700 protein-coding genes, 7 tRNA genes and 2 pseudogenes are annotated in these 737,276 nt (G+C 64.8%); 334 read left to right on the forward strand and 375 right to left on the reverse strand.

Annotated features, from left to right (window positions below; all coding sequences use genetic code 11):
- On the reverse strand, nucleotides 1-1,035 hold a 1,035-nt coding region (locus JQ635_RS00005), incomplete at its 3' end, for a transposase (RefSeq protein ID WP_211407853.1).
- Between the two features lie 373 nt (nucleotides 1,036-1,408).
- On the opposite strand from JQ635_RS00005, the gene JQ635_RS00010 reads away from it, so the two are divergent.
- Complete coding sequence (locus JQ635_RS00010; RefSeq protein WP_211407854.1) at nucleotides 1,409-2,077, forward strand: hypothetical protein; 669 nt, start codon at nucleotides 1,409-1,411, stop codon at nucleotides 2,075-2,077.
- Nucleotides 2,078-2,116: 39 nt separating this feature from the next.
- Here JQ635_RS00010 and JQ635_RS00015 read toward each other — a convergent pair whose 3' ends face one another.
- The 8 genes from JQ635_RS00015 to JQ635_RS00050 all read right to left on the reverse strand — a co-directional run bounded on the left by JQ635_RS00015 (nucleotide 2,117) and on the right by JQ635_RS00050 (nucleotide 8,148).
- Nucleotides 2,117-2,359, reverse strand: coding sequence for a hypothetical protein (locus JQ635_RS00015; RefSeq protein WP_211407855.1), 243 nt, complete (start codon nucleotides 2,357-2,359; stop codon nucleotides 2,117-2,119).
- Nucleotides 2,360-2,881: 522 nt separating this feature from the next.
- The gene (locus JQ635_RS00020; RefSeq protein WP_211401906.1) at nucleotides 2,882-3,052 is read right to left on the reverse strand and encodes a hypothetical protein; all 171 of its coding nucleotides are present in this window, start codon (nucleotides 3,050-3,052) and stop codon (nucleotides 2,882-2,884) included.
- A gap of 184 nt (nucleotides 3,053-3,236) precedes the next feature.
- The gene (locus tag JQ635_RS00025) at nucleotides 3,237-3,395 is read right to left on the reverse strand and encodes a hypothetical protein (protein ID WP_211408487.1); all 159 of its coding nucleotides are present in this window, start codon (nucleotides 3,393-3,395) and stop codon (nucleotides 3,237-3,239) included.
- A gap of 97 nt (nucleotides 3,396-3,492) precedes the next feature.
- On the reverse strand, nucleotides 3,493-3,651 hold the full coding sequence (locus tag JQ635_RS00030) for a hypothetical protein (RefSeq protein ID WP_211401905.1): 159 nt from the start codon (nucleotides 3,649-3,651) through the stop codon (nucleotides 3,493-3,495).
- Between the two features lie 240 nt (nucleotides 3,652-3,891).
- Nucleotides 3,892-4,170, reverse strand: coding sequence for a hypothetical protein (locus tag JQ635_RS00035; protein WP_211407856.1), 279 nt, complete (start codon nucleotides 4,168-4,170; stop codon nucleotides 3,892-3,894).
- Between the two features lie 95 nt (nucleotides 4,171-4,265).
- Nucleotides 4,266-4,341 (reverse strand) — tRNA-Lys (locus JQ635_RS00040).
- A gap of 323 nt (nucleotides 4,342-4,664) precedes the next feature.
- The gene (locus tag JQ635_RS00045) at nucleotides 4,665-7,334 is read right to left on the reverse strand and encodes a glycosyltransferase (protein WP_211407857.1); all 2,670 of its coding nucleotides are present in this window, start codon (nucleotides 7,332-7,334) and stop codon (nucleotides 4,665-4,667) included.
- A 217-nt stretch (nucleotides 7,335-7,551) separates the two neighbouring features.
- Complete coding sequence (locus tag JQ635_RS00050; protein ID WP_211407858.1) at nucleotides 7,552-8,148, reverse strand: beta-1-3, beta-1-6-glucan biosynthesis protein; 597 nt, start codon at nucleotides 8,146-8,148, stop codon at nucleotides 7,552-7,554.
- Between the two features lie 221 nt (nucleotides 8,149-8,369).
- Between JQ635_RS00050 and JQ635_RS00055 the strand changes: the two genes are divergently transcribed.
- On the forward strand, nucleotides 8,370-10,034 hold the full coding sequence (locus tag JQ635_RS00055; protein WP_211408454.1) for a beta-(1-6) glucans synthase: 1,665 nt from the start codon (nucleotides 8,370-8,372) through the stop codon (nucleotides 10,032-10,034).
- Here the strand turns inward: JQ635_RS00055 and JQ635_RS00060 are convergent.
- A complete protein-coding gene (locus JQ635_RS00060; protein ID WP_211407859.1) occupies nucleotides 9,994-10,374 on the reverse strand; it encodes a hypothetical protein in 381 nt (126 codons plus the stop codon). The two genes, JQ635_RS00055 and JQ635_RS00060, sit on opposite strands and share 41 nt — an antisense overlap.
- A 151-nt stretch (nucleotides 10,375-10,525) precedes the next feature.
- Complete coding sequence (locus JQ635_RS00065) at nucleotides 10,526-11,884, reverse strand: hypothetical protein (RefSeq protein ID WP_211407860.1); 1,359 nt, start codon at nucleotides 11,882-11,884, stop codon at nucleotides 10,526-10,528.
- A gap of 165 nt (nucleotides 11,885-12,049) precedes the next feature.
- On the opposite strand from JQ635_RS00065, the gene glmU reads away from it, so the two are divergent.
- Both glmU and JQ635_RS00075 read left to right on the forward strand, forming a co-directional pair.
- A complete protein-coding gene (gene glmU, locus JQ635_RS00070; RefSeq protein WP_211407861.1) occupies nucleotides 12,050-13,405 on the forward strand; it encodes a bifunctional UDP-N-acetylglucosamine diphosphorylase/glucosamine-1-phosphate N-acetyltransferase GlmU in 1,356 nt (451 codons plus the stop codon).
- Nucleotides 13,406-13,450: 45 nt separating this feature from the next.
- Complete coding sequence (locus JQ635_RS00075) at nucleotides 13,451-13,636, forward strand: hypothetical protein (RefSeq protein WP_211407862.1); 186 nt, start codon at nucleotides 13,451-13,453, stop codon at nucleotides 13,634-13,636.
- A gap of 9 nt (nucleotides 13,637-13,645) precedes the next feature.
- Here the strand turns inward: JQ635_RS00075 and JQ635_RS00080 are convergent, their stop codons facing one another.
- On the reverse strand, nucleotides 13,646-13,864 hold the full coding sequence (locus tag JQ635_RS00080; RefSeq protein ID WP_063684828.1) for a hypothetical protein: 219 nt from the start codon (nucleotides 13,862-13,864) through the stop codon (nucleotides 13,646-13,648).
- Between the two features lie 220 nt (nucleotides 13,865-14,084).
- Between JQ635_RS00080 and glmS the strand changes: the two genes are divergently transcribed.
- The 4 genes from glmS to panE all read left to right on the forward strand — a co-directional run bounded on the left by glmS (nucleotide 14,085) and on the right by panE (nucleotide 18,847).
- Nucleotides 14,085-15,911 carry a glutamine--fructose-6-phosphate transaminase (isomerizing) gene (glmS, locus tag JQ635_RS00085; protein ID WP_211407863.1) on the forward strand — a complete coding sequence of 609 codons (1,827 nt, stop codon included), beginning with the start codon at nucleotides 14,085-14,087 and terminating at the stop codon, nucleotides 15,909-15,911.
- A 79-nt stretch (nucleotides 15,912-15,990) separates the two neighbouring features.
- Nucleotides 15,991-16,761, forward strand: coding sequence for a DUF502 domain-containing protein (locus tag JQ635_RS00090; RefSeq protein WP_211407864.1), 771 nt, complete (start codon nucleotides 15,991-15,993; stop codon nucleotides 16,759-16,761).
- A 105-nt stretch (nucleotides 16,762-16,866) separates the two neighbouring features.
- Entirely contained in the window at nucleotides 16,867-17,724 is an 858-nt protein-coding gene (locus JQ635_RS00095) for an NAD(P)-dependent oxidoreductase (protein ID WP_211407865.1), read from the forward strand.
- A 193-nt stretch (nucleotides 17,725-17,917) separates the two neighbouring features.
- On the forward strand, nucleotides 17,918-18,847 hold the full coding sequence (gene panE, locus JQ635_RS00100) for a 2-dehydropantoate 2-reductase (protein WP_211407866.1): 930 nt from the start codon (nucleotides 17,918-17,920) through the stop codon (nucleotides 18,845-18,847).
- Here the strand turns inward: panE and recG are convergent.
- Entirely contained in the window at nucleotides 18,844-20,952 is a 2,109-nt protein-coding gene (gene recG, locus JQ635_RS00105; protein WP_211407867.1) for an ATP-dependent DNA helicase RecG, read from the reverse strand. The genes panE and recG overlap by 4 nt on opposite strands.
- Before the next feature lie 183 nt (nucleotides 20,953-21,135).
- Between recG and JQ635_RS00110 the strand changes: the two genes are divergently transcribed.
- Both JQ635_RS00110 and mfd read left to right on the forward strand, forming a co-directional pair.
- Nucleotides 21,136-21,426: a succinate dehydrogenase assembly factor 2 gene (locus JQ635_RS00110; RefSeq protein WP_211407868.1), complete on the forward strand. Its 291-nt coding sequence runs from the start codon at nucleotides 21,136-21,138 to the stop codon at nucleotides 21,424-21,426.
- On the forward strand, nucleotides 21,423-24,941 hold the full coding sequence (gene mfd, locus JQ635_RS00115) for a transcription-repair coupling factor (protein ID WP_211407869.1): 3,519 nt from the start codon (nucleotides 21,423-21,425) through the stop codon (nucleotides 24,939-24,941). The genes JQ635_RS00110 and mfd overlap by 4 nt, the downstream gene beginning before the upstream one ends.
- 123 nt (nucleotides 24,942-25,064) lie before the next feature.
- Here the strand turns inward: mfd and JQ635_RS00120 are convergent, their stop codons facing one another.
- The 3 genes from JQ635_RS00120 to JQ635_RS00130 form a co-directional block, all read right to left on the reverse strand.
- Nucleotides 25,065-26,288 carry a GGDEF domain-containing protein gene (locus tag JQ635_RS00120; protein ID WP_211407870.1) on the reverse strand — a complete coding sequence of 408 codons (1,224 nt, stop codon included), beginning with the start codon at nucleotides 26,286-26,288 and terminating at the stop codon, nucleotides 25,065-25,067.
- An 85-nt stretch (nucleotides 26,289-26,373) separates the two neighbouring features.
- Nucleotides 26,374-27,876 carry an AMP-binding protein gene (locus JQ635_RS00125; RefSeq protein WP_211407871.1) on the reverse strand — a complete coding sequence of 501 codons (1,503 nt, stop codon included), beginning with the start codon at nucleotides 27,874-27,876 and terminating at the stop codon, nucleotides 26,374-26,376.
- A 4-nt stretch (nucleotides 27,877-27,880) separates the two neighbouring features.
- A complete protein-coding gene (locus JQ635_RS00130) occupies nucleotides 27,881-29,749 on the reverse strand; it encodes an extracellular solute-binding protein (RefSeq protein WP_211408455.1) in 1,869 nt (622 codons plus the stop codon).
- Nucleotides 29,750-30,010: 261 nt separating this feature from the next.
- Between JQ635_RS00130 and JQ635_RS00135 the strand changes: the two genes are divergently transcribed.
- Nucleotides 30,011-30,841, forward strand: coding sequence for an invasion associated locus B family protein (locus JQ635_RS00135; RefSeq protein ID WP_211407872.1), 831 nt, complete (start codon nucleotides 30,011-30,013; stop codon nucleotides 30,839-30,841).
- Nucleotides 30,842-30,920: 79 nt separating this feature from the next.
- Here JQ635_RS00135 and hspQ read toward each other — a convergent pair whose 3' ends face one another.
- Complete coding sequence (gene hspQ / locus JQ635_RS00140; RefSeq protein ID WP_018642057.1) at nucleotides 30,921-31,253, reverse strand: heat shock protein HspQ; 333 nt, start codon at nucleotides 31,251-31,253, stop codon at nucleotides 30,921-30,923.
- Between the two features lie 106 nt (nucleotides 31,254-31,359).
- On the opposite strand from hspQ, the gene JQ635_RS00145 reads away from it, so the two are divergent.
- Complete coding sequence (locus JQ635_RS00145) at nucleotides 31,360-32,313, forward strand: AEC family transporter (RefSeq protein WP_080138525.1); 954 nt, start codon at nucleotides 31,360-31,362, stop codon at nucleotides 32,311-32,313.
- Nucleotides 32,314-32,351: 38 nt separating this feature from the next.
- Here JQ635_RS00145 and JQ635_RS00150 read toward each other — a convergent pair whose 3' ends face one another.
- Nucleotides 32,352-33,242 carry a GntR family transcriptional regulator gene (locus tag JQ635_RS00150; protein WP_211407873.1) on the reverse strand — a complete coding sequence of 297 codons (891 nt, stop codon included), beginning with the start codon at nucleotides 33,240-33,242 and terminating at the stop codon, nucleotides 32,352-32,354.
- Between the two features lie 191 nt (nucleotides 33,243-33,433).
- Here JQ635_RS00150 and JQ635_RS00155 point away from each other — a divergent pair, with 191 nt between their 5' ends.
- From JQ635_RS00155 to JQ635_RS00180, 6 genes are read left to right on the forward strand one after another with little or no spacing between them, the layout of a single operon-like run.
- Complete coding sequence (locus JQ635_RS00155) at nucleotides 33,434-34,243, forward strand: ABC transporter substrate-binding protein (protein WP_211407874.1); 810 nt, start codon at nucleotides 33,434-33,436, stop codon at nucleotides 34,241-34,243.
- A 12-nt stretch (nucleotides 34,244-34,255) separates the two neighbouring features.
- The gene (locus tag JQ635_RS00160; RefSeq protein ID WP_211407875.1) at nucleotides 34,256-34,981 is read left to right on the forward strand and encodes an amino acid ABC transporter permease; all 726 of its coding nucleotides are present in this window, start codon (nucleotides 34,256-34,258) and stop codon (nucleotides 34,979-34,981) included.
- Between the two features lie 5 nt (nucleotides 34,982-34,986).
- Entirely contained in the window at nucleotides 34,987-35,721 is a 735-nt protein-coding gene (locus tag JQ635_RS00165) for an amino acid ABC transporter ATP-binding protein (RefSeq protein ID WP_211407876.1), read from the forward strand.
- 22 nt (nucleotides 35,722-35,743) lie between these two features.
- On the forward strand, nucleotides 35,744-36,901 hold the full coding sequence (locus JQ635_RS00170) for a M20 family metallopeptidase (RefSeq protein WP_211407877.1): 1,158 nt from the start codon (nucleotides 35,744-35,746) through the stop codon (nucleotides 36,899-36,901).
- Between the two features lie 12 nt (nucleotides 36,902-36,913).
- Nucleotides 36,914-38,014: a mandelate racemase/muconate lactonizing enzyme family protein gene (locus JQ635_RS00175; RefSeq protein WP_211407878.1), complete on the forward strand. Its 1,101-nt coding sequence runs from the start codon at nucleotides 36,914-36,916 to the stop codon at nucleotides 38,012-38,014.
- Nucleotides 38,007-39,179, forward strand: a complete 1,173-nt coding sequence (locus JQ635_RS00180; protein ID WP_211407879.1) for a M24 family metallopeptidase — start codon at nucleotides 38,007-38,009, stop codon at nucleotides 39,177-39,179. Before JQ635_RS00175 ends, JQ635_RS00180 begins: the two co-directional genes overlap by 8 nt.
- A gap of 107 nt (nucleotides 39,180-39,286) precedes the next feature.
- Here the strand turns inward: JQ635_RS00180 and JQ635_RS00185 are convergent, their stop codons facing one another.
- Nucleotides 39,287-40,471, reverse strand: coding sequence for a UbiH/UbiF family hydroxylase (locus JQ635_RS00185; protein WP_211407880.1), 1,185 nt, complete (start codon nucleotides 40,469-40,471; stop codon nucleotides 39,287-39,289).
- An 87-nt stretch (nucleotides 40,472-40,558) separates the two neighbouring features.
- Between JQ635_RS00185 and pcsA the strand changes: the two genes are divergently transcribed.
- The 3 genes from pcsA to JQ635_RS00200 all read left to right on the forward strand — a co-directional run bounded on the left by pcsA (nucleotide 40,559) and on the right by JQ635_RS00200 (nucleotide 43,108).
- On the forward strand, nucleotides 40,559-41,326 hold the full coding sequence (gene pcsA / locus JQ635_RS00190) for a phosphatidylcholine synthase (RefSeq protein WP_211407881.1): 768 nt from the start codon (nucleotides 40,559-40,561) through the stop codon (nucleotides 41,324-41,326).
- Nucleotides 41,323-42,057 carry a TerC family protein gene (locus JQ635_RS00195; RefSeq protein ID WP_211407882.1) on the forward strand — a complete coding sequence of 245 codons (735 nt, stop codon included), beginning with the start codon at nucleotides 41,323-41,325 and terminating at the stop codon, nucleotides 42,055-42,057. Before pcsA ends, JQ635_RS00195 begins: the two co-directional genes overlap by 4 nt.
- 76 nt (nucleotides 42,058-42,133) lie before the next feature.
- Nucleotides 42,134-43,108, forward strand: coding sequence for a quinone oxidoreductase family protein (locus JQ635_RS00200; protein WP_211407883.1), 975 nt, complete (start codon nucleotides 42,134-42,136; stop codon nucleotides 43,106-43,108).
- A 171-nt stretch (nucleotides 43,109-43,279) separates the two neighbouring features.
- On the opposite strand, the gene JQ635_RS00205 is transcribed toward JQ635_RS00200, so the two are convergent.
- The 3 genes from JQ635_RS00205 to JQ635_RS00215 form a co-directional block, all read right to left on the reverse strand.
- Nucleotides 43,280-44,476, reverse strand: coding sequence for an acetylornithine transaminase (locus JQ635_RS00205; protein WP_211407884.1), 1,197 nt, complete (start codon nucleotides 44,474-44,476; stop codon nucleotides 43,280-43,282).
- 267 nt (nucleotides 44,477-44,743) lie between these two features.
- Nucleotides 44,744-45,385, reverse strand: a complete 642-nt coding sequence (locus tag JQ635_RS00210) for a hypothetical protein (RefSeq protein WP_211407885.1) — start codon at nucleotides 45,383-45,385, stop codon at nucleotides 44,744-44,746.
- 113 nt (nucleotides 45,386-45,498) lie between these two features.
- Complete coding sequence (locus tag JQ635_RS00215) at nucleotides 45,499-46,647, reverse strand: tetratricopeptide repeat protein (RefSeq protein ID WP_246583216.1); 1,149 nt, start codon at nucleotides 46,645-46,647, stop codon at nucleotides 45,499-45,501.
- A gap of 124 nt (nucleotides 46,648-46,771) precedes the next feature.
- Between JQ635_RS00215 and JQ635_RS00220 the strand changes: the two genes are divergently transcribed.
- From JQ635_RS00220 to JQ635_RS00230, 3 genes are all read left to right on the forward strand, one after another.
- The gene (locus tag JQ635_RS00220; RefSeq protein WP_211407887.1) at nucleotides 46,772-47,719 is read left to right on the forward strand and encodes a hypothetical protein; all 948 of its coding nucleotides are present in this window, start codon (nucleotides 46,772-46,774) and stop codon (nucleotides 47,717-47,719) included.
- Nucleotides 47,720-47,876: 157 nt separating this feature from the next.
- Nucleotides 47,877-48,308 (forward strand): MerR family transcriptional regulator, encoded by a 432-nt coding sequence (locus JQ635_RS00225; protein WP_211407888.1) that lies wholly within the window; start codon nucleotides 47,877-47,879, stop codon nucleotides 48,306-48,308.
- On the forward strand, nucleotides 48,241-48,660 hold the full coding sequence (locus JQ635_RS00230) for a carboxymuconolactone decarboxylase family protein (RefSeq protein ID WP_211408456.1): 420 nt from the start codon (nucleotides 48,241-48,243) through the stop codon (nucleotides 48,658-48,660). The genes JQ635_RS00225 and JQ635_RS00230 overlap by 68 nt, the downstream gene beginning before the upstream one ends.
- A gap of 273 nt (nucleotides 48,661-48,933) precedes the next feature.
- Here JQ635_RS00230 and rimO read toward each other — a convergent pair whose 3' ends face one another.
- Nucleotides 48,934-50,253, reverse strand: coding sequence for a 30S ribosomal protein S12 methylthiotransferase RimO (rimO, locus tag JQ635_RS00235; protein WP_211407889.1), 1,320 nt, complete (start codon nucleotides 50,251-50,253; stop codon nucleotides 48,934-48,936).
- A gap of 191 nt (nucleotides 50,254-50,444) precedes the next feature.
- Here rimO and JQ635_RS00240 point away from each other — a divergent pair, with 191 nt between their 5' ends.
- The 6 genes from JQ635_RS00240 to JQ635_RS00265 all read left to right on the forward strand — a co-directional run bounded on the left by JQ635_RS00240 (nucleotide 50,445) and on the right by JQ635_RS00265 (nucleotide 57,222).
- The gene (locus tag JQ635_RS00240) at nucleotides 50,445-51,008 is read left to right on the forward strand and encodes a hypothetical protein (protein WP_211407890.1); all 564 of its coding nucleotides are present in this window, start codon (nucleotides 50,445-50,447) and stop codon (nucleotides 51,006-51,008) included.
- A gap of 233 nt (nucleotides 51,009-51,241) precedes the next feature.
- On the forward strand, nucleotides 51,242-51,832 hold the full coding sequence (locus JQ635_RS00245) for an ANTAR domain-containing response regulator (protein WP_008564898.1): 591 nt from the start codon (nucleotides 51,242-51,244) through the stop codon (nucleotides 51,830-51,832).
- A complete protein-coding gene (locus JQ635_RS00250; RefSeq protein WP_211407891.1) occupies nucleotides 51,829-52,992 on the forward strand; it encodes a CmpA/NrtA family ABC transporter substrate-binding protein in 1,164 nt (387 codons plus the stop codon). The genes JQ635_RS00245 and JQ635_RS00250 overlap by 4 nt, the downstream gene beginning before the upstream one ends.
- 336 nt (nucleotides 52,993-53,328) lie before the next feature.
- Nucleotides 53,329-55,110 (forward strand): NirA family protein, encoded by a 1,782-nt coding sequence (locus tag JQ635_RS00255; RefSeq protein WP_211407892.1) that lies wholly within the window; start codon nucleotides 53,329-53,331, stop codon nucleotides 55,108-55,110.
- A complete protein-coding gene (locus JQ635_RS00260) occupies nucleotides 55,107-56,714 on the forward strand; it encodes a sulfite reductase subunit alpha (RefSeq protein WP_211407893.1) in 1,608 nt (535 codons plus the stop codon). The genes JQ635_RS00255 and JQ635_RS00260 overlap by 4 nt, the downstream gene beginning before the upstream one ends.
- Before the next feature lie 355 nt (nucleotides 56,715-57,069).
- Nucleotides 57,070-57,222 (forward strand): hypothetical protein, encoded by a 153-nt coding sequence (locus tag JQ635_RS00265; protein WP_035666020.1) that lies wholly within the window; start codon nucleotides 57,070-57,072, stop codon nucleotides 57,220-57,222.
- Nucleotides 57,223-57,343: 121 nt separating this feature from the next.
- On the opposite strand, the gene JQ635_RS00270 is transcribed toward JQ635_RS00265, so the two are convergent.
- Genes JQ635_RS00270 through pxpB form a run of 3 tightly spaced genes read right to left on the reverse strand, consistent with a single transcriptional unit; the run spans nucleotide 57,344 to nucleotide 59,909 of the window.
- Complete coding sequence (locus JQ635_RS00270; protein WP_211407894.1) at nucleotides 57,344-58,111, reverse strand: LamB/YcsF family protein; 768 nt, start codon at nucleotides 58,109-58,111, stop codon at nucleotides 57,344-57,346.
- A 32-nt stretch (nucleotides 58,112-58,143) separates the two neighbouring features.
- Nucleotides 58,144-59,181 carry a biotin-dependent carboxyltransferase family protein gene (locus JQ635_RS00275; protein ID WP_211407895.1) on the reverse strand — a complete coding sequence of 346 codons (1,038 nt, stop codon included), beginning with the start codon at nucleotides 59,179-59,181 and terminating at the stop codon, nucleotides 58,144-58,146.
- Nucleotides 59,178-59,909, reverse strand: coding sequence for a 5-oxoprolinase subunit PxpB (gene pxpB / locus JQ635_RS00280; protein ID WP_211407896.1), 732 nt, complete (start codon nucleotides 59,907-59,909; stop codon nucleotides 59,178-59,180). The genes JQ635_RS00275 and pxpB overlap by 4 nt, the downstream gene beginning before the upstream one ends.
- A gap of 259 nt (nucleotides 59,910-60,168) precedes the next feature.
- On the opposite strand from pxpB, the gene JQ635_RS00285 reads away from it, so the two are divergent.
- Nucleotides 60,169-60,867, forward strand: a complete 699-nt coding sequence (locus JQ635_RS00285) for a ribonuclease activity regulator RraA (protein WP_211401871.1) — start codon at nucleotides 60,169-60,171, stop codon at nucleotides 60,865-60,867.
- Between the two features lie 17 nt (nucleotides 60,868-60,884).
- Nucleotides 60,885-61,289: a (R)-mandelonitrile lyase gene (locus JQ635_RS00290; protein WP_211407897.1), complete on the forward strand. Its 405-nt coding sequence runs from the start codon at nucleotides 60,885-60,887 to the stop codon at nucleotides 61,287-61,289.
- A 140-nt stretch (nucleotides 61,290-61,429) separates the two neighbouring features.
- On the opposite strand, the gene JQ635_RS00295 is transcribed toward JQ635_RS00290, so the two are convergent.
- The 3 genes from JQ635_RS00295 to JQ635_RS00305 form a co-directional block, all read right to left on the reverse strand.
- A complete protein-coding gene (locus JQ635_RS00295) occupies nucleotides 61,430-61,786 on the reverse strand; it encodes a hypothetical protein (protein WP_211407898.1) in 357 nt (118 codons plus the stop codon).
- Nucleotides 61,787-61,958: 172 nt separating this feature from the next.
- Entirely contained in the window at nucleotides 61,959-63,275 is a 1,317-nt protein-coding gene (locus tag JQ635_RS00300; protein ID WP_349631826.1) for a short-chain fatty acid transporter, read from the reverse strand.
- 181 nt (nucleotides 63,276-63,456) lie between these two features.
- A complete protein-coding gene (locus JQ635_RS00305; RefSeq protein ID WP_211407899.1) occupies nucleotides 63,457-66,843 on the reverse strand; it encodes a molybdopterin-dependent oxidoreductase in 3,387 nt (1,128 codons plus the stop codon).
- Nucleotides 66,844-66,995: 152 nt separating this feature from the next.
- Here JQ635_RS00305 and JQ635_RS00310 point away from each other — a divergent pair, with 152 nt between their 5' ends.
- A complete protein-coding gene (locus JQ635_RS00310) occupies nucleotides 66,996-67,661 on the forward strand; it encodes a GntR family transcriptional regulator (protein ID WP_349631827.1) in 666 nt (221 codons plus the stop codon).
- Between the two features lie 7 nt (nucleotides 67,662-67,668).
- Here the strand turns inward: JQ635_RS00310 and JQ635_RS00315 are convergent, their stop codons facing one another.
- Nucleotides 67,669-68,529, reverse strand: coding sequence for a DUF2147 domain-containing protein (locus tag JQ635_RS00315; protein WP_211407901.1), 861 nt, complete (start codon nucleotides 68,527-68,529; stop codon nucleotides 67,669-67,671).
- A 246-nt stretch (nucleotides 68,530-68,775) separates the two neighbouring features.
- The gene (locus tag JQ635_RS00320; RefSeq protein WP_211407902.1) at nucleotides 68,776-69,570 is read right to left on the reverse strand and encodes a transporter substrate-binding domain-containing protein; all 795 of its coding nucleotides are present in this window, start codon (nucleotides 69,568-69,570) and stop codon (nucleotides 68,776-68,778) included.
- Between the two features lie 114 nt (nucleotides 69,571-69,684).
- Between JQ635_RS00320 and JQ635_RS00325 the strand changes: the two genes are divergently transcribed.
- The gene (locus JQ635_RS00325; RefSeq protein WP_211407903.1) at nucleotides 69,685-70,182 is read left to right on the forward strand and encodes a DUF1993 domain-containing protein; all 498 of its coding nucleotides are present in this window, start codon (nucleotides 69,685-69,687) and stop codon (nucleotides 70,180-70,182) included.
- A 2-nt stretch (nucleotides 70,183-70,184) separates the two neighbouring features.
- Here the strand turns inward: JQ635_RS00325 and JQ635_RS00330 are convergent, their stop codons facing one another.
- The 6 genes from JQ635_RS00330 to JQ635_RS00355 form a co-directional block, all read right to left on the reverse strand.
- Nucleotides 70,185-70,673 carry a hypothetical protein gene (locus tag JQ635_RS00330; protein ID WP_211407904.1) on the reverse strand — a complete coding sequence of 163 codons (489 nt, stop codon included), beginning with the start codon at nucleotides 70,671-70,673 and terminating at the stop codon, nucleotides 70,185-70,187.
- Nucleotides 70,674-70,842: 169 nt separating this feature from the next.
- Nucleotides 70,843-71,832 (reverse strand): hydroxyacid dehydrogenase, encoded by a 990-nt coding sequence (locus JQ635_RS00335; RefSeq protein WP_211407905.1) that lies wholly within the window; start codon nucleotides 71,830-71,832, stop codon nucleotides 70,843-70,845.
- Nucleotides 71,833-71,868: 36 nt separating this feature from the next.
- Nucleotides 71,869-72,969 carry an ABC transporter ATP-binding protein gene (locus JQ635_RS00340; RefSeq protein WP_211407906.1) on the reverse strand — a complete coding sequence of 367 codons (1,101 nt, stop codon included), beginning with the start codon at nucleotides 72,967-72,969 and terminating at the stop codon, nucleotides 71,869-71,871.
- A gap of 6 nt (nucleotides 72,970-72,975) precedes the next feature.
- Nucleotides 72,976-73,887, reverse strand: coding sequence for a carbohydrate ABC transporter permease (locus JQ635_RS00345; RefSeq protein ID WP_211407907.1), 912 nt, complete (start codon nucleotides 73,885-73,887; stop codon nucleotides 72,976-72,978).
- Nucleotides 73,887-74,825, reverse strand: coding sequence for a carbohydrate ABC transporter permease (locus JQ635_RS00350; RefSeq protein ID WP_211407908.1), 939 nt, complete (start codon nucleotides 74,823-74,825; stop codon nucleotides 73,887-73,889). The genes JQ635_RS00345 and JQ635_RS00350 overlap by 1 nt, the downstream gene beginning before the upstream one ends.
- Nucleotides 74,826-74,954: 129 nt before the next feature.
- Nucleotides 74,955-76,295: an ABC transporter substrate-binding protein gene (locus JQ635_RS00355; RefSeq protein ID WP_211407909.1), complete on the reverse strand. Its 1,341-nt coding sequence runs from the start codon at nucleotides 76,293-76,295 to the stop codon at nucleotides 74,955-74,957.
- A gap of 505 nt (nucleotides 76,296-76,800) precedes the next feature.
- Between JQ635_RS00355 and JQ635_RS00360 the strand changes: the two genes are divergently transcribed.
- A complete protein-coding gene (locus JQ635_RS00360) occupies nucleotides 76,801-77,622 on the forward strand; it encodes a Spy/CpxP family protein refolding chaperone (RefSeq protein WP_211407910.1) in 822 nt (273 codons plus the stop codon).
- A gap of 112 nt (nucleotides 77,623-77,734) precedes the next feature.
- Complete coding sequence (locus JQ635_RS00365) at nucleotides 77,735-78,112, forward strand: response regulator (protein WP_211407911.1); 378 nt, start codon at nucleotides 77,735-77,737, stop codon at nucleotides 78,110-78,112.
- Nucleotides 78,113-78,243: 131 nt separating this feature from the next.
- On the opposite strand, the gene JQ635_RS00370 is transcribed toward JQ635_RS00365, so the two are convergent.
- The 3 genes from JQ635_RS00370 to glk form a co-directional block, all read right to left on the reverse strand.
- Entirely contained in the window at nucleotides 78,244-78,399 is a 156-nt protein-coding gene (locus JQ635_RS00370; protein WP_211407912.1) for a hypothetical protein, read from the reverse strand.
- 144 nt (nucleotides 78,400-78,543) lie between these two features.
- A complete protein-coding gene (locus tag JQ635_RS00375; RefSeq protein ID WP_211407913.1) occupies nucleotides 78,544-78,747 on the reverse strand; it encodes a hypothetical protein in 204 nt (67 codons plus the stop codon).
- A gap of 149 nt (nucleotides 78,748-78,896) precedes the next feature.
- Nucleotides 78,897-79,874 (reverse strand): glucokinase, encoded by a 978-nt coding sequence (gene glk / locus JQ635_RS00380; RefSeq protein ID WP_211407914.1) that lies wholly within the window; start codon nucleotides 79,872-79,874, stop codon nucleotides 78,897-78,899.
- 269 nt (nucleotides 79,875-80,143) lie between these two features.
- Between glk and pncA the strand changes: the two genes are divergently transcribed.
- From pncA to JQ635_RS00430, 10 genes are all read left to right on the forward strand, one after another.
- Nucleotides 80,144-80,770: a bifunctional nicotinamidase/pyrazinamidase gene (gene pncA / locus JQ635_RS00385; RefSeq protein ID WP_246583217.1), complete on the forward strand. Its 627-nt coding sequence runs from the start codon at nucleotides 80,144-80,146 to the stop codon at nucleotides 80,768-80,770.
- 16 nt (nucleotides 80,771-80,786) lie between these two features.
- The gene (locus JQ635_RS00390) at nucleotides 80,787-81,902 is read left to right on the forward strand and encodes an alpha/beta fold hydrolase (RefSeq protein ID WP_211407916.1); all 1,116 of its coding nucleotides are present in this window, start codon (nucleotides 80,787-80,789) and stop codon (nucleotides 81,900-81,902) included.
- A gap of 118 nt (nucleotides 81,903-82,020) precedes the next feature.
- Nucleotides 82,021-84,054: an NAD(+) synthase gene (locus JQ635_RS00395; RefSeq protein WP_211407917.1), complete on the forward strand. Its 2,034-nt coding sequence runs from the start codon at nucleotides 82,021-82,023 to the stop codon at nucleotides 84,052-84,054.
- 37 nt (nucleotides 84,055-84,091) lie between these two features.
- Nucleotides 84,092-84,475, forward strand: a complete 384-nt coding sequence (locus JQ635_RS00400) for a GrlR family regulatory protein (RefSeq protein WP_211407918.1) — start codon at nucleotides 84,092-84,094, stop codon at nucleotides 84,473-84,475.
- A 458-nt stretch (nucleotides 84,476-84,933) separates the two neighbouring features.
- A complete protein-coding gene (locus tag JQ635_RS00405; protein WP_211407919.1) occupies nucleotides 84,934-85,749 on the forward strand; it encodes a sugar phosphate isomerase/epimerase family protein in 816 nt (271 codons plus the stop codon).
- Nucleotides 85,750-85,778: 29 nt separating this feature from the next.
- On the forward strand, nucleotides 85,779-87,416 hold the full coding sequence (locus JQ635_RS00410; RefSeq protein ID WP_211407920.1) for an ABC transporter substrate-binding protein: 1,638 nt from the start codon (nucleotides 85,779-85,781) through the stop codon (nucleotides 87,414-87,416).
- 2 nt (nucleotides 87,417-87,418) lie between these two features.
- Nucleotides 87,419-88,402: an ABC transporter ATP-binding protein gene (locus tag JQ635_RS00415; protein ID WP_211407921.1), complete on the forward strand. Its 984-nt coding sequence runs from the start codon at nucleotides 87,419-87,421 to the stop codon at nucleotides 88,400-88,402.
- Complete coding sequence (locus tag JQ635_RS00420; protein ID WP_211407922.1) at nucleotides 88,399-89,385, forward strand: ABC transporter ATP-binding protein; 987 nt, start codon at nucleotides 88,399-88,401, stop codon at nucleotides 89,383-89,385. Before JQ635_RS00415 ends, JQ635_RS00420 begins: the two co-directional genes overlap by 4 nt.
- Nucleotides 89,385-90,314, forward strand: coding sequence for an ABC transporter permease (locus tag JQ635_RS00425; protein ID WP_211407923.1), 930 nt, complete (start codon nucleotides 89,385-89,387; stop codon nucleotides 90,312-90,314). Before JQ635_RS00420 ends, JQ635_RS00425 begins: the two co-directional genes overlap by 1 nt.
- Nucleotides 90,311-91,171 carry an ABC transporter permease gene (locus JQ635_RS00430; RefSeq protein ID WP_211407924.1) on the forward strand — a complete coding sequence of 287 codons (861 nt, stop codon included), beginning with the start codon at nucleotides 90,311-90,313 and terminating at the stop codon, nucleotides 91,169-91,171. The genes JQ635_RS00425 and JQ635_RS00430 overlap by 4 nt, the downstream gene beginning before the upstream one ends.
- Nucleotides 91,172-91,210: 39 nt before the next feature.
- Here the strand turns inward: JQ635_RS00430 and JQ635_RS00435 are convergent, their stop codons facing one another.
- Nucleotides 91,211-92,587, reverse strand: a complete 1,377-nt coding sequence (locus tag JQ635_RS00435; protein ID WP_211408458.1) for a SagB/ThcOx family dehydrogenase — start codon at nucleotides 92,585-92,587, stop codon at nucleotides 91,211-91,213.
- A 94-nt stretch (nucleotides 92,588-92,681) separates the two neighbouring features.
- Nucleotides 92,682-94,928 carry a TOMM precursor leader peptide-binding protein gene (locus tag JQ635_RS00440; RefSeq protein ID WP_211407925.1) on the reverse strand — a complete coding sequence of 749 codons (2,247 nt, stop codon included), beginning with the start codon at nucleotides 94,926-94,928 and terminating at the stop codon, nucleotides 92,682-92,684.
- A gap of 803 nt (nucleotides 94,929-95,731) precedes the next feature.
- Between JQ635_RS00440 and JQ635_RS00445 the strand changes: the two genes are divergently transcribed.
- From JQ635_RS00445 to JQ635_RS00460, 4 genes are all read left to right on the forward strand, one after another.
- Nucleotides 95,732-96,601 carry a VOC family protein gene (locus tag JQ635_RS00445; protein WP_349631828.1) on the forward strand — a complete coding sequence of 290 codons (870 nt, stop codon included), beginning with the start codon at nucleotides 95,732-95,734 and terminating at the stop codon, nucleotides 96,599-96,601.
- Between the two features lie 199 nt (nucleotides 96,602-96,800).
- Nucleotides 96,801-98,651 (forward strand): dihydroxy-acid dehydratase, encoded by a 1,851-nt coding sequence (ilvD, locus tag JQ635_RS00450; RefSeq protein ID WP_211407927.1) that lies wholly within the window; start codon nucleotides 96,801-96,803, stop codon nucleotides 98,649-98,651.
- 223 nt (nucleotides 98,652-98,874) lie between these two features.
- Complete coding sequence (locus JQ635_RS00455) at nucleotides 98,875-99,198, forward strand: hypothetical protein (protein WP_211407928.1); 324 nt, start codon at nucleotides 98,875-98,877, stop codon at nucleotides 99,196-99,198.
- A 1,089-nt stretch (nucleotides 99,199-100,287) separates the two neighbouring features.
- Nucleotides 100,288-101,061 carry a hypothetical protein gene (locus tag JQ635_RS00460; RefSeq protein WP_211407929.1) on the forward strand — a complete coding sequence of 258 codons (774 nt, stop codon included), beginning with the start codon at nucleotides 100,288-100,290 and terminating at the stop codon, nucleotides 101,059-101,061.
- Nucleotides 101,062-101,113: 52 nt separating this feature from the next.
- Here JQ635_RS00460 and JQ635_RS00465 read toward each other — a convergent pair.
- A tRNA-Ser gene (locus tag JQ635_RS00465) sits at nucleotides 101,114-101,203 on the reverse strand.
- 27 nt (nucleotides 101,204-101,230) lie between these two features.
- Between JQ635_RS00465 and JQ635_RS00470 the strand changes: the two genes are divergently transcribed.
- The 3 genes from JQ635_RS00470 to JQ635_RS00480 all read left to right on the forward strand — a co-directional run bounded on the left by JQ635_RS00470 (nucleotide 101,231) and on the right by JQ635_RS00480 (nucleotide 103,972).
- Nucleotides 101,231-101,584, forward strand: coding sequence for a hypothetical protein (locus JQ635_RS00470; RefSeq protein WP_211407930.1), 354 nt, complete (start codon nucleotides 101,231-101,233; stop codon nucleotides 101,582-101,584).
- 484 nt (nucleotides 101,585-102,068) lie between these two features.
- Nucleotides 102,069-102,506 (forward strand): hypothetical protein, encoded by a 438-nt coding sequence (locus JQ635_RS00475; protein WP_211407931.1) that lies wholly within the window; start codon nucleotides 102,069-102,071, stop codon nucleotides 102,504-102,506.
- Between the two features lie 1,274 nt (nucleotides 102,507-103,780).
- A complete protein-coding gene (locus JQ635_RS00480) occupies nucleotides 103,781-103,972 on the forward strand; it encodes a hypothetical protein (RefSeq protein ID WP_211401843.1) in 192 nt (63 codons plus the stop codon).
- A gap of 41 nt (nucleotides 103,973-104,013) precedes the next feature.
- On the opposite strand, the gene JQ635_RS00485 is transcribed toward JQ635_RS00480, so the two are convergent.
- Nucleotides 104,014-104,238: a hypothetical protein gene (locus JQ635_RS00485; protein ID WP_211407932.1), complete on the reverse strand. Its 225-nt coding sequence runs from the start codon at nucleotides 104,236-104,238 to the stop codon at nucleotides 104,014-104,016.
- Nucleotides 104,239-104,490: 252 nt separating this feature from the next.
- Between JQ635_RS00485 and JQ635_RS00490 the strand changes: the two genes are divergently transcribed.
- On the forward strand, nucleotides 104,491-104,808 hold the full coding sequence (locus JQ635_RS00490; RefSeq protein WP_211407933.1) for a DUF1476 domain-containing protein: 318 nt from the start codon (nucleotides 104,491-104,493) through the stop codon (nucleotides 104,806-104,808).
- A gap of 19 nt (nucleotides 104,809-104,827) precedes the next feature.
- On the opposite strand, the gene JQ635_RS00495 is transcribed toward JQ635_RS00490, so the two are convergent.
- Nucleotides 104,828-105,298, reverse strand: a complete 471-nt coding sequence (locus JQ635_RS00495; protein ID WP_211407934.1) for a GNAT family N-acetyltransferase — start codon at nucleotides 105,296-105,298, stop codon at nucleotides 104,828-104,830.
- 41 nt (nucleotides 105,299-105,339) lie between these two features.
- Nucleotides 105,340-105,918, reverse strand: a complete 579-nt coding sequence (locus JQ635_RS00500; protein ID WP_211407935.1) for a TIGR00645 family protein — start codon at nucleotides 105,916-105,918, stop codon at nucleotides 105,340-105,342.
- A 219-nt stretch (nucleotides 105,919-106,137) separates the two neighbouring features.
- Here JQ635_RS00500 and JQ635_RS00505 point away from each other — a divergent pair, with 219 nt between their 5' ends.
- Entirely contained in the window at nucleotides 106,138-106,368 is a 231-nt protein-coding gene (locus JQ635_RS00505; RefSeq protein ID WP_211402507.1) for a hypothetical protein, read from the forward strand.
- Nucleotides 106,369-106,396: 28 nt separating this feature from the next.
- Here the strand turns inward: JQ635_RS00505 and JQ635_RS39170 are convergent, their stop codons facing one another.
- On the reverse strand, nucleotides 106,397-106,525 hold the full coding sequence (locus JQ635_RS39170) for a hypothetical protein (RefSeq protein ID WP_283825838.1): 129 nt from the start codon (nucleotides 106,523-106,525) through the stop codon (nucleotides 106,397-106,399).
- A gap of 804 nt (nucleotides 106,526-107,329) precedes the next feature.
- Here JQ635_RS39170 and JQ635_RS00510 point away from each other — a divergent pair.
- The gene (locus tag JQ635_RS00510) at nucleotides 107,330-108,265 is read left to right on the forward strand and encodes a septal ring lytic transglycosylase RlpA family protein (RefSeq protein ID WP_211407936.1); all 936 of its coding nucleotides are present in this window, start codon (nucleotides 107,330-107,332) and stop codon (nucleotides 108,263-108,265) included.
- On the opposite strand, the gene JQ635_RS00515 is transcribed toward JQ635_RS00510, so the two are convergent.
- Entirely contained in the window at nucleotides 108,262-109,215 is a 954-nt protein-coding gene (locus JQ635_RS00515) for an alpha/beta fold hydrolase (RefSeq protein WP_211407937.1), read from the reverse strand. The two genes, JQ635_RS00510 and JQ635_RS00515, sit on opposite strands and share 4 nt — an antisense overlap.
- 203 nt (nucleotides 109,216-109,418) lie before the next feature.
- On the opposite strand from JQ635_RS00515, the gene JQ635_RS00520 reads away from it, so the two are divergent.
- The 6 genes from JQ635_RS00520 to JQ635_RS00545 all read left to right on the forward strand — a co-directional run bounded on the left by JQ635_RS00520 (nucleotide 109,419) and on the right by JQ635_RS00545 (nucleotide 116,059).
- Entirely contained in the window at nucleotides 109,419-110,630 is a 1,212-nt protein-coding gene (locus tag JQ635_RS00520) for a D-alanyl-D-alanine carboxypeptidase family protein (RefSeq protein WP_211408459.1), read from the forward strand.
- 2 nt (nucleotides 110,631-110,632) lie between these two features.
- A complete protein-coding gene (tmk, locus tag JQ635_RS00525; RefSeq protein WP_211407938.1) occupies nucleotides 110,633-111,319 on the forward strand; it encodes a dTMP kinase in 687 nt (228 codons plus the stop codon).
- Entirely contained in the window at nucleotides 111,316-112,362 is a 1,047-nt protein-coding gene (locus JQ635_RS00530) for a DNA polymerase III subunit delta' (protein ID WP_211407939.1), read from the forward strand. The genes tmk and JQ635_RS00530 overlap by 4 nt, the downstream gene beginning before the upstream one ends.
- Before the next feature lie 108 nt (nucleotides 112,363-112,470).
- Nucleotides 112,471-114,459 carry a methionine--tRNA ligase gene (metG, locus tag JQ635_RS00535; RefSeq protein WP_211407940.1) on the forward strand — a complete coding sequence of 663 codons (1,989 nt, stop codon included), beginning with the start codon at nucleotides 112,471-112,473 and terminating at the stop codon, nucleotides 114,457-114,459.
- 12 nt (nucleotides 114,460-114,471) lie between these two features.
- Nucleotides 114,472-115,248 carry a TatD family hydrolase gene (locus JQ635_RS00540; RefSeq protein WP_211407941.1) on the forward strand — a complete coding sequence of 259 codons (777 nt, stop codon included), beginning with the start codon at nucleotides 114,472-114,474 and terminating at the stop codon, nucleotides 115,246-115,248.
- Nucleotides 115,249-115,261: 13 nt separating this feature from the next.
- Nucleotides 115,262-116,059 carry an MBL fold metallo-hydrolase gene (locus tag JQ635_RS00545; protein WP_211407942.1) on the forward strand — a complete coding sequence of 266 codons (798 nt, stop codon included), beginning with the start codon at nucleotides 115,262-115,264 and terminating at the stop codon, nucleotides 116,057-116,059.
- 65 nt (nucleotides 116,060-116,124) lie between these two features.
- On the opposite strand, the gene JQ635_RS00550 is transcribed toward JQ635_RS00545, so the two are convergent.
- The 5 genes from JQ635_RS00550 to JQ635_RS00570 all read right to left on the reverse strand — a co-directional run bounded on the left by JQ635_RS00550 (nucleotide 116,125) and on the right by JQ635_RS00570 (nucleotide 123,545).
- Nucleotides 116,125-117,510 (reverse strand): autotransporter outer membrane beta-barrel domain-containing protein, encoded by a 1,386-nt coding sequence (locus JQ635_RS00550; protein ID WP_211407943.1) that lies wholly within the window; start codon nucleotides 117,508-117,510, stop codon nucleotides 116,125-116,127.
- A 241-nt stretch (nucleotides 117,511-117,751) separates the two neighbouring features.
- Nucleotides 117,752-119,401, reverse strand: coding sequence for an acyl-CoA synthetase (locus tag JQ635_RS00555; protein ID WP_211407944.1), 1,650 nt, complete (start codon nucleotides 119,399-119,401; stop codon nucleotides 117,752-117,754).
- Between the two features lie 21 nt (nucleotides 119,402-119,422).
- On the reverse strand, nucleotides 119,423-121,312 hold the full coding sequence (locus JQ635_RS00560) for a TRAP transporter large permease (protein ID WP_211407945.1): 1,890 nt from the start codon (nucleotides 121,310-121,312) through the stop codon (nucleotides 119,423-119,425).
- Between the two features lie 15 nt (nucleotides 121,313-121,327).
- Nucleotides 121,328-122,347, reverse strand: coding sequence for a TRAP transporter substrate-binding protein (locus JQ635_RS00565; RefSeq protein WP_211407946.1), 1,020 nt, complete (start codon nucleotides 122,345-122,347; stop codon nucleotides 121,328-121,330).
- Nucleotides 122,348-122,669: 322 nt separating this feature from the next.
- Entirely contained in the window at nucleotides 122,670-123,545 is an 876-nt protein-coding gene (locus tag JQ635_RS00570; RefSeq protein ID WP_211407947.1) for a ferritin-like domain-containing protein, read from the reverse strand.
- Between the two features lie 177 nt (nucleotides 123,546-123,722).
- On the opposite strand from JQ635_RS00570, the gene JQ635_RS00575 reads away from it, so the two are divergent.
- Genes JQ635_RS00575 through JQ635_RS00605 form a run of 7 tightly spaced genes read left to right on the forward strand, consistent with a single transcriptional unit; the run spans nucleotide 123,723 to nucleotide 132,670 of the window.
- Complete coding sequence (locus JQ635_RS00575; protein ID WP_211407948.1) at nucleotides 123,723-126,017, forward strand: NosR/NirI family protein; 2,295 nt, start codon at nucleotides 123,723-123,725, stop codon at nucleotides 126,015-126,017.
- Nucleotides 126,018-126,040: 23 nt separating this feature from the next.
- A complete protein-coding gene (gene nosZ / locus JQ635_RS00580) occupies nucleotides 126,041-127,990 on the forward strand; it encodes a TAT-dependent nitrous-oxide reductase (protein WP_211407949.1) in 1,950 nt (649 codons plus the stop codon).
- 13 nt (nucleotides 127,991-128,003) lie between these two features.
- Complete coding sequence (locus tag JQ635_RS00585; protein WP_349631829.1) at nucleotides 128,004-129,368, forward strand: nitrous oxide reductase family maturation protein NosD; 1,365 nt, start codon at nucleotides 128,004-128,006, stop codon at nucleotides 129,366-129,368.
- Nucleotides 129,365-130,282, forward strand: a complete 918-nt coding sequence (locus tag JQ635_RS00590) for an ABC transporter ATP-binding protein (RefSeq protein WP_211407950.1) — start codon at nucleotides 129,365-129,367, stop codon at nucleotides 130,280-130,282. Before JQ635_RS00585 ends, JQ635_RS00590 begins: the two co-directional genes overlap by 4 nt.
- Nucleotides 130,279-131,106, forward strand: coding sequence for an ABC transporter permease (locus tag JQ635_RS00595; RefSeq protein ID WP_211407951.1), 828 nt, complete (start codon nucleotides 130,279-130,281; stop codon nucleotides 131,104-131,106). Before JQ635_RS00590 ends, JQ635_RS00595 begins: the two co-directional genes overlap by 4 nt.
- Nucleotides 131,103-131,675, forward strand: a complete 573-nt coding sequence (locus tag JQ635_RS00600; protein ID WP_211407952.1) for a nitrous oxide reductase accessory protein NosL — start codon at nucleotides 131,103-131,105, stop codon at nucleotides 131,673-131,675. The genes JQ635_RS00595 and JQ635_RS00600 overlap by 4 nt, the downstream gene beginning before the upstream one ends.
- On the forward strand, nucleotides 131,672-132,670 hold the full coding sequence (locus tag JQ635_RS00605; RefSeq protein ID WP_211407953.1) for an FAD:protein FMN transferase: 999 nt from the start codon (nucleotides 131,672-131,674) through the stop codon (nucleotides 132,668-132,670). Before JQ635_RS00600 ends, JQ635_RS00605 begins: the two co-directional genes overlap by 4 nt.
- A gap of 88 nt (nucleotides 132,671-132,758) precedes the next feature.
- Here the strand turns inward: JQ635_RS00605 and JQ635_RS00610 are convergent, their stop codons facing one another.
- From JQ635_RS00610 to JQ635_RS00620, 3 genes are all read right to left on the reverse strand, one after another.
- Nucleotides 132,759-133,574: a hypothetical protein gene (locus JQ635_RS00610; RefSeq protein ID WP_211407954.1), complete on the reverse strand. Its 816-nt coding sequence runs from the start codon at nucleotides 133,572-133,574 to the stop codon at nucleotides 132,759-132,761.
- Between the two features lie 82 nt (nucleotides 133,575-133,656).
- The gene (gene fsrB / locus JQ635_RS00615; protein ID WP_211407955.1) at nucleotides 133,657-134,946 is read right to left on the reverse strand and encodes a siderophore utilization protein FsrB; all 1,290 of its coding nucleotides are present in this window, start codon (nucleotides 134,944-134,946) and stop codon (nucleotides 133,657-133,659) included.
- A 60-nt stretch (nucleotides 134,947-135,006) separates the two neighbouring features.
- The gene (locus JQ635_RS00620; RefSeq protein WP_211407956.1) at nucleotides 135,007-136,995 is read right to left on the reverse strand and encodes a TonB-dependent siderophore receptor; all 1,989 of its coding nucleotides are present in this window, start codon (nucleotides 136,993-136,995) and stop codon (nucleotides 135,007-135,009) included.
- Between the two features lie 686 nt (nucleotides 136,996-137,681).
- Between JQ635_RS00620 and JQ635_RS00625 the strand changes: the two genes are divergently transcribed.
- Both JQ635_RS00625 and JQ635_RS00630 read left to right on the forward strand, forming a co-directional pair.
- The gene (locus tag JQ635_RS00625; protein ID WP_211407957.1) at nucleotides 137,682-138,236 is read left to right on the forward strand and encodes a helix-turn-helix domain-containing protein; all 555 of its coding nucleotides are present in this window, start codon (nucleotides 137,682-137,684) and stop codon (nucleotides 138,234-138,236) included.
- 110 nt (nucleotides 138,237-138,346) lie between these two features.
- Nucleotides 138,347-138,739 carry a cupin domain-containing protein gene (locus JQ635_RS00630; protein ID WP_211407958.1) on the forward strand — a complete coding sequence of 131 codons (393 nt, stop codon included), beginning with the start codon at nucleotides 138,347-138,349 and terminating at the stop codon, nucleotides 138,737-138,739.
- On the opposite strand, the gene JQ635_RS00635 is transcribed toward JQ635_RS00630, so the two are convergent.
- Together JQ635_RS00635 and JQ635_RS00640 are read right to left on the reverse strand one after the other, a co-directional pair.
- Nucleotides 138,736-140,724: a primary-amine oxidase gene (locus JQ635_RS00635; RefSeq protein ID WP_211407959.1), complete on the reverse strand. Its 1,989-nt coding sequence runs from the start codon at nucleotides 140,722-140,724 to the stop codon at nucleotides 138,736-138,738. The genes JQ635_RS00630 and JQ635_RS00635 overlap by 4 nt on opposite strands.
- Nucleotides 140,725-140,738: 14 nt before the next feature.
- The gene (locus JQ635_RS00640) at nucleotides 140,739-141,929 is read right to left on the reverse strand and encodes a serine hydrolase domain-containing protein (protein WP_211407960.1); all 1,191 of its coding nucleotides are present in this window, start codon (nucleotides 141,927-141,929) and stop codon (nucleotides 140,739-140,741) included.
- Nucleotides 141,930-142,112: 183 nt separating this feature from the next.
- On the opposite strand from JQ635_RS00640, the gene JQ635_RS00645 reads away from it, so the two are divergent.
- The gene (locus JQ635_RS00645; RefSeq protein ID WP_211407961.1) at nucleotides 142,113-143,105 is read left to right on the forward strand and encodes a helix-turn-helix domain-containing protein; all 993 of its coding nucleotides are present in this window, start codon (nucleotides 142,113-142,115) and stop codon (nucleotides 143,103-143,105) included.
- Between the two features lie 18 nt (nucleotides 143,106-143,123).
- On the opposite strand, the gene JQ635_RS00650 is transcribed toward JQ635_RS00645, so the two are convergent.
- The 5 genes from JQ635_RS00650 to JQ635_RS00670 all read right to left on the reverse strand — a co-directional run bounded on the left by JQ635_RS00650 (nucleotide 143,124) and on the right by JQ635_RS00670 (nucleotide 148,332).
- Nucleotides 143,124-143,897 (reverse strand): MetQ/NlpA family ABC transporter substrate-binding protein, encoded by a 774-nt coding sequence (locus tag JQ635_RS00650; RefSeq protein ID WP_211407962.1) that lies wholly within the window; start codon nucleotides 143,895-143,897, stop codon nucleotides 143,124-143,126.
- Between the two features lie 29 nt (nucleotides 143,898-143,926).
- Entirely contained in the window at nucleotides 143,927-144,592 is a 666-nt protein-coding gene (locus JQ635_RS00655; protein WP_211401812.1) for a methionine ABC transporter permease, read from the reverse strand.
- Nucleotides 144,582-145,706 carry a methionine ABC transporter ATP-binding protein gene (locus JQ635_RS00660; RefSeq protein WP_211407963.1) on the reverse strand — a complete coding sequence of 375 codons (1,125 nt, stop codon included), beginning with the start codon at nucleotides 145,704-145,706 and terminating at the stop codon, nucleotides 144,582-144,584. Before JQ635_RS00660 ends, JQ635_RS00655 begins: the two co-directional genes overlap by 11 nt.
- A 251-nt stretch (nucleotides 145,707-145,957) precedes the next feature.
- On the reverse strand, nucleotides 145,958-147,430 hold the full coding sequence (locus tag JQ635_RS00665; protein WP_211407964.1) for a DASS family sodium-coupled anion symporter: 1,473 nt from the start codon (nucleotides 147,428-147,430) through the stop codon (nucleotides 145,958-145,960).
- 143 nt (nucleotides 147,431-147,573) lie between these two features.
- Entirely contained in the window at nucleotides 147,574-148,332 is a 759-nt protein-coding gene (locus JQ635_RS00670; RefSeq protein ID WP_211407965.1) for a hypothetical protein, read from the reverse strand.
- A gap of 62 nt (nucleotides 148,333-148,394) precedes the next feature.
- Here JQ635_RS00670 and nthA point away from each other — a divergent pair, with 62 nt between their 5' ends.
- From nthA to JQ635_RS00685, 3 genes are read left to right on the forward strand one after another with little or no spacing between them, the layout of a single operon-like run.
- Nucleotides 148,395-149,021: a nitrile hydratase subunit alpha gene (gene nthA, locus JQ635_RS00675; RefSeq protein ID WP_211407966.1), complete on the forward strand. Its 627-nt coding sequence runs from the start codon at nucleotides 148,395-148,397 to the stop codon at nucleotides 149,019-149,021.
- Complete coding sequence (nthB, locus tag JQ635_RS00680) at nucleotides 149,018-149,677, forward strand: nitrile hydratase subunit beta (protein WP_211407967.1); 660 nt, start codon at nucleotides 149,018-149,020, stop codon at nucleotides 149,675-149,677. Before nthA ends, nthB begins: the two co-directional genes overlap by 4 nt.
- Nucleotides 149,677-150,054: a nitrile hydratase accessory protein gene (locus tag JQ635_RS00685; protein ID WP_211407968.1), complete on the forward strand. Its 378-nt coding sequence runs from the start codon at nucleotides 149,677-149,679 to the stop codon at nucleotides 150,052-150,054. The genes nthB and JQ635_RS00685 overlap by 1 nt, the downstream gene beginning before the upstream one ends.
- Nucleotides 150,055-150,240: 186 nt before the next feature.
- Here the strand turns inward: JQ635_RS00685 and queC are convergent, their stop codons facing one another.
- Complete coding sequence (queC, locus tag JQ635_RS00690) at nucleotides 150,241-150,954, reverse strand: 7-cyano-7-deazaguanine synthase QueC (protein ID WP_211407969.1); 714 nt, start codon at nucleotides 150,952-150,954, stop codon at nucleotides 150,241-150,243.
- A 126-nt stretch (nucleotides 150,955-151,080) separates the two neighbouring features.
- Between queC and mazG the strand changes: the two genes are divergently transcribed.
- On the forward strand, nucleotides 151,081-151,899 hold the full coding sequence (mazG, locus tag JQ635_RS00695) for a nucleoside triphosphate pyrophosphohydrolase (protein WP_211407970.1): 819 nt from the start codon (nucleotides 151,081-151,083) through the stop codon (nucleotides 151,897-151,899).
- 14 nt (nucleotides 151,900-151,913) lie between these two features.
- Nucleotides 151,914-152,372 (forward strand): GNAT family N-acetyltransferase, encoded by a 459-nt coding sequence (locus JQ635_RS00700; protein ID WP_211407971.1) that lies wholly within the window; start codon nucleotides 151,914-151,916, stop codon nucleotides 152,370-152,372.
- 57 nt (nucleotides 152,373-152,429) lie between these two features.
- On the opposite strand, the gene hflX is transcribed toward JQ635_RS00700, so the two are convergent.
- The 11 genes from hflX to JQ635_RS00755 form a co-directional block, all read right to left on the reverse strand.
- Complete coding sequence (gene hflX / locus JQ635_RS00705; protein WP_211407972.1) at nucleotides 152,430-153,812, reverse strand: GTPase HflX; 1,383 nt, start codon at nucleotides 153,810-153,812, stop codon at nucleotides 152,430-152,432.
- Between the two features lie 11 nt (nucleotides 153,813-153,823).
- Nucleotides 153,824-154,072: an RNA chaperone Hfq gene (gene hfq / locus JQ635_RS00710; RefSeq protein ID WP_007591126.1), complete on the reverse strand. Its 249-nt coding sequence runs from the start codon at nucleotides 154,070-154,072 to the stop codon at nucleotides 153,824-153,826.
- 300 nt (nucleotides 154,073-154,372) lie between these two features.
- Complete coding sequence (locus JQ635_RS00715; protein ID WP_211407973.1) at nucleotides 154,373-155,743, reverse strand: sigma-54-dependent transcriptional regulator; 1,371 nt, start codon at nucleotides 155,741-155,743, stop codon at nucleotides 154,373-154,375.
- A 17-nt stretch (nucleotides 155,744-155,760) separates the two neighbouring features.
- Nucleotides 155,761-158,193 carry a sensor histidine kinase NtrY-like gene (locus JQ635_RS00720; RefSeq protein ID WP_211407974.1) on the reverse strand — a complete coding sequence of 811 codons (2,433 nt, stop codon included), beginning with the start codon at nucleotides 158,191-158,193 and terminating at the stop codon, nucleotides 155,761-155,763.
- Between the two features lie 206 nt (nucleotides 158,194-158,399).
- Nucleotides 158,400-158,864 carry a hypothetical protein gene (locus JQ635_RS00725; RefSeq protein WP_211407975.1) on the reverse strand — a complete coding sequence of 155 codons (465 nt, stop codon included), beginning with the start codon at nucleotides 158,862-158,864 and terminating at the stop codon, nucleotides 158,400-158,402.
- Entirely contained in the window at nucleotides 158,848-159,762 is a 915-nt protein-coding gene (locus JQ635_RS00730) for a DUF2950 domain-containing protein (RefSeq protein ID WP_211407976.1), read from the reverse strand. The genes JQ635_RS00725 and JQ635_RS00730 overlap by 17 nt, the downstream gene beginning before the upstream one ends.
- Nucleotides 159,759-161,411: a DUF3300 domain-containing protein gene (locus tag JQ635_RS00735; protein WP_211407977.1), complete on the reverse strand. Its 1,653-nt coding sequence runs from the start codon at nucleotides 161,409-161,411 to the stop codon at nucleotides 159,759-159,761. Before JQ635_RS00735 ends, JQ635_RS00730 begins: the two co-directional genes overlap by 4 nt.
- Nucleotides 161,412-161,536: 125 nt before the next feature.
- The gene (locus JQ635_RS00740; RefSeq protein ID WP_211407978.1) at nucleotides 161,537-163,414 is read right to left on the reverse strand and encodes a sensor histidine kinase; all 1,878 of its coding nucleotides are present in this window, start codon (nucleotides 163,412-163,414) and stop codon (nucleotides 161,537-161,539) included.
- A gap of 101 nt (nucleotides 163,415-163,515) precedes the next feature.
- Nucleotides 163,516-163,926, reverse strand: a complete 411-nt coding sequence (locus JQ635_RS00745) for a hypothetical protein (protein WP_211407979.1) — start codon at nucleotides 163,924-163,926, stop codon at nucleotides 163,516-163,518.
- A gap of 23 nt (nucleotides 163,927-163,949) precedes the next feature.
- A complete protein-coding gene (locus JQ635_RS00750; protein ID WP_211407980.1) occupies nucleotides 163,950-165,182 on the reverse strand; it encodes an HlyD family secretion protein in 1,233 nt (410 codons plus the stop codon).
- On the reverse strand, nucleotides 165,175-165,597 hold the full coding sequence (locus tag JQ635_RS00755; protein ID WP_211408461.1) for a hypothetical protein: 423 nt from the start codon (nucleotides 165,595-165,597) through the stop codon (nucleotides 165,175-165,177). Before JQ635_RS00755 ends, JQ635_RS00750 begins: the two co-directional genes overlap by 8 nt.
- 164 nt (nucleotides 165,598-165,761) lie before the next feature.
- Here JQ635_RS00755 and JQ635_RS00760 point away from each other — a divergent pair, with 164 nt between their 5' ends.
- Nucleotides 165,762-166,217, forward strand: coding sequence for a hypothetical protein (locus JQ635_RS00760; protein WP_211407981.1), 456 nt, complete (start codon nucleotides 165,762-165,764; stop codon nucleotides 166,215-166,217).
- A 26-nt stretch (nucleotides 166,218-166,243) separates the two neighbouring features.
- Nucleotides 166,244-167,044, forward strand: coding sequence for a polyphosphate kinase 2 (ppk2, locus tag JQ635_RS00765; protein WP_211407982.1), 801 nt, complete (start codon nucleotides 166,244-166,246; stop codon nucleotides 167,042-167,044).
- A gap of 54 nt (nucleotides 167,045-167,098) precedes the next feature.
- On the opposite strand, the gene JQ635_RS00770 is transcribed toward ppk2, so the two are convergent.
- The 5 genes from JQ635_RS00770 to JQ635_RS00790 form a co-directional block, all read right to left on the reverse strand.
- Entirely contained in the window at nucleotides 167,099-167,533 is a 435-nt protein-coding gene (locus JQ635_RS00770; protein ID WP_211407983.1) for a hypothetical protein, read from the reverse strand.
- Between the two features lie 14 nt (nucleotides 167,534-167,547).
- Nucleotides 167,548-169,248, reverse strand: coding sequence for an aspartate:alanine exchanger family transporter (locus tag JQ635_RS00775; RefSeq protein WP_211407984.1), 1,701 nt, complete (start codon nucleotides 169,246-169,248; stop codon nucleotides 167,548-167,550).
- A gap of 18 nt (nucleotides 169,249-169,266) precedes the next feature.
- A complete protein-coding gene (locus tag JQ635_RS00780; RefSeq protein WP_211407985.1) occupies nucleotides 169,267-172,020 on the reverse strand; it encodes a beta-eliminating lyase-related protein in 2,754 nt (917 codons plus the stop codon).
- Between the two features lie 151 nt (nucleotides 172,021-172,171).
- Complete coding sequence (locus JQ635_RS00785) at nucleotides 172,172-173,875, reverse strand: SulP family inorganic anion transporter (RefSeq protein WP_211407986.1); 1,704 nt, start codon at nucleotides 173,873-173,875, stop codon at nucleotides 172,172-172,174.
- A complete protein-coding gene (locus JQ635_RS00790; RefSeq protein ID WP_211407987.1) occupies nucleotides 173,872-174,552 on the reverse strand; it encodes a YoaK family protein in 681 nt (226 codons plus the stop codon). Before JQ635_RS00790 ends, JQ635_RS00785 begins: the two co-directional genes overlap by 4 nt.
- Nucleotides 174,553-174,689: 137 nt before the next feature.
- On the opposite strand from JQ635_RS00790, the gene JQ635_RS00795 reads away from it, so the two are divergent.
- The 3 genes from JQ635_RS00795 to JQ635_RS00805 are packed head-to-tail and all read left to right on the forward strand — an operon-like array spanning nucleotide 174,690 to nucleotide 177,883.
- Entirely contained in the window at nucleotides 174,690-176,378 is a 1,689-nt protein-coding gene (locus JQ635_RS00795; protein WP_211407988.1) for an aspartate:alanine exchanger family transporter, read from the forward strand.
- 10 nt (nucleotides 176,379-176,388) lie between these two features.
- The gene (locus JQ635_RS00800) at nucleotides 176,389-177,276 is read left to right on the forward strand and encodes an alpha/beta hydrolase family protein (RefSeq protein ID WP_211407989.1); all 888 of its coding nucleotides are present in this window, start codon (nucleotides 176,389-176,391) and stop codon (nucleotides 177,274-177,276) included.
- A 22-nt stretch (nucleotides 177,277-177,298) separates the two neighbouring features.
- A complete protein-coding gene (locus JQ635_RS00805; RefSeq protein ID WP_211407990.1) occupies nucleotides 177,299-177,883 on the forward strand; it encodes an invasion associated locus B family protein in 585 nt (194 codons plus the stop codon).
- A gap of 14 nt (nucleotides 177,884-177,897) precedes the next feature.
- Here JQ635_RS00805 and JQ635_RS00810 read toward each other — a convergent pair whose 3' ends face one another.
- Together JQ635_RS00810 and JQ635_RS00815 are read right to left on the reverse strand one after the other, a co-directional pair.
- Entirely contained in the window at nucleotides 177,898-178,260 is a 363-nt protein-coding gene (locus JQ635_RS00810) for a response regulator transcription factor (protein ID WP_349631830.1), read from the reverse strand.
- 157 nt (nucleotides 178,261-178,417) lie between these two features.
- Nucleotides 178,418-179,041: a response regulator transcription factor gene (locus JQ635_RS00815; RefSeq protein ID WP_211407992.1), complete on the reverse strand. Its 624-nt coding sequence runs from the start codon at nucleotides 179,039-179,041 to the stop codon at nucleotides 178,418-178,420.
- A gap of 305 nt (nucleotides 179,042-179,346) precedes the next feature.
- Between JQ635_RS00815 and JQ635_RS00820 the strand changes: the two genes are divergently transcribed.
- A complete protein-coding gene (locus tag JQ635_RS00820) occupies nucleotides 179,347-180,030 on the forward strand; it encodes a helix-turn-helix domain-containing protein (protein WP_211407993.1) in 684 nt (227 codons plus the stop codon).
- A 106-nt stretch (nucleotides 180,031-180,136) separates the two neighbouring features.
- On the opposite strand, the gene JQ635_RS00825 is transcribed toward JQ635_RS00820, so the two are convergent.
- Both JQ635_RS00825 and JQ635_RS00830 read right to left on the reverse strand, forming a co-directional pair.
- Entirely contained in the window at nucleotides 180,137-180,589 is a 453-nt protein-coding gene (locus JQ635_RS00825) for a potassium channel family protein (protein ID WP_211407994.1), read from the reverse strand.
- A gap of 25 nt (nucleotides 180,590-180,614) precedes the next feature.
- A complete protein-coding gene (locus tag JQ635_RS00830) occupies nucleotides 180,615-181,727 on the reverse strand; it encodes an AI-2E family transporter (protein ID WP_211407995.1) in 1,113 nt (370 codons plus the stop codon).
- A 303-nt stretch (nucleotides 181,728-182,030) separates the two neighbouring features.
- Between JQ635_RS00830 and JQ635_RS00835 the strand changes: the two genes are divergently transcribed.
- Nucleotides 182,031-182,177 (forward strand): hypothetical protein, encoded by a 147-nt coding sequence (locus tag JQ635_RS00835; RefSeq protein ID WP_211407996.1) that lies wholly within the window; start codon nucleotides 182,031-182,033, stop codon nucleotides 182,175-182,177.
- Between the two features lie 167 nt (nucleotides 182,178-182,344).
- On the opposite strand, the gene ntrC is transcribed toward JQ635_RS00835, so the two are convergent.
- The 3 genes from ntrC to dusB are packed head-to-tail and all read right to left on the reverse strand — an operon-like array spanning nucleotide 182,345 to nucleotide 185,970.
- On the reverse strand, nucleotides 182,345-183,787 hold the full coding sequence (ntrC, locus tag JQ635_RS00840) for a nitrogen regulation protein NR(I) (protein ID WP_211407997.1): 1,443 nt from the start codon (nucleotides 183,785-183,787) through the stop codon (nucleotides 182,345-182,347).
- A 9-nt stretch (nucleotides 183,788-183,796) separates the two neighbouring features.
- Nucleotides 183,797-184,972, reverse strand: coding sequence for a two-component system sensor histidine kinase NtrB (locus JQ635_RS00845; protein ID WP_211407998.1), 1,176 nt, complete (start codon nucleotides 184,970-184,972; stop codon nucleotides 183,797-183,799).
- Nucleotides 184,969-185,970 (reverse strand): tRNA dihydrouridine synthase DusB, encoded by a 1,002-nt coding sequence (gene dusB / locus JQ635_RS00850; protein WP_211408462.1) that lies wholly within the window; start codon nucleotides 185,968-185,970, stop codon nucleotides 184,969-184,971. The genes JQ635_RS00845 and dusB overlap by 4 nt, the downstream gene beginning before the upstream one ends.
- A 276-nt stretch (nucleotides 185,971-186,246) precedes the next feature.
- Between dusB and JQ635_RS00855 the strand changes: the two genes are divergently transcribed.
- Genes JQ635_RS00855 through JQ635_RS00865 form a run of 3 tightly spaced genes read left to right on the forward strand, consistent with a single transcriptional unit; the run spans nucleotide 186,247 to nucleotide 188,842 of the window.
- The gene (locus JQ635_RS00855; protein ID WP_211407999.1) at nucleotides 186,247-187,428 is read left to right on the forward strand and encodes a bifunctional 2-C-methyl-D-erythritol 4-phosphate cytidylyltransferase/2-C-methyl-D-erythritol 2,4-cyclodiphosphate synthase; all 1,182 of its coding nucleotides are present in this window, start codon (nucleotides 186,247-186,249) and stop codon (nucleotides 187,426-187,428) included.
- 3 nt (nucleotides 187,429-187,431) lie between these two features.
- Nucleotides 187,432-188,040, forward strand: coding sequence for a CinA family protein (locus JQ635_RS00860; protein ID WP_211408000.1), 609 nt, complete (start codon nucleotides 187,432-187,434; stop codon nucleotides 188,038-188,040).
- Between the two features lie 28 nt (nucleotides 188,041-188,068).
- On the forward strand, nucleotides 188,069-188,842 hold the full coding sequence (locus JQ635_RS00865) for an alpha/beta fold hydrolase (protein ID WP_211408001.1): 774 nt from the start codon (nucleotides 188,069-188,071) through the stop codon (nucleotides 188,840-188,842).
- 60 nt (nucleotides 188,843-188,902) lie between these two features.
- Here JQ635_RS00865 and JQ635_RS00870 read toward each other — a convergent pair whose 3' ends face one another.
- Nucleotides 188,903-189,112 carry a hypothetical protein gene (locus JQ635_RS00870; RefSeq protein WP_211408002.1) on the reverse strand — a complete coding sequence of 70 codons (210 nt, stop codon included), beginning with the start codon at nucleotides 189,110-189,112 and terminating at the stop codon, nucleotides 188,903-188,905.
- Nucleotides 189,113-190,101: 989 nt separating this feature from the next.
- Here JQ635_RS00870 and JQ635_RS00875 point away from each other — a divergent pair.
- From JQ635_RS00875 to JQ635_RS00900, 6 genes are read left to right on the forward strand one after another with little or no spacing between them, the layout of a single operon-like run.
- On the forward strand, nucleotides 190,102-190,809 hold the full coding sequence (locus tag JQ635_RS00875; RefSeq protein WP_211408003.1) for a c-type cytochrome: 708 nt from the start codon (nucleotides 190,102-190,104) through the stop codon (nucleotides 190,807-190,809).
- An 11-nt stretch (nucleotides 190,810-190,820) separates the two neighbouring features.
- Entirely contained in the window at nucleotides 190,821-192,071 is a 1,251-nt protein-coding gene (locus JQ635_RS00880) for a cytochrome c (protein ID WP_211408004.1), read from the forward strand.
- An 8-nt stretch (nucleotides 192,072-192,079) separates the two neighbouring features.
- Nucleotides 192,080-192,256 (forward strand): hypothetical protein, encoded by a 177-nt coding sequence (locus JQ635_RS00885; protein ID WP_198964245.1) that lies wholly within the window; start codon nucleotides 192,080-192,082, stop codon nucleotides 192,254-192,256.
- Nucleotides 192,253-192,828 (forward strand): cytochrome C oxidase subunit II, encoded by a 576-nt coding sequence (locus tag JQ635_RS00890; RefSeq protein ID WP_211408005.1) that lies wholly within the window; start codon nucleotides 192,253-192,255, stop codon nucleotides 192,826-192,828. The genes JQ635_RS00885 and JQ635_RS00890 overlap by 4 nt, the downstream gene beginning before the upstream one ends.
- A complete protein-coding gene (locus JQ635_RS00895) occupies nucleotides 192,815-194,437 on the forward strand; it encodes a b(o/a)3-type cytochrome-c oxidase subunit 1 (protein ID WP_211408006.1) in 1,623 nt (540 codons plus the stop codon). The genes JQ635_RS00890 and JQ635_RS00895 overlap by 14 nt, the downstream gene beginning before the upstream one ends.
- Complete coding sequence (locus tag JQ635_RS00900; protein WP_211408007.1) at nucleotides 194,437-195,252, forward strand: c-type cytochrome; 816 nt, start codon at nucleotides 194,437-194,439, stop codon at nucleotides 195,250-195,252. Before JQ635_RS00895 ends, JQ635_RS00900 begins: the two co-directional genes overlap by 1 nt.
- On the opposite strand, the gene JQ635_RS00905 is transcribed toward JQ635_RS00900, so the two are convergent.
- Together JQ635_RS00905 and lipA are read right to left on the reverse strand one after the other, a co-directional pair.
- A complete protein-coding gene (locus JQ635_RS00905) occupies nucleotides 195,253-195,735 on the reverse strand; it encodes a type II toxin-antitoxin system RatA family toxin (RefSeq protein WP_211408008.1) in 483 nt (160 codons plus the stop codon).
- Nucleotides 195,736-195,741: 6 nt separating this feature from the next.
- Complete coding sequence (gene lipA, locus JQ635_RS00910) at nucleotides 195,742-196,698, reverse strand: lipoyl synthase (RefSeq protein ID WP_211408009.1); 957 nt, start codon at nucleotides 196,696-196,698, stop codon at nucleotides 195,742-195,744.
- A gap of 130 nt (nucleotides 196,699-196,828) precedes the next feature.
- Here lipA and JQ635_RS00915 point away from each other — a divergent pair, with 130 nt between their 5' ends.
- Nucleotides 196,829-197,431: a DNA-3-methyladenine glycosylase gene (locus tag JQ635_RS00915; protein ID WP_211408010.1), complete on the forward strand. Its 603-nt coding sequence runs from the start codon at nucleotides 196,829-196,831 to the stop codon at nucleotides 197,429-197,431.
- Between the two features lie 2 nt (nucleotides 197,432-197,433).
- On the opposite strand, the gene JQ635_RS00920 is transcribed toward JQ635_RS00915, so the two are convergent.
- From JQ635_RS00920 to JQ635_RS00995, 16 genes are all read right to left on the reverse strand, one after another.
- A complete protein-coding gene (locus JQ635_RS00920) occupies nucleotides 197,434-200,310 on the reverse strand; it encodes a valine--tRNA ligase (RefSeq protein WP_211408011.1) in 2,877 nt (958 codons plus the stop codon).
- A gap of 141 nt (nucleotides 200,311-200,451) precedes the next feature.
- Nucleotides 200,452-201,231 (reverse strand): PopZ family protein, encoded by a 780-nt coding sequence (locus JQ635_RS00925; protein WP_211408012.1) that lies wholly within the window; start codon nucleotides 201,229-201,231, stop codon nucleotides 200,452-200,454.
- 306 nt (nucleotides 201,232-201,537) lie between these two features.
- Nucleotides 201,538-202,923 carry a TolC family outer membrane protein gene (locus tag JQ635_RS00930; RefSeq protein WP_211408013.1) on the reverse strand — a complete coding sequence of 462 codons (1,386 nt, stop codon included), beginning with the start codon at nucleotides 202,921-202,923 and terminating at the stop codon, nucleotides 201,538-201,540.
- 206 nt (nucleotides 202,924-203,129) lie between these two features.
- Entirely contained in the window at nucleotides 203,130-203,792 is a 663-nt protein-coding gene (locus tag JQ635_RS00935) for a protein-L-isoaspartate O-methyltransferase family protein (protein WP_211408014.1), read from the reverse strand.
- Nucleotides 203,793-203,932: 140 nt separating this feature from the next.
- On the reverse strand, nucleotides 203,933-204,112 hold the full coding sequence (locus JQ635_RS00940; RefSeq protein ID WP_211408015.1) for a hypothetical protein: 180 nt from the start codon (nucleotides 204,110-204,112) through the stop codon (nucleotides 203,933-203,935).
- A 213-nt stretch (nucleotides 204,113-204,325) separates the two neighbouring features.
- Nucleotides 204,326-204,400: transfer RNA gene (locus JQ635_RS00945), tRNA-Asn, on the reverse strand.
- A gap of 140 nt (nucleotides 204,401-204,540) precedes the next feature.
- Entirely contained in the window at nucleotides 204,541-204,909 is a 369-nt protein-coding gene (locus JQ635_RS00950; RefSeq protein WP_211408016.1) for a hypothetical protein, read from the reverse strand.
- A gap of 213 nt (nucleotides 204,910-205,122) precedes the next feature.
- On the reverse strand, nucleotides 205,123-206,817 hold the full coding sequence (locus JQ635_RS00955; RefSeq protein WP_211408017.1) for a flotillin family protein: 1,695 nt from the start codon (nucleotides 206,815-206,817) through the stop codon (nucleotides 205,123-205,125).
- Between the two features lie 20 nt (nucleotides 206,818-206,837).
- A complete protein-coding gene (locus tag JQ635_RS00960) occupies nucleotides 206,838-207,500 on the reverse strand; it encodes an OB-fold-containig protein (RefSeq protein ID WP_211408018.1) in 663 nt (220 codons plus the stop codon).
- 10 nt (nucleotides 207,501-207,510) lie between these two features.
- Nucleotides 207,511-208,674 carry a PspA/IM30 family protein gene (locus JQ635_RS00965; protein ID WP_211408019.1) on the reverse strand — a complete coding sequence of 388 codons (1,164 nt, stop codon included), beginning with the start codon at nucleotides 208,672-208,674 and terminating at the stop codon, nucleotides 207,511-207,513.
- Nucleotides 208,675-209,662: 988 nt separating this feature from the next.
- Nucleotides 209,663-210,046, reverse strand: a complete 384-nt coding sequence (locus JQ635_RS00970) for a RidA family protein (RefSeq protein ID WP_211408020.1) — start codon at nucleotides 210,044-210,046, stop codon at nucleotides 209,663-209,665.
- A 14-nt stretch (nucleotides 210,047-210,060) separates the two neighbouring features.
- Nucleotides 210,061-212,391 carry an acetamidase/formamidase family protein gene (locus tag JQ635_RS00975; RefSeq protein ID WP_211408463.1) on the reverse strand — a complete coding sequence of 777 codons (2,331 nt, stop codon included), beginning with the start codon at nucleotides 212,389-212,391 and terminating at the stop codon, nucleotides 210,061-210,063.
- 273 nt (nucleotides 212,392-212,664) lie between these two features.
- On the reverse strand, nucleotides 212,665-213,906 hold the full coding sequence (locus tag JQ635_RS00980; protein WP_211408021.1) for an acetamidase/formamidase family protein: 1,242 nt from the start codon (nucleotides 213,904-213,906) through the stop codon (nucleotides 212,665-212,667).
- A gap of 43 nt (nucleotides 213,907-213,949) precedes the next feature.
- Nucleotides 213,950-215,572 carry an amino acid ABC transporter permease/ATP-binding protein gene (locus JQ635_RS00985; RefSeq protein WP_211408022.1) on the reverse strand — a complete coding sequence of 541 codons (1,623 nt, stop codon included), beginning with the start codon at nucleotides 215,570-215,572 and terminating at the stop codon, nucleotides 213,950-213,952.
- Nucleotides 215,572-216,441, reverse strand: coding sequence for an ABC transporter substrate-binding protein (locus JQ635_RS00990; protein WP_433996547.1), 870 nt, complete (start codon nucleotides 216,439-216,441; stop codon nucleotides 215,572-215,574). Before JQ635_RS00990 ends, JQ635_RS00985 begins: the two co-directional genes overlap by 1 nt.
- A 495-nt stretch (nucleotides 216,442-216,936) precedes the next feature.
- The gene (locus JQ635_RS00995) at nucleotides 216,937-217,200 is read right to left on the reverse strand and encodes a hypothetical protein (protein WP_211408024.1); all 264 of its coding nucleotides are present in this window, start codon (nucleotides 217,198-217,200) and stop codon (nucleotides 216,937-216,939) included.
- A 263-nt stretch (nucleotides 217,201-217,463) separates the two neighbouring features.
- Between JQ635_RS00995 and JQ635_RS01000 the strand changes: the two genes are divergently transcribed.
- On the forward strand, nucleotides 217,464-217,658 hold the full coding sequence (locus JQ635_RS01000) for a hypothetical protein (protein WP_211408025.1): 195 nt from the start codon (nucleotides 217,464-217,466) through the stop codon (nucleotides 217,656-217,658).
- An 83-nt stretch (nucleotides 217,659-217,741) separates the two neighbouring features.
- Here the strand turns inward: JQ635_RS01000 and JQ635_RS01005 are convergent, their stop codons facing one another.
- From JQ635_RS01005 to JQ635_RS01035, 7 genes are all read right to left on the reverse strand, one after another.
- On the reverse strand, nucleotides 217,742-217,888 hold the full coding sequence (locus tag JQ635_RS01005; protein ID WP_167361661.1) for a hypothetical protein: 147 nt from the start codon (nucleotides 217,886-217,888) through the stop codon (nucleotides 217,742-217,744).
- Nucleotides 217,889-218,085: 197 nt separating this feature from the next.
- Nucleotides 218,086-218,159 (reverse strand) — tRNA-Cys (locus JQ635_RS01010).
- Between the two features lie 94 nt (nucleotides 218,160-218,253).
- Complete coding sequence (locus tag JQ635_RS01015; RefSeq protein ID WP_211408026.1) at nucleotides 218,254-218,994, reverse strand: tRNA-uridine aminocarboxypropyltransferase; 741 nt, start codon at nucleotides 218,992-218,994, stop codon at nucleotides 218,254-218,256.
- 37 nt (nucleotides 218,995-219,031) lie between these two features.
- Complete coding sequence (locus tag JQ635_RS01020) at nucleotides 219,032-222,139, reverse strand: efflux RND transporter permease subunit (protein WP_211408027.1); 3,108 nt, start codon at nucleotides 222,137-222,139, stop codon at nucleotides 219,032-219,034.
- A complete protein-coding gene (locus tag JQ635_RS01025) occupies nucleotides 222,139-225,288 on the reverse strand; it encodes an efflux RND transporter permease subunit (RefSeq protein WP_211408028.1) in 3,150 nt (1,049 codons plus the stop codon). The genes JQ635_RS01020 and JQ635_RS01025 overlap by 1 nt, the downstream gene beginning before the upstream one ends.
- 36 nt (nucleotides 225,289-225,324) lie before the next feature.
- Nucleotides 225,325-226,698 carry an efflux RND transporter periplasmic adaptor subunit gene (locus JQ635_RS01030; protein ID WP_211408029.1) on the reverse strand — a complete coding sequence of 458 codons (1,374 nt, stop codon included), beginning with the start codon at nucleotides 226,696-226,698 and terminating at the stop codon, nucleotides 225,325-225,327.
- Nucleotides 226,688-228,172 (reverse strand): efflux transporter outer membrane subunit, encoded by a 1,485-nt coding sequence (locus JQ635_RS01035; protein ID WP_211408030.1) that lies wholly within the window; start codon nucleotides 228,170-228,172, stop codon nucleotides 226,688-226,690. Before JQ635_RS01035 ends, JQ635_RS01030 begins: the two co-directional genes overlap by 11 nt.
- Nucleotides 228,173-228,920: 748 nt before the next feature.
- Here JQ635_RS01035 and JQ635_RS01040 point away from each other — a divergent pair.
- Nucleotides 228,921-229,955: a cysteine synthase A gene (locus tag JQ635_RS01040; protein WP_211408031.1), complete on the forward strand. Its 1,035-nt coding sequence runs from the start codon at nucleotides 228,921-228,923 to the stop codon at nucleotides 229,953-229,955.
- A gap of 61 nt (nucleotides 229,956-230,016) precedes the next feature.
- Here JQ635_RS01040 and JQ635_RS01045 read toward each other — a convergent pair whose 3' ends face one another.
- From JQ635_RS01045 to JQ635_RS01070, 6 genes are all read right to left on the reverse strand, one after another.
- Nucleotides 230,017-232,260 (reverse strand): tetratricopeptide repeat protein, encoded by a 2,244-nt coding sequence (locus JQ635_RS01045; RefSeq protein ID WP_211408032.1) that lies wholly within the window; start codon nucleotides 232,258-232,260, stop codon nucleotides 230,017-230,019.
- A 129-nt stretch (nucleotides 232,261-232,389) separates the two neighbouring features.
- On the reverse strand, nucleotides 232,390-234,630 hold the full coding sequence (locus tag JQ635_RS01050) for a tetratricopeptide repeat protein (RefSeq protein ID WP_211408033.1): 2,241 nt from the start codon (nucleotides 234,628-234,630) through the stop codon (nucleotides 232,390-232,392).
- Between the two features lie 100 nt (nucleotides 234,631-234,730).
- Nucleotides 234,731-235,468, reverse strand: a complete 738-nt coding sequence (locus JQ635_RS01055; RefSeq protein WP_246583221.1) for an amino acid ABC transporter ATP-binding protein — start codon at nucleotides 235,466-235,468, stop codon at nucleotides 234,731-234,733.
- Nucleotides 235,469-235,479: 11 nt separating this feature from the next.
- The gene (locus JQ635_RS01060; RefSeq protein WP_211408034.1) at nucleotides 235,480-237,000 is read right to left on the reverse strand and encodes an amino acid ABC transporter permease; all 1,521 of its coding nucleotides are present in this window, start codon (nucleotides 236,998-237,000) and stop codon (nucleotides 235,480-235,482) included.
- Nucleotides 236,997-238,202, reverse strand: a complete 1,206-nt coding sequence (locus tag JQ635_RS01065; protein WP_211408035.1) for an amino acid ABC transporter permease — start codon at nucleotides 238,200-238,202, stop codon at nucleotides 236,997-236,999. The genes JQ635_RS01060 and JQ635_RS01065 overlap by 4 nt, the downstream gene beginning before the upstream one ends.
- A 26-nt stretch (nucleotides 238,203-238,228) precedes the next feature.
- On the reverse strand, nucleotides 238,229-239,245 hold the full coding sequence (locus tag JQ635_RS01070) for an amino acid ABC transporter substrate-binding protein (RefSeq protein ID WP_211408036.1): 1,017 nt from the start codon (nucleotides 239,243-239,245) through the stop codon (nucleotides 238,229-238,231).
- 381 nt (nucleotides 239,246-239,626) lie between these two features.
- On the opposite strand from JQ635_RS01070, the gene metC reads away from it, so the two are divergent.
- Together metC and JQ635_RS01080 are read left to right on the forward strand one after the other, a co-directional pair.
- Nucleotides 239,627-240,811 carry a cystathionine beta-lyase gene (metC, locus tag JQ635_RS01075; RefSeq protein ID WP_211408037.1) on the forward strand — a complete coding sequence of 395 codons (1,185 nt, stop codon included), beginning with the start codon at nucleotides 239,627-239,629 and terminating at the stop codon, nucleotides 240,809-240,811.
- Nucleotides 240,812-240,944: 133 nt separating this feature from the next.
- Nucleotides 240,945-242,636: a Na/Pi cotransporter family protein gene (locus tag JQ635_RS01080; protein WP_211408038.1), complete on the forward strand. Its 1,692-nt coding sequence runs from the start codon at nucleotides 240,945-240,947 to the stop codon at nucleotides 242,634-242,636.
- Here JQ635_RS01080 and JQ635_RS01085 read toward each other — a convergent pair.
- Nucleotides 242,619-243,047, reverse strand: coding sequence for a DUF3592 domain-containing protein (locus tag JQ635_RS01085; protein WP_211408039.1), 429 nt, complete (start codon nucleotides 243,045-243,047; stop codon nucleotides 242,619-242,621). The genes JQ635_RS01080 and JQ635_RS01085 overlap by 18 nt on opposite strands.
- 17 nt (nucleotides 243,048-243,064) lie before the next feature.
- Between JQ635_RS01085 and JQ635_RS01090 the strand changes: the two genes are divergently transcribed.
- A complete protein-coding gene (locus tag JQ635_RS01090; protein ID WP_246583222.1) occupies nucleotides 243,065-244,075 on the forward strand; it encodes a LysR family transcriptional regulator in 1,011 nt (336 codons plus the stop codon).
- A 6-nt stretch (nucleotides 244,076-244,081) separates the two neighbouring features.
- Here the strand turns inward: JQ635_RS01090 and JQ635_RS01095 are convergent, their stop codons facing one another.
- A complete protein-coding gene (locus JQ635_RS01095; RefSeq protein ID WP_211408040.1) occupies nucleotides 244,082-245,332 on the reverse strand; it encodes a Zn-dependent hydrolase in 1,251 nt (416 codons plus the stop codon).
- Nucleotides 245,333-245,882: 550 nt separating this feature from the next.
- Between JQ635_RS01095 and JQ635_RS01100 the strand changes: the two genes are divergently transcribed.
- Together JQ635_RS01100 and JQ635_RS01105 are read left to right on the forward strand one after the other, a co-directional pair.
- The gene (locus JQ635_RS01100; protein ID WP_246583224.1) at nucleotides 245,883-247,193 is read left to right on the forward strand and encodes an MFS transporter; all 1,311 of its coding nucleotides are present in this window, start codon (nucleotides 245,883-245,885) and stop codon (nucleotides 247,191-247,193) included.
- A 17-nt stretch (nucleotides 247,194-247,210) separates the two neighbouring features.
- Nucleotides 247,211-247,846 (forward strand): RraA family protein, encoded by a 636-nt coding sequence (locus tag JQ635_RS01105; protein WP_211408042.1) that lies wholly within the window; start codon nucleotides 247,211-247,213, stop codon nucleotides 247,844-247,846.
- Nucleotides 247,847-247,860: 14 nt separating this feature from the next.
- On the opposite strand, the gene JQ635_RS01110 is transcribed toward JQ635_RS01105, so the two are convergent.
- From JQ635_RS01110 to JQ635_RS01140, 7 genes are all read right to left on the reverse strand, one after another.
- Nucleotides 247,861-248,214: a Rid family hydrolase gene (locus tag JQ635_RS01110; protein WP_349631835.1), complete on the reverse strand. Its 354-nt coding sequence runs from the start codon at nucleotides 248,212-248,214 to the stop codon at nucleotides 247,861-247,863.
- A gap of 90 nt (nucleotides 248,215-248,304) precedes the next feature.
- The gene (locus JQ635_RS01115) at nucleotides 248,305-248,643 is read right to left on the reverse strand and encodes a lipid-A-disaccharide synthase N-terminal domain-containing protein (RefSeq protein ID WP_211408043.1); all 339 of its coding nucleotides are present in this window, start codon (nucleotides 248,641-248,643) and stop codon (nucleotides 248,305-248,307) included.
- Nucleotides 248,640-249,377 carry a glycosyltransferase family 2 protein gene (locus tag JQ635_RS01120; protein WP_211408044.1) on the reverse strand — a complete coding sequence of 246 codons (738 nt, stop codon included), beginning with the start codon at nucleotides 249,375-249,377 and terminating at the stop codon, nucleotides 248,640-248,642. Before JQ635_RS01120 ends, JQ635_RS01115 begins: the two co-directional genes overlap by 4 nt.
- Before the next feature lie 65 nt (nucleotides 249,378-249,442).
- Nucleotides 249,443-250,288 (reverse strand): phosphatase PAP2 family protein, encoded by an 846-nt coding sequence (locus JQ635_RS01125; protein ID WP_211408045.1) that lies wholly within the window; start codon nucleotides 250,286-250,288, stop codon nucleotides 249,443-249,445.
- Between the two features lies 1 nt (nucleotide 250,289).
- Nucleotides 250,290-252,032, reverse strand: a complete 1,743-nt coding sequence (locus tag JQ635_RS01130; protein WP_211408046.1) for an ArnT family glycosyltransferase — start codon at nucleotides 252,030-252,032, stop codon at nucleotides 250,290-250,292.
- A gap of 50 nt (nucleotides 252,033-252,082) precedes the next feature.
- A complete protein-coding gene (pbpC, locus tag JQ635_RS01135; protein ID WP_211408047.1) occupies nucleotides 252,083-254,143 on the reverse strand; it encodes a penicillin-binding protein 1C in 2,061 nt (686 codons plus the stop codon).
- Nucleotides 254,144-254,301: 158 nt separating this feature from the next.
- On the reverse strand, nucleotides 254,302-259,506 hold the full coding sequence (locus JQ635_RS01140) for an alpha-2-macroglobulin family protein (protein ID WP_211408048.1): 5,205 nt from the start codon (nucleotides 259,504-259,506) through the stop codon (nucleotides 254,302-254,304).
- 404 nt (nucleotides 259,507-259,910) lie between these two features.
- Between JQ635_RS01140 and JQ635_RS01145 the strand changes: the two genes are divergently transcribed.
- Both JQ635_RS01145 and JQ635_RS01150 read left to right on the forward strand, forming a co-directional pair.
- Nucleotides 259,911-259,987: transfer RNA gene (locus JQ635_RS01145), tRNA-Arg, on the forward strand.
- Nucleotides 259,988-260,201: 214 nt separating this feature from the next.
- Nucleotides 260,202-260,438, forward strand: coding sequence for a hypothetical protein (locus JQ635_RS01150; RefSeq protein ID WP_246583225.1), 237 nt, complete (start codon nucleotides 260,202-260,204; stop codon nucleotides 260,436-260,438).
- Between the two features lie 160 nt (nucleotides 260,439-260,598).
- Here the strand turns inward: JQ635_RS01150 and JQ635_RS01155 are convergent, their stop codons facing one another.
- Nucleotides 260,599-260,751: a hypothetical protein gene (locus JQ635_RS01155; RefSeq protein WP_211408050.1), complete on the reverse strand. Its 153-nt coding sequence runs from the start codon at nucleotides 260,749-260,751 to the stop codon at nucleotides 260,599-260,601.
- A gap of 272 nt (nucleotides 260,752-261,023) precedes the next feature.
- Here JQ635_RS01155 and JQ635_RS01160 point away from each other — a divergent pair, with 272 nt between their 5' ends.
- The gene (locus JQ635_RS01160; protein WP_211408051.1) at nucleotides 261,024-261,185 is read left to right on the forward strand and encodes a hypothetical protein; all 162 of its coding nucleotides are present in this window, start codon (nucleotides 261,024-261,026) and stop codon (nucleotides 261,183-261,185) included.
- Nucleotides 261,186-261,287: 102 nt separating this feature from the next.
- On the opposite strand, the gene JQ635_RS01165 is transcribed toward JQ635_RS01160, so the two are convergent.
- The 3 genes from JQ635_RS01165 to JQ635_RS01175 all read right to left on the reverse strand — a co-directional run bounded on the left by JQ635_RS01165 (nucleotide 261,288) and on the right by JQ635_RS01175 (nucleotide 262,800).
- Nucleotides 261,288-262,067 carry a hypothetical protein gene (locus tag JQ635_RS01165; RefSeq protein ID WP_211408052.1) on the reverse strand — a complete coding sequence of 260 codons (780 nt, stop codon included), beginning with the start codon at nucleotides 262,065-262,067 and terminating at the stop codon, nucleotides 261,288-261,290.
- A gap of 195 nt (nucleotides 262,068-262,262) precedes the next feature.
- Nucleotides 262,263-262,487: a hypothetical protein gene (locus JQ635_RS01170; RefSeq protein WP_211408053.1), complete on the reverse strand. Its 225-nt coding sequence runs from the start codon at nucleotides 262,485-262,487 to the stop codon at nucleotides 262,263-262,265.
- A 76-nt stretch (nucleotides 262,488-262,563) separates the two neighbouring features.
- Nucleotides 262,564-262,800, reverse strand: coding sequence for a hypothetical protein (locus JQ635_RS01175; protein WP_211408054.1), 237 nt, complete (start codon nucleotides 262,798-262,800; stop codon nucleotides 262,564-262,566).
- A gap of 266 nt (nucleotides 262,801-263,066) precedes the next feature.
- Between JQ635_RS01175 and JQ635_RS01180 the strand changes: the two genes are divergently transcribed.
- Complete coding sequence (locus tag JQ635_RS01180) at nucleotides 263,067-263,414, forward strand: DUF6481 family protein (RefSeq protein ID WP_211408055.1); 348 nt, start codon at nucleotides 263,067-263,069, stop codon at nucleotides 263,412-263,414.
- A gap of 151 nt (nucleotides 263,415-263,565) precedes the next feature.
- Here JQ635_RS01180 and JQ635_RS01185 read toward each other — a convergent pair whose 3' ends face one another.
- The gene (locus JQ635_RS01185; RefSeq protein ID WP_130367076.1) at nucleotides 263,566-263,808 is read right to left on the reverse strand and encodes a pentapeptide MXKDX repeat protein; all 243 of its coding nucleotides are present in this window, start codon (nucleotides 263,806-263,808) and stop codon (nucleotides 263,566-263,568) included.
- A 335-nt stretch (nucleotides 263,809-264,143) separates the two neighbouring features.
- Between JQ635_RS01185 and dctP the strand changes: the two genes are divergently transcribed.
- Genes dctP through JQ635_RS01200 form a run of 3 tightly spaced genes read left to right on the forward strand, consistent with a single transcriptional unit; the run spans nucleotide 264,144 to nucleotide 267,072 of the window.
- Nucleotides 264,144-265,166 carry a TRAP transporter substrate-binding protein gene (gene dctP, locus JQ635_RS01190; RefSeq protein WP_211408056.1) on the forward strand — a complete coding sequence of 341 codons (1,023 nt, stop codon included), beginning with the start codon at nucleotides 264,144-264,146 and terminating at the stop codon, nucleotides 265,164-265,166.
- Complete coding sequence (locus JQ635_RS01195; protein ID WP_211408057.1) at nucleotides 265,163-265,717, forward strand: TRAP transporter small permease; 555 nt, start codon at nucleotides 265,163-265,165, stop codon at nucleotides 265,715-265,717. Before dctP ends, JQ635_RS01195 begins: the two co-directional genes overlap by 4 nt.
- Entirely contained in the window at nucleotides 265,714-267,072 is a 1,359-nt protein-coding gene (locus JQ635_RS01200) for a TRAP transporter large permease (protein WP_211408058.1), read from the forward strand. Before JQ635_RS01195 ends, JQ635_RS01200 begins: the two co-directional genes overlap by 4 nt.
- 152 nt (nucleotides 267,073-267,224) lie before the next feature.
- Here JQ635_RS01200 and JQ635_RS01205 read toward each other — a convergent pair whose 3' ends face one another.
- Nucleotides 267,225-267,908 carry a GntR family transcriptional regulator gene (locus JQ635_RS01205; RefSeq protein ID WP_211408059.1) on the reverse strand — a complete coding sequence of 228 codons (684 nt, stop codon included), beginning with the start codon at nucleotides 267,906-267,908 and terminating at the stop codon, nucleotides 267,225-267,227.
- 214 nt (nucleotides 267,909-268,122) lie between these two features.
- Here JQ635_RS01205 and JQ635_RS01210 point away from each other — a divergent pair, with 214 nt between their 5' ends.
- The 4 genes from JQ635_RS01210 to JQ635_RS01225 all read left to right on the forward strand — a co-directional run bounded on the left by JQ635_RS01210 (nucleotide 268,123) and on the right by JQ635_RS01225 (nucleotide 272,020).
- Entirely contained in the window at nucleotides 268,123-268,746 is a 624-nt protein-coding gene (locus JQ635_RS01210; protein ID WP_433996543.1) for a TRAP transporter small permease, read from the forward strand.
- A complete protein-coding gene (locus JQ635_RS01215) occupies nucleotides 268,746-270,011 on the forward strand; it encodes a TRAP transporter large permease (protein WP_211408060.1) in 1,266 nt (421 codons plus the stop codon). Before JQ635_RS01210 ends, JQ635_RS01215 begins: the two co-directional genes overlap by 1 nt.
- Nucleotides 270,012-270,035: 24 nt before the next feature.
- A complete protein-coding gene (locus JQ635_RS01220) occupies nucleotides 270,036-271,019 on the forward strand; it encodes a TRAP transporter substrate-binding protein (RefSeq protein WP_211408061.1) in 984 nt (327 codons plus the stop codon).
- A 74-nt stretch (nucleotides 271,020-271,093) separates the two neighbouring features.
- Entirely contained in the window at nucleotides 271,094-272,020 is a 927-nt protein-coding gene (locus tag JQ635_RS01225) for a dihydrodipicolinate synthase family protein (RefSeq protein ID WP_211408062.1), read from the forward strand.
- Nucleotides 272,021-272,181: 161 nt separating this feature from the next.
- Here the strand turns inward: JQ635_RS01225 and JQ635_RS01230 are convergent, their stop codons facing one another.
- From JQ635_RS01230 to JQ635_RS01245, 4 genes are read right to left on the reverse strand one after another with little or no spacing between them, the layout of a single operon-like run.
- Nucleotides 272,182-273,093 carry a hydroxymethylglutaryl-CoA lyase gene (locus JQ635_RS01230; RefSeq protein WP_211408063.1) on the reverse strand — a complete coding sequence of 304 codons (912 nt, stop codon included), beginning with the start codon at nucleotides 273,091-273,093 and terminating at the stop codon, nucleotides 272,182-272,184.
- 1 nt (nucleotide 273,094) lies between these two features.
- Complete coding sequence (locus JQ635_RS01235) at nucleotides 273,095-275,098, reverse strand: acetyl/propionyl/methylcrotonyl-CoA carboxylase subunit alpha (RefSeq protein WP_211408064.1); 2,004 nt, start codon at nucleotides 275,096-275,098, stop codon at nucleotides 273,095-273,097.
- A gap of 4 nt (nucleotides 275,099-275,102) precedes the next feature.
- Complete coding sequence (locus JQ635_RS01240; RefSeq protein WP_211408065.1) at nucleotides 275,103-276,707, reverse strand: carboxyl transferase domain-containing protein; 1,605 nt, start codon at nucleotides 276,705-276,707, stop codon at nucleotides 275,103-275,105.
- Nucleotides 276,708-276,731: 24 nt separating this feature from the next.
- On the reverse strand, nucleotides 276,732-277,859 hold the full coding sequence (locus JQ635_RS01245) for an isovaleryl-CoA dehydrogenase (protein WP_283826013.1): 1,128 nt from the start codon (nucleotides 277,857-277,859) through the stop codon (nucleotides 276,732-276,734).
- Between the two features lie 155 nt (nucleotides 277,860-278,014).
- Between JQ635_RS01245 and JQ635_RS01250 the strand changes: the two genes are divergently transcribed.
- Nucleotides 278,015-279,043, forward strand: a complete 1,029-nt coding sequence (locus JQ635_RS01250) for an AraC family transcriptional regulator (RefSeq protein ID WP_211408067.1) — start codon at nucleotides 278,015-278,017, stop codon at nucleotides 279,041-279,043.
- A 91-nt stretch (nucleotides 279,044-279,134) separates the two neighbouring features.
- Here JQ635_RS01250 and JQ635_RS01255 read toward each other — a convergent pair whose 3' ends face one another.
- The 3 genes from JQ635_RS01255 to JQ635_RS01265 form a co-directional block, all read right to left on the reverse strand.
- Nucleotides 279,135-279,422 carry a DUF3551 domain-containing protein gene (locus tag JQ635_RS01255; protein WP_211408068.1) on the reverse strand — a complete coding sequence of 96 codons (288 nt, stop codon included), beginning with the start codon at nucleotides 279,420-279,422 and terminating at the stop codon, nucleotides 279,135-279,137.
- A 215-nt stretch (nucleotides 279,423-279,637) separates the two neighbouring features.
- Complete coding sequence (locus JQ635_RS01260) at nucleotides 279,638-280,126, reverse strand: Lrp/AsnC family transcriptional regulator (protein ID WP_211408069.1); 489 nt, start codon at nucleotides 280,124-280,126, stop codon at nucleotides 279,638-279,640.
- A 168-nt stretch (nucleotides 280,127-280,294) separates the two neighbouring features.
- On the reverse strand, nucleotides 280,295-280,600 hold the full coding sequence (locus tag JQ635_RS01265) for an ETC complex I subunit (protein WP_014495449.1): 306 nt from the start codon (nucleotides 280,598-280,600) through the stop codon (nucleotides 280,295-280,297).
- Nucleotides 280,601-280,853: 253 nt separating this feature from the next.
- Between JQ635_RS01265 and JQ635_RS01270 the strand changes: the two genes are divergently transcribed.
- Nucleotides 280,854-282,026 (forward strand): OpgC domain-containing protein, encoded by a 1,173-nt coding sequence (locus tag JQ635_RS01270; RefSeq protein WP_211408070.1) that lies wholly within the window; start codon nucleotides 280,854-280,856, stop codon nucleotides 282,024-282,026.
- Nucleotides 282,027-282,038: 12 nt separating this feature from the next.
- Here the strand turns inward: JQ635_RS01270 and JQ635_RS01275 are convergent, their stop codons facing one another.
- A complete protein-coding gene (locus JQ635_RS01275) occupies nucleotides 282,039-282,233 on the reverse strand; it encodes a hypothetical protein (protein ID WP_211408071.1) in 195 nt (64 codons plus the stop codon).
- 226 nt (nucleotides 282,234-282,459) lie between these two features.
- Here JQ635_RS01275 and JQ635_RS01280 point away from each other — a divergent pair, with 226 nt between their 5' ends.
- From JQ635_RS01280 to JQ635_RS01290, 3 genes are all read left to right on the forward strand, one after another.
- Nucleotides 282,460-282,699 carry a hypothetical protein gene (locus JQ635_RS01280; protein WP_211408488.1) on the forward strand — a complete coding sequence of 80 codons (240 nt, stop codon included), beginning with the start codon at nucleotides 282,460-282,462 and terminating at the stop codon, nucleotides 282,697-282,699.
- Nucleotides 282,700-283,182: 483 nt separating this feature from the next.
- On the forward strand, nucleotides 283,183-283,452 hold the full coding sequence (locus JQ635_RS01285; protein WP_211408072.1) for a hypothetical protein: 270 nt from the start codon (nucleotides 283,183-283,185) through the stop codon (nucleotides 283,450-283,452).
- Nucleotides 283,453-283,680: 228 nt separating this feature from the next.
- Nucleotides 283,681-283,902 (forward strand): RNA-binding protein, encoded by a 222-nt coding sequence (locus tag JQ635_RS01290; protein WP_211408073.1) that lies wholly within the window; start codon nucleotides 283,681-283,683, stop codon nucleotides 283,900-283,902.
- A gap of 38 nt (nucleotides 283,903-283,940) precedes the next feature.
- Here JQ635_RS01290 and JQ635_RS01295 read toward each other — a convergent pair whose 3' ends face one another.
- The 5 genes from JQ635_RS01295 to JQ635_RS01315 all read right to left on the reverse strand — a co-directional run bounded on the left by JQ635_RS01295 (nucleotide 283,941) and on the right by JQ635_RS01315 (nucleotide 287,262).
- Entirely contained in the window at nucleotides 283,941-284,669 is a 729-nt protein-coding gene (locus JQ635_RS01295; protein ID WP_211408074.1) for an outer membrane protein, read from the reverse strand.
- A 174-nt stretch (nucleotides 284,670-284,843) separates the two neighbouring features.
- Nucleotides 284,844-284,920: transfer RNA gene (locus JQ635_RS01300), tRNA-Pro, on the reverse strand.
- A 96-nt stretch (nucleotides 284,921-285,016) separates the two neighbouring features.
- A complete protein-coding gene (locus tag JQ635_RS01305) occupies nucleotides 285,017-285,502 on the reverse strand; it encodes a DUF192 domain-containing protein (RefSeq protein WP_211408075.1) in 486 nt (161 codons plus the stop codon).
- Nucleotides 285,503-285,639: 137 nt separating this feature from the next.
- On the reverse strand, nucleotides 285,640-286,302 hold the full coding sequence (locus JQ635_RS01310; RefSeq protein ID WP_165425027.1) for a cold-shock protein: 663 nt from the start codon (nucleotides 286,300-286,302) through the stop codon (nucleotides 285,640-285,642).
- A gap of 198 nt (nucleotides 286,303-286,500) precedes the next feature.
- On the reverse strand, nucleotides 286,501-287,262 hold the full coding sequence (locus tag JQ635_RS01315; RefSeq protein WP_211408076.1) for an SIR2 family NAD-dependent protein deacylase: 762 nt from the start codon (nucleotides 287,260-287,262) through the stop codon (nucleotides 286,501-286,503).
- A gap of 397 nt (nucleotides 287,263-287,659) precedes the next feature.
- On the opposite strand from JQ635_RS01315, the gene JQ635_RS01320 reads away from it, so the two are divergent.
- Nucleotides 287,660-287,824 carry a hypothetical protein gene (locus JQ635_RS01320; protein ID WP_164933808.1) on the forward strand — a complete coding sequence of 55 codons (165 nt, stop codon included), beginning with the start codon at nucleotides 287,660-287,662 and terminating at the stop codon, nucleotides 287,822-287,824.
- Between the two features lie 69 nt (nucleotides 287,825-287,893).
- Here JQ635_RS01320 and JQ635_RS01325 read toward each other — a convergent pair whose 3' ends face one another.
- Nucleotides 287,894-288,181 carry a hypothetical protein gene (locus tag JQ635_RS01325; protein ID WP_211408077.1) on the reverse strand — a complete coding sequence of 96 codons (288 nt, stop codon included), beginning with the start codon at nucleotides 288,179-288,181 and terminating at the stop codon, nucleotides 287,894-287,896.
- Nucleotides 288,182-288,472: 291 nt separating this feature from the next.
- On the opposite strand from JQ635_RS01325, the gene JQ635_RS01330 reads away from it, so the two are divergent.
- Nucleotides 288,473-288,703 carry a hypothetical protein gene (locus JQ635_RS01330; protein ID WP_211408078.1) on the forward strand — a complete coding sequence of 77 codons (231 nt, stop codon included), beginning with the start codon at nucleotides 288,473-288,475 and terminating at the stop codon, nucleotides 288,701-288,703.
- A 76-nt stretch (nucleotides 288,704-288,779) separates the two neighbouring features.
- Complete coding sequence (locus JQ635_RS39175) at nucleotides 288,780-288,905, forward strand: hypothetical protein (RefSeq protein ID WP_283825878.1); 126 nt, start codon at nucleotides 288,780-288,782, stop codon at nucleotides 288,903-288,905.
- Here JQ635_RS39175 and JQ635_RS01335 read toward each other — a convergent pair.
- The 4 genes from JQ635_RS01335 to JQ635_RS01350 all read right to left on the reverse strand — a co-directional run bounded on the left by JQ635_RS01335 (nucleotide 288,902) and on the right by JQ635_RS01350 (nucleotide 291,640).
- Entirely contained in the window at nucleotides 288,902-289,111 is a 210-nt protein-coding gene (locus tag JQ635_RS01335; RefSeq protein WP_211408079.1) for a hypothetical protein, read from the reverse strand. The genes JQ635_RS39175 and JQ635_RS01335 overlap by 4 nt on opposite strands.
- A gap of 564 nt (nucleotides 289,112-289,675) precedes the next feature.
- Nucleotides 289,676-289,813: a hypothetical protein gene (locus tag JQ635_RS01340; protein ID WP_167336508.1), complete on the reverse strand. Its 138-nt coding sequence runs from the start codon at nucleotides 289,811-289,813 to the stop codon at nucleotides 289,676-289,678.
- 571 nt (nucleotides 289,814-290,384) lie between these two features.
- Entirely contained in the window at nucleotides 290,385-290,681 is a 297-nt protein-coding gene (locus JQ635_RS01345; protein WP_057754729.1) for an HU family DNA-binding protein, read from the reverse strand.
- 149 nt (nucleotides 290,682-290,830) lie between these two features.
- A complete protein-coding gene (locus tag JQ635_RS01350) occupies nucleotides 290,831-291,640 on the reverse strand; it encodes an AraC family transcriptional regulator (protein WP_211408080.1) in 810 nt (269 codons plus the stop codon).
- 95 nt (nucleotides 291,641-291,735) lie between these two features.
- On the opposite strand from JQ635_RS01350, the gene JQ635_RS01355 reads away from it, so the two are divergent.
- Together JQ635_RS01355 and JQ635_RS01360 are read left to right on the forward strand one after the other, a co-directional pair.
- Entirely contained in the window at nucleotides 291,736-293,283 is a 1,548-nt protein-coding gene (locus JQ635_RS01355; RefSeq protein ID WP_211408081.1) for a carboxylesterase/lipase family protein, read from the forward strand.
- A 223-nt stretch (nucleotides 293,284-293,506) separates the two neighbouring features.
- The gene (locus JQ635_RS01360; RefSeq protein WP_211408082.1) at nucleotides 293,507-293,809 is read left to right on the forward strand and encodes a hypothetical protein; all 303 of its coding nucleotides are present in this window, start codon (nucleotides 293,507-293,509) and stop codon (nucleotides 293,807-293,809) included.
- Between the two features lie 123 nt (nucleotides 293,810-293,932).
- Here the strand turns inward: JQ635_RS01360 and JQ635_RS01365 are convergent, their stop codons facing one another.
- Nucleotides 293,933-294,268: a GYD domain-containing protein gene (locus JQ635_RS01365; protein ID WP_211408083.1), complete on the reverse strand. Its 336-nt coding sequence runs from the start codon at nucleotides 294,266-294,268 to the stop codon at nucleotides 293,933-293,935.
- A 395-nt stretch (nucleotides 294,269-294,663) separates the two neighbouring features.
- Between JQ635_RS01365 and JQ635_RS01370 the strand changes: the two genes are divergently transcribed.
- Nucleotides 294,664-295,158, forward strand: a complete 495-nt coding sequence (locus JQ635_RS01370; RefSeq protein ID WP_211408467.1) for a hypothetical protein — start codon at nucleotides 294,664-294,666, stop codon at nucleotides 295,156-295,158.
- Nucleotides 295,159-295,423: 265 nt separating this feature from the next.
- Here JQ635_RS01370 and JQ635_RS01375 read toward each other — a convergent pair whose 3' ends face one another.
- Both JQ635_RS01375 and JQ635_RS01380 read right to left on the reverse strand, forming a co-directional pair.
- Nucleotides 295,424-295,687 (reverse strand): hypothetical protein, encoded by a 264-nt coding sequence (locus tag JQ635_RS01375; protein ID WP_211408084.1) that lies wholly within the window; start codon nucleotides 295,685-295,687, stop codon nucleotides 295,424-295,426.
- Nucleotides 295,687-295,887 carry a hypothetical protein gene (locus JQ635_RS01380; protein ID WP_211408085.1) on the reverse strand — a complete coding sequence of 67 codons (201 nt, stop codon included), beginning with the start codon at nucleotides 295,885-295,887 and terminating at the stop codon, nucleotides 295,687-295,689. Before JQ635_RS01380 ends, JQ635_RS01375 begins: the two co-directional genes overlap by 1 nt.
- Before the next feature lie 389 nt (nucleotides 295,888-296,276).
- Here JQ635_RS01380 and JQ635_RS01385 point away from each other — a divergent pair, with 389 nt between their 5' ends.
- Both JQ635_RS01385 and JQ635_RS01390 read left to right on the forward strand, forming a co-directional pair.
- A complete protein-coding gene (locus JQ635_RS01385) occupies nucleotides 296,277-297,209 on the forward strand; it encodes an AlbA family DNA-binding domain-containing protein (RefSeq protein ID WP_211408086.1) in 933 nt (310 codons plus the stop codon).
- Between the two features lie 258 nt (nucleotides 297,210-297,467).
- A complete protein-coding gene (locus JQ635_RS01390; RefSeq protein WP_211408087.1) occupies nucleotides 297,468-297,794 on the forward strand; it encodes a hypothetical protein in 327 nt (108 codons plus the stop codon).
- Between the two features lie 379 nt (nucleotides 297,795-298,173).
- Here the strand turns inward: JQ635_RS01390 and JQ635_RS01395 are convergent, their stop codons facing one another.
- The 3 genes from JQ635_RS01395 to JQ635_RS01405 all read right to left on the reverse strand — a co-directional run bounded on the left by JQ635_RS01395 (nucleotide 298,174) and on the right by JQ635_RS01405 (nucleotide 299,861).
- Nucleotides 298,174-298,434: a hypothetical protein gene (locus JQ635_RS01395; protein WP_211408088.1), complete on the reverse strand. Its 261-nt coding sequence runs from the start codon at nucleotides 298,432-298,434 to the stop codon at nucleotides 298,174-298,176.
- A 127-nt stretch (nucleotides 298,435-298,561) separates the two neighbouring features.
- A complete protein-coding gene (locus tag JQ635_RS01400) occupies nucleotides 298,562-299,089 on the reverse strand; it encodes a transcriptional regulator (protein WP_211408089.1) in 528 nt (175 codons plus the stop codon).
- A 190-nt stretch (nucleotides 299,090-299,279) separates the two neighbouring features.
- Nucleotides 299,280-299,861: a hypothetical protein gene (locus JQ635_RS01405; protein ID WP_211408090.1), complete on the reverse strand. Its 582-nt coding sequence runs from the start codon at nucleotides 299,859-299,861 to the stop codon at nucleotides 299,280-299,282.
- 215 nt (nucleotides 299,862-300,076) lie between these two features.
- Here JQ635_RS01405 and JQ635_RS01410 point away from each other — a divergent pair, with 215 nt between their 5' ends.
- Complete coding sequence (locus JQ635_RS01410) at nucleotides 300,077-300,529, forward strand: VOC family protein (protein WP_211408091.1); 453 nt, start codon at nucleotides 300,077-300,079, stop codon at nucleotides 300,527-300,529.
- A 292-nt stretch (nucleotides 300,530-300,821) separates the two neighbouring features.
- Nucleotides 300,822-301,460 (forward strand): glutathione S-transferase family protein, encoded by a 639-nt coding sequence (locus JQ635_RS01415; RefSeq protein ID WP_211408092.1) that lies wholly within the window; start codon nucleotides 300,822-300,824, stop codon nucleotides 301,458-301,460.
- Between the two features lie 135 nt (nucleotides 301,461-301,595).
- Here JQ635_RS01415 and JQ635_RS01420 read toward each other — a convergent pair whose 3' ends face one another.
- Genes JQ635_RS01420 through JQ635_RS01430 form a run of 3 tightly spaced genes read right to left on the reverse strand, consistent with a single transcriptional unit; the run spans nucleotide 301,596 to nucleotide 302,318 of the window.
- On the reverse strand, nucleotides 301,596-301,763 hold the full coding sequence (locus tag JQ635_RS01420; protein WP_211408093.1) for a hypothetical protein: 168 nt from the start codon (nucleotides 301,761-301,763) through the stop codon (nucleotides 301,596-301,598).
- A gap of 5 nt (nucleotides 301,764-301,768) precedes the next feature.
- Nucleotides 301,769-302,008, reverse strand: coding sequence for a hypothetical protein (locus tag JQ635_RS01425; RefSeq protein ID WP_211408094.1), 240 nt, complete (start codon nucleotides 302,006-302,008; stop codon nucleotides 301,769-301,771).
- 55 nt (nucleotides 302,009-302,063) lie between these two features.
- On the reverse strand, nucleotides 302,064-302,318 hold the full coding sequence (locus tag JQ635_RS01430) for a PilZ domain-containing protein (RefSeq protein WP_211408095.1): 255 nt from the start codon (nucleotides 302,316-302,318) through the stop codon (nucleotides 302,064-302,066).
- Nucleotides 302,319-302,544: 226 nt separating this feature from the next.
- Between JQ635_RS01430 and JQ635_RS01435 the strand changes: the two genes are divergently transcribed.
- The 8 genes from JQ635_RS01435 (at nucleotide 302,545) to JQ635_RS01470 (ending at nucleotide 309,064) form a co-directional block, all read left to right on the forward strand.
- Nucleotides 302,545-302,619 (forward strand) — tRNA-Glu (locus tag JQ635_RS01435).
- Between the two features lie 92 nt (nucleotides 302,620-302,711).
- Nucleotides 302,712-303,356, forward strand: a complete 645-nt coding sequence (locus JQ635_RS01440; RefSeq protein WP_211408096.1) for a hypothetical protein — start codon at nucleotides 302,712-302,714, stop codon at nucleotides 303,354-303,356.
- Nucleotides 303,357-303,535: 179 nt separating this feature from the next.
- Entirely contained in the window at nucleotides 303,536-304,162 is a 627-nt protein-coding gene (locus JQ635_RS01445) for a PilZ domain-containing protein (RefSeq protein ID WP_211408097.1), read from the forward strand.
- Nucleotides 304,163-304,284: 122 nt separating this feature from the next.
- Nucleotides 304,285-305,283, forward strand: a complete 999-nt coding sequence (locus JQ635_RS01450) for an acyl-CoA desaturase (protein WP_211408098.1) — start codon at nucleotides 304,285-304,287, stop codon at nucleotides 305,281-305,283.
- Between the two features lie 139 nt (nucleotides 305,284-305,422).
- Nucleotides 305,423-305,665 (forward strand): hypothetical protein, encoded by a 243-nt coding sequence (locus JQ635_RS01455; protein WP_211408099.1) that lies wholly within the window; start codon nucleotides 305,423-305,425, stop codon nucleotides 305,663-305,665.
- 394 nt (nucleotides 305,666-306,059) lie between these two features.
- Nucleotides 306,060-307,100, forward strand: a complete 1,041-nt coding sequence (locus tag JQ635_RS01460) for a PrsW family glutamic-type intramembrane protease (protein WP_211408100.1) — start codon at nucleotides 306,060-306,062, stop codon at nucleotides 307,098-307,100.
- 69 nt (nucleotides 307,101-307,169) lie between these two features.
- The gene (locus JQ635_RS01465) at nucleotides 307,170-307,748 is read left to right on the forward strand and encodes an HdeD family acid-resistance protein (RefSeq protein ID WP_211408101.1); all 579 of its coding nucleotides are present in this window, start codon (nucleotides 307,170-307,172) and stop codon (nucleotides 307,746-307,748) included.
- Between the two features lie 230 nt (nucleotides 307,749-307,978).
- Nucleotides 307,979-309,064, forward strand: coding sequence for a 3-deoxy-7-phosphoheptulonate synthase (locus tag JQ635_RS01470; RefSeq protein WP_211408102.1), 1,086 nt, complete (start codon nucleotides 307,979-307,981; stop codon nucleotides 309,062-309,064).
- Between the two features lie 109 nt (nucleotides 309,065-309,173).
- On the opposite strand, the gene JQ635_RS01475 is transcribed toward JQ635_RS01470, so the two are convergent.
- Genes JQ635_RS01475 through epmA form a run of 3 tightly spaced genes read right to left on the reverse strand, consistent with a single transcriptional unit; the run spans nucleotide 309,174 to nucleotide 311,627 of the window.
- Nucleotides 309,174-309,428: a hypothetical protein gene (locus JQ635_RS01475; protein WP_211406314.1), complete on the reverse strand. Its 255-nt coding sequence runs from the start codon at nucleotides 309,426-309,428 to the stop codon at nucleotides 309,174-309,176.
- 43 nt (nucleotides 309,429-309,471) lie between these two features.
- Entirely contained in the window at nucleotides 309,472-310,566 is a 1,095-nt protein-coding gene (locus JQ635_RS01480) for a lysine-2,3-aminomutase-like protein (protein WP_211408103.1), read from the reverse strand.
- Complete coding sequence (gene epmA / locus JQ635_RS01485; protein ID WP_211408104.1) at nucleotides 310,563-311,627, reverse strand: EF-P lysine aminoacylase EpmA; 1,065 nt, start codon at nucleotides 311,625-311,627, stop codon at nucleotides 310,563-310,565. The genes JQ635_RS01480 and epmA overlap by 4 nt, the downstream gene beginning before the upstream one ends.
- 162 nt (nucleotides 311,628-311,789) lie before the next feature.
- Here epmA and efp point away from each other — a divergent pair, with 162 nt between their 5' ends.
- From efp to JQ635_RS01500, 3 genes are all read left to right on the forward strand, one after another.
- On the forward strand, nucleotides 311,790-312,356 hold the full coding sequence (gene efp, locus JQ635_RS01490) for an elongation factor P (RefSeq protein WP_027557928.1): 567 nt from the start codon (nucleotides 311,790-311,792) through the stop codon (nucleotides 312,354-312,356).
- Between the two features lie 17 nt (nucleotides 312,357-312,373).
- Nucleotides 312,374-313,996, forward strand: coding sequence for a M23 family peptidase (locus JQ635_RS01495; RefSeq protein ID WP_211408105.1), 1,623 nt, complete (start codon nucleotides 312,374-312,376; stop codon nucleotides 313,994-313,996).
- Nucleotides 313,997-314,143: 147 nt separating this feature from the next.
- Nucleotides 314,144-315,052, forward strand: a complete 909-nt coding sequence (locus JQ635_RS01500) for an amino acid ABC transporter substrate-binding protein (protein WP_211408106.1) — start codon at nucleotides 314,144-314,146, stop codon at nucleotides 315,050-315,052.
- A gap of 94 nt (nucleotides 315,053-315,146) precedes the next feature.
- Here the strand turns inward: JQ635_RS01500 and JQ635_RS01505 are convergent, their stop codons facing one another.
- Entirely contained in the window at nucleotides 315,147-315,650 is a 504-nt protein-coding gene (locus JQ635_RS01505) for a cupin domain-containing protein (protein ID WP_211408107.1), read from the reverse strand.
- A gap of 20 nt (nucleotides 315,651-315,670) precedes the next feature.
- Nucleotides 315,671-316,150 (reverse strand): carboxymuconolactone decarboxylase family protein, encoded by a 480-nt coding sequence (locus JQ635_RS01510; protein WP_211408108.1) that lies wholly within the window; start codon nucleotides 316,148-316,150, stop codon nucleotides 315,671-315,673.
- Between the two features lie 54 nt (nucleotides 316,151-316,204).
- On the opposite strand from JQ635_RS01510, the gene JQ635_RS01515 reads away from it, so the two are divergent.
- Nucleotides 316,205-316,735: a MarR family winged helix-turn-helix transcriptional regulator gene (locus JQ635_RS01515; RefSeq protein ID WP_211408109.1), complete on the forward strand. Its 531-nt coding sequence runs from the start codon at nucleotides 316,205-316,207 to the stop codon at nucleotides 316,733-316,735.
- Between the two features lie 6 nt (nucleotides 316,736-316,741).
- Here JQ635_RS01515 and JQ635_RS01520 read toward each other — a convergent pair whose 3' ends face one another.
- Complete coding sequence (locus JQ635_RS01520; protein WP_211408110.1) at nucleotides 316,742-316,924, reverse strand: hypothetical protein; 183 nt, start codon at nucleotides 316,922-316,924, stop codon at nucleotides 316,742-316,744.
- Nucleotides 316,925-317,006: 82 nt separating this feature from the next.
- Nucleotides 317,007-317,258, reverse strand: coding sequence for a hypothetical protein (locus JQ635_RS01525; RefSeq protein WP_211408111.1), 252 nt, complete (start codon nucleotides 317,256-317,258; stop codon nucleotides 317,007-317,009).
- Between the two features lie 141 nt (nucleotides 317,259-317,399).
- Here JQ635_RS01525 and JQ635_RS01530 point away from each other — a divergent pair, with 141 nt between their 5' ends.
- Nucleotides 317,400-318,629: a lytic murein transglycosylase gene (locus JQ635_RS01530; RefSeq protein WP_211408112.1), complete on the forward strand. Its 1,230-nt coding sequence runs from the start codon at nucleotides 317,400-317,402 to the stop codon at nucleotides 318,627-318,629.
- A gap of 118 nt (nucleotides 318,630-318,747) precedes the next feature.
- On the opposite strand, the gene JQ635_RS01535 is transcribed toward JQ635_RS01530, so the two are convergent.
- The 3 genes from JQ635_RS01535 to recJ all read right to left on the reverse strand — a co-directional run bounded on the left by JQ635_RS01535 (nucleotide 318,748) and on the right by recJ (nucleotide 322,327).
- On the reverse strand, nucleotides 318,748-319,545 hold the full coding sequence (locus JQ635_RS01535) for an aldolase (protein WP_211408113.1): 798 nt from the start codon (nucleotides 319,543-319,545) through the stop codon (nucleotides 318,748-318,750).
- A gap of 97 nt (nucleotides 319,546-319,642) precedes the next feature.
- Entirely contained in the window at nucleotides 319,643-320,452 is an 810-nt protein-coding gene (locus tag JQ635_RS01540) for an SDR family NAD(P)-dependent oxidoreductase (protein WP_211408114.1), read from the reverse strand.
- A gap of 33 nt (nucleotides 320,453-320,485) precedes the next feature.
- Nucleotides 320,486-322,327, reverse strand: a complete 1,842-nt coding sequence (gene recJ, locus JQ635_RS01545) for a single-stranded-DNA-specific exonuclease RecJ (protein ID WP_211408115.1) — start codon at nucleotides 322,325-322,327, stop codon at nucleotides 320,486-320,488.
- 286 nt (nucleotides 322,328-322,613) lie between these two features.
- Here recJ and JQ635_RS01550 point away from each other — a divergent pair, with 286 nt between their 5' ends.
- Both JQ635_RS01550 and JQ635_RS01555 read left to right on the forward strand, forming a co-directional pair.
- Complete coding sequence (locus JQ635_RS01550; RefSeq protein WP_211408116.1) at nucleotides 322,614-323,690, forward strand: methyl-accepting chemotaxis protein; 1,077 nt, start codon at nucleotides 322,614-322,616, stop codon at nucleotides 323,688-323,690.
- Between the two features lie 219 nt (nucleotides 323,691-323,909).
- Complete coding sequence (locus JQ635_RS01555; RefSeq protein ID WP_211408117.1) at nucleotides 323,910-325,277, forward strand: TAXI family TRAP transporter solute-binding subunit; 1,368 nt, start codon at nucleotides 323,910-323,912, stop codon at nucleotides 325,275-325,277.
- A gap of 29 nt (nucleotides 325,278-325,306) precedes the next feature.
- Here JQ635_RS01555 and JQ635_RS01560 read toward each other — a convergent pair whose 3' ends face one another.
- The 7 genes from JQ635_RS01560 to JQ635_RS01590 all read right to left on the reverse strand — a co-directional run bounded on the left by JQ635_RS01560 (nucleotide 325,307) and on the right by JQ635_RS01590 (nucleotide 332,890).
- Nucleotides 325,307-326,311 carry a L,D-transpeptidase family protein gene (locus JQ635_RS01560; protein ID WP_211408468.1) on the reverse strand — a complete coding sequence of 335 codons (1,005 nt, stop codon included), beginning with the start codon at nucleotides 326,309-326,311 and terminating at the stop codon, nucleotides 325,307-325,309.
- Nucleotides 326,312-326,488: 177 nt separating this feature from the next.
- Entirely contained in the window at nucleotides 326,489-327,526 is a 1,038-nt protein-coding gene (locus JQ635_RS01565) for a 4-hydroxythreonine-4-phosphate dehydrogenase PdxA (RefSeq protein WP_211408118.1), read from the reverse strand.
- Entirely contained in the window at nucleotides 327,523-329,085 is a 1,563-nt protein-coding gene (locus JQ635_RS01570) for a tripartite tricarboxylate transporter permease (RefSeq protein WP_211408119.1), read from the reverse strand. The genes JQ635_RS01565 and JQ635_RS01570 overlap by 4 nt, the downstream gene beginning before the upstream one ends.
- Before the next feature lie 12 nt (nucleotides 329,086-329,097).
- On the reverse strand, nucleotides 329,098-329,580 hold the full coding sequence (locus JQ635_RS01575) for a tripartite tricarboxylate transporter TctB family protein (RefSeq protein ID WP_211408120.1): 483 nt from the start codon (nucleotides 329,578-329,580) through the stop codon (nucleotides 329,098-329,100).
- Nucleotides 329,581-329,788: 208 nt separating this feature from the next.
- Nucleotides 329,789-330,781 carry a Bug family tripartite tricarboxylate transporter substrate binding protein gene (locus tag JQ635_RS01580; protein ID WP_211408121.1) on the reverse strand — a complete coding sequence of 331 codons (993 nt, stop codon included), beginning with the start codon at nucleotides 330,779-330,781 and terminating at the stop codon, nucleotides 329,789-329,791.
- A 51-nt stretch (nucleotides 330,782-330,832) separates the two neighbouring features.
- Complete coding sequence (locus JQ635_RS01585) at nucleotides 330,833-332,086, reverse strand: CaiB/BaiF CoA transferase family protein (protein WP_211408122.1); 1,254 nt, start codon at nucleotides 332,084-332,086, stop codon at nucleotides 330,833-330,835.
- 9 nt (nucleotides 332,087-332,095) lie between these two features.
- Nucleotides 332,096-332,890, reverse strand: a complete 795-nt coding sequence (locus tag JQ635_RS01590) for an enoyl-CoA hydratase/isomerase family protein (protein WP_211408123.1) — start codon at nucleotides 332,888-332,890, stop codon at nucleotides 332,096-332,098.
- Between the two features lie 117 nt (nucleotides 332,891-333,007).
- On the opposite strand from JQ635_RS01590, the gene JQ635_RS01595 reads away from it, so the two are divergent.
- The 4 genes from JQ635_RS01595 to JQ635_RS01610 all read left to right on the forward strand — a co-directional run bounded on the left by JQ635_RS01595 (nucleotide 333,008) and on the right by JQ635_RS01610 (nucleotide 336,285).
- Nucleotides 333,008-333,673 (forward strand): GntR family transcriptional regulator, encoded by a 666-nt coding sequence (locus JQ635_RS01595; RefSeq protein ID WP_211408124.1) that lies wholly within the window; start codon nucleotides 333,008-333,010, stop codon nucleotides 333,671-333,673.
- A 190-nt stretch (nucleotides 333,674-333,863) separates the two neighbouring features.
- Entirely contained in the window at nucleotides 333,864-334,835 is a 972-nt protein-coding gene (locus tag JQ635_RS01600; RefSeq protein WP_211408125.1) for an MBL fold metallo-hydrolase, read from the forward strand.
- Nucleotides 334,836-335,086: 251 nt separating this feature from the next.
- Nucleotides 335,087-335,830, forward strand: a complete 744-nt coding sequence (locus tag JQ635_RS01605) for an SDR family oxidoreductase (protein ID WP_211408126.1) — start codon at nucleotides 335,087-335,089, stop codon at nucleotides 335,828-335,830.
- A 35-nt stretch (nucleotides 335,831-335,865) separates the two neighbouring features.
- Nucleotides 335,866-336,285, forward strand: coding sequence for a cupin domain-containing protein (locus JQ635_RS01610; RefSeq protein ID WP_211408127.1), 420 nt, complete (start codon nucleotides 335,866-335,868; stop codon nucleotides 336,283-336,285).
- A 6-nt stretch (nucleotides 336,286-336,291) separates the two neighbouring features.
- On the opposite strand, the gene JQ635_RS01615 is transcribed toward JQ635_RS01610, so the two are convergent.
- Both JQ635_RS01615 and JQ635_RS01620 read right to left on the reverse strand, forming a co-directional pair.
- Nucleotides 336,292-339,435: an efflux RND transporter permease subunit gene (locus tag JQ635_RS01615; RefSeq protein ID WP_211408128.1), complete on the reverse strand. Its 3,144-nt coding sequence runs from the start codon at nucleotides 339,433-339,435 to the stop codon at nucleotides 336,292-336,294.
- A gap of 5 nt (nucleotides 339,436-339,440) precedes the next feature.
- Complete coding sequence (locus JQ635_RS01620) at nucleotides 339,441-340,643, reverse strand: efflux RND transporter periplasmic adaptor subunit (RefSeq protein ID WP_211408129.1); 1,203 nt, start codon at nucleotides 340,641-340,643, stop codon at nucleotides 339,441-339,443.
- A 269-nt stretch (nucleotides 340,644-340,912) separates the two neighbouring features.
- On the opposite strand from JQ635_RS01620, the gene JQ635_RS01625 reads away from it, so the two are divergent.
- Nucleotides 340,913-341,530 carry a TetR/AcrR family transcriptional regulator gene (locus tag JQ635_RS01625; protein ID WP_211408130.1) on the forward strand — a complete coding sequence of 206 codons (618 nt, stop codon included), beginning with the start codon at nucleotides 340,913-340,915 and terminating at the stop codon, nucleotides 341,528-341,530.
- Here JQ635_RS01625 and JQ635_RS01630 read toward each other — a convergent pair.
- The 7 genes from JQ635_RS01630 to JQ635_RS01660 all read right to left on the reverse strand — a co-directional run bounded on the left by JQ635_RS01630 (nucleotide 341,507) and on the right by JQ635_RS01660 (nucleotide 347,285).
- Entirely contained in the window at nucleotides 341,507-341,656 is a 150-nt protein-coding gene (locus tag JQ635_RS01630; protein WP_433996544.1) for a hypothetical protein, read from the reverse strand. The two genes, JQ635_RS01625 and JQ635_RS01630, sit on opposite strands and share 24 nt — an antisense overlap.
- Nucleotides 341,641-342,183 carry a hypothetical protein gene (locus JQ635_RS01635; protein WP_246583226.1) on the reverse strand — a complete coding sequence of 181 codons (543 nt, stop codon included), beginning with the start codon at nucleotides 342,181-342,183 and terminating at the stop codon, nucleotides 341,641-341,643. Before JQ635_RS01635 ends, JQ635_RS01630 begins: the two co-directional genes overlap by 16 nt.
- Before the next feature lie 41 nt (nucleotides 342,184-342,224).
- Nucleotides 342,225-342,944, reverse strand: coding sequence for a haloacid dehalogenase type II (locus JQ635_RS01640; RefSeq protein WP_211408132.1), 720 nt, complete (start codon nucleotides 342,942-342,944; stop codon nucleotides 342,225-342,227).
- A 144-nt stretch (nucleotides 342,945-343,088) separates the two neighbouring features.
- Nucleotides 343,089-344,090 carry a class II fructose-bisphosphatase gene (gene glpX / locus JQ635_RS01645; RefSeq protein ID WP_018641734.1) on the reverse strand — a complete coding sequence of 334 codons (1,002 nt, stop codon included), beginning with the start codon at nucleotides 344,088-344,090 and terminating at the stop codon, nucleotides 343,089-343,091.
- A 138-nt stretch (nucleotides 344,091-344,228) separates the two neighbouring features.
- Nucleotides 344,229-345,545 (reverse strand): homoserine dehydrogenase, encoded by a 1,317-nt coding sequence (locus JQ635_RS01650; RefSeq protein WP_211408133.1) that lies wholly within the window; start codon nucleotides 345,543-345,545, stop codon nucleotides 344,229-344,231.
- Nucleotides 345,546-345,574: 29 nt separating this feature from the next.
- A complete protein-coding gene (locus tag JQ635_RS01655) occupies nucleotides 345,575-346,795 on the reverse strand; it encodes an LL-diaminopimelate aminotransferase (RefSeq protein WP_063683711.1) in 1,221 nt (406 codons plus the stop codon).
- Between the two features lie 214 nt (nucleotides 346,796-347,009).
- Nucleotides 347,010-347,285: a hypothetical protein gene (locus JQ635_RS01660; protein WP_211408469.1), complete on the reverse strand. Its 276-nt coding sequence runs from the start codon at nucleotides 347,283-347,285 to the stop codon at nucleotides 347,010-347,012.
- A gap of 256 nt (nucleotides 347,286-347,541) precedes the next feature.
- Here JQ635_RS01660 and JQ635_RS01665 point away from each other — a divergent pair, with 256 nt between their 5' ends.
- The 3 genes from JQ635_RS01665 (at nucleotide 347,542) to JQ635_RS01675 (ending at nucleotide 350,304) form a co-directional block, all read left to right on the forward strand.
- Entirely contained in the window at nucleotides 347,542-349,359 is a 1,818-nt protein-coding gene (locus JQ635_RS01665) for a PHA/PHB synthase family protein (protein ID WP_211408134.1), read from the forward strand.
- A 116-nt stretch (nucleotides 349,360-349,475) separates the two neighbouring features.
- Nucleotides 349,476-349,874 carry an MAPEG family protein gene (locus JQ635_RS01670; protein ID WP_211408135.1) on the forward strand — a complete coding sequence of 133 codons (399 nt, stop codon included), beginning with the start codon at nucleotides 349,476-349,478 and terminating at the stop codon, nucleotides 349,872-349,874.
- Between the two features lie 79 nt (nucleotides 349,875-349,953).
- Complete coding sequence (locus tag JQ635_RS01675; RefSeq protein ID WP_211408136.1) at nucleotides 349,954-350,304, forward strand: hypothetical protein; 351 nt, start codon at nucleotides 349,954-349,956, stop codon at nucleotides 350,302-350,304.
- 61 nt (nucleotides 350,305-350,365) lie between these two features.
- Here JQ635_RS01675 and argC read toward each other — a convergent pair whose 3' ends face one another.
- From argC to JQ635_RS01695, 4 genes are all read right to left on the reverse strand, one after another.
- On the reverse strand, nucleotides 350,366-351,349 hold the full coding sequence (gene argC, locus JQ635_RS01680; protein ID WP_211408137.1) for an N-acetyl-gamma-glutamyl-phosphate reductase: 984 nt from the start codon (nucleotides 351,347-351,349) through the stop codon (nucleotides 350,366-350,368).
- The gene (locus JQ635_RS01685) at nucleotides 351,346-352,014 is read right to left on the reverse strand and encodes an FMN-binding negative transcriptional regulator (RefSeq protein WP_211408138.1); all 669 of its coding nucleotides are present in this window, start codon (nucleotides 352,012-352,014) and stop codon (nucleotides 351,346-351,348) included. Before JQ635_RS01685 ends, argC begins: the two co-directional genes overlap by 4 nt.
- A 259-nt stretch (nucleotides 352,015-352,273) precedes the next feature.
- Nucleotides 352,274-354,934 carry a DUF3857 domain-containing protein gene (locus JQ635_RS01690; protein WP_211408139.1) on the reverse strand — a complete coding sequence of 887 codons (2,661 nt, stop codon included), beginning with the start codon at nucleotides 354,932-354,934 and terminating at the stop codon, nucleotides 352,274-352,276.
- Nucleotides 354,935-355,072: 138 nt separating this feature from the next.
- Nucleotides 355,073-355,603 carry a DedA family protein gene (locus tag JQ635_RS01695; RefSeq protein WP_211408140.1) on the reverse strand — a complete coding sequence of 177 codons (531 nt, stop codon included), beginning with the start codon at nucleotides 355,601-355,603 and terminating at the stop codon, nucleotides 355,073-355,075.
- Nucleotides 355,604-355,876: 273 nt separating this feature from the next.
- On the opposite strand from JQ635_RS01695, the gene parE reads away from it, so the two are divergent.
- A complete protein-coding gene (parE, locus tag JQ635_RS01700; RefSeq protein WP_211408141.1) occupies nucleotides 355,877-357,922 on the forward strand; it encodes a DNA topoisomerase IV subunit B in 2,046 nt (681 codons plus the stop codon).
- Nucleotides 357,923-358,330: 408 nt separating this feature from the next.
- Nucleotides 358,331-359,113 carry an outer membrane protein gene (locus JQ635_RS01705; RefSeq protein ID WP_211406273.1) on the forward strand — a complete coding sequence of 261 codons (783 nt, stop codon included), beginning with the start codon at nucleotides 358,331-358,333 and terminating at the stop codon, nucleotides 359,111-359,113.
- A gap of 79 nt (nucleotides 359,114-359,192) precedes the next feature.
- Here JQ635_RS01705 and JQ635_RS01710 read toward each other — a convergent pair whose 3' ends face one another.
- Nucleotides 359,193-359,378, reverse strand: a complete 186-nt coding sequence (locus JQ635_RS01710; protein ID WP_211408142.1) for a hypothetical protein — start codon at nucleotides 359,376-359,378, stop codon at nucleotides 359,193-359,195.
- Nucleotides 359,366-359,815, reverse strand: a complete 450-nt coding sequence (locus JQ635_RS01715; protein ID WP_211408143.1) for a hypothetical protein — start codon at nucleotides 359,813-359,815, stop codon at nucleotides 359,366-359,368. The genes JQ635_RS01710 and JQ635_RS01715 overlap by 13 nt, the downstream gene beginning before the upstream one ends.
- Before the next feature lie 146 nt (nucleotides 359,816-359,961).
- On the opposite strand from JQ635_RS01715, the gene JQ635_RS01720 reads away from it, so the two are divergent.
- Nucleotides 359,962-360,147, forward strand: a complete 186-nt coding sequence (locus JQ635_RS01720; RefSeq protein WP_211408144.1) for a hypothetical protein — start codon at nucleotides 359,962-359,964, stop codon at nucleotides 360,145-360,147.
- Nucleotides 360,148-360,167: 20 nt separating this feature from the next.
- Nucleotides 360,168-360,938 carry an SDR family NAD(P)-dependent oxidoreductase gene (locus JQ635_RS01725; RefSeq protein ID WP_211408145.1) on the forward strand — a complete coding sequence of 257 codons (771 nt, stop codon included), beginning with the start codon at nucleotides 360,168-360,170 and terminating at the stop codon, nucleotides 360,936-360,938.
- A gap of 101 nt (nucleotides 360,939-361,039) precedes the next feature.
- On the opposite strand, the gene JQ635_RS01730 is transcribed toward JQ635_RS01725, so the two are convergent.
- Both JQ635_RS01730 and JQ635_RS01735 read right to left on the reverse strand, forming a co-directional pair.
- Nucleotides 361,040-361,801 carry an outer membrane protein gene (locus JQ635_RS01730; protein ID WP_211408146.1) on the reverse strand — a complete coding sequence of 254 codons (762 nt, stop codon included), beginning with the start codon at nucleotides 361,799-361,801 and terminating at the stop codon, nucleotides 361,040-361,042.
- Between the two features lie 145 nt (nucleotides 361,802-361,946).
- Entirely contained in the window at nucleotides 361,947-363,215 is a 1,269-nt protein-coding gene (locus JQ635_RS01735; protein ID WP_211408147.1) for an FAD-dependent oxidoreductase, read from the reverse strand.
- 119 nt (nucleotides 363,216-363,334) lie between these two features.
- Between JQ635_RS01735 and JQ635_RS01740 the strand changes: the two genes are divergently transcribed.
- Complete coding sequence (locus JQ635_RS01740; RefSeq protein WP_211408148.1) at nucleotides 363,335-363,619, forward strand: hypothetical protein; 285 nt, start codon at nucleotides 363,335-363,337, stop codon at nucleotides 363,617-363,619.
- A 33-nt stretch (nucleotides 363,620-363,652) separates the two neighbouring features.
- On the opposite strand, the gene JQ635_RS01745 is transcribed toward JQ635_RS01740, so the two are convergent.
- Nucleotides 363,653-365,167, reverse strand: coding sequence for a caspase family protein (locus JQ635_RS01745; protein ID WP_211408149.1), 1,515 nt, complete (start codon nucleotides 365,165-365,167; stop codon nucleotides 363,653-363,655).
- Nucleotides 365,168-365,355: 188 nt separating this feature from the next.
- Here JQ635_RS01745 and JQ635_RS01750 point away from each other — a divergent pair, with 188 nt between their 5' ends.
- The 4 genes from JQ635_RS01750 (at nucleotide 365,356) to fabA (ending at nucleotide 370,006) form a co-directional block, all read left to right on the forward strand.
- On the forward strand, nucleotides 365,356-366,339 hold the full coding sequence (locus JQ635_RS01750) for a helix-turn-helix transcriptional regulator (RefSeq protein ID WP_211408150.1): 984 nt from the start codon (nucleotides 365,356-365,358) through the stop codon (nucleotides 366,337-366,339).
- A 301-nt stretch (nucleotides 366,340-366,640) separates the two neighbouring features.
- Nucleotides 366,641-368,167 (forward strand): DEAD/DEAH box helicase, encoded by a 1,527-nt coding sequence (locus JQ635_RS01755; protein WP_211408151.1) that lies wholly within the window; start codon nucleotides 366,641-366,643, stop codon nucleotides 368,165-368,167.
- A gap of 163 nt (nucleotides 368,168-368,330) precedes the next feature.
- Complete coding sequence (locus JQ635_RS01760; protein ID WP_211408152.1) at nucleotides 368,331-369,398, forward strand: GGDEF domain-containing protein; 1,068 nt, start codon at nucleotides 368,331-368,333, stop codon at nucleotides 369,396-369,398.
- A 77-nt stretch (nucleotides 369,399-369,475) separates the two neighbouring features.
- Entirely contained in the window at nucleotides 369,476-370,006 is a 531-nt protein-coding gene (gene fabA, locus JQ635_RS01765; protein WP_211408153.1) for a bifunctional 3-hydroxydecanoyl-ACP dehydratase/trans-2-decenoyl-ACP isomerase, read from the forward strand.
- A 98-nt stretch (nucleotides 370,007-370,104) separates the two neighbouring features.
- Here fabA and JQ635_RS01770 read toward each other — a convergent pair whose 3' ends face one another.
- The 8 genes from JQ635_RS01770 to JQ635_RS01805 form a co-directional block, all read right to left on the reverse strand.
- Nucleotides 370,105-370,542, reverse strand: coding sequence for a TfoX/Sxy family protein (locus tag JQ635_RS01770; protein WP_211408154.1), 438 nt, complete (start codon nucleotides 370,540-370,542; stop codon nucleotides 370,105-370,107).
- A 202-nt stretch (nucleotides 370,543-370,744) separates the two neighbouring features.
- Entirely contained in the window at nucleotides 370,745-371,143 is a 399-nt protein-coding gene (locus JQ635_RS01775) for a HesB/IscA family protein (protein WP_026311794.1), read from the reverse strand.
- Between the two features lie 64 nt (nucleotides 371,144-371,207).
- The gene (locus JQ635_RS01780) at nucleotides 371,208-371,579 is read right to left on the reverse strand and encodes an SUF system Fe-S cluster assembly protein (RefSeq protein ID WP_018641712.1); all 372 of its coding nucleotides are present in this window, start codon (nucleotides 371,577-371,579) and stop codon (nucleotides 371,208-371,210) included.
- Entirely contained in the window at nucleotides 371,576-372,823 is a 1,248-nt protein-coding gene (locus JQ635_RS01785; protein ID WP_211408155.1) for a cysteine desulfurase, read from the reverse strand. The genes JQ635_RS01780 and JQ635_RS01785 overlap by 4 nt, the downstream gene beginning before the upstream one ends.
- A complete protein-coding gene (gene sufD / locus JQ635_RS01790) occupies nucleotides 372,820-374,124 on the reverse strand; it encodes a Fe-S cluster assembly protein SufD (protein WP_211408156.1) in 1,305 nt (434 codons plus the stop codon). The genes JQ635_RS01785 and sufD overlap by 4 nt, the downstream gene beginning before the upstream one ends.
- An 11-nt stretch (nucleotides 374,125-374,135) precedes the next feature.
- Nucleotides 374,136-374,885, reverse strand: a complete 750-nt coding sequence (gene sufC / locus JQ635_RS01795) for a Fe-S cluster assembly ATPase SufC (RefSeq protein WP_183239391.1) — start codon at nucleotides 374,883-374,885, stop codon at nucleotides 374,136-374,138.
- Between the two features lie 61 nt (nucleotides 374,886-374,946).
- Nucleotides 374,947-376,443, reverse strand: a complete 1,497-nt coding sequence (gene sufB, locus JQ635_RS01800) for a Fe-S cluster assembly protein SufB (RefSeq protein ID WP_211408157.1) — start codon at nucleotides 376,441-376,443, stop codon at nucleotides 374,947-374,949.
- A gap of 113 nt (nucleotides 376,444-376,556) precedes the next feature.
- Nucleotides 376,557-377,696 carry a cysteine desulfurase family protein gene (locus JQ635_RS01805; protein ID WP_211408158.1) on the reverse strand — a complete coding sequence of 380 codons (1,140 nt, stop codon included), beginning with the start codon at nucleotides 377,694-377,696 and terminating at the stop codon, nucleotides 376,557-376,559.
- Nucleotides 377,697-378,037: 341 nt separating this feature from the next.
- Between JQ635_RS01805 and JQ635_RS01810 the strand changes: the two genes are divergently transcribed.
- Complete coding sequence (locus tag JQ635_RS01810; protein ID WP_018641706.1) at nucleotides 378,038-378,685, forward strand: alpha/beta hydrolase; 648 nt, start codon at nucleotides 378,038-378,040, stop codon at nucleotides 378,683-378,685.
- 10 nt (nucleotides 378,686-378,695) lie between these two features.
- On the opposite strand, the gene JQ635_RS01815 is transcribed toward JQ635_RS01810, so the two are convergent.
- From JQ635_RS01815 to JQ635_RS01825, 3 genes are all read right to left on the reverse strand, one after another.
- Complete coding sequence (locus tag JQ635_RS01815; RefSeq protein ID WP_211408159.1) at nucleotides 378,696-379,019, reverse strand: DMT family transporter; 324 nt, start codon at nucleotides 379,017-379,019, stop codon at nucleotides 378,696-378,698.
- Between the two features lie 10 nt (nucleotides 379,020-379,029).
- Nucleotides 379,030-379,707 carry a glutathione S-transferase family protein gene (locus JQ635_RS01820; protein WP_211408160.1) on the reverse strand — a complete coding sequence of 226 codons (678 nt, stop codon included), beginning with the start codon at nucleotides 379,705-379,707 and terminating at the stop codon, nucleotides 379,030-379,032.
- A gap of 90 nt (nucleotides 379,708-379,797) precedes the next feature.
- Nucleotides 379,798-380,901 carry an anhydro-N-acetylmuramic acid kinase gene (locus JQ635_RS01825; RefSeq protein ID WP_211408161.1) on the reverse strand — a complete coding sequence of 368 codons (1,104 nt, stop codon included), beginning with the start codon at nucleotides 380,899-380,901 and terminating at the stop codon, nucleotides 379,798-379,800.
- Between the two features lie 165 nt (nucleotides 380,902-381,066).
- Here JQ635_RS01825 and tyrS point away from each other — a divergent pair, with 165 nt between their 5' ends.
- The 5 genes from tyrS (at nucleotide 381,067) to JQ635_RS01850 (ending at nucleotide 388,314) form a co-directional block, all read left to right on the forward strand.
- Nucleotides 381,067-382,320, forward strand: coding sequence for a tyrosine--tRNA ligase (tyrS, locus tag JQ635_RS01830; protein WP_211408162.1), 1,254 nt, complete (start codon nucleotides 381,067-381,069; stop codon nucleotides 382,318-382,320).
- A 56-nt stretch (nucleotides 382,321-382,376) separates the two neighbouring features.
- Nucleotides 382,377-383,636, forward strand: a complete 1,260-nt coding sequence (locus JQ635_RS01835) for an MFS transporter (protein WP_211408163.1) — start codon at nucleotides 382,377-382,379, stop codon at nucleotides 383,634-383,636.
- A 219-nt stretch (nucleotides 383,637-383,855) separates the two neighbouring features.
- Complete coding sequence (locus JQ635_RS01840; protein ID WP_211408164.1) at nucleotides 383,856-384,299, forward strand: DoxX family protein; 444 nt, start codon at nucleotides 383,856-383,858, stop codon at nucleotides 384,297-384,299.
- Nucleotides 384,300-384,660: 361 nt separating this feature from the next.
- Nucleotides 384,661-386,355, forward strand: a complete 1,695-nt coding sequence (locus JQ635_RS01845) for a methyl-accepting chemotaxis protein (RefSeq protein WP_211408165.1) — start codon at nucleotides 384,661-384,663, stop codon at nucleotides 386,353-386,355.
- Between the two features lie 264 nt (nucleotides 386,356-386,619).
- Nucleotides 386,620-388,314, forward strand: coding sequence for a methyl-accepting chemotaxis protein (locus tag JQ635_RS01850; RefSeq protein ID WP_211408166.1), 1,695 nt, complete (start codon nucleotides 386,620-386,622; stop codon nucleotides 388,312-388,314).
- A gap of 58 nt (nucleotides 388,315-388,372) precedes the next feature.
- On the opposite strand, the gene JQ635_RS01855 is transcribed toward JQ635_RS01850, so the two are convergent.
- A complete protein-coding gene (locus tag JQ635_RS01855; RefSeq protein ID WP_211408167.1) occupies nucleotides 388,373-392,182 on the reverse strand; it encodes a YhdP family protein in 3,810 nt (1,269 codons plus the stop codon).
- 195 nt (nucleotides 392,183-392,377) lie between these two features.
- On the opposite strand from JQ635_RS01855, the gene JQ635_RS01860 reads away from it, so the two are divergent.
- Together JQ635_RS01860 and JQ635_RS01865 are read left to right on the forward strand one after the other, a co-directional pair.
- Nucleotides 392,378-393,061, forward strand: a complete 684-nt coding sequence (locus tag JQ635_RS01860) for a peroxiredoxin (protein WP_211408168.1) — start codon at nucleotides 392,378-392,380, stop codon at nucleotides 393,059-393,061.
- 112 nt (nucleotides 393,062-393,173) lie between these two features.
- Nucleotides 393,174-394,541 (forward strand): M23 family metallopeptidase, encoded by a 1,368-nt coding sequence (locus JQ635_RS01865; protein WP_211408169.1) that lies wholly within the window; start codon nucleotides 393,174-393,176, stop codon nucleotides 394,539-394,541.
- A gap of 27 nt (nucleotides 394,542-394,568) precedes the next feature.
- Here the strand turns inward: JQ635_RS01865 and JQ635_RS01870 are convergent, their stop codons facing one another.
- A complete protein-coding gene (locus tag JQ635_RS01870; protein ID WP_211408170.1) occupies nucleotides 394,569-395,207 on the reverse strand; it encodes a TetR/AcrR family transcriptional regulator in 639 nt (212 codons plus the stop codon).
- A 180-nt stretch (nucleotides 395,208-395,387) separates the two neighbouring features.
- On the opposite strand from JQ635_RS01870, the gene JQ635_RS01875 reads away from it, so the two are divergent.
- Genes JQ635_RS01875 through JQ635_RS01885 form a run of 3 tightly spaced genes read left to right on the forward strand, consistent with a single transcriptional unit; the run spans nucleotide 395,388 to nucleotide 401,214 of the window.
- Entirely contained in the window at nucleotides 395,388-396,950 is a 1,563-nt protein-coding gene (locus tag JQ635_RS01875) for an efflux transporter outer membrane subunit (protein ID WP_211408171.1), read from the forward strand.
- 17 nt (nucleotides 396,951-396,967) lie between these two features.
- Nucleotides 396,968-398,092, forward strand: coding sequence for an efflux RND transporter periplasmic adaptor subunit (locus JQ635_RS01880; RefSeq protein ID WP_211408172.1), 1,125 nt, complete (start codon nucleotides 396,968-396,970; stop codon nucleotides 398,090-398,092).
- Between the two features lie 11 nt (nucleotides 398,093-398,103).
- On the forward strand, nucleotides 398,104-401,214 hold the full coding sequence (locus tag JQ635_RS01885; RefSeq protein WP_211408173.1) for an efflux RND transporter permease subunit: 3,111 nt from the start codon (nucleotides 398,104-398,106) through the stop codon (nucleotides 401,212-401,214).
- Between the two features lie 55 nt (nucleotides 401,215-401,269).
- Here the strand turns inward: JQ635_RS01885 and JQ635_RS01890 are convergent, their stop codons facing one another.
- Both JQ635_RS01890 and JQ635_RS01895 read right to left on the reverse strand, forming a co-directional pair.
- Nucleotides 401,270-402,469 carry a DUF5666 domain-containing protein gene (locus tag JQ635_RS01890; RefSeq protein WP_211408174.1) on the reverse strand — a complete coding sequence of 400 codons (1,200 nt, stop codon included), beginning with the start codon at nucleotides 402,467-402,469 and terminating at the stop codon, nucleotides 401,270-401,272.
- Nucleotides 402,466-403,350 (reverse strand): DUF6502 family protein, encoded by an 885-nt coding sequence (locus tag JQ635_RS01895; protein WP_211408175.1) that lies wholly within the window; start codon nucleotides 403,348-403,350, stop codon nucleotides 402,466-402,468. The genes JQ635_RS01890 and JQ635_RS01895 overlap by 4 nt, the downstream gene beginning before the upstream one ends.
- 126 nt (nucleotides 403,351-403,476) lie before the next feature.
- Here JQ635_RS01895 and JQ635_RS01900 point away from each other — a divergent pair, with 126 nt between their 5' ends.
- Genes JQ635_RS01900 through JQ635_RS01920 form a run of 5 tightly spaced genes read left to right on the forward strand, consistent with a single transcriptional unit; the run spans nucleotide 403,477 to nucleotide 408,993 of the window.
- The gene (locus JQ635_RS01900) at nucleotides 403,477-403,638 is read left to right on the forward strand and encodes a hypothetical protein (RefSeq protein ID WP_211408176.1); all 162 of its coding nucleotides are present in this window, start codon (nucleotides 403,477-403,479) and stop codon (nucleotides 403,636-403,638) included.
- 8 nt (nucleotides 403,639-403,646) lie between these two features.
- Nucleotides 403,647-405,575, forward strand: a complete 1,929-nt coding sequence (locus JQ635_RS01905; RefSeq protein WP_211408177.1) for a glycosyltransferase — start codon at nucleotides 403,647-403,649, stop codon at nucleotides 405,573-405,575.
- A gap of 3 nt (nucleotides 405,576-405,578) precedes the next feature.
- Nucleotides 405,579-406,319 (forward strand): ABC transporter ATP-binding protein, encoded by a 741-nt coding sequence (locus tag JQ635_RS01910; RefSeq protein WP_211408178.1) that lies wholly within the window; start codon nucleotides 405,579-405,581, stop codon nucleotides 406,317-406,319.
- Entirely contained in the window at nucleotides 406,316-407,710 is a 1,395-nt protein-coding gene (locus JQ635_RS01915) for a glycosyltransferase family 4 protein (RefSeq protein ID WP_211408179.1), read from the forward strand. Before JQ635_RS01910 ends, JQ635_RS01915 begins: the two co-directional genes overlap by 4 nt.
- Nucleotides 407,707-408,993 carry an O-antigen ligase family protein gene (locus JQ635_RS01920; protein ID WP_211408180.1) on the forward strand — a complete coding sequence of 429 codons (1,287 nt, stop codon included), beginning with the start codon at nucleotides 407,707-407,709 and terminating at the stop codon, nucleotides 408,991-408,993. The genes JQ635_RS01915 and JQ635_RS01920 overlap by 4 nt, the downstream gene beginning before the upstream one ends.
- A gap of 6 nt (nucleotides 408,994-408,999) precedes the next feature.
- On the opposite strand, the gene JQ635_RS01925 is transcribed toward JQ635_RS01920, so the two are convergent.
- The 6 genes from JQ635_RS01925 to JQ635_RS01950 form a co-directional block, all read right to left on the reverse strand.
- Entirely contained in the window at nucleotides 409,000-410,235 is a 1,236-nt protein-coding gene (locus JQ635_RS01925) for an ABC transporter substrate-binding protein (RefSeq protein WP_211408181.1), read from the reverse strand.
- A gap of 108 nt (nucleotides 410,236-410,343) precedes the next feature.
- Nucleotides 410,344-411,255: a DMT family transporter gene (locus tag JQ635_RS01930; RefSeq protein WP_211408182.1), complete on the reverse strand. Its 912-nt coding sequence runs from the start codon at nucleotides 411,253-411,255 to the stop codon at nucleotides 410,344-410,346.
- A 138-nt stretch (nucleotides 411,256-411,393) separates the two neighbouring features.
- Entirely contained in the window at nucleotides 411,394-412,275 is an 882-nt protein-coding gene (locus JQ635_RS01935; protein WP_211408183.1) for an NAD(P)-dependent oxidoreductase, read from the reverse strand.
- A 2-nt stretch (nucleotides 412,276-412,277) separates the two neighbouring features.
- Nucleotides 412,278-413,409, reverse strand: a protein-coding gene (gene prfB, locus JQ635_RS01940) for a peptide chain release factor 2 (RefSeq protein ID WP_183239407.1) whose coding sequence is annotated in 2 segments (ribosomal slippage) — nucleotides 412,278-413,339 and nucleotides 413,341-413,409 — 1,131 coding nt in all. Because the reading frame shifts where the segments join, the coding sequence is not laid out codon by codon here.
- Nucleotides 413,410-413,519: 110 nt separating this feature from the next.
- Nucleotides 413,520-416,033: a penicillin-binding protein 1A gene (locus JQ635_RS01945; protein WP_211408184.1), complete on the reverse strand. Its 2,514-nt coding sequence runs from the start codon at nucleotides 416,031-416,033 to the stop codon at nucleotides 413,520-413,522.
- A gap of 271 nt (nucleotides 416,034-416,304) precedes the next feature.
- Entirely contained in the window at nucleotides 416,305-417,603 is a 1,299-nt protein-coding gene (locus JQ635_RS01950; RefSeq protein WP_211408185.1) for an N-acetylmuramoyl-L-alanine amidase, read from the reverse strand.
- A gap of 702 nt (nucleotides 417,604-418,305) precedes the next feature.
- On the opposite strand from JQ635_RS01950, the gene JQ635_RS01955 reads away from it, so the two are divergent.
- The gene (locus JQ635_RS01955; protein ID WP_211408186.1) at nucleotides 418,306-421,413 is read left to right on the forward strand and encodes an Rne/Rng family ribonuclease; all 3,108 of its coding nucleotides are present in this window, start codon (nucleotides 418,306-418,308) and stop codon (nucleotides 421,411-421,413) included.
- Between the two features lie 62 nt (nucleotides 421,414-421,475).
- On the opposite strand, the gene JQ635_RS01960 is transcribed toward JQ635_RS01955, so the two are convergent.
- Complete coding sequence (locus JQ635_RS01960) at nucleotides 421,476-422,156, reverse strand: helix-turn-helix domain-containing protein (RefSeq protein WP_211408187.1); 681 nt, start codon at nucleotides 422,154-422,156, stop codon at nucleotides 421,476-421,478.
- 210 nt (nucleotides 422,157-422,366) lie between these two features.
- Between JQ635_RS01960 and JQ635_RS01965 the strand changes: the two genes are divergently transcribed.
- Complete coding sequence (locus JQ635_RS01965) at nucleotides 422,367-423,863, forward strand: amidase (RefSeq protein ID WP_211408188.1); 1,497 nt, start codon at nucleotides 422,367-422,369, stop codon at nucleotides 423,861-423,863.
- A 27-nt stretch (nucleotides 423,864-423,890) separates the two neighbouring features.
- Nucleotides 423,891-425,123, forward strand: a complete 1,233-nt coding sequence (locus tag JQ635_RS01970; RefSeq protein WP_211408189.1) for an NAD(P)/FAD-dependent oxidoreductase — start codon at nucleotides 423,891-423,893, stop codon at nucleotides 425,121-425,123.
- Here the strand turns inward: JQ635_RS01970 and JQ635_RS01975 are convergent.
- Together JQ635_RS01975 and JQ635_RS01980 are read right to left on the reverse strand one after the other, a co-directional pair.
- On the reverse strand, nucleotides 425,120-427,189 hold the full coding sequence (locus JQ635_RS01975; RefSeq protein ID WP_349631831.1) for a tetratricopeptide repeat protein: 2,070 nt from the start codon (nucleotides 427,187-427,189) through the stop codon (nucleotides 425,120-425,122). The two genes, JQ635_RS01970 and JQ635_RS01975, sit on opposite strands and share 4 nt — an antisense overlap.
- A 72-nt stretch (nucleotides 427,190-427,261) precedes the next feature.
- Nucleotides 427,262-428,098, reverse strand: coding sequence for a helix-turn-helix transcriptional regulator (locus JQ635_RS01980; protein ID WP_211408191.1), 837 nt, complete (start codon nucleotides 428,096-428,098; stop codon nucleotides 427,262-427,264).
- A 104-nt stretch (nucleotides 428,099-428,202) separates the two neighbouring features.
- Here JQ635_RS01980 and JQ635_RS01985 point away from each other — a divergent pair, with 104 nt between their 5' ends.
- Entirely contained in the window at nucleotides 428,203-429,087 is an 885-nt protein-coding gene (locus JQ635_RS01985) for an SDR family oxidoreductase (RefSeq protein WP_211408192.1), read from the forward strand.
- Nucleotides 429,088-429,115: 28 nt separating this feature from the next.
- On the opposite strand, the gene JQ635_RS01990 is transcribed toward JQ635_RS01985, so the two are convergent.
- The 3 genes from JQ635_RS01990 to JQ635_RS02000 form a co-directional block, all read right to left on the reverse strand.
- On the reverse strand, nucleotides 429,116-430,450 hold the full coding sequence (locus tag JQ635_RS01990) for a dicarboxylate/amino acid:cation symporter (protein ID WP_211408193.1): 1,335 nt from the start codon (nucleotides 430,448-430,450) through the stop codon (nucleotides 429,116-429,118).
- Nucleotides 430,451-430,534: 84 nt separating this feature from the next.
- Nucleotides 430,535-431,092: a biotin transporter BioY gene (locus tag JQ635_RS01995; RefSeq protein ID WP_211408470.1), complete on the reverse strand. Its 558-nt coding sequence runs from the start codon at nucleotides 431,090-431,092 to the stop codon at nucleotides 430,535-430,537.
- An 88-nt stretch (nucleotides 431,093-431,180) separates the two neighbouring features.
- Nucleotides 431,181-432,368 carry a pyridoxal phosphate-dependent aminotransferase gene (locus JQ635_RS02000; protein WP_211408194.1) on the reverse strand — a complete coding sequence of 396 codons (1,188 nt, stop codon included), beginning with the start codon at nucleotides 432,366-432,368 and terminating at the stop codon, nucleotides 431,181-431,183.
- 206 nt (nucleotides 432,369-432,574) lie between these two features.
- On the opposite strand from JQ635_RS02000, the gene JQ635_RS02005 reads away from it, so the two are divergent.
- The 10 genes from JQ635_RS02005 (at nucleotide 432,575) to aat (ending at nucleotide 442,508) form a co-directional block, all read left to right on the forward strand.
- Nucleotides 432,575-433,975 carry a M48 family metalloprotease gene (locus JQ635_RS02005; protein WP_211408195.1) on the forward strand — a complete coding sequence of 467 codons (1,401 nt, stop codon included), beginning with the start codon at nucleotides 432,575-432,577 and terminating at the stop codon, nucleotides 433,973-433,975.
- Nucleotides 433,976-434,073: 98 nt separating this feature from the next.
- Nucleotides 434,074-434,841, forward strand: a complete 768-nt coding sequence (locus JQ635_RS02010; RefSeq protein ID WP_211408196.1) for a DsbA family protein — start codon at nucleotides 434,074-434,076, stop codon at nucleotides 434,839-434,841.
- Nucleotides 434,842-435,048: 207 nt separating this feature from the next.
- Nucleotides 435,049-435,924 carry a DUF1236 domain-containing protein gene (locus JQ635_RS02015; RefSeq protein WP_211408197.1) on the forward strand — a complete coding sequence of 292 codons (876 nt, stop codon included), beginning with the start codon at nucleotides 435,049-435,051 and terminating at the stop codon, nucleotides 435,922-435,924.
- A gap of 227 nt (nucleotides 435,925-436,151) precedes the next feature.
- Nucleotides 436,152-436,619 carry a type II 3-dehydroquinate dehydratase gene (gene aroQ / locus JQ635_RS02020; protein ID WP_018646964.1) on the forward strand — a complete coding sequence of 156 codons (468 nt, stop codon included), beginning with the start codon at nucleotides 436,152-436,154 and terminating at the stop codon, nucleotides 436,617-436,619.
- Nucleotides 436,620-436,654: 35 nt separating this feature from the next.
- On the forward strand, nucleotides 436,655-437,149 hold the full coding sequence (accB, locus tag JQ635_RS02025; protein ID WP_211408198.1) for an acetyl-CoA carboxylase biotin carboxyl carrier protein: 495 nt from the start codon (nucleotides 436,655-436,657) through the stop codon (nucleotides 437,147-437,149).
- 82 nt (nucleotides 437,150-437,231) lie between these two features.
- Nucleotides 437,232-438,590 (forward strand): acetyl-CoA carboxylase biotin carboxylase subunit, encoded by a 1,359-nt coding sequence (gene accC, locus JQ635_RS02030; RefSeq protein WP_211408199.1) that lies wholly within the window; start codon nucleotides 437,232-437,234, stop codon nucleotides 438,588-438,590.
- A 101-nt stretch (nucleotides 438,591-438,691) separates the two neighbouring features.
- The gene (locus JQ635_RS02035) at nucleotides 438,692-440,209 is read left to right on the forward strand and encodes a sensor histidine kinase (protein ID WP_211408471.1); all 1,518 of its coding nucleotides are present in this window, start codon (nucleotides 438,692-438,694) and stop codon (nucleotides 440,207-440,209) included.
- Entirely contained in the window at nucleotides 440,206-440,646 is a 441-nt protein-coding gene (locus JQ635_RS02040; RefSeq protein WP_211408200.1) for a response regulator, read from the forward strand. The genes JQ635_RS02035 and JQ635_RS02040 overlap by 4 nt, the downstream gene beginning before the upstream one ends.
- Complete coding sequence (locus JQ635_RS02045; RefSeq protein ID WP_211408201.1) at nucleotides 440,643-441,770, forward strand: sensor histidine kinase; 1,128 nt, start codon at nucleotides 440,643-440,645, stop codon at nucleotides 441,768-441,770. The genes JQ635_RS02040 and JQ635_RS02045 overlap by 4 nt, the downstream gene beginning before the upstream one ends.
- A 57-nt stretch (nucleotides 441,771-441,827) precedes the next feature.
- Nucleotides 441,828-442,508, forward strand: coding sequence for a leucyl/phenylalanyl-tRNA--protein transferase (aat, locus tag JQ635_RS02050; RefSeq protein WP_211408202.1), 681 nt, complete (start codon nucleotides 441,828-441,830; stop codon nucleotides 442,506-442,508).
- Nucleotides 442,509-442,546: 38 nt separating this feature from the next.
- Here the strand turns inward: aat and JQ635_RS02055 are convergent, their stop codons facing one another.
- Nucleotides 442,547-443,581: a DUF2155 domain-containing protein gene (locus tag JQ635_RS02055; RefSeq protein WP_211408203.1), complete on the reverse strand. Its 1,035-nt coding sequence runs from the start codon at nucleotides 443,579-443,581 to the stop codon at nucleotides 442,547-442,549.
- Nucleotides 443,582-443,793: 212 nt separating this feature from the next.
- Between JQ635_RS02055 and JQ635_RS02060 the strand changes: the two genes are divergently transcribed.
- The 3 genes from JQ635_RS02060 (at nucleotide 443,794) to JQ635_RS02070 (ending at nucleotide 449,172) form a co-directional block, all read left to right on the forward strand.
- Nucleotides 443,794-444,741, forward strand: a complete 948-nt coding sequence (locus tag JQ635_RS02060) for an alpha/beta hydrolase (RefSeq protein WP_211408204.1) — start codon at nucleotides 443,794-443,796, stop codon at nucleotides 444,739-444,741.
- Between the two features lie 114 nt (nucleotides 444,742-444,855).
- Entirely contained in the window at nucleotides 444,856-445,854 is a 999-nt protein-coding gene (locus tag JQ635_RS02065) for a Na+-dependent transporter (RefSeq protein ID WP_211408205.1), read from the forward strand.
- A 186-nt stretch (nucleotides 445,855-446,040) separates the two neighbouring features.
- Nucleotides 446,041-449,172, forward strand: coding sequence for an acetoacetate--CoA ligase (locus JQ635_RS02070; RefSeq protein WP_211408206.1), 3,132 nt, complete (start codon nucleotides 446,041-446,043; stop codon nucleotides 449,170-449,172).
- A gap of 23 nt (nucleotides 449,173-449,195) precedes the next feature.
- Here the strand turns inward: JQ635_RS02070 and JQ635_RS02075 are convergent, their stop codons facing one another.
- The gene (locus JQ635_RS02075; protein ID WP_246583229.1) at nucleotides 449,196-449,990 is read right to left on the reverse strand and encodes a methyltransferase domain-containing protein; all 795 of its coding nucleotides are present in this window, start codon (nucleotides 449,988-449,990) and stop codon (nucleotides 449,196-449,198) included.
- 35 nt (nucleotides 449,991-450,025) lie between these two features.
- Nucleotides 450,026-450,964 carry a GlxA family transcriptional regulator gene (locus tag JQ635_RS02080; protein WP_211408208.1) on the reverse strand — a complete coding sequence of 313 codons (939 nt, stop codon included), beginning with the start codon at nucleotides 450,962-450,964 and terminating at the stop codon, nucleotides 450,026-450,028.
- A 105-nt stretch (nucleotides 450,965-451,069) separates the two neighbouring features.
- Here JQ635_RS02080 and JQ635_RS02085 point away from each other — a divergent pair, with 105 nt between their 5' ends.
- A complete protein-coding gene (locus JQ635_RS02085) occupies nucleotides 451,070-451,756 on the forward strand; it encodes a DJ-1/PfpI family protein (protein ID WP_211408209.1) in 687 nt (228 codons plus the stop codon).
- Between the two features lie 476 nt (nucleotides 451,757-452,232).
- Here the strand turns inward: JQ635_RS02085 and JQ635_RS02090 are convergent, their stop codons facing one another.
- On the reverse strand, nucleotides 452,233-452,640 hold the full coding sequence (locus JQ635_RS02090; protein WP_211408210.1) for an NADH:ubiquinone oxidoreductase subunit NDUFA12: 408 nt from the start codon (nucleotides 452,638-452,640) through the stop codon (nucleotides 452,233-452,235).
- A gap of 244 nt (nucleotides 452,641-452,884) precedes the next feature.
- Between JQ635_RS02090 and JQ635_RS02095 the strand changes: the two genes are divergently transcribed.
- The 4 genes from JQ635_RS02095 (at nucleotide 452,885) to JQ635_RS02110 (ending at nucleotide 456,986) form a co-directional block, all read left to right on the forward strand.
- Nucleotides 452,885-453,502 (forward strand): BA14K family protein, encoded by a 618-nt coding sequence (locus JQ635_RS02095; protein ID WP_211408211.1) that lies wholly within the window; start codon nucleotides 452,885-452,887, stop codon nucleotides 453,500-453,502.
- 247 nt (nucleotides 453,503-453,749) lie between these two features.
- Nucleotides 453,750-454,163 (forward strand): response regulator, encoded by a 414-nt coding sequence (locus JQ635_RS02100; RefSeq protein ID WP_211408212.1) that lies wholly within the window; start codon nucleotides 453,750-453,752, stop codon nucleotides 454,161-454,163.
- The gene (locus tag JQ635_RS02105; protein WP_211408213.1) at nucleotides 454,160-456,439 is read left to right on the forward strand and encodes a CHASE3 domain-containing protein; all 2,280 of its coding nucleotides are present in this window, start codon (nucleotides 454,160-454,162) and stop codon (nucleotides 456,437-456,439) included. Before JQ635_RS02100 ends, JQ635_RS02105 begins: the two co-directional genes overlap by 4 nt.
- A 61-nt stretch (nucleotides 456,440-456,500) precedes the next feature.
- Nucleotides 456,501-456,986 (forward strand): DoxX family protein, encoded by a 486-nt coding sequence (locus tag JQ635_RS02110; RefSeq protein WP_211408214.1) that lies wholly within the window; start codon nucleotides 456,501-456,503, stop codon nucleotides 456,984-456,986.
- A gap of 5 nt (nucleotides 456,987-456,991) precedes the next feature.
- On the opposite strand, the gene JQ635_RS02115 is transcribed toward JQ635_RS02110, so the two are convergent.
- Nucleotides 456,992-457,888, reverse strand: coding sequence for a DMT family transporter (locus JQ635_RS02115; protein ID WP_211408215.1), 897 nt, complete (start codon nucleotides 457,886-457,888; stop codon nucleotides 456,992-456,994).
- A gap of 766 nt (nucleotides 457,889-458,654) precedes the next feature.
- Here JQ635_RS02115 and JQ635_RS02120 point away from each other — a divergent pair.
- The 4 genes from JQ635_RS02120 to JQ635_RS02135 all read left to right on the forward strand — a co-directional run bounded on the left by JQ635_RS02120 (nucleotide 458,655) and on the right by JQ635_RS02135 (nucleotide 466,138).
- Entirely contained in the window at nucleotides 458,655-462,425 is a 3,771-nt protein-coding gene (locus tag JQ635_RS02120; RefSeq protein ID WP_211408216.1) for a vitamin B12-dependent ribonucleotide reductase, read from the forward strand.
- Between the two features lie 212 nt (nucleotides 462,426-462,637).
- Nucleotides 462,638-463,813 carry an AAA family ATPase gene (locus JQ635_RS02125; protein WP_211408217.1) on the forward strand — a complete coding sequence of 392 codons (1,176 nt, stop codon included), beginning with the start codon at nucleotides 462,638-462,640 and terminating at the stop codon, nucleotides 463,811-463,813.
- Between the two features lie 713 nt (nucleotides 463,814-464,526).
- A complete protein-coding gene (locus tag JQ635_RS02130) occupies nucleotides 464,527-465,321 on the forward strand; it encodes a transglycosylase SLT domain-containing protein (RefSeq protein ID WP_211408218.1) in 795 nt (264 codons plus the stop codon).
- Between the two features lie 172 nt (nucleotides 465,322-465,493).
- Entirely contained in the window at nucleotides 465,494-466,138 is a 645-nt protein-coding gene (locus JQ635_RS02135; RefSeq protein WP_211408219.1) for a phasin family protein, read from the forward strand.
- Between the two features lie 138 nt (nucleotides 466,139-466,276).
- Here JQ635_RS02135 and JQ635_RS02140 read toward each other — a convergent pair whose 3' ends face one another.
- The 4 genes from JQ635_RS02140 to JQ635_RS02155 form a co-directional block, all read right to left on the reverse strand.
- Nucleotides 466,277-466,552, reverse strand: a complete 276-nt coding sequence (locus JQ635_RS02140) for a hypothetical protein (RefSeq protein WP_211408220.1) — start codon at nucleotides 466,550-466,552, stop codon at nucleotides 466,277-466,279.
- A gap of 312 nt (nucleotides 466,553-466,864) precedes the next feature.
- On the reverse strand, nucleotides 466,865-467,062 hold the full coding sequence (locus JQ635_RS02145) for a hypothetical protein (protein WP_211408221.1): 198 nt from the start codon (nucleotides 467,060-467,062) through the stop codon (nucleotides 466,865-466,867).
- 93 nt (nucleotides 467,063-467,155) lie between these two features.
- On the reverse strand, nucleotides 467,156-467,452 hold the full coding sequence (locus tag JQ635_RS02150; protein WP_100234502.1) for a cytosolic protein: 297 nt from the start codon (nucleotides 467,450-467,452) through the stop codon (nucleotides 467,156-467,158).
- A gap of 18 nt (nucleotides 467,453-467,470) precedes the next feature.
- Complete coding sequence (locus tag JQ635_RS02155; protein ID WP_211408222.1) at nucleotides 467,471-467,758, reverse strand: hypothetical protein; 288 nt, start codon at nucleotides 467,756-467,758, stop codon at nucleotides 467,471-467,473.
- Nucleotides 467,759-467,979: 221 nt separating this feature from the next.
- On the opposite strand from JQ635_RS02155, the gene JQ635_RS02160 reads away from it, so the two are divergent.
- Nucleotides 467,980-469,002 carry a hypothetical protein gene (locus JQ635_RS02160; RefSeq protein WP_211408472.1) on the forward strand — a complete coding sequence of 341 codons (1,023 nt, stop codon included), beginning with the start codon at nucleotides 467,980-467,982 and terminating at the stop codon, nucleotides 469,000-469,002.
- 103 nt (nucleotides 469,003-469,105) lie between these two features.
- Here the strand turns inward: JQ635_RS02160 and JQ635_RS02165 are convergent, their stop codons facing one another.
- The 8 genes from JQ635_RS02165 to JQ635_RS02200 all read right to left on the reverse strand — a co-directional run bounded on the left by JQ635_RS02165 (nucleotide 469,106) and on the right by JQ635_RS02200 (nucleotide 474,821).
- Nucleotides 469,106-469,612, reverse strand: a complete 507-nt coding sequence (locus tag JQ635_RS02165) for a hypothetical protein (RefSeq protein ID WP_211408223.1) — start codon at nucleotides 469,610-469,612, stop codon at nucleotides 469,106-469,108.
- Between the two features lie 466 nt (nucleotides 469,613-470,078).
- On the reverse strand, nucleotides 470,079-470,363 hold the full coding sequence (locus JQ635_RS02170) for a hypothetical protein (RefSeq protein WP_018644639.1): 285 nt from the start codon (nucleotides 470,361-470,363) through the stop codon (nucleotides 470,079-470,081).
- Nucleotides 470,364-470,770: 407 nt separating this feature from the next.
- Entirely contained in the window at nucleotides 470,771-471,613 is an 843-nt protein-coding gene (locus tag JQ635_RS02175) for an FkbM family methyltransferase (RefSeq protein ID WP_211408224.1), read from the reverse strand.
- A gap of 82 nt (nucleotides 471,614-471,695) precedes the next feature.
- Nucleotides 471,696-472,184 carry a hypothetical protein gene (locus JQ635_RS02180; protein ID WP_246583230.1) on the reverse strand — a complete coding sequence of 163 codons (489 nt, stop codon included), beginning with the start codon at nucleotides 472,182-472,184 and terminating at the stop codon, nucleotides 471,696-471,698.
- Nucleotides 472,181-472,804: a hypothetical protein gene (locus JQ635_RS02185; RefSeq protein WP_211408226.1), complete on the reverse strand. Its 624-nt coding sequence runs from the start codon at nucleotides 472,802-472,804 to the stop codon at nucleotides 472,181-472,183. The genes JQ635_RS02180 and JQ635_RS02185 overlap by 4 nt, the downstream gene beginning before the upstream one ends.
- Before the next feature lie 160 nt (nucleotides 472,805-472,964).
- Nucleotides 472,965-473,588 (reverse strand): cell envelope biogenesis protein TolA, encoded by a 624-nt coding sequence (locus JQ635_RS02190; RefSeq protein WP_211408227.1) that lies wholly within the window; start codon nucleotides 473,586-473,588, stop codon nucleotides 472,965-472,967.
- Between the two features lie 347 nt (nucleotides 473,589-473,935).
- The gene (locus JQ635_RS02195) at nucleotides 473,936-474,337 is read right to left on the reverse strand and encodes a VOC family protein (RefSeq protein ID WP_211408228.1); all 402 of its coding nucleotides are present in this window, start codon (nucleotides 474,335-474,337) and stop codon (nucleotides 473,936-473,938) included.
- A gap of 124 nt (nucleotides 474,338-474,461) precedes the next feature.
- Nucleotides 474,462-474,821, reverse strand: coding sequence for a c-type cytochrome (locus JQ635_RS02200; protein WP_211408229.1), 360 nt, complete (start codon nucleotides 474,819-474,821; stop codon nucleotides 474,462-474,464).
- A gap of 173 nt (nucleotides 474,822-474,994) precedes the next feature.
- Between JQ635_RS02200 and JQ635_RS02205 the strand changes: the two genes are divergently transcribed.
- Both JQ635_RS02205 and JQ635_RS02210 read left to right on the forward strand, forming a co-directional pair.
- Nucleotides 474,995-475,168 carry a hypothetical protein gene (locus JQ635_RS02205; RefSeq protein WP_018644642.1) on the forward strand — a complete coding sequence of 58 codons (174 nt, stop codon included), beginning with the start codon at nucleotides 474,995-474,997 and terminating at the stop codon, nucleotides 475,166-475,168.
- 108 nt (nucleotides 475,169-475,276) lie between these two features.
- On the forward strand, nucleotides 475,277-475,627 hold the full coding sequence (locus JQ635_RS02210; RefSeq protein ID WP_211408230.1) for a zinc ribbon domain-containing protein YjdM: 351 nt from the start codon (nucleotides 475,277-475,279) through the stop codon (nucleotides 475,625-475,627).
- A 235-nt stretch (nucleotides 475,628-475,862) separates the two neighbouring features.
- On the opposite strand, the gene JQ635_RS02215 is transcribed toward JQ635_RS02210, so the two are convergent.
- Nucleotides 475,863-476,744, reverse strand: coding sequence for a DMT family transporter (locus tag JQ635_RS02215; RefSeq protein WP_211408231.1), 882 nt, complete (start codon nucleotides 476,742-476,744; stop codon nucleotides 475,863-475,865).
- 354 nt (nucleotides 476,745-477,098) lie between these two features.
- On the opposite strand from JQ635_RS02215, the gene JQ635_RS02220 reads away from it, so the two are divergent.
- On the forward strand, nucleotides 477,099-477,662 hold the full coding sequence (locus JQ635_RS02220) for a bifunctional transcriptional activator/DNA repair enzyme AdaA (protein ID WP_211408232.1): 564 nt from the start codon (nucleotides 477,099-477,101) through the stop codon (nucleotides 477,660-477,662).
- A gap of 3 nt (nucleotides 477,663-477,665) precedes the next feature.
- On the opposite strand, the gene JQ635_RS02225 is transcribed toward JQ635_RS02220, so the two are convergent.
- The 3 genes from JQ635_RS02225 to JQ635_RS02235 all read right to left on the reverse strand — a co-directional run bounded on the left by JQ635_RS02225 (nucleotide 477,666) and on the right by JQ635_RS02235 (nucleotide 478,729).
- Complete coding sequence (locus tag JQ635_RS02225) at nucleotides 477,666-477,812, reverse strand: hypothetical protein (RefSeq protein WP_211408233.1); 147 nt, start codon at nucleotides 477,810-477,812, stop codon at nucleotides 477,666-477,668.
- Between the two features lie 314 nt (nucleotides 477,813-478,126).
- Nucleotides 478,127-478,375: a hypothetical protein gene (locus JQ635_RS02230; protein WP_211408234.1), complete on the reverse strand. Its 249-nt coding sequence runs from the start codon at nucleotides 478,373-478,375 to the stop codon at nucleotides 478,127-478,129.
- Nucleotides 478,376-478,525: 150 nt separating this feature from the next.
- Entirely contained in the window at nucleotides 478,526-478,729 is a 204-nt protein-coding gene (locus JQ635_RS02235; protein WP_211408235.1) for a hypothetical protein, read from the reverse strand.
- A gap of 253 nt (nucleotides 478,730-478,982) precedes the next feature.
- Here JQ635_RS02235 and JQ635_RS02240 point away from each other — a divergent pair, with 253 nt between their 5' ends.
- Nucleotides 478,983-480,281 carry a hypothetical protein gene (locus JQ635_RS02240; protein ID WP_211408236.1) on the forward strand — a complete coding sequence of 433 codons (1,299 nt, stop codon included), beginning with the start codon at nucleotides 478,983-478,985 and terminating at the stop codon, nucleotides 480,279-480,281.
- Nucleotides 480,282-480,285: 4 nt separating this feature from the next.
- On the opposite strand, the gene pdxY is transcribed toward JQ635_RS02240, so the two are convergent.
- The 3 genes from pdxY to JQ635_RS02255 all read right to left on the reverse strand — a co-directional run bounded on the left by pdxY (nucleotide 480,286) and on the right by JQ635_RS02255 (nucleotide 482,532).
- A complete protein-coding gene (gene pdxY / locus JQ635_RS02245) occupies nucleotides 480,286-481,104 on the reverse strand; it encodes a pyridoxal kinase (RefSeq protein ID WP_211408237.1) in 819 nt (272 codons plus the stop codon).
- Nucleotides 481,105-481,152: 48 nt separating this feature from the next.
- Nucleotides 481,153-481,794 carry an FMN-binding negative transcriptional regulator gene (locus JQ635_RS02250; RefSeq protein WP_211408473.1) on the reverse strand — a complete coding sequence of 214 codons (642 nt, stop codon included), beginning with the start codon at nucleotides 481,792-481,794 and terminating at the stop codon, nucleotides 481,153-481,155.
- A gap of 93 nt (nucleotides 481,795-481,887) precedes the next feature.
- Complete coding sequence (locus JQ635_RS02255) at nucleotides 481,888-482,532, reverse strand: TetR family transcriptional regulator (protein WP_211408474.1); 645 nt, start codon at nucleotides 482,530-482,532, stop codon at nucleotides 481,888-481,890.
- Nucleotides 482,533-482,629: 97 nt separating this feature from the next.
- Between JQ635_RS02255 and JQ635_RS02260 the strand changes: the two are divergent.
- From JQ635_RS02260 to JQ635_RS02270, 3 genes and pseudogenes are all read left to right on the forward strand, one after another.
- Nucleotides 482,630-483,291 (forward strand): annotated as a pseudogene (locus JQ635_RS02260) (O-methyltransferase).
- A 191-nt stretch (nucleotides 483,292-483,482) separates the two neighbouring features.
- Nucleotides 483,483-483,827: a DMT family transporter gene (locus JQ635_RS02265; RefSeq protein WP_211408238.1), complete on the forward strand. Its 345-nt coding sequence runs from the start codon at nucleotides 483,483-483,485 to the stop codon at nucleotides 483,825-483,827.
- Entirely contained in the window at nucleotides 483,827-484,396 is a 570-nt protein-coding gene (locus JQ635_RS02270) for a TetR family transcriptional regulator (protein ID WP_211408475.1), read from the forward strand. The genes JQ635_RS02265 and JQ635_RS02270 overlap by 1 nt, the downstream gene beginning before the upstream one ends.
- Before the next feature lie 109 nt (nucleotides 484,397-484,505).
- Here the strand turns inward: JQ635_RS02270 and JQ635_RS02275 are convergent, their stop codons facing one another.
- The 3 genes from JQ635_RS02275 to JQ635_RS02285 all read right to left on the reverse strand — a co-directional run bounded on the left by JQ635_RS02275 (nucleotide 484,506) and on the right by JQ635_RS02285 (nucleotide 486,982).
- Nucleotides 484,506-486,107: a hypothetical protein gene (locus tag JQ635_RS02275; protein WP_211408239.1), complete on the reverse strand. Its 1,602-nt coding sequence runs from the start codon at nucleotides 486,105-486,107 to the stop codon at nucleotides 484,506-484,508.
- 214 nt (nucleotides 486,108-486,321) lie between these two features.
- Nucleotides 486,322-486,642, reverse strand: a complete 321-nt coding sequence (locus JQ635_RS02280) for a hypothetical protein (protein WP_211408240.1) — start codon at nucleotides 486,640-486,642, stop codon at nucleotides 486,322-486,324.
- Between the two features lie 133 nt (nucleotides 486,643-486,775).
- Nucleotides 486,776-486,982 carry a hypothetical protein gene (locus JQ635_RS02285; protein ID WP_211408241.1) on the reverse strand — a complete coding sequence of 69 codons (207 nt, stop codon included), beginning with the start codon at nucleotides 486,980-486,982 and terminating at the stop codon, nucleotides 486,776-486,778.
- Between the two features lie 127 nt (nucleotides 486,983-487,109).
- Here JQ635_RS02285 and JQ635_RS02290 point away from each other — a divergent pair, with 127 nt between their 5' ends.
- Entirely contained in the window at nucleotides 487,110-487,355 is a 246-nt protein-coding gene (locus tag JQ635_RS02290; protein WP_433996545.1) for a DUF3551 domain-containing protein, read from the forward strand.
- A gap of 19 nt (nucleotides 487,356-487,374) precedes the next feature.
- On the opposite strand, the gene JQ635_RS02295 is transcribed toward JQ635_RS02290, so the two are convergent.
- The 3 genes from JQ635_RS02295 to JQ635_RS02305 all read right to left on the reverse strand — a co-directional run bounded on the left by JQ635_RS02295 (nucleotide 487,375) and on the right by JQ635_RS02305 (nucleotide 490,996).
- Nucleotides 487,375-487,653 carry a hypothetical protein gene (locus tag JQ635_RS02295; RefSeq protein ID WP_165425377.1) on the reverse strand — a complete coding sequence of 93 codons (279 nt, stop codon included), beginning with the start codon at nucleotides 487,651-487,653 and terminating at the stop codon, nucleotides 487,375-487,377.
- Between the two features lie 170 nt (nucleotides 487,654-487,823).
- Nucleotides 487,824-488,921 carry an SH3 domain-containing protein gene (locus JQ635_RS02300; protein ID WP_211408242.1) on the reverse strand — a complete coding sequence of 366 codons (1,098 nt, stop codon included), beginning with the start codon at nucleotides 488,919-488,921 and terminating at the stop codon, nucleotides 487,824-487,826.
- Nucleotides 488,922-489,073: 152 nt separating this feature from the next.
- Complete coding sequence (locus JQ635_RS02305) at nucleotides 489,074-490,996, reverse strand: FAD-binding monooxygenase (RefSeq protein ID WP_211408243.1); 1,923 nt, start codon at nucleotides 490,994-490,996, stop codon at nucleotides 489,074-489,076.
- 101 nt (nucleotides 490,997-491,097) lie between these two features.
- Between JQ635_RS02305 and JQ635_RS02310 the strand changes: the two genes are divergently transcribed.
- Together JQ635_RS02310 and JQ635_RS02315 are read left to right on the forward strand one after the other, a co-directional pair.
- On the forward strand, nucleotides 491,098-491,553 hold the full coding sequence (locus tag JQ635_RS02310; protein ID WP_211408244.1) for a MarR family winged helix-turn-helix transcriptional regulator: 456 nt from the start codon (nucleotides 491,098-491,100) through the stop codon (nucleotides 491,551-491,553).
- 117 nt (nucleotides 491,554-491,670) lie between these two features.
- Complete coding sequence (locus tag JQ635_RS02315; RefSeq protein WP_211408245.1) at nucleotides 491,671-492,105, forward strand: COG4315 family predicted lipoprotein; 435 nt, start codon at nucleotides 491,671-491,673, stop codon at nucleotides 492,103-492,105.
- On the opposite strand, the gene JQ635_RS02320 is transcribed toward JQ635_RS02315, so the two are convergent.
- Both JQ635_RS02320 and JQ635_RS02325 read right to left on the reverse strand, forming a co-directional pair.
- Nucleotides 492,102-492,317, reverse strand: coding sequence for a hypothetical protein (locus JQ635_RS02320; RefSeq protein ID WP_211408246.1), 216 nt, complete (start codon nucleotides 492,315-492,317; stop codon nucleotides 492,102-492,104). The genes JQ635_RS02315 and JQ635_RS02320 overlap by 4 nt on opposite strands.
- A gap of 143 nt (nucleotides 492,318-492,460) precedes the next feature.
- The gene (locus tag JQ635_RS02325; protein WP_211408476.1) at nucleotides 492,461-493,078 is read right to left on the reverse strand and encodes a L,D-transpeptidase; all 618 of its coding nucleotides are present in this window, start codon (nucleotides 493,076-493,078) and stop codon (nucleotides 492,461-492,463) included.
- A gap of 321 nt (nucleotides 493,079-493,399) precedes the next feature.
- Here JQ635_RS02325 and JQ635_RS02330 point away from each other — a divergent pair, with 321 nt between their 5' ends.
- Nucleotides 493,400-494,452 carry a hypothetical protein gene (locus JQ635_RS02330; protein WP_211408247.1) on the forward strand — a complete coding sequence of 351 codons (1,053 nt, stop codon included), beginning with the start codon at nucleotides 493,400-493,402 and terminating at the stop codon, nucleotides 494,450-494,452.
- A 381-nt stretch (nucleotides 494,453-494,833) separates the two neighbouring features.
- A complete protein-coding gene (locus JQ635_RS02335) occupies nucleotides 494,834-495,064 on the forward strand; it encodes a DUF6894 family protein (protein WP_200494243.1) in 231 nt (76 codons plus the stop codon).
- Here JQ635_RS02335 and JQ635_RS02340 read toward each other — a convergent pair whose 3' ends face one another.
- Nucleotides 495,065-495,850 carry an SDR family NAD(P)-dependent oxidoreductase gene (locus JQ635_RS02340; RefSeq protein WP_211408248.1) on the reverse strand — a complete coding sequence of 262 codons (786 nt, stop codon included), beginning with the start codon at nucleotides 495,848-495,850 and terminating at the stop codon, nucleotides 495,065-495,067.
- A gap of 128 nt (nucleotides 495,851-495,978) precedes the next feature.
- On the opposite strand from JQ635_RS02340, the gene JQ635_RS02345 reads away from it, so the two are divergent.
- Nucleotides 495,979-496,371 carry a hypothetical protein gene (locus tag JQ635_RS02345; protein ID WP_211408249.1) on the forward strand — a complete coding sequence of 131 codons (393 nt, stop codon included), beginning with the start codon at nucleotides 495,979-495,981 and terminating at the stop codon, nucleotides 496,369-496,371.
- 152 nt (nucleotides 496,372-496,523) lie between these two features.
- Nucleotides 496,524-496,775 carry a hypothetical protein gene (locus JQ635_RS02350; RefSeq protein ID WP_211408250.1) on the forward strand — a complete coding sequence of 84 codons (252 nt, stop codon included), beginning with the start codon at nucleotides 496,524-496,526 and terminating at the stop codon, nucleotides 496,773-496,775.
- A 19-nt stretch (nucleotides 496,776-496,794) separates the two neighbouring features.
- Here the strand turns inward: JQ635_RS02350 and JQ635_RS02355 are convergent, their stop codons facing one another.
- The 4 genes from JQ635_RS02355 to minC all read right to left on the reverse strand — a co-directional run bounded on the left by JQ635_RS02355 (nucleotide 496,795) and on the right by minC (nucleotide 498,968).
- Nucleotides 496,795-496,980 carry a hypothetical protein gene (locus JQ635_RS02355; protein ID WP_060735911.1) on the reverse strand — a complete coding sequence of 62 codons (186 nt, stop codon included), beginning with the start codon at nucleotides 496,978-496,980 and terminating at the stop codon, nucleotides 496,795-496,797.
- Nucleotides 496,981-497,156: 176 nt separating this feature from the next.
- Nucleotides 497,157-497,438: a cell division topological specificity factor MinE gene (gene minE, locus JQ635_RS02360; protein WP_028136732.1), complete on the reverse strand. Its 282-nt coding sequence runs from the start codon at nucleotides 497,436-497,438 to the stop codon at nucleotides 497,157-497,159.
- Nucleotides 497,435-498,250, reverse strand: a complete 816-nt coding sequence (minD, locus tag JQ635_RS02365; RefSeq protein ID WP_211408251.1) for a septum site-determining protein MinD — start codon at nucleotides 498,248-498,250, stop codon at nucleotides 497,435-497,437. The genes minE and minD overlap by 4 nt, the downstream gene beginning before the upstream one ends.
- Nucleotides 498,251-498,269: 19 nt before the next feature.
- Nucleotides 498,270-498,968 (reverse strand): septum site-determining protein MinC, encoded by a 699-nt coding sequence (minC, locus tag JQ635_RS02370; RefSeq protein WP_211408252.1) that lies wholly within the window; start codon nucleotides 498,966-498,968, stop codon nucleotides 498,270-498,272.
- Nucleotides 498,969-499,399: 431 nt separating this feature from the next.
- Here minC and panB point away from each other — a divergent pair, with 431 nt between their 5' ends.
- Together panB and JQ635_RS39310 are read left to right on the forward strand one after the other, a co-directional pair.
- Nucleotides 499,400-500,221, forward strand: a complete 822-nt coding sequence (gene panB / locus JQ635_RS02375; protein ID WP_211408253.1) for a 3-methyl-2-oxobutanoate hydroxymethyltransferase — start codon at nucleotides 499,400-499,402, stop codon at nucleotides 500,219-500,221.
- 24 nt (nucleotides 500,222-500,245) lie between these two features.
- Nucleotides 500,246-500,440: pseudogene (locus JQ635_RS39310) on the forward strand (hypothetical protein); the annotation flags it as partial.
- A 129-nt stretch (nucleotides 500,441-500,569) separates the two neighbouring features.
- Here the strand turns inward: JQ635_RS39310 and JQ635_RS02380 are convergent.
- Both JQ635_RS02380 and JQ635_RS02385 read right to left on the reverse strand, forming a co-directional pair.
- A complete protein-coding gene (locus tag JQ635_RS02380) occupies nucleotides 500,570-501,658 on the reverse strand; it encodes a TRAP transporter substrate-binding protein (RefSeq protein WP_211408254.1) in 1,089 nt (362 codons plus the stop codon).
- A 174-nt stretch (nucleotides 501,659-501,832) separates the two neighbouring features.
- Nucleotides 501,833-502,387 (reverse strand): MarR family winged helix-turn-helix transcriptional regulator, encoded by a 555-nt coding sequence (locus JQ635_RS02385; RefSeq protein WP_211408255.1) that lies wholly within the window; start codon nucleotides 502,385-502,387, stop codon nucleotides 501,833-501,835.
- 235 nt (nucleotides 502,388-502,622) lie between these two features.
- Here JQ635_RS02385 and JQ635_RS02390 point away from each other — a divergent pair, with 235 nt between their 5' ends.
- Together JQ635_RS02390 and JQ635_RS02395 are read left to right on the forward strand one after the other, a co-directional pair.
- Nucleotides 502,623-502,778, forward strand: a complete 156-nt coding sequence (locus JQ635_RS02390; protein ID WP_211408256.1) for a hypothetical protein — start codon at nucleotides 502,623-502,625, stop codon at nucleotides 502,776-502,778.
- A gap of 63 nt (nucleotides 502,779-502,841) precedes the next feature.
- Nucleotides 502,842-504,698 (forward strand): tannase/feruloyl esterase family alpha/beta hydrolase, encoded by a 1,857-nt coding sequence (locus JQ635_RS02395; RefSeq protein ID WP_211408257.1) that lies wholly within the window; start codon nucleotides 502,842-502,844, stop codon nucleotides 504,696-504,698.
- Between the two features lie 164 nt (nucleotides 504,699-504,862).
- Here JQ635_RS02395 and JQ635_RS02400 read toward each other — a convergent pair whose 3' ends face one another.
- The 3 genes from JQ635_RS02400 to JQ635_RS02410 all read right to left on the reverse strand — a co-directional run bounded on the left by JQ635_RS02400 (nucleotide 504,863) and on the right by JQ635_RS02410 (nucleotide 506,744).
- Nucleotides 504,863-505,366: an SMI1/KNR4 family protein gene (locus JQ635_RS02400; RefSeq protein ID WP_211408258.1), complete on the reverse strand. Its 504-nt coding sequence runs from the start codon at nucleotides 505,364-505,366 to the stop codon at nucleotides 504,863-504,865.
- A 90-nt stretch (nucleotides 505,367-505,456) separates the two neighbouring features.
- Nucleotides 505,457-505,714 carry a hypothetical protein gene (locus tag JQ635_RS02405; RefSeq protein WP_018644685.1) on the reverse strand — a complete coding sequence of 86 codons (258 nt, stop codon included), beginning with the start codon at nucleotides 505,712-505,714 and terminating at the stop codon, nucleotides 505,457-505,459.
- 79 nt (nucleotides 505,715-505,793) lie between these two features.
- Entirely contained in the window at nucleotides 505,794-506,744 is a 951-nt protein-coding gene (locus JQ635_RS02410) for a DUF2778 domain-containing protein (RefSeq protein WP_211408477.1), read from the reverse strand.
- A gap of 194 nt (nucleotides 506,745-506,938) precedes the next feature.
- On the opposite strand from JQ635_RS02410, the gene JQ635_RS02415 reads away from it, so the two are divergent.
- Nucleotides 506,939-507,379, forward strand: coding sequence for a DUF1810 domain-containing protein (locus JQ635_RS02415; RefSeq protein WP_211408259.1), 441 nt, complete (start codon nucleotides 506,939-506,941; stop codon nucleotides 507,377-507,379).
- Between the two features lie 5 nt (nucleotides 507,380-507,384).
- On the opposite strand, the gene JQ635_RS02420 is transcribed toward JQ635_RS02415, so the two are convergent.
- Both JQ635_RS02420 and JQ635_RS02425 read right to left on the reverse strand, forming a co-directional pair.
- On the reverse strand, nucleotides 507,385-508,161 hold the full coding sequence (locus JQ635_RS02420; RefSeq protein WP_211408260.1) for a crotonase/enoyl-CoA hydratase family protein: 777 nt from the start codon (nucleotides 508,159-508,161) through the stop codon (nucleotides 507,385-507,387).
- A gap of 35 nt (nucleotides 508,162-508,196) precedes the next feature.
- Complete coding sequence (locus tag JQ635_RS02425) at nucleotides 508,197-508,679, reverse strand: tautomerase family protein (RefSeq protein ID WP_211408261.1); 483 nt, start codon at nucleotides 508,677-508,679, stop codon at nucleotides 508,197-508,199.
- 103 nt (nucleotides 508,680-508,782) lie between these two features.
- Here JQ635_RS02425 and JQ635_RS02430 point away from each other — a divergent pair, with 103 nt between their 5' ends.
- From JQ635_RS02430 to JQ635_RS02440, 3 genes are all read left to right on the forward strand, one after another.
- Complete coding sequence (locus JQ635_RS02430) at nucleotides 508,783-509,406, forward strand: TetR/AcrR family transcriptional regulator (protein ID WP_211408262.1); 624 nt, start codon at nucleotides 508,783-508,785, stop codon at nucleotides 509,404-509,406.
- Nucleotides 509,407-509,409: 3 nt separating this feature from the next.
- On the forward strand, nucleotides 509,410-510,195 hold the full coding sequence (locus JQ635_RS02435; RefSeq protein WP_211408263.1) for a 2-keto-4-pentenoate hydratase: 786 nt from the start codon (nucleotides 509,410-509,412) through the stop codon (nucleotides 510,193-510,195).
- A 239-nt stretch (nucleotides 510,196-510,434) separates the two neighbouring features.
- On the forward strand, nucleotides 510,435-512,516 hold the full coding sequence (locus tag JQ635_RS02440; RefSeq protein ID WP_211408264.1) for a methyl-accepting chemotaxis protein: 2,082 nt from the start codon (nucleotides 510,435-510,437) through the stop codon (nucleotides 512,514-512,516).
- Nucleotides 512,517-512,538: 22 nt separating this feature from the next.
- Here the strand turns inward: JQ635_RS02440 and JQ635_RS02445 are convergent, their stop codons facing one another.
- The 5 genes from JQ635_RS02445 to JQ635_RS02465 all read right to left on the reverse strand — a co-directional run bounded on the left by JQ635_RS02445 (nucleotide 512,539) and on the right by JQ635_RS02465 (nucleotide 517,762).
- Nucleotides 512,539-513,129: an NADPH-dependent FMN reductase gene (locus JQ635_RS02445; protein WP_211408265.1), complete on the reverse strand. Its 591-nt coding sequence runs from the start codon at nucleotides 513,127-513,129 to the stop codon at nucleotides 512,539-512,541.
- Between the two features lie 50 nt (nucleotides 513,130-513,179).
- The gene (locus tag JQ635_RS02450; protein ID WP_211408266.1) at nucleotides 513,180-514,127 is read right to left on the reverse strand and encodes an AraC family transcriptional regulator; all 948 of its coding nucleotides are present in this window, start codon (nucleotides 514,125-514,127) and stop codon (nucleotides 513,180-513,182) included.
- Nucleotides 514,128-514,478: 351 nt separating this feature from the next.
- A complete protein-coding gene (locus tag JQ635_RS02455; protein WP_211408267.1) occupies nucleotides 514,479-514,682 on the reverse strand; it encodes a hypothetical protein in 204 nt (67 codons plus the stop codon).
- Nucleotides 514,683-514,806: 124 nt separating this feature from the next.
- On the reverse strand, nucleotides 514,807-516,822 hold the full coding sequence (locus tag JQ635_RS02460; RefSeq protein ID WP_211408268.1) for an FIST N-terminal domain-containing protein: 2,016 nt from the start codon (nucleotides 516,820-516,822) through the stop codon (nucleotides 514,807-514,809).
- Nucleotides 516,823-517,084: 262 nt separating this feature from the next.
- A complete protein-coding gene (locus tag JQ635_RS02465) occupies nucleotides 517,085-517,762 on the reverse strand; it encodes a nitroreductase (RefSeq protein WP_211408269.1) in 678 nt (225 codons plus the stop codon).
- A gap of 116 nt (nucleotides 517,763-517,878) precedes the next feature.
- Here JQ635_RS02465 and JQ635_RS02470 point away from each other — a divergent pair, with 116 nt between their 5' ends.
- The 3 genes from JQ635_RS02470 to JQ635_RS02480 all read left to right on the forward strand — a co-directional run bounded on the left by JQ635_RS02470 (nucleotide 517,879) and on the right by JQ635_RS02480 (nucleotide 520,084).
- Nucleotides 517,879-518,841 carry an alpha/beta hydrolase gene (locus JQ635_RS02470; RefSeq protein ID WP_211408270.1) on the forward strand — a complete coding sequence of 321 codons (963 nt, stop codon included), beginning with the start codon at nucleotides 517,879-517,881 and terminating at the stop codon, nucleotides 518,839-518,841.
- 25 nt (nucleotides 518,842-518,866) lie between these two features.
- The gene (locus JQ635_RS02475; RefSeq protein WP_246583234.1) at nucleotides 518,867-519,742 is read left to right on the forward strand and encodes a dienelactone hydrolase family protein; all 876 of its coding nucleotides are present in this window, start codon (nucleotides 518,867-518,869) and stop codon (nucleotides 519,740-519,742) included.
- A gap of 93 nt (nucleotides 519,743-519,835) precedes the next feature.
- Nucleotides 519,836-520,084 (forward strand): hypothetical protein, encoded by a 249-nt coding sequence (locus JQ635_RS02480; RefSeq protein WP_211406749.1) that lies wholly within the window; start codon nucleotides 519,836-519,838, stop codon nucleotides 520,082-520,084.
- 216 nt (nucleotides 520,085-520,300) lie between these two features.
- On the opposite strand, the gene JQ635_RS02485 is transcribed toward JQ635_RS02480, so the two are convergent.
- Both JQ635_RS02485 and JQ635_RS02490 read right to left on the reverse strand, forming a co-directional pair.
- Nucleotides 520,301-521,176, reverse strand: a complete 876-nt coding sequence (locus tag JQ635_RS02485) for an MBL fold metallo-hydrolase (RefSeq protein WP_211408272.1) — start codon at nucleotides 521,174-521,176, stop codon at nucleotides 520,301-520,303.
- Nucleotides 521,177-521,248: 72 nt separating this feature from the next.
- Complete coding sequence (locus tag JQ635_RS02490) at nucleotides 521,249-521,893, reverse strand: class I SAM-dependent methyltransferase (protein ID WP_349631832.1); 645 nt, start codon at nucleotides 521,891-521,893, stop codon at nucleotides 521,249-521,251.
- A gap of 378 nt (nucleotides 521,894-522,271) precedes the next feature.
- Here JQ635_RS02490 and JQ635_RS02495 point away from each other — a divergent pair, with 378 nt between their 5' ends.
- From JQ635_RS02495 to JQ635_RS02510, 4 genes are all read left to right on the forward strand, one after another.
- Nucleotides 522,272-524,485 carry an alkaline phosphatase family protein gene (locus tag JQ635_RS02495; protein WP_211408273.1) on the forward strand — a complete coding sequence of 738 codons (2,214 nt, stop codon included), beginning with the start codon at nucleotides 522,272-522,274 and terminating at the stop codon, nucleotides 524,483-524,485.
- Nucleotides 524,486-524,994: 509 nt separating this feature from the next.
- On the forward strand, nucleotides 524,995-526,854 hold the full coding sequence (locus tag JQ635_RS02500; protein WP_349631833.1) for an adenylate/guanylate cyclase domain-containing protein: 1,860 nt from the start codon (nucleotides 524,995-524,997) through the stop codon (nucleotides 526,852-526,854).
- Between the two features lie 41 nt (nucleotides 526,855-526,895).
- Nucleotides 526,896-527,741, forward strand: a complete 846-nt coding sequence (locus tag JQ635_RS02505) for a PA-phosphatase (protein WP_246583235.1) — start codon at nucleotides 526,896-526,898, stop codon at nucleotides 527,739-527,741.
- A gap of 37 nt (nucleotides 527,742-527,778) precedes the next feature.
- The gene (locus tag JQ635_RS02510; protein WP_211408274.1) at nucleotides 527,779-529,188 is read left to right on the forward strand and encodes a S8 family serine peptidase; all 1,410 of its coding nucleotides are present in this window, start codon (nucleotides 527,779-527,781) and stop codon (nucleotides 529,186-529,188) included.
- A 67-nt stretch (nucleotides 529,189-529,255) separates the two neighbouring features.
- Here JQ635_RS02510 and JQ635_RS02515 read toward each other — a convergent pair whose 3' ends face one another.
- The 4 genes from JQ635_RS02515 to JQ635_RS02530 form a co-directional block, all read right to left on the reverse strand.
- Entirely contained in the window at nucleotides 529,256-530,878 is a 1,623-nt protein-coding gene (locus JQ635_RS02515) for an ABC-F family ATP-binding cassette domain-containing protein (protein WP_211408275.1), read from the reverse strand.
- Nucleotides 530,879-531,122: 244 nt separating this feature from the next.
- Entirely contained in the window at nucleotides 531,123-531,869 is a 747-nt protein-coding gene (locus tag JQ635_RS02520; RefSeq protein WP_246583236.1) for an ABC transporter substrate-binding protein, read from the reverse strand.
- A 230-nt stretch (nucleotides 531,870-532,099) separates the two neighbouring features.
- Nucleotides 532,100-532,342, reverse strand: coding sequence for a hypothetical protein (locus tag JQ635_RS02525; protein WP_211408276.1), 243 nt, complete (start codon nucleotides 532,340-532,342; stop codon nucleotides 532,100-532,102).
- 254 nt (nucleotides 532,343-532,596) lie between these two features.
- Nucleotides 532,597-532,986, reverse strand: coding sequence for a hypothetical protein (locus JQ635_RS02530; protein WP_211408277.1), 390 nt, complete (start codon nucleotides 532,984-532,986; stop codon nucleotides 532,597-532,599).
- Nucleotides 532,987-533,400: 414 nt separating this feature from the next.
- Here JQ635_RS02530 and JQ635_RS02535 point away from each other — a divergent pair, with 414 nt between their 5' ends.
- The 4 genes from JQ635_RS02535 (at nucleotide 533,401) to JQ635_RS02550 (ending at nucleotide 539,052) form a co-directional block, all read left to right on the forward strand.
- On the forward strand, nucleotides 533,401-533,775 hold the full coding sequence (locus JQ635_RS02535; RefSeq protein ID WP_211406758.1) for a response regulator: 375 nt from the start codon (nucleotides 533,401-533,403) through the stop codon (nucleotides 533,773-533,775).
- A 42-nt stretch (nucleotides 533,776-533,817) separates the two neighbouring features.
- Nucleotides 533,818-534,957: an FIST signal transduction protein gene (locus JQ635_RS02540; RefSeq protein WP_211408278.1), complete on the forward strand. Its 1,140-nt coding sequence runs from the start codon at nucleotides 533,818-533,820 to the stop codon at nucleotides 534,955-534,957.
- A gap of 95 nt (nucleotides 534,958-535,052) precedes the next feature.
- Nucleotides 535,053-537,482, forward strand: coding sequence for a response regulator (locus JQ635_RS02545; RefSeq protein WP_211408279.1), 2,430 nt, complete (start codon nucleotides 535,053-535,055; stop codon nucleotides 537,480-537,482).
- Nucleotides 537,469-539,052 (forward strand): adenylate/guanylate cyclase domain-containing protein, encoded by a 1,584-nt coding sequence (locus JQ635_RS02550; protein ID WP_211408280.1) that lies wholly within the window; start codon nucleotides 537,469-537,471, stop codon nucleotides 539,050-539,052. The genes JQ635_RS02545 and JQ635_RS02550 overlap by 14 nt, the downstream gene beginning before the upstream one ends.
- Before the next feature lie 336 nt (nucleotides 539,053-539,388).
- Here JQ635_RS02550 and JQ635_RS02555 read toward each other — a convergent pair whose 3' ends face one another.
- Complete coding sequence (locus tag JQ635_RS02555; protein WP_211408281.1) at nucleotides 539,389-540,093, reverse strand: hypothetical protein; 705 nt, start codon at nucleotides 540,091-540,093, stop codon at nucleotides 539,389-539,391.
- Between the two features lie 268 nt (nucleotides 540,094-540,361).
- Nucleotides 540,362-540,511 (reverse strand): hypothetical protein, encoded by a 150-nt coding sequence (locus JQ635_RS02560; RefSeq protein WP_007591825.1) that lies wholly within the window; start codon nucleotides 540,509-540,511, stop codon nucleotides 540,362-540,364.
- 101 nt (nucleotides 540,512-540,612) lie between these two features.
- Between JQ635_RS02560 and JQ635_RS02565 the strand changes: the two genes are divergently transcribed.
- On the forward strand, nucleotides 540,613-541,071 hold the full coding sequence (locus JQ635_RS02565; RefSeq protein ID WP_211408282.1) for a hypothetical protein: 459 nt from the start codon (nucleotides 540,613-540,615) through the stop codon (nucleotides 541,069-541,071).
- 1 nt (nucleotide 541,072) lies between these two features.
- Here the strand turns inward: JQ635_RS02565 and JQ635_RS02570 are convergent, their stop codons facing one another.
- The 4 genes from JQ635_RS02570 to JQ635_RS02585 form a co-directional block, all read right to left on the reverse strand.
- Nucleotides 541,073-541,894, reverse strand: a complete 822-nt coding sequence (locus JQ635_RS02570; protein WP_211408283.1) for a tetratricopeptide repeat protein — start codon at nucleotides 541,892-541,894, stop codon at nucleotides 541,073-541,075.
- Between the two features lie 32 nt (nucleotides 541,895-541,926).
- Nucleotides 541,927-542,613 carry a substrate-binding domain-containing protein gene (locus JQ635_RS02575; protein ID WP_211408284.1) on the reverse strand — a complete coding sequence of 229 codons (687 nt, stop codon included), beginning with the start codon at nucleotides 542,611-542,613 and terminating at the stop codon, nucleotides 541,927-541,929.
- 19 nt (nucleotides 542,614-542,632) lie between these two features.
- On the reverse strand, nucleotides 542,633-543,334 hold the full coding sequence (locus tag JQ635_RS02580; protein ID WP_211408285.1) for a GrlR family regulatory protein: 702 nt from the start codon (nucleotides 543,332-543,334) through the stop codon (nucleotides 542,633-542,635).
- Between the two features lie 195 nt (nucleotides 543,335-543,529).
- The gene (locus JQ635_RS02585; protein ID WP_211408286.1) at nucleotides 543,530-544,564 is read right to left on the reverse strand and encodes a glutamine synthetase beta-grasp domain-containing protein; all 1,035 of its coding nucleotides are present in this window, start codon (nucleotides 544,562-544,564) and stop codon (nucleotides 543,530-543,532) included.
- 538 nt (nucleotides 544,565-545,102) lie between these two features.
- Here JQ635_RS02585 and JQ635_RS02590 point away from each other — a divergent pair.
- Nucleotides 545,103-545,306 (forward strand): DUF2735 domain-containing protein, encoded by a 204-nt coding sequence (locus JQ635_RS02590; RefSeq protein ID WP_211408287.1) that lies wholly within the window; start codon nucleotides 545,103-545,105, stop codon nucleotides 545,304-545,306.
- A gap of 100 nt (nucleotides 545,307-545,406) precedes the next feature.
- Here the strand turns inward: JQ635_RS02590 and JQ635_RS02595 are convergent, their stop codons facing one another.
- A complete protein-coding gene (locus JQ635_RS02595; RefSeq protein ID WP_211408288.1) occupies nucleotides 545,407-545,733 on the reverse strand; it encodes an MliC family protein in 327 nt (108 codons plus the stop codon).
- A 69-nt stretch (nucleotides 545,734-545,802) separates the two neighbouring features.
- On the opposite strand from JQ635_RS02595, the gene JQ635_RS02600 reads away from it, so the two are divergent.
- The 4 genes from JQ635_RS02600 to JQ635_RS02615 all read left to right on the forward strand — a co-directional run bounded on the left by JQ635_RS02600 (nucleotide 545,803) and on the right by JQ635_RS02615 (nucleotide 548,456).
- Complete coding sequence (locus JQ635_RS02600; protein ID WP_211408289.1) at nucleotides 545,803-546,561, forward strand: tyrosine-protein phosphatase; 759 nt, start codon at nucleotides 545,803-545,805, stop codon at nucleotides 546,559-546,561.
- 22 nt (nucleotides 546,562-546,583) lie between these two features.
- Nucleotides 546,584-547,264 carry an SDR family oxidoreductase gene (locus JQ635_RS02605; protein ID WP_211408290.1) on the forward strand — a complete coding sequence of 227 codons (681 nt, stop codon included), beginning with the start codon at nucleotides 546,584-546,586 and terminating at the stop codon, nucleotides 547,262-547,264.
- Between the two features lie 96 nt (nucleotides 547,265-547,360).
- Complete coding sequence (locus JQ635_RS02610) at nucleotides 547,361-548,047, forward strand: DUF2161 domain-containing phosphodiesterase (protein ID WP_211408291.1); 687 nt, start codon at nucleotides 547,361-547,363, stop codon at nucleotides 548,045-548,047.
- A 103-nt stretch (nucleotides 548,048-548,150) separates the two neighbouring features.
- Entirely contained in the window at nucleotides 548,151-548,456 is a 306-nt protein-coding gene (locus JQ635_RS02615) for a hypothetical protein (RefSeq protein WP_063683963.1), read from the forward strand.
- A 79-nt stretch (nucleotides 548,457-548,535) separates the two neighbouring features.
- Here JQ635_RS02615 and JQ635_RS02620 read toward each other — a convergent pair whose 3' ends face one another.
- Together JQ635_RS02620 and JQ635_RS02625 are read right to left on the reverse strand one after the other, a co-directional pair.
- Entirely contained in the window at nucleotides 548,536-549,141 is a 606-nt protein-coding gene (locus JQ635_RS02620) for a GNAT family N-acetyltransferase (protein ID WP_211408292.1), read from the reverse strand.
- 153 nt (nucleotides 549,142-549,294) lie between these two features.
- Nucleotides 549,295-549,693, reverse strand: a complete 399-nt coding sequence (locus JQ635_RS02625; RefSeq protein WP_211408293.1) for a PaaI family thioesterase — start codon at nucleotides 549,691-549,693, stop codon at nucleotides 549,295-549,297.
- Between the two features lie 118 nt (nucleotides 549,694-549,811).
- On the opposite strand from JQ635_RS02625, the gene JQ635_RS02630 reads away from it, so the two are divergent.
- The 3 genes from JQ635_RS02630 to JQ635_RS02640 all read left to right on the forward strand — a co-directional run bounded on the left by JQ635_RS02630 (nucleotide 549,812) and on the right by JQ635_RS02640 (nucleotide 552,986).
- The gene (locus tag JQ635_RS02630; RefSeq protein WP_211408294.1) at nucleotides 549,812-550,600 is read left to right on the forward strand and encodes a cobalamin-binding protein; all 789 of its coding nucleotides are present in this window, start codon (nucleotides 549,812-549,814) and stop codon (nucleotides 550,598-550,600) included.
- Between the two features lie 434 nt (nucleotides 550,601-551,034).
- Nucleotides 551,035-552,453, forward strand: a complete 1,419-nt coding sequence (locus tag JQ635_RS02635; RefSeq protein ID WP_211408295.1) for an NtaA/DmoA family FMN-dependent monooxygenase — start codon at nucleotides 551,035-551,037, stop codon at nucleotides 552,451-552,453.
- Nucleotides 552,454-552,467: 14 nt separating this feature from the next.
- A complete protein-coding gene (locus JQ635_RS02640; RefSeq protein ID WP_246583237.1) occupies nucleotides 552,468-552,986 on the forward strand; it encodes a flavin reductase family protein in 519 nt (172 codons plus the stop codon).
- A gap of 15 nt (nucleotides 552,987-553,001) precedes the next feature.
- On the opposite strand, the gene JQ635_RS02645 is transcribed toward JQ635_RS02640, so the two are convergent.
- Complete coding sequence (locus tag JQ635_RS02645; RefSeq protein ID WP_211408297.1) at nucleotides 553,002-553,952, reverse strand: helix-turn-helix domain-containing protein; 951 nt, start codon at nucleotides 553,950-553,952, stop codon at nucleotides 553,002-553,004.
- A 251-nt stretch (nucleotides 553,953-554,203) separates the two neighbouring features.
- Between JQ635_RS02645 and JQ635_RS02650 the strand changes: the two genes are divergently transcribed.
- Nucleotides 554,204-555,457 carry an acyl-CoA dehydrogenase family protein gene (locus tag JQ635_RS02650; protein WP_211408298.1) on the forward strand — a complete coding sequence of 418 codons (1,254 nt, stop codon included), beginning with the start codon at nucleotides 554,204-554,206 and terminating at the stop codon, nucleotides 555,455-555,457.
- Between the two features lie 21 nt (nucleotides 555,458-555,478).
- Here the strand turns inward: JQ635_RS02650 and kynU are convergent, their stop codons facing one another.
- From kynU to JQ635_RS02675, 5 genes are all read right to left on the reverse strand, one after another.
- Nucleotides 555,479-556,681, reverse strand: coding sequence for a kynureninase (gene kynU, locus JQ635_RS02655; RefSeq protein ID WP_211408299.1), 1,203 nt, complete (start codon nucleotides 556,679-556,681; stop codon nucleotides 555,479-555,481).
- Between the two features lie 19 nt (nucleotides 556,682-556,700).
- Nucleotides 556,701-557,540, reverse strand: a complete 840-nt coding sequence (gene kynA / locus JQ635_RS02660; protein WP_211408300.1) for a tryptophan 2,3-dioxygenase — start codon at nucleotides 557,538-557,540, stop codon at nucleotides 556,701-556,703.
- 33 nt (nucleotides 557,541-557,573) lie between these two features.
- A complete protein-coding gene (locus JQ635_RS02665; protein ID WP_211408301.1) occupies nucleotides 557,574-558,383 on the reverse strand; it encodes an alpha/beta hydrolase in 810 nt (269 codons plus the stop codon).
- Nucleotides 558,384-558,632: 249 nt separating this feature from the next.
- Nucleotides 558,633-559,910 carry an ArgE/DapE family deacylase gene (locus JQ635_RS02670; RefSeq protein ID WP_211408302.1) on the reverse strand — a complete coding sequence of 426 codons (1,278 nt, stop codon included), beginning with the start codon at nucleotides 559,908-559,910 and terminating at the stop codon, nucleotides 558,633-558,635.
- 54 nt (nucleotides 559,911-559,964) lie between these two features.
- Nucleotides 559,965-560,690 (reverse strand): pyridoxamine 5'-phosphate oxidase family protein, encoded by a 726-nt coding sequence (locus JQ635_RS02675; protein ID WP_211408303.1) that lies wholly within the window; start codon nucleotides 560,688-560,690, stop codon nucleotides 559,965-559,967.
- 75 nt (nucleotides 560,691-560,765) lie between these two features.
- On the opposite strand from JQ635_RS02675, the gene JQ635_RS02680 reads away from it, so the two are divergent.
- Both JQ635_RS02680 and JQ635_RS02685 read left to right on the forward strand, forming a co-directional pair.
- Entirely contained in the window at nucleotides 560,766-562,253 is a 1,488-nt protein-coding gene (locus JQ635_RS02680) for a PLP-dependent aminotransferase family protein (RefSeq protein ID WP_211408304.1), read from the forward strand.
- A gap of 67 nt (nucleotides 562,254-562,320) precedes the next feature.
- Nucleotides 562,321-562,566 carry a DUF6719 family protein gene (locus tag JQ635_RS02685; RefSeq protein ID WP_211408305.1) on the forward strand — a complete coding sequence of 82 codons (246 nt, stop codon included), beginning with the start codon at nucleotides 562,321-562,323 and terminating at the stop codon, nucleotides 562,564-562,566.
- A 12-nt stretch (nucleotides 562,567-562,578) separates the two neighbouring features.
- Here JQ635_RS02685 and JQ635_RS02690 read toward each other — a convergent pair whose 3' ends face one another.
- Both JQ635_RS02690 and JQ635_RS02695 read right to left on the reverse strand, forming a co-directional pair.
- Nucleotides 562,579-562,941 carry a hypothetical protein gene (locus tag JQ635_RS02690; protein ID WP_026312261.1) on the reverse strand — a complete coding sequence of 121 codons (363 nt, stop codon included), beginning with the start codon at nucleotides 562,939-562,941 and terminating at the stop codon, nucleotides 562,579-562,581.
- A gap of 33 nt (nucleotides 562,942-562,974) precedes the next feature.
- Entirely contained in the window at nucleotides 562,975-563,139 is a 165-nt protein-coding gene (locus tag JQ635_RS02695; RefSeq protein WP_211408306.1) for a hypothetical protein, read from the reverse strand.
- A 407-nt stretch (nucleotides 563,140-563,546) separates the two neighbouring features.
- On the opposite strand from JQ635_RS02695, the gene JQ635_RS02700 reads away from it, so the two are divergent.
- The gene (locus JQ635_RS02700) at nucleotides 563,547-563,765 is read left to right on the forward strand and encodes a hypothetical protein (protein ID WP_246583238.1); all 219 of its coding nucleotides are present in this window, start codon (nucleotides 563,547-563,549) and stop codon (nucleotides 563,763-563,765) included.
- A gap of 11 nt (nucleotides 563,766-563,776) precedes the next feature.
- Here JQ635_RS02700 and JQ635_RS02705 read toward each other — a convergent pair whose 3' ends face one another.
- The gene (locus tag JQ635_RS02705; protein WP_211408307.1) at nucleotides 563,777-564,325 is read right to left on the reverse strand and encodes a CreA family protein; all 549 of its coding nucleotides are present in this window, start codon (nucleotides 564,323-564,325) and stop codon (nucleotides 563,777-563,779) included.
- Between the two features lie 204 nt (nucleotides 564,326-564,529).
- Between JQ635_RS02705 and JQ635_RS02710 the strand changes: the two genes are divergently transcribed.
- From JQ635_RS02710 to JQ635_RS02725, 4 genes are all read left to right on the forward strand, one after another.
- Entirely contained in the window at nucleotides 564,530-566,137 is a 1,608-nt protein-coding gene (locus JQ635_RS02710) for a L,D-transpeptidase family protein (RefSeq protein WP_211408308.1), read from the forward strand.
- Between the two features lie 88 nt (nucleotides 566,138-566,225).
- On the forward strand, nucleotides 566,226-566,795 hold the full coding sequence (locus JQ635_RS02715) for a glutathione peroxidase (protein WP_211408309.1): 570 nt from the start codon (nucleotides 566,226-566,228) through the stop codon (nucleotides 566,793-566,795).
- A 165-nt stretch (nucleotides 566,796-566,960) separates the two neighbouring features.
- A complete protein-coding gene (locus JQ635_RS02720; protein ID WP_211408310.1) occupies nucleotides 566,961-567,974 on the forward strand; it encodes a polysaccharide deacetylase family protein in 1,014 nt (337 codons plus the stop codon).
- Nucleotides 567,975-567,981: 7 nt separating this feature from the next.
- Nucleotides 567,982-568,545, forward strand: a complete 564-nt coding sequence (locus JQ635_RS02725; protein ID WP_211408311.1) for a dihydrofolate reductase — start codon at nucleotides 567,982-567,984, stop codon at nucleotides 568,543-568,545.
- Between the two features lie 87 nt (nucleotides 568,546-568,632).
- On the opposite strand, the gene JQ635_RS02730 is transcribed toward JQ635_RS02725, so the two are convergent.
- The 3 genes from JQ635_RS02730 to JQ635_RS02740 form a co-directional block, all read right to left on the reverse strand.
- The gene (locus tag JQ635_RS02730; protein ID WP_211408312.1) at nucleotides 568,633-570,624 is read right to left on the reverse strand and encodes a tetratricopeptide repeat protein; all 1,992 of its coding nucleotides are present in this window, start codon (nucleotides 570,622-570,624) and stop codon (nucleotides 568,633-568,635) included.
- A gap of 246 nt (nucleotides 570,625-570,870) precedes the next feature.
- Nucleotides 570,871-571,323, reverse strand: a complete 453-nt coding sequence (locus tag JQ635_RS02735) for a DoxX family protein (RefSeq protein ID WP_211408313.1) — start codon at nucleotides 571,321-571,323, stop codon at nucleotides 570,871-570,873.
- 301 nt (nucleotides 571,324-571,624) lie between these two features.
- Nucleotides 571,625-573,934 carry an NADP-dependent malic enzyme gene (locus JQ635_RS02740; RefSeq protein ID WP_211408314.1) on the reverse strand — a complete coding sequence of 770 codons (2,310 nt, stop codon included), beginning with the start codon at nucleotides 573,932-573,934 and terminating at the stop codon, nucleotides 571,625-571,627.
- Nucleotides 573,935-574,180: 246 nt separating this feature from the next.
- Here JQ635_RS02740 and JQ635_RS02745 point away from each other — a divergent pair, with 246 nt between their 5' ends.
- Nucleotides 574,181-576,151 (forward strand): hypothetical protein, encoded by a 1,971-nt coding sequence (locus JQ635_RS02745; protein WP_211408315.1) that lies wholly within the window; start codon nucleotides 574,181-574,183, stop codon nucleotides 576,149-576,151.
- 120 nt (nucleotides 576,152-576,271) lie between these two features.
- Here JQ635_RS02745 and JQ635_RS02750 read toward each other — a convergent pair whose 3' ends face one another.
- Entirely contained in the window at nucleotides 576,272-576,874 is a 603-nt protein-coding gene (locus tag JQ635_RS02750) for a metallophosphoesterase family protein (protein ID WP_211408316.1), read from the reverse strand.
- Between the two features lie 95 nt (nucleotides 576,875-576,969).
- Nucleotides 576,970-577,842: a phosphonopyruvate hydrolase gene (locus JQ635_RS02755; RefSeq protein WP_211408317.1), complete on the reverse strand. Its 873-nt coding sequence runs from the start codon at nucleotides 577,840-577,842 to the stop codon at nucleotides 576,970-576,972.
- Between the two features lie 228 nt (nucleotides 577,843-578,070).
- On the opposite strand from JQ635_RS02755, the gene JQ635_RS02760 reads away from it, so the two are divergent.
- Nucleotides 578,071-578,985, forward strand: a complete 915-nt coding sequence (locus JQ635_RS02760) for a LysR substrate-binding domain-containing protein (protein WP_211408318.1) — start codon at nucleotides 578,071-578,073, stop codon at nucleotides 578,983-578,985.
- Between the two features lie 229 nt (nucleotides 578,986-579,214).
- Here JQ635_RS02760 and aspS read toward each other — a convergent pair whose 3' ends face one another.
- A complete protein-coding gene (gene aspS / locus JQ635_RS02765; protein ID WP_211408319.1) occupies nucleotides 579,215-580,987 on the reverse strand; it encodes an aspartate--tRNA ligase in 1,773 nt (590 codons plus the stop codon).
- A gap of 196 nt (nucleotides 580,988-581,183) precedes the next feature.
- Here aspS and JQ635_RS02770 point away from each other — a divergent pair, with 196 nt between their 5' ends.
- Nucleotides 581,184-582,656 (forward strand): protein adenylyltransferase SelO, encoded by a 1,473-nt coding sequence (locus tag JQ635_RS02770; RefSeq protein ID WP_211408320.1) that lies wholly within the window; start codon nucleotides 581,184-581,186, stop codon nucleotides 582,654-582,656.
- Between the two features lie 126 nt (nucleotides 582,657-582,782).
- On the opposite strand, the gene JQ635_RS02775 is transcribed toward JQ635_RS02770, so the two are convergent.
- Together JQ635_RS02775 and JQ635_RS02780 are read right to left on the reverse strand one after the other, a co-directional pair.
- Nucleotides 582,783-583,289 carry an REP-associated tyrosine transposase gene (locus JQ635_RS02775; RefSeq protein WP_211408321.1) on the reverse strand — a complete coding sequence of 169 codons (507 nt, stop codon included), beginning with the start codon at nucleotides 583,287-583,289 and terminating at the stop codon, nucleotides 582,783-582,785.
- 102 nt (nucleotides 583,290-583,391) lie between these two features.
- A complete protein-coding gene (locus tag JQ635_RS02780; protein WP_211408322.1) occupies nucleotides 583,392-584,402 on the reverse strand; it encodes a M23 family metallopeptidase in 1,011 nt (336 codons plus the stop codon).
- 267 nt (nucleotides 584,403-584,669) lie between these two features.
- Between JQ635_RS02780 and JQ635_RS02785 the strand changes: the two genes are divergently transcribed.
- The 5 genes from JQ635_RS02785 to rnd all read left to right on the forward strand — a co-directional run bounded on the left by JQ635_RS02785 (nucleotide 584,670) and on the right by rnd (nucleotide 590,319).
- Nucleotides 584,670-585,521 carry a phosphodiesterase gene (locus JQ635_RS02785; RefSeq protein WP_211408323.1) on the forward strand — a complete coding sequence of 284 codons (852 nt, stop codon included), beginning with the start codon at nucleotides 584,670-584,672 and terminating at the stop codon, nucleotides 585,519-585,521.
- Nucleotide 585,522: 1 nt separating this feature from the next.
- The gene (locus JQ635_RS02790; protein WP_211408324.1) at nucleotides 585,523-586,473 is read left to right on the forward strand and encodes a carbohydrate ABC transporter permease; all 951 of its coding nucleotides are present in this window, start codon (nucleotides 585,523-585,525) and stop codon (nucleotides 586,471-586,473) included.
- Nucleotides 586,470-587,339, forward strand: a complete 870-nt coding sequence (locus JQ635_RS02795; RefSeq protein ID WP_211408325.1) for a carbohydrate ABC transporter permease — start codon at nucleotides 586,470-586,472, stop codon at nucleotides 587,337-587,339. Before JQ635_RS02790 ends, JQ635_RS02795 begins: the two co-directional genes overlap by 4 nt.
- 11 nt (nucleotides 587,340-587,350) lie before the next feature.
- Nucleotides 587,351-588,682, forward strand: a complete 1,332-nt coding sequence (locus tag JQ635_RS02800; RefSeq protein WP_211408326.1) for an ABC transporter substrate-binding protein — start codon at nucleotides 587,351-587,353, stop codon at nucleotides 588,680-588,682.
- Nucleotides 588,683-589,170: 488 nt separating this feature from the next.
- A complete protein-coding gene (gene rnd, locus JQ635_RS02805) occupies nucleotides 589,171-590,319 on the forward strand; it encodes a ribonuclease D (RefSeq protein WP_211408327.1) in 1,149 nt (382 codons plus the stop codon).
- A gap of 194 nt (nucleotides 590,320-590,513) precedes the next feature.
- Here the strand turns inward: rnd and JQ635_RS02810 are convergent, their stop codons facing one another.
- The 5 genes from JQ635_RS02810 to JQ635_RS02830 all read right to left on the reverse strand — a co-directional run bounded on the left by JQ635_RS02810 (nucleotide 590,514) and on the right by JQ635_RS02830 (nucleotide 594,080).
- Nucleotides 590,514-591,896, reverse strand: coding sequence for an aspartate aminotransferase family protein (locus JQ635_RS02810; RefSeq protein ID WP_211408328.1), 1,383 nt, complete (start codon nucleotides 591,894-591,896; stop codon nucleotides 590,514-590,516).
- Nucleotides 591,897-592,068: 172 nt separating this feature from the next.
- A complete protein-coding gene (locus JQ635_RS02815) occupies nucleotides 592,069-592,242 on the reverse strand; it encodes a hypothetical protein (protein WP_211408329.1) in 174 nt (57 codons plus the stop codon).
- Between the two features lie 30 nt (nucleotides 592,243-592,272).
- On the reverse strand, nucleotides 592,273-592,836 hold the full coding sequence (locus JQ635_RS02820) for an isochorismatase family protein (RefSeq protein WP_211408330.1): 564 nt from the start codon (nucleotides 592,834-592,836) through the stop codon (nucleotides 592,273-592,275).
- A gap of 25 nt (nucleotides 592,837-592,861) precedes the next feature.
- A complete protein-coding gene (locus tag JQ635_RS02825; RefSeq protein WP_018645421.1) occupies nucleotides 592,862-593,482 on the reverse strand; it encodes a GNAT family N-acetyltransferase in 621 nt (206 codons plus the stop codon).
- Complete coding sequence (locus JQ635_RS02830) at nucleotides 593,469-594,080, reverse strand: hypothetical protein (RefSeq protein ID WP_211408331.1); 612 nt, start codon at nucleotides 594,078-594,080, stop codon at nucleotides 593,469-593,471. The genes JQ635_RS02825 and JQ635_RS02830 overlap by 14 nt, the downstream gene beginning before the upstream one ends.
- Nucleotides 594,081-594,154: 74 nt before the next feature.
- Here JQ635_RS02830 and JQ635_RS02835 point away from each other — a divergent pair, with 74 nt between their 5' ends.
- Nucleotides 594,155-595,195 (forward strand): LysR family transcriptional regulator, encoded by a 1,041-nt coding sequence (locus JQ635_RS02835; protein ID WP_211408332.1) that lies wholly within the window; start codon nucleotides 594,155-594,157, stop codon nucleotides 595,193-595,195.
- A gap of 18 nt (nucleotides 595,196-595,213) precedes the next feature.
- On the opposite strand, the gene JQ635_RS02840 is transcribed toward JQ635_RS02835, so the two are convergent.
- Complete coding sequence (locus JQ635_RS02840) at nucleotides 595,214-596,401, reverse strand: autotransporter outer membrane beta-barrel domain-containing protein (RefSeq protein WP_211408333.1); 1,188 nt, start codon at nucleotides 596,399-596,401, stop codon at nucleotides 595,214-595,216.
- 372 nt (nucleotides 596,402-596,773) lie between these two features.
- Between JQ635_RS02840 and JQ635_RS02845 the strand changes: the two genes are divergently transcribed.
- On the forward strand, nucleotides 596,774-596,980 hold the full coding sequence (locus JQ635_RS02845) for a cold-shock protein (RefSeq protein ID WP_008551638.1): 207 nt from the start codon (nucleotides 596,774-596,776) through the stop codon (nucleotides 596,978-596,980).
- Between the two features lie 26 nt (nucleotides 596,981-597,006).
- Nucleotides 597,007-597,396 (forward strand): DUF6678 family protein, encoded by a 390-nt coding sequence (locus tag JQ635_RS02850; RefSeq protein ID WP_211408334.1) that lies wholly within the window; start codon nucleotides 597,007-597,009, stop codon nucleotides 597,394-597,396.
- Nucleotides 597,397-597,412: 16 nt separating this feature from the next.
- On the opposite strand, the gene purN is transcribed toward JQ635_RS02850, so the two are convergent.
- Entirely contained in the window at nucleotides 597,413-598,066 is a 654-nt protein-coding gene (gene purN / locus JQ635_RS02855) for a phosphoribosylglycinamide formyltransferase (protein WP_211408335.1), read from the reverse strand.
- Nucleotides 598,066-599,139: a phosphoribosylformylglycinamidine cyclo-ligase gene (gene purM, locus JQ635_RS02860; RefSeq protein ID WP_211408336.1), complete on the reverse strand. Its 1,074-nt coding sequence runs from the start codon at nucleotides 599,137-599,139 to the stop codon at nucleotides 598,066-598,068. Before purM ends, purN begins: the two co-directional genes overlap by 1 nt.
- A gap of 153 nt (nucleotides 599,140-599,292) precedes the next feature.
- Between purM and JQ635_RS02865 the strand changes: the two genes are divergently transcribed.
- The 4 genes from JQ635_RS02865 to ppx all read left to right on the forward strand — a co-directional run bounded on the left by JQ635_RS02865 (nucleotide 599,293) and on the right by ppx (nucleotide 604,457).
- Nucleotides 599,293-599,835: a CDP-alcohol phosphatidyltransferase family protein gene (locus JQ635_RS02865; RefSeq protein WP_211408337.1), complete on the forward strand. Its 543-nt coding sequence runs from the start codon at nucleotides 599,293-599,295 to the stop codon at nucleotides 599,833-599,835.
- A gap of 91 nt (nucleotides 599,836-599,926) precedes the next feature.
- Complete coding sequence (locus tag JQ635_RS02870) at nucleotides 599,927-600,604, forward strand: DnaA ATPase domain-containing protein (protein WP_211408338.1); 678 nt, start codon at nucleotides 599,927-599,929, stop codon at nucleotides 600,602-600,604.
- Nucleotides 600,605-600,746: 142 nt separating this feature from the next.
- Entirely contained in the window at nucleotides 600,747-602,939 is a 2,193-nt protein-coding gene (locus JQ635_RS02875) for an RNA degradosome polyphosphate kinase (protein WP_211408481.1), read from the forward strand.
- 15 nt (nucleotides 602,940-602,954) lie between these two features.
- Nucleotides 602,955-604,457 carry an exopolyphosphatase gene (gene ppx / locus JQ635_RS02880; RefSeq protein ID WP_211408339.1) on the forward strand — a complete coding sequence of 501 codons (1,503 nt, stop codon included), beginning with the start codon at nucleotides 602,955-602,957 and terminating at the stop codon, nucleotides 604,455-604,457.
- Nucleotides 604,458-604,495: 38 nt separating this feature from the next.
- Here ppx and JQ635_RS02885 read toward each other — a convergent pair whose 3' ends face one another.
- The 3 genes from JQ635_RS02885 to JQ635_RS02895 are packed head-to-tail and all read right to left on the reverse strand — an operon-like array spanning nucleotide 604,496 to nucleotide 606,863.
- Complete coding sequence (locus JQ635_RS02885; RefSeq protein WP_211408340.1) at nucleotides 604,496-605,875, reverse strand: sensor histidine kinase; 1,380 nt, start codon at nucleotides 605,873-605,875, stop codon at nucleotides 604,496-604,498.
- On the reverse strand, nucleotides 605,872-606,537 hold the full coding sequence (locus tag JQ635_RS02890) for a response regulator transcription factor (protein ID WP_211408341.1): 666 nt from the start codon (nucleotides 606,535-606,537) through the stop codon (nucleotides 605,872-605,874). The genes JQ635_RS02885 and JQ635_RS02890 overlap by 4 nt, the downstream gene beginning before the upstream one ends.
- On the reverse strand, nucleotides 606,537-606,863 hold the full coding sequence (locus JQ635_RS02895) for a PepSY domain-containing protein (RefSeq protein ID WP_211408342.1): 327 nt from the start codon (nucleotides 606,861-606,863) through the stop codon (nucleotides 606,537-606,539). Before JQ635_RS02895 ends, JQ635_RS02890 begins: the two co-directional genes overlap by 1 nt.
- A 134-nt stretch (nucleotides 606,864-606,997) precedes the next feature.
- Between JQ635_RS02895 and JQ635_RS02900 the strand changes: the two genes are divergently transcribed.
- From JQ635_RS02900 to JQ635_RS02920, 5 genes are all read left to right on the forward strand, one after another.
- Nucleotides 606,998-607,273 carry a PepSY domain-containing protein gene (locus JQ635_RS02900; protein ID WP_211408343.1) on the forward strand — a complete coding sequence of 92 codons (276 nt, stop codon included), beginning with the start codon at nucleotides 606,998-607,000 and terminating at the stop codon, nucleotides 607,271-607,273.
- An 11-nt stretch (nucleotides 607,274-607,284) separates the two neighbouring features.
- Entirely contained in the window at nucleotides 607,285-607,848 is a 564-nt protein-coding gene (locus JQ635_RS02905; RefSeq protein WP_211408344.1) for a cytochrome b/b6 domain-containing protein, read from the forward strand.
- A 277-nt stretch (nucleotides 607,849-608,125) separates the two neighbouring features.
- Nucleotides 608,126-609,259, forward strand: coding sequence for an efflux RND transporter periplasmic adaptor subunit (locus JQ635_RS02910; protein WP_211408345.1), 1,134 nt, complete (start codon nucleotides 608,126-608,128; stop codon nucleotides 609,257-609,259).
- Complete coding sequence (locus JQ635_RS02915) at nucleotides 609,260-612,334, forward strand: efflux RND transporter permease subunit (RefSeq protein WP_211408346.1); 3,075 nt, start codon at nucleotides 609,260-609,262, stop codon at nucleotides 612,332-612,334. It begins immediately after the preceding gene.
- Nucleotides 612,331-612,642: a DUF3240 family protein gene (locus JQ635_RS02920; protein WP_211408347.1), complete on the forward strand. Its 312-nt coding sequence runs from the start codon at nucleotides 612,331-612,333 to the stop codon at nucleotides 612,640-612,642. Before JQ635_RS02915 ends, JQ635_RS02920 begins: the two co-directional genes overlap by 4 nt.
- A 6-nt stretch (nucleotides 612,643-612,648) precedes the next feature.
- Here JQ635_RS02920 and JQ635_RS02925 read toward each other — a convergent pair whose 3' ends face one another.
- Both JQ635_RS02925 and ndk read right to left on the reverse strand, forming a co-directional pair.
- Nucleotides 612,649-613,509, reverse strand: coding sequence for a TerC family protein (locus JQ635_RS02925; RefSeq protein ID WP_211408348.1), 861 nt, complete (start codon nucleotides 613,507-613,509; stop codon nucleotides 612,649-612,651).
- Between the two features lie 44 nt (nucleotides 613,510-613,553).
- On the reverse strand, nucleotides 613,554-613,976 hold the full coding sequence (ndk, locus tag JQ635_RS02930) for a nucleoside-diphosphate kinase (protein ID WP_211408349.1): 423 nt from the start codon (nucleotides 613,974-613,976) through the stop codon (nucleotides 613,554-613,556).
- A 313-nt stretch (nucleotides 613,977-614,289) separates the two neighbouring features.
- Between ndk and JQ635_RS02935 the strand changes: the two genes are divergently transcribed.
- The 3 genes from JQ635_RS02935 to JQ635_RS02945 all read left to right on the forward strand — a co-directional run bounded on the left by JQ635_RS02935 (nucleotide 614,290) and on the right by JQ635_RS02945 (nucleotide 616,848).
- On the forward strand, nucleotides 614,290-614,541 hold the full coding sequence (locus tag JQ635_RS02935) for a hypothetical protein (protein ID WP_027576269.1): 252 nt from the start codon (nucleotides 614,290-614,292) through the stop codon (nucleotides 614,539-614,541).
- Between the two features lie 224 nt (nucleotides 614,542-614,765).
- Complete coding sequence (locus JQ635_RS02940; RefSeq protein ID WP_211408350.1) at nucleotides 614,766-614,939, forward strand: hypothetical protein; 174 nt, start codon at nucleotides 614,766-614,768, stop codon at nucleotides 614,937-614,939.
- Nucleotides 614,940-614,985: 46 nt separating this feature from the next.
- Nucleotides 614,986-616,848, forward strand: a complete 1,863-nt coding sequence (locus JQ635_RS02945) for an ABC-F family ATP-binding cassette domain-containing protein (RefSeq protein WP_211408351.1) — start codon at nucleotides 614,986-614,988, stop codon at nucleotides 616,846-616,848.
- A gap of 23 nt (nucleotides 616,849-616,871) precedes the next feature.
- Here JQ635_RS02945 and JQ635_RS02950 read toward each other — a convergent pair whose 3' ends face one another.
- From JQ635_RS02950 to JQ635_RS02965, 4 genes are all read right to left on the reverse strand, one after another.
- Nucleotides 616,872-617,543: a 3'-5' exonuclease gene (locus JQ635_RS02950; RefSeq protein WP_211408352.1), complete on the reverse strand. Its 672-nt coding sequence runs from the start codon at nucleotides 617,541-617,543 to the stop codon at nucleotides 616,872-616,874.
- Between the two features lies 1 nt (nucleotide 617,544).
- Complete coding sequence (locus tag JQ635_RS02955; RefSeq protein ID WP_211408353.1) at nucleotides 617,545-619,347, reverse strand: putative nucleotidyltransferase substrate binding domain-containing protein; 1,803 nt, start codon at nucleotides 619,345-619,347, stop codon at nucleotides 617,545-617,547.
- A 114-nt stretch (nucleotides 619,348-619,461) separates the two neighbouring features.
- Nucleotides 619,462-621,153 carry a cation acetate symporter gene (locus JQ635_RS02960; protein ID WP_211408354.1) on the reverse strand — a complete coding sequence of 564 codons (1,692 nt, stop codon included), beginning with the start codon at nucleotides 621,151-621,153 and terminating at the stop codon, nucleotides 619,462-619,464.
- Nucleotides 621,150-621,452: a DUF485 domain-containing protein gene (locus JQ635_RS02965; RefSeq protein WP_211408355.1), complete on the reverse strand. Its 303-nt coding sequence runs from the start codon at nucleotides 621,450-621,452 to the stop codon at nucleotides 621,150-621,152. Before JQ635_RS02965 ends, JQ635_RS02960 begins: the two co-directional genes overlap by 4 nt.
- 251 nt (nucleotides 621,453-621,703) lie before the next feature.
- Here JQ635_RS02965 and JQ635_RS02970 point away from each other — a divergent pair, with 251 nt between their 5' ends.
- Nucleotides 621,704-622,591 carry a class I SAM-dependent methyltransferase gene (locus JQ635_RS02970; RefSeq protein ID WP_246583241.1) on the forward strand — a complete coding sequence of 296 codons (888 nt, stop codon included), beginning with the start codon at nucleotides 621,704-621,706 and terminating at the stop codon, nucleotides 622,589-622,591.
- A gap of 111 nt (nucleotides 622,592-622,702) precedes the next feature.
- Here the strand turns inward: JQ635_RS02970 and JQ635_RS02975 are convergent, their stop codons facing one another.
- The 3 genes from JQ635_RS02975 to JQ635_RS02985 all read right to left on the reverse strand — a co-directional run bounded on the left by JQ635_RS02975 (nucleotide 622,703) and on the right by JQ635_RS02985 (nucleotide 625,323).
- Nucleotides 622,703-623,200, reverse strand: coding sequence for a hypothetical protein (locus tag JQ635_RS02975; RefSeq protein WP_211408356.1), 498 nt, complete (start codon nucleotides 623,198-623,200; stop codon nucleotides 622,703-622,705).
- A 166-nt stretch (nucleotides 623,201-623,366) separates the two neighbouring features.
- Nucleotides 623,367-623,819, reverse strand: coding sequence for a DNA polymerase III subunit chi (locus JQ635_RS02980; RefSeq protein WP_211408357.1), 453 nt, complete (start codon nucleotides 623,817-623,819; stop codon nucleotides 623,367-623,369).
- Nucleotides 623,820-623,823: 4 nt separating this feature from the next.
- Nucleotides 623,824-625,323, reverse strand: a complete 1,500-nt coding sequence (locus JQ635_RS02985; RefSeq protein WP_211408358.1) for a leucyl aminopeptidase — start codon at nucleotides 625,321-625,323, stop codon at nucleotides 623,824-623,826.
- Between the two features lie 336 nt (nucleotides 625,324-625,659).
- Here JQ635_RS02985 and lptF point away from each other — a divergent pair, with 336 nt between their 5' ends.
- From lptF to JQ635_RS03055, 14 genes are all read left to right on the forward strand, one after another.
- Complete coding sequence (gene lptF, locus JQ635_RS02990) at nucleotides 625,660-626,829, forward strand: LPS export ABC transporter permease LptF (protein ID WP_211408359.1); 1,170 nt, start codon at nucleotides 625,660-625,662, stop codon at nucleotides 626,827-626,829.
- Complete coding sequence (lptG, locus tag JQ635_RS02995; protein ID WP_211408360.1) at nucleotides 626,826-627,923, forward strand: LPS export ABC transporter permease LptG; 1,098 nt, start codon at nucleotides 626,826-626,828, stop codon at nucleotides 627,921-627,923. Before lptF ends, lptG begins: the two co-directional genes overlap by 4 nt.
- A complete protein-coding gene (locus tag JQ635_RS03000) occupies nucleotides 627,923-630,412 on the forward strand; it encodes an LPS-assembly protein LptD (protein WP_211408361.1) in 2,490 nt (829 codons plus the stop codon). Before lptG ends, JQ635_RS03000 begins: the two co-directional genes overlap by 1 nt.
- A gap of 68 nt (nucleotides 630,413-630,480) precedes the next feature.
- Nucleotides 630,481-631,416 (forward strand): SurA N-terminal domain-containing protein, encoded by a 936-nt coding sequence (locus JQ635_RS03005; protein WP_211408362.1) that lies wholly within the window; start codon nucleotides 630,481-630,483, stop codon nucleotides 631,414-631,416.
- The gene (gene pdxA, locus JQ635_RS03010; RefSeq protein ID WP_211408363.1) at nucleotides 631,416-632,441 is read left to right on the forward strand and encodes a 4-hydroxythreonine-4-phosphate dehydrogenase PdxA; all 1,026 of its coding nucleotides are present in this window, start codon (nucleotides 631,416-631,418) and stop codon (nucleotides 632,439-632,441) included. Before JQ635_RS03005 ends, pdxA begins: the two co-directional genes overlap by 1 nt.
- On the forward strand, nucleotides 632,441-633,298 hold the full coding sequence (rsmA, locus tag JQ635_RS03015; protein ID WP_211408364.1) for a 16S rRNA (adenine(1518)-N(6)/adenine(1519)-N(6))-dimethyltransferase RsmA: 858 nt from the start codon (nucleotides 632,441-632,443) through the stop codon (nucleotides 633,296-633,298). Before pdxA ends, rsmA begins: the two co-directional genes overlap by 1 nt.
- Nucleotides 633,299-633,320: 22 nt before the next feature.
- On the forward strand, nucleotides 633,321-634,379 hold the full coding sequence (locus JQ635_RS03020; RefSeq protein ID WP_211408365.1) for an alcohol dehydrogenase: 1,059 nt from the start codon (nucleotides 633,321-633,323) through the stop codon (nucleotides 634,377-634,379).
- A gap of 85 nt (nucleotides 634,380-634,464) precedes the next feature.
- Nucleotides 634,465-634,692: a hypothetical protein gene (locus JQ635_RS03025; RefSeq protein ID WP_211408366.1), complete on the forward strand. Its 228-nt coding sequence runs from the start codon at nucleotides 634,465-634,467 to the stop codon at nucleotides 634,690-634,692.
- 195 nt (nucleotides 634,693-634,887) lie between these two features.
- The gene (locus JQ635_RS03030; RefSeq protein WP_211408367.1) at nucleotides 634,888-635,304 is read left to right on the forward strand and encodes a phosphonate metabolism protein PhnM; all 417 of its coding nucleotides are present in this window, start codon (nucleotides 634,888-634,890) and stop codon (nucleotides 635,302-635,304) included.
- Between the two features lie 442 nt (nucleotides 635,305-635,746).
- A complete protein-coding gene (locus tag JQ635_RS03035; protein WP_211408368.1) occupies nucleotides 635,747-635,968 on the forward strand; it encodes a hypothetical protein in 222 nt (73 codons plus the stop codon).
- Between the two features lie 109 nt (nucleotides 635,969-636,077).
- The gene (locus JQ635_RS03040) at nucleotides 636,078-637,295 is read left to right on the forward strand and encodes an MFS transporter (protein ID WP_211408369.1); all 1,218 of its coding nucleotides are present in this window, start codon (nucleotides 636,078-636,080) and stop codon (nucleotides 637,293-637,295) included.
- Between the two features lie 36 nt (nucleotides 637,296-637,331).
- Nucleotides 637,332-638,441, forward strand: coding sequence for an alpha/beta hydrolase (locus JQ635_RS03045; protein WP_211408370.1), 1,110 nt, complete (start codon nucleotides 637,332-637,334; stop codon nucleotides 638,439-638,441).
- Between the two features lie 353 nt (nucleotides 638,442-638,794).
- Nucleotides 638,795-642,046, forward strand: a complete 3,252-nt coding sequence (locus JQ635_RS03050; protein ID WP_211408371.1) for an autotransporter outer membrane beta-barrel domain-containing protein — start codon at nucleotides 638,795-638,797, stop codon at nucleotides 642,044-642,046.
- 214 nt (nucleotides 642,047-642,260) lie between these two features.
- Entirely contained in the window at nucleotides 642,261-643,409 is a 1,149-nt protein-coding gene (locus JQ635_RS03055) for a hypothetical protein (RefSeq protein ID WP_211408372.1), read from the forward strand.
- On the opposite strand, the gene gmk is transcribed toward JQ635_RS03055, so the two are convergent.
- The 9 genes from gmk to JQ635_RS03100 form a co-directional block, all read right to left on the reverse strand.
- Nucleotides 643,342-644,001 carry a guanylate kinase gene (gmk, locus tag JQ635_RS03060; RefSeq protein WP_211408373.1) on the reverse strand — a complete coding sequence of 220 codons (660 nt, stop codon included), beginning with the start codon at nucleotides 643,999-644,001 and terminating at the stop codon, nucleotides 643,342-643,344. The two genes, JQ635_RS03055 and gmk, sit on opposite strands and share 68 nt — an antisense overlap.
- Nucleotides 644,002-644,004: 3 nt before the next feature.
- Complete coding sequence (locus tag JQ635_RS03065) at nucleotides 644,005-644,892, reverse strand: YicC/YloC family endoribonuclease (RefSeq protein WP_211408374.1); 888 nt, start codon at nucleotides 644,890-644,892, stop codon at nucleotides 644,005-644,007.
- A gap of 214 nt (nucleotides 644,893-645,106) precedes the next feature.
- A complete protein-coding gene (gene mltG / locus JQ635_RS03070; RefSeq protein ID WP_211408375.1) occupies nucleotides 645,107-646,390 on the reverse strand; it encodes an endolytic transglycosylase MltG in 1,284 nt (427 codons plus the stop codon).
- 125 nt (nucleotides 646,391-646,515) lie between these two features.
- Nucleotides 646,516-647,781: a beta-ketoacyl-ACP synthase II gene (fabF, locus tag JQ635_RS03075; RefSeq protein ID WP_211408376.1), complete on the reverse strand. Its 1,266-nt coding sequence runs from the start codon at nucleotides 647,779-647,781 to the stop codon at nucleotides 646,516-646,518.
- A gap of 109 nt (nucleotides 647,782-647,890) precedes the next feature.
- Nucleotides 647,891-648,130: an acyl carrier protein gene (locus JQ635_RS03080; protein ID WP_008130699.1), complete on the reverse strand. Its 240-nt coding sequence runs from the start codon at nucleotides 648,128-648,130 to the stop codon at nucleotides 647,891-647,893.
- A 314-nt stretch (nucleotides 648,131-648,444) separates the two neighbouring features.
- Nucleotides 648,445-649,182 carry a 3-oxoacyl-[acyl-carrier-protein] reductase gene (fabG, locus tag JQ635_RS03085; RefSeq protein ID WP_211408377.1) on the reverse strand — a complete coding sequence of 246 codons (738 nt, stop codon included), beginning with the start codon at nucleotides 649,180-649,182 and terminating at the stop codon, nucleotides 648,445-648,447.
- Nucleotides 649,183-649,249: 67 nt separating this feature from the next.
- Nucleotides 649,250-650,209 carry an ACP S-malonyltransferase gene (gene fabD / locus JQ635_RS03090; protein ID WP_211408378.1) on the reverse strand — a complete coding sequence of 320 codons (960 nt, stop codon included), beginning with the start codon at nucleotides 650,207-650,209 and terminating at the stop codon, nucleotides 649,250-649,252.
- Between the two features lie 171 nt (nucleotides 650,210-650,380).
- The gene (locus JQ635_RS03095; RefSeq protein WP_211408379.1) at nucleotides 650,381-651,406 is read right to left on the reverse strand and encodes a fatty acid desaturase family protein; all 1,026 of its coding nucleotides are present in this window, start codon (nucleotides 651,404-651,406) and stop codon (nucleotides 650,381-650,383) included.
- A 3-nt stretch (nucleotides 651,407-651,409) separates the two neighbouring features.
- Entirely contained in the window at nucleotides 651,410-652,117 is a 708-nt protein-coding gene (locus JQ635_RS03100; RefSeq protein WP_211408380.1) for a TetR/AcrR family transcriptional regulator C-terminal domain-containing protein, read from the reverse strand.
- Between the two features lie 341 nt (nucleotides 652,118-652,458).
- On the opposite strand from JQ635_RS03100, the gene rpsF reads away from it, so the two are divergent.
- The 4 genes from rpsF to rplI all read left to right on the forward strand — a co-directional run bounded on the left by rpsF (nucleotide 652,459) and on the right by rplI (nucleotide 654,960).
- The gene (gene rpsF / locus JQ635_RS03105; RefSeq protein WP_028171082.1) at nucleotides 652,459-652,959 is read left to right on the forward strand and encodes a 30S ribosomal protein S6; all 501 of its coding nucleotides are present in this window, start codon (nucleotides 652,459-652,461) and stop codon (nucleotides 652,957-652,959) included.
- Nucleotides 652,960-652,964: 5 nt separating this feature from the next.
- Nucleotides 652,965-653,204: a 30S ribosomal protein S18 gene (rpsR, locus tag JQ635_RS03110; protein ID WP_007592020.1), complete on the forward strand. Its 240-nt coding sequence runs from the start codon at nucleotides 652,965-652,967 to the stop codon at nucleotides 653,202-653,204.
- A gap of 128 nt (nucleotides 653,205-653,332) precedes the next feature.
- Nucleotides 653,333-654,313: a DUF2232 domain-containing protein gene (locus JQ635_RS03115; protein ID WP_211408381.1), complete on the forward strand. Its 981-nt coding sequence runs from the start codon at nucleotides 653,333-653,335 to the stop codon at nucleotides 654,311-654,313.
- A 47-nt stretch (nucleotides 654,314-654,360) separates the two neighbouring features.
- Entirely contained in the window at nucleotides 654,361-654,960 is a 600-nt protein-coding gene (gene rplI, locus JQ635_RS03120; RefSeq protein ID WP_211408382.1) for a 50S ribosomal protein L9, read from the forward strand.
- 75 nt (nucleotides 654,961-655,035) lie between these two features.
- On the opposite strand, the gene JQ635_RS03125 is transcribed toward rplI, so the two are convergent.
- From JQ635_RS03125 to JQ635_RS03135, 3 genes are all read right to left on the reverse strand, one after another.
- Nucleotides 655,036-655,503 carry a PaaI family thioesterase gene (locus JQ635_RS03125; RefSeq protein ID WP_211408383.1) on the reverse strand — a complete coding sequence of 156 codons (468 nt, stop codon included), beginning with the start codon at nucleotides 655,501-655,503 and terminating at the stop codon, nucleotides 655,036-655,038.
- 11 nt (nucleotides 655,504-655,514) lie between these two features.
- On the reverse strand, nucleotides 655,515-656,111 hold the full coding sequence (locus tag JQ635_RS03130; protein WP_211408384.1) for a TetR/AcrR family transcriptional regulator: 597 nt from the start codon (nucleotides 656,109-656,111) through the stop codon (nucleotides 655,515-655,517).
- A 110-nt stretch (nucleotides 656,112-656,221) separates the two neighbouring features.
- Complete coding sequence (locus JQ635_RS03135; protein WP_211408385.1) at nucleotides 656,222-657,172, reverse strand: hypothetical protein; 951 nt, start codon at nucleotides 657,170-657,172, stop codon at nucleotides 656,222-656,224.
- 279 nt (nucleotides 657,173-657,451) lie between these two features.
- Here JQ635_RS03135 and JQ635_RS03140 point away from each other — a divergent pair, with 279 nt between their 5' ends.
- Nucleotides 657,452-658,702, forward strand: a complete 1,251-nt coding sequence (locus JQ635_RS03140) for an SAM-dependent methyltransferase (RefSeq protein ID WP_211408386.1) — start codon at nucleotides 657,452-657,454, stop codon at nucleotides 658,700-658,702.
- A 3-nt stretch (nucleotides 658,703-658,705) separates the two neighbouring features.
- Here JQ635_RS03140 and JQ635_RS03145 read toward each other — a convergent pair whose 3' ends face one another.
- On the reverse strand, nucleotides 658,706-658,912 hold the full coding sequence (locus JQ635_RS03145) for a transcriptional regulator (RefSeq protein ID WP_211408387.1): 207 nt from the start codon (nucleotides 658,910-658,912) through the stop codon (nucleotides 658,706-658,708).
- 546 nt (nucleotides 658,913-659,458) lie between these two features.
- On the opposite strand from JQ635_RS03145, the gene JQ635_RS03150 reads away from it, so the two are divergent.
- Nucleotides 659,459-660,970, forward strand: a complete 1,512-nt coding sequence (locus JQ635_RS03150; protein WP_211408388.1) for a replicative DNA helicase — start codon at nucleotides 659,459-659,461, stop codon at nucleotides 660,968-660,970.
- Between the two features lie 69 nt (nucleotides 660,971-661,039).
- Nucleotides 661,040-662,302, forward strand: coding sequence for an alanine racemase (gene alr / locus JQ635_RS03155; RefSeq protein ID WP_433996546.1), 1,263 nt, complete (start codon nucleotides 661,040-661,042; stop codon nucleotides 662,300-662,302).
- An 11-nt stretch (nucleotides 662,303-662,313) separates the two neighbouring features.
- On the opposite strand, the gene JQ635_RS03160 is transcribed toward alr, so the two are convergent.
- A complete protein-coding gene (locus JQ635_RS03160; protein WP_211408389.1) occupies nucleotides 662,314-662,532 on the reverse strand; it encodes a hypothetical protein in 219 nt (72 codons plus the stop codon).
- Between the two features lie 41 nt (nucleotides 662,533-662,573).
- Between JQ635_RS03160 and JQ635_RS03165 the strand changes: the two genes are divergently transcribed.
- A complete protein-coding gene (locus JQ635_RS03165; protein ID WP_211408390.1) occupies nucleotides 662,574-663,344 on the forward strand; it encodes an exodeoxyribonuclease III in 771 nt (256 codons plus the stop codon).
- A gap of 114 nt (nucleotides 663,345-663,458) precedes the next feature.
- Here the strand turns inward: JQ635_RS03165 and JQ635_RS03170 are convergent, their stop codons facing one another.
- The gene (locus tag JQ635_RS03170) at nucleotides 663,459-664,274 is read right to left on the reverse strand and encodes a DUF4886 domain-containing protein (RefSeq protein ID WP_211408391.1); all 816 of its coding nucleotides are present in this window, start codon (nucleotides 664,272-664,274) and stop codon (nucleotides 663,459-663,461) included.
- A gap of 98 nt (nucleotides 664,275-664,372) precedes the next feature.
- Nucleotides 664,373-664,741 carry a GFA family protein gene (locus tag JQ635_RS03175; protein ID WP_211408392.1) on the reverse strand — a complete coding sequence of 123 codons (369 nt, stop codon included), beginning with the start codon at nucleotides 664,739-664,741 and terminating at the stop codon, nucleotides 664,373-664,375.
- A gap of 289 nt (nucleotides 664,742-665,030) precedes the next feature.
- Between JQ635_RS03175 and JQ635_RS03180 the strand changes: the two genes are divergently transcribed.
- From JQ635_RS03180 to JQ635_RS03220, 9 genes are all read left to right on the forward strand, one after another.
- Nucleotides 665,031-665,771, forward strand: a complete 741-nt coding sequence (locus JQ635_RS03180; protein WP_018646062.1) for a FadR/GntR family transcriptional regulator — start codon at nucleotides 665,031-665,033, stop codon at nucleotides 665,769-665,771.
- Between the two features lie 43 nt (nucleotides 665,772-665,814).
- Complete coding sequence (locus tag JQ635_RS03185) at nucleotides 665,815-666,714, forward strand: NAD(P)-dependent oxidoreductase (RefSeq protein WP_211408393.1); 900 nt, start codon at nucleotides 665,815-665,817, stop codon at nucleotides 666,712-666,714.
- 10 nt (nucleotides 666,715-666,724) lie between these two features.
- Nucleotides 666,725-667,408 (forward strand): amino acid ABC transporter permease, encoded by a 684-nt coding sequence (locus JQ635_RS03190; protein WP_211408394.1) that lies wholly within the window; start codon nucleotides 666,725-666,727, stop codon nucleotides 667,406-667,408.
- A gap of 7 nt (nucleotides 667,409-667,415) precedes the next feature.
- Nucleotides 667,416-668,084: an amino acid ABC transporter permease gene (locus JQ635_RS03195; protein ID WP_211408395.1), complete on the forward strand. Its 669-nt coding sequence runs from the start codon at nucleotides 667,416-667,418 to the stop codon at nucleotides 668,082-668,084.
- A gap of 1 nt (nucleotide 668,085) precedes the next feature.
- Nucleotides 668,086-668,844: an amino acid ABC transporter ATP-binding protein gene (locus JQ635_RS03200; protein WP_211408396.1), complete on the forward strand. Its 759-nt coding sequence runs from the start codon at nucleotides 668,086-668,088 to the stop codon at nucleotides 668,842-668,844.
- A 17-nt stretch (nucleotides 668,845-668,861) separates the two neighbouring features.
- Nucleotides 668,862-669,656 carry a transporter substrate-binding domain-containing protein gene (locus tag JQ635_RS03205; RefSeq protein WP_211408397.1) on the forward strand — a complete coding sequence of 265 codons (795 nt, stop codon included), beginning with the start codon at nucleotides 668,862-668,864 and terminating at the stop codon, nucleotides 669,654-669,656.
- A 68-nt stretch (nucleotides 669,657-669,724) separates the two neighbouring features.
- Nucleotides 669,725-670,171, forward strand: a complete 447-nt coding sequence (rpiB, locus tag JQ635_RS03210; protein ID WP_200494393.1) for a ribose 5-phosphate isomerase B — start codon at nucleotides 669,725-669,727, stop codon at nucleotides 670,169-670,171.
- Between the two features lie 10 nt (nucleotides 670,172-670,181).
- Complete coding sequence (locus JQ635_RS03215; protein ID WP_211408398.1) at nucleotides 670,182-671,099, forward strand: ribokinase; 918 nt, start codon at nucleotides 670,182-670,184, stop codon at nucleotides 671,097-671,099.
- A 57-nt stretch (nucleotides 671,100-671,156) separates the two neighbouring features.
- On the forward strand, nucleotides 671,157-671,882 hold the full coding sequence (locus JQ635_RS03220) for a sulfite exporter TauE/SafE family protein (protein ID WP_211408399.1): 726 nt from the start codon (nucleotides 671,157-671,159) through the stop codon (nucleotides 671,880-671,882).
- A gap of 69 nt (nucleotides 671,883-671,951) precedes the next feature.
- Here the strand turns inward: JQ635_RS03220 and JQ635_RS03225 are convergent, their stop codons facing one another.
- From JQ635_RS03225 to JQ635_RS03235, 3 genes are all read right to left on the reverse strand, one after another.
- On the reverse strand, nucleotides 671,952-673,523 hold the full coding sequence (locus JQ635_RS03225) for a DUF1963 domain-containing protein (protein ID WP_211408400.1): 1,572 nt from the start codon (nucleotides 673,521-673,523) through the stop codon (nucleotides 671,952-671,954).
- A gap of 117 nt (nucleotides 673,524-673,640) precedes the next feature.
- Nucleotides 673,641-675,680 (reverse strand): putative bifunctional diguanylate cyclase/phosphodiesterase, encoded by a 2,040-nt coding sequence (locus JQ635_RS03230; protein ID WP_246583243.1) that lies wholly within the window; start codon nucleotides 675,678-675,680, stop codon nucleotides 673,641-673,643.
- A gap of 17 nt (nucleotides 675,681-675,697) precedes the next feature.
- Complete coding sequence (locus tag JQ635_RS03235) at nucleotides 675,698-676,855, reverse strand: ABC transporter substrate-binding protein (protein ID WP_246583244.1); 1,158 nt, start codon at nucleotides 676,853-676,855, stop codon at nucleotides 675,698-675,700.
- Between the two features lie 205 nt (nucleotides 676,856-677,060).
- Here JQ635_RS03235 and radA point away from each other — a divergent pair, with 205 nt between their 5' ends.
- From radA to JQ635_RS03265, 7 genes are all read left to right on the forward strand, one after another.
- Nucleotides 677,061-678,506, forward strand: coding sequence for a DNA repair protein RadA (radA, locus tag JQ635_RS03240; protein ID WP_211403075.1), 1,446 nt, complete (start codon nucleotides 677,061-677,063; stop codon nucleotides 678,504-678,506).
- A 166-nt stretch (nucleotides 678,507-678,672) separates the two neighbouring features.
- Nucleotides 678,673-679,302: a CvpA family protein gene (locus JQ635_RS03245; RefSeq protein WP_011086837.1), complete on the forward strand. Its 630-nt coding sequence runs from the start codon at nucleotides 678,673-678,675 to the stop codon at nucleotides 679,300-679,302.
- 28 nt (nucleotides 679,303-679,330) lie between these two features.
- Complete coding sequence (purF, locus tag JQ635_RS03250; RefSeq protein ID WP_211408403.1) at nucleotides 679,331-680,854, forward strand: amidophosphoribosyltransferase; 1,524 nt, start codon at nucleotides 679,331-679,333, stop codon at nucleotides 680,852-680,854.
- Between the two features lie 15 nt (nucleotides 680,855-680,869).
- Entirely contained in the window at nucleotides 680,870-681,001 is a 132-nt protein-coding gene (locus JQ635_RS39180; protein ID WP_283825975.1) for a hypothetical protein, read from the forward strand.
- A gap of 70 nt (nucleotides 681,002-681,071) precedes the next feature.
- Nucleotides 681,072-681,812, forward strand: a complete 741-nt coding sequence (locus JQ635_RS03255; RefSeq protein ID WP_211408404.1) for an SDR family NAD(P)-dependent oxidoreductase — start codon at nucleotides 681,072-681,074, stop codon at nucleotides 681,810-681,812.
- 80 nt (nucleotides 681,813-681,892) lie between these two features.
- Nucleotides 681,893-683,041: a hypothetical protein gene (locus JQ635_RS03260; RefSeq protein WP_211408405.1), complete on the forward strand. Its 1,149-nt coding sequence runs from the start codon at nucleotides 681,893-681,895 to the stop codon at nucleotides 683,039-683,041.
- A 199-nt stretch (nucleotides 683,042-683,240) separates the two neighbouring features.
- Complete coding sequence (locus JQ635_RS03265; protein ID WP_211408406.1) at nucleotides 683,241-684,464, forward strand: ABC transporter substrate-binding protein; 1,224 nt, start codon at nucleotides 683,241-683,243, stop codon at nucleotides 684,462-684,464.
- A 91-nt stretch (nucleotides 684,465-684,555) separates the two neighbouring features.
- On the opposite strand, the gene JQ635_RS03270 is transcribed toward JQ635_RS03265, so the two are convergent.
- The 9 genes from JQ635_RS03270 to JQ635_RS03310 form a co-directional block, all read right to left on the reverse strand.
- The gene (locus JQ635_RS03270) at nucleotides 684,556-687,639 is read right to left on the reverse strand and encodes an autotransporter outer membrane beta-barrel domain-containing protein (RefSeq protein ID WP_246583245.1); all 3,084 of its coding nucleotides are present in this window, start codon (nucleotides 687,637-687,639) and stop codon (nucleotides 684,556-684,558) included.
- Between the two features lie 365 nt (nucleotides 687,640-688,004).
- Complete coding sequence (locus JQ635_RS03275) at nucleotides 688,005-689,279, reverse strand: TCR/Tet family MFS transporter (RefSeq protein WP_211408407.1); 1,275 nt, start codon at nucleotides 689,277-689,279, stop codon at nucleotides 688,005-688,007.
- Nucleotides 689,276-690,658 (reverse strand): ribosome biogenesis GTPase Der, encoded by a 1,383-nt coding sequence (gene der / locus JQ635_RS03280; protein ID WP_211408408.1) that lies wholly within the window; start codon nucleotides 690,656-690,658, stop codon nucleotides 689,276-689,278. The genes JQ635_RS03275 and der overlap by 4 nt, the downstream gene beginning before the upstream one ends.
- Nucleotides 690,659-690,708: 50 nt before the next feature.
- Nucleotides 690,709-691,260 (reverse strand): hypothetical protein, encoded by a 552-nt coding sequence (locus JQ635_RS03285; protein ID WP_211408409.1) that lies wholly within the window; start codon nucleotides 691,258-691,260, stop codon nucleotides 690,709-690,711.
- Between the two features lie 30 nt (nucleotides 691,261-691,290).
- Complete coding sequence (locus JQ635_RS03290; protein ID WP_211408410.1) at nucleotides 691,291-691,944, reverse strand: tetratricopeptide repeat protein; 654 nt, start codon at nucleotides 691,942-691,944, stop codon at nucleotides 691,291-691,293.
- Between the two features lie 167 nt (nucleotides 691,945-692,111).
- Nucleotides 692,112-693,704, reverse strand: coding sequence for a class I adenylate-forming enzyme family protein (locus JQ635_RS03295; RefSeq protein WP_211408411.1), 1,593 nt, complete (start codon nucleotides 693,702-693,704; stop codon nucleotides 692,112-692,114).
- A gap of 71 nt (nucleotides 693,705-693,775) precedes the next feature.
- Entirely contained in the window at nucleotides 693,776-694,360 is a 585-nt protein-coding gene (locus JQ635_RS03300; protein ID WP_211408412.1) for an NnrU family protein, read from the reverse strand.
- A 69-nt stretch (nucleotides 694,361-694,429) separates the two neighbouring features.
- Complete coding sequence (locus JQ635_RS03305; RefSeq protein ID WP_211408413.1) at nucleotides 694,430-695,008, reverse strand: hypothetical protein; 579 nt, start codon at nucleotides 695,006-695,008, stop codon at nucleotides 694,430-694,432.
- A 98-nt stretch (nucleotides 695,009-695,106) separates the two neighbouring features.
- Nucleotides 695,107-696,729 carry a peptide chain release factor 3 gene (locus JQ635_RS03310; protein ID WP_211408414.1) on the reverse strand — a complete coding sequence of 541 codons (1,623 nt, stop codon included), beginning with the start codon at nucleotides 696,727-696,729 and terminating at the stop codon, nucleotides 695,107-695,109.
- Between the two features lie 160 nt (nucleotides 696,730-696,889).
- On the opposite strand from JQ635_RS03310, the gene sugE reads away from it, so the two are divergent.
- On the forward strand, nucleotides 696,890-697,204 hold the full coding sequence (sugE, locus tag JQ635_RS03315; protein WP_211408415.1) for a quaternary ammonium compound efflux SMR transporter SugE: 315 nt from the start codon (nucleotides 696,890-696,892) through the stop codon (nucleotides 697,202-697,204).
- Here the strand turns inward: sugE and JQ635_RS03320 are convergent.
- From JQ635_RS03320 to JQ635_RS03350, 7 genes are all read right to left on the reverse strand, one after another.
- On the reverse strand, nucleotides 697,197-698,204 hold the full coding sequence (locus tag JQ635_RS03320) for an inorganic phosphate transporter (protein WP_211408416.1): 1,008 nt from the start codon (nucleotides 698,202-698,204) through the stop codon (nucleotides 697,197-697,199). The two genes, sugE and JQ635_RS03320, sit on opposite strands and share 8 nt — an antisense overlap.
- Nucleotides 698,205-698,218: 14 nt before the next feature.
- A complete protein-coding gene (locus JQ635_RS03325) occupies nucleotides 698,219-698,863 on the reverse strand; it encodes a DUF47 domain-containing protein (RefSeq protein ID WP_211408417.1) in 645 nt (214 codons plus the stop codon).
- Between the two features lie 156 nt (nucleotides 698,864-699,019).
- Entirely contained in the window at nucleotides 699,020-699,988 is a 969-nt protein-coding gene (locus tag JQ635_RS03330) for a branched-chain amino acid ABC transporter permease (RefSeq protein ID WP_211408418.1), read from the reverse strand.
- A 1-nt stretch (nucleotide 699,989) separates the two neighbouring features.
- Nucleotides 699,990-700,853, reverse strand: coding sequence for a branched-chain amino acid ABC transporter permease (locus JQ635_RS03335; protein WP_211408419.1), 864 nt, complete (start codon nucleotides 700,851-700,853; stop codon nucleotides 699,990-699,992).
- 67 nt (nucleotides 700,854-700,920) lie between these two features.
- Complete coding sequence (locus tag JQ635_RS03340; RefSeq protein WP_211408420.1) at nucleotides 700,921-702,141, reverse strand: ABC transporter substrate-binding protein; 1,221 nt, start codon at nucleotides 702,139-702,141, stop codon at nucleotides 700,921-700,923.
- Between the two features lie 60 nt (nucleotides 702,142-702,201).
- Nucleotides 702,202-702,948, reverse strand: coding sequence for an ABC transporter ATP-binding protein (locus JQ635_RS03345; RefSeq protein WP_211408421.1), 747 nt, complete (start codon nucleotides 702,946-702,948; stop codon nucleotides 702,202-702,204).
- Nucleotides 702,941-703,696, reverse strand: coding sequence for an ABC transporter ATP-binding protein (locus tag JQ635_RS03350; protein ID WP_008551999.1), 756 nt, complete (start codon nucleotides 703,694-703,696; stop codon nucleotides 702,941-702,943). The genes JQ635_RS03345 and JQ635_RS03350 overlap by 8 nt, the downstream gene beginning before the upstream one ends.
- A 342-nt stretch (nucleotides 703,697-704,038) precedes the next feature.
- On the opposite strand from JQ635_RS03350, the gene JQ635_RS03355 reads away from it, so the two are divergent.
- Complete coding sequence (locus tag JQ635_RS03355) at nucleotides 704,039-704,680, forward strand: PAS domain-containing protein (RefSeq protein ID WP_211408422.1); 642 nt, start codon at nucleotides 704,039-704,041, stop codon at nucleotides 704,678-704,680.
- A 35-nt stretch (nucleotides 704,681-704,715) separates the two neighbouring features.
- Here JQ635_RS03355 and JQ635_RS03360 read toward each other — a convergent pair whose 3' ends face one another.
- A complete protein-coding gene (locus tag JQ635_RS03360) occupies nucleotides 704,716-705,069 on the reverse strand; it encodes an ArsC family reductase (RefSeq protein ID WP_211408423.1) in 354 nt (117 codons plus the stop codon).
- Nucleotides 705,070-705,174: 105 nt separating this feature from the next.
- Between JQ635_RS03360 and JQ635_RS03365 the strand changes: the two genes are divergently transcribed.
- From JQ635_RS03365 to JQ635_RS03375, 3 genes are all read left to right on the forward strand, one after another.
- Complete coding sequence (locus JQ635_RS03365; RefSeq protein ID WP_211408424.1) at nucleotides 705,175-705,546, forward strand: tRNA-binding protein; 372 nt, start codon at nucleotides 705,175-705,177, stop codon at nucleotides 705,544-705,546.
- 217 nt (nucleotides 705,547-705,763) lie between these two features.
- On the forward strand, nucleotides 705,764-706,396 hold the full coding sequence (locus JQ635_RS03370; protein WP_211408425.1) for a TetR/AcrR family transcriptional regulator: 633 nt from the start codon (nucleotides 705,764-705,766) through the stop codon (nucleotides 706,394-706,396).
- A gap of 3 nt (nucleotides 706,397-706,399) precedes the next feature.
- Entirely contained in the window at nucleotides 706,400-707,182 is a 783-nt protein-coding gene (locus JQ635_RS03375) for a sulfite exporter TauE/SafE family protein (protein ID WP_211408426.1), read from the forward strand.
- Nucleotides 707,183-707,184: 2 nt separating this feature from the next.
- Here the strand turns inward: JQ635_RS03375 and JQ635_RS03380 are convergent, their stop codons facing one another.
- Together JQ635_RS03380 and JQ635_RS03385 are read right to left on the reverse strand one after the other, a co-directional pair.
- Nucleotides 707,185-707,889, reverse strand: a complete 705-nt coding sequence (locus tag JQ635_RS03380) for a glutathione S-transferase family protein (protein WP_211408427.1) — start codon at nucleotides 707,887-707,889, stop codon at nucleotides 707,185-707,187.
- Nucleotides 707,890-707,953: 64 nt separating this feature from the next.
- Nucleotides 707,954-708,619: a DUF429 domain-containing protein gene (locus JQ635_RS03385; protein ID WP_211408485.1), complete on the reverse strand. Its 666-nt coding sequence runs from the start codon at nucleotides 708,617-708,619 to the stop codon at nucleotides 707,954-707,956.
- Between the two features lie 1,215 nt (nucleotides 708,620-709,834).
- On the opposite strand from JQ635_RS03385, the gene JQ635_RS03390 reads away from it, so the two are divergent.
- On the forward strand, nucleotides 709,835-711,160 hold the full coding sequence (locus JQ635_RS03390) for a TROVE domain-containing protein (protein ID WP_211408428.1): 1,326 nt from the start codon (nucleotides 709,835-709,837) through the stop codon (nucleotides 711,158-711,160).
- Between the two features lie 114 nt (nucleotides 711,161-711,274).
- A complete protein-coding gene (locus JQ635_RS03395; protein ID WP_211408429.1) occupies nucleotides 711,275-712,615 on the forward strand; it encodes an RtcB family protein in 1,341 nt (446 codons plus the stop codon).
- A 73-nt stretch (nucleotides 712,616-712,688) separates the two neighbouring features.
- Here the strand turns inward: JQ635_RS03395 and JQ635_RS03400 are convergent, their stop codons facing one another.
- The 7 genes from JQ635_RS03400 to JQ635_RS03430 form a co-directional block, all read right to left on the reverse strand.
- Nucleotides 712,689-713,210, reverse strand: a complete 522-nt coding sequence (locus tag JQ635_RS03400; protein ID WP_211408430.1) for an RNA polymerase sigma factor — start codon at nucleotides 713,208-713,210, stop codon at nucleotides 712,689-712,691.
- Nucleotides 713,207-713,416, reverse strand: a complete 210-nt coding sequence (locus tag JQ635_RS03405; protein WP_211408431.1) for a YgaP family membrane protein — start codon at nucleotides 713,414-713,416, stop codon at nucleotides 713,207-713,209. Before JQ635_RS03405 ends, JQ635_RS03400 begins: the two co-directional genes overlap by 4 nt.
- Before the next feature lie 95 nt (nucleotides 713,417-713,511).
- A complete protein-coding gene (locus tag JQ635_RS03410) occupies nucleotides 713,512-714,696 on the reverse strand; it encodes a serine hydrolase domain-containing protein (protein WP_211408432.1) in 1,185 nt (394 codons plus the stop codon).
- 73 nt (nucleotides 714,697-714,769) lie between these two features.
- The gene (locus tag JQ635_RS03415) at nucleotides 714,770-715,462 is read right to left on the reverse strand and encodes a GNAT family N-acetyltransferase (protein ID WP_211408433.1); all 693 of its coding nucleotides are present in this window, start codon (nucleotides 715,460-715,462) and stop codon (nucleotides 714,770-714,772) included.
- A 4-nt stretch (nucleotides 715,463-715,466) separates the two neighbouring features.
- Complete coding sequence (locus JQ635_RS03420; protein WP_018646107.1) at nucleotides 715,467-715,814, reverse strand: Lin0512 family protein; 348 nt, start codon at nucleotides 715,812-715,814, stop codon at nucleotides 715,467-715,469.
- 195 nt (nucleotides 715,815-716,009) lie between these two features.
- The gene (locus JQ635_RS03425; RefSeq protein ID WP_211408434.1) at nucleotides 716,010-717,674 is read right to left on the reverse strand and encodes an acetolactate synthase large subunit; all 1,665 of its coding nucleotides are present in this window, start codon (nucleotides 717,672-717,674) and stop codon (nucleotides 716,010-716,012) included.
- A 208-nt stretch (nucleotides 717,675-717,882) separates the two neighbouring features.
- Entirely contained in the window at nucleotides 717,883-718,776 is an 894-nt protein-coding gene (locus tag JQ635_RS03430; protein ID WP_211408435.1) for a LysR family transcriptional regulator, read from the reverse strand.
- A 104-nt stretch (nucleotides 718,777-718,880) separates the two neighbouring features.
- Between JQ635_RS03430 and JQ635_RS03435 the strand changes: the two genes are divergently transcribed.
- Together JQ635_RS03435 and JQ635_RS03440 are read left to right on the forward strand one after the other, a co-directional pair.
- Entirely contained in the window at nucleotides 718,881-719,621 is a 741-nt protein-coding gene (locus tag JQ635_RS03435) for an SDR family oxidoreductase (protein ID WP_211408436.1), read from the forward strand.
- A 28-nt stretch (nucleotides 719,622-719,649) separates the two neighbouring features.
- Nucleotides 719,650-719,883, forward strand: coding sequence for a tautomerase family protein (locus JQ635_RS03440; protein WP_211408437.1), 234 nt, complete (start codon nucleotides 719,650-719,652; stop codon nucleotides 719,881-719,883).
- On the opposite strand, the gene JQ635_RS03445 is transcribed toward JQ635_RS03440, so the two are convergent.
- Entirely contained in the window at nucleotides 719,864-720,508 is a 645-nt protein-coding gene (locus JQ635_RS03445) for an O-methyltransferase (RefSeq protein ID WP_211408438.1), read from the reverse strand. The genes JQ635_RS03440 and JQ635_RS03445 overlap by 20 nt on opposite strands.
- A gap of 22 nt (nucleotides 720,509-720,530) precedes the next feature.
- A complete protein-coding gene (locus JQ635_RS03450; protein ID WP_211408439.1) occupies nucleotides 720,531-721,166 on the reverse strand; it encodes a PadR family transcriptional regulator in 636 nt (211 codons plus the stop codon).
- A 153-nt stretch (nucleotides 721,167-721,319) separates the two neighbouring features.
- Here JQ635_RS03450 and JQ635_RS03455 point away from each other — a divergent pair, with 153 nt between their 5' ends.
- From JQ635_RS03455 to JQ635_RS03495, 9 genes are all read left to right on the forward strand, one after another.
- Nucleotides 721,320-722,003 carry a GntR family transcriptional regulator gene (locus tag JQ635_RS03455; RefSeq protein ID WP_246583249.1) on the forward strand — a complete coding sequence of 228 codons (684 nt, stop codon included), beginning with the start codon at nucleotides 721,320-721,322 and terminating at the stop codon, nucleotides 722,001-722,003.
- Nucleotides 722,000-723,250 carry a dicarboxylate/amino acid:cation symporter gene (locus JQ635_RS03460; protein WP_211408441.1) on the forward strand — a complete coding sequence of 417 codons (1,251 nt, stop codon included), beginning with the start codon at nucleotides 722,000-722,002 and terminating at the stop codon, nucleotides 723,248-723,250. The genes JQ635_RS03455 and JQ635_RS03460 overlap by 4 nt, the downstream gene beginning before the upstream one ends.
- The gene (locus JQ635_RS03465) at nucleotides 723,250-724,293 is read left to right on the forward strand and encodes a low specificity L-threonine aldolase (protein WP_211408442.1); all 1,044 of its coding nucleotides are present in this window, start codon (nucleotides 723,250-723,252) and stop codon (nucleotides 724,291-724,293) included. Before JQ635_RS03460 ends, JQ635_RS03465 begins: the two co-directional genes overlap by 1 nt.
- Nucleotides 724,294-724,337: 44 nt before the next feature.
- The gene (locus JQ635_RS03470) at nucleotides 724,338-724,700 is read left to right on the forward strand and encodes an MmcQ/YjbR family DNA-binding protein (RefSeq protein ID WP_211408443.1); all 363 of its coding nucleotides are present in this window, start codon (nucleotides 724,338-724,340) and stop codon (nucleotides 724,698-724,700) included.
- A 98-nt stretch (nucleotides 724,701-724,798) separates the two neighbouring features.
- A complete protein-coding gene (locus JQ635_RS03475) occupies nucleotides 724,799-726,187 on the forward strand; it encodes an SWIM zinc finger family protein (RefSeq protein ID WP_211408444.1) in 1,389 nt (462 codons plus the stop codon).
- The gene (locus JQ635_RS03480) at nucleotides 726,180-727,610 is read left to right on the forward strand and encodes a DUF5691 domain-containing protein (protein ID WP_211408445.1); all 1,431 of its coding nucleotides are present in this window, start codon (nucleotides 726,180-726,182) and stop codon (nucleotides 727,608-727,610) included. Before JQ635_RS03475 ends, JQ635_RS03480 begins: the two co-directional genes overlap by 8 nt.
- Complete coding sequence (locus JQ635_RS03485) at nucleotides 727,607-728,683, forward strand: ATP-binding protein (RefSeq protein WP_211408446.1); 1,077 nt, start codon at nucleotides 727,607-727,609, stop codon at nucleotides 728,681-728,683. Before JQ635_RS03480 ends, JQ635_RS03485 begins: the two co-directional genes overlap by 4 nt.
- Nucleotides 728,684-728,693: 10 nt before the next feature.
- Nucleotides 728,694-730,919, forward strand: coding sequence for a DUF5682 family protein (locus tag JQ635_RS03490; protein WP_211408447.1), 2,226 nt, complete (start codon nucleotides 728,694-728,696; stop codon nucleotides 730,917-730,919).
- A complete protein-coding gene (locus JQ635_RS03495; RefSeq protein WP_211408448.1) occupies nucleotides 730,916-732,097 on the forward strand; it encodes a VWA domain-containing protein in 1,182 nt (393 codons plus the stop codon). The genes JQ635_RS03490 and JQ635_RS03495 overlap by 4 nt, the downstream gene beginning before the upstream one ends.
- A 12-nt stretch (nucleotides 732,098-732,109) precedes the next feature.
- Here the strand turns inward: JQ635_RS03495 and JQ635_RS03500 are convergent, their stop codons facing one another.
- The gene (locus tag JQ635_RS03500) at nucleotides 732,110-732,853 is read right to left on the reverse strand and encodes a 2-keto-4-pentenoate hydratase (RefSeq protein WP_349631834.1); all 744 of its coding nucleotides are present in this window, start codon (nucleotides 732,851-732,853) and stop codon (nucleotides 732,110-732,112) included.
- 189 nt (nucleotides 732,854-733,042) lie between these two features.
- On the opposite strand from JQ635_RS03500, the gene JQ635_RS03505 reads away from it, so the two are divergent.
- The gene (locus tag JQ635_RS03505) at nucleotides 733,043-733,915 is read left to right on the forward strand and encodes a bifunctional helix-turn-helix transcriptional regulator/GNAT family N-acetyltransferase (RefSeq protein ID WP_211408449.1); all 873 of its coding nucleotides are present in this window, start codon (nucleotides 733,043-733,045) and stop codon (nucleotides 733,913-733,915) included.
- Here the strand turns inward: JQ635_RS03505 and JQ635_RS03510 are convergent.
- Entirely contained in the window at nucleotides 733,912-734,637 is a 726-nt protein-coding gene (locus JQ635_RS03510; protein WP_211408450.1) for an SDR family oxidoreductase, read from the reverse strand. The genes JQ635_RS03505 and JQ635_RS03510 overlap by 4 nt on opposite strands.
- 101 nt (nucleotides 734,638-734,738) lie before the next feature.
- Here JQ635_RS03510 and JQ635_RS03515 point away from each other — a divergent pair, with 101 nt between their 5' ends.
- Complete coding sequence (locus JQ635_RS03515; RefSeq protein ID WP_211408451.1) at nucleotides 734,739-735,629, forward strand: LysR family transcriptional regulator; 891 nt, start codon at nucleotides 734,739-734,741, stop codon at nucleotides 735,627-735,629.
- Nucleotides 735,630-735,632: 3 nt separating this feature from the next.
- Here the strand turns inward: JQ635_RS03515 and JQ635_RS03520 are convergent, their stop codons facing one another.
- Both JQ635_RS03520 and JQ635_RS03525 read right to left on the reverse strand, forming a co-directional pair.
- Nucleotides 735,633-736,853, reverse strand: a complete 1,221-nt coding sequence (locus tag JQ635_RS03520) for an MFS transporter (RefSeq protein ID WP_211408452.1) — start codon at nucleotides 736,851-736,853, stop codon at nucleotides 735,633-735,635.
- 235 nt (nucleotides 736,854-737,088) lie between these two features.
- A partial coding sequence (locus tag JQ635_RS03525) for a hypothetical protein (protein WP_211408453.1) occupies nucleotides 737,089-737,276 on the reverse strand: 188 nt, incomplete at its 5' end.

Below are 737,276 nucleotides of genomic sequence, written 5' to 3' on the forward strand. Positions count from 1 at the left end.
AAAGCGGCCTTGCTTCTCGAGCCGCGCGTTACCTTCGGGCAGCGGCACATAGGCAATGATGCCCTCGTCCTCGCACGTCTTCAGCTCGAAACTGCTGTAATAGCCCTCATCGGCCAGCGCCTGCAGTGTCTCGGCTCCAAGGGCCTCTTTGGCCGCCCTGGCCATCGCAGAGAGTTGTCGGACATCGCTGCTGTCATTGACCACCTCGCTTGCGACAATGAGCTTGTGCTTGTCATCAACCGCGGTCTGCACATTGTAGCCTGCAATGCCCTGACCGTTCTTGACCAGAAGCCGGGCGTCCGGATCGGTCAGCGACAGTTGTGTCTCGCCATTCTCTTCCAGCCGAGCGAGATCGGCCTCGGCACGCGAACGCTTCGCCATCAGTGCCGCGACCTTCGCACCGATATCGCCGCCATCTCCTCGGCCATCGCCGCCCGCGCGGTCCTTCCCCGGCTTCTTGGCTTCTGCCGCATCATTGTCTTCAAGAGACTTGCGGTAAGCCTCGATCTCCTGGTCCAGCCTTGCGATCTGCTCGCCGAGCCGCTTGCGGGTGAAGATGGAAGCCTTGCTGGCGTCGCCGTGGAACAGGGAGCCATCAATCGCAACGATCGTGCCGCCGACAAGCCCAAGCTCCCGAGCCAACAGCACGAAGCTCCGGTTCGCTGCCTTCAGGGCCTTCCAGTTCTCCTTGCGGAAGTTGGCGATCGTCCGATAGCCCGGCTTCAGTCCCTTCAGCAGCCAGATCAGCTCCAGATTGCGGCCAGCTTCCCGCTCCAGCCGGCGCGACGACCTGACCTGGTTGGTGTAGCCGTAAAGATAGAGCTTCAGCAGATCCGCAGGATCGTACGGCGGCTGCCCGACTTCTTCCGCGCCACGGTCCGCGTGGCGGAAGCCGAGCTTGGCAAGGTCGAGCGCACAAACGAAGCTCTCGATCGCCCGGACCGGATTGTCCGACCCGACATAGTCCTCAATCCGCGCAGGCAGCAGACTGGGTTGCTCCCGGCTCTCGCCGGTCTTGAACGTGCGATTCGCCATAAGACGAATCCTACATCAACTCCCAAAAAGCAACATTCTTGCCCAGCCTCGTCGGGCAAAACAGTGGCATTCTGTCAACTTCGGAAAATCCGCCGAGGAGAAGGCTGCTTACGTTTGGCGCTTCCATTGAGCGCCGTGCGGGGCCGGGAGTGCGGTGGACCGCAGCGACACGCATTGTCAGCTGTTTTGAACCATCCCGTCGCATGGACCCCGTAATCGGCCGGGGTGACTGGGCCCGTCAGCCGGCCAGGCCGCTAACCTGGAATTAATCCAAAAAGCTCACAATTTTAGACAGTTGTGTATGGGTGCTGCGTAAAGGAGGCGTCGCGACGACGTTCCGGCGACGGCTTCCTTTTGCTCGCTCATGAGGTCAATGCAGATGACCACGACGTCCGGAACGCAAGGCCTTGTCGAACAACTCGACCCTGCAGCCCTTGCAGCCGCCGCAGCCCCCGAACCCGAAGCCCTGGAAGCTTCTGTGCCGGCCAAGCGGTCCAGCCGGAAATCGGTCTTGGCCCTGTCGGTCTGTGCCCTGGCCATCAACGGTTCGGCGGCCGTCTACACATGGCCGTCCGATCTTCCATCGCTGGATGTCCGCAAGCTCGCCGAACTGTTTCCGCGCCCGGAATCATCCGCGCCAAAGCCGGATCCAGTGGTCGCCGCCTTGAAGGATATCCAGTCGGCCCAGCAGCAACACACGGCTTCGCTGCAGGAGAACAACGCCTTGGTGCAGCAAAATGCAGTTCTGCAGCAGCAGGATACATTGGTGCTCCTGTCCCTGCGACAGAGCATCACGGACGAGCGGGTCGATGTGAGGAAGATATCTTCGCAGCTCTCCACGCTGATCGCGAAGGTCGACTCGCTGCAGAACACGATGATGTCGGACGTCACGTCCTCCATTCGACGAGCGAATGCGCGCTATGGACTGTCCGCAGCGATGCGCAAACGGCTGCTGGTTCGGGAGTCGAAACCTGTCGGGCCCGTGTCGGTTGGAGGCGCGCCGCTGAGCACGCCGGCCGCGACGGCGGCTCCGGAGAGCTGAAGGCTCCCTGACTGAATAAGGTTGGCCGAGTGCAGCCCGTCACTTCGAGGCGTGGTCGATCTTGTGCCGCAAATGCCCGGTGTCGTGATCGCGGCGCAACTGGCTCAGCGACGTCTCGTTCAATTGAGGCAGCACCTCGCTGAGTTGGGTCGTATCGGCATAGCCGGCCGCAAAACCCTTTCCGTAGATCTTGCGCAACGTGCCGACCAGCGTGCTGCCGTGCTTCTTGCTGATCGCGCCATCCTTGTCGCGGTGGCGGCCATCCAGGCCAGATTCCTTCATGTGTCTCTCCCTGTACGGCGTCTTGAGCGCCTGGAGAGAGCGTGCTCCCAAACGAGTTGATTGGCAACGGCATGGCGCGCGGCAGTTGAGCGTTGGTCCGTGCCGCCGCAACAGTGTTGCCGTCACGTGTGCATCGCTGAGCTGTGATGCCGCGTTGGATTGCGGCGGGATCGTTGACGCATCACATCAACCCCGGGCGGCGTTCGATTGGAACTGGTACGATGCGCTCTGTTCTGGCCTTGGGTCTGTTGATTGTCCTGTGCACCGCTGCGAACGCTGCGACGGCGCATCGCTCCCGCACACATCATCCGCGCCATCCCGCGGTCGATCGTTTCGGCGCAGACGAAAATCCTCGGGCACGCTTCGCGGTCCCCGGCTGGAGCGATGAAGCAACGCAGCGCTGGCTGAACAGCGCCTCGTCCAATGTCGGCCGAGGCGGATAGTCACCGCGATCAAATGCGTTGTCGGCCCGCGCTGGCGAGCTGATGGGGGGCTGATTTCCGAATAGCGAAGGCGGAGTGGCTAGGCGGCCTGCTCCTCGAATGAGGTGTAGACCCGGCCGGTTGGATCAACGACCTGAACGTCCCAGCACCCGTCCTCAACAAGCTCTTTGGCTTTCTTGAGGGCGGCGGTGAGTGAAAGCCGCTTGAGGCTGACGACGCCCGCCGTGTCGAAACCGTTGATTTCAAACATGCCGCTCCTCCGGTTTTCTTGAATCCTACACATTTCCGGCGGGTTGTCTCCCGCCATTTTGACGGAGACGGCTCTTGGAACTGCAGGCAGATGCCAAGCAAGGGCGGTAAGCGAGATAGGTTGAGTGCACACTGTGACCGTAATCTCTTACGAGGACGGCGGCCCAATAGCGGCCGTGCGCAATTTACCGGGTCGGAGGTGCCTTCCATCCATAGGACTGGCGCGCGATCTGGCCAGTGACGTCGAGATCCTTCTCGTCAGAGAGGCGCCAGGCCGCCACGCCGAAGCAGACGGTCAGAACGACGGCGGACACTAGCAGCAGCATCGATAGAAACTGGCTCACGCCTAAACCCCTGAACGCGACGCATGAGCGGAGCGACCACGGAACGTCGATTCGGAAAATGCAGAGGCGCTGACCCATCCCCGATTTTCCCCAGCACTCACACCGGACCAAAGGCGCTCACGAGTCCGATCGTGATTGGGACCAGCGCCACGATGATCCATAGGACGGGTGAACCGGAGGAAAGGCCAGCGATGAGTATCCAGGCACCGAAGCCCACGAGGAGCGCCGAGATGGCATAGGCAAGAGCTTTTTCCATCGTTCGATCCACGAGCAACACACAGGATCAATTGCGACTGTAAGATTCCCCGCGCGTGGGAATGTTCCTAAAAGTCACGTGCTCTACCGGCTGAGCTACGCGCTCCCTTGGCGGCGGATGGCTTTGCAAGAGATCGCCATCGTCTTCGAAACTGCAATGACGGTGGCCGCGCACCGAATTGATCTCGCCTCCAGCAAACATCCTTCGGCGAGGGTGACTACACGCTAACGCTGGCGGGCCTTATTCCTTGCCGGTCAGCGCGTCGATATAGGACTGGTTCTTCTCGCGGATCTTCTTGAGCGCGGCGACGATCTTCGCCTTCTTTTCCGGGGGGAGGTCGGGTTGATCCGCGAACCGATAAAGGCTCTTTTCCGCTTTGAGCCAAAACTCCGGGCCGCCGGAGAAAGTCTCGGCAATCCATTGCAGCGACAAGGAGACGGTATAGAGCGTCGAGACGGTCAGGATCAAAGCGACGATCAAGACCTTGACCGTGAAGCTGCCGATCGATCCGTTCCGCATCACCATTCCCCTTCGCCGCCGCTCCGCTTGCCCGATCACGATCGGTGGGCTCGTGAGGCCGATCTCAGATAGCAAAATCTGTCTGGAGATCAATGTGGTGAGCGCGCTGGGGCTCGAACCCAGGACCCCGTGATTAAAAGTCACGTGCTCTACCGGCTGAGCTACGCGCTCCCATGGCCGCTGATGGCTTTGCAGAGAGATCGCCATCGTCTTCGGACATTCGAGAAACATGTCTTGCCGCCACGCTGAACTCGCGTTTCGGGGAAAACCGGCTGTTTCCGGATCATGCTTTCGGCTCGCGCTGTGTAGGGGGAGTGGCTGCCGAGGTCAATAGCGGGGGCGGCTGCCGAAACTCGCGGCAGGAGCGGGGATTTGCTTGCGGTGTCCGCAGTTTAGGCCTGGATTTTCGAGTCGATTGATGGGCCTTCATCCACGCCCAAAGACCCCATGACTTTTAATCGCGGGGTCTTGGACGCCCAGGTTTGGACGTCCGGTCAGTTCGCTTCCCGCCGGACCTCGTTCGGCACCGGCTGCGGCGTGCCGGCGGGGGTCGGCAGGGCGACCGGGCGCAGGCCGATCAGCTCGGCAGTCCGGATCGCGCTGTCACGCCAGAACTGGAACGAGTTGATGCGGCTGAGCTCGAGGATGGCGATGGCGACCGCGGCGAGGAACGGCAGGCTTTGCAGCACCAGCACGCCGGCGAAGATGTAGATCTCGGTGATCTGCCGGAAACTGTTGGAGGCCACCAGCACGCCGGCGCCGACCAGGAGCAGGATGCCGATCACGGCCTCCCAGAACGCCTGGAACTCGATCGACATCCTGCTAAGGCCGCCCTTGGAGGTGCGCGCGAAGGCGATGTGCTCGGTGATGAGCCCCTGCGCGACCGCGCGCGACACCGTCCATTGCACGCTCATCGCCGCGATCATGGCACCGAGCATCTGGCCCGGCTTGATGGCGACGCGGGCGCGGTACATCGACAGGAAGTGCACCAGCGAGACGATGAAGGCGCCGATGATCGGCAGCGTCAGGATCTTGTCGGGAATGGCGATGTCGGCAAAGGCGACGATCGGCACCCAGACGAGGTTGAGCAGCGCCACGACCACGCCGAGGCTTTCCGCGCCCAGCCAGTTCAGCCAGCCGAGACCGTATTCGCGCTTCTGGTCCGCCGTCAGCCGGCTTGCGCCCGGCAGGAAGCGGCGCCAGTGCTTCTTCACGATCTGCAGGCCGCCATAGGCCCAGCGATGGCGCTGCTTCTTGAACGCCTCGTAGGTGTCGGGGAGAAGGCCTGCGCCGTAGCGGGTGTTGGTGTAGTGCGTGACCCAGCCGAGCTCCTGGATCGCAAGGCCAAGATCGGAGTCCTCGCAGATCGTGTCGCTTGACCAGCCGCCGGCCATGTCCATGGCGGCGCGACGGATCAGGCACATCGTGCCGTGCACGATGACGGCGTTGAGCTCGTTGCGCTGGACCATGCCGATGTCGAAGAAGCCGGCATATTCGCCGTTCATGATGTAGTGCATGATCGACAGATCGCCGTCGCGATGCTCCTGCGGCGCCTGCACGAGGCCGACGCGCGGGTCGGCGAAAGCCGGCACGAGGTCCTTCAGCCAGTCGGGTTCGACGACATAGTCGGCATCGAGGATGCCGATGATCTCGGCATCGACGGCGGTGCGGTCCATCGCGATGCGCAGCGCGCCGGCCTTGAAGCCCTGCACCTTCTCGGCGTTGATGAACTTGAAGCGTTCACCGAGCGCGCGGCAATGGTCCTGGATCGGCTGCCAGAAGGCGGGATCGGGCGTGTTGTTGATGATGACGACGCATTCGTAGTTCGGATAGTTCAGCCGCGACAGCGCATCCAGCGTCTGCTTCAGCATGTCGACCGGCTCGAAGTAGGCGGGGATGTGGATCGAGACCTTCGGATAGTAGTTCTCCGGCACGTTCTCGACCGGCTTGCCCTTGGCGAGCAGCCGCTGCGGCGGCCGGCCGAAGGCGACGGCCGCGATCTCGTCGATGCGCGCCATCGCGATCAGGACGAGGGGAATAAGGAGGATCATGCCGAGCGTCAGCGCGAAGGCCGAGCCGAAGATGAAATAGTGCCCGTTCCAGAACGCGAACACGGTGGCGGCCCAGGCGCCGACACCGTTGGCGGTCGCCGAGAGCAGGAACGCCTGCTTCGCGGTCGGCTTTTCAAGCCGCAGGATCGGCAGCGACAGGAGGATGCCGACCAGGAGTGCGATCGTCATCAGCTTCCAATAGTCAGGGTTCTCCACCGGGCCGGTCCAGGCGAATTTCGGCTCGCGGCTGGCGTTGAGGATGCCCCAGTACGGACCGACGCCGCCCTCGAAGAATTTCCAGGGCTGATCGATGGCCTCGACGATGTTGTATTCCATGCCGATGGCTTCGGCGCGGCTGACGAAGTTGCGCAGGGTCAGCGCCTGCTGGAACGGACCGGGGTCGGCGTTGCGCAAATTGTAGCCCTGGCTCGGCCAGCCGAACTCGGCGATCACGATGCGCTTGCCGGGGAACAAATTGCGCAGCAGGTTGTAGCGGTCGACGGCCTGGTCGACCGCCTGATCCGAGCGGAAGTTTTCCCAATAGGGCAGCACGTGCGCGGCGATGAAATCGACGTTGGAGGCAAGGTCGGGATTGTCGCGCCAGATGTTCCAGATCTCGCCGGTCGTAACAGGCACGCGGACCGAGCCCTTCACCTTCTTGATCATGTCGATGAGGTCTTCGACCTTCTGCTCGCCGCGGTAGATCACCTCGTTGCCGACCACGACGCCGACGACGTTGCTGTTCTTGCGGGCAAGCTCGATGGCGGCCTTGATCTCGCGCTCGTTGCGGTCCTTGTCCTTGTCGATCCAGGCGCCGACGGTGACCTTGAGGCCGAACTCGGCGGCGATCGGCGGCACCAGTTCCACGCCACCCGTCGACGAGTAGAGGCGGATCGCGCGCGTCATCGTCGACAGCGTCTTCAGGTCGGCGCGGATTTTCTCGATGCTCGGGATGTTGTCGATGTCGGGATGGGCCGAACCTTCGAACGGCGCGTAGGAGACGCTGGGGAGCAGACCCCTGAAATCGGGAGCGGGTTCCTTGTCGCGCAAGACTCCCCACAGCCCGGCGTGAAGCGCGGACACGAGCAACAGAACGGCGGCGACAACGCGCATCGCGGCTAAACCAAAAGGGGCTGAGGGGGCAGGGAAGCGGATCCGACCCCGAGATCCGACCAAGTCCGCGGCAAATGGAGCATACCTCTGCCGCGCGGTTTCACAACTGTCATGGGCTCATGTCCTTATGAGGGCATGGGCTTTTCGAGCAACGCGTGGCAGTGCCAACCGCGTCTATGGCCGATCGTTCCTGAACGGAGGCTGAAGCGACCGGCGGCTATTTCTGGGGTGCCGGTGTCGGGCTTGCCGCAGGCGAGGGGCTCGCGGCCGGCTGCGGGGCCGGCACGTTGCCGGTGGTTGGCGCAGCCGGCTGGGAGGCCGTGGCCGCGGCCTGCTGCGGCTGGGAGGCCGGGTTGATCCAGCAGGCGTGCACACGGCTGTCCAGGGTCTCGGCGACCTTGGGATCGATCTGACCGCCGAAGCGGGTCAGGCAGCGGAACGCCGCCTGGATATGGCCGCCGGGGCAGCCGAAGCGGTCGTAGAGGTCGAGATGGCGGAACGCGGTATCGAGGTCATCCCGCCACATCAGCCGCACCACGCGCCGGCCGAGCCAGACGCATTCGGGGTTGCCGGCCGGGCCGTTGATGACCTGCGCAGCTTCGGCGAATTCGTCGGTGCGGCGCTGGTTCTGGGCGGCGTCCTTGGCAGCGGCGTCGGCGGGCTGGGCGGCGGCCTTGCCCTGGTCGGGGGCCGGCGTGCCGCTCTGGGCGGAGGCACTATTAAGGCCGGCCAGACCAAGAAGGGCGGAGACGGCCAAGGTGGCGGCGAACTGCCGCAGGACCGCATTTCGTGACTGACGCACCCGTTGCCGCATGAATTCCCCAACTTCTCCACTGACCGCCCGCGTCAGGATCCCGCGGACGCGTCGTGATGGCGTCCAAATGGGTCTCCAATGCGGCGGAAAATTCCCGCCGAGTCCCATGACCTGTATTTCGAATTTTGTCCAGCAAAGTCACGATCCTAGGTCTCTGTCGAACGGCCGCAGGTAAATTCCTTGGGGGCGCGAGGGATCCACCCGGAGTGCCCCCTTGGCAGATGGCGTGCGAGCAGGTAATCGACGGCACCTCGCGGAGGACGGAACCGATTTCTCTTCGTACGCCACTGGCGCTTCTGCTCGTTTCACTGGGTGCGATTGCTGCCGTGTGGTGGTGGCTGGCCACGCCAATCACGCTCGCGCGCGCTCCGATTGATCCTGCCGATAAGGTTCAATGCGTCTCCTATGCGCCGTTCCGCGGCGAGCAGTCGCCGCTGAACGCATGGACCCATATCGACGCCGACCAGATCGAGCAGGACCTGCGCCAGCTCAAGGAGATCACCGACTGCGTTCGCACCTATTCCATGGAGAACGGGCTCGACCAGGTTCCGGCGATCGCCGCCAAGGTCGGCGGTCTGAAGGTGTTGCAGGGCATCTGGCTCTCCAGCAACCGCACCAAGAATCTCGAGCAGGCCGCGCTCGCCGTCCGTCTCACCAAGGACTTCCCCAACGTCATCACCGCGGTCATCGTCGGCAACGAGGTGCTGCTGCGCGGCGAGATGACGACCGCCGATCTCGTCTCCATCATCCGCTCGGTGAAGGCGCAGGTCAGCGTGCCCGTCACCTATGCCGATGTCTGGGAGTTCTGGCTGAAGAACCGCGAGGTCTATGACGCCGTCGACTTCGTCACCATCCACATCCTGCCCTATTGGGAGGACTTTCCGGTCAAGGCGAAATTCGCCGCCTCCCATGTCGAGGCGATCCGCGAGCGCATGGCGGTGGCGTTCCCCGGCAAGGAGATCCTGATCGGCGAAACCGGCTGGCCGAGCGCGGGGCGCATGCGCGAGGGCGCGCTGCCGTCTCGCACCAACCAGGCGCGCGTGGTCTCGGAAATCCTCAGCCTTGCGAAGGCGAACAAGTTTCGCGTCAACCTGATCGAGTCCTACGACCAGCCGTGGAAGCGCAAGCTGGAGGGGACCGTTGGCGGCTATTGGGGACTCTATGACTCGGTGCGCCGGAACCTGAAATATCCGCCGGGTCAGCCGATCAGCAATTTCCCGTACTGGAAATGGTACATGGGCGCCGGCATGGGCCTGTGCGTGCTGGTGTTCGCGGTGGCGCTGATCACGCTGCGCCGGCGGCCATGGACGCCGCGCTTCTCGGCCTGGCTCGGTGTCGCCATCTCGGCAACGACGGCGGGGAGCCTGCTCGGGATCGGCGCCGACAAGATGTACTATGAGAGCCTCGGCCTCGGCGGCTGGGTGCATTGGGGCGCGCTGCTGCTCGCCGGCATCCTGTCGCCGATCTTCTGCGCGCAGGCGATGGTGATCGGCCGAAGCCTGCCGACCTTCCTCGATCTGCTCGGTCCGCGCGAGGGCCGGAAATGGTCGAAGCTCACCGCCGTGCTCGGCCTGACGCTGGCGGTGACCGCGGTGATCGCGGCCGAGACCGCGCTCGGCTTCGTGTTCGACCCCCGCTACCACGACTTCCCCTACGCCTCGCTGACGATGGCGGTGGTGCCGTTCGCGCTCTTGATGCTGAACCGGCCGCAGATCGGCCAGCGTCCGATCGCGGAAGCGGTGTTCGCCGGCGTGCTCGCGCTGTCGGCGATCTACGTGCTCATCAACGAGGGGCGCGACAACTGGCAGTCGCTGTGGACCTGCGCGATCTATCTCTTGTTTGCGCTCACGCTGTGGCGGGCGCGGGCCGAGCAAATCCAAGAATGAGCAGGCCGATCGCAAGGCCCGACAGCACGACATTGTAGAGCACGATGCCGAGGCCGGCGGCGATGATGCCGACGGTCAGAAGCACGATCGACGGCCGCATCAGGTTGAGCGTCGCCACCACCAGCGCGACGATGCCGAACACCGAATTCTTGAACAGCACGGTCGACACCGAGCGCGCCTTGCAGATCAGCGTCTGCAGGCCGGCGTCGCAGGCAAGGCCGACGGTCGAGAGCTCAATGCCGAGATAGCGCAAGTAAAGCGCATAGCCGACGGATGCGAAGCCGACGACGATCAGGAACTGCACCTGGTAGGGCGTGAGGCGGAAGGGCTTTTTTCTCATGGGTGCAATATGGTCGGGAAGGGGGGATGGGGCAACAGGGGAGGTGGAGGTTTTCAGCAAGTCTGCCTGACAAATCCGGAACGGGATTCACAGCGCGAATATGTCGCCGATCGCCCGCGCTTCGACTTTCTGCTCCCTAAGACGAAGCCCACTACCGCCTGAAGAACGACGTCAGCGTCGATCCCGCCGACGCCGTCTCCGGCTTTGCCTGCGCTGCGGGCTGCTGCGGCGCCGGCGCAGGCGCGGGCTCTTCGCGCTTCGAGGATCGCTTCGAGGAATAGCTGCGGCGGCGTTTGTCCGGCTTTGCATTTGGCGCGGGCGCTGGCGCAGTTTCGGCTTGCGGCGCCGCGTCCTGGGGCTTGTCGGTGCTCTTCTCCTGAACCCGGTCCTGGGACTTCTCTTGTCCCTTGTCTTGCGCCTTCTCCGAACCGCCACGCATCGACAGCCGCTGGCCGTCGAACACGGTGGTCTCGCAATGGCGGCTGCTCTCGGATAGTCCGGCGCAGAGCTTTGCGGCTGCGGCGGCATTGATCAGCGGGCCGGCCCCCAGGCGCAGCTGCATACCGTTGCCGCCTTCCTTGATCATGATGATCGGCCGCAGCGCCGCGACTTCCGGATTGGATTTGGTCACGCCGCGCCAGAGCGCGCGCAGGCCGTCGATCGAGTTGGCGCCGCCGAGATCAATCGCAAAGCGCGTCTGCTGGACCGCGATCGCCGGCGCCTCGCTCTCGGCCGTCTCCGGCGCCTTGGCTGGTGCGGCCGCGGCGACTTCGGTCGCGGGCTCCGGCTTCTTGTCCGCCTCGGGCTGAACCAGCTTGGATGCGGCGGCATCAGGCGGCGCCATGATCGACTTGGACGGCACCAGCGGGAGCATCGGCAGCGCCGAGGTCGTTGCCGGCGCCTGCGAAACCAGCGAGGCGGCAGCCGCGCTCTGCGGCGGCGGAGTTGCCGGATCCTTCGCTGCGTCCTTCACCGTGTCTTTTGCAGGCTCCTTCGCCTGGTCCTTGGCGGCCGCGCGCGACTTGTCGCCGGAGGGCGCCGGCACCGAGGCAACCGGCCCGACGCTGGGCGCAGCCGCCGCGGGCTGCGCGTCAGGGGCCGGCGCGTCCTGCGCCTTCGTGCTCTGCCTGGCGATCGCGCCGGTGACGGAATCGAGGCCTTGCTCCAGCACGGTGACGCGCGAGTAGAGCCGGTCGCGATCGGTGTTCAGTGTCTCGATGGCGGCGGCCAGGCGGCGGGCCTCGTTCTGGCTTTCCCTGGTCAGCAGCTGCAACCGGTCGGCCTGGCGCGCGAGATCGGCCGAGGCAACCTGGTCACGGCGCCAGCCGAGCTGGGCCTGGTTGGCCATCACGGCGACGACGACGGCACCGACGGCGGCCGCGCCCCACGAGCCCAGCCGCCACATCATGCGGCGGTCGAACGCGCTTTCCTCGGCCAAAAATCCGGAGAACAGCCCGCCGGTCTCCTTCGTGCCGAAGGCATCCGCCAGTGGGTCGGAATCCTTTGCCATGAACGTTAAATGCCCAGCCCTGTCCGGCTTCCCCGAATCAATCAGGGAACATTAACAGGAAAACTCGGTCGCACTTGAATTCCGGGCGTTTGCGGGGGTAGCAAGGCGGCAGCTCACGAGGGCGGCCTGCCGCCAATTGATTCGGCCGTATCTGACAGGATTGCGATGACCGCCCGTTCCAGCCTCACGATCGTGCTCGCCGCCGGTGAAGGCACGCGTATGCGATCGAGCCTGCCGAAGGTGCTGCATCCCGTCGCTCACCAGAGCCTGCTCGCCCATGTGCTCGCCGCCGCGCCGAAGGGAACCGGCACCTCGCTCGCCGTCGTGATCGGCCCCGATCATCAGGCGGTGGCGGAGGAGGCGAAGCGCATCCGCCCCGACGCGCTCACTTTCGTGCAAAGCGAACGGCTCGGCACCGCGCATGCGGTGCTGGCGGCGCGCGAGGCCATTGCGCGCGGCGCCGATGATCTCCTGATCGCGTTCGGCGACACGCCGCTGATCTCGGCCGAGACCTTTGCGCGGCTGCGTGCGCCGCTCGCGAAGGGGGCCGCGATCGCCGCGCTCGGTTTCCGCGCCGCCGATCCCACCGGCTATGGCCGCTTCATCGTCGAGGGCGAGCGCCTGGTCGCGATCCGCGAACAGGCCGATGCCAGCGAAGCCGAGCGCAAGATCGATCTGTGCAATGCCGGCGTGATGGCGATCGACGGACGCCGTGCGCTCGACATCCTCGAGAAGATCGGCAATGCCAATTCCAAGGGCGAATATTATCTGACGGACGCCGTCGAAATCGTCCGCAAGCAGGGATGGGAGTCCGTGGTGATCGAAACCAGCGAGGACGAGGTGCGCGGCATCAACACCAAGGCGCAGCTCGCCGAGGCCGAAGCCGTGATGCAGGCGCGCTTGCGCAAAGCGGCGATGGAGGCCGGCGTCACGCTGATCGCGCCGGAGACAGTTTATCTCTCCGCCGACACCGTGTTCGGCAAGGACGTCACCATCGAGCCGTTTGTGGTGATCGGCCCGGGCGTCTCGATTGCCGACGGCGCGGTGATTCATTCCTTCTCGCACATCGTCGAGACCACGCTCGGCAAGAAGGTCTCGATCGGTCCCTATGCGCGGCTTCGTCCCGGCACCTCGCTCGGCGACGGCGCGCGCATCGGCAATTTCGTGGAGACCAAGGCGGCGACGCTGGAGGCCGGCGTCAAGGTCAACCATCTCTCCTACATTGGGGACGCCACCGTCGGTGCCAATTCCAACATCGGCGCCGGCACCATCACCTGCAACTACGACGGCTTCAAGAAGCACAAGACGGTGATCGGGCAGGGCGCCTTCGTCGGCACCAACTCCTCCCTGGTCGCACCGGTGAAAATCGGCAGTGGTGCCTATATCGGTTCCGGCTCGGTGATCACCAAGGACGTGCCTGACGACGCCATGGCGCTGGAGCGCAACCAGCAGACCATCCGGGAAGGCGGCGCGGCGCGTTATCGCGAGATGAAGACGGGCGGCAAGAAGCCGGAGAAATGAGCGGCGGAGTGCCGGCCCCCGATCGGTATTGTTAGGGCTGCGCTCATGGACGACGACTTCATCGACGAGACGATCTCATTCCTCGTCGAGCGCGTCATCAAGCCGCCGGGACGATGGGTGCTGGAACAGGTCGGCGAGCCCCGCCCAACCGAGATCGCATCGCTGGTCACCGGGCTGGCGTTCTGGGCGTTCGTCGTCTTTCTCGTGTTTGCCCTGGTGCTGGGGTGGTGAGGCGCGCGGCTATTCGTCGTCGGCGAATTCGGAGAAGATGGCGCGGGTCAGGCGCCAGCCGCGCGGCTTGGCGCGCTTGGCCGGCTCGCCCTGCACATGCTTGACGAAGACGGGCTTGCTTTCCTTGCCGCGCTGGGGCGGCGGCCAATGGGCGAGGTGCGTGCCCGAGGTCTCACTGGCACGCAGATACAACGACGACAGACCTTTGCGGTCGGATGAGCCTTTCATGGCCTTGTTCTCCTACCCCGGAATCGTTGGTCAAACTTGTTGACAACAAGTTAACGTGCGGGGTTAAAGGCCAGCCACATCGACGCAGGCTTGCCGTGGTGCAGGCGAATGCTGTCTCAATCGGCAATAATTATTGAGTATATGGTTCCCTCGGAATTTCGCTAAAAACTGAGCGCGTCGTTTTGGCGATTTTTCGACGATTTGGGGGATATTGATCCGCATGTGCGGGATTGTCGGCATTCTCGGGCGCGAGCCGGTTGCAGAGCAATTGGTGGATTCGCTCAAACGTCTCGAATATCGCGGCTACGACTCCGCGGGTGTCGCCACGCTCGAAGGCAAGCATCTCGAGCGCCGCCGCGCCGAGGGCAAGCTGAAGAATCTGGAGAAGCGGCTGGAAGCCGAGCCGCTCAAGGGCACGACCGGTATCGGCCACACCCGCTGGGCCACCCACGGCAAGCCGACCGTCAACAACGCCCATCCGCATGCGACCGAGCGCGTCGCCGTGGTCCATAACGGCATCATCGAGAATTTCCGCGAGCTGCGCGAGGAGCTCGAAAAGAAGGGCACGGTGTTCCACACCGAGACCGACACCGAGATCGTGCTGCATCTCGTCGACGATCTGCTCACGCGCGGCAACAAGCCCGTGGAAGCGGTGAAGCTGGCGCTGGGGCGCCTGCGCGGCGCCTTTGCGCTCGGCTTCATCTTCGCCGGCGACCAGGATCTCATGATCGGCGCCCGCAACGGCCCGCCGCTCGCGATCGGTTACGGCGACGGCGAGATGTATCTCGGCTCCGACGCCATCGCGCTCGGCCCGTTCACCGACACGATCAGCTATCTCGAGGACGGCGACTGGGTCGTACTGACCCGCAAGAGCGCCACCATCTTCGACAAGGATGGCCACGCCGTCCAGCGCGAGAAGATCAGGCACGCCGCGTCGACCTCGCTGGTCGACAAAGCCAATTACCGCCACTTCATGGCCAAGGAGATCCACGAGCAGCCGGAAGTGGTCGGCCACACGCTAGCGCGCTATGTCGACATGGCCACCGAGCGCGTCGCGCTGCCGGTCAAGCTGCCGTTCGACTTCAAGACTATCCAGCGCATCAACATCACCGCCTGCGGCACCGCGAGCTATGCCGGCTTCGTCGCAAAATACTGGTTCGAGCGTTTTGCGCGCGTGCCGGTCGAGGTCGATGTCGCCTCCGAATTCCGCTACCGTGAGGCGCCCTTGCGCAAGGGCGATCTCGCCATCTTCATCTCGCAGTCAGGCGAGACCGCAGACACGCTGGCCGCGCTGCGCTACGCCAAGGCCGAGGGTGTGCACACGATCGCCGTCGTCAACGTGCCGACCTCGACCATCGCGCGCGAGAGCGAGACCGTGCTGCCAACGCTGGCCGGTCCCGAGATCGGCGTCGCCTCGACCAAGGCCTTCACCTGCCAGCTCATGGTGCTCGCCAATCTTGCGATCGCGGCCGGCAAGGCCAGAGGCGAATTGTCCGACGAGGACGAGACCAAGCTGGTCCATGGCCTGGTCGAGGTCCCGCGGCTGATGTCGGATGCGCTCACCACCGAGCTGCAGATCGAGAAGCTCTCGCGCGAGATCGCGAAGTCGCGCGACGTGCTTTATCTGGGCCGCGGCACCAGCTTCCCGCTTGCGCTCGAAGGCGCGCTGAAGCTGAAGGAAATCTCCTACATCCACGCCGAGGGCTATGCTGCCGGCGAGCTCAAGCACGGCCCGATCGCGCTGATCGACGAGACCATGCCGGTCGTCGTCATCGCGCCCTACGACCGGGTGTTCGAGAAGACCGTCTCGAACATGCAGGAGGTCGCCGCCCGCGGTGGCAGGATCATCCTGATGACCGACGCCAAGGGCGCGGAAGAGGCGACCGTCGATTCCCTCGTCACTATCGTCATGCCCGACATGGCGGCGGCGTTCACGCCGATGGTCTATGCCGTCCCGGTGCAGCTGCTCGCCTATCATACGGCTGTCATCATGGGCACCGACGTCGACCAGCCGCGCAATCTCGCGAAATCGGTGACCGTGGAATAGGCAGAAGGGACCGGGCTGCACTCTTCCAAAACCTGCTAGAAGACCCTAGCTTGAGTGCAGCGACTGACCTGGAACCCGAATGACCACCCGCGACGACGTCCCCGCGCCGCTTGATCCCGCTCCGGAACCGCATACCGGCCTGATGGGCCGCTTCCGCAATTATTTCCTGACCGGCCTCGTCGTGACGGGGCCGATCGCGATCACCCTCTATCTGGTCTGGTGGTTCGTCACCTGGGTCGACGGCGTGGTGCGGCCTTTCGTGCCGCTGGCCTATCGGCCCGAAACCTATCTGCCCTACGGCGTCCCCGGCTGGGGACTGATTGTCGCATTCTTCTCGCTGACCTTGGTCGGCTTCCTCGCCGCGAACCTGATCGGCCGCACGCTGGTCGATGTCGGCGAGACCTTCCTCGGCCGCATCCCGGCGGTGCGCGCCATCTATCGCGGCCTGAAGCAGGTGTTCGAGACGCTGTTCTCGGGCAAGGGCTCGAGCTTCCGCAAAGTGGGCCTCGTCGAGTTTCCTTCGCCCGGGATGTGGTCGATCGTGCTGATCTCGCAGTCGCCGAGCGAGGACATCGCCCGCAGCCTTCCGGGAGAGGAACATGTCTCGGTGTTCCTGCCGTGCTCGCCGAACCCGACCACCGGCTTCTTCTTTTACGTGCCCAAGAGCAAGATCATCGAGGTCGATCTCAGCGCCGAAGATGCCGCGACGCTGATCATGTCGGCCGGCGTGGTGCAGCCTGGCTCGGCGCCCGACCCGAAGAAGGTGGCCGCGCTCGCGGGCATGGCCAATGCCGCGCGCATCGCCAACGCCTCGACGACGTTGCAGCCCCAGCCTGCGAAGGTGGAGTAGGGCCATTCCCGTTTTGGATGGCCGCATTCACGCAAGCAGTTTCGTCCTCTGCTAGTGTTCCGGTTGAATTGAGCGCCTCGCTCGCAATTCGACCTGGAGTGCACGATGTCAAAGACCATTGCGATCCTCGCGCCCGGTGCCATGGGCAGCGCCGTGGCCCGCCGCCTCAGCGAAAACGGCGCGCGGGTGCTGACCTCGCTGAAGGGGCGGAGTGAGGCGACGCAGAAACGCGCGGCGGATGCCGGCATGATCGGCGCCGAGGACGACGCGATCGCAGACGCCGACATCATCCTCTCGATCGTGCCACCGGGCGAAGCCGTTGCACTCGCCGAACGCCTGGCCGCGCTGATCGTCCGGCGCGCGAAGAAGCCGGTCGTGGTCGACTGCAACGCGGTCAATGTCGACACCGTGCAAAGAATCGAGGAGATTATCGGCTCGGCGCAGGCGCCGTTCGTCGACGGCGGTATCATCGGATTCCCGCCGCAGCGAGGCGGCAAGAGCCCGGCCTTCTACATGTCCGGCGAGTACGCGAAGGACGTCGCGGTGCTCAGGGATCTCGGCCTCGACGTGCGGATCGTCGAGGGACCGGTCGGCGCGGCCTCCGCGCTGAAAATGTCCTACGCCGGCATCGTCAAGGGCCTCGCCGGCATCGGCTCGGCCATGGTGATCGCGGCGACGAAGGCGGGCGCGGCGGATGCTCTGCGCGACGAACTCGCGCTGAGCCAACCCGCGATTCTGGCGCGGCTCGAAGTAGCGCTGCCTGACATGATTCCGAAAGCCTATCGCTGGGTCGCAGAGATGCGGGAGATTTCCGGATTCCTCGGCACCGATCACCCGGCCAGTCAGATCTATGAGGGTTTTGCGCGCTGGTTCGAGTACCTCGCGGAGGATGCGAATGGCAAGGCTCTGGATGCGGAGCTGATGAGGGCATTCGCTGCGAGTATCGCGCAGAAGAAGTCCTAGTCATCTGGCCTAGTCAGCCTGATTGACGTGTGCAGAACTTCATCCGCATCGTCATTGCGAAGCGAAGCAATCCAGAATCTTTCCGCAGAGGGATTCTGGATCGCTTCGCTGCGCTCGCAATGACGAGGAGGAGACGTCGCGGGGGCCATCTGCTATTGTTCTGCGGACGCAGTCCCCTGCAACGGGAGTTCGAATGAGAGTGTTAGTGATCGGCGCGGGGGCGCTTGGCGGCTATTATGGAGCTTGCCTCGTCCGAGCGGGCCGCGACGTGACCTTTCTGGTGCGCGAGAAGCGGGCGGAGCAATTGCGGCGGAACGGACTGCAGGTCGTGAGCCCGCACGGCGACTTCGCCGTGCAGCCGAAGCTTCTTGTGGCAAGTGATCTCAAGGGGGCGTTCGACGTCGTGCTTGTCGGCGTAAAGTCCTATTCCCTCGACGATGCGATGAGTCAATTTGCTCCGGCCGTCGGTGCTAACACGATGATCCTGCCCATCCTGAACGGGCTGAAACATATCGACGCCCTGACCACAAGGTTCGGCGCCGCGCGCGTCCTCGGCGGGCTCGCGAACGTCAGTGCCGGGCTCGATGCGGAGGGGCGTGTCGTCCAGCTCATGGCCAGTCAGACGATTGTCTTCGGCGAGATCGAGGGGGCGCTGAGCGAGCGTGCGCTCGCACTGGAAGCGCTGCTCCAGGTCCCCGGTATCGACGTGCGCGCCAGCGAAGCGATAATGCAGGACATGTGGGAGAAATTCGTCCAGCTCAGCACACTTGCCGGCATCACCTGCCTGATGCGCGCGAGTATCGGCGACATCCTGGCCGTGCCGAACGGCGAGCAGTCCATTTTCCGCCTGTTCGCCGAATGCTGTGCCGTTGCGACGGCGTCGGGTTTCGAGCCGCGCGCGCCGTTCATCGAGTTCGACCGAAAACTCTTCACGACCCTGGACTCGCCGCTCAAGGCCTCGATGCTGCGCGATATCGAGCGCGGCTCGATCACCGAGGCGGAGCATATTTTGGGCGATATGGCCAATCGGGCCCGCGCGCTCGGCATCGACACGCCGCTGCTGGATCTGGCCCGCGCGCATGTGGCGGCCTACGAGGTCGGGCGGCGAAGGGCAGGGAGCTAGCCCGCCCCGATCAGCGGGATCGCCTCGTCCCGCTCATACAGATACAGCAGGCACCGCAGCGCCTCGCCGCGCTCGCCCTTCAGCTTGGGGTCGTCCTTGAGGATGCGCAGCGCCTCGTCTCTAGCCTGGGTGATGAGCTGGCCGTGGACCTCCGAGCGCGCGATGCGGTAGCCGGGCAGGCCGCTCTGGCGCACCCCTAACACGTCGCCTTCGCCGCGCAGCTTCAAATCCTCCTCGGCGATGCGGAAGCCGTCGGTGGTCTCGCGGATCACTTTCAGCCGTGCCTTCGACATCTCGCCGAGCGGCTCGCCGTAGAGCAGGATGCACGTCGAGGCCTCCGTGCCGCGCCCGATGCGGCCGCGCAGCTGGTGCAGCTGGGCAAGGCCAAAGCGCTCGGCGTTCTCGATCACCATGATGGTGGCGGCCGGCACGTCGACGCCGACCTCGACCACTGTGGTCGCGACAAGGAGCCCGATCTCGTGGGCCGCGAACTGGCCCATCACGCGGTCTTTCTCGGTGCCCTTCATCTGGCCGTGGACGAGGCCGACACGCTCGCCGAAACGTTTTTGCAGGCTCTCGAACCGCTTGGTCGCGTTGGTCAGGTGCTCGGTACCCTCGGCTTCGGATTCCTCGACCAAGGGGCAGATCCAGTAAACCAGCTTGCCGGATTCGAGCGCGCGGCCGACGCCGTCCATGACCTCGCTGATCCGGCTCATCGGTACCGCGCGGGTGTCGATCGGCTGACGGCCGGCGGGCTTTTCGCGCAGCTCGGAGATGTCCATGTCGCCGAAATAGGTCAGCACCAGCGTGCGCGGGATGGGGGTGGCGCTCAGCACCAGCACGTCGACGGCTTCGCCCTTGGACGTCAATGCGAGGCGCTCGCGCACGCCAAAGCGGTGCTGCTCGTCGACGACGGCGAGCGCGAGATCGTGGAACATCACATCGTCCTGGATCAGCGCATGGGTGCCGACGAGAAGGTCGATCTCGCCGGCTTCAAGTTGCGCCAACAGCTCGCGCCGCTCCTTGCCCTTCTCGCGGCCGGTGAGGATTGCGACCCTCATCCCCGCGCGTTCGGCGAGCGGGGCAATGGTCTTGATATGCTGGCGCGCCAGAATTTCGGTCGGTGCCATCAGCGCGGCCTGCTTGCCGACTTCGGCCACGGCGGCGGCCGCGAGCAGCGCCACCACGGTCTTGCCGGAGCCGACGTCACCCTGAAGCAGGCGCAGCATGCGCACCGGCTGCTTCAGATCCTCGGCGATGGCTGCCGCGGCGTTGCGCTGGGAAAGCGTCAGCGCATAGGGCAGGGCGTCGATGATCTTGTTGCGCAGGTGGCCGTCGCCGGCATTGCGGACGCCGGCGGGGCGGCGCAGCTGCGCGCGGATCAGCGCGAGGGCGAGCTGGCCGGCCAGGAGCTCGTCGAAGGCGAGGCGCGACCAGAACGGCTGGTCGGGCAGGATGTCCGTGAGTTCGACCGGCTGGTGCACGCGCGTGAGCGCTTCCGCGATTGGCGGGAAGTGGCAGCGGCGCATCACCTCCGGGCTGATCCATTCCGGCAAGGCGGGGAGCTTCTGCAGCGCCTGCGCGATCGCGCGGCGCAGCGAGCCGAGCGCGAGCCCCTCCGTCAGCGGATAGACCGGATCTATCCCCGAGAGCTTTGCAATCGCCTCCTCGTCGAGCACGCGGTCCGGATGCACGATCTGCGGAATGCCGTCATACATCTGCAGCGTGCCGGAGACGTAGCGCTTCTCCCCCATTGGCAGCAGTTTTTCGACATAGCCGGGCTTGGCGCGGAAGAAGGTGAGCACGACATCGCCGGTATCGTCGCTGGCATAGACCAGATACGGCGCACGCGCGTTACGCGGCGGGGGCGGGCGATGGCGATCGACGGTGACCTCCAGCGTCACCATGGTTCCAACGGCCGCGTCGCGGATTTTCGGCCGCGCCCGGCGGTCGATGACCTGGCTCGGCAGATGCAGCAGCAGGTCGACCAGCCGCGGCGTCTCGTTGCGGCTGAGCAGGTACTGCAGCAGCTTGTCCTGCTTCGGACCGACGCCGGGCAGGCTGGTCACGGGAGCAAACAGCGGATTGAGCAGGCTGGGGCGCATCAGGCGAATCTAGGATCGTTTTGGCCCGTCATGCCCGGCTTTGTGCCGGGCATCCACGACTTTTTTCGCGTCCCGATACGGTCGGCGGCCATGACAAATCGAGGGCTGACATGGGCACCCCGAGTGGCTATATCACCCCCGCCCGGCACGTCCGGGCTTTCTGCGTTTGACTGGATTTGAGACATGACGGGAACGACACGATCGAGCAGCGGGCTGGATGATCGCCGCAAGCGGCTTCTGTTCCGCTGCTGGCACCGCGGCACGCGCGAGATGGACCTGATCCTTGGCCGCTTTGCGGATGCCGAGATCGGCAACCTGTCCGACGCCGAGCTCGGCGAGCTCGAGCGCCTGCTCGAGGTCAACGATCCCGACCTCTATGCCGCCATCACCGGCGACAAGGTGCTGCCGGCCGACGTCACCGGCGCGCTGTTTGCCCGCATCAAGGCGTTTCCGATCGCGGACGGCAGCGCATGAAGCAGGGGATGAAATCGCCGGCCGAGCTGCTCACGGCCGGCCGCGCGCTGACGCTTGCCAATGTCGCGGAGGGCGCGGAAGGCCTCGTTGTCTCCGATCTCGCCCGCGCGATCGCGGCGCGGCCAAAGAAGCCGGCGGTCAGCCTTGCCGTGGTCTGCCGCGATGGCGCACGCATGCAGCAGCTCGAGCGCGCGCTGCGGTTCTTTGCGCCCGATCTGCCGGTGCTGACCTTTCCGGCCTGGGACTGCCAGCCCTATGACCGCGTCTCTCCGCATGGCGGCATTCTCGCCCAGCGCCTGACCACGCTGGCGCGGCTGGCCTCGCTCACCGGCAGCGACAAGCCGCTGATCGTGCTGACCACGGTGAATGCGGTGGTGCAGCGCGTGCCTGCGCGCGAGCTCGTCGCGGCGCAGGCGTTGTCGGTCGCGCCCGGCAATGTCGTGCCGATGGACACCGTCGTCGCCTGGCTCGAGCACAACGGCTACAACCGCTCGTCCACCGTGCGCGAGCCCGGCGAATATGCCGTGCGCGGTGGCATTCTCGACCTGTTTCCGGCCGGCCTCGAACAGCCGGTGCGTTTCGACTTCTTCGGCGACAGCCTGGAATCGATCCGCTCCTTCGACGCCGAGACCCAGCGCACGCTGCTCGACATGCGCTCGCTCGATCTCGTGCCGGTCTCCGAATTCCAGCTCGTCACCGACACCATCCGCCGTTTCCGCATGGGCTATGTCGCCGAGTTCGGCGCGCCCGAGCGCGACGATGCGCTGTACGAGGCCGTCAGCGAGGGCCGTCGCCATCCCGGCATGGAGCACTGGCTGCCGCTGTTCCAGGATCGGATGGACACGGTGTTTGACTATCTGCAGGGCGCGACTGTTGCGATCGAGCCGCAGGCCGAGGACGCCGTCCGCGAGCGCTTCAAGCAGATCCTCGACTACTACCAGGCCCGCCGCGAGGCGATGGAGCATCCCGGCGGCGGCGCCATCTACAAGCCGCTGCCACCCGACCGGCTGTATCTGACCGACGAGGAATGGGCCAAGCGCCTTGGCGAGATCCCGCTGGCGCGCCTGACGTCGTTCTCGGTGCCGACTGACGGAACGAGCGTCGTCGATGCCGGCGCGCGCAAGGGCCGCGACTTCGCGCCGGAGCGCAACGACACCACCGTCAATGTGTTCGAATCCGTCGTCAGCCACGTCATGGCGCTGCAGGCCCAGCGCAAGAAGGTCGTGATCGCGCTCTGGACCGAAGGCTCGCGCGACCGCATGAATTCGATGCTGCGCGACCACAAGCTCGCCCATACCACCAGCGTCAACAGCTGGCGCACGGTGCAGGCGACCCCGCGCAACGAGACCATGCTCGCCGTGCTCGGCCTCGAGAGCGGCTTCGAGACCGACGAGATCGCGCTCATCAGCGAGCAGGACATTCTTGGCGACCGCCTGGTGCGGCCGCGCAAGGCCAGCCGCAAGCTCGACAATTTCATTTCGGAGGTGACGAGCCTTGCCGCCGGCGACATCGTCGTTCACGTCGAGCATGGCATCGGCCGCTTCATCGGCCTGCAGACCCTCGACGTCGCCGGCGCGCCGCATGACTGCCTCGAGCTGCATTATGCCGCCGAGACAAAACTGTTCCTCCCGGTCGAGAACATCGAGCTGCTGTCGCGCTACGGCTCGGACCAGACCACGGTCGAGCTCGATCGCCTCGGCGGCTCCGGCTGGCAGACCCGCAAGGCGAAACTCAAGAACCGCATCCGCGAGATCGCCGGCGAGCTGATCAAGATCGCTGCCGCGCGCCACTTGCACGAGGCGCCGAAACTGCCGGTGCAGCAGGGCCTCTATGACGAGTTTTGCGCGCGCTTCCCCTATGATGAGACCGAGGACCAGCTAGGGGCGATCGAATCCACCCTGAAGGACCTCGAGCTTGGCCGTCCGATGGACCGTCTGATCTGCGGCGATGTCGGTTTTGGCAAGACCGAGGTGGCGCTGCGTGCGGCGTTCGCCGTTGCACTCGAAGGCAAGCAGGTCGCCGTCGTGGTGCCGACCACGCTGCTCGCGCGCCAGCACGCAAGAACCTTCACCGAGCGCTTCAAGGGCTTTCCAGTGAACGTGGCGCAGGCCTCGCGCCTGATCGCGACCAAGGAGCTGAACCAGGTCAAGAAGGGCATCGGCGACGGTTCGGTCGATATCGTCGTCGGCACCCATGCTCTGCTCGGCAAGGCCATAAAGTTCCGTGACCTCGGCCTCGTCATCGTCGACGAGGAGCAGCATTTCGGCGTCACCCACAAGGAGCGTCTCAAGGCGCTCCGCTCCGAGGTGCATGTGCTGACGCTGTCGGCAACGCCGATCCCGCGCACGCTGCAGTTGGCTCTCACCGGCGTCCGCGAGCTCTCGATCATCGCCTCGCCCCCGGTCGACCGCCTCGCGGTCCGCACCTTCGTCGCGCCGCACGATCCCTTGATGATCCGCGAAGCCCTGCTGCGCGAGCGCTATCGCGGCGGCCAGGCGTTCTACGTGGTGCCGCGCATCGACGATCTCGCCGAGGTCAAGGACTTCCTCGACAAGAACGTGCCGGAGATGAAGGTCGCGGTCGCGCACGGCCAGATGCCGCCCGCCGTGATCGAGGACATCATGACCGCGTTCTACGACGGCAAGTTCGACATTCTGCTGTCCACCACCATCGTGGAGTCCGGTCTCGACATCCCCAACGCCAACACGCTGATCGTGCACCGCGCCGACATGTTCGGCCTCGCCCAGCTCTATCAGCTCCGCGGCCGCGTCGGCCGTTCGAAGCTGCGCGCCTACGCGCTGTTCACGCTGCCGGCGCAGCAGAAGATCACGGCGCAGGCCGAGCGCCGGCTCACCGTGCTGCAATCGCTGGAGACGCTGGGCGCTGGCTTCCAGCTCGCTTCGCACGACCTCGACATCCGCGGCGCCGGCAATTTGCTCGGCGAGGAGCAGTCCGGGCACATCAAGGAGGTCGGCTTCGAGCTCTATCAATCGATGCTGGAGGAGGCGATCGTCAACCTCAAGGCCGGCGTCTCAGAGCCCGCCGCCGACCGCTGGTCGCCGTCGATCACCATCGGCATGCCCGTGCTCATTCCGGAGGATTACGTCAGCGACCTCTCGGTGCGGCTGTCGCTGTACCGGCGCCTCGCCGATCTCGACACCGAGGAGGAGATCGAGAATTTTGGCGCGGAGATGCGCGACCGCTTCGGCGTGCTGCCCGACGAGGTGCGCTACCTGTTCAAGGTCGCCGCGATCAAGGCGTTCTGCCGCAGGGCCAATGTCGAGAAGATCGACGCCGGCCCGAAGGGCGCCGTCATCGTCTTCCGCGACAATTCCTTCGCCTATCCCGATCGTCTGGTGACCTTCATCCGCAGCTACGGCCAGGCCGCCAAGGTGCGGCCCGACATGAAGGTGGTGTTCCTGCAGGATTGGGAGACACCGGAGGAGCGCCTCGTCGGGACAACGGAGATCATGCGCCAGCTGGCCCAGCTCGCGGAGAGCAAGAAGGCGGCGTAGCGGCGAAGCGAGATCTCGTAGGGTGGGCAAAGCGAAGCGTGCCCACCATTCGTTGTGATCAGAAAGAGATGGTGGGCACGGCGCAAGTGCACCTTTGCCCACCCTACGGCAGCGAGGTCGTGACTACGACGCCGCCCTTGACGCGTCGGCCGACAGCCGGGCCAGCAACGACCGCGCCGTATCCGACGGCGATAGCGAGTCGACGCTGATGACGGGATCGCTGCGCATCTCGTGCTTGCCGTTCGACGTATGCCGCATCACCGCCGACAGCCGGCGCGCGATCATGTGCGCGGTGCGGAAGTCGGTCTCGGCGAACACGACGATGACCGAACCGTCCTTCTGGGCCGCGCCAAAATCCATCTGCCGCATCAGGCGGCTGAGGATGCGTGCCGCATCGAGCTGGGCGCGGGGATTGTTGGGATCGAAGGCGAAACGTGCCACCGACAGGCCGCCGCCGCGGGCCTGCGTCTGCTCGACCGCCTTGGCAAAATCGCGGGCGAAGGCTTCCGTGGTGAGCAGGCCGCTGCGCGGATCGAGCCAGCCGCCGGCATCGATCGAGCGCAGCGTGCGGCTCAGCTGGGCCTCCATCGCATGCTGGCGGATCAGCGGCAGCGCGTTGGCGGCGATCCTCGCCGGCTCGCCCGCGATCAGCTCCAGATTGGGCAGGTCGTAGCTCTGCACGATCTGGTGCGCGGTGACGACTACGGGCAGGGTGCGGAAGCGGGTGTCCTCGGCGAGCACCGTGAGGAAGGCATCGGTCACGCGCGCGGTAAAGCCTTCGGCGAGCACGACGCCGTCGATGTCGCGGGTGTTGAGATGCTTCGCCGCGGCCTCGATCGAGAGCGCGCCGACCACGCCGACGCGCTCGCCGAGTGCGACGGAGAGTGCGGGATAAGCGGCGCCGCGGCCGATCAGCAGCACGGTGGCATCGCGCGAGGGGTCGCCCTCGGGCAGCGTGACCTTCGCCTCGGGCAGCCGGCGAAGCACGGTCGAATGCAGGGTGCGGACGCGGAGCGCAGCGCGTAGTCGCGCGCTCAGACGGTCGGGCTGGCCGCCGCGCGACGCGAAGGGCAGGGCGTTGTGCGGCAGCGTGCCCGCAGCATCCAGGGCCACGAAGGGAAGGTAGGGCGATTGGTCGGCGATCTTCCTGGCGAGCAGCGCCAGATGCGGCTCATGTCCGCTGTGCATCGCGGCGAGCACCGCGGCCGGCTGCACCTGCTCGACCGCGCGCGTCGCGCTGGCCCAGTCGGTATCGACCACGGGGAAGAGACGGGCCTCGTCCAGCGCCGCAACGAAGGCGGGGCGCTCGGCATTGGACACAAACAGGATCGGGCCCGCCTGGGACATCGAAAAGCTCTGATCACGCAACAGGTGCCGCGCAATCTAGATTGGCCGCCTTAATGCGGCGTCAACGGAGCCGGCGAAACTGTGCTCAAGCCGGCCCGGAGCGGTCGCGAAAAGCCTCGACCATCAGAGGGTTAAGCCCGAGCTCGCTGAGCGCCTCGCGGGCGCGGGCATTGTCCTGGGCCCGCCCTGCCAGCCGGTGACCGGAGAGGCGGTCGGGCAGTGCGGTGAGAAGGGCGCCCTGGCCGAGCCGGCGCGCCCATTCCTGGAGGTCGTTGGAGAGGAAACGGTAGCCGCCGACGGCCATGATGCCGGAGGGCGGCGCGGTGATGCAGATTGCACCGCTCGGCCGGTCGAGCCGCGCGGCATAGCCGGTGTCGACATAATCGCGCGGCGGCTGTGCGATCAGCGTCTCGCCGACCGGCTGCGGCGGGGCATAGGCCGCGATCGGCACCATCGCACCGCGCAGGCCAAGCGTGCCCCTCGGCGTCAGCAGGATCTCGCCGGCGATGGAGGAGCCTGCCTGTTCGCGCGGCGCGCCGTGCGGTCCCGGCATCACAGGCACCGGCATGCCGTCCTCGCCGCGGCGGGCGCCGAACAATCCGGCCTCGCCGAACAGATAGACGTCGGTGAGCGGCGCATGCGGCGCGATCCAGGCATCGCTCGCCGCCACCTGCTCCGGCGCGCGCCAAAGCCCGATGATGTTGCGCAATGTCGGCATCCGCGCCGCGAGGTCGGCATCGCCGAGCCGCAGCGCGAGCTGCGCCGGCGCGATCAGCACCTCGCATTCGTGCTCGTTGATCTGCTGCTCCAGCACGTCGTTCTCGAACGGATGATGCAGCGCCAGCGTGCCGCCCGACAGCAGCCACACCGCGAGCGAGGAGGCGAGGCCAGCAAACGACATCGGCGTGAACGCCGCCATCAATGTTGCGCCCTGCTTCACGTCGGCTTCGAGCGACATGGCAAGACCGCCGGCGATCAGGCTGAAATGCGGCCGCGGCACCGGGCGAAAGCCCTCCGCCGTGACGTCGAAGGAAATCATCGCCGCCTTGCGGCCGTCCTGGATCACGGCGCGCGTGGTGCCGGGCGGGCGGGCCAGGACGTCGTCGAGCGAGGCCATGCCTTCGGGCAGGTCGCCTCCGAAACCGAAGACATGACGGATCGAGAACGCCTCGGCGGCGGCGTGCATCGCGAGGTCGGCATAGCTGACGCCGTCGACCGTGCTCATGGTGACGATGGCGCGCGCCGCGGTGCGGTTGAGCGCCGCGGTCAGCTCCGCATGCCGCCACAGCAGCGGCAGCACGGCGACGACGAGACCGGCGCGATGCGCGGCGAGCACGGTCAGCACGAACTCGACCGTATTGGGCAATTGGATCGCGATGACGGAATTGGCCGGCAGGCCCGATTCGACGAAATGGGCCGACAGTGCCTCGATGGCGGTGTCGGCCTCTGCATAGCTCATCCGCCGCGGCTGATGCCCGGTCACGCGCGGCTTGTTGAGCGGATCGAGCAGAGCGGTCGCGTGCGGCTGCCGCATCAGCGTGCGCTGAAACAGCGTGTCGAGCGTCGGCGATACGGCTGGCTGGTTCACGGCGTCACTTCGTTTGCGTCGCTTGAGGCTCACCCTTCGACCACCAGGTCTCCGGAAGATAGCCGGACAGCGCGGTGGCCTTTGGCCGTTCTATCCGATTCCAGCGCGCGATCCATTGCTCGGATACGTTAAACAGCGGGATTGTGTAGCAGCCCGCAATCAGGGCCCGGTCGAGCGCGCGAACCGCCGAGACGAATTCCGTATGTTCACGGGCCTCCAGCAGAGCGCCGATCATGGCGTCGATGGCGGGATCCCTGGCGCCCATGTAGTTGCGGGTGCCCGGATTGTCGGCGGCAGCGCTGCCCCAATAGAAATACTGCTCGTTGCCGGGCGACAGCGACTGGTCCCAGCGGTTCTGGATCATGTCGAACTCGTAACCGAGCCGGCGCTGGTCGAATTGCACGGGATCGACCGCGCGCACGCTGGCTTCGATGCCGGCGCGCTTGAGGTCGCGCTGGAAGGCGAGCGCGATGCGCTCCTGGTCGCGGGTCGTGACCATGATCTCGAAGGTGAAGGGCGCTCTGGTCGCGCGACTGCGCAGCACGGTGCCGTCGAGATCGTAGCCGGCTTCCGACAACAGCTTCAGCGCGGCGCGCAGCGTGGTGCGGTCGCGGCCCGAACCGTCGGTCACGGGCAGGCGGTAGCTGCCGTCCATGATCTCGGGCGGGATCTGCGCGGCGAACGGCTTGAGCAGCTCGCGCTCGCGCGCATCCGCAGGCCTGCCATAGGCCGACAGCTCCGAGCCGGCGAAATAGCCGGCGACGCGCGAATAGAGGCCAAAGAAATAGTTGCGGTTGACCAGCTCGAAATCGAACAGCAGCGTCAGGGCCTTCCGCACCCGGATGTCGGCGAAGACCGGGCGGCGCGTGTTGAAGACCAGGAATTCGGAAGGCTGCGGCACGCCGGGCTTGACGGTGTCGCGGATCACCTCGCCGCTCCTGGCGGCCGGAAAATCGTAGCCGTCGTGCCAGCGCAAGGGCTCGTGCTCGACGCGGAAATCGTAGAGGCCGCGCTTGAAGGCCTCGAACTGGCCGTTGGCCTCGCGAAAATAGTCGAGCCTGATCTCGTCGAAATTGTTGAGCCCGCGATTGATGGCGAGGTCGCGGCCCCAATAGTCGGGATTGCGCGTCAGCGTCACGCTGGCGCCAGCTTTCACCGCCGTGACGCGGTAGGGGCCGGAGCCGACCGGCCCCGTCAGCGTCGTCTCCTCGAAGGTCGCGACATCGACCGCGTGCTTCGGCAGGATCGGCATCAGGCCGAGGATCAGCGGCAGTTCGCGGTCGTTGGCGCCAGTGAGGTCGAAGCGGACGGTGAGGGCGTCGGGCGCCTCGGCCTTCGCGACCTTGGCGTAATATTGCCGGTGGTTGGGACGGCCGTGGTCGCGCAGCAACTGCCAGGAGAACAGCACGTCCTCGGCCAGCACCGGCTTTCCGTCCGAGAAGCGGGCGCGGGGATCTAGGCGGAACGTGACGAAGGTCCGGTCGTCGTCGGTTTCGACGGTCTTGGCGAGCAGGCCGTAGAGCGTGAACGGCTCGTCCTGGCCGCGCGCGAGCAGGCTCTCGACGACGTAGCTGCGGATCGGCTGCACCGCCAATCCCTTCACGATGAAGGGATTGAGACTGTCGAAGGTTCCGAGAATGCCCCAGGTCAGCCGGCCGCCCTTGCGGGCCTCGGGATTGGCATAGGGCATGTGGGTGAAATCGGCGGGCATCGCCGGCTTGCCGTGCATGGCGATGGCATGGGCTTCCTCGGCCCGTGCAGCACCCGCCGACAGGCCCCAAGTGAGCGCACAAGTGAGCGCGCAAGCGAGCGCAAGGGCAAGCGCGCAGAGGCGGAGACCGGGGCCCTCGACGAGGCGCTGGAACATGAACATCGGCACACGTTGATTCGAGGACCGGTAAAGCCTGAATCCTATCACAGGGAATTTCACCGGATGCAGCTGCGGATGTGGCCAAACATGGTTGTCGGCATTGATCTTTTCGTCGGCCACGCTAAGAAGGCACCCGATCGCGCAAGAGCGTCGAGCCCGTCACTTATCCGCCTCAATTGACGGGGAGAGAGCCGCGCCCAAGGCGGCCAGGTTCGGCGCTTCGGAGCGGTTCGGGCACTTCCCGTTCAGAAAGGGTTTTCCGCAATGAATTTCTGTTACTTGGCCGCGTCCGTCCGGCCGCGCGGGCGACTTCTCGCCTTGTTGACGGCGACGGCGTTGGCCGTCCCGTTTGCCGCCGAAGCCCAGACCCCGGCGCCGGCCCCCGGCGCGCCCGCCGCGCCCAAGGCCGCTCCGGCCCCGAAGGCGGCGGCTCCGAAGGCTGCCCCCAAGGCTCCGGCGCCCGCCCAGGCGCAGCCGGCCCAGCAGGCTCCTGCGCAAGGCGCCCCGGCGCAGCAGGGCGCGGCCCAGCCCGCCGACCAGCAGATCCAGCTGATCTACGCCCCCTGGACCAAGTTCTGCCTCAAGGGCCAGGACGCCAACGCCAAGCAGGTCTGCTTCACCGGTAAGGACGGCCGCATCGAATCGGGCCAGCCGGTCATCGCCGCCGTCATCATCGAGCCGGAAGGCGAGCCCAAGAAGATCCTGCGCGTGACGCTGCCGCTCGGCATGCAGCTCGTGCACGGCACCCGCATCATCGTGGACAGCAACGCGCCGCTGCAGCAGCCCTATGTGATCTGCTTCCAGAACGGCTGCATGTCCGACTACGAGGCGACGCCCGAGCTCATCAACAGCATGAAGAAGGGCCAGAATCTCGTTGTCCAGGCGATCAACGCCAACGGCGCACCGCTGACCCTGCCGCTGCCGCTCGCCGGCGAATTCCAGAAGGCCTATGACGGTCCGCCGACCGATCCGAAGGTGTTCGAGGAAACCCAGAAGAAGCTCCAGGAAGAGCTTCAGAAGAAGGCCGACGAGCAGCGCAAGAAGCTTGAGCAGCAGGGCACGCCGCCCGGCGCACCGCCGGCGGGTCAGAAATAATTGGGACCAAATCCCGGACATGAAAAAAGGCGCTCATTCGAGCGCCTTTTTTAATGGCCGCATTGTCGGCGGCGAAACTTCAATTCAGCGACGGATTGCGCGGGCGGTAGCCGCCGGTCTTGTCCTTGATGAAGATCTCGGCGACCTGGGAATGCCGGACCGGCTCGCCGGAATCGTCCGGCAGCAGGTTCTGCTCGGAGACATAGGCGACGTACTCGGACTCCGCGTTCTCCGCGAGCAGGTGGTAGAACGGCTGGTCCTTGTGGGGCCGCACCTCCTCAGGGATAGACAGCCACCACTCCTCGGTGTTGTTGAATTCCGGATCGATGTCGAAGATCACGCCCCGGAACGAGAAGATCCGGTGGCGGACGACCTGTCCGATCTGGAATTTGGCGGTCCTCGCTTTAATCATCCCTCGTCGATAGACCAGGATTGTGGCCGATGCTAGTGGCCTTAGCGGGAATTAACCTTCGCGTAAGGGGCGGATAGCCCCCAAGTCTTCAGAAAACACTTCATCAATGGTCGATATCCTCAATCTGGCTCTACCTTATTTTGGCCTGATCTTCGTTGGTTTCGCCTGCGGCAAGGTCAAGGCCCTGCCGGAATCAGGCCTCGCCTGGATGAACTTCTTCCTGCTCTACGTGTCGCTGCCGGCACTGCTGTTCGCGATCATGTCGAAGACGCCGTTTGCGGAGCTGAACAACCCGCCGTTCCTGATCGCGACCACGCTGTCGACGGTGGCGGCATTCACCCTGGCGCTGGTCGTTGGCAAGGTGCTGGGACGGCTGAGCCTGCGCGAGGCGACGCTCGCTGGTCTCTCCGGCGGCTACGGCAATATCGGCTACATGGGGCCGGGGCTCGCGCTCGCAGTGCTCGGGACCAAGGCGGCGGCGCCGACGGCGCTGATCTTCTGCTGCGACAGCATCTTCCTGTTCACGATCGTGCCGCTCTTGATCGAGCTCTCCGACCGCGACCATCCCTCGATCGTGCATGCCTTCGGCGTCGTGCTGAAGCAGATTGTGCTCAACCCGCTGATCATGTCGGCGTGCTTTGGCGCCGCGGTGGCCGCGCTCCATATCGAGCTGCCGGTCGCGCTCGACCGCACCATCACCTTCCTCCAGAACGCAGCCGCGCCGACCGCGCTGTTCGTGCTCGGCGTGACGGTGGCGCTTCGTCCGTTCGACCGCGTGCCGTGGGAGGTGCCGGGCGTGATCGCGGTGAAGCTCCTGATCCATCCGCTCGCAGCGTTCGGCCTGATGCTGGCCTTCGGCCCGTTCGCGCAGCCCTGGGCCGCGACCGCCGTGCTGATGGCCTCGCTGCCGCCGGCATTGAACGTGTTCGTCATCGCGCGGCAGAACGATGCCTGGATCGAATCCGCCTCCGTCGCCGTGCTGCTCGGGACCTTCGCGTCGGTGGTCACGCTGACCAGCGTGATGTGGGCGATCCAGACGGGGCGGCTGGCGTTTCCGTGAACGAAAGGCCATTCAGGACCTGACGGGCGGCTCTTCCGTCACGACGCTGCGGTCCGCGCGACGAGAAATGCCTGTTCCAGATGCGCGCGCATGCGGGTCGAGGCCAGCGGAGCGTCGCCGTCGGCAATGGCCTCGATGATCGCGAGGTGCTCGCGACACCATTCGCGGACACGGCGGCTGTCGAAATAGCTGCCGAATTCGAGCAGGCGTCGAAGCCTGTTCTGGTACTGGACCGCCTGGGCGAAAAATGCGTTGCCGCAGAACTCGGCGCACATCTCGTGAAATGCGGCGTCCGTCTCGAACAATTGCGTGCTGGAGACCGATGCGATGTCGGGGTGCGAGACCAGGTAAAGGTGCTGCAGGCGCATCCGTTCGATGGCGGCGAGATCCGGCTTGAAAGTCGTGAGCAGAAAGGCCGAGGGCTCGATCGTCAGACGAAATTCGTAGCTGGCGCGCAGCGAGACGAGGGAGTCGAGCGTCGGCAGGAACGCCCAGCCATGCCCTTGCTTGCGTGCGATCAGTCCGTCTTCGGCAAGACGGGAGAGGGTGCGCGCCAGCGCGACGCGGTCCACGGCGTAGCGGCGGGCAATTTCGCTCTGGGTGATGGAATTGGGAATACGATGCTCGAGCCGATCGCGAACCAGCTTTGCGTAGAGCTTCTCCTCCGCCGTCGACGGGACCTCGATCTCGATGCGATGCAGTGAATCGAATGGCTTGCGCAGGAAGAAGCCATGGTTCTTCCGCGTCTCGACAATGCCGCGCTCGGCAAGCAGGTCCAGCGCCGACCTGATCGGGGTCCGCGAGACGCCGATCAGATCGGCGAGCTGCTGCTCGCGCAGATGGTGGCCGGGCTCCAGCTTGGCGTCCCTGATGACATCCAGAATCTGGTTGGCGAGGCGAAATCGGGTTTGCTGGGTGGACCGCGCCATGGCGGGAGGCTCTGGGATCCGTCCTGAAGTACGAGTTGTTGCTTACGATACAATGGCTTGAGCTGCGATCCCGGTCAAAACCGATATGACTAAAGCTTAGACAGGGATGCCCGCGGATCAGGCTTGACGCAAAAGGTGGCAAAGATTGTATATTAGCCAACAATAAAACAATCAAGCCACAGGGGTACCCCATGTCTCGTTTACGCCTTGCCTGCGGAATCCTGTCGCTTTGCCTGTCCGGATCGGTGATGGCGGCCGACCTCTCGTCGGCCACGCTGGTCGAAAAGGGCGCGCTGACCTACGGCGTTGCCGGCACCTTCGCGCCGTTCGAATTTCAGAAAGACGGCAAGCTCTCCGGCTTCGACATCGACATGATCGGCCTGTTGAGCAAGAAGCTCGGCGTCGAGGCCAAGCCGATGAACATGGAGTTCAAGGGGCTGATCGTCGCGCTGCAAGGCGGCCGCGCCGACATCATCAATTCGGCCATGTACATCAACGAGCAGCGTGCGGCTCAGGTGGACTTCGTCCCCTATTTGAAGATCGGCACGCTCGTCGTGGTGCAGGCGGGCAATCCCGCCAAGATCACCGGTCGCGACGATTCCCTCTGCGGCAAGACCATCGCCGTCACGCTTGGCGGCATCCAGGAAACCTACGCGCGCCAGGACGACAAGCGCTGCCGCGACAAGGGGCTCGCCGCCATCAACGTGATGACGCTGCCGACCGCGCAGGATTCGGCGCTGACGCTCCGGCAGGGGCGGGCCGATGTCCTGTTCAATTCCACGCCTGGTGTGGTCGAACTGATGGACAAGGTGCCCGGCGTCTACGCCGTGGCGGGCCCGGAGTTCGAGGCCAACACGCAGATCGGCATGGCCGTGCGCAAGGGCGACAGCGCGATGAAATCGGCGGTCGAGGCCGCGCTGAAGGAGATCGTTGCCGACGGCTCCTACAAGAAGCTGATTGAAACCTGGAAATTTCCTGCCTCGGTGTCGCTGTTCGACTAAGGGAGCCCTCAGGTGTCCATCGAACTCGTCCTGAAGTACCTCACATCGCCGAATTTCCTGCGCGGCGCGGAGATGACGCTGCTGCTGACGGTCGCCTCGCTGGTCTTCGGCGTCCTGATCGGCCTCGTGCTTGCGTTGATCCAGGAGAGCCAGACCCGGATCGGCACCGTCGTCACGCTGGCCTATCTCTGGCTGTTCCGCGGCACGCCCGTGCTGTTTCAGATCATCTTCATCTACAACGTGCTGCCGTCCTTCGGCATCAGGCTTTCGGCCTTCGTGTGCGCGGTGCTGGCATTGTCGCTGAACGAGGGCGCCTACATGGCGGAGATCCTGCGTTCGGGGCTTCAGGCCGTGAAGAAAGGCCAGCGTACCGCCGGCCTCGCGCTCGGCATGACCCGAACCGAGATGATGCGCTACGTCGTGATCCCCCAGGCCGCCCGGATCGTGCTGCCGCCGATCGGCAACCAGATGATCGGCATGCTGAAGCTCAGCGCGCTGGTCTCGGTGATTGCGGTGGAAGAGCTGCTGCTGGTCGCGAACCAGACGGCGAGCGCCGACTTCCGCTACTTCGAGGCGTTGACCGCCGCCGGCATCTATTATCTCGCGATGACCACGGCCTTCATGGGCCTGCAAATCCTGCTGGAGACCGTGCTCGACCCGAAGAAGCGGCAGCGGATGCGGCGGCTGACGCTGACCGAACGGATGCTCGGGACCTCGAAGGCGCTGGCTGTACGGTAGCGAGGATGCAGCATCTTCTCGAAATCGTCGGCATCAACAAGAGCTTTGGTGCGACGCAGGTCCTGAAGACCTGCACGCTGACGGTCGATCCGTCGGAGACGCTCGTCGTGATCGGACCATCAGGGTCCGGCAAGTCGACGCTCTTGCGCTGCGTCAACCTGCTGGAGACGGTCGACAGCGGCGACATCTTCTTCGAAGGCGAGAACATCACGCGCGCCCGCCGCACCGCGCATCTGCTGCGCCGGCAGATCGGCATGGTGTTCCAGAATTTCGAGCTGTTCGCTCATCTCTCGGCGGCCGAGAACGTCATGCTGGCGCCGGTGAAGATTTTGGGAATGAGCCGCGCCGATGCCCATGACATCGCGGTCGATCTCCTGCGCAAGGTGCAGATTCCCGAGAAGGCGGATGCCTTTCCGGACGAGCTGTCCGGCGGCCAGCAGCAGCGCGTCGCCATTGCCAGCGCGCTCGCGATGCGGCCGAAGCTGATGCTGTATGATGAGCCGACCTCCGCGCTCGATCCGGAAATGATCCGCGAGGTGCTCGATGTCATGACGACCCTCAGTGCCGAGGGCATGACGAGCATCGTCGTCACCCATGAGATGGGGTTTGCCAAGCGCGCCGCGGACAGGATCGTATTCATGGAAAGCGGCGAGATCATCGAGAGCGCGCCGAGCGACCAGTTCTTCGGCGGCACCGTCAACGACCGCGCGCGCCGCTTTCTCGATCAGATCCTTCACTGACCCCGATATCCGGAGCCCGTCGATGTCCACTTCTCCCGATGTCGCCCGCATGAAGCGCGAGCTCGCAAGGCTCATTGCGATCGACACGCAAAATCCTCCTGGTCACGAGGCGCCTGCGGCGGAGTATCTGCGTGATCTGCTGGTCGGCGGCGGCTTCGGTGTCACGGTTCAGGAGTACAAGCCGGGACGGGTCAACGTGGTCGCGCGGCTCGAGAATGGCGCCGGCCCCGTCTTCGCCTTCAACACCCATATGGATGTCGTGCCTGCCGGCGAGGGGTGGGCCTCGGATCCCTTTGGCCTGATCGAGAAGGATGGCCGGCTCTACGGCCGAGGCGCCTGCGACTGCAAGGGGCCTTTGGCCGCCATGCTGGAAGCCATGCGCATGCTGGCAGACGATCGTACGGCATGGTCGGGAACGCTGCTTGGCGTTTTTGTGGCCGACGAAGAGATCGCCAGCGAAGGCGCCAAATTTTATGCCGCGAACCATCCCAGGATCGACGCTGCCGTGATCGGCGAGCCGACGTCGAACGCCGTCTTCTCCGCGCACAAGGGCAGCTTGCGGCCAGTTGTGCGGGTGTACGGCGTCTCGGCGCATTCCGGAACGCCGCATCTCGGTGAGAACGCGATCTACCGAGCTGGCGAGTTGCTGGGCCTCGTCGCCGAGCATCACGACAAGGTCGTCCGTCACCGCAGCCATCCGCTGGTCGGAGCGGCCAGCCTCACGGTTACGAGGATCAATGGCGGCCACGCCGACAACGTGCTGCCCGGTGCCTGCGATCTGCTGCTCGATCGGCGGATGGTGCCGGGAGAGGACGAGGGCGCCGTGAAGCGCGAGATCGACGATCTTCTCGCGGTCGCGCGCGAGCGTTTCGGGCTGCGTGCCGAGGTCGTCGATTACAAGGCGACGACAGGCGGGGCGACGGAGACGGCGCAGGACAGCGTGATCGTGCAGGCGAGCCTTGCTGCCAGCCGTGCCCACGGTGTGACCAAGCCGGGTCCGTTCGGCTTCCAGGGCGCCTGCGACCTCGTGCATTTCGCTGGTGTTGGTGCGCAGGGGACCGTGATCGGTCCGGGCGATCTCGCCGTTGCTCACAAACCCGACGAGTTCGTTCCCGTCGATGAATTCATCACCGCCAGCCTGATCTATCGCGACGTGGCCAAAGCCATGCTGCGCAACTAGGACCCGAGCGTCTTGCGCGTCTCACTGCATTTGGCCGATCTGCACTATGGCGGCGGGCTCGTCCTGCACACCGCCTCGTCGGGCAGCATTCCCGCCCTGAAGGAGATCTACCTGCGGCTCGACGACGGCGAGACGGTGGGCGTCGGCGAGGTGAGAGCCAACATCGCCTACCTCAACGGCTATGATGAGAGGACCGTGGTGGAGTCGGTCGTCGCCGCAGTTCGCGACATCGACTGGCGGCGCGATCCGCTCGATCTGATCGCGATGATGACGCTCTGGGAGGTGCCATACATCGCGCCGGTCCGCACGCTGATCGATTGCGCGTTGCACGATCTGGTCGCGCGCCGCGAGCGCAAGACCCTGGCCGCCTGGCTTGGCGCGCCGAACGGGGATGTGACCTGCAAGACCAACCAGACTCTTTTCTGGTCCTCGCACGAAGACTTTCTTGCCAAGGCCCAGGCTTACGTCGATCGCGGCTATGCCGATCTCAAGGTACGCATCGCCGTCGGCGATTTTGCCGAGGATCTGCGACGTGTCGCGGCCCTGCGCCAGCGCTTCGGCGGACGGGTGAAGATTGCCGCGGACGCGAACGGACGCTGGACGGCCGATGAGGCGCTGGCCAAGCTGGAGGCGCTCGCCGCGTATGATCTCGCTTATGTCGAGCAGCCGGTGCCGGCCGGCGACTGGGCAAGCATCGATGAGCTCGCGCGGAAGAGCCCTGTTCCCGTGATGCTCGACGAGAGCATCGCCACGACCAGTGATATCGCAAATGTGTGCGCTTATCGCGGGCGGGTCTTTGCGCATCTCAAGCTCGTGAAGCTCGGCGGCATCGCGCCGACCGTTGCGGCCGCGCGGAAGCTCTGCGAGGCCGGCGTACCCTTCATGATCGGTCAGATGAACGAGGGCGCCGCTGCCACTGCGGCGGCGCTGCACGTCGCTTGCGCGACCAGGCCTGAATTCGCCGAGCTCTATGGCGCCGACGGGCTCGTCAATGATCCGGTTTCAGGCATCTCCTACACCGACGGGGCCATCCATGCGGAGCGCGCCCCTGGCCTCGGCGTCAAGTTCGACGCCGCCACCACCAAGCTCATCGGAGACTACAGCTATGACTAGCGACGCCGTCCAGCAGGGCTCTGAATCAGCGTTCCCGAAGCAGGAATATGATGGACGGGTCGCTCGTGCCCGCGCACTTCTTGCGAAGGCCGGCATCGACGTCGTGGTCGTCACCGGGCCCGAAAACATCTTCTACCTCACGGGTCAGCAGACGCCGGGCTACTACACATTTCAAGCGCTGGTCCTGCCGGTCGAGGGCGAGCCGGCCTTCGTCGTCCGGCAGCTCGAATATTTCAACTTCATCGCGAACACGTTCATCGCCAATGCGCAAGTCTACCAGGACGGCGATCAGCCGGTGAACTTCCTGGTCAATGTCATCAAGGACCGCGGCTGGGCATCGAAGCGCATCGCAATCGACAAGCGCGGCTGGTTCTTGCCTGTGGCGAATTATGAAGCGCTCCAGGACAAGCTTGGGATACTGCACGATGGCGCCGGCATCATCGAGCAGCTTCGCATCGTGAAGTCGGCGGCCGAGCTCGAGAAGATCGCCACCGCCGCATCCTATGTCGAGGCCGGCATGCGCGCCGGCCTCGGCGCGGTCAAGTGTGGGGCGAGCGAGAACGACCTCGTCTCTGCGATGGTGGGAACGTCGATCGCCGCGGGCTCCGAATATGTCGGCATGGAGCCACTGGTCTCCGTCGGCCGCCGCTCCGGCGTGCCCCACGGCACCTGGCGACGTGGACGGATCGGCGCGAACGATCCCGCGTTTCTGGAAATGGCCGCCAGCCATGATCGCTACCACGCGGCGCTGATGCGCAGCGCCTGGATTGGTGCCATGCCGCAGCGCGCGATCGACATGGAGAAGACCTGTCAGGATGGGCTTTCCGCAGCGCTCGAGGCGATCAAGCCGGGCGCGCCCTGCGAGGCGCCGCATCTGGCCTGTCAGCGGATCATCGATCGCGCCGGCTACACCGAGAACTTCAAGAAGCGTGTCGGTTACAGCATCGGCATCGCCTTTGCGCCCGATTGGGGCGAGGGGGGCGTGCTCAGCCTGTACACGGGCGTGACCACGGAATTGCGCCCTGGCATGACGTTCCACCTCCCGGTCGCAATGCGGGATTTCGGTCAGTTCACCGTCGGCGTCAGCGAGACCGTCATCGTCACGGAAACCGGCTGCCGGCCACTCAGCACCATCGATCGGTCCATCCTGCGTGTCGCAGGCTGACGCCAACTTGCCCCGAGGGCAGCAGCCGATCGGGGAGTATGCCGGAAAATAACGTTAAAACAGTAACTTAAGGTGAGGCGGTCACGCAGGATCGAGGCGCCGCCGGGCTAACGCCGCCAGGTCGGCGTCAGTCCCTCGCGCATCGCAAAACGCCGGAGCGGGCCGATGGCGCCGAGCAGATGCATGCCGACGGCGCGGACCGGCTGGAGCGGCAGGAAATCGTTGAGCAGCGAACGGTTGGCGATGTCGATCGCAAAGGTCCGGCTCAGGATGTCCGGGCGCCGGGCGCGGTCGTAGCCCTTGAGCACGTCGTCCGCGCCGGGATCCTGGTCCGCCGCGATCGCCTCGCCCGCGAGCCGCGCAATGTCCGCGGCATCGCGCAGGCCGAGATTGAGGCCCTGGGCGCCGATCGGCGGCACCACATGGGCGGCTTCCCCGACCAGCGCGATGCGGTCGCGGCCGAAGGATTTGGGACGCTCGATCGCCAGCGGAAACAGGTTGCGCCCGGGCTCGACCGTCATGCGTCCCAGGATCGAATGCGACTGCTTCTCGATCGCGGCGGACAGCTCCTCGTCGCTGAGGCCGCGCAGCCGCTCGGCGTCCGCGGGTGCCGAGACCCAGACAATGCTGGAGCGGTCGCCGGGCAGGGGCACGAATACGCAGGGCCCGTGCGGCGTGTGGAACTCGGTCGAGACGTTGCGATGCGGCCGCGTGTGGCCGACGTTGAAAGTCAGCGCGGTCTGCGACAGCTCGCGCCGCGCGACCTCGATGCCGGCAGCCTCCCGGCACAGCGAATGCCGGCCGTCGGCGCCGACCACCAGCCGGGCCGAGAGGAATTGCGCGGAGACGGTGCGGATCGCGACGTCGTTGGCTTCGATGACGACGCTTTCGGCTTCGTCGTCGAAACGGACGATCCCGGGCAGCTCTGCCGCGCGCTCTTCCAGCGCCAGCATCAAGGAGCGGTTGTCGATGTTGTAGCCGAAGGCGTCGAGCCCGATTTCGTGACAGGAGAAACGGACCTCCGGTGCACGGAACAGCCGGCCGGTGTCGTCGACGAGCCGCATGACCTCGAGCGCGGCCGCCTTGTCCCTGCAGCGCGCCCAGACGTCGAGGCCTTCCAGAAGATCGATGGAGGCGCCCAGCAGCGCGGTGGTGCGATTGTCGGCATAGGGCAGGCGCCGTGCCACCAGCGCGGTCCGTGCTCCGGCCTGGGCCAGTGCGATCGCCGCTGCGAGCCCGGCCGGTCCGCCGCCGATCACGGCTGCGTCAAAATGTGTCGATGCATCTGTCATGGAACGACATTTGACACGCTCGCCGGCAAATTCAAGCCCACCTATTTTTCCTAGGGTTTATGGCGAATTGTGCGACCGGGCGCCGCAATGGCTTATGTGCAAACCGGTCCCGTTCTGATAGCAGAAGCCATGGACAGCCGAGAGGATTCCCTGAAGCCGACACCCGCGATCCGCGCCGCGGCGTTCTCGGTGCATATCTTCACCGCGTTCGGCGCGGCGGTCGCGCTGCTCGCGATGCTGGAGGCCGTGCGCGAGCACTGGGCGGCGATGTTTCAGTGGCTGGGCGTCGCGCTGATCATCGATGCGATCGACGGTCCGATCGCGCGCCGGCTCGACGTCAAGAACGTGCAGCCGAACTGGTCGGGCGACGTGCTCGATCTCGTGGTCGACTTCGTCACCTATGTGTTCGTGCCGGCCTATGCGATCGTGGCGAGCGGGTTGTTGCTGCCGGTCGCAGCTCCCTTGCTCGGCGTCGCCATCATCGTCACCAGCGCGCTATATTTCGCCGATCTGCGCATGAAGGCCGACGACAATCACTTTCGCGGTTTTCCGGCGCTGTGGAATGCGGCGGCGTTCTATCTGTTCCTGCTGCACTGGTCGCCGCTGTGGTCCACGCTGCTGGTCGCGACCCTGGTGGTGCTGACCTTCGTGCCGTTCCACGTGCTGCATCCGGTCCGCGTCGTGCGGCTGCGCTGGCTGACGATGTCGCTGATCGCGATCTGGGCGCTGCTGTCCCTCTACACGCTGGAGATGGACTTTCACGTCGGCATCGGCGTGACCGCCGCGCTGTGTGCGATCGCGCTCTGGATCAGCTTCAGCGACGCCTTGATCCGCCTCGCAAGATCCTTCGCATGATGCATCTGATCACCAGCCCCGAGGCGTGGGCCGCGCTGCTGACCCTGACCTCGCTCGAGATCGTGCTCGGCATCGACAACGTGATCTTCCTGTCGGTGATCGTCTCGCGCATCCCGGAGCAGCAGGCGAACCGCGCCCGCCAGATCGGGCTGGCGCTGGCGCTGGTCTTCCGCATCATCCTGCTCAGCGTGCTGGTCTGGCTGATCGGCCTGACCGCGCCGGTGTTCTCGCTTGCGGGTTACGACTTCTCCTGGCGCGACCTGATCCTGATCGGCGGCGGCCTGTTCCTGATCGCGAAGGCGACCCACGAGATCCACGCCGAGGTCGAGGTCGATGACGACGAGGGCGATGAGAAATCCGGCGGCAGCGCCTTCTTCTGGGTGATCGTCCAGATCATCGTCATCGACATCGTGTTCTCGCTGGACTCGATCATCACCGCGATCGGCATGGCCCAGGACATCGAGATCATGATCGCGGCAGTCGTGATCGCCTGCCTGATCATGTACATTTCGTCCGGGCCGGTGTCGCGATTCGTCGCGGAGCATCCGACCACGAAAATGCTGGCGCTGGCCTTCCTGGTGCTGATCGGCGTCGCGCTGGTTGCTGACGGTTTCCAATTCCACATCCCGCGCGGCTACATCTATTTCGCAATTGCGTTCTCGGCGGCGGTGGAGTTCTTCAACGTGCTGGCCAAGCGTAATCGCAAGAAGGCGAGCAAGCCGTCGATTTAGGCGTTCCAGTCGCCGTCGAGTTGACAAGGCGGGCGCGATGTCTTTCGCTCAGCCTTGGAGAAGAGGAGGTCAGGTGATGACCAAAGCCGTCCGGGTGCACAAGGTCGGAGGTCCCGAAGCCCTGGTCTATGAGAGCGTCGAGGTGCCGGCGCCTGCTGCCGGAGAGGTGCGCATCCGCCAGCATGCGGTCGGCCTCAACTTCATCGACGTCTATTACCGCACCGGCCTCTACAAGGCGCCGGGGCTGCCCTTCATCGCCGGCAACGAGGCCTCGGGCGAGGTGGTTGCGGTCGGGCCGGGCGTCACCAATTTCCATCCCGGCGACCGTGTCGCCTATTATCACAACCTCGGCGCGTATACCAGCGAGCGCAACCTCCCCTGGGAGAAGCTGGTCAAGCTGCCCGACCACATTACGCATGAGCAGGGCGCCGTGCTGATGCTGAAGGGGCTGACGGTCTGGTACCTCCTGCACAAGACCTTCAAGGTCGAGCCGCATCATCGCGTGCTGATTCATGCGGCGGCCGGCGGTATCGGCCTGCTCGCCTGCCAATGGGCGAGTGCGCTTGGAGCCCATGTCATCGGCACCGTCGGCTCGCGCGAGAAGGCCGAGCTCGCGGAGGCCAACGGCTGCGACCACGTCATCCTCTACAACGAGGAAGACTTCGTCGCTCGCGTCAAGCAGATCAGCCGCAACGAGGGCTGCGACGTCGTCTATGACGGCGTCGGCAAGGCGACCTTCCCGGGCTCGCTGTCCTGCCTGAAGCCGCGCGGCATGTTCGTCTCCTTCGGCAATGCCTCAGGTCCGGTGCCGCCGTTCTCGATCGCCGAGCTCAACAATCACGGCTCGCTGTTTGCGACCCGGCCGAAGCTCAACGACTATATCGGCACGCGCAAGGAGCTGCTGGAAGGCGCCGACACGCTGTTCGCCGCCGTCATCAACGGCAAGCTGCACGTGCCGATCAATCATGCCTACGCGCTCAAAGACGCAGCGAAGGCGCATATCGATCTCGAAAGCCGGAAGACCACGGGCGCGTCGATTTTGAAGCCGTAGGTCTCAACGTCGTTCTCCGCTCTCGTGTCCCGGACGCGCTGCAGCGTTCTTACGCTGCTGCGCAGAGCCGGGACCCAGAAGGCGGTGCTGCATGCTGCGGAGAGATGGGCCCCGGCTCTGCAGCGCACCGCCGAAGAGGCGCTGCGCTGCGTCCGGGGCACGAGACCATCTCTACGCCACCCGCCGCGCCGCGCCGGCCTTGGTCAAGATGCCGTCGAGACAATCGATCATCTCGGCGATCTCTCCCTTGGTGACGTTCAGCGCCGGCATGAAGCGCAGCGTGTCGACCTGCGGGGCGTTCAGCAGCACGCCGGCCTCGAACGCCTGCGCGACGATCCCCGGTGCGATCGGCAGCTTGAGGTCGAGCGCCAGCAGCAGCCCGCGTCCGCGGACGCCGCCGAGGCCGTGCCGGGCCGAGACCTTCTGCAGCTCGCTTTCGAGCAACAGGCCGGTCTCCGCGACCGACTTCAGGAAGTCCGGCTTTTTGATCTCCTCCAGCACCGCAAGTCCCGCCGCGCACATGATCGGGTTGCCGTTGAACGTGCCGCCCTGGTCGCCATGCTCGAAGCAGGAGGCGCGTTCGCCCGCGAGCAGGGCTGCGAGCGGCACGCCGCCACCGATGCCCTTGCCGAGCGTCATGATGTCGGGTGCGATGCCGGCGTGCTCATAGTGGAAGAGCTTTCCGGTCCGGCCCATGCCGGTCTGGATCTCGTCGAAAATGAGCAGCAGGCCGTGTGCCTCGGTCAGCGCGCGCAGCTCCTGCAAGAACTTGTCGGTCGCCGGCCACACGCCCGATTCACCCTGGATCGGCTCGAGCATCACAGCGACCGTGTTGGCGTTGATCAGCTTCTCGACCGAGGCGATGTCGTTCAGCTTCGCCTTCTTGAAGCCTGACACCTTCGGCTCGAACAGCGGCTCGAACGCCTTCTTGCCCGAGGCCGACATGGTCGCCAGCGTCCGGCCGTGGAAGCCGCCTTCGAAGCTGATGATCTCGAACGCGCCGTTCCCGTGCAGGCTGCCATATTTGCGCGCGAGCTTGATCGCGCCCTCGTTGGCTTCCGCACCTGAATTGGCGAAGAACACCTGGTCGAACGCGCTGTTCTCGACCAGCGCCTGCGCCAGCTTCAGACTCGGCTCGTTGTAGAACGCCGGGCTCGGCGTGAGCAGCCGCTTGGCTTGCGCGGTGAGCGCATCTGCAACTGCGGGCGGGGAGTGGCCGAGGCAGTTCACGGCCCAGCCCTGCACGAAATCGAGATAACGCTTGCGGCCATCGTCCCAGAGGTAGGAGCCGGCGCCGCGGACGAACACGGCCTTGGGCCGTGCGGTGATGTCCATCAGCGCGCCATACGGATGGGTGGCGGTGGTCATGTCGAACTCCTCTGGAGGCGGGTGAAAAAGGGACGCAAAAAGCAAGAAGGCCGCACTTTGCGGGTGCGGCCTTCTCGAAAACTATGCTGAATTCAGGTGTTCAGCGGCGTCGTCGGACATGGCGCAACCCATCATCGTCGCGGGTGCGACGACGGAAAGCTGCGCGGCGGTTGGTCCGAGAGTTGATCATGGGGCGCGTCCGTACAGCCGAATGGCAGGACTTGTCAAGCGGCCGTTTTGCGAGACACCCGCCGAACGTGCACCGGGTCAGGTCAGGTGCGGCGCTTGCTCGGCGTCCTCGTCGCCCCAATCCGCATCCGCAATCGCGGTGTCGATGAGCTCACCGCGCATCAGCTTGAGCGGCGATTTCCAGTACAGCGCGATGTTGTGGAAGGGGTCGGTCAGTACCTTGAACGCCCACACCAGCCCCGTCGTGACGTCGCGTGTTGCGAACAGCTGCAGCATGCGGGCAAGAGCGCCCCCGATCCCGACCGCGAGCCAGAGCGCGCCGACATGGCGGACGAAGTCGAAGCGGTCGGTGGGAGGATCGAAAATCCCGAGCAGGGTGGGGAAGATGTACAGCGCGATCGGCGCGCTGCCCCAGACCAGGAGCAGGATGATCTTGCGCGTCTGGTTGTAGCCGACTTTCACCGCCTCCTTGTAGGCGTTGCTGACGTCGTTGACGGCGTCATAGCCGTTCGGCTCGAAGAAGAAATGCCCGGTCTGCCGCGTCAGCATCGCGAGCCAGCCGACGAGCCCGGCGAGGGCAGGGTCCTTGAACAGCAGCGCATAGCATCCGAGGAAGATCACGGCGCTGACGAGGTGCAGCGTCTGGTTGACGGTGCTCTGGTGGTAGAAGCGGTAATCGTCGAAGCGCTGCGTGCGCAGCATGTCTGACAGACGGCTCATCAAAAATCCTCGCGCGCGTTGAAAGGCGCGCGAGAATTAGGACGAGTCCGTGACCCCTGCATGAATGCACTATAGTGTCACATTGCATGCGCAGGCAGGGCGGCGCGAGAGGATCACTCGACACCGTAATGCGCGAACACATCGGCGATGCCGGCGTTGATCGCTTTCGCCGCTGCGATGTCGCGTTCGGCGCCCTCGTTGTCGCCCTTCTTTCGCTTCGCAAGCCCGCGGCCGTAGAGTGAGCTGTCGAACTGCGGCCTTGCGTTCAGTGCTGCGTCATAGTCGGCAATCGCCGCGTCGAGATTGCCGAGCTTGAGATAAGTGAAGGCGCGGCTGTCGAGCGTATCAGGATCGTTGGGCTGCATCCGCAGCGACTGCTCGCAATCGGCCAGCGCCTCCTGCAAACGCCCGAGGATCGCGCGTGTCATGCAGCGCGAATTGAACACGCCGGCATAACGCGGATTGGCCTTGATCGCGCGGTCGTAATCCTCCAGCGCCAGCGCATAATCATGCGTATCGAAATACATGCTCGCGCGCGCATAGTAATCGAGGTCGTTGTTCGGAGAGAGTTGAAACGCCTTGGCGAAATCGGCCAGCGCTCGGGCACGGTCGCCGCGGTCACGATAGATGCGAGCACGGTTGCCATAGGCCGGGCCGTAATTCGGGTCGAGCTTGATCGACAGGTCGAGATCGGCGAGCGCGCGATCGGCCTCGCCGTGCTCGCGATAGGTTGAGCCGCGGTTGTAATAGGCAAGCGCAAATTTCGGATCGAGCTTGATGGCCTGATCGTAATCGGCGATCGCATGCGCGTAATCGTTCTTGCCGATGTAGGAATTGCCGCGGTTGTTGTAATATTGGGGATCACCAGGCTCGAGCCGGATCGCTCTCGTATAGTCGGCGATGGCATGGTCGCGATCGCCGAGATCGTCATGGACAATGCCGCGATTGTACCAGGCGATGGCGTCCTTCGGATCGAGGTCGATGGCGCGGTTGAGATCGGCCAAAGCCCGCTCCGTATCCCCCTTGCGCCGGAAGATCTCGCCGCGATTGGCAAGCGCCCGCGCATGGGATGGGTTGGTTCTCAGCACCGCCGAGCAGCCGGCGAGGCGCTGCTCGTCGCTGACCTCGTCGGTGCCGAAGCACCATTGTCGCGCCTGCGCCGGCGATGGGGATTGGGCAGCGGCGGGAAGCGCAAGCAGGATCAATGCTGTGCCAATGGCGTACAGCCCGCTCCGGATACCAACCTTGTGATTGTATTTCATCGAATGTCGCGCAGAAACCATTGAGCCTCTAGCGCGTTTGTGATCAACGGACGCCAATTGGTTCGAACCGAACGTGACTCGGCTCAGACCAAGGGAGACGGGACCAACCAGACAGTTTTCAGCCTTGTCCGATACCCCTTACCCGATAGACCTCGACAGCATTCGCGGCGCGTTTCCGCCGGGAATCGAAGCGCCACCGCTGCTGGTCGACTTTGCCGCCTGGCTCAAGGGGCGCCCCTGGGGCAGCGTCGGCTGCTTCTCCCTGCAAGGCCAGTTCTCCGATTCCGCGCCGATCGTCGACGGCAGTCCGTTGCGCGACAGGTTCTCACTTTTCATGCGCTTGCCTGACGGTTCGGCTGTCGGCGGCTGGTATGGCGCCGGTCTCGACCGCGACAACCCGCCGATCGTCGGACTGGGATCGGAGGGCGACTACGAGCTGCTCGCACCGAGCCTCGACGGGCTGCTCGCCAAGCTGACGTCGCAGCAATTCGACAAGGCCTGGAGCGATCTCAAGCCGCATGAGGAGGTCGAGTGCCAGACGGTCGAGCTCGCGCAATGGCTTGCCGGACAGCCGGCGGGCGAGAACCTCGCCTGTGACGACGGCGCGCCGGAGTTGCCTGATTTCCGCGGCTTCATGGAAAAATGGAGCCGGGATCGCGAAGACTACTGGGCCAATCACCGTCTGATGGCCGAGCTCGGCTGGCGTCTCGCGGCCCATCTGCCCAAGGGCAAGAACTCGTGGGACAAGACGCATTTCGAGGTCGCGATCGTCGGCAAGCAATACCAGGCCCGCGTCCTTTCGCGAGGGCCGCAGCCGTTCGAGGAAGCCGCCTCGATCGAATCCCTGCTGCGCGATCTGCGCGAGGAAATGCGCCGCGCGCAGCCCGAGCTCGGGCTGTGGTACGCGATGAAATTCGGCCTCTATGCCGACGGCCGCGTCATGCCGAGCTTCGAGTATGACGTACGCCCGACCATCGACGGCGAGCCCGCGAAATTATCCGAGGCTCAGGCCGATCTCGCCCGCGCCCCGCGCCCCGAGCGCTGGGTGCCGAAATGGCTGGCGGCATCCTGAAGCTCGCAATCCTGCGATGCTGGCGCCCAGCCGGCGCGCGGAAATCTTCTGCTGTCGTGCCATGTTGACTTCGCGGGAACGGCACCTTCGATCCCCCTTGACTTAGAGTGCGCTCGAAGGGGTATCTGTACGTGCGTCAGTACGAGAACGGGCACACATGAAGATCGGCGACCTCGCAAAACGAACCGGCTTGTCGACTCACACGTTGCGTTATTACGAGCGCATCGGGCTGCTGCCATACGCAGACCGGGATCGTTCCGGCCAGCGTGACTTTGACGCATCGATCCTCACTTGGATCACATTCATCGGTCGGCTCAAGACCACGGGAATGCCGATCCGGGACATGTTGCGTTATGCGGCGCTTCGTGATGAAGGCGAAGCCACCGGGCCAGCCCGGCGGCAGATGCTGGAAATCCACCGGGAAAAGGTCCGCACGCAGATCGCCGAACTCCAGGAATGCCTGCTCGTCCTTGATACCAAGATCGCCGGCTATGCCGGCGACGAACAGAGGACGAAGGAAAATGACGCACGCCCAAACCCAAGCCGAAAGCCGCTTCGATCGCGGCCAGCGGGCCCTGTCACGCATTGACGGCAGAGCCGGCGAAAAGGTCGTCGCCTCACTCGCCGACATCGCTCCGGATTTCGCACGATACGTGATCGAGTTTCCCTTCGGCGACATTTACAGCCGCCCGGACCTCGGCCTGCGCGATCGCGAGATCGCGACGATCGCCGCGCTGACGGCGCTCGGAAATGCCGCGCCTCAGCTCAAAGTGCATATCGAGGCGGGTCTGAACGTCGGGCTGTCTCGCGACGAGATCGTGGAGATCATCATGCAGATGGCCGTCTATGCGGGCTTCCCGGCGGCGGTGAACGGGCTGTTCGCAGCCAAGGAGGTGTTTTCCGCGCATGACGGACGGCAGGCGTCGGGAGACGCGACATGACGAACTTGCTCCGGACGACGCGAAGCGCGCCGATCTCGCCCGCGCATCCAGGCCGGAGCGCTGGGTGCCGAAATGGCAGGCGTGACTGAATTCTAAATCCCGACGGCGATCCGCTCCCTCTCCCGCTTGCGGGAGAGGGCTGGGGAGAGGGTGCCTCCACAGAGAGACTCCCAATGAGGAGAAAGCCCTCACCCGCGCCTTCGGCGCGACCTCTCCCGCAAGCGGGAGAGGTTGCAGCGAGTTCGTGGCTGGACCGATCGTGACGGCGGAAGATCAGAACCCTGCGACGCTGCCGTGCAGATCATACGCGTCCGCGCGCTCGATCTTCGCGGTGACGATCTCGCCGACGCGCAACGGACGGCGGCTCGACAGATAGACCGCGCCGTCGATCTCGGGCGCATCGGCCTTGGAGCGGCCCTTGGCGACGGTTGGGCCGACCTCGTCGATGATGACCTGCTGGCGCGTGCCGACCTTGCGCTTCAGCCGGCGTGCCGAGATTTTCTGCTGGCGGGCCATCAGCGCGTTGTAGCGCTCCTGCTTGACCTCTTCCGGCACCGGGTTCTCGATCGCGTTCGACGTCGCGCCCGCAACCGGCTCGTATTTGAAGCAGCCGAGCCGATCGATCTCGGCTTCATCCAGCCAGTCGAGCAGATAGGTGAAGTCGGCATCGGTCTCGCCGGGGAAGCCGACGATGAAGGTCGAGCGTAGCGTCAGATCCGGACATTCTTCGCGCCAGCGCTTGATGCGCGCCAAGGTCTTGTCCTGCGCGGCCGGGCGCTTCATCGCCTTCAGCACCTCGGGGCTCGCGTGCTGGAACGGGATGTCGAGATAGGGCAGCACCTTGCCTTCATTCATCAATGCGATGACTTCGTCGACATGCGGGTAGGGGTAGACATATTGCAGCCGGACCCAGGCTCCGAGCTCGCCGAGCTCGCGGGCGAGATCGAGGAATTTGGCGCGGACCGGGCGGTCCTTCCACGGGCTCTCGGCATATTTCAGATCGACGCCATAGGCCGAGGTGTCCTGCGAGATCACCAGCAGCTCTTTCACGCCGGCGCCGACCAGCTGCTCGGCCTCGCGCAGCACGTCATTGGCCGAGCGCGAGACCAGGTCGCCGCGCAGCTTCGGGATGATGCAGAAGGTGCAGCGGTTGTTGCAGCCCTCGGAGATCTTCAGATAGGCGTAGTGGCGCGGCGTCAGCTTGATGCCCTGCGGCGGCACCAGGTCGAGATGTGGATTGTGCGCCGGCGGCAGCGCGCGGTGCACGGCGTCGAGCACGCTCTCATATTGCTGCGGGCCCGTGATGGAGAGCACGCCGGGATAGGCCTGCTCGATCGCTTCCGGTTCCGCACCCATGCAGCCGGTGACAATCACCTTGCCGTTCTCGGCCATGGCCTCGCCGATCGCCGACAGCGATTCCTGCTTGGCGCTGTCGAGGAAGCCGCAGGTGTTGACGATGACGATGTCGGCCCCGTCATGCTTGCGGGCGAGCTCGTACCCTTCCGCGCGCAGGCGCGTGATGATGCGCTCGGAATCCACCAATGCCTTGGGACACCCGAGTGACGTGAATGAAATGCGGGGCGCTCTGTCCATGGTATCGCCTGGAGCCTAGATCTGAATTGTCCGGATTTAGCGATCCAACTAATTGAACCGATGGCGAAATTCAATAACTAACCTATGGGCCGGTTCCGATCGTGTGCGTGGAGGAGCCGAGATGAATTGCTCCAGCGTGCACGTTCTTGTCGCTATTCTGTTTTTACGTAGTTCCACGGAGCTAAACTGCGATGCGCCGTTTCATCTTCGGCATGGTTTTCGCCGTCATTTCCTGGAGTGCGATGTTTCCGGCGCGGGCTGAAGTCGACAAGATCTTACGTGTTTGCGACGGGCAAAAAGGCCTGTGTCCGGAATTCAGGCCGCGTGTGAAGGCGCCCGACGGGTGGGCGAAGGACGAGGCCGCAAGCCTCAAATACGGCGCCTCCATGTTCGTGCCCAGGGGGAAGGGATTCGGTAACGCCGAAGCAATCATCTATGCCGAAGGCCGCTACAACAAGGATCGAACCGAACTGGTTCAATGGGTCGCAACGAGCGATCAGGATTGGGCGGCGACGTCCGGCAAGAATGCCAAGATCACCTCGCTTCAATCGGCCAGCCCCGGTGTCATCATCAACCGGTACGACAATCCGTCCCTGAAGGACCAACCGGTCGAAGTGATCGCGCATTACGTTGATGTCGACAAGGATGGCAACTCCTATGTCGTGCGGCTGGCGGTCTCCGGCAAGAACGAGAGGGCGGTGTTGGCCGCCGTGCCACTTCTCGACAAAATGATCGCTGGCGCGAGGATTCCGTGAGAGCGTAAGCCCAGATGGCAGCTGCCGTCGGGCGGGAGTGGGCGGCTTTGAAAGTTTACATTCGTTGTCTCAGGGGCACCCGAGCGACACGAAGCTGACCTTGGGCGCAGCCGTCTGATCCATATCTGATCTGCCTGATTGACCGGCCTGAGCTAGTCCCAATTGCCCATAATTACAACCCTTTGCATGGCCCGCGGGCGTGCTATGGATGAATCACCTGCCGTGAGTGAGCCATGAGCGCCGAACAGTCGCCCAAAATCGTGATTGTCGACGAGAGCCCGATCCGGGCTGCGATCCTCGAGGAGGGGTTGCGGGAGGCCGGATTCACCCAGGTCGTCCATATCCGCGAGATGCAGAGCCTCTTGGCCCGAATTTATGCGGTGGACCCCGACATCATCCTGATCGATCTGGAAAACCCCAGCCGCGACGTGCTGGAGGCGATGTTCCAGGTCAGCCGCGCCGTGAAGCGGCCAATCGCGATGTTCGTGGACCAGAGCGATTCAGCCTCGATCCAGGCCTCGGTGGAAGCCGGGGTATCGGCCTACATCGTCGATGGCCTCAAAAAGGAGCGCATCAAGCCGATCCTCGACCTCTGCGTGTCCCGTTTCAATGCCTTCGCAAAGCTCCAAGAGGAGCTCGAGCGCACCAAGTCGCAGCTCGAGGACCGCAAGATCATCGAGCGCGCCAAGGGCATCCTGATGAAGGTGAAGGGCCTCACCGAGGACGAGGCCTATGTGCTGCTGCGCTCGACTGCGATGCGCGAGAAGAAGAAAATCGGCGAGATCGCCCAGTCGATCATCACCGCATCGGAGATGCTGAAATGACTGGACCGCTCCGCATCGGGTTCATCCCGCTGGTCGATGCCGCAGCCCTGATCGTGGCCGTCGACAAGGGATTTACCGCCGCCGAAGGGCTCGACGTCGAGCTGGTGCGCGAGGTGTCCTGGTCCAACGTGCGCGACAAGCTCAATATCGGCCTGTTCGACGCGGCACATCTGCTCGCGCCCGTCGCGATCGCGTCCTCGCTCGGGCTCGGCCACGTCAAGGTGCCGATCGCCGCGCCCTTCAATCTCGGCATCAACGGCAACGCGATCACGGTGTCGCCGACACTGCATGCCGCGCTGATGGAGGAGATCGACGGCGACCGTTTCGATCCGCTTGTCACCGCGAAAGCGCTGGCGAAGGTGGTCGCCAAGCGCCGCCGGGCCGGGGCTGATCCGCTGACCTTCGGCATGACCTTCCCGTTCTCGACCCACAATTACCAGCTGCGGTTCTGGATGGCGGCGGCCGGCGTCGATCCCGATGAGGACGTGCGTCTCGTGGTGCTGCCGCCGCCCTACATGGTCGACAGCCTCAAGAGCGGCCACGTCGATGCATTCTGCGTCGGCGCGCCCTGGAATTCAGTCGCAGTCGATCTCGGTATCGGCCACATCCTGCATTTCGTTTCCGACATCCTGGTGCGCGCCGCGGAAAAGGTGCTGGCCGTCCGCCAGGTCTGGGCCGACAAGAATCCGGACGTGGTCGCTAGCCTGGTGCGTGCGGCCGTGAAGGGCGCCGAGTTCATCGAGCAGCCTGCGAACCTCGCTGAGGCAGCGCAGATCCTGGCCCAGCCGGAGCGGATCGGCGTCGATGCCGAGGTCATCCAGCGCACCCTCACGGGACGCCTGAAGATCTCGCCGGACGGCACCTTCCGGGAAAGCGGCCGCTACCTCCTCGTTGGGCGCGAAGGGGCAGGGCGCCCCGAGCCGGTCCAGGCCGCCTGGCTCTATGCCCAGATGGTGCGCTGGGGGCAGACGGCGCTGACGCCTGACGGCGTCAAGACGGCCATGGCCGTGTTCAGGCCGGATCTCTACGACGCAGCCGTGGGCCGCCAGCCGCCCACTGAGGCGCCCGCGGCCTTCGGTGCGTTCGCCGGACCCGCCTTCGATCCCGACAACATCCGGGGCCACCTCGAGGCCTTCGAGGTCGGCCGCTGGAAGGCCTGATTCGTCTCCTGCATCGTTTTTGGGCGATGGGCGGCAGCGGCTAAATTTTGGGCCGAGTGCTCGAATTTCGAGTGAGTTCCGGGACCCGTACTTTCCGGGGGTGCCCGTACTCCATTGAAAAATATAGATTTTCTCTTTCGTGAAAGCTGGCACGCAACTTGTATGTTGCACTGCGGCCAGCTTGTCATTGGTGCCTGCTGAGCCAAGTCCCACAGCAACGAAGCTGATTGGACCGTCGGGTTGCGAAGCAGGCTCTTGAGCCAGCTGAGTGTCCCGCGGGTCGCGCAATTATCCGTCGATCCCACTGAGGTGGCCGCAGGAGCTTCGTTACCGACCATGAAAATCGATACGCTCTCAGTCGACTTTACCGACGAGCAGAAACGCTATCTCGAAGGCTTCACGACCGGCCTGCAGATCAGCCGCGTCGGTCGCGGCCTTGGCGGTGGCGGCGGCAAGGCGAATGCCGAGCCGACCGGTCCCGACGCTGTGCATATCAAGGCGCAGGACAAGGTCATCGCAGCAGGCAAGAAGCTCGCCGACCAGGAGAAGTTCAAGCGCGACGAGCATCCCTTCGATGCCTATCCGCGCCTTCGCCAGCAGGCGCTCGACAACACCCCGCCGAGCCCGGCGGATAATTTCCGCTGGCGCTATTACGGCATCTTCTACGTCGCGCCGACGCAGGACTCCTACATGTGCCGCCTGCGCATTCCGAACGGCATCATGAAGCAGTGGCAGCTGTCGGGCCTTGCCGATCTCGCCGACGAGCTCTGCGGTCCCTACAGCCACGTCACCACCCGCGCCAATCTCCAGCTGCGCGAGATCCCGCCGAAGCACGCGATCAGGATGATCGAGGGCATCCAGGATCTCGGCCTGTGCTCGCGCGGCTCCGGCGCCGACAACATCCGCAACGTCACGGGAACGCCGACTGCCGGCATCGATCCGCAGGAAATTATCGACACGCGGCCTTATGCGCGCGAGTGGCACTACCACATCCTCAACGACCGCTCGCTCTACGGCCTGCCGCGCAAGTTCAACGTTGCCTTCGACGGCGCCGGCAAGATCGCGGTGCTGGAAGAGACCAACGACATCGCCTTCACGGCCTATGAGGTGAAGGACGGTTTCGGCGTGGAGCCCGGGGTCTGGTTCCGGCTCGGCCTCGGCGGCATCACCGGCCACAAGGATTTTGCGAAATATTCGGGCATCATCGTCAAGCCGGAGCAGGCGACCGCCGTCGCGGATGCCATCGTGCGGGTCTTCATCGACCACGGCGACCGCACCAACCGCAACAAGGCGCGGCTGAAATACGTGCTCGATGCCATGGGCCATGACGGCTTCCTCAAGCTGGTCGAGGAGCGGCTGAAGACGCCGTTCACGCGCGTGCCGGAAGAGGCGTTTCTCCCGCGGCCCGCCGCGGATCGCATGGCCCATATCGGCGTGCACAAGCAGAAGCAGGACGGCCTCAACTGGATCGGCGTGTCGCTGACGCTCGGCAAGCTCACCTGCGACCAGATGCGGGGCCTTGCCAAGGTTTCGCGCGACCTCGGCGACGGCGAGATCCGCCTGACCGTCTGGCAGAACCTCTTGATCTCCGGCGTGCGCGACGAGAATGTCGAGCTCGCCATTGCCGCGATCAAGCAGATCGGGCTCGCGGTCGAGGCCTCGCATATCCGCGCCGGCCTGATCGCCTGCACCGGCAACGCCGGCTGCCGTTTCGCGGCCTCCAACACCAAGCGCAACGCGGCCGAGATCGGCGACTGGTGCGAGCCGCGCGTCGCCATGGACAAGCCGGTCAACATTCATGTCACCGGCTGCCACCATTCCTGTGCGCAGCATTACATCAGCGACATCGGCCTGATCGGAGCGCGGGTGCCGGTCAATGAGGAGGATACGGTCGAGGGCTATCACCTCTTCACCGGCGGCGGGTTCGGCCCCGACGCCGATGTCGGGCAGGAGGTCTATCACGACCTCAAGGCCGAGGACGCGCCGAAGACGGTCGAGGCGCTGCTCAAGGCCTATCTCGCCCATCGCGCCTCGCCCGACGAAACCTTCCTCTCCTTTGCGCGCCGCCACGACGGCGAAACACTGCGCAAGCTTGCCGATGCACAGGTGTCCGCATGAACCAGATCACGCCTCCGCCGAAACTCGATATCATTCCTGCCAGCGCGCCGTTCTCCGACGCGCAGCGCTCCTGGCTGAACGGCTTCTTTGCCGGACTGCTGTCGCCTGACGTCGCAACGCCGTTGTCGGCGGAGCAGGGCGCGGCCGTCATGCAGGCCGGTGACGGCGACGACGGCGAAGCGCCATGGCACGACCAGACCATGCCGATCGCCGACCGCATGAAGCTCGCCGAGGGACGTCCCGTCCGCCGCAAGATGATGGCGGCGATGGCGCAGCAGGATTGCGGTCAGTGCGGCTACAATTGCCACGACTATTCGGAGGCGATCGCGAGCCGCAGCGAAGCGCGGCTCAATCTCTGCGTTCCCGGCGGCAAGGAAACCGCGCGGATGCTGAAGTCGCTCTACGAGGAACTCGACAAGGCGCCCGCCGCGAAAGCACCTGAGAAGACGGACGCGGTGGCCGCGCCCGCCGTGACTGTGACCATCGCAGAGCCCGGCCGCTCGCGCGACAATCCGACCGAGGCGACGTTCGTGTCGCGCCGTCTTCTCAACAAGGGGAAGTCGGAGAAGGAGACCTATCACATCGAGTTCGATCTCTCCGCGAGCAAGCTCGACTACGTGGTCGGTGACTCCTTTGGCGTGTTCGCGCGCAACGATGTCGGTCTCGTCGACCAGATCATCGCGCTGCTCGGCGCCTCCCACACCACCAAGGTCAACGGCAAGACGCTGCGCGAGGTGCTGATCGACGACGTCTCGCTGTCGCCGGCGCCGGACTCGCTGTTCGAGCTGATCTCCTTCATCACCGGCGGCGCGCAGCGCGAGAAGGCGCGGGCACTGGCGCAGGGCGAGGATCCCGATGGCGATGCCGCAACCCTCGACGTGATGGCGGCGCTGCAGAAGTTTTCCGGCACGCGGCCGCATCCCGAAGCGTTCGTCGAGGCGCTGGAGCCGCTGCAGCCGCGGCTTTACTCGATCTCGTCCTCGCACAATGCGACGCCGGGAAAACTGTCGCTGACGGTCGATTCCGTGCGCTACATGATCGGCAAGCGCAAGCGCATCGGCGTTGCCTCGACCTTCCTCGGCGAGCGCATCGCTGAAGGCGACAAGCTCAAGGTCTATGTGCAGAAGGCGCACAATTTCGGCCTGCCGCAGGATCCGAAGACGCCGATCATCATGGTCGGCCCCGGTACCGGCATCGCGCCGTTCCGCGCCTTCCTGCTCGATCGCAAGGCCACCGGTGCGCCCGGCAAGAACTGGCTGTTCTTCGGCCATCAGCGCAGCGATTGCGATTTCTTCTACCAGGAAGAGCTCAATGCGATGAAGACCTCGGGTCAATTGACCCGGTTGTCGCTGGCCTGGTCGCGCGACGGCGAGAAGAAGTTTTACGTGCAGGACCGCATGCGCGAGGTCGGTCGCGAATTGTGGACCTGGCTCGCCGAAGGCGCGCATCTCTACATCTGCGGCGATGCCAAGCGCATGGCCAAGGACGTCGAGCGTGCGCTGGTCGACATCGTCGCCCAGTTCGGCGCGCGTTCGACCGATGAGGCCGTCAGCTTCGTCGCCGAACTCAAGAAGACCGGCCGCTTCCAGGCTGACGTCTACTAAGCTGCGACGGGACCAGGGTGAGGAAACCCGTTGCCACTTTGCTCGGTGCTGTAGGGTGGGCAAAGGCGCGCCCTTCGCGCGCCGTGCCCACCATCCCTAAGTGGTGGGCACGCTTCGCTTTGCCCACCCTACGAGAGCTGAAGGCGTGAGCCCGACTGTCATCCCACCGTCATCCGCGGCGGTTCCAACTGGCTCGAATCCTAACGAATAAGATTCTCGGAACCCGGGGGCGGGGAGAATTTACGCCTGCGATGGGGCCTCGTAGGAGGACCTTCATCGCTATTTCCACCACCGTCTTGCCTCCCGCCAGGGTTGATCCTTCATACTCCCGCAAATGGGGCGTTGGAGATCGACCATGCGCGAACTATCGGCGGAAGCCAGACTGCACTTCTACGCGCGCTCGCTCTCGCGTCGCACCGGGGCGAGCGCCCATCATCTGGCGCTCTACAGCGCCTTTGCCGTCATTGCCGCGATCGTGTTCGGCACGCTCTCGGTGCACCCGTTCTGACGAGCTCTCGTAGGGCGGGCAAAGGCGCACCCTTCGCGCGCCGTGCCCACCATCTCTCAACAGACGAGATCGATGTGGTGGGCACGCTTCGCTTTGCCCACCCTACTGCACCGAGCGCGCCTCACCCGCGCTTGAACGGCGCCACCTCGATCCCCGCAGCCTTCAACGCCTGACGCAAGGTCCGCGCGATCTCGACCGCACCGTGCGTGTCGCCGTGGATGCAGACCGTGTCCGTGCGCATCTTGATGACCTTGCCGGTCACCGACACCACCGCGCCGTCCTGCACCATGCGCACCACGCGATCGGCGATCATCTTCGCATCGTGCAGCACGGCGCCGGGCTTCTTGCGCGAGACGAGGTTGCCGTCGTCCTCATAGGCGCGGTCCGCGAACACCTCGTGCACCAAAGGCAGGTTGGCGTCCTCGCCGGCCTTCACCAGCTTCGAATTGGCGAGCACGACGAAGATCAGGCTGGGATCGACCGCCTTGATGCCGGCGGCAATCGCCTTCGCCGTCATGTCGTCCTCGCAGGCGACGTTGGAGAGCGCGCCATGCGCCTTCACATGGGTGACCTTGTGGCCGGCCGCGGTCGCGATCGCCTGCAAAGCGCCGATCTGGTAGGCGACGAGGTTCTCGATCTCGGAGGCTTTCAGACCCGCGATCGGATGCCGGCCGAAGCCGTGCAAATCGCGATAGCCCGGATGCGCGCCGACCGAGACGCCGCGCGCCTTCGCCAGTTCGACCGTCCGGCGCATGATGTCGGGGTCGCCGGCGTGGAAGCCGCAGGCGACGTTGACCGAGCTTGCGAGCTCGATCATCGCGGCGTCGTTGCCCATCTCCCACGCGCCAAACCCTTCGCCGAGGTCGCAATTGAGATCGATTGTCTTCATGGGTTGCTCTCCGCTTCTGGTCTTGCTGCCGCTTACGGTTCCGCCGTGACCTGCCATGTTCCGGCGTCGACGGCGCTCACCGCGTAGCCGGCAACGTTAGCATCGCTGAGCGCCTCGATGTTGAGCTCGACGGTGTCGGAGGAGCGCAGGCGGTCAGGGAGGTTGCGGATCAACTGGGCGAACTTGCGTGCCTCGTCCTGCGCCTCCGCCATGCTGACCTGCTTGAAGCGGAACGCGGTTCCCGCCGAGGTCTGCGCAAGGCGGCCGACATCGGCCGTGATCACGGTCGCGATCTTCGGATAGCCGCCGGAGGTGCCGCGGTCCATCATCAGCGCGATCGGCGAGCCGTTGCCGGGCACCTGGATGCTGCCGTTGACCGTGCCGTCGGAGACGATGTTGTGGCCGTGCAGGTGCTTGATCGCCGGGCCCTCGAGCCGGTAGCCCATGCGATCTGATGTCGCCGAGATCTTCCACTCGCTCTCAAGGAACAACGCCTTGTTGGCATCGTCGAACTCGTCGTCCTGTGGCCCCAGCAGCACGCGGATCGGACCGCTCACTGGCTTGGGCAATTCGATGCGCAGTTCCGGCGCACCGCTCGCGGCATCGACGGTGAACTCGTCGCCGGCCTGAAGCGGGCGCGGGTAGGGGCTGCCGAGACCGGCGCGGGCATTCACCGCGAGGCTGCCGAACACCAGCTCACCTTTGATGCCGCCTTCGAGCGCGAGATAGGTGAAGGCGCCGCCGCGGGCAAAGCCCAGCGTCAGCGTCTCGCCATCCTTCAGCGTCACTGATGAGTCCATGGCCACCGGTTTCCCGGCGACATCAGCGTTGCGCGGAGCACCTGATATCGCGACGCGCACCGCGCCGTCACGGGCGGTGAAGGTAGCGCCGAACGGGCCGATCTCGACCGCGGCCGCGAGCGGCTCGTTGCCGACGAGCGTGTTCGCCGCCGCGAGCGACAGGCGATCCATGGCACCGCTGACCGTCAGGCCGTAGCGCTGTGCGCCGTGGCGCCCGCCGTCCTGGACCGAGCTTGCAGGGCCGATGCTGGCGACGACGAAGCGGCTCATGCGACCACCTGCTCGGCGACGATCTCGCCGGCCTCGGCGGCGCGGTCCATGTCCTCGAACGTCTTGTGGTCGATGGCGAAAAACGTCACGCGATCACCGGGCTCGGTGAGGAAGGTCGGATTGCGGTGGAGCTGATAGGTTCTGACAGGCGTGCGGCCGAGCAGGTGCCAGCCGCTCGGGGCGGCCAGGCACTGGATCCCGGCCTGGATGCCGCCGATCGAGATCGTGCCGGCCGGCGTCAGCAGCCGCGGCGACTGCCGCCGCGACATGTGCAGGGATTTGTCGAGGCCGCTGAGATAGGACCAGCCCGGCGTGAAGCCGATCATCGCGACCTTGTAGTCGCCGCCCGCATGGCGGGCGATGATGTCATCAGGCGTGGTGTTGAGCGCCTTGGCGACGTCCTCGAGATCGATGCCATGCTCGCCGCCATAGGCGACGGGAATGCGCCAGCGGCGCGCCTTGGTCGCGGGGGGCAGTGGCCGCGTGGCGATCGGTAGGATCTTCTCGCCAAGCGCGTCGAAGCCGATCTTGCCGGGGTCGTAGTGAACGAGCAGCGAGCGATAGGTCGGCACGGTCTCGGTGATGCCGTCGATAGGGCTCGCTGCGAGTGCCTTGTCGAGCGCGAGCACGCGCTGGTTGGCGTCGTCATCGATGGTGCGGCTGAACTCGACCGTGACGGCACTGTCGCCACTGGGCAGAAGGCGGGGCGGGGGAAGCGTCGCGGCCATGAGCTGTCAAAGCGCTGTCGAAATCGGGCTTCTCGGGAAACGCGGGCTCAGCGTTGAGTTCCGCGTGTCCCTGCTTCGCGTAAATGCGCCCGCAAGTCCAATAAATTAATGCTGGGGCAAGCGATAAGGCCTTGTTATCGCGTCGCATAACGGCGCTGCGGCCCTGCATTCTTATGGGTCTTTTGGCCCTTGACGGAAAGCGCCCGGCTCGCAAGATGCGCCCGTTCTTTTCCCGCCTATCCGGAGCTCGTTCTCGTCCATGTCGCTGTCCCCCGAAGCCCGCAAGACCCTCGCCGGCATCACCACTGCCACCATCACCACGGTCCTGCTGAAAAAGGGCCTGCGCAATGTCTGGATGCGCGGCGCGCGTCCGCTGCGCCCGGGCCTGCCGCGCCTGGTCGGACCTGCCTTCACGCTGCGCTTCGTGCCGGCGCGTGAGGATCTGGCGACGCCGGAATCCTGGTCGTCGCCGATCTCGACCCGCACCGCGATCGAGGCGATGCCGGACGGCTGCATCGCCGTGGTCGATGCCATGGGCATCACCGATGCCGGCATCTTCGGCGACATCCTCTGCGCGCGCATGGTCAAGCGCGGCGTCACCGCGCTCGTCACCGACGGCGTGGTGCGTGACGTCGAGGGCGTGCTCGGCACCAACTTGCCGGTGTGGTGCGACGGCTATGCCGCGCCGCCGTCGGTCGCGGGCCTGACCTTCGTCGGCTGGGGCGAGCCGATCGGCTGCGGCGGCGTTGCCGTTTTCCCGAACGACATCGTGGTCGCCGACCAGGACGGCTGCGTGCTGATCCCGCAGGCAATGCTCGACCACGTTCTCGCCGAGGGCGTCGAGCAGGAGCGCATGGAAGCCTGGATCGTCAACGAGGTGAACAACGGCGCGGTGCTGCCGGGCCTCTATCCCATGAACGCCGAGACCAAGGCGCGCTACGCCGCCAGCAAGAAATAACGGAAGAGAGGACCCCCATGGAGATCACCGTCGCAGGCACGCGGCCGACCCGCCGCGCGCCCAAGGAACACTTCACCGGCACCGTGTGGCAGGACCCCGTCATCATGGCGCCCGCGCCGGCACGGCTGAACTGCTCGCGCGTTGCGTTCGAGCCCGGCGCACGCACCAACTGGCACCACCATCCGCTCGGGCAGACGCTCTACGTCATCTCCGGCGTCGGCCGCGTCCAGTCTAAGGGCGGGCCGATCCGCGAGATCCGCCCCGGCGACACCGTGTGGATTCCGCCGGGTGAATTGCACTGGCACGGCGCCTCGCCGACCAACGGCATGTGCCACATCGCCATGCAGGAAGCGCTCGACGGCGTGTACTCGACCTGGCTGGAGCCGGTGACGGACGCGGAGTACGGCGCGGCGGTCGGCTAGTCTCGTGCCCCGGACAAGACGCATCGCCTATGGCGATGCGTCGCCGAGCCGGGGCCCAGAGTCTTGTGGTGACAAAGAGTGCTGGGTCCCGGCCCAGCGTCGCGTCATTTCATGCCGCGCCGCGTCCGGGACACGGAATCTTACATCCTCTCCGCCGTCCATGTGCCCGTGCACATGGCACCACGCCACGTGCCGGAGCCCGAGGTGCCGCTGAGGTGGCCGAAGCCGACCGCGCGCTTGATGCCGGTGCTCAAGGTGACGTTGATACTGCCGGCATCCGCCACGCGGCCGGAGGCGTTCACTGCGGCGCTGCTTGATGCAATCTGACCGTTGTTGATGCCGATCGCGACGGTTGCGCCGTTGCCGCAGGTCTCGCTCGATGACGAGATGCGGACATTCCATGTGCCGTCGAAAGTGCTTGTCGCAGCATCAGCCTGCGTCAGCGGGAAGGCGATGGCGACAAGGGTAGCGAAGAGAGCTCTGCGAATGCCGTTCATGGCACGCCTCGATGGTTGAACCTTGCGCATCGTGGCATGGGGCCGGGGCGGGCGATGTGAGAGGCGTCACGCCGTAACCCGGCTGTTCAGGGCTTGGGCCATTTCTTCTGTGCGCAAGAGCACAGATCGGCAGCGGGGCGACCCGCTGCCGATGGTCCGCTTGTCCGCAGCCTCAGGGCAGGACCGGCGGATGATACGTGAAGGTCGACATCAGGATCGCCGCCACGATCATCACGATCGGGAAGTGGATGAAGAACTGGACCGACGTGTAGCCGATCAGATCCTTCGACTTCAATCCGAGGATGCCGAGCAGCGGCAGCATCCAGAACGGATTGATGAAGTTCGGTAGCGTCTCGGCGATGTTGTAGACCATGACGGTCCAGCCCAGATGCGCGCCGACGGCATTCGCGGCCTTCATGATGTAGGGGGCTTCGATGATCCACTTGCCGCCAGCGGACGGAATGAAGAATCCGAGCACCGCGGAATAGATTCCGACCAGGAAGGAGAACACGGTCGAGCTGGCGGACGCATCGACGAACCAGTGCGCGATGGTGTCCGAGAGCGTCACGCCCTTGGCGTTGGGCACCTTGGTGAGCATCTGGGCAATGCCGGCATAGAAGGGAAACTGCAGCAGCACGCCCGAGACGCTCGGCATTGCCTTGGAGAACGCCTCGAGAAGGCTGCGCGGACGCCAGTGCAGCAGGATTCCGAGGATCAGGAAGACGAAATTGTAGGTGTTCAGGCCCGACAGCGTGATGAGCGGATTGCCGGACTGGAAGGTCTGCCACAGCCAGCCGAGGGCCAGGACGACGATCAGGATCGTCAGGATCGGGCTGAACTCGAGGAAATCGCCGGGGCGGGCCGGGGCCTTGGGCTTGATCGTGTCGTCTTCGAGCGACACGCCGAGATCCTCCGCGGTCTTGGTCTCGGCCGCGTTCGGCGCGGTCAGATAACAGATGACGGCCGAGAGGGCCGTGACGAGGACGGTCGTCAGCAGATTTTGCCAGGTCAGGATGGTCTCGGAAAACCCGATGACGCCGGTGATGGGCAGCAGCGAGCCCGGAATGCTGGCGGCATTGGCCTGAAGCTGTGCGGCCGACGAGGTGATGCCGAGCGTGAAGCCGCAGCCGAGGCCGAGATAGCCGGCAGCTCCAGCGGCGCGATAGTCGAGCTTGATATCCGTACGCCGCGCAATTTCGCGCACCAGCAGGCCGGAAAAGATGAGGCTCAGTCCCCAATTGACCAGCGAGAGCAGAATGCTCAGGACCCCGACGAACACCACCGCGCCGCGTCCGGTCGACGGCACGGCGGCCAGCCGCCGGAGCGCGGCCGCGATGGGCGGCGACATCGCCACCACGTAGCCGCCGATCGCGACCAGAGCCATCTGCATCGTGAACGGAATGAGATTCCAGAAGCCGTCTCCGAACGCGCGGCTGACGGCAAGCGGAGATCCGCCATGCACGATCGTGCCGATCGCAATCGCGATCACGGCGATGAGGACGAAGACGTAGGCGTCCGGAAACCAGCGCTCTCCACGAGACGCTGCGAGAATCTCGCCAGCAGGTTGGCCTCGCTCGGCACATTGTCGCTAAGAGAGTCTCCGGAAACAGTGGTCATGATCAGCCCCCAATTTGGCAGTGACGGTTGTGGTTGGACGTGTTGATGCGTGGTCAGAGCGCGAGCGTGAGCTCCGAGAGCGGCACGGCCTGACACGTCAGGCAGTGTTCGGCCGAACTGTCGCCACTGCCGAGCTGTGCGACCTGGCCGTCGACGATGCGCATGGCGCAGCTCTCGCACTGGCCGACGCGGCAGCCGCTGGGAAGCGGCACGCCCGCGGCATGCGCGGCATCGAGCAGCGTGCCCAGCTCGGGCGACCAGACAAAGCTCGTGTCGCTGCCGGCGAGGTGAACCGTCTGCGGCGCCAGCGTCGCCGGCACCTCGGGCGGCGACGCGAAGGCTTCGGCGAAGATGTCGAAGCGAGGAAGACCGCGTTCGACGAGGCGCTCGGTCATTGTGGCCGTGAAGTCCGGCGAACCGCAGAGATAGACGAGAGGACGCCTTGAGATCAGCGGATCGAGCACCGACAAATCCGGGCGACCGGCATGGTCGTAATCCCGGTGCAACCGATCGGTCGAACGAGGCGCCGTGAACGCCGTCACGAGCTTTAGTTGCGGCAGCTGTTCTGCGAGCTCCCGCAGCCGTGTGGCGAAAGGATGCTCATTTCCATTGCGGCACGTATAGAACAGCAGGACGTCGTTGACCCGCTCGGCCGGCGCCAGCGCCAGCAAAGCTTCGAGATGGTTCATGAACGGCGTGATGCCGATACCAGCGGCCAGAAAGATCAGAGGGCGATCTCCCTGCAAGGGCGGGGTGAAGATTCCGCCGGGGACTTCAAGGAAGACCTCGTCGCCAACCGTGAGGCGATGGACGTACTCAGAGAGCTGGATGCCGTCGCTCGACGGCTGCTTCTTGACGGCGACGGACAGCACGTTCTCGCCGCCACTTCCGGTCAGTGAGTAGGCACGGGCGACATCGACGCCCGGCAGGCTCAGGAGGACATGTTGCCCCGGCCGGTACGCGGGAAGCGCATCGCCATCCTTTGGAGCAAGGTCGATCGCGACGACGTCATCGGCCTCAAGGCGGACGCTCGCGACCGAGAAGGCGCGTCGTCCGGTCCAGCGGCCGCGATTGGCGGCCTGATCGCGTCGGATGTCGCAGAGCGTGGCACGCAGGGGCACCGAGCCGCTGACCGGATCGCGCCATCCGTCGCTCAACGCGTCGTTCATGTTCGAGGTCGCGGCACCGGCAGGCGGCGTGACGTTGCGTCCGAGCGGCGGACAATCTTCCCACCAGCCGAACTCGGCCAGCACAAGACGGTCGTCGAGCGCGTCGTTGAGGCGGACGCGGAGCCGGACCTGGCCGGACGCCGTCTCGACGATCGCCCAATCGCCGTCCTCAAGCCCCCGCTGCGTTGCGAGCGTCCTGCTGATCTCTACGGCGGGATCTGGCGATTTCTTACGGAGCGATGCCACATGCCGATGCGAGCTGTGGACGAACCAGCCGCTCTTGGCGGTCGTCAGCACCAGCGGAAACCGCTCGCCCGCGGTCAACGTCATCGGGCTCTCGGCCGGCTCGACATGGCCGGCGAGCGGCGCATAGCCATGATCGAGCATCAACTCGGAATAGATCTCCACGCGCCGCGTCGGTGTCGCGAAGCCCGCGATCGTTCCGTCGCTCCTCTTGTCGGCGTATTTTTCGTGGTGAAACGGCTGCGGAAAGCGCATGCCCTCTGGTCGCTTGCGCAACTCCCCTACGGTGATGCCGAGCGGCGCGAGTTGATAATTCCAGCCGGCGCGGATGTCGCCGCCGAAGAATTGCGCCGCCATGCCCATGCGCAGCGCCAGTTCGGCGACGATCTCGTAGTCTGGCTTACTCTCGCCGTGCCGGGGCAACATCTGCGGCCGGAACTGGATCGTCTCGACGGCCTCCTGCGTGATCTCGAAGCCGATCTTCAGCGCATCTCGTTCCCAGGGCATGCCGGCGGGCAGCACGATGTCGGCATTCTCGGCCGTGGGGTTCATGAACATGTCGACATGCACATGGAAGTCGAGCGCGCGCAGTGCCTCGCGATTGCGCGAGGAATGTCCCTGCGACACCACGAAGTTCGTGCCGAAGCTCATCAGCGCGTTGACGCGATAGGGCTCTGCCTTGAGGACCGCGCGGCTGAAATCGCGCGCTGTGATCCATCCGCGGCTGGGCGGGCCGAGCGGCAATTCGTCGAGCCCCAGTGCCTTTGCCTTCTGTCCTGGCGGCAGCAGGCCGATGTCGTTGACCGTGCGTGTCGGCGGCGGGACCGGCCAGACATTGCCTCCCGGCCGGTCGCACGCGCCGGTGAGGGCGTAGAGGGTCGCAATCGCACGCTCGGTTGCAGTCGCGTTGGTGTGCTGGCCGACGCCAGTCCACGAATGATAGGCGAGCTTCGGACTGTTTTCGAACAGCGCGCAGAACGCGGCGACTTTCGATTCATCCAGCCAGGTCGTCGCGGCGACATTGGACATCGTGTAGGGAGCGGCCTCAGTGGCGAGGCGTGAGAAAGCGGTTCTCGCGGCAATCACGCGGCCGTCCACGCCATCGAGCGTCGCTTCGGCATCGAGCGTGCAGGTCGCCGGATCAAGCGTCTCGGCGCGCGGATCGTGCGGCTGCGCCTTGCCGGATCGGTCCAGCACGGCGAACGCTTCCGGCGGCTGATCCGGCCACAGCTCGTTCGCGCGGACAAAACGTCCGGTCTGCGTGTCGACGAGAAACGGGCCGTTCGTCCAGCGCGTCACGAAAGCCGCATCGAACGTGCCGGTCGAGATGAGATGCCGGATCGCCGCCATCGCGAGAGCGCCGTCGGCCCCGGGACGGATGCGCAGCCAGAGATCGGCCTGCTGTCCCGATCCGTTCGGCTTGGGGTCGACGACGGCCACGCGCGCGCCGCGGCGGCGCGCGTCCGCGACGCGGGTCGCCTGCGCAAGCCAGGTCCGCGCCGGATTGTGTCCCCACAGCACGATGACGTCCGCTCTGTCGTAATCGGGGAAGCCGATCCCGCGACCGAACGTCAGCGCGTGCGCGAAATCCTTGTGCCAGCCGCAGACCTCGACGGCGTAGATCAGATTGGGGCTGCCGAAGCACCGGATGAACCGCTCGACCCATTCGAAGCTGTCGACCATGGGTGTGCCGCTCGGCGTCGTGACGGCGAAGGCGACGGATTCCGCGCCCGCGGTGCTGCGGATCCGACCGAGCTTCTCGGCGGTCTCGCCGAGGGCTTCGTCCCAGGAAATCTGCACCCAGCCCGGATCGGCGGCGTCGCGCGGCGCGGTGCGGCGGAGTGGGTGGGTCAGGCGGCGCGGGCTATGCACCATCTCGGGCGCGGCGCGGCCCTTCGAGCAAAGCGCGCCGCCGGTCGGGTGCCCTGGCGCATTCTCCACCGCGACCATGCGGCCGTTCTCGACGACGGTCGTGGAACCGCATCGCGAACGGCAGAGAGTGCAATAGCCGGGATAGCGTTCCGCCATGGACAGTCCAAGAGTAGCGCATTAGAGTAACGCGCTACATGCTTCGTCGAGGGCCCTGTCATGTCAAGTGCATTCTTTGAGCGGTGCTGATAGATCGGGCGGCAAGCGACTGGGGCGGAGGAGACATGGACCAGAATCTGCGCGAGCAGGTTGTGCAGCAGGTGCGCGCGGAGATTATTTCCGGTCAGAGCATGCCGGGCACGATGTATTCGGTGCCGACCCTGGCGGCGAGCCTTGGCGTATCGACGACCCCCGTGCGGGAGGCGCTCCTGGAGCTGTCTCGGAGCGGGTTGATCGAGCCCGTGCGCAACCGGGGCTTCAAGGTGGTCGAACCGACCCTGATGGAGCTTCGCAATCTGTTCGATCTGCGTGAGGTTCTCGAACTCCACGCTGCAACCCTGGTTGCGCGGAAGCCGGAGAAGGATCTGAGCGAACTCATTCCCTGGGCCGAGGACATCGCGCGCGCGGTCCGGACCGAGGACATGAAACTCTACATCGAGGCTGATCGAAGCTTTCACCAACTGCTGACGGCTGCCGCCGACAATCCGCGGCTGACCGAGATGGTGATGGGATTGCGCGATCAGATGCGCCTCTACGGCATCAATTCGCGCGCGGGCCTTGCCCGGCAGAATGACTCCGCAACGGAGCACTTCCAGATCATCGAACTGGCGAGCGCTGGAAAAGAGGAGGCGCTGACGAACCTTCTGCGCCACCACATCAGGGCCTGGGAGCCGATCTTCGTTGAAGCGCTCTCCCAGGTCGGCGCTGGGCGCGAGCCGATTGCTGCCGCACGCAAGCGGCAGCTCTCGACGACTTAGGCCGAGCTCAGTTCACCCGCGTCCAGGTCTGGCCGCCGCAGAACATGCCGCCGAAGGCGCAGCCCTGCACGCGCAGCCGGTCGGTGCCCTTCATCGCGATCGTGGAATCGTAGGTCGAGCCGGAGTTGGGATCGAGGATGCGGCCGGACCATTTCTGGTCCTTGCCGGGCTTCATGTTGATCAGAACCTGCTCGCCGTTCTGGTTCGACTTGCTGTCGACCGAATAGCCGCAGAGATTGCTGCCGCATTGCTCGATGCGGACCTTGCCTTCCTTCTCCTCGGTGAGCCAGACGCCGAGCGGTGAATTGAGATCACGCGTGGGCGCGGCTGCGGGAGCCGGGGGAGCGACGGCGGCTGACTGGACCGGCGCGGGCGCAGGTGGCGGAGCGGGGGGCGCCACGGTAACAGCGGCTGGCGGTGCGGCCGGTGCCGCGGGAGCTGCCTGCTGCTCCACAGGAGCTGGTGGCGGTGCGGGCGGAGGCGCGACAGCCGTAGCGGCCGGCGCAGCAGTGGCGGTTGCCGGCGGCGGCGGAGCCGGTGGCGCGGGAGGCGGTGCGGCCACGACGGGCGCGGGAGCCTGCACGGCTGCGGGAGGTGCTGCTGCGGCTGCCGGCGGAGGCGCCGGTGCGGCCGGCGTTTGCGGCTCGACCGTCGCTTGCTGCGGCACCTGCTGGCCCGGGCTTGTCTCGTTCTTCTTGGCCTTCTTGGCCTTGCCCTGGCCCGTGTTGTCGTACACGCCGGGAATCTGCACCGTGCCGCGGTCCGGATCGATGCGGATGGTGCGCCCGCCATATTCGAAGGTGTACTGCGCTTGCGCAGCGGTGCTCGCCAACAAAAGGAATGCGGCCGTGGCCAACAGCTTCCTCATTTCGCATCTCCTGAACAGATGGTCCCCGCACCAACGCTTACGCGCCGGCTCGATCGCAAAAAGTGATCTAGATCACTGTCGTCCGTATGAGTCGTGCTCCGGCAGGTTCCGGTTCAATGCGCCGGGAACCCGTCCACAATTTGGCCGACGCAAGCGACAGGAAGACGCGGCTGGGCCTCGTGCCGAGGAGATCGGAACGAGGCGCCAGAGTCCAGTATTGACGCGTTTTGAGCGAGCCGGAACGGCCTAGTCGAACCAGGCAGCGTAGATCTTCTTGTAGCTGCCGTCTTCCATGGAAATGTGCAGCCACTGGTCGACAAACGCCTTGAGCGCCGTGTCGCGCTGCAGCCAATAGGCCTTCTCGGAGAAGTCGAACGGCTTGTCCGGATGCACCGCGCAGAGCACGCCTTGATGCTGTTTCTGCTGGTAGCGTGTCTCGGAGGCGTCCGTCATCATCAGGTCGGCATTGCCCTTGGCGATCTCGTCGAAGATCACGGTGTTGTCGGGGAATACGGTGATCTCGGCGTCCTTGATGTTGGCGCGTGCGAAGCGTTCGTTGGTGCCGCCGGGATTGACGATGACGCGGGTGCCCTTCTTGTCGATATCGGGAAGCGTCTGGTACTTGCCGACATCGGCGCAGCGCGCGATGGGCGTCTTGCCCTCGCGCATGATCGGCGTCGTGAACAAGCCCTTCTTCTGCCGGTCGAGCGTCACCGATACCCCGCCCATGGCGATGTCGAACTGGTCGGCCTCGAAATCCTTCATCAGCTTCGGCCAGGCCGTCGGCACGAATTCGACCTTGACGCCGAGCGCCTTGCCGAGTGCCTCCGCCATGTCGACGTCGAAGCCAGAGAACTGCTGCGTGGCCTTGTCCAGATAGGTGAAGGGCTTGTAGTCGCCGGTCATGCCGACGCGCAGCGTGCCGCGCTTGATGATCTCGTCGAGGCGCGAGGGCGCCGCCTGCTGGGCGTGGGCCGAAAGGTTCATCAGCAGCGCCACGGCCAAAGCCGCCAAAACTCGAACGGATATTCGAACGGTCATCTCTTTTCCACCCATGCCCGAGCTGTCATTGTACAGCTCCTCCGACCTGGATTTAGACCAGATGCCCGTCGCTGGCGAGGCGGAATTGAAAGGAAGCTTGGGGTGACGATTTCGATGTACGAGGCCTCGGTCGGCCTCTTCGTGCCGTATCTGCGCAACCTGTCCGCGCTGCTGGACAAGGGCGTGGCCTATGCCGAAAGGCGCAAATTCGACCCGGCCGTTCTGCTCGGCATGCGGCTGGCGCCGAACATGTACGATCTCGCGCAGCAGGTGGGCGAGGCCTGCCGCCACGCCACGGTCACCTCGGCCTTGCTGGCAGGTCGCGAACCGGTCGCGTTGCCGGCGCTGGAGCACGACATGGCCGGCCTACAGGCGCGGATCGCGACGTCGCTTGAATTCATCGAGAGCCTGCCGCACGCCGAGATCGACGCGGCTGCGGAACGAAAGGTCGTCTGGAGGCTGAAGGACGGGACCGAGCTGCCCTTTACCGGGCGGACGCTGCTGCTCATCAACTGCATTCCGCAGTTCTTCTTTCACGTCACGACGGCCTACGACCTGTTACGGCACGCAGGCGTCGAGCTCGTGAAGAAGGATTTCCTCGGGAGGAAGTAATCCTAGGCTTCGCCCCTGCGCTCGTAATCGGCGAGCGAGCTGCGGCCGGCGATCTCGCTGCGCAGCTCTTCGAAGCGCCGATGTGCCTCGTGCTCGTGCGCGTCGACGAAATGCACCGCGGCTTCACCCGTCATCGGGCCGCTGATCACGGGCGCTGACTGCTCGCCGATGGTCTCGTGGACGTAGTACTGGCCGTCGTCGCCACGATGAACCGTCCATTTGAGACGGATCGCCACCATCGGCCCGGGGCCGACCTTGCTGTAGCCGTCGGCATCGGTGTGCTCCGGCACCAGCGGCTGTTCCTCCACCACGGGATGTTCGTGCTCGGCGACCACAGGATGCTCGTCAGCGGCCGCCGGATGTTCGTCGGCGACCGGCTCCTCGTCGGCAGCCGCCGTCTCGGTATCGCGGACGACGAGAACGGGCTCGGGGTGCTCCAGGATGCTGGCGATGGTCGCCAGCGCATGGTCGGTCGGGTCGATCTCTGACAAGGGTCCATCCTCCAGCTCGACGCGGCCGGCAAGTCTGTCCCACTGCCGCCGCGGTCGGGAACATTAGGCGCGTTTGATTAAGGCTGAGTTGGGGCTCGATCTGCACCAAAATGGGACGCTTTCTGGCGTCCCGAAGGCGGGCGGAGGGGGCCGCCCGCCGAAGATCGGCTCAGCTGAGCACGTCCTGATTGATGACGTTCTGCCGGATGGGATCGCCGTCCAGGACGCTCAGGATGTTGCGCGCGGTCTGCTCGCTCATGCGCTGGACCGCCTCGACCGTGACGCCGGCGACGTGCGGGGCCATGATGACGTTGGGCAGCGCGAACAGCGCGTTGCTGACCGGCGGCGGCTCCACCTCGAACACGTCGATGCCGGCGCCGGCGAGCTTGCCCGAGACCAGCGCGTCGTAGAGCGCCGCTTCCTTCACGATGCCGCCGCGCGCCGTGTTGATGAGGTAGGATTTCGGCTTCATGCGGCCGATCCGCGCCGCATCGAACAGGCCGACGGTCTCCGGCGTTTTCGGGCAGTGGATGGTGACGAAGTCGGCGTGAGGCAGCGCGGCGTCGAGGTTGGTGACCGGCTCGCATCCGGCCGCCTTGATATCGGCAGCTCCCTTGTAGGGGTCGTAGACCTGGACCTTCATTTCCAACGCCAGGCAGCGCTTGGCGGTGCGACTGCCGATGCGGCCGAAGCCGATGACGAGCAGGGTCTTGCCGTAGAGGTCGAACGGCAACATGCCGAGCCGGTCGGCCCATGTGCCGTCCTTGACGCAGGAATGCAGCTCCTGCGCGCGCTTGGCGAGCGTCAACATCATGAACAGCGCCGCTTCCGCGACCGAGGGCGAGTTGGCGCTGCCCGCCACCATCAGCGGCACCTTGCGGCGGGAAAGGGCGGGCACGTCGACGGCGTCATAGCCGACGCCGATGCGGGTCACCACCTTCATGTCCTTTGATGCCTCGAGCTCGGTCTCGCCGAAGGCGGTGGCACCGAGAGCGACGCCGTGGACCGGCGCATGGCTCTTCAGCAGGGCCTCGAAGTCCTTGGCGGAGATCAGGTTGGAAAACTCGACGAGCTCGATATCGTCCCGTTGGGTGAGGAGAGCGCGTGCCCCTTGCGACAAGGTTTGTGTAACGAAAATCTTCTTCTTGTTGGTCGCCATCGCTCCCCTGCCTGCCTCGCGTTTCTTGGACCGGCGTCACAAGACGATGCCGGTCTCTTCGTTTAGCAGGTGCATGTTGTTGAGGTCCATCGCCAAACGCATGGGAGCCCCGTCCGTGGCGCCGGCATTGGGATCGACGCGGCCGCAGACCGGCGTGCCGTCGAGCCCGAAATAGACCAGCGTCTCCATCCCCATCGGCTCGGTGACGTCGAGCACGGTGTCGAAGGTCTCGACCCCCGGACCCAGATGCGCGTGCGACTCCGTGAGATGCTCGGGACGGATGCCGAGCAGCAGCTTGTCGGTGCGCGGCAGCGCGTTGTAGCGCGCGGCGCGGGCCGGCGGCAGCGCAAACGCGATGCGGTCGGTGAGGCGGAGCTGAAGCGTGCCGCCGACATCCTCGAGCCGGCACGGGATGAAGTTCATCGCGGGCGAGCCGATGAAGCCTGCAACGAAGCGCGTCGCCGGCTTGTGGTAGAGCTCGTTCGGCGTGCCTATCTGCTCGATGCGACCCTTGTTCATCACCACGACGCGATCGGCGAGCGTCATCGCCTCGACCTGGTCGTGGGTGACGTAGACGGTGGTGGTGCGCACCTTCTGGTGCACCTTCTTGATCTCGATCCGCATCTGCACGCGCAATTTCGCGTCGAGATTGGACAGCGGCTCGTCGAACAAAAATACCTTGGGATTGCGTACGATGGCGCGTCCCATCGCGACGCGCTGGCGCTGGCCGCCGGAGAGCTGCTTCGGCTTGCGGTCGATCAGGTCGGTGATGTCGAGGAGGCGGGCGGCTTCCGTCACCCGGGCCTTGATCTCCGCCTTCGGGTAGTGCTTCAGGCGCAGCCCGAACGACATGTTCTCCGCAACCGTCATGTGCGGGTAGAGCGCGTAGTTCTGGAACACCATCGCGATGTCGCGATCCTTCGGCGGCACGTCGTTAACGACGTCGCCGCCGATCATGATGTCGCCGTCGCTGATGTCCTCGAGCCCGGCGATCATGCGCAGCGTCGTCGACTTGCCGCAGCCGGAGGGGCCGACCAGCACGATGAACTCATGATCGGCGATGTCGAGGTCGATGCCGCGCACGGCTTCGACGTCATCGTAACGCTTGACTACCTTCCGCAAAGCAACGTCAGCCATGAGTCATCAACCCTTTGTCGCACCGGCGGTCAGGCCGGCAATGTAGTAGTCCATCAGGAATGCGTAGATGATCAGCGGCGGCGCGGCGCCGAGCAGCGCGCCGGTCATGATCTGTCCCCAGTTGAACACGTCGCCCTTGATCAGGGTGGTAGTGATGCCGACCGGCAGCACGAGCTGGTCGACCGACGTCGTGAACACTAGGGGATAGAGGAACTGCGCCCAGGACACCGTGAACGCGAAGATGGTCGCGGCGATCAGCCCGGGCAGCGCGACCGGGATGAATATCCGGGTCAGGGTCTGGAGCCAGGAGGCGCCGTCGATGAGCGCGGCTTCATCGAGCTCCTTCGGGATCGAGGCAAAATAGCCGATCATGATCCAGGTGCAGAACGGCACAGTCAGCGTCGGATAGATGAACAGCAGCACGTACCATCGGTTCAGCAGCGTGATGCCGGTAAGCTCCTGGACCATTGCCAGCATCTTGAACAACGGGATGAACAACAGGCTGTCCGGAATGAGGTAGGTGAGGAAGACGCCCGTCGCCAGTGTCGCCGAGCCCCAGAACTTCATGCGCGCCAGTGCAAATGCCGCGGGAACGCTGATCAGCATGGTCACGAGGACGACCGCCAGCGACACGATCGACGAATTCCAGAAGAAGCGCAGGAACTGGTTCGAGGTCAGGAGTTCGACATAGTTCGACAGCGTCGGGTGGAACACCCACCACGGGTTAGTTGCCGCCGAGATTTCCGCGCTGCTCTTGAGCGAGGTGATCAGCATGTAGATCGGCGGCGTCAGGAAGAAGATCGCGAACAGCACCAGGAAGAAATAGGACCAGCGCAGCGCCCAGGCGCGGTCCCGGCTCATGCTGCCATACTTGACCTTGCGCGACGGTCCGGCCTTGTCGATTGCAAGCGTGCTCATCAGGCTTCGTTCCCGCGTTTTGAGACATCGCGCAGGATGAAGATCGCTGCGACGGCGAGGATCGGCACCATGAACAGCGAGACGCTGGCGCCGAGCGGAATGTCGCTGCCCTCGATGCCGACCTTGAAGGCCCATGTCGCGAAGATATGCGTCTGGTCCAGCGGGCCACCCGAGGTGAGGATGCGCACGATGTCGAAATTGGCGAACGTCACGATCAGCGAGAAAAGCGCCGTGATCGCGATAATGTTGCGCATCATCGGCAGCGTGACGTACCAGATCTTCTGCCACCAATTGGCGCCGTCGATCGCTGCGGCCTCGTAGAGCTGGTCCGGTACCGACTTCAGCGCGGCGAGATACATGATCATGAAGAACGGCGCACCGTACCAGATGTTGACGAGGATGACGGAAAAGCGGGCCCACACATTGTCGCCGAGCCAGTTGATGGGGCCGATGCCAAAGAATGAAAGCGTGTAGTTGAAGGCACTGTAGGACGGGTCGAACAGCCACAGCCAGGCCAGCGTGCTCATCGCGGGCGGGATGACCCAGGGCACCAGCAGCATGCCGCGCCACTTGCGCTGCCCTTTGGCCGGAATGTTGTGCACGAAATGGGCGACGATGAATCCGATCAGCGCCTTGAAGAACACGGCCGTGACGGCAAAGATGCAGGACTGCTTCACCACCATCCAGAACGTGTCGCGCTTGAACAGGAACAGGAAGTTGCCGAAGCCGACGAACTTCTGCATCGACTTGTTCAGCGTCGCGAGGTGGACGGAGTAGACGGCGGGATAGAGTACGAGCAGCGCTATCAGCAGGATCAGCGGCAGCGTCAGGAAGAACGCGACCGTGGATTTTCGTCCCAGGACATTGCGGAGGCTGGTCGGCTTGCGCGCGCGCGCCGCACGGACTGCTTGACCTTGCTCAACGACGACATCGGCCATGGCGTAGCTTTCTCGGAAATTGTCGATTGGCGAAGCCGGCCCGATCGGTCGGCTTCCTGCGATTGGCGGCGGCACGCGATGCGCGGCGGCTCACGCGTCGAGCGTGAACCGCCTGGCACACACCCGGCATCAACTCCGCATGAAGCCTTCGCACTCGCCCTCGGCCCAGGCGAGCGTGGCCTCCATCTTTTCGCCCTGCGCATGGCGCAGTGCCATCTTGGTCAACGTCGCCTGGAAGTAGATCTGCTGTGCGATCTTGGGCGGCGCCGGAGACGCTGCGATCGACAGCGTCTGATGGTTATACGGGTTCGGATAGTGATAGAGCGTGCCTTTCGGCGGCCCTTCTTCCTGCCAGGTCTTCAGCGTCGTCATGTTGGCATAGGCGGGCAGATCGTAACCGCCGCTTGCCGCGACAAACTTTTCGATCGACGACGGCTGTGACAGGTAGGTGAGGAGGCTCTTGGCGGCTTCCTTGTTCTTGCTGAAGCTCCAGAGACCCCAGAAGTAGGGAAGGTAGGGCGCGAAGCGGCCCTTCGGCCCGGCGGGGAAGCCGTGGGTCCAGCATTGCTCGGCGACCTGAGGTGCGTCGCGCTTGGCGACGGCCCAGGCGCTCGGCGGGTTCAGGATCATCGCGCCACGGCCCGAGATCAGCCATTTGTTGTTCGAGGCGTCATCCCAGGACGGCGCGTCCGGCGGCAGGAAGGCAATCAGCTTCTTGTAGTATTCGAGCGCTTGGCGAACCGCGTCGGTCTTCACCGTCACCTCGCCCTTGGCGTTGACGAGCTCCGCCCCGAACGACTGGAAGATTGCGCCCGCGGTGTCGACGCTGTCGGTCGTTTCGCCGAGGCCGATACCGAAGGGGAAGCCGCCCTTCTGGCAGGCCTCGGCCGCCTTCAGGAACGTGTCCAGGGTCCAGTTGTCGGCTTTTGGCGGCCCCCCGACCGGATACATTTCCTGGACGTCGATGCCGGCGAGCTTCTTCATCAGATCGATACGGGTGCAGGGCCCCTTGATCTGGCTGCCCGGCGTAGCGGGTACAGCGAGCCATTTGCCGCCCGACTGACCGAGATATTTGACGGTGCCGTTGACGTCGCCGTTCTGCTTGATGAGCGGCTCCATGACGTCATTGAGCGGCTCGAGATTTTCGGAATAGGCATGCGGCCACCAGGTCGGCATCTGCAGGATATCATGGCCGGATTTGGCCTGGGCCTCGGCCGCGACCGTGAGCTGGATCTTGTTGTTGTTGCTGGTGATGTAGTCGATCGAGACTTCGACCTTCTCCTTTTCGCCCCATGCTTTGACCATGGCGGTGGAGGCGTCGTTGGCATTCGGCACCCAGTGGTCCCAGAAGCCGATCGATATCTTGCCGGCAGCATAAGCGCCCCGGACATAGGGCGCCGTGATCAGCGCCGCGGAGGACATTGCAGTGGCAGCCACAAATTGACGTCGCGTCAGTGTCTTGCGTGACATCTCGTTTCCTCGCTTGGGTGTTTTATTGTTCTGGTGTTTCCTCTGAACTCTTCCGAGTTTTGCTTTTGATTTTCTTGTTGGCGTTTCTTGTTGGTCGTTGCTTGCGAGTGCCGTCAGCGTCGATCCAGCTCGTGCGCTGCGCGGCAAATTGGTAGCGCGATCAGATCATGATTGATCGCGTCTGTCGAGAAAGCCGAAGGCGCCTCGTCTAGAACTAACGTTGTGCCTGAATGCGCGGCAGTGCCTCTGCCATCGCGCGCCGCAGGTGAATCGCGCTCCCTCGTTTTTGCGACGCACACATCGCGTCGGCTGCTCGGGAACGATCCGTGCGCAATTACGCCGCAGTTCCGAATAAGCCTGCATAACCGCTTCGCGCGAAACACTTTTCGGGCGTGGACAGCAATCGGCTGCGTCTGGACCTCGAAGCGGCGAAAACGATACAGTTGCAACCAGCGGGGTGCTCCCACCCCGACAGAGGCCAATCAGTTCGACGATGGAGACGAGAATGATCCACCCGGCGCCGCCAGCGCGACATTACTTGCGACGATCGCTCGCGCTGGGGTCAGTGCTCGCGTTGCTGCTCGGTGTCGCCGCAGTCGCGAACGCACAAGGATTGGTCAAAGGCGTCCAGGAGGGGGCGGCTGCCGGGAACAAGGCGGCCGGCCCGGTCGGCGGCGTGCTTGGTGGCGCGATCGGCGGCGTGGTCGGGGTGTTCACCGGCGTGCTCGGCGTCGGCAACAATAACAACGCCGGTCAGGCGCCGGCCGCCAAGGATGCCAATAAGGATGCCAGCAAGGATGCGGGCAAGGACGCCAAGCAGCAGCAAGGCGCCGGCAAGGACAAGGATGCCAAGAATGCCAAGGCGGGCAAGGGCGCCAAGGCAAGCAAGGAAGCCAAGAACGCGCCGAGCGCGCCGCAGGACAACAAAGACAAGGACGTGACCGTCCTCACCCAGCCCGGCGCGCCGCAACAGACAGCCGAGCAGATCGTGGCCAACAGCGATTCCTATATCGAGCGGATCAAGACCGAGCTGAACCTCACGCCCGACCAGGAGAAGCACTGGTACGGCTTCTCGAGCGCCATGCACTACCTGGGGCACAATGGTGCGGAGCGGCTCAACCTACGGGTTGCACGCGCCAAGCGCGATCCGCCCGACGACATCATCGAGCAGATGCGCAACGAGGCGCAATTCCTGATCGACCGGGCCGCGGATCAACGCAACGTCGCCGACGCCGCCGAGCCGCTCTATTCGAGTCTCGACGACAAGCAGAAGCAGGTCTTCATCCAGGAGATGGTGCGCCTCAGCCACGAGCGCGGACTGGATTGATCAAGTTGAATCGGATCGCGGGCGCCTGAATTAACGGCGCTCGCCACGAATTCGTGAATCCTCTCCGCAATTCGGTTATGATTAGCTTCGCGAGGCTGACTGCGGGGTTGATATGGCGGACGGACTCTCCGTTTTCCTGGTCGAAGACGAGGCGTTGATCCGGATGATGATGGCCGACATGGTGGTTGAGCTCGGCCACCGCGTCGTCGCGGAAGCGGACAATGTCCGGGACGCGAGCGCCTTTGCGATGACTGCGCAATACGATTTCGCCATCCTCGACATCAATCTCAAGGGTCTCTACGTCGATCCCGTCGCCGATCTGATCGAGCGCCGCGGCAAGCCGTTCCTGTTCGCCACCGGCTACGGGCCGGAATTGCTGCCGTCCTTGCTTCGCCGCAGGCCTATCTTGCGCAAGCCGATTTCGATCGATCAGCTCAAGGGCATGATCGATTCGATGTTTCCGGAAGCTACAGCGGAGGCACCGCGCTGAGCGACGGCAAGTGCCGCGCCGGACGACGGCGAAGACGCCGCGCTGGCGACGGCGAAGGCGCCGCGCCGGGATTACCAACGAAAATGGCCGCCCGTGGGGGCGGCCATTTCGTGAAGGAATTCCTCGCGGTCTCAGATCAGACCGGCGCCGAGATCGATGCCGCGCGCCATCAGGCCGAACGAGGCAACCAGGCCCGTGCAGCAGAACAGCAAGATGGTCTTGAACGAAGAGTTGGCGAAACGCGTTTCGACGGCGGCCGGCATCGCGGCGAGCGAAATCATGCTCATGTTCATTCCCCCCTTTGTTGATCCTGAATTGCATCAGGTGAGGGAACTCTTAGAGCAAAAAGTTTGACGTGAGCTTGCGAGGGATCCTTAACGGAATCGCAACCGGCAGGTACCAGCGCGCGTGCCGTCCCGGGATCGCAAGTCTCAGCTGCGGCCGTTCCTCAACACGGTGGCGATGGTATGGGCGGTCATGGCGGCGCGATCCGAGGCGCGCTGGGCGGCCAGCCGGTCTCGTGCCTTCTCCTCGATCAGGATCTCGATCAGGGCGAGCCGCTTGTCCTCGTCGTCCGCCTCGGTCAGCAGGCGGTGATAGCGGTGATAGTCGAATCCAACGTCCTGCTTACGCATGTCACGCCCCCCGCAACTAACGCCACACACTTGGTGGATTGTTTCCCATGGGAAACAATCGGGCAAGCACGATCCTGCGTGGAACCCCGCTTTCGGTGCAATCAGCTGTGAATTAGTTAACGGACCGGACGGCCTCTGCCGGCTGTGCTTCAATCCGGATTGTGGTCGGCAAACATCTTCAAGCCGAGGAAGCTCGCATCGGGCCTGGTGACCAGCCGGGTCGGAATGTTGCGCAAGTAATCCTGGAAGCGTCCCTTGGCTTCGAAGCGGGCGCGGAAGGCCGAGGCGGCCAGGAACTCGGGAAAGCGCGGCACAATCCCGCCGGCGATATAGACGCCGCCACGGGCGCCGAAGGTCACCGCGAGATTGCCGGCGACCGAGCCGAGGGTGGCGCAAAACATCTCCAGGGTCCCGCGGCTGTGCGCGCAACTGCCGTCCAGGGCCGCCTTGGTGATGGCAGCGGCATCGCGTTGCGGCACCTGGGCGCCGTCGACTTCCGCCAGCGCTTCGTAGAGGCTTTGCAAGCCCGAGCCGGACAGCGCGCCGCGCTCGATCGAGACATGGCCGAGGCGTCGCCGCAAGCACGCGATCACGCGTTCCTCGCGCTCGTTCTCGGCCGGCAGCGTCGCATGGCCGGCTTCGGTGACGACGGCCAGGCGCGCTCCGTGGCGCTCGACCAGACAGGAGACGCCAAAGCCAGTTCCAGGCCCGACCACCAGCAGCGGTTCTCCGGGCAAGCCATCTTGTCCGCCGAGCGGAATCAGATCGGCCGGCTGCAAGGCGGGCAGGGACCAGGCCACAACCTCGAAATCGTTGAGCACGTGGACGCTGTCGAAACCGAGCACCGGCTGCAGCTCGTTGCCGTCGATGACCCAGGGGCTGTTGGTCATGACGCAGCGGTTGTTGGTGACGGGGCCTGCCACGGCCAGCACGGCGCGCCTAGGCGGGTCGCCGCCAGATCTGCGTGACAGCACATCGGCAATGGCTTCCCGGACGGTCGGGAAGTCGGCGACCTTCACGTAGTCGATCGGCCCGGTCTGATCGCCATAGCGCTGGCTCAGCGCAAAGCGCGCATTGGTGCCGCCGATATCGGCGAGAAGAATTTGTCCTGTCCTGCCGATACCCATGGCTCTGTGGCTGCCGCGGCCTTGCCGGCCCTCGGGAACCCCTGCCTCCGTTCCTGATCCGATCCGCAACTGCGCGGACGGCCCGAGAATCCTCGCTTGATTGTGCCTAGTCAACACGGACGGGGCCAAACCGTTGCATCCTTGAAGGCTCTTTGGCCACCAGCGCGGTACAGCCACACGCTGCCGGTGGTTGCGAAGCTGCGCGGGAAGATCGACACTGCATGGAGCGTTCGGCGCCTGGCGCCGGGCGGATCGAGTGGAGCCTTGCGATGAAGATTGCCGCCCGCGACGTGCTGCTGGTGATCGACGTCCAGAACGACTTCTGCACCGGCGGGGCGCTGGCCGTGCCCGGCGGCGAGAAAGTCGTGCCCGCCATCAATCGCATCGCCCAAAAATTCGCCAACGTGGTGCTGACCCAGGACTGGCATCCGGCTGATCATGTCTCCTTCGCGCCGAACCATGTGGGCAAGCAGCCGTTCCAGACCATCGAGCTGAACTATGGCTCCCAGGTGCTGTGGCCGCCGCATTGCGTGCAGGGCACGGCCGGCGCCGAATTCCACAAGGAGTTGGACGTCACAAGGGCGAACCTGGTGGTGCGCAAGGGCTTTCGCCGCGGCATCGATTCCTATTCGGCGCTGTTCGAGAACGACCACAGGACGCCGACGGGCCTGCTCGGCTATCTGCGCGAGCGCGAGCTGAAGACCGTCTTCGTTGCGGGATTAGCGCTGGACTTCTGTGTCCGCTTTTCGGCGGAGGATGCCCGCAAGGCGGGGTTCGAAGTCGCAGTCATCGAGGACGCCTGCCGCGGCATCGACCTCGACGGCTCCATGGCTGCGGCGCATCGAAGTTTTGGCGAGCTCGGCATTTCCGTCATCAGTTTCGAGGCGTTCCTGTGAGGAGTGCGAGATAGACGTGGCGCAGAAGACAGGCAAACAGCCGGGCGGACCGGATCACGTCCAAGAGGACCCGCTGCTGTGGCCGTTTGCGGCGGCGCGCCTCGCCATGGATGCCTGTTTCTGGTGGATGGAGCGCGGGCCGGCCGAGCCGGCCGACAGCAGCCTGCCATGGACGACGCCGAGCACGGTGGCGCTGGAGCTTGCAACCATGCGCCTGCGCGAATGCACGACGGACCGGTCCGGCCAGCCGGCGCTGGTCTGCGCGCCCTATGCATTGCATCGGGCACTGATCGCCGACTTCGCGCCCGGGCACAGCGTGGTGCAGTCGCTGCAAAGAGGCGGCATCGACCGGGTCTATCTCACCGACTGGCGGTCGGCGACATCAGATATGCGCTATCTCTCGATCGACAGCTACCTGTCCGATCTCAACGTCGCCATCGACGAGATCGGCGCGCCGGTCGACCTCGTCGGTCTGTGCCAGGGCGGCTGGCTGTCGCTGCTCTATGCGGCCCGCTTTCCCGCCAAGGTGCGGCGCCTGGTGCTGGCGGGCGCGCCGGTCGACCTGTCGATCGACTCGGCGATGTCGCGGCTCGCCCGCAACGCGCCCGGGATGGTCTACGACCAGCTCGTCGCGCGTGGCGGCGGCAATGTCAGCGGCGAGGAGATGCTGCGATTCTGGTCGAGGACGCCAAGTCGCGAGGATATCGCAGCCGCCTTGCAGAGGGAGCTCTCGGACAAGGAAGGCGCGGCACTGCTCGCGCGCTTCGACCAATGGAATGTGGAGCCCCTCGATCTGCCCGGCACCTATTATCTGGAGATCGTCAACTGGATTTTCCGGGAGAACCGGATTGCCGGCGGCGACTTCGTCGCGCTCGGCCGAAAGGTTCGTCTCAAGGACGTCAAGGCGCCGATCTTCCTGCTGGCCGGGCTCGATGACGAGGTGGTGCCGGCGACGCAGGCGCTCGCCACCGCCGGCCTCGTCGGCACGCCGCCCGCCTTCATTGCGGCGGCCTCCGAACCGAGCAATCATCTCGGCCTGTTCATGGGCGCGCGGACCCACGCGCACGCCTGGCCCCGGATCGCCGAGTGGCTGCAGGCCGATCTGCCGGGCGTCCTTGCCCGGCGTGCCTGACCGACGCGCAAATCCGTTATGCATGATGGCGGATGGCCTGCACGAGGCTGGATCGATGGGCTACATATGTCCTCAGCTGACGGCTGCGGCCGGCCGCGAAGAGATTTAAGGGTCCTGGATGACTTTCCACTCGATCTACAGCCACGGATTCGCGCGCGTGGCAGCCTGCGTGACCACCTCCCATGTGGCCGATCCCGCGGCCAACGCGAAGGCGATCCTGGCGGCGGCCAATGCCTGCCACGAGCAGTCGGTGGCGGTGGCCGTGTTTCCCGAGCTGTGCCTGTCCGGCTATGCGATCGAAGATCTGGTCAAGCAGGACCCGCTGCTCGATGCGGTCGAGCGCGGGCTCGCCACCATCGTCGAGGCCTCCGCCGCGCTGATGACCGTGCTGATCGTCGGCGCGCCGTTGCGCTTTGGTCATCGCATCTACAATTGCGCCGTCGTCATCCATCGCGGCAACGTCCTTGGCGTCGTGCCGAAATCTTACCTGCCGACCTACCGCGAGTTCTACGAGGGACGTCATTTCGCCTCCGGCGCCGGAATCGCCGGCGAGACCATTGCCTTTGGCGGTCTGCACGCGCCATTCGGCGTCGACCTGCTGTTCGCGGCCGAGGACGTCCCAGGCCTGACCATCGGCGTCGAGATCTGCGAGGACATGTGGATCCCGGTGACGCCGGCCTCGGAGCTCGCGCTGGCGGGGGCCAGCGTGCTGATCAATCTCTCGGGCAGCCCGATCACGATCGGCCGGGCGCGCGCGCGTGCGCTGCTGTGCCAGTCGACCTCCGCGCGCTGTCTTGCGGCCTACGTCTATTCCGCCGCCGGGGCAGGGGAATCGACCACGGATCTGGCCTGGGATGGCCAAACCTCGATCTACGAGAACGGCGTGCTGCTGGCCGAAGGCGAGCGGTTCCGCCAGGGCGGGCAGATCACAACGGCCGACGTCGACCTCGACCTGCTCAGGCAGGAACGTGCATTGATGGGCACGTTCGACGACAACCGCCGACAGCGCGAGGCGTTCTTCCGCAAGGTGACGTTTGCGTTGAAGCCGCCGGCAGCCGATATCGGCTTCCTGCGCAAGATCGAGCGCTTTCCGTTCGTGCCGAGCGATGAGAGCCTGCTCGAGCAGGATTGCTACGAGGCCTACAACATCCAGGTCGCCGGCCTCGTGCAGCGCATGCGCGCGACCGGCACCAAGCGCGTCGTGATCGGCGTGTCGGGCGGGCTTGATTCCACCCACGCGTTGATCGTCGCCGCCAAGGCGGTCGATCTGCTCGGTCTGCCGCGTGAGAACATCCTTGCCTACACCATGCCCGGCTTTGCCACCGGCAGCGAGAGCAAGACCAATGCGCTGGCGCTGATGAAGGCGTTGCAGACGACGGGTCAGGAGCTCGACATCCGCACCACGGCCACGCAGATGCTGAAGGACATCGGCCATCCCTTCGGCAAGGGCGAGAAGGTCTACGACGTCACCTTCGAGAACGTGCAGGCGGGCCTGCGCACAGATTATTTGTTCCGCCTCGCCAATCATCACGGCGGCATCGTCATCGGAACCGGCGATCTCTCCGAGCTCGCGCTCGGCTGGTGCACCTATGGCGTCGGCGACCAGATGGCGCATTACAACGTCAACGCCGGCGTGCCGAAGACGCTGATCCAGCATCTGATCCGCTGGGTGATCGCCTCGAAGCAGTTCAGCGGCGACGTGAACCGGACCTTGGGCTCGATCCTTGCCGCGGAAATCTCGCCTGAGCTGGTGCCCGTGCAGCCCGGCGAGAAGCCGCAGAGCACGGAAGCCTCGGTCGGCCCTTACGAGCTGCAGGATTTCAACCTGTTCTATACGCTCCGCTTCGGCATGCGGCCCTCTAAGATCGCCTTCATGGCACTGCAGGCGTGGAAGGATGTGGCCAAGGGCGAATGGCCGCCGGCGTTCCCGAGCGACAAGCGCAAGGCCTACGATCTGCCGGAGATCCGCCGCTGGCTCGAGGTGTTCCTGCGCCGCTTCTTCGCCTTCAGCCAGTTCAAGCGCTCGGCCATGCCGAACGGTCCGAAGGTGTCGGCCGGCGGCTCATTGTCGCCGCGCGGCGACTGGCGCGCGCCGTCGGATTCGAGCGCCGCGGCCTGGCTCGAGGATCTCGAGCGGAACGTGCCGACCTGATTGGCGCGGCGGATCGATATTGCGGGGAGACGATCTGATGTCGGCCGGGAAAGGCTCGGAAGCGGGTGAGCAGGCCAGCGTCGTCAACGGCCTCTACATCTTCGACATCGAAATGCGTGAGGGCAAGCGCGGACAGGCGAGAGGCGTGGTCGTGCTCTGCGATGGCCGCATCATGGGTGGCGACAGCTATTTCTACTACACCGGCAGCTACACGTTCCGGAACGGGAAGTGGCGCGGTGACATGATCGTCAACCAGCACACGGAAGCGGTCGGCCGGACGCTGGTGTTCGGGGGCAGGGAGGTCACCTGCGGCTTTTCCGGCGACTATTTCCCCGGCGGCGCCGAGGTCGAGGGAATGGCGCTGGTCGGCAAGATCAGCGTGACGTTCACGGCACGGCTGACGCTGAAGGATGCGATGTGAGCTGACGGCTCCATCAGGAGCCGCTGCGCGGCAAGTCAATGTGGTGACAACAGGCTGAATCGCCCGCGCTGATGGAAAGTTCCGAGGTCCGGAGTGCCTAGGAGTCCGGACCTCGTCACCTTGCCCCAGCCTTCGATCCCCCGCCCCATGTGGTCCCCCAACCCCTTGGTGCGCGATCAGAGGGTGATGCCCCTGGAAGTGGCCGCCGATCGATGTCGCGCGATGTACGCGAGATCGAAATAGGATTCCATTCCGGAGCACTACGGACACGATTCAGCTTGCTTCTGCGGCAAACTGCACGTGCCTGCATCGACGGCAGCGCTGCTGCACAAGATTGATGCTGGCGATGCGCAGGATGTCCACATCTGCCCGACGCTGCGCAACCTTGGTTTCACCGGCCTGTCATTGAACTGGTCTAGCGCTGCTCCCGTCATCGCAGACGATCAAAGGAGCTAGCCATGTCGAAGCCGGTGTTGGGCGCCGCATTGTCCATCAAATCGATCCCCGCGCATCGCGACTGGCTCCTCGAACGGCAGCGCGATCTCGAGATCCAGGATTTCTTCCGCGCCGATCTGCTCGACGGCGACTGGCGCAGCCTGGCCGGTGAGATCAAGCAGATGCTCGCGGGCCACACCGGCCGGCTCGGCATTCACGGGCCGTTCTGGGGCTTCAAGATCGACAGCCACGATCCGATGATCCGCCAGGCCGTGACCAAGCGCCTGCTGCAGGGGCTGGAGGCTGCCGAGTTCCTCGGCGCGACGCAGATGGTGATCCATTCACCGTTCACGACCTGGGACCACAACAATCTCGACCTCTATCCCGATAACCGCGGCAATATCGTCGAGCGCGTCAAGGCGACGCTCGCCGAAGTCATCGCGCGCGCCGAGACGATCGGCTGCGAGATCGTCATCGAGAACATCGAGGACAAGGATCCGCGCGACCGCGTGCGCCTCGCCAAGGCGCTCGAAAGCAGCAAGGTCCGCGTCTCCCTCGATACCGGTCACGCCAACTACGCCCACATCTCCACCGGCGCGCCGCCGGTCGACTATTACGTCGAGACCGCTGGCGACATGCTCGCGCATGTGCATCTCCAGGACACCGACGGTTTTGCCGACCGGCACTGGGCGCCGGGCGAAGGCAACATCCGCTGGGTCGCCGTGTTCCGCGCGCTGGGACGGCTGACCTCGAACCCGCGACTGATCCTCGAGCTCCGCAACCACGACGACGTCCGCAAGGGCGCAGCGCATCTAGCCGCGCTCGGTCTCGCCGAATAACCGACATCGCAGAGGGCAGGGCTTAAGCCATGAGCAAACTCACCCGTCGCACCATCCTGAAATCCGGCGGCGCTGCCGCGAGCACGCTTCTCCTGCCGCGCTTTGCGATCGGTCAGGCCGACAACCGTCCGTCGGTGACGATCGCCGTGCAGAAGGTCACCAATTCGAACGTGCTCGACGTGCTGCGCGAGCAGTCCAATGTCGGCGAGCGCGTGTTCTTCTCCTCGATCTGGGAAGGCCTGATCTCCAAGAACTGGCGCGGCAGCCTCGAGGCCGTGCCGGGGCTCGCCACCGAATGGCGCCGCATCGACGACCAGACCGTCGAGGTGAAGCTGCGCCAGGGCGTCAAATTCCACAATGGCGACGAACTGACGGCAGAGGACGTCGTCTTCACCTTCAGCCGCCAGCGCATGTTCGGCGAGACCGAGGCCAAGAGCCGCTCCACCATCCAGGCCTTCGAGAAGATCCCGACGCCGCGGCCGGGCAAGGAGCTGCCGCCGGACGTGCCCGCCGTCGCCCGCCGCATCTGGCCGGATCTCGTGCGCGTCGATGCCGTCGACAAGTACACCGTGCGCTTCTACAACGCGACGCCCGACGTCACCATCGAAGGCCGGCTGTCGCGCTACGGCTCCGACATCATGAACCGCCGCGCCTGGGAAGAATCCGCCAGCTATCTCGACTGGGCGCGCAAGCCTGTTACCACGGGTCCGTACAAGGTCGTCGAGCTCAAGCCCGACGTATCGCTGACCCTGGAAGCGCATGACGAATATTGGGGCGGCCGTCCGCCGCTCAAGCGCATCCGCTTCCTCGAAGTCCCTGAAGTTGCAAGCCGCATCAACGGCCTGCTCTCGGGCGAATACCAGTTCGCCTGCGACATCCCGCCGGACCAGATCGCCGGCATCGAGAAGAACGCGGCGTTCGAAGTCCAGGGCGGCACCATCCTCAATCACCGCTTGACCGTGTTCGACAAGAACCACGCTCAGCTCGCCAATCCGCTGGTGCGGCGCGCGTTCACCCACGCGATCGACCGCCAGGCCATCGTCGACAGCCTGTGGGCCGGCCGCACCCGCGTGCCGAAGGGCCTGCAGTGGGAGTTCTACGGCGATATGTTCAACGCCGACTGGAGCGTGCCGGCTTACGATCCGAAGCTCGCGCAGGATCTGCTCAAGCAGGCCAATTACAAGGGCGACCCGATTCCGTACCGCCTGCTCAACAACTACTACACCAACCAGGTCGCGACCGCGCAGATCCTGGTCGAGATGTGGAAGTCGGTCGGCCTCAACGTCCAGATCGAGACCAAGGAGAACTGGTCGCAGATCATGGAGCGCGCGCCCACGCGCGCCGTGCGCGACTGGTCGAACTCGGCCGCCTTCAACGACCCGGTCTCCTCGCTGGTCGCCCAGCACGGGCCGAACGGCCAGCAGCAGCAGATCGGCGAATGGACCAACGCCGAGCTGAACACGCTCTCGGAATTCCTGGAGACCTCGACCGACCGCGCCGCCCGCAAGAAGGCGTTCCGCCGCATGCTGGAGATCGCCGAGCGCGAGGACCCCGCCTATACGGTGCTGCACCAGAACGCGACCTTCACGGCCAAGCCGAAATCGATCAAGTGGAAGGCCTCGCCCGCCTTCGCGATGGATTTCCGCGCCGGCAATTTCGAGGCCTGAAGGTGTCGCCTCTGGTCAGCATCGCAGGCCTGAGCGTCGCCTTTGGCGGCGCGCCGGTCCTGCGCGGTGTCGACCTCGCTCTTGGCAAGGGCGAGGCCGTTGGCCTCGTCGGCGAGTCCGGCTCCGGCAAGTCGGTGACGTGGCTTGCCGCACTCGGCCTGCTGCCGCGGCATGCGAAGGTCTCGGGCTCGGTCCGGCTCGACGGGCGCGAACTCCTTGGCGCGCCGGCCGCCGAGCTCGACCGCGTCAGGGGCGGGCGGATCGCCATGATCTTCCAGGATCCCGCGAGCGCGCTCAACCCGGTGCTGACCATCCGCAGACAGCTCTGTGAAGCGCTGGCGCTGCATCGCGATCTCCAGGGCGAGGCGGTGAAGGCCGAAGCGAAGCGGCTGCTCGACCTCGTCGGCATTCCCGACGCAGGCCGGCGGCTCCAGGCCTATCCGCACGAATTCTCCGGCGGCCAGGTCCAGCGCATCATGATCGCGATGGCGCTCGCGGGAAATCCGGACCTCCTGATCGCGGACGAGCCGACCACCGCACTCGATGCCACCATTCAGGCGCAGATTTTGGAGTTGCTCTCCACCATCCGCCGCGAGATGAGCATGGCGATGGTGCTGATCAGCCACGATCTCGGCGTCGTTGCCGAGAACTGCGACCGCGTCGCGGTGATGTATGCCGGCCGCATCGTCGAGCAGGCGCCCAGCAACCAGCTCTTCGCCGATCCCGTCCACCCTTACGCGCAGGGGCTGATCGGTGCGCTGCCACCGCTCGACGGACCGCGCCGCCGTCTCACCGCCATTCCCGGTACCGTGCCTGATCCCGCGCACATGCCCGGCGGCTGCGCCTTCGCGCCGCGCTGCGCGCTGGCGGCCGAGCCGTGCGGCCTTGCCGCGCCGAGCCTGGCGCTCATCAGCGACGATCGCACGGTTGCCTGCATCCGCGCCGAGGCCTCGCGCCGCGCACTGCTCGGGATTGCCGCCGAATGAGCGCGCCGCTCGTCGAGGTCTCTACGATCTCCCGCAGCTACAGCATGCGCTCCGGAATGTTCGGCCGCGCTACGGCCGTGCACGCTGTCGACGGCGTATCGCTGACGATTGCCAAGGGCGAAACGCTGGGCCTCGTCGGCGAGTCCGGTTCGGGCAAGTCGACCACCGGCCGCATCGTGCTCGGCCTCGAGCCGCCCGACAGCGGCGCGGTGCGGTTCGACGCCAAGCCGATGGCCGCGCCGGGAACGGCCGCGTGGCGCGCGCAGCGGGCACGCATGCAGATGATCTTCCAGGACCCGCTGGGGGCGCTGGACCGGCGCCTGCCGGTCGCGACGCAGATCCGCGAGCCGCTCGACATTCACGGCCACGGCACGCCCGCCGAGCGCGAGGAGCGTGTCCGCGAGTTGCTACGCGCCGTCGAGCTGACGCCGGCCCATGGCGCGCGCTATCCGGGCGCGCTCTCGGGCGGACAGCGCCAACGCATCGTGCTGGCGCGGGCGCTGGCGACGAAGCCGGATTTCCTGGTCTGCGACGAGCCGGTTAGTGCGCTCGACGTCTCGATCCAGGCGCAGGTGGTGAACCTGCTTTGCGATCTCCAGGCGCAGCTTGGGCTGACGCTGCTGTTCATCAGCCACGATTTGCGCGTCGTCCGGCAGATCAGCAACGTCGTCGCCGTGATGTATCTCGGCCGCATCGTCGAGATCGGCAGCGCCGACGATCTGTTTGCGCGGCCGGAGCATCCGTATACGCAGGCGCTGGTCTCGGCATCCCCCGCGCCGGGTCGCCGCAGTGCAGGCCGCATCGTGCTGGCGGGCGATCCGCCGAACCCGGCCGCACGGCCGCAAGGCTGCGCCTTCCATCCGCGCTGCCCGCGGGCGACTGCGCGCTGTGCGAGCGAGGTGCCGGCGCTCTCGGCGGTCGGCGGCGACAGGCAGGTTGCCTGCCACCTCGTCACGGGCGCCCAAACGCGGGACGCGGCGTGATGGGACGCTATTTCGCCATCCGCATCGGACGCGCAGCGCTGACGATCGTCCTCGTCGTGACCTTCGCCTTCGTCGTGCTGCGTCTCTCCGGCGATCCCGCGCTGATGATCCTGGGACCTGAGGCGCCGCCGGAGGTGATCGCCGCCTTCCGCAAGGCCTGGGGGCTCGATGATCCCATCTGGTTTCAGTATCTCGACTACTTCAGCGCCATCGCCAAGGGCGAGCTCGGCCGCTCCATGCGCGACGGCCGGCCCGCGATCGAGCTGGTGCTGGAGCGCATCCCGGCCACGCTGGCGCTGACGCTGCCGGCGTTCTTCTTCAAGGTCGCGCTCGGCGTTCCCGCCGGCATCTACGCCGCTCTGCATCGCGGCTCGGCGATCGACCGCGCCGTGATGATGACGGCGGTCGCAGGCTTCACCGTCCCGAGCTTCGTGCTGGCGCTGATCCTGGTTCTCGTCTTCGCCGTGCAGCTCGGCTGGCTGCCCTCGGGCGGACAGGACAGCTGGCGCCACGCCATTCTGCCGATCACCACGCTCAGCCTCGGCGGCGCCGCGGTGCTGGCGCGCTTCACCCGCAGTGCGATGCTGGAGGTGCTGGGCCAGCCCTATATCCGCACCGCATCCGCCAAAGGCGTGCCGTGGCGCATGGTGGTGACCTCGCATGCGCTGCCGAATGCGGCGATCCCGACCGTCACCATTCTCGGCTTCATGGTGGGCACGCTGATCGCGGGCGCGGTCGTGGTCGAGAGCGTGTTTGCCTGGCCGGGAGTAGGGCGCCTCCTGGTGGTCGCCGTCGCCAACCGCGATCTCGCCGTCGTGCAATGCATCCTGCTGCTGGTGGCGATGACCATGGTGACGTCCAATTTGATCGTCGACTTCCTCTACGGCTTCCTCGATCCGCGGCTGCGCGCGAAAGGAGCCCACGCATGACCGACGCCACGTTGAAGGATACAGGCGTCCGCCGCCGCATCAGCCTGCCGGCGATCCCGGTCTCGGTCACGCTCGCGATCATTTGGATCGTCGCGATGCTCCTGATCGCAGCGTTTGCCGAGAAGGTCGCGCCTTACGGCTTCACCCAGCTCGACCTGCGCAACCGTCTCGCTGCGCCCGGCAATGTCGCGCACTGGCTCGGCACGGACGAGCTCGGCCGCGACGTGCTGTCGCGGCTGCTCGTCTCGATCCGCATCTCGCTGCTGATCGCTTTCGGTGCGACCGCGATCTCCGCCATCGTCGGCACCACGCTCGGCTTCCTCGCCGCGCATTTCCGCGGGGCCGTCGAGCAGCTCGTGCTGATGCTGACCGACTTCCAGGCCAGCATGCCGTTCCTGATCATGGCGCTGGCGGTGCTCGCCTTCTTCGGCAATTCGCTGCCGCTGCTGATCGGCCTGATGGGCCTGTTCGGCTGGGAGCGCTATGCCCGCATCGCCCGGGGCCTTGCCATCTCCGCCAATGCGCAAGGCTATGCCGCCGCGGTCCGCCAGTTGGGGGCAACGCCGTCGCGGATCTACCTCCGGCACATCCTGCCCAACATCGCCTCCACCCTGATCGTCTCGACCACGCTGGTGTTCCCGGAGGTGATCCTGATGGAATCTGGCCTGTCCTTCCTCGGCCTCGGCGTGCAGCCGCCGATGACCAGCCTCGGCAACATGGTCGGCTACGGCCGCGAATATTTGACCCGGGCGCCCTGGATCATGCTGGCGCCGGCGACCACCATCGTCGTGACCACGCTGGCGGTCTCGGTCATCGGCGACTGGCTGCGCGACCGGCTGGATCCGACGCTGCAATAGCGCGACGGGCTGGAGCCGTGAGCCGATTTGCCGCCGCTTCTAGCCTTGGACCTCCGGCGTCCTGCCGCGCCCGAGCGCGAATTGACCGACCGGGCCCTCGATATGGAATTCCAACTCCGTCATTTTCGCGAACAGATCGATGTTGGTGCTGCCAATGGCGCAGCCGCCGAGCCCCATATCGGTCGCCGCCAGGTAAAGCGTCTGAATCAGGCTGCCGACATCCTTCAGGATCAACGAATATGCGATTGAGCTGTATTTCCAGGAGACCCGCCCAAAACGGGCCGCGATCGTGATGAGGATTTGTGGCTGACCCGGCGCGTCCATGGCGAACTGGGCAGCCGCCAAATGCGCCTGGAGTTGTTGGGGGGAGGCGCTGATCGCGACTAGCGCGTGGCTCCCTGCATCGTAGTGGTAGAGTCCGCGCGCAAGCCCGTCGCAGTTCGCGACGGTAAGGTACAACTCCAGCTCGTACGCGCTGCCCGCCGACGGATAGGGCCTTGTGCTGTAGGTGACGTCGGAACCGCCCTCGAAATACGGCTCGCTCTTCCATTCGGACACGACGCGCGCGGCGGTGTCGAGAAACTGCGCGAGTTCGCCGAGCGTGACCGGATTCTTGTCGTCGAAATCCCGTGTTGAATGGCGTTCGCGCAACAGCTTCGGGAAGCGGGAGTTCGGCTCCGGGGAGGAGAATTTGCGCAGGTCAATCTTGCTGCCGGCCCAGGGCGGACGCACCGCCGGCGACGGCGGAACGACGCCGGCATAGGTGAAGGCGGCGCCGACCGGATTGGCTTGCCGACCCTCCGTGCTCCGCGTGTGAAACACCAGATCGTGGAAATCCCAGAGTACGAGGTTGCCGTCGCCTTCGTTCACCCGCAGGCCTTGTCCGTCCTTCGCATCGAGCTTGAGCAGGATCTGGCTGTCCAGCAACAGTTCGAGCAGATGGAGGGTGGAGGAAGCTATCTTCTGGTTGAGCTTGCCGATCTTCCGAGGCTGCGACAGCGCAGCAAGGGTGGCGGCGATGGCGGGATCGCCAATCCGGAACAGCGCGCCGGCGCGCGGCGATTCCAGCACCATCTCGTTGCCGCGCCGGCGCAGATAGGCAAAGCGCGACAACACAACGGTATCACGGCTGCCCAGCCGCGCGCGTCGCGGCCAGTAGTCGGGGACTTGAGGCTCGATGACCACGAGGTCCCGCTCGTCACGCGAGGAGGAGAGTCGGTATTCCAGAAGCCCCTGCCGGGCCAAGCGATGCACCAGTGCATCGATTTCCCTGGCGAGGATGCTCTTGCCTGCAAACGAAGCGAGCGGAAGACCGGCGCTCAGATGTCGCGCACGGTCCATCGCAGCCTCGCTGAATTGCCCGAGGTTGACGGAATAGTCGCCCAGGGAGGCGGCGATGTTTCCGTCCGGCTGCATCTGGAGGGAGAAGCGATGGCTCAATCGGGCAGCAATGTCCGGCGCGATCTTCCTGGTCGGCTTTTTCCGGGGAGCGCGCACGAAGAGCAGGCCTTCAGGTGTGTGGAAGGAATGAAGTCAGATCGCTTTCCAGTCGCGGCCGGTCCAACAATCCGAGCTTCACCGGCACATCGTAAAGGCGGCCCGGCGCGAAGCGGCGATAAAAATGACGCAAGCCGGGAACGAGCACTCTGACGACCGGAACCTCGACGTCGGGACGCGTCTGGTCGAGGACGAGGAGGTCGAAGCCCGCACGGGCGGCGATCTCGACGCAGGCGAGGGCCTGGTCACGCGTATTGTCGTGAAGCTCGAGGCTCGGCGCCGGGGGGACGATCGGGCGATCGCTCGGTGTCAGGAACGGGTAGTCTTCCAGGCGCAGCGGTGTAACACCGTCGAGGGTCGGCTTCTCGCCGCTCGCACCGCCCATCATGCTGACGGACATGAATTGGGTCAGCTCGGTGAGGGAGCGCAGCAGGGCTATGCGGCGGTCGAAATGCGCGCCGGAACCGAACTCGATATTCTCGTGTCCATCCTGCATCCAGTGCATGATCGCCACGTAAGTCGGAATGCCGAGATCGGCGGTGATATCGAGCACCCACAGCTTGCGACCGGCTTCTGCAAACTGAGTCCGGAGATCCCGGACATAGAAATCGTCGAACTGTTCGAGGTCGACCTCGGCGCGCTGCACCCGGTTGTACCACCAGATCGCATAGGCATCGCGTTCGATCAGTTCGAGGAAGCCCTGGACGATCGCTTCGTCGCGGGTGTTGCCGGCCGCGCAGCCGTTGGAATCCGTATGAAAGCCGCCATAGAAGAAGTACAGGAGGCCCGTCGGCAGATATTTGAAGCGTTTGTCGCGCAACGATGAGACCGGCGACCACTCGGTCCTCGTCGAGGGATCGAACGGCTCGGGAACCGGATGGGGATCGTCCGGTTGCTGGAGAAACCTGGTCTTGAACTGCGTTTCGCTGAAGAGCTGGATATCGTTGGGAAGAAGCGCGTCGCCAGGCGCGAAATCGGCAAATCGACGCGTCGTCCTGATCTCATCGCCCTGGAAAATGCCCGAATAGCGTTCGATCGATTCCATCAGCGCGCTGGCTTCGCCCTGCTCGGCGGTCGAGCCCTTGCCAAAACTGCCGCCGCTCAATCCGGACCTGAGCTGGTCGATGCTGTGGGCCGGCGCGGAGAAATTATGCTGGGCGAAGTAGTTGGTGTTCATCGGCAGATCGACGTCGATTCGTTCGAGCCTGGTCACCACCCCTGTCAGTGGGCTCACATGCTTGCGAAAGCGCGACACTGTCGAGCGCGACGTCACCGTGCGATATCCACCGCTGGTCATGACGAGCCTCTTGCCCTCGGCAATCTCGATCGGGGCCGGAGATCGGCGCGGGTTGTTCAGCTTCCTGCTGCCGCAGGTCGGACATTGTGGACGTCGCGTCACGTAGTGCTTGGCGATGGCGGCGCCGGTCAGGTCGAAGCTTGCGATGTGATCGCACAAATCGGTGCGAAAATCCGATGCAATTGCCTTGGCGATCTCGACGGCCGCAAAATGGATTCCTGCCTGGCCGACGCTTTCTCTGACCAGCGGCGATATGGCCACCGCACGCGCCGGTCCCCGGTCAAGAAACCCCTTGATCTCCCGGTTGCGGATCATGCGATCGAACAGGCAGGTCCAGCAGGCGCCATCGCCCGGTTTGAACACGGGCCCGACCAGCGGAAACGCGCCGGATGGCTGTACCAGCAACCAGGGCGTCTTGCCAGCCACGCGTTCCCGGTTCAGTTCGGCAAGTCGCCGGTCGAGATAGTCGTTCGCCAGCGTGATCGTGAACTTCGGCGCTCGCTTGGCGATTTGAACACCGAGCTTGCTCAACGCCGCGGTCAGCTCCTTGGCGCCTTTGACGTCAATCGTCTCAATCTGGACGGGGCAATTGCGAAGATTTTGTTCGGCGATCTCCAGGGGCATGCCGAGGCTCGCCAGGAAACCGCCGACGGCGTCGTCGAATGCTTTCGGGCTCCGCGCAACGACATATCGGCGATCGAGGAGCCGCCTGATCGCTTCCTCGATCTTGTCGGCCGGAAAGTGCTTCGAAAGCTGGCCAATGAGCTCCGGCCAAGTCTTGCCCTGTTTTCCGATCGCGGTGGCCAGGGCACAATAGAGCTCGCCATGCAGGAAGAACTTGCGGTCCTCAGAATAAAGGCAGACCGCATCGGGAGGCACTACGTACGCGGTGAAGTTCGGTGCAAATCGGAGAATGTCTTTGCGGGTCTGCCGCGCAGCGCGGGTCTTGCGAGTTGCAGTCATTGGGGCAGCACGCTGATCCTGTTGCCGATGCAGGCGTCGTAGCGAAATCAAGCAATTGGCCGGCCCCTCTCTTCAGGCCGGCCAATGACCTATCAACCCGTGAATTTGACATTCGGAACGCGCCGGGGCCTAGCACCAGCGGCAACGACCCCACGATGCGCAACAACCCGCGCATGATACGGCGCATCCCACCACACCAACCCCACAGCCGACGGCACAACCCGCACAGCGGCAACCGACGCCACATCGGCAACCACGGCAAGCCCGACAGCCTCTGCAGCCGCGGCAACCGCCGCATCCGCGCCATGCCAGCTGCACGCGGCTACCGGCGTTTTCCTTGTCGAAGAGATGGAAGGTGGCCAGGCTGACGTCAGCCATTTCCTCTTCGTCGAGCGTGATGGCCTGACCCGTTCCAAAGTGGGGCAATTGTTGTACGTCGGGCGTCGGCACTGCGGACGCCGATGCGCCTCCCGCCAGCGAGAACGTCAACCCTGCGGCTCCGAACGCCGGCACGGCGACCTTTGTTACGCGCTTCTTCCCATTGGAAGTCTTCTTCGCCTGCCGCATGGTCGAACCTCCGAGCATTGCAGGAAGCATCCCAGCCGCGGTAAGCCTACGCCCAGGATATAACGCGAGCAACAACTTCGCGCACAAAAGCGTGGCGCTGCACGTTCGGGATGTATTCATCTTCATGAACGGCATCGGCACTGCCAGTTGACACAACACATCAATGATCCACGCTGTGGTGCGTGCAGCTTGGTGCAGTGCCGCAAGCGTATCGAATCTCGAATGGAGAGATCGGCGTGGCAGATCGATCAGGGCGTTTCGCTTGGTATGAACTCCTGACCACGGATGTCGCGGCGGCGGGCGCTTTTTACCGCAAGGCCGTCGGCTGGGGCGTGAAGGATGAATCGACCCCTGAACTGCCTTATACGGTGGTTCGTAGCGGCGGCGCTCCGCTGGGCGGACTTATGGAGATCCCGGAAGAGGGGCGGAGATTGGGGGCGACGCCGCGGTGGATGGGATACGTCGCCGTCGACGACCTGGACGCGACCGCCGCGCAGATCAGGGGTCTTGGAGGTACGATCCTTGTGCCGCCGACCGACACCAATATTGGCCGCATAGCAGTCGTTACCGATCCGCAAGAGGCGACGTTCGGGCTGATCAAAGAACCGACCTATGGCCGACGGAAACCGGGCCGGCTGGACGAGCCGGGGCGTGTAGGCTGGCATGAGTTACTGGCTGCCGACCGGACCGTGGTCTTCGATTTCTACAGAGAACTATTCGGTTGGCAGAAGGCCGATGCTCAAAGCGAACCAGCGGCCTGGTATCAATTGTTTTCGGCGGGTGGGCAGACGGTCGGCGGCATGCTCACGAAACTTCCGAGCGTAGCGCAGCCGAGCTGGCTGCATTACTTCAATGTCGACGACATCGGTGCTGCCACGAAACATGTGAATGCTGGCGGAGGCCGGATCCTCCAGGGGCCGATCGAATTGCCTGATGGCTGCTGGATCGCACGATGTGTCGATCCCCAAGGCGCCTTGTTTGCACTGCAGGGTGCCCGAGGTCCGACAAGCATTGAGCCATCCTCGGCTTCGGAAATCGGCTGGTCCGCCAAATGGGGTGGCATTGCTTCCCAAGGGAGAATTATGCTGCCCAAGCCGAAGCGCTAGCTACAGCGTCTGTCCGGCGCTGTCGCGACCTTGCAATGGTCCGCGCCGGGAGCAGGGGAGGCCTGCGCGGGGGCCAATCGGGGGGTGTCAGGGGCAAGTTCCCGTTGCGCCTGATCGCCCCGTGCGGTATCCGGCCGGAAAGGCCTGAGGCGGCTCCACATTTTCCCGCCCGGCCCAAACCCCGAGGACGGAAACCGCCATGCCAGCCTATCGCTCCCGCACCACCACCCACGGCCGCAACATGGCGGGCGCCCGCGGCCTCTGGCGCGCGACCGGCATGAAGGACGGAGATTTCGGCAAGCCGATCATCGCGGTCGTCAACTCCTTCACCCAGTTCGTACCCGGCCACGTCCATCTCAAGGACCTCGGCCAGCTCGTCGCCCGCGAGATCGAGCAGGCCGGCGGCGTGGCGAAAGAGTTCAACACCATCGCGGTCGACGACGGCATCGCCATGGGCCATGACGGCATGCTCTATAGCCTGCCGTCGCGCGAATTGATCGCCGACAGCGTCGAGTACATGGCCAACGCGCATTGCGCCGACGGCCTCGTCTGCATCTCCAACTGCGACAAGATCACGCCCGGCATGCTGATGGCCGCGCTGCGGCTCAACATCCCCGCCGTGTTCGTCTCGGGCGGACCGATGGAGGCCGGCAAGGTCAAGCTGCAGGGCAAGACCAAAGCCGTCGACCTCATCGACGCCATGGTTGCTGCGGCCGATTCCAAGGTGAGCGACGACGACGTCAAGGTGATCGAGCGCTCGGCGTGCCCGACCTGCGGCTCCTGCTCGGGCATGTTCACGGCGAACTCCATGAACTGCCTGACCGAAGCGCTCGGCCTCTCGCTGCCCGGCAACGGCTCGGTGGTCGCGACCCATGCTGACCGCAAGCGCCTGTTCGTCGAGGCCGGCCACACCATCGTCGATCTCGTGCGCCGCTATTACGAGCAGGACGATGCTTCGGTCCTGCCGCGCAACATCGCCAACTTCAAGGCGTTCGAGAACGCGATGACGCTCGACATCGCCATGGGCGGCTCGACCAACACCGTGCTGCATCTGCTCGCCGCCGCCCATGAAGGGCAGGTCGAGTTCACCATGCGCGACATCGACCGCCTGTCTCGTCGTGTGCCCGTGCTCTGCAAGGTCGCGCCGTCAGTCGCCGACGTCCATGTCGAGGACGTGCATCGCGCGGGCGGCATCATGGGCATTCTGGGCGAGCTCGACCGCGCCGGCCTGATCGATACCTCTGTCTCCACCGTGCATGCGCCGACCATGAACGAGGCGCTGGAGCGTTGGGACATCAAGCGCTCCAAGAGCGAGGCGGTGCGCACCTTCTATCGCGCCTCGCCGGGCGGCATCCCCACGCAAGTCGCCTTCAGCCAGGAGCGCCGCTACGACGAGCTCGACGCCGATCGCGAGAAGGGCGTCGTGCGCGATCTCGCGCATGCCTTCAGCAAGGACGGCGGCCTCGCCGTGCTCTACGGCAACCTCGCGCAGGACGGCTGCATCGTGAAGACCGCAGGCGTTGACGCCTCGATCCTGAAATTCTCCGGCCCGGCACGCGTGTTCGAAAGCCAGGATGCGGCGGTCGAAGGCATCCTGGGCGGCAAGGTCGTGGCCGGCGAGGTCGTGGTCATCATCTACGAAGGCCCGCGTGGCGGCCCCGGCATGCAGGAGATGCTGTATCCGACCAGCTACCTGAAATCGATGGGCCTCGGCAAAGCCTGCGCGCTCGTCACCGACGGACGTTTCTCTGGCGGTTCGTCCGGTCTGTCGATCGGCCATCTGTCGCCGGAAGCTGCCGAAGGCGGCAACATCGGTCTTGTGCGCACCGGTGACGTCATCGCCATCGACATTCCGAACCGCAGCATCACGCTGGAAGTCTCCGACGAGGAGCTCGCCAAGCGTCGCGCCGCGGAAGAGGCGAAGGGCGATGCGGCCTGGCAGGCGACGGGTCGCAAGCGCAACGTCTCGACTGCGCTGCAGGCTTACGCTGCGCTCACGACCAGCGCCGCGCGCGGCGCGGTGCGCGAGGTGAAGCGCCGCTCGAAGTAAGCGCTGCATCGCGCGCGCCTCACGTGCATGGTCAACAAGTTCTGAACGGCCGGTGAAAGCCGGCCGTTCGCATTAAGGATGCCTCAACGAACTTCGGCAGCTCAGGATTTTAAGGCGTATACTGCCAGCGACCTTCGCAAATCCATTTCGGGCAACTGGGGCACCACGCACAATGTCTCGTACTCTTGCTGTCGTTTTCTCGACTGCTGTCGCCGCGATTTCCATGACGGGCGCAGCCTCTGCCGGCTGCTACAATTGCTATACGCCGCCGCCCTGCACGACCTGCTATCAACAGCAATACGTGCCGCCGCAATACCGCACCGTCGATGAGACCGTGATGGTGTCGCCGGGCTCCGTGGTCGCGCACCGCACGCCGGCGCAGTATCGCACCGTGATGGTCCCGCAGACCGTGATGGTCGCGCCGCCGGGCGTCCAGTACGAGCGCATTCCGCCGCAATACGCCACGCGCCAGCGCGTCGAAATGGTCTCGCCGGGCTATTCCTATTATGCCCCGGTGCAGATGGGTTGCGCCTCCTGCGGATACTGACACCCATACAGCAACGAACGAATTTCGCGCGGCGCTCCCTCGGGCGCCGCGTTTTCTTTGGCCTCAAGCAACAGGGCCCGGACTTGGAGCAGAAACTCCAGCCGGGCCCCGCAACCGGCAACGCCCTGGGCGGTGTCGACGGTCCCGCCAAGGCTAGGACACCTGGCTGACACTCGCCTGACGGAGCTGTCTCAATAGCCACAAGGCGGCCCCGGCTGTGGTGGGGGGGCTTTTGGGGTAGAGCCGGGGCCGCTGGAGGTGCTTGGACCCTTGGGGAAGGCCAAGCGATCGATAGCTTACCCTGCGCTCCCAGCGCTTCTGTTCGCTTCAGCACATTCCAGCCAGGAATTATTGCCAATTTTTCCCGATCCGATTCACGCAGATTAATGCAAGCAGACGAATGGCCGCCTTTCCTTGCTAGTCGAGCAACCGGGGCGTCACCAATGACTGACAGAGAGTCGATGCAGAGCAGGTTTTTCGTTCGAATGGGAGGCAAGGGTTGGATGGTCTACGATCGAGAACGCATGGGCCCAGCCCTGATCGGGACCGACATGGCGGCTAATTTGACAAAGGAGCGCGCCGAACAGGTGCTACGTTTCCTTAAGTCCTCGCGCGCGCGGAGCCGCTAAGCAGCGGGCGCAACAACTAGCGGACGGCCAAGCGGTGGAGCTGTGGCAGAAAGCAGGGACAATCGCGGGATGCCCGGCGCGCCAATCATTGCAGCGCTGTCTGCGTTTTGGGGAAACGGCCCCAACCCAGGGATAGGAGGAGTTGGGGCCAGAGTTGCCGGGCGAGCAAGGCTTACGCTTAGCCCGGACTCAACTTTTGGCATCGAACCCAGGTCGCTCGCGATTGGGCAACCGGCGTACCTCGGATTTGCAGTGCCCTGGATTCCCCCCTCTGTGGGTGCAACCGAAGGGTCCCGGTGGTGTCCGCTTGCTAGGTTCGGCGGAGCTGTTCTAACCCGTGGGCGGAACGAAGCCGCACGCCCTTTGATCTTCTCGGTTGCCGGTTCGCTCGCGTCGATCAGATATTGGCTCAGCAGCTTGGTCTTGCGACCCTGACCATTCACAGAGAGAGAATGACCCTTTGCTTCAGACTGAACGGCATCTCAATCTCGACCCGGACATATTTTGCAGTGACGACGCACTCGCCTACGAACGCAGCCGGACGCGTTTCGCTGCCGGTCAAGGCATGTTGCTCGACGATGCCTACCGTTTGGCGCATCTGCCTCTGGTCGCTCCTCACGATCCTCGGGTGATCGCAGCGAAGGAGGGCACCTCCTACGAGAGGGGACGCCACCCCACGGCTTACTCGGTGGTATTGCCCGTCTCGGCCGACGCACTCGAAGCTTCCCCGGCGTATCGGGCGCTCGATGCGGAGCTGCGGACGGCTCCGTTTGCGCACAAGGTGGCGTGGCACGTGCTGGACAGGCGGCGGGAGCGTCTGCACGCCACCAGCTGCGGTGGCCTCGGCTCCGAGCCGCCGGCGATCGAACCCGCCCGTCATTCGGCCTTGGCCGGGCTCGGGCCCATCAGGGCCGAGGTCCGGGGGCTGTTCTCGGGGAATGTGAATCGGGGACGGCTCTATCTTCGAGTCTGCCCCGAGCAGCGCGATGGCGCGAACCTCTTCCATGCGGTCCAGCGCGTGCTCGGCCGCCCGGCGACGGACCTCTACGTGGTCGGACTCTGGAATCTGATGGACGATCTCGATGCCGACGAGGCCGCAATTCTCGCGGCGATGATCGAGCGCTGGTGGTCACGGACCTTGCTGCGGGTCGAGGCGGACGAGCTTTGGTTGCTCGGCGCACGCGATGACCTTGTGCTGGATGCGGAGATCAGCGCGCGCTTAGCGCTGCGTTGAGGTGGCGTTCTATGTCCGCCAACAGCCGCTCGTCGGCCGAAGGGCTCGGGACTGGCGGAAGGGGTGGGATTCGAACCCACGGTACCCTTGCGGGCACGCCGGTTTTCAAGACCGGTGCCTTAAACCACTCGGCCACCCTTCCAACGCTGGAAGATCAGGCACTTAGCGAATGGCCGCCTTGGACGCAAGACGAACAAAGCTAGTTTTGGGCACATCTCGGGCAAATCTTGTGGTCGCGTTTGGGCTTCCCGTGAGCTGGTGCGCGCGCCTGCGGAATGCCATCACGATCATCCCCACAGACAAGGATGACGACGAGTCGATGCGCGTCTTTCAACGTGTGGTGATGGATGCCGTGGCAAATGCCGATGATGACTATGAGGGGAAGCCTCATCGGTTTACGCAACGGTCCATCCCCGGGTGCGTCGGGACGGTCTATGACTGGGCTGCCGTTGTGAAGGTCACCCGCAGAAATCTGCCCCGGACGGTGCGAAAGCGAACAGAGCTGATTGCCGAATTTTCCTAGGCTGCGGTTGCTGATCTTCCCCAAGGTCAGCCCCCAGCGGCCCCGGCCTTACCCCAAAAGCCCCCCACCACAGCCGGGGCCGCCTCCGCCCGGCGGCGCCGAGCCATCGCCAGTTGCGGGTGTGGAGGTCAGGCGCATCGCAGCGTTTTCCGGCAGCACGTCCGCTGTCAGCTCCCGCATCGCGGATACTCGCGGCCGCGACTGCCGTCACAGTGCTGCGACACCAAGGGGCGCTAATTGCGTCTTAGCGGGGCGAGAATTCGTACCTCTCCAATCGCTCGATGGCTGCTTGGCGTTCGTGCTGGCCAAGCCAGACCAGCGCCAAAAGCAGCGTGCCGCAAAGCGCCGCGAACCCGAAAACCAGACGCTTCATTGCCTGTGAATTCGAGTGCGCGGGTAAGGTTCCCGGCGATGCGGACGACGGTTGCGCTCGATGACCTCATGGGTCACGGCGCCTGTCCTTAGGAAGCGTAGAGCGCAGTTCTTGGTGGTGCAGTCGACCGGGAAAAAACGGCAACTTCCGGCCGGGAATCAGGTAAGCTTCACCGTGCGGCCGGTGTCCATTGGAAGCCCCTATCGGCCGCAATTCTGGGAATGCGCGGCCTTGCTTTCTCTGCCCGGAGAGAGCGGGGCCGCTTTTATGACGAAGACCGTTTGGGGACCGCGCAGGAAGTCAGTCCGGTTGCGACGCAGGTCGCCAATTCACAAAATCAAACTGGCCCTGCCATTCGTGGACAATCGTCTTGCAGCAGGCGAAGCAGGACTGGCGAGGCTCATGGTCGTCTCGGGAAATCTGATCGGTCATGAACGCTGCGGCACATTTCGGGCAAGCAAAAACAACTCGCGTCATCAGAATTGCTATCGCTTCCGTGAGCGCGGCAATTGGAAATGGTGCGACGGGCCGCCGGCGATATTGAGATGAAGAGCCGGCGGCCCGCTTCATATTGAAGCGATGTTCCTGTTTGCGGGAATTTGTCTCGTGTCTATCGTCGGTTCTTGTTTCTCTCGCAGAACAGAAGGCCGGTTACTTTTGATTTTGGCGCAGATGCTCCGCCTCCAGCGTCTGCGACGGTAAAGCTCGGACTTACTCCGTTTGCGCCAAGCTGGAACGTGTTGCCGACCCCTGCAACAAGGGCTCCGGCAGCGGGAGTGTACTCCTGCCATCCTTTCGGACAGCTGGGCAGATTGAAGGCCAGGACAGTGTGTTCTGGCAGGTCTTGTGCTTGGGCCGGAAAGTTGAACGCGCTCAGGAAAACGACTGATACTGCGGCAGCAATTCGCATGGCTTGCAATCCTCTCAGCTAAATGGTCACCGGCGCAGCATAGTTTGCGCCGTGTATTTCCGCGTGCCCAAACAGGAAGCTGTTGCACAAGATTGAGGCCTGCACGGCGCCCGCGCGACGACACCGCGCAAAATCCCGCGCGCTCAGACCGCGCACCAGTGAAGCTCGATTTGCTGAGTAACTTCGCCACGCGCGTCGATGATGACGCTTTTGCCAAGGCAGAACCCGGATCTGCGGCGGGGCGTGGCTCACATCGTGCCGGCGGGGGGCTATATGGCCGGCGATCCGAATGAGGTCCCCAGAAAACCCGCCGGCTCACACCAGCGGGTCTTTCTCGTCACGCAAAGAAGGCCACGATGGCGAGCGCGACGTCGGCGCCGAGGTCGCCTGAATACATCCAGACCGCAATTCCGGCACCGAGCGTCAGCGCAATCACCTTGAGAGCAATCATCTTTAGTCTCCCCTTGATATTTCGGGAAAAACTAGCAGCGTTATGTTTCCGGGATGCTTCGAGTGGGGAGGTAGTTTGTTTCCTTCACCGAACCGTTATCGGATCTCGTCCCGGGTCGTTGCCCTGCGAACCCGGGTTCTGACGTCGCTGGCGCTGGCGACGGATTTTCCGAAAATGGCAGGATGCCATCGTTTTGCCCGACGGGGTCAAACAGCCCTTTGCGGATGCGAAAAAAGTCGTTGTTCTAAAACGACTTAGCTACTGTGCATGGGGTTGTTTTGCGACATTTTGCTTGGGCGGCCTCGGGCCGGACGGACGGCACCGATTTCCGCTTCGGGGCGGCGGGCGGCCGATTGATATCTTCTGCCGGTAACACCCTGAAAAGGCGGGCATTTCGGTTTGCCTCGCCGCACGCGGGATGCGGCACGCGGAACCCATTCCTCATCCCCGCGTTGTCCCGTCATGACTGAAGACCTGTCCTTCCGACGTAAACCCCTGACCCCCGAACAGCGCCAGGCGCGCGATGCCGCTCGCCGGATCGAGGCCGAACAGGCCATGCGCGACCACGAAGCAGCGCAGAAGGCGTTTTACGCCAACAAGGAACGGCTGAAGGCCGAACGGCTCGCACGTGAAGCTGCGGCCGCGAAGGGCTGACGGCGCCCGATCGCAGCCCGCCAGGATCGACGGTCCGACCCCTAGTGCCGCTTGGACCTGCCCTTCGCGCTCAAGGCTAGCTTGAGCGCCTGGACGGCCTCCGCGAATGCCCCGCGGGGCGATTGCGCCTCGATGGCTTCGGCCGCGATGCGGCAATCGTTGGCGACCTTGAGCAACCCGCTTCGTGTAAGGTCCATGGTGGAGAGGGCGGCCTGCTCTAGGCAGAGGCGTTCAAGCCGTCGAAACTCGCGCAGATCTTTGTTCATGCGTCAGCTCTCGATGTCCCCCGGCCATGCGGCGCTGAGTCTGCTTAACAAACGGTAAATATCCTCTGGTAGCTGATTTGGCTGGCACGGAGCTGGCGGCTGCGGTGGACACCCGGGCCTGCCGTAAGCGGCAGACTTGACGGCGTTTGCCTTCCGCCGGAAGCTTCAAATGATCCTCAACTGACGCGAAATACGGAGACGTACGCTTCCGGCCAATCCGATCCCTTCAGTGACAACGCAATGGAGCTGACCATGACCACGTTCGACAAGCGCGAGCAGGGCTTCGAGGCCAAATTCGCCCACGACGAGGAACTCATGTTCAAGGTGACGGCCCGGTCCAACAAGCTGCTTGGACTCTGGGCCGCCAGCCAGCTCGGCCTCAGCGGCGATGCCGCGGCAGACTATGCGTCGGCGCTGGTGACGGACCACTTGGAGAGCCGGACGATCGGCGAGGTCCTGGACAGGGTGTCGGGCGATCTCCGCGACAAGGGGGTGGTGCGCGAGCAGGTCGCCGAGAAGCTCCAGGAATGCCTGCATCAGGCCATGCAGCAGCTCGAAGCAAAGAAGTGAACGCCGCGCTGCCCGGTGCTCACAGCTCCATATGGATGATCTCGATGGGCGCGCCGCCGAGGCCGTGAGAGAACTGTCCTCGACCCGTGCTTCTGAAGCCGTAACGGCGGTAGAAGGCTTCGGCGTTGATCGTGGCTTCAAGTCGGATCGGCCCGCTCTGTCCGAGCCGCGCCTGGGCCACGCCGATCTCGAGCAGCCGCTGCCCGACACCGGAGCCGGCCGCCCCGGGCAGCACGAACAATCGGGTGACCTCGCCAGGCTCGGCATCGACGAAGCCGATGACGATGTCGTTGCGAAGACAGACGGTCATCCGTCCCTTGGCAATGAGCTCTTCGTAGAACCGGGGCGTCCGTTCGCCCATCCAATTCTCGATCTGCGCCGGTGAATAGCATCCCCGCGAAAGACCCGCGATCGAGGCCTTGGTGATGTCAAATATCGTCTCCGCGTCGTCCGGGCACGCCGGCCTGAAGGAGATGTCGTCAGCGGGCATGGGGACTCCGGATCCGGACGGTGTATCGCAAATCGAACGCCTCACTCGGCGTGTCTGCGCATTCCGGAATCGCTGAGCCTGTCGACATAGGCAATTCCGAGCGCCGAGACGATGAAGGTGATGTGGATCAGCACCTGCCACATCACGCCAGTCTCGGTGAAGCCGGCGCGGTTTGAGCCGAGGTTGCCGGCCTCGATGAAGGTGCGCAGTAGCGCGATCGAGGAGATGCCGATGATGGCCATGGCGAGCTTGATCTTCAGCACGCTCGCATTGACGTGGCCGAGCCATTCCGGCTCGTCCGGGTGGCCCTGGAGGTCGAGCCGCGAGACGAATGTCTCGTAGCCGCCGACGATGACCATCACGAGCAGATTGGAGATCATCACGACGTCGATCAGCGCCAGCACGCTCATCATGATCTGCTGCTCGGTGAGATCGATCGCGTGCCAGGAGAGGTGCCAGAGCTCTTTCAGGAACAGCACGATGTAGACGCATTGCGCCACGATCAGCCCGAGATAGAGCGGCAGCTGCAGCCAGCGCGAGCCGAAGATGATCATCGGCAGCACGCCAAGGCGCGGCGAGGGCAGGCGGGGTTCGGTCGTTGGCTCAGGCTCAACCGACATTCAGGCAGCATCCTCGCGAGCAGAGACGATCTCGCTTTCATGTACCCCGACAAGATGGCCGGCGGAAGACGTGCGGTGCGCTTGGCGAGGCTTCCGGTGATCGCTCCGTTTCGTGCTAGCGTGGACGCGCGGCCGTCGCGCGACGGAGCCCGGATCAGGAGGAGTGAGGTGCGGAACGGCTTTGGCTGCGGGCTTGGGAGAGCCGCGTTTGTTGTGGCGATGATGCTCGGCGCCGGCGAGGCGTCGGCGACGCCGCTGACGCCGTTTCGCTACGAGGCGCAGGCGCAGCGCCATTGTCCGCATGACCAGGTGGTCTGGCTGGATTTCAGGAAGGGCGTCTACTACGCGAAGGGCCAGAAGAGGTACGGCCAAGGCTTTGACGGCAGCTTCGTCTGCCTCAGCGAAGCCCGCGAGAGCCTCTATCGCCGGTCGCTGCTCGGCCTGCGCTGAGCGCGTGACTGGCGCTCCAGGACGCCGGTTACTTCTGGCCCGGCAGCGTCACCGGCACGTGCGGGGCGGTGCTGATGATGCGGGGGCTTCCGTCGGGATAGGTGCGGTCGCCGCGGATCAGCGATTCCAGAACCAGAAAAAATTTCTCAGCAAGCATCTGCGTCACCTTCGTTGGTGATGGCCTCTTGAAATAAGTCGAGGCGCCGAATGCAGAAATTCAATCAACTAAAGGAGAGCAGGGCAATCCAGAACGGAGCGCATGACGCGTCGCGGTGTAGTTGTGGTTAGAGATGAGGAAAGGGCGTGGTGGTGCTCAGGCGAAGGCCAGCGCCACCAGGCTCGAGCACAACAGCACCAGACCGCCTGCGGTCAGTGCCAGGAAGCCATCGGATACGAGGTCATGGTTGCGCATGGGACACCTGCCGCTCTCGTCTTCGATGCCCGGTCGGAAATCAAAACTGTCCGAACGTGCCGCCTTGAAAGAGGTGATGCTTGCCGCCCGCGCGAGTGCCTTCAGGCCCTCGTCCGGTAACCTTCGAACGCATGGGCCAGGAAGATCCCCGCGCTAACCAGACCCATCAGTGCCGAAACCGTCTCGATCATCGTTAAATTCCAAATCCCGCCCTTGCATGCGACAGAACGCGTGCGGCCTTGCACAGTCAAAAGAATTCCAGTGAGCGGCGTGACAATGGGGGTGGAGTGAGGATTTGGCGCAACAGAATGTCCGGGAGTGGCACAGCGCGGGCGGCTGCGCCTCCGTAGATGAACGGGGAGAAACGAACGCCCCGTTTACCATCCCGGCGTGATCGCCGTGAGCTCCCCATTTCCGCCGTGTTCGGGTTGCGTTATCGTTACCACGTACGATGCGGTGGTGGGCCGCCTCGGTGCAAAGGTCCGGATAGCGCGCGCCCGTCACCAAGGCGGGCTGGGTACGCTTCCGGCGGAATGGTATTTGGGGCGAATGGGGATCCGACGGTCAGATTCGGTTTTGCGGGCCGCGCGTGGGGTTGCGGCGGCCGCGACCTGCCTCGCGCTCGCCAATTGCGCTTCGTCGGGCAAATTCGCCAGTCGCGTCGATCCGAAATACGGCGTGTCCTCGAGCCCCCGGGTCGTGGCCTGGGGCGATCCGGTCCCGAAGGGCGGCGGCACCTACCGCGTCGGCAAGCCCTATGTGGTGGCCGGCAAGACCTACGTGCCGGAGGAGGACGTCAACTACCGCGCCGAGGGCATGGCGTCCTGGTATGGCGATGACTTCCACGGCCGCCTGACCGCCAATGGCGAAGTGTTCGACATGGGCTCGCTGACCGCGGCGCATCCGACCCTGCCGATGCCGTCCTATGCGCGGGTGACCAATGTGTCGAACGGCAAGTCGCTGATCGTCCGCGTCAATGACCGCGGGCCCTATCACGGCAACCGCCTCATCGACGTCTCGAACAAAGCCGCCGAACTGCTTGAATTCAAAGGCAATGGTGTCGCCAAGGTCCGTGTCGAATATGTCGGCCGGGCGCCGCTCGAAGGCTCCGACGACCGCCAGCTGATGGCGACCCTGCGCACCGGGATTCCGGCGCCGTCGCCCTCGATGGTCCGGGTCGCTTCGGCCAAGCCCTTCGTGCCCGAGCTGCCGTCATCGACCCGCAGCGCCATTCGCGGCGAGGTTCCGATGCCGGAGGGACGGCCCTACAATCTCGGCAACAGCTCGGCCGACATGGCCTCGCTCAATGCGACCTCTGAAATGTCGGCCTCGAGCCGCAGCCGGGGCCGGGCGCTCCAGAACGCACGCGCCGTGTCCTATGACGAGGACGGCCGCTACGCGACCGAGAGCGCTCCGTCCGCCGCCTATGGCTCAGACGGCGCCGCCGAAGCCCGCAGCATCCTCAGCGGTCGCGGCCTGTACTAGGCCGCGCTCTCCTTCAAGAACGTCACCAGCGCCGCATTCACCTCTTCGGGCCGCTCCTGCTGCACCCAATGGCCGGCGCCCTCGATGATCAGCTTGCGCTTGAGATTGGGTAGCACGCGCTCGAGCTCGTTGACGCGCTTGGCCCCGATCAGCCCCGTGATGACGGCGTCTTTCGAGCCGGCAATGAAGAGGGAGGGCTGATGAATCCGGGCGTCCTGCCAGGGCGCCGTCAGCTCCCAATTGCGGTCGAGGTTGCGATACCAGTTCAGCCCGCCGCGGAAGCCTGACTTGTGGAAGGCCTCGGTGAAATAGGCGAGGTCGGCCTCGCCGAGCCAGGCGGGCAGCGGCTCTGCGGCAGTCGCGTGGCCGAGAAAGCCTTTGTCCTCCTGCACGAACATGGCGGCGGTGGGATCGGCAAGGCCGCGTCCACCGAGCACGATGCGCATGGTGCGGGCAACGTCTCGCTCGAGCTCGGCCTCGGCGATGCCCGGGGCCTGAAAATACTGCCAGTAGAAGTTGGTCACGCCGCCTTCGCGCAGCAGGTCGAGCGGCTTGCCGCGGCCGCGGAATGGCGGCGGCACGCTCAGGCCCGCCACCGCCGTGAAGATGTCGGGCCGAAACAGCGCCGCATGCCAGGCCACCGGCGCCCCCCAATCGTGGCCAACCACCATGGCCTTGGTTTCGCCGAGCGCCTGCACGAGGCCAACGACGTCACCGACAGTGTCGAAGATCGAGTAGGCGTTCACGTCGGCCGGCGCCGCGCTTTGGCCGTAGCCGCGCATGTCGGGGGCGACGACGCGAAACCCGGCGTCCGCCAGCGCCGGGATCTGGTGGCGCCAGGAGTAGGACAGTTCCGGCCAACCGTGGCAGAGCACGACCAGCGGACCCTGGCCGGCTTCGCGGATGTACAGGTCGATCCCGTTGGCCTTGATCGTGCGGGTGGAAGACATCGCTTTTCCGCCTTGTTTCAGGGGTTTGGTCGATAAATATAAGGTGTCACGATAGGGGGGTGACGAGAATCATGCAAACTCGGGCGCCGGCGCCAGCCTCGTGTTGTTCGCACCGGTTCCAACTGTTAGAACGCCGCTCTCAGGGCTTCGCCATGGCATTTCATTTTCTTTCGCTCCGTCGCGCCCGGGTCACCGCCGGCGCGATGGCGCGCGGGCTGATCGCTGCCGTTGTGGTGGCGGGGATCGGCTGGGGCGGGACGCTCTATGCGGCTAACCAGAGCGTCCAGGGCGCAAAGAAGACGGAAGACGCCGGTTTCGACGGCGATGCGCCCACTGCGATCCTGATCGAGGCGTCCAGCGGCAGCGTGCTGTTCGAGAAGAATGCCGACGAGCTGCGCGCGCCGTCCAGCATGATGAAGCTGATGACGGCGGAAGTCGTGTTCAACGCCATCAAGAAGGGTGACATCAAGCTCACCGACGAGTATCGGATCAGCGAGAACGCCTGGCGCAGGGGCGGCGCACCCTCCGGCGGCTCGACCATGTTCGCCGCCATCAACAGCAAGGTCTCGGTCGACGATCTCCTGCATGGCGCGATCATCCAGAGCGGCAACGACGCCTGCATTGCGCTCGCCGAAGCCATGGCCGGCAACGAGCGGATCTTCGCCGCCGACTTCATGACCAAGCGGGCCCGCGAGCTCGGCATGACCAAGTCGACCTTCGGCAACTCCAACGGTCTGCCCGACCCCGGCAACAAGATGACGGTGCGGGAGCTCGGCATCCTCGCCCGGCACATCATCCTGGACTTTCCGGAGTTCTACAAACTGTTCGGCGAGAAGGAGTACACCTGGAACAAGATCCGTCAGCCCAACCGCAATCCGCTGCTGAATTCGATGGAAGGCGCTGACGGCCTCAAGACCGGCTACACCAAGGAAGGCGGCTACGGCATGGTCGGCTCGGCGGTGCAGAACGGCACCCGGCTGATCGTCGTCGTCAACGGGCTGGAAGACCCCGAGGATCGCGCCACCGAAGCCAAGAAGATGCTGGAATGGGGCTTCCGTAACTTCGAGACCCGCACCCTGATCGCGGCCGACCAGCCGGTCGGCTACGCAAAAGTGTTCGGCGGCGAGAGCCGCTCGGTGAAACTGGTCGCCAAGACGCCCGTGAAAGTGATGGTGCACAAGAACGGCAGCGACAAGCTGATCGCGCGCGTCGTGTATAAAGGTCCCGTACGGGCGCCGGTCGAGGCCGGTCAGCAGGTCGGCGTGGTCAAGGTCTGGCGTAGCGGCAACATCGCGGTGGAGACGCCGGTCTATGCAGGTGAAGCAATCGGCACCGGCTCGACCATGCGGCGCGCAATCGACGGCGCCAGCGAGCTCGTGATCGGCATGTTCCGCGCGGGCGCCGAGAAGCTCTGATCATGAGTGAGAGCAAGGTACAGCGACCGTCCGGACGCGGACGCTTCGTCACCTTTGAAGGCGGCGAGGGGACGGGCAAGTCGACCCAGATCAAGAAGCTCGCCGACCGCCTCAAGGCGGCACGGATGCGCATCCTCGTCACGCGCGAGCCGGGGGGATCGCCGGGCGCCGAGATCATGCGTCATCTGGTGCTGTCGGGGATGGGCAAGCTGCTCGGGCCCGAAGCCGAGACGCTGCTGTTTGCCGCTGCGCGCGACGATCATGTCCGCACCGTGATCCAGCCCGCGCTGAATCAGGGCGCGTGGGTTCTCTGCGACCGCTTTGCCGACTCGACGCGGGCCTATCAGGGCAGCCTCGGCAGCGTCCCGATTGGCCTGATCAACGCGATGCAGCGGGTCACGATCGGCGATCTCAAGCCGGATCTCACTATCATCCTCGACCTGCCGGTCGAGATCGGCCTCCAGCGTGCTGCGGTACGCCGCGGCACCGGCACGCCCGACCGGTTCGAGAGCGAGAAGCTCAGCTTTCATGAGGGCCTCCGCGAAGCCTATCGCAAGATCGCTGAGGAAGAGCCCGCGCGCTGCGTGCTGATCGACGCCAATTCCGATCCTGATACGGTCGCAGACCGCGTCTGGACGGCGCTGCGCGAGCGTCTCCTTCCTACGACCGCCTCGGTGATATCAGCATGAGCCCGCGTCAGGCCGAGCGTGAGAGCGCCATTCCGCATCCGCGCGAGACGAGCCTTCTGTTTGGCCATCGCGAGGCCGAGACTGCGCTGCTGACGGCCTATCGCAGCGGGCGGATTCCGCACGCCTGGCTGATCGGCGGGCCGCAAGGGATTGGCAAGGCGACGCTAGCCTATCGCATGGCGCGCTTCGTTCTCGCCCACGGCCAGCCGCTTTCGCAGGCCGTGCAGAGCGCCGAAAACCTCGCAATCGATCCCGATGACGCCGTGGCGCGGCAGGTCGCGGCCGGCTCGCATGGCGGGCTGCTGACGCTGGAGCGCACCGCCAACGACCGCGGTGTAATGCGCACCGTCATCACCGTGGATGAGACGCGCGAGACGATCGGCTTCTTCGGCTCGACGGCAGCGGCGGAAGGCTGGCGCGTCTGCATCGTTGACACCGTCGACGAGCTCAATCCGAATGCGGCCAACGCACTGCTGAAGATCCTGGAGGAACCGCCGCAGCAATCGCTGTTCCTGCTGGTGAGCCACGCGCCCGCGCGCGTGCTCGCCACCATCCAGTCGCGCTGCCGCAAGCTGCGTCTGCGGCCGCTCGGAACGGACGAGGTGATCGATGCTGCGGCCGCAGCCGCCGACCTTGCGCCGACCGATCTGGCGCTGCGCGAGGCCGCAGAGGCCTCCGAAGGCAGTGTCGCGCGCGCATTGACGCTGCTTGGGGGGGGCGCGCTGAAACTCCAGCAGCGCACGGCGGCGCTGCTGGCGCGACTGCCGCAGGTCGATCCGCGCGAACTGCACACGCTCGGCGATTCGCTCGGCACCAGCGACCGCGTCGCGCTCGCGGCCTTCATCGACGGCATCGACCGCTGGATCGCGGAGCGCCTGCATGCGGACGAAGCCAATGCCAACCAGAACCTGCCGCGCCTTGCGCGCCTAGCTGAGGTATGGGAAAAGATCGTCCGCGCCGCGCGCGACACCGAAACCTACAATCTGGAGCGAAAGCCCTTGGTTTTCTCGGTGTTTGGCTGGCTGGCGGACGCAACGCGCTAGAGCATGATCCGGAAAAGCGTGGAGCGTTTTCCGAGAAGATCATGCTCAAAACAATGACCTAACGCAGGTTCGTTTCCAAATTTCGAGAAGCCGGTAAAGGAATTCGTCGTGGCAACGCGAGCTAAGAAAACCGTCAAGGGCAAGAGCAGCAAGAAGAAGGCTGCCAAGAAGGCCGTGAAGAAAGCCGCGAAGAAGGCTGTAAAGGCGCGTGCGTCCAAGGTCACCAAGAAGACCAAGAAGGCTGCCGCCAAGAAGGGCGTGAAAAAGAGCGCTGCGAAGACGTCAAAGAAGGTTGGCAAGAAGGCTGCGAAGAAGCTGGTCGTCGCCAAGAAAGCCTCGACGAAAACCGCCGCTAAATCGCCAGCGAAGGCTCCGGCGAAGAACAAGGCCCCTGCGAAGAAGACGAAGGCAGCTGCGCCTGCCGTGATCGCCGCGCCGGCTCCTGTCGCCACGCCGCCGAAGGCTGTGAAGCCCAAGGTGTCGAAGCCGAAGGCGCCGCCTGCGCCGAAGCCCGTCGAAGCTCCGCAAGCCGCCGTGCCCGCAGTGGCCCCCGCGCGCGATAACGTCTTCTACATCACGACTGCGATCGCCTATCCCAACGGCAGCCCGCATATCGGCCACGCCTATGAGGCGATCGCGACCGACGTGCTGGCGCGCTTCGCGCGGCTCGACGGCAAGGACGTGTTCTTCCTGACCGGCACCGATGAGCACGGCTTGAAGATGGTCCAGACCGCGCAGAACGAGGGCCTGACGCCCGCAGCACTCGCGACCCGCAATGCCGGCCGTTTCAAGGAGATGGACGAGCGGCTGAACGTGTCGTTCGACCGCTTCATCCGCACCACCGAGGAGCAGCACCATCGCTCGACCCAGGAGATCTGGCGCCGCATGGAGGCGAACGGAGACATCTATGCCGATACCTATTCCGGTTGGTACTCGGTGCGCGATGAAGCCTATTATGCCGAGGACGAGACGCGCCTGAACGACGACGGCGTACGCCTCGGTCCGCAGGGCACACCGGTCGAGTGGGTCGAGGAGAAGAGCTATTTCTTCCGCCTCTCGGCCTATCAGGACAGGCTCCTGAAGCTGTACACGGACAATCCCGACTTCATCGGCCCGGACTCGCGCCGCAACGAGGTGGTGAGCTTCGTCAGGAGTGGCCTGCGCGATCTCTCGATCTCGCGCACCACGTTCGACTGGGGCGTGAAAGTGCCCGGCGACGAGGAGCACGTGATGTATGTCTGGGTCGACGCGCTCACCAACTACATCACCGGCATCGGCTTTCCCGACGAGAGCGACGGGAACTGGCGCTACTGGCCGGCCGACGTGCACATCATCGGCAAGGACATCATCCGCTTCCACGCGGTGTACTGGCCGGCGTTCCTGATCTCGGCCGGCATTCCCGTGCCGAAGCGGGTCTATGCCCACGGCTTCCTGTTCAACAGGGGCGAGAAGATGTCGAAGTCGGTCGGCAACGTCGTCGACCCCTTCAACCTCGCCGAGCAGTACGGCGTCGACCAGATGCGCTATTTCTTCCTGCGCGAGGTGCCGTTCGGGCAGGACGGCAACTACAACCACGAGGCCATCGTCGCGCGCATCAATGCCGACCTCGCCAATGATCTCGGCAATCTCGCGCAGCGCTCGCTGTCGATGATCGCAAAACAGCTCAGCGGCGTGCTGCCGGAGCCCGGCGAGTTCAGCGACAACGACAAGGCGATCCTGGCGATGGCCGATGGCATGATTGCAGCATCGCGCGAGGCGATGGCGACGCAGCAGATCCATCACTGGCTCAACGCCGTGTGGGCCGTGGTCGCGGAGGCCAACCGCTATTTCGCGGGCGAGGCGCCGTGGGCGCTCGCCAAGACCGATCCGGCCAGGCAGAAGACGGTGCTCTATGTCACCGCCGAGGTCGTGCGCCAGATCGCGATCCTCGCCCAGCCGGCTATGCCGACTGCTTCGGGTTTGCTGCTCGACAGCCTCGGCATTCCCGCGGACGAGCGCAATTTCGCGATGCTCGGCGGTGCCAGGCGGATCGCGCCGGGCTCGACGCTGCCGGCGCCGACGCCGGCATTCCCGCGCTATATCGAGCCGGCGGCCTGAGGCGTTCGATTGATGTTGGTCGACAGTCACTGCCATCTGGATTTTCCCGACTTTGCGGAGGATCTCGACGGGATCGTGTCGCGCGCACGTGCGGCGGGCATCACCCGCATGGTCACGATCTCGACGCGGGTGCGGAGGCTGAACCAGCTTCTGGCGATCGCTGAGCGCTACGACGACGTCTATTGCTCGGTCGGCACTCATCCACACCATGCGGATGAGGAGGACGGCATTTCGCCGGACGAGCTGATCGCGCTGACCGGGCATCCCAAGGTCGTCGCGCTCGGCGAGGCCGGGCTCGACTATTTCTATGACAATGGCTCGCCGGAAGCGCAGGCGAGGGGCTTTCGCGCCCATATCGCGGCCGCGCGCTTAACCGGCCTGCCGCTCGTGATCCACACCCGCGAGGCCGACGCGGATTGCGCCCGTATCCTGGAAGAGGAGGTGGCACGCGGACCGTTTCGCGCCGTGCTGCATTGTTACACCGGCGGACGCGAGCTGGCGCTGAAGGCGGTGTCGCTGGGGCTCTATATCGGCTTCACGGGCATCCTGACCTTCAAGAAGTCGGAGGCCTTGCGCGCACTTGCGGCGGAGCTGCCCTCCGACCGTATTCTGGTTGAAACAGACTCGCCCTATCTTGCGCCGGGCAAGTTCCGGGGCAAGCGCAACGAGCCGGCCTATGTGGTCGAGGTGGCCAAAGTGCTCGCCGAGACGCGCGGCGTGTCATTCGATGAGATCTCACGCCAAACAAGCGAAAACTTCTTCCGCCTGTTCTCCAAGGTGAAAGCTTGAGACTGGAAGCCGCATGACGCTGACGCTGACGATCCTGGGCTGCGGCTCCTCCGCCGGCGTGCCGCGCCCGGCCCTCGGTTGGGGCGCCTGCGACCCGAGCAATCCGAAGAACCGTCGCCGCCGCTGCTCGCTGCTGGTCGAACGGAAGTCCGAGCACGGCACCACGCGGATCGTGATCGACACCTCGCCGGACCTGCGCGAGCAATTGCTCTCGACCAATGTCGATCACATCGACGCGGTGTTCCTGACCCACGAGCACGCCGACCAGACCCATGGCATGGACGATCTGCGTTCGGTCGTCATGCACATGCGCCGCCGCATCCCGACCTATTTCAACCTGTCGACCGCCAAGGACATCATGGCGCGGTTCTCCTACTGCTTCATTTCGCCCGAAGGCAGCGACTATCCGCCGATCCTGACGCGGCATTCGATCGAGGCGGGCGAGAGCCAGACGATTCTGGGGAAGGGCGGCGCGGTGACGATGACGGCCTTCCTGGTGCAGCACGGCGCCATTCCCGCGCTCGGTTATCGTATCGGGGATGCCGCCTACACGCCCGACCTCAATGACATTCCGCGCGAGAGCTGGGGCGCGCTGGAAAATCTCGACCTCTGGATCGTCGACGGCCTGCGCTACACCAGCCATGTCAGCCATTTCAGCATCAACGACGCGCTGTCCTGGATCGAGCGCTTCAAGCCAAAGCGCGCCGTCATCACCAACATGACGGCTGACGTCGATTACGAAGTCATCCGGCAATCGCTGCCTGCGGGCGTGGTCCCGGCCTATGACGGGCTGCAACTGGAGATGCATTAGAGCGTTTTCGAGCGAAGTGGATACCGGTTCGCGTCAAGAAAACGCGTCAAATCGAAAAGCGCGGCCTACCAAGCGTAGCGCAGCGCGACCTTGCCCGTGTAGGCACGTGTCAGGCTCGACACTTCGCTGTCGAAGCTCGCCGAGGCGGACCAGCCGTTCACCGCGTGCAGCTCGAGCGCAACGCCCGTGAGCGCTGCGTTCGGCGCCAGGGCCACGCCGCTCGCGGTCAAGCCCTGACCGGGCAGGGACAGGAACGCCGCCGGGATCGATTGCCCTGCGCTGAAATCATGCGCCCAGGCGAGCCGCCCGCGCAGGCTCACCACGCTTCCCGCGAGCGCAAGCTGCGTGCTCGTGCGCAGGCCGAGCTCGGTGCGGCTGTCGGTGAAGCTGTCGCTGCCGGGCACGGTCGAAAATGAACTGGCCGCCTCGGGCGGCTGTGCCCCGCTCGCGGAGGGCAGGCGGAAGGTGGTGACCTGCGCCGCCGCATAGGGCGTGATGCCGAGCCAGGGTGTGGCAAGACGATAGCCGCCTTCGATGCGGCCGGAATAAGCGTTGGCGTTGATCGCCGCGGCGAACTGTCCGGAGCCCGCCGGCGTCACGGGATGATCATTGCTGATCGCTTGCCAACCGTAGGCGAGACCGGTGGCAACATAGGCCGATCCGACGCTGTGCCGGACGAAGGCGCCGGCCTGAAACAGATCGGAGCGGCCATTCGAAAAATTGTTGGCGAAGCCGGTACCGCCCCCGGCCAGCGCAAAGCCCACCCGGGTCTGCGGCGAGAGCGAATAATCGGCTCCGGCCACGGTCCCAAAGCTGCGGCTGGCCGAGCCGATGCCGCTGGTCGATACCTGCGAGCTGCCGAAACCGGCAGCCCAGACGTTCCAGTGCGGAGCGGCGAGCGCGGGCCTGCCGTAGATCGCCCCATAGGCCTCGCGTCCGATGCCGCCATGCGTCCGGTCGTTTCCGATATCGGCGTAGGCCGCCAGCTCTGCGTCCAATTCGGCCGGGCCGATGCCGCGGCCATCGATTGCGGGATCGAGCAGGGCGAGCGTGAACTGCCTCATCGCCAGGAAGGTGGCCTGTGCGCTCTCGGGGCGCGAAGCGCCATCGGAGCCGCCGCCAAAGGCCCGCCGCATACCGAACCGTGCAGCGCCGGCAAGTCCCGGCGGCTCGCTGGCCCAGCCGTAGTTGGGTGGCATGCCGCCACCATTGCCACTGCCGAACGGTGCTCCGCCAATACCGGGCGCAAGGCCGGACGCCTGCGGGCCGCCGAACATCGAGCCGCCGATGCCGCCGAAATTATTGAAACCGTTGCCGGGCGCGTTCGGACCAGGCGGGCCGAAACTTTCGGCGCCCCCGAACGTGCCGAACTCGCGCATGACCTGCGCATCCGCCGCACCCGGTAGCAGCAATCCGGCCGTCAATAGCAGCAGCGCCAGACGCGCACGCACGTCTGCGCTCAAGACACAAACCGCATGAAGCGCCCCAACCGCGCCGGATGCCGGCCGCGCAGCCCGCGCGGCGAATCAGCTGTAAGCAGCGAATCCGACAGAGCTGAATCGTAAATGCGTCTCTAACGTTTTCCAATCTTTTCTTGGTGTGTCTTGATGTCGTCAAACCCGCGCAAACGGTTTCACGACGATGCGGCAATCGCCGTCGAGATGCAGTCAATGTTTCCAAATGTGTCCAGGCTCAGGCCGTGATCGCCTTGGCCGAGCCCACTTCGTTGCGCAGCAGGAACTTCTGGATCTTGCCCGTCGACGTCTTCGGGATCGGTCCGAACACGACTGCTTTCGGCGTCTTGAAGCCGCTCATATGCGAGCGGCAGAAGGCGATGATCTCGGCCTCAGTCGCGCTGGCGCCGTCCTTCAGCTCGACGAAGGCGCAGGGCACTTCGCCCCATTTCGGATCGGGTTTGGCGACGACGGCGGCGAACAGCACGGCCGGGTGCTTGTAGAGGATGTCCTCGACCTCGACGGAGGAAATGTTCTCGCCGCCGGAAATGATGATGTCCTTGGAGCGGTCCTTGATGATGACGTAGCCGTGCTCGTCGAGCACGCCGAGATCGCCGGTGTGAAACCAGCCGCCCTCGAAGGCTTCCCTCGTCGCTTTCTCGTTCTTGAGGTAGCCCTTCATCACGATGTTGCCGCGGAACATGACCTCGCCGATGGTTTCGCCATCGCGCGGCACCTCTTGCATCGTCTGCGGATTGATGACGGTGACGCCTTCCTCGAGCGGGTAGGGCACGCCCTGCCGGCGCTTCATGCGCGCACGCTCGGCGGCCGGGAGCTCGTCCCAGCCGGGCTGCTCGGCGCAGACGGAGGCCGGGCCGTAGACCTCGGTCAGACCATAGACATGCGTCAGCTTGATGCCGATGCTTTCGGCGCCTTCCAGCACCGCGACGGGCGGCGCGGCGCCAGCGATCAGGCCGACCACGCGGCGCGCGGCGTTACCCTTCGGCGCATCGGGCGCGTTGATGAGCGTGTTGTAGACGATCGGCGCGCCGCACATGTGGGTGACGCCGTGCTGCTTGATCAGCTCGAAGATCTTTGTCGGCTCGACCTTGCGCAGGCAGACATTGATGCCGGCCGCGGCCGCGATGGTCCAGGGGAAGCACCAGCCGTTGCAGTGGAACATCGGCAGCGTCCAGAGATAGACCGGATGCTGGCCGAGATTGCCGGCGAGGATGTTGCTGACGGCGTTGAGATACGCGCCGCGATGATGGGTGACGACGCCTTTTGGATTGCCGGTCGTGCCCGAGGTGTAGCTCAGCGCGATCGCGTCCCATTCGTCCTTCGGCGGGATCGCGGCGAAGTCAGGATCGCCTTGCGCGACGGCGGCCTCGTATTCGATCTCGCCGATACGCTTGCCGCCCTTGAAGGCGGTGTCATCGACGTCGATCACGAACGGCTTCGGCCCGCTCATCTGCGCCAGTGCATCGGTGATCACGCCGGAAAATTCTGGATCGACAAGAATGATTTTCGCGCCGCCATGATCGAGCTGGAACGCAATCGAGGGCGCGTCGAGGCGGATATTGAGCGCGTTCAGCACGGCGCCGGTCATCGGCACGGCAAAGTGCGCTTCGTTCATCGCTGGGATGTTCGGCAGCATCGCCGCGATGGTGTCGCCGACGCCGATGCCCTTGCCGGCGAGATACGATGCAAAGCGCTTGCAGCGCTCATAGGTCTGCGCCCAGGTGAAGCTGCGGCCTTCATAGACCGTGCTGACGTGATCGGGATAGACCGCCGCGCTGCGCGCGAGGAAGCTCAGCGGACTCAGCGGCACGTAGTTGGCGGGAGTCTTGTCGAGGCCGATATTGTACGGGTTCTGCCGCTCACTCATCGACATCCTCCTTAAACCGCGTCAAAGAAATCCGATCGAGATCCATGGGAAGATCGCGACGATGATCAATCCCACCAGCAGCGCCAGCAGATAGCCCCAGATCGGCCTGATGCCTTCGGCCGGATCGACGCGTCCGATGGCGCAGGCGGCATAATAGCCGACACCGAAAGGCGGGGCGAATAGTCCGATACCCATGGCCAGGATGATCACCATCGCATAGTGCACCTCATGCACGCCGACGGCGCGGGCGATCGGAAACAAAAGCGGCCCGAACAGCACGATCGCCGGGATGCCCTCGAGCACGCTGCCGAGGATGGTGAAGGCCAGGATCGAGACGGCGATGAAGGTCGCAGGCCCGCCCGGCAGCCCCGTCATGGCCGCCGCCAGCGAGCGCGAGAAGCCGGATTGCGTCAGGCCCCAGGCCATGCCGGTGGCCGTGCCGATGATCAGGAGGATCGCCCCCGATAGCGCCGCGGTCTCGACCAGCATCGGAAACAGCCGCCGCCAGTCGAAGCGGCGATAGACCAGGAGGCCGACCAGGGCGCCATAGACGATGCCGATGGTGGAGACTTCGGTGGCAGTCGCAATGCCCTCGACCACGGCGTAGCGGATCACGAAGGGCAGCGCGAGCGCGGGCAGGGCGATGACGAAGGTCTTGCCGATCTCGGATGCCGTGGCGCGGCGGACATGGCTCATGTCCTCGTGGCGATAGCGCCACCATACCAGCATGCAGAGCGTGATGGCGAGCACGACGCCGGGCAGCAGGCCGCCGGTGAACAGCGCCGCGATCGAGACGCCGGTGACCGAGCCGATCGTGATCAGCACGAGACTCGGCGGAATGGTCTCGGTCTGGGCGCCGGTTGCCGCCAGAAGCGCGACCAGATCGCCGGGCTTGGCGCCGCGCTGTTTCATCTCCGGGAACAGAACGGGCGCGACCGCGGCCATGTCGGCAGCCTTGGCGCCGGATATGCCTGAGACCAGGTACATGGCGCCGACCAGCACGTAATGCAGGCCGCCGCGGACATGACCGAGCAGGCTCGCCAGGAAGGCCACCATGGCCCGCGCCATGCCGGTCATCTCGATCAGCAGGCCAAGGAACACGAACAGCGGCACCGAGAGCAGGATGAGGTGGCTCATGCCCTCGTCCATCCGCCCGACCAGCACCATCACGGGCGTGCGCGTGGTCAGCGCCAGATAGCCGAAGATGGCGAGGCCAAAGCCGAACGCAATGGGAACGCCGGCAAAGACGCAGAAGCCGGCGACGCCGACGAAGAAGATGACGAGGTTGAGATTGCCGAGCGGCCGCAAGTATGGCTGCGCCAGCCAGAACAGGCCGACGACGACGGCAACCGAGATCACGGCTGCAAGCACCGTCCGGTAGTCAGCAGCGCGGAGCAGCCTCAGCAGCGCGAATACCGCCATCAGGCAGATGCCGGCCGGCAGCGCCGCGGCGCGCCACATGTTCGAGATCTGCAGCGCCGGCGTGGTGATGAAGCTTTCCTCGTAGGCGTAGTCCCAGGACGGCCAGACGATCAGCGTCAGGAACGCCAGCGCCGCAGAGGTCGCGACGAGGTCCAGATAGGCCCGCATCGTGGGTCCGGCGCTCGCGACCACGGCGGTCATGCGCATGTGCTCGGAGCGGCGGAACGCGACCGCCGCGCCCAGCATGGCCAGCCACAGGAACAGGATCGAGGCGAGTTCGTCCGACCAGATCAGCGGCCGATGCAGGCCATAGCGTGCGACTACGCCCGCGAACAGGATCACGATCTCGGCGACCACCAGAATGGCCGCCGGGATTTCGACCAGGAGGCCGAGGAGGCGCTCCGTCGAGGCCAGCAGCGAAGGTCGGCGAGGGGACTGAACAGCCGCCTCGCCCGTCACTTCGATCACCTCGACCTCGATATGAGCCATGACGGCCCCAACGCGTTACGAGAGCTTGCCGACGGCCTTCTCCAGCAGGTCCCAGGCCTGGTCGCCATACTTGCCCTTCCACTCGGCATAGAAGCCGGCGGTCCGCAGCTTGTCGCGGAACGGCGCCGTGGCGGGCTGGTTGAAGGTCAGGCCCTTGGCCGCGAGCTCCTGCTGGAGGTTGGCATTGAGCTTGGCGGTGTCCTCGCGCTCCTTGACCGCGGCGGCATTGATGTTCTTGGCGACGATGGTGCGCACGTCCTCCGGCAACGCGCTCCAGGCTCTCCGGTTGGCCAGGAACCAGAAGCCGTCCCACATATGGTTGGTCAGCGAGCAGTACTTCTGCACCTCGTAGAGCTTGGCGGTCGAGATGATCGCCAGCGGGTTCTCCTGGCCCTCGACGATCTTGGTCTGCAGCGCCGAATAGACCTCGCTGAAATTGATCGAGGCGGGCGCCGCATCGAATGCCTTGAACATCGAGGTCCACAGCGGCGACACCGGGACGCGGATCTTGAAGCCCTTGAGGTCGTCAGGACCGGTGATCGGCCTCGTCGAGGACGTGGTCTGGCGGAAGCCGTTGTCCCAGATCTTGTCCATGACCTCGAGGCCGGCCTTCTTGATCTCGCCGCGGACATGGGCGCCGAGGTCGCCGTCCATGGCCTTCCAGACCGTGTCGTAGTCCGGGAACGCGAAGCCGATGCCGTTGATGGACGCGGCCGGCACCAGGGTCGACAGGATCAGGCCCGACAGCGTGAAGAACTCGACGCCGCCGGAGCGGATCTGGCTCAGCATGTCGGTGTCGGACCCGAGCTGGTTGTTCGGGAAGATCTGGAGGTCGAACTTGCCGTTGGTCTCGGCCTTGATCGCCGCCGCCATCTCCTTGGCGCGCACGTTCAGCGGATGGGTGTCCGGCAGGTTGTTGGCGTATTTGTAGGTGAACTCGGCGCTCTGGGCGCGGGCCACATGGGGCGCGCCAATGCCGCCCAGGACCGCGGTCGCGGCGGAGGCCTTGAGAAGCGTGCGTCGGGAAAAGTTCATGGGTCTGCTTCCTCGGAAGGATTGTTTTTGTTCTGAGATGCAAACCTATACGGACGTCACGTCAGAAGGTCATCTGCGATCTCGCGAAGCTCGCTTATTGCAGCCGGACAACGTCACGGCAATATCGGCGAAAACAACCCCATGCACAGTAGCCGTCAAGAGCCGGGACGATGGCCGAGCTCCGGGTCGAAAACGACGCTGGAGCAAAGGTGCGGTGGCAGGAATTCTGCCTAAATATCTGATCCAATTGTATATAAATATATTCCATAATATACCTTATGCGAATTACGGATATGGGTGTCGGTGCCAGGTCCAGCACTTGCTAATCTGCCGTGAGCGATCGCAGCCAAGCCAGTCTGGAGATGGCCCTCTCCGCCAGCCGCTGTAGAACTTCGACGCGGTCCGCGTCGGTCGAGCGATCCGCGCCGTCGAGGTAGCCGTCGACGAGAAGCTCGGCGATTTCCAGCAGGCCCCTTCGTTCGGCGGCGACTGGAAAGCTTCCGAAGTCGGCGGCGGCGTCGGCCATCTCGATGGTTTCCTGGCGGATGGCTCGTGTGCGGACAGCGGCAGGTCCGCTCAGACGTTGTTCGAGATCGGCAAGCTGGGCAACCAGGCGAAGCTCGAGCCTTCGCGCATCGATTTGCTGCGGAGTGGCTTGCGGTGCGTCGCCGCTCCTCCGCGCGTGCTCGTGATGGTAGGCGCGGCGCCTCTCCTTCCGCAGCGCAGCGACGTGGCCAAGTTCTTCCTTGGCCATTGTCTCGGAAGCGTTCTTGATATCGGGATCGTCGGAATAGGCTGCGAGATAGGACCAGAAGGCAAAGGCCCGCTCCTCGTTGCGGACCGCGAGCGCGAGTGCGCGGTACGGCGTCATCAAACGTGTTGTCTTCACCTCGGCTGCGGCTTCCGGATCGAGTGTCTTCGGTCCTTCCCAGCGCACGAGGGCGGGATCGGGATTCCTGCCGCTGCGCGATTGCGACCACTGCGTGATGCTGTCGACGTGCTCGCGCTCGGCGGAAGCGAGTCGGGTGAACACGTCTGCGAGATCGTCCTTTCCCTGCCTGCGCATGGCTTCGGCAAGATCATCGTACCGATGCGCCGCCTCCTGCTCCATTGCGTGCGCAAGCGCAAAGAACTCGTCGAGAGTCTTCAATACACCTTCAGGCTCTGAGCGAAGCAACGACGTGCGCAGCAAAGGCATGGCAATGGTTTCCCATATGCAGATCTGTGATCCGGTTCCACGCGAGCAGGAAATATCTTGCGTGTTGACAGATACGGTAGCCTGCGGTGAGTTTTGCACGTCAGCGGCGACAAATCATCGACGAAAATGAAACGCTACGCGATCCCGGTTGGTCGCGCAGATTGCATTTGAAGCGACATGTTGCAGTGGGCGAATGATATTGCCAACTTCGCAAGGCTTGCAGTCCTGGCGCTGGCAAGTCTGGCGGTGGCGTGGGTGGTAGGCATCTCGCCGGCATGCTCTGCCAGCGAGCTGAAGTCATATCTGCCGAAGGTCGCCCCGGCCGAGTTCTTTCCGGGCGCGGATCGTTTTGGCCCGCCACAAGGCGATCCGCCGATCGTGCCGGTCTACCGCGGCGATCAGCTGCAAGGCTTTGTGTTCCTCAACTCCGATTTCGCCAACGCTGTCGGTTACTCGGGCAAGCCGGTTCACATTGTCGCGGGGATCGATCCGAAAGGCGTCATCACCGGCGTGAAGCTGGTCGACCACAAGGAGCCGATCGTGCTGGTCGGCATTCCGGAGGCGCGCATCGTCGCTGCCATGAACTCGTTGATCGGCAAGGACATGAAACCGGTCGCGCGTGGGGCCGAGAGTCCGCCGCAGGTCGACATCGTGAGCGGCGCGACCGTCACCGTGCTGGTGATGAGCGACAGTGTCGTCCGCGCGGCGTCCAAGCTCATCCGGAGTGGTCGCGTCGGCGGCGGTGAAGGCGTTGCGGCTTCGGCAGCCCTGCCCCCGGTCGTCAAGACGCTTGATCTCGAGCACAGCGAGCCCCGGGATTGGGAGAGCCTCGTCGGCGACGGTTCACTGCGCCGGCTTCATCTCAGCATAGGAGACATCAACGAGGCCTTTGCGAAGTCCGGCAACGCTGCAGCAAGTCAGTATCCCGAACCGGGCGAAGCGAGCGACAGTTTCATCGACCTCTACGCGGCGCTGGTGACCGCACCCACGATTGGCCGCAGCCTGCTCGGGGAGGACGGCTATCGACGGCTGAAAGACAGCCTGAAACCCGGACAACAGGCGATCGTCGTCGCCGGCAATGGCCCCTACTCTTTCAAAGGTTCGGCCTATGTCCGCGGCGGTATCTTTGATCGCATTGAGATCTTGCAGGAAGGCAACAGCACGCGCTTCCGCGACCGCAATCATACCCGACTTGGCGCATTGGCCGCTGAAGGTGCGCCCGAGTTCAAGGAAATCGGTCTGTTCGTCACCCCTCCCGAGTTCACGCTGGATCCGACGCAGCCGTGGCAGCTCCTGCTACTGGTGCAGCGGAGCCTCGGCGGTCGCGACAAGGCATTCCTGACCTTCGATATCAATTACACGCTGCCGGACCGTTACATACGCCGCGAGCAGCGTGCGGTGACGATGCCGGAGAATGCGATCCCACCGGCCTCGCAGGCGGCCGCCGCAGCCGGCGCGTCGCCAGAGGCGGATGAGCCCCTCTGGATGCGGATCTGGCGATCGAACACGGTCTCGGTCGGAATCACCGCCTTCATGCTGGCCGCACTCACCGGCATCTTCTTCTTCCAGAATCTGCTTGTACGCCGCCCGGTGCTCTACAACTGGGTTCGGCGAGGATACCTTGCCTTCGTTCTGGTCTGGCTCGGCTGGTACGCGAACGCGCAACTCTCCGTGGTCAACGTCGTCACCTTCACCAATGCGCTGGTGACGGGATTTCACTGGGAGTTTTTTCTCGCCGCGCCGCTGATCTTCATCCTGTGGGCTGCGACTGCCGGCGGTCTTCTGTTCTGGGGACGCGGCCCGTTCTGTGGCTGGCTGTGTCCCTTTGGCGCGCTGCAGGAGCTCACCAACACGGCGGCAAAATGGCTGAAGGTGCCGCAATTGACGGTGCCTTGGGGACTGCACGAACGGCTCTGGCCGATCAAATATATCATCTTCCTCGGTCTGTTCGGCCTGTCGCTCTACTCCGTCGACATGGCCGAACGCTTCGCCGAGGTCGAGCCTTTCAAGACCGCGATCGTTCTCAAGTTCTCGCGAAGCTGGCCGTTCGTGCTCTACGCGGCAGCTCTGCTGGTGATGGGCTTGTTCGTCGAGCGCTTCTTCTGCCGCTATCTGTGCCCGCTGGGCGCGGCACTGGCGATTCCCGGGCGCATCCGCACATTCGAATGGCTGCGCCGCTGGCCGGAATGTGGATCGCCGTGCCAACGCTGCGCCAAGGAATGCCCCGTGCAGTCGATCCATCCCGAAGGCCACATCAACGTCAATGAGTGCATCTACTGCATGCACTGCCAGGAACTCTATTACGACGATCACCGCTGCCCGCACATGATCCAGGTGCGGCTGAAACGGGAAAAGCGCGAAGCGCTGTCGTCGCCCTCGATGCGCGCGGGCGGCAAAGGGCCCGCGACCGTCATCACGGCCGGCGGCAAGCCCGTCGGTGCCTCACCAGCCATCTCTCCACCAGCAACCTGAAACCGAAAGCCGAGGAGGCAGTCATGAGTGAGAACGAAAGAGCAAGGGGCGTCAGCCGACGAACAGTGCTGGGAACGACGGCGGCCGCGGCCGGCGTTGGCCTTGCTGGCGGCGTGGCAATGAAGGACGGGGGCGGCTTCGTGTCGACCGCCGACGCGCAGACCAAGGCAGCTCCGCCGAAGGCCCCCGCCGCGCGGCCGGCTGTGCAGAAGACCGAGGTCGCGCCCGGGGAGCTCGACGAATACTACGTGTTCTTCTCGAGCGGCCAATCCGGAGAGATGCGGATCATTGGCCTTCCGTCGATGCGCGAGTTGATGCGGGTGCCCGTCTTCAACCGTTGCAGCGCGACGGGCTGGGGCCAGACCAACGAGAGCCTCAAGGTTCTGACCGAAGGGATGCAGCCCGCGACCCGCGAATTCCTCAAGAACCGTGGCGGCACGTTCATGAACGGCGACCTCCACCACCCGCATGTCTCCTTTACGGACGGCACCTACGACGGTCGCTATGCCTTCATGAACGACAAGGCCAATAGCCGCGTCGCGCGCGTGCGGCTCGACATCATGAAATGCGACAAGATCATCGAATTGCCGAACCAGCACACGGTCCACGGCCTGCGGCTGCAGAAATATCCGCGTACGGGTTATGTATTCGCCAATGGCGAGGACGGAGTGCCCCTGCCCAACGACGGCAAGATCCTCGACGACCCCAAGCAATACCACTCCATATTCAGCGCGATCGACGGCGACACGATGAAGGTGGCCTGGCAGGTGATCGTCAGCGGCAATCTCGACAACGTCGATTCCGACTATCAGGGCAAATACTGCTTCGCGACCTGCTACAACGGCGAGGAAGGCGTTACCCTGGCCGAGATGACGGCCAGCGAACAGGACTGGGTCGTCATCTTCAACCTCAAGCGGATCGAGGACGCGGTCAAGAAGGGTGACTTCAAGGAAATGAACGGCGTGCCGGTGATCGACGGCCGCAAGGGCTCGCCCTACACCCGCTACGTTCCGGTCTCGAACAATCCGCACGGCATGAATACGGCGCCCGACGGCATCCACATCGTGGCGGCTGGAAAGCTCTCTCCCACCGTGACCGTGATGGACGTGCGCCTGTTCGACCAGCTGTTCGACGACAAGATCAAGCCTCGCGACGTCGTCGTCGCGGAGCCGGAGCTCGGCCTCGGCCCGCTGCATACCGCCTACGACGGCAAGGGCAACGCCTACACCACGCTGTTCCTCGACAGCCAGGTCTGCAAGTGGAGCATCGACCTCGCCAAGCGGGCCTTCAAGGGTGAGAAGGTCAATCCCATCATCCAGAAGATCGACGTGCACTATCAGCCGGGTCACAACCACAGCTCGATGGGGCAGACCAAGGAGGCGGATGGCAAGTGGCTCATCTCGCTGAACAAGTTCTCAAAGGACCGCTTCCTGAACGTCGGACCGCTGAAGCCGGAGAACGATCAGCTCATCGACATTTCGGGCGATCAGATGAAGCTCGTGCATGACGGCCCGAGCTTCGCCGAGCCGCATGACGCGACCATCGTACACCGCTCCAAGATCAACCCGATCTCGATCTGGGATCGCGCGGATCCGATGTTTGCGGATGCGGTCAAGCAGGCCAAGGCGGACGGCATCAATCTGGAGGCGGATTCGAAGGTCATCCGCGACGGCAACAAGGTGCGCGTCTACATGACGTCGACCGCGCCGGCCTATGGACTCGAGCAGTTCCAGGTCAAGCAAGGCGACGAGGTCACCGTCTTCATCACCAATATCGATGCGGTCGAAGACCTCACGCACGGTTTCTGCATCGTCAACTACGGCATCAACATGGAGATCGGGCCGATGGCCACCTCGTCGGTGACCTTCACGGCCAACAAGCCGGGTGTCTACTGGTATTACTGCTCCTGGTTCTGCCATGCCATGCACATGGAGATGAAGGGCCGGATGTTCGTCGAGCCCAAGTCGGTCTGATCGGAGCGGCCCCGTGGGTCTGTTGTCACGCATGTTTCCGGCGGCGCTGGCCGCCGCCGGAGTTTCGGGCTTCGCCAGTGCGGAGACGTTGACGGCTGCGCCGGACCGGCCGCTTCAGGCGTTGCTGGACGGCGCCCGCCCCGGCGACGTCGTCGAGCTTGCGCCGGGCGAATATCACGGTTCGCTCCGGATCGACCGCCCCTTGCAGCTGGTTGGGAGTCGGGACGCGGTGCTTAATGCTGGCGGCGCCGACAACGTCATCACCGTCAGCGCACCCGACGTCACGGTCCGCGGCCTGACCATCCGCGGGTCCGGCCGCGACCTCCAGGCGATGAATTCCGGAATCTTTCTCCAGAAGACGGCCGAACGCGCCAGCATCGAGAACAACCGTCTGGTCGGAAACCTGTTCGGCGTCTACGTGCATGGTGCCCAGGGCTCGCGCGTCGTCCACAACGAGATCGAGGGACTGCGTGGCGGGCGTCTCAGCGAGGCAGGCAACGGCGTCTCGCTCTGGAATGCGCCCGACGTCACGATCGCCGACAACACGTTCCGATACGGCCGCGACGGCATCTTCACGATTTCAAGCCGAAAGGATCGGTTCATCGGAAACCGTTTCGAGCAAGTTCGCTTCGCAATCCATTACATGTACACCAACGACAGCGAGGTGAGCGGCAACGTCTCGATCGGCAACCATGTCGGCTACGCCATCATGTATTCGAACCGGCTTGTGATCCGCGGCAACATCTCCGATCACGATCGCGACCACGGACTTCTCTTCAACTATGCGAACTACGCCGAGATCGACGGCAACCGGGTCACGGGCGGCCCGCTGGGCACGGTGATGGACAAGGCGGCAGACGACAATCCGGCCGACGAGCGAGGCATGCTTCCTCAGTCGAAACGGGAGAGCACCCTCAAAAGCGGTCCGGAAAAATGCGTGTTCATCTACAACACCAATCACAACAAGTTCCGCAACAACTGGTTCGAACGCTGCGCCATCGGCGTGCACTTCACCGCCGGCTCCGAGGGCAACGAGATCACGGGCAATGCGTTCGTCAACAATGCCAATCAGGTGAAATACGTCGGCACCCGGCACCTTGACTGGTCAACCGGCGGACGCGGCAACTACTGGAGCGACAATCCGGCGTTCGACCTCAACGGCGACGGCATAGCCGACACGGCGTACCGGCCGAATGACCTCATCGATCGCGTGTTGTGGACGGCGCCCGCTGCCAAGGTTCTGATCAACAGCCCCGCCGTCCAGGTGATCCGCTGGGCGCAGGCGCAATTCCCCGCCTTGCTGCCGGGCGGCGTCGTCGACAGTCACCCTTTGATCTCACCGCCCGGGCGCCGCGGCGCCGAGGAGGCGCGACGATGAAGACGGTGCGCATCTGCGACGTCACCAAAGACTACGGCAGCGTCAAAGCCGTCCGCGGCGCCTCGTTTGAGCTCGGCCAGGGCGAGCTGGTGGCGCTGATCGGCCACAACGGCGCCGGCAAGACCACGCTCATGAAGCTGATGCTCGGGCTGATCCGGCCGAGCAGCGGATCCATCGAGGTTCTCGGAGACAATCCCGCCGCCGGCGAATTCGCCGGCCGTCTGCAGCTCGGCTATCTGCCCGAGAATGTCTCCTTCGACGCCGCCCTCACCGCCCGCGAGACGCAGGCCTTCTACGCCAGGCTGAAGCGCGAGCCGGTGGCGAAGGCGCTCGATCTGCTCGACACCGTCGGACTTGGAGCCGCCAGCCGCCGACGGGTCGGCACTTACTCGAAGGGTATGCGCCAGCGCCTCGGACTTGCACAGGCGCTGATCGGACGTCCGCGCGTCCTGCTGCTGGACGAGCCGACCACCGGTCTCGATCCGGAGCTGCGCCAGACCTTCTACGACGTCATCGCGCGGCTCGCCGCCGAGGGCGCGACCGTGTTGCTGTCGTCGCATGCGCTCACCGAGCTCGAGGAGCGTGCCGGAAGGGTCATCATCATGAACCGCGGCGTCAAGGTTGCGGACGGCACCATCGACGAGCTGCGCCGTCTCGCCCGACTGCCGACCCGGATCCGCCTCAAGGTTTCCGGGCTGGCGCCGCACGAGCTACCGGCCTGGGCGCCGACCGACGCGATCTGCCGCCGCTTGAACGGCCATCTCGTCGAGATCGACGCCGCGCCGGAGCGCAAGATCGAGCTTTTGCATCGCGCGACCGCCTCGGGCAATTCCGTCGAGGACGTCGACGTGGTGCCCCCGACCCTCGACGAGCTCTATGCTCATTTTCTCCGGCAGTCGGAGCAGGCGTCATGAATATCCTGATCATCGCCGCCAAGGAGATCCACCAGGCCATCCGCAATCGCTGGGTGCTTGCGGCCACGCTGCTGCTTGCCGGGCTTGCCCTGTCGCTGACCTTTCTCGGCAGCGCGCCAACCGGCAATGTCGGCGTTCGCACGCTCGACGTGGTCATTGTCAGCCTGTCGAGCCTGACCATCTTTCTCGTTCCGCTGATCGCGCTTCTGATCTCCCACGACGCCATCGTCGGCGAGATGGAGCGGGGGACGATGCTGTTGCTGCTGAGCTACCCGGTGGCGCGATCGCAGGTGCTGTTCGGCAAATTCCTGGGTCATCTCGCCGTCCTCGCCTTCGCGACCTGCCTCGGCTATGGACTTGCCGTGGCCGCGCTGGCGGTGACCGGCGGCCAGATCGATAGCGACAGTCTCCTCGCCTTTGTGGCCATGATCGGCTCCTCGGTGCTGCTCGGCGCGACCTTCGTGGCGATCGGATATCTGGTCAGCGCGCTCGTGCGCGACCGTGGCACGGCGGCGGGTGTTTGCATCGGGCTGTGGCTGCTGCTGGTCCTGATCTACGACATGGCCCTGCTGGGCGTGCTTGCGCTCGACCAGGGACGGAACATCTCGGCGACTGCGCTCAACGCCATGCTGCTGTCGAATCCGACCGACGCCTACCGGCTGATCAACCTGACCGGGTTCGCCAATGTCAGCACGTTCGCCGGCATGGCCGGCCTCGCCCAAACCACGTCGCTGACGGTGCCGGTCCTTCTGGCCGCCCTACTGTGCTGGACCCTGGTTCCTCTCGGCCTTGCCGCCCTCGCCTTCTCGCGGAGGGAGCTATGAAGCGCCGAACGTTTCTCCTCGCCTTGCTGGTGCCGCTCGCGCTCGCGGGCTGCGACCAGAAGCAGGCCGTGCAGATCCCACAGCCGCATCGGATGACTGCGGAAGACATCGGCCATTATTGCGGCATGAACGTGCTGGAGCATCCGGGACCGAAGGGCCATATCTTCGCGGCGAGCCTGATGGAGCCGGTCTGGTTCTCGTCGGTGCGGGACACGCTCGCTTTCACCCAGCTGCCGGACGAGCCGAAGGATATTCTGGCGATCTACGTCTCCGACATGGGCAAGGCACCGAGCTGGGACAAACCGGGTCCCGACAACTGGGTTGAGGCGCGCAAGGCGCTGTTCGTGATCGAAAGCCGGGTCACGAGCGGCATGGGCGGGAATGAGGCCGTTCCGTTCTCGGAGCGGGCCGCGGCGGAGAAGTTCGTGGCCGAAAACGGCGGCAGGATCGTCGGCTTCGGCGAGGTGCCGCGGGACTATGTCCTGGCATCGGCGAATCTGCGCAGCGGCGCAGCATCGGATGAGGCGACCGAAGTGTCTCCGGGCGAACGATCGAAGAGGATGCCATGATGCCAACGCTGACGCGCCGGCGCTTCATCCGGATCAGTGCCGCAGCGGCGGCCCTCGGCCCGATTGGCATCGGACGCCCCGCCCGCGCCGACGTTGCGCCCGTCACCTGGCGCGGCACGATGCTGGGCGCGGTCGCGACGATGGAGATCCACGACGAAGACCGCCGTCGGGCGGAGCGGCTGATATCGCTGGCCTGCGCGGAGGCGCGGCGGCTCGAGCGGCTGTTCAGTCTTTACCTGGAGGACTCCGCCCTGGTCGAGCTGAACCGTACGGGTATCCTGATCGATCCCGCCGCCGAAATGGTCGATCTGCTCTCGACCTCGCAGCACTATACCACGCTGACGGGCGGTCTGTTCGATGTCACGGTGCAGCCGTTGTGGGACCTCTATGCCGGCCACTTCTCGCGAGATGACGCGAATCCGGCCGGCCCTGACGAGGCGGAGATCCGGACCGCCCTTTCACGCATCGGAAGCGGCCGGCTGTCGATCAGCCGCGAGCGGATCGTGATGCCTCGGGGCATGGCCGTCACCCTGAACGGGATCGCGCAAGGCTATGTGACCGACAAAGTGGTCGACCTGCTGCGGGCGCATGGCATCTCGCGCAGCCTGGTCGACATGGGCGAGGCCCGGGCGATCGGCTCGCGTCCGGACGGACGCCCTTGGGACGTCGGCATCGCCGATCCAGACATCGTGGCCCACACCAAGAAGGTGCTGCCAATCGTCGACCGCGCCGTGTCGACTTCGGGCGGTTACGGCTTCCGGTTCGACCCCAGGGCACAATTCAACCACCTGTTCGATCCCCGCACGGGAGGCTGCGCTCTCCGCTATCGCAGCGTAACGACTGTGTCCCGCAGCGCGACCGCCGCGGACGCATTGTCAACGGCGTTCAGCCTGATGCAGGAGAATGAGATCCGATCGTTGCTGGCACCTGCCGGCATCGACCGCGTCTATCTCGTCAACGACGCAGGCCAGTCTGTCGAATTTGCCGCAGGGTGACGCTTGAGCGCTCCCCGCGAGCCGCGCTGGATCACCATGCAGACCGGGCCGCGCCATTATCCGTTCTGAAGCGTGGCGGCAGTTCGCCTTAACGCAGCGGCAGCAGGTCGAGCTGGCTCTGCGCCTTCTTGACCGCTGCTCCGAACCAGCTCTGGCTCGGGGCCTCCTTGGCGAAGCATTTGGCGTAGGCGTCCATGGCCCGGTCCTCCTTGGCCATGGCGTCCTGCGGGGTCTTCCTGGCCATCATCTGCTTCCAGACTTTTTCGCAGGCCGGGATCTCAGCCGTCTTCACGGCGTCCGTCGCGGCGAGGAAGTAGACCTTCTCGCCCTGGACCGCGACGACGTCGATTTCGCGCGGCGCTCCCTTCAGATCGCCATTGCCGCGCACGCCGAGCACGGCGACTGCGGCGCTCGCACCTGCGGGCTTGGTGACCGGCAGCTCCGCATATTTGGCGAAGGCTGAATCCTGGATCGCCTGATAGTAGAAGCGGTCCGACTTGAACGCGGCGCCGATCCCCTGCGGCATGCCGTCCTCGCGGTGCTCGCGCAGCCAGTGCTTGAGCAACCCTGTGGTGGTCACCACGGCCTGAAGCTTGTCGCCTTCGGAGGCGAAGCCGAGGCCGTCGAGATGACCGAAACCTGAATCGCCCTTGAACAGGGTGTCGGCATTCGACTTGCCGTCTGCCGGGAGGCCCTTGATCGTGACCGGACCGACCAGGCCGCGCAGCACGCGCGTCAGCTCCTCGAGCGCGGCGTCATGCTGCTTGAAAGTCTCGTCGCTCTCCTTGGCCTTGGAGAATTTCGCGATGTAGCGGTCGCGCAGGTCGAGATAATTCTGCTCGGGCGTGGCCGCATGAGCGGGAGCAGCCAGGACGAGCAGGCAGAGCAAGGCGAGCGATCTCATTGCGATATCCGGAAGGACTGGAAACGACCTCCAGTCTTTGTGCCGGTGCCGCGCGGGAAGGTTCATCCGCGAGGGCGGGGCCCTACTCCGCCGGCGTCAGCTGCCGGTTCAGGCGCAGCGCCGCGGTCTCGCGCACGCGGACACGGGCGCGGCGCTTCCGCCACCAGATCACGACCCCGGTGACCGAGAGCGCGGCCACCACCAGCCCCATGATCGAGATCAGGATGCGGCCGAACAGCCCGACGATACGGCCTGAATGCAGCGGAAACTGCGCCTGCACGAAGATGTCCGCGGCGGTGCCGACCCAGGGCAGCCGCTGGCCGATCGAACGGCCGTCCTCGCTGTCGTAATAGAGCTGCGCTGGGCCGACGCCGCCGGCGCCGTGATCGTCGCCGGGGTGGAAGAAGGCGGCGGCATAGACGCCATGGGCCGGGCCATAATTGATCGAGCCGACTGGGACCGTCCAGCCTCGCGCCTTGCCGTCAGCGGCCGCGCGGGCGGCGATCTCGGCGAACGTCATCCTGGGCTCGATGGGATCGTCGAGATCGCGATAGGGCCGTTGCTCATAGGGCGTCGGCGTGTAGTTCGACACCATCTTCATCAACGGCGAGAACACCTCGAAATAGAGGTTCAGCGAGAACGCCGTGAAGGCGATGATGAACAGAACGCCCCAGGTCCACAGGCTGAAGGCGCGATGGATGTCGAAATTGATCCGGTAGGCGCTGCCCGAGGTCTTGATGGTCCAGGCTGGCGCCCAGCGCGCCCAGAAGCCGCGGTCGAGCTGTCGCGAAACCTCGGGCGCCCGCGCCGCCTTGGCACGTCGCCGCGACGGCAGTGTCAGATAGAAGCCGACGAAGCAGTCGATGGTCCAGATGATGGCGATCACACCGAGCACGCGCATGCCCCAGCGGTCGCTGCCCCAGAATTCCGGGATGTGCATGGTGTAGTGCAGCTTGTAGAGGAACGAGACGAAGTTCTCGCGCGTCACCGGCCACACCGCGCCCCAATAGCGGCGTCCAAGCTCCACGCCGGTGTTGGGATCAAGGAAGACCTGGTTGTAGTCGAGCGGATAGCGCTTGCCGGTCACGGGATCAATCCGCGGCATGATGAAGAACCACAGCGAGTGGCCCTCCTCCGGCGTCATGAACAGATAGACCACGCGCGCACGAGGATCGCGCTGCTCGATCATCTTGGCGAGCTCGATCGAGGGAATTGCCGGGCCCCTGGTCGAGACGTCGAACAGATGGCTGTTCAGGACGTCGTCGATCTCATGGTCCCAGGAGATGATCGCGCCTGTTATGCCGGAGAAGAACAGGAATCCGGCCGTGAGCAACCCCGCCCAGCGATGTAGTTTGCCGAATATTGCTCTCATCGTCTTTCTGCTCTCATCCAGCAGGTCTGGCTGCCATGGCCGGACCGTCTTGAGTTGAACTCACCAGCGGTACGTCAGCTTGCCGATGGCTTTCCGTCCCTCCGCGTAGAAGCAGCCCGACAGGCTGTAGCAGGCGGCGACATAGCGGGTGTCGGCGAGGTTGGTGACGTTCAGCGACAGGCGCCAATTGTCCCTGCTATAGGCAAGCAGCGCATCCAGCACGGTCGAGGCTCCGACCTTGAACGTGTTGGCGTCATCGCCCCATGTCGCGCCGACGTAACGGATGCCGCCGCCGAACTGCAAGCCCGCCAGCATCCCGTTCTGGAGCGTGTAGTCGCTCCACAGCGAGGCGCGGTTGAGCGGCACGGTGACGGGTGCCTTGCCGACATTGACCGGATCCTGCGTGACGATGGCATCGACATAGGCATAGGCCGCGCGCAGGTTCCAGCCGTCGGCGAGTGACATCGTGCCTTCGAGCTCGATGCCGCGCGATTTCACCTGGCCGGTCTGATCGGCGAAGGTGGATCCGGGCGCATAGGTGACGACGTTGTCGCGCGTGAGGTCGAAGGCCGCAAAGGTGAACAGCGCGTTCCAGCCGAGCGGCTGATACTTGACGCCGACCTCGTACTGGACGCCGGTTTCAGGATTGAGCATCTGGCCGCCCGGCCCCGTCGCCAGCACCGGCAGGAACGATTCCGAGTAGCTGAAGTACGGCGCGATGCCGTTGTCGAAATTGTACATCACCGCGGCGCGGCCGGTGAAGGCCGAGGCATCCTTCGAGACCGACGTGTTGGCGATGCCGTTGTCGACCTGCGTCGTGACGAAATCCTGGCGGCCGCCGAACTGGAACGACAGCCGGCCGAGCTTGATCTGATCCTGCGCATAAAGCCCGACCTGCGACTGCTTGACGCCGGTGTTGTCGCTCATCGCGCCGATAGTCCAGTCGTAGCTGTAGACCGGATTGAAGACGTTGATCTCGGGGGCCGACGTCGTGACGCTGAACGCGGTGTCGCGGAAGGTGGTGTTGCGATAATCGATCCCGACCAGCGTGGTATGGCTGAGGACGCCGGTCGTGAACTTGCCCTGCAGCTGGTTATCCACCGCAAAGGAGTTGATGTAGGAGTTGCTATAACTGCCGTAGCGCGCGAGCTGCCCCGCGGCCTCGTCGGTATAGCCGCCGCCGTAAAACACCTTCTCCTCGTTGTGCTGGTAGGCGTAGCGCAGGTTCTGCCGGAACGTGATGTTGTCGGTGAAATCGTGCGAGAGCTGGTAGCCGATCGTCGCGATCTCGGTGTTGAAGGCGTCGAAGCTCGGCACGCCCGCGAAGAACGAGACCGGGATGGCGCGGCCGTTGTTCGGCCACACCGTGCCCGAGGCCGGCAGGAACTGGAGGCCCCACCCTGCCCGGTCCTTCTGATAGTTGGCGAGCACGGTGAGGGTCGTGTCCTCGTTCGGCTTGAAGGTAACGGCGGGCGCGATGAAGACGCGGTTGTCCTTGCTGAAGTCGACCTGGGTCTCGCCGTCGCGCACCACGCCGGTCAGGCGCCACAGCACGGTGCCTTCCTTGTTCGCTGGGCCGCCCATGTCGAACTGGCCCTGATAGCGGTTGAAGCTGCCGCCGGAGATCGAGACCTCGCCGAATTGCTGCGCGGTCGGCAGTTTTGTCACGTAGTTGAGCAGGCCGCCGGTGCCGCTGCCGCCATACATCGCGGAAGACGGTCCCTTGAGCACCTCGAGCCGCTCGGCGCCGTAGGGATCGAGGCCGTTGAAGTGGACGTAATTGCTGGACGGGATTCGCAGGCCGTCGATGTAGAGGCCCGGCATGGTCATGTCGAAGCCGCGGATCTGGAGACCGCCGAAGCGGGTGTCCGAGCCGCCATTGACGTCGCCGCTGACACCTGCGGTGTAGCGCAGCGCCTCGCCGATCGAGACCGCGCCCTGGTTCCTGACCTGGTCGGTGGTGACGATGGAGACCGACTGCGGGGTCTCGATCAGCGGCGTATCGGTCTTGGTAGCGGTGCCGCTGCGCGTGGCGACGAACCCGCGCACAGGTCCGCCAGCGCGTTCACCTGTCGCGCCATTTGAAGCGGACTGGGTCGGCGCGGCCTGCTGCGCGGGCGCGCGACGGCTGGCGCGGGAGGTTCGTGTCGATGCCGTTCGTCGCGACACGGCGGTCGCCGCAGGACGTGCGCGCTGGGCCGGCGCGTCGACGGTGACCGAGGGAATTTGCGTTTGCGCTTGCACCTGCACGGGACCAAGGGGAAGGAGGAGAGCGGCTGAGCTGACGGCTCCGAAGAAGAGCACCTGAAGCTGTCGATGGCGCGTTTGGAAACGCGCAGGAAGTTGGTAGTCAATCACGTCTTAGCAGCCCCACGCACTGCCGGCTTCGCCGGTATCGTTTTTGATGCCCCGCCCTAACGCAGGCGATTTCGGAGCGCGATAGGAACCGGGTTAGAACTTCTCCAGACCTGTGCGCAGCACGTGCGGCGAATGCGCTCAGGCGCGAAGAGCGGCGCGCGGATTTGGAATTTTTCTAGGCGACGTCGTCAATCGACGAGGCGCGAGCACCAGTGACAAGCGGGCGCGGAGAACGAATCCTTTACCATGGCCTCGGCGCTTGATTGAGCGTGAGGAACCTCGGGAGTAGAATTTGTTGCGGGATATTTCATTTGCGTTGCAGACCGTGCCGCAACGTTCTGTGCCAGCGCATGCTGGGCATCCGGGGTTCGACGTCCATGAGCGAATTGCGCGCTGCGACCAGGCAATCCACGGCGAGGACGGGGCTCGTCGAGTTCGACGGCCCCAGGGGCACCGTCAGCATCCCCTGCACGATCGCGGACGTCTCAGGCACCGGAGCAAGGCTGAAGCTCGACTGGTCGCTGGTGTTTCCGAAAGAGGCCACGCTGATCTTCGCCGACGGGCTACGCAAGACCTGTCGTGTCGCCTGGCAGAAGCGGCGGCTGCTCGGCGTCGCCTTCGCGGACGGCGTTGCGAGCCTCGACGAGCAGGCTCTGATGATGACCGAGGAAGAGCAGGCTCTGCACCGGCAGCACATCGGCGCGCAGGTCAAGGCCGCGCGCGAGGCGCGGGGTTATACCGAGGTGCAGATCGCGAACCTCATCAGCGTCTCGCCCGAGTTCGTGTCGCGAGCCGAGAGCGGAGAGCTGAGCATCCCGCTGCACCAGCTCACGCACATTGCCGATCTGCTGCTGGTCGACCTCGACAGCCTCGTTGCCGGCCCGGCATCGATCGTAGTGCCGGCGAGCGACGCCGAACTGGCGGCGGGCTGAAGGCACACCCCTTCCCGGACATCCCTGCCCCCTGCGGCTGTAAGTGGGAAACGCCGTTTGCCTGCTGTAAGGTCGTCCCTGTGCCAGTGTCGGCGCAGGAGATGATGTTCATGGCGGAGCTCGGCTTCGGTCGGTTCATGAAGGATCACCGGGAGTTTTTCAATGCGCTGGCCGAGGACGGCTGGCGGGCCGTTCCCGGTTATGTCGGTGTCGAGGAGAAGATCCTGTCCGGCCGTTTCGATCACCCGGCGCAATCGGGCGCCGTGACGCGGCTGTCGCGCTGGGCCGCCGGTGCATCGGTCAAGCATCCGGTTTCACACGATTGGTGCGAGGAAGTGTTTCTGATCTCGGGCACGCTGTCGATCGGCACGGCGGCACAGGAAACGCAGCGGCTCGAGGCCGGCACCTATGCCGTGAGGCCGGCCCATGTCGAACATGGACCGTTCTTCACCCGCGGCGGCTGCCTGATGATCGAGTTTCTCTACTACCCGCCTGCTGCCTAGCTGTTACAGCATGAGCTGCCGTCGCCCTTCTCCTCGCCCGCAAGCACGCTGCGGCTGTTGCGCTCCGGCGGGATGTCGGAGGCCGCGTTAGCCGCGAAGAAGCCGGTCGGCTTCAGCATGAAGCCGGCATATTCGACCGGCATGATCGGAAAGTCCTCGGGCTTGCAGACATGGGTGTGGCCGAAGGAGTGCCAGACCACGATGTCGGCATTCTCGATGTTGCGGTTCTGCGCGGCATAGCGCGGCAGGCCGTCGCCGCCGGCGTGGACGTTGGGATAGTCACCGCTGGCGTATTTCTCGTCCTTGTCGAAGGCGGTGACCCAGACGTGTTTGGTGGCAAAGCCGCCGCGCCTGCGCACATAGCTCCCCTCCTGCGCCAGCATCAGCGGGCTCGGATTGACGACGAGCTTGTAGGCCGGGGCGTTGCCGACCGAATTGGTCTCGTTGGGATTGCTGATCTTCCAGAACCGGCCGGTCTCGCCGTTGGCGATCGCCACCGCGTCGCGCTCGCGCGACAGCACCCGCGTCGTGGTGTCGAACACGTTGCCGTGCGGATTGTCGTGGCCCCAAGGCCGCGGCACGAAATCGTGCTCCGTCACCGTGTTGCCGCCACCGTCGAGATCCATGTGCAGGCGCACGTTGAAGAAATGCTGGTGCGTGGGACCGCCGAGATTGTCGTCGACCATGCCACCCCATCTGTATGTTTCGCCTGGTGGCACGGCGGCGGTCTGGATGATGCCGGTGAGTTTTGTCTCGAGCTGGATCGTGCCATCCTGGTAGAGATACCAGTAGAAGCCGTAATCGTAATTGCCGACGGTGGCGAAGAACGAGATGACGAGGCGGCGCGATCTGCGCACCTCGAACAGGCCGTTGCGGAATTCGTAATGTTTCCAGGCAATTCCGTAGTCTTCTTCATGCATGCAGATAGCGTTCTGCATGACGAAGGGCTCGCCCTTGTTGTCGGCGGCCGGGACGTCGAAATAATGGATGTTGCCAAGGCAGTCGCAGCCGAGCTCCAGCGCGTTGGCGAGCATGCCGAGCCCGTACTCGCCGGCATCGAACGCCGACTTCCAGAAATGGTTCGCGGTCGGATCGGCGTAAGGCACCACCATCTCGGTGACGCTGGCGCGATGGATCAGCGAGCGCTTGCGTGCACCGTCCTGATAGCTGAGTTGATGCAGCACCAGTCCCTCGCGCGGCGTGAAGCCAACGCGAAAACTCCATTTCTGCCAGTCGACCTTCCAGCCATCGACCTTGAAGCTCGGACCCTCCGGCTGCTCGATATGCAACGGCTTGATGTCGGTGCGCGGGTTCTTGATTTCATGCGCACCATAATTCCGCTTCTTGCGCGGGATCGGGACGATCGGGTCCTCGTCGGTGAGGTCGATGACCTTACCGCCGATCAGGTCGACCACGGCCACCACGCCCTCGATCGGATGCGCATAGCCGTTGTCCTGCAGGTGCTCGCGAAAATAGCTGACGGCCCGCACGATGCGCGCGCCGCGTTCGAATTCCTTGTCGAAGAAACCCGAGGAGAACGGATCGACCTGGACCAGCTCGATGTCCTTGTCGGTCAGCCCGCGCCGGATCATCGCCGCGCGCCATCTGGCATCGGCCTTCACCACGGCCTCGCACTTGAAGAACTCTTCCAGCATCACCGGCGGCTGCCCGTACGGCGCCTCGCGGTTCGGGATGATTTTGCGCGCGACGATCTCATTGCGGGCGAGATCGACGATATGCTCGATCGCCTCGCCTGTGGTCACATCCAGCGTCAGGACGAAAGCGCGGCGCGCTGCTTCGCCCGCGGCAAGCTCCTGCTTGGTCGGCTCTTCCAGCCGCACCGTCGGGAAGCGGCAGTTTTCGGGCGATGTGGCCGCCGCACGCACCAGCGTGCAGGCCGCGGTGATCTCTTCGGCCGTCAGCGGATCGAGCGGATGCGGCGCAGCAGCCTGCGCTTGCAGTTTGGCTTTGAGGGTATCGAGCATAGGCATGTCCAAAGTCAGGCGAGATGCGCGGTGATGGCGCTGAAGGCGGCAAACCAGCGCTGATCGATCGGCACGTCCATCGCCTTGGGCTGCGTCGCGAGCTTGGCTATGACGGTGTCGGAATCGAGATCGACATAGAGGTGCTGGCCGTGAATGCCGATCGCGGTGAGCGCGTTGCGCGACGGGTCGATCGTGAACCATTTGCTGCGGTAGCGCGCACCCGGGAAGAACTCGGCGAGGTCGCCGTCGGCCCAGGCCTGGGGGTCGCCGTTCTCGCGAATGTCGTCGATCCACCAGCCCGGCACCACCTGCCGCCCCTCGACCACGCCGCGGCAGCGCATCATCTCGCCGAAACGGATGAGATCACGTGCGGTGACGGAGATACCGCCGGCGATGCGGCCCATGCCGTGGCTGTCGAGCGTGAGCGAGCCGTCCTCCTCCGCGCCCAGGGGCTGCCAGAGATATTCGGAGAGGATGCGATGGTAGGGCATGCCGCAGGCGCGCTCATAGACCCAGCCGAGCACCTCGGTGTTGGTCGAGACGTAGTGGAACACCTTGCCGTGCGGCTTGCCGGTCCCGCGCAGCGTGGTGAGATAGGCGCGCTGATGACCGGGCTCGACGCCCGGAGGCGGCATATCCCAGCCCGAGGAGAAGCGATAGCGCGCGACGTCGCCTGCGGGGTCCTCGTAATCCTCCTCGAAGTTGATGGCGACGGCCATGTCGAGGAGGTTGCGGACGGTGCAGCTGCCGTAGACCGACGTCTCCAGCTCCGGCACGTAGCGCAGCACCCTCGCCTCGGGATCAAGCAGGCCCCGCGCGGCCAGAATGCCGCCGAGCGTCCCGGCGATCGCCTTGCTGATCGAACAGATCAGATGCGGCGTGGTCGCGGTCATGCCGTCGCCGTACCATTCGTGGATCAGGGTGCCCCGGTGCATGACGAGCAGCGTGTCGGCGAAGGTCTCGCGCAGCGTGGCTTCGATCGTGGTCTCTTTACCATCGGGCGCGGTGAAGCCGAGTTTTGCCAGCTCGCGCGGCGCGCTTGGCATCGGCGTCGGCTGTGCCGAGCGGCGGATCTCGGCGGTCGGTAGCACCTCGCGGGTGTGGGTGAAGCCCCAGCGGATGGCGGGAAAGCTGCGCCAGTTGGCGCGGGTCACCTGGGCCTCCGGTGCCGGCGGGCTGCCGCGCATGACGTCAGTCGGTCGCATCTCAATCCCTCCGCGAAGCGCCATCCGACTGCGAGGCCGGAACGGCAGGACGGAAGCCTGCACAGTGGCGCGGTCAGGCGTTATCGAAATCCCGCAATATTTTGCTGGACAGGAGCGCAGGGCGTGCCAGTCTTGACGGCAGTTCCTGCCGCGTTCTCGGCTGGCACATTCCGACGTATTGTCATGGCCTTAAGCGCAACTCTTCCGATTCAAGACTCGGCTCCTTGCCTGCTTCAGGCCAGCAGCACGGATGTCGATGAGCATTGCGCCTCGCTCGGCCGCTGGCACCTCAGCTACGACCAGATCAGTGCCGGTGCCTTCAGGGGCAGCTTCACCCAGCTCTCCCTCCCCCACGTCGAAGTCTTCCGCGAAATCACCAGCCAGCAGGTTCGCCAGTACGGCCAGCTCGGTGCCGACAGTTTCGGGATCGGTCTGCCCTGGGATGGCGATGGCGAGGTCAATTGCAACGGCGCCAGTGTTGCGGGCACCCAGGTGATCGCCTGCATCGACGCCGAGGTCGACATGTGCACGCCGAAGGCGTTCGAGCTGCGCGGCGTCGTCGCCAGCGCGGCGCTGATCGAGGAGCTTGCCGCCCGCCTCGACATCGCGCTGCCGCGCGCCGTCTGGCATCAGTTGCGGGTGATCGAGATGGCGGAGGCGCCGGTCGCGCGGCTGCGCGCGCATCTCGCCGCCATTCACGAGACCATCACCACGGCCCCCGGGCAGTTCGACGATCCCGCGGCACGGCAGGCACTCGAGGATGCGCTCCTCGTCGAGATCATGGACATGTTGCCGACGGCGCGGCCCACCAATCCCGGCCGCAGCGCGGCGGCGCGCAAGCGCACCGTCGATCGCGCCCGCGCGCTGATGCATGGCAGCGGCGAGCGCACGCTGTCGCTGCTCGAGGTCTGCAAGGCCGTCGGCGCCAGCCCGCGCAAGCTTGGCTATTGCTTCCAGGAGGTGTTGGGCACGAGCCCGATGCATTACTGGCGCGCGATGCGCCTCAACCGCGTGCGGCGCGATCTGAAACGCGCCGGCGGCGGCGCCGAGACATCCATCTACGACGTCGCCGTGCAGTACGGCTTCTGGCACTTCAGCCAGTTCTCGCTGGACTACAAGCGCCACTTCTCCGAAAAGCCCTCGGAGACATTGCGGCGCGCCAGGCTGGCGGCCTGACGCGCGCGTCTTCTGCCCTTACCAGGTCGGCAGATACGTTCCCTTGAAGCGCGTCTCCAGGAACGCCTTCACGGGCTGGGAGTGATAGGCCTCGATCAGCTGCTTCACCCAGGGCTTGTCCTTGTCCTCCTCGCGGACGGCGAGGATGTTGACCCAGGGCCCATCGGGATTTTCGCGGGCGATCGCATCGGTCGCGGGATTGAGGCCGGCCTGCACCGCGTAATTGTTGTTGATCGAGACGACATCGACGTCCTGCAGCGCGCGCGGAAGCTGGGCGGCATCGAGCTCGACGAAGCGGAGCTTCTTCGGATTGTCGGTGATGTCGGCAATCGTCGAGGAGACGTTGTTCGGGTCCTTCAGCTTGATCACGCCGTGCAGCGCCAGGATCATCAGGCCGCGCGCGCCGTTGGAGGGATCGTTGGCGATGGCGACGCGGGCGCCCTCGGGTAGGTCGGCGAGCTTCTTGTATTTCTGCGAATAGACGCCCTGCGGCGAACCGATCGTGTTGGCGACCTTGACGATCTTCCAGCCGGTCTTGGAGATCTGGTTCTTGAGGTACGGCTCGTGCTGGAAGGAGTTGGCTTCCAGATCCTTCAGCGCCAGCGCCTGGTTCGGGATCACGTAATCGGTGAACTCGACCACCGTGATGTCGAGCCCGCGCTCGGCGCCGACCTTCTTCACGACATCGAGGATCTCGGCATGCGGGCCGGCGGTGACGCCGACCCGGATGGTTTCGGCCTGAGCCGAGGTCGCAAGCAAGGCTGCAGCCGCAAGGGTTGCGAGAAAACGCATTGAAGTCTCCAGTTTCGAAGAAGTTTGGCTCAGCGATGCCGCAGCCGGCGGTTGACCCGGCGCGCCAGATAATCCCCGGCGCTCTGCACGAGCTGCACCAGCGCGATCAGCACGACGACGACGGCGAGCATCATCTCCGGCATGAAGCGCTGGTAGCCGTAGCGGATGCCGAGATCGCCAAGGCCGCCGCCGCCAACCGCTCCGACCATCGCGGAATAGCCGAGCAGGCTGACCACCGCGAGCGTCAGCGCCAGCAAGAGGCCAGGCAGCGCCTCTGGGATCAGCACCTTGAGCACGATCTGGATTGGCGAGGCGCCGAAGGAGGACGCGGTCTCGATCAGGCCGCCATCGACCTCGCGGATCGCAGCTTCCACGAGGCGCGCGATGAACGGCGTCGAGGCGATGGTCAGCGGCACGATCGCCGCGGTTGAGCCGATCGAGGTGCCGGCAATGAGCCGGGTGAACGGGATGATCGCAACGACCAGGATGATGAAGGGCGTCGACCGCGTCGCATTGACGACGGCGCCGAGTACGCGATTGACGAGTGGCGCCGCGAACAGCTCGCCCTTGCGGCTGGTCGCGAGGAAGACGCCGAGCGGCAGGCCGAAGGCGGTGCCGAGCAGCGCCGCGATGCCGACCATGTACAGGCTCTCGCCCGTGGCCTGGATGATCAGGTTAATGAGTTCAGGCGACATAGCCGAGATGCTCCGCCGAGAATTGATATTGAGAGAGCCAGGCGAGAACCTGCGCCTGCACGTCCTCGCTGCCGGGTACACCGAGAACGAGCGAGCCGACATGCTGGCCGCCGATCTCGTCGATGCGCGCCGACAGCAGCGAAACGTCGAGCCCGAGCTCGCGCGCGAGCCGCGCCACCACCGTGTCGCCCGCCCCTGCCCCGCGCACCTGGACGCGGATCACGGCCTGCCCGCCGGCGGACGGCTCCGGAACGATCCGGCTCGCCAGCGACACCGGCAGGCTGTCGCCGATCACCTCGGCCAGGAAGGACTGCGTGATCGGATGCTTGGGATGGGTGAAGATGTCGGCGACATGGCCGCTCTCGACGACATGGCCGGCATCGAGCACCACGACTTCCTTGGCGAGCTGGCGCGCCACGGACATTTCATGGGTGATCAGCACGATGGTCACCCCGAGCTCGCGGTTGATGTTCGCCAGCAGATCGAGGATCGCGCGCGTGGTCTGCGGATCGAGCGCCGAGGTCGCCTCGTCCGACAGCAGCACGCTCGGCCGTGTCGCCAGCGCCCGCGCGATGCCGACGCGCTGCTTCTGGCCGCCGGAGAGTTCGGAAGGGTACCGGTCGTGCTTGTCGGCGATGCCAACGAGCGCGAGCAGCTCGGCCACACGCGCGCGGATGTCGGCCTTGGACCAGCCGGCGATCTCGAGCGGCAGCGCGATGTTGTCGGCGGCCGTGCGCGACGACAGCAGGTTGAAGTGCTGGAAGATCATGCCGATCGAGCGCTGCGCCAGCCGCAGCTCGCGGCCCGCGAGCGCCGAGATGTCCCTGTTGTCGACGATGACGCGGCCCGTGGTCGGCTTCTCCAGCCCGTTGATCAGGCGCACCAGGCTCGACTTGCCGGCGCCGGAGCGGCCGATCACGCCGGTGATGGAACCGCGCGGGATCGCGAAATCGATGTTTTGCAGCGCGTTGACGCCAGGCTTGCCGCGATAGGCCGGGTAGGTTTTCGAGATGCCTTCGAAACGGACCATCGCGTCCGGCTCGGTCGCGGCAGGTGAAATCGCTTCAAGCGTTTCGATCGGTCGTCCGATCGCGAGCGATTGGTGGGCGTTCATGGAGCGGCCTTCATGCACAATAGTTCCCTCGGCCGCCCGAAAAGGCAAACGAGAGACGGGTCGCTTCAAGCGACTGGAGGTGAAGCAGCAACAGACCGCCTCAGAGGGGCGCGCTGCACCGCAGCACGCACCATCGCCTTTTCCGGTCTTTCTTGCAATTTCAGATATTTGGCAGGAGTTGGACGAAGATTTCCAAATCCCTCCCCGGAGAAGAATATTCCTCCGCCGGGGGTATCAGACTCCCGCCCGGCTCACCGCATCTGCAACCAGGGCAGCACGATCAGCAGCAGGCCGGCGAAATAGAGCACCCCGAAGATCAGCCCAAAGCCCCAGAACTGGCCCTTCCCGATATAGCCGCTGCCGAAATACATCGGCGCCGGCCCCGTCGCATAGGGCGAGATCACGCCCATCAGGCCGAGCGAATACATGCAGAGCATGGCGAGCGTCGTGACCGGCAAGCCCGGAATGCCCGATCCGACCGCCAGCACCACCGGCAGCACGGCGGCGGCATGCGAGGTAATGCTCGAGAAGAAATAGTGGATCCAGAAGAACAGCGCGACCAGCAGGAGCATCGCGGTTGACGGCGACAGCCCCGCGAGCGGTTTTGCGTATTCGGCAGCGAACCATTTGATGAAGCCGATCTCGTTGAGGCCCGAGGCCAGCGTCAAGAGCGAGGTGAAATAGAAGAACACCTCCCAGGCGCTCTTCTCGCTGACGATGTCGGCGAATTCGATCACGCCCGTGACCAGCATCAGCGAGATCACGATGAAGACGACGGTGGTGGCGTTGACGAAGTTCGAGCCGAGCACCGGGACGTGGATGTCCGGGCTCGATCCCGCGATCCACAGGAACATCGCAAGCACGATAAGCGCCAGCATGATCCACTCGTTGCGCGACATCGGGCCCATCTCGGCGAGCTCCTTCGCCGCCCATTCCGAAATCTCCGGACTGCGCTTCACCTCGGGCCGGCAGACCGCGTAGCTGAGCAGCGGAACGACGATCATCAGGAGAATGCCGAGCGGTGCAAAACCCATGAACCATTGCGCCCAGCTCACCTCGACGCCGACGGTCTTCTTGGCAATCGCCAGCGCCGCTGCATTGGGCGCGAGCGCGGTGAAGAACAACGAACTGGTGACGGCGGTCGCGGCGAAGGCGGTCCACATCACATAGGTGCCGATCTTGCCGGCGGTCGGTCCGGGCTCGGAGCCATAGATGCGCGGGATGTTGCTGATGATGGGATAGACGATGCCGCCGCTGCGCGCGGTGTTGGACGGCGTTGCCGGCGCGAGCAGGAAATCCGACATGGCGACCGCATAGCCGAGGCCAAGCGTGTTGCGGCCGAGCCGCTGCACCAGCACGAGTGCGATACGCCGGCCGAGCTGGCTCTTGCGATATCCGATCGAGAACACGAAGGCGCCGACGATCAGCCACACCGTGCTCTCGGCAAAGCCCGCCAGCATCCAGCGCAGCGATTTGCCGGGGTCGGGGTCGATATAGCCGGCAACGCCTGCGACCGTCAGGCCGATAAAGCCGACCGCACCGACCGGCATGGATTCCAGGATAAGCCCGGTGATGACGGCCGCGAAAACGGCAAAATAGTGCCACTGATTGACGTTGAGCCCCGTGGGTACGGGCCACAGATAGATCGCCAGCCACACCGCGAGCGGCGCGATCAGCTTCCAGTGGAACCCTTTCGCCTCAGGCGCCTGCGAGCTAGCGGCCATGGGCCCTCCCCCTCGATTGTCGTCACGTTGTACCGCCCGTTGGCCGGGCCGCTTTTGTCCCATCGCGGCGTATACGGATTGTCCGCGGCGCGATCAATGGTCTGACTCGGGTTCTGTCGCTCCGTGCCCGATTTTCCGTAGGCTCACAAATGCCCGGTGCGCCGATGCTCCGGCTCGCTGCCGTGGACCGGAAACCGGATGGTGGTGCCGACGGTGATCCAGTTGGCGTTCTCGCCGGTGATGTTGCGGCCGTAGATCACGTCGACGGAGAAGATCTCGTTAGGCCGGTAGCGCACGCCGGTCTGAAAGCGCGGCTGCACGACGCTCGCGGTTTCGGCGGCGCCGGCCTGGCCAAAGGCCTCGATCGTCCACTGCAATGTTTCGGTGAACTTCCAATCGAAGCCGATGCCGTAGGTGAGGTAGTGGCGACCGACCGTGCGATCCCAGAGCCAGCCGCCATTGACGTTGACACGCATCGTCTCCGACAGGCGATAAGTCGCGGGGATGACGGCAAAGGCGGTCAGCGCCTCGCCGGTCGCCGCATCGAACGATCCGCCGCCATAGGCCGCCAGTCCCCACCGTCCGACCCCGGTCGGGATGAAATTCGTCTTGGCTTTCGGCGCCACGGTCGTGCTCCAGTCGCCATCGCTGCGGCCACGGATGGTCTGCATGCTCAGTTCGATCGGCCTGAAGGGATCGACGACGCAGGAGGGATTTGCGACCGCCTGGAAATCGGTGTTGGTCGCCGCCGACATCCAGCTTTCGACCTTGCAGGAGCCGACCTCGGAGATGTCGGCGGAATCCACCGCATAGGCGCCATTCGCAGCGCGCGCATCCTGTGCCGCAAGTGCGACAAGAGCCGCGATTGCAGCGGTTATTCCGGTTCGTCCAGCCAAGCCCATGGCACGATGTTAGCAGAGTCTTCGCCTCGACAAGGCCCGGATTCTGGGACTATCTTCGCGCCATGAGCGAGCATCATCACGACCACGATCACGACCATTCCGAGTTGTCCGAGACCGAGCTGCGCGTGCGCGCGCTCGAGACGATCCTGACCGAAAAAGGCTATGTCGAGCCGGCCGCGCTCGATGCCATCATCCAGGCCTACGAGACCAAGATCGGACCGCATAACGGTGCGCGCGTCGTTGCCAAGGCCTGGACCGATCCGGCCTTCAAGAAGGCGCTGCTGGAGGATGGCTCCAAGGCGATCGGCACGCTCGGTCATGTCAGCCGCGTCGGCGATCATCTCGTCGTGGTCGAGAACACGCCAGCGCGACACAACATGGTCGTGTGCACGCTGTGCTCCTGCTACCCCTGGGAAATGTTGGGGCTGCCGCCGGTCTGGTACAAGGCTGCGCCCTATCGTTCGCGCGCGGTGAAGGATCCGCGCGGCGTGCTCGCCGATTTCGACGTCAGCTTGCCCAAGGACATGGAGATCCGGGTCTGGGACTCCACGGCCGAGACGCGCTTCCTGGTGCTGCCGATGCGCCCCGCGGGCACCGAAGGCTGGAGCGAGGAGCAGCTCGCCGAACTCGTCACGCGCGACTCCATGATCGGCACCGGCTTTCCCAGGACGCCGGGAGCGCCGTCATGAACGGCGTGCACGACATGGGCGGCATGGACGGGTTCGGCAAGGTCGAGCCTGAGCCGAACGAGCCGATGTTTCACGAGGAGTGGGAGTCACGCGTGCTGGCGATGGTGCGCGCGATGGGCGCGGCCGGCGCCTTCAACATCGACACCTCGCGCTTCTATCGCGAGACGATCCCGCCGCATGTGTATCTCTCGAGCTCCTACTACAAGAAATGGTTTCTCGGGCTCGAAGAGATGTTGATCGAGAAGGGCTACCTCACAAGGGAGGAAGTCGCTGCCGGCCACGCGATGCAACCGGCCAAAGCACTCAAGCACGGCAAGTTCGATCTCACCCAGGTCGAGCGCATCATGGTGCGCGGCAAGTTCGCCCGCCCTGCCCCGGCGCCCGCAAAATTCAACATCGGCGATCGCGTGCGCGCGAAGAACATCCATCCAGCGACGCATACGCGGCTGCCACGCTATGTGCGCGGCCATGTCGGCGTGGTCGAGCTGAATCATGGCTGCCACGTCTTTCCGGATTCCGCGGCGATGGAGCTCGGCGAGAATCCGCAATGGCTCTACACGGTCGTGTTCGAGGGACGCGATCTCTGGGGCGAGGACGGCGATCCGACGCTGAAGGTGTCGATCGACGCGTTCGAGCCCTATCTGGACCCGACGTGATGAGTGGTAGCGCTGCTGCTGCCGCAACGGCGGCGATCCCGAGCATCCCACGCGATGACGACGGCCCGGTGTTCCGAGCACCCTGGGAGGCGCATGCGTTCGCAATGGCGTTGACGCTGCACGAGCGTGGCGTGTTCACCTGGCCCGAATGGGCCGCAGCCTTGGCCTCCGAGATCAAGCGCGCGCAGGCCGCCGGCGATCCCGATACGGGCGAGACCTACTATCTGCATTGGCTCGCCACGCTGGAAGGCCTCGTCGCACGCAAGGGCGTCGCCTCGCTGGAGATTCTGCACCGCTACCGCGACGCCTGGGACCACGCGGCAGATCGCACGCCGCATGGCAAGCCGATTGAGCTCAGGCCGGAGGATTTTGGGTAGCTGTCGCTGAGTTCGTCATTGCGAATCTCGTGTCCCGGACAAGCTGCAACGCGCAAGCGTTGCGGCGCAGAGCCGGGACCCAGACGGCAACACGATACGCTACGGGAACATGGGCCCCGGCTCTGCAGCGCACCGCTGAAGGAGCGCTGCGCTGCGTCCGGGGCACGAGAGGAGTACGGCGAGGCCTCACCTCCCCGCCACATACTCCCGCCACCCCTTCGCCCGCAGGCTGCACGCCGGGCACTCCCCGCACCCATAGCCCCACTCATGCTGCGCGCCGCGTTCGCCGAGATAGCAGGTGTGGGATTGCTCGCGGATCAGATCGACCAGGCCGTCGCCGCCGAGATCATGCGCGAGCTTCCACGTCGCGGCCTTGTCGATCCACATCAGCGGCGTGTGCAGCTCGAAGGGCCTCGCCAAGCCGAGCGAGAGCGCGGCCTGCATGGCGCGGATGGTGTCGTCGCGGCAATCGGGATAGCCGGAATAGTCGGTCTCGCACATGCCGCCGACGATGTGGGTGATACCGCGCCGGTAGGCCAGCGCCGCGGCGAAGGTCAGGAACACGAGGTTGCGGCCCGGCACGAAGGTGTTGGGCAGACCGTCGGCTCCCATCGCGATCGCGACATCGCGGGTCAGCGCCGTCTCGGACACCGCCGCCAGCGTCGGGATCGACAGCGTATGGCTCTCGCCGAGTTTTGCGGCCCAATCGGCGCGGAGGACCTTGATGCCGTCGAACAGCCGGTCGCGGCAGGCAAGCTCAATGGCGTGGCGCTGGCCATACTCGAACCCCAGCGTCTCCACGCGGGCAAAGCGGCTCAGCGCCCAGGCGAGGCAGGTGGTGGAATCCTGGCCGCCGGAGAACAGGACCAGCGCGGTCTCGGAGGAAAATGCGTCACTCATGGCCCGCGCTTTAGCACTGTGGAACGTACCCGCCAATCGGTGGAAATCGGCCTGTTCCGCTGCGCCCGGCTGGGAACGGCCGCCGGCTTTTGGCATAAGGTTTTGGACCCAGGAGACTGCCCCGCAATGACCCCTTCCCGCGATATTTCCCGCCTGATCGAGATCATGGCGGCACTGCGCACGCCGGTGACCGGCTGCCCCTGGGACCTCGAGCAGGATTTTGCGACGATCGCGCCCTACACGATCGAGGAAGCCTATGAGGTGGTGGACGCCATCACCCGCGGCGATCTCGACGATCTGCGCGAGGAGCTTGGCGACCTCCTGCTCCAGGTCGTGTTCTACGCCCAGATGGCGTCAGAGCAGAACGCGTTTGCTTTCGGCGACGTGGTCGAGGCCATCACCCGCAAGATGATCCGGCGCCATCCCCACGTCTTCGCCGACAAGGACGGCAATCTCGCCCCGCACCACGTCAAGGAAGTCTGGGACCGCATCAAGGCCGAGGAGAAGGCCGAGCGCGCCGCACGCCGGCCGCCGGAGGAAGAGCCGACGCACAAATCGCTGCTCTCGGGCGTCAAGGCTGGCCAGCCCGCCTTGACTCGCGCCATGGAGCTGCAGCGCAAGGCTTCCACCGTCGGCTTCGACTGGAACGACCCGCGCGCGGTCCTGCACAAGATCCGCGAGGAGGTCGACGAGATCGAGGCGGCATTGGACCGCAACGACAAGCAGGAGATTGCGGAAGAGACCGGCGACCTGATGTTCGCCCTCGTCAACCTCGCCCGCCATGTTGATGCGGATCCGGAAGCCGCCCTGCGCGCGACCAACGCAAAATTCGAGCGGCGCTTTGCCTTCATCGAGCGGGCGCTGGAGGCGCAGGGGCGGACGCTCGAGCAGGCGTCACTGGCGGAGATGGATGCGCTGTGGAACGAGGCCAAGACGGCGACATGACACGAGGGCACGCCGTGGACATCAGGCAGGACGACCCGAAGGCGCCACATGTCGCCGACTTGCTGGCGCATCATCTGGAAGAGCTGCGCAGCGTCATGGGCGAACACGCGCAGGCCCTGGACGCGAGCGGCCTTTCGGCTCCGAGCGTGACGTTCTGGACAGCCTGGCAGGACGGTGTGCTAGCTGGCTTCGGCGCCCTGAAGCAGCTGGATGAAACACATGGCGAGGTGAAGTCGATGCGCGCCGCGCCTACGGCACGGCGGACCGGGGCCGGACGCGCGATCTTGAGCCACATCATCGCCGAAGGCCGCAAGCGCGGATATGCGCGCCTCAGCCTGGAGACTGGCACGGCACCGCTGCATGTTCCCGCCGTCGCACTCTACCGCAGCGCCGGCTTCGTCTCATGCGAGCCGTTCGCCGACTATCAGGCGAGCCCGCACAACCAGTTCATGAGCCTCGACCTGTCCAAGTGATTTTCTCGGTTCGTAGCCCGGATGGAGCGAAGCGCAATCCGGGACGCAAAGTGTAGCTTACGCCGACAGACGCGGCACCGCATCAAACCGCGACACCACGATATCCCGCTTGGTCTCATCCACTCGCACCGTCATGTCGAAGCGGCCGTCGTGCAGCTCTTTCGCCAGCACCTCGGAATTGCGGTGCAGCCACGAGATGCCGGCGCCGTCGGCGGCGTCGATGGAGAGATCGAGCGTGGTGCGCTTGGCAGCCAACCGCTCCTCGATCGCGGCGAGCAGCGCGTCGATCCCCTCGCCTGATACGGCCGACACCAGCATGGCCGGATGATCCTCCGGCCGGCGCGCGGCGATGTTCAAGAGCTCCTCGCGCTGCTCTGGGTCGTAACGGTCGATCTTGTTCCAGACCTCGATGATGCGGCCGGAGTCGTCGGGGTTGATGCCGAGCTGGCGCAGCACGGCGTCGACATCGCTCTGCTGGGCCTCGGCATCCTCATGCGAGATGTCGCGCACGTGCAGGATGACGTCCGCCTCCAGCACCTCCTCCAGCGTGGCGCGGAAGGCGGCGACGAGCTGGGTCGGCAGGTTCGAGATGAAGCCGACGGTGTCGGACAGCATCGCCTTGCCGCCATGCGGCAGGTTGAGCGCGCGCAGCGTCGGATCGAGCGTTGCGAACAGCATGTCGGCGGCCTGCACGTCGGCGCGCGTCAGGCGGTTGAACAGCGTCGACTTGCCGGCATTGGTGTAGCCGACCAGCGCGACCACGCGATACGGCACGCGCTGGCGGCCGGCGCGATGCAGGCGACGCGTGGCCTGCACCTTCTTCAGCTCGCTCTCGAGCTTGGTGATGCGCTCCTGGATCAGCCGACGGTCGGCCTCGATCTGGGTCTCGCCCGGGCCGCCCATGAATCCGAAGCCGCCGCGCTGGCGCTCCAGATGGGTCCAGGATCGCACCAGGCGCGAGCGTTGGTAGTTGAGATGCGCAAGCTCGACCTGGAGCGAGCCCTCCTTGGTCTTGGCGCGGCGGCCGAAGATTTCCAGAATGAGACCGGTGCGGTCGAGCACCTTGGCGTGCAATTCCTTCTCGAGATTGCGCTGCTGGATCGGCGCCAGCGCGCAATCCATCACCACGAGCTCGACGTCGAGGCTCTTGGCCAGCGCGGCGATCTCCTCGACCTTGCCCTTGCCGATATAGGTCGCGGGGCGGATCTGGCTGATCGGCGCGATGATCGCATCGGCAATGACGAGGTCGATCGCGCGCGCAAGGCCCGCGGCTTCATCGAGCCGGGCCTCGGCGTCACGCTGGACATGACTTTCCGATTGCGCGTCGGCACTTCCCGCGCGCACCCGCAAATAGGGGCCGATGACAAGCACCCGCCCCGTCTGCTTAGCCCCTGCCGACCGCGGACGGTCGGCATCCCCGTCGAAATTCCGGGGTTCCAATCAGATCACTCTCAAGCCGGCTGATCCTCGCCGCCTTCGAACAACTGGATGGGCGCGCCCGGCATGATGGTCGAGATCGCATGCTTGTAGACCAGCTGCGAGTGACCATCGCGCCGCAGCAGCAAACAGAAATTGTCGAACCAGGTCACGATGCCCTGGAGCTTCACTCCGTTGACCAGAAAGATCGTCAGTGGCGTCTTGGTTTTGCGAACGTGATTAAGGAAGGTGTCCTGTAGGTTTTGTGCGCGGTCTGCCGCCATTGTTTTTTTCTCGCTTTGAGTTTCTTTTTATTGCGCCGGTTGCGGCCCTCTTTGTGAAATGCGGGGCCTCTTCCGGTTGCCGCTCCTCATGAGATCCCCCTCGGAGGAACAGCGGTTAGATTAGAAGACAGGTCGGGATATTAGGCAAGCCGCTTCACGCGGCAGCCCATGCTCTATTGCCCCGAAAAACTACGGAAATCGATGATTTTCCTCGCTTATCCCTGACAAGCCGCCGCGATGTCGCGGCGCTGGCTTCTTGTTTTCTGTATGCGGGCCGGTATCCACCTCGCTCGCAGTGTTTTAACCGACGCCGAGTGCCTTCAGCTTCCGGTGCAGTGCCGACCGTTCCATGCCAACAAACTCGGCCGTGCGAGAAATATTTCCTGAAAAACGGCTGATCTGTGCAATCAAATAGTCGCGCTCGAACACTTCGCGCGCTTCGCGCAGTGGCAGGCCCATGATGTGCTCGCCATTGTTGCTGGTCGGCATCGCCGGCACCATCGAGCCGACGTCCTGCGGCAGCATGTCGGCGGTGATGATGACCTCCGGTCCACCGGCCGCCAGAATCATGACTCTTTCAACATTGTTGCGGAGCTGGCGCACATTGCCCGGCCAGACATGCGATTGCAGCACCGCCATCGCGTCCTGGCCGATCTGGCGCTTGGGCAGGCCGCTGCCGGCCGAGATCTGCTCCATGAAGTAGTCGATCAGCTCCGGAATGTCCTCGCGCCGCTCCGACAGGGCCGGCACGCGGATCGGTACCACCGAGAGCCGGTGGTAGAGGTCCTCGCGGAAATGGCCGGCCGCGATCTCCTCCTCCAGGTTGCGCGCGGTCGAGGAAATGATGCGCACGTCGACCTGCACCTTGGCGGTGCCACCGACGCGCTGAAACGATTGCTCGACCAGCACGCGCAGGATCTTGTTCTGGGTCTCGCGCGGCATGTCCGCGATCTCGTCGATGAACAGCGTGCCGCCATGGGCCTCTTCGAGCGCACCGGGCTTGCGCGGCTGCTCGCCGTTGGACTGCTCGACGCCGAACAGCTCGTGCTCCATGCGCTCGGGCGTGATCGCGGCGGCGTTGATGACGACGAAGGGACCGTCGGCACGGCCCGAGGCGGTATGCAGCGTGCGCGCGGTCAATTCCTTGCCGGCGCCGGCGGGTCCGACGATCAGGATGCGGCTGTTGGCCTTGGCCGCGCGCTCGATGGTCTGGCGCAGCTGGTTCATGCTCGGCGAGCGGCCGACGAGCTGGCTGGCGCTCGGCGCCATCTGCTTCAGCTCCTTGACCTCGCGCTTGAGCCGCGAGTTCTCCAGTGCGCGATTGGCGACCAGGATCAATCGGTCGGCCTTGAACGGCTTTTCGATGAAGTCATAGGCGCCGCGCTTGATCGCGGCGACGGCGGTCTCGATGTTGCCGTGGCCGGAAATCATCACGACCGGCAGGTCGGCATTGTCCTTCTTGACCTGCTCCAGCAGCTGCAGACCGTCGAGCTTGGAGCCCTGCAGCCAGATGTCGAGGAACACCAGGTGCGGCCTGCGATTGGCGATCTCGGCGAGCGCCGAATCGCTGTCGCGTGCGGTCCTGGTGACGAACCCCTCGTCTTCGAGAATGCCCGCGACGAGATCCCGAATATCGGCCTCGTCATCGACAATCAGAATTTCACTAGCCATGGGTCGCGCCTGTCTTGTCAGCTGCCTGTTGAGGCTTCGATTTTCGTTGAATCATTTGTCTTTTCGTCCGGCTCTTTGGTTCCGGCCGCCGGCTCTTTTGTTTCCTGCGCCTTGATGGAATCCGCAGGCATTTCCTTGATATCTGGGGCGGTTGCGTCCTTCGCCCCTTCCTTGATCCCTTCCTTGGCCGCCGGCGCCTGCTCGGCTCCCTCGGCCTTCTTGGCCTGGCCGGAGATCGCAAAGCGCATGCGCATCCAGGCGCCGCGCTGGCCTTCGCGGAAGTCGGAGGCGTCCTTCAGCTCGATGCGCCCGCCATGGTCTTCCAGCACGCGGCCGACGATCGCAAGGCCGAGGCCGGTGCCCTTGGCGCGTGTGGTCACGTAGGGTTCAAGCAACCGCGAGCGCGCGACCTTGGGCAGGCCGATGCCGTTGTCGATCACGTCGATCAGCACGTCCTCGCCCTCGCGCGACACCACCACATCGATGCGGCCCTTTGCCCCGTCCTTGCCGAGTTCCTCCGGCGGGACCTGCTCGATCGCCTCGGTGGCGTTCTTGACGATGTTGGTGACGGCCTGGGAGATCAGCCGCCGGTCGAACTGGGCGCGCAGCGGATCCTCTTTGAATTCCGCCTCGATATCGAGCTCGGGATGGGCGACCTTCATCAGGAACACCGCCTGCCGCACCGTGTCGGCGACGTCCTCGCCCTCCATCACGGGCTTCGGCATCCGCGCAAAGCGCGAGAACTCGTCGACCATGCGCCTGATGTCATCGACCTGGCGCACGATGGTGTCGGTGCACTGGTCGAAGATCTGCTTGTCCTTGGCCTCGGTGATGTCCTTGCCGAACTTGCGGCGGATACGCTCGGCCGAGAGCTGGATCGGCGTCAGCGGATTCTTGATCTCGTGGGCGATGCGGCGGGCGACGTCGCCCCAGGCCGAGGTGCGCTGCGCCGAGACCAGCTCGGTGATGTCGTCGAGCGTGATGATGTAGCTGTCGTGCGGCTGGTTCTTCTCGGCGCTGACGCGGACCGAGAGGTTGCGCTCGGTGCCGTCGCGGGTGATCGTGATCTGGCCCTGCACCAGGCGCTGGGTTCCTTCCCGCGCCGTCTTCATCATCTCGTCGAGCTCGGGCAGAACGTCCGAGAGCGGATGGCCGAGCGTCTCGGCTTCGGAGTGCCCGATCAGCTTCTCCGCGGAACGGTTGAGGATGCCGACGCTGCCCGAGGTGTCGACGCCGATGATGCCGGCGCTCGCCGAGGACAGCACGGCTTCGATGAAGCGGCGACGGCTGTCGATGAGGTCGCTGGCGTTGACGAGCTCGTCGCGCTGGCTGCGCAATTCCTGCGTCATCTTGTTGAAGGTCTCACCCAGCTGGGCGAGGTCGCCCTCAGACTGATGCACCGGCACCTTCACGTGGAGGTCGCCGGTCGAAACCGTATGCGCCGCGTTCATCAGCCGCCGGATCGGCGCCACCAGCGAGTTGGCGAAGTTCAGCCCGATCAGCACCGAGGCCATCAGGATGGTCAGCGCGATCACCGCGAACATCAGCGCGAAGGCGACCTGGATGCCGAGCCGCCGCGACTCGATCTGGGCATATTCGGCGACGCTGACCTCGGTCTGCTTGAGCTGGTTGACCACGTTCGGATCAAGCGGCCGCGCGACGTAGAGGAAGGTGTCGTTGAAGGCGCGCAGGCGGATCACCGCGGCGACGAAGCTCGCATCCGGCAGCACCGCGATCTCGGGCTCGGATTCGTTGACGTTGCTGAGGAAGTCCGGCGCCGGCGGCGAATAGGCCAGCCGCATGCCGGTGTCGGCGGATTCCAGGATGTTGGTGTTCTTGTCGATGATCATCGCGCCCGGCAGATTGCGGGAGCTGGCGCTGGCGGTCAGCATCTCGCGGAACGAGCGGCGGTCCTGGTCGTAGAGCGGCCTTGCGTGGGCGATGTCGTTGGCCATGCCGAGAATGTCGCCGCGGATCAGCTGCGCATGGTCCTGCATGTAGGCGCGCGCGATGTTCAGCGAGTTCTGGATGACCTCCTTGGTCGGCCCGGAGAACAGCCGGTCGAGGCCGCGCTCGAGGGTGACGTTGGCGACCACGGAGACCAGCACCGCCGGCAGCACCGCCACGATCGAAAACAGGCTGACGATCTGGACATGCAGGCGCGCCGCCGCCCTACCCCGCCGCCGCGCGAGGATGAGCTGCCAGAGCTCGCGGACGATGATCCCGACCAGCAGCAGGATCGTGCCGGCATTGATCAGGTAGAACGAGCGGACCACCTCCGGCGTCGGATCGATCCGCGTCAGGCCGGTCAGGACGAGGAAGGTCAGGAGGCCCGACAGCAGGGCCAGCGCCACGGCAAAGGGCGCCAGCCAGCGTCGCGGCGACCAACGTCGCGGCTCTTCGGCTGGGGCCGTGTCAAAGGATGCGGCCGAGGTATCTGCGCTGGTCATTCCGGCAATGGTGCTGAAAACGGGTCCGCGGCGGGCGGAAACTGATGTATTCGTACCACATTGTTGCCGAGACACTACAGTGTCAAATAGCCACGCGATCTCAGTGGCTTACGGAATTCAACTTCTTCTTTTGGCCACGATTTACCAAAATGGAGCAGTCGGGATTCGATGGTCGCCGGCCGGCTCGACGAGGCCAGACGACTGCCTCACTTCAGCGAGATGGTGATCTGGCTGATGTTGGCCGCGAGCTCCAGGCCCGCCTTCGGGCCCTGCAGCACGAGCGTCACGCCCTTTTCGTTGCGCAGCTGGACGCCATTAATGCCGCCAACCAGAGCGAAGCCGCCGCCGACGGAACTGTACGTCCCCGCAAAGTCGGCGACATCCCGGATTCCCGACGCGCGCCCCTCGAACCGGCCGACGCTCGCGCCAGCAGTGATGCCCACGCTCAGGCCGCCGACGGTGAATGGATAGTTCCGGCCACGATAGTTCAACACGCCGCTGCCCGCGCCGCCGCCGACCAGAAGGCCGGCCTTGACGAACTTGACGCGGACATGGCCGCTCGCCTGTGCGAACGATGGCGTGGCCGGCATCGCGAGCAGGACGAGCGTCAGCGCCGCAAGGCCGGTTGCGATGGCGCGCAGGACGCGTTCCAGCCTAGGGCTTCTCGGCATCGACCTTCTTCCACGTCTGGTCGGGATCGAACAGCGTCGCGCGCGGTGCGATGAAGCTGGTCCGCGTGCCGAGATCCTTCTGGTAGACGGTGCCGGCATGGTTGACCAGGAAGGTCATCACGCCGGAATTGCCGTACTCCGCGGGCCATGCGATCAGCCCGAAGCCACCGATCATCTTGCCCTTGACGACGTAGTTGAGCGCGCCGCCGGCCGCGTCGGGCCCCTGGCCCTTGAGGATGCGGAAGAAATAGCCGTGATAGGGCGCAGGCCCTTCGCCCGGCTTGTAGCCTTCCGCCGCCGCCTCCGCGACCAGGGCGCCGAGCGGGCTCGGGTCGCTGTCGTCGCGCCAGAACAGGCCGTCCTTCTTGCCGGCGGTGGAGAGGAAGCGCTGTGCGTAGACGCCCGCCCCCTCGCCGCGATCCTTCCCGGCATATTCGTTCTGCGCGTCGACATAGGCGAGCGCGGTCTGGATCGCATCGAGCTCGTTGCGGCCGATGCGGCGGCGAAGCACCTCGATGCGGCCTTCGTCGGTGTCGAACTCCCAGCCGGTCTTGGTGTTGAGCAGCGGAATCGGGAACGGGAAGTCGTCCGGGCCGAGCAGCAGCGTGGCCTTCTTGTTGCCTTCGGCCTTGATCGCATGCTTGGCGTCGTACATCGAGACGAAGCGCGCGCGGATGTCGGCATCGGCAACCTCGTCGCCGGACGAGACGATGTCGTCCGCCGCCCGGCCCAGCACCTTCAGGAGGTCGCGTGGCCCGCTCTTGGCCGCAGCCGCGAGCGCAGCGGCCGCGTCCTCCGGTGTCTTATAGGATTCCTGCGCCTGTGCGGCTGAACCCAGCAGCACCAGAGCCATCACGCCCGGCAGCAACGCACGGTGAAGCGACTTGATGCCGATCATGGCAGGACCTCCGCAGGAATCTTCGCGCCGCCCGCGAGCCAATCGCTGTAGGTGCGGAATTTCAGGCCAAGCTTCTCGTAATGGACGCGCAGATAGCCGTCGCTGCCGCGGGTCACCGCATCAGGCATCACGCTTTCGACCTCCTGCGCCATGACGCCGACATAGGCCTTGTCGCTGCCGATATAGCTGAAGCGATAATAGCCGAGGCCGTTGCCGAGATGGCCGAGCAGCGTGATGTCGTGCTTCAGCGCGATATCGGAACGCCGGCCACCGCCGCCGCCGCGACCGCCTCCTCCAAAGCCGCCACCTCCTCCGCCACGCATTGCCATTCCGCCCCCGCCGCCGCGACCGGCAAAGCTCGGCCCGCCGCCGCCACCGCGCGGCATGCTCGCCATGCTGGCGCGACCGCGCGCCGACGCTGCGGCCGCCGCACGGCCGGAGGAGACGTTCATGGCGCCGCCGCGATTGCCGCCGCCGCCACGATTGGCCGCACCACCGCCGGCACGGTTTGCAGCCTTGGCGCGATCTCCGCCACCTTTGGCGCGGTCGCCGCCGCCCTTGGCACGATCCCCGGCACCGGCCCGATCGCCGCCGCCCGGCCGGTCGCGCGTCCCTGCACTGGGGCGATCCCCGGCGCCCGGACGATCGCCGCGATTGCCTGCACGATCGCCGGCGCGGTCTCCGGCGCCTTGGTTCGGACGGAGCACCTGATTGCCGTCACGGCCGCGGAAATCCATCCGATCCGATACGCCGGCCTTCAGATTGTTGTTGCCGAAGCGCTGCTGAACATTGGTGTTGTTGTAGCGCACGCCCTGGCGATGGGCCGGATTGTGCTGCCAGCCGGTATTGATGTTGGTGTTGCGATGATTGACGTAGACGTTGCGGTTGCCCCAGTTGCAGCCGCCGCCCCAGTAATTGCCCCAGCGTCCGATCGCCCAGGCCGTGCCGAACGCGAGCCCGGCGGCAATCGCGCCGGCGCCGATATAGGAGGGATAGCCCCAGTAATACGGCGGATACTCCGCGTAGGGCCAGGTGCCGTAGACCGTCGCCGGATCGTAATAAGGTACGTACATCGTCTCGGGATCGGCCTGCTGGATGACGACCACCTGCTTGCCTTCCTGCGACTGGACGCTGACCTTCTGCTGCTTGGTGGTCACCAGCTTCTTGTTGTCATACGCCTTGTTGCGCAGGCGCTGGATCGCATCCATCACGTCGGGCTGCTGGGCGAGAAAGGCATCGCCCAGCTTCTGGGTCCAGTCGAGCTTGTCGCTCATCATGGAAAGCACGTCCGCCGTGCTCGCGAGCGCCTTGACGCTGTCGTCCCAGCCCTGCTTGTCGACCTCGGTCTTCAGCGCATCGCCCTTCAGGGTCTTGCGCTCCTTCAGCCAGCGGTCGGCCTGCACGACTTCGAGCGGATAGGTCGAGGCGGCCAGCACGTTGGCGAGCAGTTCGTCGGGATAGAGCGCGATCGGTGCAACCAGGGCTTCGAGCTGTTCCGGCTTCAACAGCTCGGCCGCCGGCGCCGGCGGTGTGGCCGGCTGCGCCTGCGTGCTCGGTGTCGCCGGCTTGTCGGCCGTCTGCGCAATTGCCGCGACCGGCATCGCCAGCATCAGCGCAACTGCCATCAAGGTCTTGCCGCAGCGAGACATTGCACCCTCCATCGGACTTACCGGTCGCGAAGATCGGGCAGCGGCATGGACGTTTGTTGATCGAGATCAACGAAAGGCTGCTCCGCGTCTTGTTGCGCCGCGAGAACGGAATGGCAGAGACGCTATCAGCGAAGGAGTGGCAGCCTGATCGTGAACAGGGCGCCGCCCCACGGCTGGTTCTCAACCTCGATCGTGCCGTGATGGGCCTCGATGATGGTCTTCACGATCGCAAGTCCCATTCCCATTCCTTGCGGCTTGGTCGTGAAGAACGGATTGAAGACGTTTGCGAGATCCGCGGAGGCAATGCCTGGACCGGTATCGGAAATCCTGATCTCGGCCTGGCTGCCGGTGCGTGTGGTCGACACGGTGATGTCGCGCTTTTTCATCTCGGCGTCAGAGACTGCATCCATCGCATTGATGATCAGGTTGAGCACGACCTGCTGAAGCTGCACGGGATCGCCCTTGACGTGCAGATCCGCAAACGCAGGCATGTAGTTCAGCGCGATGCGGCGTCCGTCGGCGACGGCGCTCACCAGTCCGATCGCCTCCCGCACCGTGTCGTTCAGCTCGATATTCCTGATCTCGAACGGAGTCTTCTTCAGCACGCTGCGCAGTCTGCGGATCACCTCGCTCGCACGCTGGTCGTCCCTTCTGATGTCGGCGAGGATCTGCCGGATCTCGTCGATATCGGGCGGAGCGGCCCTCAGCATGAGCTCCGCCGTTTCGGCGTTGGTCAGAATGGATCCGAGCGGCTGGTTCAATTCATGCGCGATCGAGGTCGTCAGCTCGCCAACGGCCGAGTACCGGTTCACGTGGGCAAGTTCCGCCAACCGCTGGCGCGATTCCACTTCGGCGAGCCGGCGGCGGCGACGCTCATGCAGCAGCCCGCTGATGAGTCCGGCCTGCACCAGGAACACGGCCGAGATCATCAGCATCTGCCAGCGATAGCGCTCCCAGATGTTCGGTTCGCGAAACAGGATTTCGCTACCGGCAGGCAAGCGGCTCTCGCTGATGCCCCAGCGCTGCAATTCCCGCCAATCATATCGCGGCGCCGCGAAGCCGAGCGGCTCGTAGGTGATGCTCGCGGGTTTTGCACCTCCGAGAATGCGGAGCGCGACGCTGACGGTCCGCGAACTCGTTTCCGCAACCGAATGCATGGGGCCGCCGACGGTGCTGCCGCCGAAGAACGGGTCCTGGTAGGAAAAGATCGGTGCATTCGCGACCGCGTGCAGGCTGCGCAGGGCGATGTCGCTTTCGTGGACGATCCCGGCAGCGTCGACCGACATCAGGCCCCAGAACAGCACGGTGTGCGGAGGAAGCTTTGCCGCACGCTTCAGGATCTCCTCGAACGACAGGTCCGAATACCAGGTCAGCTCCAATCGCTCGCCCAGAGGTTTCAGCTCGCGTTTCACCTCCTCTATCCAGAACTTCTCGAGCGGCGAGGCACCGATCACGATTGCGACCGCCCTGGTGTCGGGCAGCAGCTGAAGGATGTTGGCGAATGCGGCCGTGAAATCGTTGCGGATCGCCACGACGACGTCATTGTCGGTGAGATCGGCGTCGTTGATCAGGCGATACTCGACCGCGGAAAGAATCAACGGCGTATCGGGGAACAGTCTCGCACGGTATTTCTGGGCAAACCGGGCGGCAGGCGCGCCAATAGTCAACACAATATCGGGCAACGCCGCCTGGTAGAGCGATTGCAGATACTCGACGAAGGGAGCCTCGGGACCAGGGTTATTGAATCGCGCCGTGAGCAACGCATGCTCCTGGATGTCGAGCGGCCATGGCGATTGCCGCTCGAGCTCGGCCTTGATGTCGCGTGCATATTCGCTCCACGGCCGAAACTCGCGGCCAAAGGAGTGCAGCACCAGCACGCGCTTGAACTCGCCGCGCAGGCTCCGCTCGACGCCACTTGCCTGGTCAGGCGATAGGCACACGGCGACGAACAGGCCCAGGCAGAACAGCACGGCAGGCCACGACCTGACCTGGTCAGAGGACATGCGTCCGCTCAGCTCCAATCCCCGCAGCTTCCGGTGGCTGCTTTCCGGACAATTCTAGCGGCAATTGTCGCGCTCGGACAGCCCGCGAGAGCACGCCGTCGCTAGGAGGCCGGGCAACGGAAATAGCGGATCTCCATATCCTCCATGCCCGGGAACAGCCGGATGATGCTGTTTGCATCCACCTCCCTCAGGCTGAGCTGAATGCTGGAGAGCATTATGTCGGTCGCGCAGGCCGCAACCAGGTTGACGTTCGGACCGTTGTCCTTTCTCGCCTTGATCCGGCAGCGCGCGAATTTTCCGACGATCTGATCTCCGTCGACGATGAAGCCGCCGCCATAGACGTCCGACATGTCGCTGAAGCCGAACTGCCCGCCCTTGCGCGCGAACACCTTGCTGCAATTGTCGGCATCGCCGGCCCAGGCGCCGTTGAGGTCGAGGGCCTTGGCGCTGGCAGCCGCCACGACAAGCGACATCAACGTCGCACCGACCGTGATCAATTTCCGTGAACCCATGTGATCCGTCCTCCTCTCGCCGTTCAATGGCCGCTCAGCACGAGTGTCTGGATCGGTAGCAACAGCGCCTGGATGCGCAGCAGCAATGCGTGCACAAGCCCGACGCCATCCACGACGTGCAGCGCGATCTTCCGGCTCGTCGGAGTATCCTTGGCGGAAATTTCCTCGTGGTTGCTGGTGTAGGCATTGACGATGCAGCTCGAGCCCGGCGTCACGCCCTCGAGCCCTCCCTTGTAGAGCGGCTCCAGGAATACGAGGATCGTGCCGGGACGAACGGCATTCTGCGCTTCCAGCAGTTGCTCGCCGGACCGGAATTGCCCGGCTGCGATGTAGTCCTGCACGGTCGTGATCACCATCGGGATGATCACCCACGGCTTGGATATGCAGCTCGCCTCCGCCACCATGCCCGTCTTCATCACCTGCGCCTCGATCTGGCCGAAGCCGGCCTGAAGAATCTTTCGGCCGGCTTCTTCCGGAATCAGGACGCCGGCCGGGCGCATCAGCTGGTTGACGACGTCGCCGGGGCGAACCAGGAACTGCTCGACCCGTCCGTCAACACCGGCACGGACGACGGTCTTGTCGAGATCGACCTGGGCTTGGTCGCGCGCGGCCTCGGCGCTGGCCTTTTGAGCCGGCAGCAGGATGGAGACCTGCAAGGATGCGGATTGCTTCGCGGCGGTTGCGGCATCGACACCGGCCTGGCGCTGATCGACCAGGACCTGGAGCTTTTCGATATCACGCTGTGGAACGATGCCGGGGTTGCGGCGCTGGAGCTCGGTCTTGACCTCGAGCTCGTCCTTGGCCTGCTGGTAGTTGGCTTTCGCCTCCCCGATCTGCGCCTCGGCCTTGACCACATCGGCCTGCGCCGTCTGCATGGCGGCATCGACCTCCGCAACTTTTCGCTTGGCCGTCTCGAATGCCGCCTGCTGCTTCGAGGTGTCGAGCGTGAACAGCACATCGCCCTTCTTCACGGGCGCGCTGAACCCGACCTTGACCTCGGCAACACGGCCGGAGCCTTCGGGCAGGATCGGCATGGTGCGGTAATACAACGTCGCCGACGATGTCGCCGGGTGGAAGTAGAAGATCATCGTGATCAGCGACACCGTCAGCATCAGGCAGCCGGTGATGCCCCATCGCAGTTCGTACCAAATGGAGAAGAAGGTGATCTCCTTGCCGAAGCGTTTGCCCTGAACGTAACGGCGGTAGAGATAGTCGGGCAGGATCGTCAGCAGTGAACAGAACATCAGCTCAAACATGGCTGTGCTCCTTCTTCGCGGGTTTCGGCTCGTCTGCTGGAGGCGTCGGCGCCGCCGCCTCGGTCGGGATTTCTCCGCCATCGGCAGCCGGCGTTGCGTCGGCGATCTTCTCGACGGACCCGGCAATGCTGCGCAGCGGCGTTCCGAAATCCGGGATATCGATCATCGCAAGCAGCAGGCCCGCGATCCAGAAAATGTGCATGTGCGTGAACAGCGATATCAGGCCGAGCACGGCGACGAACTCGAATTGAAGCTTCTGCGACTTGTGCGCCATCCGTTCCGGTAGGCTGTGGAGCTTCCAATAGAGCGTGCCGACCCAGAGCACCGTGCCGATCAGAAATACGCCCATCACCACCATGAGCGTATCGGTACCGCTTCCCGGCGCGAGATAGAACGGCAAATGGTGCGGAGCCATCGGATGAAGCTGGTCGCTCAAACGTCTCTCCCGGTCAGCGAACGTGCTCTTGCGGCACTGTGTTCAGGTAGCTTCCCAATTTGCTTGATTTGAATCAAGGGAACGCCCAATGCCGGACCTAGCGTCCCCCAAAGCCGATTGCACAATCAAAGGGAGCCGCTGCCATGCCTGGCCTCGACGAACTCATTCCCAGTGCCACGCAGATCCGCAAAGAGGCCGCGCTCAAGGAGGCCGAGAAGGCGGAAGAGTATGTCCGCCTCGCTGCGGCGGCCGAAGCCGAGAAGCTGGCTCTGATCGAGCGACTGAGCAAGCCTTCCGGCAAGACCGAGGAGGAGAAGATCAAGCTCGCCTCGACGATCATCCAGCGTGCGGTGCGAAACGGGCTCACCGAGGTCCTGGTCTACCGTTTCCCCAACACGCTCTGCACCGACAAGGGACGCGCCATCAACCAGATGGAAAAGGGCTGGGAGAACACGCTGACCGGCATTCCCAAGGAGATCTTCCAGCTCTGGACCGACTATCTGAAGCCGCGCGGCTATCGCATCGCCTATCAGATCATCGATTTTCCGGGCGGCGTGCCCGGCGACATCGGCGTGACCATTTCATGGGGCGGCGAGTAGCGCCCGCCAGCAGCGGAAGGACGGGCATGGGCAAGGACGATTCTGCCGAGCGGATGAAGCGGAAGGACTACGAAAAGGAGCTGGAAAAGCTCCAGGTCGAGCTGTGCCATCTCCAGGACTGGGTCAGGGCCCAGAAACTGAAGGTGATCATCATTTTCGAGGGACGCGATGCCGCCGGCAAGGGCGGCACCATCAAGGCGTTGACCGAGAAGGTGAGCCCGCGCGTGTTTCGTGTCTGCGCCCTGCCCGCGCCCTCCGACCGGCAAAAGTCCCAGCTGTTCCTGCAGCGCTATATCGAGCAATACCCGGCCGGCGGCGAAATCGTGATCTTCGACCGCAGCTGGTACAATCGCGCCGGCGTCGAATATGTGATGGGCTTCTGCTCACCGGCCGAGCACAAGCGTTTCCTGGAACTGTGCCCGCTGGTCGAGAAATTCGCCGTCGACGCCGGCATCATCCTGATCAAGCTCTGGCTCGAGGTCGGGATGGAGGAGCAGGAACGCCGATTCATGGCGCGCATCGAGGATCCCTTGCGGCAGTGGAAGCTGAGTCCGATGGACACCGAGTCGTTCGGGCGTTGGTACGATTATTCGCGTGCGCGCGACATGATGTTCGAGGCGACCGACACCAAACATGCGCCGTGGCGACTGATCCGCTCCGACGACAAGCGGCGCGCGCGGCTCAACGTCATCTCGCACATCCTGAGAACGATCCCCTACAAGAAGGTCAAGCGCGAGAAGGTCAAGCTGCCGCCGCGGTCGGACAAGGGCCGCTATAACGACCAGGCCAGCTTGCGCGGACTTAAGTTCGTCGAAGAGCGGTACTGAGATGAGAAACGGGCTGCGGTGACGCAGCCCGTCTACGCCAGGCCTCCTTCCGGATTATTTCAGCCGGATCGTCACGCCGCCGACTGCGGCCGACACTTCGGCGCCGACCCGGGGACCGCTGAGCTGCAGGATTACGCCATTGGCGTTCTGCAACTGCACGGCGCCGGCTCCGGCGGCAACGGCGCCGCCTGCTCCGCCCGCCGCATAGGAGCCTTCGATGGACGCCGGCCCCTTCAGATTGAGAGCCCGGCCGACGAACTTCGTGGTCGAGGCTCCAACCGTGAAACCGACACTCATGCCTGATACGGTGAAGGGATATTTCTTGCCTCTCAGAAGCAGCACGCCCTCCCCGCCGCCGACGCCGACGATGAATCCGCCCTTGGTGAAGACGACCGCGACCTCACCGGTCTCGGCACGCGAAGGCGTGCTGAAACCGGAAATGGCTGCGAGCGAGGCGACCAGGACAGCGCCGATGGTGAACTTTCTCATGATTTTTCTTTCCCCTATTGAGCCAGGATCATGGCGAAGTAGCCAAACACGGTGAGCAGGATGCCCGAGACGGCGTAGCCGACCGGGAATCCGATCCAGGGTACCGAGCTCTGGATTTCGACGGCCGCCTCGCGGGCCGGCCCGGAATGCGAGCGAGCGCCGGCGACGCCGCCCATCAGCACCGCCGGATTGATCTTGAAGACGTGGTAGCCGATCGCCCAGACGATGAAGGGCGGAATCGTGCAGGCGATGAAGCCGACCAGGAAGATCTTCAAGGCGACCGCGCCGGTGAGCTGCGCCAGAAGTCCCGCGCCGGCATTGATGCCGACGATGGCGACGAAGACGACGAGGCCGAGATCCTCCAGCACGTTCCGCGCCGCATTCGGCGTGTTGCCGAAGAAGCGAAGGCGCGACACGACCGACGACACGATCACGCCGGACAGCAAGAGGCCGCCGGCATTGCCGAGGCCGACCTTGGCGCCGAACGCCGGGAATTCGATCTTGCCGATCAGGAAGCCGATGATCATGCCGACAGCCAGCGTCAGTAGATCGGTGGACGTGTTGGACCGCGCAATGCGACCCCACATCTCGCCGAGCTCGCTGACGGCGGACTTCAGGCCGACCACCGAGACGATGTCCATGCGCTCCAGCTTGGTCTTGAGACCGGCCGGAATCTGCACGCCGCCGCGCTCGACCTTGGTGACCTGCAACTGACCAGCGATCGCGGTATCGCGGAAGGACTCGAAGGTGCGCCCCACCATCTCCTTGTTGGTGATGAGGATCTCCGCCTGGTCCATGGGAATGCCCAGCGTCTTGGCGTCGGCGACCTCCGGTCCGATCAGGCCCATCTTCTCGGTGAGATGCTCGGTCGCGCCGCCGAGCGCGACGATGTCGCCCTTCTGCAGCACGAGTTCGGGATCGGCCCCTTGCGGCACGCCGCTCCGCCCCACATTGACGATGCGGTATTCCGGATTGACCGCGCGGAATTTCGCGATGGTCATTCCGACGGTCGCCGGATTTTCCAGCCGATAGGCACGCAGACCGAACTGGCGATAGCCGGTCAGGCCGCCGCCTTCGAGATCCTTGACACCGAATTCCGTCTCATACTGCTTGGCGGCGGCCTTCGCATCGACGCCCCACCAGCGCGGCAGATATTTGCAGATCAGGATGATGCCGACGGTGCCCCAGATATAGGTGATGCCGTAGGACAGCGCGATCATGCCCGAGGCTTCCTCGGGCTTCATCCCATCAGGCAGTTTGACGACGCCGGAGGTGACGGCCTGCTCGGCCGAACCGATCGCCGCCGACATGGTCTGCGATCCCGCCAGCATGCCGCCGGCCGCACCGGGCGGCAGCGAGAACATCCTGGCGCCGATCACGACAAGCGCGAGGCCAATGACGCTCGACACCACGGCGAGCAGACAGAATTTGAGGCCGTCGCCCTTCAGGCTGTTGACGAAGGACGGACCGACCCGCAGGCCCACGCCGTACATGAAGAGATAGTAGAACAGGCTCTTGGCGAAATTGTTCAGCTCGAGCTTCACGCCATAGGTGGAGGCCCACACCGACAGGCCGGCACCGACCACGATGGCGCCGGCGACCATGCCGAGGCCATAGCCCTTGATACTGGCCCGCCCGATATAGACGGCGAGGCCGACGACGAAGAACAGCAGCAGATACGGGTTCTGCTGCAGGAACGTGAAGAACGCCTGCATGTTCGTCCCCTCCAAGCCTTATGACGCGGCCTTCAGCTTCGGCTGAGCGCCGGGCTTCGGCCGGCCGAGTTTCGCCAGGGCTTCCGCGCGCACGAGCTTCAATCCCTCCTTGGCGTCGTAGCCATGGATCTCCTTCACATCGAGCTTGCGCATGAAGTCGATGGTTTCCTGGGTGATGACCTGGCCCGGCACCATGATCGGGAAGCCCGGCGGATACGGGATCACGAAATTGGCGGAGACCAGCTCCGGCCCGGCCTTCAGACGCCGGTCGATCTCGGGATCGTTGAGGCGGATGTGCTCACAGCCGGCAACGTCATAGGCTGCGTAGAAGCCGCTGCGGATGTCGCCTTCGTTGGTCTTGGTGCCGGCATCGCCGCGGAAGCTCGGGTGGAAATGCGAGAAGTTCGGCAGATCGGGCACATCCTTCATGAGGCTTGTGACCCGCGCCTCGAAGCTCTTCCTGGCATTGGCGCCGCCGTGGGCAAGGCCGCGGTCGATCTCGCCCGCAATCTCGGCGAGCACGCGAACGAGATGCGCGACGTCGCTGCGGGTGTTGTTGATGTTGGACTGGACCAGCACCGAATTGCGCGAGGTCTTGTTGACCTGGATGTCGTACTCGCTGGCCAGAACGCCCTTGAACTGGGTTCCGTCGAACCCCGCGGTCCCGCAGACCAGCGTCATCCGGGTCGGGTCGAGGCAGAATTCGTCCTCGTCCAGGCTCTTCAGCGTATTCGCCCAGTTCACACCGGCGGCGAGATAATCGGTGAAGCCGGTCTGGCGGTATTGCGCGGGCACCATGGCGTCGGCACCGAGGATGCGGAAATATTTCGAGATCAGCGGATTGTTGTTGACCGCCTGGCGGATCGCGAGCGCGATCTCGATCGCATTGGCGACGAGGCCATAACCCTCCAGCTCCATCTGCCGCCGCGAGATATCGAGGCTGGCGATCAGCTGCTGGTTCGGACTGGTCGAGGCATGGGTAAACACCGCCTCCTTGAATTGCTGCTCGACCGTGTGGAATTCGACGTCCTTGACCGAAAGCATCGAGCCCTGGCGGATCGCCGACATCGACTTGTGGGTCGAGTTGGTCTGGTAGACGCGCAGCCGAATCTGGCGCGGATCGGGGATCAGCCGGATCTTGAGCAGCATCTCGTTCGACGGATTCTTGCCGAGCTCGGCCTGCTGCTTCTCATAGGCCGCGACCGACCTCGGATCGCGCATCCACGCCTCGATCTCGTTGGCGGCGCCGAGGCCAGTGCGGCGGCGCAGGAACGGCGAGAAGCGCGCGAAGCCGAACCAGGCCTCGTCCCACAGGAAGATCAGATCGGGCTTGATGGCGAGGCATTCCTCCATCACCCGGCGGGTGTTGTAGATGTGGCCGTCGAAGGTGCAATTGGTCAGGTCGATCATCTTGACGCGGTCGAGGCGGCCGTCGGCCTTGGCGTTCAAGAGTGCCTGCTTGATCGTCTTCAGCGGCACGGCGCCATACATCGAATATTCCGTCATCGGGAAGGCTTCGACGTAGAGCGGTTGCGCTCCGGCCAGCACCATGCCGTAGTGATGCGACTTGTGGCAGTTGCGGTCGACGATCGCGATGTCGCCGGGCGCGAGCAGCGCCTGCACTGCCATCTTGTTGGACGTCGAGGTGCCGTTGGTGACGAAAAAGACGCGATCGGCGCCGAGCGCCCTCGCCGCCTTCTCCTGCGCCTTCTTGATGTTGCCGGTCGGCTCCAGCATGCTGTCGAGGCCGCCGGTGGTGGCGCTGCTCTCGGCCAGGAACAGGTTCGGGCCATAGAACTCGCCCATGTCGCGGATCCAGTCGGACTTGAAGATCGACTTGCCGCGGGCGATCGGCAGCGCGTGGAATGTGCCGATCGGACGCTGGGCGTATTTCTTGAGATTGTCGAAGAACGGCGTGTCGTAGCGGTTCTGGATGCCTTCGAGGATCGACAGATGAAGCTCCAGCAGCTCCTCGACCGAATAGAAGATGCGACGGACGACGTTGGCCTCGGGATTGCCGGCGAGCTCCTCCACATCGCGGTTCGAGATCATGTAGAGATCGAGCTCGGGCCTGATGCGCTTGATGATCTGCGCGAGCCGCAGCGCGGACGCGTCGGTTTCGTCGTTGAGACCGGACGCGGCCATGATCGAGCGGAGCACCGGGGCATTGTGCCGCGAACGCAGGCCAAAGCCCTCGTTGATAACGACGGCTGCGATGTTCGGATTGAGCAACGTCGCGCAGAAGGCATCCTCCAGGCTGCCGACGATGACGGGCTCATAAATGAAACCGTCGAGCGGGCGCCGCAGCTTGCGCCATTCCGCGGCCAGTGCCGGCCATTGGCTGGATGATACGCCGGTGACGATCAGGGTCTCGAAATAAGGCCGGCGGGCCGTATGCGCGCCGAAGCTCGGCGGCACCAGCTCGGGCGCATCGCCATTGCCGTCATCCTTTGCGCTCCAGTCGCCGGCATGCTGACGGAAAGATCGCGTCGCCAGCGCCTGGGCAATCCTTGTCGCAAGGGCGAACGACGTCGCGCCGTCCTCGGCGACTGCTGCTTCGCGCAGCGCCGCCATCAGTTGCAGACCGGGATAACCGTGATACTCCTCCGTGACCGAGAGCTCGGCCAGCGCCGCGTCATAGGCCGCGCGATTGCCGCCGCGAGCCCAGACTTTCGCGGCCTCCACCAGGTCACGCCAATCGTCCGCCCGGGCGCCGGGGCCGGAGAAGAACTGGTCGATGCGCTTCTGTGCGGGCTTGGTGTCCTTGGACATGGCTCTCTCCCGATCGGTGCCGGCCACTGGGTGAAGGTGATGGCGGATCGTGAGTGCGGCGCGAGGGGCTCCATTGATCCAAGTCAACGGTCGCGCGTTATGGTGGACTGGCGTTCCGCAGTCGATGATCTTTGCAACGCAGCACGCCGCGTCAGGCGGAGCGTGGCGTAGCTCCGGCATGATCTTCGCCGAGGACGCTGTCGAGTGAGCGCAGCCACTGGCTACTGTCGGTCTTTTCCGCCAAACCCTCGGCGCGCAGCAGATCGCGCAACTGCGCGTGCGCGCCGACAATGCAGAAGCTGATCCGGCGCGCGGCAAGCTCATCGCTCAGATCGCGCAGCATGCCCGCGCCGGCGAGATCGATATAGGGCGATGCCGAAAGGTCGCAGGCAACCAGTCTGATGCCGGCGGAGCCCCGCAGCGCGACCAGGACAGCATCGAGAACCGTCTCGGCATTGATGTAGAGCAGCGAGGCTTCGGGGCGGAACGCGATGACGCTGACCAGTGGCTCGACGTCCTCATGCCTGGCGCTGTCGGAATAGCGGCCGCTGCCCGGCAGCCGGCCGAGAAACGCCACGTTCGGCCGCGAGGCCCGCGCCAGAAGCAGGAAGATCGAGGCAATCGACGCCAGCAGGACGCCCTGGAGAATGCCGAGCAGCAGCACCGAGACCAGCGCGATGGACGCGGCAAGGAAATCGATGCGGCTGACCTGCCACATCCGCATCAGTGCGCCGATATCCACGAGCTTGTAGACCGCGGCAAAGACGATGGCTGCGAGCACCGCCTTGGGCAAATTGGTCAATAGTCCTGTAAAGAACAGCAGGCAGAGCCCAAGGGTCGCCGAGCAGATCACCAGCGCCAGCGGCGTTCGCGCGCCGGCGCTGTCGTTGACGGCGGATTGCGACAGGCCGCCGGCGACGGGATAGCCGTGGCCGAAGGCCGTAGCCAGGTTCGCGGCCCCCAACCCCAGAAATTCCTGCCGCACGTCGAGCGCATAGCCGTGCTTGGCGGCAAAGCTGCGAGCGGCGGAGACACCTTCGATATAGGCCAGCAGCACGCAGCCGGCGGCGAGCGGAAACAGATCGTCGAACTCCAGCAGGCCGAATGTCGGCATCCCCACTGCCGGCAACCCCTCCGGTATCTTCCCGGTAACGGGCACACCCATCGCCGCAAAGCCGAGGACGGTCGCCACCAGGATCGCCAGCGCGACGATGGTGATGCCGACCGGCTTGCCCGGCAGCCGGCGTTCCCCGAACAGCAGGAGCAGCAGTGCGACCGCGCCGATCGTCAGCACCAGCGCATCGGTCTGGCCGAGCTGCCCGATCAGCTTGATGGCACGGTCGAAGAAATTGCGGCCGCCACCGGCGACGCCGAGCAGGCTCGGCAACTGGCTCATGATGATGGTGAGCCCTGCCCCGGCCTTGAAGCCGACCAGGATGCTGTCACTGACGAGGCGCACCAGCACGCTGAGCCTGAACAGCCAGGCGATGAAGCACAGCACCGCAACTGCAAACGCCGCAAGGCTCGCGATCTGCGCATAGCGCGCCGCGTCGCCGCCCGCGAGCGCGCCGACAGTGCCGGCGATCATCAGGGAGATCGCGGAAGTCGGGCCGACCGCAAGCTGCCGCGATGAGCCGAGCAAGGCGTAGCCGAGGCCGCCGAGCATGTAGCCGTAGACGCCAACCTGGGGCGGCAGGCCGGCGAGCGCCGCATAGGCCAGCGAGACCGGGATGGCGTAAGCGGCGAGTGTGACTCCAGCGACAGCGTCGGAGGGCAACCATTCGCCGCGGTAGGCGGCGAGCCAGCCGGCCGGCGGAAAGAATCGCGTCCAGTTCGCATCAGGCGTTGCGTTCATCGGATCACCTCACGTGGCGTTGCTTCGCAGCGCAGCAGGACGATCAGCAGCGCAACCACGGGAATGCCGAGCGCGAGGTCGGGAAAGGCCTTGGTGGCAAAGGCGCCGGCAGCCGCGCCGCAGCCGAACACCGCGCACAGTGCGAAGAAGATGGCCGACTTGCGCAGCGTGCCGAGCGGCGCCCCTCCATAAACGACCGCAAAGATGTTTTCGACGGACTGACGCATGTTGCCGGTGATCATCACCGTACTGCACACGGAGCCCTCGACCTTGACAAACATCGCTGCCTGCATCGCCGCGACCAGGGAAATGCCAAGTGTGCCGGCCAGATCCGGGAGCCGGTTGTGCAGGATGCCGACCGTGATCAGAAACACGATCTCGACGAGGAGACTGAGTGCGCGGGCCCGTTCGCCGGCAACACGGCGCAGCCAGGCCGCGATCACGATGCCGACGGTGAAGGCCAGGATCGGCGGCACGAAGTGAATTGCCTGCGTCCAATCGCCGGCCATCGCGTAGACCCAGAGCAAGATCACATTGGCGGTCTGGGCATTGGCCATCACGCCATGGATGATCCAGGTATAGGCGTCAATATAACCTCCGGCGAACGCGAGCAGCAGCACGATTTCGACCGTCTCATCGCGGCGGATCGCGCCGGCTGCGACGTCCAGAGTACTCATGTCGGCAATGGCGGCTGTCGCGAACTCTTCATCGCGTCATTGGCGGCGGCTTGCCGTCGGCAAGGCTTGATCTGGATCAAGCAACCTTCCCGCGCGCCCAATCAAATCCGCCGCAATGCGCCGGGGGAAATGCGACCATGGATACCGTCAGGTGGATCATCACCACCGCACCGGAAATCTTCCTGCTGCTGGCGATCGCGATCGGCACCATCCTCGGTCGTATCAGGATCCGGGGCTTCTCGATCGGGACCACCGCCTGCATCCTGATCGTCGCGGTGCTGATCGGACAGCTCGGAAGTTTCACGTTCCCGCCGATCCTGAGGGCGATCCTGTTCAGCCTGTTCGTCTTCACCATCGGCTATCGTTCGGGACCGGAGTTCTTCGCCTCCTTGAGCGTTCGGACCCTGGCGCAGGTCGTGCTGGCGCTGGTGATCGGAGTCACCGGGCTCGTCCTGGTGCTCGTCTTCGCCTATGCATTCAAGCTTGATGCGGGCACCGCGGCGGGGCTGACCGCCGGCGCGCTGACCCAGTCCTCCGTGATCGGTACTGCCTCGGGTGCACTGGCGCAGCTCGGTCTGCCCAGCGACGTGCTGAAGCAGCAGGAAGCCAACATCGCGGCCGGCTACGCCGTGACCTATGTGCTCGGCTACATCCTGACGCTGCTGTTCGTGCCGTTTGTGGCGCCGCGGCTGATGCGTATCGATCTGAAGGTGGAAGCAAAGAAGCTCGAAGCCGAACTCGCCGGCGGTGCGCCGCCGAAGACGGAAAACCTGTCCTATCGCAAATTCCAGGCCCGCGCCTATCGCATCTCGGCCGGCGCAGGCCGCACCGTCGCGGCGATCGAGGCGGAGATCGGCAGCCGCACGGTGGTGGAGCGGATCGTGCGCGGCGGAGCCGACATCAAGCTGCGGCATGACATTGTGCTCGAGGCCGGCGACGACATCGTCATCACCGGTCCGACCGCAGCGATCGTTGCCGCCAAGCCCATCCTGGGGGCCGAGATTGATGCGGGAGAGTTGCTGCGCAATCTGCCTGGCAATGTGATCGAGGTGCTGGTGGAGAACCGCGAACTGCACGGCCGCTCACTCCGCGAGATCGTCGATCGGCTGGGTGACAATGCGCGCGGCGTCTTCCTGCGTGCGCTCACGCGCATGGGGCGTGAGGTGCCGCTCGGCCCCGACACGCGGGTCTATATCGGTGACGTCATGACACTGGTCGGCAGCACCGGCAATATCGCACGGGCCACGGTGCAGGTGGGACATGCCCTCAATACCAGCGACCGGACCGACATCGCCTTCCTTGCGGTCGGCATCGCTGCCGGTCTGCTGGCCGGTCTTGCCAGCCTCAAGGTCGGCACTGTCGCGTTGACGCTCGGTGGCGGCGGCGGCGCATTGATCGCAGGTCTTGTCTGCGGCTGGCTGCGGACGCGCAAGCCCGGTATCGGTGCGATGCCGCCGGCCGCACAGCAGACCCTGAGCGATCTCGGGCTCGGCGGCTTCATCGCGGCCGTCGGACTCGGCAACGGGCTTGCCGCCTGGTCGGCAATCCAGGCGCATGGTCTCCTGCTGGTCGGCATGGGCATCGTCGTCACGCTGATTCCGATGACGGTCGGAACCCTCGTTGCCTATTACCTGCTGCGCATGAACCCGGTCGTGACCTGCGGTGCGCTAGCCGGCGCCATGACGGTCGATGCCGCCGTCACCGGTGCCTGCGACGTGGCCGAGAGCCAGACCCCGGTGCTCGGCGTCGCCGTCCCCTACGCCGTTGGGAACGTCATCCTGACCGTGCTCGGCCCGATCGTGGTGGCCGCCACGTTCACGGGTTGAGGAGGCCAGAATGCGCTTTGATCTCCCCGCAATCCGCCACCGCCTTGCAATCGTCCTGCTCCTTCTCGCTGGCCTCGTGGCGCCGGCTCGCGCCGAGGGCGAAATCCGCATCCAGGAGGAGATCTGGGCGCTGCCGCTGCCACTGCCGATGTTCGCCTATCTGGTGCGCCCGGTGGGCGATGGCCCCTTCCCGCTGGTGATCATGAATCACGGCGTCTCGCTCAACCCCACTGACCGGAGCTTCTTTCCGCTGGTGGAATTCCGTGACGCCGCAAAATGGTTCGCCAGGCGCGGCTATCTCGTGGTGGCACCCGTCGGCAGCGGGTATGGCGCAGCCGCCATCGACATTCCCGAGCGCGCGCTCTACGGGCCGTTCTTCTCCAAGGTCGGCAAGTGCACCAATCCGAACTTCCATGATGCTGGCCTTGCAGTCGCGCAGGTCGATCTCTGGATCATCGACTACCTGGCCGCCGAGAAGCGCATCATTCCCAGGGACGTGATCGTGGTCGGGCAGTCCGCCGGCGGCTGGGCCTCGATCGCGCTGTCGAGCCTCAATCCCCCGCAGGTGAAGGCCGTCATCACCTTCGCTGCGGGCCGCGGCGGCCGCGTCGGCGGCAAGCCCAACAACAATTGCGCGCCCGACAGGCTGGTCGAGGCCACCGCGGATTTCGGCCGCACCTCGCGGGTGCCGATGCTGTGGATCTACATCGAGAACGACACGTTCTTCGGGCCCGATCTTTCGAAGCGCATGTATCAGGCCTTCACGGCCGCCGGCGGCCGCGCTGAATATCATCTGATGCCGCCATTCGGCAATGATGGGCATTTTTTCATCGGCTCACCCGATGCAATCCCGCTCTGGTCACCGTTGGTGGCAAAATTTCTCGACGCACAGAAATAGAGCCTGCGCTGGAGACGCAACCATGTTCAGCATCCGTGAATGTCTCTGTGGCGTGCTGGTTGCCACCGTCGTCGGCGTTGCGACATATCGTGCCATCGCCGCGCCGAAAGCCGCACGGGCCGATAAACCATCCGAGGTCGCCACGCGCGGCCAGCGCGAAGCCAAGGACATCAGTTACGGTGATTGGCAGAAGTTCTGCTTCAAGGCCGGCGGCGCGCTGACGCTGTGCCGGACGACCATCACCGGGACATTCCCGACCGGCCAGATGGCTGTGCGCATCGATCTGATCGAACGCGAGGGCACTCCGACGGCTCGGCTGCAGCTCTTCGTGCCGGTCGGCATGTACCTGCAGCAACCGGCCAAGCTGTCGGTCGACGGGGGCAGCACCTTCAATGTTCCCTATAGCTGGTGCCTGACCAACGCCTGCATCGCCGCTGACGTCGCGCCTGCGGGCATCATCAAGGCGATGGAGTCCGGGAAGACGTTGGCGCTCGAGGTCGTCGATTCGAACCTGCTGGCGCTGACGACATCGGTGCCGCTCGCGCAGTTCGCTTCGGTCCGCAAGGGCGCACCGACGAAGATGCTGGAGCAGTATGTCGACGAATGACCGGCGTTTCCGCGCTAAGCCGCAGCCGCACGCGTGACCGACTCGATCAATGACTGCGCCGTGAACGGCTTTGTCAGATAGGCGACGCAACCCGACGCAACCGCGGCATTACGGTTCACCGGGCTGTCATTGCCGGTAATGTAGATCACTGGCGCCGTGACGCCCTCCTCCGCCAGCTTGCGGCGCAGATCGAGGCCCGACTTGCCGTCGAGATTGATGTCGAGCACGATGCAGATCGCCTTGTCGAAATCGCCGTGATCAAGCAAGTCCTCCGCAGACTCGAACAACGTCACGGCGAATCCGTGCGCGCGCAGCAGCCTGTTCATGCTGACTCGCATGGATGGATCGTCGTCGACGATGAAGACTGCTTCGCGCATCGGCAAGAAGGCGACCTCTGGGACTCGGCACGATGGTGATGTGGCGGCTGCAACCAGTACGCGTGCCGCAATCGCATGGCAGCACCGCGTCAATGCGCTTCATATTGTCCTTTAGGGCAGTGACATCACGGGAACTGCATTCGGAGAAACGAAACAGCTAGCTGCCGTTCGGATCCAGCATTCCAAGCCGCTCCGCGATTGAAACGAGCTCGGCGAGCGAATGAACCTGCATCTTCTCCATCACCTGGTGGCGATGCGCTTTCACGGTCCGCTCGGTCGTCCCGAGTTCGTATGCGATTTGCTTGTTGATCTTGCCGCGGACGATGAGATCGAACACCTGCCGTTCGCGCTGCGTCAGCGTCGCAAGGTGCGCGCGAAATGCTTCGAGCTTGCCGCGATGGCTGCGCGCGGCATCCTGCCTTGCCAGTGCGCGCGCGATCGCATCGAGCAACAGCTCCGACGAGACCGGCTTGGTCAGGAAATCTTCCGCTCCCGCCTTGATGGCCTGCACGGTCGTGGGCGTGTCGGCGTGCCCCGTCAGGAATATGATCGGCAACGTCGAGCCCGACGCGATCAGGCGGTTTTGCAGTTCGGGGCCGCTCAAGCCCGGTATGCGCACGTCGAGCAGGATGCATCCCGGCTGGTCGTCGTCCAGCGCTGCGTCCAGCAGGTCCTGCGCCGATGCGTAGGTTTTGACGTCATAACCGGCGAGCTTCAGCCGGCGCTCGATCGCCGTCCGGAACGAGGCGTCGTCATCGACCACGTGGACAAGACCGGGCACCATTTACCTCGCGTAAAAAACATTAATCAGCAATCTTTAACCGAGGCCGCGTGGTTGCCAACGGTTCAAAAACCGAAACATCTGCTTCGCAACAAAATACTTTCCGGCCTCCATCGAGGTCTTTCTCAGTCCGCGCAGCGAACGCCCCCCGCTGTCCCTTGGGACATTGACCCTTGGGACAATGGATTGGAATACCTCGTTAGTCGTAAATCAACCTCGACGGGAGCGCGATTGCGCGGCGCATTTCCGCTGCAAGAGATTTTTGTCTCAGAGACCAATTCGACGGCAAGCTGAGGAGCTGGCCCATGTTCGTTCGCATCACCACCGATTCCGCGCTGCGTCCCAACTCTCTTCGCGACCTCGGCATGGCAAGCGATTCAAATGCGCTCATCAGTTTAATTGAGTTTTCCTACAAGAAAGGCACCGAGATCTACGGCGAGAAGGAACCCGCCGAATATGTCTACCAGGTGAAATCCGGCGCGGTGCGGAGCTACAAGCTGTTGTCGGACGGCCGCAGGCAGATCGGCGCGTTTCACCTGACCGGCGACATTTTCGGGCTGGAGAACGGAAACGAGCATCGTTTCACGGCCGAGGCGATCGTCGACACCACGGTGCGCCTTGTGAGGCGGCAGAGCCTCGAGATCGTGGCCGAGAGCGATGCCATGGTTGCCAGGAACCTGCTCAGCATGACCACGAACAATCTCCAGCATGCGGAAGATCACATGCTGCTGCTCGGACGCAAGACCTCGCTGGAGCGGGTCGCGGCTTTCCTGCTGGAAATGGACAAGAGATTGACCGCCACGGGTGTCATCGCGCTGCCGATGTCGCGGCGCGATATCGCCGACTATCTCGGCCTGACGCTGGAAACCGTCTCTCGCGCCCTCTCGCGGCTGCACGAGTTCGGCATCCTCGGCTTCATCGGCAACACGCAGCGCCAGATCGTGCTCCTGGACCGAGACCAACTCGCGAGCCTCGATCTTCAGCCCTGAGCGACAGGCTCATTGGAAGATGAAGGCGAGCCCGTAAGGGTTGATGATCGCAAGCAGCGCGCAGAAGCCGAACAGGGAATCCGCGGCCAACCTTGACGACGTGAAGTCAAACCTTGTTCCTGCCCGGGAGCCGCGCGATCGCTTCGAGATGCTCGAGCGTCTTGCGCAGGACCTCGAACAGGATGGCCGCCGACCAGCCGAACAGCAGGATGCCGTTCATGGCCGTCAAGGGACCGATCAGCCGCCATTGCGGCACCGGCGTGATGTCGCCATAGCCGAGCGTGGTGTAGTTCACGAAGACGAAATACAGCAGGTCGCTCCCCTCCGGCGCCGCCGTTACGAACCAATAGGTGCAGACCCAGACCAGGACCTCCACGGTGTGCGCGACGCTCAGCGCTGCGGCCGTTGCGACCATCACGCCCATCAAATGCAGCCGCGCACTATCGGTCTGCCTCAAGCCGGCCGCTCGCGCGATCGATACGGCAACGACCGTTGCCAGCGCGTGGATCCCGATATTGATCGCGCTGACCAGTGCGCCGACGAGGACTTGAAGCAGCATCAGGGGTTGCCCTGGAAGCGTGAACTCATCTTTGGACGGCAGTGGGCATCTCGGACTTGTCCTGTGCCCGCAGCGCTGCGGAACCGTCGATCTTGATCCAGGCCGCAGCGAGCTCCCAGGCGACCGCCAGAATGATCGGTCCGATGAAGAGGCCGATGATGCCGTGCGCCAATGTGCCGCCGATGACCCCGATCAGGATGACGAGCGTCGGCGTGCTCAGGCCGCGGCCCATGACCAATGGCTTGAGGATATTGTCGAGCAGACCGACGGCGACGAGGAAGATCGTCAGAGGCACCGCCGTCGTGACGTCCTTGTCCATCCAGATCCAGATCACCACGGGCACGAGGACGATCGCAGCGCCGATCTGCACGATCGACAGCAGCAGAACGAGGATGGCGAGCAAGCCGGCGCTCGGAATGCCCGCAAGCTTGAGGCCGATGCCGGCCAGTAGCGCCTGGATGACCGCAACGCCGATCACGCCTTGCGACACCGCCCGGATCGTTGCACCCGCCAGCGCGAGAAAATGCTCGCTCTGCTCCGGCACGATGCGGAACAGGAACCCGCGGACCGCCTCAACGAGCTGCGGTCCGTACGGGAACAGGAAGCCGGCGACGAGCACCGACAACAGGAACTGCAGCGTGCCGACGCCGGCGCTGCCGGCGAACGACAGCATCACCCCCGCCAGCGGCTTCAGATACGGCGCCACCTCGCGCAGCACGGCGCGAATATTGGTATAGGCCAGCGTCCAGAGATCAAAGAGCTGCGGGCCGATCAGCGGCCAGTCCTTGAGCCATTCCGGCGCCGCCTGGAGCATGAGATCGCCGGTGCCGATCTGGGTCGCGAGGTCCTTGATGCCTTCGGCCGCGCTCAGCCCGAGCCATGCCGCCGGACCGATGACGATGCCAAGCATCATCAGCGTGAGAATGGTCGCGGCCGTCCGGGGCCGGTCGCCAAGGCGTTTGGCGAGCCAGCTGAAGGCGGGATAGAACGCGACCGCAAGCACCGCGCTCCAGGTCAGGATCGGGACGAAGGGGCGGATGATCAGAAACGTCCATGCGATCAAGAGCGCCAGCAATCCGAGACGGATTACGAGCTGGACAATCTGTTCCGCGGAGAGAAGCTTGCGAAGCGTGGTCAAGACGACGCCGTCCTTCCGGGAGTGCGGATACCCCAATGGACGTAGCGGCCTCCGCCGCTCGGCATTCTTGATCCAGATCAAGCGGTTGCGCAGGCGCGTCCTTCGTCCCCAATCTCATGCAGCTTGAGCGCGATCATTCCGATCGCGGTACCGGCTGGTCTGCCAGGACATGCCGCGCGGTCGAAAGTCGCGCTTGGTAAGCAATTGTAAAAATTGCGGAAATTTCGACCCGCGATCCACAGGGGGCAAGCGGATCGGCACTCGCTGGCGGGAACGGATTCCCTTGCCCCCGGATTAACCGGAATGGAGAGGTTCTTTCTTGTGACGATGGTCTTGGCCGTGCTGCTGCTGATCGTGGCCGCCGATCTCCTGGTCAACGGCGTCGGCCTGCAGCCGCCGCCGACGCAGGTCGCCAACGTGCTGCCGGTGCCAGGACGCCCCGTCAGATAAGTGCGGCAGCGCACCTCGCGGCCGAATGACAAATTTGCATGGCCCGGCGGAACATTTCGGCCCAATCAGGACTTCTGCTCACCGCGTCAGCCACAACGGCCAGCGCGATCCGGACAGGCTCAGCTCCCTGTGGTAGGGGGAGCTGAGCCACCGCCGGCTGGTGAAGCCTAGCCCCCGCTCCGATACACTTGGATGTCGAGATCCCGGATCTTCTTCCGCAGCGTGTTGCGGTTGAGGCCGAGGAGGTCCGCGGCGCGGATCTGGTTGCCGCGGGTGGCGGCGAGCGCCGCCGTGAGCAGCGGCACCTCGATCTCCTTGAGGATGCGGTGATAGAGGCCGGGCGGCGGCATGCCGTTCGGAAAGCCCTGGAAGTGCGAGGACAGATAGGCCTCGACCGCGCCGCCGAGATTGTCGACACCCTGCTGGACTGCGGCACCCGGACTGACCGAGGGCGGCGCCAGCTCGCCGTCGATGACGGAGGCCGTGATCACGTCCTGCGGATAGAGCGCGGCAAGGCGCCGGGCGAGATTCTCGAGCTCGCGGACGTTGCCGGGCCAGCGGTGCTGCTTCAGCCGCTCCAGCGCCAGCGCGTCGAGCTTCTTCGGCGGCAGGCCGTCCTTCTCGGCCAGCGAGAAGAAGTGACGCACCAGATCTGGCAGGTCTTCGATGCGCTCGCGCAGCGGCGGCAGCCGCAGCGGCACGACATTGAGGCGGAAGAACAGGTCTTCGCGGAACAGGCCCTGCTGGATCAGCACGCGCAGATCCTTGTTGGAGGCCGCGACGATGCGCACGTCGGTCTTGATCGGGGTGCGGCCGCCGACGGTGGTGTATTCGCCCTGCTGCAGGACGCGCAGCAGTCGGGTCTGCGCCTCCATCGGCATGTCGCCGATCTCGTCGAGGAACAGCGTGCCGCCCTCGGCCTGCTCGAACCGGCCCGAGGCGCGGGTGTTGGCGCCGGTGAAGGCACCGCGCTCATGGCCGAACAGCTCGGATTCGATGAGGTCGCGCGGGATCGCGGCCATGTTGACGGCGACGAACGGGCCGTTGCGGCGCTTGCCGTAATCGTGCAGCGCGCGCGCCACCAGCTCCTTGCCGGTGCCGGACTCGCCCGTGATCATCACGGTGAGGTCGGTCTGCATCAGCCGCGCCAGCACGCGATAAATTTCCTGCATCGCCGGCGAGCGGCCGACCAGCGGGATCGCCTCCATCTCGGCGTCTTCATCAGGCGTCGAGACCCGCTCCTTCGGCTCGGCCAGCGCGCGGCCGACGATGGCAATCAGCTCCTTCAGGTCGAAGGGTTTTGGCAGATATTCATAGGCCCCGCGCTCGGAGGCGCGGATCGCCGTCATGAAGGTGTTTTGCGCGCTCATGACGATGACCGGCAGATTCGGCCGCATCTTCTTGATCCGCGGCAACAGGTCGAAGGCGTTTTCGTCCGGCATCACCACGTCGGTGATGACGAGATCGCCCTCCCCCTGGCTGACCCAGCGCCACAGCGTTGCGGCGTTGCCGGTGAGCCTGACCTCATAGCCGGCGCGGGAAAGTGCCTGATTGAGAACCGTGCGGATGGCGGTGTCGTCATCAGCAACGAGAATGCTACCTGCGGGCATCGTTAATCCTCATTTTGCCCCCTGTGACGCAGACGACGGCTTCCCGGCAGAGCCGTCGCGACTGCTTTGATCGGCATGTTTCACCGATGTGGAATACATCGGCATCAGCACGCGGAAGGTGGTCTTGCGCGGCTGAGATTCGCATTCGATGATGCCCCCGTGATCGCCGACGATCTTGGCGACCAGTGCAAGACCCAGGCCCGAGCCGGTCTGCTTGGTGGTTACGAAGGGATCGAACAGGTTGGGCAGAAGGTCATCCGGCACGCCTGGCCCATTGTCCCTCACGCAGAATTCGAGCGGCAGGGATACCCGGGATTTTTGACCGGGGACTGACAGGCGCACGCCGGGGCGGAACGCGGTGGTGAGCTGGATCTCGGCGTCGGGCACGTCGATCAGCGCTTCGGCGGCGTTCTTCACGAGGTTGAGGAACACCTGGATCAGCTGATCCTGGTTCGCCAGCACCGGCGGCAGCGAGGGATCGTAATCCTCGATAAAGCGGATGTTGCGGGCAAAGCCCGACTGCGCCAGCCGCTTCACGTGGTCGAGCACCGAATGGATGTTGACGGGGCCGCGCACCACGGGGCGTTCGTCGCCGAACACCTCCATGCGGTCGACCAGCGTCACGATGCGGTCGGCCTCGTCGCAGATCAGCCGCGTCAGCATGCGGTCCTCGGACGAGGCCTGCTGCTCCAGCAGCTGCGCCGCGCCGCGAATGCCCGAAAGCGGATTCTTGATTTCATGCGCGAGCATTGCTGCTAGCGCTATCACCGAGCGCGCAGCGCTGCGGTGGGTGAGCTGCCGATCCATCTTGTCGGCGATGGTGCGCTCCTGGAGCATCACCACGATATGGCCGGGGCGCTCGGTGAGCGGTGCCACGTGCAGATCGACCTGGCGGTCGCCGCCCATGCGCGGCGTGCCGAGATCGACCTTGTATTCGTTGACCGGCGAGTTCGAGGAACGCACCTGATCGATCAGAGCCAGCAAGGGGCTGCCGAACGGCACCAGCTCTTTCAGCGACTGCCGCTTCAGGAACTGCGTCGAGATCTCGAAAAAGGCCTCGGTCGCGATGTTGGCGGCGACGATCTTGCCGTCCGGCCCGATCATGAGCACGGGATTGGGAAGCGCGTCCAGGATCGCATCGCTGTCGGACGGAAGCGGCCGACGATGTTCAGCGGCTGAGCTCATGCAGCAGCGCTCCATGCGAAGTCGTCGAAGGCATCTTGCAGTGAACTGTGCACGAGGCGCGGATCCTCGGAGGTGAGGATCTTCTGGCGCCAGGATTTCAGCTTCTCGGCCGGCGCGCGGCTCGCATCGGCCGCGACGTCAAGCGCCCAGCCCAGATGCTTGCGCGCATGCCTGAGGCCGACGCGCATTCCATAGAGCGCGCAGACGCCCTCATAGAGCGTGCGGACATAATGGAGTTGCCTCTCGAGCGATGGCGTAGCTTCCGCCGCCCCGCCCTTCAGGCGACGGCCGATCTGGCCGGGCAGCCAGGGCTGGCCCTGCGCGCCGCGGCCGATCATCACGGCATCGGCGCCCGAGGCCTCGAGCGCTGCGCGCGCCTTCTCGTAAGAGGTGATGTCGCCATTGACGATGAGCGGAATCGAGATCGCCTCGCGCACGGCGCGGATCGCGTTCCAATCGGCATCGCCCTTGTAGAACTGGCAGCGGGTACGGCCGTGAACGGTGACGAGCTTGATGCCGGCGGCTTCGGCGCGGCGCGCCAGTTCCGGCGCATTGCGGCGGCGGTCGTCCCAGCCGAGCCGCATCTTCAGCGTCACCGGCACCTTCACCGCTGCAATCGTCGCATCGATCAGGCTGACGGCGTGGTCGAGATCGCGCATCAAGGCGGAGCCGGACTGGCCGCCTGTGACATGACGGGCCGGACAGCCCATGTTGATATCGATGATGTCGGCGCCTTCCGCTTCCGCGATCCGGGCACCTTCGGCCATCCAGTGCGTCTCGCAGCCGGCAAGCTGGACCACGTGCGGACCGATTCCCGTCGCTTCGCAGCGCAACCGCGACATCCGGTGGCCGTTGGCAAGCTCATCGCTCGCGGTCATCTCGGACACGACCAAGCCGGCCCCGAGCTCGGCCACCAACCGCCGAACGGGCGAGTCAGTCACCCCCGACATCGGTGCCAGGAAGACCGGGGTGGCGACTTCAATATCGCCTATTTTCAACGGCTTAGAGCCGGATACTGCCGGGCCTGTCACAGGGGTCTCGTCAACTCAGCAGCGCCTCATCGCGCTGGCCATGACCTATCTTGCGCACAATTCTTGTGCAGTCAAGCGTCATGCCTACAGTTTAGACAGTTCTGCAGATCTTTCAAGTGCAGTGCAGCAAAATGCTGTTTCCCACAATCCGGGGAAACCCCCTTTTTTTGCGGGCCTGCCGTGCTAGAGGCATGCCGACAAATCACCCCTGCTCTTTCATTAGCAACTGAGTATTTGAGTCCTATGGCGAAATCACAACGCACCGCTGTCGTCCTCGTGGCGGCCGGACGCGGCCTGCGCGCCGGCGCCGGCGGGCCGAAGCAATATCGCGAGATCGGCGGCGTGCCTGTGATCTATCGTGCCATGGAAGCCTTCAGCCGCCATCCCGATGTGTTCGCAGTGCAGCCGGTGGTGAACCCCGACGACAGCGCCATGTTCACGGCAGCGGTCGCAGGATTGAAACACGAGGCGCCGACCGATGGCGGCGCCACCCGGCAGGCCTCGGTGCTCGCCGGTCTCGAAGCGCTGGCCAAGCACAAGCCGGACATCGTCCTGATCCACGACGCTGCGCGCCCGTTCGTCTCTGAAGGCGTGATCTCGCGCGCGATCGAGGCGGCGAGCCGCACCGGTGCTGCGATTCCCACCGTTGCGGTCACCGACACCATCAAGCTCACCGGCGAGAGCGGCAATGTCGAGGACACGCCGGACCGGTCGCGCCTGCGGATCGCGCAGACGCCGCAATCCTTTCGTTTCGATGTCATCCTCGAGGCGCATCGTCGCGCGGCGAAGGACGGACGCTCCGATTTCACCGACGATGCCGCGATTGCCGAATGGGCGGGATTGACGGTTGCAACCTTTGAAGGCGATGTTGCCAATATGAAGCTCACCACTCCCGAAGACTTCGTGCGCGAGGAAGCGCGCCTGGCGGCCCAGCTCGGCGACATCAGGACCGGCACCGGCTATGACGTGCACGCCTTCGGCGAAGGCGACCATGTCATGATCTGCGGCGTGCGCGTCCCGCACAGCAAGGGTTTCCTGGCGCATTCAGACGGCGATGTCGGCCTGCATGCGCTGGTCGATGCCATCCTTGGCGCATTGGCCGACGGCGACATCGGCTCGCACTTCCCGCCGAGCGACGCCAAGTGGAAGGGCGCCTCCTCCGACCAGTTCCTGAAATACGCCATCGAGCGCGTCACGGCGCGCGGCGGCCGTGTCGCCAACCTCGAGGTCACGCTGATCTGCGAGCGGCCGAAGATCGGTCCCTTGCGCGACACCATGCGCGCGCGCATCGCCGAGATCTCAGGCGTCGACATCTCGCGCGTCGCGGTGAAGGCGACCACCAGCGAGCGGCTCGGCTTCACCGGCCGCGAGGAAGGCATCGCAGCCACCGCGAGCGCCACCATCCGTCTTCCCTGGAGCGCCTAGGTCATGGGCGGCAGCGACGCACGCGCCCTCTCCCGCTCGCTGCTGGATTTGTGCCGAATGCGCAAGCTGACGATCGCGACGGCGGAGTCCTGCACCGGCGGCCTCGTCGCCGGCGCACTAACCGACATCCCCGGCTCGTCCGACGTCATCGACCGCGGCTTCGTCACCTATTCCAATGACGCCAAACGCGCGATGCTTGGCGTCGAAGCCGGCACGCTGACGAATTTCGGCGCCGTCAGCAAGGAGACCGCGACCGCGATGGCGATCGGCGCACTGGAGCGTGCGGATGTCGATCTCGCCGTCGCCATCACCGGCATCGCCGGCCCCGGCGGCGCCACGCCCGGCAAGCCGGTCGGTCTCGTGCACTTCGCCGCCGCCGCGCGCGATGGCCGCATCATCCACCGCGAGCACCGTTTTGGCGCGATCGGCCGCAGCGCCGTGCGCGCCCGCTCGGTGGTCGAGGCGCTGCGCATGCTGATGGACCTCGCCCGCGGTCCGCAAGTTCAGGCCAAGCCGCAACGCACCGCCGCAAGCCGCTTGCGCCCGCGCGTCACCCGCTCGCCGCGCCGGCATGCGGTGAAGCGCCGGCCGCCACGCTCGCCGCGGGGGTGAGTCCGGACATCCGCGACAAAGGCGATCGATGAAGTCCCTCTGGCTGAAGGTACCCCAGGCCAACCTGCTCTATCATGACGTCCCGGGGCGGGGCGTTCCGCTGGTCTTCGTTCATGGATTGGGGTGCGCGTCCTCCTCTGATTATCCGGCGGTCGCCGCCGATCCAGCCCTCGCCGGCAGACGCATGCTGCTGATCGATCTGCTCGGATCGGGTTTCAGCGATCGGCCCTCCGGCTTCGGCTACGCCATAGCGGACCATGCCAGCACCATTGTGGATGTCGTGACGCAGATCGCGCCTGAGGCCGTCGATCTCTTCGGTCATAGCATGGGTGGGGCGGTGACCATCGTGGCCGCCAAACTGCTCGGACGAGGCGTTCGCAATCTCATCCTGGCTGAACCCAATCTCGATCCCGGTGGCGGCGTCTCCAGCCGAAAGATCGCCGCGATGTCCGAGGCGGACTACGTAGCGCGCGGACACGACGTCATGGTCAGAGCGTCAAGACTGGACGGCAATGTTGCCTGGGCCGCATCGCTCGCACTCAGCGCGCCTGTCGGGATTCACCGCGCGGCGCGATCGCTCGTCGCCGGCAGCGATCCGACATGGCGTGCAGTGCTGCATGAACTGCCGATGCCGCGAACAGTGATCTTCGGCGAGTTGTCGCTGGCGGACGGTCCCGACGCGAAGCTGCTGCCGCAACAAGGCGTCAACGTTGCCGTGGTCTCGAACGCCGGACACGGGATCGCCGTGGATAATCCCGCAGGCCTCGCTGCCGCAATCGGCCGAGCGCTGCCGCGAAGTTGAGAATTCCGGCGCCTCAGGCCGCCAGCAGCGCGCTCGATTAGGTGGGACCGATGAAGCCGACTATTGGCTGGCGGGAATTTCACGTTCACCCGGCTGCGCCGTTCGCTCCATCCGATAGATGACGGGAAGCTTTTGCTCGATCGCCTTCGCGAGCACCGTCCCCGTGGTCCGTCCGAGCTCTTTCGCGATCGTCGTGATCGGCTTGGTGCCTGCGAGCTTTCTGAGCCGGTTGAGGTCGTCCTCGCTCCACGATTGCTTCCAGCGCGCCATATCTCCAGGTCCCCACTCCACAAGCCTCCCCGCACCCGACTCAGACGTTAGTTGAATCTCTTATGAAATACAGCCCTTGCAGGTGTGCCACACGCGGCAAGGGGTGTTCCGTCACGGCTCCGCGTTTTGGCACAAACTGCACTTGTCACCTTCGACCGCGCGACGTCTGGATCCTTGATTATGCGCGCGGCTTGCGGGTGTCTGCCCATCCCTACAAGCCCTTGTGCTGCCCGTCGGCCAAAACACCCAGCCGGCGGGTCAATCCGCGCCCGCAGAGATATTCCACTTTACCGAAATTCGGCTTTGGCGTATTCCTGCGCCACCTCATCCCGGTCAGAGGGGCGTATCGCGATCGTCACGAAACGTGGGGTGAGCGGCGGTGGACGCTAGTCACATCGGCGCGACAGGCATCGCAGGGCGGGCAACCGTGAGCGAAGGCCATCGCGCACACGACCGATGTGATCCAGCGTACGGCAAAACCGTGTCGTCCTGGCGCCCGGGGTCTGTGCGCCAAGTCTTGCGGTGATGCGTCGGCCCGACCGGGCACGTGCATCCGAGATCTGCAAGGCGACGGGGGCAATAGTGCATCGCTCCCCGGGGAGAGCACGGCATAAGCCGTCAAACCACTGTGCAGGGAAGGCCGTGTGTTGGGCTTCACCTGTATGCCGCTGTGCAGCCTCTTGTAGCGCAATCTTCGCACAGTGGACCGTGGGTGCCAGCCGGCACCCGGCCTTCCCTGCGCCCTCTGACAAGAGCGCGCGATGCGACGAAGCAAAGCTCGGACGAAACGCGTCGCGAGATTAAAGCGTCATGTCTGCTTTCCAAAAAGCACGCAATTCTCGTCGAAAACGATCGGGATCATAAATGTGCAGGCGCGACCAAACGTCGTCACACGTGCTTGATCTTGCGCAGGAAAATATTGGCGCAATAATGCCGCTCTACCTTGTGATCCGGAATCAACCGGACCAGTCTTGTGGAGGGCGACGAAAGTGTTCGCTCGCGCCGCGGCCTCGGCCGCCGTTATTGTCACTTTGGCCGCGTTTGATGGTGCGGCCGCACAAACGACCAATCAGCCGCCCGATACGATGGCGGCGCGGGTGGAGGCGTGTACGCCCTGCCACGGCAACAAGGGCGAAGGTACCAGCGACGTCTATTTCCCGCGGCTCGCCGGCAAGCCTGCCGGCTATCTCTACAACCAGCTCCTCGCCTTCCGCAGCGGCCGGCGTAAATATCCGCCGATGAACTATCTCCTGGAGTTTCTGCCCGATCCGTACCTGGAGGCGATGGCGGAGTATTTTGCCGGTGAGCATCCGCCGCTGCCGCAGCCGGCGCCGAGCGAGGTCAGCAAGGATGTGCTGGCGCAGGGCGAGTTGCTCGCCACCAGCGGCGATGCCGGCCGCAACATTCCGGCCTGCGTGAGCTGCCATGGTCCGGGACTGACGGGCATGCAGCCCGGCATTCCCGGCCTGCTCGGCCTCCGCGCCGCTTACATCAGCGCCCAGCTCGGCGCCTGGCGCTACGGCAACCGCACGGCAAGGTCGCCCGACTGCATGCAGCTCGTCGCCGGTCATCTGACCGAGGCCGATGTCACCGCCGTTGCCGCCTGGCTCGCGACACGTCCCGCGCCCACCAACCCGGCCCCCGTGCCGAAAGGCACCTACGCGCTGCCGTTCGGCTGCGGCAGCCAGCCCAATTAATGAGGCGGATGATGGGCTCGAGACTGTCGATCACACTCCTCGCCCTCGCCGCGCTCACCACGCTCGCGCAGGGGCAGGACAAATCCCAAGAGAAGAGCAGCGACATCATCGCGCGCGGTGAATATCTCGCGCGCGCCGGCGACTGCACCGCCTGCCACACCGCGCCGGAAGGCCACCTGTTCGCCGGTGGTCGCGCCATGCCGACCCCGTTCGGCACGCTCTACACCTCCAACATCACGCCCGATCCGGAGACCGGGATCGGCAAATGGAGCGCCGATGATTTCTACAAGACCATGCACAGCGGCCGCTTCCCGGATGGCGGGCTGATCTATCCGGCGATGCCGTTTGCGTCCTACACCAAGGTGACCCGCGCCGACAGCGACGCGATCTTCGCCTATCTGCGCTCGATCCCGCCGGTGAACCAGAGGAACAGGCCGCACGACCTCCGCTTCCCCTATGACAACCGCCAGCTCATCCTCGGCTGGCGCACGCTGTTTTTCCGCGAGGGCGAGTTCAAGCCCGACCCGACCAAGTCGGCGGAATGGAATCGCGGCGCTTATCTCGTCGAAGGCCTCGGCCATTGCAGCATGTGCCATTCGCCGATCAACGCGCTCGGCGGCACCTCGCAATCGGATGCCTTCAAGGGCGGCTTGATCCCGATGCAGAACTGGTACGCGCCATCCCTGACCTCCAACCGCGAGGCGGGACTCGGCGATTGGAGCATCAAGGACATCACCGATCTGCTCCAGACCGGCGTTTCGGCGCGGGGCGTGGTCTACGGCCCGATGGCCGAGGTCGTGCACAACAGCCTGCAATATCTCAGCGACGAGGATACCCGCGCGATGGCGGTGTACCTCAAGAGCATCGCAGAGCCCTCGCCTCCGCCGCCGCCAAGCTCGGCGCTGCCGACCACCGAGAGCAGCCTGCTGATCAGCCTCGGCAAAACCGTCTACGACAAGAACTGCGCGAGCTGCCACGGCACGCAGGGCGAAGGCAAGCCGCCGCACTGGCCGCCGCTCGCCAACAACCAGTCGATCGAGATGGAGTCGGCGGTCAACCCGATCCGCATGGTGCTCAATGGCGGTTATCCGCCTGGCACCAAGGGCAACCCGATGCCCTACGGCATGCCGCCTTTCGCCGGGCTGCTCTCCGACAACGAGGTCGCCGCCGTCGTTTCCTACATCCGCACCGCCTGGGGCAATCGCGGTACGCCGGTCTCGGCGCGCGAGGCCAACGAGCTGCGCTCCGCACCGCTGAACTGAGATCCGTCATGATCAATTCCGATCCGCCGACCAGCCCAGCCGCCGCCGACCAGGCCGTCGAGGAGGTCGTGGCGCAAGGCCCCTCCGGCGCGCTTCTGCTCGCCGGCATCGCCACCGCCTGCGTCGTCGCGATGTGGCTCGCCTTCTACCTGTTCGTCTTCCTGCCGCGCGGGCCGCTGCAATGAGCACTGAGGAAACCCATGGAAACGGCAGCGCCAGCGCCGAGGTCGCGGCCCGCGTCGAGCGGCGCTGGGCGACCATCGCCGTGATCATCATCGTGATGATGGCAGTGCTGGCGGCATTCGCCGGCATCCATCGCGCAACCATGCCGCAGCCGCGCGTCGAGACCACCGATCCCTCGCGCATTCATCTGTCCGGCGAGTTCGTCGAGAGCAATCTCGGCAGCGTGCTGGAGGCCAATGGCAATGTGACCGTGCGCGCGATCGGCCAGCAATATTCCTTCACGCCGGCCTGCATCGTGGTGCCCGTGGACACGCCGATCACGCTGCGTGCCACCAGCGCCGACGTCGTGCACGGCATCCTGATCCAGGGCACCAATATCAACACCATGCTGGTGCCGGGCTACATTTCCGAGCAACTGATGCGCTTCGCGAGAACCGGCGACTATCTGATGCCCTGCCAGGAGTTCTGTTCCTTCGGCCATGAGGGCATGTGGGGCAAGGTCAGGGTGATCGACAAGGCCGAGTTCGCGGGTCGTGCGAAGGGTGGCGGGAGGCTGAGCTGTGTTGGTCAATAGAAGGCTCATTCTCGCTCATTTCTGGCTGGCCTTTGCCGTGTTTGGCATCGCGCTGACGCTCGGCGCCTGGCAGATGTTCATCCGCAGCCCGATCGGGACCTGGCTCTCTAACCCTGAGCTCTACTACCGCTCGCTGACCGCCCACGGCACGGTGATGGGCTATGTGTTCCCGACCCTGGTGGCGATGGGTTTTGGCTACGCCATCAGCGAGTCCGCGCTGGAGCAGCGCCTCGTCGGCGTGCGCTGGGCCTGGACCGGCTTCTGGCTGATCGTCATCGGCAGCGTCATGGCGGTGATTCCAGTCGCGTTGGGGCGCGCCTCGGTGCTCTACACCTTCTATCCGCCGCTGATCGGCAACGTCTTCTACTATCTCGGCGTCGTGCTGGTCGTGGTCGGCTCCTGGATCTGGGTCGCGCTAATGGCGGTCAATTTGCGCGTCTGGCGCAAGGCCCATCCCGGCGCGCCGGTGCCGCTCGCCATGTTCGCCAATGTCGCCGGCTCCTATCTGTGGGCCTGGACCGCCGTCGGCGCCGCGCTCGAGCTGCTGCTCCAGATCACTCCCGTCGCGGCCGGGCTGAAGGCGACGATCGATGCCGGCCTCGCCCGCGTCTTCTTCTCCTGGACGCTGCACGCCATCGTCTATTTCTGGCTGATGCCGACCTATATCGCCTATTACACCATCGTGCCGCGCGCGATTGGCGGCCGGGTCTATTCCGACAGCATGGCCCGGATCTCCTTCATCCTGTTCCTGGTGGTGGCGATGCCGATCGGCATGCACCACACCTTTGCCGATCCGATGGTCGGCGCCGGATTCAAGTTCATCCATTCGGCCTTCACGGCGCTGGTCGCGCTGCCGACGCTGCTGACGGTGTTCACGATCTGCGCCTCGGTCGAGATCGCAGCGCGCCTGCGCGGCGGCCGCGGCATGTTCGGCTGGATCAGGGCCCTGCCCTGGGACAATCCGATGATGCTGGCGCTGGCCTTCTCCTTCGTCATGCTCGGCTTCGGCGGCGCCGGCGGCCTCATCAACATGAGCTATCAGCTCGATGCGTCGATCCACAACACGCAGTGGATCACCGGCCATTTCCACCTGATCTTCGGCGGCGCCATCGTGATCATGTACTTTGCGATCGCCTATGATCTGTGGCCGCATCTGACCGGACGCGAGCTGATCGACCTCCGACTGATCCGCACCCAGCTCTGGCTGTGGTTCCTCGGCATGATCGTCACCACGTTCCCGTGGCACTGGGTCGGCATCCTCGGCATGCCGCGCCGCATGGCCTATTTCGACTTCGGCGATCCCGCCATCGCGCCGCAGGCGCTCTCGGTCACCTTCTCCGCAATCGGCGGCTTCATCCTGCTGACCTCAGGCATCCTGTTCCTGGTCATCCTCGCCCGCGGCATGCGCGCACCTCAGGCCGACGCCGGCCCCTATCGCTTTGCGCTGGCCGTGCATCAGCCGGCGACCGTGCCGATTGCGCTCAACACCCACGCGCTGTGGGTGGCGCTGATGATCGCGCTCACCCTCACCAATTACGGCTACCCGATCCTGACGCTCGCGATGACCGAGGGCACGTCAGTGCCGGCCGTCTATGTGGGAGCGCAATGATGAGCGCGCGCGACCTCTTCACCTTCAGCAATCCGCATTTCACGCGAGGCGTTGGCATTACCGCTGCGATTCTGATCGTGACGGCGATTGTGGGCTTCATCGTGCTGCCCTTCGCCCAGCCCTGGGTCCAGTTCGCCAATGTTTGGGACGCGATCTGCAGCGCCGCCGGCGTGCCGCAGCGTGCGGCGAACGTCACAGCGCCTGAACAGGTAAAGCGCCTGTCGGAGGTCGTGCTCACGTCGAATACGCTGTCACGCCCGAGCCAGGAGGCGATCGGCCGCGGCGCCACGCTGGCGCAGCGCTGCGCGATCTGCCACGGCCCCACCGGCATCAGCCGTGCGGACTCGCCGAACCTCGCCGGCCAGTATGCGGCGGTGATCTACAAGGAGCTGCACGATTTCCGTTCGGGCGCCCGCACCAATGCCGTGATGTCGCCCTTTGCCGTCAATCTGACGGATCAGGAGATCGCCGACCTCTCGCTCTACTATGCCTACCTGCCGCGGCTGCCCGCCTATCACCCGACGCCGCAGCTGCCAAAACCGAACATCGTCATCTACGGCGCGCCGATGCGCGGGATCGCGCCCTGTGGCTCCTGTCACGGCAGCCTCGACAACAAGACCGGCAGCCCGTGGCTCGAAGGCCAGTCTGAGGCCTATATGAAGGCGCAGCTCCAGGCCTTCGCCTCCGGCGAGCGCCGCAACGACATCAGCCAGCAGATGCGCAACATCGCCCGCGCGTTGACACCGCAGGAGATCGAGCAGGCCGCGGCGTATTACGCCTCGCAGCCGCCCGATGTGGTGAAGGCGGTGGATTGATCAGGTCGGCGCCAGCTTCGGCCGTCCGTAGATCGCATCGGCCCGCTTCTCGAAGGCGGTCGAGAACCGTGCGAAGGCGGCGTCGAACATCGAGCCCATCAGCATCGCGAGCATGCGGCTCTTGAATTCGTAGGCAAGGAAGAAGCCGACGTCGCAGACGTCTTTGCCGTCTTGCTGGCCTTTGGGCTCGAACGTCCAACGGTTTTCCAGATTCCTGAACGGACCTTGCAGATATTCGACCAGGATCTTCAGATTGGCGCGGTCGAGGGTCACGCGGCTGGTGAAGGATTCCTTGACCAGCTTGAACGACACCGTCATGTCCGCGACCAGCACCTCGGTGCCGTCGGGCTTCGCCATGCGCTGCCGCACCTTCAGCGCGCTGCACAGCGGCACGAATTCCGGATAGCGCTCGACATCGGCGACCAGATCAAACATCTCGGACGCGCTGTGGTTGACGCGGTGCTTGCTCGAAACTCGATGCATGGTACGTCAGCGGGCGTGAGCTGCCCGCGCAGCCTTCAGTCTTGCGAAATCCTCGCCGGCATGATGCGACGAGCGGGTGAGCGGGCTCGCCGACACCATCAGGAATCCCTTGGTGTAGGCGATCTTTTCATAGGACGAGAATTCGTCCGGCGGCACGTAGCGCATCACCGCGTGGTGCTTGCGGGTGGGCTGCAGATATTGCCCGATGGTCAGGAAGTCGACGTCGGCCGAGCGCAGATCGTCCATCACCTGCTGCACCTCGTGGCGCTCCTCGCCGAGGCCGACCATGATGCCGGACTTGGTGAAGATGGTGGCATCGAGCTCCTTGACCCGCTGCAGCAGCCGGATCGAGTGGAAGTAGCGAGCGCCGGGCCGCACCGTGAGATAGCGCGAGGGCACCGTCTCGAGATTGTGGTTGAACACGTCGGGCCTCGCCGCGACGACGACCTCCAGCGCGCCTTCTTTGCGGAGGAAGTCCGGCGTCAGGATCTCGATCGTGGTCGAAGGGCACGCGGCCCGGATCGCGCGGATGGTCTGGGCAAAGTGCTTGGCACCGCCATCGGCGAGGTCGTCGCGGTCGACCGAGGTAATGACGACGTGGGCGAGGCCCAGCTTGGCCACGGCCTCCGCAACGTTCTGCGGCTCGGCCGCATCCAGCGCGTTGGGCAGGCCGGTCTTGACGTTGCAGAACGCGCAGGCCCGGGTGCAGGTGTCACCCATGATCATGAAGGTCGCGTGCTTTTTGTCCCAGCACTCGCCGATATTCGGGCAGCCCGCCTCCTCGCACACCGTATGCAGGCCGTTGGCGCGCACGATGTTGCGGGTGTCGGCGTAGCCGCGGGTGTTGGGCGCGCGCACGCGGATCCAGTCCGGCTTCGGCGGCGAAGCGGAATCGGGGCGATTCACCTTTTCAGGGTGGCGCGGGCGCAGCGGGTTCGAGATGGTATCGACAATAACGACCATAGGGCATCCGGTCTGTTCAGGTCCTACCTAGTCGGTCTGGCCCGGCATCGCAACCCGGCTCGCACCACTTCAGGGAACATGGCAGATATGGGCAATATCCTGCTCTGTTCTCAGGCGATTCTCACCTCGAATGGCTCCAGTCTCGAAACCTTCCACACCCCGGCTTGGCAAGGCCCTGAAGCGTGCCTTTTTCGCGCGCGACGTCCGCGAGGTCGCCCGCGACCTGATCGGAGCGACCATGCTGGTCGACGGCGTCGGCGGGATCATCGTCGAGGTCGAGGCCTATCATCATACCGAGCCGGCGGCGCATTCCTACAACGGCCCGACGCCACGGAACCAGGTGATGTTCGGCCCGCCCGGCTATGCCTATGTCTATCGTTCCTATGGCATCCACTGGTGCGTGAATTTCGTCTGCGAGGACGAAGGTTCTGCCAGCGCCGTCCTGATCCGCGCGCTGGAACCGACTCATGGCTTGGCTGCGATGCGCCGCCGCCGTCATCTCCAGGATTTGCACGCGCTGTGCTCGGGCCCGGGCAAGCTGACGGAGGCGCTCGGCATCACCTTCGCGCACAACATGCTGCCGCTGGACCGGCCGCCGATCGCGCTGCATGCGCGCACGGAGGACCTGGAGGTCACAACCGGCATCCGGATCGGTATCACCAAGGCGGTCGAACTGCCCTGGCGCTATGGCGTCAGGGGCTCGAAGTTTCTGAGCAAGCCGTTTCCGAAGTAGGCCTACGAGGCCAGCTTCAGCCGCTCCAGCGCCTCGAGCAGCTTGGCCTTGCGGGCCAGTGCCGCCTCGCGCTTCTCACGCTCCTCCTCGACGACCTCCTCGGCCGCGTTGGCGACGAACTTCTCGTTCGCCAGCTTGGATTCGGCGCGCTTGATGTCGGCGTCGGCCTTGCCGATCTCCTTGTCGAGACGGGTGCGCTCGGCTGCGACGTCGATCACGCCCTTCAGCGGCAGCGCAGCCACCTCGCCGCGCACAAGGAGCTGAACGGCGCCGTCGGGCGCACGGTCGGCGAAGGAGATGTCCGACAGTCGCGCCATGCGCTTGATGACGTCGGTCCAGCGCGGCGCGCGCTCCTTGGTCTCTGCCGAGGCGCCCGCGAGCACCAGCGCCGTCAGCGTTGCCGGCGGAATGTTCATCTCGGCGCGCACGGAGCGGATCTGCGTCACGAGGTCGATGACCCAGCCGATCTCGGCTTCCGCCTTGGGATCGGTGAAGTCGGCATGGTCGAAGATCGGCATGACCAGGGCCGGCGAGATCAGCGGATCGGTCGGCCCGGCGGCTGCGGCGAGAATCGCAAGCTGCTCCGGCGAAGGCTCAGACGGCTTCAGCGGCCACGGCGCCAGCGCGAGCAGGCCCTCGCGCTTGGCTGTCACCTCCCACAACTCTTCGGTAATGAAGGGCATGAAGGGATGCAGCAGCTTCAGGATCTCGTCCCGCGCCCAGGCGACCATGGCGCGGGTTTCGTCCTTGGCGGGGCTATCGGGGCCAAGCAGCACGGGCTTGGCGAGCTCGACATACCAGTCGCAATAGACGTTCCAGACGAAGCGATAGATCGCGCCGGCAGCGTCGTTGAAGCGATAGGCCTCAATCGCCTCGGTCACCTCGCGCGTGGTGTGCGCGCTCTCATGCGCGATCCAGCGGTTCAGCGTCTCCTTCGCCTTCGCTGGCTCGAAACCGTCGGGCACGGCGCAGTGGTTCATCTCCGCGAAACGGGAGGCGTTCCAGAGCTTGGTCGCGAAATTGCGGTAGCCCTCGACGCGGCTGGTGGCGAGCTTGATGTCGCGGCCCTGCGCCGCCATCGCGGCCAGCGTGAAGCGCAGCGCGTCCGCACCATATTCGTCGATCAGGTTGAGCGGATCGATGACGTTGCCCTTCGACTTCGACATCTTGGCGCCCTTCTCGTCACGGACGAGGGCGTGGATGTAGATCGTCGAGAACGGAATCTCCTTCATGAAGTGCATGCCCATCATCATCATGCGGGCAACCCAGAAGAAGATGATGTCGAAGCCGGTGACCAGCGCATTGGTCGGATAATAGCGCTGCACCTCCGGCGTATCGTCGGGCCAGCCGAGCGTCGAGAACGGCCACAGCGCCGAGGAGAACCAGGTGTCGAGCACGTCCTCGTCGCGCGTGATGAAGCCCTCGCGCTTGTTGCGGTCGAGCGCCATCTCGCGCCCCTGCTCGACCGTGATGACCTCCTGCTCGACGTAATAGCCGAGCGCGTGGCTGATCGCCTCCTCCTCGGTCTCGGCGACGAACACCTTGCCGTCAGGACCATACCAGGCCGGGATCTGATGGCCCCACCACAGCTGGCGCGAGATGCACCAGGGCTGGATGTTCTCCATCCACTCGAAATAGGTCTTTTCCCAGTTCTTGGGCACGAACGAGGTCTCGCCCGAACGCACCGCGGCGATCGCCGGCTTCGCCAGCGTCTTGGCGTCGACGTACCACTGGTCGGTCAGGTACGGCTCGATCACGCTGTTCGAGCGGTCGCCGTGCGGCACCATATGGGTGTGCGGCTCGATGCGCTCGACGAAGCCAAAGGATTCCAGACGCTCGACGATGCGCTTGCGCGCTGCGAAGCGATCGACCTTGTTGAACTCCTCGGCAAATTGCCCAGCGCCTTCCGGCAGGTCGCGCAGGTAATCCTCGTTGTCGAGGAGATCGAGGCAGCCTTCCTTGTCGAGCACGCTGATGCGGCGCAGGCCGTGGCGATTGCCGACCTCGAAATCGTTGAAGTCGTGCGCCGGCGTCACCTTGACCGCGCCCGAGCCCTTCTCGGGATCGGAATACTCATCGGCGACAATTTTGATCTTGCGGCCGACCAGCGGCAGGACGACGTTCTTGCCGACCAGCTTCTGATAGCGCTCGTCCTCGGGATGCACGGCAACGCCGGTATCGCCGAGCATGGTTTCCGGGCGCGTCGTGGCGACGACGATGAAGGTCGTGGGATCCTCGGGGCTGAACGTCTTGCCCTCGATCGGATAGCGCAGATACCAGAGGCTGCCCTTGACCTCGGTCTGCTGCACTTCGAGATCGGAGATCGCGGTCAAGAGCTTGGTGTCCCAGTTCACCAGCCGCTTGTCCTTGTAGATCAAGCCGTCTCGGTGCAGCTCGACGAACACCTTGACGACGGCCTTCGACAGGCCCTCGTCCATGGTGAAGCGCTCGCGCGACCAGTCGCAGGATGCGCCGAGCCGCTTGAGCTGGTTGATGATGGTGTCGCCGCTCTCGGCCTTCCACTGCCAGACCCGCTCCAGAAACTTCTCGCGGCCCATCTCGCGGCGGCCCGGCTGCTGGCGCTCCATCAGCTGCCGCTCGACCACCATCTGGGTGGCGATGCCGGCATGGTCGGTGCCGGGCTGCCACAGCACGTCGCGGCCGCGCATGCGCTCGAACCGGCACAGGATGTCCTGGAGCGTGTTGTTGAGGGCGTGGCCCATGTGCAGCGAGCCCGTCACGTTCGGCGGCGGGATCACAATGGTGAATGGCACTGTGTCTCGGCGGTCGGGACGGCCGGCCTTGAAGGCACGGCTGTCCTCCCACACCACGGACATGCGGGCTTCGATATCGGCGGGCTGGTAATTTTTCTCGATCATGGGGCTGCTAGAAAGCCGCGCGCGGGGGCCAAGTCAACGAAAAGGTCAGGGGAAAACGAGGCGGCTACAGCGCTTTCCGGCCCGGTCGGATGGCCGAATATTACCCGCAAGCGGGGCTTTATGAGGGCCTGGCGGCCGGCTTTACCTGCCGCCGCGCGAGACGCGCTCGATTTCGGCCTTCACGATGCGTTCAACCAGGCCCGGCAGGTTGTCGTCGAGCCAGGACTTCAGCATCGGACGCAGCATCTCCTTGACCAGATCCTCCAGGGTCCGCGCATTGCTGCTGAGGACCGTATGGGCCAGGGAGTTGAAGGCGGATTCGACCGCGGAGACGGTCGATTGCGCCAGAATCGGCTGCTGCGGCGGCAGCGGCGGGGCATCGAAGTCGACCGGCGCGTAGGACGGCGGAGGCGTCGGACGTGGTGGCGGCGATTCGGCGAATTCGAGATCGTCGCGCGGCTCGACCTTGCGGAAGCTCGGTGGCGGCGGAGGCGGTGTCGGCGCCGGGTCCATCGCCATCTCGTCGGTCAATTCGAGTACGTCCGGCTCAGGCTCGGGCTCCGGCTCTGGAGCACGGACCTCGGGCGCAGGCGTCGCCGCATCGAGCCCGGCCAGCAGCGCGTCGATATCGTCCTGGCTGTTCGGTCCGGCATCCGCGGCGGGCGCGGGCGGCGGCGGTGCCGGAGCCGGCTTCGCAGCCGGAGGTGGTGCGGGCTTCTCGGTGGCGGGTTTTGGCGGTGCGACCTTGGATGGCGGAATGTCATTCATCGGCTTCGGCGGCGGCGCGGCGGGCGCTGCAGCCTTCTCGGGCTTCGCAGCTTCGGCCGGCGGCGGCTTGGCCTCATCGTCGGCAATGATGCGCCGGATCGAGGCCAGAATCTCCTCCATGGAGGGTTCTGTGACCTTTGCAGGCTGCGTCATCTCCGACTCCACATCATCAACGCCCTCGCATGCGTTGTTTTACACCAAGCACGACAGGATTGGCCGGTTCCGCGACGAGCCCCCCGACATTTTCGCCGCGGCAGACCGACTTGTCCCCAGATCACGGCTCAACGTGCGACGGTGCGCCCCTGCCCTCGGCACTCAAGCTTTACGCATACGACATCAGTTGCGGAGCGAATCGATCCGCATCTTCATGGCAAGGCTATGTCAGGGATTTTGGTGATTGCAAGCAAAGCACCGGTCGGCCGCAATTGTTCGCGAGGCCGACCGGATGACTACGGGACTTCAGCGACCGTCAGGCGTACGTACGCCGCCCCAGCTGTCGCGGACCTGATGGTAGTGAACGCTGGCATCGTAGACCGTGGTCGCAAGACCGAGCACCTGGGGCGCCAGGCGGCCGACGGCGGCGAGGACGTTATAGGATGCCACCACGCGGTCGTGCTGCGCGGTCACCAATGCGACGCGCGCATTGACCAGCGCCTGCTGCGCATTGAGCACGTCGAGCGTGGTGCGCTGACCGGCCTTGGCTTCCTCGCGCACACCGTTGAGTGCGATCTCGGATGCCGTCACCTGCGCCTGCGCGGACTGCACCTGGGCCTTGCCGGCCTGCAACGTCCCCCAGAACTGCACCACGTTCGCACGAGTCTGGTCGCGCGTGGTTTCAAGGTTGAGACGCTGCTGCGCCAGGTTTTCCTTGGATTGGCGGATCAGCGAATATTCGCTACCGCCCTGATAAATCGGCACCGAGACCTGCGCGATCGCGGATGCGTTGAACGAGCGCAACTGAATCAAGGACTGTTCGTTGGACTGCGTGGCCGATGCCTGGATCGTAACCGTCGGCAGCAACGCACCTTCAGCGACTTTGACCTGCAAGAAATTGACGTCGATGCCATACATTGCGGCCGTGACGTTGGGATGCTCGACCAAGCCGAGCTCGACGGCCGAAGCGAGCGTTGCCGGCAGGAAGCGGTCGACCGGCGAGCCCGGTGCGAGGTTCGTCGGCTCGTTGCCGATGATGCGGCGGAAGTTCGCCCGCGTCGTGGTGAGATTCGCCTCCGCGGTGAGCGCCTGCGTCTTGCCGGCAGCCAGTTGCGCTTCCGATTGCGCGACGTCGGTGCGCGTCACTTCGCCGACGTTGAAACGATCACGGGTCTGCTTCAGCGTCTGCTCGAGCACGCGCACGTTGCTGCGCTGGACTTCCAGCGTGGCGGAATCGCGCAGATAATCCATGTAGGTCGTGGCGGCCTGGAGCAGCACGGTTTGATCGAGGCTGCGCAGCGCTTCGCGGGCACCGGATACCTGACTCTCCGCCGCCCGCGTTCGGTTGGCAGTCTGGTTGCCATTGTAGAGCGTCTGCGAAGCGGTAATTCCAGCGCTGCGAGGCAACACGGATCCGTGGATTGAGTTACTCCCCACGCCACTCTGCAAATCCGTATATTGATAGCCACCGCTGGCAGTCAGCGCGACCTTGGGCCGATAGCCGGACAAAGCCTGCGGCACGTTCTCGTCGGTCGAGCGCACCTGGGCGCGCTGTGCGTTGAGCTGCGGATTGTTCTGATAGGCGCGCACCAAGGCGGCCTCGATCGTATCCGCCAAGGCAGGCGTCGGCCCGGCCAGTGCCAGCAGCAGGACCGAAACCGCAGCTCCGGTGAAGAGCTTCACCCCATGCATCCCAAAATTTCCGTTCATTCTAACGCCCGGCTCGTGCCCGCGAGCTGGGTTTCCGCCTATCGAGTGGAGTCGTTGCCCCGCCGCAACATAGGACGCGAATTGGCGCGGCGGAACTACCTCAAGGCAGTTCCCGGTGGAAACTCTTCACGTGCAGCATCCCGGCCACACTTCTGATTCAGAACGGGATTTTAACGGGCTTTGGGCCGTCAGAAGACGAAGGCGGCGGCCCGTTCCAGCCCGGGAAGGACCGGAGCTGTGGCGTCGAACAGCGCCCGATGGCCGAATTCCCCGTGTGTACGGGTCACGATCATCGCCCGCGGCGGCCGCGATTCGGCTGATACCCCCACCAGACGCCCGCCCTCCTTGAGCTGCCCGAACAGCCCGTCCGGCGTCACCTCGGCGGCGCCATTGAGGATGATCACATCATACGGGGCGGCAGACGGATCGCCCGCAGTGCAGGGAGCGGCCTTGCAGGTGACATTGGCAAGCCCAAGGGTGGCAAAGGCCTCCTTGGCCTTCGTGGCCAGGGCCGAATCGCATTCCGTCGCGCTGACCTGACGCGCCAGCTTGGCCGCCAGCGCGGCGAGATAGCCCGTGGCGCAGCCGACGACCAGGACGCTGTCGCCCTCGCCGATCTCGGCGGCCTGGAGCAGTTTTCCAGTCAGCTGCGGCTTGATCAGGAACCGCTTGGTAGCGCCCTCGCTCACATCGAGGTCGAGGTCGAGATAGGCCAACGCCTGCCGGCTCGCCGGCACGAAGGCCTCGCGCGGAACCGTGAGCATGGCATCGAGAATTCGGCGATCGGTGACGTCATTGGTGCGCACCTGGCCATCGACCATTTTGAGGCGCGCGGTCGAGAAACCGGACATTTGCGGACCCTGAAATGCGGACGATGCCGCGGACGGAAGTTGGCGGCATCTTTGGAACATGCCCGGCGAAAACGCAACATGGCCGTTGGCCTTGGCCGGCCAAGGCTGCCGTAACTCGCCGCATCAGGGAAAAGGACGAACTATTCGATCGTCACCGCGAGGCGGCCGATCAGAGCGGCGACCTCATCCAGCCGCGCCGAATCGGGGGTCTCGACCGCACGCTTGAGGCAGGCGAGGCATTCGTCGTCGCTGAGCTCGGGAACGTCGGCCGGCAGAATCGAGGGAGCCAGTTGGGCGCGGTCGATCTGGATGTCGGGCATGGGAATCAGCTCCGTAAGAGTCCGGCTCTGCAAAGCTCGATTTGAATTAAGTCGATTTGGTGCCGTCCCGACGGCTGCGATGGCGCTGCCGGACACAACCGCTTGAACGCGATTCTGCGGCGATCGGGCACGCCAGGTCTTCAGGGACGACTTGAGCGACATCGCGCGTCGCATCAGCGAACGCTCACAAGTCAATGAATCTACAGCGGAACTTGGCTCCCCGGGCTGGATTCGAACCAGCGACCATCCGATTAACAGTCGGATGCTCTACCGCTGAGCTACCGAGGAAAAGGGCGAACTGTCGTCCGCGCGCGGGTGCGTATAACAAAGCTGGTTGCGCTTGCAAAGGACGAATTCGTCATCTTCCGCAACGCATCCGAGGAAAGGCCGAGGCCGGCCCCTCCTCCGGGCCATGTGCCGAACGAAAACTATTCGGCGACGAACGACGTGGTCTTGGTGCCGGAGTCGTAGCGCAGCCGGAGCGCGGTGAACTTGCAGAGGTTGACGTTCTTCCAGAGCACCGCCTCGTCATAGTTCTGCCAGTCGACGCGGATGTTCCAGACACACCCCTCATCATCATCATCGAACTCGACATAGGTGCTCGCCTGGTTCTGCAAAACCTTGTCGAGCTCGTTCTCCCATTCGTCCAGGCCATCGTCCGGCGCGTTGAAGCCGAGGAATTTGATGGCATAGCCGGTCTCGTTGACGACGGTGACGTTGCGGGCGTCGGCAGCAAACGACGCCGTGGCTGCGATCGAAAGACCGATCGCGATCAGTCCGGACAGAAAATACTTCATGTGAAATGCTCCCGATCGAAACAGGCTGGAAGCGCCTGACGTCGATCGGCGCAGGCGCCGCGGCAACGAACGGCGTTGCCTCAAAGAGTTGTCCGGAGTGCGATCGACGGATTCAACACGCGATCGATCCGCACTCCGGGACGTTGCGCGACGCGAGACGCGCAACGAGCCTGTTCTTATCGTTTCGAATTCTCAGCAGCAATGAACCGTCATTCATAGATCGGCGCTGTTTGTCTTCTCCGGCGCGGGCACCGGCACTGCGGCGCCGTTGCTCTTGCCGGTCACGGCGCCGACCAGCGCCTTCACGGGATCATCGCCCGGCGCAAAGCCGCTCTGGCGCAGGATCTCGTCGATCATCGGACGCAGCGCGTGCACCTTGAGCAGCTCGCCGGCAAGGCCTTCGCCGAAGCCGACATTGCCGCTACCTGCGCCATTGCCGCCGAACGCACCGCCGGTGTGCAGGATGCGGACGTCCTTGAGGTTGGCGATCGGCTTCACCATCTCGGCGAGTGCCGAGGGCATGGTCTCGATCCGCTTCTTGGCGATCTCGAAATCGATGACGTTGCTGCCGAGCTTGTTCTGCGCCTCGTTCTTCATGGTGATGACGGCAGCTTCCGCCTCGCCGATGTTGCGGACACCGACCGCCTTGATCTTGTTGGACTCGGCTTCCGCTGTGGCCAGCGTCTTGACGGCCTCGGCGCGATCGAGCGAGGCCTTCTTCTCGGCTTCGGCCGCGACGATCAGCTCGGTCGATTTGCGCTCGGCCTCGGTGCGCGCAGCGAGCACCTGGGTGAGACGGGCGCGATCGGCGACCTCGACGGCGCGCGCGGTGACGACCTTTTCCTCCGCAGAGACGGCAATTGCTTCGGCGGTCTTGGCCTCGGCCACGGCTTCCGAGGTCTGTTTGCTCTTGGCGGCAATCTGGATTTCGTTCTCCTGCGTCGCGATCTGGATTTCGCGTTGTGCGTCGGTCTTGCGCTTGTTGATCGCCAGATCCGACTCGATCACAGCGGTTTCCTTGACCTGCTTGGCACCAGCTTCCTTCTCGGCGACCGCGCGGTCGGTATCGATACGGGCGTTCTCCTCGGTCAGGCGTGCCGTCTGCGTGGCGGTTGCGACCTCGGCGCGAGTGCTCGCGGTCTTGTTGGCGATGTCGCGTTCCTGCGACAGCTCGGCCTCCTTCTTGGTCCGCTCGATCCCGAGCGTCTGCTGCCGCGCCTCGAGGTCCTTTTGCGCAATCGCCACCTCGTTGTCGCGCACGATGGCGTTGCGGTCGCGCCGGCGGGTCTCGGTGACGGTCTTGAGCTGGGTCAGACCTTCGGCGTCGAAGAAATTCTCCGGGTTGAAGAATTTGACGTCGGTCTGGTCGAGTTTCGTCAGCGACACCGATTCAAGTTCGAGCCCGTTCGATTTCACGTCGGACTCAACTGTTGACTGCACGTGCTTGACGAAGTCCGAGCGCTTCTCCTGAAGCTCGAGAATGCTCATGGTCGCGGCCACAGAGCGCAGGCCGTCGACGAATTTCGCCTCGACCTGGTTGCGCAGGGCTTCCGCATCATTGGTCAGCGCGCCCAGGGTCTGGCTCGCGAGCGCAATGCTCTCTTCATCGGGGCGGACGCGGACGTAGAATTCGGCGACGATGTCGACGCGGAGGCGGTCCTTGGTGATCAGGGATTCCCGCTCCTTGCGCTCGACGGTGAGCCGCAGCGTCTTCAGGTTGACGCTGGCATAGGAGTGGAAGATCGGCAGGATCATGGCGCCGCCGTCGAGCACGACCTTCTTGCCGCCGAGGCCAGTACGCACAAAGGCCTCGTCACGCGTGGCGCGTTTGTAGAGAATGGTGAAGACGATCCCGAGGACGACGATCAGCGCGACGCCGATCATGGCCGGGACTGCGATGTCGAACATGACTTTCTCCAATGAATGACTTAGCTGCTGCTTAGAGACGGCTTGGACGGTTTGAGTTCATCCTCGGCCCTGACCGCCACGAAGCGCGTGTCGACGCGATCGACCAGCAGGACCATAGTTCCCTGCGGCAGGGGCGATGATGACGGTGCGGCGACCGCCCAGACGAAATGGCGGTTGCCATGGATGTCGGCGACGCTGACGCGGCCGGGCGGCCCCTGGTCGAGCGGACCGATGACGACCTCGCCGACGCGGCCGACGAGATCGCCGAGGCCAACGGCGTAGCTCTCATCCTTGGGAATGACCCGCGCGATCGCGCCGCTGGCGGCGCGGACCAGCGGAACCGAGACGACAACCGCCCCGACCGAGGCGACCGTTGCCGGCAAGGGGCCGGCCACCATTCGCGCGATGTCCTGGATCAGGAAGCCGGTGATGGAGAAGGCGCCAAGCACCAGCAGCAGGAAGATCAGCAGCGGCACGCCGCCGACATTGATCCAGGAGATGGCGTTGAGCACGCCGTTGTCGCTGGGATGGCTGAAATCGAAGCTGGTGCCAAGCATCTCGCTCAGGGAAGCCCCGATCAGCATCGTGACCACCTCAAGCGAGCCGACGATGACGATCATGGCCGCCGCGATCGCGAACGGCCTGACCTCGGGCGACATGACGTGTTCGAGCAATGCGCTCATGACACGGCACTCAGGAGCGCGACTTCAGCCGCGCCAGCCTCGCTGCAATCTCCTTGTCGCGATGCAACGTGCTGAGCTCGTCGATGTCGCTTGAGTACGGGATGGAGGCCGGCACGCCGGTCGCCCGTGCCACCGCCCTGCCCGCCCGCAAGGCCTTGGCTGCTGCGGAAGCCCCGCCCGACTTCCGGGGCGACGTCGAGGCCTGATGGCTCGCATGCGCCTCGCTCTTTTCGAGATCGGCGCGGCGCTGCTCGGCATCCTGGAGCGCCGACAGCACCGCGCGCAGCGAGGTCACGCATTGCTCGATCTTCTCGTTGTTCTCGTCGACGGCACGGGAGAGCACCTCGAACTGCGCCTCCAGGTCCATCTGCCGCGCGATGCCGGCACGAGCGAGATCGTCGCGGCCATCGGCGACTGCGCCCTCGATCTTGGCGGCGAGATCGGTCATCTCGCGCTCGATCTCGGTGCGGCGCGCGTTGAGGCGGTACTCCTCGGCGCGCGCGGCCGCGAGCGCGTCGCGCGCCTCGCTTTCCGCCCGCTCGATCTCGCGGATGGCCTGTCCGACCACCTTGAGCTTGTTCTTGCCTTCCGCCTGCTCGATCGCGTCATAGGCGATCCCGGCGATCAGGCGCCCGACCCGGGACAGGAAGTTGTCGGGGGCGGCAGCGATGGTATCCATGGCGTTCTCCTCCTCTGGCAGGCTGTTCGGCGTGACGCCGTAGTGAACTTCGAAACCGTCGTCGGTGCGGATGAGGTGCGCGGGCACGCTTTGCCCCCAGCCCTCGGCATAGCCGGCGTAGTCGAAGGGCACGCTGAAGCGCCCTTGCACGGTCGCAATCGAAATGGTGGCGGGCCCCTTGATCTTGGCGAGCTTGTCGTCGAGCGGCAGGCGGCGCCCTTGCGCTACGCGATATTCCGCGCGGTCGCGCAGGCCCAGCGTCACCAACCGCGACGGCAGTGCAGTTTCCTTGCGGATCGGCTCATAGGCATGGGCATGGAGCAGGACGACGTTGGACCCCACGTTATGGGTCCGCGCCACCTCGTCGAGAATCTCCATCATGCGGTCATAAGCCCTAAACGTCGCCTCGATGGCGGCCTTGGCGGCCGGGTCAGGGGCAAGCCTGTAACGCAGCGCGGATGGCGCGTTTCGGGGCGACTGGCTCATGGAAAGCACTAAAGCACCATTTTGGTACTTTAGGAAGAGGAGGCTCGATCACGTTCCACTGATCCCTATGCACTCTGTAGGTTAGTCGCTGCCGGCAGGGCCCGCGTTCAAGGACGGCAATCACCCCTAGCTCACGGCCAATCAAGACTTCTTGCACGCGCGGGTTGCAATTTGAGATGAAAATGGCGGGAGTGTTTGGCCACGCCGTTTGCTGCGCGCTGTCCCGGACGTGCTGCAGCGTGAAGCGCTGCGCTCGCAATGACGGAGCAAGGGGAAATACTGTGCCATACCTATTAGGTCCCAACTCGCAGACACGACTTCGCATCCTCGCGGCTCACTCTGCCCGAGCTTTGCTACGACACCCTCCTCTGTCAGAAGGCGCAGGGAAGACCGGGTGCCGGCCGGGCACCCACGGTCCACTGTGCGAAGATTGCGCTACAAGAGGCTGCACAGCGGCATACAGGTGAAGCCTGAACAACCGGCCTTCCCTGCGCAGTGGTTTGACGGCTTATGCCGTGCTCTCCCCGGGGAGCGATGCACTATTGCCCCCGTCGCCTTGCAGATCGCTGATGCACGTGCCCGGTCGGGCCGACGCATCACCGCAAGACTTGGCGCACAGACCCCGGGCGCCAGGACGACACGGTTTTGCCGTACGCTAGATTACACCGGTCGTGTGCGCGATGGCCTTCGCTCACGGTTGCCCGCCCTGCGATGCCTGTCGCGCCGATGTGACTAGCGTCCACCGCCGCTCGCCCCACGTTTCGTGACGATCGCGATACGCCCCTCTGACCGGGATGAGGTGGCGCAGGAATACGCCAAAGCCGAATTTCGGTAAAGTGGAATATTTTTGAGGTTGCGGATGGACCTGCAGGTTGTGTGTTTTGGCCGGCGGGCAACGCAAGGGCTTGTAGCCCGGATGAGCGAAGCGACATCCGGGATTCGTGCGAGCGGCGGCCCCGGATATCGCTTCGCTCATCCGGGCTACGAAAGGCTCGCCTCACGGCCGCCGGCACACCAGGTCGATCTCGATCAGCGCGTCATAGGCAAGGCCGGTGACGCCGACACAGGTGCGGGCTGGCAGGCAGCCGGGCGCGAAATACGTGCGATAAGTCTCGTTCATCGCTGCGTAATCCTCCTTGAAACGCGTCAGATAGATGCGCGCCATCACGACGTGCTCGAGGCCGAGATCGAGGCCCGCCAGAACGACCTTCAGGTTCTCCATCACCGCGCGGGTCTGCGCGACGATGCCGTCGGGCAGCACGCCCGGCATCTCGGGCGTATCCGGCATCTGGCCGGTGACGAAAACAAAGCCGTCGGTCTCCACCGCGTGGCTAAAGGGCGCGACCGGCTTCGGGCCGCCGCTGATCATGTGGAATTTCACTTGAGTTGTCCTTGTTACGATGCGTCCTGGAACAGGCGCTTGCTGAGAATGGCGTGCACGCCCCAATTGCCGTCGACGACTTGCGTCACGCCGAAATCGACGGCGGCCGACATCAAGGCGATCGCCTCGTCCTCACTGAGCCCTTTGGTGTTCATCAGGAAGCGCCGCATCTTGCGGAACGCATCCTTCATGGCGAGGTCGAGCGAGGACTTTGCATAGACCTCGCTCTGCCCCTGCGCGCCGAACTCGGCGAGGTAATTTGGGTGGCTGAAGCCGGTCAGCACCCAGTCGGTCTCGGTCTCGATCAGAGGGTAAGAGAGATCGGCGAAGGGACGCCCGGCGAGATCGGCCTTCTTGTGCAGGATCACCTCGAAGGTGCCGGTCATTGAGCATTCGATCGCGGTGCCGCTGAGCTCGCCGTCGCCCTGCGCGGCGTGGGGATCGCCGACCGACAGCAGCGCGCCGGGCACGGAGACCGGAAGATAGACGGTCGCTCCCTTCCCCAGCCGCCAATTGTCGAGATTGCCGCCGAAATAGGACGGCGGCACGGAATCGACAAAATCGACTTCGCGCGGCGCCACCGCGATCACGCCGAAATGCGGCCGCAAGGGAATGCGGATGCCGTCGAGCACGGCGTGCCGGCGCTTGACCGTACCGGGTGCGACGGGAACGCCGGGATAGTCGTAGGTGGCATGCACCACGCCGAAGGGATCGGTCTGCGGCTCCCAGCGATAGGAATAGAGCGCGCGGGCGTGCGGCGCGTCCACATCGTCGAAGATCTCGTAAATGGTCACGGCCTCGCGCGGCTTGGGACCGCTGAGAAACTCGTTGTAGTGATAGCCCCACCAGGCCGCCACCGAGGAGCCGAACACGCGCCCGGCATGGTTCGGGCTTCGGCTCGCCCGCGGCACGATATCGAGGATGCGCACCTCAAGCACGTCGCCGGGCTGGGCGTCCTTCACCGCGACAGGCCCCGTGCAAATGTGCACGCCGAACCCCTCGCCGGCACCCCGGCCGAACACGCTGGCGTCCATGGGGCCTGCGCCGCGGCGATCGACGTTCTTCTTGTCCCGCGTCCAGCCGAACACGCTTTCGGCGGCGGCATCGCCGGCGATCATCATGTCAGGGGCGTCAGAGGCGTGCTGCGTCAAGGTCTCGATGGTGATGGTATCGCCCGATGCGATCTCGATCTGCGGCGGCAGCGAGCGGCTGAAATAGCCCCAATGAACGCGGCTGGCCTCGACCGGGAGATTATGATGCCTGCGCTCCGTGCTCGTGCGCTCCCCGGCGCCGGCACAGGCGACGTTGCTGCGTGCCTCGACGCTCTGATGTGCGCGGAGTTGTGCCAGCGCCTCCTGTGGCCAGCCGCGCTGACCGGCGACGCCATGCTGCGAGGTGGCCCGCTCCGCCTCCTGCTGTCGAAACTCGCGCGGCGGCAGGCCGAAGCGATGACGGAAGGCGCGGCTGAAATGCGCGGAGTCGCCGAAGCCATAGGCGTAGGCGATCTCCGAGATCGAGCGATGCGCCTCGGTCGGGTTGGAGAGATCCGCCCAGGCGCGCTGGAGACGACGCTCGCGAACGTAGTGGGTAAAATTGTCGCCGACCGTTTCGAACAGCTTTTGCAGATAACGCTCGGAAATGCCCTCGGCCTGGGCGACGCGCGCCGGCACAAGGTCGGGATCGTCGAGCCGGCGTTCGATGGTCTGGCAGATCCGATGCAGCAGCGCGGCCTGCGTCGCGCTCGATCCGGCATCGGATGCCGAGGCCGCCAGTTGATGCGCGAGCGTCAACAGCAGATCGACCAGCGACTGCGCGAGCGAATTCCATTCGGCATCGCTCAACGTGTCGAGCGTACGCGCAGTCGCATCCAGCATGCGCGCGAACACATCGGCAAAGCCCCCCGGTGGAACCACGCGGGGCTCGCCAAGCCGCGGCTTGCCCGACAGGCGTCCGTGCAGCGCCTCCGAGGTCACCGACAGCACGATGGCGCGCATGTCGCGCTGGAACACGATGCTCCAGTCGCCGCTGCGCGGCAGCAGCACGAGATGGCCGACGGGAACGATGCGGTGACCGCCGGCGCTTCTGAGCACCATGCCGTCCTCGACCGGCATCAGCGCGATCGGGACGTCTTCATTGGCTTGCGAGAGCGGCGCGACGCTCTGCGCGCCCGCGGCCATGCGCGTCAGCGCAACACCTGCGGCCTGGCGATGCGAGGCGGTTGCGTGCCCGTCAAAGAAGGAATGACCGCCTGCCGGCTGCAGGCCGACCGCCGCCAGCACGTCCCGCCACGCTTCGGGGCGGTCGTCTTGCGCGTAGGATTCGCTCGTGAACGGCCGGAAGCTCATCGGATCGACCCAGATTGCAGTCGATCGAAGCAACCTCTGTGCCAGACGAACGCGGTCGTCCGTCGCAGCGACGGGCCGCAAATGGGGTTCGTTGGTCAAGTGTTCATCCGGGAATTGGACTGTTCTTCAAAGTGTTAGAGTTTGGCGATCCCCCTTCGTCATTCCGGGGCGCGCGCAAGCGCGAACCCGGAATCCATTGCGCACAGGAGACGGTGGTGAAATGGATTCCGGGTTCGACGCGTTGCGTCGCCCCGGAATGACGAGTGGAGAGATTCAGTCGCATCGAAACATGTTCTTGCGGATCGTGCCGTGGACGCCCCAATTGGCATCGACCACCTGGGTGACGCCGAAATCCGCGCCGACCGACATCAGCGAGATCGCCTCGTCCTCGCTGAGGCCGTGCACGGTCATCAGGAACCGGCGGAGTTTTCTGAACGCATCACGCATCGCACGGTCGAGACTGCTGTGATTGGCAATCTCGGTTTGGGCATCGGCGCCGAGGGCCGCGAGATAGTTCGGATAGGTGAAGCCGTAGAACGACCAGGCCTGGTCGGTCTCCAGCATGGGATGGTTGAGGCCTTCCAGATGGGTGCCGGCCAGATCAGCCTTCTTGTGCAGGATGAATTCGAAATCGCCGGTCAGCGAGGTCTCGATCGCGGTGCCGCCGAGCTCGCTGTCGCCTTGCGCGGCGTGGGGATCGCCGACCGAGAAATAGGCGCCGGGCACGGCCACCGGATAGAACATCCGCGCGCCCTTGCCGATGCGCCAGTCGTCGATATTGCCGCCGGTGTAGCTCGGCGGGATCGAGCTGACGAAATCGGCTTCGGATGGCGCAAGGCCCATCGTGCCGAAATGCAATCGTGCGGGCACCTTCACGCTGGAGAGGATGTTCTCGCGTTTCCTGATGGTGGCGTGATCGACGCGGACGCCGGGATAGTCGATGGTCGGATGCACGATGCCGTCGGGATCGGTCTGCGGCGTCCAGACGTAGTTGTAGACGGCCTTGGCATAGGGCTCGCCTGAGGTGTCGAGCTCGAAGATGGTGACGACCTCGCGCGGCTTCGGCTCCTCGATCAGGTCGTGATAGTGAAAGCCCCAGTTGGCGGCGACATTGGAACCGAAGCAGCGGCCGGCATGGCAGGCGCTGCAGCTCGGCCGCGGCCTGATATCGAGGATGCGCACTTCGAGAATGTCGCCGGGCTCAGCGCCTTCGATCGCGACCGGCCCGGTGAGAAGATGCACGCCGATGCCCTCGCCTGCGCCGCGGATGAAGGGGCCTTCGACCGGGCCTGAGCCGCGGCGCGCCACAGCCTTGTGCTCACGCGTCCACTGGAACACGCTCTCGGCGCCGGGATCGCCCTGGATCATGCGTTCGTAGTCGTCGTTGGCATGATGCGTCAGCGTCTCGATGGTGGCACGATCGCCGGAGCGCAGCGTCAGGGCCGGGGTGACCTTCTTGGAGAAATAGCCCCAGTGGACGGTCTTCGGCGAAACCGGCAGCGTGACATGCTTCATGAGGTGGCCTCTTCGGGAGTCGTGAACCTTGTGGCGGAGACGCTCATCGCACTGCCTCCGGAGTCTTGTCGGCTTCCATCACGTTGAGGAAACGCGCCGTCAGCGCGTTGCGCGGGCTCGAGAGCACCTCGTGCGCCGGCCCCTCCTCGATGATCGCGCCACCGCTCAGGAAAGCGACGCGGTCGGCGACCTCGTCGGCGAACCGGATCTGGTGGGTCGAGATGATCATGGTGAGGCCGTCGTCGATGGCGAGACGCCGGATCACCTCCAGCACCTCGTTGACGAGCTCGGGATCGAGCGCCGAGGTCGGCTCGTCCAGCAGCAGCACACTCGGATTCGGCGCCAGCGCGCGGGCGATGGCGACCCGTTGCTGCTGGCCGCCGGAGAGATGCCGCGGCAGCGCATCGGCGCGATGTGACAGCCCGACGCGGTCGAGCAGCTCGCTGGCGCGGCGGTCGGCGTCGATGCGGGTCATGCCGTGGACCCAGCGCAAGGGACCGGCGATGTTCTCCTTCGCCGAGAGATGGACGAACAAATTGAACTGCTGGAACACCATGCCGACGCCAACGCTGGCCCGCTCATTGGCGAGGTCGCGGGGTGACAGCGGCTTGCCGTTTTCGCCGAACCCCAGCCGGCGGCCGCCGACGCGCACGGTGCCGGCATCCCAGTTTTCGAGATGGTTGATGCAGCGGAGCAGCGTGCTCTTGCCGGAGCCGCTCGGACCGAGCAGCGCCACCACCTCCCCCACACGGACCGTGAGGTCGAGACTGTCGAGGACCTTTTGCGGACCGTAGCTCTTGGTGAGATCCTTGACCTCGACCGCGATGTTGTTGCGCGCGATCGTCGCGGTGCGGCGGGCGCGTTCCTCGCGAGTCAGGGCCAGGGGCGGCGTATCCGTGAGCTCCGCTTGCGCGGGCTCGGGATCGATGGCGGTCGCATCGGCAAGTTCCAGCTTGGCGACAAGGTCGACACGGCACCAGGGCAGATAATCGGCGAGCTTGCGCTCACGCCCTTTCGCGCGGTCGAGATCGAGCAGCCATTCGACGAAAAGCTGAATGCCGCTGATGGTCGCGGTCAGCACGAGATAGAGCAGGCCCGAAGCGAAGAAGATCGAGAAGAAGTCGAATGTGGAGGACGCCAGCTGGGTCGAGCGCAAGGTCAGCTCCTGCACCGCGACCACGGAGGCGAGCGAGGAGTTTTTCAACGCACTCACCGCCTCGTTGCCGAAGGCCGGGATCATGGTGCGGATCGCCTGCGGCGCGATCACCCGCCACATCAGGATCCGGGGTGTCATGCCGAGCGCCTGCCCCGCCGTCACCTGCCCGCGATCGACGCCGAGCACGCCGGCGCGCAGCATCTCCGCGATGAACGGTGCCTCGTTGCAGGCGAGCGCGAGACCGGCGGCCAGCACTGCCGGCAGCTTGATGCCGATATGCGGCAGCGCGTCGTAGGCGAACACCATTTGCAGGATCAGCGGCGTGCCGCGGAAGATCACGGTGTAGGCCCTGGCGATCGCCGCCAGGGGCCAGAAGCGCGAGAGCTGCATGCCGGCGAGGATCAGTCCGAGGATCAATCCGCCGCCGAGCCCGAGGGCAGTCACCTCGAGGGTGAGCTCGATGCCCTCGAGCAGATACGGCATGCTGAGGTAATGGAGGAACAGCGACATCAGTCTGCCGTCAGGATGTCCGGCTCCTTGAAGTTGTTCACATCGAGCCCATGCTTCTTCAGAAGCTCCATATGCGTGCCGGCCTTCTGCACCTCGATCAGCGCGGCGAGCACGGCGTCGCGGAATTTCGGCTTGTCCTTGGGCACGGCGATGCCGACCGAATACGGGATCGTCACCGCGATCGCCTTCTCCAGCTTGTCCGGATAGGCCTTCACCGCGCTGTCGACCGTATTGACGTCGTTGACATAGGTGTCGGCGCGGCCGGCGAGGATCGCCTGGATGCAGTTGGCGTTGTTGTCGTAGAGCTGGATGGTCGGCTCCGCTTTGCCGGCCTTCTTGCATTCCGGGATCAGCGCCTGGATCAGGGGCACCTCGACATAGCCGGTGTTCTCGGCGGCAGCAGCGCCGCACATCGACATGTTGATGCCGTTGATGCCTTTCGGATTGCCCTTGGCGACCAGTACGCCGTCGAACACCTTCGAGTAGGTGATGAAGTCGGCGGCCTTGGCGCGCTCCTTGGTGGCGTAGATGTCGGAGATGACGATGTCGGCCTGGCCGGCGGCGAGCGTGGTCAGCAGCGCTGCGAACACCACGGGCTTGTAGGTCAGCTTGAAGCCGAGGCATTCGCCGATGGCTTCGCCGAGATCGATGTCGAAGCCGATATATTTGCTGGGATCCTTGGGGTCGATGGTCTCATAGCCCGGCGTGTGCGGGTTGATGGCGTTGACGAGCGTCTTGCCCTTCCAGTCCGGATATTTCTCCTGGAGCGCGGTGCAGGCGGCGGGCGCTGCGGCCTGTGCGCTCAGCGGTGCGGCGGCGACGAGGCCGAAAGCGATGGCCGCGCCGAGCGCGGCCTTGCGCCACGGCATCGATGCGCGCGCCGTTCCCCGCCGCGCCTGGGGCAATACCCGTCTGTCCATGTGCTGCTCCTTCGAATTGGCATGGCCATGTGACTGAACTCGGCCATGTTGCTGAACTCGAAGGTCAGCCTAGGTTCAGAGCGCACGGGAAAGCTTGTCCGCGGGCGTACAAAAAATTGGATGGAGGCGGCCCGCGATTTGGGCAAGCGGCTGCACAAAAACTGTTCGCATGCACGAAAGCGCCGCCAGTGCGGGATTCCGAATTCGGGGGAACCAAATCATCCTGGATGGCGCAGCAATCTGCGCGATCTCAAAATCATCTCGTGAGGCTATTTGACAGAGATATGGCGCCTGCCGACGGAGATACGGGGGCGGACCGACGCATCTGCGTGCTGCATCCACAGCATTCCACAGGCTGTCCGCAGCATATCCACAGGTCGACTATGCCGGATTCGCGAGCCCGTGCGGGCCACTTGCTGCGCACAAACCCACAGGTCAGCTATGTCAGCCGCCGGCCTGATCGAACACGCTGCGGCAAGCTTCGCTCAAGCTTGATCGGTTACGGCGCAGGCACGCGGTGATGGCGCGGACGTTGGGGATCTCGCCGGCGCAGAGCCGGTAGACGTCGGGGGTGCAGGCCCGGCGCTGTTCGGGTGTTCCCTGCTGCGCTTGAGCGGCGGAGGCAAACAGCGTCAGGAACAGCCCGACCGTCGAGGCGCGGCGCGCCCGGCTCTTCACACCCGCAAACCGCAAGAACCTTGTCTTCATGACCAAGTCTCCCGTTCTGCCCGCCCGTTCCCGGCCCACGTTGGCCGGTCGTTGCGAAGGGGTAGGAGAAATAAATCGCCGGGAATGTGATCTCTTTCACACTGGCTATGGGCCCCGGACGCCTAGGTTCCCGCGGGGATTTCTTCAGGAATCGCTAACCAAACGGGACCCGATCGCCGGATCGTTAAAATGCGAACGATCGGCTCAATCGGCTGACAAACCGGCTTTGCGACATTGCGCCATCCGCGTTCTGCGAGGGTGTGATGAGCGAAGCCGAATTCAACTTGCTGCTGGATGCCGTCCGGGACGCCATGATCGTTGAAGATTTCACGACCGCGCCGGAGGAGGAATTCGTGCCCCGTTCGTGGTCGTATGACGCAACACCTAAAGCCGCCAACGACAATGAGGGCGCCTGGCCCCTGCTGCCGTTTCCGGACGGCTGGTACGCGGCCTGCTGAGGCCCGCCTTGCCGTGACCTGATGCGCCCGCCTTGCGGGCGGTTTGGCATCACCGCGCGCCCGGGGAACCGGCGCAGCCCCGATCAAGTCTTGACGCGCTCCTCGCCCTGCTGCGGCGCCCGGTCGGGTGCAGCCGGCGGAAAGATGCTGTCATAGATCGCGCGCGCCTCGGCAATGAGGCGGGCCCGTTCCAGCTCGGATTTCGGGACAAATCGAACGACGTCGCCCACGTGCTCTCCAGCTCCAGGGTTTTGGATGCGTCACTTCGCAGATGCGAAGTCTATGCCAGAGGGCCTGAATCGGGGGGCCGCCAAGCCCCGGGCAAACCCGGTGGCGGCGCCTGCAGCGCAGCTCGGCTGCCGGCGCGCGCGGCCTCGGCGGAACCGCGCAGATATTCAATTTTTGCTGGAAGATCAGAGACTTGCGATGGAGGCCACGACCAGAATTGAACTGGTGTACACGGTTTTGCAGACCGTTGCGTAACCACTCCGCCACGTGGCCCCGTAAGGGCGGACCAATATAGGGGATCAATGGCTTAGGCAACCGCCTTCGTCCGACTTTGGCGGCGATCGCCTCTTTCCGATGTGGACCGAAGTCAGGCGCGCTTGCTGCGCCGGAAATCGCGCCGGCGGCTCTTCGGAGCCGGCTTTGGCGCCAGCTCCGGCATCTCGGCCTGGACCTCGCGGTAGCGGGTTAGCATCCGTTCGAAGCTGGCATGCAGTGCCTCGGCGATGTCGGGACGCCGCTCGAGGCCGGCCAGGATCGTCGCGGCCGCTTCGATGGTCGAGAGGCCGTCGCGGCGCGGCTCCTTGCGCAGGCGTCCGTAGCGCGAGGGACGCTGCGGGTTGAGGATCACGCGCTGGCATTTCAGCATCCAGGGATTGCGCCACCACAAGGCCTTGGCCTGGCTCCAGGTGCCGTCGAGCAGCACGACGCCTTCGAGCTTGCCGAGGATCGCGCGCTGGTTCTCCGCGACCTCGCCCTTGCGGGTCAGCGCCACGATCTCGCCCTCGGCCTCGAGATCGGCCGCACGGGCCGAGCCGAGATAGAGCACGCCCCAGCGGGCGGCATTCTCGACCGGCCGGCCCAGCGCCTTCGACAGGCTCGGCCAGGACAGGCCGACCCGCACCGTGGCATCGGCAAAATGCTTCGCCAGCAGCCGCGCGGTGCCGAGCGCCCTGTCCTGCTCCTGCGGATGCTGCAGGATCAGCAACGAAAGCCGGTTTTCAATGGGCGTGACACTGTCGCAGATGCACAGCGGCATCGGCTTCTGGCAGTGCGGGCATTCGGGGATCGCCTCGGGCGCAGTGGCTGGGGTCTCGGACGGGTTCGACATGGTCGCCGCTATACGCTTCGCGCGGCGCAGCAACAACCTATTCCGCGGGCGCGGGCAGCGCACGCCGCTCTGACCGTCGCCGCAGGCGGTCGATCAGGAGGTAGATCACGGGCGTGGTGTAGAGCGTCAGGATCTGCGAGACGAACAGGCCGCCGATGATGGTGATGCCGAGCGGACGGCGCAGCTCCGTGCCGGGACCGGTCGCGATAACCAGCGGAATGCCGGCGAACAGCGCCGCCATCGTCGTCATCAGGATCGGCCGGAAGCGCGCCTGGCAGGCCTCGAAGATCGCCTCCGCCGAAGACAGGCCGCGCTGGCGCTCGGCGTCGAGCGCGAAGTCCACCATCATGATGCCGTTCTTCTTGACGATGCCGATCAGCAGGATGATGCCGACGAAAGCGATCACGGTCAGTGGCGTGTTGGTCACCTGCAGGGCCAGCAGCGCGCCGAGGCCGGCCGAGGGCAGCGTCGAGATGATCGTGAGCGGATGGGCAAGGCTCTCATAGAGGACGCCGAGCACGATATACATCGCCACCAGCGCGCCGAGGATCAAGAGCGGCTGGCGGCCGCTGGTCCTGGCGAAATCGCCGGCGTTGCCGTCGAAGCTGCCGCGGATGCCTTCGGGCATGTGCAGCTCCTCGACCGCGCGCTGGATGTTCTGCGTGGCAGCCTGGAGCGGCACATCGGGCAGCAGGTTGAACGACACGGTCGTCGAGGGGAACGACTGCGAATGATAGACCGCGAGCGCGGCGAGCCCGCGCGTCGCATGGACCACGGCCGACAGCGGCACCTGCACGTCGCCTGCGCCGGCGACATAGATGCGGTCGAGGTTGGAGGGATCGACCTGGAATTTCGGGTCGATCTCCAGCACAGTCATGTACTGGTTGCGCTGGGTATAGATGATCGAGATCTGCCGCTGCGAGAACGCGTTGTTCAAGGCGTTGTCGATGTCCTGGACATTGACGCCGAGTGCGGAGGCCTTCTTGCGGTCGATGGACAAGGTCAGTTGCAGCCCGCCCGGATCGCGGTCGCTGGAAATGTCGGTGATCCCCTCGACACTCTCCATGCGCTTGGCGACAATCGGCGCCCATTTCTGGAGCAGGTCGAGATCGGTCGAGGAGAGCGTGTACTGGTAGTCGGAATCGCTCTGCCGTCCGCCGGCGCGCACATCCTGGGCGGCGAACATGAAGAGGCGGATGCCGGGCACCGGGAACAAGGCACGGCGGAGCCGGTCGATCACCACCTGCGTCGAGACGTGATCACGCTCCTCCGGCGGCTTCAGGCTGATGAACATGGTGCCGCGGTTCGAGGTCGCCGCGCCCGGCCCCCCGCCTCCGCTGCCGACGGTCGAGCCGATGCCTGCCACGGCCGGATCCTGCATCACGATGTCGGCGAGCCGCTGCTGCAGGCCGAGCATCGACTGGAACGAGATATCGGCTGAGGCGCGCGTCGCCCCGATGACGAAGCCGGAATCATCGGTCGGGAAATAGCCCTTGGGGACCTTGATGTAGAGCGTCACAGTGAGGCCGATGGTGGCGAAGAACACCAGCAATGTCAGCATCGGATATTCCAGCACGGTCCGTAAGGTGCGCGCGTAGAAGGCGACGATGCGCGACAGCCAGCCCTCGATCACACGGTCGAACAGCGTCGCGGTGCCCGACGTGGTCTGCCGGATGTAATGCGCGCAGATCATCGGCGTGACCGTCAGCGACACCAGCGTCGAGACCAGGATCGCGAAGGTCAGCGTCAGCGAGAATTCGCGCAGCAGGCGGCCGACGATGCCGTCCATGAAGATCAGCGGCGTGAACGCCGCGATCAGCGACAGGCTGATCGAAACGACGGTGAAGCCGATCTGCTTGGCCCCCTCCTGCGCCGCCTGGAACGGCCGCATGCCATGCTCGAGATTGCGGAACATGTTCTCGATCATGACGATGGCGTCGTCGACCACGAAGCCGACGGAGATGGCGAGCGCCATCAGCGACAGATTGTCGATCGAGAAGCCCGCGACCCACATGCCGGCGCAGGTGCCGGCCAGCGCCAGCGGCACCGAGATGCCGGCCGCGATCGTCGGCGTCATCCGCCTCAGGAACACGAACACGACGACCATCACGAGGAACGCGGTCGCAAGCAGCGTCCATTGCATGTCCAGCACGCTGGCGCGGATCGTGCTGGTCCGATCCACCAGGGTGGAGATATCGACGCCGGCGGGGATCCACTGCTTCAACTCGGGGATCAGCGCCTTCACCCGGTCGACGGTGTCGATGACGTTGGCATCGCCCTGCTTGGTGATCTGGATCAGCACCGCCGGCTGCTTGTTGAACCAGGCGATCGAGCGGGCGTTGCGGACGGAATCCTCGATATCGGCGACGTCGGAGAGCCGGACGAAATTGCCGTTGGAGCTCTTGATGACGATGTCGCGGAACTCTTTCGCCGTGCGCATCTGCTTGTTCAGCGACAGCGTCTCGCTCTGGCGTTCGCCGTTGAAGATGCCGACGGGGCCGAGCGGATTGGCGTTGATGATCGCAGTCCGGACGTCGTCGGTGGCAATGCCGGCGTTCGACAGTGCCACGGGGTTGAGCTGCACCCGCACCGCCGGCTGGTCGGCGCCTGAGACCGTGACGTCGCCGACACCGGGCACCTGCGAGATGCGCTGCGCCAGAACCGTGTCGGCGACGTCGTAGATCGCGCTCGCCGACAGCGTCTTCGAGGTCAGCGCCAGCACAAAGACGGGCGCGCCGGCCGTGTTGGCCTTGCGGAACTTTGGCAGCGTCGGCAGATCGCTCGGCAGGTCGACGAGCGAGGCGTTGATCGCCGCCTGCACGTCGCGCGCGGCCTTGTCGATGTTGCGGCCGATGTCGAACTGGAGCTGGATGTTGGTGATGCCGAGCGAACTCGTCGAGGTGATCTGATTGATGCCCGATATTTCGCCGAGGCGCCGCTCCAACGGCGAGGCCACCGTCGCGGCCATCACGGAGGGATCGGCGCCGGGCCGGCTGGCCGAGACGAAGATCGCGGGAAAGTCGACGTTCGGGACCGATGCGACGGGCAGGAACTCGTAGGCGACGACACCCAGCAGGAACAACCCGATCGACAGCAGCGTGGTCGCGACCGGACGGCGGATGAAGGGCTCCGAGATCGATGCCATCACTGCATCCCCTCGGTCGCGCCCGCGACCGGCGGGCCGCCGGATTCGGCCGGCGGCAGCGCCTGCTCGAGGCGGCGGTTGATGCGGTCGAGCGCAAGATAGATCACGGGTGTGGTGTAGAGCGTCAGGAGTTGGCTCAGCAGCAGGCCACCGATGATGGAGATGCCGAGCGGAAAGCGCAGCTCGGCGCCGGTGCCGCTTTCGATTGCGAGCGGCAGCGCGCCGAACAGCGCGGCCAGCGTCGTCATCATGATCGGACGGAAACGCAAGAGGCACGCCTGCACGATCGCCTCGTTGGGCGACATCCCCTGCCCGCGCTCGGCCTCGAGCGCGAAGTCGATCATCATGATCGCGTTCTTCTTGACGATCCCCATCAACAGAATGATGCCGATCAGGCCGATCACCGAGAGGTCCTGCCCGCACAGCACCAGCGCCAGGATCGCGCCGACGCCGGCCGAGGGCAGCGTCGACAGGATCGTGATCGGGTGGATGTAGCTCTCATAGAGCACGCCCAGCACGATGTAGATCGTGATGACGGCGGCGAGCAGCAGCCAGGGCTGTCCCGCGAGCGCCTTGGCGAATTCGGCGGCATCGCCCGCGTAGACGCCGACGATGCTGTTGGGCATGCCGATCCGGGTCTCGATGGTCTTCACGGCTTCGACGGCATCGCCGAGCGCGGCGCCCGGCGCGAGGTTGAAGCTGAGCGAGATCGACGGGAATTGCGCCTGGTGCGAGATCGCGAGCGGCGCCGTGGTGCGCTTCAGCGTCGCCACGGCCGAGAGCGGCACCTGGGCGCTGGGCGCGCCGACGGTCGTGCTGGCGGCGCCCGGCAGATAGAGTTTTGACAGGATCGAGGGATCGCGCTGGTACATCGGCAGCGCCTCCAGCACCACCCGGTACTGGTTGGCCTGGCCGTAGATGGTCGAGATCTGCCGCTGCGCGAAGGCGTCGTTCAGCGTGTCGGTGATTCCTTGCAGGCTCACGCCGAGCTGGCCCGCACGGGTGCGGTCGACGTCGAGCTGCGCCCGCAGGCCTCCCTCCTGCGCCTCCGAGGAGACATCGCGGAACAGGGGATCGCGCCGCATCTCCGCCACCAGCTTGCGCGCCCATTCGCTGACCAACGCCGCATCGGTGCCGGTCAGCGTGTACTGGTATTGCGAGCGGCTCGACTGGGTCGAGATCTGCACGTCCTGCACCGGCTGGAAATAGACGGTCATGCCGGGGATGCCCGCCACCCGCTCCTTCAGCCGGGTCACGACCACGCCGACATCGTCGCGCCGCTCGCCGCGCGGCTTCAGCGTCATGACCAGACGCCCGACATTGGTGGTCGGGTTGACTGAGCCCGCGCCGATCACCGAGACCACGCCGACCACGTCAGGATCGGCCTTGATGGCGTCGGCCGCCTCGGCCTGACGCTTCTGCATCTCCGCGAACGAGACGTCGGGCCCCGCCTCCGTCACCGCTGTGATCGAGGCGGTGTCCTGCAGCGGCAGGAAGCCTTTTGGCGCGACGACATAGAGGACGAGCGTCGCAATCAGCGTCGCGAAGGTCACGACCAGCGTGAGGCGCTGGTGCTGCAACACGACAAGCAGCGTGCGGTGGTAGAACTCGACGGTGCGGTCGATGAAGCGGCTGATGGCGGCGAGGCCCGGTACCGCCAGCTCCTCGTGCGCGTGCTTGAGCAGCCGCGAGCACATCATCGGCGTCAGCGTCAGCGAGACCACGGCCGAGGTTACGACCGCAATCGTCAGCGTCAGCGCGAACTCGCGGAACATGCGGCCGACCAGGCCCGACATGAACAGCAGCGGGATGAACACCGCGATCAGAGACACCGTCAGCGAGATCACGGTGAAGCCGATTTCGCTGGCGCCCTTCAGCGACGCCTCCATCGGCCCGTCGCCGTTCTCCATGTGGCGAACGATGTTCTCGATCATGACGATGGCGTCGTCCACGACGAAGCCGGTGCCGATCGTCAGCGCCATCAGCGACAGATTGTCGAGGCTGAAGCCGGCAAAATACATGATGCCGAAGCTGGTGATCAGCGACAGCGGCAGCGCGACGCCCGCGATCAGCGTGGCGCGCAGCGAGCGCAGGAACAGCAGCACCACCAGCGTCACCAGCACGACGCTGAGGATCAGCGTGAACTGCACGTCGCGTACCGAGGCGCGGATGGTCACGGTGCGGTCGGAGACGATGGTGAGGTTCACGCCGGCCGGAATCGCGCGCTGCACCTTCGGGATCTCGGCGCGGATCTGTTTCACGACGTCGATGACGTTGGCGCCGGGCTGGCGCTGGATGTCGATGATGACGGCCGGCGTGCCCTGGTACCAGCCGCCGGTGCGGTCGTTCTCGAGGCCGTCGACGATCTGCGCGACGTCGGCGATCGTGACCGGCGAGCCGTTGCGATAGGCGATGATAACAGGCTTGTAGGCGTCGGCGGCGGCGATCTGGTCGTTGGCGGCGATGATGTAGGATTGCTGCGCGCCGTCCAGCGAGCCCTTCGGTCCTGAAACGTTGGCATTGGCGATCGCGGTGCGTAGATCCTCCATGGCGATGCCATAGGCGGCAAGCCGCGCCAGATCGGCCTGGATACGCACGGCCGGCTTCAGCCCGCCGAGCACGGAGACACGCCCCACGCCGGAGATCTGGCTCAACCGTTGCGCCAGGATGGTATCGGCGATGTCGCTCATCACCCGCAGCGAGATCGTGTCCGAGCGCAGCGCCAGCGTCATCACCGGCGCATCCGCCTGGTTCACCTTGGCGTAGGTCGGCGGGTAAGGCAGCGTCTTCGGCAGCACGCCGGCAGCCGCGTTGATCGCGGCCTGCACGTCCTGCGTCGCCCCGTCGATGTCGCGATTGAGGTCGAACTGCAGCGAGATCTGGCTGACGCCGAACGAGCTTGTCGAGTTCATCGCCGACAGCGACGGAATCTGGCCGAGCTGCCGCTCCAGGGGCGCGGTGATCAGCGAGGCGATCACGTCGGGGCTCGCGCCCGGCAGCTGCGTCGTCACCTGCACGGTCGGGAAGTCGACCTGCGGCAGCGCCGAGACCGGCAGCGCGAAATAGCCGAGCAGCCCACCGATCAGCAGCGCGATACCGAGCAGCGAGGTCGCGATGGGCCGGCGGATGAAGGGTTCGGAGACTCCCATGGAATACGCCTGCCGCCTAGGCGGCTGTTGTGGGGATCATGGCTGCTTGGCTCCAGATCCCGATGCCCCCGGCCCCGGTGCCGGACCGGTCTGTCCCTTCTGGTCGCCTTCGCTGCTGTTTCGCTTGGCGCGGAACTCGCCGTCCTTGCCTTGTCCGTCCTTTTTCTGGGCATCCGGACCGCGCGAGCGCTTGCGCGGGGCGAGATCGGCCGACGGCGTCTGGTCGTCGCGGCCGACAACAACCTTGGAGCCGTCAGACAGATTGGCAAAGCCCGTGGTGACGACCTTGTCGCTCGCCGACAGGCCACTGGCGATCACGGCATCATGCTCGTTCTGCTGCGTCACCGTCACCGGCTTGGCGGAGACGACATTGTCCTCGCCGATGACATAGCTGAAGGTGCCGACCGGGCCGCGCTGCACCGCAGACGTCGGCACCACCAGCGCCTGCGTCAAGGTCTCGACCTTGAGGCGGACATTGACGAACTGGCCAGGCCAGAGCTGGTAATTGGCGTTGGGGAATTCCGCCTTGAGCCTGAGCGTGCCGGTGGTCTGGTCGACCTGGTTGTCGATGCCCGTCAGCTTGCCGCTGTCGATCACGGTGACGCCGTCATTGCCGAACACGTCGACCGCGAGCGGCCCCTTCGCCGCTGCCGCATTGACCCGCATGATCTGCTGCTGCGGCAGGCTGAACCACACCGCGATCGGCTGCAATTGCGTGATCACCACAAGGCCGGTGGTGTCAGCGGCGTGGATGATGTTGCCCTGGTCGACCTGGCGCAGGCCGGCGCGCCCCGACAGCGGCGCCACGATCTTGGTGTAGCTCAGCGTTGCCGCCGCATTGTCGATCGCGGCCTGGTCGGCCTTGACCAGCGCCTCGGTCTGCGCGACCAGCGCGCGCTGGGTGTCGGCCTGCTGCTTGGAGCCGGCATTGGTCGCAGCGAGCTGCTCGTAGCGCGTAAGGTCGATGCGCTGGTTGGCGAGCTGGGCCTGGTCCTGCGCCTTCTTAGCAACCGCCTGATCGTACTGCGCCTGATAGATCGCCGGATCGATCTCGCCGAGCACGTCCCCCTTCTTGACGTCCTGGCCTTCGGTGAAATTAACCGCGATCAGCTTGCCGTCGACCTGCGAGCGCACGGTCACGGTGTTAAGTGCGCGGATCGCGCCGACGCCGTCGAGATAGACTGGCACATCCTGGATGCGCGGCGTCGCGGCCAGCACCGGCACCGGCAGATCGGGCCGCTGGTTACGGCCGTTCGCCTGCTGTGGCTGCTGATGCCAGACGGTCCATCCGAAATAGCCGAGCCCGCCGAGGATCGCGAGCGTGAACAGGGTCATGACGAAGCCGCGGCCGCGCGATTTCTTCGCCGTCCCTTCTTTCGCGCCTTCCTTCGTATCCGGCTTAAAGAGCATTGACCGGTTTCTCCATTCGCGGCTCCCAGCCGCCGCCGAGCGCCTGATACAGGCTGACGATGGCGAGAAGCCGTGCGAGTTGGGCCTGCCACAACGCGTCTTCGGCCTGAAATAGTGTCTGCTGGACGTTCAGCACAGTCACGATGTCGGCTGTGCCGGCGCGCAATTGCTGCTCGGCGAGATCGAAGGCGCGCTTCGACGAGGTAACGACATCGCGCTGCAATTGTAGCTTGATCGTGGTCTGCTTGATCGAATACAGCGCGTTGTCGACGTCCGCAAACGACTGGATGATGGTCTTGCGGTAGGTCTGAAGCAACTCGTCCTGCCGCGCCTTGGCGAATTCGAAATTGCCGAGGATCTTGCCGCCGTCGAAGATCGGCTGCGTCGCGCTGCCGACGAGCTGGAAGAACGCCGCGTGCGGCTGAAACAGCGAGACCAGCGCCGAGCTCTGATAGCCGCCATTGCCGGTGAGCTGGATGGTCGGGAAGAACTGCGCGCGCGCGTTGCCGATATTGGCGGTCGCCGACGCAAGCTGCGCCTCCTGCCGGCGGATGTCCGGCCGCTGCGTCAGGATCTCCGACGGCAGGCCGGGCGTGACGCGCGGGATCGCGATGCTGTTCAGCGAACCGCCGGCGATGCGCACACTTTCCGGCGGCCGCGACACCAGCACGGCGAGCGCATTCCGGTTCTGGTCCAGCGTCTGGCGCAGCGGCGGCACCAGGGCCTTCTGGTTGGCGAGCACGCTCTCCTGCTGGGCGACGTCGAGGTCGGTGCCGGTGCCGGCCTTGCGGCGCTCCCGGATCGCATCGAGGATGCGCTGCGCGCTCGCGATATTGCTCTGGGCGGTACGCAGGCGATCCTGCGAGGCCAGCACCTGGAAATAGGCATTGGCGACGGCGGCGAGCGTCGTCAGCGCGACGGTGTCGCGATCGAAGCGGTTGGCATTCGCCGTCTCTTCCGCCGTCTGCAGCGCATCCCGGTTCTGGCCCCAGAAGTCGAGCTGGTAGCTCGCACTCAGCGAGGCCGAATAGTTGACGACTTCGCGCCCGCCATTGGTGAGGCCGGAGGACGACGAGCCTGAGGTGCGCGAATAGGTTTCCGATCCGCTTCCCGACAGGTTCGGCAGCAGTGCCGCACCGGCCTGCCGCGCCTGGGCGTCCGCCTGGACGATGCGCGCCACGGCGGCAGCGATATCGAGATTGACGGTCTGCGCCTCCTCCATCAGCTGCGTCAGCTCGGCGGAACGGAAGCCGCGCCACCAATCCAGCGACGGCGGCGCATCCCCCTTCCCGGCATATTTGTACTGGGTGGGAACATCGAGCGCGGGATCGGGAAGATCCTGCGTCAGCACGCATGCGCCTGAACTTGCGGCGAGGCACAGCACGGCAAGCCAGCGCGCTGTACGACGCGTCCGGGACGCAGACCCCAAAGACCGCCGCACGGCGATCACCGGAACATGCTGTGTCACATCCACCCCCCGCCGGGCAGATCAAGCCGCCACCGCGCAGCCGGATTAACCGATTCGCAGCGGGACAGTCGGGGGGCTTGTGGCAACTCGTTCACAGGTAATGCTTTCTGCGGAACCTTGGGCTTCATACTAGCCGGGCGCGGAACAGCGGGACAGTCCCGCAGGTGCGAGATGGCGGCGCCTGCGCCCTTTCCATCACAACCAAGCAAATGCAAGATATGCCTGTGTTGCAGAGACTTCTCGACTTTTCACGACGTCGAAAAGAGCGTTCAAGCTTACCAAGATTTCATGTGATATTGGCGCCACACCCAGATGAGAGTGGCTTGATCCGGCTGCACCGGTCAGCAGCGCGCTGCACGCGGCCCTCAGCTCCGTCCCAAGGCGCAGCCGGCCACTCTGGCGAGGCGGCCAGCGATCGAGCACGAACACCCGGCCACCGCAGGTTTATATGTCCGCGTTCCGCATGCCGGGAACCACGTTCGGCCAAGTTGGCTTGCACGCGGTGGAGATTGGCTGTGAGAGCTGCTTGCGACGACCGATATCTTCCCTGTCCCGACGATCGAAGGGCATATCCATTCTGCCGCTATCCGGGATCGCATCCAGCATCGTTCGCGCTGTTCTCTGCTCGGGAATATCGCCAGCCCGCGGGCCGCCTCCACCACTTTCGCCGCAGCGCAAAAGCCTTCCCCTTTGGCCTCCCAGGCACTAGGTTCTGGCCAATCAGATCAACCCTTTGCCAGTGATTTCCCCCGACATGACCATTCGAACCAACGTTGTCGAAGCGATCGGCAACACACCGCTGATCAAGCTCAAGCGCGCCTCGGAATTGACCGGGTGCACCATCCTTGGCAAGGCCGAATTCATGAATCCCGGCCAGTCGGTGAAGGACCGGGCCGGAAAGTGGATGATCCTGGAGGCCGAGAAGCGCGGCGAGCTCAAGCCCGGGGGCCTCGTGGTGGAAGCGACCGCCGGCAACACCGGCATTGGCCTGGCGGTCGTCGCCAGCGCACGCGGCTACCGCACGCTGATCGTGATCCCGGAGACGCAGAGCCAGGAGAAAAAGGACTTCCTGAAGCTGTGCGGCGCCGAGCTAATCGAGGTCCCGGCCCTTCCATTCGCGAACCCCAACAACTACCAGCATGTCGGCCGCAGGCTCGCTGACGAGTTGCGCAAGACCGAGCCGAACGGCGTGCTGTTCGCCGACCAGTGGAACAACCTCGACAACGCCAAGGCGCATTACGAGTCGACAGGACCCGAGATCTGGGAGCAGACCGGCGGCAAGATCGACGGCTTCATATGCTCGGTCGGCACCGGCGGCACATTGGCCGGCGTCAGCCGCTATCTCAAGGAGAAGCACCCGGGCATCGTCAACGCCTGCGCCGATCCGCAGGGGTTTGCGATGTACGAGCTGTTCAAGAACGGCCAGGCCAAATCGACCCCTGGCGACTCCATCACCGAGGGTATCGGCCTCGGCCGCGTCACGCCCGTGATCGAAACCGCCAAGGTCGACGATGCCTTCCTGATTCCGGACGCCGAAGCCGTGTCGGTGATCTACGACCTGCTCCAGCACGAAGGCCTGTGCCTCGGCGGCTCGACCGGCATCAACATTGTCGGTGCCATGCGCCTCGCCAAGCAGCTCGGGCCGGGCAAGACCATCGTCACCGTGCTGTGCGATTCCGGCAGCCGCTACCAGTCCAAGCTGTTCAACGCGGATTTCATGCGCGCCAAGAACCTGCCGGTGCCGGAATGGCTGGAGAAGCGCAGCAACATCAAGCCGCCGTTCGTCTGATCGGCGGCAACCTCCTCACGTCGGGGACGGGCGTCCACGAGTTCGCGCCGGGGCAGCCGGTTTACGCCCCCTCGTCGCCTTCCGAGGCCGCAGCACAATAGTCGCGCCAGAACTGGCGATAACCGGCTTCGAGCTCACGCGTGTAGACCTCGACATTGCCGGCGGGCGAGGCTGCAATCTTTGCCGGAAGGTCTGCGCGCAACTTCGCCAGAAGCTCAGGCTGCGAGGCAAATTTCCGGGCGATCTCGATATAGCCCTCGTCATCTTCCGCGACCCAGTCGCCTAGACCGACAGAAGCCACGATCGAGGCGCCGGCCCGCGAGGGGGCGCCGTTGCCGAGCTTGGTCACCACGGGAACACCCGTGTAGAGCGATTCCCAGCTGCTGATGCCGCCATTTTGCGGGAACGTATCCAGGGAGATATCGACATTGGCGAAGGCCAGCAGGTGGTCGTTGCGCGAGGTGAAGCCCAGGCAGGTGATGTTCTCCTCGGCAATTCCCTGCGCGACGAAGCGTGCGACCAGGCCGTCGCGCAGCAAGGGTTCGTCGAGCAAACCATGCTTGACGATAATCCTCGACCCCGGCAGCTCCCGCATCAGGCGCGACCACACACGGATCGCATCATCCGAAATCTTGTAGATGCGGTTGAACACGCCGAAGGTGACGTAGCCGTTGCGCAGCATCGGCAGCTCCGACGGCTGCAGATCCGCGACGGGCTCCATCGTGATCAGACACGGCAGATCGTGGATCTTTTCGGGAAACAGATGCCGGACCGATGGCGGAATGAAAACGGGATCCGCGAGCACGTAGTCCATGGTCTGCATGCCCGTGCCCGTCGCATGTCCGAAGCCGGTGGCCTGGATCGGAGCCGGCTTCCGCGCGAAGACCCGCAGCCTGTTAGTGTTCGTGTGGCCCGAAACGTCGATCAGGATGTCGACATTGTCGGCCTCGATGCGATCGGCGAGTTCGTCGTCCGAAAGTTGCCAGGCATCCACCCAGACGTCCGCCAGTTGCTTGAACATGGCGGTGTACTCGTCCGCGCCCGGCCAGGAGTAGTAGCAGATGATCTTGAAGTTGGCGTGATCGTGATGGCGCAGCACCGGCAGCAAGGTGAGTCCCGCCGAGTGTTGGCGGAATTCAGCAGCGACATAGCCGACCACAATCTGCTTGTCCGGATCGAGCGGCCGCTTTGGCAGTGTCCGCCGCGGCAGCTTGGAGCCGATCAAGTCCCACCAATCTCGTCGCACCGCCTGCTGCAGCGCAAAATCGGCCTGGGGGAGGTAGTCCTGCAAGAAGATCTTGCCCCTGATCGCATCCTCGTAGTCCGGCTTTATCGCCAGCGCGCGATCGAGATATTCAATCGCGGCGTCCATCTCTCCCTGGTTCGAATAACAGAAACCCATCAACGCCAAGCCGAGCTCGGAGCGCGGATTTTGCTCGATCAAGGCCGTCGCGGCCGCCATCGCCTGCGCGGTCTTTCCCATCACGAGACAGGCCTGTGCCTTGCCCTGGAGAGCCAGTTCGAACTTGGGCGAAATCGCAAGCGCGGCCTCGAAATCCGCAAGCGCCGGCTCCAGGCGCTGCAACTCGTAACTGAGCCGACCACGCTGGGCGAGAATCCTCGGCGAGCCCGGCTTGATCGCGAGCGCCATGGCAAACTTGGCTGCCGCCTCCTCGTGATGCCGGAGCTCCATGCTGATGATGCCGTTGCCGACGATCGCCTCGGCGTGCCGCGGCTGAAACAGCAGGGCGCGATCGAAACTTTCCTTGGCGCGCTCGATCTGTCCCAGCAACATCTCGACCATGCCGCGATTGCAGAACGCATCGGCATAATCCGGCTTGATCTTGATTGCGCGCTCGTGCAGCGCGAGCGCCTGTTCGTACTGCCCCAGATGCATCAGCGTATTGCCGAGATTGGTCAGCGCGACCGCGAAATTCGGCTTCAGCGCGATGGCCTTCTCCTGGCACCGCCGCGCCTCCTCGAAATTGCCGAGGTCGAAATGCACGGTCGCGAGGTTGTTGTGGGCATCGTGCAGACGCGGATCGAGCGCAATCACGCGCTCGAGCAGCTCCTGCGCCTCCTCGAGGCGCCGGCCGTCATGCGCGCACATCCCGAGCAAGTGCATGGCGTCGACATGATCCGGAAGCGCTTTCAGGATCTCACGGCAGAGCGCTTCGGTCTCGGCATATTTTCCCTGGCCATAGGCCGCGGCCGCAGCGGAGATGATGGCGTCCGCCTGCTTCATCAATTTCTTCTGCAATCGCGCATTCTGGAATGCGCGTGCGCCGGCGCCGCTGTTCTGCAAGGTTGCTCTCCGGAGGATGGCCCAGAACGAGTCTAACTGATTCGCAAGCCTGGCCAGCCGGCCGGCCCACCGGCAGCGCCCCCGGGATTTTCCGGTGTTCACGTGTGGCCCTAAGGGCGCAGCCGCTGGCTACGCCCCCTCACCGCTTTCCGAGGCCGAAGCACAATAGTCGCGCCAGAACTGGCGATACCCCGCCTCGACCCTGCGCGTGTAGATCTCGACATTGCCGGCGGGCGAAGCCGCGATCTGGGCCGGCAATTCCGCGCGCAACTTCGCCAGATGAGCGGGCTGGCTGGCATATTTGATCGCGATCGCGGCATAGCCCTCGTCGTCCTCGGCGACCCAGTCGTCAAGACCGACGGCCGCCACGATCGACCCGCCGGCGCGCGATGAGGAGCCGTTGCCGAGCTTGGCGACAACAGGCACACCCGCATAGAGGGATTCCCAGGTGCTGATGCCGCCGTTTTGCGGAAACGTATCGAGCGAGATGTCAACATTGGCAAAGGCCCGCAGATGCTCGTTGCGCGGCGTCGTGCCCATGCAGATGACGTTCTCCTCGGCAATACCGTGTGCCACGAACCGCGCGATCAGGCCGTCGCGCAACATGGGATCGTCGAGCAGCCCGTTCTTGATGATGATCTTCGATCCCGCCACCTCGCGCATCACCTTCGACCACACCCGGATCGCCTCGTCCGAGATCTTGAAGATGCGGTTGAACACGCCGAAGGTGACATAGCCGTTGCGGAGCATGGGAAGCTCCGAAGGCGGCACGTCCAGGATGGGATCGATCGTGATCAGGCATGGCAGGTCATAGACCTTTTCGGCCAGCAGATGGCGCGCCGATTGCGGAATGAAGATCGGGTCCCCGAGCACATAGTCCATGGTCTGCAGGCCCGTACCTGTGGCGTGCCCGAAACCCGTGACCTGGATAGGAGCCGGCTTCCGGGAGAACACATGGAGCCTGCTGCCGGTTGTATGGCCGGACACGTCGATCAGAATATCGATTCCGTCGGCCTGGATACGATCGGCCAGTTCGTCGTCCGAAAACTGCGCGGCCTCGACCCAGACGTCTGCGCAAGCCTTGAACTCTTCGGTCATCCCGTCCTGCAACGGCCAGCAGGAATAGCAGACGATCTTGAACCTGGCGTGATCATGATGACGCAGCACCGGCAACAGGGAGTACGCCGCCGAATGCTGCCTGAATTCGGAAGCGACATATCCGATCACGATCTGTCTGTCTGGATCGAGATCGCGCGGCGACAGGGTCCTTTGCGGAAGCTTGGCGCCGATCTGATCCCACCAATATTTCCGCGCCGCCTGCTGGACCACGAAATCGGCCTCCGGCAGATAATCCAGCACGAAAATCTTGTATCCGATGGCCTCGGGAAAGTCCGGCGCGATCGCCAGCGCCGCATCGAGATATTCGAGCGCCGTCGGGACGTCTCCCTGGTTCGCATGGCAATAGGCCAGGAGCGCCATGCCCGCCTCGGACTGCGGATTGACTTCGAGCAGAGTCTTGGCGGCCGCCATCGCTCCCGCCGTGTTCCTCACGAAAAGGTCGACTTGCGCCCTCCAGCACAGCGCGAGCTCGTTCCGTGGCGATTGCGCCAGCGCGGCATCGAAATCCGCGGCCGCCTGCTCCAGCCGGCACAGGGTTAGATGGAGCCGTCCACGCTGCACCAAAATTCTCGGCGAGCCCGGCTTGAGCGCGAGCGCAGCATCGAAGGCGGCTTCCGCCGTCTCGAAATGCCTGAGCTCGAGGCTCACCATGCCCTTGCCGGCGATCGCTTCGGCATGACGCGGCTGAAGCGATAGGGCGCGATCGAAGTCTTTCCCTGCGCGCTCGAACTGGCCGATCATCAGCTCGGCCATGCCACGGTTGCAGAATGCATCGGCATAGTCCGGCTTCAGCCTGATGGCGCGGTCGTGCAGTTCGATCGCCTCTTTGGCCTGGCCAAGGTGCAGCATCGTATTGCCGAGATTGGTCAGGGTGATCGGACAATTCGGCTTCAGCGCAATCGCCTTCTCCTGGCATGCGCGGGCGTCCTTGAATTTCTCGAGCGAGAAATACACAGCCCCGAGATTGCCGTGCGCATCGGGCGAACGCGGATCGAGCATGGTCGCACGCTCGAGCAGGAATTGCGCGTCCTCAAGCCACCCGCCGTCGAACGCCAGCAGGCCAAGCAGGTGCGTGGCGTGGAAATGATCCGGAACCTCTTTCAGTATCTCGCGGCAGAGATTCTCGGTCTCGTCACGTCTGCCCTGCCCCAGCGCCTCAATGGCGAAGGACATGACGGCGTCCGCCTGTTCCCTCAACTTCTGCTGCAATCGCGCGTTCTGATGGGCGCGCGCGCCGAGACTGCTCTGCAAGGTTTCTCTCCGGAGAATGGTCCGAAGAGAGCCAAGCTGATTCGCATGGTGCCAAGCTTGCGGGTCGGTCAGACCGGCGGGGCCGCCAGGTTGCAGCGGCTCACCGCAGGATCTGGCTCAGGAACAGTTTCGTCCGGGCGTGCTGAGGCGCCGCGAAGAACTCGTTCGGGGTGTTGGCCTCGATGATCTGGCCGGCGTCCATGAACACGACACGGTTGGCGACCTCGCGGGCAAAGCCCATTTCGTGGGTGACGACCAGCATGGTCATGCCCTCCTCGGCGAGATCGACCATGGTGTCGAGAACCTCCTTGACCATCTCGGGGTCGAGCGCCGAAGTCGGCTCGTCGAACAGCATCACCTTCGGGTTCATAGTCAGGGCGCGGGCGATCGCGACGCGCTGCTGCTGGCCGCCGGACATCTGGCCGGGAAACTTGTTGGCCTGGTGCGGAATCTTGACCCGCTCCAGGAACTTCATCGCGGTCGCCTCGGCGTCCCTCTTGGGGATGTTGCGCACCCAGATCGGCGCCAGCGTGCAATTGTCCAGAACCGTCAGATGGGGAAACAGGTTGAAGCTCTGGAACACCATGCCGACCTCGCGGCGCACCGCGTCGATGTGCTTGAGGTTCGGCCCGAGCTCGATGCCGTCGACGACGATCTCGCCCTCCTGGAATTCCTCCAGCGCATTGATGCAGCGGATCAGCGTGGACTTGCCGGAGCCCGATGGTCCGCAGATGACGATGCGCTCCCCCTTCTTCACCTCGAGGTCGATGTCGCGCAGGACGTGAAATTCACCGTACCATTTGTTCAGGCCGGAAATCTTGACGATGGGGTCGGACATGGTGGCCTCGATCAGTTGCGGCGGTGGGCGTTGAGACGGTGCTCGACGAACAGCGAGTAGCGCGACATTCCAAAGCAAAAGATGAAGTAGATGATCCCGGCGAAGGCAAAGCCCGTGAACGCCGTGGATGGCGTCGACCATTTCGGATCCGAGAACGAGGCGCGCAGCGAGCCCAGGAGGTCGAACAGCGCCACGATCGAGACCAGCGAGGTGTCCTTGAACAGCGAGATGAAGCTGTTGACGAGGTTCGGAATGACGTGGCGCAGCGCCTGCGGCAGCACGATCAACGAGGTCGTCTTCCACCAGGACAGTCCCAGCGCCGCAGCGGCCTCGCCCTGCCCGCGCGGGATCGCGGCAAGCCCGCCGCGGACGTTCTCGGCCTGATAGGCGCCGGTGAACAGCGCGATGCCGATCAGCGCGCGCACGAGACCGTCGACGGTGAAATTGCCGGGCAGGAACAGCGGCAGCATGTAGGTGGCGAAGAACAGCACGGTGATCAGCGGCACGCCGCGCCAGAACTCGATGAAGGCGATCGAGAAGATCCGGATCAGCGGAATGGTCGAGCGCCGACCGAGCGCGAGCGCGATGCCGATCGGCAGCGAGGTGACGATGCCGGTGACCGAGACCACCAGCGTCACCAGCAGCCCGCCCCACAGGCTGGTCTGCACCACCGGCAATCCGCCATGATCGAGCCCCATCAGCTTGATCACGATCGCGATGGCAATGAAGGTCGCGATGCTCGAGACCAACGCGCGCCATCCGGTGCGCAGGCCGCCGCCGAGGATGAAGGCGATCAGTGAGGCGACGACGGTCGTGATGGCGAAGTCGCCCCAGACCGACTGGCCCGAGCCCTGGATCTGGTCGCGCAGCCAGATCAGCGGGAAGACAAGCCAATGGATCGCCGTGCCGACCAGCATGATCAGGTTGCCGATGACCCACAGCAGCGGCGCGATGGCCGAGGTCTTGCTGAGATTGAGCAGGACGTTTCCGGCGCCGATGATGCTGTCATCGAACAGCTCCAGCAAGCCGGCCGTCCAGCTCAGGCCAAAGCCCTTGATGCCGCCGCCATGCAGCAGGAAGAATGCGACGACGGGAAAGGCGAAGAAGAACAGGCCGGCGTTCAGGCCCTTCGCCGGCAGGCGTGGAACGAGCATCGGCACCAGCAGGACCGCCGCGAGGACGAACGTGAGGTTGACCCGCCAGCGCTCGGCCTCGGGATAGAAGCCGTAGATCAATTGCGGCAGCTTGGCCTGGATGTAGGGCCAACAGGCGCCGACCGCGAAACCGGCGTTCTCAGTGAGGCAGGCCGTGCGGTCGTTGCCGCTCCAGACCGCATCGACCATCAGGAACTTCACGCTGGGAACGATGGTGAACCAGAGCAGCAAGGCGCCGAGGATCGTGAGCAGGATGTTGGTCGGCGAGTTGAACAGGCGGGTCCGCACCCAGCCGATGAAGCCCGTGGTCTTCACCGGCGCGGGACGCTCGCTGACCAGATCGTGGCGGACGAAGGAGGATGAGGCGATATAGGTCATGCGCCAAGGCTCCGGCTGACGCGCCAACCGTAGACGCTCATGACGGCGCTGGTGACGAGGGAGATCAGGAGATAGACGCCCATCGTCATGGCGATGATCTCGATCGCCTGCCCGGTCTGGCTCAGCGACGTGCCGGCGAACACGGAGACGAGGTCAGGATAGCCGATCGCGACCGCCAGCGAGGAGTTCTTTGTAAGGTTGAGATACTGGTTGGTCAGCGGCGGCACGATGACGCGCATCGCCTGCGGCACGACGATCAGCCGGAGCGTGGCGCCGCGGCTGAGGCCGAGCGAGGAGCCCGCCTCCATCTGTCCCTTGTGCACGGACAGGATGCCGGCACGCACGATCTCGGCGATGAAGGCGGCGGTATAGGTTGACAGGGCTACCGTCAGCGCCACGAATTCCGGGATGATCCGCGAGCCGCCGGCGAAATTGAACCCCTTGAGCTGCGGCAGCTCGAAAGTGAAGGGCAGACCGAACACGAGCATGGTCGCCAGCGGAAGCCCGAACAGCAAGGCCAACACGGAGGGCCAGATGCGGATCACCTGCCCCCGCTGAAACAGCGCACGCCTTGCGTAGAAGCGCAAGCCCAGCGAGACGACGATGCCGAGGACCAGCATCGCCAGGAACGGCTCGAAGCCGCTCTCGCCGATCGGACGGGGAATGACGAGGCCGCGATTGCTGATGAAGGCGATGCCGAGCAGTGAAATGCTCTGCCTTGGATTGGGCAGCGCCGCCAGCACCGCCAGGTACCAGAACAGGATCTGGAACAGCAGCGGCAGGTTCCGGATGATCTCGACATAGATCTCGCCGACGCGCGACAGCAGCCAGTTCGGCGACAGCCGGCACAGCGCGACGATGAAGCCGATCGCGGTGGCGAAAAAGATGCCCACCACCGAGACCACGAGCGTGTTCAAAAGCCCGACCACGAACACGCGCAGGAACGTGTCCGAGCCGGTATAGGAGATCAGCGTCTGGTTGACGTCGAAGCCGGCATTGTTCCGCAAGAAGCCGAAGCCGGCGGCGATGTGCTGGTTCTCGAGGTTGGCGCGGGCGTTGGAGACGATCTCGTAGCCGATCCAGCCCAGGATCGCGGCGAAGGCAAACTGGACGGCGACGCCGTTCCAGCCTGCCTTGCCGCCCAGAATGCGCCTGATCTTCAGCGCGATCTGGGCCGGCGGTTTTCGAGCCTCGGTGCTCATCGCCGCGTGCCGCGGATCAAGCAGGATTACCGGATCGGCGGCGCGTACTGGAGACCGCCCTTGTTCCAGAGATTGTTGAGACCACGGGCGATGCCGAGCGGCGAGCCGGCGCCGACGTTGCGATCGAACACCTCGCCGTAATTGCCGGTAGCCTTCACGATCCGCACCACCCAGTCCTTGGTCAGGCCGAGCTGTTCGCCGAAATTGCCGTCGCTGCCCAGCACGCGCTTCAGCTCGGGACTCTCCAGCTTCGCCTTCTCGTCGACGTTCTTCGAGGTGATGCCGAGCTCTTCGGCGGTGACGAGCGCGAACAGCGTCCATTTCACGATGTCGAACCACTGGTCGTCGCCGTGGCGCACCATCGGGCCGAGCGGTTCCTTCGAGATGATCTCGGGGAGCACCATGTGGTCGTTGGGATTGGCGAGCTTGAGGCGGTTGGCGTAGAGGCCCGACTGGTCGGTGGTGAAGACGTCGCAGCGGCCGGCCTCATAGGCCTTGACGGTTTCGTCGTTGGTGCCGAACGCGATTACCTCGTACTTCATGTTGTTGGCCTTGAAGTAGTCGGCGAGATTCTGCTCGGTGGTGGTGCCGGTCTGCACGCAGACGGAAGCGCTGTTGAGCTCGAGCGCCGAATTCACCTTGAGCGACTTCTTCACCATGAAGCCCTGCCCGTCATAATAGGTCACGCCGGTGAAGTTGGCGCCGAGCGAGGTGTCGCGCGAGATGGTCCAGGTGGTGTTGCGCGAGAGCACGTCGATTTCGCCGGACTGCAGCGCCGTGAAACGGTCCTTGGCCGAGGTCGGCACGAACTTGACCTTGGTCGGGTCGTTGAAGATGGCGGCCGCGATCGCGCGGCAGAGGTCGACGTCGAGGCCGGTCCAGTTGCCCTTGTCATCGGGCGAGGAGAACCCCGGCAGGCCCTGGCTGACGCCGCAGGACAGCGTGCCCCGGTCCTTGATGGTCTTGAGCGTTTGCGCATCGGCGGCCTGGGCGGACAGGCCGGCGGCGAGAGCGAGAGTGAGAGCCAGGGTTACGCGTTTCATGGGCTGAAGGCCTTTCAAAGTCGTCTCAAGGTCAGGAATGTTGTCTCAGGATCGTCTCTGCCAGGGATAACCTTGCAAGAGTCATGCTGGGAAACCTTGCCGAACACTCGCCGATCCCGGGAGGCCATACCTTAATCCCCGCCGCAGGCGCCCGCCATGATGGCCGTGGCGCCAGGTCCGGTCAGACGATGGATCGAAGGTCGCGGCAGGCCCCTCAACATGCGGCGACTGAATAGCACCTGCGCATCACAGAACGACTGGCGAGCCGGGTCAAGGGGTTGACGGGACTCTTCTGTGTTCTGTTATTAACGGCAGCGGCCTTTCGGCCGGCCCGCGCGGCGCAAGGCGCCCCAGCGGAAACGCGGTTTTGAAAGCAGAAGCATGGATTCCTCGCACCCCTCCCAACAGCAGGCCGAGACCCGGCTGGTCACCTCCGGCCGCGACACCAAGGCCCAGAAGGGGTTCGTCAATCCGCCGGTGTTCCACGGCTCGACCGTGCTCTATCCGACCGCCGAGGACCTGCACGCCCACCGCGGCGAGTTCACCTATGGCCGCCACGGCACCCCGACGACCAGGGCGTTCCAGGACACGCTGATGGCGCTGGAGGGGCCGCAATGCGCCGGCGTCGGCATCGTACCGTCGGGGCTCTCCGCGATCTCCACCACCCTGCTCTCGGTGCTGAAGACCGGCGACCACATCCTAGTCTGCGACAATGTCTATCGGCCCACGCGCAATTTCTGCAACGGCATGCTCGCCCGCCTTGGCATCGAGACCACCTATTTCGATCCGCTGATCGGCGCCGGCATCGACAAGCTGTTCAAGCCCAACACCCGCGCCGTGCTGGTGGAGGCGCCGGGCTCGCAGTCGTTCGAGATGCCCGACGTCCGCGCCATCGCTGAGGTCGCGGATGGGCGCGGCGCGCTCGTCATCGACGACAACACCTGGGCAACGCCACTCTATCACCGTTCGCTCGAACAGGGCGTCGACATCAGCATGCAGGCCGCCACCAAATATATCGGCGGTCATTCCGACATCATGTTCGGCACCATCTCGGCCAACGCCAAGACCTGGCCGCAGATCACTGAGGGCATCCGCCTGCTCGGCGTCTGCGCGGGCCCCGATGACGTCTTCCTCGCACTGCGGGGCCTGCGCACGCTGTCGGTGCGGCTGGCGCAACATCATCGTTCCGGGCTCGACATGGCGCGCTGGCTCGCCGGCCGTCCCGAGGTCGCGCGCGTGCTGCATCCGGCGCTCGAGACCGATCCGGGCCATGCGATCTGGAAGCGCGACTTCACCGGCGCCTCGGGCCTGTTCAGCATCGTGCTGAAGCCGGCACCGCAGAACGCCGTCGACACCATGCTCAACACGCTAAAACTGTTCGGCATGGGCTTTTCCTGGGGCGGCTTCGAGAGCCTCGCGATTCCCTTCGATTGCGACGCCTATCGCACCGCGACCAAGTGGGCGCCGGGCGGCCCGACTCTGCGACTCCACATCGGACTCGAGAGCACCGACGACCTCAAGGCCGATCTCGATCGCGGCTTCGCTGCCCTCAGGGCGGCAATGTGAGCCTGCTCACAAGGCATTGCGCCGCGGGAACGAGCAACCGGCGCAAGTGTTAACGCCGATGCGCCAACAAATGGTTTGATCCTCAAGCATTTGGCGCTAGCCTCACCAATCGACTCCAATCCGGACACGGAGCATGGGAACGTTGGTACTGCTCGATCTGATGGGCGGCGTGGCGCTGCTGCTGTGGGGCCTCCATATGGTCCAAAGCGGGATCCTGCGCGCCTTCGGTCCTGACCTCCGCCGCCTGCTCGGCAAGGCGCTGAGCAACCGCGCCAGCGCCTTCGCCGCCGGCCTCGGGCTCACCGCGCTGCTCCAGAGCAGCACGGCAACTGCGCTGATCACCAGCTCGTTCGCGGCGGAGGGCCTCGTCAGCCTCGCCGCGGCGCTCGCTATCATGTTGGGCGCCAATGTCGGCACGACGCTGATCGTGCAGGTGCTGTCGTTCAACATCGCAGCCGTGGCCCCCGTGCTGTTCGTGCTCGGCCTCGTGGCCTTCCGCTCGGGACCACGCTCGCGGATCAAGGACATCGGCCGCGTCTGCATCGGCCTCGGCTTGATGCTGCTGTCGCTGCACATCCTGCTCGACACGCTGGCCCCCGCTGAGAACGCGCCGGGCGTCCGCGTCATGATGTCGGCGATTACGGGCGATCCCGTGCTCTGCATCGTCATCGCGGCGCTCGTCACCTGGGCGGTGCATTCCAGCGTCGCCAGCGTGCTGCTAATCATGTCGCTGGCCTATTCGCAGTTCATCACGCCTTACGCCGCACTGGCCCTGGTGTTGGGCGCCAATCTCGGCAGCGCCATCAATCCCGTGTTCGAAGGTGCCAGGCGCGACGATCCCGCGAGCTATCGCCTGCCGGTCGGCAATCTCATCAACCGCGTGGCCGGAATCGCCCTCGTCGTGCCGTTCCTCGGGGTGATTGCCGATCACATGCATGCCTGGCAGCCGGATCTCGCGAAGATGACGGCGGTCTTCCATATCGCCTTCAATGTCGGCACCGCCATCGTCTTCATCGGGTTGCTCGACACCATGTCGCACCTGTTGAGGCGGCTGCTGCCCGATCGCGTGCAGGAGACAGACCCGGCCCGGCCGCGATATCTCGACGAGAGCGCGCTGGAGACGCCGTCGCTGGCGCTTGCCGACGCCGCCCGCGAAGTGCTGCGCATGGGCGACCTCGTCGAGGTGATGCTGCGCAAGGTGATGACCGCGATGATGACCGGCGACCGCGCGCTGGTCGATCAGGTCTCGAAGATGGACAATGCCGTCGACGGTCTCGACGAAGCCATCAAGCTCTACGTGACCAAGCTCATGCGCGGCAGCCTCGACGAGAGCGAGGGACGGCGCGCAATGGAGATCGTCTCCTTCGCCATCAACCTCGAGCATATCGGCGACATCATCGACAAGAGCTTGAGCGAGCTTGCGACCAAGAAGATCAAGCGCCGCTTCCAGTTCTCGGCGGAAGGCGCCGAGGAACTCGCCGCGTTCCACAAGCGCACGATGGAATCGCTGCGCATCGCCTTCGGCGTGTTCATGTCGGGCGACGCCAACGAAGCGCGCAAGCTGCTGGTGGAGAAGACCACGCTGAAGAACACCGAGCTCGCCGCCGTCGAACGCCATCTCGACCGCCTGCGCGAGGGCCGGCCCGAGACCATCGAGACCACCTCGCTGCATCTCGACGTGCTGCGCGATCTGCGCCGCATCCACTCGCATATCTGCTCGGTCGCCTATCCCGTGCTGGATGCGGCCGGAGAGCCCTACCGCAGGACCGAGGCGGATGCCGCCGCCCTGCCCGCCTCGGGCGCGCCCTCAGCGCTGCCGCGCTAAGGCGGCGCGAACGAGAATGGCGCCTCCCGCCAGGAGGAGGCCGGCGCCGCAGAGCAGGACAGGCACCATCCACAGCGTCAGGAACGACAGCAGCCGCGCATCCTCTGGCCGGCCGGGATCATAGGCGATCCTGACGCGCTCGCCATCCGCATAGGGCTGGCTGGTCGACCCCGATGAGGACGTGAACGTGATCGAGCGACCGTTCGCCGTCTGAAATTGAAAAGTCGGATAGAGAAACGTCCCGCCATGATTTCCGCCGCTGCGCACGACGGCACCGGCGAAACGCGCCTCCGTCTGCTCGGCCCTTGCGAGAAAGGCGACGGTGCCGCCGACGTCGAAGAGGCCGAGCGCAAGCAAGAGCAAGCCGACCAGCAGGACCGACGCGAAGATCACGACCGAGAGCTTGTTCATGTCATTCCGATACCAATTTGTCGTTTCCCTCGCAAAGTGCCAGTATTCCGGTCCAGTTTTGCTCAGGAGCAGGTGAATTGTCCCGCAGCGACGCGCGTATCCAGCACTTGAACTGGAATCTATTGCGGACCTTTCTCGTGATCGTGGAAGAACGCAGCATCACGAAGGCAGCCGACCGGTTGTTCGTGCGCCAGCCGTCGGTGACTGCCGCGCTCCAGAAGCTGGAGGAGACGTTGGGCTGTCAGCTGATCCAGCGCGACAGCCGCAGATTCGTCCTCACCGTCCAGGGCGAAGCACTCCGACAGGAATGTGCCGAGATCTTTCTGAGAGTGGAACGCATCGGCGAGCGACTGTCCACCAAAGAGGATGATCTCACGGGACAGGTGCGGATCCTGACCGTGACCAATCTTGCCGTACCGCAGCTCGATCAGGCTCTGCGTCAGATGCGGCGACGGCATCCTTCCATCACCATGCGCATCGATGTGGCCAACAGCCAGGACATCGTAAGGGCGATCGCGCAGAAGCAGGCGCCCTTCGGCTTTTGCCTTCTATCCAAGCCCCTCGCCGGATTGGACTGCAAATTCGTGCTGCGCGAGAAGTTCGGCATCTATTGCGGCGCCTCGCATCCGCTCTATGGCCGTACCGACGTGAGCCTGGAGGAATTGCGCCAGGAAGCCTTCGTCGCGTTCACCTGCGGCCAGCACGGCGGTGCGCTCGAGCCGATGATCGCACTGCGCGACGGCGCCGGTCTGGGAACCTGGACCGTCGGCGAGAGCCCTCATCTGGAGGAGGTCCGACGGCTGATCGCCGCCGGGATCGGCATCGGAATATTGCCGGTGGATTCCACCCGCCCGCTTGGCTCGGACGAGCTTAGGCTCATTCCCGCGCTGCAGGACAGGCTGGGTGCCGACGCCTATTTCCTGACAAATCCGGACACCGAGCTCGGCGCCGCCGAACGCGCGTTCCTGAGCATCTACGAAAACGAGCTGTTCGACGCGCAACCTGCCGCGGATCATCCCGCCCGTTGAGTGCGCTCAGCCGGAACGGTTGGCGCGCTCGAGGACGGCCTGCATCAGCACGTTTACGCCCGGCTCGATGTCCGCAATCGTGACGTTTTCCGCCTCATTGTGCGAGAGGCCGTCTTCACAAGGGGTGAAGATCATGGCCGTCGGCAGATATTCTGCGACATGCATGGCGTCATGGCCGGCTTCCGTGAGCATCTCCATGGTCGAATATCGGAGCGCCTCGGCCGACTGACGTACCAGGTCGACGCAGCCGGCATCGAAGCGCATCCCGCCATAGGACCAGCTCTCCTTGATGGAAATCTCGCACCGTGAGCGTTCCTGGAGTGCGGGAAGTCTCGCCTTGAATTCCTCCAGCATCGCGATCACGACGCTTTCGTCGGGGTGTCGCATGTCGCACGTCATTTCCACATGGTCCGGAATGGCGCCCAGCAGGTTGGGTTCGGTACGGATGCGCATCGTCGTGGACTTACCGCCAGTTTCGTGACGGGACCAGCCAATCTCGTTGATTGCGAGCGTCACCTCCGCTGCGCCAACCAGCGCATTCTTTCGCGCCGGCATCGGCGTCGGGCCGACATGGCCGGTCTCACCGAGAACCTCGACAACGAACCCGCGCACGCCGAACGCTCCGGTCACGATGCCGACCTGCTTGCCCTCGGCTTCAAGTCGCGGCCCCTGCTCGATGTGAAGTTCGAAGAGACTGTCGAACCGATCCGCGGAAACGGCGTCGGTCCCCTTGAAGCCGATGCGCGCCAGCTCATCGCCTAGGGAAAGACCGTCACGATCCAAACGGGAATAGGCGAATTCGACCGCCTTCTGCCGCGTAAAGACCGCCGAGCCGATCATCGGGGGTTCGAAGCGTGCGCCTTCCTCGTTCGTCCAGTTGACCAGCGTGATCGGGCGCTTGGTGACAATGCCGTGGTCGTTGAGCGTCCGCACCAGCTCCAGACCCGCGAGCACGCCGAGAATGCCGTCGAACCGGCCGCCATGAACCTGCGTGTCGAGGTGGCTGCCCACGAGAACGGATTTGGTATCCGGCTCGGCGCCCTTTCGCGTGGCGAAGATGTTGCCGATCGCGTCGATGCGGACGTCGCACCCGGCCTCCTCGCACCACCGAATGAATTCGTGCCGCATCACCGCATCGTCTTCGGACAGGGCGAGCCGTCGCAAGCCGCCTTTGGCTGTCTTTCCGATCTCGGCAGACCGCATGAGCGATGCCCAAAGCCTCGACATATTGGGGCGAATGTTGCTCAGACGATTCATGACGATCCCTTCATTGCGCGCCCGGCGCGGCGACGTGCCTGCGGACGATCTGCCAGGAGGTATAGATTGTCAGCCAGCTACCCTCAAAGCCGCGCCGGATAAAATAGATAGTTTCGATACGAAACATACGAACTGATTTTTGCGTGTCGTCAAATTATGGGCATCGCGACCAAAATGCGCGCAATACGGCGCCAGGATCATTGCGCGGCCGCAGAGCTGGACATTGAAGGCATTCGATCGCTTCAGCTTTTTGCAAACCAGACGTCAGGCGCGGTCTCGCTCGGCTGCACAAAACTCATCGCATAGTCCGCTTCTATGACAGGAATCCGCATTTTCTATTTGTCGCAGCAGCGTTTCCTTCTCATCCTTCCGGAAAGCTTGCAGACCAATGGGGCGTTTCAGCGCTCCGGCGCACGCGGTGGCCGCGTGCTCTGGTGCCGTTTTCAACAGGGCGGATGACTCTCGGTCGAGCCAGGTCGATCGGGCGTGTCTGCACCTGGCGGCGTCTCGTTGTTCGTTCACGGCGACATCGAGGGGAAGGTGCATGGACATGGAGCTCACAATTAACGGAACGCTGACCGAAGAAAAAGTCAGCGTCCGCAAGATCGCCGTCGCGAGTGTCATCGGCACCACCGTCGAATGGTACGACCTCTTCGTGTTCGCCACGGCTTCGGCGCTCGTGTTCAACAAGGTCTTCTTTCCGAGCTTCGATGCGACCGTCGGTACCCTGCTGGCGTTCGGGACATTCGCGTCGGCCTATCTCGCCCGCATCGTCGGTGCGGCCCTGTTCGGACATTTCGGCGACCGGCTTGGACGCAAATCCATGCTGCTGTTCTCGCTGGTCATGATGGGTCTGGCGACCTTCGCCATCGGCTTGCTGCCGAACTACGACAGGATTGGCGTCTGGGCGCCGATCCTTCTTCTGACTCTGCGCGTGATGCAGGGGCTCGCCCTCGGCGGCGAATGGGGCGGCGCGGTCCTGATGGCCGTCGAGCACGCACCGCAGAACAGGCGCGGACTCTACGGATCCTGGGTCCAGATCGGCGTTCCCGCCGGTACACTCATTGCCAACCTGGTGTTTCTGCTGATCGCGTCCGCCATGACGAATGAGGATCTGCTCTCCTGGGGCTGGCGCATTCCCTTCCTCGCAAGCATCCTGCTGGTCGCCGTCGGTGCTTATGTCCGCCTCAATACCGCCGAAACGCCCTCCTTCGCCAAGGTCAAGATGCAGGAGGCGACCGTCAAGGTGCCGTTCCTGGAGCTTCTGCGCAAATCCTGGAAGACGGTCATCCTTGGCGGCGTCGCGACCATGTCCACAGGCTCGTCCTTCAACCTGATCGTCGCTTTCGGCCTGAGCTATGGCACACAGGCGCTGAAGATCTCCCGCAACGAAATGCTGGTGATCGTGCTGCTGTCCTGCGCGGCCTGCATCTTGCTGCTGCCGCTGTTCGGTCTTCTCTCCGATCGCGTCGGCCGACGGCCCGTCGTTCTCGGCGGCATCCTCGCCGAAGCCATGGTCGCCTTCCCGATGTTCTGGCTGATGGATACGGCGACGTTCGGCGGCGCGCTGCTCGGCTATCTGCTGATGATGACCGCCTTCGCCGCCAATTACGGTCCGATCGCGACCTTCCTTGCCGAGCTGTTCGGAACCAAGGTGCGCTATTCCGGACTTTCGATCGCCTACATGCTGTCGGGCGTTCTCGGCAGTGCGCTCACGCCCGTCATCACGACCTGGCTGATTTCAACGACCGGCAAGGGCTCTTCCGTCGCCTGGTACATGATCGGCTCCGCCCTCCTCTCCGCCGTCGCGCTGCTGGCGCTCACTGACACGGTCAAGCGGGATCTGGCCAAGACGAGCTGAGCGAGGGGACAAAGCCCATGAATGTGCGCGGCAGGATCGATGAGGCCATCGAGCTTCTCGCCGGCGTCGAGACGGCGACGATCGGCCACTTCCGGGCCGAAGGTTTCATGCGGCCGGACATCCAGTGCGTGACCGACGGTGTGAGGATCGTCGGCCGCGCCCTGACGGTCAGCCTGCCGGCTGACGACGGCACGGCGCTGCCACATGCCCTGGCGCTTGCCGAGGCGCGGGATATCCTGGTCATCGAACGGGGTGACGACGACAGGCATGCCTGCTGGGGCGCGGTGATGACGGCTGCTGCGTTGGCGCGTGGAGTTACCGGCGTCGTGATCGATGGTTACGTCACAGATGTGGGCGCCATTCGTAGCGCAGGCCTGCCGGTCTGGTGTCGCGGCCGCTCGCCGCTGACGACGAAGTTGCGTGGAGGTGGAAGCGTGGCGCAACCGGTGACCTGCGGCGGCGTGCGCGTTCATGCGGGCGACCTCGTCCTCGCCGACGAGAACGGCGTATGCGTCCTTCCTCCCGCCGACGCGGCCGAGATCGCCCGGGAGGCGCATGCGATCCAGGCAAGAGAGCCCGAGATCGTCACCCGGCTCGAACGGGGCGAAAGTATCGTCGACGTTTACGGGCTGGCGGCCCTTCCGACTGCCTGAGGCGGCCCGTAAAATCAGAGGACGGCGAGACACTCGATCTCGAGATCGAAGGGAAGCGACCAGGGCTTGATCGTCGCCGAGGTTCGCGCCGGAAAGCCGTCCTTGAAGTAGTGCCGGTAAACCTCGTTGACCTCGGCCATCATCGCCGCATCCGTGACGTAGACGGTCGTCTTGATGACATGCTCCAGCGATGCGCCGGCATATTCCAGCGCAAAGCGCAGCGCCTCGAGCGCTGCGCGTGTCTGAGCGCTGATATCGCCTTCGACGACTTTCCCGGTCTGCAGGTCGAGCGGCGGCAGGTCGCAATGATGTTGCCGGCGCGTACCAGCGCGGAGGTCGGTGCGCCAAGACCGCGGATCGCCTCGGATATGACCGGGACTTCGATGATTTCGCGCGTCATGTTCCCTCCCCGCCCCGTGGCAATGAAACGGATGTGGCGCTGCTGCCGGCTGCCCTGGTCAGCGCTCCAGCGTCTTCGACGCTCTGCCGCGGTTCTTCCAGATCAGCATGATGTTGCGGACATAGATGATGGTCGCCAGCCCCTGCCCGAGGATGATGACCGGCTCGCGCTTCACGACGCCGTAGACCAGCGTCATCATCCCGCCTCCGATCGAGCAGAACCAGAATGCCATCGGCACCACGCTGTTGCCGGCGCGCTCGCTCGCGATCCACTGCAAGAGAAAGCGCGCCGTGAAGAACAGCTGCGCGACGAGGCCGAACGCGAGCCAGAAGTCGAACTTGGCGACGAAGACGTCGTAGAGATAGTTGCTCAGCGCCTGACCGTATTGAATGATCATGCGTTCACCTCAGTCACATCTGGTGTCGGCTTCTTGCGGCGGATCAGCCACCACACGCCAGCGAGATCCATGATGCCGATCCACAGCCGGTCGAAGAAACCGTAATTGGACACGCCGGAACGGCGCGGCCGGTCGATCACGTCGACATAGGCGATGTCGTAGCCCTCGCGGCGCACCAGCGCCGGCAGGAAGCGATGTAGCCCGTCGAAATAGGGCATCATCAGGAACACCTCGCGGCGGAACGCCTTCAGCCCGCAGCCGGTGTCGCGCGTGCCATCCTGAAGGATCGCGTTGCGGACCTTGTTGGCCACGCGCGACTGGAATTTCTTGAAGCCGGTATCCTTGCGCCCGACGCGCTGCCCGGCGGCGAGGCCGACCCGCCCCGCTCCTTTTTCCACCGCGGCGATCAGGTCCGGCAGGAAGGCCGGATTGTTCTGTCCGTCGCCGTCGAGGGTTGCCACGATCCCCCCGCGCGCTGCGCGCACGCCGCTGCGCACCGCGGCCGACTGGCCGCCTGACCTGGCGTGCCGGAGCTGACGCAGATTGCTCCGCGCCGCCATGATGGCATTCAGCCGCTCACCGGTCGTGTCCGTCGAGCCGTCATTGACGTAGATGATCTCGTAATCCCAGCGGCCGTCGAGCGCGGTCGTGATCTCCTCGATCAGGGGCGCGATGTTGTCGGCTTCGTTGCGCACGGGAACGACGATGGAAACCGAAGGCTGGGACGTCGACAAATCGAGGCTCGTGGTTGGAATTGGCCTGCCCCTCGGGAACCGGCGGTCCCGGCAGGCAGCCGCTTTTATGGGGCGGATGCCCCGCGGGCAACCCTTTTGAGGCGCCCTGTGACCGGCCCCGGAAGCGGCACGATGGTGCCATCGGCACGGATGGCAAAGGCGAGCCGGCGCGCCGCAAACCAGTAGCGAACGGCCATGGCGCCGACGATGCCGACCAGGGCCCCGGCGGTGACGTCGCTCGGGTGATGCGCGAGCAGCACGAGCCGCGTCAGCAGGATCACAATCGCGTAAGTGAACATGAACACGCGCAGCCGCGGCCAGAGTGCGGAGACCGCAAACGCCAGCGCGAACGCCGCAATCGCATGCCCCGACGGCAGGCTGGCATAGGCTCCCGAGCCCTCGAACGGGATGAAGTTGAAGGGATCGGCCTTGCCGCCGACGAAGGGCCGCCCCCGGCCGATGAGATATTTCAGGATCTCGCCGACGAATGCGGAGACGGCAACGGACAGAAACAGGAACTGCAGCCGAGTGCCCAAGCCCAGCAGCAACGCACGGCTTGTGCCGTGTAGTCGCGCGGCAATCAGTGCCACGATCACCAGCGCGACGCCCAGCACCGAAAGCACGTACTCGTCCTTGCCGAAATCGGTGAGGATGCGGATCGGCCACAGGCTTGACGTGCCGCGCGCCGGCATCAACTGAATCTCGGTCAGGTCGAAAGCCAGCATCAGCGCGATGACCAGGGCCGCCCCCGCCATGCTGAGCCACAGCGAGTGCCGTGCCAGCTTTCGTGCGGCCTCGGCGCGGTGCGAATGCGACGGTGAGCGCACGAGCTGCGCCAGCGCACGTCCCGACACCGTGAGCAATTGCGCGGGATAGCCCGCACGCGGCGCGATATGGGTCGGCGCCGGCATCCTATTCGGTGCCTTCCGAACGGAAGATCGAGATCGAGATCGCGCGGCCTTGCGAGAAATTGTAGCCGTCGATGCGCGCCCCGACCTTGTAGCGCAGCCCGATCGCCTCGGCGCGCTGCACGAAGCTGCGCTCCGAGCGTTGCTCGATCAGCGCGAAGCGGCAGCTGCCCTGGCGCAGGAAGTCCGCCGCGCCCGAGCCGTCGGTGAGCAGCGTCTGCGTGCCGGTCAGGAACACGAGGCTCGGCTCGTGATAGCCGGCGGCGGCCGCCTTCGGCCCGACGCAGGTGACGTTGCGCAGCGCCCGCGCGATCTCGATGCTCGGAAACAGCGGGGTCAGCGACGGCAGCACGATGCCCCAGACCACGACCGCCAGCATCAGGGCCGCGACCAGCGCGTTCAGCACCGAGCGCTCGGCGCGATTGGTGTCGAACAGCCACCAGGCGAACAGGCCGAAGATCAGCGAGGCCGCGATGAACGGCCAGGCCACGAAGGCCGGTTGCCGGGTCAGCATGACCGCGCCCACCACCGCGATGATCGAGGCCGCCGCGGGAATCGCGAACCACCAGGCCGAACCGCGCGCCAGCCAGGACCGCGACAGCACACGCCGCTCCACCGCACCGACGGTGAGGATCGCGATCGCCGGATATAGTGGCAGCACGTAGTGCGGCAGCTTGGTCAGCACCGCCTCGAACACGATCCAGGACGGGATCAGCCAGGCCAGCAGGAATTGCGCGCCGGGCTCGCGCCGTGCCCGCCACACCGCGGGCGCCGCCATCGCGGCCAGCGGCGCGCCCGGCCAGAAGGTGATCCAGAACAGCGCCAGATACATCCCGGGCGGCGCGCCATGGGATTCCTGCGCGCCGATCTTGCTGAGCATGTCGCCGCCGACGGAATCGGCAAAGAAGGCATCGCCCGCGCGCCAGAAGATCGCGACGAACCAGGGCAGCACCAGCACCAGCATCCACATCAGGCCCCAGAGCGGGCGCAGCTTCCACAGCCAGGAGGCATCGCGGTCCAGGATCGCGAGCGCGACGATGGTGAGGCCGGCGAACATCAGGATCAGCGGGCCCTTGATCAGGATGCCGACCGCGAGCGCGGTCCAGAAGATCGCAGGCCAGCTCCAGGGCGGACGCGTCTCGTCCTCGGCGCGCTGCCACGACAGGTAGGCCCGCGCCATCGCGCCCATCGCGGCGGTGACGCAGAGCAGCAGCATCGCATCGGTCTTGGCGAGCCGCGCCTCGACGCCGAGCAGCACGGAGGCGCACATCAGGAGCGCCGCGAGCACCGCGGCGCGCCGCGTGACGAAGCCGAGCGCAGCCCAATAGGTCATGAGCACGGCGCCGATCGCGCCTATCAGCGAGGGCAAGCGGTAGACCCAGATCCGCAATTCGGCCTTGGGCAGCTTGAGCGCCGAAGCAATTTCAACCGCAGCCGATTGCAACCAGTAGATGCCGACCGGCTTCTTGTAGCGGACGTCCTCCTGGAAGCGGATATCGACATAGTCGCCGCTCTCGACCATCTGCTTGGTCGCCTGGGCGAACCGCGCCTCGTCGCGGTCGACGGGCGGGATGGTGAAGAAGCCAGGCAGGAACAGCAGCAGCGCGCAGAGCAGCAGGAAGGCCACTGCGCGGGCGTGGCTGGCCGTCGCGATATCGAGCATGGTCACGAGCCGGCTGCCCGGATTTACGGGCGATTTCGGCTCACGGGGCGCTCCAAAACGGGGGCTTGGGTAGGTCTCGGCCATTGGTTCCGCTTACGCTGAAACCGCCATGGCCACAACCGCTTAAGGCCGGCTCATTGAATTCGAATGACAACTGTGTCCGCGGCGCCCGTGGCATCGATCACGGTGAGCCGTGCAAAGCCCGGGCCGGGCGGATCGATCAGGCGCTGGCGGCGGCCGTCGATCTCGCCGAGTGAAGTTCCGTTTACCATCACGGTCATGGGCAGAACGCCGCCGGCGACCTTGACTGGCATGGCTGCGCTCTCGGGCCCGCCGGAGCGATCGACGTCGATCCGTGAGCCATTCAACGGGAACTGGATGTGCAGCGCCTGCTCGCCGCCGGTCCGCACCAGCTCTCCGACCGGGCGGAACCGTTTGAGCGGCAACGGCAACTTCGCGTTGCTGGCGACCAGGGTTCCCTTCGGCGGCTTGGGCAGCGGGGCCACCGTCTTGCCCGTCCGGGCGAAGGCGTCGAACAGGATGGGCGCCGCGGCGACACGTCCGATCAGGCCGGGAACCGGCGCGCCGTCCGGACGGCCGACCCAGACACCGATGGTCATGCGGCCGTCGAAGCCGACCGACCAGGCGTCGCGATAGCCGTAGGAGGTGCCGGTCTTGAAGGCGATGCGGTTGTGCGCGGCGTTCTCCGGCGGCGGTGTGCCGAGCAGAATGTTGCCGACCTGCCAGGCCGCGACCTGGTCCAGGAGCCGCAACGGCTCGCGGTCGTCCCTGGCCGTGACGATCTCGCGCACCGGCTTGGTGGTTCCAAGACGAGCAAAGCCGGCATAGAGCTGCGCGAGATCCTGCAGCGTCACGCCCACGCCGCCGAGCCCCATGGCAAGGCCCGGCGCCTCATCCTTCGGCAGGATCAGATTGCCGCCGGCCTGCCGCAGCCGCGAGGCCAGCCGGCTCGAGCCGACGCGGTCGAGCAGCACGATGGCGGGAACATTCAGCGACAATTGCAGCGCCTTCCTCACAGGCACCGTGCCCTGGAAGGTCATGTCGAAATTTTCCGGCGCGTAGGAGCCGAAGCGGACCGGCCGGTCGTCGATCAGGCTGTCGGGATGAACAAAGCCGTCCTCGAGGGCGAGCCCGTAGATGAACGGCTTGAGCGTCGATCCCGGCGACCGGATGGCGCGGGTCATGTCGACCTGCCCTGCCCGGGTTTCGTCGAAATAATCCGCCGAGCCGACGCGCGCGAGCACATCGCCGCTCTCATTGTCGACAACGATGATGCCGACCGAGATGTTGGGCCCGAGCGCAATGGCACGGTCGCGCGCCAACGGCTCCAGCACCTTCTGCAAATTCGCATCCAGCGTCAGCTTGATGACCGGATTGTCTTTCACGGTCGAAAGCGCGGTGTCGGAGGCGTGCGGCGCCAGGATCGGCATCGGCTTGCGCAGTGTCGGCACCGGCACGGCCTTGGCCTGCCTGGCGTCATCCGCGCTCACCACATTCTCCTCGACCATGCGATCGAGCACGCGATCGCGCGCCTTGCGCGCTGCCTCAGGATAGCGATCGAGGCGACGCGTCTCCGGCGATTGCGGCAGGGCGACCAGCAGTGCGGCCTCTGCCAGCGACAACCGCTTCGGCTCCTTGCCGAGATAAGCGATCGCGGCCGAGCGGATGCCTTCGAGATTGCCGCCGTAGGGCGCGAGCGCCAGATAGAGATCGAGGATCTGCTCCTTGCTCATGCTGCGCTCGATCTCGATCGCACGCACCATCTGCCGCAGCTTTGCATAGAGCGAGCGCTGCCGGCGCGGCTCCATCAGCCGGGCGAGCTGCATCGTGATGGTCGAGCCGCCCGACACGATGTGGCCGCGCGTTCCGAGCTGCAACGCGGCGCGGCCCAGCGCCAGCGGATCGATGCCGTCATGGACGTAGAAGCGCTGGTCCTCATAGGCAAAGAGCAGTTTCAGATAGGTCGGATCGACATTGGTCTTGGCATCGACCGGCAGCCGCCAGCGTCCGTCCGCCATGGCGTATGCGCGCAGCAGCTTGCCGTTGCGGTCGACGATGGTGGTGGAGACCTGGCGCGCCTCGTCGAGCGGGAGCGGACCGAGGGAGTAGACCCAGGCGACGAAGCCGGTGATGGCGAGGATGAGGGTGAGCGACGCTGCGGAGAGGATACGCATGATGGTGCGCCCTCCTCTCCCGTCGTCGTTCCGGGATGGTCCGAAGGACCAGACCCGGAATCTCGAGATTCTCAGGCGCGCAATTGCGCGCCGTAGTTCGGTGCTGCGCACCGCCCCGGAATGACGAGAGCTGTTGTTGCCTTCGCTCATCTCACTGCTCACTTCGCCGCCCGCACCTCGACGATACCCGTGCCTGTCCGCCCATAGCGCGAGGGATTGTACATGTCCTCGACATAGGCCTGCGGCAGCACGTATTTGCCCGGCGAGACCGCGCGCACGACATAGGCGACGGTGAACACCGACTTGGAGTCCGAGGCCCGGTCGACGGCCGCGGTGAAGCGGTCGTCGCGGAACTCGGTGTCTTCAGGTTCCTCGCCGTCCTCGATCCAGTCCAGCGTGCCGCTGTCACCGGACGAGACCAGCTTCGGGTTGTCGATCTCGAGGCCCGCCGGCAGATAGTCGGACACCATGATGTGGCCGTACTCGGGCTTCGCCTCGGTGATCTTCAGCACCACCGCAAAACGCTGGTTCTGCTTGACCTTGCTGATGTCTGCGGGCTTGCCGTCGAGCGTGTAGTAGCTGCGCTCGATCTTGAAGCCGTTCGATGCTGCCGGCTCCGGCGTCACCGGCGAGCCCGACACCGAGACCACCGCCTGCACCGGCGCATCGCCGGTGTTGGTGATCTTCAGCGGCTTGCCGCTCAGCGTGTCCGCCTTGTAGCTGCGGTAGAGCGCGGTCTTGACTGGCTGGCCGTCGACCTCGATCGATAGGTTCTCCTTGGCGAGGGCCCGCGCCGCCAGCACCAGCCACGCATTCTCCTGCGTGGAGGTGTAGGGCGTGAGCCCGCGCGCGGTCTCGACCCGCGACACCGCCTGCGTCAGCGTCGCCTTCGGCGCGTTGCCTTCACTGGCAAGCGAAACCAGCGCTGCGGCATCGCGCAGCTGCGAGCCGTAGTCGGTGCGGCCGAACTCCAGCACCGGTTTTGGCGCAAGGCTGTCGAGCGCGGCACCATAGACCCGCTCGGCGCGGTTGCGGTCGCCGACCAGGGCCAGCGCTGCGGCAAGCTGCGACTTCGCAATCGGGGTTGCGAGGTTGTTCAGCTTGGTGTCCGCGAGGTAGCGGAGATCGCCGATCGGCGCTGCGCCGTTGCGTGCGAGCACGTAGAGGCCGTAGGCGAGATCGCGGCCGCCGTCCTTCTCCGGCTCGTTGCCGTTGACGACCGAGTTGCGGATACGGTCGAGCGCGTTCTTGAACAGCACGTCCGGCACCGCAAAGCCCTTTTCGCGGGCGCGGGTCAGGAAGTCCGTCACGTACGCGTCCAGCCAGGCATCGTCGCCGCCCGCCGACCACAGGCCGAACGAGCCGTTCGAGCCCTGACGGGCCAGCAGCCGCTCGATCGAATCGCGGATGCGCTGGTCGACCTCGGTATCCATCGCGAGATGCGCGCCGGCCGCCAGCTCGTTGACATAGAGCAGCGGCATGGCCCGGCTCGTGATCTGCTCCGAGCAGCCATAGGGATAGCGGTCGAGCGCTTTCAGGATCGTCGCAGCATCGAGCGCAGTCGACAGGCTGGCCGAGACCGAGACGCTGCCGGTGCCCGGCACGAGATCGGAGAACATGTCCGAGGTCAGCGTCAGGCTCTCGCCCTTTGCGAGCGTCCGGATCGAGCGCCGTGCCAGCACCTGCGTGGCCGCCTTGACGTCGAACGCATAGTGCCGCGCCAGCGCGAGGCCATTCGGTCCCTTGATGTCGACGTCGAGCGTCGCCTGCCCCGCCGCCGTCGCATCGAGCGCGAGCGAGAACGAATTGCGCTGCTTGGCGGCGAGCCTGACCGTGGTGGCAGGATTACCGGTCATCTTCACCGGGCCGCCCGTCTTGACGTTGATGACGTAGTCGCCGGCCTGGCCCTCGACATTGTCGATCTCGAGATTGACCGTGCCGTGGTCGCCATTGAGCAGGAAGCGCGGCAGCGTCGTGGTCAGCACCACGGGGTCGCGGATCACGACATCGGTGTTAGCGCGACCGAGCTTGGTCGCGGTCCAGGCCACCGCCATGACGCGCGCGGTGCCGGCGAACTCCGGAATGTCGAAGCTCACCTCCGCGGTGCCGTCGGCACCAACGGTCACGATGCCGGAATAGAGCGCCAGCGGCTTCTGCGAGGGCGGCGAGCCCTGCAGCTCGGCGGCTCCAGCATCGCCACCGGACTTGATCTGGCCGCGCGTGCCCGACATGCCGTCGATGAGCTGGCCGTAGAGATCGCGGATCTCCGCGCTCAAGCGGCGCTGGCCGAGATAGTAATCATCCGGCGCCGGCGGCTTGTAGTTGGTAAGATTGAGGATGCCGACATCGACCGCGGCGATGACGATCTTGGCGTCCTCGCCCGGATTGAGCCCGTCGAGCTTGACCGGAATCTTCAGCATCGCATTGGGCCGGATCAGCGCCGGCGGCGTCAGCTTCACGCTCAGCGTGCGGGTCTGCTTGTCGATGCCGAACCATTTCAGGCCGATCGCCCGGCCCGGCATGCGCTGGGCCGCGGCGTCGAGCGGACGGCGCAGCGTCGCCACCACATAGGCGCCGGTGCCCCAGTCCTTGCCGACCGGAAGCTTGACTTGCGCGGTGCCCTCCTTGACGTCGATGGTCTGCGTCGTCAGCAGGCGATCGCCGAGCACGTTGATGGTGAGCTTGCCAGCGCTGCGGACATTGACCGACACCGTCATGGTATCGCCGGAGGCGTATTGCGGCTTGTCGATCGAGGTTTCCAGCAGGTCCGGCGTGTCGGCGCTGCCGTCGGAATACCAGCCGACGTCGAACTGCACCGAGGTCACCGGCCCATCAGCATCGTTCGACTTCACGTCCAGCCGGTAGCGGCCGGGCTGCGGCGCCAGCGAGATCCGCGCCGGCCTGTCGGCTGCGATCGTTACGTCACCGTCGGCGACGCGCGAGGTCGACTTGACCGGCTCGTACTCCCAGTAATTGTTCTGGCGGTACCACTGGTAGCGCGACTCCATCTTCAGGAGCTCGTAGCGCAGGCCGTCACGGCGCAGCCTCTGGCCTTCGGGCGAGACGAACACGACGTCGAACTCGGCCTTGTCGCCCTCGGCGACGTTCTTGTCGCCAAACAGCGGCTTGATGCCGATCTGCGCAGCAGTGGGCGCGACCGGAAGCACGATCTTGCGCTCGACGGCGCGGCCGCCGGTCTCGACCATGCGGACGAAGATCTGCGCCTCCTGCGGCCGCGTCGAAGCGGGCTGCTTGTCGAGCGTCACCGGGAAGGTGGCAACGCCATTGGCATCGGCCTCGGGCAGGTTTTCCAGCGGCGTGCGTTCGTTCGAGGTGGTCTCCTCGTCGGCAACGCCGAACTGATATCCGGAGAAGCCCGGCCGTTCGCTTGCGGGCGCGATCAGCATGTCGCCTTCGAGCGCAAGGCCCGAGGCCGGCGCGCCATAGAGGAAATGACCGTCCACCTTAAGCTCCACTGGAGCGTTAGCTTTGATCAGCTTGTCCTTGGCGGACAAATCGAATTCGATCCGATCAGGAACGTAGTCCTCGACCATGAAGGTGGTTTCGCCAACCGAAGCCCCCTTCGGATCGGTGAAGGCGCGCGCGCGCCAGGTGCCAGTTGGCACGGCCGAGTTGAGCGGCACGGACAGCGTGCGGCCGCCGGCGCCCTGGTCGGGCAGCACGGCACGGCGGTATTCGACGCCGTCGGGGCGCTCGACCACCAGCGTCATCGGCCCGCCGGTCACGGCATTGCCCTGCCCGTCGCGCAAGAGCGCGGTGAGGAAGACGGTCTCGCTGGAGCGGTAGACGCCGCGCTCGGCATAGACGAAGGCATCGGCGCCGGCGGGCACGGCGCGCCCCGAAACGCCGCGGTCGGAGAGGTCGAAGGCCGACGTCTTCAGGCTGAGGAAGGCGTAGTCGGCCTTTTCGCCCGTGACCGTCAGCATCGCCGGCGACAGGCCGCCCTCGCCGCGCGCCAGGCCCGCCTCGAACAGCACGTGGCCGGTCTCGTCGGTCTTGCGCGTCGCCAGGATCTCGTTGTTGCGGGCGACCAGCCGCACCTCGGCCTTGCCGACCGGATCGGTCGACGCCAGCGAGTTGACGAAGACGTGGATGCCGTCATTGCCGGAGTAAGCGGAGACGCCCAGGTCGGAGACGATGAACCATTGCGTGGCGAGCTGGTACTCGTCGTCCGAGCCCGGGCCCTTGGCCGCCGCGGTCATCACGTAGACGCCGGGCTGGAGCTCGCCGAGCGCCTGGTCGACCGGGAATGCCGTGGTGACGTCCTGGTTCAGCGTCATCGCGGTCGAAAGCTCGCCCGACCAGACCTTGACGCCGCGCTCGTCGCCGAGATCGCTGAGCTGATATTTGGTCAGCGTCTTCTGGAAATCGCTGTCGACCACCGTGTTGATCAGGTTGCGGTCGCCGATGCGGAAGACGTTGATGTTGACCGCGGGCGTGTTGACGCTGACCACGGGAATGCCGCGCTGGCCGGTCCTGGGCAGCACATAGGCGCGGCTGGTGAAGCGCACGAAGGGCTTGCGGTCGCGCACATAGACGTTGAACTCGGCCGATTTCGGCAGCCCCTCCTTCACCGTGGACGGCAGGCCGGCGCGCAGATTGATGTTGTACCGTTCGCCGTGCTTCAGCCCGTCGACGCAGAGCTGCTTGCCTTCCGCCGACAGCGCCGGCTTGTCCTGCCCTGCGAGGGCCAGGAACGGCGCGAAGTCGGTGCGCTTGGCGAGCTCCTCGGAGAACTGGAAGCAGGCGCGCGGGCTCGCCGAATCCGAGTCCACGGTGTAGTCGAGCAGCCGGAAGCCGTGCTCGTCGCGCAGCTTCTCATATTGGCCGCGGACGTCGGCGACCTCGCGCAGGTCGAGCGACAGCCGCAGCGAATCCAGCGCCGGCCGCCACAGCTTGCGTTCGGCCAGCGACTTGCCGAGCACGGCGAGCGCGTCGGCCTCCTCGCCCGGATTGCCGGCCCGCGTGTAAGCGATATAGGCCGCAGTCGAGGCGCGCTCCAGCAGGAAGGTCTGCTCGCTCGAGTTCTTGGGCCAGATCTGGAAGATCACCTTGGCGAGCCGCAGCCAGTTGCCGGCATCCTCAGGCGTGGTAGCCGCAATCTGGCCGAGCACCGACAGGCCGGTGCGGTAATCATTGCGCTTGAAGGCGGCGTCGGCATCCGTGCGCAGCGTCGCGTTGGTCTTGGCGACCGGCCCCGCCTCACTCTTGATCTGCGCCTCCAGCTTGATCGCGGAATCGGCGAGATCGTCGCGTTTGAAGGCCTTGTCGGCGGCCTGCGCCGCGTTAAGGCCGAGCGCCAGCGCGGCGCAGATTGTGACGGCGCGAACAAGACCGATCATGGATGGACTCCCGGAAATCGCGGACGAACGCCGCTTGTCGCATGAAATGCGCGGAAAGGTGACGGACTCAAGGCGATGGAACCAGAGGTGCAAAACGTCGCATTCGCCATGACAAGGCAGGCCCAGAGGAGACCAGTCCAGATACCGCCGCGCACGCCGTCCTGATGGCGCAGCAACACCTAGCCAGTCGACCGGCGGCCGTGTCCCGGAAGCTGTTCAGCGTTCCCGGCGATGTGATCCATCGTCCAGTCCGCTGCCGCTCAACCCGGCACCCTGACACCCCACCGTTCCGCTTTGTCGCGGCATAGAGGAAAACGGTTCGGTTCAGGCTTGGCGAAAGACCAGATTTTTCATATTGGCATGCTAGATGAACGGCCAGCCGCCCCAACCGGGCGGCCCAGGACGGTCCCGTAGCTCAACTGGATAGAGTAGCGGATTTCTACTCCGCGGGTTGCAGGTTCGAGTCCTGCCGGGATCGCCAAGCCTTCGAATTGCCGCCGCCCCTCATTGCGGTCCACCCGGCGCACCGCTCAGCCGTGCAAGACGGCTTGACGTGCCAAACGACGCTCACTGCCAATCCGTCGTCCTTCACGAACGCGTGGCCGGGCCTTTGAACCGGGCGCATCGGTCCTATCTACGCGCCGGGCGATGTGCGCCCGAGAAGGACCCCGATGCCACCGTCCGAGTGGACGAGAATGGCCATCGCATCTGCAGTGGCCGTCCTCGCAATATCATTTCTGGCCATTGACGCCGGCGTCGACGTGAACACCGGCGCGATCGTAAAACGCGTCGAGACGGCGCGGGCCTCGATTACAGACGTGGTGGCGCGCCAGCATGAGCTCGCATTCGCCGTTCAGGCGTGGTCGCGAGGCAATCACCAGAAGCCGCTCTCGGAGAAGCAGCCGCTGGAGCAGTGCCTGGCGATCGATTGATTCAGACGCGCTGCGTGACAACACCAAGCCCCTTCGCGGGCCGTTTGTTTGTTCACGGTCCGACTCCGCTTCGTTCGCAAAGCACGAATCGCGATCGCGAATATCAGCGCTGCGCAAATGTTAATAGCGAGTTGCCGTTCGCTGATTGCGCGCGCGACCGCTACTCCGTCGGCTCAACGTCGCGCCGCTCGCGGGCAAGCTGATGCCAGGCGATGGCGAGCTCGATGAGCCGTTGCCGGTCAGCGCCCTCGGACGCTGCGGCGCGCTTCATTGCGGCCTCGGCTTCGTGCTGCGGGTCGTACTTGTTACACATGAGTCGGATTTTAGCCGCCTGATCTGGACAAGTGCGTGGCAATTTCGTCCGTATGATTGCGGATGACGGACGTTGTCGCGAGCAATTTCAGCACGTCTAGATTGTTAAGGTTATAAAACGTCACTCGCGGTTTCAAGCTCGTCCTCGTCGCAGGTGAATGGAGACCCGGCGTCATTCCGAGCCATCTGTGAATTGCGTCACAGCCTGCGCCCCGCTTCTCGCGCTAAAAATCGTCCCAGGAGCGCGAGACGGTGTGGGAGGTCATTCCCGTCATGACACAGCAAGCAACCGCCGAAGCCAGGGTCCCGACACAACGACAGCGGTCCGACCTGTTCGGCATCGCGTGCCTTGCGACGATCGGTCTCGTGACGCTGGCCTGGATCGCAGGCCTGGTCTGGGGCGCGATGGCATTCTTCAACTGGCTGGTAGCCTGACGCGCGAGGTGATCTGCCCTCATCCGCGCGCAACCGGATCGACCGGCAAACAAAAAGGCGGGCCTTCGCCCGCCTCTTCGGTTTCAGCTCCTGCGCAGAGGCTCAGTAGCACGCGCGCGGATCGGCCTGCACATACTGCCCGTTTGGATAGCGGTAGTAGCAATTGCCCTCGGCCAGATAGTAGCCGGGCCGCGAAGCTGCCGTCGCGCCGGCGATCGCGCCGGTGGCGCCGCCGAGAACCGCCCCTGCGGCGGCCCCCGTCGCATTGCCCGAGATCAGCCCGCCAAGCACACCGCCGACAATGGCACCGCCAAGCGCGCTTGCGCCGGGATCGGCCGGCGGCGGCGGAGGTGGCGGTTCGTAGGCGACCGGCGGCGGCGCCGGGGCATAGGCCACCGGCACGTCGTCGTAATACTCCTCCGAGATGTAGCCGGGCGGACCGGCCATCCGCTGCGGATAATAATACCAGACGCCGCCGACGTCCCACCACCAGCCGGACCGGCCGTTGTGGACTTCGTGGCGCCAGCGCCCGCCTTCCCAGCCGAGGTTGCCGCGATAGGCATGTCCGCCCCAGTCGCGCGTCGGTGCGGGGCCACGCGCGTAGTTGCGGCCGGGCGGCGGTCCGCCGGCATTGTGCGGGCCGGGACCGGGGCCGGCGGCGTGAGGCTGGCCGCCGGGCTGCGGCGCGGGCCGGGCCGCCTGCTGCGGCGGAGGACCCTTGCGCATGGTCTGGGGCGGCGCACCGGCGCCGGCCCCTGCCGGCGGATGACCGTCGTGCCGTGGCGGCCCTGCGTCCTGCGCCTGCGCCTGCGCCGAGAGCGCGAGCAATGACATGGCCGAAACCAAGGGAATGATGATCTTCATGCGGCTGGACGCACTCATGCGTGCTTGCCCCCTACTCTCTCGCTTGCCGTGGTCCCTCGCGCGATAGACGATTCGCCTCGCGCCGGGGTGATGCCGGCTGACATAACTGACCTGCTTGATCGGCCAAGTGATCGGCCAAGTCCCGTTACAAATGATTAAGATCACGGCAATTTTTCGGCCCGACGGGGCCGCAACGGCTCGCGCGGAGCGCCGCTAGCGGGCCGGCTCGATGACGTTGCAGTTGCTCCGCCCCGACATCAGGCAATCCTGCATCTTGCTGGCCGAGGTGAGATCGCGGGCGAGCCACCACCCGATTCCGAGGATCACGATGGCGATGACCAGGCCGGCGATAGCGCCGCGGCGGTTGTCGCCGGGTTGAGGTCTTGGCGGGGATTTGGGCTTCTCGCCCGGTTCGGGCTTGGACGCAGGGCTCGACATGACAATCTGATCGCACGGGGTGAGCCGGCTTTATCACCTCTGCGACGTGGCGTCACATCCCGGCCGCCCTTCCGGTTCAGCCCCGGGTCTGGCGGATCGCATCCTTGCGCAAGGTTTCGACAGCCGGGGTCGCCTCGCGAGCCCGCGGTGCGCAGGTCGTGAGCACGAAGGCGGTCTGGCTGCACTCCCAGTCGGCGCCCAGAACGGCGTTCTCGACCGGTTGTGGACGGGCAAACAGCAATGCGGCACCTGCCAGCGCCGCCACCACGAGAATGAGCGCGAGCGCCTTGAGGCTCAGCCGGAAGATGGTCATGCCCGTGCTCCGTCGCGTATCGGGCGGACGCTAGGCGCCGCCGCAGGTCGCCCCTTATGAGGGACATCACAATTCGGCAGTTTTTCCGGGCTACGAGAGATCGTCGGAGGAGCGATTTTTCGTCTACCTGATAGGCTGCGATTATGTATGGCGTCGTGACGCGCGCCGATGTACACGCATTCCGTCACGCGGCGCCGCGCTATGCCCAGCCGACGTACCCACGATCAGTGATGTAGGATTGAAAGCGAGGAAGACAAGGCTCGTCGATGAGTGGATTCAGGGAACCAGGCTTCTCCGACCGGCAAAAGGCCGCGCAGGAAGCACGCAAAAATCTTTTGAACAAGTTCAAGTCGCAGCCGGGCCCCGATGATCCGGCGGTTGCCGCGCGCCGTGCCGAACGCGAGGCCCTTGCGGCCAAGCGCGCCGAGGCAAAGGCCTCGCGCGAGGCGGAAAAGGCCGAGCAGAAGCGTCTCGAGGAAGAAGCCAAGGCCGCCGAAGCCGCGCGCATCGAGCGTGAGGCTCAGGAAGCGGCCGAGCGGCAGGCTGCGCTCGAGGCCGAGCAGAAAGCCAAGCGCGACGCCCGCTACGCCGCCCGCAAGGCCAAGCGCAAGTAGCGTTCAGAAGCAACGTTCACAAAGTAGCGTTCGGACGTCACGTTCAATTGAAGTTGAGCGGAGACATCATTTCGGGGCGGTCCATGTGACCGCCCCCGGACTCTTCCGAGTGCGCGTCTGCCTTTGCACGCGCGCCAGTGACGACAGAAGATCAGTTCTTCTTCATCATCCCATCGTCTTTCTTCATCCCGTCCTTCGACATGTGATCCTTCTTCATGCCGTCGTCCTTGGACATGGCATCTTTCTTCATGCCGTCCTTGGACATCGTGTCCTTCTTCATCATGCCGTCGTCCTTGCCCATCTTGTCCTGAGCGAAAGCGGCCGGCGACAGCGCGAGGCCAAGCGAGAGAACGGCAGCCGAGACGCCGAGCGCGATACGGGTACGAATGGTCATGGATCATCTTCCCTTCGAGATGTGTTTGACAGCGACGGACGCCGCTATTTGATCTCGACGGATCGAGGTGCGGACTTGTTACGGCCTCGCCTATAAATTTCTCCAGGCCGCGCATTCGCCGCAATCACGTACCCGGCATCGGACCTCCATTCGGAGCAGCGGGACTGCAAGTGTGCAGCGCAGCACGACCGGCCCTTGCCGCGGCATTCGGTCTCGAACTATCAGATGAGAGAACATCGCCTCGAAGACCGGCTAGGATGGGCCCGAACGCCGGTCTGAAGAGACCCGACCCAAATCACACCGACAAGAACAGAAACGTTCAAGGGGATCACACCATGATTACGCGCCGCCATCTGATCGCGACCGCCGTCGCCGCGCCCGCCATCCTGCGCTTCGGCACCGGTACCGCGCATGCCGCCACCACGCTGAAGATCTCGCATCAATTTCCGGGTGGCACCATCGACAAGGGCGATTTCCGCGACCGTCTCTGCCGCATGTTCGCCGCTGAAGTTGCCAAGCGCAGCAATGGCGACATCGCCGCCGAGATCTATCCGAACTCCTCGCTGATCAAGACCAACGCGCAGTTCTCCGCGATGCGCAAGGGCGCGCTCGACATCTCGCTCTATCCGATGCCCTATGCCGGCGGCGAGCTGCCCGAGACCAATATCGGCCTGATGCCGGGCCTCGTCACCACCTACGACCAGGGTCTGCGCTGGAAGAAGGAGCCGGTCGGCAAGGCGCTGACCGACTTGCTCGCCGACAAGGGCATCATCCTGCTCACCTGGGTCTGGCAGGCCGGCGGCGTCGCCAGCCGCTCCAAACCGCTCGTGTCGCCGGAAGATGCCAAGGGCATGAAGGTTCGCGGCGGCTCGCGCGAGATGGACATGGTGCTCCAGACCGCCGGCGCCTCGGTGCTGTCGGTGCCCTCGAACGAGATCTACGCGGCGATGCAGACCGGCGCCTGCGATGCCGGCATCACCTCCTCCACCAGCCTGATCTCGTTCCGCCTCGAAGAGGTCGCGAAGTCTCTGACGTCAGGCGCGGGCACCTCCTATTGGTTCATGCTCGAGCCGCTGATGATGTCGAAGGCGATTTTCGACAAGCTGCCGAAGAACCAGCAGGACGTCCTGCTCACCGTGGGCCAGGAGCTCGAAGCCTTCGGCCGCAAGGGCGCGCAGGACGACGACGTCGAGGTCGCCAAGGTCTACGAGAAGGCCGGCGCCAAGGTCTCGGTGCTGGATGCCGCGACCGTCGGCAAGTGGCGCGACATCGCCCGCGACACCGCGTGGAAGGATTACGGCGCCAAGACCGCGACCTCGGCCAACCTGCTCAAGCTCGCCACTGACGTTGCGGCATGAGCCACGGTCCGCTTCCGGATCGTGACGACCACGCAACCGCTGCCGCGGGCACAGGCCCTGCGGCGGCGATCGATCGCGGTCTTGCCATCCTCAACAGCATCATCGTCGTGTTCGCCGCGATCGCGCTGGTCGCAGCCTGCGCCATCCTGAGCTACAGCGTGCTCAGCCGCGCGCTGTTCAAGGCTGCCAATTACTGGCAGGACGAGGCTGCCGTGTTCCTCCTGGTCGGCGCCACCTTCATGACGGCCGCCTATGTGCAGCAGAACCGCGGTCACATCGGCATCGAGGCCTTTGTCGGCCTGCTCTCGCCGCTCGCGAACAAAGTCCGGCTGTGGCTGGTCGATGTCGCAACGTTTCTGTTCTGCGCCTTCTTCACCTGGAAGTCATGGACTCTGGCCCATGAGGCCTATGTCGACGGCCAGGTCTCCAATTCGATGTGGTCGCCGCCGCTCGCCATCCCCTATTCGCTGATGGCGTTCGGCATGAGCCTGCTCTGCATCCAGATTCTCGTGCAGCTCGCGCTGCCCTTTGCTGGAGGCCGGCGGCCATGAGCGTTTTCGGGATCGGCCTCGCCTACGGCATCGCGACGCTGCTGGTGATGTTTTCGGGCATGCCGATCGCGTTCGCGCTCGGCGCGGTCGCGGTCGTATTCATGGGCATCTACATGCCCTCGGCCTCGCTCGATACGGTGACGCAGAACGTCTACGAGGAAATGGCCTCGATCACGCTCTTGTCGATCCCGCTCTTCATCCTGAAGGGCGCGGCGATCGGCAAATCGCGCGCCGGCCAGGATCTCTATTCGGCGCTGCATGCCTGGCTGCATCGCGTGCCCGGCGGCTTAGGGGTCGCCAACGTGTTCGCCTGCGCGCTGTTCGCGGCAATGGCGGGCTCGAGCCCTGCGACCTGCTCGGCGATTGGTTCGGCCGGCATCCCCGAGATGCGCAAGCGCGGCTATTCCGGCGGCTTTGCCGCAGGGATCATCGCCGCCGGCGGCACGCTCGGCATCCTGCTGCCGCCCTCGATCACCATGATCCTGTTTGCGGTTGCCGCGGAAAAGTCGCTCGGACGGCTGTTCCTCGCCGGCATCGGACCCGGCCTGCTGCTGGTCACCCTGTTCGGCTCTTACGCCGTGATCCGCTTCCGTCAGGAATACAAGGCCGCCGAAGCCATCTACAAGAATGGCGGTCCGGAGGCCGCGATCCTCGCCCGCGACGAGTACACGCTCGCCGAACGCTTCAGCGTGCTGCCGCGCGTGATCCCCTTCGTGCTGCTGCTCACCGGCGTCATGATCGCGCTCTATGGCGGCTTCGCGACGCCCTCGGAAACGGCCGGCCTCGGCGGCCTGCTCGCGCTGGCGCTGATCGCGGCGATCTACAGCGTGTGGCGGCCGAGCGACCTTGCCCCCATCATGAAGTCGACGATCCGGGAATCGACCATGCTGATGATGATCATCGGCATGTCGCTGCTCTATTCCTACGTCATGAGCTATCTGCACATCTCGCAATCGGTCGCCGAATCCATCGTCGCGATGCACCTGCCGCGCTGGGAGCTGCTGTTCGCGATCCTCGTCATGGTCGTCGTGCTCGGCTTCTTCCTGCCGCCGGTCTCGATCATCCTGATGACGGCGCCGATCATCCTGCCGCCCTTACGCGCCGCCAATTTCGACATCATCTGGTTCGGCGTGGTCATGACCATCGTCATGGAGATGGGCCTGATCCATCCCCCCGTCGGCCTCAACATCTTCGTCATCCGCAACGTTGCGCCGGACATTCCCCTGCGCGATGTGATCTGGGGCACCCTGCCCTTCGTGCTCTTGATGATGCTCGCGGTGCTGCTGCTGTGCTTCGTGCCGGGGATTTCGACCTGGTTGCCGGACCTCGTGATGGGGCCGGACGGGAGCAGGTAGCGCCAATCATAACTGCCGTAGGGTGGGTTAGCCCAGCGGCTGCGCACAGCGCAGTTGCTGGGCGTAACCCACCTCTTCTGTTTCCGCGGAGGCACAGAGTGGTGGGTTACGCCCCGCAGATCCGCTTCGCGCATCTGCAGGGCTAACCCACCCTACGAATTCTCTTTACGCCGCTGCTTCGGCGCGTTCGCCACAACCTGCAACAGATCCTTGCGCACGGCCTCAATGTGCCGCTCCAGGAACCGGCAGGCCTCCTCCACTTTCTGCGCGCGGCAGAGCGCGATCAGCTGCGCGTGCTCCTTCTCGGCAATCCCCATCGCCTTGGTGTTGGAGAGCTGCAGCCGCGTGTAGCGGTCGCTGGTCTGGAGCAGCGACAGCACAATCGCGCGCGTGCGCGGCTGCGGGGCGTGCACATACAGCGCCATGTGGAAGTCGGCGTTGAGCTGCCCCCACTCGCTGACGTTCCTCGCCTTGATCGCCTTCTCGAATTGCTTGTGGATGTCGTCGAGCCCGTCGAAATCGTCGGCAGTGAAACGCGGCGCCGACTGCGCGAGCAATCGCGGCTCCAAAATCCGGCGCAGGTCGAAGACGTCGTTGATCTCGTCCAGTGACAGCTCGGAGACGATCGCGCCCTTCTGCGGCACGATCCGCACCAGCCCTTCGGCCTCGAGCTGGAACAGCGCCTCGCGCACCGGGATGCGGCTGACGCCATAGGCATCCCCAAGCGCATCCTGGCGCAGCTGCGACCCGGCCGGATAGGTGCCGTCGAGGATCGCCTGGCGGAGCTGATCGACGATCGCCGCCGACAGGGTGCGATGCTTCAAAGGCTGTTTCATCTGACCTTCCGTCCTGCTTGCCGACTCGTCGGAGCGAAGCGGTCCCTCTCTTGCATGTTGAGCTGCCCGGCAAAAGCCGTGACTCCGCAAAAGCCGGTGCTCAGCAAAAGCGCGTCCTGCCGCCGATTTGACTGCAATCTCCGTTTGACTCCCAAAATGTATAAATTATACATTCGGCAATCGCACGACAAATCTTCGGGGTTGGGGCCTCTTCATGATCGAGCACACGATGCCGGCCATTCGCGCGCTCAGCCTCCGACGTACGGTCGTCCGGATGTCGAGCGCCCTGCTCGCCTTCGAGCGTCTGGCGCTGATGGGCCTGATGTACCTGCTCACCGGCCTGATCCTGGTGAACGTCGTCACCCGCTACGCGCATTTTCCGATCTACTGGATCGATGAGTCCGCGGTTTATTGCGTGGTCTGGCTGACCTTCATCGGGGCGTCCGCGATGACGCGGTTGCGGCTCGACTTCGCGGTCACCATGCTGACGGAGCGGCTTTCGCCGCAGCGCCAGAAGATCGCAAAAGTGATCTCGACCGGCATGGTCGTCGTGTTCGGCGTTGCCCTGACCATCACCTGCGTGCTCTGGATGGACCCGATCGGATTGGCGCTCGCCGGATTCGACGGGCGCAAGCTCGCGGCCGAAACCTTCAACTTCCTCTACACCGAGCGCACCCAGACGCTGAACTGGCCGACCTGGGTGCTCTATCTGACGCTGCCGATCTTCGCGATGTCGATGACCGTGCACGGCCTCGCCAATCTGCTGGAAGATCTCGAGCTGGTGCCCCGCACGCCGCCGAAGGGTTTTCAGCTCTCCGAGCTAGACGGGGTCAACTGATGATCACGTCCGCCGCCTTCGTCGCATTCATGCTGGTCGGCGTGCCGATCGGGCTCTGCCTGTGCCTCGCCGGCCTCGTCTACATCGCCGCGTCGGGCAATCCCGTGCTGTTCCAGTCCTATCCGCTACAGCTGTTCGGCGGCGTCGACAGCTACGGCCTGATCGCGATTCCGCTGTTCATCCTGATCGGCGAGATCATGAACGGCGGCGGCATCACACGCCGCATCGTCGACATGGCGATGGCGTTCGTCGGCTCGCTGAAGGGCGGCCTCGCCTACGTCAACATCCTCGCCAACATGTTCATCTCCTCGATCCTGGGCTCGGCGACCGCGCAGGTCGCGATCATGGCCCAGATCATGGTCCCGGAGATGGAGAAGAAGGGCTACGACAAGACCTTTGCCGCGGGCCTCACCGCCTATGGCGGCATGCTCGGCCCGATCATCCCGCCGTCGGTGATGTTCGTGGTCTACAGCGTGCTGGCGCAGGTTTCGGTCAGCGACATGCTGATCGCCGGCATCGTGCCGGGCGTCATCCTCACCGTGATGTTCTGCCTCGTCATCGCGCTGATGGGATACATGTACAATTATCCCCGCGCCGACTATCAGACGCCGCGGCAGCGTCTGATGACGATCCTGCGGACCTCGCCGACACTGCTGATCCCAATCGTCATCGTCGGCACCATCCTGAGCGGCCTCGCCAACGCGACGGAATCCGCCGCTGTCGGCGCAGTCGCCGCCGCACTTGTTGGCAAATACTGGACGAAAGAATTCGAGTTCTCGCAGCTGCCGCAGATGATGCTGCGCAGTGGCATCTATTCGGCGATCGTGCTGTTTCTGGTCGCGGCCGCCGCCGTGTTCTCCTGGGTGCTGATCTTCGGCAAGGTGCCGCAGGAAACCGCCGGCTGGATCCAGTCCGCCGCCAAGGACCCCATCAGCTTCATGCTGATCTGCAACGTCATCCTGCTGATCATCGGCACTGTGATCGACGGCATTCCCGGCCTGATCATGACGGTGCCGATCCTGCTGCCGGTCGCAACCGACGTCTATCACATCGATCCCCGGCAGTTCGGCGTCGTCGTGGTGATCAACCTCGTGCTCGGCCTGCTGTCGCCGCCGGTCGGGCTTTGCTTCTTCGTCGCGGCCGCCGTCACCGGCGCCAAGCCCGGCAAGATGTTCATGGTGACGCTGCCCTTCTTCGTCATCTCCTGCGTCCTCCTGGTGCTGCTCTCGCTCTACCCCTCGCTCTCGCTGATCCTCGTCAAATAGGCCCGTACAAAAGGAAGCCCGACCATGCCGCTTTCACGCCGCCGCTTTCTCGCCGCCAGTGCCGCCGCATCGGTGTTCGCGCCGTCGCTGGCGTTCGCCCAGGCCAAGGAATTCCGCCTCGGCCTGATCACGCCCAACGGCCATTCCTGGAACAAGGCCGCGCTCAAGTTCGGCGATGAGCTCAAGGCCGCCACCAACGGCCGCCTGACATTGACCGTGTTCCACTCCGGCCAGCTCGGCAACGAGCCCGCGATGATGCAGCAATTGCAGTCCGGCGCGCTCGACATGGGCTTCATCCAGGCCGCCGAGCTCGGCTCGCGCGTCCCGCACATCGCCGCGATCAACGCGCCCTACATCGTCCGCTCGACGCCGGCGGTGGCGAAATTCGTGCGGCATCCGGCGGCGGTGAAGCTGTTCGATGTGCTGCCGCAGGAGACCGGCACGATCGGGCTCGGCTGGGGCATCACGGGCATGCGCGCGGTGTTCTCGTCCAAGGACCTGAATTCGCTCGCTGACATCAAGGGCATGAAGCTGCGCATCAACCCGACGCCGGTCTATCGCGATTTCTATTCCTCGTTGGGCGCAGCGCCGACGCCGATCCCGACGCCGCAGGTGTTCGACGCGATGGCCAACGGCCAGGTCGACGGCCTGGAAGCCGACCTCGAATTCTCCTGGAACCAGCGCTTCGACAAGGTGTCGAAGGTGATCCTGCAGATGAATGCCGTCTTCATGCCGATGGCGGCGGTCGTCTCCGGCCGGGTCTGGCAGTCGCTCCCCGCGGCCGACCGCGAGCTGATTACCAAGACGATCAAGACGACGCTGGATGCGCAGATCGACGAGCTCGCGGGCAACGAGCCGGCGCTGATCGAGAACTTCAAGAACGCGCCGATCCCGATTCGCCAGGTCCCGGCCGGCGACACCGAGGCCGTCATCGCCGAGTTCGACAAGATCTGGCTACCGAAGGCACCGGTTCTCGCCGAGCTGCGCAAGGTCGGCGCCACGCTCTGATCCCGTCCGCCATCCCCTTCACAACTGCCGGCGGCCCCAGCCCCCCGCCGGCCTTTTTCATCTGGAGAAAAACCATGCCCCGCCGCGTATCCTGGGAAGGCGTCTTCCCGGCCGTCACCACGCAATTTTTCGACGATCTCTCGCTCGATATCGACGCGACCGCCAAGGTGATGGACGGATTGATCCGCGACGGCGTCTCCGGCCTGATCGTCTGCGGCTCGGTCGGCGAGAACACTTCGCTCGAGCGCAAGGAGAAGGTCGCGATCATGGAGACGGCGAAGTCGGTCGCGGCCGGCCGCGTCCCCGTGCTGTGCGGCATCGCCGAATTCACCACGGCGTTTGCGGTCGAGACGGCCAAGGAAGCCGCACGCGTCGGCATCGACGGCGTAATGGTGATGCCGGCGCTCGTCTATTCGTCCAAGCCGCACGAGACCGCTGCGCATTTCCGCGCCGTCGCCAGCGCGACCGACCTGCCTGTGATGCTCTACAATAACCCGCCGATCTACAAGAACGACGTCACCCCCGATATCCTGGCCACGCTCGCCGACGTCGAGACCGTGGTCTGCTTCAAGGACTCCTCCGGAGACACCCGCCGCTTCATCGACACCAGGAACATGGTCGGCGACCGCTTCGTGCTATTCGCAGGGCTCGACGACGTCATCGTCGAGAGCGTCGCCATGGGCGCCGTGGGCTGGGTCTCCGGCATGTCGAACGCTTTTCCGCGCGAGGGCGAGACGTTGTTCCGCCTCGCCAAGGCAGGGCGCCTTGCCGAGGCGATGCCGCTCTACGAATGGTTCATGCCGCTGCTGCATCTCGATGCCCGCCCGGATCTCGTCCAGTGCATCAAGCTGTGCGAGCACATCATGGGCCGCGGCACCGCACTGACCCGTCCGCCGCGCCTGGGACTGCTGCCGCAGGAGAAGGCCGAGGTCGAGGCGATGATGGCCAAGGCGCTGAAGAACCGGCCGCGCCTGCCGGATGTCGGGCTGAAGGCAGCGTAACGGCAGGTCTCGTAGTCTCGTAGGGTGGGTTAGACCTGCGGCTGCGCAAAGCGCAGTCGCTGGCGTAACCCACCACTTTCGTCTCCGCGGATACCAAAGAGGTGGGTTACGCCGAGCGATTGCGCTCCGCGCAATCGCAGGGCTAACCCACCCTACGAAGCTTACGAGCTCACTCGCTTCTTCTTCGCATTCAGCGCGGACGCCACGCGGCTCACCGGCGGCTTGCCCAGCACGCCGCTCATCGCGTTCGTGGCCGCGAGCAGCTTCTCCATGTCGACGCCGGTTCTGACGCCCATGCCTTCGAGCATGTAGACGACATCCTCGGTCGCGACGTTGCCGGTCGCGCCTGGCGCGTAGGGACAGCCGCCGAGCCCGCCGGCGGCGGCGTCGATCACGCGGACGCCCTCTTCCATCCCCGCGTACAGGTTGGCGAGCGCCTGACCGTAGGTGTCATGGAAATGCATCGCGAGTTTTGCGGGCGGGATGTTGGCGCTGACCGCGCGCAGCATCTCCTTGGCCTTATCGGGCGTGCCGACGCCGATGGTGTCGCCGAGCGAGATCTCGTAGCAGCCGAGCTCCCACAGCGTGCTGGCGAGATCGGCCACCGCCTTCGGCTTGATCTCGCCGTCGAACGGGCAGCCGAGCACGCAGGAGATATAGCCGCGCACCTTCACGCCATCGGCCTTGGCGCGCGCCAGCACCGGCTTGAACCGCTCAATGGATTCCGCGACCGTGCAGTTGATGTTGGCGCGCGAAAAGCCTTCGGAAGCTGCTGCGAACACGGAGACCACTTTCGCGCCGGCGGCGCGCGCAGCGTCATACCCCTTCTCGTTCGGCACCAGCACGTGGAATTCGGCGCCCTTGATGTGGCTGACGCCCCGCAGCACGGCGTCCGAGCTTGCCATCTGCGGGATTGCCTTGGGCGAGACGAAAGCGCCGACCTCGACCGTATCAAGACCGGCCGCAACCAGCGCCTCGATGAAGGCGATGCGGGCCTCGACGCTGACGGGAGTCTTCTCGTTCTGGAGGCCGTCGCGCGGCCCCATTTCGATAATGCGGACGGGATCGCTCATGTCACTCTCCCGAAGGTTCGACCACGGCGAGCTCGACGCCCTCCTGGACAATGTCGCCGACCTTGCATTTGATCGACTTCAGCACGCCGGCATAGGGCGCGCGCAGCGTCTGCTCCATCTTCATCACTTCGAGGGTCAGGATCGGCGCGCCCTTGTCGAGCGTGGCGCCCTCCTCGGCCAGCACGGCAACGACTGTGCCCGGCAAGGGTGCCGCGATCTTGTCCTCGCCGACATGCTCCTCGCTCTCGCCGCCGAACGGATCGACCCAGTGCAGGTCGAAGCGGCCGTTGCGCGTGCGCAGGTACAGCTCATGGCCGTCGATCACGGCTGCGACCGACGATTTGACACCATCCAGAGTCAGATCGAAGCCGCCGTCCTTCGCCGCGATCGTGAACGCCAGCTCGCGCTCGCCGATCACCAGGGTGGACAGCCCGCTGCCGTAGTTCAGAGCGATCTTCTGCTCCGGACCATGGCCGACGCGAAAGGAAAAGCTGCGCTGGCGGCGGCCGACCGGCTGCCAGCCGAAGGTCTGCCACGGCGAACTCGCCTCTGCCTGCGCGGCCTGCCGCTCCTCGTTGACGATCGCGGCGACTGCGGCGCAGAGCTCGAGCTCTCCGGGCGCCGGCGCCGCGGACGTCAGCACCGCCAGCTCGCGCTCGATGAAACCGGTGTCGATCGCATTGGTCCGCACCTTCGGGTGCGTGATCAGGGCGGACAGGAACGGGATGTTGGTGACGATGCCGCGGACATCCGACTCTTCCAGGCCGCGGTTGAGGCGATCGATCGCAACGTCCCGGGTCGGCGCCCATGCAATCGTTTTTGCCAGCATCGCATCGTAATAAGGCGAGACGCTATCGCCCTCACGATAACCCGCGTCGATGCGCAAGCCCCCGGTTTCCGCCGGCAGGCGCCAGGTCGAGATCCTGCCGACCGAGGGCATGAAGTTCTTGGTCGGGTTTTCGGCGTAGACGCGCGCTTCGATCGCGTGGCCGTTGAGCTTGATCTCGTCCTGCTTCAGCGGCAGCGCCTCGCCGAAGGCGACGCGCAGCTGCCACTCGACCAGATCGATCCCGGTGATCAGCTCAGTCACGGGATGCTCGACCTGCAGGCGCGTGTTCATCTCGATGAAGAACACGTCCTTGCCGTCGGAGACGAACTCGATGGTGCCGGCGCCGACATAGCTGACCGCGCCGGCGGCCTTGCGCGCCGCGGCGCAGACGGTCTCGCGCTGCGCGGCATTGAGCGTCGGCGACGGCGCTTCCTCGATCACCTTCTGGTGGCGGCGCTGCAACGTGCATTCGCGCTCGAACAGTGACAGCAGGTTGCCGTGGCTGTCGCCGATGATCTGCACCTCGATATGTCTGGGATTGTCGACATATTTCTCGATCAGCATGCGGTCGTCGCCGAACGCGGCCAGGGCTTCGCGCTTGGCGCTGACGATCGCAGGCCCGAGCTCGGCCGCGGAGCGCACGATGCGCATGCCGCGCCCGCCGCCGCCGGCGGAGGCCTTCACCAGCACGGGGAAGCCGATCCTGTCGGCCGCCTTCGAAAGCGTCGCCTCGTCCTGGGCCTCACCGTGATAGCCCGGCACCAGCGGCACGCCGGCTTTCTCCATCAGCTCCTTCGAGCCGGATTTCGAGCCCATCGCCGTCATCATCCCGGCGGTCGGGCCGACGAACACCAGCCCGGCGTCCAGGCAGGCCCGCGCGAATTCCGCATTCTCCGACAGGAAGCCGTAGCCGGGATGCACGGCCTCGGCGCCGGTCTTTCGCGCGGCCTCAATCAGCCGCTCGACATTGAGATAACTGTCGCGGGCACGTGCCGGCCCGAGCAGCACGGCTTCATCGGCGAGCGCGACATGCATGGCGTCGCGGTCGGCCTCGGAATAGACCGCGACCGTGCGCAGGCCCATGGCGCGGGCGGTGCGGATGACACGGCAGGCGATTTCGCCGCGGTTGGCGATCAGAAGGGTGCGAAAACGCCGGTAGAGCATTGAGCGGTCCATCGCATCACATCCTGAACAGGCCGAATTTCGTCGGTTCGATCGGCGCATTCGACGCCGCCGAGAGGCCGAGGCCGAGCACGAGGCGCGTGTCGGCCGGGTCGATCACGCCGTCGTCCCACAGACGCGCGGTCGCATAATACGGGTGCCCCTGGCTCTCATATTGGGCGCGAATGGGCTCGCGGAATTTATCTTCCTCTTCCTTCGACCAGCTATCGCCCTTGGCCTCGATATTGTCGCGGCGGACCTGGCTCAGCACCATCGAGGCCTGCTCGCCGCCCATCACCGAGATGCGCGCATTCGGCCACATCCAGAGGAAGCGCGGTGAATAGGCGCGGCCGCACATGCCGTAATTGCCGGCGCCGTAGGAGCCGCCGATCACGACGGTGAATTTCGGCACGGAGGCGGTCGCAACCGCCGTCACCAGCTTGGCGCCATCGCGCGCGATGCCGCCGGCCTCGTACTTCTTGCCGACCATGAAGCCGGTGATGTTCTGCAGGAACACCAGGGGAATGCCGCGCTGGCAGCACAGCTCGATGAAATGCGCGCCCTTCAGCGAGCTCTCGCTGAACAGGATGCCGTTGTTGGCGATGATGCCGACCGGATAGCCCCAGATATGGGCGAAACCGCACACCAATGTCGTGCCGTAGAGCTTCTTGAACTCGTCGAACTCCGAGCCGTCGACGACGCGGGCAATGATGTCGCGCACGTCGAACGGTTTGCGGCCGTCAACGGGCACCACGCCGTAGATCTCCTCTGCCGCAAACAGCGGATCGCGCGGCTTATGCATGTTGAGGTTCGGCCGCACCGACGGCTTCAGCGTGCCGACGATGCGCCGGGCGATCCCGATCGCATGGGCATCGTTCTGCGCGTAATGGTCGGTCACGCCGGATTGCCGCGAATGCACGTCGGCGCCGCCGAGCTCTTCGGCGCTCACGACCTCGCCGGTCGCGGCTTTCACCAGCGGCGGGCCGCCGAGGAAGATGGTGCCCTGGTTGCGCACGATGATGCTCTCGTCCGACATCGCCGGCACATAGGCGCCGCCGGCGGTGCAGGAGCCCATCACGATCGCGATCTGCGGGATGCCCTGTGAGGACATCTGCGCCTGGTTGTAGAAGATGCGGCCGAAATGCCGCTCGTCCGGAAAGATCTCGTCCTGCAGCGGCAGGAAGGCGCCGCCGGAATCGACCATATAGACGCAAGGAAGATTGTTCTGCCGCGCGATGTCCTGCGCCCGCAGATGCTTCTTCACCGTCATCGGGTAATAGGTGCCGCCCTTGATGGTGGCATCATTGGCGACGATCACGCATTCGCGGCCCGAGATGCGCCCGACGCCGGTGACAACGCTCGCCGAATGCACGTCACCGCCATAGAGGCCATAGGCCGCAAGCGGCGACAGCTCCAGGAACGAGGTGCCGGGATCGACCAGCAAGTCGACGCGCTCGCGTGCCAGCATCTTGCCGCGCGCGGTGTGGCGGTTGCGCGAGGCCTCGCCGCCGCCGCCGGCGACCTGGCTGAGCTTTTCGCGCAAGTCCGCGACGAGGCCGCGCATGGCCTCGGAATTGCGCGCAAAATCCGACGAAGAAGGATCGATGCTGGAATGGAGCGGCATGTTGATTCCAATGAGGTGAAGGATTTAAGCCGTCTCGGCCATCAGTTCGCGGCCGATCAGCATGCGGCGCACCTCGGATGTACCGGCGCCGATCTCGTAGAGTTTTGCGTCGCGCCAGAGACGCCCCACAGGGAATTCGCTGGTGTAGCCGACCCCGCCAAGCGCCTGGATCGCCTCGCCGGCCATCCACGTCGCCTTCTCCGCGGAGTAGAGGATCGCGGCGGCCGCATCCTTGCGCAAGCTGCGGGCGTGGTCGGCACGGTCGCAGGCGCGCCCGACCGCATAGACATAGGCGCGCGTGGCCTGCCAGGTCGCATACATGTCGGCGAGCTTGCCCTGCATCAGCTGGAAATCGCCGATCGGCTGGCCGAACTGCTTGCGCTCGTGCATGTAGGGGACGACGGCGTCCATGCACGCCGCCATGATGCCGAGCGGCCCGCCTGAGAGCACGGCACGCTCATAGTCGAGGCCGGACATCAGCACCTTGACGCCCTCGCCCACCTTGCCGAGCACGTTCTCTTCCGGCACCTCGCATTCGTCGAAGAACAGCGGATAGGTGTTGGAGCCGCGCATGCCGAGCTTGTCGAGATGCTGGCCGTGGGTAAAACCCTTGAAACCTTTCTCGATCAGGAAGGCGGTCATGCCGCGCGGGCCGGCCTCGGGATCGGTCTTGGCGTAGACCACCAGCACGTCGGCATCGCCGCCATTGGTGATCCACATCTTGGAGCCGTTGAGCACGTAACGGTCGCCGCGCTTGTCGGCGCGCAGCTTCATCGAGACCACGTCGGAGCCAGCGCCGGGCTCGGACATCGCGAGCGCGCCGATATTCTCGCCGGAGATCAGCTTGGGAAGATAGCGCTGGCGCTGGGCGTCATTGCCGTTGCGGCGGATCTGGTTGACGCAGAGGTTGGAATGGGCGCCGTAGGACAGCCCCACGGCCGCCGAACCGCGCGAGATCTCCTCCATGGCGACGATATGGGCGAGATAGCCCATGTTGGAGCCGCCATATTGCTCCGGCGCGGTCATGCCGAGCAGGCCGAGGTCGCCAAGGCGCTTCCACAGGTCCGCCGGGAACAGATTGGCCTTCTCGATGTCGGCGGCGCGCGGGGTGATCTCCGCCTCCACGAAGGCGCGGAGCGTGTCGCGCAGCATGCCGATGTCTTCGCCCAGATCGAAATCGATGCTCGGGATGTTCAAGGCGATTCCTCCGTTATTTGAGCCCGAACCTAGCGGTCTCAGGGCCCTCGGGCGGTCGAAAAGGTTGCATTTTCCGCCAAACTTGGCGAGGATTTTCCGAGGGAGTTCCGATGACTTTTCAAGCCGCAACCGCAGTCCCGCGTCGCGCCGTGACCCCCGCCGCCTTCGTCCGCGGCGTGGTTGCCGCCTATGAGCGGTATGGCCGCGATCCGGCTGAGGCCCTCAGCCGGGGCCAGGTAGCGCCAGACCTTGTCCATTCTCCGGATGGGCGGGTCACGGCTGTCCAGTTCGAGGCCCTCGCCGGCCATGCCATGCGCGAGCTCGACGACGAGGCGCTCGGCTGGTTCTCGCGCCGGCTGCCTTTCGGCACCTACGGCATGCTGTGCCGCGCCTCGATCACCGCGCCGACACTGGAGGTCGCACTCAAGCGCTGGTGCCGGCATCATCGCCTGCTCACCGAGGACGTGCTGCTCGATCTCGAGGTCGGCGAGGAGACCGCGGTCGTGTCGATCCGCGAGCAGCGCGACCTCGGGGCTTTGCGCGAATTCTGCCTGGTCACCCTGCTCCGCTACGTGCTCGGCTTCTCCTGCTGGGCGGTGGATTCCAGGATCGCGCTCCGCGCCGCCGAATTCCCCCACCCGGAGCCGGACCACGTCTCGGTCTATCCGACCATCTTTTGCAGAAACGTCCGCTTCGGCGCGGCCCATGCCCGCATCGTCTTCGACAAGCACTATCTCTCGCTGCCGCTGACCCGCAGCGCCGCCGATCTCGACAACATGCTCAAGGGCGCGCTTAGGCTCACCGTGCTGCCCTACCGGCGCGACCGCCTGCTGGTCGAGCGGGTCCGGCGCGTGCTGCGCAATGCGCGCGGACGCAGCCTCGGCGCCGAGGATGTCGCGAGCGAGCTGGCGCTCTCCACCCGCACCATGCACCGCCGCCTGCGCGAGGAGTCCACCTCACTGCGCGATCTCAAGGAAGAAGCAAAATTCGAGCTGGCGAAGCAGGAGCTGATGCGCGGCCGCACGCCGATCAAGCGGATCGCCGAGATCGCCGGCTTCCGCAACGAGAAGAGCTTTTCGCGCGCCTTCCGCACCTGGACCGGTGCCAGCCCGCGCGAGTTTCGCGGAAGATATCGCTGAGGCGCGCCGTTACCTGCCTGTCATAAACCAGCGGCCCCCGAGATCACTCCCGGAGGCCGCAATGTCCTGGATCAGGTCTTGAATTCAGGCGTTAGTTCTGCGCGCCCGAGCGAGGCTTGGGCTGCTTCGTCTGCTTCGGCTGGAAAGCGAGCGCGTCGTTGGTGGTCTTGGCGCCGCCGGCCTGCGAGCACGTGCCGCCGATGCCGCCGGCCGCCTGCCGGCAGGCTTCCATGGTCGGGAAACCGCAGCCATGAGCGGCCTGGGCGCCGTTGGTAATGCAGTAGTCGTCGGCCTTCGCAGCCGGTGCCGACAGAACAAGGAACGCAGACGCAAACAGCGTCGCAGCAGACGCTGCGATCGTCTTCGAAGTCGAAGTCATGATGTCTTTTCCTGCTTCAGGGTCCCACAAAAGAGTCTTCGGCCTGCAACGCAGGCTGAGGTTCACACCTTGCATCTAGGCGACGAACGGGGACCGACAATCACGGCTCAGCGCATTGCAGGACTTCGTAAATCACATGTCACAGTTAGGTGAGTGAGTAATGTAATATAATTCGGATTTTTTGAGCCCGACCGACGAAATAGAGATCGAATCCGCTACCCCGCCGGCACCGCCGCCTCCTGCAGCGGCAGCGGCACGTCCTTGGCGACGCCCAGCACCGGAAAGCTGCGGACGTTCTTGACGTCGGGCATCGCTGCGAAATGCAGCAGCTGCTGGCGCATGCTCTCGACGCTCGGCGCGACGCATTTGAGGAGATAGTCGGTGTCGCCGGAAATCCGCCAGCATTGCTGGATGCGCGGGATCGCGGCGATCGAGCTCTCGAACGCCTCCAGCACCGGCTGAGCCTGGCTGCCGAGCTGGATCGAGACGAACGACACCACCTCATAGCCGAGCAGCCGCTCGTCGATCACGGCACGCACCGCCCGGATCACACCGCGGCTGAACAACGATTTCAGCCGCCGCAGGCAGTTCGGCGCGGAGACGCCGACGCGCAGCGCCAGCTCGTTGTTGCGGACCCGCCCGTCCTGTTGCAGCTCGGAAAGTATCTTCAGATCGACGCCGTCGAGCTGGTCACGCCCCGCCATACCCCACCCCGTCATGGTCGTGTGATGCGAGGCAGCGAAGCACGCGGCGGAATTGGTGCCAAGGGGCTCAAGGACAGCCTGCCCTGTGGTCACGAACTCACCCTGCCCCCAAAACGCAAATGCCCGGGCCTGGCCCGGGCACGACGCCGCGACAGAATGTGCCGAGCCTCAATGCGTCCAGGGCTCGCCGCGGCGGAACGAGAAATTGTCGGCATAGGCGACCGGCCGGCGGATCGAATCCTGGGGCTCGATCACCTGGTAGGCGATGCCCTTGCGCTCGCAATAGGCGACCGCCTCTTCCTTGCTGTGGAAGCGCAGGGTGATCTGCTGCTTCATGTCGCCCGACGAGGTCCAGCCCATCAGCGGCTCGACCGAGCGCGGCTGCTCCGGCTCGTAGTCCAGCTGCCATTCCTTCGTCTTGGACCGGCCGGATTGCATCGCGTTCTTGGCGGGCTTGAAAATGCGTGCGGTCATGGGTGGTCCGGGCCTCGTCTTTTCGTTCGATTTCGATGCGTCAGGGTGGCAGTTGGTGGAAACCTCAGGGATAGTATAGAGACACCAATCGGAAACTGATCGGTGATTCCGGCCCCCCGGCAACCCCTCAGGACGGTATAGTCATTATGCTGCACCGTGACAATTGCGTACCCGCCCTCCGCGCCGGGATCCCGCCCGGCGGCACTACCCTCCCGATCTCAGCCTGTCCGCCCCCCTCGAGAGCTCCCGTCGCATGGCCTTCCTGAACATCAACGCAACGCTCCCCGAGAAAGGCCGCGACCTCCGGCTCGACCTGTTTCGCGGCGTCGCGAACTGGGCGATCTTCCTCGACCACATCCCCGACAACGTGGTGAACTGGATCACCACGCGCAACTACGGCTTTTCCGACGCCGCCGACCTGTTCGTCTTCATCTCCGGCTACACCGCCTCCTTCGTCTATGCGCGGATGATGCTGGACCGCGGTTTCATCGTGGGCGCCACCCGGCTCACCAAGCGGGTCTGGCAGCTCTACGTCGCCCACATCATCCTGTTCGTGATCTACATCGCCTCGATCAGCTATCTCGCGCTGCGCTTCGGCGATTCCGAGATGATCAACGAGTTCAACGTCGCCGGCCTCGTCGACAACGCCACCGAGACGCTGCGCCAGGGCCTGTTCCTGCGCTTCAAGCCGCTCAATCTCGACGTACTGCCGCTCTACATCGTGCTGATGGGCCTGTTTCCGCCGGTGCTGTGGTTCATGCTGCGCAAGCCCGATCTGACGATGGTGCTGTCGATCGTGCTGTGGCTCGCCGCGCGCCATTACGGCTGGAACCTCACCGCCTATCCGGCCGGTCAGTGGTACTTCAACCCCTATTGCTGGCAGGTGCTGTTCGTGTTCGGCGCCTGGTGCTCCATGGGCGGCGCACGGCGCTCGATGACGCTGATCAATTCGCCCATCACGCTGTGGCTCTGCCTCGGCTATCTCGCCTTCGCGCTGGTCATGACCATGGCCGGCCGCTTCCCGACCTTCGGCGGCATGTTCCCGGAATGGCTGTTCTCGGCCTTCAACCCCAACGACAAGACCAATCTTGCGCCGTATCGCTTCCTCCACTTCGTCGTGATCGTGATCCTGGTGATCCGCTTCGTGCCGAAGGACTGGCCGGGCCTGGAGTGGAAGGTGTTCGACCCGCTGATCGTGTGCGGCCAGCAGTCGCTCGCGGTGTTCTGCGTCGGCGTGTTTCTGTCCTTCGTCGGCCATTTCGAGCTGTCGATGAGTTCGGGCTCGTTGTTCGCGCAGCTGTTCGTCAGCATCGCCGGCATCGCGATCATGACGACCGTGGCCTATTACATCTCGTGGTCGAAGAAGCAGGACAAGCCGCTGAAGCCGCCGCCGGCCAAGCCGGCGGCAGAGGCGAAGGCGGCCTGAGAGAGGCGGCAGTTACGCCGCCTCCTCACCATCGAACTCAGTGAACTTCTTGTAGATCCAGTCGCGGCCGTCGTGCCGTCGCCAGACCTTGCCGTAGACGAGCTGCCCGTTGATCGAGCGGCGTGGCACGATCACGGTCCAGAGGTGCCAGATTTCTGTCCAGCTCGACTGCGTACTGACGGTTTTTAAGTTGCGATCGAAAGACATGACGCAGAACTCACAGAATACGCGCGCCGCGACGAACTGTGACCTTGTGTGAGCACGGATTTCAGGCAGCCCATCGCGAGCCGGGACTGATCTGATAACGCCCGCGGAGGCGGCCGCAACAACCGCTCGCCCTTAACCTAACCGATCAACCTTACCTGCCGTGGACGGGTGGCCGGACCGGTTGAAAGCCGACGCCGGCTTTTCTAGAATGCATGGGCGATTTGAGATGAGCGTGCCGTTTTGGACGCGCGGTGATTTTGAACTGACATTGATTTTGAAAAATGACTTACCGGCTGGGGCGACCGCAATGAATTTGCAGTGTGTATGTCTGCGCCTGGCGGTGCGATCGATGCCGCCTGCCCCATTGCTCAGGACGTCGGTTCAGGAGCCACCCAAGCCCGCCAACGACAATCAGATGGTCTGGCCTTTCGTGCCGTTTCCGCCCGGCTGGCACGCGTCGAGCTGATTGCGTTGGGCCTGAAAAGCGCAACGCCGCACAAGCGGAATATCATCGCTTGGCGGCGTCCGTTTAGGCATTGGGCGCTGAAATCCCCAACACCCATATGTCTGTGACGACAGACAAAGGTTCGATGAACCTTTGGTAATTCTGCGCCCGTGGCCCCCGCCAATACTTTGAAAAATCGCGCGGAAGTCGTGCCCATGCGGACAATGAGCGCCAGGGCTTTGGCCACCTTCAGGCATGCCTTGCGCGAGCGCTTCAGGACGCCATAGGCCACCTGCCCTGCGTCGGCGATCGATCAACCTGGGTTAGACCGCAGCGCTGGCGCTGGACGTGCTGCCGGATGCGTTCTGGGCATTGCCACTGACCGCGCCCTGCGCGTTGTAGGTCTGTCCGGCCTGGCTGCCTTGACCCGCTTGCGAACTCGCGGACGTCTCGACCTCCGTCGTGCCGTCGGAATAGGTGATCGTGGTGGTGGTGACTCCATCGATGGTGATCGAGACCTCGCTGACGATGGTCTTGCCCGAGCTGCCACTGCCTCCCGATCCCGAGCTTCCGCCCGCCGATTGCGACGACGATGTCGCCGACGCCGATGACGTGGCCGAAGTCGACGAAGCCGCCGATGTCGAAGATGCCGCGGAGGATGACGCCGTGGCGGTCGACGGGGTCGTCGTGACCGCCGCGCTGGTTGATGCAATCGCACTGATCGACATGAAAACCTCGTCGGAAGGAACCTCGGGCGCAACGCCGGTTGCGTAACCGCCCCTTCTGCTTCAACGCGCCGGGCGGGCGAAGCAGGCGCTGGAGTCGTGAAAAATCCGGCGCGGCACGCATTTTCCTGCCCCGGCCGCAGCAACCAAACGCCGCCCTGCGCGTTGCAGCTTCTTCCCACCTGTCCGGGGATCCGCGAGCGGCTGCGATTAGCCGCGCGCCCTCATGGATGGATAGTCATCTCGTCTCACGTCCGTGTGAGCTGGAGCGCGGCCGGTGAATTTCTTTGACCGAGCAGAGACCAATGAACAGCAGGCCGCAGGGCAAGGGGGCACAGTGAGCCAGATCGATACGACCGAGAAACTCTCCGAGGTCCCGGAGAGCGGAAACTCACTTTTCGCGCTCTGCGGGCTTGGCGTTGCGGGGATCGTCATGCTGGGCTGGATCTGCGCCCTCGCCTGGATCGCCTGGCGTCTCGTCGATTGGCTGCTGTTCTGAATCGGCGGCCGCGTTTGTGACCGGCCGCCTCCTCCACCTCAATAGTGGTAATTCACACCGATCGTCGCGGCATGGATCGTGTCCTTGAGGTGGGCCACGGTGATGCCTTCAATCGGACTGATCAGCTGGATCGGGCCCTTCGTGCCGAAGTCATGGTAATTGTATTCGACGTTGGCCGACCAACGGGGAGCAAACGCCCATTCGACGCCGCCGCCCAATGTCCAGCCGGTCCGCATCACCGACGCGCTGGGATCGATCGCTACACCGGCGGCCGGACTGACATACGCATCATCGATCTTCTCGTGAGTCCAGGCGACGCCGCCTCGCGCATAGAACAGCCAGCCTGTGCCATAGGCGTAGCCGAACCGTGCGGTGACCGACGCCAGGAAATCGTTCTTGAGGCCGAACTGCGACGGCACGACGAGGTTGCCGAGCGCGGGAAATCTGACATTGCTGCCATGGTGGCTCGACAGGCTCGACCACGCGGCGCGGCCTTCAGCGCCAACGACCCAGTTGGAAGCGAATTGATGGTCACAGCCAGCCTGTCCGCCGCCGACAAATCCGGCCGCGCCGAAATCGACCGTTCCCCCGGCGCTGTTGATCGTGCGATCCTCGCTCGCGCCGCCGCCGAGATGACCGCCGACATAACAACCGGTCCAGTTGAAGGTGACCGGAGGTACCGCAGGCGCCTGCAGCGCCAGATCAGCTGCAAATGCCGTCGTCGCAGACAGGGCGACAATCGCCGCACCGCAGAGAGCTTTCAACATGTCCTGACATTCCCCTATTGCACGCGCAGAGTTAGTGCACGCGAGGCTGACGCGGAGGTTGCGTCACGGACAACATGTCGCGGCAGAGGCTTCGCCGGCCTGATTGACACCAGGGGCGTAAGAACCGCGTGTCAGAATCACAGGGAAAAAATTTAGGAGATTCAACGTCGGGACTGGTCGGGGCAGCTGGATTCGAACCAACGACCTGCAGTACCCAAAACTGCCGCGCTACCAGGCTGCGCTATACCCCGGATGTCCTGAGAGCCCCGTCGATACACGCTTCCAAAGGCGCCAGCAAGCTTACAAACCGGCGCCAGCAGGCTGGCAACGCCCCAGCCGGTCGGGCCCTATTTGCTGCCGAACAGCGGGTGGCCGACACGGTCGCCGGGACGGATGCCGTATTTCTGCGCCGTTCCCGCCACCACCTCCAGAACCGCCCGGGCGGGGCCCCTGGAGGAGATGATCTTGGTCGACAGCGGCTCGGTGTTTTCCGCAATCCGCAGGATGCGGCCGTCGGCGCGGATGAAGATCATGTCGAGCGAGACATAGGTGTTCTTCATCCACATCGAGACTTCCTGCTCGGGATTGAAGTCGAACAGCATGCCTTTGCCGTCGGCCAGCTCCTTGCGGTACATCAGGCCGGTCTGCTTCTCCTCCTCCGTCGTCGCCATCTCCACCGAGAACACCTGCACGCCGTTCTTCGTGACGATCTCAAGCGGCTGGAAGCTCGCGGCGCCGGCGGGGGCACTCGCGACGGCAAAGCCAGCAATGACGAGGATGGCGGCAAGCCAGCTCCAGGCCAGGAACCGGAACGGCCGTCGATTGAAATTCATGGCAGAACGCATGGGGGATGGCACTCGAGGCGTGGGAATGGAACAGTCCTACGCGGCGACCGCCGGAAAAGCCAGAGGCGCGCCGGTCAGCCGGCGCGCCTCCGCTCACGATTGCGGGAATTGGTTGTCAGGCGAAGCTAGTGCGACTGCAGGCCGGGCGATCCGGTCTCGGGATGGATCTCGGCCGCCATCATGCCCTTGGAGCCGGGCCCGAAGCGGACCAGCACATATTGGCCGGGGCGCAATTCGGTCATGCCGAAGCGGCGCAGCGTCTCCATGTGCACGAAGATGTCGGGCGTGCCCTCGCCGCAGGTCAGGAAGCCGAAGCCGCGCAGCCGGTTGAACCATTTGACCTGGGCTCGCTCCAGCCCGCTGGTCGGCGTGACCGTGACATGAGTGCGCGGCGGCAGCATCTGCGCCGGATGGATCGCGGTCGACTCGTCCATCGAGACCACGCGGAATGCCTGGTAGCCCTTGGCGCGTTGGATGCATTCAACGACGATGCGCGCGCCCTCGTAGGCGGTCTGGAAGCCGTCACGCCTAAGCACGGTAACGTGCAGGAGGACGTCGGGCCAGCCATTGTCGGGAACGATGAAGCCGTACCCTTTGGAGGCGTCGAACCATTTGATGACGCCGGTCACCTCGACGAGATTGGCGCTGGCCTCGCCCAGTCCGGTGAAGGGACTGAGCGCTGTGTCGCGGCCAGCGCCACCATGCTCGCCCGGCGTCAACCGCCCCGGCGACGTGCCCTGTCCAGGAACTCCAAGCTTCTTGGACTCAAATCCGTCCGACGACCCCATAACCCCGGACCCCACACTGTCATGCAACCCGCCACATTGGCGGCGCTCGAATCACGCGTCTTAAGAGAATGTTCTCAATTCGACGCGACGCGAATCTTTCGACTCAAAAGATAACACTCCCGGTTGCGACGCATAGACAAAAAAGAGATTCGCCGGAACCTATGAACAGCTTGCACAGCCGCGAATCAAACTAACGCCTCAATTACCGACGAAGGGCCCGAGGGTTTCGCCGATGTCGTGGCGGATGACGAGATCGGCGATGTCGTCCTGCTCAGTCGGCTCGCGATTGATGATCACCAAACGTGCACCGGAGTTCTTTGCCATCATCGGAAAGCCGGCCGCCGGCCATACGACGAGCGAGGAACCGATCGCGATGAAGAGGTCGCAATGCTGCGACAGCTCGGTTGCGCGCTGCATTTCATCCTCGGGCATCATCTGGCCGAACGAGATCGTGGCCGTCTTCACCGGCTCGTCACACACGGTACAGTTGGGTGCAGCGCCGTCCTCGTCGAATCGTCGCTTCACCCAATCGAGCTGATAGGACTGCCCACATTCGATGCAGCGCGCATAAGTGGTATTTCCGTGAAGTTCAATTACGTGCTCGGTGGCGAAGCCCGAGGCCTGGTGCAGATTGTCGATATTCTGGGTGATGACCGCGGGAACCTTGCCGGCACGGTAGAGCGCGGCGAGCGCGCGGTGGCCGCGGCCGGGCTTTGCCGCCGCAAATACCTCCTCCATCGCGAAGCGCCGGCGCCAGGCTTCGTCGCGTGCTGACTGGCTCGCGACAAATTCGCCGAACTCGATCGGACGGTAGCGCGTCCAGATTCCGCCCGGCGAGCGGAAGTCGGGGATACCGCATTCGGTCGAGATGCCGGCGCCGGTAAACGGCACGATGGTCCTGGCCTCGGCGATCATGTCGCCGAGACGTTCGACGCCGCTGCGAATATCCGATGCAATCATGGGCCAGCCATCCTGACTTTCGAGCATGGCTCTATAGCATGGCTCGCGTCGGACGTTGCCGTCATCTCGTCAGGCGCGCCCTGCCCCGCTACAGATTCGGCGCGCGTCAGGCCGCCGCTCGCTGGCTGCGTCGCAGCCAAGCGACAAGATTGTTGACGCTCTTGTCCACGGCGAACAAAACACGCGGAGATACGTGCGCTCGGCAATTTTTTCCGACCACCGCTTATCACAATCCTGCAATGCCTCCTCCCCATTGACGCCCCAATCAGAAGCGCCAATGCATATGTGATTGCGACTCAGCGCGCGATGCGGCGGCAGCGCGCGAGTACACATGTAGACAGAGTCCGATAGACAAAATCCGATAGACAAAGTCCAAGTGCGAACAGAGGGGATGGACATGACCGAAGACGAACAACGCAAGATCCGCGAACGCGAAGAGATCGCCGCCCGTGTCGCCGCCTTCCGTGCCACCCAGGAGAAGTTCAAGCGCGAACGCGAAGAGTATTTCGTGTCGACGCTCGAGAATGCCCGCAAGGTGGAACGGCCCTCGCTCTGGCCATAAGACACGTCTGATCGATACGCATGAAAAAAGCCCGGAGCATCGCTCCGGGCTTTTCGCGTTATTGAACCGTTACCAATGGCGATAGTAGTAGTGGCGCCGGTAGTACGGTCCGCCGTCATAGGCGTACGGGCCCGGTCCGTAATAATAGCCCGGCCCGTCATAGTAGCTGTAGCCCGGACCGTAATAGCCGTACGGATGCGACGCGGCGACCGCGCCCGCGGTGATCGCGCCGGCGGCAAGGCCGAATGCGAGGCCCGGACCGATGCCGCGTCCGCGCGCCTCGGCAGGCGCAGGCGCTGCGACCGCGGTCACGCCGACGGCTGCGACGGTGGCGAGAACTGCCAGTGTCTTCTTCATGATTTCCTCCTTCGCAACAGGAGACACAACGCGGGCCGCCTGCGATGGTTGCGCGCAGGGTGGAACCGAGGGCTGTCAAAAAATACCGATGCAGGCGGAACGAAATCTCCTCACCGGCATTAAGTCTGCAAGTGCAGAGCCTCCGCTATCCGGTAGAGGCAAAAGCACGGAAGCCCCGTCAGTATCCTCCGCGATGCTGGCGGGGTTTTCAGTTCCACGGGAGAATCCCACGGGAGAAAATGGCAGCAGACGATAATTGCTGCCAGCGGGGCGGATGCCGAGGAGGAAGGATTGCCCATATCCGCTTTGCTGGCCCGTATCCGCGGGCTCGTTCCCAAATCCGATGATCAGCACTACGAGCAGATCGTGCGCCATTTCGGTGTCGGCACGCTGCGCCCGCCGCCGACGCCGATGAGCGACGGCGAACTGGCGCGGGCCATCGCCGAGTTCCTCAAGGCACGGCCCTCATCCGAATCCGTCGCGACCCTCGGCCGGCGGCTCGACCCCTCCTCCGGGCTCTAGCCGGATTTTCTTGCGCGCGCGGAACAAGCGCCTCTCGCGCACGTTGAAGTTGTCTTGAGGAAATGCGAGGCCCGACATGCCCGCCTGGCTCGAAGTTCTGCTCAACCTGTCCGGCTTCGCCGGGTTCGTGGCGCTTGCGACCTGCGGCGCTTCGTCCGGCGATGCGTCGGCGGCCGACCGGGTCCACACCGACGAGCGCTAATTGGCGCGCGGCGCCGAGCCCGCCGTGCGCACCAGCCTGTCGGCCTTGACCGCGACGCGGGTGTCGACACCGGTTTCCTGGGCTTGCGGCCGCAGCGAGAAGCTGATCACCACGAAAGCGAGGCAGAACAGCGAGCCGACGATGGCGACCCGCCGGTAGGTGTGCCGATCGCCTTGATAAAAGGACGGTTCTGAAAAGGGCTTCATGTCAAAAGCTGCTTCTTGGCAAAGTCGTTCTTGTCCTTGCAAGAACACCTACTCCAAACAGCAGCAATCGCAACGCGATTGGGCTTTTAACCTAACCGAATAGGGTTATCGGCTTGCGCGCAAGCTTTCGTTAGGCTTCGCGGCACGCGCCGGTGCGCCTGCGCGCTCGTCGGCGCTCGACGGAAGCAGCGGCCGCGCCCTGCACTGCTGCATCCATATCGCTAGCGAAGCTCCATGGCATTCGCCGTCCGGCTTTGTTCCAGTTCCGACTCCATTTCGTTCTCGAAGAACGAATCGGAGTCGAGAAAATCAGCGCAGAGCGTTTCCTAACGATCGATGAAGTCGCGCGACGCCGCTGCATCGGCGACAGACAACTTCGGCGGCACGAAATTTCGAGACGACTAAGCGATCACCGCGCAAAGGCAAGCGCAGCGCCACTCGCCACGCATCCCTAGCCTGCGGTCAAAATAGCGCACCGCGCGCGCCCCTCGGCGATATCAGATCAAGCGCAGGCCGCCAGAACGTCACCGCGCCCGACGTTCGTCGATGTCGGCCGAGCCTACTTCAAGCCGCCCGCTTGCCTTTGCCCTTCTCGGAAAAGCATTCGAGGATCTGTATGCGGAGCTCTTCTGCGGCTGGGCCTTCGACCTTCCTGAGTTCGTTCCAGAGCCGGATCACTTCGCGCTGTTTTTCGACGGTCATGAGTCACCTCCAAGGTGACCTGACGAGAACAAAAAGAGAACATCGAGTCCAGCCCCTTCGGGAAATTTCCCGTGCAATTCTTTTGAACCTTCCGGGCGCTGCGCAGACTCATGAAGGCTGGGGATTTCAGCGCCCAGTCACATAGCAGCGCCGCGTGACGAACATATTCCGTCGCCGCGGCGCTGTTGCATTTTGGATTTTCAACCTTAAGTTCGAGCTATGACTGACGGCCAGGCGCTGAAATCCCATCGCCGTCAGTTTGGAAAACCCCGCGCGCATCGCGCGGGGTTTTTCTTGGTCAGGTGTTTTCTTTGTCAGGCTGCCGGTCGATGACGCCGCCATACATCAGGCGGTGAACCTTCCTCGCGTTCGCGCGTCTAATGAATGAAGCTTCCCCCAAAGGCTTCCATCAAGGCTACCCCATCAGAAAGCCCCGCTTCCCCCAGGCGGGGTTTTCGCTTTCTGTGGACGGCGCGAGGCCGGCCTGTGCTTCAAATCAAAAAGCGAAAGCCCCGTTCCGAACCCATCGGAACGGGGCTTTGGGCACGCAAGGCTGTGCGCGAGCGCCGGATCAGACGGCGTCCTTGGCCACCTTCAGCGGCGAGGCCTTGACCGACTTGCTGGCCGGCTTGGCGGCGAACTGCATCGGCTCCTTGGTGAAGGGATTGATGCCCATCCGCGCTTCGGTCGCCGGCTTGTTCACAACCGACATCTTCACGAAACCGGGAATAACGAACTCGCCGGACTCGTTGAGCTCCTTGTAGCCAACCGTCGCCATGTACTCGATGACCGACTTCACGTCGTTCTTCGCAAGCTGCGTGCCCTCGGCAATCGCATCGATCAATTGAGTCTTGGTCATCTTCGCCATGTCAAAATCCTCTGGATTGGGTGGGGGTGAGCTGTGAGGTCACTTGCCGGGCACGCGACAAAGGCGCGCAGCGCGCTTCGTGTTCATGCCGGAGGTCAGGAAGTCACGGGGCTTAGAACCCATCGAGGCCGAAAACGCAAGCCGCAGTTTCACGTGAATCCCGTCACTTTTTGCTCGCGCGCGATGCTGTTGATATATGCCGCCGGCGGCTTTCCCAGCGCTTTCCTGAACATCGTGATGAAGGCCGTGACCGATTCATAGCCGAGCGCGGCCGAGACCTGCTGCACGCTCGCACCTGCGGCGAGCTCGCGGATGGCGACGATCAGATGCAGTTGCTGGCGCCAGCGTCCGAAGGTCAACCCGGTCTCCTTCACCACAAGACGCGCAAGACTGCTCTCACTGAGCGCGAGCTGCCTCGCCCATTGCGCCAGCGTGCGACGGTCGGCGGGATTGTCCGCGAGCGCAGCGGCGATCCGCTTCAGGCGCGGCTCATCCGGAAGCGGCAGATGCAGCTGCTGCACCGGCATCAACGGCAGCTCGCCGAGCAGCACGCCGATCAGGCGCTCCCGCCTCGCCTCGTCATGCTGCAGGCCGTCGGACAATGCGACGATCAGTTCGCGCAGCAAGGGCGAAATCGAAATGGTGCAGCAGCGGTCCGGCAGATCGACCAGCTCCGCCTCGATGTAGACGAAGAACAGTCGCGCATTGGCGGTGGCGCGATTGCTGTGCGCCATGCCGCTCGGGATCCAGACCGCGCAATGCGGCGGCACCATCCACAGGCCATCAGGAACGCGGCAGGTCACGCCGCCGCCGAGAGAGACCACGAGCTGTCCCTTGCGATGGCTGTGGTCAGGCACCTCGCCTTGCGTCCCGTCCGCATCGACGCGCACGGCAATGACCGGCGCGGACCGGTCGTCCACATCGAGGTCGAGCCAGGGGTACCTAAGCGGCTGTCGCATCTTTGACGGTTTTTGATGATCGATTGCGATAATACGCAAATTCATCCACCTGGAAAGTCGATAAATCCGAGGTCGCCCCAACAGGAGATGCGACCGTGCACGCCCTCACCATCCCAAAGCTCAGCCCGCTGGTTCGCACCCAGGCCGGCCAGGTGCGTGGCCAGGAGCGAGACGCAAACGGCGTGCTGGCGTTCAAGGGCATCCCCTACGCCGCGCCACCGGGCGGCCCGCTGCGCTGGCGCGCGCCGCAACCGCCGTTGCCCTGGCACGGCGTGCGCGATGCGTCGGCTTTCGGCGCGGCGTGCCTATCCTCGCTCGAACATGATCCTCGCCCGGGCCCGCGAAGCGAGGACTGCCTCACGCTCAATATCTGGACCGCCGCAAAGGCGGCGGACGAAATGCAGCCGGTGATGGTGTGGATCCACGGCGGCGGCTTTCAGTTCGGCTCCTCGGCCAATCCCACTACCGATGGTCGCCTGCTGGCGGCCAAAGGCGTCGTGGTCGTCAGCTTCAACTATCGCCTCGGCGTCTTCGGCTTTCTCGCCCATCCCGATCTCGATGCGGAAGCGCCATCAGGCAATTACGGCCTGCAGGATCAGTTCGCGGCGCTGCGCTGGGTCCGGGGCAACATCGCTGCGTTCGGCGGCGACCCTGATAACGTCACCTTGTTCGGCGAATCCGCCGGCGCGATGGCCGTGGGCATCCTGATGGCCTCGCCACTCGCCCATGGGCTGTTCCACAAAGCCATCGGCCAGAGCGGCGCATTCTGGGACGGCCGCCATGGGCCGCTGCAAGGTTTCGACGAAGCCCGCGCGCGCGGCCTCGCCTTCGCGCGCCGGCAAGCCGACGCATCGATCGCAGCCTTGCGCACCCTGCCCGCCGAGCAGTTGATGGCCGCCGCGCCCTGGAGTTTTCAGCGCGACCACGTCACGGCCGCGTTCTCACCCAGCATCGATCGTCATGTGATCCCTGATCTGCCCGCGCGACGCTTCCTGCACGGCGAACACATGCGCATCCCGCTGCTCGCCGGCTGGAACGGCGCGGAGGAATTCCCGTTCATGGCACGATCGCTCCCCGCGCAATCGGCGAACGCCTTTCGCGCCGCGGCCGAAGCGATGTTCGGCAAGGAGCGCCTGGCCGATTTTCTAAGGCTCTACCCCGCCGACACCGACGCAGAGGCCAAGGCGTCCGCCGCCGCACTCACGGGCGACATGGTGATCGGCGAGCAATGCTGGCAGTGGCTGCGGCTCCACCGCGCAAGCAGCCGCGCGCCGACTTACGGCTACCACTTCAATTACACCTCGCCCTATACGCCGATCGCCTCGCACGTCACCGAGATCCCCTTCGTGTTCGGCACGCTGACACCGCAGCAGATCGTCGGCAGCACGGCGCCACCGACTGAAGCGGACCGCGCGCTGTCGCAGACGATGATGAGCTATTGGGTGAATTTTGCCACGCGAGGGAATCCAAACGGGCCCGGTCTGCCGTCCTGGCCGGCCTATGACGAGACCGACATCGTGCAGATCCTGGGCACGACGATTAAGGCCGGCCCCAATCCGCAAGCCGGTCGCTTCGGCTTCCTCGGCAGCTTCCGGGAGAATGGCGCACTGCCGATGCGCTGGCGGGGCATAGACGCGCTTTAGACGCCCTCGCGCACCATCGCACCGACGGCACAGCCCAAAATGAGCGACACCGTCACCGGCCATACCGCCGCCATGGCAACAACGGCGCCAAAGCGGACGTCTCTGTTGGGTTCCAGCGAGTCACCTCACCGTGAAACTTGTGATGAGATGCGTGTTGTTGAGACTTCAGTAACCCAACGCATCCAAGCTTCATTAGGTATCGTTGCGTTGGAGTACCCCCACAGTGCTGAATTTTGACGAGCTGCGTGAACTCGCAGCCGATGTTCGCGTTTTTGTCGATGTCGCCGAGGACAAGGCCGAGGCGCTGAGAGCCGTGATCGCGGCTTATGACGTGGTGCTGGCCATCTTCCCGTCGGCGGAAGGCATGGGCCTGCACGTCATCAAGGGCAAGGAGATCCTGGACCGGATCGCGACATCACGGACCCATGCGATCTACAGCCACACGGCCGTCGCGGTCCCCGATCTCGAGCATGCGAAAGCGCTCAAGTACCTGACCACCCCCGTCGCACAACGGATTGCCGCGTAGCTGCGGCGCGCTGCTTGCCGGACGCGCAGAGCTGCTCGAAAGCAGACATGAGACAGGGTTCGCGAGACCGCCGCTCGACGCGGCGGTCGGCGGCCTCGCATGTTTCAGGGGTGGCTCGTGAGATCAGCTGCCGGGAGCCTTATAGGACGTGCGCAGCTTCGCCGCGTTCTGCCGCACCTGCTTGATCTCGTCCTGCGTGAACAGGCGCGTCAGCTTCACGTTCTGCAGGGTGCCCGCCGTGACGGTGAGGCCGGAAATGGCCGGCGCCGCACTGGGATCAGGCACGTCGAAGATCACGAGAACGCCGGGGCCGTCGGCCGCGACGCTGTACATCGAGACCAGCTTTCCGCCGGCCGCCTCGATCAGCTTCTGCGCCGCTTCCTGGCGATTGGTCGCGGGGTTTTCCAGAATGGCATTGAGAGCGCGCGGCGTGTATTGCCCGGTAAGACAGAAATGCATGTTGCTTGCTCCGTTCTGAAATGAAGACGCGCATCGCGACGATGCTGATCGTCGCGATGGTGGGATCTGAAATCAATGGAGTATACCGCCCGCCGTGGGCATAAACGCCGCCAGGTACTGACGAGGTTTCGGCACACCTCGTTGGCGGCTCGTCAGGGAACATACATCAGCGAGCGCGCGTGTGAAAGGCGGTTTCGGAAGCGGCTTTCTTATTCCCGTTGGCCAACACAACCACCCAGAAGTTTGATGGCTGTGGCGCAAAACTTCATCACGACGTCCTCGGCAACGCGCCGCGCCGTAAGCCCCGACAGCGTCGATCTCATAACCATGACGCCAGGCCCGACTGGCAGGATGCTCCGGCTGTTGTATGGTCGGATGTTTCTCGCGAGGGGCTGATGAAGATTGCCATTGTTGTCGCCGGCTTGATCGTTGTTGCCATTGCCGCTCTCGTCGCGATTCAGCCGGGCTTTCTGAAGCCTGCGTCGCTCGCCAATGTGAAGAAATCCGACATCCTCGGCTTTTCGCCCGGGATGACATCCGAGGAGACGAGCAAGGTCATCACGCAACGCCGCTACCGCTGCCGCCAGCTTCGCGACTCCTTCACCCTCGAATGCGCCGTCGATGGCGCCAAGGTCACGATCGACAGCGACGATGTTGACGCCAGGCATCCGATCTGGCGCGTCCATGCGGAGCTGAGCAATCCGGGGCCGCAAGACGCCGCCGTCAAATCGATCTCCGACCAGTTCAACGCCCAGCCGACGAAGGACGCCCGCGAGGGCTGGATATGGATCGTCGCCCGTGGCCTGAAGCTGAGCTACGACGGCGCCGCCCTGAAGCTCGTGGACGAAGCCGAGGAGGCCCGGCGCAGCAAGGACGGATCAAGGCGCTAAAGCATGCGGTGTATTCACTCCATGTCCCTGCTGGCGAAGTGACATCCAAACGCGACCAGGGCCAGAGTGAACGATGAGCCGAGCAGAATTCGCAGAGCGAGTTCTGTCCCATCGCTCACATACCTGACGTCGTGCCGGTGCGCGTAACGCTCGGGATGTGCAGCATCGGGCACCTGAGGAGAGCTCGTCAGAAGCACAAGCCACGCGACGGTGCCGCAAATCGCTGCAACCCTCGCGACCTTGCCTAACCTTTGAAGCCAGCGCTTCATGCCTCCCTCAGCGCCTTCACGGCGCTGAGAATGGCGAAAGCACCGAAACCATAAATGAGCGCATTCACGCCCCAGGACAGGGCGATGCCGAGGAAGGCGGGTCCTCCGACCGCTCCCCAGAAAAAATACGCGACGGTGATGCCAGGCCACTCCAGCGAAAGATAAGCGAAGTCGGTCAGCGGCTCGATGGCGAGGAGCAGCCCCGAAACGAGCGCCCCGATGGCCAATGCGATGAAGAGGTTCGTCTTCACGGAGGGCATCAGAGACCCAGCAGCCCGGTGATAACAGGGATGAGGAAATAGGCGGCGATCCCGAGCAGGCCACCCACGACAAGGCGTGCAGCGCGGCCGTGAATCTTCGTGTCCAACCACGCACAAATGGCCACTACAGCCTGTCTCAGCCAGCTAACGACGAGGCTTCCGACGAGATCAAACAGGAGTTCTGCAAGGAAAGCGGCCATGGCGTTTAGTCGCCCCCGCCTTTGGCGGGGTTCAACTGCCGAGGGTTTGACCATGGAGGTCGGCACTTCGGGATACGGGCAAGAGCGGGACTTTGGCGAGCCAGCAGCCGGACGGCGTTCGAAGGAGACGTTAGCGGGGTGCACGATCACCGCAATCTGGGCTAGCATCCCCTGCAACCACAAGGCGCCAATCCAACCGGCGCCGATCAAGGGGAGATCATCATGACGATACGCCTCGCCTAGCCTTGCCGCTCACCTTCGCCGCCAAGCTTTTCGAGACCTGTTTGGAATGCCTTCTGATGACCGCCGGGAACTCCAGCTTACCGTAATGGCGTGCGATATCTCCACTTCATAGGTGCCCCTTGGCCGACTTCTTGACGATCAAAACATTGAGCGACCTCAAGTCGATCGAGACGAGCGGCTTCGAGGAAGGTCTTACCCTTGAATACAAATCGTCGGACGCCCTCTGCAAAGAGAAGGCCGACGATATGTGCAAAGACGTGTCGGCGTTTGCCAACTCATCGGGTGGCCAGATCATCTACGGGATGCAGGAAAGGGACAAAAAGCCCAAGCTCGACGCTGGCGTCTCGGACCCCAAAATCTCGAAGGAGTGGATACAACAAATTCTCAACACCCGGCTTAGGCCGCGGGTCCAGGTCGAGATCGAGCGCATCGAAATTACGTCGGGGCACTACGCCTTTGTGTTGACGATCCCGCCCACGAAGACTGGCCCACATCAGCACACCGACAAGCGTTACTATCGCCGTTACGAAGCCACTCAGCTCGTGATGGACGATCAGGAAATCCGCGATGTCATGGGGCGAGCCACAACACCCGACCTCTGGGTGTCCTTGGGATTTCTTGGAGGTCTCCGCGAGCGGATCGAATTTCCGAGCGGGCGCGAAGAGTCCACGCCGTTCAACTTAATTACTCGCATCGCAAACCGGGCTGCCCAACCCGCCTATCACGTGGTCGTGGAAATTGGTCTCGCCGAGGAGTTCATCGTGATCAGCAGTGGTGACTACGAGCGCCTTCCGGATGCAGACAACGAACTAGGTACACCGATGCACTGGTTTCGATGGGTAAGAGGCTCCCCCCCGGGACTCCCCATCTTCAAGGAGCATCCGACGCTCCTCACGAACAATGTCCTGATGCTCGCCCTTACCTCTCAGGAATTAACAACGAACCACCTGTTCGATGCCACAATAAGGATTTCGGCCCCGGGCTTCTCCAGCACCGAGCATTGGGCGTTTGTTGCAAGAGGCGCGACGCTCAATATCTATGGGCCGGGCAGCGAATATGCGGCCGAGCCTGCGTCTTAACAGGGCGAAGACTCCCCTCTTCCTATAATTTTGAGCCTGCCCTCACGGGCCATTACGGTGACAGTGCACTAATCCTGCCGCCATCGCCGCCCGGTTGGCTCCGGTTTGGCCTAAGCTTGGCAACCGACCTATTGAGTGCACTGTCACCGTAATTTCCAAGGACGAGGACGCCGTGCTGCTGATCATAGGCGAAGGCCCGGCGACAGCCACGGCGGCGGAGGAGAAGTAGATAGCCAGACGGCCCAACCGAGACAATTCATGACACGCAAGAACGTCTACCCGTTCGCACTCGCAGTCCTGATGTTCGCAGGCTCGGCCCACTTTTCGATGTTCGTCACGTGGCTGGGATTTCCCGACGGATTCATGTCTCAGCTCGATCGCGCCGAGCAGCAATTGGCCATCTGCCTGACCTGGTTCAGCCTCGCCTTCGGGATCGGATTCCTTGGCCTCGGCGTATGGTCATTCCGTGCAGATGTGAGGAGGCCGCTGACATATGCGAGTATCCTCGTCCTGCTCGTTGCCGCGGGCTCTGTCGCGCTTGATCTGCATTTTCGAAGCTACATGATGGACAGCGCCGGCGGCTGAACGTCCGTACGGTGTGAGCGAGATATGGATCTTCGCACTACGGTGACGGTATACTACGGTGACAGTGCATTCAATTTATTCGCCATCGCCCACCCGGCCGGCTCTGCGGGTTCAGTCCACGCTTAGCGGACAGCCCAATTGTGTGCACTGTCACCGTAATTCCAGGTGCATTGGGACGGCGCCAAGGACGAGGACGCCGTGCTGCTGATCATGGGCGAAGGCCCGGCGACAGCGACGGGGGTGGAGGAGAAGTAGGGCGGGCGGCGGTCGATTCCATCAGGCCGAGTGTCATCGTCCGAGCGCACAGCACGCGCGTAGAGGATGCCATAATAGTACTTTCCACTATGAAAATTGAGACCATCCCCGCCTAGCGCGGGGATTACTTTTTGCTTGAAGCGAAGGCTACGCCGAGAATCACGATCACGACGAGAATCCCAAAAGCAAGACCAGCATCGCGGCCGAAGAATTCCCGCCAACCAGCTACGATCAGAATTATGACCGTGAGAACTGCCGCAACCACAGGCGGATTCTGAATGAGCGTTCTATTGCTCATGAATTGGCGGGAGCCTATCGCCACGAAGAACAGAACGATGAGGTATATCGCGCCAAGCCCCAAGACTGCCGAGAACAGTCGCTCCATGCCCCCTCCCGCCGCTTGATTGTGCATCAGCACTGACGAGATTCAAGACCTGTGCGCGCGATGCGCGTGCGCCTTCCAGCCATGGATGCGCCCGCGAATCCGCACGACGTGGATGCAATAATCTGGATTACCGCTTCCACGGTTTGTATTTCAGGGCTAGCTCTTCAGCCTGGCGTGGCCTGTTAGTGAGGTTCATGATGATCGCGATAGCGGATAGGTGAAACTTCAGCCTTGCCACGACCGGCTGTCCGTCAGGCCACTCGCCAAGTTGGGATATGCCCGAACAAAGCCCCTTCACTCTGTCATCATCGAACGACATTTTGACCTTATGCGCGAATTCATTCCTGATCTTGCGCAGGATGGTGCACTCCTTGAATTCTGTATCTGAAATCAACCCGATGGCGTGGCAGGCTCGAATTCTTGCCGAAAATGTCCCGAGTGGGGAATTGGCTTCGCTGATTAGCTCGCGCGCACTTTTGTTTGGGATTAGGAAGGCAGTCAGTAGCCGCTCCAACAAGCTGTCGATGAAAGCAGTTGTTGAAAGAGCTGCGCCTCTATCAGTTTCCTTGTTGAGGTCTTCGAAGAATTCCTGAAACTCCGACAAACGATCTTTCGGAATTTCGACTGGATTGAGGTAGAGGGTCGGTTCATCCATGGCGCCACCTATGGAAGCTCTACCTCGCACTACCATCAAACGGGTGACTATCGAAGTAGCGTCCTCAACTTGACCACAGCGTTCGCGATCGTCTCCGCCTCTCGGACGTTTAGATAGTTGCCGGCGTGGGTGTCTCGGGACCGATGCAAGGAATTACGGTGACAACACTGTCACCGCAACTAACGCCTTACTAAGCGCCAGTGTGCCAAGGCCTTGGAATCTTAATTCCCTCGAATTTGCCTCCAAGCAAGTACCGACCGGCGTTCGCAACGAATGAAATGAATACATACGCCGCCGCCCAACTAGCGAAGGGGGACTGAATGTAAATCACATAGAGCGAAATAAGTATCGATGCCACAAAACCGAAGCCTGTTAGCGAAAGCTTTCCTATTTGATCGGTGCGTCGAGCGATGATATCGGACGATTGGAGGCTGTGCTTAGCTTGAATTTCGATCAATTCCTTTTGGCGCTCCCACTCGGCCTGTCCAGCCCGACTGAGCGTCTGCTGATATCGAATGTTGAGGCGAACCGCGATTTGCTGAAACGTGTCGTAGATCTTGGTGTCGTCGTCCGGCAGCTCTTCAACAAACCGCGTAGCCAGCTCTTTGTAGCGATCCTTTACCCATACCTCCCATACCAAGCTGTCGGCGACCTGAGTAGGTCCGTAGATTTCTAAAACTTTGTCGCCGATACCCACGTCTTCTACTAGCTGGGCTATCGATCGCTCTTTTGAACTAATCGGCTTCTTGACCTGCTCATTTGTATCCGCCATTGCTCCCCCGGATCACAACTTAAGGTAAGCACACACTCGCCAAATCTAACGAGAAAGTAAAGCGCCGCCTTAATGTAGGCGCGCAGAACGCACTTCCGCGCACTAAGATAGCTTCGAGAGGATCCCCTGCCCCTCCTCCCACTTTCCTGCTATCTCCTACCCCCGCCGTCCCGGCCCAAAGCAAAACCCTCCGACTGTCAAAGGGAGCAACAACCATGCGTTATCTCCACACCATGCTGCGCGTGCGCAATCTCGATGTCGCGTTGAAGTTCTATCAGGATGCGCTGGGGTTGAAGGAGGTGCGGCGGATCGAGAACGACAAGGGGCGGTTCACGCTTGTCTTCCTGTGCTCGGCGGACGATCTCGAGGCGCTGAAGAAGCAGCCGCAGACGCGCGGCGCGCCGCTGGTCGAGCTCACCTACAATTGGGACGAGGAGAAGTATGGCGAGGACCGCTTCTTCGGCCATCTCGCCTATGAGGTCGACGACATCTACGCGACTTGCGAGAAGCTGCAGAAGGCCGGCGTCACCATCAACCGTCCGCCGCGCGACGGCAACATGGCCTTCGTCCGCTCGCCCGACCTGCACTCGATCGAGCTGTTGCAGAAGGGCGAGCCGAAGCCGCCGCAGGAGCCGTGGCTGTCGATGCCGAACACCGGCCATTGGTAGGGCCCCCGCGACAGGAACAAGCCCCTGCGCCCGGCGTTCACCTCAAGACAATGCGATTGGAGGAGAACGCGATGGCACGCGGAATCTTGCTGTGGGTGCTGGGCGTGCCGATCCCGGTGATCATCCTGCTGTGGCTGTTCTTCGGCCACTGACATCGGGCTCGGTATGCGATGAAAAAGCTCCGCCCCGGGCGGAGCTTTTTGCATGAGGGGCTCGGCGCAATCGCCGACGCTGGCGCGGCGAAATTCCGCTATCACCCCGCGCGAGGTCGCAACGCCGCGGGAGGAGCTTCATGCCTGACACCAAGCTGACGATCTGGGGCCGCGCCAATTCGGTCAACGTGCAGAAGGTGCTGTGGTGCCTCACTGAGCTGGGCCTCACCTACGAGCGCATCGACGCCGGGATGCAATACGGCAAGACCCGCGAGGCCGACTATCTCGCGATGAACCCGAATGCGCGGATCCCGACGCTGGTCGAGGGCGACTTCGTGCTGTGGGAGTCGAACTCGATCATGCGCTATCTCTGCCTCGCCCATGGACGCGGCACGCCGATCTATCCGGAGGCGCCGAAGAGCCGCACCAGCGTCGACCGCTGGCTCGACTGGACGCTTTCGGCGGTGCAGCCGGTCGACCGTCCGGTGTTCTGGGGCATCGTGCGCACGGCGCCTGCCGAGCGCGACCTGATCCAGGTGCAGCGCGATGCCGATGCCGCCGCCGAGGTCTGGGCGATCGCCGACAATCTGCTCGCCTCGCGCCGCTTCATGGAGGGCGAGGAGTTCACGCTCGCCGACATCGCGATCGGCTCTTATGCGCGGCGCTGGCTCGGCGTCGAAGGGATCAGCCGGCCGGCCCAGCCGAACCTGACGCGCTGGCTCGCCGAGCTCGGCAAACGGCCCGGATTTGCACAGTTCGTCGCACCGCCGATGTCGTGACGCGGCGGCGCGGCTCAAAGCTCGACGCACGCAGGGGAAATCCCCGTTTGGCCGCGAATGTTCGCCGCGCCTGCGCGACTTGACGGCTACTGTGCATGGGGTTGTTTTCGGACTTTTTTGTTTTGACCTTCGTGCCTAAAGCCAGCCGCGCTCGACCAGCACCACGCAGATGATCAGCACGAGCGTGACGACCGCGGTGGCGAGCTTTGCCGTCCAGCTGATGCCGCGGCCGACCCACCACAGCAGCGCGCAATACATCAGCACGGGGACGACGATATCGAGCCGCAACAGATCCAGCGGCATGCGCTTCAGCGCCTGACCGCGGCATCGACGCTGATCGCGCCGCCGATCTTCACGCAGGTACCCGTCGCCTCGACCATGTGGAAGCCGCGTCCATACGATGCGCAGGCATTCGCCGTCCCGGCCGTGCCCTTCAGCGGCAATGCCTTGCCGGCCCGCGACGGATCGGCGGCCGGCAAGCGCAGCGTCTCGGCCGCAGCCGCGGACGTGATGAGCAACGAGAGCAGGATGAGGAGCATCGCACGCATGCCGACCTTCTAGCCCGGACGGGTGCCGCGCGCCATCCGGCCCGCGCGGGCGATGTCAGATGAACCTGACGCCGGCCGATTTGCCGCGGCGCCAGATGACCTGGCAGCTCCGCCCGGTGCGGGCATCGCGCGCAAACGCCATCCGGATCACGCCGGGCAGCTGGCTCGCGTCCTCGTCCATCGTGATCTTTGCGCCCGTATCGGAGATGTCCTGGACCAGGCAATGCCGTGCCGCGAACCCGCCGTCGAGCGTGATCCAGGCATGCCGCGACAGCAGCTTGCGGGCTGCGCGCTTCTTGGGTGGTGGCATCGGCTAAAACTCTCCTGTTCCAACGCTAGCTCAGGGAACCCTAAGAAACCCTTGAAATCGCCTCCGAATGAGGCCCGGAGCGGCCCTGTCCGCCGGTTCCAAAAGACGTTCCCGAACGGCTTGCCCGCAGCCGCAAAGGCCACTATACGTTCGCCCGCTGCAAGCCGCCGGGCCGACTCGGACCGGTCGGCGGGCATGCCGCCACAAGCGGCGGGGCCCTGCGTTTGCTCCCTTCGTCTATCGGTTAGGACGCCACCCTTTCACGGTGGAGAGAGCGGTTCGATTCCGCTAGGGAGCGCCACGTGCCAGACGGCCCGCGAATTTACCATCCCCCGCAGTGAACCTGCCCGCCCCTGGCCTCCGACCAATGCTCGATTGGAACCGGTGCAGGCCATGGAGCAGAACAAATCCCCTTCGGACAGCCAGCCCGGCGTTGCAACGCAGCCACCGTCCTGGATGCACCGCGCCGCCGCCTTCGCGCCTGGCCGCCGCGCCAAAATGCTCGAGCATATGGCGCGCGCCAGATCGCTGCCGCAACGACAGGCCGCACCGAAGCCATCGCGCACGAATGGCGTGGAGATCCTCTGCGATGTCATCGGCCACATCGTCCTCTTCGGCATCATCGCCTTCCTCTTCATGTCGCGTATCCCGCTCTATGTCGGCGCCTTCCTGTTCTTCACCGACGGCGAGCGGATCGAACGCATGCTCGGGGCGATCGGCATCCGGTTCGAGCCCAATGCGATCGGGCCCGATATCGTCAAGGGCTTTGCGTCCTGGTTCGGATGGTTCGCGCTGCTCGGCGCACTGAAAGGCTCGGTCCCTGCCTTGGTCGCACGATGGATGCCTCCGGCCGAGTCATGGTCGTTCATCGCCGGCATCGCCCTTCTGTTCGCCTGCCTCGAAGTGTTCGGGTCGTTCGCGCTCCGGCGCGCACTCGCGTGGTGCGGATTGGAGCACCGGCCGGATGGTCTGATCTGGACGACGATCAAATTCCTGATCGCCCTCGGCCTGCTGGCTCTGGTGGTGTTTCTCGGATAGGCACCGCAGCCGCTGCTTCTGCTGCGCTCGGCAATGACGATGTTGTGAGAGCATCACGGTGCATGGCGCCCCGCGCGTTTACCGGAAATTTACCCCTGCTCCTGAGCGACGGTATCATTTGCTTAGAATTTGACGGCTACCGTGGAATTACGGAAATCATCCGCAATCGATTGGCCCTCATGTCCGTCGCAGAGTTCCTCAAGCAGCGAGCAGTGGAAGTCACCGTGAGCGGCAGCTACTCGCTGCCGCGCTGGTACGATTGCGAGGGCCAGCTGCGCACCTTCGCCTGCCGGACCAAGCGCGTCTCGCCCTTCCGCATGATCGTGGACGTGCCCGTCGTCGGCAAGGTCGGCGAGCGCGTGACCTCCTACTTCCAGGATTTCGGCGAATTCCAGTGCACCATCAGCGCGACGCTGAAGGCGGGCTTCCTGATGGAGCTCGAGATGACGCGGGCGCGGCGGGCCTGGATGTCGGAAAAGCTGACCTGGCTCGAGAAGAAGCAGAAGGACGCCAGCGTCCAGGAGCTGCGGCGTGACGCCCGCTTCGTTCCGCAGGTCTCGCACACGTTCCTGACGCTCGCCGATGGCAGCATCCATCCGTGCTTCATCATCGACGTCTCCACGGCCGGCGTCGCCATATCCTGCGAATACGATCCGCCGGTTGGAACCGCGCTTGCGGTCGGCGCCTGCGTCGGACGCGTCATCCGTAAATTCGACAACGGCTTTGCGGTCAAGTTCGCCGAGAAACAGTCGCGGGACGACCTCGTCCGCCTGATCGTTCGCTCGCCCCTGGCGCAGTCAGCCTGATACCGGCCGGGCCAATCTTAACTCTTTCTTAACTAACCGCTGGAGCCGGAGGCCCCTGCGCGATAGGGTGTGACCCAATACGTCCGCAATCAGTGCGGGCCTTAAGTATTGGAACTCCCGGAATGTCCATCGCCGAGTCCGCCCCGGCTGAAATCGCGAAAGCCACCGTCACCGCGGCCAAGCCGCAGCTACCTCCCGGCGTCGTCACCGAAGGCCCGCTGGTCCAGGCCAAGCTGCGCGAGAGCTACCTCCTGCTCGGCATCCTCTATGTCGGCGCGGTCGCGGGCATCGTCTGGGCCGTCACGCAGGGCGTCGGCAAGGTCGAGCTGTTTACGTTCGCCTGGATGTTCGCGCTGACGACGTTCGGCATCGGCGCCGGCATGCACCGCCTGTTCGTGCATCGCAGCTTCCGCACCGGCCCGATCATGCGCGTCTTCTTCTGCGCCATTGCCCAGATGGCGGTGCAGGGCTCGATCGCCAAATGGGTCGCCAACCACCGTCGCCATCACCTCTATGCTGACGGCGTCGGCGATCCCCACAGCCCACAATTCGACGGCTTCGGCAATCGCTATGCCAGCGCACTCAAGGGCTTCCTGCATGCCCAGGGCAGCTGGGTGTTCGACCAGGCAACCACCGACAACGAGTACTATGCCAAGGACATCCTCGCCGATCCCATCGCGATGTTCTTCGTGCGCACCCGCTGGGTCTGGTACGGGATGTCGGCCGTCTTCATCCCCGGCGTTGTCGGCTACACCTTCGGTGGCGTGCACACCATGATCGGCTGCGTGCTGTTCTCCGGCCTGCTCCGCGCCTACCTGCTGATCCTCACCAGCCAACTCACCGGCTCGGTCTGCCACGCCTACGGCTATCGCCGCTTCGAGGTCGACGACGCCTCGACCAACGAGTTCGTGACCACGATCCTCACCTTCGGCGAGGGTCTGCACAACAACCATCACCGCTTCCCGCGGGACGCCTATATCTCGCACGCCTGGTGGGAGATCGATCTCAATGGCCTGATCATCCTGGGCCTGGAAAAGATCGGCCTCGTCCACGATGTCTTCCACGCCTCGCACCGTCAGCTGGAGCGGGCCGAAGCACAGGCGGCCTCGACGGCGCGCTGAACCGGCAGGCGGCGGCCGCGCGGTGCGGCCGTCTTGCCTCCGCATCGCCGCCCTATCGCGGCCCCATTGCGGGATCAGCTTTTGACGGTCCGAGCCTCGTGCCGGACCTCAATTTGCGGACTTGCGATCGGGGGACCGGATGCCAGTCAACAAGATCACCTGGGACAGGGTCGGCCGGGTTACCGAGCCCGGCCGCTACATGTACACGTTCGGCTGGCTCACCATTACCGCCGGCGATCTCGAGATCTGGAAGCAATATCCCAACGCCGCCTTCACCCTGCTCGCGCACCATGCCGAGGCGGACTCGCCCATCGGCGAGGAGTTCCATCTCGGCGCCTTCGACATCGCCCCCGAAGGGCCGCCGCCGTTCACCACGCACTGAAGGCAGAGAGCAGGTGCGGGCCGGCCGGATCGCATCGCCACCGCGCGGCCGCACAACGAAGCGTGGCTAGGCCGCCTCGCTTGTCCGTACCGCGTCGGGATGCCCGCCGCCTCGCCTCTGGACTCGGCGCAGGGGCATGTGCATCGTGAATCGAAGAAGCCTGTGCACTCCCTTGATCTGACTTGCCAATTCGCACCCCGGCCGTGAGGCGCCGCCGTTGCCATTGATGGCGAAGCGGTTCTGTCATGCAATTGATTGCGCTCGTATTCTACCCTGGCGGCCCTGATGAACGTTTGCTGTCACGCGCGTTAAGCGAGGCGACAGCCAGCGCATGACACATGGTCGCATCGGTAGAAGTAGCTAAGCGGACCAAGGGAACCTATTTTCGGCGCCGATGTACCTGATTGAAGCGTTACCCACCGTCATCGGAACTGCCGCCATCGCCCCGGCGCTGCTGATGCTGTGGCTCGTCATTGCCGCCGAGGAACGTCCGGGACCGCCGGCCCAGGTCTGGACCGCGTTTCTGTTAGGTGCGGCCAGTATTTCGCTGCTGGGCCTCGTCCGCGCCCCCTTCGCCAAGATGGTTGCGGCCCCCGACAACCCCTGGGCGGCGCTGGCCATGCATTCGATCTTCGGAGTCGCGCTGCCGGAAGAAGCCGTGAAGGTGATCGCCATCGTGCTGGTCTCCTCGACCAAGCGGCGGACCTTTGCCAACCCGATGGACACCGTCGTCTATGGCGCCGCGGTTGGCCTCGGCTTCGCCGCCTACGAAAACCTCGCCTATCTGGTCCAGCATGCCGAGATGTGGCGCTCGCTGGCCGCCTTGCGCAGCGTGCTGACGGTGCCGTTCCACGGCGCGCTCGGCATCATCGCCGGCGCTTACCTGACCATCGCGCGCGCCGGCACGGCACTGGGTGCCAACCGCCACCATCGCGACTGGGCCCGCCTGTCCAGCCGCCTCTTGATCTTCGCCGGCCCGCTCGCGCTGCATTCGGCCTTCGACTTCCCGCTGCTGACCTTGCAGCGCATGCCGGATCTCGATCCGACACTGCGGATGTGGCTGGGCGGCGCGAGCCTCCTGATCGGCTTCAGCTCGATCGCCTTCGCCATCCGCCTGGTCCGGCGCGTCGCGCGCCATCACGCGCCGCGCACCGACGTCGCGCGGGAGCGGCTCAGCCAGTTGCGCCGGATGTGGGCGCTGCTGCTCGCCGGTGGCGGCGTCGGCTTCCTCGGCCTCGCCTTCGTGCTGACCTCGATCCATCACTGGCTGATCAACCCCGAGCGCAACCTGACGCTGGCGCTGATCCCGATCGGCTTCGTCTCGATCCTGCTCGGTCTTGCACTTCTGATCGTCACGATCGCGATCTACATTCTCGGACGCAACCGCGTTCGTACCAGTGGCGAAGGTTTTTCGTCGGCGCACGGCGGCGGTTGATGCACGGGATGGCGAGCGCTCGGCGCGCATAGTAGATTGGACGCACCGGCTGCCACGTTAGGGGTCATCATGACATCGCCCGACGATTTTTCACGACTGCAATCCGCGATGAGCCAGGCGGTGAAAGCGCATTGGAAGGCCTTCCTGTTCGAAGGCATCCTGCTCGCCGTGCTCGGCATTGCCGCGCTGATCGTGCCGCCGCTCGCAAGCCTTGCGACCGCGATCTTTCTCGGCTGGGTGTTTTTGATCAGCGGCATCGGCGGGCTGATCGTCACCTACTGGGCGCGCACCATGCCGGGCTTCTGGTGGTCGCTGATCTCGGCTGCGCTCGCCGTGCTCGCCGGCATGCTGCTGCTGGCCCGGCCGATGCAGGCCGTGCTGACGCTGACCATCGTGCTCGGCGCCTATTTCCTCGCCGAGGGCGTCGCCACCATCATGTACGCACTGGAGCACCGCCGCGAGCTCAGCGGCCGGTGGTCGTGGCTCCTGATCTCGGGCCTGGTCGACATCGCGATCTCGTTCATGGTGATCACGGGGCTGCCGAGCTCGGCGGAATGGGCGATCGGCGTCCTCGTCGGTATCAATCTGCTGTTCGGCGGCGCCACCCTGATCGGCATGGCGCTGGCGGCCCGCAACAGCAACACCTGAGGGCTCTCGTTGCCCGACCGCCCGATTGGGGGGTGACAAGGCGCCGATGGCACGCTATATGGCCTCCATGATCACCGTCGCCACCAGCTATTTTTGGTACTTTAGCTACGACAGCTTGCTGGCGGCAGGAGGATCGCGCTCAATCTGAATATTGAAGCAAACGTCCGAACAGCCGCCAGACCTGGCGGCTTTTTTATTGGCCGGCAGGTTCAAACAAACAGGAGCCCGCCGTGCTGAGCACGACTGACGATCTTCGTATCCGCGAACTGAAAGAGCTGAGCACGCCGGAAGAGGTGATGCGGGAAGTCCCGCGCACGCTCACGGCGACCCGTGTGGTCATGGCCGCGCGCAACGCCATCCATGCCATCCTCACCGGCCAGGACGACCGCCTGCTGGTCGTGGTCGGGCCCTGCTCGGTGCACGATCCCAAGGCCGCGCTCGAGTATGCCGACCAGCTGGCCAAGTTGCGCGAGGACCTCGCCGACCAGCTCGAGATCGTGATGCGGGTCTATTTCGAGAAGCCGCGCACCACCGTCGGCTGGAAGGGCCTGATCAACGACCCCGATCTCGACGGCAGCTTCGACATCAACAAGGGCCTGCGGCTGGCGCGCAATGTGCTGTCGGCGGTGAACAATCTCGGCCTTCCGGCCGGCACCGAATTCCTGGATATGACGACGCCGCAATACATCGCCGACCTCGTGTCCTGGGCCGCGATCGGCGCGCGCACGACCGAAAGCCAGATCCATCGCGAGTTGGCGTCGGGCCTGTCCTGCCCGGTCGGCTTCAAGAACGGCACCGACGGCAATGTGCGGATCGCGGCGGACGCGGTGAAGTCGGCCTCGCATCCGCATCATTTCATGGCGGTCACAAAACTCGGCCGCTCGGCGATCGCCTCGACCGCCGGCAACGAAGACTGCCACATCATCCTGCGCGGCGGCAGCAAGCCCAATTACGATGCGGCAAGCGTCGCGGCGGCCTGCAACGAGCTCGCGAAGTCCAGTGTCGCGCCGCTGGTGATGGTGGACGCGAGCCACGCCAATTCGAGCAAGAAGCCCGAGAACCAGCCGCTGGTGATGGCCGACATCGCCGGCCAGATCTCCGGCGGCGAGAACCGCATCATGGGCGTGATGATCGAGAGCAATCTTGTCGCCGGCCGCCAGGACGTCGTGCCGGGCAAGCCGCTCGTCTACGGCCAGAGCATCACCGATGGCTGCATCGACTGGGCGACCACGGCAACCGTGCTGGAACAGCTCGCCGACGCGGTCGAAATCCGGCGTAACGCGCAGCGCGCGGGACTGCACGAGCGATCGGCCTGAGGAGAGGCCAATGCGGGCGGGGCGATGCTGTTCGCGCCCTGCCCGCTATTATCTTTTGAGCATGATCTTTCCGGAAAACCGCTTCACACTTTTCCGGATCATGCTGCGATCAGCAGCCGCGGCAGATGCTCTTGATCTTCTTGTCGAGCAGAGCGTCTTCCTTGTTCACGGGATTGTTCGGATCGCTCAGGTTCTTCTCGCTCGGCACATCGCTGGCGCGCGGCTGGCGATGACCAACAGGGGCCGGCAGCACCGATCCGGAGGACGCGCCGCTTGATGTCGATCCCTTGGAGCCGCCGGTCTGTGCAACCGCCGCGCCGCCAAGCAAGACCACGAGCGATGCTGCCAGCATGATCTTCTTCATGTCCTTATCCTCCGTTCTCAACGGGCGCTCCCACCATCACCGCTCAGGTCTCGGGCGGATAGAGATGAACCTCGCCGCAATAATCGACGATACGATAACGTGTTTCGGCTTCCGCATCACGTGCGTCGGGTGCGGTATTTTGTGCCGCCAACACGTAATTCGGCCCGACCGGCGACTTGCCGGCGCCGCCGGGAATATCGATGACATAGTCAGGCTGACACAGTCCTGACACCCGTCCGCGCAGCTGCCGAATCAACTCCTGTCCTTCAGCCAGCGTCGTTCGCAGATGCGCCGTGCCCGGCGCGAGATCGCCGTGATGCAGATAATAGGGCTTGATCCGGCATTCGACGAAAGCTCGCATCAAATCCGACAAAGCGGCCAAATTGTCGTTGACGCCGCGCAAAAGCACGGACTGGCTGACCATGGGAATGCCGGCATCAACGAGCCGCGCGCAGGCGGCACGGGCACCTTCCGTGAGTTCGCGCGCATGATTGGCATGCAGCGCAACCCAGGTCGTCGCGCCCGGAACCTTCAGCGCCGCGACCATCTCGTCGCTGATCCGCGCCGGGTCGGCCACGGGCACGCGGGTGTGAAGGCGGATGATCTTGACGTGATCGATCGCAGCGAGATCGGCCATGATCTCGCTCATGCGACGCGGCGACAGCATCAGCGGATCGCCGCCGGTCAGGATCACCTCCCAGATTTCGTCATGCGAGCGAATGTAGTTGATCGCAGCCCGATAGGCGCTATCGGAGAGCGCGTTCTCCTTGCCGGGCCCAACCATCTCGCGGCGGAAGCAGAACCGGCAATAAACCGCGCAGACGTGAACCAGCTTGAACAGCACGCGATCGGGATAGCGATGGACGATGCCGGGAACCGGCGAATGCGGATGATCGCCGATCGGATCGGCGTTCTCGCCCGGCTGCATCTCCAGTTCCGCGGCCGTCGGAACGAATTGCCGCGCGATGGGATCGTCGGGATCGGAGATGTCGATCAGTTCGACCAGCGCCGGCGTGATCGCGACCGCATAGCGCGCGGCGACGCGCTCGAGCGCGGGCAGCGCCGTGGCGGGAGCAAGCTGCTCGGCCACGAGCTCGGCGGGCTCGCGCAGGGTGCGTGCAAGATTGGTCTTCGTCATGTCTCGCTTAACGTTTTTTCTGCAGGCGGCGTCCACACCACCTGATCAATCCGTGTTGCGCCGCTCGCCAGCATCACCAGCCGGTCGAAGCCGAGCGCGACGCCGCTGGCTTCCGGCATTGCGGCGACAGCTGCCAGAAAATCCTCATCCAGCGGATAGGCCTCGCCATAGCGGTGCTGCTTCTCGGCCATCGATTCCGTGAAGCGGCGGCGCTGCTCCTCGGCGTCGGTCAGTTCGCCAAAACCGTTGGCGAGCTCGACGCCGCAGGCATAGACCTCGAACCGCTCGGCGACCCGGGGGTCGTCTGCCTTCACCCGCGCCAGCGCCGCCTCTGGAGATGGGTATTCGAACAGGATGGTCAAACGTCCCTGCCCCAGATGCGGCTCGACATGCTCGACCAGGACCTTGCTGAAGATGTCCGACCAGGTGTCGTCCTCGGCGACGCGAACCTTGCCGGCGGCCATTCGGGCGAGCGCGGCACGGTTACCCTCGCCGCCCGAGATTGTCGACAGCAGATCGATGCCTGCGAACCGCTCGAAGGCAGCCGCGACCGTGAGAAGCTCCGGCTCGGCGAAGGGGTCGGCGGTGCGGCCGCGGAAGGAGAACGTCCCGATTCCGGTCGCCTGCGCCGCGCGGACGATGACGGCGACGGTGTCGGCCATGATGGCGTCATAGGGGGCGCTGGCCCGGTACCATTCCAGCATGGTGAATTCGGGCAGGTGCAGGTCGCCGCGCTCGCGATCGCGGAACACCCGGGCGAACTCGAAGATTCGGGTCTCCCCGGCCGCCAGCAGCTTCTTGCAGGCGAATTCGGGCGAGGTCCGCAAGTAGCGGCTGGCCCGGCTGCCGTCCGGCCGCATGATCTCGGTCCGGGGGGCGTGCAGATGGGTCTCATTGCCCGGGGAGACCTGGAGGATGGAGGTTTCGACCTCGATAAACCCCTGTTCGGCGAAAAAGCCCCGTAAAGCTCCAGTCACGGCGCCCCTGGCCTGGAGGAACGGCCGCCGGTCGAGGTGCCTGCCGGGCGACCAGAACGGCGAGATCGGCTTGTCCCCAGCCATTAACCGACCGCTCCGCAGTCCAGCAAAAAGCTGGCATCCAGCGGCAAAATCAGTATGTTGCGGCCCGAAACGGGCGCCGAGGTCCGATTTGAGGCCCCAAGTCCCCCATCGATTTGACCACGTCCTGGCCGCAGCCGGGCCAAGCAAGCAGGAAATACAGCTTTGAGAGTCATCGCCAGTTCTATTCGCAAGGGCAACGTGATCGAGCAAGACGGCAAGCTTTATGTCGTCGTGAGCGCCGAGAACATCCATCCCGGCAAGGGCACCCCGGTCAGCCAGATCGAAATGCGCCGAATCTCGGACGGGGTAAAGATCTCCGAGCGCTACAAGACCACCGACCAGGTCGAAAAGGCCACGATCGAAGAGCGCAACTACACCTTCCTGTATGAAGATGGCGACGGCTTCCACTTCATGAACCCCGAGACCTACGACCAGGTCCAGGTCTCCAAGGACGTGGTCGGTGATGCCGCCGCGTATCTTCAACCGGACATGACCGTCAAGCTGTCAACCCACGATGTCAACGTGGTCTCGCTCGCGCTGCCGCAGCGCGTGACGCTGGAAGTGGTCGAGACCGAGCCCGTGACCAAGGGCCAGACCGCCTCGTCGTCCTACAAGCCCGCGGTGCTGTCCAACGGCGTGCGCACCACCGTGCCGCCGCACATCTCGGTCGGCACCCGCATCGTGGTGATGACCGAAGACGGCTCCTACTCCGAGCGCGCCAAGGACTAAGCGAGGGATCAGCACAGGTGCCGCCGGGGGGCGAGACAGTGGTTGGGAAGAGTTTCCGCTTCGTCTCGCTCATTTTGGCGTCGCTGTCGCTCCTCGTTTTCGCTCCGCTGGCCGCGGAAGAGTTCCGCAGCCCCTCACTCACGGCCCTGCGCGTCGATTGGCGCGCAGCGCTGGACCAGTTCCGCGCCGAGATCAACAGCCATCCGCAGATCGCCGGCGATTTCATCTTCGTGCCCCGCCGCTCGGTGCCGCGCTACGATCCGCGCGCAACGCCGGCCCTGGTGCAGCTCAACGGGGTCTCCTCGCAATTCTTCACCGGCATTGCCCGCAGCGCCGTGCCCGTACTGCTGCCGTTCGATGTTGGCGCCTATCTCGAGGCCCGGCGCAGTGGCGCGCCATCGAGCCTGTCGCTGTCGCGTTATCAGGCCGATTTCAATCCGATCGACATGTTCGACGCTGGTCCCGCCGGTTACAGCGCGACCTTTTCGCTCGAGCCCGGCGCCGGTGACGGCATGCCCTCGCGCGTCTTCGCACGACCGGTCGAGGTGCAGATCACCGGCTCTGCGCTGCTCTACGACATCGCCGATCCCACCGGCGGCAAGGGCGAGCCGGTCAAGCCGCTCGCGACCCTTTATCCAGACCTGCGCCGGTTCATCCGCGAAGGCTATGTGCGCTACGCCTTCACGCGCTTCGGCGTCGCCTATGTGGTGTCGGTGCAGTGCCTCGACAGCGTCGCAAAACCGCGGCGGCTCGCCTGCAAGGAGGCCTATCCGGTTGCCGAGCGCTTCCTGAAGGCCCTGCGCGTCGCCGGCGGCCAGCGCATGCGGCCGCTGACGGACATTGCCTCCAACGTGCTCGATCGTCCCGCGGCGCGCTCACCCGATTTCAGCTATCGTCCGAGCGGCGACATCATCCCGAACACCGGCTACCGCAACAAGAGCGGCCATCCCGACGTGATCGCCTATGCGCAGATCCGCTTTCCGCTGGAGAAGGCGCCCGCTTTCGTGCGCTCGCAGTCCTATGCCAAGCGCGACAGGAACGATGGCCCGACGGCCTATCCATGGCGCGACAATTTTTGCGAGTCCCGCAGCTTCGAAGTATGGCAATGCGCCGGTGGTTACGGCCACCAGGGCGAGGACATCCGTGCGGCCGAGTGTCCGCCGGCCGGCGAAGGCCGCGAACCCTGCGATCGCAAGCAGCGCGCGGTCGTCGCGGTGCGCGACGCGGTCGTGATCCGCGCCTCCAAGGACCAGGCTGCTACGCTTCAGGTCAACAGCCGGAACGAGCACATCCGCTTCCGCTACATGCACATGAATCCGCAGACGATGAATGCCGATGGCTTGCTCAACGGTCGCATCGTCGCCGAAGGCGAGAAGATCGGCGTGGTCTCGAACTATCTCGACCATCCCGCCGGCACGTCGATGCACCTGCATTTCGACGTCCAGGTGTTCACCCGCGACGGCTGGATCTGGGTCAGCCCCTACGTCACGCTGATTTCGGCCTATGAGCGCCTGATCCGCGCCCGCGGCCGCGAGATCGGCCCGGAGATCGCAGTCACAGCCCAGCCGGTGGCACATGCGCTGCCGGACGACGTCATCAAGCCAGACCTGCGCGAGGGATCGAGCAGCGAGGAGAATTGAGGCAGTTCGCGCCTCGCCGCGCAGCTTCCCGCCTCATGCATGCTCAGACTGGCCGGATCGGCGTCCAGGACCTTCCCGAAGCATCGCGCCTCCTCTGGCCCCAGAATTGCTTGGCTCTCGTTAGGCAAACTGGAAGAAGGGAAGCACATGCGTTGTCTCACCACGGCGGTCGTTCTGGCCGTCGCATTCGCCGTGCCGGCTCAGGCGGAGGAATTGACCGGCACGCTGAAGAAGATCAAGGACACCGGCGCGATCACACTCGGCGTGCGCGACAGTTCCGTGCCCTTCAGCTATATCGACGAGAAGCAGAAGACCGTCGGCTACGCCATCGACATCTGCATGAAGATCGTCGAGGAGATCAAGGCCGAGCTGAAGCTGGACAAGCTCGCGGTCAACGAGAACCTCGTCACCTCGTCCAACCGCATTCCATTGATGGCCAACGGCACCATCGATCTCGAATGCGGCTCGACCACCAACAACGCCGAGCGCCAGAAGCAGGTCTGGTTCACCAACACCCATTTTCTCACGGCAAGCCGCTTCGTGTCGAAGAAGGCTTCGAAGCTCGATCAGGTCGATGACCTCAAGGGCAAGGCCGTCGTCTCGGTCTCCGGCACCACCAACATCACCCAGCTCAACAAGGCCAATGCGGCCCGCTCGCTCGGCATCACCGTGATGAACGCCAAGGATGTCCCGGAGGCGTTCCTGATGGTCGAGACCGACCGCGCGGTGGCATTCGTCATGGACGACATCCAGCTTGCGTCCATGATTGCCTCGGCGAAGGATCCGTCGCTCTACGCCATCAGCACCGGCGCCTTCTCCGATCCCGAACCCTACGGCATCATGCTGCGCAAGGATGACGTGCCGTTCAAGACCGTGGTCGATCGGGCCACCGCAAAACTCTACAAGAGCCCGGAGATCGAGAAGATCTACAACAAATGGTTCATGGAGCCGGTGCCGCCGCGCGGCCTGAACTTCCACGTGCCGATGCCGGTCTCGATGAAGAAGTCGTTCGAGCACCCGTCGGACAACCCGGATCCGGCCTCATACGGGGGCTGACGGCACGCTCGACGCGTAGCCCAGATGAGCGAAGCGACATCCGGGAGCTTCACCACGACTGCCCCGGGTGTCGCTTCGCTCACCCGGGCTACGGTCAATCCAGATACGTCGTGAGCTGCGCGCCCTCGTCCGCGACGAACACCGCGATCAATTCCGCCGGCTCCGTCGCGCTCGCGTTCGCCGATACGAGATGCGTCGAGCCCGGCGGCTCGAAGAACGACTGGCCGACACCAAACGTCTCGACTGGGCCGCCGCCGAGCTGGGAGCGGATCTCGCCCTTGGTCACGTAGGCGGTCACCGAGCCCGCGTGGCGATGCGGCCGCGAAAATCCACCGGGACCGTAGAAGACACGCACGATGGCGACGCGCTTACCCGGCACGTTCGGCAATGCGTAAGAGCCGATCGGCTCGACCTTGTCGAGCGGCGAACTCTCGGCCGCGGTGGCGCAGAGCGGCGCCAGCGCGCCGGAGACAGTGTCGATCGTCAGCGGCAGCGCCTTGCCGATCGCAAACGCGCAGGCGAGCCCTGCGACGGCGGCAAGCACCGCCGAACGTGACGGCATCGGACGTTGCACGGCAGAAAAGCTCATGGCTGTCATCGTGATCTCCCTTGTCTCCATCAGGACGCAGCGGCGGCCGCCGCGGCCGGCCGCTTCGCCGGCGTCCAGCGAAACGCCGCGCCAAAACGGTTCCAGACATTGATCGATGCGACCGCCGAGGTCAGGTAGGTCAGCTCCGTCTCGGAGAATTCGCGGGACGCGTCCGCGTAGACCTCCTCGCCGACGCCATCGGGCAGACATGTCAGTGCCTCGGCCCAGGCAAGAGCCGCCCGCTCGCGTGCCGAAAAGATCGGCGCCTCGCGCCAGACCGCGACCAGATGGAGCTTGTCAACGGGCACCCCGATGCGCTCCGACAACAGAACGTGGTGCTGAACGCAGAAGGCGCAGCCATTGATCTGCGACGCCCGCAGCTTGACCAGCTCGAGCAGCTGCTTGTCGAGGCCCGCCTTGGCCGCCAGCTGGCCCAGCGCCAGCACCAGATCATACGCGTCCGGCGCGATCCGCTTGAAATCCTCGTATTCGCTGCGCGCGTGTGACATTGCCATGCACCTCGTGTTATTGTAAGAGCACTGATACTTTATAAGAGCTCTTATATGTTACGCAAGGCGTCCGGCATCACAAGATCGAAAACCTCGCGGAAGACGCCGGCGCCTGCCGACGACGGCGCGGTACGCGTGCCCGCCCCCGGCGAAGGCAAGCGCGGCGAAGAAGGCTATCTCGGCTATCTCTTGCGCCAGGCCCATGCCGCGGTTCGTCTGACGATGGAACGCACGCTCGCCGATCTCGGCGTGACGTCGCCGCAATTCGCGGTGCTGACGATGCTGAACGCCTATCCGGGCCTGTCAGGCGCCGACGTCGCCCGCCTCACCTTCCTGACGCCGCAGACCGTCGGCGTCATCATCCGCAATCTCGAGCGCGACGGCGCGATTGTGATGACGCCTCATCCAGTCCACGGCCGCATCCAGCAATGGACGCTGACGCCGCGCGGGGCGACGCTGCTGAAGGCCTGCAGGGAACGCGTGATCGCGCTGGAGAAGCGTCTCGCCCGGACTCTGGATGCCAAGGCCGAAACCATGGTCCGGCGCTGGCTCGCCGGAATCGCGGCGGATTTGCAGGAAGACTAGGCGGGCCTATTCGCCGCCGCCTCCGTCGCCGCATCCCCCGCCGTCATCGAAATCCGGGAGGTCGCCGGCGGCGCCATCGCCTTGAATGCCGCGGCCAAAGTTCTCGGCGATGATCATCAGGATCACGACGAACAAGCCGGCGCCGAAGGGCCAGGGATTGGCACGGATGATGTCGAACAACTCCCGCATGCGTGCATCTTGCGGCCGCAACAACGAACCGACCGTAAAACGGCTGACAGAAAATTGAGGGGTCGCCGGCGAACGAGCGGCGCTATTCGCCCTTCAACACTTTCTTAACCTCGCCGTCAGGCCAGCTCTCGCCGACGGCGATCACCCGCACGCGGGTTTGGTCCGTGCCGTTCACCAGCACATGCGAACTCACCCGGTCGCCGCTCGGCTCCAGGCGCAAGTCAGTCTCGGGCTTCCAGCTCAGCGTGGTCGCGAGGTCACCGGGGAAAATCTGCCATTGCGATCCGTCGTCGAGTTCGACGACGTGGCTTTCCGCATGCGCGCGTATCTTCATCCCACCTCGAATATTTCGATGAACAGACCATGTTCCGAGGGAATGCAGCAGTGCGACAGTTTGTTCCGGTGAACGCCGGCCCTGGTCTTCGTGTTCCAGGAACCGTCCCACAGACACCCTGTTTCCCGCTAGAATGGGTTCATGAAACAAGCTGATTCCTCGCCCCGTCACACCCGCCGCGCCCTGCTCCGGTCGACGCTCGGTGCAGCCACTTTGCTGGCGCTGCCGACGCGCGTGCTCGCCGCGCCTGCCGGCTTCGACGAATGGCGCGAGTCATTCCGCGCACGGGCGATGGCGAAGGGCATTTCGGCTGCGACCTGGCAGCGCGCGATGGCGCGGGTCGAGCCCGACATGAGCGTGTTCAAGCAGATGCGCAACCAGCCCGAATTCCACGAGCAGGTCTGGCAATACATCAACCGGCGCGTCTCGGACTGGCGCATCATCAACGGCAAAATCGCGCTGAAGAACAACGAGGCGCTGCTCGCACGCATCGAGCGCGATTTCGGTGTCGAGCGCGGCACGCTGCTGGCGCTGTGGGGCGTCGAGTCCGCCTATGGCGACCCGCTGGTGCAGCAGAACCACATGACGCCGGTATTTCCCTCGCTTGCCGCGCTCGCCTGGAACGAGCCGCGCCGCAAGGCCTATTGGGAGACCGAGCTGATCAATGCGCTCCGCATCGTCGACAAGGGCTGGAGCACGCCCGAGGAGATGAAGGGCTCCTGGGCCGGGGCGATGGGGCATTCGCAATGGATGCCGGAGGTCTGGCTCAATGTCGGCATCGACTATGACGGCGACGGCAAGGTCTCGCCGTTCGGCAAGCCCGACGATGCGCTGGGCTCGACCGCAAAATATCTCGTCAACCGCGGCAAGTGGCATCGCGGCGAGCATTGGGGCTACGAGGTGCGCGCGTCCAGCGAGATGAGCGGCAGCCGGACCTATGCAGCCTGGGCGTCAGCGGGCGTCACCCGCGCCGATGGCCAGCCGTTTCCGCAGCCGAATGCCTCGGCGCAGATGTGGACGCCGGTTGCGGGCGGACCGACCTTCCTGCTGGGGCCGAACTTCTACTCGGTAAAGAGCTACAACCCCTCGATGAACTATGCGCTGGCGATCTGCCATCTCGGCGACCGCTGTCTCGGCGCGCCGCCCTTCATCCAGCCTTTCCCCGGCTCCGAGCGCGCGCTGACGCTCGCGGAGGTGCAGGAGATGCAGACGCGCCTGACCAAGGCCGGTTTCGACACCGGCGGCACCGACGGCCGCGTCGGCAACGACACCATGAAGGCGATCAAGGATTTCCAGCAGCGCGCCGGAATCACGCCGGCCGATGGCTATGGCGGGCTGAAGGTGCTGGCCAAGCTGCGGCAGGGGTCGTAGGTACCCGTCATTCCGGGGCTCGCGTAGCGAGAACCCGGAATCCATTCCTCCGCATCGCTTGCTGCCCGATGGATTCCGGGCTCGCGCCAAGTGGCGCGCCCCGGAATGACAGCCTACCTCAATGCCTGTATTGCGGCTCCTCGGCATCGAGCTGGCGCCGGATCGCAGCGAGATGCAGCCTTGCGGATTCGGAATCGCCTTCGCGCATCTGCTTGTATGTTTCGGCGGCCACAGCGGGATCGACCGGCAGCACTTTGCGTCCCGTCGACATCGCGAGCACCTGCACTTCCGCCGCGCGTTCGAGGTAATAGAGATCGTCCCAGGCTTCAGCGATGGTCGGCGCCAGCACCATCACGCCGTGATGCTTCATGAAGACGATGTCGGCATCGCCGACGGCGGAGGCAATGCGCGCGCCCTCGCGGTTGTCGAGCGCGAGGCCGTTATAGTCGCGGTCGACCGCGGTGCGGCCGTAGAATTTCAGCGCGGTCTGGCCGGCCCAAATCAGGGGATCGCCCTCAGTCATCGACAGCGCCGTCGCATAGGGCATGTGGGTGTGGAAGGCGACCTTGGCGCGCGGCAGGAGCCTGTGCATCTCGGCATGGATGTAGAACGCGGTCGCTTCGGGCACGCCCTCGCCGTCGAGCACATTGCCGTGGAAGTCGCAGATCAAGAGCTTTGACGCCGTCAGCTCGCGGAAGGCATAGCCGTAAGGATTGACCAGGAAGAGGTCGTCATGGCCCGGCACGACGGCCGAGAAATGATTGCAGATGCCTTCTTCAAAGCCGTTGCGCGCGGCCATGCGGAAGCAAGCGGCGAGGTCCTCGCGCGCGGTGCGGATCGCGTCGGTGGCAAGGTCCGGCCGGTTCGAGCGGAATGGCGCGGGCGAGGAAGAAGACGAATGCAGGCTGTGCGCCATGGCGAAGGACACCTTTGTCGGTCGGGAAGCTCCCAGCGTTCTACAGGGCCGACGCCTGCGCGTCAGCCCCTGCGACCGCCACCCTGCCCTGCGCCGCTCAAGCGCGCCGCGGCACGCCGCCGGCGTTCATGCCGCCGTCGATCACGAGCTCGCTGCCGGTGACGTAGCGCGATGCATCCGAGGCCAGATACAGCACGCCGGAGGCGATTTCGGCGGCCTGCCCGGCGCGGCCCAAAGGCGTCACCACCCGCGCGCGTTCCTCCGGATCGATCGGGGCGTTCTGCCCGGCGCCGCTAGCCCCGGTCGGGATCTTGCCCCAGATCGGCGTGTCGATGATGCCGGGATGGACCGAGTTGACGCGAATGCCGTCGCCGGCGGCCGCGCACTCCATCGCGATCGACTTGGCGAACAGCCGTACGCCGCCCTTGGTCAGCGAATAGGCCGAGAGGCCCGGCGAGCCGCGCAGGCCCGCCAGCGAGGACATCATGACGATCGAGCCGCCGCCGGTTTTGCGCATCAACGGCAGGCAGTGCTTCACCGAGAGAAACACGCCGTCGAGATTGATCGCGTTCTGCTTGCGCCAGTCAGACAGCGTCATGTCGACGATCGAGGGCACGGCGATGCCGATGCCGGCATTGGAGACCATGATGTCGAGCCGGCCGTAGCGCTTGGCGATTTCGGCGACGATCTCGACCCAGCGCTCCTCGCTGGTGACGTCCTGCTCCAGGAAGATCGCCTTGCCACCGGCGTTTGTGACGCGCTTGGCGAGCTCGGGGCCATGCAGCTCGTCGATGTCAGTGATGACAACGGTCGCGCCCTCGCGCGCAAACAGCTCGACGATGGCCTCGCCAATGCCAGAAGCGCCGCCCGTCACGAGCGCGACCTTGCCCTCAACCTGCCCTGCCATGTTCACTCCCTTTTTTGTTGTTTGAGGCCGTTGTTATCTAATCACGGATGGCCCCTGGTCCGGTAGCGCGACGTCGACAACGCGGAATTGCACCCGCTCGGCGCCCTGGTAGCGGTCGACCGACAATGATCCCGCGACATGCATCTGCTGGCCGCGATTGGCGAGCAGCGCATTGCCGAGCTTCTGGCCGACGGAGCGGAACGCGATGCCGTTGACGATGGCGCCGTCGCCCGACTTGAAGCGCAGGCGCAGATGCGCCTGTCCGACCTCGTCGGCGAACACAAGCTGGTGCGCCGGCAGCGCCAGCACGGGCTCCGGATTGCCGCTGCCGAAGGGACCTGCGCGATTGAGGGTGGTCGCAAGCTCCGTCGTCACCGCGCGCGCGGAGACCGCGCCGTCGATATAGAGCTCGTTGACGTGGCGTGCCTCCACAACATCCTGCGCCAGTGCGTTCTCGAGATAGGCGCGGAATTCGGCGAGCTTCTCCTTCCGCAGCGTCACGCCCGCGGCCATCGCGTGGCCGCCGCCCTTGAGCAGAATGCCGTCGGCAACGGCCTGCCGCACCGCCTTGCCGAGATCGACGCCGGCGATCGAGCGGCCCGAGCCGGTGCCGATCCCGCCGGGCTCCAGCGCAATGGCGAAGGCGGGCCGCGAAAACTTCTCCTTCAGGCGCGAGGCAACGAGACCGACCACGCCGGGATGCCAGCCCTCGGACGCCGTGACGATCACGCCGAGCTTGTCTTCCAGACCGATCGAAGCCAGCGCCTCGGCTTCGGCCTGCGCCTCGGCGGCCTGCTCGATGACGCGGCGCTCGCTGTTGAGGCGATCGAGCTCGGCGGCGATCCGCGCCGCCTCGACGCTGTCGCCTTCGAGCAGCAGCCGCACGCCGAGATCGGCCCGGCCGATGCGGCCGCCGGCATTGACGCGCGGCCCCAGCATGAAGCCGAGATGCCAGGCCTCTGGCGGCCCGTTGAGCCGCGCCACGTCCATCAGTGCGGTATGGCCGACATGGTCGCGCCGCCGCATCGCGATCAGCCCCTTGGCGACGAAGGCGCGGTTGAGGCCGATCAGCGGCGCGACGTCGGCGACCGTGCCGAGCGCAACATGATGCAGCATGCCGAGCAGATCGGGCTCGGGCATTTCCGATGTCCAGAAGCCGCGCTGACGCAGCTCGCGATTGACCGCGACCAGCGTCACCAGCACGAGGCCGACAGCGGCCAGATGGCCAAGACCCGAGAGATCGTCGAGCCGGTTCGGATTGACCAGTGCGTCGACCTCCGGCAGCTCCGTGCCGGCCTGGTGATGGTCGATCACCACCACGGACATGCCGAGACGCTTGGCCTGGGCGAGCGGCTCGATGCTGGTGGTGCCGCAATCGACGGTGACGAGCAGCGTTGCGCCTTTCGCCGCCAGCCCGCGCACGGCGTCGACGTTGGGGCCATAGCCCTCAAAAATCCGGTCGGGAATGTGGATCAGCGGATCGAGCCCGCAATGCCGCAGGTGCCAGGCCAGCAGCGCCGCCGAGGTCGCGCCGTCGACGTCGTAGTCGCCGAAGATCGCGACCTTCTCGCCCCTCGCCGCGGCATCCGCGATGCGCTTGGCGGCGGCCTCCATCTCCGTCACCGTGAACGGGTCCGGCAGCAGCTTTCGGATGGTCGGATCGAGGAAGTCGGGCACGGCGTCAATATCGACACCGCGGCCCGCCAGCACCCGTGCCAGCAGTTCGGGAAGCTGGTGCCGCTGCACGATGGCGAGCGCCTGAGCCGCCCCGCGAGCGTCCAGCCGGTCGCGCCAGAGCTTGTCGGTCAGCGAGCGCGCGACGCCCAGGAACGCCTGGGGCGCTTCGACGGGCAAGGCTGTGGCAGGCGGCGTCATGACGAGGCTATCGGTTGGGAACTCGGACTCCGGGCGATCACGCTGGCGGCCCGGGACTGGCTTGAAGGGATTGGCCGGGAAACCCCGGCGATTTGCAACGGCCGGGTCGCACAAAGCGGTGGATGGCCAGCCGGCGAGCCGGGAGTGACTATCATTTAGGCATTCCGCCGAACAGCAAATTAAGCAGGCGTTAGGCGGAATCCTCGAAAAAGAATCGTATTCGATCTGACGTGATTTTGTTCCGGGTTCATTGCAGATCTGGCCTCATTGCCAAGGGAAGTCCCCGATGTCTGCTGCGCTGGGTCTAAAAGCCAAGCCGATCGCCACCGAACCCACGGATGATGATTCCGACATCTCCGCGCTGATCAATCGCCTCACCGCGGAGGTCAACCAGATCGCGGTCGACAAGACCAAGGCGATCCAGCAGATCACCAACCAGATGAAGATGCTGGCGCTGAACGCGCTGATCGAGAGCTCGCGCGCCGGCGCGCAAGGCGCGGGCTTTGCGGTGGTGGCGCAGGAGGTGCGCGGCGTTGGCCAGCAGGTCGAGACCATCGCGCGCGAGCTCGAGACCCAGCTGACGAAACGCACCGGCGACCTCGTCGCCTCGATCGACCGCATGAGCCAGCGCTCGCGCGGCGAGCGCATGGTCGACCTGTCTCTCAATGCGGTCGAGCTGATCGACCGCAACCTCTATGAGCGCACCTGCGACGTGCGCTGGTGGGCGACCGACTCCGCCGTGGTCGATTGCGCGGCCTCGCCGACGCCGGCAGCAGTCACCTATGCCTCGCAGCGCCTCGGCGTGATCCTGGGCGCCTACACCGTCTATCTCGACCTCTGGCTCTGCGACCTCGATGGCAACGTCATCGCCAACGGCCGCGCTGACCGCTTTCGTGTGGTCGGCCAGAACGTCGCCCACACCAAATGGTTTCGCGAGGCGCGCACCTTGCGCTCCGGCGACGACTATGTCGCCGGCGACGTCGAGAACCAGCCGCTGCTCGGCAACGCGCAGGTCGCGACCTATTGCGCCAGCGTCCGCGCCGGCGGCCAGGCCAATGGCGCGCCGATCGGCGTGCTCGCCATCCATTTCGATTGGGAGCCGCAGGCCCGCGCCATCGTGCAGGGCGTCCGCGTCGGCGACATCGACAAGGCCCGCGTGCTGCTGGTCGACTCGAACCTCCGCGTCATCGCCGCTTCCGATGGCCAGGGCATTCTCAGCGAGCGCATCTCGCTGTCGCTGAACGGCCAGCGCTCCGGCTTCTATCAGGACCGCTCGGGCACGATGGTCGCCTTCCACGCGACACCCGGCTACGAGACCTATCGTGGCCTCGGCTGGTACGGCGTGATCGTCTGCGCGGCGTGAGGCGCGAGCCGCGCCGGGCTACGACAAAACGACGAAAACAACCCCATGCACAGTAGGCGGAGGGTTGTTTTTGCTTGCGTTTTTCGCTTGTCGAAACAGGTTTGACGCGGCCTCCCTCCTCGCTCCGGTCGGCCGGCGTCTTGATGCAAATCAACACGGGACTGCCATCCGGCCAATGATGCTCGTGCAGACGGGCAACCTTCCCGGACGAGCGGCGCCATGGACGAGCTGTCGAAATTTGGCATTGATGCCGGCAGGCTGCCAATCTGGCTTCGCATCGTCGCGGTCGCGGCGCTCGTCGTGCTCACCACCGGTGCGGGTTTGCTGGCGTACCGCTGGTACGCCCACCCGGTCACGCTGTCGATTGCGGCGGGCTCGCTGGATGGCGACGCCCCCAAAATCGTGTCTGCGCTTGCTAGCCGGCTTGTCGTGAACAAAGCGCCGGTGCGGCTCAAGGTCGTCGAGACCAGCGGCCCGCAGGAGTCAGCGACCGCCTTCTCGTCCGGCAAGACTGATCTCGCCGTGGTTCGCGGCGACGTCGGCGACCTGTCGCAGGCGCAAGCCATTGTCGTTCTCGCCGAGGCCGTGGCCATGCTTGTTGCGCCCCCCGGGTCGGCTATCACGGATGTCGCCGGTCTGAAGCGCGCGACCGTTGGCGTTGTCGCCGCGGACACCAATCAGAGGATCGTCCATGTTCTCACCAAATCCTACGATCTAGACCGCACCAACGTCGTGTTCAAAAACCTTGCGCTGGACGATGTTCGCCGCGCCTTCGACAGCAAGGAGGTGCGCGCGGTGCTGTTCGTCATGCCGCTGAGCGAGAAATATCTGTCACTGGTGCGGGGGCTGTTCCCGCAGAACGTCAAGACCGCGCCAGTGCTGATCCCGATCGAGAACGCGGGAGCGATCGCGGAGAAAGAGCGCGCCTATGAGAGCTTCGACATTCCCAAGGGAACGTTGCGCGGATCGCCTCCAATCCCCAGCGATGACGTGACCACCTTGCGCGTGTCCTACTATGTGGTCGGCAAGAAAGATCTCGATAACGACACGATCGCCGACCTCACGCAGGCTCTCACGGCTGCGCGCAGGGACATTTTGCCGGACTGGCCGATTATCGCGCAATTCAAGGCGCCCGATACCGACGCGGGCGCCTATCTCCCGGTTCATGCCGGCGCCGCGGAGTTCTACAACGGCAACCAGCAGTCGTTCCTCGACAAGTGGAGCAACGCGATCTTCCTGGCACCGATGGCCCTGGGCGCACTGGCATCGGTCGGGGCTGCACTCTGGCACTTTCTCAGGGCCGGCGAAGCCGGGCCGCGTCAGCCGGCACTCGACGCGCTCTACGCGCTGGGTGGCAAGATACGGCGCTCGCAAAACGAGGCGGAACTTTCGGAGATCGAAAACCAGATCGACAACGTGCTCCGCGAACAGCGCGCGAAGTCCGATGGGGATGAGAACACGCTGGATGCAGCCACGTTGAATGTGGCGGCCCACCGCCTCGAAAATCTCATCCACGATCGTAAGGCCGCGCTGAACGCCGGCCATTCGCAAGCAACGCCCCCCGCCCAGAGCCAATCGCAAGTCTAGGCCTGCGTCTTCCCAAGACGGTCACGGCATCACATCGCGCTCGCAACGAACGCAACCGGCGTGCCTTTCGAGACGCTGCCAGCGACACGTTCGGCGTCCCAATTGGTGAGACGCACGCAGCCGTGGGATTCCGCCTTGGAGATCTTGTCCGGCGAAGGCGTGCCGTGGATGCCGTAGCCTTCGGCGGACAAATTGATCCACACCGTGCCAACTGGATTGTTCGGACCGGGCTTGATGGTGAAGGGCTTGCGGGAGCGGACGCCCTTGAAGTGATAGGCAGGATTGTAGCGATAGAATGGATTCTTGCTGACTTCGGTAATCCTGAGCGTGCCTGACGGCGACGGCTTGTCCTCGCTGCCGACGGTCGCCGGGTAGAATCCGATCAACGCATTCGACTTGTCGAACAGCTTGACGGTCTGCCTGACCTTGTCGATCTCGACCCGGTCGGCCTTGGCGGGCGCCCCCTCGCCTGTGCTCGCGGTGTCGGCGACGACGATGGTGTCGCCGGCCCGGTCGAAGCGGCGCCCGGGATTGAGCGCCTCCAGCAGTTGCTCGCTCATGTGGAATTTCTCGGCCAGGGCTTCGCGCGGACTGGTGAAGCCGAGCTTCGGGATGCCCTTCATGTCCTCCATCTTCGACGGCAACCTGTTCAGGAACGGACCCGCCACGTCCCTCTCGGTGATGGCATAGGTCAGCGTCACCGGCCGCTCGTCCGCCCGCAGCGCCTTCCAGACCTCAGTCGGGATGTCCGAGCCAGGCAACTGCCGGGCTTCCGCATAGGCGCGCAGCGCCTTCTTCGCGTTCTCGCCAAACCTGCCGTCGATCTCGCCGGGCGAGAAATGCGCCCTGTCCAGCAGGACCTGCAGCCGCACGCCCGCCGGGGTCGGCTTCTCGTTCGAGAGGGTCTTCTTCGAGGGCTCGGAGGAATTAATGGCGTCCGCGGTCATCTCGGCCGCGAACGCGGGTGCTGCCGCCAGAACGAGGATCAGAGCGATGCAGAATGCCCGGGCGCGGTCGGCCGACCCGGCGCTCATCACCGTCCGTCGCAACACGCCATCGCTCATGTGCCAGCTCCGGGATCGAGACATTCACCGGATTGGCAACTCGGCGCGACCGCGGAAGTTTCTAGTTTTCCCCGGGGACGACCGGCAACACGTGGCAGAGAGCTTGTCTGCGGCGCATCCTTCGAGACGCCCTCCTATGGCGGGCCCTCAGGATGAGGTCGCGTTTGCGGCGAGATATAAGACCCTCGTGCGGCGCGCTGCCATCTCCGCCGCCAGCAGCAGCGCGGCGCGGCTGGCGCCGATCGAGGCGATGCCTTGCCCCGCGATATCATAGGCGGTGCCGTGGGCGGGCGTGCAGATCGGGAAAGGGAAGCCCCCGAGCAACGTTACGCCGCGATCGAACCCCATCAGCTTCATCGCGATCTGGCCCTGGTCGTGATACATCGTCAGCACGGCATCGAAGGCGCCGCCCTTGGCGCGCAGGAAGACGGTGTCGGCCGGGAACGGCCCCTCGGCGGCGATGCTCTCGGCCTGGCCGGCCGCGACCACGGGCGCGATGACATCGATCTCCTCGCGACCGAAATTGCCGCCGTCACCGGCGTGCGGGTTGAGACCGGCGACCGCAATGCGCGGCCGGGCGAAGCCGGCGTTGCGCATGCAGGCATCGGTCAGCTTGAGCGCGCGATGGATGCGTTCGCTGGACAGGTTTGCAGCGACGTCCTTCAGCGGAATGTGGGAGGTGACACGTGCGTTCCAGAGGCGGTCGAGCACGTTGAATTCGCTCGCGGGAGTCTTGAGCCCGACCACTTCCGCGGAGAACGCGATCTCGTCGTCATACTCGGCGCGGGCAAGCCGCATCGCCTGCTTGTTGAAGGGGGTGAAGCAGACGGCGTCAACGCGGCCGTCGCGGCCAAGTTCGAGCGCGTGACGGTAATTGGTCAATGCGAATTTTCCGCCGGCAAGGGTCGCGGTCTTGGGCTCAACCTCTCGGGGATCGAGGTGGCGGAGATCGATGAACAGCGCATCGCCCCGCGCCGCGCGAAGGTCGGTCCCCTGCTCCACCATGGTCAGGTCCGACTTGACGCCCGCGACACGCCCGCCCTCGTCGAAGATGCGGCGGTCACCGATCACGACGAGGCGGCAGCTCGCGCGGATGTCGTCATCGACAACGAGCTTCGCCGTCAATTCCGGGCTGATGCCGGCGGGATCTCCCATCGCGAGTGCGATGAGCGGCTTTGCGGTCATATGATCACCTTTTCTCGAGCTGTCTCTTGAACTGTCGCTTGGACTGTCGTCTCGTCGGCGGAGGGCGCGGGCTTGCGCAGCAAGCGCGTCAGCTGCAACGCGAGCGGAAGCAGGAGTAGCGCGATGCCGCCGACGATCAGGCACGTCACCAGCTTGTTCGCGAAGAAGATGCCCAGGGATCCCTTCGAGAGCAGCATCGACTGCCGGAACGCATCCTCGGCCTTGTCGCCGATCACGATCGCGAGCACGAGTGGCGCCAGCGGATAGAACAACTTCTTGAAGAGATAGCCGACGATGCCGAATCCGAGCATCATGACGACGTCGAGATAGGAGTTCGACACCGAATAGGCGCCGACGACGCAGATGATCACGATCAGCGGCGCAATGACGACGAAGGGAATTCGCATCAACGCGGCGAAGACCGGGACGGTCAGCAGCACCAGCGCGACGGCGACAATGTTGCCGACATACATCGAGGCGATCAGGCCCCAGACAAAGTCCTTCTGGTCGACGAACAGCATCGGCCCGGGATTGAGGCCCCAGATCATCAGGCCGCCCATCATGACGGCCGCAGTGGCCGAGCCGGGAATGCCGAGCGAGAGCATCGGCAGCAGCGCGCTGGTGCCGGCGGCATGGTCGGCGGTCTCCGGCGAGATGATGCCTTCGACCTCGCCCGTGCCGAAATACCGGCCGCGGCGGGAAAAACGGCGGGCGATACCGTAGCTCATGAAGGAGGCCGCGGTCGGACCGCCCGGCGTGATCCCCATCCAGCAGCCGATCGCGGCGCTGCGCAACAGCGCGACGCTGTGGCGCGGCAGGCGGCCGACGGCGCGAAACACCTCGCGCCAATCGATCTTCGAGGAGACCGCACGGGCGTGAAACTCCTCCTCGACCGCGACCAGGAGCTCGCCGATGCCGAACAGGCCCATGACTGCGACCACGAAGTTCACGCCCTTCACCAGCTCGTCGATGCCCATGGTGAGGCGGACGCTGCCCGAGACGGTGTCGATGCCGATGGCGGCGATGGCAAAGCCGATCGCGAGCGCCACGACGGTCTTGATCGGGGCCGCGCCGCCCATGCCGACGAAGCTGGCGAAGGCCAGGAAATAAACCGCGAAATACTCCGGCGGCCCGAAGGCCAGCGCGACCTGCGCCACCCAGGATGCGAGGAAGGTGATGAGGATGACGCCGATCAGCGCACCGAACGCCGCCGAGCCGAAGGCGGTCGCGAGCGCCGTGGTCGGCCGGCCATCGCGCGCCATCGGATAGCCGTCGAAAGTGGTCGCGACCGAAGACGGCTCGCCCGGGATATTGAACAGGATCGAGGTCACGGAGCCCCCGAACAGCGCACCCCAATACATGCTGGAGAGCAGGATGATCGCCGACACCGGCTGCATGCCGAAGGTCAGCGGCAAGAGCAGCGACACCCCGTTCGGCGCGCCCAGCCCCGGCAGCACGCCGACGAGAATGCCGAGCAGCACGCCGACCGCCATCAGCAGCAGATGCGGCACGGTGACCGCGATGGTGAAGCCGTGCAGGAGCTCCTGGAGATTGTCCAACGGCCTGCTCCCTCAGTATCCGAGCGCAGCGGCGAGCGCGCCATGCGGCAGGCTGACCTGGAACATGCGCTCGAACACGACGTAGAGCGCGAGCGCCGTGACCGCAGCCATGGCCAGCGCACGCGGCACGGATTGGTGCCTCGGGATCGCCAGCACCGCGAAGACATAGAGGCTCGAAGCGAGATACATGCCGAGCAGCGGGATCGCGGCCACGAAGATCGCAGCCGGCACGAACAGGCCGGCGAGCCGGCGTAGCTCGAGCGGCGTGATCGCGATTGGAACGTTCGCGAGCGATGCAACTGGCCGCACGCCCCTCACCAGATTGTAGAGGCTGCCGAGCACGACGATGATTCCGGTCAGGAACGGGAACGTGCCGGCGTCCACGCCCGCGCTCGACCAGCCGATGCCGTTGTCGAGGCTGGAGACGACGACGGCCACACCGAAGCTTCCGGTGAGGATTGCGGTCGCAAGCTCAAGCGCGCGGCGCGAGATCATCGAGGGCTCCAGGCGAGCAGCGGACCCAACATTGGGTGTCGTCCCGGCGAAAGCCGGGACCCATAACCCAAGGGAGGAGTTTGACGAAGACTGGTATCCACATCGGTACGACCACTACCGCCCATCGAGAGATCACGCGGTATGGGTCCCGGCCTTCGCCGGGACGACGGCGGAGTGTGTGGCACGATGGCCGCTGCAACACCCCGCCTCACTTGACCAGCCAGCCCTGCTCGCCCGCGACCTGCTTGACGTGCTCGAGGTCCTCCTTGATGAACTTGTCGAACTCGGCGCCGGTGAGGAAGGTGTCGACCTGGGAGGTCTTCTCGATGTAGTCCTTCCACTCCGGCGTTGCCTGCACCTTCTTCATCAAGTCGACATAGAACGCAGCCTGGTCGGGCGTGACCTTGCCGGGCAGCCACACGGTGCGCGGCTGCTCGTATTGCTTGATGTCGAGGCCCTGCTCGACGCAGGTCGGAACATCGCTCCAGCCTTCGGTCGCGGTGACCTTGGGCCCTTGCGGCAACCGCTTGGGGCTGAACACGCAGAGCGGCCGCTGCGTGCCGCCGCGCCATTGCCCGAGGCTTTCGCTGGGATTGTTCACGTGGGAGTCGAGATGTCCGCCGGCGAGCTGCACAGCGGTCTCGGCGCCGCTCTTGAAGGGTATGTAGGTCAGCTTGACGTTGCCGGCCTTCTCGATCATGCGCGTCAGCACCTCGTCGGTGTCCTTCGACTGCGCGCCGCCCATCCTGAATTCGCCGGATGCAGCCGCTTTCAGATAGTCGCCGGCATTCTTGTAGGGCGCGTCCTGCTTGACCCAGAGCAGGAACTCGTCCTGCGCCATCGCCGCAATCGGGGTGAGATCGGTGTAGTTGAAGGCGACCTTGGACACGAGCGGCTGCTGCCAGGCATTCGACGTGCCGAAGATCACCTTGTAGGGATCGCCAGCGGAGGCCTTGCCGTAGACATAACCTTCGGCGCCGCTGCCGCCCCCCTTGTTGACGACGACGATCGGCTGCTCCGTCAGCTTGTGCTTGGTGATGATGTTCTGCACCGCGCGGGCAAGGTTGTCAGTGCCACCGCCGGGGCCGGCGGTTGCGACGAACTCGATCGGCTTTTGCGGTTGCCAGGCGGCGAGCGCCGGCATGGTGCCGGCAAGCACGGCTGCGGCGGCGGAGAGCAGAAATGTTGACGTCCGACCCATGATTTCCTCCAGCTGATTTTTGTCTTTTGTTCTTGTCGTATCGACGTCCGGTCAGGCGACGCGTTCCTCGCGCTCCCTAGCCGCCGAAACGATCGCGCCTTCTTTTTCGAGCGCTTCGATTTGTGTCCTGTCGAACCCGTACTCGGCCAGCACTTCGCGCGTATGCTCACCATAGACCGGCGCGCCTGACAGCACTTTGCCTGGGGTCTCCGAAAACTTCACGGGAAGCCCGATCGTCTTCACCGGGCCGAGCGTGGAGTGATCGACCTCGACGACCATCTCACGCGCCAGCGTCTGCGGGTCGCTCAGCGCCTCCAGCATGTCGTGCACGGGGCCGCACGGCACGCCCTTCTCGTCCAGCGCGGCGAGCCAGTGCGCCCGCGACCTGGTGCGGAAGTGCTCGCTGAGAACCGCCTCGAGCTCCTTCAGATTGGCCATGCGGTCGGAGCCGTTGACGAAACGCGGATCGGCGGCGAGTTCGCTCGCGCCGAGCGCTTCCAGCATTAACAGCCAGTGCTTCTTGTTGGCGCCGCCGACCACGAGCCAGCCGTCCGAGGCTTCGAACGCCTGATACGGCGCGTTGAGCGGATGGGCCGAGCCCATCGCGCGCGGCGCGGTGCCCGCGGCGAGCGCAATGGTCGATTGCCAATAGGTCTGCACCAGCGCGGCCTCGTAGAGCGAGGTCTCGACCCACTGCCCTTCACCGGTCTTGAGGCGATGGGTATAGGCGGCCAAAATGCCCATGCTCGCGAGCAGGCCGGCGGTGATGTCCGACAGCGGCGGGCCGCATTTGACGGGCGGACCGTCCGGGCGCTCGCCGGTAAAGCTCATGATGCCGCTCATGGCTTGCGCCACCAGATCGAAGCCGCGGCGATGCTTGTAAGGGCCGGTGCGACCAAAACCCGACAGCGAGCAGTAGATCAGCTTTGGATACTGCTTGTGCAGCTCCTCATAGCCGAAGCCGAGGCGCTCCATGGCGCCGGGCGCGAAATTCTCGACCAGCACGTCGGCATCCGCGATCAGGCGCCGCAGCACCTGCTTGCCGCCGTCGGTCTTGAGATCGAGCACGATGCCGCGCTTGTTGCGGTTCATCATCAGGAAGGAAGCCGCCTCCTCGCCGATCTTCGGCGGCACAGAATGGCGGGTGTCGTCGCCGTTCGGCGATTTCTCGATCTTGATGACGTCGGCGCCCATGTCGGCGAGCATCAGGGTGCAGGTCGGCCCCGCCATCACATGGGTGAGATCGATGACCTTGAGGCCGGCCAGCGGTCCCGAACGGCGAGAGGTGGATTGCGAACTTTGCATCAGGGCGTCCTATTGGCCACGCCACTGCGGCGCGCGCTTGTTGAGGAAAGCATCGAGCCCTTCGCGAAAGTCCTGGCTCGTGTAGCACATCAGGATGAGGTCTTCGCCCTCGTCCCGGGTCAGTCGTCGTTGCAGCCGGGCGACCGCCTGCTTGGTCGCATTCAGCGTCAGCGGCGCATGGCTGGCGAGCAGCCGGGCGACCTCCTCAGTGCGCTTGTCGAGTGCGGCGAGATCATCGACGACTTCGCCGAGCAATCCGACGCTGGCGGCTTCCGTGGCTTCGACCAGGCGCGCGGTGAAGATCAGGTCCTTGACGCGGGCGGCACCGATCAGCGCGGTGAGACGGCTGACATTGGACATCGATAGGCAGTTACCGAGCGTCCGGGCGATCGGAAACCCGATTTTTGCGCTTCTGGTGCCGATGCGGAGGTCGCAGGCTGCGGCAATGCCGGCGCCGCCACCGGTGCAGAAGCCGTTGATCGCGGCGATGGTCGGCACGCGGCACTGCTCCAGCGTCGTGAGCACCCGATCGATCCGGTTCTCGTAGTCGATCGCGTCCTGCGGCGTGCTGAATTCGCGGAACTGGTTGATGTCGGTGCCCGAGGCGAAGGCCTTGTCGCCGGCCCCGCGCAGCACCAGCACCTTGATCGATTGATCATCGTTGGCTTCTTCGCAGATCGCCGCGAGGCGTTCGTACATGGCGAAGGTGAAGGCGTTGCGCGCCTGCGGGCGGTTGAAGGTGATCCGCCCGATGCCGTCGTTGCATTCAAAAACGAGGTCGTCCGCCTCCGCAGCCAGGTCCATTTCCTCATATCCTCTTGTTTTTTACATTTTTGAATGCAAAATTTGCGATTAGCAAGCTGGAACTTCCAGATTTCGACCGGTTAGCTCGTTTTTGCATTCAAACTGGAGCCGCGTGCCATGCTTCACGAGGACGTCGTCGGCCGCATCCGCGCCATCCTGCTCGACGGTGAAATCACGCCGGGCGCGCGGATTCCCGAGCGCGAGCTGTGCGAACGGCTCCAGATCTCGCGCACGCCGCTGCGCGAGGCGCTCAAGGTGCTCGCCGCCGAGGGCCTCGTGCAGCTCCTGCCCCATCGCGGCTCGCGCGCGGCAAAGCTGACCGACAAGGACATGCGCGACCTGTTCGAGGTCTGCCAGGGCCTCGAGGCGCTGGCCGGCGAGCTCGCCTGCGAGCGCATCAGCGACGCCGAGATCGGTGCGATCGCCGCTGCGCATGACGAGATGGTGCGGCATTATCGCGAAGGCGATCTGATCCAGTATTATCGCGGCAACCGCGCCATCCACGAGGCCATCGTCACGGCGGCCGGCAATCCCGCTCTGACCGGGCTCTATGCCTCCGTGACCGCGCGCATCCGCCGCGCACGCTACGTCACGCCGATGACGCCGCAGCGCTGGGCGCTCGCGGTAAAGGAGCACGAGGCGATCCTGAACGCGCTGCAGCGGCGCGACGGCGCCGGCCTCTCCCATATCCTGCGTGCGCATCTGCGCCACAAGCGCGAGGAGGTGTTGCAAGCCGGATTTGCCGAGACCGAAGCAAGCGACCTTACACTGCGGATAGCGTGAGATCTTTGTAACGACGATTCAGAGAACACAATCGCGACACAATCATTGATTGTTTCTTACCCAGACTGCGCTCACCACCAATCCGTTTCCTCTTGCGAGCGTGTTTGAACCGGCGCAGCATCGCACGGCCGGCCTAAGGCCGCATCACGCGCGAAAATCGTGCGGATCAAAACAGAAAATGGAGGAACGAATGACACTTGATGTCTCACGTCGGTCCCTGCTCGCGCTCGGTGCCGGCCTTGGCGCCAGCGCGCTCCTTGGCAACAGTGCGATGGCGCGCGCGCCCAAGCTCGGCACCCAGACGCCCTATTGGCACCGCTTCATTCTCGGCGATGCCGAAGTGACCGTCGTGTCCGACGGACCACTGCCGCTCGGCGATCCCTCCGGGACCTTCACCGGCGTTCCCAAGGAAGAAGTGAAGAAGATGCTGGCGGACAATTTCCTGTCGCCGGACAACGTCGTGCTCGAGCAGAACTCGCCGATCGTGAACACCGGCGACAAGCTGATCCTGTTCGACACCGGCATGGGCTCATCCAAGATGTTCGGCCCCACCACCGGGCGGCAGCAGAAGAGCATGACCGAGGCCGGCATCAAGCCGGGGGATATCGACGCCGTTGTGTGCTCGCATGCGCATATCGACCATATCGGCGGCATCGTCGATGACGGCGGCAAGCCGCTGTTCCCGAACGCGCAGATCTACATCTCGCAAACCGATTTCGACTTCTGGACCGACGAAGGCAAGATGGGAAGCGCGGCCAAGGACTTCGTCGTGCACGCCCGCAAGAACCTGCTGCCGGTCCGCGACCGCATCGTGTTCTTCAAGGACGGTCAGGAATTCCTGCCCGGCGTGCAGGCAATCGCGGCGCCCGGCCATACCGTCGGGCACACCATCTTCATGGTCTCCTCGGCCGGCAAGTCGTTCGCTTTCCTCGGCGACCTCTCGCATCATTCGGTGCTGTTATTGGAGCGACCGCGGATGGAATTCTCCTACGACACCGACCCGAAGCAGGCGGCGGAATCGCGCGTGAAACTGCTCACCATGCTGGCGGCCAACAAGATTCCGGTGATGTCCTATCACTTTGCCTGGCCCGGTTACGGCCATGTCGCCAAGGCCGGTGAAGGGTTCCACTATTATCCCGAACCGATGCAGATGACGTTGTAGCCGGTGACATCAAGCCCGGGCCCTCGCATGTGCGGCCCGGGCGCGTTGATCCGATCCGCGCGCGACGGAGGGGAATGATCCCTGACCAATTCCCCTCGCCCGACACTTCTGGAGCATTTTTCGGCAAGTCAGGCCCGTTCCAGGCAAGAGCCCGCCGCATTGCTCGGCTAAGACTCCGCTCGCATCATTCATCGACGCGAGAGCGTAACGCCCTTAGCCGCTCGCGTTCGAAAATGCTCGGGAGACATGCCATGAAGATCGTCGTGATCGGCGGTACCGGTTTGATCGGATCCAAGCTCGTGGCGAAGCTGAATCAGCAGGGCCACAACGCCGTGGCCGCCTCGCCGAAGTCGGGCGTGAATGCCGTCACCGGAGAAGGTCTCGCGGCCGCGCTGACTGGTGCGGATGTCGTGGTCGACGTCGCCAACGCACCCTCCTGGGAGCCCGCCGCCGTACTCGAATTCTTCCAGCAGTCGAGCAAGAACCTCGCGGCGACAGAGGCCGCAGCGGGCGTCAAGCATCACGTCGCGCTGTCGATCGTGGGAACCGATCGCTCACCCGACATCGCCTATTTCCGGGCCAAGCTCGCGCAGGAGAGCATCGTCAAGGCGTCTTCAGTGCCCTACTCGATCGTGCGCGCCACGCAATTCTTCGAATTCCTCGGTGCCATCGGCGAAGCGGGCGCGACCGACGGACGGGTCGTCGTTCCATCGGCGGCGTTTCAGCCGATCGCATCCGACGATGTGGTCACATGCCTTGCGGAGGTCGCGACCGGACGGCCGCTCAACGGCACGATCGATATCGCCGGACCTGAAAAGGCGCCCTTCAACGAGTTCGTCGCGCGCCGCCTGAAAGCGGCCGGCGACAGCCGCCCCGTCGTGGGGGACGCCAAGGCCGGATATTATGGCTCCCCCATCGAGGACACCTCGCTGGTCCCGCTCGGCGAGGCCAGGCTCGGGACAACGCCGCTCGCGGCATGGCTGGCGACGGCCTGAAGATCCCCTGCAACGACAGCAATGAAGGACGTCCCATGCGCAGACTGTTGATCGCGACGGCGGCGTGCGCCGTCGTCTTCCTGACGGCACATGCCGCCGAGGCGCAGCCCGCAGCCAAGTCGGCCAAGGTGTCCGTGGTGTTCGACCACGCCCTGCCGAATGTTCCGGGCAAGAGCATGAAGGGCGTGCTGGTGGAATATGGCCCCGGCGGCTTCTCACCCGCCCACATCCACGCGCGCTCCGCATTCATCTATGCGACGGTGCTCGAGGGAGCGATCCGAAGCCAGGTCAATAACGAGCCCGCAAAAGTCTATCAGAAGGGCGAGAACTTCTTCGAGAAGCCCGGCGATCGGCATGCCGTCAGCAGCAATGCAAGCGACACTGAGCCTGCAAAATTGCTCGCCGTGTTCGTGGTGGACACGGCCGATACCGAGCTGACGACACCGATCAAGTAGAGCGCACTATTCCGCGGGCTCCGCGACCGCGACGGGCGTTGCCGCGGCATCAATCTGCTTGCCCGGAAATATCCTGCGGACCAGCACGAACAGCGCGGGTACGAAGAAGATGCCGAGCACGGTTGCCGCGATCATGCCGCCGGCAACGCCGATGCCGACGGCGTTCTGGCTGGCGGAGCCCGCCCCTGTCGCGACCGCCAGCGGCAGCACGCCGAGGATGAAGGCGAGCGAGGTCATCAGGATCGGACGCAGGCGCTGGCGCGCGGCGTGCAGCGTGGCCTCGACGAGGCTGCGGCCGGCCGCGATCTGCTCCAGCGCGAATTCGACGATCAGGATCGCGTTCTTCGAGGCGAGTCCGATCGTGGTAAGCAGGCCGACCTGGAAATAGACGTCGTTGGCCTGGTTGAACAGCGTGGCGCCCAGCAGCGCGCCGAGCACGCCGATCGGCACTGTCAGCATCACCGCGAACGGCACAGACCAGCTCTCGTAGAGCGCGGCGAGGCTGAGGAAGACGATCAGCAGCGAGATCGAATAGAGATACAGGGTCTGGCTGCCAGTCAGCCGCTCCTGGAACGACAGGCCGGTCCATTCGTGGCCGTAGCCCTTGGGGAGCTTCGCCATCTGCTCCTCCACCGCCTGCATGGCGACGCCCGAGCTGATGCCCTGTCCCGCCTGCCCCTGCAGCTCGACGGCGGCAACGCCATTGTAGCGCTCGAGGCGCGGCGAACCAAAGCTCCAGCGGTCGGTCGCCAGCGCCGAGAACGGCACCATGGAGCCCGCATTGTTGCGCACGTACCAGCGGCCGATGTCGCTGGTGTCCATGCGGAACGGCGCATCGCTCTGCACGTAGACCTGCTTGACGCGGCCGCGGTCGATGAAGTCGTTGACATAGGCGCCGCCCCAAGCCGCCGACAGCGTGGTGTTGAGGTCGCTGAGGTTCACGCCGAGCGCGGTGGCCTTGGCCTGGTCGACATCGAGATTGAATTGCGGCGTATCGTCCTGACCGTTCGGCCGCGCCTGCGCCACGCGCGGGTCTGCCGCGAGCTGGCCGAGCAGCTGGTTGCGCGCCTGGATCAGCGCCTCGTGACCATTGCCGCCGGTGTCCTGGAGATAGAGATCGAAGCCGCCGGCATTGCCGAAACCCGGGATCGAGGGCGGCAGCACCGCGAACACCATGGCATCGCGGATCTTTGAGAAAGCCCCCATAGCGCGGCCGACCACGGCCTGCGCCGAGGCCGCAGGACTCTTGCGCTCGTCGAACGGCTTCAGGCTGACGAAGGCAAGGCCGACATTCTGCCCCTGCCCAGCAAAGCTGAAACCGCTGACCGCGAACACGCCTTCCACGGCGTCCTTCTCGTTGTCGAGATATTGGTGCTCGACCTGCTTGATGACATCGAGCGTGCGCGCCGAGGTCGCGCCGACCGGAAGCTGGATCAAGGTCATGATCGTACCCTGGTCTTCTTCGGGCAGGAACGAGCTCGGCAGGCGCTGGAACAGGACGACCATGCCGGCGACGATCGCGACAAAGGCGATGATCACGCCGGCCATGCGCCTGATGGCGCCGCCCGCAGTGCGCTGGTAGCCGTCGGCCATGCGGTCGAAGCCGCGGTTGAACAGGCCGAAAAAGCCGCGTTGCGTGCCATGATGCTTCGGCGGCTTCAGGATGGTCGCGCACAAGGCCGGCGTCAGCACCAGCGCCACCAGCACCGAAAGCAGCATCGCCGTGACGATGGTCAGCGCGAATTGCCGGTAGATAATGCCGACGGAGCCGTTGAAGAACGCCATCGGAATGAACACCGCCGAGAGCACGACGCCGATCCCGACCAGCGCGCCGGTGATCTCGCGCATCGATTTCTCGGTCGCCTCGCGCGGGGAGAGATGCTCCTCGACCATGACGCGCTCGACGTTCTCGACCACGACGATGGCATCGTCGACCAGGAGGCCGATCGCCAGCACCATCGCAAACATCGTCAGCGTGTTGATGGAATAGCCCGCCAGCGAGAGCACGCCGAAGGTCCCGAGCAGCACCACCGGCACTGCGATGGTCGGAATGATGGTGGCGCGCCAGCTCTGCAGGAACACGAACATCACGATGAAGACGAGCGCGATCGCCTCGAACAGCGTGTGGATCACCTTCTCGATCGACAGCTTGACGAAGGGCGTGGTGTCGTAGGGATAGACGACGCGGAGCCCCTCCGGCATGGTGGCACTGAGCTGGGCAACGCGTGCCTTCACGGCTTCCGAGGTCGCGACCGCGTTGGCCCCGGTCGCAAGGCTGATGCCCATGCCGGCGGCCGGCTTGCCGTTGTAGCGCGCAGCGGAATCGTAGGATTTCGAACCGAGCTCGACGCGCGCGACATCGCCGATGCGCACCGTCTGCCCCGACGTCGCGGTCCGCAGGATGATATCCTTGAACTGCTCGACGGTCTGCAGCCGGCTCTGCGAGGTAATGGTGGCATTGAGCTGCTGGCCGCCGACCGACGGCAGGCCGCCGAGCTGGCCGGCGGTGACCTGGGTGTTCTGGGTCTGGATCGCCGCGGTCACATCGCCGGGCATCAGATTGTACTTGGTCAGCTTGTCGGGATCGAGCCAGATGCGCATGGCGTATTCGGCACCGAACAACGTCACCTGGCCGACGCCGGCGACGCGGCTGATGGGATCATTGACCGACGAGGCCACGTAGTCGGCGATGTCGCTGGCGGCGAGCCTTCCGTCCTCGGAGACGAAGCCGAGCACCATCAAAAAGCTCGCCGACGATTTCACCACCTTGATGCCCTGCTGCTGCACGACCTGCGGCAGCAGCGGTGTGGCAAGCTGGAGCTTGTTCTGCACCTGCACCTGGGCAATGTCGGCGTCGGCCTCGTTGGTGAAGGTCAGCGAGATCTGCACCTGGCCGGTCGAGGTGCTCGACGAGGACATGTACTGGAGATAGTCGAGGCCGGTCATGTTCTGCTCGATGACCTTGGTCACCGAGTTCTCGGCGGTCTCCGCGTTGGCGCCGGGATAGGTCGCCGTGATCGTGACCACGGTCGGCGCGATCTGCGGATATTGCGCGATCGGCAGCCGCATGATCGCGAGCACGCCGCCCAGCATGATTAGGATGGCGATGACCCAGGCGAAGATCGGCCGCTTGATGAAGAAATGCGACATGACGATTATTGCTCGGTTGTGGCGGGTGCGGGCCGCGCATCGGCCTGCCGTGTCGGGTTCACTGTGAGACCGGTCGCCGGATCGACCGCGACCTCGACGGTCTTCACGGGTGCGCCCGGACGGGCCTTCTGCGTGCCGTCGACGACGAGGCGATCGCCCGCTGTGGCGCCGGAACGGACGAGCCAGTTGCCGTCGACGTCCTCGCCGAGATCGAGCGTCCGCTGCTCGATCTTGCCGTCCTTGTCGACGAACATCGCCACCGCCTGCCCCAGCGGATTGCGCGAGACCGCCCGCTGCGGCACCAGGATTGCGTTCTGATCAACACCGGCGACGACACGCGCACGCACATACATGCCGGGCAGCAGCGCCCGCTCGGGATTGGCGAAGACCGCACGCGAGGAGACCGAGCCGGTGCTCTCGTTGACGCTGGCATCGGTGAAGCCGTATTTGCCCTTGTGGCCGTAGGTCTTGCCGCTCTCCATCAGCAGTTCGACCTGCACGCCCTCGGCCGGGCGCTTGAGCTGGCCGCTGGCGATCTGGTTGCGCAGCCGCTCCATCTCCGAGGTCGACTGGTCGAGGTCGACGTAAACAGGGTCGAGCTGCTGGATCGTCGTCATCGCAGTCGCCTGGCTTGCGGTGACCAGCGCGCCTGGTGTGATCGATGACTTGCCGATCCGGCCCGAGATCGACGCGGTGACCTTGGTGCGGTCGAGCGAGATCGCGGCGGTGTCGCGGTTGGCTTCGGCCGCCTTCACGTCGGCCGAGCCCTGCTTGTAGGCGGCGACGGCATCGTCGACGTCTTGCTGGCTCGCCGCGTTGGTCTGTAGAAGCTGGGTCTTGCGCGCGGCCTTCAGCTTGACGCTGACCAGCGTTGCCTCCGCACGCTGCACCGACGCCTCGGCGCTCGCCAGCGCGGCCTTGTACTGAACGGGGTCGATCTCATAGAGCAGGTCGCCCTCCTTCACCTCGGCGCCCTCCACGAAATCGCGCTTGAGCAGAATGCCGGTGACCTGCGGCCGGACCTCGGAAACCTGGTAGGCGACGACGCGGCCCGGCAGGACCGTCGAGATCTTCGCCTCCTGCGGCTTCAGGGTCAGAACGCCCACCTCCGGCACCATCTGCCGTGGTCCCGCTTGCTGGCTCTGCTCGCCGCAGGCGGCGAGCAGCAGGGCGACCAAGGGAACGGCGTAGGCAATCGGGGGGCGCATGATGACGATCCATGGGTGAGTTGCGGCCTCTCCAAGGGGGGCACGCGCGGAAACATCCGGAAACTATTCAGTTTCCATTTGGAAACTTGGTAGTTTCCTTCCCCGAAGTCAAGTGCTAGGCTGCTTCGCTGACGGCGCTCAAGCAGTCGTGAAGCAGCCCGGATCCGGCGGCAGGTTTGGACATGGCGAAAACATCGATGAAGCGCAGGCAGGTCGAGCGCAATTCCCCCGCGGAGAGGAGCGTTAACCAAGCTACCCCGGACGCACGCATGATGCAGTTGCTGGCGGCAGCGAAGGACACGTTCACCAGCAAGGGCTTTGCCGCAACGACGATGGACGACATCGCCGGCGCCGCCGGGATGTCGAAGAAGACGCTCTATAAACTGTTCGAGAGCAAGACTGAGCTGTTCCGCGCCATGCTGCTGCGCAGCCTGCCCGAAGCCGACTATGCCGACGCTCCTTCGGAAGGATCGCCGGTGACCCGGCTTCGAAACATGCTCCGGGAGGCTGCGGACGTGGCGCTATCGCCGGGCGAGATCGCGCTCCAGCGCCTGATCATCGGCGAACGTCAGGCCTCGCCGGAGCTGGGGCGCATGTTCGCCGAGGTCATCATGGAGAGCGGCACGGAGCATATCGTCGACCTGCTCAAGACGATTCGCCTGGAGCCTCGGTTCGCGGGCGTGCCGCTGCGCCTCATCGCAGAGATGCTGTTCGGCATGGTGTTCGGCCACGATCATTTCAGGCTGCTGACCGACACCGGATTCAAGCTCAACCGCCGCGTCCTGGACCGGCGGATCGATCTTGCGATTGCGACGTTCTGTGCGCCGGAGGATGGCGCCGGCCAGCCGCAGGCGCCAGCCAAGTTAACCGGGCACGCCGTCCCATAGGAACTTCAGCGCCGCGACCACCAGCAAGCCGTAGCAGGCCCGGTAGATCTGCTGCTGGTCCAGCCTTCCATGCAGCCGCCAGCCGAGCCAGACGCCGGTGGTCGCGCTGTTCAGTTCCGGTCGCAAAGGAAGCGCGCGATCGGTCGCAGCGCGTCAATGTCCGGAATAGCCTTGCCGGCTTCGGAACCCTGGCACCAGGGATAAGGCAACGCCGACAGCCATCGCAGGATCAGCGCCGCATCTTCGACCGGAAGCACACACATGACCTCGATATCGATCACGAGCTTCTTCACACGCCCATCATCGGCGGCGGCGAAGTGCCAGGCGTAATGCCCACAGCCGACGCGAACGGCGCCGCCCTGCCGCGCCGACATCCCGACCAGCCAGTCGCAACGGAAATGCGGCAAGTGATCTGAGCCAGGACGCGACAAGCAGAATGTGCGCACATTCTCGTACTGCTCGCTGAAACCGGTGACCAGGACCTGGGTCACCTGCTCAAGTCCATTCGCCGAACTCGGAAACGAAATGGCGTCGGTCTTGACGACCATTTCGAGCTCGCAGTCGTCCACGAAGGCTCGCGTCATCAGTTGAGGACGATTGTCATCCTTGGCCAGAATATACGTGCTGATCGCATCGGCGGCGGTGATGGCCATGGATCGGTTCATCCGGCTACCCGAACAAGTTCGGGCTGCGCCTAGCAGCCCAGCCTGTCGGCAATCCCGCCAAAATCCTTCGCGACGATGTCCCAGTTGCCGGTCGCTTCGAAATCCACCTTCTGCAACGGCCCGTACTCCGTCGGCCGCGCCACGAACGCCGTCTTCAGGCCGTTCTTCTGCGCGGCGGCGAGATCGCCGTTGTGGGCGGCGACCATCATCACCTCTTCCGGCTTGAGGCACAGCAGCCGTGCCGCACCGAGATAGGTCTCGGGATCGGGCTTGTAGTGCTCGAACAGCTCGGCCGACATGATGAGATCCCAAGGGAGCCCTGCGAACTTGGCCATGTTGGTGAGCAGCGCGACGTTGCCGTTCGAGAGCGGCGAGATGACGAATTTCGTCTTGAGCCGGGTCAGGCCGGCGACGCTGTCGGGCCAGGGATTGAGGCGGTGCCAGCCCTTGGTGAGATGATCGAGGTCGGCGTCGGTGAGGCCCTTGATCTCGAATTTCTCGACCAGCTTCTCCAGCGAGCGGCGGTGCAGATCATCGAGCATCACATAGCCGCGCTCGGGGTGCTTGCGCACGTCGTCCATGGAGGCGACGTACATGCCGCGCCAGCCGTCGACCAACGCGGTCCAGTCGGCGCTGATGCCGCGCTCCTTCGCCCACCACATGAAGTCCGTGATCAGGCTGGTGCGCCAGTCCACGACCGTGCCGAACACGTCGAAGACGAGGGCTTTGACGGCGGAAAGGTCGGACATGTGCGCTTCCCCTGTTGTTTTTATCTTGTCATTCCGGGGCGATGGGACCGCGCGTCGCGCGGCCCTGAGAACCCGAAATCTCGCGCCGTCATCTCTGGATTCCGGGTTCGACGCTTTCACGTCGCCCCGGAATGACAGAGCTGCTTAATCCAGGTGGAACTTCGCGAGCTCGCGGTGCTCGGCCTTGATGTAGCGCACGGTGCCGGTGACGGAGCGCATCACCACCGTCTCGGTCTCGATGACGCCGTCCTTGCGGAACTTGACGCCCGAGAGCAGCGAGCCCGTGGTGACGCCGGTGGCGGCGAACAGGCAGTCCCCGCGCGCCATGTCCTCGATGCCGTAGATCATCTTGGGATCGTTGACGCCCATCTTGGCGGCACGCTCGCGCTTCTCCTCGGAATCGAGGATCAGGCGGCACTGCATCTGGCCGCCGATGCAGCGCAGCGCCACGGCCGCGAGCACGCCTTCCGGCGCACCGCCGGTGCCGAGATACATGTCGACGCCGGTGTTGTCGGGGTCGGCGCAGTGGATCACGCCGGCGACGTCGCCATCGGTGATGAGGCGCACGGCAGCGCCGGTCGAGCGCACGCTCTCGATGATGCCGGCATGGCGCGGACGGTCGAGCACGAGAACGGTGATGCCGTCAGGCTTGACGCCCTTGGCCTTGGCGAGGCGGCGGACGTTGTCGGCGGGCGAGGCATCAATTTCGACAACCCCCTTGTCGTAACCGGGACCGATCGCGAGCTTCTCCATGTAGACGTCGGGCGCGTGCAGCAGCGTGCCGCCGTCGGCCATCGCCATGGTGGCGATCGAGCCCGGCATGTTCTTGGCGCACAGCGTGGTGCCTTCGAGCGGATCGACGGCAATATCGACCTGAGGGCCGGCCTTGAGGCCGACCTGCTCGCCGATATAGAGCATCGGCGCCTCGTCGCGCTCGCCCTCGCCGATCACGATGGTGCCCTGGATCGGCAGCTTGTTCAGCTCGCGCCGCATGGCGTCGACCGCGGCCTGGTCGGCCGCTTTCTCATTGCCGTGCCCGCGCAGTCGCGCCGAGGACACCGCCGCCCGCTCCGTCACGCGCACGATCTCCAGCGTGAGAATGCGCTCGAGCAATGCATGCGGAGGGACTTCAATATGGGTCGACATCGGCTAACTCCTTCGAAACAGTTTTGGACAGGACTCCCTGCCCGCATCAACTCGTAACGCCCACGGTTCGTTCGAACCGCCTCATCATTTGAGCATGCTCTTTCCGGAAAACCGCTTCACACTTTTCCGGAGCATGCTCTAGTTCTTCTCGATCCGGATCACCTGCGGCCGTCCGCTGATCACCTTGTCCTTCTGCACGGCGGCGAGCGCGCGGCGTACCGCGTCCTCATGCGTCGCGTAGGTGATCAGGATGACGGGCACGGGGACCGCCTTGCCGTCGGCACTCGCAGCGCCGCCATTGGGATGGCGCTGCACGATCGACTCGATCGAAATCTTCTGTTCTGCAAGCCGGGTCGCGATCGCAGCCGCGGTACCCGGGAAATCACGCGCCAGCAGGCGGATGTAATAGCCGCCTTCATGCCGCTCCATCGGCGCCTTGTTGGTGTCGCGCAGTTGCGCGATCGGCCGGCCGAACGGATTGGCGCGGATGCCGCGCGCAACGTCGGCGATGTCGGCGACGACGGCCGATGCCGTCGCAGCACCGCCGGCGCCCGGACCGACCAGCGTGATCGGCGGAATGCCCTCGCCATCGATCGTGACCGCATTGGTGACACCCATCACCTGCGCGATCGAGGAGGATTTTGGAACCATGGTCGGATGCACGCGCTGCTCGATGCCCTTGGCGGTGCGAACGGCAACGCCAAGCAGCTTGAGCCGGTAACCGAGATCGTCAGCGGCGCGCAGATCTTCCGGCGCGATGGAGGAGATGCCTTCGACATACACCGCGCTTTGAGCAACTTTCGTGCCGAAAGCGAGGCTGGCGAGGATCGAGAGTTTTTGCGCAGTATCGTGGCCGTCGACGTCGAACGACGGATTGGCCTCGGCATAGCCGAGCCGCTGTGCATCCTTCAGGCATTCGGCAAAGGACAGGCCCTCCTGCTCCATCCGGGTCAGGATGTAATTGCAGGTGCCGTTGAGGATGCCGTAGACGCGGTTGATACCGGTTCCGGCAAGACCCTCGCGCAACGTTTTGATGACGGGGATCGCGGCACCGACAGCTGCCTCGAAATTCAGCGCGCCGCCGTGCTTTTCGGCGGCCTTCGCCAGCTTGATACCGTGCTTGGCGAGCAGCGCCTTGTTGGCGGTGACGACGGACTTACCGGCATTGAGCGCAGCTTCGACCGCGGAGAGCGCGGGATCGCCGGCGCCGCCCATCAGCTCGACGAAGCAGTCGACCTCGGGATGGGTGGCCAGGGCAAGCGGATCCTTGACCCATTCGACACCGCGCAGGTCGATGCTGCGCTTCTTCGCTTTTGAACGCGCAGTCACAGCAACGACACGAATGCCGCGGCCGCTGCGCCCCGTGAGCACGCGCGCCTGCGTTTCAATCAAACGGACAACTTCGGCACCCACGGTGCCGAGCCCCGCTATGCCCACTTTCAGGGGTGCGACCATGATGCCTTCAGAAAACCTGTCGAAGAGAATTAGCGCCGGTTGGCGAGCGGAACGACGTTGTGCAACGTTTCGATGCCGCTTTCAAGGAAGCGGCGCACGCCGCGCGCGGCCTGCCTGATCCGTTGCTCGTTTTCCACCATGGCGATGCGGACATATCCTTCACCATGCTCGCCGAAGCCGACGCCGGGCGACACCGCGACGCCGGATTTCTCCACCATCAGGGTCGCGAACTGCATGCTGCCGACGCTGCGGAAGGCTTCCGGCAGCGGCACCCAGGCAAACATCGAGGCCTCCGGCGGCGGAATCTCCCAGCCGGCGCGGCCGAACGATTCCACCAGCGCGTCGCGGCGCTTGCGATAGGTGTCGCGCATCTCCTTGATGCAATCGTCCGGGCCGTTCAGCGCCGCGGTCGCGGCGACCTGCACCGGCGTGAAGGCGCCGTAGTCGAGATAGGATTTGACGCGGGCAAGCGCTGCGATCACGCGCTCATTGCCGACCGCAAAGCCCATGCGCCAGCCGGCCATCGAATAGGTCTTCGACATCGAGGTGAACTCGACGGTGACGTCCATCGCGCCCGGCACCTGGAGCACCGAGGGCGGCGGATTGCTCTCGTCGAAATAGACCTCGGCATAGGCGAGATCGGACAGGATCAGGATCTCGTGCTTCTTCGCGAACGCAACGAGGTCCTTGTAGAAGTCGAGGCTCGCGACATAGGCGGTCGGGTTGGAGGGATAGCAAACCACCAGCGCCAGCGGCTTCGGGATCGAATGGACGATCGCCCGCTCCACCGCCTCGAAGAATTGCGGCGTCGGCTCCGAGGGCACCGAGCGGATCACGCCGCCGGCCATCAAAAAGCCGAAGGCGTGAATCGGGTAGCTCGGGTTCGGGCAGAGGATGACGTCGCCGGGCGCGGTGATCGCCTGCGCCACGTTGGCAAACCCCTCCTTGGAGCCGAGCGTCGCCACCACCTGGGTGTCAGGATTGAGCTTCACGCCGAAGCGGCGGGCATAATAGGCGGCCTGGGCCCTGCGCAGACCGGGGATGCCACGGGAGGCCGAATAGCGGTCGGTGCGCGGCTTGCCGAGCGTCTCCTTGAGCTTCTCCAGCACATGGGGCGGCGCCGGCAGGTCCGGATTGCCCATGCCGAGGTCGATGATGTCGGCACCGGCGTTCCGCGCGGCCGCCTTGGCCCGGTTGACCTGCTCGAACACGTAGGGCGGAAGGCGGCGGATGCGGTAAAATTCTTCCATGGCTCTCTGGGCTCCGGGCAACCGGTCAGGACAGAATCGACTGGCCACGAGCGCCGATCGCAAAAGCGCCCGGCCCGGCCGTTAAATGGCTCAAAATCAAATACTTAGAGCAATTTTCGACGGCGGAGGCTGAAGTCGTTCGCCCTGACTCTCGGCTGAACTCAGGTCTTTTAGCACGGCAAGACGGGGGCGCCAGCGATTACCTTGCACGGCCTCATTTGGCGTCTTTGGCAGCAACGGCCTGGCGATCGCGCGCCGCGGCAAGCTCGGACTCGATCTTGGCGCGCTGGTCCGGCGGGATGATCGCCTGATCGCGATCGGGCGGCAGGTCGTGCACCGGCAAATAGCTGCCGGGCTCCTTTGGATGGGCCTGCGCATCCGCAGGCGTGAGATCCGCGAGCTGACTCGAGCAGCCGCCCAGGGCAAGCGCCGCCATCAGCAGCGCGCCGCGGATCGGCAGCGTCTTTTGCAGGTCCCTTAACGCCAACACTTGGGAATCCCCTACTCGTCCCAAAGCACGGCCCCGGGTAAGCCTACCCGACACCGCGCCCAAGCTCAAACCATTGCTGCCCGAAATGGTGCGAGCCGAGAATACAACCCCGTTCCCTACCAAGCCGGCCGGTGCGGCCTGATTATGACGGAACCAAGGAAACTTGTCGCAGTGCAGCACATCTTCGAGCGTGTTTAACGCCAAACCTGCGAGCTTCGCGGTGACGAATACGGAATGACTCGTTACTGTTCTGCCCATGAGTACCGCCACGACCGACAAGCCCAGCACCGGGACAACCGAGACGAAGTTCGATGCGGAAGCCTTCGCGATGAATGTCGCGCGGGCGATGGAAAGCGGCGGCAAGGCGCTAGCCGCCTACCTCAAGCCGCGCGAGAGCGGCGAGGTGCAGGACCGCCCGCCGCCCGAGCTCACCGAGATGGTCAAGACCTTCACCGCGGTCGCCGAATATTGGCTGTCGGACTCATCCCGTTCGTCCGATTTGCAGACCAAGCTCGCCAAGGATTATCTCGACCTCTGGGGCTCGGCGGCGCGACGCATGGCCGGCCAGGACGCCGAGCCGGCGATCGCGCCCTCGCCGCGCGACAAGCGCTTCGCCGACCCGGAATGGAAATCGAACCAGTTCTTCGATTTCGTGATGCAGCTCTATCTGCTCACGACCAAATGGGCGCAGGAGCTGGTGCGCGACGCCGACGGACTCGACACACACACCCGCCGCAAGGCCGAGTTCTACGTGCAGCAGGTCACCAATGCGATCTCGCCGTCGAACTTCGTGCTGACCAATCCGGAAGTGCTGCGCGAGACGATGGCGAGCAGCGGCGGCAACCTGGCGCGCGGCCTGAAGATGCTGGCCGAGGACATCGCGGCCGGCAAGGGCATGCTGAAGATCCGCCAGTCCAACCCGGACAACCTCGTCGTCGGCGTCAACATGGCGACGACGCCAGGCAAGGTGATCTACCAGAACGAGATGATGCAGCTGATCCAGTATTCGCCGACCACGGAGAAGGTGCTGCGCACCCCGCTCCTGATCGTGCCGCCCTGGATCAACAAGTTCTACATCCTCGATCTCAAGCCGGAGAAATCCTACATCAAGTGGTGCGTCGACCAGGGCATCACCGTGTTCGTGATCTCATGGGTCAATCCCGACAAGCGGCTCGGCACCAAGAGCTGGGAAGACTACATGAAGGAAGGCCCGCTCACGGCGATGGAGGTGATCGAGAAGGTCACCGGCGAGATGAAGGTCCACACCGCCGGCTATTGCGTCGGCGGCACCATGCTCGCGACCACGCTGGCCTGGCTTGCCGAGAAGCGCCGCCAGCGCGTGAGCTCGGCGACGTTCTTCGCGGCGCAGGTCGACTTCACCCATGCGGGCGATCTCCTCGTGTTCGTCGACGAGGAGCAGATCGCAGCGCTCGAGCAGGACATGAAGGCAGCCGGCGTGCTCGAAGGCTCGAAGATGGCGATGGCCTTCAACATGCTGCGCTCCAACGACCTGATCTGGTCCTATGTCGTCAGCAACTACCTGAAGGGCCAGCAGCCGAGCGCGTTCGACCTGTTGCACTGGAATTCCGATGCGACGCGGATGACGCAGGCGAACCATTCCTATTATCTGCGCAATTGCTACCTGGAGAACCGGCTCTCGACCGGCACGATGGTGCTCGACAACACCCTGCTCGATCTCTCCAAGGTCAAGGTGCCCGTCTACAACCTCGCCACCCGCGAGGACCATATCGCCCCGGCCGAGTCGGTGCTGTACGGCTCGCAGTTCTTCGGCGGCCCGGTGAAGTATGTGCTGTCCGGCTCGGGCCACATCGCCGGTGTCGTCAATCCGCCCGCCTCGAACAAGTACCAGTACTGGACCAACGACAACATCAAGGACGTCAGCGTCGCCGACTGGATGAAGGGCGCGGTCGAGCACAAGGGCTCGTGGTGGCCGGACTGGCGCGAATGGCTGGGCAGCCTCGATCCCGAGGAGGTCCCGGCGCGCAGCGTCGGCAGCGAGGCGCTGCCCCCGATCGAGGACGCGCCCGGCAGCTATGTCAGGGTTCGCGCGTAACGCATGATCCGGAAAAGTGCGTAGCGGTTTTCCGAAAAGATCATGCGCATAGCGGACTCTGCCGCGCTCTTGTATAGACTCGCTCTCAACGCAGCGACGACAGAGGGGACCGGACTATGACGCGCGAATTGTTCTGGCTGACATTGACGGTGATCCTGACCGGGATCCTCTGGGTCCCCTACACCATCAACCGTTGTCAGGTACGCGGGCTCACCGGCGCGATGGCCAATCCCTCGCGCAACGACAAGCCGCAAGCCGAATGGGCGAACCGGCTGATGTTCGCGCATGACAACGCGGTCGAGAACCTCGTGATCTTCGCGCCGCTGGTCCTGATCCTGAACGCGATCGACTATTCCTCGAAGTGGACGGTGCTCGCCTGCGCCGTCTATTTCTGGGCCCGCGTCGCGCACCTGATCGTGTACGCGCTCGGCATCCCGGTGTTCCGCACCCTGGCCTTCACCGTCGGCTTCCTCGCGCAGGCCGTGCTGGCGCTGGCGATCTTCAGGGTGGTTTGAGCATCCGAAAAAGAGCTGCAGGCGCCTGCAATCTACGATACCGTGGCGGGGGCTGAGGCAACCGAAGCGAGGAAACCGTATGCGGGTCCTTTTGCCGTTCGTCGCGATGATCGCGCTCGCCGGAGCTTGCAGCGAGGCCAGCGCTCAGGCGCAATGCCCCGAACTGATCCGCCTGCGCAGCAAGGCGATCGAGGTCTCAAGGCCGATGAACCGTGGATTGATGCCGGACCGCTGTGACGCATACATCCGCGCGTCCCTCGCCTGGAGCGCCGCGGTCGACTACGCGCGCGACCATCAGGACGTGTGCGATATTTCCAATCGCTTGCTGGGCGACCTCGAGAAATACCAACTCGATAGCGTGACCGCCCGCAACAATGTGTGTGCCGGCCGGCCTGTCCGGCCATTCCCGGCCGACGTCGTTCTCCAGTGAGGGACGGCAGCGCACCGCCGAAGCGGCGCTGCGCAACCGTCCAGGGGCACGAGAGCGTGCCCTACTCCTCCGGCAAGCCCAGCATCAGCCGCATGTTCTGCACGGCTGCGCCCGAGGCCCCCTTGCCGAGATTGTCTAGCCGCGCGACCAAGACCGCCTGGTGATATTTGTCGCTGGCGAAGACGTAGAGCTCGAGCATGTTGGTCTCGTTGAGCGCCTCCGGCTCGAGCCGGCCGCCCTTGGTCGCCTCGTTCTGAAGCGGCATCACCTTGACGTATTTTGAACCGGCATACCGCTTGGCCAGCGCGGCCTGAAGGTCGGCACCGCAAGGCTTGCCCGGGAGTGTGTCGAGCTGGAGCGGTACCGAGACCAGCATGCCCTGCCGGTAGTTGCCGACCGAGGGAATGAAGATCGGCCGCCGCGTCAGGTTCGAATAAAGCTGCATCTCCGGCAAATGCTTGTGCTCGAAGCCGAGGCCGTAGAGCTCGAAGGCCGGCGCGCTGCCGTCCTCGAAGCTCGCGATCATCGACTTGCCGCCGCCGGAATAGCCGCTCACCGCGTTGATGGTGACGGGATAATCGGGAGGCAGCAGGCCGGCGTCGACGATCGGCCGCAGCAGCGCGATGCCGCCGGTCGGATAGCAGCCGGGATTGGAGACCTTCCTGGCGGCCTTGATCTTGCCGGCCTGGTCCGCTGTCAGCTCCGGAAAACCATAGGCCCAGTCGGGCGCAACCCGATAGGCCGTCGAAGCGTCCAGCACCTTCGGTCCCGAAGAGCCCATGCTGTCGACCAGCGCAACCGTTTCCTTCGCGGCATCGTCGGGCAGGCAGAGGATGACGAGATCCACCTCCTCCATCAGCGCCTTCTTGGCCGCGGGATCCTTGCGCTTGTCGTCGGCGATGGTCTTCACGATCACATCGTTCTGGAGCTTCAGCCGCTCATTGATGCCGAGCCCGGTGGTGCCGGAGCCGCCGTCGACGAAGACGGTGGCGGGCTTCTTCGCAGCGCCGGTGGTCGGGGTTTTCGTGGTCTCAGCGAGGCTCATGGAACGCTCCTTTCGAGCTTGTTGGTTTCGGCCGCGAAAGCTTCCGGCCTCACATCTTGCATCAGTTGCGCGATTTTCCTGGCGTCGGCAGCGGGCTGTGCGCCGAGCGCATTGGCGATAGCCGTATAGTCTGCGTCGGATTTGTGCTGGTTGAGCTTGAAGCTCCCTTCGACCTCTTCAACCGTCATGACCAGGCCCACGATCCCCTTCTTCATCGCTTCCAGCCGGCCCGCCGTCATCTTGCCCGAGGTCCAGGGCTTCTTCGGCAGCAGCCAGTTCTCGAACTTGTCGCTGAGCGTGTCGACCTGCACCGAGAGCTCCTCGTCCGACAACGGTCGTACTGGCCCGCTCAGGTGCACCGACTGGTAAAGCCAGGTCGGGACCTGATCCGGCGAGACGTACCAGTCCGGCGATACATAGGCATCGGGGCCGTTGACCGCGAGCAGCCAGGACGTCGTCCCGTCGGCAAGCTTTAGCAGCGGATTGTGACGGGCGAGATGAAAGGCGGCCTGCGGCGTGCCGTCAGCCGCATAGGTCACGTAAAATGGCAGCGGCGACGCGACTGGCTTGTGCCCGTCGAAGGCGCACATGGTGCCGAAGCCGCGCTCTTCGGCAAATTTCAGGCTCGCGGCGCGGTCCTGCTTGAAATGGGGTGGCGTGTACATCGTGGTCTCCTGCTGGGCCTCCTTGTGGGAGCCGCCGGATCAGATCGCGCTGACAGGAGAGAGGATGCCGCGGATCGGGTCCAGCGGCAAAGACGATGATCTCAAACGCGATCGACCGCCCAAACCGCTAAGCTGCGGCGGCGGCGACGGGCGAACAGGATGGTCGCGGCGTTGATCATGGCGCGCGGCTATAAGGCCATATCGGCCGGACGTCAAGGTTCTGGAACCATCGGAGCGGACGGCAAGCTCGCTGCCGCCCCTACCATCGGGCAAGGCCAAGACGGCTGAAGAGCGAGCCCCAGAAGGAACCGCCGCCGCGGGTCAGCTCGTAAAGATGGGCGCCAGCTTGCTCGTTTCCGCGATCGGACGCCTTGGTGTACCACTTGATCGCCTGCTGTGCATCCTTCGGCACACCGGTGCCACTCTCGTAGGCCCAGCCCAGATTGTATTGAGCCCAGCTGTCGTTCTGTTCGGCGGCCATGCGCAGCAGGGATACGCCCTTGGCGAGATCCTGCGGCACGCCCTGGCCTTTGATGTGCAACAGGCCGAGGCTCATCTGCGCATATGTGGAGCCCTGCTCCGCTGCCCGCGAAAACAGATCGAAAGCCACGGCAAAGTCCTGTGAAACACCACGACCGTCCCGGTACATCGCGGCAAGGCGCGCCTGGCTATAGGCCTTCCCCTGCTCCGCCGCCTTGGCGTACCAATCGGCCGCCTGCTTCTCGTCGCGAACCTGCCCCGGACCCGTTTCCTGGAGGTAAGCAAGCTGCTCCTGGCTGTAGGGATCGCCTTGCTCGGCGGCCAGGCGAAACCATTTGACCGCCTCTCCGGCGTCGCGCTTGGTCCCGCTTCCGTCCCGATACATCGCCCCCAGATGGGCCTGGGCGCGGGCGTTGCCGATCTCGGCGAGCGGTTTCAACCGCTCCATCGCGCGTTCGAAATCGTGAGCGACATATGCGTTCGCCCCCTCGGTGTAGTCGGCGCTGACTTCAACGACCGAGGATGCCCCCTTCGGAGTGAGACCGATCGGCCCGTACCGGAATTCGTCGAGCTTATCGACCCCCTTCTCGATTGCCGAACCAAACTCTGCCGGGCAGACGGGTGCATCGAGCGTCAGGCGAAAAACTGCGTTGGAGCGAATGGTCCGGCCGTCGAGGACAATGGTGCTGCTCACATCGATCCGGCCGTGGACCATCCCGTAGCCCGTCCTGCCTTCGAACGTCGCCGAATAGGCGACTGGCGCCGGTTTCTCGTAGAAGAAGGTGTTCTCGGGCACCGTGAGGGAAGCAACCTCGCGGTATTCCAGCGGCCGGCAGACAAAGGGCCTCCCGTCGGTCTGGCGTGCGGTCAACCGCAGAAGCGATCGCCTCGGATCGGTCAAAGGCAACATCCTGACATGCGCGGGCCGATCGAGACCGATGGTCTTGCTGATCTGAAACGTTGACGTGATGGCATATTCATCCGTCAATTCGCGCGGATTTGGATAGGTGTAGTCACCGGTTCCGGTCAGGCCCGCCTGCTCGATCAGTTTCCTGGCGGTCGCACGTCGATCTGAATCATCCAGTCCCTGCGCGAGCGCACGTCCCAGCTGGGCGCCGACGCCTGCGCCGGACAGGACCGAGCGGACCTCGCGCTTGCCGTCCTTGCCAAGCACATAGTCTGTCTCCGCTGCCAGCCGAAAACGCGTCGGATCGGCCATGGGAATGCGGCCCAAGGTGCCCTTGTCGATGTTGAGGACCGGTTTGCCCGCGAGTTCCGACGGCAGGGAGCCGAAGGCGAAGAGTGAAGCGGTCGGATCGAGATATTGGTCGATCTCCGGGACATAGGCGATGGCGTGGTCGAAATTCGGCGTGGCAATTTCGGTGAGCGTGTACCTTGCCTGCGAGTTCACCGCGACCAGATTGGCTTCGATGCCTTGGGCAGCAAGCAGCGCCTTGAACAGCGTCGCATGCGCCTTGCAATCGCCGTAACGCGACGCAAGCACCGCCGAGGCAGGCTGCGAGGTCCAGCCGCCATCCTCGAGTCCAATTCCGACATAGCGGATGTTGCGCGCCACCCAATTGTAGATGCGCTCGATCTTCGCCCGCGAGCCGGTCGCCTCGCCGACGATCTCCCGCGAAAGTCGTGCGATCTTCTCGTCCGGTCGCGCCATGGGCGCGTTGCGGGCGTTCAGCGTCGCCGCGAAAGCAGTATAATCAGCAAACGTGCTCGCCTCGAAACGCGCGGCGTATGAGAGAGTCTCATCGTCGATCTGGCCGGGTCGCGGCGTGTCTTGCCGGAAGCGCACGCGATGGACGATGCGATCGTTGCTCCTCTCTTCCCAGTGCTCGACATTGCGCAGTGCGATCCGCAGCGGTCTGGATGCCGGTCCGTCCACGATCACCTCGAGCAATTCGGGCGGTTGGCTTGCCGGCTCGCTCCAGACGCGCGCGAACTCACCTGGAAATCTCGCCTGCTTTGCCTTGTAAACCAGACGACCGCGGATGCTGTCGCCGGGAGCAACGTGTGGAAAGGCGATGATCCTGTTGCGGACCTCGTCGAAATAGGGCGAAGAGGAATCGGTCGAGGCCGGTTGATCGCGAATGGCACGCTCGTCGACCACGACCACGCTGCCATCGGCCTTGAGGGTGGCAAGCTCAGTTGACGACAATTCGTCAAAATGGCTGTTGTACTGAAAACTCTGCTGCGCGATCGCCTCGGCGCCCTTCTCGTCGAGCGCCTTGATTTCGAACTCGAAGACCTCGTTGCTCAGACCGGTCTCGCCGAACGTAATGGTATGACGGGCGACCGTTCGCCGCCAACCCGGGTCGATCCAGCCGGACTTCGTATCCAGGCCGGATGATTCCGCGGTAAACGATTTCGTGCATGGCAACAGCAGCAGCAACGCCGCCAGGAAGGTTGAACAAGTTCGTACGATCATCTGTTGAGCGCTCAGCCGACCAATTCCGCAGCTCAACTAGCAGGCGAAACTTACCAGCCGCACTCCCGGAAAGAACGACTTTTAAATGTCTTTCCGCGGCGCGATCCGACCAGGACATGTGCCCGATCCCGAACGCGCTCAGATCACCCGCCAGATCCATTCCATGATCTTGGCGATCACGTCGCCGAACAGCAGCAGTGCGGCCGACCAGATCAGGGCCGAGACGAAATTGGCGATCTGGAAGCTCCAATAGGGCATCTCGAAGATGCCGGCTGCGAGCGGCACCGAGGCCCGCAAGGGGCCGAAGAAGCGGCCGATGAAGATGCTGGGTATGCCCCAGTTGCGCACGAAGGCCTCGCCCCGGGGCAGGAGTTCCGGATAGCGCGAGAGCGGCCACATCTCGGCGACATGCTCCTTGTAGCGATAGCCGAACCAGTAGGAGACCCAGTCGCCCAGTGCCGCTCCGAGGCCGCCGGCGATCCAGACCGGATAGAAGTTGATGCCGCTCACCCCGATCAGCGCACCGATCGCCACCAGCGCGCCCCAGGCCGGGACCAACAGCGAGATGAAGGCGAGCGACTCCCCGAAAGCCAGAAGGAAGACGATCGGAGCTGCCCAGGCCTGGTGAGCGCGCACGAAATCGGCCAGGGCGTGCGCAAACTGCTCCATTCCAGAATAAGCCTTCCCGCTCGCTCAAGGTGCTGCTCGATGAAAACGACTGGTAAGCCAAGGACTTGTGTGACATCAAGTCACAAAAGCCGATCTAAACCGGTCCGAGACGTCAAATTGCCGGGAACTAATGGCAATGCGGCGTAAAATCGCCGGGATTGGCTCCCAACCACGCGGCTTGGCCGGCCCAGCGGTAACCTTTCCAAGCCAGAAGTGGCATAGTCCGCTTAACCGATTCGCCGCCCAAGCGGCCCCCTAAGCACATCAAGATATATGTCCAAGCAGTTGAAGCCAAAAGCAAAAGACGATTTTTTCGGCGGTGATGAGCCCAAGCCCCGCGCCGCCGCCAAGGCTGCGCCGCGCGGAAGCGGCGGGGAAGCCGACTACACCGCAGCCGACATCGAGGTGCTCGAAGGCCTCGAACCGGTGCGGCGCCGGCCCGGCATGTATATCGGCGGAACCGACGAGAAGGCGCTGCATCACCTGTTCGCCGAAGTCATCGACAATTCGATGGACGAGGCGCTGGCGGGACACGCGACCTTCATCGGCGTCGAGCTGAGCGCCGACGGGTTCCTGACCGTCACCGACAACGGCCGCGGCATCCCGATCGATCCGCACCCGAAATTCCCGAAGAAGTCGGCCCTCGAAGTCATCATGTGCACGCTGCATTCGGGCGGCAAGTTCGACAGCAAGGTCTATGAGACCTCGGGCGGTCTGCACGGCGTCGGCATCTCCGTCGTCAACGCCCTCTCCTCGCGCCTCGAAGTCGAGGTCGCACGCAGCCAGAAGCTCTATCGCATGAGCTTTGAGCGCGGCCATCCCAAGGGCAAGCTCGAGGACCTCGGCAAGATCAACAACCGCCGCGGCACCCGCGTGCGCTTCAAGCCTGATACCGACATCTTCGGCGCCAAGGCCGCGTTCAAGCCGCAGCGCCTGTTCAAGATGACGCGCTCGAAGGCGTATCTGTTCGGCGGCGTCGAGATCCGCTGGAACTGCGCGCCCGAGCTGCTCAAGGGCGTCGAGGACGTGCCGCCGGAAGCGACGTTCCACTTCCCTGGTGGCCTCAAGGATTATCTCGCCGCGGCGATCCACGCCGACACGCTGGTGCATCCGGACATCTTCTCGGGCAAGTCGGGCCGCAACGGCGCGCATGGCGCCTGCGAATGGGCCGTAGCCTGGACCGCAGATGCCGACGGCTTCCTGTCCTCCTACACCAACACCGTGCCGACGCCCGACGGTGGCACGCACGAATCCGGCCTGCGCAGCGCGCTTTTGCGCGGCCTGAAGGATCACGCCGAGCGCGTCGGCCAGGGCAAGCGCGCCTCGTCCATCACCTCGGAAGACGTGATGGTGGGCGCGGCCGTGATGCTCTCGGTGTTCGTGCGCGAGCCCGAATTCCAGGGGCAGACCAAGGATCGCCTCGCCACCGCCGAAGCGCAGCGCATCGTCGAGCAGGCGATGAAGGATCCGTTCGACCATTGGCTGTCGGGCAATCCGAACATGGCGAACCGCCTGCTCGACTTCGTCATCGACCGCGCCGAGGAGCGGCTGCGGCGCCGCCAGGAAAAAGAAACGGCGCGCAAGACCGCCGGCAAGAAGCTGCGCCTGCCCGGCAAGCTCGCCGACTGCACCGATGCCGGCACCGAAGGCTCCGAGCTCTTCATCGTCGAAGGCGACTCGGCAGGTGGCAGCGCCAAGCAGGCGCGCGACCGCAAGACGCAAGCGGTTCTGCCGCTGCGCGGCAAGATCCTCAACGTCGCCTCCGCCGGCAAGGACAAGCTGACCGCGAACGCGCAGCTCTCCGACCTCGTGCAGGCGATCGGCTGCGGTCAGCTCGCGCAGTACCGCGAAGAGGATCTGCGCTATCAGCGCATCATCATCATGACCGACGCCGACGTCGACGGCGCTCACATTGCTTCGCTGCTGATCACCTTCTTCTACCGGCAGATGCCGCGGCTGATCGACGAGGGCCACCTCTTCCTCGCGGTGCCGCCGCTCTACAAGCTCACTCACGGCTCGAAATCGGTCTACGCCCGCGACGACGCGCACAAGGAGGCGTTGCTCAAGAGCGCGTTCAACGCCAACGCCAAGGTCGAGGTGAACCGCTTCAAAGGCCTCGGCGAGATGATGCCGGCGCAGCTCAAGGAAACCACCATGGATCCGAGCAAGCGGACGCTGCTCAAGGTGGTCTTGCTCGCCGACGACCGCGACACGACGGCGGATTCGGTGGAACGGCTGATGGGCACCAAGGCCGAAGCGCGCTTCGCCTTCATCTCGGACAAGGCCGAATTTGCCAGCGAGGAGCTGCTTGACGTCTGACGTCACGCCCTCCCGTCAAAAAAGCCCCCGGCTCCATCAGGGTCCGGGGGCTTTTTTCATGTGTGGGGACGATAACCCCGTCCGTCCCGGCGATTCCTTCAGAAGCGCGACTCGGCCAGCGACTCAGCGGCGCCAAGTCTGAGGCAGGATTGCCTGCGTTTCGGACAAAGCCGAATTTGCTAACGAAAACTTACCCGGACCCGCAGCTCGGACATCCGCATAACGCACTGATATTACGTAGATTTTTCGATATCCGGCATCATCACCTCAAAACCCTGCCGACCGGCGTTTTCCGGCGACTGTGCCTGCCACGCAACAGCTTTTCGGCGGGAAACGTCTATAGTCCGGGCATCAGATGACACGGACTTCAGTGCGCTCGCGCCTGCTACCAAGGTTGGGGATTTTATCATGAAGAAGATTTTGCTGGCTCTGACCGCGGTTGCGGCGATGACCGGTTCGGCCTCGGCGGCTGACCTCGCTGCTCGTCCTTACGTGAAGGCCCCGGTTGCGGCTCCCGTCGCTAACTGGACTGGCTTCTACATCTTCGGTGGCGGCGGCGGCGGCCTCTCGAACGCCGACCAGTCCGTCCAGACCACGGTCGGCGCGGTTCCGCTGACCATTACCCAGCGTCAGGGTGGCTCGGGCTGGTTCGGCACCGTCGGCCTCGGCTACGACTGGCAGTTCAGCGGCACCTGGGTCGCCGGCGTGTTCGCTGACGGTCAGTTCGGCAGCATCCGCGCCACGGTTCAGGATCCGATCAATGGCTGGACCGGCAACCAGAAGCTGGAAGACTCCTGGGCCGCTGGTGTTCGCCTCGGCTGGCTGGTCGCTCCGAACGTTCTCTCCTACGTCAACGGCGGTTACTCCGGCGCTCACTTCGGCCAGACCAACTTCCTGACCCTGGCTGGCGTGCCGGCCGGTGCTCACCTCGGCAGCTACAACCGCAACGGCTGGTTCATCGGCGGCGGCGTCGAGAACAGCCTGAACATCTTCGGCATCACCTCGCCCGGCTGGTTCATGAAGACCGAGTATCGTTCGGCCTTCTACAACGCCAAGACCCAGACCGAGCTGTCCGACGTCGGCAACGTGCCGCTCGCCAACAGCATCCGCGCCAACAGCTGGAACCAGACGATCTCGACCTCGCTGGTCTACCGCTTTAACTGGACCGGTCCGGTCGTCGCGAAGTACTGAGCGACCAAATACTGATCCGAACGCAAGTTCAGACGTCAAAGCCCCGGCATCGTCCGGGGCTTTTTCGTTTCAAGGCGCATTAGTGCGCGACGCTCGCCTTCGGTGCCCCATACGCGCCGGTGAGCCGGGCTTCGATCGCGACCCAATCGGCATCCGTGATCGCCTCACCCCGTGCATCGCGAAAGGCCATGGCTTCGGCCCGGGCGATGCCGAACCGCCGGATGCCGGAATCATCGGCTGCCTTGCCATAAGTCAGCGCAGCCACGCGTGCGATGGTGAGGCCATAGTCGCAGGCGCCGCCGCCTCGCGGCGGGCCTGCCACCAGTCCAGTTCGAGACGAGCGGCCGCCTCCACGTCGAATGCCACAGGCGCGGCGGGCGCAAAGTAGGCCATGAGGGCCGGCAACGCCGCATCGGCCTCCCGACGCGACCGCGTCGGCTGGAACGTCCTGGCCGCCTCGGCCGCGTTGAACGCGACATGCAAGCTCTGAAGCGGCGAGAAGCCGAACTGCGTCCGCACCAATGTGTAGAGATGACGGACCAGCGCGACATAGCGCTTGTCGTAATAGTCGCGCCACATCGCAGTCTCCAGCCGCGCCATCTCGGCCGGATCGAACGCCCGCAGATCCGCGTGACGCGGAATGACGGCATAGGCCACCGCCAGTGCGGCTGCAGCCCCCAGGATGATCTTGCGAACGGACATGCGTCCTCCTCGCAGCCTTGCAGCCTTGCAGCCACGGCCCATTGTATCCGAACCGAAGCTACGGTTAGTCTGGCGCCAAGCTTTCGTGATTGCGGCAATCCTTGATGCCGCGGACCGCGACAGAACCAGACCGACGGGAGGAATGCATGCGCAGATTTCTGCTTGTAGCAGGCCTGTTTGCGACTGCCGTCGGGCTGCTCTGGATCGGACAGGGCACAGGCACCGTTCCCTGGCCGCGATCGAGCTTCATGGTCAACCAGCTGCAATGGGCCGGCTATGGCGCAGCCATGGCCAGCTTCGGGCTGGTGCTGATCTGGCAGAGCAACCAATAGAAGAAACCAGGGAATACAGCATGACATCCAACCGGTTCGATCTTCGCGGCAAGGTCGCGGTCGTCACAGGAGGCAATGGCGGCATCGGGCTTGGCCTGGCGCATGGACTTGCCGACGCCGGCGCCAATATCGCCGTGGTCGGACGCAACGAAACCAAATCGGCCGCGGCCGTTGCCGATCTCAAGCAACGTGGCGTGAAGGCGATTGCGGTTGCCACCGACGTGACCGACAAGGCGGCCGTCGCCGCCATGATCGACCGCGTCATCAAGGAATTCGGCCGCATCGACATTCTCATCAACAATGCCGGCATGAGCATCCGCAAGCCGCCGCACGAGCTCGAGCTCGACGAGTGGAACAAGGTGATCGACACCAACCTCACCAGCGCCTTCGTGTGCTCGAAGCTGGCCTATCCGGCGCTGAAGGCCTCCGGCAACGGCAAGGTGATCAACATCGGCTCGATGATGTCGATCTTCGGCGCGAGCTTTGCGACCGCCTATGCGGCGAGCAAGGGCGGCATCGTGCAGTACACGCGCGCCTGCGCCAATGCCTGGGCACCCGACAACATCCAGGTCAATGCCATCCTGCCGGGCTGGATCGACACCGACCTCACCCGCGGCGCGCGGCAGCAGGTTGCGGGCTTGCACGAGCGCGTGCTGGCGCGCACGCCTGCGGGGCGCTGGGGCGATATTGATGACTTCGCGGGCATCGCGGTGTTCCTCGCCTCGCCGGCGTCGAACTTCGTCACGGGCACCGCGATCCCCGTCGATGGCGGGTTCTCGGTGATGGCCTAAGGCCTTCCGTCCGAACGCTGCACGCAAAAAGAAGCCCCGGCGTTGCCGGGGCTTTGAATTTGGCAGAGATCGTCTTCTTTTGCTGATTGGTCGTTCGTTGCTCAGTAGCGCGCGATGACCGGCGCGTCGAACTTGTAGCTCGCGCGCACGACCGCCCACTGGATGTCGCGCGGCTTGGCATCGAAGGTGTAGTTACCCGCGAGGCCGCCGAGCTGATAGGTCTGGCTGCCGAAGGCAGCATAGTTGTATTCGAGGCCGACGATCCAGTTGCGGGTCACGCCGTATTCCCAGCCGGCGCCGACGGTCCAGCCATTGGCCCAGTGAGTCTGACCGCCCGTGGCCGTCACAACCGGGTCGGTGACCGAGAGCCGGTTGTTGACGCCCGCGTAGCCGCCCTTGATGTAGAAGAGGTTGTTCTGCACGGCAAAGCCGGCGCGGCCGACGACCGTCGCCAGCACATTGGCACGCCAGGAGAACACGTCGTTCGCCGGGGCGAAGGCGGTGTTCGTGAACGTGCCCTTGTTGTCGAGGCCGGAGATCGTGCCTTCCATGCCGAACACGAAGTTGTTGGCCTGCCAGTTGTAGCCGATCTGGGCGCCGCCCATGATTCCGGAGCTGCGCTGACGATAGCCCTCGCCCGGGAGCAGATCGCCGAACGCCGCGCCAGTGCCGTTGTTGATGAACTGCTCGTTGGTCCATGCGCCACCGATGTGGCCGCCGACATAGAAACCGGTCCAGTTGAACAGCGGCTCGACATAGGCGGGCGCCTTCGTGTAGCGCGCACCGAGATCTGCGGCGGAGGCGGCGCCGGTCGAAACCAGAGCGGTCGTGCAGGCGAAGGCGGCAATCAATTTGTTACGCATGGTACACCCCGTGTCCTTTGATGGGCGCACGCTCACACGCAACTCTTACTCAAATTTGAATCAAGAAAGTTAAGACGCCGGATTGGCCATCAGCGCGCTTGAATCCATCGGCGCTGTTGCACGCACGCAACGCGCCGCGCGCGATTTAACGCGACATTATCCCTACCGAATGGTGCTGCGACGATGCCGGCGCGGCCTTCGACTGCACGTGCTCGGGCCGCACACCGAGCGCAATCAACCGCGCCGGAATGCCCTGCAGCCACGGCAGCGCGGTGATGAGGCGCACGATCAGCGGCACCTTCAGCGGCCGGTCACCGCTCTGCAAGGCGCCGCTGATGATGTTGTTCTGCACGACCACCTGCATGCGTTGCGTCATCCTCACCGGAAACTCGCGCCGGCGGCGCACGGCGTCGAGCTCATCCTCGGACGGACAGCCACGCTGAAGCTTGTCCGCGAGCAGATTGGCGGTCGCGACCGCGTCCTGCACGGCGAGATTGACGCCGACGCCGCCGACCGGCGACATCGCATGCGCAGCATCGCCGATGAGAAGCAGGCCCGGCCGCGTCCAGCGCTCGAGGCGATTGATCGCCACAGTGAGCAGCTTGACGTCGTCAAAGCTCTTCACGTCGGCAATGCCGGACCGAAGGACCGGCGCCATGCGCACGACGTCGTCGAGCAGTGCCTGCAATCCCCTCGCCTTCACCGCCTCGTATTGTCCCTTGGCGATGACATAGGCGCATTGCCAATAATCGCCGCGATCGAAGGTGATCATCATCTTGCCGGGTTCGATGCGCGCAAACAGGTTCTCGGTCTCGTCGGCCTTGCGGCCGGCGCGGAACCACAGCACGTCCATCGGCGCGCCGATCTCCTCGACTTCGAGGCCGGAGTGCTCGCGCACCGTCGAATGCCGGCCGTCGCAGGCAATCGTGAGATCGGCCTCGATGTCGATGTCGCCGTCCGGCGTCTTCGCCCGGACGCCGGCGATGGTATCGCCGCGGCGGATCAGATCGACAGCCTCGGTGCTCATCATGACCTTGAGCGATGCGAAGCGCCGGCCCTCTTCGCGCAGGAAATTGAGGAAGTCCCATTGCGGCATAAAAGCGATGAACGGGTACTTCGTGTGCAGCCGGCCGAGATCGGCGATCCGCACCGGCGTGCCGCCGAACAGTCCGTCCATCTTCTGCAAGCGTTGGTGCGGCAGCTTCAGGAAGCCGTCGATCAGGCCGAGCTCGTCCATCACCTGAAGCGTCGAGGGATGCACGGTGTCGCCGCGAAAGTCGCGGAAGAAATCCGCATGCTTCTCCAGCACTACGACGTCGATGCCAGCACGCCCGAGGAGATAGCCGAGCATCATGCCGGCGGGCCCACCACCGACGACACAGCACCGGACTTTTACGGAGGAACTCGGGTTCAAGGCCGCCCTCGTTTACGACTTAAGTTTTCTGTGCGGTGCAGCACGCAAGTTTAATTTGCCGCAATTGCGAATGCCCGTTAGCGTTTCTGCAAAATTCGATTTGCCTTCAGGAAATTGCAGTGCAGACGATCCTTATACTGCTCGGCGTGTGGATCTTGATCAACGTGCTATTCGTCGTGATCATGATCCCGCCGCGCAAGCCGCAGAACCCCGACCCGGGCCCGACCGGCACGCTGGCGCCGGTGCCCATCAACCAGAACGGCTATCCGTTCGAAGAGCAGGAGAAGCTCCTGCTGCGCCACGTCGTCATCTCGATCGCGATGGGCGCGTTCTTCTCGCTGGCGCCTCCGTTGATGGAGGCCATTGAGTCCATCAAGCGCTTGTTCAGAAGGCGGCGCGCGTAGCGGACGCGCGCTCGATACTGCCCGCCGGCATAATCAATTGTTGCTGCGGTTCGCCGCGCGAAAACTCTTGATCTCCGAGACGCTGCCGTCGCGGTAGGTCAGCTCCACCGAGACGAACTGCGTCGCCGGGGCGAGCTTCATGTAGAGCGGCATGCCGGCAGAGATCGCGCTGGGGTCGCGCATGTCGCAATTCGGCATCTTCAGCACCTGATTGGGCACGGCGGTGTCGATGCCGATGCGCACCTCGCGGATCGCGCAGCGATACGAGACGAGATGCGTGTAGTAGACCAGCAGCCCGTTGAACTCGCGGAATGACAGCCAGCTCGTCGAGGTCATGTCGAGGATCTTGCGCTGGTCGCGGATCAGCGCGGCCTCGGGATCGAACCTGATCGGGAACGGCCCCTGCATGTCGCCGGCCTGATCGACATAGCGGACCTCGATGGTGCCGGCCTGCGCATCCGGCGGCAGCTCAATCGACGGGTTCGGCATCCGCTTGCGCGTGCGCGGATCGAGCGTGTCGATGAATCCGGTCTCGCGGAAATCGCTTTGGCCTGCCATGCGCCAGGAAATGCCGAGCGTCGGATCGGCGAAGGAGAACAGCACGCTCCAGCCGCCATTGTGGCGTGAGAAGCTCGCGATCGGCGCGTTGGTGGTTTCCTCCTTCGGCACGCGCGGCACCGACACCGGCGGCAGGGCCGCGAGTTTCTGCGGCGGCGGATCGGCGGGACGTGCGGCAGCATCCTTCGTGGTGCCGCTGAGGAAGACGTCGTCGACCATCTGGTCGAAATAAACCGGCACCTGCCTGTGCTTCACGGTGTCGGCCATCTCGCTGACGAGACGGCGGGTGCGCTGTGCCACCTGCACGAGGTTCTCGCCGGGCTGCAGCAGCTCCCTGGCGAAGGTGCGCGTGAACACCGAATTGGGATTGGCGTCGTCATTGGACAGACGATCGAGCGCGGTCTGACGGGGACCGGCCGAGAACACCGAGAACACGCCCTCAGGCAGTTGCACCATTGGCGCGAGCCCGCCGCCGCCGGCGACCGCGCGCGTGCCGGCCCGCTCGAACGGATTGTTGCGGCAGGCGTCGAACACCAGGATCGAGGTCCGCGCCTTCTTGTTCTGGAGACGCTCGACGATGCGGTCCGCCAGGATCGAGGCGTCGCGCACCAGCTCTTCCTGTCCTTCCGTCGCCGCCGGCACGTCGGTCGGCAGCAGATAGTTCTGGCCCGCGATCTCGAAACCGTGGCCGGCGTAGAAGAAGAACGCGGTGTCACCGGGCTCGACCGTCCGGTCGAAGGCAAGCAGCGTCTCGGAGAATTGCTGCCGGCTCTGGTTCTCGGCGACCATCACCGAGAAGCCGAGCTGCTTCAGCGTGTCGCCCATGGTGCGGGCGTCGTTGACCGCCTTGAGCAGCTTCGGAACGTTCTTGTAATCGTTGTTGCCGACGACCAGCGCGACGCGCTTTGCGGCATGGGCGGGAAGCGCGATGCCGCAGAGGCCCGCCACGAGGCCGAGGGCCGCCAGAATTCTGAAAAGCCGACGCGTCATCGCAAACATCCCGTTAGAAAACGGCCTCGTTGATCGGAACCCCTGCCGTTGCTGTGATAGTCGGCCCAGCCGCGTCGACGGTTCAACAGCCGCTTCTTCGGTTCCATCGTATGACCTATGGCAGATTCCATCGGAATCTGCTTTTTCTTAATTTTCCCGGGCAAACGCACCGGACGCGAGGAGCTGCCGTGTACCGCTGGTGTACCGACGAGGTCGAGCCGCATGACCGCTTCGACTATTGGCGCGAAGTCCGCTCCAAGGGCCTGTTCGGCGTCACCGCAGAGCTCGAGCGCGAGCGACGCGCGGACTTCTATGGCGAATTCTCGCTGCGCCAGCTCGGCGGCGCCGGCCTCGTCGAGCTGAAGGCGTCGCACTACACGGTCGAGCGCAGCACCTCCGATATCGCCTACGCGCCCAGCGACAGCATCTGCGTCTACCAGCAGCTCGGCGGCGGGGGCTGGTTCGGCGGCATGCGCGGCAGCGATTTTTCGATCGCCAATGGCAGCTTCGCCACCAGCCATACCGACCTGCCCTATCGCACCGTCCCGCTCGGGGACGGCGGCTTCCATTTGCGGATCCTGAAGATCCCCGTGAGCAGCATCCCGGCGCAGGACAAGCGCATGCGCGAGCTGTCGCCCCGAACGTTCAACGATCCCGGCCTGGCGCCCCTGCTCAGGGCCTGCTTTGCCGATCTCGCTGAGGTTGCCGCAGCTGACGACGGGGCCAACGGCGCCCAGGCCTCCTTGGATCAGGCCTCCCTGGTGCAAGCCCTCGCGCATCTGGCGCTGATAGAGCGCGGCATCGTGCGGCCGGGTAGCCGGCTCGGACAAGCTGCCCTGCGGACAGCCCGCCTGTCGCAGGCGCGGCGCCTGATCGCGCGCCATCTGCAAAACCCGGACCTCGCTCCCGCAATGGTCGCCGATCTGCTCGGTGTGTCCCTGCGGCACCTGCATATGCTGTTCGAGGCCGCCGAGAGGAGTTTTTCGCAAACCGTCACCGACGAGCGCCTCAAGCAGAGCCGCCGCCTGATGCGCGAGGCGCCGGAGCGGCTGATCGCCGACATCGCGACCGCCTGCGGCTTCGAGAGCCTGGCGACCTATTACCGGGTCTTCAACGCCGCCTACGGCATGGCCCCCGGCGACTTCCGGGCCCAGGGTTCCGAGGGGCGTTAGCCGGTCCGCCCCCGTGACCGCCGCCCGGCCCAGAGCCGGGGCGGAAAACCCCAGCCAGACCCGGGATTTGGTAAAAACCTCAGGGTTTTTAGGGCCTTCCCGCGCCTGCTCCATTGACTTTGGCCGATTCCCGCCTATGTTCCGGGGCGACGCGGCTCAGATCGAAGAGCGATTCCTGGGCCTTGCGCTTTGTTCGCGTGAGTCAGCACCCCCAGCTTCTTTGAGAGCGCGCCGTTTCGGGGTGGAACGCGACCAGCCTTATTACCCTCGATTCCGAACGGCGGTTTCGACCAGAGGCTCAATGTCCTTTTCAAATCTCGGACTGTCCGAAAAAGTCCTCGCCGCAGTGGCGGCCACCGGTTACACCAACCCCACCCCCATTCAGGAACAGGCGATCCCCCACGTCCTCGCACGCAAGGACGTGCTCGGCATCGCCCAGACCGGCACCGGCAAGACCGCGGCCTTCGTGCTGCCGATGCTCACCATCCTCGAAAAGGGCCGCGCCCGGGCGCGCATGCCGCGCACCCTGATCCTGGAGCCGACCCGCGAGCTCGCGGCGCAGGTGAAGGAAAACTTCGACCGCTACGGCGCCGGCCAGAAACTCAACGTCGCCCTGCTGATCGGCGGCGTCTCCTTCGGCGACCAGGATGCCAAGCTGATGCGCGGCGTCGACGTGCTTATCGCAACGCCGGGCCGCCTGCTCGACCATACCGAGCGCGGCGGTCTCCTGCTCACCGGCGTCGAGCTGCTCGTCATCGACGAAGCCGACCGCATGCTGGACATGGGCTTCATTCCCGACATCGAGCGCATCTGCAAGCTCGTCCCCTTCACCCGGCAGACCCTGTTCTTCACCGCGACCATGCCGCCGGAAATCCGGCGCATCACCGAAGCCTTCCTGCACAATCCGCAGAAGGTCGAAGTCTCCCGCCCCGCCACCACCGCCGTCACCGTCACGCAGGCCCAGGTGCCCGCCGGACGCGAAGCGCATGAGAAGCGCGAATTGCTTCGCCGCCTGCTGCGCGAGGCCAAGGATCTCAAGAACGCGATCATCTTCTGCAATCGCAAACGCGAGGTCGCGATCGTTCACAAATCGCTCCAGAAGCACGGCTTCAGCGTCGGCGCCCTGCATGGCGACATGGACCAGCCGGCCCGCATGGCCGCGCTCGACCAGTTCCGCAAGGGTGAGCTGCCCCTCCTCGTCGCCTCCGACGTCGCCGCGCGCGGTCTCGACATTCCCGAGGTCAGCCACGTCTTCAATTTCGACGTCCCCCATCACGCCGACGACTATGTCCACCGCATCGGCCGCACCGGCCGCGCCGGCCGCACCGGCACCGCGATCTCGATCGTGACGCCGCTCGACCAGAAGTCGATGGCCGCGATCGAGAAGCTGATCGGCCAGAGCATTCCGCGCGCCGAGGGCGATTTCGAAGTCCATGCGGATTCCGGTGAGCAAAGCGAGCGCTCGCGCGAGCCGCGCGGACGGGACCGCGAACGCTCCCGCGGTGGACGCGGCAAGCCGCAGCGCGGCGGTCGCGACCGTGAGCGCAGCCACGAGCCGCGCGAGGCGCGTGGCGAGCCAAGGCACGCATCGGAGGCAAGGCCTTCGGCAGAAGCACGGCCTGCACGCGAGGCAAGGCCTCCGCGCGAAGCCCGGCAATCATCCGAACCGCGTCACGGCGCGCGCCAGCAGGCCAACAATTCGCATGTGCCGTCGATCGGCCGCCCCGAGCCGCGCCGCCAGCGCGAGGTCGATACGGAGCCGGGCGATCATTCGCACCTGCCGGCCTTCCTGCTCCGGCCAGTGCGTTCGTCCCCCGCCGGCGCCTGAAGCGCGACGCGCTTCAGGCTGGTTGAGACAGACTGCCGCACAATTTTTCAGACGCATTCGTGAACGTATATTTACGGGGCGTTCACAATCGTCCGTTAGCCTACGAACATAATTTAAGCATTGCTGTGGTCGAGGGCGCTCCGACCGCTGTGGGGTATGTTCCGTGGTCAAGGTTCTCGACGAACACGAACGCACGCTGGCGTTCGCCGAGGTAGCACTCGGTCAGATCCGCTCGCTTCGCCAGACTGCAATTCCCCGCAACTACGAGATCTGGTACGTCTACGCCACCGGCTACAACGCACCGCTCAACAAGATCATCAACGAGACGCTGGCGCGCCACGGCAAGCTGACCGAAGCCGATCTCGAGCAGATCTACGAGACCTATCTCTCCCACATCAAGACCACCGACCGCATCGACAAGGTCGGCGCGCGCGTCATCGGCGAGATCGACGACGTGATGCGCGTGCTCAGCGATGCGCTCGGGATGACCGGCTCCTACGATGCGAGCCTGTCGGGCGCGTCCGAAAAGCTGTCGTCGGCCAAGAGTCGCGAGCAGATCAAGGCGATCGTCGAGACGCTGATGCGCTCGACCAGCGAGATGCGCGAGACCAACAAGGCGCTGGAAGACCGCCTGACACTGTCGAAGAGCGAGATCAGCAATCTCCAGCAGAGCCTCGAGGCGATCCGCGCCGAGAGCCTGACCGATCCGCTCACCGGCCTCGGCAACCGCAAATATTTCGACCGCATGATCGGCATGGCCGTGCAGAGCGCCCTCGCCTCGGGCGAGCCGCTGTCGCTGCTGCTGTTCGACATCGATCACTTCAAGTCGTTCAACGATTCCTACGGCCATCTCACCGGCGACCAGGTGCTGCGGCTCGTCGGCCTGTCGCTGAAGCAGACCATCAAGGGCCAGGACATCACCGCGCGCTATGGCGGCGAGGAATTCGCGGTGGTGCTGCCCAACACCGCGCTGCGCCAGGCCCTCACCGTCGCCGATCACATCCGCCGCGCGGTGATGGCGAAGGAATTGAAGAAGAAATCGACCGGCGAGATTCTCGGCCGCGTCACCATCTCCGTCGGCGTCTCCATGCTCAAGCAGGGCGACGACACCGACGCGCTGATCGAGCGTGCCGACGCCTGCCTCTACGCCGCCAAGCGCAACGGCCGCAACCGCGTGATCTGCGAAGCCGATCCGGAATTCGCGGTCGAGAGCCACAGCCGGGTGGCGTGAGCGGAATCCGCGCCGCTTGACATTCCAGCCTGACGACCAACATCTTCCTCGCCGCCTGACCGCGAGGACTTGTCGTCGTGCCCAATCCCCATGACTTCCATACGCCGCAACCGTCCTACACCAGGGACGAGCTGCTGAGATCGAGCGAAGGCGGCTATTTCGGCCCGGGCAATGCGCAATTGCCGGCGCCGCCGATGCTGATGATGGACCGCATCACCGAGATCAGTCTTGACGGCGGCGAATTCGGCAAGGGCCATATCGTCGGTGAACTCGACATCACACCAAGCCACTGGTTCTTCGATTGCCACTATCGCGGTGACGCGATGATGCCGGGAAGCCTCGGCCTCGATGCGATGTGGCAGATGATCGGCTACTGGCTCGGCTGGTCAGGCTCGCCGGGAAAAGGCCGGGCCATCGGCGTCGGCGAAGTCGAAGCCACGGGATGGGTCACGCCGCAGACGCGATGCGTGCGCTACGAGGTCGCGATGCGCATGATCCGGCGCGGCAAGCTGGTGCTCGGGATTGCCGACGGCCGCGTGCTTGCCGACGGTGTCTGTGTCTTCACGGCCAAGGACATGAGGGTCGGCCTGACAAAGGCCGCGGACTAATTCTCAGGTCCCGTAGGGTGGGCAAAGGCGCATCGCGCCGTGCCCACGACTTCTCGCGATGACAATCCTAATCGTGGGCACGCTCCGCTTTGCCCACCCTACGGCACCGTCTTCTTCGCTGCCTTGTGGACCGACCGCTTCTTCGCTGCGGCTTTCTTCGGCGCGACCTTCTTCGCAGGCTTCTTCGCCGCCGCCTTCTTCGCTTTCGGCCGCTTCTTCACCTTGGCGCGCTGGGCGGCGGCGAGCGCCGCCCTCGCCCATTGGGCAAGTTCTGCGGAATCGTCGAACAGGCGCGCGGGCAGCTCCCAGTAGGAGTTGACCACCACGGTCTTGGCGCGGGTCGAGTACTGGAACGGTTTCGAGCCTTCGGCTTCAAAGTCCGGGATGGTCACCTCGTCGGCGCGCAAGAACAGGCCGGCACGCAGCGACAGCGCGAAATTTGTGCCGTCGGCGGAGATGCCGTAGCCGGAGAACATCTTTCGGATGGTGACAGGGCCGAAATCGGCGAACAGGTCGATCAGGAATTCGCGGTCCATGGCCCGGGTGCCTCCCCATCGTCGTCCTGGCCTAGTGCGCAATTGCGCACGGGAGCCAGGACCCATTACCCCAGGGAGGAGTTTAGCGAAGACTTCCCGCCGTGCCAGTGTCGGTACTGGCACCGCCCATTACCGAGGCATCACGCGGTATGGGTCCTGGCTTTCGCCAGGACGACAGCTGAGCAAAACGCGAAAGCCGGGCTTACCCGTCGATCTTGGCCGGTCGCAGCTCGACCGACTCGCCGCAGCCGCAGGCGGAGACCTGGTTGGGATTGTTGAAGACGAACTGGGCCTGCATCTTGTCGGCCTTGTAGTCCATCTCGGTGCCGAGCAGGAACAGCACGGCCTTGGGGTCGACCAGGATCTTGACGCCCTTGTCCTCGACGACCTCGTCGGTCGGGCGGATCTCGTGGGCGTATTCCACCGTGTAGGACTGACCGGCGCAGCCGCCGTTCTTCACGCCGACGCGCAGGCCCACGATCTCGGAATCGGCGCGCTGGGTCAGCTCGGTAATGCGCTGGGCCGCGGCATCCGTCAGCCGCATCACCTGCGGACGCGGCCGCCGGGGTTTTGGTGAGGATGCTGGTGTTGCCTGGGTCATATCAGTGATGTGGTCCGTTGCGGCGCGAATTCAATGCCTGGGGTTCAAAGCAAGCGTTTACGCGTCACCACATGTTGAGCACGAGGCGGGCCTCGTCGCTCATGCGCTCCGGCGACCACGGCGGCTCCCAGACCACCTTGACGTCGACCACGCCGACACCGGGAACGCTGGCGACCGCGTTCTCGACCATGGTCGGCAGCTCGCCGGCGGCCGGACAGTTCGGCGTCGTCAGCGTCATCTGGACGTCGACGGAGCGGTCGTCCTTGATCTCGACCTTGTAGATCAGGCCAAGCTCGTAGATGTCGGCCGGGATTTCCGGGTCGAACACGGTCTTCAGCCCGGCGATGATCTCGCGGGTCAGCCGCTCGGTCTCCTCCGGCGGCAACGCCGAATGGGTCTCCATCGGATTGGCTTTGATTTCGGCCGTGTCACTCATGCGAACAAATCCCGCGCCTTCAGCAGCGCCTGTGCCAGATGATCGACTTCTTCCCGCGTATTATACATGCCGAACGAGGCGCGGCATGTGGCCGTGACGTTGAACCGCTCTAAAAGCGGCATGACGCAATGGGTGCCGGCGCGAACCGCGATGCCCTGGCGGTCGATCACGGTGGCGACGTCGTGGGCATGCGCGCCCTTGAGCTCGAAGGAGATCACCGGGCCCTTGCCGCGCGCCGTGCCGATCAGCCGCAGCGAGTTGATTTCGCGCAAGCGATCCTGGGCGTAGGTGACGAGGTCGTGCTCATGCGCAGCGATGCGCTCCTTGCCGATCGAATTGACATAGTCGATGGCGGCGCCAAGGCCGACGGCCTCGACAATCGCGGGCGTGCCCGCCTCGAACTTGTGCGGGGGATCGCCATAGGTGACGACCTCGCGCGACACTTCGCGGATCATCTCGCCGCCGCCGTTGAAGGGGCGCATCGCGACGAGGTGGTCGTACTTGGCCCAGAGCACGCCGATGCCGGTCGGACCGTAGACCTTATGGCCAGTGAAGACGTAGAAGTCGCAGCCGATGTCCTGGACGTCGACCGGAATATGCACCGCGCCCTGGCTGCCGTCGACCAGCACCGGGATGCCGCGGGCGTGGGCGATCTTCACGACGTCCTTAACCGGCACAATGGTGCCGAGCGCGTTCGACATCTGCGTGATCGCGACCAGCTTGGTCTTCGACGTCAGCAGCTTCTCGAACTCGTCGATGAGGAAATTGCCCTCGTCGTCGACTGGGGCCCACTTGATCACGGCGCCCTGGCGTTCCCTGAGGAAATGCCACGGCACGATGTTGGAGTGGTGCTCCATGATCGAGAGGACGATCTCGTCGCCGTCCCCGATGTTCGGCCCGCCCCAAGACGAGGCGACCAGATTGATCGCTTCCGTCGCGTTACGGGTGAAGATCACTTCCTCGGTACGGGCAGCGTTGATGAACTGCGCGACCTTGGCGCGGCCGCCCTCATAGGCTTCCGTCGCGGCATTGGCGAGGTAGTGCAGACCGCGATGCACGTTGGCGTATTCGCTCGTATAGGCCTGCGTCATGCGGTCGAGCACAGACTGGGGCTTCTGCGCGGAGGCCGCGTTGTCGAGATAGACGAGTGGCTTGCCGTAGACTTGCATGGCGAGCGCCGGAAAGTCCTGGCGCACGCGCGCAACATCGTAGGCGCCGTTCTTGACTGCCGGATGCGTGTTCATGACCGCCGCTCCAGCCAGCGCTCGGCGATGCCGATCACGTGCTCGCGCAAACCGTCATCGGCGATCTGCTCGATCGCCTCGCCGACGAAGGCCTGGATCAGCAGCGCCTGGGCCTGCTTCTCCGGCAGGCCGCGCGCCTTCAGATAGAACAAGAGGCTGTCGTCCAGCGCGCCGGCAGTGGCGCCGTGGCCGCAGGAGACGTCGTCGGCAAAGATTTCCAGCTCGGGCTTGTTGTCGGCCTCGGCTTCGTCCGAGAGCAAGAGTGCCCGGGTCATCATCTTGCCGTCGGTCTTCTGCGCGTCGGGACGGACGATGATGCGGCCCTGGAACACCGAATGGGCGCGATCGTCGATCACGGCGCGGAAGACCTCGCGGCTGACGCAGTTCGGCACGGCATGGTCGACGACCAGCGTGGTGTCGCCATGCTCGGTCTTCTGCAGCAGGTTCACGCCATTGGCCGAGAGCTCGCTGCCCTCACCCGAGAACGTAATGAAGCCCTGCAGGCGGCTGACCGCCGCGCCGGTCGTCATGTTGAAAAAGTTGAGCTTCACGTTGGCACCGACCGTGACGAAATGCGAGGTGACGTTCACCGCATCGGGCGCATCGTCCATCAGGCGGATATGCGCGACGTCGGCGTCATCGCCGATCGAGACGATGACGGCATCGTTGACCTGGTAGGCCTCGGCGCCGGTTGCGACAAAGCTCTCGACGATGGTAGCGCGAACGCCCTTCCCGATCGCAACCTGCGAGCGGGTGAAGGCCGATGCGGAAGCCGCGGTCGCGATGTGGATGATCTGGATCGGTGCGGACGGCTGCGCACCGTCGGCAATCGACAGAATCACGCCGTCTGTGGCCATCGCAGCGTTTAGCGCGATCACGGCATCGGTGGACGCAGTCTTCAAGAGACTGGCATCCTTCTCCAGCGTCTCACGAAGCGTCTTGAAGCCCGCCTCGGCGGCGAGCGCTTTCACGTCGGACAGATCAGCCGCGAACACGCCATCGACCAGCACCAGTTTGCGAGCGCCGTCGATCGCATGCGCCTTGACTGCGTCCGCGGCGCGCTTCAGCGCGGCCGCATCGGGGCTGGCCGCCAGCGGCAGCACCTCGCCGACCAGCGCGCGCAGATCGGTGTATTTCCATTCCTCGATCCGGCGGTGCGGCAGGCCGAGACGCTCATAGGCCTCGAACGCCTCGCGGCGCGCCGCGATCACGGCCGGCGAACCCGGCAAGCGGCCTTCAGCGCTGGCGAAGAGATCGCTCACCGCGCGGCCGTTCCCGGTCTTTGCCACAGCAACGTTCATCGCAAAATTCCTTACGCGTCCTCGAACTGGGTGTAGCCGGACGCCTCCAGCTCCAGCGCCAGATCCTTAGCGCCGCTCTTCACGACCCGACCGCGCGACATCACATGCACAAAATCAGGCACGATGTAGTTGAGCAGCCGCTGATAGTGGGTGATGACGACCATCGCGCGCCCCGGCGAGCGCAGCGCGTTGACGCCGTCGGCCGCAATGCGCAGCGCGTCGATGTCGAGGCCGGAATCCATCTCGTCGAGGATGCACAGGCTGGGCTCGAACAGCGCCATCTGCAGCACCTCGTTGCGCTTCTTCTCGCCGCCGGAGAAGCCGACATTGACGCCACGCTTGAGCATGTCCTGCGGGATGTTCAGCGACTTCGAGACTTCGCGGACCTTCTTCAGGAAGTCCGGGGTCGAATATTCGCTCTCGCCGCGCGCCTTGCGCTGCGCGTTCAGCGCGGTGCGCAGGAAGGTCATGGTGGCAACGCCGGGAATCTCGACCGGATACTGGAACGCCAGGAACACGCCCTTGGCGGCCCGCTCGTCCGGGTCCATCTCCAGGAGGTCCTCGCCCTTGAACAGGATCTGGCCGTCGGTGACCTCATAGCCGGGCTTGCCGGCGATGACATGGGAGAGCGTCGACTTGCCGGAGCCGTTCGGCCCCATGATCGCGTGCACCTCGCCCTCGTTCACAGTCAGCGTCAGCCCGTGGAGGATCTCACGCTCCTCGACACGAACCTTCAGGTCTTTCACTTCAAGCAAAGCCATCTTGGTATCCAGTCTATTCAATTGATGTTGGAGCGCCGGAGCGCGCCGCGAGGGTCGGCGATCAGCCGACCGACCCTTCGAGCGAGATCGAGATCAGCTTCTGCGCTTCCACCGCGAACTCCATCGGCAGCTGCTGCAGCACGTCCTTGACGAAGCCGTTGACGACGAGGCCGACCGCCTCTTCCTGCGAAAGTCCGCGCTGGATGCAGTAGAACAGCACGTCCTCGGAGATCTTCGAGGTCGTCGCTTCGTGCTCGAAGGTCGCGGACGAATTCTTCGCCTCGATATACGGCACGGTGTGCGCGCCGCATTTGTCGCCGATCAGCAAGGAGTCGCAGGCGGTGAAGTTGCGCGCGCCGGTTGCTTTCCGGTGCGCGGTGACGAGACCGCGATAGGTGTTCTGCGACTTGCCGGCGGCGATGCCCTTGGAGATGATCCGGCTCGACGTATTCTTGCCGAGATGGATCATCTTGGTGCCCGAATCGACCTGCTGGAAGCCGTTCGAGATCGCGATCGAGTAGAACTCGCCGCGCGAATTGTCGCCGCGCAGAATGCAGCTCGGATATTTCCAGGTGATCGCCGAACCGGTCTCGACCTGGGTCCAGGAAATCTTGGAATTGGCGCCGCGGCAGTCACCACGCTTGGTGACGAAATTGTAGATGCCGCCCTTGCCTTCCGAATTGCCGGGATACCAGTTCTGCACCGTCGAATATTTGATCTCGGCATCGTCATGCGCGACGAGCTCGACCACGGCGGCGTGCAGCTGATTCTCATCGCGCTGCGGCGCGGTGCAGCCCTCGAGATAGGAGACGTAGGAGCCCTTGTCGGCGATGATCAGCGTGCGCTCGAACTGGCCGGTGTTGCGCTCGTTGATGCGGAAATAGGTCGACAGCTCCATCGGGCAACGCACGCCCGGCGGCACGTAGACAAACGAGCCGTCAGAGAACACCGCCGAGTTCAGCGTCGCATAGAAATTGTCCGAGGTCGGAACCACCGATCCCAGATATTTCTGCACCAGCTCGGGGTGTTCGCGGATCGCTTCCGAAATCGGCATGAAGATCACGCCGGCCTTCTTCAGCTCGGCCTTGAACGTGGTCGCAACCGAGACCGAATCGAAGACCGCATCGACCGCAATCTTGCGGCGCGCGGGGTCTTCCTCGCCCACCTTCGGCTCGACGCCTTCGAGCATGGCGACTTCCCGCAAGGGGATGCCGAGCTTCTCGTAGGTCTTCAGGATCTCCGGATCGATCTCGTCCAGCGACGAGACCGCCTTCTTCGGCTTCGGCGCCGCGTAGTAATAGAGGTCCTGGAAGTCGATCTTGGGGTAGTCGACGCGCGCCCAGGTCGGCTCCGTCATGGTCAGCCAACGGCGATACGCCTCGAGCCGCCACTGGAGCATCCAGGCGGGTTCGTTCTTTTTCTGTGAGATGAATTTTACGATCTCTTCCGACAGCCCCTTGGGGGCCTTCTCGGAGTCGATCAGGGTTTCAAACCCATAACGATACTGATCGACGTCGATGCGCTTCACGCGATCGACCGTCTCTTGGACGGCTGGCATTCTATCCTCCGCTCGCGGTTTCAAGGACCGCGGTGGATCAAACTTGGACGAGTATTACGATGTTTTTTGGCAGAAAGCACGGGCTTAGAACCGTTCGAGCCGTGTTTCGTCGCTTACCCTCTAAGTAGGGTATTACCGAGCTTTCGCCAAGCCTCTAACGCCCTATTGATGTCCTCTGGCTCCGTGGACCAGCCCAGACTGAGGCGCACCGCTCCCTGGGCCGTCGCGGGGTCGTACCCCATCGCCGACAGCACATGGGATGGCTGGACCTTGCCCGAGGAGCACGCCGAACCGGAGGACACCGCGACCCCTTCGAGGTCAAAGCCAATCACGGCGGTCTCGGCCTTGAGGCCGCGCGCCGTGAACAGAGTGGTATTGGATAACCGTACCACATCGTCCGAAAAGATCATCGCCCCGGCAATCGCCCTAATGCCATTTTCCAAGCGATCTCTGAGGGTTGCCATCCGCTCCGCATCCTCCGGCAGAGCCTGAAGCGCAGCCTTCACGGCTGCGCCGAAGCCGGCGATGCCCGCGACATTCTCGGTGCCGGCCCGCCGATTCAGCTCCTGCCCGCCCCCTCTCAGCAGCGGCTCCAGTCCCGAAATCCCCTCCGCCACGACCAGCGCCCCGACGCCCTTGGGACCGCCGATCTTGTGCGCAGAAAAGGTCGCAAGGTCCGCGCCTATCTCATTAATATTAAATGCGATTTTGCCGAGCGCCTGGATCGCATCGACGTGCAGGAGGCCGCCGGCCTTGTGAACGATCCGCGCCGCCTCGGCGACCGGCTGGAGTGCGCCGGTCTCGTTGTTGGCGGCCATGATCGAGACCAGCGCAGGCGGCCCGTCCATGAGCTGCGCCTTCAGGTCATCGAGGTCGACCACGCCGGCGCGCGTCACCCTGACCTGGCTGACCTTGTCCGCCGGAAACCGGCCACCTGACAGCACCGAGGCGTGCTCGACGGCCGAGACCAGCAGCCGCTCGACGGGCCCCCCAGACGGTCCCCGTAGACCAGGCGACAGCGCCAGCGCATTGGCCTCGGTGCCAGCGGAGGTGAAGACGACATTGCGCGGGAGTCCACCGACCGCAGCCGCAAGCGCGGCACGGGCGTCCTCGACCAGCCGCCGCGCCTCGCGTCCTTCGGCATGGACCGAGGAGGGATTGCCGAGCAGGTCCCAGGCCGCGAGCATCGCGGCGCGCGCCTCGGAGCGAAGCGGCGTCGTCGCATTCCAGTCGAGATACACACGGGTCGGCATAGAGTAATATATTACCTTGTATTCACAGAGGCCCGCCTCCCGCCCCGACATGGGCCGCGGCCGCGCCCTTGGCAACCTGATTCCAGCCGCTCGCGTCCCGGTGACACGCCCATGACACGCTAACGTCTTGAGCCCATTGACCGATGTTCAAGATGCTTGCTTTTTGCCCCTGCGCCCATGTTAGAACGCGGCCGTCAAGTCACCGCGCGCCGTTTGCGCATCACCGCGAGGCGCACGCCTTCTCACCTTTCATTCGCGCTTTCGTCGGCATTCGCCGATGAAGCCACAATCGGTTGATTGCCGAGGATCCTCGCTCCAGCACATCAATCAAGAGATCACCGATGCCTGAAGTCATTTTCGCCGGCCCCGCCGGCCGTCTCGAAGGCCGCTATCACCCGGCCAAGCAAAAGAACGCGCCGATCGCGATGATTCTGCATCCGCATCCGCAGTTTCACGGCACGATGAACCATCAGATCGTGTACCAGTGCTACTACGCCTTCGCCCATCGCGGCTTCTCGGTGCTGCGCTTCAATTTCCGCGGCGTCGGCCGCAGCCAGGGCTCGTTCGACCATGGCACCGGCGAATTGTCGGATGCGGCGGCGGCGCTCGACTGGGCGCAGACCATCAATCCCGAAGCGCGCGCCTGCTGGGTCGCCGGTTTCTCCTTCGGCGCCTGGATCGGCATGCAGCTCCTGATGCGCCGCCCCGAGGTCGAAGGCTTCATCTCGATCGCGCCGCCGGCCAACCTCTACGACTTCTCGTTCCTCGCGCCCTGCCCGTCCTCTGGGCTCATCGTGCATGGCGAGAAGGACGCGGTGGTGCCGCCGAAGGACGTCAACACGCTGGTCGAGAAGCTGAAGACGCAGAAGGGCATCGTGATCGACCAGCAGATCATCCCCGGCGCCAACCACTTCTTCGACGCCAAGCTCGAGCCGCTGATGGAAACCATCACCGCGTATCTCGACATGCGCCTGGCGAACGTGCGGTAAGCACGAGCGCTCAAGCCAGCTTCAGCGCGACGATCCCCATCAAGACGAGCGCGATGCCCGCAAGCTTCATCGCGCTCAAGGTCTCGCCGAACAGCACGACGCCCATGACGAAGGTGCCGGCAGCCCCGATGCCGGTCCACACCGAATAGGCGACGCCGACCTCGAGCACCTTCAGCGCCCGCCCGAGCAGGAAGACGAAGGCGGCGAGCAGCATCAGCGAGACGATGCTCCAGCCCACGCGCGTGTAGCCTTCCGCGTATTTCATCGAGATCGCCCAGCCGACATCAAGCGCGCCGGCGACCGCCAGCATCAGCCAGGCCAAGGATTGCGACATCGGCTTACGCTCAGGCCGCGAGCTTGAGCAGATGCGCGTCGTGGCGAACGAGGAAGGCGCGCAGCAATTGCGGATAGTCCGCGCCGACTGCGGTGCGCACGCTCGGACGTTTCGCGAGCTCGGCTCGCCACGCCCGGACCTTCGGCACATCGCGGAAGATGCCGTGCTCGGTCAGCTCGTCGAACAGGTCGAAGTAGCGGAAGATCGGTGCGAACACCGCATCGACGAGGCTGAACGCATTGCCCGCAAAAAACGGCCCTGCGCCAAGCGCCGCCTCGACACGCGCGAATTTCGCCGCAAGCGCCTGGCGCTTGCTGTCGAACGTCGCCGGATCGGTCGTCGTCTCTAGCCCCCAGAGATCGCCGAGGATCGCCGAGCCGAACTCCATCCAGGCGCGGTGCTCGGCGCGACTCAACGCATCCGCCGGGTGCAGCTTCGCGCCGCCTTGCGTCTCCTCGATGTACTCGCAGATCACGTTGCTCTCGAACAGCGCAACCTCGCCCATCTCGGTCGCCACCACCAGCACCGGCACCTTGCCGAGCGGCGACAGCTTGAGAAACCAGTCGGGCTTATTGGCGAGATCGATGTCGATCCGCTCGAACGGAACGCCCTTCTCCTTCAGCGCGATCACGGCGCGCTGCACGTAGGGACAAAGCTTGTGGCTGATCAGTTTCAGTGAAGCGGTCATGGCGGCGATCCCGGCGGTTCGATGCGACTGCATCCAATATAGATGCATTTGCATATAACGTCAAGATCAATGCACGCGCATCAATCCGCCTCAGGGCCGCGCAATCACCCCGCCCGTCATCGGCATCGGCACGCCCGTGGTGGCGGGATAGGACAGCGGCAGGCCCTTCAGGCCGCGCGCGGCGAGGAAGCCGAAGGCCTGCGCCTCGATGGCGTCGGAGGCCCAGCCGACCGTCTCGGCGGCCTCGACGGTCGCCGACCCCACCCGGTCCCGCAGCATGCGCAGCATGGTGAGGTTGCGGGCGCCGCCGCCGCAGATGATCCAGCTGCGCGGCCGGCGCGGCAGCAGCGGGATGACCCGGGCGATCGCGGCGGCGGTGAAGGCGGTGAGCGTGGCCGCGCCGTCGGCCGGCGCCACGTCGCCGAGCTTGAGCGCGGCAAAGTCATTGCGGTCGAGCGATTTCGGCGGCGGGCTAGCGAAGAACGGCAATTCCAGCGCACGGGCGATCCAGGCTTCATCCGCCTTGCCGAGCGCTGCGAACTTGCCGTCCGCGTCGAAGGCCTGGTTCATGGTGCGGTACATGAAATCGTCGAGCAGCGCATTGCCCGGCCCGGTGTCGCAGGCGATCAGCGTGTCGTTGCCGTCGATATAGGTGATGTTGGAGACGCCGCCGATATTGACCACGACGATCGGCCCCTCGCGCTCCAGCGAATTGGCCAGCGCCCGGTGGTAGACCGGTACGAACGGCGCGCCCTGCCCGCCGGCTTCGACGTCGGCGGCGCGGAAGTCGTACATCACGGGAATATGGATCGCCCTGGCGAGCGCCGGTGCATCGCCGATCTGCACCGTCAGCCGCTTCTCGGGACGGTGGAGCACGGTCTGGCCATGGAAACCGACGATGTCGATGTCCTCCGGCCTCATCCGGTTCTGGGCGACGAAGGCGGCCACCGCCTCGGCATGGGCCAGCGTCACCGCGCGCTCCGCCTCGGCCAGGATCCCCGGCCGGGCGTGGCGCTGCGACAGGTGGACCGCCTCGGAGAGCGCCTGGCGCAGCAGGTTGCGCTCGGCCGGGCTATAGGGCCGGTAGCCGGACGGCCCGAACGCCTTCACCTGCTTTCCGTCGGTTTCGATCAGCGCGACGTCGACCCCGTCCAGCGAGGTGCCGCTCATCAAACCGAGTGCCGTCAACATCATGGATCAGCGTCCTCAACAGACCCCCTCCGGCATGCCGATCTTGTGCCAGAGGGACACATCTTATAATGCCACAGCGCCAAGTGGCGGGCAGCAACCGAGTTCCCACGGAAGACACTTAAATTGCTCCCGAAACAGTAAACCAAGAATTGTCAGGCACGCCGACAGATGACTGCATTTAAATCGGATTTCCTCAACACCCTGCAGGAACGTGGATTCATCCACCAATGCTCCGATTTCGAGGGGCTGGACGCCCTCGCCGCCAAGGGCGAGGCGACCGCCTATGTCGGCTACGATTGCACCGCCCGCTCGCTGCATATCGGCAACTACCTGACCATGATGATGCTGCACTGGCTGCAGCAGTCCGGCAACAAGCCGATCACCCTGATGGGCGGCGGCACCACCATGGTGGGCGATCCCTCCGGCAAGGACGAGACGCGCGCGATCCGCACCGTCGCCGAGATCGAGTCCAACAAGGAATCGATCCGCGGCGTGTTCGCAAAAGTGCTGAAATATGGCGATGGCAAGAGCGACGCCATCATGCTCGACAATGCGGAGTGGCTCACAAAACTCAACTGGATCGAGATGCTGCGCGACGTCGGCCGGCACTTCTCGGTCAACCGCATGCTGACGATGGACTCCGTGCGCCTGCGCCTCGAGCGCGAGCACGAGATGAGCTTCATCGAGTTCAACTATATGGTCTGCCAGGCCTACGACTTCGTCGAGCTCGCCAAGCGCACCGGCTGCAAATTGCAGATGGGTGGCTCGGACCAATGGGGCAACATCATCATGGGCGTCGATCTCGGCCGGCGCATGGGCACCCATCAGCTGTTCGCGCTGACGACGCCGCTGCTGACGACCGCCTCCGGTGCCAAGATGGGCAAGACCGCGCAAGGCGCGGTGTGGCTCAACGCCGACCAGTTCTCGCCCTATGATTTCTGGCAGTACTGGCGCAACACCGAGGATGCCGACGTCGGCAAATTCCTGAAGCTGTTCACGACGCTGTCGATGGCCGAGATCAAGAAGCTCGAGGCGCTCGGCGGCTCGGAGATCAACGAGGCCAAGAAGGTGCTCGCGACCGAGGCGACCGCGCTGCTGCACGGCCGCGACGCAGCAAACGAAGCAGCCGAAACCGCGCGCCGCACTTTTGAGGAAGGCGCGCTGGCGGAGAGTCTCCCAACCGTGGAAATTCCGCGCGGCGAACTCGACGCAGGGCTCGGCGTGCTCAACGCCTTCGTGAAGGCGGGCCTGGTTGCCTCCAACGGCGAGGCTCGCCGCCAGATCAAGGGCGGCGGCCTGCGCGTCAACGACGCGCCCGTCACCGACGAGAAGATGGCGCTCTCAGCGGCCAATCTGACGCCGGAAGGCGTGGTCAAGCTGTCCTTCGGCAAGAAGAAGCACGTCCTGATCAGGCCTGCATAGGCGTATGAGCTTTTGATGCTTGTCAGGGCGCGCCGATGCGCGCTCCCTGACAGGCAATGGACCAGAACACGCCCAGGGAGACGAACAAAGACGGCCTCGCGGCGACACCGCAAGGTGCCGTGCGCATCGCGCTTACCGTGCTCGCGCTCTGCTTCACACTGGCCGTACTGGGACGCGGGCTCGGCGACAGCTTTACGGTGTTCCTGAAGCCGATCTCGGAAAGCTTTGGCTGGGACCGTGCGCAGATCGTTTCGGTCTATTCACTCACCTGGCTTGCGAGCGGCCTCACCGCCCCCTTCGTCGGACGCCTGTTCGATCATTCCGGACCGCGCATCGTCTATGCGCTCGGCCTGCTGCTGCTCGGCGCGGCCTTCCTGATCGCGGCGCACGCCCAGCATCTGTGGCAGTTCCAGCTCTCGATCGGCCTCTGCGTCGGCATCGGCATCGCCTTCATCGGCATCGTACCGAACTCGATCCTGCTCGGCCGCTGGTTCGGGCCGCGCCTGCCGACCGCGATGTCGGTGGTGTATTCGGCGATGGGCGGCGGTGTGCTGGCGCTGCTGCCGGCCTCGCAGCTGCTGATCGATCACATCGGCTGGCGCGACGCCTACCAGCTGTTCGGCTTTGCCGCATTGGGCCTGCTGGTGCCGCTCCTGCTGCTGCCGTGGCGGCTGTTCGCTGCGGGCTCGCCGCATGTCGTGAAGAGGACCGATCCTGACTTCGTCGACAACGGCTGGACGCTGCTTCGCGCGATGCGCCACCACGCCTTCTGGGCGCTGTTCTCGACCTTCTTCTTCACCGCCGTCGGCATGTATGCGATCGCAGCTCAAATCGTGGCCTATCTGATCGACGCCGGGTTTCCACCGCTCCAGGCCGCGACCGCCTGGGGCTTCTCCGGCGTCGTGCTGGTGTTCGGCATGCTCGGCGTCTCCGCGCTCGACGGGCTGATCGGACGCCGGCCGTCCGTGCTCTTGAGCTACGCGATCTCGATCCTCGGCATCGTCCTGCTCTGGCTGCTGCAATATTCGCCGAACATCTTCCTGCTCACCGGCTTCGTCGTCTGCTTCGGCAGCATGATGGGCTCGCGCGGCCCGCTGATCAGCGCGACCGCGATGCGGATCTTCCAGGGCAAGCGCATGGGCACCATCTACGGCACGATCTCGATCGGCAGCGGCCTCGGCTCGGCGTTCGGCTCCTGGAGCGGCGGCCTGATCCATGACGCAACCCATGGCTACAACGCGCTGCTCGCCTTCGCACTTGCGAGCGTGGTGCTCGGAATGATTCCATTTCTGATTGTGCCCGCCTTGCGGCGCTAGGTATCTCAGGGGTAACCTGATCGCATTCGCGTCACCGGACAATTACGGATGGGACCGGCGCGAATACGCGCAAAAAATGCGGATCACACGCGGCTGAAACCCCGGCCTGCGGTGTTATGTCCGACATGACAAAAATGTCAGCGCGGAATCAATCCTGGGTGGCTTGCGAGGAGGAACCGAATGCGGTCCAAGTCGCTACATTGGATGGAGGGCAAACCAATGGACTTTTCTTTTCTCTCTCGCTTTCAACCGGTTCTGCTGAGCCTGTTTCGCTTCATCACCGGCCTCTTGCTGTTCCAGTACGGCATCGCCAAGCTGTTCAAGTTCCCGCCTGTGCCGATGTTCGCGAAAGTCGAACTGATGTCGCTCTACGGCGCGGCCGGGACGATCGAGCTGGTGGTTGGCGGGCTGTTGATGATCGGCCTGTTCTCGCGCCTCGCCGCTTTCATCCTCTCGGGTGAAATGGCCTTCGCCTACTTCATGGGCCACATGCTCAAGGGCGAAACGCCGGTGTTCCTGCCGCTGCTCAATGGCGGCACCGCAGCGATCCTGTTCTGCTTCGCCTGCCTCTACCTGTCGGCCGCCGGCGGCGGTCCGATCAGCGTCGATGCCGCGTTGGGCAAGGAGAGCGGCGCAGCCGGCGGCGCGTTCGCGCGGCGCTAAGGCGCCCCCGGATCACTCCCACAAGCAGCGGCACCGGCGCACCCGCCGGTGCCGCATTAACGCGCCCCGAGCACGTTCCAGATGAGAACGAGGGCCGCGACGAGCAGCACGGACATGATGATGCGATGAACGAATCGATTCATTGCGGGTCCGGCCCTGCTCCGTAGCTACCAAAGTCCAACATCGATTTTCCCGGGCAGTCCGCAGCGGCGGACGCCAGAACACGGCGATTTGCCTGCAGGATTGCGCATCCGGCTGCGAACGGTGTTGCGCGCGGCAGCGCGCCGCACGCGTCCATTCATGATTGGTAAGAACTTCATGCTACCGACGCGAGCAATAACAACCAGTCCTAGAGGCCGCGATGAAGCTGCTCAGCCATCTGAAGATCCGCACCAAGCTCGCCAGCATGGTCTGCCTCGCGGCGCTCACGGTGACGGCCATCATCGGCGTATCGGCGGTGCTGAGCAAGAGCCGCATGATGGAGGACCGCGTCCAGCAGATGCGGACCGCGGTGGAGCTGCTCTACAACTACGCCCAATCGCTCCAGGACGAGGTCGCAGCCGGCAAGCTGACGCAGGCCGAGGCCAAGGCCCAGTTCCACCAGCGCGGCCGCCGCATGAGCTTCAACGGCGGCCAGGGCTACCCCGTCGTCTACAATCCCGACACCTCGCTGTTCGTGAACGGCGCCAACCAGCAGCTTGAAGGCAAGATCACCGGCGCGACCGACTCCAACGGCGTCCTGATCGCCGACGCCATCCTCAACGCGGCCAATCAGAATGCGCAGGGCGGCGTGGCCTCCTATCTCTATCCCCGCCCCGGCCAGACCGAACCCGTGCGCAAGACCGTGTTCACGCGCAAATTCGCTCCCTGGAACGTGACCATCAGCTACGGCCTCTATGTCGACGACATCGACGCCGACGTGCGCGCCCTGACGCTGGAGCTCGCTGCGATCGGCGTCGGCCTGATGCTGCTGATGGCGACGCTGTCCTGGCTGATCGCCCGCGACGTGCTCGGCGCGCTCGACCGCCAGAAGAACCGCATGCAGGCGATTTCCGAAGGCGCCATCGACAAGCCGGTCGAAGAGACCGACCGCGGCGACGAGATCGGCCGCATGGCCGAGACGCTCGAAGTGCTCAGGCAGACCGCGCTGACAGCACGCAATCTGGAGGCCGAGCAGGTCGCCGCCAAATCCCGCAGCGAGCAGGAGAAGCGCGAGGCCCTGATTGCTCTCGCCGACCGCTTCGATGCCTCCGTCGGCCAGCTCGTCGGCCTCATGGCCTCCGGCTCCGGCGAGCTCGAGACCACCGCCAAGTCGATGTCATCCACCGCCGAGGGCACCAACCGCCGCGCCGCCGTGGTCGGCTCGGCCGCCACCGAAGCCAGCCAACGCGTGCAGACCGTCGCCGCTGCCGCCGAGGAGCTCTCCTCCTCCATCACCGAGATCAGCCGCCAGGTCGCGCAATCGGCCGAAGTCACGGGACGTGCGGTGGACAGCGCCCGCCGCACCGACACCATCGTGCGCGCCCTCTCCGACGGCGCCCAGCAGATCGAGCACGTCGCCGAGCTGATCTCCAGCATCGCAGCTCAAACCAACCTGCTCGCGCTCAACGCGACCATCGAGGCGGCCCGTGCCGGCGAAGCCGGCCGCGGCTTTGCCGTCGTCGCTTCCGAGGTGAAATCGCTGGCGAGCCAGACCGCGGAAGCCACCCGCGAGATCGGCGACAAGATCGCCCAGATCCAGGGTGCGACCAGGGAGGCCGTGGACGCCATCGGCGGCATCACCGCCACCATCGAGGAGGTCAGCCGCATCGCCACCTCGATCGGCGCCGCCATCGAGGAGCAAGGAGCAGCGACTGCCGAGATCGCCCGTAGCGTCTCGCAGACGGCGGAAGCGACCAAGGAGGTCACCACCAATATCGGTGGCGTCTCCACCGCTGCGAACGAGACCGGCAACGCCGCCGGCATGGTGCTCGCCGCGGCTAGCAGCCTCTCCAAGCAGGCCGAGCAGCTCTCCGGCGAAGTCGGCACGTTCCTGAAGGGCGTGCGCGCGGCGTGAGCCGCGCGACATCTGTGGAACGCGACGATGCATCGACGAATCGATGCATCGATTAAGCCGGCGCTCGACCGCTTAAACACGAGCACGATCTCTAATTTCTAGACACGTCGCCGCAGGCGTCGGCCTCGCGCCTGCATATGCGTGTCCACGGCTGCGCGGATTGCGGCGCGCCTCAACGCACCAGCCCCTGCGTTCAGGAATGGTAAGAACTTCCTGATACGGCTGCGCGAGAACAAGCATTCTACAACCGTTCCCGAGGCCGTCATGAAGCTGCTCAGTCACCTGAAGATCCGCACCAAGCTCGCCAGCATGGTCTGTCTCGCGGCGCTCACGGTCACCGCGCTCATCGTTGCCTCCGCCTATCTCAGCAAGACCCGCATGCTCGACGATCGCGCGCGCCAGATGCAGACGGCGGTCGATCTGCTGCACGGCTTCGCGCAATCGCTTCATGACGAGGTCGCCGCCGGCAAGATGACGCTGGCCGATGCGCAGGCCCAGTTCAAGCTGCGCGGCCGGCAGATGAAGTTTGGCGGCGGCCAGGGCTATCCCGTCGTCTACACCGCCGATTCAACCGTGATGATGAATGGCGGCGCGCCTCAGCTCGAGGGCAAGAACAACGGCATCAAGGATGCCAATGGCATCGTGATCGGCGATGCCACCGTCAATACGGCCAGACAGGCGCCTGAAGGCGCCATCCTGTCCTATCTTTTCCCGCGTCCGGGCGAAACCGTTCCGGTTCGCAAGCTGGTGTTCGCCCGCTACTTTGCGCCGTGGAACGTCGCGCTTGCCTACGGCCTCTATGTCGACGACATCGACGCTGACGTGCGCGCCCTGACGCTGGAGCTCGCCGCAATCGGCGTCGGCCTGATGCTGCTGATGGCGACGCTGTCCTGGCTGATCGCCCGCGACGTGCTCGGCGCGCTCGACCGCCAGAAGAACCGCATGCAGGCGATTTCCGAAGGCGCCATCGACAAGCCGGTCGAGGAGACCGGCCGCGGCGACGAGATCGGCCGCATGGCCGAGACGCTCGAGATCCTGCGCCAGACCGCGCTGACGGCGCGCAATCTGGAGGCCGAGCAGGTCGCCGCCAAGTCGCGCAGCGAGCAGGAGAAGCGCGAGGCTCTGATTGCGCTTGCCGACCGCTTCGATGCGTCCGTCGGCCAGCTCGTCGGCCTGATGGCCTCCGGCTCCGGCGAGCTCGAGACCACCGCCAAGTCGATGTCATCGACCGCCGAAGGCACCAACCGCCGCGCCGCGGTGGTCGGCTCGGCCGCCAATGAAGCCAGCCAGCGCGTCCAGACCGTGGCCTCCGCTGCGGAAGAACTCTCCTCCTCCATCACCGAGATCAGCCGACAGGTCGCGCAATCGGCCGAGGTGACCGGCCGCGCCGTCGACAGCGCCCGCCGCACCGACACCATCGTGCGGGCCCTCTCCGACGGCGCCCAGCAGATCGAGCACGTCGCCGAGCTGATCTCCAGCATCGCAGCCCAGACCAATTTGCTCGCGCTCAATGCCACCATCGAGGCGGCACGTGCGGGCGAAGCCGGCCGCGGCTTTGCCGTCGTCGCCTCCGAGGTGAAGTCGCTGGCGAGCCAGACCGCGGAGGCCACCCGCGAGATCGGCGACAAGATCGCGCAGATCCAGGGCGCGACCAGGGAGGCCGTGGACGCCATCGGCGGCATCACCGCCACCATCGAGGAGGTCAGCCGCATCGCCACCTCGATCGGCGCGGCCATCGAGGAGCAAGGAGCAGCGACTGCCGAGATCGCCCGTAGCGTCTCGCAGACGGCGGAAGCGACCAAGGAAGTCACCACCAATATCGGCGGCGTCTCCACCGCCGCCAACGAGACCGGCAACGCTGCCGGCATGGTGCTCGCCGCTGCCTCAAACCTCTCCAAGCAGGCCGAGCAGCTCTCCGGCGAAGTCGGCACGTTCCTGAAGGGCGTGCGCGCGGCGTGAGCTGCGGGCACTGAAGGCTCCACAGCGTCATGCCGAGCGGGGCGCTTGAGCCCCGCTCCTATCGCCGCGCGAGGCTGCAGCCGCTCGACAGCTGGCGCGTCGAGCCGGTCGAGCCGTCGTTGGACTGCGAGGGGAATTCCTCGAACGGCGTGTTCTGCTTGCCGGTGTTGAACTCGAATATCTTGCGGAACACGCCCGGCACCATGGCCGAGACCGGATTGACGCGCATCACGGGCGCGGCCGGCGTGCCGACGACCTCGTAGGTCACGCCGATCAGTCCCTCTTTGTCGCCAGCCCCCAGGAACAACCCGAGCACCGGAATCTGTCCGAACATATTGTTCAACCCGTACATCGGCACGAAGGTGCCGCTCATGCAGACCTGGTTGCCGGGATAGTCGATCGAGCCCTCGATGGTGGCGCCGATCATCGGGCCCTTGACCACGCCGTCGCGGATCGTCAGCGCGCCGTTCTGGCGGATGAACTCGGCGCGGAGCGCGCTGAAGGAGACGCCGTTCCCGGTGCCGTTCGGAGCGCCCGCGGCGACGCGCTCGAGCTGCGCCTCGCCCTTCACCGTGAAGTCCCGCACGTTGATGAGGCCCTCGCGCGAGGTGTTCGGCTCCGAGGTCGGCGGCTCCATCGCCACCACCATCTGACCGCCGACCGCCTTGGTGTAGGTGTCGGTGAAGCGCAGCAGCGCGCCGGCATCGTTGGTCTGGAGGTAGATCACCTCGCGGTTGCCCTGGGCGCGGCCGCCGCGCAGATCAGCCGCAACAGGCGTGTCGCGGCCGATCTTGCCGCTCAGCGTGAAGGCTTTGACGGCACCGCCCCGCCGCGACATCTTGGCATCGACGCTGCGCATCGCCTCGCCGTTGAAGCCGGCGACCGCGCCGAGCTTCACATCGATGTCGAAATCGACGTTCTTCATCTTGCTCTTGGCATCGTCCTTGGAATTGCCTGAGATCGCCGACTTCAGGAAGCCGCGGCCGTCGAACACGTCGCCGCGCATGGTGCCGCGCACCACGCCATCCTGGCTGCGCTCGACCTTCAACGACGCCTTGTCACCGTCAGACGGCGCGTAGGTCGGGAAGTTCGCGTTCAGGAGGTCGCCATTCGGATCGACTTCCAGCGAGCCCTTGATCGAAGCGCCGCCGCCTTCGATCACGATGTCCTCGAGGCGCGTTGATTGCGCGGTCGGCACTACCTTGAACGTCGCCTTGCTCGACTTGCCCGGTAACTTGACCCAGCCGGGCAAGATGTTGTCGAGCCTCACCGAGGTCAGATCGGCTTCGATGCCGAGCTTCGTCGTCGCGTCGGGACTGCCGGCGATCTTGCCCGACACCTTGATCGGTACCGAGCCACTAACAGCAGGGCTGAGATCGAAGCCGAGGCGCGCGCGGCTCGCATCGTCCAGCGTCGCCTGCAATCTGACGTCGGCATCGCCCTCGGCCGGCTTGCGGTAGTCGAGCGAGGCGGCCTGCCCGTTGATCTTGACGTCGCCCTTGACCTGATAGCCCTGGGTATTGGCGACGATCTTCAGGTTGTTGGCCTCGAGCTTCTGGCCCATCACCAGCTTGTCGGCGGCAAAGCCGTTGAGATCGGCGGTGACGGCGTAGGTCGTGTCGGACTTGGTCAATTCGCCCTTGACCGGCATGCCGAGCTGGATGTTGGCCGAGAACGTTCCCTTGCTGGTGTTGGGATCGACCACGGTCGCCGACAGATCGCTCAGACGATCGTTCGAGAGCATCTCGGCCGCCGCAGGCACGGGACCGTCGACGCGGAATCTGGTGCGCGAAGGCGACGGCTTCGGCGCCATGTCAGGCACCTCGAAGGTGAAGTCGGAGATCGTGATCTTGCGACCGGCCGGGGTGTCGGCAATTCCCTGCCCGATATTCACCGTCGCAGTGCGTCCGGTCACGCGCGCCTTGAGGTCGGCATCATGCACCACAGGCATGCCGTCCACCGGGCGGACTGCGACGCCGCTCGCGACGATGTTGACCGACAGGCCGTCGTCGGGGATCGGCGGCCCCTTGCGGGGAAGGTTCTTCACCGGCGAGTTGATGCCGATCTCGATGCGTTGGAGCGTGCCGCGCTCGATCCGCTCGATCACCCATTCGCGCAACTCGGGAACGATCAACGTCGGCCACATCCGCTTGAGCGCGGAGGCCGACATCGGCGTTCCCGCAAAGCCGAGCGTGAGCCGCGGCTCGCCCGAATAGTCGATGGCGCCGGTGCCGGCGACGCCGATCTCGCCGTTGGAGATGTCGGCCTGGGTCAGCAGCAGGCGCTTGTGGTCGGTGTCGAAGCGAAAGCCGATCGCAATGCGGTTGAAGACAAGCGGCGGCTCGTTGTCGATGCCGCCGAGGAGGATCGATCCGCCGCTGAAGCCGAGCTGCCAGTCGTTGATGTTGCCGTTGGGCGGCTCGACATGGGCCAGAAGCGTCAGACGGTTGGCGCCGGAGAGGACCTTGAAGGGGGCGACCAGCACCCGCCGGTTGGCGTCCCACTCGACATTGATCTCGGCGGAATCGATCGCCATCGGATAATCGGGCGTATCGGTGTCGATGATGTTGCCCGCGCCGACCGCGATCTTGCCGCGGAAGAAGGTCGGCACGCCATCGCGGCCGAGCTCGCCCTTGAGCTCGCCGGTCAGCGGCAGATCGGCGGTATAGGTGAGATCCTTCACCCGCAGCGCCAGCAGGATGTTGGAGGTCGAGACCTTGTCGGCCTTGATGTCGACTGAGCGCACGCCATTCTCGGCGGGACCGATCGTGGCGCGCAGCATCCACGGCCGCGCCCCCTCTTCGCCGAGGCTGAGCGCGACGCCGCCATGGCTCGGCCGGCGCAGGCTGAGCGTGATGTTCTCAAAGCTCCATTTGCTGCCGCGCTGCTGATCGTCGACGATCAGATTGCCGTTCTTCAGGCCGATCTCGTTGAGGTTCTGACCGTCGAGGCCGGTCATGCTCAGACTGTCGAGCCAGTCGAGGCCCTGGAGAATGCCGCTCTGCGCGGTGGCCTGGGGCGCGGCTTGAGACGGGTCCTGGCCCGCCGGCGCCGTGGCGAAGGGCGGCGGCGGCACGCCATTGCGCGGGAAGGTCGGCGGCAGGCCGGCATCCTTCTTGGAGGCCACGCCGGTGGCCAGCGGCTTTGCGGTGTCGCCGGCCGAAACCGTGACGGTGCCGTCGGGCGCGATGCGGATCGCGAGTTCGGCGTCGACGAGATTGAGGCTTTCCGCGCGCAGATGCCCCATCAGCAGGCCCGCCCCCGACAGCCTCACCTCGGCCTTCGGGGCGCTGGCGACGATGGCATGGTCGCGGTCGCGCACGATGATGTCGCGGATGCGCACGGCGATACGGACCCGCCCGGCGCGCTCGATCTGGGTGCCGCCGACCTCCACCGTGTTGCCGTGGCCGATATTGTCCTCGATGGCGGCGGCAAGCCAGGGCGTTGCGATGTCGAGATTGATGGGTCCGGCGCCGAGCCGCCACCACAGCGCACCGAAACAGCCGATGAAGATGACGATGAGGGCGCCGACGACGACAGCCAGCCGCTTCAGCCAGCGACCGCCGCCCAGCCAACGGCGCAGCGACCCGAACCCGTCACCAAAGCGATGGAAGCCCGAATTGGAACGTGACAACAGCCGGCGCGCCCGATGGCCCGCCGCCGCTTCCTGATCCGGATCCCAGTCGGCCTCGTCCCATTCCTGCGGCTCAGGTTGGCCGCCGCGCCGATCGAAATCCCGATTGTAATCCTGGGGCGACGTATTCCTTGCCATTGCCTCTCGATACAGGCGCCCATCGTAGGATTGAGCGCCGCCGGGACCGCAGCCGTCCACGGGACGCGAAGCCCCCTGCGCCGGCACTGCCGCCATACCTCGAATATTCCTGCTGTTCGTCATTTCGCCCCGGGAGCGCGTTCAACGAGCAGTGGGGTGGTGCGTGGAATTCCTTGTAACCATACTCCGGCGTCGTCAGACTTGCCCAGCCAAGGGCGCGATTCCGGCACACCGGACGAGAGCTGCAATACCGCTTCGGTTGACCCGCCGAAAGCGTCGAAAGGAAGGCGTATGTCCAAGAAATCCCGAAAGAAATCGCCCAAAACGCCCTCCGGCAGTCCAACAGCTAAAAAGAAGGCCCCGAAAACCAGGACAACGACTCAAACAAAGGCCGCGAAAACACAGCGGACACCGGCCAGCAAATCAACCGCGACCATAGCAAAGACAGCATCGCATGGGGCCGCATCGAAACAGTTAAATTCCTCCAAATCGGCGCGGCCTGCGGCGAAGCCGGTCTTGGCCGAAGGTCAGAAGGCGCCCGCCTTCCGCCTGCCTCGCGATGGTGGCGGCGTGGCGACGCTGTCGGACTATGCCGGCCGGAAGCTCGTCCTGTTCTTCTATCCCCGTGCCGACACCCCCGGCTGCACCCGGGAGGCCATCGACTTCACGCGCCTTGCAGGCGCCTTCGCCGACGCCGGTGCCGCCGTGCTCGGCGTCTCCGCGGATTCGTTAAAGGCCCAGGAGAAGTTCCGCGACAAGCACAGCCTCGGGGTCCCCCTGATCTCGGACGAAAAGCACGAGATGCTGGAGGCGTATGGCGCCTGGGGCGAAAAATCCATGTATGGCAAGAGCTTCCTCGGGATTCTTCGCACCACGGTGCTGGTCGGAAACGACGGCAAGGTGGCCAAGGTCTGGCGCAACGTCCGGGTCGACGGCCATGCCGATCAGGTGCTGGAAGCGGCAAGAAGTCTTTAACCAGCCCGTTAAGTTCTCGCGGTTCCGTTTCCGGAAAATTAACCATGACCGGCCCAGATTGCTGCGGCAATTAGGCCGCAAGGAACCCATCCGACCGGCGCCGGGAGTGCCGATGTCGAAAAGTTCTGCCCAATATTCGCAGTACCCCCAGCATCATCCCCACGACCACGGACGGGCTTTTCACCGGCGTCCCGTAGCTGTCGCGGCGGCCGCCGCGCTTCCCCTCCCCGACGCCGACGACGCCTACACCATCGTCCATCACGGCAAGCAGGTTCGCCTCGGCCCGGTCGTGTTCTGGATCGTGGTCGGCACCATCGTGCTGCTCGGCCTGTGGTCGGCCGCGACCGCCACCTATTTCGCTTTCCGCGACGACGTGCTGACCCGGCTGATCGCCCGCCAGGCCGAGATGCAATACGCCTATGAGGACCGCATCGCCGAGCTGCGGGCCAAGGTCGACCGCACCACCAGCCGCCAGCTGCTCGACCAGGAGCAGTTCGACCAGAAGCTCGACCAGATCATGAAGCGGCAGACGGCGCTGGAGTCCCGGGCGACGGCGCTGGGCGCCATGCCTGACGTGACCGGATCGATCCCGCGCGCGGCGCCGCAGCGCGGCGATGCCGGCCAAGGCGCGACGCAGGGCACGCCGAAACCGTCGCCGATCAGCGACACCGTAATCTTCGTGGCACCGCCGGATCGCGAAGCACGACTCGAATCGCGCGCGCCCGCCGCCCTGGCTCCGCAGACCAGCCAGTTCGCCAAGAACCAGGGTTTCGACAATGTCCTGATCCGGCTCACCACCTCGCTCGACCAGGTCGAGCGCCGCCAGATAGCGGCGCTTAGCGCCGTCGAGGACGGCATGGATTCGCGGATGCGCCGGATGCGCGGCGTCGTCAGCGATCTCGGTCTCAATCTCGCCAGTCTCGAAGCCGCCGTGCCGCGCAGCGCCATGGGCGGACCGTTCGTCCCGGTCAAGCTGACGGCCAATGCCGGCCCGTTCGAGAAGCAGCTCAATCGCATCAACACGACACGCGCCGAGCTGGACCGGCTCAACCGCACGCTGGCGCTCGTGCCCTATCGCAAGCCCGTCATTGGCGAGGTCGAGTTCACCTCCGGTTTCGGCGTGCGCAGCGATCCCTTCCTGGGCCGGCCCGCGATGCACACCGGCCTCGACTTCCGCGCCGCCACCGGCGATCCCGTCCGCGTCACCGCCTATGGCAAGGTGGTCTCGGCCGGCTGGTCCGGCGGCTACGGCCGCATGGTCGAGGTCGATCACGGCAACGGGCTTTCGACCCGCTACGGCCATCTCTCCGAGATCAGCGTCAAGGTCGGCGAGATCGTGAAGATCGGCCAGGTCGTTGGTCTCGTCGGCTCGACCGGCCGCTCCACCGGTCCGCATCTGCACTATGAGACCCGCATCGACGGCGAGGCGGTCGATCCGCAAAAATTCCTGCGCGCAGGCGTGCGGCTTAGCGCAGGCTAGGTCCGGGCTTTGCCGTGCAAACGTGCATCAGACACGAGCCTGGCACGCCTTCAGGAAGAATTTGAGCCCGGCCTCGATTCCCTCTTCGACCGCTTTTTCGGTGAGCTCGCTGAGACCCAGGACGATCATCAGTGGCAGTTCGCCGCGGATCAGGGACAGGAATTGTGTGGCGGCTTCCATCGGATCGTCGAATTCGAGCAGCTTCTTGGCCCTGGCTTCCTCGAGAAATCCGGATAGTCGTCGAATCGTCGCCTGCGGCCCGCTTTCATAGAAGAGCCGGGCGAGCACAGGAAACCGGCCGCTCTCGTTGGCGATGATGCGGACGAAAGCAAAGTCCTTTCCATGAATGAAAGCGCTCAGGTACTGCCTGGCGAATGTGCGCAGCGCCTCGGACAGTCCAGCCGACAGTTGGGGCAGCGGCAAGTCGCGTTGCAGGCTCTCGCACTCCGCAACGATTAAAGAAGCGAACAAGGCCTCCTTGCTCGGAAAATACGCATAGAGCGTGGCCTTCGAGACGCCGGCGGCTTTCGCGATGGCGTCCATGCTGGTCGCGGAAAATCCCTGGTCGAGAAACATCTGCCACGCCGCACGGGTGACGATGTCCATCTTGCGGCCCGCCGGTACGTTCGACTGCTCAGGAGCAGCAGGGGCGATCGTCTCGATCAATGTCAGCTCTCCGTCAGCTCGAGAATCGGTGTGGTCGGTATCGAGGTGCACAATGACCGCGCATCAACAACTTGAAAGAGCAACTCACACGGTTGTCATAAAACTAAACAGTTCAGTACTGTTGACAAGACTCAATGACCCCGTCAAGTACTGAACGGTTCAGTTTTATGCAGGACCCGGATGTCGTTCAGAACATTTCTCCGCATAGGAGGCTTAATTCCTCTGGTTCAGGCCACGATCTCCTTGGGCGGCTGCGCGGTCGGCCCGGATTTCGAAACGCCAGCTGCGCCGGCGGTGACCGGCTACACGGCGGGCGGACTGGCCGCGACCCCGGCCGCGGGCGGGCAAGGCGGTACAGCGCAACGCTTCGTGAGCGGCTCGGACGTGCCGGCAGTCTGGTGGCAGGTGTTTCGCTCACGGCAGATCGAAGCCTTCGTCCGGGAGGCGATCGATAACCATCCCGACCTCGCGGCAGCACAGGCGGCGTTGCGTCAGGCTCGCGAGGTTGCGGCGGCAGACACCAGTGCGCTGCTGCCGTCGAGCACCGGCAGCGCCAGCGTGACACGCAATCAGGTGTCGCCGGCACAATCCGGACAGACCGGACCGGCATCCCTCTACACCCTCTACAACACCTCGGTCCCGGTTTCGTTCACGCCGGACATCTTCGGCGGCAAGAGGCGCGGAATCGAGGCTGATCTTGCCAATGCCGACTACCAGCGCTTCCAACTCGAGGCGACCTACCTGACATTGACGGCAAACGTCGTGACGGCCGCGATCAGCGATGCGTCCTATGCGGCGCAGATTCGGGTTACCCAGGAACAGATCGACGGTCAGCGCCAGCTCGTCGCGTTGCTCGAACAGCAGTTCGCGCTGGGCGCCGTCTCCAACAGCGACGTGCTGACACAGAAGGCGCAGCTTGCGCAGACGGTCGCAACCTTGCCGCCACTGCAGAAGTCGCGTGCGCAGAATCGCAATCAGTTGATGGCCTATCTCGGTCGGCTGCCGAGCCAGGACAAAGGTGAGGTGGTCCCGCTGGCAAATCTGCGCCTGCCGCGCGACCTTCCGGTCAGCGTCCCGTCGCTGCTGGTGCGGCAGCGCCCGGACATCCGTGCCGCGGAAAGCCAGGTGCATCAGGCCAGCGCCAATGTCGGTGTCGCCACGGCCAATATGCTGCCGAACGTGACGCTGTCCGCCTCGGGCGGCAGCTCCGCGCTGGCGCTGTCGGCGCTTTACGGTCCGCAAACCATCGCCTGGAGCGTGGCCGCCAGCATTACGGGACCGATCTTCGATGCTGGCTCCCTCTTCCACACCAAGGAGTCCAAGGTCGCGGCTCTGGAGCAGAGCAGCGCGCAATATCGCTCGACCGTGATCACCGCGTTCCAGAACGTTGCTGACGCGCTGCGCGCGATCCAGTCGGACGCAGCGCTGCTGAAGGCGCAGGTCGACGCGGAAAATACCGCGGCCGAAAGCCTGAAGATGTCGCAGGCCCAGTTCAAGGCCGGTTCCACCACATTCATCTCCGTTATCAACGCCGAACAGACGCTGCTGACGGCGCGGATCAACCGCGTGAAGGCGCAGGCCTCGCGTTATGCCGACACCGTGGCGCTGTACCAGTCACTCGGTGGCGGCTGGTGGAATCGCGTCGATGAAACTCCCGCAGCCGAGGCAAAGCCCGCGGGCATTGCCGCGATATTCGTTCCCGCCGGGGCCCTGCCGGCACCACCGCCCCCGCCAGCCAACTGATGCGAAAGCCCAAAGCCATGTTGAAGCGCATGATCATCATGCTGTGTGTCGTCGGTGCGATATTCGCCGCCCTCTCCTGGTTCGTCAGTTTCCGCGCCGGCATGATCAAGCAGGCCATGGCCGCGCTCGCTGATCCGCCACAGACGGTGTCGACGACCGCTGCGCAGTTCAGCGACTGGCAGTCGGCATTGACCGCCATCGGCACATTTCGCGCCGTGAACGGCGCCGATCTCTCGCTGCAACAGTCCGGCATCGTAGACAGCATTCATTTCGAATCCGGCAAGGATGTCGCCGTCGGAGATGCCTTGCTCGACCTGCGCAAAGAGGACGACGTCGCCAAGCTGCACTCGTTGCAGGCCACCGCCGAAGGCTTTGCCATCACGTTGCGGCGCGATCAGGGCCAGTTGAAGATCAACGCAGTCAGCCAGGCGACGGTCGACAATGACGTCGTGAATGAGCGCAACGCGCTGGCCCTGGTCGCCCAGCAACAGGCGCTGGTGGATCAAAAGACGCTGAGGGCACCGTTCGCCGGGCGCCTCGGCGTGCGTCAGGTCGATGTCGGCCAATATCTGACCGCGGGCACCACCATCGTCACGCTACAGGCGCTCGACCGTCTCTTTGTCGACTTCACGCTACCGCAGCAGGCCGTCGACCAGGTCAGAGTCGGACAGGAGGTCACGGCTCGCATCGACGCCTTTCCGGACCGCAATTTCAAGGGAGTCGTTCAGGCCTTCAATTCCAAGGTCGATCAAACCAGCCGCAACGTTCAGGTCCGCGCGATTTTCGACAATGCGGATCGCAAGCTTCTGCCCGGCATGTTCGCACGGATCGATGTCCGTGTCGGCCAAACCGCGAGCTATCTCACGCTGCCGCAGACCGCCATCGTCTACAACACCTATGGCGAGTCGGTGTTTCTCGCCGTCAAGAGCGAGGCACCGGGCAAGCAGGGCCTGGTGGCCCGCCAGACCTTCATCAAGACCGGCGCCACCCGTGGCGATCAGGTGGCCGTGATCTCGGGCCTCGATCGGGACGCAACCGTCGTCACCGCAGGCCAGATCAAGCTGCGCAACGGCACCCTGCTGAAGGTCGACAACTCCATTCCCCTGGCGAACGACCCCAATCCGGCCCCCGCCGATCAGTAAGGAGGCAGAACGTGTCCTTTACCGACATCTTCATTCGCCGACCGGTGCTTGCCATCGTCGTCAGCCTGATGATCCTGGTGCTGGGTCTGAAGTCGATGACTTCGCTGCCCATCCTGCAATATCCGCGAACGCAGAATGCGATCGTCACCGTCACGACGACGTACTACGGCGCGGATCCGGCAATCGTCGCAGGATTCATCACGACGCCGCTCGAAAATGCCATCGCCCAGGCCAATGGCATCGACTACATGACGTCGACCAGCCAGCCCAGCACCTCGACCATCACGGTCAACCTGCGGCTGAACTTCGATTCCGGCAAGGCACTGACCGAGATCAATACCAAGGTGAACTCGGTGCTCAATCAGCTTCCGAGCGGCGTCCAGCAGCCGGTGCTTACGGTCAAGGTCGGTCAGACCATCGATGCCATGTATCTCGGCTTCAGCAGCGACGCGCTGGCGCCGAACCAGATCACCGACTATCTGATCCGTGTGGTGCAACCCAAACTGCAGGCCGTGCCCGGCGTGCAGACCGCTGAACTGCTCGGCAACAAGACCTTCGCGCTACGCGCCTGGCTCGATCCGATCAAGCTTGCGGCATACGGGCTGACCGCGTCCGATGTATCGACCGCGCTGTCGGGCAACGACTACATTGCCGGGCTTGGCACCACCAAGGGCCAGATGGTGCAGGTCAACCTGACGGCGGCGACCAACCTGAAATCGCTGCAGGAGTTTCGCGACCTCGTGGTCAAGCAGGCGGGCGCGTCCAACGTCAAGCTCTCCGATGTGGCGAACGTCACCCTGGGCTCCGAGGATTACGAATCGTCGGTCGGATTCAACGGCAAGCGCGCGGTCTATATCGGCATCCAGGTGGCGCCAAACGCCAACCTCCTCGACGTCATCAAAGGCGTCCGCGCCGTCTATCCCGACATCAAGGCGCAGCAGCCGGAGGGACTGAATTCCGAGATCATCTACGACTCCACCGAATTCGTGAACAGCTCCATCGACGAGGTGATCCACACCTTGCTCGAAGCTCTTCTGATCGTCACCGCGGTGGTGTTCCTGTTCCTCGGCTCATGGCGTTCGGTGCTGATCCCCGTGATCGCCATCCCGCTATCGCTGGTCGGCACCTTCACCATGCTGCTGGCGCTCGGCTTCTCGATCAACCTCCTGACGCTGCTGGCGCTGGTGCTCGCAATCGGTCTCGTGGTCGATGACGCCATCATCGTCGTCGAGAACGTCAACCGGCATCTGGCCGAGGGCACAAAGCCGTTGCAGGCGGCGATCATCGCCGCACGGGAGCTTTCAGGTCCTATCGTGGCCATGACCGTCGTGCTGATCGCGGTCTACGTGCCGATCGGATTCCAGGGCGGCTTGACCGGAGCGCTCTTCACCGAATTCGCCTTTACGCTTGCTGGCGCCGTTGCGGTGTCGGCCGTCATCGCATTGACGCTCACGCCGATGTGCTGCGCCTTCATCCTCAAGCCGCCGAAGACGGGTACGCCGACGCTCGACGACCGCATCGTCGCGTTCATCGATGCGCGGATGGAGACGTTGCAACATCGATATCGGCGCTTGCTCGCCGCCAGCCTGACGACAATTCCGGTCACGGTCGTGTTCGCCGCCCTGATCTTGAGCAGCATCTACTGGCTCTATACGAACTCCAAGAACGAGCTGGCGCCGGAGGAGGATCAGGGGGCGATCCTGATGCAGTCGACGCTGGCACCGAACGCAACGCTGCAGCAGAAGCTGCTGTATTCCGCCGAGGTCTACCGGCGCATCTCCACCCATGCCGAAACCGCGGGCATGTTTCAGCTCGATCTCGTCGGCAGTTCGATTGCGGGTTGGGTGCTCAAGCCCTGGGACAAGCGCGACAAGACGGCGGCGGAACTGCAGCCGGTGCTTCAGCAGGAGATGACGGGGATTGCCGGCGCCAAGATCGTGGCGTTCCAATTGCCGCCGCTGCCCGGAGCGAGCGGCCTGCCGATCCAGTTCGTGATCCAGACCACCGACCCGTTCGACCGGCTCGACGGCATCGCGAAGGCGTTCACCGCCGAGGCCCTGAAAAGCGGCAAGTTCATCTTCCTCGACAACGACCTGAAGGTCGACCAGCCGCAAACCTCTGTGGTGATCGATCGCGAAAAGACCGCACAACTCGGGCTGAGGCTCAGCGATGTCGGCGGCGCGCTCGGCAATATGCTGGGCGGCGGCTATGTCAACTATTTCGGCCTGGACGGCCGTTCCTACAAGGTCATTCCCCAGGTCGAGCAGCGCCAGCGACTGAACGCCGATCAGGTGCTGAACTACTACATCAAGACCTCGGACGGCACGTCTGTTCCGCTGTCGACGGTCGCGTCGCTGAAAACGACCACGGTTCCGCAATCGCTGAACCATTTCCAGCAGATCAATGCCGCCACCATTTCCGGAGTGGCCATGCCCGGTGTGATCACCGGAGAAGCGCTCGCGACGCTGAAGGAGATCGCGGACCGCACGCTGCCCAAAGGCTACACCATCGACTATGGCGGGCAGTCGCGGCAATTCATCCAGGAATCATCCGGTTTCGCCGCCACCTTCGGATTTGCCCTGATCATCATCTTCCTGGCGCTGTCGGCGCAGTTCGAGAGTTTCCGCGATCCCCTGATCATCCTGGTCTCGGTGCCGATGTCGATTGCTGGGGCGCTGATCTTCATCATGCTGGGCATCAAGGGTGCGAGCCTCAATATCTACACCGAGGTCGGCCTCGTGACGCTGATGGGGCTGATCAGCAAGCACGGCATTCTGATCGTCGAATTCGCCAACGAGTTGCAGCATGCCGGCCGCTCCAAGCGCGAGGCCGTCATCGAAGCGACCGCGATCCGGCTGCGCCCGATCCTGATGACGACCGCGGCCATGGTGATCGGCGTGATGCCGTTGATCACCGCGTCCGGCGCCGGCGCAGCCTCGCGCTTCAACATGGGCCTGGTGATCGCCTCCGGACTTTCGATTGGAACGCTGTTCACGCTGTTCGTGGTGCCGGCGTTCTACATTCTGCTTGCGGCTGACCATTCCGCGGCGACGGGCGATGACGCGGTGAAGCTGGATCCGGCCGGGCTCGGAACGAACGGCGAGGCGCGTGCCGCCCGGTGATGGAAGCAGACGATGAAACGCGGATCACCATGCACTAAGAGCGGCCTGGGTTCCCCTAGCGCCGGCCGCCCATTCCGCCCCCGGGCCCTCCGAAGCCGCCGCCTCCCATGCCGCCACCGGGTCCCATCGGGTTACCACCGGGCGCGCCAAAACCGCCGGGACCTGACGGACCACTCGGCCCCGATGGCGCGGAGCCGGGATTTGCACCGGGGGGCGATCCCGGAGCAGGTGCCCCGGCCGGGCCAGGCTGACCGCCGGTCGGATTCGGCGTGCTGCTGTTCGGATGCAGGATCGAGCCGCCCGGCGACCGGTTGGGATGGCCGATGCCACCGGGCGCCTGCCGCGGCGCGCCCGGGAATTGACTGACCGCCTGGGCTGAATCGAGCTGAAGGCCGCGCGAGCGGTCGAACACGCCGTTGACCACCATGCGCGCTTCGCCCGCCGCGGGCCCGAAGCGTGAGCCGTCGCGGGCGATCAGCCCCGAGCCGAGTTGGAGGTTGGCGCCCGACCGCTGCACATAGGCCTCGATCGACAGCCGGCTCGCACCGACGAGGTCCGAGAAATCGTCGATCCGCGTGCGCACAGCCTGCATCGCGCCCTGGCTCGCGCTGCCCTCGATCTGGACTCGCTGGCCGACCAGCAGCGGATCGACACCGTTCAGCCTCAAGCCGCCGATATGCAGACCCTCAGGCCCGCGCTCGACGAGGCCCGTGACGCGCGCGGCCGTATCGCGCCGCGGCTCGACCAGGCTTGCGACGATGACGCCATCGGTGCGGCGCAGGCCGTAGACGGCGACCTGCGTGCCCGCGCGGAGCTTGCTCTCCTTGTCGCCTGTGACGATCTTCTGGCCGAGCACCGTCAGCTCGTTGCCCTTCACCTGCTCGACCGGCCCTGCGACCTCGCTCGCGATCGCGATGTTGCGCGTGACCAGCGTGCCGTCGGCCTGCCGGGTCGCAACCACGCGCGCGAGCTGGCCGATGCGCAAGGCATTGGCGCTGGCGGGCTCGCCGTCGATGCGGACCGGAACGTCGCTGGCATAGGTCACGCGTTCGCCGTTGACGTAGATGCTGCCGAAGCGCTGGATCACGCCGACGATACCGGTACCGCCGATGCCGTGATCATCACCGCGCGTGATTCCGGTGCCGCCGATGCCCTGGTCGGTGCCGCGCTTGACCTGTGCGCGGGCCATCGCCGTGCCGGCGAGCCAGAATCCCATCAGCAGCAGACGGCGGGAGATCAGCGGCGGCCGGCTCATGAACCGCCCTCTTTGCCGGCGTCCTTGCCGCCTTCCTTCGTCTCGTTCTCCTCGTCGGCGTCCTCGCTGTAGATGTAGATGCCGAAATTCCAGCGGGCGTCACCGCCTTTGTCCTTGGCGAGCGCGCGGTTGGCCTCGCGGTTGGCGGTCTTCAGCGCATCCATGGCGAGCTCGCGCGAGCGCGCCTCGAGGCGCCGTGCCAGCTTCGGCGAGATGTTGTTGTAGTGCACCGCGCGTTCGAGGAAGCGCGGCCCATCCGAGACGTTTTGCGCGGCGGCGGCGATGTGGTCGTGCAGATTGCGGCCGAGATAGTGCCATTTGCTGTCGTCCTCGCCTGATGGGACGAAGGCGGCCTCGACCAGCTCGATCTCGTCATTCTCGTTGATGGTGACGAGCTTGCGGTCGACCCATTCGTCGAGCACCGCGCGCGGGCGCACGTCCTTGGTGACGGAAGCGACGAGCTGCTCGAATGACGGCGCATCGCCGTCCGCCGTGCGCGGCAGCGCCAGCGGCTCGCCCTTCGCGTCGGTGAACTCGGGCGCGGCGAGCCAGCGCGCGATCACGGCGCTGGTCAGTGACACCGCCGCCGGGGCTTCGTGCACCGGTGCGCCCGCGCCGCGCAGCCGCGCCACCTCCTTGCGATGGATGCCGGTGAGCAGGCTGACGCGGCTGTCGGTCTGCTCCTTTCCTTCCAGAGCGAAATCATGCTCGGCGACGTTGACGAACAGCTCGCGAAGCAATTGCGCCAGCGCCGGAAAGGTCATGCCGCTGCGGATGCAGAGTCGCACGAGCGGGCGCAGCAGCCGCGCCAGCGGCGCGTGCAGCTTCGCGGCGGCATTCGGCTGTGGCGCCGCTGCTTTCGACCCGGGCTTGGCATTCATGTCTGAATTGTAGCGATCCGCGGCGTGGGACACAATCCCACTTTTTCCTGCTTGGCGATTGACGTGGTAAATTTTCCCACATATACGAGACGGCACTGAGGGCGCGACGTAGAGGGACTCACACCCATGGCCGACCGCTTGGTCCGCATTTCCAGTTCACCGCGTGCTGTGCCGGTCCCCGCTTGGGGGCACGGTGCAATCGAGCCGATGCTGCCGGCGCTGCTGCGCGGCGTGATCTTCATCTCGGTGCTGGCCGCACCGTTCGTCGCCGCACTGCTCGCAGGCTGACCGCCGCCATGCATCACACCAGCGAAACCCCGCGCCGCCCGTCGGTGCTGCACATCTTCAAGATCTACTATCCCGACCTGTTCGGCGGCACGCTCACGGTGATCCGCGACATCTGCGCGAGCCTGAAGGATGCCTTCGCCTCCGCCGTGCTGGTCTGTTCGCAATCGGCCGAGCGGCGCGAGATCGTCGTCAACGACGTGCCGGTCGAGCGCGTGCGCTCGTTCGGCAACATCATGTCTCTGCCCGCCGCCCCGACCTATCCCTGGCGTCTCTGGCGCAAGATCGCCGAACACGACCTGCTCGCGCTCCACGCCCCCTTCCCGCTGGCGGACCTCGTCTTCGCCTTCGGATTCGGCGCCAGGCGGCCGCTGGTGGTGCATTGGCACGCCGACATCGTCACCCATGCCGGCCTGCGCTGGTTCATCCAGCCGCTGATGCGGCGGACGCTCCGGCGCGCCAAGGCGATCATCGTCTCGGACCACGTGCTGGTCGACAACACGCCCCTGCTGCGCGAATTCGAGGACAAGTGCCACGTCGTGCCATTCGGCATCGACACTTCGGGCTATGACTGGCCGAAGATCGAGCCGCACCACGTCAATGACCGCGGCCGGCTCGTGCTCGCCTGCGGCCGGCTCGTTCCCTACAAGGGTTTTGACGTGCTCATCCGCGCTGCGGCTGCGCACAATTTCGAGACCTGGATCATCGGCGAGGGCGTCGAGCGGCCGCGGCTCGAGCAACTGATCAAGGAACTCGGCCTCGGCGAGCGCGTTCGCCTGCTCGGCTCGGTCAGTGATTGCGAGCGCATCAAGCTGATGTGCCTCGCCGACGTCTTCGTGATGCCGTCGGTGACGAATGCCGAGACCTTCGGCCTCGTCCAGCTCGAGGCCATGGCTGCCGGGCGTCCGGTCGTGAATACGGCGCTCGACACGGCGGTGCCGCGCGTCGCCCGCCACGGCATGGAAGCGATCACCGTACCGCCGGGCGATGCCGAGCAGCTGGGTGAGGCTATCGACACACTGATCCGCGATCCCGAGCGGCGGCGCCGCATGGGCCTTGCGGCGCGCACGCGCGCCCTCTCCCGCTATTCGGCCACGGCCTTCAAGCAGGGCATGGAGACCGTCTACCGCAACGCCGTCGCCGCCTCCAGCGAGGAGCGATCGACGGCCGCCGAGCCACCGCAGGCGACCGGCTGGCTGGACACGGTCCGGATCGCTGCGGCCCTGGCCTGGTCCGACATGCGGCACCGCTACGTCCGCTCGCTGCTCGGCCCGTTCTGGATGTCGCTGCAGATGGCGATCGTGGTCGTGGTGCTGGGCTCGGTGATCGGCCAGATGTCGAACACCAACATGCTGGCGCGCCTGCCGATGCTGGCGCTATCGATGACGGCCTGGACGTTCCTCAACGGCGTGGTGCTGGACGCGACCACGGCGCTCCAGAACTCTGCGAGCCTGATCCGCGACCGGGCCCTGCCGCCCGTCATCTTCCTCCTGCAATGCACGTTCCGTCAGGCGCTGTTCGCACTCCACAATGCCTGCGTGCCTCTGCTGCTGTGGCTCGCCTTCTCGCCCCACGATCTCTCTCACGCGTTGGCGGCGCTGCCCGGTCTGTTGCTGTTCGTCGCCTGCACCTTCGCCCTGAGCCTCGTTCTCGGCGCCATGGCGACGCGCTATCGCGACCTCAAGCCGATCATCGAATCCACGCTGATGCTCGCCTTTCTGGCCTCGCCCGTGATCTGGTCGTCCGACATGATCAACCACCGCTCGACGGTGATGCGGCTCAATCCGCTGACGCATCTGTTCGCGGTGTGGCGCGAGCCGCTGGCCGGCGGGCATGTCGATCCTGTCAGCATCGTCTACGTCCTCGTCGCGCTGGCGCTCCTGGTCTTTGCGAGCGTGCTGACGCTGGTCCACCTGCGCAAAGCCGCATTCTGGATCTGACGCATGGTCTCGGTCACTCTTCGCAACGCCTGTCTCGACTATCCGCTCTACGGCGCCTACGACTTCTCGCTGAAGCGCCGGCTGCTCGGGCATCTCCTCCGCGAGCCGGGCGAGATGCGGATCATCCGGGCCGTCGACAACGTCACGATCGAGGCCGAAACCGGCAGCCGCATCGGGCTCGCCGGTCCCAACGGCTCCGGCAAGTCGACGCTGCTGCGGCTGATCGCCGGCGTCTATCCGCCGAGCAGCGGCAGCATCGCGCTTCAGGGCAACGTCGTGCCCCTGCTCGGCCTCAACGCCGGCGTCAACCTGGATTTCGTCGCGGAGGACAACATCGCGCTGCTGCTGCGGATCAGCGGCCGCAAGCCGACCCGCGCCGTGATCGACGACATCTGGGCCTTCACCGAGCTCGAGCCCCGGATGCAGCGGCTGCCGCTGCGGATGTTCTCCTCGGGGATGCTGATGCGGGTGTTGTTTGCGACCGCGACCGCCTTTCCGGCCGACATCCTGCTGCTCGACGAATGGCTCAGCGTGGTCGACGAGCATTTTGCGGAGAAAGCCGAGGGGCGGCTGCTGAACATGGTGTCGCAGGCGGCGATCGTGATCATCGCCTCGCACGACCAACCGCTGCTGCGCCGCATCTGCACCAGCATCATCAATCTCGATCACGGCCGCATCGCCTCGACCGTCACGGTCGAGCCGCCGGTAACGCACTCAATTGAGCTCCGCGAGAAACGCGCATGAAGCAGAACATCCTCGTCGTCTCCGAATCGCTCGGACAGCCCAACCACAAGCGCGGCATCTTCCATTTCACCCGGGAGCTGGTGCGTTCGCTCGCCGCGGAGGGCCACGAACTCACGCTGCTGGTGGAGACCTCGAAGCGTTACCGCAAGCTATGCCGGCGCGAGCGACGCACAAAGCTGTTCGCGGCGCAGTCGCGCAACATCGAGCTGCTTGCTCTCTATCGCTTCCTCGACGAAATCAACGTGAGCGGACCGGTGACGCTCAGCGGCACGCACCGCAAGTTCGACTGGCTCCGTCACAAGGTCGGCATGTTGCTGTCGCGGGACAACATCCTCTGTCTCCTGCGCGCGATCGGCTTGCGCGGCCTGAGCGCGCGGCTGATCGAGAACCGTCCCGCCGCGCTCGAATACATCCCGCCGGATCTCAGCCACCTCGAACTGTTCGGCGAATTTCAGCTCGAGCCCGGGTTCTTCAACTATCAGGACTCCTCGGCCTTCTTCCTGCTCCCGCCGCCGCGGATCGACGCGCGCGACTACGACGTGATCGTCGTGGACACCCCGACCCGCGTGGCGATCAAGCGCAAGCCCGGCGCCAAGGTGATCTGCGTCGTCCACGACCTGTTGCCGCTCACCGACCTCAAGCTCAGCGACATCGCCACGCGGCAGTTCCTGGCGCGAATCCGCACCAGCCTGCGCCAGGCCGACGAGCTCGCCTTCGTTTCAAACTACAGCATGATGCGGTTCAGGGAACTGTTGCCGCAATTTGCGCACCTACCGGCGCGGGTCGTGTATCCCCGCACCCGGTTCGACGCCCCGGATGTCCTGCACCTTCCAGCCCCGTCGGGGCGTCCGGGGCGGCCGAGCTTTGTCGTCATCGTCTCGAACGAGCCGCGCAAGAACGTCGCCGCCGTCGTCCGCGCCTTCCGGGGCGTGCCCCAGGCCGATCTCGTCGTGATCGGCTATGCCGGCGCGATCAGCCGGATGCGCAACCTGCCGCCCAACGTCCGCTTCGCCGGCTATGTCGACGAGCACGAGAAGGCCGCCTTGATCGCGGAGGCGCACGGCCTGATCATGCCGAGCCTTGCCGAAGGTTTTGGCGTGCCGATCATCGAGGCGCTGGCCGCGAACACGCCGGTGCTGTGCTCGGACATCGCGGTCTTCCGCGAGGTCGCGGGCGAGCTGGCCGATTATTTCGACCCGTACTCGACGGACGCGATCGCCGCCTCCGTCACCCGCGTGCTGACACGGCAGGACGAGTGGCGCGGCAAGATCCGGGCGCGGCGACACGAGCTCGCCGATCGTTTCGGCTACGAGACCCAGGCCCGCGATTTCCTCGGGCATCATGCGCCCGCTGAACGCCTCGCCACCGCGCAACTCGCATCGTACGGATGACGACGGAATCCGCAACGTGGTCCGGGCCTGCCGACCGGCAAGGCGGCCGGATGGGATGGCGGAGCTGGCGCAACCCGGCCGCGCTGCTCCCGGCGGCAGATGTGCTCGTCATCCTGATCGCGGCATCGCTGCCATGGTCCACGACGGCGCCTTCGATCCTCGTCGGGCTCTGGCTGCTCGCGGTGACGCCGACCATCGCCTGGCGCGACTATGCGCGCCAGCTCGCGCGCCCGGCATTTGCCCTGCCCTTCGCACTCCTGCTGCTCGCGCTTCTTGGCACGCTGTGGTCGGAGGGTGCGTGGGCGGACCGGCTGCATGCGATCAAGCCGGTCGCAAAGCTCGTGCTGATTCCGCCGCTGCTCTATCATTTCAGCAGGTCCGAGCGCGGCTTGCACGTCTGCATCGCCTTTCTCGCCTCCTGCGCGCTGCTTGCCGTGTTCTCCTGGATCGTGCTGCTCAATCCGACCTGGAAGATCACCGCGACGGCGTCGTCAGGCGTTCCCGTCAAGAACTACATCGACCAGAGCCAGGAGTTCACGCTGTGCACCTTTGCGCTTGCGCTGCCTGCGCTGACCTTCTGGCGCGACCGACGCGCGGTCGCAGCACTCGTCTGCCTGGCCTTGATCCTGCTGTTCGTCACCAACATGGTGTTCGTCGCCGCGGCCCGCACCGCCCTGTTCTGCATCGTGGTGCTGCTGGCTCTGTTTGCGTGGAAACAACTGAACCGGCGGGCAGCGCTGATCCTGCTTGCGGGTGCGGTCACAGCGAGCCTGCTGGCCTGGACGACATCGCCCTATCTCCGCCAGCGCATCACCGACATCGCCGTCGAATACCGCCACGGCCACGAGGACATCAGCCGCGCCTCGACCGCGCAGCGGCTGACCTATTGGCGCAAGGCGCTCTACGCCTTCACCGAGGCGCCTCTGATCGGTCACGGCACCGGCTCGATCAAGCGCCAATTCGAGCGCGCCGCCACCAGCGAAAGCAGCCTCGCTGCCGAGGTCGTCAGCAATCCGCACAACCAGACCCTCAACGTCGCGATGCAATGGGGTCTCTTGGGCGTCGTCCTGCTCTACGCGATGTGGATCGCCCATCTGCGGCTGTTCCTCGGCGAAGGCCTGGCCGCCTGGATCGGCCTCGCCGTCGTTGTGCAGAACATCGCGAGCTCATTGATCAACTCGCATTTGTTCGATTTCCACGAGGGCTGGATGTATGTGCTCGGCGTCGGCGTTGCCGGCGGCATGGTGCTGAAGGCCCATGCCGAACAAGGGACCGGCGGCTGACGGTGACTATTGGCTGCGCTCGTGGCCGACCTCGCCGGTGATGACGTCGCCGAACAGCTCCCAGGCCTGCCCGTTGAAGCGCATCAGCTGCATCTGCTCGATCGGAAAATAGTCGTCGGGCGAGGTGTTGACCATGATGCCCGGCAGCATCAGATCGGTGTGGAAATCCTTCAGATTGGCGGCCTGCTTCATGACGTTCTCGCGGGTGAGATTGTCGCCGCACTGCTTCAGCACCTGCGCCATCGCCTCGGCCTGGACGTAGCCGTAGATGTTGTTGGAATTGGCCTTGTCGCCGTCGGGATAATATTTGTCCATGAACGCGCGCCATTTGACCACCGCCGGATCCTTGTCCCAGGTCGGATCGGTCGGGTCCTTCAGATACACCGTCGAAATGATGTCCTTGGCGTAGTCGAGCCCGGCGGGCTTCAGCACCGAGGCGACCGAGGTTGCGGTGTTGGCGAGAAAGAACTTCGGCTTCCAGCCGAGCTCGCCCACTTTCCGGATCGCCTGCGCCGAGCCTTTCGGTGCGGCCCAAGAGAAGAAGATGTCGGCGCCGGAATCGTGCAGCGCCACGATCTGCGAGTCGATCGAGGGGTCGCTGACCTCGTAGGACTTGTCGGCGATGATCATGTTCGCCTTGTCGCCGAGCCCGTCCTTCAGGCCCTTGAACTGGTCCTTCCCGGCATCGTCGTTCTGCCAGAACACCGCGATCTTGCCGTTCGGAAAATTGTCGCGGATGTACTTTGCGTAGATCCGCCCCTCGCTCTGATAGTTCGGCTGGAAACCCATGGTCCACGGAAAATTCCTGGGGTCGCCGAACTTGGTACCGCCGGAGGCGACGAAGAGCTGCGGCACCTTCTTGGCGTTCATGTATTTCATGATCGCGGAGTTCGAGGGCGTGCCGAGCGGCTGGAAGATCAAGAGCACCTCGTCGCTCTCGACCAGCTTGCGCGCCTGCTCGATCGCCTTCGGCGGCGAATAGGCGTCGTCATAGCTGATGAAATTGATCTTGCGGCCGTTGATGCCGCCCTCATCGTTGATCATCCTGAAGAAGGCGGCCTCGGTCTTCCCGATCACGCCATAGGACGACGCCGGCCCGCTATAGGGCATGATGTTGCCGATCCTGATCTCGGTGTCGGAAGCGCCGGGGTCGTATGTCTTCTGCGCCGAGGCCGGAGTCGCGGCGAGCGCTCCGGCAGCAAGCATGGCGAGGGCAGCGAGATTCTTGCGACGACCCGGCATCGTTCTCTCCCCTATGTTTTGTAGTCTTGTTTTGCGGAGAGTGTCGCAAGCAGACTCGCGGCTGGCAAGCGCGACGATTTTCCGTAGCGTGAAACGTTGGCGCGGAACTTACGCGACGCGGCGCAGCAAACCGAGCGCGCGCCCGTCAATCACCAGCAACGCGCTGCCGATGACGATCGCGCCCGCGATCTCTCGCGCGGAGATCGGCTCGCCCAGCACCAGCCAGCCCAGCAGGATGGCGGTAACGGGAATGAGCAGCGTCACCAGCATGACATTGGTCGCGCCCGAGCGCCGAATGATTTGAAAGAAGACAATGTAAGCGAGCGCCGTTGAAAGCGCAGCGAGACCAAGAACGGCCAGCCAGGTCGCGACGCCCGGCATTGGCAGATGCCATGGCTGCTCCACCACGCCGGCAACGACCACCATCATCACCGTGGACGCCATCAATTGAAACGTCGCCGTTCCCAGCGGCGGCGAGTCCTTGAGCAGCCGCCGCGCCGCCAGTGCTGCAAAGCCGTAGCTGAGGGCGCCTGCGAGGCAAAGCAGGATGCCGAGCCCCTGCCCCGGCCGCGTCTCAATGCCCCAGCCGCGCAGGATGACCACGCCGACCACGCCCAGCGCAACGCCGGCAACGCGCCGCATCTGCAACGCTCCCTCGCCAGCCGCGGCCATGACGATCACCGTGAACAACGGTGTGGTGGCATTCAGGATCGAGGCAAGCCCGCTCGGAACAAAAGTCTGGCCGATCACGATCAGCGAGAACGGGATGACATTGTTGAGCAGCCCGATCGCGACGAACGGCTTCCAGCCCATCATACCCTTGGGAAGGCCGATACCCTGCGCGCGCAGCAACGGAAGCAGAATGGCGGCACCGAGCACGACGCGCAAAAACACCAGCGTCAGCGGCGGCAATTCCCGCAAGGCCGCGCCGTTGAAGAAGAACGAGCCGCCCCAGAGGACGGAGAGCACAGCGAGCAGCGACCAGTCTCGCGCGTCGATCCGGTTGTCGTTTGGGGGCATGGCGTCTCGCATTGACGATCCAACCTGCTGCCTAAGCCAGCACGGCAAGGCAGAGCCACCCGATTTCCGATGAAGTTTGGAATTCCCGTGTGCGGAAGAGATAGGGCGAACACGGCTGCCCCTTATCGATGTGTCTGGCTAGGATGGCTTCTTCGGCCGCGATACCAGCTCGATCATCTTGCCTTCATCGTCATCCGGCATCACCGCTTTCGCCTGCGCGTAGGCCTCGACCGCGGCGCACGCGACCAGCGGCTTACCCGCAAGCAAGCTCTCGGCTAGCTTCACGGCATAGGCGGCATCCTTGTGCCGCAGCGCTGCGGTGAAGGTCGCGCCGCTGAAATCGCGGGCGACCATGCGCTTCGAGTGACGCTGCACCTGCGGGCTTGCGGCGACGCCGGCCTGGATCGACTCCAGCACGAGGTTCATGTCGAGCCCGGCCTGCTCGGCGATGGCAAGGCCCTCGGCGAGGCCGGCGATCTGGATCGCGCCCATCAGATTGTTGATGAGCTTGTAGACGGTGCCGGAGCCGACCGCGCCGAAATGGCGGATGGTCGAGCCGATCGGTTCGAGGAACGGGCGGGCACGTTCGAGATCGGCGGCATCGGCGCCGACCAACAGCGTCAGTTTTCCCGCCGCTGCCGCATCCGGCAATCCGGTCACGGGGCAATCGATATAGATCAGCCCGCGCGCATTGAGCTCGCGGCCCATCTCGCGGGCGTGGTCATAGGAGACGGTGGAGCACTCGATCGCGATGGAGCCGGCCTTGGCCGTCTTGGCGGCGCCCTCGGGTCCAAGCCAGACTGCGCGTGAGGCTTCGTCGTCGGCAACCATGGTTACGACCGCATCGGCATCGATCGCGGCATCTTCCGGCGAGGTCGCCCAATGCGCGCCGCGCGCGATCAGATCCTCCGCCTTGGCCTTGCTGCGATTCCACAGCGTCACCGTGAAGCCGGCATCGAGATAGCGGCTGGCCATCCCGTGGCCCATCCGTCCAAGCCCGATGAAGGCGACGCGGGGCATGGCTAGTCCACGTCCTCGATGTCGCCGCTCGTGGTGCCGAAGGCGCGCTGCGCCAAGGTCGCGGCCATGAACTCGTCGAGATCGCCGCCGAGCACGCCCGATGTGTCGGAGGTCTGCACGCCCGTGCGCAGATCCTTCACCATCTGATAGGGTTGCAGCACGTAGGAACGGATCTGGTGACCCCAGCCGATATCGGTCTTGGCGGCCTGGTCGGCGGCGGCCTTCTCCTCGCGCTTCTTCAGCTCGATCTCGTAGAGGCGCGCGCGCAGCATGTCCCAGGCCTGGGCCCGGTTCTTGTGCTGCGAGCGGCCGGCCTGGCAGACCACGGCAACGCCGGTCGGGATGTGCGTCAGGCGCACCGCGGATTCGGTTTTGTTGACGTGCTGGCCGCCGGCGCCGCCCGAACGCATGGTGTCGGTGCGGACGTCGGATTCCTTGATGTCGATCTTGATGCTGTCGTCGATGACGGGGAAGACCTGCACGCTCGAGAACGAGGTATGCCGCCGCGCATTGGAATCGAACGGCGAGATGCGCACGAGGCGATGCACGCCCGCTTCCGTCTTCAGCCAGCCATAGGCGTTGTGACCGGAGACCTGGATGGTCGCGGACTTGATGCCGGCCTCTTCGCCCTCGGACTCTTCGAGGTACTCGACCTTGAAGCCATGTGTTTCGGCCCAGCGCGTGTACATGCGTAAGAGCATCTGCGCCCAGTCCTGGCTCTCGGTGCCGCCGGCGCCGGCATGGACTTCGAGATAGGAATCGAAGCGGTCGGCTTCGCCCGACAGCAGCGCCTCGAGCTCGCGCCGGGCGACTTCCTTCTTCAGGTTCTTCAGCGCAGCTTCGGCTTCGGCAACGACGCCGTCATCGCCCTCGGCCTCGCCGAGTTCGATCATGCCGATGTCGTCTTCGAGCTCCTGCTCGACCTTGCCGATACCCGAGAGCGAATCCTCAAGCGAGGTGCGCTCCTGCATCAGCTTCTGGGCCTTCTGGGGATCGTTCCAGAGGTTGGGATCTTCTGCGAGCTTGTTCAGCTCAGCGAGGCGTGCCGTCGATTTCTCGACGTCAAAGATGCCTCCTCAGCAGCCCGACTGACTGCTTGATCTCTTCTACCAACCGTTCGATTTCGGCGCGCATGTCGTTCTCTGATCTCGCGGAATCCCGCGTGCAATTCGAGATGGGGATGTAGCGGCGGCGGCTGCAAAGCGCAACCGCCGGAACCGCGATCATCCGTCTTGTCCTAAGCCTTAGTACAGCCGGCCGGTGCCAGGCTGCATGAAGAAGCCGGAATCCGGCTGCTGCTGCTGCGAAGCCGGCATGCCGCCGCCGCGCCCGTCAGCATCGGCAACGCCGATGACCGAGTAATTATCCGGCGGCGCCGTACCGGGCTTGAAGGCCTCCAAAATGGTTCCGCCGGTCTCGCCGGGGCCGGCACGCATGCCGGTCTTGGCGACGACGCGCACCAGCTTGATGCCGGCAGGCACCTTGAACGGAACGGCGGGCTTGTCGGCGAGCGCGAGCTTGAGGAAATCGCGCGCGATGGGCGCAGCCAGATGGCCACCGGTCGCGGCGTTGCCCTTTCCGAGCGCGCGCGGCTTGTCGTAGCCCATATAGATCGCCACGGCGACGTCGGGCGAGAAGCCGACGAACCAGGCGTCCTTCGCTTCGTTGGTGGTGCCGGTCTTGCCGGCGATCGGCTTGCCGACCTCCTTGACCACGGTCGCGGTGCCGGCCTGGACCACGCCTTCCATCAGCTCGGTGATCTGATAGGCGGTCATGGAGTCCAGCACCTGCTCGCGGCGGTCGATCAGCTGCGGCTCGTTCTGGTTCTTCCAGCCGCCCGGCGCGTCGCAGCCGCGGCATTCGCGCTGGTCGTGCTTGAAGATGGTGTGGCCGTAGCGATCCTGGATACGGTCGATCAGCGTCGGCTTCACGCGGCGGCCGCCATTGGCGAGCATCGAATAGGCCGTGACCATGCGCATCGCCGTCGTCTCGCCGGCGCCGAGCGCGTAGGACAGATAGTTCGGCAGCTCGTCATAGACGCCGAAGCGGCGGGCATATTCGCCGATCAAGGGCATGCCGATGTCCTGCGCGAGGCGCACCGTCACGGTGTTGAGCGACTGCCGCAGCGCGTTGCGCAGCGTCACCGGTCCCTGGAACTTGCCCGAGGAGAAGTTTTCCGGCCGCCATACGCCCGCGCCCTGGCCCTGGTCGATTTCGATCGGCGCGTCGAGCACGACGGTCGAGGGCGTGTAGCCGTTGTCGAGCGCGGCCGAATAGACGATCGGCTTGAAGGACGAACCCGGCTGCCGGTAGGCCTGCGTGGCGCGGTTGAACTGGCTCTGGTCGAACGAGAAGCCGCCGACCATCGCGAGCACGCGGCCGGTCCAGGGGTCCATCACCACCATCGCGCCGGACACTTCGGGGATCTGGCGCAAACGGTACTGGCCTTCGACCGGCTGTCCCTCCTTGCTGTAGAGGGGATCGGCATAGATCACATCGCCGGGCGCAAGCACCTGCGCCACCGAGGTCGGCGTCTTGCCCTTGGCGTTGCCCTGGGCCGCCCTCGCCCAGCGCACGCCGTCGAGCGTGACGAGACCGGTCTCGCGCTGCTTGCTGATGGCACCACCGAGTTCGCGGCTCGGCTGGAAGCCGATGCGCGCCGACTGGTCGCTGGTCTCCAGCACCACCGCCATGCGCCACGGCGAGATGTCCGACAGCGACTTGATCTCGGCGAGCTTCACGCCCCAATCGCCGGAGATATCGAGCTTGCTCATGCCGCCGCGATAGCCCTGCTGCTCGTCATAGTTCACGAGGCCCGAGACCATGGTCTTGCGCGCCATGACCTGGATCTTCGGATCCAGCGTGGTGCGGACGGAGAGACCACCCTCGTACAGCTTCTTCTCGCCATACCGCTCGAAGATGTCGCGGCGGACCTCCTCGGCGAAATATTCGCCGGCGAAGGTGTGGGCGCCGCCCGAACGGTTGGTGACGGCCAGCGGCTCCTTGCGCGACTTGTCGGCGTCGGCCTGCTTGATCCAGCCGTTCTCCAGCAGACGGTCGATGACGTAGTTGCGGCGCTCGATGGCGCGGTCGCGGTTACGGACCGGATGCAGCGTCGCCGGCATCTTCGGCAACGCCGCCAGATAGGACGCTTCCGCCACCGTCAGCTCGTTCACCGATTTGTCGAAATAGACCAGCGAGGCGGCCGCGATGCCGTAAGCTCCGAGGCCGAGATAGATCTCGTTCAGGTACAGCTCGAGGATCTTGTCCTTCGAGTAGGTCTTCTCGATGCGCATCGCCAGCAAGGCTTCCTTGATCTTGCGGGAGAAGGAGACCTCGTTGGTCAGCAGGAAGTTCTTGGCGACCTGCTGGGTGATCGTGGAAGCACCCTGCGGACGGCGGTTGGAGCCGAAGTTCTGCAGGTAGAGCACGCCCGCGCGCGCCATGCCGGTGTAGTCGATGCCGCCATGCTCGTAGAAATTCTTGTCCTCGGCCGCGAGGAAGGCGTTGATCACGAGCTTCGGCACCGCCTGGATCGGCAGATATAGCCGCCGCTCCTTGGCGTATTCGCCGAGCAGCGAACCGTCGACCGCGTGGACACGCGTCATCACCGGCGGCTCGTAATCCTGAAGCTGAGAGTAGTCCGGCAAGTCCTTGGAGAAATGCCAGATCAGGCCTGCCACGGCCCCGACACCGACAAGGAACACCACTGTTCCCGCGGCGAACAGGAAGCCCATGAACCGCACCAGCAAGCGCATTATCTGTTTATCCGTTCAAACTCTGGATCAGCCCAGTATCAGCCCCATAGGACCTAAAAACTGGCACCCCAAACTGGCGCCAACCTCACGTCGCGAATTCACCGACCTACACAATTACATCAAGGCCGGGCCTAAAGACGCTTGCCGAGCGGGATTCTCTCCGATTCCGGAACCCCCTGCGGCATTTTTATAAAGCGTCCGCTGTGGCCAAACTAGGGCCTTTGCGGCGGGACGGAAAAACGCCTCTACAATTCGACGATCCCCCCGGTCGTCAATTCGACGATCCGCCGGTCGCCGCCAGCCGCTTCGCTAGGAACCCGTCGATCGCCTGCGCCATCGAGCCCACAGCCTTGGACCGCCAGCCCTCGGAGACCAGGTGCTCGAGGTCGCCCTTGTTGGAGACATAGCCGATCTCGACCAGTACCGAGGGCACGTCGGGGGCCTTCAGCACCCGGAAACCGGCCGATTTCAGCGGATGCTTGTGCATCCGCACCGTTGACTTCATTTCGCCCATCAGCAAATGGGCAAAACGGTTTGAAAACGTGCGGGTTTCACGCTGCGTCAGGTCGATCAGGATGTCGGCGACATCGGTCGGCTCCTCCGCGAGGTTGAAGCCGGCGATCGCGTCCGCTCGGTTTTCGGCGTCGGCCAGGCGCTGGGCCTCGGCGTCGGAGGCCTTGTCCGACAGCGTATAGATGGTGGCGCCCTGCGCATCGCCCTCGGCCCGCGGCAGCGCATCGGCATGGATCGAGACGAACAGCGCAGCCTTGAGGTTGCGGGCGACTTTGACCCGGTCATTGAGGGGGATGAAGGTATCGTCGTCGCGCGTCATCACCACGCGGTACTTGCCGGCCTTTTCCAGCCGGTCGCGCAGCGCACGGCCAAAAGCCAGCACCAGGTTCTTCTCGCTCTCGCCGCTCGATTGCGTGCCGTTGTCGATGCCGCCATGGCCGGGGTCGATCACGACGACCGGCCGGCCATCGGCCTTCTGCTGCGGCATTTCCGGGGGCGCCGCCGCGGGAACGGTTGCAGGCGGCGCATCGGCGACCGCAGGCCGCAGCTCGGGGCGGTTTTCCGGGGCGAGCGACTGCACGAAGGCGGCGCGGTCGACCTCCTCCAGCTCGAGCACGAGCCGGGCGGGCTGACCGTTGGCCGCCTCGAGCACATAGGAATTGGCGATTTTGGCCGGCCCGGACAGGTCGAACACGATTCGCGAACCGCCGGGCATGACGAGCCCGTAGCGGAAGGCCTTGACCAGACCCCGCCCCGCCGCCCCGGTCCCCGCGGGGAGCTGAAAATTGACCTGCGGGACGTCCACCACCACCCGGTACGGGTCGGCGAGCGTCACGGCGCGGAACGTCACGGTCTGGTCGATGTCGAGGATAAAGCGGGTCTGCTTGCCATCGCCGGCCAGACGGGCGCCCGAGGCGACTGGAAAATTTGCTGCCGCAGCAGAGGGTTGCGATCGGCTTTCGGCTGCGCTCAGGCGCGAGGAATCGGCACATGGCAACGCCGCAGCGCACAACAGCGCGCATCCCAGCAAGACCCTTTGTTTTGCGCGGCTCGCCACCGTTTTTCCGTGCCTCCGAGCAGCTTTTTAACGCAATAGAACCACAGGGTTAATCGATCCTTAATAGCAGATCGGCGAAACTCGCTGACTGTGACCGCCGTGCGACGCTCCCTTGCACGGATGGTTCATTCCTCGTATGTACGGAATGCTGACGGCCGATATTTCCGGTTGTGTCGCATTCAGCCTCCCGGTGCAGCGCCGGAGCTCCCAAGGTTTGGGAATTCCAGCGTTTTCCGTTCCCCTCTAAGACCAGCGCGGTGCGCGGCAGCGAGACGGAGCGGGTCAAGCCCCGGCGGCGGACGGTTTCCGGTTACCACGTTTCCGGGACGGTTCTGACAGCGACGCAACCCATTACCCGGTCCCTTGATCCCAGGGGAACGGTTCGTGATCCCCAAGGCGAGCGCGCTCGCGCCATGCCTGGCCAGCAGCAACTGATTGAGGGGCGGCCCCGCCGCCCAATGTTTCATACGGGCCGACGCTTGATGCGCCAGACTGTGCCGACGAACTCTGAAGGACCATTCGCGACGCTGCGGAGTGACAATCCCGCGCGCCGCTGTGGTCCTGAAGCTTCCGGTTCGGCAAGGCGCGAGAGACGGCGTTTCGGCCTTCCCCTCACCCCCGAATCAGGTGGACCGTCGCGTCACCCGGCAGCGCACATCGCGCCCACGGTCGATCGCGCCCGCCGCCGCCAAGAGTTAAGACATGCCCAACAAGATGTTGATCGATGCCACCCACCCGGAAGAGACCCGGGTCGTCGTGGTCCGCGGCAATCGCGTCGAAGAGTTTGATTTCGAGACCGCGCAACGCAAGCAACTGCGCGGAAACATCTACCTCGCCAAGGTCACAAGGGTCGAACCCTCGCTCCAGGCCGCCTTCGTCGAATATGGCGGCAACCGCCACGGCTTCCTCGCCTTCAGCGAAATCCATCCCGACTACTATCAGATCCCCGTCGCCGACCGGCAGGCGCTGATCGAGGCCGAGGAACAGGCCCATCGTGAGGCCGAGGAAGAGAGCGAGAACCGCTCCCACGGCCGCCGCCGCTCGCGCCACCGCAACGCCCGCCGCCGCGGTCACGGCGAACGCGTGCGCAGCGAGATCGTCGAGGGTCTCGACGCCGGCGCCGATCCCGCCGCCCAGCCGGTCGAGGGCGCGCCCCTGCCCGAGTACACCGAAGGCGCGCCGCACGACGGCGAGCATCTGCACACCGAGGCGGAGCAGCACGGCGAGCACGATCACCACGAGCACGATCACGACGACCACGGGCACGACGACCATCATCACGCCCATGACGATGATCATCCTCACGATCATGACGACCATGGTCATGACGGCGAACACGATCATCACGACCATGATCATGCCGACGAGACGCCCGCGCCCGTCGCCGCGTTTGGCGCAGAACCTGTCGTGGCGAGCGAGCCCGTTGCCGAGCCGCAGCAGGCCCCGACCGTCGAAGCAGACGTCTCCGAAGCGCACGCCGAGGCTCTCGCCGAAGCCGTGACGTCGGCCACCGAGCCGGCCGATGCCGTCTACGCCGCCGGCGAGAGCGTTGAAGCGCCGCATGCCGAGGCCGCGGAAGCAGCCGGCGAAGACGACGAGGACGAAGAAGACGGCGAGGAAGCCGAAGAGGAAGTCGTCGAATCCGTCGGCGGTGACGACGTGCTGGAGGAAGTGCCGGAGCGCACCTTCCGCCCGCGCCGCCAGTACAAGATCCAGGAAGTCATCAAGCGCCGCCAGGTGATGCTGGTGCAGGTCGTCAAGGAAGAGCGCGGCAACAAGGGCGCGGCGCTGACGACCTATCTCTCGCTCGCCGGCCGTTACGCCGTGCTGATGCCCAACACCGCGCGTGGCGGCGGCATCAGCCGCAAGATCACCAGCGCGCAAGACCGCTCGCGCCTGAAGGAAGTGGTGCAGGATCTCGACGTGCCCGAGGGCATGGGCATCATCCTGCGCACCGCAGGCGCCTCCCGCACCAAGCCCGAGATCAAGCGCGACTTCGAGTACCTGATCCGGATGTGGGAGACGGTGCGCGACCTGACGCTGAAGTCGCAGGCCCCGACCCTCGTCTATGAGGAAGGCTCGCTGATCAAGCGCTCGCTGCGCGACCTCTACAACAAGGAGATCGACGAGATTCAGGTTGCCGGCGAAGGCGGCTACCGCGAAGCGCGCGACTTCATGAAGATGCTGATGCCCGCCAATGTCAGCGCGGTGAAGCAGTATCGCGACGGCCAGCCGCTGTTCTCGCGCATGGGCGTCGAAAGCCAGCTCGATGCGATGTTCTCGCCGACCGTGCAGTTGCGCTCCGGTGGCTATGTCGTGATCAACCAGACCGAGGCGCTGGTCTCGATCGACGTCAACTCGGGACGCTCGACCCGCGAGCACCATATCGAGGACACCGCGCTCAAGACCAACCTGGAGGCGGCCGAAGAGGTCGCTCGCCAGCTCCGCCTGCGCGACCTCGCCGGCCTGATCGTCATCGACTTCATCGACATGGACGAGAAGCGCAACAACCGGGCGGTCGAGCGCAAGCTGTCCGACTGCCTGCGCCAGGACCGCGCGCGCATCCAGGTCGGCCGCATCTCGCATTTCGGCCTCTTGGAGATGTCGCGCCAGCGCATCCGCGCCAGCGTGCTCGAGAGCTCGACCGATCCCTGCCCGCATTGCGGCGGCACCGGCCATGTCCGCTCGGTGTCCTCGGTGGCGCTGCAGCTCCTGCGCGGCCTCGAAGAGATCCTGATGAAGGGCGCGACCCACAATCTCGTGGTCCGCACCCGCACCGACGTCGCGCTCTATGTGCTGAACCACAAGCGCGGCCATCTGCGCGACCTCGAGAACAGCTTCAAGGTCACGCTCTCGATCATCGCCGATCCCAGCGTCAGCGGCCCGCAGGCTTACCTCATCGACCGCGGCGAGCAGGTGCACACTCTGGAAGCCGCCAAGGCGCTGCTCGCAGCGCAGGCGGCTGCGAGCCCGCCGCCTTTGGCCGAAGACGCCTATGACGACGAGGAGTTCGATTCCGAGCTGGAATCCGAGATCGAGTCCGAGGAGACCGAAGGTCTCACTGAAGACCAGGCTGCCGGCGAGGCAGCCCCCGAGCAGGACGGCCAGCGCCGCAAGCGCCGCCGTCGCCGGCGCGGCCGCGGTGGCCAGCGCGAGGGCGAATTGCGCGAGGATACGGCGCCGACCCTGCCCGAGCCGGCGATGCTCGCGGGCGAAGGCGAGGAAGAGGCCGAATCCGAGCAGGATGGCGAGGAAGGCGAGGAACAGGCTGCCCGTGGCGACCAGCAGGGCAGCGGCGAGCGCCGGCGCCGGCGTGGTCGCCGTGGTGGACGCCGCCGTCGCGGCGGCAGCGAAGAAGGTCTCGCCGGCTCCATCAGCGACGAGCTCGCTGCGAGCGCGCCGCCGGAAGCGAGCGATGCGGTCGCCGATTTCGACGGCAATGGCGGCGAGGCTGCGCCCTCGATCGCACATTCAGATCACATCGACCCGGTCGAAACGTCTCAGCCCGAGTTCCAGTTGCAGGCACCGCCGGTTGAAGCGCCGGTGCCGCCCGCGCCGGCTGCCGCGATTGCGGAGGAAGAGCCCGCATCCGACGACAAGGCGGCACGACGACGCTCCACGGTTCGCGAGAAGGTGAGCTTCCTGTCGAGCAGCCCGAGCGAGCTGGCAACCCCGGTTGCGGCAGCACCAGAGCCGGTCACTCCGCCCGCACCAGCGGCCCCTGAGCCCGCGCCGGAAGCGGCAACCGAAACACCGGCCGCCCCGCGTCGCGCCGGCTGGTGGTCCCGCCGCTTCGGCGGCGGCGAGTAAGCCAGACGCTCAATAAAAAACGCCCGGCCAAGCCGGGCGTTTTTCGTTTCAGGCCTCCACCGCTACGATGGCAGCTCGTCATCTCCGAGCGGCGCGACGTCGCGCGCGGCGATCTGGCGGAGCTGGTCGTAGAGATCGGGCGCCTCGCTGGTGCAGAGACAAACGCCTGTTGCAGAAGGCCCCTCGCCGGCGTTGAGGTAGGCGTGGCCCATGGTGCTGTCGAGATAGATGCCATCGCCCTCGCCCAGGATCTCGGGCGCATAGAACTCGGTGTGGACGGCGACGCGTCCGCGCGTCACCACGAAATATTCCTCGCCGGCGTGGCGCAGCAGCGGTCCGAACTCCTCCAGCGAGCGCGCGCGCACCTCGGCCACGATCGGCACCATGCGTTTGCCGATCAGATCGGTGCATTGATAGGTGTAGGTGTAGAACTTCGTGGTGATCACCTGGCCCTGCCCGGCCCGGCTGATGCTCCGCCGCGCCGTGACCGGCCGCCCCTGCGCTGGGGCTGCGACCGCCGGGTTGAACAGCTCGGCGATCTCCATCTTCAGGCCCGAGGTGAGTTGGAGCAGCTTGTCGTAGGTCAGCGACATCAGGCCGTTCTCGACCTTGGACAGGGTCGAGAGCGCCATCCCTGTCCGCTCCGCCACCTGCTTCAGCGTCAGGCCGCGCGCCTGACGGGCGGCCTTGAGACATTGGCCGAGCTGGGAATTGGCAATTTCGGGCGTCGAGATCTCGGTCATGCCGTAATGCTAGCACGGCAGGAGAAAAATAGTTGATCGATCGGTCTAATCTTTTCGACCGATATGGACCCGATCGGTCCTATTTGGCGGCCAGTTGACAGCCAAGACCAACCATTGGCGCATGAAATGGCTCGGTTTGACGATTATTGATGCGCCGCCTCCACTTTCCGATATGCTAAATCGTTTTCATAATCTGAAAGGGAGCGGGCGTTGTCCGAACTGTGCCATTCCAGTGCCGTTGAGCTGCGCCGCCTGTTGGCCGCGCGGACGATCTCGCCTGTCGAGCTGCTCGACGCCTCTCTGTCGCGCATCGACGTCGTCAACGGAGCCGTCAACGCGGTCGTAACGCTGGACGTATCAGGCGCGCGCGCCGCCGCGAAGAAGGCCGAGGCGGAAATCCTGCGCGGCGAGGATCGCGGCGCGCTGCACGGCCTGCCGGTCCTGATCAAGGACACGCAAGACACCGCCGGGATGCGCTCCACCTATGGCAGCCCGCTGCTGCGGGACAACGTGCCGGCCACCGACCAGGGCTCGGTCGCGCGTATACGCGCAGCCGGCGCCATCATCTTCGGCAAGACCAACACGCCGGAATGGGCGGCCGGTGGCAACACCCGCAATCCCGTGTTCGGCGCCACCGGCAATCCCTTCGATCCCATGCGCTCGGCGGCCGGCTCCTCCGGCGGCTCGGCGGTGGCGCTCGCCTGCGGCATGGCCCCGCTCGCCTCGGGCTCCGACACCGGCGGAAGCTTGCGCAATCCGGCCGGCTTCTCCGGCATTGTCGGCATGCGTCCGTCCTACGGCCTAGTCCCAAGCGAAAAGCGAATCTTCGGCTGGTCGAGCCTGTCGACCGACGGACCGATGGCGCGCAATGTCGCCGACACGGCGCTGATGCTGTCGGTGATGGCGAGTGACGATGCCCGCGATCCGCTCGCCTACACCCTGCCCGGCGAACCGGTGCGCGCGCGCGCCGAGCGCTGGGCCGCGCCGCGCCCCGCCGACCTCGGCAAGCTGCGTCTCGCCTTCACCGAAGACTTCGGCTTCGCACCGACCGAGCAGGCGATCCGCCGCGTATTCCGCCATCGCGTGAGCAAGCTCGCGCCGCTGTTCGCCGAGAGCCGCGCGGGGACACCTGACTGCTCCGGCGCAGACGACGCCTTCGCCATCCTGCGCGCGGGCATGTTCCTGGCGACGCATGGCAAGAACTACAAAGAACGCCCCGAAATGCTCGGTCCGAACGTCCGCGCCAATGTCGAGGAAGGCCTCGGCTATACGCTCGAAGACCACGCCCGCGCGGCCACGACGCAGACGCGGATCTACCGCGCCTATCAGAGCTTCTTCGCCAATTGCGACGTGCTGGTCAGCCCGACCATCACGCTGAGCCCGCGTCCCTGGTCGGAGCTCTATCCCGCCGAGATCGACGGCGTGCCGACCAAATCCTATTTCCACTGGCTCGCGCTCGCCTATGCCGTCACGCTCGCGGGGCACCCGGCGATCAGCATTCCGCTCGGCCTCGATGAGGCCGGCCTGCCGTTTGGCCTGCAGATCGTCGGCCCGCGCGGCGGCGATGCCATCGTGCTGTCGGTCGCCGCGAGCATCGAGGCGGCGTTCACGAACGACGCGCAGATGTGCCGGCCCGTGCCTGACCTCGCACGGCTCGCAGTCGCGCCGCCGCTGTCGGCCGCACCCGATTTTCTCACCTGGGAATGACCCGGGCCTGACAGGAGACTTGTTCCGATGCAAAGCGCGATCGTTCTCGGCGGCGGCATGGTCGGTGTGGGTGCGGCGCTGCATCTGCAGCGGCGCGGCTGGGCCGTCACACTCGTCGACCGCAGGGAGCCCGGCCGCGAGACCAGCTACGGCAATGCCGGGATGATCCAGGCAGAAGCCGTGCGCCCCTATCCGATGCCGCGCGACCTCGCCTCGCTGCTCAAGATCGCGACCGGCCGCACCAACGACGTGCGCTACAGCCTGTCCTCGCTTCATCGCCATATCGAGCCGCTGCTGCGCTACTGGTGGCATTCGGCGCCAAAGCGGCATCGCGAAGCCATCGTCGGCTGGGCGCGCCTGATCGGCTACGCCACGAGCGAGCACGACATCCTCATTCGCGAGGCCCACGCCGACAATCTGATCCGCCGCGCCGGCTATCGCGCGCTCTATCGCGATGCCGCCGCCCTGGAGCAGTCGATCAAGGACGCGGAGCAAGACCAGCGCGAATTCGGCGTGAATTTTCGCATGCTGTCGGGCAGCGAGCTCACGAAGGCCGAGCCGATCCTGCGCGACGATCTGCCCGGCGCCATCCACTGGCTCGACACCTGGACCGTGTCCGATCCGGGCGCGCTGGTTACGGCCTATGCCGAGCTCTTCGTGCGCCTCGGCGGCAGGATCGTGCTGGGTGATGCGCAGTCGCTGCGGCAGACCGCGAGCGGCTGGTCGGTCGATACTGATGAGGGGCGCATCGACGCCGCCCATGCCGTGGTGACCCTCGGGCCATGGTCGCCCGATCTGCTCTACAAATTCGGCTATCGTATCCCGCTGGTGCGCAAGCGTGGCTACCACATGCATTACAGCGGCGGCGCCTCGCTCGATCTGCCGCTCGTCGACAAGGGCGGCGGCTACGCCATGGGTCCGATGGCCAAGGGCATCCGCATCACCACCGGCGCCGAGCTGACGGGTCCCGATGCGCTCGCTACCCCAGTGCAGCTCGCCAGCGCCGAAGCCTCCGCGCGCGAGCTGATCGACCTCGGCAAGCGCGTCGAGCCCGATCCGTGGTTCGGCACCCGCCCCTGCACCCCCGACATGCTCCCGGTGCTCGGACAGGCTCCGCGCCATCCCGGCCTCTGGATGAACTTTGGTCACGGCCACCAGGGCTTTACGCTCGGGCCCGCGACGGGACGCCTGCTCGCCGAGATCATGAGCGGCGAGACGCCGTCGATCGATCCCGCGCCGTACCGGCCGGAGCGGTTCTAGTCGCCGGCGCTTGCGGTAAGCACTGCGAGCGCGGCCGACAGACGCATGAGCGGATCGTCCCATTCGCGCGGGGCGCGCTGCCGGAACAGCCGCATGGTCGGATACCACGGGCTGTCCTCGCGATCGCGCAGCCAGCGCCAGTCCAGCGCGTAAGGTGTCAGCATCCACACCGGACGCCCCAGCGCGCCGGCGAGATGCGCGACCGACGTGTCGACGGCGATGACGAGATCGAGCGCCGCGACGGCTGCCGCGGTGTCGGCGAAATCGCCGAGCGCGGGCGCAAGATCGATGATGTCCTTGCCGAGCGCAGCCAGCACTTCGCCATCCTCGGGCCGTGGCTCCTTTTGCAAGGAGTAGAGCTGCACGCCGGGCATCACGAGGCGCGGCAGCACGGCCTCGGCTGACAGCGAGCGCTGCCGATCGCCCTTGTGCCTGGCATTGCCGGCCCAGACCACGCCGACCTTGAGTGCCGTCACATCCGCAAGCACCGCGCGCCAGCGCGACAGTCTTGCGGGATCAGGATGCAGATAGGGAACGTCCGCCGGAATGGTCTCGAGCGTGGTGCCGAAGATGCGCGGCAGGCTCATCAGCGGCAGTTGCAGATCGAATGGCGGCAGCGGCTCGCCGCGTGCGATCACGGTCACGTCCGGGAGCTGCCGCAGCAGCGCGGCGAGCGCGGGCTGAACCTGCAGAATGATCCGGCCGCCTCGCGCCGTCACCATCGGCATATAGCGCACGAAATGCAGGGCATCGCCGAGGCCGTATTCGGCAAAGACGAGCAATGTACGCCCCTCGAACGGCTCGCCCTGCCATTCCGGCTCGTCGAATGCGGGATCGCCGTCCGAAAGCGTCTTGCATTTGCGCCGCCAGCGATAGGCCTCGAACCCATCGGCGAAATCGCCGTTCATCAGCAGGAAATGCGCGTGATTGTATTGCGCAAGCGGCTGCTCCGGATCGAGCGCGATGGCGCGATGCGAGACCGCGAGCGCCTCGTCGATCTCGCCGGCATTGCGCAGCGCGACCGCGAGATTGGCGTGGCCCTTGGCATAGTCAGGGTCGGCGACGACCGCGCAGCGGTGCGCCGCAACCGCGTCGGCAGCGCGTTCCTGCTTCTCGAAGATGATACCGAGATTGGTCCAGGCCGGGGCGTGATCCGGCTTCAACAGCAGCGCGTGCTCGCAAGACGCGATCGCCTCGTCCAGTTCGCCGAGCTCGGAAAGACAGGCGCCGAGATTGCTGGCGATCACATGGTCCGACGGATCGCGCGCAAAGCTCCGCCTGTAGGCCTCGGCGGCCTCCTGCCCGTGACCGGCCTCGTGCAGGACGAGGCCGAGCAGGCGCAGTGCCTGACCATTGTCGGGTGCAAGCGCGATGGCGCGGCGATACTGGACGATGGCGTCTTCGAGCGATCCTCGCCGATAGAGCGCAGCGCCGAGATTGCAGAGCAGCCCGGGATCATCAGGGTCCTGGTCGAGCGCGTGGCGATAGGACGCCTCCGCCTCGTCGAGGCGCGCCTGATCGACGAGGAGATTGCCGAGGTTGAGCCATACGCCGCGATGGGTCGGCTCCCGCGCAATGACCGCGCGAAAAGCCTCTTCGGCTTCAGTGAGCCGCCCCTGCTCCGCAAGCACGACGGCGAGGTTGAAGCAGGCCCGCGTCAGATGCGCATCGAGGGCCAGCGCGCAGCGATAGGCGGCTTCGGCCTCGTCGAAGCGTGCGAGCTCGCCGAGCGCCACGCCGAGCTTGTTGTGCAGGCCGGCGTCATCAGGCCGCCGGACCAGCGCCCGCCGAAACGCCGCCACCGCCCCCTCCTGCTCGCCCTTCACCGCGAGTGCATCGCCGAGCGTGACGAGCGCCGGTGCGTGCTCGGGATCGACGCTGAAGATGCGGCCGAGCAGCGCGGCGCCCTCCGCCGCACGATCGGTGACGAAGGCGGCGACGGCGGCCAGATGCAGCGCCGGCACATGATCCGGGTCGGCCTTCAGAACTTCCGCGCACAGAGCATCCGCCTCGTCCGGACGCCCCGCCGCAAAATGCTCCGCCGCCTGCAACACAATCGGATTCACAGCCGCATCGCCCACGATACCCACCCCTCAAGGTCCGAGATGCGGGTTAAACGTGCGAGGACGAAGATTCCGTCAGTCGGAGCGCTCGGCGAGCAATGCCCTGATCCGGTCGGCATCTTCAGGCGTCGCCGGGTTGTAGACGATCATGCTGAGATCGGAGCGGCCCTCGACATTGAAGCTCGAATATTCGAACGACATGGTGCCGTGAACGGGATGCCGCAGCCGCTTGGTGCCGTCGCCATGATGGCGCACGTCGTTGTCGCGCCAGAGCGCGGCGAATTCCGGGCTGGTCCGGCACAGCTCGTCGACGAAATCGGCGACATGCGAGACGGCACCGGCGCGCGCCGCATCCGCCCTGAACGCCGCCACCACGAAGCGCGCCACGCTGTCCCAGTCATACTGCGCAGCGCGCACGCGCGGATCGCAGAAGATGAAGCGCAGGATGTTGCGCTGGCCCGGCGGGATCGCGCCATAGTCGGTCAGCACCACGCTCGCGGCACGATTCCAGGCGACGACGTCCCAGGTCGCGGTCCGCACCAGGGCCGGGCTGAAGGCGAGCGCGTCGAGCACGCGCTGCAGCCGGGGCGAGACGCCCTCCGTCGCCTGGTAGCGCACCTCGGGCGGGCGGCCGAGGCCGATCAGGAACAGGTGCTCGCGCTCGACATCGGTGAGCATCAAGGCGCGGGCGATACGGTCGAGCACGTCGGCCGACGGCGCCCCGCCGCGGCCCTGCTCCAGCCACGTGTACCAGGTCGGGCTGATATTGGCGCGCTGGGCCACCTCCTCGCGCCGGAGCCCCGGCGTACGTCTGCGGTTGCCGCTGAGGCCGAACGCGGCGGCATCGAGCCGGGTGCGGCGATCCTTCAGGTAGGTCCCGAGCAGGTTTTCGGAGGTCGCGGGTTCGCTCATCCTGTTAGCTATTATACCCTGATAACGTCACTACTTTACCCGGATAATCCTAGCGCAGATGGTCGTCTCCACCAACCCCCTTCGCCAATCCCTGGAGATTCCTCATGCGTGTATTCGTCACCGGCGCCACCGGCTTTGTCGGCTCCGCCGTCGTTCGCGACCTGATCGCCGCCGGTCACGCGGTCATGGGCCTTGCCCGGACCGACGAAGGAGCTGCCGCCGTCGCGGCGATGGGCGCCGCGGTCCACCGCGGCTCGCTGGAGGACCACTCCTCCTTGCGCAGTGGGGCGGCCGCCTCCGACGGCGTGCTTCACCTCGCCTTCAACCACGACTTCTCGAAATTCGCGGACAATTGCGAGCTCGATCGCCGCGCGATCCTGGCACTTGGCGAGGAGCTGAAGGGCTCCGAGCGGCCGTTGATCGTCACGTCGGGCGTGGCCCTGCTCGCGCCCGGACGCCTCGCGACCGAGGATTACGCGGCGGCCCGCCACTTTCCGCGCGTGTCGGAAGCGACCGCCGAAGACCTCATGCAGCAAGGCGTCCGCGCCGGCATCGTGCGGCTGCCGCCCACGACCCATGGCGAGGGCGACCACGGTTTTGTCCCGCGCCTGATCGCGATCGCCCGCGAGAAAGGTGCAGCAGCCTATATCGGCGATGGCAGCAACCGCTGGCCGGCCGCGCACCGCTTCGACGCCGCGCGTGTCTACCGGCTCGCGCTGGAGCAAGGCGCATCCGCCCGCCGCTATCACGCCATCGCCGAGGAAGGCGTGCCGTTCAAGGTGATCGCGGAGGTGATCGGCAAACGGCTCGGCGTGCCCGTGGTCTCGAAATCCGCTGAGGAAGCCGAGTCCCATTTCGGATGGTTCACGCGGTTCGCTGGCATCGACGTCCCGAGTTCGAGCGCGAAGACACGCGCGGCTCTCGGCTGGGAGCCCAAAGAAAAAGGGCTGATCGAGGATCTCGACCAGCCCTATTACTTCAAGGTCTGACAGCGCGGCTCGCACTGTCAGATCCGGATCAGTCGGTCGTGATCGCCGTTTCCATGTCGGTCGGATCGATCTGCTTGGAGAGGTTGGCCTTGAGCTTGTCGCGGTCGAGCTCACCCTCCCACCAGGCGACGATCACGCAGGCGACGCCGTTGCCGCACAGATTGGTCAGCGCACGGCACTCGCTCATGAACTTGTCGATGCCGAGCACGATCGCCATGCCCGGCACAAGGCGCGGGTCGACCACGGCGAGCGTCGCTGCCAGCGTGATGAAGCCCGCACCGGTGATGCCGGAGGCGCCCTTCGAGGTCAGCATCGCCACGACCAGGATCGTGAGCTGCTGGCCGAAGGAGAGATCGAAGCCAAGCGCCTGCGCGATGAACAGCGTCGCCAGCGTCATGTAGATGTTGGTGCCGTCGAGGTTGAACGAATAGCCCGTGGGCACCACGAGGCCGACCACCGACTTGGAGCAGCCGAGCCGCTCGAGCTTCTCCATCAAGGATGGCAGCGCGCTTTCCGACGACGAGGTGCCGAGCACGATCAGCAGCTCGTCCTTGATGTAGGCCAGGAACTTGAAGATCGAGAACCCCGCCAGGCGCGCGATGATCCCGAGCACCACGAACACGAACAGCGCAGCGGTCAGGTAGAACGTTGCGATCAGGCCGATCAGGTTGAGGATCGCGCCGGTGCCGAACTTGCCGATGGTGTAGGCCATCGCGCCGAACGCGCCGATCGGCGCCGCGCGCATCACGATGGAGATGACGCCGAACACCGCATGCGCGGCATCGTCGATGAAGCTGCGGATGGTGTGGCCGCGCTCACCCAGGCTCATGATGGCGAAGCCGAACAGCACCGAGAACAGCAGCACCTGCAGGATCTCGCCTTGCGCGAAGGCGCCGACCACGGTGTCCGGAATGATGTGCAGCACGAAGTCGACCGACTTCTGGCCGGCGGCCTGCTTGGCGTAATTGGCAACGGCCGCCTCGCTCGCCGCCGCATTGCCGAAGCCTGCGCCCGGCCTGACGAGATTGCCGACGATGAGGCCGATCACCAGCGCGAAGGTCGAGACGATCTCGAAATAGACCAGCGCCTTGACGCCGATGCGCCCGACCTTCTTGGCGTCCTGGATGTGGGCGATGCCCGAGACCACGGTGCAGAAGATGATCGGGGCGATCACCATCTTGATCAGCTTGATGAAGCCGTCGCCCATCGCCTTGATCCAGTCGTTGGTGGCAACCGTCGGCCAGAGCCAGCCGACGATGGCGCCCAGCACGATGGCGATCAGGACCTGGACATAGAGAATCTTGTACCACGGCTTGGCTGCGGTCGGCGCGACCGGCGCCCCCGCCATCGTTGTCGTCGTCATCGTTTCACTCCCCCTCAAACATTGGGGCCAGCCAAGATCAACTTGGCCGGCCCTGTCAATTGGAACCGCTCGGAATGGTGCGCTTTACCCGCGGCGATCGACGATCCGGCGGGCTGCCGGCATCAACGTCGCGCCCAGCGCATTCTTGACCAGGGAGGCCGCGATGAACGGCGCGACGCCGACCAGCCAGGCCTTGTCCGCGCCAAGGCCGATCCCGTAAGCCAGCCAGCCGAAGCCTGCAGCCAGAATGACGATGTGGCCGACGGCCATCGCGGCGAACAGCAGCACCACGCTGCGATCCCAGCCGCGCTCGGCCAGCCAGCCTGTGACGAAGGCAGCCAGCACGAAGCCGAACAGATAGCCCGCGGTCGGGCCAACCAGCGGTGCAATCCCACCCACGGGACCGGCGAACACCGGCAGCCCCATTGCCCCCTCGGCGAGGTAGGCGATCATGGTTGCGCTGCCAAGCCGCCAGCCATAGGCGGCGCCGATCATCAGCACCACCAGCGTCTGCAACGTCATGGGCACGTAAGGCAGCGGCAGGTTCACCTTGGCCGACAGCGCCATCAAGGCGGTGCCGAGCGCGACCAGCACGACGGCACGAAGCGCACCGACGGCTTCGCCCGGACGGGTCGGCCACATCAATGCGGCGAGAGGAGAATGCGTGGCGGCGGTGGGCGCGGAACGGTCAGACAAGTTGCACTCCGAAAAGGCTGGCGAAAACTGGCGGCTATTTAAGCCAGTGAGCGATCCGGTCAACTGCCTCCCGCATCTCTTCCGGCGAGCGCGCATAGGAAAAGCGAATGAACGAGCGGCCATGGATGGGATCGAAATCGACGCCCGGCGTGGCCGCGACATGGGCCTGTTCCAGCATCTGCTTGGCGAATTCGAAACTGTCGGAAGTGAAGTCCGACACATCGGCATAGAGGTAGAACGCGCCGTCGGCCGGCAAGAACTTGCTGAGGCCCGCTTTGGGCAGTCCCTCGATCAAAATGCGCCGGTTTTCCTGATAGCCGTGCTTGATCTCCTCCATCTCGGCGGCGCCGTCGAAGGCAGCCTCGGCTGCGATCTGCGACAGCGCCGGCACCGAGATCGACAGGTTCTGCTGCAACCGCTCGATCGGGCGCACCAGAATCTCGGGCACGACCATCCAGCCGACGCGCCAGCCCGTCATGCAGAAATACTTCGAGAACGAGTTGATCACGAGTGCGTGGTCCGACAGCGCCGCCGCCGTCACCGCCGGAAACGCGTAGTCCAGCCCGTGATAGATCTCGTCCGAGATGAAGCGGATTTGGGCATCTTCCGCCGCCGCGATCAGGCCGGAGAGCGCCTCGCGGGACATCATCGTTCCCGTTGGATTGGCGGGACTGCCGACCAGCACGCCCTTCAGCGGCAACTTGCGATGGGCAGCAAGCAGCGCCTCGCCGGTCAGCGCGTGGCGCGTCTCGTTCGTGGTCTCGATCAGCACCGGCTCGCAGCCGAGTGCGGTCAGGATGTGGCGGTATGGCGGATAGCCCGGCACCGTCACGGCGACACGGTCCCCGGGCTCGAACATCGACAGGAACGCGAGGATGAATCCGCCGGACGAGCCCGTCGTCACCACGATCCGCTCAGGGCTGACGTCACACCGATAGACGTCGCGATAGTGCCGGGCGATCCGCTCGCGCAAGGAGGGGATGCCGAGCGCGGAGGTATAGTCGATCCGGCCGGCCTCGAGCGCGGCATGGGCGGCCGCGATCGCGGTCTTCGGCGCGCCGGCCGCGGGCTGGCCGACCTCCATGTGGATGACATGGCCGCCGGCGGCCTCGATTCGGGCCGCGGCGGCCATCACGTCCATCACCATGAAGGGGGGAACGTCGCTGCGGCGGGAGGGCTCGAGCCACTGCCCCAACCGGTTCCTCAATGTCGCATCCTGCATCGATTTCTGCTATTCGTTGGCGGACCGGTCCGTCCGGTCCTTCAAAACGGGGCGCTTGCGCCCCAGACTGGCCGCATTGTACGGCTCATAAGGGGTACGGCTCATAGGCCATATCGCGTATCCGGTCCGCCGCCAATCGCCAAAACCAATCACGAAAACTGCTTTCCAGGTCCGCTTCCAAGAGACCGTTTGACCCAGACCGCTTGATGTTGCTCCAGACCGCATTGCGCAAGAAGGCCTCCGCCCTCACCGCCCTCGTCACGGCCGCGGCGATCGCACTGGCGCCGCTCCCGGCGGCGCGTGCGCAGAGCAAGGGGCCGCCGATCCTGCGCGATACCGAGACCGAACAGCTGCTGCGCGAATACACCCGCCCGATCCTGCGCGTCGCCGGTCTGGAAAAGCAGAACATCCAGATGGTGATCATCAACGACGGCTCGTTCAACGCGTTCGTCGCGGACGGCCGCCGCATCTTCGTCAATTACGGCGCGATCCTGCAGTCGGAGACGCCGAACCAGATCATCGGCGTGCTCGCGCACGAGACCGGGCATCTGGCCGGCGGCCATCTGTCCAAGCTGCGCGAGCAGCTCGCCAACGCGCAGACCCAGATGATCATCGCGATGCTGCTCGGCGCCGGCGCGATCGCCGCCGGCAGCACCCGCAGCAGCAGTGCCGGCAACAACGGCCTTGCCAATGCGGGCGCGGCCGCGATCGCTGGACCGCAGGAGATGATCCGCCGCACGCTGCTGTCCTACCAGCGCCAGCAGGAGGAGAACGCCGACCGTGCCGGCGTGAAATTCCTGACCGCGACCCAGCAGTCGCCGCGGGGCATGTACGAGACCTTCAAGCGATTCAGCAGCGAGAGCCTGTTCGCCGCACGCGGCGCCGACCCCTATCTCCAGTCGCATCCGATGCCCGCCGAGCGCGTCGCGGCCCTGCAGGAGTTCGCCAGCAGCAGTCCCTATTGGGACAAGAAGGACGATCCCGCGCTCCAGCTCCGTCATGACATGGTGCGCGCCAAGATCTCGGCCTTCATGGAGCGGCCGGAGACGGTGTATCGCCGCTATCCGCAGACCAACGACAGCATGCCGGCGCGCTATGCCCGGGCCATCAGCACCTATCTGCACGGCGATCTGCGCAGCGCCCTCGCCCAGATCGACGCCCTGATCCAGGTCCAGCCCAACAACCCGTACTTCTACGAGGTGCGAGGCCAGGCCCTGCTGGAGAGCGGAAAGCCCGCCGAGGCCGTCGCTCCCCTGCGCAAGGCAGTGCAGCTTTCCAACAACGCGCCCCTCATCGAGATGTTACTTGGGCAGGCTCTGGTTGGAACCGATAATAAAGCCTACACCGAGGATGCGGTTCGGATTCTCCGCGCCGCCGTGGCGCGGGAGCCCGAGGCGGTGCTCGGCTATACCCAGCTCGCGATGGCCTATGGCCGGAAGGGCGACTATGCTGAGGCGGATCTCGCTTCGGCGCAGGCCGCTTACTTGCGCGGCGACAACAAGACCGCCCGCGAGCTTGCAACGCGCGCGAAAACCCGTTTCGCCGTCGGCACGCCCGGATGGGTCAAGGCCGACGACATCGTGGCGGCCAAGCCGCCGCGCAACTGAAATCTAGAACGACGCCTTAAGACCACGACGTCACGACACCGAGCTTTGAGTCCGCCGGGACGTTTTCCGAAACCTGCTTTGGATAAGAGGATTTGCCTATGCCTTCGCTGCGTCTGCTTGCCCCCGCGCTGTTTGCGCTCGCCATGTTCGGCGCAGCCGCGCCCGCGTCGGCCGACAGCTTCTCCGATGCCCAGCGCACCGACATCGAGGCGATCATCAAGAACTATCTCGTCACCCACCCCGAGGTGCTCGAGGAAGCCATGACCGAGCTCAGCAAGCGCCAGGCGGCAGCCGAGACGCAGAAGCACGAAGCCAGCATCGCGCAGAACGCGGAGGCGATCTTCAACTCACCGCGCCAGGTCGTGCTCGGCAACAAGGACGGCGACGTCACCTTCGTCGAGTTCTTCGATTACAATTGCGGCTATTGCAAACGCGCGATGGACGACATGCTCAGCCTCATGAAGAGTGATCCGAAGCTGAAGGTCGTGCTGAAGGAGTTTCCGGTGCTGAGCCAGGGCTCGGTGGAAGCGGCGCAGGTCGCCGTCGCGGTGCGCATGCAGGATCCCACCGGAAAGAAGTATCTCGACTTCCACCAGAAGCTGCTCGGCGGCCGCGGCGCGGCCGACAAGGCGCGTGCCATGCAGGCGGCCAAGGACGCCGGCCTCGACACCGCCAAGATCGAGAAGGATCTCGCCAGCCCCGAGGTGCGCGCCACCATCGAGGAGAACTTCAAGCTTGCGGAGGCGATGGGCATGAACGGCACGCCGAGCTACGTGATCGGCAAGCAGATCGTGATCGGCGCAGTCGGCGTTGAAGGCCTGAAGGAAAAGATCGGCATTGCCCGCTGCGGCAAAGCGACCTGCTGATTGCACGTTTTTCGATATTGAAGACGCGAAAAGGTCGGCTGAAAAGCCGGCCTTTTTCTTGCGCCGAACCTTGGCGCGATCCTGCCAAATCATTCATCCGGCATTCAACAAACAAATCCCGCGGAACAGGTGAAGTTCCGGAACAACTCAAATCTCCTTTCGTTGTCGGGCGGGCAATGACGCAAAGAAACACGTGAGGAGAATTCGATGTTGAACCGCTTTATGATCTCGGTTGCCGCACTCGCGCTCGTCGCGGGCACCGGTCTGGCGAACGCACAAGACAAGGGCCGCGACAGTGGTGGCGCTGGCTCGCAGCAGCAGATGCAGCATTCGCAACCGTCCGGTGGTGCCGCTGAGCGCGGCTCGATGGGCCGTGACTCCGCTCATGAGAAGGGCACCGTTGGGCAGGCCGGTGGTGCCGGCAGCATGAAGTCCGATCGGGCCGCCGACGACAAGTCGTCCGGCGCGATGAAGGACGAGCACCGTGGTCGCGAGATGAACAAGAACGCCGCCGAGGACAAGGCCGGCGCGACCAAGGGCCAGCGCACCGACGAACGCGCGCAGGGTCAGATGGACAAGTCGCACCAGGACAAGTCCAAGAGCATGAGCCAGGACAGCAGCAAGGACAGCACCAAGTCCGGCCAGAGGGACAAGGACATGAAGGCTGAGGGCAGCAAGAGCGGCACCTCGACCAACAATGCCGAGACCCAAAAGGGTAGCACGAGCACCAACCAGAACGCTCAGGGTCAGACCGGCACCAGCACCAACCAGAACGCCCAGGGTCAGACCAGCACCAGCACGACGGTCGGCCAGGCCGGTGCCGGCGCCAAGCTCTCGACCGAGCAGCGAACCCAGATCACCTCGGTGATCCGCGAGCAGCGCGTGGCCCCCGTGACCAATGTGAACTTCGCGGTCTCGGTCGGCACCCGCATTCCGCGCGAGGGCATCGAGCTGCACGCCCTGCCGTCCCGGGTCGTGACGATCTATCCGGAGTGGCGGACCTATCGCTATGTCATGGTCCGCGAGCAGATCGTGATCATCGATCCGAACACCTACGAGATCATCGCGATCCTCGACGTGTAAGGCAGGTGGCGACCAATCCCTGGAGGCGGGCTGCCATGCCCGCCTCCTTGCGTTTGGCCGGCAGCCATGCTTTGGACTGGTTAACAAGCAATTTCCGTAGCTTCCGCACAGATTTTTGCACCCCGGATGAGGTGCCTGAAGGTCTCTGGGAGGTCCTTCAAGGCTTCCCCTAGGACGCTTTGTTACCTATAACCCCGCCACGCCGAAGCACCTCTTCCGGGATTGGAATGGCAGAACCTGCAACCGACACGATCCTCGTCCTCAACGGGCCGAACCTCAACATGCTGGGGACGCGCGAGCCCGAGAAGTATGGCCATGCGACGCTGGCCGACGTCGAGGCGCTGTGCCGCGAGACCGCGGCGACGTTCGGCCTCAAGGCCGACTGCCGCCAGTCCAACCGCGAAGGCGAGCTGATCGACTTCATCCACGAGGCGCATGCGCGCAAGATGAAGGGCATCATCATCAATGCCGGCGGCTATTCGCACACCTCGATCGCGCTGCACGACGCGCTGCTCGCGGTGCAGATTCCGACGGTCGAAGTGCACGTGACCAATATCCACGCCCGCGAGAGCTTCCGTCACCACTCCTACACCGCGCGCGCGGCGTTCGCCTCGCTGTGCGGTTTCGGCATCGAGGGCTACCGCCTCGCCATCCAGGGCCTTGCCGCCAAGCTCGGCATCAAGCCCAAAGCCTGACGCTCCCTTCCAACAGAACATTCGGATCAAGCAACATGGCGCGCCAGCCAGACGACAAAGCAGCCGCAAAGTTTTCCAGCGAGGATTCCGCGCTCGTCCGCGAGCTGGCCCTCCTGCTCGACGAAACCAGTCTCACCGAGATCGAGATCGAGCGCGCGGGCCTGCGCCTGCGCGTCGCCCGCAACATCAGCGTCGCCGCGACCATGCCGATGCCCATGGCAGCCGCTCCCGCCGCCCTGCCCATGGCAGCAAGCGCCGCCGCGCCCGCTGCTGCCGGCGTCGACCTGTCCAAGCATCCGGGCGCGGTGACCTCGCCGATGGTCGGCACCGCCTATTGGGCGCCGGAGCCCGGCGCCAAGCCGTTCATCGAGGTCGGCACCAAGGTGTCGGTCGGCCAGACCCTGCTGATCATCGAAGCCATGAAGACCATGAACCAGATCCCCTCGCCGCGCGCCGGCACGGTGACGCAGATCCTGGTCGAGGACGGCCAGCCGGTCGAGTACGGCGAGCCGCTGGTCATTATTGAATAAGCGAGTGGCGAATGGCGACTAGCGAATGGTGCCCATCTAGCCCCTCGCTATTCGCTACTCCCTATTCGCCCGCTGAGGCACCATGTTCGACAAGATCCTCATAGCCAACCGCGGCGAGATCGCCCTTCGCATCCTCAGGGCCTGCAAGGAGCTCGGGATCGCGACCGTCGCCGTGCACTCGACCGCCGACGCCGATGCCATGCATGTGCGCCTGTCGGACGAGAGCGTCTGCATCGGGCCGCCGGCATCCAAGGACAGCTATCTCAACGTGCCCGCGCTGCTCGCGGCCTGCGAGATCACCGGTGCCGATGCCGTGCATCCCGGCTACGGCTTCCTGTCCGAGAACGCGCGCTTCGCGGAAATCCTCTCCGAGCACAATCTGCATTTCATCGGCCCGAAGGCCGAGCACATCCGCCTGATGGGGGACAAGATCGAGGCCAAGAAGACCGCCAAGCGGCTCGGCATCCCCGTGGTGCCCGGCTCCGATGGCGCGGTCGGCCCCGACGATGACGCCATGGCGATCGCCAAGAAGATCGGCTTTCCCGTGCTGGTGAAGGCGGCGGCGGGTGGCGGCGGCCGCGGCATGAAGGTCGCGCACGGCGAGGCCGACCTCCAGCTGGCGCTGTCGACGGCGGCCAACGAGGCCAAATCCGCCTTTGGCGACGCCTCGGTCTACCTGGAAAAATACCTCCAGAAGCCGCGCCATATCGAGATCCAGATTCTCGGCGACGGCCGCGGCGGCGCGATCCATCTCGGCGAACGCGACTGCTCGCTGCAGCGCCGTCACCAGAAGGTCTGGGAAGAAGGCCCCTCGCCCGTGCTGGCCGCCGCCGCGCGCGCCAAGATCGGCGAGACCTGCGCGAAGGCGATGCGCGAGATGAAATATCTCGGCGTCGGCACCATCGAGTTCCTGTTCGAGGACGGCGAGTTCTACTTCATCGAGATGAACACGCGCATTCAGGTCGAGCATCCCGTCACCGAGAGCATCACCGACATCGACCTCGTGCTGGAGCAGATCCGCATCGCCGCCGGCGGCGAACTGCCGGCGAAGCAGGAGGAAGTCCAGGTCATCGGCCACGCGATCGAGTGCCGCATCAATGCCGAGAACCCGCAGACCTTCCGCCCCTCGCCCGGCCGGATCCAGCAATATCATCCGCCCGGCGGGCTCGGCGTCCGGATCGATTCAGCCGTCTATCAGGGCTACACCATCCCGCCTTATTACGACTCGCTCGTCGGCAAGCTGATCGTGCACGGCAAGACGCGCGCCGAATGCCTGATGCGGCTGCGCCGCGCCCTGGACGAGATGGTGGTCGAAGGCATCGAGACCACGCTGCCGCTGTTCCGGGCGCTCGTGCGCGAGGACGACATCATCAACGGCGACTACCACATCCACTGGCTGGAACAGTATCTGGCCGGCAAGGCGGAACCCGCCCCCAAATAAATCCCGCACCACCGGGAACCCATTGCCTGCGCGGGCGTTTTGAGCAGCTGGGAGCTGTTTGAAAGAGGGGCGTCGGGATTCCATTGTTCGGCGACACCGTCGTGACGGCTGAAGCGCAGCGGCGGCGCGCATTTTGGCAGGTCCTGCTGTTCGCAGCGGGCCTTTTGGTGCTGACCGTGATCAGTGCCGGCTCCGTCTACCTCGTCAACAAGGCGAGAGACGACAGCAAATGGGTGCTCCACACCATCGAGGTGGAGAATCAGGTCAACACGCTCCTGCTCGAGGTCCGACGTGCCGAAAGCAGCGCCCGCGGCTTTCTCCTGACGCAGGGACCGGACTTCCAGGCGGATCATGAGAGGGCCGTCGCAGCGATCATTCCGGCGCTCGACAAGCTCACGCGCCAGATCGGCGACAGTCCGGCGCAGCGCGACAGCGTCGAGAAGCTGAGCGCCGCGATCGAGGTCCGGCTCAGCCAGTTCGCGCGCGAGATGGATTCCATCAAGCAGGGTCGGCCCGACGATGCCAAGGCGCTCGTCCGCGAGGCCGCCGCCGGCACCACCACAACCACGATCACCAACCTCGCCAACGCGATGATCCGCGAAGAAGAACGTCTGTTCCGGCTCCGCTCCGTCAATGCCGACCGCAGCCAGACGCTGGCCGCCTCCCTCACCGGCATCGGCTCGGGCCTCGTCGTAGTGCTGGCGCTGATCTCGATCTGGCTGATGCGACGCTCGGCACGCATTCGTGACGAGGCCGAGACGCGCCTGCGCGATGCCAATCTCAATCTGGAGGCTGTCGTCGACGAACGCACGGCCGACTTGCGCGAGGCCAATAACGAGATCCAGCGCTTCGCCTATATCGTGAGCCACGATCTGCGCTCACCGCTCGTCAACATCATGGGCTTCACCAGCGAGCTCGAAGAGCTCGGCGGCGACATCTTTCGCCGCGTCAGCAGCCTCACCCACGTCCCGGCCGACGGGCCGCCCTTGACCTCCGGCGAGATCGCGCTCGAAGGTCCCGACAAGCAGCTTTCCGAGGATTTTTCCGAGGCGCTCGGCTTCATCAAATCGTCGATCGCCAAGATGGACCGGTTGATCTCGGCGATCCTCAACCTCACCCGCGAGGGCCGGCGCGAATTCCAGCCGGAGAAGATCGACATCCGCGAGTTCGTCGAAGCCATCGTGTCGACGCTGGCGCATCAGGCCGTGGAAGCGCAGGCGACGATCCACGTCGAGCCGCTGCCTGATATCATCAGCGACCGCCTTGCGCTGGAGCAGATCTTCTCCAATCTGATCGACAACGCGATCAAGTACCTGAAAAATGGCGTGCCCGGCGAGATCAGAATTCGCGGGCGTACCAAGCTCGGCTACGCTATCTTCGAGATCAGCGACAACGGCCGCGGCATCGACGCTAGGGATCATCAGCGGATATTCGACCTATTCCGCCGTGCGGGAACCCAGGACAAGCCGGGACAGGGCATAGGTCTTGCACATGTACGTGCACTTGTGCGCCGTCTCGGCGGCACCATGTCGGTATCGTCGGAACTGAACGCGGGCAGCACGTTCACCATCACGCTGCCCGTCGCCTGGAACGCCAGCACCCGGAACGCAGATCGATGACGCAGCCAGTCACCATCATCATGATCGAGGACGACGAGGGGCACGCCCGGCTGATCGAGCGCAACATCCGCCGCTCCGGCGTCAACAACGAGATCATCTCGTTCGCCAACGGCACCGACGCGGTGAAGCACCTGTTCGGCGCCGACGGCAGCGGGCTGCCCCAGAAGGGCAACGCCCTCTTGATCCTGCTCGACCTCAACCTGCCCGACATGAGCGGCATCGACATCCTGAAGCAGATCAAGGAAAACAGATATCTCAAGGCCTCGCCCGTGGTCGTGCTGACGACCACCGACGATTCCCAGGAGATCAAGCGCTGCTACGAGCTCGGCTGCAACGTCTACATCACCAAACCCGTCAACTACGAGAATTTCGCCAACGCCATCCGGCAGCTCGGGCTGTTCTTCTCGGTCATCCAGGTCCCGCCTGCCGCCCCATGAACCAGCGAACGCCGACACTGCTCTATATCGATGACGACGACGCGCTGGCGCGCCTCGTCGAGCGCGGCCTGACGCGACGCGGCTACAGAGTCGTCCACGCCGCGAGCGGCGAGGAAGGCCTCGAGCAGATCCGCCGCGCCTGCGCCCAAGACAGCATCAAAGAAAACATCGAAGGCGGCATCGACGTCGTGGCGCTCGACCAGTACATGCCGGGCCTCGACGGCCTCGATACGCTCGAGCAGATCATGGCGATCCCGGACGCCCCGCCCGTGGTGTTCGTCACGGCGTCGCAGGATTCCAGCATCGCGGTCACCGCGCTGAAGGCGGGTGCAGCCGACTATCTCGTCAAGGACGTCAAGGGCGACTTCATCCCCCTGCTCCACGTCGCCGCCGAGGGCGCGCTGCGCCAGGCCGAGATGCAGAAGGCACGCGAGGAGGCGGAAGCCGAGATTCACGCCTCGCGCGACCGCTACGCCGCGCTTGCCGCCGAACGCGAGATGCTGCTGCGCGAGGTCAATCACCGCGTCGGCAACTCGCTCCAGATCATCGCCTCGCTGCTGCACCTTCAGGCCAGCTCCGCCGCGCAGGAAGAGGTCAAGGCCGCACTGACCAACGCGATGGGCCGCGTCGCCGCGGTCGCGCAGGTGCACCGCCGCCTCTACACCTCGCAGGATCTGAAGAGCGTGGTCCTGAACCAGTATCTGGACTCGCTGCTCGAGGATCTGCGCCGCTCGGCCGAAGGTAACCGGATGTCGCGCCTGACGCTGAAGGCCGAGCCGATCGAGATCGACCCGGACCGCGCGGTCGCCGTCGGCATCATCGTCAACGAGCTGGTGATGAACGCAGTGAAATACGCCTATCCCGACGGCGCGGGCCCGATCCATGTCGAGCTGACCTCGCAGGGCGAGGACCTGCTGCTGACGATCGCCGACGACGGCGTCGGCGACAATGTCAAGGCCGACCCGCGGTCCACCGGCATGGGCCAGCGCATCGTCGCGGCCATGGCCACCAAGCTCGACGCCTCGGTGGAGCGCGACCCCACCCATTCCGGAACCCGCATCGTGCTCAGGTTCCAGCGCCTCCCCGCGCCACCCGGCAAGGCCAACAGCGCCGCCGCGAGCTGACCCGCACCTCTCCGCCCCCATCGCAACCGCATTGCGATCCTGCTATGGTCACAGGCCATGACTTCGCGCGATTCCGCCTCGTCTGAGATCACGCCGGCCGTACTGCTGCGCGCCTATGCCTGCGGCATCTTTCCGATGGCCGAAAGCGCCGACGATCCGACCCTGTTCTGGGTCGAGCCCGAGCTGCGCGGCGTCATCCCGCTCGACGGTTTTCGCGTGGCCTCGCGGCTCGCACGCACCGTGCGCTCGGACGGCTTTCGCGTCACTGTCAACACCGCCTTCAAGGCCACGATTGCCGGCTGCGCCGCGCCGCAGGCCGGGCGCGAGGACACCTGGATCAACAAGCGCATCCGCGACCTCTATGGCGGCCTGTTCGAGCTCGGCCACTGCCACAGCGTCGAGGCCTGGCAGGACGACGAGCTCGTCGGCGGGCTCTATGGCGTGAGCCTGGGACGGGCCTTCTTCGGCGAGAGCATGTTTCACACCGCGCGTGATGCCTCCAAGGTCGCGCTGGTGCATCTGGTGGCGCGGCTGATTCATGGCGGCTTCGAGCTGCTCGACACGCAATATGTCACCGAGCACCTGAAGAGCTTTGGCGCCGTCGAGATTTCGCGCCGCCGCTACACCGCACTGCTCGACAAGGCGCTCGCGGGAGATCCCGGCGAATTCCTGAGGCTCTCGTCCGGTGACGCGATCCCGGGTGCGCGTGCACTCGAGATCATCGCCTCGCGGCAATAGATCACGTTTATCGGCTGCCGAACCCGGGGGGATTTGGGCTAGCGCCCAAACCCCGGGATACCGAACAGGCCCGGCCGCTGCTCCGGTGGTGGTGGCGGCGCCGGCTGCGCTTGCGGCGGAGGCGGCAACGGCTGCGGCGGACGCTGCTGCACGGCCTGCTTGGGCGCGGCCTTCTTCTGCGCCGGCGGCGGCGGAGGCGCGGGCCTGCTCGCGGGATCTGGCGCCGCGGTCGCGATGGTCTGCTGCGGCTCTTTGCAGTCGGTCAGCCAGATGTCGTAGATCGGATGCTCGACACCGTGCAGGCCGGGGCTTGCCGCGTACATCCAGCCCGAAAAGATCCGCTTCACCTCGCCCTGCAAGGTGATCTCGTCGACCTCGACGAAGGCGTCGGTGTTGGCGGCTTCGGTCGCCGGCCGCGTGTAGCAGGCGTCGGTCTTGACGCGGAGCGCACCGAACTGGACGGTCTCGCCGATCTCCTCGTCGAAATTGATGATGCGCCCGGTGATCTTGTCGAGGCCGGAGAAGGTCGCCTTCTTGTTGACGATCTTCTGGGCGGGCGGCTCGGTCACGACCTCGTCGCCCGGCTGCAGGCTCGCCGGCGTCTGCGGGACCGTGCCCGGCGCACCCTTTTGCTGCGGCGGGCGCTGACCGGGCGCACCCGGGGCGCCTTGCGGATTGGGCGGCGCGACCGCGACGGAGGGCGGCTGGTTCGGCGGCGCGACGCTGGAGCCCGGCGGCGGCGCCAGCGGCTGGGTCTCGACCGGCCCCGGCATCACATTCCCCTGCCGGCCCGGCGGTGGCGCCATCGGGCGCGACGGCAGCACGCGGCCCTGCGGCGGCAGCTCTGGCACCTCTTCGTCGTCCTCGGGAATCTGTTGCGGCTGCGGCTGGCCACGCGGAATGTTGCCGGGCGGCCGCAGCGGCGGCGGATCGGAGAAGATCGTGCCGATCTGCGCCTGCGCAGGCGTCGCAACCGTCAGCGCGGTGGCGGCCAAAAGCGCCGCAAGGCCTGTCAGGGTAAGGGTTTTGAACATCTCGCGCGGCTTCAACAGCGAATCGGGCTCGTTGGACATTCTATATAGGGGATACCGCCGCTCGCAGGCCCTCCGGTTAACACGCCGAATACGGCGGGGGAAGGGCGGCATCCCTGCCCTTCCCGGCGCTGTCTGGCCAGACCGGCTCCCGGATGGGATAGTCGGAAGGACCCCTCCCTGGGGCAGAAACGGGCATTCGCCTTCCGAAAACGACGTCCAACCATAACCAGAAGCCTCAGAGGTCGCCCCCGATGCCCGTTGTCCTCGATCCCGACGCCGCCGCCGTCTACAAGGCCTTCCAGGAGGCCGGCCGGCCCGCCTACGAGACCCTGACCGCAGCGGAGGCTCGCGCCTATTACCTGCAGGCGCGCTTTGCCACCAACCCCGAGCCGCCCGAGCTTGCCCGCGTCGCCCCTCTCGCGATTCCGGCCCCGCATGGGGAGGTCCCCGCCCGCGTCTACGTGCCGAACGAACCGCGCCTGCGCGACGGCCTGTCGCCGGCCCTGGTGTTCTTCCACGGCGGCGGCTGGGTGATCGGCGATCTCGACTCCCACGATGTCGTCTGCCGCCAGCTTGCGGATGCTGGCGCGCTGATCGTGATCTCGGTCGACTACCGCCTCGCGCCCGAGCACAAGTTTCCCGCGGCAGCCGATGACGCGATCGCCGCGACCGGATGGATTGCCGCGCATGCGCGCGAGCTCGGCATCGACGCCTCGCGCCTCTCGATCGGTGGCGACAGTGCCGGCGGCAATCTCGCCGCGGTCGTCGCGCTCGCCGCTCGCGACGCCGGCGGCCCCGCGATCGCCGGCCAGCTATTGATCTATCCGGCGACCGATTTCGCCATGACGCACGGCTCGCACCGCGAGACCGAGACCAGCGTGCTGCTGACCCATTCGGTGATCCGCTGGTTCCGCGATCACTATCTCAACGGCACTGCCGACATCCACGACTGGCGCGCCTCGCCGGCGCGCGCGCAAAACCTTGCCGGCCTGCCGCCGGCCTATGTGCTGACCGCCGGCGCCGATCCCCTGCGCGACGAGGGCGAAGAATATGCCGGACGCCTGAAGCAGGCCGGCGTATCAGTCGCGTACAAGCACTATCCCGGCCAGTTCCACGGCTTCTTCACCATGGGCAAGCTGTTGCAACAGGCCAATGTCGCGGTCAGCGAGATCGGCGCGTGGTTGAAGGGATTGGGATAGTCCCGTAGCCCGCATGAGCGATAGCGACATGCGGGACCGCTCTCGCCTCTCACAAACACCTGTCCCGGATATCGCTTCGCTCATCCGGGCTACGCACCGACAACGCCGATAGAGATGCTCTCCCTCCTCTTCACGCTCCCCCTGCGCGCCCTGACCTGGCTCGGCGACCAGGGCACGCGCGCCGTGGCGGCGATCGCGTTCATCGCGGTCGCAGTGCCGCCGCTCGGCGCGCTGCTGCGTCCCTACGTGACCGAAGCGATCCTATGCCTGCTCTGCATCTCCTTCATGCGGGTCAATCTCATCGCGCTTTACGGCCATCTCCGCCGGCCGGCCTTGATTGCTGCTGCGACGGCCTGGACCACGATCGCCGTGCCGCTGATCGTCGGGCTGCTCGCCCATGGCAGCGGCCTCGACGGAAGCTCGCCCGGCCTCTTCCTCGCGCTGATGCTCCAGGCCATGGCCTCGCCGATGATGGCCGCGCCCGCGCTGGCCGCGCTGATCGGCCTCGATGCCACGCTGCCGCTGGTCACGTTGGTCACCGCGACCGCGCTCGTGCCCTTCACGGCCTCGTTGTTCGCAAGCCTGTTTCTCGGCGGCATGCTCAGCATCTCGCCGCTGACGCTCGGCCTGAAGCTGCTCGGCATCCTCGCGGCATCGCTGATCGGCGCAACGGCGATCCGCTGGATGTTCGGTGCCGCGGCCATCCAGCGCCACAAACGCCCGATCGACGGTTTCAACATCCTCATCCTGCTGGTCTTCGCGTCCGCCGTGATGGGCGACGTGGCGCGCGACTTCGTCGCCGATCCGCTGTTCACGATCGGCGTCGCGCTGCTCGCCTTCGCGGTCTATTTCACCTTGCTTGCTGTGACGACGCTGATCTTTCGCCGCGCCGGCACCGAGCGTGCGTTTGCGATCGGCCTGATGGTGTCACAGCGCAATCTCGGCCTGATGCTGGCGGCGACCGCGGGCGTGCTGCCGCCGACGACCTGGCTCTATTTCGCGCTGACGCAGTTTCCGATTCATCTTGCGCCCTATCTGCTGACGCCGATCGCGCGGCGCCTGACGGCGCGCGCAGATACGTCCGGCGGCGAGACGGCAAATCGTACGACCTAGGCCTGTGCCAAGCCAGGATGCGGCTGCTGTCGTTATTGCGGAGTACTCCCGCCGACCTGCGGATCGATCCGCCCCATACCCCGTCAGGGTGATTCTTCACGCGGGATACGAAGCCTATCCTGACGTTCAGGCACCTCACGGGCTTGGTTGTCCTGCGCCTTACGTACAGGCGGGTGGGAGGAAGTGGTGTTCCGTCCCGATGCGCATGGTGTCGCACGTTCTCAGCTCACTGCCTTCAGCCAATGGTGTGAGGCCCGAACGGGGCGGCAGCTGCGCGATCACGCTGCGATGGACCGCTTCTCGGTCGAGGACTACCACAGCTTCTGGCGCCTCTTCCTCGAATGGTCCGACGTGCCCCGGGACGGTGCAGCCGAGCCCGTCTGCGTCGGCGATGCCTGCGAGACCGCGCGCTTCTTCCCGGATCTCCGTCTCAACTACGCTGAATGCCTTCTCGCCGGCGGTTCCGGCGAGCCGGTCCTGACCGCGTGCCACGCTGACGGCAGCCGCGAGCGGTTCACGCGTGGCGCATTGCGCGTCACGGTTGATCGACTGGCAAAGTCGTTGCAGCGGCTCGGTGTGCGCCCAGGCGACCACGTCGTGGCAATCGCACGCAACAATGCCGAGGCGGTGATTGCCTGTCTGGCGACCGCCGCCATTGGCGCGACTTTCGCCAGCTGCGCGCCGGACATGGGCGTGCCCGCCATCCTGGCGCGGTTCGCCCCTCTCGAGGCCGTGGTGCTCTTCGGCTGCCTTCAAGCGGAGCGATGGGATGCGGGCGTGCCCGTCGCCGAGCGCGTCCTCGAAACGGCAGCCGGCCTGCCGAGCCTCGCAGCGATCATTGCGCTGGACGATGGCTCGCTTGACGTCGACGAAGGGACGACACCGCTGCACAGGCTTACCGATCTGCTCTGTGATGATGGTGGCAAGGATGGGCCAGGCTGGCCCCGCCACCCATTCAACCATCTGCTCTTCACGATGTTCTCTTCGGGCACTACAGGCCCGCCGAAATGCATCCAGCACGGCGCCGGCGGCACCTTGCTGGAGCATCTGAAGGAGCACCGGCTGCACTGTGATCTCAGGCCCGGCGATAAGCTGTTCTTCCAAACCTCCTGTGGTTGGATGATGTGGAACTGGCAGCTCTCCGCGCTGGCGTCGGGCGCCGAGATTGTCCTCTATGACGGGCCGCTCGCGGCGGCAGATACGTTCTGGCGGATCGTTGCCGAGGAGCACGTCACCGTTTTCGGCACCAATCCGGCCTATCTGCACTTCTGCGAGCAGAAGGGTTTCGTCCCCGGCCAAGTGTTCGACCTTTCTGCCCTGCGTGCCATACTCTCGACCGGCTCCATCTTGTATCCGCGCCAGTACGACTGGGTCAGCAGCAAAGTGAAGGCGTCGATGCCGCTGCAGTCGATCTCAGGTGGCACCGACATCATGGGCTGCTTCGTCCTCGGCAATCCGGATCTCCCGGTCCATCGCGGCGAGGCACAGTGCCGCAGCCTCGGCCTTGATGTCCGCTCGCTGCCGCCGCCTGACGATCCGCAGGCAAAGATAGGCGAGCTGGTCTGCGCCAATCCTTTCCCGTCGCGCCCCCTCGGCTTTCACGGCGATGCCGACGGCACCCGCTTCCACGCTGCCTACTTTGCTCAGAATCCCGGCTTTTGGACCCATGGCGATCTGATCGAGGCCACGCCCCATGGGGGCTGGCGCTTGCATGGTCGTTCAGACGGAGTCCTCAATGTGCGCGGCATCCGCATCGGAACCGCGGAGATCTACCGCATCCTCGCTGACGTCGGGGAGATCGTCGAGGCGATGGCGGTCGAGCAGCAAGCAGAAGACGAGCCAGGCGGCACGCGCATGGTTTTGTTGCTCGTGCTGCGCAAAGACGTGGTCCTTGACAGCGCATTGGCCAAGCACATTCGCACGGAGCTTGCGCGCTGCGGCTCGCCGGCCTTCGTGCCGGCGCGTATCGCACAGGTCGAGGCTCTTCCCGTCACCTTTAACGGCAAGCGGTCCGAAGTCGCAGCGCGGGATGCGGTGAACGGCCGCACAGTACGGAATCTCGACGCCCTGCAGAATGCCGAATGCCTTGATGCCATTGCCAACCATCCGGTTCTGCGGGCGTCTGCGACCGTCAGTGCTCGGGAGCCGACCCCGGTCTGTGGAGTGCTCCCGGATGCCGAGCAGCTGCGAAAAGAACTGCAGGCGATCTGCGAGCGCGTGCTGGACATCGCTCCCATCGGCTGGTCCGATAATCTTATGGACTGCGGCGCGGACTCGCTGGCCGTGGTGAGCCTGCTCCTCGAGATCGAGAGCTATGCGGGGCATGCGGTGCCCCTGTCGGCCTTTCTTGGCGCGCCGTCGATCGAAGGCCTGTCCGCGGTCCTCTCCGGCGCGGAGGCTCTGACGGATCGGCAGCTTGGTCGATCGGGCCTGCATGTCCGTGCCGTGGGTCCGGAAGACGTGGAGCCGGTCTGCCACTTCCTCGAGGAAGCGTTTTGCGAGTCACGCATCGAGGCAACGACATGGCGCCGCCTGTTCGATCATGGCTGGTCGGATCACCGGCGCGGCTTCATGCTTTTCGACGGCAACGCGTTGGTTGGGTTCATCGGAGCCGTTGTTGCCCCGCGGCAGGTCAACGACGAGGCAGTCCTCGTCTGTAATCTGTCCTCCTGGGTTGTACGCGCGCAGTACCGGGGCTGGGGAATGGCACTGCTCGCCTCAATGCTGGATGACGCGAACGCCACATATACGTGCTTCACCCCGCAGCCGTCAGCTTGGGCCGCTCTCATGGCGCAGCGTTTCAAAACGCTGGAATCGCAGCGCATCGCCATGCCGCCATTGCTGCAGGCCGCGACCTTGTTCGCGTCGACCCGGCCGCGGATCAGCTTCGATCCGGCCGTGGTCCGCGAGAGGCTGACCAGCCAGCAAAGGCAAATCTTTCACGATCACGCACCTTACGATTGCCTGCAGCTCGTCATCATCGACGGGCCCGATCATGCCTATCTCGTGGTGAAACGCCGCGAACATCGTCCTGCAGCGCGCCGACTGGGAGTCCTGGCGCGGTTCCTGCCGCGGCAAATCCCCTATTCGGACATTCTGCATTGTAGTGCACCGGACCTGCTGTTGCGGCATCTCGAGCGCGTCAAGCTGGCGATCCTGCGCCGGCAGCGGACGGCAGCGCTCGTCGCGGAGGCGCGGCTTTTTCCGGTCCGACCACGAGGCGTGGTACTCCCGATGAGCACGTGCTTCCGCTCCCCGTTGACCGCCGCCGGTGAGCTCGACAGACTGTATTCGGAAATCGTGCTCCTGCCCATTTGAAGGCGGCGCGAGTTAGAACGTTCTCATGCCGGCGCTCCCGCAGGTTTCGACGCCTTGAAGATATAGCGATTGGTGCTGAAGAAATATTGTCCCGCCCCGGCGAGGCGCTCGAACTCGCTGTGCCACGCATCGAGATCATCGGCTGTAACGTCGTTCGTGCGGCTGACGAAATTCCGGATACCCTGGGCCAGTCCCTTGCTGTAGCTCTCGTCATCGTACCGCAAGTTCAGAATCGGAAAGACGGATGCTCCGTCCAGATGAAATCCGGCATTGATCAGTCTGGAGGCCATCGATCTCGGCAGATGCGGATGGGCGCAATGCGCCTCCCATGATGTCATGACGGCAGCCATGCGTTCCCGGTTGTCGGAATGCCAGACCACGGCGTCCCAATCCGTTGCGACAAAAATCGTTCGGCCGCCCGGTTTCAGGACGCGAAACGATTCGATGAGGACGCGGTCGACATCGGGCACGTACTCGGCGACCTGAGTGCACACGACGGCGTCAAACGATGCATCGGGCTGGCCCAATTGCGTCGCGTTGCCGATGGCATATGAAATCCACTCCGAAGCCTTCTGCCGGTTGCAGACGGCGATCAGGTCTGTCGACACATCGATGCCTACGACAGATCCATGAGGCCCGACGAGCCGCGCCATGCTTTCGCAGAGATAGCCCGGACCGCATCCGATATCGAGAACACGCTCGCCGGCAGACAGATCGAGCTGCCGGATTGTCTCCGCGCGCTGCGCCTTCACATCGGCCGTGAGATAGAGTCTCTGGAGCCGTTTTGCGTTCTCATTGCTGTACTCCATTCCGCTCATCGTCGCCTCCATGGTCGCACGGCAAGTGAGATTCCCTATCCCGCCCGCGCCGCGCGCCGCAGGGCCTGGGGCGGCTGGCCGAAGGCGCGGATGAAGGCGCGCCGCATGCGCTCGGGGTCGCGGAAGCCGGTCGTTTCTGCAACGAGCTCGATCGCCTCGCGCGAGGACTGCACGCGCTCGCGCGCGACTTCGAGCCGCAAGCGCTCGACCGCCTTGGACGGCGTCGTGCCGGTCTCGGCGGCGAAGGCGCGGGCAAAATGCCGCGCGCTCATCCCGGCGCGATCGGCGAGTTCCTCCACGGTCAGCGGCGCGTCGAGATTTTCGCGCGCCCAGGATAGCAGCGCACCGAACCGGCCGTTCGGCGTCTTCAACTCCAGCAGCGAGGAGAATTGCGACTGGCCGCCGCTGCGGCGATGGTACAGCACGAGCTGCCGCGCCGTCGCCTGCGCGATCTCCTCGCCCTGGTCCTCGGTGACCATCGCCAGCGCGAGGTCAATGCCCGCCGTGATGCCCGCCGAGGTCCACACATTGCCGTCGCGGGTAAAAATCTGGTCGGGCTCGAACTTCACCCTGGGATAGCGCGCGACGAAATCGCGCGTCCGTCCCCAATGCGTGGTGGCGCGGCGGCCATCGAGCAGGCCGGCTTCAGCGAGCACATAGGCGCCCGAGCAGACGCTCGCGACCCGCACGCCGCGCTTTGCCAGCCGCTGCACGAAGGCGCGCGTGACCTCGCAGCGTGCGGCTTCCGCGACGCCGGCGCCGCCCGCGATGACCAGCGTCGTGATCGCATTCGCCGACTTCAGATCTCGCGCCATCATCTCGACACCCGACGAGCTGCGTACAGGCCCCGCATTCAGCGCCAGCACCCGGAGCGCAAGCGGCTTGCCGGACGCACGTGCCGCGATCTCGAACACCGAGATCGGACCTGCCGCGTCGAGCAGTTGGAAATCCGGGAAGATCAGGATGCCAATCATGGGCCAGGTCCTAACGTCATGTCCGAAAGTGAGGGAATTATGCCGTTTTGGACAGAAGGGCATCATGCCAGTTTGCGCCCGTCAAGCTCTTCATTGGAGGTTCTCATGTCGGCGCCGCTCCAGATTGGACTTTTGGTGTTCCCGCGCGTCACCCAGCTCGACTTCACCGGCCCGTTGCAGGTGTTCTCCGCCGTTCCCGGCGCCAAGCTGCACCTGATCTGGAAGCGCATCGAGCCGGTGCCGAGCGATTCCGCGCTCATTGTGACGCCGACCACGACATTCGCCGACTGCCCGCAACTCGATGTGATCTGCGTACCTGGCGGCCGCGGCACCGACGATCTGCTCAATGATGAGGAGGTGCTCGAATTCCTGCGCCGGCAGGCGGAGGGCGCGAAATACGTCACCTCGGTCTGCACGGGCTCGCTGGCGCTCGGCGCCGCCGGCCTTCTAAAGGGCTACCGCGCCGCCACCCATTGGAGCGCGATGGAGATGCTCAGTCAGTTCGGGGCGACGCCGACCAAGACGCGCGTCTGCATCGATCGCAATCGCGTGACGGGCGGCGGCGTCACTGCGGGAATCGATTTCGCCCTGACGCTGGTGTCGATCCTGGTCAACCGCACCGCGGCGGAGGCAATCCAGCTCGGGATCGAATACAATCCGGCGCCGCCGTTCAATTCCGGCTCGCCCGATACCGCGCCCGCCGAAGTGCTCGCTGTCGTCAAGCAACGCATTGAGCCTTTGCAGGTCCATCGCCTCGATGCCGTCAAGCGTGCGGCCGAGCGGGTGAACTAGCCTCCACATCCGTGTCCCGGACGCGGTGCAGCGTGTAACGCTGCGCCGCTGAGCCGGGACCCAGAATTGCCGCAGCATGGGCCCCGGCTCTGCAGCGCATCACTTCGTGCTGCGCAGCGTCCGGGGCACGGAGCATTCTTGCAGGCGCACAACAGAAAAAGGCCGCTCGGTTTCCCAAGCGGCCTTTCCTGTCTTACGGCGGCTGCACATTCACATCGGGCGATTTCGGAACTTCCGGACCGGGGGCCTATCTCCCGATCGAGTCCTTGTCGGCGGCCGCTGCATTTCGGGACAGTCGCGAACTGTTGCCCGAACCGAACGCGATGGTCTCCCATCTCCGTAAGATGGGATCATTGAGCCGCATCGCCCGCATCAGTGCAACGCCCGCGCAGGCGGCATCCCCGCTGTTCCCGTTGTCCACAGCGGCGTCGCGCGGATGCACGTGCATCGAGTCGAACGATGAAGATCGCGGCCGGTTAGCCGGGCGTCCAGGGCTGGTAGTCGCCGGTCGCCTTGGGGCGCTTGCCGCTGGCGAGCGTCGAGCCGGAGGGCCGGTAGGCCTTGGCCGTGCCGGTGAGATTCGGCTGGTGCGGCTTTTCCCACTCGCGGGGCTGGTAGTTGATCTCGGTCGGCGGGGTGTCGACGACGTGATGAATCCAGCCATGCCAGGCCGGCGGGATGCGGCTCGCCTCGGCATAGCCGTTATAGATCACCCAGCGCCGCTCGAAGCCGAGGGTCGGATCGACCTCCCCGCCGCGGGTGCGATAATAGAGGTTGCCCTGCTCGTCCTGGCCGACCAGCTCCCCGTACCGCTTGGTCCAGAGCTGGGTGCCAAACGTCTGGCCACTCCACCAGGTGAAGAACTTGAGAAAGAATTGTTTCATGCGGCAAGGGCCCTGCTTCGTGGGGTCCTGATGCCATCCGGAGGGCGAAATGTCCAGTTCGCCGGGTGCGGCCACACCCCGCCGCAAATGCGTGCCTTGGGCAGCCGCTTCCCGCCGCAAATCGGACGCGATCCGTTCATGCCGGGTACAGCGGCCCGGTGAGACGCTCCCTCACGCGCAAACCGGCGTGATCCTGGAACCAGGGCCCTGTCGTTGGGTTGGCTTCCGGGAAAGGAGTTTGATCATGAAAGTCTTGAGCGCGGCAGCCGCCCTGGCGCTGGTTCTTCCGCTGGCGACGCCGAGCTTCGCACAGGGCCATGGTGGCCGCGGCGGCGGTGGCGGTGCGCATTTTGGCGGTGGCGGGGGTGCTCACTTTGGTGGCGGCGGCGGTGGCGGCGGCGCGCACATCGGCGGCGGCGGCGCAGCCTTCCGCGGCGGCGGCGGCAATTTTTCGGCCGGCGCAGTCCGCCCGAGCGGCAGCAGTTTCGTAGCCGGCGCGGCGACACGTCCCGCCATGTCGCCGTCCTTCAGCGGGCCCCGCAGCGTCGCAACCGCCGGCAACTGGCAGGGCGGTAGCGGCAATTGGAGCGGCCGTCACTGGCATCATCGTGGTGGCGGCTTCTGGCCCGGCTTCGCGGCAGGTGCCGCGATCGGCGGCCTCGGCTCGTATGCCTATTACGGCGGCGGGTACTACGATGATCCCTACTACTATGGCGACAGTTACTATGACGAGCCATCAGTGGCGGTAGTGCCCGACAATGGCGGCGATTCCGCAGCCTACTGCGCGCAGCGTTACAGATCGTATGATCCGGCCTCCGGCACATATCTCGGCTACGACGGTCAGCGCCATCCCTGCCCGTAAGCGGACCGAACAGGTTTGAAGGAAGAGGCGTCGCAGCGATGCGGCGCCTCTTTCGCGTGCGCCGTGCCCCTCACCTGTTCCGCGTGTACCGGCCTCGTCGCTTGCGACGTTGTGTAAAATTCGACGCAACCGGACCTCTATTCACCCCGCCGTGCATATCTACCCCGCCCCAATCCAAAATTGACCCGACCCACGATTCGCGGATATCACCATTGCCTGTGGGGACTTCGATCTACTGGGAAATGTCATGCCGCGTATCCTCGTGGTAGATGACGATCCGATGGTCGGCGCGACCATCGAGGTCCTCCTCCAACGTCAGGGCTTCGACGTCACGTTGGCTGACGGCGGCGAAACGGGTTTGGCTGCGCTGGAAACGCAGGCCTACGACGTGATGCTGGTCGACATCTTCATGCCGCACATGCGCGGCTTCGAATCCATCCGCATCTTTCACGAGCGCGCGCCGGCGATCCCGCTGATCGCGATGTCCGGCTATGCCTTCGCCTCGTCCGCCTCGCCCTCTCCCGATTTCCTGCGCATGGCGCTGGAGCTCGGTGCAAGCCGCTGCCTGCGCAAGCCGTTCACGCCGGACGCGCTGCTGACCAGCATCCGGGAATGCCTCGCCGGCGGGAGCGCACAGAAGGACAAGAAAGAAGCCCCTTGATTCCCACGCAGCGCGTCATTCTCGGTGCTGGACTTGCAATCCTCCTGATCATCACCGCAGCCTCGATTGCCCTCGACGTGAAGTCGCGGTCCGAGGCCGCATGGGTCAATCACACCGTCCAGGTGCAGAAGAAGATCTCCGACCTGCGCGTGCTGCTGCGCCGCGCCGAGAGCGCCGCGCGCGGCTTTGAGCTCTATCGCAGCCAGGGCTTCAGCGACGAATTCCAGACGGTGCGCGCCCAGATCGCGCCGGCGCTCGCCGACCTCAAGCGCGGGGTGCGCGACAATCCCGATCAGGTCGCGCTCCTGGATGGCACCGAGCCGCTGGCGCTGCGCCGGGTCGAGATCGCCGCCGAAGCGATGCGCCTGCGCGCCATGAACGACCAGGCCGGCATTGCCGCGCTCAACGGCAAGGCCGAGGGCCGCGGCCTGATGGACACGGTGATGGCCAATCTCGACCATCTGAGCGCAGAAGAGGAACGTCTGCTCGCCGCGCGCTCCCAGGATTCGCGCCGCACCGGCATCGTGCTGCTCGGCATCGATGTCGCCGGCGCACTGGTGATCCTGCTGCTGGTCGTGATGGTGATGCGCGAGAGCCAGCGCACCCAGTTCGCGCTCAAGAGCACGCTGCTGGAGACCACGGCCGCCAAGGAGCAGCTCGAGGCTGCGGTCGCCGAGCGCACCGAGCATCTGGTCGTCGCGCATGATGAGCTGCGGCTGTCGGTCAACGTGCTCCAGAGCACCTTTCGCAGCATGGCGGAGGCGGTGCTGGTCATCGACGCCGAGGGCAACGTCCTTCTGTCCAATCCGGCGGCCGAGCGCATGCTGCTGCACCGTACCGGCATGAACGTCGGCAATCTGCGGGCGCTGTCCGACGTCTTTCACGGCGATGGCGTCACGCCGATGAAGGCCCAGGAGCTGCCTTCGGCGCGCGTGCTGCGCGGCGAGGAATTCGAAGATCTGGAGATGATCGTCCGCCCGCACAGCGGCAATCCAACCCGTCACCTGATGGTCAGCGGCCGGCCGATGCTTGACGGGCAAGGCGACGTCTCGGGCGCGGTGATGGTCTATCACGACGCGACCACTTCGCGCGAGACCGAGCGGCAATTGCACCAGTCGCAGAAACTGGATGCCATCGGCAAGCTGACTGGCGGCGTCGCGCACGACTTCAACAACATGCTGACCGTCATCTCCGGCAACACGGAGACGCTGGTCGCGAGCCTGAAGCAGCAGCCGGAGCTGCAGCGCGTGGCGCGCCTGATCGACGATGCCGCCGAGCGTTGCGCCGAGCTGATCCAGCACCTGCTCGCGTTTGCGCGCCGGCAGCCGCTGCAGCCGCGCAACGTCGAGATCAACGCCGCGATTGCCGACATCGCAAAACTGCTGCGCCCCACGCTCGGCGAGCAGATCCAGATCGAGACCGTGCTGCAACAGGGACCAATGACGGCGCATATCGATCCGTCCCGGCTCACCAATGCCGTGCTCAACATGGCGATCAACGCCCGCGACGCCATGCCGAACGGCGGCAAGCTGCTGCTGGAGACGCATCGCGTCGTGCTCGATGAGGCCTATGCGCAGGCCAATGCGGAGGTGCGGCCCGGCTCCTATGTGATGCTCGCGGTCAGCGACACCGGCGCCGGCATGCCCCAGGACGTCCAGGAGAAGGCGTTCGAGCCGTTCTTCACCACCAAGGAGGTCGGCAAGGGAAGTGGCCTCGGCCTCTCCATGGTCTATGGCTTCGTCAAGCAGTCCGGCGGCCACATCAAGATCTACAGCGAGGAAGGCCACGGCACCACGATCAAGCTCTATCTGCCGCCGGGCGAAGGCGCGCCGGACGCGGCCGCGAACGTTGCGCCGCAGGCCGAAGGCGGCGCCGAGACCATTTTCGTGGTCGAGGACGATTCGCTCGTGCGCAACTTCGTCACTGCGCAATTGCAGAGCCTCGGCTACAAGACCATCGCCGCGCCCGACAGCCGGGCCGCGCTGGAAATGATCGAGACCGGCCAGGCCTTCGACCTGCTGTTCACCGACGTTGTCATCCCCGGCGGCATCAGCGGCCGCGAGCTCGCCGAGAAGGTGGCAGCGCTCCGCCCCGGGCTGAAGGTGCTCTACACTTCCGGCTACACCGACAACGCGATCGTCCATCACGGCAAGCTCGACGACGGCGTGCTGCTGCTGACAAAGCCCTATCGCCGCAACCAGCTCGCCGAGATGATCCGGAAGGCGCTGAATGGCGGCGGCGCGCCGAGCCAGACATCGGCAGACGATCCGGTTTGAGTTGCATCAAGGCGCTTTGCGCCACTTAGGCCCAATGTTTTCCGCAACACGGAGAACAGCCATGCTCATTTCGCCCGACGACTTCCGGATCAAGGCAGACAATTTCGATCTCACGAAAATGGAGAACATCGTCCGCATCGCGTGCGGCCTGTTCTATCTTCCACACGTCGCAGGAAAGTTCGTCGCCTTCGGCGTTCTCAATCCGCCCATCGTCAAGTTCTTCGCGGCCGCCGGCCTGTCGCCGCCGGAGGCCTGGGTCTACATCGCCGCTGCGGCGGAGCTGTCCGTCGCCGTCGCGCTGACGCTCGGCATCTGCACGCGGTTTGCCGCGCTCGGCTCGGTCGGGCTGATGGCCGTGGCGGTCTACTCGCTCCAGGTCGTGAAGGGCTTTGGCTGGACCTGGAACACGGGCGGCTACGAATATCCGGTGTTCTGGGGCATCTGCTCGCTGGCCGTGGCCGTGCACGCCTGGAAGGCCTGGCTGAGCGCACGCAAGGACGCGGTGAAGGCCGCCGGCCGCACGGTGCGGATGGCACCTGCGGAGTAAATCGCTCAGCGCGTCGCCAGCACCACCGCCGCCAGCGTGAAGACCAGCCCGGCGATCTGCCCTGCCCCGAGCGGCTCGCCGAGCGCAAGCGCGGAGGCGACGACGCCGATGACCGGCACCGCCATGGTGCCGATCGCGGCCACGGACGCCGGCAGGCGCGACAGCGCGGCGAACCAGCTGACATAGGCGATGCAGAACTGCACCACGGTGGAATAGACCAGCAGCCACCAGCCGACCGGCGTCACCAGCGACAGATGCGTGGTCTCGACCAGGAGGCCGATGATCGAGATCGGCAGGCAGCCGATCCCGATCTGCCAGGCCGCGGCCGTGATCGGCGGCAGGTGGATCGGGTACTTCTTCGAGAACACCGTGCCGACGGCAAAGCCGAACGCGCCGCCCAGCGCCATGATGATTCCGGGCAGCTTCTCTGCGCTGGCGGCAATGCCGTTGCCGCCCATGATCGAGGCCAAGCCCGCAAAGGCCATCACCAGCCCCAGCGTGCGCAGCACGGTCGGCCGCTCCCCTAGCACCGGCCAGGCGATGATCGAGGCCCAGACCGGCATGGTATAGGCGATCAGCGCCGCCTCGCTCGCCGGCAGCCAGAGCAGCGCCAGGCCCATCAGCACCATCCAGCCGGTGACGTTGAGCATGGCGGCGGTGAAGAGGCGCGGCCAGATCGCAGGCTCGACCTTCAGGCTCTGCCGGCGGATGATCGCCAGCGCCGCCAGCAGCGCCGCCCCGAGCACGCCGGTGACCCCGCGCAGGGTGAGCGGCGGCAGCTCGGCGAGCAGGAATTTCGTCACCGGCCAGTTGAAGCCCCAGCCGATCGAGGTGATCGCAAGGAACATCAGGCCGGCCGGGGCGATGCGCGGTCGCGCATCCCGGCGAGTCGAATCATGCATGGGGGCAGTCCGGCAAAATCGAGGTCAGCTTGGCGCGGATTCGCTGATACGACCACCACCTCGGCGGGCATGCCTGCCCTCACCCTCCGTAGGGCTACGTGAGTCCTGCTGACGCAATCCCGGTCCCGAAAAATATACCTGGCCTGTGAACAGCGGGATGAAGGTCCGGATCATCACGGGATGCAAATTTTTTTGGTTGGGAATCCCTGAGGACTCACTGATACTTGGCACAACAACAGGCGCGGGCTTGCCCCCTGTTATCCCCCGCAATCCACCATATTTAGTATTTGATTCAGGAACTCGCACTAGTTCTTGACGGGCGCAACGGAGAGTCCTAGCTTTCGGTCCGTTCGGCGCGAGTGAGTTTGCGTCCCGCCGGCACTCCCCCAAAGGGTCTCGCAAATCACCACTCCGCCGGCCAGCCAAAGGCAGCGGAATAAGGGCTTGTCTGCCCTGTGAAAGCGGACTCCTGGGGCGCCAGAACGGGCCGGCAAAAGGCTCGAATGGCATCGGTTGAAGAAGTGACGTTGTGGGGCGTTGAACGCATGTCGCGCACATCCCGTTGGGGCGGATGGGCGTGGACATGCCGGCGGATGATCGATGCACGCATCGGAGAATCGCGTCGGGAGAACAAGGGCCGGGTCCACCGGCTGAACTGCGGTGCCTTGCGGCCGAACGGCCTTTGAGGACCCGCGAAGCGAAATGACGACCCGGCACGTCCCCAACGAGGGGCGGGACCGGTCAAAGAAAAGGACGGGGCAAGACCATGCGGATTGAGCGGCGCCACACCACTTCGGGACAGTCACCTTACGCGGGAATCGAATTCCGCCTGACCACGTCGGAGATTCGCAATCCCGACGGCTCGGTCGTGTTCAAGCTGGATAACGTCGAGGTCCCGACCGAGTGGTCGCAGGTCGCCTCCGACGTTCTCGCCCAAAAGTACTTCCGGAAAGCCGGCGTCGCCGCGCGCCTGAAGAAGGTCGAGGAGGAATCCGTTCCCTCCTTCCTGTGGCGCTCCGTGCCCGATACCGATGCGCTCGCCGCGCTGCCTGAGAAAGAGCGCTATGTCAGCGAGCTCTCGGCCAAACAGGTGTTCGACCGCCTCGCCGGCTGCTGGACCTATTGGGGCTGGAAGGGCGGCTACTTCACCAATGACGAAGACGCGAAGGCCTTCTACGACGAGCTCCGCTACATGCTCGCCATGCAGATGGTCGCGCCGAACTCGCCGCAATGGTTCAACACCGGCCTGCACTGGGCCTATGGCATCGACGGCCCCGGCCAGGGCCATTATTACGTCGACCCCTTCACCGGCAAGCTGACCAAGTCCAAGTCGGCCTACGAGCATCCGCAGCCGCACGCCTGCTTCATCCAGGGCGTCGGTGACGACCTCGTCAACGAGGGCGGCATCATGGACCTCTGGGTCCGCGAGGCGCGCCTGTTCAAATACGGCTCCGGCACCGGCTCCAACTTCTCCCGCCTGCGCGGCGAAGGCGAAAAGCTGTCCGGCGGCGGCCGCTCGAGCGGCCTGATGAGCTTCCTCAAGATCGGCGACCGCGCCGCCGGCGCGATCAAGTCGGGCGGCACCACGCGCCGCGCGGCCAAGATGGTCGTCGTCGACGTCGATCACCCCGATATCGAGACCTATATCGACTGGAAGGTGAAGGAGGAGCAGAAGGTCGCCGCCCTCGTCACCGGCTCGAAGATTAACCAGAAGCACCTCAAGCTGGTGCTGAAGGCCTGCGTGAACTGCGAAGGCTCGGGCGACGATTGCTTCGACCCCGAGAAGAACCCGGCGCTCCGCCGCGAGATCAAGCTCGCGCGCCGCAGCCTCGTGCCTGACAATTACATCAAGCGCGTCATCCAGTTTGCCAAGCAGGGCTACAAGGACATCCAGTTCGACACCTACGACACCGACTGGGATTCGGAAGCCTATCTCACGGTCTCGGGCCAGAACTCCAACAACTCGGTCTCGCTGAAGGACGACTTCCTCCGCGCGGTCGAGACCGACGGCGACTGGAACCTGAATGCCCGCACCTCCAAGAAGGTGACGAAGACGCTGAAGGCGCGCGACCTCTGGGAGAAGATCGGCTACGCCGCCTGGGCGTCGGCCGACCCGGGCCTGCACTTCAACACCACCATGAACGACTGGCACACCTGCAAGGCGTCCGGCGACATCCGCGCGTCCAATCCGTGCTCGGAATACATGTTCCTGGACGACACCGCGTGTAACCTCGCGTCCGCGAACCTGCTGACCTTCTACAACACGACGACCAAGCAGTTCGACGTCGCCGGCTACGAGCACCTCTGCCAGCTCTGGACCATCGTGCTCGAAATCTCCGTCATGATGGCGCAGTTCCCCTCCCGCGCGATCGCCGAGCTCTCCTACGAGTTCCGCACGCTCGGCCTCGGCTACGCCAACATCGGCGGCCTGCTGATGACCATGGGCCTGTCCTATGACTCCAAGGAAGGCCGTGCGCTCTGCGGCGCGCTGACCGCGGTCATGACCGGCATCACCTACAAGACCTCGGCCGAGATCGCTGCCGAGCTCGGCACCTTCCCCGGCTACAAGAAGAACGCCGCGCACATGCTGCGCGTCATCCGCAACCACCGCCGCGCCGCGCATGGAGAGCCCGGCGGCTACGAGGCGCTCTCCGTCAACCCGGTGCCGCTCGACCACGCCTCCTGCCCGCAGGCCGACATCGTCACCCGTGCGATGGCGGCCTGGGATGCGGCGCTCGAGCTCGGCGAGAAGCACGGCTATCGCAACGCCCAGACCACGGTGATCGCGCCGACCGGCACGATCGGCCTCGTCATGGACTGCGATACGACGGGCATCGAGCCCGACTTCGCCCTGGTGAAGTTCAAGAAGCTGGCCGGCGGCGGCTACTTCAAGATCATCAACCGTGCGGTGCCGTCCGCGCTGCGCGCGCTCGGCTATCGCGAGAGCGAGATCGCGGAGATCGAGGCCTACGCCGTCGGCCATGGCTCGCTCTCCAACGCGCCCGGCATCAACGCCTCGACCCTCAAGGCCAAGGGCTTCACCGATGAAGCCATCGCCAAGGTCGAGAAGGCCCTGCCGACCGCCTTCGACATCAAGTTCGCCTTCAACAAGTGGACCTTTGGCGAAGATTTCATCCGCGACCAGTTGGGCATCGGCGCTGAAGCCATTGCGGCTCCGGGCTTCGATCTCCTCCAGGCCATCGGCTTCACCAAGCGCGAGATCGAGGCGGCCAACGTCCACATCTGCGGCGCGATGACGGTGGAAGGTGCCCCGCACCTGAAGGCTGAGCACTATCCGGTGTTCGACTGCGCCAATCCCTGCGGCAAAATTGGAAAGCGCTACCTGTCGGTCGAGAGCCACATCCGCATGATGGCGGCGGCCCAGCCCTTCATCTCGGGTGCGATCTCCAAGACCATCAACATGCCGAACGACGCCACGGTGGAGGACTGCAAGTCCGCCTACATGCTGTCGTGGAAGCTGGCGCTGAAAGCCAACGCGCTCTATCGCGACGGCTCCAAACTCTCTCAGCCGCTCAACTCGCAGCTCATCAGCGACGATGAGGACGAGGACGATGCGGTCGAGACGCTCTACGAGAAGCCGATGGCGGCGCGTGCGGCCCAGGTCTCGGAGAAGATCGTCGAGAAGCTGGTCGAGCGCATCATCGTGATGCGCGAGCGCGAGAAGATGCCGGATCGCCGCAAGGGCTACACCCAGAAGGCGGTCGTCGGCGGCCACAAGGTGTACTTGCGCACCGGCGAATATGACGACGGCCGTCTCGGCGAGATCTTCATCGACATGCACAAGGAAGGCGCAGCGCTCCGCTCCTTCATCAACAATTTTGCGATCGCGGTCTCCCTCGGTCTGCAATATGGCGTGCCGCTGGACGAATATGTCGACGCCTTCACCTTCACCCGCTTCGAGCCGGCGGGCCCCGTGCAGGGCAACGACAGCATCAAGTACGCGACCTCGATCCTCGACTACGTCTTCCGCGAGCTGGCGGTGAGCTACATGTCGCGCTTCGACCTCGCCCACGTCGATCCCAACGAGACGGGCTTTGACGCGCTCGGCAAGGGCGTCGAGGAAGGCAAGGAGCCGGACGAGGACGCGGGCCACCACGCGACCAGGCTGGTCTCGCGCGGCCTCACCCGCTCGCGGACCGACAACCTGGTCGTGATGCGCGGCGGCTCGACCGCGGTCGCGCAAGGCAACGACAGCGCCCCCGCCGGCGGCAACAAGGTCACCGCCCTCGCCTCCCACGGTGCGTCAGCCCGTGTCGGCGATGCCATCGAAGGCGCCGTCGCCCTGAAGCAGGAAGCGGCCCACGACCTCTCCCCCACGGAGAAGCTCGAGCAGATGCAGTGGAGCAAGGCCGGCACCGCGCAAACCATCGTCCCCACCAAGGCCGAGCGCCGCGCCGAAGCCAAGGCCAAGGGCTACGAGGGCGAGATGTGCAGCGAGTGCGGCAACTTCACGCTGGTGCGGAATGGGACCTGTATGAAGTGCGATACTTGCGGCAGCACGACGGGGTGTTCGTGAGGGGGTAGGTCGCAACGATCGTTAGACCCGGGCTGGTTCGGGAATACATAAAGGGCGGCCGAGAGGCTGCCCTTTTTGGTTCACGGGTCCATCCTCGGCCGACCGATTACCACAACCATCAAGTGAAGCAGATAGGCCTCCGTTGGGCGCTTACTTGCAGCCACTTGATAGGGTACGATACGCTAGTAATCCAAACTCGCGCTGGAAAGATAATGGCAAAAACTGAGCCGCACACGTTTCGCCTGACCCGGCTTAAGCTGACAAACTGGCGCAATTTCCAGTCGGCAGACGTTCTGCTTGCCAAGCGAGCTTTCTTCATCGGCCCCAACGCGTCGGGTAAATCGAATCTGCTCGACGCGATCAGATTCCTCCGAGACATTGTGAAACCTATTGCCGGCGGCTTTAGTACCGCGCTCGAAGTACGCGATGGGTTGCGTGCCGTAAGATGCCTTCAGGCTCGTCGCGTGAGTTATGTTGAAATTGATGTCGATATTGGAAATGACGAACATCCGACTTGCTGGTCATACCGCATCCGCTTCACGCGGTTCGGTCGTGAGCAATTTCCAAGTGTCGAGGAAGAAGAAATCAAGAAGGACGGAAGGCTGGTACTTGAGCAGAGGAGATCAGGCGACACGCCTGAACCCTTCAGATTCAGTCAATCGCTGATTCAGCAAGCTACTAACCAAGCGAAATTTCGCGAACTGGTCGAGTTTTTCAGTTCTATTCGTTATCTTCACGTAGTCCCTCAAATCGTAAGAGATCCTCGTAGAGCTCTTGATCGAACGGAAGATCCCTACGGGGGCGATCTCTTGAAACGGATAAACGAGACAACGCCTCGCACGAGAGAGGCTCGTCTACGTCGCGTTGCTGAGGCTCTCAAAATTGCTGTGCCTCAATTTGTTGATCTGAAGCTGGACCACGACAAAGAAGGACGACCGCACCTCAAGGCAGGTTTCAAGCATTGGCGCCCCAATCCGACCTATCAAACGGAAGAAGTGTTCTCTGACGGCACCCTGCGACTGATCGGTTTCCTTTGGTCGCTCGGGGAAAAGGACGGCCCTCTGCTTCTCGAGGAACCGGAACTTTCACTACATCCCGATGTGGTGCGACAACTTCCGTCAATGATCGCTCGAATGCAGAGACTCTCTGGAAGACAGGTATGCATGACTACGCACTCTGACGCTCTCGTTGGAGCTGATGGCGTCGGACTGCACGAAGTGCATCGGTTGATTCCTGGAGAGAATGGCACAACGATCGAAACCGCCGGAAATAATCCCCAGATACGTACCTTAGTGGAAAGTGGGCTCTCCGTCGGCGAGGCCGCGATGCCTCTCGCGCGTCCCAAAGGTGTCGAGCAACTGTCATTGTTCGATGCAGTCGGCTCCTGAAATTCACTATCTCGTAGAAGGCGATACGGACGCGGCGGTCGCTCGCCGGCTTATTCGAGCCTGTGGTGCATTGCCGGGCATGGAACGCGTAACTCGCGGGAAGGCGAAATTCGCGTCCAATCTCCCAAAATACAACGCTGCGGCAAATCACTATCCTTGGTTAGCGATCCGCGACCTGGATCAGGACGCTGATTGTGCGCCTAGCTTGATCCGAACTGTATTGCCAAAAGCAAGCCCACTAATGTGCTTCCGAGTTGCGGTCCGCGAGGCAGAATCTTGGCTGCTCGGAGACCGTGAGGCTTTAGCCCGCGCGCTCGGGATTTCGACTTCGCGGATTCCTGACCAGCCGGAAGTGTTATCGGACCCGAAACTCACTATCGTAAATTTAGCTCGACACTCAAACAAGCGCGCTGTCCGCGATGGATTAGTTCCAGCGCAAGGTTCAGGCATTGCGATTGGCCCAGAGTATGCTGCGTGGATCATAGATTTCGTCCAAAGCGATTGGGATCCGCATCGCGCCATCGCGAGCAATGGCGTCCCCTCTTTGGAACGAGCATTTCGGGCACTGCAGCGCTTGGCTCAGTCGGCGACTGAGAAGTTAAGAACCCAACGATAGGGCCCATCAGATCGGTGGAGCAAAGCGATACTCGTCAAACTCCGTTGGGTCGGGGGGCGCAACAGCTCGCCCCATTTCACCCACTCCCACAAGACCCATGCCAAGGAAACGCAAGCCCCTCTTACCTCGCCTTCGCAATGTCCAGTGGGGCGCACGGTGGGTGCGCAGGACCTTTGCGCGGGCGCCGCGGATAGTCCGGATCGCGGGCGTCATAACGATCCTATTCGCCGCCATCGCGCTTCTGAACCTCCTCTACCACGTCATCCGCAAACCCACCGAGCTCTTCGTCCTCGTCGGCAACACCCTCGACAAAGAGCCCGCCGAGACCTGGCGTCACTACGGCCCCCTCTTCCGCACCTATTCCACCACCACGATCACCCCCGAATTGCTGGCAGCACTTGCGCAAGTCGAGAGCTCGGGCAATCCGGTGGCGCGCACCTACTGGCGCTGGCGGTGGAGTTTCAATCCGCTTGCGATCTACCGGCCCGCGTCCAGCGCCGTCGGGCTCTTTCAGATGACCGATCCGGCCTACCGTGACGCCGCGCGGTTCTGTGTCCGCGGCAACGCGGTCACGGAGAACGGCTGCGGGTCTTCCTTCCTCTACATCCGCGCGATCCCGAGCCACGCCATCGAGCTGACGTCGGTGTATCTGGACCGCCAGGTGGCCATGGTTCTCAGCCTCGCGGGCGATGTGAAGGCGAGCCGCGAGCAGAAGCAGGATCTCGCCGCCTTTATCCATCTCTGCGGCGCAGGTCCCGCCACTTCCTATGCGCGCCGCAAGTTTCAGACGATCGCAGGCGAACGCTGCGGCGATCACCTCGTCGCGGGCTATGTCGGCAGGGTCAACGCGATGAAGCGGCAGTTTCTGCGGCTTGCGGCAGAGGATCCGTAAATCCGTAGGGTGGGTTAGCTGGCGGTCGCGCGAAGCGCGGTCCGCTGGCCTAACCCACCACCTCTCCGCGCGCCGAGATGAAAGAGGTGGGTTACGCCAAGGGACTGCGCTTCGCGCAGTCCGGGGCTAACCCACCCTACGGCCCTGCCCATGCCCGGCAAAATCTCACCACATGGCCGCCACGCAAGCGACAGCCCACAATCGCGATTTCAGCGCAAACGCGACGGAGGCTCGCGGCTTCATCGATATTCAGGAGCCGTTTGCAATGTTGAGTGCGGTGGAAAACAAACCAACGGGAAAATCCGGCCGGCGCGGGGGCAAAAAGAAGGCCGGACAACGGATCGGGGCCGGCGAGCAACGCGCAAGTGCAGCGCATCAATTGCCGGATGCCTCGGCGGAGAACAGGCAAGAGGCCGAGCAAGAGCCGAGCCGACAGATCAGTGCGGAGATACCTTCGGCTGCAGCCTTGCCGGACGAGACTTCCGGGATGGAGATCGCCGCAAGCCCGCCCGTCGCACCGGTCGAACCCTTCCAGGCCAGCACGCAGGCGATTGCCGACGCCTATAGCGACTACATCAGGACGTCGCTTGAGCAAGCCTGGAGCTTTCTGGGAAAGCTCGCGACGGCGCGTTCACCCGTCGAGGCGTTTGAGCTTCAGATGGAGTACGCGAAACAGGCGTGCGATTCGTTTGTCGCCGAATCCCAGAAGATCACCGAGTTGCATGAACAATTGACCAGACAGAGGGTCATGCATTTTGAGGGGGTCGTGGCCAGGCTCACCCAGACGACGCTCGAAATCCGCGCGATACGTCACTAACAACAGCGAAGCGCGGTCCGCTGGTGTAACCCACGACCTCTCCGCGCCGAGATGAAAGTGGTGGGTTACGTTGCGCGAACTGCGCTTTGCGCAGTCGCGGAGCTAACCCACCCTACGCGCTTAACGACCGCCCGGAGTTCAGTACCCTGACTTCGAGCCGGTGGCTGGCTTCGTGCTCATGCCGGTGGTCTGCCCCGGAGCGGAAGTCGACGCGCCGGCGCTCGTCTTCTTCGAGGCCTTCGCGTGGCGCATCGCGTGATGCTTCTTATGTCCAGGAGCGTAGCTGGAAGCGCCCTTGGAACCCGTCTGCTGCATCTCCTGACCTGGCGTCTTGCTCGATACACCCTGAGCAGACACGGCTGGCGCTGCAGCCATGACAACGGCAGCAGAGAGCGCGATGATCAGTGCTTTCATGTCGTCCTCCTCCCAACAAGCCCCTCAATGGAACGAAGTGAACCACCGCCCGTTCCTATGAACGCTCATAATGGGTTTGGACTTTCCAGGCTGGGTGCGCGCCTTCGATGACCTGCCGATGCATCGTAGGGTGGGTTAGCGCTGTGATTGCGCGAAGCGCAATCACTCGGCGTAACCCACCTCTTCTGCTTCCGTGGAGATAGACCATGGTGGGTTACACCGGAGCCTGTCATCGGACCACGCTTTGCGCGGACCCGGTGGGCTAACCCACCCTGCGGGCTACGGGCGGGGCGTTTGCGGCCCCCGCCTCGGCTAGCCGGTTTTCTTGCTCCGCAGCACTTCGTGCGGGTGGCGGCGATCGCCACGTCGATTCGACTTGCGAACGTAGGTGACGAGCGCCTCGGGGTTCTCGAGCTTGATCTTGAGCGCCGCGACCAACGCGTCCTCGGCATCGATCGTGAGCGCCTTGGCGCGCGACCCGAGCTTCAACCCGACCGTATACGACGTCATGGCCGACTCCACAGATCCAAGCTTCCACCCTACCGCAACCGGCGTCCCTCCGAAACGTGTAACCTCCCTGCACGAGGTCGAAAGGGATGCCGATCACGACTGTTCGATCAGGATCGGTGAACCGAGCTCTTCGAAACGAAACAGCTGAAACACCCGCTGGCCATTGAAGTCGAGCACTCTCAAATCATCGGTCTCGTGCAGGTTGCTTTCAACCGCCTGAAAGTGCCCGCCGTAGCGCTCCCTGGCGAGCGACAAGGGAACCTCGAATGCAACGAACTTGCCGATACCTTTTTGCCTGAGCACCCCAAGCAACTTCAGGTCGTTCAGGGACTCATGCGAGGTGAGAACAAGCAGCGGACCGCTCGCCGTAAGCAGCAAAAGCGATTTCATCGGATCCTCCTTTGCACCCTACCTGATCTTCGCCAGGCACTCCTTCAGACGCTCCAGCTCCGTACGAACCTGGGCCTCCATGGCGTCTTGCAATGCGAGGATGCCCCTGCTGGACAATTCTGCAGAGGCCTTTCTGTCCAGGTTCTGCTTCCAGTCCCGGATGCCTTGCTTGGTGGCCCGTTGGGCCTCCGCCGTCGTCTTGGCGTATTCCTTCATGCAGGCGTCGGCCATTGAGCATGTCTGGCACTCCTGGGCGGCGGCCGGACTTGAAAGAAGCAGGGCGAGTATCGCGGTAGGGACCTTCATTGCGGCTCCTCCCACGATAGCATAGCACGTCGCAGGGATGCCTGGGGAAGCAGTCCCCGGCTGTTCAGCGCCAGACGATTCAAAGTGATCGCGCGACAGCGCCGTGTCGCGCATCGTGTGCCGCGTCCGCCATAATTTTTCCTTGGCACACGCGTTGTGTCGGATAGCGGCGAGACCTATCCTTCCCAAGATCGGACTGCCTCCCATTGACGCCCGACCGGATGGAGAGCGCATCGGTGCCTGAAACGAACGACCCCAAACCTGACAATGCCAAGTCTGATACGGCCAAGTCTGATACGGCCAAATCTGATACGGCAAAGCCTGATGCCGCCAAGCCGGACGAGGCACGCGCCGACGGCGGGCTGGCGCGGGCCTATGGCCAGATCAAGAGCGCGGAGGAAGACCTTGCGCGGCTGGACCGGCTGGTTTCCGGAATGGAACGCGACAGCGAAGGCCCGCGAGCCTCGCACGCAAGCGTAGGAGCGACGGCGGCATCCGGAAACAAGGCGCCGACGCCGGATGCCAAGGTTCCGAATCCTAAGCTTCGCGATCAAGGCTTGAAGGGGGATCGGACCATGATGCGCGCGTTGGTTGGCCTCGTGCTGGCGATCGGTCTTCTCGGTGCCGCCTTCGCGTCGCAATATCGCGATGAGGCCAAATCGATCAGCAAGTCGATCATGGCGCGATGGGCTCCGCCGGCCGCGAGCACGTCCCCGCAGGCGTCCGCGGTGGAAAGTCAGGCACGACCGCCGGCCGTGCTGCTGGCTGCCGCGGATGGGCCGAGCCCGGTGCCCGCGCCTCAGGTCGCCAAGGACACGGAAAGCGCCCCGAAGCCTGCCGCCACGGCGCCTGAGGCGTCATCGTCCGAGCTCGCTCAATCGCTCAAGGCCATCACGAGCGAGCTTGCGAGCATCAACGGCAAGCTCGAGCAACTGAAAAGCAGCAACGAGCAGACCCTGCGTGAGCAGGCCGCCACCATTCAACAGCTCAAGGCGGCGCAGGAGAAGGATGCGGCGGACAATGCGCGCCTCGCCGCGCAGGTCCAGGCGCTGCAAACGCAACTGACCGCGTCATCAACGCCTGCAGCCACCAAGCCCGTCGTGCGCAGCGTGATGAACAACGATGCGGCTGTGTCGGCCCGGCCGCACGTCCCGGCGGCCGCACCCCGGCGGCCCAGGCCGCCGCCGCGAGGTCCCTGGATGCCTCCGCCCTACGGCCCTTATTACGGCGATCCGGATTGGTGAGCCCGCAAGGCGGGATTGCATTCGAAGTGCCGTAGGGTGGGTTGCCTGCGGCGGCGCGAAGCGCAGTCGCCTTGCTAACCCACCCTACGGACCTACGCCCGCCTCACCGTACTTCGCTCATCGTCACCTTGGCCGCGATCCCGGTCAGCTCGGAGTCTTGCGGTGCAAGCTCCTCATCGGAAGACGGGCCTACCGAGACTTCCACCATTCTGCGCTTGACCTCTTCGCATGTCTTGCGGACGTCCTCGGTGAACAGCGCGCATTCTTCGATGCGCTTGAAGATCTTCCGGCCCTCTTCACGATACCCCGCCGCCGTTTCCCGCATGAAGGCGATCGCATCATGGACCTGGGCTGTCAGCGCCTCGCATTTTTGCGCGGCGTCGATCAACTCGGTGCCCATGGCCTCGATCTCTTTTGCAGCGGACTCATAGTCGCGAATGACCGCCTCTGCACTGAGCGCACCGACGCGCGTGACGCCCGCGGTGTGCTCGACGTAATCAGGCAAAGCAATGGAAGTGAGAGAGCTTCCCGGGCGTACCGACGCAATGTCCGCCTCGAGCTGAACCAGGTTCACGCCTTCCCGTCTGCGCAATTGTTCAACACTTGCCATGATTGGTCCTCCCAATACGCACCCAGAACCCCAAACAGTATTGGGTTTATTACGGGGGTAAGTGGCATTCTACCCCGATGAATCCTTGACAGTCCCAGCTTTGCCATTTTTTCCCGATCGCTGGCGCCGCACGCAGCGATAAGGGATTCATCATCGCGCAACCTCTCCTGGTCGCGGGCTATGCCGCCAGGGTCAACGCGATGAAGCGGCACTTTTGCGGCTTGCGGCAGAGGACGGGGATGAGCAAACGAGCGTAGTGCCGTAGGGTGGGTTAGCCTGCGGCGGCGCGAAGCGCAGTCCGCTGGCGTAACCCACCTCTTTGATTTCCGCGGAGGCAAAATTGGTGGGTTACGCTGCGCCAACTGCGCTTCGCGCAGTCGCTTTGCTAACCCACCCTACGGACCTATCTCACTCATGATGGGCACGGCGCAAGCGCGCCTTTGCCCACCCTACAAAGCGTCGATCATTACCACCAATACGGCCAGCGCCATCCCTCATAGCGAACATATGACGGCACCAGCGGCGGGCCGTAGGGATCGACGCGGTCGTCTTCGGGGCGATAACGATAGCGGGGAACGACATTGTAATCCCACGGCGTCGGCCTCAGTACGGGCGCCGTGACGATGAGCCTCTCCTGCGGTGCACGGACGACGACGGCCTTCCGCGTCCGGGCTTCCGCACCTGATGTCCCGAGGCTGCACAGCACCAGGGCCGTTGTTCCGAGCGCGCAGGCGAGCGTCATTTTTGTCATGCGTCAGTCTCCTTAGCCGCAAGAGTGCAAAAGGACTCGCGGCAAGGCAAGCTAATTCGATCCGGACGACGCTCCCGGCGCTACGCAGCGCAATCGCATATGGGTGCACGATGCGGCGGCATCGGCACTGGGCTCCCTCTCCCGCTTGCGGGGGAGGGCTGGGGTGGGGGTGTCTCCACGTCGGGATTGTCGAGGATTGCGGATGATATCCCTGCGTGGCGAGAGCCCTCACCCGCCGCGCTCTGCGAGCGCGTCGGCCTCTCCCGCAAGCGGGAGAGGCGGAGCAAGGCCGCGGACAATCTTCGTGAAATCCATATGCGATAGCCCTGCGGCGTTACGGACGCCTGTCTCGCCGCTGGAACTTGCAAGCCGCCGCAGACGTAGGTGCGGCAATGCGCCTTGCCGGCCTAGGCAGTCGCCTCCGCCAGGCGCTTTTCGGGACTCTGGCCGGCGCCTTGCGGCGGGTTGATGTCGTTCAAGCTCGCATCGCTTTGGTGGATGGCGAGAATGTTGATGCCGAGCGGCATCAACTGATAGCCGTTGTCCGATAGCCACTGCACGAGCTGGAGGTTGTCCGTCTTGATCGTCTCGATCAGCAGGATCGGGCGATAGGTCCTGATCGTCTCCCGGGCGCCCGCGAGGGCCTCCATCTCCATGCCTTCGATATCGATCTTGATGAAATCGACCCGCGGCAGATTGAGCTCGTCGAGCGTCATCTTCCGGACCATGACGGTGTTCTGCGCATAGTCGATCGGCTGACCGATGAACTCGTTGCTTGGGCGCGGCCGCAGCTCCAGGCTGCCGAAGCTGGACGGCGTGAAATAGTTCGGATTCGGAATTTGTATCGAGCCGGATTCGGACGACACGGCCGCATGCACCGCGAACGCGTTGAAGCAGTTGTTGATGGCGATGTTACCCGCCAGCGCGTAGAAAATCCGTTCCTGGGCTTCGACCGCGATCACCGATCCCCAGCCTGTCATCGCCGAGGCCCATTCGATCGTGTGCACGCCGATATTCGCACCGCAGTCGACGGCGATCACGCCGTCACCATGGTGCCGCCGTCGCAACGCCAGCAGTTCGAGCGCGATCTTGACCTCGTTTGGATCGAAAGCGGCCGTTTCGAGGATCTGAAACCCCACGCCGTAGCCGCGGTCAGGGCTGGTCATGCGATAGTCGAAGCGATTGACGATCATCGTTCCGTGGTTGGACGCGGCCAAGACAAAGGCCAGCTTTTGCCCCGCGATCGGCACTGCAGAATCTCCCTGCGCTCAGAGTGGACGCCACTATCGCAATGCCCGCTTATGCGAGGCTTGTGCCGTCGGCGACATCCGCTCAGCGCCGTGAGTCCCGCCTGGCCTGTGCCCTTTTGTTGGCCTGTGAAACCCGTCCAATCTTCGAGGGCGGAAGTTTGACAGTTCGACGACGGCTCGGCAGTGCACGCATGCCGTCATGTGACGTGGGATGATTTTCCGGGCGCACGAACTGCCTGGCCCGGCGCAGCGCCAGCGCCCGTCGGGCAGCTTCTCCCAGCTCGCGCCTTGCTTCAAAGTTCTGCAGCCGTCTCAGCTCCTTGTTGACGCGCTTGAGGGCGGCAACGAAAACTTCCTTGCGCCGGAACGTGCTTGCCCCCGCCCCCGGCGTGCGGCGGCCACCGGGATCGGCCGAACCTTTCGCGACGCGTCGTTGGCGGTGCGCGAGCGTTCGTTCCTTGTCACGAAGGTCACGCAGCAGGTTGCGCAAGTTCTCCAATGCCGCGCGATCGACCTCTCCGATCGCGGGATGGTGGGACGTCAGGACAATCTGCTGTTCTTCATGGTTCAAGATGCTGGACTCGAATTTACATGGCCGTGACATCCTTCTCCTCCTTCTCCTCCTTCGACGAACGGGAAAGCCAGGGGACGTCGCTGTCGAGCACGACATCCGCAGCCGCGAGCCGGCGGAAAAGCGCCCTGCGGCGGGCAATCGGGCCAGGCATAAAGAAAGATGTCGGACGGCTTCCAGATCGCGACCCAGCCGAAAATCAGGAAGCTCTCCTGCAGGATCCGGGAAACGGGATTCTCGTCCAGCTTTCGCGACACAAGCCAGCCGAGCACCAGGCATAACGACAGGATGGAAAGGCCAACCGCGAGCGAGAGCCGTCCGGTCTTGAACAGCTCCCGCATCTCCCGGGTCATGGCCTCGCTTCTGAGGTCGAAATGATCCTTCACCGCGATGACGATGTCGCCTGCGGACGGTTGCGAAAGTTCGTCTGACGGCAGATGAATGACGATCGCGATGGGCGCATCGATCGGCAATTCCTGCGCACGGCCGACGATGTAGTCTTCGGCTTCGACCGCAAGCTCACTTTCCCTGAATGGCGACGGATCCAGCGTGTTGAAGAGCTGCGACACCTTCCGAAGCTTCAGCTCGATGCGGCCGGTCGGCATGGCAATGGCTTCCATTGCAAGCTCATCGTCACGTTTGCCGTGCCAGCGTGTCCCGACCGATGGCTTGCCGCCATCGGGAAATGTACTGAGGACCGGGGGCGTCGTACCGATAGGGACTCTTCGACTGTTATGTCAGCAAGCTTGACCCGGATGAGCGGCCTGTCGCCGCGCTGCCCTACGCGCGCGCCCGGCGCAACGCCTCCACCAGCTTCGTCCTCTGCTTGCCCCAGCGGGTCTGTTCGGCCTCGGCGCGTTCGTCGAGCGCGGCCCGCTCTGTTTCGATCTCCTCCGCCCGCGCCTCGTGCTCCCGCCTCGCCTTGTCCAGCGCCGCCTCGGCCGCGGCGATCGCCTCGTCGCGGCGCGCGCGCTCCTTGGCGCGGGCGGCCTCTTCCTTGCGGCGCTCGGCTTCGCGCCGCCGCTCCTCCTTCTCGAACGAAGCGGCGGCCTTGCGCGCGTCTTGATCGTCGATCTTGCGCGATGCTTTCGGTGCAGGCCTCGCTGGACGCCGCTTCGATCGTGGCCTGGCATCGCCCCCGGCAAGATCGGCCGGCAGCTCCGCCCTCTCGGTGAACGGACCGTCCGATCCGACCGGACGCCTGAGCACGATGCCGGGCTTGGCCATGGTCGCTGCGACGATGTCGGGATCTTCGGTCTCCCTCGCAACGCCCTGATGGAACAGATTGGAGCTGGCGCCCCAGGCCTCGAGCGCCGCCTTCATCGAGGGGGCAGCGACGGCCTGGTCGTAGAAGCCGAGCGAGGTCTGGTAGCTCTTCAGTTGTCTCTTGAGTTGTTTTGGCATGTCGCCCCGCGACGCATCAGCTCCCGGCCGTCGCGCCAGTGCCACAATGCCATCATGCCTCTGTTTTGCCCGACGGGTCAAACGCTGTTCGGTATCGCCGAAGTCGGACCAAAGGGCAGGCTCTCGAGTCTCGCTCATCCCGATGGAGCGGCGTTGCGCGACGGGTCACGCAATTTTCGGTATCCCAGAACTCTGAAATCCCTGGTGTTTTCTACTGTGCATGGGGTTGTTTTCGATGTTTTTTGTTTGGACGGCGCGGCGCCCGTAGCCCGGATGAGCGAAGCGACATCCGGGAATGTCTCGGCAACAGGAGTCCGGGATATCACTTCGCTCATCCGGGCTACAGACTACCTCTCGAGCAACGCGTCATATCCCTTCGCGCTGAACGCCAGCAGACAGAACCCGTGCCCGAACGGATCGGCCAGCATGGCGATCCGCCCATAGGGCGCATCGCGCGCCGGCGCCTCCAGGATCGCGCCGGCGCGAAGCGCGCGCTCGACCGCGGCATCGACATCATCGACGACCACGTCGATATGCACCGGCGTCCAGTGCCGCTCGTAGCGGCGGCGGTCGCCGCCGGCGCCCACCGTGCCGGCCAGCTTGGTCAGCAGATAAACCGGCGCCGGCCAGCCGAGCAGTTCGACGAAATCGGCACCGAAGCGGCGGCCGACGGTCAGGCCGAAGGCGGCGGTGTAGAAGGTCGTGGCTTGGGCGACGTCGGGGACGTCAATGTTGAGCAGGAAGGTCATGGCGGGCTAGCTCCGCGCTTGGCGGGGCGAGCGTAGCCCGGATAAAGCGCAGCGCAATCCTGGATGGTGCCGCAGGTCGGGTCCCGGATTTCGCTTGCGCGCGCGCCGCGCCTGCTTTGTGCCCTCAATCACCTCTCAGGCTCAGAATGTAGGCCGCCAGCGCGTCGGCCTGCTCCAGCGAGATCACCAGGTTCGGCATGTTCTGATGGCTGGTCCGCCAGAACACCTTGAGCGACAGCACCGTGGTGCCGTGGCGGTCGGCGACCGCCTGGAAGCTCGGCGCGTTGTCGAAGAATCCGGCCCCATGCGGCTCGACGGCGTGGCAGGGCTGGCACCAGGCCTGGGCCAGACGATGCCCTTCGGAGACTGCGCGCGGGCCGGACCGCGGTGCCCCCGCGGCGGTGTGGACGACACCGAACAGAAACAGCATCGACAACGCGGTCAGGATGACGAGGCCGATGGAGATTCGAACGGTGTGCGACATGGCCATCCCTCGCCCTTGCTTCGTCGAGACATCAAGCGTAGGTCGGCGCGCGCAGGTGAAATTGATTTGCGTCAAGCGAGCGGCGAGAGACGCATCGGACAAGAGAAAACCACGTCTCCGCCGCCGCGCGGCGAATCACGGCATCGGCATCGCAATCCGCAGGAAGGATCACCATGAACGGCAATCGCTATTACGGCGTCCGCGTCGAGGGTGCGAAATACGGCGTGGGCTTCGGCTCGGCGCTCGCGATCGCGATCTCCTACACCAACAACCATTCGATCCTGTGGGCGATCATCCACGGCATCCTGGGCTGGCTCTACGTGATCTTCGTGGCGCTGTTCCGGTGATATCACACCGGCAGGCGATGATCAGGCCGGCCATCCCCAAGCTTTCGCTTGCTTTCCCGGTTCCCGCCCCTACGGTCGCGCCGCGAACGAAGCACTAGCGAGACAGATATGACTGACACGATGAAATGCCCTGCGTGCAGCTCCGAGCACGCCTATCAGGACCGTGACCTCTGGGTCTGCCCGGAGTGCGGCCACGAGTGGAGCGGTTCGGCCGATGCGGCTGCGGACACGGCGCCGGATGCCAGCGTGCGCGATGCCAACGGCAATGTGCTCGCCGACGGCGACAGCGTCATCGTGATCAAGGACCTCAAGATCAAGGGCTCCTCCTCGGTCGTGAAGGGCGGCACCAAGGTGCGCAACATCCGCCTCCAGGACGCCAGCGACGGCCACAACATCGCCTGCAAGATCGACGGCATCGGCGCGATGAACCTGAAGTCGGAGTTCGTGAGGAAGGCCTGAGCACGGGCCGCGGGCCCGCGCGGTAACGCTAACGCCAGTTCCTTTCCTGGAACACACGATTCCTCTTATCCAATCGGGAAAAATGTGTAATCTGCCTCCTGCCGGGCAGGCCTTTGTAGCGCGTAGGAATTTTTTCAACCCGGGGCTGGCTTTTCGACGACGCGTTTGATTGCATCCGAGCTTTGAGACTTGAATGGCCGCCCTCTGGGGCGGCCTTCCCGTTTTCGGGGTCGGCCTAGCGCTGCCTCTGCGCCAGATAAAATCCGCACAGCACGGTCACGAGGCCGGCCGTCTGCAACAGCGTCGGCGGCTCGCCGAGCAGGAGCCAGCCGGTCAGCAGCGTCAGCGCCGGCACGCAGGCCGGAAACACCGCGGCGCGGGCGACGCCGAGGCGCTGCACCGAGACCGCGAACAGATAGAGCGCGGCGGGGCCCGCGAGCACGCCCTGCGCCAGCGCCTGGATCGCGTTCTCCCATACGCCGATCGCCGCAACGTGAGCGAGGCCAACGATGGCGATGTAGAGCGGCAGCAGCAGCAGCGACAGCACGTTGATGACGAGCGCGGCCGACACGGCCGAGACGCGCCAGCGCCGCAGCGCTGCGCCGAAGCCGGCGAACATCAATCCGGTCAGCACGAAGATCAGATCGCCCTGCACGCCCTCGGCGCCGATATGGCCGATCGATTCCGCGCCGATGACGCCAAGACCGGCGACGATGATGATGGCGCCTGCGAGCCGCGAAGCGGAGATCCGCTCTTTCAGGACCAGTGCCGCGAGCAAGAGACCGCCGAGCGTGGCGCAGGACGGCTGGATCACGCTGCCATGGCCGAGCGGCACGAACAAAAAGCCGGTGTAGGAGATCAGCGACATCACGGGGCCGCCGAGCACCATCAGCGCAAGGCCCCTGCCCCAGCCGATACCGCAGAGATCGGAGATGCCGGCGCGCAGAACCAGCGGCAGGAACGCAATCCCCGACCAGACATAGCGATGCACGAGCAGATCGACCGGCGTGAAGCCGACCTTCAGCCCATGCCGCGTGCCGGCAAAGCCCAGCGCCCAGAACAGCGCAGCCGACAGACCGCAGACCGCAGACCACGCCGAGCAGTGCCGGCGCCGCATCGTTCTTGTGAATGAGAGCGTCAGCGCCGCTCGTCCGCTGATCCATGGATGAAGCCTTATGTCAGTGCGCTTACCGGCTCAACCCACGCAGCCGCAGGGCTGGCACGCAGCGGAGAAGCAAAGACCCTTGTAGCCCGGATGGGCGCAGCGATATCCGGGACTCCTCTCACAACCGTTCCCGGATATCGCTACGCTCATCCGGGCCACACGCGGACCGCATCGTCACCCCTCCTCACCGGACTCGTTGAGATGAGATGAGCCTTCTAGGCCGCGATGCGAATTGCCGCTCGCCACATTCGGACTCGGTCATCCCGCGCCTCTTCCGCATGCAAAGGTCTGAGCTATGATCCGGCCATGCTGAGCTTCGATATCTGCAACGCCGCGCGCCTGCGCCGCGATCCCAATTATGATGGCCGCTTCTTCACGGCGGTGAAGACCACGGGCATCTATTGCCGTCCCGTGTGTCCCGCCAAGCAGCCGCTGACGCGCAACGTCGTCTATTGTCCGACGGCCGCGGCGGCGGAGGCCGCGGGCTTCCGGCCTTGTCTGCGCTGCCGTCCCGAAACCGCGCCGTTCTGCCCGGCCTGGAACGGCACGCGCTCGACCGTGGCGCGAGCGGTGAAGCTCATCAATGATGGCGCGCTCGACGAATGTTCGGTGGTGACCCTCGCGACGCGCCTCGGTATCTCCTCGCGTCATCTGGCGCGGCTGTTCGAGCGGCATGTCGGCGCGACGCCTCAGCAGCTCGCCAAGACGCTGCGTGTCCAGCGTGCCAAGCGCCTGCTCGATGCCGGCGATCACACCATGACGGAGATTGCGTTCCAGTCCGGTTTCGGCAGCCTGCGCCGCTTCAACGCCGCCTTCGCCGAGCTCTACGGCCGCTCGCCGTCCCGCTTGCGCTCATCGAGGGCTGCGTAGCCGTCAGAAAAATCCCGGGCTGAGATCGAGGCCGTAGGTCAGGCTCAGCACGAACACGAACAGCGCGGCGGCCGCGAACAGCGCAAGATGCCTGAGAATGAATTCACGCGGCGACGTAGTGACAGCAACGGCTTTTTGCGCAACGGGCATGAACGACCTCCAGTATGATTCGAGAAATTGGCCGCTCGATATGCGGCGCGCGCATCAGGCACCGCGATCTCCGAAACAACTATTAAGAAGATCACACGCGTCTTGAACGGCCGTACACAACGCTCGGCTCGCGCGCCTCCTTTTGAATTTCGGATTCTCGATCCGCGCACGCGCGCACAAAAACGCGCTGCCTCCCTGCCACAAAGAAAAACCGCGCTCCCAAGGGAACGCGGCTCCAACGTGACGCGAGGCCTTCTTAAAACCCGAATCTTGCGGTAGGCACGATGCGCCCGCACCGCACCTGTCGCGAAAGCTTAGCGGGCCGAGCCCACGGTCGCGGTCTTCACCTTGCGCGGAGCGAGGACGCTGGCCTGGACCACCGTCACGCTGGTGGCGGGCGCCGACACCTGCTGCTCGACCTTGTTGGCGCCGAGCACACGGACCTGCACGGGGGACGCCGGAATGCCATTGGCCTCATAGGCCGGCAGCTCGGCGGCGAAGGTGGCAGTCGAGCCTGCGATGGCGAGGGCGGCGGCTGCGATCGACAAAGTCTTCTTGTTCATTGGTGATGCTCCAGAAGGAAGTTTCGGAGCACATCTAATCCTGATTTGCTGCATTGCGACATGCGTTGTTGCAACGCAATATCGCGTCCCGCGCATGGCAATATGTTTAACGCGCCCAACGTCTTGGACGGATTCCCTGATTCGGCAGGGTCAGCCGCCGAGCACGTTGCCCCAGCCGTCGAAGACGTAGCCCTTCCAGGCGACGGTTCCATCGCCCCGGAGGCGGCTGGCCCGCCGATAATCGTCGGCTTGATCGGCGGTCCAGGTGATGATCCTGCCAGAGACACGATCGTGGAGGATGGCGGGCTCGGTGGGATCGAAGGCGTCCATGGGACGAAGCGAGGAATGCGTCATGGCCGACCAACGCGCTCCGCTTTGGGAAAGTTGCCGCGAGGCGTCAGATTCGTATTTATCGAAGTCAGGCGTCCGCGGCGCCTGGAACCCGCGCGTGTCTCCCAGGCCACACTTCCCCCAAAAAGCCCATTTTCGCCCATTTGCGCCATTGCGCCGCCACACGGCCCCCCGAACAATCGAGGTGCTGCGTGCCTTTCTGTGCAAGACTGTCCGACAAGACTGGTTCGGGCAGAACCGTTTGGAGGCAGGGATCATGAATGATCGGCGGTCTCTTCTGGTGGCAGTCGCGTGCCCCTCGGCCGTCATGGCCGGCTGGCTGGCGCTCTCTCTGTCCGCCTATGCCCCTGCCCTGATCGAGAACAGCGGCGCCAATGCGGCTGCAATCTCGCGTGCGAAAGATCTCGGCCGTCTCGATCTCGCCGACGTTCCGCGCGCTGCGACGATCGAGGATGGCATTGCGCTGACTGCCGACATCGCGGCCGCGGCTGCCGCGACACCAGCGCCGGTGGTCGCCGAAGCAGCGGCGCCCGAGGTGCCCGCCCCCGCCATCAAGCTCGCCTCCGCCGATCCTGCGCTGATCCTGGCGGCCGAACCGCCCGCGCCGCAAATTCTGCCCGAGCCGGCGCCCGTCGCCAGCGAGGCCGCGCCAGTGCAGGAACCCGTCAAGCTTGCATCCGCCGATCCCGCCGAGATCGTGGCCACGGACGCGCTGTCGCCCGCGGCGCTTGCGACCGGGCCGGCAGCCACCACCGAAAGCAAGGCATCACCACCAGCCGACACGATCGCCGTGCTCGACGAATGCTTCGTCATCGACGCCTGCATCGACCGCTATCTCTGGGCCCTCTACCAGCGCACGCCCAAGGAGGACTCGATCAAGGTCGAGGACCGCCGCGCCGTCACCGTCAAGCGCAGGGGCAAGATGGTGACCGTGATGCGCAGCTTCACAAAACTGGTCGACGAGGATTTCGGCTGGAAGGATCCGAAGGCCGCCGAGCACGCGAACATGTCGATGATGGATTACGTCATCGGCGGCATGGACAAGAGCTTTAAGCGAAAACTGTTCCGTACGCTGCTCGCCGCCGAAGCCGCCGGCCTGTCGCCGGGCATCACCAGCGCGTTCCGTGACGACTACCGCCAGTCGATCGCGAGCGGCCTGAAGGCCGCCTCCGACCGCTCCTATCACGGCGGCAGCACGCGCGGCGGCTACGGCCACGGCATGGCGGCCGACATCGTCAGCACCCAGGGCAATAACCGCGCGCAGCGTTGGGTCTCGACTGAAGTGTTGTGGAAATGGGTCGATGCCAACGGCAAAGCATACGGCATCGGCCGGCCCTATCTCGGCCGCGACCCGCCGCATGTCGGCCCCATCGACGGTGCAGAATATATCTCGAAGCGCGGCACGGCGGACCGCAAGGACGTCGCCAGCGCCAAGCCGAAGAAGGCGCGGGCCGTGGCGCATGCGAAGCTGCCGAAGGCGCAGGCCGCGCGTGAGCAGAAAACCCCGGGCAAGCCGCAGAAATCGGCGCAATCGATCGGCAAGCGCGCGACCTGAGCCGTTACGGCTTGCGTCCCGCCGTCGGCAGCGGCACCAGCCGCATCTCGGCCGCGCCGGCCTCTTGCGTGCGCACCAGCACGGCAAAGATGGTCTCGACCGCGAGCCGTACCGCGGCTTCCATCGCCTTGCCCTTGGCCAGATGCGCCGCGATCAGGCCGGTGAGCAGATCGCCGGTGCCATAGGGGCGGATCGGCAGCCGCGGCGTCGCAAAGCGCGACAGCTGGCCGTCAGCGCAAAGGATAGTCTCCACCTGCCCGTCAGGCGTGTCGGTGAGGGTGCAGCCGGTCGCTACGACGTCGATGCGGCCCTCGCCAGCGAGCGCCGCGCACGCCGCGCGCAGGCCCTGCGTATCGGCGATCGGAAGCCCAGCGAGCAGCTCGAGCTCGAACTGGTTCGGCGTCGTCAGGTTCGCGGCCGGCAGCAGCCGGTGCCGCACCACGTCCAGGATGCCGTCGGCGACATAGACGCGGCCATCGTCCCCGATCACGGGGTCGCAGAGATAGACGAGCTTCGAATTCCGCGTCAGGGCGCGCTCGACGAAATCGGCGACGACAGCCGCATTGCCGGGCGAGCCGAGATAGCCGGTGACCAGCACCGCGGCCTCGTCGACGAGATCGCGCTCCTCGACGCCTTTGAGAAGATCGGCGACGAGCTCGGTCTCCAGCACGCGGCCGCGCAGGGTCGGATAGCGCGGATGGTTCGATAGCAGCGTGGTCGGCACCGCCGCGACGTTTACGCCTTCCGCCTGCATGGCGTAGGCGGCCGCGCTGTTGCCGACATGGCCGTGGACCACCTGGCTTTGAATGGAGATGACGAGCATGCGGAGGTCCGTAAGGTCAATCGCGGTGCAAGGCAAGCGCAACCCGGATCACGAAAAATCGTACCCAAGCCCCGGCCGCAGCGCTTGCATCTTCCGCGCCAGCCGCCGATGCCCCGTCTCCTCCGACCGCGCCAAGCGGTCCGCGACAGCGACATGATCCGCATCGCTCTTGTGCTGGTTGAGCTTGGCCTGCCCCTCGACGGTATCGATCACGAGATCGATGACGCGGATCGCGGCCAGCATGCTCTCGCGCTTCTCCGGCTCCATCCGGGCGAGGTCCCAGGGCTGCTTCGGCAAACGCGCCTCGGCGACCGCGAGCAGCGCATCGCCATGCCCGCGGTTCTGGTCCAGCCCGCGCAGATGCGCCACGCCCGACAGGTGCACGGCATCGTAGAGCCAGGTCGAGACGTTGTCCTGCGACGCATACCAGTCATTGGAGACGTAGGCATCGTCGCCGGCGACGATCAGCAGGAATCGCCGCGCACCATCCGCCAGCGGAACGAGCGGATTCCTGGCGGTGAGGTGGATCTGCACGATCGCGCGCCCGTCGCGTTTGGCCAGCACGAACGGCACATGCGAGGCGCGCGGCCCGCGCTCGTCCACTGCTACGACCACGCCGAAGCCGCGTTGCCCGGCGAACTCCAGCGCAGCCTGCTCCTCGATGCGGAATTGGGGACGGAGGACATGCATGGCGCGGCGCTCGATTGGCTCGACGAAGGGCGAGGCCAAGCTAACCCATCATGTGCCGAAATCAGAAACGATATTGGGCCGCAAACGCAGATGTCAGGATTGATTTCGGCGCCGCGCCAGCTCGCCGAGATAGGCGCAGAACATGTCGGCCAGTCCGTCGGCATGGCGCGCGATCTCCGCTTCGCTGCGTGGCGCCTCCGAGAACCGCTTGCCGACCTCGCTCAGCGTCGTCGTGATCAGTTCGCCGGCAAGCGCGCGCGTTGCATCCGTTGCCCTGGGCAGCGCCTCCCGCATGAACGCCGCGACGATTCCCTTGCCGGCAGCCCGCGCGTCCTGCGCCTCGGGCGCATCGCGATAGAGCGGTGCTGCGTCGCTGAGCGCGGTGCGGATCGCGGCCTCCTCGCACTCCGAGCGGATGAAGGCGTGGACCAGCGCGCGCAGCCGCGCCAGTGGCGGCTTCGCACCGTCCGCGAGGATGCCGCGCAACATGTCGCTCGTGCGCCGCCATTCATCGCTCTGGAGGCGGAACAGGATCGCCGCCTTGTTCGGAAAGTATTGATAGAGCGACCCGACGCTCACCCCGGCCCGCTCCGCCACCCGCGCCGTCGTGAAACGCTGCGCGCCCTCCTTCGCCAGGACCTGAACAGCGGCATCCAGAATGGCCGCCACGAGCTCTGTGGAGCGGACCTGTTGCGGCTGTTTTCGTGAGGAGATTGAACGGCTTCGACGATCGGCCATGGCGCCCTTGGGCAATGCGAATAGCGAATGCGACGAATTAGTCGTATTTCAGCTTTCACGCAAGCACACGTTTTGCCGCCAACTCTGGAGACCTCGAATGACCATCCCCACCATCACATCGCTTGCGCCGCTGCTGGATCGCCTCTTCCGCGAGGCCGAGGCCGCAAGCGGCGCAACGCACGCAGCCGTCGCGGATCTGTCCGATACCGAGCGGGCGCGGATGCTGCGGAGCAAGACCGACTATCGCGATCTCTATGGACGCCTGAAGGACGCGCCGCTCGCGGTCTCGCGCGAGACCGGTCACCTACTCTACATGCTGGCGCGCAGCTCCCGCGCCAAGGCGATCGTCGAGTTCGGCACCTCGTTCGGCATCTCGACGCTGCACTTTGCCGCAGGCTTGCGCGACAAGGGCGGCGGCCGTCTCATCACCAGTTCGAACCGTCGAAAGTCGCGCGGGCGCTGGACAACCTGTCGGCCGGCGGCTTGATCGACCTCGTCGAAATCCGCGAGGGCGATGCGCTGCAAACCCTCAGTGCCGATCTGCCTGATACGATCGATCTCGTGCTGCTCGACGGCGCCAAGGCGCTCTACCCCGAGATCCTGGATCTGATCGAAGGCCACCTCCGGCCGGGTGCGATCGTCGTCGCCGACAACGCCGACGACAGTCCCGACTATCTGGCGCGCGTACGCGCGCCCGGAAGCGGCTACATGTCCACGCCCTTCGCCGAAGACGTCGAACTCTCCGTGCGGATCAACTAGCGCCGCCCCGAACCACCACAAGAGCTTGAGGCCGCCGCACGCTGCATCGCGCGGCGGCTTCAGCCTGTGTTCCCGACGTGTCGCAGGCTCGTCACTGACACGTGATAATGGTTGACGGCAAAAGCCGATTTCTGCGTGCTAAACATACCTACCGCGCGGTATCTTTCTTAGCCGCCATGCCCGAGCCCGACATGACCTCCGCCTTCAACGCCTACGCAGCGCTTGCCCTCGCCATTGTCCTCGAGGTTACCGCGTCCGCCTTCCTGCAGCAGTCCGCGCAATTCACGCGGCCGTGGCCGACGCTCGCCATGGTGCTGTTCTATGTCGCCTCGTTTTACGCGCTGTCGGTCGCGATCCGGGTGATCCCCTTGAGCATCGCCTATGCGATCTGGGGCGGCGTCGGCATCATCCTGACCGCGACCGTCTCCTTCGTGCTGTTCCGCCAGATGCTGGACGCCGCCGCCTTCGTCGGCATCGGCTTGATCGTATCGGGGGTCGTGATCATCAACCTGTTCTCGGAGACGACGGTGCATTGATGCCGGGAAGCGCCTATACCCGCGCCAAGCAGCCCGAACAGGTGCGGCGCGCCCTGCTCGATCACGCCGCTTCCATTGCCATGGACCACGGCGTCGCCGGCGTCACCGTGCAGGCGGTGGCGGCGGCGGCCGGCGTCACCAAGGGCGGGCTGTTTCATCACTTCGGCAACAAGCAGGCATTGATCGAGGGCCTGTTCGCGGACCTGCTCGGCCGCGTCGATGCCGAGATCGACGCTGCCATCGAAGCTGATCCCAAGCCGCGCGGCAGTTTTACGCGCGCCTATGTCAATGCCGTGTTCACCGGCAAGGCCTTCGGCTTTGCGACGCCATGGGCGGCGCTGAGCATGGTCGTCGTGACCGATCCTTCCCTGCGCCGCCTCTGGAACGACTGGATCAAGGCCCGGCTGAAGCGCCACCGCGCGACCGACGGCACGCCCGAGCTGCAGATCGTGCGCCTCGCCGCCGACGGGGCCTGGCTGACCTTTGTCACGACCGGGCAGACACGCATGAATGCCGACTTGCGCGCCGTGCACGACCGGCTGATCGCGCAGACCTATCGGCGCGGATAGCCGCAGTCCTCACCGTTCCGTAGCCCGGATGAAGCGAAGCGCAATCCGGGGCAGTCTTTCCGTAAGCATTCCAGGATTTCGCTGCGCTCCATCCGGGCTACAGGTCACCTCACGGTGCCGTCTTGATCTTCGCGCGCAGCGATGCCGGCTCCACGATCCCCGGCAGGAAGCTGAGATTCGCCGAGGTCTTGCCATCGATCAGCGTCGCGAAGTTGTGACAGCTGACGCATGAGCCCGGACCTGCGGGACCATTGCTCAGATAATTCTGGATGTAGGTCTCGAGTGTCATGTTGGACAGCATGCCCGGCACGGCGTTGGACGGAATCGGATTTGGCGGGGTCGGCGGCTCGACATTGCCGCCCCATTGGGTGCCGACCAGCATGTAATTTCCGAATACGCTCTTGAGCGAGCCGAGCGCCATCCGCCACTGCTCGTTCAGGGTGGACGTCGTCGGATAGATCCGCCAGCAGCGCACCGCCTGCGGCTGCGCGGTTGCGCTGGTGGTGCCGCCTTGCGCATAAGGCTTGCGCGGATTCCAGGGGAATGCCGTCTTGCTGACGCCGGGCGATTGCGGCGAGATATTGGTGCCGATGCTCGACGGCGCGCCGGTGTTGAAGAACGAGAAATGCGCGCCCGACGGCGGACTCGCCGGTCCGCAGCTCGGCTGGTTGATCCAGTTCGTGGCCTTGTCGGTGCCGCAGCCATCCGCGACGTTGCAGGGCGCGTTTGCGAGCGGCGCGTTGTCGACATGCTCGAAGGTCGCCCAGATCCATTGCGGCCGCAGCGCCGGATTGGTCTTGTCCAGCGGATTGCGCTGGAGGATGTGCATGCCGACGAGCCCCACGCGCTCGCTGCGGCAGAACGGACGGCCGTCGCGCACGAGATCGCCTGAGACCGCCAGCAGGATGTTCTGGGTGAAGAACTTTGACGGATCGTCCTTGGACGGATCGAGGATGCGCCAGGACGCCTTGATCTCGATCGAACCGTTGGTGCCATCAGGGACCGTCGCCGACGACGTAAAGTCGGCACCGCCAGGATTCTTCTTGATGAACTCTTGCTGGCCCGCCCTCGTCGTCAGCGTCTGCGACTTCTGGCCGCCGGGCGCGCGCAGATATTGCGCCTCGATCTCGTTGACGCGCCGCTCGAACAGCGTCCAGTTGCCGTTGACGTCGATCAGCGGCTTGTTGGTTGCGGCCTGCAGATATTCTTCATTGTTCGGCATCGGCTGGCCCTTGCCGTTCGAGCCGATATGGAAGATCGGAAGCGCCAGCGCCTGCGGGCAACCGGCGATGACAGGCGCGTTGCCGAACAGCGACGAGACCGTCGGATAGGTCTGCCAGACCCGCCGGCCTGGCTGCGTCAGTCCCTGCGCCGGCGGCTCCTTGACGCCGCTTGCCACCCAGTTGAGCGCGACGAACATCTGCCATGCCATGTTGTCGAACGGCGACTGCACGTCCGCCTTCTCGCTCTGCGGCGGCTGGCCGTAAAGGCCGTTGTAGCCCTGCGTTTCCGCAAGGCCCGGATCGGGGCCGATATAGGCCGGTACGATGGCGCACAGCCGGTTGCTGCCATTGGCGCAGAACTTGGCCTTCGGAATATAGGGCGGCGCCGCTTGCGGCGATTGTGTCTGTGCGGCCGGCCGAAGGGGTGTCACCACCATGGCCGTGGCGAACGCCAGCGGCATCAGGGCCAAAGACTGCCAATGCTTCATGGGAGGTCCTCACGGATACGAGCTCAACCGCCCCGCCCTCGCCCGAGCTCAAAATGTGATGTGCGACCAAATCCCGAGACAGGTCCGACGAGACACCTCGGTTGCTTTATATACTTAAACTACTTCAGGTTTAATACCACCTCATGGCAGCTCGGACAATCTAATTCTATTTGTAATTGAGAGTGCGATCGCGCGGGACCGGCCCTGGCCGTGATTAGTGGCTCTGCACCGATTTGGGCGGACGTGGCGCAGACTTCGACGGCTTTGCGCTAGGCTTGGCCGCGGCCCGCGGCGGAGGCGCATCGACCGACTCCAGATACGCGGCGAGCGCCTTGGCAGAGTCGGAACTGGTTGCGTAATGGTCCTTCAGGAACCAGGACAGCGTCAGACTGAAGCGCCCCTTGGCCAGGCCTCGCGGGCTGCGGTGGCAGGTCGCGCAACCGTCGGCAAACAGCTTTTCGGGCGACTTGCCGGCATCGAGATTTTGCGCGGAGGCAACCGTCGCCGTCAGCGCGGCGGCTGCGGCAAGAATCATCAGGGGCGCGATCAAACCGCGCCCCGGTTGGAATGGCGATGTCAATCTCGTCCCCCAGAGCGTTTTCAAGCGAAGTGGATGACCGGTTCGCGTCAAGAAAACGCGTCAAAAATCTAGAGTTCCCGTCCTGCGGTCACGCCGCCAGCAACTGATCGAATTCGGCCGGCGCGTAGGCCTTGCCGTCCTGGTCGGTGATGACGACCTGCCAGCCCTCGCTCGCCCACACTTTTGCCTTCGCCACGATGAGCAGCCGGCTCTCGCGGGCAAAACTGTACTTCGCATTGTCGCGTTCTGCGACCATTTTATAGGCCAATGCGCATCCCCTTGCGTTGCCTTGCACCCGCCCCCTCGTGGCAGCGGGCTTTGGCGGCAATTCGCCGGGAGCGTGGCAATTTGGTGCCATCCGCAGGCAGCATTGTGCTTGGCTCCGGCGGTCCGACGGAGGTTGATCGTGCGCCCGATCATGAATGCGATTCAGCTTGTCGCGGGCTTGCTCGGCATCGCCTCGACCGGCGCAGACCTACGATCCGCGCTATCCCGTCTGCATCGAGGTCTACACCATCGACGGCAGCACGATCGATTGCAGTTTTACGACGATTGCGCAGTGCGCCGCGACGGCCTCCGGGCAGTCCGCGCAGTGCTACGCCAATCCCTATGCCACCCAGAGCGGGCAGCAAGGCCTGGCCTCGTCGCCGCCGCGACGAAACCGATAGCCTTAAGCCCGCGTCCCGATCAGTGGACGCGGATGATGTGGGGACGGCCGAGATCGATCAGCCCCTGCACCGCCGAGAGGCGGTCGTCGAGGGCTGCTATGGTGAGCAGCAAATTATTGCGGCGCTCGTCGAGCATACCCATCTCGGCACCGGTCAGCTTTGTGCTCATCCGCTCCTTGTGAATTCCATCGAGGGATTTGCGCAGTCCAGCGATCAGGCTGGCCAGCTGCTTGGCCTCTTTGGTCATCGACCTCTTCGCGACATTTTGGCGGCGCGTTTCCGCCTGGCTCTGTCTCATCGTCATCCTCCCGTGCCCCGCTGCCCCGAGTGGATGATTGCATCTTTGGGTACACATCTTACGATCGATGAAATCTGCCCGCGAAGAACTTTCTTAAATTGTACGCGCAGGGAACTCGGATCAAATCAGCAGAAAGCCCGGCGCGAGGGCCGGGCTTTCGTTAGGCAATGCTAGTGCTTCTCGTGGCCGCCGCCGGGGCCGCCGGCCGGGCCACCGCCACCACGTGGCGCGGCGTTGATGTGCTGAGTGCCACCGCCGTGCGGCGCTGCGGGCGCAGCGGCACGCGGCGCCGGCATCTGCGCACGGGCATTCATCGGCGCACCGTGGCTCACATTCGGCTGCGCGACATGCGGCGTCGCCGGTCGCGCGGCAGGTGCAGCCGACACACGCGGTGCTTCATGCGCACGTGGCGTCGGCTGAGCACGCACCGCGGCGCGGCTCGCGGCCTGTTCGTGCATCATGCGGGCCTGAGCATCGCGCGTATTGCGAGTCTGCACATTGGTCCGCTCATGCGCGATGCGCTCGCTCCGTCCGGCACGCGTCCGGTCGGCGGCGATCGCAGCGTCGCGTTTCGAGATCGCTGCGTCACGCTTTGTCGTGATCGCCGCGTCGCGCTTGGCGATCGCAGCGTCGCGCTTCGTGATCGCCGCGTCACGCTTCGTGATCGCCGCGTCACGCCTCGTGATCGCGGTGTCGCGCTTGGCAATCGCAGCGTCGTGCCGTGAGGTCATGGCGTCACGTCCCGCGATTGCGGCGGTACCCTTGCCACGCACGCCGTCACGCGCCAACGCAGCCGCCGCATCACGCGTCGCCGCACGACCGATACGGGCTGCGCCCGGGTCGATCGTCATCCGCGTCGCCAAGCTCTGATGCGAAGTCCAGTAATTATTCCAGTAGGCATGGCGGCGATACCAGGGCCGCCCCTCATAGTAGCTCGACCAGTACGAGGTCAGCACGAACGGGACGACAGGCACGTCGATCACGTCGACATAGTCGGGGAGATAGACGTAGTGATTGCGGTAGAGATATTCGAGATATTGCGACGATACCCAGCCGCGATCGTCGGAGAAGCTCACGTCGCACCAGGCATTGCCGCGCAGGCAGCCATGGATGTTGACGCGGGCGCCCCCGGGGATGCGATCGACCAGCGGAAAGCCGGAGCCTGGACCGGCGCGCATGCCGGTCGAGACGGTGACGATACCCGGTGCGGCCAGCGCGGCCGTCGGGGCAAGCAGCAATGCTGCAACCAAAATGCTTCTGAGTCTCATGGCGTGTTCCTCCTCTGCGAGATGGAACGCGCAGGCGGAATGAGCGTTCCGCCTTTCATCGCCACATCCGGCGAAAGATCGAGAGCGCGCCACGCGCGGAGTTCAATATTCATCCGCTGTTCATCGGCACGGCGGGCATAGCGATTGCGGCGTCAGTTCACCGGCAGCATGAAGGCATCGAAGAACGCCGCGAGTCCGGCAAAGTCGTCGAGCGGCAGCACGGTCGCGACATACTGGTCGGGACGCACCACGACCATGCACCCGGCTTTCCGGTCGATGCCGCGCATTGCAAAAACGTCGTGGCCGCTCTTGAGATCCGGACAGAACATCTTTTCGTAGTCGATCAGGCCGTAGCGCCCCTTGCGCGGGAGCAGCGTCGACGGCATGGCCTCGACGGCGAGTTCGCGATGATCCTGTTGAAACACCGCGCGCAGATCGATCACGCTGTCGATGTCCGCGCCGACAGGCGTGTATCGCCGGACCGGCGACGGCCTCGCCTCGGCGAGAAAATTGCACAGCGCGCGAATGGCCGAGCCGGCAGCCGCCGGATCTTCCGCAGGCGAGAACGCGTAGATGCGGAAGCGGCCATCGGCCTGCGCGGCGTGGCCGAGGTGCACCGGCTTGGCATCCGCCAGGCGGATCACCGGCGCGGAATGGAAGCGCTTGCCGATCACGAGACCTTCGGCGAGATGCTGATGCGACGCCCCGCCGGTGAGGACCGAGGGCTTGTAATGCGTCGCGGTACCGGCCGTGTAGCGGCCGTGCCGGACGAAATAGTCCTGCGTCTTGGCCGCATCCGCGCCGCCGGCCTTGGCGGCCGATGCCAGAATGCCCGCCCACTCCCGATCGAAATCGATCAGCTCCTTCGCAACCGCCTGGCGCTCGGCCGAATAGGAATGCAGCAGGCTCGGCGCACATTGCTTGCGCAGAACAGCGGCGAGCTTCCAGCCGAGATTGAAGGCGTCCTGCATCGAGACGTTCATGCCCTGCCCCGCCTTCGGACTGTGGGTATGGCAGGCATCGCCGGCGATGAAGATGCGCGGCAGGCGGCTGGCGATCTCTCCCTCCGGCACGTCGTCGAACTTGTCGGTCAGGCGCTGGCCGATCTCGTAGACCGACCACCAGGCGATCTCCTTCACCTCAAGCGTATGCGGCTTCAGGATCCGCTGCGCTTTCGCGATCACGTCGTCGGCGGTGATGTTGCGATTGGCAACACGCTCGCCGACATCGAGCTTGGCGAGCTCGACATAGATGCGAACCATGTAGCCGCCTTCGCGCGGAATGATCAGCAGGCTACCGTCCTTGGCCGACTGGATCAGGGACTTGAAGCGGATGTCAGGGAAATCGGTCACCGCCAGCACGTCCATCACGCCCCAGGCATGGTTGGCGGAATCGCCGTGCAGCTCGCGGCCGATCGATTTGCGCACCGTGCTGCGCGCACCGTCGCAGCCGACGACATAGCGCGCCCTGATCGTCTCGACCTTGCCCTCGTTTCCGGCATCGACGCGCTCGAGCCGCACGGTCACGGCATGGTCGGCGGGACCTGCGGCCTGATCGACCGCGAGGTCGATCAGACGGCGGCTGTAATAGGGTTCGAGCTTACCCGGCGCTTTGCGCATAGTGTCGAGAAAGCCGTCATGGATGCGCGCCTGGTTGAGGATGACATGCGGAAACTCCGACAGCCCGTCCTCGACGTCCTGCACACGCCCGCTCCGAACGATCTTCTCAGAGCTCCGCTCGTCCGGCTTCCAGAACGTCGTCTCGTTGACCCAATAGGCCTCCTTCAGCACGCGCTCGCTGAAGCCAAAGGCGTGGAACATCTCCATGGTGCGGCAGGCGATGCCGTCGGCCTGCCCGACCAGCAGCCGGCCCGGCTTCTGTTCGACGACGCAGGTCTTGATATCGGGAAATTGCGCAAGCTGCGCCGCGAGCGTGAGGCCGGCGGGCCCGCAGCCGACGATGAGGACATCGACCTCGTCGGGCACGGCGCCCCCTGCGCCGGGAGCCTGAACGCGCTCGGCGGGGTCGGCGATCTCGGGGTCTCCAGGCTGAAATCCATTCAGATGGAATTGCATGAGCACCTCTCCCGTCAACGTCTTCTTCGATATTGCTCAGTATGCTGACTATCAGTATACTTGTCAATGATCCGCACCGTCCTGCGCTCAAGGAGAATTCGGTGAAAGACAACAACGACATGCCCGGGCATCTGGCGCGCCGGTTCCAGCAGATCGCGGTGGCGGTGTTCCTGGCCGAGGTCGGAGAAGCCGGCTTCGATCTTACCCCGGTGCAATACGCCGCGCTCGCGACCATCAAGGCCAATCCGGGGCTCGACCAGGTGACGCTCGCAGGCCTAATCGCCTATGACCGCACCACCATCACGGGCGTGATCGATCGCCTGGTGCAGAAGGGTCTTATCGAGCGCCGTGCCAGTCCCCGCGACCGCCGCGCCCGCGAGCTCGAGATCACCGACGAGGGCCGGCGCGCGCTGCGCAAGATCACGCCGGCGGTGGAGTCCGCACAGCGCATCATGCTGCGCGGCCTCAGCGCGAAGGAAGGCGAGGAGCTGATGCGGCTCTTGCGCAAGGCGATCGCCGCCGGCAACGAGCTCAGCCGCGCCCCGCTGCGCGAATGAGCATATTTTGTGCGTAATCGTCGCAGTGCGGCGAAACCTGGAACTAACCTTCGGCTGTTACGGTCGGCACCAATCGGCGCTTAACGCGCGATTAACTTTGCCGTTCCGGAGATCAGGATGTTCAGGTTCCTCATTGCGGCCGCGGCCATCGCGCTCTCGACCGTCCCTGCACTCGCGAACGGCCATGGCGGCGGCGATGCCCCTCCTCCGCCCAAGCCCGAGGCGACGACCGCGCCGGCCAAGGTGGTGCTGACCAAGCAGGGCCCGAAGCTGGTCGATCTCAAGGGCATGACGCTCTACACCTACGAGCGCGACACCAGCGGCAAGACCTCGAACTGCAACGGCAAGTGCACGGAGAGCTGGGTACCGCTGGCCGCAACCGCCGATGCCAGGGCCGTCGGCGACTTCACCGTGATCAACCGCAACGACGGCAGCAAGATGTGGGCCTATCGCTACCGCCCGCTCTACACCTCGCCGGCCGACAAGGCGCCGGGCGACGCCAACGGCACGGCCACGACCCTGCAGTGGCACATCGCGCGGCCTGAAAACTAGGGCGAGAACGGCGCGAGTCCGTCAGGCCCGCTCATGAGCTTCGCGTGTGCTGAGGCATTGGCCGAGGCATAATTGACCTCCGGATTCCAGTGCAGCGCGACGTACAGGACCATTCCGGCCAGGATGGAGCCATAAAAACCGAGCGTGGCCAGGCGCCATGTCCGCACAATACGGCGGTCGTTCTCATTCAATGGATCAAAGAATTTTTGCATGATGCCTCCAATGGCAACGAGCCATCAAGGCATAGCGCAACCGGCGCCGATCGGCTGTGAAGCCGTTCACCCGTCATCGCTTCAAAACGATGTGATCGTCGTCAGCGGCAAGCAGCGCGCCAGCACTCCTCGCCCGGACACTCCTAGCCGCGCCAGCGCGCGCCTGGTCCGGCCTGCGCATTCTGTCCGGGCGGCAGCACCACGACGGTCGAATTGAGCTTCACCCGGTCGTAGAGGTCGATCACGTCCTCGTTGCGCATCCGGATGCAGCCCGACGAGATCGCCTGCCCGATATATTCGGGCTGGTTGGTGCCGTGGATGCGGTAGAGCGTGTCCTTGTTGCCGACAAAGAGATAGATGCCGCGCGCGCCCAGCGGATTGGCGGGACCACCGGGCACGCGCGCCGGATACGGTCCAAGCCGCGCCTGGATGTCCGCCGTCGGCACCCAGTCGGGCCATTCCGCCAGACGGCCCACCCGCGCAACGCCGGAGAAGGCCATCGCCTCCTCACCGACCGCGACGCCGTAGCGGATCGCCTTGCCGTCGGGCAGCACGAAATAGAGATAGCGCGCGTCGGTATCGACCAGGATCGTGCCCGGCATCTCCTTGCGCGGATAATCGACGATGTGACGCAGATATTGCTCAGGCACGCTGGCCTGGGCGTAAGGCGTGTGCGCGAGCAATTGCCGGTCGCGCGGCGTCATGCTCGCGTCGGTCGACGGCGAGAGTGTCGTCTGCATGCAACCGCCCAGCGGCAGCATGGCAACGACGAAGAAAGCGAGAACAGATCTTGGCACCACCGGCCCCCCGATAGCGGATAGCGGCACCCCCAGCAGCGATAGATGCTGCCCAAATCGTGCTGAAAACAAGGCAGCCTGGAACAATTGCACGTGTTCGATCAGCCGGGTTCCATCACCACAAACGGCGGAAGAGCGTCGCATCATCTCCATCCCCTCGCCTTGCTTTGGTCAAACCCGGCTGGACTCGTGCGACATCTGCCAGGGCACATCAGGTTGGATGGGGCTCACCTCAACAGATCGGCTCGCGCCAATGCGAACGACGAAGGCTGCAAAGGAGCTGCGATGCTCGCGACGCTGAACGCCAAGCAAATCGTCGATGAGATCGTGAAGGACACGGTCAAGGACAACGATCCGCACGACGCGATTCAGATCTCGCCCGAGATCGTGCTGGCCTCGCGCCCCATCAGCGTGGCGCCGGCACTAGCGCCCGACATCACGCCCCGCCCTGAGCCGAAGTTCGCCCCGGAGCCAAAAGCCGGTCCTGAGCCCAAATTCAGTCCTGAGCCAAAATTCAGTCCCGTCTCGGAGCCGCCCGCGGCAGTGCCCGCGGTCGATACCGCGGTGCGCCTCGCGCCCGGCGATGGTCCCCGCCGGCCCAGGCGTTCCGCCGCCGGCAAGTGGCTGCGCGGCGCCTTCCTCACGTTCCTGTTTGCCGGCGGCAGCGCGGCTGCCACGGTTGCCTGGGAGAAGCACGGCGACACCGCCAAACAGATGCTCGCCGAGTGGACACCGGTCTTGACCTCGCTGCTGCCTTCGGCGTCGCAAACGGCACAAGTCGCCGCCGCGCAGCCGGTGCCACCCGCTTCGGCAGCCGCGACCGATCAACCGATCGATCAACCTGCGGCGCAAGCTGCGGCCGATCAACCTGCGAGTCCGCCTGCAGTTCAGGTTGCAGCAGCCGCGCCCGCGGCAACACAGACCGAGGCAACGCAGTCGGTACAATCGATGACGCGAGATCTCGCGGCCATGGCGCAGCAGATCGAAGCACTCAAGTCCAACATCGCCGAGCTGAAGGCCGGCCAGGAGCAGATGGCACGCGAGATGGCGAAGCCACCTGCACCGAAGCCGGTCGTCGAAGCGAGGCCGCCCGTCGATCCGCGCGCACGCGTGTCCGCGCTGCCGCCGCGCGCACCAGTGCCGATGCCGCCGCCTGTTCGCAAACCGAAGCCCGCGGTGACGCAGACCTATATGCCGGCTTATGCGCCTGCGCCGATTGCACCTCCGCCACCGTCGCAAGCTGCCGCGGTCCCGCCGCCGGCTCCGACGGCCACAACGACGCAAGCGGTTGCCGATGACGACGGACCGGTCGTGCGTCCGCCGATGCCGCTGCGCTAGAGCAACAATGTCACGAACGCTGTCCGAGTCGATGTGATGCGTTGAGTCCGGGTTACTACGGGAGGCGATGCTTCGATCGTTTCCACCAAAGAGAAAAGGCCGTCGGGATTTATGCCGCCGGCCTTCTCTTGCAACTCCCGGTTCCCGGAGCCCGGTTCTGTTGCAATTCCATGCTTTATGATCGCGTCAACATATTTAATAAAAACTTAACGAGCTCGCATGGTGCACATCATTTCTGCGCCATAGGCACAGAGATTGTGCGGCTTGTTCATTCGATAAAGATCGACTCAGTGTACCATCCGAGATGTGTCGGGACTTCCGTTGAAGACTTGTTTTCAAGACTTGCAACTGAGACTTGGTCGTCACACCGGGGGACTTCGGATGCCGTACTACTCCTTCGATCTTGTGGTTGGTGAAGAGTTCAAGAACCAGGGCGGAATCATTCTCGAGGACATCGAGGTTGCTTCTGATCGCGCCGATCAGCTCGCATGCGAGCTGTCGCAGGTGAAGCCGGAGTTGCAGCAGAAGGGCTGCGCGGTGCGCGTCACCGATCGCGATCACAACGAGGTCTATCGGACGCCGCTCGATCCCGTGCCGGCCTGGCAGCGCTAGCTACTCTTCAAACACCGGCGCTTCGAACCAGTTCGTCAACGACAATCCGCCGTCGACGACGAAGGCCGCGCCGGTGACGTAACCCGAGAGCTTGTTCGACAACACCGTGAGCGCCATCGGCGCAAGGTCATTCGCCGCGCCGAGACGCCCGAGCGGAATGTGTCTCGCCAGGGACGCGTCCGCAACGAACCCGCCCGCCGCGATTGCACCCGGCACCAGCGCGTTGACGCGGATGTTGTGCCGCCCGAAGGTCTTCGCCAGCTCCTTCACCAGCATCGCCATTCCCGCCTTCGCCGTCGAGTAGTGCGGCAGGTTGCGCGGCGTGCCCGCATGCAGCGAGGTGAGGAACAGGAACGAGCCGGGCCGCTTCGCTGCGATCAGCCGCTTTGCGATCTCGCGCGCCAGGTGAAAGCCGGCATCGAGATTGACGGCGTGCATCTCCTGCCAGGTCCTGCGATCGACCGCGAGCGCGTGATCGGCCTCGCGCCGCGGCGGCGAGGCGCTGTGAACGAAGTGCGTGACGTGGCCCAGCGCAGCATGAGAGGCGGCAAGCAGCGCATCGCAGGCATCCAACATCGCGAGATCTCCGACCCAGGGCACCGCCAACTCAGGCCTCTCGCTCGCGCTGATCGCGGCACTCACCCGTTCCGCGCTGATATCGGCAAACACGGTTCGCACGCCCTCGCCGACCAGGGCCTGCGCGATCGCGCGGCCGATGCCGTTGCCCGCGCCGGTGACGAGCGCCGTGTCGGTTGCGGGATCGAACGGCGCACTGAACAGGCTCATATCGCTCTCCGGGGGTCTCTGCCGCCAATCTAGCGCGACGCGACGAGGCGCGACAATTGCGTCCCGGCACCATTGCGGAGCGCCGCGCCGGACGCTAGCCTCCCCCAAAAATCGAGGAGGTACCAAGGATGCGCACTAGTTTTCTGATGACGGGTCTTTTGCTGCTCGCCGCGCCGGCCCAGGCGGGCGACGCGCCACCGCGGGCGACCTATGTGACGATGGTCTTGCAGGCCTTCGCCGCCAAGGTCGAATGTCCCGGCACCGATCTCGTCTATCAGGACCTCGTGCAGAAGGCGCAGCAGATGCAGCTGCCTGACGGCACCACCGAGAAGGTGCGCAAGGCGATCGCCTGGATGCACACCGGGGGCAAGATGGGCGAGAAGCAGGACGACGATCTGATGGCCGAGGTCGCGGTCGCGACACAGGCCACCGACATGGACCAGCGCCGCCTCGGCATGCCCGGCTGGTGCGAAGCGCAGAAGACCAACCTCGCCGGCCTGATCCGCAGCAAGGGCGGTTAGAAGCGTTTACGAGCGAAATGGACGCCGGTTTGCGGAAACAGCCTTCGGCAGGTCTTTCCCGGCGTTAGGCACGCCACGGCGGAACTGCCGCCGTGGCCAACAATCGTCACATTCCTCGCCAGCATGCGGCCTCCTCGAACAGGAGACCCCCAATGCGGATTGCCCATTTCGTCTTTGCCGCTGCGCTCGCGGCGAGCACCGTGATGGCCGCCCCGGCCCTCGCGAGAAACACCGACGCCCAGAAAGGCGAGGAGAAATCGACCTCGTCATCGTCCTGCAGCGCCTATCAGCAGGCGCCGGACGGAACGTGGGAACAGCTTCCCTGCAAGGAAACCGGCGAACGCGGGCAGCCGCAGACGCAACACCGCGCCCCTGCACAGGGAACGGAGCGCGGGGAGCGCTGAGCGCTCCGGTTCCGCGCGGTCAGCTCTGGTGCGGCCCCCGCATGATCTTCATGGCGTCGGCGATGTGACGCCACTCCTTGGCCTCGTCGGCCTCGCCACGACCCTCGCAGGCCTGGGCCTGCTCCGCGGCCTTCGCAATCGCAGCAAAACCGTGCTGTTCGAGCATCTGCCGTGCAACGGTATGGACCTGGACCTCGGACATCATGGGGCGCTCTCCCGTTTGACGAAACCACGGCGCAGCGCGCGACTGGCCCCGCGGATTTTTCACAACGATCTCGCCGCAGGTCCCGTTCCCGCTGCCGGAACGACAAAGGCGGCCCGCCATGCCCGGCGGACCGCCTTCTCACCCACCCCAAAACTGCGGGTCGTCGGCCGCGTCCCCTACGCGACCGCCGCTTTCTTGCGCTCGAAGTCGTTCGGCACCTCGATATCGACCTCCAGGGTCGAGACCTCGTCGCCGCGCTCGAGCCGGACGATGACCTTGGTCGGGTCCAGCGTCACATGCTTGGACACGACGGCGAGAATTTCCTCGCGCAGCACACCGAGCAGATCGGGCTGGCCGCGCATTCCGCGTTCGTGGGCAAGCAGGATCTGCAGCCGTTCGCGTGCGACCGGTGCCGAGGCCTTGTTGCCGCGGAGAAGTCGAAGCAGACCCATGCTCATGCAGCCCTCCGTCGCAGCAGACGATCCATCAGACCTCTGCGCTCGGCGGGAACGTGCATCGTTACGTTCTCGCCGCAAAGGCGCTTGGCCGCGTCCATATAGGCCCGCGCCGGCGCTCCATCCGCATTCGACAGGGTCACCGGCGTGCCGACGTTGGAGGCCTTCAACACGTCCTGGCTCTCGGGAATGATTCCGAGCAAGGGCGTGGCGAGGATCTCGAGGATGTCGTCGATGGTCAGCATCTCGCCGCGCGCGGCGCGGGAGGGATCGTAGCGGGTGATGAGGATGTGCTTCTCGACCCGCTCGCCCTTCTCGGCCCGCACGGTCTTGGAATCAAGCATGCCGATGATGCGATCGGAATCGCGCACCGAGGACACTTCCGGGTTGGTGACGATCACGGCTTCATCCGCAAAGCGCATCGCCATCGAAGCGCCACGCTCGATGCCGGCCGGGCTGTCGCAGATCACCCAGTCGAAGCGGCTGCGCAGATCGGCGATGACCTTGCCGACGCCCTCTTCCGTCAGCGCGTCCTTGTCGCGGGTTTGGGAAGCCGGCAGCAGCCAGAGATTCTCCAGCCGCTTGTCCTTGATCAGCGCCTGCGGGAGTTTTGCGACGCCCTGCACCACGTTGATGAGGTCGAACACGACGCGGCGTTCGGCGCCCATCACGAGGTCGAGGTTGCGTAAGCCCACGTCGAAATCGACGACGACGACCTTGTCGCCGCGTTGCGCCAGCGCAGCCCCCAGCGCGGCAGTTGTCGTCGTCTTGCCGACGCCCCCCTTGCCTGATGTCACGACCAGTACCTTGGCCATATCAAAAATCTCCTTCTGGTCAGTTCAGCGCGGTAATTCGCATGGTGTTGCCTTGCAGCCAGGCCTGGGCAGGCCGGCCGCGAAGAGCGGCGTCGATATCGTCGGCGGTCTGGTAAAACCCATCGATTGCAAGCAGTTCGGCCTCGATCTTCTGGCAATAGATGCGCGCGCTGGTGTGTCCGTTCACGCCCGCCATGGCGCGGCCGCGCAGCGCGCCGTAGATGTGGATGGAGCCGCCGGCGACGACTTCGGCGCCGGATCCGACAGAGCCGAGAATGGTGACGTCGCCTTCGGGAAAGATCACGGTCTGGCCCGAGCGCACGGGGGCCTCCAGCAGCAGCGAGGTCGGCTTGGCCTCGGCTTTCGCCTCAGGCTTCTTGGCCGCGGTCGGCTCGACCACGCAGCTGCGCCCGCCCGAGAGCAGCGGCGGCATCATCGCCGTCAGCCTGCCCTCGTCGACGCCCTCGATGCCGAGCACGCGAATGTTGCGGTCCTGAAGGCTGGTGAGCAGATGGCCGATGCCGGCCTGGCTGAGATCGACCGAGGACAGGTCGATCACCACGGGCCGGCCGGCAAAGAAGCCCGGCGACCGCGCAATGGTGGCGTCGATCTCCTGGAGCCAGTCCTGGATCGGAACCGTCGGCACGAACACAAAGGCAACATAGGAGCGCCCGCGCAGGCGCACCATTTGACGTTGGACTTTTGCTGCAGCCTCCATGGCGGCCGACTCGTTCCCTGTTATTGAATGGTTAACGATGCGGCGGATATGGTTAACGGCCGGTTAATTTCTCCGTGGGGTTACGTGGGGGTGGCCGAGCCGTGGGCGACGGACGCGACACAGCCGCCCCACCCTCCCGTGTCGTCCTGGCGGAAGCCAGGACCCATACCGCGGAATCCATCGATCGCGGACGGTGGTAGCACCGAACGACCAATCTTCGCCAAACAGCCTCTTGGGGTAATGGGTCCTGGCTTTCGCCAGGACGACATTCGGGAGACGGCGCGCAACTCCTCCCGCAATGATGGGGGACGGAGCGAGCCGCCGCTCCTCCTCCTTTGCTCGCGTCGATTTTGATCACAGCCCCGATCATCCCGCATTGACACGCTCATGCCATCCGGCTTCGATCCGCGTCCCCGGATATGGAGCAGAGCATGTCAGTTCAATCCGCCATCAGGCGCAAGACCGCGCCGGACATCCGTGCACGCAAGCGGGGCGAACCGATCGTGATGCTGACGTCCTATCACGCGCATACGGCCGCACTGGTGGATCGGCATTGCGACGTCATTCTGGTCGGTGATTCCCTTGGCAACGTCATGCACGGATTCGAGACGACGGTGCCTGTCACGCTCGACATGATGATCCTTCAGGGCGCCGCGGTGATGCGCGGCTCGAAGCAGGCGCTGGTCGTCGTCGACATGCCGTTCGGCTCGTATGAAGCTTCCAGAGAGCAGGCCTTCAACTCCGCGGTGCGGATCATGAAGGAGACGCAATGCGGCGCGGTGAAGCTCGAAGGCGGCGTCCGCATGGCGGAGACGATCGCATTCCTGTCCGGGCGCGGCATCCCAGTGATGGGCCACATTGGTCTGACGCCGCAATCCATCAACACGCTCGGCTCGTTCCGTGCCCAGGGGCGCAGCGAAACGGATTGGGGGCCGATCGAGGATGACGCGAAAGCGGTCGCCGATGCCGGGGCATTCTCGGTCGTCATCGAGGCCGTGGCTGAACCACTGGCGCGCAAGATTACGGAGACGATCGCCATTCCCACCATCGGCATCGGCGCGAGCGCGGCCTGCGACGGCCAGGTGCTCGTGCTCGAGGACATGCTGGGGCTGTCGCCGCGCCCCCCGAAATTCGTCCGGCGTTACGGCAATCTTGGTCCGGCGATCGAAGCGGCCATCGAGGGGTACGCAACCGACGTGCGATCGCGGGCCTTTCCGGGACCGGACCACGTCTACGGCATGAAGAAAAGCTGACGATGTGCGGCCAAAGCCAGGCCGCACTGCGCCGTACTGACGGCGGGACCGGCGAAGATGGCCGATTATTTCCCGATCGACCTGCCCTTCCCGCGCGACCTGCCGCTGAAGACGACCGACGCGTTCGGCGCCTATGCAATGCGAAGCCGGGGCTGGGAGCGGCATAATACGCCACACGATCAGTCCCGTAGGGTGGGCAAAGCGACTTGTCCGCCGTAGCTCGAAGAGCGAAGGTGGAAGCGTGCCCACCATTGCACGTGATGCAAGGAATGGTGGGCACGGCGCAAACGCCCTTTGCCCACCCTACGAGAGCGAGGGCGCCGCGGAGACCGCCGCCCCCTCTTCCGCTCAGCCCTTGCGCATCTTGCTGAGCAGATAATTGTCGTAAAAATTCTCCGCGATCTGCGTGTAGAACAGCAGCTCTTTCATGTAGGCGTCGTGACTGTCCTTGGTGCGCTTGAACAGATCGCTCTTGCCGGCGAGCTCGTTCAGATGCTCCTGGGTCGCGTTGTAGCAGGCCTCCAGCACCGGCTGCGGGAACGCCTTCAGCTCGGCACCGTTGGCGATCAGCCGCTTCAGCGCCGCCGGGTTCACGCTGTCGTATTTCTCGAGCATCCAGGCGCCGGCCGCAGATCCCGCCTGATTGAGGATCGCCTGATACTGCTTGGGCAACGACGCCCACTTCTCGTCATTGACGATCATGTGCAGCATGGCGCCGCCTTCCCACCAGCCGGGGAAATAGTAGTATTTTGCGACCTTCTGGAAGCCGAGCTTCTCGTCGTCATAGGGACCGACGAATTCAGCGGCGTCGATCGAGCCCTTCTCCAGCGCCGAATACACATCGCCGCCCGCGAGCTGCTGCGGGACGACGCCGAGCCGCGCCAGCACATGGCCGCCCATGCCGGCGATGCGGAATTTCAGACCCTTGAGATCGTCGACGGTCTTGATCTCCTTGCGGAACCAGCCGCCCATCTGGGTGCCGGAATTGCCGCACAGGATGGCGTGCGCCTTGAACGGCTTCAGCGCCTCGTTGGTGAGGTCGGCGCCGCCGCCGAAGTGCCACCAGGACTCCTGATGGCGATGGTTCATGCCGAACGGCGCGCCGGTGGCGTAAGCCAGCGCCGGCTCCTTGCCGATGTAGAAATAGAGCGGCGTCTGCGCCATCTCGACCGAGGCGACGCTGACGGCGTCGAGCGCCTGCAGGCCGGGGACGAGCTCACCGGCCGCAAAGGTCTGGATCTGGAATTTGTTGTCGGTAGCCTCGGCAACATATTTCGCGAAGGTCTGCGCCGTGCCGTAGATGGTGTCGAGCGATTTCGGGAAACTCGAGGTCAGGCGCCATTTGATCTCGGGCGCGCTTTGCGCAATCGCGGGTGCAGCAACCAGCGTCGTCGCGCCGGCGACCGCGCCGCCCTTGAGGAATGTACGGCGTTTCATGATGGGCTCTCCTTGAAGTCAGGCTCGAGATGGGTGGCCTTGTGAACCGGCTTTGGCCACGGCCTTGGCGGACCGTTTGCCTGTTCCTGAGGCAGAGTTCAAGCTGCGAGAACGCATGGCGCCGCGGCCATCGGCCGCCAAAACGGCGCACCGAACCAGGGCTTGCCGAAAGCCTCAGGCGTCCTGGAGAAACACCGAGAGCGCCCACTGCAACTCCTTGAACGCGCGCGGTCCGATCTTGGCCGCAAGCGTCTTCTCGCTCTCGGCAATCGCCGGGCGCAAGCGGCCCAGCAGCGCGGCCCCGGCCGGCGTCAGATACAGCACGTAATAGCGGCGGTTGATCGCCGAGGCCGATCGCTGCACCAGGCCCCGCCGCTCCAGGTGATCCACGAGGCGCCCGAGCCCGGCCCGCTCGATCGACAGCGATTGCGCAATGGCGAGCTGATTGACGCCCGGATTGGCCTCGATCACCGACAGGACGGAGAACTGCGCCGCGCTGATGTCGAAGGCGGCGAGCCTCCGGCTGACGTCCTTGAACACCCAGAGCTGGGCGCGCCGGATGCGATAGCCGAGCGAACGGGACAGATCGTCGGAGGCGAGCAGCTTGGGCCGGGCCGGCTTTGCGGCCGCCGCGGTTCGCGGCGCGGACCGCGGCGGCTTCGCGGCAGGCGCCCGGCGCGGCGCGCGCTTGGACGTTCGCTTCCTGACGCCCGCTTTCTCCGGCTCCATCGACGATGATCTTTCACTAGCCGGCGCAGCGGCATCAGCCCCGGCCATCCGGGATTCGACGCGTGAGTCTATCGCAGCCAAGCCGGATCGAGAAGCCGGGCTTGATCGCGCTTCGCGAGCACAGATTCTACGACAGGTTGCGCTGCGCACTCGCGCGCCGCATCATGTTGACACGGCAACATCGGCCGCCCTAGGATCGAAAAAGCCCGCCGTGACACGAGCGGGGCCTAGGGGGATGACGTCCGTGCTTCCATCAGGGATGGGCGCCGAGCTGCGTGCGATCACGCATCGCGGTGCGATCGACTCGCGCAACGCGCCTCTGCGCGCTACGCGCCGCATGGCGCTCCGTCACCTCTGCTTTGGCAACGACATCGTCAACGACACTGCCTGAACGAACGCACCTCATGCGGCGCGTCCGCTCGACCATCATTGATGAAAACTGGGAGGGACTGACATGAAACGCCTATTTCTCGCATCGACGATCATGGCCGGCTGTGCCGCTCTCGGCACGCAGGCCATCGCGCATGGATTTCCGCCGAGCGGCGTCGCGCCGCGCGCGTCCTGCACCGCCCTCACCGGCCTCACGCTGCCGAACACGCAGATCCTGAGCGCGACGCAGAAGTCGGGCTATTGCAACGTGATCGGCATCATCAACAAGCGCGTCTCGACGCAGGACCCCGACCATTTCACCTACGGCATCGGCTTTTCGCTCAACCTGCCCAACACCTGGCACGGCCGTTTTGAGATGATGGGCGGCGGCGGCACCGACGGCAGCCTCAATGCCGACCCGCAGGGCGCCGCCGGCGTCGAACTCAGCCAGGGTTGGGCCGTCGCAGCGGATGACGGTGGTCACGAGGACAACGCCAACAATGTCGTCGGCGGACATCAGGACGACGATCCCAATGCCGGCGGCTCCGCGCATTTCGCGATCGACGCGCAAGCACGCAGGGACTACGGCTACAACGGCATCGAGAAGACCGCGACGATCTCCAAGCAGATCATCTCTTATTTCTACGGCCTCGACACCGTCTATTCCTACATCATGGGCTGCTCGAACGGCGGCCGTGACGCCATGATGGCTTCGCAGCGTTTCCCCTGGCTGTTCGACGGCGTGATCTCGCAAAATCCCGGCTTCAACCTGCCGCAGGCGGGTCTTGCCGAAGCCTGGAACGAGCAGGTGCTCGGCACGCTCGCAACCAGCAAGGACATCAACGGGCAGCCGTTCATTCCCGACACGTTCCCCGCGCAGGATCTTCAGGTGGCCTCGGCCGCGATCCTGAGTGCCTGCGACGCCCTCGATGGTCTGGTCGACGGCATCATCGACAATTATCACGCCTGCACGGCGAAGAAGGTGTATCCGGCGCTCGCCAGCTACACCTGCGGCACCGGCTCGCACGGCAGCACGCCGCATGGCGGCACCTGCCTCACCAGCGCGCAGGTGGACGCGCTCAAGAAGATCTATGCCGGGCCGGTCAACTCGAAAGGCCAGCGGCTCTATTCGAACTGGTTCTGGGATGCCGGAATCTGGACGCCGCCGACCGCGCCGGGCGCGGGCTGGCAGCTCTGGAACGTCGTCACCGCGCCGGTGCCCAACGTCAACACCGCCATCAACCTGACGCTCGGCGCGGGCGCGATCCCGATGATCTTCCAGACCCCGCCGGTCGTCACGCCCGTGGGCGGGCCGAACGGCCAGGAGGCCTTCGTGTTCAAGTTCAACTTCGACACCGACGCGCCGAAGATCTTCACCAAGACGGCGGCCTATCCCGAGAGCAGCATGGACTTCATGGCCGCGGTCTCGACCGACCTGCGTCCGTTCAGGGCGCGCGGCAACAAGCTGATCATCTCCTCATCCGTCAATGACGGCATCTTCTCAGGCGCTGCGATCGCCCGCTGGTATCGCAACATGGACCGGCAGATGGGCGGGCGCGCGATCGACTTCGCGCGGTTGTTCATGGTGCCGAACATGGCCCATTGCGGCGGCGGCGCCGCCACCGCGAGCTTCGCCGGAAACCAGCTCAAGGCCATCACCGACTGGGTCGAGAAAGGCACCGCGCCGGAGCGCATCGTCGCGGCCAACACCAACGCAACCTCGCCCTATCCGACCGGCGGGCTGTTCGATCCGCGCATCGCCCAGAACTTCCCGGCAAGTGGCACGCGGCCGCTCTGCGTCTATCCGAAGATCGCGTCCTACAAGGGCAGCGGCCTGACCAACGACGCCGGCAGCTTCGCCTGCATCGATCCCGGCTTCAGGCCGGGCGGCGACCACGACTTCCACGATGACGACAACGGGCGTGGCGACAACAGGCAGTGAGGCGTTGCCTGCTCTCTCGTGCCCCGGACGCAGCGCAGCGTCCCCCTGGCGATGCGAAGCATCGTCCAGTGACGATGCGCTGCAGAGCCGGGGCCCATCTATTCGTGCCGTACCAAGCCGCAACGCTGACAGCGTTGCGGCTTGTCCGGGACACGAGCAGCACCTCACGCAGCCTCAGCCTGCTCGTACAGGCCAGCCATGAAGTCACCGAACGTCGGCGCAAGCGGCAGCACGTAGCCCCACTGGTCCGACATCGCTTCAGCGAGCGTCCAGCCCTCGTCGTAGTTGGCGACCTCGTGATCGATGAACCAGATCTTGCCGAAATGCGTCTTGTCGATCGTCATGCAGATCGGGTTGCCGCCGTGGTCGCTCATGATCCACAAGAGTTCGTCGATTGTCGGCCATTGCGGCGTCTGACGCGTCCGGATTAGCGAGCACTCATCGCGCCGCAATCCCAGCACCTCCTGCACCGCGCCGGCCCAATGCCCTTGCGGCCAGTTGAATTCGGCCGAGCCCTGGAAATAGCCGCCGGCGCAGGCCAGCAGGAACTGACGATACTCATCCGGCAGGCGGCAGCCGATCGATTTCTCGAACGCCTCGAGCGCTGCTTGCGTCGGTTGGTCTGTGCCGGCGCGATCGACGCCGGCAATGAATTCCGAGATATCCATGCGATCCTGTTTCCTTCGCGCCAAACGCGCCAAGCTTGGTCGCAACGCCCCGGGAACGGGTTCGAGGATTGGAGAGGAGGAACGCCCTGCTCAGAGCAGCTTGGCGCTCACGAACAGCGCGCGCACGGCGTTGGTCGCCTGCACCGCCAGCATGGCATTGCCGGCCGCGCCTTCGAGGGCCGCGACGGCGTCCTCGTGCAGCGAGCGGAATTCCATCCACTCGACCGATTTGAAATTGGTCAGGAATTGATAGGCCTGTCCGACGGTCGCAATCGCCAGCGTGTCACCGTTCAGCTTGATCTTGAACGTGGTGCGCAGCGGGGTTTCGGAGCTTGCTGGATCACTCATGGGCTGCTTCTGGACGATGACGGCTTAACGAAGGGAAAACGGCAGCCCCGCCGCAGCAGGCAAATTTCGGATTCAAATATCAGGAGGCGGTGCTGGCGCGCTGCGAGGCGGTCGCCGATCCGCTCAGGCTGGGCACCACGATCAGGCGGTTGAACTCGCCATTGTCGTAGGCCTTGAGGAAGCGATCATAGTCCTTGATCGAGACGCAGCCGTTGGAATCGCCGCGCGGCCCGAGCATGTAGTTGTGAGTGAGCAGGCCGACGCGGCCGAGCGCGCTGGTCCCATCGGTCGGAGTCAGGCGCAACGCGCGGACGCCGTGGAACAGCTTTTCGCGCGGCTTCAGATCATAGGTCGCCGGCGGGGTCGCACCGACCATGCGCTGGTCGACATGCTGGGGGTCGTCCATCAGCGCGCCCATGCCCGAATGCGCTTCCAGCGCGACGCCGCTCGGCAGGTACAGCGCCTTGGCCGAGATGTCGTAGACCGCCGTCCGCGAATCATAGCCGAGCGCGGCGAGGTCCGGCGCCTTGGCGAACAGGCCGTCGCCGGGGGTCAGAGAGGCCAGCTTGATCTTGTCGGTGAATTTTTCGAAGAAGTTGCGGTTGTCGACCCTGGGATTGGTCTCGGCATAGGCCTGGCTCGAGGCGATCTGGGCCGAGAAGTCCGCCTGGGCCGGGCGCGAGCGCGGCATCGGGACGGCATCGGCACGCTGCGCAGGCCGCGGCTCCTCGGCCGCGTGCCGGTCGTCATCGGTCAGGGTCGAGCGCCACTCATCGCCCTGAAGCTTCTGAGCGAGCATCGCCTTGGCGTCGCGGAGCTTGAGCTGGACCGCGTCCATGGCGGAGCGCTCCAGCGTCCGCAGGCCGAACTGGCGGACCGGCGGGTTGCCGGACGCCGACGCGAAACGATCCTCGAACGAAGGGGAATTGGCCGGCGGCAGGGCGGCGGTGACCAGCGGGGTCGAATCGCCGAGATCGGCGACCCAGGCGGCAGCGCCAAGCGCCAGCGCGACCGCAGCCAAAGACAGCAGTATCGTCTCGGCTCGCCCAATACGGCGGCGCGACAACAGCCTCTCGGCGTGCGCTGCGTCGGAAACCATCAGATCCCCAAATCGACCCCCCGGGGGACCCAACCCCCACCCGGAGAGACTCTATACCAGCTACCACATTGGGAGCCAAAAGTTAGGCATAATCGCGGCCGGTGAGACACCTCCGGGGGTATCCAATGACCGATACTTTCGACCTAGAACGGTTCGTCCAGGCCCAAAACCCGGTTTTTCGCGACGTCCAGGGCGAGCTGGCCCGGGGCCGGAAGCAGAGCCACTGGATGTGGTTCGTTTTCCCGCAAGTAGCCGGCCTCGGCTTCAGCGCCATGTCGCAGCGCTACGCCATCAGCTCGCGCGCCGAGGCCGTGGCCTACCTCGCCCACCCCGTGCTTGGGCCGCGCCTGACCGCGTGCACAAGACTTGTGCTTGCCGTCGAAGGGCGCACCATCAACGCGATCCTCGGTGCGCCCGATGACACAAAATTCCGTTCGTCGATGACGCTGTTCGGCGCGGTGTCCGACGAGCCCGTCTTCGATCAGGCGCTCGCCCGCTATTTCGCGGGCGAGCGCGACGGCGCGACACTGGAGATCCTCGCCAGGCTCGACCAGGCGCAGCGCTAGCAGGATCAGCGTCCCTGGAAGACGGCCGCACGACGCTCGATGAAGGACTGAATGCCCTCCTTCGCATCGGCGCTGCCAAGCACACGGTCGCGGATTTTTGGAATGTAGGCGATCGCGGCCGCCTCTCCGGCTTCGACATATTTCGCCGCCGCTTCCTTGGTCACCTGGATGCCGAGCGGCGCATTGCGCGCGATGATGGCGGCGAGCGCCATGGCGCGTTCGATCTGCTCGCCCGCTGGCACGACCTCCTGGACGAGCCCGATCGCATGCGCGCGCTGCGCCGAAAACTCGTCGCACAGGAACAGATGATACATCGCATCGCCCCAGCCGGCGCGCGACAGGAAGCGGAAATGCGCGCCGCCGAGCGGTGCGATGCCGCGCCGTGCCTCCATCTGGCAGAAACGCGCATCGTCGGCCGCAACCACGATGTCGCCGGCGAGCATCAGCTCGATGCCGATGGTGAAGACGATGCCCTGCACGGCCGTGACAATGGGCTTGCGGCAACGCTTGCGAAGCCCGAACGGATCGACATTGCCGTCCTTGATGTTGCGCTTCTCTGCGGTGGGACCGAAGAATTTCGGCATGTCGAGCCCTGCCGTAAAATCCCTGCCCTCGGCGCAGACCACGCCGACACGGTAAGCCTCGTTGTCGTGCAGCTCGGTCAGCGCATCGGACAATTGCTCCATCATCACCGGGGTGAACGCGTTCTTCTTCGCCGCGTTGTCGATGATGATCTTGAACACGTGGCCATGCACCTCGGTGCGGATCTGACCTTCGCTCATGTGTTCCTCTCCCGATTGTTGGTGTTGGCGGCAAATCAGGCGGGCTGCTGAATCACCGCGCGGATCGCCTCGATCCGCGCCGGCGTGAACACGCCGGAATCCAGCAGCTGAAGGATCGAGAGCACGCCGCCGCGCGATCCCCAGCTTCCCTCATCGATGATCTCGAAATTGACCCACCAGGTCGGCGACGGCGTCGGCATGCCGCAGGCCTCCGCGAGCCGCGCCAGCACGTTGCGGATCACCTCCGCGCGTACCTCCGCGGGCCAGGCCGCGTTCATCACCGCGATATTGACGATGATGATGTCACGCGGCGTGTCCTGGTCGGACAGCAACCGGCCGCCGATCGCCATGCAGTCGGACGGCAGGTCGTGGAAATGCACCTGAAAACCCATTCGCGCCGCCGGCGCCTTCTGGCCGACCTCCGGCTCGAGCACGGCATCGGTCAGGCTTTCCGCAAGCAGCCGGCGCTGCTTCAGGCCGAGCCGCCCGGCCGGTGCAGTCACGGTGATGATGGTCAAATTGGCACCCTCTCCACAAATATGACACTCGTCATATTTCAGTGCGGCTTGCCTATGTCAAGTGTCATAGTCTAGATGGAGGCAGCCAACGTTGAGACTTCCGATGACCGCCACCACACGCGACAAGATGATCGCCGGCGCCGCCGACCTGATGAGCCGGCGCGGCGTCAACGCCACCAGCATGCGCGACGTCGTCCGCCACACCGCGACACCGCGCGGCTCGATCAGCCACCACTTCCCGGACGGCAAGCCGCAATTGATTGCCGAAGCCGTGACCTTCGCCGGCCGGCAAGTGTCCATTCCCCTGGAGAAAGCCATGGACGAACGCGGCGTGATCGGCGGCCTCAAGGCTTTCGTCGCATCGTGGCGCCGCCAGTTGGCGGCAACCGGCTTCGAGGCGGGCTGCCCCGTGCTCGCCGTCGCCGTCGATCGCTATGTCGGTGAGCCCAGCGACAAGGACGACGCGGCGGCGCAGCAGCACCTGCTCGCACTCGCCGACGGCGTGTTCGCCGATTGGCGGCGGATCATGCGCACAGCCTTGTTGCGCGAAGGACTGGCTGCCGACCGCGCCGAGCGGCTTGCAACGCTCGTCGTCGCCTCGATCGAGGGCACGGTCGCGATGTGCCGCGCCAGCCGCAGCGCCGACGCGCTCGATCAGGTTCAGGCGGAGCTGGAGACCGTCCTGTCGCCGCCCTCGCCCCCACCACCAGATAGACTGGATACGTAACCGATGGATCTGTCCCGACAACGCGAGCTCGCACGCCATCTCGCCAGCCTGCGCCGCGAGAGCCGGCAACAAAGCGGCCTTGATGCGCATCTCGTGCCGCCGGACGCCGACACGGCGTACCGCATCGCGCAGATGGTGGAAGAGGAACTGGGCTGGGACGTCGTCGGCTGGAAGATCGCCGGCATGAAGCCCGGGCTCCAGCGCCAGCTTCGCACCTCCTCGCCGATCTATGGGCGGGTGTTCGCACCGCTGATCAAGGGCTCGCCCGCGACTGTCGAGCACGCCCGGCAGTGCAGCCCGATCCCGGAGGTTGAGTATCAGGCCCGGCTCGGCGCGGACCTGCCGCCGCGCACAAAACCCTACTCCGTCGAGGAGATCGGCGAGGCCGTCGCCTCGCTGCATCCCGGCATCGAGCTTGCCGAATGCCGCTTCATCCACGACGCGTCGTTTCCAGCGATGCCGGCGATCCTGGCCGATGGCGCGGGATCGGGAACGATCGTGCTTGGCGAGGCGATCGCCGACTGGCGCAGCCGCGACATCGCGAACCAGGAGGTCGTGCTGAATTGCAACGGCGCCGAACGGCGCCGCGGCAGCGCTGCGGAGGCCATCGATCATCCGCTGGTGCCCCTGACCTGGCTCGCCAACGAACTGTCGCGGACCGGCATCGGCCTCAAGGCAGAGCAGACCATCAGCACGGGCACGCTGACCGGCATGCTGCGGCCGAAGGCAGGCGAAACCTACCTCGCCGATTTCGGCCCGTTCGGAACCGTGAGCGCGACCTACGCATAAAGCATGATCCGGAAAAGTGCGAAGCGGTTTTCCGGAAAGATCATGCGCAAACAACAACCTAAAGCGCGATGACGATTCATCGTCACCGCGCTTTAGGCACGCCCCGGAAGCGCGCGCTTACGACGAATGGCCGCATGCGCGCGGGGCATGCCGGCCGTCAGCGTAAACCGCGGATTAACGCCGGCTGCCTATCGTTCGGGCAAAATAATTCTCCTCCCGCGCCAATTGCCGGACTGCCCATGAAAATCGGTACGCTCCTGACCACCGCCATCGTCTCGCTGTCGACCGTGGGCGGCGGCCTCGCGGTTTACGTCGCCGTGACGAAATACCAGACGATGGAGCGGATCACCGAGGCGCAGGGCCGGCTCGCAATCGTCCGCGCCGTCAGCGACATCCCGCGCTATCTCAACCCCGAGCGCGGGTTTTCCACCAACATCCTCTACGGGCCTGCGACCATCGACCCCGCACTGCTCGCCGAGCAGGACAAGCTGCGCAAGCAGACCGACGGCGCCCGCGACAAGATGAACGCGCTGCGCAAGGAGCTGCCCGGCCCGTTCGACGACGGCACCACCATCGGCAGCAACATCGACGGCATCAATGCGAAGTTCGCCGCGCTGCGCGAGGCCATCGACAAGGCGCTGGGCGGGCCGGCCGAGGCACGCAAGGACGCCGCCAAGAAGATCGTCGCCGACAATGCCGTGCTCAACGGCGGCGTGACCGCGCTGCTCAACGAGCAGGTCCGCCGCATGGCGATCCTCAACGGCGACGCCTACCGCCAGGCCAGCTACGCCAACATCGCCATGACGCTGCGCGACGTCGGCGGCTTCAACTCCAGCCTGCACAAGAATCTCGTCGGCGGCAAGAAGCCGGCGACCGACGCCGAGAAGGCAGACATCAGCCGCTCGCAGGGCCGCAACGACCAGATCGTGATGTCGCTGCTGGAATTGCGCGGCAATCCGGCAACCCCGGCGAACGTCGCCGCGGCGCTGGAGAAGTTCAACGCGATCTATGTCGAGGAGTTCGGCCGCGAGCTCAAGCTCGTGAAAGACGGTGCGGTCACCGGCAAGTACGAACACGACATGGACACCTATTACGCCGCGACGCAGCGTGGCCTCAGCACCATCATCGAGGTCCGCGATGCCTTCTACGACAACGCCGAGCAGGTTCTCGCCGGCGCTTCGTCGGCCGCGCGCACTAGTTTCACCATCGCCCTCCTCGGCCTTGCCGCCGTGCTGATTGCGAGCATCGGCCTCGTCGTGACCGTCCGCCGCCGCGTCTGCGCCCCCATCGTCAACCTGACGACGCGGATGTCGCGGCTGGCCGATGGCGAGGTAGCGGAAGAGATCCCCGGCGCCGAGCGCTCCGACGAGATCGGGGCGATGGCCGCGGCCGTCCAGGTGTTCAAGGACAACATGATCCGGGCCGACCGGCTTGCGGCCGAGAAGCAGGCCGAGAACGACGGCAAGATGCGGCGCGCGCACGCACTCGACGAGCTCACCCGCGCGTTCGAGGCCAAGGTCACCGAGCTCGTCGGCGGCCTATCGAAGGCGTCCTCCACGATGGAGAGCACGGCGCAGTCGATGACTTCGACGGCGGCCCAGACCAACAGCCAGGCCGCGGTCGTCGCCGCCGCCTCCGAGCAGACCTCGACCAACGTGCAGACGGTCGCCAGCGCGACCGAGGAGCTGACCTCCTCGATCGCCGAGATCGGCCGTCAGGTCGCGCAAAGCACCGAGATCGCGGCCCGCGCCGTCGACAATGCCCGCCGCACCGGCGATACCGCACGCGCGCTCGCCGAGGGCGCCCAGAAGATCGGCGACGTCGTCACGCTGATCCAGAGCATCGCCGAGCAGACCAATCTGCTGGCGCTGAACGCGACCATCGAGGCCGCGCGCGCCGGCGATGCCGGCCGCGGCTTTGCCGTAGTCGCCTCTGAAGTGAAATCGCTGGCCGGCCAGACCGCCAAGGCCACAACCGAGATCTCCGAACAGATCACCGCGATCCAGAGTGCGAGCGACGAGACCGTGGCCGCGATCCGCAACGTCGCCGACGTCATCGCCGAGATCGACCAGATCGGCACCGCGATTGCGGCTGCGATCGAAGAACAAGGCTCGGCCACCAAGGAGATCGCCCGCAGCGTCCAGGAAGCCGCCCGCGGCACCCAGGAGGTCAACACCAACATATCGGGTGTGCAGCGCGCCGCCGACGACACCGGAGTTGCCGCCAGGGAAGTGCTCGGCGCGGCCGAGCAACTCTCGACCCAGTCGCGCGATCTCGCCGGCCAGTTCGACCGCTTCCTCGGCGAGGTCAGGGCCGCGTAAGGCGCGAAGCCCGATAAAGACGTCAGTAAGGCGGCGCCTTGCGCCCCCGCTGCGCTTTCGCCGCCTCGATCCACCAGGTGAGATCATCCGCAAAGCGCGGGAACGCACGCTCCAGCGCCTTGCCGCCCTCGCCGATCGGCTCGGCGTCCGCCGACAAGCTCTGCGCGATCGGGCCGACGCCGATCGTGCTCGACACCACCACCATGCCCATCTCCGACAGCGTGCCGTGCCAGGCGGTCGCCGCGCGCGCCCCCGAGAAGCGTCCCGCGGAATAGCTGACGATCGCGGCCGGGCGCCAGAACCACTCTTCGAGGAAGTGGTCGGTGAGATTCTTCAATCCGGGCTGAATGCCCCAATTGTATTCGCCGGTGACGAAGACGAAACCGTCGGCGTCGCGAATCTGCCCGGCCAGCTTCTCCAGCGCCTCGGGGGCCGCGCCCTTGGGATATTCCTTGTACATGCGGTCGAGCATCGGCAGGCCGATGGCCTTGGCGTCGATGAACTCGACGTCCTCGCCGCGGCTGCGCAGGCCATTGATGACGAAATTCGCAAGGCGGATGCCCATGCGGTCGGAACGGTAGGAACCGTAGAGGACGAGGATGCGATTGCTCATGGCCGGCAGGCTAGCACGAAAGCAGGCGGCGCGCCGACCGATTTGTCGCGCTATCTTCCGCGGCCGCGGTCCAGCGTTTGCGACGGCGTCTCGCCGAATTGATCGCGGTAGCTTCTGGAGAAATCGCTGAGGTGCCAGAAGCCGAAGGCGAGCGCGACAGCCTTGACGCTGTCGGCGCCGGCGAGCAGCCGCTGACGCACCAGCCAGAGCCGGCGCAGGCGCAAATAGCGGTGCAGGCTCATGCCGCGATAGCGGCGGACGACGTCGTGCATGGTACGCACGGACAGGCCGAGCTTGCGCGCGATCTCCTCGCTGTAGATCGGCTGCGAGAGATCCTCGGACAGCAGCGCGCGAATGTCCTGAAATATCCTGAATTGCCGCCCGTCGTTCGGCCGCACTGTCCATCGCGCGGCGACCAGATTGGCAAAGACATTATCGACCGCGCCGAACAGGGACTCCTTCATCGCCGTGCCTTTCAACGGAACCTCCGTGGGATCAATCGGCTCGGACGCGGCCGCCACCACCTCCCGGACCAGCTTCCGCAGCCGGAGCAGCGCCGACATGCTGGTCTCGAAAATCTTGAAGCTGGACTGCGTCTCGGGCCAGCCGCGATCCTTCACCTCGGGGTGAAACACGACCGAGCCGATCTGCCTCTGCACTTCCTCGATGGTGTTGTAGGCAGCGCCGCTGCTGCCGATGACGACGACCGCGCGGTCGCGCTGCGCACCATTGAAGCGAATGGGAACTTCGAGATCGTCCATCGCAAAACCGACCGCCGTGCAGTCGGCAACCAGCTGCGCGTCCACCACGCGCGGAAACGCCCGCGTCACGTTCACGTCGCAGCCCGGCAGGCGCAAGATCACCTGCTCGGTCGCGATCCGTCGCACGAACGGCGTAAACTCGACGTTCAACCCGCGTATCGAACTGCGAAACTCGTCGACATCGGAGAAACGAAATATCTTTGGCGCCAAACCCGGCGCATCATCACTGTTGCTCATGACAAATGAAAAAACGCGTCGGAAAATGACGCGTATCCGGCAATCACGCCGATCTCAATTCCCCCTTTCGGTAGCGCCCCAAGACCGAAAGAATCATCTTAGCCTGTCTCGGCCAATTGGCGAGGGTCGAATGCAAAGGACAAGTTGAGGGTTTGCGTCCTGCCAAATTTCGATAGCGTTTCCGGCGCGGCAGGTGGTGCACAGATACCCGGCGGTACCTCGCCTCAGTGGGAGCTATTTGGACTCAGGCTGCTGCCATGATGGCAACTCCGCCTGCTGAGACCACGTCCAAATGCCCGCCACCGAGCGACAGGCCGCAGCAAGGCGGCGACGAGGGCGCGCCCCGCGGTTCTAGTGCGTGGCGCGGTATTTGGCCGGGCGGGGAATCGAGTTGCAGGCGAGACCTTCGGCCAGCAGCTTCATGTCTTCGCGTCTGCCGCTCCGGATCAGCCGCCCGAACTCGTCGGATGTGAAAGGAAGATTGGGATCATCATCGATCGGACGCCGCACTCGCGGGCCGAACAACCGCCGTACCAGGCTAGCCAGCCGCCGCATGTCAATTCCCTCGCGCCAGCAACAAACCTCTCACGAAGCACATTGTTCCTGCTAGCGCGATGAGATTGCAAGAGCCAACTGGAAGGTCGTCACCGAAATTTGCGAGACGGCCGGCTGTGCAGTCCTACCCGATCCGTTTCAACGTCTCGATGTCATTCATCGCGCTCGTCAACGCTCCATTGCGGTCGCGGACGAAGGCTTCGAGGTCGGACAGCACCGCGTTGATCATCTGAAGATTCTTGAACATCTCCTCGATCTGCGTCACGATGCTGTTGTAGCCCTCCTGGGTCTGGATCAGCTGGCCCCGGGTTTCGTTGATGTTGGCTCCGAGCGACTCGAGCGATGTTTCCATGCCTCCGATCGAGGCATGGGTGCGCGTGAGGCTGCTTTTGGTGTCGTTTGCGAGCTTCTTCACCTCGGTCGCCACCACTGAGAAGCCCCGCCCCGCTTCGCCCGCGCGCGCCGACTCGATGGTCGCGTTGAGCGCGAGCAGGTTGGTCTGGCCCGCGATCGTGTCGATGATCTTCAGGATGTCCCGCAGCCCGTTCATGGCCTGAGTGAGGCCGGCGAACTCCTGCGACAAGGCGGTCGTATCGGTCGCCTTCGCCGCCGACTGCGCGCTCGCCATGATCACCGCGCGGATCTCCTCCACGATGGCGTTGATCGAAGCCGTCTGCTGCAGCGCGCCTTCGACCTTCCCGCTCAGCGTGGCGCTGGCGCTCAGATATTCCGTCAGACGGTGGACGATGCCGTCCTTGATCTGGTTCAGGAGCACCATGCGGTTGAGATGGGTGCGCGTGAAATACTCGACGAAATGCGCGTAATGGATCGGGAACATCTCGAGGAAGGGATCGTTCAGCGGCTTGTCCCTGACGTCGAAGAACACGATCGCGGTCAGCGTCTGATTGATGTTGATTCCGAACAGCTCCCCGAAGGTGGAAAATCCTGCGACCGGCATCGGCCACATACCGCCCATGTTGCGCAGCTGGCTCTCATTGTTGAGGCGGCGCAGGATGCAGTCGTTGAGGATCGCGCCGATCGCCGGCGGCTTGTCGCGCAGGAAGGCGTCGAGGTCGCGCCGCGTCTGGTCGACGAAATCGGTCGCCTCCAGCAGTTCCAGCCTGTCGCCCGAATTGACATCGCAGAAGAAGGACACGACGCCGCTGTCCGCGTCGATGCCCGCGACCGAGCGCACGAACAGGTCGCCGCCGACCTCGATGCCGAAGGAATGCTTCGTCATCATCGACATCAGGTTCGCCGGCGTCGTGTTCAGGGCCTTCGCCACGGCAGAAGCGAACGGCTTGATCTCGTTCGCCTCCATCACGCCCGAGGCGGTGCGCCGGTCCGGATCGGCCCCCATCACGACGAAGGATTTTCCGGTCTTCTTGAAATTCTGCGTCTTGAAAATGCTGTAGGCCCGGCCCGGCGCCAGCTTCATGAAGACGATAAGGGCGTGGTTTTCGAGCACCTGCCTGCCGTCGAAAAGATGGGTGTGCTTGAAGTCGAGCGTGCCGCCCGCGGATCCTCCGACGAAGGCGCAGGGAAACTTCCCGCTCCTGTACACGGCCTCCATGAAATAGCTCTCCGACGCCGAGACGCCGTCGACGAGCGCGAAGGCGATCGTATCGCGCACGTCGACCGCGAATGGCGTCCTGATCGCCGCGACCTCGCGCGTGATCGCTTCGATGCGTGCGTCATGCGCCGTGGACGGCTCGCCCTTGCGGATATCCTCGTTGTGGAGGCGCACGGCATGGGTGCTGATGGACTGGAACAGATCGGCCGGGAAGATCTGGACGACGACGGACGACCAGCTCGCCCCCGTCGGCTTGTACAGCGACGGACCCGCCGAGCACAATTCGCCGGCAGTCGACATCGCGATCACGGGCGTCGAACCCGCCAGCCTCTGCAACGACGAGGCCGTGCGCGCAAAATCGCAGTGCGGCGAGATGAACGCGAGCGCAAGCGGTGACCGCGCGCCTACCATGACGAAATCGCCCTCGGAAATATTCTGCAGCCGGTCGTCGCTCTCCAGCACGCGGATTGCGCAGGCTTCACGCGACGCCGGTGCCTCGTCATCGACCTCCGGAACGATCGACGGAGCGGTCTGCTTATGACCTGCCTTGGAAAACAGCGAGAGCATGGCAATATCCTTGTTCGACGCGCGACGCGTCTCAAAGGAACGACCTACGGATTCGAAATTGCCATTCGGTTAGGAAACGCGTGGCGCAGGCGCGTTTGTGCGGCGAATGCGCACCGTAGGACTACGGCATCGCATCGTTTCGCGGGCTCATGATACCGATCGCATCAACGCATTTGATCTGGATCAATTTTTGCGCCGCAGGGACTGAGGACGATGCTGAAGCGGAGCTCAGCACGCGCCTCCCGGTGCCTGCACGCTTGCATCAGTCGGCAAAGCCGACGTAGCGCACGAACTCATCGTTGTGCTCGCGATCCGAGCGCACCGCGTTCGCGGCAAAGCCGTCGTCGGGATAGCCCATCGCGACGCAGGTCATGATGACCTCGTCCTCCGGGATCTCAGCGACCTCGCGCACGATGTCGGAGCGCATGATGCCCTGCCCGTTGATGACCGAGCCGAGGCCGCGGTCCCAGGCTGCGAGCACGATGCCGTAGCAGAGCGCGCCGAGATCGAAATGGCAGACCGCGCCGGGATCGAGCACGCGGTCATAGGTCAACACCAGCGAGACCGGCGCGTCGAACTGGCGGAAGCCGCGCAGCACCCAGTCCTGGCGCATCGGCTTGTCGTCGCGCGCAATCCCCATCGCGCCGAACAGCTTCTTGGCGATATCCACCTGCCGGGTGCGATGCACGCCCTGATACTCGCCATGGCTGACGATGTCGCGCTTGACCTTGGCCCCGCCGACCATCTCCTCCATGTTGCGGCGGCGCACCTCCTCCAGCGGATGCCCCGTGAGCACGTGAACGTGCCAGGGCTGGGTGTTCATCGACGACGGCGCGCGCTTGGCGCTCTCGATGATCGCCTCGATCACCGTGCGCGGCACCGGCTCGTTCCTGAAACCGCGCACGCTGCGGCGCGACTGGACCAGCGTCTCGAATTCCACTCCTTGGCCTCCCTTCCCGTTCATCCCTGCGCATCACAACACGTGGCCGGTTGCCGATGCGGCGCGCAAAATCTATGCTAACCCGCAAGCAAGACCAAGAACCCTGTGAGGACCTCATGCCCGCACCGCTCGATCCCGTCATCGCCCAGATCATTCCGCTCATGCCGATGCGCGATCCCGCGGTCATGACGCCACAGAGCGCCCGCGATTCCTTGCGCGCACTGGCTGCTTCGCGCGCGGCCATCCCGCCGCCACCGGTCGAGAGCGTGCAGGACATCAAGGTGAAAGGCGGCGCGGGCCCGCTCGATGCGCGTATCTATCGGGTCGGCACCACGCCCGCGCCCACCGTAGTGTTCTTCCATGGCGGCGGCTGGGTCGCGGGCGATCTCGAGACCCATGACCGGCAGGCCCGCAATCTCGCGATCGAGACCGGCGCGGTCGTCGTCTCCGTCGACTATCGCCGTCCGCCGGAGACGCGCTTTCCCGGCGCCTTCGAGGATGCCTTTGCCGCGGTGCGCGACGTGTTTGGCCGTGTCGCGGAATTTGGCGGCGACACCAAACGCTTCGGGGTTGCCGGCGACAGCGCCGGCGGCAATCTCGCGGCCACCACCGCGATCGCCTGCCGCGATGCCGGCATCGGGCTCGCGGCGCAATTGCTGGTCTATCCCGTGACCGAAGTCGTGGGCAGCTACGCCGACGCACGCGAGAACGCGCGCTTCCCCTCACGCGCCGAGAATGCCGAAGGCTACTTCCTGACGCGCGCCACGATGGAATGGTTCTGCGGCCATTATCTCGCCGATCCCGCTCACGCAACCGACTGGCGCGTCTCGCCGCTGCGCGCCGCGTCGCTCAGAGGCCTCGCACCCGCGATCGTCACCACCGCCTGGTTCGATCCCCTGCGCGATGAGGGCGCCGCCTATGCGCGGGCGCTGGAGGCCGCCGGCGTGCGGGTCAAGCATCATGAGGGGCCCGGCCTGATCCATGGCTATTTCGGCATGGGCGACGCCTCGGACGTCGCGCGCGCCGAGGCCCAGCGGGCGCGGGCCGACTTCAAGGCACTGCTCGTGCGTGGGGTCTGACGCGTTGCCACGAGGCCGGGCTGGATTGCCAAATCATCTGATCCGTATCTTCATCGGCCTCGCCGCCGTGTTGCCGTCGGTTACGGCTGTCTCTGCCACGCCGCAGACCGTCTATTTTCGCAGCGCCGACGGCGCCACCACGCTGGTCGGCTACCTGTTCCAGCCCACAACGCGCGGGCCCTGGCCCGCAATCGTCATGTTGCACGGTCGCGGCGGCCCCTACTCCAGCAACAACAAGTCCGGCTGCGCCTCGGTCGGGGCCGGCATCGGCTCGCCCTGCGGCGCCACCACCTTGTCCAAACGGAACGTGATGTGGGGCGAGTACTGGTCGGCACGCGGCTACCTGGTCCTGCTGCCGGACAGCTTCGGTCCCCGCGGCAAGGCTTACGGCTTCGGCCGCTTCACCCATGACGATCCTGACCGTGCCGACGTCAACGAGCTGACGGTGCGCCCGCGCGATGCCGAGGGAGCGCTCGCTTTTCTGCGCGGCCGCAGCGACGTGATCGGCCGCCAGATCTTTCTCCAGGGCTGGTCCAACGGCGGCAGCACCGCGCTGAACGTGATGATCCGGCAGGACAGCAAGACGGCCGGCTATCGCGGCGCGCTCGTGTTCTATCCGGGCTGCGGAAAGAGCGCTCTGCTCGCGCCGACCATCTCCACCGCGGCACCAATCGCGATGTTCCTCGGCGCCGATGACGAGGAGGTCTCGCCGCAGATCTGCCAGCACGTCGCCGACCGGTCGCGGCAGTCAGGCAGCCCGATCGACGTCACCGTCTATCCCGGTGCCACCCATGATTTCGACGAGCCTTCGTCCCGGCGGCAGTCCGTGCCGGGGAATCAGGCGGCAAAGGACGATGCGCTCGTCAAGGCCGCGGCGCAGCTCGATCGCTGGAAAAATTGAAGCGACGCAGATGCCCGCTCGCTGATCCAGCTTGATTGCGCCACGATTCCCGGCTCCAATCCGCCCGCCATCTTTTGGTTTAGGGAGACACCCATGATGAAGCGGATTTTCCTGGCTGCGATCGTTGCCACCTTTGCAGCGGGCTCGGCCTTCGCGGAGGACACCTGCGAGAGCAAGGCGGTCGGCAAGGACGGTAAGCCGCTGGCCGGCGCCGCCAAGACCTCGTTCCTGAAGAAGTGCAAGGCCGACGCCTGCGCGCCCAAGGCCGTCAGCGCCGACGGCAAGCCGCTCGCCGGCGCCGCCAAGAACAGCTTTATGAAGAAGTGCGAAGTCAGCGCGTAAGGCGTCATTCCAAGAAACTCTCGTGCCCCGGACGCAGCGCAGCGCTTCCCTGGCGATGCGAAGCATCGTCCAGTTCAGCGGTGCGCTGCAGAGCCGGGGCCCATGCTCCCACGTGCATCGTCCGAGAGATGGGTCCCGGCTCTGCGCAGCAGCGTTACACGCTGCAGCGCGTCCGGGACACGAGACCTGCAGATCAGGCCCTGCTAGTTTTCGCCATCACTCCCGCCTGAACCGATAATCGAACGCCCCATCCAGCGGCTTGATCAGACCTACCGTCGGCGCCGGAAAATGGATCGGCAGGATCAGCGTGTCCGTATCCACAACGGACGCAAAAAACTTCCGCCGCGACACCGCTGATTGCTTCGGGTCCCAATCCGGCCTTGCCGACCAGTCCGGCTCGCGGCACTGGATCTGGTGATGCATGAGATCACCGGCGACCACGGCACGCTGACCTTTCGAGAAGATGTTCACGCAACAGTGGCAGGGCGAATGCCCCGGCGTCGGCGTCAGCGTGACCGTATCATCCAGCGCGTAATCGTCATCCACCAGCAGCGCCTGCCCAGCCTCGACGATCGGCAGGCAATTGTCACGGAAGACCGTGCCGGGCGGGTTGTTTCCCTTGGCATGCTCGGCCTCCCAGGCCGCATATTCCCCCTTGTGAAACACGTATTTCGCATTCGGGAACGTCGGCCCCCAGCGGCCGTCGCGCAAGGTCGTGTTCCAGCCGGTGTGGTCGATGTGCAGATGCGTGCAGAACACGTAGTCGATCTGCTCGAAGCCGATGCCGAGCGCGAACAGCTCGTTGCGCCAGCGCTCCTTGCCGGGAAAATCGAACGGCGGCGGATGCCCCTTGTCTTCGCCGGTGCAGGTATCGACCAAAATGGTGTAGCGCGGCGTGCGCACGACGAAAGTCTGGTAGGTGATCACCATCATGCCGTGCGCGGCATCGAACACCTCCGGCTCCATCGTCGGCAGATGACGCTTGAACACGCCGTCGTCATAAGCCGGGAAAAAATCTTGCGGCCGCCGCCAAGGCCCCTCCCGTTCGATCACCGCATCGATGGTGATATCGCCGATCCGCAATTGCTTCATCGCCGTTTCACTCCCATTTTTTGAGGGAGCGTAGCGGGGGCGATCGGCGCGTTCAAGGCGCGTCGAACGCCGTCAGGCCTGCTTCAGCAGATGCCGGGCGAATTCGGGCAGCGTGCGGAAGGCCATGTGCAAATTGTCGTTGAAGGAAGCGGTCTGATAACCGTGGTGCTGCCAGGCGAGAACAAGCGCTGTGTGGCTGAAGATCGAGACATGGCCGTTGCGCGGGCCGACATACCACCAATTGACGCCGTGCATCTCAAAATCGGATGGCTGCACCAGTGTTGAGAACAACACGAGCCCATCCTCCTTCGTGCTTGACGCGATGGCGGCGATACCGGCCATCGGATCGGGCATGTGCTCCAGCGTCTCGAAGCAGGTGACGATATCGAATTTTTCCTGCGGCGGCCGCGCGAAATCGGCCACGAAGGGATCAAAGGTCTGCGCCTCCAGGAAGCCGGAGTCGCGCAACGTAGCGCTCAGCAAGCCGTCGCCGCCGCCATAGTCGAGCAAGCGCAACTCCGCCTTCTTCGCTCCGAAAAAATGTTGCACCAACTTTGCGCTGTTGGTCGGCCGAACCTCCCTGTAGTCGGGATCGACCTCGATATACCCGTCGTTGTAGATGTCGGCCTTGAAGCTCGCCTCGCTCCAATCGTCGAACGCATCGGTGAACAGGAATCCGCAGACCTGGCAGCGGTGGTAATAGACCGGCCTCCCCAACAGCGGCAGCCGCCCGCGGCGCGCTTCATTGCAAGTGTTTGGCGAAATCGACCACGCCGAAAAGGGCGGCCTCCGCGCTGCAGATCTTGCACGGCAGAGGCGCCGTAGAAACCTCTTTCAGTTTGGCGATCATGCCCCGTTCCGCAAACTTTCGTGCGGAATGGACCATCGCCCGTGAGAGTTGCGCGAGGCTTGCGCTGGCGAGTTCCCATCGCTCGCGCGACAGAGCGTCAGTTGGACTGTTGCGACAGCATTCACGCAGCGACGCATATGCGTCGCCTGGGCGTCACACGCGCGTCGTCGGCCGCACTCGATAATCTCTGCCTCATTCCAGATTGATCGCACACAGATTGTGCAGCAAAAGCATGGGGCACCTAAGTGAAGAAGCTCTTCTCCGTCCTATCGTCCATATCGCTTGCGGCATCGCTGGCCGGCGCTGCGGCGCCGGCACACGCCGATCAGGATGACAGCGGCCGCGACCGCGGGTCCGACAGCTTCCGCGATCGCGACCATGATCGGGGCCACCACCACGGCCGCAGGTCGCCGGTGGTCCTCATCTCACTCGACGGCGCAAAGCCTGATTTCATCCAGCAGTTCATCGAGGAAGGCGTGCTGCCGCGCGACGGCGGGCTGGCGCGGCTGAGCCGCCATGGTGCCGTGGCGTTGCAGAACATCACGGCTTCGCCCTCGCTCACCGCGGTCTCCCATATCGAGATCGCGACCGGCTCGACCGCCGTTCACAACGACATCCCCTCCAACACCTTCCAGGCCATCGTCGGCCCGATCACATCGAGCCTCAGCGGCTTTGCGGCGCCAATCGGCGGCTATCGCGAGAGCCCGCTTGGGCCCTCGCCGCAGCCGACCGCGGCGCCGCTCTGGGTGCAACTGCGCCAGCAGGGAAAGAAGGTGGTCACCGCGACGTGGCCGGGTGGCGACGGCGCCGACATCTCGATCAACGGCACTGTGGTGCAGCCGGCCCAGCCGATCCGCGTCACCGACTACACCGTGCCGTTCGGCGCGTTCGGCGGGCTCAGCGCCCAGGGCTTTTCGCTGACGCAGGCGAACTTCGCGCCCGATCCGGCGGTGGCCGCGGCGCTGCAGGCGGCCGACCGCTTCTCGTTCAGCCCGGTGCTGGCAACGCCGGCGCCGATCGAGACCTTCTCGTGCGCATCAGTGCAGACCGCGACCTGCACCAGCGCGGCCACGCAGGACCTCAAATACGCGATCCGGGTGGCGGCGCTCGACACCACCAACGACAACAAGGTCAACTACGACACCCTCGTGTTCTTCGATGCCACGCGCGGCATCACGGCCGGGCCGTTCAAGCCGCCGGCGACTGGACCTGCCTATGCGAAGTTCGGCGGCGAGAATGCGCCGTTCTTCTTCGAGGGCAGCGGCGCCAGGGTCGGCGCCGCCTATTTCGTCTCGCAGTTCGCGCCCGATCTGTCGGTAGTGCGCTTTGCCCGCTACGGCGCCAATTACATCCCGCGCAACGCGGCCGTGCTGGCCGACGTCGACGACATCAACAACAGCATCGGGTTCTGGCGCCCGCAGGCCGACTTCCGCATTCCGGAGCGGCTCAGCCCGGGCTTCACCGACTTCCCCGACATCGAGATCGAGGCGATGTACGAAGACATGGTCAAGACCTTCGTGCGCTACCAGGCCGATATCGGCGAGCGCGCGATCAAGAACCATCCCGATGCCGATCTGGTGATGATCTATATCGAGCAACCGGACGGCTCCGAGCATCAGTTCCTGCTCACCGATCCGCGCCAGGGCACCAATCCGAAGGACCCGAGCTCGATCGGCGCCGGCCAGGACGCCGCCAAGGTCGCCCGCTACAAGTCGTACATCCGCTTCGCCTATCAGACCGCCGACAAGGCGGTGAAGCAGATCATCGAGGCGGCGGGGCCGGACAGCAACATCATCGTGGTGTCGGACCACGGCTTCGCACCGTTCCACACCTCGGTCAGCATGACCAACATCCTGAAGAATGCCGGCATCGACACCAGCAAGGTGGCGATCCGCACCTCGGGTCCGTCGGTCAATATCTACGTCAACCTGCAGCAGCGCGAACAGGGCGGCACCGTCGATCCCGCGACCTACACAGCGCTGGTGACGCAGATCACCGACGCCGTGAAGAACGCAGCCGATCCAAATCCAAAATTCAACTTCTCGCTCGAGCGCGGACGCCTCTTCACCGTGGTCGAGACCCGTCCGCTCCAATGCGAAGCCGGGATCGGGCAATGCACCAGCAAGACCATCGGCCAGGATTTCGGCGATGTGTTCGCGCTGATGGCGCCGGGCTACAATTTCGACGGCATCCAAAACCCCGGCGTCGCCCGGCTCGGCGATGCGCCGTTCAACGCGGCAACGACCACGCTGTCGATGCCGAATTTCTACGGCGCCCACGGCCACGATCCAAAACTGCCGGTGATGAGCGCGACCTTCATCGCCGCCGGCCCGCAAATCCGCAACAACACGACGATCCGCCGCATGCGCAATCTCGACGTGGCCCCGACCGTCATGCAACTCCTGGGCGTCAGGCCGCACCAGGTCGACGGCGAGGTGCTGCGCGAGATTTTACGCTGACGACCGAGGCCGAGCGGATGGGCGCCGATCAGCGCCCATCCCTGAGCAATCCTGTTCGCGGCGGGAGCTAGTTCTTCACCGTAGACCACATTGCAAAGCTGCCGCGCGGTAAATATGCACCGAGCCGATGCGAGCAAATCGGCGAAACACAACCGCTGAGGCGGATCGCACGAATTTACGTATTTATGTATGATTTAATTCACAGCGCATTTCCGGTTTGGCTGTAAAATGCCACTGCGCAACGCGGTGGCTCTCAGGCCTTCCGCTTTGCGGTCGAGTTGATTTGTGGCTCTATGCAGATAGGGCTGAAAAGGCCGCCAGGATCAGGCCCACCACCCGCTTCGGGGAGCGCGTTTCCCATGTTCGCGGACACGACCACCGTGCCTCGTCTGACATGGCGCTCACCGGAAGGGAGGTTCGTTGTATATGATTTGGGGGCCGCGTCATTCAGCAAGATGTCGGCGCGCGCGCAAGCGGGCGTTGACGTTGTTTGGAGCACGAGGTGCCCGGTGCGCGCTGTCAATAGCGTCACGTTCTGCTATCCTGCCCCCGTTCTGCAAAGCAGCGGGGCGGGCAAGGTGAACCATCCGGGGATCGATGTTGCAGATGCCCCGCCATCGCGGCGCGTGCTTGCGATTCTGGCCGCCGACGTCGTGGGCTATGCTCGCCTGACCGAGGTGGCGGAAGAGGCCACCCACGTCCGCCTGCGAGCGCTTCGTTTCGGCGTCATCAACCCGTGCATCGTCTCCTTCCGCGGCAGGATCGTGAAGAATACGGGCGACGGCTTTCTCGCCTCCTTCGATTCCTCGCTTGATGCGGCGCGCTGTGCGGTCGCCTTGCAGCACGAAGTCGCAGCGGCGCAGACTCGGGAAGGATACGACCGGAAGATACAATTTCGAATAGGTCTGAACGTTGCGCAGACCATCGTCGAGTCGGAGGACATTTTCGGAAAGGGCGTCAACATCGCGGCGAGACTCGAGCAGTCGGCGCCGGCGGGCGGTGTGGTGCTTTCGGACGAGATGTTCCAGCAGATCAAGGACCGCATCGAGGTACCGGTCCAGGATCTGGGCGTCCTCCGACTCAAGCATCTTGCACGCCCCGTTCATGCTTATTCTCTCCTGCTGCCAGAGGCCGAACGATTGCCGTCGAGCGGCGGCCGCAAGGCGAGCCGCCAGGCCAAGGTGCCCTACATCGCGGTCCTGCCGTTTCGTACCCAGGGAGCGAACCCGGAGGACGATTACTTCGGCGACGGGACGGCCGACGAGATCGTCGTGGCGCTTCAGAGCCTCCGCGGGCTGTTCGTCATTTCGAGCATGTCCACCTCTCCCTATCGCAGCGGACCGATCGACAGCCAGAAGATCGGCCAGGAGCTCGGCGTCCGATACGTCCTGAGCGGCAGCATCCGACGCGCCGACAAGCGGCTTCGCATTGGTGTGGAATTGAAGGACGTCGAAGCGGGGATCGTGCTCTGGGCAGATCACTATGATGGCGACGTCTCCGAATTGTTCGAATTTCAGAGCCGCATTGCGACGCGCATCGTATGGAGCATCGCTCCCCAGGTCCGCGAGGCGGAGCTGAAGCGCGCGCTGCAAAAGCGCTCGGACAATCTCAATGCCTACGAGCTGCTCATGAAGGCGATCGACTTCATGTATCGCATGAATTTCTTCGACTTCAGCCGGGCCGGCGAGCTGTTGCAGGCCGCAATCGCTTCGGATCCGAGCTATGCTACGCCCTATGCCTATGCAGCGCTCTGGCACATTCACAATGTCGCGCAAGGCTGGGGCGCCGAGGGCGGCCCGGATGCTGCGGAAGCGGCGCGCCTTGCCACGGCGGCGGTCGATCGTGCGCCGGCAGACGGCTTCGCATTGGCCGTTCTCGGACACACCAAGGCCCTGTTGTTCAAGGACTACGACGCGTCGCTCGACCTCTTTGATCGCGCGTTGAGCGCGTCGCCCGGAAATGCTATGGCTTGGACCCTTAGCAGTGGCGTGTACGGCTATCTTGAGGAGGGCCAATCAGCGATCACGCGCGCTGAACAGGGATTGCGGCTGTCGCCGGCCGATACACAGGCGTATTTTTACCTGATGTTCCTCGGCCAAGCACATTACATCAACGGCAATTACGATGAGGCGGTTGTGTGGGCCCGCAAGACCGCCGCTCTGAACGGACGGCTGTCTGCCAACCTGCGTGTTCTGGCAGCCGCCTATATTGCGAAGGGCCAGAACGAGGAGGCCCGGGGCATCACCAGGATGATTCTGGACATCCAGCCGCGATTCAAGCTTTCGGCCTATCGTGAGCGTTGCCCCTTCAAAATAGGTTTGCGCGAACGCTTCATCGGACATTTGCGAGAGGCCGGCTTGCCGGATTGAAACCATGCTGCATTTGCAGCGAACCACAGGAGGATCCCGTCATGGGGGGCAATTGGTTCGGAGGCAACTGGTTTGGTGGCAATTGGTTCGGAGGAAACTGGTCAGGCGGCTCGGGCGGCGGCGGCGGATCGCCCGTGTTCGCGATGCGGGCCGACCGGCCACTTGCCGAGATCGCGATCACGCGGGACTACTACGCCAAGTTCCGAGACTCTGAATGGGATCCGGATCTGCGCGCCATAGCGATCATGCCGGAGTTTCTGGCCCAGACCATCGGCGGCAAGCAATGGCAGGCGGCGGTCGCGTTGCCACCGCCCACCTACCCCGTCACTGCGAAGATGATCAACGAGGTTTTGGTGCTGGCTGTCGCGGAGCGGCCGGAAGCGCTTGGCGAGATCGTGGAGGAGAACCAGAATTTTCAGCTGCGCTGGCTGCAGCTTCTCAACATCACCGCCTCGTCCCACCCGCATACGTTCCTGCTGATGAAGATCATCGCCCGGGTTGGCGAGTTTGCGATGGTCCAGCTCAAGCTCCAATATCCGAATCCGGCCGGCGCCGCGCCCCCACCCTATTGGTACCAGCCGCGACCAAGCCAGGTCTGCCCGACGGTGTATCCGCCGGTCCAGGTCCCGGGACACCCGGCCTATCCGGCCGGACACGCGCTCATTGGCACGCTCACCTCCGAATGCCTGGTCGACCTGCTGCCTCAATACAAGGAGGCGCTGCGCGCACTGGCCGCGCGAGTCGGGATGAACCGGGTGATCGCGGGATTGCACTATCGCGAGGACATCGACGCGGGCGCCAGGGCGGCGGTTGACCTCAAGCCCTTCCTGACGGCCTGCCCGTTCTACGCGGCCACGTTCAAACTCGCGCAGACCGAATGGCAGTGAGATCACGCGCAACCTGACCACGGCAGCGGAGGCAGCCATGACGCCTTGGGAATTGCGCACCGGCTATGTCCGGGTGCTCATGCAGCGTAATCAGAACGACGTGTTCATCCAGGCGGCAAACGACCTGCTCAAGGGCAAGAGTCCGGCCCGCACGATGAGCGAGTATGTCCGCAGGAATGCGGCGCCCGACTTTTTGATCGACGGTGAATTCGGCGCGTTGCCGCTCTGGGATGGCGCCGATCAGCGGCCTGCAGTCTCGATCAAGGACAGGGGCGAAAATGCGTCCGCGCTCCTCGCGCTCGATAAATCGAAGAAGTTCCTGGTCCGCGCTTACGTCGCTCCCGAAAGCCTCGCCAAGCCGGGTTTCAACAATGGCGAGCCGGTCTGGTTGGATCCTGATGTGCGCGGCGACTTTGCTTTACCCCCCGCCAGCAAGGCCACGGGCGATACCGAAGGGGTTCGGCAGGACCTCAACACCGCGACGCTGCAGCACAACGGCCTTAACGGCGCGGGTGTTGCCGTCGCTGTCGTCGATACCGGCATCTGCAAGTCACATCTTGCGACGCGGTTCGGGTTCAACCCGGACCTGGATGTCGACAATTCGTGGACGCCACCGACCGTGGCGACGACACCGGGACTCCATCGCATCGGACACGGAACGATGTGCGCCTACGGCGTGCTCGCGGTTGCCCCGAACGTGACGCTGCTTGACTATCCCTTGCTGCTTGGGCGTCCGGTCGGGGAGCACACCGTCAGTGCGACAATCGGGGAAATGATGAGCGGTTACCTGATGCTGATCTGGCGCTGGGCGGTCATTGGGACGATTCCGCAGCGCGCGCTCGTGGTCAACAATAGCTGGGGCATCTTCCATCCTAGCCTGGACGACTTCCCGCCCGGCGATCCCATGCGCTACATCGACAATCCCTATCACCCCTTCAGACTGTACATCTGGCTGCTCACGGCATTCGGGGCCGACGTGGTTTTCGCCGCCGGCAACTGCGGCGTCGGCTGCCCCAATGCCGTGTGTCTGCAGCGGACGACAGGAATGATCATGGGCGCGAACGCCTACGACGAAGTGCTGACGCTCGCCGGTTGCGACATCCACGACGCGCGCGTCTGTTATTCCTCGCAAGGACCGTCGATCGCGGGCATGCCTCCGCAGAAGCCCGATATCACCGCCTATACGCAGTTTCTCGGCTCGAAGATCCAGCGCGGCCCGCGCGGCTTCGAGCCGGATACGGGAACGTCGACGTCATGCGCCGTCGCATCCGGGTGCATCGCCGCGCTGCGAACCGTGCAATCGCCGACGGCGACGGATCCGGCAACCATGATTGCGGTATTGAAGGCGACGGCGGGGCCCCAGGGCGGCGCTGTGCCGAACTACGATTACGGCTACGGCATCATCCGGCCGGTGGCGGCGGGCCGAAACCTGGGCATCATTCACTGAGCGCGCAAATCGCCAGCCGAGCCACCGTCAAACGCGCAGAGGCCGACCGCCGCTATGAAGAGCTGCTCTAGCTCCGCAACCCCGGCGCTTCCTGCCCCGTGCGCGCGACATACTCCGTGTAGCCGCCGCCATATTGGTGGATGCCTTCCGGCGTCAGCTCCAGCACGCGGTTCGACAGCGTCGCCAGGAAGTGGCGGTCGTGCGAGACGAACAGCATGGTGCCCTCGAAATCAGCGAGCGCCGTGATCAGCATCTCCTTGGTGGCGAGGTCGAGATGGTTGGTCGGCTCGTCCAGCACCAGGAAGTTCGGCGGGTCGAACAGCATCTTGGCCATCACGAGGCGCGCCTTCTCGCCGCCTGAGAGCACCCGGCAGCGCTTCTCGACGTCGTCGCCGGAGAAGCCAAAGCAGCCGGCGAGCGCGCGCAGAGAGCCCTGCCCCGCGGTCGGAAACTGGTCTTCCAGCGACTGGAACACGGTGCGCTCGCCGTCCAGCAGGTCCATCGCATGCTGGGCGAAATAGCCCATCTTGACGCTGCCCCCTAACGCTACCGTGCCCTGGTCGGGCTCGCTTGCGCCGGCAATGAGCTTGAGCAGCGTCGACTTGCCGGCGCCGTTCACGCCCATCACGCACCAACGCTCCCTGCGGCGGATCATGAAATCGAGGCCGTCATAGATGCGCTTGGCGCCATAGCCCTTGTGGACGTTCTTGAGCGCCACAACGTCCTCACCCGAGCGCGGCGCCGGCGGAAAGTCGAACGCGACGCTCTGGCGCTTGCGCGGCGGCTCGACCCGCTCGATCTTGTCGAGCTTCTTCACCCGGCTCTGCACCTGGGCGGCATGAGATGCGCGCGCCTTGAAGCGCTCGATGAACTTGATCTCCTTGGCGAGCATGGCCTGCTGGCGCTCGAACTGCGCCTGCTGCTGCTTCTCGTTCTGCGCGCGCTGCTGCTCGTAGAATTCGTAGTCGCCGGTGTAGGTGGTGAGCGAGCCGGAATCGATCTCGATCACCTTGGAGATCACGCGGTTGATGAACTCGCGGTCATGCGAGGTCATCAGCAGCGTGCCTTCGAAGTCGTGCAGGAACTTCTCCAGCCAGATCAGGCTTTCGAGGTCGAGATGGTTGCTCGGCTCGTCGAGCAGCATGACGTCGGGGCGCATCAGGAGAATACGCGCCAGCGCGACGCGCATCTTCCAGCCGCCCGAGAGCTTGCCGACGTCGCCGTCCATCATCTCCTGGCTGAAGCCGAGGCCGGACAGCGCCTCGCGCGCCCGGCCGTCGAGCGCATAACCGTCGAGCTCCTCGAAGGCGTGCTGCACTTCACCGTAGCGGGCGATGATCTCGTCCATCTGGTCGGCCTTGTCAGGGTCGGCCATCGCGGCCTCGAGTTCGCGCAGCTCGGCCGCGACCTCGCTGACGGGACCGGCGCCATTCATCACCTCGGCCACGGCGCTGCGGCCAGACATCTCGCCGACGTCCTGGTTGAAATAACCGATGGTGATGCCCCGATCGGTCGAGACCTGCCCCTCGTCCGGCAGCTCCTCGCCGGCGATCATGCGGAACAGCGTGGTCTTGCCGGCGCCGTTCGGCCCGACAAGGCCGATCTTCTCCCCCTTGTTGAGGGCCGCGGAGGCTTCGATGAACAGGATCTGGTGGCCGGCTTGCTTGCTGACGTTGTCGAGGCGGATCATGGGGTCTTTTGGGGGGATTTTTGCGTTGCAGCGTCATAGGCCATACGGGCCGCCAGGGGAAGCCCGGCGGGGTACGGATTCCACCTCGACAGGCGCCGGATTCCCGCAATTCACTCCAACGCTTAGGGTGATCCAGCCGGAACATCTGGGGCGCAAGGCGTGACGTCCGCTTGTGAGCTATAGCCCAATTGCCGCTGCCGCCCGCAGACGTCGGCCGGTTACCCGCAACGGACTCGCCGGCAAACTACTCGATCACCTCGTCGGCGCGGCTGAGGATCGCCGGCGGAACGGTGAGGCCGAGCGCCTTGGCGGTCTTCAGATTGACGACCAACTCGAAAGTGGTCGATTGCTGGACCGGCAAGTCGGCGGGCTTGGAGCCCTTAAGAATTTTTCCGGCATAGATCCCAACCTGCCGATAGGCCGCCGTAAGACTCGCGCCATAGCTGATCAGGCCACCGGCCGCGGCGTATTCACGGATCCCATAGATCGCCGGAACGGCATGGCGTTCCGCCAGCGCCACAATCTGCTGACGTCGGCTATTGATGAATGGTTCGGCAGTGACGACGAGCGCGTCGGCGTTGCTCTGGACGAGGGAGGCAAAGGCAGCGTCTATTTCGCTTTCGCTGCCGGCGTACAGGATAGGAAGCTGCACCCCCTTCGCGCGCGCCGCCTCCTGCATTTCTCGCACCATCCGCGTCTGCGGATTGTTTGGGTTCACCAGTAGGGCGATCGATTTGGCCTGCGGAACCAGCTCGGACATAAGTTCGAGCCGCTTGGATGTCAGTTCGCCGCCGAGCCAACTAACGCCGGTGACGTTGCCGCCCGGCCGGGCGAGACTGGCGACAAGGCCGATCGCGATCGGGTCGCCGCCGATGGCGAAGACGATCGGGATCGTCTGAGTTGCCGCTTTGGCCGCGCGTGGCGCACCGCCGCCGAACGACACGATCACGTCGACCTTGCGGCCCACGAGATCGGTGGCCAATGCGGGCATTTGATCATCGCGCCCAATCCCTGGCGGAACGCAGCCACAAACGGGGCGGATGGGCCAGGCGCTCCTGCGCCGAGGTAGCCGATCACCGGGATCGCCTTCTGCTGCGCGCGAGCTGCATGCAGCCACATAGCTGCGCTGCAGAGAAGCATAATGATTTCGCGTCGCTTCATTGCCGCCCATAGTTCTTGGCAGGCTTCGTAACCGTTCAAAATGGTATGGCTAGACCCATCTTACAAAGCAGACAATATGAAAAGCGCTATCGCGACCGGAACGAAAATCGCCAAAGCCAACAATTGCCCTTTTGCGAAATCGTGAAGATCGACGAGGTCAACAGGAAAGACACCAAGGCAACAATTCGCATAATAGAACGAGTTCTGATCTTCACCATCCGCCGAGTGTGCAGATGGAGTCTTGTCGTCCCCCGCATCACGAACGAGAGGCGTTTGTGGCTGCCGCTGAGATCTCTCGATCATCGCGATTCTCCTCCAGCCTGCGAACTTGAGAGGCGCGCCGAAGTCAAAGAGTGATGCCGTGCTCCACTGTCAGGACCTCGCGCAAGGCGGGTCGTTTAGCGTCGTCCGCTTGCAAATCTGTACTCGACTTCCAGTTCGATGGGTCCACCGGCAATACACGCATCAATCTTGCGGTTGCCCGCTACCTGCCAAGCTCACTGTAGTGAGCGCTTCGTTGATCACCGCTGGTGGGGCGCGCTCGCGGACAACGACTTCTAAAGATCCCCACGCCCAAAGGGTTTCTTGCCTGCCGCTGCCTGAGACATCGCATCCTTGCAGGAATCGCTCACCTCTGCCATGTGCGATTTTATGCAGGCTCTGATGCCGCCGGTGCCGGGCACAATACCGGCACATAGCTTCGCAACATCGGTCTTGCATACCTTTCCGGTCACCGCCACCGTGAGCACGCGGTCTTCGCAGGTTGGCGATAGGTCGGTCAAATGCGATGCTATGCAGGCCTTGATCCGGCCTTCACCGGGCTGAATGCCGGCACACAGTGTCTTGATATCGCCGGCGCAGGGCTTGCCCGTCTGCTGCGCCTCGGCGACAGAACCTGACAGCAGCAGCGCTGCTATTACAACAAGCCCAGCTTGCATTCCTGCCATTTTAGATTCCTCTGCGAGATTCAAAAAAGGGCGGATGGGGGTGATATCCGAAAGCCGGCCGCGCCGCTAGAACGATGCCGCTGGGACGCAAGAAGCCGGTTCGATGGCGCAAAGCGCGGTGGCTGGCTTGGGGCCAGTAGGTGACGTCACACGTTTGGCCCAATGGGGGCTGCCGACTTAGGGCAGTCCCGCTTACGCACAGTCTTGAATGACGAGATGCTACACGCGGAACCACACCTCATTGGAGGCGGTATGATCTTATAGAACTCTTGGAATTCTTCTGTCGCCGCCACTATCCACCGTTTTTCGTAATGCGACAGGTAGGCTTGAGTGATAGGGTTGAATTTTCAGGCGTCTATTGAGGCCCGGGTTATCCCGGCAAGCAGTGCTCACAGTCCGGTTCGAGGCTGTGCAATGCCCAAAATTTTGCTGGTCGAGGACAACGAGATGAACCGCGACATGCTCTCGCGGCGTCTGGTGCGTGGCGGCTACGAGGTCACCATTGCCGAGGACGGAGCGCGCGGCGTGGCAATGGCGACGAGCGACAGGCCCGATCTCATTTTGATGGACATGAGCCTGCCGGTGATCGACGGTTGGGAGGCGACGCGCCAGATCAAGGCCACGCCTGAGCTACGCAAAATCCCCATCATCGCGCTGACGGCGCACGCCATGGCGACCGACCGGGACAAGGCCCTCGAGGCCGGCTGCGACGACTACGACACAAAGCCGATCGAGCTGAAGAGGCTGCTGGGAAAGATTGAAACACTACTCGCGGCTGCGGGACAGTAGACGACCTACAAGTTCCGGACAGATGACGAGAGGAAACAACTCATGAAAACGGCTCAGTACAAGTGGTCCCAAAGTGACGGGTGGCGGCCGAATTTGCCATCTGGCGACGTCGGACGACAGAGTGTCATGTTCGTTTTCGGTGCTAGATCGTTGGTGCAGGCGGGGACCCTCGTGGGCGAGTTGCGCGACCACTTCAAAGGGGCCGCCATGCTTGGTTGCTCGACTTCCGGCGAGATTATCGGCGACGTAGTCGTCGACGACTCTGTGAGTGCCACCCTTGCAGACTTCGAACATACGCGACTGCGGTTCGCCTCCGCTACGATTGGTGAGGCGAAGGCAAGCTACGACGTCGGCAAGGAGCTCGCGCAGCAATTGAACGACGCCTCATTGCGCCACGTGTTCGTGCTTTCGGACGGTTTGCACGTCAACGGCTCCGACCTGGCGCGCGGTCTCGCCAGCGGCGTATCAGAAGGTGTGTCGATAACTGGCGGCCTTTCCGGAGACGGAACCAACTTCGCCGAGACTTGGGTCATTGCCGACGGTGGCGCAGGCCCTCAGCGCGTGGCGGCGGTCGGTCTGTATGGCGACGATTTGCGCATTGGCTACGGATCGATGGGCGGCTGGCAGCCATTTGGGCCGCTGCGCACCATCACACGGGCCGAAGGCAACGTCCTCTATGAGCTGGATGAGCGTTCGGCGCTCGATCTCTATAAATCGTACCTGGGCCCACACGCGGACCAGTTGCCAAGCTCTGCCTTGCTTTTTCCTATCCTGGTTACCGAGGCAAAGGGCGGCCAGGGTGTCGTCCGAACCGTCCTGTCTGTGGACGAGCAGAAAAAGTCAATGACGTTCGCGGGCGACATCCCACAGGGCGGAACGGCGCAGTTGATGAAGACCAATGTCGACGATCTGGTCGACGGCGCGACCGCTGCTGCGAAGGCCAGTCTCAGCGGGCTCGGCGACAGGCGACCGGACCTTGCAATTCTGGTGAGCTGCGTCGGTCGTAAGCTCGTGATGAAGCAGCGCACCGAGGAAGAAATCGAAGCAATTCGAAATGTCTTCGGGGCGGATGCGAAGATTTCCGGGTTCTACTCGTACGGCGAGCTTTGCCCCTTCATACATGGTGGCGACTGCCGCCTGCACAATCAAACCATGACAATTACAACTTTCGCCGAGGACTGAACGGTCATAGGGCACAGATGCACAGGCTGCTACGACGCCAGCTCAGAAAGCACCTCGGTGTGGAGGGCGACGTACCGGCTGCGTTGCAGTCTTTCGTGGCAGCCGTCGATTCCGCATACACCGATTTCGATAGCGATCGGGCGATGGTCGAGCGCTCGCAAGAGCTGAGCTCGAAGGAGCTGTCGGAGGCACGCGACAAGGCAACAGAGGCGCAGCGCCGGCTGGTCGACGCGATCGAGAGCATCTCCGAGGGTTTCTCGCTCTACGATGCCGACGACAAGCTAGTTATATACAACCGGCGGTACCGGGACATGCACGGCACCGCCAGCATCAATGTCGTGAATCAGGGCGTATCGTTCGAGACAATCCTCCGCAACGCGACCGCAAGCGGTGATATCCGCGACGCGGAGGGGCGCGTCGAGGCCTGGATCGAGCACCGCCTCGCTCAGCATCGCGATCCCAAGGGCACGCATGTGCAACGCCGCTCCGACGGGCGCTGGATCCAGATCAACGAGCGCAAGACCGACGACGGCGGCACCGTCGCGACTTACACCGACATCACCGATGTGAAGAAGGCGGAGCAGGCGATCCAGGAGAGCGAGCAGCGGCTGCGTGTCATCGCCGAGGCCGCGCCGATGGCGGTGGCGATCGTAACCTTCGAGGACGGGATCATCCGGTATGCCAATCGGCGCTTCAGCGAGATGTTCGAGCTCGAAGGTTCGACTGCCCTGGGCCTGCAAGCGAAGACCTTCTACGCAGACCCGCAACATCGTGAGCGCTTCATCAGCGCGCTCACCGAGTACGGCCATGTGGAGGGCATGGAGATGCTGCTCAAGCGGGTTGGAGGCGAGGAGTTCTGGGCGCTCATAGCTTCGCAGCGCGTCGAGTTCGAAGGGCGCCCGGCGATGATCAATGGCCTCGCCGACATCAGCGACCGCAAGCGCATGGAAGGCGAGCTGCACAAGGCGATCTGGGCGAGCGAGCAGGCGACGCGCGCAAAGTCGGACTTCGTAGCCAACATGAGTCATGAACTGCGCACGCCCTTGAACGCGATCATCGGATATAGCGAGATCCTGTTCGAGGACGCCCAGAGCGCCGGCCGTGACTCGGAGATGGCGGACCTGCGTAAGATTCAGGATGCCGGAAAGCATCTGCTCGGCCTGATCGACAACATCCTCGATCTTTCCAAGATCGAAGCTGGCAAGATGACGCTCTATCTCGAGACCTTCGAGCTCCGCCCCATGATCGATAGCGTCGCGGCGACCGTCACCCCGCTGGCCAAGAAGACCGGCAACGCTCTGGTGGTGAACTGTGCTGACGAGATCGGCACGATCCACAGCGATCTGACCAAGGTGCGGCAGACCCTGTTCAACCTTCTCAGCAATGCCTGCAAGTTCACGCGGAACGGAACGATAACGCTGACCGTGCTGCGTGATACGAATGCGGCTGGCGAATGGATCGAGTTCCAGGTACGCGATACCGGCATCGGCATGACGCCAGATCAGCAGGCCAAGGTGTTCGAGGCCTTCACTCAAGCGGACGACTCGACGACCCGCGTCTATGGTGGTACTGGGCTCGGCCTCGCCATCACCAAGCGCTTCTGCCGGCTGATGGGCGGCGACGTGACGCTGATCAGCGAAGCCGGCAAGGGGACAACGTTTGTGGTTCGTCTGCCGGCGGTAACACGCGCTGCATCGGACACTACAGTCTCGGCGGCAGACAAGCGTTTCGAGGGTCCGCAGGCTGCCGAGCCCGAGCATGCGCCGATCGTTCTCGTGGTCGACGATGATCCCAACGCGCGGGAGCTGCTGCGCCGACACCTGCAACGCGGCGGTTACGCCGTTCGCCTGGCTGCCAATGGCGACGAGGCGATGAAGCTCGCCCGCACGCTGCACCCCGATGTCGTCACGCTCGACGCTTTGATGCCTCAGATGGATGGCTGGGCCGTGCTCAGCGCCATGAAAGAAGATGCGGTACTTGCGGAAATTCCTGTGATCATGGTCACGATCGTCGACAACCAGGGCATTGGCTTCTCGCTCGGCGCCGCCGATTACCTGGTCAAGCCGATCGATCGCGACAGACTGGTCAGCGCGGTGGAAAAGTGCTGCCCAAGGGGCGCGCCACGACACGTGCTGATAGTCGAGGATGACGCGTCGGCCAGCGAGCTGATGGGGCGCGCCTTGAGGCAGATCGATTGCATGGTGACGCAAGCAGAGAATGGTCGGATTGGTCTTGAGCGTTTGAATGAGGCTTCACCCGATGCAATTCTGCTCGATCTGATGATGCCGGAGATGGATGGGTTCGAGTTCATCGCGCGACTGCGCGCCGAAGCCCGCTGGCGGCGCATCCCAGTCATCGTCGTCACGGCGAAGACGCTGACCGCCGAGGATCGCGCGCGCCTCAACGGCCAGGTACAGCATTTGGTGCACAAGGGCGAATACAGCGGCAAGGCCGTGCTGGCGGCGCTTGACGAGCTGGTGCCCCGCCACACCGGGCGCACGCGGATCGGCCATGAGCATCATTGACACCGACAGCGCGCGCGCTTGGCGCATTCAGCTTGCCCACCTTCGCCAGGAACTGCAGTCCCCGGTCAACGCCTTGCTCGGTTACGCAGAGATTCTGGACGAAGAGGCGTCCCGGAACGGGCGCTCGGACATCCTCCCCGATATGAACCGTATCCTCAGCGCAGCCCGGGATCTCGCCGGCAAGGTCGACCGGCTGATGGACGGCGATCGCGCCAAGAGCCCGCCCGGCTCAGCGGCCACCACGCAAGAACAGGATCTTCGTCACGAGCTGCGCACGCCGCTCAACGCGATCAAGGGCTATGGTGAGATGCTGCGCGAGGATGCAGCCAGTTTTTCAAGCGATTCCCTGCGGGCGGATCTCGATCGCCTGCTGGCTGCGGCCACCGACCTGTTGCTGCGTCTCGATCGCATCGTGCGATTCTCGGTTGACGTCGAGGAGACGAGCTTGGCTCCCGATCAGACCGGCGCGGTCATGGTTAGCGACCTGATGCGCAGCCTCGGGCCGGTCCGGCCGTATGCTGTCACCGAAACCGGTTCTATCCTCGTCGTGGACGATATCGAGGCCAACCGCGACCTGCTGTCGCGCCGGCTGACCCGTGACGGCCATCGCGTCTCTTCGGTGGCCGGCGGCCAGCAGGCGCTGCAGGCGCTCGCCAACGATGAGTTCGACCTCGTCCTGCTCGATTTGATGATGCCCGATATCAACGGGCTTGACGTGCTGGTGCGTATGAAGGCGGATGAGCGGCTGCGCCGCATTCCGGTGATCATGATCACGGCCTTGGCGGAGACCGAGAGCGCCGTCCGCTGCATCGAGGCCGGGGCCGAGGACTATCTGCCGAAGCCGTTTAATCCGATCCTGCTGCGCGCGCGGATCAATGCTTGCTTGCACAAGAAGCGCTGGCGCGACCGCGAGCAGAAGTATCTTCGCCGCATCGAGGAGGAGACCACCAAGTTTGAGCGGCTGCTGCTGACAATCCTGCCAAGGCAGGTGATAGGCCGCCTGAACCACGGCGAAGTCATGATCGCCGACCGCTTCGAGGGCGTGAGCGTTCTGTTCGCCGATCTGGTGAGCTTCACCGAGCACTCGGCACGGGTCACGCCTGCAGCGATGGTCGAGTATTTGAACCGGTTGTTCTCGGAATTCGACGCGCTTGCGCGCGAGTTCGGTGTCGAGAAGATCAAGACCATCGGCGATGCCTACATGGCTGTCGCCGGCTTGCCCGATCCGAACCCCGATGCGATCGCGGCGATCGCGAAGATGGCGCTCGGCATGATCGATCGGCTAGACCGCGTCAACCGGCATTTCGGCTGGTCGTTGCAAATCCGCATCGGCATACATTCCGGTCCCGTGGTTGCCGGCATCATCGGCGCGCACCGCTTCCTCTACGACGTGTGGGGCGACACCGTAAATGTCGCCAGCCGGCTCGAGGCCTATTCTCTACCCAATCGCATCCACGTGTCCCAGGATATAGCCCGCCACCTCGTCGGTCCCTTTGCGCTCGAGCCACGCGGCAGCGTTGAGGTGAAGGGCAAAGGCAAACTGGAGACGTTCTTCTTGAGTCGGATTTAGATGCGCGTCCCCCCGCGAGGGCGCCGGTAGGTCCTTAAGCAAGTGCTGATCTTTTCAGGCAAGTAGCGAGCACTTGGTGAACACAGCGCTCACCGGCCGATGATGGTGATCGTGATCGGGTCCCGCGTCACCGGTTGATCGGTCTCGCGTCGGCTTTGGGTCCACAAGCAGCGTTGGACGCCAAGTTGGATAGGCGTCCGGTTTGCCCCTGACAGTCGACATGACACGCGCTCAATCGACCTTCGGCTAAGGGCCACTTGCTGAGATTGGCTTGGGCGAGGCTTGAGGCCCGCTTCAGCTCCAGAAGCGGACATCCGACGCCAGCGAGTGTGCGCCCTAAGCCCGCCGCATCAGCTTGAGCGAGGCGGCAAGGCGCAAGCTGCGCTTGCCGGCCAGCGCGATGCCTTCGAGCTCGCCGCTGTCTTCCGTGCAGGTGCCGGAGAAGCCGATCCCGACCTCATAGCCGCCGAACACGGGGTTCTCGCCCTTCGCCGGCGTGTGCTCCTGGTTCAGCATCTCGCCCTTCCAGCGGCCGTCCGCCGAGGAATAGGAGCCGAGATAATAGAAGAACGCATCGCCCCCGAGGATGCGGCCGTCGATCAGCAGCATCACGCCTGACAGTCCGGCCTCGACACCGTCGAGCGCGCGCAGGCTCATCCCATAGAGCCCGTTGGCGATGCCGCCCGGCCCGATCGCGCCGCGCGGCGGCAGCGCCCCGTCGTCGAGCCGCGTCATGTTGGCCCAGAAATGGGCGCCCGGCATCGTGTTCGCACCGCCCTGAAGACGTATCTCGTTGCCGTACAACCGGCCGCGCGCCCCGATCGAGGCGACGTCCGCCCCCATCAGCGGCTTGTAGGTGGGATCGAGGTTGTGCCGATCGGTGATGACCTCGGCAATGATCTCGCCGTCGCGCTCCACATAGGTGCCAAGATGCGCAAAGCCCGAATTGCCGCCCAGCATCTTGCCGTCATGCAGGCACATGATGCTGCGGCCGAACGCATCGTTGACGCCGTATTCAACCTTGTAGAGTCCGTCCAGCAACGCAATTCGCCCGCATAATCAAAAAGAATCGCGGGCTACCTAGCACCGCTGCCGCACCGATTCCACCCGGCTTTTCCGCGCAGGGTACCCTGAAGGACCTTGCTCTGCCATGTTGCCATTATGCCCCTGTTTTGCCCGACGGGTCAAACAACGGATCAAACAAATTTCGTAAAATCAGCACATTGGAATTTCGCTGCGATTTCAGTGCCCCGGCTACTGTGCATGGGGTTGTTTTCGGCATTTTGTTTTGGAGGGCCAGCATCCCGCCTCAGTGCCGCTTGAAATACTGCACCTCGCGCTCATGCTTCTCGGCCGCCGCACGGCTCCTGAACGTGCCGAGGTTGCGGCGCTTGCCGGTCTTCGGATTCACCTTGCGTGAGTAAAGGCGGTACTCGCCGGATGCCAGTTTGCGGATCATGATCGGGCCTCCTGCTTGTCGGGGTTCAACGACCGGTGCTGGAGCTGGTTCCTGCTCGAAGCCGCTTCGAACCGTCAGGTGCAGGCCCGCGACCAAGGGGCATGAACCAGACAGAGCCATCCCCCGAAGAGCAGATCGCCGAATTCGTCGCCAGCGCGGCGAAGCAGCCGCTGCTCGATGCCGCCTTCGAGCTCTGGCGCTGGCGCTACCGATTGGATTCGATCGAAGGGCGCCCGACCGCCGAAGAGGTCCGCATCAACCGCACCCTCACGCCGCAGCAGATGGCCGAGAAGTATCGCTACGATCGCGACCATGCCCATGAAGGGCCGATGTTCGGGTATCTCAAGCGCGCCCATCCGCGCGCCGACGACGATGCGATCCGGCAGGCCATCATCACCGTCGTCAAGTTCGAGGGCGCCACGGAGGCGCATTTCAAATGGGATGGCGATTTCTGGGCCTGCGTCGTGCGCGCTGTGGCGCAGGCGGCCGCGGAGTATCCTGACTTCCTCGAGACGACCTATCGCGACGCGCGCAACAATCTCGCCTACTACATGAAGTGAGCTAGAAGCACAGGGTGGTGACGAGCTTGCCCTGCTTGTCCTTGATCGCATAGGGACAGCGAATGCGCTCCAGTGCCTTCTTGGCGTCCTCGTCGCCGAGCGCTGCCGCGCGCTCGTAATAGGCTTTGGCGGCGTCCTTGTCCTTGGGCCCGCCGCGGCCTTCCTGGGCGAAGGCGCCCATCCGTTCCAGCGCGCCGGGATGGTTTTGCGCCGCCGCCTTCTCGAACAGCGCGCGCGCCGCGACGTCGTCCTTTGCGCCGCCGTCGCCTTCAGACAGCATCAGGCCGAGCTGGTACTGCGCCTCCGCGTTGGTCTCGGCGGCCTTGCCGAGCAGCGCACGGGCCTGTGCGGGGTCGGCCGGCGCCGCGCCACCTGCGCTACCGATCGCAGCAAGGTTGCTGACGCCGCGGGGATTACCGGCCTGAGCTGCCTTCTCGAACAACTTTCGCGCCTGCGCTTCATCCTTGGCAACGCCGGAGCCGGTGCCATAGAGCACGCCAAGCTCGACCATGGCCGCGCTCGATCCCTTGTCGGCCGCCTTGCGCCAGGCGGCGATCGCCTCCGCCGTCTGCCGGTTCGCCGCATAGGCGCGCCCGAGCGCGAACATCGCACGGCGCGATGACGGCGCGGCCTGCTTGCAGAACTTGATGGCGGTAGAGACGTCGGAGCTAGCGATCTCGGCCACGCCCTTCACGTCGGTCGGCTTGTCGGGATCGCTGGGATCGGCGGCGACCCGGTCGCACAGGACAAGATCGGCTGACTGCGCATGCGCGGCCAGGGGCGCGGCGAGCGCGAAGAGGATGGCAAGCAGATGAGTTCGCATGATCGCTACGTTGCGTCCCCGCCCCGGCAAATTCAAGGCTCGAGTCCGGATTGGCGGAGGACAGGAACGACCTCCGGTGAGGAGAGGAAACGCAACAGCCGATCGGCCGCGACGGCGTTCTCCGCGTTCGCCATGCGGCCGGCGGAGAACACCGCCGGCGTTTGCAGCTCAAGGGGGACCGGACCGATCACCTCGATGCCGCCGACCTGCTTCAGCTCGCTGATCTGCTGCACGGCAAGGTCCGCCTCGCCGCTGGCGAGCCGCTCCGCCGTAAAACCCTGCTCGACTATGGTGGCCTTGGCGTTGATCTCGGCCGCGATCCCCATCCGCACGATCAGCTGGGCGAAGTACACGCCGCTCGCGCCGAGCCGCGAATAGGCGACGGACCCCGCCGCGAGCAGCGTCTGGCGCAGCGCGGCTTCGCTGCCGATGTCAGGATGCGGCTGCCCTGCCCGCACGGCAATGCCGACGAAGGAGCGCGCCAGATCGGCCGCGCCTTCCGCAACCACGCGGCCCTCGCCGATCATCTCGTCGAGCCCCTCGCGCGTGAGGATCACGAGATCGGCGGCCTCGCCGGCGCGCAGCCGCTTGAGCAGGGCCAGCGTCGGCGCAAAGTCCGCATCGACATGAATGCCGCTGGCGGCCTCGAAGGCGGAGGACAGGCTGCGCATCGCGCCCATCAGGCCGAGCGTCGAGAGCATGCGAACGGTATTTGCCATGTGTATTCCCGGATGACGTTCAGGCGCGGTGCATCAGCTTGAGCGCGGCGGTGAGGCGCAAGGATCGCTTGCCGGCAAGCGCCGTCGCCTCCAGCACCGCCTCCTCCGCGTCATAGCTGCCGGAGAAACCGATGCCGACCTCGTGGCCGCCGAAGATCGGATCGTCCTTGGCCGGCGTGTGCTCCTGGTTGAGGATCTGGCCCTTCCAGCGGCCTTTCGCGGCGGTGTAGCTGCCGAGATAGTAGAACGCCGCATCGCCGCCGAGGATGCGGCCCTGGTTGAGCAGCATCACGCCAGTGAGGCCGCCGTCGATGCCGTCGAGCATGCGCAGATGCACCGAGTAGAGGCCGTCGGCGATGCCGCCCTCACCGACGCTGCCCGCGATCGGCACCTCGTCCTCCGTGATCGGCGTCATCACCGACTGGAACGGCACGCCCGGCAGTTCTTTCAGTTCGCCCTTGAAGCGATAGAGATCGCCGTCGGCCCAGCCCTTCGCCAGCAAGGTCGCATCGTCGGTGCCGGCCATGGCGCGGTAGTTCGGATCGGGATTGTGACGGACCGTCTTGATCACGATGTCGACGCCCTCACCGGTCTTCTCGTAGGTGCCGATATGGGCGAAGGCCGAATTGCCGCCGAGCATCTTGCCGTTGCCGGCATGCATCACGCTCCGGCCGACGGCGTCGCCGAGCTGAAACCGCACCTTGTAGAAACCCTCAAACACCAGCCGTGTCCCCGGCCCCAGCGCGCATCCACGGGCACTCTATCCCGCTTTCGGCGGCGGTGGACAAGTTTCGCGCGGCGCTGCCCGGCGCGTCATGGGGATGGCCGTCATCAGAATGCAAAAATCCGCCGGAGCTTATCGCTCCGGCGGATTGAATGCCAACCCGGGCCAGCCCCAGCCCGGGCCGGGAGGATCTTAGGCCGCAGCCTTCTTGTCGGTCGGCACGGACGAGATCGTCTTCAGGATCTGCGAAGCGATCTGGTAGGGGTCGCCTTGCGAGTTCGGACGGCGGTCTTCCAGATAGCCCTTGTAGCCGTTGTTGACGAAGGAGTGCGGAACGCGGATCGAAGCGCCGCGATCGGCAACGCCGTAGCTGAACTTGTTCCACGGCGCGGTCTCGTGCTTGCCGGTCAGACGCTTGTCGTTGTCCGGGCCGTAGACGGCGATGTGGTCCATCAGGTTCTTGTCGAAGGCGGCCATCAGCGCCTCGAAGTACTCCTTGCCACCGACCGTACGCATGTACTCGGTGGAGAAGTTGGCGTGCATGCCCGAGCCGTTCCAGTCGGTGTCGCCGAGCGGCTTGCAGTGGAATTCGATGTCGATGCCGTACTTCTCGGTCAGGCGCATCATCAGGTAGCGGGCCATCCACATCTGGTCGGCAGCGGTCTTGGAGCCCTTGCCGAAGATCTGGAATTCCCACTGGCCCTTCGCGACTTCCGCGTTGATGCCTTCATGATTGATGCCGGCCGTGAGGCAGAGGTCGAGATGCTCTTCGACGATCTTGCGGGCGACGTCACCGACGTTCGAGAAGCCGACGCCGGTGTAGTACGGGCCCTGCGGCGCCGGATAGCCGGCGGTCGGGAAGCCGAGCGGACGGCCGTCCTTGTAGAAGAAGTATTCCTGCTCGAAGCCGAACCAGGCGCCGGCGTCGTCGAGGATGGTGGCGCGCTTGTTGGAAGCGTGCGGGGTCTTGCCGTCGGGCATCATGACTTCGCACATCACGAGCACGCCGTTGGTGCGCGCCCCGTCCGGGAACACGGCGACCGGCTTCAGCACGCAATCGGAGCTGTGGCCTTCGGCCTGCTGGGTGGAGGAGCCATCGAAGCCCCAGAGCGGAAGCTGCTCGAGCGTCGGGAACGACGCGAATTCCTTGATCTGAGTTTTGCCGCGCAAGTTCGGAGTCGGCGTATATCCGTCGAGCCAGATGTACTCGAGCTTATACTTGGTCATTGAGCCTCTCTGTAGATGATGCGAAAGGTTGGGGGCCCTGGGGCCCCCGCACGTTTGTACCCGGCCACCATCGGCCGGCCCTTTACAAGCATTTAACGTGCCAAAAGGCCGCACTTCGGGCGGTTTTCCACCGCGGCCGGCCTCGCCGCGACGCCGGCAAACCGTCCACAGCGACCTGCGTCATAGCCGCGCACCTTCGCGTGAAGCTGCACCGCAAAAATCCCGCGAAAAACGCCTGATTCTGGAGCAGGCCGACCCGTGCCTGAGGTTGCCGATGAAACGCGCATCAACGTCCAGCAATTTTCGTAAAGCATTCCGCCCCTGCCTAGCAACCTTTGGAATGGCCTATGCGTTAGTCACCTGCACGGTGCCTTGGGGGATGCAGACGGCTGTCTGCCTATAAAATAGGCCGCAACTGATCTCCTTTTCAGCACTTTCCAATTCGGGATGCGCGGCCGATATGGGGATTCCAGTAACCACAATCGAACGAGTCGGGCGCACCATGGAGGCCAAGGCGCTTCGACCAAGGAGAATCGCAATGATGAACAATGGTCTGAGTCACGGATCTGCGAAGATCTATCAATTCCCTGTCGGGGGCCGCGCGGCTCTCGCCGGGCGCCGCTATGGCGATACCCGCTTTCCCGCCGATCACGATTCGCTTCCCGCGAACGTCTCGATCTGCAGCGATAGCTGGTACCATCAGGACGCGGTCGACGAAGCCAAGCCCAAATGGGAACGCTAATGCCAGCTGCTGGTTTGAAAGCGCCGGGCTCTCGCAAGCGGCCGGCAGCAGTTTGAAAAAGGGTCGAAACAACGGTGTTTCGGCCCTTTTTGATTCCCCTCTAGAGAACCGGCTTATCGACCACCGCGCAGGTCGTGACCGGCCGCTTCAGGTGCTTGACCGTGGTCGGCCCGGTCTTGGGAATCCTTAGTGTGATCCCCGCCCCCGAATAGCGCGTCCCCGAAATCGCCAGCCGCCTGCCGAGCGTAACCGGCGCGCCGTCGATCTGGAGGAAGGCGCGCTTGTCGTCGTCATAAAATCCCACGATGAACTGCGTACCATCGGCGCAGCGATAGGTCCGGAAGGTCTGCGCATCAGCCTGCCGCGCACTGAGGATTCCGACCGCCAGCATGGTGATCGCCAAAACAATGGCCTTGTGCCGGCCCATGATCGCCCCCTGTAATGGACTTAAGGACGCCGTAGCGCGTCCAGTGGAACCATAACCCAAGCTGATCTCATGCAAGACTCTTCCCTAAAAGACTCCCCTGCCCGTCATCTCGCCTTGCAAGGTGCCAGCAATTTTCGCGATCTCGGCGGCTATCGGACCGCCGACGGCCGCACCACACGCTGGCGGCACATCTTTCGCTCCAATCATCTCGGGCAGCTCACCGCAGCCGATGTCGAGATCGTTCGCGCGCTCGGTGTCAGAAGCGCATTCGATTTTCGCGGTGTCGAGGAGCGTGCGGCCGGCGTCTGCGTCGTCAACGAGATCACAGTGTATTCGCTGCCGATCGAGCCGACCGTCGTCGCCGCGCTGCGCGCCGAGATCGCGAGGGGGACACTGACCGCACCGGTCGCGCTCGAGCTGATGCGCGAGTCCTACCGCAACTATGTTCGCCACAACACGCACAGCTTTCGTGCGCTGTTCGGCCATCTGCTCGAAGACCGCGCGCCGCTCGTGATCCACTGCACCGCCGGCAAGGATCGCACCGGCTTTGCCAGCGCGCTGATCCTGCACGCGCTGGGCGTCGCCGACGACGTCATTGCCGAAGACTACCTTTTGACCAACCGCCACTACAAGCGCGACCCGTCGAACGCCGCCGACCTCCCCGCCGACGTTCTCGACGCGATCGGCTCGGTCGAGGCCTCGTACCTGGCGGCCGCCTTCGAAGCCGTCGGATGCGATTATGGCGATCTCGAAACCTACTTGCGCGATGGGCTCAAGCTCGGCACAGCAGAGCGCACCGCACTGAAGGCGCGCTATCTGCAAGCCTAGCGGCTGCGCCGGGAGAACGATGATGCAAGGCAAGGTTCTGGTCGTCACCGGCGTGCTCGGCGCGCTTGGCAAAGTGGTTGCCGACATCGCGCAGTCTCGCGGCGCGCGCATCGCCGGCATCGATCGTGCGCCCTCGCAACTGTCAGCGACGCCCGAGCGCATCGAGATCGGCGGCGTCGATCTGTCCGACGCGGCGCAGGCGAAGACGGCGATCGATGCGGCGGCGAAGCATTTCGGCCGGCTCGACGCACTGATCAACATCGCCGGCGGCTTCGCCTTCGAGACCGTCGGCGACGGCGATATCACGACATGGCAACGCATGTATGCGCTGAACGTGCTCACCGCGCTCAACACCTCGCGCGCGGCGCTGCCGCATCTCGCCGCGTCCGGAGCGGGTCGCATCGTCAACATCGGCGCCATGGGCGCACTCCAGGCCGGCAACGGCATGGGCCCCTATGCCGCCTCAAAGGCCGGCGTGCATCGTCTCACCGAGGCACTCGCCAGCGAGTGGAAGGGCAAGATCACCGTGAACGCGGTGCTGCCCTCGATCATCGACACCAAGGCCAACCGCGCCGACATGCCGAAGGCGGATTTTTCCAAGTGGGTGAGCCCGCAGGAGCTCGCAGAGGTGATCCTGTTCCTCACCAGCGATGCCGCCAGCGGCGTCACCGGCGCGTTGATCCCGGTCGGCGGGCGAGTGTAGCTGCGTTCAGATCGAAACGTCCGGGCACGCCTCGGATTCAATCGGAGCCGAGAAGGCTCTAGACTGCACGCAACTGATTCTTCGATCGGACCACCCTTGGAAACCGCGCTCTACCTGCCCGTCAAACGCTTCCTCGAAGAGCTCGGCTTCACGGTCAAGGGCGAGATCGGGGGCTGCGATCTCGTCGGCCTCAGCGCTGGCGATCCGCCTGTCGTGGTGATCGGCGAGCTCAAGCTCGCCTTCAATCTCGAGCTGATCCTGCAGGCGGTCGACCGTGCGCCGGCCGGCGACGAGGTCTGGATCGCCGCAAGAATGTCCGCGCGTGGCAAGGGGCGCGAGAGCGACGCACGCTACCGCAATCTCTGCCGCCGCCTCGGCTTCGGCATGCTGGGGGTGACCGACCGTGGCCAGGTCGAGGTTCTGGTCAAGCCGCCGACGGCGGCCCCGCGGCGCGAGCCGAAGATTCGCTCGCGACTCGTGGCCGAGCATCAGCGCCGCCAGGGCGATCCGGTGCTCGGCGGCAGCACGCGCGCGCCGATCATGACGGCCTACCGGCAGCAGGCACTGGCTTGCGCGTCGGAACTCGCGACAGGCCCGCGGCCCGTACGCGAGCTGCGCGTGCGGTGTCCCGATGCCGGCAAGATCTTGCTTAACAATGTGTATGGCTGGTTCGAGCGCGCCGAACGGGGAATCTACGGGCTCACCGAGGCTGGACACGCCGCGCTGAAGCGCTGGCCACAGCAACGGGTCGAGGCCGATGCAGGTGCTCCGTCACCGCCCTGACGCCGGATCGATGCAAGCGGTGAATAGCTGAGATGCCACACCAAATTCATATTGCAATGCAACATAGGCGGCACTAGGTATCCCGGATCGAAATGAGGCTACCATGAGCGCAGACTGGAATACCAAATATGGCACGCGGCGCGTGCGTCACGATCCGCCGACCCTGGACGAGGCGATCTTCGCCGCCGTCGGAATCACCGACGACCAGGAGCAGCAGGCCGAGATCGCCGCAGCTCTGATGGGGATGCCGCTCGATGTCGTCCAGGCCGAGGTGAAGAAGCAGGCCCGCACCAACAGCCGCATCACCGCCACGCGCGTGATCGCCGGCGAACAGGGCGCGCAGCGCTCGGTGGTGGTCGAACGCCGCGTCGTTCGCCGCTTCAGCACCGCTACGCGCACCGGTACCTGAGCCGTTTATCTTTCGATCCGAAACACAAAAGCGGACCGGTTTTGCCGGTCCGCTTTTTGATTCCGATCCGCTCTTTGAACTAGGCGGCGCGATTGCCGTACATGCTGGAGATGATCTTCCAGCAGGTCGAGTTGAAGCTGAGCAGAGCCCGGCCCGCCGTGAACGGCGCGGCCGCGAGATCCGCCAACTCCGCCTCGGGCGTCTTGGCCAGATCGATCGTTCCGGTCGATTCGCCGTGGCGGAAGGCCAGATGCGCACCGAACTTCCTGGCGAGCGCCCGCATCGCGTGATTCTCGGCACCCGTCGTGATGCGCAGCTGCTTGTATCCCTTCCAGCGCGCCTCCGCGATCAGGCGGCGGAACAGCACGGTGCCGACGCCCTGGCGGCGTGCGGAAGCCTCCACGCTGAAAGCGACCTCGGGCAGTGAACCATCTTCCGGCGGATGCAGCTCAGCCGCACCGCGGACCACGCCGTCGACGATATAGGCGACGATGACAGTGCCATCCTCGGCGCAGCGGGCGGCGTAACGCTCGATGAAGCTGTCGTCGAGAAAGCCGTTGAAACGGTCGTGCCGGCTTTCGGCATCGAGTCTCAGCAGGTGATCGCGCAAAAGCGGCAATTCTTCCTGCTGAATCAGGGTCCGCACATAGCCCGGGGCAGTGCGGACGGTCTCTTGAAGTACCACGTCAAAACTCCTCTTGGTGTCCCTCGAGGAGGCGTTCGAATCCCTAGGCCCCTTATATTGTGCATCGCAACACGTTTTTCAAGGCGGGAACCTGCCCAACTTAGCGGCATCGTGAACAACTATTTCGTTAACAAAATCAAAGACTCCGTAGTCTTACAGGACCAGCTGCGTCTGGGTCACCACGGCCACCAGCTTGCCATCCTCGGTCTCCAGCCGGGTGGTCCAGACCTGGGTCCGCCTGCCCCGGTGGACCGGGGTGGCGGTGGCAATCACCGTGGCCCCCTCCTTGGCCCCGCCGATGAAATTGGTCTTGCTCTCCAGCGTGGTCGTGCCCTTGGCGTCCTCGGGCAGGTTGATCACGGTTGCCGCGGCGCCGACGGAATCAGCCAGCGCCATCACCGCGCCGCCGTGGATGGTGTGGTGCAGCGTGCAGAGATCAGGCCGGACCATCATCCGCGCCACCACGCGGTCCTTCCCGGCCTCGACGAACTCGACGCCTTTGAGCTCGGCGAACGGCATCTTCATCGCTTTAAGTTTCTCGAGCGGCGTCATCGAATCTCCTCCCAATTCCTTGTGTTCTCAAGGTGAATTGCTTCGCGCGGCAAGGCAATGACGTCCGAGGTAATGGTTGCCGTGACTTCATCCGCGGCATGAGTGCATATGGTCCACCATGCGCCACTACCCGCCCCGCCGCATCGTCTGCCTGACCGAAGAGACGGTCGAGACACTCTACCTGCTCGGCGAGCAGGACCGCATCGTTGGCGTGTCCGGCTACGCCGTCCGTCCGCCCCAGGTCCGCCGTGAGAAGCCGCGGGTGTCGGCCTTCGTCTCCGCAGACATCCCGAAGATCCTGGCGCTGGAGCCGGACCTGGTGCTCGCATTCTCCGATCTTCAGGCCGGCATCGTTGCCGATCTCGTCCGCGCGGGCGTTGATGTCCATGTCTTCAACCAGCGTGACGTCGCTGGGATTCTGGCGATGATCAGGACGCTGAGTGCGCTGGTCGGTGCGGTCGAACGCGCGGACCAACTCGCGCAAGGCTTTGAGCGTCGCCTGGCGACGATTGCAGCAACGCCACGCCCCTCGCCGCGGCCAAAGGTCTATTTCGAGGAGTGGGACGATCCGTTGATCTCCGGCATCGGCTGGGTCTCCGAACTGATCGAGATCGCCGGCGGCACGGATGTGTTTACCGAGTTGCGGCATCGGCAGGCCGCGAAGGATCGCATCATTTCACCGGATGCCGTGCGTAAGGCTGCGCCTGATGTGATCCTCGCATCATGGTGTGGCAAGAAGGTCGTCCCTGCCCGCATTCGCGCGCGCGAGGGCTGGAGCGAAATTCCAGCCGTGCGTAACGACCGCATTGTCGAGATCAAGTCGCCGATCATATTGCAGCCGGGACCGGCGGCGCTGACGGACGGGCTTGATGCGATCGTGAAGGCGCTGTGGGGCGAGCACGAGTGAATTTGCCGACGACTCTCTAGCCCCCTCATCCTGAGGTGCGAGCCGTGCGGCGCAAAGCGGCGCACGGGGAGCCTCGAAGGATGAACGGCCGAGATGCAGCCACGGGCCGTCGCCCTTCGAGGCTCGCTCGCGCTGCTGCGCACCGCGGCTCGCGCCTCAGGGTGACGGTGATCAATTGGAGCATGCGGGTGCTCCAACCTCGTCATTGCGAGCGCAGCGAAGCAATCCAGACTGCCTTCGCGGAAAGATTCTGGATTGCTTCGCTACGCTCGCAATGACGCTCCTTGAAATACCGAACTCAATCTTCAAGCATCGCGCGCCCAGCCTGCCCCAGCTGTTCCCTCCCAGCACAAACGCCGGGCGCGCGTAAGCAAGACGCTCTGTCCGCACGTCGCTAGCCTCTGATCCGACGAAACCAACCCAGGGGCCTGTCCATGCGCAATCGTCTGATCCTCAACTGCTTCTCGATGAACGTCGTCTCCCACATCTATCACGGACTGTGGCGCCACCCCGACAGCACGCAGATGCATTTCGACAAGCTCAGCACCTGGATCGAGCTGACCAAGCTGCTGGAGCAAGGCTGCTTCGACGCGCTGTTCCTCGCCGATGTCATCGGCATCGACCCGGCCTACAAGGGATCATGGGACACCTACATCAGGGAAGGCTTGCAGATCCCCTGCAACGATTCCGCCGCGCTGTCCGCGGTATTGATCGGCGTCACCGAGAACCTCGGCCTCACCTTCACCAGCTCCATCATGTCGGAGCATCCATTCAGCTTCGCGCGGCGGCTGTCGACGCTGGATCATCTCAGCAACGGGCGCATCGGCTGGAACATCGTCACCAGCGTCAGCCATAACGCCGCGCAGAATTTCGGCTTCGACGAGATCATCCCGCATGACGAGCGCTACCGCCGCGCCGATGAATACATGGAGGTCGTCTACAAGCTCTGGGAAGGCTCGTGGGACGAAGGCGCGGTGCTCGGCGACAGGGAGAACGGCGTCTATGCCGATGCGAGCAAGATCCACCGCATCTATCATTCCGGCGAGCGCTACCGGGTGCTGGGGCCGCATCTCTGCTCGCCCTCGCCGCAGCGTACGCCGGTGCTCTACCAGGCCGGCGCCTCGCCGGTCGGTCAGTCCTTCGCCGCGCGCAACGCGGAAGGCACCTTCGTGCTCTATCCGACCATCGAAGGCGCGCGCAAAGGCATCGCGGCGACCCGCGCCGTCGCGGCAGCGAACGGACGACGGCCGGAGGACCTGAAATTCATCCAGGGCTTCTCTTTCGTCGTGGGCAGCACGGAGGAAGAAGCGTGGCGCAAGTCCGACGAGATCGACAAGGGCGTCAGCTATGACGGCCTCGCCGCACACATCAGCCGGGACATGGGCATCGACCTCGGCATGCTCGATCGCGACATGCCGATCGAACAGGCCAACATCGAGGGCCTGCGCGGATTCATCAGCATGTTCGAGGCCAGCAATCCCGGCAAGAAAGCGCGCGTCCAGGACCTCGCTTACGCGCTGTCCTACAACAGCCGCATCGTCGGCACGCCCGAGAGCATCGCCGACCAGCTCGAAGCCTGGCAGGATGCGGGCGTCGACGGCATCAACATGATCTGCCAGTATTTTCCAGGCTCCTATCGCGACTTCATTGAGCACGTGATTCCGGTGCTCCAGAAACGCGGCCTTGCCCAGCGCGAATACGCACCGGGCACGTTGCGCGAAAAGATGTTCCCCGGCAGCGGCGGCCGGCTGAACGAGCGCCACCCCGCTGCGCGCTATCGCGGGGCCTTCAAGGGCGGCGGCGAGAAGAGCGCGGGCAGCACCGGCGTCAAGTGGCAGACGGAACGCGCATGAGGAATGAGACTGTCATGGACCGTTCCGAGCCTGCCTTCGACGCGATGTCGAGGGCCAACGCCTTCAAGTCGGGCATGCGGAGATTTGCCTCCGGCGTCGCGCTCATCACGAGCGCCGCAGCCGGACAGCGCGCCGGGCTGGTCGCAACCGCGATCAGCTCGGTCAGCACGGCGCCGCCGACCCTGCTGGTCTGCATCAACCGGAGCGCCTCGGCGCACGATGTCATCGATCGATCCGGCATCTATGCCGTCAACCTGCTGACCGCCGCCGACCTCGAACTTGTCGACGTCTTTTCACAATCAGCACGCCGCGCAGAGCGCTTCACGTCCGGCGATTGGCAGACGCAAATCACCGGCGCGCCCGTGCTGGCTTCGGCGCTCGCCGCGTTCGATTGCAAGGTGGTGCAGCGGCTCGCCTACGAGACCCACACCATCTTCCTGGGCGAGGTCTTGCAGGTCGCGCTCGCCGAGCAGGATGTCGATCCCCTGCTCTACATGGACAGCGCATTCAGGCGGCTGGAGCGAGCCGCCTGACGCGACGCCGGCGGTTCACGCACCCTCGCTGCGATATTCCCGCGGCGTCTTTCCGAACCGCTGGCGAAATGTCCGGCTGAAATGCGAGAGGTCGTTGAAGCCCCAGCGCAAGGCGATCTCGGTCACCGTCTCGCTGTCCGCCGTCTGCTTCACGAAATCCCTGGCGCAACGCTCGAGACGCTGCTCCAGGACCAGGCGGCCGAACGAGCGACCGCCCTCCTCCAGCACCTTGTGCAGATAGCGCACGGAGATGCCGAAATGGGCGGCGACCTTGGCCGGCGCCAGCTCGGGATCGGCGACGTTGGTCTCGATGTGAGAGACCAGCGAGGCACATAGCGCCTGCCGCGCGGAGCCCGGCGCCATCTCCTGGGCGGCCTGCGTCGCACCGAGCGACATCGCCACGAGCTCGACCATGCTGCTGCTCAGCGTTGCGCCGGTCGGCGAAAGTCCCTCGACATTGCGTACGATCGATTTGAGCAGATCGATGGCGACCGTACTGATGCCGCCATTGTCGGCGACGATCGTGGCCGTCGCCTTCTCGGGATTGCGCAGCAGCGGACGCAGCAGATGCCGCGGAATCCGGAACGAGTACTGCTCCCAATCATCACTGCAGTAGTCGTTGAGATAAGGCTCCGTCGAATCCACGATCGAGAACTCGCCGGGATTGAGCAGCGCGGCGCGACCGCCCTGCTGCATGCAGCATTGCCCCCGGAGCTGCAGATTGAGGAAATAGACTTCCGTCGGCATGCGGCTGATCTCGGAGCGCCCGCGATAGATCTTCTGACGGCCAGACGAGATGGTGGTGACGTTGATCGTCGAAAGCGGATGGGCGGTGACATGCCCGGCAAAGCCGCCCGGTGCGGGTTCGCGCACCGGATTGAGCGCGATATAGGCCTCGCAGAGGACCTCTCTCCAATAGCTGAACTGATCCCGCTCGGGCAGATCGTTCGTGGTCCAGGTCGCCATGGCAAATCCTCGACACAGAGTGAGACTGACATCTGAAAAAGCACTTTCCATGCCAGAACAGCACCAGCATTCAGCACAAACATTCGGCAACCGATAAGACAGAACGACTGCCCCATGCAGGCTGTTCACTGTCAGCACAAAGCCCGGGCGCTGTCGGGCAAGACCGTCGTTGCGCCCGCGCATAGCCTCCGCTCGCCAATCGATGCGCGCCACGAGACCGCGGTGCGCGGAAACGTCTTGAGGGGAAAGCCATGGCCATCGATTTCGTACTCAGCCCGGAGCAGGCCGCACTTCGTGACGGCGCACGCAGCTTCGCGAACACGGTGCTGAAGGACGTCCGCACGACGATCCGCCAGTATAGCAAGCCGGACGAGCGCTTCTATGCAACGCGGCCGTTTCACAAGAAGGCGGTCGAAGCAGGCTTCGTCAAAGGGCTGTTTCCGAAGGAGGTCGGCGGCACCGACGTTCCCGCACTCGACTTCGCCATCGCCGCCGAAGAGCTGGCCGCGGTCGATGTCAACGTGCCCAGCACGCTGCTCGGGACCGGTCTCTGCGTCAAACCCATCGTGTTCTTCGGCACCGAGGCGCAGAAGAAGCGCTTCCTGCCCGACTTCATCGAGGATGGAACCCGGCTCGGTGCGCTCGCCTTCACCGAGGTGACGGGCGGTGCAAACTTCGATGCGCGCGATCCGCGCTTCGGCGTGAAGACCTTTGCCAGGCGCGAGGGTGACGAATGGGTCATCAACGGCGAGAAGCACTACACGACGAACGGGACCGGCTGGGACGGCAAGAACTGCCATCTCTATGCCGTGGTGTGCCGAACCGATCCGAGCAAGGGGGCGCCGGAGTCGCTCGCCGTCATCATGGTGCCGGGCAACCTGCCGGGCGTCCAGGTGACGGGAATTCTGGACACGGCGGGACACCGGGCAACGATCTCGCCGCGGATGAAATTCGAGAATGTCCGCGTTCCCGCCGACAACATCATCGGCAAGCCCGGCGACGGCATCAAGATCGTCTCCACCAACTTCGCCTGGACCGCCGCGCTGATCGGCGCCGCCTGCGTCGGCGTCATGCGCGCCGCCTTCGATCACGCGCTCGCCTTTGCCAGGAAGGATGCCCGCTCCGGGCCCCACCCCATCATCGACTATCCGACCGTCGGCTACATGCTCGCCGACATCAAGATGAAGATCGAGGCCTGCCGCTACCTGACCTGGAAGTCCTGCCAGCAATACGATCTGTCGGGCGGAAAGGAGCACGAGCTCGCCGTGATGACGAAAGTGTTCTGCTCGGAGACCTGCGTGAACGTCGTCTACGACTGCATGCGCCTGGTCGGGGTCGACAGCTACACCGACATGCATCCGCTGGCAGAACTCATGAACGATGCGATGTGCTTCCCGCTCTATGACGGCGGCAACATGGGGGCTCGCCGCCGGCAGCTCCACAGCATCATCAAGAGCCCGTCCTACGATCCGCATTTCGCGCCTTACGGCACGTTCGGCGCGTGAACGCCGGGATCGGCTCGCCGCTCACGTCACGGCATTCACGACCTGGTGTTCCGGTCGCCGCCACACCTCACCCGCGATCACGTCCTCGATGATCTCGGCCGCCTTCATCACCTCGCTCTCGCCGATATAGAGCGGCGTGAGGCCGAACCTCATGATGTCGGGCGCGCGGAAATCGCCGATGACGCCGCGCGCGATCAGCGCCTGCATGGCGGCGTAGCCGCCGTCGAAGGCGAAGGAGACCTGCGAGCCGCGGCGCTCATGCGCGCGCGGCGTGACCAGCTTCAGCGAGGGGCAGCGGCGCTCGACCTCGGCGATCAGGAGATCGCCGAGCGCCAGCGAGCGGGCCCGGACCTCGGCGATATCGACGCGGTCCCAGATGTCGAGCGAAGCTTCCAGCGCCGCCATCGCCAGCACCGGCGGGGTACCGACACGCATGCGCTCGACGCCGCCGGCGGCGGCATAGGCAAGCTCGAACGCAAAGGGCTTGGCATGGCCCATCCACCCCGACAAGGCTGCGCGCGCGGTGTCGGCGTGGCGCGGGGCGACGTAGAGGAAGGCCGGCGCGCCGGGGCCAGCGTTGATGTATTTATAGGTGCACCCTGCGGCGAAATCGGCGCCACAGCCGGCAAGATCGACCGGCAGCGCACCGGCCGAATGCGCGAGATCCCAGACCGTGACGATGCCGAGCGCATGCGCTTTCGCCGTCAGTCTCGCCATGTCGTGGCGCCGGCCGGTGCGGTAATCGACCTCGGTGATGTAGAGCACCGCGATCTCCTCCGACAGCGACGCCTCGATCTCCTCCGGTGCCACCAGGCGCAGTTGATGACCGCGCCCGAGCGTTTCGATCAGGCCTTCGGCCATGTAGAGATCGGTCGGGAAATTGCCGGTGTCGGACAGGACGACCTTGCGCGAGGCGGTCATGTCGAGCGCAGCGGCCAGCGCCTGGTAGACCTTGAGCGACAGCGTGTCGCCGACCATCACCGAGCCGGCTTCCGCGCCGATCAGCCGGGCGATGCGATCGCCGACATGGCGCGGCTGGGCGTACCAGCCGGCGGTGTTCCAGGCGCGGATCAGCTCATCGCCCCACTCGGTCGTGATGACGCGGTTGACGCGCTCGGCAACGCCCAGCGGCAGCGCACCGAGCGAGTTGCCGTCGAGATAGATCACGCCCTCGGGCAGATGGAACAGAGCCTTGGTGTCATCATAGACGCGATATCTGGTCATAGGCATTTCTTGGGCATTTCTACAGAATGGTGCGGACGCGCCAGAGTTCGGGAAACAGCTCGACCTCCAGCATGCGCTTGAGATAGCTGACGCCGCCGGTGCCGCCGGTGCCGCGCTTGAAGCCGATGACGCGCTCGACCGTGGTCACGTGGTTGAAGCGCCAGCGCCGGAAATAGTCCTCGAAATCGACCAGCTTTTCGGCGAGCTCGTAGAGCATCCAGTGCGTCTCCGGCGCCTCATAGACGATACGCCAGGCCTGCAGCACGCCTTCGTTGAAGCTGTGGGTCTCGCGGACATCGCGCGCCAGCACCGCCGGCGGCATTTTCAGCCCGTTGCGGTCGGCGAGCCTGAGCACCTCGTCATAGAGGCTGGGCGTCGCAAGCTCGGCTTCGAGCAGCTTCGTCGTCTCGACATCGTGCGCGTGCGGCTTCAGCATCGCATGGTTGCGGTTGCCGAGCAGGAACTCAATCAGCCGGTACTGGCGCGACTGGAAACCCGAGGATTGGCCGAGCTGCGAGCGGAAGCGTGTATATTCGCTCGGCGTCATGGTCCGTAGCACGTCCCAGGCATTGTTGAGCTGCTCGAAGATGCGCGACATCCGCGCCAGCATCTTCATGGCGGGGGCAACCTCGTCTTTGGCGATGGCGCGGCGCGCGGCGCTGAGCTCGTGGATAGCGAGCCGCATCCACAGCTCCGTGGTCTGATGCTGGATGATGAACAGCATCTCGTCATGCGCCTCCGACAGCGGATGCTGCGCACCGAGGATCGAATCGAGCGCGAGATAGTCGCCATAGGACATGCGCTTTGCGAAATCGGTCTCGGCGCCTTCGCTTGCGGGATCGTAATCGCTGGACGTCATGGCTGGCCCTCCCGATCGATCATTCCGGCCTCCTCAATCAAGGCCGATCAGGCGCGCGGTGATCTGCGACGACGGATCCTTGAGCCCGTCGATGACAGTGAAATGGTTCAGTGCAGGCTCGACCACGAGGCGTGTCGGCACGTCGAAACCGGTCCAGACATTGGACAGCAGGTCGGCCTGCCGGATGAATTCGGGGCGCTCGCCGCCGCCGACCCAGGCGGTCACAGGCGAATGGCCGCGCGGCAGATGCAGCGCCGCACTTTCGAGGCTCGCCTCTTCCATGGTCATGCGCAGCGTGTCGTTCATCTTCGTCTTGAGTAGCGGGCGCAGATCATGCAGGCCGCTGATCGAGAGCGTGCCGGCGATGCGGTTGAAGACGGCAGGTTCGAGCCGGCTGTCGTCGCACAGCATGCGGGTGACGAGATGGCCGCCGGCCGAATGCCCGGCGAGCCGGATCGGGCCGGAGACGAGCGCAGCGGCCTTGGCGATCGCGGCGGTGATTTCGGCTGTCATGTCGGAGATTCGCGCGCCAGGGGCCAGCGTGTAGCTCGGCAGTGCCACGGTCCAACCATGATGCCGCGCGCCTTCGGCCAGATCGGTCCAGGCCGACTTGTCGAAGCGCATCCAGTAGCCGCCATGGACGAACACGACGAGGCCCTTGCTGTCGCCGTCAGGCAGGATCAGGTCGAACGTCTGGCGCTCACCGGAACCATAGGCGATGTCGGCGCGAAAATCCTTCAGCCCGGCCCGGTAGGCCGCCGCCCGCTCCGCCCACAGCGCCGGCATCTTGTCCGAGCCCGGGATATGGGCCGAATTGGCGTAAGCATCATCCCAATCGCGCATCGTTGCTCCCGAGGACTCGTCCAGCGAACCGGGCGCCAGTCTGCCACCGCCGCGGCCGGCATCCTAGTCTTTCTTTTAAGCTTAAAAGATTGGGGGAGCCCGTGTTTCGGGCAAAGGGGCTCCAGCCGAGATACCGTAGGGTGGGCAAAGCGAAGCGTGCCCACGCACTTGGTCATGTCGGGTAGAACTCGTGGGCACGGCGCAAGTGCGCCTTTGCCCACCCTACGAGAGCTGTGCCTGAGGCGACCGCTACGCCTTCTCCACCCCGCACCATTCCGCGATGAACAGCGCCATCGCCTTGGTCGTCTTCTTCAGCGAGTCCAGGTCGACATACTCGTTGAAGCCGTGCATCTCGCCGCCGCTGGCGCCGAAGCAGAGGCTGGGGATGCCGTGGTTCAGGCCATAGAAGCGCGTATCGGTCAGCGCCGTGAAGACGAGATCCTCCGGCATGCCGCCATAGACCTTGTTGAAGGCCTTCCCGAACGCAGCCTCCGGCTCGGCCGCATCGGTCAGCTCATAGCCTTCCGACAAAAAGCCCGACCATTCGATCTGCGGCGGGTTGTTGGCGAGGAAGCGGTGGTTGCGCGAGGCGGCAGCGACGCAGGCGGCGATCTCCTTCTGGTGATCGGCGACCGACCAGCCCGGCAGGATCGCGATGCGGCAATCGACGTCGCACCAGGCCGGAACGCTGGACGCCCAGTCGCCGCCCTTGATGATGCCGGGATTGAAGTTGATGGGATGGTTCAGCGTCTTGAAATGGCGATCGGCCTTGGCCCGCTCGTTCCATTCGATCTCGAGCTTTTGCAGCGCATGGACGAGATGATAGGCCGCCATGATCGCATTGGAGCCTGATCCGGCGAAGGCGACATGGGTCGGGTGTCCCTTCACGCGCAGCCGGAACCAGATCACGCCGACCTGCGAACGCACCATCTTGCCGCCGGTCGGCTCCGGGATGAAGCAGGCGTCCGCACGATAGCCGCGCTGCAGCGTCGAGAGCGCGCCGACGCCGGTGCTCTCCTCCTCGATGACGGACTGGAAGTGGATCCGCGCGGTCGGCGTCAGGCCCGCTGCCTTGATTGCATCTAGCGCATAGAGCGCGCCGATGGTGCCCGACTTCATGTCGCAGGCGCCGCGGCCGAACATCTTGCCGTCCTTGATGACAGGCGAGAACGGCGGCGTGTCCCACAATTCCAAAGGTCCTGCCGGCACCACGTCGCAGTGCCCCTGGAGTATCAGCGATTTGCCGCCATTGGTTTGTGGACAGTAGGTGCCCACCACCGAGCGCGCCTTGGAGAAATCGTGCTCGATCGGGCCGAAGCCGCGCAGATCCTTGAGATCGTCGACATTGATGTGCCAGTCGTCGACCTCGTAGCCGCGCGCGCGCAGGAGGTCGCCGATCATGTCCTGGCACGGCCCCTCGGCTCCGCGGGTCGATGGGATCGCGACGAAATCGCGGGTGGTCGCAAGCTGGGCTTCGAAGCCGGCGTCGACGGCGTCGAGAATCCGCTGCTGCGTTTCGGCATTCATCAGGCAACTCCAGGCATTCAAATGATCCTCAGGGAGCGCGCAAGCTAGCCGATTTCAGCCGTTCGGGTACTCCACAAAATATGCATCCCGCAATGCATCTTCGAGCAGTCGGCCTTCCGAATAGCCACTGAGCGTCGCAGGGCGCGTCACACCGTCGAGCAGACGCGAGCAAGGTTCCGGCGCGCCGAGCACGGTGCGCACGGGAATGCGCTCGGCATAGATCGGCAATTCATAGTCCTCATCATCATCGGCCACGCCCTTGGCGCGGACTTTTGCCGAGGCCTCCTCGATCTCCATGGCGATGAAGGAGGTTGCCTTGATCTCCTGCGTGCTGCTCGCCCGCAGGCTCGCGGTGCGGTCCGGGAAGAAGCGATCGACCATGGCGATCACCGCACGCTCCTTCTCGTCCGCGTCGGTGACGAGATAGGCGGTGCCGAACGCCATGACCGCGCGATAGTCAGCGGAATGGTTGAAGCCGCAGCGCGCCAGCACGAGACTGTCGAGATGGGCAACCGTCAGGCAGACGCGCTCGCCTTTGGTCTGGTTACGCAACATGCGGCTGGCGCTCGAGCCGTGCCAGTAGAGCCTCGTCCCCTCGCGCCAGAAGAAGGTCGGCGTGCAATAGGGCTGGCCGTCGATCACATAGGAGACGTGGCAGAGCATCGAGGAATCCAGGATGCGATGAACGGTGTCGTGATCGTAGAAGCCGCGGTCGTGACGGCGCTTCACCTGATTGCGCGCTGACGTCGGATAGGAATTCGAGGTCTCGGTCTGGTTCACGGCCGCTCCTGTCGGGCTTGGAACAATTCCAGAGCAGTTGTAGCGGCGGATTTGGTCTGCGATAGTACCAATTCCATGCGAAAAATTCCGACCAATTCTTCCGCGGCCGCCAAGACCCCTTCGCCGTCAAAGCCCGAGCTGCCGCTCGACCTTACCGGCCCGCACATCACGGCTGGCGGCTCGGCCGCGCACCGGCTCTATCAGGCACTTTGCGAGATGATCGTCTCCGGCCTCGTCAAGCCCGGTGAACCGCTACCGCCCTCGCGCACGCTGGCGAAGCAAACGGGCTTCCGGCGCAACGCCGTCGTCACCGCCTATGAGCGGCTGATCGCCGACGGCTTTGCCGACGCAACCGTCGGCTCCGGCACCTTCGTCGCCGCGCGGATTCCGGCGCGCGTGGCTGGACCGAACAAGCCGAAAGTGAAGGTGGAAACGCCAGGACAAGGCGCGTTCGCGCTCGGCTGCACCCATATCGACGAACGCGCCGTGCAGCGTTTTCGCGCTTTCGTCGGCCGCCGCATGCGCGCATTCGGGTCCGAGCACCTGCACTATGGTGATCCCCGCGGCAGCCGCGAGCTGCGTGCTGCGATTGCCGACCATCTGCTGTCGGCGCGCGGGCTGCGCTGCGATCCCGACCAGATCATGCTGACCTCGGGCACGCTGCACGCGCTCCGCATCGTGCTGAGTGCGATCCTCAAGGCAGGCGATCAAGTGTGGTGCGAGGACCCGGGTTACCCCGCCGCGCGAAAAACCATCGCGCATTGCGGCTATCGTGCCGTGCCCGTCCCCGTCGACGAGCACGGCATGCGCGTCGCCAGGGGCCGCACCACAGCGCCCTCCGCGCGCGCGGCCTATGTGACGCCGTCGCACCAGTTTCCACTGGGCGTGCAGATGTCGATGCCGCGGCGGCTGGAGCTGCTGGACTGGGCGAGGCAGGCCGGCGCCTTCGTGCTGGAGGACGATTACGACAGCGAGTTCCGCTACGACGGCGCGCCGCTGATGTCGCTCGCCGGCATCGATCATCTCCAGCGCGTGATCTACATGGGCACGTTCGCCAAGACGCTGTTTCCGGGCCTGCGCATCGGTTATTGCGCCCTGCCCGAGCGCCTGATCGGCGACGTGACCACAGCGCGCGCCGCGCTCGACCGCTTTCCCGGCACGCTGATGGAGGGCGCGGTCGCCGACATGCTCAATTCCGGCGCGTTCGCAGCGAACCTGAAACGGGTGCGAAAGCTCTATCGAGAGGCGCGCGATGCACTGGCCGGGACGCTGGAAGCCAGCTCCGACGGCGTACTGTCCGTGCCGGTGCCATCACAGGGCCTGCATCTTGTCGCCCGGTTCGATCCATCGGTCGAACTGGCGGTCGCAGCCGAGGCGAAGCAGGCCGCCGGCGCGGAGGGCTGGCTATTGGCCGACACCTATTCGCGCGCACGGCCCCTGCCCGGCTTCGTGCTGGGATTTTCCGGGCATGCGGTTCCGCAGCTCGTGGCATCCGCCGAGCGGCTCGCACGGGAATCGCGCGCGGCCTTGCGAGCAAAGGGCAAGTCGGCCCGTCGGGCGTGACGAAGCTTCACTATGAGAATCGGCCGCCGCTCCCTAGATTGCGGCATCGACGCCGGGACCTCACATCATGCTTCTGCGCCACGCGACCTGCCTCTCGCTCCTGATCTCCCTCGCGCTTGCCTCGACGGCACGCGCGGCCACCATCGGGCGCGAGCAGGACATCGTGGATCTGAAGCTCGGCCAGCGCGTGCTCGTGGATGACGGGACCTGTCCCGCCGGTCAGGTCAAGGAAGTGCGCGGCGCGAAGATGACCGACAAGGGCGTCACGCGCACAAGCTCCTGCGTGCCGCGGCACGGGCCGAAGACGAAATGATGATCTGAGAAGCTACTTCGCCGGATCGAACATGCACTGAAGCGTGGGCTTTGCGATCTTGGTGAAGGTCGGGCCGATCTCGCTTTGCTTCGACGTCGGCACCCAGTCAGTCTCGATCGTCGGCACGCCGGTCTCGCTGATGCCACGCAGCAGCGCTTCGCGCAAATCGCGGTCCTCGACGACCGCGGCGGCATGGTCATGCAAGCAGCCGCAGACTTCTTCCGGATGCTCCCAGCGTCCGAGCATCCGCGGCGCACACTGGCGCACGAATTCGCTGCGTGGATCCGGCAGTCGCGACGGTGCGCGCACCTGCGCCTGCACGGAATTGATCGTCAGAAGGGCGATGAACGCCGCGGCGCAGAATCGAAGCAACATGATGGCCATTGCCGGCTGATTTCTGGTTGGCGATCAGAAGCGGGCAGCGACAAGGATCGGTTGCGGCGCCGGTGTCATGACCGGCGAGCCGGAGTACTGGAAGGTGCCGATGCCAGGAAGATTGCCATCGGGCATCCCCGCGAACGAGGAACCGGCGAGCACAAAGCCGAACGCAAGGATAAAGCTGAGCGCGCGCATGGTCTTGTCCCTCAATTCCGCGGCCGGCGGTGCGCCGTCGTCGTTGTGAGGCTGATAACCATGGGCGGTTTCGCGCGTGATGCGCCAACACCGGAAAATGGTTTCATCCGCGTGCGAATTGTTTCGTCCCGTCCGAGGCGACGAAACAATTCTCGGAAAATACCAATCATTTCAGTCACGTCGCACGGCGGCTCAAAGCGGCCTCACAACTCGCCGTCGCAGCGCACAACTGTGCCGGACGCGGGCAGCGTCATGCGCCCGCCTTGCACGCTTCACATGCGTTTTACGTTTTTCTGCTGAAGAGAAGCCAAACGAAGGCTGGGTCCCGTCGAACCAGGGACGCTTCGGCCGCGACCCAAGCCATCGAAACCGAGACGCCGGGATCACCGGCCGCATCCAAGTGAGGAATGGCCATCATGATGGCGCAAGATCGCGCAACGCTACGCGAGGCGGACCTGCGGACGGACCGCGGAGATCAACGACCTGTTCGCAACCGCGCCACTTCGGCGAACGAAATGGCGCTGCAATCAAGCCGTGGCTTCGAAGCCTCGCCGCAAACGTTCGTGCGGCTGACCGGCTCGCATCTCGCAAAACCGCGCGTCAGCCGCCAACGCGTCGCTGAGTGAACGCCAGTACGTCACTGAGTGAAGAATTCACCGCACTTCTGGACGCTGGCGTCAGCCGGTCCCCACGGCATGATCGGCACCGTCGAGGTTGAATTCTTCGGTGAACCCTCGATCAGCTTGTCCGAATAGACCATGTAGACCAGCACGTTGCGCTTGGCGTCACAGCCGCGCACGATCTGCATCTTCTTGAAGAACAAGGAGCGGCGCTGGCGGAACATATCGTCGCCCTGCTCCATCTTGCCCCTAAACTTGATCGGACCGATCTGGCGGCAGGCGAGCGAGATGTCCGAGACCTCCTCGGCCAGCCCCAGCCACCCCTTGAAACCGCCCTTCTCCGGTACCGTGAAGTGACAGGCGACGCCCTCGACTTCGGGGTCGTCGAGGCCATAGGTCGCGAGCTTGTCGTTCGGGCTCATCCATTTGAACACGGTGGAGCGGCGGAAGATCAGATCGGGCTCATCAGCGGCGGATGCGGAAGCCAGCGGCACAGCCAGCGCCAAGAGGAAGAAAGCGAGGCCTTTCAAGCGGATGCCGGAAAGACCGGGGAAACGAGATGACATGAAGTTCTCCGGTAACAAGTCCCCGCAATGTAGGCATCGACTGGCCGGTCAGGAAGACGACGGCAAGCCGGGTACGGCCGCCGTTTACCGGTCCGTGAGGCTTTTTTGCTACGTCTTGGACAAAATTAGCTGATGGCAGAACCGCTCTGCTGGTGAACGCGTATCCCCTCTGCGAGACTAATGATTTGGATTATGGATTCGAGGATGAACAGCGTGAACGTGTCCGGTTTTGCTACCAAGCCAATGCGGATTTGGCAGGTCGCCATTTTGACGGCGGCGGGTGCGATCGGAACGGCAAGCCAGGCTGACGCAGCGTTTTATTATTGGACGGATTATTCCGACGGGTCCTATTACGCCCGGCAGGATCGGCATCCCGACATCCCGCGCCAGAAGCCGCCGCAGAAGCGCGGCGCCGCAGGCAAGAAAGAGATCGTCGCCGAGAAGGAAGCCGGCAGCAAGCCGCAAGGTCCCCTCGTCATCGTCGTCTCGATCGAGCGGCAGAAGGTAACGCTCTACGACAGCAACGGCGTGTTCGCGGAATCTCCGGTGTCGACCGGCATGAAGGGCCATTCGACGCCAATGGGTGTGTTCAGCGTCATCCAGAAGCACAAATTCCACCACTCCAACATCTACAGCGGCGCCCCGATGCCGTACATGCAGCGGATCACCTGGTCCGGCGTCGCCATGCATGCCGGCGTGCTGCCGGGTTATCCGGCCTCGCACGGCTGCATCCGCATGCCGATGGCGTTCGCGGTGAAGATGTGGAACTGGACCAAGATGGGCGCGCGCGTCATCGTCTCGCCCGGCGAGATGACACCGCATAGCTTCCAGCATCCGTTGCTCGCCTCGTTGCGCGTGCCGCCGCAGCCCGCCGCCAGCCTGGAGCCGCAGACCAATGTCGGCGACAAGGCCGACAAGGGCGCGGCCGCCAAGGTCACTGAAGCCAAGCCGCTTGAGACCAGGACCGCCAGCGCAGATTCGGTGCCGGAGCTGCGCTCGTCGGTCGGCCACACTGTCATGTCGGACATCACAACGGGCAATGCACCTGCCCGCACGGAAGCGGACGCGACGACTGACAAGGCCGAGGCGACGTCCGAGACGAAGACCGCCGAGACTGCGGAAGCGCCCAAGGTTCCGGCAGCGACCGACGACAAGGTCGAGGCTGCCAAGAGCTACACACCAAAGTCTGACGCACCAAAGTCAGAAACGGCAAAGTCAGAAACGGCGAAGACTGAGGCTGATTCTGCCAAGAAGCCCGACGCCGCAGTGACGGCTACGGCGCCCGCACCGGACGCCAAGAAGGACGAGACCCGCCTCGCCGATCCTGCGCCGGCGGCAAAGCCGGACGCGCCCAAGCGGGCCGGCCAGATCGCGGTCTTCATCAGCCGCAAGGATTCCAAGCTCTATGTGCGGCAGAACTTTTCGCCGCTGTTCGAGGTGCCCGTGACGATCGCCGCGAGCGACCGGCCGCTCGGCACGCATGTCTTCACCGCCGAAGTCGACAAAGCCGATTCCAATGCGCTGCATTGGTCGGTGGTGTCGCTGCCCGTCACCGCCCGCTCCGCCGCGCGCGAAGATGACGGCCGCGTTGCGCGCCGCAAGGGTGGCGCCGCCGTGATCCCCGTCGCCGCAAAGCCGGTGGTGACACCGGACAGCCCCGCCGAAGCGCTCGACCGCATCTCGGTCCCCGCCGACACCATGGCGAAGATCAACGAGATGCTGACCTCCGGCGGCTCAATCATCGTCTCCGACCAGGGCATCAACCAGGGCGAGACCGGCGAAGGCACCGATTTCATCGTCCGCCTGTACTAAAGCTCGTCGCTCCCGATAACGCGGTATTGAGCGGTCCGGCTGTGCCGGCGGAGTAACATGCCCCCCGATCATTTCGGGGGACGCCGTCATGATGAACCGAAGGACACTGCTCATCGCGGCACTTGCAGGCGCCGCCGCGCCGATGACGCGCGCCTACGCCGATGCCGGCATGAGCCGGATTTCGGCCTACGCCTTCTCCTTCCCTGCATTGTCAGGCGACGACATCCGACTCGCCGCCTACACGGGCAAACCGCTGCTGGTAGTCAACACCGCATCGCTCTGCGGATACACGCCGCAATATGCCGGCCTGCAAGAGCTCTGGGGCGAGTTTCGCGAACGCGGACTCACCGTGATCGGCGTACCCTCCAATGATTTCGGCGGCCAGGAGCCCGGCGGCACCAGCGAGATCACGGAGACCGCGCACCACCAATACGGCGTTACCTTCCCGATCGCTGCCAAGGCCGTGGTGGTCGGCGCCAAGGCGCATCCGTTCTACAAGTGGGCGGCCGAGGCGCGCCCGCGCGAAGTTCCGCGCTGGAACTTCCACAAATACCTGATCGGCCGTGACGGCTATATCGCCGAGGTGTTTCCGTCCGCGGTCGAGCCGACCGACACCCGGGTCAAGACGGCCGTCGCCAGAGCGCTGGCCGACAGCTGACACGACGCGAGGCCAATCCGGTTGGGCACAATTGTGGCGGGATGCCAAACAGCCGTTGCAATGGCGAGGGCCCACCATCTAGGCTAGGATCGTTTGGGGCGGGAAGGTTTGGCCGGAGGCGAAAAGCCACGGCGGAACAACGGGATCAATCTCGAGGACAACACCATGCGCGTGGCGGCAGGACTGATTTTGGCAAGCGCGATGTCTCTAGCGATGACGGGCGCGGCATGGTCGCAGACGCCGACCGCCAAGCCCGCCGCCGCCACTCAAGCTGCACCAGCGGCAGCGCCGGCCGCCGCTGCGCCCGCTGCGGCTCCGGCAGCAGCCGCCGCGCCGGCAGGCTTCGTCAATCCACCCCCGCCGAAACAGGCGCCGCAGCCGGCGCGCGCGGCCTGCAACACGCAAGGTGCGCTCGGTGTCGCCCGCACCGTCGAGATCGACACCACGGGCGGGCCGGGCTTCGGGTTCGAGCATTTCAAGGAGCTCGATTTCCTGCGCGACAAGGAGGTGGTGCTGACCTTCGACGACGGCCCATGGCCGAAGAACACGCCCGCCGTGCTGAAGGCGCTCGCCGATGAATGCACCACCGGCATCTTCTTCTCGATCGGCAAGCACGCCACCTACGAGCCGGAGATCCTGAAGCAGGTCTATGCGGCCGGCCACACGGTCGGCACCCACACCTGGTCGCACGCCAACCTCAACAACAAGAAGCTAAACGAAGCGCAGCGCAAGGAAGAGATCGAGAAGGGCCTTTCCGCGGTGAAGTGGGCGCTCGGCGGCATCTCGCCGTCGCCGTTCTTCCGCTTCCCGGCGCTCCAGCATCCGCCGGAGATGGTCACCTATCTCGGCAACCGCAACACCGCGATCTTCTCCTGCGACATCGACTCCTTCGACTTCAAGGCCTCCAAGCCCGAGAAGGTGATCGAGACCGTGATGAAGAAGCTCGACGCCAAGGGCAAGGGCATCATCCTGATGCACGACTTCCAGAAGCACACCGCCGAAGCCCTGCCCGAGCTGCTCAAGCGCCTGAAGGCCGGAGGCTACAAGGTGGTGGCGATGCGCGCGAAATTCCCGGCATCGTCGCTGCCCGAATACGACCAGGAGCTGATGAAGGACGTGAAGCTGCCGACGGTGAGCCAGCGCCCGGTCAATTCCGTGGTGACGACCGTTTCCGAATAGCCTGCGCTTGTCTTTCCGTATCGAAGGCTACGTCATCGTCTCCGCGGACGGCATGCTCGCCGATCCGTCGCACATCATGCCTGAGACGTTGAGATTCGAGGGCGACAAGCTGTTCTTCGAGCAGGCGCTCGATCGTGCCGCGCTGGTCGTGCACGGCCGGCGCTCGCATGAGCAGCAGCCGAATTCGCCGAAGCGCAAGCGGCTAATCCTGACCCGCAAGATCAAGGCGCTCACGGTCGATCCGGAGATGCCGAACGCGACATTGTGGAATCCGGAGCATGCGAGCTTCGAGGAGGCCTGCGCATTCGCCGACGTCGCTTCCGGCACCGTCGCGATCATCGGCGGCCCCGTCGTGTTCGACATGTTCATGGACCGCTACGACACGTTCTGGCTGTCGGAAGCCCCCCATGTCCGGCTACCCGGCGGCGAAGGCTGCTTTGTCGGCGTGCCGGAGCGGACGCCGCACCAGGTGCTGGCGTCGCACGGGATGAAGCCGGGCACGCCCTACCTGCTCGATGCGGCGCATGACGTGACGGTGACGCCGTGGCAGCCGGCGAGAGCTTCCGACTAAAACTCGAAGAACAACCCCATGCACAGTACCGGTGTTTTGATACCCGCGCACAACGCGCCCGTTTGGCATGCAAAATCAACGACGCCGTTAGCGATCCAAGCGCGTGCGATGTTCGAGAGCGGACTTCTCGAGTTGGGCGCGCACGTCCTTGAGGGCGCTTGACCAGTCGGCGGGCTGAGGTTGCCGGAATTGCCGCAGCGTCGGATACCAGGGGCTGTCGTCGCGGTTCAGCAACCATCGCCAGCAGCGATCGAAGCGATTGAGCAGCCAGACGGGGCGGCCAAGCGCTCCTGCAAGATGCGCGACCGCAGTATCGACACTGATGACCAGATCCAGTGCCTCGACCAGCGCGGCGGTTTCGCCGAAATCGTGGAGATATTCCGTCCAATCGTGCAAGACCAGACCGGGCGGCGGCGACTGGCCGGCCGCGGACCCCTTCTGCAACGAGACGAAACTCACGCCCGGCAGGTCCGCCAACTCTGAGAAGCGTTCGAGCGGCATGGATCGGCGGCGGTCGCCGCTCATCGTGTGATTGCCCGCCCAGACCAGGCCCACCCGCAGGCCATCGAGCTGCCCGACCCGCTGGCGCCAGGCCGCCGTGCGTTGCGGATCGGCCCGGAGATAGGATGCCTGCTGCGGAATGGTTTCGAGGGTGGTGCCAAGGACCCCCGGCAGGCTCACCAGTGAGCAGTGCAGATCGAACGGCGGCAGCGGATCACCACGGGCGACGATGGTCTCGAATCCCGGCAGCCCCGCCAGGAGCGGCACCAACGGCCGCTGAACCTCGACGACGACCCGCCGCCCCGCCGCAATGGCCGGCACGAAGCGACAGAACTGGAGCGTGTCGCCGAGGCCCTGCTCTGCATGCAGCAGCAGGACCCGATCACCGATATCTGCTCCATCCCAGAGCGGCTGGCGGAAGCCGCGCAGATGCGGCTTCTTGCTGTCCTGCCTCCACCGCCACTCATATTCCCGCCAGCCTTCGTCGAACTGGCCGTCGAGCAACAGCGCGACCCCAAGGTTGAAATGCGCGTCGGGATAGTCCGGCCTCCGCGACACTGCCATTCGTAAACTCCGAATGGCTTCTTCAGGCCGCCCAAGATCGAGCAGCAAGGCGCCGAGATTATTGAGCGCCTTGGGCTGAGCCGCGTTGTGATCGAGAGCCGCGCGATAGCAGGATTCCGCTTCGTGGAAATGACCTTGCTCGCGAAGGGCATTGCCGAGGTTCACTTGCGCCTGCACATCGTCGGGCTTCAGACGCAAAGCTTCCCTGCAGCATGCTTCCGCCTCTTCCGGCCGCTCCCGGAGCCGCAGCAATTCACTGAGGTTGTTCAAGGCCTCGGGAAAAGACGAATTGAGTTTGCAGGCCTCGCGAAGATTGACCTCCGCCTCGTCGAGGCGCCCCAATTTGGTGAGAAGACCACCAAGATTACAATAGGCCTCGGCATATGTCGGATCGAGGCGCAGCGCCTCACGATAGCAACGCTCGCATTCCTCGAAAGCGGTTAGCTCGAACAGCACCGCCCCAAGGTTCAAATGAGCCTGCGCAAAATCCGGCCTGTGCCGCAGCACCTGCCGAAACTCGCTGACCGCCTCGCCGAATTGCTTCCGTCTCACCAGCAGATTGGCGAGATTGAAACGGGTATCGACGTGATCAGGAGCGTATTGCAGCGCGAGCCGGTAGTGGGCCTCCTCACCCGCGACGTCGCCGCACTCACCCATCAGGCTCGCAAGCTGGATGTGCACATCCAGATTGTCGGGCTTATGCAGCAGCGCTTCCTGATAGCTCGCGATGGCCTCGTCCCTTCGTCCGAGACCGTGCAGAGCGGCAGCCTTGCTGCTGTGATAGAAGCTGTTGCGAGGTTGGAGATTGACGGCACGGATGAAGAGATCGAGCGCCCTGTCGTGGTGACCAACCTGGAGCGAAGCAATCCCCAGAAGGAAAATACAGTCCGCACGATCCGGCTCGGATGCCAGTATTTGCCGATAGATCGCCTCCGCTTGCGGCAAGCGGCCTGCGCGATGGTGCGCGAGACCGGCCTCGACTGTGACAGATCCTGACGACTGTTCGGCGTACATTGCGATGGGCCCATCATCGATGCGAATGCGAAGCGGCCTGCCCCGACGAACGATACGGCCAGGCAAGCCGCTTGAACGCCGAGCGGCTCTCGAACTTGCCTGACGCCTCGCCCCGACCACTCTCCAGCAACGACCTTGCGCGAAGCTGGACACCGCGCAAGCGTCGACGCGTCAGCAGCCGCTAACCCGAGATTTCGGCTTCGATTGCTTTGGATGCCAGCCAGGCCGACAGGCGTGATACGTCAGCTACACGTCGCCGTAAGCCGCCTCGGCGGGACGCGTGGTGCGGCCGTAGCCTATGATCATGCAGAGCGCGCCGATGATCGAGAGGTTCTTGAGCGCGTCGACCACCATCTTGGCGTTGTCGGGCGCCGCTTGATTCCAGAAGTCGTCGAACAGGACGGTGGCGACCGCGACGTAGATGATCAGCAGCATCGCAAAGAAGCGCGCACCGAAGTTCAGCGCGATCATCAGGCCTGCGATGACCTCGAGGGCGCCGATTCCGATGGCCAGCAGCTGCGGCGTGGTCATGGCGGTCGCCGTCTCGACCTGCTTGGCGTAGGGCGCGACGATGTCGGGCACCACGACCTTGGTGGCGATGAAATCAGCGGTCGCCTGGATGGCGAACAGCTTGGTGGCGCCCGTGTAGATGAACAGCACGGCGAACAGGATCCGCCCGAAAGTCACGAACGCTGGCATGATCGGCCTCTTGGCTCAGGCTTTTTGAAATCGGAACTCGGACGAAAGCGCGAGGGATTATGATGAGTCCGTTTGCGCTTTTCAAACGGTGAAATGGAAAACTGAAAGCAATTCAAAAGCGCGCCACACGTGTGGTCCCCCTTCTCCCCTTGTGGGAGAAGGTGGCGCGAAGCGCCGGATGAGGGGTATCTATCCGCGGGTTCAACTGAAAGAGACGTGTGTGCGGAAGCAACCCCTCACCCGTCTCGCCGCTACGCGGCGAGCCACCCTCTCCCACAGGGGGAGAGGGTAAGAAAGCGCCTCAGGTAAACAACGTCGGCTGCTGTCGTGCCGCGCGCTCCTGCGCTTCGACGACTGCGACTGCCGTCATGTTGAGGATGCCGCGCGCGGTCACCGAGGGGGTGAGGATATGCGCCGGGCGCGCCGGGCCGATCAGGATCGGGCCGACGGGCAGCGCGTCCGCCAGCGACTTGATCATCTGATAGGCGACGTTGGCGGTGTCCAGCGTCGGCATGATCATGATATTGGCCTCGCCCTCGAGCTTGGAGTGCGGCAACACCATGCGGCGGGCGGCGGCGGAGAGCGCGGTGTCGCCCTGCATCTCGCCGTCGGCCTCGATCTCCGGATGCTTCTCCTTCAAGAGCTGGGTCGCCCGGCGCATCTTGCGCGAGGATTCGGTGTCGTAGCTGCCGAAATCCGAATGCGAGACGAAGGCGATTTTCGGCTTGATGTTGAAGCGCTGGACGTGGACCGCGGCGAGCGAGGCGATCTCGGCAAGCTCCTCCGCGCTCGGATTGGGGCGGACCTGCGTGTCGGCGATGAAGAAGGCGCCCTTGCTGGTGATCAGCAGCGCCAGCGCGGCGTAATCGCTGATCCCCGGCGAGAAGCCGACGATCTCGCGGACATGGCGCAGATGGCTCATGTAGCGGCCCTCGACGCCGCAGAGCATCGCATCCGCCTCCCCGCGTGTCACCGCGAGCGCCGCGATGACCGTGTTGTTGGTGCGCACCACCGTGCGCGCCGCATCCGGCGTCACGCCGCGGCGGCCGGCGACCTCGACATAGGACTGCACATAGGAGCGGTAGCGCGGATCGTCCTCGGGATTGACGAGGTCGAAATCCTTGCCTGCCTTGATCGACAGGCCGAAACGCTTGATGCGCGCCTCCACTACCGACGGGCGGCCGACCAGGATCGGCGTCGCCAGCTTCTCCTCCAGCACCACTTGCGTGGCGCGCAGCACCCGCTCGTCCTCACCTTCGGCGTAGATCACACGCACCGGCTGGGTCTTGGCCTTGGCGAACATCGGCTTCATGACGAGGCCGGAGCGGAAGGCGAAGCGCTCGAGCAGCGCAGCATATTCGTCGAAATTGGTGATGGGACGCGTCGCTACGCCCGACTCCATCGCGGCCTTCGCAACCGCAGGCGCCACGCGCAGGATGAGCCTTGGATCGAACGGGCTCGGAATGAGCGAGCCCGGACCAAAGCCGCCCGCCTCACCGGTGTCAAAACCCTGCGCCACAGCATCGGACGGCGCCTCGCGCGCGAGCTGGGCGATGGCCTCGACGGCAGCGTGCTTCATCTCCTCGTTGATGGCGCTGGCGCCGACGTCGAGCGCGCCGCGGAAGATGAAGGGGAAGCAGAGGACGTTGTTGACCTGGTTCGGATAGTCCGAGCGGCCGGTGCAGATCATGGCGTCGGGGCGCACCTTGCGCGCCTCCTCCGGCATGATCTCCGGGGTCGGGTTGGCGAGCGCCATGATCAGCGGCTTGTCGCCCATCGCCTGCGCCATCTCCGGCTTGAGCACGCCCGGTGCCGATAGCCCGATGAAGATGTCTGCGCCGCCGATGACGTCGCCGAGCGTGCGCTTGTCGGTCTTCTGCGCATAGACCGCCTTCCAGCGGTCCATCGAGGTGTTGCGGCCCTCGTGCACGAGGCCGTCGATGTCGCAGACCCAGATGTTCTTGCGCTGCGCGCCCATCGACACCAGCAGATTGAGCGTCGCGATCGCGGCCGCCCCTGCCCCCGACGCCACGATCTTGACGTCCGACAGCTTCTTGCCATTGAGCCGGAGGCCATTGGTGATGGCGGCGGCGACGATGATCGCGGTGCCGTGCTGGTCGTCATGGAAGACCGGGATCTTCATGCGCTCCTTCAGCCGCGCCTCGATCTCGAAGCATTCCGGTCCACGGATGTCTTCCAGATTGATGCCGCCGAAGGTCGGCTCGAGCGCCGCCACCGTCTCGACCACACGGTCGATGGTGTCGGCGGCGATCTCGATGTCGAACACGTCGATGCCGGCGAATTTCTTGAACAGGACGGCCTTGCCCTCCATCACCGGCTTGGAGGCCAGCGGGCCGATATTGCCGAGGCCGAGCACCGCGGTGCCGTTCGAGACCACGGCGACCAGATTGGCGCGGGTGGTCAGCGTGGCGGCCTCGGCCGGGTTCTTGGCGATCTCGGTGCAGGCAGCCGCAACGCCCGGAGAATAGGCGAGCGCAAGGTCGCGCTGGTTGGCAAGCGGCTTGCTCGCCTGGATCTCGAGCTTTCCGGGGCGCGGCAGACGATGGTAGGCGAGCGCCGCCTGGTGGAGATCATCAGAATAGGACGACATGCGGTGTCTCGCCTCGCGTTACCGGCCTCAAAATGCACGATCCGGAGCAATCGTCCAAGCGGAGGGTATTTCCGGGTCGTGGAAACGGGATGAAGCACGGCGGGCGCCCCGGTGGCAACATCCGATTACGGCCCCATCAACAGGGCGGGCAGTCAAATATCTGAAAATCATAGCTTTCCCTAGACCGCGTCGTGTTTCCCGAATATGGCAGGTTGCGCAGTGCAAAACGAGCAACTGGAGCTGGGAATGAAGCGCATCCTGATCGGCCTGGTCGTGGCAGCCGTGCTCGCCGCGGGCGGATGGTTCGGCTTCAATCTCTACGTCCAGCACAGGGCCACCGCGGAGGTCGAAGCGGCCTTCGAGCAGATCCGCAAGCAAGGCGGCAAGGCGAGCCACGGCAAGGTGGCGTTCGATCTCATGAGCCGGACTGTGACGGTCGATGACATCGTGGTCACGCCTGGCGGCGAGTCACAGGCGCAGATCAAGATCGCCGGTATCAAGGGCACGGGCGTCCGCCTCGTCGACGAGAACCGCTTTTCGGCCGATAGCATCGACCTCGCGGGTCTCGAACTTGCGCTGGGCGAAATCGGGCCGGCGAAGGTGAAAGGCTCCTACAGGGTCCCGCAGCTGACCATGCGGGACTATGCCGGTCCCCTCCACACCCCCAATGTGCCGGCAGGCGCCTCCCCGATCGAGATGTATCGCTATGCGCTCGAACAATATGCGAGCGTGACGGCATCTTCGGTTGCGATCCCGACGCTGACCTTCGCATTCGATGGCGGCAGCGCCGCGGCCGGCAGCGGCGAGTTCTCCTATTCCGGGCTGGCGATCCAGAACCTGAAGCAAGGCCGGATCGGCGCCATGAAGGCGGACCGCGCCAACTTCACCATCAACGTGCAGCAGGCGTCCAGGGCGGACAAGCTGACCGGCGAACTCTCCACTATCGCGGTCAACGACATCGACGTGACCGCGCTCACTACCGCGCTCGATCCACAGAAGGCAGGCGACGACAGCTATCACCGAATCTACGGACAAATCTCGACCGGACCATATGTGGCGACGTCGACGCTGGGCATACGGATGCAGGTCGATGGGATCTCCATCGACGAGATCGCGCTCCAGCCGTCGAAATTCCGGATTGCCGACGTCCTCGCCGCGCTGCCGGCCAGCGATCGTTCGTCACTTCCGACGCCGGCGCAATCGCGCGAGTTGATGGAGAAGCTCGCCGCGCTCTATGAAGGCATTCGCGTCGGCAGGATCGAGATTGGCGGCCTGTCGATGACGACCCCGCAAGGAACGCCCCGGCTCAGGTCCATCAAATATCGGGAGGGCGAGTTCGCGATCGAGGGCCTCGATGCGCCGGGTCCGAACGGCCAAGTCAAAATGGAGCGCTTCGCGCTCAAATCGTTCAGCGTGGCGAACCTGCTGCATTGGGCGGCAGGCTTCACCAATCCTGGACAGCCGCCCTCCCCGGACCAGATACTTGCCCTGTTCCGCGTGCTCGAAGGCGTCGAGATAAAGGGTGTGGTTACGCCCTACAAGAACTCAAAGCTGGGCACTATCGACACGCTCAGCCTCAACTGGGGCCAGTTGGTCGGCTCAATCCCCAGCAAAGCCAGCCTGATCGCAAAGATGGTCGCCCCGATTGATCCGACCAATCCCACTCAAATGCCGCTCGCCGCCGCCGGCATCGACAAGCTCGCGATCGACCTCGATCTCGGTGCGGCCTGGACGGAATCCTCGGGCGCCTTCGCGCTCGCACCCGCCACCATCGATCTCGGCAATCTCGCCAGGGCGCAGGCCCGCCTCGCGCTCGCCAACGTGCCGCGCGGCCTGTTCACCACCGATCCGGTGCAGGCCATGCGCCAGGCCGAGCAGATCGAAACCGGTGCGATCGAGCTCTCGTTGCGCGACAGCGGCGTCGTCGATCTGATCGTGGCGCAGTTCTCGCGGATGCAGAACCTCAGCCGTGATGCCGCGCGCAGCGCCATCGTCGCGATGATCCGGGCGCAGGGCGAGAAGATCGCAGCCGCCAATCTCGACGCCAGGGTCGCGGTGGATGCCCTCGCCGGCTTCGTCGCAACGTCGGGGCAGACGCTGACCATCAAGCTGACGCCGCTCGGCAAGGTGCCGGTGCTTCAGCTCATGGACGCACTGAACCACGAGCCGATCGTCGCGTTGGCGCAGTTCCGGATCGAGGCCTCGACGGGGTTGTAGGACCGATCGGAAGCGCACGTTCTCATCCACCGTCGCGACCGGGCCCCTCGCCTTGCGGGAGAATCCGACAGTTGCCGGGCTTATCGCCGGATGAGACGACCTCTCGTGGGCAAGCCGGCCCTACGTGACGGTGAACCAATTCAACGATGGTCCCAAATTGTGCACCGAGCAGTTGCCGATGATTCCGCAGGTCCCCCAAGCGTGATGAATATGGCCGCAGAGATGAAGGCGCGGAGCCGAGTCGCGAACTGCGTCCCGAATGGTGCGGCTACCTACATGCGTTCCATCGCGTTGAATGTCAGCAACACCGTAAGGAGGAGAATGGGTCACGAGGACGGCGCGTGGCGGACACTTCTTCAAATGGACCGCCGCGTCCGCTTCTTCCATGCGCTGGTTCCATGGCTCATCCGCTCCGGCAGGTATCTCGAAGCCCAAACCGAAGAAGTCGATTTGACCAATTCTGACTGCCTCTCCATGCAGAACGTGAATATTGGCTCGATCATCGAACGACGCGCGCAGGCTCGCCAGCACGTCATGATTACCTGCTACGAACACCGTCGGCGCGGCCAACTCCTTCAGAACGCTCAGCGTGTCTTCATGTCCGATGCCTTTCGTCGCGAAATCGCCCGCGCCAATGACAACGTCGGCATCCTCCGAGGCACGGAGGATTTCTCGGGCCAGATCTCCGTTCCTATGAAGGTCGCTAAAGGCCAGTATTCTCATGTCGCGACGTGTTCCTGCATCATCCGGAGCCGGTGAAAAACGTCATTTCAACGGTGTGGCGGCGATGAATGCCGCCATGTGACGTTGCCTCGCACTCAACGCAGAAAACGGGCTTCCTGCTGCTTGACCTCATCCATCCTCTGCAATCGAAAGATTTCCTCGACAGGCACGATGTCCTTGTTCACGTTGTGGATGCCTCCATCGGCACGAATGCGCGCGAAAACCTGCTGCATTGCGGTGACAGCGGCGCGGATGGCGTGGTTGCCGTAAATCACCATCCTGATCTTCCCGAGCCCCGCGATGCGCTCGGCATTCATGTCGGGATAGGCCGTGGGCACGATGACGATTGGAATTTGCCCCTGCCAGGCCTTCACGAAGCCCTCGATCTCATCGGGCGTTCGCTTCTTCGAATGGACCAGGATCATATCGGCGCCTGCCTCTTCATAAGCGGCCGCCCGCTTCAGAGCCTCGGCCTCCCCGAGCCCCGCGATGAGAGCCTCGGTCCGGGCAATGATCATGAAATCCGGATCGCGACGGGCGTGGCGGGCAGCCTCGAGCTTGCCCTGAAACTCGTCGATCCCAAGCAACTCCTGCCGCCCATCGGCGGCGAGGCTCGTGACCTTCGGAAAGGTCTTGTCCTCGATGACAAGTGCGGCCGCACCGTCTCGCTCATACTGCCGGACGGTATGGATCACGTTGACGGCGTTGCCGAAGCCCGTGTCGACATCGGCGATGATCGGCATGGCAGTCTGATCTGCCATGGCCCTCACCATGTCGAGATGCTGCGTCATCGAGATCAGGCTCACGTCAGCAAGGCCGTACAGCGCCGAGAGTTCGAAACCCGAGGCCCATATTCCGTCGAAGCCTGCTTCTTCTGCGAGCCGCGCTGACAGCGGGCTATGCGATGCCATGATATGGACGAGGCCGTTGCTGGCCATCCGGCTCTTCAGAAGTTTTCCCTTGCTCACGGCCTTACCCCCTCATTCACGACTGTTGTCGGCCCGCATCCGTGACGCGAAGCGCACCGACCGCTCACGATGGCATTTTTTCGTAAGATATACTTACAGAAACAGTTCCCTCGACAACCCCGCGGAAACACCCACTCAACGCCATCGACACAGAAGACCTTTGACAACATCCGCTACCATCGGCAATTTCGAAGAAATGACATCTTTGTTAGAAAATGAGACAATTAAATGAGGCAGATGCCCTCGCTGAAGGCCCTGCGCGCCTTCGAGGCCGCAGCCCGACATTCCAGCGTCTCCGAGGCTGGGCGCGAACTCAACGTCTCGCACAGCGCAATCAGCCAGCAGATCTCAATCCTGGAAGACTATTTCAGAAGACCGTTGTTTCTCCGCAAGGGCAAGCGGATTGCCCCGACAGCGGAGGCGAACGCCTTGTTGGAGGACATCCGCCTGAGCTTCGACCGCATCGCCATCGCGTCGGAGCGGTTCAAGCGCAGCGGCGGTGCCCGCAGCGTTACGATCAATGCCACGCCCTCCTTCGCCATGCGATGGTTGATCCCGAGGCTGCCGGGATTCCAGTCGGCGTATCCCGACATCGAGATCAGGATCTCCACGTCTGCGACGGATCAAATCGCCGGCCTGGGAGAACCTTTCGATATCATCATTCGGCGCGATGTCATGGATCGGACCGATCACCGATGCGACCGCTTCCTCGATGACGTTTCAACGGTCGTCGTTGGGAGAAGACTGCTTGAAGAAGCAAATTTGAGGAGCCCTAGCGACCTGTTGAGTATCCCTCTCTTGCACATGCGGTCCCGGCCCGATTCCTGGCCGCGCTGGTTCAAATTGAATGGTGTCGACTGCTCCGATCCGTTGGCGGGGCCACTATTCGATCACTTCTTTCTGTCGGTCCAGGCCGCCACCAACGGCCTCGGCGCAGCCATCGTGCCCTGCGCGCTCGTCGAGAGCGATCTGGCGGCAGGTGTTCTGGCTACACCGTTCTCGTCACGCGACCTTGTCGAACCCGGATTTTACCTGCTTTATCGTACCGATTTCGCAACAGATCCAACCGGCAGGACATTCATGGATTGGCTTATGGCGGAGGGGCGAGGTCATAAGCCCTCGTCAGGCACATCGGTCATATGAACACACAGCCTTCGGGGGCTGGGCTATGGGGCAACCCTTGAGCCATCCTGATGCCACTCGATGCAATTGAGGGGCGGACAGGGAGACGAGAGTGCCTTTCGCTGCTTTGTCCGATGGCCCACTGCCGCTCTCCCTTCCTGAAATGCCGAAGGCCGCCTTCCGGCGGCCTGCGTGTTTCAGGATCATTGTACCGAGCGATTCAAGCCGGACCAGATCAAGGGGGACGTTTTCACTTCTGCGGCAGGTTCACCCGCACATGCAGCTCGCGGAGCTGTTTTGTCGTGGCTTCCGACGGGGCGCCCATCAGCAGGTCCATGGCCTGCTGGTTCATCGGGAACAGCGAGATCTCGCGCAAGTTCGTGGTGCCGCAGAGCAGCATCACGATGCGGTCGACGCCCGCGGCCATGCCGCCATGCGGCGGCGCGCCGTACTGGAAGGCGCGATACATGCCGCCGAAACGGTCGACCACTTCCTGCTCGCCGTAACCTGCGATCTCGAACGCCTTCACCATGGCTTCCGGCACATGGTTGCGGATGCCGCCCGAGGCGATCTCGTAGCCGTTGCAGGTGATGTCGTACTGGAAAGCCTTGATCGTCAGCGGATCCTGGCCCTTCAGCGCGTCAAGACCACCCTGCGGCATCGAGAACGGGTTGTGCGAGAAGTCGACCTTCTTGTCGTCCTCGTTGTACTCGTACATCGGGAAGTCGACGATCCAGGCGAGCTCGAACCGCTCCTTGTCGGTGAGGTTCAATTCCTCGCCGACCTTGTTGCGGGCAAGGCCTGAGAACTTCCAGAACTTGTCGGGATCACCGGCGACGAAGAAGGCGGCATCGCCTTCCTTGGTGCCGATCTGCGCGCGGATCGCGGCGGTCCGCTCCGGCCCGATGTTGTTGGCGAGCGGGCCTGCGCCCTCGCCGCCCTCGCGCCACATGATGTAGCCGAGGCCGGGCTGGCCCTCCCCCTGCGCCCACGAGTTCATGCGGTCGCAGAAGGCGCGGCTGCCGCCGCCCGGGGCCGGGATCGCCCAGACCTGGTTCTTGGGATCCTCGAGCATGCGCGCGAACACCTTGAAGCCCGAGCCGCGGAAATGCTCGGAGACGTCCTGCATCTCGATGGGGTTGCGCAGGTCCGGCTTGTCGCTGCCGTATTTGCGCAGCGCTTCGGCGAACGGGATGCGGCGCCAGTTCTTGCTCACCGGCTTGCCCTTGGCGAACTCCTCGAACACGCCGGTGATGACAGGCTCCATCGCCGCGAACACGTCTTCCTGCGTCACAAAGCTCATCTCGACGTCGAGCTGGTAGAACTCGCCGGGCAGACGGTCGGCACGCGGGTCCTCGTCGCGGAAGCAGGGCGCGATCTGGAAGTAGCGGTCGAAGCCCGACATCATCAAGAGCTGCTTGTACTGCTGCGGCGCCTGCGGCAGCGCGTAGAACTTGCCGGGATGGATGCGCGAGGGCACCAGGAAGTCGCGCGCGCCTTCCGGCGAGGACGCCGTCAGGATCGGGGTGTTGAACTCGAAGAAGCCCTGCCCCTCCATGCGCCGGCGCATCGACTTGATGATCTCGACGCGGGTCATGATGTTCTGGTGCAGTTTTTCGCGACGCAGGTCGAGGAAGCGGTACTTCAGGCGGATGTCTTCCGGGTATTCCTGGTCGCCGAACACGGGCAGCGGCAGGTCGCCGGCCGGGCCCAGCACCTCGATCTCGCTGACGTACACTTCGACCTTGCCGGTCGGCAGATCGTCATTGTCGGTGCCGTCGGGGCGGCGGCGGACCTTGCCGTCCATCTTGACCACGAATTCCGAGCGCAGCTTTTCGGCCAGCGAGAACGCCGGCGAGTCCGGGTCGACCACGCACTGGGTCAGGCCGTAATGGTCGCGCAGGTCGATGAACAGCACGCCGCCATGGTCGCGAACGCGATGGACCCAGCCCGAGAGGCGGATGGTCTCGCCGATGTTGCTCTCGCGGAGCGCGCCGCATGTATGTGACCGGTAGCGATGCATGGTCGTCCCAAAATCAATGTCGGAGGAAGCGAATCGGACGGCCAGAAACGACCGGTCCGAAGTTGCGGCAGGGTTTACCCGACGAGGCCCAAAGCGGCAACCAAGGGAACGCTCTGATTTTGGCTCGAAGCGCCCATTTTTGGCTTATCCGGGCCGGAGCCTTTGCCATCAGGCGTTCCAGCCCTATCTTGAGGCCATGACGGTCCATTTCCCCTTCCAGAACTCCTATTCCGCGCTGCCGGACAGCTTCTTTGCTCGTGTCGCGCCCACCCCCGTGGCCGCCCCCCGGCTGATCAAGCTCAACCGGCCGCTGGCGGTCCAGCTCGGGCTCGATCCGGACCTCTTGGCGACCCCCGAAGGTGCCGAGATCCTGGCCGGCAAGACGGTTCCCGCCGGCGCCGACCCCATCGCCATGGCCTATGCCGGCCACCAGTTCGGACAATTCGTGCCCCAGCTCGGCGACGGCCGCGCCATCCTGCTCGGCGAGGTCATCGACAAAGACGGCGTCCGCCGCGACATCCAGCTCAAGGGATCTGGCCCCACCCCGTTCTCCCGCCGCGGCGACGGCCGCGCGGCGCTCGGGCCGGTCTTGCGCGAATACATCGTCAGCGAAGCGATGTTCGCTTTGGGCATCCCGACCACCCGCTCGCTCGCCGCCGTCGTCACCGGCGAGCACGTCATCCGCGAGACCGCGCTGCCCGGCGCGGTGCTGACCCGCATCGCCTCCAGCCATATCCGCGTCGGCACCTTCCAGTTCTTCGCCGTCCGCCGCGACACCGACGCGATCCGCCGGCTCGCCGATCACGTCATCGTCAGGCACTATCCGGAGCTGCTCCATGCGGAGCGGCCCTATCACGACCTGCTCGCCGCCGTCGTCGCGCGCCAGGCCGAGCTTATCGCGCGCTGGCTGCTGGTCGGCTTCATCCATGGCGTGATGAACACCGACAACAGCTCCATCTCGGGCGAGACCATCGACTACGGCCCCTGCGCCTTCATGGACGCCTACAATCCCGCGCAGGTGTTTTCCTCGATCGACGAGATGGGCCGCTACGCCTACGCCAACCAGCCGCGCATTGGCTTGTGGAATCTGACGCGCCTCGCCGAATGCCTGCTGCCGCTGTTCTCCGACGATCAGGAGAAGGCGGTCGCCGAAGCCCAGAACATTCTCGGCGCCTTCGCCGAAACATTCAGCGCGGCCTATCAAGCCGGCCTGCGCAAGAAGATCGGCCTGTTCACGGAGCAAGACGGCGACGAGGCGCTGATCCAGGACCTGCTGGATGCCATGGCCAAGAACCAGGCCGACTTCACCCTCACGTTCCGCAAGCTCGGTGAGGCCGCAGGCGATGACGGCGCCGACGTGCGCGCGCAGTTCATGGAGCCCGCCGCCTTCGACGAGTGGGCTGGCCGCTGGCGCGCGCGTATTGCGCTGGAGCCGCAGACCGCAGCGGAACGGCAGGCGGCCATGCACGCCGTCAACCCGATCTTCATCCCGCGCAACCACCGCGTCGAGGCCGTGATCCAGGCCGCGGTGAATGACGACGACTACGGGCCGTTCGAGGAGCTGGTGAAGGTGCTGGCGAAGCCGTACGAAGACCAGCCGGAGTATGCGGCTTATGCAGATCCGCCGCTGCCGGACCAGCGGGTGCTGCAGACGTTTTGCGGGACGTAGCTACAAGCTGGGTGCGTAGGGTGGATTAGCCGAAGGCGTAATCCACCACTTTTCTCAACGAGCGAAAAGCAAAGAGGTGGATTACGCTTCGCTAATCCACTCTACAGACCGACACTGACGCGGCCGTTACGCCCGCTCGCCGAACTCGCCTGCCATCCTGACGTCCCCACCCCAATCCTCGGGAAATAATCCCGCGCGCACATCGCACACCTTCGAGACGTGCCCGTGCTTGACGGGATTGTAATAGCAATACTCGACATGGCGAGCGTAGTCGGCTTCGTCACGGATCAGATGCTCCCAGAACCGGCGTTGCCAGATACCGCGCTCGTTCCTGGCGACACGTACGGTGCTCAAGCGCTCGTTCGCGGGTAATGCCTTGGCGAACCGAGTCTTGATCAGCCGCCAGCGGACCGAGAAATCAGCATCGCCCTGTGGCAACTTCCAGATTGCATGCAGATGGTCCGGCAGGACCACGAAAGTGTCGATCTCGAAAGGATGGCTTCGGCGCGTTGCAGCGACGGCGTCCCGCAAGATTTCGATCTGGTCGGTCAAAAGAGCCTTCCGACGATCGAGCAGGTTCACGGTGAAGAACCAGCATCCTCCGGGAACGAATGCGCGGCGGTAGTCGGGCATTCGCAATCGATAGCACAACTTGAAGTTGGCTCACAGAGGTGGATTACGCCAGCGGACTGCGCTTCGCGCAGCCGCGGGCTAATCCACCCTACGCATGTCCCCCTACTTCGCCCTCTTCCTCACCCCGCCGAACGATGCCACGTCGAACTTCTGCGGATCGACGGGATCGTAGCGCGACCATTCCATGTCCGGCACGTTGCCGTAGCGCTCGACCCAGGCCTTGTCGCTCCTCGTGTTGCCGGGCGCGACGGGGCGGAGCTCGAAATGCAGTACCCTGATTAGGCCGATCTCGCCGATGGTGTCCTTGGCCTTGACGGTCGCTCCCACCGCAAGCGGCTCGCCCTTCGGCCCGACAATGCGACCGAGCTGGACGTAGCGGGTGTAGACCACGCCGCCATTCGGAAAGGTGTGCTTGAGCACGACATAGCGGCCGCAGCCGCCGATGACGGGCAGATCGGCCGGCGCCTGCTCGCTGGTCTCGATCTTGACGACGACACCGTCAGCCATGGCCACCACCGGGGCGCCCTGCGTGTCCACGGTGAAGTCCTGGCCGGGATGCTCGTCGTGGGTCCAGCATCCGCAGGCGGTCATCGTCGTGTCCGCGGGCTTGTCGGCGCGTGGAAAGCTGCGCGGGGTCAGGAACTCGTTGACCAGCAGCCCCGGCCCCTCAGGCGAGGTAAAGGCATGGATCGCAAACAGCGACAGCTTGTCGCCGACCGGCACCTCGTTCGGAAGAAAGCCGTAGACCACGTCCTGGATGAAGACCTTGAGCTCGGCTCCCTTGGCGGAGCGCACAATGATGCAGTTGGTCGCCTGCAGGCCGTCGGCATCCTGCTTGGGCATGCCGCCCATGATCAGGGCTCGCTTGAGCGCTCCGCTTGCACACGGCTCTCCGTGAGAAGCCAGCGTGACATCGAGCTTCAGCGGCGACATCGGGTAGACGTCCATGCCGCTGGCGGGTCGCCGCCGCGCCAGGAATTCGTCGAGATCGGTCTCCTTGTAGCGGGCGAAGTTGAATTCGGCGCTTGCCGCTTCCGGAACGGCCGAGAGAACGACAGGCAGCAGAAAAGCAGCAAGCAATCCCAGCTTGCGGAGAACACGCGGCGTCGCCATGCGAATATCTCGTGATGCAAATTCAATGAGCGCCGTGAGCAAACCATAGCTGCATCTTCGCGGCAAGGTAGATCGCACCTCACATCTCAATCACGAGGCGGCATCCGGCCGCAGCCCGGCTCTCCTCCATTCGTCCACTGCACGTCCACACCTTCGGCGCGCCTCCGGGAACCGCTGTCATCAAACTGAAACACACGCGCTCTAACGGGCTGGCAGGGCCGTCCTGCCGGAGGCGCCCATCCTCCAACCGTCCCGATAAAGCGCGCCATGCCCTTCAAATTCATTCACATCACCGACACGCATCTCGCGAACCCTGGCTTGATGCTCTACGGCCTCGATCCGCGCGCCCGGCTGGACGCGGCGATCGCCGACATCAACAAGCACCAGTCCGATGCTGCCTTCGCAGTCGTGACCGGCGATCTCACCCATTGGGGCGAGGCTGAATCCTACGCCAATTTCGCCGACGCCATGGCGGCGCTGAAAATTCCGTACATCGCCATGGTCGGCAATCACGACAAGCGCGTGACCTGTCTCGACAGCCTGAAAGCCGCGCCGCGCGATCCCAACGGCTTCGTGCAGGGCACGCGCACCACCGAGCACGGTCTGTTCGTGTTCCTGGACACGCTGGACGAGACCAGCCACGCCGGCGAGATGTGCGCGAAGCGCCTCGGCTGGCTCGCAAGCACGCTGGCTGCAGCGCCAGCCGACCAGCAGTTCGTCGTGTTCATGCATCACCCGCCCTTCCCGGTCGGCGTCCACGCCATGGACGAGATCGCGCTGAAGCAGAGCACCGAATTCGCGGAAGTCATCGCGCCCTACCGCTCGCGCATCCGCCACCTCTTCTTCGGCCATGTGCACCGGCCGATCTTCGGCAGCTACGGCAAGATCCCGTTCTCGACGCTGCGCGGCACCAACCACCAGGTCTGGTTCGAGATCGACGCTGCCGCCACCGAGCATCTCGCCAGCCACGAGCCGCCGGCCTATGGCGTCGTGCTGATCGACGGGGAGAACCTCGTCGTTCACAGCCACGACTTCCTCGACACCAGTCTGCGCTTCCCCTTCGAGCCACCGGCAGGAGTGGATGGCCGCGACTATGCGCTCAATTTCCCGGCGCGATGAGATGAGCCTCGCTGAACCCGCGGCTCTCCCGGTCGCGGCATCAGTGGCACCGCGTCTGCACGTCCTGAAGCGGTTCCTAGACCGATTCAAAGCCTCGCTGCCGGCCTATCTGCTGCTGCTGCCCTCGCTGGTCTTCCTCGCGCTGTTCACCTATGGCGCGATGGGGCGCGTCCTCATCGACGCGCTCTATCAGCGCGCCACGCCCAAGGCGCCGGTGCGTTTCGTCGGCCTCGACAATATCAGCGCGGTGCTCGCCGACCCCGCGTTCACCGGCGCCGTCGTCAACAATCTGATCTACGCCGTCGGCACGGCGGTGCCGAGCATCGCCCTTGCGCTGTTGTTCGCGCTGGCGCTGTCGCGCACCCATGCGGTGAACAGCGCGCTGCGCGCCGCGCTGTTCCTGCCGGTGCTGATCCCGATGGTCGCGGCCTCAGCGCTGTTCCTGTTCATCTTCCTGCCCAATGTCGGTCTGCTCGACTATTACATCGGCCGGCTGCTGCCGGTGCTGCCGAACTGGCTCGGCGATCCCGACATCGCGCTCTACGCGATCATGATCATCACGATCTGGAAGAACGCCGGCTACTACATGCTGTTCTTCCTCGCCGGCCTGCAGGCCGTGCCCGAGGATGTCATGGAGGCGGCGCACCTCGACGGCGCGGGGCCTTATCAGCGGCTTCGCCACATCATCCTGCCGGAGCTCAAGCCCACCTTCCTGTTCGTCACCGTCATCGCAATCCTCAACGCGGTGACGCAGGTCGACCACGTCTTCGTCATGACCCAGGGCGGCCCGTCCAACTCGACCAACCTCGTGCTGTTCTACATCTATCAGCAGGCAGTCGAACATTACGACGTCGGCAAGGCCTCGGCGGCGACGCTGCTGACCCTCGCCGCGCTGATGGGGCTCACCGCGCTCTCCTTCCGGACCCTGGCGAACCGGGAGGGCGGGCCATGAAGCTGCTCGATGCGCTGTGGAAGGATGCCCCGCTCGCCACCCGCGGCGAGATCACGCCCAAGCTCGGCTTCCTGCTGACCGTGCTGCTCGCGATCGTCTGGCTGATCCCGTTCCTTTGGATGGGCGTGGCAACGCTGCGCCCGGCGTCGGACGGCATCAACGCCATGGCCGAGTTGATGCCGAGCCTGAAGCCCACGCTCGACAATATCAGGGACGCCTGGGAGATCGGCGATTTCCCGCGCTACACCCTCAACACCACGATCATCTGCACCGGCATCCTCTTGGTGCAGTTCGTCACGATCACGCTGGCGGGCTTTGCCTTCGCCCGCCTCTCCTTCGCCGGCAAGACGCTGATCTTCTACCTGTTCCTGATGCAGCTGATGCTGGTGCCGGTTCTGCTGATCGTGCCGAACCTGAAGCTGGTGGCGCAGCTCGGCCTCTACGACACGCTCGCCGGCGTGATGATGCCGTTCTTCGCTTCCGCCTTCGGCACCTTCCTGATGCGCCAGGCATTCGAGGCGATCCCGACCGAGCTGGAAGACGCAGCGCTGATCGACGGCGCCAGCCTGTTCCAGCGCATCCGTCACATCTACGTGCCGCTGTCGATGCCGAGCTTCTCGGCGTTCGCCATCATCTCCGTGACCAGCCACTGGAACGACTTCCTGTGGCCGCTGATGGTGATCAATTCGCCGGACAAGCGGCCGCTCACGGTCGGCCTCTCCGTGTTCACCAAGACCGCCGAAGGCACCCAGGCCTGGGGCACCATCGCCGCGGGCACGCTCATGGTGATCGCGCCGCTGCTCGTCACCTTCCTGATCTTCCAGAAGCGCTTCATCAGCTCTTTCGTCACCTCAGGCATCAAATAGGAGATTATCCGATGCTGTTCTCCCGCAGGCTCATGCTTGGCCTTGCCATGGCAGGCTCTATGGCCGGCGCCCTCGCCGTCCCGGCGATGGCCGAAGGTCCGACCGAGATCGACCTGTTCTTCCCCGTTCCCGTCGACGGCAAGCTCGCCCGCGACATGGGCACGTTGATCAAGGAGTTCAACGAGACCCATCCCGACGTCAAGGCGACCGCCGTCTACACCGGCTCCTATGACGACACGCTGATCAAGACGCGCGCGTCGATCAAGGCCGGCAAGCCGCCGGCCGCCGTGATCATGTCGGCGAACTTCCTGCTCGACATGCAGATCGAGAACGAGCTCACCAATCTCGACAGCCTGATCGCCGCCGACGGCACCACCAAAGAAAAATTCCTGGGCCAGTTCTTCCCGGCGCTCCAGGGCAACGCAGTGATCAACCGCTCGGTCTACGGCGTGCCCTTCCACAATTCGACGCCGCTGCTCTACATCAATGCCGACAAGGCCAAGGAAGCCGGCCTTGACCCGAACAAGCCGCCGCAGACCTGGGCCGAGCTCACCGACTGGGCCAAGAAGCTCACCAAGCGCGAGGGTGACAAGGTGACCCAATGGGGCATCGCGATCCCCTGCGCCTATGACTATTGCGGCTGGATGATGGAAACGCTCACCATGAGCAATGGCGGGCGCTACTACAACGAGGAGTTCGGCGGCGAGGTCTATTACGACACGCCCTCGATGCTCGGCGCGCTCTCCTGGTGGAACGACCTCGTCGCCAAGTACAAGGTCCATCCGCCCGGCGCCACGCCTGGTCCGGCCGTCAGCACCTCCTTCATCTCCGGCAACGCCGCGATGATGATGCTGTCGACGGGCTCGCTGACCTATGTGCGCGACAACGCCAAGTTCGCCTACAAGGTCGCCTTCATCCCGCGCAACGTCCGCAACGCCGTGCCGATCGGCGGCGCCTCGCTGATCGTTCCGGCCGGTCTCGAAGCCGACAAGCAGAAGGCTGCCTGGACCCTGATCAAGTGGATGACCTCGCCCGAGAAGAGCGCCTGGTGGAGCCGTGCGACGGGCTATTTCGCGCCCAACATGGCCGCCTACAAGACGCCCGAGATGGTCGACTTCCTCAACAAGAACCCGGACGCCAAGACCGCCGTCGAGCAGCTCGACGTCGCAAAACCCTGGTTCGCGACCTACAAGACCGTCCCTGTGCGCAAGAACCTCGAAGACGAGGTGATGCTGGTCCTCAACGGCAAGAAGCAGCCGAAGGAAGCCCTCGCCGCCGCCCAGAAGGCCGCCGATGAGACGCTGAAGCCGTACAACGCGGAGACCGCGCTGAAGCTGCCGTAAGGGGCTTCGCGGCTTTGTAGGGTGGATTAGCCTGCGGCTGCGCGAAAGCGCAGTCCGCGGGCGTAATCCACCTCTTCTGCATCCTTGGATATGAACAGTGGTGGATTACGCCTCCGGCTAATCCACCCTACGCACCTTGCCCCGCCGCCCCCGTTAACTCCCCGTCCACCATCCGGCCCGCCCCGCCGCCGGTAACCATTGGAATTAACAGACCCTCAACGCACCCCCGACAAATCTATCAATGTTTCTGGAGATTTCGCCGTGGATCTGTTGGTTTTCGAGTTCCTGGGGCTGGCGCTGGTTGCCATGTGCGTGGTCGTGGTGGCGCTGCCCTGCGCTCGCAAATCCTCGCACCGGATCCGCTACGAATAGGAATTTCGTCGGAAAGGGGCGATTCCGGCCCGATGCAAGGCTCGAATTTGCTCCAAGGCCCTTGACATCACAGCACTTTCGGCAGAACGGCTGATATCAAGTGTCATGGGCCGTTCATGGATTTGATTACCACCACCGCTGACCTCGCGGCTGCCTGCAGCCGGCTGGCCAAGCACCCCGTCATCACCGTCGATACCGAGTTTCTGCGCGAAACCACCTATTACCCGCTGCTATGCGTGGTGCAGATGGCCAGCGCCGAGGAAGCCGTCGTCATTGACGCCCTCGCCCCCGGCATCGACCTCAAGCCGTTCTTCGAGCTGATGGCCAATGAGGCCGTGCTGAAGGTCTTCCACGCCGCCCGCCAGGATATCGAGATCATCTGGCATCAGGCCAACATCATCCCGCACCCGGTGTTCGACACCCAGGTCGCGGCGATGGTGCTCGGCTACGGCGACAGCATCGCCTACGACGCTCTCGTCGAAAAGGTCACCGGCCACCGCCCGGACAAGACCCACCGCTTCACCGACTGGTCGCGCCGGCCGCTGACCAAGGAGCAGATGCACTACGCGGTGTCCGACGTCACCCATCTGCGCGACGTCTTCGCCGCGCTCGACGCCGACCTGAAGAAGCGCCGCCGCAGCGAATGGGTCTCCATCGAGATGGAGATCCTGACCTCGCCCAGGACCTACGACTTCCACCCCGAGCGCGCCTGGGAGCGGCTGAAGACGCGCGTGCGCAAGCCGAAGGATCTCGCCGTCCTGATGGAGGTTGCGGCCTGGCGCGAGCAGGAAGCGCAGAGCCGCGACGTGCCGCGCGGCCGCGTGCTGCGGGATGAAGCGATCACCGACATCGCCACCCACGCGCCGAACACGCTGGAGAAGCTCGCCCATCTGCGCTCGGTGCCGAAGGGGTTCGAGAAATCCAAATGGGGCGCGGACATCGTCGCCGCGGTCGAGCGCGGGCTGGCGCGGGATTTCGCGACGCTGCCGAAGCTGGAGAAGCCGCGCAACAATTCGAACGGCGCGGCCATCGTCGAGCTGTTGAAGGTGCTGCTGCGCATGACCGCCGAGCGCCATGCGGTGGCGAGCAAGGTGATCGCCACCGTCGACGACCTCGAGGAGATCGCGGCCGACGACGCGGCCGACGTCCCCGCTTTGCGCGGCTGGCGCCGCGAGCTGTTCGGCGAGGCCGCCTTGAAGCTCAAGCGCGGCGAGCTGGCGCTGGCGATCGAGAAAGGCCGCGTGATCGGGGTTCAGCGGGCGTAGCTGCCTCGGTCCCTCCCCGCGGTCGTCCTGGCGAAAGCCAGGACCCATTACCCCAGGGAGAAGTTTGGCGAAGACGCGCCGCCCGGTACGCCTACCAACCCCATCGATAGATCACGCGGTATGGGTCCTGGCTTTCGCCAGGACGACACTGGTGGGTGTGGCCGGCTGCTCCCGCCACACAGACGCACTCGAGCCTACGCCGGCGTCAGCTTCGCCACTTCCGCCTTCATGTCATTAAGCACGCCCGCGATCGCGGCGACCAGATCGTCGATCTGGGCCTTGGTCGCGATCAGCGGCGGGCAGATGGCGATGGCATCCAGCATGTTGCGGGAGATCACGCCGCGCTCCTGCAGCATGCGGCTGGCGATACCGCCGACCGCGCCGGGCGTGCTAGCTGCGGTCTTGCGGCCCTTGTCGAGCACGAGTTCGAGCGCTGCGATCATGCCGACGCCGCGGACCTCGCCGACCAGCGGGTGGCTCGTGAGCTCACGCAGCTTGCCCTGCATGTAAGCGCCGAGCTCGGCGGCATGCGCGACCAGGCCGCGCTCCTCGATGATCTTGAGGTTCTCCAGCGCAATCGCCGAGCCGACGGGATGGCCGCCCGCGGTGAAACCGTGGCCGAGCACGCCGATCTTGTTGCTCTCGTCCGCGATCGGCTCGAACATGCGGTCGTTCATCATGATCGCCGAGAGCGGGAAATAGCTCGAGGTGATCTGCTTGGAGACCACCATCGCGTCGGGCTTGATGCCATAGGTCTCGCAGCCGAACATCTTGCCGGTACGGCCGAAGCCGCAGATCACCTCGTCGGCGACCAGCAGGATGTCGTACTTCTTGAGCACCGCCTGGATCTTCTCCCAATAGGTTGCCGGCGGCACGATGACGCCGCCCGCCCCCATCACCGGCTCGCCGAAGAAGGCGGCAATCGTATCCGGCCCTTCCTTCTGGATCAGCGCGTCGAGCTCCTCGGCCCGGCGCGTGGCGAACGCTTCCTCGCTCTCGCCGGGCGCGCCGTCCTTGTAGAAATGCGGCGAGCCCGTGTGCAGGATGTTCGGCAGCGGCAGGTCGAACGAGCGGTGGTTGTTCGGCAGGCCGGTGAGGCTGGCGGACGCGATGGTGACGCCGTGATAGGCGCGAAGGCGGCTGATGACCTTCTTGCGCTGGGGCTGGCCGAGCGCGTTGGAACGATAGGCGATCAGCTTCAGCACGGTGTCGTTGGCTTCCGAGCCGGAGTTGGTGAAGAACACCTTGCTCATCGGCACAGGCGCAAGCGCCACCAGCTTCTCGGCGAGATCGATCGAGGGGCCGTGCGATTTGGCGGAGAACGTGTGGTAGAACGGCAGCGCCTGCATCTGCTTGTGCGCCGCCTCGACCAGACGCTTCTCGTTGAAGCCGAGCCCGACGCTCCAGAGGCCCGCCATCGCCTCGAAATAGCGCTTGCCCGCCGCATCGAACACGTAAGGCCCCTCGCCGCGCTCGATCACCAGGGGACCGGCCTGCTGATGGGTGCGGGCGTTGGTGTAGGGATGGAGCTGGTAGGCCACATCCCGGGCCTCTTGCGAATTGGGCAGCATGGACATTTGCGGAATCCTTCGAATAGTCGCGTCGCCGGCGCGGCCAGCTTCGTCACCAGATGATCGAGTTACTTGGCTATTGCGACGAGGCAAAACTTGCAACGCCAATTCGTCGGCAGCAAGCGCTCAGCAGCGTTGCAGAAAGCCGCGCACAGATAGCTTGCAGAACTGGCAGTTCTCACGCCGCGCTGTCGTCATCGCCATCGTCGGCGGCGACAGCAGCAGCCTCCCTCACCTCGACGAGTGCCATCGAAAGCAGGTAGACCGTCGTGGGCAAGCCGATGCGGCGCGCCCTCTCGGCTGCGCGCGACAGCTCGCTCGCCAGTTCCTTGAGCTCTTCTCCCCGTGACAATGTCCCACCCCACCCGCCGATCGCGGCCGCCTACACCGCAACGGCGCCGCTGGTCTTGATCAGTTCGGCGCTGGATTGGATTGTAGCAAAATTTCCGACAACATTCACCACCGCCTGCTTATAGGCGGCGGCATCGCCCATGCCCGGCTGCCGGCAGGCCACGGCATCGGCAACGACCTGGTAGCGATGGCAGCGGTGAAACCCGTCGACGGCGGTGGCCAGGATGGTTTCGTCCAGCGAGAAGCCGATCAGCACGCAGCGGGCATTGCGGATATTGGACATGTAATCCACGAACCGCGACGAGCTGTAGGCCGAGGGCAGCGGATGCTCGAACGTCATCTCGCCAGGCCGCGGCTTCGCCTCGGCGATCCAATCGGTCAGCCTCGATGCCGGATTGAACCAGGCGGCCTGGGCGATGCGCTTCAGATGCATCACCGGCCAGAGCTTGTCGCGCCATAGCGTCAGGAGTTCCAGGCAGCGCATGGTGGCCACCTCGCCGCTGAGGATGACGTGGCGCCGCCCGGGGGTCAGATATTCGACCTGGAGATCGGCACAGACCAGGATCGGCGGGTCGTCGGTGATGGATGCCAGCATGATCTTGCGTTTGGCTGCACCAGTTTCAGCGATCGGCGAGTGCGAGGTCCCGCAGCGGCGAGGTCACCGCCCGCCCCGCCGAGGCGTCGAGCACGCCCGGCCGGTCCCAATCGCCCTCGGGACGGATGATTACGTAAGGATCGCTGTCCAGCGTGATGGCGTCCGGCCCGGGCTCGATCTCCAGCAGCATCTCCGTGTAGGAGAAATCCGAGAAGGTGATCTTGCGGTTGTGGCCGAGCGGCTTGGCGCCGAAATGGGCCCAGAAATCGACCAGCCGGTCCTGCGCCTGGCCGTAGATCTTGCGAAAGCCCTTGCGCTTCACATAGTCGACGCTCGCCTGCACCAGCTTGAACGAGACGCGCGAGCGCCGGTATTGGTGGCGCACCGCGAGCCGCTCGACCTTGGCGAAATCGCCGAAGAAGCGCACCCGCAGGCAACCCGCGGGCTCGTTGCCGACATAGCCGATGAAATGCGCGGCGACCATGTCGTTGCCGTCGAACTCCTCCTCGAACGGACAATCCTGCTCGGCGAGATAGACCGCGGAGCGAATGGCGGTGACCAGCATGAGATCGCTGGGATCGCGCGCGAGGCGGATGGTGATGGCGCGGGAGTCGGGCTTGGCGAGAGGAATCCTAGTGCCGTGCATCTGCAAAACTCCTTGCTTGGATGATCGCGCCCGGCATCTGCATCGACTGCCGATGCCAGGGGCGTTCGTAGCACCACAGGTCGGGTTGAAAGCTCGGGACCGGTTCGAATCCGGTCGCTTTCATGATGTCGCGTCCGGCCACGGTTGACGGCTGCGCATAGCAATCCGCGCCGCGAAATCTTAGCTGTCGCAGATGAGCCGCGGCCTTACCGAGACCCGCGATTCCGCGCCCCGTCGCGGCAATCGCCCAGATATAGATGGCAGCAACGTCTTCCCTCGCCGAAGCGAGATAGTGCGTTTCGGGCGCGGTGAGGCAGATCTCGTCGAGCAGCAGCGCATCGTGTCCGCGGTCGTTGAGAAACAGGAAGGCCATGCCGCCGAGCAGACGGCCCTTCCGGCTGAATGTCAGGAGGCTCGCGGGATCGAACGTGTAATATTTCGCAAGCTCCGCCGTCCCGATCTGCACGCCCGGCACCAGCCGGTGCGCCATCTCCGAAAGCGCCGCAATTTCGGAAAATTGCGCGCAACGGACGTCGACCTCGGAACTGAGCGGCAGCGCGTCGAAATCATGCCTTGCGGCAAACGAGCCCCTTTCCATACCGAGATCGCCCCTCTATCGTTTGCGACTTTCATGCCCCGCTATGCCGAGCTTAGCGGTTGGGGATCAGGAGTATGCAGCAGTTATTGCACCGGGGTGCTGCGATGATGCAGCACCGTGAAGAAGCCCTGGGCGCGTCCTGGGATGATTTGAAACTGTTTTTAGCGTGCGCAAAATATAAAAGTTTCCGCAACGCCGCCGAAGAGCTCGGCCTCACTTCGACGACGCTGATGCGCCGGATCGATCGGCTTGAAGAGAGCATCGGCTGCAAGCTGTTCCTGCGCGACCAGAGCGGGCTCACGCTCAGCGACGAAGGCACGGCGATGATTGCCGACGTCACGCACATGGAGCGTCACGCCTTCAACGTCTTCCGCCGCGCCTCGCGCTCGTCGAACGATACGTCGGGCACCGTGCGTGTCGCAGTGACGGAAGGCCCCGGCAATTTCTGGATCCTGCCGCGCCTGATCGATTTCCAGAAGACCTATCGCAAGATCACCGTCGACCTGCGCTGCGCGATGGAGCAGGCCGACGTCGCACGACTCGAATCTGATATCGCGATCCAACTCGAGCCGCCGACCAATCCCGATCTGATCGTCGCCAAGCTCGGCCGCCTGCACATCTATCCCTTCGTTTCCAAGGAGTACAAGAAATTGTACGGCCTGCCGGCAACCCTGGCCGATCTGCAGGACCATCGCATCATCAAGCAGAATGCGCCGCAGGTCGACGACAGCGCCTATGCCCGCGTGCTTGGGCTGAAATCGCTCGAGGGCATCGTCGGCATCAAGACCAATTCCTCCGTCGGCGTACTCTACGCGGTGGAGCGCGGCGCCGGCATCGGCTTCCTGCCGACCGTGTCGATCGCGCTCGGCGCACCGCTCGTTGCGGTGGATCTCGGCGTGAGCCACCACGCCGATCTCTGGCTCACCTATCACAGGGAGTTTCGCGCCTCCGAGCGCCACAAGATCGTGGTCGACTGGCTGAAGAAGATCTTCGATCCCAGGACCTATCCCTGCTTCCGCGACGAGTTCATCCATCCGGACGCGCTGGTGCCGATGATGACGGCCGCGCGCGAGGGCTTTGGATTGACGGGCTACGTCGCGACGACGCCGACTTAAGGCAAAGGCGAGCTCAGCTCACCACCGATATTCGAAGCCGACCGTGCCCTGGTGCGAGGTGAGCTCGTTGCGGAACTTGCCATCGTAATTGATGTAGAGCCGCGCGGTGTTGGTCAGGCTGAGCGAGGCCGAGCCGCCCGCATCCATGCCGTAACGGCTCTCGCCGATTCCGGGGACGATGATGCTCTGGGTCCCCAGGCTGACCTGCACTGATCCTAGATTCTGATAAAAATTGTCGACGAACTTGCCGTAGGCTGACAGGTCCAGGATCTTCTGGTCGAAGATGAAATAGCGCCCGATCTCTGCTCCGATCATGACGCGTGCGCGCGAGAGCGCCGTCGAGCCGACGTTGAGCGGATCGAGCCCGCCGGCCTCCTGGAACGCTGCGCTGGTGGCGCGGACATATTCGAGCGCACCCTTGGGCACGATGCGCATCTGATCCTTGGTCCAATAATAACTGACCTCGGTCAGCGCACCGTCGACCGCGGCGCGATAGCCGGCGGTCGCGAAACCAAATCCAGTATCCCGGCTGGAATGAACCTTGCCGAACCCGTGAACCACCGCGAAGGCCCAGGTCCATGGGCCCTTGTCGACCGAGCCGTTGAAGCCGAGCTGGGTCAGGTCGAGCGTTGCCGACTGCAGCGCGAGCGGCACGTCGATGTCGGTGTGACTCTGATCGACGGAGAAACCAAGATTGACGCCCGGCGCAATCCGCGCGCCGAAGCCGGCGACGCCGCCAAAGGTCTTGCGCTTGTCGCCGACGAAGTCGCCCTGGGCGTCGGTGCGAACCGAAAGGCCGTAGCCCTCGAACCAGGTGCGGTAGCGGGGATCTTCCGTGCTCGCGGACGCGCCGCCCCCGCCGGGATTGGTTCGGAACGACCAGTCGAAACCATTGGAGGCCTGGTTGCCCAGCCGCTCGAGAAATCCCGAACCGAAATTGAGCATGCTGTTGCCGGCCGACTGGTTGTAGTTGGTCGAGGTGGGCATCGGAACCGGGGTCGGCGACGGCGTGGGCGTCGGGGTCGGAGTGGGTGTCGGACTTTGCGCGAGGACGGGCGTCGCCGCCGACATCGCCACGACCAGCACAAGCGCCATGACTGCAAGGATCTTGACCCCAAGGATCTTGGCGAGCGCTGCCCCGATCCGGCGGACGCGGTCCAGCCCGATCGTCTGCCGTATTCCGGTGGGCTGCGAGGTGCAGCGCATGTCGACTAATCCCGAAGCAAAGGGCGGTCCGCAAAAATGCAACACGAGCGGCTCGCGTATGCGGCGATTTGTGCCGAACTGCCACGGAGGGTCAACCGGTTGGCACACCATCACCGAGCCTATTGCCTCGATTGTGGTTCCGCGGCCACAGGTCGCAAATAGCAGACGATAGCCCCCGCCCCGGTCTTGAAATTCGCGCGCGGCTTGCTAACGCGCGATTTTCATGTTGCAATATCCGACACAATCGGAATTGGCCGCTCGACTGTGCGTTTCGTGACATTGAGATTCGAACAGACTTCCGGAAGCCCGTTTGTGGCGTGGCACGCGAAAAAGCGGCCGCGTCTTTTTTCTATCTAGTGGAGGAGACTAGCGATGCCGCAAAAGGGCACCGTCAAATGGTTCAACCCGACCAAGGGCTATGGGTTCATCAAGCCGAACGGCGGCGACAAGGACGTGTTCGTCCATATCTCGGCCGTCGAGCGCGCCGGACTCTCGACCCTCAACGAAAACCAGGTGGTTGAATACGACCTCGTGGAGAACCGCGGCAAGTCGTCCGCGGAGAACCTCAAGGTTTCCTGATTTCTCTCAAAGCCACGCGAGAGATCATGACGTTGCCCCCGGCTCTGCCGGGGGATTTCGTTTGGGGCGAACGTATGGCTCAGCAGTCCGACTATTATTCGGTCGCCAATGACACAAAATGGCGGGAGTTGCGGGAGGCTATGCTCAGCCTTGCCCCTTCCGATCAACCTCGATTTCGCTGCAAGAGCCTGGAAACGGGAAATCTGAGTCAGTGGGATGGCGAATGGTTCCATCACTGGACGAGCGGCGGATGGGATTGGATGGAATGGGCTGAATTAGCTACCGAGACGGCGCATCAGCGCGAGTTCGTCCGCGCAATCCTACAGCGCATCCGATTTGCTGGAGAGCAAACTGCCGCGGGTTTCAGAATCTACGGATATATCCGCAATGGCGAGGTAGCAGGTTACATCGAGTAAGCCTGAGGTGCCCGCCTCAGCTCACCACCGGCGCAACCAGAAAATTCTCCGACGCAAAGCTTCCCGCCGTCCTGCAAACGTCGCCCTCGATCCGGACCTTGCCGATCGCCAGTAGCCGCAGCGCTTCGGGATAGATCCGGTGCTCGACCTCGAGGATGCGCTCCGACAGCGTGTCCGCGGTGTCGTGGTCGCCGACGGGAACCGCGCCCTGCATCACGATCGGGCCGGCATCGGTCTCGGGGATGACAAAGTGCACCGTCGCGCCGGACAGTTTGACGCCGGCGCGCAGGGCCTGACCGTGCGGGTCGAGGCCGGGGAAGGACGGCAGCAGCGAGGGATGGATGTTGAGCATCCGCCCGTACCAGGCTTTTGTGAACTCCGCCGTGAACAGGCGCATGAAGCCGCCGAGGCAAATCAGCTCGATGCCGTGCTGGTCGAGTGCCGCCTGCAGCACCTTCTCGAACCCGGCGCGGTCCTTGCCGAACGGTTTGCTCTCGATCACCAGCGTATTGACGCCGCCCGCCTTGGCCCGTTCGAGCCCCAGCGCATCGGCCTTGTTGGAGATGACGAGCGAGATCTCCGCCGGGAAATCAGCCGAGCTTGCAGCCTTGATCAGCGCGGCCATGTTGGAGCCGCGACCGGAGATCAGAATGGCGACGCGGCGCTTCATCACAGCGCCAGATCGAGGTGACCGTTATAGACGACGCGGTGCTCGCCCTCGGCCGGGATCACGGTGCCGAGCTGCGCCACGGTCTCGCCGGCATCGGTGAACACCTCGATCACCTTGTCGACCTTGTCGGGCTCGACGATCGCGATCATGCCGATGCCGCAGTTGAAGGTCCGCAGCATCTCCAGCTCGGCGATGCCGGCCTGCGCCGCCAGCCATTTGAACACCGGCAGCACCGGCAGGCGCGCAAGGTCAATGCCGACACCCAGATCCTTCGGCAGGACGCGCGGAATGTTGTCGGTGAAGCCGCCGCCGGTGATGTGGGCGAGCCCCTTGATCGCGCCGGTCTCGCGGATCGCCCGCAGGCAGGATTTGACGTAGAGCTTCGTCGGCGTCAGCAGCGCGCCGCCGAGCGTCATGACGGGCGCGAACGGCGCCTTCGCCCCGAAGCCGAGGCCGGATTGTTCCACGATCTTGCGCACCAGCGAGAAGCCGTTGGAATGCACGCCCGACGAGGCGAGGCCGATCACGGCGTCGCCCGCGGCGATGTCCTTGCGCGGCAACAAGGTACCGCGCTCGGCGGCGCCGACGGCGAAGCCGCCGAGGTCGTAATCGCCGTCCTTGTAGAGGCCGGGCATCTCGGCGGTCTCGCCGCCGATCAGGGCGCAGCCGGATTCGCGGCAGCCTTCGGCAACGCCCGCGACGATCGCGGCGGTGGCCTCCGGGTCGAGCTTGCCGCAGGCGAAATAGTCCAGGAAGAACAGCGGCTCGGCGCCCTGCACGACGAGGTCGTTGACGCTCATGGCGACGAGGTCGATGCCGATCCCGCCATGCAGGCCGGTCTCGATCGCGATCTTCACCTTGGTTCCGACGCCGTCGGTGGCGGCAACCAGGACAGGGTCTTTGAAGCCAGCCGCCTTGAGGTCGAACAGGCCGCCGAAGCCGCCGATCTCGGCGTCGGCGCCGGGGCGCGCGGTGGCGCGCACCATCGGCTTGATCAGGTCGACTAGGCGGTTGCCCGCGTCGATATCGACGCCTGAATCGGCGTAGGTGAGGCCGTTTTTGCGGTCGGTCATGCCCGATTTCCAGTGGGTTTGCGGCTGGTTACGTCGAATTCCGGGGATGCGCAATGGCTCGCATGGCGCTCCCGGGCGTACTATGTAGATATCAACCGGTTCAGCCTCCAAGGGGCCGGATTCGAGGTCAGGCCGGGTGCCGGGAAGCGCCGCGTGAGTATTCCGAACATCATTACCCTGGGCCGCATCATGCTGGTCCCGATCATCGTCTGGGCCATCGTGTCGAGCCAAATGGAGGTGGCATTTGCCGTCTTCCTGATCGCCGGCATCAGCGACGCCGTCGACGGCTTCCTGGCCAAGCGCTTCAACATGACGAGCGAACTCGGCGCCCTGCTCGACCCGCTCGCCGACAAGGCGCTGCTGGTCTCGATCTACCTGGCGCTTGGCATCTGGGGCGACATCCCGCGCTGGATCGTGATCCTGGTGGTGTCGCGCGACATCATGATCGTCACTGCGGTGATCGTGTCCTGGCTGTTCGACAAGCCGGTCGAGATGAAGCCGTCGAAAGTATCCAAGCTAAACACAGCTGCCCAGGTCGCCTACGCCGCCCTGGTGCTGGCGTCCCTTGCCTTCGGCTTCAAGCCAGCGCCCTATGATATGATCATGATGGGCCTCGTCACGGTCTTCACGCTCTCCTCGGTGTCGCTCTACCTCGTCGAGTGGCTGCGGCACATGAGCACGATCGAGGCCAAATGAGGTGGGATGCGGCCCGCAAAAGGCCAACTCCCGCTCGATGACGTCGAATCTCTCTAGCAAAGCCGGCGCGCCGGCATGGAGCAAAGCAAGCGTGGCAGGCCGCGTTCACCCCCGACAATTGGCGTTTTCGCTTCCGCATGCGGAGAGCCTCAGCCGGGACAATTTCCTCGAAGGCCCCGCCAACGCCGCCGGCCTCGCCCTGATCGACGGCTGGCCGGAATGGACCAACCGCATCATGTGGCTGGCCGGCCCAGAAGGCAGCGGCAAGAGCCATTTGGCCGCGATCTGGGCCGAGGAGGCCGGCGCCCGCTCGACCACGGCCAATGCACTGACCGCCGCGGGCGTTCCGGCCGCCATCGCCACCGGCGCCCTGGTGGTCGAGGATCTCAAGGCGAAGAATTTTGACGAGCGCGCCCTCTTCCACCTGATGAACCTCGCCCGCGAGGACGGCGCCTACGTCCTCTTCACCGGGCGCGACGCACCGGCCGCGCTCGAGATCGAGCTCCGCGACCTGCGCTCGCGGCTGCGCGCCGTGCCCGTCGTCACGCTGCTGCCGCCCGACGACCAGCTGTTCCGCGGCCTGATCGTCAAATTCTGCGCCGACCGCCAGCTCACCGTGGACGAGAGCGTGGTCGGCTATCTCGCCACCCGGCTGGAGCGGTCCTCGGCGGCCGCCCGGCAGGCCGTGGAATTGCTCGACAGCGAGGCCCTGCGCCTCGGCCGCCCCGTCACCCGGGCGCTAGCCGCCGAGCTGCTGCGGGACGCCTGACCCCGGCCCGGGTCCCAACGCCGCTTGACGGCGCGGAGCGGCGGAACATCAATGTCATCGAAACGTCATCGCTCTAACACATGCTCCCGCCGGTTTTGCGCACGAGTCGCAAATTAGGGTGAACTGGATGGATCGACTTCTCATGGACTCCGTGCAAGCCGTTGAAATCAAAGAAAAAGTCCCGGAGGCCGAGGGCCAGCCGGCGATCGCTGCGAGTCCCGAGCGCTTCATCAACCGCGAACTCTCCTGGCTGCATTTCAACCGCCGCGTCCTGGAGGAAGCGGTCAATCCCAGCCACCCCATGCTGGAGCGGGTGCGTTTCCTGTCGATTTCAGCGAATAACCTCGACGAGTTCTTCATGGTCCGCGTCGCCGGCATCAAGGCCCAGGTCCGCGAGGGCATTGCCGAGCGCAGCCCCGACGGCCTGACGCCCTCCGAACAGCTCGCGCTGATCAACCGCACTGTGTCCCAGCTCGCCTCCGACCAGCAGGCGATCTGGCGCGATTTGCGCGGCACGCTGGCCGATGTTGGCATCGTCCTGGTGGACGGCAAGGACGTCACCAGGGCGGAACGGACCTGGGTCGAGGACTACTTCCTCAACAACGTCTTCCCGCTGCTCACCCCGCTGGCGATCGACCCGGCCCACCCCTTCCCGTTCATTCCGAGCCTCGGCTTCACCATCGCGCTCCAGCTCACGCGCGCCGCCGACGGCAAGCAGATGAACGCGCTGATCCGCATGCCCGGCAAGATCGATCGCTTCATCCGCCTGCCCTCCGAAGGCAAGGCCGTCAGGCTGATCTCGCTGGAACAGGCGACCGCCCTGTTCATCAACCGCCTGTTCCCCGGCTACAACCTGCACGGCCAAGGCGCCTTCCGCATCATCCGCGACTCCGAGCTCGAAATCGAGGAAGAGGCCGAAGACCTCGTCCGCCTGTTCGAGACCGCGCTCAAGCGCCGCCGCCGCGGATCGGTGATCCGGCTCGAGATCGACGCCAAGATGCCGGAAGAGCTGCGCAGCTTCGTGCAGCACGCGCTCTCAGCCGCCGACGACGAGGTGTTCCTGGTCGACGGCGTGCAGGCGATGAACGAGCTCTCGCAGCTTACGCGCATCGACCGGCCCGACCTCGAATTCACCCCTTACGTGCCGCGCCACCCCGAGCGCGTGCGCGAGCACGGCGGCGACATCTTTGCCGCGATCCGGCAGAAGGACCTCGTCGTCCATCATCCTTACGAATCCTTCGACGTGGTGGTGCAGTTCCTCCAACAGGCCGCGCGCGATCCCGATGTCGTCGCGATCAAGCAGACGCTCTACCGCACCTCCAACAACTCGCCGATCGTGCGGACACTTGCGGAGGCCGCCGAAGCCGGCAAGTCCGTCACCGCGCTGATCGAGCTCAAGGCGCGCTTCGACGAGGAGGCCAACATCCGCTGGGCGCGCGACCTCGAGCGCGCCGGCGTGCAGGTCGTCTACGGTTTCCTCGAATTGAAGACGCACGCGAAGCTCTCGATGGTCGTGCGCCGCGAGGGCGGCAGCCTCACGACCTACGTTCATACCGGCACCGGCAACTACCACCCGGTCACCGCGCGTATTTATACCGACCTCTCCTACTTCACCTCGGATCCGACCATCGGGCGCGATGCCGCGCGCGTGTTCAACTTCATCACCGGCTACGCGGCGCCGAGCGATCTGGAAAAGATGGCAGTGTCGCCGCTGACGCTGCGCAAGCGCATCATCGAGCACATCCAGGGCGAGACCGCGCATGCGCGGCACGGCCGTGCCGGCGCGGTCTGGATGAAGATGAATGCGCTGGTTGACCCCGACATCATCGACGCGCTTTACGAGGCCTCGCAGGCCGGCGTGCAGGTCGAGCTCGTGGTGCGCGGTATCTGTTGCCTCAGGCCCGGCATTCCCGGCCTGTCGGAGAACATCCGCGTCAAGTCGATCATCGGACGCTTCCTGGAACATGGCCGAATCTACTGCTTCGGAATGGGCCAGGGCCTGCCGAGCGCGAAAGCGGCTGTGTATATCTCCTCCGCCGACATGATGCCGCGCAACCTCGACCGCCGCGTCGAGGTGCTGTGTCCGCTGCAAAATCCCACGGTGCATCAGCAGGTTCTCGAACAGATCATGGTCGCGAATCTGAAGGACAATGAGCAGAGCTGGCAGTTGTTGCCGGACGGGTCCTCAACGCGTATGAAGGCCGCGAAGGGCGAGGAGCCTTTCAACGTCCACAACTACTTCATGACAAATCCGAGTCTGTCTGGCCGTGGAAAGTCGCTCAAGGAATCCTCGCCGCGCCGTCTCACGCGCCGGAATGAACGTCATCAATCCTGATCCGGGATCCCTGACATGACGCGGCCGCGCAAGCGCGGCGCCACCGTCGCAGTCATCGACATCGGTTCCAACTCGGTCCGTCTCGTCGTCTACGAGGCGCTGGCGCGGAGCCTCATTCCGATCTTCAACGAGAAGACGCTATGCGGTCTCGGGCGCGAGGTGCAGAGCACGGGCCTGCTCGCCCCTGATGCCGTCGACAAGGCGCTGACCTCGCTCAAGCGTTTCCGCGCGCTGTGCCGGGTGATGCAGGTCGGGCGCGTGTTCGCGATCGCGACCGCCGCCTGCCGCGACGCCTCCAACGGCCCCGACTTCATCGCGAAAGCCGAGCGCATCTGCGCCGTCAAGATCGAGATCCTGTCGGGCCCGCGCGAGGCGCGGCTGTCGGCGCTCGGCGTGATCTCCGGCATCCACCATCCCGACGGCATCGTCGGCGACCTCGGCGGCGGCTCGCTCGAGCTGATCGACGTGCGCAGGAACAGCGTGCGCAGCGGCGTCACGCTGCCGCTCGGCGGCCTCGCGCTGCAGGACCTCGCGCACAAATCGCTCAAGCGCGCCGACCGCATCGTACGCGAGGAGCTCGACGAGGTGCCGCAGCTGACCGCAGGCCGCGGCCGCACCTTCTACGCTGTCGGCGGCACCTGGCGCGCGCTCGCGCGCATCCACATCATCCAGAGCGGCTATCCGCTCCAGGTGATGCACGGCTATTCCATTTCCGCGACCGAGGCGCTCGACTTCTCGCGCCGCCTGCGCCGGCTTGCGGCCGCCGACATGCTCGCCGACATCGAGATCGTCGCCGACGCGCGCCGCCCTCTCCTCACCTATGCGGCGCTGGTGCTCGAGCACATCATCCGCGTCGCAAAACCCAGGAACATCGTGTTCTCGACCTTCGGCGTACGCGAGGGCCTGCTGCACGAGAAGCTGCCGGAGGCCGAGCGCAACAAGGACGGGTTGATCTGCGCGGCGGAGGAGCTGAACCAGCTGCTATCACGCTCGGCCAAGCACGCCCGCGAGCTGATCGCCTGGACCGACCGCCTGGTGCGCGTGGTGAAGCTGCGCGAGACCGAGGAGGATCGCCGCCTGCGCCACACCGCGTGCCTGCTCTCCGACATCGGCTGGCGCGTGCATCCCGATCATCGCGGCGAGCAGACGCTCAGCCTCGTCGTCAACGGCAATTTCGGCGCGATCACCCACACCGAGCGCGCCTTCGTCGGCCTGTCGGTGTTCTATCGCTATGCGGGCCTCAGCGAGGAGAACCAGCCGCCGGTCACCATGCAGGAACTGCTGACGCCGGCGCAGCTCGAACGCGCGCGCCTGCTCGGCGCGGCATTCCGTGTCGCGCATCTGATCTCGGCGGCACGGCCGGGCGTCTTGCCCGCAACGCATTTCCGCAGCCAGGGCCGCAAGCTGATGCTGGTGTTCGAGCACCGGCTCGTCGACCTCGTCGCCGACCGCGTCGGCAGCCGCTTCAAGCAGCTCGCCCGCCTGATCGGGCGATCAGGCTCGATCGTGCGGCGCTGACACACAGGGACAGTGCGTCAAGCGAGCGGTTGGGGTCTTCAACCAGCAGCAGCCATCCGATCGCAGCGGCCGTCTGGCGCGACGATGGCTTTCAATCCGCCGAGCTCGGACTCGCCAAGAACAAGCTGCCATCCATAGGCACTAAGCACGTCCTGAACGATCGCGAGGCCGAGGCCGGCTCCCTCGCCACGCTCATCCAGCCTTGCCCCGCGTTCGAGCACGCGGGCGCGTTCGGCGGGCGCGATGCCCTGGCCGTCGTCCTCGACCGTGATCGCCGGATTCGCCGTGGCATCCGCGCCAATGCGCACCTGGCTCTTGGCATGACGGGCGGCATTCTCCAGGAGATTGCCCAGCACTTCGGCCAGATCGGTGCGATCGAGCGGCACGCTCGGCTCGCCCGTTATGCAAGTCTTGAATTCAAGCCGCTGCGCGGTCGGCGTGCGCGCCAGCGTCAGCATCAGGGACTCGACGAGCGGTCTGAGCGGCGTGGAAATTCCGCCGCGCTGTCGTGCTGTCCCCCGCGCCCGGGCACGGGCCAGTTCGCGGTCGACGTGGCGGCTCATCGCATCGCCGACGGCTTCGATGCATTGGGCGACGTCCTGCTCACCTCGTTGGCGCAAAAGCGCGACATCGGCCGCGAGTGCGGCGAGCGGCGTCTTGAGCCCATGCGCCAAGTCGGCGGCGCGGCTGCGCGAACGCTCGATCTCGCGTTCCTGGGCGTCGATCAGGCTGTTGACCTCCTCCACCAGAGGCTGAACCTCGACAGGGACATCGACGGGGAGATGCTTGCGTTGCCCGGAGCGGACGTCCGCGACCCCGCGGCGAAGCGCGTCGAGCGGACGCAAGCCCAATCCGACCTGGATCGAGGTGGCCGCCGCCAGCACCAGGCCCAGCAGGCCGAGCGCCAGCGCCAGATCCCTGGCGAAGTGCGAGGCTGCGGCCGATACACGGGCGAGATCGGCCGCCACCGCGACGCGCACCGGCGCGCGGCGATCTCCCACGGTAAGCAGCACGCGACGTTCGCTGACCAGAAGCCGGGCGTTCGCCGGGCCGACGATGACGTGACGGTGCAATTCGCCAGGCGACGGCTCATCCTGCGGCAGGTCCAACGCCGTATCCCACAGCGAACGTGAGCGCAGCACCTGACCGCCATCGTCCGACACCTGCCAATACAGGCCCGAAAGCGGGTCGGCAAAGCGCGGATCGGCCGGCGGCCGGCCGACCATCAGCCTGCCCTGCGCATCGGCGTCGATACCCGCGACGAGTTGCTTGAGATAGACGTCGAGCTCGTCGCCGACGGTTCGTGAGACGTGGCGCTCGAACAGCAGCGTCAGCCCGACGCCGGCAATGGTCAGCGCAATCAGGATGGCCACCACCCCGCCGGCTACCAGCCTCAGCCGTAGCGAGCCCCAGCTCACGGCGTTGTGTCCGGCACCAGATAGCCGAAGCCGCGCCTGGTCTCGATCAGATCGGCACCCAGCTTCTTGCGTACGCGGCCAACCAGCACTTCGAGCGCGTTCGACTCGTGGTCCTCGCCGTGACCATAGACGTTTTCATCGAGCTCCTGCTGCGACACCACGCGACCGCGATGGTGCAAGAGAAAGGCGACCAGGCGGTATTCCAATGGCGACAGCGCGACCGGTACGCCGCGCAGCGTCACCTTCATCTGACGCTCGTCGAGTTCGACGTCGCCGGCGACAATCCGTGGGGAGGCATGCCCCGCCGAGCGGCGCACGATCGAGCGCAGCCGCGCCAACAACTCCTCCATGCGGAACGGCTTGGGCAGATAGTCGTCGGCGCCCGCGTCGATACCATCGACGCGCTCGGCCCAACTGCCGCGCGCCGTCAGGATCAGCACCGGCATGGACCGTCCGTTCGCGCGCCAGCGCTTGAGTACCGCCAGGCCGTCCATGCCGGGCAAACCGAGATCGAGGACGACGGCGCCGTAATCCTCGGTGTCACCTCGGAACCAGGCCTCCTCGCCGTTGCGGACGGTCTCGACCACATAGCCGGCCGCACGCAGCGCCCTCTCCACATCGGTCGCGATCCGTCGGTCGTCCTCCACAAGCAGCAGTCGCATCACTTCTCCTTGATGCGTTCGATCTCGCCGCTGCGCGCGTCGACGTGCACTTCGTAGAGGCGGCCCTTCTCGTCGACGATGCGAAACTCGTAGATCCAGCGATCGCGCTGGCGCTCTATTTCGACGCCGGCAACCTGACCCGGCAGCTTGCCACGAAGCAACGCCAGAATGTCGGCGAGCGACTTGATCTCGCCCGCCTCGACTGCGCGACGAACCGCGTCGGGCGCGCCTTTGTCGTGGTCGCCTGCGGCCGCCGGCAGCGGCGCGAGCAGGATGCCTGCCAGCAGCGGCACCGCGAAGAATTCCAGAAGACCAGGGGATTGCATTGGCAGAGAATGCCCCAATCAACCTGACAAATTGCTGACGTGGATCAACAGGCGCCGGTCAGGGCTCTTCTGCCAATGTCCGCACATCGCCTCGCCGCATAACGCGGCCAGGGCGCCACACGCCGGAGAGAACCATGCGCAAGATCACCATCATCGCCGCCACCGCCGCTCTGCTTACAGCCGCAGCGACGGCTCATGCCGGCAGCCTCGGGCGCCCCTGCACTGCAGCGCCACAGACGAGTTGGCTGCCGCTCGAACAACTGCAGGCCAAGATCGAAGCCCAAGGCTACAAGGTCCAGAAGGCCAAGCTCAAGAATGCGTGTGGCGAACTCTACACGATCGACAAGTCCGGCAGCCGGGTCGAATTGTTCGTCGATCCGACCAGCGGCCAGATTGTCGGTCAGCTGTAAAGGGCGGCATCATGAGCGCTATTCACGACGCGACCGTGGCCGGCGGCGAGAAGCCGCCGGCCACGGTCAGGGTCTGGGACCCCTTCGTGCGCGTGTTCCATTGGTCGCTGGCCGGGCTGTTTCTGCTCGCTTATGCGACCGGTGACGAAATCGAAAACGTCCATATCGCCGCCGGCTATACGATTGCCGGATTGCTGGCGCTACGGACCTTGTGGGGCGTCGTGGGGCCGCTCCATGCGCGCTTCAGTGACTTCGTGCGCTCGCCGCACGCAGTGCTTGCCTACATGCGCGACGTGGCGCTGCTCAGGGCGCCACGCTATCTCGGCCACAATCCAGCCGGCGGCGCGATGGTGGTGGCGCTGATCGTCATGCTGATCGGCACCTGCACCACCGGCTACATGATGACGACCGACAGCTTCTGGGGAGCCAAATGGGTGGAGGAAGTGCATGAGACGTTCGCCAATCTCACGATCGGCCTCGTCGTCGTTCATGTGCTTGGCGTTCTGGTGGCGAGCTTCGAGCACCGCGAGAACCTGGTGAAGGCGATGATCACCGGAAGGAAGCGTCCGTCGTGAGCGAGGCCAGAAGGACGGCCTGATACGACAGGCCTCTTAATGCAAATGCGAAGCAAGTTTGGCTTCGCGGCCGCCTCTCCGATCGGTGCGACCACAAGCTGGCTTCTACGGCTGCGAGAGAATGAGCGAGATCAACCGAAACGCTCCACGGACGGCAAGCAAGTGGCTCGCTCGCTCGAGCCGCTTGAGGCAAATCAACTCACCAACGCGCTGGTGGAGTAAGCGAAGTCTGCAATCGAGCAGCGCTTCGCTCACCCGTGAGTGGGGGACATTCTTCATGCGAGTCCGTCACGGAACTCTCCTTCTCACCTCTTCCGGGGGCGCGCTCGCTCGTACGCTCCTTGCGATCGCATTGAGCCTGTTGCCTTCCGTGTCGATGGCGCAGGACGAGCTGAAGCTGAGCGATGCGCAGGCCCGGAATCTCGGCGTGCGCGTCACCCGTCCGATCGCGAGCCGGACCGACCTGACGCTGCCCTATCCCGTCCAGATCGTGATCCCCACGCCGCAATTGTGGGTCGTCAGCGCGCCGGTGGCCGGCATGGTCGCCAACCTCCTGGTCGGGCGTGGTGACCGCACCTCGGCCGGCCAGCCGCTGGTCATCCTGGAAAGTCCAAGCTTCGTTTCCCAACAGCGCGACTTCCTGCACGCCATCGCACAAGAGGTTCTCGCCAGCCAGCAGCTCAAGCGCAATATCGATCTGTTTGAGGGCAAGGCCGTGCCGCAGCGCGTGCTGGAGGCGAGCCAGGCCGAAGCGCGCCAGGCCGCGCTCGTCGTCGCCGAACGGCGACAGATGCTGCATCTGAGCGGGATGTCGGACGAGGCCATTTCCCGGCTCGCCCAGGAAGCTGCGATCAGCGCAACGCTCACGGTCAATGCGCCGCAGACCGCATCCGTGGTCGAAATCACGGTATCGCCAGGGCAGCGGCTCGAACAATCCGCCCCGCTCGTCAAACTGGCGCGGCTGTCGCCGCTATGGGCCGAAATCGCGGTTCCCGCGGACAATATCCGGGCGATTCGTGCCGGTGCAAAAGTGGAGATCGAAGGCTATTCCACGCCCGGCAAGGTCGTGCTGGTGTCCGAGACGATCGACCCCGCCACCCAGACCATTCTGGTTCGCGCGGAAGTCCCCAATGACGGCGGGCTGCATCCCGGTCAGACGGCCGCTGCACGCATCGGCTTTCTCTCTACCGGCGAAAGCGCCTGGGAGATTCCCTACAGCGGGCTGGTGCGGCGGGGCGAGCAAACCTCGGTCTTCGTCGCCGTCGACGGCGGCTTCCGGCTGGTACCGGTCAAGCTCCTCGCCGAGGATCAGGACCATGTCGTCGTCTCGGGTCCGGTCACGGACCATGACGAGATCGCGATTGGCGGCATCTCGGCGCTTCGCGGCATTCTCTCGGGGCTGGGGCAATAGATGCTCCGGCACCTGGTTGCGTTCGCTCTTTCCCAGCGACTGTTCGTCATGCTGGGTGTGTTGCTGTTGATCGGTGCCGGCGCAATCCTCCTGCCCGGCCTGCCAATCGACGCGTTTCCCGACGTCTCGCCGGTGCAGGTGAAGATCATCATGAAGGCGCCGGGCCTCACGCCCGAAGAAGTCGAGCAGCGCATCACGGTGCCGGTCGAGCTTGAACTGCTCGGATTGCCAAACAAGAAAATCCTTCGTTCGACCACGAAATACGCGCTGGCCGATATCACCGTGGATTTCGAGGACGGCACCGACATCTACTGGGCGCGCAACCAGGTCTCGGAGCGACTGTCGAACATCTCGCGTGAATTCCCGGACGGGGTGAGCGGCGGTCTCGCGCCGATCACAAGTCCCCTTGGCGAAATGTTCATGTTCACGATCGACAGTCCGGAGCTTTCGCTCGCCGAGCGCCGAACCCTCCTCGATTGGGTGATCCGTCCTGCCCTGCGCACGGTCGCCGGCGTTGCGGACGTCAATGCGCTCGGCGGTTACGTGCGCGCCTTCGAGATCGTGCCACGCAACGATGCGCTTGCCGCGCGCGGCATTTCCTACGACCTGTTTCGCCGGGCCATCGAAGCCAACAGCCGCAATGACGGCGCTGGGCGGGTGAACCAGGGCGAGGACAGCGCCCTGGTTCGGATCGAAGGCAGCATCCGCTCGATCGAAGACATCAAGGCCATCGTCGTCGACACCCGCGACGGCGTGCCGATCCTGGTCAACGACGTCGCGAGCGTCAAAGTCGGAACGCTGACCCGCTACGGCGCTGTGACGTCGGACGGCCGCGGTGAAACCGTCGAGGGGCTCGTGCTCGGCTTGCGCGGCGCCAACGCGGGGCAGCTCGTCCGCGACGTGCGTGCCCGGCTTGCCGAGCTGCAATCCTCGCTCCCCAAGAGCGTTTCGATCAACGTATTTTATGACCGCAGCCGCCTGGTCAACCGCGCCGTCGGCACCGTGGTGCAAGCTCTCGGCGAGGCCACCGTCCTCGTCATTGTGCTTCTGCTGCTCTTCCTCGGCAACTGGCGGGCCTCGCTGGTGATTGCCCTCAGCCTGCCGCTCGCCATCGTCATCGCACTGATCGTCATGCGCGTCGTGGGGATGTCGGCCAACCTGATGAGCCTCGGCGGACTTGCGATCGCGATCGGCATGCTGATCGACGCACTGGTTGTCGTGGTCGAGAACATCGTCGGCAACCTGAGCAAGCACGAAACGAGCAAGGCGCTTCCGCTGATCCATCTGGTGTATCGCTCGGTTTGCGAAGTTCTGGAGCCGGTCGCCTCGGGCGTCCTCATCATCATCATCGTGTTCGTTCCCCTGCTGACCTTGCAGGGATTGGAGGGCAAGCTTTTCATCCCCGTCGCGCTGGCGATCATTTTCGCGCTGGCCGGCTCGCTGCTGCTGGCGCTGACGGTGATCCCGGTCGCAACGTCCTACATGCTCGCGTCTGCGTCCCATCGCGATCCCCTGCTGGTTCGCGCGGCACAACGGGTCTACGCGCCGGCATTGGACTGGGCCCTGAACAACGAGCGCAAGGTGATGGCTGCGGCGCTGATCGGCCTGCTCGCGGCGGGCTTCGCCTATACGAAGCTCGGCAAGACGTTCATGCCGACGATGGACGAAGGCGATGTCATCGTCAGCGTCGAGACGCTTCCGTCCGTCAACCTCGACGAGTCGCTTGCCATGAATGCGAGGCTCCAGGCTGCGCTTCTGGCCGTGCCTGATATCGCCGGCATCGTCGCGCGGACCGGGTCGGACGAGCTCGGCCTCGATCCCATGGGCCCCAACCAGACCGACACGTTCCTCGTGCTCAAGCCGGCCGCCGAACGACAGACGGGGGATCGCGAGGCCCTGCTGCAGACCCTTCGCGAGGTCCTGGCCGGCTTTCCCGGCATTTCGCTCAGCTTCACCCAGCCTATCGACATGCGCGTGCAGGAGATGATCAGCGGCGTTCGCGGCGACGTCGCCGTCAAGATTTTCGGCCCCGACATCGCCAAGCTGAACGAAACCGCCGCCAAACTGTCGGCCATCCTCTCGAGCATCGATGGGGCCGAGGACGTCTACACCACCCTCAACGAAGGCGCGCAATATTACACGGTTGCCGTCAACCGGATGGAGGCCGGCCGCCTCGGCCTGACGGTGGACTCCATCGCCAACTCGCTCCGCACCCAGATCGAGGGCCGAACGATCGGGACCGCGCTCGAGGAAGGACGCCGCACCCCCATTCTCGTTCGGGGCAGCAATACGACACGGGAGGCGCCGACGCTGCTGGCGAGCCTGCCGCTGACGCTCGCTTCCGGGCAGCACGTGGCGCTGTCGCAGGTCGCCCGCATCCAGCGCGTGGACGGCCCGGTGAAGATCGATCGCGAAGACGGCGCACGCATGAGCGTGGTGCGCGCCAACGTCCGGGGCCGCGACATGGTCGGCTTCGTCGAAGCGGCCCGCCAGAAGGTCACCGCCGGACTGCCGCTTCCCGAAGGCTACCGCCTGACCTGGGGCGGACAGTTCGAGAACCAGCAACGTGCCGCCACGCGCCTGTCCGTCGTGGTGCCCGTTGCGATCGGCCTGATCTTCGTGCTGCTCTTCACCACGTTCGGCGCCATCCGGCAGGCCTTACTCGTGCTCGTCAACATTCCCTTTGCCCTGATCGGGGGCGTCTTCGCGCTCGTCCTGACGGGTGAGTATCTGTCGGTGCCGGCGTCGGTCGGATTCATCGCGCTGCTCGGCATCGCCGTCCTCAACGGCGTCGTTCTGGTTTCTTATTTCAATCAGCTCCGGGCCCACGGCCTGAGCGAGGATCGCATCGTCGTCGAAGGCGCCATGCGCAGGCTTCGGCCGGTGCTGATGACCGCGAGCATCACCGCGCTTGGCTTGATCCCGTTGCTGTTCGCCTCGGGCCCCGGGTCCGAGGTTCAGCGCCCCCTCGCCGTCGTCGTGATCGGAGGGCTCGTCTCCTCCACCGTGCTCACCCTGATTCTCCTGCCGATCCTGTATCGCCGTTACGGCGGATCACCGAAGGTGACCAAATGACCGAGCAGCCGGTCTGCCTCACGCTGATCGTGCCGCGCCAGCTCCGCGATGAGGTGTTCGACTATCTCACCGAGCAGGCCGACCTGATTTCGGGATTCTCGGCATCACACGGCACCGGTCATGGCGCCGACGTGCGATTGCACACCGCCGCCGAGCGCGTGAAGGGTCACGCCGACCAGGCCATCGTGCAGGTTATCCTGACGGGGAGCGATGCCACCCGCTTGCTCGAAGGTCTGCGGGTCTCGTTCGCCGGAACCAGGCTCGTCTATTGGGCGACGCCGGTGACGGAGTTCGGCAGGATCGATTGAACCGGCCTACTCGGCCGAAGCCTTGGCGTGCTGCTCGGAGGACTCCAGCGCGGCCTGGCTCAGGCTGCGCCGGCGCCAGATGGTGCCGACCACCAGCACGACGACGACGCCGAGCGCTGCACAGAAATATTCGCCGCCTGACCCGCCATGGCCGAATTGCGGTGGGATGCGGAACGTGCCGAGGATCGAATCCAGCGACGCGCCGAGCGGACCATCGAACAGCGTGTGCAGCCTCGGCGCGATGCCGGGATCGGTCGCGATCACCTCGCCCGCGATCCAGCCGAGCAGCGCCGCACCGGCCCACACCAGCACCGGCAGCTTTGCGAGCAGCGCCATGATGAGGGCCGCACCTGCGACGATCAGCGGAACGCTGATGGCAAGGCCGAGGATCAGGAGCGGCACGCTGCCATTGGCGGCGGCTGCGACCGCAATGACGTTGTCGAGAGACATGACGATGTCGGCGACGACGACGATCTGCACCGCCTGCCACAGATGCGAGGCGGACTCGACGCCGTCCTCGTCTTCTTCTTCAGGCACCAGCAGCTTGGCCGCGATCACGATCAGCGCGAGGCCGCCGACGAGCTTGAGATACGGCAGCTCCATCAGGCTCGCGACGATGCCGGTGAAGATGATCCGCAGCAGCACGGCCGCGCCAGCACCGAAGATCATGCCCCACAGCCGGTGCCGCGGCTTCAGGCCGCGGCAGGCGAGCGCGATCACCAGCGCGTTGTCGCCGGAGAGCAGGATATTGATCCAGATGATCTTGCCGACCGCAATCCAGAAGGTCGGTTCGGCCATCTCATTGCGGAACTGGGTGAAGAATGCCCCGATCGTAGCGGGATCGAAGATCTGCCAGAGCCAGTTCACAGTTAAGTCCTTCCCCCGTCGATATTAACCTGTCGGCTGATCGATCAGCCGACGATCTCGTTGCCCGAGAAGAACTGCGCGATCTCGATCGCCGCGGTCTCCGGGGCGTCCGAACCGTGCGCGGAGTTCTCGCCGATCGACTTTGCGTAGAGCTTGCGGATGGTGCCTTCGGCCGCCTTGGACGGATCGGTCGCACCCATCGCGTCGCGATACTTGGCGATCGCGTTCTCGGCTTCCAGCACCTGGACGACGACCGGACCCGAGGTCATGAACTCGACGAGCTCGCCGAAGAACGGACGGGCCTTGTGGACGGCATAAAAGGTCTCGGCCTGTTCCTTGGTCATGCGGATGCGCTTCTGCGCGACGATCCGCAAGCCCGCCTTCTCGATCACGGCGTTGACCGCACCGGTCAGGTTACGCGCGGTCGCATCGGGCTTGATGATCGAGAAAGTGCGTTCGAGGGCCATAATCTTGTCCTTGAGAAGAAGTCGGTGGTTTTCGAGTTGCGGGGCTTATATCGGCGCCTTTGCCGGACGGCAAGCGACCGCCGAAACGGCCCTCACAGACGCTTCGCCGCAGGCCGCCCCGCCATACCTAGGCATGGATTACCGAGATTTCACCCAGATGAACCGAATCTGAAGCCCCCATTCAGGGTTTGGTTCAGCCTCGCCGGCGTAAGGTCGGGCCTATCGAAACCGAAGCCTGAGCAACAGGCGGACCGTTTCGGCGGCCTTTCCATCGACGCGATAGCCCCGCGCCGGCAGTTTTGAGGAGATCACCATGTTGAGGAAACTTTCGCTTGCCGCCGTCGCCGCGGTCGCGCTGGGTGCCGCGCTGGCGCCGACCTCGGCCTCCGCGCACTGGCATGGCGGCGGCTGGGGCTGGCACGGCGGCGGCTGGCACCACGGCTACGGCTGGGGTGGCCCGCGCTTCTATGCCCCCGTCTCCTACGGCTATGGCGGCTGCTATGTGCGCCGGCTGGTCCCGACCCCCTGGGGACCCCGCTGGCGGCTGATCAACCGCTGCTACTGAGCCCGACAGCACCTTCTTAAAGCACCTTCCAACGGTACCTAAGCCCCCCAAGGTACCTCCTAGAGAGGCCCCGGTGATCCCCCCGCCGGGGCCTCGTTTTTGGGCAGCGACGGCGAATTCATACAATTTTTGCTAGAACGCCACGCATTCCCCACAAATGGCGAAACCATTTGGGGGGTCAATGACTTGGTACCGTGTCATTACTCTGCAGCATGGAACCCGTCATGACCGGCCGTCTTGCCAATGACAGCGAACAGATCGATCGGCGCACCAGCCGCGCGATCTGCGATGCCGTGGGCGAACGGCTCCAGCAGAGCCTGAGGCCCGAACCCCGCTTGCCCACACATCTCGAGCAGCTCCTGAACGAGCTGAAGCGGCGCGAGCGCGAGACGCACTGACGGAAAAACGAGTTGCGTTCGGCGCGCCTTGCGGTGACAAGGCCGCATGCTCTCCATCACCGACCTCTCCATCCGCCTCGCCGGACGCCTTCTGATTGACCAGAGTTCCGTGCAGATCACGCCCGGATCGCGCGTTGGCCTGGTCGGGCGCAATGGCACCGGCAAGTCGACCCTGTTCAAGGTGATCCGGGGTGAGCTGGCCGCCGAGCACGGCACGGTGACCCTGCCGCCGCGCTGGCGCGTCGGCAGCCTGGCGCAGGAGGCCCCGAACGGGCCCGAAAGCCTGATCTCGGTCGTGCTGAAGGCCGACCTCGAACGCGACGCGCTGCTGCACGAAGCCGAGCACGCGACCGATCCGCACCGGATCGCGGAGATCCAGACCCGGCTCGTCGACATCGACGCGCATTCGGCGCCCGCGCGCGCGGCTGCGATCCTCTCGGGCCTCGGCTTCTCTGCGGCCGACCAGCTCCGCCCCTGCGCCGAATTCTCCGGCGGCTGGCGCATGCGCGTCGCGCTCGCCGCGACGCTGTTCGCCGCCCCTGATCTGTTGCTGCTCGACGAGCCCACCAACTATCTCGACCTCGAGGGAACGCTGTGGCTGGAGGATCACCTCGCGCATTATCCGCGCACGGTGATCGTGATCAGCCACGACCGCGACCTCCTCGAAAGCTCGGTCGACCAGATCCTGCACCTGGAGCGCGGCAAGCTCACGCTCTACAAAGGCACCTACTCCTCCTTCGAGGAGCAGCGAGCCGCGCGCGAGCTGCTCGATGCCAAGGCCGTCAAGCGACAAGAGGCCGAGCGCGCCCGCCTGCAGGCCTTCGTCGACCGATTCAAGGCCAAGGCCTCGAAGGCCCGCCAGGCGCAATCCCGCGTCAAGATGCTGGAGCGGCTGAAGCCGATCACGGCGCTGGTCACCGAGGACGTGCGCGAGATCAGCTTTCCTGCGCCGGAGAAGATCCTGTCGCCGCCGATCATCGCCGTCGACAACGCCTCGGTCGGTTACGTTCCGGCGAGCCCCGTGCTGGGCCGCGTCACCCTGCGCATCGACAATGACGACCGCATCGCGCTGCTCGGTGCCAACGGCAACGGCAAGTCGACACTCGTCAAGCTGCTTGCCGGCCGCCTCGCGCCGTTCTCGGGCAAAGTGACCCGCGCGGACAAGCTGTCGATCGCCTATTTCGCGCAGCACCAGCTCGACGAATTGAACGAGGACGCCTCCGCCTACGACCACGTCCGCAAGCTGATGGGCGATGCGCCCGAAGCCAAAGTGCGGGCGCGCGCCGGCGCGATCGGCTTCTCCGGCAAGGCCGCCGACACCAAGGCGGGCAAATTGTCGGGCGGCGAGAAGGCGCGGCTGCTGCTGGGCCTTGCCACCTTCTTCGGCCCCAACATGATCATCCTGGACGAGCCGACCAACCATCTCGACATCGACAGCCGCGGCGCGCTCGCGGAGGCGATCAACGAATTCCCCGGCGCCGTCATCATGGTCTCGCACGACCGCTACCTGATCGAGGCCTGCGCCGACCGGCTCTGGATCGTCGCCGACCGCACCGTCACCAATTACGACGGCGACCTCGACGAATACCGCCGTCTCGTTCTGTCAACGCGCAATGCCGACCCCGCCCCGCGCGAGCGCGGTGCGCCGAGCGAAAAGCCGCAGCGCCCGAAGTCGGACAATCGCGGCTCGCTGAAGAAGCGCATCGCGGAGGCCGAAGCCGAGATCGCCCGCGTCAGCGACATCATCGCCAAGATCGACACAGCGCTTGCCCTGCCCGACATCTTCACGCGCGATCCCAAGCAGGCCGCGCAACTGTCGAAAGCGCGCGCCAATGCCGCCGACGCGCTGACGCGCGCGGAGGAGCAATGGCTCGAGGCGAGCGCGCAGTTCGACGAGGCGGCCGGCTAGTTCCTGGGTGCACCGGGCCCTGGTCATGCCCCGGTCGGATTGAAGACCGGGCTGGACCGTTGGCGCGGGATGCGCACGCCGCGCTCGGTCAGGTCGCGCAACTGCACGAACATCATCGCCGTCATCAATGCGTCGTTGAAGGCATCGTGCTGTCCGAGCGGCGGAATGCAGAGGTCGCGAAGAATCGCGGCGAATGACAGATCGACCGAGGTGTTTGGCGGCGCGTCACCATATTTGCGGTCGTAGTAAAGTCGCGACACCTCGATGCGTTCGTTCGGCAGCTCAATCCCCACCAGCGGCAGGATGTACTTGTCCAGCATGGCGATGTCGAAATCGACATAGTAGCCGATCAACGGGCGCGGCCCGATGAAGTGCAGAAGGCTCGGCAGCACCTTCCAGACGATCGGCGCAGCTTCGACGTCGGACTTGCGCAAGTGGTGAATCCTGATCGCCTCCGCCCCGAGCTCCCTGTCAGGATGGATGATGGCTTCGAAACGCGCGCTGGTCAGAATCCGATTGCCGCGGATCTTGATCGCGGCGATGGCGACAACGTCGTCCGTTCGCACGTTCAGACCGGTGGTCTCGCAATCGATGACGACAAACTCGTCATCAGGCGCGCGGCCGAACATGAAGCGGTAGGATTGGTCGCTCAGGGTTGCCTGGTGCAACAGTCGCTTGATCGCGCGAGGCAGCATTCTAGAACATGCCGAGCTTGAAATGATGACCGACGATCTCGCGAAACTTCTTCACCACCTGCAGTGCATCGCGCAAGAGATGGCGTTCCATGCTGGACAGGTGCGCGGGTCGCACCAAGGTTCCCGATGCGCCGGCGGACGCGGCCAGCTGGCCGTCGAGCCGAAGCATCAGCAGGAACCGGAAGGCCTGTTTCAGGTCGCGTCCAAAGTCCGCTTGCAGCACGCCGAGATCACAGAGCCGGGAGATGCGTTTGTCAGTGGAGGTCTCGCGCAGCCCCTGTCCGAGCGCCAGGCTGCGAACGCCGTGCACGATCGGAAAGATGCCGCCTTTCTTGAGGTCGAGCGCGTCCCCCGTGCCCTCGGACGTGATCAAATTGTTGAAGAGGCCGATCGGCGTCTCGAACGCGTCAACCGCGCGTGCAAAATGGGCCATAAACGTCTGCTCGCCTCGCGTCATATCGATCAGCGCCGTCTTGGCGTCGTCCAGCAGTTGCGGATCGCCCGCGATCGCCTGCGCATCGTAGATGATGGCGACATTCATGTGCGCGGCCTGGTCGGGAAGCACGATCCAGCGGCGCAGATCTGCGAGATAGTCGGAGAGCGGCCTGGACCATGCCGGATTGCGCACCATGATATCGCCGGGACAGGGGGGAAAGCCGAAGCTCTCGAGCGCGACGAAGAATTCGTGACGGAACGCCTCCAGGACTTCGCCCTGCACCGGGCCGGCCAGGATCAGGCCGTTGTCCTGGTCGGTCCGTACGGTCTGCTCCCCCCGCCCCTCGCTTCCCATCACAATCAAGCAGCTGCCGGTGCGTAGCTCGGCCGGCGCGACCATGTCAAACAATCGGGACAGGAGACGCCGGTTGAGATCGGAGACGATCTCCGCAATGACCTCCACCTTGACGCCTTGCCGCCGCAGCACGCGCGTTTGCGTCTCGATCTCGCGCGCTGCGGTGGCAAGGTCCTGCCGGCTCGAGGCGCGATCGATGCGGCCGGCGGTGACCTGGGCGCTTCCTGCCAAAAATCCCAGCAGATCGATCTCCTCCAGGATTCCGACGAATTCCTCACCCTCGCGCACGGCAAGCCGCCGCTTGTTGTGCTTGGTCATCAGCAGAAGAGCCGAGGATACGAAATCGTCACGTTGCAAGGAGACGATATCGTAGTTCGCGAGCGTGCCCACCGCGGTCTGGATGGACTGGCGCCCCAGCACCACCGCTTTGGACAGGTTCATGCCTGTCACGATGCCGATCCGCTCGCCGTCCCGGACGAACAGCGCGTTGCTGTTAATCTCGCGCATCAGATGACCGGCGGTCTCGATCGTATCGCTGGCCGCCAGAAACACCGGTGGATGCAGGAACAATTCGCCGACCTTGGCGTGCATCAACGAGCCGTAACGCCGCGCCTCCTCGTCGTTGGCGAGCTCGTCCAGCTTCTGGGATATCTCGCGATAGAAGAACGCGGCAAAGCGCGGATTTGCCTTGATCAGATCGAGGGCGACCTTCCTGGGGATCACATAGCAGAGCGTCTCGTCGCGCGCGAAAAACTGGTGGCCGCTGTGATCGTGAACGAGCGCGCGACTGTCGAACGTGTCCTTGGGGCCGAGCAATGCGAGCAGGTCGACCTCGCTCCGCTCCTCGATGATGCCCTTGATCACGACATAGAGCGCCTCCGCCGAAGCGTCGCGCCTGATGATCGCTTCCCCCGGACTGAAGTAGGCGATGTCGAGCGCGGCCCGCAACGTCTCGGCCTCGTTCGGCGTCAGACGATCGAACGGCGGGTTGCTGATATCGAACGCCTTGGGCATTTCGACCTTTCGAGGATGTGGTCTCCAGGCACCCGACGATTGGCCATCGAACGCGTCGCACCGGCGGGGCCAACCGACCCGGCCGGTGCGGAAACGGTGTCCTTGGACCCTCGTTCAGTGAGCCGTCGCCGAAGCAGCTCCGATACCGGTCTGGGACCGGACATATTGCGCATCAAAGCCATCGCGATCGACCGCGGCGCGCTTGCTGCGATCCAGGATCGAGACCAGCCAGATCCCCGCAAAGGCGATGGCCATCGAGAACAGCGCCGGATTGTCCAGCTTGATGGGAGCCGAGCCCTTGGCGAAGCCAAGCGTCACCTCCCAGACCGCCGGCGAGAGCACCACGCCGACGACCGCGCTGACCAGACCAAGGAAGCCACCGACCACGGCTCCCCGCGTCGTCAGGCCCTTCCAGAAGATCGACATCACCAGCACGGGGAAATTGCAGGAGGCGGCGATGGCGAAGGCAAGGCCGACCATGAAGGCGACGTTCTGGTTCTCGAACACGATGCCGAGGAAGATCGCGAGCACGCCAAGCACCAGTGTCGCGATCTTCGACACGCGGATCTCGTCCTGCTCATTCGCGTTCCCGCCCTTGATCACCATGCCGTAGAGATCGTGGCTGATGGATGATGCCCCCGCCAGAGCCAGCCCTGAGACGACGGCAAGGATGGTGGCGAAGGCAACGGCCGAAATGAAGCCAAGGAACAGGTTGCCGCCCACGGCGTTCGCAAGGTGAATCGCCGCCATGTTGGAGCCGCCCTTGATCGCCGCGATTCCGCTCTTGGTCTTCTCGAGGATGCTGCCGTCCAGGAACATCGCATCAGTCGACACCAGCGTGATCGCGCCAAAGCCGATGATGAAGGTCAGGATATAGAAGTAGCCGATGAAACCCGTGGCGTAGAACACCGACTTGCGGGCAGCCTGGGCGTCCTTCACGGTGAAGAAACGCATCAGGATGTGAGGCAGGCCCGCTGTTCCGAACATCAGCGCCAGGCCAAGCGAGATGGCCGAGAGCGGATTGGAGATCAGGGTGCCGGGCTCCATGATCGCGAGCTTCTTGGGATGCACTTCGGTTGCCTTGGTGAACAGTGCCTCCGGACTGAACCCGAACTTGTAGAGGACGGCTCCAGCCATGAACGTCGCGCCCGAGAGCAACAGCACCGCCTTGATGATCTGCACCCACGTTGTCGCTTTCATTCCACCGAACGTCACGTAGATCATCATCAGGCCGCCGACCAGGACGACTGCGATCCAGTAATCGAGACCGAACAACAGCTGGATCAGCTTGCCGGCTCCGACCATCTGCGCGATCAGGTAGAATGCAACGGTCACCAGCGAGCCGCATGCCGCCAGGATACGGATCTCGGTCTGCCCGAGACGAAACGACGTGACGTCAGCAAAGGTGAACTTTCCGAGGTTGCGCAACTGCTCGGCGATCAAAAAGGTGACGATCGGCCAGCCCACGAGCCAGCCGACCGAGTAGATCAGGCCGTCGTAGCCCGAGGTGTAGACGAGACCCGATATGCCGAGGAACGACGCCGCCGACATGTAGTCGCCTGCGATCGCAAGTCCGTTCTGGAATCCCGTGATTCCGCCGCCAGCCGAGTAGAAATCTGCGGCCGACGCGGTCCGTTTGGCGGCCCAATAAGTGATGACGAGCGTCAGGCCGACGAACCCGACGAACATGCCGATGGCCGACCAGTTGGTCGCCTGCTTCGAACCGCCCTCGACGGCGCCGGCGGCGAGCGCGATGGTGGGAAGGCTTGCGAGCAGAATTACCGATAGCCAAGCGAATCTCTTCACGAGCGGTTCTCCTCGACAATCTTGCGGATGAGTACGTCGTAGCTGGAATTCGCCTTACGGACGTAGATGCCCGTCAGCACAAAGGCGAGCACGATGACAGACAGTCCGATCGGAATACCGATCGTCGTCACGCCGCTGCCCAGTGGTATTCCCAGAAACTTGGGAGCGTAGGCCACCAGCAGGATGAAGCCGAAATAGATGACAAGCATGACCGCCGACAGCAGCCAGCCCAGCGAGGAGCGTCGGCGCACGAGCTCCTGGTAATTCGGATCGCGTTCAATCTTTGCGAGGTTGCTCACGTCAATAATCCCCTGGATGATCCTCTGAAATTTTCTTGCCGTGACGGCAGCCCCTTCTCTCGGGGAGCCGTTGCAGCCTGCACTGACAGCCGGCCGAGCTCCATGATCCAGATCAAGTGCGGTCGATCCCGCGCGATGTGCCCTCAGCGGCGCGTCAAGTCGGAAATATCTGCGCCTGTCGACGCAATGGCCCGTGTTGCTTCCGCACATTTGGGATTAGGTTGGACGGAATTTGCGTCAGCGCATCGCGGATGACCCGGCTCCACGGTCGCGAACGATCGGCATTTTCAGCTCAAGCGATTTCCAACCCAAGCAATATGCAAACAAGCAATGATCAAGGGATACCTCAAATGCCAACACCCGAACCGATCAAGTTCACCGACGGCGCGGCTTACGAGCGCTTCATGGCGCCCTGGAGCCGATCGGCCGGGGCCCTTTTCCTGAACTGGCTGGCGCCCGGCCCCGGATTGGCCTGGGTGGATGTCGGGTGCGGCAATGGCGCATTTACCGAGCTCATCCTTGCGGCGTCCGCCCCGTCATCGGTTTGCGCGATAGATCCCTCCGACGCGCAGATTGCGACTGCACGCGCGAAACTATCGGCGAAGCAGATCGAGCTTTCGATTGGCGATGCCATGGCCCTTCCCTACGACGCCAACCGCTTCGACGTCGCGGTGATGTCGCTGGCGCTGTTCTTCGTCCCCGACGCGCACAAGGGTGCCTCGGAGTTGGTCCGCGTCACCAGGCCCGGCGGCATGGTCGCGTCCTACACCTGGGACATCGTGCGGGGCGGCTCGCCCACGCAGCCCCTGTGGGAGGAGATGGACGCTCTCGGAAAGCCTGCACAGCGCGCGCCGAGTGCGGATGTATCGCGGTTCGAGGCGCTGAAGCCGCTTTGGGCGGAGCTCGGCCTCCGCGATGTCGAAACCCGCGAACTGGTTGTCGAACGAACGTTTGCGAATTTCGATGACTACTGGCTGTCGATGGTCATCAGTAACCCGGCCAGCGTATTGGGAAGGCTGTCGGAGACAGAGAGCGCGGAGCTCAAGCGCCGGCTGCAAGCAAGACTGCCGGCGAGCGCGAGCGGAGAGATCACGGTTCATGCCTGGGCCACCGCGATCAAGGGACGCAAAGCCGCTTGATGATCCGGACGGGCACGAACGGCGATCACCACGTTCCGGGGACCGAGCGGTCAGATCCTGTCTCTCGAAGATGCCATGAAGGGACGGCCATCGCCGTCCCGCGAGCTTGCCTTACGCCGATTTCTTCTTAGGCTTCGGCTTGGCCGTCTTTGGCGCGACCGGCGCTTCCGGCGTGCCTTCGATCGAGGACAGGCGGCCGGACGTGAAGGTGTAGATGCCGGCGCGCGGCCCGGTGGTCCAGGTGACGACGGCGACGCGACGGCCAGCGGCATCATTGGAGAGATTGACGGTCGAGGGCGCGCCGATGCCGCGCACCACGTCGCATTCGGTGTGGCCGAGCGCGACCGTACCGCCCGTCGCCGCGGGCGCCGTCGTCGATGCATTGGCGTCAGCCGGCCCAGGGGGCGGCGCCATGCCGGGACAGGCGCCGTCGGCGCTGACCAGGTCCTCGGCGCCCACCGGCTTGTCGGGGGTCAGCGGCGGCGACTCGATCGAGATGTTCTTGATGAAGAGACGACCCGGCTTCTGGAACCATTCGGCGTCTTTGGCTGACGCCAGCAGATCGGTCCCGCCCGAGCAGCCCGCAACCAGCGGTGCTACGGCAGCCAACACAACTATGAGCGAGCTGGGAAGCTTTTGATGTCGCACGATAAACTAAATTCCCCGCGTGAAGGACCGGCCCTAAACGATTGTCCCAACATCACTTTGCGGCACGAAGGTGGCCGAGACCAGCCTTACCCCAAAAGTGCAAATTATCATTAACTGCGAACGGCCGCTAATTCCGACGCTGCCAGCGGCCCCGTTCGTCAGCCTGCCAATAGGTGACATCAAATCCCCGCGCCTTGCAATCCGTCCAGGCACTGCGGGCCGACGCGAGGGCATCCGGATCGTCGCCGTTGAACAGCAGCACCATGCGCTCATAGCCTTGCGCATCCTGCGGCAGTGCGGCGCTGTCGACCAGGAAGCGGACATTGGCGCCGTTGGGATTGCCCTCCTCGATCGCCAGCACGATCGGCTGGTCGGCGGCATCGTTCACCCGCCACGTCGCGTGGGGCAGGAAGGAATCGTCGCGATAGGTCCACAAATGCGCGTCGAGCGCATCGGCGCGCTCCTCCGAGGTCGATTGCACCACGACGCGCCAGCCGCGCTCGAGCGATTTCTCGAGAAGCGGCGGCAACACGTTCTCCACCGTCATGTTTTGCAGATGGTAGAACAGCACTTCGGTCATTTGGTCACTTGCGCTCGTAATGATCGGCGACCAGGCGGTCGAGCAGGCGGACGCCGTAGCCGCTTCCCCAGCTCTGGTTGATGTCGGTCTTCGGCGCGCCCATGGCGGTGCCGGCGATGTCGAGATGCGCCCAGGGCGTTCCGTCGACGAAGCGCTGCAGGAACTGCGCGGCCGTGATCGAGCCGCCGTGGCGGCCGCCGGTGTTCTTCATGTCGGCGAACTGGGAATCGATCAGCTTGTCGTATTCGGGGCCGAGCGGCAGGCGCCAGACCTTCTCCCCGCTCTCGACGCCGGCCGCCAGCAGCCGGTCGGCGAGCTCGTCATTGTTGGAGAACATGCCGGCATGTTCGGTGCCGAGCGCGACCACGATCGCACCGGTCAGCGTCGCCAGATCCACCATGAATTTCGGCTTGGTCTTCTTGGCGACGTACCAGAGCACGTCGGCGAGCACGAGGCGGCCTTCGGCGTCGGTGTTGATGATCTCGATGGTCTGGCCCGACATCGAGGTGACGATGTCGCCCGGCCGCTGCGCATTGCCGTCGGGCATGTTCTCGACGAGGCCGATGGCTCCGACCACGTTGGCCTTGGCCTTGCGCGCCGCCAGCGCGTGCATCAGGCCGACGACGCAGGCTGCCCCGCCCATGTCGCCCTTCATGTCCTCCATGCTCCCGGCTGCCTTGATCGAGATGCCCCCGGTGTCGAAGCAGACGCCCTTGCCGACGAAGGCGACCGGAGCCTCACCCTTCTTCCCGCCGTCCCAGCGCATGATCACGGTGCGGCTCGGCCGCGCCGAGCCCTGGCCGACGCCGAGCAGCGCGCCCATTCCGAGCTTCTGCATCGACTTGACGTCGAGCACCTCGATCTTGACGCCGAGCTTGCGAAGCTGACCGGCGCGGCGCGCGAACTCCTCGGGGAAAAGCACGTTCGGCGGCTCGTTGACGAGGTCGCGCGCGATGATGACGCCGTCGACGACGTGACCGGCCGGAGCAAACGCCTTCTTCGCCGCGATGGCGTCGCCAACCGCAAGCGAGATGTCGGCACGCGAGCCGCCCTCCTCGCCGTCCTTCTTCTTGGTCTTGTAGCGGTCGAACTTGTAGGCGCGTAAACGAAGGCCCGAGGCGATCGCGACCGCCTGCTCGCTGGTCATGGCGCCGCCGGGCAATTCCGCCATGATGGTCATGGCGGTGGCGGCGGCTGTGAGCTTGCCGGCCGCCACGCCGCCGAACTTGAGGAAGTCGCTTGCCTTCAGGCTCGCCGGCTTGCCGGCCCCGATCACCACCAGGCGGGTGGCCTTCACGCCCTCCGGCGCCAGGATGTCCAGGGCAGCCCCGCTTTTACCTTTGAAGCCGGCGGCGGAGGCCGCCCGCTTCACGAGATCGGCAGCGCTCCCGAGCGCCTTGGCCGTCGCCGGACCGAGCTTCAAACCGTCGTCGCAGAACACGACCAGGATGCCACGGGCGGCGGCAGACAACGGGACGAAGCCGACCTTGATGGCATCGGACATGGGTAACTCCTCCAAATCATGGGGCTTTTTGCCATTCGGCGGTCCCGGCCACAGGCCGGAGCTGAACGGCGATTCACTGGACTTTGCCTACTATGGGCCACCGGCCCGGCAGATGCCAAGCACCGGCGTGGCCGCCAGGCCACAACGGGCGAAATATTAACCATATATTGAGGGTGCCACGGGGCAGCCATTTTGTTGACGGATCAAAGGGATGGTAGAGAGTAAGCCGGCGGAAGCGAGTGGTTGGCCGACCTTGGGGATCCCCTGACCGGGATTGGTTGGACAGCCGGAGTTCCGGCCTGCAGTGGGGCTTTGGTGGGATTCGTGCGGTAGCGCATGGGGTCGATCGATAGGTATATTTTCCGCACGACGCTGGCGTCGTTTGCGCTCGTCCTGGTCAGCCTCACCGGCGTGATCTGGATTACGCAGGCGTTGCGCGGCATCGACCTGATGACGAGCCAGGGTCAGACCATTCTCACCTTCCTCGGCATCACCAGCCTCGTCATTCCGGCGCTGGTCCTGATCATCTCGCCGATCGCGCTGATGATCGCGATCTCGCACACGCTGAACAAGCTCGCGACCGATTCCGAGATCATCGTGATGAATGCCGCCGGCTTCTCGCCGTTCCGGCTGTTCTATCCGTTCTTCTACGCCACCTGCGTGGTGGCGCTGCTGGTCGCCTTCATCGCGGCGTATCTGGCGCCCGACGGCATGCGGCGGATCAAGCAGTGGGACGCCGAGATCACCGCCGACGTGCTCACCAACATCCTCCAGCCCGGCCGCTTCGCCCAGCTCGACAAGAACCTGACGATCCGGATCCGCGAGCGCAAGCCCGGCGGCATTCTGGAAGGCATCTTCATCGACGACCGCCGCGATCCCAATGAGCGCGTCTCGATCGTCGCCGAGCAGGGCGAGGTCGTGAAGAACGAGAACGGCTCGTTCCTGGTGCTGAAGGACGGCAATCTGCAACGTTTCGAGGCCGGCAAGCGCGATCCCGCGCTGGTGGCGTTCGGGCGCTACGGCTTCGACATGTCGAAGTTCGGCAATCAGGGCCGTGACGTCACCCTCGGCATCCGCGAGCGCTATCTCTGGGAGCTGTTCTCGCCGGCCGAGGACGACCCCGTCTACAAGCAGATTCCCGGGCAGTTCCGCTCGGCCCTGCATGACAGCCTGTTGGCACCGGTCTATCCCTTCGCCTTTGCCGTGCTGACCTTCGCCTTCCTGGGGGCGCCGCGCACCACCCGCCAGAGCCGCAACTTCTCGATCGGCTCCTCCATCATCGCGGTGTTCGGCCTGCGCATGGCCGGCTTTGCCTGCTCGGTGATGGCGGTGAAAACGCCGGGCGCGGTGCTCGTTCAATATGCGATGGTCGCGGGCGCCATCGGCATCGGGCTGTGGATGATCATCGGCGGCATCGTGGTCGAGCTGCCTCCCCGCCTCATGGAGGCCATCAACAGGTCCAACGCGCGCATTGCGCGGCTGTTCGGACGGCCGGCCACAGCATGAGCATGCTCACCAACACACTCGGGCGCTATTTCGCCGGCCGCTTCGTCGTCGCGGCGCTCGGCGTGTTCGCGAGCATCTTCTTGCTGCTGGTGCTGGTCGACTACATCGAGATGGTGCGCAAGACCTCCGGGCTTGCATCCGCCTCCGCGATCATGGTGGCCGAGACCTCGCTGTTCCGGGTACCGCAGCTTTTGGAGAAGCTGACGCCGTTCTGCATGCTGATCGGCGCCATGACCTGCTATCTCGCCCTCTCCCGCCGGCTCGAGCTCGTGGTGGCGCGCGCCGCCGGCATCTCGGCCTGGCAGTTCATCTCGCCGGCGCTCGGCAGCGCGCTCCTGATCGGCGTCATCGCCACTGTCGCCTACAACCCGATGTCGGCGAATCTGCGCGAGCTCTCCAAGCGCATGGAGGCCGAGCTGTTCGGCTCGGCGCCCGGCGGCGGCATCCAGGATGCCTCCGGCTTCTGGCTCAATCAGGTGACCAGCGACGGCCAGACCATCATCAACGCGGCACGCAGTGAGCAGCAGGGCGTCCGGCTCACCGGGCTCACGCTGTTCCGGTTTGACACAAAGCAGCACTTCCAGGAGCGGGTCGAGGCGCGCGAGGCGACGCTCGAGGCCGGCCATTGGCTGTTCAAGGGCGTGCGCCGTTTCACGCTCGATTCCCCGCCGGTCGATCAGGCCAGCCTGGAGATTCCGACGACGCTGACCGAGGCCCAGGTCCGCAACAGCTTTTCCACACCCGAGACTGTGTCCTTTTGGCAACTACCGAGCTACATCAGCTCCTCCGAAAGCTCAGGCTTCGCGACAGCCGGCTATCGACTCCAGTATCAGAAGCTGTTGGCACAGCCGTTTTTGCTGGCCGCCATGGTGATGCTTGCGGCTTCGGTGTCGTTGCGTTTCTTCCGGATGGGCGGCGTGCAGAAGATGGTTTTGAGTGGCGTGGGCGCAGGCTTTCTGCTCTACGTTCTGTCGAAAGTGACTGAAGACTTGAGCAAGGCTGAGTTGATGCATCCGATCGCTGCGGCGTGGTTGCCCGTGGTGGTGGGCGGCCTGACCGGCTTTTTGGCCTTGTTGTACCAGGAGGACGGTTAGTGACTGCCGTCCAACGAGGGCTCGTGTCTCGTTTGACGCGGCGTACTGTGGTGCGCGCGAACGGGAACGGCTTGTCCGTTCGCAGTCTGCTGCTGGCCGTCATCACGGCTGCCTCGCTCGGCGGGCTGATCGACGTTGCCGCCGTGGCCCCCGCCTCCGCCCAGAGCTTCACCTACAATCCGCTGCCGCCGCGCCCCAAGCCGCCGAAGGTCGCCAACGACAACCAGATGCTGGTTCAGGCGACCGAGGTCGATTACGACTACAACAATTCGCGCGTCTCCGCGGTCGGCAACGTGCAGCTGTTCTACAACGGCACCAGCGTCGAGGCCGACAGGGTCATCTACGACCAGAAGACCAAGCGGCTCCATGCCGAAGGCAACATCCGCATGACGGATGCCGACGGCAAGATCACCTATGCCGAGATCATGGATCTCTCCGACGACTACCGTGACGGTTTCGTCGATTCGCTGCGCGTCGACACCGCCGACCAGACCCGCATGGCCGCGAGCCGTGCCGACCGCTCCAGCGGCAACTACACGGTGTTCGAGAACGGCGTCTACACGGCCTGCGCGCCGTGTAAGGACGATCCGAAGAAGCCGCCGCTGTGGCAGGTCAAGGGTGCCCGCATCATCCACGACCAGCAGGAGAAGATGCTGTATTTCGAGACGGCGCAGCTCGAGTTCTTCGGCGTGCCGCTCGCCTACATGCCCTACTTCTCGACGCCCGATCCGACCGTGAAGCGCAAGACCGGCTTCCTGATGCCGGGCTTCACGACCTACACGACGTACGGCTACGGCGTTGAAGTCCCGTTCTACTGGGCGATCGCGCCCGACATGGACATGACCTTCAGCCCGCGCATCACCTCCAAGCAGGGCGTGCTGTTCCAGACCGAGTTCCGCCAGCGCCTGATGGACGGCGCCTATCAAATTCGCCTCTACGGCATCGACCAGCTCGATCAGAAGCAGTTCTCCGGCCTGCCCGGTGACCGCCAGTTCCGCGGCGGCGTCGAGACCAAGGGCCAGTTCGCGCTCAACGACAAATGGGTCTGGGGCTGGGACGGCGTCCTGCTGTCCGACTATTATTTCATGTCGGATTACCGCCTCGCGCAGTACCGCGATCCGCTCGGCTCGTTCCTGAACCTGCCGACCGACGCGCTGTCGCAGCTCTATCTGACCGGCGTCGGCAATCGCAGCTTCTTCGACGCGCGGACGATGTACTGGCTGAGCTTCTCGGGCAACCAGAGCCAGGTGCCGGTCGTCTATCCCGTGATCGATTACTCGAACGTGCTCAACTATCCGGTGTTCGGCGGCGAGTTCAGCTACAAGACCAATTTCGTGAACCTGTCGCGTGAGACCGCGGTGTTCGATCCGATCACGACGCTCGCCAACACCAACAGCCTGTGCACCACCACCTCGGCCGATCCGCTCGCGCGGACGCCGTCGCAGTGCCTGCTGCGCGGCTTCCCCGGCACCTACACCCGCCTCACCGCCGAAGCGCAGTGGCGCAAGTCCTATACCGACCCGTTCGGCCAGATCTGGACGCCGTTCGCCAGCCTGCGCGCCGACGCAATCAACTCCTCGGTCTCCAATCAGCCGGGCGTGTCGAACTATCTGCCGGTCGGCGACACCCAGGCATTCCGCCTGATGCCGACCGTCGGCCTCGAATACCGCTACCCCTTCATCAACGTTCAGCCCTGGGGCTCGACCACGATCGAGCCGATCGCGCAGATCATCATCCGCCCGAACGAGACCTACGCCGGCAAGCTGCCGAACGAGGACGCGCAGAGCATGGTGTTCGACGCCTCGAACCTGTTCAGCGTCGACAAGTTCTCCGGCTACGACCGCGTCGAGGGCGGCGGCCGCGCCAATGTCGGCGTGCAGTCGACCACGCAATTCGACAAGGGCGGTGCCGTCAAGGTGCTGTTCGGTCAGTCCTACCAGCTGTTCGGCCTGAACTCCTTCGCGGTCCAGGACTCCATCAACACGGGCCTGGATTCCGGTCTCGACAAACCGCGCTCGGATTACGTGGCAAGCGCCAGCTACTCGCCCAACCGCACCTACACCTTCAGCGTCCGCTCCCGCATGGACGAGCAGACCTGGAACGTGCAGCGCTTCGAGGCCGAAGGCCGCGCCAATTTCGATCGCTGGTCGATCAGCATGCTCTACGGCAATTACGCGCCGCAGCCGGAGCTCGGCTATCTGACGCGCCGCGAGGGCATCCTGACCTCGGGCTCGCTGAAGGTCGCGACCAACTGGGTGGTGACGGGTTCTGCGCGCTGGGATCTCGAGGCCAACAAGATCAACCAGTATGTGCTCGGCGCCGGCTATGTCGACGATTGCTTCGTGCTGGCGGCGAACTATGTAACCTCGTACAGCTACTCCGCGGGCTCGACCCCGCCGGTGCTGAGCCACGCGTTCATGTTCCAGATCGGACTGCGCACGCTGGCGACCTCGTCGACGAGCAGCAGTTCCGCCGGCGGCTTCCAGTGAACGGTTTGAAGTGACGGCCGCGCGATCCCGATCGCAGGTTCACCGCGGCTGACATGCGAGCGACAACCATGACGATTCCATTGCCTGCCTTCCGCGTCCTCCTCGCCATTGGTGCCGGGCTGGTCCTGACCGGCCTGCCCGCGCCGTCGCGCGCGCAGAACATCGTGGTCATGGTCAACGGCGATCCGATCACCGATTTCGACATCGACCAGCGCGCCAAGCTCGACCAGCTGACGACGCAGAAGGCTCCCAGCCGGCAGGACGTCATCAACGAGCTGATCGACGACAGGGTGAAGCTCAAGGAAGGCAAGAAATACGGCGTCGATCCCGGTGTCAGCGACATCAACCAGTCCTACGAGGGCATGGCGCAGCGCATGCGCATCTCGCCGGATCAGCTGACCAAGTCCCTCGAAACCAAGGGCGTCCGCCCTGAAACCCTGAAGGGCCGCATGAAGGCCGAGATGGTCTGGACCAGCCTCGTGCGCGGCCGCTTCAAGGAGAAGCTGCTGGTCGGCGAGCGCGACGTCGCGCAGGCCGTTCAGGCCCAGACCGGCGACAAGCTGCAGATCGAGGGCACCGAATACAAGATGCAACCGATCGTGCTGATCGTGCCGCGCGGCTCGTCCCCGGCCTTCCAGGAGACGCGGCTGAAGGAAGCCGAGCAATATCGCTCCCGCGTCGGAAGCTGCGAGGAAGCCAATTCGCTGTTCCGCTCGACGCCGAACGCCACCATCCGCGAGGCCGTCACCAAGACGACGGCGGACCTACCCGAGGCGCTGCGCAAGGTGCTCGACGACACCCCGATCGGCCATCTGACCGCGCCGGAAGTGACCAAGGCGGGCATCGAGATGGTCGTGCTCTGCTCGCGCAAGCCGACCATGATCGACACGCCGAAGAAGCGCGAGGTCCGCGAGAAGATGTATCAGGAGAAGTACGAGAAGACCCAGAAGGCCTATCTCGAAGAGCTCCGCAAAGCGGCGATGATCGAATATCGCAACCGCTGATGGCCGCTCCCCCGATCAAGCCCCTCGCCCTGACCCTGGGAGAGCCCGCGGGGATCGGCCCCGACATCACGATTGCGGCCTGGCTCCGGCGCCGTGAGTTGAACCTGCCCGCCTTCTATCTGCTCGGCGACGAGGCCTTCCTCGCGCGGCGCGCGGAGATCATCGGCAAGGCGCTCGGCGCCGGGATCCGGATCGCCCCGGTGAGCGCCGGTGAGGCCGTGGCCGCCTTCGCCGACGCCCTTCCCGTGGTCGCGACCGGCGAGCACGCGACGGCCGAGCCCGGCAAGCCCGACGCCACCAGCGCGCCCGCCGCGCTCGCCTCGATCCGTCAGGCGGTCCTCGACGTGCGCGAGGGCCGCGCCGGCGCCGTCGTCACCAATCCGATCGCCAAGAGCGTGCTCTACCGCGCCGGCTTCCGCCATCCCGGCCACACCGAATTCCTCGCCGAGCTGGCCGCAGAGGGCGGCCGCGTGCCGCAGCCGGTGATGATGCTGTGGTCGCCGCGGCTCGCCGTGGTGCCCGTGACCATCCACGTCTCCATGCGCGAGGCGCTGAGCCAGCTCACCAGCGAATTGATCGTCTCGACCGTGCGCATCGTCGCGAGCGAGCTGAAATCCCGCTTCGGCATCGCGCGGCCGCGCATCGCGATCTCCGGCCTCAATCCGCATGCCGGCGAGGACGGCTCGCTCGGCCACGAGGAGCAGACGGTGATTGCGCCGGCGCTCAAGGTTCTGCGCAACGACGGCATCGAGGCCAGGGGCCCGCTGCCCGCGGACACCATGTTCCACGAGGCCGCACGCAACCTCTATGATTGCGCAGTCTGCATGTATCACGACCAGGCGCTGATCCCGATCAAGACCGTCGCCTTCGACGATGCCGTCAACGTCACGCTCGGCCTGCCCTTCATCCGCACCTCGCCCGATCACGGCACCGCGTTCGACATCGCCGCCACCGCCAAGGCCAATCCGGCCAGCCTGATCGCAGCGCTGCAGCTTGCGAGCCGCATGGCGGCTGCGACAAGCTGATGAGCGCGATCGACGACCTCCCGCCGCTGCGCGAGGTCATTCGCCAGCACGCGCTGTCGGCCCGCAAATCACTCGGTCAGAATTTTCTGCTCGATCTCAACCTCACCGCGCGCATCGCGCGCGCGGCCGCGCCGCTTGAGGATTCCACCATCGTCGAGATCGGCCCCGGTCCGGGCGGGCTGACGCGCGCCCTGCTCGCGCTCGGCGCCCGGCGCGTCATCGCCATCGAGCATGACGAGCGCGCGATCCCGGCGTTGCAGGATATTTCCGCGCGCTACCCTGATAGGCTCGAGATCGTGCATGGCGATGCCATGACCTTCGATCCGCGACCGTTGCTCTCCGGCGAACGCGCAAAGATCGTCGCCAATCTGCCGTACAACATCGCGACCCAGCTTCTCATCAACTGGCTCACGATCGAGCCCTGGCCGCCCTGGTACGACATGATGGTGCTGATGTTCCAGCGCGAGGTCGGCGAGCGCATCGTCGCGCGCGAGGACGAGGAGGCCTATGGCCGTCTCGGCGTGCTCGCCAACTGGCGCTGCGAGACCAAAATCCTGTTCGACATTTCGCCGTCCGCCTTCGTGCCGCCGCCGAAGGTCACCTCCTCCGTCGTGCGCCTCAAGCCGCGCGCAGAGCCGCTGCCGTGCGATCGCAGGCTGCTCGAGCAGGTCGCGGCCGCCGCCTTCGGCCAGCGCCGCAAGATGCTGCGGCAAAGTCTGAAATCGCTCGGCGTCGATCCCGCCCGACTTGCGAGCGCCGCCGGCGTCGATGCGACGCGGCGTGCCGAGACCATTCCGATCTCCGGCTTTGTTGCCATGGCGCGTGAATTGGCGGATATACGAAACGAAGCTGAATAATAAGAATTCCGGAGGAGAGAATATGGCGTTGATGCGCAGGCAGTCCCTGGTCAAGTTCGATGCGCCCTTGTGCGAGACCATCGTCGACACGCCGAAGCCGCAGGGACGTGAGGTGCTGGTGCGCATCGAGCGCTGCGGCCTCTGTCATTCCGACCTGCACATCCAGGACGGCTATGCCGATCTCGGCGGCGGCAAGAAGCTCGACACCACGCGCGGCATGACGCTGCCCTTCACGCTCGGCCACGAGATCGCGGGCGTCGCCGACGAAGTCGGCCCTGACGTTCCCGCCGGCCTCGTCGGCGCCAAGAAGGCGGTCTTCCCGTGGATCGGCTGCGGCCAGTGCCGCGACTGTGCCAATGGCGACGAGAACCTCTGCGCCAAGCAGCGCTTCCTCGGCGTCTCCATCGACGGCGGCTTTGCCACCCATGTGCTGGTGCCCGACGCAAAATACCTACTCGACTACGATCCCCTCCCCGTCAACCAGGCCGCGACGCTGATGTGCTCGGGCGTCACCGCCTACGGCGCGCTCAAGCGCCTCGTCGATCGTCCGCGCCAGCGCAATTTGCTGCTGATCGGCCTCGGCGGCGTCGGCATGATGGGCCTGTCGTTCGCGCAGGCGATGTTCAAGCAGCCGATCACGGTCGCCGACCTCTCGCCGGCCGCGCGCGAGACCGCGCTGAAGAACGGCGCGGCCATGGCCTACGATCCGTCCGAGCCGGAAGTGATCCGCCGCATCCTGAAAGAGACCGACGGCGGCTTCGACGAAGTGGTCGATTTCGCCGGCAACGAGAAGTCTATGGCCTTTGCGGTCGCGGTCGCCGCGCGCGGCGGCAAGGTCGTGGTCTCCGGCCTGATGGGCGGCCAGTTCACGCTGCCGATGGTGCAATGGGTCTACAAGCGCCTGACCGTCGAAGGCTTCATGGTCGGCACGCTCGCGGAGAGCCATGAACTGATGGCGCTCGCCCGCGCCGGCAAGATCAAGCCGACGCCGATGCGCGAGGAGCCGATGGGCGACGTGCAGAAATGGATCGACGAACTGCGCGCCGGCAAAGTCGTCGGCCGCATCGTCCTGAAGAATTAGAATGCGAGGAACCTGAAGAAGCTCCCTGCGGCGAGATCGAATATCTCGCCGCGGAACACCGGCGGCTGCGCTGCGTTGGCAGCGCATGTCCATCCGCTGCACCGTCGAGAGCGCATTCTTCATCGCCTGGAGCTGCCTGGAGCAGAGCGGCGAGCTCGGCGCGCCGGACGAGACTGCAAACTTTCTTCTCGACTTCATTGAAGCGCAGCTCAGGACCGGCGAACGCCGGCCGCTGATGCTCGCGAACCGGGCAATCGATGCCTGGCGCGCGCACGTGGCCAGGAGCCGGCCGCAGCAGGCGCGATTCGGATAACCGACCGCAGCGTCTCCGACCGCTGCCATCGCTTTCCACTGGACGCCCCAGGGTTTTGCCGGATTCCGATAGTGATTTCGTCATGCCTCACTCGACCGGGACTTGCCGCCGGGAAAACCACAACTTGCATCGGCCGGTGAATGACCGTTCAATGCCGGTTTGGACCGACGCCGCGTTATTTTGTGGTTTTCTGGAATGCGAACTTTTCTCATTATCCTTGGCATCTGGCTGCTGATCAACGTGCTCTTCGTCGTCATCATGATGCCGCCGCGCAAGCCGCGGAAGCCGGATCATCCGCGTTCATCGGCCGGCCTCGCACCGGCAGCCATCGAGCGCAACGCCCACCCTTTCGATGAGGAAGAGAAGGTCTCGCTTCGCCACACCATCATCGCCATTGCGATGGGCGCCCTGTTCTCGCTGACGCCGCCGCTGCTCGAAGCGATCGACGACATCAAGCGGCTGGTCAGGAAGTACCGCAAGTCGGGCCAGCCGCCCGAGGCTGAAGCCGGCAAAGGATCGCTGGAGACGGTGTCCGAAGACCTCCGCGCGCGCGAGAAGCGTACGGCGGCCGGCGAATCCTCGACCGATGATCGGAACGCGCCGAAGCGCTAGCGCCTAGATTCTCTTCGCAGATTCCACTTCGCTCGCAACATTGGAACGTCGCGCGCCTCCCGCGCGTTGGCCTTCCACCAAGGCAACGACCGGGTCGGAGCCGATCACAAGAACGGGCGCAGCCTGTTCTGAAGAACACGCCGAACACCGATAGCGGGCGCGTGGGGTGAGCGATCACGCATGGGGGATCGAAAAGAGGAGAAACGAGTTGACCAATCCGGGCAAGTGGTACGATCCCATCTCCGAGCGCTGGATCGCGCCGCGCGAACCGCGCCAGGGGACAACATCGTCCGAAGTGAGCGAGAACCACGTCCGTGAGCTTGAGAGGACCGTCGAAGTCCAACGCATCTGGCGGGCACTAGTCGATTGCTGCGCACGCGACTGACGTTTTCCGCGAGCGTTGAAACCGGAACCTCCAGTCAGCAATGCCGTTGTCATTTGCATGAGCGATCCTGCACTTCCCGCAAGGCCGGTCACAGCTGCAATCCGCTACCTGTCGATCATCGTCGGGTGCGCCTGCCTGCTTCTCGCCGTCATCTGCTTTGCCATCGCGGCACAGGTCTTTGTGCAGACCGGTGTGTTTGCACAGTCCTATGCGATGGTGGGACTCGTGAGCACCGTGCTGGGGCTTCTGGCGCTGATGCTGGCGCGGGTGTGGAAATAGGTGCTCGCGATAGACCGTCCTTCGTCACGGATATTCATGGCTTATCGCGATAAGTCCAAGTCGGATTTATCGTCTAATCAAATCAACTCCGCGCCGCTAGCTCTGCGGCATGACCATCCAATCCTCCTCCCACGCCGCGCCCTGGAGCGCGGTTCTTGCACTGTCGCTGTGCGCTTCGACGCTGGTGGCCTCCGAGTTCATGCCCGTGAGCCTGCTCACGCCGATCGCGACCGATCTCCACCTGAGTGAGGGCCAGGTCGGCCAGGCGATCGGAGTGTCCGGCCTGTTCGCCGTGCTCACGAGCCTGTTCATCGCGGCCGTGACCAGCGGCGTCGATCGCCGCTCCCTGCTGCTCGCGCTGACGGCACTGATGTTGCTGTCCGGCAGCGTCGTATCCTCGGCTCCCGATTACGTGACGCTCATGGCTGGCCGCGCGTTGATCGGGATCGTTGTCGGGGGCTTCTGGTCGATGTCGGCCGCCACCATGATGCGCCTTGTGCCCGCCGGCGATGTGGCGCGGGCGCTTGCCATCCTCAACGGCGGCAATGCGCTTGCCACCACCGTCGCAGCGCCCCTGGCCAGCTTCCTCGGCCAATATATCGGCTGGCGTGCCGCATTCTTCTGCGTCGTGCCGATCGCGGCCGCGACACTTGTCTGGCAATTCCTCACCCTTCCCGCCATGCCCGATCGGAATCGGTCCGGCGCAGCCGCCACCTTCCGTGTCTTGCGCCGACCGCAGGTGGCCTATGGCATGCTCGCCGCCGCGCTGTTCTTCCTCGGCCAGTTCTCGCTCTTCACCTATCTGCGCCCATTCCTCGAGACCGTCACCCACACGAGCGTTTCCACCCTCTCTGCACTCCTTCTGATCCTGGGTGTTGCGGGACTCGTCGGCACATCATTCATCGGCATGATCCTCAGACCGCACCTCCATGCCTCGCTGGTCGCCATGCCGCTCGCCATGGCAGCCATTGCCATCGGCCTCGTGGCCTTCGGATCCTCGCTTGTCGCAACGACCATTCTGCTGACGTTGTGGGGCCTGATCGGCACGGCGGCGCCCGTGGGCTGGTGGACCTGGCTGGCCCGGACCCTGCCCGACGATGCGGAGGCCGGCGGCGGCCTCATGGTTGCGGTCGTCCAGCTGGCGATCGCGACAGGCGCTGCCTTCGGCGGCCTTCTCTTCGACGGCATCGGCTATCGCGCCACCTTCCTGTTCAGCACCCTCACCCTGTGCTTGTCGGCCGGCGCCATCTTTCTCGGCACCCGTCGCCGAGCTCTGAGCTCCACCAGTGTGGCTCAAGACGGGTGCACCAGCGCTGCGCGCTCGTGATGCACGCGCATTCGCAAACGAAGACGGAGGTCAGCGATGAACGACAAGATTGAAAATCAGGGCGAGGAGTCCGTCGCGGAGATCGATCGCCGCGATGTTCTGAAGCTTCCAGTCCTGGGCGCGGCCGCGTTCGCACTCACATCGATCACCGAGACGCTTCCCGCCATGGCTCAGGACGTGTCGAACGGTGCCGATAATTTCTACCGGAGCGACAAGGTCGCCGTGCAAAAGGTGACCTTCAAGAACCAGTATGAGATGGCTGTTGCCGGCAACCTGTTTCTCCCGAAGGACCTCGACCGCAACAAGAAGAGTCCGGCCATTGTCGTCGGTCATCCGATGGGCGCGGTGAAGGAGCAAAGCGCCAACCTCTACGCCACGAAAATGGCAGAGCAAGGCTTTGTCGCCGCCTCCCTCGATTTGTCGTTCTGGGGCGAGAGCGAAGGCAAGCCGCGCAATGCGGTTGCCCCGGACATCTATGCCGAGGATTTCAGTGCTGCGGTAGATTTCCTCGGTCTTCAGCCGTTCGTCGATCGAAACCGGATCGGCGCGATCGGCATCTGCGGCAGCGGCAGCTTCGTCATCAGCGCAGCCAAGATCGATCCGCGTATGCGGGCTATCGCCACGGTCAGCATGTACGACATGGGCTCCGCCAACCGCAACGGGCTGCGCCACTCCCTCTCTCTCGCCGAGCGCAAGCGGATCATCGCGGCGGCGGCCGAGCAGCGTTACGTCGAGCGGGCCGGCGGCAACACCGAGTACACCAGCGGCACCGTGCATCAGCTCGCGCCGAATACCGACCCGATCCAGCGCGAATTCTACGATTTCTATCGCACCTCGCGCGGTCAATACACGCCGCAGGGCAGCTCGGATCTCTTGACCACGCACCCGACGCTGACCAGCAACGTCAAGTTCATGAACTTCTATCCGTTCGACGACATCGAGACGATCTCGCCACGCCCGCTGCTGTTCATCACCGGCGACCAGGCGCATTCAAGGGAGTTCAGCGAGGACGCCTACAAGCGCGCAGCCGAGCCCAAGGAGCTGGTCTATGTCCCCGGCGCCGGCCATGTCGATCTCTATGACCGCGTCAAGCTGATTCCGTTCGACAAGCTGAAGTCGTTCTTCGCTCAGCACCTGGCGGCATAATCGTAACGGCCGTCATTGCGGGATGCGTGCGCCCTGTCCGCCGAAGCTCGAGGAGCGAAGGCGGAAGCACGCAGGCCCGGAATCCATCGGGCCGCATGGTCTGCCAAAATTTCCGGGCTCCTCCTGGCGAGAAGCATTGACAAGTTCCAGCCCGCAGTGATGGTGGAACTCATTGCTGAGGAGGACGCAACCGGGCTTTGTCTAGCCGCCCGCATTGCGCGCGTCCGTTGGAAGGCTGGTGAGAATGTCGTTTTGCGACGCTCAGTGCCCGGCCAGGAGGGGCACTGGGAATGTCGCAAGGAGCGAGGGCTCTGAGCCGAAGCGCGAAACGCGGTCGAATCAGCATCACATCATTGGCTGCACTGGCGCTGTCCCTAGCGACATTGACATGGGCGACAACGACACAGGCGCAGGCGCAGAGCTGGAATGGCGCGACACCGGACTGGTTCACGGCCGGCAACTGGACCCCCAGCGGCGTCCCGACCAACGCCACCAATGCGTTCATCGACACCACCTCGCCCAATGCCGCCATCATCTCGTCCGGCAACGCGCACGCGCAGAGCGCAATCATCGGCTTGTCCGCGACCGGAGCCCTTACCATCCAGAACGGGGGAACGCTGTCCAATGCGGGCGGTGCTCTCGGCCTCAATCTCGGCTCGACCGGCACGGCAACGGTTGACGGCGCGGGCTCGTCCTGGAGCAACTCCGCCGACCTCTCCGTCGGCTATTCCGGCGCCGGCACGCTGACGATCCAGAGCGGTGGTGCGGTGAGTGACCAGTCCGGCTATGTCGGCCGCGGTGCCAGCGCGAGCGGCACCGTGACGGTCGATGGCGCGGGCTCGTCCTGGACCAATCACATCGCGCTCTGGGTCGGCTACTCCGGCACGGGGACGCTGACCGTCAAGAACGGCGCCACCGTGAGCAACGGCGCCGACGGATCCATCGGCGTCAATTCCGGTGCGACCGGCACCGTGACGATCGACGGCGCCGGCTCGTCCTGGACCGATGCCGGCAATCTCTATGTCGGCCAGGCCGGTACCGGCACGCTGGTGGTCAGCAACGGGGGCACCGTGAGCAACGGTGTCGACGGGTATATCGGCGTCAATTCCGGCGCGACCGGCACGGTGACCGTCGCCGGCACAGGTTCGTCTTGGACCCATGCCGGCATACTCTCGGTCGGCGAATCCGGCACTGGCACGCTGACGGTCGCCAATGGCGGCATGGTCAGCAATGCGAGCGCGGTGATCGGCACCAATGCTGGCGCGACCGGCACCGTGACCATCACCGGCGCAGGCTCGTCCTGGAGCAATGCCGGCAACCTGACCGTCGGCCAGGACGGCACCGGCACACTGACGATCGCGGGCGGCGGCGTGGTGAGCAACACGACCGCAATGATCGGCCTCAATTCCGGCGCGACAGGCACCGTGACGGTGACCGGTGCCGGTTCGTCCTGGGCGAATTCCAGCTTCCTCTATGTCGGCCAGACCGGCACCGGCACGCTGACGATCGCGGACGGCGCCGCGGTGAGCAGCCTGATCGGGGTGATCGGCGGCGATTTCTTCTCGACGGGCTCCGTGACGGTCACCGGCGCTGGATCGTCCTGGGCCATCTCCGGCAATCTCGACGTCGGCCTGGACGGCGCCGGCACCCTGACAATCGCCAATGGCGCCGTCGTCTCGGCTTCCAACGTGACGGTTGGCTATTGGCCCCTGTCCACGGGAACGCTGAATATCGGTGCCGCGTCCGGCCAGACCGCTGTTGCGCCCGGCACGCTGAATACACCGGTCGTCAGGTTCAGGAGCAGCGCCGGCAGCAGCATCGTCTTCAACCACACCTCCTCGAACTACGTCTTTGCGCCGGTCATTATGAGCAGCGTCGCCAACATTGGCTCGGTCATTGTCGAGGCGGGCACCACCATTTTCACCGCCGCCAGCACCTACACCGGCCTGACCGCGATCAACGGCGGCACGCTTGCGGTCAACGGCTCGATCGTGTCGAGCACGACCGTGAACAGCGGCGGCACACTGGCCGGCACCGGCACGGTCGGATCGGTGACCGTCAACAGCGGCGGCAGGCTGGCGCCCGCCTCCGGTGCGCCCGGCTCGGTGCTGACCATCGCCGGCAACCTCGCCATGCAGTCGGGCGCGCTCTATCTCGTGCAGGTCGGGGCGACGACGGCGTCACGCGCCAATGTCTCGGGCACGGCGACGCTCACCGGCGCCAGCGTGCAGGTGACGATCGCCTCCGGCAGTTCGGTCGCCAAGCAGTCCACCATCCTGCACGCCGCCGGTGGTCTCGGCAGCACCACCTTCGCAGGCGCCAGCGCGACAAACTTCGTCGCCAGCCTGAGCTACACGCCGACGGACGTGCTGCTCAATCTCTCTGCTGCGCTCGGCACCGGCACCGGGCTGAACGTGAACCAGCAGAACGTCGCCGATACGCTCAACAACGCCTTCAACAGCGGCGGCGCGCTGCCGGCGAACTTTGCAGGTGTGTTCGGCCTCACCGGCGGCAATCTCGGCACCGCGCTGTCGCAGCTCTCCGGAGAACCCTCGACCGGCGCGCAGCAGGGCGCATTCCAGTTCATGGGTCAGTTCCTCGGCCTGATGCTCGACCCGTCCGCCGGCGGCCGCGACGGCGCGGGCGGTACCGGAGGTCAGGCGGTCGGCTTCGCACCGGAGCGCGCGGCCTTGCCGGACGACATCGCCCTCGCTTACGCCAGGGTGACGAAGACGCCGCTCGACAAGGCTGAGCCGGCATTCGAGCCGCGCTGGAGCGCGTGGGCCAGCGGCTTCGGCGGCACCAGCAAGACCAATGGCGATGCGGTCATCGGCAGCCACGATCTCACCGCGCAAGTCGCGGGCGGTGCTGCGGGGCTCGATTATCACCTGACCCGCAACGCGATGGTCGGCTTTGCGCTCGCCGGTGGCGGCACCCGATGGGATCTCACGCAAGGGCTCGGCGGCGGCAAGAGCGACGCGTTCCAGGGCGGCATCTATGCGACCGTGCGCTCCGGGCCGGCCTACGTCGCCGCCTCGCTGGCGGCGGCCAACCACTGGATGTCGACCGACCGCCTCGCCGCTTTCGGCGATCATCTCACCGCGCGCTTCAACGCGCAGAGCTATGGCGGGCGCATCGAAGGCGGCTATCGAATAGCGACGCCGTTGATCGGGATCACGCCCTACGCGGCGCTGCAGGCGCAAAGCTTCCGCACACCGTCCTACAGCGAGACCGACCTCACCGGCGGCGGCTTTGGTCTTGCCTACAGCGCCCGCAGCGCGACCGACACACGCGGCGAGCTTGGCGCCCGCTTCGACCGCGCCATGCTGGTTGCGCCCGGCACCGCGTTGACGCTGCGCGGCCGCCTCGCCTTCGCCCATGATTGGGTCAGCGATCCCACGCTGTCAGCGGTGTTCCAGACGCTGCCGGGGGCGAGCTTCGTCGTCGTCAACGGCGCGACGCCCGCGAAAGACAGCGCGCTGCTCTCCACTGGGGCCGATCTGCAGCTAGCGCGCGGCATCACGCTGTCGGCAAAGTTCGACGGCGTGTTCGCCGACCGCGCGCGGACCTACGCAGGCACGGGCACGCTGCGTTACCGCTGGTGATCCGGGGGCGGAAGGTTCCGCAGCCGCCTGCTCGGGAACCTGGACCTCGACCAAGCAATAACGGCCCGAAAGAGACCTGAATTCGCGGCGGAACGAACGCGCGCCAGGCCCAATTCAAGCCACATCCTCTCCGGATTTGCGGCTCATTGCCACCCAACTCTTTGACGAGAAAGGGATGGTTAAGAGTTGCGTAATGCGTAACCGGGAGACCAGGATGGGCAACCGAACCGCGAAATTCGTATCTGCGCTTGTTGGCAGCATCATTGCCGGCGCGCCACTCGCTGCCGTGTCGCAGAACGCGCCCACCGCATCGAGCACGGCCGGTGCGGCCGACGAGTGCCTCGCTTCGCCGAAAGGGGCCGCGCCGCAGGGGCAGCACTGGCGCTATCGCGTCGAGCGCGGAACCAAGCGGCAATGCTGGTATCTGCGCGCCGAAGGCACCAAGGCGACACAGAGCGCGCAGGCGTCGACCGACGGACAAAATGCCGATGCAGCCGCCCCGCCATCAGTGCAGAATGCGCGCGCCGAATACGTCGCAGCGCAGACCGGTGCCGCACTGGGAGCGCCGAACATGACCGCGCCGGCCGCAGCGACTGCGCCGCCGAGCGCCGTCGCCGACACCAATTCAGAACAGCCCGCCGTTGCCACGCGCTGGCCTGACGCCTCCGCAACGTCCGCTGCGCCGCAGCCGATGCCCGCTCCCGACGCGGCAGCCGCGCAGCCGAGCGCAAAGCCGGCGAAAGCGCCGGTGGCTCTCGCCACGGCTGAAATTCCCGCCGACAAGCCGACCGGCTCGCTCCAGATGCTGCTGCTCGTTGTCGGCGGCGCGCTGGCGCTCGCCGGCATCCTCGCCAGCGTGATCTACCGCTTCGCCGGCGCGCGCGTCCGCGGCCAGGCAAGCGACCACCGCCGCGTGAATTGGGACGATCGGGAGCCGCAAAACCGGGACCGTGCGCCCTGGCTCGATGCGATGCCGGCCACGCCGCGCGCGCGGCAGCCGCGCCCGATCGACTTCGATGCCGTGCGTCCGCAGGCCGCGCAACTTGCCGCGATCGACCGCGAGGTCGATGTGATCGAAACGCACGAGCCGCCGGCCGTCGCCGAAGTCGCGCAGCGCGATGCGGAGGAGATCCCGGTGTTCGACAGGGAGTTCGAGATCGAGATCCGTGCGCCCCGATTGGCCGCGAACGAGGCCGCTGAACAACATGACGACCGCAATGAGGATGCGGTCAACATCGACATCATCACGACGATGCTGGAACGGCTGCTGAACGAAGGGCCGCGGCTGTCGCAGCCTAGCCCTGAAGCTGAGCTTGCAGCCCTCGCACAAAGCCGACGAGGCCAGTCCGCCGCTCGCGCTTGAGGCGTTCGGCCTTCAGGATCGACTGCACCTCGGCGAAGGCCTCATCAACGTTGTGGTTGATGACGATGTAGTCGTACTCGGCCCAGTGGCTCATCTCGTGGCTGGCGCGGCTCATGCGCTTGCGGATCACCTCGTCGGAATCCTGCGCGCGTGAATGCAGCCGCTTCTCGAGGTCGGCCGCCGAGGGCGGCAGGATGAAGACGCGAACCACGTCGACACTCGCCTTCTGGTGCAGTTGCTGTGTGCCCTGCCAGTCGATGTCGAACAGCACGTCCTGCCCGGCCGACAGTGCCGCCTCCACCGGAGCACGCGGCGTCCCGTAGAGATTGTCAAACACGGTGGCCCATTCGAGCAGTTCACCCTGCTCCACCATCGTCTCGAACTTCGGCTTGGTGACGAAGAAATAGTCGCGCCCCTCGACCTCTCCCGGCCGCATCTGACGCGTGGTCGCCGACACCGACATCTTCAGGCCGGGCTCCCGTTCGAGCAGCATCCGCGACAGCGTCGTCTTGCCCGCGCCCGACGGCGAGGACAGCACGAACATCAATCCGCGCCGCTCGACACCGTCAGTTCCGTGACCGCCCGTCGTCATCGATCACTCCAGATTCTGGACCTGCTCGCGGAACTGCTCGACCACGTTCTTCATGGCGAGTCCCGTGTTGGTGAGCTCGATGTCGTTCGACTTCGAGCAGCAGGTGTTGACCTCGCGGTGAAACTCCTGCGCCAGGAAGTCAAGCTTGCGCCCGATCGGGCCGCCCTTGCCGATCAGCTCGCGCGCCTGCGCGACATGCGAGGCGATGCGGTCGAGCTCCTCGCGGATGTCGGCCTTGGTCGCGATCAGGATCGCCTCCTGCATCAGGCGGTCGGAATCGAAACGGTCTGACGTGTCGAGCAGGGTTGCAATCTGCTCGGCAAGCCTCGCCTTGATCGCCTCCGGCTTGCGGCCGGGCGCAGCTTCCGCCTTTTTCGCAAGCTGCTCGATCTCGTCGACCCGCTGGGTCAGGATCTGGCCGAGCGAGGTCCCCTCGCGCTTGCGCATCGCGACCAGCTCGTCGAGCGCCTTGTCGAAGGCCTCCGCGGCAGCGGCACGGGCCGCCTTGTCCTCCTCCTCGTCGCCCTCGGGCTCGGCGACCTCGACCACGCCCTTGATGGCGAGCAGGCCGTCGATGCTCGGCGCCACGGCGTCGACCTTGCCGGAGATCAGCGCGGCGGCCTTCAAGACCGCGTTGAGCACGTCCTCGTTGACGCGGACCGAGGCGGCCGCATTGGTGCGCTTGACGGTGAGATTGGCGTAGACGGTGCCGCGCGACAGCAGCTCGCCGGCGCGCTTCTTGGCATGGGCCTCGAGCTCGTCGAACCCCTGCGGCAGCCGCACCCTGAGGTCAAAGCCCTTGGCGTTGACCGACTTCAATTCCCATTCGAACGTGTACGGCCCGCTCGCGCCGTGGCTTCGGGCAAAGCCGGTCATGGACGACAGCGCCATCAGGTCAGATTCTCCAGGAACAAAAGGATTCGCGTGGCATCAAGCCACGCGAATCTTAAGACTATTTTGCAGGAAAGTGGAATCCGCAAAGTCCCGTAGGCAGGTCTGCGCGGCTAAAGCGTGATGAGATTTGGATGAATCGTCATCGCGCTTTAGGTTGTTGTTTACGCATGATCTTTTCGGAAAACCGCTTCGCACTTTTCCGGATCATGCTTTAGCGCTGGACCACCGGCGGCGAGGACTGCACCGCGCCCTGCCGGGCCGGTGCGGGATTGGCTGGATTGGCCGGGCGCGTCGCCGGCGGCTTTTTCTGCTGATTGGGGCGCGCCGGCGTGGTCGCGGTCGGCGCGTCGGCAGCGCCGGGCGCTGCGGCGGCCGGGGGCTGCGCATCCTCGGCCGGCTCGACCGTGTCGTTCTGGATCTGCTTCTCCATCGCGCGCAGCTTGGCGACGTTCTTCTGGTGCGCGTCGTAGGTCTCGGTAAAGGCATGCCCGCCGGTGCCGTCGGCGACGAAATAGAGGTCGCGGGTGCGGGCCGGGTTGGCGGCGGCTTCCAGCGAGGCGCGGCCGGGATTGGAGATCGGACCCGGCGGCAGGCCGTCGATCACATAGGTGTTGTAGGGCGAAGGCTGCGTGATCTCGCTGCGCTTGATCGGACGGCCCAGCGTACCCTTGCCGCCGACGAGACCGTAGATGATCGTCGGATCGGACTGCAGCTTGATCTTCTGCCTCAGGCGATTGACGAACACCGCGGCAACGCGGCTGCGCTCGTCGGGCTTGCCGGTCTCCTTCTCGACGATCGAGGCCAGCGTCACCAGCTGCTCGGGAGTCTTGACCGGAACGTCCTGGCTGCGGCGTTCCCAGATCTCCGCCAGCACGCGCTTGTGCGCCTGCTGCATGCGCTGGATCACCTGCTCGCGCGTGGTGCCGCGCGGGAATTTGTAGGTCTCGGGCAGCAGCGTGCCCTCGCGCGGCAGCTCACGCACGCTGCCGGTGAAGATGTCGTTGTCGGACAGCCGCGCCACGATCTGCTCGGAGGTCAGGCCTTCGGGAATCGTCACGGCGTGCTGCACCACCTTGCCCTCGACGATGGTGGCGATGACGTCGCGCAGCGATGCGTTCTTCTGGAACGCATACTCACCCGGCTTGAGGTCCGAGCTCGCCTTCAGCGCGGCGACGCTGGCGATAAACACCCACGGATTGACGTCGGTCACGCCTTCCTTGTTCAACGTCTCAGCGATGTCGCGCTTGCCGGCACGCTGCGGGATGTTGACGATCTTGTCTTCCCTGAGCGGCCCCGGTGCTTCCAGCACCTGCCGACCGTAATAATACACGGCGCCGGCGCCGAGCATGGCGATCAGCAGCAGGGTGATGATGGCATTGCCGACGACCACGAAGGGGTTGCGCGCACGCTCCGATCGCTTCGGCGGCGGCGGAACCTGTTCCGGCTCGAGCGCTGCCCGCGGGCTCCGGGGCGAAATGGGCGGCCTTTCACTCATCGAAGCAACCTGAATCCTGCCGGTTCAATCGCGGCCTGACAATCGCTTGCCCAGCCAAATGCACGCGCCCACTTCTATGACTATCGCCGAATACGGCAAAACGGTGGATTCGTCTCAAACGCAAACTAGCTGGCCAAACGCCGGACGATCACCGACGCATTGGTGCCGCCAAAACCAAAAGAGTTCGACAAGGCGACATTGACCTCACGCTTCTTCGCCTTGTGCGGCACGAGATCAATCGCAGTCTGGACCGACGGATTGTCGAGGTTGATGGTCGGCGGCACGACATTATCGCGAATCGCGAGAATGGCGAAGATCGCCTCGATCGCACCCGCCGCGCCGAGGAGATGGCCGGTCGACGACTTGGTCGAGGACATCGCAACCTTGGAGGCGGCATTGCCGAGCAGACGCTCGACCGCGCCGAGCTCGATCTCGTCGCCGAGCGGCGTCGAGGTGCCGTGCGCGTTGATGTAGTCGAGATCGGACGGCGTCAGGCCGGCACGCTTCAGCGCGGCCGACATGCTGCGGAAACCGCCATCGCCATCGGGCGACGGCGACGTGATGTGATAGGCATCGCCCGACAGGCCGTAGCCGATCACCTCGGCGTAGATCCTGGCGCCGCGGCGCTGCGCGTGCTCGAGTTCCTCGAGCACCAGGACGCCGGCGCCCTCGCCCATGACAAAACCGTCGCGGTCCTTGTCGTAGGGACGCGAGGCCTTCTCGGGTGTCTCGTTGAAGCCGGTCGAGAGTGCGCGCGCGGCATTGAAGCCGGCAATGCCGATGCGGCTGATCGGCGATTCGGCGCCACCGGCGACCATGACGTCGGCATCGCCGAGCGCGATCAGGCGGGCGGCATCGCCGACCGCATGCGCACCGGTCGAGCAGGCCGTGACCACCGAATGGTTCGGCCCCTTCAGCCCGTGCGCGATCGAGACGTAGCCGGAGGCGAGATTGATCAGGCGGCCCGGGATGAAGAACGGCGACACCCGGCGCGGTCCCCGCTCCTTCAGCAGGATCGCTGTGTCGGCGATACCGTTGAGGCCGCCAATGCCCGACCCGATCATGGTGCCGGTCGCGCACTTGTCCTCTTCGGATTCGGGGTGCCAATTGGCGTCGTCGAGCGCCTGGCCTGCGGCGGCCATGCCGAAGATGATGAAGTCGTCGACCTTGCGCTGGTCCTTCGGCTCCATCCATTTGTCGGGATTGAAGCTGTCGTTGGTGCCGTCGCCGCGCACGACCGTGCAGGCGATTTTGGTCTGCAGATCGGAAACATCGAAGCTCTCGATCCTGCGCGCACCGCTTTCGCCGTTGAGGATGCGCTTCCAGGTCGGCTCGACGCCACAGCCGAGTGGCGAGACCATGCCGAGACCCGTGACGACGACCCGCCTCATATCCGAAAACTCCGCATCGAAAGATTCACGGCCAATAACAAGAAACCGGCTGGCCGCTGCGAAGCGGCCCGTCCGGTTTCAACTGTTGTCCCCGCGAAAATGAAGAGCCTTAGCTCTTCGCGTTCTTCTCGAGAAACTTCGTGGCGTCGCCGACGGTGAGAATCGTTTCCGCAGCGTCGTCCGGAATCTCGCAACCGAATTCTTCTTCGAACGCCATCACCAGCTCGACGGTGTCCAGACTGTCGGCGCCAAGGTCGTCGATGAAGCTCGCAGCGTCGACAACCTTCTCGGGTTCAACACCAAGGTGTTCGACCACGATCTTCTTAACCCGCTCGCCAATGTCACTCATTGCTTAACCTCGTGTTGTTCCCTGTAGACCCGACCCCCCGGGACGATACGAGCCGTCGTGGTCGTGTTACTTGCCTTTGCTTACGAACTTTGATTTGGCCCCATCCTAACCGATGCAGGGCCCGGCGAACGACGGCCAAGGCTCCGCATCGCCAATATACAGGGTTTCAAAAACCTGCAATGGCGTTCTTTGCCCATCCGTTGAAGGTCCGGTTATCATACTTCAATAGCCTTGACTACAAGCCTCATTTCGCTCCGGAAACGGCCGTTCGCCGCATCCCGGACCGCCCATGTGGGCGGTGCGGAACGAGGGCTTCAGATCATGGCCATGCCGCCGTTGACGTGGATGGTCTGGCCCGTGACATAGGCCGCTTCGTTCGAACTCAGGTAGACGGCCGCCGCCGCGATGTCCTCGGGCGTCCCCAGACGGGCAGCCGGAACCTTGGTCAGGATCGTCTCACGCTGCTTGTCGTTCAGCGCATCCGTCATCGGCGTCTTGATGAAGCCGGGCGCGATGCAGTTCGCGGTGACGCCGCGCTTGGCGTATTCGGCACCGAGAGTCTTGATCATGCCGATCAGGCCCGCCTTCGATGCAGTATAATTGCCCTGCCCCGGATTGCCGGTGACGCCGACCACCGAGGTGATCGCGATGATGCGGCCGAAGCGCTTGCGCATCATCAATTTGGTGGCGGCGCGCGCCAGGCGGAAGGTCGCGGTCAGGTTGACGTTGATGACCTCCTCCCAGTCCTCGTCGCGAAGCTGCACGAAGAGATTGTCGCGCGTGATGCCGGCATTGGCGACGAGAATGTCAACCTGGCCCATCGCCGCTTCCGCGGCGGGCACCAGCGCCTCGACCTCGTCAGCCTTGGAGAGGTTGCAGGGCAGCACGTGAACGCGCTCGCCGAGCTTGCCGGCAAGCTCGTCCAGCACTTCCTTGCGCGTTCCTGAGATGGCGACGGTGGCGCCCTGCGCATGCAGCGCCTGCGCGATCGCGCCGCCGATGCCGCCGGTCGCGCCGGTGACGAGCGCCTTTTTGCCAGTCAGATCGAACATTAAAAACTCCTCCAAAACACGATCCGGAAAAATGTGTAGCGGTTTTCCGGAAAGATCGTGCGCAAACTTAGGCCTGCTTCGCAGCGGCCAATGCATCCTTGGCGGCGGCAATATCGTTCGGTCCGCCCACGGCAACACCGACGGCACCGTCGGCGATGCGTTTGACGAGTCCCGTCAGCACCTTGCCGGCGCCGATTTCGAAGAAACGGGTCACGCCCTGCCCAGCCATATAGGCAACCGACTCGCGCCAGCGCACGGTGCCGGTGACCTGCTCGACCAGACGGCGGCGGATCTCGTCGGGATCGGTGATGGCGCTCGCCAGCACGTTCGACACCAAGGGCGCCGCCGGCGCCTTGATCGTGACCTTCGCCAGCGCCTCGGCCATGGCATCGGCCGCGGGCTGCATCAGCTTGCAATGGAACGGGGCGGACACCGGCAACAGCATCGCACGCTTGGCGCCCTTGGTCTTGGCGATCTCGACGGCGCGATCGACCGCCGCCTTGTCGCCGGAGACCACCACCTGCCCGCCGCCATTGTCATTGGCGGCCTGGCAGACCTGGCCCTGCGCCGCCTCGCCCGCGACCTGCATGGCGGCCTCGTAATCGAGGCCGAGCAGCGCGGCCATCGCACCGGCACCGACCGGCACGGCCTTTTGCATTGCGAGACCGCGGGTGCGAAGCAACCGGGCCGTGTCGGAGATCGTCAGGCTGCCGGCCGCGGCCAGCGCCGAATATTCGCCGAGCGAGTGGCCGGCGACGAAGGCAGCGTCCCGCCCCACGGAAAAACCGGCTTCAGCCTCCAGCACGCGCAGGGTGGCGATAGACACCGCCATCAGCGCCGGCTGGGCGTTCTCGGTGAGCTGCAGGGTCTCGGCCGGACCATCCCAGATGGTGGCCGTGAGTCTCTCCCCAAGCGCGGCATCGACCTCGTCGAACACGGCGCGTGCCACCGGAAAGGCGTCGGCCAGGGCCTTGCCCATGCCGACGGCCTGGGACCCCTGCCCCGGAAATGTGAATGCTGCCGTCATCGGCGCTCCCCTGGATCGCTTGAGTTGTATCGAGAAGCCGGCAGCCGACTACGTCCGGCCCAAGCCTTGGTTCCCGATCATGCTCCAAAGGGGGCCGTAGACACCGTCCGAGGCTGGAATGTCAAGCCAAGAAGGGAAGTTCGACGGGCGTTCAACCGGGGATGCGGTCTCTCAGAACCCGCCGCCCGTCTGGTTGGCATCAACCTTCGCCCCCGCCCGCGCCCGGCGCGCGCTGCTCGCCAATTGTCCCGGCCGGTCGTCACGGTTCGGCTTGGCCGTCGCGAGCCGCAGCACCGCGGCATAGTTCGGCTGCACCTCCATGCGGCCGGCATGCCGGCTCTCGCTGAGCAGGCGATGCACCTTCGGCAGGTTGTAGCAGGGCACGTAGAACAGCAGATGATGCTCGAGGTGGTAGTTTACGTAGTACGGCGCGATGAACAGCCGCTCGAGAAAATTGGCGTGCGTGGTGCGGGTGTTGCGCAGCGGATCGCTGCTATCGGGCACGACGGCATGCTCGGCGATGTTGCGGATGCGGGTGATGACCATCATCCAGGTGAGCAGCGGCACCAGCCATAGCAGCGGATAGGCCCACCACACGCCGGCCGCCGCAAGTGCTGCGAACATCACGGCATTGACGATGCATTGCGGGCCGAGCTTCTCCCAGAAATGCGCCAGACGTTGCCGCCACGGCCAGTCCTTCGGACCGAACGCGTTGAGCAGTTGCGCCTTGCGCTGCTGGTAACCCGTCTGTCCGGTGATATCGCGAATGAACTTGCGGCGGTAGCTCAACTGCGTGATCGGAAACGGCGCCGACAGCACGAGATCGGGATCGTCCTCCTGCTGGGTGCGCGCGTGATGCTGCAGATGATAGCGGCGATAGGCACGTGTCTCCGCAAAGATCGGATAGGCACAGAACCACTGGCTCAGCGTCAGGTTGGTGTTCTCGTCGGCAGACAGGCAGCCATGCGCGCCGTCATGCATGAGGATCGCAAGGCCCAGCTGGCGCGAGCCGATGATGGCGACGGCGAGAATGTAGGTGAGCGGATTGGGCCACCATGCAACGAGTGCAATCGCGCCGATGATGAGCGCCCAGGCATGCGCGATCATCGCGATGCCTTTCCAGGTCACGCGCTGGCGCACGTCAGCCAGTTGATCGTCGGTCAGGAAATCGCGGGCACGCATGCGAAGTGCGGTCATGGCCTAGCTCTCCTCATCCGTAGGGATCGATCCATCGCGGTCGTCGACGAGGCGCAGGCGCGCGGCCTCACCGGTCGACTTCGCCTGCTCGCCGAGCACGCGCAGCATCTCGGCGCAGAGCTCATCCGGCGAGCGGCCCATGGCGTAGCCTTCCAGGATGACCCCGATGGCGACGGCCCAGAACCGCCGCGAGCTTTCGTCGGGCGCACGTAAGGAGCGCCAGCCATGCTGCGCGACCTGGCTCGCATACGCCCGCGCGCCCTCGGCGTGCAGGCGCTCGATGGTGCGCTCGACCAGCGGCGCCAGATCCTGGCGCCGCCGCGTCAATGTCAGGGCTTCCGCGAAGAAGGCGACCGAATCGCTCGCCGTCACCGTCTCGGCCAGCGCATGGGTGTAGTCCCGCGGCGTACGCGCCTTCAGCGCAGCCTGCTCGGTCGCACGGGCAAGGTACAGGAGGTCGCGGCAGGCGCATTCCACGAACAGCGCCTCTTTGGTGCGGAAATAATAGGTGATCTGGCTCGGGAACGCGTTCGCGGCGGCCGCGATGTCGGTGATCGCCGTGCCCGACAGTCCCCGCTCCCGGAATAGCGGGCTTGCCGCATCCAGCAGCAGTGAGCGCATCTTGCGGCCGGCCGAGCGCGTGGCGCGCGCCGCATGCTTGGGATCGCCTGCAGCCAGCTCAGATGGCAAATGGGCAGATTTGTCTGCCATTGGATCCTCCCATTGATTTATTTGTATGCTATACAAACAAATAAATCAAGCCGGATGGTATCCTGAGCCGACTCCGCCCGCCGGGATCAGGACTGTCCCGGCTGAAAACGAGCCCTCCAACCTTGCAAAGCGGCCCAAAATCCGTATAAGGCGCGCATCCGCAGACCCCGGCCGGGAGCTGAACGGACGGTCTCAGCAAATCATTCGTGATTTTGGTGTGGCAGGGCCAGTCGGCCCGTCGTCCCGTGTTTCCGCCTTCTGAGCTTAATCCCAGAGTCCTTTCCGAAGGCCTCTTAAGGGCTTGACGCCGGGCGATGCGCCAACATGAGGAAAGGACCACCATGGCTCTCTATGAGCATGTTTTTCTCGCGCGCCAGGACGCGAGCCCGCAGCAGGTCGAAGAGCTGACTGCGCAGATGACCGGCATCGTCGAGGGTCTCGGCGGCAAGGTCACCAAGACCGAGAACTGGGGCGTTCGCTCCCTCACCTACCGCATGAACAAGAACCGCAAGGCGCACTTCGTGCTGCTCAACATCGACGCGCCCTCCGCGGCGATCGCCGAGATCGAGCGCCAGGAGCGCATCAGCGAAGACGTGATCCGCTATCTCAGCGTCCGCGTCGAGGAGCTCGAGGAAGGCCCGTCTGCGATGATGCGCAAGGCCGACCGTGATCGCGAGCGTGACGATCGTGGCGGCGGCTTCCGCGGCGAGCGCGAAGGCGGCTTCCGTGGCGACCGCGAGGGTGGTTTCCGTGGCGGTGATCGTGACGGTGGTGGCTTCCGCGGTGATCGCGGCCCGCGCCGTCCGCGCGAAGAAGCTGAAACCACGACGGATGGGGAGTAAGATCAATGGCTGAAGCTGGTGCACGCCGTCCGTTTTTCCGTCGTCGCAAGAGCTGCCCGTTCACGGGCGCCAATGCTCCGAAGATCGACTACAAGGACTCCAAGCTGCTGATGCGCTACGTCTCCGAGCGCGGCAAGATCGTGCCGAGCCGCATCACCGCGGTGTCCGCGAAGAAGCAGCGTGAGCTCGCCCGCGCCATCAAGCGCGCGCGCTTCCTGGGCCTGCTGCCCTACGTCATTCGCTAAGACGAATTCGGCCGGCGGCGTCATCGCCGCCGGTCGCACTCTCGAAGTTTCATAAGGCTTCCGGGTCGTCCGGTCGCCGATGGTTGGGGCAAGACGCCTCTAACCGCTCGAAGGGAGCGGGACAGCTGATGATGGCATTTGGACTGATAGCCCTGATCGCCGGCGCTGCGTCGGCCCTGATGTTCGCCTCGATCATCTCGGGCGCGCTGATCTCGCTCGTCCTGTTCTATCTCGCACCGCTGCCCTTGATGGTCGCCTCGATCGGCTGGGGACCGCTCTGCGCGAGCCTTGGCGGCATCTCGGCTGCGATCGGCCTTGGCGCCCTGTTCGGTCTGCCCTACTGCATCGCTTTCGCCGTCACCGTCGCGCTGCCGGCCTGGTGGCTCGGCCATCTCGTCCTGCTCAGCCGGCAGATCGGCCCCGTCGTGCCAGATGCTTCCGCCAGCGAGCCGCCAGCCGAGCCCGAGCTCGAGTGGTATCCGGTCGGCCGCATCCTGCTGTGGATTGCAGGTTTCGCCACGCTGACCACGGTCGCGGCCCTGCTCACGCTCGGCACCGACGCCGAGACCATCACCAGCACGCTGCAGCGCGGCCTGCTGCGCATCCTTCGTGCCACCGATCCGCAGACCTCCGCCGAAGCCAGCCAGCTCGTCGACGCGCTGGTGCGCATCGCGCCGGCCGCAGCGACCATCGTCGCGATGATGACGCTCACCCTCAACCTCTGGCTCAGCGCCAAGGTGACGGCGACGTCGGGCCGGTTGCGCCGTCCCTGGCCGGATCTGAAGACGGCGGAGCTGCCGCCGATGACGCTGGTCGCGCTCTGCATTGCGCTCGCCTTCTGCTTCACCGGCGGACTGCTCGCAATCGTCGCGCAGATCACAACGGCGGCGCTGATGATGGGCTACGCGCTCACCGGCTTTGCCGTGCTGCATACGCTGACGCTGGCGCTGAAGAGCCGCACCTTCTGGCTCGGCTCGACCTATGCCGTCGTGGTCGTCTTCGGATGGCCCGTCATCGCGATGGTGATCCTCGGCCTTGCGGACGCCGTATTCGGCTTCCGCGAGCGCTTCCTGCGCAACCGGCAGCCGCCGCCGCTGCCGACCCCTTAAGTCCAACCCTGAAACTGAAACCCAGAGCACTTCAAAGGAGAACGAATATGGAAGTCATTTTGCTGGAACGCGTCAACAAGCTCGGCCAGATGGGCGAAGTCGTGAAGGTTCGCGACGGCTATGCCCGCAATTTCCTGCTCAAGCGCGGCAAGGCGCTGCGTGCCACCGCCGACAACAAGGCCAAGTACGACGGCATGAAGGCCGACCTCGAGGCCCGTAACCTCGCCTCCAAGGCCGAGGCGTCCAAGGTCGCCGAGAAGATCGAGGGCAAGAACATCATCGTGATCCGCCAGGCTTCCGAAGCCGGCCAGCTGTTCGGCTCGGTCACGGTGCGCGACGTGGTTTCCGCCTTCGAGGCCGACGGCGTGTCGCTGTCGCGTCCGCAGGTGCAGCTCGACGCGCCGATCAAGACCATCGGCAAGCACTCGATCACCGTCGCCGTTCACCCCGAGGTCGAGGTCGAGGTCACCGTCACGGTTGCGCGCAGCCAGGACGAAGCCGAGCGCATCAATCGCGGCGAGGACATCTCGACCCGCAACGAGGACCGCGATGCGGCCGCCGAGGCGATCGCCGCCGCCGGCGAGTTCTTCGATCCGGAAGCCCAGCACGACGAGGTCGAGCCGGCCCCGGCTGCAGAAGAGAAGTAAGCAGATCAGCTCGTCATTCCGGGGCGGTCCGCAGGACCGAACCCGGAATGACGAACACAATCAAAGCCCGGCCGTTTACGCGGCCGGGCTTTTCGTTTTGGCGGCGACGTCCTCGCTCAGCATCGCGATCGAGGCGAGTGCGGTTGCCGTATGTTTCTCCACGCCGTCGCTGACGCAAAACACGTCGGCAGCGACCACCGAGACCTGGCGGCCTGGCTTGATCACCCTGGCACGGCAGATCAGCTTCTCGCCGACCGCGGGCGACAACAGGTTGAGCTTGTATTCCGCCGTCAGCGCCGGCTGGCCGCGCGAGGTGGCCGCCGCGATCGTCGTGGCGTTGTCGACCAGGAAGGCGGTGACGCCGCCGTGGAAGAAGCCGTGCTGCTGCAAGAGCTCCGGCCGCCGCTCCACCGCGATGGTGCAGGTGCCGCGCGACAAGTCCGACAGCTCGGCGCCGACCAGGTTCATAAAGCCCTGCCGGCCGACATTGGCGTGGATGCGCGCGGCGATCGGCTCGAAGTCGGGATCTGCTTCGGCTCGCATGAGGCTTCTCCTTATAGCTTGTTGATGCGATCGGGCGGACGTAGCGCGCGGTTGGCACAGGCGATCAGCGTGTCGGCCTCGCTGCGGGGATCAGCGCGATCACGCCCCGACAGAAAGGCACGGCAAAAGATCTGCGCCGGGCCGATCAGCTGGCTGACGAACATCACCGACGTCATCGGCAGCAGCTCGCCATCTGCAACCAGCGGCGCGCGCCAGCGCTCGATGCCTTCGGCGAGCCGCGCATTCTGCGCGCGCTGGGCATCGCGAACGTCCTCACCCCATTCGCTGCGCGAGATCTCGAAGAGAAAGCGCGCCTCGCGCCGGCTCGAGACGACCCAATCGAGATGGGCCCGGATCAGGCGGTCGATGCCCTGCCCGGCATCCGGGGCCGGATCGAGCGCCGCCAGCACGGCGGCGTGATAGTGCCTGAGCACCTCGAGGAACAGCGCGCCGGCAAGCTCCTTCTTGGATCCGAACACATGAAAGAAGCTTCCATTGGAGGCGCGCGCTTTGGTGCGGATCGCCACCACCGTCGCGGCTTCGAAGCCGACGCGGTCGAACACGGCAAGCCCCGCCGCCAACAGATCGTCACGCACGCTCGCCGTCATGGATGCCTCTTAGAGTATTACTCTAGAGTAACACTCTAATCACGGTCAAGACGATGCGGAGGCCGCGATGAACGCGGCCTCCGCAGATCGATCGAAGAATATTGGTTGGCTTAGCGCGAGATCGGCGGAGCGGGCGGTCCCGATGACTCCGCCGGGGCCGCTGCGGTTGCGGGCGGCGCCGCTTCCTGCGGCTTGGCCGCAGGTGCCGGCTCTGAGCTGGCGGCAGGCTTGGGAGCCGCCTCTTCCGCCGCCTTGGGCGCGGTCGGCTCGGCGGGCTTGGCTGCAGCAGCCGGCGGGGCCGGCGTCACCTGCGGCACCGGATCGGGTCGCAGTGCCGGGGCTTCGCTGCCGCGCGGCTCGACCTTGGCGGTATCAGGCTTGGCCTCGGCGGGCTTCTCGGACGGCTCGCTGTCGGACTTGGCTTCGCCGGAGTCGACCTTCGCGGTCTCGGGCCTGGACTCCGCCTTCGGCTCGCCCTTCTTGTCGTCAGTGGCCGGTGCGGCGGCATCGACCTTCGGTGCGTCTTCGGTCCCGGGCTTGGCGCGGCGCTTACCCTTGCGTCCCTCGGGCGCCGGCTGGCCTTCGGGCTTTGCGCCCTCCTCGCTCGGGCGCGCGGCGCGCTTCTGGCGGCCTTCGGCGGGCGGAGCTGCGCCCTCGCCCTCCGGCTTGGCGGCCTCCTGGGAGCGCTGGCGGCGGCCCTGATGTTCGGGTGTCTGGCCTGGAGCCGCGGCGGCTTCCTTCTCCTTCGCGCCGTCCTTCTTGCCGTCCTTGGCCTGGTAGCGGGTGTCGGTGGCACCGTTGGAGACGAGATAGGAAGCGAGGATGCCCGCCATGTCCGGGCTCGTGGTGTAGTGCTGGCGCAGGAAGCCCGGCAGCGAGCCCGGCGGCACGGACTTCAGCAGCCCGCGCGGGCTCTTGTGGCAGGCATTGCAGGTCTGCGCGAAGAGCTGGGACGGGGTCTTGCCGGCCTCGAGGTTGGTCGCCTGCGCAAGGACGGCATCGGTCGCGCCGAAGCCGATCAGAAGCAATACCGTCGCGAGGCTAAGCGCTCGGCTCGACATTCCCATCATCTCCATTGATTTTCCGCATGCAGCCGGCAATCCGGCGCGGCGGCGGGTCACCTTTTAGCGGATTGAGCCGCGAATGGAAGCAGGCTCCACGCTCAAGGATGTGATTAAGCGTTTTTCGAATATCGGCTTTGAATACAGCGCAATAGCGGGCCGGGAGCGCCCTCCCTAAATTTAGATGCAAACGCATAGGAACCCGAGCGGGACCTGAGCGTCAGATGTGAAGGCCGGGTTAGTCGCATCTCTTCGGGTTCGCTCGAGAGGAAGGTGTCGATGGACCGTTTGTTGCGTCGATTCTTGTCTCAATTCATCCGCCGCGGGTCGCTGACGGTGACCACGGCGGCGGGATCCAAGTTCACTGTCGGCGACGGCTCCGGCGAGCCGGTCGCAGTGCGCTTCGTCACCCCTGAGGCGGAGCGGAAGATCCTCGTCAATCCCGAGCTCGGGCTTGGCGAGGCCTATATGGACGGCGAGTTCGTGGTCGAACGCGGCACCATAGCTGATGCCCTCGCGATCCTGCTCGATCAACCCGACCTATTGCCGCAGTGGGCAAAGCCCTGGTGGCACCTGCGCTACCTGACGCGGCATTTGAAGCAATTCAATCCGCGCTCGCGGTCCCGCGCCAATGTCGCCCATCACTATGATCTCGACGCCCGGCTCTATTCGCTCTTCCTCGACGCCGACAAGCAATATAGCTGTGCCTATTTCGAGACGCAGGACGCGACGCTCGACGATGCGCAGCTCGCCAAGAAGCGCCACATCGCCGCAAAGCTGCTCATCAAGCGCGGCCAGCGCGTGCTCGACATCGGCTCGGGCTGGGGCGGGCTCGGGCTCTATCTCGCCGAGATCGCAGGCGCCGATGTCACCGGCGTCACGCTGTCGACCGAGCAGTTGCAGATCGCCAATGCGCGCGCGGCCGAAAAGGGCCTGACCGGATCGGCCAGATTCCTGCTCCAGGACTATCGCGACATCGACGGGCCGTTCGACCGCATTGTCTCGGTCGGCATGTTCGAACATGTCGGGGCGAGGTTCTACGATGCCTACTTCGAGCGCTGCGCCGAACTCCTGAGCGAGGACGGTGTCATGCTGCTGCACTCGATCGGCCGTTCGCAGGGACCGGATTCGACCAATCCCTGGATCGCCAAATACATCTTCCCCGGCGGCTACATCCCCGCTTTGTCCGAGGTGCTGCCGGCGATCGAGCGTGCGGGCCTTCTGGTCTGCGACATCGAGATCCTGCGCCTGCATTACGCCGAGACGCTGAAGGCCTGGCGGGAGCGCTTCATGGCCCGGCGCGAGGAGGCCGTGCAGCTCTACGACGAACGCTTCGCGCTGATGTGGGAATTTTATCTGGCGGCCTGCGAGATGACGTTCCGCAAGCAGGCCATGATGAACTTCCAGATCCAGCTCACCAAGCATCAGGGCGTGGTGCCGATCACCCGCGACTACATCGCACGCAATGAATCCCGCCTGCGCGCAGTCGAAGGCGGCGCCAGGACAAGGCTGAAGCTCGCAGGTGAATAGGTTCTAATGACGCAGCATCGATATCGGGGACGCGCGGAAAGAGGCCGTTAACGCCAATTGCGCCCGCAGTTCTGCCAGGATCTCGGGTGCGACCGGCTGGCGGCGCACTTCGGGGCGCTCGGCGTGCTGCATGGCGGCGATCAGCCCGGACAGCCAAAGCCGGCTGCCTGCCTCGCTCCGCCAGATCTGCTGCTGCCGTTCTGGCCGCATCGCTCGCCTCGTCTTCCCGTCGCGGGTTGGGACAATCCTCTGCCCGCCTGCCTGTTCCGGCCTACCCCGAAAGATTCCGGGGAGATGTGATCTGCTTCACATAAGTCTGGTCGGGTCCGGCTTAGACCGTCGCCATGAGCAAAGAGACCCAAACCTCATTCGACGTGCAGGACGACCTCCGCACCGATTACGCCCTGATCGTCACGGGCGTTGGGGCGGCGCTTGTTGCGCTGGTCTACCTCCTGCTGGTCTGAAGCCGAGCCGAAGGCGGCCAGCGCGCGTCATTTCGCGCGCTTCCAGATAGGTCTGCGCGCCAATCCATAAGGTTCACGGTTTCGGGATTTTTCCATGGCGCGGTCCCGGCCGCCTTGGGAGGCGGCGAGTTCCGCCAAAATCCGTCAAGCGCGGCGCATGCTGCGGCTGCTAATCATCCACCATTTTAACTGAGCGGTTGATAGCGGACAGCTTTCGCTTCCGCTTTGGCCTGAGGCGGCGCTTTATCCCGGCCCCGCATCTGCCCAAGAAAATTGCTAAGCACGTCCGACCATGGCCCTGACTGATTCGAACGTCCTCAAACTCGCGCCCGAAGCCGGAGCTCCGGCCTATCGGAGCGCGCCGCATAATATCGAGGCGGAACAGAGCCTTCTGGGCGCGATCCTGGTCAACAACGATGCCTTCTACCGCGTCTCCGACTTCCTGGAGGCGAAGCATTTCTTCGAGCCGCTGCACCAGACCATCTTCGAGACCGCCGGCAGCCTGATCCGGATGGGTAAGATCGCTACGCCCGTCACGCTGAAAACCTTCCTGCCCGCCGATACCGATGTCGGCGGCATGACCATCGGGCAATATCTTGCGCGGCTCGCAGCCGAAGCGACCACCATCATCAACGCCCAGGACTACGGTCGCACCATCTACGACCTGTCATTGCGGCGCGACCTGATCGGCATCGGCGAGGACATGGTCAACGTCGCCTATGACGCGCCGGTCGACTTCCAGCCGCGGGCCCAGATCGAGGACGCCGAGCGCAAGCTCTACGAACTCGCCGAGTCCGGCCGCTATGATGGCGGCTTCCAGAAATTCTCGCAGGCACTGGCAGTCGCGGTCGATCTCGCTGCAAAGGCGTTCCAGCGCGACGGGAAGCTGTCGGGCATCTCGACGGGCATGCGCGACCTCGACACCAAGATGGGCGGTCTGCAGCACTCCGACCTCATCATCGTCGCGGGCCGTCCCGGCATGGGCAAGACATCGCTTGCGACCAACATCGCCTACAACGTCGCCCAGGCCTACGTTCCGGAACTCCAGGCCGACGGCACCACGAAGGCCGCCAATGGCGGCGTAATCGGCTTCTTCTCCTGCGAAATGTCGGCCGACCAGCTCGCCACGCGTATCGTGGCCGAGCGCACCGGCGTTCCCTCCTCCCACATCCGCCGCGGCGGCATCTCGGAAGCCGATTTCGAGAAGATCCGGGAAGTCTCGATCGAGCTGCAATCGCTGCCGTTCTATGTCGACGCCACCGGCGGTCTGTCGATCGCGCAACTGATGGCGCGCGCGCGCCGACTGAAGCGACAGAAGGGCCTCGACCTGCTTGTGATCGACTACATCCAGCTGCTCTCGGGCTCGGGCAAGCGCGCCAGCGACAGCCGCGTGCAGGAAATCACGGAGATCACGACCAGCCTGAAGGCGCTGGCGAAGGAGCTCAACGTTCCCGTGATCGCGCTGTCCCAGCTCTCGCGCCAGGTGGAATCGCGCGACGACAAACGGCCGCAGCTCTCCGACTTGCGTGAATCCGGATCGATCGAGCAGGACGCCGACGTCGTGCTGTTCGTTTACCGCGAGGAATATTACCTCGCGATGAAGGAGCCCCGCCCGGGCACGCCTGAACACGAGAAGTGGCAGCTCGACATGAGTCTTGCGCACGGAAAGGCCGAAGTCATCATCGGCAAGCAGCGCCATGGCCCGACCGGCACCGTCGATTTGGCGTTCGAAGCCTCGGTCACGCGGTTCGGCGACCTCGCGCCTGACAGTCAGCTGCCGGCTCGCAGCGGCAACGACTACTGAGTTCCGCGGGTTGAACAGCGCCGGCCTCTTGCGTAAAACGGCGCCATGACAATGGCGTCCGATCCGAAAATGAACCCGCAATCCGGCCTTCTCTCCGCGGAGGCCAATCAGGCTGCCGCGCTCGCTGCCTATGGCGGCGTGCTCACCGTCGATCTCGACGCGATCATCGCCAACTGGCGCAAGCTCGAGAAGACGGCGGTGCCGGCCGAATGCGCCGCGGTGATCAAGGCCGACGCCTATGGCTGCGGCGCCGAGCAGGTCGCGCGCGCGCTGAGCAAGGCCGGCTGCAAGACCTTCTTCGTCGCCACCATCGAGGAAGCCCGCAAGGTGCGCGCGGCCGTGCCGGAGCCCACGATCTACGTGCTCGGCGGCTATTTCCAGAACACCGGCGAGCACTACGCCCAGATCAACTGCCGGCCCGTGATCGGCGATCTCAACGAGCTCGCCGAATGGGACGTGTTCTGCCGCCGCACCGGCTGGAACGGCGGCGCCGCGATCCACATCGACACCGGCATGAACCGGCTCGGGCTGACGCTGTCGGAAGCGCAGGCCATCATCCCCCGTATCAATGCCGGTGATCACGGCATCACGCTGGTGATGAGCCATCTGGTCTCGGCCGAGCAGCTCAACAGCCCCGTCAATGCCAAGCAGCTCGCTTCCTTCCGCGCCATCGCCAGCGAATTCTCGGGCGTGCCGGCAGCGCTCGCCAATTCGTCCGGCATCTTCCTGGGCGCGCCCTTCCAGTTCGACCTGGTGCGGCCGGGCGCGGCGCTCTACGGCGTCAATCCGACGCCGGAGGCCGACAATCCGATGCAGCCGGTCGTCGACCTCAAGGCGCGCATCGTGCAGATCCGTAATGTCGAGCGCGGCGAGGGCGTCGGCTATGGCGGCACCTGGACCGCGCGGCGGCCGACGAAACTGGCGATCATCGCGGTCGGCTATGCCGACGGCTATTTCCGCGCCGCCAGCTCCAACGACGGCACCCGTGGCGCCGAGGTGATCGTCGCCGGCAAACGCTGCCCGGTCGCGGGCCGCGTCTCCATGGACCTGATCGCGATCGACATCACCGATCTGCCGCCGAACGCGGTGCGGCGCGGCCACATGGTGACGCTGCTCGGCGAAGGCATCACCGTCGACGAGCTCGCGCATCATTTCGGCACCATCGGCTACGAGGTGCTGACCAGCCTCGGCCACCGCTACGCGCGCGTCTACAAGGGCGGCAACGTGGTCGAGCCGCTGGCAAAGCCGGAGCCCGCGGCAAAAAACGCCGCGCAGCCGCCCTCACCGCCGCCGATCGAGCAGCCGGCGGCCCCGCCGCCGCTGCCGACCTAAAACACCCGCGCCTATTTCTTCTTCCTGCTGTCCAGCGCCGCCTTGCAGGTCGCGCTGAGCTGATCGCGCTTGGCGTTGAGACAGGCGACGATGCCGCCGCCCGGCGCGATGCCGGCGCAGAATTTGTCGTAGTCCGCCTTGCACGCGCCGCGCGTTTCGGCTGACTGTGCCGAAGTGGCCCCGGAGAACGCGACGACGAATGCAATAGCGGCAAAGCTCAACTTGGACATTGTTTCTCCGGAAGGCGGAAGGCAGGAGCCGGTAGCTCTACATGAAGATCGCGACATTCAACATCAACAACGTCAACCGCCGCCTGCCCAATCTGTTGGCATGGCTGCGCGCGGCAAAGCCCGATGTCGTCGCGCTTCAGGAGTTGAAGGCAAGTGATGGCGAATTTCCGGCGGCAGCCATCGAAAAGGCCGGCTACGGCGCGGTGTGGTGTGGACAAAGAACATGGAACGGCGTCGCCATCCTCGCCCGCAACGCCGAGCCGGTGCTCACCCGCGATCGCCTGCCAGGAAAGCCTGATGATCTCGAAGCCCGTTACATCGAAGCCGCGGTGCGCGGCATCATCGTCACCAGCATCTACCTGCCCAACGGCAATCCGCAGCCGGGCCCGAAATTCGACTACAAGCTCGACTGGTTCGCGCGCCTCAGGCGCCACGCCAAAAGCTTCATCAAGCAGGACCTGCCCGTGGTGCTCGCCGGCGACTACAACGTCGCGCCTCGTGAGATCGACATCTATCCGACGCGTTCATGGGACAAGGATGCGCTGATCCAGCCCAAGAGCCGCGCGGCGTTTGCCTCGCTGGTCGAACAAGGCTGGTGCGATGCGATCCGCGAGTTGCATCCAGAGAAACGCATCTACACGTTCTGGGATTACAAGCGGAACCGCTGGCCGCGCGATGCGGGCCTGCGGCTTGATCATCTCCTGCTCAGCCCTGCCCTGGCTTCGCGCCTCGCGAAAGCCGGTGTCGACAAGAAGATCCGCGGCGAAGATGGCGCGAGCGATCACGCGCCAGCGTGGGTGGTGTTGAAATAAGCGAGGTGCCGTAGGGTGGGCAAAGCGAAGCGTGCCCACCAATCTCGCTTACGGGGACAGATCGTGGGCACGGCGCAAGTGCGCCTTTGCCCACCCTACGAAAGCATGCGTGGATCAGCGCCCGTAATAGTCCTGCACCGTGTCCCACGCGGCCTTCTGCAGCAGCTGCGTCGTCTCCGCATCGAGGCCCATGTTGTAGGAATTGCCGACCGGCGAGCGGCCGCTCAGCGCGCCGAATGTCACGCAGGCGGCCAGATACGTGCCTGCCGGACTCGGATGCCGCTTGTCCGGAGCATAGAGATTGAGCTCGGGCGCAAGCTTGCGCACGCGCGCAAAGGCGAGACCGGCGGGAATGACGAGCGCGTCATTGGCATTGCCGGCGAGCGTATAGGCCTCGGCCAACGCTTCCGTCATCTCCGGCTTGTCGGCATAGGCCCAGGACATGAACAGCACCGGCCGCATATCATGGGCACGGACGATCTCGCTGTCCTTCTTCGCAAAGGTCGTGAACGCGTCCTTCAATTGCGGGTGGATCGGGCATTGGCTGCAATCCATCATCACAACTGCATCGTACTGCCTGCCAGGCTTGTTGAAGATGACGACGTTCTGCTCGTCGAAGGAATAGGCGCCGATGCCGGCCGGCCGCAGCAGATTGTCCATGTCGTGCCAGTCGAGGCCGGAGCCGCCGATCGTCACCATGGTGTTGCGATAGGCCGCCTTGTTGGCGGCATCGGCTGCCCGCTCCATGAAGGTGAGATGCCCGGGCATGCCGTTGTTGTAGTAGAAGAAGCTGTTGCCGACGAACAGCGCGGCCTTGGGGAAGTCGGGCCCGAGCGACGTGACCTTCGGCTTGGTCTGCGCCAATGCATTGAAGCCGGCTGCAACGGCCAGACACATCGCGAGCACCACTCGCGCAAAAAGACGCATCATGGGTTTCCTCCCGTTTTTCTAGAGGCGGAAACAAACCAGCTTTTCAAAACGGCCTCAAGAGGACGGGCGCGGAGCAGAGCGGCACGCGTCCGCATCGCTCACCACAGATTCCTGCCGTCGATCATGTTCACCGGCACCGCATCGAGATCAAAGTCGTCGAACAGGCGCGCGTTCACCGCGACCTTGGGGTTGTCAAAATCGGGCTTGCCGCTGGACCAGTCCGGCGATTCCGAATAAGTGCCGCAGCCGCAATTGGCGCAGAAATGATGTTTGACCGTGCGGCTGCCCCAGAGATAGGTCGCGACGTTGTCCGCCGGTGACAGCAGGCGAAACTGCGCCGGCGTGTAATAGGCCCACAACGCGCCGCGCTTGGCGCAGAGCGAACAGGTGCAGCGTGTGACGCTCGAGGGCGCCTCCGTCACCTCGTACACCGTCTCACCGCAATGACAGCTTGCCTCGATCGGCATGACCCGCTCTCCCCGTTTGTCAGGAGATGGTCGTAGCCGGCCGCTGCTGCCAACATGCTGTCAGCAGCAAGGCTCGTCCCCGCAGTTCGGCGTGGCTTCCGAAGCGGACCAAACAAAAACACGAAAAACAACCCCATGCACAGTAGCCGGCCCTAATCGATTCAATGCCTTAGCAGGCGCTATTGAAGCCTCTTCGCTCCGCTTCCCGGCCAGGCGACTCCTCCCCTCTTGACCTTAACCGCTTGGTTAGCATACTGGTCTGACCAAGATCAGACCAAATAGGATCGGGATGGAGCTCAAGCGGACCACTGAGGGCGAAAAAGGGTTCGAGAAGGTGTTCGCCTTCCTGCGCGAGCGCCTGCTTGCAGGCTCGCTCAAGCCCGGCGACCGCCTGATCTCCGAGCGCGAACTGGCCACCCTGCTCGGCGTAAGCCGGCCGATTGTGCGCGAGGCGCTGCGCGCCCTCACCGTGCTCGGCATCGTCGAGATCCGCGACCGCATCGGAACCGTGGTGACCCGGCCTGATGTCTCCGTGCTGAACGACTTCTTCACCTTCGCGCTGGCCCAGCAGGCCGACATGCTCGACGACGTCATGCAGGCGCGCGTCGCGATCGAATGCCAGGCGATCCGGCTCGCCTGCGAGCGCGCCAACATCGCCGATTTCGAACGCCTGCAGCGCGCCCTCGCCAAGATCGGGGAGACCATCGACGAGGCCGATGCCGGCGGCATGGCCGACTTCGAATTCCATCGCGCCATCGTCGTCGCATCGCATTCGGAGACGCTGACGGTGCTGCACTCTTCGATGGCGGGCCTGCTGACGCACTCGCATCGCAGCCGCCGCGAGCTGGTGCAAGCCTTCCCGTCGATGAAGACCTATCTGATCGACGACCACCGCCGCATCTTCGAAGCCGTCATCGCGCGCGATCCCGAGCGCGCGGACGCGACGCTGCGCAAGCATTTTGCCATCGGCGACGAGTACCGGCGGCGCGCCGTCGTCGGCGACATCGACAAGACCAGCGCTTCAGGCTGATCGCGGACGAACCGAGAAACTAACCAAGAAACGGATCGATAACATGGGACGGAACGACAAGGGCAATGTCGGCTTCATCGGCATCGGCACGATGGGCCGCGAGATGGTTCGCAACCTGCTCAAGGCCGGGCATGCTGTGCGCGTCTTCGATCTCAATGAGGCCGCCTTGGCCGATAGCGTCAAGGAAGGTGCGACGCGCGCCAGAAGCCCTGCCGATGCCGCCGAAGGCGCGGACATCGTCATCACCATGCTGCCCGACACGCCGCACGTCGAGGCGACCATTTACGGCGAGCACGGTCTTCTGAAGTCTCCTCCATCAGGCAAGCTCATCGTCGACATGAGCACGATCTCGCCGGTCGCGGTCCGCCGCATCCATGCCGACCTGCAGAAGGTCGGCGTCGGCTTCATCGACGCGCCGGTCTCGGGCGGGCCCGTCGGCGCCAAGAACGCCGCGCTCTCGATCATGGCCGGCGGCGATGCCGACGGCTTCGCCCAGGCCGAGCCGTTCTTCCGCGCGATGGGCACCACCATCACCCATGTCGGCGCGTCCGGCGCCGGACAGACGGTCAAACTCTGCAACCAGCTCATCTGCGGCATCAACATCCAGGCGATCTGCGAGGCGCTGGCATTGGGACGCGCCTCGGGCATCGATCTCAATTTGCTGCGCCGGGTGCTGCTCGGCGGATCCGCCGCCTCCTGGATGCTCGACAAGCTCGGCCCCGCAATGATTGCGGGCGACGTCTCCGCCGGCTTCCGGATCGATCTGCAACTCAAGGACCTTCGCCTCGTGCAGGAGCATGCGCAGGCGCTGAGCGTGCCCCTGCCCGGCACCGCGCTGGTCACCAGCCAATATGTCGATGCGCGCGCCCATGGCGAAGGCAGCAACGGCAACCAGGCGCTGTTCCGCGTCTATGACCGCATGACCAACCAGACCACCGGCTGAACCTGATACGATGAGCCTGCAACTCGACTTTCCCGCAGTGCTGGAACGTTGGCCGAGCTTTCTCGCCGGCGCCGTCCTCACGCTGGAGCTGGCCGCGTTCGCGACGGTGCTGGGCGCCCTGCTCGGCACGCTCGCGGCGGTCGGGCGCGGCACGCACAACGCGCTGATCGCAGGCGCCAGCAAAGCCTATGTCGAGACCATCCGCAACACACCGCTCCTGGTGCAGATCTTCCTGGTCTATTTCGGCCTCGCCAGCCTGGGGCTGAAATTCTCCGCGTTCGCGGTGGCCGTGGCCGCGCTGACTATCAATGTCGGGGCCTACACCGCCGAGATCATGCGCGCCGGCTTCGAGGCGATCCCGCGTGGACAGATCGAGGCAGCCGAAGGGCTGGCGCTGTCGCGCCTGCAGATCTACTGGCACATCATCCTGCTGCCGGCAGTCGAGAAGGTGTATCCGGCACTGACCAGCCAGTTCGTGCTCTTGATGCTGGCCTCCTCGGTCTGCTCGCAGATCTCGGCCGAGGAGCTCACGGCGGTCGCCAACTACATCCAGTCGGACACCTACCGCGCGTTCGAGACCTACATCATCGTCGCCGTGCTCTACGTCATCCTGTCGCTGGTGATGCGCGCGGGCTTCTGGGGCCTCGGCCTCGTGCTGTTTCCGCGCCGGCGCCGGCTCGGCACGCCGCTGTGAGATGAGCATGGGCGGACATCTCAACATCAATCATCTGATGTTCCTCGGCCAGGGCGCGCTGTGGACCATTGGCCTGTCGGTGATCGCGCTGATCGGCGGCGGCATCGTCGGCTTCGTCATCGCGCTCGCGCGCATTTCGCCGCTCAAATCGGTGCGGCTCGCCAGCGCAACCTATGTCCAGCTCGTCCAGGGCACGCCGCTGCTCGTCATCCTGTTCCTCGGCTATTTCGGCCTCGCCGCGATCGGCCTCAAGGTCTCGCCGCTCACGGCCGCCAGCGCCTCGCTGACGCTCTACGTCGCCGCCTATCTCGGCGAGATCTGGCGCGGCTGCATCCAGTCCGTGCCGAAGCCGCAATGGGAGGCCGCCGAAGGTCTCGCGCTAAGCCGGACCCAGCGCATGAGCAAGGTGATCCTGCCGCAGGCGATCCGCATCGCGACGCCGCCGACCGTCGGCTTCATGGTGCAGATCATCAAGAACACCTCGCTCGCCTCGGTGGTCGGTTTCGTCGAGCTGATGCGCTCGGGCCAAATCGTCAACAACTCGCTGTTCGAGCCGTTCGCCATCTACGCCATCATCGCCGTCACCTATTTCGCCATGTGCTATCCGCTGTCGCTGTTCAGCCAGAGGCTGGAGCGGCGGATGGGGCGCGGCAGGTCCAACCTCGCACCGGCCTGACATGCATCAGAACGCCCCCTCCTCCGAACCCATCGTGTCGCTCCGCGACGTGCAGAAGAGTTTTGGCCCGCTCCGGGTGCTCGATGGCGTCTCCTTTGCCGTCCAGCGCGGCGAAGTGCTGGCGCTGATCGGCCGCTCCGGCTCCGGCAAGAGCACGGCGCTGCGCTGCATCGACCGCTTCGAGAAGGTCGACGGCGGCGAGATCGTCGTCTGCGGCCATCGCGTCGACCGTCCCGACGTCGATCTGCGCGCGTTGCGCCAGGACGTCGGCATCGTGTTCCAGAGCTACAATCTGTTTCCCCATCTCACGATCGAGCAGAACATCACGCTCGCACCTTGCGCGGTGAAGGGCATTGCGACGGCGCAGGCCAGGGATCTCGCGCGAAAAGTGCTGGCGCAGGTCGGGCTCGAGGAGAAGCTGCACGCCTATCCCGAGCAGCTCTCGGGCGGCCAGCAGCAGCGTGCCGCGATCGCCCGCTCGCTGGCGATGCAGCCGAAGGTCATGCTGTTCGACGAGGTCACCTCCGCCCTCGATCCCGAGCTCACCGCCGAGGTGTTGAAGGTGATCGAGCAATTGGCGGCGGACGGCATGACCATGGTGATGGTGACCCACGAGATGGGCTTTGCCAAAGGCATCGCCGACCGGATCGTCTTCATGCATCGCGGCAAGGTCCACGAGACCGGACCCGCCTCGATCCTGACGTCGCCGACCACGCCCGAACTCACGCAATTCGTGGGGACGGGAAACCTAAAATCATAACAGGGAGAGAACCAAGAATGACCAACAAGACATTGCTGGGCACCGCCGCCGCGTTGTGCGGCCTCATCATGATGGCGGCAACGCCGGCGTCGGCCGATCTGCTCGACGAAATCACCCAGGCCAAGAAGATCCGCATCTCGACCGACCTCGCCATTCCGCCCTCGGGCATGATGGACTCGAGCATGAAGCCGACCGGCTCGGACGTCGAGGTCGCGCAGCTGCTCGCCAAGGACTGGGGGCTGGAGCTCGAGTTCATCCAGACCACCGGCGCAACGCGCATTCCGAACGTCCTGACCGGCAAGGCCGACATCATCATCTCGACCCTGTCGGTGACGCCCGAGCGCGCCAAGGTCATCGACTTCACCAAGCGCTATGCGACACTGCAATCCGATGTCGGCTGCCTGAAGTCGTCGACGGTCAAGGACTGGCCCGACGTAAAGGACAAGTCGATCGGCGTCTCGCGCGGCACCACGCAGGACACCACCCTGTCCAACATGAAGGACAAGGACCTCAAGATCGCGCGCTATGACGACGACGCCACCATGGTGACGGCGGCCGTGTCCGGCCAGGTCGATTGCGTCGGCTCGTCCGCGACGATCATCAACCAGATCGGCGTCAAGAATCCTTCACGCGTGTTCGAGTCCCGGATTCCGCTGGCGACCTTCGACCTCGCCATCGGGCTGAAGAAGGGCGAGCAGCGCCTGATGGACAAGCTCAACGCCTGGATCACCGAGAACGTCAAGAACGGCAAGTTGAACGCGATCTACAAGAAATTCCACGGCGTCGATCTGCCGACGGACATGCGTAGCTGAAACCAGAAAGACCCGTGACAGCCGTTTTGCGGCTGTCACGGCCAATGCCAAATCAAGAAGGACATCACATGCGTCTCGTCATCGGATCCGACCACGCCGGCTGGCCGCTCAAGCAAACTGTCATCGACCACATCCGCAAGCTCGGCCACGACGTCCTCGACGTCGGCTCCTATGACGACAAGCCGGTGGATTTCCCCGACATCGCGCGGGCGGTGGCGCAGAAGGTGACATCGGGCGAAGCCGCACGCGGCATCATGGTGTGCGGCACCGGCGTCGGCGCCTCAATCGCCGCCAACAAGATGAAGGGCATCCGCGCCGCGGTCTGCCACGACGTGCACTCTGCCCATCAGAGCGTCGAGCATGATGATGTGAATGTCATGTGTATCGGCGCGCAGATCGTCGGCGCCTGGCTCGCGGTCGACCTCGTCTCGTCCTACCTCTCCGCCGAATTCTCCACCGACGAGGATTTCCGCCGCCGCGTCGAAAAGCTGCGCGTCATGGACGAGCAAGGCTGACATCCCCGCCATGATCCTGGTGTTCGGGTCGCTCAACATCGATCTGGTCGCACAGGTCCCGGTCATTCCGGGCCCCGGCCGGACCGTGCTTGCCCCGTCCTACCAGACACATTTCGGCGGCAAGGGCGCCAACCAGGCCGTCGCCGCGGCGCGGATCGCTGGAGCAGGACGGGTCAGGATGGCAGGTCGCGTCGGCCGGGACGGGTTTGGCGACAGCGCGATCGAGAACCTGCGGACGAACGGCGTCGATACGGCTTTCGTCGTCAGGGGCGCCGAGCCAACCGGCTGCGCCTTCATCACGGTCGATCAGGCCGGCGAGAACGCGATCACGGTGGCCAGCGGCGCCAACATGGCCGCGAGCGCCGGTGACGTGCCGGCCGAGCTTTTCAGGCCCGACACGGTGCTGGTGCTGCAGATGGAGGTGCCGTTCGCAGAGGCGCTGCAAGCGGCACGGCGAACGAATTCGGCCTCCGGCACCGTGATCTGGAATCTCGCGCCGGTCCCGGAGAAGATGACCCGCGAGATGGTGACGGAGCTTCTCGCCGTCACCGACCATCTCCTCGTCAACGAGCACGAGGCGATCGACGCCGCAGCCGCCATCGGCCTCGCTGTATCCGATCACGAAGCAGCAAGCACGGAACTCGCGAAGGCCGGCGACCTCACCTGCATCGTCACCGCCGGCGCGCAAGGCGCCCTGGCTGTCACAGCGGACGGAACCCGTATGCACGCCCCCACCCTGCGCATCACGCCGGTGGACACCACCGGGGCCGGCGACACTTTTGTTGGCGCGTTTTTGGCGATGCTCAGCGAAGGCGTGCCACTGCAACGCGCGCTCGCCGTGAGCTGCGAAGCAGCCGCATTGAAGTGCCTCAAGGCCGGCGCCCAGACCGGCATGCCGATGCGCAGCGCATTGGGTTCCCTCGCCTAGAACGCATCGCTCGCGTCCCTGCCTGCGGCTAAACTCTCCCGATTCGTGGAGACCGCCTTGGCCTTTCTCTTCGTCCTCACCGTCGGCCTCATCGCCGGCACCATCTCAGGCATCGTCGGCACCGGCTCGTCGATCATGCTGATGCCGGTGCTGGTCTATGCCTACGGGCCGAAGGAGGCCGTGCCGATCATGGCGGTCGCTTCCGTGATGGCGAATTTCTCTCGGATCCTGGCCTGGTGGCGCGAGGTCGACTGGCGGGCCTGCGCGGCCTATTCGGTGACGGGCATTCCGGCCGCCGCGCTCGGCGCGCGGACGCTGCTGGCGCTGCCCTCGCACGCCGTGGATCTCGCCATCGGCACCTTCCTGATCGTGATGGTGCCGGTACGGCACTGGCTGGCGCGGCACGACCTCAAGGCCAATCTCTGGCATCTCGCCATCGGCGGCGCGATCATCGGCTATCTCACTGGCATCGTGGTCTCGACCGGCCCGCTCAGCGTGCCGCTGTTCCTGTTCTATGGCCTGTCCAAGGGCGCCTTCCTCGCTACCGAAGCGGCCTCATCGCTCGGTCTCTATTTCGCGAAGTCCGTGACCTTCGAACGTTTCGGCGCGCTGACCGGCGATGTGTTCGTCAAGGGCCTGATCGCGGGGGCCTCGCTGATGTCAGGTGCCTTCATCGCAAAACGCTTCGTGCTCCACCTGAAGCCGGACGTGTTCCGTCTGCTGATGGATGCGATCATGATCGCGGCCGGGCTCTCAATGCTCTGGAACGCGGCGCAGTCGTAGATGACAGGGGATGCGGCTGCATCGCCTGGCGCGGACAATCAAGGCCGCTCATCACGGTGAGCCAGGCTCCTAGCCGCCTTCGATCCAGGCATGGATCTTGTCAAAGCGATGGCGGGCGAGGTCACGCTCTTCGATCGTGACATAGAGCGCTCCAAGATCGCCCCACCCCCATCCCAATGCCTGATCGGATGCGAGCTGGAACAAGAGCGGAGAGTCATCAGCCTGGTTTTCATGTTGAACCGGATTTGGATGTCCGCCCATTCGGTGGGGGCGGCCCAACTCGACATGCCGCAACCGCTGTTGCAGATCATCGACGATGTGCGCGGGCAGCTGTGAGAGCGCCTTATCCCCTCGCACATAGAGGTCCAGCATGTCCTCTCGGATGGCCATTTCGAGATGAGGCTTGAAATTCAGGCTGCGCTCTACTTTTTCGAGCACCCTCGTGTCATAGGTCTTGAGCCAATATGCACTGCGGCTTTCCATCAGCGCCGCGGTGAGTTCAGCCCATTCCGAGCCCGGTAACACGGCCTCCAAGTCTTGCGCGAGAATTCGATCGCGCCAATGCTTGAGCGCCTTGCCTTGCTGCTCCACCCACGCAAGATGTGCATTGGCCGACAGCTCGATCTCGACGTTCAAGGCTTCTTCACCATCGCCGCCGGAATAGGGTTCGAAAAGCTCGGTGAGATATCGACGGTTCTCTTCAAGCTGCTGAAGCTGCTCCTTGTAGTATCGGAGATTCCCTTCCAAGCCGCTCAGGTGATCGCCGCCCTCGGTCGCACCTGCTTCGACCAGCTTTTGCTCATAGTCCGCCAGGAAGCCCTTGAACCGGACGGCCTCGGCGTCGAGCGCGATGAAGCATCGCGGCATCCAGCCCGTCCGGCGCTCGGCTTTGATTTCCGCGTTGAGCGCGGCGCGGGCTGCTTCGATCCGGGGCCCGTATCCGATTTCGCGATCGGCAAATTCCTTGCGAAGTCCAGCACGACGATCGAATTCGGCGTTGAACCAGTTTTGATCGGGTTCCGGCGGGCCGTTCAGAGCTCCGAGGCCTCTGAACCGTTGAGCATAGTCGTCGGGATCGAGGTCTCGCAACAGCCCTTCCACGACGTAGTAGGCGCCGCGCCAGGTCAGCGGCCGGTCGAGATCGAGGCTGCCGGACGCGTGCAGGCTTTGGTCGCTCTCGGGGGCGCCATAGAGGTTGGCGCCGGACACCAGGGGTGATCCGTCGCCACGCCAGTCGGTTTCGCTCAGCCGATACCTCTGGGCGACCAGTTCAAGCGGCCATTTGCGCCAGAGCTTGGGCACGCCGGGCCGAATTCGGGGCGACGACCAGTCGATGTAGTCTCGCATGACATGACGCACAGTCGGTGTTTGCGCCGGTGGCTCGGTTTCGGGGCCCAATGCGTCGATGTGCAAGACCTGCACCGTCTTGCCTTTCGCCTCATCTTCCAGCTTTAGAACGTTGGCAAACAGCAGCAGCCAGCCCTTGCGCGGGCCGAGACCGTTCCAGAGGTCGGCCGGCAGATCGTCGCAATGTATCTGCGCGAGAAAATGTAGCGGCGAACCTGCACTGTCGCACGGCCATTTCACCGATCGCGGCATCATCGGCAGTCCGCCCAGCCATGAGAGCGCGGGCTGCTCCACGGAGATAGGCACCCTGCGCTTCAGGATGACGGAAACCTGCTCTTCCCTGAGGGGCTGTGGCCTTCCTCTTATGGATCGCAAAAACACAGCTTCAAACCTCCGCAAGTCGCGCCGCGCTCAGGCGGCGAATTCGGGCGCGATCGACGGGCTGCGGACGCGGCTCTCGACAGACCGCCCCTCGAGCCCTTGCAGCACCGCCGCGAGCGGCTGCGGCCGGTGGAAGAGATAGCCCTGCCCGAGCGTCACGCCGATCTCGCGCATGGCCTCGGCCTGCTCGGCCCGCTCGATGCCTTCGGCAACCAGGGTCAGTCCCAGCGTGCCCGCGAGCGAGGCAATGACGCCGACGATCGCCTTGTCTTCCGCGCTGTCGGGAATCTCGCTGATGAACGCCTTGTCGATCTTGACCTTGTCGAGCGGAAAACGCCTGAGATGCGCGAGCGAAGAGTAGCCCGTGCCGAAATCGTCGAGCGCGATCGTGGCGCCAAGCCGCCGCAGGCGATGTAACGTCTCGGAGGCGCTGGCGATGTTGTTGATCAGCGAACCCTCGGTGATCTCGAGCTCGAGCATCGATGCTGCGACATCGAAGCGCGCACAGGTCGCGCGCAGCTCGGCGGCAAGCGAATGGTCGGCGAGCTCGGACGGCGGCAGATTGATCGCGATCCTGATATCCGGCCTGCCGGCGGCGGCCAGGCGTTGCAGCGCGCGGCATGCATCGGTCAGCACGTAGCGCGTCAGGCGCGCATTGTTGCCGCTGCGCTCGATCAGCGGCAGGAATTCGCCGGGACCGATCACGCCATGGTCGGGATGGCGCCAGCGAATCAGCGCCTCGAGGCCGACGACGGCCGCGCTGTCGAGGTCGACCTGGCCTTGATACCAGACCTCGAATTGTCCCTCGGCAAAGCCTGCGGGAATGGCAAGCTCGAGATCCCTGCGACGGCGATAGTCGCGCTGCAGCGCTTCGTCCAGCACCGCGACGGTGCCGGGCGCCTTGCTCTTGGCATGGTAGAGCGCGATGTCGGCGAGCGCCGGCAGATGCGACAATTCAGGGTCGCCGGCGCGGCGGACGGCAAGGCCGATGCTGGCGCGCGGCACGACCTGCTTGTCGTGCAGCCGGACCGGCTCGGAAATCGCATCCAGCAGCTGGCGCGCGAAGCCCTGCGCCGTCGCTTCGTTGCTGACCTCGGGACGGATCACCACGAACTCGTCGCCGCCGAGCCGCGCGACCCAGTCCTGCGGCTCGACCGACTCGCGAAGACGTTCGGAAATGTGAACCAGGAACCTGTCGCCGGCGTCATGGCCGAAAGTGTCGTTGATGCCTTTGAAGTCGTCGAGGTCGATGAAGCAGAAGGCGATCAGCGTGTCCGGCGAGCCTGCATCGCCGCTCAAGGTCACCAGGCGCTCGGTCAGCGAGCGCCGGTTGGGCAAGCCCGTGAGCGGGTCGTGCGACGCCATGTGCCCGAGCCGGTCGAGCGCGCCCGAGGTCGTGTGCTGCATGGCGTTGAAGGCCTGCGCGAGCTGGCCGAATTCGTTCGACGACCTGATATCGGCCGGATAGGCGCGGCCATCCTGCTTGCTGCGCTGGATCGCCGACATGATCGCGGCGAGCGGCTTGCCGATGAAGATGTTGGCCGAGATGCGCATCGCCACCACAGTGGCGAGCGTTGCGAGCAGGCCGACGACGAGAAGCAGCATCAGCCGGCCGCCGGTGTCGGCATACACGGTCGTATATGAATAGGCGATGGCGATGCGTCCGGCCTGCACAGCGATGTTGCCGTTGCGGTAGTTGATCGGGCGCGAGATTTCCGCGACCTGATCCGAGGGGCGCGCCACTACCCGGGCAATCGCAACGCCGGTATCGTCGTAGACGGCGGCGGCGGCGATGGTCTCATCGTGCAGGATCTCGTTGAGCACGCCAGTGACCTGGTCGTAACGCATCTTCCAGAGCGGCTCGGCGATCAGCTCGGCGCGGCTCTCGGCGGTGCGGGCAATGCGGGCGTCGAGCTGGCGGATCTGCGACCAGAAGCTGGTGGCCTCGACGCCGGCAGAGGCGAATAATTGCACCAGCAGCAGGACCGGCACGGTGGCCCAGATCATCGCGCGGACGACCGAGCGCAAGCGCCGCGGCGCAGCTTGCGCGTTGCGATCCGGACCGGTCATCGCCTCATCCTCGCGCATCAGTCGCCGACGCCGTCCGGAAGTGCCAGGGACGAGACCAGCGCATCGAGGGAAAAGTCATACTGGCCGCAATGTCCCGCCTTCGCCCTGAACCGCGTGAAATCAATCCGGTCGAAAGCGCGCGTCTTGATGAGATCGCCGACCGAGCCGAGATTGGCGCGCGTGATGGCGGATGTCTTGACCTCGACCCGCGGCGAGGCGTCGGCGAAATCGCAGCCATCGGCGTAGTCGCGGAGCAGGACGATCGACCAGCCGCCGAGCAGGAAGTGCCCGCCATCGGTCAAGAGCAGACGGCCGGCCTTGATCTCGCGCAGCGCCTCCTCCGACCAGTTGAGGCCGACCACCTCGATATTCCGACCGGGCACGAGGCCGGCCGCGCTGATGGCGCGGAGCGCGCCGAGCGCCATCGGATCGTTCCCGGCCCAGATCCCTGCAGGCCGGATCTCCTTGCGCGCGGCCCAGCCCAGATAATTCGCCGTGACCTGCTCGGCCTCGGACTGCGTCCAGTTGGCAAACAGCATCCGGTCCACCACCACGTCGGGCGCGGCGTCCGCGGCAAGCTTGAGACCGGCGTTGCGCGCGATCGAGGCCGGCGTGATCTCGTCGCCGCCGATGCCGAGAATGTGGATCTTGCCGTCCGGGCTCTGCCATTTCTCGGCACGCGCCGTGGCGATCAGCGCATTCGCCATCCGCGCGCCCGCCGTCTGGAGATCGGTCGTGATATCGCCGAGCCAGGTCTTGAGCGTCTGGCGCGGCGGCCCGAGGCGCTTCGCGTCCTCGCCGATCAGCGTGTTCGACAGCAGCAGCGTGTTGACCCCGGCGGCCTCGGCCGCCTCCAGGATCGGAACGGCGGCTGATTCCTCGTTCGAGAGAATGAGGAAGTCGGGCTTGTCGGCCCGCGCGACCACGCCGAGCCCGAGCTCCTGCATGGTGCGGTAATTGCGCTCGCTGGTCAGCACCTCGACATGCGCATCAAGCTTGCGGCCGGCGGCCCGCATGGTCTGCGCGACCATGTCCCAATAGACCTCGCCGGTCTTGCCGGGGCTCACGAAGACGATGTTGAGAGATTTGGCGGCAGCCGCGTGGATACCGCCGGCCGACGCCAGCACGCCGCAGGCCATGCCCACGGCGAGCAATATCCGCAAAAATATCGTCATTGATGGCGCCATCCCGTATCGGTTCCGAAACTGGGCCCGGGTCCGCTAACATTTGGCAAAGTCCGGTGCGGCGCGGCTCCCTAGAGCTAACAAACGGTGTACCGGTCGTGTTGAATTGCGCTATGCGGCGCGGGGTGATCGGCCTCAGGGCCCACCATTTTCGTGCTATCAGCAGACCCCGACACCTCCGACTCAACATCCCCCAATGGCCAAGAACACGCTTTCCTTCGTCTGCCAGAACTGCGGCGCGGCCTATAACCGCTGGCAGGGCAAGTGCGAGTCCTGCGGCGAGTGGAATACACTCGCCGAAGAAGACACCAGCGGCAGCGTGCCGGTCTCGATCCGCTCCAAGCGCAAGGGCCGGACGTTCGCGCTGGAGAGCCTTGCCGGCAAGAGCCCGGATGCGCCGCGCCTGTCCTCAGGGATGACCGAGCTCGACCGCGTCACCGGCGGCGGTTTTGTCCGCGGTTCCGTGCTGCTCGTCGGCGGCGATCCCGGCATCGGCAAATCGACATTGCTGACGCAGGCAACCAGCATGATGGCGCGTGCGGGCCACCGCATCGTCTACATCTCCGGCGAAGAGGCGGTGGCGCAGGTGCGGCTGCGCGCCGAGCGGCTCGGGCTGTCGGATGCGCCGGTGCAGCTCGCCGCCGAGACCTCGGTCGAGGACATCGTCTCGACGCTGTCGGAAGGCGCGGTGCCGCGGCTGATCGTGATCGACTCGATCCAGACCATGTGGACCGACACGGTGGAATCCGCGCCCGGCACGGTGACCCAGGTGCGCGCCTCGGCGCAGGCGCTGATCCGCTTTGCCAAGAAAACCGGCGCTGCCATCATCCTGGTCGGCCATGTCACCAAGGACGGCCAGATCGCCGGCCCCCGCGTGGTCGAGCACATGGTCGACGCGGTGCTCTCGTTCGAGGGCGAAGGCTCGCAGCAATTCCGCATCCTGCGCGCCGTCAAGAACCGATTCGGCCCGACCGACGAGATCGGCGTGTTCGAGATGACGGGCCTTGGCCTGCGCGAGGTCACCAACCCCTCCGAGCTGTTCCTCTCCGAGCGTGATCTCGGCACGCCCGGCACCGCAGTCTTTGCGGGCATCGAGGGCACGCGGCCCGTTCTGGTCGAATTGCAGGCACTGGTCGCCCCGACCTCGCTCGGTACCCCGCGCCGCGCCGTGGTCGGCTGGGATCCGAGCCGGCTCTCGATGGTGCTGGCGGTGCTGGAGGCCCATTGCGGGGTCAAGCTGTCCGGCCACGACGTCTATCTGAACGTCGCCGGCGGCCTGCGCATCCACGAGCCGGCGGCCGACCTCGCGGCCGCCGCGGCCCTGGTTTCCTCGCTGGTTAATGCGCAGTTACCCACCGATGCCGTCTATTTCGGCGAAATCTCGCTATCGGGCGTGGTCCGCCCGGTGGCGCAGACCCCGGCCCGGTTGAAAGAAGCGGCAAAGCTCGGCTTTCAGCGCGCCGTGCTGCCCGAATCGGCCCGGGGCGATGCCGGCGGTGACGCCGGATTGTCCCTGAACGCGGTCAACAGCCTGACCACATTGGTGGCCGAGATCGCCGCTAGGGGCTCCCGCCGGGGCGAATCCAGCGCGCCGGCAGAGAAAAATGCCACACCGGCAAGATTCCGCCGTGGAGAGGGGTAGCCGGAGGTGACGTCGGAGGCCCCCGCCGCTATACACCCGTCACAAAAGCAGCATGGGATTGCGTGGTTGCGGCCTTGCCGGGAACGCCGTCTGCCCCTCTTTTAGGGCGGCGGCCAAACACCGATTCGCTGAGCACCTTTGAAGTACGAGCGGACCAGACCAGCCGATGCCAGTAACACTCCTCGACCTGATCCTGCTCGGTGTGATGCTGATCTCGGGCCTGCTCGCGATGGTTCGCGGCTTCATGCGCGAAATCCTGTCGATCGCGGCCTGGGGCGCGGCGGCCATCGTGACGCTGTATTCGTTCTCGAAGCTGCTGCCGACCGCGAAGACCTATTTCAACAACGACACGGTGGCGAGCGTGGTCGTGGTGGCCGGCGTGTTCGTCGGCACCCTGGTCGTGGTGTCCGTGATCACGGTCCGGATCTCCGACATGATCCTGGATTCGCGCATCGGCGCGCTGGATCGCACCCTCGGCTTCCTGTTCGGCCTGGCTCGCGGGCTTTTGATCGTCGTGGTCGCCTTCCTGTTCTTCACCTGGCTGGTGCCGGACAAGCAGCGCCCGGACTGGGTCACGGGGGCCAAGTCCCGCGTGGTGCTCCAGGGAACCGGGGATTGGCTGATGGCCCTCTTGCCTGACGACCCCGAGAACACCATCTTGAAGAGATTCAAGAAAAACAAACCAGATGATGATCAAGCTGATTCCGAGCAGCAGCCTTCGGGCAGTGGCGACGGATACAGTAAACCCGCTCGTGACAGTTTGAAAAAACTGATCGAGAAACCCGCGGCACGTTGACTTGAGCCCAAAGAGAGGCGCGAACGAGATGCGACACCCTGACCAGGACGCTCAACTTGATCTCGACGCCAAGGCCGGTTTGGGCCCGGCCGCGCTGGAGCTTCAGGACGATCTGGAAGGGGATACGCTGCGCGAGGAATGCGGCGTCTTCGGCATCTACGGGCACCCGGATGCAGCCGCCATCACCGCGCTCGGCCTCCACGCCCTGCAGCACCGCGGCCAGGAAGCCGCCGGCATCGTCTCCTACGACGGCAGCCGCTTTCACTCCGAACGCCGCCTCGGCCTCGTCGGCGATACCTTCTCCCGCCGCGAGGTGATTGATCGCCTGCCCGGCAGCATGGCCGTCGGCCATGTCCGCTATTCCACCACCGGCGCCACCATCCTGCGCAACGTGCAGCCGCTGTTCGCCGAGCTCAACGCCGGCGGCCTCGCGGTCGCCCACAACGGCAATCTCACCAACGGCCTGACCCTGCGCCGCGAGCTCGTGAAGCACGGCGCGATGATGCAATCGACCACCGACACCGAGGTGATCCTGCATCTGGTCGCACGCTCCAAGCGCGCCCGCTTCATCGAGCGCTATATCGACGCGCTGCGCGAGATCGAGGGCGCCTATGCTCTGGTCTCGCTGACCAACAAGAAGCTGGTCGGCGCGCGCGATCCGCGCGGCATCCGCCCGCTCGTGCTCGGCGAGCTCGACGGCTGCCCGATCCTGACCTCGGAGACCTGCGCGCTCGACATCATCGGCGCGCGCTTCGTGCGCGACATCGAGCCCGGCGAAGTCATCGTGTTCGACGAGAACGGCCAGGACATCCACAAGCCGTTCCCGCCGATGGCGCCGCGCCCCTGTATCTTCGAATACATCTACTTCTCGCGGCCGGATTCCATCGTCCACGGCCGCTCGGTCTACGAGGTGCGCAAGGCCTTTGGTGCGCAGCTCGCGCGCGAGAGCCACGTGCCGATCGACGTGGTGGTGCCGGTGCCGGATTCCGGCGTGCCCGCCGCGGTCGGCTACAGCCAGCATTCCGGCGTGCCGTTCGAGCTCGGCATCATCCGCAACCATTATGTCGGCCGCACCTTCATCCAGCCGACGCAGGCGATCCGCGAGTCGGGCGTGCGCATGAAGCACTCGGCCAACCGCGCCGCGATCGAAGGCAAGCGCATCATCCTGATCGACGACTCGCTGGTGCGCGGCACCACCTCCAAGAAGATCGTGCGCATGATGCGCGATGCCGGCGCCAAGGAAGTCCACTTCCGTCTCGCTTCGCCGCCGATCCTCTACCCTGATTATTACGGCATCGACCTGCCCGATCGCGGCGGCCTGCTCGCAGCGACGCATTCGCTGGAGGAGATGCGCGAGATCATCGGCGCCGACTCGCTCGCCTTCCTGTCGATCGACGGCATGTACCGCGCCATGGGCGAACCCGGCCGCGACCCCGCCAATCCGAAGTTCTCGGACCACTGCTTCACCGGGGCGTATCCGACCCACCTCACCGACCAGACCCAATCCGAGCCGCAGCCGCGGCAGCTGTCGCTGCTGGCGGAAGCGAGCTGACGAAAGACCGCGACGATGCAGCTGGCCATCGCCATTCTCTGCGGAGGGCTTTTGGTCGGCTTCATCGTCTTCGCCTTCAGGCAGGGCATGAAGGTGCCGCCCGACAGCTCGGGGAACGGTCCGAGCAATAGTAACAATATCCAATAGGGCTACGGCGGGAGCTCGAGGGCAGAAATTCCGGGCTTGTCCCGGCCATCCACGCCTGTAAAACCCCGCAATGACAAAACCCCTCGCCAACCGCATCGCTCTCGTCACCGGCGCCTCGCGCGGCATCGGTTTCGCCACGGCACTCGCGCTCGCCAAGGCCGGCGCACATATCGTTGCAACGGCGCGGACGCAGGGCGGGCTGGAAGAGCTAGACGACGAGATCCGCAAAGAGGGCGGCAGCGCCACGCTGGTCCCGCTCAACCTCACCGATTCCGACGGCATCGCGCGGCTCGGCGCAGGCCTGCACGAGCGCTACGGCAAGCTCGACATCCTCGTCGGCAATGCCGGCGTGCTCGGCCCCTCCTCGCCGATCGGTCATATCGAGTTGAAGGCCTTCAACGACGTGATGGCCGTCAACGTCTCCGCAAACTTCCAGCTGATCCGCTGCATGGAGCCGCTGCTGAAGCAGTCGGATGCCGGCCGCGCCGTGTTCATCACCTCGGGCGCCGCCAACAAGGCGACCGCCTATGTCAGCCCCTACGCCGCCTCCAAGGCCGCGATGGAAACGCTGGCGCGCGCCTGGGCGCAGGAGACCGCGAACACGGCTCTGCGCGTCAACCTGTTCAATCCCGGCCCGGTCCGCACCCGCATGCGCGCCACGCTGATGCCGGGCGAAGACCCGGAGACGCTGGATACACCCGAGCAGGTCGCCGAGTTTATCGTGCCGCTGTGCACGCCCGGCTGGACCGAGACCGGCAAGTTCTACGACTACAAGACCCGCACGCTGATGAGCTTCCGCTCGCCCGCCTGATTGACTCGCATGCCTCCCCGCGATTGACTGCCCGCGCTCAGGCGGCAGCAAGCCGCAAGCCAACAAAAAGGGAGGTTGCCATGGCGCCATGGCATGATCGCGCAGGGTTTTCGCGTGCGCTCGTAAATGTCTCTCACGCCTTCTCCATCCTGATCGCAGCCATCGCGTTCATGCTTCCCGGCACTGCGACTGCAGGTGACGTGCCGGCTTTCGCCGTCGATGCCTCCTGGCCGAAGCCGCTGCCGAACAACTGGATCCTCGGCCAGATCGGCGGCATCACCGTCGACTCTCAGGGCCACATCTGGGTGATCCATCGCCCGCGCTCGCTCACCGACGACGAGAAAGGCGCGAGCCTGAACCCGCCGCGCTCGAAATGCTGCGTGTCGGCGCCGCCCGTTCTCGAATTCGACAGCGACGGCAATTTGCTGCGCTCATGGGGCGGCTCGGGCGAAGGCTATGAATGGGTCGGCCGCGAGCACGGCATCGAGGTCGACGAGCGCGGCTTCGTCTGGGTCGGCGGCAATGCCGATAACGACAACGCCATTTTGAAGTTCACGCTCGACGGCAAGTTCGTTGCCCAGATCGGCAAGATCGCACCGAGCCTCGGCAGCAACGACACGACCCAGCTCGGCAAGCCCGCCGAGACCGCGGTCGACAAGGACGCGAACGAAATCTATATCGCCGACGGCTATGGCAACCGACGCGTCATCGTATTCGACGCGACGACGCTCGCCTACAAGCGGCACTGGGGCGCCTACGGCAACAAGCCGAGCGACGACAAGCAGGGTCCCTACGATCCCAAGGCGCCGGTTGCGCAGCAGTTCGGCAACCCCGTCCACTGCGTCAAGCTCGCCAATGACGGCCTCGTCTATGTCTGCGACCGCATCAACAACCGCATCCAGGTGTTCAGGAAGGACGGCTCATTCGTGAAGGAGTTCTTCTTCGAGAAGAACACGCTCGGCAACGGCGCAGTGTGGGATATCGCGATCTGGCCCGATCCAAAGCAGACCTGGCTGCTCAGCGCCGACGGCGAGAACAACGAGATCAGGGTCATCAAGCGCGACGACGGCAGCGTGGTCGGCAGCTTCGGGCACAGCGGCCGCAACGCCGGTCAGTTCCACTGGGTGCACGCCATGGCGATCGACGCCAAGGGTAACGTCTATACCGCCGAGGTCGATACCGGAAAACGCATCCAGAAATTCAAGCTGACGTCGGACGCACTCAAATAGCGTCTCAACGCATTTTGCCCAATAGTTAACCGTCGGATGACGCTAAAGCGCGATGAGATTGCGACGAATCGTCGTCGCGCTTTAGGCTCATCCGGCTTTAGGTGCATTGCCGCCGGCCGTGGGACACGGTAGAGCCATCGACAGGAACAAGGCTCCGCAAGAGAGCCGTCCGAATATTAGACAATGGAGGAGACCTTTTATGACGACGTTCGCGCGCCGCACTGCGGCTTTTCTGGCATGCGCCACTTTCGGTTTTGCAACATCCGCCTACGCGCAGGACAAGACCATCAAGATCGGCGTGCTCAACGACATGTCGAGCCTCTACGCCGACATCGGCGGCCCCAACTCGGTCGCGGCGGTGAAAATGGCGGTCGAGGATTCCGGCCTGAAGGCCAAGGGCTGGACCATCGAGGTCCTCTCCGGCGATCACCAGAACAAGCCCGACATCGGCGTCAACATCGCCCGGCAATGGATCGACGCCGACAAGGTCGACGCCATCGCCGACACGCCGAGCTCCGGCGTTGCGCTCGCGGTGAGCAACCTCGTCAAGGAAAAGAACTCGGTGCTGCTCAATTCGGGCGCGGCGACCGCAGATCTGACCGGCAAGGCCTGCACGCCCAACACCGTCTCCTTCACCTACGACACCTACATGCTCGCCAACGGCACCGGCAAGGCGCTGACCAAGGCGGGCGGTGACAGCTGGTTCTTCCTGACCGCGGACTACGCGTTCGGCCATGCGCTGGAGCGCGACACCAGTTCCGTCGTGACGGCTACCGGCGGCAAGGTGCTCGGCGGCGTGAGGCACCCGCTGAACACGGCGGACTTCTCCTCCTTCCTGCTCCAGGCGCAGTCCTCCAAGGCGAAGATCATCGGTCTTGCCAATGCGGGCGGCGACACCACCAATGCGATCAAGCAGGCTGCCGAGTTCGGCATCGTCTCCGGCGGCCAGAAGCTCGCGGCGCTGCTGCTGTTCATCAACGACGTGCATTCGCTCGGCCTGAAGACCGCGCAGGGCCTGACCTTCACCGAGTCCTTCTACTGGGATCTCAACGATCAGACCCGCGAATGGTCGAAGCGCTTCCAGAAGGTTTCGCCCAAGGGCGCGATGCCCTCGATGACGGTTGCGGGCCTCTATGCCGAGATCCTGCATTACCTGAAGGCGATGGACGCGATCGGCAGCAATCCGCATGACGGCGCCAAGGTCGTCGCCAAGATGAAGGAGCTTCCGACCGACGATCCGCTGTTCGGCAAGGGCCCGCTGCGCGCCGACGGCCGCCGCCTCATCCCGGCCTATCTGTTCGAGGTGAAGAAGCCTGAGGAGTCGAAGGGCCCGTGGGACTATTACAAGCTGGTCGCCACCATCGCCCCGGAAGACGCCGCCAAGCCGCTCGAGGCGAGCGACTGTCCGCTGGTGAAGAAGTAAATCAAGCAGAAGGCGGGCAAGGCACCGCGTGCGTCGTGCCCGCATTCACTTACAGGGGTGGAAATACACCGGAGCAGTATCCCCTCGGTCGCTACCAAGTATAGCGTGCCAGGCCCTTTCCGGCGAAGCTCGAGGTGACGCTTGAGAACTCACCCTCGAAGGTTGCCACGAGCGAGAACCCGTTCAGCCATCTCATTTCGGCTGTCGCGGAAGTAAGCGCAGCATCCCGCGCTGGCGACGCCCCGCCCACAACAAAGGATGCGCCTGGCAACGTCTGGAAGGTCGCGGCAATGCTGCGATCGGTGTTGTAGTCGTGTGCCCAGCCGAAGCGGCTGCGTAGGGTCAGGATCGAACTCGACCATGCAAACGACCTGTCGGTACGAAAGCCGAGTTCCGAGCGCGGCGACGTTACGTTCTTGGCGGCATAGGCCAGCGCAAAGGTGTTGGTGCCGCCAACGGCTTGTTCGGCGTAATTCGGCAGTTCGAAGCTTGTAAATTGCGCGGCGGCATAGGGTGTGACTCCCACACCGACCCATGGGCTGATGAAGCGATAGCCGCCTTCGAGACGCCCAGCCCACGCATTGGCGTTGAACTGCGCACGCAATTGGTCAGCGCCGGCAATCGTAACCGTCCGGTTGGTCGTGACGTCCTGCCAGCCATAGGCCAAAGCGGCCGAGACGTACGCAGCACCGGCCGCATGGAGGACATTTGCACCGGCCTGGAACAGGTCGGATCGGCTTGAACCAAGACCATTGGCGACAACGAAGTTGGTGCCACCGCCTGCGAGCGCGAAACCGACCTGTGTGAATGGTGAGATCCGGTATGCAGCGCCGACGGCCGCGCCGCCGATGCGGCTTGTAGCCGCATTCGATCCCTGTACCGCATTGCCATCGGTGGTCTGCGAACCGCCAAAGCCCGCGCCCCAAACCTGCCAGCGCTGGTCGAAACCGGCAGCCGCCGTTGCTTTGGTGATCATGGCATAGGCGTCACGTTCGGAGCCGGAGCGGCGGCGACCGCCGCTTGCATAGCTATCGACCGTCCCCTCGTCCTGAAATGAAGTCGCTGTCGACGCAATCCTATCCCGTCCTGCAGCCAATGGATCGGTCAGCAAATTGACGAACAGGCTCATTACGTCGAACGTCGTCTGCTGTGAGCCCGTCGCTACCTCGCCTGACGCCTGCGTCAGGTTTGCCGGAACGTTCCCGCTGAAGATGCCGCCATATGCGGCAGGCACGCTGCCGAAGGAATTGAACGCATGATCCAGCACGGTGGCGACCGCGCGCTGGTTCTTATTGAGGCCGGTGATTTGCGCAAGACCCGAGCCCAGAACGAGTTGTACCGTATTGCCCGAATATGTCAGCGAGCCGGAAATTCCGGTTGGCGTCGCCACGGAATCAAACCGGGAGCCGTTCAGCGTCGCAGCACTCAGGATGGTGTAGGGCGAATTGAATCGGAGGGTACCGTCGGCGAGAGCAACCCGGACCGTGCCGGCCAGCGTCGCCGCCCCCGTCACATTGGTGAGGTCGGAGGCGGACGACGACACCTGGACCAGGTAGGCCGAAGCGGCCGTGAACACGAGGCCACCCTGAACGGCAATTGTCCCGATCGAATTGCCTGGAGAGAGAATACCGCCGCTGACGACTGTGTTACCGACGGTGCCGATGCCACCGAGAGTCCCGCCGGCGTTGACCACGAGATTGTTTGCCGACGCGATATTGCCATTCACGATGAGCGCGCCGCCATTGACATGAATGTCACCAGCAAAGGTGCCAGTGCCGGTCAGCGTCCAAATCGAATCGCTCACCTTGTTGAAGTCACTGAATCCCTGATACTGGGCAGCCGCACCCAACGCGCTGACATCGAAGGTCGCGGCACCGCTGCCGCCAAGCTGGAACGTATCGCTGCCGCCGCCAAGCACGTTGCCGGTGATGACCGATCCAGGCGCGAGCGTGAGAACGTTGCCACTACCGGCAAATTGTATGGCGGCCGTCCCGCCGCTGATGGTCCCTGCATTGAAGACGGACGACCCGCCCATCCCCGCATAGATGCCGTTGCCCGCGAGGCCCGAGATCGCGCCGTAATTGATCACCGAAACGGATCCAGCGCTGGCGCGGACGCCGGTGTCGCCGCCACTGATCTGCGCTCCAGCATAGTTGGTCACCACCGCACTCGTCTCGGCGCGAATGGCGTAGCCAAAGCCACCGACACTTATGTTTCCGGAATTAACGACGGTTGCGACGCCATTGCTGGCATAGATCCCGTTGTTGATCAGGCTCGTGATCTGCGCGCCAACGCCATTGGTGACATTGACATCGGCAAAGGCATAGATGGCAGTGTAGTTGAGGCCGGCAATGGTCCCCAGGTTGGTAACGTTGGCAGAGCCCAGATTGGCCGCCATTCCACCGCTCACACTCCCACCGGCGCCGTTCGTCATCGTCAGATTGGCCTGCGCAGAGACTGCAATACCGGTCGTGCTCGAGATTGTGCCGTAATTTGTCGCCGTGATCGATCCGCTGTTGGTGCGGAGGGCATCCGTGGCACCGGTAATGGTTCCGGTGGCCGCGTTGGTGACGTCCATATTGCCGGTTGCCTCCAGACCATAGTTGGCGGTGCCGGTAATCGTGCCGGCATTGGTGACGTTCAACACTTGGTTGGCCTGGACGCCGCTTGTCCCGCCGGAAATCAGGCCGCCCGCAGCGTTGGAGACGATCCCCGTCCCGTAGGCAATGACACCGTAAGAGGTGCCGATGATATTGCCGGCATTGGTGACATTCCCGATGGCGGAATAGCCGGAATTGACGCCGAGATCGCCGGTGATGATGCCGCCGACATTGTTGGTAACCGTGGCGTTGACAAAGGCGAACACGCCAATGTTTGCGTTGCCCGTGATCGTGCCGGAGTTGACGACAGTCACACTGCCATTGTTCGAGCCGACGCCGGATGCGGCCGTGCCGGTGATAGTGGCGCCGGTATTGTTGGTGACGGTGACGTCATTTTGAGAGAAGACGCCGTTCGTTGCGCCGGTGATGTTTCCCGAATTGCTGACCGTCGCGCTGCCGATATTGATTCCGCTATTCGCGCTGCCTGTGACAGCGGCGCCGCTCACAACATTGATGGCAATACCGGTCTGATTGCCCGTCCCGTAACCGGCGGTCCCGTTCTGATCGGTCGTCATGCCCGAGCATGTAATGGTCGTGCCTGGCGGAGGATTGGGGCTATTGTCGGCCGCCGGCGAACAGGTCGCATACGCCCCACCCGTCAGAGCCAGCGTGACGGGAGCCGTGGTCGCGATTGCAGTGGCAACTCGCCAAATCAGCAAGCGCCGCCGAGGGAAACACCATATCCGAACCGGCAGGCGCGACATTTGAATGGCTTGCTTCCGAGGCGTCGGCCGCCCCGGCTTTCAATTGGAAAAAGAACGAATCAACAGATTTATTTAATCTGCTAAGTATCGCCGCCGAAAGGCTCCATGCACGTACGTCTGGCGAGATTCCGACGAATTGGAAATACTGTTGCGAATTGGCGACAGCCGCAACCGCCCTATTTGCTGCCACCAGCCTGGCAAGCGGATGCAACCGTCGCCAGCGCCCGCACCGCAATTGCGACACACACCACCATCAACACCGCCGCCAGCAAGAACGGCGCGCCGGGCAGATGCAGCGGCGCACTGGTGCCGATGAAATAGGAAAAGGTCAGCGTGAACAGGAACGGGCCGACGAGCTGCGACACGCTCTGCACGCTCGCGGTCGCGCCCTGCAGCTTGCCCTGCTGATCGGGCGCGACCAGCCGCGTCATCAGCGATTGCATGGCGGCCCCCGAGATGCCCCATAGCGACATCACGGGAATGCCGATCCAGAACAGCGGCCCGGTCGGCGCAGCCCCGAAGATCACGAAGCCGATCGCGCCACAGCACAGGCCGAGCAACAATGCCTTTCGCTCGCCAAGCACGCGCACGATCGGGCCGATGGCGAGCCCCTGCACCACCATGGCGCAGATGCCGACCATCGCCAGCGTCAGGCCCACCGTCTTGGAATCCCAGCCGTAGCGATAGGTCGCATAGAGCACGAAGGTCGAAGGCAGCACGACATGCGCGACCTGCGCGATAAAGTTGACGATCGAAAGCCCGGCCAGCGCTGCGTTGGAACGGAGCAGACGCAGCGCCCCGACAGGATTGGCGCTGGTCCAGCGGAACGGCGCGCGCTTTTCCGGCACCAGCGATTCCGGCAGCACCAGCAAGCCATAGAGCGCATTGGCAAAGCTCAGGGCTGCCGAGGCCCAGAACGGCAGGCGCGGATCGATGTCGCCGAGCAGCCCGCCCAGCGCCGGACCCAGGATGAAGCCGGCGCCGAAGGCGGCACCAATCCTGCCGAACACCGCCGCGCGCCGCTCGGGCGGCGTGATGTCAGCGATATAGGCAAACGCGGTCGAGATGCTGGCCGAGGTAATGCCTGAGATCACGCGGCCGATAAACAGCCACACCAGCGACGGCGCGAGCGCCATCAGCACATAGTCGGCGGCGAGGCCGAAATTCGACAGCAGCACCACCGGACGGCGCCCGAAGCGATCGGACAGCGCACCTAAAACCGGCGAGAACACGAACTGCATCAGCGCCCAGGCGGTGCCGAACAGGCCGAAGATGCGGGCCGCATGCGCGGTGTCGTTGTCGACGAAGCCCTCGATCAGCTTTGGCAGGACCGGCATGATCACGCCGAGCGCGATCATGTCGAGCAGGATGGTGACGAAGATGAAGGCGACTGCACCGCGCCGGACTGGCGCTGCGCCCTGCGCCATCGCCTCGCCGGCGCCGTCGCTCACGACGGCCGCTTGCGCTTGTGCGCGAAGGGATTGGCCTTCTCGCGCAGGGTGATGCGCACCGGCGTGCCCGGCAGCTCGAAGGTCTCGCGCATGGAGTTGGTGAGATAGCGCAGATAGGACTGCGGCACCGCATCGGCCCGCGAACAGAACAGCACGAAGCTCGGCGGACGCGCCTTGGTCTGCGTGATGTAATTCAGCTTCAGCCTGCGGCCGGACACTGCGGGCGGCGGATTGGCCTGGATCGCCTGCTCGAACCAGCGATTGAGCGCCGCGGTCGGCACGCGCCTGTTCCAGATCGCGTAGGCGTCCTGGATCGCCTGCATCAGCCGATCGATGCCCTCGCCCATCAGGCCCGAGACGGCGACGATGGGCACGCCCTTGACCTGCGGCAGCCAGTGATCGGCATCGCGGCGCAGACCCGAGATCGCGCCGCCGCCCTTGGTCTCCATCAGGTCCCATTTGTTGACGGCGAGCACGACCGCGCGGCCCTCGCGCTCGATCAGGTCGGCGATTCGCAGGTCCTGCTCCTCGAAGCGGTTCTGCGAATCCATCATGAGCACGACGACTTCGGCAAAGCGCACCGCACGGAGCGCGTCGGCAACCGAGAGCTTTTCCAGCTTCTCCTCGATGCGCGAGCGGCGCCGCAATCCTGCGGTGTCGAACACGCGGAAATCGCGCCCCTTCCAGTTGATCTCGACCGCGATGGAATCGCGCGTCGTGCCCGCTTCCGGGCTCGTCAGCAGGCGCTCCTCACCGAGCAGATGGTTGATCAGCGTCGACTTGCCGGCGTTGGGCCGGCCAACGATGGCGACCCGGATCGGGCGCGTTGCGGCCTCCTCCTCGGAGAGCGGCTCGTCGTCCTCGACCTCATCGTCATCGACGGGCTCCGGCATCAGCTTGGCGAGTTCGTCGTAGAGTTCGCCCATGCCCTCGCCGTGCTCGGCCGAGATCTGGATGGGATCGCCGAGGCCGAGCGCAAAGGATTCCATCGCACCGGCATCGCCGTGCTTGCCCTCGCTCTTGTTCGCGATCAGAAGCACCGGCTTGTTGGCCTTACGGGCAAAATCGGCGAAGGCGCGGTCGGTGGGCGTGAGGCCGATGCGGGCATCGATCACGAAGAACAGCGCGTCGGCCTGCGCGATCGCGGTCTCGGTCTGCTCCTGCATGCGCGCGGTGAGCGAGCCCTTGGCGCCCTCGTCGAGGCCGGCGGTGTCTATGATGATGAACTGGAGGTCGCCGAGCCTGGCCTCACCCTCGCGGCGATCGCGGGTGACGCCCGGCAGGTCATCGACGAGCGCGAGCTTCTGCCCAACCAGGCGGTTGAACAGCGTCGACTTGCCGACATTGGGCCGGCCGATGATGGCGATCGTGAAGGACATCGGTCATACGTGCGCTGCCGGGGCTGCGCCTGTCAATGCAGGTGGAATTATTAGCGCGAGAAGCTACCGCTCGGCATCGGCGCCGGGAAAGCGCCCTGCGATTGCTGCTGCGTGGTCTGGGTCGGTTGCGCCTGCTGGACCGGCTGATCCGGCGGCGGCGCGGTGGTGCGCTTGCGCACGATCTTCTGCTTGGGCGGGGGAGCAGCCGTGGGCGGCGCGGCCTCGGGCTGGGCCTCGCCATCGACCTCGCCGGCGGGCGCATCAGCCGGTGCTGCCGCAGCGGCCGGCTGATGGGTCTTCTTCGCCTTCGCACCCTTGGCCGGTTTGGCCGGCTCGGGCGGCGGCGGCTCGGCAGGCAGGGCCGCAACGGCAGGCGCGTTCGGATCCGGCTGCTGCTGCGCGCCCTTGTACATCTCTTTCGGGACACCCTGCTCGAGACCCGGAACGCCCTCGGGGAAGACCGGCTTGCGATCGCCCGGCAGCTTCTTCTTGGTGTCGAGGAAGTCGAGCATGTCGCTTGGATCGAAGCTGGAGCAGCCGCCCAGGACGCCCGTGAAGGCGATCAGGACGGCGGCTGCGATCAAGCGTGGCGTACGGCGCATATCGTATCTCGTCAGGTCAGAGAGCCGTCGTCAGCTTTTGGCGACGGGCGGCAACAGAGCCGCCAGCGCCTCGGCACGGGAACGCAGGCCAGGCGGCGTTTCGCCATCCTCGGCGATTGCGTCGAGCCATTTGCGGGCCGCGGTCATGTCGTTGTTGCGCCAGGCCGACAGCGCCAGCATCTCGCGCGCAGTATGGCGGAACGTCGATTTGGGAGTGGCGGAAGCCTCCAGCCGCTGCTGGATGTCGGCATAGGACGCGCTGTCGACCAGGAGGCCGGCGGCACGGATCCTGGCCATATCCTGCCATTCGCCGCCCACGCCGCGGTCGGCGGCAATGTCGTCATACATCTTGGCAGCCGCCTTGGGATCGCGGCTGGCCGCCTCGGCCGCAGCGCGCAGCCGCGCCAGGGTGCGATAGCCGAAGGGGGCCTTGGTGGCGAGCTCGGTGAAGGCGGTCTCGGCCTCAGCGTGCTTGCCCTGCTCGGACAGCTCGACGGCCTTCTCGAAGGCAGCGCCAGCCTCGGCGGCCTTCTGGGCCTCCAGATACTGGTAGCCGCGCCAGCCGCCGACGGCGGCCACGACCAGTACCATCAGGGCGATGAAGTAGATCGAATACTTGTCCCACAGCTTCTTGAGCTGTTCGCGACGTACTTCCTCGTCGACTTCGTCAAATAATTCAGACACTTATGCTAATCCCATGCCCGTCCGGGTGCGCGCGCCAAGGCGTTCGCGTCAGGAATCCCGTCCCCCGTGTGGCGGCGAGGTACCCTAACGATATGGCGGTGGCAAGGCAAAGCGAGCCCGATCAAGGCGTTAACCACCCGGTAGAAGCCCGGCAGCCACCTGCCCGCTCAGGTTCCCAAGCGCTCCCGGAGCTGCCGCTTCAGCACCTTGCCGTTGGCGTTGCGCGGCAGCGGCTCCGATGTGACCGCCATGGTCTCGGGGACCTTGTAGTCGGACAGCCGCTCGGCGCACCAAGCCCTCAGGGCGTCGCCGGCGATCGGACTGCGCGTCACCACAACGGCGTGGACGCGCTCGCCCAGCACCGGGCAGGCCCTGGCGACAATCGCGCTTTCGATCACCGCGGGATGACCCGCCAGCACGGATTCGACCTCGGCCGAATAGATCTTCAGGCCGCCGCGATTGATCATGTCCTTCTGCCGGTCGAACACGCGCACGAATCCGTCTGCGTCAACCGAGCCGAGATCGCCCGAGTGCCAGAAGCCGGCCGTGAAGCTTTCGGCCGTGGCTTTCGGATTATTCCAGTAGCCCTTGATGACGGAAGCGCTCTGGATCCAGAGCTCGCCGATCTCGCCATGTGGCAGCTCGCGTCCATCCGGTCCCATCGCGACGATGCGCGCGCCGGGACACGGCAGGCCGACGCTGTCGATATGGCTTGCCGTCAGTTCGCCCGGCATGATCGTCGAGGGCGACGTCGTCTCGGTCGCGCCGTAGCAGTTCATCAGGTTCAGGCCGGGAATCGTCGCCTTCAGCTTCTCGATGGTGGCGACCGGCATCGGCGCGCCGCCGAAACCGCCGATGCGCCAGCTCGACAGATCATAGCTGTCGAAATCGGGCTGCAGCAGGCAAAGATTGTACATCGCCGGCACCATCACCGTGTAGGTGACGCGCTCGCGCGCGGCGAGCTTGAGATATTCGGCGGCCTTGAATTCCGGCATGATGATCAGCGCGCCGGCGCAGCGGATCATGGTGGTGATGTTGGCGACGACGCCGGTGACGTGGCCGAGCGGCACGGCGGCGATGGAACGGTCCGCGCTCGTCAATTGCAGGCAGGACACGAACACCATCGAGGAATGGACGATGTTGCAATGGGCCAGCATCGCGCCCTTCGGCTTGCCGGTCGTGCCCGAGGTATAGAGGATCATCGCGGTGTCCTCTTCGCTCGTCTCGACGGGCGCTCGCGCCGGCGGATTGTCTGCGAGCACCGCGAAGCGCGACAGATTCGGATCGTCATCGACCGCGATGCGATGGATGACATCGGGGACATTCCGCGCCTCGGGCAGCCGCTCGGCGAGCCCCGCTTCGTGGATCAGGATCTTGGCACCGCAATCGGCGAGGACATAGGCGATCTCCGGCTTCTGCTGACGCGTGCTGAGCAGCACCGTGACGAGGCCCTCATGCGCGGCGGCAAACAGCAGCAGCGGAAATTCGATGCGGTTGCCGAGCAGGATCGCGACGCGATCGCCGCGCTGCAGGCCGAGCTTACGAAAGCCCGATGCGATGCGCGCAGCCTGCTCCACTGCCTGCCGCCAGCTCAGGCGGACATCGCCCGCGATCAGCGCTTCGCCGTCGCCATTACGCGCGCAGGCTTCCGCGATCATCGCCCAGAGGCTAGCCGGCCGGTCGCAGAAGGCCGGGACCACCCGATCGCCAAAGCGCGCCTCGAGGTGCATCGGCGGGATCTGAGAATGCGACCAGTCCATCGGAACGCCCTGAGCTTGTTGCTTTGTCACCTTCCGCGCACGGGTGCGTGAAGCTGTCTTGCGCTGATCGGCTAGACGCCCACGACGGGAACACCGATCACGACGGGATGGAACGCAAAAGCCAGCGCCAGATAGGCGACGACGCCCACTGCAACTGCGATCAGGTCATTGGTCACGCCGCCGACCGGAATCGGCGGGCCGCCGGCATCCTTGCGATGCTTCAGCGAGATGCGGTCATAGACCGCCCAGCCCAGGAACGAGCCGAACAGGATGATCGAGCCGAGATCGCCGTTGGCGAGCAGATGCGCGGCCGCCCATAGCTTGATGCCGGCCAGCATCGGGTGCTTCAGCGTCGCATAGATGCGGCCGCGCAAATAGGAGGCGACCACCAGGATGACCGCGGGCAGCATCAGCGCAAGCGTGATGTGCTTCAGCGCCTTCGGCGGATACCAGACGTCGATCCAGCCGGAGCTGCGATAATGCGAAAAGCCCCAGATGATCAGTGCCAGCCCCGCCAGCGAAGCCACGGAGTAGAGGAGCTTGTAGGTCCCCTCGCCCAGCCTCGCGATGGCCTGCCCGCGCGCCTCGCGTTTCGTCGTGAAAACATGGGCCGCGAAAAACAGCGCGAGCCCCAGGATCATGACCAGCAGACCCATGACATCCTCCCCTCAAGCAGCCCCCGCCCCTGAGGTATCATCGATTGGCCGATCGTCGCAACTGATGCGCTACTGACCGATCTGCCGGTTATCGACATAGCGGATCGCGATCGGCCGCCCGGCCAACGCGCCGCCGAGACCGCCGGTGAATTTCAGCGGCAGGCAGGCTTTTAGCGATGAATTGATCGCGTCAAGATAAGTCGTGCGGGTGGCGGCCGGAACGCCAGGGGTCGCAAAGGTCAATCGCGGCGGCCCGATCAGGCCGCCCGCCTTGTTGAAGCTGAAACGCACCGCCATCTGCATGCCCGCGCGCGCATTGTCCGCCGGCGGCGACCAGCAGGTGCGCAGCTCGGCGAAGAGGTCGCCGATGGTGTCGAGGTCGTGATCCGGCCTCCGGTATTTGGCGCGGTCGGCCTCGGACGGAACGCTCTCGATCGTGAGCTGGAGATTCTGGCCGTAGGGGTAGTCGATCTCGGGAATGCAGGGGCCGGGCTCGAGCGGGCTGCAATAGGAGGGCGTGCACGGCCGATAGTCGAGCACGCTGCACGGCTCGTGCGCGAACGGAATCGGATTGATCTGGCGTCGCTGCGCGTTGGCGGCGATCGTCGAGATCGTCAGCAAGAGGACAACAAGGATGCCGCGCCACATGGGGTGAGCTCGCAATGCCACGAGAAAAAATGGCATTGCCCATGAACGCGTCAAGTCCGCGCGCGTTCACATGCTCGCGCGCGAGCGGCAGGCGCGCCCTACCCCTTCTTCTTGACGTCCTTGACGTTGGTGAACTCGATGCCCTCGGCGCGTTCCCTGGTGTAGCCGAGATAGAACTCGTTCCGCGCGAGATATACGGGATCGCCGTCGACGTCATCGGCGATGCTCGAGGTGTTGGCGGCGATAAAAGTGTCGAGCTTCTTGCGGTCCTCCGAGGAGACCCAGCGCGCCAGCTGGAACTCGCTGACCTCGAACTCGACCGGCAGCGAATATTCCGCCTCAAGCCGCGCCTTGAGCACGTCGAGCTGCAGCGCGCCGACCACGCCGACTAGCGCCGGGGCGCCGTCGCGCGGGCGGAACACCTGCACCACGCCCTCTTCCGACATCTGCTGCAGCGCTTCCTTCAGCTTCTTCGCCTTCATCGCGTCGGTGAGACGGACGCGGCGGACGATTTCCGGCGCGAAGCTCGGCACGCCGACGAAGGTGAAATCCTCGCCCTCGGTCAGCGTGTCGCCGATGCGCAGCGTGCCGTGATTGGGAATGCCGACGACGTCGCCGGCAAAGGCCTCGTCCGCCACGGAGCGGTCCTGCGCGAAGAAGAATTGCGGGCTCGACAGCGGCATGCTCTTGCCGGTGCGCACCAGCTTGGCCTTCATGCCGCGGCTGAGCTTGCCCGAGCAAAGCCGCGCGAAGGCGATGCGGTCGCGGTGGTTCGGATCCATGTTCGCCTGGATCTTGAACACGAAGGCGCTCATGCGCGGATCGGTGGCCTCGACCTTGCGCTGGTCGCTCTCCTGCGCGCGCGGCTCTGGCGCGAACTTGCCGAGACCTTCGAGGAGATCACCGACGCCGAAATTGCGCAGCGCGCTACCGAAATAGACCGGCGTCAGATGTCCCTCGCGGAAGGCGCCGAGCTCGAACGGTTTCGAGGCCTCGGTGACGAGCTCGAGCTCGTCCTTCACCGCGGACACGTCGAGGTTGGCGTTGAGCTTGGCGAGCTCGGCGATCTCGATCTGCTGCGCCGCGCCGGTCTTGGCGCCGCCGCCTTCGAGCAGGCGCACGCCGCCATTGACGACGTCATAGGTGCCGAGGAAGTCGCGGCCGCGGCCGACCGGCCAGGTCATCGGCGTGGTGTCGAGCGCCAGCGTCTTCTCGATCTCGTCGAGCAGCTCGAATACGTCCCGGCTCTCGCGGTCCATCTTGTTGATGAAGGTGATGATCGGGATGTCGCGCAGACGGCACACCTCGAACAGCTTTCGGGTGCGCGCCTCGATGCCCTTGGCGGCGTCGATCACCATCACGGCGGAATCGACCGCGGTGAGCGTGCGATAGGTGTCTTCCGAAAAGTCCTCGTGGCCCGGCGTGTCCAGCAGGTTGAACACGAGACCTTCGAACTCGAAGGTCATGACCGAGGTCACGACCGAGATGCCGCGTTCGCGCTCGATCTTCATCCAGTCCGAACGCGTGTTGCGCCGCTCGCCCTTGGCCTTGACCTGACCGGCGAGATTGATGGCACCGCCGAACAGCAGCAGCTTCTCGGTCAGCGTGGTCTTGCCGGCGTCGGGGTGGGAGATGATCGCAAAGGTCCGCCGACGCGCCACCTCGGTGGCAAGCGGGGAACGGGCCGGCGATTCGGCTGCGGTGGTGGCGATGTCGGACATGGCGGGAGCGTTTGGCAGGGAAAATGGGCTGGATCAAGCCTGATTTGGTGATTGCGGAGCCCTCCGGCCAGCCCCATATCGCCGTTTGGGAGGGACGGCCCTCCTATCCCACCAGCATATCAAGCCGCGGGGACGACCCTGCCGTGAATGGAGGGTCGTCATGGCCTGGAGCATCCTGTTCGTCGCCGGCCTACTCGAGATCACCTGGGCGATCGGCCTGAAATACACCGAGGGGTTCAGCAGGCTTGTTCCCTCCGTCATCACGCTCGCGGCGATGGCGGGCAGCGTCATCCTGCTCGGAGTTGCGCTCAAATCGCTGCCCGTCGGGACGGCCTATGCGGTCTGGACCGGGATCGGCGCGGTCGGCACCGCGACGCTCGGCATCATCCTGTTCGGGGAGCCGGCTACCGCCTTCCGCCTCGCCAGCATCGGACTGATCGTCGCCGGCATCATCGGGCTGAAGCTCGTCACCTGACGAAGATCTTGACCGCCCACCAGGTCAGCGCGGCGACGATCGCCGAGGCCGGGATCGTGATCACCCAGGCATAGACGATCGAGCTTGCCACGTTCCAGCGCACCGCCGAGACGCGGCGCGCCGCGCCGACGCCGACGATGGCGCCGGTGATGGTGTGGGTGGTCGAGACGGGAACCCCGAGGAAGGTCGCCATGAACAGGGTCGCCGCGCCCCCCGTTTCGGCGCAAAAGCCCTGCATCGGCGTCAGCTTGGTGATGCGCAGGCCCATGGTGCGGACGATGCGCCAGCCGCCCATCAGCGTGCCCAGCGCCATCGCCGCCTGGCAGGACAGCACCACCCAGAACGGCACCGAGAAGTCGCTGCCGAGATGGCCCTGCGAATATAGCAGCACGGCGATGATGCCCATGGTCTTCTGCGCATCGTTGCCGCCATGGCCGAGCGAATAGAGCGAGGCGGAGGCGAATTGCAGGATGCGGAAAGCGCGATCCACGGCAAAGGGCGTTGAGCGCACCGAGAGCCAGGACACGATCGCGACCAGCATCATCGCGAGCAGGAAGCCGACCAGCGGCGACAGCACGATCGCGAGCACCGTCTTGGTCAACCCGCTCCACACCGCCGCCGAAATCCCCGCTTTCGCCATGCCGCCGCCGACGAGGCCGCCGATCAGCGCGTGCGAGGACGAGGAGGGAATGCCGAGCGCCCAGGTCACGAGGTTCCAGACGATGGCGCCGACGAGGGCCGCGAAGATCACCTGGGCATCGACGATCGAGGGATCGATGATGCCGGTGCCGATGGTCTGGGCGACGTGCAGCCCGAACACCATGAAGGCGACGAAATTGAAGAACGCGGCCCAGAATACCGCGAATTGCGGCCGCAGCACGCGGGTCGAGACGATGGTCGCGATCGAATTGGCGGCGTCGTGCAGGCCGTTCAGGAAGTCGAACAGCAGCGCGACGGCGATCAGTCCGACCAGGACGGGAACACCCAACGCAGCATCCACGGCGAGGCCCTGCCCTAAACTTGCTCGATGACGATGCTGTTGATCTCGTTCGCGACGTCATCGAAGCGGTCGGCCACCTTCTCGAGGTGGTCGTAGATCTCGACGCCGACGATGAAATCCATCGCGTTGCCCTCGCGATGCTTCAGGAACAGCTCCTTCAGCCCGATGTCGTGGAGATCGTCGACCCGGCCCTCGAGCTTGGTCAGCTCTTCCGTGATCGCGGTCAGCATGGCGACGTTCGGGCCGATCGACTGCATCAGCGGCAGCGCGCGGCCGACCAGATTGGCGCATTCGATCAGAAGCGCGCCGATCTCCCGCATTGGCGGCTCGAAGCTGCGGACCTCGAACAGCATCACGGCCTTGGCCGTCTGCTGCATCTGGTCGATGGCATCGTCCATCGAGGTGATGAGGTTCTTGATGTCGCCGCGATCGAACGGGGTGATGAAGGTGCGGCGTACCGCCGTCAGCACCTCGCGGGTGATGTTGTCGGCATCGTTCTCGAACTGGTTGACGCGCTGGCAATAGACCGGCGTTTCCTCGCCCCCGTTGAGCATGCCCTGGAGCGCGATCGCGCCCTGGATCACGGTCTGGGCATGGCGGTCGAACAGGTCGAAGAACCGTTCTTCCTTGGGCAGGAACGCACGAAACCATCGCATCATGGAGATAGGCTACCGGTTGGAAATGGCCCGGCCCGGATGGGCCGTCATGAAACTGTCATAGACCATTTCCGATCCGCGCGCGTGTCATCTCACGCCCGCTGAGCCGGATCATCCACCGCTTTCAAGAGGCGGACAACTCCATGTCAAATCAATGACTTAGAGAGAACGCCGGAAGTAATGGGCGATTTCGCCGATGACCCCGCGGCGGAAGGTGAGCACGCAGATCACGAAGATCGAGCCCTGGATTACCGTCACCCACTGGCCGAAGCTCGCCAGATATTGCTGCATGGCGATGATCACGAAGGCGCCGACCACAGGCCCGAAAATGGTGCCGAGACCGCCGACCAGCGTCATCAGCACGACTTCGCCGGACATCGACCAATGCACGTCGGTGAGCGAGGCGTTCTGCGCCACGAACACCTTCAGCGATCCGGCAAAGCCGGCCAGCGTGCCCGACAGGACGAAGGCCAGGAACTTGTACTGATCGGTCCGGTAGCCCAGCGAGATGGCACGCTGCTCGTTCTCGCGGATCGACTTCAGCACCTCGCCGAACGGCGAGTTGATGATACGGAAGATCAGCAGAAACCCGGCGAGGAAGCCAGCCAGCACGACATAATACAGAACCGTCGGCTTGGAGAGATCGAGGACACCGAACATGTGTCCCTGCGGGATGCCCTGGATGCCGTCCTCGCCATGGGTGAACGGTGCCTGGAGGTAGATGAAGTACAGCAGCTGCGACAGCGCCAGCGTGATCATCGAGAAATAGATGCCCTGGCGGCGGATCGAGATGTAGCCGGTCACGATCGAGAGCGCGAAAGCTGCGGCGACACCGACGAGGATGCCGAGCTCCGGCGGCAGCCCCCACACCTTCAGCGCATGCGCGCTGCAATAGCCGGCCGTGCCCAAGAACATCGCGTGGCCGAACGACAACAGGCCGCCATAGCCGATCAGAAGATTGAAGGCGCAGGCGAGCAGCGCAAAGCACAGCGCCTGCATCACGAAGAACGGATAGACTCCCGTGAATGGCACCGCCGCCAGCAGCAGCGCCATCACAGCAAACGCGATCATCTCGTCGCGCATCGCACGCGGGCTCGCACGCAGCGTATCGTCCGTCAGGGTTGTCATATCAGGCCGCCCTTCCCGTCAATCCCGTTGGCTTCACCAGCAGCACCAGCACCATCAGCACGAACACGACGGTGTTGGAGGCCTCGGGGTAGAAATACTTGGTCAGGCCCTCGATCACACCGAGCGCGAAGCCGGTGATGATGGAGCCCATGATCGATCCCATGCCGCCGATCACCACCACGGCGAACACGACAATGATGAGGTCGGCACCCATCAGCGGCCGCACCTGGTTGATCGGCGCCGAGAGCACGCCGGCAAGCGCCGCAAGGCCGACGCCGAGCCCGTAGGTCAGCGTGATCATGCGCGGCACGTTGATGCCGAAGGCACGCACCAGCGTCGGGTTTTCGGTGGCCGCGCGCAGGTAGGCGCCGAGCTGCGTCTTCTCGATCAGGTACCAGGTGGCAAGGCACACCACCAGCGAGAAGACCACCACCCACCCGCGGTAGATGGGCAGGAACATGAAGCCGAGATTCATGCCGCCCCTGAGCTGGTCCGGAATGGCGTAAGGCAGGCCGGAGGAGCCGAAATAGTTCTGGAACACGCCCTGCACGATCAGCGCGATGCCGAAGGTCAGCAACAGCCCGTAGAGATGGTCGAGCCCGGTCAGGAACTTCAGCATGGTCCGTTCCAGGATCATGCCGAAGATGCCGACGATGATCGGCGCCAGCAGCAACGCGAACCAATAGTTGATGCCGCCGAGGTTCAGCAGGAAATAGGCAACGAAGGCGCCCATCATATAGAGCGCGCCATGGGCGAAGTTGATGATGTTGAGCATGCCGAAGATCACGGCAAGCCCGAGACTGAGCAGCGCGTAGAACGAGCCGTTGATCAGTCCCACCAGTAGCTGTGCGTAGAGAGCCTGCATCGGGATTAGCTTCCGCCACCAAAATGAGAGCCCGCCGGCGGCACGACCGCCCGGCGGGCCACGAGAGTTACTTCTTCACCAGCGGACAGGCGCTTTCCGACAGCGGCCGGAAGGCCTGGTCAGCCGGGGTCGTGCCGACCAGCTTGTAATAGTCCCAGGGCCCCTTGGATTCCTCGGGCTTCTTCACCTCGAAGAGATAGGCCGGATGCAGCTTGCGGCCGTCGGCGCGGATCGAGCCCTGGCCGAACAGCTTGTCGTCGGTCGGCATCTCCTTCATCTTGGCGACCACCTTGGCGCCGTCATGCGGATTGCCGCCCATGGCTTCCAGCGCCTTGAAATAATGCAGCAGGCCCGAATAGACGCCGGCCTGCACCATCGAGGGCATCGCCTTGTTCTTCATGCGCTCGGAGAAGCGCTTGGAGAACGCGCGGGTGCCCTCGTTCATGTCCCAATAGAAGGTCTCGGTGAAGTTCAGCCCCTGCGCCACCTTCAGGCCGAGCGCGTGAACGTCGGTGATGAAGAGAAGCAGGCCCGCCAGCTTCTGCCCGCCCGCGACGATGCCGAATTCCGCCGCCTGCTTGATGGTGTTGGTGGTATCGCCGCCGGCATTCGCCATGCCGACGATCTTGGCCTTCGAGGCCTGCGCCTGGAGCAGGAACGAGGAGAAGTCGGCGGTGTTGAGCGGGTGCCTGACAGTGCCGATCACCTTGCCGCCAGACTTGACCACGACCGCGGCGGTGTCGCGCTCAAGCGCATGGCCGAAGGCGTAGTCGGCGGTCAGGAAGTACCAGGTGTCGCCGCCGGCCTTCACCAGCGCCTGCCCGGTGCTGTTGGCCAGCATGTAGGTGTCGTAGACCCAGTGAATCGTGTTCGGCGAGCACTGCGCGTTGGTGAGGTCCGAGGTCGCCGCGCCCGTATCGATCAGGATCGAGTTCTTCTCCTTGACGATATTGTTGACCGCCAGCGCGACGCCGGAGTTCAGCACGTCCATGAAGATGTCGACCTTCTCGACGTCGATCCACTGTCGCGCAATCGTGCTGCCGATGTCGGGCTTGTTCTGGTGGTCCGCGGAGATCAGGTCCAGCTTCCAGCCCTTGGCCGCGAGCCCGGAATCTTCGATCGCCATCTGCGCCGCCACGGTCGAGCCGGGACCGCCGAGGTCGGCATACAGTCCCGAATTGTCCGTGAGCACGCCGATCTTGACGTTCTTGTCCTGCGCGGCCGCGCCGCCCGCCGCGCCCAAGGCCAACGCCGTGCCAAGCAACATGGCCGAAATGCTGTGCTTCATGATCCGCTCCAATATTCCTTCAGCAGTTATTGTACGTAACGACCGGGCGGCCTGCGCCGCTCAGACGCCCAGATAGGTGTGGAGCTTGTCCATGTTGGCGGCGAGCTCCGAATTGGAAAATCCATCAATGATCTTGCCGTGCTCGACCACATAGTAGCGATCGGCGACGGTGGATGCGAAGCGGAAGTTCTGCTCGACCAGGAGGATCGTGAATCCCTCCTTCTTGAGCCGCGCAATGGTGTGACCGATCTGCTGGATGATGACCGGCGCAAGGCCCTCGGTCGGCTCGTCCAGCATCAGGAAACTCGCGCCGGTGCGCAGGATGCGCGCGATCGCCAGCATCTGCTGCTCGCCGCCGGACAGCTTCGTGCCCTGGCTGTTGAGCCGCTCCTTCAGGTTCGGAAACAGATCGAAGATCTGATCCAGCGGCAGTCCGCCTTCGCGCACGACCGGCGGCAGCATCAGATTCTCGCGGACGTCGAGGCTGGCGAATATCCCCCGCTCTTCCGGGCAGAACGCGATGCCCATCCGCGCGATCTTGTCGGAGGTGGCGCGAATGATCTCCTGGTTGTTGAACTTCACCGAACCGGCACGCTTGCCGATGATGCCCATGATCGACTTCAGCGTGGTGGTCTTGCCGGCGCCGTTACGCCCGAGCAGGGTGACGACCTCGCCCGCATTCACGTCGAAATTGATCCCGTGCAGGATGTGGGACTCGCCGTACCATGCTTCGAGGTTGCGGACCTGGAGGATGTTTCCGCCGGTTGCAGCCTTTGCCGGAGCCTCGGCGATCGCAGTGTCAGGCATGACCGGCTCCCAAGTAAGCTTCCTTGACGCGCTCGTCCTTGGTGAGCTCGCTGTAATGACCCTGCGCGAGCACCTGCCCGCGCGTCAGCACGGTGATGATGTCGGAGAGATTGGCCACGACGCTTAAGTTATGCTCGACCATCAGGATGGTGTATTTCGCGGAGATGCGCTTGATCAGCGCCGCGATCTTGTCGATGTCCTCGTGGCCCATGCCGGCCATCGGCTCGTCCAGCAGCATCATCTCGGGATCGAGCGCGAGCGTGGTTGCGATCTCCAATGCGCGCTTGCGCCCGTAGGGCATCTCGACCGCGGGCGTATTGGCAAACTCGCTGAGGCCGACATCGTTCAGCAGTTCGCGCGCGCGATCGTTGAAGCGGTTGAGCACCGACTTCGAGCGCCAGAAATCAAAGGAACTGCCGTGCTGGCGCTGAAGCGCGACGCGGACGTTTTCCAGCGCGGTGAGATGCGGAAATACCGCTGATATCTGGAACGAACGGACCAGTCCCATGCGCGCCACGTCGGCCGGCGCCATCGCGGTAATGTCCTGCCCCTTGTAGAGGATTTTTCCGGCAGACGGTTTCAGGAACTTGGTCAAAAGATTGAAGCACGTCGTCTTGCCGGCGCCGTTCGGGCCGATCAACGCGTGAATGCTCCCACGGCGGACTTTGAGCGCAACGTCGCGGACGGCGAAGAAGCCCGCGAATTCCTTGGTCAAGCCTTCCGTTTCGAGAATGAACTCATCGGCCAAACAGATTTCCCCCTGCCCGCGCAGCGCGCGTGGCTGTCCTTGTTGCTTCGGCATTCCGGAGGTCTTGGAGCCCGTCCGGAACGCCGCCTCCGGGCGCGGAATATGCCGGAGGTGACGGGGGTTAGGCAAGGCGGAAAGCTGAGCAGATCAGGCCTCCGGCTGGGATACAAATGCTCCCTTAGTCGGAGATGTTTTGATGTCACGCCTGCCCGGCCTCCCGGTACGCAAAAGCACCGGCCATCAAGCCGTCGTTAACGGTCTTTCGCCCCGCACGCCAGCCTTCATAGAAAATTTTCCCGCAAGCGGCATCATGCTGCGGGTATCTCTGCCGGGAATATTGTTTTGGATTTCGCAAGCGCCGCTCCCTCCGTCGTCAAGTCGATCAGGCAGCGCGATCTGCTGAACACGTGGCTGCGACTTTATGCGCGGCAACAGATCGCACCGGCGATCTGGGAGTACCAGCCGGCACGGCTCGAGGAAGAGCTGTCCGACCTCATCTATTATACGGTGGACAATTCGGCACCGAGCCCGCGTCTCATCATCCAGAGCGAAGGCACGCGCATCTCGCGCGCCTACGGCCACACCGGCAAGGGCGTGCCGCTGGATGAATATATCGGGCCGCGGCTCGTGCCCTCGGTGATGCCCGTCTACCATGAATGCGTCGCGCGCGGGCTTCCGGTCTACAGCGTTGCCGACGTCGACGACATCTATGGGCGCGTCGTCGCCTATGAGCGCCTGCTGCTGCCGTTCCTGACCGACGGCAAGGTCTGTCACGTCATCGCCTCGCTCAAGACCTTCTGCGAGGACGGCGGCTTCGAGATCAGGAATCTGATGCGCGGAAATGACGCGCTGCCGCGTCCCAAACTGTGCGCCGTGATCGACCGCGATCTCTTTCATCGCACCCCCGGCCGCATCGCGGCCGCGGACGTCGTCGAGTTCGCCGATCAGCCTGGCGAGGCCACCGAGATCATCGAGCTGAACTAGAGCCGAACGACTTGGCCGGACTTACTTGGCCTGACTCACTTGGCCTTGACTTCCTTGGCATAGATGTCCGGCTTGAAGCCGACCAGCAGCTTGCCGCCGGCTTCCAGCACCGGCCGCTTGATCATCGAAGGCTGCGCCAGCATCAACGCCAGCGCCTTCTTCTCGGTGAGGCCTTCCTTGTCGGAATCAGGGAGCTTCTTGAAGGTCGTGCCGGCCCGATTGAGCAGCGTCTCCCAGCCGACCTTATCGCTCCACTGCTTGAGCTTGTCCTTCTCGACGCCCGCGGCCTTGTAGTCGTGAAAGTCGTAAGCCACGCCATGACTGTCGAGCCAGGTGCGCGCCTTCTTCATGGTGTCGCAGTTCTTGATGCCGTAGATGATGTTGGGCAAGACAACTCCTCGCGCATGCGTGATGCTTCGGCTGCGGCGTTGTACGAAACTCCGCTTCGCGCGACAATATTGCAAACGAAGCCCGCCCTGCAAAACGGACACATCATGCACGTCACCCACGATCCCGCGGCCGCCGCCTCGCCGACCATCGACTTCAACAGCTTCCTCAAAGTCGACATCCGCGTCGGCACCATCGTCGACGCCCAACCGTTCCCGGAGGCGCGCAAGCCGGCCTGGCGTCTGTGGATCGACTTCGGACCCGCGATCGGCGTGCGCAAGAGCTCGGCGCAGATCACCGAGAACCATCCGCTCGAGACGCTGGTGGGACAACAGGTCGCGGCCGTCGTCAATTTTCCGCCGCGCCAGATCGGGCCTGTTGTCTCGGAGGTGCTGACGCTCGGCTTCCCCGATGCCGACGGCAAGGTCGTGCTGGTGCAGCCGAGCAAGCCCGTGCCGAACGGCGGGCGACTGTTCTAGCCGCAACGCGACCACGGACCGCCCCGCTCCTGCCCCGCGCGGTCGCAACGGCATAATCCCCGCCTGTTTCTCGTCTCCGACGGCCAGGACTTGACCAAAATCCTCTTTGGCAATAAAAATGACTGACTGATCGTTTTTTTATTTAATAGCTGAAACGTCAACCAAAACTCGCCAACAACTAAAACGATCGACCGGTCAGCTATTTAGGGACAGCCAAATGCCCAAGATCAGCGACAAGCAGCGCGAAGGCCGGCGGCAGCAGATCCTCGAGGCCGCCCTCGCCTGCTTCGCGGAAGACGGCTTTCACCAGACCGGCATGGCCGACATCGTCAAACGATCGGGGCTCAGCCACGGCGCGGTCTATCTCTACTTCCAGAGCAAGGACGATCTGATCGAGGCGCTGGCCGACGACCGGCATCGCCGCGAGGCCGTGCTCAACTCGGTCGCGCAAGGGTCCGGCGATCCGATCGAAGGACTGCACGCGCTGGTTCGCGTCTACGCGCAATGGCTCACTGATCCCGCCGGCGAAGCGCGGCGGCGCGTCGGCATCCATGGCTGGGCCGAGGCCTTGCGCAACCGCCGCGTCCGCAACAGCGTCGTCGAAGGCATCAACATGCCGCGCGCCCTGATCGTGGCGCTGGTCGAGCGCGGCCAGCACGACGGCCTCATCAAGCGCGACCTCGGCGCCGAGACCATCGCGCGCGTGCTGATCGCGATCTTCCAGGGCTTTGTGCTGCAGAAATGCTGGGGCGAGGATTTTGACGTCGCAGCCTGCATGGCGGCCGTCGATGGTGTGATCGATGGCTTGCGCACGCCGAAGGCGGACGTCAAGCGACGAACCAGAACATGAACGATGACCTGGATCCATGAACTCCTCGCCGGCGGCGGCGTTGGTCTTGTCGCGGGATTGGCATCGGGCTTCACGGGCACGAGTCCGGGTGGCGGCCTCGTCATCTTCTCCGTGCTGTTGCTCGGGGCAGAACAGCACGTCGCGCAGGGAACCTCTCTGATCACGCAGATCCCTCCGACGGGCCTTGCCGGCGCGCGCCGCTACTGGCGGAGCGGCAACCGCAGCCCCTTGCCGTGGATCGTCTGGATCGGCCTCGGATTTCTCGCCGGCGGCGCCGGTGGTGGGTATGCCGCGGCGACAGTATCCGACGCAGTGCTGCAATGGACCTACGTCGTCTATCTCGTCGCGCTGATCGCAATGTTGCTTCTGCGCCGCGACCGTAAGGACGCCGGCAGCGAGGCTGGCGCTCAAGACGAACTGCCCTGGCTGCCCCTGCTCGGCATCGGCACGCTGGCCGGATTTTCCTCCGGCTTCATGGGAATCGGCGGCGGCCTCGCGATCACCGTCGGCCTCGCCGCGGGCCTGCGCGTGCCGCAGCATCAGGCGCAGCTCGTCAGCCTGATCTTCTCGGTGATCCCGACCAACATTCCGGCCGCCTCGATCTACTGGAGCAAGGGGCTCATGGTCGGCTGGCCGGCCATCCTCGGCATTCTGGCCGGTCTGTGGGTCGGCACCGACCTCGGCGCGCGCATGGCCAACGGCGTCAGCAAATCGATGCTGCGCCGGGCCATGATCGCCCTCGTCTCACTGATGGCGCTCTACATGACCTACAAGGCGCTGAGCTGATCCTACGGCCGCTTCGGAATGTTCAGCCCGCGCTGCACCGCCGGCCGCGCAAGTCCGCGTTCGAGCCAGGCTCCGACCGACTTGAACTGGCTGAACGCGACGAGCTCGCCGGCGCCGTAGAAGCCGATGAGGTTGCGCACCCAGCCCAGCATGGAGATGTCGGCGATGGTGTAGTCGTCATCCATGAACCATTGCCGACCGGCAAGATGCAGCTCCATCACGCCGAGCAGCCGCTTTGACTCGCCCACGTAGCGCTCCAGCGGCCGCTTGTCCTCAAACTCCTTGCCGGCGAATTTGTGGAAGAAGCCGACCTGGCCGAACATCGGCCCGATGCCGCCCATCTGGAAATGCAGCCACTGGATGGTCTGGTAGCGCCGCGCAGCGTCCTGCGGCAGCAGCTTGCCGGTCTTCTCCGCGAGATATTGCAGGATCGCTCCGGATTCGAACAGCGCCAGCGGCTTGCCGCCGGGACCGTTGGGATCGAGCATCGCTGGGATCTTGCCGTTCGGATTGAGCGAGAGGAATTCCGGCGTCTTCTGATCGTCCTTGCCGAAATCAACGAGGTGGACCTCGTAAGGCAGTCCGATCTCCTCCAGCATGATCGAAACCTTGACGCCGTTCGGCGTCGGCAACGAATAGAGCTGAAGCCGCTCGGGATGCGCGGCTGGCCAGCGCTTGGTGATGGGAAATGCGGAGAGATCAGACATCGGCAACCTTCGATCTGCAGTTGAGGCGCATCTAATCTAGGCGAGGAAAGGCATGACGCAAGCTCTAGTAGTTGATTTCCATCCGTAGCCCGCGCGGATCGATCTCGTCACCACCGACACGTTGCGTGCTGTCGCGTGCCGCAACCGCGCAGGCGCAGGCGTCGATGAGATCGTCGCGGCCGATGCCCGTGCCGTGACGCCATGTCAGCCATCTTGGCAAGCGCGTGAAGCCGCGTTGCTCCAGCAGCGCGATGCGCTGTTCGCGACCGTGCGCCGACGTCTTCCTTGCGAGACGGAGGCGCCCTGCGAGATTCCAGAAGATCAATTCCGGATGCGCCTCGCCGATCGTCGCCTGCCGTGCCGGCGTTATGATCTCGTCGACCTCTCTCATCTTGTCCCTGATGTTCCAGAGCTGCGCCGAGACGCCCCTGCCCTTACCTTCATGCTCCCAGTAATGGCGATTGGCCGCGGGCATGTCCGGGAACGTCCAGAGGTCCCGTCGCGCGCCGAGAAACACGGCGGGCCCGACAAGTTCGCGCGCACGCAGATCGCACGCGCGATAGCCGCTCGCCTTCAATCCGATCGGCATGTCGATCATCGCGCGTGCGTGCGGGATCGCGAGCAGACGCGTCAGGCCGGGTGAATAATCGAAGCCGTGATCGCCGCGACCATCGATCCAGGCTGCGACCCAGCCGAAGCGAAATCCGTCGAGTCCGAGATAGTTCGGCACGTCAGGCATTCGTGTCTTGTCGTCAGTGTCCTGCAATTTTCGCACGCCCTCGCTTGACATCCGCAAGTTGCAGGCGTATTTCCCGCGGCCTCGCGAACACTTCCGTTCGCAACAAGCACCATGAACCGAGCGATGTCACACCGCTACGAAAGAATTGCCCACATGCCGAATAGCTCCGAGCTATTCGATGTCGCATGCCTGGCTCATGGGAGCGATCTTGCCTGACCGCAAGATCGACAGTCCGCTTCTCACGGACCCTCCCGAGCCTGCCGCTCCGGAGGGTTTTTTGTTGCCCGCCGCGCGGCTCCTTCGAACATCCCGGCAATCGCCGGAACGAGAGACCCGGATCTCGGGGCTCGCGCTGGAGAGGCGCGTGCCCAAGCGCGCGGGGCCTGCCGGAGGGAACGAGGCGATGAGCCGGACACCGATGGCAGAGCGAACCCAGTGGGTTCGCGACATGCGGCGCGTCGACAGCGCCGCGATAGAATTTTCTTAAGTTCGGTTTGCCGCGGGGATCGCGGCTCAACCGACGCTGGTGGTGAAGATGTCGGATACTTCTCACGGCAAAGCGGGTTCGAATCCCGCCCTTGACACACGCACCGGGATGCGGGCCTCGAGAGGGCCTGCACGCGGCCCGGCGCAGGATCCGTTCGCAAGAACGGCGCCTGTGTTGTCGTCACTGACGCCGACATCGACTGTTCCCCAGCGTATCCATCAACGGCCGGTGTGAAAGCATCGGCCTGGCGGTGGTGAAGATGACTGTTACTTCGGTAGAGCACCGTCCTGGCTTTCCAGAACGGAGGTTGCGGGCTCGAATCCCGCCGGCTGCAATGCCGTAGCTCAATTCGCCCAAGGGGCGGCAACAGCATCGTCCGTTCCCCGCCAACCCCATCACGATCCGTGGTGAAGATCGCTGTTACTTCGCCTATCACGCGAGAGGTCGCGGGTTCGAATCCCGCCCGGTGTACCATGCACCGGTAGCTCAGTGGCCAGAGCGCTTTCCGGCAAGCTTTTGCTCGCCGGATCTCAGCAATCGCCTGTTCCCGGATCGTGACTTGTCGTCCCCACCGCCGGTGGTGAAGAGCGCTGTTACTTCGCTGTCGGAGGTTCGAGCCCTCCCGGACATCAGTCCGTAGCTCAGTTGGTAGAGCACGATCAGCCTCGCTTGTTCCCCGGCACCCGCTCCAACACACCGTCAACCCAGAGGAGGCCGTCATGGTCAGGCTCAACAAGATCGTTCGCGCCTTCACGCGTGAGGGCGCGCGCGCAATCCGCTTCACGCCCGAGATGGAGCTGAAGCGCGCGCTGATGAACTGCCTCCTGTGGGAGGACCAGTTCTACGAAGACGGCGTCTCCATCGCCGACCGCATCAAGACACTCGTGCCGAAGGTCGCGCCGGCCCGCGTGGCGCAGCTCGCGGTCGAGGCCCGCGAGGTGATGAAGCTCAGGCACGCGCCGTTGCTCGTCATCCGCGAGATGGCGCGGAGCGAGAAGCACCGCGCCCTCGTGGCCGACACGCTTCACCAGGTGATCCAGCGTCCCGACGAGATGACGGAGCTGCTCGCGATCTACTGGGCGGATGCGCTGGGGCCGATGCAGCAGCGCAAGCGTCAGCCGGTCTCCGCGCAGGTCAAGAAGGGCCTTGCCCGCGCGCTGACCAAGTTCGACGCCTACCAGCTCGCCAAGTGGGACCGCGACGGCGCGGTGCGCATCAGGGACGTGCTGTTCCTGGTCCACGCCAAGCCGAAGGATTCCGAGCAGGCCAAGGTGTGGAAGCAGCTCGTCGATGGCGAGCTCGCCGCCCCCGACACCTGGGAGGTTTCGCTCTCGGCGGGAAAAAGCAAGCGCGAGACCTTCGAGCGGCTGATCGCCGAGAAGAAGCTCGGCGGCCTGGCACTCCTGCGCAATCTGCGGCTGATGCAGAACGCGCAGGTTCCGCGCGAGACCATCGCAGGCGCGATCGAGGCGATGCGGACGGATCGTATCCTGCCGTATCGCTTCATCACGGCGGCGCGCTATGCGCCGGACTTCGAGCCCGAGCTCGAGGCTGCGATGCTCAAGTCGGTCAAGGACCATGTGCGGCTCCCGGGCCGCACCCGGCTCCTGATCGACGTGTCGGGCTCGATGTTCGCAACCCTCTCCGCGCAGTCGGAAATGACGCGCGCGGAGGCGGCGTGTGGCCTTGCCATTCTCGCCCGCGAGATCTGCGACGAGGTCGAGATCTTCACCTTCAGCAATGAGGTCGTGAAGGTCCCACCCCGCCGCGGTTTTGCGCTTCGGGATGCGATCATCAACTCGCAAGCACACGGCGGGACGTATCTCGGCAAGGCGGTGACGGAGATCGACCGCAAGGGCGATCGCCTCATCGTCTTCACCGACGAGCAGAGCCACGACGCCGTGCCCGCGCCCAGGGCGCGCGGCACCATGGTGAACGTGGCCTCGTATCAGCACGGTGTCGGCCACGGCGACTGGACCCGCGTCAACGGCTTCTCCGAGGCCGTGGTCGCGTGGATCGCGGCGTCGGAGACGGCGTTGAACTGATGCGCAACGACAACGGCCCCGGACGCGAGACGCGCCCGGGGCCTCCGAATTCTCTGAAATGATCCGCGCGCGCCGGCTATGGTGCGCGTAGGATGTGAAGCAGGAACCACGACCATGCGACGATCCGATCCCTACATGGAGCGCGCCCGCGAGCTTTGCCTCGCCGCCGGCGTCGATCCCGACTCGCGCGTCGGCGAAGGACGCGGCCAGCCGGCCTGGTGCTCGTACCGGGACGCCGCGCGCAAGGAGCACCTTGCCCGCGAGGCCAATGCCGCCGCGAGCGAGATCGCGAACCTTCGTCCGCAGGAGGCCCGCTTCCAGAATGCGCCGCTGAAGATTTTTGGCCCGCACGAGGAGGCGACGATCGCGCAGATGCGCAACTGCATGGCGGTCGGCAATGTCGTATCAGGCGTGATCTGCGCCGACGGCCATCTCGGCTACGCCCAGCCGGTCGGCGGGGTCATCGCCTATGAGAAGCAGATCAGCATCTCCGGCGTCGGCTTCGACATCGGCTGCGGCAACATGGCGGCCCGGCTCGATACCCGCTTCGACGATATTGCGGCGATCGTGCCCACGATCATCCGCGACGTCGCCAAGGTGATCTCGTTCGGCGTCGGCCGTGCCAACGCCGAACGGGCCGAGCACGAGCTGTTCGACGACGGCGATGCCTGGCGCGAGAGCGACATGGAGGCCTACCGTCAGAAGGCGGTGGCTCAGCTCGGCACGGTCGGATCGGGCAACCACTATGTCGATCTCATGCGCGACGAGGAAGGCTTTGTCTGGATCGGCGTCCATTTCGGAAGCCGGGGTCTCGGGCACACCTCCGCGACGCGCTACCTCAAGGCTGCCGGCGGCAAGGACGGCATGAACGTCCCGCCCGCCGTGGTCGACGAGGATTCCGAGCTCGGCCGCCGCTACATCGCGGCGATGCAGCTCGCCGGGCGTTACGCCTATGCGGGCCGCGAGTGGGTGGTCGAGCGCGTCCGCCAGATCATCGGCGGCAGCGTGACCGAGAGCGTGCACAACCACCACAACTATGCCTGGCGTGAGACCCACGACGGGAAGGATCTGTGGGTGGTGCGCAAGGGCGCGACCCCGGCGTTTCCCGGCCAGAAGGGATTCGTCGGCGGCTCGATGGGCGACGACGCCGTCATCCTCGAAGGCGTCGACAGCCCGGAAGCCAAGGCTTCGCTCTATTCGACCGTGCACGGCGCCGGCCGCCTGTTCGGACGCAAGGAAGCGAAGCGGCGCTTCTCGCGCGCGGAGATGGACCAGTGGCTGAACGAGCGTGGCGTCACCTTGATCGGTGCCGACCTCGACGAAAGCCCGATGGCCTATCGCCGCCTGCCGGACGTGCTGGCGCAGCACGCCGGCACCGTGCGGGTGCTGCACACGCTGCGGCCGTTCGCCGTCGCCATGGCCGGCGAAGGCGAGTTCGACCCGTGGAAGGACTAACGCGAACAGCAGGCGGGAGGCATAGCTTCCCGCCTGCATCTTCTCATTCTTCTCTCTGATATTCGATCGTCCCTCATCTCGTCAGATATTCGCGCATCAGTGTGCGGGCGCGATGCAGCCGAGCCTTCACGGTCTGCCTGGTGGCACCGAGTGCGGCGGCAATCTCATCGATCGTCATCTCCTTGACGTCACGCATCAGCGCGACATCCCGATAGTGCGGCGGCAGCGCCTCGAAGGCGGCGGCCACGTCGAGCCGCAGGTCGGTCTCAGGGCGCGAGAGCAGTGCGGCTTCCGCCTCGCTCTCATCGACAGCCGGAACCAGGCCCGCCTTGCCCGCGAGCCGCAGGCATTCGCGGCGGACGACGCTGAACAGCCACGCCGAAAACGCCAGCAGCGAGCGGATCGTGCCGACATGGCGGAACAGGATCCACAGCGCCTCCTGCGTCGCATCCTCGGCATCCGCCGAGCTGCGGCAGGTCGCGCGCGCATAGCGGCGGATGTCCGGCTGCGCCGTCGCGAGCAGCGAGGCGATCGCCTTGGGATCGCCGAGCCGCGCCGCTTCGAACAGGTTCGGCGAGATCGCAGCCGCGCTCACGACACGCCTCCTCGCCCAATTCCCGCCATCGCGCACATCGGGCAATAGCCGACGAGGCCCGTCAGCGCGAGGCCGGCGCCGCCGAGCGCAACCAGCCATGCCGTCGCGCCTGCCAGATAAACCAATGCCGCGCCCGCGACCGCCACGCCCAAAGTGAGCCGCACCGCCTGGTGCAGGCCGCCGATGTTCTTCCTGTAAAATGCCATCGCATCCTCCGAGATGAGCCGAGGCTGATCGCCTCGACCACAAAGAGGACGCGCCGGTCGAAAAGGATTCGCTGGAGCTGCAATTTTTTTTGCGGTCAGCCTCCGACCGCCTGATAGGCCAGGCGCTTGAATTCGAAGAAGAACGGGTTCCAGAAGCCCATGTAGCGCTGGGCCATCAGGACGCCCGCGGTATTGGCCTCCGGGCAGATCCACCAATGGGTGCCGGCCAGCCCGCCCCACTGGAATTCGCCGGTGGAGTTCGGCGGATCGAACGGCGCCAGCGCGAAGGTGACGGCGCCCCCGAGGCCAAAGCCCTTGCCAGGGATCGGGCCGAGAGTGGCGAAGCGGATGGTCTGGCCTGCGGGCAGCTGGTTGGTCATCATCTGCCGCAGCGTCTCCGGCTTGAGCAGCGCATCCGAGCCGGGCAACAAAGCGCGCACCAGCGCGAGCATGTCAGGCAGGGTCGAGACCAGACCGCCGCCGCCCGAAAGCCGCGGGAACGGACGTCGATAGGCCTGCGGAAACGGGAGATTGTCGGCGCGCGTCAGGCCCGGCTTCATCGGGTCGAGCACGTCGGCGCCATTGTAGAGCGCGACCAACCTGCCCTGCTGCGCCTCGGGGACGTAGAAGCCGGTGTCGGTCATGCCGAGGGGATCGAAGATGCGCGCCTTGAGGAAGGCATCGAGAGCCTGGCCCGAGACGACCTCCACGATCCGGCCGAGCACGTCGGTCGCCACCGAATATTCCCACCCCGCACCGGGATGATAGGACAGCGGCAAGTCGGCGAGCTGGTCGATCATGTCGGAGAGCGGCGTCAGCGGATTGAGCACGCGCGCCTCGTTGTAGCCCTTGAACAGCACCGTGCCGGGATCGAAGATGCCGTAGCTGAGGCCGGAGGTGTGGGTCAGAAGCTGGCGAATCGTAATGGGCCTCCTCGCCGGCTCGACGTCGGCAAGGCTTGCCGCGCCTTGCTTGAGGACCTTGCGGTTGCCGAGTTGCGGCAGGACCTTCTCGACGGCATCATCGAGCCCGATCCGGCCTTCCTCGACGAGCAGCATGATCGCGCAGGTGACGAAGATCTTGGTGTTGGAAAACGCACGGAAGATATGGTCGGGCCGGAGCACCGTCTTCGCCTCGCGGTCGGCGAAGCCCACGCATTGCTGATCGACCACGTCGCGGCCCCGCAGCACCGCCCAGGACGCGCCCGGAATGATCTCCTGATCGACATAGCGCTGCATCGCCGTCCGCACGGCGGAAAAATCTGTCGTTCTGGCGTCCATGTGTTTCCCCCGAATTATGGTTGGGATGGATATAGCGCGAATTCGGCGGATATGAAGGCCCGCCGAAAAACGCTCATCCCTGCTTCATCAGCGCGGTGACGTACAGGCGGCGCCGGATCCGCATGCCCTGCCGCTGATACAGCGCGATCGCGGACGTATTGTTCGAGAACACGTGCAGGAACGGAATTTCGCCCCGCGCCTCGATCCGGCGCGCGACCGCCGCGAGCAGCGCCTGTGCATAGCCGCGCCCACGATAGTCCGGATGCACGCAGACGGCCGTCATCTCGACGAACTTTCCCGGCTTCATCCGCTCACCCGTCATCGCGACCAATTCGCCGCCGGCGCGGATTCCGAGGAATGTGCCGAGCTGGTGCGTTCGGGCAGCGAACGGCCCGGGCTTGGTCAGCTCCGTCAGCGCTATCATCGCAGGCACGTCGGCGGACCCCAGCGTGACGATCTCGGCATCGCGCAGCGGACTGTCGGCGGGCGAGCCGATCATCTGCTCGCCGGTCTCGGCGAGCACCACCTTGAAGCCGGCGGGAACGTCGACCGGCTCCGGCGTGAACAGCGCGGCGACCTGCGTGCCCGAGAGGAGATCGCGAAGCGCCGCAAAGCTTGCCGCGGACATGTCGACCATGTCGGCAAAGGGCGTCATGTCGACGGGATAGCGCAGCGCTTGCGGGCCGCCTTCCGCCAAGTGCTTTTGGCTTGTCGTCAACGCGCTCCAGATCGGGCGATCCAGCAGCGCCACATCGCTGTCGGACACCGGCCTAGTCCTTGTCGAAGCTGACGATGACGGCGGCATTGGCGATGAGGATGGGGTCGTTGGCGACTTCCGTGGCCGAGGGGATCTCCAGCCCGCCCTTGACCGCAGTCACGGTCACGGTGCCGTAAGGCAGCTCCTTGGCGACGGCTTCCTTGTCCACCGCCTCGGGGTTGGGCACGCCGATCGTGACGTCGACGAACATGTCGTTCGCGGTCTTGCCGATCATCCGGAAGAAGCCGAGGCTCGAATGCCGGATGGCATCGGACACCGCGCGCTTCGCCGCCTTGGTGGCGTCCCTGCCGTGAACGTCGACGCCCATGCCCATCTCGGTGACACAACGAACGCGAGTCATTTCATAAGTCCTGTGGTTGGTTGGGTGAGTGAGAGTGTCGGGGATCGGAGGGCGCGAGACAAGTTGTTATCGCAGGGAGGGCTGAGCGTGGGGGCCTGTAGCCCGCATGAGCGAAGCGACATGCGGGAACACTTTACCCGGATATCGCTACGCTCATCCGGGCTACAAAGCTGGATTGCTTCGCTACACTGTTCATCACGCCTTCGATTTCTCATGCGCGCGCAGTTCGTCGACCAGCACGCGCACATTCTCCGAATAGTCGATCGGGATCGACACCAAATGCACGCCGCCCTCCCTGAACGCCGCATCGAGCGTCGGGCCGAAGCTGTCGATGCTTGCGATGCGATGCCCCTTGGCTCCGTACGACTTCGCGTACATCGCAAAATCCGGATTGCCGAAGGTCATGCCATAATCGGCAAAGTGGTCGACGGCCTGCTTCCAGCGGATCATGCCGTAGGCGTTGTCCTCCAGCACCAGCACGACGAGGTTGAGCTTGAGGCGGACCGCCGTCTCCATCTCCTGGCTGTTCATCATGAAGCCGCCGTCGCCGGCGACCGCGAGCACGCGGCGATCGGGATAGAGCATCGCGGCCATCATTGCCGACGGCAGGCCCGCGCCCATGGTTGCGAGCGCGTTGTCGAGCAGCAGCGTGTTGGCGACGCGGGTGCGATAGTTGCGCGCAAACCAGATCTTGTACATGCCATTGTCGAGCGCGACGATGCCGTTCTCCGGGATCATCTGGCGGATGTCGTGCACGATGCGCTGCGGCGTCGGCGGCCAGCGTGCCTCGGTGGCGCGATCGGCAATGTGGCTGAGGATTCCCTCCCTGAGCGGTAGCAGCGCCGCGGCCTGTGGCAACTTGCCCTCGAGGCGGTCGGCGAGCAGCTCCAGGCTCGGGCCGACATCGCCGACGACCTCGGCATCCGGGAAATAGACCTGCTCGACGCTGGCCGAGGTGTAGCTGACGTGAATGACCTTCGGCCCCGACGGCCCCATGATGAAGGGCGGCTTCTCGATCGGATCGTGACCGATCGCCACGATCAGGTCGGCGGCGTCGATGGCATCATGAACATAGTCGCGCTCGGACAGCGCGGCGGTGCCCATATAGAGATTAGTGCCGCCCGGCACGGTGCCCTTGCCCATCTGCGTCGTGAAGAACGGAATGCCGGTGCGCCGCACGAAGCTTGCGATGCCATGCGTCGAGCGCGGCCGGCTCGTTGCCGCGCCCATCATCACCAGCGGATGCTTCGCCGCCAAAATCATCTCGGCGGCGCGGTCGAGCGCGGCACGATGGGCGACCGGTATCTCGATCGGATGGATCGGGATCACGGGGACGGCAGATACCTCATCGCCGGCGATGTCCTCGGGCAGTTCGAGATGCACCGGGCCCGGCCGCTCCTCCATCGCCACGCGAAAGGCGTCGCGCACCACGGTCGGAATGCTGGAGGCGCTGACGATCTGCCGCGACAGCTTTGTCAACGGCTTCATGGTGGCAACCACGTCCACGATCTGGAAACGCGCCTGCCGGCTGCTCATGATCGCCTTCTGGCCGGTGATCAGGATCATCGGCATCGCGCCGAGATGCGCATAGGCAGCGCCCGTAGACAGGTTGAGCGCGCCGGGGCCGAGTGTGGAGAGACACACGCCCGGCTTGCCGGTCAGCCGCCCGTGTGTCGCCGCCATGAAGGCGGCGGCCTGCTCGTGACGGGTCAGGACCAGCTCGATCCTGGAGTTGCGCAGCGATTCGACGAGATCGAGGTTTTCTTCGCCGGGCACGCCAAAAATACGGTCGACGCCTTCGTTCTCCAGGGCCGCGACGAACAGGTCCGATCCCTTCACTTTATGGTCCTGCCCGCTCATGTCGCCTCCCGGTCGTTATGTGTCCCATGCCAGGGAACGATCGCATCGTAGCCGTCCGCGGCCCCGGCACAACTCACAAAGAGGCGTGTGCTCAAAGCAAGGTCTTGTAGCCCGGATGAGCGAAGCGATATCCGGGATTCATCGCGAGCAGCGGCCCCCGGGTATCGCTCCGCTCACCCGGGCTACGATTCCGCAGATCGCCGCGCGCTCACAGTTTCGCTTCCGCAAAAATGCCCGATACCCAATCGAGGAAGACGCGCAGGCGCAGCGCGAGCTGGCGGTTCTGCGGGTAGAGCGCCGAGAGCGGCGTCGGCGACGGCGGATAGTCGGCCAGCACCTCGACCAGCGCGCCGCTGGCGAGATCATCGGCAAAGCGATAGCGCGGCGCTTGCACGAGGCCGAAGCCGAGCCGGGCAAGATCGGCCATGGTGTCGGAATTGTTGACGCGAAGGCGGCTCGGCAGCACGATTTGACGCAGCGCGCCGGCGACGGAAAATTCCAGCGGCAGCACATCGCCGGTGCGCGAGGAGACGAAGGCCACCATCTGATGGCCGTCGAGCGCATCAGGCGTCGCAGGCATGCCGTGCTTGGCAAGATAGGCCGGGCTCGCCACCGTGATCTCGGCGATCGTGCCGAGCCGACGCAGGATCATGCCGCTGTCCTCCGGCTCGCCCGACCGGATCACGCAATCAATGCCTTCGCGCACGAGATCGACCAGGCGGTCGCCCTGCCCGATCTGCAAATCGAGCTCGGGATAGCGCGCGAGGAATTCCGGCAGATGCGGCAGGATGAAGGTGCGGGTCAGCAAGGGATGCGCATCGATGCGGAGCAGACCGCGCGGGCGCGCATCGCGCATCGCGGTTTCGGCTTCCTCGACCTCGGCGAGGATGGCGACGCAGCGGCGGTAATAGTCCTCTCCGTCGAGTGTCGGGGTGACGTGCCGAGTGGTCCGCTCGAGCAAGCGCGTACCCAGGCGCGACTCAAGGCCGCGCAGGACTTCGCTCGCCGTCGAGCGCGGAATGCCAAGGTCGGCCGCCGCGGCCGTAAAGCTCTGCCGCTCCACGAGACGGACGAACAGGCGCATGGCGTCAAAGCGGTCCATGGCGGATTGTTCACCACAGCCGACAAGTGATGGCAAGTCCTGGGCGATTATCCGGCCGCAGCGATCAGGTATCCCTTGGCCCAACAGCATCAAGGAGACCCGTTATGCCCCACCAATCTCAGCGCGCTGCCATCGTGACCGGCGGTTCCCGCGGCATCGGCGCAGCCATCGCCCGCCGGCTGTCGCAGGACGGAATCGCGGTTGCGATCAACTATGCCAGCGGCCGGGACGCTGCCGATGCGCTCGTCGCCGAAATCGAGGCTGCCGGCGGACGCGCCATCGCCGTGCAGGCCGATCTCGCCGATCCGGCAACCCCTGCGCGGTTGTTCGATGCAGCCGAGCACGCCTTCGGCGGCGTCGACATCCTCGTCAACAATGCCGGCGTCATGGAGCTCGGGCCGCTCGCGGCGGTGACCGATGAAGCCTTCGCGCGGCAGATCTCGATCAACCTCGACAGCGTGTTCCGGTCCCTGCGCGAAGCAGCGCGGCGGCTGCGCGACGGCGGCCACATCGTCAGCTTCTCGTCCAGCGTGATCGGCCTCTATCAGCCCGGTTATGGCGTCTACGCCGCGACCAAGGCCGCGGTCGAAGCCATGACCCACATCCTTGCCAAGGAGCTCGGCAGCCGCCGCATCACCGTCAACGCGGTCGCACCGGGGCCGGTCGAGACGCGGCTGTTCCTCGAAGGCAAGAGCGAGCAGCAGGTGCGCGCCATTGCCGCGATGAACCCGTTCGGCCGCCTCGGCCAGCCCGACGACATCGCAGGCGTCGTCGCCTTCCTCACGGGGCGCGACGGCGGCTGGGTCAACGGCCAGATCATCCGCGCCAATGGCGGCGTGATCTGACGCGACGTTTTACAAGGAGAGATTCATCATGCCGTTCGCCAATATCAAGATCCCGCAAGCCGCGCTGTCGCGGGCGCAGAAGGCGGAGATCGTGCATAACCTCACCGCGCTGTTCGTCCACTATTTTGGCGAAGCAGCGCGGCTGCACACGATGGTGCTGATCGAGGAAGTCGGCGACGGCGGCTATGGCCGCGCCGACGAGGTGTTCATCGTTCCCGACGCTTATCGCGCCAGCGATTCCGTCACGCCAGCTTCAGGCTGAGCTCGGTGCCGCCCTTGAGCGGCAGCGTCATCGAGACGAAGCCGTTTTGGGGATCGCGGATGAAGTCGAGATAGTCGGGTTCGGCATTGTCGTTCATGACGTAGCCGCCGACCAACAGCTGCGGCGCGACGATCTCGATCACCTCACGCGCCAGCGAAGGTCCACTCTCGCCCGGCCAGCCGTCGATCAGCACGAAATCGACGGGGCCGCCGAGATCGCGCAGCGTTTTTCGCGCATCGCCCTCGCGGATCTCGGCATAGGCGGCAAGACCCGCCTCCGCGAGATTGCGCCGGGCGGCCTCGACCTTGGCCGGCACGATCTCCGAGCCGATCACGGTGCCGCCGCCATTGTCGCGCAGCGCCGCCGCGAAATAGAGCGTGGACATGCCGACCGAGGTCGCGAACTCGGCGACACGCGTGGCGCGCAGGCCGCGGCAGAGCAGATAGATCAACTCGCCCTGCTCGGGATGGATCGAAAATCCCTGCTCGGCGTAGGCGTGGGGATCGCGGCTGCCAGAGGAGCCGCGCGGCCCGCCGCCGGCCGGCCGCTGCCGCGCGCCTTGCAGGCGCGCGATCACGGCGTTGACGCGGGGATCGGCAATCGGACTGTGGGGCCGAACATTCATATGTTGCCTCCCTTGCAACCCATTACTTGCCGAGGATTTCCGCTGCGGCGCGATCCAGGATCGCGGCGATACGGCGTGCCTCGGCGGAATCGCTGCCGTGCTTGGAGCGCAGCGCGCGCTTGAGGTTGTGGCGTGCGCGATGCAGCTCGTCCGAGGCGCCACCGTCGAGATCGCTGACGCCGGCAAAGGCCTCGCGCACCTCGTCCATGCGGCGTCCGATCCGCGACAACGCTTGCAGGATCGCATCCGCAGTCGAACGGTTCTCGGCAAGATGCGCCTCGCCCTGCGGCGTGATGCTGTAGAGCTTGCGCCCGCCGTCCTGCTGGACGCTGCTGTGGCCGACCTCTTCGAGATAGGTCAGTGCCGGATAGATCACGCCGGGGCTCGGCGTGTAGAAGCCGTCGGAACGCTCCTCGATGATCTTGATCAGCTCGTAGCCATGCGCCGGGTTTTCGGCGAGTAACGCCAGGATCACCAGTTGGAGGTCCTGCGACGACAGTCGCCGCGCGCCCGGAAAGTCATCGCCGCCGCGGCCGAAAAAGCCATGACCGCCGCGGCCGAAGCGATGACGCCCGCCGCCGTGCCGGCCCATGGCGAAGGCGAAGCGGAACGCCTGCTCCTCCCGGTCGTGCCGGCCGTGATATTTGTCTCGAAACATATCTTGCATCTCCATTGTTAGATATATCGTAAGATATGTTTTGAGATGCTGGGCGCAAGGCGCAAGTCCGTGAATTTGTCCCGAGATCCGTTTCACCAGCAAAATCAACAGGTGGTCTTGACATCCATCTGACATACCGCTGGTATGTCAGTTATGCCCGCGACCTCCCTCGACCGCGACCGCGCCTATTCGCTGCTCCGCGACCTCGTCACCTCAGGCGAGTTCGCCCCCGACGAGCCACTGTCCGAACGCAGCCTGTCGAGCCGGCTGGCGCTCGGCCGCACACCGATCCGCGAGGCTCTGAAGGCGCTCGCCAAAGACGGTCTTCTCACCATCCATCCAATGCGCGGCACCTTCGTGCGCCAGATGTCGTTCGACGATCTCCGCGAGATCCACGAATTGCGGCTCGCGCTCGAAGGCATGGCCGCCTATTTGGCCGCGACGCGCGGGCCGACGGAGCCGCTGCGCCAATGCGCCGAGGAGCTGCGCAGCCTTCAGTCGCGCGAGAACCTCGATGTGGAGGAAGCGCAGCAGGTCGGCTGGGCATTCCACGATGAACTGTTTCGCGCCACCGGCAACGGCCGGCTGGCGCAGTCCTACGACAATCTGCGCGCGCAGAGCGGCCTCGCCCTCCAGAAGATGCGGCAATACAGCACTGAGCGCTCGCGCCAGGCCGTCAGCGAGCACCTCGATATCTACGCGGCCATCGAAGCGCACGACCCCGACGCCGCGCAGCAACGCATGTGGCGGCATCTCTCATCCGCCTTCGAGGCGCGTCTCACCGCGCTCGGCGCCATCCGCACGCAATATCCAGGACAAGGAGACCATCACGCATGATCCGGCCGCTGCTCAGATTGCCGCTTGTGGTTCAGATGCTGCTCGGCCTGGTGCTGGGTCTTTGCGTCGGCCTGCTCTGGCCGGATGTCGGCGCGAGCCTGCGGCCGGTCGGCACCGCCTTCGTCGAGGCGGTGAAGATGATCGTCATTCCCGTGGTGTTCGCGGCGGTGACGCTCGGGCTCTACCGCATGGGCAGCGAGCTGAAGGTCCTGGGCCGCGTCGCCGCAATCAGCCTCGGCTATTTCTATCTCGCCACTGTGATCTCGATCCTGATCGGGCTCCTCCTCAACGCCGCGTTCCATCCCGGCGCCGGCGCTCCGCTGGCCGCAACCGGCAAGGTGCCGCAAAACCTTGCCGTGTCGGTCGACTGGATCAAGTTCTTCATGGACATGATCCCCTCCAACATCGTCGCGGCGATGGCCGAGCAGAAGATCCTGCCGACGCTGGTCTTCGCCATCCTGTTCGGCCTCGCGCTGGCCTCCGTCGGCAAGGTCGGCGAGCCCATGGTCGCCGTGCTCGAAGCGGTGATGGCGGCGATGTTCAAGATCACCAAATGGATCACCTCGCTCGCCCCGATCGCCATCTTCGCGGTGATGGCGTGGCTGTTCGCGACGCAAGGGCTCGCCACCGTGGTCGCGCTCGCAAAGCTCGTCGGCGTCATGTATCTCGGCCTCGCCATCATGGTCGCGATCTTCTGGCTGATGCTGCTCGCGATCGGCGAGAAGCCGATTGCCGTCACCAAAGCGGTGATGGAGCCGATGATCCTCGCCTTCTCCACCCGCTCCTCGGAAGTGACCCTGCCGCTGCACATGGAGAAGCTGCGGGCGATGGGCGCGTCCGAGCGCATCGTCTCGGTGGTGCTGCCGCTCGGCTACGCCTTCAACCGCGACGGCGCCATCATGTATTTCGCGCTCGCCGTCACTTTCCTCGCGGAGGCCTATGGCGTGACGCTGACCTGGTCGACGCTGTTCACCATCGTCATGGTCACGACCATCGCGAGCAAGGGCAGCGCCAACGTTCCTTCCGGCGGGCTGGTCGCGATTGCGATGGTGCTGTCGGCGATCGGGCTGCCGATCGAGGCGCTGGCGATCATCGCCGGCGTCGACGCCTTCCTCGACATGGGCCGCACCGCGATCAACGTGTTTGGCAACACGGTTGCGGTGAAGCTGGTCGAAAAGTTTGCCGGCGACGTGGCCGCCGATGAGACGCAGCCGGCGCCAGCCGGCCTGCAGGTGCAGGACGCCTGATGGCGACGCAAGAGAGCAGCAGCGACGGCATCGTCGATCTGCGCAGCGACACCGTTACGCTGCCGACCGAGGCGATGCTGGCACGCGTGCAACGCGCCCCACTCGGCGACGACGGCCGCGAGGGCGATCCGACCGTCCGCGCGCTCGAAGCGCACGGCGCCGCCTTGATCGGCAAAGAGGCCGCGCTGTTCGTGCCGAGCGGCACGATGGGCAATCTGCTGGCGATGCTCGCCCACGCCGAGCGCGGCGCGGACGTCTTTGCCGATAGCGGCGCCCATCTCCTCAACTCCGAGCTCGGCAGCGTGGTGACGATCGCAGGACTCCTGCCCAAACCGATGCCGGGCCGCCGCGGCGCAATGGACGAGATGGCGCTCGCGGACACGATCCGCTCGTCGGAGCGCCCTGGGCTGATCGCGATGGAGACGACGCATAACGGCGCCGGCGGCGCCGTGCTGCCCCTGGCGCACATGATGCGAATTCATGCGCTCGGACAAAGCCACGGAATTCCCGTGCATCTGGACGGCGCGCGCCTGTTCAATGCCGCGGTCGCGCTCGGCGTACCCGCGGCAGCGATTGCCGTGCACGCCGACAGCGTGATGGTCTGCCTGTCCAAAGGACTGAGCGCGCCGGTCGGCAGCCTGCTGTGCGGCTCCAGCGATTTCATCACAAGAGCAAGAGCCTTGCGAAAACTCGTCGGCGGCACCATGCGCCAGTCCGGCGTCGTTGCTGCCGCGGGTCTCGTGGCGCTGGAGACGATGCTCGCGCGTCTCTCCGAGGATCATGCGGCCGCAAAGCGGCTCGCTGCGGCCTTGAGCTGGCTCGACCCGACCCTCGCCGATCCCGACCACGTGCAGACCAACATCCTGCGCATCGATGTCTCCGCAAGCGCGCGCGACGCGGCCGCATGGGCCGAGAGCGTGAAACGGCACGGCATCCTGGTGCAGGCAAGCGGCCCCGCGCAGCTCCGGCTCGTCACCCATCGTCACATCGATGCGGCGGCGGTTGATCGCACAATTGCAGCCTTCGCAGCGGTCGCCCGCTAGCTGGCGACCTTGCAAGCCGCGTTTGGCGTGCTATCGCTCGCGCCATGACTCCGAAAACCTTTGAAGCGCGCTGCCTGCGCCTGCCCGCCGCCACCAAGGTGGTGCAGTGGGAGGGCACGTCCGTGTTCAAGGTCGGCGGCAAGATGTTCGCGCTCGGCGGCGGCTTTGCCGCCGGCACCGGCGGCTACATGTTCAAGGTCTCGGACATGGCCTATGGGATGCTGATCGAGCATGGCCTGGCGCGGCCGGCGCCGTATCTCGCCCGCGCCAAATGGGTGCAGCTCGTCAGCAACAACGCGCTGTCGGACGCCGAGCTCACGGCCTATCTGGTGCAGGCCCATGCGATGATCGTGGCCAAGCTGACGTGCAAGGCCCGCAAGGCGCTGGGGCTCGCCCCGCCGGCATGACCATCCCCGCGTGCAGCACAAGGTGTGCTCGCGGCGACATTGAGCTTTCATGCCTCCCCGATATACTGGCGGCCCTCGATTCGATTTAGGGCATCGGCGTGGCGATTGATCTGAAAGCGGTCGAGCAACTCGCAACCGATCAATCCTCGCTCAAGGCCGCCGCCGGCCTTGCCAAGCCCGCCAAATGGTCCGGTGTCGGCGGAAGCCGCGACGGCGCGCTGATCTGGGGCGAATGCGCGGGTTCCGGCGCCAATCCGTACCGGGTGATGGCCGATCTCCGCGACCTCGGCAACAAGTGCACCTGCCCCTCGCGCAAATTCCCCTGCAAGCACGTGCTCGGCCTGTTGTGGTTGAACGCAGAGGCGATCGTGCCGTTCACCCCCGCGGACACGCCGGCCTGGGTCAGCGACTGGCTCGGCCGACGGCGCGGCACGTCAGCGGCAAAGCCTGCAATCAATGCGCCGCCCGACGGCGAGAAGGATTTGCGTGCCGCGCGCGCCGTCGAACCCGATGTCGTCGAAGACCCGAAGGATGTCGCACGGCGCGAGGCGCAGGCGGCCCGGCGAAACGAGGAAACTGAGCGCGCCATCCTCGATGCGCTGGATGCACTCGAGCAATGGATCGGCGACCAGCTTCGCATGGGATTGTCCGGCTTCATCGACGATGCCACCGCGCGATGCCGTCGGATCGCAGCGCGGCTGGTCGACGGCAAGGCCGCGGTGCTCGCCGGCCGGATCGACGAGCTGCCATCCCGCCTCCTCGCGCTTCCCGCAGGCGACCGGCCGCGCGGCGCCGTGGTCGAGCTCGGCAAGCTGGTTCTGCTCGCACGCGCCTTCCGCGCAACACCGCGCAATACCGAGATCCGCCGCGCCGTCGCGGCATCGGAGACGCGCGAGGCGGTGCTGGCCGACCCGGCCGCGCTGCGGGTCGATGCAGATTGGGAGGTCCTCGCCGAGCAGGTGCAGACGCGTCGCGACGGTCTCGTGTCGCAGACGACATGGCTGCTCAATCTTGCCGCGACCGGTCCGCGCTTCGCGATGCTGCTCGATTTCTTCCCGGCAAGCGCCGGACGGCGTGGATCGGTGTTCACGCCTGGCGAGAGCTTCCACGGCGAGCTCGTCTTCTATCCATCGACGCAGCCGCTCCGCGCCATGCTCGTCCGGCGCGACGCTGCGCAGGACAGGCCGCCCCTGGAATGGCCCGCGCCGGACGAAACACTCTCCGACGCGTTGACGCGGCCGCTGCTCGCCGAGCCATGGGCGATCGACGTTCCGCTGCTGCTGCCGCAGGGGCGCATCGCGCGCGACGCTGCTGGACACACATGGTGGCGATCAGCCGATGGCATCACGACGTTGCCGGTCGCCGCCGACATCAGCGGCATCCTGTGCGGCACCGATCTGACGCGCACCGCGGCGATCTGGTCGGGCAACCGGCTCGCGATCCTCGCCGCGCAAACCCCTTGGGGACGGATCGGCGGTCATGACTGACGCGATCAAGGCCGAGGCGATCTTTGACGCCATGGGCGCGGTGTTGACGCGCTGGACCATGGGATCGGCGGCTGCGCCCGCAGCCTCCCTCTGGCGCGCCGAGCTCGGCGACGATCCGGCCGAGGCCGAGCTGCGGCTGCTTGCCCTCTCGGGCCAGTTCCTCGGTGCCGCCGTGGTGATGGAGCCGGCCGCGGCGCTTCGGGTCCTGCCGGGTATTCCAGCGCTTGCACTGCCGACGGTACAGGAGGCCCTGCGTCCGCTGGTGCGCCGCATTCTCGCGGCAAAGAAGCAGGCGCAAGTCGGGACCGAGCTCGTTCATTTCCTCGCCGAACGCGGCTGCACCACGCATCCGGCCGACTGGATGCCGGCAGCCGATGATGACGATGCGCCCGACATCTACGCGCCATGGCGCGACTGGGCGGCGATTGCAGGCTCCGAGAGCGCGACGCGGCAGCAGGCGAACGATCACCTCACCGCCGACAATTGGGAGGATTTCTGGCCGGCCGCACGCAAGGCTGCACTCGCCGAACTGAGGCGCCGCGATCCTTCCGAAGCGCGCAAAGTGCTCGAGTCCAGGCTCGGTAGCGAAAACGCCGACACGCGTTTGCGCCTGCTCTCGCTGTTGTCGGAACGCCTGTCCGACGACGACATCACCTTCCTCGAAGGCATCGCGACAGACGATCGTGCACCCAAGGTCAAGGCGCTTGCTGCCTCGCTGCTCGCGCGCCTCGGCCGTGGCCCTGCGGCCGGCGAGGACACTGCCGAGCTCGCCGGGTTCTTCTCGGTCAAGACCAAGGGGCTATTGCGCCGCTCGCGCGTGGTCCAGGCTGAACCGCTCAAGACGCCGGCACAGGTGCAACGTCGCAAGGCGCTGTTCGATGGCGCCGACCTCGCCTCGCTCTGCGGCACGCTCGGACTTGCGCCGCAGGAGCTGATCGCCGCCTGGGAGTGGAATCTGGATCACGCCGCCGATATGGCGCTGATCAACCTGATCGTGGCGACCGGGACCGATGCGCACGTCGCGCAAGCGGCCGACGCGATCAACGAGCACGATGCGACCGGTCTCGTCGTGACGCTGGCTCCGCGGCTGACCTCCGCCGACCGCGCAAGACATGCCGAAGCGGCCATGAATGCGCACAATATTCGGTTCGAGCAGGCGCAATTGATCGCGGGACCAGCGGCGCAGTTGGACAATCCGCTGTCCACGCCTGCCGGCAAGACGCTGCTCGCCGCGCTCCAGCGCGAGGATGCAAAGCCTTCCGACCAGGTTGCCGAACTCCACGCGCTGGGCCTCCTCGCCTCGCGCGAGGGAGCACGACAATCATTGCAACGACTGACGGCTGCGGGTCTGCTGCAAGGCGACCCGCGCCTCGACATGCTGCGGCTCAACGCCGCGTTGGACGACAAGGGAGCGAAGCCATGAACGAGAAACTGCGCTTGCCCGCCGAGGAAAGCTATGCCGCGGAGCTGAAGGCGCTGGCAGCGGGCGACGGGCATCGGCCACCGGGCTGGGCGCTCTCGCCGCGGCAGGTGGTGACCTATCTCATGGGTGGCAAGGCGGCCGACGGGACCGTGATCACGCCGAAATATGTCGGCGACAAGCGGCTGATCGAGACCGCGGTTGCGACCCTCGCGACCGATCGCGCCTTGTTGCTGCTGGGCGTGCCCGGCACGGCCAAGTCCTGGGTCTCCGAACATCTTGCCGCGGGCATCACGGGTAATTCGACCCTCGTGATCCAGTGCACGGCAGGGACCGACGAGAACCAGATCCGCTACGGCTGGAACTATGCCCAATTGCTCGCACACGGACCGAGCCGCGACGCGCTGGTCCCCACACCGCTGATGCGCGCGATGGAGAGCGGCAAGCTCTGCCGTTTCGAGGAGCTGACGCGCATGGGCAGCGACGTGCAGGACACGCTGATCACCGTGCTGTCCGAAAAGATGATGCCGATCCCTGAGCTCAACACCGCCGTCTACGCCCAGCGCGGCTTCAACATCATCGCGACCGCCAACAACCGCGACAAGGGCGTCAACGAATTGTCCTCCGCCCTCAAGCGCCGTTTCAACGTCGTCGTGCTGCCGCTGCCCGACAGCGCCGAAGAGGAAGTGGCGATCATCGTCAAGCGCGTCGGCGAGATGGCCGAGAATCTCGACCTGCCCGCACCGAAGAACGTCGCCGACGAGGTCGCGCGTGTGGTCGCGATCTTCCGCGAGCTGCGCTCGGGCTCGACCGAGGACGGCAAGGTCGCGCTGAAGTCGCCCTCGGGCGGGCTGTCGACGGCCGAAGCGATCGCGGTGATGATCGGCGGCATCAGCCAGGCAACCTTCTTCAACGACGGCAAGCTGACGCCGGAAACGCTCGCCAGCAACATGATCGGCGCCGTGGTGAAGGATCCGGTGCAGGATACGGCCGTGCTCGGCGAGTATCTGGAGACCGTGCTGAAGAAGCGGCGCGGCTTCGAAGGCTATTATGCCTCGCTGACCGATCTGATCTGACAGCACGGCGATGGCAGGCGAGGTCTTTCTCTTCGGCATCCGGCACCACGGCCCCGGCTCCGCGCGGCGGCTGGTGGAAGCGCTCGACGCGCTGAAACCGGTCGCGGTGCTGATCGAGGGCCCGGCGGATGCCTCGGACCTGCTGCCGATGCTCGCCGATCCTGACATGGTGACGCCAGTGGCCCTGCTCACCTATGCCGAGGACAACCCGGCGAACGCCAGCTTCTTTCCCTTTGCCGACTACTCGCCGGAATATCAGGCCGCACGCTGGGCGGTGCGTCACGGCGCGGCCTTGCGGTTCATCGACCTGCCGGCATCGGACCGGCTGGGAGCCAGCGATGGCGACATCGCGGAGGAAATTGCGGCAAGGGCTGAGGCCGATCCGGTCAGTCACGATCCGATCGGCGCGCTCGCAACCGCCGCAGGCTATGACGACGGCGAGTCCTGGTGGTCTGACGTCATCGAGGAGAACCCTGCGACGGGTCCGATCTTCGCAGCCGTCGCCGATGCGATGACGGCGTTGCGCGCGGACGAAAAATCGCTGTCGGCGCGCGAGGCCGCGCGCGAAGCGCATATGCGGATCGAGATCGCGAAGGCGGCGAAGGAATGCGACGGCGCCGTCGCGGTCGTGTGCGGCGCCTGGCACGTGCCGGCGCTCGCCGAGCGCCGCAGCCTGGCCGCCGATCGCGAATTGCTGAAAGGCCGGCCCAAGACGAAGATCAAGGCGACATGGGCGCCGTGGACTGCGCCGCGCCTGGCGCGCGCGAGCGGCTATGGTGCGGGCGTGGTGGCGCCGGGATGGTGCGCACATGTCTGGGACATGCGCGAGCGCGATCGCGCAGCCGAGTGGCTCACCAAGGTGACGCGCGTGCTGCGCGATCGCGGCCACTTCGTATCGACCGCCTCGGTGATCGAGGCACAGCGCCTCGGCACGGCACTCGCAGCGCTGCGCGGCCGCCCCGCGCCGGGCTTCGCAGAGCTCCGCGAAGCCGCAATCGCCTGCCTCTGCAATGGCGAGCGCGCCATGTGGGACGATATCTCGGCCGAGCTCCTGATCGGCGCAGGTGTCGGCGCGATCCCGGCAGCGACCCCGCTCGCGCCGCTACTCGAAGATCTCCAGCGGCAGCAGAAGGTGACGCGGCTGAAGCCGGAGGCGCTGGAGCGGCCGCTCACGCTCGATCTGCGCAGCGACAGCGGGCTGATGCGCTCGACGCTGTTGCACCGGCTCAATGCGCTCGACGTGCCCTGGGGGCGTCTGATGGATGCGGGTCGCAGCCGCGGGACGTTTCGCGAGAACTGGCAGTTGCGCTGGGAGCCGGAATTCGCGGTCAGGCTGGTGGAAAACCTGCTCTACGGTTCGACCATCGCGGAAGCCGCAGGCGGCCGCCTGATCGAGGCGATGGGCAAGGAAGCCGAGCTCGGCCCGTTGGCGACGCTGGTGCGCAACGCCATGATCGCCGACCTGTCCCGCGCCACCGAATACGGCATCGCAGCGCTGGAGACCAAGGCGGCGCTGACGAGCGACGGCCAATCGCTCCTCGCAGCGTTGCCGCCGATGGCCGACATCCTGCGCTATGGCGAGGCGCGCGCCGGCACGGTCGAGCATCTGGCGGCCTTGATGCCGCGCATTGTGGTGCAGGCCGCACTGGCCCTGCCCTATGCCGCGCGCAATCTCGATGCGCCGGCGGCGGCCAAGCTGCGCGGTGCGCTCCTCGCGGCCGACGCCGCGATCCAGCTCGCCCAGATCGAGACTGACGTCGTCGCCGGTTGGCGCGATGCGCTGCGGGCGCTGATGAACGACGATCAGGCGACCCGCCTGATCGCCGGCACGGCCGCGCGGCTGCTCTACGAGGCCGAGTTGCTGAGCGCCGATCATGCGGCGGACCTGCTGACGCGAATGCTCTCGCCCGGCACGCCCGTTGCCGAAGCGGCCGGCTTCTTCGAAGGCTTCTTCGAGGGTGCCGGCCAGCGGCTGATCCATGATGCAACGCTCCGCGGTGCCGTCGACGCCTGGCTGATGACGCTGGACGAGGAATCCTTCACCGCCAGCCTGCCGCTGTTCCGCCGCGTCTTCTCGGCGCTGGACCGGACCGAGCGCAGACGATTGATGGACGCGCTGTTCGCGCGGAGCACCGATGCCGCCAAGGGATATCGGCTGATCGCCGGCGCAAGCGATCTCTGGCCCGCGCACCAGGCCCGCGTGCTCGAACTCCTCACAGCGGGAGCTGCACGATGAGCGAGGCCGATGAACGCAGCCGCCGTTGGACGCTCGCCCTCGGCGTCGACGCCGAAGGCGCCGAGAACGGCCCTGCTTTGTCCGCCAGCGATCGCCGCATGTCCGAGGCGCTGACAGCGCTCTACGGCGACGGCGACGAGGCCCCGAAGAAAGGCCGTGGCGGGCTCGGCGGCTCGGCACCGCGCGTCGCAAAATGGCTCGGGGATATCAGGGAGTTCTTCCCCGCGCCGGTGGTCCAGGTGATCCAGAAGGATGCCTTCGAGCGCAAGGGCCTGCGCCAGATGCTTCTCGAGCCCGAATTCCTCGCGACCGTCGAGGCCGATGTCAGCCTGATCGCCGATCTGGTCGCGCTGCGCGGCGTGATGCCGGAGAAGACCAAGGACACCGCCCGCACCGTGATCGCCAAGGTGGTGGCCGAGTTGATGCAGCGGCTCGAGCGGCGCACGGCGGATGCGGTCCGCGGCGCCTTGAACCGGTCGCTGCGCACCAATCGCCCGCGCTTTGCCGACATCGACTGGCCGCGCACCATCAAGGCCAACCTGCGCCATTATCAGGCGGAGCATCGCACGGTCGTGCCCGAACGGCTGATCGGCTTCCTGCGCCAGCAGCGCCGCATCGTCGATCTCGAAGAAGTCATCCTGTGCGTCGACCAGTCGGGATCGATGGCAACCTCGGTCGTCTATGCCTCCATCTTCGCGGCGGTGATGGCTTCGCTGCCGGTGGTCGCGACCAAGCTCGTCTGCTTCGACACTGCGATCGTCGACCTGACCGAGGAGCTCGCCGACCCCGTCGAGGTGCTGTTCGGCGTCCAGCTCGGCGGCGGCACCGACATCAACCGCGCCGTCGCCTATTGCGAGGAGCGCATCGAGCGGCCGGCGAAAGCGCATCTGATCCTGATCACTGATCTCTACGAGGGCGGCGACGCGAATGCGCTGGTCGATCGGCTGGCCCGGCTCGCAACACGCGGCATCAACGTGATCGTGCTGCTGGCGCTGACCGACACCGGCCATCCGTCGTACGACCCGGTGCTCTCGGCAAAGGTCGCAAACCTCGGCATTCCCGTCTTCGCCTGCACACCGGACCAATTTCCGGATCTGATGGCGACGGCGCTGAAGCGCGAGGACGTCGCCGCCTGGGCTGCCGATCAGGACATCAAGCTGATCCGGCCCGAGAGCTAGAGATCGGCGACCTCAGAAGTCGACGGCAACCTCGCCGAAACCCGCAAGGCGCGCACGGGCGCTGGTCCCCGCTTCCGTGAAAACCATGCCGGTGCACGAACCAGTCGTGACGATCTGGCCCGGCGAGAGAGGCACACCGCGATCCGCACAATGGCGAACGAGCCAGCGCAGCAGACGCCAGATGTCGCCTGCGGGATTGCCTCCAACGGTTTGACGGCTGATGTCTTTGCCGATGGAGAGATCCGCCTCGACGCTGCTGAGATCGATGGAAGCCGGGTTGACTGTCGCGGCTGCTCCGATCAGCAGCGCACCGTGGCTCTGCAAATCCGCAAGCTGGGCCAGGGCAACGCTGTTCGTCCAATCCTCAAGGCGCGTCTCGACCACTTCGATCACGGGATAGACGGCGTCAAAGGCACGTGCCAGTTCGCGATCGGGCAATGCGGCGTCGTCGGCCGTAAGCACTCGCCCGACCCGGAGCGCGACTTCCACTTCGACACCGCGCAGGCGGAATTCCGGACCGAGCCGCGCGCCGGAGGCAAGCAGGCCGGACGCCGGCAGCGGCGCACAGACGGGCTCGGCGTCCGGGTTCGACGCGCCGACCTTCCAGCCACCGATCGGGCCGAGCCGGGCCAGCGTGGCATCCTGGATCGCATAGGCGCCGGCACGATCCGACGGGAGAATGTCGCGCCAGTCGACCGCCCGCCCGCTGCCTCTTGCTGCTACCAACCGGTCCGCCGCTTCACTCGCACTGCTCACGATGTTCTCCCGTCATGGGGCCCGGCCTCGGCGGCGGGCGATTCACGGTGAAGGTTTTGCTCGAATTCCGGGCGCAATGCCAGCGCGACGACATTGGCCCCTTCCGGCCGAGCAAGCCGCTGCTGACGGCGGCCAAGCGAGGCGGCCGCTCCAATTGACTGGAAAACGATATCTGACTAAAGTCAGATAATGCTCGATCCCGTCTCCCGCGTCCGCCGCTTCAACCGCGCCGTCACCTCCGCCGTCGGAGCACTCGACACCTCGTTCCTCGGGCGCGGGCGGCCGCTCGGCGCGGCGCGGGTGCTCAACGCGATCGGGCACGGGCGTTCGGACGTCGCCGAGATCCGCGACTATCTCGGGCTCGATTCCGGGCTGATGAGCCGGCTGCTGCGCAGCCTGGAAGACGACGGCCTGATCGAGACCGCCGCGCACGAGGACGATGCCCGCCGGCGTGTCGCGACGTTGACGCGTGCGGGCCGGCGCGAGTTCGCAGCCTATGAGGCGCTGTCGAACGCGCAGGCCGAGGGCTTCCTTGCGCAGCATTCGCAAGCCGAGGCGCTGCTGGCGGCGATGGACCTGATCGCCTCCGCGCTGACGCGCGAACGCGTCACGCTGGACGAGATGGATCCGCGCAGCGAACAGGCACGCTACTGTCTCGGCGAGTACTATGCCGAGCTCGGCCGCCGCTTCAAGCAGGGCTTTGACGTCTCGCTGTCGCGCGATCCTGACGCCAAGGACATGCGCCGCCCACGCGGCACGTTCATTGTCGCGATGTCGGACACGCTGCCGATCGGCTGCGTGGGCTTGAAGGGAACCGATCACGGCTACGCCGAGATCAAGCGGCTCTGGGTCGCCCCCGCCGCGCGCGGGCTGCGGCTCGGCCGACGCCTGATGGACGCGGCTGAGGCCGCAGCGCGCGGGCTCGGCATCACGCTGCTGCGGCTCGACACCAACAGCGCGCTGCCCGAGGCCGCCCGGCTCTACCGCAACACGGGCTGGAGCGAGATTCCACGCTTCAACGACGATCCCTATCCGGACCTGTTCTTCGAGAAGCGGCTCTAGGTCGTCCGCGTCGGACGTACGACGATCTCGTTGACGTCGACATCATCGGGCTGCGCGATGGCGAAGCGCACGGCCCGCGCGATCGCGTCGGGCTGAAGCGCGATGGCGCGATAGGTCTTCATCGCCGTTGCGGCCACGGGGTCGGTGATGGTATCGGCGAGCTCGCTTTCGACCACGCCGGGATGGATGCAGGTGACACGGATGTTGTCGTGCTCCTGGCGCAGGCCGTCGGAGATCGCCCGCACCGCATATTTCGTCGCGCAGTAGACCGCCGCTGTCGGCGACACGCTCAGGGCGCCGATCGAGGCGATGTTGATGATGTGACCCGATCCGCGCGCCACCATTTCCGACAGCACCGCTGCGATGCCGTAGAGCACGCCCTTGATGTTGACGTCGACCATCCGGTCCCACTCCTCGACCTTGAGCGAGGCCATGAGCGACAGCGGCATCACGCCGGCATTGTTGACGATGACGTCGACCCGGCCCCAGACGCCGCGCGCAGCATCCGCAAAGGCCGCAACGCTGGCGCGGTCGGTGACGTCGAGCGGATGGGCGAGCGCGGTTCCACCTCGCCCGTTCAGCTCGGCTGCGAGCTCCTTCAGACGATCGGCGCGCCGCGCGCCTAACAAGACCTTGGCGCCGGCCGCGGCCAGCTCGCGCGCGAGACTAGCACCGATGCCGCTGGAGGCGCCGGTGATGAGAATGACTTTATCGATTGCCATGAGACTTCCCGTTCTTTCGGAGTGATTGCGGGAAGATGGACCGGCGCCTTCGCTGTGATAAGACGATCATATCTAACCACGCTGGCAAGCTGCGCTAACCGATGGAAGCCGACCTCAACGCCCTCGCCGTCTTTGCACTGGTCGCCGAAGAGCGGAATTTTCGTGCCGCCGCGGACCGTCTCGGCGTGACCCGCTCGGCCGTGAGCCAGACCATCCGGCGACTGGAGGAAACGCTCGGCATCGCACTGATCCAGCGCACGACGCGCAGCGTCAGCCTGACCGAGGCCGGCGAGCGGCTGCATGCGGAGATCGCCCCTGCCATCGCGGACATGCGCGCCGCGCTCGGCAACACCGAGGCATTGCGCGGACGGCCGCGCGGCGTGTTGCGGCTCGCGGTGTCCTCGATCGCCGAGCATTTCCTGTCCGGTCCGTTTCTTGCCGCCTTTGCCGACGCCAATCCGGAAGTGCAGCTCGACATCACCGTGACCGACGCGGAGTTCGACATCGTCGCGGCCGGCTACGATGCCGGCGTCCGGCTCGGCGAGGTCATCGAGCAGGACATGATCGCACTGCCGATCGCCGGCGACGAACGCCAGCTCGCGGTCTGCGCGCCGTCGTTTCGCCATCGGTTCGGCGTGCCCTCGCACCCGTCAGAGCTCGCATCGTTTCGCTGCATCGGCTGGCGTCCGGCGCCGAACGTCACGCCCTACCGCTGGGAGTTTGCCGAAGGCGGCAAGGATTTCAGCGTCGCGGTGGCGCCCGAGATCACGACCAACGACATGGCGCTGATGATCAAGCTTGCGGTTGCCGGCGCCGGCATCACCTTCGGCATGGAGGCGAGCTTCCGGCCTGCGATCGCGCGCGGCGAGCTGGTGCCGATCCTGGAGGACTATTGCCCCTCCTTCTCCGGCTTCTATCTCTACTATCCGAGCCGCCGCAACGTCGCGCCAAAACTGCGCGCGCTGATCGACCACGTGCGGCGACGCGGCTAGGCGCTACGCCGCCGCGGGCGCCACCTCCCCTTGCGGCTTGGCGAAGGGACGGAACGTCATCGCCATCAGGAAGGCACCCAGGCCCATCGCCCAGGAGGCGATGTAGAGCCAGGCGTAGCTGGAGAACGCGTCATAGATCAGGCCGCCGGCGAGCGGGCCCGTCGCCATGCCGAGGCTGCCGGCCATCGCGGTGCCGCCGATCACCGTGCCCATCATCCGCAGCGGAAAGTTCTCGCGGATCAGCACGGCATAAAGCGGCATGGTGCCGGCATAGATGAAGCCGAAGATGGCGCCGACCGCGTAGAAGGTCGCGAGCTGATGGGCGAAGACGTAGGCCAGCGCGCCGAACGCCTGCAACAGAAGGCCCGAGACCAGCACGCGCTTGGCACCGAAGCGGTCGCCCATCAGGCCGAAGGCGATGCGTCCGCCGAGGCCGGCAAACCCCTCGATGCTATAGATTGTCACCGCCGCGACCAGCGGGATGCCACAGCTCACGGCATAGCTGACGGTGTGGATGATCGGGCCGGAATGGGTGGCGCAGCAGAAGAAGTTGGTGGCAAGCAGAATGAAGAATTGCGGCGAGCGCAGCGCTTCGCCCATCGACATCTCGCTCTGCGCAGTTCCCTGGTCCGCAGGTGCGGCCGCGGTCTGTGCCAGCGCCGGCGGACGGCGCACCAGCAAGGAGACCGGGATCATGATGGCGGCAACCACCAGCGCGATGATCTGCATCGAGGTCCGCCAGTCGTGGCCGGAGACGAGCCAGGCCGCCAGCGGCGACATCGTCATCGGCGCCATGCCCATGCCGGCCGAGACCAGCGACACCGCGAGGCTGCGATTGGTGTCGAACCAGCCGGTGACGGTCGCCATCATCGGCGCGAAGATCGCCGCGCAGGACGCACCGACCAGAAGGCCGAACACGAACTGGAACACGATCAGCGAGGTCGCATGGCTCGCGGCGAACAGGCTCAGCGCCAGCACGGTCGATCCGGTCAGCACCACCGGCAGCGGCCCGAACCTGTCCGTCGCCGTGCCCCAGGCCATGCTGGTGAAGGCCATCGCCAGGAAGCCGATCGTCATCGCGCTGGAGATGCCGGTCACCGACCAGCCGGTGTCCTTCGCGATCGGCTGCAGGAACACCGGCAACGAAAACATGCCGCCGATTGCGACGCAGCCGAGCAGGCCACCGGCGGCGACGATCACCCAGCGATAGTGGGAACGAAGCATCTTTTGGTCTCCCGTCAGGTCTGTCTGGGTGGAAGACGAATGGGAACCACGCGCGCCGACATCGGCGTCTCACTTTTTGCCGCACGCAATTGTGACCCGCCAGCAAAAAGTGCGAAAACAACCCCATGCACAGTAGCCGGCCGCTGTGGGATCAATGACTTATGAGGCCTGCGACTTGCGTTGGCGGGAAACGGTTGCTCCGTCGAGGCTGGGCAAGAATTGGTGGTTTGGTTGCTCAGGCTGGAACGAACCGGCCGATTGCGAGGCGCGGCCGGATATTTGTCCAGAGTGCGTCTGGAGCGGCCTGGATGCGCTGCAGGAGGGCTGTGAGGATAGGTCGGCAAACAGCAAGCGTCTTTGCGAGCGCGGCCAGAAACCCGTCGAATCCAAGGATGTTGAGCGCACGGGTAAAGTTGTAGCAGA

Source organism: Bradyrhizobium iriomotense, assembly GCF_018130765.1.
GTDB classification, from domain to species: Bacteria; Pseudomonadota; Alphaproteobacteria; order Rhizobiales; family Xanthobacteraceae; genus Bradyrhizobium; species Bradyrhizobium iriomotense_A.

Bases quoted from the DNA above. Each gene is read 5' to 3' on its own strand.
- JQ635_RS00010 (WP_211407854.1), top strand. From the start codon at position 1,409: ATGCAGATGACCACGACGTCCGGAACGCAAGGCCTTGTCGAACAACTC.
- JQ635_RS00015 (WP_211407855.1), bottom strand. From the start codon at position 2,359: ATGAAGGAATCTGGCCTGGATGGCCGCCACCGCGACAAGGATGGCGCG.
- JQ635_RS00020 (WP_211401906.1), bottom strand. From the start codon at position 3,052: ATGTTTGAAATCAACGGTTTCGACACGGCGGGCGTCGTCAGCCTCAAG.
- JQ635_RS00030 (WP_211401905.1), bottom strand. From the start codon at position 3,651: ATGGAAAAAGCTCTTGCCTATGCCATCTCGGCGCTCCTCGTGGGCTTC.
- JQ635_RS00035 (WP_211407856.1), bottom strand. From the start codon at position 4,170: ATGCGGAACGGATCGATCGGCAGCTTCACGGTCAAGGTCTTGATCGTC.
- JQ635_RS00045 (WP_211407857.1), bottom strand. From the start codon at position 7,334: ATGCGCGTTGTCGCCGCCGTTCTGTTGCTCGTGTCCGCGCTTCACGCC.
- JQ635_RS00050 (WP_211407858.1), bottom strand. From the start codon at position 8,148: ATGCGGCAACGGGTGCGTCAGTCACGAAATGCGGTCCTGCGGCAGTTC.
- JQ635_RS00055 (WP_211408454.1), top strand. From the start codon at position 8,370: ATGGCGTGCGAGCAGGTAATCGACGGCACCTCGCGGAGGACGGAACCG.
- JQ635_RS00060 (WP_211407859.1), bottom strand. From the start codon at position 10,374: ATGAGAAAAAAGCCCTTCCGCCTCACGCCCTACCAGGTGCAGTTCCTG.
- JQ635_RS00065 (WP_211407860.1), bottom strand. From the start codon at position 11,884: ATGGCAAAGGATTCCGACCCACTGGCGGATGCCTTCGGCACGAAGGAG.
- glmU (WP_211407861.1), top strand. From the start codon at position 12,050: ATGACCGCCCGTTCCAGCCTCACGATCGTGCTCGCCGCCGGTGAAGGC.
- JQ635_RS00075 (WP_211407862.1), top strand. From the start codon at position 13,451: ATGGACGACGACTTCATCGACGAGACGATCTCATTCCTCGTCGAGCGC.
- JQ635_RS00080 (WP_063684828.1), bottom strand. From the start codon at position 13,864: ATGAAAGGCTCATCCGACCGCAAAGGTCTGTCGTCGTTGTATCTGCGT.
- glmS (WP_211407863.1), top strand. From the start codon at position 14,085: ATGTGCGGGATTGTCGGCATTCTCGGGCGCGAGCCGGTTGCAGAGCAA.
- JQ635_RS00090 (WP_211407864.1), top strand. From the start codon at position 15,991: ATGACCACCCGCGACGACGTCCCCGCGCCGCTTGATCCCGCTCCGGAA.
- JQ635_RS00095 (WP_211407865.1), top strand. From the start codon at position 16,867: ATGTCAAAGACCATTGCGATCCTCGCGCCCGGTGCCATGGGCAGCGCC.
- panE (WP_211407866.1), top strand. From the start codon at position 17,918: ATGAGAGTGTTAGTGATCGGCGCGGGGGCGCTTGGCGGCTATTATGGA.
- recG (WP_211407867.1), bottom strand. From the start codon at position 20,952: ATGCGCCCCAGCCTGCTCAATCCGCTGTTTGCTCCCGTGACCAGCCTG.
- JQ635_RS00110 (WP_211407868.1), top strand. From the start codon at position 21,136: ATGACGGGAACGACACGATCGAGCAGCGGGCTGGATGATCGCCGCAAG.
- mfd (WP_211407869.1), top strand. From the start codon at position 21,423: ATGAAGCAGGGGATGAAATCGCCGGCCGAGCTGCTCACGGCCGGCCGC.
- JQ635_RS00120 (WP_211407870.1), bottom strand. From the start codon at position 26,288: ATGTCCCAGGCGGGCCCGATCCTGTTTGTGTCCAATGCCGAGCGCCCC.
- JQ635_RS00130 (WP_211408455.1), bottom strand. From the start codon at position 29,749: ATGTTCATGTTCCAGCGCCTCGTCGAGGGCCCCGGTCTCCGCCTCTGC.
- JQ635_RS00135 (WP_211407872.1), top strand. From the start codon at position 30,011: ATGAATTTCTGTTACTTGGCCGCGTCCGTCCGGCCGCGCGGGCGACTT.
- hspQ (WP_018642057.1), bottom strand. From the start codon at position 31,253: ATGATTAAAGCGAGGACCGCCAAATTCCAGATCGGACAGGTCGTCCGC.
- JQ635_RS00145 (WP_080138525.1), top strand. From the start codon at position 31,360: ATGGTCGATATCCTCAATCTGGCTCTACCTTATTTTGGCCTGATCTTC.
- JQ635_RS00150 (WP_211407873.1), bottom strand. From the start codon at position 33,242: ATGGCGCGGTCCACCCAGCAAACCCGATTTCGCCTCGCCAACCAGATT.
- JQ635_RS00155 (WP_211407874.1), top strand. From the start codon at position 33,434: ATGTCTCGTTTACGCCTTGCCTGCGGAATCCTGTCGCTTTGCCTGTCC.
- JQ635_RS00165 (WP_211407876.1), top strand. From the start codon at position 34,987: ATGCAGCATCTTCTCGAAATCGTCGGCATCAACAAGAGCTTTGGTGCG.
- JQ635_RS00170 (WP_211407877.1), top strand. From the start codon at position 35,744: ATGTCCACTTCTCCCGATGTCGCCCGCATGAAGCGCGAGCTCGCAAGG.
- JQ635_RS00180 (WP_211407879.1), top strand. From the start codon at position 38,007: ATGACTAGCGACGCCGTCCAGCAGGGCTCTGAATCAGCGTTCCCGAAG.
- JQ635_RS00185 (WP_211407880.1), bottom strand. From the start codon at position 40,471: ATGACAGATGCATCGACACATTTTGACGCAGCCGTGATCGGCGGCGGA.
- pcsA (WP_211407881.1), top strand. From the start codon at position 40,559: ATGGCTTATGTGCAAACCGGTCCCGTTCTGATAGCAGAAGCCATGGAC.
- JQ635_RS00195 (WP_211407882.1), top strand. From the start codon at position 41,323: ATGATGCATCTGATCACCAGCCCCGAGGCGTGGGCCGCGCTGCTGACC.
- JQ635_RS00200 (WP_211407883.1), top strand. From the start codon at position 42,134: ATGACCAAAGCCGTCCGGGTGCACAAGGTCGGAGGTCCCGAAGCCCTG.
- JQ635_RS00205 (WP_211407884.1), bottom strand. From the start codon at position 44,476: ATGACCACCGCCACCCATCCGTATGGCGCGCTGATGGACATCACCGCA.
- JQ635_RS00210 (WP_211407885.1), bottom strand. From the start codon at position 45,385: ATGAGCCGTCTGTCAGACATGCTGCGCACGCAGCGCTTCGACGATTAC.
- JQ635_RS00215 (WP_246583216.1), bottom strand. From the start codon at position 46,647: ATGAAATACAATCACAAGGTTGGTATCCGGAGCGGGCTGTACGCCATT.
- JQ635_RS00225 (WP_211407888.1), top strand. From the start codon at position 47,877: ATGAAGATCGGCGACCTCGCAAAACGAACCGGCTTGTCGACTCACACG.
- JQ635_RS00230 (WP_211408456.1), top strand. From the start codon at position 48,241: ATGACGCACGCCCAAACCCAAGCCGAAAGCCGCTTCGATCGCGGCCAG.
- rimO (WP_211407889.1), bottom strand. From the start codon at position 50,253: ATGGACAGAGCGCCCCGCATTTCATTCACGTCACTCGGGTGTCCCAAG.
- JQ635_RS00240 (WP_211407890.1), top strand. From the start codon at position 50,445: ATGCGCCGTTTCATCTTCGGCATGGTTTTCGCCGTCATTTCCTGGAGT.
- JQ635_RS00245 (WP_008564898.1), top strand. From the start codon at position 51,242: ATGAGCGCCGAACAGTCGCCCAAAATCGTGATTGTCGACGAGAGCCCG.
- JQ635_RS00250 (WP_211407891.1), top strand. From the start codon at position 51,829: ATGACTGGACCGCTCCGCATCGGGTTCATCCCGCTGGTCGATGCCGCA.
- JQ635_RS00255 (WP_211407892.1), top strand. From the start codon at position 53,329: ATGAAAATCGATACGCTCTCAGTCGACTTTACCGACGAGCAGAAACGC.
- JQ635_RS00260 (WP_211407893.1), top strand. From the start codon at position 55,107: ATGAACCAGATCACGCCTCCGCCGAAACTCGATATCATTCCTGCCAGC.
- JQ635_RS00265 (WP_035666020.1), top strand. From the start codon at position 57,070: ATGCGCGAACTATCGGCGGAAGCCAGACTGCACTTCTACGCGCGCTCG.
- JQ635_RS00270 (WP_211407894.1), bottom strand. From the start codon at position 58,111: ATGAAGACAATCGATCTCAATTGCGACCTCGGCGAAGGGTTTGGCGCG.
- JQ635_RS00275 (WP_211407895.1), bottom strand. From the start codon at position 59,181: ATGAGCCGCTTCGTCGTCGCCAGCATCGGCCCTGCAAGCTCGGTCCAG.
- pxpB (WP_211407896.1), bottom strand. From the start codon at position 59,909: ATGGCCGCGACGCTTCCCCCGCCCCGCCTTCTGCCCAGTGGCGACAGT.
- JQ635_RS00285 (WP_211401871.1), top strand. From the start codon at position 60,169: ATGTCGCTGTCCCCCGAAGCCCGCAAGACCCTCGCCGGCATCACCACT.
- JQ635_RS00290 (WP_211407897.1), top strand. From the start codon at position 60,885: ATGGAGATCACCGTCGCAGGCACGCGGCCGACCCGCCGCGCGCCCAAG.
- JQ635_RS00295 (WP_211407898.1), bottom strand. From the start codon at position 61,786: ATGAACGGCATTCGCAGAGCTCTCTTCGCTACCCTTGTCGCCATCGCC.
- JQ635_RS00305 (WP_211407899.1), bottom strand. From the start codon at position 66,843: ATGGCGGAACGCTATCCCGGCTATTGCACTCTCTGCCGTTCGCGATGC.
- JQ635_RS00315 (WP_211407901.1), bottom strand. From the start codon at position 68,529: ATGAGGAAGCTGTTGGCCACGGCCGCATTCCTTTTGTTGGCGAGCACC.
- JQ635_RS00320 (WP_211407902.1), bottom strand. From the start codon at position 69,570: ATGACCGTTCGAATATCCGTTCGAGTTTTGGCGGCTTTGGCCGTGGCG.
- JQ635_RS00325 (WP_211407903.1), top strand. From the start codon at position 69,685: ATGTACGAGGCCTCGGTCGGCCTCTTCGTGCCGTATCTGCGCAACCTG.
- JQ635_RS00335 (WP_211407905.1), bottom strand. From the start codon at position 71,832: ATGGCGACCAACAAGAAGAAGATTTTCGTTACACAAACCTTGTCGCAA.
- JQ635_RS00340 (WP_211407906.1), bottom strand. From the start codon at position 72,969: ATGGCTGACGTTGCTTTGCGGAAGGTAGTCAAGCGTTACGATGACGTC.
- JQ635_RS00345 (WP_211407907.1), bottom strand. From the start codon at position 73,887: ATGAGCACGCTTGCAATCGACAAGGCCGGACCGTCGCGCAAGGTCAAG.
- JQ635_RS00350 (WP_211407908.1), bottom strand. From the start codon at position 74,825: ATGGCCGATGTCGTCGTTGAGCAAGGTCAAGCAGTCCGTGCGGCGCGC.
- JQ635_RS00355 (WP_211407909.1), bottom strand. From the start codon at position 76,295: ATGTCACGCAAGACACTGACGCGACGTCAATTTGTGGCTGCCACTGCA.
- JQ635_RS00360 (WP_211407910.1), top strand. From the start codon at position 76,801: ATGATCCACCCGGCGCCGCCAGCGCGACATTACTTGCGACGATCGCTC.
- JQ635_RS00365 (WP_211407911.1), top strand. From the start codon at position 77,735: ATGGCGGACGGACTCTCCGTTTTCCTGGTCGAAGACGAGGCGTTGATC.
- JQ635_RS00370 (WP_211407912.1), bottom strand. From the start codon at position 78,399: ATGAGCATGATTTCGCTCGCCGCGATGCCGGCCGCCGTCGAAACGCGT.
- JQ635_RS00375 (WP_211407913.1), bottom strand. From the start codon at position 78,747: ATGCGTAAGCAGGACGTTGGATTCGACTATCACCGCTATCACCGCCTG.
- glk (WP_211407914.1), bottom strand. From the start codon at position 79,874: ATGGGTATCGGCAGGACAGGACAAATTCTTCTCGCCGATATCGGCGGC.
- pncA (WP_246583217.1), top strand. From the start codon at position 80,144: ATGAAGATTGCCGCCCGCGACGTGCTGCTGGTGATCGACGTCCAGAAC.
- JQ635_RS00395 (WP_211407917.1), top strand. From the start codon at position 82,021: ATGACTTTCCACTCGATCTACAGCCACGGATTCGCGCGCGTGGCAGCC.
- JQ635_RS00400 (WP_211407918.1), top strand. From the start codon at position 84,092: ATGTCGGCCGGGAAAGGCTCGGAAGCGGGTGAGCAGGCCAGCGTCGTC.
- JQ635_RS00405 (WP_211407919.1), top strand. From the start codon at position 84,934: ATGTCGAAGCCGGTGTTGGGCGCCGCATTGTCCATCAAATCGATCCCC.
- JQ635_RS00410 (WP_211407920.1), top strand. From the start codon at position 85,779: ATGAGCAAACTCACCCGTCGCACCATCCTGAAATCCGGCGGCGCTGCC.
- JQ635_RS00420 (WP_211407922.1), top strand. From the start codon at position 88,399: ATGAGCGCGCCGCTCGTCGAGGTCTCTACGATCTCCCGCAGCTACAGC.
- JQ635_RS00425 (WP_211407923.1), top strand. From the start codon at position 89,385: ATGGGACGCTATTTCGCCATCCGCATCGGACGCGCAGCGCTGACGATC.
- JQ635_RS00430 (WP_211407924.1), top strand. From the start codon at position 90,311: ATGACCGACGCCACGTTGAAGGATACAGGCGTCCGCCGCCGCATCAGC.
- JQ635_RS00435 (WP_211408458.1), bottom strand. From the start codon at position 92,587: ATGCAGCCGGACGGAAACATCGCCGCCTCCCTGGGCGACTATTCCGTC.
- JQ635_RS00440 (WP_211407925.1), bottom strand. From the start codon at position 94,928: ATGACTGCAACTCGCAAGACCCGCGCTGCGCGGCAGACCCGCAAAGAC.
- ilvD (WP_211407927.1), top strand. From the start codon at position 96,801: ATGCCAGCCTATCGCTCCCGCACCACCACCCACGGCCGCAACATGGCG.
- JQ635_RS00455 (WP_211407928.1), top strand. From the start codon at position 98,875: ATGACGGGCGCAGCCTCTGCCGGCTGCTACAATTGCTATACGCCGCCG.
- JQ635_RS00470 (WP_211407930.1), top strand. From the start codon at position 101,231: ATGGCCGCCTTGGACGCAAGACGAACAAAGCTAGTTTTGGGCACATCT.
- JQ635_RS00480 (WP_211401843.1), top strand. From the start codon at position 103,781: ATGACTGAAGACCTGTCCTTCCGACGTAAACCCCTGACCCCCGAACAG.
- JQ635_RS00485 (WP_211407932.1), bottom strand. From the start codon at position 104,238: ATGAACAAAGATCTGCGCGAGTTTCGACGGCTTGAACGCCTCTGCCTA.
- JQ635_RS00490 (WP_211407933.1), top strand. From the start codon at position 104,491: ATGACCACGTTCGACAAGCGCGAGCAGGGCTTCGAGGCCAAATTCGCC.
- JQ635_RS00495 (WP_211407934.1), bottom strand. From the start codon at position 105,298: ATGCCCGCTGACGACATCTCCTTCAGGCCGGCGTGCCCGGACGACGCG.
- JQ635_RS00500 (WP_211407935.1), bottom strand. From the start codon at position 105,918: ATGTCGGTTGAGCCTGAGCCAACGACCGAACCCCGCCTGCCCTCGCCG.
- JQ635_RS00505 (WP_211402507.1), top strand. From the start codon at position 106,138: ATGATGCTCGGCGCCGGCGAGGCGTCGGCGACGCCGCTGACGCCGTTT.
- JQ635_RS39170 (WP_283825838.1), bottom strand. From the start codon at position 106,525: ATGCTTGCTGAGAAATTTTTTCTGGTTCTGGAATCGCTGATCCGCGGC.
- JQ635_RS00510 (WP_211407936.1), top strand. From the start codon at position 107,330: ATGGGGATCCGACGGTCAGATTCGGTTTTGCGGGCCGCGCGTGGGGTT.
- JQ635_RS00515 (WP_211407937.1), bottom strand. From the start codon at position 109,215: ATGTCTTCCACCCGCACGATCAAGGCCAACGGGATCGACCTGTACATC.
- JQ635_RS00520 (WP_211408459.1), top strand. From the start codon at position 109,419: ATGGCGCGCGGGCTGATCGCTGCCGTTGTGGTGGCGGGGATCGGCTGG.
- tmk (WP_211407938.1), top strand. From the start codon at position 110,633: ATGAGTGAGAGCAAGGTACAGCGACCGTCCGGACGCGGACGCTTCGTC.
- JQ635_RS00530 (WP_211407939.1), top strand. From the start codon at position 111,316: ATGAGCCCGCGTCAGGCCGAGCGTGAGAGCGCCATTCCGCATCCGCGC.
- JQ635_RS00540 (WP_211407941.1), top strand. From the start codon at position 114,472: ATGTTGGTCGACAGTCACTGCCATCTGGATTTTCCCGACTTTGCGGAG.
- JQ635_RS00545 (WP_211407942.1), top strand. From the start codon at position 115,262: ATGACGCTGACGCTGACGATCCTGGGCTGCGGCTCCTCCGCCGGCGTG.
- JQ635_RS00555 (WP_211407944.1), bottom strand. From the start codon at position 119,401: ATGAGTGAGCGGCAGAACCCGTACAATATCGGCCTCGACAAGACTCCC.
- JQ635_RS00560 (WP_211407945.1), bottom strand. From the start codon at position 121,312: ATGGCTCATATCGAGGTCGAGGTGATCGAAGTGACGGGCGAGGCGGCT.
- JQ635_RS00565 (WP_211407946.1), bottom strand. From the start codon at position 122,347: ATGAACTTTTCCCGACGCACGCTTCTCAAGGCCTCCGCCGCGACCGCG.
- JQ635_RS00570 (WP_211407947.1), bottom strand. From the start codon at position 123,545: ATGCCTTTGCTGCGCACGTCGTTGCTTCGCTCAGAGCCTGAAGGTGTA.
- JQ635_RS00575 (WP_211407948.1), top strand. From the start codon at position 123,723: ATGTTGCAGTGGGCGAATGATATTGCCAACTTCGCAAGGCTTGCAGTC.
- nosZ (WP_211407949.1), top strand. From the start codon at position 126,041: ATGAGTGAGAACGAAAGAGCAAGGGGCGTCAGCCGACGAACAGTGCTG.
- JQ635_RS00590 (WP_211407950.1), top strand. From the start codon at position 129,365: ATGAAGACGGTGCGCATCTGCGACGTCACCAAAGACTACGGCAGCGTC.
- JQ635_RS00595 (WP_211407951.1), top strand. From the start codon at position 130,279: ATGAATATCCTGATCATCGCCGCCAAGGAGATCCACCAGGCCATCCGC.
- JQ635_RS00600 (WP_211407952.1), top strand. From the start codon at position 131,103: ATGAAGCGCCGAACGTTTCTCCTCGCCTTGCTGGTGCCGCTCGCGCTC.
- JQ635_RS00605 (WP_211407953.1), top strand. From the start codon at position 131,672: ATGATGCCAACGCTGACGCGCCGGCGCTTCATCCGGATCAGTGCCGCA.
- JQ635_RS00610 (WP_211407954.1), bottom strand. From the start codon at position 133,574: ATGAGATCGCTCGCCTTGCTCTGCCTGCTCGTCCTGGCTGCTCCCGCT.
- fsrB (WP_211407955.1), bottom strand. From the start codon at position 134,946: ATGAGAGCAATATTCGGCAAACTACATCGCTGGGCGGGGTTGCTCACG.
- JQ635_RS00625 (WP_211407957.1), top strand. From the start codon at position 137,682: ATGAGCGAATTGCGCGCTGCGACCAGGCAATCCACGGCGAGGACGGGG.
- JQ635_RS00630 (WP_211407958.1), top strand. From the start codon at position 138,347: ATGGCGGAGCTCGGCTTCGGTCGGTTCATGAAGGATCACCGGGAGTTT.
- JQ635_RS00635 (WP_211407959.1), bottom strand. From the start codon at position 140,724: ATGCTCGATACCCTCAAAGCCAAACTGCAAGCGCAGGCTGCTGCGCCG.
- JQ635_RS00640 (WP_211407960.1), bottom strand. From the start codon at position 141,929: ATGCGACCGACTGACGTCATGCGCGGCAGCCCGCCGGCACCGGAGGCC.
- JQ635_RS00645 (WP_211407961.1), top strand. From the start codon at position 142,113: ATGGCCTTAAGCGCAACTCTTCCGATTCAAGACTCGGCTCCTTGCCTG.
- JQ635_RS00650 (WP_211407962.1), bottom strand. From the start codon at position 143,897: ATGCGTTTTCTCGCAACCCTTGCGGCTGCAGCCTTGCTTGCGACCTCG.
- JQ635_RS00655 (WP_211401812.1), bottom strand. From the start codon at position 144,592: ATGTCGCCTGAACTCATTAACCTGATCATCCAGGCCACGGGCGAGAGC.
- JQ635_RS00660 (WP_211407963.1), bottom strand. From the start codon at position 145,706: ATGAACGCCCACCAATCGCTCGCGATCGGACGACCGATCGAAACGCTT.
- JQ635_RS00665 (WP_211407964.1), bottom strand. From the start codon at position 147,430: ATGGCCGCTAGCTCGCAGGCGCCTGAGGCGAAAGGGTTCCACTGGAAG.
- JQ635_RS00670 (WP_211407965.1), bottom strand. From the start codon at position 148,332: ATGGGCTTGGCTGGACGAACCGGAATAACCGCTGCAATCGCGGCTCTT.
- nthA (WP_211407966.1), top strand. From the start codon at position 148,395: ATGAGCGAGCATCATCACGACCACGATCACGACCATTCCGAGTTGTCC.
- nthB (WP_211407967.1), top strand. From the start codon at position 149,018: ATGAACGGCGTGCACGACATGGGCGGCATGGACGGGTTCGGCAAGGTC.
- JQ635_RS00685 (WP_211407968.1), top strand. From the start codon at position 149,677: ATGAGTGGTAGCGCTGCTGCTGCCGCAACGGCGGCGATCCCGAGCATC.
- queC (WP_211407969.1), bottom strand. From the start codon at position 150,954: ATGAGTGACGCATTTTCCTCCGAGACCGCGCTGGTCCTGTTCTCCGGC.
- mazG (WP_211407970.1), top strand. From the start codon at position 151,081: ATGACCCCTTCCCGCGATATTTCCCGCCTGATCGAGATCATGGCGGCA.
- hfq (WP_007591126.1), bottom strand. From the start codon at position 154,072: ATGGCGGCAGACCGCGCACAAAACCTACAGGACACCTTCCTTAATCAC.
- JQ635_RS00715 (WP_211407973.1), bottom strand. From the start codon at position 155,743: ATGGCTAGTGAAATTCTGATTGTCGATGACGAGGCCGATATTCGGGAT.
- JQ635_RS00720 (WP_211407974.1), bottom strand. From the start codon at position 158,193: ATGACCAGCGCAGATACCTCGGCCGCATCCTTTGACACGGCCCCAGCC.
- JQ635_RS00725 (WP_211407975.1), bottom strand. From the start codon at position 158,864: ATGCCGAGAAGCCCTAGGCTGGAACGCGTCCTGCGCGCCATCGCAACC.
- JQ635_RS00730 (WP_211407976.1), bottom strand. From the start codon at position 159,762: ATGATCGGCATCAAGTCGCTTCACCGTGCGTTGCTGCCGGGCGTGATG.
- JQ635_RS00735 (WP_211407977.1), bottom strand. From the start codon at position 161,411: ATGTCTCGCTGCGGCAAGACCTTGATGGCAGTTGCGCTGATGCTGGCG.
- JQ635_RS00740 (WP_211407978.1), bottom strand. From the start codon at position 163,414: ATGTCCTCTGACCAGGTCAGGTCGTGGCCTGCCGTGCTGTTCTGCCTG.
- JQ635_RS00745 (WP_211407979.1), bottom strand. From the start codon at position 163,926: ATGGGTTCACGGAAATTGATCACGGTCGGTGCGACGTTGATGTCGCTT.
- JQ635_RS00750 (WP_211407980.1), bottom strand. From the start codon at position 165,182: ATGTTTGAGCTGATGTTCTGTTCACTGCTGACGATCCTGCCCGACTAT.
- JQ635_RS00755 (WP_211408461.1), bottom strand. From the start codon at position 165,597: ATGGCTCCGCACCATTTGCCGTTCTATCTCGCGCCGGGAAGCGGTACC.
- JQ635_RS00760 (WP_211407981.1), top strand. From the start codon at position 165,762: ATGCCTGGCCTCGACGAACTCATTCCCAGTGCCACGCAGATCCGCAAA.
- ppk2 (WP_211407982.1), top strand. From the start codon at position 166,244: ATGGGCAAGGACGATTCTGCCGAGCGGATGAAGCGGAAGGACTACGAA.
- JQ635_RS00770 (WP_211407983.1), bottom strand. From the start codon at position 167,533: ATGAGAAAGTTCACCATCGGCGCTGTCCTGGTCGCCTCGCTCGCAGCC.
- JQ635_RS00775 (WP_211407984.1), bottom strand. From the start codon at position 169,248: ATGCAGGCGTTCTTCACGTTCCTGCAGCAGAACCCGTATCTGCTGCTG.
- JQ635_RS00780 (WP_211407985.1), bottom strand. From the start codon at position 172,020: ATGTCCAAGGACACCAAGCCCGCACAGAAGCGCATCGACCAGTTCTTC.
- JQ635_RS00785 (WP_211407986.1), bottom strand. From the start codon at position 173,875: ATGAACGCAACGCCTGATGCGAACTGGACGCGATTCTTTCCGCCGGCC.
- JQ635_RS00790 (WP_211407987.1), bottom strand. From the start codon at position 174,552: ATGAGTACTCTGGACGTCGCAGCCGGCGCGATCCGCCGCGATGAGACG.
- JQ635_RS00795 (WP_211407988.1), top strand. From the start codon at position 174,690: ATGGATACCGTCAGGTGGATCATCACCACCGCACCGGAAATCTTCCTG.
- JQ635_RS00800 (WP_211407989.1), top strand. From the start codon at position 176,389: ATGCGCTTTGATCTCCCCGCAATCCGCCACCGCCTTGCAATCGTCCTG.
- JQ635_RS00805 (WP_211407990.1), top strand. From the start codon at position 177,299: ATGTTCAGCATCCGTGAATGTCTCTGTGGCGTGCTGGTTGCCACCGTC.
- JQ635_RS00810 (WP_349631830.1), bottom strand. From the start codon at position 178,260: ATGCGCGAAGCAGTCTTCATCGTCGACGACGATCCATCCATGCGAGTC.
- JQ635_RS00820 (WP_211407993.1), top strand. From the start codon at position 179,347: ATGTTCGTTCGCATCACCACCGATTCCGCGCTGCGTCCCAACTCTCTT.
- JQ635_RS00825 (WP_211407994.1), bottom strand. From the start codon at position 180,589: ATGCTGCTTCAAGTCCTCGTCGGCGCACTGGTCAGCGCGATCAATATC.
- JQ635_RS00835 (WP_211407996.1), top strand. From the start codon at position 182,031: ATGGAGAGGTTCTTTCTTGTGACGATGGTCTTGGCCGTGCTGCTGCTG.
- ntrC (WP_211407997.1), bottom strand. From the start codon at position 183,787: ATGCCCGCAGGTAGCATTCTCGTTGCTGATGACGACACCGCCATCCGC.
- JQ635_RS00845 (WP_211407998.1), bottom strand. From the start codon at position 184,972: ATGAGCTCAGCCGCTGAACATCGTCGGCCGCTTCCGTCCGACAGCGAT.
- JQ635_RS00855 (WP_211407999.1), top strand. From the start codon at position 186,247: ATGGCGAAATCACAACGCACCGCTGTCGTCCTCGTGGCGGCCGGACGC.
- JQ635_RS00860 (WP_211408000.1), top strand. From the start codon at position 187,432: ATGGGCGGCAGCGACGCACGCGCCCTCTCCCGCTCGCTGCTGGATTTG.
- JQ635_RS00865 (WP_211408001.1), top strand. From the start codon at position 188,069: ATGAAGTCCCTCTGGCTGAAGGTACCCCAGGCCAACCTGCTCTATCAT.
- JQ635_RS00870 (WP_211408002.1), bottom strand. From the start codon at position 189,112: ATGGCGCGCTGGAAGCAATCGTGGAGCGAGGACGACCTCAACCGGCTC.
- JQ635_RS00880 (WP_211408004.1), top strand. From the start codon at position 190,821: ATGGGCTCGAGACTGTCGATCACACTCCTCGCCCTCGCCGCGCTCACC.
- JQ635_RS00885 (WP_198964245.1), top strand. From the start codon at position 192,080: ATGATCAATTCCGATCCGCCGACCAGCCCAGCCGCCGCCGACCAGGCC.
- JQ635_RS00890 (WP_211408005.1), top strand. From the start codon at position 192,253: ATGAGCACTGAGGAAACCCATGGAAACGGCAGCGCCAGCGCCGAGGTC.
- JQ635_RS00900 (WP_211408007.1), top strand. From the start codon at position 194,437: ATGAGCGCGCGCGACCTCTTCACCTTCAGCAATCCGCATTTCACGCGA.
- JQ635_RS00905 (WP_211408008.1), bottom strand. From the start codon at position 195,735: ATGCATCGAGTTTCGAGCAAGCACCGCGTCAACCACAGCGCGTCCGAG.
- lipA (WP_211408009.1), bottom strand. From the start codon at position 196,698: ATGGTCGTTATTGTCGATACCATCTCGAACCCGCTGCGCCCGCGCCAC.
- JQ635_RS00915 (WP_211408010.1), top strand. From the start codon at position 196,829: ATGGCTCCAGTCTCGAAACCTTCCACACCCCGGCTTGGCAAGGCCCTG.
- JQ635_RS00920 (WP_211408011.1), bottom strand. From the start codon at position 200,310: ATGATCGAGAAAAATTACCAGCCCGCCGATATCGAAGCCCGCATGTCC.
- JQ635_RS00925 (WP_211408012.1), bottom strand. From the start codon at position 201,231: ATGACGCAGCCTGCAAAGGTCACAGAACCCTCCATGGAGGAGATTCTG.
- JQ635_RS00930 (WP_211408013.1), bottom strand. From the start codon at position 202,923: ATGCATGGGGTGAAGCTCTTCACCGGAGCTGCGGTTTCGGTCCTGCTG.
- JQ635_RS00935 (WP_211408014.1), bottom strand. From the start codon at position 203,792: ATGTCCGGTTTCTCGACCGCGCGCCTCAAAATGGTCGATGGCCAGGTG.
- JQ635_RS00940 (WP_211408015.1), bottom strand. From the start codon at position 204,112: ATGCCCGACATCCAGATCGACCGCGCCCAACTGGCTCCCTCGATTCTG.
- JQ635_RS00950 (WP_211408016.1), bottom strand. From the start codon at position 204,909: ATGAAGTATTTTCTGTCCGGACTGATCGCGATCGGTCTTTCGATCGCA.
- JQ635_RS00955 (WP_211408017.1), bottom strand. From the start codon at position 206,817: ATGTTCGACATCGCAGTCCCGGCCATGATCGGCGTCGCGCTGATCGTC.
- JQ635_RS00960 (WP_211408018.1), bottom strand. From the start codon at position 207,500: ATGAGCGCATTGCTCGAACACGTCATGTCGCCCGAGGTCAGGCCGTTC.
- JQ635_RS00975 (WP_211408463.1), bottom strand. From the start codon at position 212,391: ATGAGCTTCCGGCCGTTCACGAGCGAATCCTACGCGCAAGACGACCGC.
- JQ635_RS00980 (WP_211408021.1), bottom strand. From the start codon at position 213,906: ATGAAGCATGTCACGCTGCCGGTTTCGCCGAAGACCGTCCACTGGGGC.
- JQ635_RS00985 (WP_211408022.1), bottom strand. From the start codon at position 215,572: ATGTCGCTGTTCCTCCATTACCTCAGCATGCCGTATCTGCTCGAGGGC.
- JQ635_RS00990 (WP_433996547.1), bottom strand. From the start codon at position 216,441: ATGCCGTGGCGCAAGGCCGCGCTCGGCGCGGCCATCGCTTTCGGCCTC.
- JQ635_RS00995 (WP_211408024.1), bottom strand. From the start codon at position 217,200: ATGAAGACAAGGTTCTTGCGGTTTGCGGGTGTGAAGAGCCGGGCGCGC.
- JQ635_RS01000 (WP_211408025.1), top strand. From the start codon at position 217,464: ATGAGCGAAGCCGAATTCAACTTGCTGCTGGATGCCGTCCGGGACGCC.
- JQ635_RS01015 (WP_211408026.1), bottom strand. From the start codon at position 218,994: ATGTCGAACCCGTCCGAGACCCCAGCCACTGCGCCCGAGGCGATCCCC.
- JQ635_RS01020 (WP_211408027.1), bottom strand. From the start codon at position 222,139: ATGGCATCGATCTCGGAGCCCTTCATCCGCCGTCCGGTCGCGACCACG.
- JQ635_RS01025 (WP_211408028.1), bottom strand. From the start codon at position 225,288: ATGGGAGTCTCCGAACCCTTCATCCGCCGGCCCATCGCGACCTCGCTG.
- JQ635_RS01030 (WP_211408029.1), bottom strand. From the start codon at position 226,698: ATGCTCTTTAAGCCGGATACGAAGGAAGGCGCGAAAGAAGGGACGGCG.
- JQ635_RS01040 (WP_211408031.1), top strand. From the start codon at position 228,921: ATGACCATTCGAACCAACGTTGTCGAAGCGATCGGCAACACACCGCTG.
- JQ635_RS01055 (WP_246583221.1), bottom strand. From the start codon at position 235,468: ATGTCCGACCCCATCGTCAAGATTTCCGGCCTGAACAAATGGTACGGT.
- JQ635_RS01060 (WP_211408034.1), bottom strand. From the start codon at position 237,000: ATGACCTATATCGCCTCATCCTCCTTCGTCCGCCACGATCTGGTCAGC.
- JQ635_RS01065 (WP_211408035.1), bottom strand. From the start codon at position 238,202: ATGAGCACCGAGGCTCGAAAACCGCCGGCCCAGATCGCGCTGAAGATC.
- JQ635_RS01070 (WP_211408036.1), bottom strand. From the start codon at position 239,245: ATGAAACGCGTAACCCTGGCTCTCACTCTCGCTCTCGCCGCCGGCCTG.
- metC (WP_211408037.1), top strand. From the start codon at position 239,627: ATGGATTCCTCGCACCCCTCCCAACAGCAGGCCGAGACCCGGCTGGTC.
- JQ635_RS01080 (WP_211408038.1), top strand. From the start codon at position 240,945: ATGGGAACGTTGGTACTGCTCGATCTGATGGGCGGCGTGGCGCTGCTG.
- JQ635_RS01085 (WP_211408039.1), bottom strand. From the start codon at position 243,047: ATGAACAAGCTCTCGGTCGTGATCTTCGCGTCGGTCCTGCTGGTCGGC.
- JQ635_RS01095 (WP_211408040.1), bottom strand. From the start codon at position 245,332: ATGAATCGTCTGAGCAACATTCGCCCCAATATGTCGAGGCTTTGGGCA.
- JQ635_RS01100 (WP_246583224.1), top strand. From the start codon at position 245,883: ATGGAGCTCACAATTAACGGAACGCTGACCGAAGAAAAAGTCAGCGTC.
- JQ635_RS01105 (WP_211408042.1), top strand. From the start codon at position 247,211: ATGAATGTGCGCGGCAGGATCGATGAGGCCATCGAGCTTCTCGCCGGC.
- JQ635_RS01115 (WP_211408043.1), bottom strand. From the start codon at position 248,643: ATGATCATTCAATACGGTCAGGCGCTGAGCAACTATCTCTACGACGTC.
- JQ635_RS01125 (WP_211408045.1), bottom strand. From the start codon at position 250,288: ATGCCGGCGCCGACCCATATCGCGCCGCGTGCGGGCTATCCCGCGCAA.
- JQ635_RS01130 (WP_211408046.1), bottom strand. From the start codon at position 252,032: ATGGCCGAGACCTACCCAAGCCCCCGTTTTGGAGCGCCCCGTGAGCCG.
- pbpC (WP_211408047.1), bottom strand. From the start codon at position 254,143: ATGCGTATCCTCTCCGCAGCGTCGCTCACCCTCATCCTCGCCATCACC.
- JQ635_RS01140 (WP_211408048.1), bottom strand. From the start codon at position 259,506: ATGATCGGTCTTGTTCGCGCCGTCACAATCTGCGCCGCGCTGGCGCTC.
- JQ635_RS01150 (WP_246583225.1), top strand. From the start codon at position 260,202: ATGGCCATCGCATCTGCAGTGGCCGTCCTCGCAATATCATTTCTGGCC.
- JQ635_RS01155 (WP_211408050.1), bottom strand. From the start codon at position 260,751: ATGTGTAACAAGTACGACCCGCAGCACGAAGCCGAGGCCGCAATGAAG.
- JQ635_RS01160 (WP_211408051.1), top strand. From the start codon at position 261,024: ATGACACAGCAAGCAACCGCCGAAGCCAGGGTCCCGACACAACGACAG.
- JQ635_RS01165 (WP_211408052.1), bottom strand. From the start codon at position 262,067: ATGAGTGCGTCCAGCCGCATGAAGATCATCATTCCCTTGGTTTCGGCC.
- JQ635_RS01170 (WP_211408053.1), bottom strand. From the start codon at position 262,487: ATGTCGAGCCCTGCGTCCAAGCCCGAACCGGGCGAGAAGCCCAAATCC.
- JQ635_RS01175 (WP_211408054.1), bottom strand. From the start codon at position 262,800: ATGACCATCTTCCGGCTGAGCCTCAAGGCGCTCGCGCTCATTCTCGTG.
- JQ635_RS01180 (WP_211408055.1), top strand. From the start codon at position 263,067: ATGAGTGGATTCAGGGAACCAGGCTTCTCCGACCGGCAAAAGGCCGCG.
- JQ635_RS01185 (WP_130367076.1), bottom strand. From the start codon at position 263,808: ATGACCATTCGTACCCGTATCGCGCTCGGCGTCTCGGCTGCCGTTCTC.
- dctP (WP_211408056.1), top strand. From the start codon at position 264,144: ATGATTACGCGCCGCCATCTGATCGCGACCGCCGTCGCCGCGCCCGCC.
- JQ635_RS01195 (WP_211408057.1), top strand. From the start codon at position 265,163: ATGAGCCACGGTCCGCTTCCGGATCGTGACGACCACGCAACCGCTGCC.
- JQ635_RS01200 (WP_211408058.1), top strand. From the start codon at position 265,714: ATGAGCGTTTTCGGGATCGGCCTCGCCTACGGCATCGCGACGCTGCTG.
- JQ635_RS01205 (WP_211408059.1), bottom strand. From the start codon at position 267,908: ATGAAACAGCCTTTGAAGCATCGCACCCTGTCGGCGGCGATCGTCGAT.
- JQ635_RS01210 (WP_433996543.1), top strand. From the start codon at position 268,123: ATGATCGAGCACACGATGCCGGCCATTCGCGCGCTCAGCCTCCGACGT.
- JQ635_RS01215 (WP_211408060.1), top strand. From the start codon at position 268,746: ATGATCACGTCCGCCGCCTTCGTCGCATTCATGCTGGTCGGCGTGCCG.
- JQ635_RS01220 (WP_211408061.1), top strand. From the start codon at position 270,036: ATGCCGCTTTCACGCCGCCGCTTTCTCGCCGCCAGTGCCGCCGCATCG.
- JQ635_RS01225 (WP_211408062.1), top strand. From the start codon at position 271,094: ATGCCCCGCCGCGTATCCTGGGAAGGCGTCTTCCCGGCCGTCACCACG.
- JQ635_RS01230 (WP_211408063.1), bottom strand. From the start codon at position 273,093: ATGAGCGATCCCGTCCGCATTATCGAAATGGGGCCGCGCGACGGCCTC.
- JQ635_RS01235 (WP_211408064.1), bottom strand. From the start codon at position 275,098: ATGGACCGCTCAATGCTCTACCGGCGTTTTCGCACCCTTCTGATCGCC.
- JQ635_RS01240 (WP_211408065.1), bottom strand. From the start codon at position 276,707: ATGCCGCTCCATTCCAGCATCGATCCTTCTTCGTCGGATTTTGCGCGC.
- JQ635_RS01245 (WP_283826013.1), bottom strand. From the start codon at position 277,859: ATGCTGCGCGACACGCTCCGCGCCTTCGTGGAGGCGGAGATCACCCCG.
- JQ635_RS01250 (WP_211408067.1), top strand. From the start codon at position 278,015: ATGACTTTTCAAGCCGCAACCGCAGTCCCGCGTCGCGCCGTGACCCCC.
- JQ635_RS01255 (WP_211408068.1), bottom strand. From the start codon at position 279,422: ATGACTTCGACTTCGAAGACGATCGCAGCGTCTGCTGCGACGCTGTTT.
- JQ635_RS01260 (WP_211408069.1), bottom strand. From the start codon at position 280,126: ATGGCGGGGCGTGACCAGCTCGACGGCGTCGATCTGAAGATACTTTCC.
- JQ635_RS01265 (WP_014495449.1), bottom strand. From the start codon at position 280,600: ATGACCGCACGCATTTTCAAGCCCGCCAAGAACGCGATGCAATCCGGC.
- JQ635_RS01270 (WP_211408070.1), top strand. From the start codon at position 280,854: ATGGCCTTCCTGAACATCAACGCAACGCTCCCCGAGAAAGGCCGCGAC.
- JQ635_RS01275 (WP_211408071.1), bottom strand. From the start codon at position 282,233: ATGTCTTTCGATCGCAACTTAAAAACCGTCAGTACGCAGTCGAGCTGG.
- JQ635_RS01280 (WP_211408488.1), top strand. From the start codon at position 282,460: ATGAGCGTGCCGTTTTGGACGCGCGGTGATTTTGAACTGACATTGATT.
- JQ635_RS01285 (WP_211408072.1), top strand. From the start codon at position 283,183: ATGGTGATCGAGACCTCGCTGACGATGGTCTTGCCCGAGCTGCCACTG.
- JQ635_RS01295 (WP_211408074.1), bottom strand. From the start codon at position 284,669: ATGTTGAAAGCTCTCTGCGGTGCGGCGATTGTCGCCCTGTCTGCGACG.
- JQ635_RS01305 (WP_211408075.1), bottom strand. From the start codon at position 285,502: ATGAATTTCAATCGACGGCCGTTCCGGTTCCTGGCCTGGAGCTGGCTT.
- JQ635_RS01310 (WP_165425027.1), bottom strand. From the start codon at position 286,302: ATGGGGTCGTCGGACGGATTTGAGTCCAAGAAGCTTGGAGTTCCTGGA.
- JQ635_RS01315 (WP_211408076.1), bottom strand. From the start codon at position 287,262: ATGATTGCATCGGATATTCGCAGCGGCGTCGAACGTCTCGGCGACATG.
- JQ635_RS01320 (WP_164933808.1), top strand. From the start codon at position 287,660: ATGACCGAAGACGAACAACGCAAGATCCGCGAACGCGAAGAGATCGCC.
- JQ635_RS01325 (WP_211408077.1), bottom strand. From the start codon at position 288,181: ATGAAGAAGACACTGGCAGTTCTCGCCACCGTCGCAGCCGTCGGCGTG.
- JQ635_RS39175 (WP_283825878.1), top strand. From the start codon at position 288,780: ATGCCCGCCTGGCTCGAAGTTCTGCTCAACCTGTCCGGCTTCGCCGGG.
- JQ635_RS01335 (WP_211408079.1), bottom strand. From the start codon at position 289,111: ATGAAGCCCTTTTCAGAACCGTCCTTTTATCAAGGCGATCGGCACACC.
- JQ635_RS01340 (WP_167336508.1), bottom strand. From the start codon at position 289,813: ATGACCGTCGAAAAACAGCGCGAAGTGATCCGGCTCTGGAACGAACTC.
- JQ635_RS01345 (WP_057754729.1), bottom strand. From the start codon at position 290,681: ATGGCGAAGATGACCAAGACTCAATTGATCGATGCGATTGCCGAGGGC.
- JQ635_RS01350 (WP_211408080.1), bottom strand. From the start codon at position 291,640: ATGCGACAGCCGCTTAGGTACCCCTGGCTCGACCTCGATGTGGACGAC.
- JQ635_RS01365 (WP_211408083.1), bottom strand. From the start codon at position 294,268: ATGCATTTCTGTCTTACCGGGCAATACACGCCGCGCGCTCTCAATGCC.
- JQ635_RS01370 (WP_211408467.1), top strand. From the start codon at position 294,664: ATGAAGATTGCCATTGTTGTCGCCGGCTTGATCGTTGTTGCCATTGCC.
- JQ635_RS01375 (WP_211408084.1), bottom strand. From the start codon at position 295,687: ATGCCCTCCGTGAAGACGAACCTCTTCATCGCATTGGCCATCGGGGCG.
- JQ635_RS01380 (WP_211408085.1), bottom strand. From the start codon at position 295,887: ATGGCCGCTTTCCTTGCAGAACTCCTGTTTGATCTCGTCGGAAGCCTC.
- JQ635_RS01390 (WP_211408087.1), top strand. From the start codon at position 297,468: ATGACACGCAAGAACGTCTACCCGTTCGCACTCGCAGTCCTGATGTTC.
- JQ635_RS01395 (WP_211408088.1), bottom strand. From the start codon at position 298,434: ATGGAGCGACTGTTCTCGGCAGTCTTGGGGCTTGGCGCGATATACCTC.
- JQ635_RS01400 (WP_211408089.1), bottom strand. From the start codon at position 299,089: ATGGATGAACCGACCCTCTACCTCAATCCAGTCGAAATTCCGAAAGAT.
- JQ635_RS01405 (WP_211408090.1), bottom strand. From the start codon at position 299,861: ATGGCGGATACAAATGAGCAGGTCAAGAAGCCGATTAGTTCAAAAGAG.
- JQ635_RS01410 (WP_211408091.1), top strand. From the start codon at position 300,077: ATGCGTTATCTCCACACCATGCTGCGCGTGCGCAATCTCGATGTCGCG.
- JQ635_RS01415 (WP_211408092.1), top strand. From the start codon at position 300,822: ATGCCTGACACCAAGCTGACGATCTGGGGCCGCGCCAATTCGGTCAAC.
- JQ635_RS01420 (WP_211408093.1), bottom strand. From the start codon at position 301,763: ATGCCGCTGGATCTGTTGCGGCTCGATATCGTCGTCCCCGTGCTGATG.
- JQ635_RS01425 (WP_211408094.1), bottom strand. From the start codon at position 302,008: ATGCGTGCGATGCTCCTCATCCTGCTCTCGTTGCTCATCACGTCCGCG.
- JQ635_RS01430 (WP_211408095.1), bottom strand. From the start codon at position 302,318: ATGCCACCACCCAAGAAGCGCGCAGCCCGCAAGCTGCTGTCGCGGCAT.
- JQ635_RS01440 (WP_211408096.1), top strand. From the start codon at position 302,712: ATGGAGCAGAACAAATCCCCTTCGGACAGCCAGCCCGGCGTTGCAACG.
- JQ635_RS01445 (WP_211408097.1), top strand. From the start codon at position 303,536: ATGTCCGTCGCAGAGTTCCTCAAGCAGCGAGCAGTGGAAGTCACCGTG.
- JQ635_RS01450 (WP_211408098.1), top strand. From the start codon at position 304,285: ATGTCCATCGCCGAGTCCGCCCCGGCTGAAATCGCGAAAGCCACCGTC.
- JQ635_RS01455 (WP_211408099.1), top strand. From the start codon at position 305,423: ATGCCAGTCAACAAGATCACCTGGGACAGGGTCGGCCGGGTTACCGAG.
- JQ635_RS01460 (WP_211408100.1), top strand. From the start codon at position 306,060: ATGTACCTGATTGAAGCGTTACCCACCGTCATCGGAACTGCCGCCATC.
- JQ635_RS01465 (WP_211408101.1), top strand. From the start codon at position 307,170: ATGACATCGCCCGACGATTTTTCACGACTGCAATCCGCGATGAGCCAG.
- JQ635_RS01475 (WP_211406314.1), bottom strand. From the start codon at position 309,428: ATGAAGAAGATCATGCTGGCAGCATCGCTCGTGGTCTTGCTTGGCGGC.
- JQ635_RS01480 (WP_211408103.1), bottom strand. From the start codon at position 310,566: ATGACGAAGACCAATCTTGCACGCACCCTGCGCGAGCCCGCCGAGCTC.
- epmA (WP_211408104.1), bottom strand. From the start codon at position 311,627: ATGGCTGGGGACAAGCCGATCTCGCCGTTCTGGTCGCCCGGCAGGCAC.
- JQ635_RS01500 (WP_211408106.1), top strand. From the start codon at position 314,144: ATGCGTTGTCTCACCACGGCGGTCGTTCTGGCCGTCGCATTCGCCGTG.
- JQ635_RS01505 (WP_211408107.1), bottom strand. From the start codon at position 315,650: ATGACAGCCATGAGCTTTTCTGCCGTGCAACGTCCGATGCCGTCACGT.
- JQ635_RS01510 (WP_211408108.1), bottom strand. From the start codon at position 316,150: ATGTCACACGCGCGCAGCGAATACGAGGATTTCAAGCGGATCGCGCCG.
- JQ635_RS01515 (WP_211408109.1), top strand. From the start codon at position 316,205: ATGTTACGCAAGGCGTCCGGCATCACAAGATCGAAAACCTCGCGGAAG.
- JQ635_RS01520 (WP_211408110.1), bottom strand. From the start codon at position 316,924: ATGCGGGAGTTGTTCGACATCATCCGTGCCAATCCCTGGCCCTTCGGC.
- JQ635_RS01525 (WP_211408111.1), bottom strand. From the start codon at position 317,258: ATGAAGATACGCGCGCATGCGGAAAGCCACGTCGTCGAACTCGACGAC.
- JQ635_RS01530 (WP_211408112.1), top strand. From the start codon at position 317,400: ATGAAACAAGCTGATTCCTCGCCCCGTCACACCCGCCGCGCCCTGCTC.
- JQ635_RS01535 (WP_211408113.1), bottom strand. From the start codon at position 319,545: ATGGCGCACAGCCTGCATTCGTCTTCTTCCTCGCCCGCGCCATTCCGC.
- JQ635_RS01540 (WP_211408114.1), bottom strand. From the start codon at position 320,452: ATGGCAGGGCAGGTTGAGGGCAAGGTCGCGCTCGTGACGGGCGGCGCT.
- recJ (WP_211408115.1), bottom strand. From the start codon at position 322,327: ATGACGCCGCCTGCCACAGCCTTGCCCGTCGAAGCGCCCCAGGCGTTC.
- JQ635_RS01550 (WP_211408116.1), top strand. From the start codon at position 322,614: ATGTCTGCTGCGCTGGGTCTAAAAGCCAAGCCGATCGCCACCGAACCC.
- JQ635_RS01555 (WP_211408117.1), top strand. From the start codon at position 323,910: ATGGACGAGCTGTCGAAATTTGGCATTGATGCCGGCAGGCTGCCAATC.
- JQ635_RS01560 (WP_211408468.1), bottom strand. From the start codon at position 326,311: ATGAGCGCCGGGTCGGCCGACCGCGCCCGGGCATTCTGCATCGCTCTG.
- JQ635_RS01565 (WP_211408118.1), bottom strand. From the start codon at position 327,526: ATGACCGCAAAGCCGCTCATCGCACTCGCGATGGGAGATCCCGCCGGC.
- JQ635_RS01575 (WP_211408120.1), bottom strand. From the start codon at position 329,580: ATGATCTCGCGCCGCGCGCTTGAGCTTGCGACCGCAATCCTCACCGGA.
- JQ635_RS01580 (WP_211408121.1), bottom strand. From the start codon at position 330,781: ATGGGTCGGACGTCAACATTTCTGCTCTCCGCCGCCGCAGCCGTGCTT.
- JQ635_RS01585 (WP_211408122.1), bottom strand. From the start codon at position 332,086: ATGCAAAGTTCGCAATCCACCTCTCGCCGTTCGGGACCGCTGGCCGGC.
- JQ635_RS01590 (WP_211408123.1), bottom strand. From the start codon at position 332,890: ATGGACCTGGCTGCGGAGGCGGACGACCTCGTTTTTGAATGCAACGAC.
- JQ635_RS01595 (WP_211408124.1), top strand. From the start codon at position 333,008: ATGCTTCACGAGGACGTCGTCGGCCGCATCCGCGCCATCCTGCTCGAC.
- JQ635_RS01600 (WP_211408125.1), top strand. From the start codon at position 333,864: ATGACACTTGATGTCTCACGTCGGTCCCTGCTCGCGCTCGGTGCCGGC.
- JQ635_RS01605 (WP_211408126.1), top strand. From the start codon at position 335,087: ATGAAGATCGTCGTGATCGGCGGTACCGGTTTGATCGGATCCAAGCTC.
- JQ635_RS01610 (WP_211408127.1), top strand. From the start codon at position 335,866: ATGCGCAGACTGTTGATCGCGACGGCGGCGTGCGCCGTCGTCTTCCTG.
- JQ635_RS01615 (WP_211408128.1), bottom strand. From the start codon at position 339,435: ATGTCGCATTTCTTCATCAAGCGGCCGATCTTCGCCTGGGTCATCGCC.
- JQ635_RS01620 (WP_211408129.1), bottom strand. From the start codon at position 340,643: ATGCGCCCCCCGATTGCCTACGCCGTTCCCTTGGTCGCCCTGCTGCTC.
- JQ635_RS01625 (WP_211408130.1), top strand. From the start codon at position 340,913: ATGATGCAGTTGCTGGCGGCAGCGAAGGACACGTTCACCAGCAAGGGC.
- JQ635_RS01635 (WP_246583226.1), bottom strand. From the start codon at position 342,183: ATGGCCATCACCGCCGCCGATGCGATCAGCACGTATATTCTGGCCAAG.
- JQ635_RS01640 (WP_211408132.1), bottom strand. From the start codon at position 342,944: ATGTCCGACCTTTCCGCCGTCAAAGCCCTCGTCTTCGACGTGTTCGGC.
- glpX (WP_018641734.1), bottom strand. From the start codon at position 344,090: ATGTCGACCCATATTGAAGTCCCTCCGCATGCATTGCTCGAGCGCATT.
- JQ635_RS01650 (WP_211408133.1), bottom strand. From the start codon at position 345,545: ATGGTCGCACCCCTGAAAGTGGGCATAGCGGGGCTCGGCACCGTGGGT.
- JQ635_RS01655 (WP_063683711.1), bottom strand. From the start codon at position 346,795: ATGGAAGAATTTTACCGCATCCGCCGCCTTCCGCCCTACGTGTTCGAG.
- JQ635_RS01665 (WP_211408134.1), top strand. From the start codon at position 347,542: ATGAGTACCGCCACGACCGACAAGCCCAGCACCGGGACAACCGAGACG.
- JQ635_RS01670 (WP_211408135.1), top strand. From the start codon at position 349,476: ATGACGCGCGAATTGTTCTGGCTGACATTGACGGTGATCCTGACCGGG.
- JQ635_RS01675 (WP_211408136.1), top strand. From the start codon at position 349,954: ATGCGGGTCCTTTTGCCGTTCGTCGCGATGATCGCGCTCGCCGGAGCT.
- argC (WP_211408137.1), bottom strand. From the start codon at position 351,349: ATGAGCCTCGCTGAGACCACGAAAACCCCGACCACCGGCGCTGCGAAG.
- JQ635_RS01685 (WP_211408138.1), bottom strand. From the start codon at position 352,014: ATGTACACGCCACCCCATTTCAAGCAGGACCGCGCCGCGAGCCTGAAA.
- JQ635_RS01690 (WP_211408139.1), bottom strand. From the start codon at position 354,934: ATGATCGTACGAACTTGTTCAACCTTCCTGGCGGCGTTGCTGCTGCTG.
- JQ635_RS01695 (WP_211408140.1), bottom strand. From the start codon at position 355,603: ATGGAGCAGTTTGCGCACGCCCTGGCCGATTTCGTGCGCGCTCACCAG.
- parE (WP_211408141.1), top strand. From the start codon at position 355,877: ATGTCCAAGCAGTTGAAGCCAAAAGCAAAAGACGATTTTTTCGGCGGT.
- JQ635_RS01705 (WP_211406273.1), top strand. From the start codon at position 358,331: ATGAAGAAGATTTTGCTGGCTCTGACCGCGGTTGCGGCGATGACCGGT.
- JQ635_RS01715 (WP_211408143.1), bottom strand. From the start codon at position 359,815: ATGTCCGTTCGCAAGATCATCCTGGGGGCTGCAGCCGCACTGGCGGTG.
- JQ635_RS01720 (WP_211408144.1), top strand. From the start codon at position 359,962: ATGCGCAGATTTCTGCTTGTAGCAGGCCTGTTTGCGACTGCCGTCGGG.
- JQ635_RS01725 (WP_211408145.1), top strand. From the start codon at position 360,168: ATGACATCCAACCGGTTCGATCTTCGCGGCAAGGTCGCGGTCGTCACA.
- JQ635_RS01730 (WP_211408146.1), bottom strand. From the start codon at position 361,801: ATGCGTAACAAATTGATTGCCGCCTTCGCCTGCACGACCGCTCTGGTT.
- JQ635_RS01745 (WP_211408149.1), bottom strand. From the start codon at position 365,167: ATGACGCGTCGGCTTTTCAGAATTCTGGCGGCCCTCGGCCTCGTGGCG.
- JQ635_RS01755 (WP_211408151.1), top strand. From the start codon at position 366,641: ATGTCCTTTTCAAATCTCGGACTGTCCGAAAAAGTCCTCGCCGCAGTG.
- JQ635_RS01770 (WP_211408154.1), bottom strand. From the start codon at position 370,542: ATGGACCGCGAATTCCTGATCGACCTGTTCGCCGATTTCGGCCCTGTC.
- JQ635_RS01775 (WP_026311794.1), bottom strand. From the start codon at position 371,143: ATGACCCAGGCAACACCAGCATCCTCACCAAAACCCCGGCGGCCGCGT.
- JQ635_RS01780 (WP_018641712.1), bottom strand. From the start codon at position 371,579: ATGAGTGACACGGCCGAAATCAAAGCCAATCCGATGGAGACCCATTCG.
- JQ635_RS01785 (WP_211408155.1), bottom strand. From the start codon at position 372,823: ATGAACACGCATCCGGCAGTCAAGAACGGCGCCTACGATGTTGCGCGC.
- sufD (WP_211408156.1), bottom strand. From the start codon at position 374,124: ATGAACGTTGCTGTGGCAAAGACCGGGAACGGCCGCGCGGTGAGCGAT.
- sufC (WP_183239391.1), bottom strand. From the start codon at position 374,885: ATGGCTTTGCTTGAAGTGAAAGACCTGAAGGTTCGTGTCGAGGAGCGT.
- sufB (WP_211408157.1), bottom strand. From the start codon at position 376,443: ATGCCAGCCGTCCAAGAGACGGTCGATCGCGTGAAGCGCATCGACGTC.
- JQ635_RS01805 (WP_211408158.1), bottom strand. From the start codon at position 377,696: ATGCCGACCCGTGTGTATCTCGACTGGAATGCGACGACGCCGCTTCGC.
- JQ635_RS01810 (WP_018641706.1), top strand. From the start codon at position 378,038: ATGCCTGAAGTCATTTTCGCCGGCCCCGCCGGCCGTCTCGAAGGCCGC.
- JQ635_RS01815 (WP_211408159.1), bottom strand. From the start codon at position 379,019: ATGTCGCAATCCTTGGCCTGGCTGATGCTGGCGGTCGCCGGCGCGCTT.
- JQ635_RS01820 (WP_211408160.1), bottom strand. From the start codon at position 379,707: ATGACCGCTTCACTGAAACTGATCAGCCACAAGCTTTGTCCCTACGTG.
- JQ635_RS01825 (WP_211408161.1), bottom strand. From the start codon at position 380,901: ATGATGTTGACGGCACTCGGTTTGATGAGCGGCACCTCGCTGGACGGG.
- tyrS (WP_211408162.1), top strand. From the start codon at position 381,067: ATGACTGCATTTAAATCGGATTTCCTCAACACCCTGCAGGAACGTGGA.
- JQ635_RS01835 (WP_211408163.1), top strand. From the start codon at position 382,377: ATGGACCAGAACACGCCCAGGGAGACGAACAAAGACGGCCTCGCGGCG.
- JQ635_RS01840 (WP_211408164.1), top strand. From the start codon at position 383,856: ATGGACTTTTCTTTTCTCTCTCGCTTTCAACCGGTTCTGCTGAGCCTG.
- JQ635_RS01845 (WP_211408165.1), top strand. From the start codon at position 384,661: ATGAAGCTGCTCAGCCATCTGAAGATCCGCACCAAGCTCGCCAGCATG.
- JQ635_RS01850 (WP_211408166.1), top strand. From the start codon at position 386,620: ATGAAGCTGCTCAGTCACCTGAAGATCCGCACCAAGCTCGCCAGCATG.
- JQ635_RS01855 (WP_211408167.1), bottom strand. From the start codon at position 392,182: ATGGCGGCAGTGCCGGCGCAGGGGGCTTCGCGTCCCGTGGACGGCTGC.
- JQ635_RS01860 (WP_211408168.1), top strand. From the start codon at position 392,378: ATGTCCAAGAAATCCCGAAAGAAATCGCCCAAAACGCCCTCCGGCAGT.
- JQ635_RS01865 (WP_211408169.1), top strand. From the start codon at position 393,174: ATGTCGAAAAGTTCTGCCCAATATTCGCAGTACCCCCAGCATCATCCC.
- JQ635_RS01875 (WP_211408171.1), top strand. From the start codon at position 395,388: ATGTCGTTCAGAACATTTCTCCGCATAGGAGGCTTAATTCCTCTGGTT.
- JQ635_RS01880 (WP_211408172.1), top strand. From the start codon at position 396,968: ATGTTGAAGCGCATGATCATCATGCTGTGTGTCGTCGGTGCGATATTC.
- JQ635_RS01890 (WP_211408174.1), bottom strand. From the start codon at position 402,469: ATGAGCCGGCCGCCGCTGATCTCCCGCCGTCTGCTGCTGATGGGATTC.
- JQ635_RS01895 (WP_211408175.1), bottom strand. From the start codon at position 403,350: ATGAATGCCAAGCCCGGGTCGAAAGCAGCGGCGCCACAGCCGAATGCC.
- JQ635_RS01900 (WP_211408176.1), top strand. From the start codon at position 403,477: ATGGCCGACCGCTTGGTCCGCATTTCCAGTTCACCGCGTGCTGTGCCG.
- JQ635_RS01905 (WP_211408177.1), top strand. From the start codon at position 403,647: ATGCATCACACCAGCGAAACCCCGCGCCGCCCGTCGGTGCTGCACATC.
- JQ635_RS01910 (WP_211408178.1), top strand. From the start codon at position 405,579: ATGGTCTCGGTCACTCTTCGCAACGCCTGTCTCGACTATCCGCTCTAC.
- JQ635_RS01915 (WP_211408179.1), top strand. From the start codon at position 406,316: ATGAAGCAGAACATCCTCGTCGTCTCCGAATCGCTCGGACAGCCCAAC.
- JQ635_RS01920 (WP_211408180.1), top strand. From the start codon at position 407,707: ATGACGACGGAATCCGCAACGTGGTCCGGGCCTGCCGACCGGCAAGGC.
- JQ635_RS01925 (WP_211408181.1), bottom strand. From the start codon at position 410,235: ATGCCGGGTCGTCGCAAGAATCTCGCTGCCCTCGCCATGCTTGCTGCC.
- JQ635_RS01930 (WP_211408182.1), bottom strand. From the start codon at position 411,255: ATGCCCCCAAACGACAACCGGATCGACGCGCGAGACTGGTCGCTGCTC.
- JQ635_RS01935 (WP_211408183.1), bottom strand. From the start codon at position 412,275: ATGCCCCGCGTCGCCTTCATCGGGCTTGGACGGATGGGCCACGGGATG.
- JQ635_RS01945 (WP_211408184.1), bottom strand. From the start codon at position 416,033: ATGCGCTTGCTGGTGCGGTTCATGGGCTTCCTGTTCGCCGCGGGAACA.
- JQ635_RS01955 (WP_211408186.1), top strand. From the start codon at position 418,306: ATGCCCAACAAGATGTTGATCGATGCCACCCACCCGGAAGAGACCCGG.
- JQ635_RS01960 (WP_211408187.1), bottom strand. From the start codon at position 422,156: ATGACCGAGATCTCGACGCCCGAAATTGCCAATTCCCAGCTCGGCCAA.
- JQ635_RS01970 (WP_211408189.1), top strand. From the start codon at position 423,891: ATGCAAAGCGCGATCGTTCTCGGCGGCGGCATGGTCGGTGTGGGTGCG.
- JQ635_RS01980 (WP_211408191.1), bottom strand. From the start codon at position 428,098: ATGAGCGAACCCGCGACCTCCGAAAACCTGCTCGGGACCTACCTGAAG.
- JQ635_RS01985 (WP_211408192.1), top strand. From the start codon at position 428,203: ATGCGTGTATTCGTCACCGGCGCCACCGGCTTTGTCGGCTCCGCCGTC.
- JQ635_RS01990 (WP_211408193.1), bottom strand. From the start codon at position 430,450: ATGACGACGACAACGATGGCGGGGGCGCCGGTCGCGCCGACCGCAGCC.
- JQ635_RS01995 (WP_211408470.1), bottom strand. From the start codon at position 431,092: ATGTGGCCGACCCGTCCGGGCGAAGCCGTCGGTGCGCTTCGTGCCGTC.
- JQ635_RS02000 (WP_211408194.1), bottom strand. From the start codon at position 432,368: ATGCAGGATGCGACATTGAGGAACCGGTTGGGGCAGTGGCTCGAGCCC.
- JQ635_RS02005 (WP_211408195.1), top strand. From the start codon at position 432,575: ATGTTGCTCCAGACCGCATTGCGCAAGAAGGCCTCCGCCCTCACCGCC.
- JQ635_RS02010 (WP_211408196.1), top strand. From the start codon at position 434,074: ATGCCTTCGCTGCGTCTGCTTGCCCCCGCGCTGTTTGCGCTCGCCATG.
- JQ635_RS02015 (WP_211408197.1), top strand. From the start codon at position 435,049: ATGTTGAACCGCTTTATGATCTCGGTTGCCGCACTCGCGCTCGTCGCG.
- aroQ (WP_018646964.1), top strand. From the start codon at position 436,152: ATGGCAGAACCTGCAACCGACACGATCCTCGTCCTCAACGGGCCGAAC.
- accB (WP_211408198.1), top strand. From the start codon at position 436,655: ATGGCGCGCCAGCCAGACGACAAAGCAGCCGCAAAGTTTTCCAGCGAG.
- accC (WP_211408199.1), top strand. From the start codon at position 437,232: ATGTTCGACAAGATCCTCATAGCCAACCGCGGCGAGATCGCCCTTCGC.
- JQ635_RS02040 (WP_211408200.1), top strand. From the start codon at position 440,206: ATGACGCAGCCAGTCACCATCATCATGATCGAGGACGACGAGGGGCAC.
- JQ635_RS02045 (WP_211408201.1), top strand. From the start codon at position 440,643: ATGAACCAGCGAACGCCGACACTGCTCTATATCGATGACGACGACGCG.
- aat (WP_211408202.1), top strand. From the start codon at position 441,828: ATGACTTCGCGCGATTCCGCCTCGTCTGAGATCACGCCGGCCGTACTG.
- JQ635_RS02055 (WP_211408203.1), bottom strand. From the start codon at position 443,581: ATGTCCAACGAGCCCGATTCGCTGTTGAAGCCGCGCGAGATGTTCAAA.
- JQ635_RS02060 (WP_211408204.1), top strand. From the start codon at position 443,794: ATGCCCGTTGTCCTCGATCCCGACGCCGCCGCCGTCTACAAGGCCTTC.
- JQ635_RS02065 (WP_211408205.1), top strand. From the start codon at position 444,856: ATGCTCTCCCTCCTCTTCACGCTCCCCCTGCGCGCCCTGACCTGGCTC.
- JQ635_RS02075 (WP_246583229.1), bottom strand. From the start codon at position 449,990: ATGAGCGGAATGGAGTACAGCAATGAGAACGCAAAACGGCTCCAGAGA.
- JQ635_RS02080 (WP_211408208.1), bottom strand. From the start codon at position 450,964: ATGATTGGCATCCTGATCTTCCCGGATTTCCAACTGCTCGACGCGGCA.
- JQ635_RS02085 (WP_211408209.1), top strand. From the start codon at position 451,070: ATGTCGGCGCCGCTCCAGATTGGACTTTTGGTGTTCCCGCGCGTCACC.
- JQ635_RS02090 (WP_211408210.1), bottom strand. From the start codon at position 452,640: ATGAAACAATTCTTTCTCAAGTTCTTCACCTGGTGGAGTGGCCAGACG.
- JQ635_RS02095 (WP_211408211.1), top strand. From the start codon at position 452,885: ATGAAAGTCTTGAGCGCGGCAGCCGCCCTGGCGCTGGTTCTTCCGCTG.
- JQ635_RS02100 (WP_211408212.1), top strand. From the start codon at position 453,750: ATGCCGCGTATCCTCGTGGTAGATGACGATCCGATGGTCGGCGCGACC.
- JQ635_RS02110 (WP_211408214.1), top strand. From the start codon at position 456,501: ATGCTCATTTCGCCCGACGACTTCCGGATCAAGGCAGACAATTTCGAT.
- JQ635_RS02115 (WP_211408215.1), bottom strand. From the start codon at position 457,888: ATGCATGATTCGACTCGCCGGGATGCGCGACCGCGCATCGCCCCGGCC.
- JQ635_RS02120 (WP_211408216.1), top strand. From the start codon at position 458,655: ATGCGGATTGAGCGGCGCCACACCACTTCGGGACAGTCACCTTACGCG.
- JQ635_RS02125 (WP_211408217.1), top strand. From the start codon at position 462,638: ATGGCAAAAACTGAGCCGCACACGTTTCGCCTGACCCGGCTTAAGCTG.
- JQ635_RS02130 (WP_211408218.1), top strand. From the start codon at position 464,527: ATGCCAAGGAAACGCAAGCCCCTCTTACCTCGCCTTCGCAATGTCCAG.
- JQ635_RS02135 (WP_211408219.1), top strand. From the start codon at position 465,494: ATGGCCGCCACGCAAGCGACAGCCCACAATCGCGATTTCAGCGCAAAC.
- JQ635_RS02140 (WP_211408220.1), bottom strand. From the start codon at position 466,552: ATGAAAGCACTGATCATCGCGCTCTCTGCTGCCGTTGTCATGGCTGCA.
- JQ635_RS02145 (WP_211408221.1), bottom strand. From the start codon at position 467,062: ATGACGTCGTATACGGTCGGGTTGAAGCTCGGGTCGCGCGCCAAGGCG.
- JQ635_RS02150 (WP_100234502.1), bottom strand. From the start codon at position 467,452: ATGAAATCGCTTTTGCTGCTTACGGCGAGCGGTCCGCTGCTTGTTCTC.
- JQ635_RS02155 (WP_211408222.1), bottom strand. From the start codon at position 467,758: ATGAAGGTCCCTACCGCGATACTCGCCCTGCTTCTTTCAAGTCCGGCC.
- JQ635_RS02160 (WP_211408472.1), top strand. From the start codon at position 467,980: ATGGAGAGCGCATCGGTGCCTGAAACGAACGACCCCAAACCTGACAAT.
- JQ635_RS02165 (WP_211408223.1), bottom strand. From the start codon at position 469,612: ATGGCAAGTGTTGAACAATTGCGCAGACGGGAAGGCGTGAACCTGGTT.
- JQ635_RS02170 (WP_018644639.1), bottom strand. From the start codon at position 470,363: ATGACAAAAATGACGCTCGCCTGCGCGCTCGGAACAACGGCCCTGGTG.
- JQ635_RS02185 (WP_211408226.1), bottom strand. From the start codon at position 472,804: ATGGAAGCCATTGCCATGCCGACCGGCCGCATCGAGCTGAAGCTTCGG.
- JQ635_RS02190 (WP_211408227.1), bottom strand. From the start codon at position 473,588: ATGCCAAAACAACTCAAGAGACAACTGAAGAGCTACCAGACCTCGCTC.
- JQ635_RS02195 (WP_211408228.1), bottom strand. From the start codon at position 474,337: ATGACCTTCCTGCTCAACATTGACGTCCCCGACGTCGCCCAAGCCACG.
- JQ635_RS02200 (WP_211408229.1), bottom strand. From the start codon at position 474,821: ATGTCGCACACCGTTCGAATCTCCATCGGCCTCGTCATCCTGACCGCG.
- JQ635_RS02205 (WP_018644642.1), top strand. From the start codon at position 474,995: ATGAACGGCAATCGCTATTACGGCGTCCGCGTCGAGGGTGCGAAATAC.
- JQ635_RS02210 (WP_211408230.1), top strand. From the start codon at position 475,277: ATGACTGACACGATGAAATGCCCTGCGTGCAGCTCCGAGCACGCCTAT.
- JQ635_RS02215 (WP_211408231.1), bottom strand. From the start codon at position 476,744: ATGCGGCGCCGGCACTGCTCGGCGTGGTCTGCGGTCTGCGGTCTGTCG.
- JQ635_RS02220 (WP_211408232.1), top strand. From the start codon at position 477,099: ATGCTGAGCTTCGATATCTGCAACGCCGCGCGCCTGCGCCGCGATCCC.
- JQ635_RS02225 (WP_211408233.1), bottom strand. From the start codon at position 477,812: ATGCCCGTTGCGCAAAAAGCCGTTGCTGTCACTACGTCGCCGCGTGAA.
- JQ635_RS02230 (WP_211408234.1), bottom strand. From the start codon at position 478,375: ATGAACAAGAAGACTTTGTCGATCGCAGCCGCCGCCCTCGCCATCGCA.
- JQ635_RS02235 (WP_211408235.1), bottom strand. From the start codon at position 478,729: ATGACGCATTCCTCGCTTCGTCCCATGGACGCCTTCGATCCCACCGAG.
- JQ635_RS02240 (WP_211408236.1), top strand. From the start codon at position 478,983: ATGAATGATCGGCGGTCTCTTCTGGTGGCAGTCGCGTGCCCCTCGGCC.
- pdxY (WP_211408237.1), bottom strand. From the start codon at position 481,104: ATGCTCGTCATCTCCATTCAAAGCCAGGTGGTCCACGGCCATGTCGGC.
- JQ635_RS02250 (WP_211408473.1), bottom strand. From the start codon at position 481,794: ATGCATGTCCTCCGTCCCCAATTCCGCATCGAGGAGCAGGCTGCGCTG.
- JQ635_RS02255 (WP_211408474.1), bottom strand. From the start codon at position 482,532: ATGGCCGATCGTCGAAGCCGTTCAATCTCCTCACGAAAACAGCCGCAA.
- JQ635_RS02265 (WP_211408238.1), top strand. From the start codon at position 483,483: ATGACCTCCGCCTTCAACGCCTACGCAGCGCTTGCCCTCGCCATTGTC.
- JQ635_RS02270 (WP_211408475.1), top strand. From the start codon at position 483,827: ATGCCGGGAAGCGCCTATACCCGCGCCAAGCAGCCCGAACAGGTGCGG.
- JQ635_RS02275 (WP_211408239.1), bottom strand. From the start codon at position 486,107: ATGAAGCATTGGCAGTCTTTGGCCCTGATGCCGCTGGCGTTCGCCACG.
- JQ635_RS02280 (WP_211408240.1), bottom strand. From the start codon at position 486,642: ATGATTCTTGCCGCAGCCGCCGCGCTGACGGCGACGGTTGCCTCCGCG.
- JQ635_RS02290 (WP_433996545.1), top strand. From the start codon at position 487,110: ATGCGATTCAGCTTGTCGCGGGCTTGCTCGGCATCGCCTCGACCGGCG.
- JQ635_RS02295 (WP_165425377.1), bottom strand. From the start codon at position 487,653: ATGAGACAGAGCCAGGCGGAAACGCGCCGCCAAAATGTCGCGAAGAGG.
- JQ635_RS02300 (WP_211408242.1), bottom strand. From the start codon at position 488,921: ATGAGACTCAGAAGCATTTTGGTTGCAGCATTGCTGCTTGCCCCGACG.
- JQ635_RS02305 (WP_211408243.1), bottom strand. From the start codon at position 490,996: ATGCAATTCCATCTGAATGGATTTCAGCCTGGAGACCCCGAGATCGCC.
- JQ635_RS02315 (WP_211408245.1), top strand. From the start codon at position 491,671: ATGTTCAGGTTCCTCATTGCGGCCGCGGCCATCGCGCTCTCGACCGTC.
- JQ635_RS02320 (WP_211408246.1), bottom strand. From the start codon at position 492,317: ATGCAAAAATTCTTTGATCCATTGAATGAGAACGACCGCCGTATTGTG.
- JQ635_RS02325 (WP_211408476.1), bottom strand. From the start codon at position 493,078: ATGCTGCCGCTGGGCGGTTGCATGCAGACGACACTCTCGCCGTCGACC.
- JQ635_RS02330 (WP_211408247.1), top strand. From the start codon at position 493,400: ATGCTCGCGACGCTGAACGCCAAGCAAATCGTCGATGAGATCGTGAAG.
- JQ635_RS02335 (WP_200494243.1), top strand. From the start codon at position 494,834: ATGCCGTACTACTCCTTCGATCTTGTGGTTGGTGAAGAGTTCAAGAAC.
- JQ635_RS02340 (WP_211408248.1), bottom strand. From the start codon at position 495,850: ATGAGCCTGTTCAGTGCGCCGTTCGATCCCGCAACCGACACGGCGCTC.
- JQ635_RS02345 (WP_211408249.1), top strand. From the start codon at position 495,979: ATGCGCACTAGTTTTCTGATGACGGGTCTTTTGCTGCTCGCCGCGCCG.
- JQ635_RS02350 (WP_211408250.1), top strand. From the start codon at position 496,524: ATGCGGATTGCCCATTTCGTCTTTGCCGCTGCGCTCGCGGCGAGCACC.
- JQ635_RS02355 (WP_060735911.1), bottom strand. From the start codon at position 496,980: ATGATGTCCGAGGTCCAGGTCCATACCGTTGCACGGCAGATGCTCGAA.
- minE (WP_028136732.1), bottom strand. From the start codon at position 497,438: ATGAGCATGGGTCTGCTTCGACTTCTCCGCGGCAACAAGGCCTCGGCA.
- minD (WP_211408251.1), bottom strand. From the start codon at position 498,250: ATGGCCAAGGTACTGGTCGTGACATCAGGCAAGGGGGGCGTCGGCAAG.
- minC (WP_211408252.1), bottom strand. From the start codon at position 498,968: ATGGAGGCTGCAGCAAAAGTCCAACGTCAAATGGTGCGCCTGCGCGGG.
- panB (WP_211408253.1), top strand. From the start codon at position 499,400: ATGTCAGTTCAATCCGCCATCAGGCGCAAGACCGCGCCGGACATCCGT.
- JQ635_RS02380 (WP_211408254.1), bottom strand. From the start codon at position 501,658: ATGAAACGCCGTACATTCCTCAAGGGCGGCGCGGTCGCCGGCGCGACG.
- JQ635_RS02385 (WP_211408255.1), bottom strand. From the start codon at position 502,387: ATGGAGCCGGAGAAAGCGGGCGTCAGGAAGCGAACGTCCAAGCGCGCG.
- JQ635_RS02390 (WP_211408256.1), top strand. From the start codon at position 502,623: ATGACGTCCGTGCTTCCATCAGGGATGGGCGCCGAGCTGCGTGCGATC.
- JQ635_RS02395 (WP_211408257.1), top strand. From the start codon at position 502,842: ATGAAACGCCTATTTCTCGCATCGACGATCATGGCCGGCTGTGCCGCT.
- JQ635_RS02400 (WP_211408258.1), bottom strand. From the start codon at position 505,366: ATGGATATCTCGGAATTCATTGCCGGCGTCGATCGCGCCGGCACAGAC.
- JQ635_RS02405 (WP_018644685.1), bottom strand. From the start codon at position 505,714: ATGAGTGATCCAGCAAGCTCCGAAACCCCGCTGCGCACCACGTTCAAG.
- JQ635_RS02415 (WP_211408259.1), top strand. From the start codon at position 506,939: ATGACCGATACTTTCGACCTAGAACGGTTCGTCCAGGCCCAAAACCCG.
- JQ635_RS02420 (WP_211408260.1), bottom strand. From the start codon at position 508,161: ATGAGCGAAGGTCAGATCCGCACCGAGGTGCATGGCCACGTGTTCAAG.
- JQ635_RS02430 (WP_211408262.1), top strand. From the start codon at position 508,783: ATGACCGCCACCACACGCGACAAGATGATCGCCGGCGCCGCCGACCTG.
- JQ635_RS02435 (WP_211408263.1), top strand. From the start codon at position 509,410: ATGGATCTGTCCCGACAACGCGAGCTCGCACGCCATCTCGCCAGCCTG.
- JQ635_RS02440 (WP_211408264.1), top strand. From the start codon at position 510,435: ATGAAAATCGGTACGCTCCTGACCACCGCCATCGTCTCGCTGTCGACC.
- JQ635_RS02445 (WP_211408265.1), bottom strand. From the start codon at position 513,129: ATGAGCAATCGCATCCTCGTCCTCTACGGTTCCTACCGTTCCGACCGC.
- JQ635_RS02450 (WP_211408266.1), bottom strand. From the start codon at position 514,127: ATGAGCAACAGTGATGATGCGCCGGGTTTGGCGCCAAAGATATTTCGT.
- JQ635_RS02455 (WP_211408267.1), bottom strand. From the start codon at position 514,682: ATGCGGCGGCTGGCTAGCCTGGTACGGCGGTTGTTCGGCCCGCGAGTG.
- JQ635_RS02460 (WP_211408268.1), bottom strand. From the start codon at position 516,822: ATGCTCTCGCTGTTTTCCAAGGCAGGTCATAAGCAGACCGCTCCGTCG.
- JQ635_RS02470 (WP_211408270.1), top strand. From the start codon at position 517,879: ATGCCCGCACCGCTCGATCCCGTCATCGCCCAGATCATTCCGCTCATG.
- JQ635_RS02480 (WP_211406749.1), top strand. From the start codon at position 519,836: ATGATGAAGCGGATTTTCCTGGCTGCGATCGTTGCCACCTTTGCAGCG.
- JQ635_RS02485 (WP_211408272.1), bottom strand. From the start codon at position 521,176: ATGAAGCAATTGCGGATCGGCGATATCACCATCGATGCGGTGATCGAA.
- JQ635_RS02505 (WP_246583235.1), top strand. From the start codon at position 526,896: ATGGGGGGCAATTGGTTCGGAGGCAACTGGTTTGGTGGCAATTGGTTC.
- JQ635_RS02510 (WP_211408274.1), top strand. From the start codon at position 527,779: ATGACGCCTTGGGAATTGCGCACCGGCTATGTCCGGGTGCTCATGCAG.
- JQ635_RS02515 (WP_211408275.1), bottom strand. From the start codon at position 530,878: ATGATCCGCCTCGACAACGTCAGCAAGCAAGCCGGCCACCAGATCCTG.
- JQ635_RS02520 (WP_246583236.1), bottom strand. From the start codon at position 531,869: ATGCCCGCATTGGCCACCGATCTCGTGGGCCGCAAGGTCGACGTGATC.
- JQ635_RS02525 (WP_211408276.1), bottom strand. From the start codon at position 532,342: ATGATCGAGAGATCTCAGCGGCAGCCACAAACGCCTCTCGTTCGTGAT.
- JQ635_RS02530 (WP_211408277.1), bottom strand. From the start codon at position 532,986: ATGGCAGGAATGCAAGCTGGGCTTGTTGTAATAGCAGCGCTGCTGCTG.
- JQ635_RS02535 (WP_211406758.1), top strand. From the start codon at position 533,401: ATGCCCAAAATTTTGCTGGTCGAGGACAACGAGATGAACCGCGACATG.
- JQ635_RS02540 (WP_211408278.1), top strand. From the start codon at position 533,818: ATGAAAACGGCTCAGTACAAGTGGTCCCAAAGTGACGGGTGGCGGCCG.
- JQ635_RS02550 (WP_211408280.1), top strand. From the start codon at position 537,469: ATGAGCATCATTGACACCGACAGCGCGCGCGCTTGGCGCATTCAGCTT.
- JQ635_RS02560 (WP_007591825.1), bottom strand. From the start codon at position 540,511: ATGATCCGCAAACTGGCATCCGGCGAGTACCGCCTTTACTCACGCAAG.
- JQ635_RS02565 (WP_211408282.1), top strand. From the start codon at position 540,613: ATGAACCAGACAGAGCCATCCCCCGAAGAGCAGATCGCCGAATTCGTC.
- JQ635_RS02570 (WP_211408283.1), bottom strand. From the start codon at position 541,894: ATGCGAACTCATCTGCTTGCCATCCTCTTCGCGCTCGCCGCGCCCCTG.
- JQ635_RS02575 (WP_211408284.1), bottom strand. From the start codon at position 542,613: ATGGCAAATACCGTTCGCATGCTCTCGACGCTCGGCCTGATGGGCGCG.
- JQ635_RS02585 (WP_211408286.1), bottom strand. From the start codon at position 544,564: ATGACCAAGTATAAGCTCGAGTACATCTGGCTCGACGGATATACGCCG.
- JQ635_RS02590 (WP_211408287.1), top strand. From the start codon at position 545,103: ATGATGAACAATGGTCTGAGTCACGGATCTGCGAAGATCTATCAATTC.
- JQ635_RS02595 (WP_211408288.1), bottom strand. From the start codon at position 545,733: ATGGGCCGGCACAAGGCCATTGTTTTGGCGATCACCATGCTGGCGGTC.
- JQ635_RS02600 (WP_211408289.1), top strand. From the start codon at position 545,803: ATGCAAGACTCTTCCCTAAAAGACTCCCCTGCCCGTCATCTCGCCTTG.
- JQ635_RS02605 (WP_211408290.1), top strand. From the start codon at position 546,584: ATGCAAGGCAAGGTTCTGGTCGTCACCGGCGTGCTCGGCGCGCTTGGC.
- JQ635_RS02615 (WP_063683963.1), top strand. From the start codon at position 548,151: ATGAGCGCAGACTGGAATACCAAATATGGCACGCGGCGCGTGCGTCAC.
- JQ635_RS02625 (WP_211408293.1), bottom strand. From the start codon at position 549,693: ATGACGCCGCTCGAGAAACTTAAAGCGATGAAGATGCCGTTCGCCGAG.
- JQ635_RS02630 (WP_211408294.1), top strand. From the start codon at position 549,812: ATGCGCCACTACCCGCCCCGCCGCATCGTCTGCCTGACCGAAGAGACG.
- JQ635_RS02635 (WP_211408295.1), top strand. From the start codon at position 551,035: ATGCGCAATCGTCTGATCCTCAACTGCTTCTCGATGAACGTCGTCTCC.
- JQ635_RS02640 (WP_246583237.1), top strand. From the start codon at position 552,468: ATGGACCGTTCCGAGCCTGCCTTCGACGCGATGTCGAGGGCCAACGCC.
- JQ635_RS02645 (WP_211408297.1), bottom strand. From the start codon at position 553,952: ATGGCGACCTGGACCACGAACGATCTGCCCGAGCGGGATCAGTTCAGC.
- JQ635_RS02650 (WP_211408298.1), top strand. From the start codon at position 554,204: ATGGCCATCGATTTCGTACTCAGCCCGGAGCAGGCCGCACTTCGTGAC.
- kynU (WP_211408299.1), bottom strand. From the start codon at position 556,681: ATGACCAGATATCGCGTCTATGATGACACCAAGGCTCTGTTCCATCTG.
- kynA (WP_211408300.1), bottom strand. From the start codon at position 557,540: ATGACGTCCAGCGATTACGATCCCGCAAGCGAAGGCGCCGAGACCGAT.
- JQ635_RS02665 (WP_211408301.1), bottom strand. From the start codon at position 558,383: ATGCGCGATTGGGATGATGCTTACGCCAATTCGGCCCATATCCCGGGC.
- JQ635_RS02670 (WP_211408302.1), bottom strand. From the start codon at position 559,910: ATGAATGCCGAAACGCAGCAGCGGATTCTCGACGCCGTCGACGCCGGC.
- JQ635_RS02680 (WP_211408304.1), top strand. From the start codon at position 560,766: ATGCGAAAAATTCCGACCAATTCTTCCGCGGCCGCCAAGACCCCTTCG.
- JQ635_RS02685 (WP_211408305.1), top strand. From the start codon at position 562,321: ATGCTTCTGCGCCACGCGACCTGCCTCTCGCTCCTGATCTCCCTCGCG.
- JQ635_RS02690 (WP_026312261.1), bottom strand. From the start codon at position 562,941: ATGTTGCTTCGATTCTGCGCCGCGGCGTTCATCGCCCTTCTGACGATC.
- JQ635_RS02695 (WP_211408306.1), bottom strand. From the start codon at position 563,139: ATGCGCGCGCTCAGCTTTATCCTTGCGTTCGGCTTTGTGCTCGCCGGT.
- JQ635_RS02700 (WP_246583238.1), top strand. From the start codon at position 563,547: ATGGCCATCATGATGGCGCAAGATCGCGCAACGCTACGCGAGGCGGAC.
- JQ635_RS02705 (WP_211408307.1), bottom strand. From the start codon at position 564,325: ATGTCATCTCGTTTCCCCGGTCTTTCCGGCATCCGCTTGAAAGGCCTC.
- JQ635_RS02710 (WP_211408308.1), top strand. From the start codon at position 564,530: ATGAACAGCGTGAACGTGTCCGGTTTTGCTACCAAGCCAATGCGGATT.
- JQ635_RS02715 (WP_211408309.1), top strand. From the start codon at position 566,226: ATGATGAACCGAAGGACACTGCTCATCGCGGCACTTGCAGGCGCCGCC.
- JQ635_RS02720 (WP_211408310.1), top strand. From the start codon at position 566,961: ATGCGCGTGGCGGCAGGACTGATTTTGGCAAGCGCGATGTCTCTAGCG.
- JQ635_RS02730 (WP_211408312.1), bottom strand. From the start codon at position 570,624: ATGTACGCCGAACAGTCGTCAGGATCTGTCACAGTCGAGGCCGGTCTC.
- JQ635_RS02735 (WP_211408313.1), bottom strand. From the start codon at position 571,323: ATGCCAGCGTTCGTGACTTTCGGGCGGATCCTGTTCGCCGTGCTGTTC.
- JQ635_RS02740 (WP_211408314.1), bottom strand. From the start codon at position 573,934: ATGTCGTCCTATTCTGATGATCTCCACCAGGCGGCGCTCGCCTACCAT.
- JQ635_RS02745 (WP_211408315.1), top strand. From the start codon at position 574,181: ATGAAGCGCATCCTGATCGGCCTGGTCGTGGCAGCCGTGCTCGCCGCG.
- JQ635_RS02750 (WP_211408316.1), bottom strand. From the start codon at position 576,874: ATGAGAATACTGGCCTTTAGCGACCTTCATAGGAACGGAGATCTGGCC.
- JQ635_RS02760 (WP_211408318.1), top strand. From the start codon at position 578,071: ATGAGGCAGATGCCCTCGCTGAAGGCCCTGCGCGCCTTCGAGGCCGCA.
- aspS (WP_211408319.1), bottom strand. From the start codon at position 580,987: ATGCATCGCTACCGGTCACATACATGCGGCGCGCTCCGCGAGAGCAAC.
- JQ635_RS02770 (WP_211408320.1), top strand. From the start codon at position 581,184: ATGACGGTCCATTTCCCCTTCCAGAACTCCTATTCCGCGCTGCCGGAC.
- JQ635_RS02775 (WP_211408321.1), bottom strand. From the start codon at position 583,289: ATGCCCGACTACCGCCGCGCATTCGTTCCCGGAGGATGCTGGTTCTTC.
- JQ635_RS02780 (WP_211408322.1), bottom strand. From the start codon at position 584,402: ATGGCGACGCCGCGTGTTCTCCGCAAGCTGGGATTGCTTGCTGCTTTT.
- JQ635_RS02785 (WP_211408323.1), top strand. From the start codon at position 584,670: ATGCCCTTCAAATTCATTCACATCACCGACACGCATCTCGCGAACCCT.
- JQ635_RS02790 (WP_211408324.1), top strand. From the start codon at position 585,523: ATGAGCCTCGCTGAACCCGCGGCTCTCCCGGTCGCGGCATCAGTGGCA.
- JQ635_RS02795 (WP_211408325.1), top strand. From the start codon at position 586,470: ATGAAGCTGCTCGATGCGCTGTGGAAGGATGCCCCGCTCGCCACCCGC.
- JQ635_RS02800 (WP_211408326.1), top strand. From the start codon at position 587,351: ATGCTGTTCTCCCGCAGGCTCATGCTTGGCCTTGCCATGGCAGGCTCT.
- rnd (WP_211408327.1), top strand. From the start codon at position 589,171: ATGGATTTGATTACCACCACCGCTGACCTCGCGGCTGCCTGCAGCCGG.
- JQ635_RS02810 (WP_211408328.1), bottom strand. From the start codon at position 591,896: ATGTCCATGCTGCCCAATTCGCAAGAGGCCCGGGATGTGGCCTACCAG.
- JQ635_RS02820 (WP_211408330.1), bottom strand. From the start codon at position 592,836: ATGCTGGCATCCATCACCGACGACCCGCCGATCCTGGTCTGTGCCGAT.
- JQ635_RS02825 (WP_018645421.1), bottom strand. From the start codon at position 593,482: ATGCACGGCACTAGGATTCCTCTCGCCAAGCCCGACTCCCGCGCCATC.
- JQ635_RS02830 (WP_211408331.1), bottom strand. From the start codon at position 594,080: ATGGAAAGGGGCTCGTTTGCCGCAAGGCATGATTTCGACGCGCTGCCG.
- JQ635_RS02835 (WP_211408332.1), top strand. From the start codon at position 594,155: ATGCAGCAGTTATTGCACCGGGGTGCTGCGATGATGCAGCACCGTGAA.
- JQ635_RS02840 (WP_211408333.1), bottom strand. From the start codon at position 596,401: ATGCGCTGCACCTCGCAGCCCACCGGAATACGGCAGACGATCGGGCTG.
- JQ635_RS02845 (WP_008551638.1), top strand. From the start codon at position 596,774: ATGCCGCAAAAGGGCACCGTCAAATGGTTCAACCCGACCAAGGGCTAT.
- JQ635_RS02850 (WP_211408334.1), top strand. From the start codon at position 597,007: ATGACGTTGCCCCCGGCTCTGCCGGGGGATTTCGTTTGGGGCGAACGT.
- purN (WP_211408335.1), bottom strand. From the start codon at position 598,066: ATGAAGCGCCGCGTCGCCATTCTGATCTCCGGTCGCGGCTCCAACATG.
- purM (WP_211408336.1), bottom strand. From the start codon at position 599,139: ATGACCGACCGCAAAAACGGCCTCACCTACGCCGATTCAGGCGTCGAT.
- JQ635_RS02875 (WP_211408481.1), top strand. From the start codon at position 600,747: ATGGACTCCGTGCAAGCCGTTGAAATCAAAGAAAAAGTCCCGGAGGCC.
- ppx (WP_211408339.1), top strand. From the start codon at position 602,955: ATGACGCGGCCGCGCAAGCGCGGCGCCACCGTCGCAGTCATCGACATC.
- JQ635_RS02890 (WP_211408341.1), bottom strand. From the start codon at position 606,537: ATGCGACTGCTGCTTGTGGAGGACGACCGACGGATCGCGACCGATGTG.
- JQ635_RS02895 (WP_211408342.1), bottom strand. From the start codon at position 606,863: ATGCAATCCCCTGGTCTTCTGGAATTCTTCGCGGTGCCGCTGCTGGCA.
- JQ635_RS02900 (WP_211408343.1), top strand. From the start codon at position 606,998: ATGCGCAAGATCACCATCATCGCCGCCACCGCCGCTCTGCTTACAGCC.
- JQ635_RS02905 (WP_211408344.1), top strand. From the start codon at position 607,285: ATGAGCGCTATTCACGACGCGACCGTGGCCGGCGGCGAGAAGCCGCCG.
- JQ635_RS02910 (WP_211408345.1), top strand. From the start codon at position 608,126: ATGCGAGTCCGTCACGGAACTCTCCTTCTCACCTCTTCCGGGGGCGCG.
- JQ635_RS02915 (WP_211408346.1), top strand. From the start codon at position 609,260: ATGCTCCGGCACCTGGTTGCGTTCGCTCTTTCCCAGCGACTGTTCGTC.
- JQ635_RS02920 (WP_211408347.1), top strand. From the start codon at position 612,331: ATGACCGAGCAGCCGGTCTGCCTCACGCTGATCGTGCCGCGCCAGCTC.
- ndk (WP_211408349.1), bottom strand. From the start codon at position 613,976: ATGGCCCTCGAACGCACTTTCTCGATCATCAAGCCCGATGCGACCGCG.
- JQ635_RS02935 (WP_027576269.1), top strand. From the start codon at position 614,290: ATGTTGAGGAAACTTTCGCTTGCCGCCGTCGCCGCGGTCGCGCTGGGT.
- JQ635_RS02940 (WP_211408350.1), top strand. From the start codon at position 614,766: ATGACCGGCCGTCTTGCCAATGACAGCGAACAGATCGATCGGCGCACC.
- JQ635_RS02945 (WP_211408351.1), top strand. From the start codon at position 614,986: ATGCTCTCCATCACCGACCTCTCCATCCGCCTCGCCGGACGCCTTCTG.
- JQ635_RS02950 (WP_211408352.1), bottom strand. From the start codon at position 617,543: ATGCTGCCTCGCGCGATCAAGCGACTGTTGCACCAGGCAACCCTGAGC.
- JQ635_RS02955 (WP_211408353.1), bottom strand. From the start codon at position 619,347: ATGCCCAAGGCGTTCGATATCAGCAACCCGCCGTTCGATCGTCTGACG.
- JQ635_RS02970 (WP_246583241.1), top strand. From the start codon at position 621,704: ATGACCCGGCTCCACGGTCGCGAACGATCGGCATTTTCAGCTCAAGCG.
- JQ635_RS02980 (WP_211408357.1), bottom strand. From the start codon at position 623,819: ATGACCGAAGTGCTGTTCTACCATCTGCAAAACATGACGGTGGAGAAC.
- JQ635_RS02985 (WP_211408358.1), bottom strand. From the start codon at position 625,323: ATGTCCGATGCCATCAAGGTCGGCTTCGTCCCGTTGTCTGCCGCCGCC.
- lptF (WP_211408359.1), top strand. From the start codon at position 625,660: ATGGGGTCGATCGATAGGTATATTTTCCGCACGACGCTGGCGTCGTTT.
- lptG (WP_211408360.1), top strand. From the start codon at position 626,826: ATGAGCATGCTCACCAACACACTCGGGCGCTATTTCGCCGGCCGCTTC.
- JQ635_RS03005 (WP_211408362.1), top strand. From the start codon at position 630,481: ATGACGATTCCATTGCCTGCCTTCCGCGTCCTCCTCGCCATTGGTGCC.
- pdxA (WP_211408363.1), top strand. From the start codon at position 631,416: ATGGCCGCTCCCCCGATCAAGCCCCTCGCCCTGACCCTGGGAGAGCCC.
- rsmA (WP_211408364.1), top strand. From the start codon at position 632,441: ATGAGCGCGATCGACGACCTCCCGCCGCTGCGCGAGGTCATTCGCCAG.
- JQ635_RS03020 (WP_211408365.1), top strand. From the start codon at position 633,321: ATGGCGTTGATGCGCAGGCAGTCCCTGGTCAAGTTCGATGCGCCCTTG.
- JQ635_RS03025 (WP_211408366.1), top strand. From the start codon at position 634,465: ATGTCCATCCGCTGCACCGTCGAGAGCGCATTCTTCATCGCCTGGAGC.
- JQ635_RS03030 (WP_211408367.1), top strand. From the start codon at position 634,888: ATGCGAACTTTTCTCATTATCCTTGGCATCTGGCTGCTGATCAACGTG.
- JQ635_RS03035 (WP_211408368.1), top strand. From the start codon at position 635,747: ATGAGCGATCCTGCACTTCCCGCAAGGCCGGTCACAGCTGCAATCCGC.
- JQ635_RS03040 (WP_211408369.1), top strand. From the start codon at position 636,078: ATGACCATCCAATCCTCCTCCCACGCCGCGCCCTGGAGCGCGGTTCTT.
- JQ635_RS03045 (WP_211408370.1), top strand. From the start codon at position 637,332: ATGAACGACAAGATTGAAAATCAGGGCGAGGAGTCCGTCGCGGAGATC.
- JQ635_RS03055 (WP_211408372.1), top strand. From the start codon at position 642,261: ATGGGCAACCGAACCGCGAAATTCGTATCTGCGCTTGTTGGCAGCATC.
- gmk (WP_211408373.1), bottom strand. From the start codon at position 644,001: ATGACGACGGGCGGTCACGGAACTGACGGTGTCGAGCGGCGCGGATTG.
- JQ635_RS03065 (WP_211408374.1), bottom strand. From the start codon at position 644,892: ATGGCGCTGTCGTCCATGACCGGCTTTGCCCGAAGCCACGGCGCGAGC.
- mltG (WP_211408375.1), bottom strand. From the start codon at position 646,390: ATGAGTGAAAGGCCGCCCATTTCGCCCCGGAGCCCGCGGGCAGCGCTC.
- fabF (WP_211408376.1), bottom strand. From the start codon at position 647,781: ATGAGGCGGGTCGTCGTCACGGGTCTCGGCATGGTCTCGCCACTCGGC.
- JQ635_RS03080 (WP_008130699.1), bottom strand. From the start codon at position 648,130: ATGAGTGACATTGGCGAGCGGGTTAAGAAGATCGTGGTCGAACACCTT.
- fabG (WP_211408377.1), bottom strand. From the start codon at position 649,182: ATGTTCGATCTGACTGGCAAAAAGGCGCTCGTCACCGGCGCGACCGGC.
- fabD (WP_211408378.1), bottom strand. From the start codon at position 650,209: ATGACGGCAGCATTCACATTTCCGGGGCAGGGGTCCCAGGCCGTCGGC.
- JQ635_RS03095 (WP_211408379.1), bottom strand. From the start codon at position 651,406: ATGACCGCACTTCGCATGCGTGCCCGCGATTTCCTGACCGACGATCAA.
- JQ635_RS03100 (WP_211408380.1), bottom strand. From the start codon at position 652,117: ATGGCAGACAAATCTGCCCATTTGCCATCTGAGCTGGCTGCAGGCGAT.
- rpsF (WP_028171082.1), top strand. From the start codon at position 652,459: ATGGCTCTCTATGAGCATGTTTTTCTCGCGCGCCAGGACGCGAGCCCG.
- rpsR (WP_007592020.1), top strand. From the start codon at position 652,965: ATGGCTGAAGCTGGTGCACGCCGTCCGTTTTTCCGTCGTCGCAAGAGC.
- JQ635_RS03115 (WP_211408381.1), top strand. From the start codon at position 653,333: ATGATGGCATTTGGACTGATAGCCCTGATCGCCGGCGCTGCGTCGGCC.
- rplI (WP_211408382.1), top strand. From the start codon at position 654,361: ATGGAAGTCATTTTGCTGGAACGCGTCAACAAGCTCGGCCAGATGGGC.
- JQ635_RS03125 (WP_211408383.1), bottom strand. From the start codon at position 655,503: ATGCGAGCCGAAGCAGATCCCGACTTCGAGCCGATCGCCGCGCGCATC.
- JQ635_RS03130 (WP_211408384.1), bottom strand. From the start codon at position 656,111: ATGACGGCGAGCGTGCGTGACGATCTGTTGGCGGCGGGGCTTGCCGTG.
- JQ635_RS03135 (WP_211408385.1), bottom strand. From the start codon at position 657,172: ATGTCGAGCCGAGCGCTTAGCCTCGCGACGGTATTGCTTCTGATCGGC.
- JQ635_RS03140 (WP_211408386.1), top strand. From the start codon at position 657,452: ATGGACCGTTTGTTGCGTCGATTCTTGTCTCAATTCATCCGCCGCGGG.
- JQ635_RS03145 (WP_211408387.1), bottom strand. From the start codon at position 658,912: ATGCGGCCAGAACGGCAGCAGCAGATCTGGCGGAGCGAGGCAGGCAGC.
- JQ635_RS03150 (WP_211408388.1), top strand. From the start codon at position 659,459: ATGGCCCTGACTGATTCGAACGTCCTCAAACTCGCGCCCGAAGCCGGA.
- alr (WP_433996546.1), top strand. From the start codon at position 661,040: ATGAACCCGCAATCCGGCCTTCTCTCCGCGGAGGCCAATCAGGCTGCC.
- JQ635_RS03160 (WP_211408389.1), bottom strand. From the start codon at position 662,532: ATGTCCAAGTTGAGCTTTGCCGCTATTGCATTCGTCGTCGCGTTCTCC.
- JQ635_RS03165 (WP_211408390.1), top strand. From the start codon at position 662,574: ATGAAGATCGCGACATTCAACATCAACAACGTCAACCGCCGCCTGCCC.
- JQ635_RS03170 (WP_211408391.1), bottom strand. From the start codon at position 664,274: ATGATGCGTCTTTTTGCGCGAGTGGTGCTCGCGATGTGTCTGGCCGTT.
- JQ635_RS03175 (WP_211408392.1), bottom strand. From the start codon at position 664,741: ATGCCGATCGAGGCAAGCTGTCATTGCGGTGAGACGGTGTACGAGGTG.
- JQ635_RS03180 (WP_018646062.1), top strand. From the start codon at position 665,031: ATGGAGCTCAAGCGGACCACTGAGGGCGAAAAAGGGTTCGAGAAGGTG.
- JQ635_RS03185 (WP_211408393.1), top strand. From the start codon at position 665,815: ATGGGACGGAACGACAAGGGCAATGTCGGCTTCATCGGCATCGGCACG.
- JQ635_RS03190 (WP_211408394.1), top strand. From the start codon at position 666,725: ATGAGCCTGCAACTCGACTTTCCCGCAGTGCTGGAACGTTGGCCGAGC.
- JQ635_RS03195 (WP_211408395.1), top strand. From the start codon at position 667,416: ATGGGCGGACATCTCAACATCAATCATCTGATGTTCCTCGGCCAGGGC.
- JQ635_RS03200 (WP_211408396.1), top strand. From the start codon at position 668,086: ATGCATCAGAACGCCCCCTCCTCCGAACCCATCGTGTCGCTCCGCGAC.
- JQ635_RS03205 (WP_211408397.1), top strand. From the start codon at position 668,862: ATGACCAACAAGACATTGCTGGGCACCGCCGCCGCGTTGTGCGGCCTC.
- rpiB (WP_200494393.1), top strand. From the start codon at position 669,725: ATGCGTCTCGTCATCGGATCCGACCACGCCGGCTGGCCGCTCAAGCAA.
- JQ635_RS03215 (WP_211408398.1), top strand. From the start codon at position 670,182: ATGATCCTGGTGTTCGGGTCGCTCAACATCGATCTGGTCGCACAGGTC.
- JQ635_RS03230 (WP_246583243.1), bottom strand. From the start codon at position 675,680: ATGACCGGTCCGGATCGCAACGCGCAAGCTGCGCCGCGGCGCTTGCGC.
- JQ635_RS03235 (WP_246583244.1), bottom strand. From the start codon at position 676,855: ATGACGATATTTTTGCGGATATTGCTCGCCGTGGGCATGGCCTGCGGC.
- radA (WP_211403075.1), top strand. From the start codon at position 677,061: ATGGCCAAGAACACGCTTTCCTTCGTCTGCCAGAACTGCGGCGCGGCC.
- JQ635_RS03245 (WP_011086837.1), top strand. From the start codon at position 678,673: ATGCCAGTAACACTCCTCGACCTGATCCTGCTCGGTGTGATGCTGATC.
- purF (WP_211408403.1), top strand. From the start codon at position 679,331: ATGCGACACCCTGACCAGGACGCTCAACTTGATCTCGACGCCAAGGCC.
- JQ635_RS39180 (WP_283825975.1), top strand. From the start codon at position 680,870: ATGCAGCTGGCCATCGCCATTCTCTGCGGAGGGCTTTTGGTCGGCTTC.
- JQ635_RS03255 (WP_211408404.1), top strand. From the start codon at position 681,072: ATGACAAAACCCCTCGCCAACCGCATCGCTCTCGTCACCGGCGCCTCG.
- JQ635_RS03260 (WP_211408405.1), top strand. From the start codon at position 681,893: ATGGCGCCATGGCATGATCGCGCAGGGTTTTCGCGTGCGCTCGTAAAT.
- JQ635_RS03265 (WP_211408406.1), top strand. From the start codon at position 683,241: ATGACGACGTTCGCGCGCCGCACTGCGGCTTTTCTGGCATGCGCCACT.
- JQ635_RS03270 (WP_246583245.1), bottom strand. From the start codon at position 687,639: ATGACGACCGATCAGAACGGGACCGCCGGTTACGGGACGGGCAATCAG.
- der (WP_211408408.1), bottom strand. From the start codon at position 690,658: ATGTCCTTCACGATCGCCATCATCGGCCGGCCCAATGTCGGCAAGTCG.
- JQ635_RS03285 (WP_211408409.1), bottom strand. From the start codon at position 691,260: ATGCGCCGTACGCCACGCTTGATCGCAGCCGCCGTCCTGATCGCCTTC.
- JQ635_RS03295 (WP_211408411.1), bottom strand. From the start codon at position 693,704: ATGGACTGGTCGCATTCTCAGATCCCGCCGATGCACCTCGAGGCGCGC.
- JQ635_RS03300 (WP_211408412.1), bottom strand. From the start codon at position 694,360: ATGGGTCTGCTGGTCATGATCCTGGGGCTCGCGCTGTTTTTCGCGGCC.
- JQ635_RS03305 (WP_211408413.1), bottom strand. From the start codon at position 695,008: ATGTGGCGCGGCATCCTTGTTGTCCTCTTGCTGACGATCTCGACGATC.
- JQ635_RS03310 (WP_211408414.1), bottom strand. From the start codon at position 696,729: ATGTCCGACATCGCCACCACCGCAGCCGAATCGCCGGCCCGTTCCCCG.
- sugE (WP_211408415.1), top strand. From the start codon at position 696,890: ATGGCCTGGAGCATCCTGTTCGTCGCCGGCCTACTCGAGATCACCTGG.
- JQ635_RS03325 (WP_211408417.1), bottom strand. From the start codon at position 698,863: ATGATGCGATGGTTTCGTGCGTTCCTGCCCAAGGAAGAACGGTTCTTC.
- JQ635_RS03330 (WP_211408418.1), bottom strand. From the start codon at position 699,988: ATGACAACCCTGACGGACGATACGCTGCGTGCGAGCCCGCGTGCGATG.
- JQ635_RS03335 (WP_211408419.1), bottom strand. From the start codon at position 700,853: ATGCAGGCTCTCTACGCACAGCTACTGGTGGGACTGATCAACGGCTCG.
- JQ635_RS03340 (WP_211408420.1), bottom strand. From the start codon at position 702,141: ATGAAGCACAGCATTTCGGCCATGTTGCTTGGCACGGCGTTGGCCTTG.
- JQ635_RS03345 (WP_211408421.1), bottom strand. From the start codon at position 702,948: ATGCCTGACACTGCGATCGCCGAGGCTCCGGCAAAGGCTGCAACCGGC.
- JQ635_RS03365 (WP_211408424.1), top strand. From the start codon at position 705,175: ATGCACGTCACCCACGATCCCGCGGCCGCCGCCTCGCCGACCATCGAC.
- JQ635_RS03370 (WP_211408425.1), top strand. From the start codon at position 705,764: ATGCCCAAGATCAGCGACAAGCAGCGCGAAGGCCGGCGGCAGCAGATC.
- JQ635_RS03375 (WP_211408426.1), top strand. From the start codon at position 706,400: ATGACCTGGATCCATGAACTCCTCGCCGGCGGCGGCGTTGGTCTTGTC.
- JQ635_RS03380 (WP_211408427.1), bottom strand. From the start codon at position 707,889: ATGTCTGATCTCTCCGCATTTCCCATCACCAAGCGCTGGCCAGCCGCG.
- JQ635_RS03390 (WP_211408428.1), top strand. From the start codon at position 709,835: ATGGTCAGGCTCAACAAGATCGTTCGCGCCTTCACGCGTGAGGGCGCG.
- JQ635_RS03395 (WP_211408429.1), top strand. From the start codon at position 711,275: ATGCGACGATCCGATCCCTACATGGAGCGCGCCCGCGAGCTTTGCCTC.
- JQ635_RS03405 (WP_211408431.1), bottom strand. From the start codon at position 713,416: ATGGCATTTTACAGGAAGAACATCGGCGGCCTGCACCAGGCGGTGCGG.
- JQ635_RS03410 (WP_211408432.1), bottom strand. From the start codon at position 714,696: ATGGACGCCAGAACGACAGATTTTTCCGCCGTGCGGACGGCGATGCAG.
- JQ635_RS03420 (WP_018646107.1), bottom strand. From the start codon at position 715,814: ATGACTCGCGTTCGTTGTGTCACCGAGATGGGCATGGGCGTCGACGTT.
- JQ635_RS03425 (WP_211408434.1), bottom strand. From the start codon at position 717,674: ATGAGCGGGCAGGACCATAAAGTGAAGGGATCGGACCTGTTCGTCGCG.
- JQ635_RS03430 (WP_211408435.1), bottom strand. From the start codon at position 718,776: ATGGACCGCTTTGACGCCATGCGCCTGTTCGTCCGTCTCGTGGAGCGG.
- JQ635_RS03435 (WP_211408436.1), top strand. From the start codon at position 718,881: ATGCCCCACCAATCTCAGCGCGCTGCCATCGTGACCGGCGGTTCCCGC.
- JQ635_RS03440 (WP_211408437.1), top strand. From the start codon at position 719,650: ATGCCGTTCGCCAATATCAAGATCCCGCAAGCCGCGCTGTCGCGGGCG.
- JQ635_RS03445 (WP_211408438.1), bottom strand. From the start codon at position 720,508: ATGAATGTTCGGCCCCACAGTCCGATTGCCGATCCCCGCGTCAACGCC.
- JQ635_RS03450 (WP_211408439.1), bottom strand. From the start codon at position 721,166: ATGTTTCGAGACAAATATCACGGCCGGCACGACCGGGAGGAGCAGGCG.
- JQ635_RS03455 (WP_246583249.1), top strand. From the start codon at position 721,320: ATGCCCGCGACCTCCCTCGACCGCGACCGCGCCTATTCGCTGCTCCGC.
- JQ635_RS03460 (WP_211408441.1), top strand. From the start codon at position 722,000: ATGATCCGGCCGCTGCTCAGATTGCCGCTTGTGGTTCAGATGCTGCTC.
- JQ635_RS03465 (WP_211408442.1), top strand. From the start codon at position 723,250: ATGGCGACGCAAGAGAGCAGCAGCGACGGCATCGTCGATCTGCGCAGC.
- JQ635_RS03470 (WP_211408443.1), top strand. From the start codon at position 724,338: ATGACTCCGAAAACCTTTGAAGCGCGCTGCCTGCGCCTGCCCGCCGCC.
- JQ635_RS03480 (WP_211408445.1), top strand. From the start codon at position 726,180: ATGACTGACGCGATCAAGGCCGAGGCGATCTTTGACGCCATGGGCGCG.
- JQ635_RS03485 (WP_211408446.1), top strand. From the start codon at position 727,607: ATGAACGAGAAACTGCGCTTGCCCGCCGAGGAAAGCTATGCCGCGGAG.
- JQ635_RS03490 (WP_211408447.1), top strand. From the start codon at position 728,694: ATGGCAGGCGAGGTCTTTCTCTTCGGCATCCGGCACCACGGCCCCGGC.
- JQ635_RS03495 (WP_211408448.1), top strand. From the start codon at position 730,916: ATGAGCGAGGCCGATGAACGCAGCCGCCGTTGGACGCTCGCCCTCGGC.
- JQ635_RS03505 (WP_211408449.1), top strand. From the start codon at position 733,043: ATGCTCGATCCCGTCTCCCGCGTCCGCCGCTTCAACCGCGCCGTCACC.
- JQ635_RS03510 (WP_211408450.1), bottom strand. From the start codon at position 734,637: ATGGCAATCGATAAAGTCATTCTCATCACCGGCGCCTCCAGCGGCATC.
- JQ635_RS03515 (WP_211408451.1), top strand. From the start codon at position 734,739: ATGGAAGCCGACCTCAACGCCCTCGCCGTCTTTGCACTGGTCGCCGAA.
- JQ635_RS03520 (WP_211408452.1), bottom strand. From the start codon at position 736,853: ATGCTTCGTTCCCACTATCGCTGGGTGATCGTCGCCGCCGGTGGCCTG.